This window comes from Paenibacillus sp. J31P13 (assembly GCF_056269295.1).
In genome coordinates, this window is sequence record NZ_JBWDNR010000001.1 from 230,686 (window position 1) to 1,153,431 (window position 922,746).

Genomic DNA, 922,746 nt, shown 5'->3' on the forward strand with positions numbered 1-922,746 from the left:
ATGGTCTTTTCCATAAACCCAGATAACTGCGAGAAAACACCGATCAAAATCATTGCGGCTAGAAGTGATTTCCCAATCGGACCTGGAAAACGCCCAGAGCTGGAGGATGTTATTTTTAGCGGCGGTATTATTCGAAAAGACAATGGCCTAGCCGTACTTTCCGTTGGCGTGAGTGATGCGGAAGCCTATCAAATTGAAATTCCTGATCCTTTTTTGGAGTATGAATAACGTTTAGTGTAATTTGACTAGATTCTATGGTCATGTTATAATGATTTTGACAAGAATTTATGGTCAAAAGAGAGCAGGAACAAACAAATGAGTAAATTTATTCAATTGAACAAGCGCACTGGTGAAACAAAGTCCCACATGAATCAAGCAAGAAAACAGGGACGCATCCCCGCTGTGTTGTATGGGATTGGTAAAGATACTTTGTCATTAGAAGTGAATGAAAAAGAAATGCTCGATATTTTGAAAAAAAATCCTCGTGCTATTTTACAAGGTAAAACATCAGAAGAAAATGTCATTCCAGTTGTTGTTCAAAACATTCAAAGAGAAGTTATGTCAGGTAAATTGCTGCATATTGACTTCCATCATGTGAACATGATGGAGAACATGGATAGCAAAGTTACGATCCATTTCTCGGGCGAAGCCATTGGTGTGAAAGCTGGCGGCGTGCTGCAAGTGGAAATGTATGAAGTGGAAGTTCGTTGTATGCCGGGCGTATTGCCGACTTCAATGGACGTAGACATTAGCGGCCTTGCCCTTGGTGATCACCTTCTTGTCTCTGACCTTATCTTTAAGGACGGCATTCAAGTATTGACTGATCCCACAACCGTTATGATCAAAATGGTTCACGCAGATATCGAAGAGACAGCATAATAGCTTTTTAATAAATATAGAGTAGTGGCAACAAAGATGTGAGGACCCCATAGCCTATCTCGTCTAACCTTTGGTTATGCGCGTGAGGCAGTGCGGGTCCTTTTATGATGGAGCGGGGTATGTTAAAGTAGAAGTATAAAGTGTAATAAAATGTTGGGGAAAACATTTATAAATGGAGGAAAACATGCAGCTTATTATTCCAGAACAAATTCAAGATAAAATAAATAGCTTTATTGGCGAAGACCTCTATGTGCATCTGGAGATGACTACTGGAGCATATGCAAGCCATTTGGATAGCTCCAAGCATCCTGCTGCTACGTTTATTTCTAATGCTCAAATACAGTATACACAGGGCTCTATCGCGGGCAATGGGCCATTTCGTGTTGGATTAAAAACATTAACCGGCTGGATCTACTCTGAAGGGCTGACACACTGGGAAGAAACAGAAACCGAGAGACTAATATTGGCAGGACATGACGGGCAGGGAAAGCTGATCGTAGCTTTACAACTAAGCAAACAGCCGTTTTAATGGAAAGAAGAGGTGAAGATCGATGCAACAACCGATTTTAGTCATATTGCCGCATCCTGATGATGAAGCATTTGGAGTAGCAGGCACATTAGCTCAATATATAAATAATGGTGTACAAGTAACCTACGCATGCTTGACTCTAGGCGAAATGGGCAGAAATATGGGAATCCCTCCATTTGCCAATCGAACCTCGTTGCCTCAAATCCGTAAGGCGGAGCTGGAGGAGTCCTGTCGCGCCATTGGCATACAGGATCTCCGCATGCTGGGCTTTCATGATAAAATGATTGAATTTGAAGATCAAACGCATTTGGATGAGGTTATTGCGGGGCTAATAGAGGAGCTTCGTCCTTCTCTCGTTATTACTTTTTATCCGGGCTATAGCGTACATCCTGATCATGATGCATGCGGGGAGGCTGTTATTAGAACGATCGGCAAAATGCCGAAAGAGCTGCGGCCAGTTGTACATTGTATGGCATTCTCCAAAAATACGGTTCAAATGCTAGGCAAGCCTGATATTAAAGTAGATGTAAAGTCTTATTTAGCGCAAAAAATGGACTCAATAAAGGCACATCGTTCACAGTTTCAAGCGGCTGAGCTGCTGGGGAGCAAAGGACTGGACGATAAAGAAATACAAGAGCGATTCGGTACCGAACGTTTTTGGACATATACCTTTCACTAAAAAAAAGCTGCTGCACCTGGTTTTGGACCAGATGCAGCAGCTTTTTTCTGATTTTGTTACGTCTGCGAACATGGACTTCGTTAGAGTATTCTGGAAAATTTGCGATATTCCGATGCTGAAATCCCCTCATGACGCCGGAATATGCGACTGAAATAGTGAATATCGGGATAGCCGACACTCTCACCGATAATTTCTATGGATAACTGTGATTCTCTTAGCAGTCTTCGTGCTTCACGGTGGCGAATCGATTGTACAAATTCGCTTGGCGGCATACCGGCCATTTTTTTGAAGAGCTTTGCTGTATGGTCGATGCTCAAATCAAGCTCCTCTGCGATAATGGCATTCGTCCACGACCTGGCAGGATTAGCTTCGATTCCCTCCATTAGCTTCGTAATCTTGGAATCATGCTGCGACGCATGCGAGATGGAACGCTGCAGCGGGCTTCGCATGAGATGTGCGAGAATGCTGAGCATTAATGCTTTACAAACGAGCTCGTAGCCTAACGGTCTGTTCGTAAACTCATCGACAAGCTGCTCCATCAGTTGAACGCAGACGAGAGAGGGCGTATAGACTGGGTGCATGGACAACGGCGGGAAAGACTCGCAACAAGCCTCTATCGCGAATTTATCCAATTGTATCGCGGACTCATTGACGATCATATCGCTCTCTGTCTGAATATCAACCTCGTCAAAATAATCAAAATGTATCCCAAGAAAACGCGCATCTGGACTAGACACAACTTCATTCTGATGGAAAACGCCAGATGGCAAAAAAATTAATTGGCCCCCATTCAAATGGTAACGCTGACCCCGCATTGTTGTGGCGGCTTCTCCTTGGCACACATAAAGCAGCTCGAAATTATACAAGCGTCTTTCTGTCAAAACAGCCCGGGTCAGCCGTTGAAATTGCGCGTAATGGACGCGGGGCGACCACTCACGAAACGGTGCTTGCCGCTGACGGGGATAGCTCCTATTTAACTGTTCCATTTCATGAACCCCTTATCTTATAGAGTAAATAAAATATAGTAACGGATTTGTCCAAAAAATAGCTTTTAAAGCTAAATAAATAATGCGTTTAATCGTTTATTATATATGTATTATCACATTTATCTTAGAAGCTTACAACATAACGGAATAGTTAAAAAGAAAAAGTGACTTACTCAATTATAAGGAGGCGTTTTGAATGAAAAAAGGGATTAATATTTGGTCTTTTAGTGGAGATAAAAAGATTTCTGAATGTATTACAATCGCAAAGAAGGCAGGCTTTGATGGTATTGAATTGTCATTGAACGAGTCAGGCGAGCTAGGACTTCAAAGCACGGAGAAGGAAGTGCGTGAAATTCAAGCCCAGCTAGCGGATGTGGATCTTGAAATTGCAGGTCTAGCTACTGGCCTATATTGGGATTATCCGATGACTAGTGAAAACCCAGCGCTTCGCGAGAAGGCTGTTGACGTATGCAAAAAGCAGCTTGAGCTTGCTGCACAATTTGGTGTTGATACCATTCTTGTTATTCCAGGCGCTGTAGGCGTGGACTTCATTCCAGGCAGTGAAGTAGTTGACTATGAGCGTGCTTATGAGCGTGCACTTGAGTCTATCAGCAAGCTGGTTCCTTTCGCTGAGAGCGCAGGCGTGTCGATCGGTATCGAAAACGTTTGGAATAAATTTTTGCTGTCACCGCTGGAATTGCGTTCGTTTATTGATGAAATCGGCTCCAGCTATGTCGGTTCTTATTTTGATGTAGGTAATGCGCTGCAAAACGGCTACCCAGAGCAATGGGTTCGTATTCTAGGCAACCGCATTAAAAAAGTTCACTTCAAGGATTACCGTCGTCAAGCTGGCGGCCTGCACGGATTCGTTGATCTTTTAGCTGGAGATGTGAATTACCCTGCTGTTATGGACGCGCTGAATGCAATCGGCTATGACAACTATGTTACAGCGGAAATGATCCCTCCCTATACGCATTATTCCGAGCAAATCATTTACAATACATCAAATGCGATGGATGCCATTCTAGGTCGTACAAATAACAAATAATTCATTAACAAGGGAGGCTTTCTCATGTTGAAAATTGGTCTAATTGGCTTTGGGTTTATGGGTCATATGCACTTCGAAAACTATGTTCGTCTAAAAGCAGAAGGCGCACCAATCGAATTGGTTGCCATTTGTGATTTGAAAATTGAAGAATTGAAAAATGGCGGTGCAGTTGGCAACATTGCAACGGAGCAGGACATCGTTGATATTTCACCATATCGCTTGTACGAAAATGCAATTGAAATGCTGGATAAAGAGCAGCTTGATGTTGTAGACATTTGTCTTCCTACTTATTTACATGCGGAATTGACTTGTGCTGCATTGGAGAGAGGCATGCATGTGATGTGCGAGAAGCCTGTAGCAGGAAGTTCTGCTGAGGCGTGGAAAATGGCTAAGACAGCAGAAAGTACGGGCAAAACGTTGATGATCGGACAATGCTTGCGCTTCTGGCCTGCTTATGAATATTTGAAAGAAGTGGTAGAAGACAATCGCTTTGGCGCCGTTACTGCCGGTTATTTCTTCCGTGGATCTGGTTTGCCAAACGAATGGTTCCTTGATGGCAGCAAGAGCGGCGGCTGCATAACGGACATGCATATCCATGATGCGGATATGATTCACTGGCTGTTCGGCAAGCCGGAACGTGTATCGACGATTGCACGCAAGGTTATTCCAGGCAGCGGCTATGATACGGTTTCCACCAACTATATCTATGAGGACAACAAAGTTCTTAATGCGCAAGCTGACTGGACGCTGCGCGGAGATCACGGCTTCTCGATGACTTATCGGGTTAATTTCGAAGGCGGAAATCTCGTATTTGAGAATAATGTGCTGAAGGTTAATCCAAATGACGCTCCTGGATTTATCGCAGAGCTGTCACCGGATATGGGTTATTATCGTGAAATTAAATACTTTATTGAATCTATTATTGCAGGGAAGCCTGTATCCATCTGTATGCCGGAAAGCGCAGTAGGCACGCTTGAAATTATCGAAGCGGAAATACGTTCAGCTGATCAATTTGGCGCGCTTGTATCTCTCTAATAACGAATACAAAATAGGCTCATATCCCTCATAAAGGGAGATGAGCCTATTTATTTAATCGGTACGGTCCATCAAGCGCCGTAATTTAGCTTCCGTTGAAGATTCTAGGGCAGGCGTGTAGACGCTGCAGCGCAGGTCATTATTGCCTTGAACCTGAAAGGATGTCAGGTTAAACAGCATTTTTCCTACTTTGGCATGTCGGAATTCAAGCAGTACGTCTGGTGCGGTGCTTACCTGACTTTGCTCCCAAAGGGATTGAAACTCAGGATGATCTCTTTTCATTTCATCAATAAACGCTTCGTACCACTCATCTTGCATATATTGGCCGTAGTAGGTACGGAAGATAGCGAGATAACCGCCTACAAAATGCTCCCAATTACCAGCCAGCCGACGAAACTCCTTGCGCTTAAATAAGAGCTGAATAATATTTCGCTGCTCTGCGGGTATTTGCTGAAAATCCATGAAGACATGAGAGGCAGCATGATTCCAACCGACGATCTCGCATCTTCGATCGGAAACGATTGTGGGGCAAAAGCGCAGCTCCTGCAAAATTCGCTGGAGGGATGGCGTAATTTCAGAAGGCTTTTCTTTATGCTGTACCGTGCTGCTGCCTGTTTCCATCGCCAAAGCATATAAATAGTTCCGTTCATCATCATTGAGCTGAAGGGCTGAGGCTACGCAATCCAAGACGGATGTCGATACTTTTATATCTCGGCCTTGCTCCAGCCACGTGTACCAAGTGGGGCTGACGCCGGCAAGCTGAGCGACTTCTTCTCTTCTAAGGCCAGGTGTTCTTCTGCGTGACCCCATAGGGAAACCTACGGATTCAGGCGATATCTTCGCACGCTTAGACTTTAAAAAGGTAGATAATGCTTGTAATCTCGTTTCTCGGTTAATCATTGTACTCATCCTCGGATTATCTTATTGTGGTACTCATTATACTATAATAAACTGCAACTTGTAATAGGATAAAGAGTATGACAAACTACTAACCAACAAGGGAATTTCAGAGGAGGATTTAAAATGATGGAGCGTGTCGTGATTACAGGAATGGGCATAATTTCACCGCTTGGCAATAGTGTGGAGCGTTTTTGGAGCCGGTTAGTACAAGGAGATTCAGGTATATCAATGATTGATACCTTTGATACGTCTAGACATAAAGCAAAGATAGCGGGCATCGTAAGAGATTTTGATTCAGAAGCTATGTTCGGTCGCAAGGAAGCTAGACGGATGGATCGATTTTGTCAATTTGCTCTTGCAGCGGCCGAGCAAGCGATAGAGGATTCAAATTTATCCCTCCAAGATATAGATCGAGAACGAGTGGGGGTTTACGTCGGTTCTGGAATCGGCGGTATCGAGACACTTCTTGGTCAAGCGAAGGTATTACAAGAGCGCGGTCCCGAAAGAGTTAGTCCAACGTTGGTTCCCATGATGATTGCAAATATGGCTGCGGCGATGATCAGCATTAAATATCAGTTACTGGGACCTTCGTTAGCTCCGGTAACGGCTTGCTCCATTGGTAATACAGCGATCGGCGAAGCGTGGCGGTTGATTCGAAGCGGAGGCGCAGATGTTGTCATAGCTGGCGGCTCGGAGGCTGCCATAACAGATATATCGCTAGCTAGCTTTGGAAATGCTACCTCAATCTCCACTCGCAATGATGATCCAGCGGGCGCCAGCCGTCCATTTGACAATAAGCGAGATGGATTTGTAATGGCTGAGGGAGCGGGCATTTTGGTGTTGGAATCACTATCCCATGCGCTGAACCGAGGCGCTCATATTCATGCTGAGGTTGTCGGTTATGGGGCAAGCTCGGATGCTTATCATATGGTAGCTACACATCCAGAAGGGATTGGCGCCTATCAAGCGATGAAGACGGCGCTGCGTGAAGCTAATGTTCAAACTCATGAAGTCGATGTTATTAGTGCGCATGCCACGAGTACGGAAATTGGCGATAAATCGGAAACAGCTGCTATCAAAAAATTATTCGGTGAGCTGGCTTATAATATTCCTATAACCGCAAATAAATCTATGACCGGGCATATGCTGGGTGCTGCAGGCGGAGTCGAGGCGATCGCTTTGGTGAAGAGCTTGCAGGAGGGTATCATTCCTCCAACGATAAATCAGGAGGAGAAGGATGCTGTATGCGATTTAGATTATGTCCCAAATGTGGCGCGGAAGAAGGATATGGAAATAGCTATGTCCAACTCCTTTGGATTTGGCGGACATAATGCCGTTATCATTTTGAAAAAGTTCTCTTTATAGAGAGCTTTTTTTGTTTCTTAGCGCAGCGGAATGGGTATTCTAACCTATACATATAGAAGTGTGATGGAATGGGGTTGAATTCATGATAGATAATAGGAAGTCAGGTCGTATTCGGGCCAATAAGTGGAATGCTTTTACGAGATGGTGCTTTTCGATTATATTGGTGCTGATTATCATTTATTTGGGGTCTCGCGTTGATTTTATTTTTAAACCTATTTTTTCTCTGTTCAGTATGATCATTGTTCCATTAATGCTGTCAGGGTTTTTCTACTATTTATTGCGACCGCTTGTCAACCTAATGGAACGACACAAGGTTAATCGAACATTTGCCGTGCTGCTCATTTATTTGGCATTTGCGCTGCTTATCGTAGGGTTTAGTATCGTTGTATGGCCTTCCCTGCGAACGCAATTATTGAATTTGGTAGAAAATGCGCCGGATTTATTCAATTCCTTAAGCCAGCAGGTAGCTGAATTGGAGCGAAGCGGATTCCTATCGTCCTTCTTGCCTCAGGATGTCAATCCGCTGTCTAAGCTGACAGAGTATTTGAATAAAGGCTTTACGGTTCTTACGGAGTATGTGACCGGATTATTTGCTTTCTTTTCTAATTTCGCGATTGTACTGATTACCTTCCCGATTCTTCTCTTCTACATGCTGAAGGAGGGCGGCAAGTTTGGTAAGCAGCTCGTGAGCTTTATCCCTATACGATTTCGGAGCCATGGCACAGAGGTCATGTCTGATATTGATGCGATGCTTAGCAACTTCATTGTAGGAAGAGTCATTGTGAATGTAGCTCTCGGGGTGCTGATGTATGTAGGTTTTCTGTTCATTGATCTTCCTTATGCCTTGTTGCTGACCGTTGTTGCGGTCATTTTGAATTTCATACCGTTTATCGGTTCCTTTCTCTCGTCTGTTCCGATTGTGATTATTGCCTTTATCGAATCACCTTCTACTGCGATCTGGTCAATTGTCATTATTACAGTCGCGCAGCAAATTCAAGATAATGTTATCGGCCCATATGTGTTCGGCAAGCAGCTTGATATCCATCCGCTTACAACGATCATTCTCGTGCTTGTTGGCGGCGATATAGCAGGTATTCTGGGCATTTTGCTGATCATCCCTGTATATATGATTTTTAAAATCGTGTTTGTAAAAGTTTATGAATTATTTTTCAAAACGGAATGGGAAAATATTTGACGGTTGTTCTGGCAGGAATAGGATCTAATAGGGTGCGCTTTTCACCTCCTTTTGGTATAATGACCTCGGCTAAGGCTAATTTACTGAAAGTACGGTGGCTTAAACAATATGGGAATGTCCAATTTGAAAGACAAAGTGGTCGTAATAGCAGGCTCTCGAAAGACGGATGAAATGAGTTTAATTATAGAAAAGCAGGGCGGTATTCCGCTCGTTCGTTCTCTTCAAGGCTTAACAATGTTTGAAGAGACGTTGCTCGCTGAGCCGCTGCGGAAGTTTGCTGTTGATGGAGCGGATTGGGTCATTTTGACGACTGGAATGGGATCGGACAGCCTTGTTAACGCAGCTGAGAAGCTAGGTGTGTGTGAACCGTTTCTTGCTAAGCTTAGCGAAGCGAACATTGCAACAAGAGGCTACAAAACGACTGCTTTTGTTAAACGAATGGGCTTGAAAGCTCTTGTTAGTGATGATGATGGCACGATGAAAAATTTGAATGAAAACTTGTCCACCCATGACTTTAAAGGGAAGCGTGTTTGGATTCAGCTGCATGGAGAACCGGCACCGGAGCTGGTGCGTTTTCTTGAGAAAAAAGGGGCGGCAGAGGTCGTATCCGTGTTGCCGTATAAGCATGTTCCGCCTCAAACGGACACTTTAGATACCTTTTTGTCTGAGCTGGCTGGAGGCATTGTCGATGCGGTCTGCTTTACAACAGCTGTACAGGTTCACTATTTGTTTCGATATGCGAAGGAAACCGGTCGTGAAGCGCAGCTGTTGGAAGCGCTGGATGGGCATGTCGTGGCGGCAGCAGTTGGCAAAGTAACAGCCGAAGCTTTGAAGGAATACGGCCTAACTCGTATTATTATGCCTCAGCTGGAGCGAATGGGTGCGTTGGTTATTGAGCTTGCCCGTTATTATGACGCGTTAGATAGCCATATTAATGAAGAAAAACAGCAGACAAAAGAATAGACTAGCCTCTCATTTCCAAATTTGTGAGTTTGGATCAGCAAGATCGCCTAGACTCTCCTGGGTGAAATCCAGTTCATAAAAGCCTATCGCATAGATAGCTTCTTCGAATAAGGTCATTATTTTCTGTCCATTTTGTTCCTGTATCCGGAAAGCTTCCGAATTTAAATGGTTCATAAAGATATCCATGTCCGAAATGGAATCCGCCGTTCCTTCTGGGCGCAAGTTCCCATCTTGGATTTCATTTTGAACGAGCTCCTTGAAGGCAGCCTCTGTTGAAGCATGGTCCAGTAACGCATCCTTTACCTGCAGGCGGTCTCCGGTTTGAAGATCAAATACAAATGCTTGTTTTTTCTTTAAGGGGTGAGCCTCTGGCATCATGCTGAAATCGCCGCTGGAGAGAATACTGATAATATGCGGACTAAGGTAAGTCACTTCAAATTGGTTCGTAATATGACCAAAGAAGAAGGACTCCTCTGTCGTACCATAGGTATCAAACCAGCCTTGCCTATCCTTCTCTAGTTCCATGAGGTTTTCCTCTGCTATGATTAAGGCTTGAGCAAGCTCTTCGTCTGCATAGGCTTGCAAGGTTCGATTAATCTTATTTTGTATGTTCTGATCATCCATGCCGCTTAATTGAACAATGACAGAATCTTTGCTGTAGCTCACATGCGCTTCGCTCGATTGCAACGGGAATTTTTCGATTTTGATTTCTTCCTTGGTTTCTTGAGGCATTGGCGTCTCTGCAGCAGGTGTGGGAGATACATTCGTCATTTGGTTTGGATTGTTTGTACAAGCGGTAACCAAAAGAACAGAGAGGCATACAATGATAAGAGTAAATGTCTTCTTCATAGTTCTCCTCCATCTTCGTTATCGAATAACCTATTGTTACGTTAGTTTAACGAAATAAGGGCATGATTGCAAAGTTGAGTCGTGTAGAAAGAGTGACTTTACTTGGAAAAGATTGCGAATGCTTAAATTCTTCTATGGACAATTTCCGCGTTGTCCGTGGGCACATACACTAATGGTGTATAGCCCAATCGGTGCTGGAAGGGGAGGAGCGCTGTGAGTAAGAGGACATTAATGGTGGTGTCGCTTGTACTTTACGCTTTGCTTGCCATTTTATTTCTGATTTTATCGATTTTTGATTAAGAGAAGGCATTGCGAAGCAAGGGCTGCCTCCAAAGTAGAAGTATCTACTTCGGAGGCAGCCCTTTGTTATTCCATATCTTCAAGTGTTCATGTAATCGCTTCATTAATATAGAAGGATTTTGGACGATGGCTGCGAATAGAGTAAGAGTGGTTAAGTTCACAAGAGCAATAACGCAGAGCAGGATGAGAATGGAATCAACACAAATGGATGAAAGAGGTGCTAATGGTATGTTGAGAGGAATAACGGGAGCTGGGCTTGGTCACATTGAGAATGATGAACGTTTAATTGAACTAGCCGGAGCATATGGCTTTCAAGCTGTAGATATAGATGCTGAATCATTGATTCATCGGCATGGCGTGGAGAATGCGCGTCAATTATTAAAGAGCAATGGCTTGGTTATCGGCTCAATCGGACTTTCCGTTGAATGGAGATCAACAGAAGCAGTGTTTCTTGAGAGCTTGAGAGGTCTCGCTGCATCAGCTGCAGCAGCAGCGGAGCTAGGGTGTACGAGCTGCTGTACATATGTATTGCCATCTACTGACTTTAAAGCCGCGCACTTTATGTCTCTTGCCACAAGAAGATTGCGGACATGTGCGCAGGTGCTTGGTGCATATGGCATCCGGCTTGGCTTAGAGTTTGTTGGACCGCATCATTTGCGTACACATTGGGAAAATCCTTTTATCTGGACGCTGGAGGAAACGCTCGACTGGATTGCAGCAATTGGAGAAAGCAATGTAGGCTTGTTATTCGATTCGTATCACTGGTACACGAACGGCTTGACTGTCTCAGATATCGAAGCGCTTCGTCCAGATCAAATCGTTCATGTACATATTAATGACGCACCGGATGTGCCGGTTGAGGAAGCATTAGATAACGGACGCTTATATCCAGGTGAAGGAGTTATCGACTTAGTTGGTTTTGTTAAAGCTTTAGACCGAATTGGTTACAAGGGCGCTGTTTCTCAAGAAGTGCTAACGGCTGAGAAACCATCCGATTCTCCAGAGGTGCTTATCCTTCGTTCGAAGGCAGGCTTTGATAAAGTATTTGGAGAAGCTGGGCTTTAAAAGTTGTTTCTTTTTGATAATTAAATGATTGTTGATCGTTTTGATAGTGTTATGCTTGAATCGCAAGACCAACCAGAAAGTATGGTTGGTCTTTTTTTTGTATGAGGAGGGGATGAAATGCTAGAAAAAAGGGGGTATTTCTTCAACAAACGCTAATTTTCATATGATTTTATATGGAATCTCATGGGTACTGTACGTGAAGGCTATTCCGTTATGATGGAAGCAATAATGAGATTTTGGGAATTCGAAAATAATGAAAGCGATAACAGGAGCTGATTACATGGGACAGTGGATTGCGAATGAACATCCATGGACACTTTGGTACAAACAGCCGGCTTCGAGATGGGAAGAGGCGCTGCCGATCGGCAATGGCCGTTTAGGCGGTATGGTGTTTGGCGGCATCGATAAAGAACACATTCAATTAAATGAAGATACACTCTGGTCGGGCTTTCCGCGCGATACGAATAACTACGAAGCGCTGCGTTATTTGAAGCGTGCGAGGGAGCTCATAGCGGAGAAGCGATTCGTAGAAGCGGAGCAGCTCGTGGAAGCAAGGATGCTCGGAACCAATACGGAATCGTATCAGCCAATGGGCGACTTGTTCGTGGAGCAGCATTTTGGGGAAAGGGCTGTGGAGCATCATCATTTTATCCGGATGTTGGATCTAGATGCGGGAATAGCGACGACAAGCTTTCACATAGATGACACCATTTATCGCCGTGAAATATTCGTAAGTGCGGTTGATCAGGTGCTGTGTACAAAATATGAAGCGCTTGGGAATACCCCTCTTTCTTTAACGGCTTTCCTCCAAAGCGATATGAAATTTGAGCTCACTTCAGAAGGAAATGAGATCATCGTGCTTCATGGACGATGTCCGAGCCATGTAGCGGACAATTATAGGTGGGATCATCCTCTCGCGGTGCAATATGAGAAAGATCGCGGTGTTACTTTTCAAGCTAGGCTTGGTGTAAAGCTTGATGGCGGAGAGGTGTCGATAGTCGGAGAGCATCAACTGAAAATTGAGGGCGCTCATTCGGTTACTTTTATGCTTAGTGCGGTTACAAGCTTCGAAAGATTCGATCGTCAACCGGCTAATTGTGAAGAGAAACTTCATGCAGAGAGCAAAAGGGTGCTTGAAGCAGCTTTTACCATTGGGTACGAGGAACTTCGTGAACGTCATATAAGTGATCATCGCAGCCTTTTCCAGCGTGTGGATCTTAATCTAGGAGAAACGTCTAACGGACTGCTGCCTACCGACGAACGATTGGAAGCCTATAAGAGGGGTGAGCAAGACCCGCAGCTGGAAGCGTTGTATTTCCAGTACGGACGATACTTGCTCATGGCAAGCTCACGTCCCGGTACACAACCCGCTAATTTGCAGGGGATATGGAATCATCGGGTTCAGCCCCCTTGGAACAGTGATTATACGACAAATATTAATACGCAAATGAATTATTGGCCGGCAGAGCTCGCTAATTTGAGTGAATGCCATGAGCCTTTGCTGGATATGATTGGGGAGCTTAGCGAAAGCGGAGCGCGCACAGCAGCTATCCATTACAATAGCGACGGCTGGGTAGCGCATCATAATGTTGATTTATGGCGTACCTCAACGCCGACTGCCGGACATCCTAGCTGGGCTTTTTGGCCTATGGGAGGTGTATGGCTTACTCAGCATTTATGGGAGCACTACATATATAATCCAAGTGAGAGCTTCTTGCGGGATAAGGCATATCCGCTTATGCGCGGCGCAGCATTATTTTGCCTAAGCTGGTTGCAGGAGAACGAGGATGGGCTGCTGATGACGTCGCCTTCCACTTCACCGGAAAATAAATTTCTTACCGCAGAGGGGGAAGCATGCAGCGTAGCGGAATCCTCCGCGATGGATATCACGCTCATAAACGAGCTGTTCGCGCACTGTTTGATGAGTGTGCAAATACTTAATCTTAATGATCCAATAGCAGAACAAATAGCTGCTGCACGCTTGAAGCTTCCACCTCTTCAAATATCATCAGCAGGCTTGTTGCAGGAATGGCATGAGCATTTCGAGGAGCATGAGCCGGGACATCGCCATGTTTCTCATTTATATGGATTATATCCAGGTACAACGATCAACAAGGAAGCGACGCCGGAGCTTCTTGAAGCGGGAAGGCTGTCGCTGGAGAGCCGGATAAATAACGGGGGCGGGCACACAGGCTGGAGCTGCGCATGGCTCATTAATTTGTACGCGCGACTGGGTGACTCAGAATCGTCTTACCGATTTATTCATACGCTGCTTGCAAGATCGACTCACCCTAATTTATTCGATGATCATCCGCCTTTCCAAATTGATGGTAATTTTGGCGGTACTGCGGGCATTGCCGAGCTTCTGTTGCAAAGCCATTTGGACTGCATAGAGCTTCTGCCTGCATTGCCAGCTGCTTGGCCGAACGGTTATGTAAAGGGCATCAAAGCAAGAGGCGGGTTCATTATAGATATGGCATGGGAAGAAGGCAAGCTGACTTCCGCTCGTATTCAATCGACGCATGGACGTACTTGCAGGATCTGCTATAAGGATGCCGTATCCGTTCAATCATCAGACGGTGTCATGATCGACGCTTCAAAACCCTTTAAAACGAAAGTAAATGAATGGTATACCCTATCCCCAGCAACTCAATAAGGAGAGAACAACAATGACAAACAAAACAGGTTTTCCGTTTGAAAATATAGCTTTGCCGGTTGAAGAGCGTGTAATCGATCTTGTATCCCGCTTTACGCTTGACGAGAAAATTGAATCTATGGTGCAATACCAGCCGGAGATAGAGCGGCTTGGCGTTAAGCCTTACAAGCATGGAACAGAAGCGGCGCATGGTATGGCTTGGCTAGGAGAAGCAACGACTTTTCCACAGCCAATCGGTCTTGGCTGTACCTGGAACCCTGTATTGCTGAAAGAGGTTGGCTCTGTAATCGGAGATGAGGCGCGTGTTTATTTTCAGCGTAATCCAGCCATTAACGGCTTGACCCTCTGGGCGCCAACTGTAGATATGGAGCGTGATCCGCGCTGGGGCCGGACAGAGGAAGCCTATGGCGAGGACCCTAAGCTAACAGGCGAGCTGACTGCTTCACTGGTGCAAGGTCTGCAAGGCGATCATCCGCTCTATTACAAAGCGGTAGCGACCTTGAAACATTTTATTGGGAACAACAATGAAATTAATCGCGGCAGCTGCTCAGCGAGCATTGATCCAAGGAATATGAAGGAATATTATCAAGCAGCGTTCAAACCTGCCTTCGTTAAGGGCGGGGCGCAATCCATGATGACCTCGTATAACTCTGTCAATGGAACACCAACCATATTGCATGAAGATGTCAATAAAGTGGTGAAAGAGGAGTGGGGGATGAACGGATTTATCGTCAGCGATGCTGGTGACTTGCTCGGTATCGTTAATGATCATAAATATTATGATTCCTACAAGGACGCAGTTGCTCATTCCATAAAAGCTGGAATTGACAGCATTACGGATGACGCAGAGAAATCTTGCGCAGCTATCCGTGAAGCATTGGCTGAAGGCTTGCTTACCGAGCAGCATTTGGATAAAGCGCTTATCAATACATTCCGTGTACGTTTCCGCCTTGGTGAATTTGATCCTGAGGACCAAAATCCTTACGCGAATACGCCTGAGTCCAAGCTTTGCGCGCCGGAACACGGTGAATTGTCACTGCAAGCCGCACGGGAGTCAATCGTTCTGCTTAAAAATGAGAATAACATGCTTCCATTAAATAAAGAGAAGCTGAACAGTGTGGCTGTAATTGGACCGCTTGCGGATGTTGTATATCGTGACTGGTATTCGGGCTCTCTTCCTTATAAAGTAACACCTCTTGAAGGGATTTCGAGCAAGCTTAGCGGCAAGAGTGTATCATTCAGCAGCGGAAATGACCGTGTAGTGTTGAAATCAGCAGCGAATGGTAAAGCATTGGTCGCTGACGCTGCTAATGAGAGTCGTCTTCAGGCTAGCGCGTCAGAAGCTGATGGAGAGTCATTTGAATTGACTGATTGGGGCTGGGGAAGCTATACGCTCGAGAGCAGCGCGTCTGGAAAGCTTCTAACTAGCGCGGATGATGTTAATGTCGCTGCGACTGCAAATGAAGCGTTCGGCTGGTATGTCAAGGAAGTATTCAAGCTTGATAAGCAAGGGAATGATCAGTTCGCGATTCGCACATGGAATGGCAAGCTGGTAACGGCGCCAAACGGTGGTTCCGATTCTCTTCAAGTCACAGAGGCGGATACGATCGGTGAAACAGAGCTGTTCACGAAAAATGTGATCAAGGATGGCCTTGCAGAAGCAGTGGCAGCCGCTAAAGCGGCTGAGACAGCAATCGTTATTGTCGGAAACAACCCGCTCATTAACGGCAAAGAAGAAATTGACCGTCCGAGCCTGGATCTAGCAGCATCGCAAAATGAACTGATACGTGCTGTGCACGAGGCTAATCCGAACACGGTTGTTGTCGTAATCGGCAGCTATCCATTCACTTTGAATGCAGTTAACGAGCAAATACCAGCCGTTCTTTACTTGTCGCATGCGGGTCAAGAGCTGGGCAATGCTATTGCTGATGTGCTGTTTGGCGATTATTCGCCAGCTGGTCGTCTTAATATGACTTGGTACAAGTCAGAAGAACAGCTGACAGATTTAATGGACTACGACATTCTAAAGGGTAAAAGGACTTACCAGTTTTTTGACGGTGAACCGCTATATCCATTTGGTTATGGACTTAGCTACGGATCATTCAGCTATAGCGAGCTAGAAATAGTGAATGATGCAACGGGTTTAGACGGTAAATTAACAGTAAATCTTGATGTCACTAACCATTCGTCGATAACAGCTGACGAGGTTGTACAGCTGTATGTGCGAATTGAAGGTTCAAGGGTAGTGCGTCCACTGAAGAAGCTGGTTGGCTTCACTCGTGTAACGTTACAGCCTGGCGAGACGAAGGCAGTGCAGTTGATTGTTCCTGCTGAAGAGCTTGCTCTCTGGGATGTAACGCGTGATCGGTTCTGCTTAGAAGAGGCTGACTATAGCTTTACAGCAGGCGGTTCATCTGCGGATGTCAAATCCACTAATACGATTAGAATCGCAGGTGAGAAAATACCAGCTCGCAACCTGTCGGTACAGACGCGTGCAGAGAACTATGACGATTACGAGAATGTTTATTTGGATGAGAGTAAAGAAGGCGGAACATGCGTAAGGCTGTCGGCGCCGGAGGGTTGGATCAAGTTTGCGGATGTCGATTGGAGCAAAGGATCATCGGCTTTCGAAGCGCGTGTAAGCGGCGGATCGCGAGGAGGCCAAATTTCAGTTCTAATCGGCAGTGCCTCTAGTGCTGTAATGAGCTCGAGTCTAGTATCTCCAAGCGACGAGCAGCAATGGGAGACGGTTCGTATCGAGCTTCCTGTTAATCTGCCGACTGGTGATTTGATTATTAATTTAACGGATGGCGTGAAGCTCAGCTTCTTCCAAATGAAATAGAGTCAAATGTAAGGACATAAGGATGCAAGGATGAGCGCGGGGAAACAACTCTAGCTTGGAGGGGGACATCGGAAGACAGAACCCTCCGACTATCAGTTAAAAAAAGGAAAAGTTTTCGTTGATTTGTATTTCGGATATTAAGATCTACCTATGAATTTCTCTCTAAAATATGTTTTATACAGCAAAGAGTTTTCATAGTCGCTGCGTCGGCGATGGAAGCTCTTTTTTGCAATTTAGGTATTTTTAAGCATGAGCAAAAGGTTGCAATTTCGTATATGTCGGATTATCCTAAAGTTTAACGATTGAATCACAAACATAGGAGCTGCTTTCAGATCATGAATGATATTCAGATAAGTTTATACAAGGACTGGATCGACACGGTGAAGTTTATTTTTAAAGGATCGGGTCGCCCGCTGGATAATAATATAAGCGATAAGGATGCTGCTCTTGCTTATTACAAGGGGACAGCTTCATCCGAGGAAGAAGCCATGCAGCAAAGCGAAGCGAATGAAGAACGATTAGCATCCATTGAACGCATTATTTTGGACAACCTAGAGAAAGTTATTATACCGGACATTCGGAAAAGAACAGGCTACACAGGGAATCAATTCATCTTCAAATGGGTTTATAATATGGGCGAGCATGTTATCGAAGAGCATTCATCCTACCGAATACCGCTTTAACAGCTTTTGCAAATAATAGTAAACGCTTTCCTTTAAGAAGGAGGAGAAGGCCTGAATGAGGCTGATCTTAGAAAAGCTGACACATAAAACAAACAATATTCGGATCAAGAACAAGCTTATATTTTCCTTCTTGCTCGTCGTATTCGTTCCAGTATTAATTGTCGGTATTTTTTTGACAACCGCTTTGCGCCAAAATGTGTTGGACCAAGCGACTCAGCAAATAACGAACAACGTGGAGAGAATCAAGAAACAAACCTCAGATATTATTAGAATGCCTATTGAAATATCGGATAAGCTGCTTGTTGACAGTCGGTTGACGAACATTGTGAATACGCAATATCAGTCAACATTTGATGTGGTTCAGGCTTTTTGGGATTATCGTGATTTTCGCGATTACGTTAAGCTTTACAATGAGATTAATAATATTCGGTTCTATACAACCAATACAACTATCCTTGAAAATTGGGAGTTTCTAAAGGTAACGGATGATGTGACCGAAAGTGCATGGTACAAATCAGCGATGGAGAAAGAGGGCATTCACTGGGGGTTTATCAAAGATGAAACAAAGGCAAATAACAACTATTTAAGTCTCGTTCGCAAAATCACCTTCCCGGCTTATCGTACAAGCGGAGTGCTCGTTATTGGGGTTGATCAGAAGCTGTTGAATGCGATGATCAGTCAAGAGCCGTTTGATACGATGATCATCGATGATAATGGTTATATTTTTGCTGCAAAAAATCCGAGCTGGGTAGGTAGAAAAATATCAGAACTTGATTTTGCGAGCCAGTTGACCGACAAACCAGAGGGTACCTATGAGTTTAAATATGAGGGCAAGCCATCTAAAATCGTTGTTGAGAATCTGATGCCGCAATCCAGTGTAAATGGACTGAAGATCATCTCTGTTTTCACAATTGAAAGTATCGTTAGCGGTGCGAACAGAATCAATTTGCTTGGTTTTGGTATCATCATGATCAGTCTTCTAATTGCCTTTATACTGATTTATATCTTTGCGACTATATTAGCGAAGCGTATGCTTGTGTTGAATAAAGACTTAAATAAGGTCGCTATGGGAGATTTGAAAGTTGTTTCTCATGTGACAGGCAATGATGAAATCGGTATCCTCGCCAAGCAATTCAATAATATGGTTGTCAATATACGAGGATTAATGGATGAGGTTGCAGAGTCGCATAAGCAGAAGGGTCTGCTTCAGATTAGGCAAAAGGAAATTAAACTGAAAATGATGGCTAGTCAGATTAACCCTCATTTTCTATTCAATGCGCTGGAGTCGATTCGAATGAAAGCCCATTTGAAGGGCGAGACGGAGATTTCTTCTATCGTACGAATGCTAGGCAAAATGATTCGTAGAAATCTAGAAGTAGGTACGAAGAAAATTGCTTTGAAGGACGAGCTGGAGCTTGTTCGGTGTTATTTGGAAATTCAAGCCTTCCGTTATGGGATTGATAGATTAACCTTTCACTTAGATACAGATGAGCGGGGTCAAGATTTGGAAATACCTCCGCTTATTATTCAACCCTTAATTGAAAATGCCGTTGTGCATGGACTTGAGAATATTGCTGAAGGCGGCTTTGTTCGGTTAAATACAAAGGTTGCTGATGGGATGCTGCGAGTTGAAATAGAGGATAACGGTGTAGGTATTTCAGAGGATAAAATCATTCAAATTAGTGATTCCTTACATGATATGGAGGAAGACGAGGAGTATAGAATTGGATTGCGCAATGTTCATCAGCGTTTAGTTCTGATTTATGGGGAAGAGTGTGGTTTGACAATCAAGAGCACGCTTGGGTCAGGTACGCTTATTACTTTTGAAATTCCGATTGGGGGTCATCTACATGCATAAGGTTATGATCGTTGACGATGAACCAATGATTCGTGAAGGTCTGAAAACATTAATTGATTGGGGAAAGCATGACTTCGAGGTTGTTGGCGTTGCTGCAAATGGTCGTGAAGCCATAGAGAAGCAAAAAGAGCTTGATCCAGATATGATCCTCATCGATATTCGCATGCCAGGTATGGATGGATTGCAAGCCATCGAAGAAATAAGAAAAACGAATGGCATCTGTCACTTTTTAATCTTAAGCGGTTATGCTGATTTTAGCTATGCGAAGAAAGCTATTGCACATAATGTAGACGGTTATATTTTAAAGCCAATTGATGAGGATGAATTGGAGAGTTATGTAGAGCGAATTAGCGCGGTACTTAAGAAAAAGTCTCAATCCCAGCTGAACACGCAGCAGACGACTGTACTTCTTCGGGATGAAATGCTGCAGCAATTAAGCACAGGCAAGCTCGGTGGAATTGGAACAGGCATTCAAGATTTGCAAAAGTTTCTGGGGACGCCTGCTAAAAATTATCAATTGCTGCTCATTGAGCTTTATAGCCGAGAGCATTCACTGACGATGAACGCACAGCTTAAGAAAAAGCTGGCTGAAGTTGTGGAGCAGAAGGAAATCGGCTGGGTATTTGCGGCAGAACCGTTTGTTGGTGTTCTGCTAAAGGATTATATGCTTCAAAATAGTGCTTTGGAGCAAATGACGGGTTGGATTGAGGAATGCTGCGGGCCAAGAGTGCGTTTCGCAGCGGCAGCGAGCGAACCCGTTCGTGAATTGAATGAGCTTCAGGAGTGGCCTCCGGCTGTGCGCAAATTGCTGAAGCAGCGATTTATGCTTCTGGGTCAGCGTATTCATATTGCCTCTTTATCCGAGGTCATTAATTCAGCAGAAGATAAGCATGCGGAGGAATTCTCCGTTGAAGGGCTTGCACAGAGACTTTATTACATGCTCGACATTGGGAGCAAGGATGGCGTGAACTCTGCTATAAAGGAAGTATCTGATCGTATTTGCGGACATGATACCTCTGAGCAATTTGTGAAGTCAAGCTGGGCTCAAGTGCTGACGATTGTCCTTAACAAAGCAGCAACGTCGAACCCTCAGGTATCGGTACAAGAAGATTTACTTATGATCACAGCCCTGTATCTGACCCATCATTATGATGAAATGCTTTCACAGCTGCAGCAGAAATTATCGCATTTGGCAGAAAAGATTGGGAAGTCGGACAGCGTGTCTGTTCTCAAGCAAATGACTGATTTTATCGAACGTCACTATAACGAGAATATTAAGCTAGAAACGCTCGCGGAACTCTTTAACTACAACAGCAGCTATTTGGGTAAAATGTTCAAAAATTACACAGGTGAGCATTTCAATACGTATTTGGATCAGATTCGCATTCAGCATGCAATCGAGCTGCTTCAAGAAGGTTTGAAGGTGCATCAGGTGTCAGAACGTGTCGGATATGCAAATGTGGATTATTTTCATAGCAAGTTCAAGAAATATAAGGGTGTTTCACCGTCATCCTTCAAAAGTGCGACGGGAAAATCTCCTACAGAATAATGGAATTGCATGAAAACCTGCATGGCTCTAAGAGAAAAGACGTATTTCCCTCCTCATTTCCTCGGAAAAGGAGAGGTGAATTTCGTCTTTTTTTGTCTTTTTTAAACCTAATTTGTGGTAATGAAAGCGTTTGAAAAATCTTATTTTCATATGATTTTAGGTCTAATTTAGTGGGTGCAAGAGTATCGTGTTCATCGTTTATGATGGAAACAGAGAAGAGAGAGTAAACAAAGCAGACAAGAGAAAGCTTTTTATTTAGGAGGAGCAGCGATGAAACCGCTAACAGAAGGTACCCAAAAAGCAGGGTCGACGAACAGAAAGAACCGATTTTGGTTCAGAGCTTTCCAGCAGCGCTACTTGTACATGATGTCACTTCCATTTGTTATATGGATCTTCATTTTCAGTTATGTACCGGTTTGGGGCTGGTTGACCGCCTTTCAAAACTACAAACCAAAAAATTCGATTCTCGATCAAAAATGGGTCGGATTCGATAACTTCGTAGAGCTGTTCCAGGATGAAAGATTTTATATCGTCTTGCGGAACACACTAGCCATGAGCTCGATGGGCTTAGTTATTGGATTTACAATTCCGGTCATTTTCGCTCTATTATTGAATGAGTTGAGAGGCCAGTTCTTCAAGCGCTCGATTCAAACCATATCTTATTTACCTCACTTTGTATCTTGGGTCGTTGTTGCAGGACTCGTAACGAAGATGCTTTCTACGGACGGCGGAGCCATTAACCAATTGTTGATGTATCTAAATATTATTGACACGCCGATTCAATTCATGGCTAAAGGAGAATGGTTCTGGGGTATTGTAACGCTTTCCGATCTATGGAAAGAGATGGGCTGGAACTCCATTATCTTCCTTGCAGCTATGGCGGGTATCGATCCTGAGCTTTATGAGGCATCGACCGTGGACGGCGCAGGCAGATTCCGTAAAATGTGGCACATCACACTGCCAGGCATTCGAACAACGTTTATGGTCCTTTTCATCCTATCGATTGGACATTTGGTCAGTATTGGATTCGAGAAACAGTTCTTGTTAGGCAATCCTCTCGTATCTGACTTTTCAGAAGTACTTGATCTGTATGCGCTGAAGTACGGTATTCAATTGAGCCGATATTCGTATGGTACGGCAATCGGTATATTCAACTCCGTAGTCAGCATCCTATTAGTGTTCATCGCGAACGGAATATACAAACGAGTCACCAAAGAATCGATCATATAGGAGGAACGACATATGCATTATGCACAAAAAAATATAGGCGACAAATTATTCGATATCTTCATTTATGTGTTCATGATTTTTGTAGCAATCGTAACGCTGTATCCGTTCCTGAATGTACTAGCCATTTCGTTTAATGATTCAGTAGATACAGTAAGAGGCGGCTTGACTATCTATCCTCGTGATTTTACTTTGAAAAACTACGAGACGATATTTGGATTCGACGGATTGCTTACTGGATTCAAAAACTCCGTCATTCGGACGGTTGTTGGTACGATAGTCGGAGTACTTTCGGCATCTATGATGGCTTACACGTTAAGCCGTCCTGATTTTCAGGCGAGAAGATGGATGTCTGTCGTGTTCGCACTTACGATGTATTTCACAGGCGGTCTAATTCCAGGCTTCTTGTTGATGAAAAACCTAGGCTTGATTGGTACTTTTTCCGTTTATATCATTCCTGCTATCCTGAGTGTTTGGAATGTATTCGTAGTACGCTCGTATATCGACGGACTGCCTTATGCACTTCAAGAATCTGCAAAGATCGATGGCGCTAATGATTGGACTATATTCTGGAAGGTTATCCTTCCGCTTTGTCAGCCGGTGCTGGCAACCATTGCATTGTTTATCGCTGTAGGACACTGGAATTCCTGGTTTGATACGTACTTGTTCAACAACCGGAATCCTGATAATACGACCCTGCAGTACGAGCTCATGAAGGTGCTTCTATCTACACAGACAGGCAGCAACTATCGTGACCCGAATTCACAACTGTCGCTTGCTTCAGTTTCACCGGAATCGATTAAAATGGCGATTACGATTGTCGTAACGGTACCTATTCTTCTGGTCTACCCGTTCCTTCAAAAGTACTTCGTTAAGGGCATGACGCTCGGAGCTGTAAAAAGCTAACTTTGGTAATAGCAGATTTTCTGTTATATACATGTTATCAGGTAAAAGAAAAAGGGAGGCATTTTAGAAATGAAGAGAAAAATGCAGATGGTTCTTAGCTTGATGCTCGCACTCGTATTCGTATTCGTCACAGCTTGCGGCAATTCGAATGAAGGCGGCACAAACAAAGGAAAAAATGAAGGTTCAGCAAATGCTACAAATGCACCAGCTGAAGTGGAGAAACTTGATCCTATCACGATTCGTGTCGCTTCAGGTGATAACAATCCGAACTGGGATGATATGAAATCCGATGTAGGTAAAGTCATTCTAGAAAAAACAGGCATTACGATGAAACAAGAATTTCCTGTAGGCGGTTCGGACGCTGATATGTTCGCACTCATGGTAGCAAGTGATGATTATCCGGATCTTGTTATGCCAAAAGGTCAAGCAGGGAAATTGGTTGACGCAGGCGCTTTGCTCGACCTTCGTCCATTGATCGAGGAGTACGCTCCTAACCTGAAAAAGGTATATGGCGAATACTTCAACCGTCTAAGCTGGAATGCGGATGACGATGCCATCTATATCCTGCCGCAAGACGGTGTAGGTCAAACTTACTTTGATGCAGGCGGCGGCTTCCAATTGCAGCACCAAGTGCTTGAAGCAGCTGGTTACCCAGCAATCAAAACCGTTGAAGATTATGAAGCAGCAATCAAAGCATATATCGAGAAAAATCCAAAAACGGCTGACGGTCAACCGACTATCGGTATGTCACTTAACGGCGGCGAATGGCAGATTGTAATTTCTGTAACGAACCCGGCTTTCTATGCAACTGGCGCGCCAGATGATGGTGAGTTCTTCATCAACCAAGAAACACATGAAGCAATCATGCACTACCAGCGTCCTGAAGAGAGAGAATATTTCCGTTGGTTGAACCACATGAATGATATCGGTCTTCTTGATAAAGAAAGTTTCGTACAAAAATATGATCAATATAAAGCGAAAATCGCTTCTGGCCGTGTGCTTGGACTTATTGATCAGAACTGGGATTACGGCGATGCTGAAAATGCATTGAAAGCTGAAGGTAAATTTGGATCCACTTACGCTCGTTTCCCTGTAACCTTGAATGAAACGTTCCAAGACCATTCTTTCCAAGGAACAGGTTATATTGCAGGTAACGGTATCGGTATTACAAAAGGTGCTAAAGATCCTGTTCGTTTAATCAAATTCCTTGATTACCTGGCTTCTGATGAAGGTCAAGTACTAGTGAACTGGGGTGTTGAAGGTACACATTACAATGTGGAAAATGGCAAACGTGTCATTCCTGCAGATGTTCAAGCTCTAAAATCAAATGACCAAAATACATTTAAGAAAACAACAGGTATTGGCAACTACTTGCTATCAGCTCGTTATGGCGATGGTGTGTTGGATCCATCTGGAAACTACTACACAACGACATTCCCTGAGCAAATTCAAACGGCTTATTCCGATCAAGACAAAAAAACTCTTGCTGCATACGGCGCAACAACTTACAAAGATCTATGGCCTGCGGATGATTCATTCCCAGAGCGTAAATACGGCGCAGCTTGGACGCTTCCTTTCGAAACAGGCTCCCAAGCAAACGTCATTCAACAAAAAGCACAAGACATTATGAAAAAGCGTATTCCAGAAGCTATTCTTGCTAAACCAGCTGATTTCGATAAAATTTACGATGCATTCTTGAAAGATCTTGATGATGCAGGCGTAGCTAAATTGAATGCTGAATTTACAAAAATGGTACAAGATCGTGTAGCGCTTTGGTCAAAATAAGCTTAAAATAAGCACGAATGAAGAGAGCTCATATCATGAGCTCTCTTTCCAGCATTCAATAACATGAACGACAGTGAGGAGAATGAAATAATGATACATAATAAACTTCCTAAAATATGGTACGGTGGAGATTATAACCCTGAGCAGTGGAGCGACGAGACGATGGAAGAGGATATTCGCATGTTTCATCTTGCGGATATTGACGTAGCAACAGTCAATGTCTTCTCTTGGGCGCGTATTCAACCAAATGAAGAAACGTACGACTTTGGAGGGCTGGATAAAATCATTGACAGGCTTCACCAAGATAATATCTCGGTATGTCTGGCAACGAGCACAGGTGCTCATCCCGCATGGATGGCAAAAAGGTATCCAGACGTTACTCGTGTCGATTACGAAGGACGTAAGCGGAAATTTGGCGGTCGTCATAACTCTTGTCCAAGCAGCCCGACCTACCGGAAATATTCGAAGCTCATTGCAGGCAAGCTCGCAGAACGCTACAAGGATCATCCGGCGCTAGTCGCTTGGCATATTTCGAATGAATATGGCGGTTATTGCTATTGTGATAATTGTGCTGAGGAATTCCGTGTATGGCTGCAACAGCGTTATGGCACGATTGAAGGACTTAATAAAGCTTGGTACACAAGCTTCTGGGGACATACGTTCTATGACTGGGATGAAATCGTACCTCCGAATGCGCTAAGCGAGGAGTGGGCCGGTAATCGTACAAACTTCCAAACGATCTCGCTTGATTATCGCAGATTCCAATCTGATAGCCTGCTTGATTGCTACATCTTGGAATACGATGAGATTCGTAAACACTCACCGAATATTCAGATTACGACAAATCTGATGGGTACTTATCCAGAGCTTGATTATTTCAAATGGGCTAAGCATTTGGATGTTGTATCCTGGGATAACTATCCTTCTATCGATACTCCGGTCAGCTTCACTGCAATGACACATGCTTTGATGCGCGGTCTGAAGAGCGGACAACCCTTCATGCTAATGGAGCAAACGCCAAGCCAGCAGAACTGGCAAGCATACAATGCGCTCAAGCGTCCTGGTGTTATGCGCTTATGGAGCTATCAAGCGGTTGCTCATGGTGCGGATACAGTCATGTTCTTCCAGCTGCGCCGCTCAATTGGAGCTTGTGAGAAGTATCACGGTGCGGTAATTGAGCATGTTGGGCATGAGCATACTCGGGTATTCCGTGAATGTGTGGAACTCGGACAAGAGCTTACTGCTTTATCGGATAAGCTGCTTGATTCACGCATTGAAGCGAAAGCGGCAATCGTATTTGACTGGGAAAATCGCTGGGCGGTCGAGCTCTCTAGCGGACCGAGTGTCGCGCTTAAATATGTAGACGAGGTTCATAAATATTATGACGCTTTGTTCGAGCTGAATGTTGAGACTGATATGATTAGCGTAGAAGAGAACTTTGAAAAATATGATCTCGTTATCGCACCTGTTATGTATATGGTAAAACCCGGATTTGCCGAGAAGGTAGAGGCTTTTGTTGAGCGCGGAGGCACATTTATTACTACTTTCTTCAGCGGCATTGTCAATGAGAATGACATCGTTACAACGGGCGGTTATCCTGGCAAGCTTCGCAAAGTACTCGGCATTTGGGCAGAGGAAATTGATGCATTGCTTCCTGGCCAACAAAACCAAATCGTAATGAAAAACGTAAATGGTGCGTTGAGCGGCACATACACTTGCAGCATTCTCTGTGACTTGATTCATTCGGAAGGCGCTGAGGTTGTAGCAGAATACGGCTCTGATTTCTATAAAGGAATGCCTGTTGTAACAGTTAACAAGTTTGGCAAAGGTGAGGCATGGTATATTGCTTCAAGCCCTGATGAGCATTTCTTGAAATCCTTGCTGACGAACATATGCAAGGACAAAGGGATTGAAGCGTTGCTTGATGTACCTTCTGGTGTAGAAGTGTCGCGTAGAAATAAAGATGGCAAGTCATTTACTTTTATATTGAATCATAATTCGGAAGCGGCAGAGCTGCAGCTTGGCGTAGAGCCTCGTACGGATTTGTTGACTGGCGAGCTTGTTAGCGGAGCTTATAGCTTAGCAGCGAAAGGCGTAATGATTATTGAACAATAGAAATGACCAATCCATATAATAGAAGGAAGAGGAATGTCCTCGGCTGATTGTCAGCTGAGGATGTTCCTTTTTTTTTATGTTCGAATATTGTTTCCTCTAATTACAAATAATGTACATGAACGAAGGGGAAGATTAGAAATATTCGGTTACTGGGGAAATGACAACCATTAAGGAGAGTGCAGCATTGGCTAAAAAACGCAGCGGCGGTCAGCCTTATAAAAAAATGACGATGTCTCCAAAAGAATATCAGTCTTTTGCCAAAACGATGGAACCGCCTCGCTCCATCTTCGGAAACTGCATAAAGGCCTTTCTTTTTGGCGGCGCATTATGCGTCCTTGGACAATGCATTCAGGAGCTGTATGTGCATCTTATGGGAATGACTGAAGAAGCAGCTAGCAACCCGACAGTTGCGACGCTCATTTTAATATCTGTTATTTTAACGAGTTTGGGTGTATACGACAAAATTGCACAATGGGCGGGAGCAGGCTCAGCGGTTCCTGTAACCGGCTTTGCGAATTCGATGTGCTCAGCAGCACTTGAGCATCGAGCTGAGGGTCTAGTGCTTGGCGTTGGGGCCAATATGTTCAAGCTGGCGGGGTCCGTTATCGTATTCGGAACCGTTGCAGCTTTCTTCGTCGGTATTGCACATCTCATACTGGGAACAGGAGGGCAATAATATGCTGCGCGGTAAACAAACGTGGTGGTTCGAGAAGCGTCCTGTCATTATCGGTGAGGCGACTGTTGTTGGTCCTGATGAAGGGGATGGGCCGCTAGCAGCAGATTTTGATCTCGTTCATCCCGAGCTGGAGATGCAGCAGAAAACTTGGGAGAAAGCAGAGAGGCTGCTGCTGGAGCAAGCATCCCAATTTGCGGTTCAGAATGCACGTATTGAAAGTGACCAAATTCAATTTTATGTCGGCGGCGATCTCATGAATCAAATTATAAGCAGCAGCTTTGCCGCAAGAACCTTAGGTGCTCCATACCTCGGTGTATTTGGCGCATGCTCAACCTCTATGGAATCGCTGGCGATTGCGTCCCTGATTGTTAATTCAGGCTCTGGGAGTCATGTGCTGGCCGGCACATGCAGTCATAACTGCACGGTAGAGAAGCAATTCCGTTATCCAACGGAATACGGCGCGCAAAAGCCGCCTACCGCACAGTATACCGTGACAGGTGCAGGTGCAGCCGTAATAGCAGCAGAGGGCGAAGGACCAGTGGTAGAATGTGCAACAATCGGTAAAGTCATTGATTTGGGCATTACGGACCCGTTCAATATGGGTGCTGCGATGGCGCCGGCAGCGGTAGATACGATTCAAGCTCATTTTAATGATACAGGGCGTACGCCGAGGGATTATGATCTCATCGTAACGGGAGATTTGGCCGGAGTTGGGCACCCCATTGCTAGAGAATTGCTGCTTCAAAACGGGGTGCCGATTAATGATACGGTATTTGGTGACTGCGGCTTGATGATCTATGATGTGGCCAATCAGAAGGTGCAGGCTGGCGGAAGCGGCTGCGGCTGCTCAGCGGTCGTCACGTACGGGCATTTATTGAAGCGATTGAAAAAGGGAGAATTGAAGCGAATATTGGTTGTTGCCACAGGGGCTTTGCTTTCACCGCTTTCTTATCAGCAAGGCGAGAGCATTCCATGCATTGCACATGCGGTTGCGATCAGCGCAGGAGGGGAGTAAGCGTTTATGATTTTTTTATGGGCGTTTCTAGTTGGTGGAGGAATTTGCGTATTGGGTCAATTAATGTTTGATGTAGGCAAGCTGACTCCCGCACACACGATGTCAACCCTTGTTGTTATTGGTGCAATTGTTGACGGGTTTGATTTATATGAGCCTCTAGTGAAGTTTGCAGGGGCAGGCGCTACGGTACCGATTACAAGCTTTGGCAACGCTCTCGTTCATGGAGCATTGACAGAGCTTCATGATCAGGGCTGGATTGGTGTCATTTCAGGGATATTTAAAGTAACGAGCGCTGGTATTTCGGCAGCTATTATTTTCTCGTTTTTGGCGGCGCTGATTGCCCGTCCCAAAGGCTGAATATCGGTCTATCAATTGGAGGATCCTGTGGGATCTTCCAATTTTTTTTGGAACGAATTCGTTTGTACTACGTAAAGGTATTACTGTAAAATAGTAGTATTGTAACATAGAATGCAGCTTTATTTTCGGGAGGTAATGAAATGGATATTCGTCCTGCAGACATGCAATTATGCGCTACTATATTACGCAATTTAGAAACTTGTATTCTCGGTAAACAGGAAGAAATCCAGAGATTGCTTATCGCCGTTATCGCAGGTGGACATGTTCTGCTTGAAGATGTGCCGGGAACTGGAAAGACGCAATTGGTGAAAGCGCTGGCAAAAACGATCGGCGGGCAATTCCGACGTATTCAATGCAATCCAGATCTGCTTCCTACTGATATCACAGGTGTTTCTATTTACCATCCGAAGCAAGAAGCTTTTATTTTCCGATCAGGTCCTGTAATGGCTAATATTTTGTTAGCTGATGAAATTAATAGAGCGACGACGAAGACGCAATCTGCGCTGCTTGAGGCGATGGAGGAAGGACATGTAACGGTAGATGGCGATACGTATGAGCTGCCTAAGCCGTTTGTTCTGCTTGCCACGCAAAATCCAATAGAATTCGAGGGCACCTATACGCTCCCAGAAGCGCAGCTGGACCGGTTCATGATGAAGCTGTCGCTAGGCTATCCAAGTGAAACCGATGAACAGCGGATGGTCTTATCTAATGAAGGAATACATCCATCAGACCGAATTGAGCAAATGATTAATATAGAGGATATGATCCATATTCAGGATCAGGTGCAGCATGTACATATCGATGATGCTGTAGGCAAATATTTAGTTACGTTAATTCGCGGCACAAGAGAACACGGGAGCGTTATGCTGGGCGCGAGTCCGCGAGCAGCGCTTGCACTAGCAAGAGCCGCTAAGGCAAGAGCCTATATTCAACAGCGTCAATTCGTTACCCCGGATGATATTAAGGAGCTGGCTCCTTTTGTTCTATCACATCGCTTGCTGCTTAAGACGGAAGCAAGAATGAATGGGCTGAGAGCAGAGGATATCATTTCACAGGTGATTCAGTCTACAAAAGTGCCGGTCCGGCTAGAGCGCTAGCCCAATGAAGGCCATCCAATCATCAAAGCTGCGTTGGCAGCTTGTCGCTGTGATTTATGTAACTAGTCTATTTTATTTATTGTTTCAGGGTGGAAAAACAGCCATTATGCTCTTCGTTATCTTAAATTTACTGCTCATTTATTTAGTGCTTGGACGATGGAGCGGTATTCATAAAGTAAATGGACAAAGGTCTTATTCCACATCAGGTGGAGCGGTGTTTGAACAGTCCCTTTATGCAGGAAGCTCGCTTGATGTCAGCTTGAATGTGAAAGTACCAGGTCTTTATCCCATTCCTTATGTACTTGTAAGAGATCAACTGCAGCGACATAACGGTCAAAAGCTGGCATTTGAAACGTCATTCGTACCGAACTGGAAGCGAAGCGGCCAAGTTGTCTATCAAACGCCTCCGCTGCAGCGAGGAGAGTATCGCTTCAAGCATACGGAATGTATTTCGTATGATGTATTCGGATTGTTCGAGCATACGGGAAAATTCGGAATGGAAACGGTATTCAGCGTCCTGCCTCAGACAGTACCGCTGAGGCAATGGCATGGAATTCAGAGAGGCATACGCGGACCTTATTCTCATGCCATAGCGTCACGCTCAGCGAAGGAAACGACACAAATTAATGGTGTACGCGAATATCACTATGGCGATCGTTTATCACGTGTACATTGGAATGCAACGGCGAAGACGGGGCAATGGAAATCCAAAGCGTTTGAGCGTGAATCACTGCCGCGTACAATCGTTATTCTTGATAGGCACCCAAGCGGCTATGCTGGCGAGCTGGCTACTCGTTTTGAAATTGCGGTATCTGCGGCTGCCTCCTTGCTGGAGAATGGATTAAAGGACGATACAGCAATGGGTCTGCTCTCTATCGGAGAAGCCATGACCATGTTCGCTCCAAAATCAGGAATGGATCAGCGCAGCTTATTAATGAAGCATTTGACATTTGTAGATGCTGATGCCGCGTATCCGATATCTCTATCCTTGCAGCGAGCAGACTCCTTGTTGGAGCCGGGCAGCTTTGCGGTTATAATCACACCGGAATCAGGTGCTGGTGTTGTTCGCAGCATGGAATGGCTATCCCGCAAAGGGTTAACGCCTTGTCTGCTTCATGTCTCATCCTCTATTGATCATCTAAGTCATGATAACGCTTGGAAGCTTGCCATACGTGAGCGAGGGTGGCCGGTATTTGAAATCCGCGAGCTGCAGGATCTGCCTAGCGTATTGGAAGGGGGCGGGATTGCGTGAAGATGATGGCGAGAGGGATCGTGAAATACGTAGCAGCCAATTGGTATGAGAAGCTGATTTTTATTTTCGTCAGTGTTATTTTATGGAATGTCATTTCTGTTTTCGAAGGCTTCTGGTGGGATGAAACCTATGCCATTGCTCACTATACAATCCTTTGGGCTGTTTTAATCGACCTGCTCCTTCCCTATCGCAGTCGAGTTGGGAAGCTGCTGCTTCAAGTTTTTGCTGGTATCCTAACGACGGTTGAGTTGGCACGGATGGACTGGATGGTGGTTAGACCGGCAAGCTGGCAGGACTGGCTTTGGTGGTTCCAAGTCCATGTCGTACAGCTCCATCCCTTTATTTGGGTCAGTGCAGCGCTGTTAGCTTTGTATGTGCTATTCGCTGTATGGACGGTCACTCGACCGCGTATTTTCGGTCTTATCGGCGTTAGTATTTTGTCGCTGACCATTGCGGATTCCTTTACACCGATTTGGCTTTGGGATGAGGTAGCCATGGTCGTGTTTGTTGGTTTGCTTTGGCTTGCAGCAGCTCATATGGCGAAGCTGCAGCGTGAGCATCCGAGCAGCTGGAAGGAGCTTATCGAATATCCGATCCGGTTCTTAATGCCAATTGCTTTAGTTTTGTCGGTATTAATGACGATTGGACTCAGCATGCCATCCCTTTCACCTATTTTGCAGGACCCCTATACGATTTGGAAAGAGTCCAAGGGTGAAAAGGTGGAAGTGTTTCTTGGAGATAAGGGGCTAGATGCTTTAACGCTCGGAAATAAAGGAGTTGCAACCTCGGGCTATAGTCGAAGCGACGATACTCTCGGCGGGGGGTTCGAATATGATTATTCACCAATGATGACGGTTACCACTTCTCAGCGAAGCTACTGGCGAGGTGAGTCGAAATCATTTTATACAGGTGACGGTTGGATTGATGGAGCAGAGAATCAGTTCGATACGGAATCTACTTACGGGGTCGAGTACGGTGTTGAGTTTGCATCTCTTGATAAACCGCCAATAGCAGGAACTCTTCAGATCAATCAAATTGTTACGATGGTACGCAAGGATGTATATCCGGTGTTGTTCGCCGCTGCTCCTGCTTCAAAACTGAACTGGGTAGGCAGTGAAGAGGCTGATAGACGAACCGATCTAGCTTGGGTAGCCAATTCATGGGAACTAAGATTAATGAACTGGTCCATGAAGAACAAAAAATATCCGGAAGCCTATTCCGTGACATCCATGGTGCCGGTGCTCGATGAAGCGGAGCTAAGGAAAACGAAGGCTGGATGGTCTGATGCAGCTGATGCGGCCCGAAATGAATACTATTTGCAATTACCAGATTCAGTTCCTGCTAGGGTTAAGGATCTGGCGCTGCAGGTTACCGCTGAAGGGACAAATGATTACGATAAAGCTAGATTGCTTGAACAATACCTAAGATTCAATTATGTGTATAATAATAAACCGGATGAATCCAAGATTAAAGACAAGTCACTTGATTTCGTTGATAAGTTCCTCTTCGAAGTGAAAGAAGGCTATTGTGATTATTTCTCCACAACGATGGCTGTTATGGCACGAAGCCTCGGCTTGCCCTCTAGATGGGTAAAGGGGTTTGCGCCAGGCGTTCTTCCAGCCAGTTCCTATGGTCCTCCTGGTGGCGGCTATATGAATGAAGAGGATATGAATCCGACGGGTGCAGGTACTTATACCGTGCGTAACTCGGACGCACATTCATGGGTCGAGATTTATTTTGAGGGATTCGGTTGGATTCCATTTGAGGCTACGGCAGGGTTCGCTTTCCCTTACACGTATGCGGAAGAAGAACAAGCAGCATTACCTGATAGCTCATTGGATGATAGCGGAGCTTCTGTACCAGTTAAAACGGAACGTAATCTTAATCTAAAGGTATGGGCGTGGAGTTCTGTTGCGCTGTTGGTTGCCTTATCAGCGGTTTGGCTATTTATTCGTCGTGAAAAGATTATCTATTCATGGCGCAAGCTTCGTCATGGCTCTTATACTTCCAATGATCGGATTGTGCTTGAAACACATAAGCTGATTCGTGTCTGCAAGAAGCGCGGTATGGAGCGTCAAGATCATGAAACCATGCGAGAAGCTGTGCTTCGCTGGTCACAAAGTCAAAAGAGGCTGCGTGAGGATTTCAGATCTGTATTGGATGGTTTTGAGCAGGCAAAATATAGTCCGGTTATTGCCTCGTCAGAGGATGCTGACCGTTTTGCTGCAAAGATTAGATCACTAATTGATCAGCTAAAATAAAAATTTTAGTTTGATGTTATACCTTGTTGAGCATTGAAACGCGAATAAGAGCCATTATAATGTACAAATACCGTCTGTCATTGAAATTGGCAGCGGTATTTTTTTGCAACAAATTTAGTTTATATGGTATAGTTTCGTAAGATAACAGGCAGAAAGCAGAGGGATATCTATTATGTTTGAACGGCTGTTGCCGAACATGCGTGTAAATACAGTGTATGATATAAGTTTAGATGAGCTGCATAAGCAAGGCGTACGCGGCATCATTACGGATCTGGATAATACGCTTGTCGGTTCAAAAGAAGCGTTAGCAACACCTGAGCTGGTGCAGTGGCTAGATTATGTGCGCTCACGAGGCTTTAAGGTTATTATCGTTTCTAATAATAATGAGACCCGTGTTGGGAAGTTTGCCGCACCGCTGAATATTCCTTTTATTCATGCCGCGCGCAAGCCAGCAAACAAAGCATTTCGCAAAGCGCTTACCTTACTCGGGTTGCCTGCGGAACATACAGTTGTTATCGGCGATCAAATGCTGACAGATGTGCTTGGCGGCAATCGAATGGGACTATATACGATATTAGTTTTGCCGATTGCTCCTACCGATGAAGGTATTATGACGCGAGTAAATCGTCGAATCGAACGATTCGCATTAGTACGTCTACGAAAAAAAGGGTTATGGTATGAGGAGGAAACAAAGTGAATGAAGAACAGCTTAGTCAGGCATCTTTATCATGTGCAGGCTGCGGCGTGCAGCTTCAATCAGAGAAACCTGAGCTGGCAGGGTTTTTACCGGAAGCGGCAATGGGGCGCGAGCCGGTCATTTGTCAACGATGCTTCCGCATTCGCAATTATAATGAAGCTTCGTCAGTTGCGATTGATCAGGATGATTTCTTAAAGCTTCTAGGCAGTATTGGAAGCACAGATAGCTTAGTGGTGCATATTGTCGATTTATATGATTTCGAGGGCAGCTTGATTTCCGGTTTGCAGCGTTTTGTCGGAAATAATCCTGTTTTGCTCGTCGTGAACAAAATCGACCTGCTCCCAAAAGCGATGAATGTGAATCGCCTGCGGAATTGGGTGCAAAAGCAAGCGAAAGAAGAGGGACTTCGTACGGTTGATGTCGTTCTTTGCAGCGCGAAACGCAACATGGGCTTTGAACATGTTATTGAAGCGCTTGATAAATATCGGAACGGCCGTGATGTGTATGTGGTTGGAGCAACAAACGTTGGTAAATCAACATTGATAAATCGCCTTATTCGCGATTACAGCGATATGGAACGTGAGCTTACGACTTCCCGTTACCCGGGAACGACTCTTGATGCGGTTCATATTCCGCTCGATGATGATAAATCTATCATTGATACGCCGGGAATTGTTTATTCGTCACGGATGACAGAAGTTGTACCGCGCAGCTTCCTCAGTTCTCTTTTGCCGGACAAGCCAATTAAGCCTCTCGTGTATCAATTGAATTCGGGTCAGACGCTGTTTATAGGCAGTCTAGTCCGCTTCGATTTCGTTGAGGGCGACCGTCAATCCTTCACCTTCTATTTGTCTAATGCATTGAATATACATCGGACAAAACTGGAGCGCGCAGATGAGCTTTACGCTGATCATCGCGGTCAATTGCTAGGTGGGCCTACACTTGAAGAGCTTGAGACGATTCCTGCATGGACGCGGCATTCACTTCGTGTGAAGCGGGGCGAGAACAAGGATGTGTTCATATCCGGACTTGGCTGGATTCAAGTAAATGGTACTGGTGGAGCTTTGCTTGAAATTTATGCGCCTAAAGGCGTAAAGGTCATGCTTCGCGACTCTATGATTTAACAGAGCTTTGGAAGGGGATCTCACTGTGGCGAATTCAGGTGCAGGAAATCAGATCGACAGCAATACGATCGTGTATGGAGTGATCGGCAACCCAATCCGACACTCCAAATCACCTATTATGATGAATAGAGCTTTCCGTGAAACGGGAATTAACGGTGTATATGCGGCCTTTCATATAACGAGTGAGCGCCTAGCTGATTTTGCAGCAGGCGTTAGAGCGATGGGTATACGCGGCGTAAATGTAACGATACCGCATAAGCTTGATATCATGAGTATATTGGATGAAATCGATCCAGGAGCAGCAGCTGTTGGAGCGGTTAATACAATCGTGAATAACGATGGACGGCTAATCGGTTATAACACAGATGGTATCGGATATGTTCGTTCCCTAAAGGAAGAGGCGGAGCCTCAGCTTGCAGGGAAGCGAATTGTTGTGATCGGTGCTGGCGGGGCATCCCGCGGTATCGTATATGCGCTTACGAATGAGAAGCCAGCTCATATTACGATTTCTAATCGTTCGATAGAGCGTGCAATAGGTCTGGCAAATGATTTTAGCGACAAAGCGGATATTGAAGCGGTATCCAATGATCAGCTTAAAGCTGCATGTCAGGAAGCAGACATTGTCATCAATACGACATCGGTAGGGATGTTTCCTAATATGGATGAAACACCGATTGATGCCACTTGGCTGAAGCCGGGTGCGGTGGCAAGTGATTTGATTTACAATCCTATAAAAACAACATTTTTGGAGCAAGCCGAGCAGCGCGGCTGCCGCATCCATAACGGCCTAGGCATGTTCATCTATCAGGGTGCATATGCATTCGAATACTGGACAGGTCAAGCGGCTCCCGTTGCAGCGATGCGTGAGACGGTTCTTGCCGCATTGCAAGGCTAAGGCTATTTTTCTTATATTTTATGGAATCATAAAGAGTAACTAACGAGATGAAAGAAGGAACACATATCATGCTTACAGGTAAACAAAAACGTTATTTAAGATCATTGGCTCATCATCTAACACCGATCTTCCAGGTCGGCAAAGGCGGTACTAACGATCATCTTGTTCGTCACATCGAAGAAGCGATCGAAACACGCGAGCTAATCAAGGTTTCCGTTCTTAATAACTGCTTGGATGATCCAAAGGAAATCGGCGTAGAGGTTGCAGCAGCAGCGGGCGCTGAGCTTGTACAGGTTATCGGCAAAACAATCGTTCTCTACAAAGAGTCAAAAGACTACAAACAAATCGAGCTTCCAAAACCAGCTCGCAAATAAATCGAATACGTTTGTTCTGATTTAAGGAGGGATCAACAGATGCGCAAGATAGGTATTATGGGCGGAACGTTCGATCCCATCCATATCGGTCATTTGATTGCAGCTGAAACGGCGCGCGAGCAGTGTGATTTGCATGAAGTATGGTTTATACCCTCCTATGGGCCTCCGCTCAAAGCGAATGAACCGCGAGTCAGCGGTCAACAGCGCTACGAGATGGTTCGTGGAGCGATTGAAAGCAATCCTTCCTTCCGAGTACTAGACATCGAATTGCAACGTGGCGGAGTAAGTTATTCTTACGATACGATTACGGAGCTGGAGCGACTTTATCCGGATGCTTCATTCTCTTATATCATCGGATCTGATCGGATCAATGATCTCGCGGAGTGGTATCAAATTGAACAGCTGGCGGCCAAAATCAGCTTTATAGGTGTTGAGCGTCCAAGTGAAGCTATTCACCTTGATACGCTTCCTTTGTTTTTACAAGATCGCATTCAGCTTATCCATATGCCGGCTATTCCCATTTCCTCGACGGACATCCGAACGAGAGTGAAATCGGGGAAGTCGGTTCAATATTTTGTATCGGAACCCGTATATAGCTACATGAGGAGGCACAGCCTGTATGAATCGTGAGGAAATGATCGCTAAGGTGAAGGCAGAGATGCCGGAGCGCAGATGGCTTCATACACAGGGAGTTATGGACACGGCAATCCTTCTCGCTGAGCGATTCGGAGAGGACCCTGTTCGCGCTGAACTGGCTGCCATTTTGCATGATGTGGCCAAATATTGGGCAACTGAGCGTATGGAGAACATGATTCGCATCAACCATTTGCCAAGCGAGCTCCTGCTTTATGATAAAGATCTGTGGCATGCGCCTGTTGGAGCTTGGGTTGCGGAGCATGAGTATGGCGTGAAGGATGCCGGCGTGCTGGATGCTATTCGCTATCACACCTCTGGACGAAGAGAGATGTCCAAGCTTGAGAAAATTGTTTGCTTGGCCGATTATATGGAGCCGGGGCGGAATTTTCCAGGTGTAGAGGCAATACGCGAACTGAGCCAGCAGCATTTGGAGCAAGCTCTACTTGCGGGCTTTAATTCAACGATCACCTTTTTGTTGGAAAAGGGAAAACGTATATTTCCACTAACGATTGAAGCACGGAATGCTTTGTTGGAATAAGATAAATTAGGAGGCTGAGCTATGGCGGTACATTCAGATGAATTGCTCCACATTGCGGTGGAAGCAGCAGAAGACAAGAAAGCGGTAAACGTTGTCGCATTAAATTTAAAAGAAGTTTCATTGGTCGCGGATTATTTCGTGATTTGCAGCGGTAATTCCGATACACAGGTACAAGCTATCGCTACAGAAATTAGAAAGCAAGCCGAGAAGAACGGCAATCGCATCCGCGGTATTGAAGGCATGGACTCCGCTAGATGGGTATTGATCGATCTAGGAGACGTTATCGTTCATGTTTTCCATCGTGATGAGCGCGAATACTATAACATTGAGCGGCTTTGGTCAGATGCGAAGGTTGTGGAGTTCGCATGAGTTTTGTAGCTGGAACGACAGAAATGCTCAAAGTGGACCGCGAGGTATCACCCTATGGCTATTTCTTAACGAACGGCGAATCAGATGTGCTGCTGCACTATACGGAGCTTGTTGGCAAAAAACCGAAAATCGGAGAAGAAGTAGAAGCCTTTATCTTCTACGATTCTGAGGATCGATTAGCGGCAACGATGAAGAAACCGCTTCTGCAGCTTGGCCAGCTTGGACGCTTGCAAGTAGCAGACGTTCATCCGCGGCTTGGTTGCTTTCTAGAAATGGGACTTGGCAGACAGCTGCTGCTCCCGCTCTCTGAGCTTCCTGAAAGCATCGACTACAGACCGCTTCCAGGCGACGAGGTTTTCGTTGTGATGAAGCATGATAAAATCGGCAGACTTGTCGCGAAAATTGCTTTTGAAGAGGAACTCTCCGAACTCGTTTTTGCTGCGCCTGAAAGCTGGAATAACCAGTGGGTAGAGGGCTGGGTAACCAAAACATTGCAGCTCGGATCTTTCGTTATGATCGATGGAGGAGTCGTGGGCTTCGGCGTATACGGACTTATTCCAAGCTCTGAGAGAACCAGACCTCTAAGGCTTGGCGAGCGCGTGAGCGCACGAATAACGTTCATACGCGAGGACGGCAGGGCGAATTTATCGATGGCGCCGCGCAAAGAAATCGGACGAGTTGAGGATGCTGATCGTATTCTGGCTTTCCTGAAAGAACGTCCAGGCGGCGGGATGCCTTACTCCGATCAAACGGATGCTGATATTATTAAGCAAAAGTTCGGAATCAGCAAGGGCGCTTTCAAACGCGCGATCGGAAAGCTGATGCGTGAACGCTTAGTGACGCAAAAGGGAAGCTGGACATATCTGGCTGAGGAGCCGGCAGCTGACGGTTCAGATCAGACTCAGCAGCAAGCGGAGGTTAACCCATCCGTTTCTGAAGGAGTTGACGGTCAATGACACGCTCCTATGGCCAGTTTGCGAGGGTCTATGATCAATTGATGGAGGACATGCCCTATGCAGAATGGCTGGGCTTTGCAAGAGCAGGCTGGTCGCGCTATGGGATGCCTGCTACGGTTGTTGACTTAGGCTGCGGAACAGGCAGCCTATCGATTCCGCTGGCTCGATCAGGGTTCCATGTATATGGAATTGACTTGTCTTCGGACATGTTGACGGTAGCTCGCAGCAAGTGGGATGAGACGCCGCAGACGGTCATTAGGCCGAGTCCAGGCTCGATCAGGTGGCTTCAACAGGACATGCGTGAATGGGAGCTTCAGGAGCCCGTTGACGCGGTCATATCGTTTTGTGATTGTCTCAATTATTTGACGGAGGAAGCGGATATCGAAGCTGCCTTCCGATCCACCTTCGCGGGCTTGCGCAGTGGAGGAACATTCCTATTTGATATGCATCCGCCTAGGCAGCTGATCCGTTATGCGGAAGAACAGCCTTTTGTGCTCGATGAGCGGGATGTCGCTTATATCTGGACTTGTGACTTTGAAGAAGAGCGTTGTGAGATTGAGCATAGCTTGACGATTTTTGCGCGGGAGCAGGATTCGAAGTTCTATCGCTTCGAGGAATCTCATGTGCAGCGCGCATATGATCCTGATTGGATTGAGGCAGCGCTACGAAGAGCTGGCTTTCAAACGATCCATCGTTATGCGGATTTTGAGTTGGAGCCGCCAACGAGCGAGTCAGAGCGATTGTTTTTTGCAGCGGTAAAGTAGAAGAAGCAACAAAAGAAGGGCTCTCCTATGAGGTCTAGACCTCATGGAGAGCTTTTTATCTTTGCATATGCCAAAATAAGTGTATAATCGACAAGGGACAATTTTAGGAGTTAAGCATTATTATTGAATTTGCTCTTGCGATTGCGAAAGATGTGACAGCGAAGAACGATGAAATCTGTCGTTATGCTAGATCTAGATGTTGTGTTTCACTTCTCCGCTATTCGCGCAGGGCATCCTTTAAGCGGCTGTTCATTCCTGCAGCTGCTGACGCTTTTCGAACGGCATCCAGCTTTAATTTTTTGATCGTTTGCTTCATTTCATGATTGTCTTTTTCTAAATTCTCGATGTATTCTAGCAGCTCTGGAACCGTGTATTTGGCTTCCTGAAACAGTTTCTCTATAGACTCTCGAATTTGTTCTGCAGTTGTTTTAACGTCCATTTGGGCCTCCAAAATAGCAATAAAATGACACTATCCCATCATATCCTTATCTGTTAAAATAGTCGAGTGCGCCAAAAAAATAGATTAATATTTTCTCCATATTTTTCATTGACTCCACCTATATATTGATGTAGAATCAAGAACAGCAACTAGATATTGATGATTATAGCTGTCATCAATGAGTAACTACTAGTAATTGGGATTTAAGCGCAACTGACAGAAACGCTAGTCAGAAGCGCTTTTTGATTTCTTACATTCAATAAAGGGAGCGAACGTGCAATGCTAGTCGTCTATGATTCCAGAACGGGTAATGTCAAGCGTTTCATCAAAAAATTGAATATGCGGGCAATGCCTATTGATGCAAAGGATGAGGTGGACGAGCCGTTCGTGCTGGTCACGTACACTACAGGGTTCGGTCAAGTGCCGGAGAAGGTTCAGTCCTTCTTGGAAAGTAATTCTGAGCACCTCCGCGGCGTATCTGCAAGCGGTAATCGCAACTGGGGAACAGGGTTCGCCAAGAGCGCGGACACGATCTCCGAGAAGTATCATGTTCCCGTTATTTTGAAGTTTGAATTATCTGGCACAAATCAAGATACGCAACATTTTGTCGAAAGGGTGCGAACCATTGAAGCATATTGAACTGAATAACGAATTAATGCAACGCGGAGCAGACGGATTTTATCAGCTTGAGAAAGATAAAGAGGCTGTTGTCGCTTTTATGGAGGAAGTAGAAGAGAAGAGTGTGAAGTTTGATTCTCTTCGCGAGAAGCTGGATTATTTAATCGAAAATGATTATTACGATAATGTATATGATAAATATACATATGAGCAGGTTGAGGCTGTGTACAATTTGACAGCGAACAGCGGCTTTGAATTTCAATCGTATATGGCTGCTTCCAAATTTTATAAAGATTATGCTTTGAAGACTAACAATAAATCGCAATACTTGGAGCAATACTCCGATCGTGTAGCCATCGTTGCTTTGAATCTTGGTGAAGGTGATCCGGCCAAAGCGCTTAGAATTGCTGAAGCGATGATCGATCAACGTTTGCAACCCGCTACACCAACTTTTCTAAACGCAGGCAAAAGCCGTCGTGGTGAAATGGTTTCTTGTTTCTTGCTAGAGATGGATGATTCACTTAATTCCATTAACTTCGTGCTCGGTACTTGCATGCAGCTTTCCAAAATTGGCGGCGGTGTTGCTGTCAACTTGTCCAAGCTTCGTGGACGCGGAGAGCCAATTAAAGGCGTTGAAGGCGCAGCGAAAGGCATTATGCCTGTTCTGAAGCTAATGGAGGATGCTTTCTCCTATGCAGACCAAATGGGTCAGCGTAAAGGCTCGGGCGCTGGTTATTACAATATTTTCGGCTGGGATATTATTGAATTCCTAGATTGCAAAAAAATTAATGCTGACGAGAAGGCACGTATCAAAACCCTTTCGATCGGTCTTATTATACCGAATAAATTCTATGAGCTTGCTGCTCAGAATAAGCCTCTCTTTGCGTTCGGACCACATTCCGTGCATAAAGCATACGGCAAACATCTCGATGACATGGATATGGACGAGATGTACGAAGAATTACTTGCTAATGAGCTTGTAACGAAGAAGAAAATTATGAATGCTCGTGATATGCTGACAAAAATCGCCTCGATTCAGCTTGAATCCGGCTACCCATACATCATGAATAAATCTAACGCGAACAGCGTTCATGCTTTGAAAGATATCGGCTCTATCAAAATGTCCAACCTTTGCACGGAGATCTTCCAACTGCAAGAGACATCTGAAATTAAAGATTACGGATACGAAGATGTAATCCGTCGCGATATAAGCTGTAACCTTGCTTCCCTTAACATTGTTAATGTGATGGAGCACAAAAAAGTGAAGGAATCCGTTCATGTTGGTATTGAAGCATTGACGACAGTAAGCGATTTGTCTAAAATCGACAATGCGCCTGGCGTTCGCAAAGCCAATGAAGAGCTTCACTCCGTTGGACTTGGCGCTATGAACCTTAACGGCTACCTTGCAAAAAACAAAATTGCTTATGAAAGTGAAGAAGCAAAAGATTTTGCAGGCGTATTCTTCATGATGATGAACTACTATTCTCTTGAGCAAAGTATGGAAATTGCCAAAGAGCGCGGTACAACGTTTAAAGACTTTGACCGTTCTGAGTACGCGAAGGGCACTTATTTCACACGTTATGTGGAAAATGACTTCCGTCCGAAGACGGATCGCGTTAAGGAATTGTTCGAAGGAATGGAAATTCCATCGCCGGAAGATTGGGCAGCATTGAAAGAGAACGTTGTTAAGTATGGTCTTTATCATGCTTACCGTCTTGCAATTGCCCCAACACAAAGCATCTCGTACATCCAAAATGCTACATCTAGCGTAATGCCGATCGTTGAGCATATTGAGACTCGTACGTATGCAAACTCAACAACGTATTATCCAATGCCATATTTGGCACAAGACAATTACTTCTACTATAAATCAGCTTACAACATTGATCAGTTCAAGCTAATTGACCTGATTGCAGAAATTCAGCAGCATGTCGATCAAGGTATCTCTTCTGTATTGCATGTTAACAGTAATGTATCGACTCGTGAATTGGCGCGCTTCTATGTTTATGCTGCACAAAAAGGACTTAAATCGCTCTACTACACAAGAACGAAACGCCTTTCCGTTGAGGAATGCACAAGCTGTGCCGTTTAAGTTGGAACGATAAGAGATCATGGATTTATGGTTAGATCCTTGAATGCATGTCGTATTTAACCGCGAAACGTAAGCTTCGAGAAATCGACAGCTTGCGTTTACGCATGATTTTATCGATGCTTACGTAGCAAAGAAGGAGCTCACTCTAATGAAAGCAGTAAACTGGAACCGGCCTGATGACGATTTCACGTTGACATTCTGGCAGCAAAATGTAATGCAATTTTGGACGGATGAAGAGATTCCGCTCTCCGATGACAAAATGGATTGGATGGAAATGACGGATGCTGAACGTACGCTATATAAGAACGTACTCGGCGGTCTGACTTTGCTTGATACGATTCAAGGCGGAATCGGCATGCCGAAAATTTTGGAGCATGTTGAAGGCTTGCAGCGCAAAGCTGTCCTCTCATTCATGTCCATGATGGAGCAAATTCACGCAAAATCGTACAGCAGTATTTTCACAACGCTGGCATCAGGCGAAGAGATCGATGAGATCTTCAAATGGGTCGAGCAAAATGAACAGCTTCAGAAGAAAGCAACAATGATTTCCTCGTGGTATGCTAACATCACAGGACCGATTGAGCTTTACAAAGCGATGGCTGCATCCGTATTTCTAGAAAGCTACCTGTTCTACAGCGGTTTCTTCTACCCGCTATACTTGGCAGGCCAAGGCAAAATGACGAGCAGCGGCGAAATTATCGACTTGATTTTGCGTGATGAGAGTATCCACGGTTTGTATGTTGGTGTTCTTGCACAAGAACTATTTGAAACGTTCAGCCCAGAAGAGAAAGCTCAGCTTCAAATCGAGCTTTATGCACTTCTAAACGAGCTTTATGAGAACGAGGTTGTGTATACAGATCATTTGTACGCGCCGCTCGGTCTAGAAGAAGAAGTGAAGGTTTATGTCCGTTACAATGCGAACAAAGCGCTGATGAACCTCGGTATGGAACCGCATTTCCCAGAAGAACCGGTTAATCCAATCGTATTCAACGGTATCAGCACACACACAAAGCAGCATGACTTCTTCTCCAAAAAAGGTAATGGCTACGTTCGTACGATTCACGTAGAGCCGCTTAATGATGAAGATTTCGTATTTAACTTTTAATAGTTAGACAAGTACCGGATAAGGTACTCTATAATCTCATATAAATCGCTATTTATTCTGTTTTTCCCTTAGAATGAATAGCGATTTTTTTTCGTCTTTTATTCCATAAAAGGCTTTTTTTCGTTGTGTGTACTTGCTCGAGCTGTGCTTATTTTGTGAGTTTACTCATGAGTGAGTGAGTGACTGGAAGTCTGACAGACTGACTGTCTGATTAACCGATTGACTGATTGATTGAGTGAGTGAATGACTGACTGGAAGTCAGACAGACAGATTGATAGGTAGACAAATTGGGTGATTTAATGACTGATTCACTGATTGAACGTCTGATGGACTCATGGACTAATTAACTGACTAACACTGACACTGACCTGACTAACACTGACTTGACCGACACTGACTTGACCGACACTGACCTGACTGACTACTGTTCGATCGACTATTTGATAGTCTAAATGACTGATTGATAATTTCAATTTATGAACTTAATTGATATAGAAGTAAGTAAATTGAAGCCTTAGTTTCATTTTTTGAAACTACTTGGCATTCTACGCAGGAGGTGCGTGGTCAAATGGTGATTTAATTTCAACTGATGACGTTAATAAGAGGTGTTTTGAACTAATTTATATTTTAATTTCAGAATCTGAAATTAAAATTGATGGTCGCAGTAATGAAGATGGTCGCAGTAATGAAGATGGTCGCAGTAATGAAGATGGTCGCAGTAATGAAGATGGTCGCAGTAATGAAGATGGTCGCAGTAATGAAGATGGTCGCAGTAATGGTGATGGTCGCAGTAATGGTGATGGTCGCAGTAATGGTGATGGTCGCAGTAATGATGATGGTCGCAGTAATGATGATGGTCGCAGTAATGATGATGGTCGCAGTAATGGTGATGGTCGCAGTAATGAAGATGGTCGCAGTAATGAAGATGGTCGCAGTAATGAAGATGGTCGCAGTAATGAAGATGGTCGCAGTAATGATGATGTTCGCAGTAATGGTGATGGTCGCAGTAATGGTGATGGTCGCAGTAATGGTGATGTTCGCAGTAATGAAGATGGTCGCAGTAATGGTCGTGGACGCAGTAATGGTGATGGTCGCGGTAATAGTCAAAGTCGCGGAAATGGACGTGGACAGGGTAATGGTTTTGGTTATGACATTCATGGTGAAGGTCATTTTAGTAGGGATAAGGGGGTGGGGATGTGTAATAGACTTGCTTGAATTTCTGTTGACACAAAATAGGATGAATGCTAATATCTGTATTCCAAAATAAGGTCGGGGGTAAAAACAAATGATTACGATAAAGGGTATCAAAAAAACGTATCAGGTGGCAAAGCGTTCATCGGGTATAGGGCAAGCTGTTAAGTCATTATTTCATAGAGAATACACTTCTGTGGAAGCGCTTAATGATATTTCATTTTCAGTGAAGCCAGGTGAAATTGTTGGTTATATTGGACCAAATGGTGCAGGTAAATCGACGACTATCAAAGTGATGAGCGGAATACTTGTACCAGACAGCGGCTCCTGCACGATCATGGGCTATACGCCGTGGAAGGACCGCGTCGCTTATGTGAAAAATATTGGGGTTGTATTTGGTCAGCGTTCTCAGCTGTGGTGGGATGTTCCGGTAATTGATTCCTTCGAGCTGCTTCGCGATATTTATAAGGTGCCAGAGCAGGAATATCAAGATAATGTTGCGCTGTTAACAGAAACGCTCGAGTTGCAGGACATTATACATATGCCTGTTAGACAGCTGAGTCTTGGTCAACGGATGCGCTGCGAAATCGCGGCATCACTTTTGCATAGTCCCAGTATTCTCTTTCTTGATGAGCCGACAATCGGTTTGGATGCGGTATCAAAAATCGCTGTTCGCCAATTTATTCGTAGAATTAACGAGGAGAAGGGTGTCACGGTCATTTTGACGACTCATGATATGAGTGATATTGAAGCGCTGGCACAGCGGATCATTCTAATTGGAAAAGGCAAACTTCTCTATGATGGAAGCATTCATGAAATTCGGAATCAGTTTGGCACAAGGAAAACGATAACGGTTGAATATCGCCATCAACAGAAGCCTCTTAGCGTTGAGGGAGCGGTTCTCGAATCTTGGTCGCCTGAGAGAGCTGTGCTCGGTGTAGATTCAGATAAAGTATTTATTTCAGAGGTGTTGAAGTCCATATCGGAGCAGGTGGAGCTGCTGGATGTAACGATTGATACGCCCCCTATTGAGGATATGATTATCCAATTGTATAAGGAGCATGAACTATAATGAAGGCGTATATATCAGTCTTTAAACTGCGGATTTATCATGGCTTGCAATATCGCGCTGCTGCTTTGGCGGGGATCGCGACACAATTTTTCTTTGGCTTTATTTTTATAATGGTCTACCAGGCATTTTACAGTCAATCGGGATCGGACTTTCCCATTTCTCTTTCGCAGCTCATCACCTATGTATGGCTGCAGCAAGCTTTCTTGGCTTTTGTCATGTTATGGTTCCGTGACAATGAGCTATTCCAGCTTATTACAAGCGGAAATGTTGCTTATGAGCTTTGCAGACCAAGCGGAATATACGGCTTATGGTACGCGAAGCTGCTAGCTCAGCGCTTGGCGAGCGCCATTTTACGAAGCTTGCCTATTTTGATTATCGCTTTTTTCCTGCCGGAAGCTTATCGATTGCCGTTACCGGAAAATTTCACTGCATTTCTTTTATTCGTCGTTGCCTTGCTGCTTGGTTTGCTTATGATTGTAGCGCTCTCTATGTTGATGTACATTTCCGTATTTATTACGCTGTCTGCAGCAGGATCTTTGTTAATGTTTGCTGTCGTTGGTGAATTTCTAGCGGGTATGGTCCTACCTATTCCTCTTATGCCGTCTTGGCTGCAAAGTATTGTGTACGTGCTTCCGTTCCGCTGGACTGCTGACTTTCCGTTTCGCGTCTATTCCGGTCATATTACACAGGATGAGGCATTGATCGGAATTGGTATTCAGCTCCTTTGGTTTGTAGCACTCGTTGCTATTGGCCGATTTGCGATGAACCGGGTTTTGCGAAAAATAGTCGTACAGGGAGGGTGATAGGAATGAAGCTTTATTGGAAATACATCGTCATTTTATTCAAATCGCAAATGCAGTATCTGACTTCATTTTGGCTTCTTTCATTTGGTCAGTTTCTCGTTCCATTTTCGGTATTCGCCGGTTTATATTTTATGTTTGAACGCTTTGGACAGATTAAGGGCTGGGAATTTCAAGAGGTGGCACTCTGCTTCTCCATTATTCACATGGCTTTTGCAATAAGCGAATGCTTTGTTCGGGGGTTTGATTCTTTTTCCAGTATGGTGGTTAATGGAGAATTCGACCGCGTATTGGTACGGCCAAGGAGCACGATCATTCAGGTACTGGGTTCCAAGTTCGAATTCACCCGCGTCGGCAGACTGGCGCAAAGCGCATTGGTCTTAACATGGGCTATCAGTCAGCTTTCTATTGATTGGACGCTCCCTAAAGTCATTACGCTAATCTTTATGGTTCTAAGCGGGGTTTTCATTTTTTCAGGTATATTCATGCTCGCGGCAACGATGTGCTTTTGGACGATTCAAGGCCTTGAGGTCGCTAATATTTTCACGGATGGAGGGAAAGAGATGGCCCAGTATCCGCTTGATATTTATCAGAAATGGGTAAAACGATTCTTTACCTTCATCATCCCATTTGGATGCGTCAACTATTTGCCACTGTTGTATATTTTGGACAAAACAACTGGGAATGAACTGGCTTACATGCTGGCTCCTGCTGCTGGCATCTTGTTTATTGTACCTTGCCTGCTCCTATGGAGAGTAGGCGTTCGCCATTATCGATCAACTGGCTCTTAACACATGACGAGCAACGAACAAAAGGATGACGATTTGGTTACAAGAGCAGGGAAAGGCTAGGCGCTGTTGAATAATACCTCTAAAATGTATGGTAAATGTTATTCAGAATAAAAGGAGGTGCCGTACCTTGAAATCGGTAGAAGTAAGAGAGCTTGCAGAAAAATTATCGCTAGAGGTGCTGGCGGGCGCAGATAAGCTGGATCGTAAAATAGTTAAGGCTCGCGCATATCGCCCTGGGCTTGAGTTTGTTGGTTATTTTGACTTTTTTCCACAGGAGCATGTGCAAATTTTAGGGAAGAAGGAAATTAACTATTTGCATACGTTGACGGAGGAGCAAAGAAATCATCATATTGGCAATATCGTAAAATATCATCCACCATGCTTTGTCGTCACCTCCGATCAAGAGGGACTCAAATATTTGACTAAATATTGTGAGGAAGAGGGCATTCCTCTTCTTCGCACTAAAGTCTTGACTGCCCCTTTCCTAGGCATGCTGGATGCTTTCCTGCTAAAAGCACTTGCTCCGGAAATATCCGTTCACGGCGTTTGCTTAAATGTGTCGGGTATCGGTATTCTGCTGCGCGGCAAATCTGGAGTAGGCAAGAGCGAGACGGCTCATACGCTGATCCATAGAGGCCATCGCTTAGTAGCGGATGACATCGTTGTGTTGAAAAAGCTAAGCTCTCAAACGTTGCTTGGTACACATAATGAGAAAACAAAAGAATTTCTTGCCCTTCGCAGTGTTGGTCTTGTAAATGTTGTTCGTTTATACGGAAGAAAAGCGTTCCAGGATGAGACGCGCATTGTGCTTGATATTGAGCTGACCAAATGGCGTGAGAATGAGCTTAACAATGAATTGGAACTGGAGCCGAGCTTCACAGAATATATGGATGTGAAAATTCCGCATATCGAAATTCAACTGCAGCCAGGAAGGGATGTAGCGGGATTAATTGAAGCAGCTGCAAATAACTGGTATCTCAAGCAGCAGGGATATAGTGCTGTTGAAGAATTTATGAAGCGATTGGAAATGGACTAATGATATCGTATGAAAATGTAAACGACTACCATATGACAATAAAACATGATACACTATTGTAAGATCAAGCTCATCCCAGCGCAAAAGTCCTGACAGATTAGAAGGAGGAAATCGCGTGGAAAATTGCTCAATCGTAACAAAGCCTGCGCTCCATTTAGTAGGACTTAGCTACTGCGGTCCATATTCAACATTTCCAGATGAGGCCATTCGCTTGCAAACGGAATTTTTAAGACGTAAGCATGAGCTGAATGACGCAGCAAAATCAACTGTACTATACAGTCCTTATTTCGGAAATGAAGTGTTTGCGACTTATTGGGCTTGTTATGAAGTGCAGCATTTGGAAGAGGTTCCGCCAGGTATGGTGCAGTTTACTATACCGGAGCATCGTTATGCGATGGTTGCCTGCTCAAATAAACGGATCGGCGAGGGCTATGAGCAGCTGCATACGTGGATAAATGAGATGCGGCTAGAGAAACAGGAAAGTGCAGTATCGCTAGAATTATTTTATATTGACGAGCATCATTTGGAGGAAGAGCCGGTCGAACTGCTTATTCCACTCAAAGATTAACTTATATGAAGTGCTTGCGCGCAGACGAAACGGGCTAATGATTGACCATCATTCATTCCGGTTCGTTTTGCGAGGGCAGGTTCTTTTTTTTTCGTTTTGATCTATAAAAACGAGAGGTTAGTGGATGATTAGTAAGCTTCCAATATCTTTGCTGATGACCCAAGCAGTTTATTTTACAATTTTGCTTACATGGATTTTTTCGATCGGAATAATTTTGTGATTGAGTAAGGGACATCAAAAGTTTGGCTAAACGACTAGAGCGTATGAAATAGATGACTCGTAATAATGAGAAGGAGAATAGGATTACTTTATGAATAAACTAATTCTAGTCTGCTTATTCATTCTATTAAATGGTTGCTCTTACACTTCTCCTGTACTGCAACATAAGGGTGACAATAAAATAGTCATTGAGCAGTATTTTCATTCTGAGCAGGAAGATAGTCTTAGGAGCCTATCCCAAAAGCTATCTCAAATCGGATATGAGATCAATGATTTTAGATCCTTCGAATTAGAAGGGGAAATAGAATGGTATTTCTACTCCTCAAAACAAATAACTGAAGATGAAATTAATGCCGAGGATACTAAAAGTGAAAAGTATGCAGGTGAGTTTGAAGTACGCTATGATGGTCATGGCTTTATGCTGGACTAACGAACGCTTATAATATAAGGAATACATTGAATTGAAGGGGAACTAGGAATTGCAGCAGCTAGCTAGAGCGTTTAACATGAATCAAGAAATTAGCGTTTATGAAGCGAATCAGTTATATGGGCAAATTGGAAAGTATCGATTTCTGCAGTTTTCAGAGAATGCGATTCAAGGCGCCATTGACTTGAAGGATCCAAAGCGCGTAGTGCTAGAATATCCTAGAGCCATTATACATTTGTTGGAGACTAACGATCCGTCGTTCGAAAATGCTTTTATTATCGGGCATGGAATTGGAACCATAGCAGGTCATTATCCTGAGAAATCAGTTAAGGTTGCCGAAATCAACGAGACGGTTGTGGAGCTAAGCAGGAAGTTTTTTAATTATCGCAAGGATAATGTAGTCATTGGAGATGGGCGTGAGATTCTTCAAAATGAGGAAGCGGATGCTTATGATTATATTATTTTGGACGCGTTCACCAAAGAAGGCACTCCCTTTCATCTGACAACGCTTGAATTTTTCAAAATGACCTATGACAAACTAAACCCTCGCGGATCGATGATTATGAATCTGATGGGAAAAGTCAAAAATGATCCATTTTTAGATGCGATACATACGACCTTCGATGAAGTCTACCCTTTCTCAAAAGCTTTTGTGCTTCCTACGGAGGATGCAACTGACATTCGTAATATCATCGTAATGGGAAGCAATAAACCTATTGAATTTAAACCGCGGGCTATGGCAGGCTTTATGGAGATTCATTTAGGGCAAGGACATATTTTAATGGACAAATGAGGCATTACCATGGATAAGGGGAACAGCGATGGAATGGGGCAAAAGGGGATATCTTGAATCGCAAAGGACGTTCATTGCATTGCTGGGAAGAGGGGGATTAGCGGGTCTTGTGAGCGGAGTCGTACTTGGATTCTTAATGAAGCTCATTCAGCATCTGACCGGATCAGCAGTATATGTGCTGCTTCTCAACGTAGATTTTATAAAATGGTTGCCCAGTGACATGCCAGAATGGGTCGAGTTTATGCTGCATTTGAGCGTCTCTTTGCCGCTTGGTATTATTTATTTGTCGCTCTTAAGGCTTTGGGATTCACCTTTGCGTCTCAGTCTCCTATTAAGCTTTGCGGTTGCCTGCTGCACGTGGATACCGCTTACCCAGCTCTCAGAGCAGACACCATCCATCGATGATTTTGAAGCTTTAATAGGGTGGATAATCGGGCATCTTATCTATGGCTTGATATTGTCCTTGTTTGGATATAATCAAGTGAAAAAAAGGAGTTTACAGTTATGAGTTATCCTATTTATATGGTCGATGCATTTACAAATACAAGATTTAAAGGCAATCCCGCAGCGGTCTGCTTGCTCGATGCTCCTCAGAGTGAAGGATGGATGCAGGACGTCGCTGCTGAAATGAATCAGTCGGAGACGGCATTTTTATCGCCTAACAATGAGGGTTATGATCTGCGCTGGTTTACACCCACAATAGAAATGGATTTATGTGGACATGCCACGCTAGCGTCGGCTCATGTCTTGTGGGAAATAGGGAAGCTGGCCAAAGAAGATGCAGGAACATTTATGACGAAAAGCGGTTTGTTGACGACAAAGATTACTGGAGATTGGATTGAAATGGATTTCCCTTCTGAGCCAGCTGAAGCAACGATCGCGCCAGAGGAGCTTATACAGGGGCTTGGACTTATTCCGCGCTTTGTTGGGCGCAATCGGATGGATTATTTCGTTGAGATAGATAGTGAGGAAACGATCCGAACACTAAAACCAGATTTCGGTATGTTGGCAAAAATACCTGCTCGCGGCGTAATTGTTACGAGCAAGGCAACCCATCCTGATTTTGATTTTGTATCTCGAGCATTTTATCCAGGGACAGGCATTGATGAGGATCCCGTTACCGGTTCGGCACATTGCGCGCTTGCACCTTATTGGGCTAAACGGCTAAGAAGAGACGAGCTAGTGGGCTACCAAGCATCAGCACGAGGCGGCGTCGTAAAGGTGAAAGCAGCCGGTGAACGGGTTTATTTATATGGACAAGCAGTGACTATACTTAAAGGACAATTGGAGGGTTAATGAATCATGATAATGATGAAACTGCCTAAGGAACAAAAGGATGAGCTAGTGGAACGTGTGCAAGCTTTTTTCGAGCTGGAGCGTTCGGAGACAATCGGATCTATTGCTGCGGAGCAGCTGCTTGATTTTATGATAAAAGAAATAGGACCTCATCTATACAATCATGCGATTAAGGATGCACGTAAAACGGTAGTTGAACGAATGCAAACGATGGAGGATGAACTGTACGCGCTGGAAAAACCGATAACGGTAAAGCGGTAATAGTATCAAGTAAAAGGTATGAGGAAGTAAAAGAGAAGGACTGTCCATCGGGTTTTGAACCTGATTGGACAGCCCTTCTCTTTCTTTGTTACAGCCTTATTATGTATCCCATTGCTAGTGTTTTGAGGATGATATGGATTTGAACGCGGTCACTTTGTTTTTGCCATGTGTCTTGGAGAAATACATGGCTTCGTCGGATTGCTTAATCAACTCATGCACATCCTTGCTCTCTTTGGATGTACTGAAACCAACGCTAATGGTAACCATTGTCTCAAGCTCGACTCTTTTCCGAATGGATTCAGCAACAAGCTCCGGCTTGACGCGCTCCGTTCCGATGCAGGCGAGAAGTTCTTCTCCGCCGTAACGTCCTGCAGAGCCGATGCCGCTTGATTCTTCCTTCATGATTTCAGCGACCTGCTTCAGTACAACGTCGGCTTTGTCATGTCCATGGGTATCGTTTAATTTCTTAAAGTTATCAATGTCGCAGAAAAGAATCGCCATTGGTTTGTTTTTGAGCATTAATTGCTGTGCTTTCAGGTTGAAATGTCGGCGATTATACAGTCCTGTTAAGCCATCCATAATCGACGAATGATAGGTAAGAATAAGACGTTCGATGACCCATTCGAATAAAAGAATAAATAATAACGTGTAGTAGATAATGGGCAAAAGCTGAGTAAGCATGACCAACCACATGAGCGAGCCTTGAAAAACATAGGCATTTGCCAACCGAGCAAGCTCACTGGCGAAAAAGACGATTAAGCTCGCATAATACTTCGAATTCATCTCTGCGCTTCTCGTACCAAGCAGGATCATGAAGATGACGACTAGTCCATAAAAATCGAGTGCTGGAAACGTAAAGACGTAGGAATCCAATTCGGTATCCATTGTAAAAGGCGTAATGACAAACTGAACGCCGGCGATAACGAAAGTCAACAGTCCAATCACAATAAAAGGTGCCTTTTTAAGCTGGGCGGAACGATGTGTATATAATTTCATGAAAACAAAGTTTATAATAATAAATGAGATGATCTGAAGCACAGCGAAAGACAAATAAAGCCACGGGGATAGAGACCAGCCCGGATAGGCAAGTAAAACGAGCAAGCATTGTTTCGCAATGATAAGCGGAATCGTCGTGATCAGCAAGCGATAAATATGTTTATTGCGGTAGCTGACGTAAAGCTTGACCGACATAAAGAGCATTAAGACGAGAATGACGATAACAGCCGATGATGAGAAGAGCTGGCCATTAGGGCCAGAGAGCCAGTGCGCAATTGACATTTGTTAACCACCAGTTATGTAGGATTATTATAGTAGCTTTACAGAAACATATGTTCTAATATATCATATTTTACGATGTGTGAACAGATATGACATAAGCTTTACATCGAAGGGATGAAACATATGAACATTTTACAAGCACTGTTTTTTCCACCAGAGCAGCCGGGCGGAGTATCCTCCATGATCCCGTATATACAAGAAAGATTCTTGAAAATCGGATGGCAAATGGAGCTATTTTCGTTGCCTAAGCGAGTTAGAGGCAAAGGTCAAGAAGAGGTTGTGTTCGAAACCTTTGATCATACCATTTACAGCGGAAATGCCATTATAGATAAATATATGCAAACCTATAAGGACTACGTATGGTGGACAAAATTGCGAATCAAAAAGCCATACGATATCATCCATGCGCATCATCCCATAGCCGCGCTTGTTATGAAGCAGCTATATCCTGAAACACCGCTTATTGTAACGATTCATTCCAGCTATGAGCGTGAGCTTATTTTAAACGGAAAAATAGAAGAAGACGGACCGGAGCACCGTTTTCTCATGAGTATTTATGGAGAGCTGGAAGCGAAGGCAGATCAAATGTTGACCGTCTCTGAATCCTTCCGTTCTTATATCGGTCCATATGTTAAAAAACCTGAGCTTATGAAGGTCATTCCGAATGGATTTGATGAAAAACGGTTTAAACCGATCGCGCATGAAAATGCAGTTACACAGCTCATTACGGTATGCAGACTCGTTCCAGCAAAAGGGCTGGATATCCTGCTAAGGGCATGTGCGGTGCTCAAACAGAAGGGTCATCCTTTTGTTCTTCATATTATTGGAGATGGACCGATTCGTGAGGAGCTGGAGAAGCTTGCGGTAGAGCTCGACTTGTATGACGATATTATTTTTTATGGCTATATGCTGCATCCGGAGGAGTTCATGCCGTTCTTTGATGTGTTCGTTCTTCCTTCCCGTGCAGAAGCATTCGGCTCTGTTTTCGCTGAAGCGGCATTATGCTGGCTGGCTCTTGTTGGTACGAATGTAGGCGGTATCGCTGAGCAAATTGATGATGGCGTTAATGGCTTGCTCGTTCCTCCGGAGGACCCAGAAGCACTAGCCGAAGCGCTTGAAAAAGTGCTGACAGATCCAGACTACCGCTATCACCTCGCGCGGGCAGGCTGGGATAAAGCGAAGAAGGTTTATTCCCTTCAACGTGTTATTGCGCAGCTGAAGAAGGTATACATCAGTATGAAGCCGGCGGAGTAAAGGCTCCAATATTATTGGATAGGTGGGAATAAAATGTCGGTGCCTTTTCGATTCATTCATGCTGCGGACTTGCATTTGGATAGCCCGTTTCGAGGACTAGCGAAGGCTCCAGAAGGGGTTCGAGATGCCTTGACGGATTCGACCTTTGCTGCAGTTCGGCATTTGACCGAAACAGCCATTCGGGAGAAAGTGGACTTTATTGTGCTGGCGGGTGATCTATTCGATGAATCGGATCGCTCGCTTCGCGCGCAGCTTATGCTCGTTCGCGAATGGGAGAAGCTTGATGAGCATGGCATAGCTGTTTTTGTTATTCATGGGAATCATGATCCTCTGAATGGAGCGCGTGCTGTCTTAAAGCTTCCACCAAATGTATATGTTTTTGGAGCGGATGGGATGGAATATCGGCCGGCTTATCGCAAAAGCGGTGAGCTGGCTGCTTTTGTTTATGGTATATCCTATGGTACGAGGATTGTAACTGAAAATGTAGCTGCAACCTATGAGATTCAACCAGAAGCGCCATTTCATATTGCCATGCTTCACGGAAATGTTGATGGCGATGCTACACATGACCCCTATGCACCCTGTACACTGGATGAGCTTATTTCAGGCAAGGGCTTTCACTATTGGGCGCTTGGGCATATTCATGGTCGCAGAGTGCTGCATCAATATCCGCATGTGGTCTATTCCGGCAATACGCAAGGCAGAAATCCGCGTGAAATAGGAGCAAAAGGTTGTTATCTCATAGACGTGAATGCTAATCATGCAGTGGAATTAACCTTCAAACCGCTGGACGTGGTGCGTTGGGTGGAGCATACCTATTCAATTGCTGATGCGAGCACGGAGCAGGAGCTTCTCCAGCAGCTTGATTCTTTAGTGGATCAGCTGCTAACGGAAGCGGATGGCCGCTCGATTATGCTTCGTATCCATTTGTCGGGGCGCGGCCCGCTGCATGGAAAGCTGTCTGATTCACTCATTATTCGAACGCTGCATCAACAGCTTGGGGAGAACAGGCCGATAACAGCCGGTGAGCCATGGGCATATGTGTACGGACTTGAAGTGAATACAGGCGCTTCCCTTAATTGGGACGAGCTGGCGATTGAAGATAGCTTTGCAGGTGAGCTTTACCGATTGAGCGAAAGGCTTGGTGAGGATACCCAGCAGTGGCGTGATTTTGCGAAAGATGCGGTAAGCTCGCTGTCTGGTCACAACAAGTTAGGCAAGCTCATGCGTGACAAGTGGGAGGAGCTTCCTGAGAGCTGGCTTGAGCAAGCAAGAGAGCTGACGCTTGGGTCAATTTCAGAAAATGATGGTGAAAGTTAATGGTTACAAAATTCGGTAGAAACCAAGCTTATGCTTACGAAGTAGGTTTTCTACGAAATTTTAAGCTTGGCTTATAAAATTTTGGTAGAAAACCAAGCTTATGCTTACGATGTAGGTTTTCTACGAAATTTTAAGCTTAGCTTATAAAATTTTGGTAGAAAACCAAGCTTATGCTTACGAAGTAGGTTTTCTACGAAATTTTAAGCTTAGCTTATAAAATTTTGGTAGAAAACCTTTAGGAGGGACAATCATGAAGCTTTTGAAGGCTGAGATTGATGGGTTTGGCCAGCTATATGGACGAAGCTTGGAGCTGGATGCCGCTGTCATCATTGTTTACGGCCCAAATGAAGCGGGAAAAAGCACAATGTTTGGCTTTATTCGGTCGATGCTGTACGGCTTCTCCAAGCGGGGACAAGCCTCGGAACGACAAGAGCCGGTAAACGGCGGCAAGCATGGAGGCAGATTGTTTTGGAGTGATAGAGACGGTGAGAAGTTTGTGCTTGAACGCTATTCAGCCGACAGCTCTGGCAAGCTGAAATTGCGAGCTCTTGGAAAAAGTACGAGCGTAACGTCAGGTATGATCGGAGCCTCAAACGAGGAACCTGTGAATGCGGGTTTGATAGAGGGCGCTGTTCTTCTGCAATCGGACTGGGAAAGACATTTCCTTGGGGGTATAAGTGAACGGCTGTATCGTCAGCTATTTGCGGTTACGCTTACAGAGCTTCAGGAGGTTGGAGCATTGTCAGGCGATGAGCTTGGACGTTATCTGTATCAAGCAGGCTGGGATAGCGGCAAGTCTATAGCAGTGGCAGAGAAACGGCTGTCTCAGGAAATGGACTCCTTATTTAAGCCTCGCGGTACCAATCAACAAATCAACCAAAGTCTTAAAACGCTGGATCAGCTTGAGGCCGAGCTGCGAAAGCGTGTCGATTCGATTGCTTCCTATAACGAGCTGACACAACGGGTAGAAGTGCTGGATGCTTCATTAATTCGCCTGGAAGCTGAGCTTCCGCGTAAGGAAGCTGCACATTTGCTATTGAACAAGGCCTGTGCGGTAAGGCCGTTATGGATGCGTAAGCAAAAGCTGCTTATAGAGCGTGAAGGCTATGCACATGCGACTATGCTCTCGCCGCAGGCGGAGCGAAGCTGGGAGCAGCTGCTGAGGCAGCGCTCCGAACGACGCGAGGAAGCTGAGAAATATCGTCAGAAAGCTTTGCTGCTGGAGCTGCAGCTCGATGTTATCAGCTTTGATGAAAGACTTATTCATATTGCTGATGAGGCCGAGGCTTTGGTGCAAAGGTCTGATAGTATGACCAAGCTGAAGGGCGATTGCGCTGAGCTGGAAGTGGAGCTGCGCGAGCATGATGATGCTATTGCGCGCTTAGTAAGCAGCATTGCGCCGGAATGGTCCGAACGTCAGCTTCGAGCGTTTCATGTGACGATTGCTGATCGTGATCTAGTAAGAAGCACGCGGCAGGCGGAGATTGATAGATCCCGAGTGGAGGAGCGCTTGGCGGCAGAGCTTGAGACATTGCGGCAGCAGGAGCGGGAGGCGACTGGAGCTTGGGAGGAAGCGGAGTCGGCAGTGCGACGCGACCAGAATCAGCGCGAGGCAGATAGCGGCGAGAGCTTTGCGCTGTTGCCGCGCAACCGTGCGGCGCTGATGGCGGCGTGGAACGCCGTTGACAGCGCACTTCGCGAGTGGGAGCTCGAGCGGGTGCGTACTGCCGCCGCCGCGGGTGCGAGCGGAAGCGAGGAGGCAGGCCTCGGTGCGGCAGCTGCGGGCCGAGGCGGAGCCGGTCCGTTATGGGCTGCAGCGGCAGCAGCGGGCGGAGCTGCTCTGGCGCTTGGCGCGGCTGCGCTTAGCGGCATTGCCGCGGGCGAAGCAGCCGGCGGAGCCGGCATGGCTGCGCTGGCGCTGGCGGGAGCCGCGCTGGCAGTTGCTGTAGCTGCGGTGATGCGAAGCCGCAGCGTTGGAAGTGCCGCGCTGGGCGGAAGCCGCGGGGCTGGGGTTTCCGCCGGTCGAGCAGAGGGCGAGAGCGGGCGGGCTTGGTCGCCCGAAGAGGACGGAGGACGAATGCGGGGGCGTGGAAGAAGCAGCTTTAGCGGTTCCGCTGGAAATGGCAGAGCTGATGAATCGCTGCTTAGTCAGCGAGAGCAAAGCATACATAAAGCGCTGGCATCGATGGTACGCGAACCAGCCGAGGCCGCTGCATCGTTGCTCGCAGCGAAGCACCACAGCTCGCCTGAGCATTTGCTCGCTGCTGAACAGGCGCGCGCCCAGCTGCGCGCCGCAGTGGAAGCCCGTCTCGAGGCGCTGCAACAAAGCGCGCGCCTCATCGACAATGCAACTGAGCTCGCGAGCCGCCTTGACAGGCTCCGCGCACTCACCGAAGAGCGCAGCCAAGCGGCAGCCGCCGCTGCGCAAACCAAAGAAGCCGCCGCCGAGCAGTGGGCCGGCTGGCTTGCAGCTCGCGCATTGCCGGCGGGCATGTCGCCGTCAGCTGCGCTCGAAGCGTTCGAGCTTGCCGAGCAAGCAGTGCAGCGGCTGCAGCAGTACGACCGGCTCACGGCGAAGAAAGCCGCCGCAGAGCAAGTACTGGCAGCATTCGCTGCGCAAGCTGCCGAAATATGCGGGCATTTCAAGGAAGCAGAAAATCAGCTCGCGGCTGACGCTTCGCTCGCTTTACGGCTGCTGCATGCCGAGACACGCCGGCATGCAGCAGCGAAGCAAGAGGCGCAGGCTATTGAAGCGCAACGTGCGGAACAGCTTGTAGCCCTGCAAGCAACAGAAATGGGACTCAAAGAGCTGCAAGACAGCATCACCGAGCAAATGGCTGCAGCTGGCATCCAATATGAGTTAGATTATGAGGCTGCACTTCAGCAACGGGTGCGCTTGCAGGAACTGGATCTAGATCTGTCCAAGCTGGAGCTTGAAATAACAGCAGGCATGTCGGCTGATCGAGTGGCAGAGCTGGAGATGCTATATGGCATGTATGATGAGGAGCAGCTTCAAGCGCTGCAAGCAGAATCAAGCGTCGAGCTGGATAAGCTTGAGAAGCAGAAGCGCGAAGACCTTGAGCAGCGGGGACGCTTGCGTCAGTCGATTGAGCATCTGTTGAAGGAGGACGAGCAGCATAAGCTGCTAACGGAGAAAGAAATGACGGTAGCACAGTTGGAGGCAGATGCCGAGCGATATGCGGTATTGGCGATTAGTGCTGCTTTGATTCGCCGTACGAAGCGGATATACGAGGAGGAGCGTCAGCCAGTCGTGTTGCGAAATGCTTCCAGATACATTGCCATGCTCACCAATGGCAAATATACGCGAATTCTGACTACACCAGGCGAGTCTGCTATTCGATTGGAATCGTCGGATCATCGCTTAATCGAGAGTACGCTGTTAAGCCGAGGAACGGCAGAGCAAGTGTATCTGGCCATGCGATTTGCATTGGCGGAGGAAGCGGCGCATGGAGCAAAGCTGCCGCTTATGCTGGATGATGTCTTCGTTAACTTTGACCGTGGACGTCTGCATGCCGTAACGCAGCTGCTTGCGGATATGTCGCATGAGCGGCAAATCATAGTGATGACCTGTCATGAGCATGTTCGAGACGCAATGCTGGAGCATTGTAAGGACGCTGTGCTCGTCCAGATCTAAATGAATATATTTCGTAGCTCTTTTTGTTAATTGTTATCTTTGTTCTGATTACACGCAAGGTCCAGCAATTATTCTCTTGCCACCTTCTTGCGGATGATTAAGACTAACCAACCGAAGCTGATCAAGCCGAATATCGGATAAAGAGTAGACAGAAGAGTTCCGAAGCCGAGTTGACTGGCTACGTAACAAATAGCGAGAATGAGCATAACAATCAGGCTCCGAGCCCATTTCAAACGTTCATGGAGTTGAAGCGTTAGACCGTAAATATCGGCAATAAGTGTTGTGAATATTTCTGCAAAAATAATAAAGATATAAAGGAATTGAATGGTCGGTCCAAGCTGCATGGCAATGCCGCCCATTGGGATTGAAAACTGCTGAATGCCCGGCATATGAACAGATAATGCGATATGCCCGGCCAGCAGCATGAAGCCAATTCCGATGCCGCCAACCCAAGAACCGGCAATAATTGTTTTACGGTCACGAATTTCTGCACCAAGCGGGACGAGAACGGCTTGTGACATTGATAGATTAAAAGCTGTATATAAAAATGGGGAAGCCCATGCTGCCCAAATGGAATGATCGCTCGTTAATGTCAAAAACTTGCCAGAGCCTGGTGAGCGAAGCGTATCGACGATGATGATAATAGTGAACAGCAGCATGATGGGAACAACAATCGAGTTAACCGTCAAAATAGCTTTCATTCCTTTGCGCAGCAAAAAATAACAAGCCACTATCGTAATTAGCAGTCCAGATTGATATGAAATACTCCAATGCTCGTAAAAAATGGTTCCTGCACCAGCCAGCATGACGGCTGTGACGCCAAGCAGAACGATGATCATGAAATGGCTAACGATTCTTCCATATTTTTCACCAAAAAGGACTTTATTGAGATCCTCATAGGATTTAGCGCGTATTTGACTTGAAATGAGCATCATTTTGGTGCCAAGCCATATAAACAAGACCGTAGATATACCAATTGTAATGCTTCCCCAATAACCGTATTTAGTGAAAAACTGAAGTATCTCTTGGCCAGATGCAAATCCGGCTCCTACTATCGTTCCTATGTAGGTCGCTGCAATTTGCAGCACTTTTCCTGTACGTTTCCACATTATCAACAGTCCTCCGTTCGATCATCCTTCTTTAAGAAGGTATGTCCAAATGGGGACAGGCATGACTTTTTTCAAAATAATAGCCTTTAAGATCACCAGTCATCGTAAGGAGACCGAAACATGTCTATGCTTATTACGATTGTCGTATTCATTCTCACATTAGCGACAATTATTATAAAACCGAAAAGGTTAAATGAAGCCTTTATCGCTCTAGCAGGAGCGGGGCTGCTATTCGCTGCACAACTAATAAAACCAGAGAATGCCGCCTATATTTGGGGCTTTGTATGGAATGCAACCTTCTCATTAATCGGGATTATGATTTTTACAGTTCTACTTCATCAAAATGGTTTTTTTCGTTGGGCGGCTCTCCATATCGTTCATCGCTTTCATCAGAGGCAGCTGCTGCTCTTCATCGGCTTGTCGTTGCTTGCAGCACTTATTACGGTGTTTTTTAACAATGATGGCACTGTCCTTATCATGGTTCCGATTGTTCTTGAGGTGACGGCACTCCTTAAAATGACTAGAAAAGGCAGAATCATTTTTTTGCTGGGCGTGGGATTTATGGCAGATACCGCAAGTGCGCCGTTAATGATGAGTAATCTAACGAATATTTTAACAGCTGATTTCTTTCATCTTTCATTTAGTGAATATGCATCACGAATGCTGTTGCCGGGAATAATGGCAATTGCCGCGACCATTTTTGTTATGGTTCTCTATTTCCGTAAAACCATCAAAAAGGAAGAAAGCCTGAAGCTTGCACCAGAGAAATTTCCGGAACCGTCTTCGGCTATTCAACATAAAAAACTATTTAAGTATTCTTGGATTACGATCATTCTAATGATTGTTGGCTATTTAGGTTCGGAGAAGTTAGGAATTCCGGTGGCAGTAGTTGCAGTAGGTTGCGCTGCGATACAGTGGATGATATCAGCTGCAGCGAGCTGTGCTCCGTTTAAGGAAACGGTCATGCGAGCGCCTTGGCTTATAATTGTATTTGCCTTATCCATGAATCTTATCGTATACAGCATGCATGTTCACGGGGCATCTGCATGGTTGCCTACTGTTATTGAAGCTGTAGTAAGTACGAATGAATTCATTGGTATTATGGGATCAGGACTAGTATTCTCTCTGCTTGCGGCACTTATGAACAACTTACCAGCTGTACTTATCTCTTCTTTAGCTATTGATGAAGTTGCAGGACCACATTATTTGCCATTCGCCAGCTTGCTAGGCACCACAATTGGGGCAAAGCTTACGCCGATAGGCTCACTTGCTACCTTGCTTTGGATACAGCTTGTACGACAAGGCGGCATAAGGTTTAGCTGGCGAGAATATACGAAGTATGGACTGCTCTTGACGCTGCCTATTTTATTCCTATCATTAGTTGGATTATGGTTCCTTGATTGGTCATGATGGATTACGAAATGGAGAGAAGCTTTATAGATACGACTGAATTTTGTTCGGGGTCCAAATCCAGTTTGAGCAGCGCACCGACCGCTTCGTAGATTAGCAAATAGGTGGTTTGCTTCTCAGGCTTGCCAAGTTTTTTGAGGGCAGCTTCTGGCGTATCCCCAATCTTCAATCCACTCAGTCCGGTAGAAATGCTCTTATCGTATATTTCTATGAATTCAACCTTTTGTTTGCCATTAATCCCAATAGCAAAGCCTTCATACTCATTCACTTGAATGCGATCGGTTTCAATTTCTAAATCATAGGTATCACTTGATTCTCCAAATAGCTTAGTAACCTTGGTTTTGCTGTCACCAATCGCTAATCCGTATAGCTTCGGCTTTGCGGCAGTCCACACGGAATCATTGCTTTCCGTTTTTACGGGGGCTTTTGAGCTGTCATCGTTATTGCGAATAGTGGAGGTTTCGGCATACCCATCAGTCGTTGTATCGACTGTATTGCGATGCGGTTCTTCTGATTGCAGATCTTGATCTTCCAGTTCGGAATAGTTTTTTTGCAGACTATCCGTTTCATTTTCAGATTTAGGCAGGCTAGGTGGAACAGATTGATTTGTTGGACTCACGGAAGGCGCCGGCACTGCACTCTGACAGCTTGCAAGCAGAATGACTAGCGCTGAAGCGGCAGTCAGCAATGCTGCTCTTGATGCAGCGTTTCTTGTTACAGTCATTATTCATACTCCTTTCAATTTGTTTATATAAAAGTTAACGGTATTTATCGCTTTATTTAGTAGATTAGACGTAAAAAACAAGGGAAAGGTTTCTTTTTATTACCTAATAATTGAATTTATACCTAAGAAATACTATCTGATGTGGGTGTTTAAAAAGGAACCTCCCATATAGGTTGCGCTTTTTGCCTCACCTATGGTACGTTAACGAAAAGGATTTTGGTGGAGGTTATGAAAGATGGAAAGCTTAAAACAACGTATATTAGCGGAATCGTCCATATTATCGAGCAATGTGCTGCGAATGGACGCTTTGATCAACCACCAGGTCGACCCTGAATTGACAATGGAAATGGGACAAGAATTTGCAAAACGCTTTGCTGAAGAGAAGATTACGAAAGTGATTACGGTAGAATCCTCTGGAATTCCAGCAGCCTTTGCTACTGCGCTAGTACTAGGTGTACCGCTCGTATTCGCTCGTCGCAAAAAAACGTTAATTGCAGATCCGGATGTCTACTCGGAACGAGTGCCTTCTTTTACAAAAGGAATCGTTACCGATATTATGGTATCAAAGCAATTTCTGACACAAGAGGACAGGGTACTATTTATTGATGATATCATTGCAAACGGCGATGCTGCTCGCGGGCTTATCAAAATCATTCAACAGTCAGGCGCAGCCTTGGTTGGTCTCGGCGTAGTAGTCGAAAAATCATTCCAAGCAGGCGGTAGAACGTTGCGGGAACAAGGTATTCGCGTTGAGCCGCTGGTACGTATTTCGTCACTGGATAACGGTGAAATTAAATTTGAGTAATAAGTTCCAGTACGATTGCCCTTTTCCCATCTGAAAATATCGCTTATAATAATACAGTAGTAATCGAGGGGAGGCACAAGTTATGGGGGAAATGTCTGCAGAGTTTATGTATGAGAAACTAAGTGACGCTAAGGTTCATTTCGAACGTGCACTAGATTGCAAACATACGGAATTTGATGATTTGTATCCTTATATGATTGAGCATCCGCAGTTTTTTTGGTACAAACGTTATGTAGCTTGGTCTGAGCTATTGACGATTGTGAAGCTGTGCGACGAATTATCTATTGAATGGCGCGAACAATTCACGGACCGCCAAAGCGAATATATTGGTAAAAGAGTAATGTCCTCGCGAGTATTGGATGAGTGGTATGAAACCAATGATGCGAAAGAGCATGCAGGCTAAAGGAATTTATCCTAGTCTGAGATTGAATATGAAATAAACCTCAATGCATTGCGTGAGCAATCATTGAGGTTTTTCAATTACGGTAACCAATCTATGAAGAGGGAGGGGGAAATCAATTGGTTAGTGAAGAGCAGCTAGACCAGTTTCGCATAAAAGGCGAGCCCGTAAGAGTTGTGCGGGATGAAATGGAACAAAATGATGTGGTTGGCATTGTCGTAGCATGGGACGAGTCCTCTGTTGTTATTCGTCGTCCAAATCGCAGAGTGGTGAAGCTTAGCCGTATTTACACCTATGCGCTGGCGTCAGAGGAACGAGGCAAGCCATTTGAGGATATTACATAGAGATTAATAAATTTACATGCAAAATTCAGTTGAAAGCTTCTGTCTCGAATGGGACAGGAGCTTTTTTTATTGAAAAAGAAATGGAAATCTAATGGGATAACGGGTATTCTTAAAAAAGAATATTTTAGACTCTATTAAGAACAAGAGAGGAAGGTGTTTGAACTGGAATTATCCAAGCAAGATACTAAAAATTTAAAAGGGGTTGCAATTTTATTTATGGTTTTACTCCATCTCTTTGCTACCAAGAATGCAGATGGTATGTTTGAAACGGCACCAATGATTAACGGAGTACCGTTCGTATACTACATAGGTTTATTAGGAGATGCGTGCAGACCCATATATATGTTTGTAACCGGCTATGCCTTTTATGTGGTGATTCAAAAATCTAGTCAGTATATTTTTTTGAAAAATCTTAAACGCATATTAAAGCTTTATGTAAACTACTGGATCGTGTTTGCAATATTTGTACCGCTGGGTCTTATTTTTCAAAATGAAAATGGATTTGATTTTCATAGATCAAGATTCTTTATGGATATTTTAGGGTTTCAAAATACGTATAACGGCTCATGGTGGTTTTTCCGCATTTATATTATTTTTGTGCTATTTTCTCCATTGTTAATAAGGATAATAAGAAGAATTAATTCCGTTGCCTTACTCGCTGCTTCAGTTATTATATATGTTTTTTCTCATATGCAAAGGTACAATGAGATTATAAATTTTGGTGATCACGCTGTAATGGATTACTTTGTAACATTAGGGTATCTGTTAGGCACATCATTGTTGTCATTTGTAATTGGTGCTCTTTTTGCCAAAGAAAAATTATATACGAACATTTACAATCGATTTTATGGATTACGCCTTAAAAATACGATTTGCAGTATCGGTATTTTGAGCTTAATTGTTCTGCATGGTTTGATAGAGTCTTCCATCCTAGCACCATTTAATGCAGTCTTGTTTATTTGCTTCTTTCTGTTAATGAACAAGAGTAAAGCGATACTTAAGGCATTGGATTTTATAAGCAACCATTCCACAAATATTTGGCTGACTCATATGTTTTTCTATTTAACTATATTCCCAAAACTGACCTTTGCCCCATACCAGCCACTATTTATATTTGTATGGTTAATTATTTTATGCTTAGGCGCATCATATATGATCAAGATGTTCACCAATCCGCTTTTTAAGCTAGTAGATCAGAAAATAAATGGTTCCATAGAATGGAAAAGAAAATCCTTTAACAATCAACGAATCTGAAACGAAAACATCGTATTTTTAGAAAAAGGGCTAGTAACTAGCCCTTTTTCTATTGCTGAAAGGTTTCAAAGCGATATTTAAAGAGCTCAATGACTTTTTATGAGGCCTTCGAAATCGAAAAACTAAATGCTGACCGCCTGATAAATCGCGTTTGTGATGGTGTCTATGGTATTCGATATAGTTGACTCTGAAAGGCTTAGCAATTTAATTTGTCTAATAGCCTCTTGACCCGAATTTATTAATTCCAGAAGCAATAATGTTCGTTCATCGTACGTAGTCGCGACGTTAAGTTTATTTTGTACTTCACTCCATTTGTCTTGGAAAGCATACATTATATTCTTTGAAATAACATTTGGGTCTATATCAGAGACTATGGTGACTTCTTTCTGGAAAATGACTTTATTCCCTCCACTTATGGGATTGACGAGGACAGCTTGAATGATTGCCGTTGCTGTATACACCTCTTCAGGAATGGATACGACACCATCTGATGTGATATTGAAAGTTGAGCTTCCGGAGACCTTCTCCCATATTATCGCTTGCGAAGGAATATCAATGGAAGCAAGGTTCAAGCTGTAATTGTGCTGATTGCCTTCACTGTTAACTTTAACTGACGCTTGCGACATGAAACGGATATAAGCAACTGTTAATGAATCAATGGCTGCTTCATCATGTTTTAATTTCTTTTGGAAATTAAGAAATGTCGATAGAACATCATTTGCAGTGACATTAAGATTTCTCATGATCGAGCTAATTTTGTAATAGCTTGTTTGATTAAGCTGAGTAGTTATTGCTTTCATCAGGGCTTCTGTCATTTTCTGATTATCGACTAGATGATCCATCATTTCACTGGGCGACAATTGTGAGAGATAATAGAGAGTTTGACCTTCGATACCTCTAAGATTACTGCCATCCCCGAAAGCGAACGAAAGAATATCCTCCATCGTCAGGCTCTTTTCTCCAGCTGCCGCTGCTAACGTGTTCAAAGTCTCCACAAATTCGTGATCAGATAATAGAGCTTCTAGCCCAGAATCCTGTTGATAGAGTGAGAGCGAACCAATCGATAACATCAAATGAAACAGTTTCGTTTTCAACTGATCCTGATCAACTGATGCGGGCAGCTTAAGTTTGATTTTGTTCCAAATGGGATCAATCAAGGACTTATCCGTTACCTCATCTAATGAGGACAATTCAGCTGTAAACCTGCGAACATTCTCTACATCTGCAGGATCACCTGCGAAAAGGGAGGCAGTTAGTTTATTTCTTCGTTCTATAATTGGCGATCCCTCCTCGTATTTTACTGTAAAGCTGCTGTTGTATCGCGATTTATTTCCATCATTATCCGTGACAAGAATCAGAATGGAATGAATTCCGTTTGGCAATCTAGGAGCAAGCGCAGTAAGTGTCTCAGTTGCTTCGTCATAACTGAATGGCACAACCCTATCGTCGACACCGACCATACTCATGAGTGGGTTAATACCTGAGTCCCTATCATATACATTTGCGGTGATTATGGGCCAGGCCGTCGTTAATTCATCGCCATCAGCAGGAGATACAGACTCAATAATCGGGTTAATACGATCCTGAGGGAATGTTGACACCGAGATGGCAGGACCATCCGTGGTCCAACTTCCGTCAGAGCGTTCAGCTTCCACCTTAAAGGAATATGGTGTATTTGGAGTCAGATCTGTTGCATCATAGGAGGTTGTAGTACCATCTACACTTGCAATCAGTATGCCATTGCCAAATATTCTGTAACTTAAGCTCTCACTAGCAGGCATCCAGGATAAATGGAGTGAATTCGCTTCGATATTTGTTGCTTCCAAGATACTGTCCCTCCATACCGTGAGCTGAACATTGAAAGTACTCTTGTACGCCTCCAATAAATTCATATCATGGTCTAACACATGAATACTTAGGGAATGGTTACCGCTTTGCAAATTAGAGCAATACGTAAAGACCATACCATGCTGAAAATTGACTTGCATCGGGTCTATCAGTTGGTCATCGATCATGATCATAATTGAGCTCGTATCTGCTTGTGGAATCCCTAGTGCAAAGCTTACGAGTGTAAAGTTCTCGGTAATCACAGCGCCATCCACCGGACTCACTTTACCAATAATGCTTGATGAATCAGCTGATACTGGGGTGACTCGGTTCTCTTCCGCATAGGTAATCGGGGGAACTAAAAGTAAGAACAATAAGACTAAAATGAGCAATTTCGGTATTCTTAATCCAAATGAGTTCATAAATTCCTCCTTATTCTTCCCTATTAATTATTCATTTCGTGTAATAATATACCATCTAAGTTCGCGATTTGAATATTATTTTTTTCTGAAAAGAAGTTGTCCTTTTCCAATGCTTGAGAAGATTATGATGACTGGTTTTGAAACCTAATGGAATCTAGCTCTGCCGCTGTTCTTGTTTAGCTGAAAAGGCTTGACATGAAACACATCCATAAAATAACATTTATTGCATAAAATTTATTATTTAAGGATATGTGCTGAAATATCTACTCATTTCATTGATAATCTATAAGTTAAATAAGGAGTAAGTAACTTCACACTTCAAGGTGTTAATGTTCATTGAAGGAAGGTCAAGGTGATGAATCAAATGATGGGGATTAAAGTTGGTGAAGGCGGCTGTTCAGAAGTATACGAGTGGGAAACCACTCAAAAAATTATTAAAATTGGAAAGAGCAATACGAATTTTGATGCCATGAAAAGAGAGTTCCAAAATAACCAGATTGCATGGGATAATGGCATATCCGCACCTCGCCCCTATGAGCTTTTGGAAATCAATGGACGCCCTGGTATTGTTTTTGAGCGGATCTATGGAGAGTCGTTAATGGAAAGATACTTCAAAGCGTTTATACAATCTTCTTCGACAGGAACGAGTAGAGAAGAGCTCGTTGATGAAAATGTTAGAAGGACCGCTCAGATACTAAGTGATATTCATAGCAGAACCAATCTATCTTTACCTCCTCAAAGAGAAATGATGAAGGATTTCATTCGCGGTCCTCATTATTTAACATCAGCCCAAAAGGATCAGATCATTGAGCGATTGGATCGTTTACCGATGAAACAGCAGCTCTGTCATGGTGATCCAAATCCAGGGAACATGATGATTCGAGAGGATAAGGTTGTTTTAATAGATTGGATGAATGCTTCTATTGGAAATCCAGAAGCAGACTTAGCCGAATATACGATCATGATAAGACATGCAATCCTTCCTCCTAATTTGCCAAACGAAGCCATTCTTTTCTTTGATTCAATTAGAGAGCGAATGCTCCAAGTGTTCTGGGAAGAATACAACCGTATTTCAGCGATTACATACGATGAAGTGGAGGAGTGGATCCTTCCGGTTGCTGCTCGTAAATTATGCGCTGACGGCATTAGTGAAGAAGAAAAAGAATTGCTTTTAAAAGAAATTCGTTCGAGACTTTAGTAGAATTTTCGAGAAGAAGTGAGGCCATTTTTTGTTACATGATCTCAATACGATCATTCAAAGAATAGGCTGCCGGAAATGTTAGCCTTAAGTTTGGTAAGGCAAATATAGTTTGATATCACAACTTGTTCCGGACTCGTTACTTTTTATGTCATTGTTCAGATGGACTGTGAGTAGTATTTGACGTACAGATGATTTGTTTGTTACAATTTCTCCATCAAAAAGGAAAAGGATGAGGACGATGGTTCGTCGTTTGAAACGGTTTAAGAATGTAGCTACTGCATTAAGCTTCTAAGTAAAAATGATCTATACTACTTAGAAGCGAGGGAATTATATGAAACAACATCGGTTTAACCACTGGTCCGAAATTAAGTATCTAAAGGATATTGTCACCAACCCATTGATTGAAGTGGGAGAATACGCCTATTACTCTGGTTATTACGATAATCATGATTTTGAAGATGGGTGCGTTAGATACCTATGGGGAGATGAAAAATCAAGAAACTTATTCAACCCCATCAAAGAGTATGGTTGGCATTTAGATAAATTGATTATAGGAAATTATGTATGCATTGCAAGTGGTGTAATTATTCTAATGGGTGGAAACCACAATCATCATCCTGAATGGATTACTGTGTATCCGTTTGTAGAGCAAATTGAAACTTCTTACAAACCCAAAGGGGATACAATCATAGAAAGTGATGCCTGGATTGGCATGAATGCAATGATTATGCCCGGTGTGAAAATAGGTGAAGGTGCCATTGTTGCGGCTGGATCGGTTGTTACAAAAGATGTCCCACCATATACGGTAGTAGGCGGCAACCCTGCTAAAGAGATAAAGAAACGTTTTACAGACGAAGAAATCGAAAAGTTAACGGAAATGCGTTGGTTCGATTGGGAACGTGAGAAAATCGAACGTGCCAGTCATATCTTATCAAGTTCTTCAATTAAACAACTATATGAGTTTTATCAAAAGGAAATACAACCATATGATCATCTCATTAAATAAATACGAATAAGTTTAATAAGCAAAAGACCCTTCTTAATAGCTAATTAAGAAGGGTCTTTAATATTCAATAATAATTGATTATTACCCACATTATTGGAAGTTTCAATTATGTTAAGACTGTCTCACGGCAGCCTTTTCTCAACTAACGGCGGGCGGAACGTAGTAGCAACTACCACAGCGTAGTTGTATAAATTAATGACACTCTCTTTCAATTGTGAATCGACTCGCTCTAATGGTATGATGAAAATAGTACGACAATGTTCATACAATTGGACACCCTGTTTGCTGCTTTTTAAAAGACTAAAAAACAAAGGTTGTTGGCAGGATAAAGAACCTTAAGAACCTTTGTTTAGAAAAATATTGGAGGCATTTCTATGAGTCAACGCTATCGAATTACAAGAGAATTTCAGGAAAAGGGACATTCAGGCCAAACCATCTCTTTAGAAGAGTGCAAACAGTATTTTGCAACCAAACCTGATTTTTTCTATACAACAGAATTCAAGGTCACAGGCGCAACCACTATGTCTATTGCAGGAGATTTCTTCATGTGGAGCTACAATGATAAGAAGATCCCATTTAGACATTATCAGGGAGATATATATGTGTCAGGCACTAATGCAGCAGTGGTTCCTATAATGATGGAGGTCGCTGGTGAATTAGAGGCGGATGTACTGGAAGATTAACTGAAATATCTCATTTGATCCGAACCTATATTTATTAGGTCTTATGAGAGGTTTTAATATGAATTTGAGTGAATGATGGTGTTATAGGATAACAGAGAAGGCTGCCGACATTTAGTATGCGGCAGCCTTTGTTTTGTGCGCAACACCCTCTTTCACCACTACTTTCTCTCGAACGGAGTATCTGACTATGGAAAACTTAAATTACCGTTTGAATTTTGAAAAGCTATGTGAAAAATACAATTTAGGAAAAATAACAACGGAACCAGAACAAATATTTGGCGGTTACCTTCATAGAATGTATCAATTAATAACAGACAAACAACAGTATGCAGTGAAAGCTTTAAATCCTCAAATTATGGAACGTAAAACAGCCATGCCTAACTATATGTTTTCTGAAAAGGTTGCAAACCTGGCGTGCAAAAATGGAATAAACGCACTGCCGGCAATCGTATCAAATGGCAGGTGTATGCATGAGGTGGATGGCCAATATTATCTATTGTTTCCATGGGTACAAGGGAAGACATTACCCTCAGGGGTGATTGATATGGCATGTTGCAAAATGATTGGCGGGATACTTGCGGCTCTACACAGAACTGATTTTTCTCAACTTATTGACGACAATCAGAATGAAGACTTTCATGCATCCTTAGTGGATTGGAATGAATATGCCCTTAAAGGAAAACAAGATAACCTGGAGTGGTCTACCTTGCTGTTAGATAACTTGAAGAAGTTATATCATTGGGAAGAGCTGGCAAATTCGTCGGCGAAATTATTGATGAATCATACGGTTATCAGCCATAGGGACTTGGACCAAAAGAATGTGCTATGGGATGAAAACCATACTCCGATCATTATTGACTGGGAAGCCGCCGGTACGATCAATCCAACACAAGAACTTATTGATGTAGCGCTATATTGGTCCGGCTTTGAATCGGGTAATTTAAGTAAAGATGCTTTTCATACCATTATTAGCACTTATCAAAATCATGGAGGAGAGATTGGTGACAACTGGCGTGATGTGTTGAACGCTGGTTTCAAAGGTAAATTAGGATGGTTACACTATAATTTTAGACGATCCCTTGGATTGGAATGCACGGATGAGATGGAACAAAAGCTTGGAACAAGTGAAGTATTAAAAACAATTGGGTCTATAAATGACTATGCTGATTTTATTCCTCTATGTATAGAATGGTTATCAGAAATGGATGAGCAGGCGCTTCGGTAGCGTGCTTGCTTGCAATGCTGTGAGATGTACGTGTAGGAAATTATCTAGATGGTGGGGAATACGTTGAATATAGAATATTGAGGTTGAATATTTTTATATCCATGAGAGGAGTGCGGCCATGATTAATTCTGAGACGAAAGCTATTATTGAAAAATATATTGAGGCTTATAATACATTCGATGTTGAGGGTATGATCAATCTTTTACATAAGGATATCCAGTTTAGAAATGTTTCAAATGGTGAAGTTAACACGGAAATCAAAGGCATACAAGGGTTTAGAGAGTTGGCAGAAAAGTCGTCAAAACTTTTCTCTAGTCGGTCTCAAACCATTACTGCCTATCACGTTATAGGTGAAAAGGTAGAAGTGCAAATTAATTATGAAGGGATATTAGGTGTTAACCTGCCAAATGGTTTGAAAAGTGGAGATAGGATTCAACTAAAAGGTGAGTCATTATTTCAGATAAAAGCAGGAAAAATAGCAGCGATTGAGGATTACAGCTAAGTGAAACGAGGGTATAGCTAAAGGCTATAACTAGGTATAGCTTAATACAGTTACACTATAACAGCTAATACGTGATATCTTTCTTGTAACAATTTGTATAGGAGTGTTACACGATGGTGAAAAGCAGTGTATTGGGATATCCACGTATTGGTGCAGATCGCGAATGGAAGAAAGCACTTGAAGCGTTCTGGTCAGGCAAGATCGAAGAATCAGAGTTTCACGGTAAGCTGCAAGAAATTCGTTTGAATCATTTGCGTAAGCAGCAGGAGAAGGGAATTGACCTCATCTCGGTAAATGATTTTAGCTATTATGATCATATTCTAGATACTGCTGCTATGTTTGGAATTATTCCAAAGCGCTTTTCTTATGAGGGCGGCGTTGTGCCATTGTCACTTTATTATGGGATTGCCCGTGGGACAAAGGATGCGACTGCAAGTGAAATGACCAAGTGGTTTAACACGAACTATCACTACATCGTACCTGAACTGGATGGAGCAACACCGGTTCTTACAGAAAATAAACCTCTAACAGCATACCTAGAAGCTAAGGAAAAGCTCGGCATAGAAGGGAAGCCAGTTATTGTAGGACCTTTAACTTTCCTGAAGCTGTCAAAAGGATACAACCAATCTGAGACGGATGCTTGGCTGGAAAGATTGCTTCCGCTCTATGTACAGATTCTGCAAGAGCTTGAGCGTGAAGGGGTTCAGTGGGTACAAATAGACGAACCGATTCTTGTAACAAAATTAAACGATGCTGATCTTCAGCGCCTTAAGACTATCTATGAGACACTTGCTTCGTCAGTGACTAACTTGAACATCATGCTGCAAACCTATTTTGAATCCGTAGAAAACTACAGCGATATCATAGCGTTGCCAGTCAAAGGAATTGGACTAGATTTCGTACATGGACTGTCGGGAAATCTATCATCGATTAAAAAAATCGGTTTTCCATCAGACAAGGTTCTCGGTGCAGGAGTTATCGACGGCCGTGGTATCTGGAAGGCGTCGCTGCGCGATAAACTGAATCTTTTAAAAGAGTTGACTCAACTTGTAACGGCAGAACAGCTAATTGTACAGTCTTCATGCAGCTTGCTTCATGTTCCGGTCACGGTAAAAAATGAGGCAAAACTCTTACCAGAACTAAAAGGTGCTCTTGCATTTGCCGATGAGAAGCTGGATGAGATTGTCCTTCTAGTGAAGGCAGTTACTTCAGGTGAAGCATTGATTACAGACGAGCTGGAAAAATGCGATAATGCCCTTAAGGCACTCAAACAATCTGGCGAGCGTAATCGCAATGAAATTCAACAAGCAGTCGCTGCTATTAGTGAGAAAAATCCAGAACGTAATCTGCCTTTTGCTGAGCGTCATATTGCGCAACAACAAAAATGGCAATTGCCGATTTTTCCAACAACGACAATTGGCAGCTTCCCGCAATCAGCAGAGGTACGTAAAGCCCGTCAACAATGGCGTAAGGGTGATTGGAACAACGAGCAGTATGCTAACTTTATTCGTGAGCAGATTGATATTTGGATTAAGCTTCAGGAAGAGATTGGACTGGATGTACTTGTACATGGTGAGTTTGAACGTACAGATATGGTTGAATTTTTTGGCGAGAAGCTTGCAGGCTTCGCGTTCACCCAATACGGTTGGGTACAGTCATATGGTTCCCGCTGCGTAAAACCGCCAATTATATTTGGAGATGTAGCATTCGAGAAAGCGATGACTGTTGAGGAAACCAAGTATGCTCAGTCCAAGACTGACCGTCCTGTAAAAGGAATGCTGACGGGACCGATTACAATAATGAACTGGTCGTTTGTCCGCGAAGACATCACGCGCGAGCAAATCGCTTACCAGCTTGCCTATGCACTTAGACAAGAGGTAGAGGCGCTTGAGGATGCAGGTATTGGTATGATTCAAGTTGATGAGCCTGCTGTTCGTGAAGGACTGCCGCTTAAGGAAGAGGATCAAGCGAACTATTTAGCATGGGCTGTCAAAGCATTCCGCATGACTACCTGTACGGTTCAGGACACGACACAAATTCATACGCATATGTGTTATTGTGAGTTCCATGACATGATTAATTCCATTGAAGCAATGGATGCAGATGTTATTTCAATCGAGACATCACGCAGCCATGGTGAATTGATTCACAGCTTTGAGCTGAATACTTATAAGCTGGGTATCGGCTTAGGTGTATACGACATCCACAGTCCGCGTATTCCACGAGTGGAAGAAATGACGAGTATGATCGAACGCGCCTTGCGAGTACTGGATCCAAAGCTTTTCTGGATCAATCCGGACTGCGGATTGAAAACGCGCGGATTCGAAGAAACGGTCGCTTCCTTGCGCAACATGGTTGAAGCTACGCAAATCGCTCGTACGAAGCATTCCATAAACGTATAACAAGAGGATTAAAACATATAAGTTTTATTGAAACGTAAATGGGATATTTACGATTGCAGAGCAGGTGCCGTGGCGCCTGCTCTTTTTCTCATGAGGAGTTAGATATTTCTAATTAATCTATACTTGTGATTCGGAAAATGATTTAATAAGTTGGATAATATCTCCCTTGCAAGGGGAGCTTTCATTGAGTAAAACTCACAAATAAATATAGGATTCAAATAAACGAGGAGATGGATCATTTGAACGGAAATGAGGAAAGAGAAATGATAACGACTATTTATTTGGTTCGGCATGCACACTCGGTTTATACGGCAGATGAGAGGGGGAGACCTCTATCTTCGCGTGGTCTAGAAGATGCAAGGGGAGTAACTCAAATTCTTTCACAGGAGAAAATAGATATTGTCATATCAAGCCCTTATAGGCGTGCAATAGAGACGGTAGAAGGAATTTCTAAGAATAAGAGGACTGAAATCATAATAAAAGAAGGATTCAAAGAAAGAGAGCTATCCTCTAATCCTATTGATGATTTTGAAAGTGCCATAACAAAGGTATGGCAAGATGAATCTTTTGCATGGGAAGGTGGAGAGTCAAATGTTGTGGCACAAAAACGAGGAGTAGAAGCCTTGTTTGAGCTTTTGCAAAATAATAAGGGTAAAAATATAGCGGTTGGAACGCATGGCAACATGATGGTCTTAATCATGAAGTATTATGATAAATCCTATGACATTAGTTTTTGGAAGGGACTAGATATGCCCGATATTTATAAACTCCGTTTCGATGGATTAGTCTTGATGGATGTGGCAAGAGTCTGGGAAAGATAAGGGTTTGCAACAATAATGATCTAGTTTCGTCTATCCTTTTATATGGAAAAATTAAGGGGGAATAGATGTGAAACGATTATGCTCTATGTTATTTGTTCTATTATTGATGACTAGTGGCTGTAGTACGGAAACGGAGCGGGGGGCAAACTCCAATGTTGAGAATCGGACTAAGGAAGTAAATAAGGTTCAAAATAGTATGCCAAATGAAATGCCCAGCGACTTCGATTTCTTGGTTCGTTACGGTTACGGAGAAGTTAATAAGAATGAATTTAATACCTATGATGATACAATTACAAAAGATTTGGTTGTGAAGGGAACTGCGAATGCAAGCTTTACTTTTACAACGGATGAGATGCAAAGTATTTATGAGAAAATGAAAAAGATTAATATAATGGGAAAGAAAAAGCTCAAACCATCTAAAAAAGGGTGCTTACAGACTCCTTATAGTGTTGATAATTGGGAAGTAACAGTAGCTGGGAAAAAAGAAGCGTTTGTATGGTCTGAGGAAAATTGCGAGCTAACGGATGATGCCAAGCAGCTAAAGGAATTACGAGAATTTATACGAAACATCGTTGAGGAAAAAGCGGTATATAAGGAACTGCCAGCAGCAGAAGGCGGTTATGATTGAAGCTTAGAAGAAAGCAGGTCTATTCGCATTAATGATAGAATGGAACCATAGCGGGGGAATTTAATGAGTATAAAAATTGTTTTCTTCGATGTTGACGGAACCGTTGTAGATAATGAAACAGAGAAAGTACCGGTATCAGCTATTCAAAGCATCAAGAAATTACAAGAAAAAGGTATTCATGTCGTATTAGCTACGGGTCGATCATACTTTTTTGCAAAGTCGGTAGGGGAATTGCTTGGTGTTCATAACTTTATTAACTTTAGCGGTGCTTACATAAGATTGGATGGAAAAGAAATTTACAAAGACCCTATTTCCAAGGAAGACTCTGATCGTTTGGTCGAAATAAGCCATGTAAAGGGCGATCATTTATCTTGTTTCGGCATAGAAGAATCATACTCAAACGGACAAGCGAAAGAGATTGCTCTACCCATTTTGAAACATATAGATTGCCATGAGATTCCGAATCTGTTCCCTGAGCATGTTGTGGAATATATGGGTATGTGTTTATTTTTAGACAAGGGTGTTATTGAAGATTATAATAAATGGTCAAGCGATCTTCAGTTTTATCATTGGGGAAGTAATATACCAAACGCGTATAATATTGAGAGAAAAGGCAACACCAAAGCGAGAGCATTAAAAAAGGTATTAAAACATTTTAACATTAGTTCGGAAGGAGCAATGGCCTTCGGGGATGGTGGAAATGATATAGAGATGCTTCGAGCGGCTAAGATTGGGATTGCCATGGGAAATGCAAGCGATAGTTTGAAAGAAAAGGCAGATTTCGTGACGAAAAGCGTTAATGAGGATGGCTTAGCATATGCCCTTAAGAAATTTCAAGTCATCTAAAAAGAATGTTAGAGACTCAATACAAAACATTATTTTTTGACCAGACAATAATATTCAATAGTGGAGGCTTTCATTTTATGAAACAAAATAAATATGATGATTTAGGTTTTTTTGAAAATTACAGCCAGATGCCTCGTTCGGTTGATGGACTAAATGCTGCTGGGGAATGGACGGAGCTCCGTGCAATGCTTCCTGAGCTGCGCGATAAAAAGGTGCTTGATCTTGGTTGTGGCTTTGGCTGGCATTGCCGATATGCGCGTGAACTGGGAGCTAAGTCAGTGGTGGGCGTAGATCTTTCAGAGAATATGTTGGAGCGGGCTAGAGCGATGACCAATGATTCAGACATTTCGTATCAACGACTTGCTATCGAAGACATCGATTTTCCAGCAGGGGAATTTGATGTGGTGCTAAGCTCGCTTGCACTCCACTACGTGGAGGATTTCGATAGTATTTGCAACAAAATTTATGAATGCTTAGCCCCTGGCGGGACTTTCGTTCTCTCATTTGAACATCCGGTTTTCACTGCGCTTGCTGCACAAGACTGGCACTACGGACCGAATGGTGAGAGATTGCATTGGCCAGTTGATGATTACAGCAGTGAAGGGTCGCGGCATGCAAGATTTTTGGACAATGATGTCGTTAAATACCATAGAACGGTTGCTACTCATATGAACGGACTGATTCAAGCAGGCTTTAGAATTACGAAGGTTTCGGAGCCTCAACCGACGCAAGAAATGCTGGAATCGATTGACGGCATGCGCGATGAGCTTCGTCGTCCTATTTTCCTCATGATAGCAGCAATTAAAGACTAGGTAAAGAAGTCCCTTTTGGGGCTTCTTTTTTTTATTAAAGATCATCGGACTATTTAGAATCATGGCTCAAAACCATCTCAATGAACTTCCTATGAGCTTTGGACAACCATTTATTTTTATGATAAGAGATTTGGGCATAAAACATAAGATTTTCACAAGAAGATGCTATCATTTTCAGTTTATTGTCTCGCAGCAATGCTTCCACACTTATGTTTGGCATCAAGCTAATCCCTAATCCGCTTGCAACACACTGTTTCATAGCCTCCATACTTGTGAATTCCAAATAATTAGATGTCCCAATTCCCTTCTCAACTAAATATCCTTCAAAGAATCGTCTTAACGAACAATTTTTCTCACTAAAAATGATACACTCACCATTTGCCTCTTCTATGGTTTTAATCGAATGGTTACTTTCCCCTACAAAGACCAAAGGCTCTTCGGAGTAGACTTCAGTTATTAGTTGTGGATCGCTAACCTGTGGTTCTAATGTTATCGCAATGTCTAGCTCACCTGAATGCAGTCGTTCACGCAGAGGCATACAATTATCATTTATTAGGGATATCGTAACCTCTGGATATTGCATTTTATACGTGGATAACACCTCTCCAAGTTTGTATACGGTCATCGTTTCGGATGCACCTATGCGGAGATCACCTTTTATTGTGGAGTCATCAGAAGAAATATGTGTAATTTTTGAATAGACGGACAGTAACTCTACTACATAATGATAAAGTTCCTGCCCTACCATGGTGAGTTGAATTTGCTTGCCTAATCGGTCAAACAAAGGAACACCAATCTCATCTTCAAGCTGCTGTATATGAGAAGTGATAGATGCCTGTGAGTACTGGAGACTTTGAGCTGCCTTTGTGAAGCTATTCAACTCCACGACTGCTTTGAATGATTGAAATTGACGGATTTCGATTTCTATCTCCTCCATGTATCGGGATTGTTATCAGAAATTCTAAATATATAAATTAGTTATTTCAATTTTACTGATGAGTTATTCTATCATATGATTCAATACAAAGGAGATGATTCATGTGAAAAAAGTATGTTTACTTCTACCGAATGGTTTTGAAGCCGTTGAAGCAAGCGTGTTTACAGATGTGATCGGATGGAATAAAGCAGAGGGAGATGGATCAACGGAACTTGTTACAGTTGGAACACGAAAGGAACTGAAATGCACCTGGAATTTTACGGTAATACCTGAGAAGGTTTTATCAGAGGTGACAGCTGAACAATTTGATGCTTTAGCCGTACCAGGCGGATTTGAAGAAGCCGGTTTTTACGAAGATGCCTATCGCGCCGATGTGCTCCAATTTATCCGTGAATTTGATAGACAAGGGAAAATCATCGCATCCATTTGTGTAGGGGCGCTGCCGCTTGGTAAAAGTGGGATTCTAAAGGGGCGAAACGCGACGACCTATAATCTAAATAATCGTAAGCGACAATTTCAATTAGAAGAGATGGGAGCAAACGTCATTCCAGATCAACCCGTCGTCATAGATAACCATATCATTACTTCATTTAACCCATCAACGGCTTTTACAGTAGCCTTTACACTTCTAGAAATACTCACTACGACAGAAAATGCAAACCAGGTAAAAAAACTAATGGGATTTCTCCCATGATTGCTTTTAAATGATGAAGTATACTTGGATATTTCTTACTTTTGAGTTATACTCTTGAGTAGCAATTATATAGTCACGGGAGCTTGGTGGGACCAGGCTGAGAGGATAGTTATAACTATCGACCGTCAAACCTGATCTGGATAATGCCAGCGGAGGAAATGGAGTTTTATTTCTATTTGTCTACTCTAAGACCGCCTCTTATTCAGGGGCGGCCTTTTTTATGGAGTAGAACATACTCCGCTTGATCAAATCACCCTATAGGAGGAATTGAGATGACAAGCGAAATGAAGAAGGATCCAATTAATCTATCAGCTTTTCCAGCAAGTCAAAAAGTATATGTAGAGGGTTCACGACCAGACATTTTGGTGCCCATGCGGGAAATTACACTCAGTCCAACCTCGGGCATTCACGGAGATGAGGAGAATGCACCGATTCAAGTCTATGACACAAGTGGTGCCTATACGGATACCGATGCCCATACGGATATCCGTCAAGGCTTGCAGCCCAATCGCTTAAGGTGGATCGAGGAACGCGGAGATGCAGAAGCTTATGAAGGAAGAGCCATAAAGCCTGAAGATAACGGAAACGCGCAGGGTAAAGCCGCGGCTGAAGTATTTCCAGCGCTTCAACGAAAACCGCTGCGAGCAAAAGGAGAAAAGAATGTCACTCAAATGCATTATGCACGTAAGGGAATCATTACTTCGGAAATGGAGTACGTTGCCATTCGTGAGAACGTAACACCGGAATTTGTAAGGGATGAGGTCGCGCGCGGTCGTGCCATTATTCCAGCGAATATCAATCACCCAGAGAGTGAGCCGATGATCATCGGACGGAATTTTTTGGTGAAGATCAACGCCAATATTGGAAATTCCGCGGTATCCTCTTCCATAGAGGAAGAGGTGGAGAAGATGAGATGGGCGACACGCTGGGGTGCAGACAACATCATGGATTTATCCACGGGAAAAAACATTCACACAACGCGTGAGTGGATCATTCGTAATTCTCCTGTTCCGATTGGAACGGTACCCATATATCAAGCACTAGAAAAAGTGAATGGTAAAGCAGAAGATTTAACATGGGAGATTTATCGCGATACCCTTATCGAGCAAGCCGAACAAGGGGTTGATTATTTCACCATTCATGCTGGCGTTTTGCTTCGCTATATTCCGCTTACTGCAAAGCGAATGACAGGCATCGTATCAAGAGGCGGCTCCATCATGGCGGCTTGGTGTCTTGCACATCATAAAGAGAACTTTTTATATACACATTTTGAAGAAATATGCGAAATCATGAAGAAGTATGATGTCTCTTTCTCACTAGGTGATGGGCTGCGTCCAGGTTCCATTGCTGATGCTAATGATGAAGCACAATTTGCTGAATTAGAGACATTGGGAGAATTAACCGCAATCGCTTGGCGTCATGATGTTCAGACCATGGTCGAAGGACCGGGACATGTGCCAATGCATTTGATTAAAGAGAATATGGATAAGCAGCTTGAAATGTGCAATGAAGCTCCTTTCTATACATTAGGTCCACTTACGACAGATATTGCTCCCGGTTATGATCATATTACTTCTGCCATTGGCGCGGCGATGATTGGTTGGTTCGGCACGGCTATGCTATGTTATGTCACTCCTAAAGAGCATCTTGGTTTACCGAATAAGGAAGATGTACGTGTAGGAGTTATCACTTACAAAATAGCAGCTCATGCAGCAGATTTAGCAAAAGGACATAAGGGTGCGCAAGATCGCGACAATGCTCTCTCTAAAGCCCGCTTTGAATTTCGCTGGCGTGATCAATTTCATTTATCATTGGACCCGGAGAGGGCACTCGAATATCATGATGAGACATTGCCAGCCGAAGGAGCTAAGACGGCACATTTCTGTTCCATGTGCGGACCGAAGTTTTGCAGCATGAGGATTTCACATGATATCCGTCAATCTACGAGAGTTCTGGAGCAAGAGGAACAGGATACATTTGAAGCAGGTATGTTAGAGAAGGCGCAGGAGTTTGTTAAGGGTGGCAGCGTTATTTATAAATAGATGAGGTTATTGAGCAAATATAGGAAGAAGGCTGCCGATTATTAAATCGGCGGCCTTCTTTATTGAAAGGTCATAGTCAATTTTTGGAGAATATATAGTGTATGATTTCAATTTATCTCATGATTTCCCCGAATGTTCTATGTAACCTATTAATGATCACCATTTGAGTCTCCTAGTGACATGCAAGAGATTACGCTTAGCGGCCCTAATATGTGTGTATGGGAGATGCGAGTTCTTCATTATGAGAGGGGGGCTTGGGTCGATCACATATTAGCAAATTCACAAGGTCCGGATTTAGAAATGTATATGAAAGCTCATTTAAATGAAGATGTCTAATTTCGTTTCAAGCTAACCGTGAAAGGTGGTTGAGACCAAAATGAGTAGAATATTCATGTGGCATTCACTTACAGCTTGGATTGTTGTAAGAGCAATTTCGATCCCTATGGCTATAATAATTGGTATAGAACCATTATTTGATGATGTGTACGCTATGAATGATTTGATATTTCCAATATTCACTATATTAAGTGTTACAAGCCAATTACGGATCATGGCTTTAAGAAGTAAAGCTATTCATATCAATAAAACAGAGTGATTTTATAGGGAACTAAAGGGGAAACTAAATCAATCAGTGGCTGTTTCGAAGCCTAAATGAGTATCGAAAATTAAAGGGATTGGAAAACTGGAATTCCGTAGTTGCAGGAACTCCAGTTTCCTTATTTAGTGTTTTTTTTTGCATTTACATTTGGTTTTTCTTTTTAACCTGCAGCGGACACCCACATCGACGGCAGTAATTGTAGTAATCTTAATATAAGAGACGACACCCTTCACATTAATAACGACACTATTGGCAACAATGCCTAAGAATATTCCAGTATGGAATCCGCCGCTAAAATGAATTCTGATATTCGGTGTGCCTACTCCAATCTGCGAAAGAATGAGGTTAACGCCGCTTCGATCTCCTGAACTTTTGCAGCAATGACTCCGGTTTCCAGAGTTTTTGCAACCGCAACTGCGATCTCCTGAACTTTTGCAACCCTGACTTCGGTCTCCAGAGCTTTTGAAACCGCCGCTTCGATCCCCTGAACTCTTACAACCCTGACTTCGGTTTCCAGAGCTTTTGGAACCGCCACTTCGACTTCCCGAGCTTTTAAACTTTTCCTTTTTGGACACTAGCATCATCTCCTTTATTAAACTTGCAATCAGTATATGTAAATTGATAGATTTCAGTGTGTATGTATATACTAGTTTGTAAGAATTGGAAAAAATAATTGACAGAGATGTATTTAGCTTTTTAATCTAAAACGAAACGGGGTTTCTATATGTCAGAGCATTGGGATGTTTATTTTCCATATATTGAAGATAAGATTGCATCAATTGTGCTAGATATGAATGTAGCTGATGAGACGAATAAAAGTATTTACAGATTTCCTCTGGCTTTAAAGATATTCATTAAAAATCCCAACGATAATGGCTTCGCTATTCATGCTGAAGCAGATTTATTTAATGAGCTAGAGGATTTAATTAATGACTCATTAGGGAATAACTATATTAATGTTGGGAGACTAACTACGGATGGTGAGAGAGATGTTTATTACTATAGTTCCGAGGAAGAGTATGATCATATTCGTAACTTAGCAGAGAATTACTTAGCTCAGCATCAGTATGAATATAGAATTTATTCTATTAATGAAAATGAACCATGGGAATTTTATTTTGATTATCTCTTTCCCAACAAGTATCAGCTTCAACATATTAGTAATCGTAATTTAATCCAGTCTATTGAGGATATGGGAGACCCTTTAACGGTTGAGCGGTCCATTGAGCATTGGATCTATTTTAAAGAAGCAGATAATAGAGAGGCATTTAAACAAGCGATTCTAGAAGAGCAGTTTGAAATCATAAATGAAATTAAAGGTAATGATAATTATTCTATCGTTATTTCAAAAATAAGTGAACTGCATGCTAATTTGGTTGATGAGCTAACAGACTATTTGGTGGAAATGTCAGAGAGGTTTGATGGAGATTATGATGGATGGGAAACAGAGGTGAAAAAAGAAGGAAAATGACTAGTATGTAAGCTAGAAATATCTGTATTTAGGTTATGTTTGTACGTTGTAACATCCTAGACGTTGTGCTAATATATTACCAACAAAATAATCGATAAGCGTTGAAGAGAATAAAATACAAGGACATTATGTTCAGAGAGCAAAGGAAATGCTGAGACCTTCGCCATAAACCTTGTATGATGTCGTCTCGGAGCTTTTTGATCGAAAGCGGAAACTAATGGTTAGGTGGTTCTGTCAGTAGACTCAAACGGAATGGTACACGTTATCGTGCTGAAGGTAAGGATAGAACCTTACTTCATGAGGCTGGAATCGTAAGATTTCAGTAAATCAGGGTGGTACCACGAAAATTTACCCCTTTCGTCCCTAGGCTAGACAGTTGGTTTTCTGTCGCCTGCGGATGAGAGGGGTTTTATATTTTTGAAATAAAATAAGCGTTGAAGAGAATAAAATACAGGGGACTTTATGTTCAGAGAGCAAAGGAAATGCTGAGACCTTTGCCATAAACCTTGTATGATGTCGTCTCGGAGCTTTTTGATCGAAAGCGGAAACTAACGATTTGGTGGTTCTGCCAGTAGACTCAAACGGAATGGTACACGTTATCGTGCTGAAGGTAAGGATAGAACCTTGCCTCATGAGGCTGGAATCGCAAGATTTCAGTAAATCAGGGTGGTACCACGAAAATTTACCCCTTTCGTCCCTAGGCTAGACAGTTGTTTTCTGTCGCCTAGGGATGAGAGGGGTTATTTATATTTAAGGAGGAAGTCAAATGGAGGAACCCAAAATGTCTACGAACAATTTGCATCAGCACTCTCAGGAATTAATAACAGGATCAGAGGCTCTTTTACACACATTACTACTGGAGGGAGTTGAATGTGTATTTGGATATCCGGGCGGAAATGTCCTATACATCTATGATGCAATGGTAAATAATCCAGACTTTAAACACATCCTGACTCGACATGAGCAAGGAGCTATCCACGCTGCAGACGGTTATGCTCGGTCGACAGGAAAAGTGGGCGTTTGTATCGCCACATCTGGTCCAGGAGCGACAAACTTAGTAACCGGTATTGCTACTGCCTATATGGATTCTGTACCTCTTGTTATCATTACTGGCAATGTTCCAACAACCGTTACGGGTACTGATGCATTTCAGGAAGCGGATATCATTAGTATTACAATGTCAATAACGAAGCATAATTACTCCGTTCGTGATGTGCATGATCTTCCTCGGATTATTCATGAAGCCTTTCATATTGCGAACACGGGAAGGAAAGGACCGGTATTAATCGACATCCCTAAAGACGTGTCCAATCATAAAATGATTTTACAACCTTCTACCAAAATGAATTTACGCGGCTACCATTCGAGTCCGAGTCCGGATCAAACAGAGATCGATAAACTCATTCAAGTTATTGCGGAATCGGAAAGGCCAATGATTATAGCTGGAGGGGGAGTCGTTTATTCCAATGCATCAAATGAGCTCCTTGCGTTCGTAAATAAAACGAACATTCCGGTGACAACTACATTGCTTGGTTTGGGCGGATTTCCAAGTGATCACCATCTGTGGCTTGGTATGCTAGGACATCATGGAACGTATACAGCGAATATGGCAATCCAAAACGCAGATTTAGTTATTTCTATTGGTTCTCGATTTGATGATCGGGTAACGATGAAACTTGATGGTTTTGCTCCGCATGCCAAACGGATTGCTCACATTGACATTGATCCTGCAGAAATTGGAAAGAACATCAAAACGGATATAGCATGCGTCGGCGATATAAAAGCGGTTCTCGAATATGCAAATAAAAAAGCAGTGTCTTCTCAATCAGACCGTTGGATCACTGAGGTGCTGGAAAACAAAGAACTGTATCCATTGCGCTACAGGGATTCCGAAACGGAGCTTAAACCTCAATATGTTTTAGAAATGATCAATGAGACAACGCAAGGGAATGCGATCATTACAACGGATGTAGGCCAGCATCAAATGTGGACTGCACAATTTTATAAGTTCAAGCATCCCCGCTCATTGATTACTTCGGGAGGACTTGGAACAATGGGATTCGGCTTCCCGGCTGCAATAGGTGCTCAGATCGGAAATCCAAATCGACTTGTGGTTTCTATAAATGGTGACGGAGGCATGCAAATGTGCGCACAAGAGATGGCTATTTGTGCTATTCATAATATTCCTGTCAAAATTGTCGTAATTAACAATCAAGTATTAGGGATGGTTAAGCAACAGCAGGAACTCATGTATGAGAGACGCTTTAGCCAGATTAATCTTGCTGGTAGTCCCGATTTCGTAAAGCTCGCTGAAGCATATGGAATGAAGGGATTAAGAGCAAGCAACAAAGTAGAGGCGTCCCGTATTTGGCAAGAGGCTCTTCAGACACCTGGTCCTGTACTTGTTGAGTTTGTCATCCCGAAGGATGAGAATGTATATCCCATGGTTCTAGCTGGAACGACATTGGATCAGATGATAATGGGGGATTTCGAATGATTCGATTATCCCCAAGGGATAAATCTGTTGACAATAAATAGCTTCGATGATACTATAAAAATTAATTTCATACTATACCACTAGGAATTATAAGTGATCTTTTGTGGCCATTGACCATTCAAATGGAGATGTACGATTCGATAGCGAATCTACGTCTCTTTTTTTATGTGAATGTACAAGTTTGGACTAAGAAGGAGGCATGATGATGAGTGAAGATAAAAATATAAAACTAATAGCAGACGTATTAATTATTGGCGGAGGACCAGCTGGCGCATGGGCAGCATGGAGTGCGGCATCACAAGGCGCCAAGGTGGTACTTGTCGATAAAGGTTATCTCGGCTCAAGCGGTGCGACTGCTGCCGGAGGGACAAATCTTCTCTATTTGCCGCCTGACAAGGAACTGAGAGAAGCAGCCGTACAAGCGCGGCTAAAGTCGGGCGGTTATTTGGCGGAGGGTGAATGGATTCATCGCGTGCTGGATCAGGTTTATATTAATTTGGAGCTCGTGGAGAAATGGGGCTATCCCTTTGTTCGAGATGAGAATGGCACACCAATGCGAGATCATCTGCAGGGTCCTGAGTATATGAGTTTAATGCGTCGTGTCGTCAAGAAGGCTGGCGTCAAAATATTAGATCATTCACCAGCATTAGAGCTTCTGACTGATGAGCATGGGGTTGGCGGTGCACGAGGTATATCGCGTCAGAAGGATGCGGAATGGGAGGTACGAGCTAATGCTGTAGTTATTGCTACGGGAGGCTGCGCTTTTTTAAGCAAAGGGCTTGGCTGCAATGTACTGACTGGCGACGGGTATTTGATGGCGTCTGAGCTTGGGGCTGATCTTTCAGGTATGGAGTTTACTCGGCAGTTTGCACCGAGTCCTGCATTCAGCACGAATACGAGATCACGTCTTCTTGGTTGGGCGACCTATTATGATCAAGATGGGAATCAACTTCCTGGTCTTCGAAAAGGAGATTTCTTAGCTAAGCATCTGCAAAAAGGTCCCGTGTACGCCATTATGAATAAGGCAGATACACCTGAGAAACAAGCGATTCTTCGAAGCTCACATGCTATTTTCTTCTTGCCATATGACCGTGCTGGCATCGATGTATTTAAGGAGCCATTCCCACTTACGCTTCGTTATGAAGGCACGGTTCGTGGAGCGGGCGGAATCCGAATCATAAGCGAGGAATGCGGAACAACGGTTCGTGGGCTTTATGCAGCAGGAGATGCTGCATCGCGAGAACGCATTACGGGTGCCGCATCAGGCGGAGGTGCTTTTAACGCTTCATGGGCGATTTGTTCGGGTACTTGGGCTGGAAAAGGCGCAGCTCAATTTGCATTATCGAGCGGTATTGATGCGGAAACACGCCAGCTTCGTGCTGCTGGGAAATATGGTTTGCGAAATGAATCTCAAGGGACTGAGGCTGCTGCTGTTGTTGATACTCGCGAGCTGATCAAGGCGATACAAAATGAGATGCTCTCGCTTGATATCAATTATTTCCGGACAGAAGCTGGCATAACGGAGTCTCTTGAGAGGCTTCATAAGCTGTGGCCAAAGGTGAATGAGCAAGCTCCTGAAACCGTTCATGAACGCGTACATGCCAGAGAAGCCGCGGCAATGGCAGCGACTGCGAGATGGATTTATACAGCTGCGCTAGCTCGGAAAGAGACACGCGGTTCGGGTCTTCACGGACTTGCAGAATATCCTGATGTCGATCCGAAGCAGCAATATCGTCTGCTTGTAGCAGGTCTTGAGGATATTCAAGTACGACCGGAATCAGAAGCGCCTGAGCAAGCGAATGACCCGGGAAATAATTTGAATGCTTCTCCTGAGCCTGAGAAGCTGAAGGGGGTGCAAGCAGGATGATTGAGCTCGTAAGCGATGATCGTTGTATACAATGTAATTTATGTGTGAAGGTATGCCCGACAAATGTATTCGATAAGGTTCCCGATGCTGCACCCATCATTAAACGTCAAGAGGATTGCCAGACCTGCTTTATATGCGAAGCCTATTGCCCGGTTGATGCGCTTTATGTATCGCCATATGCGGATAAAAAAGTTGAGGTCAATGAGAGCGAGCTGGCGGAGCAAGGTATATTGGGGAGCTGGAGAAAGAAGATTGGTTGGGGGCCTGGACGCACAAAGCTGGCATCCATTGATCAGACTGCATTTATTGATCGAATATTGCCGCCTCGACCCGTGCAAATTGCTGGCGTATCTGACGTTAAGGTGCAAACGAGCTAATCCGATTGAAAAGCTATGAACTCATAAAAACAACGGAATCATTTCTATTATTATAAGAAGATTAGGGGATGAATGAACATGAGTAAAGTTGGATTGAACACGGAAGCAGAAGTTTTACAGCATTACAACAAAGAGGTAGCGGAGAACAGGAGACCCCATTTCCCTGTACATCCTCTTATTTTGAATCGCTGGTCACCGCGGTCTTATTCGGATCAGAAAATCAGTGATGAGGTGCTTCATACGGTGTTAGAGGCGGCGCGTTGGGCACCTTCAGCTAGCAATGCCCAGCCATGGCGTTTCTACGTTGCGCAGAATGCGAACGAGCATGAGCTGTTTCAATCCTTTATCAAGCCAAGAAATCAACTGTGGACGTCTAAAGCTCCTGTATTGCTGCTCCTCGTTTCCGAGAGGGTTAAGGAAAATGGAGATGTGAACGGCGCTCACGCTTTTGATGCAGGAGCGGCATGGGCAACACTGGCTCTGCAAGCCAAACTGCTAGGGTTATCAACAAGAGCGGTTGGAGGCTTTGATCATGAGATAGCGCGCGAAGTTCTGCAAATCCCAGAAAACCTTGCGACTCATGCAGTCATTGCATTAGGCTATCGAGGTGATCTGGATACTTTGGATGCCTCCTTCCACAATCTAGAGCTTCCGACGGGTCGCCGTCCTTTAAGCGAGAGTATTTTACCTATTCCAGTTAAATAAAAAACGAGGTCAATAAGGGAACGTTGTCACTGCGACGGCTTCCCTTATTAACAATTTTCAAATGTAGAGGGAGGATGTTAGATGACTCGATCTGTGGAATTGACAGATGCATGGCTGAAAAAAATCAAGGAGCAGGTATTGGGTATCGAATTCGGCAGTGTTCAGATTACGGTTCATGACGGACAAATTGTACAAATAGATCGGACAGAGCGAAAACGATTTGATACGAATAAATTGAACTCTGCAACAAGCAAACGCCATTAATTTTTAGCATACAAAAGGATGTCTCCAAAGCAGCTAGTCTGCAAGGAGGCATCCTTTATTTTGTAATAGCTATTTAACTAGTTATTATTGTGTTTTACTGATCGTCTCCAGCTCTTTCAGAATAGCATCCTCCGCTGTTCGAGCTGCTGTATTAATATCAATGCCATGCAGGGCAATATCCTCGAATGCTTTCGTTAAGTGCTTGGAAACATCATTTTCGAGTGGATGCACGTGAAGTTCGGATGGCTCTGTTGTGAAAATATTTGCGATCTTTTTATCTTTCAGCACCTCGATATCCGCTCCGAATTGCTTCTCCAGCCCAGGATTAACGATAGCAGGCACGCGTCCGTTTCTTGCAACGATCGTCTGTACTTCCTCTGATAAAATGTGGGCAATGACCTGGAATGCCTCATCCTTATGCTTGCTTACGCTTGAAATGACGAGAGAGTGAACATTTGCTTCCTTGTTAACTCCGAGGTTGTCACTAAAGTTCGGAATCGGAGCAATATCCCAGTTAAGCGGCTTGCCTTGTGCTCGCAGCTCTTCTAGAGGCCCAATTACGTTAGCGAGAAGGGTTGGTCGCATAGCAATGTTCTGATCTACTAGGAACGCATCGCGGTCATACGTATACTTGTCGCCTTGAACAAATCCTGGAATATCAAAGCTTTGCTTTAAAGCACGGAAAACATTTTGCCATTGTGGAGATTGGAGTATCGGCTTACCTGTTATAGGATCTAGAGCTCCGATACCGTAGCTGCGCTGTAGTGTAGCAGGTCCGTTGTTCAGATCAATACCGACGTAGTTTACACCGCCGTCTGTCCGCGTCAGCTTCTCACCAATTTCGAGCGCTTGATCCCAAGTAAGCTGTTCGTCAGGAGGGTAGGCTACTCCGAATTTATCGAAAATATCCCTGTTATAAAATAAAGCTGCAACGTTAGAGGAGAATGGCAATGTGAAAATTTCTCCTTTTTGCGAGAAGTTTTTAATGGTATCAAACAAAACAGGTTTTAAAGTAGCAGTATCAAATTTATATTTTTCAATATACGGTGTCAGATCCTCCATTACCTCTAAATCTTGAAAAGCATGATAGGAGCCGCTTGTTAAGTAGATGATATCAGGCACATCATTTGAGGTGAGCACCTCTGCTGGTTTTACACCCTCTGCCGGCTTGACGAGTTCAAGTGTGATGTTTGGAAACTTTTTCTTTACAGGCTCTACGAAAAATGTGTTAAACTCTGTATCCGTTAGCGTTCCTCCCCCGACATAAAACTTAAGGGTGACTGGCGCTGCTGAAGGCTCTTTTGTTGAAGAATCATTTGTTGCTGCGGGAGTTTGGTTCTTCGTTCCATCTTTGTTGCTCTCTTTCGACTCGCTTTGCCCAGCGCAGCCTGTAATCATTGTCAAAATAATAATAGCGATAAGTGATAATAAGCGAATTTTCATAAAGAATAAACCCCTCTCTTATTTACCTCGAATAGATCTTGTTTTTTAGCTCCTTGTTGATCACAAAGGAAGAATACGGTTAATGATTTTACAGTGCATACATCGATTTTCATTTGCTAAATGGGACATGCGCTTATCACCTCCTTAGGTTGCACCAGCCATTCATCACCCCAATAAACAACAAACGGAGATGCACATAAAGCGTGCATCTCCGTTTGAACGGTCGATTGTCTAGGGCCTCGTTATGCTGCAGCGAGACAGTTAGCGAGCCCTCAATCCACTAAAAATACTATTCACAGTTGTTTAGTTGGTTATTCATGTCGTCATCTTATACTTTGTGATAGGTTTCGGTCAAGTGCGTTTTGAAAAAAAAGAAATAATGAAACCAAGTGGCTCTAATTATAGAGTGACAGACCATGAAGAAAATTAAACATACTTGACAGGTAGGAATAATGTGATAATATCAGATTAACTGATCCACCGGATAACCGGAGACATACCCTACTAGGGGAATGTCTCCTTTTTTTATTACAAAATACCGGAGGAAGTATTTTAAATGAAGAAGGGATGCGCATATTATGGCCTTTACATTAACAATTGGTGAACAGGCGCCGGATTTTAACCTGCTTGCAACGGACGGTAAGCGTTATAGCTTGATTGATTTTGCTGATTCTAAGGTTTTAGTCGTATTTTTCACTAGCAATCATTGCCCTTTTGTTAAAGGCTCCGATGAGGGAACTCGTCAAACCGTTAATAAATATGCACCGCAAGGTGTTTCCTTCATCGGCATAAGCTCAAACAGTGTAACCTCATATCCTGATGATTCATATGAGAACATGGTGAAGCGGATAGACGAGAACGGATTTCCTTGGACGTATGCTTATGATGAGAAACAGGATGCCGCACTCGCTTACGGCGCATTAAGAACACCGCATTTCTTCGTATTTGATGTGGATCGCAAGCTTATCTATACAGGTCGCGCTACGGACTCGCCGAGAGAAGCAGAGAAAATTACTGTCAATGATTTGGAAAATGCGTTGGATGATTATTTAGCAGGACGTGAGGTTGCCGTAGCGTTGACGAATCCAATTGGCTGCAATGTGAAATGGGAAGGCAAAGATAATCGCTGGATGCCGGAAGAGGCTTGTGACCTCGTTATTCATTAATCGTACTTAGGGCCAAGTGATGGCATACAGGCGTTCCGAGAAAATGTCCTAGCTAAATAATTGTATTATAGGGTCGACCGTATAAACGGAGACGTGCTTCTAAATTAGAAGTACGTCTTCTTTTTTTATGGACATAAATTTGAAATCAAATAAGGCGGGTGCTTCAGTATGAGAGAAAAAGGATTATTGCTCATAAGTATCATTTTGGTATTGGCGATGGTGTCAGCATGCTCTTCCAATGGAGGTAGCAAACCAACCGTTTCAAACAAAGCGGCAGGAATGGACAATAAAACAGAAGCTGTGAAAGCGGACAATTCAGAGCCAGTTACGCTTAAGGTGCTGAGAGCCGGAATTACAGTTACAGAAACGGAATTCCAAAAAATATTAGTTGAGCCGACAAAGAAAAAATTTCCGAATATTACCCTTGAATGGGTAGATGCTCCCGAGGATGTTGAATTGGAGCCGCTTATTACGTCGGGTACGGTGCCAGATATTATTTTCACAGGTACGGCATTCCTTCCGACAACCTATAAGGATTTGGATTTAGTGGAGAACTTACAGCCCTATGTAGATAAGTACAAAACAGATCTGAGTCATTTGAAGCCAGTGGTTCTCGATACGATCAAAAAATATTCAGAGCCAGACCAGTTAGCAGCTATTCCATTCTCCATTAATCTTCCTGTTCTCTTCTATAATAAGGACATTTTCGATAAATTCGGCGCCCCGTATCCGAAGGATGATCAGTCCACATGGGATGAGCTGATCGAGCTTGGAAAGCAGGTGACGAGAACGGATAACGGCGTTAACTATATCGGCATTGATTTGTTCGGTCCAACCAATATTTCAACAGGTATAGATCTATCTATTGTAGACCCAGATACAGGCAAAGCGGATGTTACGACAGCAGGCTGGAAAAAGGTGTTCGACACCTTGCAAAAGAGCTTCGAGGTTCCAGGCTATATTGGAACTGATGGCCGCTTTGAATATGCGAATGATGATGACATATTCTTCAATGAACAAAATTTAGCTATGCTTCCCTTCAATATCGCTCATTTGTTAGGACCGCTTGAAGAATTGCGTCAGCAAGGCATCGAGCTGAACTGGGACTTTGCTCCTTTCCCTAACTTTAGTGAGAACCTCGGAACAGGCAAAGCGGCTAATGTTCACTCTTTAATCGTGACGAAAGCTAGCAAACATAAGGATGAAGCCTTCCAAGTAATCGCAAATGTACTATCGGATGAAGTACAAGAGCTGCTTGCTCGCAACGGCCGAATTCCGACTGTAGAGAATGAAGCGTTCGAGAAGCTGTACGGCGCAGATATTCCAGTATTAGAAGGGAAGAAGATTGAAAATATTTTCAAAGCAGAGCCGCGCAATGTCATTAGACCGCATAAGTTCGAGAGCAAGGTTCGCAAACATGTAAATGAAGCAGCGAAAAACATAGCGGTTAACGGTCAAGATGTCAATACAGCGTTGCGAACGGCGCAGGAAGCGATCGAGAAGGATCTCGAAACACTTGGAAAAACACAGTAAATACAGAATTGATTGATCAAATGATAAGGGGGTGGGCTTGTGGCAGGCATCCGTATTAACCACCTATACAAGCGGTATGGCAAAGACAAACAGGTTGTCGTCAATGACTTCCATCTAGAAATAAAGGATAAAGAATTTTTGGTGTTCGTCGGTCCATCCGGCTGTGGAAAATCGACCACGCTGCGCATGATTGCAGGACTGGAGGATATAAGCGAGGGCGAGGTTTATATCGGAGAGCAGCTCGTAAACAACTTGCCTCCGAAGGATCGCGACATAGCGATGGTATTCCAAAACTACGCACTTTATCCGAACATGAGTGTTTTCGAAAATATTGCTTTCGGTCTTCGTCTTCGCAAGCATCCGCGTCATGAGATTGATCAGGCGGTTCGGCGGGCTGCTCGCGTGCTGGAGATTGAGCCTTATTTGAACCGAAAGCCGAAGGAGCTCTCTGGCGGACAACGTCAGAGAGTTGCGCTTGGCCGAGCGATTGTTCGTAATCCTCAGGTATTTCTTATGGATGAGCCGCTGTCCAATCTCGACGCCAAGCTTCGCGTACAAATGCGCATGGAAATCATTAAGCTGCATAAGACGCTTGGCGCTACGTTTATTTATGTCACGCATGATCAAATTGAAGCGATGACAATGGCTGATCGCATTGTTGTCATGAAGGATGGTGTCATCCAACAAATCGATACGCCGGAGGTCGTTTATACAACGCCTAACAATATGTTTGTAGCCAGCTTCATAGGCTCACCGCAAATTAATTTTATTGAGGGAAAAGTGACGGAGGAGCTGCCAGGGGTTCTTAAGTTCAGAACCTCACGGTTTGAATTGCCCATTCCTCAAGAGGCTGCGCGTGTGCTTATCCATCACAATAAAGTGAATAAGCGAATAACGCTTGGCATACGACCAGAAAATATCGGACCGGAGGGATTGTACTCTGACGCCATTATTACGGGAGAGTACAAGGTAAGCGAGCTGATGGGAGCCGATCGTTTCCTGCATTTGCATATCGGGCAAGATCGACTGCTTGTTGTAAGGGTTCATGCTCATTATCATTGCGAGGAAAATGAGAAGATTCGTATTGTACCGGATATGTCCAAGGCTTTATTTTTCGATACAGATAGCGGTAAACGAATGACGATCTAACGAGTCGTTCGGAAAGGAGCGTAATGTTATATGGTGAGCAAAATCATACAGTCAAAAACGTTTAAAATCGTTTTTCCACTCGCTATTGCAGGACTTCTTGTTCTTTTCTTCGTAGGCTGGGCATCACGTGCAAATTCGGCGCTTAAAGCCGGACCGTACCAGCCGAATCAATTAGAAAAGTCCTTTGCCTGGTGGGAGAATACGTCTCTTGCCGAGGCAGATCTTGAGCCTTATTATGCGAAAGTATTAAGCGGGCTGCAGGAGAAAGGGGTTAAGGCAGCGCAAGAGTCGGTCATCATTAACGGAGCGACTCCTTCCCGGAGATCCGATGATAAGGTGATTGAGGTTGGCAGCTATGAAGGGGAAGAAAATGTATTAATTTGGAATTCGACAGATGCGAACTGGATCGAGTATACGTTCAATGTTGCTCAAGATGGACTTTATGAAATTCATACTACCTATCATCCGCTGCTTGGAAAAGGTTTTACGAGACCCATTGTGTGGGATGTAAAGGTAGATGGTAAGCGTCCTTTTCGGGAATCCTCCTCCATTACGTTATACCGACAGTGGCGGGATAGCGGCATGCCTCAAATAAACGACGATGGCGATCAAATAAGACCAACCTCTGTAGATATATCTAAATGGTCAACATTCCCCTTTATCGACTCAGGTGCCAATTATGCTGAGCCCCTTAAGTGGCATTTTACGAAAGGAACCCATACGCTTCGCTTCGAAGGCTATGAGCCCGTTGCTATTAGCGAAATCTCACTGCAGCCGCCACAGAAGCTTCCCACTTATGAGGAAGCATTGGCTGCCAATCCGCAGAGTGATCGGGTAGAAGGGAAGGTCATCACGCTGCAGGCGGAGCAAATGACCTCCAAAAATGATCCATCCGTTCAAATGATGTCTGATCGCGATCGACGTACCGTTCCCCTTGCGAAGGGTAGAATCACGTATAACACGGTCGGAGGCGTAAGCTGGGATTGGCCGAATCAAGAGGTGTCATGGACCTTTGAGGTGCCGGAGACGGGTCTATACAAAATCGCTCTTCGAACACTGCAAAGCAGGTTCTCACAGAAGGCGTCCTTTCGAACCATTCGCATAGATGGTGAAATACCATTTGATACGTTTCTTACCTATCGCTTTCCCTATGCCTCAGCTTGGCAGGGGACTGTGCTGTCAGATGAAAATAATAAGCCTTATGCGGTTTATTTAGAGAAAGGGACGCATTCGCTATCCATGGCGCTTACACATTCGACGGTTAGTCCAATCGTTCGCGGCATTGAGAATTTAAGTGCTTTGCTTCGCACTGTCGATCAGGATTTACGATCACTGACAGGCGGAGTAGTTGATCGCAACCGGACATGGAAAATTGCACGGGATCTGCCTGACTTGAAGGAGAGGCTAGAAATAGCAGCAGCCAATTTAGATGTGTTGGCTGACGAAATGGCTAAAGTAAATGGTCGCAAAGATAGTGCAAGCGAGGGTTTCCGTTCTTCAGCTGTAGATCTGCGGGAGCTGCTGAAGAAGCTTGACGAGATTCCTTATCATATCGATGAGATTGCTTCTATTGATGAGAAAATTAATAACTTTGTCGTTAATCTCTATAAGCAGCCGCTTCAGCTTGACGAGATTTACATCGCTCCTCTAAATAAGGATTTTCCAACTATGACGGCGTCATTTGCTGCTAAGACGGTAGGACTGTTCGCTAATTTCGTCTACTCCTTTCATTCAAGAGAAAGCCTGAGCGACATGGATGACAAGGAGCTAAATGTATGGGTGCAGCGTGGACGTGATTATGTCACACAGCTGCAGGAGCTTACCGATGAGCTGTTTACGCCAGCAACAGGCATAAAGGTGAAAGTTAATCTGCTTCCGAATCCGCAGCTGTTAGTTATGTCAAATGCAGCGGGGCTTCAACCGGATATAGCGCTTGGATTATCACAGGATTTGCCGGTTGATTATGCCATCAGAGGCAGTGTTACGGACCTCACACAATTTCCTGATTTCAACGAAGTATTTAACCGATTCAGTCCGGGCTCTTGGCTGCCGCTCTATTATGACAAGGGTTATTACGCAGTACCAGAAACGCAATCCTTTCATGTGCTTTATTACCGTAAGGATATTTTGCGGGAGCTTGGGCTGGACATTCCAAAAACCTGGCAGGATGTTTATGATTTGCTGCCGACCTTACAGCAAAACTTTATGAACTTTTACGTAGATCCCGGAGAGTTCCTTCCCTTTATTTTGCAAAACGGTGTGGAGTTCTACAAACCAGACGGCTTCACAACAGCGCTCGACTCGCCGGAAGGCTTTAAGGCATTCAAGCAGTGGACGGATTTATTTAATACGTATGCGCTAGAGAAGCAGGTGCCGAGCTTCTATCAGCATTTCCGCACGGGTACAATGCCAATCGGCATTTCGGACTACAACATGTACGTTCAGCTCTCAGCAGCCGCGCCAGAGCTTAATGGCAGATGGGGAATTGCTTTGATACCGGGAACGGAGCAGCCGGATGGCACCATCAACCACTGGGCTGGCGGAGCACAGACGACAGGCGTTATTTTTGAAGCCTCCAATAAGAAGGAACAAGCATGGCAGTTTATGAAATGGTGGGTTTCTACTGATGTCCAGGAGCGTTACGGTTCAGATTTGGAATCTATCAACGGTGTGTCCTTCCGCTGGAACACTTCTAATGTAGAAGCATTTGTACGATTACCTTGGAAAACCGAGGATGCGAACGTCATATTGGAGCAGTGGAAGTGGTACAAGGATAAAGTGAATCCGCCGGGCGGTTATTTCCTCGGAAGAGAGCTGAACAATGCTTGGGTTCGTGCTGTTATTGACGGTATGAATTACCGTGCTTCCCTTGAATCAGCAATCCTTGATGTTAATCGGGAGCTGAGGAGAAAGCAGCAGGAGTTTGGATTCATAGACGAGAACGGCAAGTCAATAAAGAGGCTTGATTTTCCAATTGTTAATAAGCCTTGGGAGGGGGTCGACGAATATGTCAAATAAGCTATCGAGCAGTAGTGTGGCTGTCGCTCAGAAAACGAACGCAAAACCGGTCGTTAAGGAGAAGAAGCGTGCGGCTGTTCGGTCTCACCCCGGCCTACTAAAGGAAATATGGTCTTATCGGCTTAGCTATTTGTTCATTGCGCCGTTTATGCTTTGTTTCACGGCCTTTATCGTCATACCGGTACTCGCAGCAGTGGCACTTAGCTTCACTTATTTCAATGCGATTGAGCCGCCGCGTTTCATAGGCTGGCAGAACTTTCAGTATCTGATTTCGCAGGATTTACTCTTTCTGAAGCATGCTCTTCCAAATACATTCAAATTCGCAATTATCGTCGGCCCCGGCGGCTATTTTGCAGCGTTTATGCTGGCATGGCTCATCTCGCAGCTTCCAGACAAAACAAGAAAATGGTTTGCGCTTGCGATGTATACGCCGTCGCTAACCATTGGCATCGCGATGTCAATCGTATGGCTTCCGATGCTGACGGGCGATCGAATCGGTTATTTAAACAGCGTGCTGCTGCGTCTAGGCATTATCGACGTACCGAAGTTATGGGTTACTGATCCCTCATATTTGATGAATGCGATGATTATCGTAACCCTTTGGTCGAGTATGGGTGTAGGCTTTCTAGCCATGCTGGCTGGAATCCTGAATGTAAATCGTGATTATTATGAGGCGGCTCGAATTGACGGGATGAAAAGCCGCTTGCAGGAAATTTGGTATATTACGATACCATCCATGAAGCCGCAGATGCTATTCGGTGCCGTAATGGCAATTGTAACGACCTTTAAGACTGGAGCTATCGGTGTGGAGTTATCAGGAAGCAACCCAACGCCTGCTTATTCGGGTCATTTAATTATCAATCATATCGATGACTTTGGATTCATTCGCTTCGAAATGGGCTACGCCGCAGCTATTTCGGTGTTTCTATTGGTGCTCATGTATGCTTCAAATAAATTAAGCTGGGGCTTATTCGGCTCGAAGGAGGATGAGTGATGATGCGTTGGCAATCACTTCGCAGAGGTGTGCAGCAGCTAGGCGCGATGGATGGCTTTCAGAAACTGTTGACGCTGCTCATGATCGTTATGTCTATCTTCATGCTGCTGCCGATTGTTTATATTTTCAATCATGCTTTTAAGCCCTATCATGAGCTGTTCGTGTATCCGCCTGCTTTTTTCGTTCAAGAGCCGTCTCTGCAAAATATAAACGAGCTGATCTCAGTAACCTCCCGATCGACAGTGCCTATGATTCGCTATTTATTTAATAGTGTGTTCATTTCAAGTATGGCGGTCATATTTGTCACTGGAGTAAGCGCAATTTGCGCTTTTCCGATATCGAAGCATAAATTTCCCGGTGCAAAAATCGTGTTCTCGACGATTTTGCTAACGCTGATGTTTGCACCTGAGGTTGTGCAAATTCCTCGCTATCTTGTTGTGAGCAATCTGGGCATTATGAATACGTATTTCGGACATCTGCTCCCCATGATGGCAATGCCGATCGGTGTGTTTCTGCTTAAGCAATTTATCGATCAAATTCCTGATGCGCTGCTGGAAGCCGCTCGGATTGACGGCGCGAATGAATTTGTCTTGTTTCTTCGTATCGTGGTGCCAGTCTGTATGCCTGCCATCGCAACGGTTGCTATTCTTGCCTTCCAAAATTCATGGGGCAATACAGAAACTTCCGCTTTGTTCATGTTGGATGATGAGATGAAGAGCTTCGCATTCTTTCTATCTACACTAACCAATAATCTAGCAAATAACGTTTCTATGCAGGGTGCGGCGGCTGTTGCTTCGCTGATTATGTTTATTCCAAATTTAATTGTATTTATTTTCTTGCAGGGTAAGGTCATTACGACGATGGCGCATTCCGGCATTAAATAAGAGAGGAGGGCTCAGCGTATGCTTAAGCGGCTGATTACTCGCTTCTTGCCGCTTATGATTGCGGCAATGGCTGCAATAGTTTCCATTTATCCAAACCACGTATTCGCGGATGTTCCTTACCAAACCTACTATAAAGACAATTATAATCAGCTCTTTGAGATGCAAGCTGCTTATACCCCGGCGGGAGTCATTGGAAGAGAGCTGTTCCTACCGGATCCATCTAATCCGAATGGAACGGTATACTCACCCTTGAAGCAGCCTCAGGACTTGTTCATCGATCAAAAGGATCATATTTATATTGCGGATACGGGCAATAACCGAATTGTTCATTTGGATGCAAGCGGGAAGTTGGTTCGTATCTTGGATTTCCCTGACAGTCCGTTAAATCGTCCGCAAGGCCTATTTGTAGATACCAATGGCGATATCTACATTGCAGACACAGGCAATCATCGCGTACTGCGGTTGAATGCGGAAGGCAAGCTATTGCGTCAGTTCGATAGGCCGGAATCAAAGCTTATTCCAGAGGCATTCAAGTTTGATCCGATCAAACTCGTTGTGGATAAGCGGGGGTTCCTTTATATTGCGACGTTAGGCGGCTACCAGGGACTGCTTCAGCTAGATCCTAATGGTGAATTTCAAAGCTTCTTTGGTGCAAATAAAACGGGCTTCTCCTTTACGGATTCCATCAAGCGATTGTTGTATTCGAGTGAGATGTATGAACGTGAAATAAGCAAGCTGCCGGGATCAATCGCCAGCACGGATAAGGATGAGAATGGTTTTATTTATACGGTTACGAAAGAAGTACGAACAGGGCAGCTGAAAAAGCTCAATATTGCGGGATTAGATCAGCTTGCAGGCAAAGGGGAATTCGCGGATACATTATCGGACGGCAGCTATGGTGAATATGTGCACCGTGTAGGGCGTTCGGGCGGTCCGCAGCTGCATGATTTGACTGTAGATAGAAACGGAAATATTACCGTCGTGGATTCCAAGCTAAATATAGTCAGTCAATACGACGGGAATGGCAATCTGCTCTTCTTCTGGGGCGGGGAGCTCGAGGATACAACGACTAAGCTTGGCATTGTCAAAATACCAGCAGCCATTGAAACGAATGCCGCGGGTGATCTCTTCATTCTCGATAGTGAAAATAGTATTGTACAGACCTATCGGCTCTCTGAATTTGGCGCACTTGTACATAAAGCCAATCAACTCACACAGGATGGTCGGTATGAGGAAAGTGAGCCGCTTTGGCTTGAAGTGAATCGGCTGCATGCTTATTATGCACCGGCTATTTTAGGACTTGCGAAGGCTGCGTACAAGAAAGGGGAATACGAAAGAGCACAGTCGTTATTCAAGCAAGCAGGCTGGGCGCAGGGCTATTCCGATTCCTACTGGCAAAATCGTCTGCTCTGGTTTCAGTCTAATTTCGGCCTATTTATGAATGTACTTTTCGCAGCCATTATTCTCTTCTTCCTAGTGAAATTTGGAGCTAGGAGATTTGGTTGGAACAATCGCAAGAAGGAAAGGGAGAAGAATGGACATCCGCTAATCGGTCAGCTAAAGCATGTTTTCTATGTCATGAAGCATCCCATTGATGGCTTCCATGCTATCCGTTATGAGCAAAAAGGAAGCTTGCTTAGCAGCTTCATCATACTTCTGTTTGCTGTTGCATCCTATGCTGTCATGCGTGCAGGCATCAGCTTTATTTTCAATCCTTCTATTATTATAAATGTTGAAATCATTACGGTCCTCATTCAATTCATTGTGATCTGGATCAGCTTTGTCATATGCAATTATTTAATCAGCTCCTTGCATCAAGGTGAAGGACGTTTTCGGGATGTATTTAACGGAAGCGCCTATGCTCTTTTTCCATTCATTTTATTGGGAGTGCCGTTAACGCTGCTTTCCAATGTAATGACGCTCAGCGAGCAATCTATATTCAGTTTTCTAGAATTCGGCTTGTATGGATGGGTTGCTTTGCTTATTTTCTGGAAGGTGCAGGGCATTCAAAACTATAGCGTAGGGGAAACAATCATTAATTTGCTGCTGTCGCTTCTCACGATGTTCATTGGCGCAGTATTGTTGTTTATCGTATTCAGCTTATCGTCAGAGCTCATTAACTTTATTTATTCGGTCTATCAGGAGGTGACGATCCGATGAAAAGAAAAATGATCGCTTACTTAGCGGGTGCAGGGATCGTAGTGCTCCTGATTATCGGATTAATCATTCTGATTCAGTCCAGCGCAGGCGCGAAGACAGCTTCAGTGAAACAGGCTGAAGAGGAAGCATCACATGCAGCTGCAAGAGCTACAAAAGGAAATATAGCTGCATCGGCACCCACAGAGCCAGGACTTCCCATCGATGCCGATTTCATTAAGACGGCGGAGTCGGAGCGTTTTGTGCTATGGGTGGATAACAGAACAGCTCACTTCAAGCTAGAGAGCAAGCAATCGGGAAAGATATGGCGTTCTTATCCGAACCCTGACTATTGGGAATCCGAGACGACGACAGGCACATGGAAGAGCAGCTTGATGTCTCCAATAATGGTCGAATATATTGATGCTTCCAACTCCAAATCACAATCGAAGATCACCAATTGGATGGAGGAAAGGGGTGTATTAGAGAGCTTTGAGACGATAAAAGACGGCTTTCGGGTCACCTTCCATTTTACAAGCACGGGGTTCAAGGTTCCTGTTGAAGTCACGCTTGCTCACGATTATGTAGAAACGAAGATTATAGATAATGAGATTGTAGAAGGCAAGCTAAGCTTACTTAATCTTAAGCTGTATCCACTATTTGGCGCTGAGCCCTCACGTGGGCAAGAAGGTTATTTGCTGCTGCCAGACGGATCAGGCGCATTAGTGAAGTTCGATGAGAATCGGACGAATGACAAATCCATTTATCGTGAAAATGTGTATGGCGCCGACCTCTCATTTTATAATGATAAAACGAATAGGAAAGAGATAAAAATGCCGATTTTCGGATTGAAGTCTGGTGACCAATCCTTTCTCGGTGTGATGACCAGCGGAGAAGAATATGCGAAGCTATTCGCAGCTCCTGCGGGGGCATTAGGGCAATCCAATTGGATAACGCCAGAATGGCAATATCGGACTAAGTTTTTTCAAAGCACGAACAAGCAAGGAAATGAAGGCTTCTATACGTATAGCAAAGACAGGTTCGAAGCACCGTCTCGCGGGGTGAGGTATTATCCGCTGGAAGGGGAGAGGACCGACTATACAGCGCTGGCAGCAACATATCGAAATTATTTAATAGAAGAGAACGGTTTGGAGCGTTTGAAGGCATCAGCTTCTGGTATTCCGCTATACGTCGATATTATTGGCGCTGATGTGAAGGAAGGCTTGCTATGGGATGACTATATCAAAGGGACGACAACGAAACAAGCGGGAGTCATGGTGAAGGAGCTTCATGATTCTGGCATCTCTAATTTAACCGTCTTCTATTCTGGTTGGCAGAAGTGGGGATACAGCTCCTATGGCGGATTGTTCCCAGTGGATAGACGGCTGGGTGGCAATGCTGGCATGAAATCCTTTATTGAAGCGGCACATGAACTGGATTCTAGCGTTTATTTGTCGGCTAATTACTCGCTGAACAGCAGTGGTCGCGGCGGTTTCTGGGCACTGAATGATGGACTGCGGAATCTAGCGGGAACATTGCAGAAGCAGTCTATAAAGGGGAATGATGATAGCGTCACGCTTACTAGTCCGCTCTATGGCATTCAGGAGGCTAAGTCCGATCTCGCTCATTACAAGGAGCTAGGCGCGGATGGGCTTCTATTCACAGGCGGCATTGGCAGTGCGTTGAATACAGATTTCAACAGTCGCTACAAGGCGAGCAGGGCTGATGTTTTGACGGGCCAGCAGTCTCTCATTGCCCTCGCGAAGAAGGAGCTCCGCGGTGTTGGTGTAGAGAATGGCGGGTTCTATTCACTTGCTGGTGTTAATCACATTCATCGAATGGCAGATGACTACTCCTATGATATTTTCGTAGATGAAGCGATTCCTTTCTCGCAAATTGTTCTGCATGGGCTTATCACTTATTCTTCGGAGTGGGCGAACCTGCGTGATGAGTATAATACCGACTTCTTGCGAAGCATCGAGTTTGGCGCCTATCCTTCATACGTCTTTACCGCTGCTTCTTCAGATCAATTCAAGCAAGCGTATTCCATTTGGTACTACAGCATGAATTATCGCGACTGGAAGATATCTGCGGCAGAGCAATATAAGCGAATGAATGAAGCGCTTGGCGATGTACAGGATCATTTTATTATCGGACATCGGACGCTTGCTTCAGGTGTGAAGGAAACGGTATACGAGGGCGGCAAAACAATCATTGTTAATTATAATGAGGAGCCGTATAGAAGTGGAAGTACGCTAGTTGCAGGGAAAAACTTTATTGTGAAGATGGGAGACGGAGCGAAATGAAAGGCAAACTGAACGTAGTCACGCTTCGCAAGCTGGAGGGCTCCTTGTTCATTGCACCTTGGATAATCGGCTTTCTAGCCTTTGTTGCCTTCCCGCTCGGTTATTCGCTTTACATGAGCTTTCATCAGGTGCGTATAACCGTGACAGGCGTTAATACAACGCCTGTCGGCATGCAATACTATCGGGAAATTTTGTTCGCTGACGGTGGTTTGCTGTATGATGACCTGTTCCCGTTTCTAAGAGAAGCGCTAGTGATGATTCCCATTATTATTGTGTTTTCACTGCTGATCGCTATTTTGTTGAATTTGAAGTTCTATGGGCGCACGATATTTCGGGTCATCTTCTTTCTGCCGGTTATCTTCTCGTCAGGTCAAATTATTACGGAATTTATTGCGCAGGGTGAAGGCGAGCTAGCCATCATCAAAGGTCTGCGTGTGGACTCCTTCTTAGCTGATTATATCCCTGCTGCATGGGCAGGACCGATTGAGAATGTCATCGGCTCCTTCGTACTCATCCTTTGGTATTCAGGCGTTCAGATTTTAATTTTTCTTGCGGGACGTCAGACGATATCGGCATCGGTCTACGAGGCTGCGCGTATTGACGGTGCTGATCCTTGGAGTACCTTTTGGAAAATTACTTTGCCGGGTCTTACTCCATTTATTTTCTTGAACGTCATTTATACGATCGTTGATTTATTCACCTTCCCGTCAAATCCGATCATTAGTAAGGTCACAACGGAGAACTATGGTGTATCCAGCGCACTTGCGTGGATTTACTTCATGATTGTTCTATTATTTATCGGGCTTGCGATGTTGATTTTCAGCAGAGTAAATAAATCATTGGCGATCAAGCGCTAATCGGAAAGAGGTGCCGAGTGGGAAAATTAACGGGGATTAGAAAGAAACTTATTGGTATAGAAGCGGATAAAGGCTTGCTCTTCCGAATGTTTATGTACCTGCTGCTTATTGATGTCGCGTTCATTTATTTGAAGCCGGTATTTTATATGGTAACGACGATGGTGAAAAATGCGGGAGATCTGCTTAATCCAGCCGTCATATGGGTGCCAAGTGCGATTTATGGCGGACATTTGGCAGAAGCCTACAAGCTGCTAAATTACTTGGAGAGCTTCACGATAAGCTTGACGGTCTCAACACTGGTAGCTGTGCTGCAAGTTATATCCTGCGCAGTAGCGGGGTACGCATTTGCTCGTTTGCAATTTCCATTTAAGAAATTAATATTTGCTGCACTGCTGTTCACGTTTATCATGCCTCCGCAAGTTACGATACTCCCATCTATTTTATTGTTCAAGGAATTGGGCTGGATTAATACGTTTGCGCCGATGGTTGTGCCTGCTTTATTCGGTCATGGTCTTAAAGGTGCTTTGTTTGTTATTATTTTTCGTCAATTTTTTTCCACTCTTCCGAAGGAAATGGAGGAAGCAGCGCGAATGGATGGAGCAGGGGTATTTCGCATATTCTTCCGTGTCATGCTGCCGATTTCAAAGTCTGCTATTGTTGTCGTCTTTTTATTCTCTTTTGTGTGGACTTGGAATGACGCTTATTATCCTTCAATGTACATGTTTGGCGCCTCGGATATTCCACTTTCAATTGGAATGGCTAAGCTGAATGCATCACTGAGTATGGAGTCCGATCAGGGAGGTTTGCGCGTATTTGTTGAACCGCTCAAAATGGCAGCTTCGTTTTTGATCATATTGCCTCTGCTTTTACTCTATACTTTTACTCAGCGATGGTTTGTTGAAGGCGTGGAGCGGACGGGTCTTGTGGAGTAAATAACAGATAGGAAGTGATAGTCATTTGAAGTCACAGAGGATTCTGGCAGATTTTTTTAAAGAGACGTGGCATATTTATTTTTTCTCGATTCTGTTTCATTTGATAGCGAACAGCATTAATGTTCAATTTCCGAAGGTGCTCGGCGACTTTACCAATGCGTTAGAGGCGGGACAATTATCACAAGCGGCTGTCGTCAAATACAGCTGGCAGCTGCTTGGTATTGGAGCAGGCTTCGCGCTAATTGGGGGCTTAGCGCAATATTTGGTTATGTATGTCGGTCGGTTATTCGAATTTTTGACAAGGAGGAAGCTGTTTAATCATTTTACTGAACTGAGTGAGAGCTTTTATTCCAAGAATGGTGTAGGCAAGCTGCTCAGCTATTTCATGAATGATGTGACATCTGTTCGGGAATCAATCTCGATGGGTGTCAATCAGACGGCTGGAGCGACAATCTTGTTGGTTGCAACGGTCACGATGCTCCTGCTTAGTGATATTCCAGTCTATTTAATCATTGCCTGCATCGTTCCCTTGCTTGTTATTCCTATTATTGTCGTGAAATTTGGGCCTGTTATTCGCAAACGATCGCTGAAGGTTCAGGAATCACTGGGAACGATGACAGAGTCTGCTGAGGAACAATTCGGCGGTATTCGTGTTACCAAGAAATTCGCGGTTGAGTCGATCATGAACCGCAGATTTGGCGAGACGGTTGATCGCATTCGAGACAATCAGCTTCATCTCGTGCGAGTATCCTCCTTTTTCCAAGCACTTATTCCGTTTCTTGGTTCACTATCGCTTATTATTGGACTTACGCTAGGCGGTTATTTGACCATTACGAAGCAGATACCGCTCGGAAGCTTTGTAGCGCTTATGTTTTATATTCGAATGCTAATGAACCCGCTGCAGCAAATCGGCAACGTTATCAATACGATGCAGCGTTCGCGCGCATCGCTGGAGAGGCTGAATGATTTGCTTAGCAAGAAGCCGGATATTGAACAATTTAAGGATGCGCTTGCTCTTGATTTCGAGCATGCCGGCATTCATATTCGTGATCTAACCTTTTCCTATGAGGATGCCTCTAAGGAAGCCTTGCATGGGATCAATTTGGATATTAAACCTGGAACGACACTTGGCATCGTCGGTAGAACAGGCAGCGGCAAGACCACTTTAATGAAGCTGCTGCTGCGTACGTATGATCCTCCGCCAGGCACCATTTGGTTTGATGATACCGATATTCGTGAGCTGACGCTAGAGAGCTTGCGCGGTCAGATCGCTTATGTGCCGCAGGATGGCTTTCTGTTCAGTACGACAATTAGGGAGAACATCGCCTTTTATCAGAGAGACGCAACGATCGAACAAGTAGAAGCAGCGGCTAAGCAAGCGCAAATCTATAACAATATTATTGAATTTCCCAATCGCTTCGATACGAAGCTGGGGGAGAGAGGCGTAACCTTATCCGGCGGGCAGCGTCAGCGAACCAGTCTGGCTCGAGGCATTATTAAGGGATCGCCCGTTATGATTCTAGATGACAGTGTAAGTGCTGTTGATGCGGTGACGGAGACCGATATTATTGAATCCATACGCTCCAGCAGAAAAGGAAAGACGACAATTTTGATTGCGCATCGTATAAGTGCTTTGAAGCATGCGGATGAAATTATCGTGATGGATGAGGGAGAAATCGTTCAGCGTGGCACGCATGAGCAATTGCTCGCGCAGGAGGGTCTTTACGCTGTACTTCATGCGATTCAAGAGGAGGGAAGTCAGCATGCCGCAGGCCATTAATAATTGGCAGATGGATCAGAAGGCCGATATGAACGGTCCGACTGCCAAACCCAAATACTTTTCTACCTTTCGAGTGTTATTGCGGTATATTAAGCCGCATCGGTTAGCCTTTATTGGAGTATTCTTCAGTACGATCATTGCCATTGCGGCTGAGCTGCTGCAGCCCTATCTCGTTAAAATTGCGATCGATGATCATCTGATGGCTGGCAAAGATTATAAAGGTGTACTCCTTATTGGCGGCGTGTATCTCGTCCTGTCACTATTGAGTCTACTATTTACTTATATACAAAATAATTTATTGCAATACGCAGGTCAGAGCATCGTCGCTAAAATTCGCAAGCAGTTATTCGAGCATATTACGAAGCTTTCGATGTCCTATTTTGACAAGGTGCCGAGCGGCAGTCTCATTACCCATGTATCGAGTGATACAGAAGCATTGAATCAATTCTTTAATCAAGTGCTGCTAAGCTTGCTTCGAGACGGCATGACACTAATCTTTATTATTGTACTGATGTTTCAGCTGGACGTTACATTGACGTTATATTGTTTAATCTTACTGCCCCTCATTGCTTTAATCGCTATTGGATTCCGTTCATACATGCGGAAGACGTACCAAATGGCTCGAACGCGCTTATCTCGTCTTGTTGCATTCGTGGCAGAAAATCTATCCGGTATGAACCTTATTCAAGTGTTTCATCAAGAGAGAGAGCAGGGCAAGCAATTTACGGAGCGTAATAACTCCTATTTCCAAGCGAATGTGAGGGAGATCCGCACGAATGTGCTGTTTAACCGCTCCTTTGAAATATTAAGCAATATATCAATCGCTTTGGTCATTTGGCTTGGCGGCTCGGCGGTTATTGACACAGCGCTTGAGTTCGGTGTCTTGTATGCGTTTATTACCTACATTCGCCAGTTCTTTCAGCCCATCAATAATATTACGCAGCAGTGGAACACCCTTCAAGCGGCAACGGTTGCGGTAAATCGGATTTGGGGTATTTTTGCCATTCAGCCTGATGTCAAGGATAAGCCGGAATTGACCAACTTGCCGATCTCAGAGGTGCAAGGTCGTATTGATTTCAATGAGGTATCCTTCGCATACACACCAGGAAGCCCTGTCATACGAAATCTTGATCTTCATATTGGAGCAGGAGAAATGATTGGCATTGTAGGCACGACGGGAGCAGGCAAGAGTTCTTTAATTAGCTTGTTATGCCGTTTCTATGATGTGCAGCAGGGCAGCGTCCAGATTGACGGAACGGACATTCGAGATATTCCGCAGGCTTCGCTTCATCATATTGTTGGTCTTGTACAACAGGAGCCGTATCTATACTCGGGCTCGATACTTGATAATGTGCGTCTGTTCGATGAGAGTATTTCGAGAGAAGCGGTTATACGTGCTTGTGAATTTGTAGGTGCAGATTCATTGATCTTGCAAATGAAGGATGGCTACGACACAAGGCTTTCTGAACGAGGAAGCGGTTTATCAGCCGGTGAGCGTCAGCTAATTTCATTCGCTAGAATTATCGTATTCGAGCCGAAAATATTAATTTTAGACGAGGCGACAGCAAACCTTGACTCTCATACGGAGCAGCTGATTAGCTCAGCACTGGGGCTTGTTTCGGTGGGCAGGACGACGCTTGTCATTGCGCATCGATTGTCAACCGTTATGGGAGCTGATCGCATTTTGGTCATGAAGAAGGGTGAGATTATCGAGTCTGGCACGCATTCAGAGCTGCTGGCACGTGGAGGCTACTACAAGGAAATGTACCGCCACTCTCAAGGGAGTTCGATAATCGAGGCTGGATAAAGCATATATGAGGAGGAATAGGGTATGTCGAAGGTCGTTCAGAACATAACGGAGCTAATAGGAAATACACCGCTCGTAAAGCTAGGTCAGATTGTCCCTGAGGACAGTGCGGAAATTTATTTGAAGCTGGAGTTCATTAATCCGGGCAGCAGCGTAAAGGATCGGATCGCACTGAGCATCATTACGGAGGCGGAGCGGGAAGGCAAGTTGAAGCACGGCGATACCATTATTGAAGCAACGAGCGGTAATACTGGCATTGGGATAGCTATGGTCGCAGCAGCACGGGGCTATAAATCGATTATCGTCATGCCGGAGACGATGAGCTTGGAGCGAAGAAGCTTACTAAAGGCGTTCGGAGCGGAGCTCGTCCTTACGCCCGGCGCAGAAGGGATGAAGGGAGCCATTCGTGTTGCGAAGGAAATTTTAGATCGCAATCCGCATTATTATCCAGCTCAGCAATTCGATAATGAAGCGAATGTGAAAATTCATCGTGAAACGACAGGACCGGAAATTGTTGAGGCTGTAAATCATTCTTTGGACGGTCAGTTAGATGCATTTGTTGCAGGTATTGGAACAGGGGGCACCATTACAGGAGCAGGTGAAGTGCTTCGTCAGCATTTTCCTAACATCCATATTGTAGCAGTAGAGCCTGCCGCATCACCGGTACTGTCTGGAGGTGCCGCCGCTCCTCACAAGATTCAAGGAATTGGCGCGGGCTTCATACCATCCATATTAGATACGGAAGTATATGACGAGATCATTCAGGTGCAAAACGAGCAAGCTTTCGAAGTAGCTCGCCAAGTGGCAAAGGAGGAAGGAATTCTGGGAGGCATATCATCGGGAGCAGCGATCTACGCTGCTCTGCAGGTAGCCCAAAAGCTAGGCAAAGGAAAACGTGTTGTGGTTATTATACCGAGTAATGGTGAACGTTATCTATCCACCGTGCTTTACCAAGAGGAGCAGCAGCTATAAATCACATTCAAATATAACCTACTCGCGGTCCGATTATCAGACTAGGACCCAAAGAAAAGGGTTGAACAGGAATTTTATGCTGTTCAACCCTTTTTTCTATTTCCCTTTGTTTAAGAAACATCTTTGGTTACGAGTGTTTTTGAATCACGTCCCCTCCAGAAGAAGAAAGCGAATACCCCCATACATAAGAGTGCGATGATCGAATTATACGTAAATACGTTGCGGATACCATAGCTGGTCGTTGCAATACCGCCAGCGAAGCTGCCAATGATACGGGCAACGCCAAGATTCATCAAACCGTTGAATGTTTGACCGCTCGCTTTTAATTCCATAGGTACTTCTTTGTTAATGTAGGTTGCCATTGTGACGGATAAGACGATGAACATGAGTCCATGCAAAGCCTGTACAGGAAGAACCCAAATTGGTGCTTCTATGATAGAAAATAGATACCAGCGCAATGCCGTAAACGCCGCAGCGCCTAATAAAATAAAAGGAATCTTCACTCGTTTGAATATTTTGTCTGCAAATAATAAGAAGGGTACTTCACTTAATGATGAAATTACCATTGACCAGCCGATCATGACGTTATCTCCGCCAAGCTCTCTGAAATACATAGGGAAGAATGAGTAATAGTAGCCTAAAGTGATCTGCAAGATAAAATTGATTCCAAAATAGAGCATAAGCATGCGGTTGCGGAAGAGCACCAGGATCGACATTTTTCGGCCCTGCGATTGATGTCCTTCTACTCTTGGGAACTTTAGAACGAGCAGGAAAGCGACAACAATGATGCTGGAATAAACGGCAAATAAGGAGCCGATATGGTTTTTGGAAATGATCCCGAATACGAGAGACATAATAGCAAAGCCAATCGTTCCTCCCAGACGGATATGTCCGAATTTACCTAATTTATGCTTGTCCAATACCTCTAGCGTAATGGTGTCGCTGATCGCAAATATCGAGGTTTGGAAAAAAGTAAAGATACAAATCATGAGCAATAAGTAAGTGAACGCATTAGACAAGGGGTATAAAATCATCGTAATCCCGCAGCCACCCAGTAGGATGAGAAGGATTAAATTCTTCGTTCTCGCACGATCTCCAAGTGCTCCCCAGATGGGTTGAGCAAGAATAGCAACGAATGGACCTAAGCTAAGCAGCGTACCGATCTGCATGGCAGTGAAGCCGATATCCTGAAAATAAAGCGGAAGAAACGTGCCATATACGGCATTTCCAGCATAAATGAACACATAGAAGAACAAAAAGTAGCTTAAACTGGTCTTCACAGATTGACTATTCTTCATTAAGACACTCACCTTTGAACAAGTAGTTATGCACTAGCATTATACGGAATTATTTTACAAAAGAATAGTGTTATCCAAAAATCTCGTTCTATTTTTATATTAAGCTTTTTATTTTGTAGGGATAGTAGTGCATTTACTAGGGTAAGAAGTGCAATTCATGCGGTTGTCGCACAGTAGTAGAAAATAGATAATTTTAGAAGGAGGGAGGAAAATAGAGAGGATGCGCAGATTACCTTCTATTTCTGTAAAAAAACCGCTCTCAATTGAATGAATTAGAGGGGTGATTGTAAATGAAAAGCATAGTTGCAAAACGTACCGTATGGAGTGAACAACAAAAGCCCAATAAAAAAAGCTATATAAAGAGATTAAGCTCACAATATCAACTCTTGATTCTGTCTGTACCATTCATAGCGCTTATTATTTTGTTTAACTATGTACCTCTTTGGGGCTGGATCATGGCATTTCAGCAATATTCACCCGGGAAAGGGATATTTGGAAGCAAGTTTGTAGGGTTTGAGCATTTTGCGGCCTTGTTTCAGGATGAGATGTTTTTTTTAGTGCTTCGAAATACGTTAGTAATGAGCGTGATGAGCCTCACTACTGGTTTTTTTGGCGCTATACTTCTAGCCTTGCTGCTTAATGAAGTTCGCTCTAGTTTTTTTAAACGAACGATTCAAACGATTACCTACATTCCTCATTTTGTTTCATGGGTCGTTATTGCAAACATTGTAATGGTAACGCTTTCTCCAAATGGCGGTATTGTAAATGAATTGTTAATCAAATGGGGAATTGTTAGTGAACCGATCCTCTTTATGTCCAAAGGTGAATGGTTCTGGATTATTCACACCGTGTCCGGATTGTGGAAAGAGCTGGGCTGGAGTACGATCATCTATTTGGCTGTTCTAGTAGGTTTAAACCAAGAAACCTATGAAGCTGCCGAAGTAGATGGAGCAAATCGCTTTCAGCGAATGCTGCATATCTCTATACCAGGGCTAATGCCAACAGCGGTTATGTTGCTCATTCTGAATACAGGAAGCTTGATTGCAGGTGGTTATGAATCGCAGATGCTGCTCGGGAATCCTTTAGTTCAAGGGTATTCGAAGGTGCTCGATCTATATGCGCTTGATTATTCTTTTGGTATCGGACAGTATTCGTATGGGGTAGCCATTAGCATGTTTAAATCGGTTATCAGCATATTACTCGTTCTCTTTGTCAACAAAATTGCCAAAAAATTCGGACAAGCTCACGTATTTTAGAAGCGAAGGGAGAGGTCTGAATGCTTGCTAAAAGTAAACCTAATGATTTATTGTTCCAAATCATAAATAATTTGTTGTTGACGTTGCTGGGTATTATGACATTGTACCCTTTCCTGAATTTGCTCGCCATTTCACTAAATGATTCCGTAGATGCCAGTAGGGGCGGTATTTATCTTTTTCCAAGATTATTTTCACTTGATAACTACGCCATTATTTTTCGAAATAATCAATTGTATTCGGCTGCATTGCTTTCTGTAATAAGAACGTTAGTCGGTACAAGCTTGTCCGTTCTATGTACAATCATGCTTGCCTATACATTGAGTCGCAAGGAATTTTTACTTCGAAAACCATTCAACATTATACTTATTTTCAGCATGTATGTGAATGGCGGACTCATTCCGTTTTATGTACTTATCAAAAACTTGGAGCTAAATAATACCTTCTTGGTTTATATCATTCCGGGACTTATTGCCGCTTTTAATGTCATCATTATTCGCACTTTCTTTGAACAATTACCAGAAGGGTTAATTGAATCGGCCAAAATTGACGGTGCGAGTGATTTCGGCATATTATTTCGAGTCATACTGCCCATCAGTATGCCGGTTATCGCGACGATTACATTATTTGTAGCAGTTGGCCACTGGAATGCATGGTTCGATAATTATTTGTACAACAGTAAACAATCCTTATCATTATTGCAATATGAACTGATGAAAATTTTGACCGAATCGATGCAGCAAGTAACCTCAAGCGCTTCCGGGCATGTGGATAAGGAGGTGCTGAGTGTAACGACGCCGCAGTCTATTCGTGCCAGCATGACTATTATTGTTACTGTACCGATACTATTTGTTTATCCGTTTATGCAAAAATACTTTATTAAAGGCATTATGATAGGCGCAATGAAAGAATAATAGAGAATGAGGAGGGTATTTTTGTGAAAAAGATAATTTCTGTATTTGCATCACTCTGTATGCTCGTAACAATTCTTGCCGCTTGTTCAGGTAATGATGCGTCAAATCAAAATAAAGCTTCCAATACAGAAGGTGCAGAAGGGAAGCAAGCGCCAATTAAATATACACTGAATGTGCTCAATTCCCAATTTACTTGGAACAATAACGTTTCTCAGAAGCTGACGGAAGCAACAGGCGTTTCCTTCGACTATCTTCCGATTGTAGGGGACAGAAATCAAAAAATGGATCTCTGGTTAGCGGGTGAGGATTATCCAGACGTTCTTTATTTGCAGCCAAGACATATTGGAAAATACCGTGATGCGGGAGCAGTTATTCCGCTGGAGGACCTTATTGATCAATACGGTCCCAACATTAAGGCGAAGTTTGGTGATTATTTTGATCTATTAAAAGATGCTGACGGGCATATTTATTCTCTATTCAGTCCTAACCTTGCAGTAGAAACACCACCCAATAATGAAGCGAGTTTCCTTGTCCGCTATGATGTATTAAAGGATGCGGGTTACCCTGAAATTAAGACGCTAGATCAGCTATATACCTTGATTCAAGATTATTACAGCAAGCATCCGACTACTGAAACCGGTGAACGGACAATACCATTCTCTGGATACGGCGGTTCGGCAGAGCCTGACATGTTAACCAATAATCCTGCTTTTATGGCGGCAGGTTTGCCTGATCATGCGAGATTTCTCGTGAACAGTGATAATACCCTTTCGATTAACTTTGTATCCGAGCATATGAAAAAATATCTTGGTTTTCTGAATAAGCTATTCAACGCAAATTTGCTGGACAAGGAATTCTTTACAATGAATGCCGAGATGTCACAATCAAAATTGGCGCAAGGTACGGTTCTTGCTGGTTATTATCCTTCATGGACAATCGGGAATGCGGAACAAGCGCTTAGAGCTTCTGGCAAAGCTGAGCAGCAGTATGCAAGCTTCTCTCTATTATATAATGAACAAATAGTAGATCACACCAATACAAAAACACCGACGAACTCCAATAATAACTGGGCGATCTCCGATAAAGCCAAACATCCGGAACGCATCATTCAGTTTATTGATTTCTTGTTCACAGATGAAGGTCAAAAGCTGATTAACTGGGGTATAGAAGGTCTTCATTATGATGTGGTAGACGGAAAACGTGTTATGAATCAGGAATATGAGGATAAATTGGCTAAAAATACGGATTTGACATATATGGATGGTCCATCAGGGCCATATCAAGTACTTTCATTTGGAAACGGAAGTATGCTTGAAGATGGCGATTATGCAACGCCAATTACCAAAGATTACGTAAGTAGTAAATATGATTCGGCCACAATTGATTTTCTGGCGCACTATAACAAAAAGGTATGGGCAGAATTTCTGCCTGAACTAGAGACCGTTCCAGCCTATACCTGGCAATTAAATGAACCAGAAAGCAATAAAGTAGAACTGAAACGTATTGTTGATATTTACACAAGTGAGGTTCCAAAAATTGTCTTTTCCGGTGATGAACAGTCCTTCGAAAAATTATGGACGAATTATTCCAGCAAGGTGGATACAGCAGGGCGTGAAAAAGTCGAAAAAGCATGGTCAGATAATTGGCAAAGCTACATGAAGCAATACAATGATGCTGTAGGTAAGTAATATTGTAAATCACAACCTCACGATAATGGTATAATCGTGAGGTTGTTTCTTATGGAGCCAGGAAAGGTGATTAATCTATCATGAATATTCGCACAAAAATGTTTCTCAGTAATATGATGGTGGTTGCCATTCTACTTGGTTCCCTTGCTTATTTTTTGCAGCAATACAGCGGTGAAACGGTCTATAAAGAAATAGAGAAAAATAAAATGTACTCCTTATCTCAGCTATCTCAAAATATTGAAAATCTCCTGTTGTCTTATGAGCAATTAGTTGATTTTATGTTTACAAACGATGAAGTGCAAAATCGCATATCAACCGTCTATTCCTCAACACCTGAGGCTTATTATATGTATGCAGACTTTATTGAACCGCTTTCAAGTTCAATTTTGGGTTCAATGAATGTGCTCAATTTTAAGATATATACGGATAACGAATCCGCCCAAATGGGGATTATCCGACCTATAGAAGAAGCGTATGAACAGGAATGGTACAAGGACTATAAGATCAACCCAAGGAAATCTCGAAGCTGGACACCAGTAGAAGGCGACAATAAAATTATACGGCTTACGCAGCGATTGAATAATTTTGAGCTGGATGCAGAGATGTACATGACAGTGGATGTGGAGATTCGGCATATTTTCAAATTTATAGCGAAGGAAGATCTTAATCAACGTTATTTAGTCGCTTTTCCTGACGGAACTGTATTGTTTGACCGTAATGGAAGCAGTACAAGTTTGGGAGGGCAGCTGCAGGATGAGTTTTTTTATGAAGCATTAATAGAAAAAGAATCAGGAAGTCGATTGCTTGAGGAGAAGGGGAAAAATAACCTTCTACTATTCCAGACACTGCATTCCAAACGCAGTACTCAAGGCATAAAGGTCATATCGCTTATACCGATAGATGGCCTGTTGTCTAAGGTTAATGATATGAAGAAAGTGGCTTTAACTCTCTTTATCGTATCTCTCATTCTATCTTTCTTGCTGATGTATATCATTACAGCTAGTTTGACCAAAAAATTAATTCAAATGGCCAAAGGAATTAAACAAATGAATATGGAGAAGCTGCAGCCTCTTCAAGGTATTCAGGGAGACGATGAGATCGGTTATTTAAGTCGTGTCTTCAATGATATGATTATACGTTTAAACAAACTGATAGAAGAAGAATATAAATCGAAGCTGAAGAGTAAAGAATTGCAGTTGAAGGCAAAAGAATCTCAGCTGTATGAGCTGCAAGCGCAGATTAATCCACATTATTTATTCAATACCTTGAATGCGATTCGTGGAAGCCTGCTTAAAAGTGGAGATCACAAGCATACGGAAATCATCGATTTGTTTGCACAGTCCTTCCGAAATTTGCTGAATAGAAAGGGGCAGGTTGTCAAACTAAACGATGAATTGGATATAGTAAATACGTATTTGAGGGTGCAAACGATTCGATTTGGCGAGCGTCTCATTTATGAGATAAATGTGCCGGAATCGCTGCGGGAGCAAGCTATTCCCAGCTTATCGCTTCAAACATTAGTTGAGAATGTCATTATTCATGTGCTGGAAAGAAAGCCCGGTATTACGGTTATTTTAATCGAATCGAAAATAACAGAGCAAGGTGATTATTGGATCTCTGTAGAGGATAACGGTCCAGGACTGACCATGGCACAATGCAGCTATATAAAGAGTAAATTTGAAGAGCAATCCGATACAGATGATAATCAGAATATAGGACTTCGAAATATTCATCAAAGATTGCAATTGTTATTCGGTGAAAACTATGGATTAGAGATAGAAAGTGAAATTGGAATCGGAACCAAAATAGGGATGAGGCTGCCTCAAACGAATAAATAAAACTGGAGGAATGTTCGTCATGTTGAATGTTTTGCTGGTTGATGATGAGTACGGTGCAATAGAAGCGATGAAACATGTGGTGGAATGGAATGAGTTCGGATTTCAAATAGGCGGTGAGGCAAATAACGCGGATCAAGCACTTGAGATGATTGCACACTCCTATTACTCACTCATCATAACGGATATCAGAATGCCTGGATTGAACGGAATAGAGATGATTCGAGCCATTCGGAAGCTATCAAATGTACCCGTTATTGTTATGAGTGGTTTTGAGCATTTCAGCTATGCCAAGGAATGCTTTAAGCTGGGAGTAAAGGATTATTTGTTAAAGCCTGTTGTACGAGATGATTTGACGAGAGTACTTGATGATGTGAAGAATGAGTATATTCGCGAGAAACAGATTCACTATGGGTTGCCTGCGCTTAGAGAACAATTATTTAATCGTTGGGTTAGTGGTCATTTAAGGCAGGATGAGGTCATGGCGCAGTTTGCGCTATTACATATACATCTGGATAAATATATACGTTTTGGATTAATGGTCTTTGAGGTGGAATTTTCAGATCTGACAGATTCCTATTGGACGGAGTCAGAGATGCGTATTGTCCGATTTTCTGTTTGTAATATTGTAGAAGAATTGCTGGGCAGTAAGGGGTATTTGTTCCGAGTCAATAAGGATCGATATGGCATTGTTTTATTTGAAAAATCGGAGGCCTTTGGACAATCGGCGATGCTGGAGATCGCGCATATGATCCGTAAATGCACAAAGCAGTATGCTAAAGTAAATGTAACCATCGGTGTTTCTAATTTGACTGATACACCTTACAACATTGAGGAAGCTTTTGTTTTGGCAGAAAAATTGCTTGATAGAAAATTTCTCATTAGCGGACAACCTATTATTTCAACCGATCAATTCTTCGAATCACAAACAAGCAGCATAGAGAAAAGGACTGAAAGCGGACAATCGCTGTTGGAAGCAGTTAAGGAAGGCAATCGATCCGCTGTTCATTCTATACTTTCGGAACAGATGAGTGAATTAATAGAGGCTCAGTCTTCAAAGGAAACGGTTCAGTCGATGATTATTGAGTTATTTGTTCATTTATATCAATATCTGCAGGAAAAAACCAAACAAGAGGAAGACATTTTCCAAGCAAATATGAAGGACTATCTCAGCATTATGGAATACAAAACGATTGAAAAGCTGTTTGAATATGTGGAGCAAAAGTGTGTAAGCATTATGGATTACGTTTCAGAATCGCCGACATCACCGCCACATCGCATGGTGCAGAGGGTTAAGCGGATCATCAGTGAGGAATATGGGGAAAATATAAGCTTAAGAAGCATTGCGGACCAAATGTATATTAACCCAGCTTACTTAGGTAGAATATTTAAAGCATATGAAGGCATATCTTTTAACGACTATTTAATGCGCTACCGAATGGAGAAGGCAAAAGCACTGCTGGAAACCACAGATAAAAAGGTTTATGAAATCGCAACGCAGGTTGGATACAAGCAGTTGGATTGGTTCTATAAGAAATTCAAGGAATATACTGGAGCGAGCACGAGTGACTACCGTAAAGCCAGTGGATAACGTGAATGTAAGTGAGTTGGTACTGTGAGAAACCACTTCGTAAATGAAGTGGTTTTTTCTATGGAAACATAGAATTGTGCATACTAAAATATGGTATAGTTGGTTGGGTGGATGAAATAAATGCAGGCTGGAAAACATTTGATTTAAGTTAAGCACATACAGATATAAGAAAATAGAATGAGGTGACTATAATGAATCTATTACATTTAAATATAGCTCTAAAAAGCAGCAAAATGAAGAAAAAAGTGGATTGGAATGGACGTTTACCAAAACATATTGCTATCATGATGGATGGTAACGGACGATGGGCTAGCAAACGAGGATTACCGCGCACAGCAGGTCATTTTGCAGGTATGCAAACGATGAAAAATACGATTCAATATTGTCAGAATAACAAAGTGGACTTTCTAACGCTATATGCATTTTCGACCGAAAACTGGAAACGCCCACAACAAGAAGTGGATTACATCATTAGCTTAGTCCAAGAGTTTGTTACTGATAAAAGACTGAGTGAATTAAATAAAAACAACATAAAGATTAAATTCATCGGCGACATATCAAGGTTCAATCCAGATACGCAAAAGATAATGAATCATGCTGTAGCATCGACCAGCTCAAATAGTGGTATGACTGTTAATTTTGCTATGAACTATGGCGGTCGAGATGAGATTATACAAGCTGTTAAATCATACGTGAACGAAATAGATGGTGAGCCTACCATCGAGGAACTAGAAAAGTATCTGTACACTTCTGAATGCCCTCATCCAGAGCTTATTATAAGGACCAGCGGTGAAAAAAGATTAAGCGGATTTTTATTATGGCAATCTGCTCAGTCAGAACTATGGTTCACGGATGAGATGTGGCCAAGTTTTAATGAATTTCTATTTTATAAGGCTATATATGATTATCAGTGCAGGCAAAAACGATAAGGGGGATAACATGGATAAGCATTTATTTCTGTTTGGAGGCGGTCCTCCATTCACTTTAAATATGGCAAAACGGTTTGTAGAGCAAACAGCCCAAAAGAGTGCTCCTGTCTCAATCTTACTGGTTGAGAGAGAAGGTTGGGAAGAATATATGCCAAGGTATACGCAAGCCTTAATAGATTTAGGTTTAAAAGAGTTTTATTATTTACCTCTTCCTGTTACCCCTGTCGACGATGTAGTCAAAGCTATAAAAAATAGTTCTGGTATCTTTATTGGCGGTGGAGAAACGAATTTGTATGCGGATTACATTGTAGAAACATCAATATCCAGTGCAATAAAGGATAGCTATGAATCAGGTATCCCTGTTGCTGGTTTTTCGGCAGGTGCGTTAATAAGTCCTGAGCTTTGTGTTATTTCTCCTAAAGATAATGTAGAGTGCGTATTTCAACATAGAAAAGGTTTAGGATTAATAGACGATGTATTGATTGCGGTACATTTTACAGAGTGGGATGAAGAAGGTCATTTAAGAAATGCGGTCAATACCTTTAGTAACCATATAAATTACGGAATAGATGAAGAAACGGGTATTTATTTCCGAAATGGACAGATTGAAGCTACCGAGGGTAATGGTGTTTATACGATTGAAAATGAGATTTTAAAAAGAATTAATTAGTTTATATGCTAAGCTAAAGAGTATGGCTTTTTTTATATTTTAGATATGATCGAACGCGGAGGATCCTGGATGAAAGAGATGGCGTATTCGATTTGGATTGAGGCGGAAGAATTGCAATAGTTACATTTAAAGATGGCTCAAGAAGGGTTGCTTCATTTTTTACCTATCAAAATATCCTTACTCTTTCTAAAAAAAACAGTAAAACAGGCGAACTCTTGAATGGTAAATACTTTTGGGGAAGCGATATGCTGCTTGTAGATGAATGTAGTCGTAAACGCATTGAGGAAGTAGTAGAGCATCTAATTTTTGGTGAATGTTCGGGTGAAAATATTCCATTCGATAACTTAACTTGTTGAACTATCCATATGAAGATGAGTTTTGGATAAGATTTAGAGTGCTATCATAGTCTTCTTGTTGGATGGATTCAAAATATAGTATTTAATTCTAAGCGACGTTTGGCATATGTATGAAAAAGACTAGATTCTATATGAAAAGATTTCTAGAGCATCGCAATTCTCAACTGAAAATTCTTGCTGAACAAACAACTACAAATAAGATTATTACACCTATATAGAGGTAATCGAAAAGAGGGAAATATATATGCCTAGCATACGAATCCTGTCCTACAACATTCATCATGGTGAAGGTAATGATCATATCGTAAATTTACCTCGAATTGCTAATGTTATAAATAGCTTGAATCCAGACATCGTTGCCTTGCAAGAGGTGGATAAAAATGTTCCCAGAAGCGGTAACGAAGATCAAGCTGAGAAATTGGCGGAGTGGACGGGAATGAATGTAGCTTTTGGTAAAACCATCGATCTTTCAAGTGGCGAATATGGAATGGCGCTGCTTTCCCGGTTCCCAATTACCACATCAGAGAAATTTTTACTACCGAAATTAAGTGGAGATGAGCAGCGTGTTGTGTTAACTGCAAAGCTTGCTCCAACCAATGGCTTGCCTGAGTTCACGTTCTCCGGGACACATTTGGAGTGGAACCCGAAGAGTATTCAGGCTGCACAAGTAAATAAGATAATTGAACGTTTCCGATCAACATCACCTCATATTTTAGCTGGTGATTTGAACGCGACTCCTGACACCGATTCGATTAAGAACTTAACGAGTCATTGGACAGATGCTACGGCGGGAATTACGGAATGGACCAATGAAGAGGATGGTAAGATCGACTATGTGATGTACGGAAACAACCATCAATGGACCGTGGTTAATGCTCAAGTAATAAAGGAAGATATCGCTTCTGATCATAGACCGGTTCTAGTTGAACTGGAGTGGATGGGTTCTTGTCTGTAAGATAATGAAATGTTGTATATTGGTTACCCATTAGCAAACTTGATTTAACATTCAAATAACGGTAACATCGTATGGGAAATCATACTCTACGAGGAGCTGTTATCATGTCTCAAATTATACTTAATACATCTAAATCAGTCCGTCAAATGGTGATTAAGCAAGTTGAAGCCATTCCAGAAGAACTATTTGATATTCAACCATCAGCATTCAACAATACGATTCGTTGGAACGTAGGACATATCATTGCTTCATTAAACGGATTACTGTCACGTGGTGGATTTGTTTTAGACACTAAGCTGCCAGAAAATTATTATTCGCTCTTCCTTACGGGTACCAAGCCTTCTGACTGGACTGTAACTCCGCCTTCCAAAGAAGAGCTTTTAAAACTACTAAGTGAGCAATTACAAGCTATATCTGAGATTACTCTAAATGCTTTAGACAATGTACTTGAGCCTGCACTGCAATTGGGTCATATGAAATTTGAAACACTAGGTGACTTATTTAACTTTGCAACCATCCATGAATCCATGCATACAAACACCATTTCTTGTCTAGCAAGAGTAATCAGACACGAGCAAGCTTAAGGTATCAGCCATAGAAATAGGGCTTTTTTATTGTGAATTTATGCAACAAAAAAACCACTTCTTATCATGAATTCGTTTCATGATAATGAAGTGGTTTGAAGTTACAAAGTAGGATGCGGCCAAGAGGACTCGAACCTCCACGGCTGTTACACCACTAGAACCTGAATCTAGCGCGTCTGCCAATTCCGCCATGGCCGCATATGTTTCAATAAAATACATTTTATCATGCATAAAAGATGGTAGTCAAGCACATCGTATGAAATTATCGAGTAGAGAAAAGAGGCCATTCAGCCTCTTTTTTTTCGTTCTGTCAGCCTTTCGATGCTCCAGCAGTCAAACCTTCGATAAGGAAACGCTGCAGGAATAGGAACAATAGCGTTACGGGAACGGCGACAAGAACAGCGCCCGCAGCAAACATTGTAAATTCGGTGGAATTGCGTTGGCTCACCATTCGGAAAAGCCCGACAGCAAGCGTCCGATTTTCCTCCGTTCGAAGAATGAGGTCGGCGAAAATAAAGTCGATGAACGCGCCGTTGAAAATCATTAAGCTGGCGTAAGTCAGCATCGGCGTGGACAGCGGTATGATAACGCTCAGGAAAACGCGCAAATGACTGGCTCCGTCGATACGGGCGGCGTCCTCGAGGCTCTTCGGAATCGTATCGAAAAACCCTTTGGCAATGAATACATTCGTAATAATCGATCCAGAACTATAGACGAGAATGAGCGCCCAATGCGAGTCAAGCAAGCCTATTGCGTTAAGCAAAACGTAGATGGCAATCATCGCCATAAAGCCGGGAAACATTTGCAGCACCAGAAAAATTTTCAGCGTCGTCTTTCGTCCGACAAAACGGAAGCGGGATATAGCATAGGAAGTGAGAAGCAACAGGCATGTTCCGAGCACGGTAGAGAAGAAGGCGACCTTCAATGTATTGAGAAACCATGTAGGATACATTGTTTTTTGAAACAGATCGCGATAGTGCTGAAACGTCATTTCATCCGGGATGAACGAATCACTGTATAAGCTGTTGCCTGTTTTTAGGGAAGACAGCAAAATCCAAAGTGCTGGGTAAATGCTAATGACCGTCAATACGATAAGAATGAGGTAGGTGATGCCAATTTTCCATTTGGCCGATGTTATATTCAATGGGTCATATCCTCCTCTTTGTATGATCGCGTCCGGGTGTAGCTCCAGATTGAGAAGGAAGCGATAAATAAGAATATGAAAATACCGATAACGGAAGCGAAGCTGAATTGCGATTGATTGAGCGCCAGCTTATACAGCCATGTAACAAGCAAGTCGGTATGTCCCGCGAACTGATATTTGACGTTGATGGGATCGCCGCCTGTGAGCAGGTAGATGACGTTGAAATTATTGATGTTGCCCGCAAAATTCATAATCAGAATCGGTGCGGTGGAGAACAGCACCATAGGCATCGTAATGAAACGGAATTTTTGGAAAGAGCCTGCGCCGTCGGCATCCGCTGCCTCGTACAAGTCGCGCGGAATCGTAGACAACACCCCGAATGCCAATATCATCGTAATCGGAATGCCCATCCACATATTTACCATTATGATTGTTACCTTTGCCCAAAATGGGTCGGTGAGCCACGGCAGTCCGCTCAAGCCTATTGATTTTAAATAATCGTTGACGGGTCCGAATTGGTTGTTGAACATATTGCGCATAACGAGCAGTGAAACCATATTCGGTATGGCGAACGGTATAATGAGCGCGGTGCGCCAAAACTTTTTGAAGCGGACGGCCGGCTGGTGAATAAGAACGGCTACAATAATGCCGCCCAGATAGGTCGTAATCGTAGCGATAACGGCCCACACGATCGTCCATTTAAAAATGCCGACAAATGTACTGCTCCAAACTTTCATGTTCAGCATTTTATAAAAATTATCGAAACCGACCCAATCGACGAGATTGGCAGGGGGCAAAATCGGATCCGCATAATTCGTGAAGGCGATCAATATCGAGAATATGAGCGGCAGCACGGTCAAGAAAGCGATGGTGATAAATGGAGGGAGAAGTACCATATAAGCAAAATGCTTCTGTCCGAGCAAAGACAGCGATTGTCTAAAATGATTCGGCTTGCCGCCATTGTCACGGAGTTGTCCTACCAAATAAGCATCGCGAACATTCAAGACGTAATAACAAAGAAAAAGCAGCGCCGCAAGCAATGCGACAAGCCCTTTGATCATCATGAAGATCGAATGGTCGCCTTCGACGAGGCGCGTCATTTTGCCTACCTTTACGAAACCGCTTGGTTGTTCGCCGAGCGTGATGAGTCCAAGGAAATGGTCGTATAGCTCAAAAACAAAATAATAAATGCTTGCCGCGCCCAAGGCGAAAAACAAAACGCCTTTCAGCCATTGCCGATTGTAGAGTTGGCCAAGGCCAATGATAAGGGCGGATAAGATCGCTCCGGTTGCTTTGCTGTTCATGAGGCTGTAACCTCTTTCCTTCACAAGATAGAGATTTCACCCGCTGGCTTAGCAACGGGTGAAATCTCTTTATCTATCGTTGACGATCAGGAACGATTATTATCTGGCGGCTAGGCCGTCTTTGATCGTTTGGACCATATTGTCCAGCGTCGTCTTAATATCCAAGCTCGTATCATTCCAGAGGGCGATGAACGTTGCTCTCAGCGCTTCCCAGACGAGATCAACACCTGGAACGGATGCCATCGGAACCGAATTGGCGAACTGGAGGAAGAAACCGCTCGTAATCGGGTCATCCTTGATAAGCGGGTCTGCTCCTGCTTCAAGATTAGTAGGAATGGCACCGGTCATTTGGTAGTTTTTCAGTTGATTTTCTTTGCTGCTTGCAAAATTAGCGAATAGGTGAGCGGCTACAGGGTATTGCGTATAGGAATTGACGTAATAGGATTTCACGCCGGAGAAGGAAATAGAATCATTGCCATTCGGGAACTTCGGCAGCTGTGCTACGCCAAAATTGACTTTATCCTTGAATGCCGCAACGGACCATGGACCGTCGATATTCAGCGCCAGCTTGCCTTCTTGAAACAGCTGTGTTTTGACATCATACGTAATGTCGCCTGCGTTCATCGGCAAAATCGCTTTCAGCTTACGGAGATATTCGAAGCCTTGCACGACATCGCCTTTGTTGAGGCCGATATCGTCTGCATTCGTATTGTTGTCGCCGAACATATAGCCGCCGTAGCTGCCGATGAAAGGGTACGAATAAAAACCGACGAATTCCCACATGATTGCGTATTTCTTTTCATTAGGTTTGTTAAACGTTTCGCCGAAAGCTATTATTTCATCCCATGTTTTTGGAGGCTCGGGAAAAATGTCTTTATTGTAAAACATGGCATATGTTTCGACCGATTTCGGATAGCCGTAAAGCACGTTTTCATAAGACGAAGCGGTAATTGCTGTTTCCACGTTGTTGGCGCGCGTTTGCTCCTCGAATACTTCATTCGGAAGCAGAAGACCCGCTTTAACCGCGAGGCCGATCTGATCATGCGGTAAAGTCAATACGTCGGCCGCTGTTTTGGAAGGGCCGTCTGTCGTTAGGCGTGAGCCTTGATCCCCACCCGGGACAACCTCGACGGTAACCGGTACACCATATTCTTGTTCAAATGCTTTTCCAACCTCCTGCATATATGCTTGCTGCTCCTGCCCTTCCCAAATGACGAGCTTAGCGCCCTTCTCCGGCACGAGTTCTTCGTCTTCTTCCGTTACAGATACAGCTTCGCCATTATTTTTATTCGTTTCAGGCGCAGCGGTTTCGGAAGTTCCGTTTGTTTTTGTTCCTGAACTATTGCAAGCAGCGAGAGCAAATACGAGTATGACGCTAACGAGAATCGATAACCATTTCTTGCTTTTCAACATAAAAACACCCCTTTGAATTTGTTGGAAATGATACGGACCTGAACAACCCTAAAGATTATTTGATTGTTTACTTGTTCCTAAAACGATGCTGCGAACAACACCCCGCTTTCTCATTGGGACAACAAAAGGACAACAAAAAAAGGCACAGCCTCATTAACACATAAACGTGTCGAGGTTGTACCTTCGCAGGTAACATCGCCTTCATATTGTCGGATACTTACGTTCCTGTTGTCCTTTACGCACCAATTATATAATGATGATTAAAGCGCTTGCAAACGGTGAATTCAGTCAAAATCGCCCAATTATGCAAACATTTCTACTGTTTTCGCCATATATGTGGACGTAGGAGGATTTTTCCCTCTTTTTTTGAATAATTGGGGTCCAAAACCACAAGGGAGGTGCAATAGAAAAAAATAAAATACGCCAATCAAAAACCAAAAGTTTGATTATAAAAATTGCGGACTCAAAGCCCTTCAATAGGTTTTTTTTGCTTTTAAAATGGTCTGTTCATTATAGGAACTAAAAAATGCAGGATTAAGCATATTTTACATCATCTACACAAACACTGAAGGTAAAAGGTGAGAGGTGTGAGTAAGATGAATGGACGGGATAAGAAGGATATGGACGAAAATAACAAAAGTAGAAGAGGGGGTTTATGTATAGCGTTCTTGAACCGAGCTGGGTTGATGATCGTTTTATTTGCTTTGGTCATAGGCTTAGGAAATACAGAGGTGCTGGCTGCAGATGAGAAGGAAGCTCGTACGCTTGCCATTGTTATTGATGATTTCGGCAATGGGATGGATGGGACGGAGGAGATGATGAAGCTGCCTGTTAAGTTTACAGCAGCCATTATGCCTTTCATGCCAACTACGAAGAAAGACGCAGAAGAGGCATATCGGCTCGGACATGATGTCATTGTACATATGCCCATGGAACCGAATAAAGGCTTGAAAAAATGGTTGGGACCAGGTGCTCTGACGACGGATTTAAGTGATGCAGAAATTCGTAAACGGGTGGAGGCAGCAATTGATGATGTGCCGCATGCCATTGGAATGAACAATCACATGGGCTCCAAAGTGACAGCGAATGAGCATATGATGAGAATCGTACTAAGTGTTTGCAAGGAGCGAGGCTTGTTCTTTCTTGACAGCCGAACGACTTTCAAAACGGTTGTTCCAAAAATTGCAGCAGAGCTAAATGTGCCCATTGTTTCCAATGATGTTTTTTTGGATGATGTGTACACCGTTCAACATATTTCCAAGCAAATTGGCGAGCTGCGCAAGCACTTGGAATCGCATGTTAGCTGCATAACGATTGGACATGTCGGACCTGCGGGCAAAAAAACAGCATCAGTCCTTCATCAGTCCATTCCCGGCATGCAGTCTAACGTACGGTTCGTAAAGCTATCTCAAATGGTTCCCGATTCAGCGGGTGATCCATTTATATTGCCGAATCCCTGATGCTATGGCATATGCAATTTCTTTCTGGCGCTGTGGATCAGTGAGCATAGCTCGGTCGTTCTCACTGCTGATAAATCCCATTTCAACGATAACTGCAGGTTGATGCACCTTTCTTAATAAATAGAACGTATTTCCTTCTCTTGGAAGGAATCCTGTATTCTGCTGTCGATTTAATGAATCTTGAATACAGAAGGCGAGCAGCGCACTCTCTCCGCTTTCTTGATGGAGAAGAAGCGGACCATGCTTAGAAGCGTTTTTGGACCAATTGACATGTAGACTAACGAGCAGCTCACTGTCGATTTCTTCGGTGAGCTGTCTGCGTTGCGACAGATCCTTGCGATGTCTGGAACGACTAATATGCCAGCGATTTTCTTCACTGAGCGCATAATCACCATTACGGTTCATTACAGCTGGAATGCCCTGGCTCCGCAAGATCAGATAAAGTTTTTTTGCTATGGCCAAATTGATATCCTTCTCTAAGGTATCACCAGAAGAAGTACCCCCGTCAATGCCGCCATGTCCAACGTCTATGATAACGGAAGTGGAAGGAAGCGCCCAATCATGTTCTGTAATTGCTGGAAGCAGCGGCCAAGTTGAAGCGGAAGCTATACTGCTCGATCCAGTAAACCACAAGGAAAAAAGAACGATAAGGATTTTAAATCGCATCACGAAGTTCCTCCAGCTCATTTTGATATAAGGTTAGCGTGGCTTTTTGGAGGAAAACTCATGCATGTTTACTTTCGATTGTTAGAGGGAAAGCTTATAACATCATCAACTGCAGCAACTAGGAGGAGTGAGTGGTATGGCAAAAGGCGACGAGTACGTGAAATATGTGACGGAGCAATTTGTAGCTTACATGGAGACACCTAGGGAAGAGCGAAAACAAACAAAAACATCAGCCAAAGCACTTAGAGAGCCATGGCTGACGCGTTGGTTTGGATGGGGTCCAATGAGTATTATGCTTTGGTGGCGTGGACGCGCGGAACGTCATCGGTAAAAGTGGCCAAGCTGGAGCATAACGAGAAGCGGAATATATCTACGATCTGAGCCATCTTCTTCCGCTTCTATGGCTACATAGATTTGACCATTTTCCCATTTGTTATATCCAACAACTGACCATGCATAAAGCATTTGGTTTTGAAACAGCTCAGCTGTAAAGCGGAGCTGTTCTTTGCTGTTTATTTTTACAAATAGAGAAGAATATGAGCTCGTGCTGAGTTGTAAAGGAGCTTTAGAAAGCCAAGGCAGCTTAGCGTAACGATCGAATGAAGGCAGGGAAACATGCTTCAGCAGCTTTGTATTAGCTAATATTTGATTCTTGTGATCATCTACCAAAGGAGAAGAGGAGGCGCTTGTCCAATCCGATTGAACGACAGGCAGCAGTTCACCACTTGCAGCATCTAGAAAATAAGTTTCTTTCGCTGTCGTAACCTTCCATGCAGCGAGTAGAGGGTGAACATATAACTGCTCAATTTTAGACGGAGGATCTATGAGTTCGAGCTGTTTAATGGAACGCGTTAGCGTTTGAGTGTCAAATAAAGGGCTTGTGCTAGTACCGTATTCACCTAGTTGAAAGCCGCCTTGCTCTACTGCATTTACAATTAAATAGCCAACTGTGACCTTGTTTTGCTTGACAAGCACGAGCCAGCTATGAGTGCCTGGACCAATTGGCGAGATGTTGAATGATGCTTTTTTCCAATTCGAAAAATTTGGCTGATTGCTCAGTTCATCTGCCCATTGCTGTACTTGCTTTTGCAAAGGCTCATTGGTCGCAACATTGTTTTGGGCATGAGCTGCAAGGGGGCGTCCATCCAGCCCGCTGGAATATAAGAGAAGTGCTGTAAATACGCATGCCGCGGTCAATCGAATGTATTGCTTTTTCATAGGAAATCACCTCATATGTATTGTAAGGGACAAGCTCTAAGAAGACTGTTATAACCTGTCACGTAATGGCGGCCCGAGGACCGCCTTTTTTTGACGTATTGCTGGGTATAACGTCTAATTCACGTCAATCTATGCCTTCAAGATGAAATATCCCGCAGTTAATGGCGGACGCAGTCACACGCGGCTCATATTGCCAGCGAATTTCTGATTGCCGCTGAGCGAACTGCTCTTCAACTGCTGGTCTAGACTCTTCAGTAGCATTCTTAATCAGCAGCTCGTAATAACCGCCGATTCGATCAAGCTCCTCTGTAAGCCTCTCAGAAGCACCCTCCGCCCAGCTGTAATCATAGGTGCGAAGCTTACGTTCTAGTGCTTGCTCTATAATACTGAGTGCTTTGTTGAAGGATATGCCGTTTTTGGTTAGATGGATATTTGCTGGGAGTCTGGGTGTAAGCTTTTGCAGCAGCAGTCGATCATAAAACTGTTCCACACATTGCCCTGTTGCAAGTGATACACCGTAGCAATGAATCTCCTCTCGTTTCCGATCGCTGGCGAATTCTACACGCATATTAACGCCCAGCCATGCGGTGTAAGGCGTTGAACTAAAAGGATTCTGGCTCCGTTTGTCCGGCTCCTGAAACAAATACACATAGCTCCCCTTGGCCTTAGCCGCATCGAACAGCTGATCCAGCTTGCGTGCGCCGTAATATAAATCCTCACGAGGCACACGAATTGCTGTAGTCAGGCTCCCATGTACAAAACCAAGAGAACGACCGAGTGCTGCGTTTGCAGCATCATCCTTGGTGTTCTCTGTCCCCTCAGTCGTCGTATCTGCTACTTCAGGAGGGGTTATTTCATCCACTGCATCATATTTTTGCTTATCCGTTACGAACAAGTAGGTCATTGTTTCTGGCTCAGCACCCACTCTATCTACGAAGCTCCAATAATAGGGACGGTTTGTTAACTCACGGTCTGCAAAGGGAGAGAGCTTAACGGTAAAGTGAGCAGGTGATTTCTCTAAAATAGAACATTCCGTAGCCTCTAAGTAACGATTGACGAATTTGTGTACCTGCTTTTCATTCAAGGCCGCACCTCCACTGTTTGTCCTAGGGTATCCAAATTGACTAGCAGCTCAGGACTTGCATTTGGAGCTAATTCACTTGTCTGTACCTCATCGCGTATACGGCTTAATGATGATCCGAGATGATTGATTTTCTGTTTCAATTCGGAATCATTTCCTGCTTCGAGCAGCATGCGGGCAAGGCGCTGCTCAAGTGAGCCGTCGCCTTTCTCGAATTTCTCCAAAATATGATCCAATTCACCGATTACGAGCTCGAATAAATTGATTTTTTCATGAAGCAAGTTGACTATATGCTCTTCGATTGTTCCTGTGGTACAAAGGTTGTAAATTTTCACATCCTCAGTTTGACCAAGTCGATGAACACGTCCGATTCGCTGCTCAACCCGCATGGGGTTCCATGGCAAATCGAAATTAATCATATGGTGGCAAAATTGAAGGTTAATGCCCTCGCCGCCAGCTTCCGTAGCGATCAGTATTTGGGCGCGGCCTCGGAATAAGTCCATCATCCAATCCTTTTTCCCTCGGTTCATTCCGCCGCGATACGGCACAGCGATCATATTCTGAGCACGGAAAAACTGCAGCAAATATTCCTGTGTCGCACGGTATTCGGTGAAAATAATGACCTTGTCATTCATTTCTTTGACAAGCTCCATGGCTTTTTCAGCTTTCGTATTGGCTTTAATGCTGCGGATGTTCTCAACCAGCCCCCAAATTTTTGGCCGCATTGGCGAATCCTCAGCTGTTTTCTTGAAAAGGTTTACAAGCGTTAAGAAAACAGCATCACGGCTGCTGCACACTTCACGTTGAAGGGTTACAAGAGAAAGCATACTGGATAAGTCGCCTCCGCTTTCTTTATAGCGTTCCTTCACGAAACCCGTCACGGCATCATACAGTGCTTGTTCTTCCTCGGAGAGGGTAAGCGGAATATTCTTCACGATACGCTTCGTAAAATGAATACCGCCATCTCCACGCCGATTGCGAATCATGACCGTCGATAATGCCTCTTGAAGCTGATCTTCGTTTTTTGGCAGACGTTTGTCGACTACGAAATTAGCAGCAAATTCACTTTGACCGCCAAGCTGTCCAGGCTTCAGAAGCGTGATGAGATTGTAGAGCTCGTCCAGATCATTCTGAATAGGTGTTGCTGTCAGTAAGAGACAATATTTTTTGCGTAAAAGATTAGCGAATTGATAGTTTGTCGTTTTTTTGTTTTTCAGCTTATGAGCTTCGTCTATGACAATTAAATCATAGTCGGTTCCAAGGACAACTTCGCGATGCGGATCCCGCTTAGCCGTATCAATTGAAGCGACGACGACGTCATAACCCCAAGTATGAGCCTTCTTCTGGGCGACAGCAGAGATACCGAATTTTTGATTCAGCTCTCTTACCCATTGCAAAACAAGGGAAGCCGGCACGAGTATCAAGATGCGCTTGGCAAGTCCGCGAACGATATATTCTTTCAGGATTAGTCCAGCTTCTATCGTTTTTCCAAGACCGACCTCATCAGCCAAAATAGCGCGGCCGCCCATCTCATGCACGACTTTACGAGCCGTACTGATTTGATGCGGCATCGGTTTGAACGAAGGCAGGGATCGCAAGCATAGCAATTCCTCAAAGCTTTCAATGCGTTTGGCTTGCTCAGCTTCCATTGCGAGTTGATATAGGGTCCAGTTATCCCAAGGGCCATTGCGCGTCAATCGATTTTGCAGTTCCTCAAACCAGGTGCGATCGCACTGCAAATCAACTAGCGTATGCAGCTTGCGAGTGACGATGGCTGGACCTGAATCGGCTGAGGCAGCTTGCGGCGTTGTATTAAATGACATTTTCTGCAGCTCCTTCCTCAGTAAAAGGGATAAGATATTATCAGTATTGCCTTTTCATCCATTATTAATAAGAAGACGCATAAAAAAGAGTATGGACAAGCAAATGAATGAGAGAAGTCATGTAAGCGACAACGATTGATGAATATGGTCTAAAATGCATATGATAATCAATATGTAGTGTAGTATAATAAACTTATTACACAATATATTGTGCTTTTAGGTTTTGCGTCGTACATAAACGCATAAGCGTGAAAGGTAAAAGAGGAGGAAACGGATACAATGGTGATGACTAGTGGAAAGCCGCTAGAGGGACTAAGCGAAAAGATTTTTTTGGATCGCTACGCATGGAAAAATGCAGATACAAATGAAACGAAAATTGGAGATATTGTGCTTGTACTGACGAAGGATGATCCCAAATTCCCTGCGAAAGAGGTTGGGGAGGTTGTGGAGCGTACGGGGAACCATGTGAAGGTTCAACTGAGAAACGGCGAATTTGTTGATTCTAACGTGGAGAAGCTTACGCTTACGATTGAGAAGACACCGCAGGAAATGTGGGATCGTCTGGCTGGAGCGATGTCATCCGTTGAAACCGGGGCAGAGAAGCAACGGGAATGGCAGGAGAAATTCAGATATATTTTAGATGATTGGAAGCTTGTTCCTGGTGGACGAATTGCAGCGGGTGCCGGTGCAAGCGAGGAACTAACGCTATTCAACTGCTATGTCATACCTTCTCCGAAGGACTGCCGTGGAGGCATTATGACAACGCTAACGGAAATGACCGAAATTATGGCACGAGGCGGCGGTGTAGGGATGAATCTTTCCTCTCTAAGACCAAGGCGGGCTATTGTGGCTGGGGTGAATGGATCTTCAAGCGGTGCCGTTTCTTGGGGCGGCTTGTTTAGCTATACGACGGGATTGATCGAGCAGGGAGGCAGTCGCCGCGGTGCATTAATGCTTATGATGAATGACTGGCATCCGGATGTGCTTGAATTTATAACCGTTAAGCAGAAAATGGGTCAAGTAACGAATGCTAATCTCTCTGTTTGCGTCAGTAATGCATTCATGAAAGCAGTCAAAGAGGATTTAGAATGGGATCTCGTATTTCCAGATACAAAAGAAAAGGACTATGACGAGCTATGGAATGGAGATTTGGAGGAATGGAAGAAACTCGGTAAGAGAGTCATTCTGTACAAAACCGTTCGTGCGCGGGAAATTTGGCAGACCATTATCGAATCGGCTTGGAAATCAGCAGAGCCGGGTGTCGTATTTATGGAATACTATAATCAGATGTCGAACAGCTGGTATTTTAATCCTATTATTAGTACGAATCCATGCGGCGAACAAGGCTTGCCAGGCTGGGGCGTATGTAATTTGTCTGCGGTCAATTTGTCTAAGTTTTATGATGAAGATAACCATGATGTAGCTTGGGATGAGCTAGCCAAGGTTACACGCTGGTCGGTACGATTTCTAGACAATGTCATCGATAAGACGCCTTATCATTTTGAGGAAAATGAAAAAAATCAGAAACTGGAGCGTAGAATTGGGCTCGGAACGATGGGGCTTGCAGAGCTTATGATCAAGCTTGGCGTGCGTTATGGCAGTGCGGAGTCATTAGAATTTCTAGATAAGCTGTATGGATTTATGGCTCGTGAATCCTATTTGGCATCCACAGAAATTGCTGCGGAGAAAGGCTCTTTCCAAGCTTTTGATGCTGAAAAATATGTGCAAAGCGGCTTCATGAAAGGTCTGATTTCGGAATTTCCGGAAATCGGAGAAGCAGTTGCAGCTAATGGAATGCGCAATGTTACGGTCATCACGCAAGCTCCGACTGGCAGTACTGGTACAATGGTCGGAACGTCTACGGGAATTGAGCCTTATTTTGCATTTGAATATTTCCGTCAGAGCCGTTTAGGCTTCGATAAGCAGTATGTGCCCATTGCACAAGAGTGGAAGGATGCACATCCTGGAAAGGAGCTCCCGGACTATTTTGTCACATCAATGAGCTTGTCGGCAGAGGATCATATTCGTGTTCAAGCTGCTATTCAGCGCTGGGTAGACAGCTCGATTTCAAAAACCGCGAACTGTCCTGCCGATTTTACAGTAGAGGAAACAGGCAGATTATATGAGCTAGCCTTTGAGCTTGGTTGCAAAGGTGTGACAATCTACCGTGACGGAAGTCGTGATGTACAGGTTCTCTCAACGAGCAAGGAAGAGAAGACAGAAGAGAAGCCGGAACAAAAGCTAGAAGAGAAGCAAGAATCTACTTCTGTGCCAGCTGCTGGCAAGGAAGATGAGCATTTTGAGTTGGATCTTGTAGAGCCTGCTATTCCTTCTGTACAATCTGATGGTGAGCTTGATAAACAATACAAACGCCGTCCGCAAGTATTGCGAGGAGCGACATACAAAGTAAATACTCCTTTTGGAATGGCCTATATTACAATAAATGATCTGAATGGAACACCGGCTGAGATCTTCCTTAATGTTGGGAAAGCAGGCTCGGATGTGTTTGCGATGGCAGAGGCTTTGGGACGTGTTTGTTCCTTATTCCTGCGTTATGGCGATCATGGCAATAAAGTGAAGCTGCTTATTAAGCATTTGAAAGGTATAGGTGGGTCAGGAGCAATTGGCTTCGGTGCTAATCGAGTGGAATCTATTGCAGATGCAGTTGCGAAGTCGCTAGAGATTCACTTGGCAAGTGGTGAGGAACAGTCAGCAGCCACTGAAGAAATTCATTCGTACACGAGCCAAGGAACTACCCAAGTGGAAACCATAGAGTCAGCACCGTATAAAGGTGAAAGGCAAGTCTTTGATTTATGTCCTTCTTGCGGGTCGGCAACTCTAATCAATATTGAAGGTTGCAAGCAATGTAGCAATTGTGGGTTTAGTAAGTGTAATTAAGAGTATATTTTATAAAAAGACTAGAATTCAATTCCTGTTTAACGGATCAATATAGAAGATAAACAAAGTTAAGTTAGCAGTCTAACTTTATAGAACTGTATGCGATTATCACTATAAAGCAATACCATGAGCGGTCTAGACTAGACTCTCTTGGTATTGTTTTTTTGTTTTTTAATGAAGAGACAGAAGTTTTTTATATAGGTCTAATGTATTAATTAAGTATACTTTTATCAAAGTATATTGATTTAAGAATACTTTTCGAATATATTATAGGCGAAGTTGAAATATAATTGATCGAGGAGGTTGTTTATGTCACGTTTGCGTGGAATCTCGACTATGGTTGCATTGGTCATGTTGCTTCAATTATTTCTTACTGCTGCAGTCTCGGCTGGAGCCTATGATCCAGGGCTTCATGAATCGGAGCATGTTACAACAGGAGAGGACTTGTTTCCTGCTCTAATCATTAATGATTTCAATACGCAGGAGGATGCATCAGTCTGGAAAGCAAGCACGAATACGAAGGAGGTTAAATTTGTAACGAGCATCCTGAATGGACCAAATGGGCCTTATGAGGGTGTCGGAGCGTTAGAGCAGACTCCGGATAATGTGAAGGTTTATGAATGGCGGACGATTTATCGGGAATTCGATCAGCCGCTCGATCTTTCCTCTTATCGTTATTTAGCCTTTGCGGCAAATAGCTGGGGATGGCAATCTGCAGCCGACTATGTTCTAAAGATCAATTTATATAGTGGTGACGATGTATTTGAAAGCGTTGCCACGATTCGTCCGGACAGCTGGAAACGAGTGTTTATTAAGCTAGATGAATGGGCTGGACGCAATGCTGTGTCGAAGATGGAAATCTCTTTTATGCAAAACTATGATCTCGCTGACGTATCACCAGGCCAACCAGGCTATGACTATTGGAATGGTCATTTCCAGATCGATTATATTAGTGCAACGAATGCAATTGACTTCAGCTTCAATGTTGAGGGAGAAACGGAAGGCTTTACTGCTTCGTCTGGAACGGCGGTAGCAACAGGCGGGGAACTGTTCTATGAATGGGACGGGCAGGGTCTGCTGGAGTCGCCGGTATTAATGCTGGATACAGCTAAACGAAATGGCATGTCGATGACCATGACTAATGGTTCAGGCTCCTCGGAGGTTCTTATACAGTGGCGAACGGGGGATGGTATTTGGAGTGAAGACAATATGAAACGCTTCACCATTCCAACGGAAGGAAAATTTACGCAGGACTTTAACTTCTCAGATCAGACAGGCTGGAATGGGGAGATTACTGCATTTCGAATCATTCCGCAAGCTGCTTCAGGAACATTGAAGGTTGATCAAATTCGTTTTAAGCAATTTGCCCAACTAGAGAAGCCTTACGATGGAAAGGCACAAGCACGTATTGAAGGCGGAGGACTGGTGATCGACGGTACGGTGAAACAGGCTTTCGTAGAGGCTCATCCTTCGGAGCAGCTATACTTGATTGAATTGGCTACCTACGAGGATGCGAAGTCGGCGCTTGCGGCGAAGTCACCAATCGCCGAAGCTAATCTTGCACAAGCATTCCGGTTCGAAATTGGGTTAACCGATGCTGAACGCAGTCGTCTTTACTCTAAGTTCGTCGTTGCGGCTCGTACAGACGAAGGGGAATATGTAGCCATTGATGCTCCTCAGTATGTAATCAACGCAGAGGTGATGGCTAGTAATACGGAGCCATTCCCGCAAGCACAAAGCATTAAGGGGCTTCAGGTGCAAATGACAGGAGATGCGCAGGAGCTTGGAATTAGCCACGCAGCACTGAACGTTGCCTATAACGAGCTTATGTACAAAGCTAATAATCACCCTGAAAATACGATCGCTTACGAAATCGAGGGTGAGACCTATTACTTCCGCAAGGATAAAATTGAACGGATGGATAACGAGATTAAGAGCATGTCCGATAATGGGATACTCGTATCACTCATCCTGATTATGTATGACAATAAGGACCCCGAATCAGCGAATGAATATTTAATCCATCCAGACTCGGAGCCGGGCGGTACTGTATATGCCTTGAATACAGCGAATGAAACTGGCGTTAAGTATGTAAAGGCAGCAACCAAATTCATGGCCGAGCGGTACTCTATGGCGAATGAGCAATATGGCCGAGCGGTTAATTACATTGTTGGCAATGAGATTGGTCAGAACAAGGTATGGAATAACATGGGGCCAAAAACAGTTGATACCTATGTTCATGAGTATGCACAAACACTTCGTCTGATTGATACAATCGTGAAGTCGGAGTATGCCAATGCGAGAACCTACGTGTCATTGGATCATTTCTGGAATGAGAACCTAGAAGGTGATTCCAAGTGGAAATACGATAATAAGGTCATTGTGGATCGTCTCACCCAGTTGACTGGCGCGGAAGGAGATTTCGCTTGGAATCTCGCATTTCATCCTTATCCGGAAGATCTGTTTAACCCACGGTTCTGGAATGACGCAACGGCAACACAATCTTTTGATACCAAACGCATTACCTTCAAGAATCTAGAAATTCTCGTAGATTACATGAAGCAATCTGATTATTTATTTGATGGTGCGATGCGCCGCATTATTTTATCCGAGCAAGGCTTCCACAGCTTGAGCAACGCTGCCGCTGATCAAGAGATTCAGGCAGCAGCTTACGCTTATGCCTATTACAAGGTTAAATTCTTGGATGGCATTGATGCTTTTATTTTGCACCGTCACGTTGATCATGGACAAGAAGGGGGCTTGAACCTCGGTCTATGGACGCATACACCGAATTCAGTTACCGTTCCTGATCAGCAAAAGGCAATTTATGATGTATTCAAATATATCGATACTAGCAGATCGCTTGAGGAGACGGCTTTCGCCAAAGCGATCATCGGCATTAATGATTGGAGAGAAGTTATTCCGAATTTCGACCCTTCCAAGTTAAATGATCGGTCGGAGCCTGTGTTGAATGGATTGGATTTTATACGAAAAACGGAGAAAAGCATTAATGATGGCGGCTTTGAATCCGGTACTGACGGCTATGAGGCGTCGGATGAAGTCAGCTCTGTAGCCCATGTTACAGGAGAGGCTTTCAAAGGTACAGGCTTTCTGAAAGCTGCAATAAACAGTCCTTATGGCATAAATTGGGCAGGCGTGCAGAAGACCTTTGAGCAGCCAATCGATGTGAAGAAAACACCTTATTTCACAGCGGCGCTCAAGCTTCCTAATGCGAATCCAGAAAAGGACTACTATGCTAAATTCATTGTTTATAGCGGTGCTCAAAGTGTAGAGGGAATAGCGAAGCTTGATCCGACTGCCGGGTGGCAGCAGCTGGCACTTCCGCTCGGAAAATGGAATGGCACCAAATCAGTTGATCGGATCAAGATTTGGGTACAAACAGAAGGTGGTGACCCTTGGAAGGGTGAGTTGTATATTGACGAGGCAGCTTTCGCTAAGAAGGTAACAGAAGATAAAGATTATCTCAACCTCGAGGTTACCGCGAACCAGATGTCCCAGAAGCTAGAGGTCGGATCACAAATTTCTGTGACCATAATGAATAATAGCTCTGACAAGCTCAATAAGAAGCTCAAGGTGGAAACGAGCAAGGGGCTTCAAGTGTCTCCGAGCAGTATTTCATTAGATGGTCTTAAAACGGGACAAAGCAAGACGCTTACTCTTAAAGTAACGAAATACAAGCCGAACGATGGTGTAGAGCCTAAGGTAACGCTAAAGTATGAATCACGAAGCTTCCAGTTTCCACTGCAAGACAAAGATCCTGTAGTTGAACCTAGTGATACGTTGTATAGTTTCGAGGATGGTGTGCAAGGCTGGACAGCGGGTGGAAATGTGGTAAGTGTCGCGGCTGTTCAATCCTTCGCTAATGGACCAACTGTGCCTAATGAGGGCAAGTATGCGTTAGCGGCTGTAACACAACCTGCTGCTGCAGATGCTTGGAAGACGTTGACGGTAACCACTTCTGCACCGATTGATCTGACTGCTTCGTCTGTATTTTATTATCACATCAATTCTTATGGAGGAGTGCCTAACGCAACCTATGAGACGAGAGTGATACTCAAAAGCGGTACAGAAGCGTTTACACATACAGCAGCCATGTCGCCGGATCAATGGAATAAGATTGCAGTCGATACCTCGGAATGGGAGCATCACGATTCAATCACTGGTATTGAGATTTCATTCCGTGCAATAGGCAATTCGATGGCTTGGGCTCCGCAATTCCAAATTGATAACATTGGCAGTGAGTAATTAAATCAGCAGCGGTATTCTCGGTATTAATCGCAGAATACCGCTGCAATTACAACACGGAGAGGACAGGCAATGAAAGGGACTGTTATGCCTAGACTAGGGCAAGCAGTTCCTTTTTCTCAAAAAGGGAACATTTCGAGAAACATACTGGAATTATTTCGAGTATATTTAGTTGAAATTAGATCTAATTAAGTATATTATGGATTAGTAAAGAATACTTTGGTTCATGAAAAACGAAGGGGAACAATAGTAACTTTGATCATCTATTATGTAGCTTTTTGTTATACGAAGTGGGTGGTATCTCATTCGAGAGGAGGCAATTAGGATGTATGATAAAGATGATCTCTATTTAGTCGATCAATGGGGAGGGGTTGACGGGCTTGGAAGAGAGCTGCCATCCAGGGATGAAGCTGGTCCGATACGACCTGATCATTACGTAGGTCTATTTTATTTTCTTTGGCTAGGACAGCATGGGACATCAGGTCCCTATGACAATACCCAGATCTATGCCAATTGGCCAGAGGCTGTACATGATCCAGAACATCCGGCTTGGGGTCCTCCGAACTCATTTCACTTTTGGGGCGAACCCTTATATGGTTATTACTTAAATAATGATGCATGGGTGCTTCGCAAGCATGTACAAATGCTGACAAGCTCAGGTGTGGACTTTGTTGTGTTTGATACGACAAATCAAGTCATTTACAAGGAAGTCTATGATGTACTGTTCAAAATCATGGACGAAATTCAAGGTCAGGGCTTCAAAGTGCCTCAATTTGTTTTCTACACGAATACGGAATCGGGCAAAACCATCTCGGAAATTTATGAGGATATCTATAAGCCAGGTCGTTACGAGCATTTATGGTTTCGATGGAAAGGAAGACCTCTAATCATTGGCAATCCTGATGAATGTGATGCAGAGCAACAGCAATTCTTTACATTCCGTCTGAATCAATGGCCTAACGAAGACGCAAAGACGAATGGGTTCCCATGGATTGAGTTTCAACGTCCGCAGCGTGTTTTTTATAACGATGAAGCTCAGAAGGAAATCATTAATGTCTCTGTAGCACAGCATCCGAGCGTTGCCATGAGCGATACGCCTTTTTACGGATATGGTGATAATTGGGGTAGAGATTATCACGATGGAATGGAGTTAGGGGAAGCGGGCTCGTCGGTTGATGCAATAAATCAAGGGATGAATATTGCAGAGCAGTGGGAATTCGCGCTCAAGGAAGATCCACAGATAGTATTTGTTACAGGGTGGAATGAATGGATCGCTATGCGATTAACGGGAACTGCGGAGCGTCCTGTGTTGTTCGTAGATCAGGCCACATTGAACTTCAGTCGAGACATTGAGCCTATGAAGGGCGGATACGGTGACCTTTACTACATGCAATTAATCAGTTATATTCGTCGCTTTAAGGGAATGTCGGAGAAAGGCAACAGTAGCTTCAAATTGAAAAAGCCAATCTTGATGGTGCCTGATTTCAGTGAATGGCATCAAATTATTCAGCAGTACAGAGATTTTGCGGGAGATACAGTCGCTCGCGATCATCCCGGTTATGGAGATCTTCATTATACGAATGATACGGGAAGAAATGATTTTGTTACGCTAAAGGCCGCACATACCGATGAAAGCATTTACTTTTATGCACAAACGAAGGAACCCATAACACCTTTCACAGACCGCTACTGGATGATGCTGCTTATCCGCGTTAGAACGGAAAGCGACAAGGGATGGGAAGGCTATCAATATATTATTAATAGGAATGTTATAAGTGAATCAACAACTTGGTTGGAGCGAAGTATAGGCGGTTGGAAATGGCAGCCAATAGGAGAAGTGCGATACGCCTGCAAAGGGAATGAGCTGCATCTTGAGCTTCCGCTTATTTCATTGGGTATGGATGAGATGACCGAGGGAATTTGGTTAGAGTTTAAGTGGGTGGATCATATGCAGAATGACGGTGAAATTACAGACTTCTTTCAGTATGGCGATGCAGCGCCTGAAGGAAGATTGAACTATATATATAAATTTGTGAAATAAAATAAGATTCAATTATTTACTAACCTTAATGTTTAATTACGGGGGGAACGTCATGATACAGGAAAATTGGCAGGCGGAGTGGATATGGGCAGCAGAAACCGCTCTTGATAACAATGTTTATGTGGAAGCTCGTACAATCTTTGCTATAGATAAGGTAGTTAATCAAGCGAAGCTGCGAGTTACGGCTAATCAGTTCTATAAGCTATATGTGAATGGTATTGAGATTGGAAGGGGACCGACTCCTACGGATCTTTCCTGGATTTCATTTGATACGTATGATGTATCTGATTATGTGCGAGAAGGAAGCAATGTGATAGCTATTCTCGCACATAACTTCGGCAAGGATATGATTGTGACGGGGCAATTGCAAGGACCTGGTGGTGTGATTTGTCAGCTGGATTTATATGATGAGGATGCGGTGGCAGGCAGCTGCATACGGACAATTGCGAGTGGTTCGGACTGGAGATGCAGACGTTCACCGCGCTGGAAGCCGGAAGTAAGCCGTCTGCATTACTGGGGGGGGTACCGTGAAATAATGGATCTCTCCCAAGAGGATGGGTGGGAACAACTAGATTATGAGGATAGTTCATGGCCTATGGCTGTTGTACTTGCAGAAGCAGAGCAAGCCGATTCTCCATGGCCGAGGCTGATGCCGCGAGAAATCCCTTTTCTTAAGGAGACGCTTGTTTCACCTATTTCTGTTGTGTCCTCTGAGTTTTTTACGGGGGCGATAAGATCACCGGAGGCTCCACTGTCATCAGCTGGGTCAGTCATAATCGATGCGTCAGTGCCGGGTTCTTTTCCACAAATTACTTATGACTTTGGAGCTGAGGTTGTAGGTTATCCAGAGCTGGAAGTGTTCGCAGAAGAAGGCGGCGTCTTGCAATTGTTTTATGGAGAATCGCTGGAAGTAGCACTGATGGACACTTACCTTTTACGGAAAGGAGCTAATCGGCTGTCTCCATTTGGGAGACGGGCATTCCGTTATATGAAAGTAGCTGTTATGGCTACGCCTTTACCTATTGAAGTAAGAAGTCTGCAGCTTCGGTTCGTTCATTATCCGTTCGTTGAAAGAGGGAAATTTCATTGCAGTGATGAACGATTAAATAAAATTTGGGAGACTGGCCGTTATACGACAATCGTCAACAGCCAGAACCATTTTGAAGATTGTCCGCACCGTGAGGGAGCGTTATGGGTAGCGGATTCGGTCGTTATGGCCAAGGTAGTCTATCAGACCTTCGATGATCCAGCGCTTGTTCGCAAGTCCTTATTGCAAGCAGCAAGAATTCAAAATGAGGATGGTTCTATACCAGGTACAGGTCCACAGCATAATTCATTCCTACTGCCTGATTTTTGTGCACATTGGCTCTTCGGTGTATGGGAGTATTACACCTATACCAAAGACACTAGCTTTCTGAATGAGATATGGCCTTATGTGAATAGACTCGTTGATTGGTTTGCTGATCAGGAGGATTCATCGGGATTGTTCGCAAATGCCGATCGCGAAGGCTGGTGGTGTTTCATCGACTGGTCAGATGATATTGAACGGAAAGATCGCGTGACAGCTATTTCTTGCTTCTATTATAAGTTCCTGATTACATCGGCTTTAATGGCTGAAGAGCTGGGTGAAAACGACGCTGGAGCAGCATTACGGGAGAAAGCAAGCACCCTGCGTGAAGCCATTCGCAATCTCCTTCGAGTACCAGGTACAACAATCTATGCGGACTGTCTAACTCATGAAGGTTTATCGACAAGTGTGACTGCACAGACCAATTTCGCTGCGGCATGGTCGAGTGTCATGGATGAGACAGAAGTGGTGGCCTTTGTTCAGGACTATTACTTGCCGGGAAGATTGCCTCCAATTCGCGGAGCTTTCTTCTACCATATCGTACTAGAGGTGTTATTCCGTTACGGCTTCGCGGAAGCGGCTTTAACTCGAATTCGTGATTATTGGGGCTCCATGCTCGATAGAGGGGCTACAACCTGGTGGGAAACATTCGATCCATCCCTGCCTTTCGTTATAACGCCTAGCCCTTATTTAGGTCATACACCTACCTATTTGCAAGACTCCATTCCTGTAAGTCTATGTCATGGGTGGGGAGCATCGCCTACGTATTTGTTAAGTGAGCAATTGCTTGGTGTTGATGTAACTGAGCTCGGTGTTGGATCTGTTACTCTACAGCCGACAGCTGTAACAGGCATTGAATGGGCGGAAGGAACTATTCCAACTCGACAAGGTGATATACAAGCAGAGTGGAAACTTGATAAGGACGGCGTGATCAACTATGTTGCAACCTTGCCGAAGGAAATCTCGTGGATAGCAATTGGACTAGAGGAACTTTCAGTCGATACGGATGAAGAGAGAGTTAGAATTACTGGTATTATAGCTGCAAATGAACGAGTAAAATGCTTGAATTAACGACGCACATGAAGGGGATGAAACTGTATCCATTTACGAAGGCAGTGCCTGACCGCTTAGGTCTAGCGCTGCCTTTTATCTTGCACTAACCTTTGTATTAAAGTATACTTAACTCAATTATGTAAGGAGTGATGGATTGATGGATATCGATAAGACGGACAAGACTCCGATGTATCAATATATAATGAATGACATTAAGCGCAAGATTAGTGCTGGAGAGCTTAAACCACATGATCCTCTTCCGACTCAAATTGAGTTAGCGAAGGAGTATAATACGAGTGAAATTACTTCCCGAAGGGCATTATCCGACCTTGTGCAGGAAGGTTTTGTTTACCGGGTTCGGGGCAAGGGCAGCTTCGTTAGTGAGAACCCGACTTCCACTGGAACTCAAAGGATCCGTACGATTTATTTCGCGCATCGCAACTATGAAGTGAACACGTTTAACCATCCGTTCTTTACAGATATGTTTGAAGGGATTAAGCAAATATGTAACGAGAATGAGATCGCATTCTATATATGGGATATCGGTGAAAATTACGAGCTTCCGAACGATCCCCATGCTGGTATTATCCTGTTGACTATGAGTGATGGGTTCGATTTGACACGGCTTACAGCTTGGCAGGAAGAGAATCGGCGTATTTTAACAGTTCATTTCTATTACCCGCATTTGGGTATACCTTATGTCATCGTAGATAACCTTACAGGAGGGTATCTAGCAACTCAGCATTTGTTGTCTCTGGGGCATAAGCGAATTGGTGTTATATTGACGGGCAGTTCAATAATGGATTTAAACCAAGAGTTCTCTCTAAGGCTGCAGGGTTATCGTCTTGCTTTGTCACAGCATCAGTTGCCATTTGAATCTGAACTTATTGCTGTTATGGCTGGAGAGGATGAGCGAGTATTGATGGGAGAAGAAGGTTTCAGAGCGTTAATGGCGCTTCCGAATCCCCCTACAGCTGTATTTGCCACAAGTGATTACAAAGCGATGGGCGCGATGAATGGTGCTAGAAGCTTGGGCATGAAAATTCCTGAAGAGATTAGTATTATAGGCTTTGATGATGTGAAGACGAGTGAGTATTCTTACCCGAGACTTTCGACTATTAACCAGAATACGAGAAAGCTAGGCGAACGTGCAGCAGAGATTCTCTTGTTCGAACTTAAGGATGGAGAGAATCGCTTAGTGAAGGATGAGATCGTTCCCACGCTCGTTTTGAGAGACAGCACAGCTCCGATTTCTTCCAAGCAAAAAGGTAAGTAGAATAGTGAATAAGCAGGCTCCCTAATATACGGGAGCTTTTTTTGAATAAAAATAACGAGAAGTTAAATGATCCCCAAGCATACATTTCTCACTGAAAAAATTGTTGCAAAAACCTCTTCTAAATAGTATACTTTGTATTGTAAAGTATACGAAATATGAAAATTTATACTTTACGAGAAGCGCCGCATTTTTTTAAAGTCAACATGGAAGCGCTTAATTTTTAAAAAAATTAGGGCAAGGGGAGACTAACATGATCAAAAGAAAAGGATTTGCCATTCTCTTGAGCATCGTAATGCTGCTGTCCATATTGACAGCTTGCGCCAAAGATGATTCATCAGGGAAAAATGATGGGAACAATGCCGCTGCAACCAAAGCACCCGCCAACACAGAAACCCCGGCAGGTACTGAAGCGCCAGCTTCTACGTTGACCGGTAACATTAACATCTCCTTAATGAATGCTTCGTCCTCAGTCTGGAATGCGGTTGCTAATGCTTATATGGCAAAAAATCCAGGTGTCAAGGTGAAAGTGGATAATAAACCGCCTGATGGCTACAAAGAATGGTTGACGGCTCAATTCGCAGCAGGCGAACCAAGTGTGGACATTGTCAATAATAACGAAGTAGGCGGATTAATAAATGACGGTAAATTCACGAATTACTATCCATACTTAGATAAAACGAACAATTACACAGGTAAACCTTGGAGCGAAAGTTTTGATCTCAAAGCAATGGGCATTAACTTGGAAGGAGTAAGCACGGAGGATACTCTCTTCAATCTTAACTTCGAATCTGTACAAATTGTATGGATATACAATAAAGAGATCTTCCAAAAGGTAGGCATTACTGAAGCGCCTAAAACGTTCAATGAGTTGATTAATGCTTTCAAAAAAGTAGATGAAGCGGGGTACACGCCGCTAGCACTTGCGGGCGATGCCAAATCGATGTGGAGCGGTCAAGCAGGCTGGTTGGTTCGTATCTATGCTGACCAATATTTACGGGATTATATTAATGTAATTCGTTCCCAGGAACAAGACTACTCATTCATCCCTGGTATAGATGACACCTATAAGTATGATCTAACTGATCCTTTTAATGACTCAAACAGCAATGTTACGAAAAATGAAATGAGACTATGGAAAGCGATTAAAGATAAAGAGGGTCCATTCAAAATCGCTGGAAATCCACAATGGAAAGCTTATTCAGAGAACTTGAAAACATTGTTCAGCTATGTTCCTGATGGCTTCTTCGGTGTTAAAGAGGAGCAAGCTTATAACCTCTTCTTAACTGGAAAGGCAGCAACAATGGTAGGTACGCCGGGATCTTACTGGCAATTGCCTAAAGACTTTGCTGATGAGGCGAAAACAGGTGCAAAAGGCGGCGTGAAGCCGTTTGATTATGGATTCTTCAACATGCCATCCATGGAAGGCCCAGAGGTTATGGCACCTGCTCGTACCATTCAAATTCCTGTTGGCTTCTACGGTATCGTGAATAAGGATGCGAAACAAAATGAGTTGAATATGGACTTCATGATGTATATGACAAGTCCTGAAGGTTATCTCGTATATGCAGAGGCTACTCAGAATAGTTCTGATGCAGCACTGTCTGGTGCACCAGCCCTTAAAGACATTGTGCTTCCGGATGAAATGAAATCTGCGTTCGCTGACTTTGAACCGATCGGTAATACTGAGGGTTATAACAGTGCAGCTAACAATCTTGCTCGCGGAATGTGGGATCATCAACCATCCATTCAAGATTGGGTAGGGTTAGTGCAACGTTATTTTGCTGGCAAAGTAACAACGGATCAATATTTGGAGCAGCTCCAATCTAATATTGATAAGTATATGGAGCCTGCTATGAAAGAAATGAAACGAGAATTGTCCGACATAGAAAACCCAGAACGCAGACCGCCTGAACGTTAATGCGCTAGCTTCAATCTGCACAGGTGACCAGCCTGTGCAGATTGATCATTATGGATAAGAATATGGCATTTGCCGTCACAAGGACGGAAAGAAAGGGGGGACCATCATGAGAAAAAGCGCATGGATGTTTTTGGCATTACTACTGCTGCTAGGCGTTATCCCGCAGGCTGCTTTGGCTAAAGACAATTGGTCCATCGAAGGAGCTGGGAATATTACCTCCATATCTGTAGCGGAGGATGGCAAGCGTCTGGCAATTGGTACGCACAGTAATCAAGCTTTAATGTATGACGCAGATGGAAACCAACTATTTGAAGTGAAAACAAGCAATGTTGTCACAGGAGTTGAACTGCTTACTAACGGAAATTTATTTATATCTTCAGATGACCGTCATCTATACTCCTATGACAAAGACGGTGTACAACTGTGGGATATCGATATGAAGAAACAAGTCAAGAGCATTTCTGCTTCACAAGATGGTACTGTTTTTGCATTGGTTGTCCAGCGTTCCGATCAATTGCTATTCATCGATGCAGATTCTGGTGATCAGAAAGATGCGGTTACAATCGGTACGACATTGAAATATGTCAAGGTATCTCCGAACGGGAAATGGATTGTCGTTGCTGCAACGGATCAATATGCTTATCTCATTAATGAGAATAAAGAGATTGTTTATAAAGCTGGTGCAAGTGACCAAATTCAAGGTATTGCTGTGTCGGATGAGGGCGTTATGGCCATCGGAACGAAATCGAGTACGGTAGAATTATTTAATCAAGATGGAAAAGCAAGCGGTATCATACAAACGAGGGATATTGTTACAGATGTGAGCTTTTCAAGAGATGGAGCGAGTGTCGGTGCTTCGGATTTATCTGGTTACTTCTATATCTTTGATCATAATGGCAAGAAGCTTTGGGAAAGCAAAGTAAGTGTCGAGGGCCGGCAAGTTGAATTTGACAATGAAGGCAAGACTTTATATACAGGTGCGGGTAAAGGTGCTATTTACAAGTTCGATGTAGGAAGCGTGGTTGAGGAAGCTAAAGGCAAGGCAAGGGTGACTATGATTTTGTGGGCTATTGGGTCACTCGTCCTATTTGCGGGCTTGCTCTCTCTATTCTTATATATGAAGAAAAGAAATCGTCTGGGTGTATTTCGTTCCATCTGGCGTTCCAAATGGGTGTATCTCGGTCTTGCACCGACATTTCTTCTTCTATTCATCTTTCAATACTATCCAGCATTCTCAGGACTAATTCATTCTTTCTATGATTGGCAGCCGGGGGGAAGGACAACCTTCATCGGCTTAGATAATTTTGAACGAATGATTCACGATCCATACGTAACGAAAGGAATATGGAATCTATTACTGCTCATCGTAACGGGATTAATTAAAACACTAATTCCACCTCTGATAGTTGCGGAGTTAATCTATCATTTGCGGAGCAAGAAGCTACAGTACCTCTTCCGTACTTCATTTACGGCATCGATGGTTATACCAGGTGTTGCGATGTTATTGATTTGGCAAAATTTCTATGATCCTAACGTAGGCTTATTCAACAACCTGTTGCAAGTCATTGGACTAGGCTCATGGGCGCATGGTTGGCTCGGTGATCCGAACACCGCATTATGGTCCATTATCTTTATGGGCTTCCCGTTTATCGGTATCCTTCAGTTGCTTGTTTTCTATGCAGGTCTACTGTCAATCTCAGGGGAGCTAATTGAATCAGCTAAGATCGACGGAGCAGGCTTGCCGCGGATTATTCGGTCTATTCATTTGCCGCTTCTTACGGGTCAATTCAAGTTTTTGCTCATCTTAGCACTTATTGGCATCATTCAAGACTTTAACGGCATTCTGATTGTCACGGGCGGAGGTCCAATGGATTCAACTTATGTACCTGCCTTGCAAATGTATTATGCCGCTACTAAATTCAATGACCTTGGCTATGCATCAGCACTTGGTGTAAGTATGTTCTTGGTCGTCTTGGTCATTACTATCATCAATATGAAATTTATTAAAACATCGAATGATTAAGGAGGGACACAAACATGATCGCCAGTCAGGATGCGAAGTCATTGAAGGTCGGAGCCAAGGTTAAAAACAAGGGTCTGTTCAAAGGGAACATGAGCATCAATCAAATTATCATCGTCATACTGCTGGGGCTGCTCGTTGTCCTGATGCTAGTTCCAATTCTGTTCATGGTGGTTAGCTCACTGAAGAGCAATGCTCAAATTCTAGGGAACTTCTGGGGACTACCTTCACCTGCCAAATGGGCGAATTATAGTGAAGCTTTCAACAGTATTTGGCGTTATATTATCAATACATTGGTCTATGCGATAGCTGCAAGCTTTCTAGTTATGCTTCTATCCGCCATATCCGGTTATATCTTTGCCAAGAAAGAGTTTCCCGGCAAAGAGATGCTGTTTCTCATGATGCTGGCCATTATGATGATTCCAGGTATTCTAACTTTGATTCCTGCTTATGTACTGTATGAGAGTATGAATCTGACGAATACGCCTTGGGTTATTATTATTGCCGCTGCTGCCGGAGGCCAAGTATTCGGTACGTTTCTATGCCGGAGCTATATGTCCGGGCTGCCAAGCGAATTGTTCGAAGCGGCACGTATTGATGGGGCGGCTGAAATGCGTGTTTTCTTTCAGATCGTCATACCGCTCTCTGTGCCTATCTTGGCTACCTTATTTATTATGCAGTCTGTAGGCGTGTACAACGACTATATTTGGCCGTTGCTGACGATTCAAGACAGCAGTATTCAAGTTATTTCAGTAGGATTGACACAATTTACGAAGCAATTCGGCATTACCGATGTGGGTACTAAATTCGCAGCCTATGGCATCTCTTCGATACCGCTTATTCTGATCTTCTCCTTCGGCATGAAATATTATATTCAAGGCATGACACAGGGCGCTTTGAAAATGTAAAGGTGGAATTATCAATGCTAGATAAACAACAGATGCTCCCTCAATGGATATGGCATGGTGATCGTGAGAAGACGAGCAAGGTAGAATTAGTGAAGTCCTTCATGCTTGAATCCGCTGTAGACCATATAGAGTTTCGAATTGCGCTGACCGGTGCAGTTGAGGTGGAATTGGACGGCAACATCGTTGGTGTAATAGAAGAAAGTGCAGCTAATATTTGCGCTTTTCATCGGATACTATCTTTTCCGATGAGTCTTGAGGCTGGTCAGCATATACTTCGGTTACGAATTATTTGCACGAATATCATTCCAGTAGTGCCGATCAATATTCATCTTCAGGGACGACAAGCTGGTTGTATCGCTTATTTGAAGGCAGATCATTATTGGCTTTGTACAGATGAATCTTGGCTTGCGAATGGTGAGCAAGCAGCTAGCATCTGCTTGCTCGGTGAGGAGCCTTACGGTGATTTGGAAGAAGGACCGGAATGGTTCGTAGCAGGAGGGTTTGGAGATATCGTTGCCTCTCCATTAGAGTGTGTTTCTCTATTGTCTGTTAATGAGGCAGAGGCACAGTTGCTTAACAACCAAGTTCTGCTCATCGGAAGAGGGAAAGGAAATATTCATATTCCGGCGCCGATTCGCAAAGATTTTCATATTTTCTATCATGTTCGGAAACAAACGGAATGGCGTGATAGGAACACTTTTATCCGTGAGATGAACTTTTCGGGCATGCCTGTTTGTGTGTTGGATTTGGACAAAGAATACAATATGCGCTTTCACCTCAAGAATCGTTCTAATACATCACTTACAATTGTATGGAATGGTGCGGAATCGCTGCAGGAGCTTGAACATTATGAAGGATTAATTACAGAAACCATTGAGCTTGAAGCAGGCGGAGTTCACACAACCCTTCCGCAAGGTCTTCGTTATTTCCGTATGTATGTGTTGACGGATGAAGGATATCCATTTGAAGTAGAGTGGCAGGGGGAAGAAGTGGGAGTAGCGCTAAATCAAACGGGGTCACTTCGGACAGATTCAGCGCTTCTAAAACAAATATTTGATATCTCCTTACATACGAATCGGGTATGTCATCAGATTGGATTATGGGATGGTATTAAGCGAGATCGATTGAACTGGACCTATGACTTTTATCTAGCTGCCAAAGCCGATTATGTATTATGGGATGATCTTGCTGTGCTTCGCCGTTCTATCGTGGAGCTTGGGCAAGGGACACCAGACGGTTATTGGATGAACGCGATTCCTTCCTATACGCTGTGGTGGTTGAATAATGTATGGGAGTACTATTTGCACACTGGCGATAAGGAGTTTGTATTGTCCATTGCGTATGATATCGTAAGACACTGCCGGCTAGTGGAGAGCAATATTGATCCTAATACTCATGAATTGCTCAATGTTACACCAACGCTGATGGAATGGGTGCAGATGGGGCCGGAAGAAGGGGTTCTAGGCATGCAGGCTTTATTCCGTATAACAGGGGATAATCTTCGCAAGCTGAAAAGCTTTATACCAGAGCTAACCGAATTAAACGACTGGAGTCATCCGCAGATTGAAGAGGAGAGCTTCCTTTCTGGTGAACAGTTGATTACGAAGCTGATTGGTATTATTGCAGGGTATGTCTCGGCTGGGGAAGGTGAGGCATTCCTGCGCTCTTATCAAATCCAGGATCCGATAACACCGTTGTCCGCTTATTGGTTGTCCGAATGCTGTTCTCAATTTGGGCTACAGGAAAAGGCTTGGAAAGTTATATCAACAGTATGGGGTAAAATGCTGGAGGAAGGTGCGACCACCTGTTGGGAGAGCGTTACGCTTAAACATGAAACAGACTTTCATGATGCTTTAACAACCTATACCGCCTACAGTTCATATCGAATGAGCCTATGTCATAGCTGGGCAGGTACTCCTGTTCATTGGATATTATCGCGGGTGCTGGGCATTACACCACTGGAGCCGGGCTATCAGAGTATCGCTTTCCGTCCACAGAAATTGATCGGGATTGGGACCTGCATGGGCAGCATTCCAACACCTTTTGGTCCAATTGAAACAGGCTGGGAAGAGGGGCATTCGGAACCGCATATTTTACGGCTTCCGGAAGGAATTAAGCTGGCGGTAGAAGTATAGGGAAATATGATCGATAACAAAAGAGGTTGTCACAAAAGCAGTTACCTAGCTGGAGAGACAGCGCTCGCCTTGAACAGAAATAATGACTTACATGAAAAAATAGCAGTGCAGGGAGTATTCCTGTACTGCTATTTTCTATTTTGATCTATGATTTTTGCTCGGTTTAGAAGAAGATGTACCCATAAAATAATAAACGTAGTAAGCGAATGATTCTGGAGGGTTCAAGTCACTTCTATTGGCTCACCATTACTTTCTACTCATTTGTAAGTTCATTTTCCGTTACCCACTTATGAATCGTCATTTTTTCACCACCGGTAGTCGGAACGTAATCAATCATGTATACCGTTGTTTTTTCTGCTGAATCTATAGTAGCGATTGTTCCGTCCATACCCTTCATATGATCTGCCTCTAAGACAACCTTAGCACCTTGATCATTGTTTGCAGTGTTCTCCGTATTTGTATGATTTCCGCATCCACTTAGAGCAATCATTGCAGCGATACTAACTAAAGCCATTCGTTTCTTCATCTTAATAACACTCCTCTGTGTTGTTAATTCCGTTTGTTAGAATTTACAAACCCCCTATAGGTATTTTTGAATCGTTATCTATTCGCAAGTAAATGCTATACTAATACTCCAAAGATCTTCATTAAGGAGAATAGAATGAACATACTGATTGCAGATGATGATCCCGATATGCTTAAAATCGTGAATGCTTATTTTAAAAATGAAGGTTTTCAAGTATTCCTTGCGGAGGACGGACAACAAGCGCTGGATATTTGTTTTAATCATCAAATCGATTTGGCCATACTGGATTGGATGATGCCTAAGGTTAGTGGTTTAGAGGTATGTAGGAAAGTTAAAGAGCTGCAATATACAAAGGTGCTGATGTTAACGGCAAAGGGTGAGCAGGAAGATGAATTGATGGCTTTGGAGAAGGGGGCGGATGATTATGTGCGAAAACCATTCGAGCCTCGTATTTTAATCCTGCGGGCAAAAAAACTTCTCCACATCGAGGAAGATATCATGCTTGGACGTTTGCGTGTCAATATGCGTGGCGGAAAGGTTTTTAAAGATGGCGTTGATCTTGACCTTACGAATAAGGAATTTTTATTAATGAAGTGCCTGCTCCAACATAAAGGGCAAATTTTAAGCAGAAAGGCTTTACTGGATCAAGTATGGGGGTTCGATTATTACGGAGACGAACGAACAGTTGATACCCATATTCGGAGACTGAGGGAGAAAGTAGGAGCAGAAAGGATAAAGACATATCGAGGCAGTGGGTACAGTCTGGATACTACCCTTGAGTAGGCTGGGTCGCAAGTTATTTTGGCGTATTGCCTGCATCATTTGTTTGGTCTTTGTTATTTCATTTTCTGTGAATACGTACTTTTTGCCAAAATATATTCTGTATCAGAAAAAAGTAAATTTAGCGAATCTGACCAACAAAATGGAAACAGAGACGGTCGAGGCTCTGATTCGCACAGAAAGAGAATTGGAACAGCAATACGATGTTACGATTGTAAGCACGGAGTTTGTTACCAATCCGAACATCTTGAATGATTCTATACGAACAAAGCTAAGCAGTGAAGGGATTGCACTAGCGAAGTTTTGGATAACGGAAGAACGCATTGAGCAGCTCAAACAGGGAATACCGGTATACAATCTTTATAGCCAGACGAAGCTTAACACCAGTTTTCTTGTTACGATTATACATTTGGATGATAAGCTCTTCGTTATTGGAGATTCGATCGCGCATTCGAATCAATTGATACGAAAGGTGAATCAATTCAATCTTTATATTGCTATAGGTGCGCTTTTATTTAGCTTAGGATTAGCATGGGTTATGGCTAGGGGAATTATCCGTCCCCTCAGAGTACTCTCTAATAATGCGAAGGATATATCCAATCTCAAATTCCAAACCACACATATTAAGACTGACGACGAAATTGAAGATCTATCCGATAGCATTAATCAAATGAGTGATAAGCTGAAGGAAGCACACCTTGCACTGGAAGAAAAAAATCAAAATCTGAGAAGCTTTATTTCTGATATTTCACATGAGCTTAAAACGCCGATTTCATTGATTAAAGCTTATTCTTCCGGTATGAATGATGGGCTGGACGATGGCACTTTCTTGAAGGTCATTGATAAAAAAGCGGATGAATTGGCCCACCTTGTGGACAAGCTGCTTCACTTGGCGAAGCTTCAGAACGAGCCGCATGTAGTGGAAGTATTTCAATTCAGTGAATTACTCCAGCGTACATTGGATAATTTTCAAGTTGCGATTCAGAAAGAACAGAAGTCTGTGGTGCTGGATGATCATCAACTCCTTCACAGTAAGGTGAAAGGTGATAGACAGAAAATCGGAATCGTACTGGATAACTTCATGAGCAATGCACTAAAATATTCAAACGGGCCTAAAATAGAGATAACCATACTAAACGATGGAGATCAGCTCGTATTTACAATCCGCAATGAGATTCGGAACGGTGACATTCAAGATATTAATCAAATATGGCAGCCTTTCTACGTGCTGGAGCATTCACGAAATAAACAGCTCAGCGGGTCGGGCCTCGGTCTATCTATCGTACAGGCTATTCTAGAAAAGCATAAAGCACCATACGGTATTTATATCAAGGAAGAAGAAATTACGTTTCATTTCTCCTTACCCATTCAACTCGATTAAGGATGAGACATGGCAGCGATTTTGCTGCGATGTCTTTTTTTATTTTTGTCACATTGGCGTAACAATGAGAGGTTATGATGACTTTCGAGGTGATTTTAATGCATACATTAAAAAAGAAAAAAAGATGGTCATTGTTAAGGACAAGTTTACTGCTTTCCACTATCCTAGCTACTGCAGGATGCAGTCTTAATTCGAACGGACCATTAGCAACGAAAGATCCAAGTAGCAGCCAAGAGGAAAATATGAAGATTCCTTCGGTAAAAATGAACTATTGGAACGAACAGCGAACAGGCTCCAATTTCATGAATTCAACTTCAATTCCTGAGAACTATCAAGCGGCTAAGGATCAGGGAATCGAGTTTATCCGCCTTGCGCCAGACAAATGGGGCAAAGATCGAGATATGTTATTTAACGATAAGGAAGATCCCAATCCCGATGGGGATTTTCTGATCGGAAGCGCTGATGGCTATGAGGGCATTGTGGAAGAAGATTTTGCAAGGCTAAAAGCAGATTTAGATGAAGCAGAAGCCAAAGGAATGAAAGTTATTCTAACGGTTCTTAGCTTGCCAGGAGATCGCTGGAGACAGTTTAACGGATATGAAAATGATGATCGGATATGGCAGGATCTCGACTATCATAAGCAAGCAGCCCTCTTCTGGAAGGATCTAGCGACAAGGTTGAAGGATCATCCTGCTATTATCGGCTATAACCTTATTAATGAGCCTCACCCGGAGACAGCAACCGGTTATAATGATTTCTGGACTCAGAACTATAGCGAGTGGTACGACAAAGTACAGAATACAGCCGCGGATCTTAACGTGCTATACGATGAGATTATTAAAGCAGTTAGAACAGTTGACACGACGACACCAATCATTTTGGATTCGGGACTATACGCAACACCTTGGGCATTCAGTTATTTGAAGCCCATTGATGACCCCAATGTTCTCTATGCCTTCCATATGTATGAGCCTTATGAATTGACCAGTCAGAATAAGAAAAAAGGATTCACTTATTCTTACCCGGGAACCGTCAAAGTTGGAAACAACAAAGAGGAAGTGGAATTTAACCGACAAGCCTTGAAACAGTTCTTGGAGCCGGTTGCCAAGTGGGCAAGTGATAATAAAGTACCTGCTAATCGAATCATAGCTTCAGAATTCGGAACGAATCGAATGGTTGAGGGTGCGGATCAATACGTAGCCGATCTTATATCTATATTTAATGAATACGGATGGCACTGGTCATTCTATGCATTTCGTGAGGATACTTGGGATGGGATGGACTATGAATTAGGTACGGAGAAGCCAGATTGGAAGTACTGGGATGCTATAGAAAAAGGAGAGCTTCCTGTTCGAGTCCCAACGGAAAATTCCATTTGGAATGCCATTAAGCAAGGCCTAGTGAATTGATTTTTAGAAGGATATTGATTGTTTTGGTTACTAGCTTGCTCTTCATCTCAGGGACTGGATGGTATGCGGTAGAAATGGAACCGAAGACGCTTAAGGTGACTTCTATTGCTATTGAAAGCAAGTACGTGCCGAAATCATTCGATGGAATCAAAATCATTCAATTCTCGGATACGCATTTAGGAGATCATTATACCGTTGATCAGCTTCAAGAATTAGTTGATCAAATGAATCTTTTGAAACCAGATATTGTCGTATTCACAGGTGACTTAATAGATAACTACGTTCAATACGGTCCGAAGAACAGAGAATTAGCTCAGAAGGTATTAGAACAAATAGATGCTCCTCTTGGGAAATATGCTGTATTTGGCAATCACGATAGGGGCGGAGGCGGAAGTCGAGCTTATAGCTCTTATATGGAGGGTGCTGGATTTCATGTCCTTGTGAATGAGTCCCAAACGCTTATATCTGATTCAGGTGAGAGAATTACAATGGTCGGGCTTGATGATTTCTTGCTTGGAAAACCCCAGGTTCAACGAACACTTCAATCCCTTCGCGCGACAGATTTTAATATACTGTTCGTTCATGAGCCGGATGTGGTGGATCAATTCATGAATTATCCGGTCGACCTTCAGCTCTCTGGGCATAGTCATGGGGGGCAAGTCCGGATTCCATTTCTTAAGCCTTTGATTACTACGTCATTAGCGAATAAATATATTGAAGGGCTATACTCATTTAACGGAAAGGATCGACCATTACAATTATATGTGAATCCAGGAATAGGGACAACTCGCTTCCCCATTCGGCTATTCGTAAAGCCTGAGCTGACTGTGATTCAATTGATTCATTCCGCATAGATGAGTTGTGATCTAATAGATAAGTCATGTCAACGTCCATAGACGAAGACATGACTTTTTTTTTATCTTGCGTAAAATGATATTTTCATATAGAATTTGATGCGCAATCTAGGTATTAAAATCACTAGCAAACGGAATATCGTCAAGTGCGAAAGTAAGGGAGACCGAACATCATGAAGCTTCAAGCGAACCAGTTTTTATCCGGTTTTTTATCAGCATTACTGGCCTGTACCGGAGGAGCTGTTCTCATTGTCAGCACCGCCGAGAAAGCGGGATTTACGAATCTTGAGCTTGTCTCTTGGTTGTTTTCCGTTTATTTTTTGGGGGGACTTTTTAATATTGGATTGTCTCTCTATTATAAGATTCCTTTCGGCGGGGCGCATTCGATAACAGGGATAGCCTTTCTGAGCACATCTGCCGTCATTTTTTCAATAGAAGAGCTAGCAGGTGCAGCCATAATGGCTGGGATACTCATCGCTATTTTCGGATTAACGGGTTTAGCGGACAAAATATTAGCATTTCTTCCGAAGCCTTTAATGGATGCGATGCTTGCAGGCTTAATCTTTAACCATGTAGTAAAAATCATACCGGCTATCAAAGATATTCCTTTTATCGGGCTGATTGCAGTTATAGGTTACTTTTTGATTCCGAAGCTAATAAAAAAATGTCCTCCGGTAGTGGGCGTCATTATTATGGGAATGTTGGCATTATGGATTAGCTATGATTTTCCGAAGCTTGAACAAATTCCGTTTGCACTTCCTCATATCGTAATGCCAGTCTTCACATGGAATAGTTTCATTTCATTGGCAATACCGTTGGCTTTACTCGTTCTAAGTAATGATCTCTTTGTCGCTTTAGCAGCGCTTAGAAAAAATGGTTTTGAGCCTTCTGCGAAGAAAACCGTAATGGTGTCAGGCTTAGCAACATCTTTCGTTGGTCTGTTTGGCGGGCATAGCATTAATATTGGCGGAATGATGACGATGCTATGCAGCAGTGAAGAGGCGGGTCCAAAAGAAAAAAGATATGTTGCCGCTATCGTTTCGGGTGCGATTGTGTCCCTGTTTGGTTTAATGTCTTGGAAAGTAATTGCCTTTCTGAAAATACTGCCGCTATCTTTTATTCTCATCATAACGGGCTTTTCATTATTGGGGATTTTTGTACAGAGTATGCAGTCTGCCTTCTCGAAGCCGGAATATCGTTTCTCCATTGTTTTTACTTTTGTAATTGCAGTGTCGAACGTTTCCTTTATAGGCATTTCAGCGCCTGTCTGGAGTTTAGTGGTGGGCTTGCTAGCTATCAAATTGCTCGGTGAGGGTAGAAGAGAGAACGAAGCTCAACATTAAATGGATGGTTTATCTTCCTTAAAATTGGACGGTTACAATCATCATAATTAGGCTTAAGCTTTAATCAGTTAATGATTGATGAAATGAAGAATAGATATCCTTACATGCAAGATATAAATGAATGCCATTTGCTGTATGCCAAAAAGGAGGAATTCAGAGATGCAAGTACCTGTAAGTGTATGGGTTGTTTCAGCCATTATCGTCGCTATCTTATCTTGGATTACGTTCTGGATTACGAAAAAAGCGTATTCAAAAAGATGGGAAGATCATGATGACCGTATTGACGGTCAATAAAAGTATAAGAATAAAACGAATAGCGTGCAGGATTTATTTTTCATAAATGTCCTGCACGTTATTTATTTAAGGACGGCGCGCAGAGCTTCTGCAAATTTAGCTATTCCTAACGTAATTTCTTCTGTTTTGGCTCTTGCATAGTTGAATCGAACATAGCTGGCATCTGAGCCATAAACGCTTCCTGGTACAAACACGACTCCACGTCGTATACACTCTTCCAGCAATTTACCCTCATTGAATTTAGGTTTAATGCTGCACCATAGATGCAGCCCTCCACTCGGAACTTTAAAATCAACTTGATCAGCAAGCTCGTTCCTCAATGCCTCGATAATCAAATCCCTTTTAAAAAGCAAATTCATTCGCAATCGATCCAGATGCGGGTCGAAATACGGTGACTGAAGAAACTCGGTTGCAATTCGCTGCGGAATTACACTTAGACCATAATCCATTTGCTGCCTTGCATCGGCAAGACGACTAACAACCGAATTCGGAGCTACCATCCAGCCTATTCGCAGTCCTGAAGCAACCGTCTTGGAGAGAGAACCGATGTGAATGACGGAGCCAAGCGTGTCAGAAGCCTTTAGCGGCATGGGAGGTACGCCATCATAAGCGGTTAGGCTAAATGGATCGTCCTCGACAATAGGTATGCCTAAATGACTGGCTGCATCTAATAATTGCGCTCGTCTTTCTTCATCGATGCTAATGCCTGTTGGGTTTTGAAAATTCGGATTTACGAAAATCATTTTTATGCGATGTTTTTTATACAGAGATTTAATATCCTCAGCTTTGACACCTTTATCATCAACCGGCAATCGAAATAAACGAAGCCCAGCAGACTGAAACATAGGCAAGGAATAACAGTAGGAGGGGTCCTCTATTGCGACTGCATCTCCAGGGGTTAGCAAGCATTGTGTAATTAAATAAAGTGATTGCTGTGAGCCTGAAGTGATGAGAATAGAAGAATTCGTCGTATCAATCCCTCTGTAATCCTTCAAAAATTGAACAAGCGCTTCTCTTAAAGGGATGTAACCTTGAAGATGATCATAGCCTAAATGCTCTGAAAAAGGATTTTCGTTTAAAATGAATTTGATTTCTTGATTGGGCAATAAATCCGAAGCCAAATCCCCGCTTGCAAAGTCGATCAACTTATTATTTTGCTGAAGCGCTTCCCTTATGCGTCGAAGAAAGGGCACGTTAGGAAGAAAGTTTCCTCCCTCGACATATTGATGCCAGTTTGGCGTTAGCTTTGGAGTGACTCCCCATTTGAGCTTGCTGACCCTTGTTCCTTCCCCTGAACGGCTCTCTATAATACCCATCGCTCGAAGCTCTTCGTAAGCAAGAATAATTGTGCTTCTGTTTACTTCTAGTTGTTCGGCTAATTTTCGTTCAGAAAGGAGCAAGCTGCCAGGAGGAAACTCACCGTAGGAAATTCTTTTTTCAATGTTGTCGGCAATTTGTTGGTATAAAGGAATCTTAATAGAACGATCGGGCTTCCACATGACATTCACCACCTTGAATCATTTATTTTATCATACCCACCGCATAAGAGACAGGAGCCAGAAATGGATACTTTCATTTGGAAGCCTGCATTAATCGGACTTATTGCTCAAGTTGTTCGGTAAGTTGAATCCCAGCTACAATGGAAGAGGCTCCTGCTTTTGGCAGGAGTCTCTTTTCTAGTGGAGACACCCTTATATGAGTCGATAAATAATAAAGTTTTAGGATATATGAGAGAAAATTTTTTTCTATTCGTTATATAAAGTGTGAATGATTTTCAAACAAAGGAGGGTCGATCTTGAGAGCAAATGAGAATAATTTTATCCATCGGTTGAAGCGGCAAAAGGAAGATGCATTGGATTTTATCGTGGATACCTATTTGCCATTAATAAAAGGAGTCGCCTATAAAGTTCTCTCTCCACTAGGAGACGAGGGATTAATAGAAGAATGTATGAACGATATTTTACTTTCCATTTGGAACAATGCTGAAAAATTCAATGGAGACTCCACTGATTTCAAAAAGTGGGTTTGTGCGATTGCTAAATATAAATCTATTGATTACTACAGAAGGAGCAGTAAGAAAGTTGAATTTATTACAACGGGTATGGACTTGTATCATGAAAAATCGGCAGAAGATGAACTAATCATTATGGAAGACAAAACGGAACTCATCCATTTGATCAATCTATTGGAACCAGTCGATCGAAATATTTTTATGATGAAGTACTTTCTCGGTATTCGAACAGAGGGGATATCAGCAAAGCTCGGTTTAAGCAACGCTTCAATAGATAATCGAATTTATAGAGGTAAAAAAAGACTTAATAAGTTAGCTTTGAATCTTCATTTGAGAGGTAGTGAATGATGAAGGATATTTATACATTGTTAAATGAGACGGATATAGATATGGGAGAATTCGAGGAAATGGAAGTAAGTGAACTTGAAAAAGCGAAAATAAAAAGAACATTAAGAGGATCGATAAAGAGAAAGAAAAAAATAAAGGTCTGGAAAATAAATGTTGCTGCAGCTGTTATTTTAATTTGTTGTTCTTTTACCATGTTAGCAGTAACATCCCCTGCTTATGCAGGTAGAATTCCAGTGATAGGAGATATTTTTAAATTTTTAGATGATGGGCGAGCAGGCGGTCTCTTCGATGAGTATAAGGAATACTCCAGCGAAATAAACCTGTCTCAAGAAACGAATGGTATTAAAGTCACCATAAAGGATGCTATTTTTGATGGAGAAACCGTTATTATTACCTATTCATTAGAAAGTGAGCAAGATTTAGGGGATTCCCCTTATTTATTTGGGCGCTTAGATATAAAGGGAGCAAGCGGCGGCGGTGGTGGCAATCAAATTTTGAAAATCGATAAAAATAATTATGTAGGGGTATTGAAAGAAACTCCCCATAAGCTCAAAAGGAGCAATAGAGTAAATGTAAGCTGGAATATAGAAAGTATATCGAATACAGACAATGTAGAGAAGATAACTGGAGGTTGGACGTTTTCTTTTTCCTTAAAAGCAGTTGATAGCGAGATACATTTGGTGAACGGTAGTGCAGAAAGTGATGGACTAAAAGTAACAGTGAGTAAAATAGCTTTCACACCGATGTCTTTTATTGTTTATTACGATCAGCTTGTTAGTGAGGAAATAAGAAACAAATGGGATGGTGTAGATGTTGATTTAGAAATAAAAGATGACTTAGGGAATCAATACTCGGGAAAAGGAAATGCAGGATCAGGGGATAGAGAAGGCTATAACATGAACTGGAGCAAAACTTTTGAAAAGATAGACCCGAATGCAACGAAGCTCGTTGTAACGCCTCATATTAGGTTATATGAATTTACCGCTGATAATCATGGTTCTTTAGAAATAACGAGAGAGGATCAAGAATCAAAGGTAAATGCATTATCGCAAAAATTAGGTAAGGGTGAAAAGAAAATTGTTTTAGACGATATCATAATGGAATGGAATAAATAACGTTGTAACAAGAAGTTTATTAATAACGATGTTTGTTAAGGAAGCCACTCCGTAAAAGGAGTGGCTTTGTCTTTAAGTGAAAAAATCAAGCGATATAAAAAAATTAAAATAACTGAGATAATTCTTTTCATAAAAGAGTCTAATGGGTAAGGAGATTATAGGACATATGGAAAAATAAGTATAAAAACAGATAAAAATGGCGGTGAGACTGATGGATAGAAGTCAAAGAATAAATCGTTTGAAGGCTGTAGAAGTCATAAGCTATCGGTTATGCTTTGCGATGCTGCAATGTGAGAGGCTTGCTCATGATGCGACGAAGGAGCTTATGGTTAGGCTTTTTCGTGATGAACGGTTTTTCACAGGGGCAGCTGAGAGCGACGCGCAGCTGTTAAGAAAAGAAGCGTCAGCTATCTGTGGACGCTTCTTGCAAAGACAAGCGCTGGCTGGAAAATAAAGTTCCTATTATCCTCTCATTTCACAAATTGCATGATTTGTCTTTGCAGCTCTTCTGTAATCGATCCCATTGGCAAACGAAGTGAATTTGACGAGAGGATGCCTTGCTGAGCAAGTATCCATTTTAAAGGTGCGGGATTGGATTCTTTGAAGAGCTTTTCGATGAGCGGTATCAAGGAATCGAACATGATTTTGGCTCCCGTGAAGTCACCGCTGCTAGCAAGGCGATAAATTTCAATAAATGCGTCTGTTTGTAGATTAGCTGAAGCAAGCATTCCGCCACAAGCCCCTAGCTTTAACATGTCATGGAAAAATATATCTTCCCCGCATAGAATCGGTTTGGTCACATGTCTTTGCAGTTCTGATAGGAGCTCAGTCCCGCCTGAACTATCTTTTAGCCCAATAACCCCATCAAGCTCCAAAATGGCTTGAAGCGTATTCGCAGTTAATGTAATTCCAGTACGGGTTGGAACCTCGTAGGCAATGACGGGAACACCGACTTGTGCGACTCTCCGGAAATGCTCAACGATGCCTTCTTGTGATGCTCGGCTATAATAGGGGGTCACGACGAGGACGGCATCAGCCCCTAGATTCCCCGCCAATTCTGTCCTTTTTACAGTGGCAAGGGTATGATTCGTTCCGGTGCCAATAAGGAGTGACATTTGTTTATTATCGTTGATCAAGCTTGTTTTTGTCGCTTGTACGAGCAATTCCACCTCTTCCCATGATACAGTAGGCGATTCTCCTGTCGTTCCGTTAATAACTAGGCCTTGGATATCATGTACGATCAGCTTTTCTAAATAATGGTGGTACGAATCCAAATCCAGCTCCTCGTTTGTTAGGAAAGGTGTGACAACAGGGACATAAATACCTTTTAAGTTTGACTCATTTAGCATCGAATGATCCTCCCCATGTTCGTTGTGACTTTACTTTAACATGGTATTTATCATCAGTGTTATCTATAATAAGTGATAATCAGTATCAAAAATAATGATGTGGAGACTACAATGGAACTCATTTATTTTCAAACTTTCCGAGAAGTAGCCTTGCGACAAAGCTTTACAAGGGCAGCTGAGGAGCTGGGCTATGCTCAGTCTAGTGTAACGATGCAGATTCAGAAGCTCGAGCGATCATACGGCGTACAGTTGTTCGAACGTTACGGCAGAGGACTACGACTTACTTCTGCTGGCGAGGAACTGCTGAAGATTGCCGTTCAAATGCTTGACCTCTATCAGCAATCCAAAGAAAAATTGACTCTGCAAGGCGGGGGAGTCTTATCCATAGGGACCATTGATTCATTGGCCTCTTATTTTCTTCCGCCATACCTCCAACAAATTCGGCAACAATATGCTGACCTTGCTATTCAGCTTCGGCCAGATCGTGAAACCGTCATTATGAACAAAGTGAAGGAAGGCGAAATGGATATCGGATTAATTTTAGAAAACAAACCATCCGACCCGGCGCTTAAGTGGATTACTGTTAGAGAAGAACCTCTTGTTCTGATCGCTAGTCCTATACACCCCTTATCACAGCAAGGTGAAGTTACGCTCGCACATTTAGATGGTGCAGAGTGGATGATGACGGAAGCGAGCTGCAATTACCGGATTATGCTCGAGAAGGTACTGCGGACAAATGGGATCTCGTTTCGAATCGGTTTGGAGCTGGGAAACCCGGAAGCCATAAAACGTTGTGTGATGGCTGGCTCAGGGATATCTCTTTTGCCTAAAATGGCAGTTGAAGAGGAGATCATGCGAGGAGAGCTGATAGGCCTTCCTTTCCAACATCCTGATATTCGATTGGATTTGCATATCGTTATTCATCCGAAGAAGTGGATGTCTCATTCTTTAATTGCATTTATTGAGCTATTAAGATCTGCTTCAGGTTGAATCGTTTTCGTTATCATGCATAACGAGAAGTTGCAGGACGCACTTATAGTAATATATTCATATAAAAGCTGAACAGAGTACATTGTTTCAAAGAATGATTTTCACTATTCTAAAAATGAGGGATGGGTCAAGCTGGTCCATTGAATCACATCAATGTTGAAAACGCTAACAAGATGTTATCATTAACTGCTTATTACATGGAACAAAAGTAAAGCGTTTTCTTTTGATAGAAAAGGAGAAGCAATATTGAAATTCTCATTGCGAGCGCAAATGGTTATTAGTTTTTCGGTTATTTATATTCTTCTGATTATCCTCTTTGGCGGTTTGGTCTTAAATTATAATATTTCTAGCTACCAAAAACAAAGCTATGATTACATATACAAGGTTGTTAAAGCTAATATTCGATTGGCTGATAATTACTTTGAGCAGTTAAGTAATGTTTCCCAAATAATAGCGAATGATTCGGGCATTATCCGTGCGGTTTCTTACCGGAATAGTGTTGATACGATTGATTACTCAGTTGAATTATACAATCAGCGAGAAGTAGCCGCCAAAATAAAGCAATTGGATGTAATAAGAGACATTTCGAATGCAGTGATTATCGGTGTTAACAATGAATATTTGTATTATTACGGCAGTTCACCTGTAAAAGGCTATAATTTTAGTAAGCAAGAATGGTTCAATGAAGCAATAGCGGACAATAAGTATATCCGGTTTACAAACTTTCATCCAACAGACTATTTACTCAATAATAAACATCAGGAGACAGTGTCAATCATTACACCGATATTGAGTTTAAATCCATATAGCTCAAATAAATTATCATATTTAATGTGTGATTTTAATCTTAGACCCATTATTTCCGATGAAAATGAATTAGGCTCTGCTCAAATTGCTATTTTCGATGGTACAAACCCGGTGAAATTTTTTGGATCAAGCTATTTATCCGATATTCAGCAACAGCAGGTTATAGAAGCGTTAGAAGAGAAGAAAAAGTATTTTATTTTGCCCAAAAGCAAAGACAATCCTGTTTCCTTGCTTGTTGTCAATGAGATGTCGGAGAAGTCGGGATGGTCAATGCTAGGCATTATGCCGCTTACCGAAATCGAGCAAATGCGTACAATGAATACTTCGTTTGTAATAATGATGATTATTATTGCCTGCATACTTGTATTAATTTCTGCGATCGTTATTTCTAGATCAATCATGATTCCGATGCATGGCTTAATTAAAAATTTCAAAAGAATAGCATCAGGAAATCAAAAGGTTGTTTTTAAACCATCCAAAAGTATTGAAATTAATGCTATTGCTAGAACTGCAGAGTATATGCTGATGAACATTAATCAACTAACCAGCGAAATAGTAGAGAAACAGAAGAATCTGTCGATGGAGCAATTGAAGGTGCTGCAAAACCAAATCAATCCTCATTTCTTAAATAATGTGTTGCAGTCTATTAAGGCGATGGCGGTATCTGGAGATACGAAATCTATTTCGAGAATGACTACGTTATTAGGTAAGGTTCTTTCATACTCTGTCTACAATCCATATGAGAAGGTAACGTTGAGAGAAGAACTCGATTATACGGAAAATTATATAAGCATTCAGAATATCCGATTTAATCAGTTAATCACCTATAATATCGATTGTGAAGAACAGCTTCAGCAGATTTATGTTCCTAAATTGATCATACAGCCACTCATTGAGAATGCAATTGAACATGGTTTTAGCAGTTGCGAGGAAGGGCATATTTCGATTGAGACAGAGGATGCAGGCAATGAATTTTATATTATAGTGACGAACAATGGTTCGATTCTGAATGCTGACGAAATTGTTTCTTTGAATGATATGCTCAGTAATGAAGATGCCTATAAGAAGAAGCACAGTATTGGGCTCTTAAACGTTAATTTACGTTTGAAAAGCAGCTTTGGCCCCCAAGCGGGTTTAAAGATCTTTTCCAGGGAAGGCATGAAAACAATTGTTGTCATAACAATCCCAAAGTAAGGGGAATCCGATATGCTTACAGCTATGATCGTGGATGACGAAATATTATCATTGAAAATGTTGGAGAAAATCGTTGACTGGGAAAGTCTCGGCATAGTCATTGTCGGTACTGCCCAGAATGGATTAGATGCTTTGAATTTATATTATCAGCATCCTACTGATCTGATCATTTCAGATATTAAAATGCCTAAAATAAATGGGCTTGAATTCGTGAAGAAGGTTAAAGAAGTAAATGCTGCTACCGAATTTATATTAATTAGTGCCTATGCTGACTTTGATTATGTCAAAAAAGCTATTGATCTTGGTTGTTCCAATTATATTCTAAAACCTGTAGACGAATTTGAACTGGAACGTACCATTAAAAAAATAACAACGAAAATTAATGAAAAGCAAACAGCTGAAAAATATGCTGCAAGGAATTGGGTCGAAAGAGAAAAACAAGGGTTATATCGATATACGGTTACAGGGAAAAATCAACTTGCAGCTGTTAAGTGTGCAGCTAATTTGAATATTAACTTTTCCTCCTATGGTATGTTTCGATTTAACCTCAGCGATAGCTCGATGAATAATTATATAGAGAACAACCTCCAGTTAGATGCTCAGATGGAGTATATTATGGAGCAGATGATTGCTGTTATGAACCAACATGGGAAAGCGATACTGTTCGATTATGAAGATAATGGTTGGACTGCAATATTAACAGAGTGCGATGCACAGCACTTTCCTTTATGCGCGGAGCAGATGATTTCATTTTTCGCCGCTGAAACGAAGATGGATATACATGTTTGCTTTAGCCAACAAGGAAATGAGCTTAGTGATATGCCTCAATGCTATCAACGTTTATGTAATTTAAGTCGCTATAGTCTCTATATTGGGGACGAGCCTATTCTCGGGTATGGCTATAATTGCGAGGAAACAACATTCAGGCAGCAGGAATTATTGCCATACTCTCATAGCATAACAGAGGCATTGCGCAACAAAGATATTCCATTAGCAGCACAGAAGCTAGATCAGCTCTTACTTTTATCCTGCAAGGCGGATCCAGAATCACTTCATCTTTTCTTTGAGCTTTTCTATAATGTCGTCAGTATGATAAGAGACCAATTAAATGCTGCCAATAAATTGACGGATGATAATAACTTTATATTAAATTTAAGCTATAAAGATATTGCCCGGATTTCTAAAGTTGAAGATATTAATCAGTTAATGAGGCATTTGTTATTATTTCTTTCAGATTCTAGTTCAGCTACCTTGGAATACAGCGATTTAGTTAATAAAGGCATCCAATATATGCATGAAAATTATGATCATGATTTCTCTTTAAATGATATATGCAATGAGCTTTCAGTCAGCAAAAATTATTTCAGCTATTTATTCAAAAGGGAAACAAACCAAAATCTATGGGTTTACCTTACCGAGATCCGATTAAACAAATCGAAAGAACTGCTGTGCACAAGCGATCTGAAAAGCTATGAAATTGCGTATAAAGTTGGATATGATAATTCTAGCTACTTCTCTAAATTGTTCAAGAAAAAAACAGGACAAACACCGAGTGAATTTCGCTTGGCAAATAAGTAATAAATGAATAGATAAACGGAACAGAGTTTATCGTATTGTGGCTTATCCTTCCGTATTCTAAATGAAGAACGGGGGGGATAAGCCTTTTATGATTATTCAGATGATGGAGCAAGAATATTGGTATGGTGGATGTGTAAGTAAAGGGAATCGTATGCCTATAGGTGCAGAGGATCAAATCCAATTTGTGTTCGATCAGAATCCTACACCAAACCAAGCGATGCCGCTGTTCCTTTCTTCAAAGGGGCGCTATTTATGGAGAAAAACAGGATTTACGGTTGATTTTAATCAAGGGAGTATCAGCTGTCCGGAGGATGTCCAAATTGGAACCGGATTCGGCAATTTGCGCGGCGCATATCTTGCAGCAATGAAGAGACATTTTCCCTTCTCTACTATTCATTTATCAGAGAGGTTATTTGACGAGCCGATTTTCAATAGCTGGATTGAGCTTACTTTTAACCAAAATGAAGAGGACTTGTTGAAATATGCAAAAAATATTATCCAAAATGGTTTTAAACCGGGTGTATTAATGATTGACGATGGCTGGAGCGAATACTATGGCAATTGGTCATTCCACTCAGGAAAATTTCCTCATGCTAAGCAATTTGTTCAGGAACTCAAAGAGATGGGCTTCGCCATTATGTTATGGGTCTGTCCATTTATATCGTCGGACACGGTTGCTTATCGTGAAGCGAGAGATCTCGATTTACTAGTCAAGACTTCAGAAGGTAAGCCTTATATATGCAGTTGGTGGAATGGTCATTCTGCTGTTCTAGATTTTTCTAATCCAGCCGCTGTAGCTTGGTTTGACCATCAAATGGGGCAGCTTCAGCAGCTTGGTATAGACGGATTTAAATTTGATGCAGGGGACAGCAGCTTTTATTGTGATGATAACGTAACGTTCGGGAATGTCTCGCCGGATGAGCAATCGCGTCTTTGGGCAGCGTACGGAAGCAAATATAGCTTTAACGAATATCGCGTTACATTTGGCGCAGGCGGATACTCGCTCTTCCAACGTTTATGCGATAAAGAGCATTCTTGGGGAGACAATGGGATTAGAGCTTTAATACCTGATAGCTTGTTGCAGGGTATTACAGGTCATCCATTTAGCTGTCCCGACATGGTTGGTGGCGGTGAATATTTACATTTTGCTGAGCTGCAGCAAAGCGGATTGGATCAGACTCTATTTTGTCGTCATAGTGAAATTGCTTGTTTAATGCCTGCTATTCAGTTTTCCGCAGCACCTTGGCGTATTTTATCCGTTAACCATTTAGAAAAAATCCATGCACATTTACGACTAAGGAAGCAATACGCTAGTCAGTTGAAGCTGGCCTTCCAAGCAGCTGCACAACAAGGTGAGCCTATGATTCGCTACATGGAATACCAATTCCCGGGTGAAGGAATGGAGACCGTTACCGATCAGTTTCTACTGGGAGAAACACTGCTTGTCGCTCCCATTTATGAACAAGCTGCCATTAGCCGTAGAGTAGAGATTCCACGGGGAATCTGGAAATTTGGAGATCAAGTGATAACAAGTGGGGGAGAATCCATGACTTTAACCCCACCAACAGGTATGCCAATTGTATTGGAATGGCAGGGAGTGGATGGCTGACTTTTATGCATTTCGTAATAAAGAATTAGCTTTAATAAATCAATCGTAATATATGGCATGTCATTGCGTTAGACTTACATGAAATAAGTTCATTGATTATGATGATAATAATTTCGTGCTATTAATGAATGATAGAGTTGCTTCTCTAGTTATTGCTCTATTGTTAAGATGATCTTGCAAGACATTACATATTTAATTGGGGGAAATACGAATGAAAATGAAATGGCTTTCAACATTAGTCAGCATAGGCTTAGTGGTCTCCATCCTTGCAGGATGTGGAGGCGGCAATGAAGGGAATAGCTCGTCACCATCGAATGCTGCACCTCCTAATGCTGGTGATCAGAAGCAGGTAGAGATTCGGATTATGGGTTATAATGCTGAAGCTTCTCGAGCAACTTACTTGAAGTTGTTGAAGGAAAAGCTGCCGAACATTAAAGTAACGTTTGAGTTTGTCGCATTGGATAATTTCAGCAATGTTTTGAATTCACAACTGAGTGCCGGTCAAGGCCCAGATATTATTGAAGTGGGCGGCGAGACAAGATTGCTTGCTAATGCAGGATACCTGATGGATTTAACTAGCGAGAGCTTTACGTCTAAATACGCTAATGCTGGCCTTGCTCCTTATTCTGTGGATGGAAAAGTTTATGCGACACCTCTGCAAAGCTGGTATGAAGGAATCTTTTATAACAAAGCCATTTTCCGTGAAAACAATGTTGAAGTTCCGAAAACTTTCGATGATTTTATTAAGGTTCATAAAGATTTAGCTGCCAAAGGCATTAAAGCTCAAACAATGGGTGCTCAATCATGGGAACCAATGATGAAACAAAGTATCGGATTAGTTAACAATGAATTTTACTCAAAACCTGAAAACAAGCAATTTGATGAAAAGTTCAATGCTGGTGAGGCTAAACTTTCAGAATCATGGCTGCCTTATGTGAAAGAATGGTCGCGCATGATTTCAGAAGGCATTTTAACGCAAGACATGCTAGGACTTAGCTACGATCAAGCACTTGATGAGTTTGCTACAGGCAAAGCAGCAATGTGGGAAAGCGGCCCATGGGCTGTAGGAACAATTCTTGAGAAGAACCCTGACATGGAACTAGGCATGTTCCCTATTCCTGGATTAACTGAAGGTCCAGGCTGGTTGATTGGTGGTCCAGGCTCTGCACTTGCGGTTAATGCCAAAACCAAACATAAAGATGAAGTATTACAAGTACTGGAACTGACGGCAACGCCTGAAGCTCAGCAAGCTTTGATTGCAGATAATGCGGGAAGCTCATTCTTGAGTGGTGTTGAGGTTAATCTAGGTGAAATTTATTCCGATGCAGAAGAGGCTTTTAAAGCGGGTAATGTGTATGCGCCATGGACAGCTGCTTGGGTTTCAGGAAATCCGATTGTGGAAGGGTATGGAAAGGCGCTGCAAGAAGTATTGGCTGGCACCAAAACAGTGGATAAAGCTCTGTCAGATGCGGATGATGTTAACGAAATGATGCGGAAATCTCTCAAATAGAACATACACAAATGGAACATTCCTGAATGCCCAGCTTAGGTATTTAGGAATGTTTCTATAATTTAACTGGGAAGGCGAAGTGACTGAAGTGATCGCGAAAAAAAGAAACCGCATCTATTTTTTTATGATTCTCCCTGCTTTTGTAGGGTTTCTTATGTTTTTTATTCTTCCTGTAATCATGAGCTTTGCATATAGCGTGACAAATTATTCAGTCTATAAACCGAACTATCAGTTTACTGGATTAGACAATTATATACAGTTGCTAAGTGATAAAAAGAATGTGATAGCTATAGGCAATTCCATTAAATATGCTTTAGTCATTACCGTTGCTCAGAACTTATTCGCTATTATTTTCGCTGTGATACTGAATCAGAAGCGATTCATGTCTAATATCCTAAAGTCGGTTCTCTTTTTCCCTGCTGTACTTAGTATTCTGGTAGTAGGTTTTCTTTTTCAGTATATTATGACCTCAGCAGATTACGGATTGCTGAATAATATCATTACTTTTTTCGGAGGAAATCCAGTAAATTGGTTAGGGGACGGCAAGATTGCCTTGTATTCTGTCTTATCAACACAAGTATGGCAATGGACAGGCTGGAGCATGGTTATCTATATAGCAAATTTGAAAAGTATTGATTCATCCATATATGAAGCGGCAAGCATCGATGGAGCTAGTAAAATGCAAACATTATCCCGCATAACGCTTCCACTGCTTTATCCGGCTGCGTCTTTTAACATTTTAATGAGTTTAATCGGCGGTTTGAAAGTGTTTGATGTTATTTTTGCTATGACCAAAGGCGGTCCGGGCTATTCAACGGAGACCATTATTACGACAATGATTCGAGAAGGCTTTAACAGTGGACGTACCGCTTATGCATCTGCCATTGCTGTAGTGTTTCTCATTATCGTATTTGTTTTGACCAAATTTATAACGTACTGGTTAAATAAATGGGAGGAAAAAATATCATGATATTCAAACGACGTTTTACTAGCATTTCGACCAACCTTTTGTTTGCTTTAATTGGTTCGATCATGATGCTGCCCATTTATTATCTGGTGGTTACAACCTTTAAAACTCCAAATGATGCAGCTGCTAGTCCTTTGGGCTTACCCAAGCATATCATGTTTGATAACTATATAAATGCTTTTACTGCTATGCATTTCCCTAGAGCGTTTATGAATAATCTCATCATAGCTTCGTTTGCAGTTACAGCACTGATTATTGTTTCCTCAATGGCTGCTTATGTCATTGCTAGAAGTGACAAGAAAATATTCAAGTGGATGTTTCTAGTGTTCATGGTTGGCCTAATTGTTCCATTTCAAATTGCCATTATTCCGCTTTATAAAATTATTGCCGGAATCCACTTGATGAACACATTTCCAGGTGTCATTTTAATTTCAATATTTTGCATCAATCTCCCTTTATCCATCTATTTATTTAAGGGATTTATAGGAACAGTGCCGATAGAATTGGAAGAAGCTGCGGCAATTGATGGTTATGGAACATTTCGTACCTTCTGGGGTATTATCTTTCCACTCCTTAAGCCGATAGTATCTACTGTCACGATATTGGATGCGCTGGCGATATGGAATGATTTTATGACTCCATTGTTGTTTTTGCAAGATCCCAAAAAGGCAGTATTACTACAGGAAGTGTATAAAAACGTCGGCCCTTTCTCTACGAATTGGACATCGTTTTTCCCCATGCTTGTTCTAGCTACCTTGCCATTGATTATTTTCTATCTCATTATGCAGAGAAGTGTTATTGAAGGTGTTATTGCAGGTGCAGTCAAAGGGTAATGAATGGCTCAAGCTTAGTATTATATTTTAACGAAGAAGGGCCATCCCACAAAGGATGGTCCTTCTTCATGGCAAGAGACTATTGTCGGTACAGTTTAGTTATAGTTATTTATTACATTTGTTTCGATCGTAAACATGTTAGTATATGATCTAAAAGTTGAGGTGAAAATGGTATGGAAGAAAGAATATTGCAATTTCTAAATAAATCCTATCCAATTACTTTTCATAATGTAGAGGCAGTAACAAATGAAATGTACCGCTGTCAATCAAAAGAAGGTGTCTTTTTTGTTCGAATAACGAATTATAAGACAGATGAAGAACAATTAGAAGAAGTGAAGTGGTTGCAATATCTATTTAATCAAGGCGTAGGGGTTCCTAAGATCATCCCCTCATATAATGACTCTCTTATTGAACATTTTCGTGAAGATGAAGAAAATCGAGTAGTTGTATTTCAGGCTGCTTCCGGCATTCATCTGCCACGGTCAAAGTGGAATAAGCTGATATTAAGAGATATTGGGAAACAAATGGGTAGAATGCATCGAGTGACTAAAGCATATTTGGAACGTGAGCATACAGCGAAAATCAAAAATTGGTGTGAAAACAATGAGTATGACTTTCTCAAACACATACCTGCTGAAGAGACGATAATACGCGGAATTGCACATGATGTTTTAAAACAGATTAAAGATCTGCCTCAAGATCATTCCAATTATGGTTTAATACACGGGGATTTATGGCTTGAAAACATCCTTATAGATCGTGACTCTAAAATAACGATGATTGATTTTCAAGATTGTGAAAAGCATTTTTATATTTATGATTTAGCTGTTCCCATCTATTCTGCACTAGAATTCTCTTTTTCAGGAGGAGAGAATATAAGCGATTATGAACAATCCATTACTAAGGCGCTAATAGATGGTTATAAAGAGGAGAATGAACTCTCTTCTGAGATGATATTGAAATTACCATTGTTTTTAAAACTAAAAGAATTGTTTGAATACGGTTTGATGCATATGTACTGGGATTCGAAAGAGCTAAGCGAGGAACAAGTTCGAATTCTGAACTTATATAGAATGCGATTAGAGCATAGACACTCTTGAACTAAAATGAAGAAGGGCAAAAACCGGGTGATAAAGACACCCGGTTTTTTGAGTTTTTTCAATCTTACATACGGCTAGGTGCAGGTAGTCCAAGCACAGATAGCGCATCTCCAATTGTATCTTTGAATTTTGATGTAAGCCAAAGCCTATTTGCTTTTTTATCATCATTTGCTTTAAGAATGGGACAAGCGCCATAGAAGTTATTGAACAATACGGCCAATTCATGAGCGTAATTACATACTATGTTTGGAGACAACTCGTTACATGCGATGTATAAAGTATCTTGCCAATTCGCTAAATGTCTAAGCAGCGCGTGTTCTGCTTTCTCTAGCTGATTGAATGCGTTAGGAACCAACGGTTTGATAAGCCATTCGTCTTCAGCTTTGCCTAAAATACTGACTGCACGAGCATGAGCGTACATTAAGTATACCCCAGAGTTTCCAGTGATTTCGGTGGCTTGCTGGATGTCGAAAACAACCTCAGTCAATAAACTAAAGCGGAGCAGGTAATAACGAATCGCTGCCGCTGCGATTATTCTACTGGGCAGACCTTCTTTATCTGAACGTTTATTTTCAATGATACCTTCCATCAGGTCGAGTAAATCGGATATTTTAATCCCGATGCCTTGTCTTCCGGACATAGCGTATGAAGCTTTGCCAGATGAAGTGTCTATACCTAGATCGTTTGCAGCTGCCGGACTCAGTGAGACCACGCCATAACTGACATGACGAAGCTTCTCTGCTTGCGCAGTGTAACCTAAAATATCAAGCGCTTGTTTAACCATAGCTTGAGGATATTGCTGCCGATGGTCGATTACATTAATGACGATGTCTGCCTTTCCATAAGTGGAGCTGGTTCCAGAATTATGAGTTGACCATAAACCCTCTGAAAAACGTTTATAACGGAAATCCTTATCTAGCAATCCAAATTTCCAAAGGTGATAAGCAATATCTTTTGCTGTGTAGGTCAAAATTCCGTTTGAACGAACTAAAACTTTATCCATGTTGTGTTCAGAATCACCATCTTCTAAATCAGTCGCAGCTGTTTGTTTTAATACCCAGCATCCTTCTAGCTTCCCGGAAGTTTCTTGATAGAATTGTGAGGTTTGATTCAGCAGGCTAAATGCCGAATTCCAAAAACCCTCTCTTACAATATTGCTCTCCCACACCAACAAATCATAGTGGATATGGAATGCGTTCATTTCTTCGAGATGTTCACGAACGATTCGCTCAGCTACAAGCAGCCCAACCCAAGATAAATTTTCGTTACCTTCCTCCAGCGAATGAAGAACCTTCGTTCTCTGCTCCATGAGAGGGGGATTCTGCGTATACTCCTTATTAACCCTAGAATAAATATCCCAGCAAAAATCTCCAAAACGTAAATGCTCCTTCTTGTGGGGGATATTTAATATACCTACCACAGTATCTGCTAGCTGATTCCCTAGGTCATCGATATAATTATGCACTTCTACGTTATAACCGACTCGCTTTAAGAATCTCACAAGAGCATCGCCAATACATGAATTTCTTAAATGTCCAATATGGGCTGACTTATTTGGATTAATGGAGGTATGTTCAATGACGACCTTTTCACCAGCATTCATGGGCAGTTTAAAATCCGTTTGAGCCCATTGCCCCCAGTCGATATACATATTTACAAAACCTGGAGGAGCAACTTCGATTTTACTAACTAAATGTTCGATATTTCCTTCTTGTTCCAGTTTTCTTTTTAACATTTCAGCTATTTGTACGGGTGCTTTACGTAATACTTTAGCTAGCTGCATGGCAATATTCGTTGAGTAATCACCATGTTCCAAATGAGCAGGTTGTTCGACATTGACCTTCAAATCATCCGTATAGTGGAGACCTAACTCGTTAAATAAACTTTTTGTGGCCTTTTCTATACTGCTTACAATCGTTTGGCTTATCATTGATAATCCTCCTTAAAAATAATAAAAAGCCCTCGTCTCCAAAACAGAGACGAAGGCTTATGCATTCGCGGTACCACTCTTGTTGTTAAACTTTCGTTTAACCACTCAATAAGATAACGGTCTTAGCCGTGACTTCCTAATGTAATTTCAGAAGTCATTCTCATGGGTGCGATTCACTGATTGACTCCGTACCGGCTCTCACTATTCCGGCTCGCTTGGACTTATGTCAATCGTTACTATCCCAGTCATTGAATTTACTGTATTTTCTGAATATATAATTAATTGAAAGGGAAGTCAACATAAAATAAGAAAACCATTAGGTTGCTGTAGTCAATTCATTTCATTAAACTAAGGACATATTAGTCTGATCTTAGAGTCATGGCTAATTTACTAAGACGTTTAACATTTATATTGGTGTAGATAGGCGTTTATGTGAGCGTTGTATAACAAAAAAATCCAGTCTCATTAGAGACCGGATTTTTTTGCGTAGAAGATAATCTGATCCGTTATGAAGTCCCGCGCACAGAATTTTCAAAAGCAGGTTTGCTGGAAGCAAGCTTGTCCTTCTTGATTGCCTTTGAATTATCTCGGACAGGTCCAACGATATATTTGCCGAATGGGAGCTTGTTTAAATATTTCGTTGTCAGCCATGCGGCGCTAAAGCAAGTCAGATATATGATTGGTATCGTAAGAAACGGATGAATGTACTTCGATATCGGCATGTAAAGAATAACGAAGGCGCGCATAAATACACTGTGAGTTAAATAAATGCCGAAGGAATGATCGGAAATAGAGACCATAAAGCTCGGAATGGATCGCATTTTATTCGAGATATAAAAGATTAGAAAAATAACTGAGGGAGCAAAGAGCAAGTAACTGACTCCCTTTGAACTGATAACGGGAGAGATATCGAGAAATTTAAAGCCCCATACGGGAAGCACCGTAATAAATGGTAACGCCCATACAATCCTTTTATTTCGATTCAGCACCTTTATGAACTGCTCATAATGTCTGCCGCAATAATACCCTAATGCGAAATAGAAAGCCCAGCCGATAAAAGGCAGCCAGCTCGTATAATACCAAATATACTCCGCGGTGCTTTGACTCCCAAAGCCAAACGGCGGTACGAAATTGAAAAAAGCAAGATAGACAAAGTTGATCATGAAGGCGCCCGGAAGCACAATTTTAGGAGACCAAGTTTTTAATTTATTATGTAAAAGATAGTGAATGAGTATGAATTGTATGATAATCAAAATAAAATAGCCATTATAATCACCCATAAAAACATTCCTGAACGCAGCATTTAGTAAATTTTGTACGGTAAAAGGCTCTTGATTTTCATTTACTTTATAGATGGACCCAATAATCCCCATCATGATATAAGGAGGAATGAGAACCTTCAAGCGCTTAGATAGAAATGCCTTAGGCAAGTTTTCTCTATAATTCTTGGCAATGAGGAATTCAGTGATAAAAATAAATAGGGGAGTGCCTACGTTAAAAACGAGTCTTGCCGCATTCAATATCGCGCTTTGCTCGTATATTCTTCCGGTAAATATGAGTGAATGGACCATAACTACAAATAAACAGCCGGCACAGCGTAATAATAGAATTTCATAAGATATTTTTTTCTCCACTCCAAAACCACCTTTATGTAATAGTTATTCGTTTTGAATAACATATTACATTAAAATACTCGTTTTGACGACAAAATGGAGGGGTAAAGGCATAAATCACGACTTGATAACTAGTTTTTATACTTATAAAACGACAAGCCCTACGCCTATCAGCGTGATAAAAGAAATAAGCTAGCCTTCTCCAAAAATGCAAAGGAGGCAGGCTAGCATGACTTATTTGCCCTTACGGGTCATTTCCGCAAGAACATTCCATTGCTCTGCAGTTACCTGGGACAAGCTATTAAATTGACCGGCGCCTTGCAGCCATTCGCCGCCGTCAATCGTAACGACCTCACCATTCATATAGCTCGCATAATCGGATATGAGATAGGCTGCAAGATTAGCAAGCTCCTCTTTATTGCCAACACGACGAAGAGGAATACGTCCCAGCATTTGCTCCTCCAGCTCCGGTGTAGGAGAGAGGCGTGACCAAGCGCCTTCTGTTGGAAAGGGGCCAGGCGCAATGGCAATCTGGCGTATGCCATAAGGTGCCCATTCAACGGCAAGGGATCGCGTCAGTGCTAACACACCAGCTTTTGCCGCTGCAGAGGGTACAACATAGCCTGATCCTGTGGATGCATAGGTGGTTACAATGTTTAGCATCGTTCCGCTGCGACCTTGCTCGATCCATCTCTTTCCGAGCTCCAGTGTCGTATAAAAGGTGCCATGAAGGACTATGTTTAGCACGGCATCCACCGCTTTTGGAGAGAGCCGTTCGGTTGGACTGATGAAATTTCCAGCTGCATTATTGATGAGCACATCGATGCCGCCAAAATGAGCTTCCGTCGCTTCAATCAACTCATAGATCTGCGCGGGGTCTCTAACATCGCAGCTCTTGTAAAAAACTTGATTTTCCGCAGAGCTCATTTCTTCCGAAGCTTTTCTCAGCACTTCTTCCCGGCGGCTTGCGATAGCCAGCTTTGCGCCAAGCTCCAAAAACTTTTCACCCATGGCGCGCCCGAGACCGGTAGCACCGCCGGTTATCAAAACAACCTTATCTTTTAATAGATCACTTGCGAAGGCTCCCATATGCGTTCATTCTCCTTTACACATTTATAACTAGTGTATGTTCAGAGAATGTGCAGCAATCCATTGCTTGTATAGGAATGTTGTAGGGTTGTATATATTTTTACTGAATGAACCTTCCGATAAAACCAGCAACCTTCTGCTCATAAGTTGCTTTATCTGTTATATACGCCATACCATGGCTTGCGTCTTTCACAAGCAATATATCCTTTTCTGTTTTGCAGGCGTTATACAATCTCCAAACCATTTCAGCAGGAACAAAGGTGTCATCGACTCCATGAATGAAAAGCATTGGCAAATTATTCTTTTCCAATTGGTTCATGGAGGAAGCCTCTCTAAAGCTGTAGCCCGCTTTCAGTTTTGTTAATAAGCTTGTTGTGTGCAAAAGAGGAAACGGTTGCATTTTATACATACGCCGCAGCTGGTAGGCAAGCTGATCATAAACGGATGTATAGCCGCAATCCTCAACGATCACCTTCACTTGAGGGGGCAAACTCTCGCCGCTTATCATCATGACGGTAGCGCCGCCCATAGATATCCCATGCAGAACGATTTGAATATCCTCGCCCTTGTCTTCCACTAGTTTATTGATCCAGCGCAAATAATCGAGACGATCAGCCCAGCCAAAACCGATATAGTCTCCTTCACTAGCACCATGTCCACGATCATCTGGCATAAGGACGTTGTAGCCTAGCTGTTCGTAGTAAAATTTGGCTAAGAGGCCCATATCCTTCCCACAGCCTGAATATCCATGTGCTAAAACGACTGTTTTTGTTGTTGGAGTCTGTGCAGTCAAATAATAGCCCACTAGCTTAAGTCCATCATGAGAATGGATATGCCAAGTCTCAGGAGAGAGACTATTGACCCATTTGGGACCATCAAAAGGAATTGGCGTTGGTTCGTCAGGCACTAAATCTTTATTATCGCTCAAAAATTGTTTGGAATTTCGTTGTATAGCCATATTGTAAAAATATAGACTGATGAGTATCAAAGCTCCTGTGATAAGGAGAGCCAAAATAATTATTGCCCATAAAACGGGATGCTCCGTTATTCCCATAGCGCCCACGTATCCTTTCTTCTCTTTCCCTTCCATACGAAAAACTTATCCCCTTTATTATGCGATAATGTGCTTGCTTTTAATTCCATTTTAACATGGTGGATAAAAAGAAAAAGTTAAGGGCTTTAAAAAAGCAGCAGCTGCCTCAGGTCATGGACCATAGAGACAGCTGCTGCTTCATTAATGCTTCAGTTCTGGCAATTGAAATTTAGAGAAATAACCATTCGATGAGCCGACATAAAGATCCTTGCCATCATAATTGATATATCCGCTCGTTACATCGAAATCTCCAAGCTCAGGATAGCCGAACATGACATCTTTGATCCGTTTGACATTCTTTCCGCTTTTCTTATCGATGAGTAAAAGGTCACCATTATAAGGAAGTAAGATATAATCCTTCAAAATGGTGAAGGTGCCCAAACCATAGTGCCAACCGTTTGGAGAAGAGCCATTCGTTTGAAGCTGCCAAATGATGTGCCCATTCATTTTATTGAATGCAGAAGGAACACCGTTGATGGTTGCGTATACGACATCTCCTTCAATGACGGCTTTGAAGGCTCTGCCCGGTAAAGTCCACAACGTTTTACCAGAGATGGTGTCATAAAAATGGGTCTCATATTGATCTTCATCTGTATCAATGGATTGACTTAATTTTTTATGAATCATTAAAAATCTCTTGTCTAGTGGATAGACGAAATCATCATAAATGACCTTGTAGCTTCTTAATATCTTGCCAGTTTTTACATTGAGCAATATTTGCTGTGATCCAAGCAGCATCCAGCGCTCAGTAAGATCGGTGCCAAGGGGATTAGATTGCTGTTTAAATAATCCAGCTGAATAAAACTCATCCATTCCCCAGTCGCCTTTTATTCCTTGCACATTAATGCTCCATACTATTTTACCCGTTTTAGGCTGCAGAGCCTGAAGCTTATCTCCCGCCTCTATCAAAATATATGGATCATATTCACTGCGATTGTATATTTCGATTGGTGCATCATAGTTTTTGCTCCACATCTGCTTGCCTGTAGCTATATTTAAAACAACTAATTTATGCTTATCAAGAGCATCATTAGGACGATTATAGAGAAGGACGCTATCCTTAGCGCGAGCCATAATAAGAAACTCATTCTCCTGAGGCAGGTTGTAGGCCCAGATTAGTTTACCGTCGGAGAGGCGAATATGCTGGACACGCTGAGCATATTTTTTTGTTTCAGAGTTAAATGGCGTAGAAATAGTTACCGCCTTCCGGGTGGTATCAAGAAAAGCAGTGAATCCGCTATGCCCGGCTTTAACCTGCCACAGCAATTTTCCAGTCGTTTTGTTTAAGGCATAAAGATCAGAATTATCATGCATCCCGCTAAAATATCCGTCATCCCCTTTTACAAGGAGTACATCATCCAAGGCCGCATATAGGAAGTTAAAGGCAAGCCAGTGCTGGCTTCTCCATTCCCAGTTAGGCTCTATAGTAGGGGCAAGCTTTAGAAAACGATATTCATAGAGCTGATCTTCTGGATATTGATACCCGTTTAATGCGGTCTGACCGCTTTCTGTCATCCGCATAATAATGGTTCGTTCTAACAACTTTTTGTCCTTAGAGAATGTTACCTTCACCTGACCATCTTCAAGCTCATATCGCCAAGTAAGGTCAAGCTGGACCGGGCCGTTATTGATATTCATGTTTCTCGATGATTCAATGAAATGAGGTTTACCAAGCAGCTGTTGTACGCTTGATGCATCCATTCCCTTATAGAGAACTGCTTCCATAATCTCATTTATTTTCATAGCGGGTATCGCTAAGCTTTTGTCGAAAAGTCCAGATTTGATCTCTTCCTGCGTGCTAATATCTTTTTCGTTTACCCAGAGAAGAAGTGGGCGAAATGTTTTGTATTCTTGGTATGGGGGATTTGGAGACAGGAGCACACCATACCAATCATCCCAGCGAAGTACGGAATAAAGAGGGACGCTAGCATCCACGCCTTTTTTTCTTGTCAGGCTATTTGGGAATAAGCTGGGCTCAATATCCTTATTTAATGTAAGGCGAGTGGGTGTAGTTAGCTTAATATTTTTTGAAGCGGATGTGCCGTACCAGACAGGAATCCAGTGCAAACCGTCTTCTTCCGATGAAACTTGAATCATTTCTCCCTTTTTTTGCTCAACTGGAAGCGTAAGGTTAGGCGCGCCATAATATTTCACCTTCACAACACCATCCAAATTCATCCCTGGATCATCGATAAAATAGGGTGTGTAGAGACCCAGTGACATTTTGCTTTGAGGAGACGGCAATGTCAGAGGAGTTGGCGTATCCTTCACTGCCTCAGATGGAATCGTTGCAGTTGGATTGATGAGTGGGGACTGTGCCGCATTTGTACAACCCATTAGTATAATAACGATGGATACTAGCATGGCGAGCAAACACTTTTTCATCCGAATGACTCCTTAACAAGAAAAATATGGAACAAATAGATAGACGTATGGAAAGTGGAAAAAGTTATTCCCGTTAGCTTAGTTTTATATTTCACTCTGATGGGAATCCCATGGTTATTACCAGAAAATAGTATATAATAGGAGGAAACAGCATACATTCGGGAACCGTGAGGGGTAATTATTTTATGGGCTTAGAAATTGTAGAGGCAACCATTTCGTCCATTCAAGCGGCTTTGGAATCAGGAGAACTGACATCACGGGAGCTCGTATTATTTTATCTTGATAGAATTGCTACCCATGACAAAAATGGCTTGACCATTAATTCTGTTCTTGAAATCAATCCAGATGCCCTTTTTATTGCCGCAGCTTTAGATAACGAGCGTGCTGCCAAGGGGGCTAGAGGTCCATTGCACGGTATCCCTATTATGCTCAAGGACAATATTAATACGGGTGACAAGATGCACACGAGTGCAGGCTCTCTCGCATTAGCACATTCCTATGCAGGAGAAGATGCATTTATCGTCAGCAGACTGCGCACTGCAGGTACGATTATATTAGGTAAAGTCAATATGACGGAATTCGCTAACTTTATGACAGATGGAATGCCTTCCGGCTATAGCTCGCGGGGCGGACAGGTTCTTAATCCTTACAATATCTCAACACCGACAGGCGGATCAAGCGCAGGCTCAGGAGTGAGTGTTGCTTGTAATTTTTGTATGGCTTCCATAGGGACGGAAACCTCTGGTTCCATATTAAATCCCGGAAATTTAAGCTCTACGGTCGGCATCAAGCCAACAGTAGGACTCGTCAGCCGTTCTGGTATTTTGCCGCTTTCGAATAGTCAGGATACAGCTGGACCCATGGCTCGAACGGTAACGGATGCGGTCCATCTATTGAATGCAATCGTCGATCAAGACGCCAATGATGCTGCAATGAGAGGCGGAGAATGGGAGGAGCGTATAGATTATGCGGCTTTTCTGAACGAGAACGGATTAGAGGGAAAAAGGATCGGAATTCCGAGGGATTATTATTTTGAAGAATTAACGGACGAGCAGCTTGATCTATTTAATGCAGCGGTGGAACTTATGAGAGGGCTGGGGGCTGTCATCATTGATCCTGCCGATATACGAACAGCGCGCCAGATTGTTTACTCATCTGTCGTCTTGAATGAGTTCAAATCATCTCTTAATGCCTATTTATCGAAGCTGCCGGCGGGGGCTAGAATACGCAGCCTGAAAGAGATTATTGCCTATAACAACGAGCATCCCGTGGAAACTTTAAAATATGGGCAATCGACCTTGCTTCAAGCGGAGACGGCTACATCAGGCACGTTGACGGAGACACCTTATATACGTGATCGAATGACAGACCTTAAGTTATGCAAGGAGGAAGGCATTGACGCAACGATGAAGGAGCATAATCTGGATGCGCTATTGTTTCCAGCTGATTTTGGGGCAAGGATAACATCGCGATCCGGCTATCCCTCTATCGTAGTTCCAGCGGGCTATACGTCTAAGGGTGTGCCCTTTGGTGTAACCTTCTCTGCACGAGCTTATGAAGAGCCCAAGCTTATCGAGCTTGCTTATGCCTATGAGTCGCATAGCAAGGTGCGCAAAGCACCTTCCTTGCAAAGCTTTATTTAAAAAAGTGATATGAAGCAAAAAAACTCCCTTAGCAGGGAGTTTTTTTCTTTCACAGCGGTTATTTTTTTGCTTTGAAATGAACAACAGCGCTGTAGAGCATTTTCTCTATTTTCGGATTGAAAACAGTATGATGGCTAACGGTAAATACCTCTAGCAGGAGCCCTTTATTATTCTCGATTTGCTGATCGATTTTGAGCTCCAACGTTTTCAAGTCATAAGCTTCGAAAAACTCGATTTTATTCTCAATAAGATCTAAACGAAAATTCATCGGCTTGTCTCCTAAACATAAATGCATTTGATAGCTATATTATACCTTGAGACAGCTATAGTTACAAAGAATCGTTATAGGAGCGGGAATAGCTTTAATTCGGTTTCTTTGCTGTCCATAGCGTTTGAATCTCTTCAAGCGATTTGCCTTTTGTTTCAGGTACAATTCGCAGGGTGAAGAGGAATGCGATCAAGGACATGCCGCCATATATCCAGAACGTACTGGCTGGGCCTGCAGAGCTGAGCAGCGGCGGGAAAGATTGAGATACGATATAATCCGCTATCCAAAGCGCCATAGCTGCGATGGCTGTCGCTTTACCGCGAATGCGGTTTGGGAATATTTCGGACATAATAACCCAAACAACCGGTCCGAATGATACGGCAAAGGCTGCTACATAGAGCAAAATAAAGATGAGCACGAGCGGACCAGAAGTATGTCCCGTGTGAAAGGCGAAGCCAATGACGACTAAACAAATGACCATAGCGGCAGAACCGACAAGAAGGAGTAATCTGCGTCCTACTTTATCGATGAGCCAGAGCGCAATAATCGTAAATACCAGGTTGATCACGCCAACCATAATGGTCTGAATAAGCGATGCGTTTGTGCCAGCGCCGGTTTCTTTGAATATCTCCGGTGCATAATACATGACAGCATTGATGCCTACAGCTTGCTGCAGGACTGCAAGTCCTACACCGACAATGAGGGCTATGCGAAGTCCCGGCTTGAATAGTTGACGAAGGGACCCGCTTTCCTGTTCGAAGGATTCTTTGATGTCAATAACTTCCTTCTTCGCTAGCTCTTCGCCGTGTATACGAAGTAGAATAGGTAATGCATCTGCTGGTCGCCCTTGCTTAATGAGCCATCTAGGGCTCTCTGGTACAAAGAACAGGAGGACTAGGAAGATGAAGCCTGGTATGGCACCTACGCCGAACATCCAGCGCCATGCAGTCGTAATATCCCATGCGTCATTTCCTGAGCTGGAGATCCATAGGTTAACAAAATAAGTGATAACAATACCCGAAACGATAGCAAGCTGATTTAAGGCTACAAGACGACCGCGGTATTTGGCCGGAGCGATTTCAGCGTTGTAAAGCGGACATAGGGTAGAGGTTATCCCAATCCCAAGACCTCCGATGATCCGAGCAATGATAAATCCAGAGAAGGTATCTGGAATAGCAGAACCGATCGACCCGATAATAAATAAAATAGCAGCTACAATAAGTACTTTTTTACGTCCAAATCTATCACTTAGCAAGCCTGACATAGCTGCACCAATAATACATCCGATAATTAAGCTAGAGACAGCCCAGCCAACTTCAAGCTTTGTTAAATCAAAATGATGCTCCATAAATCCGATAGCACCGGATACAACAGCTGTATCAAAACCAAATAATAAACCGCCTAAAGCAGAAACCATGGAAACAAGCGTAACAAACTTCATGCTCACTTGTCCGTTTTGCATTTTATCTTGTGTATCCAACCTCGTTTGCCCCTCTCTGACTTACATATTCCGTAGTAAAGCGAAACTCATTATAGCATGTAAAATCGCTAATTCTTGATCCAATTACCTTCACATATTAGTGTTGTTCCCGCATTAAATTGGGACTATGCGCCAGATAAGCTGCGTTTCGAAAAAACTAGCATATTGTTAACCTCTAGAGAACAAAAAAGTCCATGTCAGCATGACATGAACTCCCAAGAGATGAACTATTTGGTTCCGCTTCGATAATCAGAAGGTGTGACTCCCGTTACTTTTTTAAACACACGGCTGAAATAATTAGGATCATTATAGCCAACCTCAAAGCAAACTTCCTTCAAGCTTAAGTTGCCTAGTGCCATTAATTCCTTTGCCTTCTCAATCCTCAAACCTGTGACATAATCAATAAACGTTGTTCCTACCTGCTGTTTAAAAATTTTGGAGAAATAGTGGGGGTTGAGATGGACGTACTCCGCTACATCCTCAAGCGAAACCTCTTCCATGTATCTGTCCTCAATATAGCTCTTAGCCCTGCTCAGGACCGTTTGCGTTTGCTGCTCTCTTTGCTCACGAATTTGCTGCATGGCAGAGATCACATAAGATTGGCTGCCGAGTTCGACGTCTAGCCCTCCGTTGCCAGTGCGAGGGGATTCGGAAGCTGTACCGCGCTTTAATTCGTCAAAGCGGCATATTTCTCCGTAGCGATCCAAGTAGGTAGAGGCGAATACCGCTTCAAAATAGGACTTGCGGAGCCCATCAGCGCCGCTATGCATCATGCCTATTCCGATTGATATATCAATGCTTAGCTGGCGTGCCGCTAGTGCGCATAGCTCCTCTCCAAAGGAAACCGTATCTTCCATCCACTCATTTTCTGATATGTCGCTCGCTTTTCTTTTGAAAATAGCCATATGGCGATCAATTAATGAACTGATAATACTGGACGGTTCATATGATTTGGCAAAGCTTCTAATGCGATCATGCAGCTTTTGCTTGTCATTCATATTCACTTGCTCCGGAAATGCAATGACAATGGCGGAGCCTTGATCGAGAGGGAAGCTGAGCCATTCAGCAAGCTGCTCTATATTCATATCAGTGACGGGATCAACCATAAACATCAAGGCTAATTCATTCTCTGCCAGCGGAAGCAATTGAGACAGCTTATGACGAAGCTCCAGCTCAATAGACCGTTTCTGCTTTTCTTGATCCAGCTCCGTTGTAAGCCTAGTGAGTGTTTCCACCACTAGCTCACGCTTGGCAGGCTTAACAAGATACTCGCTTACTCCTAGTGCAACGGCTTCCTTGGCATATGCAAAATAATCATAAGCGGTTACCAGCACAAATTTGGATTCGGGCAGCTTTAATTTGATTTCACGGATGGCCTCCAGCCCTTGAATGCCGGGCATGTTGACATCCATCATAATAATTTGAGGTTTATACTCCTCAGCGCGTTCAATAGCTAGCCGGCCGTTCTCGGCGTGAAATACCTGAAAGGTATGCGGCATCTTGTGTGAGATAATCCATTCCAGCCCCTCGCGTTCCAGCGCTTCGTCATCTGCAATTAATATGCGGTACATGTCATTATGCACCTGCCTCTCTTAAGGGAATCAGAAGGATAATGGTCGTTCCTTCTTCAAGCGCGCTTTCAATGGTTACGAGATCTTCCATTTCATAAAATAGCCGCAGTCTTTTAAACACATTTTTGGTGCCTAATCCTGTTGATTTATTATTATCCGATCGAGCTTCCATTTTAAGCATGGCAAGTCGGTTCTCTTCTGTCATACCTTTTCCATTATCCGATAGCGAGATGCGCACGCTCTCACGAGCGCGAGCAATGGATAAGGAGATGATTGCGCCTGACTCCATATGCTCAATGCCGTGAAGGAAAGCATTTTCTACAAGTGGTTGTAAAGTAAGGGAAGGGATCGGCTGTTGTAGAACGGATTCATCAATGTCTAATTCTAATCGAATTCGATCACGGAAGCGGGCTTGTTGAATTAGAAAATATTCCTTCACATGAGCGACTTCATCACGCAATGATACTGGCTGATCGAGATTCCGCAAATTGTATCGTAATAAATTGGACATCGAAATGATTAAATCACTTGTTTTCTCAGAGCCTTCCAGAAGGGCGAGCTTTGAGATTGCGTTTAGCGTATTAAATAGAAAGTGGGGATTGATTTGACTTTGCAGCGCTTGAAGCTCAAGCTCCTTAACCAGTCGATCCTTCTCTAAACTAGCTTTATCCTTCTGAATCAATACGACTAGATCACGCGACATTTGCTCTAAAGCGCCTGATAATAACCCAAGCTCATCATTGGAATGCAAGGGACGAGGCTCAACCTCTAATTGCCCCTTTGAAATTTGTTTAGCACGATTGACGAGCCTTCCTACAGGTCCAGTAATACTGCGTGAGATCCATACTGCGAGCAAAATGCTCATCAGTGTATTAATGATGAACACACTGATGCCAAGTTTGTTCATTCGTTTATTTTCCACTTGAATTTGCTTATAAATCGGCTGGTAGAAGCTTAGCTCAAGATCCACAAGCTGCTGTCCCTCCTCACGTATAAAGCCAGCCGTCTTCTCCGCTTCCTCGTAATAAGCGAGTAAGGCGCGTGAGGCATCTTCCCTCTTAGTTGAGGAGGCAAGGCTTTCTTGCTTCATATACGTATCCAGCATATTCACATAACTAAGTAAGGATTGAGATTGGCGTGAGGAGCTGGATTCTTTTTGCAGCCAATCACGTTGTTCTTTTATTTTTACTCTTGTTTGTGCAAGCAGAATTAGATTTTGTTCATCAGGATTCAGCAAGTAGCTGTTAAGCTGTTTTAAATTTTCCTCGACAGATTGTGTAGCTTGCTGGTACAACAAGATACGATCCATCATAAGATTATAGCTTTGCTGTACAAGCTTACCGCTTGAAAATAGAAAAAGAGTGACGCAATTAACGAGCAGCACGAGCAAAGGGATGAAGATGAGTAGTTTCGTACGAATGGTCATGGATTAGAAGCTCCAGTCTTGATATCCTCTAGATTGCTGCGATCGAGGATAGAGGTTGCCGTATAAATCTGATTAGGAGGCAGCTGGCCTTGAAAATATTGATCCAATACGCTAATCGCTTCATATCCCATTTCAAGAGGCTGCTGAATAATCGTGGAATGAATGTCTCCTGCTCGTATTCCCTCAATTGTTTCTGCTAAATCGTCAAATGCAAAAATTTGAAGGTCCTTATTGCCCGTTCTTACCTTGGTTTGCAGCATCCCAATTCCGTCTAAAGCACTTAAGCCTACCATAAATTCGATTTTTGGAAATTGAATTAACATTTCCTCAGTTTCCCTAGCAGCCTGAAGCCTTGAAATATTAGAAGGACGAACATCGACGATCTTTAAGGCTGGATACTCAGCAATGATCTCACGGAAGCCTTTTAGTCTGAGCTGTTGGTTTGGTGAAAGCTCATTTCCAAATAGCACGGCTATATCTACTTGATTTCCGTTGCCGGCAGTCTTTACTACAAGCTCGCCCATCTTCTTGCCAGCCTCCAAATTATCACTTCCTACATAATAGAGGCGATTGCTGCCAGGCTCGTCTGAATCGATGGTAATGACGGCGATGCCTAAATCAATGGCTTTTTTAATTAATGACTTATAGGCAGGATCATTGATGCCTTGCAGTAGGACAGCATCGACCTTCGCAGCTATCGCCTTCTCCAATAATTTCATTTGTTCATTGCTATTGATTCGGAATGGGCCGACATAGTCAAGCTCCATATGTAGCGAAGCAGCAGCCTTTCGCGCCCCCTCCTCAATAGATCTCCAATAAGGATTATCTAATTCCTGCGCGATCATAACGATATGGCGTGAACGGCTCCCGTGCTCATCGCGGGACAGAAGAGGCTGCACCAACTCTCGGATACGAAGAGTAGAGAGCAGGAAGCTTACGAGCAAACAAATAAATATAATAAAGAGAATAGTTATTCCAATATTCCATTTTCGACTGGTCATTCTGAGGCTCCTTATTAAAATCTTATGAACGCTTATTATACAAGAACGGTCAAGCAATCAAAAGGATAGAGGAAATGCCGGCTTGGCTGCTAACTCGAATTATATACAGATAATTGTAAAACTGTTATAATTCATGAAAATCAGGATAAGGGAAGGAGATCTAATAGTGGAACAGCAATCAAGAAATTCTATCAGCCAGCTTAGTTTGTCTCAAAAAATATGGAAATATAAGCTTCATTACATCTTAGTTATTCCTGCTTTAATATTGATCATTACTTTTAAAATAGTCCCCTTGTTGTATGGATTTATTTTATCCTATGAGGATTACACGCCATTCCGAGGTATAATCGATAGCCAATGGGTTGGTTTCAATAACTTTAATCAACTATTTGATAACGCTGATTTCCGAAACGTATTTTCAAACACAATCGTTATCAAAATAGGATATATTCTGTTAAGCGGAATAACGGCATTGATTATGGCACTTGTTTTATCTAGTATCCGATCTAATTGGCTTAGACAAACTTTTTCGACTATTTTTCTTATTCCTTTTTTTATTCCTGCCATTGTCTTTGCAAGTGTCGCTATGCTGGCGGTATCGCCAACCAAATCCCCATTGTATCAAGGGGGAATATTCTTACTTACAGAACCTCATTGGTTCAGTCCATTTCTTATTTTCATAGAAGTTTTGAAAACCTGCGGCATTCCGATTCTGATTGCTCTCGCGGCAATTGCATCTAAGCATCATTCATTATCACAGCGTACAAATGATTATCCTCATCAAAGAAGCAATTACGTAGGCATGAATCTAATTCCAGCACTTAGAGCTGTATTCGCTTTCATGCTGCTCCAAATGTCTACAATACTAAGTACTGATTTTGAACTGATACACAGCTTGCTAAATCCGCTTGTTCGTGAGAGCGGGGATATGATTGAAACATTTATCTATCAGGTTGGACTTGTAAATGGGAATTATAGCGTTGCCGCTGCAGTTAGAGTCATTCAATTTGGCATTCAGCTTGTCTTTACAGCAGCAGCATATTTAATGGTTAGAAGCTTGTTTTTTAAAGATCTGTTCCATTCATTAAAAGCGGCGGATTCGAAGCTTATGATGGGCAGTAAAGGAATTGGGATTATTGGGATCATAATAGCAGCAATATTTTCCCTTATGAGTTTATTGCCGATTTACTTGCTATTTGTACATCCTTTTACGTTGGGAAGCAGCGGGGAAACCTCTTTAATTGACGGATCAATCATATGGCAGCTTATCGTAACTTTCATTATTAGTTGCACAGCGGTTATCATTCATTTATTAATGACGATTACATTAGCTTACCCTTTGACGGTAAAGGCTCTGCCTGGCCGTCGGTTGTATAAGTTCTTTCTGTTGTTTGCTCTCTCTATTGGAGTGGGTGGAATCGGAGAATTTATGTTTTTCCGAAATTTAGAAATGGTTAACACCATCTTTCCTCCATTCATTTTGGGCTTCTTTAATATCGTGAGCGTGTTAGTTCTAAAGAGTATCTTCAACAGCAAGTACAGTGATCTAAAAGAAGAAGCGGAGCGGGAAGGAAAAGGAGAGCTGCATACTTTTTTTAACCTCTTTATTCCTAAAGTTTGGAAGCCGGTGGTTGCGCTTGGCGTACTTCAGTTCGTGTCCGTGTGGAACAGTTATTATCAATCATTGGTTTATATCAGCAATGCTGAACATTCAACCGCTCTTATGCGTTTTATGCAAATATCCTATTCGCAGGAAGCAGGAACTTCATCGCATTTACTGTTAGGAGCACTTCTGACCCTGCCTCCCGTCATTCTGTTTTTACTAGTCCGCAAGTGGTTGACTTCCGAAGTATTTATAAGTCAGATCAGAAAACTTTAGTACAAAGACGAAGGGGCTGCGCCATGGCGAGCCCCTTCGTTTTTAATTGCTTCCATAACAATGTTTAAGCTAGCAGACTAGAGCCTTATTTCCTTAATAGCTGGAACATGCCAGGTGCTCTGGTAAGATAGCTACATCTTGTACATAATATTACATGGCGCTATCGCCAATAATTCGACCTATGCCAATGATTGCTACCGAAAATGATCCTATAAAATAATCGAAGAAGATGTAGGGAGGCAAATAGAGATGAACGTTCCTGTTGGCGTTTGGATTTTCACTGGTATTATCGTTATTTTGCTGACTTGGGTGACCCTGTGGATTACGAAAAAGGCTTACTCCAAAAAATGGGATGACTCTGACCACTAGCCACTAGGTTGCTTGCGAGTATTTCGTTACTTTTTTCGTTTGTGGTAACGAGAAAATAGGAGGAGATGCATGCTACTACAACCGCAGGAAGAGCAGATGAATAGAAATCTGCTCTTTTTAATTATGTCTTCATCGGTAATGGAAATTCGTGTATAATGTGGTTATTGTTTTTTAAGGGGTGGTTATTGTTAATTCGTATTTAGATCCTTCGCTCATTCATAAGAAAGAGAATCGTTATTTTGTACTTGCGCTTATTTTTAGTATTCTCGTCTACCTATGCTTGTTCTTTTCTATTATTTTTATGTTTTTAATTCCGATTCTTATTCTTTTGCCGCTCTTCGCTCAAGCGATAATGATGGCAAGCATTCGCTCTAATGGCGTAAGAATAACACCAAGACAATTCCCAGAGGTGTTCGCAACCTTTCAAGAGCAATGTGCTCGAATGGGCTTTACAACTGTTCCGGATATTTATGTCATGGAATCTAGCGGAATTTTGAATGCTTTTGCCTCTCGTTTTTTTGGACGAAACATGGTTGTTCTTTATTCGGATTTATTCGACTTAATCCAATCAGGGGGCAGCAAGGAGCTAACTTTCGTTATTACCCATGAGCTTGCGCATATTAAACGAAATCACATCGTTAAGCAGCTTGTTATTCTACCTGCCTTATGGTTTCCGTTCATCGGGGAAGCCTACTCGCGAGCATGTGAATACACTTGTGATCGAATGGCGGCTTATTTTACGAATGATGCGGAAGCGGCAATGGATGGACTTACGATACTTGCAATTGGTAAGAAGCTTTATAAGCAGGTAGACCGCGAAGAATATTTGATGCAAAGCAGTCATGAGAAGGGTATGTTCATTTGGCTCGCAGAGAAGCTGTCTACACACCCGCCTCTGCCGAAGAGAATTCATGCTATACAACAATATGCTGGCATTCCAACTAACATTGTATTTAAATCTTCCAATATAGGTCTCGTCCTTGTCATTGCCGTTACGATCGTGTTTGCAGGTGCGATAACCGTCGGCATTGCCTTCTCTTCGTCGATAATGAAGGTCGTTAATACGATGTCAGCAACGGATGATGAATTGCTAACAGCGGCCTCTGAGAGCGATTTGAAGCGTGTGCAATCATTGCTTGCTGATATTGATCCGAATGTAACCGATGAGGAAGGATGGACATCGCTCATGTGGGCAGCACAGCTGAATAATACAGAGATTGCTGCTGCTTTGCTCGATGCAGGTGCTGATCCTAACCTAGTGGAGCTTACCTACGAAGAAACAGCATTAACTGTTGCACTATATAATGATAGCATCGATGTGGTTAAACTTTTGCTAGAGAAGAATGCTGATCCCAATTTACAAGACAGCTCAGGGTGGACACCGCTTATGACAGCAGCTAGCCGTGGAGATGCAGAAGGTGTTCAAGTGCTGGTAGAAGGCGGGGCGGATCCTGCATTATTAGATAACTCGGATTATACAGCTGCGGATTACGCATACGAGAGCGGTTATGAAGAGGTTGCAAATTTGCTCGATGAGCTGGGAACAAAAACACACATAAAAAAAAGAAGCTTGATTACTCAAGCTTCTTTTTTTTATGTATGTTTTCGTTACGAATGTGCTTGATGGTCGGGACGACACGATTTGAACATGCGACCCCCTGGTCCCAAACCAGGTGCTCTACCAAGCTGAGCTACGTCCCGAGAAAAAGATGGTGCCGTCGAGAGGACTTGAACCCCCAACCTACTGATTACAAGTCAGTTGCTCTACCAGTTGAGCTACAACGGCGCGTGTTTCGTATAAGCACAAGATGTATTATTGCATAGATTCTAGACTAATTGCAAGTGTTTTTTCGAAAAAAGTTTTAGAATTTTAAAAATTAGTTTGGAAGTGAGTATCCATATATAAAATGGAGATGAACTTCATATCTTTCAGGGATATAAAATTAAATATTAATGGGATGGCTTTCGCTTGCTCTTAATCTATTAAAGCTAGCAGTTATAACGCAAAACATAAAAACAGCGGAACTGGAGGTTAACTCCTGTTCCGCTGTTTTTTTAATTTTTACAAAGATTAAGCGGTTTCGCCTTCGACGAGCGCTTCATTCTGTTGAATAAGCATTTCGACCTTGCGTATCCGGTTTTTACTTGTTTCACGGATAATAAACTTATATTGCTCGTGAAAATGCTCTTTACCTGGCTTCGCATCTGGGACCTGACTATACAGCCAGCCGCCGACAGTATCGACATCCTCTTCATCGAAGTTCATACCGGTCAGGTCGCTCAGTTCGCTGAGTGATACTTTACCGTCAAGCAGGTAACAATTTTCTGCGAGTTGTTCAATTTCTTTCCGTTCGTCAGCATCGAATTCATCTCGAATTTCACCAACGATTTCTTCCAAGATATCTTCAATTGTAATGATACCGGACGTTCCGCCGTATTCATCGACCAAGATTGCGATATGAACGCGTTCAACTTGCATGCGTTTTAGAAGCATTTTAATCGGCGTAACCTCAGAAATACTTAGTACCGGATGGACAAGCTTTTTGAAATCCAAATCGCGATCCGCATCGTACTCCAAGAAAAGCTGCTTCGTATTAATCATACCGACAATGTTGTCCTTGCTCTCATGAGCGACAGGGAAACGTGTATATTGTTCTTTACGTATAATTTCCATGTTTTCAGCTAATGATTTATTCGTAAATAAACAAATCATATCGGTGCGAGGTACCATGATTTCTTTTGCTAGTAATTCATCGAATGCGAAGATCCGACTTACATAGCCGTACTCTGTATTGTTTATCTTACCGCTCTGGTAGCTCTCATTAAGAATAATTTGAATCTCTTCTTCTGAATGGGCTTCTTCGTGCTCTGTAGCAGGCTTAAGTCCGAAGATTCGAACAAGTCCGTTTGCAGAACCATTTAACAACCAAATGAACGGGTACAGCACCTTATAGAAAAGAATAATCGGTTTTGCAGTATGAAAGCTAATAAACTCGGCTTTTTGAATAGCCCATGTCTTCGGCGCCAATTCGCCGACAACAACATGCAAAAATGTTACGGAAAGAAAGGCAATGATGAAAGATAAAACATGACTAATATTTTCGTTTAACGCAAAATGGTTAAACAAGGGTAAAAGTAGTTCTTCAACTGTCGGTTCTCCCAGCCAACCAAGCCCCAATGCAGTAATTGTTATACCTAATTGGCAGGCTGACAAGTAGGCATCCAGATTACTCGTAACCCGTTGAACGGCGAGTGCGTTCTTCCGGCCCTCAAGCACTAACTGATCAATCCGACTGGAGCGAAGTCTAATGATGGCGAACTCCGTTGCGACGAAAAAAGCAGTTAATAAAATAAGAAGAGCAATCATGAATAGACTGAATCCTATACCCATTTTCGTTTCTCACTACCCTTTTTTTATTATATTTTTGTATTCTTATGATCTACTATAACGAATCTGATCAGCTTATGACAACCGCCATTTGCAACGTTAACAGCCTTTTACGACCATTTAGAGCCATTTAAGGGGAGGGAAAAGCTCATTCTCATTGATTTACGAGCCTTTACATCCGTCTTTCGCAGGCATATGATGAGTTCATATGAACTTGTAATGAAAGAATGGAAGAAAGTAAGCTAAAATGCGGAGGAGGGAAAAGTATGGAATCCTTTACGCTTACTCGAAATGACATGGCGCGCTTGCTGCTAGCTCTTGATGGAAAGTACGAGCAGAAGCCGCTTCAGGTATTGCAAACGGTATGGACGAAGAGACATCAGTATGATTTGGCGAAGGGAACGGTTTTGCCTGCTTTTCTAGCTACATTACTGCCGCCTATAATGGAGAAACTCATCAAGGGGATTAAGCTTAAAGGCTTTTCACTTCATGAGATTGCAGCGCTGGGTCAGTTGATAGAGCATTCCAACCTATCGATTACCTCTATGCAAAATTGGGTAAAGCGTGATTTTAAACCTTATTTTGATATTGATAGAGCTGGCAAGAAGTATTCGCTTGAACAAGCCGCATTGTTGTTCATTATTGATGATTTAAAATCTAATCTTGATTTTGAATCCATTCGAAAGCTATTTGAAATTGTTTTTAAAAAACCTCATGTGGAGTCGTCAGACGATCTCGTCGGACCTATTGAATTATATGCGATCTATTCTCGTATGTTTGAAGAGCTTGATGCGAATAATGATCAGCTGCTTGATATAGCGGGGCATCTGAAAGAAAGTTTACAGCATGATTCTTTGACGGAGCATGTCATTCGCTCTTCAGCAAATGAATTTGCAAATAAACTGCCGAATTTGTCGGAAAATCAGAGGGAAGCAGTGCGAAATATTTTGCTTGTGGCTGTTATTTCCATACAAACGTCCTATTTTCATTCCCTATCCAGACGTTATTGCAATGCGACTTTATTTCTAAATCCGGAATAATTTAGTTCATAAGTATGTACAAGCAGTGTAAAACAACCTATACTGGTTAAGTTGTCAAAAACATACATGAACTGAAAAAGGCAAACTTATCGAAAGGTAAGGACGCAAAGTTATGGGCCTAAGGTGAATGATCTATGGCTGCCAAACCGCCGGAAGGATATGAAAGCTATTTAAGCTGTCCGCCTCCAATGGTGGATAGCTTTTTTCTTTTTCAGGATACAGAAAGAGGAGAGAAACAGAGTGGTAAAGGCGACATTGCAAAAATGGTTGAAGAAGTTAAAGAGCGTGCAACTCAAAAAGATAACAACAAGACTATTACTGATTACAGCTATCATTACTTTCTTCAACGTAGGCTCAGGCGTATTTATTTACTTTCAAAATGTATCGGTCACAAAGTCTGTGTCATCTTCAAATGAGTTAACCGAAACCGAGCGGAGCTATCAGGCAATTACAAGCAGGCTATTGAAAACGATGCTTCTCATGGTTGATGCCATAGAAAATGGCAATGATAATGGGGATACAATCATGAAAGATCTGCAGGCACTCCCTGGGAACATCAATGATTTAGAGAAAAAATTAATAAAGATGGATGAAAAATTCCCTGCAAAAGAAAACGTTCTTCCATATAAGAACCAAGTGGATGTCCTTCGATTTGCTTTACAGAAGCTAGAGGCAACGGATTTAAACGTAAAAAATCTGACATCCGTAGAAAAATCATTGCGAATCAGTAATCTAATTACGGTTTATACGGTTGTGCTCAGCTATTCAAATGACTTTATGATTGATCGGTTTGAGACGGATGCGAAAACAAATTCAGATAAACTAAACAAAGATATGTCCAATTCAAATCTGATCATTCTTATCAACGTCATTTTACTGGCGATTCTACCAGCTCTTATGATTTACGGTATATCCCGCAGTATTAAGACAGGGCTTGTCGGTATTTCCAAAAGAATTGACGCTTACGGCAGCAATGACTTTACAAGCCAAGAGAAGCTTGTCCGTTCAGATGAATTCGGTCAAATTGATGAGGCTCTCTCCGATATGGGTCATCGTCTGCGCGATACCATTAAATCTACGTTAGAGGTAAGCAAAACGGTCCTCCATGTCTCTCAAAATATGGGCACGATGATTGTTAATAACCGTCAAGCCTCTGAAGATGTGAAGGGTCAGGTTGATCTAGGCAGACAGGCATTGCTCTCGCAATATGACGATGCTTCATCTATTTCTGCAGTAACGGAGCAAATCTCTGCCAGCTCGCAAGAAATTGCAGCGTCCAGCGAATACATTAATAACGATATGGTTCAAATGAGACATTCTTCTCAAAATGGTTCACAGCAAATGGCCGGCGTTGTCCTTATGGTAAATGAAACAGTTGAGCAGTTCGCTAAGCTTACGGAAGCATTCCAAACGATGAATAATCGTTATGCCAATGTATCGAAGTTTTTGAACGGTATTCAAAATTTGAATACACAGACTAATCTGCTGTCTCTCAACGCATCTATTGAATCCGCAAGAGCGGGTGAGCACGGAAGAGGCTTTGCAGTAGTAGCCGAGGAAATTCGCAAGCTATCCATGCAAACGGACAGTATTTCCAAACAAATCACCAAGGAATTGACGCTCATTCAATCGGATGTAGCAGCGAGCAGCCAAACAATTGGAAGCTTTGCTAATGTAATCAATTCCACGAGACAAGCATCCGAAACAGCTAGTGAAACCTTCCAAACGCTGGAATCACAAAGCAGTGTGCTGTCCGATCAGGTCAAAGAAATTTCAGCTGCTATTAGTGAAATCACTTCAGGAATGACACATATCGTGTCGGCAGTTGATAAATTGCTTCATACTTCCACAGATGTAAATGGAAAAATGGAGCATATGAGCGAGCTATCAGTGAAACAAAATGATATTTCAGACAGCTTGCGTACACTTGCTGAGCAGCTAACCGACTCTTCAAATGATTTGAAGGATCGCGCTTCTGTATTTAAACTATAGAAATATTTAGGAAACGTCTGGCGATTATGCTGGACGTTTTTTTGTTAGACAAAGGGGAAGGGAGATAATTGGATATCCTTTAGCACTAAAGAATGTCATGAAAAAGTCACAGCACCGTTAAAAAAGTCACGAACTGAGCAGTATAATGTTAGTTTGAGACTGTACGATAGACAGATATAGATGATGATGGAGGTAATGGGGAATGACCACTGTACAATTTCCAAAAGATTTTAAATGGGGAACAGCAACGGCGGCTTATCAAATTGAAGGCGCTTTTGATGAGGACGGAAGACAAGCAAGCATATGGGATACATTTGCTAAAACGCCAGGCAAGGTACTAAATGGCGACACAGGCGACGTTGCTTGTGACAGCTATCATCGCATTGATGAAGATGTGAAGCTTCTTAAGGAGCTTGGCGTATCCGTATATCGTTTCTCCATCGCATGGCCGCGTGTCATCCCGCAGGGCAGTGGGGACATCAATGAGCAAGGTCTTGCTTATTATGAAGAGCTTATCGACAAGCTGATTGCTAATGACATCGAGCCGTTTGTTACGCTATACCACTGGGATCTTCCGCAGACGCTTCAAGATGAGGGCGGCTGGGAAAATCGTGCTACGATCGACGCTTTCGTTCAATACGCGGAAGCTGTATTCCATAAATTCAATGGCAAAGTAAAAAGATGGATTACTCTGAATGAGCCTTGGTGTATCTCTATTTTATCCAACTACATAGGCGCGCATGCTCCAGGCAAGCAGGATTTGCAAGCAGCGCTTGATGTTGCCCATCACATCCTTGTTGCACACGGCAAGACTGTGAAGAGATTCCGCGAGCTTGGCATCCAAGGTGAAATTGGCTATGCGCCGAATACAGAATGGAGAACGCCATACAGCACATCGCCTGAGGACGTAATGGCAGCGCAGCTGCGCAACGGTTCTTTCAATGAATGGTTCCTCTCCCCTGTTTTGAAGGGGGAATACCCTGAGCTTCTCGTTAATTGGTATGCTAACAAAGGCTTTAACGTGAAAGTAGAAGCTGGGGACATGGAAATCATTTCTCAGCCGATTGATTTTCTTGGCATCAATTACTACACAGGCAGCCTGATTCGCCACGCAGAAGGCAATGATCTGTATGACAGCGAAGAGATCAGCTCCAGCTTCTCTAAAACAGACTTCGATTGGAATATTTATGCGGATGGTTTCTACAATGTGCTCACATGGATCACGCAAACCTACGGTCAAATTCCGATTTACATTACGGAAAATGGCGCTTGCTATGAGGCAGACGTTGTAGACGGCAAAGTAAATGATGCTGCACGGATCAGCTTTTTACGGGACCATATTATGGCTTTGCATCGCGCAATCCAATCAGGCGTGCCAGTTAAGGGCTATATGGTTTGGTCTTTAATGGATAATTTTGAATGGGCATTCGGTTACTCGAAGCCATTCGGACTCGTTCACATTAACTTTGAGACGTTGGAAAGAACGCCGAAAGAAAGCTATTACTGGTACAAACAGCTTGTGGAGAGCAATGATTTAGAAGTGTAAGAGCGAGCAGCAGATGCTTTAGAAAACAGACATCATCCTATTTTATAGGACGGTGTTTGTTTTCTTTTATGTAAAATAAAGAAGGTAAAGCTCAAAAATCGGGGAATGAACGAGGGATTGACTAAAAGCAAACAGAAGTGGTTCAATTGAACCAACGACAACAGAGAGGCAGTGGCACATTTATGTTTCAACAATTTATGAAGGCTTCTCGGATAAAGGTTCTTCCGGTTATGCTTATTCCGATTGCGCTTGGCAGCTTGGGAGCTTTTGTTTGGGATGACGTATTCCATCCGCTGCTGTTTATTATTACACTGATAGGAGCAGGAGCTGCTCATTTATTTTCGAATATGATCAATGATTTATGGGACTATTATAACGGTACAGATGTCGCAGCACATACGACAGAAGGGGCTATTTCCACCAACTCTGGCTACTTGACCAAGGGCACTTGGAGCATTCGAATGTTTGCTGCTGTAACATGGGGACTGCTTGGCATTGCCGGAATATGTGGAATCATTCTCACGGTATACAGCGGCTGGGAAGCACTAGTATTTGCTATCTTAGGCGCATTGATTGCATATTTCTATGTTGCACCGCCAATCCAGTTTGGCTATAGAGGAAAAGGCTACAGTGAGGTTGCGATTTTGCTCTCCTTTGGCGTATTGCCAGTCGTAGGCGCATATTTTGTCCAAACCGCACATTTAGATTATCGTGCTTTTTTGCTATCGCTGCCGATTGGATTACTGACTACTCTTATTCTTTTCAATCATCACTTCCTGCATTGGCAGGCTGATCTTCAAGCAGGCAAACGTACTTTAGTTGTGGTTTGGGGAGAACGCAGGGCGCTGCTCTTCTCAAAAACGCTGCTCGCGCTTGCTTACTTCACGCTTGTGATAGGTGTGATTGCAGATGCATTGCCGATATACGCTCTTCTTGCGCTGCCGACAGCTATTCCTGTCTACCGAGTATATGGACGGTTATCTTCTCATAATGAATCGATTGCCTATTTGCCGCTCATGGGCGGATCGCTTAAAGCGACTATGCGCTGCGGCTTAATACTTATCGTTGCACTTATCATTCAAGGCTTGATCTAATACAATCTAATGCATTCAACATAGAAAGAGGTTGCAAAATGGGAAAACAATGGACTATAGGTGATTTTCATACGATTTTAAATGAAGGCGAAGTTTGGAAAATAGGCGGTTTTCCATTGCCTGACGGCTCCTTCTGGGAATACCGCGAGCCGAATGCAGTCGTTATTGTACGCAATGGAATGCTTTATGTTCGAGCTCCGCTTAGCCGCTCGAATGATCACATTCAAATTTTGGATAATGCCAAACATATGTATTATTCGGCTGAGCCTGTACAGGTGCCGGAGACGGGTGAAATTAGCTTTGAGCTGCAAATTCGGGCTCGTTCGCAAAATACAGCGCCAAATGATTTGTATGATGGTTACGTATCATTGAATTTATTAGATTTCACGACTGGCGGAGCGCTTGATTTCTTCGCAGGAAATGATAAATATGCAAGTGTCTATGCCGTTCTGCCTTTTCCAGGCGTAGATGTTCCTGAAACGGATAAAACTCGTTATTTCTGCGTATTCAAAGAGGATACCGATTTTGAAGCAAAAGCATTTAATACGTATAAAATTACGTATAATCGCGACGAAAATGAAGTTGTATTTTATGTAAATGGACGCGAGATTCGCAGAGAGCGGAATGTACCCGTTAAATTTAATCAATTTACCGTTGCTCTAGGCATCATGACAGAGAAGGATTTAAGTCCAGAAGGCAGTACGTCTTTGCATGGTCAGGTCGTTATCGGAGAATGGTCACCGGTTAAGATTGAAATAAAAGAGTAAGAGCAGTAAAGAGAAATGTTGTGAAGGAGCTTGCTTTCCTATGTTGTTCGTTCTTATTGCATTGTGGGCCATAGCGGCTATTATATGGCTTGCGGATCGACGAACGCCCATCAATCGTTGGCTGGGAGCCGTTGCATTTAGCGGGGGAGCAGGAGCTCTAGCCGCTGTGCTTGATATGCAGTGGCTGCCAGCCGCAGCTGATGCGGGCATGAACCAAGTAGCTCAGCAGCTGCTTTACCGCTTACAGGCGGCAGCCTCCGTTTTATCCTATTACGGTCTGCCATATTCTTTCCTTTTGTTTGCGCTGGCCTACCGTCCTGTTCCCATGAAAGCTCAATTGCAGCGAATGATGCCTTATTTATTATTTATACCGATTCTTGGCTGTCTCATCTTTACGCCTTATTATAATGAAGTGTATCCCATTACATTTAAAATTGTCGTTTGGTGGGCTGTGCCTTATATTCTATACGGTACCCTTCAGGTATTGCTTAAGCGACAGATGCATGCCGCCTTTTCTCGCACGCACTGGATCGTTTGCTCCGCGGTATTGCCGCCGGTCATCTTTTGCATGGTTATGAATTATGTACTTCCAAGCTTAGGCATGCTGCGAATGTGGGTTTATAATACATGGATTGTCGGTCTGGGTGTTTTCGTTTTTTTTGGCGGATTGTTTACCTATGGTTTTATGGGCGTTCGAGTCATGGTAGATCGGCGGCGATTTGATTCTACCTTGAAGGCGGTTACATCCGGAACAGCGATTCTCAACCACGCGGTAAAGAATGACGCAGGAAAAATTCGATTATTTTCTGAAAAAATGAAAGCTTATGCTATTGAGACTGATCAGCAAGAGCTGCTAGCGGATGTAGAAACGGTTCTTCATGCATCAAGCCATTTGCAGGGAATGATTCAACGGGTTCATCGTCGTACGGAGGATTTAGTTTTACGAATAGAAGCTGCCGATCCAGCGATCCTAATTGAGCAAGCGTTAAAAACCTATTTGCCGGTCTTAAAGGATGTAGAACTCCAAACTCATTTATCCAAAGGTTGGATTTGCTATTTAGATACTGCACAGGTAAGTGAGGCACTTGGTAATATTGTGGCCAACGCGTTAGAGGCGATGAACGGCAAAGGGAAGTTGATCGTGGAATTAACAGAAACGAAGCGAGAGCTTATAATTGAAGTCCGTGATACAGGTCCAGGTATGGATAAAAGGCAAGCGAAAAAGGTGCTGGAGCCTTTTTATACAACCAAAACGGGCAGTGACACTAATTTCGGCCTCGGTTTGCCATATGTATATCATGTGATGCGCAAGCACCGGGGAGTTCTTCAGTTGCGCAGTAAGCAAGGGGAGGGAACGTCCGTATTTATGACCTTTCCGAAGCGAAGCGTGAAGGCGGAGAAGATAAGTGTTTCTATTCCGAAAGGGAGTGAATTGCATGGATAACATTCGGGTATGGATTATCGAGGATGATCCGGACTGGCTGCGAGGCCTTGTCGCGTATTTGAGTAAGCAAAAGGATATAGAAGTAGTATGGTCGTCTAACTCTCCGGAGACGGTCAGGGAAACCTTGCAAATGGAGGAGAGTGTTTCACAGCCTCCGGACGTCATTCTGATGGATATTATGCTTCATGGTAAACCTGAAGGCATCTTGCTTGCAGAAGAAACTGCCATTGCTACTGGAGCGAGAGTTATTATGCTCACATCGATGGAGGAGAAGGAGCTCATCTTCCGATCCTTCCAAGCAGGAGCAATTGATTATCAAATAAAATCAGAATTTGAGAGCTTGCCTGAGGCCATCAGATCTGCTGCAAGAAGTCAGTCCCCGATTAATGCTGCTGTCGCGGATCGGATGCGTGAGGAATTTCGCAGGCTGAAGCAGATGGAACGGGAGTTTGAAGCGAAGAAGCTGAGCGATCTCATTACACCTTCCGAGCTGCAGTTGCTTGATTTGATTGATCAAGGCTACACGCAACCGCAAATAGCGGATAAACTGGTCGTCTCCATTCGAACAGTCAAAAACCATGTAAACCATATTCTCAAAAAGCTGAATTTACCTGGATCTCGCGATGCGGCGAGCAAAGCGAAGGAAATGGGCTTGTTGAATAAGCGTAAGGAAAACGACAAGGATAGTACCATTTGAAAATGGTACTATTTTTTTATGCGCAATCCTTCCAAAATAAGAAACATTAAGGAAGGATTCACTGGATGCTATAGGTATGAGAAAGATGGGGAGGTGCCTTAAGTTGGGATTTGAAATGTTTTCTATAGCTCATATTGTCGGCTTGATTACAGCGGCGGTCGTGTTTGCAGGCATTATCCTATTTCGAAAGCAGCTTCGGCGAAAAGAGTGGAACGGAGTCGCTCGCTTCAGCTTAGCGATTATTCTTTTGTGCTGTGAAGGGTCCCTTCAATTATCATACGTATTGGAGCATAGCTGGAATGAAGGTTCCATGCCCTTTCAATTATGCAGTCTCATGGTATTGCTTGGGGCTGTCCTGCTTATGACCGGCTATAAGAAACTGTATAGTGTCCTCTTTTTTTTAGGAAGCATGGGAGCTTTGCAAGCGCTATTAACCCCGAATCTTGATCAAACCTTTCCCCAGTTCCGTTATTTTAATTTTTTTATCGCACATATCTGCATTATTGGAGCTGCATTATTCATAACTGCCGTGGAAGGCTATCGTCCAACCTTTCGGGATTTGATTCAAGCTTGGCTGTGGCTTCATATCCTGGCAATACCTGCTGCCATAACGAATTTGGTTACAGGCACGACAAACTTTATGTTTCTTGCCGGTAAGCCCAGTACAGCTTCCTTGCTTGATATGCTTGCCCCATGGCCATGGTATTTATTGCAGTTGGAAGTTGTCGTGATTTTAATTTTTTTACTGTTATTTTATTTTACAAAGCTGGTTGATTTCTTGCTTTGTTTGAGACCGTCTGGGCGATCAAAGGGTTGAATTTACTGGACTTATTAAGAGGTCGACGGGGGATACTGACTTCGTTCGGGTTGACAAACACCCTTGAATATAATAGAGTTACTTACGTAAAGTAATAAGGTTTACCGTAATTAGTTACAAACGTTTTATTTCTATTTCGTAAACAATTCCCACACAACACACACACATGAGAGGCAGGAGAAATAATGACTTCACAAGCTTTTATGGATGCTGTAAAAACAAGACGTTCGATTTATGCAATTAGCAAGGAATCGGTCATTTCCGATGATAAAATTGTTGAATTGGTGCAAGATGCTGTTAAGCATACGCCATCATCATTTAATTCACAAAGCGCACGACTCGTTGTTTTGCTAGGCAAAGACCATGATAAATTCTGGGATATTACAACAAATACATTGCGTGCGCTTGTTCCGGCTGAAAACTTTGAGCCTACACAACAAAAAATGACTGCTTTCAAAAACGGCTATGGCACAGTGCTCTTTTTTGAAGATAAAAATGTGGTTGACGGCCTAATGGCTAACTTCCCTGCTTATGCACAAAATTTCCCGATTTGGTCACAGCATTCATCAGGTATGCACCAATTCGTCGTATGGACAGCGCTTGAACAAGAAGGCTTCGGCGCTTCGCTTCAGCACTATAATCCACTAGTTGACGAAGAAGTTAAATCAACTTGGTCATTGCCAGACTCATGGCAGTTGATCGCTCAAATGCCGTTCGGCAAACCAACTGCTCCAGCGGGCGAAAAGCAATTCCAACCTATTGATGAGCGTGTAAAAGTATTCAAGTAATTCACATTCGCATGAATGAGTTTAAAATAGCTTTATTCTTAAACGGAATGTCCTCTCTGATGGGGGCATTCCATTTTTTTTGTTATAATAAAAGTCAATAGATTTTGGTAAGCAATAGGGAGGGCAATGCGTGATACGAACGGTTTTTTTTGACTTGGACGATACATTGTATGATCAGCTGAGGCCGTTTGAATTGGCGTTTGAACGAGCCGGATTGAATAAGCGATTACCAGTTGATTTGCAGCTTGAGGATCTATATAAAAGAATTAGACGCCATAGCGATCGATTATGGGCGCAGCATGCTGGAGGCGAATTAACGCTTGAGGAGCTGCGTATTGCGAGGACAACAGCTGCATTTACGGATATTGGTGCAAAGATTTCAGCTGAGGAAGCGCTGTTTCTGCAACTCTGTTACGAGCAGGAGCAGTCACGTATAACGCTTCGCCAAGGCGTAATACAGCTTTTTGATAAATTAGCGCAGCTAGATGTTACGTTCGGAATAATAACAAATGGACCCGTGCAGCATCAAATAAACAAAATAGAGTCATTAGGTCTTCTGAGCAGGGTGGATGCGAGACTCATACATATATCTGATGGAATTGGCATTGCTAAGCCCGATCCAGAAGTGTTTCACTATGTTCAGCGCCAAGTGAATCAGCTGCCGGAACAACTTCTGTATATTGGCGATGCATGGCATAATGACATCATTCCTTCTTATCAGGCAGGGTGGACGCCAATGTGGCTGAACGCAAGAAAGCAGCAGCCGCGAGCGGAGGGATATCATATCCGGTACTTGGAGTGTCATTCGGTCGAAGAGGTATCAGAACAGCTTGAGAAGCTTTGTTCATCAGACCCTGCAATCTGCTAGAAGATTACTCTAAAAAATAGGTGCAACAAAACCGATATAAAAAATATATAGTTAAATAACTCCGGAACTAATCCCATTATTGTTCATACGACCTTTTACATTATCGAATCATACGGACGCACACACAGCCATAACGCAAGGAGGAAATTATGAGTATCGATCCGAGAATCATTAAGACATTGCTGCAGCTGCAGCTTGCACCAAAGCTTGATCTGCAATCCACCAACCCATTGAATGCAACAGCAGGTGACGGCTCTAAGTCGCTGTTTGATACGTTGCTTTCTGATTATATGTCAGAGGAATCCTTGAGCGGTGAAACTTCACCAATTATGCCTGCGGAAGCTCTAGCTCAGTTAAGCGCATTAAGCGGTTTGACGAATATTTCTTTGGGAGGTACAAGCTCTTCAGCTGGTGCTTCCAGTGAATATGCTTCATTAATAGAGCAGGCATCTGCGAAATATGGTGTTGATGCTTCCTTGATCGGAGCCGTTATCCAAACCGAATCCGGATTCCAAGCGAATGTCGAATCAGGTGCAGGAGCAAAAGGATTGATGCAATTAATGGATGGAACAGCTAGAGGGCTGGGCGTAACAAATTCCTTTGATCCTGCGCAAAATATTGAAGGAGGCACCAAGTATTTATCCTTGCTGCTTCAGAAATACAACGGCAATGAGCAGGTTGCTCTTGCAGCCTATAACGCTGGTCCGGGACGTGTTGACCGCGCGGGTATTAAGACAAATGAACAGCTGATCGAAAAATTAGAATCGCTGCCTGAGGAAACACAACGCTATGTTGCTAAAGTTCTTCAAGCAAAGTAATATTTAGATAACATGAAGATCACGATAAGTCATTCTGCTTCATTAGCAGAGACGGTCGTTGATCTTTTTCTTTTTACGGAAAGGGGATTTTGTTTGTATGCTTTATTTTGATCATTGCGCATCTACGCGGCCGTACGATGAGGTTGTTCAAACGATGATGGAGGTTATGAAGACGCAATATGCGAATCCTTCATCTATTCATCGCTTTGGTGCGGATACAGATAAATTGATTGAACGATCACGCGGACTCATAGGCGATCAGCTGCATACGAAAAGAGGCGATTGGATTTTCACTTCTGGTGGAACAGAATCTAATAACCTTGCACTGAAAGGCGCCGCTAAGCAATATAGGAGCAGAGGGAAGCATCTCATTACGACTGGAATCGAGCATGCCTCTGTATATGAAACATTTGCCCAGCTGGAACAAGAAGGCTTTGAGGTTACTTATTTGCCAGTCAGCAGCTCTGGTCATGTATCAGCAGCACAAGTTAAGGAAGCGATGACAGATGAGACCATACTGGTAAGTGTCATGCATGTGAATAATGAGCTTGGATCGGTTCAACCGATTGAGGAAATCGGCAAGCTGCTGAAGGAGTACCCTCGCGTTATTTTTCATGTGGATGCTGTTCAGAGCATCGGCAAGCTTCCGATAGAAATCGAAGAATGGGGTATTGATTTGCTGAGCGGCTCTGCGCATAAGCTGCGGGGTCCTAAAGGGGTTGGCTTCTTATATGTCCGCAATGGCATAACTCTCTACCCGCTGCTTACAGGGGGATCACAAGAGGCTGGTCATCGTGCCGGTACGCAAAATGTCCCTGGCATCGTGGCGTCTGCTAAAGCGCTGCGAATGTCCATGGAGACGCAAGCGAACCGAGCTCAGAGAATGTCCGCGCTGAGGGCGCAGCTGAATGGGATTCTTGATGAGATACCTGAGCTGCAACGCAATGGCGGTGAACCGTCTGCCCCGCATATTATTCATTTCTCCTATCCCGGTATGAAGCCGGAGGTAATCATTCATATGCTGGAGGAGCATGGTATAATGGCATCAACGAAATCAGCATGCTCATCAAAGGACGATAAACCAAGCCGGGTCTTACTCGCCCTTGGAGTAAGCTTGGAGCAAGCGACAAGCGGTATACGAATCAGCTTAGGTGATGAGCATGAAGAGAAAGATATCGTAGCATTAGCCGCAGCGCTTCGCCTAATCGTTGGAAAATTAAAGCCGCTTGAGAGGAGATTGACTTAATCTTGCTTTACGATCAAATTGTACTTCGGTACGGAGACATCATGGTAAAGGGACGCAACCGCAATAAATTCGAGAAGCGCATGCTGGAGCAAATCAAGCAAGCGACGAGTGAATATGAGAATGTCACCTATTTTAAATCATTTGGCCGTTTATATGTAAAGCTAAATGGACATCCCTATGAGCCGATCATTGATCGGTTAAAGGATTTATTCGGTATTATTTCATTAAGTCCCGTCATTAGTACAGAGCTGGATCTAGAGAAAATTAGAGCCGCAGCACTAACGCTTATGGAATCACTTCCTGAGGAGCCAGCAACATTTAAAGTCAGCGCAAAGCGCGCATGGAAGAAATTCCCTCACAACTCTCAAGAAATGAACCATTTGGTGGGCGGTCATGTACTGCGGGCTATGCCTAACCTTAAGGTTAATGTCAATAAGCCGGCTGTTGAGCTTCGTGTTGATATACAAGAGGAAGCAACCTATGTGTTTTGCGAGGTTATTCCGGGGGCTGGCGGCTTTCCTTATGGCTCGAATGGGAAAGCTATGCTACTGCTCTCAGGCGGTATAGATAGTCCCGTAGCGGGCTGGATGGGACTTCGCAAAGGGCTTGAGCTGGAGGCTGTACACTTTCACAGCTACCCATTCACCAGCGATAAGGCTAAGGAGAAGGTTATTGAGCTTGCCAAGCGTCTTTCCTACTTTAGCGGTGAGCCGATTAAGCTGCATCTTGTCCCTTTTACAGAAATTCAGACGACCCTTGCTGGAGCAAAAAGCGATAATCTTATTATTACGCTGATGCGCAGAGCGATGCTTCGCATAACGGAGAAGCTTGCTCTCCAAAATGGAGGAAACGGTATCGTTACTGGTGAGAGCCTCGGACAGGTGGCGAGCCAAACGCTGCCAAGCATGAATGTCATTGGGCGGGCAACTGATCTTCCGCTGCTAAAGCCTCTTATTATGATGGATAAACAAGAGATTATTAATATTGCTGAACGAATCGGCACATTTGAAACATCCATATTACCCTATGAGGACTGCTGTACTTTGTTTTTGCCGAAATCGCCGAGCACAAATCCAAATCTCAGAATTATTGAGAAGGTGGAGTCGCTTATTCCCAATTATGACGCATTGCTAGAAGAAGCGATTGCAGGGACGGAGCAAATGCTTCTAACAGCGAATAGCAATTCTGCCGTGCAGGAAGCAGGGGAAGACAGCTGGTTTTAAAAAATAAAAAGCAAAGAATCCGTTAGTGGGATTCTTTGCTTTTTTGTTTTGCTTTTTTATTGCGATTATTTGTGAATACACCTGCAGCAATCGTAAGAAGAACTAGAATAACAATAAATGACCAGTAAAGGAGAGGATGGTCATCGAAATACGGATCAAATGATTTTTCATGGGTGATCATTTTAGCGGCTGTGTAAGCGAGTACCGCAGAGCCGAGGTATACGATCCATTCAAATCGATTAATGAGCTTGATGAACAAGGTGCTGCCCCATACAACGACGGGTACGCTTATGAGCAGACCGAGTATGACAAGCAGCGTATCGCCATGCGCAGCTCCTGCTACCGCGATGACGTTATCAATGCCCATCGCCGCATCGGCAATAATGATGGTGCGTACAGATTGCCACAGTGTATTACCGGATTTTATATCATCATGAGGATCTTCCTGAACAAGTAATTTATAAGCGATCCAGAGCAATAATAAACCGCCTACAAGATTGAGCCAAGGCACATTCAACAGCTGAACGACAAGCAATGTTGCGATGATTCGAATGCCTACTGCTCCGACAGTTCCCCAAATGACTGCTTGCTTTTGTTGCTCTTTAGGCAGATTGCGAGCTGCCAATCCGATAACAATGGCATTGTCTCCGGCTAAAATCAGATCGATAAAAACGATCGTCAACAGGGCTGAGAAAAATTCGACCGAGAATAGTTCCATTTTTCTGTTCCTTCCTTTCCAATCACGCGCTGTTTCTGCTCTTCCATAATTATGACCCGTCCCCAAAATTGATTCGATTTTTTTTGGGACACATAATCCACACAGCTTGTTCATACAGCTGTTGTAGAGGGGGAATGCTTTGTGGACAGCCTTTTTATATTTGTGCAAATTGTTTTAATTAATGTATTGCTCAGCGGAGATAATGCCATTGTGATTGCCATGGCAAGCGCACAGCTCCCGCCTGAGCAGCGCAAACGCGCGGTATGGTGGGGGGCTCTCGCAGCAGTAGGACTGCGCTGCATGCTAACTCTGGTGGCCATACAATTGCTTCAGGTGCCTTATTTGCAAGCAATCGGCGCACTGCTGTTGTTTTATATCGCTGTCAAGCTGCTAGTGGATGCAGGAGGACAGCAAGATTCGCATACAATCAAAAAAGCATCAACAATCGGAGGCGCAATCTGGACGATTGTTGTAGCAGATTTTGTAATGAGTCTCGACAACGTGCTCGCGATCGCAGCCGTTGCAGACGGTGATCCGATACTCATTTTACTGGGAATTGCGCTAAGTATCCCCATGATTATTTGGGGAAGCCAAATGCTGGGCAAGCTGCTGCAGAGATTTCCAGCCGTTTCCTATATTGGTGCAGCTTTACTCGCTTATGCGGCAGGTGGCATGCTCGTTCACGATCCGGGACTCGATATTTTGATCATTCATGGGTCAAAAACACTCTCCGAGGCCATTCCGCTGCTATGTGTACCGCTTGTCATCATCCTAGCCATTTTGAGAAAAAAGCCTATTTAATGCGGTTTTCGACAGTTTCCGTTCTCGAAAAAAAGGGCATAATGGTTTTTTTTTGCTCAGAGACGCGCTACGTACTGGTATTTTTCCTTCAGTTCCATTAAACTAATATAGATAAAAACTGTCGTCTTTCGCCAACACTTGCGTTGGACGTTGTAAGGAGCGGAAAAGCGAATGCCTAATAACAAATATTCCGCTGGAATTATATTGCTGTTAGCTGGTGTCGTTATTTTAATGGGCAAGTTAGGTGTGTTCAGCTTTTTGGGGGCGATTTTTTGGCCATTGCTGGTCTTGATTCCCGGTGTATTGCTGCATGTGCTGTACTTCGGTCGATTAGTACCAGCGGTAGTTCTTGTCCCAGGTGGAATGCTCGTCGTTTATGCCCTGCTATTTATCATTTGCAACCTTTTTGGTTGGGATAGCATGAAATATTTGTGGCCGCTGTTTATCTTTGGAGTCGCGGCAGGCCTTTACGAATATTATTTGTTCGGTTCATCCAGACAGCGTGTTTTGCTCACGGCATCGATGGCGCTTGCTGCCGCTTCGGCCGTGTTCATCGTATTAGTGCTTTTGTGGAGCTGGGGAATTTATGCGATTGCTGTAGCGTTTATTGCAGCGGGTGTTTGGATGATGCTAAGCAAGCGCAAGCGTTGGTAAGAGACTTAAGCAAGTGATTTAAGGCAAGTGATTTAAATAAAAAACAAATGGAGTGGATTACAAGTTATGCAAGCAAGAGAGAACTTACGGAATATCGCGATTATTGCCCACGTTGACCATGGTAAAACAACATTGGTTGACAAACTGCTTCAACAATCAGGAACGTTTCGTGAGCACGAAGCAGTTCAAGAACGCGCAATGGATTCTAATGATATTGAGCGTGAGCGCGGTATTACGATTTTGGCTAAGAACACAGCTATTAACTACAAAGACTTCCTAATTAACATCGTTGATACACCTGGACATGCTGACTTCGGCGGCGAGGTTGAGCGTATCATGAAAATGGTAGACGGCGTACTTCTGGTTGTTGATGCATTTGAAGGCTGTATGCCGCAAACGAAATTCGTTTTGCGCAAAGCGCTTGAATCGAATCAAACGCCAATTGTTGTCGTAAACAAGATTGACCGTCCGAATGCAAGACCTTCTGAAGTTGTAGATGAAGTGCTTGACCTATTCATCGAGCTTGGCGCGTCAGATGAGCAGCTTGAATTCCCAGTTGTATATGCATCAGCGCTTATGGGTACATCAAGTCTTGATCCAGAAAAACAAGATGAGAACATGGAAGCTCTATATGAGACAATCATCAGCAATATCCCGTCACCGACTGAGGATGTTGAGCAACCATTGCAATTCCTTGTTACTTTGCTTGATTATAACGAGTACATGGGTCGTATTGCGATCGGCCGTGTTAACCGCGGAATCATTAAACAAGGTCAACAAGTAGCTGTTATGACACGTGAAGGCGGAACAAAACAAGCAAGAATTGAGAAGCTTTTCGGCTTCCAAGGCTTGAAACGTATTGAGATCGCTGAAGCGGGAGCAGGCGATATCGTAGCGATCGCAGGTATTCGTGAAATCAACATCGGTGAAACGATTGCTGATCCGCAAAATCCTGAGGCATTGCCAGTTCTAAAAATTGACGAGCCTACTTTGCAAATGACTTTCCTTGTAAACAACAGCCCGTTTGCAGGCCGTGAAGGTAAATGGGTAACATCCCGTAAACTTCGTGAGCGTCTATTCAAAGAGCTTGAGACTGACGTAGCACTTCGCGTAGATGAAACAGCAAGCCCTGATGCATTTGTTGTATCCGGTCGTGGTGAGCTTCATTTGAGTATTCTAATCGAGAACATGCGCCGTGAAGGTTTCGAGCTTCAAGTATCGAAGCCTGAAGTAATTGTTAAAGAAATTGACGGCCAGAAATCAGAGCCTTACGAGCGTCTTCTAATCGATACGCCTGAAGAAAGCATGGGCGCTGTTATGGAGAGCCTTGGAACACGTAAAGCTGAAATGGTCAACATGATCAATAACGGCAACGGTCAAGTTCGTCTAGAGTTCATTATTCCTGCACGTGGTTTGATTGGATACCGTACACAATTCCTAACAATGACACGCGGTTATGGTATTATGAACAATGCATTTGACAGCTATGGTCCACTTGCTGGTACTGGAGTTGGCGGCCGTCACCAAGGCGTGCTAGTAGCGAGTGAGAACGGTACTTCTACTTTCTACGGTATGATGGGCGTTGAAGACCGCGGTATTCAATTCTTGGAGCCAGGTACTGAAATTTATGAAGGTATGATCGTCGGCGAGCACACGCGCGAGAATGACATCATTGTCAACATCTGTAAGGTAAAACAACTGAACAACATTCGTTCTGCTGGTAAGGATGATACGGTTACGTTGAAAAGCCCGCGTTTGTTCTCCCTTGAGCAAGCTCTTGAGTATTTGAACGATGATGAGTTCTGTGAAATTACGCCGAAGTCGATTCGTATGCGTAAAAAAATCTTGAACAAGAGCGAGCGTGAGCGCGCGGACAAAAACCGTAAAAACGCTCAAGCCAGCGTTTAAGAATCATTGATCATCGATTAAATAACGTAAGGTTTTGCTAAGGCAAAACCTTACGTTTTCTTTAAAATATAAGTGGGATTATAAGTTTAATACTTATAATCCCACTTATATTTCACAGTGCATGCAAGCTGTGCAACTAAAATACGACAAATGTCGTTTATGTTATCGAAGGAGGTTTACTATATGCAGGCATGGCTTAGCGATCATAAGCTTGTTTCCTATTTACTCATATTAGGCTTCACGATATACATATTTAACAAAGTGTTTCGTGCACAGCAGAAGCTGCCGCTATTCAAAGAAATACTCGTCTATGCCCTGATCGCATTTGGATCATTTGTATTGATGATTTTGCAGGTTGATAAGCTGCCGATTATTCAATGTATGGGTGTAGCGGTACTCATGATGATGATGCTCCGCGGTCGTCAATTATATGACAAGTGGAAGGGCAATAACACGAATGATACGACTCCTCCAAGTGCGGAATCCCGTAAATGAAGCTTGAGGATGCTTTATTTAATTGGCTGCAGATACAGCTGGTTGCGAATGCCCGTCCCGATGATGGGGCCGCGCAGGATACCGTCCTTTTTTTTGCACAAATATTGACGGAGGATCACGGATTATCTCATTTTGAGATTCTGAAAATGGATGAAACGATGATTCATGTGAAATACGAGAAAGATGGCCGGGCAAAGCTGCAGCTGTATCCGCGTGAACGTTGCGAGCAGCTGCTGACGGACATTGAAGCTAATCCAAAATACAACTAGGCTTGAAGGTGGAACATATGAGCAAAGGTTCGTCAGAATTACCTCCAAGAACGGGTGCCCGTCAACCGTCGAAAGTCAAAAAGAAAAAGGCGCGCAAAAAAAGGTCTATTTTCAAAATATTCTTTATTCTAGTATTCGCTATCCTGCTTATCGTAGCTGCTGTACTTGTTTATCTTGTAGTTAAAGCAGATGAGGCAGTGGACAAAATTTCTGAAGTGGAAGATTCAGAGGTTGTCATACCAGCTGAAGAATCGGTCAAAAAGAAGTCAGTAGCGATGCTGCTAATGGGTATTGATTCGCGCTCACACGGAGGCGGCTTGAATACGGATGTGATGATGATCGCGGCATTCAATCCTAACTCGGGAACGACTACTATCGTAACGATTCCTCGTGACTCCAGAATTGATATTGATGGTTATCGCGCACGCAAAGCAAATAGCTTCTATGCAGATTTCTATATGAATGCGCTTAGTGAGAAGAAGCTGAAAAAAGAACAGGCATATTCCGATGCGAAGCAAGAAGTGCGCAAAGTGATGAGCAAGCTGTTTGATATTGATATCAAATATACAGCGGTTATTAACTTCCAAGGCTTCTCGGATGTGGTAGATGCACTTGGCGGTGTCGATGTAGATGTTGATATGGATATGAAATATAAGGATTCTGCGGACGGCACAAATATTAATCTCAAAAAAGGTCCACAATTGCTGGATGGAGATAAAGCGCTTGATTTTGTTCGCTATCGCAAATCAAATAATGGTAAAAATATGTCGAGTGACTTTGATCGAAATGCTCGTCAAAGTCAGGTTATCGGCGCTTTAACGGATAAAATGAAATCATTAAGCGGAGCGTCCAAAGTAGGTTCAGTTATTGAGGCAGTCGGCAATAACTTAACGATGGATATGCCGTCAAAAGAAATCAAAAACATGATCAGCACTTATTTTGGCATGAATCGCAGTGATATTACCTTTATTCCGCTAGAAGGCGAATGGAAAAGTCCTTATGTATATTTAAATGATGCTAAACTTAATGAGGCGCGTGCGGCGTTGCAAGCAAAAATGGCTGAATAACCATAGACGGACTTTAATAAGCTAGATATAATAATGCTACGGAGGCCGTTTTGTATTCTGTTCAGAGGGAGGTCATGCAGATGACCGCAGCCGTATCCGCACGATTCGAACGAATGATTAGAGCTAAGCACAAGCAATTCTCTATTCCAATGATTACGAATGATACGGATTCCCGCAGAGAGGCTTCTGACATTATAGCTCGGAATAAAGCGTTGCTTTACGGCACTCGCTTGTCCTATGCTGAGTTATGCGAAAAAAAGAATAAACAGCGCGCAGGAAATGACTTGGAATCGCAAGCATTTGCTGCCATGATGAAAGCCTAGTGAGAACTCACTAGGCTTTTTGTGTCTTCAGAAGGACATTTACTTTTTCTTCATCTTTAAGGCTTCTTGTTTTTCCGACTCCTGCGGAATAACGTCTCGCGGCATTTGAGGAATGATTCGTCCCATAATATCAGCCAATTCTTCTGCAAAGCCGACTATCGGTCTACCTTGCCTGATATCGTGACCCATTTCATTAATTCTTTGGGAGAGATCGATATCAGCGGTGACGAGAGCGTCAATGCCATACGGATCTTTATGGAATGCTTCAGCAACGGAATATTTTATCGTACCGACTCTGGAGCGTTCCATCTTGGGATCAACGTCAATACCGACAATAGCTGTATGACCGAATACAACGCAATGTGCATTAGTCACACCGTCAACTCCTTTGGCGAGCTGCTCCAAATGTGCCGTTACCTCTGCAGCATTTTTAATTTCCTTTTTCGCAGGAGTCGTTTGCTTCGCTTTATAACTGGTATTATTTTGTGGAGAGGGTGATGTTTCATTACGTGCGGCGGTGCTGCAGCCTGTCGCAACAATCGCAATAATGATCGCTGAAGCCATCCATTTGAACATGTTTGCCACCTCTTTTTTTTCGTTGAAAATGAGAAAGTCACTTGTCCGCCATAGTTTACCCGCAGATTAGTAAGGCTATGTATGGCTTTTAACGAACATCCAACGCCGGGAGGGTTCTCATGAAAAAAATATTCGTGCTCGATACTAATGTGCTGCTTCATGATCCGCAAGCGATATTCGCTTTCGATGATAATGAGGTCATAATTCCCGCAGTTGTGTTGGAGGAAATCGATTCCAAAAAAAGACTGGCCGACGAGCTGGGACGCAACGCTCGCTCCATCTCGCGCTTGCTTGATAGTATGAGGGAAAAGGGACATTTGCATGAAGGGATAGAGCTTCCAAGCGGCGGGTTGTTGAAGGTAGAGCTAAATCATCGAAGCTTTATGCGTGTGCAAGAAATGTTTGGTGAAATGTCTAACGATAATCGAATTTTGGCGGTTGCGCTGAATTACCACATAGAGCAAGAGAACCAAGAAGAAAAGCAAAGCATTGTATTGGTAAGCAAAGATGTGCTCGTCCGAATTAAGGCGGATGTACTGGGCTTGCAAGCTCAAGATTATTTGTCCGACCGAGTCATTGTCTCGTCAGAGTTTTATACGGGATACATGACACTCTATGTGCATCCTGCTGTTATTGATGAATTTTATACGTACCGTTTTCTGACTGTGAATAATCTGCAGCTGAAAATGCGATTAAATCCGAATGAGTTTGTTATTTTGCGCGATGAGATGGGTACTTCAAAGTCTGCGCTTCTCAAGGTCAGCCAGGACGGTGCAAGGCTGGAGCCCTTGTTCCTTAGCAATGATCCCGTCTGGGGAATAACAGCTAGAAACGCACAGCAGCGAATGGCGCTTGAATTGCTTCTGAATGACGATATCCCGCTCGTTACTCTCTCAGGCAAGGCTGGTACCGGAAAGACCCTTTTAGCGCTAGCAGCAGGGCTTCTTAAGACTGAGGATGAGCATAAGTATAAGAAGCTGTTAATCGCAAGGCCAGTCGTTCCAATGGGGAAGGATATCGGTTATCTGCCTGGAGAGAAGGAAGAGAAGCTTCGTCCTTGGATGCAGCCCATCTATGATAACTTGGAATATTTATTTGATACGAAGAAATCAGGCGATATTGATAAAATATTAATGGGTATGGGCAGTATTCAAGTGGAGGCGCTCACTTATATACGCGGAAGATCTATTCCGGGACAATTTATTATTATCGATGAAGCGCAAAACTTAACGAAGCATGAAGTGAAAACGATCGTATCTCGCGTAGGTGAAGGCAGTAAAATTGTTCTGATGGGAGATCCAGAGCAAATTGATCATCCATACTTGGATTCCATCAGCAACGGGCTAACACATATCGTAGATCGGTTCAAAAATGAAGGCATAAGTGGTCATATGACGTTAGAAAAAGGCGAACGCTCGAAGCTTGCTCAGTTAGCTGCTGATTTGCTCTAAACCAGATATCATTCTCTAACGATAAAATAAGGGACTTCTCCATCAGGCTATTTACTAGCCTGAGCGGGAAGTCCCTTTTCCTTTCGTTCCGTAATTAGGGTTAAACAGTGACCTAGAATGCTGTAAAGAAATTGTCCTAGGTATAAAGATTCACTTTCGTTTGGACAAAGCATCAAATTATTGTTATCCTATTTTTAGTAGATTTATGGATGAAAGGAAGAAGGCTGTGTCTCCCAGAAAATATGTGCCGCTCGTTATCGGCGCGTTACTGTTAGCAGCACTGTTATTAATCCCCTTCTCAAGAAATACGAGCTCAGTAAGCATAGGGAAGCCTGACGGAAGCTCTCCGATTCAGCCTCAGCCCGGTGTACTTGAAGTGAATCAGCAGTCGAGCATTCATGTAAACGTTTCCTTGCCTCCTGAACAATATAGACAGCTAATCAAACTGAATCAACATTTTATGATGAAATATCCGAATATCCAAGTCAAGCTAACGAACGAAACCTCCCGTGAACGCGCATATGAACAGTGGGCACTGCAGAGCCAACAAAGAGAGGCTCCTGATGTTATGCTGCTTGAGAGCGGCTGGGTTAAGCCGTTTGCCGTTCGGGGGTTTCTACAGTCCGTTGACAGCATGCTGACGGGAGACGCGCTTACAGATCAAATGGCGAGCCTCTTGGACCCATTGAAATGGAATGGCTACCTTTGGGGTGTTCCGAAGGATGTTAACCCTTATGTTGTCGTTTGGAATCATACATTATTGAAGCAGGCGGGGCAAAATTCGCCGCCGACCGACTTTGCAGCTTATCAAGAGATTGCTGCCAAGGTGCTTGAGCTGGATGCGGAAACGAGTATTCTGAATTGGAGTGCTGGTGATCTCATTCAACAGCTCATTTGGCTGGCTATGTTTCAATCTGAGCAATCCAATATTATTAACGCTCGTCCTCTAAACGAAATTCAAACATCACAGCTCAAATGGATGCAAACGATGGAAGCCGGGATTAGTCGAATAGAGGTAGAGGATAGCGCAGCATTGAACGAAGCTTTTCGTGAAAATAAGCTGTTAGCTGCTGTTATACCTTGGGATGCTTATGAAGGTATGACTGAGACGACTAGAGACGGTCTAATTGTGGATCGTCAGCATATCTATTTTCCGTGGTTAAATGGGCGAAGCTATGTGATTTCCTCCAACAGTGAGTTTCAAGAAGAAGCGATGTTATGGATTCAGGAGATGACGGATATTAACACACAGCAGCAAACCTATGATCTTTCTGGGCTGCTGCCTGCCAAAGCATCCTTGTATACCTTTAACAGCTCATCTGGAGTCGAACAAGGGCAAATCCCGCCGGCATGGTGGAAAAAAGTGCTGGACGAGAAGCAGCAGGATGATCAATTGCCGCTCCCTGATCCGTTTTGGCCGGAGAAGTGGCTGCAGTTAGAGGGTAAATGGAAATTCTATTCAAAAGATACGTTCGAGATCGATAATTATATTGGAGCTTTGGATGCAGCATGAAAGTAACAAAAAAAGAATGCCCTGTTTAGACATTCATAACGGGGCATTCTTTTTCTTTACAATTTTAAGCTCAGCTTTATGATCAGCTCGCCGTCATTCATTTCAACTGACTTTGCCTTTAGGAAGGATACGATAAGATCAGGGTAGAAGCCTAAATCAAATTCCTTTTCCAGCGATTGACGAGTCGTATCCGGCAGGGAAAAACCGTTGAATATCAGCTCGTCTACGTGAAAGAGAATAGCGTTTTTGGGATCATTTTCGATCGTATAATGGCCGGTAATTTTGATTTCCATATTATCTCGTTTACCTTGTGCAGTAACTTTACCGTCGGTAAATTGGAATGAGAAATGCTTAAATATATCATTTTGCTGGCGTAAAAAGTCGTTTAAATCATCTTCGGGCACTTTTATTGTATAGTTGAAGCCTTTTATTTCTAACAGTTCCTTATGATCTTGCACCCAAGTCGGCAGCTTCTGCATCGCCTTTGACAACGCTCGGAAGTACTGCTTGACCTCATCGATACCAGCGGACTCCCAGAAGGAGGTAAGCTCCGTAATCATAATACGTATTCGCTCTGCATCGGATCGACCTGCAAGCTGTTCATCGAGGTTTTTTTCTAAGGCAAGCACACGGTCACGCTGTGTTTGCAGCTGCTGCTCTATTGCGATGAGTTCCTCGCGCCTTGTCTCAAGAGCTTGATAGCCGTCCTTTACCTTTCGATATTGCTCCACATATGTATTCAAGGTATGCTGATCATTAGTTAATATAAATTCGGCGTAGTCCATAATTTGAAATAGTTCGGCTAAGGAATCAAAGGATAGAAGCGAGGCAAATATAAAATCTCTCTCACCCATATAGTAAGCACGCAGGATACTTCCGGCTTCATCTTGCTTCTCCGAAATTTGCTGCTCCTGCAGCCATAATTGCTTCTCTGTATCCGACATGGTCAATGTTATTTGTTCCTTCTGCTCTTGAATCCTGAGAATTTCTTTGTCGATTTCGATGACGGATAAGCTTTTCTCAAGCAGCGTATGCGTATCATCCTGGTCTGCTGTCTGGGGCTCGGCCCATACGGGAAGCCGAATGAGGAGCGTTGTGATAAGAACCATGACGATAGCTGCTATGCCAATACGCTGTCGTTTAACGGATATGATCAATGGCATCCTCCCTTCTCAGCATTCATTTTATGCGGCAATTAATTCTATTATATCTTACATTTAGAAAAGGATGAACCTTGCGATGAAGGAAAATGTGCTTGCTCAATCTCTTGCAAAGCAAATTGCTGAGTCCCAACAAGCTGGATGGTATACCGATTTTGAAGGGAAAAGTCGTACCGTAAATTGTATATCCTTTCTTCAGTATATGAGCGCTTGTCTATATGATGCAGACCACGGCTATTACCGATCGGGTCCTATTCGGGTAGGCAAGGAGGGCGATTTCTATACAAGCTCAGCCATTGGGCACGTGCTGGGAGAGGTGCTTGCTCGGTATTTTGGAGATTATGGGAGGATATCGGGGAAGCCGTTAAAGCTGATTGAATGGGGTGCTGGAACAGGAAGATTATCTGCTCAAATTATGAATGCCGGGAGAAGCAGGGACACGGATTGGGATAAGAAGATGGACTCGATTCTCATCGAGGATCACCCCTTGCATGGCGCAGCTGCTTCGCATGCGTTCGATGAAACGAAAGATGCGAATATTCGCCCTAAGCTGGCAACATCCTATGAAGCTTGGGATGCGAATTGGTTGAAAGGACCTGCTATTGTGCTTGCAAACGAACTGCTGGATGCTTTTCCTGTACATCGGGTGCAATGTGTCGAAGGACAGCTGGTTGAGCTGGGTGTTGCGTACAATGAGGTGCTGGGCTTTTACGAGGTGTTTATGCCTCTAACCGATGAGCGTATATACGGCTGGTTGGAGCAAGGCGGTATTCGGCTCATGGAAGGACAGCGAACAGAGGTGCATGGAGGCATAGTTGATTTTTTGAAGCGGCTTGCAAGCGTAATGAACGAAGGACGGCTTGTTATTATTGATTATGGCCATGAAGCGGAGGAGTACGGCGCGTCGCATCGTATGCTAGGTACATTGATGTGTTACTGGCAGCATCAAGCAAGTCAAAGTCCCTATGTTAGAATTGGCGGGCAGGATATCACCTCCCATGTTCCGTTTACGTTCGTTCAGCGTGTCGCTGAGGAAAACGAGTGGCAGATCGTCAGTTATTCCACTCAGAAACAATTTCTGATTGATCATGGCGTGATGGAATTGCTGCAAAACCATGAGAGCAGGGATCCCTTTAGTGAGGTTGCTCGAATGAATCGGGCGGTGAGACAACTGCTGCTTAGCGATCAAATGAGTGAGACGTTTAAGGTGCTCGTTTTGGATAAAAAATAATTACATTGCAAAAAAACGGTGTCAACCCGAGGGCTGACACCGTTTTTTTGTTAGCTTTTTGTATGTAGCTTCCCTTAGAAGGGCAAGTCCATCTTGAAGACCGACCAATACGTGAAACCCACGAATGAAATGATCATATATCCCCAGAACATTACAATGTAAGTTCTCTCAGAGAAATTCAAGTAGCCAAGAAATACGAAAGCAACGGCTTGTGCGAAGAACAACAACGCAAATTCCGTCATATGGCCTGCAAAAGCCATAAGTCCGATTACCAAAGTCCAAAAACCAAGTACCCGATACATACGTGCCAAGATAAGATCCCCCTTTCGCTGCGACCCGATTTTCTAAATTTCATTATAACGTTTGGCGAAATAAGTGTAAACCAGAAACAATGACAAATTGGTAAATTTTTTTTGCTGCATATTTATTTTGACCCTATCTGCAAATAGTTTACCCAAATATAAGCGCGATCATGTATGAGCTGTGAGAAAAATGGTTATACAAATTAGTATCCAATAGATTCTATGAACTCTACCAAGAGCATAGAGATAAAGTAAGCGCCTTTACGTTAGGAGGTTTTTGTTGCATGACAGCAGTTAGACAAGATGCGTGGAGTCCGGATGATGATCTTATACTCGCCGAGGTTACACTACGCCATATTCGCGAAGGTAGTACACAGCTTGCAGCTTTTGAAGAAGTGGGCGAAAGAATTGGACGCACGTCAGCGGCATGCGGTTTCCGTTGGAACAGCTGTGTTCGCAAACGTTATGAAGATGCGATTCAAATCGCCAAGCAGCAAAGACAGAAGCGTAATTATTTGAAAAAACAAACGATTGTCGCAACGCCTCACGTTTCATCCATAGCCGTTTTTGAAACGGATGAACGTGTATTTAAACAAGATACGGGTTCAATCGAGGAAGGCTTATCGGTTGATGCAGTTATTCGTTTTCTTCGTGGATGGAAGACGACTTATGGGGATTTAGCGCGTCAAATCAAGTGGTTTGAGAAGGAAATGAAAGAAAAAGATGATGAGTTGTACCGACTTCGTGATCAGAATGAGAGATTGTCCAAAGAGGTTAACAATGTTCAAACGGATTATCGCGCTGTGAACGATGATTACAAGACTTTGATTCAAATTATGGATCGCGCAAGAAGATTGACGGTTTTAACGAATGATGATGAAGCAAAGCCTAGATTTAAAATGGATGCAAACGGTAATTTGGAACGAATTGAGTAGGCTTTTTAATGAAATAAGAGAGGCTCGCCCTGAATCTATGGGCGAGCCTCTCTTTGTATAGCTATTGCATTATTTTCAACAGATTTGATACGATATGTGAAATATCATAGTGGAACAATAAGGAAAAAGAACGGAATTAAGAGTAACGTACGGACTGTAGGAGGGCTGAAAGTGCAATTTGATATTATAGGCGGAGGATCTATCGGACTACTCTATGGCGCAAGACTGGCAGAGGCAGGAGCTGATGTAACGATATGGACAAGGAGTGAAGAGCAGGCGTCCATGCTCCTCTCAAATGGTATAGCACTGCGAGAGCTAGACGGGGTAAGTGAGCGAGTTGTTAAAGTTATGAGTAGATGGAGTAGAGAGGCTGCAAGCCTGTCAACTCAACTAGTAGTCAATGAGCGGGCAGTCGATCGATGGATTCTATTGACGGTGAAACAAACGGACATAAATGAAGAGCTGTTAGATCAGTTAGTACATATCGCAACATGTGGCGGACATCCGTCTACAGCTGTTATTTGTTTGCAAAATGGAATTGGTCATTTGGAAAAGCTTCAGAACAGGCTGCCACAGACACCGTTGATTGCCGCGGTTACTACGGAAGGGGCAAAGCGTCTTGATGGACGATCTGTTGAGCATACGGGAAAAGGACAGCTTTGGTTGGCAGAAGGAACTGAAAATCAGCGTAAACAAGACGATTCTTTCGAAATCTCGCAAAAAATGTTGGTTAACATGCTGCAATCGGCAGGATTTACCACAAAACTGTCGAATGACATAGATAATCGGATTTTTAGCAAGCTGCTTATTAACGCTGTGATCAATCCTTTGACTGCAATATTTGATGTAACCAATGGTGAATTGCCGAACCACTCTTCACGAGAAAACCTAATGCGAGCGCTTTATAGGGAAAGTGAGCGAGTTCTACGAGCGGCGGGAATGACGACTGAATGGGATGGATGGCAGCAAATTATAGAAGTATGCAAGCTTACTAGCGGGAATGTCTCGTCCATGCTAAGTGATGTTCGTGCTGGTAAGGAAACAGAAATTTCAGCTATTAATGGCGGGATTGTAAGACTGGCCGAGAGCTGCAGTCTGGAAGCACCGCTAAATAAAGCAATAATCGAACTCGTACACGCACTACAACCGAAGCTGAGTTAGAAGGAGTGGAAGACGATGGAAATGATTTGGCATAGCATCAAATATTTATATGCGTATTTGGCAGTCATCCCCATCATTCCTTTCACTGCTATTTTGTTTGGCTATGGTGCCTTTATAAGGGATCGAAAGAAAGCGTTTCGATTAGCAATGGATGTAACAACTGCTCTTTTGATTGGTATCGTCGCTGTTTTGTTTGAGCTTATTTTTAAGAGCAAATTCGGTTTGTACGGTATTTTACTATTCATGATTCTAGGCGGAGGGTTGTTAGGCAATGCGCAATTCCGCAAGCGAGGGAAAGTGGATGCCAAAAAGATTTTCCGAACGATTTGGCGGTTAAGCTTTTTTACAATGAGCTTGCTCTATGTTGTTTTTATGATTATCTATATTGGCAGAACGGTTATGCAAGCCTAATCAAATTCATACTTGGCAAGCGCCTCTACCTAGTTGAGGCGTTTTTCTTTTGACGGGTGCCTGCCCCTTTGTGTACAATTACTTTGTTATTAAAATTTATTGATAAGTCGTGTAAACGACTGACAAGCGGGAGGTTACGGGCTGCGCTATGAGAAAAGAATCTTATTCATTGCCAAGCGCTCAGCCTTTAACAGAGGCTTATATACATCGGACAGATGACCGTATTGAAGCGTTGTACGGTTATCACGCTGGAGCGGAGCAAGATTGGATTAGACGGTTGAAGAGGTTGGATGAAAGCAGCAACGTGAGAGCAGAAGCTGCCGCAGTGGCAGCAGTATTGCGTGCATATAATGAAAAGCTTGGTGCTGCATCAGAGGTATTTGCAAGTATCGCAGCTATTGCTGAGGGAGCGCCAGTAGTCGTTGGCGGACAACAAGCCGGCCTTTGGACGGGACCGTTGCTAGTGATACATAAAGCAGTATCCATTATTGGCGCTGCGAAGTCAGCGAGCCAGCAGCTTGGCCGAGTGGTCGTCCCTGTATTCTGGATTGCAGGCGAGGATCATGATTGGGATGAAGCGAACCATGCCTACGTCATAACTGCGGAGCAGGAGCTTCGCAAGCTTTCTGCTGCACGTCCAGAAGGTGCAGCGCGCACAGCTGTCAGCCGCATTGGTATTTCAGCTGAAACGTGGGAGCAATTGTTGGCAGAGCTAGAACAGACATTGCCGTCCTCTGAGTTTAAGCCGGTCATGCTGGAGGAGCTGCGGAGCATGACGCAGGAAGCTCATTCCTTATCTGATTTGTTTGCCAGAATTATGAGTCATTTATTTAGCTCAACGGGCTTGGTTTTACTAGATGCCGATGATCCTGCCGTACGCGGTTTGGAGTCTCCGATGTTCAAGCAGTTGATCAAGAGAAATGATGAATTGGAGCAAGCTTATCTGGCTTCTGCCCATCTGGTGAAGGAGTTAGGTTATTCCTTACAGGCTGATGTGACACCGGGAAGCGCCAATCTGTTTCTCTTTCACAAAGAGAACGGAGAAGAGCGTACTCTTCTATACAAGAAGGATGGTACCTTCCAGGACCGTAAAGGACAATTGTCGTTAACGGAGGAGCAGCTGCTGCAAATTGCAGATCAACAACCTCAGCAGTTAAGCAATAATGTGCTTACACGTCCGCTTATGCAGGATTATTTATTTCCTGTGCTGGCGACTGTGCTAGGACCTGGTGAGATAGCTTACTGGGCTTTGACCGGAGAGGCTTTCCGCACGCTTGGCATGGAAATGCCAATTATTGTGCCGCGCATGTCCTTCACACTTGTCGAAGGCATAATAGCCAAAAACATGGAGAAGTATGAGCTTTCATTCGAGGATATCATGCTTCGCTTCGAGGAACGCAAGGAGCAATGGCTGAAGGAGCAGGATGGATTGTCCATCGAGCAGCAATATGCAGATGCAAGGGATAGCTTCGAGCGTCTATATAGACCGCTGTTAGAGCTTTCGACGTCAGTGCAGCCTTCACTTGCAAAGCTGGGGGACACGAATCTGCAAAAAATTGTCGAGCAAATTAATTATATGGGTTCGAAAACAGTGGATGCCTTTAATAAACAGTTCGAGGCGACGACACGTCAGCTTGATCGCATCCATTTATCCATTAAACCGCAAGGGAAGCCTCAAGAACGGGTTATAAACATGTCCGCGTATTGGAATCGTTACAGTCTAACATGGCTGGAGAAGCTTCTTGAAGCGCCTTATTGTCGCACAGGCGGGCATGAGATCATATATTTGTAAGAATACTGGGAGGTATGAATACATGAGTGCAGCAGATAAAAGTATTATTACGGATTTGGCATTGGCACCTGATGGTCATTTGAAGATTGATTGGGTGCGGGCGCATATGCCTGTATTGAATACGATTCGTGAGCAGTTTGAGAAGGAACAGCCATTTAAAGGGTTGAAGGTTACCATTGCCCTTCATTTGGAAGCTAAAACGGCTTATTTGGCAAAAGTGGTCAAAGCTGGGGGAGCAGAAGTAACGATTACAGGCAGCAATCCATTATCTACACAAGACGATGTCTGTGCTGCTCTCGTAGAAGACGGCATTACTGTGTTTGCAAAATATAATCCGAGTGCTGAAGAATTTAAGGAACTAAACATCAAAGCGCTTGAATGGAAGCCTGATCTCATTATTGATGATGGCGGAGATTTGGCAACGATCCTTCATTCAGAGCATCCTGAGTTCGGCGAGAATTTACGTGGTGGAGCGGAAGAGACAACTACGGGAATTATTAGACTCAAAGCAATGGAAAAAGACGGTTCCCTTAACTTCCCAATGGTTGCTGTTAATGATGCCTATTGCAAGCATCTCTTTGACAACCGTTATGGGACGGGTCAATCGGTATGGGATGGCATCAATCGGACAACTAACCTGATGGTTGCTGGTAAAACAGTTGTTGTGGTTGGCTATGGCTGGTGCGGTAAGGGTGTAGCGATGCGTGCGAAGGGTCTTGGCGCGAACGTAGTCGTAACTGAAATCGATGCAATCAAAGCGGTAGAAGCCTATATGGATGGCTTCGCAGTAATGCCAATGCTTGAAGCAGCGAAAGTGGGAGAATTTTTCGTGACGGTAACAGGAAACCGCGACGTTATTCGCGGCGAGCACTATGCAGTCATGAAAGACGGAGCTATTATATCTAACGCAGGTCACTTTGATGTGGAAGCGAACAAACCGGAGCTTAAAGCAATGTCAGAGAGCGTACGTACCGTTCGCCGCAACATTGAAGAATACAAGCTGACAGACGGACGCAGCATATACTTGCTTGCAGAAGGCCGCCTTGTTAATCTAGCTGCAGGTGATGGACATCCCGCAGAAATTATGGATATGACATTTGCGCTACAGGCAGTAGCATTGAAATACGTGAATGAGCAATACGAAGCAATCGGCAAAAAAGTAGTTAACGTGCCTTACGATCTTGACGAGCAAGTAGCACGTTTGAAGCTGCAATCACTTGGCTTTGAAATTGATACGCTGACACAAGAGCAAATTTCTTATTTGGACAGCTGGAAAGAAGCGGAATAAATACAATAAAACGCAGGAAAGCCGTGAGCAATCACGGCTTTTTTTATTTGTGTAACCTTTTATTACCAGTATCCGTCTAATGGGAAAATAGTAAGGGGGGAAATTCCTTGATAATAAATAAAAAAGGAATTTGGTTTCTGGTAGCAATGGTTATTGTAATGGGTCTGTTGTCTAGTTGTTCCTCAGCAAGCGATAATTCAGCAGGTGCTTCAAATAGTAAAGCTGCTAGCAACCTGGACCGGAATATGAGTGATGGTGAGACTGGAAGTTCTGAGGCTATAGCCCAAACAACCGCGTCAAGTGCTGAGGGGGTTAAAGGTGAAGCTGGGGAGTCTGTTGCAGGCGGCGGTTTTGCATCAGAGTTAGCTTCCAGCGCGAATGGCTTCAATCAAAAAATTATATATACGGCATCTCTGAGTATGCAGGTGGATGAATTGACAGCAGCAGCAACTCTGCTGCGCAATGCGATCCAACAAAGCGGCGGCTATATTTTGGAATTCCAAGATATGAAGCATGATGGTGAAATTGGCTCCAATTATACGATCAAAGTGCCGGCAGCTGGGTTTATGTCCTTTATTGATCGGGTAGAGGGGATAGAGCATAAGGAGTTTGAACGAAATATCGGTGGAAAAGATGTATCCGAACAATATGTTGATTTGGAATCCAGACTGAAAGCGAGAATGCTGGTAGAAGAAAGACTGCTCCTCATGATGGATAAAGCAGTTAAAGCCGATGACTTGCTGAAGTTTTCTCAACAGCTGTCTGAGGTACAGGAAAATATTGAAATGATCAAAGGGAAAATTCGCTACTTGGATCAGAATGTATCCTTCTCCACGGTAGAGCTTCGTTTGTATCAAACGAACCAAAAACTAAATAGCATCGGCTCAGATAATCCGCAATTGGGTGGAAGGATGTCGGATGCATTAGTAAGCAGCACCAAGTTTGTATGGGATAGCTTGAAACTGCTGTTAGTCATTTTGGCGGGTGCATTGCCTGTGCTTGTCGTACTCGCTATTTTGGCTGTACCGTTCTACTGGGTTATACGCCGTAAGAAAAATACAGCTGCAAGTCGGCAAATTAAGCCCTCAGATGAGGAGCAGCCGCCTACCTCATAATTATTAACAGTATAAAATATTTTAAAAAAATCCTGCTCATTGAGCAGGATTTTTATTTTAGGTGGCGAACTACTGTATCTTAGTGGGGAAAAGTGGGGCAAAGTGGTGGGATGAGGGGAAGGGGTGGGGCTGAACTATGTTTATGGGTGAATATCAACATAGCATTGATGAGAAAGGCCGCATCATCATACCTTCAAAATTCCGTGAATCCCTTGGTTCCTCGTTTATTGCAACCCGCGGATTGGATAATTGTTTATTTGTTTATCCCATGAATGAGTGGGGCGTTATGGAGCAGAAGCTCAAAACATTGCCGTTGATGAAATCCGATGCGCGTGCATTTACCCGTTTTTTCTTTTCCGGCGCCACCGAATGTGAGCTGGACAAACAGGGAAGGGTAAACATACCCAGCCATCTCAGAGAGTATGCAAAGCTGGATAAGGAATGTATGGTGCTTGGCGTATCAGGGCGAGTAGAAATTTGGAGCAAGCAAACTTGGGATGGCTACTATGAGCAATCAGAGCAAGCATTTAATGAAATTGCAGAGAAGCTCGTTGACTTTGATTTCAACTTCTAGAATGGACAACAAGAATGGGAGGGCTGAGACATGTTTCAGCATATTACAGTGCTTTTGAAGGAAGCGGTTGACGGTTTGGCAATTAAGCCGGACGGTATATACGTCGATTGTACGCTTGGAGGAGCGGGACATAGCGAGCTTATTGCATCCCGTCTGGGCGAAGGAGGGCGTTTAATCGCATTCGATCAGGATGATTGGGCACTGGACAATGCTCGTGTTAGGCTTGCTCCTTATATGGATAAAGTAACGCTTGTGAGAAGCAATTTCCGAGATTTAGAACAGGAGCTTAGAGGCTGCAACGTACCTATGCTAGACGGTGTGCCTCAGGTAGACGGCATTTTGTTCGATCTTGGTGTATCAAGTCCTCAGCTTGATGAAGCAGAACGCGGCTTTAGCTATAACCACGATGCACCGCTAGACATGCGGATGGACCGTGAAGGAGATTTAACTGCACATGAGATTATTAATACGTGGGAGGAGCGAGACATTTCCCGTATATTGGATCGTTACGGTGAAGAAAAATTTGCTCGTTCCATTGCAAGAAATATTGTGAAGGCTCGCGAGAAGGCGACTATAGAGAAGACCGGAGAGCTGGCGGAGCTGATCAAAGTATCTATTCCAGCCGCAACTAGACGTACCGGCGGTCATCCAGCCAAGCGTTCGTTTCAAGCGCTCCGTATCGCAGTAAATGACGAGCTGGGAGCAGAAGAGGAAGCATTGGAGCAAACGATTCGCTGCTTGAAGCCAGGCGGTCGTGCTTCCGTTATAACCTTCCATTCGCTTGAGGATCGCATCTGTAAACAGATGTTTGCAAAGTTTGTGGAGAAATGTACCTGTCCACCTGATTTTCCACTATGCGTATGTGGAAACAAAGGAACAGTAAAATTGATAAACCGTAAGCCAATTGTCCCTAGTGAGGAAGAGCTTGAGCTTAACCCTAGAGCAAGATCGGCGAAGCTCAGAGTAGCAGAAAAGCTATAAATAATATGAACATTAAAGGTAAGAGGGGGATTTGAATTGGCGTACGTGAATGGCAATTTGGCTTTGCAGCCTAAGCGAAAGCAAGATCAGCAAACGGTAATAAAAGAAACAAGACGAGTAGTAACGACTCGAAAATCACTTCCAGGCCCAGAAAAGCTTCTATACCTATTTACTGTATTGATGCTGGTCGTCGTAGCGGGCGTCATTATTTTTCGATTCTCTCAGGATTATCACATGAACTTGGAGATTAAGCAGCTGACGAATGAATACCGGACAATGAACATTGAGATGGAAGATTTGAAGAAGCAGGTTGAGATGCTTAGTGATCCTGAACGTATTCGCAAGATGGCTGAATCCAATGGAATGGTTAGTTCAATTGAAGGTGGCATCAATATAAATACCGGTGATAGCGAGATCAAATCCGCTATGAGTGAGTAGGGTGGATATATGATGAAAAAACGAATTAAAGTACGAACATTATTATTTGGAGGGGTAATGACCCTCCTTTTTCTCATTTTAATCGGCCGAATCTATTATGTTCAGGTAGTAACAGGCGCTGAATGGTATGATTTGGCGAAAAAACGCTGGTCAGCAAACGAAGTACTGGTTGCTAAGCGGGGAACGATATCAGATAGAGATGGCAATGTGTTTGCCATGGATACGATTGCATATAATGTTTCGGTCAATCCTCAAATTATTAATGATAATGAATTGACAGAAGAAATCATAGATGGACTACATGAAATACTAGGCAAATCAAAGGATGACCTTCGGAAAATCGTGACTGCTAAGAAAGAATCGGATGGGAAATATTTCACCCAACGTGACATACGGCCGGAAGGACTGAAGATCGACAAGACAACAGCAGATAAGCTCAAAACATTTCGTGATGAACTGAAGAAGGAAAAGAAGGTGAATGATGTCGGCATTATTTTGTCGGAAGATTTGAAACGCTATTATCCTAGAAATTTGCTAGCTTCTCAGCTCGTAGGGTACTTAGATCGAGATGGAATAGCGATGACAGGCGTGGAAGCTTCTTTCGATGAACAATTAAAAGGTGAAAACGGTTTTGTCCACTATGAGAAGGATGGCCAGCGCGTACAGCTATCAGAGGGTGACTTTGAGATTGAACCGGCGAAGGACGGTAAAGATATCAAATTAACCATTGATAGTGACATTCAGCATTACGTGGATGAAGCTTTGAATGAAATTGTACGGAAATATTCGCCGAAGAGCGCAACAGCGATCGCTGCAGATCCACAAACGATGGAGATTTTAGCGATGTCGAGCGCACCTGCCTATAATCCGAACACCTACTGGAAAGATAACGGGAACTCCTATAATCATTCTATTAAATCTTTGTATGAGCCAGGCTCCACTTTCAAAATCGTTACGCTTGCAGCAGCGGTAGAGGAAGGAGTCTTTAACCCGGAAGAAAAATATAAGTCAGGGCAAATAAAAGTTCCAGGCGGCTTGGTTCGCGATATTAAGCGTGAAGGCTGGGGAACGATTTCCTTCTTGGATGGCTTGAAGCATTCCAGTAACGTAGCCTTCGTTAAGCTGGGCTATGAACGCTTAGGTGCAGAAAAGCTTCGTGAATATATAACGAACTTCGGATTTGGGAGCAAGACCGGCATTCAACTAAGTAATGAGCTTACAGGTTCGATTCGCTTTCAGTATCCGCTCGAAGTGGCGAATGCTACATTCGGTCAAGGGGTAACCGTTACACCAATTCAGCAGGTAGCAGCTGTAGCTGCTGTTGCAAACGGCGGTAAGCTGTTGCAGCCCCAGATTGTTAAAAGTATTACGGACCCGGTGACCAAGACGACAACGGAGGTTGGACCAAAGCTTATTCGCCAAGTCATATCCAAAGAAACGTCGACTCTGGTGGGTGAATACTTAGAGCAGGTCGTCTCTGACCAAGTGGATGGTTCAGGTAAAAATGCATATATCGAAGGTTATCGAGTCGCGGGTAAAACAGGTACAGCACAAAAGGTAGACGGGACTAATTATTCCAAAACGAAATTTGTAGTGTCCTTCATCGGCTATGCGCCTGTTGAAGATCCGAAAATTGTCGTATATGTGGTTGTCGATGAACCGAATGACCCTCTGGTAGGGGGCGGTAAAGTTGCTGCTCCTGCATTTCGCGAGATCGTGCTCAAAAGTCTTCGTAAAATGGGCGTAGCACCGACTTATAAGGCGGATGAGAACCCTGCGAAGAAGGATGTTACAGTGAAGATTCCTGATCTGTCAGATTTGAAAGTAGCTCAAGCGAAAGCGGAATTGGCTGCAAAAGAGATTGGATTTGAGTTTGTTGGCAATGGCGGAACCGTGTTGCAGCAAATACCTGCTGCGGGCTCCATTGTGCATCCATCGCAGCGTGTGTATCTCATTACGGAGCAGCAAGACAAGCTGGCTGTTCCAGATTTGACAGGGGTATCCCTCAGAGATGCTCTTGAAGTAACATCTTTGATTGGTATTCGAGTTATTACAGAGGGGACAGGATTCGTCGTTTCCCAGAAGATAGAGGAGCAAAATGGTAAACGCGTCATTAGAATCAAGCTTAAGCCCCCAGGTGATCTGCCAGCAGGGGAAGCTGATACTAATAGTGATGCAGACGCTGCTGCTTCGAATGCCTCTGAAGGAACTGACAATGCTAAGGGAGATCAAGCGCAACAGTCTGATAAACCTGAATAGCTAATATCTAAAGCTTGTTCTATCATCCGCTTGTCCCGAATAGGTTTGGAATGAGCGTCAGCATATGCTGCGCTCCTTACGAAACGTTCTAGCGGAGGAGGAACAAGTAATGAAGGTATCTAATGTGACAGTAAGACGCCGCTTATTTATAATTTTGATTTTAGCAGGTATTGCATTCATCGCCTTATGCTTTCGGCTAAGCTACGTGCAGCTATGGAAAGGCGAAGAACTAGCAAACAAAGCTGAAAATTCATGGAGACGGGATATTCCATACGTCGCGAAGCGAGGCGAAATTACCGATCGCAACGGCGTTCAATTGGCGTATAATGTTAGCTCGCCTACGGTATGGGTCATTCCTGTACAGGTAAAGGCTCAAGAAGCAACGGCTGCTGCGCTTGCTCCGCTTTTGGACATGTCAGAGGAAAAGCTGTTGACGAAAATCAAAACCAAAAAAATGATCGTTCAGCTTGGACCGGGCGGACGTAAAATGACGCTTGAAAAAGCAGAGCAGATTCGCGAGCTTGCCCTGCCGGGTATAGTAGTTGCTGAAGATAATAAAAGATATTATCCGTATGGCAGTCTTGCCGCGCATGTGCTCGGCTTTACAGGCATTGATAATCAAGGGCTTACAGGCGTGGAGGCAAAATATAATAAAGAACTGAGCGGGATTGGCGGAAGTGTGTCCTTCCTTTCGGATGCGGCAGGACGGCAAATGCCCAACTCTTCCGATACCTATGTGGAGCCCAAGGAAGGACTCACCATGCAGTTGACGCTGGATAAGGGAATTCAGACAGTCATGGAGCGAGAGCTCGATCAGGCGATGACCAAGCTGCAGCCTAACGGAATTATTGCAATTGCGATGAATCCGAAAAATGGTGAAATTTTGGGCATGGCCAGTCGCCCGACATATGAGCCGGATAAGTTTATGGAAGTTCCCTCTGAGGTTTATAATCGGAATCTTCCCATATGGATGACTTATGAGCCGGGCTCGACCTTCAAAATTATTACGCTTGCTGCCGCATTGGAGGAGAAGAAAGTTGATTTGCTAAAGGAACGCTTTTTTGATCCCGGTGCAATTGAGGTGGGAGGTGCAAGACTTCGCTGCTGGAAGAAGGGCGGTCACGGCAGCCAAACCTTCCTAGAGGTCGTAGAAAATTCATGTAATCCAGGCTTCGTTACCCTTGGACAACGATTAGGGAAAGATAAGCTGTTCGAGTATATTAAGAATTTTGGCTTCGGAACAAAAACCGGCATAGATATTGGCGGTGAGGAGAATGGTATTCTCTTCAAGCTCAGTCAGGTTGGACCAGTTGAGCTTGCTACAACAGCCTTTGGCCAAGGGGTATCCGTTACGCCTATTCAACAGATAGCTGCTGTTTCCGCGGCGATCAACGGCGGTACCTTATACAAGCCCCATGTTGCAAAGGCATGGATCAACCCGGAAACTGGCGCTGTTGTGGATACGGTGGAGCCTGAAGTGGTGCGGAAGGTTATTTCCGAGGAAACCTCAAAGACGGTGCGAGAGGCACTTGAGAGCGTTGTTGCGAAAGGAACAGGACGTAACGCGTTTATCGATGGATACAGAGTTGGCGGCAAAACGGGTACAGCGCAGAAGGTTATTAACGGACGATATTCGCCTTCAGAGCATATCGTTTCCTTTGTTGGATTCGCCCCAGCGGATGATCCGCAAATTGTGATTTATGTAGCGGTCGACAATCCGCAGGGCATTCAGTTTGGTGGAGTCGTAGCAGCGCCGATCGTTCGCAACATGCTGGAGGACTCACTTGCCATTTTGGAGGTGCCAGCTCGCGAGAAGCAAATTGATCGGATTTACAAATATGGAGAAACGCCAATCGTAACCGTGCCGAATTTGATTGGAAAATCGGTCTCTGATCTATATGAGGACTTGAATATGAATTTCAATCTCTCATCAGCAGGCTCCGGCAATATCGTCATTCGACAAGCACCAGCTGAGGGCACACGAGTAGATCGCGGTTCTACGATCCGGATCTATTTGGGAAATGATGATAATATATCCCACTCACATTGACTATAATGATAGTTAACGAGGACGCCGCGGACGGCATATAGTAAATCCGTTGGCGTTTAAGGGAGGGGCTGAAGCAGATGCGTCTAAAGGAAGTTGCGGAACTGCTTATCACGTCGCGGCTTGTCGGTGACGGGGAGACGGAATGGATCGGCATTGAAACGGATTCACGAAGCATTAGCGCTGGATTATTGTTTATTTGCTTAAGAGGTCATACGGTAGATGGTCATTTGTTTGCTCCGCAAGCGGTTGAAGCGGGAGCGGCTGCTTTAATTGTGGAACGAGAGCTTAACCTGCCGATCCCACAGCTAGTTGTAAAGGATTGCCGACTGGCGATGGCTGTTATCGCGAATCATTTTTATACGTATCCCAGCGATCAGCTTAAGCTAATAGGCGTTACGGGGACGAATGGAAAGACTACAACCACCTATTTAATTGAGCAAATATTGAATGATCAGGGAAAGGCATCAGGCGTGATAGGAACGATAGAGCTGCGCTATGGCGGCCAGTCCTTCCCCATGTCGAGCACGACTCCGCAAACGCTCCAGCTGCAAAAATATTTAAGTCAGATGCGAGATGCCGGTACGCAATATTGCGCAATTGAAGTCTCCTCCCATGCATTGGAGCAGGGACGAGTAAAAGGCTGCCGCTTTCGAACGGCTGTCTTTACCAATCTGACTCAGGATCATCTTGATTATCATGAGACGATGAGCCGCTATGCCGCAGTAAAGGGCTTGTTTTTCTCTCGACTCGGCAATGTTTATAGGGCTGATGAGAATGAACGATCATATGCCGTGCTCAACGGAGATGACCCATTATCAGCGGAATATGCGGAGCTTACTGCAGCTGAGGTCATAACTTATGGCATCGACAACGAGGCTGATATAAGGGCGTCGAATATACGTATAACTGCTCAGGGAACTACCTTTCATGTAAAAACCTTTCGAGGCGAGACAGACGTAACCTTGCAGATGGCGGGCAAGTTTAATGTATATAATGCGCTGGCCGCTATTAGCGCCGTGCTTATTGAAGGAGTGCCGCTCGAGGCTATCGCCGCTAGCCTAAGTGCAATTCCGGGCGTTCCGGGACGAGTAGAAGCGGTGAACGCCGGTCAAAGCTTTGCTGTCATAGTAGATTATGCACATACACCAGACGGATTGGAAAATGTGCTGCGAGCTGTTCAGCAGTTCGCGGAGAAACGAATTCTATGCGTGTTTGGCTGCGGCGGTGATCGTGATCGTAAGAAACGCCCGTTGATGGGGTTAATTGCTGCCCGCTATGCCGATCATGTCTTTATAACATCCGATAATCCGCGTACCGAATCACCCCAGCTTATTCTTAAGGATATTGAAGAAGGACTTATAAATAATGGTGTTGATACAGATAAATACCAATTAATTGGGGATCGGAAGCTTGCAATTCAAAAAGCGGTTGAAATGGCAAGCCAAGGAGATGTAGTATTGATTGCGGGGAAAGGTCATGAGACCTACCAGGAAGTGAATGGAATAAAGCAACCGTTTGATGATCGAACCGTTGCGAAAGAAGCGATAAGGGGAATCATACATTGATTAAACGTACGATGGAACAACTAGCCGCGATGAGCGGTGCAAGATGGAATAAAAATGGTGCTGAGCTTCTTGTAACAGGTGTAACGACGGATTCGCGCAAAGCTGAAGCGGGTCAATTGTTCGTTCCGCTTGTTGGCGAGCAGTTCGATGGGCATGAATACTTGGAGCAAGCTGTAACTAATGGAGCTGTAGCTGCGCTTTGGCAAAAGGGACGTGAGCTGCCTGAGGCGCTTGCTAATTTTCCTCTTCTCATTGTAGGAGATACACTCCTTGCTCTGCAACGACTAGCGACTGCTTACCGCAGTGAGCTTTTTGTTCGCGTTGTTGGGATAACCGGCAGCAACGGTAAAACAACGACTAAAGACATGGCAGCAGCGATTCTAGGCACTTCTTATAAGGTTCACAAAACAGAAGGCAACCTTAATAATCATATCGGACTGCCGTTAACGGTGCTCCAGCTCGACGAAGATACAGAAGTGGCTGTGCTTGAAATGGGTATGAGTGACTTTGGTGAAATTGAGCTATTGACGAAAATTGCACAGCCCGATGCCGCAATCATTACGAATGTTGGAGATGCCCATATGCTCCAGCTTGGCTCACGAGCGGGTATTGCGAAAGCTAAGCTTGAGATTGCTCTTGGATTAAGCGAGGACGGTATGCTGCTTTACAATGGTGACGAGCCTCTTCTGGAAGCAGAATTGGAACGTGCAATATTGCCTAGCGGTATTAACCGCAGAACTTTTGGACTGACAGCACGCAACGAATGGTCGGCATCCGACATCGTCATTGCTTCGGAAGAGACTCAGTTTACAGCGCTTTTTAATGGTACGCCGAGCGGTCTTGGTACCGTTCGAATACCTGTTCCTGGTCAGCATAATGTCAGTAATGCGCTTGCTGCTATCGCTGTTGGGCGATACTTCGGAGTGCCGGCGCCTAAGATTGTTGAAGGCTTGAACAATATGAAGCTTACGGGAATGCGAATTCAGCCAGTTGAAGCTTTTAACGGAGCTAAAATTCTGAATGACGCATATAACGCTAATCCGACTGCGGTTCGAGCAGCTATTGATCTCGTAGAGCAATTGGAAGGCTATGGCCGAAAATGGATCGTGCTTGGTGATATGCTAGAGCTTGGTGAGGAAGAGCAAGAGCTTCACTTCGGGATCGGCGCTTATATTACACCAAGCAAGGCAGATGCCGTGCTTACATTTGGACCTCTGTCACAGCATACGGCTGACGGAGCGAAATCACGCTTCTCCAAAGAAGCGGCTGATGCGTTCATTTTACATTTTGATGATAAAGAAGAGCTTACTGCATGGCTTAGAAACAAGCTGGAGCCCACGGACATCGTACTGATTAAGGGCTCCCGCGGCATGCGGATGGAACAGATTGTCCAAGCTTTAGAGGTGGGGTGAGGATATGGACATGATGGTCATATTATTATCAATTGGTGCCTCTTTTTTGCTAGCGGTTTTGCTCGGACCATTGTTCATACCGTTGCTTAGACGTCTGAAGTTTGGTCAGCAAATTCGTACAGAGGGTCCTCAAAGTCATTTGAAGAAAAGCGGAACGCCAACAATGGGCGGCATTATCATTATGCTTGCTCTCATGATCGCCTTCTTGAAATTTTCCGATAAAACACCGGAGTTTTGGGTGCTTCTTACGGCATCGCTTGGTTTCGGACTCGTTGGATTTCTAGATGACTATATTAAAATTGTTTTTAAAAGATCGCTTGGACTTACAGCAGGTCAAAAGCTATTCGGACAGCTGCTATTTTCCATCATTGTCTGCGCGATGCTGTACAACATGAATCATAGTACCGAGATTACGGTTCCGGGTACAGGATGGGGTTTTGATCTTGGCTGGTTTTATTATCCGTTAGTCGTTATTATTATGTTTGCAGCGAGTAATTCCGTTAACTTTACGGATGGGGTTGACGGCTTGTTGGCAGGTACTAGCGCGATTGCTTTCGGTGCTTTTACCGTAGTGGCTTTGCAAACCTCCGCTCACGAGTCGGCTGTGTTCTCCGCAGCTATGGTTGGCGCTGTACTCGGATTTCTTGTGTTCAATGCTCATCCAGCGAAAGTGTTTATGGGTGATATGGGCTCACTCGGCATCGGCGGCGGTATTGCGGCGGTGGCGATTTTGACGAAGATGGAGCTGCTTCTCATTATTATCGGCGGAGTTTTTGTTCTGGAGATGCTGTCGGTGATATTGCAGGTTGGTTCCTTCAAGCTGAGGGGCAAGCGGATTTTTAAAATGAGTCCGATTCATCATCATTTCGAGCTGAGCGGCTGGTCGGAGTGGAAGGTTGTTACCGTCTTCTGGTCCGTAGGTTTAGTTTTGGCGGCAATTGGTTTATTATTCGTTATATAAAATAAAAAATGCTCAGAAACGGCTTCTGCATCATTGAAGCCGTTTCATGTATCCATAGAAGGGACTGTCTGTTATGAATCATCCGGCATCTTATCAAGGCCGCCGTGTCGTTGTGTTAGGCTTGGCTAGAAGTGGAGTAAGCGTTGCGAAGGTGTTTCACCAAATGGGCGCTGAAGTTGTTGTGAATGACAAAAAAGAACGTGAATTATGCCCCGAAGCGGATGAATTGACTGCTTTGGGCATTTCTGTGCTATGCGGTTCACATCCAGATGATTTAATTACTTCGGAAACCGCGTTATTGATCAAAAATCCAGGTATTCCCTATTCATCGCCTCCTGTGGAAAAAGCTGCCCAGCTAGGCGTTGAAATCATTACGGAAGTAGAAGCAGCCTACTGGTTGTCGCCTGCGCCTATTATCGGCATTACAGGCTCCAACGGAAAGACCACTACGACAACTTGGCTCGGCGAGATGCTCAGCGCAGCAGGCATGAAGGCGATTGTAGCTGGAAACATCGGCCGTCCGCTTTGTGAAGCAGCAATGGAGGCAACGGAGGATCAGTGGATTGTTGCAGAGCTGAGCAGCTTTCAGTTAAAAGGGACAAACTCCTTCCGGCCGCGTATCGCCTTGCTGCTGAACATTGCAGAAACGCATCTCGATTATCACGGCGATATGGATGACTATGTGAACTCCAAGGTGAAGCTGTTTGACAACCAGACAGAGGAAGATGTTGCGGTTATTAATTGGGATGATCCAGAATGTCGGGCGATTTCAGAATTTCTAGTCGCACAGCTGTTTCCGTTCTCTTTATATGACAGACTTGAAGCAGGCATATATATAGATCCTCCTTACGAGAGAGAGCCTGTATCACTTTCTGAGGAAGGGACAGTTGATAGACAAATCGTATTCCGTCAAGGAGACGGTGTTGAAATTACGATATTGCCAGTGGATGAGCTAGGTATACCAGGACGTCACAACGCCGCTAACGCGCTTGCGGCTATAGCGGCTAGTTTGGCTGCTGGCGCTTCTCCGGAACAGCTTATAGAGCCGCTGAGAGAGTTTGGTGCAGTAGAGCATCGGCTGGAGTTCGTGCGGGAAGTAAATGAGGTCAAATATTACAATGATTCAAAAGCGACTAATCCTGTTGCAACGACAACTGCGATTCAATCGTTCACAGCTCCGATCATATTAGTAGCTGGAGGACTTGACCGCGGATCGGACTATATGGAGCTTGTTCCTATTTTCCGCGATCGGCTGAGAGGGATCGTAGCGTTTGGCCAAACGCGTGAGAAGCTCGCTCATGTTGCAGAGCTCGCAGGTTTAGCTAAGGTGGAAATCGTCGAACCTAATGAGGACGCCGAATCCGTTCTCCAGCAAGCCGTGAAGCAAGCAGCTGCTCTGGCAGAGCCGGGTGATATTGTTCTGTTATCCCCAGCGTGTGCCAGCTGGGATATGTTTGCATCTTACGAGCAAAGAGGACGCATTTTTAAAGATTCGGCGCATACCTTGTAAGTAGGGGGCATGTCCCTACTTTCCCATGCTAAGAGGTGTGTTCGCTATGGTTAAAGCGCGTTCTGCCCCGGATATTTGGATGCTGGCTGCGATTGGGCTTATTCTCTCCATCGGGTTGATTATGGTTTACAGCGCTAGCGCTGTGCTCGCTTTTCACGAGTTCGGTGATCGTTTTTATTTTGTGAAACGTCAAGTTTTATTTGCTGGGCTTGGAGTAGGGGCATTAATATTTACGATGAATACCCCTTATACCATATGGAAAAAATGGGCGCCTATGGCTTTGCTTGTTTGTTTTGGACTGCTCATTCTCGTACTTATACCTGGTGTCGGCGTCGTACGGGGCGGGGCGCGCAGCTGGCTTGGCATCAGCTCTTTCGGTATTCAGCCGTCTGAGTTTATGAAGTTGGCGATGATTCTATTTCTGTCAAAATGGCTTTCAGAGAAGCAGCAAACGATTACGCTATTTACAAAAGGGCTATTGCCGCCGCTTGGTTTGGTTGGACTAGCATTTGGGCTCATTATGCTTCAGCCTGATTTGGGTACTGGGGCAGTTATGATGGTAGCCTCTTTGCTGTTGATTTTTACGGCAGGTGCTAGACTCACGCATTTGGGAGGCTTAGCGCTTATCGGCGTAGCAGGCTTCGTTGGACTCATTATCGCAGCCCCATATCGGCTGAAGCGTATAACATCCTTCCTCGATCCATGGTCAGATCCGTTAGGTGGAGGGTATCAAATTATACAGTCCTTGTTCGCTATTGGACCAGGGGGTCTAGTAGGCTTAGGACTGGGCATGAGCCGTCAAAAATACAGTTATTTGCCTGAGCCGCAAACGGATTTTATTTTCTCGATATTAGCAGAAGAGTTAGGCTTCATTGGCGGAGTAACGCTAATATTATTGTTTTTGGTTGTGGTATGGAGAGGCGTGCGTGCGGCAATCGCAGCACCTGATACCTTTGGCAGTTTGCTTGCTGTTGGTATAACTGGAATTATAGGCGTTCAAGTATTGATCAATATCGGGGTAGTCATCGGCATGATGCCCGTAACCGGCATTACGCTGCCTCTTGTTAGCTATGGCGGCTCATCACTTACCTTGCTGCTGACAGCGTTAGGTATCTTACTTAATATCTCGCGTTATTCCCGTTGAGCTTTTTTGTGGGAGTTACGCTCATTATTACATGAAGTTGGATTCATCCAAATTATGAGAATAACGAAATACCGGATTAATTTAATCCGGTATTGTCTATGTATAGAAGAGCGATCCATGTGCATCTTTATATGACTACAGACTTATTTTCGGCATCCGCTGCGAAACGTTTATAGGTAAGGCCAACGAAAGGTTGATTTGAGAAGGGCATGGTTTGAAGCTTCCAGGCATAAATGGCTGACAAATAGGCGATTGTCACACAAAAACCGGCAAGGGCATAGGATACACTATATTCGTGACCGTCGCCCTGAAGGAGCGGTTGTTACAACGAACGTATTCCCAATCATAGCCGCTGAGCTTTGATTGGAATACAGAAGAATCGCATCGGAATCAGCTGTGCAAAACCTAAAGCCCATGCTTACGAAGTGGTTTTGCTTCGCAAAACCTAAGCTCATGCTTACGAAGTGGTTTTGCTTCGCAAAACCTTTAGGAGGTTCGACCTAATGGAAGCATTTAAAGCGGAATTGGAACAAGCCGATCTTGGCGAAGTTTTGTATAATGAGCCGCTAACAAACTATACAACTTGGAAAATCGGCGGACCTGCCGACATACTTATCCTCCCTCGAAGCAAGGAAGATTTGATAAACGCTGTACGGTTGGTGCAAAAGCATCAAGTGGCGTGGACGAATCTAGGTCGAGGTTCAAACATGCTGGTTAGTGATAAAGGGATTCGCGGCGTTGTAATTAAACCTCATAAAGGGTTAGATTACGTGCGTTTTGAAGGATCGCAAGCGATTGCTGGCGCTTCTTATTCGTTTATTAAGCTAGCAGTTATGGCCGGCAAGGAAGGGCTGACTGGTCTTGAATTCGCGGGGGGAATTCCGGGTACGGTAGGCGGAGCCGTCTATATGAATGCTGGCGCGCATGGGTCGGATGTGTCACGTATTTTCAAATATGCTGACATTGTTCTGGAGACAGGAGAATTGGTTCGCTGCGAAAGAGAGGATATGTGCTTTTCTTACCGTCATTCCATTCTGCATAAACAAAAGGGAGTAGTCGTTGAGGCTGCTTTCGAATTAGAACAGGGAGAACGGAAAGAAATTTCATCCATGATGGCCTCTTACAAAGAGAGACGGCTACGTACACAACCGCTGCAGCTGGCATGTGCTGGAAGTGTATTCCGCAATCCGCCAAATGATTTTGCCGCGAGGCTCATCGAGGAAGCGGGTTTAAAGGGTTATCGTCTCGGAGGCGCACAAGTATCCCCGCAGCATGCCAATTTTATCGTCAATTCGGATCAATCGACTGCTGAAGACGTTCTCGCCCTCATGAAACATATACAAAACACCGTTCAGGACCGCTACGGCATCCTGTTGGTGCCGGAAGTATTGGTGGTGGGTGAGCGGTAACTTGGAGGTGATACATTGGACAAATTGGTGATTGAAGGTGGGAAACCTCTCTCAGGAACCATAGTTATCCAAGGAGCGAAAAATGCCGCTTTGCCGATATTGGCTGCCAGTTTGCTGGCTGAAGGCACAACAACTTTAGATCACGTGCCCGATTTATTAGATATCGACGTTATGCTAAACATTTTACGCGAATTAGGATGCCGCGCTGAGCATACGGGAGGTACCGTTGTGCTGGATACTGAATCTGCACATACACCCCACGTGCCGGAATCGTTAATGAAACAGATGCGCTCTTCTATTTTTCTTATGGGTCCGTTGCTCGCTAGATTTGGCGAGGCTCAAGTTTACCAGCCAGGCGGATGCGCGATCGGGGAACGGAAAATAGATCTGCATCTGGAAGGCTTGCAGGCGCTTGGAGCAGAAATCGAAGAATTCGGCAACCGTATCGTGTGCCGTGCAGATAAACTGCGAGGCGCAGATATTCATCTAAGCTTCCCGAGTGTTGGGGCCACTGAAAACATTATGATGGCCGCAGCTTTGGCTGAAGGCCGAACTACGATTAGCAATGCGGCTCGAGAGCCGGAAATTCAAGATTTGCAACGTTTTCTAAATACGATGGGCGCGAAGATTATGGGTGCTGGAACAGACACGATAACGATAGACGGGGTACAGTCGCTAACACCATGTCGTTATAAGGTTATTCCGGACCGAATAGTCGCAGGGACCATAATGGTTGCTGCCGCCGCAACACGCGGTCAGGTGACGCTTCTAAATACACAACCCGCGCACTTATCTTCCTTGATTCATGTTATGCGCCGTGCAGGTGTTCAAATCATTGTCGACGGTGATATAATTAAAGTCGGCAATGCATCCAGACCTCGAGCTGTTGAAAGAATCGTTACTTCTCCATATCCTGCCTTTCCAACGGATTTGCAGTCTCAGGTGATGGTGCTGCTTACTCTTGCAGATGGTGTGAGCGTATTAAAGGAAACGATTTTTGAGGGCCGACTGAAGCATGTGGATGAATTATCCCGTATGGGCGCCGATATTCGTGTAGATATGAATGCTGCTTTTATACGCGGTGTGCCTAGACTATACGGTGCAACCGTTGAAGCTACCGATTTGCGGGCTGGAGCCGCGCTGGTAATCGCTGGTTTAGCAGCGCAAGGAAAGACGGTTGTGGAGCAAATTCATCACATTGATAGAGGCTATGAGAAAATCGAACTCATGTTGTCAAGGCTAGGTGCACGCATATCACGTTATGCACCTGTTCCTAATAACTAATTCTATGCAATTGAGCAGCAAGATAGAAACAGCCGGTAGACCTCTTTAGCGAAGTTTTCTTGCTAAGCGGGGCCATCCGGATGTTTTTTGGGGAAGGAAGGGACAAGCTATGAGCACTGGTATGCCTGTGCTGAAGGAACCTAAGCGTAAACGAATGGGCAGCCGCAGGCTGTTGACCATTCTCATACTTTTGTTTATTGCTCTGCTTGCTGTATTGTTTTTCAACTCTTCAATCAGCAAAATATCAGATATTCAAATTGAGGGAATGAGATTCGCTACGCAAGAGGAAGTTGGAGAGGCTGCTGCCATATTGGTCGGCGATGCTTTTTTCAAAACCTCCTCCGCTACGATAGAAGAGAGAGTCCGCAAGCTTCCGCAAATTAATAAAGCAACCGTAACGAAAACATTCCCAGGAATCATTAAAATTACGGTAGAGGAATTTCCGGCGGTAGCGTTCGAACTGTCAAGTCAAGGTGAGATGACTGCGCTCTTGTCAAATGGAACGAGTATCAGTGCCAGCAATGATGAGCTCATGCTTGTGGACAAGCCGGTTCTTTCAGGCTGGTCGCCTGATGATCCTGTAAAGGCGGAGCTAACGAGTGAGCTTGGACTAATTCCAATGAAGCAGCTGTCTGATCTATCAGAAATAACGCCATATCCATCATCGGCTTACCCTGATCGAATTATCATTTATACGAGGACGAAATTTGAAGTGGTGACCGCTGTATCTGTGCTTAAAGAGAAAATTGATGCGCTGAATGCTGTTATCGAAATTCAAGAACCTGGTAAGATTACAATGCTCTTAGCAGACACATATGTTCCCTTCAATATTGAAAGTCTAGAAAATATGGATGATGATCAAAAAGAGACTACTCAATAGGCTGAAAGAATGGTAGAATTTTAGTTATCGCATTTATACTGGATGAAGTTCGATTACAACAGGTGTTTTAAGACGCCGCAAGGGGCGGCGATCGACAACAAATGAGAGTATTATGAAAAATTTGTTGAAAAAAGAGGGAAAATATTAAAGGCGTTGAATATGTAAAAAGACCTTTTACATATGGAAAATAAATTTTTATTGAAACGGAGGTGCCGCAAGTTGAGCAGCAACGACATCATCGTCAGTTTGGACATCGGTACATCCAAAGTTCGTGCTATTATTGGTGAAATGAATAATGGATCCATTAATATTATTGGAGTTGGATCTGCCGACTCAGAGGGTATTCGCAAGGGAGCAATTGTAGATATTGACCAAACCGTAAAATCGATTCGCAGTGCAATAGAGCATGCGGAAAGAATGGTCGGTATTCAAATATCAGACGTTTATGTTGGAATACAGGGCAATCATATTGCACTGCAAACTAACCGTGGCGTTGTTGCAGTATCCAACGAGGATCGCGAAATTGGTGAGGAAGATATTGAACGCGTCCTGCAAGCAGCGAAGGTAGTTGCGCTGCCGCCAGAACGTGAAATTATTAATTTAGTGCCAAAGCAGTATCTGGTAGACGGATTGGAAGGCATTTCTGATCCGCGCGGCATGATTGGAGTCCGTCTTGAGGTTGAAGCGACAATCGTCACGGGGACGAAGACTGCAATACATAATCTTATGCGCTGTGTGGAGAAAGCAGGACTTCGAATTTCTGGGGTCATCTTGTTATCACTTGCTTCCGGCGTCATGTCGCTGACTAAAGATGAGAAAATGATAGGCACTGTGCTTACCGATATCGGAGCTGGCTCCTGTACGATAGCGATTTATGATCAAGGAGGTCTAGCGGCTACATCTACATTGCCAATCGGCGGTGAATATGTAACGAATGACATCGCTTATGGACTGCGGACTCAAAGTGACCAGGCTGAGAAAATTAAACTGAAATACGGATGCGCGAATGTGAATGATGCTGCTGAAGATGTGAAGTTTAAAGTGAATCGCATGGGAAGCAATGCAGAGAAGGAATTCTCTCAAATTGACCTTGCTAGCATAATCGAACCGCGTATGCAGGAAATCTTCCATATGGTTCGCCAAGAGGTTCGTAGACTTGGTTATGGAGATAAAGTGAATGGTTACGTTCTCACTGGAGGTTCCGTATCTATGCCGGGAACGCTGGCTTTGGCTCAAATTGAGCTTGAGTCTTCCGTTAGAATTGCATTGCCGGATTATATCGGAGTAAGAGACCCAGCTTTTAGCAGCGGCGTTGGCATGATACAATACGTTTCTAAGTATATGGGAGCTCGCGGAACTGGAGCAGTGAAGAAAACGGCAAGCCGCAAAGCAACTCCAGCACCTACATCTAAACCTGGTATGTTTGAGCGTTTAAAAAGTATGTTCAATGAGTTTATTTAAAAATATAAGATAATATAAGTTTCACCGTCATAGGACGCTTATATTTTACCGCGAAACGTTGCTATTTCCGTCTGATAGACGGTGCGGGCAGTTTACGCTTGACTGGGGGACAATGAAAGATGTTGGAATTCGACTTTGAGCTTGAGCAGCTTGCTCAAATAAAAGTTATAGGTGTAGGCGGGGGGGGCAGTAATGCAGTCAACCGTATGATTGAGAATGGAGTTAAAGGCGTTGAGTTTATTACGGTAAATACCGATGCTCAGGCGCTTCATTTGGCCAAATCAGAGCATAAGCTGCAAATCGGTGATAAGCTGACGCGCGGACTAGGTGCTGGTGCTAATCCTGATGTTGGCAGCAAGGCTGCTGAGGAATCTCGCGAAATTATTATGAACCAGCTAAAGGGCTCCGACATGGTGTTTGTTACAGCAGGCATGGGCGGAGGTACGGGAACAGGCGCGGCACCGGTCATTGCTGAAATTGCACGTGAATGTGGTGCGCTGACGGTTGGCGTGGTAACGCGCCCCTTTACCTTCGAAGGACGCAAGCGTGCTGGACAAGCAGAGCTCGGTATCGAAGCGCTTAAGGAAAAAGTAGATACACTCATTGTTATTCCTAATGATCGCTTGCTTGAAATTGTTGATAAGAAAACCCCGATGCTTGAAGCTTTCCGCGAAGCGGATAATGTGCTTCGTCAAGCTGTACAAGGCATATCTGATCTAATCCAAGTTCCTGGACTTATCAACCTTGACTTTGCAGACGTGAAGACGATCATGACGGAGCGCGGCTCTGCATTGATGGGTATCGGGATTGCTACAGGTGAGAATCGGGCTGCTGAAGCAGCAAGAAAAGCCATTATGAGTCCATTGCTAGAAACATCCATTGACGGCGCTCGCGGCGTTATCATGAACATTACTGGCGGAAGCAATCTTTCACTCTATGAAGTGAATGAAGCAGCGGAAATCGTTATTTCAGCTTCCGACCCAGATGTGAATATGATTTTCGGTGCCATTATCGACGAGGAACTGAAGGATGAAATTAAAGTAACCGTTATTGCAACGGGCTTTGAACATAAGCCTCCAACAGCACGCCGTATGCCTCAGCAGCAGCCAGAGGCGGTTGATACTAGACAACAAGGGAACAACGCCCCTGTAAAGCCTTTCGGTACTTCTAATACGTCTAGCGATCAGCTTGAAATTCCAGCGTTCCTGCGTAATCGTCCTCGCGGAGATCGCTAATCCATTTTCACCTTAACGCCTAACCGGCTTGACCGGTTAGGCGTTTTTTTTTTTAAGAAAGAGTGCGCAACTAGTAATCCGTTTCTTCTTCCAGATTGACTAGAAACGACAAATTAATTAAAAGTCAATAACAGAATGAACGGTAAAAAAGTAATGGAAATGTACTGTGGCGCTCGTGCGAACTTTAAACCAGTAGCAATATTCATTCAAACTTCCTATTTACAGAGGATTAAGAGGAACAGTTGGAAGGCTTGTCCGACTTCAGTCATGGCGGTTTTTATACCTCTACTCGACAAAAAAAGATGTGTCATGCTGTCATGAATAGACAGACTTTGAAATGGGTTTTTAATATACTAGTCTCAATCGTTCTCCCGGGTGCCGGCTGCAGGCCCGTTTGCCGACAGTTGCAGGAAGGTGGCCGAAATGGCTGTTTATGTGGATGTTATGTTTTTGCGAGAGATGCTCGTTGACGGTGCTATTCTATTAACTACGGCCTGGGCACGTCATTTTAAGCCAAAGCCTTGGAGGGTGCTGTCCGCTTCTGCTGTCGGAGCATGTTATGTTGTCTTGATGTTTTTTCCGCAGCTTTCTTTTTTATTTACATTAGCCGTAAAGGTATCCATGTCTTTCTTAATTGTTTGGATCGCGTTTGGTTTTCCGTCCATGCAGCACTTTCTTCGGAATGTAGCAACGTTTTATGCGGTTAACTTTGTAGCTGCCGGTGCGGTTCTTGGACTGTATTATTTGTTTATGCAAGGCTCTGGCGAGGTTTGGAGGACGATTACGTTCGTTAATGGCAGTATGCATGTGGAACTAAAAATGGGATTGTTTTATCTGGTTGCTGCGTTTTGTATTGGACTGTATATATACCGTACCGTATTGACGCAAAAAAGAGAGAGGGAGCTGGTGCACACTCATTTGGCAGATGTCAAAATAACAATTGGTGAGCGCATTCAAACCTGCGTTGGCTTGATTGATACCGGAAATCAGCTCTATGACCCGCTGACCCGGACACCGGTTATGGTGATGGAGGCTGCTTTATGGCAAGAAGATTTGCCCGAATCGTGGTTGAATAGCATACGTGATGCACAAGTAGATCGACTTGTGGCGGGAATGGATGAACAGCCTTTCAAATGGCAAGATCGGCTCCGCCTTGTTCCTTTCAGAGGAGTCAACCGAGGATCACAATTCATGCTAGCGATCAAACCGGATGCGGTTGAGGTAACTAGGGAAGGACAAGTTTTTGAGACGCGAAAGGTGCTAATCGGACTTGACGGCGGCAAGCTGACGTCTGATGGGGCTTATCATGCGATTATCCATCCGTCAATGGTACAGCAGTAAAGCTCGTATGCTCATACAATCGAGGAGGGATGGGCCAGATGCTCGTCAAATATAAATTGATCCTGCAGTTATATTATTATCGTGTTATGTTTTTATTCGGATTAAAAAGTGAAGAGATATATTATATTGGCGGCAGTGAAGCGCTTCCGCCCCCATTAACACGTGAAGAAGAAGAATATTTGCTGGAAAAGCTGCCTACAGGTGATACGGCCATTCGTGCGATGCTTATTGAACGTAATTTAAGATTGGTGGTCTATATTGCACGTAAGTTTGAAAATACCGGCATTCATATTGAAGATCTCGTATCGATAGGCGCAATTGGACTGATAAAGGCGGTTAATACTTTTGATCCTGAAAAGAAGATCAAGCTAGCCACCTATGCCTCGCGTTGTATCGAAAATGAAATATTGATGTATTTGCGCCGCAATAGCAAGACACGTACCGAGGTTTCTTTTGACGAGCCGCTTAATATTGACTGGGATGGGAATGAGCTTCTTCTGTCAGACGTGCTTGGAACCGAGAATGATACCATTTACCGCAATATTGAAGAGCAAGTTGACCGCAAGCTGCTGCATAAAGCACTGGATAAACTTTCTGAAAGAGAAAGAATTATTATGGAGCTTCGCTTTGGACTCGCTGATGGCGAGGAGAAGACACAAAAGGATGTTGCAGACCTTCTTGGCATTTCTCAATCATATATTTCTCGCTTAGAAAAACGAATCATTAAAAGGCTTCGCAAGGAATTTAACAAAATGGTTTAGCCTTTTTTTGCCTCGTGTTGATGTCGATTAATGTCGCATTAGGAATAAAAAGACCTCCCAAGGAGATAATGTACATTAATGTTTCTCCTTGGGAGGTAATCACGTTGACCCGAAATAAAGTCGAGATCTGTGGAGTGGATACCGCGAAACTGCCTGTCCTAAATAATGTCGAAATGCGAGAGTTGTTTACGGCATTGCAAACCCGCAACGAGTGGGCAGCAAGAGAGAAATTAGTTAACGGCAATCTAAGACTTGTTCTTAGCGTTATACAACGGTTTAACAATAGGGGAGAGTTTGTAGACGACTTATTTCAAGTCGGCTGCATCGGACTTATGAAGGCGATAGATAATTTCGACCTTAGTCAAAATGTCAAGTTTTCCACCTATGCCGTACCGATGATTATCGGAGAAATACGCCGTTACTTGCGAGACAACAACCCCATACGCGTATCGCGGAGCTTAAGGGACATTGCCTATAAGGCACTTCAAGTAAGAGACAGCTTGACCAACAAAAATTCACGTGAGCCGACGATTTTTGAAATATCGGAAGCGTTGAATGTGCCGAAGGAAGATGTTGTTTTTGCGCTGGATGCTATTCAAGATCCTGTGTCACTGTTTGAACCGATCTATCATGACGGCGGAGATCCTATTTATGTGATGGATCAGATCAGCGATGAGCGAAATAAAGATGTCTCGTGGATTGAAGAGATAGCGCTTCGAGAAGCGATGACAAAGCTTAATGATCGGGAAAAAATGATTTTGTCGATGCGGTTTTTTGATGGTAAGACGCAAATGGAGGTTGCCGATGAGATCGGCATCTCACAAGCTCAGGTATCACGGTTAGAGAAATCAGCTATTCAGCAAATGCAAAAGCATGTTAAAACATAAAGAAACGGTGCCGAGAGGCACCGTTTCTTTATGTTTTAACATGCCTAATTATTTTTGTCTAAGGTAGGACATTTTGGGCGATTTGCTCATATAGTTATAGGAGAGATAAACGGACGATCACTCTGTTGAAAAGTGGTGAGCAGAATTGAAAATTTCAGATTTTCAGACGAAAGACGTTATCAATATTGTTGACGGGAAAAAGCTCGGCCAAATAACGGATTTGGAGCTAGATTTGAGGCAGGGTCGTATCGATTCTATAGTGATTCCTCAATATACAAGGTTTTTTGGAATTTTTGGAAACGGCGGTACAGAGGTTGTTATTCCTTGGCGGAACATTGTGAAGATTGGGACAGATGTTGTACTGGTCAGAATGGATGATACAAAAACGCTGCGCACGGAGGAAGATGATTTGCACGCTCGCTCGTAACACGGTAAAATGTGTCTATGTTTACGAGGGGAGTTGCTGGCATAATGGAAGCTTTTGAACCTATGAAGTTATCGAAGGGTCCTTCGCTTTTTTTATTATCCCAATGGGAGACTCTTTATGATGGGCTAACGGTCGGTTTTACAGGAAGAGACGGCGGAGTAAGTACGAAACCATGGGAATCTTTAAATATGGGTCTGCATGTAGGCGATTTGGATGAAGCAGTCATTGCTAATCGCAAGCTCGTAACGAGCGCAATTGATTGGCCTTTTGAAGCGTGGACTTGTGCCGAACAGGTGCATGGAAATAGAGTCTTTGAGGTAAAAGAAGATGATCGGGGGAAGGGGAGAGCAGCGCTTTCGGATGTCATTAAGGATTGTGATGCCATTATGACGAATAAACCTAATGTGCTGCTGACCTCTTTTTATGCAGATTGCGTCCCTCTTTATTTCTACGATCCCGAGCATGGAGCCGTAGCGCTTGCGCATGCTGGCTGGAAGGGAACGGTACAGTCAATCGCTTCTGAAACGATTGAAGCGATGACAAGAGCTTATGGAACGAAACCAGAACAGCTCGTAGCGGCAATCGGTCCGTCTATTGGAAGCTGCTGCTATGAGGTTGATGGACCTGTTATCGGGCAGGTGCAGCAGCTTCTTGTTTCTCTTGATGTTACCGAGAATGAGTCGGAATTGCTGATGAAATTAGAGGCAAACGGCAAAGCAAACTTGAACTTGAAAGAAATAAACCGACAGATTATGATAAAAGCAGGAATTTTGCCGATCCATATCGAATTAACACAGTGGTGCACTGGATGCAGGGGAGATTTATTTTTTTCTCATCGCATGGAAGGTGGCCCTACCGGCCGAATGGCCAGCTGGATCGGCATTCGGGAGAGGTGAAACATGTCGACTACATTAGAAAATAGGATGCTGCTAGTTGAAGAACGAATCAAGCAAGCGTGCGAGCGGTCAGGACGCAGCAGAGATGATGTTCAAATTATTGCAGTTACGAAATACGTTTCGTTAGAGACGACTAGGGATGCATTTAAGCATGGCTTTCGTCATCTAGGGGAAAATCGTTGGCAGGATGCGCAGGCTAAATGGGAAGCTATTAGCGGTAGTGACGAACTGCCTGTAGATGGACAACCTATCTGGCATTTTATTGGATCCTTGCAAACGAATAAAGTGAAGGACGTCATCGGGAAATTTACATACATGCATTCGCTGGACAGGCTGTCTTTAGCCGAAGCGATTGACAAACGCGCCTCTCAGCTGGGTATTATCGTTCCTTGTTTTATTCAAGTCAATGTTTCTGGAGAGGATTCCAAGCATGGCATGGAGCCAGATAAGGTACTCTCATTCGTAGAACAGCTGGGACAGTATCCATCATTGAAGCCAATTGGATTAATGACGATGGCTCCGTATGAGGCTGAACCAGAGCAAACCAGAACGGTTTTTCGAGCGCTTCGCGAGCTGCGTGATGATTTACAGAAGAGCAGTCCGCAAGCGGAAACCATAACCCAATTATCAATGGGCATGTCGAATGATTTTGAAGTAGCTATTGAAGAAGGGGCGACATGGATTCGACTTGGTACGATACTAGTAGGGAAAGAGGAGGTTTAAAAGATGAGCGTAATGAACAAATTTATGAACTTTCTTGGATTGCAAGAGGAAGAAGAAGTTGTAGAGCGTGAGAGAGTAATACAGCAGGATGAACAAGAAGCTGAAACTTCTCCGTTCGAAGCACGTAAAACTACGAAGAGTAATAACGTCGTTAGCATTCATTCACAGAAAAATGTTCGGGTCGTCCTTAGCGAGCCCCGTTCCTATGATGAAGCGCAGGAGATTGCAGACCATTTGCGTTCACGACGTGCTGTTATTGTGAATTTGCAACGAGTTCGAACTGACCTGGCTGTTCGGATTGTTGATTTCCTTAGCGGTACAGTGTACGCTTTAAGCGGTAGCATCTCTAAGCTTGGTCCTAATATTTTTCTATGTACGCCTGATTCAGTAGAAATTCAAGGTGCCATAACGGAAATGCTAGCGGAGGAGAACGATTACAACAAAATGAGGTGACCTTGAATATGAATCAAATTTCCAACATTATTATGTCTCTGCAAAGCATTTACACCTTCATGATTATTGGGTACGTGCTCCTTTCTTGGCTGCCCAACGCCCGTGAAAGCTTCATCGGAGTTTTTCTCGGCAAGCTCGTTGAACCGTACTTAGGCGTTTTCAGAAGATTTATACCGCCAATTGGGGGTATGCTTGATCTTTCTCCGATTCTAGCCGTATTTGCATTGCGTTTTATCGCATTCGGTTTGATTGCGGTCTTTGACTTCTTTATTTAAAGGAATGAAATCGTATGAAACAAGGCATATATGACCATTTCCACCCGGACGAGAAACCATTCATCGACCGGGCGATGGAATGGATAGATCGGTCCGCACAGCAGCATGAGCTGAAGCGGACCGATTTTTTAGACCCTAGACAAGCGCAAATTGTGACGATGCTGGCCAACCGGAATCAGGATGTCATCATTCGTTTAGATGGTGGTTATGAAGGAGCAGAACGTCAACGAGCCATTATTGCGCCAGATTACCGCATCTTGGATGATGAGCCTATTGGCATCTCTGTACTGGCAGTGAACGGTCCCGGACAAGCTGAGCTGGAGCTAGATCATGGTGATTTTCTAGGTGCGCTTCTAGGGCTCGGTATTAAACGTGATCGTATTGGTGACATTCATGTGCATGAACAGTTTTGCCATATCGTAGTCATGGATGAAATAGCTGATTATTTGGATGTACATCTTAGGCAGGTGCATCGGATAAGTGTGCTAACGGATGTTATTCCTCTTTCAGAGCTGAAGGCAGTTCGTCCAAAGCTGGAGGAGATGAGTTTATCCGTTGCTTCTATGCGTTTGGATGGTATCGCAAGTGATGTTTATCGGATCAGCCGCTCCAAAATTGTCGATCCTATTCGTGCGGGCAGATGCAGGGTAAACTGGAAGTTTGAAGAGGACCCATCGAAGCAGCTGCGCGAGGGTGACGTGATCTCTTTTAAAGGATTAGGTCGTTTTAAGGTACAAGAAGTAGATGGCGTGACAAAAAAAGGCAGGATTCGCGTCAAGATTGGTAAATTTATTTAATGGTTTGCAGGATTTCATCTATGGTTGTCGAATGTGTTCTCATCAAATACTGTGATCCGGTTACCTGATTCACAAATACCTTGAGGAGGTGTCCCAATGCCGTTATCGCCATTGGACATACATAACAAAGAGTTTGGTCGGAGACTGCGCGGCTATGACGAAGATGAAGTGAATGAGTTTCTTGATCAGGTCATCAAAGACTATGAATCGCTCATTCGTGATAATAAAGAGCTGCAAAATCAAGTTCTTGGCTTGCAGGAAAGATTAAATCATTTTACGAATATTGAAGATTCGCTTAGCAAGACCATCATTGTTGCTCAAGAAGCAGCTGATGAGGTTAGAAGCAATGCGAAGAAGGAAGCTCAGCTAATCATTAAGGAATCGGAGAAGAATGCCGATCGAATCATTAATGATTCTCTTTCCAAATCACGCAAAGTTTCGCTTGAGGTGGAAGAGCTTAAGAAGCAAGCATCTGTATATCGTGCAAGGTTCCGTACACTCGTTGAAGCGCAGCTTGAGCTGCTTGCAGTTGATGGCTGGGATACATTGGAGCCTCAGCATGCTAGAGCAACGGAGAGACAAACCGACAGACAATCAGAGCATGAGCTGTTGAGAGGCTAGTCCGAGCATAATTGGACGATATGCCATTTGACAATTAACCTGATCTTAAGCTATAACTAATAGTAATTAATCTATGATCTAAACTTCGTTGATGAGAACGAGTACGTTTTGGGTTCACTCCTCAGAGAGCCGGCGGCAGCTGAAAGTCCGGTGTGTGAGCTATTGCGGAATATCCTCTCTGAGAAGCGGCGCCCAACCTGCGAAAGCAGCAGTAAGTGCTGACGGCTGTCCCCCGTTACAGGGAACGCGAACAACATGTTCGCGACTAAGGTGCCGCATAATACACAATTCATTTGAATTGCTCGTATTTATTTGCTTCTCAGCTGAAATGGAGCTGTAAGCGCGGAACAAGGGTGGTAACGCGACTAAGCCTCGTCCCTTCTCATAGGGATGAGGCTTTATTTTTGTTTAAATTAGGAGGCTGGAACGATGCAACGCGTAGACGTAAAGGAACGTGCCCGCAGCCGTGAGCTGCGCGTACTGGAACAATGGAAAAAAGATGATACTTTCAAAAAATCAATTGCAAATCGTGAAGGCAAACCGAACTTTGTATTTTATGAAGGGCCTCCGACAGCTAATGGAGCGCCGCATATCGGTCATGTGCTTGGCCGTGTAATCAAAGATTTTATTTGCCGCTACAAAACAATGGATGGCTATCGAGTTATCCGTAAAGCAGGCTGGGATACCCACGGTCTACCCGTTGAACTAGGTGTTGAGAAGCAGCTAGGCATCTCCGGTAAGCAAGAAATCGAGGAGTATGGCGTCGAGAAATTCGTGAAAAAATGCAAAAACAGTGTATTTGAATACGAGAAGCAATGGCGTGAGCTAACGGAAGCTATTGCGTATTGGACAGATTTGGATAATCCATACATTACACTGAAAAATGAATACATCGAGAGTGTTTGGCATATTTTATCCACGATTCATGGCAAAGGATTACTGTACCGCGGACATCGCGTAAGCCCTTATTGCCCGGATTGTCAAACTACCCTTAGCTCACATGAGGTTGCTCAGGGCTATGAGGACGTGAAGGATCTAAGCGCCACAGCGAAATTCAAGCTTACAGATTCTGGAGAATACGTTCTTGCTTGGACGACAACACCTTGGACGCTACCTGCCAATGTTGCGCTTGCTGTAAATCCAGAAATTGATTATATTCGCGCTTCCAAAAACGGTGAGGTTTACATCGTAGCGCAAAACCTAGCGGAGAGCGTGCTTAAGGATGATTATGAAACCTTATCCGTTGTAAAGGGCGCAGAGCTTGTTGGACTAAGCTACGAGCCGCCATTCCGTTATGTGCCAGTTGAGAAGGGACATATTGTCATTGCTGGTGAATTCGTCAGTGACACGAGCGGTACAGGTATCGTTCATATCGCGCCGGCTCATGGTGAGGATGATTACCGTGTGTCACGTGAGAATGGAATCAGCATGCTTAGCGTTGTTGATCTTGCTGGACGTTATATTCCTGAGGTAACGGACTTTGCTGGGCGTTTCGTTAAGGACAGCGAGCTTGATATCGACATCGTAAAAAATCTTAGCGAGCGCGGTTTGCTTTACTCCAAAGAGCGTTATGTGCATAGCTACCCATTCTGCTGGCGCTGCAAAACGCCATTGATTTATTACGCAATGGAGAGCTGGTTCATTAAGACAACAGCGGTTAAGGATCAACTAATTGCTAACAACAACAGCGTAGACTGGTATCCAGGTCATATCCGTGAAGGACGCTTCGGCAAATTCCTTGAAGATTTGGTTGACTGGAATATTAGCCGTAACCGTTACTGGGGAACACCGCTCAATGTATGGGTTTGTGATGTGACAGGCAAGGAATATTCACCTAGCAGCATCGCTGACTTGCGTGCAATGGCAATCGGAGATGTGCCGGAGGATATTGAGCTTCATAAGCCTTATGTCGATGACATTAAGCTGAAGTCGCCATTTGCTGAAGGTGCAGAGATGACACGCACGCCGGAAGTTATCGATGTATGGTTTGACAGCGGCTCAATGCCTTTCGCTCAGCATCATCATCCATTTGAGAATGAAGAGCAGTTCGCGGAGCAGTATCCTGCTGATATTATCTGCGAAGGAATAGACCAAACACGCGGCTGGTTCTACAGTCTGCTTGCCGTTTCTACTTTGTACAACGGTAAGGCTCCATACAAAGCTGTTATTTCAACAGGACATATTCTGGATGAGAACGGTCAGAAAATGTCTAAGTCGAAAGGCAATGTTATTGATCCTTATGAGATTATTAATGAATACGGAACAGACGCATTCCGCTGGGCATTGCTATCTGATAGCGCGCCTTGGAATAGTAAACGTTTCTCACGCGGTATTGTTGGCGAAGCTAAATCGAAGGTTATTGATACAATCGTGAATACACATGCATTCTTTGCTCTTTATGCATCTATTGACGGTTATGATTTTAATGCGCATGCTGAAGTCAAATCAGAGAACAAGCTTGATCGTTGGATTATTTCAAGGTTGAACAGCTTGATCAGCTCAGTCAACAAAGGTCTTGCGGTTAATGACTTCCTTAACCCAGCTAGATCGATTGAAGTTTTTGTTGATGAGCTAAGCAACTGGTATATCCGTCGTTCACGTGATCGTTTCTGGGGAAGCGGGCTTTCAGAGGATAAATTGGCTGCTTACCAAACCTTGCGCAGCGTATTGCTAACACTTTCTCGTCTAATCGCTCCATATGCTCCACTGCTTGCTGAGGATGTATTCGGCAACTTGGGCGGAGAAGGTAGCGTGCATTTGACGGATTATCCGAAGGCTGATGAATCCGCAATCGATGAGAAGCTGGAGCGTGATATGGAAAGCGCGAAGCAAATCGTTGAGTTGGCGCGTAATGTACGTAATGAAACGGGCATCAAAACTCGTCAGCCTTTGTCCGAGTTAATCGTATCGCTTGATCGCGATTTTGATGTGGCTGGTTATGAAGACATCATCAAGGACGAGATCAATGTGAAAGCGATTCGGGTACAAACCTCCGATAGCGGCTTTGTAGATTTCACATTAAAGCTGAATCTTAAAATTGCCGGCAAAAAATACGGCAAGCATGTTGGGCCAATTCAAGGACAACTGAAAGGACTCAGTGCGGAGCAAACGAGTGTTATTGTAAATGGCGGCACCTTTGATTTCACAACTGCTGACGGCGAACAGCTCGCCATTACAGTTGATGAATTATTGGTTGAGAAACAAGCGAAGTCAGGCTTTGCTTCTGCTTCAGGCAATGGCGTAACCGTAGCTTTGAATACAGATATTACAGCGGAGCTTGAGCAAGAGGGCTGGGTTCGTGAAGTGATTCGTGCGGTTCAGGATACGCGGAAAAAACGTGACCTGCCAATTGAGAAAAGAATTGATCTCGTTCTGAATGTGGATAGCGAGCTGAAGACTGCTCTTGAGGCGTTTACTGGCGTTCTTCATGATAACGTCTTGCTTCAATCAGTGGCATATGAAGCCATGCCGGAAATGGAAAGAGTTGCGCTCGGTGAGAAGGAAATTGGAATTTTCATTCGAGGATAAGGATATAGTATAGAGGAATCTAACAAGCGAAAAACGAGGCCGCCTCCTTCCGGCTGCTGCATTAAGCGAGCATCTAGCCGCTTAAGCGCAATGGCTGAAAAGGATGGGCCTCGTTTTATTGTTTGACAAAGGAGATGCCTCGAATGAAACCAATGGATCCAAAGCAAACAAAGGATTTGGATGAATTGCAAACCTCGTTAAGCAGGCTCGATAAACGTCTGCAGCATATTGCAGCGGATATGGAGCGGACGGCAATAGCCGATTATGTGGATTTGTTAAATAGACCCAGAACGCTTATCTGGAAAAATCTATTGGCTGGAACGGCCCGAGGCGTTGGAATTGCCATTGGCTTTACCTTTTTTGCTGCAACTATTCTCTATGTGCTGCAAATTTTAGGCGCATTGAATTTGCCGATTATCGGCGACTATATTGCTGATATCGTTCGAATTGTTCAAATCCAGCTTGAAGGTAAAACATATTGATTCATCTTTAGGTCAGCCCTCATCATTATCCCTGTTTTCGAGACTGAGATCTCCTTCTTCATTTTCCATGTATTGTTCATACGCGTGATTGCGTACGATGTACACATGACGCCCTGTGATATCGGTTGCCAGAAAGCTTTCTATTGGCTCGACGAAGCCGTCATTTTCCTCGGCTTCAATGCCAACGAGCGAATAGTCTGTCACATCACGATTTTCAGACATAGCAGGCGTGTTAGAAGTGCCCCATTGTTCTACAATTTGCCATGCATCCTCACCGTCGAAGCCGTTAAAGTCATCTTCATCCCTGCTGGTTCGGCCGAATGGCTGAGCGAGTATGAGTTCTTCAACGGGTCTTCTTAGTGAAATATGCTGCCGCGGGGCATGCTCGATGCAATACAAGCAATCCGGTACGGCATCAAGCCGCTCCAATGGGATGGGCTCACTGCATGTGGCGCATATACCGTAAGTGCCATTTTTCATTGCATCAAGAGCGGCTTCAATGCGTGCTAAATGAAGCTCCTCCTGTTCAAGCAAGGCAATATCTTTTTCGCGTTCATAAAGCTCTGTTGCGGTATCGCCTGGATGATTGTCATTGGTTGAAAGCTCGCCTGTCTCATCACGAAGTGATTGACTGAGGCCATAATGATCATTATCAGCAAGCCGATGTTGAATTTCATTTTGTTCATCCAGCAGCCTGCTGCGAAGCAGCTTGAAATGATCATTTGTCGGGGTTGTCATATATAGCACCGTCCTTTGCACAAAACATCATTGCTGTACTAGCTTTTGCCGGAAGGAGCTTTTTCAGTATGGACTTCAATGGAAGAAGAGAAGGCATTTGCTGGCTCTACCTCAACTCAGTGTGCTACAATTAATTTCGATTAGCTTGTATACCGATTTTTTCAAGTGTTGCTTCACAAAAACTTAGGAGTGATCGAATGCGTTATTATTATTACTGGGTAGCTTTGCTTGTATTTATTCTTGATTTCGTTACCAAAAAGATTATTGCAACGCAATTAGTAATTAATGAGCAAATTAGCGTTATTGGCAATTTTTTCGTCATTACCTCGCATCGTAATCGCGGTGCCGCATTTGGTATTTTGCAGGAGCAACGTACGTTTTTTATTATCATTACACTTGTTATCGTATCGGGTGTTATTTGGTACATTCAAATGATGCGAAAAACAGCCAAGCCGTGGTTGCTAGTTGGCTTAGGTCTGGTGCTAGGCGGAGCTATTGGTAATTTTCTTGACCGCGCGCGTCATGGCGAGGTTGTTGACTTTTTATCATTCACGTTTGGCAGCTATCCATTTCCGATATTTAACATAGCGGATTCCGCTATCGTCTGCGGTGTAATACTAATCTTATTGGACACCTTGTTATCCGCAAAGGATGAGAAGAAGCGTTCGCAAAATGGAGAGGACAAGGAATCTAACAATCATGAGCAGCAACCTGTATAATGAAGAACCGTTGGAATGGATCGTAGAATCAGGACAAGCAGGAGAACGAGTAGATAAATTTGTAACAGACAGTATCGATGATGCTGGCGTTTCGAGAACACAGGTCCAGGAATGGATTAAAGCTGGCGCAGTATTGGTCGATGGGAAAGTAGCCAAAGCGAATGTAAAGGTGCTTGAGGATAACAAGGTAACGTTGCAAATCCCAGAGCCTGAAGATGCGGCTATCGTACCGGAAGCAATACCGCTTGAGGTTATTTATGAGGATACTGATTTGATTGTCATTAATAAGCCGCGCGGCATGGTCGTTCATCCAGCTCCAGGACATTCATCGGGAACGCTTGTGAATGCACTCATGCATCATTGCAAGGATCTATCGGGCATTAACGGTATGATCAGACCAGGGATTGTTCATCGTATCGACAAGGACACTACTGGCTTGCTTATGGCTGCCAAAAATGATTTGGCTCATGTCTCGTTAGCTGAACAATTGAAGGAGCATACCGTAACACGCAAATATATTGCGCTTGTTCATGGCAATTTGCCTCATGATCAAGGGACCATTGATGCGCCGATCGGCCGCGATCAAAATGATCGCAAGCTGTTCACAGTAACGGAGCGGAATAGCAGACATGCAGTAACGCATTTTGTAGTGTTGGAGCGATTAGGTGATTTTACAGTCGTCGAGCTTCAGCTTGAAACAGGACGCACGCATCAAATTCGTGTCCATATGAAGTATATTGGACATCCGCTTGCTGGTGATCCGGTATACGGAAGAAATAAAAATGTCGGTTTAAAAGGACAAGCATTGCATGCTGCAATTATTGGCTTTACACATCCGCGCAGCGGCGAAAGGCTGCAATTCGAGGTGCCTTTGCCGGCAGATTTCGAGCATGTTCTGAACAGCTTGCGATTAAGATAATTTCAAACGTGCAATAGTGCAAACTTTTCACCACATCCTTCATTATTTATAGCTGAGAAGTGAGTTATTCTAGACAATAACAACCCACTATAATTGATGAAATAAGGATAGGTGACAAGTTATGACTTCTATTAATCAAAACTATTTGGAGCTGCAAGGCAGCTATTTATTCTCTGAAATTGCAAAACGCCGTACGAAATTTATTCAAGAAAACCCTAACGCCGAAATTATTAGCCTTGGTATTGGCGATGTTACTCGCGGCTTGCCGGATGCTGTTCTGAATGCGATGCACAGTGCAGTAGATGAGCTAGCCGCACCAACTTCGTTCCGCGGCTACGGCCCAGAGCAAGGCTATGATTTCCTTATTCATGCGATAATCGAAAATGATTACAAAGCACGCGGAATTAATATTGCTTCGAATGAGGTTTTCGTGAGTGATGGTTCCAAATGCGATGTTGGTAATATACAAGAAATTTTCAGCCAGAACAGTATCGTTGCTGTACAAGATCCTGTATACCCGGTATATGTGGATACGAATGTAATGGCAGGTCGATCGGGTAAATATAATCAAGAGACAAAACGTTATGAGAATATTGCTTACTTGGAATGTACAGCGGAAAATGACTTCAAGCCTAGCTTGCCGGATCGCAAAGTGGACATCATTTACTTGTGTTATCCAAACAATCCGACAGGCATGACACTGACGAAGGAAGAGCTCAAAGTGTGGGTTGATTATGCGAAAGCAAATAACTGCATTATTTTGTACGATTCCGCTTATGAAGCTTTCATCCAAGAAGAGGATGTTCCGCACAGCATCTATGAAATCGAAGGCGCTCGTGAAGTAGCCATCGAATTCCGCAGCTTCTCGAAAACTGCAGGCTTTACTGGCGTACGCTGCGCATACACGGTTGTTCCTCGCGAATTGAAAGGCCTTGATGCTGCTGGTAATGAAGTATTGATCAATGATTTGTGGAATCGTCGTCATACGACTAAATTCAATGGCGTATCATATGTAACTCAACGCGGCGCTGCTGCTATTTATTCGCCTGAGGGCAAAGAGCAGATCAAGACATTGGTTGATTACTACATGACTAATGCTGCTATTATCCGCGATGGCCTTGCCTCGATTGGCTTAGAAGTATTTGGCGGTGTTAACGCTCCTTACATTTGGTTGAAAACACCAAACGGCATGGATTCATGGTCATTTTTTGACAAGCTGCTTACGGAAGCGAATATTGTCGGTACACCGGGCGTGGGCTTCGGTCAAAGCGGTCAAGGGTATTTCCGTCTGACAGCATTTGGAAGTCGTGAAAACACGGAAAGAGCAGTTGAAAGAATACGTAATTTAAGCCTGTAAAAGCATTTACCATTCATGCATATCTACTAAGAATTGAACCACAATAAGTACTAGCGGAAATATTCGTTTTTACTTGACATCGTTTGTCGAACGTGGGATAATTTCTTAGATGAATAGAAGTACCTTTAACTCAGTCCAGAGAGGCTGGCAAGGTAGCGTGAATAACAGGTCTATTGATGAGAAGAATGGGACATCCCGGTAAGGAGCTTTCTGTGACGAAAGTTCTGCGGGCCTACGTCTATCTTCTCGCGCCTTATCACAAGCTCCTTGCAAATATGCAAGGAGCTTTTTTTATCGCTGCCAGGTAAATGGATGATTATGGGAGGAGTCAGCGTAAATGACGGAGGAAGAGCATTTGGTCATCATGGATGAAACGGCAATTCGCCGCGCATTAACGCGAATCGCTCATGAAATTGTAGAGAAAAACAAAGGAATTGATGATTGCGTAATCGTTGGCATTCGAACGCGGGGGATCTATCTTGCTCATCGAATTGCGGAACGCATTCAAGAGATAGAAGGCAAGCCGGTGCTTGTCAGTGAGCTTGATATTACGCATTATCGGGATGATCGCAAATCAGTCAATTCCGCAAAAGGTGAAGTATCAGCAGCAATCGCTGATAACGATGGAGTACCATTCACGGTACAAAACAAAAGAATTATTTTATTCGATGATGTGCTTTATACAGGCAGGACAATACGAGCGGCGATGGACGCACTAATGGATTGCGGCAGACCACAGAGCATTCAACTTGCTGTGCTAGTAGACCGTGGACATCGTGAGCTGCCGATTCGGCCCGATTTCGTTGGGAAGAACGTTCCGACCTCGAAGCAAGAGCAAATTGATGTAGCACTCGTTGAATTCGATGACATTGATCAAGTAACCATTATCAACCATAGGGGGCATGCCGGATGATGACAACACAGCTTAAACAACGGAGCTTAATCGGCCTAAAGGATTTGAGCATGGAAGAAATACTATCCATTCTTGATCGAGCTGCCTACTTTGAAAACCATCCCGTAAAAACGCATACTGCAGCAGCAGGTAAGTTTGCGGCAAACATGTTCTTTGAAAATAGCACAAGAACGAGATTTTCCTTCGAAGTAGCTGAGAAACGACTCGGAGCTGAGGTGCTGAATTTCTCAGCAGCCGTATCAAGCGTACAGAAGGGCGAATCCATCTACGATACAGTCAGAACGCTGGAATCGATGGGTATAGATGTAGGGATTATTCGCTTGAAACCAATCGGCGTACTCGCTGAGCTTGCAACAAAGATTAAAGTACCGCTTATAAATGCAGGAGACGGTAACAATGAGCATCCAACACAAGCTTTGCTTGACATGTATACAATGCGTAAGCATTTTGGTCATCTTAAAGGTTTGACCGTAACCATTGTGGGAGATGTCTTGCATAGCCGGGTAGCAAGATCAAACTTGTGGGCGCTGCAAAAATTCGGAGTAAACGTCAACTTCTGCTCTCCTCCTAACATGCAAGCGCAGGAGCTTGATGTAAACTACGTTTCAATGGAAGAAGCTTTGAAATCAGATGTGGTTATGATGCTGCGAGTACAGCTAGAGCGTCATGAAAGCGGCATGTTAAGCTCAGCAGAAAGCTACCGTGAGCATTATGGCTTAACCGTCGAGCGTGCAGCAAAGCTTGCTAAGCATGCAATCATCATGCATCCCGCGCCTATCAATCGCAATGTGGAAATCGATGATGAGCTCGTTGAACACCCACAGTCGAGAATTTTTACACAAATGGAAAACGGAGTACCAATTCGGATGGCTGTCGTAGAAAGAGCACTTAGCTAACTTGAACGAACATAAACCGAAAACATTCGGAGGGTGAAAAACAATGTCAGTATGGATTATAAACGGAAATGTATGGAATGAATCTGCTGGAAACCTAGAAAGCAAACATATACGCCTTGAAGACGGTAAAATTCAAGAAATTATTGACGGCGGAGTAACGCCGGATACAGGCAGCGCTGAAGTGATTGATGCACAAGGCAAGTTAGTATCACCAGGGTTCATCGACATGCACGTTCATTTGCGCGACCCAGGGTTTGAATATAAAGAAGATATCGAAACGGGAACACGCTCCGCTGCTAAGGGCGGTTTTACAACAATCGCTTGTATGCCGAACACTCGTCCGGTTACAGATACAGCAGAGACCGTTAACTATATTAAAAACAAAGCAGAGCAGGTTGGAATTGTTAAGGTACTGCCATATGCTTCCATTACGAAAAACGAGCTTGGACGCGAGTTGACGGATTTCGCTTCATTAAAAGAAGCAGGAGCAATCGGTTTTACAGATGATGGAGTCGGTGTTCAAAACGCTCAAATGATGAAGGATGCCATGACGCTTGCACAGTCGATGGATATGCCGATTATCGCACACTGTGAGGATGATTCACTGGTTGTTGGAGCATGGGCTTCTGAAGGTGAATTTTCACGGAAGCATGGCTTGAAAGGCATTCCAAATGAATCAGAAGCCATTCATGTAGGCAGAGATGTATTGCTCGCGGAAGCGACAGGCGTTCATTACCATGTCTGCCACGTAAGCACGGAGCAGTCGGTACGACTTATCCGCCTTGCCAAGCAAATTGGAGTGAAAGTAACAGCTGAGGTTTGTCCGCATCATTTACTACTGTCGGATGAAGATATTCCAGGTCTTGAAGATGCCAATTGGAAGATGAACCCGCCGCTTCGTACGCCTAGAGACGTTCAAGCTGTAATTGAGGGACTTGAAGATGGTACGCTGGACATGATTGTTACCGATCATGCACCGCATAGCGCTGAAGAAAAAGCTCGCGGTGTACAACTTGCGCCATTTGGCATAGTCGGTTTTGAAACAGCATTTCCACTCTTGTACACTAAATTTGTACAAACAGGTCAATGGACATTGGGCTTCCTGCTTAAGCGCATGACTTCAGACCCTGCCCGCGTCTTCCGTCTTCCTACAGGAAGATTGGAGCAAGGAGCACCGGCTGATCTTACCATCGTTGATCTGAACAGCGAGCGCGAGGTTGATCCAAGTACTTTCGCTTCAAAAAGCAATAATACGCCATTCGGCGGCTGGAAGCTTAGCGGCTGGCCAGTAGCTACTATCGTAAACGGCGCTGTTGTCTGGTCAGAATAGTTAAAGCTAACACCACTTAATTTATAATATGGGGAACGATTAACACCTGAGGAGTGATACGGATGCAAGCAAGATTATTGTTGGAAGACGGTACGTTATTTACAGGCCTTTCGTTCGGTGCAGAAGCGCAAATGATGGGTGAGGTTGTATTTAATACAGGAATCACTGGTTATCAAGAGGTTATCTCTGATCCGTCCTACTGCGGACAAATCGTTACGATGACTTACCCGCTAGTCGGCAACTATGGCATTACACGCGATGATTTCGAGACGCAGCTTCCATTTATTCATGGTTTTGTCGTTCGCCGTCATGAAGATGTGCCTAGCAACTGGCGCGCACGTTATTCCCTTGGCGAACTTCTGAAGGAGCATGGCATCCCGGGCATCAGCGATATCGATACACGTATGCTTACTCGTAAACTGCGTCATTTCGGTACGATGAAAGGCCTTATCACAACTGGCAATGAGCGTGTAGAGGAGCTTGCAGAGCGTCTTAACATCTCTAAGCTAATGACGGATCAAGTGGCTCGTACTTCGACTCCACAAATTTTCACTAGCCCAGGTCAAGGCGAGCGTATCGTGCTTGTAGATTTCGGTGCAAAGAGCGGTATTCTTCGTGAGCTTACAAAACGCGGCTGTGATGTCATTGTCGTTCCTCATAATACTTCTGCTGACAAAATTCGTCGCTTAGATCCAGACGGTATTCAATTGTCTAATGGTCCTGGGGATCCCAAGGATGTTCCATATGCAGTTGAAATGATCAAGGAACTTCTTGGTGAATATCCGATCTTCGGCATTTGCCTAGGTCATCAACTTCTCGCTCTAGCTTGCGGAGCTGATTCAACGAAGCTTAAATTCGGACACCGCGGCGGAAATCACCCGGTTAAAGAATTGTCTACAAACCGCTGCTACATTACATCTCAAAATCATGGCTATACCGTACTTGATGAGTCGATAGCAGGCACAGGCTTGATCGTTACACACATCAACAATAATGACCGTACGATTGAAGGATTGAAGCATGAAAAATTCCCTGCATTCTCGGTTCAATATCACCCAGAAGCAGCACCAGGACCTTATGACTCAAGCTATCTGTTTGATGAATTCCTGCAAATGATCCGTACGCATAAGATTAATAACCCACAAAAACCTCGTCAAGCGGTGTTATCGGAGACGTTGAAAGGAGAGCTACAGTATGCCCAAAAATAATGAACTCAAAAAAATTCTCGTGATCGGATCTGGTCCGATCGTCATCGGACAAGCGGCTGAATTCGACTACGCAGGCACACAGGCTTGCCAAGCACTCAAGGAAGAGGGCTATGAGGTTGTACTTATAAACAGTAACCCGGCTACAATCATGACGGATACGAACATGGCTGACAAAGTATACATTGAGCCAATTACGCTTGAATTCGTATCACAAATTATTCGCCAAGAGCGTCCGGATGGTCTGCTTCCAACGTTAGGCGGTCAAACGGGTCTTAACATGGCAGTAGAACTTGCTCGTGCCGGCGTTCTTGAAAGCGAGAATGTAAAGCTTCTTGGTACACAGCTCACAGCGATTGAGAAAGCGGAGGATCGCGATTTGTTCCGTGATCTTATGCGTGAGCTTGAACAGCCGGTTCCAGACAGCGACATCGTAACAACCGTTGAAGCTGCAGTAGATTTCGCAAATTCAATTGGCTACCCAATCATTGTTCGTCCTGCCTATACGCTTGGAGGAACAGGCGGCGGTATTTGCGCCAATGAGGAAGAGCTTCGTGAAACGGTTACTTCCGGTATTCGTTACAGCCCAATCAGCCAGTGCTTGATCGAGAAATCGATTGCTGGCATGAAAGAAGTCGAATATGAAGTTATGCGTGATGCGAATGACAACTGTATCGTTGTTTGCAACATGGAAAACTTTGATCCGGTTGGCGTTCATACAGGCGACAGTATCGTAGTAGCACCTAGCCAAACGTTGTCGGATCGCGAGTATCAAATGCTTCGTTCCGCATCACTTAAGATTATCCGTGCACTAAACATCGAGGGTGGATGTAACGTACAGTTCGCTTTAGATCCGCACAGCTACCAATATTATGTCATTGAAGTAAACCCGCGCGTAAGCCGTTCTTCTGCGCTTGCTTCCAAAGCAACGGGCTATCCGATTGCAAAAATGGCAGCAAAAATCGCAATTGGCTACACGCTTGATGAGCTAGTTAACCCAGTTACGGGTCAAACCTATGCATGCTTCGAGCCAACACTGGATTATATCGTTTCGAAAATCCCGCGCTGGCCGTTCGATAAATTTGTAAATGCAAATCGTAAACTAGGTACGCAAATGAAAGCGACTGGCGAAGTTATGGCGATCGGCCGTACTTTCGAGGAATCGATTCATAAAGCGGTTCGCTCGCTTGAAATCGGCGCTCACCGCATTCATTTGAAAGAAGCTTCATCGCTGGATGATGCTACACTGCAAACGCGTCTGCAAAAACCGGATGATGAGCGTATGTTCCTAGTAGCGGAAGCATTCCGCCGCGGTTACAAGCTGCAAGATATTCAAGACTTGACGAAAATTGATTGGTGGTTCCTAGATAAAATCCAATTGATCATCGCTTTTGAAGATCGTATGCGCAGTGAAGCTACCTTGACGCAACAAACGCTTTATGAAGCGAAACGCAAAGGTTTCTCTGACCGCTCTATTGCTGAGATCCGTCGTGAAGGCTTCCCTAATGGCAGCCACACTACAGAAGAAGATGTTCGCGCACTTCGCGTTCAGCTTAACTTGAAACCCGTATACAAAATGGTTGATACATGTGCCGCTGAATTCGAAGCGTCCACACCGTACTACTATTCGACATATGAAGTAGAGAACGAAGTTATCCAAACAGACAAGCAGAAGGTACTAGTACTTGGTTCTGGTCCAATCCGGATCGGTCAAGGCATCGAGTTCGATTACTCGACTGTTCATGCGGTATGGGCGATTCAAAATGCGGGTTATGAAGCGGTAATCATTAACAATAACCCTGAGACTGTATCAACAGACTTCAGTACATCTGATCGACTATACTTTGAGCCATTGTTCTTCGAGGATGTTATGAACGTCATCGAGCAAGAGAATCCAATTGGCGTTATCGTTCAATTCGGTGGTCAAACAGCGATCAACCTTGCAGCACCGCTTTCCAAAGCAGGCGTTCGTATTCTTGGCTCCAGCCTTGAAAGCATTGATGCAGCAGAAGATCGCAAAAAATTCGAAGCTTTGCTTCGCAGCCTAAACATTCCTCAACCAGATGGAACTACAGTAACATCTGTAGATGAAGCTGTTGTGACTGCACAAAAGCTTGGTTACCCAGTTCTTGTTCGTCCTTCCTATGTACTTGGCGGACGCGCAATGGAAATCGTATATTCAGATGAAGATTTGCTTAGCTACATGGAAGTAGCTGTGAAAATCAACCCTGAGCATCCGGTATTGATTGACCGCTATATGATGGGTAAAGAAGCAGAAGTTGACGCGATTTGCGATGGCGATACGGTTCTAATCCCGGGTATTATGGAGCATGTAGAGCGCGCGGGTGTTCACTCCGGTGACTCCATCGCGGTATATCCTCCGCAATCCTTGTCAGATGATATTAAACAACAAATTATAGATATTACTATTAATATATCTAAAGCATTGAATGTAATCGGACTTGTAAATATCCAGTTCGTTATTTTCCAAGAAAAAGTATATGTAATCGAGGTTAACCCTCGTTCATCACGTACAGTTCCATTCCTAAGCAAAGTAACGAATCTGCCGATGGCTAATCTAGCTACACAAGCGATTCTAGGTACTAAGCTTGCTGATCTTGGTTACACAGAAGGCTTGTGGCCGGAAGATGAGTTCGTATCGGTTAAAGTTCCGGTATTCTCATTCGCTAAGCTTCGCCGCGTTGACCCTACACTAACGCCGGAAATGAAATCTACAGGCGAGGTTATGGGCCGTGATGTGCAGTATGCAAAAGCACTTTACAAAGGTCTCATCGGCGCAGGAATGAAAATCCCTACATCTGGCGCAATCATTGCTACAGTAGCCGATAAGGATAAAGAAGAAGCAACAGAATTGCTTCGCGGTTTCTTCAACCTAGGCTACAGAATTATTGCAACAGGCGGTACGGCAAAAACGCTTGAGGATGCTGGTTTGATCGTAACGACTGTGAACAAGCTGAGCGAAGGAGCACCAAACATTCTTGATCTTGTTCGCGAAGGTCAAGCGCAATTCGTTGTCAATACGTTGACGAAGGGCAAAGCGCCTGAACGTGACGGCTTCCGTATCCGTCGTGAAGCGGTTGAGAACGGTGTGGTTTGTATGACATCGCTAGACACAGTACGTGCCTTGCTTGTTATGCTTGAAACACTTAACTTCTCCTCACGCTCTATGCCGGTGCATTTGAAGAAATAAAAAAGCTCATGCGTTTGAATGAGCGCATTACAGCTTAAAAGTACGGCCAACGTCTATGGCTCCTCTATGTGCAATAAAGGCTTCTACCTTTATTGCAGCTAGAGGAGCGGACGTATGGCCGTTTATTATGCAAATGAACAGAGAAAAAGGAGAGAATTAGGATGAAACTGACAAACGAACAGGCTGCAGGACGGATTATGGTTGCACTTGATTATCCAGACGCAGCTGCTGCGGAGCGGTTGATTACTGAGCTACATGGTATTCCGTGTTACATGAAGGTAGGCATGCAGTTGTTCTATGCAGCTGGACCTTCCTTTGTACAAAGCTTGAAAGAGCGCGGTTACTACGTTTTTCTCGATGTCAAAATGCATGATATTCCGAATACCGTTAAGGGCGGTGCTAACAGCGTAACGAAGCTTGGCGTTGACATGTTCAATGTACATGCAGCAGGTGGTCAAGCTATGCTTGAGGCTGCGCTGGAAGGTGTTGATATCGCGCTTACAGGATGTGGAATGAAGAAGCCGACTGTCATTGCAGTTACGCACTTAACGAGCACAAGTCAATCCATGCTTAATGAACAAATTGGAATCCAAGGCACGGTAGGAGCTGCAGTTCTGCGTTATGCGGAGCTAACGAAAGCAGCCGGACTCGACGGTGTCGTTGCCTCTCCTTCCGAGGTCGAAGCCATTAAAGCAGCATGTGGAGCCTCCTTCAAAACAGTAACGCCAGGTATTCGTCCCAAAGGTGCGGACGTAAATGATCAATCTAGAATTATGACACCAAGTGAAGCGTTGCGCCAAGGAACTGATTACATGGTTATAGGACGCCCTATAACTGCTGCACCACAGCCTAGAGCTGCTTTAGAATCTATAATTGAGGAGCTGACTTCCAAGTGAGTAAAATAAATGTAGCAGAATTGCCAAATGAAATAGCAAAGAGCTTGCTTGAAATTGAAGCGGTAGCTCTTCGTCCTAATGAGCCATTTACATGGACATCCGGTATTAAATCACCGATCTATTGCGATAATCGCCTAACGATGACTTATCCAGCCATTCGCGATCTTGTGGCCGAAGGATTTGCGGCAATCATTCGTGAAAACTATCCTGATGTAGATGTTATTGCAGGTACATCGACTGCAGGTATTCCTCACGCGGCATGGGTTGCTCAGAAGCTCAATCTGCCAATGGCATACATTCGCGACAAAGCGAAGGGTCATGGCAAGCAAAATCAAATTGAAGGACGCGTTCTGCCTGGTCAGAAGGTAGTTGTAATCGAGGATTTGATTTCCACTGGCGGCAGTTCCCTAAAAGCGGCTCTTGCTGTTCGTGAAGCTGGCGCAGAGGTTGCGGCTGTACTTGCAATCTTTACGTATGAATTTGATTCGGCAGCTCAAGCTTTCGCAGCGGAAAATATGCCGCTTGCTACATTATCCAACTACAGCGCCCTGATTCAAACTGCTGTTCAGCTTGGCAAAGTAGCACCAGAGGATGTTGCAACACTGCAAGCTTGGAGAAATGATCCACAATCTTTCGGTAAATAGATTTAACCAGAAACAGCAAAGAGCGCATTCTCTTTTTTTAGAGAGTGCGCTCTTTGTTTATCTAAAATTCATAGCCTCTTGCCTTCGAAAATATTTGAATATCCGCCAGCTCACCCGTTTCCTCTTGGCTAAGGTTTCGCAATACACCCTCCAGCGTAAAACCACATCTTTCTGCAACACGGCTGCTTGCTAGATTACGCTTGTTGCATCTTATCTCAATGCGATTAGCTTCTAATTGATGAATAGCAAAAGCAGTAATAGCGTTTACTGCCTCTGTCATTAATCCTTTTCCAGTTCGTGAAGTACGCAGCCAATAGCCGATTTCAAATGCTCTAACGTCCCAGTTCATGCGATGTAGTCCGCTGCTGCCTACAAATTCTCCCGTATGCCTGTCGACAAGATGCAGCACTAAATCCGATCTTTCTAAGAAGCGAAGTCTAGCTTTCCGGACATAAGCTTCTGATTCTTCAACAGGAGGAATGTTTCTAGCAAATGGGAGCCAAGGCCTTAATTCATTGGCGCTCCCTCTAACAGCTTCATTTAATGGAGCTCCGTCTCCCCACTGGGGTGCGCGAATAATCAAATTCTCTGTTTCGAATTGTTCGGGAAATGAAAGTAAGATAGGATTAATGCCCATAGTTAATCTCCTAAAATCTAGATATATTTTCTCGATAATAGCATGAATAAGAAAGGAGAGGCAATAACATTTGACATCTGAATTTGTCAATACAAAAAGTTTATAAAAGATGTAAGAATTAGGCGTAACTTTTTGAGCGTGTCCCTCGTCTATCATGTAAGATGAGAATTATGAAGGTTTTTTTAGCCTTATTAAAGGAGGGATCGGTAGCGCTCATGGCTACATCGCAGGAAGCTGAACAAATAACCGAGCCGCAGCTTGAACCCATGGAAGAAGAGCGTATTTTACTGACAGTAAAGGATGTAGAACGTACTTTTCAAGTTGGGGGTTCACCGCTTCATGTATTAAAAGGGATTAACATGGAATTGAAAGAAAGACAGCTTGTTATGCTTAGAGGCCGTTCAGGCTCTGGTAAAACGACGCTTCTAAATTGCTTGGGCGGTCTCGACACACCCAGCAATGGAGAAATTTTGTTTAACGGCTTAGCTTTTCACAAGATGAGCGATGATAAGCGGACGTTGGTCCGGCGCAAGCATATGGGTTTTATTTTCCAGGCCTTTGCGCTAATGCCGCTATTATCGGCTTGGGAAAATGTTGAGCTTTCTCTTCGTATGGCGGGCATTCCTCGTGCTCAGTGGCGAGAGCGAGTTGCGCAATGTCTGGAACTCGTTGGCTTAGAGCGGAGAATGCATCATAGACCCTTTGAGCTCTCAGGCGGTGAACAGCAACGTGTGGCAATCGCTAAGGCAATCGCACATAAACCAATGCTGCTGCTGGCGGATGAGCCGACGGCGGAGCTTGATACAGGTATGTCAGCTCAAATTATGGCCGTTTTCCAAAATATCATTCGCACTGAACAAGTTACTATTTGTATGACTACACATGATCCTACGATTTTGGAGGTTGCCGACAATGTTTATGAAATGGTGGACGGGAGATTTATTTAAACGTTCAATGGTTGTTGTGATGAGCGTTTCATTGGTGTTTGCAAGTGGTTGCTCCTTGCTCCCCAAAGAACAAGAGGAAGAGGTATTGCCGGAGATTAATCCTGCGCAAATATCCAAAAAACCAGAGTATGAGGTTACCACAGCAAATCTCGAGACTAAGATTCCGGTTATCGGAAAGCTTATTTCTTTGGAAGAAGAAACAATGTTCTTTGATTTAGAGGGTAAATACTTGAAAGAGCTTTATGTAAAGGTAGGACAGAGCGTTGAAGCAGGTCAAATCATAGGCGAGCTTGATGTTGATGATTTGGTCAAATCTTTGCGTTTAGAGAAGCTAGCCTTCAAAAAAGAAGAAATAACGATGAAGGAGACGCTTCGTCAACGTGATGAGATGGATCCGATTGATTTTGAGGAAAAATCGATTATGTTTGAAGAGAAAAAGCAGAAGCTTCTAGATATGGAAGAGGAGATTGGAAAAGCAAACTTGGTCTCCCCATTTAGCGGCACAATCGTATCTGTATCTGTGCAAAAGGGCGACTTGATTAAAGCTTACACACCCATCGCAATAGTTGCGGATACGAGTCAAATCGTACCTGCTGCGAAGCTTACCAAAACGGAACTTGAAAAGGTTGCGGTAGGTATGGAAGTTTCCGTAAATATCACCAGTGTAGGTACTTTTAAAGGCAAGGTGAAGCAGCTTCCGTATAAGGTAACTGAGCAGAACAACGGCGGCGGTGGCAATGGGGAAACGAAACCAGAACGTCCAGAGGATTTCCTAATCGTTGAAATTAAAGACTTGCCAAAGACGGCTAACCGCGGCGCTCCGCTATCCATCAACATTATTACGAAGAGAACTGAAAATGCCATTGTCATTCCTCCTTCAGCGCTTCGTTCTATCGGCTCCCGTACGTATGTGCAAGTTATTGATGCTAACGGTAAACGAGAGGTCGATGTAGAGGTAGGTCAACAAAACTCTACTCAAATCGAGATTCTTAAGGGGCTAGAGCCCGGGCAGAAAGTCGTAGGTCGATAGCCAATGGGAATTCCGTTGTTTCGTTTTTTGTTCCGCAAAATGTGGAACACGCGTTGGCTTACGTTAAGCACGCTGGCCGGTCTTACTTTAGCGGTAGCTTTCGCAACGAGTATACCGATGTACGCAGACGGCGCTCTAAAGAGAGTCGTAGCCGAATCTCTGCAGAAGAAAAGTGAAGGCTTACCGGCAGGATCGCTGCTTATGCGTTATCAATCACCTTCAGGTGGGAAGACGGACACAAAGTCGCTGGCAGAGGTCCAGCGTTACATTTCTGAGGGTGTGCCGAAAGAAATTGGGTTTCCATTTCAAACCTTTGTTAACAGCTATTCCATTCGAAGCTCGGAAGTTGTGCCCGAGGATCCTTCCAAGGTAGATGCTGGCCGCAATCGTCAGCTTACTATTATGAGCATGTCTGGGCTGGAAAAAAGCACAGAGCTGACGCAAGGCAGATGGTTTGTTAACGCTGAAGGGGACGGAACCAATTTCGAAGCGGTTATGTTCGAAGAAGCAATGTACAGAAATGATATACATATCGGCGATGTTTTTGAGTATCCGATATACGGCGGACTTGATCTAACACTTAAGGTCAAAGTCGTCGGGGCGGTAAAACCGCTTGATGATACAAGTTCATATTGGTATCAAGGCATGGAGGGATTACTGAATACGTTCCAAATCAGTGATGTAGCATTCAACAAAGCGCTGCTAGAAAAGAACAAGATTCCTCTTCACAATGCAAGCTGGTATTACGCGTTTGATTTATCGGAGATTAAAACAAGCCAGTTGACACCGCTCGGTCGAACGCTAGAGCGACTCAACATCGAATTGTATCAGCGTCTGAAAGATACAAGAGTGGAAATTTCCTTCGCTTCCACGCTGACGGAGTTTAAGAAGCAAAGCTTGCAGCTGCAAACCTTGCTGTTCACGCTAGCTGCACCTATGCTAGCGATGGTTTTTTACTTCATTGCGATGAACGCACGTCAATCGTTGGATAAACAACGAAGCGATATTGCAGTGCTCCGAAGCCGCGGCTCCAGTACAAGGCAGATTATATGGATTTATTTGCTTGAAGGACTGCTGCTGGGCGGAATATCACTTGCAATAGGACCGTTTATCGGATGGTTTATGGCGAAGAGCATCGGATCAGCCAATGGCTTTCTATCCTTCGTCAGTCGTAAGTCGATTCCTGTTGGCTTCTCTACGGAAGCGATCATTGCAGGCGTGGCAGCTGTAGTGCTTGCACTTCTTGCGACGATTATACCTGCTATCATTTATGCCAGGTCTTCAATCGTAAACTACAAGCAGGAGCTTGCAAGATCCGATCGAAAGCCAGGCTGGCAGCGCTGGTATCTTGATGTACTGCTAGTCGGTGCCGCAGGCTACGGCTGGTATATGTTTAACGAGCGGCAAATGCTTACGTTCCAAACGGGAATGACTACAGATCAGTTAAATGTTCAACCATTCCTATTTTTCGTACCTGCATTAGCCATTTTTGCTCTTGGACTATTTTGCTTGCGTTTGTTTCCGTGGTTCCTGAAGCTATTTAATTGGCTGGGACGCAAATTTTTGCCAGTGCCTATTTATTTAACGCTAACACAGCTTTCACGCTCTTCTAAAGGCTATTATCCGCTTATGATTTTATTGGTTTTGACACTTGGGCTTGGCGTATATAATGCTTCTGCAGCTCGAACCATCGATTTGAATTCGACAGAAAGAACCTTATATAAATATGGTACAGATGTCACAATTCAGACCGTATGGGAAGGCTCACCGGAGATTATACAACCATCCGGAGGGAATTCTGGTTCTGGCGGCGGAACAGGTGGAGGAAATGGCGGTGGCTCGGGCGGTGGATCTGGTGGCGGGTCTGGCGGAGGAAATGGAGGAGGCGGTGGCGGCGGTCAAACCGTGCCATCGCGTACTTTATACACGGAACCTCCTTTTGAGTTATTCCGAACGCTAGAAGGAGTAGAAGCTGCAGCACGTGTTTTGCAGACAAAAGGGAATATCGTTATTTCTGGGAAATCGATCGGTCAAGGTACTGTAATGGGTATCGATAACGTCGATTTTTCGAAAGTAGCATGGTTCCGAAATGATTTGTCTCCGGTTCATCCTTTCTATTATTTAAATAATTTAGGACTGTATGAGCATGCAGCTATTATCCCATCCAAGGTAGCCGAGAAAAATCAATTGAAGCTCGGTGACCCTATTTCAGTTGGTTTCCCAGATGGGATGATTGAGTTTACCGTAGTGGGCATCCTGCCGTATTGGCCTAGCCAGTATCCGGATAAATCACCATTCGTCATTACCAATCTGGATTATATTTATGATCAGCTTCCAATTATGCCTTACGAGGTTTGGTTGAAAATGAAGCCTGATGCGAAGCTTGGACCTATTATTGAGTCTCTTCAAAAAGCTGGTATTGAGCTGGCTACCGTGAAGGACGTAAGAGCTGAGCTATTAACTCAGTCCAAACATCCAACAAGGGGCGGCGTTTTCGGTATTCTAAGCTTAGGATTCCTTGTATCAGTCATTATTACGTTGGCAGGTTATATCCTTTATTGGTTCTTTAATCTGTCAGGTCGAGTCGTTCAATTTGGGGTTCTTCGCGCAATGGGACTCTCGCGCAGGCAGCTTACTGGCATGCTGTTGCTGGAGCAAGTATTTACGGCAGGTCTTGCGATAGGGCTTGGCGTATTAATCGGTAAAGCGGTCAGCTTGCTCTTCCTGCCATTCCTGCAAACGACCGAAAATGTTGCTGAAACGGTACCGCCGTTCCGTGTAATCTTCAATTCAAACGATACCAATCAGTTATTTATTGTAGTTGGATTTATGATGCTGGTTGGCGCACTGATACTCTTCCTGCATATTCGTAGGCTGAGAGTCCATCAGGCGGTCAAGATGGGAGAGGAACGTTGATGACGACAGCGATGATCGATTGCGAAGGATTAGTAAAAATATACAAAACCGATGATCTAGAGGTTGTCGCCCTGCAAGGCTTGAATTTAAAAGTCAATGAAGGCGAGCTAATGGCAATCATCGGAAATAGCGGCAGCGGGAAATCAACTCTTCTCAATACGTTGGGCGGTCTTGATCGCCCTTCTGCTGGTCAGGTTAAAGTGGGACCTTGGGATTTGTTGAAAATTACCGAAGAAGATCTAGTCAGTTATAAGCGGGAAACAGTAGGCTTCATTTGGCAAAATAACGCCCGAAACCTGCTGCCGTACCTCTCTGCGCTAGAAAACGTAGAAATGCCAATGATGCTCTCAGGCAAGGTTGATCGTGCTTATGCGAAGCAACTACTGGAGTGGGTAGGGCTGAAGGAGCGTATGCATAACAAGCTTCATCAGCTCTCAGGCGGGGAGCAACAACGGGTTGCTATTGCGATCTCGTTGTCCAATAGACCAAAGCTACTTCTAGCTGATGAACCGACTGGCTCCGTAGATACGGCAACCTCCGACTTGATTATGGGTATTTTCCGTAAGCTTAACCGTGAAATTGGAATTACAATCGTCATTGTAACGCATGATTTGTCACTAGCAAGCAAGGTGGATCGTGTCGTTGCCATTCGCGATGGATTAACGAGTACGGAGTTTATAAAGCGAAATCCGAATATTAATGCGGATGGCGAAGCAGAGCTTGTCGTAGCTGGAAACTTGCAAACGATTCATGAAGCCTATGTTGTGGTTGACCGAGTCGGACGCTTGCAAGTGCCAAAGGAGTATCTCACAGCTCTAAATATTAAAGATAAAGCTACAATGGAGTTTGACGGTGAGCGGATCATTATTACTCCGCCTAAATCATTGGGGGGTTAAATCGAATGAATAACAGACGAGTATTGAAATCAAAATTTCTTAAATTCACGATGATTAGCTTAACACTTACACTGCTGATCGGCTTGCTGTCAGCATGCAGTGGGAGCGGCAGTGATTCCACAGAGAAACGTGTATTGCGTATAGGCGTTCTATACGGCGGCTCGGACAACGAACCATATTTCCGTCAGCAGTATACAGATATGTACGAAATGACACATCCAAATATTACGTTTGAAATCGTAGGTGCAATTAATTACGATGATCAAAGATTTAATCAACCAGAAGACTCAAGTAAACCAGTAGAGCAACCGGATCCTTATGAGAAGATGAAAGAAATGCTCAATGGTCAAAATCCTGTTGATGTTGTCGTTCTTGACTACAATATGCTGCGCCGTTTAACACAGGATAACTTGCTGAAGCAGCTTGATCCACTCATTACACAGGATAAATTCGATTTAACTGATTATGTTCCGACTGTTATTAACGGTATCAAAGCCGCAGGTGACGGTAATTTATTTGCACTCACACCGACTTTCAGCTCTTCAGCACTTTTTTATAATAAAAAAATGTTTACAGATAAAGGACTAACACCTCCAACTGACAAGATGGAATGGAAGGAAGTTCTTAATCTTGCAAGAACGGTAGCAGATGGTGAAGGAGAGGATCGTAAGTTTGGCTTCTCGTTTAACCGCTGGTCAGGTTCTGACGGCTATGGTGATATGCAAAATTATGCTTCTTCGCTGCAGTTGAAAACGTGGGATGACAAAGGCGAGAAAATGCTTGTCAACACGGCTCAATGGGAAGATGTATGGAGTACTGTTGCGTCGCTATACAATGATAAAATTATTCCTAATCAGGAGTATATGAACAAAATGTACGAGAAGCAAAGTCAAACTGGCGGCTATGATCCGTTCTATGGTGACTTATTCATCAAAGGAAAAATTGCAATGACTATCGGTGAATACGGTTATATCAATGAACTGAAAAAAGCACAAGACAACGCATCGAAAATTAAAGATTTTGAAGCAGTAGATTGGGATGTAGTAACCGTACCGGTTAGTCCTTCTGATCCTGAGGTTGGAGGCAGCATTGGGTTAAGCCAATTGATGGGTATCAATGCAAAGGCACAAAATGATAAAGATGCTTGGGAATTTATTAAATTTACGAATGGCCGGGATTGGGCTAAGCTCAAATCAAGAAGCCTTTATGAGATGGTTGCGCGTAAAGAATTTTTGACGCCAATTGGCGGACTTCAATACAATATGGATGCTTTCACATCACTGAGACCTATCCCGCCTTCATCTGCGGATCCAGATAAGCTTTATCGTGAAAAGCCTGGTATTTATGAAGCATCGAATTCCAGCTATGAGCTGTTCCAGGAAGTGCTGAAAGGGACGAAGACAGCAAAAGAGGCTCTGGCGGAGTGGGAAACGAAGGGTAATGCGGTGTTAGAGAAAATAAAGGCTAATCCGAATGGTGGAGGCACCGATGGATCAATCGGTATTATGCCAATGCCTAGAGGTGAATAAAGAAACAAGAAAGCCCACAATCGGCCTAGAGTCGATTGTGGGCTTTCTTTTGGTTATATGTCTATTCATAGTTGAGAAAGCTTTTACAGGCGGCAATACGAGCTGCTGTGTCTCAAGGATATCCATTAATAGGCATAATCATGATTGATGTGAAGGGTGATAGGAAGTCGATTTCATTTGTTCTAGCTTGCTTGTTTTATCCTGAATTAGGGTATTCTAAGTTTCACATACTTAAAGAAGCAATTATTAAAATTCATTTATAAGGAGGGATAGAGATGAGATGGGTATACTGGGTACGACTGTATGAAACGAAGTTTCAAGCGGGGTGCCTTGTCAAAAGGATGGAGAATGATTGGTGGATTTACGGTTATGAATCACCTCACGAAGTAGAAGTATTTCGCTCGCGAAAAGGCCGCTATGGCGTGCGTTTTATACCTTAAAAAAATATTAAAAATAAATTAGTATAATTTGCTTGACTTAAAACCCCCTCCTGTAGTATATTATTTTATGTCGCCATTTCAAATAGCTTTGAAACAAATGGATATACGTCGCGGGGTGGAGCAGCCCGGTAGCTCGTCGGGCTCATAACCCGAAGGCCGCAGGTTCAAATCCTGCCCCCGCAACCAACCTTTCGATCAATACGTTGAAATATACGTTTTCGAGGGCCCTTAGCTCAGTTGGTTAGAGCGGTCGGCTCATAACCGATTGGTCGGGGGTTCGAGTCCCTCAGGGCCCACCATTTGCAAAGCTCTTACAACATGCCGGGGTGGCGGAACTGGCAGACGCACAGGACTTAAAATCCTGCGGTGGGTGACCACCGTACGGGTTCGATTCCCGTCCTCGGCATACCTATTAAAACCTAGTAAAGACTAGTGCTTTACTATAGGGATTAATAAACTGAATGCTTACATAGTAATAGAATGAGATCCTTGCTTTACACAATCTGAGATTAATCACAGATTGTAGTAAAGGGGGATTTTTTTCTTGAGAAAAGATAATATGGGCGGAGGCTTCGAACAATGGCAGCAAGCAAGCATTATGTAGTTTGGGTTGGCAAACAAAGCGGTGTGTATGAGACATGGAAGCAATGCCAAGAACAAGTGAATGGATATCCAGAGGCTAAATATAAATCTTATGAGTCAAAGGCTGAGGCGTTGACTGCTTTCAAGGAAGGCTGGAAAAGTCACTGGGGCAAAGGTAAAGCGCCAATTAAGGACAAACCTCAACAATCTACCTTTGGCGCACAGAAGCGCTCCTCAGAGCCTGCTGAGCAATCAATAGATTATGATAGTATTTCTGTTGATGTTGGCACAAGGGGGAATCCCGGACCGGTAGAATACAAAGGCGTGGATACAGGGACTGGGGATATATTGTTCTATGTAGGCCCAATTCCGAACGGAACGAATAATCTTGGTGAGTTTATCGCTGTGATCCATGGGCTTGATTACTTGAAGAAACAAGGCAGCAGCAAAACTATCTATAGTGATTCAAGGACTGCTCTTGCTTGGATACGAAACAAGAAGGTTGCTTCAACCTTGACCAGAGATGCTTCGACGAAGCAGATTTGGGAATTGGCTGATTGGGCATTAGATTGGTTGAAGACAAATACGTATGACAATAAAATTGTTAAATGGAATACGGAAGAGTGGGGAGAAATTAAAGCGGATTTTGGACGTAAATAAAAAGCAATGATAGATGATCACCATAAGGATGAAATTATTATTTTGTAAAAAAACTCGGTTTTAACACTTGCAACAACAAGTGTTGAGACCGAGTTTTTTTGTGGAATGAATATTGGAATCGACTTAATAAATAGTGTGATAAACAGTGGGAACAGCCTATTTTTGTAAAATTCGTTGACAATGATCCCTTTAGGTTGTATGGTTAGTTACATGAGTAGTTAACCAGTTTGGTGGTGATAGAGAAATGGCATTTTTGATTGATGACAGCCGCCCTATATTTGTTCAAATTGCAGAACGAATCGAAGATGACATTATTGAGGGTGTACTGCCTGAGGAATCGCAAGTTCTTTCAACGAACCAGTTTGCAGCCTTTTACAAGATCAATCCGGCAACAGCCGCGAAGGGTGTAAACATGCTCGTTGACGAAGGAATTTTGTACAAAAAGCGAGGGATTGGCATGTTTGTGGCAGAGGGTGCTCGTGGGAAAGTAATTGAGAAGCGGAAAGAACTATTCTTCGAAGAGTTTGTAGTGACGATGGTTCGAGAAGCGAAGAAGCTTGGCATCACAGCTGATCAATTAACGGAAATGATCCGGAGAGGGGATAATTCATAATGGGTAAAGTAGTCGAGTTGGATCGGTTGACGAAGTCGTATGGAGATGTGAAGGCAGTAAATAATGTCAGTTTCACCATGGAAGAAGAGAAAATCTACGGATTGCTGGGCAGGAACGGGGCAGGGAAGACGACGATCATGCATATGATAACAGCGCAGCTGTTCGCAACTAGCGGGGAACTAAGAGTATTCGGAGAGCATCCCTACGAAAATAATGGCGTACTCAGTCAAATTTGTTTTATCAAGGAGAGCCAGAAGTATCCTGATGTTTATCGTATTTTGGATGTGCTGAACACGTCTGCTTCCTTGTTTCCCAACTGGGATAACGATTATGCGCTCTCATTAGCAGAGGAGTTTCGCCTTCCGCTGAAACGGAGAATGAAGAAGCTCTCCAGAGGGATGCTCTCATCAGTCGGCATTATTGTTGGCCTTGCGAGCCGTGCGCCGCTCACGATATTCGATGAGCCCTATCTAGGTCTTGATGCAGTAGCCCGCAGCTTGTTCTATGATCGTCTGATTGAGGATTATGCCCTGCATCCTCGGACAGTTATTCTATCTACACATCTCATCGATGAAGTAAGCCGTATACTGGAGCATGTGATGGTAATTGATAATGGAACCTTAATCATTGATGAGGATGCAGAGGCGCTTCGCGGCCGAGCGTTTTCTCTTGCAGGACCTAAAGCTGCTGTGGATTCCTTCACAGCGGGCAAGGAGGTCATCCATCGTGAACCTTTTGGCAATCTGGTATCAGCAACTGTAATTGGCCATTGGAATACTGGGGAACGCAGGCAAGCAGAAGCATTGGGACTTGAGCTTGCTCCTGTGTCCCTACAGCAGTTAATTATTTATCTAACGAATGGAAAGACGCAAAGAAAGGCGGTAGAAGTCTGATGAATCGAGTCGCAAGCGTAGTTAAAATGCATAGCAGAGATAAGTGGTCATGGTTTATCATCCCTTGGCTGGTCATGCTTTCGAGCTTTATTGTCAATCTTTTTATTAGTCTTCTTGTCATTGAGCCTATCAGAACCGGTGGGATTGCGAGCATCTTCATTTATATGTTCGTAGCAGGTATTATCACACTGGCACAGACATTTCCGTTCGCGATTGGTTTGAGTGTGAGTAGAAAGGATTACTATTTGGGGACCTCGGCTATGATCATTCTAACAAGCATTGGATCAGCCGCCCTGCTTTTTCTTTTGGCACTCATAGAAAATTGGACGGGGGCTTGGGGCAGCGGATTGTACTTCTTTAATGTACCGTATCTTAGTGATGGTCCTCTTATCAATCAGTTCACAGTACCTCTTGTCATTCTGTTGTTCATGCATTTTTCGGGAATGATGATTGCTGCTACTCACAAGCGTACAGGGAAAAATGGCATGTTTATCATTTCAGCGGTTCTTCTATTCATATTTACAATTTTAGGATTTATGGCGACACAATTAAACTGGTATCCAGCCATCTTTGATTGGATGGGCAAACAAACAGCTTTGGACTATAGTCTATGGATGCTTCCTCTCATCGTTATATTCGCAGGCGTGACTTATCTTCTGCTTCGCCGTTCAACGATATAATCTGTTAGTCATCTTATGTAGTAACGCCTGAATGATCAGGCGCAGCAAAAAAATTAGAATCGACGGTTACGCTTGCGGTTTTTCTTGGCGATAACAAGAACTCTTTGACCAGGTCTAACAAATACAACAATCACTTTATTTCTTCTGAATCTCATTCGTATCTCCTCCTCTTCTAGAAGATAATTTATTCTATTCTTAAATTACTAGATTCGATTGGACGATTATGATCCATAACATGATTTGGGCTGTTGTTGGCTCATATAATCGATTACCTATATGAGGAATGAATATTGAATTTTCTGACAATAAAAAGTATAATAATAAAAACAACTGAACAGTGTGTTACTGGCGTAAACATGGATGACCATGAGGGAGCACACTGATAACGGCCGTACGCCTGGGCAAAGTATTTGATCATTGGATCAAATACTTTTTTTGTTTTTCTTAACAATAAAATAATAAGAAGGGGAAGGTGTATCAAAATGAAGATGGCTTTTATACTGTTTGATGGCATGACAACATTAGATTTTGTGGGGTTTTATGATGCATTAACAAGAATGAAGGTATTAGGATTGAAAGATGATGTGACATGGGACTTTTGCTCCAATAAAGAAGAGATTACCGACGATAGGGGATTAACGATTAAAATTAATCATGTTTACCCTGACTTGTCAGGATATGATTTGGTTTTTATCCCAGGAGGATTCTCTACCCGGCAGCTTAGGTTCGATTCCACGTTTATTTCATGGATTCAAACCGCTCAAAATGTTGAATACAAGGTATCCGTATGTACAGGTGCCTTAATATTGGGCGCAGCTGGCTTTTTGAAGGAGAGAAGGGCAACGACGAATCGATCCGCGTTCGACCTCCTAACACCTTATTGTGCTGAGGTAGTCAAAGAGCGTTTTGTCCGTGATGGAAATGTTTTTACTGGAGGAGGCGTTTCGGCGTCGATTGACCTTGGGTTATTCGTTGTCGAATCGCTTACTCATGCGGATGGCGTTAAGCAAGTTCAAGATATGATGGATTATCCATACTATAAATAAGAAGGTGCGTTCGTTATGTTGATCCGATCATTAGAAAGAAAAGATCAACCATTTGTTATGGGGATAATGAGAGAGCATAGCCTTCAGTTTCCTGCATTCATCATCAACCAATATCCAGAGCGCTGGAATGCTTATTTATCAAATAAAAGCACTGAGAATAGCGGTTATTTTGTAATGGTCACAGAAGATGGAAGTATTTTAGGCCATGCAGGCTTCCTATTTAATTTGGATTTAAAGCTATATGAAATTGTTGGAGTAGTCGTTAAGAAGGAAATTAAGAGGCAAGGTATAGGGAGGGCATTGATCCAAAGTATCTGCGAAAAAATGAAAGAGCTCGGTGAGAAAAAGGTGATCCTGTATACACTTGGTCATGCTGAGAATAAGGCGACTCTGATTTTCTATGAGCAATTAGGCTTTGATCAAATCGAATATGAGAAAGACTTTTTTATTACTGACTTTGATCGTGTTACTTTTATTAAAACTGTGTAAGATTACAATTACTTTAAGCAGTTTGTTTGGGACTAATGATTCTGTAGCAAAAATGAGCAGCTTGTGAAGAGGTGTCTTCGCAATAGCTGCTCATTATTTTGTAATGATATGCGAGAAAGAGGATGTTGAAACGGAGGCTTCCATTGATTGTTTAGAGCTATTCAATGGTATTAAAGCGTTTGACCGCTGTCTACTGTAATAATTTGACCTGTCATCGCTTCTTGCTCTAGCGCTACGCAAATTAATTGAGCTACATCCTCTGGTGTTGAAATGCGCTGAAGCAAAAGTTGAGGGGCTAGCTTATTCATCTGTTCTTCTCTGCCGGTCCACCATCTTGTCGCGACCGCTCCGGGTACGATACAGTTGACTCTAATAGCCGGAGCTAATGCGCGTGCTAATGATTTCGTTAGTCCGTGAACAGCAGCTTTGGATACTGCATAAGGGAGAGAGGAGCCCAGACCAGTTTGACCGGCTATACTGCCTATATTTACAATAGCTCCTTGTTTGTTTGACTTCATGTATGGAGCGACAGCTCGCGCGCAGTTAAACATTCCTTTGACATTTACATTGAATAGATTATCCCAGGATTCCTCTGTCACACTTTCTAAATCATCAATCGGAATATGATAGGTTATACTGGCATTATTTACGAGTAAATCAATCGCTCCAAAACACTGAACCACTTCATCGGACATCAATCTTACTTCGTTATCTATAGAAACATCTGCTTTATAGATGAAAGCCTGACCGCCTTCTTTATTAATCATTTCAACCGTTTCTTCTGCCTCGAATGTGGAACGTGAATAGTTCACCACTACCTTTACACCTCTACGGGAAAGAGCGAGACATGTTGCTCTTCCAATTCCAGTACCTCCGCCAGTAACAATGGCCACTTTGTTTTTCAAGTTCATAGGGTAGCTCCTTAATGAAAGATATGATAGTTAAATTTTACTTCTCAAAAAAGGATTTGTATAATTGAATTAAATGATGATTCAATTCAAAAAAATGAATGGTTTAAAAAGAGGTATAAATGTGGATAAAAAAACATTGAAAACATTCCATTTGATTGTGAAATATGGGAGTTTTAATCGAGCTGCAGAAGAAATGAATTACGCGCAATCGACCGTAACGATGCAAATACAGAAGCTTGAAGCAGATTTGGGCGTTCAACTCCTTGCACGCGGCAAACAAATTCAATTAACAGAAGCGGGAAGACTGTTTTATGAACAAAGCTTAGATATCGTACAACGAATGGATCAACTGCAACGAAGCTTGTCGGATATGGAGTTAGGAGAAGCGGGGAGTGTTCGTTTGGGGGTGACGGAGCCAAATGCAAGCTATCGCTTGCCAGAAATTTTAAAACGTTTCATCGCTCAATACCCAAGCATTCAAATCTCGTTAGATATTGCAAGCACCCCTGCTTTGAGTGAAAAGCTTCTGAATGGGGAAATTGATTTGGCTTTATGTTCGACGCCTAATCTCGGTTCAGTGCTATACTTTGAACCGTTATTTAAAGAAGAGTTTGTACTTTTGATGCCTTCGGATCATCCACTTGCTCAAAAAACGGTCATTGAAGCTCATGATTTACAGGCTCATCGACTCCTTATCACAGCAGCAGCGTGTCCGTATCGAAAGAAATTGGAGATGGTTTTGCAGGAAGCTGGCATTATTTCGCTCGATACGATGGAGATTGGGAGTATGACGGCTTTGAAATTTTATGTTGAAAGTGGATTAGGCATTGCGCTCGTACCAAAGATTGCTTTGAAGCCGGAAATAGCAGGAACAACAATACGCAAGATGAACAGGAGCATAGATATGACTTTAGGCTTGTTATGCAAAGCTTCCGATTACCCTTTGAAGCAAGCAAGCGCAAAGCTGTATCAACATCTTGCACATGTGCTTTATGAAGATTAGGTTGGTTTTGATAGCGTCCTAACTTTCTTTTTTTTAGAACGTAGTTTTTTGTCTAATAAAAAATATTAAACGACAACACCTTGTGACAGAATGTTTAGACGGATTGCCATATACTCTTATTTATTATAAATAAGGATGGTGCCTAATGACAGAAGTTTTCAATCAAGCTATAACGTGCATAAGAGATGTATTTAAAGGAATGAACCAATCGAATGGTTATGTATATACAGGAGAGCAAGAGCTCGGTAAACCCCATGGCTATGGCGTTGTGATTTTCAATAACGGACTGCAGTATGTTGGGAAGTGGCATGAGGGAATGCCTCAAGGTACTGGGAAATTGACGGATAAATTCAAGCGTTACAGCTATAGCGGGAAATGGTTGAATGGTGTTTTTCATGGCGAAGGAACATTCGATCTAGCTGGTGGGGATCGCTATGAAGGATCATGGGTGTGCGGTTTACGACATGGTAAAGGCTATTATCGTCGCTATGCGAGCGGCTGGGAGTATAGAGGAGATTGGCGGAATGACCAGATGCATGGACATGGCATTATGAAGGAGATGTCAGACAATACAACGTATGAGGGATATTGGATTCATGGAAAAAGACATAGCTCTGGAAATTATCTTTTTTCGGTAGATACGAATGATCAGCGGACCGATGATCAGGTATTTGGCACATAATAATCCATACATATAAAAAAGAAGAGGGAGCTTCTCCTTCTTCTTTTTTTGCAATAATGCTGCCGTTAGCGGTTTTATAAAATGCAATCGACCTGTGATATAATAGACTTCATAACAGTTCCAGCTTTGAAGGGGGATATCATTTGTTCTCAAATCATAAAGAAGAATCTTTATTTAAGGAAAAATCAAGATTGCTTTTTGCACAAGTCGACGTTTTAAAAGAGAATCTATATAGTGATCTTATAGAACGATTTAAGCAGGATCACACGATTAGCGAGCAAGAAAGAAGATGGAAGCTTGGTATTTTAGTTGCTGCCTTTTCAACTTCCTTATTCAGTAAGTCCCTAGTACGAAACAAAGAATATCCTATTCTCTATACGTATTTCAAAATAAAAATTAATGAGTTTGATTTGGATGGCGAGGCAGCCTTCGAAGATTGTATGGGTTTAATCGCGGATTTAATGAGCAGAACCGATTATGATCCGATTACATTTACGGATACGATCGCTTTGTGGCTTTATTTTCAAATTAGAGGCAAGGAAGACTTGAATGTTGAAGAAATGGCACCCTATATGCTGGTTGCACAATTTATTAACAACAACTTCTATAATTGGTTTGATGAAGAGCAATAAGAAATATCGCACTGAAAAAAGGCTTCTCTGCTGTCAGATCAATGGATCAGACAAGCAGAGAAGCCTTATTCCTTTATTCGGTGATGATCTTTAGATTGGATGAACTAGATGTGCTCGAATTAGCTGATGTAGGAAGAACTGGTTTGTAAGCTGCATCAACGTAAGTGGATACTTGAACATCGGTAATCACTTGCGGGTACATCTTGTCTGGATCAGGCAAAATAGCTTCGACGTATAGGATAGCTTCTTTACCTTCAAAACCGATAGAGGAGATACGGATTCCATAACCAGGATGCGGTACTTGTGCGCTTATAGTAACCTTGTTCACTTCTGCATTTACTGGAGTAACGGTTAAGTTATATGTCAGATTTGGTTGTTCAGGCAGGTTTTCGATTGGTTTAGTCTCCTTTACAAAGGTGATAGCGTCATATAACCAGCCTGCTGCAATGCTGCGTGTAATAGCTTGTTTAGGATAAAACTTGTTGGATTTATCAATGGTTACGATTTTGCTAATAAGCAGCTTTTGGATACTATCCATGTAGGTCTTATTAACTTCTCCTTCATCTTTAAGCATCATGTAAATTTCAGTAAAGGCATAATCGCCATTTTTGATAATGCCTTTAAAAAGGTGGTGGGCAAATTGCTCACGAGTCATCGTGTCATTAGCTTTAACAGACTTTGGAATATCAAGACCGTTGATGCTTGCTATGATGAAAGCTTCTGAATACCAGGCATTATTTTTAAGATTCGGGAAGTAATCAGTAGCTTCCGGTTTTTTAATGAAACGAATGTTGTCAATATTAAGCCCCATGCCTTTGACAATGATTGATATGCCTTCCGCATAAGTCAACTTACCGTTTGGATTGAATTTCTCATCTTTATTACCGCCTTTTAAAATTCCTTGCTTTTGAAGCTCAATTATTTTTTGTTCGTTAGCGTCATTTTTGACATCCTTAAATGCCCATGCGGTCTGGCTTAGTGTCAGAAGCATCATAGCGACTAGAGTCAGTATTAGAAAAGATCGCTTTCTCATAAAATCACCCCTTAGTATTTTTGCTGCAGCACTTACATTGACGTGAGGATAAGGTAAATTGTTGCATCTTTATGATTTGATATGACCCTTCTTTATTAGTATAGCCAAAACGTCGATATGTAAAATAACCCAATAAAAAGCTGAAAAAACCGTTGACTTCACCTTTGAATCCTGATATATTATTAATTGTCGCTAATATGATCTGGTAGCTCAGCTGGGAGAGCACTATCTTGACAGGGTAGGGGTCACAGGTTCGAACCCTGTTCAGATCACCATAACTTAAACACACAGAATCCTTGTCCAGCAAGGGTTCTTTTTATTTTCTTCAGAAATAACTATGGTGCCGCTATCAAAGAACATATCCCCGAAAGCATATTTTTTCATAATGATAATTAGTCCAAAGACTACAACAAGCGGAGCAAGAATAGCAATCCATGAAGTTGTAGGCAAAGACTTGGGAATTCCATCAATTAATAATGTTGAGTATTCCACCTAAGATAAAAATAACTCCTATAATCAAAGTGATTAAACCACGATCCCGGATAAAAGATAGTTGGCTGTCACTGGTATCAGAATCATTCCCAAATCGTCTAAAAGCCCAAGAATCTGGTTTTTTTATCGAATACATCCAATACTCCTATAGAATTCAACGCTTCACTATATGGTTTTAAATTAAACATGCACTTGGATAAATATTCCGTTATAATGAAAAGTGATGTTTGCTACTTTATTATATAGGAGGATTAACCAATGAAAAAATTACCTACATTTATAGCTGGGGCGGTTTTCGGTCTAGCATTAAGTGTTTCAACTGTTGCTGTAGCTGCCAACACTGACCTTGTTGCAAAAATAATGAACGTTAAAATTACGGTAGATGGAAAACAACTTGCTCTAACTGACAAGCCATTACTAGTGAATGGTCGGACATACTTGCCAGTAAGAACTGTCGCTGATGGTTTGGGCTACTCTGTAACGGGGTTAACAGATACACAGATCAGTTTGAGTAAGAAATCTACTTCAACTAATCCTGCAAATAATGGGAACACCGATGGAAAAGATGATCAAGAAACTACGGTAAAATACGTAAAGAATCTAAAAGCGATAATTAGTATTGATGGACAGATGAATGCTAATAAACTGAAAGTAGCTATAGGCGCTAAAGAGGTCAGTGTGAACAGTCAAGATGAGGAATCAGGAGATTCTTTGTTGCAATTGGCCATTAAGGAAAATAATGTTGATGTTTACAAGGTTCTAAAAGACGGTAAGGTTGATCCTCAATTGAAAAACAAAAAAGGTGAAACAGCCTTACACACTGCTATTATCGCGGATAGTAATTTTTATTTCGGCGAACTGATTAATGAATTGGGAGTAAAAAAACAATACAAAAACAATGCTGGTAAATATCCAATTGATTTAGCAGTACCGAATAGTGCGTATTATATTGCGCTTCTTTCTGTAGAGAAAGCCTAACTCTAAAAAGCACCCCTAATGTGGGGGTGCTTTTGCTATTTTATTGGATTAAATCGGAAAATTAGCACTGGTTCTCCGTATTGTTGCAAATTACATTAAAGCTTAATGGTCAGGAGCTTAAGTTAACTATTAACCTAATTTTTATAAAAAGCAAATCTGACTTGCCATAGGAAAAGCTGTCGCTTCTGGCGTTGAAGAGTGGATCGCAATTTATGGACATTCAAAGAACGAAAATTGAAGAATAAATGATGACCTAATAGTGAATCTTAAACTCGATAACGTCAATCGAGGGGGATGGGTTTAATGTTTAGAATTATTGTTTTAGCAGGACTTTTATTGATAACTGGATGTACAGCTAATAACAACGTGAATCAAAAGCAAGTGACACCTCATCAAACACGTAACGTGACGCAAAAGCAAGTGACACCTCATCAAACACGTATTGAGACTAAAACGACTAAAGCTCATAACACAGCACCGAAATCTAATATGACCCAAGCTTCATCAATTACATCGAGGGATGGGAAATCACCTATTTCGATGAAACAAGTACCCGATTCATCTTCTTCAAATTGGTTTGATTGGTTAAATGGCGATCAAACATCGGTAAAAAATCCAATGAATCAAGCACCGGCAAAAACAACAACGGATGAGACAACAAAAACGTCCCAATCCCAGTTTGAACAGCAAGTATTAGATTTGGTAAATCAAGAAAGATCCAAAGTGGGGTTGAAATCCCTTAGTATGAATAGCGAATTATCAAAAATGGCGATGGTTAAAGCAAAGGATATGTACGACAATAATTATTTTGATCATAATTCACCGAAACACGGTTCTCCATTCGATATGATGAAGGAGTTCGGGATCCAATACAGCTCAGCGGGTGAGAATATCGCAAAAGGCCAAAACAGCCCGACGCAAGTTATGAATGATTGGATGAACAGTCCTGGGCATAAAGCTAATATTTTAAAAGATAGTTTTACCCAAATTGGGATTGCTTATTACAACGGAGAATGGGTTCAAGAATTCATTGGTTAAGTACTTGAAATAGTACATCACGTCGAAGTGATAAATTTAGTGAGGAAGCCAAATAGAACAATACCCTAGCCCCGCAGATGCGGGGCTTTTTAACTTAAATGTCCTCTAGATTAACTAGTAATAGAAATTTATTTCTTTGATTCTTCCACACTATCCTCCGGTTTGTTTACTAAGCTTATCAATTCTTCCGTTTAATCAGTATCTATTCATACATAATGTTCGATTAAAATTTCAAAGTGAAAATCATGGATCTCTCTGCGATCATCACAAGACTATCCTTAACGTGTAGTTTTTTTCACTAGTTACAAATAAATCCAAGTATTCTTACTTTCAATTCAGAAGGCTTTTATATGAATACCAAACACACATTTCCGCAAAATTAGTGGAAAGTTAATGACTAGAGGAGATACCGCCCCAATCAATAGATAGAGTACAAACATAGTATAAGGCAAATAATAAGGAGGTGCTTTCACTGAGTCACTCAAATAATCACAAGAAACGTTGTATAAGAAAAACAACTGCAAGTAGCTGTTCAAAGAGAAGAAAACATGGAAATGGTATCATTGTTGTTAAGAAGAAAATTACTCAGAAAGTTTTGGTTAATGTTCCGCGGGGACGTCATGGATGCAGAGGGCCTGAAGGTCATCAAGGTCCTCAAGGGCCTGAAGGTCCACAAGGACCTCGAGGTCCAGAAGGATATCGAGGCCCAGAAGGATATCAGGGTCCAGAAGGATTTCGAGGTCCTCAAGGTGCTGTTGGACTAACAGGAGCAACAGGAGCGCCAGGTCCAGCTGGTGGTGCTACAGGAGAAACAGGAGCACAAGGACCAGCGGGAGTAGCGGGAGCAACAGGAGCGACAGGAGCAACAGGATTACAAGGACCAGTAGGAGCACAGGGACCAGCAGGAGTACAGGGACCGGTGGGAGCACAGGGACCAGCAGGAGTAGCGGGAGCAACAGGAGCAGCAGGAGCAACCGGAACAGCGGGAGCAACAGGAGCAGCGGGAGCAACAGGAGCAGCGGGAGCAACAGGAGCAGCGGGAGCAACAGGAGCAGCGGGAGCAACAGGAGCAGCAGGAGCAACCGGAGCAGCAGGAGCAACAGGAGCAGCAGGAGCAACCGGAGCAGCAGGAGCAACAGGAGCAGCAGGAGCAACAGGAGCAGCGGGAGCAACAGGAGCAGCGGGAGCAACAGGAGCAGACGGAGCAACCGGAGCAGCGGGAGCAACAGGAGCAGCGGGAGCAACAGGAGCAGCAGGAGCAACAGGAGCAGCGGGAGCAACCGGAGCAGCGGGAGCAACCGGAGCAGCAGGAGCAACCGGAGCAGCGGGAGCAACAGGAGCAGCAGGAGCAACCGGAGCGGCGGGAGCAACAGGAGCAGCAGGAGCAGCGGGAGCAACAGGAGCAGCAGGAGCAACAGGAGCGGCGGGAGCAACAGGAGCAGCAGGAGCAACCGGAGCAGCGGGAGCAACAGGAGTAGCAGGAATAGGTGCAATAATTCCTTATGCTTCAGGGGTTCCAATTGAGATGACCACCGTATTAGGTGGATTGGTAGGTTTAACAAGCCTAGTAGGTTTTGGTACAGCTCTTCCAGGTATTGCTTTAGTGGGAGGGAATATCAATCTTACAAGTATTGCAGGAGGCGGACTTCTTAATTTTGCATTCTCAGTTCCTCGTAATGCTACCATTACTTCTATATCTGCTACCTTTAGCAATACAGCTTCAGTGGTACTTTTAGGTTCTACTGTAACTGTTGTAGCACGATTATTTAGTTCTACGGCAACAAGTAATATTTTTTCACCAATACCAGGTGCTGAAGTGACACTTTCTCCAACTATCACTAGCATTATTACTGTAGGTGGGATGAGTTCAGGAATTAATAGCGGTTTGAATATTCCTGTAACTGCGGAAACACGTTTGTTACTGGTTTTCTCAGCAACAGATGCCGGAGGTTTAGTTAGTACTTTGATAGGCTACGCTAGTGCGGGTGTAGCAATCTCATAATGTATGGTTTATCATTTCATATCTTATAATTTGAATAATATTTAATAGAAACAATGCAAAACGGCAGATCGAGGAACTTCCCTTAGTCTGCCGTTTGTTTTATTTACATTGATCATTAGGATTTTAAAAGAATCACTATATGAAATAAATTCTAATCAGTTGAATGACAATAAAGCCAATTACGCCCCAAATTAGAACCTTCTCCATTACTTTGAGTAGTTGAAATGTTGCAGGCTTAGCATCATTCACCTTAGGAGAAGCGTCTCCAAACATACGCTTTTTAAAGAAAACAAAGATAAAAACAATGCCCAGTAGTGCATAAAAGAGTGCGAGGAACAAATATTTTGATAGAAAAGTATCAAATAATGAGAAAAGAAAATGAATAAAACCGATCCAAGAGTTGTCTGATACATACACGAAAGATCACCCGCAATCCAATCATCAAATAGGAATATATGTAAAAAACTATCACACATAGTTGTGTAAATCAATAAACAAAACGATTTGAGTTGGCGAAGCTAGATGGAGAGCAAAAATAGTTTTCAGTTAATCGGAATGGCAGAAGGAACGATTAAAGTGCCTGAACATCCATTCTATCCAATATTTTTACAATGAATGCTAGATCATAGTTTGATAAGCTGGGTAGATTCATGTTCTTATAAGAGAGTAGGAATCTATTTTGAAATCGATTATGACTCGATTAAATGCAGCGCTAATGGCATGTATATGTTTTGGCAGTCTCGTTCTATTGCAGCCTGTTACTGTTTCAGCTCAAGTGGCAGCGGGATCACCATTTCAAGATATATCTAGCAGCTATGCGAAAAATGAAATCATATCTTTGTATGAAAAAAATATATTAACGGGAACGACGAAAACGCAATTCTCACCGAATAAGTCAATGACTCGAGCAGAATTTGTTACGGTTCTTGGTCGTATGCTCGGTCTAGAACCTGTCGCGAGCCCGATATCTTCTTTTCGAGATATTGCTCAAACCGATTGGTATTATGGATGGATTCAGGCAGCCGTTCAGCTTCAGTTAGTTGGCGGAACAAGTGCCAGCACCTTCTCTCCTTCATCTCCCATAACGAGACAGGAAGCTGCTGTTTTGTTGACTCGGGCGTTTCAACAAATGAATAAGGGACTAGGGATTACGCTCCAATTTAATGATAGAAGCTCCATTTCGAACTGGGCAGTAACTTCGGTTGCGGCCATGCAAGAGCTTGGATTAATGAAGGGCGATGAGAAGGGGAATTTTCATCCGAATACAGCTATTAAAAGACAAGAGATTGCCATGCTTTTGTATCGTGTTATGCAAAACAAGAATTGGGTATATGAGTTAGAAACAGGAAAGGGAACGGCGGATCCTATTCACTTAGGCTGGCAATATAATCAGACAACGTCGGAATATCGTCAATCCGTCATTAACTCTGAAGTGAATACTTTATCACCGAGATGGTATTTTCTGGGGGATAATGGCATGGTGACAGATGTCACGGTACCTTCGCTTGTGACATGGGCGCATACATATGGAAGGAAAGTATGGGCAATGGTCGGCAATCGAAGCGATCAAGAGGTGACGCATCGTGTCTTATCTAACACGCTCTCTAGAAATAATCTCGTCAATAACTTAACACTGTATGTTCAAAAGTATGAACTAGATGGTCTTAATATCGATTTTGAAAATATGGCCCCCGTAGATCGTACCCTTTTCACGACTTTCATTACCGATTTGGGCAAAAAGCTGGATAAATTAGATGCAAAGCTGATCGTCAATGTCTCACCTGATCTAGGGACGGATTGGACGGATGTATTCGATTATGCCAGGCTAGGTATGCAAGCGGATTATCTATTGATGATGGGCTACGATGAACATTGGGGCGGGGGTTCTGTTGCAGGATCAGTAGCCTCATTGCCATTTGTCGAGAAAGCGTTGGATAGGCTGATAGAAGTGGTTTCGAACGAGAAGATCATTTTGGCTTTGCCTTTTTATAATAGAGATTGGACCTTGAATGGAGACGGGTCCGCTGCATCCGCTAAAGATATTTCGTTAATTGAACAAAATAAGCTGATGGCTGCTCACTTCATTAAACCAGTTTGGAACGATTATTTAGACCAATATACAGCGAGTTATCAGAAGGACGGGTTGCAGCATCGTATGTGGCTTGAAGAGGGGCGTTCGCTGACTGCAAAATATAAATCGGGCTTTCAGCATGGAATTGCTGGCTTTGCTTACTGGTATCAGGGCGGCGAAAGTGCAGATTCTTGGTCTAGTCTTCGCAATGCAGATAAGTATTTGAACTATTCGTTCTAACAGCTAATATATGGATTGAAATGGTTTGGCATGGGCAAATATTGTCAAACGCCCAATCAAATATTTGGTAGTCGCATAGGCTAATACATACCATGTTTAATGTAAGGGGTAGTCGCCTATGTCTGGAAACGGAAACCAAGGGGATGGTTTGAGTGCAGACGATCTTGCTTTAATCGCTGCAGTTCTTGTAATTGTAGCGGATGGCGTTGCACTTTGGGCTATTTTGAAAGGAAGAAATGAAAAGTCACAAACGGATAATATTTTACCCGAAGTATCAATATTACACCGCAAAAAGAAATAGTAGGTGCTTTCAATATGGATTCATGCAGATCCTATACTTATATATGAACTGAGCGTGACCCTTTAACTATCGTACATGTAGTCGGTGGTAAGGGTTGCGCTCTTATTACATCTTTTATTACGATTATTTAAATACCGATAAAGCGATTTGAGGGTGAATGATGTGGATTTTAATTTCGGATTGGCGACTATCGACCGCTACTCTCAGAAGATGAGCGGTCGATTTTTAGTGAAAAGAATGCTGCGTCGCTTATTTATGAGATGATTTATTGAGGACATTTTCAACTTTAGTGAGATGTGCTTCGATTCGTTCTACAGCACTTGTACGGTTTCGATTAGAAATCGCTTCATAAATATGAAGATGCTCCTCGAGCAGCCGTGAGGCTGACGATTTATCCTCAAAGAACCATAGTTCTCTTGTCTTACCAATTGTTTCGGTCAAACGTTGAGATAAGGAATCCATTAACTGTATGAGAAGCGAGTTATGGGATGCTGCAGCAATGGCGCTATGAAACTCTACATCAGCCCGTTCGCCTTCATAAGTATCGTCATTATTCATTGCTTGTTCCATTTTCCCCAAAATAGCTTGTAATTTATTCAAATCGTCATCGGTTCGTCTTTCGGCAGCAAGTGCGGCAGTACCGGTCTCCAGCACTTTTCTAACCTCCAGTATTTCTCTTACCGACTCTGCTCCTACGAAGGGATCTCCCGTATCATGCTGCGAATCAGTTGGAAGAACCTTTCTTACAAATGTACCGCCCCCATGACGGATATCTACCCAACCCATCGCTTTCAAAGCGCTTAGCGCTTCCCGTATGGTAGATCGTCCTACACCAAATGAGATCGAAAGATCGACGACAGAGGGTAATTTTTGTCCTGGTACAAGCTGGCCTTGTTCAATTTGACCAAGAATTAGCCGAGTTACGATTTCATAACCTTTCTCAGTCTCTACTTTAATAGGCTGCACAGCAGCGCCTCCCAAAAAACTTTGATTTATATACTATACTCTACTTTAATCATAAGTTATAATCAACGTAAAGTCATCAGATGACCTGATTAGTATTTAAAAGGGGATGAAAATAATAATGTTGAGTCCGCACGTTGTTAGCCTTCTTCGATTGATTGTCGGAGAAAAGTATTATCGGGATGATATGGAGGCGTTAGTCTCGCACTCTTATGATGGTACCCCTATGCTGCAGGCTTTGCCGGACGGCGTTATTTACCCGGCATCTACAGCGCAGATATCCGAAATTATGAAGGTGCTGACTCAAGAGAAAATTCCGCTTGTGACAAGGGGCTCTGGTTCAAACCTATGTGGAGGCACCGTTCCTGCGCAGGGCGGGGTAGTCATGGTTATGCATCGCATGAATGCGATTATAGAAGTTGACTTGGAGAATTTAACAGCGACAGTCCAAACGGGAATGATTACAGCCGAGTTTACCGCTCATATCGAAGAGCTTGGATTGTTCTATCCGCCCGATCCGAGCAGCATGCGTATTTCTACGATTGGCGGGAACATCGCAGAATGCTCTGGTGGGCTTCGCGGTCTAAAATATGGAACAACCAAAGATTATGTGATTGGCCTTGAAGCGGTTCTGCCAAATGGAAGCATTCTTCGCACTGGAGGCAAGCTGATGAAGGACGTGGCTGGCTATGATCTAACGAAGCTTCTTGTAGGATCAGAGGGGACGCTGGCTATTATTACGGAAGCAACCCTTAAGCTTATTCCTCCTCCGAAAGCGAAGAAGACTATGCTTGCCATGTACAAGGACTTGTATGGTGCGGCGAGAACCGTATCAAAGATTATTGAATCCAAAATTATACCAGCTACGCTGGAGTTTATGGATAATCCAACGATTCGGGTCGTGGATGATTTTGCCAAGTTGGGCTTGCCGCGGGATATGGAAGCGATTCTTCTGATCGAGCAGGATGGTGATCCTGAAGCAGTTGAACGAGATATTGAACGTATTAGAGAAATTTGCATCCAAGAGCTGGCTGATCGCGTCGAAGTGGCAGCAAACCGAGAGGAAGCAGAGAAATTATTGACTGCGCGTAGAAGTGCGTTTACCGCTTTGGCGCGTCTGCGTCCTACTACGATTTTAGAGGATGCAACCGTTCCTCGTTCCAAAATAGCGGATATGGTGCTGCGCATTAATGAAATCGCTCGCAAACATAATGTCACAATTGCTACGTTTGGCCATGCAGGGGATGGAAATCTTCACCCGACAGCGACAACCGATGCTAGAGATGCAGAGGAGATTCATCGGGTAGAGCTTGCATTTGCTGATATTTTCGAAGCTGCAATTGAACTAGGCGGCACGATTACCGGTGAGCATGGCGTCGGCATTGTGAAGGCCCCTTATTTGGAGTGGAAAGTCGGTGAAGCGGGAATGGAGGTCATGAGAGGAATCAAAGCTGCCTTTGATCCCGATCATATATTGAACCCAGGTAAAATCTTTGCAAAAGAAACGAAAAAAAGGGTGGTACTTCAGCATGGCTAACAGTGACGTTATGAATAAGCCCAATATCGAGCATAGCAATCCGTTGTCGCGAACGCTGCTTAAGAAGTTGGATTATGAGCAATTGACGAACTGCATGCGCTGTGGATTTTGTCTGCCGGCTTGTCCAACTTTCCGTGAGACTGGATTAGAGCCTGAATCGCCGCGCGGACGTATTGCACTTATGAAAGCCGTTGCGGATGGATTGATGGACCCTGATCAAATGTTTAAGGATCAAATGAATCATTGCTTAGGCTGCAGAGCATGTGAACCGGTCTGTCCAGCTGATGTGAAATACGGACAGCTCATTGAACAAGCGCGAGACGCTATTGAGGATCATGCTGAGCATAGTTTGCCTGTTACTGGCTTGCGAAACTTATTTTTTAAAGGCGTCTTCCCGCAACGCAGCCGCTTGAAGCTTCTTGGACGCTCTCTTGCACTCTATCAAAAGTCCGGCTTGCAGCGAATTGCTAGAGGAACAGGCGCGATGCGTCTTTTTCCGAAGCATATGCGCGAGATGGAAAGCATTTTACCAGAAGCTACTGGTCGCGGAGTCATTGAGCAATTAGGCACGTTCTACCCAGCTAAAGGAGCACCAATCGCTAGAGCGGCCTTGTTCAGAGGTTGTATTATGGATGTTATGTTCGCCGGAACGAATGTAAATACTGTTAAATTATTATCAGAAGCTGGCTTTGAGGTATTCATTCCAGAGACACAGGTTTGCTGTGGTGCACTCCACGCTCATAGCGGAGAAATGGATGCTGCTAGAGAATTAGCGAAGACAAATATAGCTGCTTTCAAGGCCGCAGGCGTTGACTATATCGTCTCGAATGCGGGTGGATGCGGAGCGCTGCTCATAGAATATGATCATTTGCTTGGGGAAGATGAGACTTGGCGTGAGGATGCAAGCTGGTTTGCTTCGCGTGTCATTGACGTTAGTCAGCTCATTATGGAGAAGGGGCGAATTCCTTTATTCGCTGAACCTCAAGACAAGTCTGAGAATGATAGCCTTCCTCTGCGGATTACGTATCAGGACTCCTGTCATCTTCGTAATGCCATGAAGAGCTCCGGTGCTCCAAGACAGCTGATGAAGCGGATAGATAATGTGCAATTCGTTGAAATGAAGGAAGCAGACCGCTGTTGCGGTTCTGCTGGCATTTACAATGTAACGCAGCCAGAAATGGCTGGACAGCTTCTGGAGCATAAGATGGAGCATGCTGATCAAACGCAGGCTCGGTATATGCTGACCAGCAACCCGGGCTGTCTGCTGCAAATGAAGCTCGGCATTGAGAAGTATAAGCCAAAGGATAAAATGGAAGCGATGCATATCGTTGATTTCTTGCATGAGCGTCTGATAAAATCAGGTGAATAATTAATATGATATTGAAATGGAAAAGCCGCTATTTATGAAAAATTGGAGTTATTCAGCTCCTAAACCTTCATAATATCGGCTTTTTTGTCGATATAATTTACGTAATTATATTTCAGTATGACAGTTTAAAACCAAAATAAAAATTCTTTGACTAACTAAAAATTACCATAAGTTTCTTATGAATATCTTGTATTTCGAGATAAATACCCTTATTATAAATGTTAAAGTTGATTTAATACTAAAGAATCTAATGTGAGTAGGTAAATATATGGCCATAAATGATAATATTTTGATCAAGATTCGGGAAATGAAAGAGAGCCTGACTCCTGTCGAGAGAATGGTAGCGGAATACACGTTGAATAATTTGGAAGAGATTCCTCATCTTTCGATTAAAAGTCTAGCCCAGTTGAGTAAGACTAGTGATGCTTCTGTCCTTCGTTTTTGTAAAACGATGGGCTATAGCGGGTACCGAAATTTTATTGTCAGCATATCTGCTTCACTTGGTTCAATGGATGATGAACAGAAGGATCAGTACACCGATATTCAACCAGGAGATGACCTGTCTATTATTATTTCCAACATCTCTCGCAATAATATTAAATCCATTGAAGACACGCTTAGCGTTCTGGACCGCAATGAGGTTGCACAGGCAGTTAAGGTGCTTCGCACAAGCAATCGGATCGTTTTCTTTGGCATCGGCGCTTCCGGACTCGTATGTAAGGATGCAGAGCAGAAATTTTCGCGGATTAATAAGATGTGCCATACGTATACGGATGGACACAGTCAATTGACAGCTGCTACACTTCTAGGTCCTGATGATGTAGCTATCTTTATTTCCAATTCAGGCGATACGCTCGAAATTCTTGAAACACTTGAAATTGCAAAGAAAAACGGAGCAACGCTTATTGCCATCACAAAATATAATAAGAGCGAATTAGCGGATAAGGCTGATATCGTCCTAAGCATTTCAACACCTGAGGTAACGATAAGGAGCGGTGCTATGGGATCACGTATCGCTATGCTCACCATCATAGACATTTTGTTTGCTGGAGTAGCCAGCGCAGAATATCAGAATGTGAAGAAGTATCTATCCAAGACTCACAATATACTATCTAGCAAGCATCGTAACTAGAGAATCAACTCCTTTGCAGCAAAAATGAAAGACATTGGCATTCTATTGCCGATGTCTTTTTTTATCCATTTAACAAAATAAAAAAACAGTAAAAATTTTTATTTTGAAATATTATTTCAAAAGGTATTGACGGACAGCTGGTCTGACAGTTAAAATAAAATTAACAAATCGTCATGTGAGATATCATAACATCTGCTGATTTGGTTCTCATTAATAGACTGGTAAAGGAGGATGACGATGGATCAGTATCTTGCGGGATTGACCACGGAAGAAATTAACCCGGACACGCTGATGATAGATGAATGTACAACGGAAGAGATGCTGCGACTTATGAATCAGCAGGATTCTAAGGTTCCGTCTGCTGTAGCAGCAGAAATTCCGCAAATTATTAAGGCAGTTGATATTTTACATCATGTGCTTAAAAGTGGTGGAAGAATGTTTTATATAGGGGCTGGTACTTCAGGAAGAATCGGTGTGCTTGACGCATCGGAGTGTCCACCTACCTTCGGAATTGATCCTTTGTTAGTTCAAGGATATATCGCAGGGGGAGATTCGGCACTCAGAGTGGCTGTTGAAGGATTTGAAGATAATGCGGAGGAGGGGGTTGCTTTAATCGAGCGGTGCGGAATAACGGAGAAGGATGCTGTGATAGGTATTTCCTCCAGCGGCAGTGCGAAGTTCGTTATTGCCAGCTTACAGAAAGCCAAATCAATTGGCGCTGCAACGATCGGTCTAGTAAACAACAAGAATTCCAAGTTAGAAGCGGTCTGCGATGTTTGTATAGCACCCGTCGTTGGACCAGAGGTGATTACAGGATCGACAAGATTGAAAGCGGGTACAGCCCAGAAATTGGTACTGAATATGCTTACAACTTGCACGATGGTTAAGCTGGGCAAGACGTATAATAATCTTATGGTGGATGTCAAGGCAAGCAATATCAAATTGTATGATCGATCTGTTCGCATCATTAAGACAGCAACTGATGTAGATTCTGACACTGCTATCCGATTTCTGGAAGAAGCGTCAATGAGCTGCAAGCTTGCTATTATGATGATAAAAACCGGATTGGGCGCAGGAGAAGCAAGAATGGCACTTGCTGAAAGCGAAGGTAATTTGAAAACAGCAATTCGTAATTTTAGTAAAGTCCTTTAATTAGCAATAATCCGTTGTGTCATTTTTGATAACCTTGAGGAGGATGATTTTTTTGAGAAAAGTACATGTTTTTGCATCAATATTGGCTGCAACTATGGCTCTGACGACAATGACAGCATGTGGAAACTCAAATAATAACGGCGGTTCCAACAAAGGAAATACTCCAAGTCCTACTAGCACCGCGACAAGTCCTACTAGCACCGAGACGACAGCGGCAAAGGACACGATTACAGCGCTCCTTCCTCCGGTCTCAGGTAATTTTCAAGATAATTTCGCACAAATGGAAAAAGAATTCAATGAATTATATCCTAACTTGACTTTGAAAATCGAACCAGCAAGCTGGGAAGACATGACGCAAAAGCTGGATACGCAAGTCAATGCTGGAAGCCCTCCGGATATTGCATTTATCGGATCTGACGGTATTTCCAAGTATGTACAACAAGGTATGCTGATGGATATTACAGACACAGCAACGCCGGAAATGATCAAGGATTACGATGAAGCGCCAATTGCATACATGAAAAACGGCGATGGGTTATATGGCTTCCCAGGCTACATGGAAGTCCATGCACTAGGCGGAAATAAAGCGTTTCTAGAAGAAGCGGGTATCGATTGGAAAAATGTTCAGAAAAACGGCTGGACTTATGATGAGTTCCGCGAAGCGATCAAAAAAGGTGTAGTAAAAGATGGAAGCAAAACTTCCCGTTACGGCTTTGTATTCGCAACTGCTGGTGTTGCATCTAAAGACTACTTGGGCATCTTGATCAAGAGCGCAGGTATGCCGGCAGCGTTTGACAAAGACTTGAAATTTGCTTACACAAGCAAAAACTACTTGGGCGTGTTGAAAGCGGTTCGTGAGCTTATTGATGATGGTTCCATGCCGAAAGAGCTTAGCTCAGTAGATGCAGGTAAACGTTGGAACATGTTCCTAACGGGTCAAACGATGATTACAGGTAAAGGACTTGCAACTTTTGAGAATTCCGCTAACAAAAACAATGAAAAAATTAAAGCTAATGACGGCAGTGCCGTACAAGGCAGTATCGAAGCAGAATACATTGTACTTCCTGTACCTAGCTTCCTAGGTGCAGAACCAGTTTCCAGCACAGTTGTAGATGGTTATGTTACTTTCCGCGGCAAAAAAGAACCAACAGCTGAGCATAAAGCAAACGTAGTAAAAGCAGCTTACTTCTTAGCTAGCGGCAAGGTTGCAGCAACGACTAACAATGATCTATTCGCAGCTCATATTACAGAATCGGGAAGAAAAGCTGCTGAAAGCATGACTGTTAACAGAAACCCTGATAACGTAGCAGCAGTTGAAGTTCTACTTTCACATGCTGCACCAGCTCGTCCTGATATCCCTGTTGAATTAGGCGCAAAAGCAATCAAACTGCAAGATGAAGTTATTATTCCTAAATTGCAAGCACTGCTTGCAGGTGAAATTACACCTGATGCGATGTATGAAGCAGTGAAAACAGCTGCCATTAAAGCATTTGGTGAAGACGGAGTTGTAAAAGACTAATTGATCATTAATCGGATAGTCGTATGGCGTAACATACGACTATCCGAACATATTTGTGAAACTGATAGTTGAAAAGAGGTGCGGCAATATGATTCAGGCAGTTAAACCTATAAAAAAGAGGAAAATTAAAGGAGATGGAGCTTGGGGATATGCGTTTATCGCAGTGGCTTTGGTAGTATTTGCGATGTTTACGGCTTACCCGGTTGCCAGTGCCTTCATTATCAGTTTTCAAGAATACAAGCCGCTTGGTTCGACTTTTATAGGTTTTGATAACTATGTGAATACCTTCAATGACTCTTTGTTTTGGCAATCTATTAGAAATACGGTTGTTTATACGATACTGACTGTCCCTGTAGCTCTGCTTTTATCCTTTGGCGTAGCGATCTTGATACTGCCGCTGAAGAAATGGATGCAAACGACTTTTAAAGCGGTTTACTATTTGCCGGCAGTTGCGTCAGGTGTTGCGTTATCGGTTGTATGGCTTTGGATATTTGATCCTATGTCATCCGGTATTTTCAATAAACTGATTGGTTTGTTTGGAATTAGTAATCAGAACTGGCTTGGCTCAAGTGCTACAGCAATGTTCTCATTGGTATTTATGTCTTGGTTATCCAGTCACGGTACGAGTATTATCATCTACTTGGCTGCATTACTCGGTATAGATAACAGCTATTATGAAGCCGCAGAACTGGACGGCGCATCTTTCCTGCAGAAGCTTAGGTATATCGTCATTCCTTGTTTAAAACCAACGACCTTATTTCTATTAGTTACTGGTGTCATCGGTTCTTTCCAAGTGTTTCAGAATGCGTACTTGATGACTGGCGGAGGCCCGGATAATGCAACCACGATGGTAGGCTTGCTCATATTTAATAATGCTTTCAAGTATTTTGAATTCGGCAAAGCAGCTGCACAATCGTTGATACTGGCGTTAATCATAGCTGGAATAGCATGGGTCCAATTCAAATTCCTTGGCAATGACGTGGAATATTAAGGGGAAGAGGGGGATCAGTACATGCTGTTTAACAATCATTTAGATAACAATGCACTAAAATATATTAGAAATACAGTAATTATTATCTTGCTTCTTGCTTTTGCCTTGGCAACGCTTTTTCCCATTTATTTTATGATTATTTCCTCCTTCGGGGATCCTGTTGAAGCAGGTGCGATGAGCTACTCCCTGATTCCTAGCAAGATATCATTTGAATCCTATAAATTCTTCTTTAGTTACAGTGAGCATTCCTTTAGATGGTTGTTCAACTCTCTGATTGTGGCAACCAGCGTTATGGTTTCCAATGTGTTTTTCGCTAGCTTGGCAGGTTATGCTTTCTCGAAAATACATTTTAAAGGAAGAAACGTGCTCTTTGCATTATTGCTTTGCGCTATGATGATTCCTTATCAGGTTACACAAGTACCGCTCTATATACTGATTGTAAATATTTTTGATATTCCAAATACGTACAGCGCATTGATTTTACCGGGATTAGTTACTGTTTATAACATTTTTCTTGCGAAGCAGTTCATGACTTCTATTCCAAAAGAAATCATTGAAAGTGCAAAAATTGAGGGCTGTAATCAGTTCCAAATTTATTTAAGAATTATTTTGCCTCTATCAAAAACCGTAATGGCTGTAATGGCAATTCTAACATTTATGGATAGCTGGAACACGTTCTTCTGGCCGTTTCTCGTTACGAATACGATGGATATGCAAACCATTCAAGTCGGTCTGAAAAATTTCCGTTTTGCAAATACAACTTATTTCGCCCCGATGATGGCAGGCGCCACCATATCTGCTTTACCTATGTTTATTCTCTTCTTCAGCCTGCAAAAGTATTTCTTGGAGGGCGTTACTGTAGGAGCGGTGAAAGGTTAAATGATCTCAAAAAACTATTCTGTGAAGAATCGTCGCTATGCCGTAGGATTGATGTCTGGTACATCTGTAGATGGTATTGATGCTGCACTGGTTCAAATAGATGGTTCGCTTGGAGCCCAGCCTCATGTGGAATTGATTGCATTCGAGAATAGGCCTTATCCGGCTCATGTCAGAGAAGAAATTTTTTCACTGTTTGATCCCAGCAAGGCTACTGTAGATCGAATCGGACGAATGAATATGTGGCTGGGCGAGCTTTATGCAGAATCCGTTTTGTCTGTAGTCGCGAAAGCGGGGCTATTACCTGAGAATGTTTCAGTCATTGGCTCTCATGGTCAAACGATTTATCATGCTCCCCAAATAGAGCTAAAAGATGGATTTAATCTGCACTATACGGTGCAGATTGGAGAAGGAGCTGTTATAGCTGCTCGAACAGGAATTCCGTGCGTATCTGATTTTCGCGTAGCGGATATGGCTGTGGGCGGACAAGGCGCTCCTCTCGTACCTTTTACAGAATATCTGCTTTATCGTGAAGAAAATCGAACATTATTGTTTCAAAATATAGGCGGAATCGGAAACATAACGGTCATTCCTGCCCATTGCGCTCCGGAGGATGTCTATGCTTTTGATACAGGACCGGGCAATATGTTGATCGATGGGGTGGTTGCACGTTTGTATGCGGGCGAGAAAATGATGGATATCGGAGGAGCTATCGCGGACAGGGGGCATATCGATATGAACCTGCTTCAGATGCTTCAACAAGAGCCATACTACAAGCTGCCTTTGCCGAAATCGACAGGACGAGAACTATTTTGTTCTGACTACATTGATCGTTTAATGACCTATCAGCAGGCTAACCATTTATCCGCTGAGGATCTCGTAGCAACAATTACGATGTTAACGGCGTGGTCAATTGGAGATGCCTATCGCCGGTTTATTCAAGAGAATCATCCATCTGATGCGATGATAGTGGGCGGCGGCGGAAGCTATAATCCAGTACTTATCCGATATCTTCGTGAAGAAATGGAAAAGATGGGTGTGCAGGTGCTTATTGGAGAAGAGCTTGGTCGTAATAGTGATGCGAAAGAAGCCATTGCTTTTGCTGTGCTTGCCGACTATACGTTAGCGCAATTGCCAAACAATCTTCCTAACGTCACTGGAGCGGATCGTGCCGTTATTATGGGGAAAATTTCATACTAGCTTGTTACAGTGATGGAGGTATCCGATCTTGATCGTTACTTGGGATAATCAGTATATTCAAGAGGTCATTGCATTGTGGAACAAGGAAGCCGTTAAAGATGGTTACAAAGAACTTTCGGAAATCAGCTTTACAGACATCTTTTTGTCCAGCCCTTATTTCGATCGGGAGTCAACCTTTATATTGCTGGAATCGGGAGGAGTAAAAGGCTTTGCTTCTGGTTGTACGGGGGATGACTTGCCGCTAGGCAGCATTGCTGGATATATCACTTGTATCGTTTTGTCCGATGATTCTCAAAATAATGAAAATTATAGGCTTATGTTAGAGGCAGTGGAGCATCGCTTTCAAGATTTGGGTAAAAGACAAGCCGATTTTCTGTTCTTTAATCCCATGTTATTGCCGTGGTACATTCCGTATACACCTAAGCATGAACACAACAACGCACCTGGTGTACCTGTAGAGAGCGCGCTTTATCCGTTTTTATTAAGCCAAGGATATATAGATCGTTCAAGAGAATGTGCCATGTATTTGAATCTTGCCAGCTTCTCTATACCGGAAGATGTTAGGGAGAAAGAAGCCAAATCAGCGTCTGAGGGTTATAGCGTCGAGTTATTTGATTCTAGAAAACATAGCGGTGTCGAAGAGATGCTGTCAGGTTTCGACAATCCCATGTGGCAGAAACAAATTCCTGCCTATATTGAAAGCGGTTCCGCAATGGTTATTGCAGCTTATAAAGGTAAAACAGTGGGTTTTGCCGGACCGGTTATTCGTCAGGAAAATGGTCGTGCCTTTTTTGCTGGAATTGGTGTGCATCCTGATCATGAGGGGCATGGACTTGGCAGTATTTTATTTTTCAAGCTATGTGAAGCATTTCAAAGTATAGGTACCGAGTATATGTCTCTATTTACGGGCCGGAATAATCCTGCCATTCGTATATATGAGAGAGCAGGTTTTCAACACGCGAAAGAATTTGCAGTTATGAGAAGGGAGTTTTTGAGATGAGTGATCAACAAGTAACGATATTAGCGATTGGCGGACATGTAGGGGATATGGAGCTGACGGCAGGCGGCGTATTGGCAAACCATTCCCTTAAGGGTGGTCGGATTGTGACATTAGCGCTTACTGCAGGTGAACGAGGTGTCCCGGCTGGACAAGATGTGAATGAATATCGTGCACAGAAGGTGAAGGAAGCGGAAGCATTTGCTGAGATGCTGGGTGGCGAAGCCATCGTATTCGACATTCCTGACGGTGAGCTGCAGGACAATGAAGAGATGCGGCTGCGGGTATGTGATGTCATTCGCCAAGTACGTCCTACTATCATTATCACTCACTTTAAAAACAGCATGCATAAGGATCATATGACGACGCATCGTATCGTTAATGACGCGCGCTTCTTTGCTGGCTTAGCTGCAATGAAACGTGATCTTCCATCTCATTTTGCGTCTAGGCTCTATTATGCGGAAAACTGGGAGGATGCGGTTGACTATAAACCATATATCTATGTGGACTTCCCGAAGGAAGCGTATGATTTATGGATTAAGGCAGTTTCCCTGCATTGGTTCGTTACAGGAAGCAAATCCTTTCCTTACTTGGAGTATTATAAGCATTTATCTAGAGTTCGTGGTATTGAGGCTAGGAAAGAATATGCCGAGACATTCATGATCCCTGAAGAAAGCATGCGTGTACTTAAAACTGAATTGTAATCGGAGTGGAGAAATGACTGTAACAAGCTAATTGTTACGGTCATTTCTGAATCTTGCATTCATTTAGGGGAGGTAGCTATGATCAGGAATGGTATTGATAATATTATGAAATATGCTCATTTATTCGAAGGAAAACGACTAGGGCTGATTACTTCGCCTACAGGACTAAATAATGATTTTACATCGACGATTCAGATTCTAAAAGAGAATTTTAATCTAGTCGCATTATTTTCTCCGGAGCATGGTGTGCGAGGGGATCAAGCTGCTGGAGCTATGGTTGATAACTATCTGGACCCGCTTACAGGTGTGCCTGTATACAGCTTGTATCGCAAAGACTCCAAGCGTCTAACAGCAGAAATGCTGGACGAGGTGGATATGGTCGTATACGATATTCAGGATGTGGGCGTGAGGTATTATACCTTTATCTATACGATGCTCTATGCTTTGGAAGATTGTGCGAATGCAGGAAAATCCTTTGTCGTGCTTGATCGGATCAATCCACTGGATGGCGTGACGGTTGAAGGGAATATTCTCAAAGAAGGCTACCAATCGTTTGTTGGCAATTATCCTCTTAGTGTGCGTTATGGACTCACTGCCGGAGAAGTAGCAGTAATGGCGAATGATCAGATGAAGTGGAACTGTGATTTGAACGTCGTGCTCTGTGAAGGATGGGATAGACGCTTGCTTTTCCCTGAAACCGGACGTCCATGGGTTTATCCTTCGCTCGGCTTGCCGCGCTTTGACTCGGCATTGCTGTATAGCGGTACTTGCTTGTTCGAGGGCACGAATCTATCTGAAGGGAGAGGGACAACCCTTCCTTTTGAGATGATAGGCGCTCCGTTTATCCAAGCAGAGGAGCTTGCTGATGAGATGAATCGTAAGAAGCTGCCTGGCGTCCTGTTCCGTCCGGTATATTTTAAGCCAACCTTCTCTAAGCATCAAGGCGAGCTATGCAGCGGTGTACAGCTGCATGTTATAGATGCGCATGAGTTGCAGCCATTGGAGACAGGGGTTACACTGCTGTTTACGATTAAAGAGATGTATGAGTCCTTCTCATTTCTGCCGCCAGTGAAGGAAAATGCCAGACCCTTTATCGATTTGTTATGCGGTGATAAGCTCTACCGAGATGAAGCAGTGAATGTGCCTGCGCTATTGGAACAATTCCGTGTGGAAAGTGTTGCGTTTGCTGAGATGAAACAACAATATCATCTGTATTAGATGCGATTAAATTGAATCTGTCATTTAGGAAAAGAGTATAAGGAAGTGAATAGAGGATGAGATATGTTGCCGGATTAGACGGAGGCGGCACCAAAACCGCGGTTACCATTGCGGATGAATTTGGGGGCGTGATCCATACCTTCACTTCTGGTGGGATTAACTATAATGGTCAGGATGCGGCGAGCATAGGCCGCAATCTGAAAGAGATGTTTGAAAGAATTGCAAAGGCATGCGGAGGGTTGGAAAATTGCGCAGCAATTTGTATTGGCGCAGCTGGCATTAGCAATCCAGAAGTCATTTATCGCCTGCAATGGAATGTAAAAGAATGCGGATACGAAGGGAAGCTTATCATAACCGGCGACCATGAAACAGCTCTTAGCGGAGCGCAAGATGGCTTGTATGGCATGATCTTGATCGCGGGCACAGGCTCTATCTGCTTCGGCAAAAATGAGAGTGAGCTTACGCATCGAACTGGCGGGTTCGGTCATCTGATTGATGATGAAGGGAGCGGCTATAGTATTGGCCGGGATCTGCTCACAGCTGTTGTGAAGGAGTATGATGGACGTTCTCCCGAGACTATAATTACAAGCATGGTATATGAGCAGCTTGGATTAAAAACGGTTAGAGAGATCATTGGTTTTGTTTATGACAAAAAAATGCACAAAAAAGACATAGCCGCATTAGCGCCTATTTTGTCAGCAGCCTGTGCATTGAACGACGAAACAGCGCTTGTCATCGCCCAAAAAAGTGCCGAGTCCTTACTGGAATTAGTCGTGCCTGTCGTAGAGAAGTTATCACTGCAAAGCGGTATTCTTGCTATGTCGGGTAGTGTACTGCTGAAATCTGACGTTGTTCGAACTGCATTTATGAGAATAGTAAATCAGCGCTATCCAGATTTACAATGTATTTCAGCCAAAAGAGATGCATCCAGCGGTGCTATGCTAATGGCGAAGAGTCTTTTGAAATAATCCAAGTATATAGTCCATGAACAAAAAAAATATGCCTTTAGTGATTGAATCATTCTGTTATTTCATCACTAAGGTCATATTTTTTTTTGTTTTTATTTAGCTTCATAGGTTTGGATATTATGATCAACCTTATCGATATCGTAGATTACCCTTGCAATAAGATCTTGTTTGAAATGACCGAAGCTTTGCCCGAATATGGTGAGACCGCCGATATTCTGAGCTTCGGAGACACCGATCCTGAATTTAATGTCAGCATTGGGATTGAGCTGAATATCTGCAATAGTAACATCCGAAATTAAACAGCCATCAATGAATGAGCCTTCCTTGTTGATGCGTACAAGCTTCAATACGCCATACTGATTCAAATGGGGGGGCCACCATTCTGGATTGTTTTTACCTCGCTCATGACCAAAGTCGCCGGGTGATGTCCACATGCCAATAAGAACGCCGTTTACGCTAAATTCGATATCAGAAGGATAGTTGTCGTTGAAACCGGGAGCCTCTGATCCGATTTCCAGCATAAACTGCAGCTCGCTGAAGCTTTCATTGGACTTAAGGTAATTAGGAATACGATATTCAAGAAACCCTTTGGCAAGCCATACAATTCCAGCATTAATGTGCTGAGGATCGGCAAAATAGCGAGGATTGTCGAATTCACCGACAATGCTGTCTTTTGTAGCCAAGCCGCAGGTTGGTTCCGCGTGATAATCACAATAGTGACCAACCTTGATCTCTACCTCATAGACATTTTCCGTCTCTTTACTTTTCAAATCTACGGTTAATATATCTTCGTTCAGATAACATATTTTTTGGATGCCGTGTCGCCCGACTGCGGTAGTGATATCAATTAATCCGCTTTCTTCCAGCTTTTTTATGTGCATCGTAATAGCACCGTTAGTGAGACCGAGCTTCTCGGCAATTTCATTCAAATTCAAACTGTCGTTTTTTGTCAGCAATTCTAAAATCTCAATTCGAATTTCAGAGCTAAGCGCTTTGAAAATATTTAATCCTGACCGGAGCTCTTTGATATGGATCAAGGTCGTTCTCCGCCCCTCTCTGCTAAGCATCTATTACATTGATTATAATTCAAAAGTGGGGTAATTGAAAAGAGCCTAACTGTTATTTGTTTTAGATAAACCTAAAGTAAAAGAAGATAAGAAAACGCATTCATTTTCTTATTGACAAATTATAGGGTGGTTATTATGATAATCCCATCGACTAGTTTAGATTAATCTAAACTAAACATTAATAAGTTTAAAGTGATTCGTTTTTACCATGCAGCGGCTTTGATCCTACTGGGATTAAGCATAGAATCTTATTTTTAATAAGGGGGAAAAGAAGTGAAGAAGCAATTAATAGTCATGCTTTCTCTTCTAGTTATGCTTACTGCGATTTTGTCAGCTTGCTCCGATGGCAATAAGACAGACAAAAATGGTGAATCAAGCGGAAATAAAAAAGGGACGAAATTAGAATTTTGGACGTTCAACGAGCTTCATCAAACCTTTTACGAGGATATGGCGAAGCGTTGGAATACGGCTAATCCTGATAACCAAATACAGCTGGTAGCAAATACTTTCCCGTACGATGATATGCATAACAAACTATTGGTTGCGCTTCAATCTGGAACGGGTGCCCCTGATTTAGCAGATATCGAATTAAATAAATTCCCCAATTTTCTAAAAGGCGAGCCACAGCTGCTTCCACTCAACGATGTAATTGACCCCGAGATTACGAATCTAGTGAAATCAAGACTAGATATATACGCCAAAGACGGCAAGTATTACGGGATAGACTTCCACGTAGGAGCTGCTGTCATTTATTACAATAAAGAGATCTTAGACCAGGCTGGCGTTAATGTCGACGATATTAAGACTTGGGCTGATTTCGAAGCAGCGGGCAAGAAGGTGCTTGAGAAAACCGGCAAGCCTATGACTTCAATTGAAACCTCAGATATGTGGTCACTATGGCCTCAAGTCGCACAAGCGCCAGGCAATGACGATCTCCAGACAGCTCAAGGTCAGGTGAATATTACGAGCCCTATTGTTGCAGATGCGCTTAAATGGGAACAAAACATGATCAAAGAAGGAATCGCCATACCCACTCCTGGCGGCAACCATCACAGTGAGGAGTATTATGGACTCATGAACGGCGGGGGGACAGCTTCCGTATGGATGCCAATGTGGTATATGGGTCGCTTCACCGATTATATGCCTGATTTGAAAGGCAAGATACTCATCAGACCGATGCCTGCTTGGAAAGAAGGCGATCCTCGCTCCGCTGGTATGGGCGGTACGGGTACCGCTGTAACGAAGACAACGAAAAATGCTGATTTGGCAAAAGCTTTCCTAGCTTTCGCAAAGGTCAGCAAAGAAGGGAATATCGAAATTTGGAAACAGCTAGGCTTCGATCCGCTTCGTTCGGATGTATGGACAGATCCTGCACTAAGCGAGCCCAATAAATTCACTGAATTTTTTGGAGATAACATTTTCAACGTACTGACTGACGTCAAATCTGAAATTGAAGGTGTCATCATCAATGAGAACACGCCAAAAATTTCGGATGCCTTCCGTACCTCTATCCTCGTACGCACTTTGCTGGACAAAGAGGATGTTGACAAAGTACTGAAGGAAGCAGCTGGCCAACTTAAATAATAGTACCTCAATGTATCACTAGCCTCTCTGAGGCTAGTGATACTGTTATTCGAAAGGGGAGGAACGTTGTATGGCGAACGGATCGCCTGAGGCGGCAGGGAGAGTAGAACCGCCAAAGATCAAGAGAAACTCCAGTATCTTGTATTCACAGAAGGTTGCTCCTTACTTTTTTGTATTGCCTTTTCTGCTCTCTTTTATCGTTTTCTTTGCTTATCCGGTCGTGTCGGCTATTAATATGAGCTTTCAAGAGGTACTGCCCGGTCAGGTTAAATATATCGGATTCTCGAATTATAAGGATCTCTGGAATCCGACTTTTTTGAAAGCGATCATGAACAGCAGCAAGTATACCTTATTTTCCTTACTCATCCTCATTCCTATTCCGCTCTTGTTAGCTGTCTTCCTTAATTCAAAGGTGATGGTAGCCAAAAACTTTTTCCGTTCGACGCTGTTTATACCTGCACTGACATCTGTAGTGGTAGCAGGAACGATCTTCCGCCTTGCCTTCGGAGAGCTGGACGGCTCCTTAATGAATACCTTTGTCACCTCGCTAGGCTTTGAGAAGCAGCGCTGGCTGGGCAGAGAACATTTAGCCATGTTAACACTCATTACGCTGGCGGCTTGGCGATGGATTGGCGTGAATCTGCTGTATTTTATGGCTGGCCTTCAGAACATCCCAAAGGAATTATATGAATCTGCAGAAATTGACGGTGCCTCGACCTGGAATAAATTTGCGAAAATTACGATCCCGCTGCTGAAACCAATTTCCATCTATGTATTTACGATAAGTATTTACGGCGGCTATGCCATGTTCACAGAGAGCTATATGTTATGGAACGGCAATCGTTCACCTAATGACATTGGGCTGACAATTGTAGGGTATCTGTACCGGAATGGTCTGGAGCAAAACAATCTTGGTCTAGGTTCGGCAGTTGGCATTGCGCTGCTTGTTATTACACTGGTCATCACGCTTGGTCAGCTCAAATTATTCGGCATGTTCAAGAAGGAGGAGTAGCGGTGAATAAGGCAGAGAGACATAAATGGTCGATTAATACAGTGCTCCTTCTTCTTTTATTTCTCCTATTTGCGGCGTTCGCGTTGTTTCCCTTAGTCACGCTGTTGATCGCCTCCTTTAAACCGGCGCAGGAGCTTATGCGTTTTGGTCTAAACCTGAAGATGAGTGCAGACATTTTTTCTTTTAAAAACTATACCTTTTTATTTACAGACAAATCGCTGTACTTGACATGGTACAAGAACAGCTTGATTATTACCGCGATTTTTACGTCACTATGTTTGTTCTTCTCCTCAATGGTTGGCTATGGCTTGGCAGTGTATTCATTCAAATTCCGCAATATCATTTTTGCGCTCGTTCTGATTACGATGATGGTGCCGATTGAAATTATTATCCTTCCGCTCTATAAGCTTTCTATTAATTTGAAGCTGATCAATAGCATATGGGGAGTAATCCTTCCTTTTGTTGTTGCGCCGCTGCCAATCTTTTTCTTTCGTCAGTACGCAAGCGGATTGCCGAGAGATTTTCTAGACGCTGCACGTGTTGACGGCACAACGGAGTTCGGTACCTTTTTCCGAATCATGATGCCACTAATGGCACCCGCGTTCTCGTCTATGGCTATTCTTCAAGCCTTATTTGCTTGGAATAACTTCTTATGGCCACTGATCGTTCTTCGCACAACAGAGCAGCTTACCATTCCGATTGGACTAGCCACCTTGCTCACGCCATACGGTAATAATTTTGATATGTTAATCTCAGGTGCTGTGCTCGCAATTGGTCCCATTCTTCTTGTGTTTCTGTTCTTCCAGAAATACTTCATTGAAGGGATGACTGCAGGCGGAGTAAAAGGCTAATTCAATTGATACCTAAGCTTGAGCTTACTAAATTGAAAAAGAAGTGTAGACTTTGTGAAGACAAGGATAATTCCAGTAATTAACGTCGTTTATCAATTTATTAGAATGTTGTTTTATGGAGTGAGAGGCATTTGAACGCATCACATCTCTATGTTAAAATAGATGAAAAAGCACAGAAAAAACCACTACAATCTCCTTCGCTATGACCTGAGCGTTCAGGTCATAGTGGAGGAGATTTTTAGTTTTGTATGGACGGGAAGGAGCTTCGCATTTTGAATATAACATTAAATAATGATTGGTCCGAGGTGCTTGATAGCGAGCTGACGGCGAACTATATGAATGAGTTATTGGCAACGCTTGACCAGCGATATACGACAACGACGGTGTATCCAGAGAAGCAGAACATATTTAATGCACTTAATTACACGTCCTTCGAAGGGACAAAGGTTGTTGTGTTGGGACAGGATCCATACCATGGTCCTCAGCAAGCACAGGGGCTTAGCTTTTCTGTACAGCCGGGTGTAAAGGTCCCCCCCTCTTTGAAAAATATATATAAAGAGCTGGAATCCGATATTGGCATCACAACGCCGGATCACGGAAGCTTGGTATCATGGGCAAAGCAAGGCGTCTTGCTGCTCAATGCGGTACTGACTGTGGAAGAGGGGAATCCCAATTCTCATCAAGGATTAGGCTGGGAACGTTTTACAGATGCTGTTATCACTGCTTTAAATGAAAGGGATAAGCCTGTAGTATTTATATTATGGGGAAAGTTTGCACAGGCTAAAGCTGCTCAAATTGCTTCGGAGAAGCATCATATCATCGTCTCGCCGCATCCGAGTCCCTTTGCAGCACGGAAAGGCTTTTTTGGAAGCAAGCCCTTCTCTCGGACGAATAGCTTTCTTGAGAGCATAGGCAGCGAGCCGATAGATTGGTCCATACCTTCATTAACAGAGTTAACAATCGAATAAGAGGAGCTGATGTAATTGTTATATAAGAATGAAATACATAACCAATTTACTTCTGAGATGAATAAACTAATAGGACATTCGGGGCTAATTCGCCTGCAGAATGATGTGGATTACCGAATTGCCGTGCAGAAATTCACAAGCTTTGAAGCAACGGAATTTTATGATGATGAGAGCGATCCGATGATCTTCAAACTCTCTTTTATTAATGAGGCTGGTAAGGAAGATGCGATTGAGATTTGGGACAGTGCGATTGTAGATTTGGATCTTACACAGCCAGAGGTTATGGAAGAATGGGCAGTAGACGGTTTGAACTTAATTGTGGCAGCAGTCAAGGATGAGAGCAATGCCATTGAGTTTTATGCGTTATAAGTTTTATAAACGAGTGAATTAATGGGAGAGAGTCGTTGGCAACGTGCATGCTGGACGAGAATAGCATCTAGTTCTTGACTAATTTTGATAACGGATTGGTTCGTGAAGCTGTTGTTGTTTTCTTCAAAGATACGAACCATTTCAGCTCTTAATTTTTCAATCTTTTTGTCGCAGGTGCAAGTGCACATAGAAGTCCCTCCTTCATTTGTTAAAATAAGGATATACAAAAGATGTTAGATCGATTCCAAATAGAGATTAGGTTTCTGTTAGGTTTCTGAATATTTGACTGTTAGAATATCTAAACCAGATGCAGAAAATTGAAACAGAAGAAAAAAGGTAAAAAAAAGAAACGCCAAGCTCAAAACGAGCTTGGCGTTTCTTTTTTTGGGGAAGGTTGAATTTTTATCAGGATTCATGCGGGATGTCGCATTTGTTCCGAATAAAATGAATTTGGTTGCGAATCCGATTCAATTCCTGCTGCTGCTCTTCAGAGTGCTCACTTGAGAGTGTTTGCTCTAATTCATTTAACTTATTTAACAAATTCGGCAAATCAGTAGATGCATTTGAGCAGTTATAATTGCTTTCTAATTGATTTAGCATGACCATTCCTCCATTTTCGGTTTTTACTATTTCACCTATAGTTCCCTTTGTCAGACCTTTAGTATGAACGTTTTCCAAAAAGCTATGCAGAAGGAGAACGTATACTAATTAACTGTATTCCGACATAAGTTGAAAGAAAGCGCTCAGGAGGCGGTTTCTTTTGGCAGTTGAGTATGCCATTTTGGCAGTATGGTTGATTGGGATGTTTGGCATTATCGGTATAGTCATTGGAGCAGTCGCAAGATATGCAATCAGGGATTCTTTGTCTCAAGACGAAGTGGAATAGACCTCTGAATGAATAACGGCGGAGAGGGAAGGCTAGAGATTCGCTGTATATTCTGAAAGTAGAAGAGGAGCTAAAAAAATGAATGATTCTTTAGGCGGACAAGATCAGAGAGAAACAATCGTAGCGGTGCAAAAGAATGGAGATGGTGATCTGACTGCGTTCAAAACGTCCAGCGGACGTGAACTAGATTACGCAACAGCATTTCAAGAGGTGCAGGCTGGACATATTGCAGGGGTTAACACCTTTAAAGGCAGAGATGGAGAGTTCTATATCCGTGGTGATGCTGATGGCGACCCTACAAATAACTTGGACCAGCTGCCTATATTCTGAACGAAGGATTTGTAAAATGAGAGAGGCGCCATGCAGGAAATACTGCAGGCGCCTCTTTATGTAGGTTATACCTCGTATGTCTTAAGCTGCTCCACGATTTGCATTTCCCCTGTCAGACCCTCAAAGTCCTCTATGGCATCGCCATAATGCATGAGCCATGTTTTCTTCTGGATGGATTCCGGAAGCGTTAGAAGCTCCCCTAAGGTCGCATGAACAGCTCCAGGCGGTTCTAACTGGCAGTCATGAAATATCGTGGTGACCCCTTCATCAACAAGCTTCTGAAGAAGTGCACCGTCAAATCGCATATCGGCAGAGTAAAAAAACCTCTGATTAAACAAAAAAGAATAGCTCAGCTTATTAGGAATGTGCTTCGTTTGAAGCAGCCTTACGCTGAGACCAGGATGGAGCTGAATATCTTGGTTGATTGCGAGTGGACGAACCTCGAAAAAATCTTCAAGCTTATTAAGCGGCTCTTGTGTCAGTCCGCCTCGAAGCGTATTCTCCCACAAGGGTTCAATCAAGGTTTCTGCAATATAAAGTATAGGCTTCCGATTATATTTAAACATCATTTGAAAAGCATATTCTTCTAATCCGCCAACATGATCGCCGTGGATATGGCTAATCAGAACGGCATCAAGATCAGGAAATGACATGCCGGTTTGATGAAATGCTTTTGGCAAGGTAATTCCGCAATCGACAAGTAATCGAAAGCCGTTTGATTCAATTAACGCATTGTTATTATCGTATTTTTTGGCAAAAGCACTTCCGGTTCCTATCATTCGAATTTGCATGAGCCTTCCTCCTCTATGTTCCATTTATTAATGTATCAAATATTAGGTACATCTGACAATTCCAGATGCACAATCGCCCGTTCTTACATACTATGCTAAAGCAATATGCTTAGTGGAGGGAACAAGGGATGAGCAAAGGAAAAGCAAAAACAGCTAAGAAAAAACAGACAGCAAGTGATCGGAAACAGTATTCATACAAACTTGTCCTATCAGACACTTGCGCGGTGTGTAAAACACCATGTGCAAGAGGGATGAGTTATTTGGCAAGAATGAGAGAAGCGGGTGCTCTAGGCAAAGGCGTTCCATGTGTGCTGACGAGAAGGCTTGGGTAATTTCAGGAAATAAATATTTCCCAGGCAAGCGCAGCTTTCAACATCATTTGACAGCTTTGGTCGAATGGCGCGTGTTGTAAAAAATAGTTTAATTAACGGCGCAACTTTGCGCAAATAGACGAGTATAACCTTACATCCAGGCAATCGGATGGAGGGCTTACAACTATGAGGTTCAGAAAAGTTGTTTTTCTGCTGCTTTTAATGTCCCTATGGGGCGGTACCATGATGTTTGCAGACTCTGCAACCCAAAAGGTACGCGTCTTTATTAATGGTACGGAGCAGGATGACGGAGGCTTGGTCTCAGATGGCAAAACTTATTTGCCGCTTCGCCAATTAGCCTCATCTATGCAAGCGATCGTCGAATGGGATAATCAGAACAAACGAGCAACTTTGTATAAGCCTAATGTACACATGTTTCTCTTCCAAAACAATACTGTTTTCGGAAATGTGAAAAAGGGCTATCAAGGCAGCTTTAAGGTATTAGCACAACTTGATTCAGTGAAGACTGACATCACAGCAGTTAAGGTATCGATCTTCGATCCTAACGGCAAAGAAAAAGTTATTCAGACAGGTAATGTTAATCCAACAAATGACAATTTTTGGTATGCGACGGAGGATATCGATTATAAATTCGACTCCAGCGGGAAATATCCGATCCGTTTCTTCATCAAGACAAAAGGCGCTGATGATTGGACGGTCATTTCTGAAAAAATCATTTCCTCACTTTGATGTAATCAGCAACAAATAAAACAGCCCAATGCAGACGTTGGGCTGTTTTATTTGACCGTCTATTGAGAATCTGATAGGATAAACTAGTCTGTAAACATCATCGAAATGGGGTAATATCATGAGCGAACACCAACACGGCGAAGATTGCGGTTGTGGAGAAGACCACGAGCATGAAGAGCAAGTCTTAATCGTTACTGACGACGAGGGCCAAGAACGCGAAATGGTCATGGTTTATACGTTTGAATCTGAAAATAATGTTTATGCTGTATTGCTAGATCGTAATGATCCAGAAGCTGACGGCGTTATTTTCCGTATCCAAGAAGAGAACGACGAGTCGTTCCTAGTAGGAATCGAAGACGATGCGGAGTGGGATCGCGTAACTGCGATCTACGAAGAAATCGCTCGTACGGAAAACGGCGAGGAATAGGCTATTCCTGTCGTTTATATGTTAAAGAAGGGATCCGCGAGAATAAATCGCGGATCTTTTTTTTGTTTATTTTCGCGGATTATAATAGATCGTTCGGCCGTTGAACATCGTTAGCTCGGCTTGAAGTCCTTTTGCCATGTATTTGCATAGCTCATTGGCTTTCGCCTTATCGCCATGCGTCGCTTCGTCAGGAAGCACAACCTGAACACAAGGTACGGTATGACCAGCAACGCTAGTTGTCTCACTTGGTCCGAAAAGAATGTAATGGTAAAGAGGATTAATTCCTTTTAAATAAAACCATCGATCATCATTTTTTGATTCAAACGTATAAGGAAATGCAGCTTCTGCATAATCCCAGCCTAGCTGTGAGCCGGTTAGAGCGGTTTGTTCTTTGTAGTGTGTGAGTTTGCTCTTCACATCCTCTAAGCTTAGCCTCTCAACAGATGAACCTTGCACAAGTTTTATGTAAGCGCTTTGACTCATTGTCCCTCACCTCTGTCAACATCATAGCATGGGATAATTGGGTTTACAATAAGTGGATAAATAGATAAGGAAGAACAAATAAACGACTATGTACCTCTCATGAAGAGGTACATAGTCGTTCGTAATGGGTAAACTATGAAATGGCTGTCTCTTCAACAATAACCTTAACGAATGCAATGCTGCGATCCTCGGGTCCTTTGACTGGCAAGCCAACTTCAACATGATCGATAATGTAATCGATGTTTTTTTGCGTAATGACTTCCCCTGGAAGCAAGATGGGAATACCTGGCGGATATACGTAAATAAATTCTGCAATAATTCGGCCAGCTGAATCTTTGAAAGGAATGGTTTCCGTTTCCCCATAAAAAGCATCCCGCGGTGTTAAGGATAGCTGAGGAATATCCGGTATCTTGACGATTAGCTCACGAGCTTCTGCGCCATCATGGAAGTGATCGGACAAGCCGCGCAATGAAGCTACCAACTTTGAAATGGAATCGGAGGTATCTCCGGGCGTAACTAAGCAAAGAATGTTATACATATCGCTCATTTCGATTTCCACGTTATAGTTGTCGCGCAGCCAGTTTTCAGTTTCATAACCGGTTATGCCTAGATGACGTACATGGATCGAAACTTTAGTTGGATCATAGTCGTACGTTGCTTCATCACCGAGTATTTCTTCACCGAAGCACTCAAGTCCTGGAATGTCATTAATTTGCTGACGGGCAAGCTGAGCAAGCTCAATTGTACGTTCGGCAATAGCATGTCCATTCAAGGCAAGATTTCTCCTTGAGGTATCAAGTGAGGCTAGCAAAATATAAGAGGTTGATGTCGTTGTCAACATACTGATTACGGTCTGAATACGATGCGGATTGACGCGTCCTTTACGAACGTTAAGCACAGAGCTCTGCGTCATGGAGCCGCCTAGTTTGTGCACACTGGTTGCTGCCATATCTGCTCCTGCTTGCATAGCTGACATAGGAAGCTTCTCGTGAAAATGAATGAGCACACCATGTGCTTCATCCACTAGAACAGGAATATCAAAGCTGTGAACAAGATCAACAATCTCTTTTAAGTTGGCGCATATACCGAAATAAGTAGGATTGATGACCAGTACCGCTTTAGCATCTGGATGCCGCTCCAAAGCTTTACGTACAGAACGTGTCGTAATGCCATGATCGATTCCAAGATTTTTGTCACGAGCAGGAGAAATGAAGACCGGTCTAGCACCTGCGAAGATGATAGCTGACATTATGGACTTGTGAACATTACGCGGAACAATGATCTTGTCACCAGGTGCGCATACCGACAATATCATCGTCATTATCGCGCCGCTTGTACCTTGGACGGAAAAATAAGTATAGTCCGATCCGAAGGCGTCGGCAGCAAGCTTTTGTGCTTCTTCAATCACGCCAACTGGCTGATGCAGGTCATCGAGCGGTGCTATATTGATTAAATCGATCGACAAAGCATTATCGCCGATAAATTCGCGAAATTCGGAATCGCTGCCCAAGCCTTTTTTATGCCCGGGAATATGAAACTGAACGGGCTCTTGCGCCGCATGTCGGCGAAGCGCGGTGAAGAGCGGGGTTTTATTATGATCCATCGCTATATCCCTGCCTTTCAATAGAGGTAACAAACAAAATTGAGTATAGCAAATACAGGGGGGATTGCAAGCTTCAATTTATTAAAGCAACAGAGATGACACTAGAAATCTCAATATGTTCGTCAATTGTTCATACATGATAGAGAACGGATTGTGGTAACATAGTTGGGTGGAGGAGATGCAACATGTTAGATAAACGAATGTTAATCGTAATGGCTACTTTAATGACAACTTTTATTGGATTTGGCATTATCATTCCGGTTATGCCGGAAATTATTCAAGCCACAGATCCTAGTAAAGCGGAATTACATACGGGGCGCATGCTGGCTATTTATTCAGCCGTATCGTTCTTTTTATCTCCTTTTTGGGGAAGCATGTCTGATCGAATCGGCAGACGGCCGATTATTTTAATTGGTATAATTGGATTTTCTGCAAGCTTCCTGCTGTTTGGTTTGTCGTCGGGCAGTTTGACACTTATGTATCTTTCACGCATACTGGGCGGGCTTTTCTCTGGGGCAGTTGCTTCCGTTATTGTCGCGTATGTCGCGGATATTACACCGCCTGAGCATCGGACGAAAGGGATGGGACTTGTCGGAATGTCTATCGGTCTTGGTTTTACGATAGGACCTGGCGTCGGCGGGGTACTCAGCATTGTTTCTCTGGAGACACCATTTTATGCAGCATCGGTTCTGGCGCTTATTACGTTCATTCTTGCTGCTTTTAAGCTAAAGGAATCACTAACTCCTGAGCAGCGTCAGCAATCGACAGAAGTGAAGGTTTCACGTTGGGCTGCTTTTACAGGACCGCTCAAGTATTTATACGTGCTGGCCTTTTTCGTAACCTTTACTTTGGCAGGCTTGGAAGCAACGTTGCAATTTTTTGGCATGCGTCGCTTTGATGTTACACCGCTTCAGGTTGGCATTTTGTTTTTTGTCTGCGGGTTTGTTGGAGCGCTCGTGCAAGGCGGTGTAGTCCGTAGACGAATTAAAGATGGGGAAGAGCCTAAATACATTGCAATTGGACTCGTCGTATCCGCCATCGGATTCTTTATGCTGCTTGGTGCTCATTCATTATGGTGGGCAGTATTATCACTTGCCGTGTTTGGCATTGGCAACTCATTGATACGTCCTTGTGTAACCTCACTCATTACGCAGAAGACAACAGTAGGCAAAGGTGTGGCGTCTGGACTCAGCTCTTCAATGGATAGCTTAGGCCGTATAGCTGGTCCTTTACTGGGCTCCTTCCTCTTTACAATAGAAATGGGGCTTCCATATTTGCTAGGCGGTATACTATGCTTGGCTGCGCTTCTCTTGCTGCTGCGTTTCCGTCAACTGGACAAAACCAGTCTTCCCGCCGCTTCTGTAGAGTCAGCGAAGTAATAGTTTAATGTCAAATGAAAGAGGCTGTACCCAATACTCATTTTGTGAGTGTTGGATACAGCCTCTTGTTTTTTATAGATTGGCAATGCGATAAAGCGGCATTAGCGTCTCATAGGTTTGGGAAGCGTATTGAAGTAACGCATCCCCATCACGCAACAAGGCATCATCGGCTTGAATGTGGCGCCCAATTAATAATTCTGCTTTCTTTATATCACGGAAGCGAATTAATGCGTCATTCCAATCCTCTTCCGACATATCAGAGATTGATGTAGATTCCTTCTTCATATGATCCATAGAAAGTACATAATCCTTGGGAACGGTCTCCATGACCGTATCCAATTGGTCTAAGTAGGCTTTTGCAATAGCTGATTTGTTTGGCACCTCATAAATCAGCGCCAGCCACAAAAATAAATGATCATCAAATAATCCGAGCTGAAAATGGGGGTGAGCCTTGTAACCTCGCTTGTTGCTGCAAATCGCAAGCCAAGTGTCCTTCGGCGGGTTGACTTTGCGACGGGCATGTCTTGCAACATGCAGATACATTTCATTGCCCGCATGAACCGCCGTATCCACTATCAGCTGTTCGCCTAAAGCGCGAAACTTAGGTTGAATTTGTGTTTGAATGCCGTTCATTCTTTCCTCAAGTCCTTGCAACTGAAAAACATCAAAGTCCCCTTGCGTAAACCCCTGTAAACCATTAGTGATCGTCGTTGATGTCATATATTTGTTCTCTCCCTGTGCTATGAATTATTGATGCTTTAATTTCAAATAAAAGATGGCGATTTGCGTGCGGTCCCGCAGCTCAAGCTTCTGCAAAATTTCTGTAATGTAGTTTTTGACTGTTCCTTCGCTTAAAAACAACGAGGCAGCAATCTCTTTGTTGGATTGTCCGTCCGCAATATGATGAACAATTTGGCTTTCAGTTCCAGTAAGTCCATCTATAGTTAGTGTCTTGTTGTTATCCGCTTGCTTCGTTTCTAACATTCCAGCAAGCTTGCGGGCGATATCGGGATGAATAAGCATGGAGCCCTCATATACCGTCTTAATGCCGCTTATGATGCGGCTTGGAGGTACATTTTTGAGCAAGTAGCCGTTTGCTCCGTTGCGTATCGCTTGAGCGATATATTCATCATCGTCAAAGGTCGTTAAAATCAAGACAGCCGGCGGTTTCTCCAGAGCTTGGAGAAGTTTGGTACCTTGCACACCGTCGCATATGGGCATCCGTATATCCATTAGAACAACATCTACAGGCTGCTGACGCGCAAATTCGGCAGCTTCTTGGCCGTTGCTGCAAACTCCTGCAACTTGGAGTTGAGGATCTAATCCCAAAATAACGTGCATGCTCTCTCGAATAAACGGGTCGTCGTCAACGATCAATACGCTAATCATACTATCGATTTCCTCCAATTATAGGTTCACTCATTAATCTCCGTGAAGAGGCAGGATCGTCGTGATTGAGAATTGTTCATCTTGCTGCCATTCCAATTGGCCGCCAATGAGCGCAATCCTTTCCTTCATACCCCGTAAGCCGAGCCCTGTTTCAATAGGCTCTCGCGGTAAACTGCCATTGCTTGATATCGTTAAGGATACGCTTGCGCTTTGGAAATCTAGATCGACATTTACGGAAGTAGCATTTCCGTGGCGTACAGCATTGGTTATGGCTTCTTGAGCATTTTTGAATAGGATGAGCTCCATGCTTGGATATAGGGGGCGAGGAGAGCCGTGAACATGAAAAGCAACCTCAATGCCAAGTGCCTCTCCAGACTCTTCTACCAGTCGATCGAGTGCGTAACGTCTTGCCTCTCCGACATTTTCAGCTGCAAGCTTACGTACGGTGCGACGCATAATTTCCATGCTGTCCTGCAACTGGTCGCGTATTTGCTCAACCATCCCCCGTGCGCGTACTGTATCGGCTTCAAATAGATGCAAGGAGGCTTCAGACATCATTTTCACACGGATAAGTCGATGACCGAGGTCGTCATGAATATCTTTGGCAATTCGATTTCGTTCCTCAACTTGCGCATACTGCTCAACCTGAGACGCATAAATTTGCATCCGCCGTTTAGCGGCATCTAATTGTTGATGGCTTAATGTTAATGCTTCATATAAATCTTCTATTTTGTGACTCTTATTCTGGAATTCGTTAGCTGCATACAAAATAGCAGCCATTACTGTCAAGAGCACGAGCGCAGAGATGATCAGCTCAGAATCACGGGCGTTTAGCCCGATATAAAGAGCTAGCAAACTAAGAAGGGTCCAGCCTGATCCGTTTATCGGAGCGGGTCCTCTTTGGAATACAGCTATCAAGGTGGAGAAAATCATTAAAAAAAGAAAGCCATCATAGGTGTAGGACAACCACGAGTTGGCGATTAATTCGGTTAGCAAAAAAAGATTAGTGAGTCGCGGTAAATAGCTGCCTCCCTTAATGAGGAGTAAGGCTAGCAATACGGAAGCTGTGTAGGAAACATATGATTCTGGCTCGATATAAACAATACATAAGACAGCTGGGACGGCAGCCAGCAGCACTCGAATTTGGTATAGCCAATTAATCATACTGAAAAAGGCCTCCGCAACTGAATTTGCTTCATTATAGCATAAGGGAATGTTGTTAGACGAGATTAATGATAATAATTCTAAATAACATAAAATGACTTTTGTCACCCCAGGAAGGTGACTTTGTAGACCTGATTTGTCGTTGATATTCACATACAATTAGTTTAACAAAAGGGAAACGAAAGGATGAACATTAAATGAGCCTCGTAACATTTCGTGAGATAGTCAAAAAATATGATACTACTCTAACCGTCAATCATCTTACTTTTAACATCGCCGAAGGAGAGGTTTTTGGTCTTCTAGGTCCTAACGGAGCAGGCAAAAGCACAACGATTCATATGTTGGCTGGACTTCTTGAGCCGAGCGGTGGAGATATTATAGTAGATGGATATTCAATTAGAAAGCAACCTCTTGAGGTAAAGAAAAGAATTGGGCTTGTGCCGCAAGAACTAGCTATTTATGAGTCATTAACTGCACGTGAGAATGTTGCTTTTTTTGCAAAGCTATATGGACTCAGAGGGCGGCTGCTGCGTGATCGAGTAGATGAAGCGTTGCAATTCGTGGGTTTGTTGGATCGAGCTAAGGATAAGCCGCTAACGTTTTCAGGCGGAATGAAGCGTCGATTAAACATTGCATGCGCCATTATGCACAGACCTAAGCTGATCATTATGGATGAACCGACAGTGGGTATTGATCCACAGTCAAGGAATCACATTTTGGAGTCGGTAAGAGAGCTGAACAGACTAGGTTCAACCGTTATCTATACAAGCCATTATATGGAAGAGGTTGAGGCAATTTGCACAAGAATCGGTATTCTCGACCAAGGCAAGCTGATTGCTTGCGGTACTAAGGATGAGCTGAAGCAACAAACTGGCCAAAAAGAAAAGCTTGTTATCGAAATAGATCGCAGCATTGATCCTGCCTTAACAGAGATGCAAGAGCATCATGGCGTTAAGGATGTGATTGTCAGCAATGATAGAAAGATGCTGGAAGTTACTGTTGGGGATTCTCCTTCCATATTACAAGATCTATTATTTATCATTCAAAAGCATGAAATCAATCTTCGCAAGCTGACGCGGGTGGAACCCAATTTGGAGTCTATGTTTTTGGAAATGACTGGTCGCAGTTTACGTGATGAATAGGGGGAGCTCATAATGCGAATTTGGTGGACGACAGCTTGTTATGAGCTGCTGAAGTATAGTCGAAAAAAATCTATTCTCTATCTCTTGTTTGCATTGCCTCTTGTATTGATTCTACTTTTGGGCAGCGCGTTTAACACAGATATCAAGCCGGCGAAAGTAGCTCTATTCGTTGCGGACCAAGGAGAACTGAGCGCGGGTATAAATTCGTTTTGGAAAGATCCATCTCTTGCAACCTATATCCATATACTCCCTGCTAAATCAGAGAAGGAAGTGCAGGATTGGGTGCGCGAAGGAAGAGCTGATTATGGTGTGTATGTTCCGGATGGATTCTCGGAGGGATTGACTGCTGGAGGCACAGCCGATTGGCAAACCTTCTCCGGGCGTTACGAGGAAAAAAACATTGCAGCTTCGGCCATTGTAAACAGTTATATGACAAATGTGAATTTACATTTAGCGGCAATATCAACGTTTGGTCAAGATTACTCTGCTAGCAATGATGAAAAAAGTAATGATTCGCATCCAGGAGCAGAAACGATAAAAATTGGAACACTTGGGGCAGGCGAAAATAATGTCTTCGGGAAAGCTTCTGCCATGCAATATTATTCTGTTGCGTATTTGATTATGTTCCTGCTCTATGGCGGGATGTCGGCAGCATTAGCCTTACTGGATCAGAAGGAGATCGGTACGCTGCAACGGATATATGCTATTCCGGCATCGTTTAGAGTCATCGTATTTGGAATCGTTTCTGGCGTTGTGTTTCTTGCCTTTTTGCAGGCTATGTTTATAACCGCTTTTACCGCTTATTTTTATGGGGTTGATTGGGGCGGGCATTTTGGTTGGATTATGCTAATTTGTTTGCTGACGATAGCTGCGGGTATTGGACTCGCGATCATCATTGCTTCCTTCGCAGGATCAGACAAAACAACGCAAACTATGATTTCTATTCTTATTTTCACCATGACCTTCCTCAGTGGAGGAATGGTAGCGGGTATACAAAACAATGTTGGAGATATTGATAAATGGACCATTAATTATTGGGCAAATGAGAGTCTTCGCACCATTATGAACGGAGAAGATCTATCCTCCTTATGGTTTAATGTTGGTGTGCTTGCTTTGATCGCTCTCCTTCTCTCTGTTGCTGCAGTAATAAGATTGCCAAAGGTGGTGAAGAAGCATGTCTAGCTTGCATATCGCTTTGCATTTGATTAGAAGGACAATGGGATCTCGACGCGGACTAATCATGAACGTCTTGCTCCCAGCAATCGTATTGGCTGTTATGGCCGGCTTGTTCTCAAGCTTGCAGGGTGGGAAGGCTGTCATTCTGGTGGGAAATGCGGATAGTGGAATTCTTGGATCATATATAGCAGATTCTATTAAGCAGGAGAAATTATACGAAGTGAAACTGGATCCTGCTCTATCTGAACAAGAGTTAAAGGAAAACGTAAAGAACGGGAAGGCAGATGCGTCGATTTATATACCCAATGATTTTACTTCAAAACTGCTGGCTGGTGAGCATTCTGAGGCCGTGCTGTATCGGATGAATGAACAGCTCTGGAATGCCTCACTCGCAACTATGCTGATGACGGAAGCTGATAGGCTAGTATCGACCGTTCAGCTTGCTCGGACAGCAGAGAATGGCGCTGAGGTAGATGTAAACAAGATGAGTGCATTGCTCGAAGCAACAGCGACACCAAAAGCATTTACTACACATGTTGGGATGAAACTGGGCAATGTTGTTTCTAATCCGACTATGATCGGACTCATTCTTATGTTTGTTATGCTTCTTGTAAGTCAATCAATCAGTTTTGTCATGGAAGATAGGGAGCAGAGGACGATGGCGAGGATGTTCACTGCACCACTTCGTTCCATCGATATCGCTTTCGGTAATTTTCTAGGCAGCATGCTTGTAGGTACCTTGCAGTTGGTCATTGTTCTGAGTCTAACCTATTACGTATTTGATTACTCACCTGGCATATCATTTGGTTACTTGCTGCTTATTCTTGAATTTTTCTTAATCGCTGCGGTGGGTCTTGCTTCTGCGACAGCAGGTCTTGTAAGAAACAAGGTCCATTTAGGACAAATTAACACCATGATCATCACGCCGACGTGCATGATAAGCGGCTGTTTCTTCCCGCTTTCCATGCTGCCTGACTTTATGCAAAAGCTTGCTAATTTTACACCTCAGAAATGGGCAATCCAAGCGGTTGATCGTTTAGCTGGTGGAGGGTCAATAAGTGATATTGGCATGTATCTATTCATACTCCTATTAATTGCAACAGTTACTCTTGCATTTGGATCCGTTGCGCTGCGACCGAATCAAACACGCTAAAGCTTGAATCGTTATCCACGTTCATTATTGCTTGACTTCGTGATCATTGTATTGTAAGTTTGTCAAAAGTTATCCATATTGCATGAGCGTTGACCAAGACTATGGTACTCAACTCCCGTTTATTTACAGAGAGGAAGCTCGCAGGCTGCAAGGCTTCTATAAACGATTGAATACTTCCTAACTTGCGAGCTTGCAGCGGTGATATGTCCAATGAGCCCCTGCCGGAATTTTCATTCCGTTATCCATTGAGAGCCATGTTTTGTCTATTTGGCTATATAAGGGTGGTACCACGAACGCATTCGTCCCTTACGAGTGCGTTCTTTTTGTTTTTTAAGGGCTGGAATCTTAACAAATGGGGGTATTTTAAAATGAGACAAAGTCAACTATTGATGCCTACTTTACGTGAGGCGCCTTCTGAAGCAGAAGTGATCAGCCATCAGCTCATGCTGCGTGCAGGTCTAATCAGACAGCTTGCAGCTGGTATCTATACCTATTTACCTTTGGGTCGCCGCGTACTGCGCAAGCTTGAGCAGATTGTTCGAGAAGAAATGGATCATGCAGGAGGTCAAGAAGTGTTGATGCCGGCCATGCAGCCTGCTGAGCTTTGGGAGCAATCCGGACGCTATGACGTATATGGACCTGAACTTATCCGACTGCGGGATCGTCATAATCGGGAATTTGCGCTTGGTCCAACGCATGAAGAGGTCATAACTTCTCTTGTTCGCGGAGAGGTGAATTCTTATCGTCAACTACCCATTACACTCTATCAAATTCAAACTAAATTTAGAGATGAGAAGCGTCCCCGTTACGGACTTCTGCGCGGCAGGGAATTTATGATGAAGGATGCCTATTCCTTTGATGAGAATTGGGAAGGACTGCATCGCAGCTATAGGAGCATGTATGAGGCTTATAATCGGATTTTCACACGCTGTGGTCTCCATTACCGCGCTGTTGAGGCAGATGGCGGATCGATTGGCGGCGAAGGCGGCACCCATGAATTTATGGCTCTTGCTGATATTGGCGAAGACACAATTGCAGCGTGCGACTGCTGTGATTATGCGGCAAATTTAGAGCGAGCGGAACACCGAATGGAAGAGAATGCTCTCAGCGGACAACCATTGCAGGATATAGAGCTTGAACGGCTTCATACACCTGGCATCAAGAAGATTGATGAGCTGGTTGATTCACTTCGCTTAGATGCCGACCGTTTTATGAAAACACTGATTTATGTTGCTGATGGTAATCCTATAGCTGTTATGGTAAGGGGTGACCATGAGGTGAATGAGATTAAGGTCAAAAATGCTCTTTCAGCCCTTTCTCTGGAGCTTGCTGATCAAGAAACGACAGAGCGAGTGACAGGTGCTCCTACTGGCTTTGCTGGACCTGTGGGACTTAATGTACCGCTTTTTGTAGACCATGCAGTGATGGAAATGGAAGCGGCTATAGCAGGTGCAAATGAAAAGGATTATCATTTTGGCAATGTAAATCCCGCTATTCATTTGAAAGGGGCTCAAATCGGTGATTATCGCAATGCAAAGGCAGGGGATTCGTGTCCGCGTTGTGACGATGGCAAATTAACGTTCCATAGAGGCATTGAAGTGGGTCATGTATTTAAATTAGGTACAAAATATAGCGAGGCTTTGAATGCAAAGTTTCTAAATGCTGAGGGTTTAGAACAGCCCCTTATCATGGGTTGCTACGGCATTGGTGTATCGAGACTGCTCTCTGCTGTGCTTGAGCAGCATAACGACAGCAATGGCATTGTGTGGCCAAAGTCGATTGCGCCATACCAAGTGCATGTCGTACCTGTATCAATCAAAGATCAAGTACAAATGGATTTGGCTGCCCATATTGCAGCACGCCTACAAGAGGCGGGGATTGAAACGCTTCTGGATGATCGAGATGAGCGTCCAGGCGTAAAATTCAAAGATTCCGATCTGATCGGCATTCCGATCCGTATCGTTGTAGGTAAGCATGCAGCGGAAGGAATTGTAGAATTGAAACATCGGCAAGGCACTAACGTACAAACATTGAAGTTAGAGGAAGCAATTACGATCGCTTCTGAGCGATGAATGGGTGAAAAAAGGGGTGCTGATGGTCTTGTTCATAAGACTGAAGCGCCCTTTTTTTATAATAGTCGATTGAAAGCGTAAAATTAGTCAATAATCCAAGTTGCCAGAACATATGATGGAGTATAAGATAAAGCTAAGAACAAATTATCAGAACATTTCGTCAACTATTCTGAACTAAGGGGGGGATTGCCGTGAACAAAAGCCATGAAGTCGAATATTGCAATTTGGAACTGCGATTTGACCGGCGGCAAATCCAAAATCTCATCCGCGATCTTATTCAGGAAGGGTACTCCTTGTATTGGAGTGAGACAGAGGGCCAGTTTCTCGTATCCATTCGAACAGGTCGCAAGCTCGTCAAGCTTCAGTTCCAGCGAATAAAGAACCGTTACAAAATTGTCGGCGATTATATTATCAAAGACGAGAAACTGTCAGAGTTAATTGAAAAGCTGATTAATGACACACGTGGACATGCGGTTGTAAAGCGCATTAAAGATCGTCAAATCGTCATTGAGAGTATTATGTTCGGTGAGATTATACGACTCGTGGAGGTGTCCGGTATGGAACATCGGATTATTTATCAGAAGAAGCCTTTCGTTACAATAGAAGAAATGATTAAAGCGTTTCAATCGAAGCGTGCGGAAGAACGTGCGATTGTACTGCGTTATGAGTTGGATTATGAGCTGTCAATGTTGTTCGATGCCCTGCAAGGCAGCGACGAGAACGCGATTTCTGAATCGAAAGAGCGTCTCATGACACTGCGTACAGAAATGCTGCAGCTGGAGCTCTAATGATCAATGGTTGTCCGTGCATACAAACATAAAACGATCAAATGCTGTGAGCAAGCTGCAGCCTTTGGTCGTTTTTATGTTGCTGCTATAGAGAAGAAATTACTACTAAGCTGAATGATAGGTTTGGCATTTCCGTCTTATATAAGGTAAACTTTCATAAGCGGTCAATAAATCTAATGTCGTTATACTGACATTTTTCCATGTTAATAGTTTTCTTCTCGTCTCAAAAAGAGTAAAATGAAACTATTGTGACCCAAAATAGAACATGAAGGATGGACGAACCAGATGTCAAAACAGCAAATTGGTGTTATCGGTTTAGCAGTAATGGGCAAAAACTTGGCCCTTAATATTGAGAGCAGAGGCTTTACGGTATCGGTATTTAACCGTTCCCGCGAAAAAACAGATGATCTTATTCAAGAAGCAGCAGGCAAAAATCTAGTGCCCGCTTATTCAATTGAAGAGTTTGTACAATCACTTGAAGTACCTCGCAAAATCTTGATCATGGTACAAGCTGGAGCAGGTACAGATGCAACAATCGATTCACTCGTTCCGCATTTGACAGAAGGCGATATCATTATTGATGGCGGTAACGCTTATTTCCCTGATACGGTTCGTCGCAGCAAAGACCTAGAAGCAAAAGGCTTCCGCTTCATTGGTACAGGCGTATCCGGCGGCGAAGAAGGCGCTTTGAAAGGACCTTCCATTATGCCAGGCGGCCAAAAATCAGCTTATGAGCTTGTTGAGCCTATCTTGAAAGCTATTTCTGCAAAAGTAGGCGACGACGCTTGCTGTACGTATATCGGACCAGACGGTGCCGGTCATTATGTGAAAATGGTACATAACGGTATTGAGTATGGCGATATGCAGCTTATTTGCGAAGCATATGACCTTCTCAAAAACGTTCTTGATGTTAGCGTTGAAGAGCTTCATGAAATCTTCTCTGAGTGGAATAAAGGCGAGCTGGACAGCTACCTAATCGAGATCACAAGAGATATCTTCTCCAAATATGATCCTGAAACAGGCAAGCCGATGGTTGACGTTATTCTTGATTCCGCTGGTCAAAAAGGTACAGGTAAATGGACAAGCCAAAGCTCACTTGATCTAGGCGTGCCGCTTTCCATCATTACTGAGTCCGTATTTACACGCTTCTTGTCCGCAATGAAGGAAGAGCGCGTTGCAGCTAGCAAAGTACTTAGCGGCCCTGCAAAAAAACCTTTCCAAGGCGACAAAGCGGCTTTCATTGAAGCAGTTCGCAAAGCATTGTTCGCAAGTAAAATATGCTCGTACGCACAAGGCTTCGCTCAAATGCGTGCTGCATCTGAAGAATACAACTGGGATCTAAACTACGGCGAAATCGCTATGATTTTCCGTGGCGGCTGCATTATCCGTGCACGCTTCCTTCAAAATATTAAGGATGCTTACGATCGCGATGCTAACCTTCGCAACCTGTTGCTTGATCCTTACTTCCAAAACATCGTTGAAACATACCAAGATGCATGGCGCGAAGTTATTGCGCTTGCCGTTACTAACGGTGTACCGGTACCTGCATTCTCCAGCGCGATTGCTTATTTCGATAGCTACCGCACTGAGCGTTTGCCTGCAAACCTGCTTCAAGCGCAACGTGACTACTTCGGTGCTCACACATTCAAACGCTTGGACAAAGAAGGTAGCTTCCACTACAACTGGATTCAATCTTAATCCCATTCGTATTCAGCGGTTTGCTTCGCTGGGTATTTCATTGACAAGACCATAGGCAGCCTGCCGCAGCCAGTCGCGCAAGCGATCGGCTTCGTGATCGCAGTAATGTCTGCGATGCACCAGCGACATGGACGCTTCGGCAAAGTAATGAAAGTTTTGCATCAATCGTGGCTGCGAGAGACTCAGTAATGCTGGGTCCCCGTCAGCCACCTTTTTTTTAATAAATTCAAGCATCCATACTACATCTTCACGACAAAGAGGATGATCGGGATCCAGTATGCGATTGATACGCTTGTGTGCTTTCTGAAGAGCGGACAATTGAGGATCATTGTTCATCGCTAATGTCACTCCTATCCTGAAATAAAACATCATTATCATCCATACGGCATATACAACTTTTTTATACCCTAGAATTACAAAAAAATGATATGATGTTGAAGAAAAAGGGTAAGGAATGACCGAAAAGGGTGAAAAAGCTACGATGGACAGGCAACCACTAAACAAATTAGTATTAATAGGCTTTATGGGAACCGGCAAATCGACGGTTAGTAAATTGCTATCCCAGGAGCTTGGCTGTAAACGTGTTGACGGTGATGAAGAGATCGAAAGGCTTGAGAATAAGCTTATTTCTGATATCTTTGCCGAAGACGGGGAAGCGGGCTTTCGTCTTATTGAGACAAGGGTGCTGGATATGATATTGGCGGATGAAGAGCCATCCATAGTTGCAACTGGCGGAGGCGCTGTATTGAGCGCTGCTAACAGAGAGCTTATGATGAGCAGAAGCTTTGTCGTTGCACTGAAAGCAAGCCCTGAGCAGATTATTGCAAGAGTGCAGTCTGATACTGCGCGGCCTTTATTGCAAGGCGACGCGGTGGAGCGAGTGAATACATTGCTGGAGCAACGTAAAAACGCTTACGATTTTGCTCATTTTACAATCGATACAACAGAATTAACAGCCGAAGAGGTTGTTTCAGCTATCGTTGAGCAATGGCATGCAAGACATTAAATACGGCTAATAACGCAACAGTCAGCCATGGGTCTGCTGAAGCGTATATTTTAATGTAAAAGGGGATCATTCTAACCATGGACGTTTTAGTGACACCAACACCAAGACTTGAAGGAGAACTTCAAGCACTTTCTTCAAAAAATTATACGACACGCTACCTGCTGATTGCAGCACTTGCGGAAGGCACTAGTACTGTATATTTCCCAGCTCATAGTGAGGACAGCGATGCAATGCGCCGATGTATTCGTGATTTGGGAGCTATCGTAGAGGAAGATGAAGAGAAAATCGTTATTACTGGCTTTGGACGTCATCCAAAACCGGTTGAGCAGCTTGATGTCGGAAACGCGGGCGCTGTGCTTCGTTTTCTAATGGCTATTACTGCGCTATGCCCAGATGTAACCTTCGTGAACCGCTATCCGGATTCACTTGGCAAACGTCCTCACAGCGATTTGATCCAATCATTGACGGCAATGGGTGTAAACATTGAACATCAAGACGGTAAATTGCCAATCCGTATCCAAGGCGGAGCGCCTAAAGGCGGAAAAATACAAGTATCAGGAAATATCAGCTCGCAATTTTTGAGTGCATTATTATTCTTGACGCCATTGTTGGAAGAAGACAGTGAAATTGAAGTGCTGCATGATTTGAAATCAAAGGTTGTTGTTGGACAAACACTAGAGGTTTTGGAGCAAGCAGGCATCGTGATTCACGCTGATGAAGATTATATGAATTTCCGCGTTCCTGGCGGTCAAAGCTATGAGGCTAAGACCTATACGGTACAAGGCGACTATCCAGGTTCAGCTGCTATTCTCGCGGCAGCTGCAGTAACAGAGTCAGATGTAATCGTGCATCGCCTTGAAGAGAAGAGCAAGCAGGGTGAGCGTGCTGTTGTTGATGTGCTGAAGATGATGGAAGTTCCGCTTACACATGAGAACGGAATCGTTCATGTTAAGGGTAACCGCAAATTGAAAGCTGTAGAATATGATGGAGATAACGCAACAGATGCTGTGCTTGCTATGGTAGCTGCAGCTGTTTTTGCAGAAGGTACTTCACGTTTCTATAACGTTGAAAATCTGCGATACAAGGAATGTGATCGCATAACGGATTATTTGAACGAGCTTCGCAAAGCAGGCGCTAATGTAGAAGAACGTCAGGCTGAAATTATTGTACATGGTCGTCCGGAAGGTGTAGAGGGCGGCGTTGAGATCAATGCTCACTACGATCACCGTGTTATTATGGCATTAACTGTCGTGGGTCTTCGTGCGAAGGAGCCGATTCGCATTCGCGATGCTCATCACGTAGCCAAATCGTATCCGATATTCTTCGATCATCTATTGAAATTAGGCGCTAATGTCGAATGGATTGAAGGTTAATAAGATTTTTGGAATTGTTCAATCTGAATTTGATCGTACAATAAAAAAAGAGGTGTTCATGATGGCGTTTGAGAATCCTTCACGTGAGCAAATTAAAGACATTTTGCAGAAAAGTACGAATGTCGCAGTTGTTGGTCTTTCAGATAACACAGAACGCGTTTCCTATATGGTTTCCGAGGCTATGCAAGTGAAGGGCTATACGATTATTCCCGTTAATCCAAATGCCGATACTATTTTGGGACAAAAGAGCTATGCTTCTCTCAAAGATATTCCCTTTCAGGTGGATATTGTAAATGTATTCCGCAGAAGTGAACATACGCCCGCGGTCGCTGAGGATGCTGTGGCGATAGGAGCAAAGACATTATGGCTTCAGCTTGGTGTATCCAATGAGGAAGCAGCTGAAATTGCATTAAGCGGCGGATTGGACGTTATTATGGATCGCTGTATCAAGGTTGAGGATTCCATCCTATTGCCTGGTGGAAAATCCAAAACATAACTGTTATAAAAAAGAGTCTTCTCCTACACAATAAGAAGGCTTTAAGAAGCAATTGCCGCCTTGTTGCTCACAAAGAATGAATGAGCTATGCAGGATGGCAGGCGTAACTTAAAGACTTTATTATTGTCATCCAAGGAGGATACGACGTGAATCAATTGTCGCAACAACCGGGAAATTATCAAGGCCAACAAAGCTTCCTAAACCAAGGCAATCAATTTCAGCCTACTGGCTACGTGCAATCGCACTATCAAGGACAGCTTAGCCAACCGACCTTTGGCAGAGAAACGAATTCCATTGTTTCCAATTCGCCAGGCGGTTATCAAGCGTCAAATGCTTATGGCAATGGTGCTCAAATGCATTTTACACCATCAAGCTACAATCATTTTTCGCAACCGGAAGGATCGTACAATTCATTCAGCTCGCATCAACCCGTTCACAGCTATGCTCAATCGCCAGCAACGGCATTTGGCAATGTGGGTCCGGTAATTGCGCATGTTGGTTATCAAGCTGGTCCAGACAGCCAGCAGCATAGTTATCAACAGCAACAAACTGCGCAGTATGGTGGATATGGAAATCAATATGCGCAACAACAAAATTCCAATTTTGGCGGACAGTCGCATTATAATTCGCAAAATGGATACGGCGCACAATCCCAATCGAATATGCAAAACGGATATGGCGGTATGACACCAACTCATTCCAACACTTCCCTTAACCCTGTATACGAAGCTACAAATGCTTATCAGCAAGCGGGTCCGGTTATATCCCGTGTGGGCTGGCAAGCAAATAGCGCTGCGAACTCACCATATTCCGGTGGCATGCGCTAATCTATTGTTAAATTTGTTATACAAATGGAAAAGAATCATCAGCATCGGCGGGCCTTATGGCTCGCCGTTTTATTTTGACAAAAACCAAGCAAACGCTTAACATCGTTATATAATAAGTTGGTCGACAGTTTTGCTACGCAAAACTAAGCTAATGCTCTAATGCTTACGAAGACAGTTTTGCTCTGCAAAACTAAGCTGATGCTTACGAAGACAGTTTTGCTACGCAAAACTTTTGGGAGGTGTATGATGATTTTCATGGGAAGCCTGCAGCAGCTCGGTAGGGCTTTCATGCTGCCGATGATTGTACTGCCAGGGGCAGCTATTTTTTTGAGTTTAAGTAATCTGCCGTGGGATTATATAGGATTGCCGGGTATGGCAGGCTATTTAGTAGCAGCCAGTGAAACGATATTTACGTTTTTGCCATATATATTTGCTTTAGGCATATCACTTGGTTTAACTGGTAATGCGCTAGCAGCCGGTATGGCAGCACTGACTGGCATGATTATTTACAGCGGCATTACGAGTACAGCAGAGGTTCCAATAGAACCAACCGTTCTTATTGGAGCTCTAATCGGCATTTTGGCAGGTGTGAGTCACGAACGCTTCAAAAGTCTTAAGCTGCCGGAGTACATACAATTTTTTGGCGGACCAAGGTTTGTTCCGTTATTTGTAAGCTTTATTACATTATTTTTCTCAATAGGAATGATCAGATTTGCACCCTATTTGCAGGACATGCTTATTGAGCTGGGCAACATTGTTGCCTCGGGCGGCGGCTTCGGTGTGTTCTTATACGGATTGGTTCATCGTATTTTAGTTATTTTTGGTCTGCACCACTTAGTAAGCCATGTGTTTTGGTTTCAAATTGGCAGCTTCGAAACATCAACTGGAGAAATGGTCTACGGTGATTTGCCGCGTTTCTTTGCAGGTGACCCAACCGCCGGTTCATTCATGGCTGGCTTGTATCCAACAATGATGTTTGCTCTACCGGCAATCGCTTTCGCAATTATTCATGAGGCGCGAGAGGATCTAAAGCCGAAAATTCAAAAGACGTTTCTGTATGCTGCCTTAGCATCATTCCTAACAGGTGTTACGGAGCCGGTGGAATTCGCCTTTTTGTTCGTAGCACCGTATCTGTATGTCGTTCATGCTATTTTGTCAGGCGGTATTATGTGGCTGACTTATGAGCTCGGAATAAGGCATGGGTTTTCATTTTCAGCAGGAGCGATAGACTTTGTCATTAATGAGCATTTGGCTACGCGCGGCTGGCTAATCATACCGATAGGGATTGTCGTAGGTTTTGTATATTACTTCTTGTTCCGCTGGGCGATTCGACGTTTTCGAATTCCGACACCTGGTCGTGAGGAAGGCTCGCAGCTTGATGAGTGGGCAGGGGATATACCTTATCGAGCACCGCTTATTTTGCAAGCTATTGGTGGTAAGCAAAATATTGAACGCATGGAATCATGCATCACGAGGTTACGGCTTAAAGTCTCCAATGAGAAGCTGATTGACGTAAATGCTCTTCGAAATCTAGGAGCGGCTGGAGTTATCAAGCTAGGCGGAGGACAGGTTCAGGTTGTGTTTGGCACTTTCTCCGAGCTCATTCGTGAGGAAATGATTAAGACGATCCATCGCGATCAAGCGCAAGTGCTGTTCCATTCACCTATGCAGGGTCGGATGATTCCGCTGGAGGAAGTTCCGGATCCTATTTTTGCCGGCAAGCTTGTAGGACAAGGGGTTGCTTTCATACCAGATAAGGGAGAACTCGTTTCCCCTGTGAAGGGTAAAATCATGCATATCTACCCAACCATGCATGCCATTGGGATAAAGACGCCTGAAGGACTTGAAGTGCTGCTTCATATCGGCATTGATACTTCACATCTTGCCGGCAAGGGCTATTTCAACGCGGTTGTTAAAGAAGGGGACGAAGTAACGCCAGGTATGCTTCTTATTCGATTCGACTTGCATCGCATTCGTAAGGAAGCAAAGTCAATGGCAACGCCGATGGTCATCACAAATTCTAATCTTGTACATTCATGGCGCTTCGCACCATTTAAAGCAGTGAAAAAAGGACAGTCTTCGGTAATGTCTGTTGTACTTAAAGAGAGAAATAGTGGAGGGGAAACACAATGATTCAAGGTATAGGAGCGTCAGCGGGCATTGCGATTGGGAGATCGTTTGTGCTTCCAAATTGGGAATGGGAGCTTCCGGAGCAGAAGATTGATGTTGCTGATTTTGCCCGGGAGTTCGAACGTGTGTACGAAGGTATTCGTACCTCTAAGTCAGAAATCGAACAGATCAAAGATGATCTCAGGGATGTAGTCGGCTCAGAGGAAACACATATTTTCGATGCTCATATCGCCATCTTGGACGATCCTGTTTTTATGAATGAAATACAAGGCATCATTCAGCGGCAGTATAAAGCAGCAGAGGTTGCTGTTAAGGAAGCGATTGATCACTTTGTAACAATGTTCGATTTGCTTGATGACGAATATATGAAGGAACGTGCGCTGGATATTAAGGATGTTGGTAATCGCTTGCTGAAGCATCTGCTTGGCGCGCCAGAAATAACGCTGCCTTCGGATACGCAACCGTTTATTCTTATTGCGAAAGAGTTATCTCCTTCTCAGCTGGCTCACATTAATCCTAAGCATGTGCTTGGCATTGTTACCCTTGCAGGGAGCACGACATCGCATTCTGCCATAATGGCTAGAGCATTAGGTGTTCCGCTTGTTGTAGGCGTTGAAACTAAGCTGGTCGAGCCAATTATAACTGGCCAGACCCTTATAATCGACGGCACCGATGGATCGTTATATATTGAGCCCGAGCAGCGTGTTATCGATACTTATACAGAGCTGCATGATCGCCAAACCGAAGCTAAAAAGAAGCTGCATGATATTGCTGGTCATTTATCAGTGACGCCTGACGGTAAAAAGTTGGAGCTTTCTGCAAATATAAGCTCTTATAAAGAGCTTGAAATTGCACTGTCAAGCGGTGCTCATGGCGTGGGCTTGTTTCGAACAGAGTTCCTGTATATGGATCGGAATCGCTTTCCTAAGGAAGAAGAACAATTCGAGGTTTATCGCAGTGTAGCAGAGAAGCTTGGCGGTAGTCCGCTCGTTATTCGAACATTGGATGTTGGTGGAGATAAGCATCTGGATTATTTCGAGCTTCCAGAGGAAGACAATCCTTTCCTTGGTTATCGAGCTATACGGATATCTCTTGATCGACAGGATTTGTTCAAAACACAATTGCGAGCTATTTTGAGAGCCAGCTCTTACGGACAAATAAAGCTTATGTTTCCTTTGATCTCTTCGGTTGATGAAGTAAGAGCAGCCAATGCTGTTTTAAACGAGGCAAAACTCGAGCTTGAAGAAGCGGGTCTGCCTTATGATAGAGGGATGAAGGTAGGCATTATGATTGAAGTGCCTGCTGCTGTCATGATTGCCGATCTATTAGCGGAAGAGGTTGATTTCTTCAGTATCGGCACCAATGATTTGGTTCAGTTTACGCTAGCGGTGGATCGAATGAATGAGGAAATATCTCATTTATATGAGCCCTATCATCCTGCCTTGATACGTATGCTTAAAATGACAGTTGAAGCAGCGAAGCGCAAGGGAATTACAGTAGGCGTATGCGGCGAGCTTGCAGGAGATTTGAGAGCATTGCCGATATGGCTTAGCCTTAATGTTGATGAGCTCAGTATGTCGTCTCATTCTATTTTGCCTGTGAAGGAAAGACTGCTATGCACAACACAGGAAGACAGCCTTATTGTGTTTCAGCAATTGTTCGGCTGTCGAACCAGCACAGAAATATTGAAGCATTTGAACGAGTTTATAGAGGATATAGACAAAAAAACAGCGAATGGTTAACCCATTCGCTGTTCTAATGCATCTACGAAAGCTTTGGCATAAGGCGGGAGATCAGGTGGACGACGCGCAGAAATGAGGTTGCCGTCGACGACGACTGCTTCGTCAAACCAAGTGGCGCCTGCATTTTCCATATCATCGCGAATACCCGGCGTGGAGGTCACTTTACGGCCTTCTAGTATTTTAGCTGAGATGAGCACCCAGCCAGCATGACATATTTGTCCGATTGGCTTGTCAGCGGCATTTAGCTCTTGAACAAGCTGCAATACCTTTGGATAACGGCGAATTTTATCTGGCGCCCAACCTCCAGGAACAAGCAAACCAATGATATCCTCACTATTCAATTCATCATATGACAAGTCAGCTACAGCGGGTACGCCGTACTTACCTATATACGTTTTTCCTTTTTCCGGCGCTGCATAGAGCACGGTAGCTCCAGCTTCACGGACACGGTAAACGGGATACCATAGCTCCAAGTCTTCAAATTCGTCGTCTAGTAAGCAGATGACGGTTTTGTTTTGCAATGACATATAAATCCCCTCCATCTATTAAATATCTCTATTATTGTAACGAAGGAGAAACGATGAAGCAAACTGAGCCTGCAAAAACCTCGAATCGTCCATTAAGATGGCTTCGATTTTTACCGACTCTCGGTTGGATGAGTGTAATTTATATTTTATCCTCAAGAACCGGTGATGAAATTAATACCATGCTGCCTTTTTTTCAAAAGTTCTTACCTTTCATGAATGACTTTAATTGGGGACATTTTGCTCTTTATTTTGTTCTCGCCGTAACCATTGATTTTGGCATAGGTAAAAAGGGTGATCGTTTTTGGATGAAAGTGGTCATTATTATTATCTGTGGGTTGTACGGAATAACGGATGAATGGCATCAACTTCATGTAAACGGCAGGGCTCCCGATCCGATGGATGTAAGAAATGATCTTATTGGCGCTGCCTTTTGGACAGTGTTCTCAAGCTTGCCCCCGATTCGTAAAATATGGAGAAGAATCGCTTCATAATCAAGTGCATATATGCACGATTAATTATGATTTTAGTAGTAAAAATTACATAGCTGTCGAAGCAGGAATTTTCGCAAAAAAGGTCGAATAATTTAAGCGTTATTACTCTGAATAGAGATGCTCAGCCATCTCTTAGCTACATAAGAAGGAGTGGGCCATTTTGCATAAACGGTGTCATTGCGGTGACATCATGAAGATGAAACTGCGCACAGTTATTTTTTCGGGAAAAGTGGAGATTGATAACGTTCCAATCTACTCCTGCACAGCATGTAGTCGCAGTGAGGTTTTTCCTGAAGTGAAATCGGATTTAAGGGAATTAATCGCTCAATTAGGAGCGAAACCTGATAAACAATCCTTTCTGTTCAATGAATGCAATGAATGGGCCAATTTATTAGTGGAAGTGAAGGCTGATAGGGGGAAGACCGATCTCTCTGAAGTTGAGAGACTTATTGAGGAGCGAATTAATCATTTGTTGGATTTGTTCTTGCTTGCAGAGTCTCTTAAGGATGAAGCGTGGATTTCGGATTTAAAGAAAAGACTCGAGCAATTAAGTCGTCGGAATTTACGCATTTAGAGGGAATAACAGATGAAACTAAGAAGCTCCCCGCCATAATTGGTGAGGAGCTTCTTAGTTTTAATTTACATATGTTCGCGATAATTAACGTTATGGGTAGCTTTCTCTTCTCTGACGGCATTACGAATAATATCTTTGACGCTTTGCACATCTTTCACATCATCTAGTATAAGTTCAGGTGTAGTTTTGTCTGTTGACAGGATGGTTATGGAGCCGACTCCTAAAATACGATCAGCCATAGACTGCGTGACTGAAATATCTTTCACTCCGATAAGCTCGATTTCTTCTGTTTTTTTGCCAATCAAACCAGTTCGCACGATTATTCGTTGATTCGTTACTTTATAATGTGTGGAATTAACATGCGCCACATCCTTTAAGCGATCGCTTACGCCTTGAGGTTTTCCTTCCCATAAGGTTATTTCTGAAAGAAAACCTGGATTCGGCTTGGATGAAGAGATAGGTTCAGTTGTGGAATCTGATTTGGGCAGTTCATCTTGTATAGGATTTGTTCTTGTACCGCAATTTGCACAAAAATTGCTGTCTTCTTGATTTTTTGCACCACAGTTAACACAAAATGCCATTTGTATGAGCTCCTTTAGAATAGTTTGATAAGGCTCTTACTTGGATAGTATTCTACTATATCCATATGATTTCAACAATTGGTTTCTAAATGATAACAGTAAAATACATGCTGATAGACCCACTAAAGATCGGGTGTTATGGATTTCACTTTCAATTTGGTTGCTAAACGCTTGCTAACAACTTCTCGATTGAGAGTCATACGAGTCTATGAAAACTCATGAAAACATAGTGGTATCAAGGGATTTGCTCATTCTTGTTTTGCTTTGAACCCCCCTTTATGCTATGATTACGATAATATGCGGCGTACGTAAATTATAAATCTGAGCTAATGGAGAGAAGCACTGTGACGGTAACCATTTATGATGTAGCAAGAGAAGCAGGAGTATCTATGGCTACGGTTTCTAGGGTTGTCAATAACAATCCTAATGTGAAACCAGCAACTAGAAAGAAAGTATTTGAAGCAATTGAACGTCTCGGATATCGTCCAAATGCAGTAGCACGTGGTTTGGCAAGCAAGAAAACCACTACAGTAGGCGTTGTTATTCCCGATATCTCTAATGCTATTTTTGCTGAGGTAGCTCGTGGAATTGAAGATATTGCGAATATGTATCATTATAATATCATTTTGTGCAATGCCGATAAGAAGAAGGACAAAGAAATCCGTGTCATCAACACTCTTTTGGAGAAGCAGGTAGACGGATTGCTATTTATGGGCGGAGCAGTAACGGAAGAGCATCAGCAAGCTTTCAAAACAGCAAATGTACCGATCGTATTATGTGCAACTTCTGATGAAGGCGGTCAAATTCCGTCTGTTGATATCGATCATGAAGCTGCTGCATTTGACGCTGTTAAAGTGCTGCTTGAACAAGGGCACAAACGAATTGCGATGATCAGCGGTACGTTGCAGGATCCATCCATCGGCTATGCAAGATTCCAAGGGTACAAGAATGCCCTTGAATCAGCTGGCATTGCTTATGATGATGTTCTGGTTCGCACTGGTAATTATCGTTATGAATCAGGTGCAGAAGCGATGAAATATTTCATTGAATTGGACGAGCGTCCAACAGCTATTTTCTCTGCAACAGATGAAATGGCGATTGGAGCTATTCACAGCATCCAAGATGCGGGCTTGAAAGTTCCTGAAGACTTCTCCGTTATTAGTGTGGATAACAGCCGAATGGCTTCTATGGTTCGTCCTCAGCTTACTGCTGTTGCTCAACCTATGTATGATATCGGCGCGGTAAGCATGCGTTTGCTGACAAAGCTGATGAAGAAGGAAAATGTAGACCAATCCAAAGTAGTGCTTCCGCATGAAATGGTTCATCGTCAATCAGTTGGAGGAATATAAACAACATGTCTTTTTCTAAAATTGGAATTATAGGCGCTATGGCAGAAGAAATTGAATTGCTGCATGAGCATGTGGATGTAGTGTCTCAAATTACGAAAGCAGGAATTACCTACTACGAAGGCAACTTTCACGGAAAAGCTGTCATCTACTGCAAATCTGGTGTAGGTAAAGTAAACGCAGCGGTTTGCACACAAATTTTGCTTGATTTAGGTGCAGATTGCGTGCTGTTTACAGGCGTTGCTGGAGCAGTTGATCCGCAGCTGAACATCGGAGATATTGTTGTCTCGACGAGCTGCATTCAACATGATATGGATTGTTCACCGCTTGGATTTGCTCGAGGAACGATTCCTTTCCATGCAAGATCAGAATTTATGGCTGATGCAAGATTAGTAGAGCTTGCGTCATCAGCCAGCGAACGTCTTTTCTCTGGACATAGTTTGAAGGGCAAGGTTCTCTCCGGCGATCAATTTATTGCAAGCCGCGAGACGGTTAAGCTGCTACATGAAACGATGCAAGGAGCATGCGCAGAGATGGAAGGCGCTTCTGTTGCACAGGTATGTGATATGAATGAAATTCCGTTCGTAATTATTCGTTCGATGTCCGATAAGGCCGATGGATCTGCACATGTGAATTTTGCCGAGTTCACTGTAACGGCATCGAATCATTCGTACCAAATTATTGACGATATGTTACGGAACATCTAGATTTTTCACAATATAATGATGACACCATAAAGAAAGCAGCAGTTTTGGAAAACCTCCAGACTGCGGCTTTCTTTTTTTGTAACAGTTGATAGTAAAAGGATCAGTAGGAGTGCTTCGTTCCAAAATGCTTATAAATCTTGTATAGCGATAGCTTGTGTTGCTCTATTCTTCTCCGTTATTTCTAAGCGTCTAGGTATAGGCTCGATACTGTCGGTATCATCCATCCATTGCGATGGAAGATCGAAGGGACTCAGAGCACCCCAATGCTTAAGCCAGCTTTGAGGTAGCTTGACTTCATTGCCTGCTGCTATTGCGTCAGCAATTGGATGATTACTCATCGTAAGCCAAACGAGTGACCATGCTCTAGGTACGACGCGATAGATATCATAGCCGCCGCCGCCAAGCGCTATCCATCGACCGTTCGTATGCTGATGCGCCAGCTCATGGATAATCTTCGGTATCTCAGCGTAGATGCGCATGCTGCAATGAATATGTGAGAGCGGATCAAGCACGTGAGCATCACAGCCATGCTGGCTAATAATAACATCCGGCTTGTATGCAGCTATCACTTTTCGAATAGTGATATTAAAGCTTTCAAGCCATGAATCATCCTCTGTATAAGGCTCAAGCGGAACGTTAAAGCAAGCGCCAAATCCGTGGTCTACGCCTTTTTCATGAACGAAGCCCGTACCAGGAAACAGAAATTTTCCCGTTTCATGTATGGAGTAAGTACATACATCAGGATCGTCATAAAATACCCATTGGACCCCGTCACCGTGATGCACATCTGTGTCGATATACAATACTCGTGAGTTATAGGTTTGCCGGATATGCTTAATGGCAACTGCGGCATCATTATAAACGCAGAAGCCTGAGGCTCGATCTGGAAAGGCGTGATGAAGCCCTCCAGCAAGATGGTAGGCATGCTTCACTCTGCCTGTCATAACGGCATCTGCGGCCGCTACAGAGCCGCTGACGATTTTCATAGCAGCTTCATGCACACCTTGAAAAAAAGGCGTGTCCTCCGTATCCAAACCAAACTGCTCCGCAACAATATTGCCTTCTTCAAAGCTGCATTGCTCGCTTAATTGCCTGACTGCATTGAAATAATCAGTACGGTGAACAAGTGATAGCAGCTCATCCTCGTCATAAGAAGGAGGCGCTTCCATTTCTTCTTGATGCAAAGCATCTACCGATTTAAGCAAATCGATGGTTAAAGCTAAGCGAAGAGGATCGAATGGATGCTCTTCACCGAATTTATATTCTTTTGAATTGGAATCATGAATGAAAATAGCATCTGAAGCCATCCCTATCCTCCTTAAAGGTTTGCTATGCAAACCTACTTCGTAAGCATGAGCTAAGGTTTGCTATGCAAACCTACTTCGTAAGCATGAGCTTAGTACATGAAACGTTGACGAAAGCGTACTCGATCAAAATGCTCGACGGAGCTGAGCGGAACCTCTTTACCGATCCGAACCATCAGGCAGTTGGCGGGATGAGAACAAATTTCGGGATCATCCGTAGCGAACCAGACCATTCCGACCGCTTTCATTAAATTCTCCATCATTTTACGATACTCCCAAACATTCAGCTTCGTGCCTTCAAGATCCCAGTGCCAGTAATATTCCGTCGTAAAAATAATGACATTCTCAAATTGCTCCTCTGCAAAAGCGAGCTGAATTAATTTTTTTCCTATGCCGTAACCGCGATAATCATCTGCTACTTCAATAGCGCCAAGCTCGATCAGGTCGTCCATTCCGCCTTCAGACCAACGTTCCAGCTCATCAGCATAGTGGAATGTCACATATCCGATAATGGTGTCACCTTCACGTGCCAAAATGATACGGCCTTCATCTAAACCAGCTATTTCAACAAGTGCTTCATGCTGCTCACGGGGTCTGCGAAAAGCGTCCAGTGCTTTATGCATGGTCATCCCGCTAATTCTCTCCGGAGGGACAGGGCCTTCCAAGATCAACTCGCGGTTGGCGTCTAGAGCGAGTTGTTCTCGCTGCAAACGCTTTCGGTGTTCCAAAGCGTTACCCCCTCGCAGGTTATAGTGCTGCTAGTGTTAATGAATCTCTAATCTTCTTTATAACAAACATTTAAGAAAATGAAAAGCGTAGTCGAAAATAATTCGGATATGCTATAATAACTTTGGCGGTTTAAAAAAAATGGTTCACAAGTGTTGCAAGCTTATTTTTCTCAGGCTTGAATTTGTTTTGAAAGCGTATTCTCTTAGTAGATAAGAGATAGAAGATGGGAGAGTGACAATATGATCAACTTGCATCAGGAACGTATTCCAGCTACAGCAACTAATCCGAATTTAAAAAATTACGAGGATGCTGTAAGTTCGTTTAACTGGGATCAAATCGAAAGCCAATTTAGTTGGCACAGCACAGGTAAAGTGAACATGGCTTATGAAGCGATCGACCGTCACCTTGAGCAAGGCAAAGGCGACAAGATTGCGCTATACTACAGCGATAATGAACGGGATGAATCCTATACATTTGAGCAGTTGAGTAAGCAGTCCAATCGTTTTGCTAACGTGTTGCGCAAGCTAGGTATCACCAAAGGCGAGCGGGTATTTATCTTTATGCCGCGAACGCCTGAGCTTTATATCAGCGCATTGGGCGCATTTAAAGTTGGCGCTGTCGTAGGACCATTGTTTGAAGCTTTCATGGAGACAGCAGTGAAAGACAGACTGTTGGACAGTGATGCAACTGCAATTATTACAACACCTGCTCTATTTAAACGGATCAAGCGCGATGAACTTCCAAATCTCAAAAATATTATCGTATTTGGCGAAGGCATCCCGAAGGAAGAGGGCATTATTGATTTTGCTGAGGAGATGGCAGTGGCATCCGATCAAGCGGAGATAGAGTGGCTCGAGCGTGAGGATGGACTTATTTTACATTATACATCAGGTTCTACTGGAAAACCGAAAGGCGTGTATCATGTCCAAAATGCCATGATACAGCACAAGTATACTGGACAAATTGTTCTTGATTTGAAAGAGGATGACATCTACTGGTGTACGGCTGATCCAGGTTGGGTTACCGGCACATCATACGGTATTTTTGCACCATGGCTTAATGGCGCTACTAACGTCATTCGCGGCGGCCGCTTTAGTCCGAGCGATTGGTACGGCGTTATTCAGAAATATGGCGTAACGGTCTGGTATAGCGCTCCAACAGCATTCCGTATGCTTATGGGAGCAGGGGATGATGTATCGCAGCAATTTGACCTTTCAAGCCTGCGTCATGTACTCAGCGTAGGAGAACCTTTGAATCCAGAAGTCGTACGCTGGGGAATGAAGGTTTACGGCCAGCGTATACATGATACTTGGTGGATGACGGAAACGGGCGGTCAGCTTATTTGCAACTATCCAAGCATGGATATCAAACCAGGATCAATGGGCAAGCCATTGCCAGGCGTAAAAGCAGCTATTATTGATGATAGCGGCAATGAGGTTCCTCCTTATCGTATGGGCAATCTAGCTATCCGTACACCTTGGCCTTCAATGATGCGCAAGGTTTGGAATAATCCTTCAAAATATGAAGAGTATTTTTACTTGCAAGGCTGGTATATATCGGGTGATTCCGCTTATATGGATGAGGATGGATACTTCTGGTTCCAAGGACGTATCGACGATGTCATTAATACTGCAGGAGAGCGGGTAGGTCCGTTTGAAGTAGAGAGTAAGCTTGTCGAGCATCCAGCGGTAGCTGAGGCAGGCGTAATTGGTAAACCGGACCCTATGCGGGGTGAAATCATTAAAGCGTTTATAGCGCTTCGTGAAGGCTTTGAGCCTTCAGATGAACTTAAACAGGAAATTTCACAGTTCGTAAAAATAGGTTTATCAGCTCACGCTGCGCCAAGAGAAATTGAATTTAAAGATAAACTTCCGAAAACACGCAGCGGTAAAATTATGCGTCGTGTCCTAAAAGCTTGGGAATTAAACTTGCCAACAGGCGATCTGTCAACGATTGAGGATTAACTGAATGGCTTGCTAATAAAAACAGAAAGAGGATGCCTCACATGAGGCATCCTCTTTCTGTTTTTATTATTCGTCTTGCTAGCTGTTCCTACCGTTGGAACAGCTCAATCCATTCACCCTCTGGACCGGATACAAAGAAGTATTTATAGCCGTTAGGAAGTGTTGTAATGCCTTCATCAATGAATTTCACATCCAGCTTCTTCAAGCGATCAAATTCAGCTTCTACATCTGTAATATTGACTGCGAAATGATGCACTCTGCCTTCTGCAGGCAGACTGCTGTTGTAGCCTTGGATTAATTCAAGCTCTGTCTCATCGGAAGCTCCAAAACCAAGAAAGGCGAGCTCTATCACTCCGTTTGAATGCGGTGTTCTGCCCTTAAGTTGAAATCCGAGAATGGTTGTATAAAAGGCTATTGATGCATCGATGTCCTTTACCATAACACCAACGTGATCCAATCTTCTTGTCGTCATTGTCAGCTTCCTCTCTTATTTGAGAATTGTTTCTGAGAAATGAATGGTGCTACTTAGGTTGTTATTTCACCGTTACCGCAGAGGATGGGGTCGATTGACCGCTGCCATTTTCGGAGGTGATATAAAATGTGCCTGTAATAAGAGGTGCTACATATTCGTAGCTCGTTTCCTCAGTAAATGCGATTTTTGTATACTGACCATCGCTTGCCGGGCTGAAATATATATGATATTGCGTAACTTGGTCGGACACGCTGTTTGGTGACCAGCTTAGACGTACGCTAACATCTGTTTTTTCAGCCTGCAAGCCTGTCGGAGCAGCAGGGAGGGCTGTTGTTGAGCCAGTTTCATTTCCACCTGCTCCATTACCTGCACCTGGCAGGTCTGGTGTAACCGGAGTATTACCATATTGCATGATCTGGCTTGGCACGGATTCTTTGCCAGCCACGTCAACTGCAGTTACATATACGGAGTAGCTTTTTGAACTGGAGACGGCAAACTTCATTTTCTTCTCGTCACCCACAATGATCGAAGACCCTTCCTTCGCATAAGCACCCTGATTCACTGATTTGTACACACGATAACCAACAACATCCGATGCTGTACTATCGCTAAAAGTAAAGACTAGCTGGCCATTTATTTCCTGCATCTTCACGCTTGCAGGTGGAGGCGGAGCAGCCCCGTCATCGACACGAGGGTCGGTCTTCGAAGGTGCGTTATTTGCAGCATCAGCAGGCAAATAAATGTCCATTGGCCGTCTGCTTTTTGCAGGCAATTTCTCTTGGGCTGCTTTTATTTCATCCATAAGAGCATCCAAAGGCTTTTTGCGTTTTATAACAATTTGTTCTTTTACCATATCGAGCGGAGTAGCAGGATTAGGTACGTAGTTTACGCCGTTATAAGAAATGTAGGCCATCTTCACGAGTGAATCGTCTACTTTCTTCGGTATATACTTTTTGTTGAACCAATCCGTTACAAGCATGCCTGCATCTTTCGTTAATTGACTTGGAAGCAAACCGCTAGCAGATGATACTGTTGCTTTGACAATGCCCTCAGGACGCTCAAAAGTGTCAGTAACGAACATTTCTGGTTTTGTTTCGGTTAGTTTATTCATAATGAGAGCCCAAATGGAACGAGCTCTTGCTTTACCTTTTTCAGACAAGTAATTAACCTGTTCCTCATAGCCAGCCCAAACGCCAAGGGTAATGTCAGGGGAGAAGCCCATAAACCAAACATCACCATAATTTTGCGTCGATCCGGTTTTACCGGCAATCGGAATTTTACCATACTTATCAAATTGGGATGTAAGCTTATTACCTGAACCAGATCTATCAGAGATAACGGTACGCAGCATATCTGTCATCAGAAAAGCGCTTTGCTCTGAAAAAACTCGTTTTGGTTCAAATTTATGCTCGTAAACGATCTTTCCTTCCGCATCTGTAATGCGAGAAATCATGTAAGCATCATTGAAAACGCCTTTATTCGGAATGGACCCATAAGCATTAGTGAGTTCCTCAACGCTAACACCTTTGCTGAGCCCCCCGATAACGCCTGTTTGAGCGTATGAATCCTCTGGCTGCAGCGTCGTTATACCAAGCTTCTTGACGAATTCCCAAGCATTTTCAATTTTTACTTCTTCATTGAAAATTTTGAGAGCCGGTAGATTTAACGAGCGATTTAGCGCTTCACGGGCTGTTACGAGTCCAGCAAATTTTTTCGTGACGTTCATAGGGATATGGAAGCCTTTTTGTGCATCCTTCATTACCATCGGGGCATCATCAATGATGCTTGCCGGTTGTATAATACCTTGCTCGATAGCAGGCAAATAAGCTGCGATAGTCTTCATAGTCGAGCCTGGTTGGCGAGTCATTTGAGTAGCATAATTGAGCTGCTCTTCATAGAAGTCTCGACCTTCAAGCATACCCACAATCGCGCCGGTTTTGTGATCAAGCATAACCGCTGCGATTTGCTCCAGACCTTTCTCTTCGCTGTATGGAGAGAAGTTTTCTTCATTTGAACCAATCTCACGCATAAGCTTATAAATATCTTTATCTATTGTTGTATAGACATGGTAACCGCCGCGAAGCAGATGATCACGAGCTTCCTCAATTAATGCAGCGTTTTCTTTTTTGCTCAAATCCGTTTTTGTCAATGTAGGATCCTGCTGCATGAGCATGATCTCTGCCGCTTGACGCTCCGCTTCGAGCATTAAGTAAGGGTATGTCGTGTAGGCTTTCTCGCTAGGTGCTGCTAGCGTTTTTCTAATATCAAACTTCAACGCTTCATCATGCTCCTGCTGAGTGATTCTGCCTGTCTCGAACATACGCTTGAGAACGGTCTTTTGACGTCCAAGCGCAAGTTCAAAGCCTTTTTCATTAAATTGACCTTTTCCTGTATACGCTGTATAGGCGGACGGCCGCTGTGGAAGTCCTGCTAAATAGGCCGATTGTGCAATATTAAGCTGTTTCAAATCTGTAATGTTAAAAATACCTTTGGCTGCTGCTTTAATACCGAATAAATTATATCCGCTTGAACCGTTGCCAAACGGAACCTTGTTCAAATAAGCCACCAATATCTCAGGCTTCGTTAAATAACGCTCCATCCGCAAAGCCAAAAATATTTCTTTGATTTTCCGGCTGTCTGTTTTGTCTAAGCTGAGAAACACACGACGAGCAAGCTGCTGCGTTAATGTACTGCCGCCTGTTTGCGTATCCTCATTAAGCAGCTTCTGCTTAACGGCACGCCCAAGGCCGCTGATATCGACGCCTTTATGTTCCATGAAATTATTGTCCTCAATGCCTAATACGGCATTAATGACTTGAGGCGGCAAATCATCATATGTAATGATCATTCTGTCCTCGGATGTTCTTAATTGTCCAACTAATGATTCATCATTGAAGTAGACAAAACCGGTTATGGCATTTTCGCCGACTTTCTCTTCAATAATGGTCCGGGGTCTTATTTCTTCGTTTTTCACGTTAGCTGCTACATAGCCGGTTACCGCTCCTCCGGCAAGCAAACCTATGAAGATAAGGAAATAAACCATCCATTTTACAGTTATAAAAGTTACAAAGCCGAAAGTACGCCATTTGCTTCTTTTAACTGGCGCAGGTTGACGATCTTCTTGCATTCTTATGACTCCTCCTCCAAATAGCAGACTTATTATAACATAAATCACCAAAGTAGTAAGCAGGGTTTAGCGCATTGGTTGCTTATGAATACAAATAGTAAAAACGATGCCAGCATGATTTTTACGTCTATATAGACGCATCCAACCGGGAAAAAGTTTTCCGGCAAAATGTGAAGATTGGAAGCAAGATACTGTGCCTATTTAATGAAGAGAAAGCATACGCTATTATTTGAAATGCTATGTTAAAGAATGACATCGAAATATAGGATAGTTCATAAAAATTCTTTAAAATGATAAGAGAATAATGATCATAAATAAGTTATTGAATTAAAAAGCGTGAAAAGTTCATATTTTGGAAACATTTTCTTATTTGTTGCGTAATAAATAACGGTAGTATTAACAAGATATGGATTCCCAGAAAGGAGGAGGAAGTTGGAGACTCTTTTTTTGGCCTGCTTGATCGGTGGGATTATGTATGCGATTGTCAGTGTCATTTTTGGTGATTGGCTTGGTCATGTGTTGGATGGAGCACTTGATTTTTTATCCTTAGACGGCCATCCCTGGCTGTCGCCGATTGCACTTGTTGGCGGTATTACGGTCTTTGGCGGTGCGGGAACTTTGCTTCTGCGCTACAGCGCGTTTGGAACGGGTGCCATAGTTATCGTAGCTCTGTTAATTTCTCTTGTCGCAGCTATTGCTCTGTTTTTCTTGTACATTAAGCCAATGGAAGAAAGCGAAAATTCTATCGCATTTTCAATGTATGCTCTCTCTGGAAAGATTGCTGAAGTACTTGTTCCTATTCCGGCTTCCGGTTATGGAGAAGTTATGGTAAAGGTGGGAGCAGGCTTTACAAATCAAATTGCAGCTAGTTTTGACGGGGTGGAAATTGCAGGTGGGAGTCAAGTTGTAGTCGTAGAAGTGAAGGACAGCACGCTGTTCGTATCGGAAATCAATTTAGATTAATTCATTACAGATGAAAGGGGAAATGAAATTGTCAGACGTTTATGTAATTCCAGCAATTGTTGTCGGTGTGATTGTAGTACTCGGTTTAGCTTTCTGGGCACGCTACAAAACCGTAAGCCCAGATGAAGCCATGCTCGTAACCGGCTCCTTTCTGGGAACAAGAAATGCCAGTACGGATGAATCTGGCCGGAAAGTAAAGATCATCAGAGGCGGGGGCGCATTCATTTTACCTATCTTCCAGAAAGCCGAGTTTCTCTCGTTGCTTTCACATAAGCTGGATGTATCAACACCAGAGGTTTACACGGAGCAAGGTGTTCCCGTTATGGCTGATGGTGTTGCCATCATCAAAATTGGCGGTGCGGTAGAGGATGTAGCAACAGCTGCTGAGCAATTCCTTGGAAAGCCGACAGAAGCACTTAAAGGTGAAGCGCAAGAAGTACTGGAAGGACATCTGCGAGCCATCCTCGGCTCTATGACCGTGGAAGAGGTATATCGCAACCGTGATAAATTTGCACAAGAAGTGCAAAGCGTAGCCGCTAAGGATTTGAAGAAAATGGGACTGCAAATCGTTTCCTTCACCATTAAAGATTTGCGTGACAAGCATGGATACTTAGACGCTCTTGGTAAGCCTCGTATTGCAGCGGTTAAGAGAGATGCTGAGATTGCGGAAGCGGAAGCGGTCCGTGATGCCAGAATCCAGAAAGCGCTCGCAGCTGAAGCTGGTCAAAAAGCGGAGCTTGTAAGGGATACAAACATAGCGGAAGCCGAAAAAGAGAAGGAAATGAAAGTAGCATCCTTTAAGAGAGATCAAGATACCGCAAAAGCAGAAGCGGATCAAGCTTATTCCATTCATGAAGCTAGAGCAAAGCAAAGTGTGGTAGAGGAGCAGATGAAGGTCGAGCTAGTACGTAAAGAGCGTGAGATTGATCTTGAAGGAAAAGAAATTTTACGTCGTGAGAAGCAATATGATGCTGAAGTCAAGAAAAAAGCAGATGCTGATCGTTACGCAGTAGAACAAGCGGCTGAAGCGAATAAGGCTAAGCTTCTTCGTGAAGCTGATGCTGTGCAATACCGGATCGAAGCTGAGGCGAAAGCGCATGCTGCTCAGAAGCGTCTCGATGGTCTTGCTGTCGCGGATGCGGAGAGAGCGAAAGGTACGGCGGAAGCTGATGTTATTCGTCTACGGGGGTTAGCAGAAGCAGAAGCGAAAGAAAAGCTAGCTGAAGCATTCGAGAAGTTTGGTGAAGCAGCCGTGCTCGATATTATTGTGAAAATGCTGCCTGAGCTTGCAGGCAAGGTAGCCGAGCCAATTAGCAATATCGATAAACTCACGGTTGTGGATACGGGGAATGGAGAAGGGGCAGCGCGATTAAGCAATTATGTCACTTCGCTCATGTCTACAGCTCCTGAGATGCTGAAAAGTGTGTCTGGTATTGATGTTAATGCGCTGATTAAAGGGTTAACTTCTAGAGGAATAGCTTCTCCAGCAACCATATCAGCTGCTAAACCTGTTGAACTTTCAGTTGCGCCAACGACACCTAAATTGCCTGATCCATCATAGATTATAGACAATAAGAGAATAAAAAAACCTTGAACCAATTGGTTCAAGGTTTTTTTCATTAATATTAACGGCTGTAGAATTCGACGATTTGTTTCTCATCGATTTCTTGTGAAAGCTCAGCACGATCAGGCATACGGATGAATTTACCTTCCATAGCGTCAGCACTGAATTCCAAGTAGTTCGGAAGGTGATGACGGCCTTCCATAGCTTCTTTAATTGTTCTTAGGCTGCGGCTGCGCTCACGCAAACCGATTACATCGCCAAGAGAAACGCTATAAGAAGCGATATCCACTTTCTTGCCGTTTACAGTTACGTGACCGTGTGATACCAACTGACGAGCTCCTGCACGTGAGTTGGAAAGGCCAAGACGGTAAACCAAGTTGTCAAGACGGCTTTCAAGGAGGCCCATGAAGTTTTCACCGGCTTTACCTTTCATTTTTGCCGCTTTGTCAAACAAGTTGCGGAATTGTTTTTCGTTCAAACCGTACATGTGACGAAGCTTTTGCTTCTCTTGCAGTTGAATGCCGTAACCGCTCATTTTTCTGCGTTGGTTAGGGCCGTGTTGACCCGGTGGGAAAGCGCGTTTTGCTAGTTCTTTACCAGTTCCGCTCAAAGAAATTCCAAGGCGGCGGCTTAATTTAAATTTAGGTCCTGTATAACGTGACATACGTAATAAAACTCCTTCATCAAATAAATTTGTGAATGGGAATGTGTTTCGCCGAATACGTTCAACGTCCGAGCAAGCTCGTCCCTGTGAGGCTAGTCAGCCGCTGGCCTACAGTGAACGTATTTCATGAGGGTGACACAAAACCGTACGCCCATCTATCCATCAATAAATAATAAAGAAATCTACGACGAATGTCAAGGATCATTCATGAAAATAAAACATTTGGAACAGGTGTCGAAAGACCTAGATTTTAAGGTTAGACTAGTGCAAAATTCTCAAAAATGAAGTATGATGTTTACAATATAACGTAGTTTTTGGGAAGCTCATCTTCTTGGTTGAGGGATGGAAGGGCTGGGTGTTGCATGGATGATGGCAAAAATAGCAGTTTTGCACCTTTTTTAAAATCAACAATAGTAGATTCATCATCAAAATCACATTCAATTGGGTTTAATAGTAAGGATATTAGCGAGGATAATAATTCTTTGCAGCTATCCTTATTTGAACATAGCTTCCGTCAGTGGGCACAAGAGGCCGCGGGGACAGCTTGGTTTAAACGAGGCCAATTTGTGTTATTCGATAGCGCAGGACAAGAGCTTGCAGCAGAAGGACAAGCTGTTGCGGTCGATCATGATGATCGTGAAGCAGCTCTTGGTGTTGCAGTGAGTCATGTTCTGAAAAACGATGAACGATACATATATGAAACGGCAGCTCTCTTTGTAGCAGCGATCCCTCTAAAAAGGGATAATGATGGAGCTCTATTTAGTATATTTACTTTTATTTCCCTTCCTGGCTCAGTTGGAGCTGCTGATGCGCTGGACATATGTGGTCTTCATTTTAAAACATGTGTGAATCGAGGCTTTGAGCAGGCGCATCTGAAGGAGCTTGTACTTCAACAACAGCAAACGGAGAAGGAAGCAAGCAGAAGAGATCAATTATTTCTCGCTGCCAAACGGCTTTATGATCAAATTGATGTTTCTTCTGTGCTTTCAGAATTGCTGCGCAGCTTAGAGGAGCTTTATCCAACCTCAGAGGTGCATCTCTATTTATCCCAAGATCATCTGAACGGTGACCCGCGTGTGAAGCCGCTCGTATTCAAAAATGCTGAGAATGATCTTGTGGCAAAGGCCTTTTTGAACGGAAAATCAGAGATGGAGCATGACAGGGACGGAACGCTAAGACTTGCTGTTCCGATGTCAGGCAAACAGGCAGCTTACGGCGTCCTATGTATGACGATTGGTCCGGGCAAATGGGATGAACGTGATTTACCTGCATTCATATTGCTTGCTGACACTTCTGGTTCAGCATTTGAAAATGCGAAATTATATGAGCAATCCAATTTGCTTATTAATGAGCTTCGTCTTATCAATGAGCTTACAAAACGCTTGAATCAATCCCTTCGATTGAAGGAGATTTTTCAATTTGCTTCAAGTGAGCTTATTACGATTTTTGATGCTGATTATTGCTGCGTACTGCAGCTAAATAAGGAGAAGAACCAATTTGTTGTGATGTCCAGCAATTTTCCCGACTTCACAAGTGAACGATTTTCTCCTGAGTATGGCTTCTGCGGCATTGTCTATCGGACCAGGGAGCCGCTCATCATTTCTGATTACTGGCATACACGAGTTGTCACCTCCAAGCTTATGGATAATACGGGATCGCGTTCGCTAATTGCAGCGCCAATCATGGTGGATGGGGAGGTTGTTGGTGTTATTCTTGTCACTCACAAGGCGCCAAATTTCTTCTCCTATGATAATTATAAGCTGCTTCAAGTTATGAGCACTCATATTGGACTTGCTGTAACGAATGCTTCACTGCATGCTGAGGTGCGTAGAATGGTTATTACGGACAACCTTACGGGTCTGCATGCTCGCCATTATTTGAATGAGCAAATCCAGAATAAGCAGCATCTCGACGCATTTGGATCGCTTATACTCGTTGATATTGATTTTTTCAAAAAGGTGAATGATACGTATGGTCATCAGGTTGGCGACCGAATATTAATCCAAGTAAGCAATATCATCCGAAACTCTATCAGACAAGGGGATATTGCTGCTCGTTGGGGTGGCGAGGAGCTAGCTATCTATTTGCCGGGCATACGGGCAGAACAAGCTTATCGTATTGCAGAGCGAATTAGACTACACGTCGAATCCGACACTGATCCTGTAGTAACGGTTTCTTGCGGAGTGTCCCAGTGGACGTTTGAAGACGAGAAGATAAGTGTTGAATCGCTGTTCTATCGAGCTGATATGGCGCTGTATGATGCTAAGAAAAACGGAAGAAATTGTATTTACATGGGTGTTGATTAGTGGAACTATTGCTCGATCGCTTTTTTTAGAAACAGAATCATTGACGGGACGCCCTTTCGGGCGTCCTTTTCTTTTTTGCAATTAATTTGGAATAAAGAGTCGGGCGTGTAGGGGACGATACAGAAGTATATGATTGAACGGAGGGATATAAATGAGAAGGAAGCGACCAATAACGATGGTTATTCTGTTTGCCGGCGTTATTTCAATGCTGTATGGCTGTGGCGATATTAATAAAAGAACGCCAGAGGAGTGGTTGTCATTATCCTATTCAGCACTAGCGGCAACCGATCAATACCAGTTTTCGGGCTCGATGAGTATTAAGACAGGAGACGGCTTGGAGTTTAAGCCAGAAGTATTTGAAGGCAAGGTAGTTGATCATCAGCAATTGACGGTTCAAGCGAACAATGATGACTCTTTGCAATGGAATCCTGTGGAAGTATTAGGATCTTTAAATAAATCTCATAGGGAAGTGCGATTTAGAAATGATACAACAGATACCGAAACAGTCGTTCTGCAAATTAGAGAGGATGAAACGGTGTCGAAGGGAAGATGGGAACAAAAATTGAGGGAGCAGCTGCGTCAGGTTGCCAATAAGGCTCCTCTTGAAACTAGCGGATATAAGGCAGAATGGTCTAAGGAGCTTGACCGATCACAGAAGCAGCTAGATGAAATGCTGGCTACTATGAGTGTGGTTACGGATTATGAATTAGTCATTGATAAAAATAAGATGTTGCCTTTAAAAATGGAGGAAAATACTCATTTTAAATACAACTACAAGAGCCAACCCGTTTCCGAGGCAAGGTATACGACTGTTCGCTTTCAATCTTATGACGGTTCACCCAGTGTTACTTTTCAATAGTTGAACAATCATGTTACGATTATGAAGTATTTAGTTCGTTCTAGAAGGAGAGGGATTTAAACATGCGTGATCCAAGATTACAAAAGCTGGCACAAAATTTAGTTCAATATTCCATTGACGTGCAACCAGGCGAAAATGTATTGATCGATATGATTGGTTCCGAAAGAGAGCTTGTGAAATGCTTGATCGAGGAGGTTGCTAAGCGGGGAGGCAGACCGTTTGTTGAGACAAGTGACCGCTCTGTTCTGCGTACGCTGCTGCAGCATGCTACAAAGGAGCAAATGGAGCTATGGGCAACACTGGATCTTGAACGTATGAAGAACATGCAGGGCTATATTGCAGTTCGTTCAGGAGAAAATGTGAATGATCTTGCGGGAATTGCTGATGCGAATATGCGCTTGTACGATCAAATCTATAGAAACCCGGTACATATGGAGCAACGTGTCAAAAAAACAAAATGGGTAATCTTACGATATCCGAATGCGTCAATGGCTCAGCTTGCTAACATGAGTACGGAAACATTCGAAGATTTTTATTTCGATGTGTGCAACCTAGACTATGCGAAAATGGATAGAGCAATGAGTCCTTTGCAGGAGCTCATGATCAAAACTGATCGTGTTCGCATTGTTGCGCCGGGAACGGATTTGACCTTCTCCATCAAAAATATCGGTGCCAAAAAATGCTCTGGCCATCGTAATATTCCAGATGGTGAAGTGTTCTCAGCACCTGTCCGTGACTCCGTAAATGGTACTATTTCATATAATTCACCTAGTGTGTATTCAGGTATTACTTTCCAAAATATCTCATTCACATTCGAGAACGGTAAAATTGTAAAAGCAGAAAGCAATGACACTGTTCGACTAAATGAGATTCTAGATCGTGATGAGGGTGCTCGCTATATTGGTGAATTTGCGATCGGCTTCAACCCCTATATTTTACATCCTATGAATGATATTTTATTTGATGAGAAAATTGCTGGCAGCTTGCATTTCACACCAGGCCAAGCGTATGAAGAAACAGATAATGGAAACCGATCATCCATTCATTGGGACCTCGTTCTTATTCAACGTCCAGAATATGGAGGTGGAGAAATTTATTTTGATGATGTGCTCATTCGCAAGGATGGACTATTTGTCATTCCAGAGCTGCAGGAGCTTAATCCTGACCATTTAAAATAATAGGAAAACAACAGTATCATGATTGTGTATAAAATGGAAAATAAAGCGTTTTTCATTTTGCCACTTGCTCGATATTACATTTCGGGTTATCATGGTGACAAAGGTAAGCTTTACTAATATATCTGGAGGGATCACCCATGTCCAATAATGCAGCTATTGTAGAAATTTCCCAAACGGCTAGCCAATTTACTTCATCCATCGTTTTGCAAGCCGAGAACAAATATATCGACGTAAAAAGCATTCTCGGACTATTCACAACATTGGTAGGAGGCCATGCTTACGAGCTTCATGTACACGGTCCCGATGCTGAGGAAGCAAAAACAGCGATGGCTAATATTTTCGCTAAACATAATTTGAATGTTTCCGTTATTACGGATTAGACCTTTATCTTTTCAAGAAAAAGCACTTCTTCATTTTGAAGGGGTGCTTTTCTGTTTTGTCCTTGTATAATCCCTCTATTTCGTCTAATATAAAGGTATAGAAGACGGCGTGTACGCGCACAGGGGGGAAAACGATGTCTTCACCGGAAATCACGGTACAATTGCATGAGAAAGCGCTTCGTCTCCTTCAGGAAGATGCGAGTAAAATAGAAAAACTTATCGAAGTGCAGATGGAAAACTTGACTACTCGTCAATGCCCGCTGTACGAAGAGGTACTAGACACGCAGATGTATGGATTTTCGCGTGAGATTGACTTTGCTGTTCGTGCCGGTTTAATCGCGGAAATGGCAGGCAAAGAAATAGTGAGCCGATTAGAGCGTAATTTAGCTTCACTATACGAAGCATTAGAGAAAAGAGAGTAGCCTCTAGAAGAGGCCTACTCTCTTTTTTTGTATATATATGTTCTTAAATTAATTGTGGAGTATGATCTACACCAGATAAAAGGCGATGCCTAGTATGACATATACCATAATCAGAAGAACGCCCTCGTACCAATTAGTCTGACCATCACGCGACACCGATTTAGCGATAAATACGGATACGGCTATTGCAGTCAATTCTATAGGTGTAAATATAATATCCATTGTGTTGCCGAACAATGAACTAATTAGAATAAGCACAGGAGCGACGAACAGGGCAATTTGCAAGCTGCTGCCGATCGCAATTTCAACAGCTGCGCCGATCTTGTTTTTCATGGCAAGAATGACGGCTGCGCTATGCTCTGCGGCATTACCTATAATAGCGATTACGAATGCCCCTATAAACAGCTCAGATAAGCCAAATTTGGCACTGAAGGCGTCTAGGGTATGTACAAGCCATTCGCTCACGAATGCGACCATAACGGTAGCGAGAAGGAGGAACAGGATGGACTTGCCTTTTGACCAAGCAGGTTCTTCTCCGTGATCAGCATTCATAACCTCGTCCGATAAAATATCTTTGTGAGTGACCATCGAGAAAATAAGCCACAAAATATAAGCGAGAATAAGAATTACCGCAACCGCTAGACTTAGAAATTGATCCTTCTCAATTGTGAATTTCTCTGATACGACGAATACAGCAGGAACGAACAATCCGATTACAGCCATAATCATAAGGGTTGAATTATGATCGGCCAATCGATTATTAAAACGCTGCTCCTTATACTTAAGTCCTCCCAGCAAAATACTTAATCCTAGTACAAGCAGCAGATTACCTATGATTGCACCCGTTAAACTCGCTTTGACCATACTGAACTGTTGTTCCTTGATCAAAAATATAGCGATAATGAGCTCTGCAGCATTGCCGAAGGTAGCATTAAGAAAGCCGCCTATCCGTTGACCGGCATAGTGCGCCACACTTTCTGTTGCTTTGCCCAGAAAGCCAGCGACAAAAATAATCGCAATAGCGGATATGACAAATTGCACGGTATTGTCCCAGTGGGCATAGTGACCAATAGCACTTAGAGCAAACATTGCGATTAAGCCTGAAAAAAACATTTTTTGATTCAATTCATTCACCTCTTGAGATATGCTAAAAACCTGTTAAGACTATAATGGGGAAGAATGGGCAACTGAACTTATAGAGAGGTTGTCCATAATATTTTATTATACGTCTATTTGATATTGCTTACTCTGCAAAAAATAGATAAATTTGTTTATAAAAAAGGCAGGGATGTTGCTTCGCGCCTAACGTTCCATTACAATAAATATATATGGCAAAATGAGGAGTGAGTCACATGACCGAAGAACTTCAAACAGGTCTTATCCGAATTTCTGATGATGTAGTAGCAACGATCGCAGGACTCGCAGCGTTAGAGACACCGGGTATTGCAGCGATGTCAGGCGGTATTTCAGAAGGTCTTGCAAAACGATTAAGCGGAAAGAATGTGCAAAAAGGAATATCAGTTGAAGTTGGACAGACGGAAGCGGCTATCGATATTCGTATTATCGTCCATTATGGCATTCCGATTCAAGAGGTTTGCAGACAATTGCAGCTGAATGTGCGAGAATCGGTTGAAAATATGACTGGACTGCATGTTGTGGAAGTAAACGTTAAAGTAGAAGGCGTTGCGTTCAAGGAAGATGATATAGAAGAGCAGCAACAGCAGCGGTTAAAGTAAACAGCATGAACAAAAAAAGAACGGCACCCTCTTAGAAAGAAGGTGCCGTTCTTTTTTGTAAGACGTTAACGTTTAGGCTTGTCTACTCGGTTTGCTTCTCTTGATATACTTAACAGTACGCCCATGGACATCAAACAAAATAACAATGACGAGCCCCCATAGCTAATGAACGGCAATGTAACCCCGGTTAGCGGAATAGCAGCTGTTACGCCCCCGATGTTAATGAAGGCTTGAATAGCAAACAACCCGACGATACCGACTCCCACTACTGTTCCGTACTGATCTGGACAACGCAGAGCAACAATAAGCCCTCTCCATAAGAAAAATAAATAAAAGAGCAAGAAGATGGAGCTGCCGATAAAACCTAACTCTTCACCGATTACAGCAAAAATGAAATCATTATAAGGATATTTCAAATAATGAAGCTTCTGAATGCTTTCACCAAATCCAGCTCCGGTTAATCCGCCATGGCCGAATGCTTGGAGAGAGGATACTAGATGCCAGCCTGAGTTTTGAGCATCAGCTAGCGGGTCTCTAAAGCTTGTCAGCCGATCTACTCGGTATGCCCAAGACTTTCTTATCTCCTCTGAAAAAGCCATCGATAAACTGACGAATACGGATAACACGATTGTGATAAGCGATCCGATAACGAATACCTGTTTTAAATTAGCGCCACCAGCTACGATCATAGTTGCTGCACATAAGGCTAGAACGAGGCAAGAGCCAAGATCCGGCTGCAGCATAATTAGACCGCAAATGAAGCCGACAATAATGATAACAGGCAGCAATCCTTTTTTGAAGCTGCGAAACTTATCACCCTTCTTTGTTATAAGAGCGCCAAGGTATAAGATGATTGCCAGCTTTGCTGGCTCCGTTGGCTGCAAACTAAAGGGACCTAACACAAACCAGCTTCGAGCGCCATTGGTGTTTTCTGCGACGAAAGGTACCAAGGCTAGCAGAATCACAACAGGAATAAAGAAGATCATAAATAAGCGTTTAAAAACCAAATAACGCATATTCATCATGAACAGCATCGTGAATACGCCTAAGCCAGCCCACATGAGCTGGCGCTTGGTGAAGTATAACGCATCATTGTAAGTGACAACTGCTATGCTTGAGCTTGCGCTGAATACCATCACAAGCCCAAAGCCGACGAGCAGAAGCGTCAAGATAAGAAGCAGAAAGTCCGGTCTTCCTCGGCTACCGTTCTGCGGAGCTTTCATGTTCACCTGTTACGCTAGCAGTTGTTTCAATTGTTGTAGTCTTTGTGTTGCCGTATTCATAATCGGTTGCGGTACCGGAGATTCATATTCAAGCCCATGAGGGAAAGTGGAGCGTCCGATATAAACGGATTCAATGACTAGGACAGCATGTGGTGATTCAAGCTTGCCTTCGATAGCACGAGTAGCAATTCTCAAATAGTAATCAGAGCCGCTAGCTTGATCCTCAAGCTTCAAATCGTATGTAGCGCGATAATATTCCCACTGCCAACGAACAAAGCCAACCTTTTCGGCAGATTCATCAAGGTGGTCAAGTTCGCTTTTAAGACCGTTTAGTCCGGTATTTTCAATTATCATGGTAGTTCCTCCCAATTATAAGACAGAGTTGTACATTCTTTTCCCATGATAGTATGTTTCCCCAGCAAGCGCAACCCTTACTCATTACCGTTAAGGTGTGCAATAGTGACATTTTGAAGAAAAGTTCGATCTGGAGCGAATACATGCCAGTAATGCTTCCTTAATACAGCTTTAATCTGTTAAACTATATGAAAAGTAAGCATAAGAACTATTTTTTCACAATAGTAAGGAGGTGCAATTTGCATACAGAGGATTCCATTGGTCCAGCACTGCAAGAGCTTTACCCAAAGATGATCCACTGGCGCAGGCATCTTCATCAGTATCCAGAGCTGTCCTTTCATGAACGTGTAACGTCCAGCTGGATCGCAAGCCAATTGAATGAGATGGGCTGCGAGGTTGTGACAAATGTTGGCGGGCATGGCTTAATTGTTGAAATTAAAGGGGACAAGCCGGGACCGATTGTCGCACTGCGAGCGGATATTGATGCATTGCCCATTCAGGATGAGAAGAACTGCACTTATTCGTCGAAGGTGCCTAATGTCATGCATGCTTGCGGACATGACGCTCATACAGCGACGCTGCTTGCAATAGCTGAATATTATTCTGCAAACCGATCAGAAATGAAAGGTATTCGAAGATTATTGTTTCAACCTGCTGAAGAGGTAACGCCGGGCGGCGCTATGCCGATGATTAAGGATGGGGCACTCCATGGAGTAGACGCCATTTATGGCGTGCATCTGTGGACGCCGTTAGAGTATGGGATTGTTTCTTCGAAACCAGGACCCTTTATGTCGGCTGCTGATGAGTTTATTATTGATATTTTTGGACATGGCGGTCATGGCGGCTTGCCTCACCAAACGGTTGATTCCATTATGATAGGGGCATCACTAGTACAAGCTGTACAGACTATTGTGAGCCGGAATGTTAATCCACTGCACCCAGCGGTTGTGACTATCGGTTCATTTCAAGCAGGCACAACGAATAATGTCATTGCTGAGAGATGTACGATGAAGGGTACAGTGAGATCCTTTGACGAGAAGACGAGATGGATGATTCACGAACGTCTCGAGGCTTTAATTAAGAATACATGTATGATGTACGGCGCTAAGTATGATTATCAAATGCGAATCGGTTATCCGCCTGTTGTTAATGATGTCAGGGAAGCTGAGAGGTTCTTTGTAGTTGGAGAGAGATTGTTTGGTGAAGAAGCGGTTCGACTTTCTGAAGCCATAACCGTTGCTGAGGACTTTTCTTATTACTTGGAAAAAGTTCCGGGTTGCTTCATATTTGTAGGAGCGGGCAATAAGGAATGCGGAGCTAACTATTCACATCATCATCCGAAATTTGATGTCGATGAGCGGGCAATGCTGAAAGCAGCTAGATTGCTTATAGGCATGGCAGATGACTATGCGAGTGAATTTGAAGTCATAAAGTAAAAGTAGACCCCATATATGACAAAAAAAGCTGTCCGAAGCGTTAGTGCTTCGGTGACAGCTTTTTTTATTGATCATCGTCTTCCCAAACAGCTACGAGCTCATTGTATTCATTATAAAGCTCCGCAGGGTCGGATTCGTTATTATTCCAAATATTTGTCGCTCCCCACTCTAAAATCACTGTATCGGAAGTAACCGTCTTCTCGGCGGAAGAAATGATTACTTTTTGTTGAGGGTTCAAAATAAAAGGCTGGAAGGGATAGGTCTGATTTCCACGAACACTAACGAGCTTCCATTTATTCATACTGATTTCTTCATCGGTCGTATTCGTTATGGTGACAAGCTCTGCTTGTTTGTCAACCTCGATTAAGATTCCGCTCCGAGCCGCTTTCTTGACGGGGAACTCAGAATGATTATTGATTTGTTTGACATCGCTCCAGATTCCAACCTTCGATTGCTTGGCTTGCTGTTCAAGCTGCTTGTATGCGTTCTCCATTTTTACATTTGGTTCCACGATAAGCACCCTTGCAAGACCCTCCTGAAGCAGGAGCTCGTTTAAAATGGATCCGTTCTTCAACTCGACAACAGCGAGTGTGCGTCCATATTTATCGGTATGCTCTTTATCAAAGGTAAGTCTTATTTCTTGCGATTCCCCTAAAACCTTTTCGGTATATTCGGAAGCCTCGACTCCAAATGGTTCGACTGGTCTCACTTCAGGTGTATTCACATAAAGCAGTCGAATTGTTGTTTGTCCATCGCCTGTTTTGATTTTGAAAGTATCGCCATCTACATAACCAGATACCTGATACCAATGGTTGGTTTGAATGATATTAGATGAAAGGTTGGATATAGCCGAGCAGCCGGCTAGCGATGAGCAAATGGACATCAGGAGAATGAGTAAAATTCTTTTCAAAGTTGCGGACCTCCTGCCCTAAATGCGTTCAAAATAAATGGTACTCGTTATTATATCATAAATTTTAATTGAAAATCGTTTTCATTGTATAGGAGATAGAGCATAAAAAAATCCAAAACTCTTCATACTGATATCAGGAGCATTTTGTCCAGTCATATTTAGGTCGTTGAGGAGGGGAATTATGAGCCAGTTTGATGATAAACCGCTGATCGTACAATCGGATTTATTGGTGCTGCTTGACGAGAGCAAGTCCGAAGCGAATCATGCAAGGGAGAAGCTTGCTCTATTCGCTGATACTGTCAAAAGGGCAGGTTCCATACATACCTATCAAATAACAGCCTTAGCCTTATGGAATGCGGCTGCTGCAGGCATTTCTGCTGATGACATTGTCGAGTGGCTGACGCTGCTAGGACGGTATGAGATTCCGTTTCAAGCGGAAACGGTTGTCAGAAAGCTGATGGGGAGATATGGAAGGCTTCGACTTTCGATGGATTCTGGTAGGCTGCTTATGCAGGGGGATCCCTCCATATTAGCGGAGCTATCACAGTTCTCGAGCATTATGAAGTGGGTGAACTCAAGCTCTGAAAGTGATACCTGGGAAATTGAAACTAGCTGCAGAGGTGTATTTAAGCAAGAATTGACGCGATTAGGCTACCCTGTTATTGACTTGGCAGGCTACCATTCTGGCGAGGAGTTATCTGTGCAGTTAAGGTCGAATACGTTGCGGAATCAGCATTTTGATCTGAGAGATTACCAGCAGACAGCTGTTGATTTATTTTATAAAGAAGGAACTGTACATGGAGGAAGCGGTGTTATTGTACTGCCCTGCGGCGCAGGGAAAACGATTGTCGGGATTGCCACATTAGCAAGGCTGAGCAGGGCAACGCTTATTTTGACATCCAACTCCACCTCCGTTAAACAGTGGAAGGATGAGCTGCTGGACAAAACATCGCTGACAGACTCGGACGTTGGTCAGTATTGCGGTACATTAAAACAGGTTCGTCCGGTAACAATTGCTACCTATACGATTTTGACACATCGAAAATCAAAAGAGGGTTCTTTTTCACATATGAAATTATTTTCTGAGCGGGATTGGGGGCTCATTATTTATGATGAGGTGCATTTGCTTCCCGCTCCTGTATTTCGAATGACAGCAGATATACAAGCGACAAGGCGATTAGGATTAACAGCTACTCTAGTGCGTGAGGATGGATGCGCAGGAGATGTTTATTCTCTGATAGGACCTAAACAATTTGATATGCAATGGAAAATGGCTGAAGCGGGCTCGTATATTGCAGCTGTAACTTGCACGGAGATTCGTGTGCCATTTCGGAAAGAGGCTGAAGCATCCTATAAGGCAGCGAGTGCTCGCGGGAAATTTAGGCTGGCAGCTGAAAATCCGAGGAAAATGGACATTGTCAAAACGTTGCTGCAAGAGCATGCGGGAAAACCGACGCTTGTTATTGGACAATATTTAAATCAGCTTCATAAAATAGCCGAGAAGCTTGGGGCTCCCTTGCTAACAGGTGAAATCCCGCAAGCGGAGCGGCAGCAGCTCTATGATCGTTTTAAATCGGGGGAAATCTCAGTGCTGATTGTCTCTAAAGTAGCTAATTTTGCTGTTGATCTCCCAGATGCCCAAGTCGCAATTCAGCTTTCTGGCAGCTTTGGCTCAAGGCAAGAGGAAGCTCAGCGTATTGGAAGATTGCTGAGACCTAAGAAGGAGAATAATACAGCCTGGTTCTATACTATCGTAACGGACGGAACGAAGGAAACGGAATTTGCTATGAAAAGACAAATATTCATGCTGGAGCAAGGCTATCATTATAATCGGTTGAGCATCTCTCTTGAAGAGGATGCGACAGAGGAGGCTGCCGTTTTATGAATAGAAGACAACTTACGGCTAAGCTAACTGCGGAGCAAGTAAATGGCTTTCTGCAAGCTCCAATGTGGCAGTCCGCATTAGAGAGAGGGATGACTTGGGAGACGGCTCTTGCAAGCAGGGAAGCTGTTCAAGAGGCGGTTCAAATGTTATCTGCTTACGCCTCCATTTTTTTGAAGGAAATGCTGCGCCTTTTCGCTGCAATGCCGGTGGAAGGAGAACGGCTCATAAAAGAGATACGCTCTCAAACCTCATTGTCGGGAGCTGAATGTCAAATTGGGCTTCATGAATTACAGGAAGGAGGTATTCTATTCTCAGTCTCCAAAGTATGGGGGGAACGAATATATTTTATCCCAATGGATTGCTTTGTCTTGTGGCAAGGTGCGTTTTTTCCATGTGCGGTGAACCCAATAGCCTCATCCCAGAAAGAAAAACTAATGAATGGTGAGATTAGATCCATTTGCAGACCGCTTGGAAGACAGCTGCTTTCCGCTTTTTCCGTGCTGGCGCAGAGTGGGCTGGAGCTGACAGCAAAAGGGGTGCTTTCAAAAAAGACGATTGCTAAGCTGGAGCAAGCTGTCGATTGGGATGAGAAGGCGCTAGGTTCTTTTAAGCTGAACTGGTCCCTGAAAGAGCATTATTCACTGAAAATAGCATTTATCTTAGAAGCGGCGTCTTCTCTTCGTTTATTGCATCAATTAGATAACACATTAATGTGGGATGAAGTGCAATTAAATGATTGGTTAAACCTTGAAGAAGGCGAACGTGAGCGGGAATTGATGAGCTGGTGTCTTTCCTTATTGCTGCCTGCTGGAAAAGAAAGTGCACACTTGGCATCAGCGCTAGGCTCTCTTCAGGCGGGTATATGGTATTCGGAACGAGAGGTTGGGAATTGGTTTAGTGAAGCGGGGTTGGTCAAGGAAAGTGGATTTGATCATATGGGTATCCTTGGAACACCTGATTGGTATGCACTCTTCCACGGCATTGGCTGGATGGAGCTAGTTGACAGTAAGGTTGAGGACAATTCGGAGCTCTTTTTCAGATGGAAGACGATTTCTCCATTTCAGACCCAACATACGAATGAGAGCAAGTTTGCCGAACCCCTTGCCACCATTCAACCAAATGGTGAAATTATTGTTGAAACAGTCTGCCCCTTCTCCCATAGATGGGAGCTTGAAATTATTGCAAAAAGAATGTCGGATGAAGGAGCAGCAGTTTACCGTCTGGAAGCAGCATCGGTTGCTCTTGCCTTGGAGCATGGCAGAACAAAAGCCTCCATTCAATCCTTCCTTCAGCAATTATCTGGAGAATTGGTTCCAAATACCGTTGTAGCGATGCTGGAGGAATGGACAAGCCGATCATGCCGAACATCCTTTGCTGAGGTAACTTTGCTTCGCTGTGACAATGAACAAATGGCAGCGTATATTGAAAAGGATACCTCCCTTGCTCCAATGCTGCTGCAAAAGCTGGGATCCGTTGATTATATTGTGGATAAAGCACAAATTCCAACCATTAGAAGCCTGTTGCAGCAAGGTGGATATCCACCTCGAAAATCGATTCAAGTTGGTTGGGGTTCAGAACAAAATAGCTATCCGGTAATCTATAATAAGAATATTGAAGGGTTTGGGAGCCTATTACAACCTAAAAAATGTAATGATAAGTCATCTAAATTTGTTTATATTTATGAGACTCTCCCGCTTCAACATTTTGAACTAAATGATTTAACGGCTGGTAAAAAAGATACCTTGGCACAAATAGAAAGTGTCCCGGCAATGTGGACGAAACAGCTTAGAGCCTATCATCATTCAACAAGAAAAGAATTGATAGAACAGGCACTTCAGTGGGAAATGCCTGTATTGCTGCGCTTAGAGCAGGGCCTTTTATCCTTTGTACCGGAAAGAATTCAGCAGCGTGAAAGCGGTTGGGCCGTTGTCGGCATGCTGCGTGATGAGCGGAATCAAGACATGATTACACTGACGCCGGATATGTGGGATGAAATGCGTATTATCATTCCTGGGCATTCGATTCCAATTTAATCTCTATCTATTGGCTAAATACATATGGTATAATAGTGAAGAAGTTAGCGAATTGAAATGAGGTGGACGAATGCCTGCTACTGAAGGTTTAACCGCTGTTCAGTTGGATCAACCGCAAGGCGGTGTTTCTTCGCTTGATATGGCGTCGTTGCTGCTTTGCGCCTATGAGTTAGGTGACTGTATTAATCAATCGGCTGAGGTAGCCGAGTATTTATATTGGAAGACGGCTGTTAGTGAGGACGAAGAAGTTAAGCAAATGTCCAAACGGTTCGATAAAGCCAAGGAGTTATTCGAAGAATGTCAACGCTTCGGAAGGTTTCATCCTGATTACAACTCTGCGAAAGACAAAGTGAAGCAAATCGAAAGAGAGCTTGGCGAAGTCGAGAGCGTTCGACGCTTTAAATCTGCAGAACAAGTCGTAGATGAGATGCTGTATGACGTATCCCGTACGATTGCAGAGTCTGTATCAGAAAACATTAAAGTACCGGGCAACGAAAAAGCCGGCGGAGGAAGCTGTGGAAGCGGCGGATCATGCAGCTGCGGAAGCGGCGGCTGTAGTTAGTAAGATCAAGGTTATGTTCACGAAGAAGGTTTGCTATGCAAACCTAGGATTATGCTTGTGAAGTAGGTTTGCTATGCAAACCTAGGATTATGCTTACGAAGTAGGTTTGCTACGCAAACCTTGTAGGAGGGAAGAAATGCTGCCGGAACGAACGGGTTATATCATATGGGTTAGTGATTTGAAAGCGGCACGGTCACTGGAGAGATTCGGGACGGTTCACTATATGTCGCGCAAGATGCATTATGTAGTTATGTATATGAATGCGGAACGCTCAGAGGATGCGGTTAGACAAATGGGGAAGCTTCCCTATGTTCGCAAAATTGAACGCTCCTATCGTAATGAAATCAAGACAGAATATAGCAAAGACAGTGAAGATAAAACAAGATTTTATAGCTTGTAATAAAATGCTATCCATGCCATTAGGCTGGGTAGCTTTTTTATTTTAATTGGTGAAAATAAACAGTATAGCTCTAATGCAACAATTGAAAAGAAAGGAAAATGGAATTAGAAATGTTTCATTTTGATATAATTAATTTGTCAAGTTATGTTTTTGTATAGCTTTTTTCTATTGGTTCCAGCTAAAAAAACGCTTATCTGCAGCTAAAATATGCGGATAAGCGTATTTTTTATATAAAATTATCCAATAAATTAACATTTATGGACCTACTTTAATTTTTTGTTGTAAAAACGGACAATCATGGTAAAATGATAATAATAAATGGTAAAAAAGACCTGGTTCCTAAGAGGGGGTTAGTGACAATTGAAGGATAGATTGACGAGAAGATGGAACACATATGAGTCGTTTTATATCGATCTAGGTGATAAGAAGGTTGCTGATATCGTTATTACGAACCATGCCAAAAGTCGCTGGTTGGATCGGGTCGAAAGTAAGAAAACAGGATTTGAGGATATTGCAGACTTTCTGTGGGAATGTTTAAAGAAAGGCCGCGTAGTGTCTTATTATCGCAATGAACAGGATGTTTATTTAATTGATGATGATCTTGTATTTGTCGCTGAATTTTCCACATCCGAAACGGAGACGGATATTTTAGGCAACCCTCTACATAAGATGATTATTGTCACTTTCCTTGGTCGTATGTCGGAAACGATGGAGCTTAGGGACCTAAAGTCCTATTATTCATGGCTGCGTCATTCGCGAAGAATGACTTTAGTAAAGAGCAGCAGAAAACGTAAATAAGGTATGATCATATAAAATGTAAAAATAAAGCATGCGATTCCGAAAGGTTCGTATGCTTTTTTTGTTCAGCAGTACGCCTCTGTAGAAGGTTTGTAGTATAATACAAAAAGAAGAAAGGATGATTTTTCGATGGCACTCAATTTTCATCAGCTGCACATTTTTTATACGGTTGCGGAACGAGGAAGTTTCTCCGCAGCGGCGCAAGCTTTACATATGACACAGCCGGCCGTTACGATGCAGGTGCAGTCACTTGAGGATTACTTTGGGACTAAGCTGCTGCAGCGATCAACAAAGCGAATTGATTTGACTGAAGCGGGGCGAGCGCTTATGCCTTACGCTCAGCGCAGTATTGATCTAATAAGAGATACAGACCAAGCGATGTCCGCTTTCACGAAACAGCTGAAAGGCAGACTTCAACTGGGGTCAAGCTTGACGATAGGTGAATATATTTTACCGCGCTTACTAGGTCCTTTTGGACAAGAGTATCCGCATATTACAATAAGCATGAAGGTTATGAACACTTCACAAATAATGGAAGATATATTGAATCATCAGCTGAATTTCGGATTAATTGAAGCCCCTGTTAATCATCCTGATATGCATATGGAGGCAGTCATGAGTGATGAGCTTAGACTTATCGTCTCAAAGGATCATCCGCTGGGAGATCGAAGCTCCGTTACGCTTGAAGAAGTGATGGAATATCCGTTTGTCTTGCGTGAGCAAGGCTCAGGAACAAGACTGGTGATGGAAGAACAGCTGAGGAACAAAAATATTGATCCTGCATCCATGAAAATTGTGATGGAGCTGGGCAGCACTGGAGCTGTCAAATCAGCGGTAGAAGCTGGTCTTGGTATTTCCTTTGTATCCTCTTCGTCAGTGAAGCATGAGGTTGCCCTAGACTTAATCCGTATGATAAAAATATCCGATGCTAAATTCCAACGTCAATTTTATTCCATTTATTTGAAATCGGCGTTATTACCCATTTCTGCTGTAACGTTTCTATCCTTTTTGAGAGAGAGGGATTTGCAGCAATGGCTCTAAAGCATGGACTAGTCGATTTACATACGCATACGACTGCTTCCGACGGCATGCAGCCTCCCGCAGAGAATGTTCGTTTGGCGAAGGCTGCTGGACTCTCTGCAATTGCTATTACCGATCATGATACCGTTGCGGGCGTTGCGGAAGCTATGCTTGAAGGTGAACGCTTGGACATAACGGTAGTACCCGGCGTGGAGGTAAGCACCGTTGCTGATGGACATGATATTCATATTCTTGGTTACTATACGGATAATGACGATGAGAAGTGGCTGAGCCGGCTCGCTAGCTTGCGCGATACTCGTGATCGTCGAAATGATTTAATCGTGGACAAGCTGCGTCAGCTGGGTATTGCAATTAATATGGATGAGGTTGTCTCGGTTGCACATGAAAGGAACAATGTAGATTCGTTGCAAGCTTCAGCAATCAGTATTGGTCGACCGCATATAGCGGAAGTTCTCCTTCGCAAAGGAATTGTTTCTAGTATGAAGGAAGCTTTTGACCGCTATTTAGCTACTGGGGCGGCTGCTTATGTCAATCCCCCGAGGGTTCATCCCTTTGATGCTATTGATTGGATTCGTGAAGCCGGCGGTACAAGCGTCATAGCGCATCCAGGTTTGTATGCTAATGACACCCTCGTTGAAGAGATAATTCGCTATGGTGCACAAGGTATTGAGGTCTATCATTCCGATCACGAAGCAAATGATGAACAACGTTATGAGCACATTGCTTCGAAGCATGGTTTGATCGTGACTGGAGGATCGGATTTTCACGGCTCACGTCAGGGGTTGGTTTTTCACGGCGCAGTTGGTAACCGAACGGTAGAAGTTGGCGTGATTCAGCTGCTAAAACCGTCTTGGAGGCGATGAGAATGGCGCAGCGACTCTACACGATAAAAGAAGTGTCGATGCGAACAGAGTTATCTACACAGCTCATTCGCAAATGGGAGGAGCGTTATGAGGCAGTTTTGCCAGAAAGAATGGCAAACGGCTATCGCGGATATACACTGGCTCATATTGAGACGCTGCTCTGGCTGAAGCAGCAAGTAGACGAGGGAGTTCCTATTGGAATGGCTGTGATGGAATGGAAGAGCGGCCGTCAAAATAAAGAAGCAGAAACCGTTCTGCATAATAAAGCAGGCTTGAGCAGCAACGAAAATATGCTTCAAGATTCCAATCCCCCTTACCTTGTAAATATGAATGAACCGATTCAGCAGCTGCTGCATTTTTTTATGTTGCTTGATCTCAGCAATGCACAGCGGTTCTATGAGCAATTGTTTGCTATTCACAACCTAGAGCATTTGTTGCTTAACATTTTAGAACCAACGATGGTAGAGCTCGGAAATCAGTGGGAACGCGGAGAAATATCCGAATATCAGGAGCACTTTGGCAGTCATTTTATCCGAGACAAAACATTATCTATTCTTAGTTTATTTCGTCCAAACGCGGATAGGCCTCTGTTTGTCACGGCTTGCGGTCCAGGAGAACGGCATGAGCTTGGCATATTGTTTTTTGGCTTTTTTGCCCTTCAGGAGGGATTTCGACTCGCTCACTTGGGAATCATGCCCTCTGAAAAAGGGATTTTTGATTGTTTGGAGGATGTACATCCTGTTGCCTTTACGTTCAGCTTCTCCTTGGTGAAGCATTTGGAGGAGGCAAATGATTTTCTTTTAGAGCTAGATCGGCGCATAAAGGCTGGTAATTGGCCCTCGCATGTATTTATAGGCGGGAGAGCTATATGGGAAGATGCTTTGCTTCCTGGAACGGAGCGTGTGTTTTTGGTGTCAGGAGATGCTGAAAGCTCTGTGAAAAAAATAAAATCACGACTTCGTATTCAATAAGAATAGGAAGTCGTGATTTTTTTGTCTGCTTGTAAGCTTATTTCAACTCGCAAGCTAAAGCTTTTATCCGCGCTGTATCCGGCGTTACATACAATGTCTTTTGGTTGTCATAGATGACGAAACCAGGCTTTGCACCGTTTGGTTTGCGAACATGTCTAATCGTCGTGTAGTCGACAGGGATGGAACTGGAATCACGAGCTTGGCTATAGTGTGCGGAAAGCATTGCAGCTTCCTCAAGTGTTGCTTTGCCGAACTCAACACCTCTTATAACCACATGAGAGCCGGGAATATCTTTTGTATGCAGCCATGTGTCAGAGGATGAGGCAAGCTTATTTGTTAGGTATTCATTTTGTGTATTGTTTTTGCCCACATACATCGTTACCCCCTCTGAAGAGGTGTAACAAAGCAAGGTTGGCTTTAATGATTTTTTCTTTTTTGGACCGCGGCGGCCACGTTCCTTCATATATCCTTGCTCCACAAGCTCATCTCGAATCTCTCCGATATCGGCAAGAGAAGCATTATCAAGCTGCTGCAGAAGTCCTTCGAAATAGATAATTTCCGTTGAAGCGATAGCCATTTGTTCGGTGACAACAGACAAGCTGTTCTTATGCTTCGTATACCGACGGAAATAACGCTGTGCATTGTCGGAAGGGCTGAGCTGTGGATCAAGCTCGATTTTGATCATCGCCTGCTCCTCGTCGTAAAAATTCAGAAGCTCAATAGAGGTGTCTCCCCGTGTGATCTGATGCATATAAGCAGTTAACAGTTCACCGAGCACTCTGTATTTTTCTGAATCTTTGGCTTCAACGAGCGTATCCTCCAGCTTCTTAATTTTCGTAACGTTTTTTGCTCTTTCGTTTTGAACAAATCGAATCAGGTCAGCTGCACGCTGCTTTACCGTGTCGCGTTCAGCCTTGTTGCCATAAAAGCCTTCAAGACAGGCACTTACGTCCGGAAAAATGGTTGTATCGCCTTGAATATGAGTAAGCTCTGTTATAGAGAAAAATGATTTTCCGCTTTCTTCCTCTGTTTTGATAACAGGTGTATACCGATCAGCCTTCACGTCATCCATAAAGCTTGAGAAGCTGCTCCACAGCGCCGATAATTCGATTGGTTTTGCGGAAGCTGAATCCACGGTTTCCTCACCGGCTTGTACCCGGTAAACCAGCTCTTTAGCAAGCAGAGGACTGAAGCCGCTTAGTGCTTCAACCATGCGTTTGTGAATGGGTGCAGTTTCATCTGTAGCGCTTAGAACCTCTGTGAATTGCTGCTCCGTAATGATTTCAAACGGATCGACCTTCCCTTGATCAGGCGGTGATATATAGGTGCTCCCTGGCAGTACAATTCTATGACTGCTTATTGCAGGCGTGACATGATGAATGCCGTCATGGATGAGGCCTGTCGAAGGGTCCATCAAAATAATATTACTGTGCCGACCCATGATCTCAATAACGATCGTCTTGTTCGATAAATCGCCAAGCTCATCTCGATGCTTGATCTCAATGTGAATAATACGCTCACGACCGACCTGACGTACGGATTCGATCAGTCCGCCCTCGCAATATTTTCGGAGCAGCATGCAAAACATCGGCGCTATCATAGGATTCACATAGTTGCCTGTGGTCCAGTGCACACGCGGATAAGTGGGATTAGCTGATAGAAGCAGCTTACCCTGTGTGCCGGCGCCTCGAATGCTGAATACAAGCTCATAATCGCTGGGCTGATGAATTTTATGTATACGAGCGCCAACACAGCGCTGCAGGTCTTGCGTGATAGCATGGGTAACGATACCGTCTAATGCCATGGTGCTTGCACCTCTCTTTCAAGTAAGTCTTTCTCTATCATGCCATAGTTGAGACAAAAACTTAAGTCCTTGTTGGGATATTTTATAGGCTGTCCGAATACATTTACCCTATAAAGGCTGTCCTGAGGGCTGGCGTTGTTGCCGCTTGGCTCGGCATATCACGGGAGGGAGTTATACCATGGAACAGTTGAAATGGCATCAAATGGGGACAAGTGAGCTGGTTAACACGTTAGTCAGCTCCCCTGAGCAAGGACTTTCGACGAATATGGCAGCAGATCGCTTGGAGAATAATGGGCGAAATGAATTGACAGAGGGCGTGCGCGTCTCACCGTTCTTATTGTTCCTGAATCAATTTAAAGATTTTATGGTGCTCGTGTTAATGGGTGCAACATTGATTTCAGGCTTGCTGGGTGAATACTTGGACGCGATTACGATAGTGGCCATTATCGTTATTAATGCGGTACTCGGATTCGTTCAAGAATTTCGCGCGGAACGTTCTTTGCGCGCCCTCAAAGAATTATCCGCCCCTTTGGCTAAAGTAATACGAGGCGGTGATTTGCTGACAATTCCCGCTAAGGAGCTTGTTGTTGGGGATGTTGTCTATCTGGAGAGCGGGGACCGCATTCCTGCGGATGTTCGTTTATTACAGGCAAACAGCTGCTATGTAGAGGAATCAGCATTAACGGGTGAATCTGTTCCGGTAGGAAAGCACTCTGAAGCGATTGCTGAGGAAGATTTACCGCTTGGAGATCAACGTAATATTGGCTTCATGGGTACGATGCTTACTCGGGGTACAGCAAGAGGCGTTGTCATACGTACAGGTATGGACACGGAGATGGGGAAAATTGCTGGGCTTATCCAGCAAACGGAGTCGATGGAGACGCCGCTACAGCATCGTCTGGAGCAGCTTGGCAAAATACTAATCGTCGTTGCGGTAGGGTTGACGATCATGGTTGTTGTTGCAGGCATTCTGCATGGTCAACCCCCATATGGCATGTTCTTGGCAGGCGTGAGCTTGGCGGTGGCGGCTATACCGGAAGGGTTGCCAGCTATTGTGACTATTGCACTTGCGCTAGGCGTGCAAAGAATGATCAAGAGGAAAGCGATCGTTCGGAAGCTGCCGTCTGTAGAGACGCTTGGCTGCGCATCTGTTATTTGTTCAGATAAAACAGGCACGCTGACTCAAAATAAAATGACGGTGACACATGTATGGATTGGCGGCAGACAGCTAGAGGTCAGCGGAGAGGGCTATGAGCCTACCGGCTCCATATTTGAAAACGGCAAAGCACTCGATATTAAACATGATCAGCCTATTAAACGGCTGCTGCAAGTAAGTGCTTTATGCAATAATGCGCAGGTAGTGAAGGTAGAGGCAGAGGACACCAAGAAACGCAATAAACGTAAGGAATTGTCGGAAGAGTGGGTGCTGAAGGGCGATCCGACTGAGGGGGCGCTTGCGGTGTTGTCCGCAAAGCTTGGTTCCTCAGCTTCCTCGCTTGAACAGCTTTATAAGCGTGAGAAGGAGTTTCCTTTTGATTCCGAACGAAAAAGAATGTCAGTTGTCGTCTCTCATCAGGGTGGCCGTCTTATTTGTACGAAGGGCGCGCCGGATATGTTGATGGAGCATTGTACTTATGTGCTTTGGGACGGTAAGGTTGTCCCTTTCACCGCTACGCTAAAACGTAAATGCTCGGAAGCGGGCGAGTTGATGGCGCAATCTGCGCTGCGTGTTCTAGGACTTGCTTACCGTGATTTGCGTGCTGGAGATGTGTGTGAATCAGAGGCAGATGCGGAGAATCAGCTCGTATTTGTTGGATTGACAGGTATGATTGATCCGCCTCGCCGTGAAGTGAAGGAAGCAATTGCAACATGCAGAAGAGCAGGTATTAAGACTGTTATGATTACAGGCGACCATCAACTGACAGCAGAAGCGATTGCAGGACAGCTTGGCATTATGCCGCGTGGCGGTATTGCAATGAGCGGCAGACAGCTCGAAGCGATGAGCGATGAACAGCTGGATCGCCTAGTGGATAACATTTACGTTTACGCCCGTGTGTCACCAGAGCATAAATTGCGGATCGTTAAGGCGCTTCAGCGAAATGGGCATGTTGTGGCAATGACTGGTGACGGCGTAAATGATGCTCCAGCCATTAAAGCTTCAGATATAGGTATAGCAATGGGCATTACGGGAACGGATGTATCGAAGGAAGCTTCAGCTCTTGTGCTCAGCGATGACAATTTCTCAACTATTGTTGCAGCAATTGAAGAGGGACGAGGCATTTATGAAAATATTCGTAAATTCATTCGTTACTTATTGGCATCAAATGTGGGTGAAATACTTGTCATGTTCCTGGCAATGATGGCAGGACTCCCCTTGCCGCTCGTACCGATTCAAATTCTATGGGTAAACCTTGTTACGGATGGATTGCCGGCTATGGCGCTTGGCGTCGATCAGGCGGAAAAGGATCTGATGCAGCAGAAGCCTCGTTTTGCCAAAGAGAGCATATTCTCTCGCCGGCTTGGCTGGAAAATTATAAGCAGAGGCATTTTGATCGGGGTCTGTACGCTTGGCGCATTTTGGATTACATTGAACGAAGGACCAAACACTGCGGCTCATCTCATGAAGGCGCAAACGGTTGCGTTCACGACACTTGTCATGGCTCAGCTTATTCATGTTTTTGATTGCAGAAGCTCCCGCTCCATTTTCCATCGCAATCCTTTTCAAAACAAATATTTGGTGCTTGCCGTAATTTCGTCGCTGCTGCTCATGATTGGGGTAGTGTATATCGAAGCATTACAGCCGGTTTTCAAAACCGTTCCGCTTAACTTCCGTGAATGGTGTCTCGTCTTTGTTGCAGCGGGAATTCCTACTTTCTTAATGGGGATTGGCAGCGTGCTTGGAACATCGAAGAAAAAGAAGACAAATCCAAAGTGGCCGATCAAACCGCAAACAGCTGCAAGATAGCGGAAAAATGCAAATGTTGATACAAATTATGAATAGCCATTCTCCTTGCTTTACGATATGCTAATAGGATTAAATAATCGTTTTATCATACCGGTAGATACGGCAAGGAGAGGGCAAAAAAAATGAATTTTACAAAAATGAATGGATTGGGAAATGACTTTATTGTAATATCAGGTGAGCAACAACTTCCGGCTAATGTGGATGAATTAGCAATTTCCCTTTGCAACCGTTTTTTTGGAATCGGCGCAGATGGACTAGTCTATATTTTGCCTTCCGAAATCGCAGATTTCCGCATGCGAATTATTAACTCCGACGGCTCAGAAGCAGAGCAATGCGGTAACGCCATTCGCTGCGTAGCGAAATATGTATATGATAATGGATTGACCGATAAAGAAGAAATTACGATTGAAACGCTTGGAGCAGGCGCTCAAAAGGTACAATTGACCATTCAAGAGGGAACGGTTACTTCTGTCCGTGTGGATATGGGCGAGCCTATATTGAATGGTTTGCAAGTTCCTACGACGATTGATGCAGCGCGTGTTATTGAGCATCCGATTGAAGTAGATGGTCGAGAATTCCGTTTTACTGCCGTTTCGATGGGCAATCCTCATTGCGTTATTTACGTGGATGATGCAGCTGGATTCGATTTGGAGAAGTGGGGACCTAAGCTGGAGACACATCCATTATTTCCTCGTAAAATAAATGTAGAATTTGTAACGGTCAAATCTCGTACTCATACCGATATGCGAGTATGGGAACGCGGCGCTGGACCAACCCTTGCATGCGGAACGGGAGCATGTGCAACTGTCGTTGCTTCTGTCCTCACTGAGGCTACTGACCGCATAGCAACCGTTTCCCTCAAGGGCGGAGATTTGCTTATTGAATGGAATGAAACCGATAATCACGTATACATGTCTGGACCAGCTGCGGTATCTTTCCGCGGCAGTCTATAAGAGAATTGTAAGATGGGTGGAATGAAAATTATGAAACCGGATTTGAGAGAAGCGCTTCAGCAGCGTATCTTGACCGGGGACGGCGCGATGGGAACCTATCTTTATCAGATGGGCTTCCCTGTCGGCGTTTCTTACGAAGAATTCAATACGATTCGTCCTCATGTAATCGAGAACATTCATCGTCGCTATTATGAAGCGGGTGCTCGCGTTATTGAGACGAATACGTTCTCAGCTAATTTCGAGAAGCTCTCGAAATACGGCATAGAAAGTGAAATGGAAGCGATTAACCGTGCTGGCGTTCGTGTTGCCCGGTCTGCTATTGGGGCGGATGCCTACGTCGTTGGTGCCGTTGGTTCCATTCGCGACGGAAAACTAAAAAATCTTCGAACAGCAAAGGTCAGCGACGCCTACGAGCGTCAAATGAATGCGCTGCTTGAAGAAGGGGTGGACGGGCTATTGCTCGAAACCTTCTATGATTTGGATGAGATGCTGCTGGCTCTTCGCATTGCAAGAGCTGCTTCGGACGTCCCTGTTATTTGTCAGTTTGCAGTAGAGGATGTTGGCCGTACACAAGCCGGGAATGGAATGAAGGCCGCATTCGATCAGCTCCAAGAAGCGGGTGCTGACGTTGTTGGCTTCAACTGTCGAAGCGGTCCTAATGGTATTTTGCGAGCGGTTGATTCTATTACAGGTCCGATTGATTTACCTCTATCGGTGTACCCTAATGCTGGTATTCCAGATTATATAGATGGAAAATATACGTATTCTACAGGTCCTCAGTATTTTGCGGAAATGGCGCGACGCTTCGCAGATCGCGGCGCTCGAATAATCGGCGGTTGTTGCGGAACGACACCGGAGCATGTTGCGGCGATGGCTGCAGCGCTTGACGGTTATGTTCCACAGGCTGTTCAACTGGGAGCAGCTGAAGCACCTCAGGAAATCATTGACGTTAAGCCTGCTGTATCGATCACGGAGCCAGAGCAAAAAACAGAGCGCGAGCCTTCCATTATCGATCTTGTTCAGAAGCGGCATACTGTTATTGTTGAGCTGGATCCGCCTCGTGATCTTGATATTCGGAAGTTTATGGACGGAGCAGCGGCGCTCAAAGAGGCGAAAGCAGACGCGGTAACGATGGCGGACAACTCGCTTGCGGTTACGCGTATGAGCAATATAGCGCTGGCAGCGCTTGTACAGGAAAGAGTAGGCATTCGTCCGCTTGTCCATATTGCATGCCGTGACCGTAACCTAATTGGAACACAGTCGCACATGATGGGACTTGATGCGCTGGATATTGATCATGTGCTCGCTGTAACAGGAGACCCTGCAAGATTTGGTGATTTGCCAGACTCCAGCTCTGTTTACGATTTAACATCATTTGAAATGATTCGCATGATTAAGCAGTTGAACGAAGGAACGGCTTTCTCGGGCAAACCGCTTAAGCAAAAAGCAAAGTTTGTTGTTGGAGCGGCATTTAATCCAAATGTTAAGCACTTAGACAAGGCTGTTCAACGTCTTGAGCGCAAAATATCATCAGGCGCAGATTACATTATGACCCAGCCTGTTTATGATCCAAGCTTAATTGAACGAATTGCAGAATCGACAAAGCATTTGTCTGTGCCGGTATTTATTGGCATCATGCCGCTGGCTAGCGGTCGCAATGCCGAATATTTGCATAATGAAGTGCCTGGTATACAGCTTTCTGATGAGGTTCGGCAAAGAATGGCTGGACTCGAAGGTGAAGCGGGCCGAGCAGAAGGCGTACAAATTGCGAAGGAACTGCTCGATGCAGCGATGCCGCATTTTAATGGAATCTATTTGATTACACCATTCATGTTCTACGATATGGGCGTACAGCTTACAAAATATGTGTGGCAAAAAAACAGGGCTAATGTAAACGAATAGGTTAGAATGATGGCAAAAAACCGACTTTTTTGCTTGTTTTCGCATTTATGCTTGTTCGTTTGCCTAAAATCAATTAAAATAAGTCAAGACTATCTTGTCATGCTGTTCTTGCATGTCGGGGACTTGCAATCTAAGTTTGGCAATGATACATGCTGAATCTTGCTTTTTCAGGTATGCACAGCACTGATTATGTCTACACTAGTGCAGTAGCTCTGTCTTTTTTTGGCAAGATACCGAACTTGTCGCATTTCATTTATTTCAATAATAAAAGATGCATGAGCTACACTTTTATAATGGGCTTATTTATTACCTTAATCGGGAGTCGAACCGCCAGAGGACGGCGCTAGCTGTTACACCTGTAAAAATGGATTCATCACAACAGTTGCACAAGGAATTACCGCAGGCGGAGGAGGAACCAGGCTTGGCTATCAAACTTATTAATATCGGTTTTGGTAATATTGTTTCAGCTAATCGCATTATTTCAATTGTAAGCCCAGAATCAGCTCCGATAAAACGGATCATTCAAGAAGCGCGCGACAGACACATGTTGATTGATGCAACGTATGGCCGGCGCACGCGTGCGGTTATTATAACAGATAGTGATCACGTCATTTTGTCGGCTGTTCAGCCGGAGACGGTTGCACACCGTCTATCTACCAAGGATGACGATAACGACGAATAGTACAGGGAGCATTATGGATAAGGGATTGTTAATTGTATTGTCTGGACCCTCAGGGGTTGGGAAGGGAACGGTTTGTTCCGTTCTTCGGAATAAGATGTCGGATCTCATTTACTCCGTATCGGCTACGACTAGAGCGCCGCGCGAGGGTGAGATTGATGGCGTGAATTATTTTTTCAAGAGCAGAGAGCAATTCCAAGAAATGATCGAGAGAGACGCATTATTGGAGCATGCTGAATATGTTAGTAATTATTACGGTACTCCGCGTGACTTTGTCGAGCGTACTTTGGCAAGCGGCAAAGATGTTATTTTGGAGATTGAGGTGCAAGGTGCGCTCAAGGTGAAGCAAAAGTTCCCTGAAGGCATATTTGTATTTTTGCTGCCTCCTTCTTTGGATGAGCTAAAACAAAGAATTACCGGACGCGGTACGGAGTCGCTTGATTCCATTAATAACCGCATGTCCGTTGCTGTAGAAGAAATGAATTTGCTCGGTCATTATGACTATGCGGTATTGAATGATGAAATAGATAGTGCATGTGATCGTATTCGCAGCATTATCATTGCAGAGCATTGCCGCAGAGAAAGATATTTGCCTTATGTTTCGGGCATGGTGGCCGCAATCGAGAAAGCATGAGTGAGGAGAATGAACGATGTTATATCCGTCCATTGACGAAATGGTGAAAAAGGTTGACAGTAAGTACACGCTTGTCGTAGCAGCTTCAAGACGTGCGCGTATGCTCCGTAACGGAGACAAGTCTGAGCTCAAAAACCCGCGCTCCCGTAAGTATGTAGGTGTGGCGCTGGAAGAAATCTATGGCGGAATCCTTCAAGTTGAGAACCTCGCTACAAAGGAAGATTAATACTTCTTCAAGAATCAAAAATGAATTCGGAGTGCCTACAGCGATGTAGGTTGCTCCGTTTTTTATTTTGAGGAGGGTGATTGGTCTTGGATGCGATTGATTCATCTAAAATGTCGAGTAAGCTAGGCAGTATCGTTGATGATCTGAGAATGCTTCGAAAAGAGATTAAAGAAAGTAAACATATTATTGATAAACATTATTGATTTTAAGTAAAATTAATGACTGCACGTATTGTAAGTACATAATGAACGTTATCTATTTTTGAGAAGGAAGTTGGAAGACATGATGATCACTCTTGATAAATATCCTGCATTGTCGAATGGGATTGTGTGGGGACCAGTTGAAAACTGTTTCACTTTAGACTATGAAGTTGACGAAGCATCCGTGAGTAATATAAGCATCATTCCTACCGTGGGGGATCAATATGTCGTCATGAAAATAGATAACGGCAAATGGGAGCTGGTAGGCGGAACGCTTGAGCCGAAGGAGCATCATATGGATGCGCTCGTTCGAGAGGTGAAGGAAGAGCTGGGAGCTGAGCTGGTTTCATATACGCTTTTTGGCTGCTTTAAATGTCATTCCTTTGCCGATGTGCCATACAGGCCTCATATCCCTCATCCGAACTTTGTTAGGCTTGTAGGATATGGAGAGGTTAATCTTGTTGGTGAGCCCTCTAATCCTCCTGATGGCGAGCAGGTGATTGCTGTAGAGATCGTAGATCTTGATGAGGCTGTAAGGAGATTTGAGGAAATTGGTCGTTTTGACATCGCTGAGCTCTATAAGCTGGCGCATTTCATGAAAAATATAGGACTTAAATGATGCGTTGAAATGTTGAAGACTGGTTAGATTTTGAAGCTGCATATGGTATGATAGTGAGAGTGGTTGAAGTTGCAAGGACGAATGAACAGGAGGGAACGGAATGGACAAATTACGTTATCCAATTGGAAGGTTCTCGTTTGAGGGAATGACCGTAAAGCATCGTGAGCAGTGGATTGCAGATATGGAAAGCTTACCCTCGCAGCTCGCGGCTGCACTTGCAGATTTAGATGAAAATCAACTAGATACTTCATATCGAAGCGGTGGATGGACGGTTCGTCAGGTTGTTCATCATATCGCAGATGCTTCCATGAACAGCTTCTCGCGCTTCAAGTTAGCGCTAACGGAACCAAATCCTACAATAAAGCCATTCAAAGAAGAACGTTGGGCAGAAACGGCTGATAGTCTGAATGCTCCTGTTCATGCCAGTGTCTCAATTATTGAGGGCATTTATGCGAGATGGGTACTGCTGCTTCGCTCCATGGAAGCTGCCGATTTCGAGAAAATGTTCTATCATCCAGAGAAGGGCAGTCAGATTGGGTTAGCCCATTTTCTTGGATTTGTATCATGGCATGGAAGACATCATGTTGCTCAAATTAAGAGCTTAAGGGAACGGAAAGACTGGTAACAGAAGTCATGCTGTTAGATGCAATCGACTTGCAAATATAATCAGCAGACACAGCTTTCTTGGATAGGAGATATACCATGCTAAACGGAAAATCGATCATACTTGGCATTACAGGCGGTATTGCAGCCTATAAAGGCGCCGCGCTATGCAGCAAACTGGTGCAAGCGGGTGCGAAGGTTCACGTTATTATGACGGAATCAGCAACGAAATTTATTACTCCCCTAACCTTACAAACGCTTTCGCGTAATCCTGTTTATATAGATACATTCGACGAGAGAGACCCATCGGTCGTCTCTCACATTAACCTAGCCGATCATGCTGATCTTATTGTTATCGCTCCGGCCACTGCAAATGTGATTGCTAAGATGGCCGGAGGACATGCGGATGATATGCTTAGCACAACGGTTCTGGCAGCGACTTGTCCTATTCTTATTGCGCCAGCGATGAATGTGCATATGTATGAGCATCCTGCTGTTGTTCATAATTTGGAACTGCTAGCTTCTAGGGGCGCTATGTTTGTTGAGCCTGGAACAGGGCAGCTTGCTTGCGGATATGTCGCTAAAGGGCGTCTTGCAGAGCCTGAGGATATTGTAGCTGCAATTGAAGCTTGGTTTGCACGAAGCGGCAAGCTGGCAGGTAAGCGGGTCCTTGTTACGGCGGGCGGTACAATGGAACGATTAGATCCAGTACGCTATTTAACGAATGATTCATCTGGAAAAATGGGCTTTGCTATAGCGGAGGCTGCCCAGCTAATGGGAGCACAGGTGACGATCGTTGCCGGGCGTACTTCGGCTGCGCCTCCCAGTGGTGTCGATCTCATACGAGTGGAATCTGCCAAGGATATGCTTGAGGCGGTAACGGATGCATATGATGAATCGGATATTGTAATCAAATCTGCTGCTGTTGCTGACTATCGAGCCGTTGAAATAAGTGATCAGAAGCTAAAGAAAAACGGTGAGCATCTCGTTCTCGAGCTCCAGAAGACGACTGATATTTTAGAGACGCTCGGCAAACGTAAAAAAGGTCAATTTTTGGTTGGTTTTGCCGCTGAAACGGAACGGGTAGAGCATTATGCGATGGACAAGCTGCGACGTAAGCACTGTGATCTCATTGTGGCTAACGACGTTAGTAAGGACGGCGCTGGCTTTAACGGTGATACGAATATCGTGCAAATATTTGGCGAAGAAGGACTAGTAGCTTCACTGCCTATCTTGTCGAAGCGCGAGGTTGCAAGTCATTTGATGGAGTTGATAGCAGAGCGGCTCATTTCCTCTGGAGGGAACGGCGAATGATTGCTAAAGTAATTGTTGACGTGCCGAGCCGCCAGACGGATCGGCCGTTTGATTATGAGGTCCCTGCATCAATGGAGGATTGGATAGAAGTAGGCAGTCGCGTCGGTGTGCCATTTGGCCCCCGCGTGCTGCAGGGCTTCGTTACAGCCCTTGTAGAGACATCAGATGTAGATTTGAAGAGGCTGAAGCCTCTCTCAGAGCTGCTGGATCATGTACCGCCGCTGCTGCCGGATCTCATTGAACTGGCAAAGTGGATGAGCGATAAATATTGCTGCTCTTGGACGACAGCACTGCAAGCTATGATACCTGCTGCTTTGAAGGGCAAGGCGGAGAGATTAGTCGGTGTTCAGGATGAAGAAGCTGCAGAAGAGGATCTCCCTAGTGAATTAATGGAATGGATGGGATCGAGCGGACGTCTTGTTAAGCTGGATGTGCTGCTTGAACGTTTTCCACAGCATGCTAAGAGTGTTAAGAATGCATTACGTGAAGGCGTGCTGGTGGAGCATACATCGATTCGTGATCGATTAGCGATACGAAAAGTTTTGACCGTTTTTGTGCCTCAAGATGTGGAAGCAGTGCGTGAAGCCATGGAGGCGCTGTCCTCGCGAGCAGCCAAGCAGCGTGAAGTACTTGCTTATATGTTGAAGCATGGCGGTCCTTTGCCGATGGGGACGCTTCTTGCAGAGGCTGGGGGATCAGCAGCGAGTGTGCGCTCATTAGCGGAGAAGGGCTTGCTTGAACTCAAGGAAATTGAGCAAGAGCGGGATCCTTATGCGGGTCGCGAGTTTCAGCGAACTACCCCTTTGGCGCTGACAGAAGGGCAGGAGGATGTTTATGCCCGCATTTCCAGAGCTGTTGATGCAGGAGAGCCTGAGACGATGCTGCTCCATGGCGTAACAGGCAGCGGCAAGACAGAGGTTTACTTGCAGTCGATACAATTTTGCTTAGAGCAAGGTAAGCAGGCGATCGTACTCGTACCTGAGATATCATTGACACCGCAAATGGTGGAGCGTTTCAAAGGACGATTTGGTGATGCAGTTGCCGTACTCCACAGCAGGCTCTCAAATGGTGAACGCTATGATGAATGGCGCAAAATTCGCAGTCGAAGGGTTCAGGTAGCCATAGGAGCAAGATCTGCTATTTTTGCGCCATTTGAGCGAATCGGCTTGATTATCATAGATGAAGAGCATGAATCCTCCTATAAGCAAGAGGAGAGTCCTAAATATCATGCGCGAGATGTAGCTGTGCGAAGAGCAAGGCAGCATGGAGCGGCCGTCGTGCTTGGCTCGGCAACGCCTTCCTTAGAATCCTTTGCAGCAGCAAGTCGTCCACCGTCTGCAAGTGAACAAGGCAGGGAACCGGCGCTGCTTCCGATGCCTCATCGTGTAGGCGGAAGACCGCTTCCGCCTGTGGAGGTAATCGATATGCGCGAGGAGCTCAAGGAAGGCAACCGCTCCATGTTTAGTCGCTTGCTTCATAGCTCGCTTGCCCAAAGGCTGGAACGTGGAGAACAGTCGGTTCTTCTGCTTAATCGACGAGGTTATTCCACATTTGTCATGTGCCGCTCTTGCGGCTATACGGCTGCTTGTCCTCACTGTGATATCTCGCTTACTTATCATCAGAAAACCCGCGCGCTTCGATGTCATTACTGCGGACATACCGAGCAAGCGCCAGCGACCTGTCCGTCCTGTCAAAGTGAACATATTCGTTACTTTGGAACAGGTACACAGCGTGTAGAGGAAGAGTTGTCCAAGCTTTTCCCGGGCATTCGTGTTATCCGTATGGATGTCGACACCACGACAGAGAAGAACTCCCATGAAAAGCTGCTTAAGCAATTTGGCGAGCGCAAGGCGGATGTGTTGCTCGGAACACAAATGGTAGCGAAAGGTCTTGATTTCCCTTACGTTACACTAGTTGGCGTTATTGCGGCAGATACGTCGCTTAATTTGCCGGATTTTCGTGCAGCGGAGCGAACGTTTCAATTGCTTACACAGGTAGCTGGACGTGCGGGTCGACATCATTTGCCAGGCGAGGTTGTTATACAGACCTATGCGCCGGAGCATTATGCTGTCTTAACAGCACAGCAGCATGATTATGCAGCGTTCGTAAGTGAAGAGCTGCGGCATCGAGGCGCGATGGGTTATCCGCCTTACTGCAGATTGATCCTTGTAACGATGTCTCATGAACAGCTTCCTCTGCTCTCAACCGTCAGTGAGCAATTCGCTTCTGAGCTTCGTGAAATTGCAGAGAATGAAGGTGTGCTGTTGCCATTGAACAGCGGTTTTGGCAGGGCAGTAGAGGTGCTTGGACCCGTATCATCACCTATTTCAAGAATCAAAGATCGCTACAGATTTCAATGTGTGATAAAATATCGTGGGAACATCGATGCTTCAGCCCTCGTGCGCAAGGCGCTACTGCCATTTACGGACGGTCCGCCGCAGCGGCAGGTGCAGTTCAGTGTTGACGTAGACCCGCAAGTTATATTATAAATTAGGATTACTATTTTAATGAACGCAAAGGAAGGTAATAATATGGGTATTCGTATAATTGTAAAAGAGCCGGATCCGGTTTTACGGGAAGTGGCGATCGAGGTTACGAAGTTTAATTCAAATTTGCAAAAGCTTCTAAAAGATATGGCGGAGACCATGTATGACGCAGAAGGCGTTGGCCTTGCTGCACCGCAGATTGGTATTTCAAAGCGTGTCATTGTGGTAGATGTTGGCGATGAGAAGGGCTTAATTGAAATGGTTAATCCGGTCATTGTTGAAGAGGAAGGCGAGCAGCTTGGACCAGAGGGCTGTCTCAGCATACCTAATCTAAACGGAGATGTGCTTCGTGCTGATCGCATTGTCGTTAAAGGTCAAGACAGCAGCGGTCAAACGTTTACTGTGGAAGCCAGCGGTTATTTGGCGCGTGCATTCCAGCATGAAGTGGATCACTTGAACGGGATATTGTTTACTGATTTGGCGGAGAGCATCTACGACATTTCGGAGAGACAGAAAAAAGGCGGCGAATAGCTTCATGCGTATCGTATTTATGGGAACGCCGGAATTTGCCGTTCCCTCCCTTAAGCTGCTATTAGAGCAGCAGTACAATGTTGTAGCTGTCGTAACACAGCCTGATCGACCGAAGGGTCGCAAAAAAACGCTGACGCCGCCGCCTGTAAAGGAAGCGGCGTTGTCGTTCGGATTGCCTGTGCTGCAGCCCGAGCGCATGCGTTCTGCTGAAGCGGTAAGTGCAATTGAAGAGCTGAAGCCGGATCTAATTGTCACTGCCGCTTATGGTCAAATATTGCCCAAAGCGCTGCTGGAGATTCCGAGGCTTGGCTGTATAAACGTACATGGCTCGCTCCTTCCTAAATATCGGGGAGGCGCACCGATCCAACGCTCTATTATTAATGGAGAGAGCAAAACAGGCGTTACGATTATGTATATGGCTGAAGGATTGGATACTGGCGACATGATCAGTGTCGTAGAGCTTCCGATAACCGAAGAGGATACGTCGGGAACGATGTTTCAGAAGCTAAGCCTAGCTGGCGCAGAGCTTCTAGGCACTACCTTGCCGTCCATTATTGCAGGTGAGGCGATAGCTGTACCGCAAAAGGATGAAGAAGCAACCTATGCCCCTAATTTGACTCGTGCTGACGAATGTATTGATTGGAGCAAATCTGCCCGTGCCATTTTCAACCAAGTGCGAGGATTGTCACCGATGGCAGGTGCATTCACTTATCTTAATAATGAAGTATTCAAAGTGTGGAACTGCTCCGTTATTGAAAGTAAAGGAAGCGCCGCTGGCAAAGACTCGACGAAAACGCCGGGTTCAGTGCTGACAACTGACAATAATGGTATTGGTGTTCAGACTGGTGATGGCATTTTGGTGCTTAAAGAAATCCAACCAGCTGGAAAGAGGCCTATGTCTGCCGGGGACTGGTTAAAAGGCGCTAGACTTGAAGCAGGTACGCTGCTTGGCGATGGAGGCACAGTATGACGGAAAACAGTACAAGCAAGAGTCAAGGGGGTTCTAGACCGAAGTCCAGACCTAATGCGGGTAAGACGCAGAGCCGATCCTCTAATTCCCCTAAGACTGCTCAAGCTAAGCAACCGGCGCAGCAATCAGCTCGAAAAGCAAAATCACCGCGTGAGCTTGCAATGGATGCACTGGTCAAGGTTGCCCAAACAGGAGCCTATAGCAATTTGCAGCTTAACCGTACCTTGCAAGAGGCAAATTTACAGCGTGCTGATGCTGGACTGGTAACGGAGATTGTGTACGGCACGATTCAGCGACAAGCAACGCTTGACTACTGGCTTAGCCGCTTTGTTACCAAAGGGCTGCATAAGCTGGAGCCGTGGGTGCATCAATTGCTGCGTATGAGTGCATATCAGTTGTTGTATTTGGATCGCATCCCAGCCCATGCTGCGGTGAATGAAGCTGTTACTATTGCGAAGAAGCGCGGACATTCCGGCATTTCAGGAATGGTGAATGGCGTTTTGCGCAGTATTGATAGAGGCCGTGGGGAGCTTCAGGCTAGTGAAATTAAGCATAAGGATCCTATTACGCAAATTGCACTTCGCCATTCCTACCCTGAGTGGCTTGTTAGTCGCTGGGTGAAAGCATACGGGCCTGAGAAAGCCGAGGCTATCTGTGCGGCAGGCAATCAGCATCCTCATGCGAGTGTACGGGCAAATACGCTTCGCTCTAATCGAGAAGAAGTAATCGATATGATGAAAGCTGCGGGCTATGAGGCAGAGCCATCCGAGCTTGCTCCTGCTGGCATTACGATTAATCGCGGCGGCAATCTGGCTGATACAGACGGATATCGCGACGGCTTGTGGAGTGTACAGGATGAGAGTTCCATGCTAGTGGCTGAGGTTGTTGCACCTAAAGCAGGCATGCAGGTATTGGATTGCTGCGCTGCTCCTGGCGGAAAAAGTGCTCATCTTGCCGAACTGATGGATGGCAAAGGCAAAGTATGGGCAAATGATCTGCATGCTCATAAACGTGATCTAATCGTCAATCAAACCGAGCGGCTGAAGCTGCGGAATGTCGAAGCGATTACGGGAGATGCGCTTAAGCTGGCAGAACGCTTCAAACCAGAATCTATGGATGCCATATTACTTGATGCGCCGTGCTCTGGCTTTGGTGTTATTAAACGCAAACCTGAAATCAAATGGACGAAAACAGCAGGCGATGTAGCAGAGATTACAGCCGTGCAGCAGCGTTTGTTGAATGCCGTATGCGACTTGGTTCGCCCTGGCGGTGTGCTCGTATACAGCACATGTACGATTGAACAAGATGAGAATGAAGGGCAGGTAGCTCGGTTTTTGCAGGAGCACCCTGAATTCCAGTTAGATAGCAATTGGCCGGAAGCGATTGTCGAGCAGCTGAAGAATGTCGGTGTTGTTGGCGACGAATTTGACGGTCAAGCACAGCTGCTTCCGCAGCATTTTGGCAGTGACGGGTTCTATATAGCCCGTATGGTAAAGCGTACATAACGCTGGCTTGTGGTTGAACATGGACGTTTGTGGTAAAATAAATCGATGGCAGCGAGTAATAAGTTATTAGCAGCCCTACTATAAGGTACAGGTGTGATGAAATGAAACCATGTATATATGATTTTACGCTTGAGCAGCTTCAACAATGGATGGTAGAAAACGGTGAGCCGGCATTCCGCGGTGGACAACTGTTTGATTGGCTGTATGTGAAGCGTGTGAATAGCTTTGAAGATATGTCCAACTTGTCGAAAGCATTGCGTGAGAAGCTCGAAGAGCATTTCCGTTTTGTTACGCTGGATGAGATTACAAGATTTGAATCCAAGGACGGAACCGTTAAGTTTCTGTTCGGTTTGCATGACGCGCATGCAATTGAGACTGTTATTATGCGTCATAACTATGGCAACAGTATTTGTGTAACGACGCAGGTAGGCTGCCGAATCGGCTGTACGTTTTGCGCTTCGACGCTTGGCGGTTTGAAACGGAACTTGACTGCGGGTGAAATTGTTGCTCAGGTCGTTACCGCTCAGAAAATGCTCGATGCAACAAATGAACGTGTATCCAGTATCGTTATTATGGGCTCTGGAGAGCCGTTCGAGAACTATGATGCAACAATGGCATTCCTTCGTATTATGATTCATGAGAAGGGCCTTAATATCGGACAACGACATATTACCGTCTCAACGAGCGGTATCGTGCCGAGCATGTATAAATTTGCAGAAGAGAATACGCAAATTAACCTTGCGCTTTCGATACATGCACCGAATGACAAGCTGCGCTCGAAGCTTATGCCGGTTAACCGTCGCTTCCCATTCGCAGATGTTATGGAAGCATGTCATAACTATATTGCAAAGACTGGCCGCAGAATTACGTTTGAATATGCACTAATTGGCGGAGTAAATGACCAAGCTGAGCATGCACAGGAGCTTGCTGATGTGCTTCAAGGCATGTTATGTCATGTGAATTTGATTCCAGTTAACCATGTACCTGAACGCAACTATGTGAGAACGCCTCGCGAGGACATTTTCGAATTCCAACGCGTGCTTGAACAAAATAAAGTGAGTGTTACGATTCGCAGGGAGCAAGGCCATGATATTGCGGCAGCCTGCGGTCAATTAAGAGCGAAACATATGGAGTCAACGACGGGGTGATGACGGATTGTTAACGGCAAACCGCAGTGATATCGGACGGGTTCGGCAAGTAAACGAGGACCAATCTTGGGTGAGTCAGTTGAATAACGGAATAACGCTAGCCATCGTAGCCGATGGCATGGGCGGACATCAAGCGGGTGACGTCGCAAGCCAAAAGGCTGTAGATGCTTTCCGAAGAATGCTGGAGCAAAGCGCAGCCAAAGCGGATTTGACCTTGCAAGAAGGCAAAATGCTCATTCGCCAAGCGATTTCGCAGGCGAATGAAGCTATATTTGAGCTGGCTTCTCGCAATGAGAGCTATCACAATATGGGTACAACGATCGTGGCTGCTTTGGTTAGACAGGGAAATGCCATAATCGGACATGTTGGCGACAGCCGCGCATATAAGATAACAGAGGGCGTAATCAAGCAATTAACAAATGATCATACTCTTGTCAATGAACTAGTCAAATCGGGTCAGCTAAGCGAGGAAGAAGCAGCCCACCATCCGCGTCGGAATGTGCTTACACGTGCAGTCGGAACGGATGCTCATGTGGAAATTGACGTTCAAGAGGTAAATTGGTCTCCGCAGGATGTATTGCTTCTTTGCAGCGATGGTTTATCCAACATGGTGAACGAGCAGCAAATGCTGCAAACAGTCATGTCAGAGGTGCTTGAATTGGATGCAAAAGCGGAAAATCTCATTCAAATGGCGTTACATGCTGGCGGAGACGACAACATTACCGTCGTTCTGCTGCAAGAAGCGGCTGTTACGAATCGAGAGGGGTGACGAATATGATCGGACACGATTTAGGCGGACGTTATGAAATTTTGACGCGTATCGGCGGCGGTGGAATGGCGCTTGTATATAAAGCACATGATGTTCTGCTTAACCGTAATGTAGCAGTCAAAGTGTTGCGTCAACAATTTGTGCACGACGAGGAGTTTATTCGTCGTTTTCGCCGTGAGGCACAATCTGCAGCTGCGCTGTCACATCCCAATGTCGTTAGTATTTATGATGTTGGGCAAGAGGATGACACGCATTATATCGTAATGGAATATGTTGAAGGCCATAATTTAAATGAAATCATACAAGAACGTGCGCCGCTGCAACCAGACGAAGCGGTGCGTGTTGCTATGCAAATAGCAGATGCACTGGATCATGCGCATCACAATCATATTATTCATCGTGATATTAAGCCTCATAATATTTTAATTGGAAAAAACGGCAGAGTGAAGGTAACTGACTTTGGTATCGCGAGAGCGGTGACTTCATCGACCATTACACAAACAGGATCTGTTATCGGCTCGGTTCATTATTTCTCTCCTGAGCATGCTAAAGGAGTGAATACCGGGGAAAAGTCGGATTTATACTCACTTGGAATCGTGCTTTATCAGATGCTGACAGCGCAGCTTCCATTTCTTGGTGAAAGCCCGATTAGCGTTGCATTGAAGCATTTACAGGAAACGTTCGAGGAGCCGCGTTCCGTCAATCCGCATATTCCGCAGAGCGTGGAAAATGTTATTTTGAAGGCGATGCGTAAAAATCCCATTGAACGTTATGCATCAGCTCATGAAATGCTGCTTGATTTGGAAGGCAGCCTGCGTCCAGAGCGATTGAATGAATCGAAAATAACATTTTCAAGTGTTAACGATATGGAAGAGACACGAGTCATGCCTGCTATTCGCGGCGATATAGAAACGGTTTTTGCTAAGGATAAGGTCGTACAGGCAGAAACTGTTAAACCTGAGACAGCGGTCGTTAGCAATGAACCGCAGACTAAGGTGAAGAGCTGGAAAAGACCGCTTACGGTTGTAGGCGTAACGCTGCTGGTGCTGGCATTAATTATATTAGGATTCGTCTGGCTTCTTGGAAAGCTGGATGTTGCAGAGGTAGAAGTGCCCTATGTCGTAGACAAGCCGATATTGGAAGCGCGCCAGATGATTGAAGCTGCCGGATTAAAGGTCGAGGAGCCAGTTCTCAAGGAAAACAATAAGGAAGTTCCGATCGATCAGGTGATTAGCCAGACGAAGGCGAATATGCGAGTGAAGGAAGGCTCGTACATTCAACTTACGGTGAGCAGCGGACCTGAGCTTGAGGAAGTTGGCACTTATGTCGGCAAATCACTCCAATCCGTAATAGAGGAACTTACTGCTATGGGTGTTACGCCGGATCAAATTGATAAAAAAGAGGATTTCAGTGAGGAAGCCGCTGGAACAATCCTTGAGCAAACACCAAAGGCTGGCGAGCAATTCAACCCAGAAACCGTGGCGTTTACGTTTTTGATCAGTAAGGGCCGTGAGACTGTGGAGATGCCAAATCTGATTGGTTTGAGTATTGAAAACGCCAAAAAACTTGTTAAATCAAATTATCTGGTTCTTGCTGATGAAGATATTCTCGAAACGGCAAGCTATGCACACCCAAAAGGCGAAGTTGTTTCACAAGACCCTTTTTCGTCGAATGAGAAGGTGGCAAAAGGATCGAAGATATCCGTAACCGTAAGCTCTGGCCCTCCTAAGGATGCGAAGGAGCATCAATTCAATATCGTTATATCACCAGCGATAGCTGGAAAAACGAGTGAAGTGAAAATCCTTTATTCCGATGCTCGCGGGGAAGATACGGAGTGGGGAGTACGTCAGATCAAGGATACGCAGACATTTCAAGTGAGTGTCATGCTAGCTCCGGATACGGAAGCGAGCTTGACTATCATGCGGGACAATAAGTTTATTGATAGAATAACGATCTCTTATGCAGAAATCATAAATGGATCGAATTCATCCACCTTGACCATACCGGGTGAAGAGGTGGCGCCTCCTGTGGAGCCAACGCAAGGAGAGGTTGAAGCAGACAATGAAGAACCAGTCGAAGAACAACAGCAAAACCAGCAGCCATAAGTCAAACGATAATTTGCTCAAAGGTGTCATTGTGAAGGCACTAAGCGGCTATTATTATGTGCGAGCGAAGGATGACGACTCCCATGCGGCGACGGTACAATGCCGCGGCAGGGGCGTGTTCAAGAACAGAGGGATTACTCCGCTTGTTGGTGATGATGTGCTATACAGTTTAACAGAGAACGGGGAAGGTACCGTTGAGGAGATCTTGCCTCGTTCTTCTGAGCTGATACGCCCGCCTGTAGCCAATATTGATTTGGCGATTCTTGTTTTTTCGGTTACAGAGCCTGCCTTGAATTTGCAGCTGTTGGATAAGTTTCTCGTTCATATTGAACACGCAGGCATCCAAGCTGTGCTTTGTCTCAGTAAGCAGGACTTGGAAAATGACGGTTTGGAAACGGAGGAGGCACAAGCTTCGGCTGCCTCCGTTAATCGTATTTATCGAGCTCTTGGATACGAAGTGTTTGGGACAAGCTCTCGACTTGGAGAGGGGATCAAACCCTTCCAAGAACGGTTGAAAGGTCACCTTGCGGTATTCGCAGGACAGTCAGGGGTTGGCAAATCATCCTTGTTAAATGCGATTGTTCCAGGACTGACATTAGAAACGAATGCGATCAGCAACCGATTAGGACGCGGCAAGCATACGACGAGACATGTCGAGCTTATTGAGATCGGCGGGGGCTTGGTAGCGGATACACCTGGCTTTAGTCAGCTTGACTTTCAGGAGCTGGGAATAGAGGATTTAGGCTATTGCTTTGTTGAAATGCGCACATTATCGCCGGATTGCAAATTTAGAGGCTGCACTCATGTACATGAGCCTGGCTGTGCGGTATTGGCAGCTCTAGCCAAAGGTGAGATTGAGCAAAGCAGACATGATCACTATTTGCTGTTTTTGGCTGAAATGAAAGACAAAAAAAGGAGGTACTAACAACTATGACCCTTATTGCGCCTTCCATATTATCAGCAAATTTTGCCCGCCTGGGCGATGAAATTAAAGCTGTAGAAGCTGCAGGGGCGGACTGGATCCACGTAGATGTGATGGACGGTCATTTTGTGCCGAATCTTACATTTGGTCCGCCGGTAATTGCTGCTGTACGTTCTGCAACGTCTCTGCCCTTTGACGTTCATTTGATGATTGAGCGTCCTGAGTTGTCTCTAGGAGATTATATCGCTGTAGGAGCAGATCGGATTACCATTCATGCTGAGGCCTGTGTTCATTTGCACAGAACCGTGCATTATATAAAAGAAAAAGGGCTCCCAGTAGGCGTAGCTATAAATCCTGCCACGCCGGTATCCGTATTGGAGCCTATTTTGCAGGATCTGGATCTTGTTCTTATTATGACGGTTAACCCGGGCTTTGGTGGTCAGCAGTTCATTCCATACTCACTCGTTAAGCTGCGTCAGATTCGGACGATGCTTAATGAACGCGGTTTAGATGCTGTTCATGTTCAGGTTGACGGCGGTGTCAATCCGTCTACAGCGGGGCTAATACGCGAGGCTGGGGCTGATGTATTGGTTGCTGGCAATGCCATTTTTGCAGAAACAGATCGCGCTGCGGCCATAGCCGCTTTACGTTAGGAGCGGGCGGGATGAATGAACGGTTAAAAACTACATTTTGGCTGCTGGGATATACTTTTCTAGCAGGTCTTTTTCTTACTTTATTCGCCCAAATTTCGGAGATTTACAGGTATTTATTTTCATTGTCTACTCTATATTTAGGCATACGCTTTTTTCGGAAGTATGATACGCTGAGTCTCCGCATTCTCTTTTTTGTACTGACTATTTTATTTTATTTATTTACAACTGTAATTACAGCTATAGTCATATTTATACGAGAACATCCTGAGGCAATATCGGGTACATAATGGGCTTTCTTCAGAGGCGCGCGATGGAATAGGACGAACTGATAACGCATAGTATGGATACATGAGCGTAGGTTCTTGTCACGGAATAATTCGATCAGCGTGTCTGAGGAGGGATGAGGCATGAAATTTTACACAATCAAACTGCCAAAATTTTTGGGCGGATTCGTAAAGGCGATTTTGAACACCTTCCAGAAAAACTAGGTTCGATGCAGCCGGGCAACCCTACGGCCGTGATCGTAAAAAAGTAAAAAAAAAGCACCTGAGAGCTCAGGTGCTTTTGTCTATGGCCGAAGCCATCCATTATACGCGGGTAACTTTACCGGACTTCAGTGCGCGAGTGCTGACATAAACACGTTTTGGCTTACCGTCAACCAAAATGCGGACCTTTTGCACGTTTACTCCCCATGAACGACGAGTTTTGTTGTTAGCGTGGGAAACGTTGTTACCTGAACCAGGTGCTTTACCTGTAAGAAAACATTTGCGTGACATGAACTACACCTCCTTTACATTTTGCGAAAAAAAATAGACTCCATTTGCAATGGCTTCGTTATGCGTGAGGAAAATTCATTCATAAGCGAAATAACATTTAAACACACTTGAATATCGTATCATAAACATCGGGACTGTTCAACCTAAATATGCATGGATATCGATTCTACAGCGAGAAATAAGCGCGAGAATGCGCATAATCATTGGATTTTCCGTGGGACTTCTATAAAGTGTCTGTTTATAGTACAATGGTACTCAGTCCATAATTTATTCCGTAAGGGAGTGTTTTTCCATGCCTCTGCAGTTAAGTACCGAATTAGGTTCCATACATGTCACTGATCAATGCATAGCCACGATTGCAGGCTCTGCAGCCATGGATTGTTATGGGCTAGTCGGAATGGCTTCTCGCAAACAGCTGAAGGACGGAATTGCCGAGTTGCTCGGACGAGATAACTTGACCCGTGGAGTAGTTGTGCGGAGAGAGAATGAAAAATTACATATTGACCTCTACATTATTGTAAGTTACGGTACGAAAATATCAGAGGTAGCGCATAACATTCAATCTAAAGTAAAGTATGTGCTGAACGACGTAATCGGTCTACAAGTGGAAGAAGTCCATATATTCGTGCAAGATGTCAGGGTATCTAAGTAACAGGGAGGGAATTTTCGTTGGGTAAGCGTTCTATTAACGGAACTGATTTTGCGGCAATGGCTTTGCTGGGCGCGGATTACTTACAGCGCAATGCAGAGCATGTGAACGCACTGAATGTATTTCCGGTGCCGGATGGCGATACGGGAACAAATATGAATTTGACGATGTCATCTGGTGTGCGTGAGCTTCGAGGCAAACCATCGGAAAGTATCAGCAAGGCAACAGAGGCACTATCTAAAGGTCTTCTTATGGGAGCTAGAGGCAACTCAGGCGTTATTTTGTCTCAGTTGTTTCGAGGCTTCTCTAGGTCGCTGGCTGGTCTTGAAGAGGCAACTGCATCTCAAGTGGCTGCTGCCCTCCAGCATGGCGTAGATATGGCTTACAAAGCCGTGGTAAAGCCTGTAGAGGGTACGATACTTACCGTTGCTAAAGATGCAGCTAAGCATGCTGTACAATATGCTCGCAGAACGAATGATGTGGCTGAGTTGATGCGAGAGGTGCATCAGAAGGCGCATGAATCCTTACAGCGTACGCCAGATCTGCTGCCAGTATTGAAACAGGTTGGCGTTGTGGATTCGGGCGGGCAGGGCCTTGTCTTTATTTATGAAGGCTTCGTTCATAGTCTAACGGAATCCGAAGAAAGTGGTTTTCAAGGTCAGTATGAAATGCCTTCGGAGGCAGCACCACCAGAAGAGGTTGCCGTTCCTAACGCAGCCCCAGCGGTTCGGAAGTTAGAACCGACCTCGGCACAATCCCGCTTATCAACGGAAGCTATTGAGTTTCTTTATGATATGGAATTTTTTATCAATCGCAAGCTAGATGGACATAGCGGAGTGTATTTTGATGAATCCGCTTACAAGAGGGCGCTTGAGAAAGATGGCGACTCTATATTGGTTATAGCGGAAGATGATATTATCAAGGTTCATGTTCATTCACGCAAGCCGGGCGATGTGCTTAGTCTATCCTTGCCTTACGGTGAATTAACCGATATTCATATTCTTAACATGCGTGAGCAGCATCGTGAATTGCTCCAGCATGAGCTTGCAGATGCTACCATTGCAGATTTTGCTGCGGCTGAGCTGCTTGCTGGTCAAGCCGTACAAGACATTTCAACAGATCAAGCGTTTGAATGGGCGCCATACGGTATAATCGCTGTAGCATTAGGCGAAGGGATTTCGGATATTTTCCTTGAAAACGATGTAGACACGGTGCTCTCTGGCGGTCAGACGATGAATCCCAGTACGGAGGATTTCGTGAAGGCGATTGAAGCGTTGTCAGCAGAGCATATTTATATACTCCCGAATAATGGAAATATTATATTGGCGGCAGAGCAGGCTGCGGAGCTTAGCGAACGCAATGTAACTATTATTCCGACTCGTACGATTCCTCAAGGCTTAGCTGCTGTTCTTGCTTTCAAAGAAGAGGAGACGCCTGAGCGCAATGCTGCATGGATGAAGAGTGCAGCGGAACAGGTGCTTTCTGGACAAGTGACGAAGGCTGTACGGGATACGAGCATTGAAGGCGTAGATATCCGTGAGGGCGATTATATCGGCATTAAGGAGAAAACGATCGTTGTATCCAATGCCAGCCTTCTGGAGGCCTGCCAATCCCTTATTTCAAGCATGCTTGAAAGCGGCGGAGATTTATTAACGATTCTGATGGGTGAAGATGCTGAAGACAATGAAACGGCATCGCTTGGCGAATGGATCGCAGAGCAATATCCTGAGCTTGAAATTGAAGTGCAAAACGGTGGACAACCTTTGTATCCATATGTTTTTGCATTAGAGTAGACGGCAATAGATTGAATGTTGGAGGGGATTAATAGTGGGGAAGGTCCGAATAGTTACGGATAGCACGGCAGACATTCCAGCAGAGGTCAGAGCACGGTTAGAGATATCCATGGTGCCTCTTAAAGTGATCTTTGGTGAGGAAACATATATGGATGCCGTGACGATTGAAACCAAGCAATTTTATGAGAAGCTTGCACAATCCTCTTCACTTCCGACGACATCTCAGCCATCGCCGCTGGAGTTCTCGGAAGTGTATGAACGCTTGCTTAGCGAGGACGCGGATTCACCGATTATTTCGATTCATTTATCTGCGGTGTTAAGCGGTACATTTCAATCTGCGTTAATTGCCCAATCGATGCTGGAGCAAGAAGCGGATCTTACGCTTGTCAATTCGAAGTCTGCTTCATATGGCTTTGGTATGCGCGTAGTTAAAGCAGCTGAAATGGCTCAAGCGGGTGAGTCGAAGGAACGGATTCTAGAAGAAATGGATTTTTTAGCTCGAAATACAGAGCTGTATTTTCTTGTCGATTCTCTTGAGTTCTTACAGAAGGGCGGCCGAATTGGCAAAGCCTCTGCACTTATTGGATCTATTTTAAATATAAAGCCGATTTTATCACTGGACAAAGAAGGCGTTGTGCTCGCAGTGGATAAGGTACGAGGCAGTAAAAAAGCAATGACACGAATTGTTGCTATGCTAAAGGAAACATTTGGCGATGAACCAGTAGGCGTTACAATGGCTATGGCAGACCGCAAAGAAACGGCAGAGGAGCTTTATGAGCTTCTTAAAGCGGAGTTCAACATTCAATCTGTTGGCTGGACGACGATCGGATCGGTCATTGGAACGCATACTGGACCAGGCACATCAGCCGTGTTTATGTACAGGATGTGATTGTATGTTGAAATTAGATGAGATTTCTGTTCGGCAAATCAAAGGCGTGAGTGCTCCCAAGGAACAAGAGCTTCACGCCTTTGGCGTGCAAACTGTTGCTGATTTATTGGATTATTTTCCATATCGCTATGAGGATTATCGGATTCGAGAGCTCACTGACGTCAAGGAAGGCGAAAAGGTGACGGTTCTCGGTCATGTTAGAGGGGTTCCTGTACTTCAGCGCTACGGGCGAAGCAAATCAAGGCTTACCTGCAAGGTTGAGGTCGGGCAATGGCTGGTTACGGCTGTCTGGTTCAACCGTCATTTTTTGCAGGATCAGCTTGTGCTTGGACGAGAAATTATGCTGACAGGAAAATGGGAGCAGCAGCGCTTGCAAATAACGGTGTCTGATTCTGAATTTCCGGGCAGTGGAGGCGCAGCAAAGTCGGGAACGCTTCAGCCTGTCTATTCCGTTGGCGGGAGCATCACACAGACATGGATACGCAAGATCATCCGTCAAGCATTAACACAATACGGCACGATGATTGAAGAGATGCTTCCCTATGAGCTTGTGGAACAGCATGATTTGATGGCAAGGCGAGAAGCGGTGCAGCGGATTCATCTGCCTGATGATACAAGAGAGGGACAAGCTGCCCGCAAGCGGCTTGTGTACGAGGAGCTGTTTTTATTCCAACTCAAGCTTCAAGCCTATCGCGCGCTTAATCGCAAGCGTACGCATGGAATTGCACATCCAATCGGCAGTGAAATCATTCGTGATTTTGCCGCAACGCTTCCCTTTGAGCTGACAGATGGGCAGAAGGGCGTTATTAATGAGATCTTGGTCGATATGCGCAGACCTTCTTGCATGAATCGTCTGCTTCAAGGAGACGTAGGATCGGGGAAAACGGTAGTTGCTGCTATTGCGCTTTATGGTGCTGTGAAAACGGGTCATCAAGGTGCACTCATGGTTCCGACTGAAATATTAGCTGACCAGCATATGCGGTCGCTAACGCGGCTGTTTGCAGATATGGGCATTGAGGTCGGTCTATTGACTGGGAGTGTGTCAGAGCGCAAGCGGCGTGATCTGCTTGCAGGTCTACAGATGGGATTGATCGATATTGTTGTAGGAACGCATGCCCTTATTCAGGAGGATGTCTTCTTTCGCAGTCTCGGACTTGTCGTCGTAGATGAGCAGCATCGGTTTGGCGTTAATCAACGAAGCGTATTGCGGCGAAAAGGAATGAATCCTGACGTGCTAACGATGACGGCGACACCGATTCCAAGGACGATGGCTATAACCGCATTTGGGGATATGGACGTATCAACGATACGTGAGCGACCGCATGGGAGAAAGCCGATTAAGACGTATTGGGTGAAGCATGGCATGATGGAGCGTGTGCTTGCTTTTATACGCAAAGAGGTTAGTAAAGGACGTCAAGCTTATATTATTTGTCCGCTCATTGAAGAATCAGAGAAGCTGGACGTTCAAAATGCGATTGATCTCTATGTGCAAACGCAGCAATCCTTCCCAGATCTAAAAGTAGGCTTATTGCATGGCCGGCTTACCTCGTCTGAGAAAGAGTCGGTGATGGGCGAATTCGGAGCGAATGAAACGCAAGTGCTTGTTGCTACTACTGTTGTCGAGGTAGGCGTTGACGTGCCTAATGCGACGCTGATGATCATTATGGATGCAGAGCGATTCGGCTTGTCACAGCTGCATCAGCTTCGCGGCCGGGTTGGTCGGGGTGAGCATCAATCGCATTGCATACTGGTAGCTGATCCGAAATCGGAAACAGGCCGGGAGCGGATGAAGGTTATGACGGATACAGATGACGGCTTTGAAGTGTCAAGACGGGATCTGGAGATACGCGGACCTGGCGACTTCTTTGGCACGAAGCAAAGCGGACTTCCCGAGTTCCGTCTAGCGGATATGGTTGCTGATTATGAGGTGCTGGAGCTTGCACGCGAGGACGCGGCTGAATTAACAGGACGAGATGATTTTTGGAGCAATGAATCCTATGTTAGATTACGGGGCGTGCTGCAAAGTGATCAATATTTTCAAGGGGAACAACTGGACTAGGCAATAATTGCCTCCAATCGGCATATAGTTTAAAGGATAAGATTGCCGGATGGAGGTGTCTAGGCGGTGAGTTACGAAAAGTATGGTATTCGACCGCAGCTGGTCGAGCGTATCAAAGCTAAATTGAAAAATCCTGTTATGAAGGATCGGATTCGCCAATTGCTCGGTAATGTGACGAAGGCTGAATTACAGGAACGGCCAAAGGTTAGACGGCTGGTAAAAGCAGCGGCCGTTATTTTGCAGGAGCAGCTTACGGATACGCAGGAGGACCAAATCGTTGCTTTCGTTATGGGACAAAAAATAGATCCTAACAATACCTTTCATTTGTTAAAGCTGTGGGGAATGTTTCGCTGACCGTTCAAGGTCGGCGATTTTTTTTGTCTGAGCAGACTTTTACTATCAGCGCATCGGTATTACCAGAGCTCCAGTTGATCTGTAGTTGCATAAGGCTCAATCAACGAGGGATCATCGTTGCGAACGGACCCGACTGCTGGTGAGACCGGATAGGCTTCTAGATCATTAAGAGGATATGGTCGAAGCAGCGGTGTCAGCGATTCCAGCTGTGTACGACGATCCAGCCAAAGCTCCTCTTCCTCAGGACGTAATATGACGGGCATTCGATTATGAATGGGAGCAACTAGCGCATTTGGCGTTGTTGTCATTATTGTACAGCTGTTTATTTTGCTGCCGTCAGGTGAAGTCCAGGTTTCATATAGACCAGCCATACTAAACATAGCACGGTCCTTTAGCGCAATTCTCATCGGCTGCTTGCCATGCGCTGTCGTCTTCCACTCATAAAAGCTGTCTGCAGGAATGAGGCAACGCTTGCGGCGAAGCGGGGTACTGAAAGCAGGCTTGCTCGCAGCGGTCTCGGAGCGAGCATTGAGCATCTGAAATCCGATTTTAGGATCGTCTGCCCATGGCGGAATCAGTCCCCATTTTAGCTCACCGAGCCGGTTGGCTTGTCCATCGTTAATGATGGCGAGTACCTGCTGGCTGGGCGCGATGTTATATTTTGGACGGTGAAACGGCACGGTTGTCTCCTCGATCATATATCTAACCATAAGCTCCTCCAGTGTTACGGTAAGCGTATATCTTCCACACATGGCTGCTCGCCCCTCTCTTTATATTTGCTCCTATTATACACCCCAATTTGCAGAGGCGCATCTCGCTGCACACGGTATGGCGAGACGCAGAGTGGAGGATACTGGTTAGTATAGGTTTGAGTGATTATAGTCCTCCGGGCAGGAGATGACGACGTTCGATTAAGGGGTGCTGGTGATGGACAAAAAGGATGGACAGCGCAGGAATAGCCGTTCGTTAGGCGATTGGCTGAAAGGGCTGCTAGCGCTTCCCGGCGCGGCTCTTGCGTATGGGACTGGGAAATGGGGTGCTATGAGCGCATCCCATACGATGATGGCGGAGGCCGTCCCGCTTCAGTTATCAGCTTCCGCAGTGGCAAGACTGACTCTTGCTTGGTCTAAAATTACCCCTTCTGAGGAGGCCATTGATGAGAAATGGAGCGAGGAGGAGCTAGCTCTCATCGAACATATACATGCGGAGACAGTTAGGAGCAATCGCAATAACGTGACGCGTACGGAAGCGTATCGAACGGTGTATTTTCGTACACCGGAGCTGCACTGGGCGCTGCTTGCTCATTTGGTATCGCGCAACGGGGGCTGGAATATGACGGATCTGCAGGGGGAATGGCTGCCGTGGCTGCTCCGCCCGGAGCAGCGTGAGGCCGTGTTCCAGTTTTTGGAGCAGGCTAACGGTTATATTTTTCAAGATGCCTATCCACAGCTGCTGCTGTATGAGCGTAGTTTGCGAGAAGGGAGAAGTCTGTTTCATTTGCTGCCGGCATTTGGCGTATCCCGATTTATGACGCCGGTCTGGAAGCAGTTCTGGCGTGAGCGTGACCCGGTGCCGCTAACGATTGCATTAATTGTCAATGAGCAGCACTACATTGAGAAGAGGATTGTGCAGAAGCCCTATTTCCGCGAAAAGGTGCTTCATACCTTGTTTTTTGGATTGCAATCTCTGCTGCAGCTGAACGGTGTTATTTTTCCATATGGGAACGGGCAAGAAAAAGTAAGGGGCGAGGACAGCGGGGTGCTCAGGCTCTCTGGGCTTATATTGGAGCAGTTCGAGCAGTTGGAGGAGCGAATTGAATTTGGAAAACGATTGTATGCGATGCTCTTCGGTATTCCGCGTGTTTTTGCAGGGGCTAGGGGCTTCGCTGGCGCTGTTAAGCATACCGGTTCACGAGCAGATTATGCGCCGCATTTATTCGCGCGCGTGCGTAAGCAGCCTCCAAAGCGCCTCTATAAAGAGCGGCTGCTCGGGGGGCGGCTTAAGCCTGGCGCGGAGCCGCTTTATAGTCCAGAGCTTGGCGCCGCATGGAGCAACCGCTCCTTAGAGCCCCCGGAGCCTGGCGATTGGTTCCAATCGGCAGAGGAGGTAACGCCATACTTTCAGAAGCTGCCGCTGCCGCGTTCTTTTGAAATTACAAATGAATACGGGCTCATGCTGAACAAAATTGAGCTGGCGGTGCTTGCCATGCAGCGGGATGAGGAATGAGAGACCTCGCTTTATCGGATTGCACAGCGGACAGGGAGGGGAAGAGGCTTGTATTTAAACAGAAAGAATACGACTGCTCATTCCTCGATGTCGGCTCCCTCGATATCGCGTATGGCAAACCATTCGCCATCTACCATAAAACGGCCCTTCATCTGATCGACGCGATCCACGATTCCAATGACGATTAGCTCCTCTGCCGGATGGAACAGGCGAAGCTTAATGGGCAGCCGCTGCTGCAAGGATTCGGTTACGGAATGGGATACCTGTTCCCATTCCTGCTCATCGAGCTCCACGCGCTGTCTTTGCCGCAAGCTTATCTCATGCTCATTAATCGCGACCTTGTGCTCCGGCAGCATCATGCGGCTGGATTCCCAGAGGCCGTTTCCTTCAAGTTTCTTTCTCATTTATAATGTCCTCCAATTTTCTCAGAGCGGTGCAGCGCTTGCCCAGCTGGTGTAATCGAAACCGCTCTTACTATCGTCGCATCCCCGTACTTCTGCTTAATCGCATCAGTTACCCGTTCAAGCGCCATCTTCTTGTCACGCCGTGGATCGAATAAAGAAAGCTGGTATTCGCTATCATCTGAAAATTGCGAAAGACTGACACCGACCTTTCTCACAGGATGACCATCCCAGTGCCGCTGCAGCAGCTCGACCGCCGCCCGGTATACCTGATTGGTAACATTGGACGGATCATCCATCTTCATTTGCCGGTTAAATCCGGTTGGGCGATCATAGTCAGCGCCCATACAGCCGACGGACACGACATGCCCCATGTAGCCTTTGCCTCGGCAGCGCTGGCAGACAAGCTCTGTCAGCTCAAGCAGCACAACCTTGATATCCTCCAGCTTTCCGTAGTCGCGCGGCAGCGTCATCATATGGCCGACAACCTTGGGCGCTACGGCATGCGTGCCTGGTGTCACGGGGCTGTCATCCAGTCCATTGGCAATGCGCCAATACAGCTCGGCATTGATGTCTGAGTTTTTGCCAAACTTGCGGTGCATCATTGGCTTGAGCTTCTCAAGCGGCGTCTCGGCGAGCTTGCCGATCGTCTCTATTCCCATAGCGTTAAAATGACGCGTCATCCGGCTGCCGACCATGAACATTTTGGCGATAGGCAATGTCCAAAGCGTCTCGTGCAGCTTTTCCCTCGTGAGGATGAAAATGCCGTTGTCATTCTTCTTGGCAAAATTATCGCAGGCTGTCTTTGCTAAAATTTTATTTTCCGCAATGCCGAAGCGGGTATAGATACCGAGTTCAGCTTGAACGCGAGTCTGAATGTGATGCGCAAGCTCCTCGGGCGTTCCGTATAAATGCAAGGAGCCCGTTACGTCGAGAAATTGCTCGTCGATGGAATAGGGCTCGACTAGATCGGTGTATGATTGATAAATATTTGTAATTCGCATAGAAATGTCGATGTAGAGCTGCATACGCGGTCTAATAATGACTAAATTTGGACATTTGGCAAGCGAATCACCGAGTCGCTCCGCTGTCGTTACGCCAAAGCTCTTGGCAATTGGACAAGCCGCAAGAATAATACCTGAGCGGCGCTCAGGGTCACCTGCAACGACGAGCGGCAGATCACGATACTCGGGATGCTCCGCCTTCTCCACTGACGCATAAAAGGATTGGCAATCCGCCAGCATAATAACTCTTTGGTTAAGAGACACTGCGGCTCACCAGCTCTGCTGCTAATATATTTGCAATCAAAAAGAGGCGCTGTGCGCCTGAATCCATACAAAAGGCTCTGACGTAACCGTCTCGCACGGATATAACGCGAATCCGCCGTTTAGTGAACTTCCCTTTTTTGCTCAAATAAATGACATCAACGACACAGCCGACCGAACTAAACCATTGTTTCAATGTCATAATGCTTCCCTCCAAGACAAGAACGTTTGTTCTTATTATATACAGAACGCTTGTTCTTATTCCATCTTTTTTTTGTGGTTATTATTTACAGTGGTTAAAGGAGAGAAAAATGAGCTAGTCATTTTAAAGAAGGGTTCGACGGTTGATTCGAGAATACGTATACATAATAAAACAGTACTGCTGGGAGAGAAGAGATATTTTGACAAACGTAACTTATAAGATGCTGACGATGTGCATGGTACAGGATGGAGATAAAGTGCTGCTCATCAATAGGCCAAGTAAATTGGGCTTCCCGGGATATATTGCGCCAGGCGGAAAGGTTGATTTTCCTGAAAGCATTGTGGATGCCGCGATGCGAGAGGTGCGGGAGGAAACAGGTCTTATTGTAAAAGATATTGTCTATAAAGGCTTGGATGAATTTTGTGAACCTAATGAGGGCTTGCGCTATATGGTATTTAATTATTTGGCTACGAGCTTTGAAGGAGAGCTGATCCAGAATCCTCCTGAAGGCGAGCTGCTGTGGGTGGATATAAAGGAAGCGCTTGAGCTGCCGATGCAGGATTGGTTTAAAAGAAGATTTCCGTTGTTTTTTGAGCCGGGAACGTTTGAATTGAGCTTTGTATGGGATGGGAAGCAGGATAAAACCTTGAAGGAAACAGTAAAAAGCTATAACCAAGCAGAGATGATAGGCCATTCTCGGTAAAGGATGTGATGAGATGTACATTCCTAAACATTTTAAAATGGAAGATCAGGCGGAATTATATCAATTTATCGAAGAGAACAGCTTTGCGGTTATGTTCTCCAATCACGAGGGGAGACCCTTTGCTACGCATTTGCCTTTGTTGTTGGATCGAGAAGAAGGATGCCTTTATGGACATTTTGCCAAGCCGAATCCACAGTGGGAGGATATAGAGACGGGGGAGGTGCTGATTGTATTTAATGGCCCTCATACTTACATTTCACCCTCCTGGTACGAGAGCAATAGGGCTGTCCCTACTTGGAATTATGTTGCAGTGCACGCCTATGGAACTGTCGAAATAATGAAGGATCCGAATCCGTTATACAGCACGCTGAGAGAGATGGTTCAAAAATATGAGCGTCCTTCCAGCACCTATAGATTGGATGAGGTGGATGGCGCTTTCATTGAAGGTATGAGCAGGGGAATCATTGGTTTTAAAATAAAGATAACCAGCTTAGAGGGGAAATGGAAGCTGAGTCAAAACCATTCGGAAGAGCGCCGCAACAGGGTCATACAGCAGCTTGTAAATAGTAAGGAGCAAGATGCTCGGGAAATAGCAGAGAGAATGAAAAGAACTCATTTATAAACAATACAGTTTGTATTTATTTCCCATAAATGCTATGGTGTTAGTATTAAACCAACTTAAAAGGTTGGAATTCATACTGCGGAGGGGAAAGCATGTCTAAAATTGCGAAAAACCTTACTGAGCTTATAGGAAACACCCCGCTTTTGGAACTGTCTAATTTTGCAAAGCAGCATAAAGTTGAAGCGAAGCTTATTGCTAAGCTTGAGTATTTTAACCCGGCAGGAAGCGTAAAAGATAGAATTGGCTTTGCTATGATCAAGGATGCTGAGGAACGAGGAATTATTAATCAAAACTCTGTTATTGTGGAGCCTACAAGCGGAAATACAGGAGTTGGTTTGGCTTTTGCAGCCGCTGCTCTTGGATATCGCTTAATTATTACGCTGCCGGAGAGCTTTAGCGTGGAGCGTCGAAAGCTTCTCCTTGCGCTTGGAGCAGAGTTAGTGCTCACACCGGCTGTCGAAGGCATGGCTGGCGCAATCAAGAAAGCAGAGGAAATAGCAGCAGCCACACCTCATTCTTTTGTGCCGCAGCAGTTTAATAATCCAGCCAATCCAGAGGTTCATCGGAAAACAACGGCGGAAGAAATTTGGCGGGACACGGACGGGGAAATCGACTTTTTTATTGCCGGTGTTGGTACAGGCGGAACGGTCTCAGGCGTAGGACAATTGCTTAAAGAAAGAAACCCTTCGGTTAAAATTGTTGCAGTCGAGCCTACCGATTCGCCTGTGCTCTCTGGGGGCAGCAAGGGCGTTCATAAGATTCAAGGAATTGGCGCGGGCTTCGTGCCCGGTAATTTCGATAGATCGGTAGTCGATGAGATTGTACAAGTGAAAAACGAGGATGCCTTCGAAATAGCAAGGCAGCTGGCTAGGAATGAAGGCTTGCTGGTCGGTATCTCATCGGGTGCTGCGGTACATGCGGCGCTACAAATTGCTCGAAGACCGGAAAACAAGGATAAGAAAATCATTATCCTATTGCCGGATACGGGTGAGCGCTACTTATCGACTGCGTTGTATCCTGAAGCTTAGTAGGTGGGGTTTAGGGAGTAGAGAGTAGTGAGTAAAGAGTAAAGAATAGCGTTGTAGGTAGACGGGTGAATTAGTTTCATATTTTAAAGCTAGATGGCATTTATGAAGTGAATTGGGTCTAGTTGTAGAGTTTATGTACGGCGGCGGGTGAATTAGTTTCATATTTTCAAGCTAGATGGCATTTATGAAGTGAATTGGATCAAGTTGTAGGGTTTATTTACAGCGGCGGGTGAATTAGTTTCATATTTTCAAGCTAGATGGCATTTATGAAGTGAATTGGATCAAGTTGTAGGGTTTATTTACAGCGGCAGGGGAATTAGTTTCAAATTATAAAGTTAGATAGCGTTTTCGGTGTGATTTGTGTCAATTAGTGTCATCGTATGAAATTAAACGAGTTGTTGCCGATAGGATGAGCTTGAGTCAGAGCGATTAGTTTCATGACATGACACTAAAGATTGGATGTTGTACGGCAGTAATCGAATAGTTGAAAATATTGAAACTAATACGCCGTTATCGTTCAAGCAAGCTGAGGGAGTTACATCAATGTAATAAAGTTACACCAACGTAATAAATATCACATAGGAAAGGGCAGCCCAGACGCGGGTTGTCCTTTTTTTTGCATAGTCTGCTTGCCTTCATTTCTCCGCTAATCAACAATATGGCCGATCCAACATATTTGATGGATACAGCTTGCTTGACGAGAATACGCGTGAGTGATGCTAATAGGAGTATGAAAAGGGATTAGTTTCATAACATGACACTAAAGATTGGATTTTGTACGGCAGTAATCGATTAGTTGAAAATATTGAAACTAATGCGCCGTTATCGTTCAAGTAAGCTGAGGGAGTTACACCAATGTAATAAAGTTACACCAATGTAATAAAGTTACACCAACGTAATAAATATCACAAAGGAAAGGGCAGCCCTGACGCGGGTTGTCCTTTTTTTGCATAGTCTGCTTGCCCTCATTTCTCCGCTAATCACCGATATGGCTGAGCCAACATATTTTATGGATACAGCTTGCTTGAGGAGGATACGCGTGAGTGATGCTAATAGGAGTATGACAAGCATTATTCTTGTTACCCGCAATAAACTTGACTATACGAAGCGGTGTGTGGAAAGCGTTAAGAGACATACCGAAAAAGGCGATTATGAGCTGATTATTGTAGATAACGGTTCGGCTGATGAGACGGTGGAATGGGCAAAGGATCAAAAAGATATAAAGATTATATCCAATGGATACGATATGGGGTACTCCAAAGCCTGCAATCAGGGAATAGAGATCGCAGCTGGAGAGCTTATTATGCTCCTCGATTACAATATGATTGTTACACCAGGTTGGCTATACGGACTGAAGCGGTGCTTGCTAAGTGAAAGCGGAATTGGCGCAGTCTCGCCTACTACGAATTCAGAAGTCTATTCCACAATAATATCAGCCGCCTATCAAACGATAGAGGAACTCGAGCTGTTTGCATCAGCACTGCATGCGAATCTGGATAAGAGCAAATGGGATGAGCGTATAACGCTCAGTCGCTGCTGCTTGCTCATGAAACGTGAAGCGTATCAGAAAGCAGGGGCTCTCGATGAGAATGCGGCGATTGCTGGGTTTGAAGGTGAGGATTACGGGCTGAGGCTGAGGTTGGCTGGCTATAGGCATATGCTCTGCGGGGATACGTTCATTCATCATTATGGGAGCGAATCCTTTAAATCTGAGCCGGAGCGGCGCCAGAAAAACAAGGAAGACGGCTTTTTAGAGAAGTGGGGTTTTCATCCCTGTCTTGCATCCCCTATAAGAAACGACTTCCACATAGTTATTCAACGGGAATCATATGAGTATAAGCACGAGAACTGCTCCATTATGGAGATTGGCTGCGGCTGCGGAGCCATGCTATTGAAGATGAAAAAGCAATTTCCTGGTGCAAGGTGGTTTGGTGTTGAGCAGAATCAGCTTGCAGCGAGGGTGGCAGAGTCATCAGGCATGAGCGTTGTGTTCCGTTCCACTGAGCAGGAAAGCTGGCGCTTGCCGGATGAGGGGCTAGACGGCATTATGATACACCATACACATGATTACGGGACACCGCAGGAGATGAAAAAACTTATAAGTCTGCTGAAGCCGAGCGGCTGGTTGATCGGCTGCTTTGCGAATCGTTTTTACTATGAAAATATACGAGAATACTTAGACCCTTCCCATACAAAGGCGCTGCAGCTGGCGAAAATGCAGTATACCCTTAAGCAGCTTGAACAATTGTATACAGAGGCGGGTTTCGTTTATATGAAGCTAACATTAGCAGAGTTGAACACAGAAAATGACCAATTAGGGTATATAGAGAAGCTGGAGCAATTAACCGGCGGTGTGATTTCGAAAGAGGAGCTTAGTGCTTCCTATTGTTTAGCTTTTGGCAAAGTTGCTTCTTCCGCTAAGGAGGAAACAGAATTATTAATATCTTCAGAGCATGGGGAGGAACATATAGAGGGGCATAGGGAGGTTCAAAGCTTACTAGTAGAAAATACTGCTGAAGCTTTAATCACAGAAGTATGAAAATGCCGCTTGAATTGGAAATTTGGTAAGCCAATAGATAGTTAGTGATAATGATTTTCAAAAAAACACTAGCCTTTTGATCGGTTTTTGCTATACAATTAAGTGGTTGACGAAACCGAATATGTTCCGGGGAGCTGGTTAGGCCGGCTGAGAGGGGATTTTCTTTACAATTCCGACCCGTTAAACCTGATCTGGATAATGCCAGCGTAGGGACAGAAGCTCTGTTTTATTAGCATGCAAGATCACACAACGTGATCCCACGTGCTGATTGAAACAGCTGCACAGCCGAATTTATGGCGTCCTCCGGATTGGGAGGACGCTTTTTTTGTTTTATTGTAGTCCATTAACCGGATACTAATGAGGATTCGTCACCTTATACAAATAGAAGCTTTGGAGAGGGGAACAAGGACATCATGAATCAGAGGAACACTGTACGAATGTCGTGGAGAAGTATGACGGCAATGCTAGTGCTTGCATTAACGCTTGCTGGCTGCGGGGCAAACAATAATGCGCCGAAAACAAATGAGCAGGAACAAGGTGGGGCTGACAAGCCACTCGAGAAGGTATCAGTCGTGCTCGACTGGACGCCTAATACGAATCATACCGGACTTTATGTCGCTAGAGATAAAGGTTTTTTCAAGGAGCAAGGCTTGGATGTTGAAATTATTCAACCTGGACAAAGCGGCGCGGATCAAATGGTTGCTTCGGGCAAAGTGGAGTTTGGCGTAAGCTACCAGGAATCCATTACGATGGCTCGCATAGCAGGCGTTCCACTTGTTTCTATCGCAGCGGTTATTCAGCACAATACATCTGGTTTCGCTTCACCGGTTGCAAAGGGCATCGATTCACCGGAGAAGTTCGAAGGCAAAACGTATGGCGGCTGGGGAGCTCCGGTTGAGGAGGCGGTTATTCAATCGCTTATGCAGGAAAAAAATGCGGATGTCAGCAAAGTGAATTTGATTAGCATGGGAGAAAGTGATTTTTTTACGGCAGTTAAGCGAGATATTGATTTTGCTTGGATCTATTATGCGTGGACAGGTGTTGAAGCCGAGCTGCGCGGCGAAAAAATCAATATGGTTTATTTGACCGATTATAGCGACAAACTGGATTACTATACACCCGTGCTTGCGACAAGCGAGAAATTGATTGCAGAGAAACCGGAAATTGTAAAAGCATTCACAGCTGCTGCGGCTAAAGGCTACGAATACAGCATTGAAAATCCAGAGGATGCCGCAGAAATTTTGATCAAGGCTGAGCCTGATCTGAATGCTGAGCTTGTGCGTGCAAGCCAAAAGTGGCTAAGTCCAAAATATACAGACGATGCGCCGCGTTGGGGCGAGCAAAAGCTCAGCGTATGGGAAAATTACGCGAACTGGATGTTTGAGCACAAGCTGCTTGAGAAGGAGCTTGAAGCAGAAAAGGCATTTACGAATGAGTTTTTACCGGAGTAATAGATGTTTGTTGTAAAAGAAGATATTATTGTGAAAAAATAGGGGAAAGAAGGAATTCAAATGGCAAACGCCTTAGTTAGCATTCAAATACTACCAACAACACCGGGCGGAGAAAGTGTTCTTCCTTACGTTGATCGTGCTATCGATATTATTAAAGCAGCTGGCGTTCCTTATCGCGTAGCTCCGCTTGAAACGACAATGGAGGGCGAGCTTAGCCATCTGCTGAGCGTTGTACAATCGATGAGCGAAGCGATGGCAGAGATGGGCTGTCCATCCGTTATTTCGCAAGTGAAAATATACTATAATCCGGCAAAAGGTGCTTCGATGGGCAGACTGCTGGAGAAATATCCTGATGGACAATAGAATTAGCATGTGGTCTAAAGTATGGCCGCCAGCCATTACGCTGGTGCTTGTGCTCGCATGCTGGCAAGCGGCAGTAACATGGGGCGGTATTGATGAATGGATGCTGCCATCACCGCTCTCTATCGTGCAAGAGGCCATTTCCATTTGGCCAAGGCTTATGACACAGACAGGAGCGACCGTGCAGCTTACGCTGCTCGGTTTTGTTGGAGGATCGGCGGTGGGCTTTGTGCTCGCCGCTTTGCTGCATTTTATTCCGGGTGTCCGCAGAGCCATTTACCCATTGATCGTATTAACACAAAGCGTACCCATTATTGCGATTGCGCCTATTTTGACCATGTTTTTCGGATACGGACAACTGCCGAAGGTAATTCTTGTCATGATGGTATGTTTTTTCCCTGTTTCTATTGCCATGCTTAGCGGCTTATCGAATCCAGACGCGCAGCTGCGCAATTATTTACAAATGATCGGTATAAGCAAATGGCAGATGTTCTGGCGATTGGAGCTTCCTCATGCCATCGTTCATTTATTCTCAGGCTTGAAAATCGCTGCCTCTTATAGCGTGCTAAGCGCAATTGTAGCAGAATGGATCGGCTCCAACAAAGGACTTGGCTCCTTTATGATCCTGTCATTCAAAGGATTCATGCCGGACAGAGTATTTGCAGCTGTCGTTATTATTGTCATTTTCAGCTTATCGTTGTTCGGAATCGTCAGCTTGGCAGAACGGCTCATTATTCGCTGGCAACCAGCAAGTGATCGTAACACGAAGTAGGTTTGCAGCGCAAACCAAGCATACGCTTACGAAGTAGGTTTGCATCGCAAACCAAGCACACGCTTACGAAGTAGGTTTGCTCAGCAAACCAAGCACATGCTTACGAAGTAGGTTTGCTCAGCAAACCTTTAGGAGATGAAGACTTGAACAAGAATATAGCTGATATTCGCAGTGAGACGCTGCGGGTGGAGGGAATTCGGAAGCAATTTGGTAAAGGTTCCTCTAGCAAAGAGGTGCTTGGCGGCATCTCGCTTACGGTTGGGGATGGAGAGTTTGTGTCCATAATTGGTCCTTCCGGCAGCGGGAAGACAACGTTGTTTCAGATCATTGGCGGCTTGCAGAAGCCTTCGGAAGGCGAAATCTGGATTAACGGGGAGCAGACAACAGGAGAACGGGGGCATATTTCGTATATGCCACAGCAATCCGCGCTGCTTCCGTGGCTCACCGTAGCAGGGAATATTGAGCTTTCGCTCACGATTTCGGGTGTTGATCGAGCAGAAGCCAAGCTGAAAACGAAGGAATGGCTGGAGCGAATAGGGCTGGATGAATATGCAGCTGCCTACCCGCATGTATTATCAGGCGGTATGCTGCAGCGAGTGTCCTTTCTTCGTGCGCTGCTGGCACCGCAGCGACTGATGCTGCTGGATGAACCATTCGGTGCACTGGATGCTCTAACTAGGCTGCATATGCAGCAATGGCTTATGTCGATTTGGGAGGAAAACCGCAGATCGGTGCTCCTCGTTACACATAGTATTGAAGAGGCGCTGTTTTTGTCTGATCGAATCATTGTGCTCTCAGCGGCGCCAGCTGTCGTATTAAATGAATTCAAAGTTACATTTCAGCGGCCGCGCAGCGAAGCGTTATGGACGGATCCGGCGTTTAATGAACGGAAGCAGCGAATTTACGAGCTGCTGAGGGTCGGTGTGAAGGAGCGAGTCTAACACATGACAAGTAAAATGAACGGGTACATAGATGGGCATATTCATGTTGATTTATATGCTGCGGAGGAGCGGGATGAGCTGCTGAATAGAGCCTTTAGCGAGGGCGTATCAGCCTTGGTAGCTGTCTCGATGCATTTGCAATCTGCTATTGTGAACCGAGAACTCGCGCTTCGCTATGGGAAGCGGGTGCATCCAGCTTACGGCTTTCATCCCGAGCAGAGTATTCCGTCAGAGTCAAAGATAGATGAGCTGTTCACGTGGATTCTCTCGCGCCATGCTGATGGCGAGTCATTCGCAATCGGGGAGGTTGGTTTGCCTTTTTATACGAGAACAGAGTTAGAATCAAAGGGCATATCTTTTGATGAGGCGCCTTATCTGAAACTGCTCGAGAGGTTCGCCGCTTTGGCTGCGGAGACTGATCGTCCGATTGTGCTGCATGCCGTTTATGAGGATGCAGATAAAGCATGTGACATCCTTGCCAAGCATGATGTGCGCAAGGCGCATTTCCACTGGTTCAAAGGCAGTGAGGAGACGATCAAGCGTATGGCCGCAAGCGGCTATATGGTTTCCATCACGCCTGATGTCGTTTATGAGGAAGAGATTCAAAGTCTCGTAAGACAATACCCTTTGGACTTGCTTATGGTAGAGACTGACGGTCCTTGGCCATTCGAAGGTCCCTTTGCGGGAGAAACGACTCGGCCAGCAATGGCTGCTGTTGCAGCGCAGCATATCGCGCGAATAAAAGAGCTGCCCCTTGATCGCGTCATGGAAACCTTGCTAACCAATACGCAAAGATTTTACAGAATAGAATAGAAGAAAGGAGCCGTTTCATGCGATCTATGATCGATCCTATGAAACGGCTCCTATTTTATTGAAATGGTATTCTTTCCTGCCGCTTTGTCCATTGCGACTGAGGTTGTCTCTGCATAAGAAGATAAGGACCGCATGGTTATTCCATATCATTGGGAGGCATCATTCACAAAAGGCGGGAGAAAGGAGTCAAGAGATGGCAGCTTTGACAAGAGATCAATTTTTTGCGACATTGGCGCCAACGGTTATACGTGTAACGCAAGAGGGTTCAAAGCTATTTCCTTCCGTACGACTAGCGCAAAATTTGCTAGAGACCGGCGGGGTTATTCATCCGTGGAACAACTTAGGCGGCATTAAGGTCGGCAGCGGCCAGACAAATGCTTACTGGCAGGGTGAAGCTGTTGTTAAAGGAACATGGGAATATATTGATGGTCGCAATGTAAGTATGAGAGCAGCTTTTCGTGCCTATAAGAGTGTGTATCATTATTATAAGGATGCTGATTTGTTGTTCAATAATGCGCGTTATGAGCGGGTCCGTAAAGCACAGACGCCAGAACAACAAGCGGATGCCCTGCAGGCATCAGGATATGCGACTGATCCGACGTATGCGTCAAAATTAAAATCCATAATAAAACAATATGGATTAGCAAAATACGATGTACTGGCAAACAAGCATGTGCAGCAGCCTGAGAAGCTTAAGGATTCGGAGCCAATTGTTATTCTCTATAACGCTGAGGTCATATCGAGTGGATATCTGCTGAATGGGTTCACTTGGGTTCCAGCAAGAGCTTTGGGTGAGGCATTTGGTGCGAAAATAGATTGGACGGGCACAAACGTAACCGTTAACGGCAAAGAGCTTCCATCCATGAAGTCTGAAGCGACGGGATATGTGCAAATACGTGATCTTGCTGCTGAGCTGGGACTTCACGTAAGCTGGGATTCAGCAGCTAGAGCAGTTTTATTAGAAAAAACTTAGACGATGTGTATATTATTACTGCACAGAGTATCCATTCATTCGGTTGTATATTTCAATAAAAGCGAGCCTTGGAATGACTTCTAGGGCTCGTTTTTACGACCCGGACGGAAACAGGATATTGCTAATCAAACTCTCTCATTGAGAGCGTCCGTACTCGTACTCTCAGATAGGGACTCAATCTGGAGCTTTGGCCAGAGGGCTATCCAATTTTTCTTTCTTAAACGAGCTTCATATTCTTTCATTTTGTCTTCCGACTTCGCGAAAAAGGGCGTTGGCTTAATCCGCAAGTTAAGAACATCGTCAATGCCGCAAGGAGCGGTGAAAACAAGCTGCTGCTTATCATCGAGAGAAAGTCCAAGTGCGGTGGCTGTTTCTGGAAACTTGGACATCGCATCTGTGCAGGAGGAATAAGGCAACGCATTGTCAATGAGATGCATTCTAGCTTCATTTTTGACAGACCAAGGGAGGTTCGGCATCATTCTACTAAGCTGCGCTTCCCACTTCTTTTCTTCAGCCTCATCTAAATTGCTTTCATCGAAATAAATAACATCTATATCCGCAGTAGGCGTCCTCTCGCTGTAGCCATGAAGCACATCCCAGATCTTACCTCTCACAAATCCAGCACACACCCACCAGTCTGGTAAATGCAAAGCTTGGGCTGTTCTCAAAACCGACATCATCCATTCATCCTGCTGTATAAGCTGTATAATATCTTCTCTTTCTTTCATTCTCAAAATTCCCCCCATCTACACGTATAATAACCCTAACCCTCATCTCTGTACATAAAAAAATGACATCCAAACCGCTAGGTGTTTGGATGTCGATTATAGCAATATCATAGGTCTGCTTAAGCTGTAAGTTAGCCTAAAACAGGATAGTTCTGTAATGTAACAGCAGCATCGCTTGTCTTATGAAGCTCAAGGATGATCAGCTCATTTTCTCCTAATTGAAGGAGTGGAGCGGGAAGATAGAGTGTTTGCTGCGGGCCGACTTCCCAGTATCTTCCGAGATTGAAACCGTTAATATATACAACGCCTTTGGTCCAGCCTTGCATGTTGATAAAGGTATCCGCCAGCTCATCTACTTGGAATTTCGCGCGATAGAAGGTAGGCTCGGAATCATTTTTTGTTTCCAGAGGAGTCTCTGAGAAGGACAATCCGTCCAATTGATCCAGCGGCAAGGTGTGGATATTCCAGTGATAGAGGAACTGCCTTTCGAAACGAACTCCTTCTGTAATTCCCTTCGGATCTCTCAGCTTCCAGCCATAATTTACGCGGCCCAAGTTTTCTACTAAAATCTCTAAAGTAGCGCCCTCCGGTGGAATAGCGAATGTGATATCCGTATCTACGTATTCAAGCTTTAGGTCATGCTTGTTGCGCTCAATAACGCCTTGATAAACACCGTCAAGGAAGATTTGGGCACGATCATGAACATCTTGAAGAACGAGCTTGCTCAAAGGCCTTGGACCGCTGATCCGTGTGGAATAGTGAATAAAGCCATAGTCTTGTCCAAGCTGCTCCATCGATTCAGGCGTCGTTCTTTGAACAGGTGTACTCAATTGGTCGAGTGAGCTTAGCAGATGAGCTTGTTCGGTCATTTCTATACGGCCATAATCTTTCTTGGGAGAAGCGGGTTCAACCGTTATATCTGGAATCTCTGTATACTTCGAAATGATAGCCTTCATAGCCAAATATTTATCCGTAATATCACCAGACTCATTCAATAAGGCATGATAGTCATAGCTGGTGACGGTCGGCTCGTATTGATTAAAGAAGTTAGCTCCGTTATAAAATCCGAAGTTTGTCCCGCCGAGGAACATATAAAAATTAACGGAAGCGCCAGAGCTCAAAATACGCTCAAGTACATCAGCTACATCATCAAACCCGCGAACATGATGCTCTTCTCCCCAGTGGTCAAACCAGCCATTCCAATATTCCATACACATTAAAGGCTTGTCAGGCTGGTATTCACGAAGCTTATCGAAAGCTTCCTCCGGACGTGAGCCGAAATTGACAGTGGCAAGAACGCCTGGAATCGACCCGCCTTGAAGCATATGATCCTCAGGGCCGTCAGATGTGAATAGCAGTACATCCATTCCACGATCCAGCATGCCTTGCTTAAGGTATTCCAAATATTGTGTATCATTGCCGTAGCTGCCGTATTCGTTCTCAACCTGCATCGCAATAATTGGACCGCCATTGGTGCAGAGGAACGGCTTCAGCATAGGAAGCAATACGTCGAAATAAGCGTCTACCTTGTCTAAGAATGGGCGATCGAAGCAACGAAGTTGCATATTCGGCTCTTTGAGCAGCCATGAAGGCAAGCCGCCAAATTCCCATTCTGCACAAATATATGGACTTGGACGAACGATGACATGAAGACCAATTTCGGCAGCCAGTGTAATAAAACGAGTAATATCGGCAATTCCACTGAATTGAAATTCGCCTTCTTTTGGCTCATGAATATTCCAAGCTATATACGTTTCTACTGTGTTAAAGCCGCAAGCTTTCAGCTTCAATAGTCGATCTTCCCAATATTCTGGAACTACACGAAAATAATGAATGGACCCAGAAATGATTTGAAGCGGTTTCCCATTATACATAAAGGATGTGCCCTCAGTCGTAAAAGTAGCCATTTAGACAATCGCCTCGATTCGTATGTTTAGTTTCAATTGATAATTATACGTGATGAGTGAACCGTAGAATTTATCAGAAAAGCCGTTAAATTTGCATAAAGGGTCATTTTAAAGGTATGAAACGACTTTAATAGGAGGAGTCGGCTATATGAATAGACTAGTCTTGAGAGCGTGCTTTGACTGTCTTGGCATACTCGGAAGGCGACATGCCTGTTGATCTTTTAAAATCTCTGGAGAAATAGTGAATGCTGGCATAGCCAAGCTGAGCACCGATTTCTGTCAGGTTGTATTTTTTTTCACGAATTAATGATTTGGCTTCTTCCAGCTTGATCAGTTTAAAGTATTCCAGAACACTGGATTGCAATTGGGATTGAAAGAGCTCCTTCAATCGCGTTTTTCCTAAATGAAATTCCTTGCATAGCCCATCTAAGGAAAGGGAGCCTTTAATATTTTGCCTCATAAAGTCCACGATCTGCTCCACAAGCTGCTTATCGGCCGTTTCCTTCTGGACGGAGGAGAGCTTGGCTGGGACCTGTGAATGGTTATGGCTGGCAGCTGCTCGAACAAGATTAATTAAGAAAATCTCCAAATAGCTGCTGATCGCTTGTTCACTGCCAAAGGGTGCATCTGGATTTCTTATCAGCGCATGAATGGAAGGATCGTTGAAAGGCGGGTTAAAAGCATGGAAGCCTTCCGTTAGGATGGATGAGAGCAGATTTCGATCTCGATCGGTCAGTGCGATTACTTTGTTCTGAAAATAGTTCATTGCAAAAGAGGAGCATTCAAAGGATATGACGATAAGATTAGGTGGTTTATGATGTTCCAGCACTCTAACAGTGTGAAACTCATCGGGTTTGTGAAATACAATATGTCCTTGCTGCAACTCTAGTATTCGGTCATCAGCTTGAACCTCTACATTTCCTCGATCCACATAAAGAAACTCCCAAAAGTCATGCTGTTCGCCCTGGAATGCATAGCCCTTCGCATATTCGAAATAATGAAAGGATATGAGCTTATCAATTGAGATTGTTTTGGTTAACAGGGTTCTAGGAAATTCCATGGACTAGGTCATCCTTCCAAGTATGAGTGCTTTTTAGATTGTAGCACAAATGGTCTGTGGTCGGCAGGAGAGGGAAGTTAAGCTTATTAAAATACTGGAGTCGAGTGGGACAGTACTTTACAGGATTTAAAGGAAAGAATAGAGTAGATACAGTTTGAAAGAAGGGAGTCCGTCGTTTTCTATGGATAAATTAATTCGAAATACTAAAATTTACAAACGGTTGGTGTGGATGTTTCTAGTTATCTCTATCGTTCCTCTTACGATATTTGGGTATGTGACCTATGAGGAGGCAACGGAGGGAATTCGCTCCAAGACGAGCACATATTCAGCAGAAATTATGAAGAGGCTGGGCCGAGCCTTTACGGATGAGGGAACGGTGTTCGTACAACTCGCCAATGAAATTACGATGAGCCAAACGACGCAAAATAGCTTGCTGCATTTTAAGGACATGAATTCAGATGAAAAACGACAGGCTAGCTTGAATATTAGTGATCAGTTGGCAGGGAAATTCGAAATGCTGAATCATGTTAATAACATTCGAATTGTAACTACGACTGGAGAGTCCATCTATGACTTTGGCTATGGACACTTGTCCGATACGGAGGTTGGACGGATATTCAATGACGTTAAGACGGAAGGGATTATGGAAAAATGGACCCATGTTCGAACACAGCAAGGGAAGAACTGTATTTTACTCGTAAAAAGCATTATTGATAAAAATCAATGGAGCAAAACGCTTGGATACATATTCATCTCGCTTGATGAAGCGACATTTTCTAAGGATATGCTGGCGGATGTCGATATGGGCACGGGGACTGAATTGTTTATTCTTGATGATTTGGGCGTGGTCGTGTCAGGTGCTTCCTCCTCTCATCCCTCGGGCGAGCCGTTCTCTGATGATCGTCTTATCGAGGGGATCAAGGCCTATCAGAGCAAGGAGCAGTATAGCTTCCCATTCACCTATCAAAAATCAAAGCAGCTTATCTCCTATGTTTATAATACCAACAGCTCCTTTTATCTTGTCAGTATGATTCCGCATTCGTATTTGTACAGTGAGACCAGTGCAATCAAGCAGAAAATGGCGTTTGTAGCGGTTCTGAGTATTTTCATCAGTATTATACTGAGCACTTATATAACCCGGAGTATCTCACAGCCTGTCTATAAATTGATTAAGAGTATGGACAACGTATCAAGCGGGAATTTGGAATCGTATAATGATGATCCCTATCGAGATGAAATTTCAATGCTGTCCAGACATTTTAATACGATGCTAAGAAGGATTCAGGAATTAATTCATCAAACAGAAAATGCGGAGACCTTAAAGCGAGATGCAGAGCTGAAAATGCTGCAGGCGCAAATTAATCCTCATTTTTTATTTAATACGTTAAACTCATTGAAGTGGACGGCCGTCCTAAGCCAAGCGGAGAGTGTAAGTGTTGGGATTGGCGCTCTTTCGAACCTGCTCCGCAATACGATTATGAAAAAACAGCCCTATGTGACGATGCAAGAGGAAATTCAAAATATTAAAGATTATATTGTTATCCAAAAAATACGCTACAGTGATTCCTTCGAGATGGAATATGAGATTGAACCCGACATTATGAAGGCGCATATTTTGAAGTTTTTATTGCAGCCTATTGTTGAAAATGCTCTGCTTCATGGACTGGAAGGTATAGAGACGGTGGATGAGCAGAAAAGGATTTGGATTATTGCTAAGCAAAGGGATGGTTTTCTAACGATTCTGATAAGGGATAATGGCAGAGGCATGAATGAAGAGCAAATAAAGGATATGCTGTCAGTAGAAATGAAATTTGAGCGTCAATTATCCGGTATTGGAATCAGCAATGTACAAGAGCGAATTAAGCTTCATTACGGAGAAGAGTATGGTCTGGATATTACAAGCCAAGAAGGAATTGGCACAGAAGTGAAAATGATAATACCGCTCAGCAAAGAAGAGCCCGAGGAGATTTAGTCATGAGAGTAATCGTTGTTGATGATGAGAAGATTGTGCGCATTGGTTTTAAAATGATCATGAACTGGGAAGAGCATGGCTATACGTTTCTTGGTGGTGCCGAGGATGGAGTGGCTGCGCTAAAGCTTATTAATGAGCTGAAGCCGGACATCGTGATTACAGATTTGAAAATGCCGCGTATGGATGGACTTTCACTTATTCGCTCGCTTGGGGATCAGGGTTATCGTGGGAAAATTATTGTGCTAAGCAACTATGATGATTTTGAGCTGGTTAAAGAAGCAATGAAGCTTGGTGCTTTCGATTATATTTTGAAAGTGACCATGACGGGTGAGCATCTGCAGGAATCTTTGAAAAACGCAGCAGCTGAGATTCGCAAATTGCGAAATGAAACAGAGGTAGATTTACATAAGAGTATTTCCTTGAAAAAGTTCGAGATGATGAAACGTAATCAGTTTCTGGAGAAAATGCTACTTGAGCCAGCGAATGGGATGATTCCTAAAGAGCGATTTCTTCATGAAATGGAAAACTATCAAATCCATTGTGCTTCCGGATCATTTTTTTGCATCCATATCCTTCTTGATCAAGAGGGAGCAAAAACAGGAAAAATTACGGATAAGCAGCTTCTTCTATTTTCGATCCAGAATATCGCGTTTGAACTGTTAAGCGACTGGGAGGATTCTGAGACTGTGTCGATTCAAAATCAAAACCTAATGCTCATTATCCCTTTAGAAGAAAAGAATAAATCATTAACAAACAGAAATAATCTGGTTCAAATGATTCAAAAGAATCTATTGATGTACTTGAATGTGAAACTGACGTACATCGTAAGTGAGCCGTATAGAGGCTGGGAGCAGCTGCATACCGCTTATATGGCTTGCAAAACCGCAAAACGAAAACTATTTTACGAGTCAGAGCAATATGTGCTCGATACGCAGTTGCCCCATTTATCTGAGAGCTTTATGGAGAATAGATACTTGAAAATTATTACAGAAGCACAGGATAAATTAGAGCGGTTGGATTTTTTTGGTTTCGAGACATTGTTTACTGCGATGTGTGAGGAAGCACGCCATGCTGTGGCGCCGCCAGCCAGCTTGAAGCAAACAGCACGGACACTTCTTGATTTGTTTGCGACGCGAGGCATAGACAAAGAAAATGATGATTTAAACGATATAAGCGAGATCCATAGAAAAATTAATTCAGCGGCAACGCTGGGGGAGCTGCAAAAAAGCTTTTTGGAGGTTATCGTTAAGTCCTCTGAAAGTGATTTGGATTACCGTGAGCTTGGATACCGGCAAGAAATACAGACGATTATCAAAATGATGCGAACAAAAACAAATCAGAAGCTTTCATTGGGTGATCTCGCAGCGGAGGTTTGCTTGAATGAGAGCTATTTGAGCCGGTTATTCAAGGCTGAGACGGGAAAAAGCATTGTGAATTATTTGAATGATATTCGAATGGAGAAGGCGCTGCTGCTGATGAAGGAGCCAAAGTTGAAAGTGAAGGATATCGCTGCGCTGGTAGGCATAGAGGATCCCTTTTATTTTCATCGCTTGTTTAGAAAATACTATAAGGTGAGTCCAACTGAATATCGAAATAGTCAAAATAATCTATAGCAGATGTAAAATACGTTCATGTGAAGCCAGATCGATAATCGTTATGATAATAAAGAAAACAGACAAACGGAGGGTTAGAATGCAAAAACAATTTAAGCTAGTTGCAATTGTGGTCGCTTTAATTCTTATGATGTCGTTGGTAGCTGCATGCGGAAGCAATAATAATAATAATGCTCCTGCAGAGTCAGAAGGCCCTGCGACGGGAACGGATGTATCGAACGACGGCAAGAAGGAATTTGCTAACAAGAAATTGGAAGTTGCTGTATTCGAGGGCGGTTATGGCAAAGCGTATTGGGAAGAAGTAATCAAACGCTTTGAAGCGGATTACCCAGGTGTTGAGGTTAAGCTGACATCGAATCCGAAAATCATGGATGTCATTAAACCGAAAATCGTATCAGGATCTCCGCCAGATGTTATTTTTTCACCAATGTCTGATCAAAGCGGAACCATTCAAGCGATGATTAAAGAGAAAGCACTCATTCCTTTGAATGATATTTTTGATGAAAAAGCATTAGATAAAGATGTGCCTTTGAAAGATATTATTACCGATGGCATGATGGATTACGCAAAGCCTTATGACGATGAGGTGATCTACTATGCGCCATTTTACTATTCATCAAACGGTTTGTGGTACAATGCCAACTTGTTTAAAACAAAGGGCTGGGAGCAGCCAAAAACGTGGGACGAGTTCTTTGCTCTAGGCGACCTAGCAAAAGCAGATGGCAGATCACTCTTTACTTACCAAGGGATTTACCCGGATTACAATGAGACGATCTTCTGGCCAACGATTGCAAACGTGGGCGGTATTGAAGCGGTTAAAGCTGTAATGAGCTATGAACAGGATGCCGTTAGATCTGATGCAACACGTAAGGCGATGGAAGTATTTGAGAAAATCGCACAGAATGATTATCTATTGCCGGGAACAGTTGCTCTGAATCATACACAGGCACAAACCGAATTTATGCAAGGCAAAGCGTTGTTTGTTCCAAACGGCAACTGGTTTGAAGGCGAAATGAAGGATTCCCCTCGTGAGGAAGGCTTTGAATTCGGCTTTATGCCGATCCCTTCTTATGAAGAAGGCGGTACTCGCTACTTGCCAATCACGTATGAAAGCTTGTTCATTCCGTCTAAAGCGAAAAACGTTGAGCTTGCGAAAGAATTTATTCGCTATCAATATACGGATACAAATGTGAAGCTGAATTCAGAGAAATCATCTGCAGTTGTAGCTGTTAAAAATGGTGCTGAGCTAGCAAAAGAATTTATTTCGGCTTCCGTTTACGAATCCGTTAAAGTGTTTGAGCAAGAGGATGTTAAGCCGCTCATTCTTCAGTGGAAAGTAACGCCAACAACTGAAATTACAATCAATAAAGAAGTATTCAATCCAATCGGTTCCCTTATGAACAAACAAATCACAGTTGACCAATGGATTGAACGTATTGATGTAGCCTCGACAAAGCTTAGAGAACTAATCAATAAATCTAGCGCAAAATAGACATTAAATATGGACTCTGGTGAATACCAGCAACTATTCATCAGGGTCCATTTCTTTTAGGAGCTGAGAATGCCATATGAAAAAAAGCCGCCTTTTTATATTAGGGTGTACACTACCTGCCTTACTGTTATTTGCTTGCTTCAGCCTGTATCCGTTCTTTAAAGCGATTATTATGGCTTTCTATAGCTGGAGCGGGATTTCAGACAATACAGAGTTTATAGGACTGGATAATTTCAAAACGATGCTCCATGATCCCGTTGTCTGGCAAGCTTTTCGAAACAATATTTTCTTGCTAGCTGTATCACCTCTATTAACGATGATTTTTTCTTTGCTTTTTGCTTACTTATTGACACGCAAGAAGCTGAAGGAAAAAACCTTCTATCGGACTATTTTCTTTTTTCCGAATGTTCTTGCTATTGTCCTGATCTCTATTCTATGGTCTTTCATTTATCACCCAACATTCGGATTGCTTAATTCCTTCTTGGAGTCTATCGGATTGCATCAGTTGACCCACGCATGGTTAGGTGAGGCGAGCACGGTATTATGGGCGATCGTATTGCCTATCGTTTGGCAAGCAGTCGGTTATTACATGATTATTTATATTGCAGCAATGGAAGGCGTGCCTGTCCATCTTTATGAAGCAGCAGATCTTGAAGGCGCAACGGAAGTACAGAAATTTTATAAAATTACATTCCCTTTAATTTGGCAAGTTGTTCGTATTACGATCGTGTTCTTCCTAATCGGTGTATTTAATCAAAGCTTTGACTATATTCGTATTATGACTAATGGCGGACCGGATAAGGCTTCCGAGGTTCTCATGACTTATATGTATACGCAAGGGTTCTCGAACGGCAACTTTGGCTATGCAATGGCAGTCGGCGTGTTCTTATTAATTATTACAGTTGGATTATCCATGCTTAGCGAACGTCTGACGAAGAGTGAAACTTACGAATATTAAAAGGCAGGAGATAAAAATGGGTAAAAAAGGGTTAAGAGAATTAAATATTCCGACAAGAATTATTTTGATAGCATATAGCGTCATTGTGTTGTATCCTTTATTTTGGACGATCATTACTTCCTTCAAAACGACGGAAGAACTTTATAAAAGTCCTTGGGCACTACCTTCAGCGTTCAAATTCGACAACTATGCGAATGCATTGGAGAAGGCTAATATCGGACTATATTTCCTCAATTCAGTTTTGGTTACTGTGGTTTCACTCGTTATTACGGTAGCCGTATCCTATGCGGCGGCTTATGTACTCGCGAGGTACAACTTTAGGTTTAATTCATGGTTGAAGAAATTGTATTTGGGCGGATTGTTTATTCCGGCAGCCTTTATTGTAGTGCCGCTGTTTATTCTATTAAATGATATTCATTTACTAGATTCCTTACTTGGTTTAAGTCTTACTTACGCAGCTAAAACAATTCCGTATACGATATACTTGTTGATCGGATTCTTAATATCGATTCCAAAGGAGTATGAGGAAGCTGGTTCCATTGATGGATGCACCAATTTCGGAAATATGACGAGAATTATTTTTCCGATGGCTGTGCCTGGTCTTATTACGATTACGATCTTTAATATTATGGCTTACTGGAATGAATACATTATGGCGCTTTCATTCATTTCAACGGAATCGAAAAGAACAGTTACGCTTGGTATGGCATATCTCATGGAAGTACAGCGCTTTGCTACGGATTGGGGTGCTATGTTTGCAGGCCTGGTTATTGTTATGCTGCCGACTATCATCTTGTATTCGATTTTACAGAAGAAGATTACATCAGGCATTAGTATGGGCGGATTGAAAGGCTAGTCTGTATTGGGAGGTTTTCTGATGTTGAAAATAGCTATTGTTGGTTTTGGGTTTATGGGACGAATGCATTTTGATAATTATGTTCGCTTGGTACAGGAAGGCGCACAAATTGAGCTGGTGGCGATTTGTGATGTGATGATTGACGAGCTGAAGGAGCGAAGCGCTTCAGGTAATATTGCTACAGGTCAGGATGTCTATGATCTGTCGCCATATCGTCTCTATAAAGATGTAGAAGTCATGCTGGAAAATGAACAATTGGATGTTATCGATATTACACTCCCCGTGTTTTTGCATGCTGACTTGACCTGCTCCTTGCTTGAAAGAGGTTATCATGTACTTTGTGAGAAGCCTATGGCAGGCAATTCGGCGGATGGTTTACGCATGGCAAAAGCAGCGGAAATTAGCGGTAAAACGCTAATGATCGGACAATGCTTGCGCTTCTGGCCAGCATATGAGTATTTGAAAGCTTGTGTTGAGGATTCTCGTTATGGCAATGTAACAGCAGGATACTTCTTCCGCGGGTCAGAATCACCAAAAGGCTGGTTCCTTGATGGAAGCAAGAGCGGCGGTTGTATTACGGAAATGCACATTCATGATGCGGATATGGTTCACTGGTTATTCGGCAAGCCGCAAAAGGTGTCCACACTTGCTCGCAATGTTATTCCAGGAAGCGGCTACGACACGGTTTCTACTCATTATATTTATGAGGATGGAAAAGTGTTGAATGCGCAAGCGGATTGGACTTTGCAAGGCGATCACGGCTTTAAGATGTCATTCCGGGTTAACTTTGAAGGCGGAAATCTTGTGTTTGAAGATAATGTGCTTAAGGTCAATCCGAATGATGCACCTGGCTTTATTCCTGATTTATCACCAGATATGGGCTACTATCGTCAAATCAAATACTTTGTTGAAGCGATTCTTGATGGCAAGCCGGTTTCTCTTTGTACACCGGAGAGCGCAGTAGGCACACTTGAAATAATTGAAGCAGAAATACGCTCGGCTGATGGATCAGGAGCGATTGAACGATTATAATATAAAAAGACGCATGTCCAGACACAGTGGGCATGCGTCTTTTTGTATGCGTGGCGGGTAATGAGTGCCGCGCATAGGTTTCCAAAAAAAAGGACCCACATCTCTGTGGGTCGGTGTCCTAGCTTAGGTATCAACAGTGGGGTTGATGTCTTTTATTATAAATATCCAACCTTAACACTACATTAAAAAACTTTGTCGCTTTGTTGAAGGTGGATCTTTCCAGCGGGGTTGAGGGAGTGACAAGCTGCAAATAGAGACTGGGCGAATATATTGTAGTTATTCTGAATCAAATGGAGGAATTACGATGTATCCGAAGTACCCCATGTATCCCTATTAAGGAGTGGAAACGAAATGTGAAGAGATTCCACAGTCATTTCCAGCACAGCATCAGGATCGTCAGCCGGGCTTTCAATATTTGATGTTTCCTCAGCCTATTTCCGATAACCCTTCGTATATAGGAAGCTGCAAGCTGCTAGACAAAGTGGCTATTATTACAGGAGGTGACAGCGGCATTGGCCGTGCTGTTGCAATCGCCTTTGCTAAGGAAGGCGCGGATGTTGCTATTGCCTATTTGGATGAGCACAGGGATGCCAATGATACACGTCAATTGGTTGAAAGTCATGGTCGGCGATGCTTGCTGCTTCCGGGTGATTTGCGAGATGAGAAATGGTGCTGTGAAGTAGTGGAGCAAACAGTTGAGCATTTTGGCAAATTAAATACACTCGTTATAAACCAAGGGGTACAATTTCCTCAGACGAGTATTCTTGGCATTAGCACCCAGCAATTAGAGGATACGTTTCGAACGAATATTTATCCGTGCTTCTTTCTCACAAAGGCGGCACTGCCTCATTTGAAACGCGGAAGCACAATTATTAGTACGGCGTCAGTGACTGCTTATGCTGGTGCGCCGCTGCTTCTGGATTATTCATCAACAAAGGGCGCAATCGTTTCTTTCACCCGTTCACTCTCGCTTCAATTAGTTGATCAAGGAATAAGGGTAAATGCCGTAGCTCCAGGCCCTATTTGGACACCGCTGCAGGTATCCAGTTATTCCGCTGATTATATCAAAACGATTGGGATCAATACACCGATGCGCCGCGCTGGGCAACCATTTGAATTAGCGCCTACTTATGTCTATTTAGCTTCAGATGATTCAGGATATGTAACCGGGCAAGTGCTGCATGTTAATGGCGGTACGATGACGGAGACATGATGAATGCATAGTATCGTACAGTAAGTTTTCTTTTGTAAAGTATCTTTATTCGCAGCCAACGCCATCTCCATCACGGTCAAGCTTCGTGCTGTAGCCTGGATCTCCTTTATGGATCGGTGCAGCACCAGCTTCTCTGACAGCCGCACAATTGGCATAATGAACGACTTCTGGTTCCGCGGTTGGTTTCATTGTAGGTGCTTCAGTTGGTTTAGAAGTTGGTTTAGAAGTTGGTACTGCCGTTGGTTTTGCCTTAGGCTCACTTGTTGGTACTGTTGTCGGTGTTGGCTTAGCCGCAGAGGTGGAAGAATCATTTCCCTCAAACTGGAATAAAACACGAGTTCCATCTTCGAATTTATCCAGCTTGTTCCCGATCCATGAGCCCGCTCCGCGATTGTCCTTTGGTGTGACATAGGCAATATCGGCTCCCTCGCCGCCTTCTGCGCACATCGCCATAGGCCACTCATCTCGGTCAAAGCCTGCCTTGGTAGGCACGCCGCTTAATGATGCCGATCGATTCTCTTCAGCTCCATCGCGATTAATTGTACAGATTGCAGAAGCGCCAGCTTTAATAGCGGAAGCAATATGAGCAATCGTCTCCGGATAACGATCCGAAGGTAAAACAATGGTTGTGTCGTAGTCTGTATTCGTTGTTGATGGAGATAAGGTTGTAACTGATCCACAGCCTGTGAGCAGCAGCATGAGTGACAGTAGTGTGGCTATGAATGCTTTCATGTCTATTTCCCCTTTTATGTAAACTAAAAACCATTCTACTATATTCATTCCTATAATCCTATTCTTTTGACCAAATCAGATAGTCAGTAAGGGAGGAAATCGCATATGTCACACTAGTATGGGGGAAGGCAATGTTTTAAAAGGAAGAAACTTTCATTTAAAGAAGACGTATACATTTAATAGACGCATATTTTCCAATAATGAGGTGATAAAATGAATAAGTACGCATGGTATATCTTTACCTCTGCATTTGTAATCGTTTTCTCTTTATTCTTGTTTTGGTATGTGAACTGGGATGCCAATCAGCCTAAAACCGGACCGGTAGGAAATGGCACTCATCCGCCGACATTTAAGGAAATGCTTCCTATTTTCAGTATGTTATTCGTGGGTTTGATCAATTTACCCTTAGCTATAATACGGTATGCAGCCAATAAAAAAGTAAAGCAACCGGGAACTAATGACGGGAATGAGTATCAAATCAACGAGAATTTTAACAATGAGGATCATAGTAATGAGCATCAAAGAGAAGAGAGTCAAAGCAACGAGGATCATAGTGATGAGCAACAAATGATGGAGTATCAAACAAACGAAAAGCATAGCAATGAGCATCAAATGAACGAGCATCAAGAGGTAGTTGGCTTGGAGAAAAAAGATTTGTTTGTAGTCAACGTGGAGGGTGCCATATTTCGCGATGATAAATGGCTAATGGTCGAAAGAAGCGCCAAAGAAACACATGCGCCAGGCGGTATCGCTTTCGTAGGCGGCAAGGTTGATGATGAAGGAAACGCCGTACATATTTTAGAGAGAACGCTTAGACGGGAAATTGAAGAGGAAGTAGGCACAGTAGTCAAAGAACAGCTTCATTATGTAAGAAGCACATCCTTTGTAACCGATGATGGCATTAGAGTGGTTGATATCGTTTTTCTATGTCAGTTTGAGAGCGGTGAACCATGGAAGAAATGTCCGGATGAGGTTGAAGCTGTATTTTGGATGACTTATGAAGAGATAATGGCTCACCCGGAAGCTCCTGTCTGGTTAAGAGAAAATTTGGAGAGCGCGGAATCAGTTAGAAAGTTAGTTTCAAAATAGAAATTGTTAAGGGGGTAACGGAAATGAATACACACTTAGTGATTAGGAAAATGGAAAGCGGAGATGTAGATACTGTTTTTCAGGCGTTGCATGATCACAATATTAGCAAACCGGAAGAGTACATAAAGAGATGCTGGGAAGAAAATAAAGGGGGTAATCGAATTACGATTATCGCTTTCTATAAGAATGAATTTGCAGGGTGGCTTCATTTGCTGTCAACTTCTTACTATCCGTATTTCGCAGAGAAAGGGATACCCGAAATTAATAATTTTGACGTTGTTCCACCTCTGCGGAGATTAGGTATTGGCAATTCCTTGATGGATGCCGTAGAAGAGATCGCTTTCGAGAAGCATGGGATTGTCGGCATTGGTGTTGGGCTCTATAAGAGTTATGGAAATGCACAGCGACTTTATGCGAAGAGAGGTTACGTTCCAGACGGAAGAGGCATTATGTACAAAGAGGAGCCTGTTGAGCCGGGCAGTCACGTATGCGTTGACGATGATTTAGTATTGTATATGACGAAAGAGAGGTCATGAGGCGTTCATGACCTTCATTCCTTTTTTATGGAGCAAGCGGGGCGCATGAGAGTAGCTTATTCATTCCGCCCCAAATCCAAGCAGCTTAGGCTGGCGCAGCATCCCAGAGTCTGTAAACTCTAAAGCGGTCACGCGACATGGAAAATGTACCTTTAGCCATGCGATATCCGATTTCTTCATGCTAGGCGTGGGGGATGGGAACGGGCAGCTCCCAGGATGCTCTTGAAGAAATTGCTGTAACACAGCTTTTGAAGCCGCATCTAAGCCTAAGGATACATGACCGATGTAACGATCCTCATAGGAAAGAACCAAGCTCGAAATTTTGCCTTCCTTAAGCTTAATGCCAACAACGTTTGCTACAATTCGCAATTGTTTCCGTTTCTTAAACCAGTCTTGATGTTTTTTTCCCTCGGTATAAGGGCTGGAAAGCCGTTTAGAAATAATTCCTTCCCACTCTCTTTCCTCTAGCCACTTCCAAAGCGCAACGCCGTCCGTAAACAAATCGCTCACAAAAAGTCGAGGCTGTTTCTTAGGGAATTTAGCCTGTAGCTTCTCGAATCGTTCTGTAAAAGGTAAGCTGCGAAGATCCCCTTCGTTATCATGTAGAATATCGAACATAACAAATAGTAAATTATCGTCCCCTGATCGCTTTTGTACACCTAGACGACTGCGCTGAAAGTTAGGTCTTATGCCGTCAAAATAGGCAATTTCGCCATCCAGTAGGCAGGGACCTACTCGAAGCGGTTCCAGCAGAGAAACAATTTCAGGAAAAGTAGCATTTCGCGGTTCAATCCGCTTTGAAAATAACTCTACGCCCCCATTGCCATCTAGACGTGCGAGCGTACGAACACCATCCCATTTAATTTGATAGCACCACTCAGGCCCTTCCGGAATATCGGGTGAAGTTACAGGTGCCATTGGTACAGTGGGGAGAGACAGGTGATTCATGATACGATTTCTTTCGGTTTTTTAGGTGAGCTTTTTCGTTTGGTTCGGGTTGGCGGTGTCTTGGCAGCTTCAAGACTTGCCTGCAGGGCAGCCATTAAATCAATAACATTTGAACGTCCTTCCTCTGGAGATGAAATAATGTCGACACTCTCGCCAGCAATTTTTTGCTGAATGGCTTCCAGCATCGCGATGCGATAATCATCGGTGTATTTTTCAGGCGCGAACTTTTCGGATAGCTGCTCAATCAACATTTTGGCCATTTGCAGTTCCTTTTCATTGATGGTTACTTGATCCGGAAGATTAGGAACTTGCGTCAAAGAGCGAATCTCGTCGGGATAATGCATCGTTTCCATGCAAAGGCAATTATCAATGACTCGGATGGCAGCAAGGCTGCTCTTGCTTCTAATGGATATTTTGGCGATGCCAATTTTCCCTGTTTGTTTAATGGCCTCTACCAAAAGGCTATAAGCTCCTGCGCCAGACATATCTGGAGATAGGTAATAGGCTTTCTGATAATAAAGGGGATCAATATCGGTTAAATCAACAAAATCGAGAATTTGGATGACGCGGGCGGATTCCGGCTTCATCGCTTCTAATTCTTCTTCATTAAAGAGAACGAATTTTCCCTTCTCGTATTCAAAGCCTTTAGCTATATCATCAAGCTCAACTTCCTTGTTACAGTGCTTGCATGTACGGACGTTGGAGATAGGGGTGCCGCATTCTCTATGAATGCTGCGAAAGTGTACGTCTTTATCTTCTGTGGCTGTAAACATCTTAACCGGGACATGGACAAGCCCAAAGCTGATAGCGCCTTTCCAAACGGTATGCATCTTTTTCCCACCTTGTTTTTTTAGAAATAGGATGCGTTTAATTTGGAGGATTATACCTGATTAGGAAAAATAGTGATTAGGACTAAGGGTGTTATGGAGTCATGTTGTAAAGTATATATTTGTTGGAGGGTTGAGAAGGTGGTGGAGAATAATTGCTTATAGATCTATGAAGTGTAGGATAATATAATGAAAGATAAAAGTTAGTAAATGCTAATAATAGAATATATTTCGCTAAGGAGTGGATGGAGTGAGTACATCTGATCAAAGTAACGAACAGGTTAATGATCTTCCAAGTAAGCTTGCGCAGCCTGCACGCAGGGCACTCGTTAACGCCGGATTTATGAGGCTTGATCAGATTTCAAAGCTAAGTGAGCGTGAGCTTCTTAAGCTGCATGGGATGGGGCCAAAAGCGTTGGAGCAAATTCGGAGTGCGCTTGTTGAACAGGGGAAGACGTTTGCTGATTGATTTAAAATATAGCCTAATAATAGGGGTTCAAAACCAAAACCAGTGCTTGAATATCATTCGAAGTTGATTTTTGATTTCTTCAATCGAATGAACGGACACCAAAGACCTTAATTGCTGTTTATCTCCTGTTGCTCGAACCTTACGGACACAGAGACCCTTATTTTACAATATTCATTGCTTTTGGGCTTCATTACTGGGAAATAACTGCTCCTAAGTCCGATAAAAAGAAATTTGAGCCTGAATTTCACAAATAACGGCTTCTGTGTCCGTTTGAGTGAAGCCTGGATGCGTCAAGCAAGGAGTAATGAGTTAAATGATAATAGATTATATTTTTGTTTGGCAGGCTCTGTTTTCTTTTTTTAATCTCGTACAAAAGAGAACTGTTCTCTAAGCAGGTGGATAATCTAAATTGTTGTCTATCGTTAGTTGTTTAGATTAAATAATCCTCTACCTATTACATTAGCGGATACTGGATGAAGACCAATCTCTCTTGCCCAAATAGATAGTTGACCCATATGATGAATTTCATGTGCGATTACATGGCGTAAAATTTCACCTTTTGTATAACGCTCTTCAGTCCACGGAACGATCACCTTTTCGTATTCGAGATCATTTGACCATGAATTTAGGAAAATCTCTGTTTCACTGATCCAATAATCGGAAAGTTCTCTTACTTGTTCGAGCGTCTTATAGTTCTCATATTCTACTTGGATATCTGGCAAACCTTGTATTCCACGAATCCAACTATATTCCACGTCTGCAATATGGAAAAGGGTATAAAGTATGCAGCCAGCCCCGCCAATTCGATCACGCAACAATTCCTCCGTTGGGACTTGCTTACACAGCTCAAACCAATCATTTCTTACCAACCAGTTATACTGAAACCATTTTATCAACTCAAACGCCCCTTTCCTGATAGGATTGAATTTCCATTCTCTATTTACAGATATAGTTCTCCGATCACAATAGCTGTTTCTTTGGTTGGATCCTCACAAAAATCAAACGTTGCAATCTCGCGACCGGTAGAAGGGGGATTAAGTAGAATTTTATTTTTGAGACTTGATTAAAAAGTAATAGTAATATCCTTCTTTTGACCTCGAATCAATTGTAAACGCTGCTCATAAGTCTGTTTACCCTTTGAGACTGGTGCTGTTTTAGCTTCAGGAGTTGTTGGAAGCGGGAGTTTTTTATTCGTTTTTCCTTTTGCAGCAGAGAAAGGCTTATACCCACTGGCGTGTATTTCTCCCATTTTAAACCCGAATGTATCGGATAATTGTAATAGACTCACGCATTGTTCTTGCTCCAATATTCTTATCAGCAGTAAAGCAGCGGCTCTAGCGTCATCCAAAGCATCATGATGCTTCAGTTGTATGCCGTAGTGCTCGGCAATTACATTTAACTTATGAGAAGGCAAATGTTGAAGAAGTTTTTTGCTTATGAGATAGGTGCAAAAGTATTGGAAGGACGGATAGTTTAAAGCAGCTTCATCCAAACAATACCGCAAAACACTCATATCGAATGAAGCATTGTGTGCTATGACATTTTTACCCTTAAGAAGCGGCTGAATGCTCGGCCATAATTCCAAAAATGTCGGCTTGTCAGCCACCATTGAAGGTGTTATGCCATGAATACTAATGTTCATTCCGTCAAAATGCTGTCTCGGATTAATGAGCCATGATTGTTCAAAGATGATTTTACCATTAGAAACCTCAACGATTCCTACTGCGCAAGCACTTGATCGTGATGAATTTGCTGTTTCAAAGTCTATAGCGACAAAGTCCATATGTATGGCCTCCTTGATGATGACGTCGTTCTATCTATTTTGGGATGGTTTAATAATAGCATTAATATATGATTGCTTAAACTGAGATGATTGGAAAGAAAGATATAAAAAAAGGTTGGCGAGCTTTATTTTCTCATGCCTTCACATAGGTAGATTCCAAAAAAAAATGCTAACCATATCGGTTAGCAGGTTATTATAGCAGTTTAATTTCACCAAAAAGATGCTTTAACTTTCCAAAGGGTTCTTTTGAAATGGGAGACGTTAGTCTTTATCTTTGAATCGGATTGCTTTAATATGTCTGCCTGAAGATTTACATCTATCCCGAAATCATCGAAATAGTTAATTTCCATTTCAACATCTTTAAGGTTGTGCTTTAAAACACCCTCTACTATACTTCTCCATTTTTCTTCAGCAGGATACCAAACCAAGTCATCAGGGAGAGTTACTGCCCTGAATTTTTCTAAAAAATTAGGTTTACCGAAGGAGGCTTTGAACATAACTTTTTTGAGCTATTGTTTTCAAGTCGAAAGCTTCCATCGGCTTTCACTAATTTTGCTTTGGCACTGACGGTTGCAGCCGTATTTATTTCCGTTTCATATCCTTCCTCGTGTTCGACCGTGAGTTCTTTTGGCTTTAATGACATCAATATTTTGATTGCTTCATTTGCTTTTTCTTCAAACGCGAGAGCATGAAACTTTTCAACTGGGAAATAAACACGATCATTTCTAGGATTCATTATGTAAAAAGTATTGATTTTTGGTTGGATCGAATCTTTCCATTTTAATTCATTATATGACATTTGATATGGAACTTCTAAATAGTCAAAAGAAAATCGTTTTTTTGAAAGAGTTTTAACTCCTGCAATTGTTGTATTTAAAGCAAGCGGCATTGCTATCAGATATGGAATCCTTTTACGAAGAGGCAAGTCAGGTCTTGTAACATTGTCGGTATATTCATTTACTATATGTCCAAACGTATTGTTCTTAACTGCGTGAGTGAGTTTCGTGAAATCTCCTATATAAATGATGTTTCTTTTAATTGGATGAACATCTAAGATTGACTCCATAATGAAGTCTCCTTTCTATTTTCACTAGGTATTTCTAAGATTAAAACGACAAAATAACAAAAACTATTGCATCTCCACACAAATTATAGTCATATTCTACTACATTTTATTTATGATGGGTATATATTCCTATTTTAGTATGTGATAAAAGAATTACTAGCAATATAAGGAGCTGCAGAGATGGTGAGACGTTATCTCGGTCATCTCTTTGAAGCTCATGGCTATGAGGTGAAAGTTACTCAAGCAGCAGGAGATTTCGGAGCGGACTTGGTAATTGTAAAAGAAGGTAAGAGAATCGTCGTACAAGCAAAACGATACAGTAAAAATGTAGGTATTAAAGCCGTTCAGGAAGTTCAAGCATCGATAGCTCATTATTATGCTTCAGCGGGTTGGATGATATCGAATAGCGGCTATACCGAAGCGGCAATCTCTCTTGCAAAGTCTAATCATGTTCGATTAATTGATAGATCGGAATTAATAGAGATGATTCTTAAACTCAATCAGGGAGCAGGTACTCCAACGCCTAAACAGATTATTGAACAATCTTCTGTTGAAGACGAGGATCTGGAATGTTCTCTCTGCGGGAGCCTAATGGTGCGAAGAAAAAGCTCTCGTGGTGAATTTTATGGCTGCTCTAGTTTTCCAAAATGTAGAAATACTCAGGTTGTTTAATAGAAACTCTCTTATGTCGCACAATGTTAATGTATTCGGCTGGATTTGCGTGAGGAAGAAAAGGATTTATAATAATTATTTGGTGGACTATTGGTGGACAAGAAGGTAGTTTCCTATCAATGAAATTAAACAAACCCTTGCCACAAAAGACTCTAAACAAAAAATCGGGCGCCCCTTACAGGGCGCCCTTTTCATGGGAGAGGAGAAACCGGATGAAGAGCTTATGGGGAAACGTAAGTCTTCTCCGCGGTTGTCTACGGCATCTTGCAACGCCGATGAGTTTATCATGTCCATTTTGCGGGAGAATAAACATAATTTCGGTGTGTTTTTTGGAGAATGACATAGAGGCTTGGGCTGAGCATGCTTTTTGACAAGCTGCTGCTTTATTAATAAAGGGATTCTATGTTACGATAGGCGGGAATGAATTAGAAAAGGGGCAATTTCAGTGAGAGTTATTGCGGGCGAAGCCAAGGGCCGCATGCTGAAGGCAGTGCCCGGTATGAATACGAGGCCGACAACGGATAAGGTGAAGGAAGCCATATTTAGCATGATCGGACCTTACTTCGACGGGGGAATGGCGCTTGACTTGTTTGCAGGTACAGGCGGCTTGGGCATTGAGGCATGGAGCAGAGGTGTGGAACGGACAGTCTTTATTGATCGGGAGAAGCTGAGCATTGACATCATTCGTCAAAATGTGGAAACGGCGAAAATGGGCAGTGCAGCTGAAATTTATAGGAATGATGCGGAGCGTGCCTTGAAAGCGCTCGCTAAGCGGGAGCAGAAGTTCCGGCTTGTTTTTCTTGATCCGCCATACAAAATGATTAATATGGATGCTCTAATGTCGCAGTTAGCAGAGAATGACATGCTGGAGCCGGATGCCATTGTGGTCGTTGAGCATGATGCGAGTCATCTCTATCCGGAAAAGTTGGATCATTTTGATCAGATTAAACACTCCAAATACGGTGATACCGCCGTCACTATATATCAATATTACAGTCAAGACCATCATGACGGGAGTGCAACCGATGACCACGAATAGACAAGAGCGAGTAGCAGTATACCCAGGCACCTTTGACCCCGTTACATACGGTCATTTGGACATCATTCGCAGGTCCGCAAAGCAATTTGATCGGTTGATTGTAGCCGTTCTGAACAATTCCAGCAAAAATCCGCTGTTCAGTGTGGAAGAACGTAAAGCACTGCTCACTGAAGTGACGAAAGACATTCCAAATGTGGAGATTGACAGCTTCCGAGACTTGCTCGTTCGATTTATGAAAACAAAGCAGGCGAACGTGATTATTAGAGGTATCCGCTCAGTTACTGACTTCGAGTACGAGCTTCAGCTCGCCTCAACAAATCATTTGCTCGATAATGAAATCGATACGATGTTTATGATGACTAATCCTAAATATTCTTATTTGAGCTCCAGCATCGTGAAGGAAATCGCTCAGTTCCATGGTGCAGTGCATGAGCTCGTTCCTCCTTTAGTGGAGAAAGAACTAAGGGTGAAATACAAATCGAAGCTGTAGGCAAAGTTAATACGAGTATAAAATAAAAAAACATAATGATCTTTAATAATCCATCCATAAGAATACGTTAGACGGATCTTCCGGCACGACGATACGGAAGCAATGTTAAGGAAAACAGCAGTAAAACTAACGCTAGCAGTATACAGACTGCAATGGAGAATGGCCATATTAACGGCATATCGGAGTTCCTTATTACTCGTGCTATGATCGAATCTGGCGAATTTGTTGCGATAGGTGCAGTGGTCGGAACGGCGTTGGATCCTAATAATAGACCCAGTAACAACGTAATTGGCTTCCATAGTATGAGCATGAATGCGAAGGCATGTATGGCGTGAATGATTCGCAATGTGATGAAGGGCAGTAGTTTTAAATCTGTTCCCGTTATAGCATAGCCTGTTTGCAAAATACCGCTTAGCCCGCTCCACGCAAGCACGGCAGCGATTGCTGCAGCATTAATGATCATGCTGTTTCCAGGCGCATCCCATATAGCTGCTGCATAAGCACCTAAGTGGCCTTCAAAGAGTGCTTGTGTGACAAAGCTTATGCCTGCTTTGGATAGTATGGGTGCCAGCAGGGGCTCTACCAGCTTGGCTAAAACAGAAGCGAATATCATGAAGCCGCCAATCATCATTAGCTTTTGGACGCTGGCGGATACGGCATCACCAAGCGCTTTACCGAAGCTGCGCCCATCTTGTTCTCGGCCAAACTGAAGCGCCTCAGCGGCTCGTTGAAGAACGCTTTGACTTGAAAGGAAACGATCCGAGCTTTTAGGAGATGAGCTGCTAGTAATCTGCTCGTCAGCAGCATGTCTGCTCAATAGACCCATCATTAGCATGATCCAAAGAGCTGACAGCCAAACGACTGCGGCTATGATGATACCTATGATGGGTTTATGCATAAATCCAGCACCAATGACGACTAGCATAAATAAAGGATTGGGCATATGGGCTAGGGCTAACAGCCTTTGGCCCTGTTTTTTGGTTACGATGCTTTGTTTACGCAGGGAAGCAACCGCTTCTGCACCAGCAGGATAGCCGCTAAGCCAGCCTAGAACAGTCGCAAGAGCGGCTTCTCCAGGCAGCTTAAAGACTTTACTCATTAAGGGTTGGAGCAATGAGCCAATCGCGTGGGCTAGGCCAAACGCGGCAATGAGCTCAAAGAGTACGAGAAACGGAAGTAAGCCTGGGAACACGATGTTCCACCAGACGGTTAGTCCTTGCAGTGACGATTGGAAGGCGGCATCTGGCCTGAGAATGATGGCAACGACAAGCAGAATCGAGACAAATGCTAATAGAACTGTTTTAGCCAATGCTATTCAACTCCTAGTTCCGCAAGGGCGGATAGTCGTCATTAATCTTGAGGATCGGGATTATGACATCATAGAATGGACAACCGTATACGTTAAATAGTACGCATTCTGATCAGAGGATAGACCATTTAAGTTTGTCCTGCCGAAAGTAACGAAACTTGTGCGAATAGGCATGTTGTAACTAATATAAGTCATGAATGATGAAAGAGGGTGGAGGATGCAGAAGCATCGATCAGACTTACGTCGAATTGCATTAGTTGCCATAGCTACAGCCTTTTTTATGTGGGTAATACTCTATGCTCCGACGCCATATGTCTTATACGAGCCCGGTATTGCTGTCCCAGTGAGAGAGATGGTCACGATTGAGGAAGGCGACAGTATAGGGAAAGGTGATTTTTTGCTTACTGCGGTTAAATTGACCGAGCCGAACTTTTGGGGAGCAATGAAGACAATATGGGACTCCGACACGGATTTGCATCTAAAAAGCGATGTCTTTCGAGGCAGCACTCAAAAACAGTACGCTGAACGATTGAGTGTGATTATGCAAGGTTCGCAAAATACGGCGATCGAAGCCGCTTATCGCTATGCCGAATTGCCCTTTGAGACCAAGGTTAATGCGATAATTATATCCGATGTTGATAATAGAGATCATCTCCTGAAAGGTTCCTTCAGAGCAGGGGACAAATTGCTAAGTATCAAGGGCGGAGAACAATTTGACAGTGCGGAACAACTCTATGAAGCTTTGCGAAGTATGGTTGGAAAAGGAGATTTTTCCATTGATATTGAACGAAGCGGCGAACGCCATCTTGTGAAGATTTTTTCTGGAATTCTGAATTCATCACTATCTAATGAGCAAATGCTAGGTTCACTTGGCATCTCAAGTTTGACGGAGCTGCGAAGCTTGGTTCCAACTGATAGCCGCAATCAACTAAATATTACTGCAGGTGATATTGGAGGTCCTTCAGCTGGTCTAGTATTTGCACTGCATTCGCTTGATTTGTTAACAGAAGGTGACTTGACCGGAGGGCATCGCATCGCTGCTACAGGAACGATTACAGGGGATGGTCAGGTTGGCGCTATTGGCGGAATAAAGCAAAAAGTTGTGATTACAAGTCAGCAAGGTGCGGAGCTGTTTCTTGTGCCTACTGATAATTATAAGGCAGCCGCAGCGAAGGCCAAGGCGCTGGGTACCTCAATGAAAGTGGTTAGTGTAGATACACTGCAAGAAGCAATGGATCAAATTAATGCTTTCAAAACGTCAACAAACGGATAAACAAGTTTAAAATTAAACGGATTGATAAAGCTCTTGAAGTCCCCATGTACTTCATTCTTGTTATATAAAAAATCGAGCCATTACAATCAGTCTCTAAATAGCATGCTTTCAAAATAGCATCCTATTTAGAGACTGTCGTTAAATAATCTTCTCAAGTCTTACTCACTTCATTTGTTGGAATTTTGCCACATCGTTTAAAATATGTGAATTCACAGGCGCAAGTTGTGTTTTTACTCAATCGTAACCGGTCGATCGGTAAAATCGCGAAACAATGCTGAGGCTGATGATTCACCTGGTAAACCCAACATGTACACGCCGCTCGCTTGTACATCCAGATCTAAATATCGATAAGGTTCAGGCGATCTAGCAGCACTCATTAAAACGGGAAGTTTGGCTGTTTTACGCATGCGCCGCAATAAATGCTTGCCTTTCTCGGTAAATCCTAGTACTCTTATGTATTCGATTCCGGTAGCGAGCTTGTCCGCAGTAAAGTCTTCCTTGGCATGACCTAGAAGCACAGCTAAGAGCGCTCGTTGAAGTTTCGTTCTTGTGTATCGTTTTGTTTTTAGCGTTTCTAATAATTCTTCAAATTGACTAGTAACAAGCTTCGGCAATGAATTTCGAATTCGATGCTCTAAACCCTCGGTAATCTCACGCATATTTGCTAGTTCAGCGGGAGATTTGGTTATAATAGCATGAAGAAGCGGCTTCATAAACGGATCCCAGCTAATGGGACAATTTCCGGCAAGCCATTCTTGTTCCAAAGTACGGAAAGTGGTTTGAGGCATATAAGGACGTGCTTCATCCAAAGACTGTTTTTCAAGAAGGAGCTTGCGAATGGCAGTTGCACTTGCAATTTGACTGTCAGATACGGTATCTTCGTTATATTGTGCCTTCTCACGCGTTATGGTGAAGGGCTCCATTTTGCCGCCAATTCGTTTTAAAGCAAGCAAATAATGCAATGCTAATGTATGATTGGGAAGTGCGAATGGAAATTGAGCGGCAGAGATATGCCCTTGCTCCGATAAATAAGCAGATATCGCAGCGCTGTATGCGCTTGGATAGCTGATCCCAGTTCCAAGGAATTGCTTGAGAAGCGCTTTGAAGGCAGATGTTTCATGCGCGACAGCCTCAGCAGCCTGAAGAAGCGGATTCAGCTCGCCGCTTTCAGTACCGAAGCAGAAGCTGTCAACAACACCAGTCGCTTCTAGGAGCGAAACTGCGCCGTATGAGAACCACTCGGCTGCTTGTGTCGCATAAGCGACGGGCAACTCGATAACGAGATCACAGCCGCCTTGTAGCGCTGTTTTCGTTCTCGACCACTTGTCTAGCAGCGCAGGTTCGCCCCGCTGAAGGAAATGACCGCTCATAACAGCGACAACAGCATCAGATTGAGTGATTTTACGAGACTGGTGCAGATGGTAAAGATGCCCGTTATGAAAGGGATTGTATTCGACGATAAGTCCGACTGTGCGCATTCGCATGATCCTCGCTTTGTTAAATGTTGGTTGTTTTACTATAGCATATTGAAGGCGCTCGATGGCGAGCCGCTGAAAATACTAAGGGAAAACACGTGAAAATGTTGACAAAACAGTAGTCTGATAGATATAATAATCTTTGTTTGTTTGGGGTGATCTGATGCAGTTTCATATTCAAGAAACGATGTCCAAAGGGTTAAAATCGACAGTTAACGAAAAGTTAGATGTTAGTGACCTATTCAAAGGACGCCAAGATGTTTACCGTACAGGACCGCTTCATGTATCGCTTGAGGTGACTGGGCATGAAGGCTTCATCGAAGTCAACGGCGATCTCGCCATTGATTTGGAGCTTGTATGCTCGCGCTGCCTTGAACCGACACAGGATCATGCCGTTATACCTTTCTCGGAAGTGTTCAAATCCGCTGCGTCTAACGTAGAGAGTGATGAATACACGGAAGAAGAGGTCAATGACTTCATTGAGGTAAAAGCGGACAGACTGGACCTGAAGCCTTATGTGGAAGAAGAGCTTCAGTTGTTCATTCCATTTACGCCGCTTTGCAGCGAAGACTGTAAAGGTCTTTGTCCTAAATGTGGACAGAACTTAAATAAGCACAAATGTAGCTGTGACACGTCAAAGGTTGATGTGCGGTTTGCAGCGCTGAAGGATCTATTTAAGGAATAAGTGATTTGTTGATTGATTTTTTGAAGGAGGTGGGAAATATGGCAGTACCTCAACGTAGAACATCCAAAACTCGCCGCGACAAACGTCGTACGCATTTTAAACTAGCAGTACCGGGTTTGGTGAAATGTGAGCAATGTGGAGAGTTTAAGCTTGCTCACCGCGTTTGTAAAGTTTGTGGATATTACAAAACTAAAGAAATCATTACTCAATAATGTATTGATTTCAGAAAATAGCACTTCATCATGTGATGAGGTGCTTTTTTTATGCCTATAGCCTTTTTTCTTCCCTGTTTAATGAGAAAACAGAACGTTTTTCAGTTGCTTCATTGCACTCAGACTATTTTTTAGATATACTTAATACTTAATTAGTACCAGGTGATAATGTTATTCAACATTCATATATGAACCATGTGGTGGATGCTAAACGCTGGCAAATGGTTGGAATTATCTATCTGTCACAATAATGTCGAAGGTGGTGCCGAACATCGAACGAATGCCCAAACGGCAGCGGCATCAGCAGCTTGCCCGATTAATTGATGAGAATCCTTTTATAACGGATCGGGAGCTGACGCGTCTGCTCAAGGTTAGTATTCAGACGATAAGGCTTGATCGAATGGAGCTTGCTATTCCGGAGCTCAGAGAACGACTGAAGCTGATGGCGGAACGTTCTTATGATTCTGTTCGATCCTTGCCCCTACACGAGGTAATAGGCGATATAGTGGATTTGGAATTGGATAAAAGCGGTATTTCCGTTTTTGAGATTAGCGAGGAGCATGTTTTCTCGAGAACCGGCATTGCGCGCGGACATCACGTATTTGCTCAAGCCAATTCACTTGCAGTTGCTGTTATAGATGATGAGATCGCACTTACAGTAACGGCGGATATTCGATTTATTCGACCTGTCAAACTGGGTGAGAAATGTATAGCCAAGGCGTACGTCAGATCTATTTCGGGCGAACGAAACAAGGCGAAGGTAGAACTATTCACTTATGTAGGCGATGAAATGGTTTTTCAAGGTAACTTTGTTATCTATCGGTCCGCTAAAGACACAGATAGTGAAGGGGGAGACGAACATGCGGATCGCTATTGATGCGATGGGCGGCGATAACGCCCCAAGCTTAATTGTGCAAGGTGCGCTTGATGCAGCAGTAGAATGGCCGGATACGGAGCTTCTGCTGGTTGGTAACACCTCTGTCATTGAACCGCTCTTGAAAGGGCAGAAGCCCAAAAATATGACCATCTGTCATGCGGATGAGGTAATTGGTCCTGATGATGAGCCGGTTAAAGCGGTTCGTCGTAAAAAAGGAGCTTCCATGGTCGTTGCCGGACAGCTTGTTCGCGAGAAACAAGCGGATGCGATGCTGTCAGCAGGGAATACAGGTGCGCTCATGGCAACAGGACTACTCGTAATTGGACGTATGGATGGTATTGAAAGACCAGCACTGGCACCGATGATGCCGACTATGGACGAGGTCGGAATTTTGACTCTTGACTTAGGCGCGAATATGGATGCTAAGCCTGAGCATTTACTGCAGTACGCAATCATGGGAAGTATTTATCGTGCGAAGGTGCACGGTTTGGAAAAACCGCGTGTAGGACTTCTTAATGTGGGGACCGAAGCGAAAAAAGGAAATGAAGTATCGAAGGCAGCCTATGAGCTGCTGCAGCAAGCGCCGGTTCATTTTATTGGGAATGTAGAAGCTAGAGATGTGCTCTCGCGAAATTGTGACGTGCTCGTTTGTGACGGTTTTGCCGGTAATATTATGTTGAAGGCGATGGAAGGGACAGCTGGTAATGTGTTCTCCTCCCTAAAAGAAGCATTCGGACAATCTTTGATGACGAAGCTCGCTGCAGCGATTATGATGCCAAAGCTGCGCACGTTGAAGAAAAGACTGGATTATAAAGAGCATGGCGGAGCGCCATTGCTAGGACTAAATGGACTTGTTGTGAAATGTCACGGATCATCTGACGCTATTGCAGTGAAAAATGCAGTAAGACAAGCACGTATAGCGATTCAAGGCCAATTGATAGAATCGATTGCAGCTGAAATAAACGGGAAGTGAGTGGGAGAAATGAGTTTACATCCTGTAGGCATTATTGGAACGGGTAAATACGTACCAGAACGCATTTTAACAAACAAAGATTTAGAAGCCATGGTGGAAACGAATGATGAATGGATCGTGACCCGTACTGGCATTAGTGAACGCAGAATTGCTTCAGCCGAAGAAGCAACATCAGATCTTGCGGCGCATGCATCGCGCCTTGCTATTAAAGCGGCAGGTTTGACTGCGGAAGACATCGACCTGATCATTGTTGCTACGGTAACGCCGGATACTTTTTTTCCTTCCACTGCTTGCTTGCTGCAAGATAAATTAGGCGCAAAGAATGCAGCTGCATTTGATTTGTCAGCTGCATGCTCAGGATTCATTTATGGGTTAGCGACAGGTTCAAGCATGATCGCTACAGGCATGTACAAGCATGTGCTTGTCGTCGGTGCAGAGACGCTCTCACGGATTACGGATTATACGGACCGCAACACTTGTATCCTCTTCGGTGATGGAGCAGGCGCTGTCGTGCTTGGTCAAGTAGCTGAGGGTCGCGGATTCCGTTCGTTCGAGCTGGGCGCGGATGGAAGCGGCGGCGAGCTGCTTAAAGTAAGCGGCGGCGGATCGCGAGTTCCTGCTACAGCAGAGAGCGTCGAGTCGAAGCAGCATTTCATTCATATGGCAGGCAATGATGTATTTAAGTTTGCTGTTCGTATTATGGGTAGCGCTGCTGAAGAGGCTTTGCAGAAGGCTGGGATATCGAAGGATGATATCGATCTTCTTGTTCCGCATCAGGCTAATATTCGTATTATCCAATCTTCTCTCAACCGACTTAATCTCTCTGAAGACAAAGCGATGATCAACTTGCAGCGCTACGGAAATATGTCAGCAGCCTCCATTCCAGTTGCGCTTGCAGAAGCAGTTGAACAAAACCGTATAAACGAAGGTGATCGCGTCGTACTAGTAGGCTTTGGCGGCGGTTTAACTTGGGGCGCTTCTGTACTTGTATGGTAATCATTTTATATTAAGGATTCATTTGCGAAAATAATGATCAATATTTTTTTGAAGCCTCAAAAAAGGGGGATGTATGTTGAGTAAAACAGCATTTGTTTTTCCAGGACAAGGTGCGCAGGCTGTCGGCATGGGCAAAGATATCTTTGACGCTTATGAGGGATCACGCGCTATTTTTGAACAGGCAGACGAGGCTCTTGGGTTTGCACTGAGCAATATTATTTTCGAAGGACCGGATGAGGATCTGAAGCAAACGGCAAACACACAACCTGCTTTGTTGACTGTTAGTGTGGCATTGCTCCAAGCGCTTGAAGGTCGCGGGTTGAAGGCAGACTATGTAGCGGGACACAGTCTTGGCGAATACAGCGCTCTTGTAGCTGCTGGTGTGATTTCGTTTGAGGATGCTGTTCGGACGGTCCGTGCTCGCGGTCAGTTCATGGAACAAGCTGTTCCGAGCGGTTTAGGCGCAATGGCGGCTGTTCTTGGCTCCGAACGTGATGCCCTTGCAGCTTTGTGCGCAGCCATTACAGCAGAAGGTTCTGCTGTTGAGCTTGCAAACGTAAACTGCCCAGGTCAGATCGTTGTTTCGGGAACAGCTGCCGGCGTTCAAGCTGTTGTTGAACGTGGCAAAGGTGAAGCTGGCGCTAAGCGGGTTATTCCGCTAGAGGTCAGCGGTCCTTTCCATTCATCACTAATGAAGCCGGCAGCGGATAAGCTTCAAGCAACGCTTGCTGAAGTTAAACTACAGGACGCTTCTGTGCCAGTCGTTGCGAACGTGACAGCTCGGGCTGTGACTGCGTCAAGTGAGGTTCGCAGCTTGCTCGTTGAGCAAGTTTACTCACCTGTACTGTGGGAAGACAGCGTTCGCTATTTGATCGAACAGGGTGTGGATACATTTGTGGAAATTGGCTCAGGAACGGTTCTTGCCGGTCTAATTAAGAAAATTGACAAAAATGTACGCGTCATATCGGTAAACAACATCTCTGCGCTTGATGCGCTGCAGGTGAATGAACAGTAGAGCGGAGGGAATCTGATGTTTGCCAGCTTGGAAGGGAAGAAAGCGCTCGTAACAGGAGCTTCTCGTGGAATCGGAAGAGCGATTGCAATTGCTCTTGCTGAGGCCGGTGCTGACGTTGCTATAAACTATTCCGGCAGCGAAGCTGCTGCTGTTGAAACCGCGCAAGCGGTTGAAGCGTATGGTAGAAGAGCATTCGTTGTAAAAGCGAATGTCGGCAAGGTTGACGAATTTGATGCAATGGTCAAAGATGTCATCGAGCAATTCGGATCAATTGATATTTTAGTGAATAACGCTGGAATAACAAGAGATAATTTAATTATGCGTATGAAGGAAGATGAGTTTGACCAAGTCATTGAAACGAACCTTAAAGGCGTTTTCAACGGCATTAAAGCGGTCACTCGTCCGATGATGAAGCAGCGCAATGGCCGAATCATCAACATTTCATCGGTAGTTGGCGTGCTTGGAAATCCAGGTCAAGCTAACTATGTGGCGGCTAAGGCAGGTGTAATCGGTCTTACCAAGGCTAGCGCGCGTGAACTTGCGTCTCGCGGCATTACCGTCAATTGTGTTGCGCCTGGATTTATTCAAACCGAAATGACGGACAAGCTCCCGGAAGAAATGCGTCAGTCATTGGCTGGCCAAATTCCGCTTGCCCGTCTCGGAGATCCAAGCGACATCGCTAATGCCGTTCGTTTCCTTGCTTCTGATGCATCAGCCTATATGACTGGTCAAACGATTCATGTGGACGGCGGCATGTATATGTAGTAATCTATAATTCTGTTCTTGGGAATTAAAAGGGTTACGTATGGCATTTTATCTTTAATTCTCGTATAATACGATGGAGGAGGTGAACCGGATGTCCGAAGTAGTAGATCGCGTGAAACGTATCGTCATCGACCGACTTGGCGTTGACGAAGCGGAAGTTACACTAGAAGCTTCATTTAAAGATGACCTCGGCGCTGACTCTCTTGATGTCGTTGAATTGGTCATGGAGCTAGAAGACGAGTTTGATATGGAAATCTCTGATGAAGATGCAGAGACAATCACCACTGTGGGAGAAGTAGTTAAATACATACAATCTCATACGTAAGTAGGACAAGTCCCGTTTGTAACAAACGGGACTTCTCTCCATCTAGACCGTTTTTTTATTAATGAATTTAAGTTAAGCGTTAAAGCTTTTATATAAAAGATGGAGCATCGTGCTCATCTATATTGCTGTCCTTAGAGGTGAATGGAATGAAACAAAGAGTTGTTGTTACCGGTATGGGGGTTATGACCTCACTGGGCTCCGATTTGGAGAAATTTTGGGGTAACTTGCTAGAAGGTAAGTCTGGTGTCTCCGTTGTGGAGGCTTTCGACTTTTCTGAATATCCGACACAAATCGCTGCTGAGATCAAGAACTTCAACCCAGAGGATTACGGCTTGGATCGGAAAGAAGCACGCAGAATGGACCGTTTCGTACAGTTTGCAGCAGTAGCCAGTCAATTGGCGGTAAAAGATGCAGATTTGCAAATTGGTCAAAATGCAGATGCAGAACGAGTAGGCGTTATGGTCGGATCTGGTATCGGCGGACTGGGCACTTGGGAAGACCAGCATAATATTTTGCTGGAGAAAGGCCCGAAGCGTGTTAGCCCATTCTTTATTCCGATGATGATTGCGAATATGGCATCTGGTCAAGTATCCATGTTAACTGGTGCGAAGGGTCCAAATAGCACGGCGGTTACCGCATGTGCGACAGGTACTCATTCCATCGGAGATTCATTCAAGCTCATTCAACGCGGCGATGCAGACGTAATGATTGCAGGCGGTGCCGAAGCGACGATCAGACCTACGGGTATGGCGGGCTTCTGCTCTATGAGAGCTATGTCTGTTCGCAATGATGAGCCGGAAAAAGCTAGCCGTCCATTTGATATCGATCGTGATGGTTTTATTATGGGTGAAGGCGCAGGCATACTTGTTCTAGAATCGTTAGAGCATGCGCAAGCGCGTGGAGCCAAAATTTATGCAGAAATTATCGGTTACGGAATGAGCGGAGACGCTCATCACATGACTGAGCCAGATCCGGATGGTGCTGCTCGTTGTATGGTGAAGGCAATTAAAGATGCTGGAATAGAACCATCTGATATTGATTACATCAATGCACACGGTACTTCAACACCTGTAGGTGATCGTTCTGAAACGAAGGCAATCAAGAAAGCGTTTGGCGATCATGCCTATAAAGTTGCTGTCAGCTCGACAAAATCGATGACAGGTCACTTGCTTGGCGCAGCAGGAGGCGTTGAAGCTGTTATTCTTGGCCTCACGCTGAAAAACGGCATTATTGCTCCAACCATTAATTTGGACAATCCAGATCCGGAATGCGATCTCGATTATGTACCTAATACGCCTCGTAAGGCAGACGTGCAAATTGCATTGTCTAACTCATTTGGCTTTGGCGGTCATAACGCGACGATTGTGATGAAAGTTTATGAAGCATGATACCTTTATTGAGCTGCAGCAACGGCTGCAGCTCAATTTTAAACGGACGAAGCTGCTCAAACAGGCATTCACTCATACCTCTTATGTAAATGAACATAAGCGTGGATCTGCTCAAGACAATGAGCGTTTGGAGTTTCTCGGAGATGCGGTGCTTCAACTGCTCGTTTCCGAATATTTGTTCACGACCTATCCGCAGCGTCCAGAAGGTGAGCTTACGAGAATGCGGGCTTCTATCGTGTGTGAACCGTCATTGGCGCAGTTTGCTGAACGATTGGAGCTTGGCTCCCACGTTCTTCTTGGACGTGGTGAGGAACAGCTAGGTGGCAGACAGCGGCAGGCTTTGCTTGCTGACTTGTTTGAATCATTCGTAGGCGCTATTTTCTTGGATGCAGGGATAGAGAGAACAAGAAGCTTTTTGGCTGAGCATATGTTCCCATTCGTGGAATCCAATGATTACGGATTGCTTGTAAAAGACTCCAAGTCTAAATTACAGGAGCGTTCGCAGCATCATGGCCTCGGTGCGGTAGAATATCGTATTGTTGAGGAACGTGGTCCTGCGCATGACCGTGAGTTCGTCGTTGAAGTTTATCTCGGGGAAGAGTGCTTTGGACTTGGAAACGGGAGAACGAAGAAGGAAGCGGAACAGCGTGCAGCAGCAGAAGCTTGGCGGAAACTTTCGCAAGAGCAAGCTTAAGCACGCAGAAGTGAGAGTGTCCTTATGGGTCGAATACGACCTTAAGGACACTCTCCTTTTTTATGTGGGTTTAGCTGGTTAAATGGTTATCAAGGCCTATAAGTTATGGTACAATGAGGGGTGAGGTGAAAACCAAGATATGTTTCTGAAACGGATTGAATTATCAGGCTTTAAATCATTCGCTGACAGAACCGAAATGGAATTTGTTACGGGTATTACTGCAGTTGTTGGTCCTAACGGCAGCGGTAAGAGCAACATTTCAGACGGTATACGCTGGGTGCTTGGTGAACAAAGCGCAAAAAGCTTGCGGGGCGGCAAAATGGAGGACATTATTTTTGCTGGAAGTGATTCTCGGAAAGCTGTCAATTACAGCGAAGTATCGCTTACGCTTGATAACTCGGACGGTGCTTTGCCGTTAGAGTATAACGAGGTAACGGTTACGCGCCGTGTTCACCGCAACGGTGACAGTGAGTATTTAATAAATAAGCAACCATGCAGGTTGAAGGATATTACCGAGCTGTTTATGGACACGGGTATCGGTAAAGAAGCTTACTCCATTATTGGACAAGGCCGAATAGAAGAAATTTTAAGTACGCGCTCGGAAGACCGGCGCGGTATTTTTGAGGAAGCATCGGGCATTGTGAAATACAAATCCCGGAAACGCGAGGCTCAGAAGAAGCTGGATGAGACGGAGCAGAACCTGCTTCGTATTCATGATCTTGTTACAGAGCTGGAGGATCAGGTTGGACCGCTGCGCAAGCAGTCTGAGAAGGCCATTCACTTCAGAGCGTTAAAGGAACAGCTCAAGACAAAAGAAATATCCATGTATGTACATAATATCGAACAGATTCATGGCTCATGGACAGAAGCAAACGGCAAGCTTGAGAAGATGCAGCAAGAGCAGTTGCAGCTATCGACTGTAGTCAGCAAGCATGATGCACATTTGGAGAAGGATCGTCAGCAGTTGCGTGATCTTGAGCTTGAACTGGATCAACTGCATGAATCTATGCTGCAAATTAGCGAGGATTTTGAGAAGTGCGAGGGCTATGGCGAGGTTCTTAAGGAACGTAAACGTAATTTGGAGCAGAATAAACGTCAGTTTGAAGAATCGATTGCTGCACAGGATGCACGAATTGTTACGATGACTCGCGAGGAAGCTGAATTTCGCAGCCGTGCTGCACAGCTTGAACTGCAGCTAGCCGATCTGCGTTCGAAGATTTCCGATGAGGAATCCCGCTTGCTGGGTGTTGCGGGTGGCGCGGTTGCCGATGCAGAGGAAACCTTGAAAGGCGAACTTCTTGAAGTGCTCAGCGCTATGGCCCAACATCGGAATGAGATTCGCTATGCCGCACAGCAGCAAGAAACGCTGCAACGGCGGATAGAGCGACTTAGTGAAGATGAGACGAAGTGGCTGGAACAGCAGGAAAGACTTGATGCTAGACGTTCTGAGCTTGCACAATCGCTTGAAGCTACACTTGCCCGGCTTGAAGAAGCTAGAAACCGCACGCTTACGGAGTCGGAGCAGACACGAACAATAACTCAGAGCTTGGAAGAGGTCACTTTAGCGATTCGGAAGTGGGAGCAGAAGCTCGACAGTCATATATCAAGACGTGATACGATGAAGGAAATGCAGGAAGCATTGGATGGCTTCATGCAAGGCGTTAAGGAAGTGCTGAAAGCATCGAGACGAGGAAATGGCGGCATAAGCGGTGTTCATGGCGCGGTTGCAGAGCTTATTCGCGTGCCTGAACGTATTGAGATGGCTGTCGAAACGGCGATGGGCGGTGCTCTCCAGCATATCGTTATGGAGGATGAGAAGTCAGCTCGTACCGCTATCGGATTCTTGAAACAGCGTCAGCTTGGCCGAGCTACTTTCTTGCCGCTTGATGTAATCCGTGGCAGACAAGTCCCGGATCATGATAAGCGTTTGGCAGAATCTGTTGATGGTTTCGTTGGCGTAGCGGCGGACTTGGTTAGCTCAGATTCACGCTATGAAGCCATTGTAAGAAGCTTACTAGGCAATGTATTGCTAGCTGAAACGCTTGAACAAGCAAATCGGATAGCATCTAAATGTCAATACCGTTATCGTGTCGTAACGCTTGAGGGTGATATCGTCAATGCCGGAGGCTCTATGACGGGAGGCAGCTTGCAGAAGAAAGGCGCAAGCCTGCTTGGTCGTCAGCGGCAGATCGATGCGTTGGATCAAGAGATTAAAGATGGAAGCAAAATGGTTGAACAGCTGAGGAGCAAACTCAGCGATTTGCGGAAAGAGCATTCCATACGTACGCAAAACATTGAAGAATTACGTGCCGAAGGCGAGAAAAGCCGGATCGAGGAGCAGCAGATCAGGGCGGAGCTTCAACAGCTTCATAATGAATCTAAGCATTTGGACGAGCAACGCCAGCTCTATACAGCTGATCGCAGCACACATTTATCCGAGCAAAAGGAAGTACAGACTTCTGCAGCAGCTGCCGAAAAGCGGCTTGAACAGCTTGTACTCGATGAAGCGAGGCTGCAAGAAGCCATCCGCTTAGCAGAGGAACGTCGCAAAGCCAGCGAATCTGCGAAAGAAGAGCTGCAAGGTCAGCTAACTGATATTAAGATAGCGGCAGCGAAAACCGACCAGGAAAAGCTGTCGTTCGAGGATCAATCCGCACGTGTACGGGCGGATGTTCAGCGAGCGAAGCAAGAGCTGAGCAGCTTACGGTCTCTTGCTGCACAGCAAGAAGAAGAGTTGGCTCGTCATTCAGAGGAAACAGTAATTCAAATCGAGCAGCTTAATCAGCTAAGGCTGAAGAAGCAAGAGTGCTCAGAGCAGACTGATTTGAAGCGTTCTGCTAGAGCAAAGCGTATTCAAGAGCTCGATCATGGTGAAAGTGAAACGAAGGAACAGCGCGCTCAGCTAAGAGCAGTCGAGGAGCAGATGCGCCAGACGGAGATTGCTGCGAACCGACTGGATGTAGAGCTTGACAATCTACTTCGTAAATTGAGTGAGGAATATGAGCTGAGCTACGAGCTTGCTAAGGAGCAGTACCCCGTTCCCGAGGATGTGCTTGGTACACAAACCGAGGTTCGCGAAATTAAACGTCAAATTACGGCTCTTGGAGACGTTAACCTAGGCGCGATTGAGGAATACGATCGGGTTAAGGAACGTTTTGAATTTTTATCTGCGCAAAAAGATGATTTGATGGAAGCCAAAACGACGCTTTATCAGGTCATCAAAGAAATGGACGATGAAATGTCGAAGCGTTTCAAAACGACTTTCGAAGCGATTCGCAGCCATTTCGTTGTCGTATTCGCCAAGCTGTTTGGCGGTGGACGCGCAGATCTCATACTGGTTGAACCAGATCGTGTGCTAGACACAGGTATTGATATTGTGGCACAGCCTCCTGGTAAGAAACTGCAAAATTTACAGCTGCTATCTGGCGGCGAGCGTGCGCTAACTGCGATTGCTTTGTTATTTGCCATTTTGCAGGTTAAACCCGTGCCATTCTGTGTGCTCGATGAGGTTGAGGCGGCGCTTGATGAAGCTAACGTTTCTCGTTTTGCTCAATATTTAAGAGAATTTTCATCGCTTACGCAGTTTATCGTCGTTACTCATCGTAAAGGAACGATGGAGGAAGCGGATGTGCTTTATGGTGTTACAATGGAGGAAGGCGGCGTTTCGAAGCTGGTTTCTGTTCGTTTAGAGGAAGAAGAGTCGGTCACTGCATAAATAAAGAGCGGATCGATAATGTGAGGATAGGGGAGTTGGAACGATGAGTTTTTTTAAGAAGCTAAAGGAAAGCATCGCTACGAAAACCGAGGCGGTTACGAATATTTTCAAGGAAGGCTTGACGAAAACTCGTACAGCTTTTGTAGAGAAGGTTGAAGAGCTTATTACACGCCGCAAAAAAATCGACGAGCAATTTTATGAAGAGCTTGAAGAAATCCTAATTGGTGCCGATGTAGGCGTCAATACGGTTATGAGCTTAATTGATGATCTTCGCGTCGAAGTGAAAAAGCGCAAAATTGAGGATGCCGCTGATTTGCAGCCGATCCTATCTGAGAAGCTCATTCAGCTAATGAAGGGCGACGACAAATCAGATCTAAAAATGGCAGCAAGCGGTATTACCGTTATTTTGTTTGTTGGCGTGAATGGCGTCGGCAAAACAACAACAATCGGTAAGCTCGCGCATAAGTTCAAGAGCGAAGGTAAAAGCGTGCTAATGGCAGCTGGAGATACGTTCCGTGCAGGAGCAATTGAACAGCTGGAAGTGTGGGGACAACGAGTAGGTGTCGACGTCATTAAGCAGCAATCGGGTTCCGACCCTGCAGCGGTTATGTTTGATGCGGTACAAGCAGCTAAGCAGCGCGGTGTAGATGTACTCCTGTGTGATACAGCTGGAAGACTTCAAAATAAATCAAACTTGATGGAAGAGCTGAACAAAATATTCCGTGTTATTCAGCGTGAGCTACCCGATGCACCGCATGAGGTTCTGTTAGTGCTGGATGCAACGACTGGTCAGAATGCGCTAAGTCAAGCGAAACTGTTTGGAGAGAAAAGCGGTGTTACTGGGCTGGTTCTTACAAAGCTTGACGGTACGGCTAAGGGCGGTATTGTTATAGCGATTCGTAATGAGCTGAGCTTGCCGGTTAAGCTTGTAGGACTTGGTGAGAAAATGGGCGATTTGCAGCAGTTTGATTCTGAGCAGTTCATCCATGCCTTGTTTGCTGGACTCATTCAGCGCGAGGATACGGAAGAGACGGAAAAAAACGACTGATTCATTGATAAACATTCGTTTTCTGGGAGTCATTTAAAAAGTTGATTAAGTGACAAGGTAAAAAGCTTGACAGCAGCCCATAACCTCATGTAATATAAAAGACGTTGTCAGCTGTCAGGGTATTTTACTTGACGCATACAAGCTTAAAGAAGCAGGAGGGGCTGAGGGGATGAAACTTAATGAACCAGATGCCTTATCCAAGACAACTCGAATCAACTTATTATTTGACTTTTATGAGCCGCTCTTAACGGAGAAACAACGGACATTTCTAAAATATTATTTCCACGATGATTTCTCGCTTGGTGAGATTGCAGCAGAGGTTGGCATTAGCCGCCAAGCCGTATACGAGCATATTAAACGGGCTGAGCAGATGCTTGAAAGCTATGAGAGCAAACTTAGCTTGTTAGCAAGACATGAGTCGCTTCTTCAATTGACGGCTGAGTTAGTCAACAATGTAAATGGCTTGTCCATTGCTGAGCAAGATAAGGAAGCACTGATAAGCGTCATTTCACAATTTAGAGGAACAGAATAAATAGGAATGGAGGTGACGGTACATGGCAGCATTTGAGAGCTTATCAAATCGGCTTCAGAATGTGTTCAGTAAGCTGAGAGGCAAAGGTAAAGTCTCCGAGGAAGATGTTAGCGAAGCGATGCGCGAGGTGCGTTTAGCGCTGCTCGAAGCAGACGTTAACTTCAAAGTCGTGAAAGATTTTATCGCAAAGGTTAAGGAACGTGCTATTGGCTTAGATGTATCAAAGAGCTTTACGCCTGGCATGGTCGTCATCGATATCGTAAACAAAGAACTTACCGAATTGATGGGCGGAACACAAAGTAAGCTTGTAAAAGCAAACAAGCCGCCGACGGTCATCATGATGGCTGGATTGCAAGGTGCCGGTAAAACAACGACATCTGGGAAGCTGGCTAAGCTGCTTCAGAAGAGCAATAACAAGCCGCTTCTTATTGCGTGTGATATCTATCGTCCCGCAGCAATCAAGCAGCTTCAAGTACTTGGTGAGCAAATCAATGCACCAGTATTCTCGCTCGGTGATCAGACTTCTCCTGTAGAGATTGCACGCGCTGGTTTGCAGCATGCGAAAGAGAACGGCAATGACTATGTCATTATCGATACAGCGGGCCGGTTGCATATCGATGAAGAGCTGATGCAAGAGCTGAAGCAAATTCATGAGGTTACCAAGCCCGATGAAGTTCTACTCGTTGTTGATGCGATGACTGGTCAAGACGCGGTTAACGTGGCACAAAGCTTCCATGAGCAGCTTGAGCTAACTGGTGTTGTATTAACGAAGCTAGATGGAGATACACGCGGTGGTGCGGCGCTTTCGGTTAAAGCTGTTACAGGCTGCCCAATTAAATTCGCAGCTATGGGTGAGAAGATCGATTCCTTGGAGCCTTTCCATCCTGAACGGATGGCTTCACGAATTCTCGGCATGGGCGATATGCTGTCGCTGATTGAGAAAGCACAGTTTAATATCGATGCGGACAAGGCGAAAGAAATGGAACGTAAGATGCGTACAGCTGAATTTACGTTCGATGATTTCCTTGAGCAGATGGAGCAGGTTAGAAATTTAGGACCGCTTGATCAAATTATGGATATGTTGCCCGGCATGAACAAGATGAAGGGCATGAAGGATATGAAGGTCGATGAGAAACAAATCGGCCGAGTAGAAGCAATTGTTCGCTCCATGACGAAAGAGGAGAAACAAAAGCCCGAGCTGCTTAATCACAGTCGTCGCAAACGTGTTGCGGCTGGTAGCGGTACGACAGTTGTTGAAGTAAACCGTCTTATTAAGCAGTTTGATGATATGAAGAAAATGATGAAGCAATTCTCATCAATGATGGGACCGAAAGGGCCTAAAGGCGGCAAGAAGGGCCTTAAAGGCATGCTCGGCAAAAATATGAAATTCCCGTTTTAATAATCGTTTACTCTTTGAAGGAGGTGAATTTTCATGGCAGTACGTATTCGTTTGAAAAGAATCGGTGCTCACAAAGCTCCTTTCTACCGCGTAGTCGTTTCGGATTCCCGTTCGCCGCGTGACGGACGTTTTATCGAAGAAATCGGTACTTATAACCCGGTTGCACAACCGGCTCAAGTTAAGATTGACGAAGAAAAAGCGTTGAAATGGTTGCAAACTGGAGCGCAAGCTTCTGATACCGTTCGTGACTTGCTTTCCAAAGCTGGTGTAATGAAAAAGTTCCATGAGCTTAAGCAACAGAAATAACTGTTGAACTGCGGAGGGCCTTGAGATGAAAGAATTGATACTTGTCATAGCGAAGGCATTGGTTGATCATCCTGAACAGGTGCAAATCAATGTGAAGGATGATGATCGTGGCACGATATACGAGCTTTCGGTTCACCCCGAGGATATCGGTAAAATCATCGGTAAACAGGGACGCATTGCGAAAGCAATGCGAACGGTAGTGACTTCTGCTTCCGTCAAATCGCAAAAGCGGGTCATCGTTGACATTATGTCATAATGCACTCGTTTGAAAGAGGGCTGGGATGAATATCCTAGTCCTTTTTTTCATGTGTATTTTTCATGTATAATAGAGTCAACACATATGAAGGGCTGGTTGTAATGAGCGAAAAATGGTTAACGGTCGGGAAGGTTGTAAATACACACGGTATTCGGGGAGAATTGAAAATACTTTCTCAAACGGACTTCGCAGATTCAAGGTTCGCATCTGGAAGCAAGCTTCGTATGCAGAATGAAGATACAGGCGAGTCGCTTGAAGTAAAGATTATCAGCTCGCGACCTAACAAAAATGTATACATATTGAAGCTTGATGGCTTCACTGATATTAATGTCGTTGAAAAGTATAAGGGCTGGGTGCTTAAGGTCTCTTCTACTAAGCAGGAGAAGCTTGATGATGGTGAATACTATTATCACGAAATTATTGGTTGCCGGGTCGTTTCAGAGGAAGGCGAAGAGCTGGGTATAATTTCCGAAATACTAAGTCCAGGTGCAAATGATGTGTGGGTTGTGGATCGTCCGAAGGGTTCAGGTAAGCAGCTGCTTCTTCCTGTTATTGACGAGGTATTGATTAGTGTTGATACGAAAGAGAAGCTTGTGACGGTCCATTTGATGGAAGGATTGATTTAACTGATGAAAATTGATGTGCTAACGCTGTTTCCAGAAATGTTCGACGGTGTATTTAACGCGAGTATTTTAGGAAAAGCAAAAGATAAAGGGATTGTCTCCCTTGAGGCGATCAATTTCAGAGCCTACTCAGGCAATAAACATAATACTGTCGATGATTATCCGTATGGCGGCGGTGGCGGTATGATTTTGAAGCCTGATCCGGTATTTGCTGCTGTTGAGGACCTTAAGCTGGACGAGAATGTAAAGCCAAGAGTTATCTTGCTATGTCCACAAGGCGCATCCTTCGATCAGCAGAAGGCGGAGGAGCTTTCAAAGGAAGAGCATCTTGTGTTAATTTGCGGGCATTATGAAGGCTATGATGAGCGAATTCGCGAGCATCTCGTAACGGATGAGCTGTCAATTGGTGATTATGTGCTCACAGGCGGAGAGATTCCTGCAATGGTTCTGATCGATAGTGTTGTGAGATTGCTGCCAGGTGTACTTGGCAATGAAACGTCAGCGGTTACAGACTCCTACAGCACTGGCTTGCTGGAGCATCCCCATTACACACGTCCATCGGAGTTTCGAGGCTGGGCTGTGCCTGATGTTCTTATTTCAGGCCATCATGCCAATATTGAGGTATGGCGTCGTGAGCAGTCATTGCTTCGCACGCTTGAACGCCGTCCAGACCTATTGGAAACGGCTGAGCTCACCGATAAGGAAAGAAAGTGGCTTGCTGCTAAGAAGAAGAGTGAGACACCTTAGAAGAGGATTTACAAGAAGACCGTATAGGAGTCTAGAAAAAAAGTCGCAACGGATACCCGAGGCGACTTTTTTATATACAAGCTTATTTTGACGTATAGAAGTTTTGGGTATAATAAACGTTATAACTCCCGCCGAAAGCTACGCCGGTACCTAAGCGTTTTAATTTCGTGCTGAGAAGAGATTCACGATGACCCGTATTGGAATTCATCCACCCATAATGAGCATAAATACTGTTCGGGTAGCCAGCTGCAATATTTTCTGCGGCTGTCTGGTATTTGATTCCGTTTTTCTTCATTCGATCGAACGGAGAGTCTCCATCGGGATTGGTATGATCAAAGAAATTACGTTTAAACATATCTTGGCTGTGTGAGCGTGCCGACGCTCCTGCAAGATCATCCCATTCAAAAGCTGTGATACCGCGAACGGTACGTTCAGCATTAGCTAATTCAAAAATCTCTTGTTCAAAAGGAGATTGAAGCTCTTTTGTATAAGAAGGCTTCGTTTTAGCAGCTTCTGCATTCATATGGATAATGCCAATGATTTTGTTATTGTCATGCTTGTCCATGAATAAAGTGGTACGTTCCGTACCTTGCGTGTAGGCATAGTAATCGTCATTTGTTTCCACGTTACTAGGTGATTTCATGAGCTTTTTAGCCTCTGCCAAATTTTGACCCATTTTTATACCATTTGAAAATTTCCAACCCGTATTTGAATTAGAAAATATGGCTTTAACACTATTGTTTTGAACACCAATCATTATGTAATGGGAGTAACTTCCATTATATATATGCCATGAGAAGCCATATTCGCTGGGATCAATTCTGGAAGGCTTGCCAAGCTGCTGTTCCAGTTTTTTCGATGAATCATTTAAAGCGATGCCGTCGAACGTCGTTCCGACAACAGCGATCTTTTTGTTTGATAAGGTTGAAGAGTGCACCTTGAGATTGTAGATGAAAGTTAACGCTTCAGCACGAGTTAAATTGCCAGCTGGTATGAACCCGCTTATCGTTGCAGAGGTTCTTCCGTTTGAAATTTTCTCATCTAATAGCCATTGTATTGCAGTTTGCTCCGTGTAGCTGCTGCCATTTGCTGCCGAAGCCATCAGTAATGCGGCATTACCGCGCAGAAATGTGCTGCTGACTTTCCTAGTGTTCATAACTGGCCAACCAAGAACATCTGCAAAATCATAGTAAGGTTTGGACCAAGAGGCATTGCTTGCTGATTCAATAGGTACTAATTGATAAGCACGCAGCAGCATCGCCAAAAACTCTGCTTCACTTACCAGCTTGTTTGGTTGGAATGAACCGTCGCTGTAACCTTGCGCCAGCTTTTGTTCAACAGCCCAATTGATATAGGGTTGAGCCCAATGTCCACTCGTGTCTTTGAAACTTATCGACTCAGCAGAGGTTAGAGTCGGATTGGCTGTGGTGAAAATAATAAGTAATAGTAGGGCAAGACATCCTTTTTTTGTCGTAGAAAGGAGTTCCTTCAACTTTCGCACCGCTTACACCTCTTTATTTGTCATTGATTGTCATATTCAGTATACATGAATTAAGTATTTAGAAAACGAGTTGTAATATTGGGCTAAATGTGATATTATTTTTAATGTTGTTCGTAAAGTCGGACGGTCCGCTATCAGTGATGAACCGATTCAATGGAATCCGGTGAGCTCATAAGAACGTCTATGTGGAAGGAGTGAATCAAATGAATCTTTTGCAAACTATTGCGCAAGAAAATCTTCGCCAAGATCTTCCGAACTTTCGTCCGGGTGATACGCTAAAAGTTCATGTTAAAGTTATCGAGGGAACTCGTGAGCGGATCCAATTGTTCGAAGGCGTTGTTATCAAACGTCGCGGCGGTGGTATCAGCGAAACTTTTACAGTGCGTAAAATTTCCTACGGTGTAGGTGTGGAAAGAACTTTCCCGCTTAACTCGCCTAAAATCGAAAAACTCGAAGTGGCTCGTCGTGGTAAAGTACGTCGTGCGAAATTGTACTACCTACGTGAACTTCGCGGTAAAGCTGCTAGAATTAAAGAAATTCGTTAAGAACAAAAAACGAGAGGGGCTTGCGCAAACAAGCTCCTTTTCGTTATTTCACGGAAGCTGTTTACATATTAGAGCATATGGGAAGAAGGCGAAACGAGTGGACTCAAAGCAACGCAATGACGGGCTGGACAATAGCGATGATAGGGAATCCAAAGAATCGAATACAGATGCAGATAAACAGCAAGGTTTACCTGACCGTGCAGCCATTCATGCAACTGGCTCAGGCAAGCAGGGCGGCGCATATAAGGAAACGGTGGAATGGATAAAAGCGTTGGTCATCGCAGTCGTTCTCGTTTTTCTCATTCGCATATTTTTGTTTTCTCCTTATATTGTGGATGGAGATTCGATGCAGCCGAATTTTGAGACGGGTGAGCGCTTGATCGTAAACAAAATTATGTATGCAATTCGCGATCCGAAATTTGGAGAAGTAGTCGTATTTGATGTTCCAGAAGAGGGCAGAAAGTTCATCAAGCGAGTAATTGGTGTCCCTGGAGATACAATAAAGCTTGAGGGCGACGATCTATATATAAATGATAAGAAAATCGATGAGCCTTATATTAAAGAGGCAGTTGAAGCAGCACATGCAAATGGCGAGCTATATAACGGCGACGGACCTAACTTCCCGAACGCGGATCATCCTGAGACGACGGTTCCTGAAGGTATGATTTTTGCACTAGGTGATAATCGCAGCAATAGCGAAGACAGCCGAATGATTGGTTTTGTAAAAGATGAAGAGATTGTTGGTCGTGCCGATGTTATTTTTTGGCCGCTCAATAAGCTTGAGTTTATAAAGCATTGGAATAAATGAGGTGACTAAATGACCATTCAATGGTTTCCGGGTCATATGACCCGAGCAAGACGGCAAATACAGGACAAGCTTAAACTAATCGATCTTGCCATTGAACTATTGGATGCCAGGGTTCCGCTTTCGAGCCGCAATCCGATGATTGAAGAGATTTTAAACGGCAAGCCCCGCTTGATCGTATTAAATAAATCCGATTTGGCAGATCCCAAGACAACAGAACAATGGATGGAATACTTCCGCAAGGAAGGACATGAGTCTATTGCAATTGATTCAAATACCGGTACAAGGGTGAATGAGGTACCTCTTAAAGCAAAACAAATTTTGCATGAGAAAATTGCTCGTCAAATCGCAAAGGGAATTAATCCGCGCGCGATTCGTGGACTTATTGTCGGCATTCCGAATGTCGGAAAATCCACGCTCATTAATAAGCTTGCTGGACGCAGTATCGCATTGACGGGAGATCGTCCTGGTGTGACAAAGGGACAGCAATGGATCAAAGTTGGCACCGAAATGGAGCTGCTTGATACGCCGGGTATTTTGTGGCCGAAGTTTGAGGACGAGATCGTTGGATATCGACTGGCGATGACGGGAGCAATTAGAGAGCAGATTTTGAATGTGGATGATATTGCGTTTTTTGCAATGCGTGAGCTTGTAGAACGTTATTGGCCGACTATTCGAGATCGCTATGAGCTGGAAGTACCGCCGAAGGACATATCGGACACAGATGAAATCGTTCGAATAATGGAAGACATCGGAAGACGGAGAGGCTGTTTGATTAGCGGTGGTCGTGTCGATCTGGAAAAAACATCAGGCATAATATTGCGTGATTTACGCGCAGGTAAGCTTGGTCGAATTACACTTGAAGCACCTCCTTATTAATCGGGATAAGGGTCTTGTAGATCGGGGGAACAAGCCGTGCTGCAGTATGAAAAAGAATTATGGTCTGAGGGTTACGGAGCGATCGCTGGTGTAGATGAGGTCGGGAGAGGCTGTCTATTCGGTGATGTTGTCGCAGCAGCCGTTATTTTACCTCCTGGGCTAGTCATCGAAGGCGTTAATGATTCGAAGAAGCTTTCGGAGAAAAAGCGTGATCAGCTTTATGATATTATTTTGCGAGAAAGCTTGGCTTGGTCAGCAGCTCGAATTGACGCGGAGACGATTGACCGTATTAATATTAAGCAAGCTGCCAGACTAGCGATGAAGCACGCAGTGGAAGCACTTCAGCTCCCAGCTGAATATTTGCTAGTGGATGCGGAGAAGGTTGATATTCAATTACCTCAGCAATCCATTATCAAAGGCGATGCAAAAAGTCAATCCATTGCAGCGGCCTCTATTGTCGCTAAGGTAACGAGAGACCGTCTCTGTCAAGTGGAGTGGGAACAGCAGTATCCCGCTTACGGGATAGCGATCCATAAAGGCTATGCAACGAAGCTCCATAGGGAGCGTTTGCTCCAGCATGGTCCAAGTGAGCTGCACAGGCGATCCTTTCTCGGGAATTTATTTACGGAAGAGCAGCTGGTTCTTTTCTAGTTGAACGAATATAAGAAAGTAAGTTAACGCTACATTGATCGTGTAAGGCATTTAGGTGCCTTACGCCATTAAAGGGCGTTTTTTTTATGTCTGTTTTGATTTTGGGGGAGAAATGCTTCAAGGTTAAGCCTTACAATCCGATATAAAGGATATAGCTTTCGTAGAATCGTGAAAATTATTGAGCTAGATAACGGTAGACATACGGTGGAATGACAGATAGAGGGACTGCGGCAACGGAGGCGGATGAGTATATGAATATAAGTCAAATGATGGGCAGCTTTCTTGGAGAAGCGTCTGCTCAAGAATCACGGGCAATGGAGCTTAAAGTGGGACAGATTGTTCGCGGTGTTATTCTTCAAGTCATGGAGAACAACGAAGCACTCGTACAGATAAATGGTGTTCAAGTGAGAGCAAAGCTTGAAATGATGCTCCAAGCTGGTCAGACTGCTATGCTTCAGGTGCAGCCGCAATCCAATGGAGCACTTATTATGCTGAAACAAATTGAACCAAACGCTGTAGGTTTGCCTGATGATACGTTTAAGGAGTGGGCAAAGCAGCTCGCCTTGCCAGAACAAAAATGGGCAGTCGAGATCGTGAAAGATTTGCGGAAAGATGGCTTCATTCTCAACCGAGAGGTTGCTCAATCCTTTCAGCAAGCGGCAGCTGCACTGCCTTCAGGCGGAGATGTGGAACAATGGATGCAAGCAGCGGCAGCAACGTTTAAACGCGGTCTGCCGATGACTGGCCCCACGGTAGGTGCTATGCAGCAGGTTATGTTCGGTAAGAGTGCACATGAGCTTTTGGCCTCACTAGGGACACAGCTAGCTTCTGCTGCAGCTGGCCAAACAGAAGGACAGTCGACTGCGAAGCCTCTTTCTCAAGCAGCAGTTCATGTACAGCAGCTGCTCACACAGGGTGCAGAGCTTCAGCGAAATGTCACTGGGGGCAGCGAGTTGTCTACTGCTCTGGGAGCAAGCTCCAAGCAAGCGGGAGCGTTGTCAATGGGAGCTAGTGGTACGGCGGTACGTCCAGAGACTATAAATACAACGGGGAATGCTGCTCCTGCAGTAGAATCCGATGTACCAGAACCGATTACCACGCAGGGCGGTGGACGCACTGCTGCAGCGCAACCGAATTGGATCGGTCAAATGATGAAATGGCTTGGTGTAGATTATGAACTTCAGCTCGCGAAAGCTGTAACAGCAGAACCACAACAACAGCAGCCAGGTCAGTTGTCCAACCCAAAAGCTGATGAGCTGCCTGCTGGTACATCAGCGAGAGGTTCCGCTTCTTTGATACAAGGTGAAGCGGATGCAGCTTCTGCTAAGGGACAACCGGCATTAACGGCGCAGGGGACTACAATTGACACAGATGGACAACAAACATTAAGACATCAGGAAGTCCGCCATTTGTTAGAACGAACTCCTTTAGCCACGGTGAGTCATGTAGCTTTAAATTCGGATGGTAGTCCTGCACCGGAAGTGAATCAGATTTCCCAGCAGGATTCACTAAAGAGCGCGTTATTGACGCTAATGTCCGCTGATGATACACCGCCGGCAATCAAGGAAACTGCACAGCAGCTAGTCCAGCAAATTACAGGTCAACAACTGCTGCTCACTCCGGAGAGAAATAACTCTATGATGACACATGTAACGATGTTCATCCCAATAAATAATGAAGACGGCAATCAAACAGCCTCTGTACATATTCAGACTAGACGTGGTCGAAAGGGAGAATTGGATTCTTCTAATTGCCGTCTATTGTTTAATTTATCAATGAAAACACTAGGAAATACAATGGTAGACGTGAATGTAATGGACAAGATCGTCAGCTTAAACCTGTGGAATGACCATCCTGCTATCGCTTTATTGGCTGAATCGTCAAGGTCTGAAATTACTGACAGCTTGCAAGCGGCGGGTTATCAGCTTCTTTCACTTCGTACGACACCGCTGCCTAAAGCAGGCCAAGAAGTAACGTTGGAAAGTTCAGCTCCAGCAGCGAAAATGTCAACGCCTCCGGATTTATCGCAATTCTCATCAACTCGCTACAAAGGAGTTGATTATCGTATATGAGTCAGGAAAAGGAATCAAACGTGCAACCAAATAAGATAAAGAGAGCGGTAGCTATAAAATATGAGCCGGGTGAGCGTTCTGCGCCCGTATTGATAGCAAAGGGTAAAGGTCAACTTGCTGAGCGAATACTCGAGAGTGCGAAGCAAAATGATATCCCTGTACAAGAGGACTCGTCGTTAGTTGAAGTGCTCTCCAAGCTTGATATTGATCAAGAAATACCTGCTGAACTTTATACGCTTGTAGCAGAAATATTGAGTTTTGTTTATCGTTCTGATCGTAAAGCGAGGGATATGGCCCATGAGTGAGGGTGAAACGGGGCTGGGTAACAAGCTAAAGAGAAGAGATACAAGACGTCATACGGGTCAAATCGGCGAAGAAGCAGCTTTTCAATCGCTGCTTGAGGGCGGCTATTCCATTAGAGAACGGAACTGGCGATGCAAAACTGGTGAAATAGACATCATTGCTGAATTGGCAGGCAGAATAATATTTGTTGAGGTACGAACGCGCAAGGAGGGCGGCAGATTCGGTTCAGCCGCAGAATCTGTTGATTATCGAAAGCAGCAAAAGGTAAGGGAAACAGCTCGGGTATATTTGCGAAGCATAGGAAAATCAGATGCACTCATTCGATTTGATGTCATTGCAATAGCTATCAATCGCCTTGACGATGCCATAGTGTCTTACAGACACTATGAGAGCGCTTTTTAGGGACAAAATGCGAGTAATAACTAATAAATGGTCATTTGTAAAGAAAGAGTCGTTTCGAAGGCTGAAGCCTATAGAAATGACTCTTTCTTGTATGAAGATCTTAGCTTAGCTGACTATCTAATCTGCGATATTGAATGGCTTCGGCGACATGCTCTGCTTCAACATGCTCATTTGCCTCAATATCTGCAATGGTACGTGACAATTTGAGCATACGATCATAGGCTCTCATGCTTATCCCAAGAGCTTCAAATGCATTTTCAAGCAAAGAAACGGCCTCAGGCTTTAGATTGACGACTTTCCTTAAGGCTGCACCTGTTAAACTCTCCGTTGAAGCAAAACTTTTGTCAGACATTCTTGATTTCTGGAAACTTCTAGCCGCTATTACTAGTTCCCGCATTTCGGCGGAAGCTAAGCTTGCTCCTGTCTTCGCATTGTCAAAAGAAATCGGACGGGGAACCTCAAGCTGCAGATCAATTCGATCCAGCAGAGGACCAGAAATTTTTGAACGATATCTGCTTATTGTCGAAGGGCTGCAAGAACAGCTTTTATCTCCGTACTCATGACCATAATATCCACATGGACAAGGGTTATAAGATGCAGCCAGCATAATATTCGCTGGGAATTGAAAGACAGCTTTAGAGCGGGATATCGTAACGATACGATCTTCAAGCGGCTGCCTCATAACCTCCAGCACTTGCCTTGGGAACTCTGGCAGCTCATCAAGAAATAACACGCCGCGGTGAGCAAGTGTAACCTCGCCGGGTTTTGGGATGGAGCCGCCACCAATAAGTCCTCCGGTTGAAATTGTGTGATGGGGGGCACGGAAAGGGGGTGTGGTTATAAGTCCTTGCGAGCTCTCGGTTAGCTTGCCCGCGACACTATATATTTTGGTTACCTCCAGGGCTTCCTCTTCAGTTAATTGGGGTAAAATGGTGGGCAATCGCCGAATCATCATGGTTTTTCCAGTTCCGGGAGGCCCGCTAAGAAGAATATTATGCTTGCCGGCAGCGGCGATTAGCATCGCTCGTTTGGCTTGATGCTGTCCAATTACATCACTATAATCTCCAATTTCTTTATAGCGATCAGAGGCGAGAGAATCGGATCGATTTAGTCGCGAAGTATTCTTCTCTTGATGATTGACGTGTAAATGATCCCAGTTTGATTTTCCAAGCTTCTCAAGATGGAGCTCATTCAAATGATTGATAGAAAAAAGCTCCATATCAGATATCCAAGCTGCTTCCTTCACATTGTCACATGGCAATAAAACACGGTTTACACCGCTTTGCTTTGCTTGTTCTATCATAGCAAGAACGCCGGATACAGGTCGAATACAACCGCTAAGCGACAACTCTCCGATGAGGAGTGTATGCTCAAATGGTGAGGGATTAAGCTGAGCGCTTGCGGTCAAAATGCCAGCGGCTATTGCTAAATCGAAGGAGGTACCTTCTTTGCGAAAATCGGCTGGAGCCAGATTTACGGTGATTCGGTCCATTGGGAACGTAAAACCGCTGTTCTTGAGAGCAGCACGAACTCGTTCTAAGGATTCGCGTACAGCTGGGTCTGGCAATCCGACGATTGCTACCTGAGGGAGTCCGCTCGATATGTCTACTTCAACCGATATATTTTTACCATCTACACCATAAACGCTAGCACTCTGAATAGAACTGAACATGACAAAAAGCACCCCCATTTTGATGAATGAAGGTGCTTCCTTACCATTCCGTTTCTAATTGTATGAATTTGTGATTATAATAGAGGAATAAGCTTCCAATTGTCAATATTATTAATTATTAGCGTATAGAAATGTTCTTTTGGTCATACTAAATTTCGTTAGTTTTAAAGATAGAATGTGCAAAAAAAGAGCTGAAAAGCGTGGTTTAAGTCGGATGAAATCGTTTAATCTCAAAAAGAGATCAATATGATATCAAAAAGGACGCATTCATTTCGTGTTAAAATGAGGTAAGGTTTGACTAAAGGTGTTACAATAATACTTGTTTGTGTACATATGACTGATTTCAGTCTGTGAAATGGAGGATTTCAACAATGAATATCCATGAGTATCAAGGGAAAGCAGTCCTAAAACAGTATGGTGTCGTAGTACCTGAAGGTAAAGTTGCCTTTACGGTAGACGAAGCTGTTGAAGCGGCTAAAGCTCTCGGCACACCGGTGGTTGTCGTGAAAGCACAAATTCACGCTGGCGGCCGTGGTAAAGCGGGCGGAGTTAAAGTAGCAAAAAGCATTGATGAGGTTCGCACTTATGCTAGTGAAATTCTTGGCAAAGTGTTGGTTACACATCAAACTGGTCCTGAAGGCAAAGAAGTTAAACGTCTTCTGATCGAGCAAGGTTGCGATATTAAGAAAGAATATTATATCGGCGTTGTTTTAGACCGCGGTACAGGTCGTGTCGTTATGATGGCTTCTGAAGAGGGCGGCACTGAGATTGAAGAAGTTGCTGAGCATTCTCCAGAGAAAATTTTCAAAGAAATCGTTGATCCAGCAGTTGGTCTGCAAGCTTTCCAAGCTCGCAAATTGGCCTATGCAATCAACATTCCTAATGAACTTGTTAACAAAACAGTTAAGTTCATGATTTCACTCTACACTGCATTTGTCGAAAAAGATGCATCAATCGCAGAAATCAATCCACTCGTTGTTACTGGCGACGGACAAGTTATTGCACTTGACGCGAAATTGAATTTCGATTCCAATGCTCTATACCGTCACAAAGATATCATTGAACTTCGCGACCTTGAAGAAGAAGACGCAAAAGAAATTGAAGCGTCCAAATATGACCTTAGCTATATCGCTCTTGATGGCAACATCGGATGCTTGGTTAATGGTGCAGGCCTTGCGATGGCAACAATGGATATTATCAAATATTACGGTGGAGACCCAGCCAACTTCCTAGATGTAGGGGGCGGTGCTACTGCTGAGAAGGTAACAGAAGCATTCAAAATCATTTTGTCCGATGAGAAAGTTAAAGGTATCTTCGTTAACATTTTCGGTGGCATTATGCGTTGTGACGTTATTGCTAACGGTGTTGTCGAAGCTGCGAAGCAAGTCGGTCTTGACCGTCCGCTCGTAGTTCGTCTTGAAGGTACTAACGTAGACCTCGGCAAAACTATTTTGAAAGAATCGGGATTGAACATCGTGGCTGCTGATTCCATGGCGGACGGCGCACAGAAGATTGTCGCTCTCGTGAAATAAGATATGTTGCTATGCGGCACGTCCGCATACGAATTCATTCAGGGGATGTGAGTTAAGAGTGAGCATTTTGGTCAATAAAGATACAAAAGTTATTACCCAAGGTATTACAGGCGCTACTGGCTTGTTCCATACAAAGGGCGGACTGGAATACGGTACGCAAATGGTTGGCGGCGTAACACCTGGTAAAGGTGGAACGAACGTTGACATTACACTTGATAACGGAACGCTCGTTTCTCTTCCTGTATTTAACACGGTTGCTCAAGCTGTAGCTGCGACTGGCGCTAACGCTTCGGTTATCTATGTTCCGCCAGCATTTGCTGCTGACGCGATTATGGAAGCTGTAGACGCTGAGCTTGATCTTGTTATTTGTATTACAGAAGGTATTCCTGTACTTGACATGGTAAAAGTAAAACGTTATATGGATGGCAGCAAAACCGTTCTAATCGGACCAAACTGTCCAGGCGTTATTACTCCTGATGAGTGCAAAATCGGTATTATGCCGGGCTACATTCATACAAAAGGCCATGTTGGCGTTATCTCACGTTCAGGTACGTTGACTTATGAAGCGGTTCATCAATTGACTACTCGCGGCATTGGACAATCGTCTGCAGTTGGTATCGGCGGCGACCCTGTTAAAGGCTCTGAGTTTATTGATATCCTGAACCTATTTAATGAAGATCCTGATACCTATGCGGTAATCATGATTGGTGAAATCGGCGGTACAGCAGAGGAAGAAGCTGCTGAGTGGATTAAAGCTAACATGAAAAAACCGGTTGTCGGCTTCATTGGCGGCGCTACAGCGCCTCCAGGAAAACGTATGGGACATGCAGGCGCTATCATTTCCGGTGGTAAAGGTACAGCTGCAGAAAAAATCGCTACGCTTGAAGCATGCGGTATTAAAGTAGCACCTACACCGTCTGAAATGGGTTCAACGCTTGTAAGTGTTCTTGAAGAGCAAGGCTTGCTCGAAAAATGTATTACTCGTAAATAGTCATCAAATTAAATAGAGCTACAAAGGTAAGCAACCTTTTAACGACCCGATTACGGGAGTTAAGAGGTTGCTTTTTGTTTGTTTATCGTCATTTTTTTAAGGGTTGACTTGCAATCTTATCTCTTGTAACGCACAATAGATAAGAATGCAAGCCAACCCTATATAAGAAAGGGTTGATTGACATCGAACTTAAAAAAGATATTCGCAGACAAATGATTATTGCCTTTCATGAAATTCCTGGTATCGGCTGGCATGCCATTCAAAAAGCCGTTTCTCATCAGTTTTGGAATAAACGAACGTGGAGCATGGAAGATTTACTTGCGATCGGGCTAAACCGTAGTCAAGCGAAATCTGCTGCCGAGCGTTATGAGCAGAGGCCGTGGATACTAACAGAGGATCCATCCGAAGCTGTAGCCCGTGCTAATGCAGTAGCATTGACCCCTTATGATTCCGAATATCCGCAAATATTGAGAGAAATTGCTCAGCCTCCTTGGGTATTGTATGCCAAGGGGCGCCTAGAACTGCTGCAGCGACCAGCAATTGCAGTGGTGGGAACGAGAGTGCGACAGCTTATGGCAGACAAACAGCGATGACGATGGCGCAGGAGCTGTCTACAACGGGTTTAACCGTTGTTAGCGGACTAGCACGAGGTGTGGATAGTAAAGCGCATGAGGCAGCCTTGTATGGAGCGGGAGGCACTATTGCTGTTTTGCCTACACCTATAGATCGCTGCTATCCTCCAGAAAATTTATCTTTGTTTCACAAAATAGCCCAGCAGGGTTTGCTTGTCTCGGAAACGCCGATCGGTACGCCGCTGCATCCCGGACAGTTTCCACAGCGAAATCGCATCATCGCAGCATTGTCTGTAGGGACGGTCGTTATTGAGGGAGCTACAAAAAGCGGATCACTTATAACAGCAAAACATGCATTAGAAATGTCGCGTGAAATATTTGCGATTCCCGGTCCCATTTCCTCTCCCAAGAGCGAAGGACCGAATGAACTTATAAAACGCGGTGAAGCGAAGCTTATAACGAATGTGCAAGACATCATTGAAGAACTGAATTGGCTCCCAGCTGCATTAGAAGCAAGTCAGGCTAGAAGAGGCGGAAGTGATTCCAAAGGACCTGAAAAGTTTGCAGTTTTAACTCCTGAAGAGTTGAAACTAATCGATTTTTTGCATGATCAACCCTTATCTATCAATGAATTACACGAGCTATCAGCCATCCCGTTTGGACATTTGAACGCACTTCTGCTAAATTTATGTATAAAACGGAAAATTGAACTGCAGCCCGGATCCATATATATTGCTTTATAGTTTGATTTAGAGAGAGGAGGCGCCTCACATGGCAGATTCATTAGTTATCGTCGAATCCCCAGCCAAAGCCAAAACGATTGGCAAGTATCTTGGCAGTAAATATATCGTTAAAGCTTCAATGGGACATATTCGCGATTTGCCCAAAAGCCAGATCGGCGTCGAGGTTGAAAATGATTTTAATCCAAAATATATTACCATTCGAGGTAAAGGCAGCGTCCTTAAAGAATTAAAGGATGCCAGCAAAAAAGTGAAACATGTCTTTCTAGCAGCCGATCCGGATCGCGAAGGAGAAGCAATTGCTTGGCATTTGGCACATTACCTTGAGCTGAATGAAACAGACACATGTCGTGTTGTATTTAATGAAATAACAAAGCAGGCGGTTAAGGATGCGTTCAAGACACCGCGTAAAATTAATATGGACCTTGTAAACGCTCAACAAGCTAGACGTATTTTGGATCGCTTGGTAGGGTACAAGATTAGTCCATTGCTTTGGAAGAAAGTAAAAAAAGGATTATCCGCTGGACGTGTTCAATCGGTTGCCGTAAAGCTTATCATCGATCGCGATAATGAAATCGATGCGTTCGAGCCTGAAGAATACTGGTCTATTACAGCGAAGCTTAACCACTCAGGAATTCCATTTGATGCAAAATATCATTCCATGAACGGTGATAAACGTGTCCTTGGCAAAGAAGAGGAAGTTAAGGCAGTTCTTGATGCCATGGGAGGCAATCAATTCCTAGTGTCTGACGTTAGGGAGAAGGAGCGTCTTCGTAATCCGGCCCCTCCTTTCATTACGAGTTCGCTGCAGCAGGAAGCAGCGCGTAAGCTTGGCTTTCGTGCTTCTAAGACAATGTCCGTTGCACAGCAGCTGTATGAAGGTGTTGAGTTAGGGAAAGAAGGAACGGTCGGTCTCATTACATATATGAGAACGGACTCGACCAGAATTTCGCCAATTGCTCAAGAGGAAACAAAGGAATTCATAACTGAAAAGTACGGTGCAGCTTATGTGCCTGAGCAACCGCGCGTATATACCAAAAAGAACAGCAATGCCCAGGATGCGCATGAAGCGATTCGTCCAACATCTATTTTGCGTGATCCAGATTCTATGAAGCCATTCTTGAGTCGTGATCAGTTCCGATTGTATAAGCTTGTATGGGAACGTTATGTTTCTAGTCAAATGCAATCAGCTGTGCTGGATACGATGACAGTTGATCTGAAAGCGGGAGAGACGGTCTTTCGGGCAAATGGTTCAAAAATAAAATTTGCTGGTTTTATGAAGGTATACGTGGAAGGAAACGATGATGGAACAGTTGAGGAGCATAAATTTTTGCCTCCAATAGCAACTGGAGATATTATAAGTTCTGAAACCATCGATCCCAAACAACATTTTACCCAGCCGCCGCCGCGATTTACGGAAGCAAGACTAGTGAAAACGTTGGAAGAGCTCGGTATAGGACGCCCAAGTACATACGCGCCTACATTGGAGACGATCCAAAAGCGCGGATATGTAGCAATGGAAGAGAAAAAATTTATGCCGACAGAGCTTGGCGATCTAGTTATCCAGCTCATGGAGGAGTTTTTCCCGGAAATTCTCAATGCTGAATTTACCGCAAACATGGAAGGAAATCTTGACCATGTAGAGGAAGGTACAGAAAACTGGGTGAAAGTGCTTGCGACTTTTTATGAAACCTTTGAGAAGCGCCTTGAAGTAGCAGAAGAGGAAATGAAGGAAATTGAGATTCAAGATGAAGTTTCCGATGAGATCTGTGAAAAATGCGGTAAGCATTTGGTTTACAAAATGGGACGGTTCGGTAAATTCCTTGCATGCTCTGGTTTTCCAGATTGCCGGAATACGAAGCCTATCATTAAAGATATCGGAGTCACTTGTCCGAAATGTGCAGAAGGTCATATTATCGAGCGCCGCAGTAAGAAGGGGCGGATCTTCTATGGCTGTGATCAATATCCAGGCTGTGATTATGTATCATGGGACAAACCAACCAACAAGCCATGCCCAGAATGTAATGCTTTGCTTACAGAGAAACGCAATCGGGCAGGATTGAAATTGAAATGTCCAAACTGTGATTACTCTGAAGAAGTTCTGGATGAGGACGATCAAGATATTGAGAATGGCTAGATCACTCAGAGCTCAAGCAGGAAGGGAATAAGTTATCCTTATGCTATGTTTTGATGGGATCAGCAACCAATTCAACTTTAATAATCTGTCCTCCCTCTTAACAGGGAGGACACGTTAATATAAGTCCATGTGCATGCTAAGACAACCATAACCCTCCCAACTCGGGAGGGTTTAACCATCATTTGCACACATATAATAGAAGAGTTAATTTTTAAGTCTGATTCATGGTAATAAAGCAATACTTTGTGTAAGTTCATAAGATTTGTATTTGAGGTTGGTTTTTTTATAAAATGTATATAGAAAAGACCCAAGTCTAGGGCATGGGTGAAATTTATTTTTGAGAGGATTGACTAATGTTGTCGCAACCACAAAAAGTAACAGTCATCGGGGCAGGTCTTGCGGGCAGTGAGGCTGCATGGCAAATCGCATCACAAGGAGTACCTGTCGTTCTTTATGAAATGCGTCCGGTTACAAAGACACCGGCCCATCATACGAATCAATTTGCTGAGCTCGTATGCAGCAATAGCTTGCGTGCAAATGGACTAGCAAACGCTGTAGGCGTTTTGAAAGAAGAAATGAGACAACTAGACTCATTAATCTTGAGCTGTGCTGATCAGCATGCAGTGCCGGCAGGCGGTGCATTAGCTGTTGACCGTGACGGATTCTCCGGTGAGGTTACTCGCAGGCTGCATGATCACCCGCTAGTGGAAGTCCGTAATGAGGAAGTAACTGAGATTCCAAAGGACGGCATTGTCGTAATCGCAACGGGTCCGCTTACTGCGCCAGGCTTGTCTGCTCAAATTCGAGATTTACTGGGAGAAGAGTATTTTTATTTTTATGATGCAGCAGCTCCTATTGTGGAGAAAGATTCTATAGATATGAATAAAGTATATCTCGCTTCAAGATATGATAAAGGTGAGGCTGCATATCTGAACTGTCCAATGACAGAAGAAGAATTTGAAATTTTCCATGAGGCGCTTACGACTGCAGAGACGGCAGAAGTTAAGGATTTTGAGAAGGAAGTATATTTTGAAGGCTGTATGCCGATAGAAATAATGGCAAGCAGAGGGAAGCAAACGGTATTGTTCGGACCAATGAAGCCTGTCGGATTAATCAATCCGCATACAAGTACACTTCCGCATGCCGTTATTCAGCTTCGTCAAGATAACGCGGCTGGTACGCTCTATAACTTGGTTGGTTTCCAGACTCATCTCAAATGGGGCGAGCAAAAGCGTGTATTCCAACTAATTCCTGGTCTTGAAAATGCCGAGTTTGTTCGTTTTGGTGTTATGCACCGTAATACGTTCATTAACTCACCACGTTTATTGAAGCCAACCTACCAGCTCAACAACCGCGAAACGTTGTTCTTCGCAGGACAAATGACTGGTGTTGAGGGCTATGTAGAATCAGCTGCATCAGGATTAATTGCCGGTATGAATGCGGCTAGATTGGCACGCGGACTTGAGCCAGTAGTATTGCCTGAGCAAACAACCTTAGGAAGCATGGCTAATTATATAACAACAGCAGATTTCAAACATTTTCAGCCGATGAACGCGAACTTTGGATTGTTCCCGCCGCTTGAAAAGAGAATGAAGAGCAAAAAAGAAAAGAATGAAATGATTGCTAATCGAGCATTAGAAGGTATTGAACTATTTAAACGGGAACATTTACAGTAGAATTTCGTAAAGAGAACATACCAAGTCTTTTCAATTAACTATTTAGAGGAGGCAAAGCAATGGAAATGCAATTTCACGCGACTACCATTTGCGCCGTACGCCATGAAGGGAAGGGCGCAATTGCTGGAGATGGACAGGTGACTTTCGGCAACAGTATGGTAATGAAGCATCAAGCAAAAAAGGTTAGAAGACTATACCGTGGTCAGGTTATAGCTGGATTTGCGGGATCAGTTGCTGACGCCATAACGTTATTCGAAAAGTTTGAAGGGAAGCTTGAGGAGCATCATGGCAATCTACAGCGCTCTGCTGTGGAATTGGCGAAGGATTGGCGTTCTGATCGTGTTTTGCGTCGACTGGAAGCAATGATGCTCGTTATGGACAAAAGCGGTTTGCTCCTTATTTCGGGAAATGGTGAAATTATCGAACCGGATGACGGCATATTAGCAATTGGATCAGGCGGAAGCTTTGCGTTATCGGCTGCTAGAGCGCTTCAGCGTCATGCTCCACAAATGGAAGCAAAAGATATCGCACGCTCTTCTTTAGAAATTGCCTCTGAAATCTGTGTATTTACGAATAGTAATATTATTGTTGAAGAAATCGAATAAAATATAAAAAATAAAATTTCAGTGAAGAAACATGCTTCGAGAAGTCAGATTGATAAATAGAAATCGGAGGGATTTTGAAAATGGGAAATGATGCACTGACCCCACGTCAGATCGTAGCGGAGCTTGATAAATATATTGTCGGTCAAAAACCAGCGAAACGTTCCGTAGCAATTGCTCTCCGTAATCGTTACCGCAGAAGTTTGCTTGATGAAACGCTTCGTGATGAAATCGTTCCGAAAAATATTTTGATGATTGGTCCAACCGGGGTAGGTAAAACGGAAATTGCACGTAGACTGGCGAAGCTCGTTAAAGCGCCGTTTGTTAAGCTGGAAGCTACGAAGTTTACTGAAGTAGGTTATGTTGGACGCGATGTTGAATCTATGGTTCGCGATCTGATTGAAACCGCAATTCGAATGGTGAAATCGGAAAAGACAGAAAAAGTGAAGGATCGGGCAGAGAAGCTGGCTAATGATCGGATTTTGTCATTGCTTGTCCCATCGGCAACAAAAGCGAAATCCACTAAAAACCCTTTTGAAATGCTCTTTGGCAATCAACAGCAAGCGGAAGAGACAGAAGAGACTCCTGAAGCGGATCAAGCCAATACGCAGAAACGCTCACAAATGAAAGAGCAGCTGGCCGATGGGAAACTGGAGAATGAAATGATAGAAATCGAGGTTGAGGATTCATCGCCGAACATGATGGATATGCTGTCTGGTCAAGGGCCTGAAGGAATGGGCATGAATATGCAGGAGCTATTTGGACAGCTGATGCCTAAGAAGCCTAAGAAGCGTAAGCTTCCCGTGAAAGAAGCGCGCAAGGTGCTTATTATTGAAGAAGCGAACAAGCTGATTGATATGGATGATGTCATTTCAGAATCTATTATAAGAGCTGAGCAATCAGGCATTATATTTATAGACGAGATTGACAAAATTGCTAGTCCATCAAGAGGTGCTGGACCTGATGTGTCAAGAGAAGGCGTTCAACGTGATATATTGCCTATCGTAGAAGGCTCAACGGTAATGACGAAATACGGTCCTGTGAAAACGGACTATGTTCTCTTTATTGCTGCTGGTGCTTTTCATGTAGCAAAGCCATCTGACCTGATTCCAGAACTCCAAGGTCGTTTTCCGATTCGCGTTGAGTTGACGAGTTTGACTCTGGAAGACTTTGTGAGCATTTTGAAGGAACCAAAAAATGCTTTAACAAAGCAATATTCAGCTCTGCTTGAAACGGAAGGCATACAAATTGAGTTTTCGGATGAAGCGATTCGGGAATTAGCTTCTATTGCTGCCGAGGTTAATCGAAATACTGAAAATATCGGAGCACGCAGATTGCATACCATTTTGGAGAAGCTGCTTGAGGATTTGTCATTTGAAGCGCCAGAACTGTCTCTGGATAAAATGACAATAACTCCGGAATACGTAAGAGAAAAACTAGGAAGCATTGCACAAAATCGCGATTTGAGTCAATATATACTGTAGTGGTTATGAGTTTTGGGAGGCAATAAAAAAATGACTTTATTAACAAAAACGAGAACGCTGAACCGGCTGCTGCAGCGTGCTGCCGGTAAAGCACTCAGTTTCAGAGAAATGGCAGAAGTGCTTTGCACAACGATACAAACAAATGCTTTTGTCGTCAGCCGTAAAGGGAAGATTCTAGGCTGCGCTGGAGTTGATGCGTATCAACATGATTTTATTCGATCACTTTCAGCGGATGAGCTGCGTTTTCCGCAAGAGAGCAATAATCTCTTTCTTGATATGCAAGAATCGATGACGAATGTATCTCCTGACAGTGGCATTTACGAAACATTTCCTATGCTGGGAGAACAAGAAATTATGACGGTGGTTCCCATTATTGGGGGAGGCGATCGTTTAGGCACATTAGTATTGACACGCTTGTCGGGTACATTTGATGATGATGATCTTATTCTTGCGGAATATGGGTCAACGATCGTGGGCATGGAAATTCTTCGTGAACGCTCAGAAGAGATTGAACTTGAGGTTCGAAGCAGAGCGGTGGTGTCTGTAGCTGTAGGTTCATTGTCATTTAGCGAGCTGGAGGCTGTTGAGCATATCTTTGAAGAGCTTGATGGTAAGGAAGGGCTGCTTGTAGCATCAAAAATAGCGGACAGAGTGGGCATTACACGCTCCGTAATTGTAAATGCGCTTCGCAAACTAGAAAGTGCTGGAGTCATCGAAACTAGATCTTTAGGGATGAAAGGCACATACATTAAAATCTTAAATAACCAACTTCTTGAAAAACTTGAAAAAAACAAGCTGTAAATATAGGACATTCAGTCCATAAAAGCCCTATCTTTGAAAAAAGATAGGGCTTTTTTCTCATTGTAATAAATTAGGAAATTGTTGAAAATTATCATGTCGGCAATAATCGACACATACTCTCATTTTTTTAATTTATTATGTCGAAGCAGGCAGGAATGTCGGATATTCTGTTGAATACGTATTGATGAACTTTTAAGTGAAATTTGATGATCTCTTATGCGAAAGTGGTGAAACTACGTGAATTTGTTGAACAGCGCCTCGTTTGGAAGAATGCAGGGCGCACTGCAAGCTGCTGAAATGCGCCAACGTGTCATTTCAAACAATATAGCTAATAGTGATACGCCGCAGTTCAAACGATCCGAGGTACTATTTGAAGAATTGTTAGAACAATCAATGGGTAATAACGGGCAAAGCAATTTAGTTGGTAAGCGAACCAATCTAAAGCATATACCGATAGGAGCCGGAACTTCTCTTATACCTATACCCAAAGTTGTGACCTCTGAAACAACTTCGATGAATAACAATGAAAATAATGTCGATATCGATCGAGAGATGTCTTTGCTCGCAAAAAACCAACTAAGTTATAACTTCTATGTACAGCAAATTAATCATGATGCGTCGATGATGCGCACTGCAATTGGAGGAAGGGGCTAACGATGAAATTATCAACAGGGTTTGACATTAGTGCTTCCGCATTATCTGCACAACGTTTACGAATGGATGTAATCTCTTCCAATATAGCAAACGCAGAAACGACTCGTGGCAGCTTTGTGAACGGTCAATTCCAGCCTTATAAGCGGAAAATGGTCGTTATGGAGCCATTGCAACAGTCGTTTTCAAGTGTGTTATCTAATCAGATAGGAAATGGTTCCACAGCACAGGGGGTTAAGGTGACGAAAATAAAAGAAGACCAATCTCCAAATAAGCTTGTTTATAACCCGACTCATCCGGATGCAGATTCAAAAGGCTATGTGAATATGCCGAATGTGGATGTAACGAAAGAAATGGTCGATATGATTGCAGCTTCTCGAGCATATGAAGCGAATGTGACTGCGATCAATGCATCGAAATCGATGTTTGTTAAGGCCCTTGAAATCGGCAAATAAAGCTTTAAATCCATCAAGTGACGTATAGGAGGGTACATAATGATACAATCGATCTCGCTCGCCCAGATTCAACCGACTAAGTTAGTAGAGTCAAAATCGCTACAAGAGGCTACACCAGCAGAATTGACTCAGTCTTTTGGTCAATATTTGCAAACAGCAATTGAAAGTGTAAGCAATCAAGAGAAGAATGTACACAAGCTGAACGACCAATATTTAGTTGGACAAGTTGATGTTACGAAGGTACTAATTGCCTCAGAGCAAGCACAGCTGAGTTTGCAACTTACCTCACAAGTCCGCAACAAAGTGGTAGAAGCTTATCAAGAGATTATGCGGATGCAAATTTAATTATACTTTTGAAGTAGCAGAGTATATGGGTGAGGTGACAATGTGAACGAGAGAATCGCCCAGTATCGAGAAAGGCTCACTCAATTTTGGGGCCAAATGGGCAGAAAACAAAAAATATGGCTGGGGGCTTCAATTAGTGGTTTGTTATTAGCGATTATCTTGTTAACGATCGTTTTTACAAGGACTGAATACGAACTTGCCTTTCAGAATTTGGATTCAACAGATGCAGCTGCTATTATGACCTATTTAGATAGCACCGGAATCCCTTACGAGCTTAGTAAAAATGGTAAAAATGTATCAGTTCCAAGTAATCAAGCATCACGGATAAAGGTTGATGTTGGTTCACAAGGTCTCGTTCAAAATGGTTCGATCGGTTTTGAGGCTTTTAGTTCAAGCTCAACTTCCTTTGGAACGACGGAGAATGAGTTCAATGTGAAGTACTTGAATGCTTTGAATGGTGAAATACAACAATTGTTGAATGCCATGCAAGGTGTAGATCGTTCTAAGGTTTTGGTCACTTTGCCTGAGAAGAGTGTTTTTCTCACAACTGCAGAAGAGCAAGAGCATGCTTCGGCATCCATTATGCTGGAGTTTAAATCCGGTTATCGTCCAAGTCAGAAGGAAATCGACGGCTACTATAATTTGGTGAAAACTGCGGTGCCCAAATTAGCAATAGAAGACATTACGATCTCAAGCCCGCAAGAGAATCTTATCTATTCGGAAACGAATGGCGGGATGATAAGCAATTCGGATGCTGTTGAATCACAATTCGAAATTCAGCGGAAGTATGAAGCAGAATTAAAGAAGAACATTCAACAATTCCTTGGACCGCTTGTTGGACCTGATAAGCTGGTTATTCAAATTTCGAGCAGCATGAACTTTGATAAGAAGCAGTCACAAGAATCTCTTGTTAAACCATTAGATAATAACAATAACAACGGTATTGTTGTTAGTGAAGAAATCAACAACAGCACATCAACGGGGAATTCAGGTGAAGCTGGCGGCGTTGCTGGTACTGGTGAGACGGATGTTCCAGGCTATGAAGCAACGAGCTCGGGCACAAATTCTTCTGAAACAAATTCTCAAATTCGAAACTATGAGTTCAACCGGATTAATAATAATATTGTTTCCGGACCGTACTTACTAAAAGATCTATCTATTAGTATCGGTATTGAACAGTCAGCATTGAGTGATGATGCTAGCAAAACAGCCATTATGAGTTACTTAACATCTTTGGTAAGAGCACAGCTTGCTGATTCTGGTCAAGATGTTAATGATGACGTACTAATGGGCAAAAAAGTTTCGCTAATTGCTAGACCATTTTCAAATAGTTCATCTTCAACTCAAACAGCCGGATTATCCATGCCGTGGATTATTGGTATAGGTGTTGCTGCACTTGCATTAATCGGTGGACTTATCTTTATGCTTGCTCGCAGACGCAAAAAAGCTGTTGAAGAAGAAGTTGAATTTGCAGCTCCTGCAAATGTGGAATATCCTACGCTTGATCTGGAAAGTATCAACAATGACAGTCAAGCCCGTAAAAATCTTGAAACACTCGCCAAGCGGAAACCAGATGAGTTCGTTAATCTTTTACGCACATGGCTAGTGGATGAATAGAGGTGGTTCAATTGTCGAAATCAATGCATGGGCTGACAGGAAGACAGAAAGCGGCAATATTGCTCATCACGCTAGGTCCTGAAGTGTCTGCACAAATATTCAAGCATTTACGTGAGGAAGAAATTGAACAGCTGACATTGGAAATAGCGAATGTTCGAAAGGTCGATAGTCTTGACCGTGAAACCATTTTAAGCGAATTCCATCAAATTTGTATGGCTCAAGAATATATCACTCAAGGCGGTATCTCTTACGCTAAAGATATTTTGGAAAAAGCATTGGGAGAAACAAAGGCCCTTGAAGTTATTAATCGTTTAACAGCGACGCTTCAAGTTAGACCTTTCGACTTTGCTAGAAAAGCAGAGCCTACTCAAATCTTGAACTTTATTCAAAATGAGAATTCACAAACGATCGCATTGGTATTATCGTATCTGCAATCGGAGCAATCCTCACATATTCTATCTTCGCTCCCGCAAGAGAAACAAGCGGATGTCGCAAGAAGAATTGCACTGATGGACAGTACTTCACCAGAAGTAATCTCTCAGGTAGAGCGTATTTTGGAACAAAAACTTTCGGCAACTGTTACGCAGGATTACACGAATGCCGGCGGTATCGATTCCATCGTTCAAATTTTGAATGGTGTCGATCGCGGTACGGAACGTACTATTTTGGACGCGCTCGAAATTCAAGATCCAGAGCTTGCAGAAGAAATCAAAAAACGGATGTTTGTATTCGAGGATATTGTCAATGTCGACAATCGTTCCATTCAACGTATCATTCGCGATATCGAGAATACAGATCTTCAGCTTGCGCTTAAAGTTGCGAGCGAAGAAGTGCGGGAAGCTATTTTCCGAAATATGTCGAAGCGTATGGCCGAGACATTCAAGGAAGAAATGGAGTTCATGGGTCCAGTGCGCCTTCGCGATGTAGAAGAAGCACAAACGCGTATCGTTGCTACTATTCGCAGATTAGAAGAATCTGGTGAAATTATCATCGCTCGCGGTGGAGGAGACGATATCATTGTCTAATTTGATAAAATCTTCGAGTGTTGTTTCAGTAGATCAACTTAAACAATTGGAATGGCTTCACCAGCATAACTTCCAATTCGCGGATGAGTCAGTTGAGCAAAGCGAAGTTGAAGCAGGTCCAGATGAAGAAACCATCTCATTGCGAGACCAAATACTGAATGACGCACAAAACTTTGCACAAGAACGACTTCAAGAAGCAGCACAAACAAGTGAACAACTTTTAACCGATGCACAGCAGCAGATTGATGTATGGTGGCTGCAAAAGCGTATGGAAGATGAAGCTGAATCCGAAAAATCTAGACAAGAAGGCTATAAGCTTGGCTATGAAGAGGGAGCAGCGCAATCTGAGAAAGAGCTAAAAGAACTTTGGGAACAAAAAATGGCTGAAGCATCGAATGTGTTGAAAACAGCATACGAAATGCGAGAGCAAATTATTAAAGAAGCCGAACCGTTTCTTGTTGAATTAAGCTGTGCTATTGCAGAAAAAATTATAGGTGAACAGCTTACACTAGCGCCGGAAATGTCAATCGAGCTCATTCGAAAATCACTATCTAGACGAAGAGAGCAAGGTGTTATCACCTTATGTGTTGCACCAGGACAGCTGGCTTTCGTCCAGGCGGCTAGAGAAGAGCTTCATTTTGCAATTGATTCGCAAGCAGAGCTGCAAATATTACCTGACTCAACCGTTAAGGATAACGGCTGTGTGATACGATCATCATTTGGCAGCATTGACGCACGTATTGATACACAGCTAGCGGAGATTAAACGAGAATTAATTCAACTAGCTCATCACAGCGGCGAAGAGCGAGGGCATTTTGATGATACTGAATAATTTAGACGTGCTAAAGTATATCGAGCATTTACAACCGCTTGATCCTGTACGGGTAAATGGTAAAGTAACTCAGGTTATCGGTCTTACCGTTGAATCAGAAGGTCCTGATGCCAGCATTGGAGATGTGTGCTTCATATATCCTTCCAAGGGTGCCAAACCGATCAAAGCTGAAGTCGTTGGTTTTCGCGAGAATAAAGTCATTTTAATGCCGCTAGGTGATCTGCATTCGATTAGCCCAGGCTGCGATGTTGTAGGTACTGGAAAGCCATTGACCGTTCAAGTTGGTTCTGAATTGTTAGGCAAAGTGTTAGATGGCTTAGGCAATCCATTGGATGGTTCGTTTTTACCAAGCCGTATGCCGCATTACTCTACACATAATGAACCAAGCAATCCCCTGAAGCGACCAAGAGTTGTTGAACCGCTTGGGATAGGGGTTAGAGCTATCGATGGACTGCTAACAGTCGGTCGTGGTCAGCGTGTTGGTATTTTTGCAGGATCCGGTGTCGGTAAGAGTACGCTGCTAGGCATGATTGCTAGAAACACTTCCGCTGATGTTAATGTCATTGCTCTAATTGGTGAGCGTGGCCGGGAAGTGCTTGAATTTATTGAAAAGGACCTGGGTCCAGAAGGTTTAGCTCGTTCAGTTGTTATAGTTGCTACTTCTGATCAGCCTGCCTTGATTCGGATGAAAGGTGCTTTAATCGCTACTACCATAGCGGAATACTTTAGAGATCGCGGTTTAAACGTGATGCTAATGATGGATTCCGTTACTCGCTATGCCATGGCATTACGTGAGGTTGGACTAGCAATTGGCGAGCCTCCTGCTACACGCGGTTACACGCCTTCCGTATTTGCTGCCTTGCCAAAGCTTCTAGAACGTGCAGGGACTGGTCCTACGGGCTCAATAACAGCTTTCTATACCGTACTCGTTGATGGTGATGATATGAACGAACCAATTGCCGATGCAGTTCGCGGTATTTTAGACGGACATATTGTGTTAAGCAGACATTTAGCGCATAAAGGTCATTTTCCTGCAATTGATGTACTGGCTTCGGTTAGTCGTGTAATGAAGGAAATTGTAACCGAAGAGCAGCAGGATGCAGCTAATGAATTAAAGAAATTACTTGCTGTTTATAAAGATTCGGAAGACTTGATCAATATCGGGGCGTACCAACGAGGTTCTAATGAAGAAATTGATTTGGCGCTTCAATTTATTGAGTCGATTCATAGCTATACCAAGCAAAAGACCAATGAAAAGGTAAGTTTAGAGGATGCGCAGGATCGCTTAATTACGAATTTCTACAGGAGCTGAACCGGTAAATGGCAATATTCCGATATTCCTTTCAAAAGGTTGTTGATTTAAAATCCAGTGAAAAAACACAGGCGGAATGGTTGCTCTCATCAGCGATTGGTACGCTTGCTGCTGAAGAGCTTTCACTTGAGGAATTGCGTATGGAGCAGCAGGAATGGGAAGAAAAGCTTATATTTTCTTCTCAGACTGCAGTGACTTTATCAGAGCTTCAAGTCATTCAGCAATACTTGGAATACATAGAGACATGTATAGCAAGTAAATTGAAAGATGTGTTAAGCGCGCAGAAAGCGGTTGAGAATGGAAGACTTGTCCTCTCAGGAAAAATGAAGGATGAGAAAGTATGGCTCAAAGCAAAAGATCATGCGCGCGAACGATTCCAGTATGCTCTTCAAATTAAAGAGCAGAACGAGTTGGATGAGCTGGCAAGTGTCCGTTTTATGATGACAACCACCTAAATGGATGTGTACGCCGGCTAGAGGGAGTGAGTGGAATTGGCGGGTTCGGATAATGAAAAGCAAGGCTACAGCACATTGGAACGTATTATGTTTATGATGACGCCGATTTTATTTGCAATCGTATTGCTTGGTGTGCTGTATACCCTCTTTAATAATGATTTTCGCAACAAGATGCTTGAAGCCGGAAACTCCATTCCTTTTTTGAAGGAAGTGCTTCCTGAACCTAAAGTTCAGGGTGATTCGCTAAATGATAATGAATTGAAGACAACAAATATGTCTGCAAAAATTGCGGATCTTCAAGCACAGCTTTCGGCTATAGAAAGTGAACTAGCGACGGCAAATGGAACAAAGACTGCTCTTGAGCAAGAAATTAAGGATTTGAAAAATGATAATTCTGAACTCAAAACAGTCAATGAAGAAGATTTACTAGAGAATGAAGAGTATCAGGCTAAAATTCAAGAGTTGTCTAGTATGTTTGCCAAAATAACGCCAAGCAAGGCGGCTCCTATTTTGCAAAGCATGGAATTAGAAGAAATGGTGCTCGTCTTCGCCAATATGAGATCTGATGATCGTGTTCGTATTATGGAGAAGATGAATCCTAAAACAGCAGCAGAAGCCGCTATGATGCTTAAAGACAATGTTACAGCAAAGGATTTGCAAATAGCAGCACTTCAAGCAAGATTGAAAACGCAAAAAGCTGCAGAAACAAAACCAGCAGCTTCTGTACTTGATCAAGAGCAATTGAGCGCTACTTTTACGGCGATGGATGCAAAAAGCGCAGCTGATCTTCTAATCAAAATGGTGGATGTGAGCCCAAGCAAGGTACTGCGAATTTTAAATGCTGTAGATAATCAAACACGTTCTGCCATTATCGCCAATATGTCAAGTGCTAACGAGAAGCTTACTGCGCAGCTCGTTGCTAAATTAATGTCCGGCAGCTAAACGTCATTTTGTCTTCTATGCCTTTTCAATAAGAAGGGAGGTGAAAAAAATGGAGATGAACATTCCACAAGCCGTAACCGTTCAAACGCCAACACAAACTCTTTCTAATGGACAATCAAGCAAAAGTACGAATGGCGCAGAATTTCAACAAGCATTGGTTCAACAAATTAACGGAGAATCTACTAATGGGAAAGCTGCGGCTGTAACAATAGTAGGGAATGTCGTTAAACAGGAATCCGTGGCTGTCGAGAGCAGCACCAGTAAGCCTGGCTTATCTGACCTTATGTCTATGATTGATGGTTTGATCGAACAATTGGAAGCGTCCATGTCGGAGGACGGTGAAGTTAAGGTTGATGATGAGCAGCTTCAGCAATTAGAAGCAGCTTTAGATCAAATGACTGCTTTGCTTGCTCTACTAGGTCTTCCTGTTCCTGTTATTCAGCAAATGATTCCAAAAGTAAATGTTGCTGAGGGAAATGAACCGAGTGAAATAGATACAAACGTTATTACTAACGTGAAGAGCAGCTTGCAAGATTCACTGATTCAGTTGCAAGCGTTGCTTCAGCAAGGAAATATCAAGCATGTGCAACAGCAGGAGCCCACTTTACTCGTAGCTCAACAACTGCAAGCATTGGCATCCATTCTGGAAGCAGATGCTACGAAAAAAGATGTGAAATCCACATCAGCAGCGAACCAGTTGTTTACTTTACAAAGCGCTCCGCAAGCTGAAGTAAGTACTCTGTTACAGAGGCTTTCACAACAAACGGTGCATCCTGCTTTCCAAGCGGCAGCAGCGAGCAATGAGGAACAGGTTACAGACTCAGTTGGAACGAGTCCAACAGTTGAAACTATTCCACTCACACATCTTGGAAATCAAAGCTCTGAAAATATGCGCGGTTTAGCTTCACTTGCTTCTAACGCAAATGCAGGAGCAACAACAACCTCATTTGTTATGGCAGATGAATTTGCAGATTCGATGTCTGGTTTAATCGTTAAGAAATTCGATTTATCAACATTAAATGGCATTTCAGAAGCGAAGATCATGTTATTCCCAGAACATTTGGGTCAAGTTGATGTTCGTATAACGATGCAAAACGGCTTGTTAACAGCAATATTCCAAACGGATACAGCTATGGCTAAAGACATGCTAGACAACCAAATGGCGCAGCTCAGAGCTGCTCTGCAGGCGCAAGGACTAGCGGTTGATAAGCTAGAGGTATCGCAAGGTCAATCAGCTGCACAGCTTTCTCAACAGCAGCAAGGACGAAGCAATAACCAACAGCAGTTTGCTCAACAATCCTTTAGTGGTGACAGCAATTCCAGCGAGTTACAATTTGAAACCGATCTAGTCGCACAAGCATCTGTTCAAGGACTTGGATTTGGTAGAGGAATTAACGTTAAAGCTTAAGCTTTGGGTAAACCGCTCGGAAGAACGGAGGTGACCAAAAGTGACAGATAGCATTTCTACACGCGCTGTATGGCCGAATTACAGTGCATCCAACGTTAAAGCAGCAGCTGAGAAGAAGACGGATACGCTAGGAAAAGATCAATTTTTAAGTATTCTAGTTACGCAGCTTCGCAACCAGGATCCGATGCAGCCTATGCAAGATAAAGATTTTATTGCTCAAATGGCACAATTCACATCAGTAGAGCAGCTAATGAATATGGCAACTGAGCTTTCCTTAATGCGTCAGAGCATTGGTTCAGCTTCAAGCCTCATCGGTAAGACAATCGAATGGAAGCAGTATGACGAAGCAGGAGAGGTCTACACAGCGACGGGTGTTGTTGATTCTATTCTTTCGAAGGATGGCGTACTATATGCTTCCGTTGGAGGTATGGATGTTGCACTAGATTATGTGACTTCTATTTCAGAGAAAAGTCCGGATTCAGGCAGTACGGATGACTCCGAAGGAGATTCAAACTCAACCAACCCTGACAATGGTACGGAAGGGGCTGAGAAATAATGAATGACAGTGTTAAAATCGGACATTTATTTCCGGTTAAATCTACACCGTTAACGTCGAATAAATCAGCAGCTAACCGTTCACCACAGTCAACTGAGTTCCGAGATATGCTTGATGCGAAGGTTCTTAAGTTCAGTCATCATGCTGAAGTTAGAATGCAGCAGCGTGGAATTAAATTGCAGCCAGAATCATTAACAAAAATAATGAACGCGGTAGAAGATGCTGCTTCCAAAGGCGCACAAGACTCATTAATCGTATTTCGTGATATTGCAATGATAGTGAACGTGCCAAGCCGCACGGTCGTAACGGCAATGGATGGCGGTCAAATGAGAAGCAACGTATTTACTCAAATTGATAGTGCTATTATTTTATCGTAAGGCTGGACCTACTTGGAGGCCTTCAACTGCGGACCGATTGAAGCAGTTATTAGCAATTATCCTTATGCAGGTGTGTAGAACAACAAATCATCTTTTGGGAGGAAATAAAATCCATGCTAAGATCGATGTATTCAGGCGTTTCCGGTATGCGCGGCTTTCAAACGAAGCTAGACGTTATTGGTAACAATATTGCGAATGTCAATACTGTAGGCTTTAAAGCGGGTCGGGTTATGTTTAAAGATATTTTAAGTCAAACGGTATCAGGCATTACTGCACCTGAAGAGGGAACTCGTGGTGGTGTCAATGCGAAGCAAATCGGTCTAGGTGTTTCCATCAGTGCAATTGATACTGTTCATACCGCTGGTAGTGCGATGACAACGAATGAAGCTACTGATCTTCGTATCGACGGTGACGGATTTTTCGTTGTAAGAGCAAATGATGAATCAGAAATGCTCCTAACGCGTGCTGGTAACTTCAAACTAGATGCCAATAGACAGCTAGTTACATCTGACGGTTACTTTGTTCTAACGGCCGAAGGTGAAACCATAACGCTTGATGAAGCAGTTACTTCATTTTCAATCGGTCAAGATGGAACGATTATGGGTGTGACAGTGGATGGTTCTGAACCGATTGCTCAAATTGGTGTAGCTAAAGTTATTAATCCGAGCGGTCTAGAAAAGCTTGGCGGGAATATGTATCGTGTAACAGCTAACGCAAACCCGGACGCATCTATTGAAGACTTTTTGACTTTTGCAGGTGATGCAGAATTGGGTACAGGAGCAATTATCTCTGGTCAATTAGAGATGTCTAATGTTGATTTGACTGCTGAGTTCACGGAAATGATTGTAGCACAGCGCGGTTTCCAAGCGAATTCACGTATTATTACGACTTCTGATGAGATTTTGCAAGAAGTTGTTAATCTGAAGAGATAGGTAATTCATAACAAGCGGGGGGCTTCAAGCCTCCCCTAGATATGAGGGGGTAACTGATGATTACTGTAACGCGTTTGAATGGAACGAAGGTAACGATTAATGCGCTTCTAATCGAAATGTTTGAAGAAGCCGCTGATACAATCATCACGCTTACGACTGGGAATAAGCTTGTTGTAAAAGAAAAATCAGCGGAGTTAGTGTTGCTTAATCAACAGTATCTTCGTTCAATTGGCCTCATTGCGGCGGCCCAAAAGAGTGAGATAACGGAGGGTCACTAGAATGAAAAAAATGATTCCATGGCTGATTACTATTTTGTTAGCTATTACATTAATTGCCATCGTTTCCGTAATACTGTTTAAATCATTTTTTGCAGATCCAAAGGAAAATGCTACTGAAACACAGACGATTGAGGTAAAAAAATTATCTGCCGATGAACGTGTGAAAGTAACATCTGAATTGAAGGATTTTAGAAGAAACCTGAAAGACCCGGAGTATGTTGTTATTCTTAGCTTTGCGTTCCAGCTAGACGGCAAGAAGGCAAAAGAAGATTTTGATAAGCTGCTTGAAATTGAAGTAAGACCGATTATTAACCGAGTTTTAGCGGATATGACAGCTGAAGAGCTTCAAGGATCCATGGGGGAAGACGCACTAGAATCCAAGCTCTTGAACTTAATAACACCAATCCTTCCTAAAGGAAAATTGGTAAAAGTAGAAATCACTAACTTTATTATTCAACAAATATAATGGATTACGCCGACATTCCTCGAAGGAGGTGAGATAATTGGTTGATGTTTTATCGCAAAATGAAATTGATGCGCTACTAGCAGCGTTAGACTCTGGCGAGATGGATGCAGATGAGTTAAAGAAAGAAGAGACAACACGGAAAGTCAGTGTTTATAATTTCAAACGCGCCGTGCGGTTTTCGAAGGATCATATTCGAAGTCTTACAAGGATTCACGAAAGCTTTGCAAGATACTTAACAACCTATTTCTCAGCGCAACTTCGCACTTTTGTTCAGATTACGGTCGTGGATGTCGAGCAATTGCCTTATGACGAGTTTATTCGTTCGATTCCCAAAATGACAATTTTGAACATTTTCGAAGCGGAACCGCTTGAAGGTCGAATGGTATTAGAGGTTAATCCCAATGTCGCTTATGCCATGCTTGATAGAATGCTAGGCGGACAAGGGGTAGCACCTTCCAAAATCAATAACCTGACTGAAATTGAAACGAACATTATGGAACGCATTTTCAGCAGAACGTTTGAGAGCTTGCAAGAAGCTTGGAAAACAATTATTGATATTTCTCCAAGGCTTGAAGCATTAGAAACAAATCCACAATTTATGCAAATTGTTTCTCCCAATGAAACGATTGCGCTTATATCTTTCAGTACCAAAATTGGCGATACAACAGGCATGATTAATCTATGTATTCCTCATGTTGTTATTGAGCCTATTATGTCAAGGCTATCTGTCCATCATTGGTTTGTTTCACAGAAAAAAGCACGTGCACCTGAAGAGGTAGAAATATTGGAGCAGCGTGTAAATAAAGCGAAGCTTCCAATCGTTGCCGAGCTTGGTGAATCCTCCATCACGATTAAAGAATTCCTTGGCTTAACGGTGGGAGATGTCATTTCATTAAATAAGTCTGTGGATGATGGTCTTAAAATCAAAGTTGGAGACAAGCTGAAATTCATTGGCAGTCCGGGCTCCGTTAAGGATCGATTGGCTGTACAAGTGGACGAAATTGTCAGCGAAGGAGTGGAAGAAGACAATGACGAGTAAGGATTATTTATCACAAGAGGAGATTGATGCATTGCTTCGTCAATCCTCCAATGAATCAGAACCTGTACAAGCATCCTCAGAGGAAAATGTACTGTCAAGTTTCTTATCTGATATGGAGCAGGATGCGCTAGGCGAAATTGGAAATATTACTTTTGGCAGCGCAGCAACTGCACTTTCCACACTACTAGGTAAAAAAGTAGATATCACGACACCTCATGTTACATTAGTAAGAAAAGATGAGCTGGGTGATATTTTCCCTAAACCACATGTGGCGGTTAGTGTTCAATATGTGGATGGTTTTCAAGGCATTAATTCACTAGTCATTAAAACAAAGGACGCGCAAATCATTGCTGATTTGATGCTTGGCGGAGAGGGCGATGTCGTTCTTGAAGAGCTGAATGAAATTCATATTAGCGCTGTTCAAGAGGCTATGAATCAAATGATGGGTTCTTCAGCTACTTCGATGTCAACGATTTTTAATAGATTCGTTAATATTTCACCTCCAGGAATTGATATTTTAGATGTCAACAATGGTGACGGATTAGATCACTTGCCTCCTGTTGATTTGTTTATAAAAGTATCATTCCGATTGAAAATAGGCGATCTTATTGATTCTACCATTTTCCAACTTCTTCCAGTTGATTTTGCAAAACAAATGGTTGATATCTTGATGGGTGTAGCAGAAGAGGAACCAGCAGCGCCTTCAGTGCCGACTCCGCCTCCTGCTGTACAACAAGCGACAGCCATGCAAGAAACGGCTGCAGCGCAGCTACATGCCGCTGTACCGCCTATGCAGCAGTACGGAGCGCCTGCGCCAGGCTATGGCATTCCGATGCAGCAGCCAGGGCCAAATACATACGGTCAACCCGCTAATCGAAATGTAAATGTACAGCCTGTACAATTTGCTAATTTTGGGAATGCGCCATATATTCAGCCAGATGAAACAAATCTTAATTTACTTCTCGACATACCACTTAAGGTCACTGTAGAATTAGGAAGGACTCAGAGGCAGATTAAGGATATATTGGAGCTTTCGCAAGGTTCGATTATTGAACTGGACAAGCTTGCCGGCGAACCTGTAGATATCTTAGTGAACAACAAGCTAATTGCAAAAGGTGAGGTTGTTGTCATTGATGAAAACTTTGGTGTTCGTGTAACGGATATCGTAAGCCAATGGGACCGCATACAAAAACTACAATAATATCCTAGGAGGATAAAAAAGATGGCAAACCGCATTCTTATCGTAGACGACGCAGCTTTCATGCGCATGATGATTCGAGACATTTTATCAAAGAACGGCTACGAAGTCGTCGGTGAAGCCCAAGATGGGGCTCAGGCTATTGAGAAGTACAAAGAACTAAAACCGGATCTTACGACAATGGACATTACAATGCCTGAAATGGACGGGATTTCTGCTCTTAAAGAAATCAAAAAAATAGATGGCAACGCTAAAATCATTATGTGTTCAGCAATGGGTCAGCAAGCAATGGTTATTGATGCGATTCAAGCAGGCGCTAAAGACTTTATCGTGAAGCCGTTCCAAGCAGATCGTGTTATTGAAGCGATCAAGAAAACACTCGGATAACGGTTAGTTTATATGTTCAAATTACTTTCTCGCATTTCAATGGTATCCGCACTTGGGATGGCGATCTTGCCTCGGTTTGCTGCTGCTGCTTCATTAGATGACAGCAGCTCAAACGTTGATGAACAAATTAAGTTCACTGGTTCTAATGATCTTGCAGGGAGCTTAATTTGGGTCATTGTCTCCCTCGCCATCGTTATCGTATTAATCATTTTAGTCATTAAATGGTTGTCTCAACGCAACCGAACGTGGGGAACGAATCGTTCTCTTCGTTCACTTGGCGGTATTGCACTGGGACAAAACAATTCGCTTCAAGTTGTAGAAATTGCTGGACGGATTTATATTGTAGGCGTCGGTGAAAGTATTACACTCATCGATAAACTGGATAGACCGGAAGATGCTGAAGCAGTATTAGCTGCCCTAGAGCGGCAGACTCAAACGGCTTGGCCACAAAATTCATTAACTGAGTTTTTGAAGAAAGTGATCAAACGTAATGAGCCAACTGGGAAAGAGCCTTCTAACGAGCAATGGAATGAAACAAACTCTTTCCAAGACATGCTCCAAAGTAAGCTTGATCAGCAAACTGATCGCAAGCAACAATTCGAGTCGTTGCTGCAGGAACCTAAAACTAACGAACGGTTGATGGATGATGAAAAATAAGTGGTGGATATCAATCGTTGCTGTACAGCTTCTTGCATTGTTATTTCACAACCAAGCCTTTGCAGAACCTTTGCCCGATATCTCTATTAATATTGGGGATGGAAGCAGTGAAACGCCTGGTACTAGCGCCATGTCCATTCTATTGCTTATTACGGTATTGAGTGTAGCACCAGCTATTTTGGTATTAATGACTAGCTTTACCCGCATTGTTATTGTTTTAGGATTTGTAAGAACTTCACTTGGTACGCAGCAAATGCCTCCGAACCAAGTACTCATTGGACTCGCAATGTTTTTAACCTTTTTTATAATGGCGCCAACATTTTCGCAAGTGAATGAAGTCGCGCTTCAACCTTATTTAAAAGGCGAACTAACGCAAACAGAAGCTTTCACTGAGGCATCTATTCCAATGAAAGAGTTCATGTATTCGCATACGAGACCAAAGGACTTGCTCCTGTTTATGGATTATACAAAAACAGAGAAGCCTGCCTCCTTCGAGGAAATACCGTTAACGGTATTGATTCCTGCCTATGCAATAAGTGAGCTTAAGACAGCTTTTCAAATGGGCTTCTTTATTTTTATACCATTCCTTGTAATCGATATGATTGTTGCTAGTACATTGATGGCTATGGGGATGATGATGCTACCGCCGGTCATGATTTCATTGCCTTTTAAACTGCTACTGTTCGTATTGGTGGATGGATGGTACTTAATTGTGAAGTCTTTATTACTGAGTTTCAACACGTGATAACAGCAAGGAGGGACGTTTGATGAGTACTGATTTCATAATCGGGTTAGCCGGTGAGGCTGTATTCGTGGTTCTGAAAGCCAGTGCGCCGATGCTCGTTCTTGCTCTGGTTGTTGGACTGCTCGTCAGCATATTTCAAGCAACGACACAGATTCAGGAGCAAACACTTGCTTTTGTTCCGAAAATTGTAGCCGTTTTCGTGTCTATTATTATATTTGGTCCATGGATATTAAACACGGTCATCGACTTTACTTATAATCTGCTGAATAATCTACATAATTACATCGGTTAGGTTGTGAGTGAATGAATGCGATCGTACAGGGGTTTCCTATTTTTTTGCTTATCTTTTGTCGAATAACAGCGTTTTTCGTCGTAGCGCCGGTTTTTTCTTCCCGCGGTGTACCGAATACTTTTAAAATTGGACTCGGTTTTTTTATTTCATTTATCGTTTTTCTAACTTATGGAATGAAGCAAAGTATCGTACCGGATGCTGCCTATGTGCTTGTCCTATTTCGAGAGATTCTAATTGGTATTTTGATGGGGTACGTCGTTTACTTGTTCTTCACGGTCGTGCAAACTGCTGGCGGTTTTATGGATTTACAGGTTGGCTTTGCAATGGCTAACGTTGTTGATCCGCACACAGGCACTTCTGCTCCGCTCCTCGGTAATTTTAAGTACATGTTGATGATTGTCTTGTTCCTTATGATGAATGGTCATCATTATCTTATTAGAGGCTTGATGGACAGCTATCAATGGATGCCCTTATCGAATGAGCTCTTTAGTAGAATCATGAGCGGTGGGATTAGTGAGTATTTGACAAGATTAGTAGGAAATATATTTTTGCTAGCTGTTCAAATTGCAGCACCCATCGTTGTTGCTATGTTTTTAACAGATGTGGGATTAGGCTTTCTGACGAAAACAGCACCTCAATTTAACGTGTTCGTTATTGGAATACCACTAAAACTAATTATTGGGCTGGTTTTACTTGCGTTATTAATGCCAAGTCTGGCAGGAATATTCGAAAAATTGTTTTCCATCATGTTTGACTCGTTGGAACAATTGTTAGGAATCGTGCAAGGACCGCCGCCTGCAGGGCAATAGGAGGATGCTGTCGTGCGTAATTACCGACTAGAGCTTGATCTTCAATTGTTCAGTCAGGAGAAAACAGAGAAAGCCACTCCTAAGAAACAGGATGAAGCTAGAAAAAAAGGTCAAATCGCTAGATCCTCTGATTTGCCTGGTTCTTTAATATTGATGTTCACGTTTATGGGATTTATGATGCTTGGCGGTTACTATAAATCGCATGTCATGAATTTATTTCAAAATTTATTCGAGAATTGGCTTTTAATGGAGCTGACGCCGAGCAATATCATGTCACTGTTTTCAGACATAGCGTTGGAGCTCCTTCTGATTTTAGCTCCAATATTTGCGGTAACCATTCTGATAGGTGTTCTCGGAAACATTATGCAATTTGGTTTCTTGCTAACTGGCGATCCTCTCAAAATGAAACTTAGCAAATTAGACCCGATCAAAGGTTTTAAGAACATTATATCTATGAAAACGATCGCTGAGTTTTTAAAAAGTGTTTTAAAGCTTTCCATTATAGGTGTTTTGGTTTATCTGGCCATTTCGAAGGAATGGGATCGGATTCTAGTGCTGACTAGTCTTCCGATTGAACAAATATTTAGTTATTCAGCGAGTGTAACCGTAAGATTGGGCATCGAGATTGGTGCAGTGCTTACTGTACTCGCCTTCGCGGATTATATGTACCAACGTTACGAGCACGCGAAGAGCTTGCGTATGTCAAAACAAGATATTAAGGATGAGTATAAGAAATCTGAAGGCGACCCTTTGATCAAAGGGCGAATACGTGAGCGTCAACGTAAAATGGCCATGCAGCGAATGATGCAAGAGGTGCCTAAGGCAGATGTTATTATTACCAATCCAACTCACTTTGCCATCGCGCTCAAATATGATGCATCGAAGATGGAAGCACCTAAGATCATTGCTAAAGGTATGGATCATGTAGCGCTTCGAATAAGAGAGATTGCTAAAGAAAATGGCATTATAACAATGGAAAATAAGCCACTAGCCCGAGCGCTTTACGAACGAGCAGAAATCGGGGACGTCATTCCTCCAGACTTGTTCCAAGCGGTCGCGGAAGTATTGGCCTACGTATATAAAATGAAAGGGCGCGTAAAATCGTCATAATTCAACGGGAGGGGACAGCGTCATGAAACTAAAAGATCTTATTATACTGTTCGGCGTCATTGGCATTGTTCTCATGATGATAATCCCGATTCCAGTTTTGCTGCTTGATATTCTCATCATTCTTAATATTTCAATCGCGCTCATGATTTTACTTATTGCTATGAACACGCGGGAAGCACTAGATTTCTCCATATTTCCAGCGATTTTATTGATTACTACCCTTTTTCGATTAGCATTAAACGTATCGACTACAAGAAATATTTTATCCCATGCTGAAGCTGGAGAAGTAGTAGCAACTTTCGGCAGCTGGGTAGGCGGTGGACAAATAGCAATTGGATTTATCGTCTTCCTCATTCTCGTCGTTGTTCAGTTTATCGTTATTACGAAAGGTTCTGAACGGGTAGCAGAGGTTGCAGCTAGATTTACACTAGATGCGATGCCTGGTAAACAAATGAGTATTGATGCGGATTTGAATGCAGGACTCATTAATGAGAAGCAAGCTAGAGATCGTCGTTCGAAAATTGAACGTGAGGCTGATTTCTACGGAGCAATGGATGGTGCCAGCAAATTTGTTAAAGGGGATGCGATCGCATCGATTATCATCCTTATCATCAACTTAGTTGGCGGTTTTATTATCGGTATGGCTATACATGATTTAAGCTTTTCAGAATCACTTTCCACCTTTTCAATATTGACGATTGGTGACGGTCTCGTGAGCCAAATTCCGGCGCTGCTCATTTCCACGGCAGCTGGACTTATTGTAACGAGAGCAGCTTCTGACGGCAATCTTGCAGAGGATGTCACTGCACAGCTCTTCAAATATCCTAAACTTTTATACATAGCAGCAGGAACGATAACGTTACTAGGCTTGACGCCAATCGGCATTTTGAGAACTTGGCCGTTTGCCATTCTTCTTGCTATTGGCGGTTGGCGCATGCAGAAGGTTATTAATAAACAACAAGAACAAGAAGAAATGCTTGTGGAAGAACAGCAAATTGAAGAGGTTCGCAGTCCTGAGAGTGTCATTAGCCTTCTACAAATTGACCCTATCGAATTTGAGTTTGGATATGGTCTAATCCCGCTTGCAGATACACAGCAAGGTGGAGATTTGTTGGATCGAATTATTATGATTCGCAGGCAATGTGCTTTAGAGCTAGGTTTAGTTGTTCCAGTTATTCGAATTCGAGATAACATTCAATTAAAACCAAATGAATATGTCATCAAGATTAAAGGCAATACCGTTGCACGAGGCGACTTGCTGCTCAATCATTATTTAGCAATGAGCCCTGGTTTCGAAGACGACTCCGTTGTTGGTATTGAAACCATAGAGCCAGCATTTGGTTTGCCGGCAATTTGGATTGATGAGCAGATGAAGGAACGAGCAGAGTTATCCGGTTATACGGTTGTTGATCCGCCATCAGTGGTTGCAACTCATTTGACTGAAATTATTAAACGCCATGCACATGAGCTTATTGGACGTCAAGAAGCGAAGCTTCTTATTGAGAATGTTAAAGAATCGTATCCAGCACTTATTGATGAGTTGATTCCATCTATTTTGACAGTTGGCGATATTCAGAAGGTACTGGCAAAGCTGCTTCGTGAGAAGATTTCTATACGAGATCTCGTTACTATTTTTGAAGCACTAGCTGATCATGGCAACTACACGAAGGATCCAGATATATTAACGGAATATGTTCGTCAGGCACTTTCCAGACAAATTACACAGCAATTCTCATCAGGAGGCAGCACGCTTAGAGTCATTACAGTAGGCCCGCAGCTTGAGAAGAAGATTGCAGAATCAGTACAGCAAACGGATCAAGGCAGTTATATTGCATTAGATCCCGTTTCTACTCAGCAAATTTACCAAAAGCTTAATGAACACGTAAATCGCCAGATTCAAGCGGGACAGCAACCTGTAGTTTTGGCTTCGCCAACCATTCGGATGTATTTGAGGCAAATTGTTGAGAGAACGATGCAGGATGTACCCGTACTTTCATATAGTGAGCTGGAGCCGAATATTGAAGTTCAAAGTATCGGGGTGGTGAACCTATGAGAGTGAAAAAATATGTCGTAGATGCCCTTCCAGAAGCAGTCACCTTGATACGAACTGAACTTGGAAAAGATGCCGTCATATTAAATACGAAGGAAATTAAAGTTGGCGGCTTTATGGGCATGTTTCGGAAAAAGAAAATGGAAGTTATAGCAGCTGTGGAGTCTAATGGAGCTAAAGCGCCTGCGGTTCCACAGCAACGCAAAGTTTCATCACAAGTAGACGCTGCTTTAGAGCAAATTGCTCAAACGGCTCAGCGTACTGCGACGGCGGTAATCGAGACACCAGCACCTGCATCCGCACCGGTCATATCCGATAATGATAAATCGAATATCAAGATAGAACGTGAGCAATTCATTATTGATGAGATTAGGGACTTACGGCAGTATATGGTTAAACTATCCAAGCAACAAGCTGCTGGTGTGTTGTTATCTGAGCAGCTTACTGAGCTCAAAGAGCATTTGATAGAGCAGGAAATGGATATGAAGTGGATCGATCAATTGATTGAATTCATTCAAAATAAGCAATTAGAAGAACAGACTGAGTTTACGAAAGAACAGGTATGGGAGCTTGCTTCACAGAGAATTTCAGAGTGGCTTAGACCTTATGTTGGAAGCGGTATTAGCTCTGAAGCGAGAATTGTTCATTTTGTCGGACCGACAGGAGTGGGCAAGACAACCACCATTGCTAAGCTTGCAGCAGAACAAACCATAAAATTTAGCCGCAAGGTTGGATTCATTACATCAGATACATACCGAATTGCGGCGGTTGATCAATTAAGGACCTATGCTAACATTTTGAATGTGCCGATCGAGGTCATATTTTCACAAATGGATTTGACAAGAGCGCTAAAACAGCTCGAAGATCGAGAACTCATTTATATGGATACGGCTGGACGTAACTTCCGTAGCGAGCTGCATGTGTCAGAGGTCAATAGTTTGCTTCAAAGTTCCGAGCCGAGTGAAACGATTCTCGTGCTTAGTTTAACAGGTAAGACAAAGGATATGTCTGCTGTTGCTGATCAATTCCGTAAATACGGTGTTCAAAAGGTTCTATTTACGAAGCTTGATGAAACTTCGCTGTATGGCGGGATTTTTAACTTGATTATGAACTATGAATTACTGCCAACTTATATGGCAAGCGGCCAAACCGTTCCAGATGACATCGAGAGGTTTAAGATTGAAGCATACGTTCAGCATTTGTTAGGGAGCATAGACCGATGATTGATCAAGCAGAAGCATTGCGCAATCTAGTAAAACAGCATGAACTGCGCGATGAAGGACGGACAACAAAAGTTGTAACCGTCACAAGTGGAAAAGGCGGAGTTGGGAAATCAAATTTCAGTCTCAATTTCGCATTAGCACTTCAGCGATTAGGGAAGAAAGTGCTTGTATTTGACGCCGATATTGGAATGGCCAATATCGATGTTCTTATGGGAGTAAGCTCTTCCTATAATTTATATCATTTGCTTAAGCAAGAAAAAACGATTTGGGATATTATTCAGCTCGGCTCGGAGGGACTTCATTTTATTGCTGGAGGTTCAGGATTTAGAGACCTGTTGGAACTATCAACGGAGCAGTTGAATCGGTTTGTGGATGAAATAGGCAAGCTGCATGGCAAATACGATGTAATATTGTTTGATACAGGCGCAGGTCTTTCCAAGGAAACAGAAAAGTTTATCATAGCCGCGGAAGAAACCATTGTAGTGACAACACCTGAACCAACTTCGGTAACAGATGCCTACGCACTCATTAAGATGGTGAAAGCAAAGGAAGCAGATGTTCGTTTCAAGCTCATTGTAAATCGAGCTTCCGACGCCAAGGAAGGTAAACAGACGGCTGACAAAATGAGCCTAGTTGCACAGAAGTTTCTTCATTTCGAATTGCCTTGTCTAGGCTTCGTCCCGGATGATTCAAATGTGTCTAGAGCAGTGAAACGTCAAATGCCTTTTACGGTTGCATATCCAGGCTGTGATGCATCTGAATCCATTGAGAAAATTGCAAAACATTTTCTTGATATTCCTGAAAGCGCGACGGTAAACAGCGGAATCAAAGGGTTTTTACATAAAATGTTCAGATCTTCAAGATAATCCTTTGACATTGAGGAGGGAAAAGAATGGCTCCTTATCGCATACTTGTAGTCGATGATTCTGGTTTCATGAGGAAAATCATTAGTGATCTGATCATTCAGGATCCCCAGTTTACGATAGTTGCAACGGCTAAAAATGGTATAGAAGCGATTGCGGCCGTCCAAGAATGGAAACCTGATGCAGTTACTTTGGATTTAGAAATGCCTGAAATGAATGGAATTGACGCATTACAGAAGATTATGGATACCAATCCTACACCTGTAATAATGCTGTCGGGTATTAGCGAGGACAACACAAGAGAGACGATAAAAGCATTGCAATTTGGAGCTTTTGACTTTATACGAAAGCCGTCAGGCGTCGTATCAAATGATATTCATCAGGTTGGCGAATTACTGCTTGAAAAATTACGCATAGCGGTATTGACGAAGCGCTATCAGCCGAAGATATCAATAAATGAAAATGCTGAAAAAACAAATGAGATAGAGGAATCTAGTTCTTATAAGAATTCATCAGCTAGTGAACAAGCATTAAAACATGTGGAGCCGTTAGCACCAATGCCTACAGGAGTAAAGGATCAAGTCAAGAAGACTCTTCCGAGTGTAGCAGAGGAGCAGCGTATAGAAAACGCGGCCCCACCTTTACATACAAAACCAAAACTAAAGCATACGAATAATGCCGTTTCAAACAAGGTGAAGCCAAAGCCGGCTCTTCCACCGAGTAAGCCAACTCGAGCGGAAAGACCTGATAACCAAGGTCTTCGTGATTTTGATACAGCATTAACGACGATAACGAAAGCAAACGGATCGCATTCACAATCCTTCCGACATATTGTGGCCATAGGCACATCAACTGGCGGACCGAGAGCGCTCCATGAAGTGATTAGTTCCTTGCCAGGTGATTTTCCTGCACCTGTGCTCATCATACAGCATATGCCTCCTAAATTTACGAAATCACTAGCCCAACGACTGGACAGCTTTAGTGAATTGCAGGTTGTCGAAGCAGGTCAGGGTGATAGAGTAAAGGTAGGAGTCGTTTACCTAGCGCCTGGCGGTCATCATATGGAACTTGCTAAAGACGCAGCCGGATATTTTATTCGTTTGACGGATCAGCCTCAGCGCAATGGCCATCGACCATCTGTAGATGTTTTATTTGAATCATTGATCCCGTTTCGTGAGCTTAAGCGACATGCGGTTATTATGACTGGAATGGGCAGTGATGGCGCAAAAGGGATGAAGCAGCTTGTAGAAAGCGGCGTTGAATCAACCATTGCTGAAGCAGAAGAAACTTGTGTGGTTTATGGCATGCCTCGTTCTGCTGTTGAACTAGGCTGTATAGACAAGGTATTGCCGTTGCAACACATTGCTGCACAATTAGTGCAAGCTATGTTCAAATAAATAGAAGTAATCTATCAACCATACTAACAGGAGGTGCTAGGTAATGGATATGAATGCATACTTGTCGATGTTTATCGATGAATCAAATGATCACCTTCAATCTTTAAATGAAAACTTACTGCGGCTTGAAAGCGAGCCAGAGGAATTAAGCATTGTTCAGACGATTTTCCGCTCAGCTCATACGCTGAAAGGGATGTCCGCTACGATGGGATATGAGGATTTGGCATCGCTCACACATGAAATGGAAAATGTGCTTGATCTCGTGCGAAACAGCAAGCTAAAGATGGACAGCTTTATTTTTGATACGTTGTTCAAAGGGCTTGATGCACTAGAAGCGATGGTTCAGGATATCGTGGACGGCGGTACTGGTAAAGCAGATGTAACTACAATTGTAGCCTCCTTACAAGTCATTTTGAAAAGTGATTATAATGGAAGCAATCCAGCTCAAACTGCCGCAGCTATTGATACAAAGGCCGTTTCATCATCAAGCGCATCAAGGGAGATGCTGCTGGATGAATATCAAGCATCAATATTGCTTCAATCTATTGAAAGTGGTTATAGTGTGTTTCATGTTCAAGTCACTATACGTGAGAATTGCTTGCTGAAAGCGGTTCGCGCATACATGGTGTTTGACTTATTGGAGCGAAATGGTGAAGTTGTCAAATCAGATCCGTCTGTTCAGGATATCGAGCAAGAAAAATTTGATTTCTCGATTTCTGTATTTACCATTTCACGTTTATCGGGAAGCGAACTGCAAGAACAACTCACTAACATTTCAGAAATTGAAACAGTTGTAGTTACGTTATTGGACGCAGAATCGCTAGCAGTACTAAGTGCAGCAACTACAGTAGCTGCTGCGGCTGAAGTTGTTGAGGCGCCGCCTGTAATTGCTGAAAAACAAGCAATAACAGCAGCAGCAAGCACGAATAAAGGACAAGCACCTGCAGCATCGACTTCGGCACCGGCTGCCGCTCAAACAACAGCTGCAAATGTAGCTAGAACGATTCGTGTAGATATTGAACGTCTTGATACACTAATGAACCTGTTCAGTGAATTGCTAATTGACCGCGTAAGACTAGAGCAGCTGTCGAGTGAAATCAAACGTACAGATTTGACCGAAACAGTGGAGCATATGACACGTGTCAGCTCAGATCTGCAAAGTATCGTATTGAAGCTTCGGATGGTTCCAGTAGATTCCGTATTCAATAGGTTTCCTCGCATGATAAGAGATTTGGCTAAATCTTTAGATAAAAAGATCGACCTTGTTATTACAGGTGCTGATACAGAGCTTGATCGTACCGTAATTGATGAAATTGGTGATCCGCTCGTACATCTCCTCCGCAACTCTGTGGATCATGGTATCGAAACGGTTGAAGAGAGAATTGCTGCTGGGAAGCCAGAAATGGGTACGATTAATTTAAGAGCCTTCCATAGTGGAAACCACGTCTTTATTGAAGTAGAAGAAGATGGCCGAGGTATTCATCATGAACGAATATTAAAGACTGCGATTAAGAATGGTGTAGTAACGGAAGAAAAAGCGAAGCAATTAACGGCAGATGAGATTAATATGCTTATCTTTGCAGCAGGCTTTAGTACAGCAGATAAAATTTCTGATATTTCGGGTAGAGGCGTTGGCTTGGATGTTGTAAAAACAAAGATTTCTTCCTTGGGCGGAAATGTAACAATCGATTCCGTTTACGGACGTGGAACGAAGTTTTCAGTACAATTGCCGCTTACACTCTCTATTATTTCAGCAATGCTCATTAAACTAGGTTCTGAGAAGTATGCGATACCTCTATCATCTATCGTCGAAACGGGTATTATACGTAGAGAACAAATCTTAAATGTACATGGCAATAGTATGATTGAATTTAGAAATACCATCATACCGCTAGTTTCACTTAGTCGTGTTATGGACTCGCCAGACTTTAATGAAAATGACGAAGAAGAAACAGAAATTGTTGTCGTTCGCAAAGGTGAGAAGTGGGCTGCAGTCATGGTTGATGAGTTTATTGGTCAAAGTGAAATCGTTCTGAAATCTTTGGGTAAATATTTAACAAATATTAAAGCGATTTCTGGTGCCACAATTCTAGGCGATGGTTATGTCGCACTGATCATTGATCCAAATGCTCTAATCAAATAGGGAGGTTTTTACGATGGGAGAAGAGTTAAAGGTTATCGTGTTCGCGCTTGGAAACGAAGAGTATGGAATTGAAGTAGATAAGGTACGCACGATTGAGCGATTATCTCCAATTACCCGCGTTCCCAAGACAGCTACATTTATAAAGGGTGTAATCAATCTTCGCGGATTGGTCGTTCCTGTTATTGATTTACGCGGCCGTTTCAATCTATCAGAAACAACAACGACAGAGAATTCAAGAATTATCGTCGTTTCAGTTGGTGATATCGAAGCTGGCTTTATCGTTGATTCTGCTAATGATGTTATTGATATCGATACAGATTCCATCGATTTACCGCCTGAGATTGTTGGCGGCATTAAAGCCAAATACTTGAGAGGCATTGCAAAGCTTGGTGAAGGTCGACTTCTCATCATGCTTAACTTGTCCGAGGTTTTGAACAAAAGTGAAATCATTCAATTAGAGCAGCTAGAGGTTTAGAAAGTGAGCTTATTCAGTCGTTTTGAAGCCTTTGAATTAGATGTACTAAAAGAAGTCGGCAATATCGGAGCAGGAAATGCAGCAACAGCGTTGTCACGATTATTAGACAAACCAGTGGATATGGCTGTCCCGAAAGTAAGCCTGCTTCCTTTCGAGGAAGTTGCAGACAGGGTCGGAGGCTCGGAGCAAATTGTAATAGCGGTGTTTCTTCGTGTTGAGGGGGAAGCACCAGGCAATATGTTTTTCATTATTGAGGAAGAATCCGCAAAAAGAATTCTTTCTCAATTACTCTCGATGGACGCAGAAGAGCATGAGGGATACAACGAAATGGAGCTTTCTGCGCTTTGCGAGATTGGAAATATTTTAGCGGGATCGTATTTATCCTCACTTGCAGACTTTACTCATTTAACCATGGCTCCTTCGGTTCCCGCTATTGCAGTAGATATGGCGGGTGCTGTACTGAGCTACGGATTAATGCAATATGGCGAGATGGGTGATTCGGCTCTACTAATCGAAACGACGTTTTTGGAAGACTGTCAATCATTGGAAGGACACTTTTTCCTTATTCCAGATCCTGAGTCGTTTGAAAAGATATTCAGGGCTTTGGGAGTCGTTAGCGAATGATACAAAACAACTTAGTTAAAGTAGGCATGGCAGATCTAAATATAGCAACGAATGGTGATATTCTCAAAACAACGGGTTTAGGCTCTTGTGTTGGATTAACGTTGTATGATCCAAAGCAAAATGTTGCAGGTATGGCGCATGTGATGCTTCCCTCTTCCGAGATAGCTCGTGAGACGAACATTAATTTAGCAAAATATGCAGATACAGCGATACCTGAGTTGATTGAAAGAATGATTGCAGCCGGTGCTTATGTTGAACGTATGAAAGCGAAAATGGCAGGCGGAGCTCAAATGTTTGCGATGTCAGGTCATACCGATTCCTTAAGAATCGGACCTCGTAATGTAGAATCCTGTATTCTGATGCTGAACAAGTTTAAAATACCTATTCTTTCTCAGGATACAGGTGGTAGTTTTGGGCGCACGATTGAATTTGATAGTACTAGCGGAATTCTATCCATAAGAAGCGTGCAGTTTGGTACAAAGGAGATTTAAAATGCTAGGAACATGGCGATGGAATATCGTATTTGGATTTATAGGCACCTTGCTCACTGTAGCCTTTTCAATCGGAAATAATCCGATATTGGTAATGCTGCTAAGAAGTATGTATGCTTTCATCGCTTTTTTTGTTCTTGCATATGGTGTACGCGCAGTTTTTGCCTTTATCCTTCAGCCTCCTAGTTTAGTGGGAGAGACAGCAGACAAAAGTGAAGAAGGCAAAGGAAATCAACTGGACATGCAGACACCTGATGAGGCCGATGAATTGAATGAGCTGCTGAAATCACAGCTTCAAGAGGGTGCGACAACACAAGCGGTTGATGCTCTATCGAAAGAAACAAATGACTTCCGGCCATTAGCTCCCCCACAATTGATGTCAGCAAAAAATAAACAGCCTGAAGAATTGGTAAAAGCCATTCGTCACCTGACAGGAGAGTGAGTCGATGACTGATCAGAAAACACCTCATTTGACGAACATCCATATGTGGCAAGCATGGAGAGAACAAGGCGATATAGAAGCGAAAAAGAATCTAATTGAACAATATTTGCCACTAGTAGATTATGTAACAAACCGTATGGCAATCGGTCTTCCGAAAAATGTTATCAAAGATGATCTTGCCAGCAACGGTGTAATGGGGCTTATTGATGCCATTGAAAAATTTGATTACTGTCGTGGTTTGCAATTTGAAACCTATGCATCGTGGCGGATTCGTGGAGCTATTATTGATGGATTGCGTCAAGGGGACTGGGTACCACGTTCTGTTCGTGAAAAGGCTAAGAAAGTAGAAGAGGCCTATCAGCATTTGGAGCAGCAGCTGCTGCGTTCCGTATCTGATGCTGAGATTAGTCAATATTTAGAAGTTTCGGAGAAAGAATTTAGAAATATGCTTCAAGATATTGCGGTTACGACAGTTTGCTCCCTTGAAGATCCAATTCGTGAAGAAGAATCAGAGACGAGAATGTCATTGCTTGTCGATGATAAGGCAAAAAATCCAGATCATAAAGTGCATGAGTTCTACTTAAAAGAATCATTAGTTAAAGGCATTGAGCGTTTGACGGAGAAAGAACGTACCGTTGTCTCATTGTTTTATTATGAGGAGTTATCCCTAAGTGAGATCGCAGAAGTGATGTCACTGTCACCTTCGAGAATATCCCAGCTTCATTCGAAAGCTATTTTACGGCTGCGAGGAGCTTTGGCTAAGAATAAAGATCAACTCATGCAGCATTAGAGAGGATGGGTGGTATAGATTGGACATTAGTCAATTAGATTCATATCTAAGTATCCAAACATCAGCCGATAAGCTGTCTGCCTATTTAACATTTAGCATGATGTCCGATGAATTTGAATGCAGCGGCGAGGAGCTTGAGCGCTACGTCCGAACTAAAGGAATTGTCTATGGTATTCGGACGGACGTGCTGCATCAAATCGCAGTAAATTCACTTGCTTACTTTAAAGAACAAACATTAATTGCTGTAGGCGTTTCTCCTGTGCCTGGTAAAGATGGCTATGTCAAAATGATCTATGATATGAATAAAAAAGATAGACGGCCTACGGAGATGGAAGATGGTAAAGTTGACTTCAAGGAAGTAGTGGAACTCAAGAACGTAAAACGAGGTCAACTAATTGCAGAGCGCTATGAACCTCAACCTGGTCCGATAGGGAAAACCGTAACAGGAGAAGATATTCCGTCTAAGCTTGGTAAAACGGCTAGATTTAAGATTGGCAAAAATGTTGTATTGGATGACAAACAAACCGTTATGTATTCGACAATTGACGGCCTAGTTACAATGACTGATAAAGATAAAATTAATGTTTTCCCCGTCTATGAAGTGAATGGCGATGTTGATTATAGCATTGGCAACATAGATTTTGTGGGAACGGTTGTCATACGTGGAAATGTGCTGAGCGGTTTTCGAGTTAAAGCATCCGGAGACATACGTGTTATTGGCGGCGTAGAAGGTGCTGAGTTGGAGTCAGAGGGTTCCATAGAGATTACAGGCGGCATCTTGGCGAGTAATAAGGGTTACGTAAAGGCTGGGAGGAATGTTCGATGTTCCTTCATTCAAGATGGTAATGTGACGGCAGGCGAAGAAGTATTGGTTTCCCTCAGTATCATGCACTCACATGTGAGAGCGGGTAAAAACGTTATTTGCTCCGGCGCAAAAGGATTAATTGTAGGTGGAGTTATTCAAGCGAGTGATCTTGTAAGCGCTCGTACAATTGGAAATTCTATGTCAACTGCAACCTCAATTGAGGTAGGAGTAAATCCCCATTATCGGACCGAACTGGTCGAGCTGAGGTCAAAGCTTAAACAGTTTGCAGAAAGTATGGACAAAACAGAAAAAGCCTTATCTATCTTGGACCAGCTGGCAGCAGCAGGCAAATTATCTCCGGATAAGCTAGCTTTGCGTATTAAGCTTACAGCTACGAAACGACAATCGATTCTTGAAAACGATCAAACCAGAGAGCGCATATTAGAAATTGAAAAAACGCTGGAAGATACGGATCGTTCGAAAGTGGATGTCAGTAATACCATTTTTGGAGGAACGAAAATCGTTATCGGCAGGTATACCAAGTTTGTAAAAGACGCTTGTCAACGTGTGTCTTTCCGTTATTCGGACGGGGATATTATAATCGCACCATTTACATCATAGTGTTCGCGATTGCAATGTGGAGAGGAGTGAGCTGCTTTGACTTTCAAATCCATAGATTTGCAGATGTCTGTTCCACGTACGCAGGAGTTTAGCGGGCAGCACGGTCAAGCCTTGCATAAGCCGGTCGCTGAACAAAATATGCTAGCGAATCAATCTGCCAAACACACCGAAGAGCTAAGAGCAAAAAACACAGGTATTGAACAAGCAATCGGACTTCATGTTCGTAGTGACCAAGAGGCTCAGCAGGATAATGATAAACAAAAAGCTAAAAGAAAAAAACCTGCAGATGAGCATACCGAAAAAGAAGGGGACACACCGCCTGTTCATCCCTTTAAAGGGCATCATCTAGATATAAAAATGTAATAAGTCAGCTGCACTTAGAAAGGCAGGGAATGAACGATGGAGCCATACTTTCAATATATTATTCTACTCGGCGCAGTCGTCATTGTTAGCGCCTTTATACTACCGCGTAAAAAATCAGAGGCTGTCATTCCAGAGCAATCTATTGGGAACATGGAGGTTGCTTTGGAGCAGTTCATGGAGAACATTGAGAAGGAGAATGAAGAGCTTCTTCTGCTCGTCAAGAAGGCTTTACAGGATGCGAAGACAGATGCTGAGAATAAAGATAAGCGTATTGTCGACTTGGAGCGTAAATGTCTAGAGTTGACCCAGCTATTTGAAGGGTTACAAGCACGTTCTTCTGAAGAGATAAGACAATTACCTTCACTCACCAAGAACCAAACATACGGTTTATCGCAGCAAGCCCCAGTCATACAGCCTATTGAAGCGGCGATAGAACCTGTAATAACGAATACGATGCATGCTCGGTATTCCGAGCTATTTCAACTCCATGCGCAAGGTAAATCCATTGAAATGATTGCCAAGAAGCTTAATATGAACAAAGGGGAAGTTCAGCTTATTATGGGACTAGCTAAGCAAGAGGAGGCAGCGAATGCTTAAAAATCGCTCATTTCTGCTTGGCCTCGGTGCAGGAATCATTTTTGGAGCTATTCTTTTTCAACTTATGCTCTTTGGCGTTCAATCCAGACAAAATCTACAGAAGATAGATCATGAAAGTAATGAAAAGCTTTACTCGCAAGATGAAGTTGATGCCATGCTGAAAGCCGAGAGGGACTCAGCGCAAATAAATGAACAAACAAAGGGTGAAGTGAGCAAACCAGAGGCGCTGCCTTCCCCTACAACAGCTCCTGTTGTAAAGGAGCAAGAAACGGTTAAGCCAGAAGCGAGCTCTTCTGAGAAGGCTGCTAACGATGTGAAAACGGTTGTTCAGCATGTATTACGGATTGAATCCGGATCGGGACTTACTGCTACAGCTTCGCTCTTGGCAGAAAACCATATTATCGAAGATCAAACCGCTTTTATTCAACAAATGAAAAAGTCGAAAAAACTGGTTCGCGCCGGTTATTTTTTGTTTAATGAGGGTTCAACGGTTGCAGAGGCTATTAAAATTGTTACGAGCCAGCCCATAACGAAATCGCAAGCAAATTCCATTAACAGTAGCTTAAAGAAGGATTAGCCAGTTTTATACTAATGTATTGTTGCGTGTGAAATGAATTTATGGTATATTAATTCACGGTGTTAAAAACGCACGCAGGTCAATTTTGTCAAACGGTGCTTCCGCCCGGCGGAAGTTTTGGCGAAAGATGCGACTAGCGGAGGAGCACTAAAAAAACCATTACAGGAGGTGTTGAGGACATGGCGGTTATTTCCATGAAACAGCTACTAGAAGCTGGGGTACACTTCGGTCATCAGACTCGTCGTTGGAACCCGAAGATGGATCGTTATATCTTCACAGAAAGAAACGGTATTTACATTATTGATTTGCAAAAAACGGTTAAGAAAGTTGATGAGGCTTACAACTTTGTTAAATCGATCGCTGCAGACGGCGGCACTATGCTGTTCGTAGGTACGAAAAAACAAGCTCAAGATTCCGTTAAAGAAGAAGCAGAACGTTGTGGCAACTTCTACATCAACCAACGTTGGTTGGGTGGAACTTTGACTAACTTCTCAACAATTCAAAAACGTATTGATCGTTTGAAACAGCTTGAAAAATGGTCAGAGGATGGCACTTTCGAGGTTCTACCTAAGAAAGAAGTTATCATTCTTAACAAAGAAAAAGACCGTTTGGAAAAATTCCTCGGCGGCATCAAAGGTATGAAAGGTTTGCCAAGCGCGTTGTTCATCATTGATCCGCGTAAAGAGCGTATTGCAGTAGCAGAAGCTCGCAAACTTGGAATTCCTATCGTTGGTATCGTTGATACGAACTGTGATCCGGACGAAATTGACTATGTCATTCCTGGTAATGATGATGCAATTCGTGCTGTTAAATTGTTGACGTCCAAAATGGCTGATGCAATTGTTGAAGCTAATCAAGGCGAACAAACAACAGCTTAATTTAGAACTATAATTTAGAGACTTTAGATAGTCAACAAAGGGTGGTCAGATGGTGATAAACCTCTCACTGCCCTTTTTTTGAATGAAAATCAGTAAAAATGATCAAATAATTTGTCGTGAAGCCGGTGTGTTTCGCGAAACCTATTAGGAGGGTTTTGACATGGCAGTTAGTGCTAGCGCGGTAAAAGAGCTACGTGAAAGAACAGGAGCAGGAATGCTCGATTGCAAAAAAGCTTTGGACGAAACAAACAATGATATTGAAAAAGCAATTGCTGTTCTACGTGAAAAAGGTTTGGCGGCTGCAGCAAACAAAGCAGGCCGTATTGCAACTGAAGGTGTAGTTGAATCGTATATTCATGCAGGCGGCCGTATTGGCGTAATTGTTGAAGTTAACTGCGAAACTGACTTCGTAGCAAAAACAGATCAATTCCGTGATTTTGCAAGAGATGTTGCTATGCAAATCGCTGCAGCTAATCCTAAATTTGTTCGTCGTGAAGAAGTTGCTTCCGAAGAGCTTGAGAAAGAGCGCGAGATTCTTAGAGCACAAGCTCTTAACGAAGGCAAACCAGCTCACATCGTTGATAAAATGGTTGAAGGCCGTATCTCGAAATACTACGAGGAGTTCTGTCTTCTTGAGCAGTCTTTCATTAAAGATCCGGACAAAACAATTGAGACTTTACTTAATGAAAAAATTAGCAAAATCGGTGAAAACATTTCAATCCGTCGCTTTGTTCGTTATGAACTAGGTGAAGGTCTTGAGAAAAAAGTAGATAACTTCGTTGAAGAAGTTATGGCACAAGTTAAACACTAATCCGAACGCACAAGTGGGGCGGGGCGTTCGCCCCGCCCCATTGTACAATCAGAACATATTTGAAGGACCTCAGCAATTGAGGTGCATGATGGAGGTATAAACGTTGGAACATCCTGTGTACAAACGTATTGTCTTGAAGGTTAGCGGTGAATCTTTGTCAGGTCAAGAAGGCTATGGTATCGAGGCTTCGGTCATGGCTTCTATCGCAGATCAAGTGAAGGAAGTCATTGCACTAGGCGTTGAAGTTGCTATTGTCGTTGGCGGCGGCAACATTTGGCGTGGTATTGCTGGTTCTGAGAAAGGTATCGACCGTGCGACTGCCGATTACATGGGCATGTTGGCTACGTTAATGAATTCGCTCGCGCTTCAAGACGCACTGGAACAAATCGATGTACCAACTCGCGTTCAAACGTCGATCGCTATGCAACAAATTGCCGAGCCTTATATTAGACGTCGTGCAATTCGTCATTTGGAGAAAGGTCGCGTCGTTATTTTCGCTGCAGGTACGGGTAACCCGTTCTTCTCAACGGATACAACGGCAGCATTACGTGCGGCTGAAATAGAAGCAGAAGTAATTTTAATGGCGAAAAATAAAGTGGATGGTGTTTATTCAGCAGATCCATTTAAAGATAATACAGCTGAGAAATTTGAGGAGCTTACATACCTCGATATGCTGAATAAAAATTTAGGTGTTATGGATTCAACAGCAGCCTCACTTTGCATGGACAACAATATTCCGCTTATCGTATTTGCAATTACGGAGAAAGGGAATATTAAACGCGTCGTCCTGGGTGAGAAAATCGGAACGATAGTGAGAGGAAGTGCGAAATAATGCCAAACGAAATCAAAAAAAATGCAGAAGAGCGGATGGATAAAGCTATCTCCGCACTAAAGCGCGATTTATCTTCATTACGTGCAGGTAAAGCTAATCCGTCTTTACTTGATCGGATTCAAGTTGAATATTACGGTGCATTGACACCTGTTACGCAACTAGCAAACATCAACACACCTGATTCTCGCACATTGTTCATTCAACCGTGGGATAAATCGTCGATGTCTGCTATCGAGAAAGCCATTATGAAATCGGATCTTGGCTTAACTCCATCAAATGATGGCACGTCCATCCGTATTTCGATTCCGCCATTGACGGAAGAACGTAGAGCTGAACTAGTGAAAACGTCGAAGAAATTTGGCGAAGAAGCGAAGGTAGCGATTCGTAACATTCGCCGTGATGCGAATGATTCCATTAAAAAGCTAGAAAAAGCGTCAATCTCTGAAGATGAATCACGTGGCCATCAAGAAGATATTCAAAAGGCGACTGACAAGTTCATTGCAGAAGTTGATAAAGTGCTAGTATCAAAAGAAAAAGAAATTATGGAAGTATAAATTATACTCTAGGCCCCTCCGATAGGTGGGGTTTGGTTTTGATTTCGGTTGGGAGGAAGCAAGATGATCAAGCGACTTTGGGCCAGAATAGGCAAATCGTCCTTACAGCCGTCTGATCCTGTGGCTTTTGAAAATGTACCTGAGCATGTTGCCATTATAATGGATGGAAATGGCCGCTGGGCTAAGGAACGTGGATTGCCACGAATGGCAGGTCATCATTCCGGTATGAAAGCGGTCAAGCGCATTACGATGGAAGCAGACCGTTTGGGAGTCAAATATTTGACGTTATATGCCTTTTCAACGGAAAACTGGAAGCGACCAAAAGCTGAAGTTGACTTTCTAATGAAGCTGCCTCAGCAATTTCTTGAAATTGAGCTAGATGAATTAATGGCAAACAATGTTCAGGTTCGAATGATGGGTCACAAAGAGGATTTACCTTCTTTTACACTAAGCGCGGTGGAAGAAGCGATCGTAAAGACTGCCAATAACACGGGCTTAGTTTTAAACTTTGCTTTGAATTATGGAAGCCGTAAAGAAATGCTTGAGGCTATAAAAAGCATTGCTACTGATGTACAGCAGCAATGTTTAAGAATAGAAGATATCGATGATAAAGTGATGGCCGATCGATTGCTGACTAATGGCTTACCTGATCCAGATTTGCTAATTCGCACGAGTGGAGAGCTGCGTCTGAGTAATTTTATGATGTGGCAGCTTGCTTATAGTGAATTGTGGTTTACGGATGTGTACTGGCCGGAATTTACGGAGCAGCATTTCCAAGAAGCATTGATGGAATATCAGCGCCGTGCACGTCGATATGGCGGTCTCTAGCTTCAAGTAACGGAGTGTGACTATTCTTTGAGACAACGAATAATAACCGGTGTTTTAGCTGGAGCACTGTTCATTGGTTTAGCGATCTTGGGAGGCTGGCTTTATACAAGCCTACTTGTGCTGCTTGCAATTATCGGATTTACTGAATACGCACGTATGAATGGAGTAGCATGGTCGCATCCGTCCGCTTTGCTTGGATATGCGGGTGTGCTACTGTTCGTGCTTCCATGGGAGCAGTGGGGTATCGATATTCCTTCATTATCAACTATTCTGTGGATGCTAGCATTCTTGCTGTTAGGTCTAACGGTCATTACGAAAAATAAAACTACTATTGATGGCGCCGCGCTCATGTTGCTAGGCGCTTTATATGTAGGCTATGGTTTTTCGGCAATGATCGAAATTCGTCAAATAGAGCAAAATGGTTTGTTCTGGGCGTTTCTATGCTTCTTTTGTATATGGGCCTCAGACATCGGCGCTTATTTCTTTGGACGAGCATTAGGCAAGACAAAGCTATGGCCATCAATTAGTCCAAACAAAACAATTGAAGGTGCGTTAGGCGGTGTGTTGCTGGCATTAATCGTATCTATGGTTTTTGCATGGCTTGCGCCTGATTTAATTAACTTCACGAAAGCGTTGTTGATTGGTTTTATTGCTGCAGTAGCAGGACAATTTGGAGATTTGATTCAATCGGCTTACAAACGGGTTCGTGATATTAAGGATACAGGAACACTGTTGCCGGGGCACGGTGGCGTGCTTGACAGATGTGACAGCTGGCTAATCGTGTTCCCGCTGATTCTGCTGACTGAGCTAATCCCAGTATAAGTCAGGAGGAGTTTCAATTGAAAAAATTAAGCATATTAGGCTCGACGGGCTCCATTGGGACCCAAACATTGGATGTTGTAGCACATGATCCAGAACGTTATGAAGTAGTTGCACTGTCAGCCGGATCAAACATTGATCTTCTGATTGAGCAAGCCAGAAAATTCAAACCTGCGTTAGTCAGCCTTGCGTCTAAGGGGGATGCAGACGCCGCTCGTCCGCATCTGCCTGCTGGAACAAAGATAACGTATGGAGAAGAAGGATTAATTGAAGTAGCGACCGCTGAGGACGCTGATATGGTCGTTACGGCTATTATGGGTAGCAGAGGCTTGCCAGCTACGTTGGCAGCGATAGATGCAGGTAAAACAATCGGTTTGGCTAATAAAGAGACACTTGTGACTGCGGGACATATAGTTATGGAACGTGCGAAGCAGAGGGGTGTTTCGATTTTGCCGATTGATAGTGAGCATTCCGCTGTTTTTCAATGCCTGAACGGTGAAAATCGTCAGTCTGTGAAGCAGATTACACTAACGGCTTCTGGAGGCTCATTTCGAGATCGCAGCAGAGAAGAGCTAGAGGGTGTTACTGTTGCTGAAGCGCTCAATCACCCGAACTGGTCTATGGGTGCGAAAATTACGATCGATTCAGCTACCATGGTAAATAAAGGACTTGAAGTAATCGAGGCAAAATGGCTGTTCGATGTTACATATGATCAAATAGATGTCATTATTCATCCGGAGAGCATCATCCACTCCTATGTGGAATTTTCCGATCACAGCATAATTGCGCAGCTTGGGTTGCCGGATATGCGAGTACCCATTCAATATGCATTATCATATCCAGAAAGAAATGTTACACCGACTAATCGGTTAAAGCTTGCCGAAATCGGAAAGTTGCATTTTCGAGAAATGGATTTTGCAAGATATCCTTGTTTAAGGCTAGCCTTTGATTGCGGCCGCCTAGGACTATCGGCGCCAACTGTTTTTAATGCCGCAAATGAGGTTGCAGTTGCACGTTTTCTAAATGGTGAAATTACGTTCCTTGATATTGAACGTATTTTGGAAACTGTTGTAAGTCGACATGATGTCATCAGCACTATCGACTTGCAAATGATCGCTGAAGTAGACACATGGGCGCGTCGATTAGCAGAATCCTTATAACGTCGGTCAAATTCCGGTTCTCTTGTATCGGACGGGAGAATAATGATAATCTATGTACAGGCCGTAACGAACAGGAGGCTTTAACGCAATGCACATGATTCAGGTCGTCTTTTTGACTATACTCGTGTTTTTCGTCATCGTAACGATCCATGAATGGGGTCATTACTATTTTGCAAAACGCGCAGGGATTTTGGTTCGAGAGTTTGCAATCGGTTTTGGACCGAAGTTGTTTTCCTTGAAAAGAGGAGAAACCAGATACACGCTAAGGCTTATACCTGCAGGCGGTTTCGTTCGGATGGCAGGCGAGGATCCGGAAATTGTTGAGGTTCAGCCAGGTCAGACAATCGCGATACGAGTGAAGGACAATGCCATTACTCGTCTTTATTTGGATCGCTTGGATGAGAGAAGCGGTGTTATACGCGGAGAAGTTGTCAAAATCGATCTTGAGCACAAGCTTTCTGTCACTTTGGACGTAGAGGGAGAAAATGAGACTTATTCCGTTAACCCCACTGCGTTGATGATTTCAAAAGGTAAAGAAACTCAAATTGCCCCGATTGACAGACAATTTGGAAGCAAGACCGTTGGACAGCGTGCGCTTGCTATTTTTGCAGGTCCATTGATGAACTTCGTGCTTGCATTTGTTCTTTTCGCTGCTTACATCCAAATGGCTGGAATTCCAGTTGAATCACCTGATAAGCTAATGGTAAATGAAATTTCTGCTGGGATGCCGGCTGCAAAAGCAGATCTAAAAAAAGGTGATGTAATTGAATCAGTCAATGGTGTCAAAATCGGAGCCGATTTTGATAAAATGATTGCTATTATCGGAAAATCACCGAATGTTCCTGTGAAAATGGATATTATTCGTGACGGCAAGGCTCAACAGGTTATTATAACACCTGAGCCAAATGACGAGGGAGTTGGTAAAGTAGGCATTACAGCCGCATTACCGACACGACCTGCCAGCTTCTCAGAGACGATAACCGGCTCAGCCAAGCTAATGAAAAATATGACAATCAGTATTTTTGAAGGGTTCAAAAAATTGATTTTCGGAGAGTTCAAGCTTGATGATTTGGGCGGTCCAGTCCGTACGGCAGAGGTAACAAGTCAAATTGCTAAACAAGGTATCGCACAGCTAACATCTTGGACAGCATTGTTAAGCCTGTATTTAGGGATATTTAATTTGCTTCCGATTCCAGCGCTTGACGGTAGTCGTCTGATATTCTTGGGAATTGAAGCGATTCGTCGTCGTCCCATTGATCCAAACCGCGAAAGTATGGTTCATTTTATCGGCTTCGCGCTTATTATGCTTTTAATGGTTGTTGTCACCTATAATGATATTTTACGATTGGTAAAAGGGGAGTAATTAGTCGCAATGTCTAAAGAAAAACAATTCGTATCCGAAATCACGCCGCAAAGCGAGGATTTCTCAAGATGGTATATAGATGTTATTAAGAAAGCAGAGCTTATGGATTATTCACCTGTTCGCGGATGTATCGTTTTCCGCCCAGAGGGCTATGAGCTATGGGAAAATATTCAACGTGATCTAGATCGTCGCTTTAAGGAAACGGGCCATCGTAACGCCTATTTCCCATTATTTATTCCAGAGAGCTTCTTTCAAAAAGAAAAGGAGCATGTGGAGGGCTTTAATCCCGAGCTGCCTTGGGTAACGGAAGCGGCTGGCGAGAAGCTTGAAGAGCGTCTTGCCATTCGTCCAACATCCGAAACGATGTTTGGCCATATGTATGCGAAGTGGATTCAGTCCTATAGGGATTTGCCTCTACTCATTAATCAATGGGCAAATGTTGTACGCTGGGAGAAGCGTACAATGCCTTTCCTTCGCACAAGTGAGTTTTTGTGGCAGGAAGGCCATACCGCTCATGAAACGGAAGAGGAAGCACGTCAAGAGACGATGCAAATGCTGGATGTATACACGCAATTTGTAGAAGAATTTTTAGCTATCCCTGTTATCAAAGGGGAGAAAACGCCTTCGGAGAGATTTGCTGGCGCAGTTGAAACGTATTCCATTGAAGCTATGATGAAGGATGGGAAGGCTGTTCAAGCTGGAACCTCACATTATCTAGGCACTAAATTCGCGGTTGCATTTGATATCAAGTTTTTGGATCGCGAAAATACATTGCAATTTGCTCATACGACATCTTGGGGTGTTAGCACACGTCTTATTGGGGCATTGATTATGGTTCATGGCGATGACCGCGGTCTTGTTCTGCCTCCAAAAGTAGCTCCAACGCAAGTAATTATGATTCCTATCGGACCAGCGAAAATGCGTGAACAAGTTGTTGGACGTGTAGATGAACTATTTGGAGTATTGAAAAAAGCCGGAATTCGCGTTAAAGTAGATGATCGTGCAGATGTTAGTCCAGGCTGGAAGTTCAATGAATATGAAATGCGCGGTGTACCTATTCGTCTTGAACTAGGTCCTCGTGACATGGAGAATGGACAGGTAGTTCTTGTTTCAAGAATTACAGGCGAAAAACGCATTGTTTTGCAAGAGAATCTTCTTGCTGAAATTGAAACACTGTTAGCCGAAACGCATGATGCGATGTTCGAAAAAGCTAAACAATTCCGTACAGATAATTCACGTACAGTTGATACACTAGATGAAATGAAAAACTTTCTTGAACAACAGCGCGGCTTCGTAGAAGCAGGCTGGTGTGGTTCTGCTGCTTGTGAGAAGCAAGTAAAAGAAGAAACGGGAGCAACAAGCCGGAATATTCCTTTTGAACCATCTGTTCACAAAGATACATGTCTTGTATGCGGTGATGCTGCAAAACATACAGTTGTATTTGCACGTGCTTATTAAGAACTAAAGCAAGTTCGGTTCGGAGCTTAAGGAGTGGATTTATATGAGCCAAACCGCGGATAAGCGGCAGCGCTTTGAGCTGCTTTTGCAGCAAGCGGGGCTGCCGCAAGAACTTATTCATAGTTATTTTCAAGATGGATATATTGATCAAGTTATTGTAGGAAAAAGTAATCGGGAATGGACGTTTTGCATACGCAAAACGTCCATGGTTCCTTTACAGGCCTATAATGGATTAACGCAAGCCGTTCGAGTCAAATTCGAGCATATCGCTTCCGTTTCCTTTACATTTATTTACGACCCGATTGTGGAGACGGAATCTATTCTTACACAATACTGGGGTTTATTCATGGAGTGGGTTCAGCTTAAGGTTCCTTCCGTAAACGGCTGGCTTCAAAAAGCATCCATTACAGTCGAAGGCGAATTGTTGACATTATCGCTGCTTGATAATACAGGTCTTGAATTAGCCCGAAAGAAAAAGCTAGATGATGAAATCATTAGCTTTTACAACACTTACTTTCAACGTCCTTGCAAAGTGAAGATGATCATTAGTGAGTCCAGGCAGGAGATTTTGGATGAATATGCGCTTAGAGTTGTGCAAGAGGAGCGTGAATTCGTTCAAGAGCTTATGGCAAGCTCGCAATCAGAATCTGATCTCGTTGATGAGGGAGAAATCAGACTTGCTGTAGGTTATGACATACGAGAAGAGCCTGTTCCTCTCATGAATATCTTAGAAGAAGAGAAGAAAATCACCGTACAGGGTGCTGTTTTTGGACTCGAAGTAAAAGAGCTTCGCAACGGAAGTACATTATTTACTTTTAATGTAACTGACTTCTCGGATTCCATGGCGATGAAGATGTTCGCTAAGACGAAGGATGACGTGAAAATATTAAACCAGCTTGCTAACGGCAAATGGGTTAAGGCACGCGGCCGTGTCGAATATGATCGCTTTATGCAGGAGCCTGAGCTTGTTATGATGCCGAATGATTTGCATGAGGTGAAATCGCCTCCTGATCGTATGGACAAGGCAGAGGAGAAGCGTGTTGAATTCCATTTGCACACAACGATGAGTGCAATGGATGCGGTCACCCCTGTAGATGTGTATATCAAAACAGCTGCTAAATGGGGACATCCAGCAATAGCGGTAACGGACCACAGTAATGTGCAATGCTATCCTGATGCCAATAAAGCTGCGAAGAAAAATGGCATTAAGGTATTGTTTGGCGTAGAAGCCAATATTGTGAATGATGCCGTTCCTATGGTTCTTCAATCTCGACCTGAACCACTTGCTACTGCTCAGTACATTGTGTTCGATATAGAGACAACAGGTCTCTCCGTTATCAACAATAAAATTATTGAGCTTGCAGGCGTAAAAATGCGTGATGGCAAAGAGATAGACCGATTCTCGACACTCATTGATCCACATGAGAAAATTCCTTATCACATTCAGCAATTAACGAACATTAATGATGATATGGTAAAAGGACAACCGGAGCTTGAACCGAAGCTTCGAGAGTTTATTGAGTTTATCGGAGATGATGTGCTCGTCGCGCATAACGCTAGATTTGATATCGGTTTTATTCAAGCAAGCTGCAAAGCTTTCGGCATGCCTGAAGTGAAAAATCCTGTTCTTGATACGCTAGAGTTTGCAAGATTTATTTTTCCTTCACTTAAGAATCATCGACTAAATACGTTAGCAGATAAATATAAGGTTAGCTTGGAAAATCATCACCGTGCAGTAGATGATTCCCTTGCACTTGGCGGTGTTCTTTATGGACTCATTAAAGATGCAGCAGAACGCAACATTACAGACTTGCATCAATTGAATGATTATGTTGGGATCGATCTATCCAATTCACGTCCTTTTCATAGCAATGTTTATGCATTAAATGCGGTTGGAAAGAAAAACTTGTTCAAGCTTATCTCACTATCGCATACCCAGCATTTCAAACGTGTGGCGACTATGCCTAAGAGCAAGCTGGTTGAGCATCGTGAAGGATTGCTCATCATTTCCGGCTGCGAGAAAGGCGAGTTTTTTGAGACGGTGCTTAACAAATCTTACGAAGAAGCACTTGAAGTGGCTCGTTTCTACGATGTGTTAGAGATTCAACCCATTGACTTCTATATGCACCTTGTAGAAAAGGGATTAGTGGGCAGCAGAGCGGAGATTGAACAAGCCCATCGCCGAATTTGTCAGATTGGGGATGAGTTGGGCAAGCCAGTTATCGCTACCGGCAACGTGCATTATTTGAATCCGCGTGACAAAATGTACCGCGATATTACGATTCATGGTATAACGGGCTTTAGTCCGCTTAAAAGCATTCGTAAGCCAGACGCTCATTTCCGTACGACCGACGAAATGCTGGAGGAGTTTTCTTTCTTAGGAGAGGCAAGAGCACGTGAGGTTGTAATTACCAATACGGTAGCACTGGCTGAGCGTTTTGAACCTTATGATATGTTCCCGACTGGATTGTTTGCTCCTGATATTGAAGGTGCTGATGATGAGATTCGCAATACTTGCTATGATACGGCCAAATCCATGTACGGCGAAGAGCTCCCGCAAGTCGTCATTGATCGGCTAGAGAAGGAACTTATTCCAATTATTAAATTTAAGTTTTCTGCCAACTATTTGATTTCAGAGAAGCTCGTAAAAAAATCTAATGCAGACGGCTATCTCGTTGGCTCTAGGGGATCCGTTGGGTCTTCCGTTGTAGCCACTTTTCTAGGCATATCAGAAGTTAATCCATTGCCAGCTCATTATTTATGCATTAACAAAGAATGCCGTCACAGTGAATGGTTTCTAGACGGAAGCATTCCGAGCGGATTCGATTTGCCAGATAAGTTATGTCCGAAATGCGAGAAGCCAATGAAGGGCGAAGGACAAGATATTCCGTTTGAAACCTTCCTTGGGTTCAAGGGCGATAAGGTACCCGATATCGATTTGAACTTTTCCGGTGATTATCAACCGATCGCTCATAACTATACGAAGGAAATTTTCGGTGAGAAGAACGTATTCCGTGCAGGAACAATTGGTACGGTAGCTGAGAAAACAGCCTACGGCTTTACGAAAAAGTACGAAGAGGAACATAACAAGAAATGGCGTGGAGCTGAGCTTGCAAGACTAGCCAGCGGTTGTACAGGCGTAAAGCGGAGTACAGGTCAGCATCCCGGCGGTATTGTTGTTGTTCCGGATTATATTGAAGTTGAAGATATAACACCTGTTCAGTTTCCTGCGGACGATGTGAACGCGGAATGGAAAACAACTCATTTTGATTATCATGCTTTTGACGAGAATTTATTGAAGCTCGATATCCTCGGTCATGATGATCCAACGATGATGCGTATGCTGCAGGATTTAACGGGTGTTGATCCAACGACCATTCCAATGAATGATCCTAAAGTAATGAGTATGTTCAACTCTACAAAAGCGCTTGATATTCCTGGCGAAAAAATCCGTTCCTCTGTTGCTACTTATGGCGTACCGGAGATGGGAACAAAGTTTGTTCGTCAAATGCTTCAGGAAACACAACCAGCCTCTTTTGCGGATTTGCTGCAAATTTCCGGTTTGTCGCATGGAACGGGTGTATGGCTTGGCAATGCTCAAGAGCTGATCAAAAACGGAACCTGCAATATTAAAACCGTTATCGGTTGTCGGGATGACATCATGCTTTTCTTGATTTATAAAGCCAATATGGATGCCAGCCTCGCTTTTAAAATTACGGAAAGCGTTCGTAAGGGTAAGGGATTGACACCAGAGTGGATTGAAGAGATGAAGCGATGCAAAGTGCCGCAGTGGTATATTGATTCCTGCTTGCGCATTGAGTATATGTTCCCGAAAGCCCATGCGGCAGCTTATGTTATTTCAGCCGTAAGAACCGCATTCTTCAAGCTTTATTATCCAATCGAATATTACGCGACGTACTTTACAGTAAGATCGGATGATTTTGATTTGGAGCTGCTTTGCCAAGGTTATGATGCCATTTTAAGAAAATTGATTGAGATTGAAGCAAAAGGCTTTAATGCTCTTCCAAAAGAAAAAAATATGGTTTCCCAATTGGAAATGTCTCTTGAAATGACGGCGCGCGGCTTCTCCTTTAAGCCGGTCGATCTTTATCGTTCGGATGCGACGAAGTTCTTAGTTGAAGGTGATTCATTAATTCCGCCTTTCGCTGCAATTGCCGGTATTGGCGATAACGCGGCACGCAATATCGCAGCATCCAGAAATGATGGCGAGTATCTTTCAATCGAGGATTTCCAGATGAAATCGAAGGCGACGAAGACGGTCGTAGAGGTGCTCACGGGCATGGGCTGCTTCCGTGGATTGCCGGAATCTAACCAGCTTTCACTGTTTTAGAGAGGGGTCTTTTAGAAAAGATTTCTTGTCACTCTATGGTGGTTATGTTATAATTTTTGTGGCAATGATGATTATAAAGACTTTGATGCAGAAGAGTGGGGAAACCCACTCTTTACGTTTTGTAAAAGGCAAAATGGCATAGTGCGTATAAACAGGAGGTCAACTGAATTTGAGTACATCCATAATCAAAGCCGCCGCCCAAGAGATGGTTTTGCCGTTTCTCAGCAGTAATGGATTTGAACTGGTTGATATTGAGTACGTCAAGGAAGGGAATAATTATTTCCTTCGTATCTTCGTTGATAAAGAGGGCGGAATCGATATTGATGATTGCGGCCGTATTAGCGAATTCATGAGTGAGCAGCTGGATAAGAATGACCCGGTATCGGACGTTTACTTTCTCGAGGTTTCCTCACCTGGAGCAGAAAGACCGCTCAAGAAGGCTGAAGATGTTCAAAAAGCTATTGGTAAGCACGTTTACATAACGACATACGAACCAATTAGCGGCGCTAAGGAATTTGAAGGGCTGCTACTTTCATTTGATGGGGAAAATGCCGTTGTGCGTACCAGTAAAAAGGAATATGCAATTCCATATGCCAAGGTGGCAAGCGCAAGACTAGCTATTGTTTTCTAGTTAATTTGTTTTTTATTTTGAAAGGGGGAACTCCAGTCCAATGAGCATGGATTTTATAGAAGCGCTACAGGAGATAGAAAGAGACAAGGGGATTACTAAGGATGTGCTCCTAGAAGCTATTGAAGCAGCGCTTATCTCAAGCTACAAACGTAACTTTAATACTGCGCAAAACGTACGAGTTGATATTAACCGTCATACTGGAGTCATTAAAGTATATGCCCGGAAAACGGTCGTTGATGAAGTGCTGGATCCGCGTCTAGAGATTACGGTTGAAGCATCGCGCGAAGTTAACGCGCATTATCAATTGGATGATGTAGCTGAGATTGAAGTAACTCCACGTGATTTCGGCCGAATTGCTGCGCAAACAGCTAAACAGGTTGTTACTCAGCGTATTCGTGAAGCTGAGCGCGGTCTTATCTACAATGCCTTTATCGATAAAGAAGAAGATATCGTTAACGGTATCGTTCAACGTCAAGATGTTCGCAATTTATTCGTAGATCTTGGTAAAGTTGAGGCTGTGATGCCCCTGACTGAGCTTATGCCTACCGATAAATTCAAACATGGTGATCGCGTGAAGTCGTACATTACGAAAGTAGAAAATACGACAAAAGGTCCGCAAATTATTTTATCACGTACACATCCAGGTCTTTTGAAACGTTTGTTTGAGCTTGAAGTTCCAGAAATATATGATGGCGTCGTCGAAATTCGTTCGGTAGCTCGTGAAGCCGGCTTCCGTTCTAAAATCGCAGTTCATTCCCGTAATTCTGAAGTTGATCCAGTTGGTTCATGTGTTGGACAGAAGGGACTACGCGTTCAGACGATCGTAAACGAGCTTAAAGGCGAAAAAATTGATATCGTTCGTTGGTCTGAGAGCGTGGATGAATATGTTGCGAATGCGCTAAGTCCGTCTAAGGTGCTGGAAGTAATCGTTTTTGAACAAGAGAAGATGGCTAGAGTCATCGTTCCTGACTATCAGTTGTCGCTTGCTATCGGGATTAAAGGTCAAAATGCTAGGCTTGCAGCTAAGCTGACAGGCTGGAAAATTGATATTAAGAGCGAGACACAGGCGGAGCAGGAATACGGCCGTCCGAAATCATTAACGACGATTATGCATCAGGATTCGATTTCTATCGATTAGGATAACGGATGGCGTCAATTAAGCTGGCAGAGGAGGGGTGTGCAATGAGACCGAGAAAAGTACCACTTCGCAAATGCGTCGCTTGTCAGGAGATGATGCCGAAGAAGGAGCTCATTCGGATTGTGCGGACACCAGCCGAAGAGGTGCAAATTGACCTGACAGGTAAGAAAGCTGGCCGCGGAGCGTATTTATGCGGTAAAGTAAGCTGCTTCAAATTAGCGAAAAAATCAAAGGCACTTGATCGAGCACTTAAGCAACACGTTGGAGAGCATATTTATGATCAACTGGAACAAGATTTTGTAGCGGTTGAGGAGCAGTTTATAGCAAGCAAGGAGCTGATAAGCGATGAAGCAGAATAAGAGCTTATCAACGCTGGGTATGGCTATGCGTGCCGGCAAGCTAATTACAGGCGATGAAATCGTGCTGAAAGCAGTAAGAAATAAAGGAGCGTATCTCGTTATACTCGCTGGAGACGCTTCAGATAACACGAAGAAAAAGTTTCGTGACAAATGCAACACCTACGGAATACAACTCGCCGAAGCATTCGACCGTGAGCAACTAGGAAAGGCGATTGGTAAGCCAGAACGCGTTGTACTAGCGGTAACGGATGCACAATTCGGAAAAATGATTGCGAGTCATCTGAGCCATAATACGGAGGTGGACCATATTGGAGAATAAACAAGACAGCAAGGATAATAAAGATAAGCTGCGTGTTTACGAGTATGCCAAGTCACTTAATATGAGCAGTAAGGAAATTATAACGATCCTTAAAAGACTTGATTTGCCAGTCAATAACCATATGAGTGTCATGGAAAATGAAATGGTAAATAAGGTCGAAGGTTTTTTTCGCAATATTAAAGCAAATGCTGCAGCGAAACGTGCACAGGATACCAATGTAGCCGTTTCTTCCGCGCAGACAGCAGCTAGTCGGCCGCAATCGCAGCAGCCGCAGCAGCAAGAGCGGAAACCAGAGCAGCCCGTACAAGAAAACAAAAATATAAATCAAGACAGACAGGGGCCTATGAATTCTATTAATACAAACAATACGAAACCACAAAGCAGCCAACAACAGAGCGAGCAACGACCAGCAGCAACACAACAATCGAGTCGTCCCGCACAATCAAGTGCGCCTCGCCCGTCACAACAATCAAGCAGCAATCGTCCAGCACAAGGCAGCGGAGGCGCAAGCCGTCCAAGCCAAGGCGGTCAAAGTCGTCCAGGTCAAGGCGGAGCAAGCTCAAGCCGTCCTGCTTCATCTGGCCAAAGCCGTGGACCGCAAGGCAGTGGAGGCGGACAAGGCGGCGCTAGCAGCCGTCCAAGCACACCAGCCGGCAACCGTCCACCATCACAAGGAACAAGTCGTTTTGACTCCAAACCTGCACAAGGTCAAACACGGAGCAATGACGATAAGAAAAATGCAAGACCAGGTCAAAAACGTTTTGAAGACGGTAAACCGGGCGGCGGATACAGAGGCAATAACAACCGTGGTCCAAAAGGTCGCGGAGGCAAGTATCAGCAACAACAACCGCCACGTGAAAAAATTGACAATACGCCTAAGAAAATTATCGTTCGCGGTACAATGACTGTTGGCGAATTGGCAAAGCTTCTTCACAAGGATGCTTCAGAAGTTATTAAAAAGCTTATTTTCCTTGGTGTTATGGCTACAATCAATCAAGAAATCGACATGGATGCTATTCATTTGATCGCAACAGATTATGGTGTTGAGGTTGAAGTGAAAATTCCAGTTGAAGAAGATTCATTCGAAACCGTTGAAGAAAACGACGATGAGAAAGATTTGGTAACTCGTCCTCCAGTTGTAACGATTATGGGTCACGTTGACCATGGTAAAACAACATTGCTTGATGCGATTCGTCAAACAAGCGTAACAAGCGGAGAAGCTGGCGGTATTACACAGCATATCGGTGCGTATCAAGTAGAAATTAACCATAAAAAAATTACGTTCCTGGATACACCTGGTCACGAAGCGTTTACGCTTATGCGTGCTCGTGGTGCTCAAGTAACGGATATTACAATCATCGTTGTAGCTGCGGATGACGGCATTATGCCGCAAACGGTAGAAGCAATCAGCCACGCGAAAGCAGCTGGCGTTCCGATTATTGTTGCAGTTAACAAAATCGATAAACCAGAAGCGAACGTAGACAAAATCAAACAAGAAATGACTGAATATGAACTTGTTCCGGAAGAGTGGGGCGGCGATACTATCTTCGTTGAAGTTTCCGCTAAACAAAGAATCGGTCTTGAAGGTCTGCTTGAAATGATTCTTCTCGTTGCTGAAATGAATGATTACAAAGCGAATCCAGACAAACGCGCTCGCGCTACTGTCATTGAAGCTGAGCTAGACAAAGGTAAAGGTCCAGTAGCACGTATTCTTGTGCAGCACGGTACTTTGAAAATCGGAGATGCATTTGTTGCTGGTAACTGCTTCGGCCGTATCAGAGCAATGGTTAACGACAAAGGCCGCCGCTTAAAAGAAGCAGGTCCTTCTACTCCTGTAGAAATTACAGGCTTAACAGAAGTGCCGCAAGCTGGAGATCCGTTCATGGTATTTGAAGACGAGCGTAAAGCACGTGCAATTGCTGATCGTCGCTCCATCAAACAACGTGAGTCGGAAATGGGTGCCAATACGCGTGTAACGCTTGAAGATCTGTATAGTCACATCAAAGATGGTGAAATTAAAGACTTGAACGTCATTATTAAATCTGATGTTCAAGGTTCCGCTGAAGCACTTAAAGGATCACTTGCGAAGATTGATATTGAAGGCGTACGCGTCAAAATCATTCACAGCGGTGCAGGCGCGATTACAGAATCGGATATCATTCTTGCATCTGCTTCTAACGCAATTGTAATCGGCTTTAACGTTCGTCCTGATCCGCAAGCAGAAGCAACGATTGCACAAGAGAAAGTTGACGTGCGGATGCACCGCATCATTTACAACGTCATCGATGAAATTGAGCAAGCGATGAAAGGTATGCTGGATCCAATCTTTAAAGAAGTAGTAATCGGTCATGCTGAAGTACGTAACGTATTTAAAGTTACAAAAGTTGGCGCGATTGCGGGTTGTATGGTTACTTCTGGTAAAATCACTCGTTCGGCTGAAGCGCGTCTTATCCGTGGCGGCATTGTCGTTTACACAGGTAAGATCGATTCCCTAAAACGTTTCAAAGACGATGCTAAGGATGTTGCTCAAGGCTATGAGTGCGGCATTACACTTGATCGTTACACAGACGTTAGAGAAGGCGATACTATCGAAGCGTTTGTGATGGAATCAGTAGAGAGGTGATTACAGCATGGCAAAAATTCGAGTAGGACGGGTCGGCGAACAGATTAAAAAAGAGCTGAGCCAAATTATACAAACAGAACTTAAGGATCCAAGAATCGGTTTCATCACTGTAACTAGTGTGGAAGCGACAAATGATTTGTCACAGGCTAAAGTTTATCTTAGCGTTTTGGGCAGTGAGGAACAGAAGGAAGCAACGCTTAAAGCTCTGGCTAGCGGTACTGGCTTTATTCGTTCTGAGCTTGGCAAACGAATGCGCCTTCGTCATACGCCTGTATTGTTGTTTAAGTTTGACAGCAGTATTGAGTATGGCAGCCGCATTGAGGCTTTGCTTGAAAAAATCAACAATGGGAATGAAGCTTGATGTCAGTAGAAGGCAGCTATTTGGAGCAGTTAGACAGTGCGCTGGCGTTCATGAGAAGTTCTGATCATTTTCTTGTCGTATCGCATGTTCAGCCTGACGGTGATGCGATCAGCTCTACCGTTGTTGTAGGCTGGCTGCTTCAGAAGCTTGGTAAGTCAGCTGTGCTGATTAACGAAGGTGAGCTGCCGTCTCGCTTAAGCTTTTTACACCAATTTAATGATATCGTGAATTTCAAACAAGCTTTGCCTCAGCAGAAGTATGATGCTGTCATATCGGTCGACTGTGCTGATTTCAAGCGTATCGGAGAAGTAGTGAGCAGCTTTGCCCCTGGGGTAAAGCTGCTCAATATTGATCACCACCCAACGAATAATGGGTTTGGTGCATACAATGTTATTCGTGCGGAAGCAGCTGCTACTGTTGAGATACTGTTTGATTTAATTGAGCGAGCAGGATTTACTCTAGATCTAAATTGTGCAACTGCTATTTACACTGGACTTCTAACAGACACTGGCGGATTCCGTTACTCCAACACAAGCCCACGTGTAATGGAAATTGCATCACAGTTGCTTTCTATAGGTGTTTCCGGAAATGAGCTAGCTGATCATTTGCTTGAAAAGATGACGCTCGCAAAGCTAAAACTTCTTCAAATCGCATTAAATAGGCTTTCGTTTACAGACAATCTGGAAATCGGCTGGGTCTTTATTGGTAAAGATGATTTACGCAATACAGGCGCAGTACCTGAAGATCTTGAAGGGATTGTAAACTATGCCCTTAATGTAGATGGGGTAGAGGTCGGTATTTTATTTAAAGAAACAGATGACGGCGCTGTCAAAGCAAGTCTCCGTTCAGCAGGAAAAGCTAACGTTGCTGCCGTTGCACAATTATTTGGCGGTGGCGGTCATGTTAGAGCTGCGGGCTGTCGACTTGAAAGTCCGCTGCAGAATGCGATTACGGAGTTAGTGGATGCAGTTAGAAAGGCGTTGGTTTAATTAATGGACGGCATTTTGGCAGTTTGGAAGCCGGAAGGCTGGACTTCTCACGATGTAGTTGCGAAGGTTCGCCGAATCGTTAAAATGAAGCGTATTGGTCATACTGGAACGCTTGATCCTATGGTGACGGGAGTTTTGCCGTTATGTCTAGGTCGTGCAACTAGAGTTGTCGAATACGTTCAAGAGCGGCCAAAGTCTTATGAAGCTGTACTGCAGCTTGGAATTTCAACTGACACGGAGGATTTAACCGGGACGGTTATTGAAAACCAAGCAACTGTTCATGTAACAGAAGATGTAGTACGTGAGGCGCTTAAGCAATTTATTGGTGAGATTGAACAGGTTCCGCCTATGTATTCTGCAGTCAAAGTTGATGGTAAACGTCTTTATGAGCTTGCCAGAGAAGGGAAGACCGTAGAGCGCAAATCGCGGAAGGTTACCATTCATGAGATTGAACTAATCGATTCTCAGCTGCATCTAGATCAGCCTAAAATCACTTTTTCAGTTGTTTGTTCGAAGGGTACTTATATTCGAACTTTATGTGTGGATATAGGGAAGGCTTTAGGCGTACCAGCAGCAATGGCTCATTTGACTAGAACGATGTCTGGCGGCATTACGAAGGAAAGCTGCTTAACATTGGAACAAATTGAGCAATTGCAGTTAGATGGAGAACTTCATCAGCATTTAATTCCAGCTGATAAAGCCATTACCCATTTGATAAGCGCGGTCGTTCCAGCTGCAATTGGCAGATTGGCATTGCAAGGACAGAGGGTGAGTTTGACTCATGCTGATTGGGGCAATGAAAAACATGAAGATGGACAACTTCTTCGACTTTATAACGATGAAGGTTCATTTCTCGGCATTTTTCAAGTTGACCTGAGAGTTGCAGTGTTCAAAGCTGTAAAGGTTTTTTCAGAGTAAAAACGATGTAGAAAGTTAACAGGAAACGCAGGTGTGTCGGCATTGGAAATTATACCTTTAAGTTTTCCCTTAAACGGTTTGTCCACGTTATCGCTGGACAAACCGCTTTCCATAGCAATTGGTCATTTTGATGGTGTTCATCGCGGTCATCAAAATGTCATTCGCCGTGCTGTAACTGAAGCGAAGAAATCCGATATGCTATCAGCAGTTTTAACCTTTGATCCTCATCCGAAGGAAGTTCTTGGTCAAGGTGATCACTATTTCCGTTGTTTGACACCGTTAGATGTCAAAACTGCATTGTTTGCTGAACTTGGGGTAGATCTCGTATTTATTATGAGATTCGATGCTGAGTTTGCTGCTGTATCACCTGAGCGGTTCGTTGACGAGGTATTGCGGGTCCTACAAGCTAAGCAGGTCGTTGTAGGCTTTGACTTTAACTTTGGTCATCGCGGCTTAGGAAATACGGAAGCATTGAAGCAGCTCGGCAAGCCGGATATAGCTGTTCATGTGATCGAGCCGCTGATTGAGAATGGGATTAAAGTGAGCAGCACGTATGTCCGTGAAACACTTGAACAAGGCGACATTGCTATGGCTGAGCTTTTACTAGGAAGGCCTTATGAGGTGACTGGAACGATTGTTCACGGGGACAAGAGAGGCCGGACCATCGGTTTCCCTACAGCTAATTTGCAATTAGAGAAACCGTATGTTTCACCAAGACTAGGTGTTTTTGCTATTACGGCTTGGTTAGGTGATGAATCCTACTCAGGTGTATTGAATCATGGAATGAAGCCAACCTTTAACAAGCAAGATGTTCAGCCTGTCATGGAAGCTCACCTCTTTGATTTCAATAAAGATATTTACGGCGAGCAATTGCGAATTCAATTCCGTTCTTTTATTAGACCGGAACGAAAGTTCAATTCAATTGATGAGCTCGTGAAGCAAATCACGGCTGACTCCCTGCAAGCAAGGGAATATGCAGAATCTAAATTATAAGCGCGGTTTATAAAATTCATTTAATTTATGAATAATATGAGGTGCGCCTCGACAACTATCTATCATATGTGTTATACTTTACAACGTTGTGAGTGGATGTACTTATGTATGCTCTACCGCAAACTTAACCTTAGCTTGGATGTCCGATCTCACCGACGGTATCGAGGCTAATGGCGATTATCTAGAAGGAGGTGAATTAGGATGGCAATTACACAAGAACGTAAACATGAACTGATTGACACGCATAAGACTCATGCAACGGATACGGGTTCTCCAGAAGTTCAAGTCGCTATCCTGACTGAAAACATCACTAACTTGACTCAACATCTACGGGTGCACAAGAAAGATCATCACTCCCGTCGTGGTTTGCTCAAGATGGTAGGCCAGCGTCGTAAACTGCTTGCATACCTTAAAAACAATGATGTTAGACGTTACAGCGCATTGATCGAAAAACTCGGCCTACGCCGTTAAAACATGCGTAATGAAAAGCAACCTGGTTGTCCGCCGTCCGGGAATATCGGATTAGCGGATTCGGGTTGCTTTTTGTAATAGATAAGAGACAGAATAAAGTATTCATGCTTTGAAATATAAATAAAATAAATCTCTAGGAGGGATTAAATGGTACAACGAATTGAAATGATGGTAGGCGGCAGACCGCTTTCGATCGAGACAGGCCGTCTTGCTAAGCAAGCGAATGCTGCGGTAACCGTGCAATACGGTGATACAGTCGTTTTATGTACAGTCACTGCTTCTTCAGGTCCTAAGGATTTAGATTTCTTTCCACTAACTGTTAACTATGAAGAACGTTTGTACGCTGTTGGTAAAATCCCAGGTGGTTTCATTAAACGTGAAGGCCGTCCAAGCGAGAAGGCTATCTTGTCCAGCCGACTTACGGACAGGCCTATTCGTCCGTTGTTCCCTGAAGGTTTCCGGAATGATGTACAAGTTATGAATATGGTTATGAGCGTGGATCAAGATTGTTCACCAGAAATCGCGGCTATGATCGGTACTTCTGCTGCATTGTCGATCTCTGATGTTCCTTTTGACGGTCCAATCGGCGGCGTTAATGTTGGTCGTATCAACGGCGAATTTATCATTAACCCTACTGTTGAACAAAATGCGCAAACAGATATTTTTGTAGTTGTAGCTGGAACTAAGGATGCTATCATGATGGTAGAAGCAGAAGCTAATGAAGTTTCTGAATCTGTTATGCTTGAAGCTATTATGTTCGGTCATGATGAGATCAAAAAAATCGTTGCAAAAATCGAAGAGCTTCAAGCTGTTGCAGGCAAACCGAAAATGGAAGTTAAATTACATACGGTTAATGCAGAGGTCAATGCTGATGTTCGCGCTTATGCTTCCGCTCAATTGGTAGAAGCAATTAAAGTGGAAGAAAAGCATGCGCGCCAAGAAGCAATTGATGCCGTGAACAGCGCAGCAGTTGCTCACTTCGAAGAGCAATATGCGGATACACCTGAATTGCTTGCTGATGTGAAGGAAGTGCTTTATGATATCGTGAAGGATGAGGTTCGTCGCCTTATTTCCCATGATAAAGTACGTCCTGATGGTCGTTCGCTTGAAGAAATTCGTCCAATTGAATGTGATGTAGCTATTCTTCCGCGTACGCACGGAACAGGCTTGTTCACACGTGGACAAACACAAGCACTAAGTATTTGTACGCTTGGAGCAATGGGTGATGTTCAAATTTTGGATGGCATTTCGCCAGAAGAAACAAAACGTTTCATGCATCATTATAATTTCCCTCCATTCAGCGTAGGCGAGGCACGTCCGTTACGTCCACCAGGTCGTCGCGAGATCGGTCACGGCGCACTAGGCGAGCGTGCACTGTCCAAAGTTATTCCTTCTGAAGCAGAATTCCCATATACGATTCGTCTTGTATCTGAAGTATTGGAATCCAATGGTTCATCTTCACAAGCAAGTATTTGCGCAAGCACACTTGCAATGATGGATGCGGGCGTACCAATCAAAGCTCCAGTGGCTGGTATTGCAATGGGTCTAATTAAAGACGGCGATCACTTTGCAATCCTATCCGATATCCAAGGTATGGAAGATCATCTTGGCGATATGGACTTTAAGGTAGCAGGTACAGCTGAAGGCGTTACAGCCATTCAAATGGATATCAAAATTGCCGGAATCAACCGTGCTATTTTGGAACAAGCTCTTGAGCAAGCCCGTCAAGGACGGATTTTCATTCTTGGCAAAATGTTAGAAAGCCTTCCGACTACTCGGACAAGCTTATCTAAATATGCACCGAAAATTTTGACTCTTCGTATTAACCCGGACAAAATCCGTGATGTTATTGGCGCAGGCGGCAAAATTATCAATAAAATCATTGAAGAAACTGGCGTGAAAATCGATATCGAGCAGGATGGTATGGTATTCATTGCATCTTCTAATGAAGAGATGAACCAAAAAGCAAGAGCGATTATTGAAGGCATTGTTAAAGAGGTCGTTGTTGGTGAGATCTACCTTGGTACGGTTAAGCGTGTAGAGAAATTCGGAGCATTTGTTGAAATCCTGCCGAATAAAGATGGACTTGTCCATATTTCTCAGCTTTCTACTGAGCGTGTTGCGAAAACGGAAGATGTCGTCAACATTGGCGATCAAATCAAAGTTAAAGTAACCGAGATTGATCAACAAGGTCGTATTAACTTGTCTGCAAAAATTCTTATGACACCTGAAGCATCGCCGCAATAAATGTCTTGCATTTAGGTGATAATGATCATATGAGAAAAAAAGAGTCAGATTTCATCTGTCTCTTTTTGCTTTTTCTAGGGTCTAATCTCGTCCCAGCTTACATACATATGGATTACATGCTTTCTATGGGGTCAAGCCTAAGGAGCATAAGGGCCGAATATGGGAGTGGGGAGTATGATGGTGAGAAAAGCGGTTACAATAGCTGCAAGCATGCTCATGGTGCTTGTGTTCGTGAGTATGAATCAAGATGTATCCCATTTTCTTGCCTCTTTAAAATATGGAGCAGGCGGAGCTGCCTCTCCCGTAATTACAGTTTCAGATACAAAACGAGAAAAATTATTATCCATGATAGCAACAGAAGCCGAAAAACAAAATATTGCCCCCATTGATGCTAGAATAGATCGCGTATGGAAAGCCATTCCCGGTTATAACGGTTTGGAAGTAGATGTTGATAAAACACTTGAGGCTGCATTGCTAACACCTTCTGATAATACGATTCGTTACGTGTACAAGGAAGTGGAACCGAAGATCAAGCTGAATGACCTTGGTCCCTATCCCATCTATCGTGGAAATCCAAACAAGAAAATGATTTCTTTTATGATCAATGTTGCTTGGGGTAATGAATACATAGAACCTATTTTAAAAACACTTAAAGAAGAGAATGTAAAGGCTACTTTCTTCCTGGATGGAAGCTGGTTGAAAAAATACCCGGATGTTGCAAAGCAAATTCAAGCAGAGGGACATGAGATGTCAAACCATGCGTATTCTCATCCTGATATGAAAAATTTAAACCGAACAGCTGCCTATTCACAAATAGAGAAAACAGAGGATTTATTAAAATCTACGTTAAATGTAAACAATAAATGGTTTGCTCCGCCATCGGGTTCCTTTAATCAAGCTACTGTTCAAATTGCTTATGAGCAAGGCTTGAAAACGGTGCTATGGACGATCGACACGGTAGACTGGATGAAGCCTTCTGCAGATTCTGTCGTTCGCAAAATATCATCAAAGCTTGAGCCGGGCGCTTTAATCCTGATGCATCCTACCGCTTCATCAAGAGATGCGCTGCCTGGTATGATTGCTTCAGCAAAGGCAAAAGGGTATCAAATCGGTACGGTTAGCGAAACACTGTCATCTTCACGTGTACCTTCTGCTGTTGAGGGTGCAGGCGGTTTCTGATATAGTAAAAACATTCATGTTCAAAGTGCATGCAGCTATGGTTTGTTTTTCTCAAAACGTTTAGGAGGACAATAAGTGAATAAATATACGCTAAGCAATGGATTACGCGTCGTCGTTGAATATATTCCAACCGTTAGGTCTGTTTCATTCGGTATTTGGGTGAAGACGGGTTCACGTCACGAGACGCCTGAAAATAACGGGATCTCACATTTTATTGAACATATGTTGTTCAAAGGGACAGAGAAACGCACTTCGAAGGATATTGCTGACCTGTTTGATGGAATCGGCGGTAATGTGAATGCATTCACATCCAAGGAGTACACTTGCTATTTTGCAAAAGTGTTGGATGAGCATTTGCCGCTCGCAGTTGATGCTCTATCGGATATGTTCTTCCACTCACAGCTGGATCCAGAAGAGCTGGCAAAAGAAAAGAATGTCATTCTCGAAGAGATTTCGATGTATGAGGATACACCGGATGATAAGGTGCATGATGAAGCATCACGTGCTGCATTTGGTGACCATTCCTTAGCATATTCGATATTGGGGCTTGAAGACCGTTTAACAGCTATGACTTCAGATACGCTGCGCGGTTATATGAATGATATGTACACATTAGAAAACACAGTTATCAGTGTAGCTGGTAACGTAGAAGAGGGCAGCTTGCTGGCACTTCTTGAAACTTATTTTGGCGGCTTCAAAAACAGTAAGCCGGCACTAGCGACACTTGAAGCACCAACGTTCCATGGGGACTACTTATTCTACAAAAAGAAAACAGAGCAAAATCATATTTGTGTATCCTTTCCGGGCTGCTCCATTTCGGATTCTAATTTATATGCAATGATTCTGTTGAATAACGCGCTCGGTGGCGGAATGAGCTCGCGATTATTCCAAGAGATCAGAGAAAAGCGCGGACTTGCTTATTCCGTCTATTCCTATCATACCTCTTACGCCGATACAGGCTTGTTTACGCTTTATGCCGGTACAGCGCCTAAACAGACAACGGAAGTGCTTGATTTGACAATGGAGCAAATAAGCGAGCTTTCTGTCAAAGGTCTTGGAGAAGACGAATTGCACCGTGGCAAGGAGCAGCTGAAAGGCAGCCTAATCTTGAGCTTAGAGAGCACGAGCAGCCGTATGAATCGTCTTGGGAAAAATGAGCTGATGCTGGGTCAGCATTATACGCTTGATGAGCTGCTTAAGCGGATCGACTCCGTACAAATGGAGGATGTTCGAGAGGTTACGAAGCGTATGCTCTCCGTGCCTTTCTCGGTAGCGATGGTAGGTACGAATGATAAAGCAGCTAGACAACTGGGGAGGAATCAATTTGTTTCAAGTATTGTTTAAACGATTAGAAGGTAATGAAGATATAGCGATCCCTCGTAAAATGTCAGAATGGGCTGCAGGCTTTGACTTGCAAGCTGCAGTTGGAGAGCCGGTAGTTTTGCAGCCAGGCGAACGTCAGCTTATTCCAACAGGCTTTGCAATGGCTATGCCGGGTGAATTAGAAGCACAAATTAGACCGCGCAGCGGACTTGCATATAAGCATGGTCTAACATGCTTGAATTCACCAGGGACCATTGATGCGGATTACCGAGGGGAAGTAAAGGTGCTGCTTATTAACTTGGGTCAGGAGCCTTTTACCATTACGCGCGGAGAACGAATTGCTCAGATGGTGTTTCAACTAGTTCCAGCAGTAAGGATTGAAGAAGCGACTGAATTGCCAGATACAGTGCGCGGAGCTGGCGGCTTTGGCCATACTGGCGTTTAATTGAATAGTATCATTTAAATAGTGAAAAGATCGGGCAGATGCCCGATCTTTTTTTCTTTTTCACCCCGCTCTGGGCGCAAGCATAAGATGTTCTAGATTATGTAGCAAGAAAGGAGTGAAGCTGGATGCTAACAGGCGTTCAAGTGCTGTTGCTTGGGGGTGATGCAAGGCAGCTAGAAGTCATCCGTAAGCTGACTGAATTGGATGCTGGTGTCACGATCTCAGGTTTTGATGGATTGCATTCGTCTTTGGACGGGGCTGTGCAAGCTGAGTTCGAAGAACAGCTGTTTGAAGGAGTTGACGCGCTTCTGCTGCCTGCAGTTGGAACAGATGAACAAGGATTTATTCAGTCTGTGTTCAGTGATCGACAAATGCAGCTGACCGAAAGTCATTTTGCAAAGCTGCCGAAGCATTGCACTGTATATACAGGTATGGCTAAACCCTATTTACGTCAATTGTGCGAGAAGCATGCTTTGCCATTGGTTGAATTATTTGATCGTGATGATGTCGCCATATACAACGCTATTCCAACTGCCGAAGGTGCTCTGATGATGGCGATTCAAAACACCGATATTACGATTCACGGGTCGTCAGCAATGGTGTTAGGCTTTGGTCGAACAGGGTTCACAATGGCGCGCACACTCCAAGGTATCGGGGCAAAGGTTAAGATGGGTGTCCGGCGTTCTGAGCATTTTGCAAGAGCGGCAGAAATGGGCTTCGAGCCTTTCTACATCAGTGGTTTGTTGCACCATGTGAGCAATATTGACTTGCTTTTTAATACAATTCCGACTATGATAGTCACAGCACAAATTATCGCAAATTTACCTTCGCGGGCCGTAATAATTGACCTCGCATCCAAGCCAGGCGGAACCGATTTTCGCTTTGCTGAGAAGCGGGGAATTAAAGCGCTGCTTGCACCCGGACTACCCGGTATCGTCGCACCTAAAACAGCTGGTCGTATCATAGCGGATTGCTTATCACAGTTGATTTTGGAAGATACGATTAAGCGGGGGAATGGGATATGAATTGGTCTGGGATTACAGTGGGCTACGCTTTGTCTGGTTCACACTGTACATTTGCTGAAGTTATGCCTGAGATTAAGCGGTTCGTCGATGCGGGTGCTAACGTAGTGCCGATCGTTTCGAATACAATTATGACGACTGACACGAGGTTCGGGTCCTCAGAGGACTGGCAGACACAATTGAAGTCGATTACAGGAAATGAAATTATATCAACGATCGTGCAAGCAGAGCCGCTTGGCCCTTCCAAGCTTCTTGACGTTCTCGTCATAGCACCTTGCACAGGTAATACAACGAGTAGACTAGCAAACGCCATTACGGACAGTGCTGTTTTGATGGCTGCCAAAGCGCAAATGCGCAATGGACGTCCGCTTGTGCTCGCGATCTCTACTAATGATGGACTTGGTTTAAATGCCGCTAATATAGCGAAGCTACTAGTGGCTAAACATATTTATTTTGTTCCGTTCGGCCAAGACAATCCCGTGCAGAAGCCTAATTCGCTTGTTGCGAGAATGGATTTGGTTTTGGAAGCATGCGAAGCAGCTCTTCAAGGGCAACAGCTGCAGCCTCTTCTAGTCGAACGGCATTAGTCATACTCATACAGGTAGAGAGGGGAGACGACAACAAATGTCGAATCAAAAATTGTTTAATGTTGCTGTAGTTGGAGCAACGGGTGCAGTAGGAGAACAAATACTAAAATTACTCGAATCCAGAAACTTCCCGATTCAAGAGCTTAAGCTATTATCGTCTGCTCGTTCAGCAGGCACAAAGATTACTTTTAAAGGTCAAGAATATACAGTAGAAGAAGCAACACCAGATAGCTTTAAAGGTGTGGAAATTGCTTTGTTCAGTGCAGGCGGAGATGTTACTAAGGCCCTTGCGCCGCATGCGGTAGAGCATGGCGCTGTATGTATTGACAACACGAATGCATATCGTATGGATGAGAACACACCGCTTGTTGTTCCAGAAGTAAACATTGAGAAGGTTAGCGAGCATAAGGGCATAATTGCTAATCCGAACTGTTCGACGATCCAAATGGTAGCTGCTCTTAAGCCGCTTCAAGATCGTTATGGCATTTCACGTATTATTGTTTCCACTTATCAAGCAGTGTCGGGTGCTGGAAGCCGCGCAATTGAAGAAATGCTGCGTCAAACGCAAGCTGCTCTAAATGGCGAAGCAGTAAATCCAGACATTTTGCCTGTTGGCTCTTTGCCTGTGAAGCATCAAATCGCATTTAATGCTATTCCGCAAATCGATAAATTCCAAGAGAACGGCTACACGCTCGAGGAAATGAAAATGATTCGAGAAACGAAAAAAATTATGGGTGACGATTCTATCGAAGTTACGGCTACTTGCGTGCGTATCCCGGTTGTTTACGGTCACTCAGAATCCTTATATGTTGAACTTAAAAACAACTACGATTTGGAAGAAGTTAAGCAGCTGCTAGCAGATGCGCCGGGCATTACGCTCGTTGACGACCCTGCAAATCAGCAATACCCTCTTGCGACTGAAGCAGCCGGTAAACCGGATGTATTCGTTGGTCGCTTGAGACGCGATTTTGGTCATGAGCGCGGACTTAATATGTGGATTGTTTCCGATAACCTGCTTAAAGGCGCAGCTTGGAATGCCGTACAAATCGCTGAACACATCGCAAAAGGTTAAACTATTAAGTAAGGGTAATAAGCTTCTTCTTCCTGGGATCGAATACGGAGGATAACGATATGCGCATCCTGATTCAGAAATTCGGGGGCACTTCTCTTTCAACCGATCATGCCAGAGAACATGTTATCCGTCATATTAGCAGAGAACGCAATAATGGTTATGCCGTGGTCGTCGTTGTATCCGCTATGGGCCGCAAAGGTGATCCTTACGCAACAGATACGTTGCTGCAGCTCATACGTGACAACGGTGACCGTTTGCCGGCTCGTGAGCGTGACATGCTGTTAGGCTGCGGAGAAATAATTTCCGCAGCTGCTTTATGCAGCATTTTAGTGTCCAGCGGCATCCCTTCCGTCGTCTTGACAGGCGGACAGGCGGGCATACTTACCGATGAACAATATGGGCAAGCACGGATTAAAGAAATTCATCCGGAAAAGATTGTAAAGACTCTTCATGAAGGTAAAGTAGCTATTGTTACCGGCTTTCAAGGAAGCACCGCACAGGGCGATACTACTACTCTTGGACGAGGCGGCAGCGATACGTCAGCAACCGCGTTAGGCGCTGCACTGCGCGCTGAGATCGTTGATATCTATACAGATGTAAGCGGCATATTGACTGCGGATCCACGCATTGTACAGGAAGCTAGGCCGTTACACGTGGTATCTTACGCTGAAATATGCAATATGGCGCGACAAGGCGCTAAAGTGATTCATCCGAGAGCTGTTGAAATCGCACAGCAAGCTCGGATACCTCTTCGAGTACGATCCACCTTTACGGAGGATACCGGTACTCTAGTTACAGATTCCCGTGAAATCAAAGCTGAGTTATTGGTTAAAGATCGTCATGTAACAGGTATTGCACATGTATCCGGTATTACTCAAATATCGGTTAAGGCAATAGAAGGCCGCAATGATGTGCAGTTACAGGTCTTTCAATCTATGGCAAAACATCATATAAGCGTTGACTTTATTAATGTAACACCAAGTGGTGCAATATATACTGTTTTTGACAAGGATGCTGAACGAGCTGTGAGCGTATTGAAGGAGGGCGGATTTGCTCCTTCTGCTATTAATAGCTGTGCAAAGGTGTCGGTTATTGGCGGAGGTATGAATGGTGAACCAGGCGTCATGGCGCGGATTGTAGAAGCGCTGACGGAGCAGGGGATTCCCATCATGCAATCGGCGGATTCAAATACAACGATTTGGGTGCTCGTTCGTGAAGCGGATATGGCAGAGGCGCTTCGCTCTCTCCACGCAAAGTTCGAGCTTCATCGATAGTGTGTAACACTTTAGGAGGAATTCAAATGGAATTTGGAAGACTGATTACCGCAATGGTAACCCCTTTCGATGCGGACGGGCAAATTGATTGGCAAACGACAGGCCGATTAATTGATTATTTAATTGAAGAGCAGCAAAGCGATAGCCTTGTCGTATCCGGTACAACTGGAGAATCGCCAACGCTCTCTGATGATGAGAAGCTGGAACTGTTCCGATTTGCTGTTAAGCACGCGAATGGTCGGTGCAAAATTATTGCAGGTACGGGGAGCAATAATACTGCTCACTCCATCCATTTGACTCAAAGTGCTGAAGCAGCAGGTGTTGATGGTATTTTGCTAGTTGCTCCTTATTATAACCGTCCTAGTCAGGAAGGTCTTTATCAGCATTTCAAGGCAGTTGCGGAAGCAACAGCTTTGCCTATTATTTTGTACAACGTAGAAGGTCGTACAGGCGTTAATATTTCTGTTGAAACGACACTGCGTTTGGCAGAAATCAGCAATGTCGTTGCAACAAAGGATTGTGCATCGACAGATCAATTGACGCAAATTATTAGCGGAGCTCCTGCTGACTTTAAAGTATACAGCGGTGATGACAGCTCAACTTTGCCAGCACTCGCTATTGGTGCGTATGGGATTGTTAGTGTTGCCAGCCACATTATTGGTTCGCAAATGAAACAATTGATCAGCTCTTATTTGAATGGTGACGTTCAAGAGGCTGCTCGTTTAAACGGAAAACTATTCCCTATATTTAAAGGATTGTTCCACTGTCCTCATCCCGTTCCAAATCCAGTAGCAGTGAAATTTGCGTTAGAATTGAAAGGATTGCCTGTAGGCGGAGTGAGATTGCCGCTAGTTGCAACAACCGAAGCAGAATCCGCATTTTTACGCAATTTAATCGTATAAATAAACGAATTCAATGATTGCAGCCGGTGCGTCCAGCATCGGTTTTATTTTTTAGGGAAGCATATAGGATAAAAGGTTTAACGGGTTTCACTTGTATTCCAGCTTTTTCTTCATGTATAATGAGTTCAAGTGACTGGGTGCGGCAAATATTTAGATATGAATAAAACGTCAGAGCGGCATCTGACGATAACAACCATATGGTTATAAAATGGTTTGGCATCACAACACCAGATAGAGTTTTTAAAGCCTTTACAATTTACAGCATTTTATAAACGATAGGTAAACAATATGATTTACTAAATTCAGAAAATACTTACGAAGCCATTTTTGGCTTCGCAATATTCATGTAAATGTTTATGAGGCGAATAAGCTTCACATAGTCAACAACATGATTACGAGGCAAAATGCCTCGCAATATTTAAGGATGCATTCGAAGCGATTAAGCTTCGCAAAATTTGAGGAAATGATTACGAAGCGACATGCTTCGCAAAATTTTAAGGAGGTAAAGATACACTTGTCTAAGAAGAACAATCAAGATAAATTGCTCATTTTTGCACTAGGCGGAGTAGGCGAAATCGGAAAAAATATGTACGTCATTCAGTACAACAATGACATTGTTGTAGTCGATTCAGGATTGAAGTTCCCAGAAGAGGATATGCTCGGAATAGATATTGTTATTCCAGATATTTCTTATTTAACAGAAAATCGTGATAAAGTACGTGCCATTATTATTACCCATGGTCACGAGGATCACATTGGTGGATTGCCATATGTACTGAAAAGCTTGAACGTGCCGCTCTATGCGACAAAGCTAACAATGGGACTTATTGAAGGGAAATTGAAGGAAGCTGGTTTGCTAGGAGAAACAAAACGTATTCTTATCAATGCAGACAGCGAAATTCAATTAGGAACAATCCGCGCTTCCTTCTTCAGAACCAATCACAGTATCCCAGATTCAGTAGGGGTAAGCCTGGATACACCAGAAGGAACAGTTGTTCACACAGGTGACTTTAAATTTGATCATACGCCAGTTAACGAGCAATTCGCTGACCTACAGCGTATCGCTGAAATCGGAAAAAATGGCGTTCTTGCTCTTTTGTCCGATAGTACGAATGCTGAACGTCCTGGCTATACACCATCAGAAGCTCAAGTTGGCGACAATTTGGAAGATATTTTCCGTAAATCGGCTCAACGTGTAGTCGTAGCTACTTTTGCATCCAACGTACACCGGATTCAACAAATCATTAATGCAGCAATCGCAACTCGCCGCAAAATCGCTGTTGTTGGTCGCAGCATGGTAAATGTTGTAGGTATTGCTTCTGATCTTGGTTACTTGAACATCCCTGAAGGAATGATCATAGAGCCAGAAGAGGTAAATAAATTAGCTGCTGATCGTGTTGTCATTTTATGTACAGGCAGTCAGGGCGAACCAATGTCGGCGCTTACACGCATGGCACGCTCAACACACCGCAAGGTAGATATTTTGCCAGGCGATACTGTTATCATTGCTGCAACACCAATTCCAGGTAATGAGCGTTATGTAGGCCGTACGGTTGATGAGTTGTTCCGTCTAGGCGCTAATGTTATTTATGGAAATGGTTCCGTATCTGGTGTTCACGTATCCGGTCACGGCAGCCAAGAAGAATTGAAACTTATGCTTAATCTAATTAAGCCTAAATACTTTATTCCTATTCATGGTGAATATCGTATGCTTCGTCAACATGCTAAGCTAGGTGAAGCAGTTGGCATTGATAAATCCAACATTTTTGTAATCGATAATGGTGATACAGTTGAATTCCAGAATGGCAACGGTCGCAAAGGATCGAAGGTACAAGCTGGTAATATATTGATAGATGGTTTGGGTGTAGGAGACGTTGGTAACATCGTTCTTCGTGATCGCAAGCTATTGTCGCAAGACGGTATCTTGGTTGTCGTTGTAACACTAAGCAAACAAGATGGAGCCATTTTGTCTGGTCCAGATATTATTTCTCGCGGATTCGTATATGTTCGTGAATCTGAAGGTCTTCTTGATGAGGCTAACCGCATTGTAACTTCGACATTAACTCGTCTTATGAATGATAAAGTAAATGAATGGGCATCGCTGAAAACAAACGTGAAGGATGCGTTAGGTCGTTTCCTATACGAGCAAACACGTCGTCGTCCTATGATTTTGCCAATCATCATGGAAGTGTAATTTATAACCTGAATATGCTAGAGGATCACTTGTCCAATCCGCTTATGCCGCGGCGGACACAGGTGATCCTCTTTTTGGATTTAAAGTGACTAATCTGCATAAATTTGTGATCGGACCCCATACTAGGATGAGCTTTATTTCATAAGAGGGGTTGTGCAGATGATGGAGCAAACAGGGCAAAAACAAATGAATTTGACAGCAGAACAGCCTGATCCAGCCGGAGATGATAAGAAGAGAGGGAATCCAGTTGTCGACACGATAACGCAGCTTGGACAGACCTCGACGCCGGCACCAACAGAGTCGAATATCTTTTGTATGACGATTATCGGGCAGGTTGAAGGGCATCTCGTTCTTCCGCCGCAAAACAAAACAACAAAATATGAGCATGTCATTCCACAATTGATTGCTGCTGAACAAAACCAAAAAATAGAAGGCGTATTTATCGTTCTCAATACGGTTGGCGGAGATGTTGAAGCGGGACTTGCTATTGCAGAGATGATCTCCTCCTTATCCAAACCAACGGTCACGCTTGTTCTTGGCGGAGGTCATTCAATCGGTGTTCCCATTGCAGTAGCCGGTGACAAATCTTTCATTGCAGAAACGGCGACCATGACGATTCATCCCATTCGTCTTAACGGTTTAGTAATCGGTGTGCCGCAAACCTTTGAGTACTTGGATAAAATGCAGGAACGTATTATTCGGTTTGTAACATCACATTCCAATGTGAGCGATGAAACCTTTAAAGAGCTCATGTTTAAAACAGGAGATCTAACACGAGATATTGGTACAACTGTCATTGGCTCCGATGCGGTCAAGCATGGCTTGATTGATGCGGTTGGCGGTTTGGGCGATGCTCTTAAGGAGCTTAATCAACGAATTGAGATCTATAGACAAGGAAAGGGAATGGAGGGACCACGATGACACTGTATACAAGTATGCCACTCGAGCTTGTCATGGAGGGAATAGAGAACGAGATGGAGCCCATGCAGGAGGTTTGGTCAAGCGGGATAAAAATGCAGGTTATTCCCATTGCAGCTGGAATGGGGAAGATTGTGCGGCTCCTTGAGTGCAATCTTGATGATTACTTGAATCCTAAGTACACACCGGGATCGATTGTTCATTATGGATCTCCTTCAAATTGATGTTTGGACGAATGTCTCATAGGCACTTTTGTCCACCTATGGTATAATCTTTTATCAGAGGTGACGGATTTGGCGAAGAAAAAGAGACGTAAAAAATCAATTGGCACGAACTTAAAATATGAAGTATATGGCATTCTGCTTATAACGATATCTATCATCGCACTTTCCGGAGAAGCGGCTGTCGGGCGCTCGTTATCCAAACTATTTGGACTTGTGCTCGGCAAGTTCTATTTCGTACTTGCTATTGTTGGTATTGTAATTGGATTAACGGTCATGATCAAGAGAGCGTGGCCGAAGGGCTGGACGAATAAGCGAACAGGCTTGCTGGTCATCGTGCTTGCATTCACACTTATGAGCTCCATTTCTCAAATTGATAAGCAGCTTGGTCCTACTGTAGAATTCAATGGTTCAATGATATTTTCACAGCTTAGCGAAAATTTGAAATCGTCCTTGATTAGTGTGCCTGCTAATTCTGAACAGCCAATAAAAGATAAGGAAATAAGCGGCGGATATGTCGGCGCTATTCAATATTCTTTGTTCTTTTCCTTATTCGGCTACTATGGCGCTAAACTCATTATGTTCGTCATGTTTGCTATCTCAATTATGTTGATGACGGGCAAGTCCTATGTGGAAATTGGGAAGAAGACAAGTGTTAGAGCGAGACGCATGTTTAAATTGCTTGCTGCAAAGTGGGAGAAGCGTTCAGCTATGCGTAGTGCTGCGGCAGCGAAATCGGTTGTTTCACAGCCAGATATCGATGACGATGACGAACCGATGGACGATGATCATGATAGCTATGTCGTGTCCCCGCCTAGGAAGAAGAGATCGCTATTTTTCTCATGGAAGCAGGAAAAAAATTCAGAAGAGCAAGAGAATGATAACGATGCGCATGACGAGTGGGTCTTTGAGCATGGCGATATGAATGCAAGAACAAACGCGAAGCCTTCATGGGATAATGAATTAGAGCATCCTTGGGAGAGCACAGGTGTTGCAATGCCTCTTGATCCTAATGTTACGGGTACAAGTAAAGCAGGTGTCGATGAGGATGATGAGCTGCCTTGGAGAGATGCTGGTGCAAGCACAATAGCTGAAAACATACAAACTGTACAGGGAACCGAACAGCTCGATGAACACTCGAACGATGTTTACCCTTTAACAGGAGTAGACTCAACCTTAGAATCGGATGATGATAGTGACAGCGATTTTGAAGGGGAAGCAGAACTTCTTCATGTTCAAGATGACATACATAATGCAGGATCTGAAACGTCTGAAGTATTAGTAAATGATGAGGATAACACAGGCACTGCGCCGAAGCGCCCTATGTCTGAAGTTGAGACGAGCACGGTAAAGCCATATTTTCTACCACCGTTTTCATTGCTGACAAAGCCTAATCAACTTGCAAGAAATGCAGATACAACGGATATGTATGATTCCAAAAGGAAGCTGGAAGCGACGTTAGAGAGCTTCGGTGTTCGCGCGAAAGTACTTGACGTTGTAAGGGGGCCAGCTGTTACACGTTATGAGGTTCAGCCTGCAACCGGTGTTAAGGTAAGCCGAATCGTCGGCTTAACGGATGATATTGCCCTTGCACTTGCAGCCAAAGATATTCGGATGGAAGCACCGATTCCTGGCAAGTCAGCAATCGGCATTGAAGTGCCGAATATGGAAGTTTCCGTCGTTACCATGCGTGAAGTTATGGAAACAGCAACTTTTCAAAATGCTTCTTCCAAATTGTCTATTGCATTTGGTCGTGATATCTCGGGCCAGACTATTGTAGGCAACTTAGCAAAAATGCCGCATTTACTTGTTGCAGGTGCTACGGGTTCTGGTAAATCGGTTTGTATTAATGGCATTATTACAAGTATTCTGTACAAAGCAAACCCGGATGAAGTTAAATTTCTGATGATTGACCCGAAGATGGTCGAATTGAATGTATATAATGGCATCCCGCATTTGCTGGCGCCAGTAGTTACCAATCCCAAACGTGCTTCACTTGCACTCAAAAAAATTGTAGTTGAGATGGAGAAGCGTTATGAACTATTCTCAAAATCTGCTACACGCAACATAGAAGGCTACAACACGCTAGTGGCTGATAATCCGTCAGCGGTGCTTCCGTATATCGTGGTCATTGTGGATGAGCTCGCTGACCTCATGATGGTTGCTGCTAATGATGTAGAGGACTCTATTGCTAGGCTTGCACAAATGGCACGTGCCGCAGGCATTCACTTGATCATAGCTACTCAGCGGCCATCTGTTGATGTCATTACGGGTGTAATCAAAGCGAATATTCCATCACGAATAGCTTTTGGGGTATCCTCTCAGGTCGATTCGCGTACGATTCTTGATATGGTTGGAGCAGAGAAGCTTCTAGGTCGTGGAGATATGCTCTTCTTGCCCGTAGGGATGTCAAAACCAATTCGGGTACAAGGCGCCTTTTTGTCAGATCAGGAAGTAGAATCACTTGTTACCTATGCTCGCGGTCAAGCGGAAGCAGAATATAAAGAAGATCTTGTACCTGAGGTTGAGGAAGAAACAACTGAGGCTGCTGAAGTGGTGGACGAGCTTTATGATCAAGCTGTACAAATTATTTTGGAGGCGAAGCAAGCCTCTGTTTCATTGCTGCAGCGCCGGATGCGCATTGGCTATACGAGGGCAGCTAGACTGATTGATCAAATGGAGGCACGTTCTATCGTTGGACCGTACGAGGGCAGCAAGCCGCGTGAAGTGCTCATTTCGATGGATCAATTTCAAGCGGGATCAACTGGTCGAGTAAGCTCTTAATTACCGTTGTTTGCAGGAAGCGGGAGAAAAGTGCATAGAAAAGGGAAGCATTTCTCATACTAAAGTTAGGTAACGCTACCTTAAGCGAACTAACTTGCAAGAGAAAGGCAGATCCCATCATGAGAAATCGTTTGATAGTGGTGACCTCAATTATTGTATTGCTGCTGTTCGGCTCCTTTTCGCTGCTGCGCGGCGATCATAGGGGAGCAACCGAAACCTTCAGCAGTGCTACATTAAAGGTCGGCTCTTCAGGTCAGGATGTATATGAGTTACAAGGCCGTCTAAAGCATCTTGGTTTTTTCAGTGCCAAAATTGACGGTAAGTTTGGTGCAGACACGAAGAAGGCTGTTACATGGTTTCAATGGAAGTTTGGATTAAAGTCGGATGGAGTTGTCGGAGCGAAAACAAAGCTAAAGCTTTGGGAAGCTACTAAAACGTGGAAACCATCTGCAAATACGGCTCCTTCTACACCTCCAGCCGGTACGGACAAGGACAAAAATGATAAAATCCCAACGTCCAATCGTCTCAACTTATCGGAGAATGATTTGAAGATTATGGCGAATGCCGTATATGGTGAAGCTCGCGGTGAGCCGTACGAGGGGCAAGTAGCAGTAGCAGCTGTCATTCTCAATCGTCTGAAGTCAGAAAGCTTTCCGAATACGATCTATGGCGTAATCTTTCAACCAGGCGCTTTCACAGCCGTTGCAGACGGTCAAATTTATTTGACGCCTAATGCGAAAGCAAGAGAAGCGGTTGAAGATGCGCTTAATGGCATGGACCCGTCAGGAGGCTGTATTTACTACTTTAATCCTGATACCGCTACGTCGAAATGGATCTGGACAAGAACGCAGATCAAAACCATTGGAAAGCATATTTTTTGTATCTAACTATACGCTGTAAAAAGAATGGAAGCAGCCCTACTGCCAAGCGCAGCAGCGGTTGCTTCTTCCATTTCCTATAGGGTAGAATGGTATAGGGAATTGTCAAATGGAATAGATTTACTCTATAACAAGCAGATGAAAGGAGCAAACCGAGTGACCCAATTCGAAAGAGGGCAATTGCAGCGTATTCGTCTGCATGTCATGCCTACAAAGCGATTCAAAACGTTTGCGATTTCTTTATTTGCAGGACTTACCCTTGATGAAGCAACGGTAACGCCTGTTGCGCTAATTCCGTTCGTTCTGAGAAGAGGAACAGCAAATACGCCGGAAACAATCGCTTTCCGCGAAAAGCTTGATGATTTGTATGGAGCAGGCTTTGGCTTTGATGTATACAAAAGAGGCGATTCTCAAATCGTCCAATTCCGTATGGATGTAATCAATGATGAGTTTGTATCTTCAAATACTTCATTGCTCTCTGCTTCCCTTCATTTTTTGGGCGATGTCCTAACAGATCCATTGCTTGAGAATGACGGCTTTAATAAAAAGTATGTGGATGCAGAAAAAACGACGCTTAAGAAACGTCTTGAAGCGATTGTTAACGATAAAATGCGTTACGCAGCTGAGCGCTGCTTAGAAGAAATGTGCGCGGATGAGCCTTATCGGTTACATCCGCTTGGGAAATTAGAGGATATAGATGCTATTACACCAAAATCATTGCATCAGCACTACGAGCAATGGTTGGAGAATGCCGCGCTTGATTTGTATGTAGTAGGGGATACGACAATGGAAGAGGTTACCCGACTTGTAACGGAAGCTTTCAAACTTAAAGCGGGTACACCATCTCCTTATGCGAAGCCTAATATTGATCATAAAGTTCGTGAAGTTAAGCGAGTTACCGACCGAATGGAAGTTAGCCAAGGTAAATTGAATCTTGGTCTTCGGATCGGAGTAGGCTATGAGGATGATGAATACCCGGCTGCTTTAATGTATAACGGGATTCTTGGGGGATATCCGCATTCCAAGCTGTTTCTAAATGTGCGGGAGAAGGAAAGCTTAGCTTACTATGCTGCTTCTCGTCTAGATGGACATAAAGGTCTGTGTACGATTCAATCGGGTATTGAATTCGCAAACTACGAGCGTGCTCTTGCCATTATTGAAGAGCAGCTTGAGAGCATGCGTCAAGGCAAGCTCTCTGAGCTTGAGCTAAATCAGACGAAAGCAATGATATCCAATCATCTTCGCGAGCTGCAAGACTCAGCTTATGAAATGATTGCTTATGATTTCAATAGTGTTTTAACGGGCAAGCAGCGAAGCGCACAGCAGCTGTTAGAACAGATCCAAGCGGTTACTGCGGAAGACATCGTCAAGGTGGCGGAACGAGTACAGCTGGATACGATTTACTTTTTGCGCGATCGAAAGGAGGCGTAACGGATGCAAACCCTTAACTATCCAAACGTGCAGGAGACCCTTTACAGGGAAGTGCTTGATAACGGACTTGAGGTTATTGTTTTACCGAAGGAAGGGTTTAATAAAACCTATGCGACCTTCTCAACAAAGTACGGGTCTGTCGATAATCGGTTTTCTGTTGGCAACGGGCCTCCTGTAAAGGTGCCGGACGGTATAGCGCATTTCTTGGAGCATAAAATGTTTGAGGAGCCGACGGGCGATATATTTGCTGTATTTGCTTCTCAAGGCGCATCAGCTAACGCCTTTACAAGCTTTGATCGTACAGTATATTTATTCTCAGCAACGGAGCAAATCAATGCCAATTTGGAGACGCTCATCAATTTCGTTCAAAATCCTTATTTTACTGACACCAATGTTGAAAAAGAAAAAGGGATTATTGAGCAAGAGATAAATATGTATCGGGATAATGCAGATTGGAGAGTGTATTTTGGTCTCATTGATGCACTTTATCATGAGCATCCGGTTCACATTGATATCGCGGGAACGGTTGAATCCATAAGGAAAATCGATAAGGAAACCCTTTATCGTTGTTATGAGACGTTCTACCACCCTTCAAATATGCTGTTGTTCGTAGTTGGCGGCGTAGAAGCTGAGGAGGTATTCGAACTTGTTCGTAAAAACCAAGAGGCGAAAACATTCGAACCTCAAGGTGAAATTGTGCGATATTTTGAGAAAGAGCCTGAAAATGTGAAAATACCGCGCAAAGTGACGGCACTTCCCGTTTCATTGCCAAAATGCATGTTGGGCTTCAAGGACAAGAAAGCAGACCTTACTGGAGAAGCATTACTTCGCCAAGAGGTAACAACGAAGCTTATGCTGGAGTCTCTGATCGGACCAAGCTCCAAGCTGTACCAGCAGCTCTATGAAACGGATTTGATCTCTGATTCATTTGGTCATGAGTTCAACTCAAGCACAGGGTACGCTTTCTCTGTTATTGGCGGCGATACACCTCAGCCAGACGAGTTGATCAAGCAAATCCGTGCGGGTGTAGAAGCCGTATTGGAAACAGGGATTGAGCCTGAGGCATTTGAGAGATCCAAACGAAAAAAAATCGGCGGATACCTGCGCATGCTGAACTCCCCAGAATCCATTGCCAGTGAATTCACCAGATATCGTTTTCGCGACAGCAATATGTTCCAAGTGCTCGATTTCTATGAAAGCTGCACTTTGGATGAAGTGAATGCGAGGCTTCGTGAGCATTTCGACTTTGAGCAGCTTGCGGTTTCCATTGTGGAGCAGCCTACGGAATGAAGTCTCTGAATAAAATGACGATACTCGTGACGGGGGGGAGCCGCGGCATCGGGGCAGCAATTGCCAAACGATTCGCCGCGGAAGGCGTCAATATCGTCATCCATTATTTGCATTCGCATGAGGCAGCGAATGAAACAGCAAGAACCTGTGTCGCGCTTGGGGCAAATGTGCTGACGATATCAGCGGATTTGCGCTCTAAGGAACAGCTTGAGCGCATGCGTGATAAGCTGGAGAGCCACAACATGCTTCCAGATATATTGGTGAATAACGGAGGCATCTCACATGTTGGGATGCTGATGGATGTTACTGAGCATGAATGGGACGATGTAATGAGTGTTAATCTGAAGGGCATGTTTCTTTGCTCGCAACTCTTTATGCCGCATATGATTTCTCAGCGTTTTGGCCGGATTATAAATGTTTCATCCATTTGGGGGATATCTGGAGCCTCTTGCGAGGTTCTTTATTCTACTACCAAGGGCGGGATGAATGCTTTCACAAAAGCGCTGGCCAAGGAGCTGGCACAGGCTGGTGTAACGGTTAATGCCGTTGCGCCAGGCGTTGTGGAAACAGACATGATGAACGGCTTCAATGCAGAGGAGAAGGCTGCTTTGGAGCAGGAGATTCCTGTGGGGAGATTTGGTTCCGCGGATGAAATTGCTTCTCTGGTCTATTTCTTGTCATTGCCAGAGTCTTCCTATATTACTGGTCAAATTATAAGCCCGAATGGCGGTTGGCATACTTAGCTTACTAAAGTTATTATGGACGAGCTCTATGCATAAATGATGCAGTTTTGTCGCACAATAATGATTGTTGATGATTCTTTTCTATACCTTTAGGAGGCGAAGGAACATGTCAACCGTCCTTTCGAATTTTTCAACGTGGAAACATTTTTTGGCAGACCGAGTGTCACAAGCTAAAGGCATCGGTTTGACGGAAGAAACCATTTCGTCATTGGCTTATGAAATCGGTACTTTTCTTGATGAAAAGGTCGATCCAAAAAATGAGGAAGAACGTGTGTTGAAGCAGCTATGGGATGTGGGCGATGAGGCTGAACGCAAGACGATCGCCGGCTTGATGGTTAAGCTTGTCCAACATTCATAACTATTCAGCATAAGACGATTTTTTCGTCAACAGAAGCAGATGCAGGAAAGCCTCCCTTAAGGAGGCTTTTCTGCAATGTTTCTTTTTGGGTTGCAGGATTGTGCTGAAAATTGTAGAATTATGTTTTATGACGAGGGTTTCCTTCATTTGTACTTCCTTCGATTTAACAGGTTTAGGACGGTGACAGCTTTGGAGTCAAAACAATGGTATATGGAATACAAAATACATAAAAACCGGCCAGGCCTACTTGGAGATATTGCTTCTTTATTAGGTATGCTTGAGGTTAATATTATGACGATCAATGGGGTAGAAGACCGCACGCGCGGGATGCTCCTGCAGACGGATGACGATGAGAAAATCGAACTGCTTGGCAAAATGCTTCAAAAGGTTGATAATATTACTGTGAACAAACTGAGAACGCCAACTATAGTAGATATTTTGGCAGTTCGTCATGGACGTTATATTGAGCGGGACTCGGATGATCGAAAAACATTTCGATTTACACGGGATGAGCTAGGAATCCTCGTTGATTTCTTAGGTGAAGTGTTTAAAAGAGAAGGCAATCAGGTTATTGGATTAAGAGGAATGCCGCGAGTGGGCAAAACAGAATCTATTATTGCAGGTAGCGTCTGCTCCAATAAACGCTGGACCTTTGTGTCATCCACGCTGCTTCGTCAAACTGTCCGCAGCCAGCTGTCGGATGATGAAATGCAGCCCAACACGATATTTATTATTGACGGTATCGTAAGCACCATACGCTCCAATGAACGCCATTATGCTTTGCTGCAGGAAATTATGGCAATGCCGTCCACGAAAGTTATTGAGCATCCTGATATTTTCGTGAAGGAATCGCAATATGATTACAGCCATTTTGACATTATTGTTGAACTTAGAAACACGCCGGATGAGGAAATATCTTACGAGAAATTCACAACTAACTATACTGACGATTTCTAATCGGAAGGAGGCCGTCTCATGTCTGAATTAGGCGCATTACTTCGAAAGGCGAGAGACCAACGCGGATTATCATTAGATGATATTCAAGAAACAACAAAAATTAGAAAAAGGTATTTGGAAGCGATCGAAAGCGGTGATCACACGGTTTTGCCTGGTCCATTTTATGTACGGGCATTTGTGAAAAATTATTCGGAAGCCGTTGGATTGGATCCCGAAGAAGTACTTCGACTGTATCAGCATGAAGTGCCTGCTGGCCAAGTTGAACAAATTGTTGAGCCCATCGTAACAAGAACTCCGAGAAGAGTAAAAACACAATCCTCAGAGCGTCTTGGTAAGATCGGTTTCAATATCATGATGTGGTCTTTCCTTATTTTGATTTTCGTTGTCATCTGGGTTTATGTTCTTAACAAGGATGACAATGATCCCAAAAAGGCGGATCAAAATACACCAATAACAGATGTTTCCAAAGATCCTGGTGAAAACAAAGGCAATGATGTGGCTGGCAGTACGCCTACAAATGATGTTAATACGCCGACACCTACTCCGATTCCTACACAGCAACCTACAACTGTTACCTTTGGAAGCATAGTAGGCAAAGCCGATCAATATGACATTGGTCCTGCTGGCACTCATAAAGTTGAAATTAAAGTGGAAGGCGGCAGAAGCTGGGTAGAGGTTCGCAAAGAAGGCAAAAACGGCGAAAAGCTTTACTCTGCAAATGCAGAGCCAGATACAACGCAATCGTATGATTTGACTGTACCGCTTTATATTAATGTAGGCAGATCCGATTTGACTAAGATTACAGTAGACGGCGTGCTTGTACCAGATGGGGACAGAGCAGGCTCAAAGAAATTGCTGCTTACGCCTATCGGCGCACCAACTGAAACAACGCCGCCTCTCGATGGTGCTGAAACTGGCACTGACGAAACGAAGACCGAATAATTATTACTTGCAACAAAGGAGAGGTTCGAATGGCTTCAGAAAATGCTTTTGATATCGTATCTAAAGTGGACATGCAGGAACTTGCTAACGCAATTCAACAAGCAGAGCGTGAGATTGAAACACGCTTTGATTTTAAGGGCAGCAAAAGCTCCATTAAGTTGGAAAAAGAGGAATTGGTAATTGCTTCTGAGGATGATTACAAGCTGAAGAGCGTTATCGATATTTTACTATCCAAGATGGTGAAGCGCGGCGTTCCCATTAAAAATTTGGATTATGGTAAAATTGAAGGCGCATCGGCTAACAGTGTTCGTCAGCGGATTAAGCTTAGACAAGGAATTGAACAGGATGTCTCCAAGAAGATCAACATTCTGATTCGTGATTCGAAATTGAAAGTGAAAAGTTTGATTCAAGGCGATCAAATTCGAGTTTCTGGCAAGAGTCTTGATGATTTGCAAGCTGTTATGAAGCTTCTGAGAGAAGCGGATTTGCCAGTGGAACTGCAATTTACTAACTATCGTTCTTAATTGTAAAAGCTTCGTTTCTTGCTATTCAAGAAGCGAGGCTTTTCGTTTAGCTATGTGCTTCTCCCTTTCAATGCATGCGTGATCAGTCGGTTTTGACACGTGTATTTGCATGTATTATACTAATTCAGACAGCTTTACGGAAGGATTTGGGGGATATATAGATGATCATGAAATCGAATTCAGCAGCTCGAGTAATCAGCAAGATGGTTTTGAATTTAGAAATGCAGTCATTTTTGATTGACGAACGTGTGGTTCGCGAAACGCACACCTATGAGCTTATCGGATCAAGGGAGGTAATGGCGTGAATCTTGCGAATAAAATCACACTAGCCAGAATTTTTTTAGTGCCGGTCATTATGTTCTTCCTGCTTATCAAATTGGACCTGGGGTCGTTAACCTTTTCAGACTTCTCCATTACATACACCCAAATCGCAGCGGCACTCATTTTTATTGTGGCAGCAAGTACAGATGGATTAGATGGTTATATTGCGCGCAAGAATAAGATCGTCACTAATTTAGGAAAGCTGCTGGATCCGCTTGCGGATAAGCTGTTGGTTGCGGCTGTTCTAATATCTCTTGTAGAAATGAACAAGCTAAATGCGTTAATCGCAATCATCATCATAAGTCGCGAGTTTGCGGTAACGGGCTTACGCCAGATTGCACTGCTGGAGGGCTCTGTTATGGCTGCCAGTACATGGGGCAAATGGAAAACAGCCGTTCAAATTACGATGATCATTTCGATATTGATTAACAACTTCCCATTCAACTTTATTGATTTTCCGTTTGATGTCGTTTCCAGCTGGGCTGCAGCCGTAATTACGGTGTACTCCGGAATCGATTATTTCTTGAAAAACAAACATTTAATTCCTGTTGAGTAAGTTTTGATCTGAGCATCTTCCTGCTATGCAGGAGGGTGCTTTTGCGTATTAGAGAAAAAAAGTGAGACTATTCCAATTAATGGGGGAAAAGAAAATGAAAGCAGAAATCATAGCCGTTGGAACAGAGCTGTTGTTAGGGCAAATTGTGAATACAAATGCTCAATTTTTGTCACAGAAGCTCGCAGGCTTGGGTGTGGATGTCTACTTTCAAACGGTAGTTGGAGATAATGCTGATCGCTTGCGAGAAGCTATCGAAATAGGGAGAAAACGTGCAGATTTACTTCTATTTACTGGAGGGCTTGGACCGACTCAGGACGATCTGACAAAGGATGTTCTTGCCGAATACTTAAATCGCAAGCTAATCATTCATGAGCCGTCCATGTCGACTATTGAACATATGTTCAGCTCAAGGGGACTTCATATGGTCGAAAGCAATCGCCGTCAAGCTTTGATGCTGGAAGACAGCGACCCGCTTGAAAATACGGCTGGCCTCGCAGTCGGCAACGGAATATCAGCAGATGGAACTTTATATTTGCTCCTGCCAGGACCGCCAAAGGAAATGAAGCCAATGATGGATGGCGCAGGTGAAGCGTGGCTTCGTTCCAAGCTAGGCGAGACGCAGCCGCTTTATTCTAGATTGTTGAAATTTGCCGGTATCGGTGAATCTAATCTTGAAGCAGCGTTGCTTGACTTAATAGAAGGGCAAAGCGACCCAACCATTGCTCCCTATGCGAAGGAGAATGAGGTTACAATCCGCGTATCGACAAAAGCTGAATCGGAAGCCGCTGCCGATCGTAAAATGGATGAGACTGTTGAGAGAATAAAAGAACGCGCAGGGGAATATTTGTATGCGCAGATGGATGTACCGATTGAAGAGGAGATTATACGCCTTCTAAGAGGCTCACATCGCAAGCTCGCGAGTGCGGAGAGTATTAGCGGGGGATTGTTTGCCGAGCTTATTACAAACGTTCCTGGGAGCAGTGGAGAGTACGTAGGCGGAGTCGTAACCTATACAAATTTAATGAAGCATCATTTACTTAGCATACCGATGTCACAGCTTGAGGGCAAGGGCTCTCCGGGAGCTATAAGCGATTCGACAGCTATGCTGATGGCGGAGCGGGTGCGTGAGCTCTCCGATGCGGATTTTGGCGTTTCCTTAACGGGAGTTGCCGGACCTGCGGAATCGGAAGGAAAGCCAGTAGGACTTGTATATGCAGCTATAGCAGAAAGAGGAAAGCCGACAATTGTATATACCATGAACTTAAATGGAAATAGAAGCAGCATCCGCATGCGTGCGGTCAAATCGGCTTTGTATCGCTTATGGTTGTCTTTACGAGAAGAATAATAGTTGTCAATTAACGAATATATCGGTATAATTAGAACTAGTTATCGGAAGAACCGTGGCGAAGATTACTTTGCTGCGGTTTTTTTATGTCCATTTTAGGGGGCGAAGCGAAAAGGCGAATGTATGTTCGAAAATAATGCTTGGCAACCCGTAAGAAAAAAGGTATCATAATATTATAAATAAAGAAGGATGTGAGTTTCTTGTCGGATCGTCGCGCTGCGTTAGACATGGCTTTACGCCAAATAGAGAAGCAATTTGGTAAAGGCTCCATCATGAAATTGGGTGAATCCACACACATGCAAGTGGAAACCGTGCCTAGCGGTTCACTTGCTCTAGATATCGCGTTAGGAATAGGCGGATTGCCAAGAGGTCGAATTATTGAAGTTTACGGCCCAGAATCTTCAGGTAAGACAACCGTTGCTCTTCATGCTATTGCTGAAGTTCAAAAGGCTGGCGGACAAGCTGCATTTATTGATGCTGAGCATGCGCTAGACCCGTTATATGCTAGTAAGCTTGGCGTTAATATCGATGAGCTTTTGCTTTCACAGCCTGATACGGGTGAGCAAGCACTTGAAATTGCTGAAGCACTGGTACGAAGCGGAGCAGTTGATATTATTGTAGTCGATTCTGTAGCAGCACTTGTACCAAAAGCGGAGATCGAAGGCGATATGGGTGACTCTCATGTGGGTCTTCAAGCACGTTTGATGTCTCAAGCTCTTCGGAAGCTCTCCGGAGCGATTAGCAAATCGAAGACGATTGCCATCTTCATTAACCAATTGCGTGAGAAGATCGGCGTTATGTTCGGTAATCCCGAGACAACACCAGGTGGACGCGCATTGAAATTCTATTCCAGCGTCCGTTTAGATGTACGCCGGATTGAGACAATTAAGCAAGGCAATGACATGGTTGGTAACCGTACACGTATTAAAGTTGTTAAGAACAAGGTGGCTCCGCCATTTAAACAAGCGGAGATCGATATCATGTATGGTGAGGGTATTTCCAGAGAAGGAAGCCTTATCGATATCGGGGTAGAAATGGAAATTGTACAAAAAAGCGGTGCATGGTTCTCCTATAATGGTGAGCGCTTAGGTCAGGGTCGCGAAAATGCTAAGCAATTTTTGAAGGATCACAAGGATACGGCTGAAATTATCGAGCAACAAATTCGTGATGCGAGCAATCTTTCTGCCACTGCAACTCCTGCTGATTTCTCCAAAGATGAAGATGAAGATGAATTCGAAGATCTAGATTAATTGATCCAGATTAATCGATCTAACTTAATGAAATGACAACTAATATCGTTTAGCCTGCTTCGCCGTCCCGTTTGGGGCGGCGAAGCTCTGTTTAGAGAGGGATGCCAGAAATGACCGGAAATGATTGGAACGACGAGGATACACTGACCATTATTTCTGTAAAGCAAGATAAAAAGTTCCGCAGAATGTATCATATATTTACGGAAGCGGGAGCAGAACAACCATTACTATCTGTACATGAAGATATTTTAGTACGCTATCGCTTAATGAAGGATCGAACGTTAGATAGGAGCGAAATCGATAAGATTCGCAAGGAAGATGAACGTTACCGAGCTTATGCGCTTGCGATACAGTATCTTGGCGCAAAGCCGCGAACTCGAAAGCAAATACAGCAGTATTTGCAGCGCAAAGAATTTGAAGATGAAAATATTCAATATGCCCTTGACCGTTTAGAAAAGGAGCATATTGTGGATGATGAAGAATATGCACGTCAATTCGCCTCAGGCAGGCTGAGAAATAGTTTGAAAGGCCGTCGCTGGATTAAACAAGAGCTTCAACAGCGAGGCGTGTCGAAAGAAGCGGCTGCTGAAGCAACAGATGCTTTGGACCGAGAGGTTGAATTAGTAGCGGCAAAAAAAGCTGCTGAGAAGAAAGCGCGATCCCTAAAAGGTGAGCAAAGAGACCGAAAACGCAAGCTTATGGGCTATTTAATGCGCAGAGGCTTTCCGACTGATATCGTGATGGAAGCCATTAAGTCTATCGATTTGATGGGGGAAGAGGAAGTATTCGAGGAATATGATGGGCTTTTGCTTGACAATTGATTTTACGAAAAGATAAAATGAGGTTGTATTCCTTCTACTTTGAATCAATTTTCCTTCCAAAAGTTGATTCAAAACGATTATTTTCGTCAAATTAGTAAATGTTGACACGGTATTGAAACCGGTTGAAAACCTAATATCATCCCAAGCAGTGCCTTGGTGTATGCAACAAGGAGGTGAACAAGATGAATCCTGTTTATTGGATCTTGATCTGTCTCTTTGTTGGCTTAATTTTCTTTGGGATTGGTTATTTTATTCGAAAGTCGATTGCCGAGGCTAAAATTTCAAGTGCTGAGCAAGCTGCTATACAAATTGTAGAAAATGCAAAAAAGGAAGCGGAAGCTCAGAAAAAAGAAACGGTGCTAGAAGCAAAAGATGAAGTCCACAAACTTCGTTCCGAAGCTGAGCGAGATATTCGTGAACGGCGCAACGAGGCTCAACGTCAGGAAAGACGTTTACTCCAAAAAGAGGAGTCGCTGGATAAGAAATTAGAAGCGCTAGAACGCAAAGAAGAAATTGTGGCCAACAAAGAAAAACGGATCGAAGAAACGCAAGAGCAGATCGATTCCATTTACAAGCAACAGCTTAGTGAATTAGAACGCATTTCTAGCTTAACTACAGAAGATGCGAAATCGATTATATTATCAAATGTTGAACAAGAAGTACGACATGAAACAGCACAAATGATCAAAGAGATCGAGCAGCAAGCGAAAGAAGAAGCCGATAAAAAAGCACGCAACATCATTTCGCTAGCCATTCAACGCTGTGCGGCTGATCATGTGGCAGAGACAACGGTTTCCGTTGTAACCTTGCCTAATGAAGAAATGAAAGGTCGCATTATCGGACGTGAAGGCCGGAATATCCGTGCTTTAGAAACATTGACCGGTATCGATCTAATAATCGACGATACACCGGAAGCGGTCATTTTATCTGGTTTTGACCCGATAAGACGAGAAATTGCCCGCACTGCTTTAGAAAAGCTTGTGGCTGACGGTCGTATCCATCCTGCTCGCATTGAAGAAATGGTTGAGAAATCTCGTAAAGAAGTGGATGAGCGTATTCGTGAATACGGTGAACAAGCTACTTTCGAGGTTGGCGTACATGGCTTGCATCCTGATCTAATCAAGATTTTAGGACGATTGAAGTATCGGACAAGTTATGGCCAAAACGTACTGAAGCACTCCATGGAGGTTGCTTACTTGACTGGCTTGATGGCCGCAGAGCTTGGCGAAGATATTACGCTGGCGAAGCGTGCAGGATTGCTGCATGATATCGGTAAAGCACTTGACCATGAAGTAGAAGGCTCTCATGTTGAAATCGGCGTAGAGCTCGCTAAGAAGTACAAGGAGCATCCTGTCGTTATTAACAGTATCGCATCTCATCATGGTGATACAGAAGCGACTTCCGTTATTGCGATGCTTGTTGGAGCGGCTGATGCATTATCAGCTGCACGCCCAGGAGCTCGTCGCGAGACGCTTGAAACGTACATCAAACGACTGGAGAAGCTTGAAGATATCTCTGAATCATTTGAAGGCGTTGAAAAATCGTATGCGATTCAAGCAGGCCGCGAAGTGCGCGTCATGGTGCAACCAGATAAAATCGACGATACAGAAGCATTCCGACTTGCTCGCGATATAACGAAAAAAATCGAGAGTGAACTCGATTATCCGGGACATATTAAAGTAACGGTTATTCGTGAAACAAGAGCAGTAGAATATGCGAAATAAAGAATTAATCTCATAGCTTTGATAGAAAAGTGGCTGCTTTTAAGCCACTTTTCTGTTTGAACGCTACATATCTCTGAAATGTCCTATAGGGCAACGTTTTGGACAATAGAATAGATAGAAAATGGAGCAAGCAAAGCATAACATTTTTATGTTTGTACAATAAAAAGGAAGTGTAACAGCATGAATGTTTTATTTATAGGCGATATCGTAGGAAGTGTAGGAAGAAGCGCGCTTAAACGTGTGCTGCCTGCTTTAAAAAGTAAATATAATCCGCATATTATTATAGCAAATGGTGAAAATGCAGCTGCCGGACGGGGTATTACGGGAGCAATTGCGAAGGAATTTTTCGAATGGGGTGTCCATGGCATTACGATGGGCAATCATACGTGGGATAATAAAGATATATTTGAATGGATAGATGATGAGCCGCGTATTGTTCGTCCAGCAAATTTCGCAGAAGGAGCACCTGGGCAAGGAATGGCGTTAATTAAGGCGAATGGTAAAAAGCTTGCTATTATCAATCTCCAAGGACGTACATTTCTACCGCCAATTGATTGTCCTTTCCGCAAGGCTGATGAATTGGTTGAAGAAGCTAGAGAGCTAACGAATAATATCCTTGTCGATTTTCATGCTGAAGCATCATCAGAGAAGATTGCAATGGGCTGGCATTTAGATGGAAGAGCGTCAATCGTTTTGGGTACGCATACTCATGTGCAAACAAATGATGATACGATTCTGCCTGGCGGCACAGCATTCATATCTGATGTGGGCATGGTTGGTCCAAAAGACGGTGTACTTGGTATGGAGCGCAATGCGGTACTGCATAAGTTCATTACGCAATTACCGGTTCGATTTGTAGTTGATGAAGGCAAATGGCATCTGCATGCTATCTCAGTACAAATTGATGATGCAACGGGAGAAGCACGCAAAATCGAAAAAATTCGACTTACGGAAGACGAATGGCTTCTCATGTAACTTCTAATTCTACCGAAAGTTCTGACAATTCAGAACAGTCCGTGAATTCATTGCAATAAAAGCAGGAATTTTTTAACCTCTCTCGAATACTATTTAACAGTGGAATCCATCCAACAGTTGAAGGGGAGGTTCTTTTTATGGACGTATTAAAAGTTTCAGCAAAATCTAATCCTAATTCCGTTGCAGGTGCTCTGGCTGGTGTTCTCCGTGAACGTGGTGGAGCAGAGCTGCAAGCTATTGGGGCTGGCGCTTTAAATCAAGCGATCAAAGCAGTTGCCATTGCTCGTGGATTTGTCGCTCCCAGCGGGGTGGATCTAATCTGCATACCAGCTTTTACTGACATCGTTATTGACGGGGAGGACCGAACAGCAATCAAATTGATTGTTGAACCTCGGTAGCAAGTCCAAGCGGCGCAAGCCAATTGGATGAAAACAAATGTTTCGCCTGTTTACGACGTAGACAGGTTTTTTTGCTGTCAGTCTAACAAATGGTGAGGTGCTCCTATGAAAGTGGTTGATTTTCATTGCGATGTGCTATATAAACTGCTTCTTGATGATACTTTGACGTTTCAAGCTGGTAAGCAAGGCGGTTTAGATGTTACATACGAGCGTTTGAAGGCTTCTGGGACGGTTTTGCAGACTTTTGCAATCTACATTCCTCAATCTATGAATGGACGTTTAGAACCGATACTGGAGAGTTTGGATCGATTCCACCAATTTGTATTATCTTGCGAAAATATGGTTTGGGTGAGAACGGTGAAGGAACTAGATTCCTGTATAAGGGATGGTAAGATCGGTGCCTTACTATCACTTGAAGGTGTAGATGGATTAAATGGACAAATGTCTATGCTTCGTATATTGCATCAACTAGGTGTGCGTGCAGCCGGATTAACTTGGAATCATGCCAATTGGGCAGCTGACGGAGCCATGGAGCCACGAGGCGGAGGTTTAACTGTAAAAGGGCGTTTGTTTGTAGAACAATGTAATAATTTGGGTATAATAATAGATGTATCACATTTATCCGATAGGGCTTTCTGGGATATTGCAGAGCTCTCATCGCAGCCCTTCATAGCCTCTCATTCTAATGCAAGAGCAGTATGTGAGCATCCTCGCAATTTAACGAATGAGCAAATTGGAGCCATTATAAAAGGGCAGGGTTTGATTGGTGTCACCTATGTGCCTTGGTTTGTATCACAAGCAGAAGTCGTTACGATAGACCATTTGCTTCATCATATTGAACATATTTGCGAGCTTGGCGGGGAGCATGGAATTATGTTAGGCTCTGATTTTGACGGCATAGATCGTTATATTGCCGGCTTATCGCATCCAGGTGAGCTGTTCACACTACAAGAGGCACTGCTAAAGCGCTATTCCGAGCAGCAGGTAAAACACTTTATGTCAGAGAATGCGATCCATTTCTTAAGAACAAACCTTCCAAATGATTAAACTGTCATCCATTCTTTATCTGATATGGAATCAATCGAAACAAATTATGCTTAGTCCAAGCATTTATTGCTTGATTTTTATGCCTATACGCTTTAAAATTGTTGTGATTGTTATGACATATATTATATATCTTATTTGATGATATCGAATATTTGCACGTTCTAGAAAAAGAGGAGTTGGGCATTTTGATTAGTCAATTGTCTTGGAAGATCGGGGGACAACAAGGGGAAGGCGTTGAGAGTACGGATCGTATCTTCTCTACTGCGCTAAATCGTCTTGGATACTATTTATATGGATATAGACACTTTTCTTCGAGGATCAAAGGTGGGCACACAAATAATAAAATTCGCATCAGCACGAAACCTATTCGTGCTATTTCTGATGATCTAGACATTCTTGTTGCATTTGACCAAGAGAGTATTGATCTAAATGCAAAGGAGCTGCGCCTTGGCGGTGTCATCGTTGCAGACGCTAAATTTAATCCAACCATACCTGATGGCATAGATGCTAGATTATTCGCTGTTCCCATTACCGCAATGGCTGAAGAGCTTGGAACATCCTTGATGAAAAACATGGTTGCCTCTGGCGCATCATGGGCTCTTCTTGGTTTGCCGCTTGAAGTATTCAATAAAGCAGTAGAAGAAGAGTTCGGACGCAAGGGCGCAGCTATCGTTGAGAAAAACGTTGAAGCGGTAAAACGCGGCGCTGAATTCGTTCTGGAACAAGCAGGCGGCCCTCTCGATGCATTTAAGCTTGAACCAGCAGACGGTCAACAAAAGCTATTTATGATCGGCAATGAAGCCATTGGTCTTGGCTCTGTTGCAGCAGGCTGTCGTCTTATGGCTGCTTACCCAATTACACCGGCTTCTGAAATTATGGAATATTTGATCAAGAAGCTTCCTCTATTCGGAGGTACAGTTGTACAAACCGAGGATGAGATAGCAGCTGTAACGATGGCGATTGGTGCAAACTACGCAGGCGTTCGTTCAATGACGGCTTCAGCAGGTCCGGGTCTTTCCCTCATGACAGAAGCAATTGGTCTTGCTGGGATGACAGAAACGCCGCTCGTAATCGTAAATACGCAGCGTGGTGGTCCTTCAACGGGTCTTCCTACGAAACAAGAGCAATCTGACCTTAACGCAATGGTTTACGGAACACATGGTGAAATTCCGAAAATCGTCATTGCGCCTGCGTCGATTGAGGATTGCTTCTACGATACAATTGAAGCATTTAACTTGGCTGAGCAATATCAAGTGCCAGTTATTCTGATGACGGATCTTCAACTGTCGCTAGGCAAACAGTCCTGCGATCAGCTTGACTACAATAAAATTGAAATTAAACGCGGTAAGTTAGTAACTGATGTACCGGCGCTTGAAGGCCATGATTTGTTTAAACGTTATGAGCTTACGGAAGATGGTGTTTCTCAGCGGGTGCTGCCAGGTGAAAAAGGCGGTCTGCATCATGTAACAGGTGTTGAGCATGATGAGACAGGACGTCCATCTGAGAGCTCGGTCAATCGCTTAAATATGATGGATAAACGTCTAAATAAGTTAAATGAAATGTATATTCGCGAAGCGATTCGTGTTGATGCGCCTCATGAGACCCCAGATCTGCTCATTATTGGAATGGGCTCTACAGGCGGAACGATTGATGAAGCAAGAAGCACACTCTCGCAAGAAGGTGTAGCGACGAATCATATTACCATTCGTCAAATTCATCCGTTCCCAACGATACCTTTGCTTCCTTACCTGCAGAAAGCTAAAAAAGTGATCGTCATCGAGAATAATGCAACCGCACAGCTGGCTAACCAAATTAAGATGCATGCGGGATTTGCTGAAAAAATCGAAAGCTTGCTTAAATACGACGGCAATCCATTCTTGCCTTCCGACGTTCACAAAGCTTGTAAGGAGTTGAGTTTAGATGGCAACGTTCAAAGAGTTTAGAAATAACGTTAAGCCGAACTGGTGTCCCGGTTGTGGAGATTTCTCCATTCAAGCGGCTATACAGCGCGCTGCAGCTAATGTAGGACTTGAGCCTGAAGATCTTGCCGTAATTTCCGGTATTGGCTGCTCAGGCCGAATTTCTGGTTATATCAATGCGTACGGCTTCCATGGTATTCATGGTCGGGTACTTCCAATTGCACAAGGTGTTAAGCTTGCTAACCGCGAGCTAACGGTTATTGCATCTGGCGGAGATGGAGACGGCTTCGCAATTGGAATGGGCCATACTGTTCATGCGATTCGCCGTAATCTTAACGTAACGTATATCGTTATGGATAACCAAATCTACGGCTTGACCAAAGGTCAAACCTCACCGCGAAGCGCGGAAGGCTTCAAAACAAAATCAACACCGGAAGGATCGATTGAGACGACGCTCTCTCCGCTTGAGATCGCATTGTCGTCTGGCGCAACATTTGTAGCTCAATCATTCTCCAGCGATCTGAAGCAGCTGACGAAGCTCATTGAAGAGGGCATTAATCATGAAGGCTTCTCTCTCATTAACGTATTCAGCCCTTGCGTTACATTTAATAAGATCAACACGTATGACTGGTTTAAAGAGCGTGTTGTGAACTTGGAGCAATTCCCTGATTATGATCCATCTGACCGCGTAATGGCGATGAATAAAATCATGGAAACAAATGGTATGCTGACTGGTCTAATTTATCAGAACAAAACACGTAAGTCTTATGAAGATATGATTACAGGCTTCAAGCAAGAGGGCTTGGCGAAACAAGACCTTATGATTACATCAGATCAATTCGACAAGCTTGTTGCTGAATTTAAATAAATGGTATGATAAGCATATGGCCTCGAGGCCATATGCTTTTTTTTTACGTATCATAATAATAGAAAGACATAGGAGAGTGACAGCATGATACATAAGGAAGTTACGATTGGTGTATCCGCAAGACATATCCATCTATCAGAAGAGCATGTTGAGCTTTTGTTCGGCAAAGGCTATGAATTAACCGAGATGAAGCCGCTTTCGCAGCCAGGGCAATATGCTGCTAATGAAACAGTTGCTGTTATTGGACCAAAGGGGACCTTTGCCAAGGTGAGAATTTTAGGTCCTACTCGTAAAGGGACACAGCTTGAGGTATCTCGTACAGATGCTTTTGCGCTCGGAGTTAATCCGCCTGTTAGAGAATCAGGAGATACAAAGGGCTCTGCAGGCATTAAGCTTCAGGGGCCGGCAGGAGAGGTAACCATTGATGAGGGAGTCATTGTGGCGGCGCGACATATTCACTTCCACACAACCGATGCTGAGCGCTTTGGGGTTGCCGATAAGCAGTTGCTGCGAGTCCGCTTTAGCGGTGAGCGTGGGGTTGTTTTTGAAAATGTAGTTGCACGAGTATCAGAGAGCTATGCGCTTGATATGCATATCGATACAGATGAGGCGAACGCAGCAGGCGTGAAAAACGGGGATACGGCAGAAATCATAGATTAATGCTTCAATAAGTTCCACCTTTGATAAGAGATGAATTAGATACAATTGATTACCCAATAGAGAAAAAGCTGCAAACCAGTCGTTCTAGGACGATTGGCTTGCAGCTTTTTTATTTTGTTTTGTAGAGATTAATGACCCATCATCATGGATACTTCTGGTTTCTCATCTGCGCTGCTTGCTTGGTCCTGTTTCGGTCGGCGGAGTAAAAGTCCTACCAGTGCGCCAATGATAGCAATGCAAGCTAGTATAAAGAAGGTGTCTCCATAAGCAGAATAAACGACGTTAGGACCAGGACTGACTTTACCATAGTGCGTAGCGCGGCTAGCCAAAATGGTTGATAAGCCGGCAATGGCAAAGGAGGTCATAACCTGCTGTGCGGCAGCCGTCAGAGAGGTTACACGGCTTACCAGCTCCCTAGGAGCGGATTGCATAATATGTGTATTTAGCGGCATCATGGATAAGCCCATGCCGGCACCCAGCATAGCTAGAGGAACCATAAGCGCCATGATTGTCGTATCAGAAGAGATATGACTGAGTAAGAAACCAGCGATTGTAACAAGGGACAAACCTGTTATAACGATAGGTCGCGCACCAAAACGGTCAAATAACTTGCCGCCTATCGGCATGAATATTCCTGCTGCAAGTGCTTGAGGAAGTAGAATCAGGCCAGTGTCAAATGCAGAATAGCCTTTCGCAAGCTGCAAGAAAATCGGTACGAGGAACAATGTTCCAAATAGAGCGATTTGTAGAATCCACTGCAAAATGATTCCTTTTGTAAAGCTGCTGGATTTAAAAACGCGAAGCTCGAGCAATGGCTCTTTGCGGGTAAGCTCGACGATAATGAAAATGATAAGAGCAATTCCGCCTGCAATTATTCCCGTCAAAGCCTCTGGTGAGGTCCAACCGCTGCTGTCGCCGCCTTCACCGCCGCTTGCTGAACTAACACCGTATACGAGCATCGCGAAGGCAAGAGGTGCAAACAGCATGCCTAAGAAATCTAGAGCAGGAACACGTTTCCGCTCTATGTTAGGCAGGGTGCGCAGACCGATAATAACGGCTGCTACTCCGATTGGAAGATTAATGATGAAAATCCAGTGCCAAGATACATAATCTACGAGCCAGCCGGCAACGACAGGGCCCAGAGCGGGAGCGAGCAGCATGGGAATACCGATCATCCCCATTACAGCACCTTGCTTGCCTGGAGGGCTCAGTCTGAATGTAAATGCCATTGCAATTGGAGCTACCATACCGCCGCCTAGCCCTTGTATGATTCGGAATACGATAAGTTGTTCCGCTGTAGAAGCTAATGCGCAGAGCCCAGAACCAAGCGTAAACATAATAATTGAAAATAAGAACACTTGCTTTGCGCCAAAGCGATCTGACATCCATCCCGCAAGCGGAATGACGGCAGCCTGAGCAAGCGCATAGCCGGTAATCGTCCACTGAACGATTGTCATAGAGCTTTCAAAATCTTTCATTAAACCGGGCATCGCGACATTCATCGCGGTACCGTCTAAAATAACCATAAACATACCAACAATGATCGCAATGAGCGGAGCGATAATATTTCTAATCGACATTGCATCATTAGTTGGAGCTTTCTGTTTTGAAGCTGAAGACATGTCTATTCCTCCTATCCGTTTTTCCGGTTTCATTCTCTTTACATTGACCTTCCATGATAAGTCAGGCTACAATAAGAGATAACCGTATCTAAAGCGGACAATTGTCCGCATTACTGAATAATAATGACGAATGAATCATTTGTCAATTGTTTCATTTGTTAATATTTAATGTGACAGAAGGAGAAGAGGGCGATGACTGCACCGGAGAACGGCAGAACGAAGCAGGAGCTGAGTAAAGCGATACTGCGCACTGCTGATCATTTGTTTACCGAGCATGGGGTGGAGTCGGTCAGTATGCATCAAATTGCAAAATCAGTAGGCATAGGACAAGGCACCCTTTATCGACGGTATTCTAACAAAGGCGATTTGTGTATGGAAATGATGAAAGATAACTTTAATATTTTTATGAGCGAAATCGAAAATTTTATAGAAGTAGAGGGAACTGCATCTGTTCGAGCGAGGCTAAGCGAGGTTATGCGACGTATTATCGCATTCGTTGATCAAGAGTCTAAATGGCTGAGTGTGATACATTCTCATACGCGTCCTGAGGAGCAAAAGTGGGATTTTTTCCAATCACCGCCATATCTTTATTTGCATCGAGTTATTTGCGAGCTTTTTCAAGAAGCTATGGATCAGAAGCAGATTCAACCCATTGATCCAAGTTATGTTGCTCATTCCTATATTTCCATGCAATCGCCAATTATTTATAGACACTTAAGAGATGTAATGGGGTATAGCTGTGAAGAGATTCAAGATCGTTTTTGCAGCACATTTATCGATCCTATGTTTCGTTAATTGGATGATTATCAAATAAAGCGGTAGCGAGTTGAACAGGCTCCTTACACTCAAACAGAGTGGAATTTATTTTTGCGCTCGATAGAGGGGCTTTACTAGCTGCCGCCTAACAAAAACATCGTAATAAATATCCAACTTCCTCGCACACCCACCATTTTCTCCGGAAAGGCTATCCTTCTCATTCCTTTATGCATATCTTAGGAGGGATTTAAAGAAAGCCCTTAAAGACTTGTAAACTTTGGTTATATTAAAGAATTTCATACGAGGTATAAATGTTAGAAAATAATCCCGTAAATAAAGGAAAATAATCTCTTAAGCTTATCTAATTGTCATTGGTGATAAAGTGGATTCAATAGGGTTATTATGCTATAATTTCTTATTGATGTTTAAAAGAAATAAAATAATTGTTTGCGGACATAGAGGTATAGGGATGTGACAATAGAATGACTAAGGGGAACTCAGCGGACTTGAAATCCATCAAAGGCGAAAAAGACTACAGCAAGTATTTCGACTTTTCTGATGCAAAGGTTCTTTCCGAGGAAGATGGCAAAACGACCTATCGAATTAAGGGGCGGAATGTTCAAATTAATTCTACTCCTAATCATCGAGATGAGAAAAAACGCGGAAAAGAGGAGATCGAGGTTCATTATGATTTCTCGATTCCTGATGAGCTGCGTACAATCGGCGCAGGCAAGTTTTATTTGATTCAAACGTATGGCTGTCAAATGAATGAGCATGACACGGAAGTTATGAAGGGCATGTTCGAGGAAATGGGCTATGTTGCAACCGAGGATCGTCAGGTTGCCGATGTTATTTTGCTCAATACATGCGCGATCCGTGAAAATGCTGAAGATAAAGTATTTGGTGAACTGGGTCATCTCAAGACTCTGAAGACAGAAAAACCGGGTTTGCTGCTTGGCGTATGCGGTTGCATGTCTCAAGAGGAATCTGTCGTTGGGCGAATTTTGCAAAAGCATTCATTCGTGGATATGATCTTTGGAACGCACAACATACATAGACTTCCTTATTTGCTGCAAAATGCTTATTTCAGCAAAGAGCTAGTCGTCGAGGTGTGGTCCAAGGAAGGCGACATTATTGAGAACATGCCAAAGAAACGCGAGGGCATGCGTGCATGGGTTAACATCATGTATGGCTGTGATAAGTTTTGCACCTACTGCATCGTGCCGTATACGCGCGGCAAGGAACGAAGCCGCCGTCCAGAGGATGTTATCGCAGAGGTGCGTGAATTAGCTCGTCAAGGCTTTAAGGAGATTACGCTCTTAGGCCAGAACGTGAATGCGTATGGAAAGGATTTTGAGGATATCCAGTATCGCTTCGGTGATCTCATGCATGATATGTCCAAAATCGATATTCCGCGTGTTCGCTTTATGACAAGCCATCCACGTGACTTTGACGATCATCTCATTGAGGTGCTGGCAACACGCGGAAATTTAGTGGAGCATATCCATCTGCCTGTTCAATCAGGCAGTACAGAAATATTGAAGCGTATGAGCCGCAAATATTCTCGTGAAATATATTTGGAGCTCGTCTCCAAAATTAAGACTGCTATCCCAGATGTCATGCTGACTTCGGATATTATCGTGGGCTTCCCTGGTGAAACGGACGAGCAATTCGAAGAAACGATGACGCTAGTTAAGGAAGTAGGCTTTGATTCTGCTTATACTTTCCTCTATTCGCCCCGTGAAGGAACACCGGCGGCAGGCATGGAGGATAATGTTCCGTTAGAGGTCAAGAAAGCGCGACTTCAACGTTTGAACGCTCAATTAGCACTGAATGCTCGTGAAAAGAATGAGCAGCTGCGGGGTTCGATTGTTGAGGTATTGATCGAAGGCGAAAGCAAAAATAATGCTAACATCTTGTCAGGCAGAACACGTACGAATAAATTGGTTCACCTTGAAGGGCCAAGAGAATGGGTAGGACAGTTTATTCAAGCGAAAGTAACAGAAGCCCAAACGTGGTATATCAAGGCTGAAGCGTTAGATAAAAGCGTTGAAGAAGCCGTTAGCTAACGGAAGAAACAGGAGAGATGACAAATGACAGAGCAGCAAAAGGTAGAAAATCAAACAGAAAATCATCATGACCACGATCATGAGCATGGCGATGGCTGCGGTGTACCAAGCTTCCATACGCGCGACCTAATTGTCCGCGAGGATATTTCGAAGAAAGCGAAGGAGCTCGCTGACCTCATATTTACATCGGAGGAAGTACAGCACTACCGCCGCGCTGAGAAACAAATCAATGGCAATGACAAGATACAGGTATTGATCGCTCAAATAAAAAAGAAACAAAAAGAAGTCGTAGCCTTTGAAACGACTTTCAAAAATGCGGATATGGTTAAAAAGATTGAAGCTGAAATGGAAACATTGCAGGATGAGCTTGACGGTATTCCAATCGTGTCGGAATTCCAGCAATCACAATCTGATATTAACTATTTGCTGCAGCTAGTTGTATCGATCATTCGCGACACTGTATCAGAGAAAATCAATGTTGAAGATGCTTCTGAGCCAGATCCGGAAGATTGCAGCGACTGATATTTATAAATAAAAATGCATAAAGCCATATTCGACACTCTTCCTTAAGAGAGGCTTCGAATATGGCTTTATTTCGTTTTGTAAAGTGAAAGTGAATAGATATTTTCAATAGTTGTAACTTTTTAATGTTTCAAACGTGTATATGACGACTAAGAAAACAGTATTCATGATCAAAAGAGTCAGGGGGTGGCAGAGCCGAACAGTATCGACGATCTTTATATGCTTTATATGAAGGATGTATATCGCTATTTGCTGTTCCTCTGCCAAGACCACTTTGCAGCAGAGGATATCGTGCAGGAAACATTTTATAGAGCTTATTTATATTTGGATAGTTATTCAGGCGAAAAGGTGAAGCCATGGCTATTCAAGGTTGCGCATCATGCTCTCATTGATTATAAGCGTAAGGAGAAACGCAGCAGTCCTCAGGAGGCTTCTTATTTTAATGGATTAACAGACAATGTCACGCCGGAGCACCTTGTATTGAAAGGAGAAAGGATCAGTGAGCTAAGCAAATCGGTGTCAGATCTCCCTGAGAAGCAGAGGCAAGCGGTGCTGCTTCATGACTGGAATGAGTTGTCTTATGCGGAGTCAGCCGAGATTATGGGAGTTGGATTAGCCTACTATAAAGTTCTACTGTTTCGTGCGAGGGCAGCACTGCGTCAGTTGAAGGAAGGAGGAGTCGAGCATGACTGATAAATTCAAGCAACAATTAAAGGATTTAGCGGATGGAAAGCTCTCTGCTGAGGAGCAAGCCGAGGTGGAGCGGGAAATGGAAAAGCTGGAAATCTATCAGGCTTATTTGGATGAGATGCTTGCGGGCAGCGAAAGGGAGTCTAAGCTAGAGAAAGGAAAGTCAGAGCGTGCAATGGAACTAAATCCAAAGCAAGCAAAGAAGCTGATGCAGCAAGGGAAACGACGTGCTCGTTATTGGAGCGTCGGGACGGTATTTGGTTTGTTACTGCTATTATCCCTATTAAATTCGGTAATCATCTCTCTTTTCTATTCGATGGGAGACCCATCGCGTGCCGATATCTACCGTGATGTGGTTAGATCGGCTATTCAAGTTACGAGTCCCAATGTTCAAGTTGGCTTAAGCAGTGGTCCAGCCGGCATATTGGGGATGAAGTATTCAGGTCCCATTACAAAAAAAATTGGCAGTGAGCAAGCAACGATGGGCATGTATTCGCAGACATTTAGACTGAATCAGATGCTGGGTTCTGGTACACGCACTTTTTTTGATAATAAGATGGTTTTTTATTCGCCTAAAGCCTCGTCAGAAATGAGCGGGCAAGAATGGAAGCGACTAGAGAAGCTGCCAGAGGGCACTGTAGCAGAGGCGTTTATTTCACTGGATCAATATTATGAGACGGACGCAGCATTAAAGCTGTTTCAGAATAAAGAGATGGAACCCCTATGGCTTGCTGTATATAAGGGGGAATTCGAAGGTGAAGGTGAGAATAAATACGATGTTGCGTTGGAGCCTATAGGTTTTCCCCTAACACCGATGTGGCATCATGGCGATGGAGAACGTACTGTCCAGCAAGAGAAGAAGACGGATTCTTCAAGGTTTGAGAAAATGACAATCACCCGTTACCCCAGTGTCGATGCTTACGGAGACGGTAAACTGCGTGAAGATAATTTTAAGGAAACGCTCCGTTTGCTTCAAAAATATAAATCGATTGCGAGATCAGTAGTATCTTCAGCTACTATAAATCAAACGCTAGATTATGTGGAGACAAACGGTGTTCGTATCTACGGGATTGCTGTTACAGGTCCTGTAAAAGAAATTTTGAAGCTGCGAGATGAATCTTTTGTGAATGGAATAAAGTTAGGCGAGGTGCGGTTATGGAACTGGGATGAAATGGAGTAAGTAGAGTGAGGTTTATCCATGGAGCGGGAAAAGGAAAAAGATAAGGATAAGGAAATACAAGAGCTAAAAGAAAGATTAAGCAGTGTCGAAAAGCAGCTTCAGCATAAATCGAAATCTTCTAATGGAATTAAATTTGTATTAGGCTTTATTATTGTTTTTGCAGTTCTAATCATTTTGATTGGAGTCATTCAATTTATAGGTTCTTCTTCATCCTAAGTTTGGGTATACGGTTCACAAGTAGATCGGGAGTACAGTGGACCGTTTTCAACTAAAGGGAAAGTGAGCGGGAAAGATAATTGAGATCAAGCGGATAATGGGAAGATAGCCTCGTATAAATTAATAAGGGAATGATTATTTTGACTCTATTTATACATATAGCCAATGAATCTGATTTACCGATTTTGGTACAAATGAATAAAAAACTGATTGAAGACGAGGGAAGCCGCAATCCTATGTCTCATCATGAACTGCAAGAGCGAATGCATGATTGGATAATGGGGAACTGGAGTGTTGTTGTACTTAAAGTGGATGATAGTGTAGTCGGTTACGCGGTCTATCAAATAAGAAATGATGAGTACTTTCCAAAAAGTAAACGAGTATACTTGCGGCAATATTTTATCCAAAGCGAACACCGAAACAAGGGTTACGGTAGGCTGGGTATCATACTCCTTCGTGAAACCAGATTTCCTAAGGACTGCACGGTAAATATTGATGTTCTAGCATCTAATGAAAAAGGTCTTCTTTTTTGGTCAAAGATTGGATTTCAGACATACTGCTTGAACATGAGATTGTGAAATTTAGAGCTAATGGAGAAATAGAGTAATAAACAGATATAATTAAACATTACATTGTCTGTATTATTTCTGGCTTTTATACTAAATACAAATAGATGAAAAGGTGAAGGATAACTGCGCTAGTCATCCTCTCGCATAGAAGGAGCATGCAACAATGGAGAGGGATTTATGGCAAAGATGGAATGGTCATGGAGGCATCGTTATCTGGCTAACAGGATTGTCAGGATCAGGCAAGACAACGATTGCTTGCGAAGTGGAGCGTCAATTGGTCAGTCACGGCATCAGATGTGTCACTATTGATGGAGATCAATTGCGGCAAGGGCTGAACCGAGATCTTGGATTTACAGAGGAATCACGTAAGGAGAACCTGCGTCGTGCTATGGAGGTTGCGGTCATGTTCTTAAATAAAGGATTTGTCGTACTTGTTCCTATGATTTCTCCATTTAAATCAACTAGAAGAGAGATTAAGAATCGGTTTGAGCCGAATGATTATGCTGAGATTTATGTGAGCTGCTCATTGGAAGCATGTGAGCAACGTGATCCAAAGGGGTTATATCGCAAGGCAAGAAATGAAGAGATTCCTGATTTTACTGGGATTGACTCTCCCTACGAGCCACCCATTAAGCCTGATTTGCTCATTGATACTGAGCAGCAATCAATAGATGCTTGTACAGGCACACTTGCCTCATTCATCAAACGAAGAATCAACCATAACGAGTAGAAGGAAAGGAGGATAACTAAATGAGACCAAAGCAATCCTATACGATATGGTTTTCACAGCGAACAGGGAGTACACTGCTGAATAAAGCGCTTGAATCTACTAGAGTGGCAGGAAATCCCTCTGAATGGCTCTTAGGAAAAGATCCTAAGGAAATGACACGAGAGCATTTAGAACAGATGTGGAGTGAGGGTACTTCGCCTAATGGCGTTTTTGGTTTGAAGACAAGCATGAATGAAGAGATGATTTCTGCATTTCGAAACATATTTCAATTACCAGAGACGGCTACAAGACCAAGCGTCTGGCAAGAAGCCTTCCCAAATTGCAATAAACACATCTATATGACTCGAAGAAACAAAATACGATTAGCTGTATCATGGTGGAGAGCGATTGTATCCGGTGAATGGCACCGGCAATATGGTGAGAAGCCGCAAGAGCATGATCTTGCCGACAAGTACAATTTCGATGCGATAAACCATTTATTTACCGAATGTACTTTGCGTGAAGCTGCATTGGAAGACTTTTTTTCAGAAGAAGGAATTGTTCCGCTCACAATCGTCTATGAGGATTTTATTCTCGATTATGAAGCAACGGTGCTAAGGGTATTGGCGTTTCTTGACATCCCGACTGAATCCGTTAAGGTTGCACCCCCAGCATTTGATAAGCTTGCTGATGATACAGCAGAGCAATGGGTCCAGCGTTACCGTCAGGAGCGTCAAGCTGACTGGAAAACACCAGCGTGGTAAAGCTGTGTACAATAAAAAAAGAACCGGTCTAACACGATTTATCGTGCTAAAACTGGTTCTTTTTTGTTATTGCGTAAAGTTGAGGTGAATCAGATAAGTTAAACCCGGTAGGAAGATTCATTCGATTGTTTTTTTGTAGTTGACGCTCGAATGTACACAATGTAAGGTGTTAAAGAGATTGCCAAAACCGTCGCAGCTAGTGATTTGAGGGCATCACCGATCATGAATGGGAAAAACCAGGTGACTAATGCTTTTGGCAAGGAATAGCCAGTTACATGCATGAGCCAAGGCACACCAGAAATATAAGCACAGAACGAGCTGAAAATTTCAAAAATTATGAAAAAAGCGATAAAGGCAATGATTTTATTTGTTTTAGACCCCTTGTACCGAAGGAAGCCTCCAACTGCAAGGCTGACCAAAAGCGCGCAAAATGGAAATGCGAAAATAAATCCGGCAGTGGGTCCAGTTAAGGTCGAAATGCCGCCTTGACCGCTGAATAAGGGAAGTCCGATTGCAGTAAGTAAAATAACAATGAATATACTTAGAAAAGCGTTGCGCGGTGTAAGGAACAACCCAGCTATCGCTACAGCTAGCGTCTGCAAGGTAAAGGGCAGAAATGAGCCGCCAAGCTTGATGGTAAGAGCGCTCATAACGATAAATAAGGCTGCAAATAAGGCGATGAATACAAGTGATCGTATATTATTGGTTTGCATTTTTGATCTCCAATTCTATTATGTAGTTGCGATTTTATTGTTAACCACTTATATTTAACATAGGTTAACAAAACGAATTGTAGCATATCCAATCGTTTTGGGGAAGAGGTTAGGTGAGAAAATTTTGGAATCCACATGCTTAATTGAAATGAAGGGAATATCGGTATATCCACATCAGATGAAGGAGGAGGATGAACCTCCTGCCATTCTAATAGATGCCAATATAAAAATACATATGGGTGATTGGATTACGCTGCTTGGCCGTAACGGCAGCGGAAAGAGTACACTGGCTAAGCTGGCAGTGGGCCTTCGTATGGGAAGTGTAAAGGGGAAGGTCATCAGAAGTACAGAAATAAAAGCTTATGGAAAACCGATTCCAATGGTCATGCAGCAGCCAGAGGCTTCTATGATCGGTGCTACAGCATGGGAGGATATCGTCATCATGCTTGAGCAAAATGATGCAGATGCCGCTAGTATTATTAAGCGTGCAGAGGAAGCACTCCATATGGTTGGCATGGGTGAGAGGATGCATCAGCCGATAGAGTCATTATCTGGCGGTCAGAAGCAGCTTGTTGCGATAGCCGGCTGCTTAGCTGTTCAATCTCCTATTCTCGTGCTTGACGAGGTGACAGCCATGCTTGATCCTGATGCGTCAAGCTTCGTATTGGAGCGGGTACGCGCTTTGCATGCGGCGGGTGTGACAGTGGTTTGGATTACACAAAAGCTGGAGGAGTTGAACGAAGCGGATCGAATCATTGCTCTCAGAGCAGGTAACGTAGTGTACGATGGTGGAGCAGATGGATGGTTTCTAAGATCAACACCGGCTGCGCCAGACAGCCTGTGTGAGAAGCTTGGTTTTCAGGCTTCTTATTCCGCACAAGTTGCTTGGGGGCTTGAGGAGCAGGGAGTCATGCTTAGTCCCTTTCCATTCACGGCTGAAATGCTGGCTGAGGCGGTGAAGCAATATGGACGCTGATTGGAAGCTTGATGGAGTTACTGTAAGTACGAATGGTTCGGAGCAGCGAACGCTGTTAACTGATATACATGCTACGTTTAAAGCCGGACAGATTACTCTGCTGGTTGGTCACAACGGCGCTGGCAAGTCTACTTTGCTAGAGACCATGGCAGGACTGCGTCCCATTAAAGAAGGAGTTATTTCATTAGGACAAGCTCCATTATGGGATAAGTTAGGACGGAAGAAGAAGCTGAACCAAGATGTCATTATGAAACTAGGGATATCTTTGCAGAACTCAGAGTCGCAATGGTTTGCTGCTAGCGTGCGGGAGGAATTTCTCTATTCTTTGAAGCCTTACGAAGTTACGGGAGAGGTTGCAGAGCGGCGAATAGCCGGAGCAATAGATAGGGTGGGTCTTTCCGCAGATTTGCTGGGGCGAGACCCATGGACGCTCAGCGGAGGGCAGCAGCGACGGCTTTCACTCGCCTGCTTGCTCGCGTGTGAGCCAGAATGGCTGCTGCTGGATGAACCGACGGCGGGATTAGACGCCGCCGGTATTCGCCGCCTGTGCGCAGTACTTGAAGCGCACAGGGCGGCGGGGGGCGGAGCGGTCGTGGCAACGCACGACCTCGATGCACTGCTGCCGCTAGCGGATACGGTCGCCGTGGTTAGCGGCGGCACGGTCCGCGAAGCGGCTTCTGCTGCGGCGGTAGCGCATGCAGCAGCTGCGCCGAAGGTGCTGCGCGCCCTTGCGGAGCAGCGCGCGGAGGCGGCTATGCCGCCGCTGGAGCCGGCGCGAAGCGGCGGGGCGCCGTGGCCAGCGCCGCGCGAGGTAGCCGCGGCACTGGCAGCGGAGCTGCTGGCGCGTACGCAAGGGAATGAGCGTGAGCAGGCTGTACAGAAAGCTGAGCGTGATAACAGCATCAGTGATACTTTGAAGAATTATGATAGAACTGAGCTGTCATTGCCTTCTGTTCATGCTGATACCGTCAATGAAAACGACAAGTCTCATAAATTAACCACTCCTTCAGCGGATCAGAAGAGGTCGAGCAAATACGATCCGAGAATAATCGTTATCGCCTATATTTTATTGGCATCAGGTGTGTTGGCCTTAAAAACCTTTTTTGAAGTTGCAATCGGTGCAATGATGGTGCTTCTATTATTAATCCCTTTTCGAGAGTTGATCTACCCTTGGATAAAGATTATTCGCATTTATTTTATTATGATCGTTATTTTTTGCGTAATCGGAGGGTTATCACTAGATCCGCTATCCTTCAATTGGGTGATTGTATGGCCGATTTTAATCAGATTCAGTAAACTGCTGCTCATCATGCTGTTAGGGATGCCAATGCTCAAACTAATGACACCTCTTAGACTACAGCGAGCCATTGAACAAACGTTTGGATGGTTGAGGTATTTGAAGGTGCCTATTCATTCCTTTGCACTTATTGTTACGTTGATTTTTCGATTCATACCGCTTCTTACGGGGGAATGGGAGAGGTTTGCGAAGCTGGCTCATGCAAGGGGAAAGGCGGCTGCTCCTTTAAAAACGGTTCCGTTCCGCATGCTTCACTCTGTACTTATTCCGTATATCCGATCTATCCTTCGATTGGCGGAGGGAATGGCAGACGCACTCGAAGCACGCGGATACGGATACAGTAAGCGAAACCCTACTTATGGATTCCGCCTTCACTTTGGTCGTTCCGATGTTAAGCTATTTGTTATAGCTGCAACTTGCAGCCTATTGCTGATTTTACTTGCTGCAGCCCTCTAATAGAGGCAGCACTAATGGTATCCAATGTCCATCCTCATCGGCAAGCAGTGTTCGCCAACCAAGCGAAGCTGCTTGCTTTACATTTTTCTCCTGATCATCAATGAAAAAAACATCGCTGGCATTAGCGAAATGGGGGACTAGCAAATTGAAAATAGCAGGATCGGGCTTACGCATACCTACCTCGCTAGAGATCGTTATACTTTTTAAATAAGGCTTAATCGGTTCGATAATAGGCTCAACCCAAGCGGATAAATGATTGCTCAAAATATGAAGGTCAGCAATGGAATGCCATTGTTGGATCATTTCAAGTCCGGGCAACGGTACAAGGCTGCTCTTCAAAAAGGCTAGTGCTTCCCCAGCCTGAAGCTGCGGTGTTCGATCTTCAAGCCACTTCCAAAACCCTTCCTCTGAAATATGACCTGTCCATAACGACTGACTCAATTGTTCCTTATATTCAGCATATAGAGCGGCCTCCGAAATAGAGGCGTTCTCTGTGAGCAACGACCAGAAGCGAGGGGATAGATTTGATGCCAGTACCCCGCCGATGTCCAGCACAAGCTGAGGTCTTGTCATCCGCTGACCTCCTTATTAATAGGATTGTTTCTAGAAATCTGATTTGCTTTACGCTCTTGCAAGGCCCAAATCCATGCTAGCAGAACTGCGAAAAAGCCAATCAGAGAACCAAATAAAAATCCGCTGTTTAAGCCCCAGCTTTCATTCAGCCAGCCTGCAAGGAAAGGTCCAGAAAACATGCCGATTGCATACATAGCTTGATAAAGTCCCATCGCAGTAGCACGTCCAGGAAGGGCAACATCCCGGATTGCTAAACCAAGCAGCAGCGGCATATGGAGACCTTGCGCGAATCCGTTAACGGCTTGTGTGATGATCAGCACCCAAAGAGAATCAGCCCATACCATTGCTCCTGTACAAAGCATGCTAACGGCGAATCCAATGCCAATGGTACCCCAGTATCCGAATTTTGGTGTAAACCACCGTGCAGTAACGAGGGAAGCTAGAGCATGAGGGAGCATGAAAGCAAACACAACTGCTGTTAAACCGAAGCCTCCAGCACCTAATTCCTCTGCCTTCAGCGGCGTGAATCCAAACATCGTAATAAATAAAATCCCGTGAGCCAATATGGATAGAAGGGATACCTGCAGAAGCGTTTTTGTTTTGACAACATTTTTGATCATGGCAAATGACATGCCCGGCTGTTTGCCTTTGTCCAATTGAGGCTCTTTTAGTATAAGTGCTAGAAGGAGTCCGGCACCTGCAATGATGGCACCCAAAATAAAGGGGGCATTTTCATTAACCCCTTCAGTCAGCCAACCGCTGAGCAGCATGCCGATCATTTGTCCGGATACGATCATGAAACTAATATTTCCCATGGCTCGGGCTGTCTGGCCTGCACCAAAATAGCTTGCGTACAGCACGGTAAAGGCGACCCATGTAGAAGCACAGACACCAGCCATTAACCTGCCGACTAACGGCCAAATCCATAAGCCAGGAATTAAAAATAGTAGACAGCTAATGCCTGCAGTGAGCATTCCTAGTATAATAAACGGTTTTCGTTTACCCCATTTATCCGATAGAATGCCAAGAGGGAATCGAACGAACATTTGCACGAAACCATAGCTTCCGAGTACAATTCCAATAAGCTGCAATGAAAGGCCGCGCTCACTAAGATATGGCGTTAAGGTTGGAACATATATGTACATAGAAATCCAGTATAGAAGAGTTATAGCTGTGAAAATCAGCTTTTGAGAGACGGTTACCCCATTCATTCTATATAAAACTCCTTTTCTTCTCACTCTATCGTATTACGGCTTTCATTGTCGACTAATAATTTCAAGAGATGTTTGGAAACTTTATCCACTATATTACGTATAAAGCATTGATCTTTTTATATGCAGCTCTCAAAAAATTGTTCTTTTAAAAATTTTTATAGCTTTATCCATAATAGTAAATGGACAAAGAATACTAATCCTAATGAAAGAAGTGATCATTGATGAAAAAAGAAAAACGTCAGACTAATAAATGGGTGCGCGAGGTGAGAGAGTGGACACTGTCATTATTGGTTGCAATCGTCGTGGCTATGTTATTTCAAAATTATGTATATGCGCAATCAGAGGTGCAAAATGTTTCTATGCAAAATACACTTATAGCCGGTCAGCGGCTTATTGAAGATAAATGGTCTTATCGTTTTCATGAGCCTCAACATGGAGATATTGTTATAATCAGCGGACCTGAGAGTGAGCTTCGGTTGATAAAACGAGTAGTGGCATTACCGGGTGATGTTATTGATATTCATGATGGTGCTGTTTTCTTGAATGGAGAGAAGATCGAGGAGCAATATACGAAAGGTCAAACCTTTGCTGGAAGCGTGGAAATGCCTTTTACTGTTCAAGCGGGACAACTGTTTGTTATGGGAGATAATCGAGAGCATAGTCTAGATAGTCGTGAGATTGGTCCAATCTCAAGAACAAGCATTGAAGGAAGAGCGGTATTCAGACTATGGCCGATTCCTAAGTTTGGTACACTCAATGAATAGAAGGATGTACTAACCATGCCTTTTACGCTATCGCATTCTTTATTTGCCGCCCCTCTGAAACAGATCATCCCTTCATTAAGTGTGACTGGACTCATTTTGGGAAGTATGGCGCCTGATATCGAGTATTTTATCGCGATGCAGCCATTTCGCTCCGTCGGGCATTCCTTAGGCGGATTTTTTCTCCTAGCTATGCCTACCTGTACGGCTTTTGCATTTGCTTTTCATTGGATAATCAAGCCTGCGATTCCACATATGCTCCCAAGCTTTGCAGGCATCAATCGCTTTGCTGAGCAAATGATCCATCCTTGGCGTTTAACGTCGATGATGGATTGGTTGCTTTTTTTTGTATCGGTATTTCTAGGGTTTTACTCACATGTTTTTTTGGATAATTGGACGCACAGCAGCGGATGGTTCGTGCAAAGAGTTACGTTTTTGACGAAATCCTTCGCTGGTGATCAGATATATCATATTGCCCAGCTCTCATTATCTGTTATTGGAATTTTAGTTCCTGCATTATACTTGCTTTATAGATGGTATAAATGGCAAGAGAATAGGGAGAAGCCGACTAAATGTAATAGGAGTACGATTTTTTCATTTGGTATGTGGCAATGGTTACTTCTTATTTTATTGTCTGGTTTATTATTTTTGGGTAAGCTGATCCTATCAGGCTCCTATTTTTCTATAAGTATTTGGGCAGTCGCACCGTTAACCTCATGTCTCTTAGGCTTATATGCGACAACTCTGGTATACTTGGCTATTCAGGAAAACAATCGTTCTCGAGCAATTGCATTCATAGCCGGATTGTATGGTTGCATTGGGTTGTATAAGCTGCTGACCTTAAATCTATCGTTTTCATGGCCAATATGGGTGGCGTATATATGGATATTATCGGCGATCATTCTTTTAGGTTCCCTTTTTTTCAAACAAAAAGAAATAAAATCATATAATAATGCCGTTAAAGTTTAATGAGGTTAAATAATGATGGTATTAATTAATTGTTGTAATCGTTCAAACGTAATACTTTTGTAAGAATTGGTTATAAAATCGTTTAGAAATAGCCTTTATGATAAAAGAAAGAATCAACATTAAAGTAATTGTGAGGCGTGAACAAAATTGTCTATTCGAGTGAAGCTTTATATGTCCTATTTAGCAATGGTATTTGTTCCGTTTATTTTAATGGTTGCTTTTATGGTTTTTGTTTTAAATACCGGGGGATTTAAAGATTTTCGTCAATATGTTCATAAGGATGAAACAGAGGCGTACCTGCAAGCGACGGTGTATGGTGAACTATCCTTTGTAATGCGCAATGATGCAGGAGAAATGGAGGATCAGCAATATATTGCAGGAATTCAAAAGAGGCTAGGGGACCTTTGGGCAGGGCTGTTGCTATCACGTGATGGAAAAATCACATCTGTATCGCCTTTTTTGAGTCAAGTTTCACCAAATGAGGATTGGCAGCAATTATTAGATCAGCATCCAAAGAATGCAGTTTTTAATTCCTTCAGTTTTGAAACAAGCATATTGGACTTTACATATCCAGATGGAGGGGAAGGCAGAGCGTTATTCTTAAGAAGAAATGATCTTGTTCCTATTTATGCACGACGATTTGGGACAGCGATTAGTTTGGCAATCATTGCTTTAACGAGCTTGTTGCTTACTTATTACGTTTCACGAAGTATAATTCGTCCCATCAAGAAGCTCGAATCGGCGGCGCTGCAAATTAAGGATGGTGATCTATCCCATAAGGTTGTAACTACAACCAAAGGGGAGATCGGACAACTGAGTATCGCATTTGAGGAGATGAGGGTGAGACTGAAGCAATCTATTGATCAGAGCCTTCAATATGAGGAAAATCGAAAAATGCTGTTATCCCATATTTCACATGACTTAAAGACGCCGATATCAGCAATAAAAGGATATGTTGAGGGTATCATGGATGGCATTGCGAACACGGACGAGAAACGCCGGCGATATATGCAAACCATCTATCGGAAAGCTACAGACATGGATCAGTTGATCGACGAGTTATTTCTATTTTCAAAGCTTGATTTGCAAACCGTTGCATTTGATTTTAATGTCATCGATTTGGGCCGTTACTTAGAGCATTTTTTGGATGAACAACGGTTTGATTTGGAAAAATCAGATGTGAAGCTATTTTATGAGCCAGATGAGATGAAGTCGCCTTTGATCGCCGCTGATCCGGATAAGCTTAGCAGAATGCTCATGAATATTTTGAATAATTGCGTCAAATATATGGGTCAAAATCCCGTTCAAAACAAAAAAGAGATTCATGTGCAGCTGAAGGAGCAAGAGGGCTATGTTCAAGTAGAAATTGAAGACACTGGACCCGGCATTGAAGAGGACTCATTGCCTTACATCTTTGACCGCTTCTATCGCGCGGAGCAATCCCGGAACTCGGAAACGGGGGGCAGCGGTCTTGGACTAGCAATAGTCAAACAAATTATTGAAGGGCATGGCGGTACCGTATGGGCAGAAAATAGAGAGCAGGGCGGAGCCCGATTCTGTTTGAGGCTGCCCAAATCGATGATCGTCAGAACGGTGGGTGAGGATGAAGAACATACTTATCATTGAAGACGAAAAGGCCATCGCCGAGCTCGAACGCGACTATTTGGAGAGCTATGGTTTTGCTGTAGAGCTTGAGAATAGAGGAGATGTCGGTTTAAAGAAAGCTTTGGAGGGTCAATATGACCTCATCATTTTGGATGTTATGCTGCCTAAAATAGATGGTTTTGAAATTTGTCGGCAAATTAGGCAAACAAGCAATACACCGATTCTAATGGTAACAGCGAAGAAGGAAGACATCGATAAAATAAGAGGCCTTGGCCTTGGAGCTGACGATTATATGACCAAGCCCTTTAGTCCGAGCGAGTTGGTTGCGCGTGTGAAAGCGCATTTGGCAAGATATGAGCGACTGACCGCGAATAAAGCAGAACGCGGCGACCATATCCGGATACGAGGCTTGTTTATAGATAAACCCTCGCGTCGAGTAATGATTCATGAAGAAGAAGCTAATTTGACCGTTAAGGAATATGAGCTTCTCTTGCTGCTTGCTTCACATCCAAACCGCGTGTTTGAGAAGGAAGAGCTGTTCCAGCGAATTTGGGGAATAGATTCCTACGGCGATGCAGCGACGGTTACGGTTCATATTCGAAGACTGCGAGAGAAAATTGAGCATGATCCATCCAATCCCCAATATATCGATACGATTTGGGGTGTGGGGTATCGTTTCAAGGTTTAGACTTGTGTTTTAAGTTTTAAATTATAGATAGAAGATGAGGAGTGGAAAGAATTGAAAAGCATTATTAAGTTTTCGCTTAACAACAAATTTGCTTTGTGGATCATGACTTTGCTTGTTTTGTTCGCAGGATTGTATTCAGGCATGAATATGAAAATGGAGACGATTCCTGATATTACAGTGCCAATCGTTAGTGTAATGACGGTTTACCCTGGTGCTGCACCTGAAGAAATCATGGAAAAAATTACGAAGCCGATTGAACAGCGGACACGTAATTTGAAAGGCGTTGAGGTTGTAAGCTCAACATCCTATGAAAATGCTTCATCGGTCATTATTGAGTATACGTATGAGACCGATATGGATAAGGCTGCCGCTGAAGTAAGCAGCATTCTATCGGATCTTAATTTTCCAGAAGGAACACAGGACCCAACGGTATCTCGAATTAGTTTGAATGCCTTTCCTGTGCTGGCTCTAAGCTTGTCAAACGACAAAATGAATTTGGAGCAGCTAACGAAAGAAGTACAAGACAATGTTCTTCCTCGTCTGCAAGGTATTGAGGGAGTAGCCAGCATTCAAATGTCTGGTCAAAATGTAATGGAAGGCGAACTTGCCTTTAAAAATGATAAGCTTACAGAAATGGGCTTAACAGAAGAGATGGTAAAAGGCATTATTCAAGCTTCCACGATATCTGCACCGCTTGGCATTTTTGAATTTGGAGACTCAGAGAAAACAATCGTCGTTGACGGTAATATCTCTACAGAGGCTGACTTGAAAAATCTGATCATTATGCCGGGTGTCAAGCTTAGCGATGTTGCAGATTTGAGCATAAAGGGAAAAGCAGAGTCCATCTCCCGTACAAACGGGAAAGATACAATTGGACTGAATGTAGTTAAATCAGCGGATGCCAATACCGTTGATGTTGTCAACAAAGTGAATGAAGAGATCAAAAACCTTGAGAGCAAAAATGGTGACTTGTCCTTTGTAACGACACTGGATCAAGGCGAACCAATTGAAGATTCCGTAAACACGATGTTAAGCAAAGCGGTTATCGGCGCATTGTTCGCTGTCATTATCATCATGATATTCTTGCGTGATATTCGTTCTACAATTATTGCGGTTGTATCCATTCCTTTATCGATTTTGATTGCTTTACTCATTTTGAGCAGGATGGATATTACACTTAATATTATGACGCTAGGTGCAATGACCGTAGCGATAGGCAGGGTAATCGATGACTCCATTGTCGTAATCGAGAACGTCTACCGACGGATGGCGCTTCCTACAGAGAAGCTGAAGGGAAAAGAGCTAATTCTAGATGCTACTCGTGAAATGTTTGTTCCGATTTTGTCATCTACGATCGTAACAATCGCTGTATTCTTGCCGTTGGCACTTGTAACGGGCATGATCGGCGAAATCTTCCTTCCTTTTGCATTAACGATCGTATTTGCTCTGTTGGCATCGCTCCTTGTTGCTATTACAGTTGTTCCAATGCTGGCTCATATGATGTTCCGTAATGGAATGAAGCCAGGTAAAGCCAAACAGCATGATAAGCCTGGACGCTTAGCTGAATGGTATAAAGGAGTACTTCGGTGGTCCTTGAATCATAAATTAATTGCATTTGGATTAGCAGTAGTTATGTTAGCAGGCAGCTTGTTCATTGTCCCTGTCGTCGGAGTAAGCTTCATGGGCAGCGACGAAGAGAAGATGATGGTCGTATCCTACAATCCAGCTCCTGGTGAAACGCTTGAGCAGGTTGAGAAAATGGCACTCGAAGCTGAGAAGCAGCTGCTTGATCGCGAAGGCATCAAAGTCGTGCAATATGCAGTAGGCGGTTCAAATCCGTTTAGCCAAGGCGCATCAAAGCAGGCTTTGTTTAATCTAAGCTATAACGATGATTTTAAAGGCTTCACAGAAGAAAAAGAAAAAATCGTACCATTGCTGAAAGATCTTGGCGGCAAAGGCGAATGGAAGCAACAAGACTTCGCTGGCGGCGGTCTTGGCGGCTCAGGTATATCCATGCTCGTATACGGCCCGGATATGAAGTCGCTTCAACCGGTCGTAGATGAATTAATGACAAAGCTTGCGGATAATAAGGATCTGAAAAATATTGATTCCAGCTTGTCTGCAACTTATGAACAATATAGACTAGTAGCTAATCAAGAGAAGCTTAGTCAAAATGGCATGACAGCAGGTCAAGTTGCAATGGCTTTAAGTCCTGTTCGTGAGCGCCCTCTTCTTGCAACAATCGAGAAGGATGGCGAGCAATTCAATGTCTATGTGAAGGTTGAAGCTAAAACGTATTCCGAGCGAGCAGATTTGGAAAATGTGAAGCTGAAAACACCACTTGGCACCGAAGTGGCATTAAAAGATTTGGTTACGATCGAAGAGGGCGAGTCGCCTAATACGATTACAAGACGTGATGATCGCATTTATGCAGAAGTATCTGCAGATGTAACAGCATCCGATGTGAATAAAGTATCCCAAGATGTTCAGAAAATTATTGACGATACGAAGCTTCCATCAGGTATCGATGTTGATATGGGCGGTGTAACGGAGCAAATTAAAGAATCGTTCACACAGCTCGGCCTAGCGATAGTAGCAGCCATAGCGGTTGTTTACCTCGTGTTAGTCATTACGTTTGGCGGCGGTTTAACGCCATTCGCAATCTTGTTCTCACTTCCGTTCACAATCATCGGGGCACTGGTCGGATTGCTTATTGCAGGTGAAACGCTCAGCGTAACCGCATTGATCGGAGCGCTGATGCTGATCGGTATCGTTGTTACGAATGCGATCGTACTTATCGACCGTGTTATTCAGAAAGAAAAAGAAGGCTTGTCTGTCCGCGATTCATTGATTGAAGCAGCTGGCACTCGACTTCGTCCAATTCTGATGACGGCGATAGCTACTGTAGGAGCTTTGCTTCCACTGGCATTTGGTTTCGAATCTGGAGGTCTTATCTCCAAAGGGATGGCAGTTACGGTAATCGGCGGCCTTACAAGCTCGACATTGCTCACGCTTATTATAGTGCCTGTGGTCTATGAATTCTTGAATCGTAAGAAGAAACCGCAAGTCGCTGATCATGTATAACAACTGACAATGCTCGATTTATTCGATAAATAGAAGAAGGCTGTCTCGAAGGTCAATGACCTAGAGACAGCCTTTTTTTTATTCCATACGTTGAAGATAAGCTATGCTGCGTGGTTTCTCATTTTTTCTAACTATTGCACAAATGAGGATTCGTATTTATCATGAATGATGTAAATATTTGTATGAGACAAAGGATACTTTATCGAGTGTGAAATTTTTTCATTGGCGGGAGGCTCAGCAAGGTGATTATTTATAAAAAACTGTCACAGAACGAAATTCATAAGCTAAGAGAAATAGATCGATCTGAAACCATAACCTTCATCTATGAATTAAGACATAATGAGCTAAAGGAAATAAAAGCTGATCACGAGTGTCCAAATTGGGATGAGGATGCAATCACGGAGCTAGAGGAGCGACTTCTCTATGAGCTAGTAAATGGAGGCTGCGCAATAGGAGCTTTTGATAAAGATACGTTAGTTGGTTTTGGCGTACTTGCACATCGTTTCAGAGGTGCCAAGCTAAATCAACTGCAAATTGATCTCATGTATGTATCCAAACGCTACCGTAGGCAAGGGATAGGAACTGAAATTTTATCTCAATTGAGTGATGAAGCTCGAAGAAGAGGTGCAAAATCTTTATATATTTCTTCAACTGAAACGCAATCGGCCGTTTTCTTTTACAGAAACAATGGGAGTCAAATTACGGATGAGGTGGATCAGGAACTGTTTGATAAGGAGCCTCTTGATATACATATGACTAAGGAACTTTAATATCCAATATGCAACATTTTCCAAATGTACTGCGTTATTTGAATTAGCGATATAAATGATGAGAAATGGGGTGTATTGCTTTGAAAAAGATATTTTCACTTTTATTTATAGGGAGTCTTAGTCTTTTAATCTCTTGCAGCAATAACGTAACAATAGAGAAAGGCATGGAAGAGCAGCTTGAGCAAATAAAAGAAGAATCGAACCATAACTTCAATCTCCATATCAGTAAATCAGATGGAGAAGGCTATACCGTGTATAAAGTAATAACAGTTGAAGAAGAGGTAAGCAAAATTGTCAATCTTCTCAAAAGAGTGGAATGGGAAGAAGCGAAAGTTTTGATGTCCAGAAAACCCGATTATAAAATTGAGCTTATAAACACGGATCCGAACGTTGCCTATGTGCCAATCAGCTTTGCGCTTTGGCGAACACCTGTGACGAAAAGTTTTGAGGTCAATATTGAAGGGCATAACATGCACGGGAAGGTATCGGAGAGTGAGAGTAAGATCCTTGATGAGAGTTTAATAGTTACCAATTAAAGGAGCGAATTTAGATGCTTTCATTCACGCGCCATCGACCCATCATGCGTTCTAAGGCAAGGCTTATAGCGGGGAAATGGTGGTTTACCTCGAAGAGATATGTCAACTGGTTAACAACATGCAAGAAGCTTGCTAAGACACATATGGCCGACAATCTACCCCATATCATATTCAATCATGCTACACCATTAATTCGTAAGTTGCGAAATGTGGATATGTGGCTGCATACGAACAAGGTTATTAATTTGAAAATTGCAGCCAAACAATTAGACGGCCTTATACTAAAGCCGGGAGAAACTTTTTCTTATTGGCGTACAATTGGTCAGCCAACAAAAGCAAAAGGTTACGTTGATGGAATGGTGCTTTTTTACGGGAATTATAAGACGGGGATAGGAGGCGGCCTATGTCAAATGTCCAACCTGGTTTATTGGATGACCTTGCATACGCCGCTTGTCGTCACGGAGCGTCATCGTCATAGCTATGATGTGTTTCCAGACGCAGGCAGAACGCAGCCTTTTGGGAGCGGTGCTACCTGTGTCTATAATTATTTAGACTTGCAAATTCATAATGCTACGTCTATGACTTATCAGCTTCGTGTGCGTGTGACGGATGACAAGCTTATTGGAGAATGGCGCACAACCTCACCAGCCTCTCATCAATACGAGGTGTATGAAAGAGAGCACCGAATGTCCTCACAGCCTTGGGGTGGTTACATACGCAGTAATGTCATATGCAGATATGTACGAAATGATAAAAATGAAATTATTATGGACGAATATGTAACGGAAAACCATGCTCTTATGATGTATTCACCATTACTTCAGCAGTCATAAACGGATAGGACATAGCGTTATAGGCGAACCTACTATCATCCAAAGCTAGGTGAAGGGTGGTAGTGAAATGCTGGGACATATCGTGATCAAAGCGACGCTTGTTTTGTTGAGCTTTGCACATGTTGACAATTTGACGACTGAAATTTCCGCGATGTACGCGGAACCTTCTTATGCGAAATGGGGAAAGCTTGCTATGCAGGAAACCTCCAAAACGTATGAGAATGCGTCTATTCTTGATTATAAATACGAGGGTAGAAAGAAATTAGAGCATGGGCAAGCAGAGGAACGCTTCATGCTTTGGCTACGCAAGGACTCGCGTGAATTTGGGGTCAGAGTCCATATTGTTATTAAGGCAGACTCCGATGAGGTTGTTCAAGTTTCACTGCTGGAAATTGCGCCTAAATAAATGGAACATTTAGCTTGATCCCTCCGTAATAATAGCAAACGAAATCAAATGCTTCGGGTAGAAGCGAGAGGAGCTTGTCTATGTTAATTACGACTACACCAACGGTTGAAGGACATCCCGTTCAGGAATATATTGGCGTTGTAACGGGTGAAGCGATTATGGGGGCGAACGTTGTTCGGGACTTTTTTGCATCTATTACTGACATTGTAGGTGGACGCTCAGGTGCTTATGAAAGCAAGCTCAAGGAAGCACGCGATGTAGCTATTGATGAAATGAAAAGCCAAGCATCCAGGTTGGGAGCCAATGCGATCGTTGCCATTGATATTGATTATGAAGTAGTTCGCGAGGGCATGTTGATGGTTGCTGTAAGCGGTACGGCAGTTCGACTCTAATCCATCTCAGCTATACGAATCATAAATGAGTAAATTTCGGGTTTAAGGTGCTCTGTACCTAAATTCGAGGTTTGCTCGTTTTTTGTTGTTAGGGTTGATTTATTTAGAAGGATTTTCAGCTGGAAAGTCGAATGAAGGTTTATCGAGTTGAGCTATGGTTGATGGAAAGGAATGTGAGTGTAATGAAACCAGAATCGAATGAGTATGCGCCTCTTGTTGAGAAATACGTCCATTTGGTGCCGGAGGGCAGTTTAGAGCTAATTTTGCAAAGTCAGCAGGATGAGACCATGAAGTTATTGCAAAATATATCAGAGGAGCGGGCAGCATATCGGTATGCCGAAGGAAAATGGAGTCTGAAAACGGTTGTGGGGCATATTGCGGATGTCGAGCGGTTATGGCAATATCGCATTTTTCGGATTGCACGCGGGGACGCTCGTGAGTTGTCAGGCTATGATCGTAACATTTTTGTTGAACATTCACCTGCTGAGCATCTTACAATCACGGAGCTCCTGAGGGATTATTCTGCCGTAAGGCAATCGACGCTTACACTTATCTGTAATCTTGGAGAAGAAGCTTTATTACGAAAAGGTGAGTTCAGCGAGCACCCGTTGTCTGCCCGAGCAGCCGCATTCATCATTGCAGGTCATGAGATCCATCATATGGGTATTATCAAGAATAGATATTTAAGTTAGTCGTAAGTACAAAGGTTAGAGGAGTTTTGAAAATGAACCCATATGTTATACGTTCAGAGAAGATAAGTGATTATCATAGCATAGCAGATATTAATGCAACTGCATTTACCTACAGCCATGGGATGGGAGAAGTCCCTCTAATCAGCATACTTAGAAATCGAGAGCAATTCGATCCGGAGCTTTCATTAGTTGCAGAATTAGATAATAAGATTGTTGGACATGTTCTTTTTACCCCGTTACAGATTGTTTTGGGAGAAATGATGGTAGATGCCGTTCTCTTAGCGCCGATTGCTATTTATCCAGATTATCAGAACAAAGGAATAGGCTCCTTGCTGATTGAAGAAGGACATAAGAGAGCAAAGGAAAAGGGCTATCAACTCTCATTATTAGTTGGACATCCCACTTTCTATCCTCGTTTCGGCTATCGAACAAATTCGTTTAGCCACTCAAGTATTAAGCTTCGGCTGGAGGAAATACCTCGTTTGACTAAGTCTGTTCAGGAACGAAGAGTTGCAAAAGAGGATCTAGAACAATTAAATAACATGTGGCAAATCTGGAATCAAGACATCGACATGAGCATCAAGCCAGGTTTATCCCTAATGGACTGGATTAGTCCTAATAAAGGCATTCAAGCGTCAGCATTAGAAGGGGATGGGCGATTCATAGGATATATTCGATATCAAAAAAATAATCCTGAAAATGTGCTTGGCATTTTAGCGAAAAATAACGAGCTGCTTGTTGAAATCTGCGCATATGTGAAGACTTTGCTGAAGGATAAACAAATAGAGCAGCTATCCTTGCCGATATCGCCGCAGTCGTTGGAACTTCAAAAAATAAACTTAGCCTATCAGCAACATGTTCATACCGGTCCTGAAAACATGCTGAAGATACTAAACACCGATAATCCTGATATTACTGCCTATTGCGAAGAGGTAGAGAAAGAGAAAAGGCTGCCTGGAAATGTGATTTGGCCAGTGGAATTTGATATTTGTTAATGCAGCCTTCCATACGGAAAAGTTAGGTTAGTCTCTTAAGCTTTACAAAGCTAGGATGATTGAATAATTTATGATCATGCAGCCAAACTAAATAATTAGAATGGTTTGTATGTGCTTATCAATCAATTAATGGGGGCATTTTGCGTGGAAGAAGCGGGCTGTGACTTTTCACCAATGAAACAAGCGTTAAAGAATGATATCCGACAAGTGATTACGGATCTGCAAATTAATTTAGATGGAATTGACAATGAAAGCTCCTGTTTACTAGGCAATTTCGAGAAGATTAAAGAGAAATTTATAAATATCGAAATGAAGGCGGCATCCTTTTATTTAAATTGTTACTTATCGCCATTTACGGACAGGTTTCCGGAATTATCAGTTTGTGTTCAGCATATGTCCAGCCGACGACATGGCGGACTAATCGTTGTTCAACGGAAGGATACGCTAGGTACCTTGATTCATTCAGGCATTTCCATTGAAGCGACATTGACTCATGCCTTATTAGAATCTATCTTTTACCCCGGAAATCCGCTCCATGATGGAGCTGTTATGGTAAGTCGAAATCAGATCGTTTCAGCCGCTAATGTGCTGCCCCTCTCCATACGAGAAGTTGGGGATAAAAAGCTTGGTACACGTCACCGGGCTGCGCTGGGTTTGAGTGAGAAAAGTGATGCGCTCATACTGGTTGTATCGGAGGAAACGGGAAGTATTTCCTTTGCTATGAACGGTGACATGTATCCGATTACGGCCAATTAAATATATCGATAGGGAAGCTGAGGTTTGAACAAAACAGGCGGATTTACATATTCTCTCGCAGTGGTTTTTACTTTTATGGACAATGATGTAGCTTAGCGATACAATTTAATCATGACAATATTAAAAATAGCAACGCTTGAAGGGATGATTCATCATGTATTCAGAAATAACAACTGCTGAGTTGGAAAGCCAGCTTAAAGAAGGTAGACAAATTAATCTTGTCGATGTACGCGAGCCCGACGAATGGGAAGACGGACATATTAAAGAAGCACGCAATATCCCGTTATCTGAGCTTGAAGATAGAATTGGTGAGTTTCAACAAGGCGATAATGAAATCATACTTATATGCCGCAGCGGCGGACGCAGTGGTAAAGCATGTGATTTCCTGCAAGCTAAAGGTTTCAAGGTTGTTAATGTGACAGGCGGAATGCTAGCTTGGCCTGGTGAAGTGGCATTGGGCGAATAGAGGAAGCCGATCATTTCAATGAATTATAATTACATAAAAAAGTCCTTAATGGGCTTTTTTATGTTTTTTACGATTTACATAACTTGCAGAAAGGGATGATACGTTAAGGATGAACCGTAATCATTTGAAGTCTGAGGTACGAGCCTATCTAGATCGAATTCGTTATGATGGGCCTATAGATGTAAGCGTATTCAACCTTAGTCGATTACAAGAGAGTCATCTTCATGCTGTACCGTATGAGAATTTCGATATATTGAGCGGCATACCCCTTTCGTTAGAAATTCCGGATCTCATTGATAAAGTTATTGTTCGACATCGCGGGGGATATTGTTTTGAGCTTAATGCTTTATTCGGTTGGCTGCTTAGAGAGCTGGGCTATTCAGTGACCGATCTTGTAGCTCGATTCTGGAGGGATGAAGATCAATTACCACCTAAGCAGCGTCATCATGTCTTGAAGGTTGAGGTGGAGGGGAAGTTCTATTTGTGCGATGTGGGAGTAGGTGGTATTGTACCAAGACAGCCAATCGTATTAAATGAGCTTGTTGAGCAACGACAAGGCGAAGAATGCTATCGAATGGAAAGAGATCCTCATTACGGCTGGGTGCTGAGCGAATGGCATCACGAGAGTTGGAGATGGGTTTATTCCTTCACAGAAGAGCCCAAGCTGCCGAAGGACTTTGTCATGGCAACCTATTGGTGTGAAAATGCCCCTCAATCCATATTTAAAAAAGAGGCAATGGCCGCCATTCGGACGAAAGAAGGACGTTACTCTTTGGCTGGACAACAGTTTCGTATGTTTACAGCAGATGGGGTCGGAACGATTACACCTTCTTCACAGGATGAATATAACATTGCTTTGTACACCTATTTTGGAATCAAACGAGATGAACAATAAACAGAATAGCTGTAGATTGAATGATTTGTTAAGGCTCACATCTCTTATTGTAGAGAAGGGGGCCTTTTTGTATTTTAAAGGGAGAGAGAAAAAGAGGATGATCAGAGAGCAAATCATTTCAGCTGCTAAGTTATTTTTCAAAAAAAAGAGACCGATTAACTAATCGGCCTCCTTCTATCTTTTTAAACAAAAAATGAATTTGCTGTTCTGTGGATAACACTTCCGTCAGACATACGGACTGAACTATCGTTATACCCTAAAATTGCAGATGCTGGTCTAATTTGCATACCATTTTGCATCGCTGTTATGTCTACTTTTGCAGCTATTGCTATTTCGAAATCTTTATCCGAAATAAGTCTTTGACCAGCTTGTAGTTTGGGTTTCTCTTGCATGAAATAGCCTCCATAAATCTGTTTGTTTGTTACGCTAAGGTCAAATCATACACTATTTTCTTAGTTATTAGCAATGGAAAGATACAGAAGTGATGCATTTTGTTTAAATTTATGTGTACAAATGTGTACAAATGTGTAATGGAGATGTTTTTTGCATGAAGTGCTCTAAATAAAACCCATTACCAATGCCAATACGAATGTAAAAGCATGTTCCATACATGCAAAGCCAAAACCCATCATATAGATTAACGCAGAGGTACAGGCATGTAATGTCAGGTATGGAGGGCGGGTGCTGATGATGAGGCCGGTAATTGCTGAGGATGGAGCAGAAATTGGCGTAACGATAGATTTTTCGGTGCAAGGGATGAGCTGTTCAGCTTGTGCGGCACGCATTGAGAAGGGCATTGCAAAAATGGATGGTGTACAGATGGCAGCGGTCAGTTTCCCCCTGCGAACAGCATGGGTGCAGTTTAAGTCTGAAGTACTGAACCCTAGGCAAATAGCAGATCGGGTGGAGCAGCTTGGCTTCGAGGCTTTGATGAACGAATCACCAAGACATGGCTTGCAGCGGGAGCACCATACGCTTAGGCTCAGACTCATTACAGCTCTTCTTTTGACTCTGCCATTGCTAGTGAGTATGCTGCAGCATTTGCCTTTTCTCGAGCCGCTGCTGCGTTTCCTGCCTTCATGGCTGCTTCTGCCATGGCTTCAATTGATGTTAGCGACTGTCATTCAATTTGTAATTGGAGCGCCTTTTTATTTTGGTGCCTATTATGCGATAAGGCAACGGTGTGCCAATATGGATGTGTTAGTCGTGATGGGTACGACTGCCGCTTATTTATACAGCCACTATGAGGTCTTTCGAGTCGGATTATTCACGCCGATAACGTCAGCTGTTCATGGTCCTCCGCTATATTTTGAAACGTCGGCTGTCGTTATTACTGCCGTGCTGATTGGCAAATATATCGAGACGGGTGCTGCGCTGCGGGCGCAGCAGGGCACTGAAGGCTATGATAGATTGCAAAGCCAACTTGCTACGGTTGAGAGAGCAGGCGAAATGATCCAAATTCGTACAGAGTTCGTACGTGCAGGTGATATTGTTATTGTGGAAGCAGGCGAAATTGTGCCCGTCGATGGGATTGTCTGTGGAGGTTTGTCAGCAGCTGATGAATCTTTGCTGACAGGAGAAAGCTTATCGATTACGAAGGGGGTGGGTGATCCCATATGGGCCGGAACACGCAATGAGAGTGCCCTCCTTCGCATAAGAACGAAGGCTGCTGGTCATGATACGATGCTGAATCGCATTCAGGAGCTTGTTCGGCAGGCACAACGTTCTAAATCGGGCATACAGCGTAATGTCGATTTTGTAGCTAGCTGGTTTGTACCAGCTATGCTCTTATTCTCACTTTTGACGGTTATTATGTGGGTTGGATTTCTTGATCCAGGTAATTTTAGTAAAGCCTTTATATGCGCAATTGCGGTTCTGCTTGCGGCTTGTCCGTGCGCCCTTGGATTAGCAGCGCCAATATCACTCGTTATTGCTTCGGGCAGGCTGGCTAAGCGAGGCATTATTTCCAAAGAAGCAAGTGCGCTGGAGCGACTTGCAGCCATTGGGACGATTGTTTTTGATAAAACAGGAACGCTTACGGAAGGAAAACCACAGCTCAGCGCAATCCTTGCCCTTAAGGGAAGCCGATCAACCATTTTGCGGTTAGCTGCCGCAGCTGAAGCTGATTCCTTGCACCCCTTGGCTGCTGCTATTAAACGCGAAGCGGAGAAGCAGGGACTCGTCATTCCAGAAGCGATGCAGCATGCATTCACACCAGGCGGCGGTGTTGAAGCCGTTATTGAGGGGAAAAGGTTTGCTATCGGCAATGCACGATTTGCTGCAGAGCAGAAATGGTCAGTGAACGGGCAAGCCCAAACATTTGCAAGTAGCCGGGAAAAGATCGGTGAAACCGTGCTTTACGCTTCAATTGAGCGCGAGTGCATCGGAGTTATTTCCTTAAGCGATATGGTGAAATCAAATGCTAAAGCTACGATAAGAGAACTGAGGGGGCTCGGTGTCTCTGCTCTTCTGGCAACTGGGGATCATATAGCGCCGGCTCAAGCTGCGGGTAGAGCGATTGGCATCTCTGAAATCCATGCATCTATGCTTCCGGAGAATAAGCTTGAACTCATTGAGAAGCTCAAGCGTAAAGGCAAGCGAGTTGCAATGGCTGGTGATGGCTGGAATGATGCGCCTGCCTTAGCCGCTGCGGATGTCGGCCTTGCGATGGGGGATGGTACGGATGCAGCGCTGAGCGCAGGTCATATGACGCTGCTTTTCTCACGTTTGCAAGCCATTCCGGAAGCTATCCGAATCAGCCGATTAACCATTCGCAACATACGTCAAAATCTAACCTATGCTTTTATATACAATCTCATTATTATTCCTTTCGCAGCTTTCGGCCTGCTTGAGCCTTGGATGGCGGGTACTGCGATGGCGCTAAGCTCCGTATCCGTCGTTGGCAATTCACTGCGTCTTAACGGCCAACTCAAGCATGCAGCAGGAAAGAATCTATGATTATTACATGGCAGCAGATTAGCTTGATCGTATTGACGGGACTTTTCAGCGCGCCTCATTGTATTGGCATGTGCGGCGGAATCGTATCAACCGTCTCACTCCATTCCACAGCAACGCTTCGAAAGTCAATGCTTCTATACAATACAGGACGAATTTTCTCCTATTCCTTGCTAGGTGCCGTAATGGGAGCAGTTGGATCCTTTGTAGATGTTGCAGGTAAGTTTGCAGGTATTCAAGGGCTTGCTTCTATTATAGGGGGCTGCTTTCTACTGCTTTGGCTATGGCGTCGATTTCAGCTGCCTATGATGAATAAGTTGTCTTCTTTTCTTCATAAGAGACTTGTAGGAGGGGCAGGACGCTCGAAGGGGCAAGAGTCAGCTCATTTATTGGCAACGGGGGTTGCATTTGGCTTCCTGCCCTGCGGCTTAACCTATGCGATGCAAATGACTGCGGCAGCGACGGGATCAGCACCAGCTGGTGCTTTCGTGATGGCCTTGTTCGGATTATCTACCTTTCCGGCCTTGGCTGCCGCAGCATCTATTGCCGCATTTGCAAATAAACGGTGGAGGCGCTTCATGCGCAAAGCAAGTGTCATTACAGCAATAGCAGTCGGCGTATTATCCATACTTCGAGGATTGGCTGTTAATGGTGTGATACCAACTATTAATCCATGGCTTTGGTAAGTTTACTTAATGTACGGCTTGTAAATGTCTGCTTATTGTATAAGTCTGATCTCCAATTTGAAGTGTTAAAGATGCCTTCCACAAGCCTGCCATAAGAGGTATGCCTTGACCCTCATACTGACCTGGTTTTGTTTCAGTGAGGCTAAAGACAAAGTCTCCGCAATTCATGTGCAGCATATCTAGTTTAATTTTGAGGTTAGCCCCTTGTATCGGAGATCCTTTAAGGTCAGTAAGATGTAATATAAAGAGATTGTCTTGAAGCACTTTGGCGGGATAATCTTCAATAGACCAGCTTAGATGGCCGCTATCAAAATCATGCTCGGTTACTGGTTTGGTTGGCTCCTCGCCTGAGCGAAGCCAACTGACAGCGCCGGCAATGAGAAGCGCGATGATTACGAAGCCAATACTGAACTTATAGATGGGTGTCAGTTGTTTTTTTTGCATGTGCATAAGAAAGGAAGACCTCCTTAATAGTTGTAATTCCTTCCAATTTCTTGTCATCAGCCGAAGATCCTTATTACCTCTACCTATGCGAAAATAAATGTATGCAGAACGGATTCAGCAATATGGAGAACAAGTAGACAAATGATTGATGACGGTGTATAGTTACAACAAATAATTTCATAGTGAGTAAACAGGTGCTGAGACGAGTATAGTTAATAGAAGAGATTTTTCTATTTGCATTCGTTGACGCTTAATAGGGAAGACCGGTGGAAATCCGGCGCGGACCCGCCACTGTATGGAATGGCTTAATGAGTGAAGGCTTTTCAAATGCCTACGCTTCATTAAAGTGTCACGAAGGGGTAACCCGAGATGACGTTATGCATATTCCGAGTCAGAAAATCTGCCTGTCTACATTAACGCTTAAACCTACGTGGTCTTAGGAAGGTGTTGGAGAAGCTTTTCGCTGAGTATTTGTGAGGCGTATGACAGCATTTCTGGCACAATTGCCAGAAATGCTTTTTTTATTTTATACGAAATATAAAAGTTATAGGGGAGAAGAATAGGATGAATCGGAACAACCTTAGTATGAAGAAAATACTGTTTGGAATGCTCTTGACTCTGCTGCTTGTATTCATGACAGCATGCGGAGCAACGAATAAGGAAGAAAATAAGACTAGCCCAGCGCCTACAAATTCAACGGAAGCAGCAACAAATTCGCCGACACCTTCTGATAAGGCAACGGTCTATCCTTTAACGATAAAGGATGATACGGGAACAGAGATGACGTTTGAGAAGGCACCGACGAAGATTGTAACGATCGTGCCAAGTGAAACAGAACTCGTATATGCAATCGGTGCTGGCGAGAACGTCGTTGGCGTTGATACGAACAGCAACTATCCTGAAGAAGTTGCAGCAGTATCAAAGGTTGGCGATATGACGACGGATATTGAAGCCGTTATTGCGCTTAACCCGGATATCGTGGTGGCATCATCATCGATGAATATGGATGCAATCACTCGACTTCGCGAACTGAATATTACTGTTTTTGCAACAGACCCGACTACATATGATGCGGTTGTGACAAAAGTCGAGACGTTTGGTAAATTGCTAGATAAACAAGCTGAAGCCGCAGTTGTCGCTGACAGGATGCGTGAGGTGAAGAAGCAAGTGACTGAAGCTGTCAAGGATGCTGAGAAGAAAAGTGTATACTTGGAGTTCTCTCCGGGCTGGACCGTTGGTTCCAGCACGTTCCTTGATGAATTGATCACACTTGCCGGAGGACAAAATATTGCGTCAGCTACACCTAGTTGGTTTGAAGTGAATGCAGAGGAAGTCATCAAGCAAAATCCGCAATTAATTATTTATCCTATTCTGAAAGAAGATCCTAACCCCATTCTCGTCGGTATTCAGAGCCGTCCTGGCTGGGAGGTTATTGACGCTATGAAAAACAAACAGCTCTATGCGGTGTCGGATGATCAGCTCTCACGTGTTGGCCCGCGTTTAGCAGATGGTTTGCTTGAACTGGCAAAAGTCATTCATCCGGATCTTATTAAATAAAGCTATGAAATTTAAATTATTCTTGTATGGAGGAGCAGCTATGCTCCTTCTTGCTGTTTCTATTGTCGTTAGTTTGTCTATCGGCTCAGCAGGTATTTCTGTTCCAGATGTATGGGGCATTCTGATGCATCAACTCCCGTGGTTCTCAGATGAGGCTGTCACCTATACCCCTGGAGAAGTAGCGATCGTTACCCAAGTCAGGCTATCACGTGTTCTTCTAGCTGTTCTTGTAGGAGCATGTTTAGCGCTTGCAGGTACTGGTTTTCAAGGCGTATTGCGCAATCCATTAGCTGACCCTTATACACTGGGAGTTGCCTCCGGAAGCTCGGTTGGTGCTGCTACGATCATCGTTTTTGGGCTCCAGACAGCAATTGGCATGTGGACGATTCCGCTTGTCGCTTTCGCCACAGGAACGGTAACCTTGCTTGGCGTCTTTTGGTTGTCTCGAAATAAAGGCGTCATGCATATTGAGACGTTGATTCTATCCGGCGTTATTATTCAAGCCTTTCTAGGTGCATTTGTTTCATTCATGGTGTCGATGTCTCAAGGTATCGTTAATCAAATTTTGTTCTGGCTTATGGGATCGCTTGCCATGAGAAGCTGGGATCATGTACTTATGCTTATCCCGTTTCTCGCAATTGGATTGCCAATCTTGCTCGTATACGGTCAATCGCTTAATTTATTCGTTTTAGGAGAGAAGCATGCGGCGCATCTTGGCATCCATGTAGAACGAACGAAGCTTATCGTATTGATTTGCTCCACGCTGCTTACGGCAGCTGCCGTTTCTGTATCCGGAGTAATTGGCTTTGTGGGACTTGTTGTACCCCATTTGATACGCTTGATTGTCGGTCCTGATTACCGAATCATAACACCATTAGCCGCTATTGGCGGTGGGATCTTTGTGCTGTGGGCTGATACGCTGGCAAGAAATGTATGGATTCAAAAAGAAATTCCGCTTGGCGTCGTGACCGCCTTGATTGGCGCTCCTTTCTTCGCTTATCTACTCCATCTTCGCAAACGGAAGCAAGGAGGCGAGATATGATAGAGGTTCGAAATATCGAACAGACAGTTCAAGGCCGTTCGGTGCTAAAACAGCTTTCTTGTTCTTTCGAGAAAGGAAGAATGTATGGCATAATTGGACCAAATGGTGTTGGGAAGTCTACCTTACTAAATATATTATCTGGTGTGGAAAAGCCACTTCATGGCGAGATGCTTCTTGATGGGAAGAGTATTTTCGATTATCCACGCAAGAAGCTTGCTAGAAGGATGGCAGTGTTGCAGCAAGGAGGCTTGCCGCCTGTCGGCTTCTCTGTTCGTGAAGTGGTTGCGATGGGAAGATATCCTTTCCAAACTTGGCTGGGCGGAGATGTGATTGAATCGGAGAACATCATTGATTCTGCCATCGACGCCATGGGTCTCACTAAGCTTCAGCATCGTAAAATGGATCAGTTAAGCGGAGGTGAGCGGCAACGTGTGGCTCTCGCAAAGCTGATGGCACAGGAGCCGTCCGTTATTTTGCTAGATGAGCCTACGACGTATTTGGATATAGGCTTTCAGATACAGCTGCTGGATAAGATTCGTGCTTGGCAGCGAGAGCGGGAGCTTACAGTCATTGCTGTTCTGCATGATTTGAATTTGGCTTCCTTATATTGTGATGAGCTTGTCGTTCTTCATCAAGGAAGCGTAGCAGCTGCAGGAACCCCGCAGGAAGTACTTACTACGGAGCTCATTGAGAAGGTATATGAAACAGAGATTGCAGTTACAGCGCATCCATTGACGGGAACACCGCAGATCATTTTGCTGCCGGGCGTGTATAATTGAATAAATAGATGATGTAGGAATGATAAGGAGAATATGAGATGAGCAAAAATTTCAACATAGAGCTGCAAGAAACGATTAACCGGATTAAGCCTTTTGATGAAGAAGCCGCACAATTAGCCGATCGACATTCCAATTCGTTGACAAAGCCGCCGGGCAGCTTAGGTAAGCTGGAAGCGATTGCGAGACAGCTCGCTGGTATTACTGGCCAACTATGGCCTGATTTGACTCATAAAGCCGTTATCGTGATGGCTGGCGATCATGGGGTATGTGTAGAAGGGGTTAGCGCTTTTCCACAAGAAGTTACGCCGCAAATGGTTATGAATTTCTTGAATGGCGGAGCTGCCGTTAATGTGCTTGCGCGCCAAGCAGGTGCAGATGTTGTATGTGTGGATATTGGGGTTTGCGGGAATTTAGAACATGAGCGTCTGGTTAGTCGCAAGGTTGTGCATGGTACTGCGAATATGACAAAGGGACCTGCCATGACACGTGAAGAGACGATTCAGGCGATAATGGTTGGCATAGAAGTTGTTAATGAAAAAGTACAGAGCGGCAGTCGATTGTTTGCAACAGGAGAGATGGGAATTGGAAACACGACGGCAAGCGCTGCAATTACATCTGTACTTACGGGATTAACCCCTGAACAGTCAGTCGGCAGAGGAACCGGCATTAATGATGCCGGTTGGTTAAACAAGGTGGATGTTGTAAAGCGTGCTATTTCAGTAAATAATCCGGATGAAATGGATCCCATTGATGTATTGGCTAAGCTGGGCGGAGTAGAAATTGCTGGTCTGGTTGGTGTCATTATTGGAGCTGCGTCAAACGGATGTCCAGTCGTCATTGATGGCTATATTTCATCAGTTGCTGCATTAGTGGCATCAAGGCTTGCTCCAGGAACAAAGCCATACATGTTAGCATCTCACTTATCACAAGAGCAAGGTCATTTCAAACTGCTTGAATCTATGGGGTTGTCGCCAATGATTCAATTAGAGATGAGACTTGGAGAAGGTACAGGCGCAGTATTATGCTTCCACTTCATTGATGCAGCACTTCTTCTCATGCAAGAAATGGCTACTTTTGATAGCGCGGGAATATCGAAAGGTTAGGTGAGAAGCAGTGGCCATTCTCATAACTGGAGGAGCGCGAAGCGGCAAAAGCGCCTTCGCTGAGCAATTTGCGAAGCATTCTGGCAGTCAAGGTATATATATCGCTACGTGTCAGTCTTACGATAATGAGATGAGGGAGCGGATCGTCAAGCACCAACTGGATAGAAATGTAACGGGCTTCCTGTGGGAAACGATGGAGGAACCTTTCGACGCTTCAGACATACTCTTTAGACTAGGTGAAAGATTTGATAGAGAAGCAAGAAAGGGAGAGAAGCCTCCTATTATATTGCTGGATTGCCTCACCTTATGGCTGACTAATTGGATGCTGCGAATAGATCATGAGTCTTTAGGCGATTCGAGACTGGAAGAAGAGATCGAAAAACTGCTTGAAGCCATTGAGAAATTTCCCTACACGCTTCTTATCGTTACGAATGAGGTTGGAGACGGGATCGTACCCGCTTATCCGCTAGGACGAGTGTTTCGAGATGAGGCAGGGCGTCTGAATCAGAGAGTCGCTGCGATTAGTGAACGGGTATTTCTTGTGACAGCGGGCATTCCCATTGAGTTGAAAGCATTAGCCTTCAGGTGGGATCAGCTATGACTTTCTATTCGTTTCAAGAGCTGCTATTGCTTGGGGCTGCTGCAATAGCAATTGATTGGATTGTGGGAGATCCGAAGTGGCCGACGCATCCTGTAATATGGATTGGGAGACTTATTCGATTGCTTGAGCGTACGCTTGCACCTGAGCGAATGAAGGGTCGGCCAAGGGCAGTCAAAGCGTTGGGCGTTGTGCTAACTGTCATTACTTTATTAGTCAGCTGGGCAGTAATATGGATCATTATTTGGGCTGCTGATACTGTTCATCTGTGGCTTGGTTATGCTGTTAGTGCATGGTTTATGTCAACTACGATTGCTGTCAAAGGATTGAAAGAAGCGGCGATGCTCGTCTATAACCCATTGGTAAAGGGAGACCTAGCAGAAGCTCGCAAATATGTCGGATATATTGTTGGGCGTGACACGGGGGATTTGGATGCTCGCGAAGCCTCGCGTGCAGCAGTTGAGACTGTTGCGGAAAATATAGTAGACGCACTTGTGTCTCCAATTATATTTGCATTAATAGGAGGAGCGCCGCTTGCGATGCTCTATCGTGCAACGAATACGCTGGACTCCATGGTGGGCTATCGCAATGATAAGTACACCCACTTTGGCTGGTGCTCTGCTCGTACGGATGATATCTTTAATTACATACCTGCACGTTTGACCGGTCTAATGATTACGGTCTCTGCCTTTCTTTTTTCAGGGATGAGAGGAGACAAGGCTATTCGTTCCATAATAGCTTTCGCTCACCGTCATCCAAGTCCAAATAGCGGAATACCTGAAGCTGCTGTTGCTGGTGCCATAGGCATAGAGCTTGGCGGAGTAAATACTTATTTTGGAGTAGCGAGCGAACGTGCTAGAATGGGCTGGCCAACCCGTGAGCTTGAGCCGAATGATATTTTACTCACGATAAGATTATTGTATAGCGTTAGCTTTATTTTATTTGCGGGAGTGATCGCTACATGGTTCGTCATACATTAAAGCTGCATGGACAAGCTTTTATCGCGGCTTTTCAATTTTTAACGCGACTCCCTATTCCTGTGACGGTTCCTTTTCAGAGTCCTGTACTTTCAAGAAGTGTTATTTATTTTCCAGTTGCAGGTGCTTTCATCGGAGCTTGCATGGCAGCTGCTTCATGGCTGTTAGCCCTTTTTGTTCCAGCATGGCCAAGTGCAGTCATCATACTGGCATTATGGACGGCTCTTAGCGGTGGGCTTCATCTAGACGGCTGGATGGATACAGCTGACGGAGTGCTTAGTCATCGTTCGCGGGAGCGTATGCTTGAAATTATGAAGGATAGCCGAGTAGGAGCAATGGGCGTATTGGCAGCTGTTCTATTGCTGCTGTTCAAGGCTTCTCTATTGGCGGAGCTTATGTCAGGTGATAAAGCAGCTATTTATTTGCCGCTGCTTCTCTTATGTCCGATATGGAGCAGGGCTTGGATGGCAGCAGCTATTGCAGGTTGGCCAAGTGCGAGGCAAGGTGAAGGTATAGGCGTTTTATTTAATGGGGTTAAAGGATTTCAAGCTTCACTCACCTTGCTAATAGCTTCTATACTCACATGGATTATATTAGGATTGTCCGGAATGAAGCCGAGCGTCATGTTTGGATTGCTGATGATTGTTTTCGTTCTTACCGTTTCATGCGGCGGATTGCTTGCGGTATGGTTAAATAAGAAGCTTGGTGGATTAACAGGAGATACATATGGTGCGATGAATGAAGCGGTGGAAGCGGTACTTCTTTTTGCGATTGTCGTATGGCTGCACGCTCTTTAGATTAGGAGTTGAATAGTGGAATGTTAGAAAGATATGGGCATGGCGGTGATCTGCGAACGGCAGAAGAAGCTTTCGGGAGATCAGCCGATCAATTTGTAGACTTTAGCTCCAATATGAATCCGCTGGGGCCTCCACCTTCTGTTAAGCAAGCGTTACTTGCTTATGCGGATGTCATTGGGGAATACCCTGATCCTGCTGTTAGAGGACTTAGAAAAAAACTGGCTATATGTCATGACATTGACGAGCAATCGATCGTTATTGGGAATGGTGCAGCGGAATTGATTGATTTAATCGTCCGTGCTTTGCAGCCTGCATTAACGACTTTGGCGGTTCCGTGCTTCGATGAGTATGGAGATGCTGTTCGGAAAATAGGCGGTGAGATTTACGAGATTAAGTTGTCAGCAGAAAATGAGTTCAAGCTTGATGGTGAGAACGGTTATATGAGTGAAACTGCTGCGGCTGGATCATTAATTATGCTAGGCTCACCGAATAATCCGACAGGACAGCTAGTTGATCCTGATTTGATTATGGGGTTGTTGAATAAAGGAGCCTATGTTGTTGTTGATGAGGCCTTCATGGATTTTGTTCCGGATGAAGCACGCTATAGCTTAGTTAAGGAAGCAGCTCGTCATGAACGATTATTTGTCATTCGATCGATGACGAAGTTTTATTCTATCCCTGGGATTAGACTTGGATATATCGTGGGTACACCCAAATCCTTGAGTCGATTAAGACGATTGCAGGTACCTTGGAGCGTGAATTCTTTGGCACAGATTATTGGAGAGGCCGTGTTGGACGAACCAGAATTTGCCGATCGTACGCTGGAATGGCTTCAAAATGAAAGACCGTGGTTGAGCGCTGAATTAGAGAGAATAGGATTTAAAGTCTTTGCTAGCGCGACCAACTACTTGCTGCTTTCCATTCCTCATAAGCTTGGTCTAAGTGCCAGCATGCTTCAACTGGAGATGGGTAAGAAAGGCGTCCTTATTCGAGATGCTTCTCGGTTTCCAGGGCTTGATCATACCTATATTCGTGTTGCGATTAAGCTAAGAGAACAAAATGAGCGTTTACTCCAAGCTCTTGAGCAATGTATGAAACGAGCTGAGGGAAGTGAATCGTAGTGGCACAGCCTTTTCGCGGTGGCAATCGGTATGAATCCTCCATTTGGAAGGATGTCAGCTTAGAGTTGATCGATGATCGAATTGTAACGACTAGTAAGGAACGCTTATATACACTAAGCAGCGCGATCCATCCTGGCGGCTTCTCTTACTGTGATCGCATCGTTAATTGGAAGGTTCCAATCGATTACGATGGAAATGAACCAATAGATGATATTTTGAAGCAATGCGGTGTATGGGGCTATAATCCAGACTCTGCAATCGGACTCATGACAGCGGCTAAGCTTACTCATGCATCCATCAAAGAAGTTGAAGGCGATCGATTCAAGCTCATTTGCTGTACGACAGTCGGCACACGGAATGCGGCTAGAGCAGGTATGCCTCGCAGCACTTTTTCAGCTTATAAGGCGGGAACGATTAATACCATTATTTTGATTGACGGTCAGATGACGGAATCGGCGCTGGTTAATGCGGTCATAACGGCAACAGAAGCTAAAACTGCCGCCTTGCAGCAATTAGGTATTGTGGAGTTCGAGACTGGTCAGTCTGCAACTGGTACGACAACGGATGCCGTTGTCATAGCTGTCAGTCAAGCCATACATTGGAATGCTGTACATGCTTATGCGGGCACAGCCTCCACAATCGGCTGCAGTATAGGTGAAGCCGTATATGAAACTGTGCTCGAAGCAACACGTACACAGCACGAGGATTAAAGGTTTATAGCTTCAAAAGCCGCGTAAATAGGTGAAGATAAGCTAGTTGTTGAGGTTGATTTTCCAATGCAACATCAATGGACCTGCTCCTCCATATACAGGGTCTTGCTCGGGAATTGGAACATGCTTGATTTCTTCTAGCGCGATGAGCCTTTCCCGATGGCTTGCTCTTCTCAAATTATAGTCCATTCCGCTTGGATAAGCGCCAACGACTTTATAGTCTGAGCTTGCATTCAATCTTTTATGTCCTGTCCCTGCTGGAAGAAGAAAAACGTCACCGCTTTCTACCTCATATATCCCACCATGTTTGCCTCCTAATTGAAGTGTTGCGAAACCCTGAATGACACCAAGTACTTCATGAGCGTTGCTATGATAATGATGAAAGTCAAATACACCATTTGTCCAGCTGTTCAGCCAATTATTTCGGTTGAAAATAGCTTCTGTTTGATGCTCTTTTCCTCGCAATGCCCCTGAGTAAAGAATGACTGGATAATGAAGATTATTGGGGATTTCACCATCATCCTTAAAAAAGAACGTTTTAACTACGAAATGGCTCATATGATCTTCTCCTATCGTTTTTTACATCCAAGATTATTTAAATCTATTTTTCACCTATACCAATGTTTGTTAAAATGCTAAAATAAGCTAAAATTTAGACTTTGAGGGGTTGAGCAATATGATTATTGAGAAAGCGGAATCAGCGGATTTAGAATCCATTTGTACGATTGATGCTATGGTAATAGGAAATGATAGAAGAAGAGATTATCTCTCCCAAGCTGTTGCTAATCAAGAATGTGTGATCGCGAAATTAAATGGTGAGGCTGTTGGCTTTACTGTATGTGATTGTTCTTTCTTTGGTTATCCTTACCTTACATTAATCATTGTGAATCCGCAATTTAGAAGGCAAGGGATTGCAAAAGCATTAATCTCATATATTGAAAGTAACATGCAATCAGAGAAGCTATTCACTTCAACAAATGAATCCAACATTACGATGCAAAAGGTATGTGATTCACTTGGCTATATAAGAAGCGGGATCATTGAAAATCTTGATGATGGTGACCCTGAGCTTATTTACTTTAAGCGGTTAGAACCGAATAAACATAAGAAGTAGCGGATTTGTCATACCAATCCCGAATGGAGAGTGTGAACTTGGATGAACTGGTTGGCCACTGTGAGCTATGTGGGAAGCAAATATTATGCCAAAATGGATTTCTAAACGGGATTGTACGGGAAGACAAATGTTTAATATGCTTTGATTGCTCCGATAAAGAACAGGAGTAATTGCAGTTTATGTTATTTGAGCCGGATGCGCCAAATTATACGCCTCGAATTTCAGGTATCGTTGATTTAAATGACAAGCACAACCTATATAAACTATCCATTTTAAAATCCTTAAATCATAACCCATCTCATTGCGTGAGAAATGTTTTTTCATACAGCAATGGCATTTCTGGAATTGGTCATTGTATTTCTACTTATTCAGGTGATGGAAACCCATTGCCATCATTTGAGGGTGAACCTTTTGTTGTTCCAATTTTTAATGATTGTGATCAAAACCTAGACTACTATTGGAGCTTGCTAGATTCAGAAAATCGTATCTCCATTTTGGTTAAAGAAATAGATAGAAATTCGAATCAAATCAATATTCGTATAAAAAATAAATTGCAGTAGATCAAGATAGTAATGCTGCTTGGCACAAGGGGCATATACGGAATAAAGATGGGAAATGAAAAAACGTCAGCTTTTTGGATAACACCAATAGGCTGACGTTTTATTTATTGCTGCTCCTGATCCACTTCTTGCGTTAATGATTCTTCTTCCGAATGCTTGTCGCTCTTTATGTATTCATCCTGATCACTTCCCCAGACATAGTCGTAATTAGTGATGTCTGGTTTATAATTAGAATCCTTGTTTTTATCGTCCAATAGGATCACTTCCTTTCCCGGTAAGTATGCGGAATCGCAGTGAAATATATACATATATGATCAAGGTTTTTATCCTTCTTGTATGTAAAGTTTGAATATATCTGATCTTTACCACGGAAAAATGAAATGTAAGTGCTACAATATTTCTGATCCATTACTGAAAATATAATATTCACCACATAATAGGGAGGAAAACCATATGGAATTTACGAATTGGTCGGATGAAATCAATTGCTATCCTTTATCATCAGAATACAGGCTTGAAATGGCAGAGCCTGAAGGTTGGGGCGTTTATTGTTCGATATATTACAACATGGAATACAATGGATTTTTTAGAGAAGACGGCTATAATAGCTCGTATCGCAAAGCTTTTTGGATTTATAGAGAAGATTCTAAAATAGGTGGAGTGAGAATTTCACCAAACCAAATCTATCATTTGTTTTTTATCCCGCCGTTTAGCGAGTCATTTGAGGTCTTAAAGTTATTAAAGCAAATTTTACTGCATTGGTCCGATCGAAAGGCAGTCATAAAAGCGTTTGAGATTCTTCCAGATCAAGCCCATTTATTTGCTCGTGCAGGCTTCTGGCCGGATGAGTTCAGATGCCGCTGGATGCAGCGACCTACTGATCATTTTGAGATGACATGGAATGAACGTTTTAGAATTGAAAGTCCTCAAATCGAAGATAACGGTGAGGGAGCTAAGCGTTTTGTAAATGAGGCTGAGATTGGTCGTTGTGATTTTCAAAGTTTTGCGGGTAGTCTCGAGGCAACACGGAGAAAAAAATATGTCTATGAAGATTTTATTCCAGCAGAAGATCCTAACTATACCAATGAGGCTTTACTGGAAGCATCTACACTTGTTTATGATAAAGCTACAGGAGAGCTAGTTGCGAATTGCCGTCTTTGTTTGCAGGGTACTTACGCAGCCGTATACAGCATTGGGGTCATACCGAGTTACAGAGGGCTTGGTTTGGCAACAAGTATGTTGAAAAGAGCGTTAACGATCCTAAAGGATAAATATCCATACCTTCGGCTATATGTTATGGAAGGAAATGACGCCGAGTCTGTTTATTTCAATCTGGGGTTTGTTCCAGGCGTACTTGAACTTCAAAATATGTATATTCCAGCAATTGAATAGTTCTTAATGACTAAAACATGAAATAATCATCAAAAAAGTTACTCTTTTTGTCTATGTTATTCAGCATATAATAATTGTGAGAAAAGACAACTTTATGATTATGAAGGTTGAATAGTGTATTTTGAGGAGTGATGATTTGATACGCGTAATTGAATTGTGCCTTGCTCCATTTGTACATAGTGTAATGTCGCTATTTTTTTTAGCTTATCTTCTCAAAGAGCCAAACATGACCGTATCGAGTACGTTTTTTTTAGTGATGTTACTCATTACTGCTTTTCTCACTGCTTTAACAGCACAAAGAAAATGGTATGTTTTGATAACCCAAATCGTTTTCTTCGTGCTTTTCTTTGCTCTTCTACTAGAAGTTCGTAATGAATTTTTTATAACAAATGCAACGCACGAGGAAGATTATGGTGCGGGTATGTTACTGATGTTTGTTGGTTTGCCAGTCTGTTTGATTAGCTTAATCTTAGGTACGTTACAAGGAATTTTTAGTTCAATATTATTTCATGTGAATGTGCAGCAATTAAGAAAACGAATATCTGAAAAATAGATATTCCATTGAGCTTTATACAAAGTTTGGTTTTGAAATAGAAGGCTTATGTAGAAAAGACAAATCGCTCTCTGAGGAAATTACTATAACACCATTTAGGGGAAGATATAATGATTGATGAGGAGTATTTTAATGAATAATGAAGTGTATAATCTTACATGGAGAAAAGAGGAATTATGGAAGGGATGCATCTTAGCTTCTTTAGCTCACGCTATTATGGTGGCACATTATCCTTATATTTCTAATGAACATTCGTGGGACGGAACAAATTATAGTGTTCAAGATAGTTCGGGAGCAAGGGGAACTATCACATTTAGGACTGATTATGTTGTCGCTGCTTTTAGAGATGATCATAGTGACCGTTTAAATCAACGGAAAGACAATAATGCTATTAATTATTTTGCAGGTGCTCCAATTGAAGTGAAAAAAATCGCAGAAAGTGAAACATTGGAGTATCTTTTAGATGATATTAAAGGTATTGTGAAGCCATTAATTACTTCATCTTTTTGGGGAACTGATAATAATTGTTTCTCTGTTGACCCTGGCGAATGTCTCTTCAAGCACGGAGCACATTTATTAGAGTATCAATTAATGAATATTGAGGAAGCAACACAATTATGGAAAGAATATTATGACATGTCACCTGAGCAAATGGGCTTATTAGTATCACTTTATTATCGTAAGACGACTCGACCACTTTCCCCAATTATATTATCAAAGAAAGAAATTCAAATAATAGGTACGAATGATGAAGAAGGATTAGGGGAAAGTGAAGTATCATTTAGTGAGCTGGGGATTGAGTGGGCGAATTAATAATGATTTTAAATCATCTTGTTTCGCTTGAGCCATTTAAATGTATGTATGGTCACCACCATTCAAAATACGCAAAGACTGTCAACATCGTTGACGGTCTTTGTTCACTTAGGGGCTAACAGTGTATAACCAGATGCTGAAAATATGAAATATTAACCAGAATAGTTTCTCTTTTTCAAAAGACATTTCACCTTTATCATTTGATAAAGATCAAGCAAGAGAGGTGAAGTACGTGAGCAGCATTCATGCTTCAGAGAAAATGGCTCGTTTAACCCTTTCAATTATTATGTTTCCACTGACGCTTATACAAACGCTCCTTTCACGACATGGAATAAATACATACAAGCCAATAGGGAAACAAGTCGATGTCGGCACACATAGCTTGCACTGCATTTTAACGGGAAAAAGAAATCCTTCTCGTCCGACTATTATTCTTGAATCAGGGATGGGAGGGTGTGCATTAGACTGGTCACTGGTACAGCCTGAGTTATCCAAATATACCACTGTTCTGTCCTATGACCGAGCTGGATTTGGATGGAGTACAGAGCCGATTGAACAACCTACATGCAAGAATTATGTTTATGATCTACGAAACTTATTAGCTAAATTAGAGCTAAAACCACCATACTTGCTTGTTGGACATTCCTATGGTGGCATGATTATGAGATTGTTTGCATCTCAGTTTCCTGATGAAGTGATGGGTCTCATACTTGTTGATTCAACCCATGAATCGAGATATTTCGAGTCGAACTTAACGGAGAGCAGAAGAAATGAACGCGCCAAATATCAACATCGACTTAGACTCGGTTATCTACTATCCCCTATAGCCGTTCCACGAATGCTTAAACAGCATATAGGCTCAAAACGCTTACCTCCCGCTATTCAGAAGAAAGCGATTGCACATGGTTATCGGAATCATGCATACAAGTCAGCTTATTTAGAGTTTCTGTGCACGATGGAAAGTGCTATTCAATTACATGAATCACAGCCATTGAAAACAAAGCTGCCAGTCATCGTATTAACCGCAGGGAATCAAAGTGATGAATGGAAACAGGATCAAAAGAAGTTATTAACCATCACTGAAAATACGGAACATTTTATCATTGAAGATAGCTGGCATTCTATACAAATACACAACCCGCAAGCGGTTATAAATTCGGCAATTTTTTTATTGAACGAAAGGTGAGTCTAGTTCATGACGTTAGAGAATCGTATAGAAACATAAATGTAGAACAGTCAGAAAAAACGAACTGTGAAACATTGTAAAATTGAATTCCGTCTAACCTATATCTAAATCAAATAGGCGGTGCTAAATTGAACATAGTCAAAGTATTTATTCAATGGTTTAGTTTTACTTTTTTATTTCTATCAGCAGCAGTGTGCTTGGAGTGGATAGAAGGATACAAAATCACAACAACAGAATATTATGGCCTCCAAAATGTAGGACTAGTTTTTCTTTTTATGATGTTCTTTTTTGCAGCAGCTTTCTATCCTATTGTTTTATTCCCTTTATCCATTATCATTCGAAAGCTATTGAAAGCGTCAGTGATCCCGTTTCTAATTTATTCCTTTCTCGGAGTGATTGGGGGAATGATGATCTTTGATTTTTTATACGATGATTATTTTGTACAACAATATAAATTGAATAAGACGAGTGCGATTTTGATATTCGGATTTCTAGGTTTCTTATTTGCGCTTTTGGAGAATTTACTTAATCGGAGAAGGGGTTAGAGATATGGATACTTGTTTGTTATTAACGGGTAAACCGCGAGTAGGGAAGTCAACAACGATTACTCGGATAATTAATCAGTTTGGTTCCGAACATTTCGGAGGGTTTTATACAGAAGAAGTACGTAACGAGACGGATCGCATTGGATTTAATTGTGTTACCTTGGACGGTCAGAGCAGAACCATTGCAAGCGTAGATAGTGAAAGTACTTTAAGAATTGGGCGATATGGTGTTGAATTAGAAACTTTTGAAGAGATCGCTTTATCAGCAATTAAGAAATCCATGCATACGAAAAAGATTACCGTTATTGATGAAATAGGCTTCATGCAATTGTTATCTGTTCCTTTTCAGAAAATGATCCATGATGTTATCTCGAGCTCCAAACCTATTATACTAGGCACGATTTGTGTTGATAGTCATCCGGAAATAGATAGAGTAAAAGAACTGCCTGGCATTAAGTTCTATGAAATGAATGAAGAAAATCGTGATTTTACAATAGAGGCATTGGCAAATGATATTCACAGGATACTAATAAGAGGAGAATAATTCATGTCTGATTATTATTGGGATGATAAGATTGAATATTTAAAAAACACCCGCGGATTATATTACAATGATGATTATTTAGAATTTTTAGTAAAGATTGTTTGGAAGATCAATAAGCCCGTAAACATAATCGATTATGGGTGCGGGTTTGGATACTTGGGGTTAAAGCTCATGCCTATGTTACCAGAAGGATCGAGTTATACAGGGATTGATAAAGGGAATGAATTAAAAAAAAAAGCGAAGGAAGTTTTTCAGAATCAGCCCTATTCAACAAATTTTATTGTGGCGGATATGGAAGAGATCAGCATAGAGCGCCAATATGACATAGCTATATGTCATGCATTTTTATTACATATGACGGATGCCAAGAAGATTCTTCAGAAGATGATTGATAGTGTGTTGGTAGCTGGAAAGGTTATTTGTTTTGAACCTCATTGGATTGCTAATATGTCTAATTACCATTTAGATGAACTTGAGCAATCCAAAATCATTCGGTTGGGTGTATTACAGAAGCTGTATGAGGAATCATTCGACCGTACGGGTAAGGACGGAAATATCGGATTCAAATTACCACTCTATTTAAGTCAATTAGGTTTGAAAGATGTGGAATGTAGAGTAAGCGATAGGGTTAATTTTCTAGATCCAAACATGGATGTACAAAGTAAGGAAAAACTATTTAGCTCATTAAGAGAAGAAGGTTTAGGGGAGTTGCCAGGTGACAGTGAGGAAACCATTAATCATTTAATGGCTCGTGGGTTAACGCTTGAAGAGGCAAGAAGTCAGTATGAGGCTGAGTTGTTATTTTCTAAGGAATTCGGAATAAATTCTTCTTTGACCTATGCACCAAACATGAAAATTACTTTTGGAACAGTTAGGAGCTAGAAAAAAGTCGAAGGGGCACTTTTTGCAATTAGCGCCTTATTATTCAAAGAGAAAAAATAATGTCTATTTGGTAAAAAGGAGTGTGTGCAAATTGAGGAAGATTACACTTGCCAGCGGTGAAACAGTAGAAGTTGAATGTTTAAGCTGTGCGCTAACAGGTGGTTTGGTAGAACCTATTGGTGGAGTTATTTATGAAGATGAGTTCTTTCATGCCCACCAAGATGTGGCCTATCCGATACCGGGTTTAGTTATTCTAGCTTCAAAAAGACATTTTTATGGTATGGATGAATTAACAGAGAGTGAGTCTATTCGATACATTCAGCTAATTCGAAGGATTCGAGAGGCTCAGCGAAAAGAGCTTGGAATTGAACATGTATATTATTTTTATAATGAGGACACAACCCATCATTTTCATCTTTGGATGGTTCCCAGATACCAGTGGATGAGGGCATTCGGCAACTCCGTTGAATCATTAAGACCCTCGCTCTTGCATGCAAGAAATGAAATGAATGATGATGAGAATAGGAAGCATGTAATCGAATGTATTGGAAAATTGAAAAATGCATTGTTAGAGGGTTAAGCTGGGGGACATGACTATAATGCTCGTCTTTGGTTTAATAGCGCTGCTTGTAACCGTATCTGTTTCCATTCATACATTTTGGGTAAAACGTTCGCATTATCAAATCGATGGTCCATCCAAATTGAGTTTTACAGTTGTGCAGCTGTCTGATCTTCATGGAAGAGTGCATTTCTTGAATGGTTCATTAAGCAGCAAAGTGAATGAACTCAAACCCGATTATGTGATGATTACAGGTGATATCATTTCTAAGAAAAATCAATTAGGTTTTGTACTAAAAGAGCTTCGAAAAATAAATTGTCCTAACCTCTATTTCGTTCCGGGTAATTATGAGCGAGAAGGATTGGAGGGATATGGACTCAGAAAAATACTGTATTCTGAACAGGAATACAATGCTATCATTCATTCACTACGAGAACTGAATGTTAATATTTTAGCGAATAGCGGGTGTCAAATCGAAAGGGATGATAAGAAATGTCTCATCTATGGATTCGATAATTCAATTTATGGGAACGAACGACTAACCTTAACTAAGGAGAGTATAAAGAGTTATGACTATGTAATGCTGCTCGCACATTCTCCGAGTATTATAAATGTAGTTCAGGAGAAACAAGTTCCTTATGATTTATTATTAGTGGGCCACACGCATGGGGGTCAGATAAGGATTATGAATCGCACGATCGGTGCCTATAAAAACTATCATATAGGACTTAAGCAGTTAGATGAGCGAAGACATTTCTTCATTAACCGAGGATTAGGTACAGTGAAGATTCCAGTCCGATTGGGTTGTTCTCCCGAGATAGCTGTTTTTAAAATAGGCATTTGACCCCCGAATGGAATGAGCTATTTTTTCTTAGAAACGCATTGAATGGAACATAAAAGTAAAATTGAGGTGGAATGATGAATCCAATAATGATGGATTTCCCTACTTTTTTCTATACGGAACGATTGTTAATAAGAATGCCGCAACCAGGGGATGGAAAGTCCGTTTGTGAAGCCGTTAATGCCTCTATCGAAGAATTGAAGCCGTGGATGAAATGGGCTCAGCATGAACATTCTCAGTATGATTCTGAATTAAATATTAGAGAAGCGCATATCAAATTTTTGCAGCGTGAAAATCTTAGACTGCTTGTTTATTTAAAGGATTCGGGTCAATTTATAGCCTCTTCCAGCTTGCATAACATCGATTGGGAAGTACGGAAATTTGAGATTGGATATTGGATTGACACTCGGTTTGGCGGCAATGGGTATATGACAGAAGCGGTTCAAGGAATCTCAGCATTTGCATTTAATCAGTTGGATGCCAGGCGGATAGAGATACGATGTGATACGAAGAACAGCAAGAGTAAGTTAATACCTGAAAGACTTGGTTTTGACCTTGAAGGCGTTATTAAAAATGAAGATGTATCCGTTGACGGCACAGAATGGAGAGATACTTATATATTTGCAAAGATTAAGTAATTGTTGATCTTTGTTGAAAGAGGGATAAACAATGAAAATGAAGACTGTAGCCATATCGAGTGTCATCATTCTTGTTTTAATCATAGGGATAGGCTACACGGCATTTGGGAAATATGGTTCTTACTACGATGTTTGGGAAAGCAATTGGGGAATATCCATATTGGAAGCTGATGATTTAAAGGTAGTATTTGAAAGTAAGCCAAGTTTTCATGGTGATGGTGAAGGGTACTATGTATTGGAATACAACGAGAAACAAATGGAAACATTCAAAAATGAACCATTTTGGAAACCCATTAATGATCAATCCATTAGTGTCTTGGATGGAATAGTGTCACGTTTCAAAGAATCTGTTGAAGAAATCTATCCCACTGAAAAAGAAAAATATGAAAGCTTATTTCAGAAAAATCCTGTTGAGTATGGAACAGGTGATTTATATTATTATCTAAGACAGGATGATGGCAGCTACTGTATTACGATACTTAATGTAGAAAAGAAACGCATGTATATGATGGAATGGACTCAATAAGTGAGATGAGTTTTCTGACCATAAAGTTGATGAGCACGAACAAAATTTATAGGTGCATCTCTAGTTAAATCGAGGAAATATTCTAACTGCCAATTTTGTGTTTTTTGAGCTTGACGGCTTGTCGGCTTGTCCCAAGGCGGGTAAACCCGAATGGCTCTTTTACCGCCTTCTCCTTGATTGGATATAATGTCATGATCACATAGAACAGCTTTTGGGAAGATGAAATGACCAAAGTTGTTGCCTTCACGTGTACTAATAACGTAGTAATCAACGGGTTCTGACATGTCATAAGGTTGAATCGGCCCATTCCCTATTCTCTCCCATAAAGTCACAAATTGTCCGACCTTAGTAGGTGTGATTTTTGCAACACGAAATCTTATGGCGGAAGTTTTCAAGGTGAAAAGATAAGCGCCATACTCCGCATTTTGTGCTTCTGGGAATGGTTGAGAGCAAGCTAATCCACAAGGGTTATAGATAAGCTCTTTGGAAGCTAGCAGGTCACTATGAATGGTTTCAGAACCAAGCCAGTGATTAAGATTATTTAGAATAGTATCAGTAAAATTATTAATTTCTTCATTCATTTATTCAAATCCCCCAGGTGAATGCTTGTCGTAATTATTTGATCGTTTTATGTCCCCATTTTATTGCAATCCACGTAAGATCACAAGTATAGGAGTAGAGGAAATCAAAGATAGCTGGAGCTTAAGGAGCTTGAAATCACTTAGTGATTTCAGGCTCTTTTTCTGATTTACAAATAAGTAAAGAATGCATCAATGATGCATAAAAGAAGATAAATGATTGTATATACTTAAAATGAGTTGTATAATGCCTTATATAGAGCTTTGGAAATAACAGTTAAAGTCTTACTAAGGGGGACATAGCATGTTTCAAGAGGAACGTATAAACGCGATAATGGAACATTTGAATCAACATCAAAGAATTGATATCAAAGATATTTGTGAACAATTTGAGGTGTCACGAGATACCGCCCGTCGTGATTTACTGAAGATGGAAGAGCTTGGACTCGTCATCCGTACACATGGTGGAGCTGTTTTACCCAAAAAGACAAAAGAAGTATACGAATATAAAGAGCGTCTGGTTAGAGAATCCGGAGAGAAGCGTGAGATTGGACATTTTGCAGCATCACTTGTCAAAAATGGAGATTTTATTATGATGGATGCCTCAACTACCGTTCAATTTGCTGCGGAGAATTTAACATCTGAAAATATCGTTGTCGTAACCAACTCCATTGATATTGCAGATGTACTTTCTAGAAAGAAAGCCGTAAGAACGATAATATTAGGCGGGGAAATGCACACTCAGCATCGTTTTCTATTCGGTCAATCAACGATTGATAAGTTAGCTGATTATCAAGTGGATAAGTTATTTCTTGGTGCGTGCGGAATTACACCAAATGGTATATCTTATCCTCATGAGGAAGATGGAGTCGTTAAACGTGAAATGATTAAAAGGGCAAAACAAGTCATCGTATTGGCAGACCATACTAAGTTTGGTGAGCAGATGTTTTACAAAATAGCCGGATTAGAATCCATTGATTTGTTGATTACGAACCAGAAGCCTAATGTAGAGATTATGAAAAAACTTGCTGAACAACATGTAGAACTATTAGTCGTATCGGAGGAAGAGAATGATGATTAAAATGATTGTTAGTGATTTAGACGGCACCTTATTAGACCATACTCGTCGAATTAATGAGAGAGATCGTAAATCCCTTAAAACGGCAATGAATAAAGGATTTGAATTTTGCATCGCCTCTGGAAGGATGTACTCAGAAATCAAGATAATCATGCAAGAGTTTAATGATGGTTATCATGCGATAGGTCAAAATGGAGCGACAGTATACAAAAAAAATCTTAATCGGCTGGCCTCCTCCATTTTTGAACCTGAAATATCCACTCAACTACTTCAAACAACAGATAAATATAAACATTTTGTAAATTTCATTCATTGCACGGATGATTCATTTTATTTAAAGGAGCGAACAGAGAGATCCATTTCATATGAATCACGTATTTTAACAAAATGTACGGTTCGTAGTGATTTGGAAGCTGCTTTAAAAAATGATGAAATAAGTTGTTGTAAATTTTCATACTTTGGTGAATTTGAAAAATTGATTCAATTAAGGGATGAATTGAATACTCGGTTTGAAGGGAAAATAGAAACTTTTATTTCAGATAAAGATTGTCTTGATGTGATGCCCTTGGATGTTTCTAAAGGGGTAGGATTAACTTTATTAATCGAGGAGTTGGGTCTAAAGCCAAACGAAGTAGCATGCATAGGTGATTCATTTAATGATTTATCCATGTTTGCCATTACGAAACATAGCTTTGCAATGAGCAATAGCCATGCTGATATAAAAAATCAAGCGAATACCGTCATTAATTCTGTAGCTGAAGCGATTGATCACATCATTTCATATAACCGTGCATGTATGAGTGGATAGGTATTGAAGGGTGATGATTGGATGAAACGATTGGTTTGGATAGGTTGTGCAGCCTATTTTATGATAGGACTTGCAACTGTTGTTTTGGGTGCTTTGTTACCGGAAATGCTGCAAGATTACGGTCGGAGTTATAGCAGTGGCGGACAATTGGTTTTCTCACAATTTACAGGTTTTTTCATTGGCGTTTTAATTGCACCTAAAGCGTCGCAACGTCTGGGTTATCAACTAACGGTATGGTTAGGAATGTTCAGTCTAGTAGTCGTACATGGCTCATTATTATTCCAACCGCATTGGTACCTAGTTATGCTGCTCGCAGCTTTGAATGGGTTTGGCTTTGGAATGACACAAACAGCTATAGGAACTCTCTTATTGGAATCCACTAATAATGGAGCTGTAACGATGAGTAGATTAGAGGTTGCTTATGGTATCGGAGCTTTGCTCATGCCGATAATGTCCAGCATCATGATCGCTCAAAATGATTGGAATTGGTCTTTTGCGATCGTTATTGTATTTGCAATCATTAACTTGGCTCTTTGGGGCAATAAAAATGTTAGTCATGATTATGGCAGTATGGTATCGCTTCATAGTAAGTCAGAGGGAAATGATAGCTCCGACAAAACGAGTAAACTTCAGTTAAGTTTTTCTAAACTTGCTTTCTTTATTTGTTTCGTATTTCTATATGTTGGAGTTGAAACAAGTATCATTAATTTCCTTCCGTCCATATTTGTTCAACATTTTAACCTGAATACATCTAATGCTACACTTTCAGTTACGTTTTTTTGGATCGCTATGGTTATTGGCCGAGTTTTCTCAGGAGTCATTGCCGAAAAATTTAACTATATCGGATTTCTTATTGTCAGTACATTAGGTGCTATTATTTTTCTTATTTGTATGGCTCTAGTCCAAAACATTATTGCAGCATTCGTAATTGTCTTGTTGATCGGACTTTCTCTATCAGGGATCTTTGCCATTGTTATTGTATTAGCCAATCGTGTTTTTATGGGCAATACCAAACAAACAACGAGCATACTTATTGCTTCAGGTGGAGTTGGCGGAGCGGTATTACCCTTGCTAATTGGGTGGAGTATGGATCATTTTCAAACGATAATGTCGATTTGGGTAATCGTTGTTTGTGCATTATTCATGTTTCTTTGTTTACTTCATGTTCGAAGAAGTACGAATAATTCGACTATTAAAAAAGATAGATTCAACCCTTAAACCTGCGGGGACTATTAAACCATCTTATGTATTTGAAATAAATAGCTCTGCTTTATAAACGGTTGCAGGGTAGAATTCCTTTTTATAGAAGTTATATAGAATAAGTATTTGATAACGTTGGAGGCGAGATTATTGAAAACAATCCTAAAGATGTTTGAACATGTATACTGGTCTAATCAACGTATTTTAGAAACTTTGCAACATGTTGAGATTGAGAAGCAGCAATTGCGTTTGTTTTCACACATTCTAAATGCCGAACATGTATGGGCAACTAGATTAAATGGATTGGATAGTTCACATCTGCCTATCTGGTCGGATGGTGATTTGATAGTCTGTGAGAAATTGATTCAACAAAATGAAGTAGACTTCAAAGCATTTTTCGCTAAGCTAGCAGAAACTGACCTTGATAACTTATTATCATATAAAAATAGTAAGGGTGAAGAATTTAAGACTTCTATACGAGATATATTAATTCATGTAGCGCTGCACGGTCAGTACCATCGTGGTCAAATTAACGCAAGACTTCGAATAGATGGTTATGAACCGGTTAGTCTTGATTATATTTCATTTGTAAGATAGATGATCAGTTAAGGTCAACCAATATATAAGAAGGCTTCCAATTATCTAAAAGATATTGGCAGCCTTTTTTTTATTTACTTTAAAAGAGTTAAGTCCAGTCATTCCTTTGCTCAGAAATGAATATAATATCATTTTGATAATGTTCAAGATGACCTTCATCAATCATCTTTTGAAAAGCAAGGTTGCCTTCGCTCGCACATCTTGTAATTGTTTTACATAATCCTTCTAATCGTAGTAGTACCATTTCTAAATAAGCTTCTGTAAATTGTTCACCATAGGAATCAAAAAACAATTTAACTCTATTTTTAATACGGCTAGCATCTTGAAATGAATCATAATATACCTTTTCACCTGTTTCAGTAAGATGAAATCTACTTAATGGAACGCAAGTGTAAAGCGTATAAGCAATATCCCAAAGTCGTGGACCAGGTCCAGCTACATCAAAATCAATAATACCTACTGGTCTTTCGTTATAAAAAATAATGTTGTACACTGCAAAGTCGTTATGGCATAATACCTCTGCAACTTGTGGTGTGTTATCTAAGGATTGCCAACTATCATCAATTGAAAAGTCACTAACTGAATCATGATAAAGACGGAGCATTTTCGCAATTTCTTGTAAGACATCATCTGACCACATATATTTTTTCAAAGGATAATTACCGGCTTCTCCTTCGATGAATGATAGAATTTCTCTTCCTTGTTCATCTATGCCAAGGTATTTGGGTGCATAATCGTATCCTTTGTTATCGAGATGTTTTAACAGTGCATGAATTCTTTTGCTATCTGACTTTAATTCTCGTCTAACTGTTTTACCAGACTTATATACCTTTGAGACATTTCCACCAGCTAGCATTTCCTCATTTGAACGATTAGGCATATATGCAGCTCCTATTCTTATGTAATGCAGTTATTAATTTGGAAAATTTTTATAAACTTAGTGTATCATAGGTTTCTTAGGCTGAGTATAGACAACTAGTTATGATCTTTTCTATGCGACAATAAAAGCAACATAATAGGCTTGAACTCCGTTTTAATGGTAGCGGCGGTTATTAAATGGAGGTTACTTATGAAAAAAATATTTTACTGCGCTTCACTGCTTTTAGTTGTTTTGATAATTAGTTCTTGCAGCAATACCAAACCAAATAAGCCATCCTACTTTGGTAATTGGACAGTGCATAAGGTCGTTGGTTCTACGCCTATTTCAACTTCTGTTGATAATAGTTTAATTGGATTGAAAGCGACTTATAACAATGAAAAAGCCATCTTTGGTAAAGATGAAACGTTAAAACCAGAATATAAAGAACAAGAAATAACGAAAGATGATTTTTTAAACGAGTACAGAACTCAACTAAGTGATATTGGAATCAAAGCGAATTCAGTAAAAACGGTAGAAATAACAAATTGGACACATGCTGGCAGTTTTTTAATTATTAAAGATGATCAAACGATGATTTTTTTATGGGATGGAAACTATTATGAAATGAACCGGGATAAGTGAATGTAACTCATTTAGTGTTTTGAGCTAGTTTTAATCTATTCATCATGGGAAAAGGCAGTCCATAGGGACTGCCCTTTTCATTGTTTATTATCATTGCTTTCATGATTAAACCATTGTTTTTCTGCTATTTCCACCTAATGGATATTGTTATACAATCATGAGAGTCCAAAAATAGGAATCTTAGGAGATGGGAAGCTTGCCGAAGGTTGAAATGACTAACATGTGTATGGTTTATGATAAAGCAACTGATAGAGTCTTAGTGCAGGATCGAATAAAATCATGGAAAGGGATCTCATTTCCAGGAGGCCATATTGAAGATGGTGAGAGTATTGTCGATTCAACAATTAGAGAAATAAAAGAAGAGACGGGTTTAACGATATCTAATCTAGAGTTATGTGGGATCATCTATTGGTTTAATGATGAAACTGGTGATAAATATATGGTATTTAGTTATAGAACCGATGTTTTTAGTGGAAAGTTATTAGAGAAAACAGAAGAGGGCAGCCTTTTTTGGGTAGATAAAAATGAATTAGAGACTCTCTCACTCGCAGATGGCTTGAAAGAGAGACTGCCTATGTTTTTTGACAAAAAGTTCTCTGAAGGATTTGGAGTCTGGAATGAAAATAGTAAAAGCGAGATGAAATGGCAATAGTTAAACTCTTGAATCGAGAAGGTGAGATTGTACCTAACAAATTGATTGAGTATAAAAGAGTTGAACCTGCTTTTAATATGGGCATAGATTGAATATTTTATCAAAGTAATTAGCTATAAAGGGGATTTTTTATTGCGATATTTGAAGAGCATAATTAGTGAAGGGGAATGTTTTTTTGAGGTGGATGACCAGTTGGATGCTGTTAGACAAATTTTAGTATTCAAAACAGGTGGTTATTTATCATCAAATAGAGACGGCTTTTTATCAGATCAAGCAATTGATTATCATGATTCTAGTTATTTATCTATAACACAAATAGAATTTGAAAAGGTATGGACTAATTATCTCAATACTTTAAATAAAGAATGGAATTCAGTAAAAGCCTCACTATCGATAGGGATGCAAGTGGAAGGCTTCATTGAAATGTTTTATCCGCATGGAATAATCATAAACCTATTTAATCATAATGCAATTGGTGTCACTGATTACGAATATTGCCGAGCAACTACACCGGCAAAATGGTTATACCCACGACATTTATTGACTTCAAGAGTAAAAGGATATGATGAGGTGAATTATTGGATTATACTAGAGCAGGCAGAAATATACCCTGATGAATACAGAAATGTTTAAACTAATAGCGATTGAAATCATGTAATCGGCTAAAAGGTAGCCCATTCTTTTCTATGTAACTCATTTCCTCGAACTAAGCTTAGATATGCAATTTGACCAACAAAATAAAGGAAAAAAGAGATGGTGTTCTCTATGCACCATCTCTTTTTTTTATATATATAAAATGAAATATAAAGTTGATAGCAGTTGCCACCTAGTTGCCACATTGCTGCTTTATAGTATGAGAGGGTAGGCTCTACAGTCTGAGCTAGGTGAATGATTAATAGTATTCCTGCCATTACAAAAAAAGATTGGAGAAATAATCATGTTCGAAATAAAAAATGTAACGAGGTTATTCGGTCAAGAGTTTGCATTGAAAAATATTTCTATTGAAGTCAAAGGTGGACTTAACTTTATTATTGGTCCTTCAGGAAGTGGGAAGACGACGCTTCTCAAAATATTGGCTGGCTTGGATCAGGATTTTACAGGGGAGGCTTATTACAATAAACAAAGCTTGAAAGCATTTACTCCAAAGGAAAAGAACGAATTTTACAATCAAAAATTGGGTATAGTGTGGCAAGAATTTAACTTAATTGAGGATTTAAGTGTGTTCGATAATATCAAAATTCCTCTTTATTTAAATGAAACCATTTCCGATGAGCTTATAAACAAAATAATGAAGCAACTGAAAATTAACGAACTAGCAACACAAAAGGTAAGAACATTATCAGGAGGACAGAAACAGCGGGTCGCTATTGCTAGAGAGCTTGTGAAAAATCCAGAGGTTATGATAGCTGATGAGCCAACAGCCGCTCTTGATCCGAAATCTGCTGCTGTTATTATAGGTATTTTAAAGCAAATTGCAAAAACACGAACAGTTATTATCGTAACACATGACAACTCGATGCTGGATAGCCATAGTCATATTTTTGAGATGGATAAAGGTGAGATGGTTTCAGAAACGACAGGAGAACAAGTAAAAAAGATAACAACAAAGATGATTGTAAAGTCAGAGTTGTCACTGAAAAGTGCGCTTTCTGTATCGATGACTAACATGAAACGTAAAATGAGCAGATATGCAGTCCTAGCTCTAGCCGTACTTGTGTCAACAAGCTTCCTGCTGCTCAATGTATCTGGCAGTATAAAAGAAGCTAGTCAAGATGGCTTTGACGAGCTTTATAGCAAGATTGGCGAGGGGCTGTTAGATATTGATCTTGCGTCCAGCTTCATGAGTGCGGCTGGTTCAAGTGGATCAGAAAAAGAGGAAAAACCAAATGTAGATGTGAATCAGGATATCCAAGGTCTTTATGATAAGTATCTTAAGGACGAACGGGTGAAGCATGTGGTGCTTGCTCAGGCATTAGGTAAAATCAAGGTGGTCGTTGACGGGAAAGAGCATCAAATAGAAACATCAAATAGTGTCCCCGTATTTAAAAAGCTTCTAACAGGTAAAATGCCTTCTGGTGATGGAAATGAGGTTGTGGTTTCAAGCAGCTTGGCTGATATTTTAGGTGTTGTAAATAAAGACCTAATTGGTAAAACCATTGATTTAACCGGTACAATTTTCAATTGGAGTACTGGAGAGCCTGTTGAAATGCCTGTAAGTACGAGTGCGAAGATCGTTGGCGTAGCGGATACAACAGCTGTAGTCGAGTATGAGGGTAAGGTTATCGAATACGCGATTGATGACTCTTTCTTTTTCAGTAAATCGTCTATTTTAGAAATGCGAAAACAGGCGGATATAGCGTCCACGGCGGCTAATTTTTCAATGCGAGCAAATAGCCCTGCGGATATGATTTCACTAAAGGATGAGCTGTTAGCAAAGGGTATTGTCCCAATGGGAAGATTCGAGCTTGTGGAGGATATGGTTCGACTAAATGATCAGGCCAAAGAACAATCGGGTTCAGCTGTCCTTGTAATCAGTAATCTCGCCCTTATTGTTTCTATTGCGATATCATTTATGACTGCCATCATGCGTAAAAAGGAATATGCGATATATAAAATAAACGGTTTCAGTAACGGAAATATGACTAAGATCACATTTGTAGAATATGTGTTTGTTGGACTAGCTGCAATGGGATTATTTGCAGCAGCCTCTCCGCTTATTAATAAGGCAATGAACTCGTTTAACGGTTCTAGCATTTTGAATGTAAAGACATTTGCTATAGAAGGTGGATTGGTTCTTCTCATTTGTATGTTGTGTGGAATGGTTACTTCGATATTTATTCCTACTATAAATATATTTAAGTCTTTAAAATCAGGTGACCGCTGATGATCTCATTAGATGGAATAACCAAAAAGTATGGCAATCAAACGGTACTAGATGGAATTAGCTATCAATTAAGAGATACAGGAATAACCTGTATTCTAGGGGCGTCAGGCAGTGGGAAAAGCACGCTTCTAAACTTGCTTGCCGGCTTTGATACCAAATATAAGGGATCGATTACGGTATGCAATGAACAAATCACAGCCATGACAAAGGAAGAGCTTTGTCATTTTCGGCAAAAGCATATCGGTTTTGTGTTTCAAAGCTACAATTTAATTAGTGGTTATACGGTTTTAGAAAATATTTTATTAGCAGCGGAATTAAATGGGGCTCCACTAGAAGAAAATGTCGAAAGAGCATTAGCATTGATTACAAAGTTTGGAATAGAAACCAAAGCGGATGCAAAGGTGGAAAACCTCTCAGGTGGGCAAAAACAGCGCGTCGCGATTGCAAGAGCACTTGTGAATAATCCACAAATTTTATTAGCAGATGAACCAACTGGAGCGCTTGATCGAGAGTTATCCATTCAAATTATGGATATTTTAAAGGAGTTATCCGAAGATCGGCTGGTAGTCGTCATCACTCATGATAGAAAGCTGTGTACGTGGGCGGATGAGGTCATATCCATTGTAAATGGGAAGATTGAAGTTGTCTCATCACAACCAAAATCAGTTAATAAAACATCTGTAGGAACGCAAGCAAAAAAACATGATGTCCATGAACGTGCTATCGTTTCCATATTGAAGCGAGCTGTTAAAAATTATCGAGTACATCTTTTTCGCTATATTGCGATTGGCTTGGTTATTGCACTTGGCATTTCGTTATTTATCGTTTCGCTTTCTTCCAGCAACATGATGAGTCAGTCTATAGAACAATTTAAACAGAAAAACACAGCATTTAATAACGGGTACATAGCATTAGGAAAGGGTAAAGATCCGTATCTCTTATTAAGTGAAGATCGTAGAATTGAAAATGTCTATTATCAGTATGTAATGAAGGATTTAACACTTTCTTTCAACGATAAGTCGGTTCGTTTTGAAGAAAAAATTCCAATGCCCAAGGCAACTGGAAATATGTCTTATGGAATAATGCCGAGATATGGAGAAGATGAGGTTGCCATTACGCCAAGTGTTGGAAAGAAATTTACGAATAACATCAATGAGTTAATCGGAAAAACAATCGTACTTGAATATAAGGAGAGCAGCTTCCCTCTTACAATCAGCGGCATTTTCAATGCGGGTTATGATGATTTTTTCGTCAGTGCGGATAGAGAACAATCTATGTATGATAGTGTTGGAGAAGAGAAGCCTTTTTCAATTTCATATGATGTGATCCGATTTTCGGATATTGTATCGGTAACAGAGGCGTTAACCAAACAACATATTTCTTCAAAAACGGCAGCGGAGCAGGTCGCAGCACTTGAAATCACGTTTAACTTTTTAAAGAAGCTCTTTCTTGCCGTATCTATTCTCATCTTATTTATCTCCTTGTTTATTAGTGTTGTCTTACTGGCCAAACACTCAAATGCAAGGTATCGAGAAATAGGACTTTTAGCAGCGCTTGGCTATCACAAGAGTTGGATTAGAAGGATTTTGTCTGTAGAAAATATACTATTATCTTGTACATCAACTGTGTTTAGTATAGGTTTGTTTTTCGCCATTAATTATATTTATAGTCTTCTCCTCGGAGGAAATATGAATATACAACCCCTCCAAATTGTGGTTACGATTTGTTCAACCTTTCTAATCATTCTTTTCCTAAGTACGATTGTAAGTCGGAAATTGCTTGCAACGGAGCCAGCAGAGGCACTTAGAAAATAAGAAGACAGCATGAGTTGCTTTTGTGGCAAGAAATATTACAATTCAGTGATTAACTTAAAAAGTCTAAACACCTTAATTGAAAGGTGTTTAGACTTTTTTTTGCAAAGCTATCAAAAGAAAGGTAAGTGTTAATCGATGACTGGGTAGAGAGGAAGTGTAAAATAAAAGGTTACGCTGCCTTCTTCATTACGCACGCCGTACTGGCTTTCATGTCGCTGCAAAATAGCTTTTACTATGGATAACCCGATTCCCGTACCACCAAATTCGCGACTGCCTGAGCTATCTGCTCTGTAAAAGGTGTCCCAGATATAAGGCAAATCCTCTTCACGAATGGGCGAACCCTCGTTTTTGATTTCTAAACGTACTGAAGCCTGTTCTAGTGTCGCCCGTACTTCCAAACGTCCATGAAAGGGTGCATGCCGTATAGCATTGCCCAGCAGGTTTATCAACACTTGCTCAAGCCGCTGACGATCGGATCGAACCCATTGCTCTTCCGTATCAAGTCCTAGCAACTGGGGATGAATCGATTTCTCACACAAGAGTGGGGTTAATTTCTGGAATACAGAGTTGATTGTTTCCTGCAACGGAACGTTTGACCAATGAAGCGCAAAACGACCACTTTCTAATTGGGACAGGTCTAGCAAATCATTCACCAGACGTGCCATTCTCTCGGATTCCTCCATGATTACTCCTGCATATTTATCTCGTTTCAATCCATGAGCGACATTGTCTTTGAGTGCTTCTGCATACCCTTGAATCAAGCTGACCGGGGTTTGTAATTCATGCGAGACGCTTGCTACGAATTGCCTGCGCAGTTTTTCATCCTGCTTTTCTTTCTCGATGTCTGCCTGCAATTTACTATTCGCTTCCTGCAGATCAGCCATAGTTTGTTGTAAATTACGAGCCAGACTATTCATCGTCTCTCCAAGCTGTCCAATTTCATCCTTCCGATTCATTCGTATAGCTGCGGAGAAATCCAGCTTCGCTAAACGTTTGGCAACTTTGTTCAACTGCATCAGTGGCGATGTGATTGTACGTGAAAGGAAATAGGCAAACAGTAAAATTGGAATTGCGGCGAGCGCGTAAAAATAAATATAAAAGCGGCTCATGACTTGAACGGCATCGCCCACAGGCTGAAGTGTGGCCAGTGTGATCAAATAAGCATCTCCGCCAATACGGTTTACGCTGTTCGGGAGCTTTACGGCAGCGATCAGCATGTTCTCGCTCTCAGTTTTAAGTGTTGGTATGTTCATCACAACGATCTCTCCTGTTATGGAGAGATTGCTGAACCGGTCGTTATTTTGCAACCATATAGTCAGTGTACTCAATAGTCGTTCACTATAGGGGTTAATATAGGTTGCCGGAAAGAGTGGCTGAATTTCAATGCTCTTATTGTCCAAAGGCGGTTGAATGATTGCTTGCTCATCAGAATGTATGCGAATATCGTAATTAGGCCGCCCGATTGAGGGCGTTACAACGGTGGCGGGAATGGCTTCGTAACCGCCAACATACACTTCGATCCTATCTCCTTGCTTGTACAAGGTAGCAGTTAAGCCATAGAAATGTTGTTCAAAGTTAATGACTTCTTCTGGCTTGACGTTGAGTTCATAGACACCCTCAGCGTACTTGTTATATATCTTTTCCATTTGCTGCGTTAGTTCATTTGACTTTTGCTGGATATAAAAAGTGCCGAAAAATTTAGTTTGCATCACCAACCATAATATGGTAAATAAAATCAAAGCGATTAAAGTAACCCAAAATATTTTGAAATACAAACGTTCTTTTCTCATCTTAACCTCATGGTTTATATTGAAATTTGTAACCAATGTTACGAATGGTTTGAATACATTCCGATTTGTCTCCCAGTTTTTTGCGTAGACGTTTGATTTGCGTATCAACAGTACGGGAATCACCGAAATAATCCATTCCCCATATGCGATTTAGTAGGGCATCTCTTGTAAACACACTATTGGGATGTTGGGTGAAAAGCAGCAGCAGCTCGTATTCTTTTGGTGACAATTCGAGCAGTTGACCATTTACGTGAACTTCATGGGCTTCTTCGTTTACGACTAAATCCTGTTGTTCCTTTAGTTGTACGGACGCATCAGAAGGAGCCCACCGGCTTAATAAGGCTTTTATTTTTGCCATCAGTATTTTAGGGCTAAATGGTTTCGTGACATAATCATCAGCACCTAATTCATACCCATACAATTTATCTTCTTCTCTTCCTCTAGCTGTTAACATGACAATGATCGTCTGGGAATTTCTGCGAAGCTGTTTGCATACTTCGAAACCATCGATGCCTGGCATCATAATATCAAGGACGACTAGATCAGGCGGGGTTCGGCGTGCATGTTCAAGCGCCTCATGACCGTTTGCTGCTTGAATATTTGCTAATCCATCTTCCTCCAAATAATCTGCAATTAATTCTCTCATCCGAGGCTCATCTTCAACAATTAGTATTAAGGGCTGCTTCGCCAAGATAAATTCATTCCCGTCTATTAGCTCGTAGTCGTTTGGTTGTGAGCGGGCCTTACTTTGGTTGAAAAACTTAAGTGCCCTCCAGTTACAATTATGCGGATAGACTCCTATAATTGCAACGAAATGCTCCATTTCTAATGTCATATGCACTGCTCTTGTCTCATATATTATTGTGTTGTATTGCGATAGCTTAAAAAACCTCTATTGAGAGGAATGAGACGGATGGAAAATCAATCTGGGGCTAAGGGGAAATTTGAACAAGTACCGCAGCCCATTAGAAATGATGGAGCAGGGGGAATCGATCTTGGCCCCCGTGATATTATACGCGATCTTGAAAACCCTAATATGTTCATTCCGCCTGCAACGGATGCTGGCTTACTTCCAAATTTGAAATTTTCTTTTTCGGATACGACTATGACCTTAAACGACGGAGGGTGGTCCCGAGAGATCACGGTAAGAGAGCTGCCTATCGCGACCACACTTGCAGGCGTAAATATGAGTTTAACCCCTGGTGGCGTGCGTGAGCTTCATTGGCATCAACAAGCAGAATGGTCTTTTATGCTGCTAGGCCAGGCACGCATAACCTCGGTCGATCAAGAGGGGCGTAATTTTATAGCTGACGTCGGTCCGGGCGATCTGTGGTACTTTCCACCAGGTATTCCACATTCGATTCAGGGACTCGAAGGGGGCTGCGAGTTTTTACTCGTCTTTGATGATGGGAACTTTTCAGATTTGAATACCTTGTCCATTTCCGATTGGTTTGCTCATACGCCAAAAGATGTTCTGTCTGCTAATTTCGGCGTACCGGAGAATGTATTTAACAGCATTCCATCAGAGCAGGTATATATTTATCAAGACGAAGTTCCCGGGTCTTTGGATAGTCAGAAAGTCCAGTCCCCCTACGGTACAATTCCACAAAGCTTCAAGCATGAACTCTTGGCGCAAACGCCAATGAAATAACAAACATTATGTTTTTTGGAGATGTTCAAGAGTGACCGATTTGTTGATGTGTCGTGAAACCAATGGATGGCGCTGACCCCTCGTGAATTGGTAGGGAGTAATTTGAATGTAGGCGCGGATTTGTTGGATGCACTGCGCAAGGAGAAATGGCCAGTCGTCAAATATCCGGGTTTTTCCTACTACCCTAAATAAAGTTTGGATTAGAATGCAAAAGAAAAGGCTGCCGAAGTATCGGTAGTCTGTTTCGTTTTGTTTGGTAAAGTTGATTATAGTTATTTATTATCTTGACTATTATGTGGCTAGAAAATAGCATTAATGAAATAAATACGTAAAGACAGATACTGGAGGTAGCATACGTGGTAACCATTGAGGATTTTATGAAATTAGATATTCGTGTCGGTACAGTAGTCCATGCGGAGCCTTTTCCTGAAGCAAGAAAACCTGCAATCAAATTAGAGATTGATTTTGGAGAGATTGGTATTAAACACTCTTCTGCTCAAATAACAGAAAGATATACACCAGAACAGCTAATTGGTCGTCAAGTAGTCGCGGTCGTTAACTTTCCAGTTAGACGCATCGCTGGATTTAAATCTGAGGTATTAGTAATCGGTGGTACGCCACAAGACGGTGATGTAGTGCTCTTAAAACCGGATGTTTTCGTCGAAAATGGGACACCAATCGCGTAGCCCTTGATGAGAAGAATGAATAAGCGAAACAAAAAGATCTTTACTCTATTTCGAATATTTGGTATCCTATATCAAATATTTATAATATTTAAATTATTTTATTAAATGCGATGAAGAGAAAAGTAAATAAAGCGTTCTTCCACAGAGAGCTCCGTCAGCTGAAAAGGAGTGAAGAATTAATTATTGAAGAAAGCCTCTGAGCAGTACATCGGAACCGGAGAGGGGATGGTGTAACAGGTGCTCCTGTTATAGAGCTAGAGTATAACCATCTTTTTATTAAGATGACGTACTTGAAGAGGCAGATATGGCGACATATTTGCAAATCCGGGTGGTACCGCGAGCATACAAATCTCGTCCCTAAGAATATATTCTTGGGGGTGAGATTTTTTTTATTTGTTGGATCGTTATACAAAAATAATTTAAATCATTTGAGGAGTGTGTAAGATGTCACGTTTAAAAGCAGCAGTAGTTGGAGCAACTGGAATGGCAGGACAACAGTTTGTACAGGCATTATCCAATCATCCAAATTTTGAAGTTGTCATTATGGTCACATCAAGAACGTTGAATACCTACAAAGAAGCATTACTTGAATCGGATGGATCATCGAGATGGATACAGAATTCGCCTATTCCCGAAGATATGCTGGATGTTCCTGTCGTTTCCTCGAAAGAATTCAAACCAGATTCTGTAGATGTTATTTTCACCGCAATTGAATCCGATCTGGCAAAAGAGCTGGAGCCTTGGTTTGCCCAAACGACGCCAACATTCTCGACGGCGTCAGCATTTCGTTATTTTGATGATACTCCGCTACTTATTACTGGAGTCAATGATGATCATGCCGAGCTCATTCGCAAGCAGCAGAGTGAACGCGGTTGGAATGGCTTTGTTCTTCCGGTTCCCAACTGCACGGTTACTGGACTAGCGATTACGTTGAAGCCATTGCATGAGCATTTTGGCATTAATAATGTACTGATGGTATCTATGCAATCGCTTAGCGGAGCTGGAAGAAGTCCCGGAGTTCGTTCATTAGATATCTTGGATAATATAATTCCATATATACCGAACGAAGAGCAGAAGGTTAGAAAGGAGCTCTTGAAAATACTCGGAGAATATTCCAGTGACGGGATTACGCCATCAGATATTAATATCAATTGTATATGTACCAGAGCGAATGTATTAGAAGGTCATACGGAATCCGTGTTTGTTGGTCTGAAGAAACAGGCAGATTTATCTGAAATTAAAGAAGTAATCAATCGTTATAATCCATTCGAGAACAGTCCATTTCATTCAGCTCCTGAGCAAATGATTCATATTTTTGATGATCCATTTCGCCCTCAACCGCGCTTGGATCGCGAACTAGGCGGCGGGATGACAACGAGTATGGGAAGGCTTGAAGAGGAAGCGGTCCTTGGCGGTGTGAAATATGTATTGGTCTCTCACAATACAAAAATGGGTGCAGGAAAAGGTGCTGTTCTGCTTGCTGAATCCATGCTAAAACGTGGTTTATTGCACGTTAATCCTTAGTCTAATTGTCACGAAGATTGAATGATAGGGATTAATAAATGTAACCGGCTGCGTGGCAGCCGGTTACTATTTTTTTATGAGCTTTCTTATCCACATAAGTAGTCACTATTTTCAATGAATATGACATCATCATTTGCAACATTTTGTGGTCGCTTCGTATAAGAAAATCAAGGACGAATCGTTACACGAGTTCCAATTGGGACAAGTTGAGATAACGCGATAACATCTTCATTATACATACGGATGCAGCCATGGGAGACAAGATGGCCTATAGATGAGGGATCATTGGTGCCGTGAATGCCGTAATGGGGCTTGGACAAGCCCATCCAAAAGGCACCGAAAGGTCCACCAGGATTGGGTTGTTTATTGATTATGGTGTATTCACCAGTAGGCGTTTCCGTCACCATTCTACCTATCCCAACGGGGTAGGCATTGACAACAGTGTTGTTGTCGAGCAAGTAGAGCGTGCGATCTGACAAATCGACGATGATACGGTAATAGGGCATGAGATTACTCCTTTCATGGTAGTAATTTATGCATGTTGAAGATGATTCGTGAAGATAGCTATTGGGGTTGACTTTTTACATCTACATGATGTAGATTTATATATAACTACATGATGTAGATTTATGATGTGAAAAGATTTAAAAGAGGGAGGAGTGTCATGATGGGATATCAACGCATGTCTGAAGCTGAGAAAGAAATCATGGACATCATATGGATAACTGGACGACCTGTTACAACCTCGGAGATTATTAGTAAACTGCCAGAGGACAAGGCATGGAAACAGAGTACAGTCCTTACTTTTTTAGCCCGCTTAATGGAAAAGGAAATGATTATAGCTACGCGGATCGGAAAAGCGAATCATTATGAGCCTCGCATCACTGAACAAGGATACCTGAATCTTGAAACGAAGCAGTTTATTAAAGATGTTCATCGAGGTTCAGTATCTGGATTGATAAGTGCACTTTGTGATGGTGATGATTTAACAAAAGAAGATATAGAAGAATTAATGAAAAGGTTGAAAGAGCAGGCAGAAAGATGATGGCAGAGTTTTATTCTCCGTTACTCCTCATGTCCATCGTTGCTACGGTACTATACTTCGTTTTAAAGCTATTCATCAAGTGGACAGGGAAGCATTTTACGGCTTCTTGGCTCTATTACTCGCACATCATTCTTAGTACATTTTTTCTAATTCCGTTTTACAAACTGTATGCCTATTTCAATGAGGACTTCACACATGCGGTAAACAAAAGTTTTGATACAAGCGCTGTCTTTATTCCGATTCGTACCATTTTTCAAAATTCTATGCCTTCTCCGAGTAGTCAGGTAAGAAGCGGTACTGCAGCCCATAGTGCAAGCCATGCTGTTTCGTTAATCTTAGAGCTTATGCCATATTTTTTTATAGCTGGTACCTTAACGTTTATGGGGTTAAATCTGTTTCGAAATGTTAAGTTTAAACGTCATATTTTCAAAATATGTGAATGGGCCGAAGATCCTCAAATCGCGAATGAACTTGAGGCATGCAGACAAAAGCTGGGTATAAAAAATGAAATTCAGGTCTACTTATCTCCTTATACGAATACTCCATTCCTTTATGGCATATTAGAACCAAGAATCGTTTTACCTTCCACCATAGACTTTACCTCAGAGGAATATCATCAGATTATACTTCACGAGTTGACCCATTATAAGCGACATGACATTTTACTAAAATACCTCTTGTTATTGATCCATTCCCTTCATTGGTTTAATCCATTTTTTCACCTTATAAGACGTGATCTGGATCGTTATTGTGAACTGTCCTGTGATGAGAAAATTGTGAAATACATGAATGATGATGAGAGAAAAAGATATGGTGAGTTATTACTGAATGTTCTATGGCGTGCTGCCAATCAAAAGGTTGACTTGTATCCTGCATTTAGCGGGAACAAGAAATATTTGGAGAGGAGAATCAGTATGATCTGGAGAAAAAAGGGCTTTAAAACCAAAAAATCAGTTCGAATCATTGCGATTTCCCTATTACTATTTGTCGCTAGTATAAGTACGGTGTTTGCTTATGTAGGAAGTCAGAGTGGTTTACTCAACAAAGGCGAGGAAGCAGCATCTTCTTCAGGTAAAGCAGGAACTCTTATGCCTGATGGGTCTACCATTCTCACAGGCGAGGTTGGAACCAAGATTCAAAAGGGCAATTTAATTTTTGAAAGAATGGAAGGAGATAGTCCTTCATTTCCTAAAGAGTATGATGCATTTATATCGGGTAATCAGCAGTCTCATTTTATTAAGAATAGCGAAGAGGATGAAAACTATGTGCTATGGATCAGAAATTCAGGTAAAGGATCATTTATATTTACGATGACTAATGGCATGCCTACAGGAACGGTAGTTCCAGGAAGTATCATGACTATCCCCGCGCATACAACTTGGACGATCACTACTATTAAACCTTTGAAGGCTGGAGAGTATTATGCCAACTTTACATCTGGGCACGTTGATATGTCAGCACAAGCAGCTTTCACATTCTCCAAGGCATAAGTTCTCAAAGATAAATAAGTTTGCAAATTATTTGAAAGAGTTGATAAAACAATGGATATAAGACCCTATGAGAGTAAGGACTTACTGCAATGCATCAGTCTTTTTATTAATGTTTTTAATAATGAGCCTTGGAATGATAAATGGACGTCAGAGAAGGCAGAACAATATCTCGTAGACTATATAAAAACACCCGGTTTTAGTGGATTTATTGCTGTGGAAGGAACCATCATGAAAGGCTTCATTTTTGGTTTTCGCAAGCAATGGTGGAATGGTGATGAGTTTTTTATAAATGAAATGTGTGTACAGCTAGATGATCAGCGAAGTGGAGTAGGTTCAAATTTAATCCATTTTATCGAATTATATTTAAAGAGCGAAGGAATCGAAAGTATAACGTTATTAACGAATAGAGGAATACCAGCAGAGAAATTTTATGTGAAGAATGGTTTTAAAGAAATAGAAAGACTAATTTTCTTATATAAAAATATAAAGTAAGACGATTCGTTCATTTAAAATGATATGATTCATCAATTGGATGGGCTTGCTGAACAATAACTACTGAAAAACAGGAAAAACTGAACACGAAAGATTCACTTTTTTGAACGTTGTTAAACCTTTATGATTAGGAGCATAAGAACCTAAGAAGTGAGGGATGAAATTGAAACAATCACTTATTCCTATTGAAATTGCTCCGATGTTACAAGAATTCGCTGACTTACTTCGTTCCAAGTTGCCGCATGCTGTATTAGGATTATACATTCAGGGCTCCATTGCTCTGAATGGATTTAATAAGAAAAAAAGTGATATTGATTTTATTGTTGTATTACAAAATGCGAGCATGACAGACGATGATGTTGCAGAAATGCTGTTCATCCATGAAGAACTGAAGGTCAAACATAGCTGCTATATGGTGGCTGAAGGTCAGTATACAAGCGTGGAACATCTAAATAAATCTTATCATAACCATGAGGATAGATTCCCAAGCTTCTATTATGGAAAGTTTCAAGGGTTAAGATCCGGGGCAATGGATATTACTTCCTCATGGATTTTAAAACATTATGGGATTTCTGTATTTGGTCCTGAAGTGGATTCATTAGACATTCATGTAAGCTGGGATGATATCCGAATGGCTATGGATTATAATCTAAATGTTTATTGGGCCGATAAAGCCAAGAATCTTGAACTGTTTTTTATCGATGAATGGATCGATTTCACAGTATTAACGCTGGGAAGAATTGTTTATACTCTTGAGCATGAAGGTTTTGTTACAAAAGATGAGGGTGGCTCCTATCTACTGGGACAGCTGCCATTAGAATGGCATTCAATTGTTAACGAAGCTTTACGTATACGACAAGGTATAGCGGAATCATATTACCGTACACCTGAAGAACGAGCATTGCATACGCAACAATTGATTAACTACATAACTGATTATTGCAATGCACGGTATAACTTTAAAGAGTGTTGAGATTGGGTATGGGCAGGTTGGAAGCCTCAAAACAAAAGGAGAAACGCATTTGCGTTTCTCCTTTTGTTTGCTTACTGTTTGTGTCGGAAATATAAGACATCTTTATAATGATTTCCTTATCGTTGTTTCTTCTATTTAATACTGTATCCACCGTCTACAGGATAGTAACCACCAACACAACCGGAGGCAAGATCACTAGCTAAAAATAGAGCCATATTTGCGATCTCTTCGGCTTCAACAGCCCGACCTGAAGGGTTGATTTCAGTAATATGCTTCATAACTTCATCACGACCGCCATCGACTTTATCATGATGCGGGTCGTTAAAACCAGTATTTACAAGCCCTGCTCCAATACAGTTAATATTAATACCATAAGGGGCATTATCAAGGGCATCAGCCATTGTTTGCTGGCGTACTGCGCCTTTCGTACCGATATATACGACGAGTTGTTTTTCAGCGACATAGCTATTAACGGAAGCCGTATTAATAATTTTTCCATATCGTTGTTCGCGCATAATAGGTAAGACTAGCTTGCTCATAATAAAGTGTGCCTTTACATTAACGTTATAGTGCAAATCCCACTCCTCAAGCGAAGCTTCAATACTATCGCCAGGAATGTTTACAGCTGCATTATTAACGACAATGTCGATACGACCTTGTTTCTCATGCAAGCTAGTAATAGCTTCTGACATTGCTTGAAAGTCTGTTACATCGACTTGAATGCCAGTGATTTGTCCACCAGTTAATTTTTTTAGTTGATCAGTTGCATCATGAATTTTGGGATTAATATCTGTAATGGTAACGATGGCTCCATATTCAAGATACTTTTTTGCGATTGCAAATCCGATACCCTCAGCGTTAGCTGCACCCGTGATGATTGCTATTTTACCGTTTAAGTTCATGTGAATATGACTCCTTTTATGTAGGATTAATTAAGCTGATGGTTAAATGTCCAGCGTTTGAATGCTTTACACTTCTTCGATAATGGGAGGAACATCTTTAAATGATTTTAATCGGGAAATCAATATAACTGCACCGATAGCTAACCAGCTGAAACCGATAATGTAAGTTAGTGAATCGAATCCCGAGAAAATAAATCCAATGATTCCTGCCCCAATAAGAGGTAGAATGCCATACTTTACAATCCCAAAGCCTTGGTATTGCTTCTTCTTAAAGAGGAAGTGAATGATGACAGTAAGATTCAAAAGAAAATAAGTGGACATGGCACCAAAGTTAACGAGTCTGGATAGAAAATCAAGATTGATAAAGAATGCAACGATGATATTTAACACACCGATAAAGAGAGTGGCATTCATTGGCGTTTGATATTTTACATTCACTTTTTGGAAAAAGCCTGAGAAAGGGATCGTGTTATCACGAGACATGGCGAACAATACACGTGAGATGGCAGACATAACAGGAATTACATTGGCAATACCTACAAATATGACGCCCAAAATAATAAATGCGTAATAAAGGAAATCTCCGCCTGCTTCACGAATGACATCGAAGTAACCCATACCTTCGTCGAGTGTGGTGTAATCTGGATGTACAAGAGCAGCCATATAACCTTGTCCGAGGAACAATAGCGCAATAATGATTAAACTAAGAATAACGGAGGTACCAACTGCTTTACGTGCATTTTTGGCTTCTTCTGATTGCGTAGCAATACTATCAAAACCGATGAATCCCAGCATACCAATTGTTGCAGCACCTGCTATAGCGCTGAAGGAGAATGTATCAGGATTGTAGAAAGGTTTGAAGCTGAACCCGCCAAATCCATGACCATCGATTAATACAACTTTAAGCGCACAAATAATGAAGATTGCAATTAAACTTAACTGACCGAATAGGAAAAAGTTGTTTACCCAGTTCGCTACCTTACCGTTTATGGCTACGATTAAGGTTACGATAGTTACAAATACGATAACGATTAGCCACATGGGGAAGTCAGGCGCTATTGCACCTAACCAAACGGTAGAGAATTTGGTTAGTAAACCTGGAATGATACTGTAATCCATAACAATTAACCAGCCTGCGAGGAATCCGATGTACGGGTGCATGCCGCGTTGCACATAAGAGTAAGATGAGCCTGCTACTGGGAATTCTGAGGTCATCCACTTATAACTTAGAGCTGTGAACAACATGGCAAATGCTCCAATTAAATAAACGAGTGGTGCCATACCCATACTTGCCACATGAGCAGCGGCCCATACTTGAGTAGGAGCGATTGGAAGCATGCATAGAAGCCCGAATCTTACTAGATGCCAAGTGCTTTGATCACGTCGTAATTCTTGTTGATAACCTGCTGGTGTGAAAGTTTCCTTTACCGTGTTTTGAGTGTTAACTTGCAAAATGGATTCCCCGCTTTTTTTTGGTTTTATTTTCCGTCTTAGTATCTTATCCCTTGGTCCTATCACATGCCTTTCCGTTTTTTAGAATAATCTATAATATATTATATATATCACATACTTAAGACACTTTAAAGAATTAATATAGCCAACTAATAGGAATAGACTCCTATAAAGATTGGAAACTTAAATGAATATTATGGTATATAACTGAAATTTTTCGAGCCTAAGCCCAAAAAGTTGCAATTATAAATAAATGTTATATTTTATTTCATTCACTAACTCAAATGAAAGGGAGGATTAATATAATGGAACTTTATCAATTGGAGAAAAAACAAGACCAAGCTAAGCATTCAGCTGAACAATTCGCCAAAGATGAGCTCGTAAATGACATAACCGGACATGACTGGTGGCATGTACACCGAGTGACAAAAATGGCAGAGCGATTAGCTCAAAAAGAAGGTGCAGATGTTTTTATTTGCGTGATGGCTGCATTACTTCATGACGTAGCGGATGAAAAGCTTAATGAGTCGAAGGAAGCGGGACTCCGCAAAGTACGGGAATGGCTAGAACGTGAATCTGTGCAAGAAGCGGAAGGGAAGCATATTTTAGAAATTATTTCTACGATGTCTTATAACGCAGGGAAAAATCCGCCTATGCGAACCATTGAGGGTAAAGTGGTGCAAGACGCTGATCGTCTGGATGCGATTGGTGCGATCTCGATTGCGAGATGTTTCTTATATGCAGGCTGGAAGGGCCATCCGATTCATGACCCAGAGCTGCTCCCCCGAAATTCCATGACTACGGAGCAATATCGGCATGATAAGAGCACAGCCATCAATCATTTTTATGAAAAGCTGTTTAAACTTAAGGATTTAATCAATACACCCTCTGCAAAAATAATAGCTGAAGAACGGCATCAATACATGGTGCAGTATGTAGAGAGATTCAATAGGGAATGGGATGGGGAGGAATGAATTTTTAAAAAAATGAAACGATCAATTAACCGTCTTAATAGGAGACGGTTTTTCTTTTGTATACATAAAAGCCTCATTTCAAAAAAGAATTCGTCAAAAGGGAACCTTTTACAGATGCGTAAAGTCTGTTTGAGTAAGGAGGGTGAGAGGATGGAGGGGAACCATTATAAATACGTATCGGAGATGGGCACCTATGATATCGAACAAATCATGGAGAGCTATGGCGAGGATGTTTGGCAATATGCCTTTTTCATAACGAAAAAGCATGATTTGGCGGATGATATCGCCCAAGAGGTTTTCATAAAAGCATACAAAGCAATTGCTTCATTCCGCGGTGAATCGACTTTAAAAACATGGCTGCTCAAAATAACGAGAAACTGCGCCTATTCCCATCTTCGGAAGTCATTTTTTCGACATACCATATTGATGCAAAATGTGAATGACTCATCCGAATCATTATCTGCTGAGAATCAATATCTCGAACAAGAATTTGCTCACGATATTTGGATGAAGGTCATGCAGCTATCTAGAAAATATAGAGAGGTGATGGTATTAAGCGCGCACTATCATCTAACGATGGAAGAGATGGCGGAGACGCTCCAAATTTCAACCTCTACGATAAAAACGAGACTTCATCGAGCTCGTAAGGCTTTATTGAAAATAATGAAGGAGGGAAGTGCAAATGGATAATTTAGATAAGGATCTGGATGATCTCCTATCAGCAAGACCATTTAAAAACAAAAAATTCAATCATAAAAACAAAGAAAAAGTAATGCTGGAAATCAATCACCCAAAGAAAAGACCAACTTATTCGTATAGATATAGAATGATTGTACCTATTGCGATTATAGTTACAGCCTGTATTGCTTTCTTTATCTGGCTTCCTTCTATAGAAAGAGGTAATCCGATACAAGGAAATGAGAACAAGCTAGTAGAGACTCCTATAGAACAGAATGATGAAGATATGATGCTAGCAGAAAATGAAGATGGCGTAAAAGTTTTTGTGAAGCAAGAAGATGAGAAGGATGGCAGCTATTCAAAGATTTATGTGAAAAATCAGTCTGGTCTAGTGAAATCATTCGACTGGGAACAAAAGTTTTGGGATCCGGATTTCCCGCCAAGCATGGAATATATAGACGTAAATAATGATTCGATAGAGGAACTATTAATCGTAATAACTCAAGATCATGGAGCAGGGGTTTTCTTGCAAGAAGCGCATATCCTTCAAGTTGATAATTTAGAGACTCTATTGATCGAAGTACCGGTCAACTATGTTACCAATTACACAAGCTCATCAATTATGATCGAAAACGGAAAGGTGAGCGTGCAGCTTAAAGTGAAAGATGATATTTACAATTATTCATTGAAGGAATCGGAGGCGGGCGTCTGGTATGAAAATCTTAGTTTTAATTATATCTCTTTGTACCATGTCAGAAATAATCTTTTGCAAGTTGATATTCCAGCGGTCGCATCTGTGGGCGGTTTAACGATAGGGAGAGTCACGTTAACTTATGGATATGATAAAAGCAGAGACAGTATGAACGTAATAGATATGACTTTTACAGATACAAATGGTGAAGAAGCAGAGAACACAATGATTAAATATGGTGCAGCTATTGCGGACCGAGACACGAAAACAATAGCAGCGTTATATGGAGGAAGTTATGATTGGCTGGAAATGTTTGCTCCAGAAACGGACAGAACCAATAAGGAGAAGATATTCGAAGCCTATTTGCAAATCATACCGGATCTCCATAAATACAATGAATATATTAAAAAAACAAAAGTTAGTGATGATGAATATGTCTTCGTTATTACGTTTAAGAGAGAAGACGGATCTTTATTTGATGTTGGAGACACGGAATCCCGACATTCTACATTCACGTATACAGTCAAAAAAATAGACGGTCAATTTAAAGTGATGGAACCGCCGCCATACCAAGCCTAAATGAATAGAGAACAGAGCCGTCTGCGTCATGCAGGCGGCTTTATTTCTCATCATTATTTTAATTCGAAATCGGCAGCTAATCGCACGGATAAATCTGTCATAAAACCATCCATATTTTTAACAAGGCGATATTGCCCAGGAGGCAGTTTGTATGGAAAGGTGACGACTTCCTCATAGGTTTCGCCAGGCTTTGCTGAGATACCGATACTTATGACCGCGCGATCATCATTAATGGCCTTCCAGTCCTCACCATCCTTGCTATAAAGAGAATAGCCTTTGCCAAAATAGAGATTGGTTGGCCCTGCGTTATAAAGCGACAGCTTTGTCTCTTGGGAGCCTGCAGCGGGAGACTCAACGCTTAAACGGGCATTAAGCTCATGATAGGGCACATAAATGGCACTCAGGAAGGTGTCTTCTACGACATTATCCGAGCCAAGAATCTCAACACTAACTAAATAGTTCACGTTTGGATCGGATGGAAGAACAGGGTTAAAGTCTGCTCTGCTAAAGACTGGATCACTGCTTTCTGTTACATACTCTGAAATAAGCGCTTTTCGTTTCCCATTATCATCTCGACTTGTTAGTTGAAAGCGAACAGAACGCCCTTCTGGGACCTCACTTAACCCCGCACTAACGGTGCTTCCTGACTCTCGTTCTCCGCTGGAATATGAGCTTAGAATATTGAATCCATCCTCACCCTCAAACCATCGTCCTGTTCTAGGACCATACTCATCAGCGAGCTTTATCGCCTCTTCGGTCGATCGCATCGCAGAAGGTTTATGTGCATTTGGATTTCCAATGGTATCCTTTAACTGTATGACTTCTTGATCTGTTTCACTCGGAACGTTACCAGATATATGATTATTTATTGTCTTATACCCTGAATCATTTCGTCCACAAGCCGTTGCAGTAAGCAGCATGATTATAATAAGAATAATGATACGAATAACGAACACCCCCTTATTTTCAAGACGATTAGCAGAAAGCAATAGTTGCAGCTTGTCTGAAAGGAATGAGATCGGTAAAATAGAAAGGTCGCATGATATAATGGCTGTTACATTCATGGCGTCAGGAAACGGGAGGATATAACCAATGATCAACATTATTGGCTATACGAGAGAGAAAAAATGGGTAACGGATTTAACGATTGAGCAAGTGAAATCAGCGGATTTAGAATGGTACTGGGTTGATTTCACGAGTCCGAATGAAGAAGAATGCAAGCTCTTGGATACTGTTTTTCATTTCCATCCCTTAGCGATAGAGGATTGCTTTCATTTGCTTCAGCGTCCCAAAATTGATCATTATGATGATGTCCATTTTTTTGTGCTTCACGAGATTGAACGCAGAACCTTAAAAGTGAATGAAGTGAATATGTTCATTGGACCTGAATACATCGTGACGTTTCATTATGAGGCTTCCCCAGAAATTGAGGATGCACGTGTGAAGCTGAGAAATAGTGTCAAGATGGGTAAGAGCGGTCACTTGTATGCGGCATATTTGATTATTGATCAGTTGGTTGATCAGTACTTTCCAGCGGTTCACGAGCTTGATGAGCTGTTGCTTGATATGGAAATTGAGAGCGGCGATGGTCCGGGTGAGACAGCAATGAGTGATATTTTTTCCATTCGTGCTAGACTGCTGCGATTGCGGAAAACGATCATACCAATGCGTGATTTGTTGTATCGTCTCATAAACTCTGACCGTATAGAGGGTATGAAAGATTATATGGCTTTCTTTCATGATATTTATGATCACTTACTGAAGCTCTCCGAGATGATGGATGCATGCAGAGAGATGACAGCGGATTTACGAGACAGTTACATTTCGTTTAATTCCAATCGAATGAATACCATTATGAAGACACTTACGGTAATTACGACTATTTTTATGCCTCTTACATTTCTGGCAGGAATATATGGAATGAATTTTCATAATATGCCGGAAATCGAGTGGAAGTGGGGTTACTTCGCTGTTATCACACTGATGGTTACTATTGGAATTAGTATGTTTGCTTGGTTTCGGTCAAAGGGTTGGTTTAAATGATAAACAGGGAGCGTATGTAAACAAATGGACTCGAAGCCTTCTGAGCAATTGAGCAAAAAGAAAGTTTTTTCAATCATTGGTATTTTAGTAGGGATTCTAGCCCTGTTGGCGGTCATGCTTTATTTTATGATCTTAGCGCTTGGCAATCCGAAGAAAGATGTTCGTACCGGATTGGATGAAGCGCTGCATTACAGCTATCATTCGGAAACCTCTGCTAACGGCATGAAGCTGCATGTCTTAAAGACAAAGCCATCTTATGTCTCTCTTGAGACCATACATAATAATGTAACATTGACCGATTTTACAGGTATTAACGGCGGTTTTTTCTATGGTGAGGGTCTGCTTAGCATTGGAGTTGTGAATAGTCTTCCCGTGAATGGGAAGATTGGCGAATTCGGTGCAGGTGGTGAAAATGTTAAATATGCGCGTGGAACATTAGTTTGGGATGGAGCTGCAGATGCGCTAAGCGTGCAGGTAGTTAGCCTTGCTTCTCAAGTTAAGGTAAAGGATCACACACGCTTTTGGGCGCAAGGTGGAATAAGCATGGGTCTTGGTAATGAAAAGCACTGGACGGAGCAGGCATTAGCTGAGAATGCTCCATTTCCAGATGATAATCGATTGCGATCTGCCGCTGTTTATGACAATTTGGGATACTTGTACTTAGTCGTAAGCGAAACGACTGGATCATTAGCGTTATTCAGAGAAGCAATCGTTTCAACAATAGGTGATGGAAATCTCATAGACGGTATTTTTCTAGATGGCGATGGTTCCTCACAGCTATTAAGTAAGGAAGCTTCAATACCTGGTGACGGTCGACCTGTTGTACAAATGATAAGAATCGTTAAATAAGCTCGAACGGAATAGGAGTTACATAATGAATCACATGCAACTGCCGATTGACGAGGTACTGCCACAGCTGCTGGAAACACTGAAATCGGGTGTTAATGCCGTATTAGTTGCGGAGCCGGGAGCGGGCAAAACGACGCGCGTACCCCTTGCGTTACTAGATCAAAGCTGGCTGCAGGGCAAAAAAATAATCATGCTAGAGCCGCGAAGGCTAGCAGCTCGATCTGCTGCACAATTCATGGCTCGATCGATAGGTGAGCAAGCAGGAGAAACCATCGGCTATCGTGTCAGAATGGATACGAAGATCAGCTCACGAACACGAATTGAGGTTGTCACTGAGGGCGTTCTTACTCGCATGCTTCAAGAGGACCCAGCGCTTGAAGAGGTAGGAGTCATCCTATTTGATGAATTTCATGAACGCCATTTGCATGCTGATCTTGGACTTGCCCTTTGTTTGCAATCACAAGAGCTGCTGCGTGATGATTTGCGATTAATCGTGATGTCAGCGACGCTTAATGCGGAGCCGATTTCTGAGCTGCTTGGGAATGCGCCGATTATTACAAGTCAGGGACGAGTCTTTCCTGTCGAAACTCATTACATGCAAGCGCGGATAACAGGAGCGCTTGAGCCTCAAATGGGACGTATGATCATAGAAGCGCTGCGTGCTCATGACGGTGATGTGCTAGCATTCTTACCGGGCGTGGCGGAAATCCGTCGAACCGCAAGATGGCTCTCAGCAGCAGGTCTTTCCCCGCTTGTGAGAATAGAAGAGCTCCATGGCAATTTGCCGCTGGATAAGCAGGATGCTGCAATTGCTCCATGTTTGAAAGGTGAGCGCAAGGTGGTTCTCGCTACTTCCATTGCAGAATCCAGTTTGACTGTAGAAGGCATTACGATTGTGGTAGATAGCGGACTTATGCGTGTCCCACGCTTTTCTCCGCGTACAGGCATGACGAGACTTGAGACCGTATCGGTATCACAAGCGTCTGCGGATCAGCGGAGAGGGAGAGCGGGGCGACTTGCCCCAGGGAACTGTTATCGACTATGGACCGAGCTGGAGCATCCCTATTTGCCAGCTCAAAGTACACCTGAAATAGTGGAAGCAGACCTTGCCTCACTTGTATTAGAGCTTGCGATTTGGGGTATTCAAGATCCGCTCGAGCTTAAATGGCTAACATCTCCTCCGACTGCTGCTTATGAGCAAGCCGTCGCCATTCTTCAACAGCTGAAAGCGATAGATGCGAGTGGCCAGCCAACAAATGCAGGATCGAGAATGGCGAGGTTTGGTCTGCATCCTAGGCTTGGTGCGATGATCCTGCAATCATCAGAAGTGGGATATACGCGTGTCGCTTGTGAATTAGCTGCTTTATTAAGCGAACGTGACATGCTGCCTCAAGAACGGAATGTAGATATACAGCTTAGATTGGACTTGCTTTATCAACTGACAGGGCGAAACCAGAGTACAAATCGAAATGGACAATCGGATCATCCCGGAACAGGTGCGGCCTATCGTATATTGGCACAAGCTGATCAATGGGAAAAACTCGCGAACGCACAATTGGCATCAGATACCAATTATGCAAATCAGTCACTTCCATTGGGTGTATTGCTTGCATATGCTTACCCGGATCGAGTTGCCCAGCGACGGAATGATGGCCGTTATTTACTTGCCAATGGCAGAGGGGCAGCACTGCCTGAGCTGCAACCTTTATCAGCCTCACCTTACCTTGCCGCATATGAGCTGGATGATGTTGGGACAGACAGCCGCTTTCGACTTGCTGCTGTGTTATCGCAAGGTGATATAGAGCGCTTCTTGGCTTCCTATGTTACTAGTGAGAATGTGGTTGAATGGGATGGATCTGCTCAAGCAGTTCGAGCAAGGAAGCGTGTACGCTTTGGAGCTATTATCTTGAAAGAAACCATTCTTCAGCAGCCGGATGAGAATGAAGTGGCGGGTACGTTGATGGCTGCTATTAAGCAAGGTGGTTTCTCTATGCTGCCTATGAGCAAGGCAGCCAATCAATTGAAAGCACGCATGAAACTTATGGCTCTAAGCGGTGATGACTGGCCAGATGCGTCAGATGAGGGGCTGCTAAATACGATGGAGGAATGGCTGAAGCCGCATATTTACGGGATGAAGAGCCGTTCGGATTTGCAAAAGCTAGCCATGGGGACGCTGCTGGATGGGAAACTATCATGGAAACAGAAGCAAGAGCTTGATGAGCAGGTTCCGACACATATCGTCGTACCAAGCGGATCACGTATTCCAATTGACTATTCTAATCCGGAAGCGCCTGTTCTAGCCGTTCGATTGCAGGAACTCTTCGGGATGAAGGATACACCTCGCCTAGCTAGAGGAAGATTGCCTATTACACTACATTTATTGTCTCCATCCCAGCGTCCCGTTCAAGTGACAAGTGACTTGCGGAGCTTTTGGGAGAATGCTTACTTTGAAGTGAAAAAGGATTTGAAGGGGCGTTATCCTAAGCATTATTGGCCCGATGATCCATATACAGCCGTTCCTACTAATCGAGCCAAGCCGAGAAACACTTGAAATATGGGACTATGATTGGCGAGGTTGAATCCAAGCTTTAGGAAAGGATGGATTATCGAAAATGGCTTTCTATATATTGATTATTTATCTTGTACTATTAAATGGTTATACATTCCTTCTGATGGGCTATGATAAAAAACGAGCACAGAGGAATAAGAGGCGAGTGCCTGAGAAAAGGCTATTTTTGCTCAGTGCTTTGGGCGGGGCAAGCGGTACTGGATTAGGTATGAAGGTGTGGCGTCATAAAACAAAGCATCGTTCATTTACAGTAGGTATTCCTTTTTTACTGGCACTCAACATTTTGATTCTCATTGGCGTATTATGGCTGCTTGGAATGAAAGCATTATCCTAATTGCTTTGCGAAGTCTTCCTATGGTATAGTGGGACTTCGCTTTTTTATCTTTACTAAAACTTAGGAGGTAACTGACATGACCGTTCAAAGTGCCTATCAAGAGGAGCAACAACGGCTTACGGAATCGTTTCAAGACATTTTGGCGCAGCTGCAAGACATTGGACCGCGCTACAAAGGAGACGATTTCACAGAACAAATGCTGGATCTTCAGCAAGAGGAACGGAGATTAAGGCTGGAGGTTTCCAAACGCGAGCCTTATTTTGGACGAATCGACTTTGAAGAGCTGCCAGCGAGCGAGCAAAAGCCCTTATATATTGGCAAGGCAGGGGTAGCGAAAAAGGGGACTAATGAACTGCTTGTAATCGATTGGCGTGCCCCAGCAGCAAGCTTGTTCTATTCCTTTACAGGAGGAGAAGCACCTGCAGCCTATGAGTCGCCAGATGGCGAAATATCAGGGTATGTGCATTTAAAAAGGAATCTCATGGTTCGTCAGGCAGAGATAGTCCGGATGGTCGACAGTTATGTGCGCGGCCAAGAGGAAGGCTCGGTTACTGACGAATTTCTTTTATACAGACTAGGTGAGAACAAAGATAATAAACTACGTGATATTGTATCGACGATTCAAGGCGAACAGGACAAGATCATTCGTGCAGAGCGAAATAAAGCGCTATTCATACAAGGAGTAGCAGGTAGTGGTAAAACGACCGTTGCACTCCATCGTCTTGCTTTCCTGCTCTATCAATATGCCGATCGCATGAGAGCAGAGCGCATGATCATTTTCGCTCCTAACCGCATGTTTCTGGATTACATATCAGGCGTATTGCCAGAGCTTGGTGTGGGCGATATTCAGCAAACGACCTTCAGTGATTGGGCAGTAGAATTGCTGGAGAAAACCATTAAGGTGAGTGATCCATCAGATACGATGAGCTACTGGTTTGAGGAGCGGCGCACGGCAGATGAGATCGAGCACGCATCAGGTCGTTTTAAGGGTAGCGAAGCATTCAAAGCTATTGTTGATGAACGTCTAGCAGAATTTGAGCAAAAAATATTGCCGACTACGTCGTTCATTCCGATCGAAGGGCTTGAGCTCTCAACGGAGCAGATGCAAGAGTGGTATGAGACTGACTACGGCGAAGAGACGTTGATGAAGAAGCGTGATCGGCTTGTGAGCCGTATCCGTCGCTGGCTGGAGTCTGAGCTTAAGATGAAACGCGTGACGGATAAGAAGGTGAGAGCCAAGGCGCTTACAAAATTCAATAGTTATTCAAAAAAAATCCCATCCTATACTGCCGTACAGCTTTATGCGTCTTTATTCCAAGGGAAAACGGTCTCCCTTCATGTACCGAAAGCAATGGCTAAAATTACAGCTGAGCGCTTGAAGAGCGGCGTTGCAGCAGCGGAGGATTTAGCTGCGCTAACGTACATTCATCTTCAACTGTTCGGACTGCCGAAGCAGGCTTTTGATCACATCGTAATCGATGAAGCACAAGACTATTCGCCTTTCCAATTAATCGTTTTGCGATTATGTCAGCATACGTCATCTATGACGGTCTTGGGTGATTTGCAGCAGGGAATTCATGATTATACGGGTGTGCAAAGCTGGTCGCAGCTAATGAATTTGTTCCCAGAGGAACAGATTGGCTTCTTCGAACTGAACCGAAGCTATCGCTCTACAATGGAAATCATTGATTTCGCAAACAAAATATTAGAGGGTATGCACGGTGACGTGAAGCCCGCTGTCCCTGTATTCCGCAGCGGTGATCCTGTTCTTACTGTAGCTGTCTCGAATAAGGAATGGCTCGAGTCCATTGAGGCAACTGTTCGAGAATGGCAAGCGGCTGGACAATATGAGACCATTTCTGTCATAGGTCGTACAGCATTAGAATGTGATCAAATTCATACGTATTTAAGCAGTAAAGGTCTTGAGGCTTCGCTTGTGCAAAGCAAGCAGCCAGCCTATGGCGGCGGCCTATCCGTTGTGCCGGTATATTTGTCCAAAGGACTAGAATTCGATGCTGTTCTCATCGCTAATGCCGGTGAAGAGGCTTATCTGCCGCTTGATGCAAAGCTGTTATATGTCGGCTGTACAAGAGCGTTGCATAAGCTGAAGCTGCTCTATCTAGGGAAACTCACTTCATTGCTGGGCGAAGAACAATAATTTCGGTATAATAGGTAGCATCATATCGTCATACTGGAGGATCTCTGGACATGAATTGGGACGAATGGCTGCTGCCTGTCATACTCTCTCTAAAAGTAGCTATTGTAGCAAGCCTTATCGTTGCAGCAATAGGAATGATAGTCGCTCGTTTTATGACGCAGCATGCCTTTAAAGGAAGAACGATTGTTGAAACGATATTTATGCTGCCTCTGGTGCTGCCGCCGACCGTAGTCGGATTTGTATTACTCGTATGGCTTGGCCGCGGAAGCTGGATTGGAAAATCATATGAATGGCTATTTCAACAACCCATTGTCTTCTCTTGGATCGCCGCGGTAATCGCGGCGGTCATTGTTGCGTTCCCGCTAGTTTACCAGACCATGAAGGTAGGCTTTCTTTCTGTCGATCGTCATGTAGAGGATGCGGCACGTTCCGACGGAGCCAGTGAGTTTCAGGTTATTCGATTTATAACGATTCCACTGGCGCAACGCTCATTGCTGACTGCATTTATACTTGGATTTGCTCGAAGTCTTGGTGAGTTCGGTGCTACGCTAATGATTGCAGGCAACATCCCTGGCAGAACGCAGACAGTGCCAACAGCCATCTATGTTGCTGTTGAATCAGGAAGTATATCGATGGCATGGGCATGGACATTGACGATTATAGCATTTTCATTTGTCATGTTATTGTTCACTTCATGGAAGATGGATACCTAATCGGAATGACGAATCTAGCAAAAGAAAAGCTTTGTTAAGCTTGCGGGGAGCGAGGCCACATCATGAATAAGACAGCAACTAGAGAAAACATCATAGAGGCAGCAACAGCTTTTGTAGGCGAAGCATACTTTGAACTCGGCAAGAGTGAGCAAGAGGCAAAGCAACGCATCGAAGAGATTAAGGATGAAATAGTACGAACAGGTGCCTATACGCACACTTATGAAGAGCTGAAGCATGGTGCGAAAATGGCATGGCGCAACAATAATCGTTGTATCGGCCGTTTGTTTTGGCATACGTTAGAGGTGTTTGACGCTCGCGATGCTGTTGACGAAAAGGATGCTGCTGAACGCATCTTTCACCATATGAACTATGCAACGAACGAGGGGCGGATTCGTCCAGCTATTACGATCTTCCCTGCTAGCCATACGCCAAATTCTTTGCGAATTTGGAATCATCAGCTTGTCCGTTATGCAGGCTACCAAACGACAGATGGAATCAAAGGCGACTCATCCTCTGTTGCCTTTACAGAGGTATGTCAGGGGCTGGGCTGGAGGGGGAAGGGCTCTGATTTTGATGTATTGCCTCTAGTCATTCAGATGAAAGAACAAGCTCCAGTGCTTTTTACTTTACCAGAAGAGACGGTACTGGAGGTGCCTTTATCCCATCCAGACAATGATGATTTTGAGTCATTGGCACTTCGTTGGTACGGGGTACCGTTTATATCGGATATGCTGCTTGAGATTGGTGGAATCACCTATACGGCAGCACCATTTAACGGCTGGTATATGGGTACAGAGATAGGTGCGCGAAATTTATCCGATGCGACTCGCTATAATCAATTGCCGAGAATTGCAGAGTTGTTCCAGTTGAACACGACAACTAACACCTCGTTATGGAAGGATCGTGCTCTAACGGAGCTCAATATTGCCGTGCTTCATTCTTTCAAAAAGAACGGCGTTAGCATTGTCGATCACCATACGGCGGCAGAGCAATTTCTTCGCTTTGAGAAACAAGAGATGGAGATCGGCAGAACCGTTACGGGTCGTTGGTCATGGCTTATTCCACCGATGTCTCCTGCTTCAACAGGAATATGGAACCGCAGCTTTGATGATACCGAACGCACTCCTGCGTATCGTTATCAACCTATCCCTTATCCTGCGAAATAAAGGTCATTTATTACAATCCTTCTGATAATCCTCATGTAACCGCTCAGCAGTCTATAGATTGCTGAGCGTTACTATAGGCTCACTTCGTATTTTCATCCTCATGTTTTGAATATGGAAAAATGGTTGATATTATTTACATCCCCTTTTTATTAATCTCATGTATCCAATCTTTAAGCTTTACTCGTAATATATGGTTGAACTGGCTGTTACTTTTGCGTCTGATTTCATGAAGAGGTCAGATATGCTATGCTTAGGAGATGATATTAGATCATTTGGGGGAATCATAAACGTGGATTTTAATATGCAATTTTTGTCCTTTTTCGTTATTCATACCGATGGAGAGGAGAGTGCGGCCTCATCTGGAAAGAGATTTAAGCACTATCAAACACTCGAAGAAGATACGTATGAGGATAGCGAGATTCAGAAGTTTCTTGATGATGAATTTAAACGCATTGTGAAAAGAAAGGTTGAACGCAATCCGAACTCTGCTGGAGCGCCAACCAAGATCGGACGTTTTATGGTTGAGCCCGGCTATGAGCTTGGCAGCAATCAGAACTATAATTTGTTTCAACGGCTTCGTGACGCGGATACGAAGGAAAGATTTATAGGCATTGCGGATGAATTGGTCAGAATCTACATGGATACAAGCGCAGTTAGAGGCGGGGCGTTCATTATTGCACGCTCGAAGCTGAATACGTATTTTGATGAGCCTTTTTTATTCCTGTTAAAATGTGATTTTGAACCGAAAATCGCTCGGATTTCGGATGAACGTAATCTAATCTCGCAGGTTGAAATGGCTATTAGCGCTCGCAGCATCAAATCAATCCAGTATCCTCATATGCCAGAAGAAGGCATTCTTGAGCATTGGGAAGTGAAAATTCATCAAGCATCGCATGCCAGATATTTTGAGGATTTCTTGAAATATGTTTCTTATGAAAAACCTCTTCCGGAAGTAATGGGTGAACAGGTCGTGGAGATGGTTCATCAGTATATTGCCGACAAGTGGCAAGAGGATGAGAGCTCCGAGCGGCGCGAGGAGGAAAATGCAGTCGAAGTATGGGCGGCTAGCGAGAAGCGCGACTTGCAGGAGTGGTGGACGCCAGCTCAGGTAGAGGTCGCAGCTGCAGCGCTGGTTGAGCAAAAGCCGGATTTGCCTTTCTCATTCAAGCTCGACAGTGTGACCGTAAAAGGATTACTTGCGGATTTCGGTGCAGCTATTCATTTTGCCAAACATAATGGTCGTTATTTGGTTGTCATCGAAGGGGATTCCTTTCAATTTGACAAAGGAATGTCGCCAGTAGAGCTCATCCAGCCTCTGGATCTAGTGGATGTTATGCCGCTTATCGGCAGTAAACAGCCGAAGGATGATGAAAACTCTTCGTCAGGTGGTAGTTATAGTTCAGATCACCCAAATGATACAAATCAGGCAAGTGGAAATGATGATGTGCCCTGGTAGAGCAATTAAAAAAAGTCACAGGTATTGAATAGGAAAATAAAGGAGAGGCTGTTTAAGTGGACAACATATTTTTTATTGAAATTGGCATGGGGTGTGACCTTCACGGTCAAAATATTACAAAAGCATCGGTTCGTGCGGTGCAAAACGCCATTCATCACAACTCAATGCCGGGACTGCGGTCCGTATTGCCGGGCGGTTCTTTAGATAATATGAAGGTTAGAGTTAGATTGGCGCTTCCTTGTGATAAGGAGCTGCTTGATGTGGAGCAGGTCAAGGCAGTTTTGCCTTACGGCGAAGTAACTATTGAAATTGTCGATGGCGGGATGCTTACAACAAGCGGTGTTGTTTTGCCCGACAAGGATGATAAAAATGATTTGATTTATATTGTTAATGCATCAGTTGAAGTAGGCTACTAACGACTAAATACACATCATGATTGCGGAGGAGAAGACAACGATGGTTTTAAAACTATTTCTATTTGCGCTGCTGCTGGTCTTAACAGCCTTCTTTGTCGCTACGGAGTTTGCTATTATCCGAATGCGTTCTAGCCGCGTAAATCAAATGGTGTCTGAAGGACTGAAAAACGCGAAGGCTGTTGAGCAAGTAACGGATAAACTCGATGGTTATCTCTCAGCTTGTCAGCTGGGGATTACCATTACAGCTCTCGGGCTTGGTTGGCTGGGAGAACCGACGGTCGAACAATTCCTTCATCCGATATTTAATAGGCTTCATATTGAAGGTGAGTTAAGCTCTGTTTTGTCATTTGTTATCTCATTTGCAATCGTAACTTATTTGCATGTCGTGCTTGGAGAGCTTGCCCCGAAAACGGTAGCGATTAATAAAGCGGAGCAAATTAGCCAATGGGCGGCACCGATTATTATTATTTTCTACAAAGTGATGTATCCGTTTATTTGGGTGTTAAATGGTTCTGCCAATGGTCTAGTTAACTTATTAGGCTTAAAACCGGCTAGTGAACATGAAGCACATTCAGAAGAAGAAATTCGCATCATTTTGTCAGAGAGCTATGAGAGCGGGAAGATCAACAAAAGTGAATATGGTTTCGTGAACCGCATATTTGATTTTGATGAGAGACTTGCTAAAGAAATAATGGTGCCTCGCACAGATATGGTTTGTTTATATATTGATCAGACTCCAGAGGTTAATTTAGCCATTATTAAGAAGGAGCAATATACGAGATTTCCTGTCGCCCAAGGCAGCAAAGACAATATAGTTGGGATTCTGAATACGAAGCAATTTTTCCTACGATATGATACGGATCGTGATGTCGATGTGAAAACCTTGCTGCAGCCTGTTATGTCGGTATCTGAGTTTATTCCGATCAACAAATTGTTGCGAAAAATGCAGCTGGAGCGCGTTCATATCGCGGTATTGCTTGACGAGTATGGGGGTACGGCAGGCCTTATTACAATTGAAGACATCATCGAGGAAATAGTCGGTGAGATCCGTGATGAATTTGATGCGGATGAGCGGAAGGAAATCGAGCTAATTCAAGAGCAGCGCTATTTAATTGATGGTAAAGCGCTTATTGAGGAAGTAAACGAGGCAACAGGTACAGACCTTGAGAGTGATGAAATGGATACGATAGGCGGTTGGTTATTCAACCTGAAGCCAGATCTTCCTGTGGGTGAACCGTGGGTTTTTGAGAATTTGACTATTATTATCCGTGAGCGTGATGATAATCGGATACGCAAGATAGAAATTCAGACCGATTTGTTAGAAAAAGAGATTGACACATATGGACATGCATAAGCTAGTATATAGCTAGAAATTGCAATCTATATGTGAGGAGGAATCCAGCATTGAATGACCTGATAAATGCCATTATTATGGGCATTGTGGAAGGCTTGACTGAATTTTTGCCTGTCTCGTCAACCGGCCATTTGATATTGACAGGCGAATTGCTTCATTTTACTGGAGATCGAGCAAAAACATTCGAGGTTGTCATTCAATTTGGTGCTGTATTAGCTGTGCTTGTTCTGTACCGAAAGCGATTCGCCAGTTTGCTTAATTTCAACATTCGCAAGGGATCAGGATTGAATGCCCTACATATTTTACTCGCAATGGCACCTGCAGGGGCTTGTGCGGTTTTGCTGCATTCCTTTATTAAGCAGTACTTGTTCGGATCTCAGACGGTTCTTATCGGCCTTGTCGCAGGTGGTATTCTTATGATCATTGCGGATAGGGCGAAGAGGAAGACTTCTGCTGAAGAGCTCGACGACATCACCTACAAGCAAGCCTTCGCTATAGGCTGCTTTCAGGTACTGGCATTATGGCCGGGCTTCTCCCGCTCAGGCTCTACCATATCAGGGGGAATGTTGTTTGGCGCTAGCCAGAAGGCGGCGGCTGAGTTTACGTTTCTCGTCTCAGTGCCGATTATGGCAGGTGCAAGCGGTATTGATCTGATTAAGAGCCGAGAGTTTTTAACGATGACGGATTTGCCGTTATTTCTTATTGGTCTAATTGCTGCTTTCATCGTCGCCATGATTGCAGTCGTTACTTTTATCAATATGATGAAGAAAATTAAACTTTCTTGGTTTGCCTATTATCGTTTTGCGTTAGCAGCACTTTTTTACTTTATTATTTTGTAGAACGAAAAGAAGCGGGCACTCGACCTTTATTTTAAAGGCTGATTGTCCGCTTTTTGTATATTTCGTTAGCTTTAACGAGGTGATAAGCCATGCCACAATACCTCTATGATTTCAGAGGCTGCCTGCTCCACCGTTTTTTCAGCATTAATGATTTCGGAACGGTTTTTGACCGCCAGCATAGCTGTGAATAAATGGGAAATTAATAATGGGTCTCCATGCGAAATATCTCCTGCATCCATAGCAACTTGAAATTCATTAGCCAGAACCAGATGAATGGCGAGCTCACTTGTACGGATTTTCTCAACCTGTTCTTGACTTAGGCCTGATGAAGCCTCGCGCATCATTGTCTCAAATTCCACATTGGAATTATTCATATGTTTAATAGCGACCTGAAGTAATCGATCACGGAGTTTACCTTCACCATCTATGATTTTCTTCGTTTGGTCATGGGCTATCTTTAGAACAAAGAGGAGACATTCCGTGAATAGTATACCTTTATTATTAAAATAATAATAAACACTAGCTTTGCTAATGCCGCAAGCACTTGCAACGCCCTCTAGAGACACTTTCTCGAAGCCTTGCTCCATAAAAAGGCGAGCAGCTGTGAACAAAATTTGCTGCATCGTCTGAACAGACCCGGTGCCCTTGGGCCGGCCTGGTTTGCGTTTTATTTGCTCCTCGCTCATCGCCTTGCCCTCCGTTCATCAAATTGTATAAAATATAGATTGATTAATTAACCTTCCGGTATATATAATTAAATAACGGTACTCATTTATTCTAAACGATTATCACTAAAAAGTGAAACGGAGGATTAAACACATGTTTGAAAAGTTTGCTGGTATTGTTGCCGGTCCGCGTACTCGTTGGATTACTTTGGCTTCGTGGATTGTCATTGTTGCCTTGCTTAGCGTGTTTTTACCAGCGGTGGGTGATAAAGAAGAGAGTAATGCGCAGAACCTGAGAGCAGATAGTCCATCGATTCTTGCCGATGAGCTAATCAAAGATAAATTTCCAAGCTCTTCAGGCGTGCCTGCTTTAGTCGTATGGCATAGAGAAGGTGGTTTAACGGATGAGGATTATGCGCTCATTCAGAAAACAACGCAAATGATCGCAGATCAACCGCTGGAGGATCAAGGCGAATTGGTGCCGCTGCATCAAATGCCATTGCCTGCGCTGCAAAAGTTTGCTTCCGAGGACGGAACGACACTCGTACAGCCGATCCCATTCGCAGAGAACGCTAAAACAGAAACATTAAAAGAAAATATTGAAGAAATAAAGACCATTGTAATCGAAGAAGCGGGAAAAGATCCTTTTGCCGCAGGAATTAATGATGCATCCGAGCTTAGCGTTCGTGTCAGCGGTCCTGCTGGGATTGCCGTGGATGCAACAGATCTATTCAAAGGAGCTGACGTATCGCTTCTTATTGCAACTGTGCTGATTGTTCTTATTCTCTTGCTGCTTATCTATCGCTCGCCTATCTTGGCAATATTGCCGCTAATAGGTGTAGGCTTTGCTTACGGAGCTACTAGTCCTCTGCTCGGCTGGATGGCAGGAGAAGGATGGATCACGATAGATGCGCAAGCTATATCAATTATGACCGTACTGTTATTTGGAGCTGGTACTGATTATTGCTTGTTCTTCATTTCGCACTTCCGTCAAGAGCTGTTGCGCGAAAGCGATAAAATGAAAGCACTAAAACAAACCTTTAAGGATGCATCCGGTGCCATTGCGATGAGCGGGTTTACCGTTGTCTTATCACTGCTTGCCTTGCTTGCTGCTAAGTACGGCAACTATATCCGGTTTGCGGTACCGTTCAGCTTGTCTATATTCATTATGGCAATTGCCAGTCTTACACTTGTGCCGGCTTTGTTGTCGATCATAGGTCGTGCGTCTTTCTTTCCTTTCATTCCGCGCTCGGAAGCTATGGAACAAGCACGAGCTGCCAAAAAAGGAAAAACGTATCGTAAGCCGAACCCGGATAAGAAAATCGGCTCTAAAATCGGGAATATCGTAATTTCCAAGCCTTGGACAGTCGTCATTTCTTGTGTGATTGTACTTGGTATTTTCGCAACATTCTCTACACAAATTAAATTCACATATGATATATTGTCTTCATTTCCGAAGGATATGCCGTCTAGAGAAGGCTTTTCCGTTATTTCTGACAGCTTTACACCAGGTGAGCTTGCTCCGGTTACCGTTGTTGTGAAAACAGATGGTGCGGACACAGACGTAGCAGCCAAGCTAGCTGAGCTTCCTATTATTGATCATGTAGGTGAGCCGGTCGTCAGCGCAGTTGATTCAACGCTCATTTCGTACTCCGTCATTTTCAACGAGAATCCTTATTCTCGCGAAGCGATGAAGACCATTCCTATCATGCGTGAAACGACAGAAGCCTCCTTAACTAGCGCAAACGTTGCTGATGCCGATCAAAAGGTATGGATTGGCGGACAAACAGCCACGCAATATGATAACAAGGTGCTGATGGATCGTGATAATAGGGTCATTATTCCATTGGTTATTGGATTGATCGTCATTCTGCTGTTGGCTTATTTAAGATCCATCACAGCAACGGTTTACTTGGTTGGAACGGTATTGTTATCCTATGCTGCAGCACTGGGTCTAGGTTGGATGATTCTCCACTATTTCATGGGTATAGATGCGATTCAAGGATCGATTCCGCTTTATTCATTCGTATTCCTCATTGCGCTCGGTGAAGATTATAATATCTTTATGATCTCGAGCATTTGGAAAAAACGGAAGACGATGCCGCTTAAACAAGCCATTAAGGAAGGCGTAGGTGAAACAGGCGGTGTTATTACATCGGCAGGTCTTATCCTTGCCGCAACTTTTTCTGTGCTTGTCACACTTCCTATTCAAGTGCTGCTCCAGTTCGGATTAATTACAGCAATCGGTGTATTGATGGACACCTTTATCGTTCGTCCATTTCTGGTGCCAGCTATTACCACTTTATTCGGGAAAAAAGCTTTTTGGCCAGCAAAAGTGGAGCTGATAGAAGAAAGTAATCAGAAAACAAAAGCAAAAGCTTAATCATAAATAGAAGAGGGCGAACCCTAAAACAGCATGACTGTTTGGGGTTCGCCCTTTTTTTATTCGTTTATCTTGCAACTAAAGCGTAAGCGTTATCGTCATATATTAATGAATTGAAAATTTGGGAAATACAGAGAATGGAAAAAGGGGACGCTTTAAATTGAAGAAAATGAAATGGATTTACATTTGTTTGGCTATTATGATCGTTGGAGCAAGCATTGTGATTTACCCAGCGGATGCCTATGCATGCTCATGTGTAAGCGAGAGAACGGTTGAAGAGAATAGGGAACAAAGTGACAGCGTATTTGAAGGAGTAGCCATAACCGTTAAGGATTCATCATCTTCCATGCTGCAATCGTCTACTGATCCCGTTAAAGCAAGCTTTCAAGTAAATAAAGTTTGGAAGGGGCAGGTTACACCGCGAATTGAGGTTATGACAGTTGCAGGATCGGCAAGCTGTGGGTTCAACTTTAAAGAAGGTGAACGTTATTTGGTTTTTGCCGAGAAAACAGCTAAGTCGCTTGAAGTTAACTTATGCAATGGAACGGTTCTGCACAGTGCAGCTGGCGATCAGCTTTCCGCTCTTGGAGGAGGATCGATACCGCCCCAGCAGGATGGATTAGATCAGCAGTCAAGTGGGCAAATAGCCAAATATGCAATCGGTGTTTTGATTTTAGCCTTTATTTTTATGATCGTATTTATTCTATACCGTAAGCGTCAAAACGTTAGATCAAGAACATCGCAACGATAGTCGTTACACAAAGCCCAATGAGAACCGGTTTTAGGTTGCGGCGAGCGAGTTCAAAAGGATCAACACCGCAAATCGCAGCTGCGGGTATAAGCGCCCAAGGGATGATAGTTCCTCCGCCTACCCATATGGCAGCGACCTGACCTAGAGCAGTCAATGTAGCAAGACCAGAACCAATGGCATGCCCAAACATTTGGGCAATGGAGCCTGCTAGCGAAATACCGGAGAAGCCTGATCCATCAAGGCCGGTGACAGCACCAACGACGGTTAGCGTGATTGACCCAACGACGCCATTAACGGGAACGACATGTGCAAGCGCTAGCCCTAAATCATTTACGATCCCGTGCGACGCTTCAGGTAACTTCTCGCCAAACATAGCTAGAAACCCAGAATCACCCAAGTAGAAAAATGCGGCAATCGGAATAACAGGTCCGAATACTTTGAATCCAAATAAGAAGCCTTCAATGAGATAGCTGGTCGTTTTCTCCAAGCCTTTGCCGCCATGAGTCAGCATGGTGATCAGCAGCATGATGAGAATGGCTGTACCGCCTATAAGTGCAGTAGCATCTCCGCCTTGAAGCTTCAGCATGAACATCGCTAATATATCTAAACCAAATAACAAAGGTATGGTAACCGCTAAAACTCTTTTTGTAGTTAGCGATAATGCCTCTCGATCTGCTTTTGCCTCAGGGTCCAATGCTTGTGGTGAGTCATTGCCAGTCGCAATTAGACCATCTCTCCACGTTCCAAGTCGTTGATCGCGGCGCATCATCCAGAAGGCAGCAATAGTAGTAACAGCACCCATTACAATAACGAGCGGGATACTGGCTTGCATAACGGCACTAACCGGCAGGCCAGCCGCATCGGCTGTGAGCTTAGGAGCGCCTTGAATAATATAATCCCCGGATAAAGCTATGCCGTGTCCGAATAAATTCATGGCAACAGCCGCCCCAAGCGCAGGCAACCCTACTCGAATCGCAACAGGGAGCAGTACGGCTCCGATAAGCGCCACGGCAGGTGAGGGCCAGAAAAAAAACGAAGTAACCATCATGATAAGTCCAATTCCCCAAAATGCTAATGCAGGTGTTCGAAGAAAGCGTGTGAACGGTGAAATCATGATTTCATTTATTCCGGTTCGAATGAGTATGCGACTCATAGCAACTATAATGGATATGATGAGAATCGTACCTATTAATTCTTTGATTGCATAAATAAAACTGTTGAAAATACCGCTTACAGAACCGCTTGCAGAAGTGGTAGCAAGAATGCCGATTCCCAATATCCCCGCAATACATATTAAGGTCGTATCGCGGCGCATCAGCATAAATCCAATAATGGCAATGATGAAGCCTAGATAAACCCAGTGAAGCGCCGATAAATGAACATCCATGTCAATCATCTCCCCATGACATACACGAAGCCAGTGCTTACGACTATCGTATAGTAACATATGCATGATAGAGGATAGGCGTTCAACTATTGCGCAGCATAATGATAATGTCAGCTTGCTGTGGTATGATGGAGCGAGCAGGTCATAAACGGTACATTTTGCTAAGGTAATGATCACCAAAATGTACGGCTGTCTGAAGCAGCTCAACACCGTAACAAACGAATAGGAAGGAAGATTGCAAGTGATTAATATTCAAGTAGTAGATGCCTCCATGACATATTCCAAAGAGGACGGCTATGTAGGTAAGGTTCAATTTGGAGTAGAGGGCCATGCTAATCAGTATGAAATAACACTGCACAGCAAGAAAGGCAAAGAATGGGGCTACGGTTTGTTCTTCTTGCATGAATCAGGCAAGGAAGAGGAATTGCTTGCACTAGAGGATTTATTGGAAGAGGATGACGAGCTTTTTGATTTCCTCGTGGAAACAGCTCAGGATAAGCTTGAACAATAAAGGACTTCCATTATAAAAGAAGCTCATGTGTCCTACACATTTAGTGTAAGGCTGCATGAGCTTTTTTCGTTTATTCTCTTAGGTTCCGCTGGATGAAGTGAGTCCAATTTTTTTCATGATGAGCTTGCTTTCTTCGTTAAGCCCAATAAGAGAGACTACTTTATCCAATTGTTCATATTTTCCTTTAACTTTCGCAATAGCAGTCACCGCGGATTGATCCCATACATGCGAGTTGCTAAAGTCGAGCGTTATATGACGCGGATCATTTTGATAATCGAATAAGGTGACGAAGCTGCTGGTTGTTCCGAAGAAGAGCTGCCCAGCTACCTGATAGGTTCTCTGCTCCGAATTCGATTTAGTTGTAAGGATTCGGATCTTTGTGTTTTTGGCGACAAAGACAAGCGCGCTAAGAATTACACCTGCGATTACACCCTTAGACAGATCATGTGTCAAGAGTACGATGATGACCGTAATGATCATAATAAGCGCATCCGTCCGTGGTACTTTATGAATTTGAAAAACGGATTTCCAATCAAAGGTGCTGATGGCAACCATAATCATGACTCCGACCAGTGCTGCCATCGGAATTTTATTAACAACATCGCTTAAAACAATAATGAGAAAGAGAAGGAAGACCCCTGAGACCAGCGTGGATAACCTTGTACGTCCGCCGGACTTCATATTTATGACCGATTGCCCAATGAGAGCACAGCCAGCCATACCGCCAAAGAAGCCGGTAACGATGTTCGCTAGACCTTGCCCGCGCACCTCTTTATTTTTATTGCTGGATGTATCCGTAATTTCATCAAGAACAGAAGCGGTTAGCAGCGATTCCAAAATACCGACTACAGCTAATGACAAGGAATAAGGGAAAATGATCATCCAAGCATCATAGGAGAATAACACCTCTGGAATATGAAGCATGGGGAGGGTGCTTTCAATCGCGCCGCGATAATCAACGGTTTTGAGATCCCCGCCAATCGCTACGGCTATTAGAGATACGATAATAATAGCTGCAAGCGTTGAAGGGATGACCTTCGTAAATTTCGGGAAAATATAAATAATGAGCAAGGTCAATCCGACTAGAGCGTACATGACCCAGGTTGCGCCGACGAAATGCACCAGCTGTGTGGTGAAAATAAGAATGCCGAGTGCGTTAACGAATCCCAGCATGACGGATTGGGGTATAAATTGTACGAGCTTGCCTAGCTTTAGAACCCCCATGATATACTGCAATATTCCTGCTAAAATTGTGGCTGCGAATAAGTATTCAATACCGTGGTCTTTCACTAGTGATACCATGATCAAGGCCATAGCACCCGTTGCAGCTGATATCATCCCTGGTCTGCCACCAAAAAAAGCGGTAATTACAGCTATGCAGAAAGAGGCATAGAGTCCAACCATCGGTCCAACGCCAACCATAAGCGAGAATGAGATGGATTCTGGTATCAACGCCAAAGCGACGGTTATTCCTGCTAAAACGTCCCCGCGTACATTTGAAAACCAAGTCTTTTTCATTGTGTGAAGCAAAGCAAATAAACCTCCTATAATGAATATTTTTTATAAAAATGTTTTTTTGACTTTTCACTCTCAGAAAAGTCGGGGCCGATGCACACTGAGCGTTATTATACACCAAATCAAGTATGGAAAATAAATATCAAACAATCAATTAAGCGCTTACATGGTTAAATATCATTAAATATCTCAGTTGTTCTTCCATTTTCACTAAATATATAGACATAAAAAAACACCGCATATCGCGGTGCTAAAGATATGAAGTGTCTGAATTTAGAGCGGTCTTTCGATCTGATCGTTTCGATTCTTTTGCATTCTCTTTTTTCGGAACTTAAAGGCAATAAAACCCAAAATAACAGCTGCAAGTGCATAAATGACCCACATCCCATAGGTATAGATGTGATTGGAAAGATCTTGAACTTTATCACCTACTAAAGAACCGACAATGAAGTAAATGAGTGTCCATACCAAGGCAGAAGGATAAGCGAAGAGAGCAAATCTTTTGTAAGGCATACGGTTAACGCCTGTTACATATGGGGTAACATGTCGCAAAAAAGGAAGGCACAGGCTTATACTGATGGCATATCCGCCATAACGATCGCTTAAATCCTGTGATTTAAGCATGAACTTACCTATATTTTTCTTACTGCTAAACCAGCTTGAAAGTTTGCTCCCTGAGAATATGCCAAGGCTGTAGCTAAAGGTCATAGCCGAGCAGATACCTAGGAAAGTCATCGTATAAGCAGGAATGTACGCAATGACCCCTGACTCCGCAAGTGCTCCCCCAGTCATAATAACTGCTTCGTTGGGTATGGGGAGACCGATAAAGCCGAGACATAGGACGAAAAATAAGGCGAAATAACCGAATTCTTCTATTATTGAAAGAAGCAAATCATACACTAAGCAACATCCTTACATAAAGAAAATAATAAATGAAAAAACCTTCACTTCAGCTAGATTAACATAAACGAATCATAAAGGATACTAAAGACATATTTGTCCAAAGCCATTGTTTCCATTTTAACCAATTCGTAACTATTTGAAGCTTGGAAGGAGATACAATAAGGAATAGGTGTTTAAAAGTATGAGAGGGCGGCTATTCTTATGTTTGATTTTCATCAAAGGGTTGAGTCTCTGAGACAATATGAATCCTTATGTTATAAAGTATGCATAACATTGCTAATAGAAGAACAAAGAGCCTGTACTTTAGCTGAACAAGTTTTATGCCGATTGTTTGCGAAGGATGAGTTCTGGAAGATGGAGGAAGCTTTGCGTCCTGCATTTATATTGCGTATGTGCACAAGGGAATATATCGATTTTAAGCGGGACAGCGAAGAAGCGACTCGAGAATTTGCATATGTGAATTGATATTTAACGCTTTCTGCGATCATAATAGAAGAAACTATATACAATTAGACGAACAGCAGCAATGATTGAAGAAAGGTCGATTAAGCATGAATGGATTGGATTTAGAAGCTTGGAGCAAGGAATTAATGGATTGGAAAATAAAGTCGGTCATCATCTCACAAGACCAGGAGACGGTTTCTGAATGGTATGAGCGAGGTGACGATTCAATTGGACCGCTTTACTCTTGTACCAAAAGTATATTATCCGCGCTTATTGGAATTGCTCATGAGAAAGGTTTTTTAAATAGTATGGATCAACCGATTACGGATTTTTTGACTCATCCTGTTGAAATAAGCACTGCGCTAAGCGAGATAACCTTAAAACATTTACTTACAATGACTCCGGGGTTTGAATGGCCTGATTTTGACAAGCCTTATAACACATTTAAGAAGGCGGAGGACCCTGTTGCCTTCGTGTTCCAGCAGCCGCTAATATCGGCACCTGGATCAGCCTTTACCTATAACTCGGGAGGGTCGCATTTATTATCTGTAATATTGACAGAAGCGACGGGAATGAGCGCATTAACTTTTGCTAAAGAATATTTGTTTGGACCGCTTGAATTCCGAAGCGCTCGCTGGATGGAACGTGCCGGCGTGAACGAAGGGGGGACAGGACTAAGCTTGTATGGCAGAGATTTGGCCAAGTTTGGTCAATTATTTGCAAAGAACGGCCGATGGGGCAATAATCAGCTGTTATCATCAGAATGGGTAGAACAATCCACAAAGCTGCATCATCGAGGTCTGCTCCATTATGATCCGCCTATCTACGGCGGTTATGGTTATCACTGGTGGCATTCACCGGAGAGTCACAACGGTCAAGTTGATTGTTATTTTGCTTTTGGTCATGGTGGTCAATATTTATTAATTGCGCCGGAGCTTGACCTTGTTATCGTTATTCGCAAGGAAGTCACGAAGCGAAATGATGCCATACTAGCAAGAAAACTTATTTTTGAACATATCATTCCTTACATAAAGTAGGCTGTCTGAGCAAGGTTGTTCCTTATTCCTTGCAAGACAGCCTATTTCTTTCGCCTTATATGTCATATCTGCGTTAGATAGTGTCTTATTCATACTGTGAAACATATAATTATTTAAGAAAATCTATTGCTTAACGCTAAAAACTGCACTATTATGTTAATTAACCTTACACAACGCAAGTGATTCATGCCATTCTCTTTCCGTTTGATTTTACAGAAATAGATAAGTGGGCGCTTAACCAACGGAATCAGCTATGCTTGCCATTTGGATTTTAAGTATGAGGAATGTTTTGGGCTGACTATTTAAAAGGACTTTGGCGAGCTCGTTAAGCGTCACTTGCAAAGTGGAATGCCGATCGAAATGGTTGATTTTGAAGGGAAAGGGCATCCAGAGTTAAGTTGGAAAAGCTGGAGGTATTAAAGTCAGAATATTTAATTAAATCGAATGATAAATAACTTATTTAGATTGAAGATGGCCTTCTTGTTCCGGAAATTGTTGCTCTCATCCCCTAATAAGGAAGAGTCCGTTCGATAAAGGCCTCGGCAAGCACGAGGAGGGAAATGACATGTCAACAATTTTAATACGAAATGCAGTAGTGATGACAATGAATGAAGAGGATTTTATATTCACAGGCGATGTGCGCATAGAGGGGAATCTTATTGCTGAAATTGGGCAAAGTCTGAATGCATCAGGCGTTGATCGCGTTATTGATGCAGCGGGTAAGGTGCTGCTTCCTGGTTTTGTGCAAACACATCTTCATCTGTGTCAGACGCTATTTCGAGGAAGGGCGGATGATTTATCGCTCATCGAATGGCTAAAGGACAAAATATGGCCGCTGGAGGCAGCGCATAGCGAAGATTCTGTCTACTATTCCGCTATGTTGGGCATTGGAGAACTGATTCGCAGCGGAACGACGACAATTCTGGATATGGAGACGGTCCACTATACTGAATCTGCTTTCCAAGCGATTAAGCAGAGCGGCATACGAGCGCTGTCAGGCAAGGTAATGATGGATCACGGCAATGAAGTGCCGCTTGCACTGCAAGAAAATACACAAAAATCACTTCAGGATAGCGTTGATTTGCTGGAGAGATGGCATGGAAAAGAGAATGGAAGAATTCAATATGCATTTTGTCCGCGATTTGTTGTTTCCTGTACGGAAGAACTGCTGATTGGGGTTCGAGATTTATCTGAGCAGTATGGGGTAATGGTACATACCCATGCTTCTGAAAATCTCAGTGAAATTGCTATGGTTGAAGAAGAACGCGGGATGAGGAATATCGTTTACTTGGATCATATCGGACTGGCAAAGCCCAATTTGATTCTTGCGCATAGTATCTGGCTTGACGATGAGGAGAAACGAATCATTCGTGATAGAGGTGTTAAAATCACGCATTGTCCTGGCTCTAATATGAAGCTTGCTTCGGGCGTTGCAGAAATTCCGCTGCTGCTGGAGCAAGGCATTGATATAGGGATTGGCGCAGATGGGGCGCCGTGTAATAACAATTTGGATATGTTTCAGGAGATGCGCTTGACTGCTTATATGCAGAAGGTAAAGCATGGACCTACTATTATGAATGCAAAAACAGTTCTCCGCATGGCGACAATGGGCGGGGCGAAAGTGCTCGGGTTAGAAGAGAAAATCGGCAGCGTGGAAATTGGCAAGCTAGCGGATCTTCAGCTTCTTGATTTAGAGGAATTTCATGTCTATCCTTCATTCGATGCTGACTGGTACTCGAGAATTGTATATGCAGCAACGAGAGGTGATGTGGATACCGTCCTTATTGATGGACAAATCGTAATGGAGAGTAAGATCGTAAAAACTGTTGATAAAAAAATAGTACTGAAGGAAGCTGATCAATCGTTACGGAGATTGATTGCACGACTTTAGAAGACAGATAAGACAAAGAAAGCTTTGAAGATACTTTTGAAATGAGTGGGTGCTTCTTAATGCGGACGAGGAGGGATTAATTATGGATATGTACGAAGTACTGGCTGCGGTTCAAGCGGATGATCAGCCCAGCGTGCTTGCTACTATCGTTTGTGTTGAGGGGCACTCTTACCGTAAAGCAGGGTCGACCATGTTAATCAGACTTAACGGAGAAGGGGTTGGGACTGTCAGTCCAGGCTGTTTGGAGCAGGATTTACTAGAACATTCGGAAATAGTCTGGGCTTCCGGCGGTTTTAAATGCGTTGATTACAATATGAATCCTGAAGAGGATGTCATTTGGGGTGATGCAGTTGGCTGCGGCGGCAAAATCATGCTGTTGCTTGAGGCGGTAGGTGGTTCTCTTCGCAGTATGTTACTGGCTATGCATAAGCGTAATCAAGAGGGTTTTTCAATGAGATTGGAGCGGAGTTGGAGTGTAAAGGAGAATTTGATTTTCTATGAGCTTCACGAGGTACAGGCGAATCGGTCATCTGTGAAATTTGTGGGCGGGTCAGATAATCTGCCTGATCGTATGTCTATTGTGAGTATTCCTAGACCGCGTCTAGTCTTGTTTGGTGTTGGCAAGGACGTCGAAGCTATTTATTCAGTAGTTAAACGAATTGGATTTCATGTTGTAGTAGCAGATTGGCGTCCCTTGCTTTGCTCGAAGGAGAATTTTCCAGAGGCGGAATGTGTGACGGGGTCGCCAGAAGAGATTGTGAATCAGCTCAAGCTGAAGGGCGATGATTATTTGATTATTTGCAGTCATAATCTTCTCCAGGACAAAGAAATGCTTCGTTTGTCGCTTCCATTGCAACTTGTATATATCGGAATAATGGGCTCTAAGAAGCGGATTCGAATGCTGTTTGAAACCTTTCTCATTCCATCCAACGTAAGAGCGCCTATTGGCTTGCCGATTGACGCGGACGGTCCAGTTGAAATTGCGATAAGTGTTGCAGCAGAGCTAATAGCTATTAGAGCTGGACGTAAGACAACAATGGAGAGGGAGATGATTCAAGATGCTTCTTTCAGCTCTTTACTTAGCGGCAGGACAGAGCAAAAGAATGGGAGTGCGCAAGCAAGCGCTAGAGCTGGCGGAGAATCTGCCGCTCGGAAGAACGGCATTGCATGCTCTCTCGCTACTCCCCATTCATAAAACGGCGGTCGTTGTACATCCGGATGATCCGGTATGTTGGCTTGGGCGCGCATATGGCGTTACAGACGATGGTTCTCTTTCAGTTGAAAGCCAACTGATAAAAGTGGTTTGTGAAGACGCTCCTCTTGGTATGTCCTATTCCATTCGATGCGGTCTTCAAGCGTTGTTGGATGATGAGCCTGAACTTGAGGCTGTTCTGATCGTTCTCGCTGATCAACCTTTTGTTCCAAGTGACTGGTTTGCGAGGCTTATAGCGAAATGGAGTGAACGACCGCCATTCGATTTCGTTGCTTCGTTATCATTGGAAGATAGGTGTGCTTCGGCAATTTATATGCCTCCAGCGGTATTGTCACGCACCATGTTTCAGGCTCTTCTAGAACTTGAAGGTGACGCCGGTGCGCGAAAACTCTTTTTGTCTCCGAAATATAAGGGCTGCGGCCTATTTCCTCCCGAAAGCGAAACGTTATTTGACATTGATACTCCAGCTGACATGAAAAAGGCGAGAGAACAATTTTTGGGCATTATGTCGAAGAAATAACAAATAATACGTTAGGAAATATGACGTATAACTAGTTAAATAGTGCGTCATGCAAAATTAATTGTGTAGATTATATTTTTTTGTCAAATGTATGTTATATATATTGACGTATAGATAACGCGGATATATATTTAATATACATTACTGGTGGTTACTGGTAATGAGCAAGAGCTTCTGAGCCGTCTTTTAACGACAGTGATGTTAGCTTTATGCATGGGGGATAAGCGAGATAGTGGTGCAAACCTTATTGGTCTTATCTTTTCAAAAAAATAGAGACTCGGGGAGGAACAGTATGAAACAGTACAAAACGTTTTTTGTAAGTTTGGCACTTCTATTCACGTTTGTTTGGGTATTAAGCGGCTGTTCAAGCGACAAAGACAAGAATGCAAATGCGGGGGCGACAAACGCAGCGACGAAAGAGCCGGCTGAACAGACAGGAACGGATGAACCAGCTAAGCTGCCGCGTGTTGCGTTCGTTTATATCGGACCGCCAGGAGACGGCGGTTGGAGCTACGAGCATGATAAGGGTAGATTGTACATGGAAGAGAAGCTGGGTATTAAATCGGACACGGTAGAAAATGTCCCAGAGAGCGCCGATGCCGAGCGTATCATTACAGAACTCGCTCAAAATCATGACATTATCTTCACAACAAGCTTCGGTTATATGGATCCAACACTCAATGTCGCTAAGAAGTTCCCGAATGTCAAATTCGAACACACAGCAGGATATAAAACAAATGAAAACATGAGTACTTATTTTGGCAAAAATTTTGATGCCAGCTACTTAAGCGGGATTGCTGCAGGTAAAGTAACAAAGAAAAATCTTATTGGATATGTTGGCGCATTTCCAATTCCAGAAGTTATTTATAACATCAACGCCTTCACTCTCGGCGTACAAAGCGTTAATCCTGATGCAAAAGTTAGCGTCGTTTGGTCGAATACTTGGTACGATCCAACAACGGAGCGTCAAGCTGCAGTGAGCTTGCTTGATAAAGGAGCTGACGTGCTGCTTGCTTACCAGGATTCTCCGGCAACGCTGCAGGCTGCTGCTGAACGCGGTGCAATGGCTGGAGGCAATGACTCAGATATGACTCGTTTTGCGCCAGAAGCTTACTTAACGAACCCGATTTGGAACTGGGGTCCTTATTACACAAAAGTTGTCCAATCGGTTATGGATGGGACATGGAAGAGTCAGCAATATTCCGGATCCATTTCAGACGGTATGGTCGATATTGCACCAATGGGGCCAAATGTTCCAGAGGATGTGAAGACGCTGGTGAATGAAACAAAAACAAAGCTAGTTAGCGGCGAAGTCAATGTATTTACTGGTCCAATCACTGATGCCTCAGGTGCAGTTAAGGTTGAAGAAGGTAAAACACTTACGCTTGATGAGATTCTGGTTATGGATTGGTTTGTCAAAGGTGTAGACGGCACGATTCCGAAATAAGCCGTCTTGAATAGATGGATAAATCAACAAATCCCTGAATGAAGGGATTTGTTGACTTATCTAATACTTTCAACGTACGAAATAGGTTTGTTACGCAAACCTTGGATTATGCTTACGAAGTAATTTTGCTCCGCAAAATTTTTAGGAGGAACCTCTATGAATGAAACCTACTCGGTGGAAATGCGCCAAATCGTGAAGACCTTCGGCTCCGTAGTTGCGAATGATCTTGTTGATTTTCAAGCGAAGCCCGGACAAATTCATGCGCTGCTGGGAGAGAATGGAGCGGGCAAAAGCACGATGATGTGCATGCTGTCAGGTGTATACAGACCGACAAGCGGTGAGATTTACATTCACGGAGAAAACGCAAAAATTCGTTCACCTAAGGACGCTATGAATCTTGGTGTGGGCATGGTGTTTCAAAATTTCCGTCTCGTTCAAACCTTAACGGCTGCAGAGAACATTGTGCTCGGTGAGAAATCATCATTCTGGCGCGGCCCCAAATGGATGAGCAAAAAGCAGGAGGAAATTGAAGCGTTAGCAGATCGTTTTGGTCTACCCTTTCCGGTAAATAGACCGATTTGGCAGCTTTCAGTCGGTGAGCAGCAGCGGGTTGAAATTGTTAAGACTCTGTATCGCGGTGCAAATTTGATTATTTTGGATGAACCAACCTCTGTGCTGACACCCGGGGAAGCAGATCAACTGTTTGAGACGCTTCAATATATGAAGGAAGAAGGCAAAACCGTTATTCTGACAACCCATAAGCTGAAGGAGGTAATGGCTGTTTCTGATCAAATCTCCGTTATGCGCAAGGGGAAGCTCATTCATACGATGGACAAATCGGAGACGAATGAACGTGACCTTGCGAAGCTGATGGTTGGCAAGGAGATTGGAGAGAGCAAGCCGTTTACTGTGCGACCGCAAGGAAAGCCGTTGCTAACTGTCAACCATGTTGATGTATATGCGGATCATGGAAGGAAGGCGCTTGATCATTTCACGCTTCAAGTGAATGAAGGAGAAATTGTCGGTGTAGCTGGCGTGGCTGGCAATGGTCAAAAAGAGCTTGCAGAAGCACTAACTGGGCTCAGGCTGTGGAAGAAGGGCAGCGTCCAGTTTAACGGCAAAGAATTAAAAAATGGATCAGTCAGAGCAGCTATTGAGTCTGGTATCTCACATGTGCCAGAGAATCGAATGAAGAGTGGTCTCGCCGGCAGTCTAGGCGTAGTAGATAATCTACTGTTTAAATCATATCGGACAAAGGAGCGTTCCCGATTAGGATTTCTGAGAATGAGTGTAAATCGCTCATGGTCGCAGACACTGGTACATCAATTTGATGTAAAAACACCTCATTTGGACACTCCCGTCCAGCACTTATCAGGTGGTAATCAGCAGAAGCTGCTTTTTGCAAGAGAAGTTCACCAAGAGCCGCTTCTCATGGTTGCTGTTCACCCTACGCAAGGACTGGATGTCGGAGCGACTGAGGGGGTTCATCGGTTATTGACTGAAATGCGCAATGAGGGCAAAAGCGTACTGCTTATATCAGAGGACTTGGATGAAATTATCCAACTATCTGATCGTATTCTCGTTATTTTTAATGGAAAAATTGTTGGAGAAATGAAGCGGGATGAAGCGAATCGGGAGCGAATTGGCATGTACATGGCGGGACTCCAGGATGGGGAGGTGGAAGCTGGATGAGTAAAAACAAACCCCTGTTGCAAGAGAGCGGGACATTAACGCTCAACCCAACACTTGAACCGAAGAAACGGAAGTTTTGGTCCTATCGGATTGAAATTGATTCTTCGAAAAAGGGTACCTCTTGGTGGATTCCGTTCGCTTCTATAATCCTTGCTCTTCTCTTATGCGGAATCTTTATTTCAGCAAATGGAATGAACCCCGTAACGGTCTACAAAAAAATGTTTACTGGCGCATTTGGCACTTCATATGGTTTGACGGAAACGTTAGTCAAATCGATCCCGCTGCTTTTATGCGGTCTTGGTGTAGCGATTGCTTATCGTATTTCTGTCTGGAACATTGGAGCAGAAGGGCAATTTGCGGCTGGGGCTATGGCGGCGACAGCAGTTACGATTTATTTTCCAAATATGCCGAGCATGCTAATTATTCCTGCCATGATCGTCTTCAGTATCGTTGCAGGGGGATTTTGGGGTCTGTTGACGGCTATTCCTCGAACTTATTTTCAAGTCAATGAACTTGTTACTTCCTTGATGCTGAATTACGTTGCTCTGTTAGCAATGAATTATTTTGTCTTTGGTCCATGGAAGGATCCAAATGGGATGAATTTTCCGGGGACAGCGATTTTTACGGAGGGGCAATCCCTGCCGGTACTCGGCGATACTCGACTTCATCTTGGTATTATTTTCGGCATAATCGCAATTGTACTCTACGGCTTATTCATTAAATATACTCGGTTTGGCTATGAGCTTAGGCTTATTGGCGCAAATCCTGAAGCGGCCAAAAATGCGGGTATACGCATAAGCAGACATATTTTACTCGTTATGATTTTGAGCGGCGGTTTGGCTGGACTTGCGGGAATGGCTGAGGTTTCCGGTGTATCACATCGTTTAATGTACGGGATTTCACCCGGCTATGGATATACGGCAATTATCGTGGCATGGCTGGCTAAGCTGCATCCGATCGGTCTTATTATTTCCTCCTTTCTGTTTGGCGGATTAATCGTAGGCGGCTTCAGTGTTCAAACCATTGGTTTACCTTCTTCTTTTTCACAAATGCTGCAAGGCGCGATTTTATTTTTCCTCATAGCAGGAGGTACGGTTAGTAAATTTCGGATTCGCAGAAACGGTTAATAAAGGAGCGGTTATACAATGGAAACGATTTATCAAATGCTGTTAGCCGCTATCTCTTCAGGCACCCCTCTATTATTCGCGACGCTTGGAGGCATTTTGATTGAACGTTCCGGCACTATTCAGCTTGGTGCTGAAGGATTGATGCTGATGGGAGCTGTTACAGCTTGTATGACCTATCTGCAAACGGGAAGCTTGGTCATTACTTTGCTAGCCGTATGTGGAGTAAGTATCTTGCTTGGCCTCGCTCACGCCTTTTTATGTGTAACACTGCGAGCGAATCAGATTGTTTGCGGACTGGCTATGACTTTATTCGGTGCGGGCCTTAGTGCTTACTTAGGAAAGCCGATTAGCGGAATTCCTGTGAATGGTGCGGTACCCAAGCTGGATATGCCATGGCTTGAGGCTGTTCCTTTTATTGGCAGACTATATGCTCATCTTGATTTATTAACGTGGTTAAGCTTCTTACTGGTTATCGGACTTCATCTTTATATCCATCGCACATCATGGGGGCTTCATTTACGAGCAATTGGCGACAATCCGGCTACAGCTGATGTAATGGGGATACGCGTGCAAATGTTTCGATACGGATATGTCATCATCGGTTCAATCTTGATCGGAATAGCAGGTGCAGATTTATTGCTCGTGTATTCTCCAACCTGGACGGAAGGAATGACATCGGGAAGAGGTTGGATTGCAGTTGCATTAATTATTTTCGCAAGATGGAATCCGATTCGGGCTTTGTTCTGTGCTTATTTCTTCGGTGCGCTTGATATGCTAGGCTTCCGCATTCAATTGATTGGAAGCGAAATTCCATCCTACTTCTTGAAGATGATTCCGTATCTGCTAACGATTATTGTTCTAATGTTCCTAGGCTGGCGAAATCGCAATAAACCATCAGGCTCACCTGAATCGCTGGGTACTCCCTATATTCGAGAGCAACGATTCTAAAAATGCATAATGGAGGGGATCAGGATGGATAGAAGCAAGCAGGAGACCATGACGACTCCTCTAGTGTGGCAGCCGCAAACAGCAGCGGATGCATGGCGTTACAAGCAAGCCTACGGCCTAGAGAGTGTATATGTTTCAGGAGGAACATTGCTTCGAACGCAATGGGAGGCGGGAACCGTACAATTGCCTAGGCATCTCATTGATTTAAGTCATATTCAAGGATTGAAGGAGATTCGAATTGGCGGATGTGGACTAATCGTCGGAGGTCAGACCTTACTGCAGGATTGTCGAATGAATTCACTTCTGCAAAGACATTTCCCAATGATAACGGAATCGATTCGCGTCATTGCAGCACCATCGATTCGCAATCTAGCAACAATTGGGGGCAATATTACCTCGTTTATCGGAGATGCCATACCGGCATTACTTGCCTATGATGCCACAATTAATTGGTTTAACGGGGTATCAGAGGAGCAAGAAAAATTAGCTGATTGGATGAGGGTGTCCAATATGCCTGGTTTCCGAAATGAGAGACTACTGCTGAGCCTTGAGATTCCGATCTCTCAGAGCGAGGCGCTAGTGGAGGCTGGGCTCCAGGATGCTGCGATTTCGAAAATGAAGCGTTTCAGCGCTTACCATAAAGTTGGTCGTCGTGAAGCTTTTACACCTTCGGTCGTTACCGCCGCGGTAAGAGGCACCATCACTGAAACAAATGTTTTACATGAGTTTCGGCTAGCAGTCGGTGGTGGTCAGACCCTTGCTAAGCGATTCCATGACCTAGAGAAAGAAGTAGAAGGATGCATCGTTGACGAAGCGCTGCTGAGACATGTATACAACAGAATTTTTGAGCTCTATGAACCGCGAGCAGACCTGCTTGCTTCAGCTTCTTATCGCAAACAGACAGCAGCTAATTTAATCGTAATGGAGCTTTGGAAAGCAGTCAGCGGCTATACACCGCAGGGAGGATGAAGCTTATGCTGTTAAACCGCGAAAGCAGCGGCGGACGTTGGAGAGTTCGCCCTGATGGACCTCCTAAAGTAACAGGTCGCTTAGCCTATTTAACGGATATGACGAGAGATGACATGTTATATGGTCTAGTTCTCCGTAGTGAGCACCCGCATGCGAGAATCCTATCCATTCATACGGAGAAGGCAAAGCAGTTGCCTGGCGTTCACGCAGTGCTTACTTATTCGGATATTCCGGGATTGAATGCTTACGGAATTGCGCATCCCGATCAGCCGGTCTTATGTCATGATTTGGTGAGATACGTAGGAGATGCTCTTGCAACGGTAGCGGCAGAAACTCTGGCCATTGCACAGCAAGCGCTTGAATTAATAGAAATCGACTACGAGGTGCTGCCTACCGTTGATGATCCAGAGCAAGCGCTCCTGAAGGATGCTCCTCAGCTTCATCCCGGCGGTAATGCGATGCATCGCACGACATTCAGTAGAGGTGACATCGGAGAAGGCTTCAAGCAATGCACTCATATTATAGAAGAAACTTATTATACACCTCGTCAAATGCACACCTATATGGAAACAGAAGGCGGCCTCTTTATCCCAGGGATTGACGGTCGATTGACAGCCTTTTCACCAACTCAGCACGGTTATATGGATCGTATGCAATTATCCCGTATTCTTGCGATATCAGAAAAGGATATTCGTATTGTTTCCAGTCCAATAGGTGGATCATTTGGCGGCAAAGATGAGATGAATGTTCAACCTTATGGCGCACTTCTTGCTATTACCACTGGTAAGCCTATTAAGATGCATAACTCAAGGTGGGAATCTGTAAGATCGGGATTAAAACGGCATCCTATGAAAATTTCAATGAAGACAGGAACCGATAATAATGGCGTTTTGATCGCGCATGAGGTTCGAATTGTTTCGGATGCTGGTCCTTATTCGACTCTCAGTGCGGAGGTCCTTAATTTTGCAACAGAGCATGTAATTGGACCTTACAAGTATAGACATTTGGATGTAAGTGGTGTTTCAGTTTTTACTAATAATGGTATGTCAGGTGAGTTCCGTGGATTCGGCGGTAATCAGGCTATATTTGCAATTGAAGGGCAACTGGATCGTCTGGCTGAGAAGATTGGTGTGGACCCTTGGGAATTCCGAAAGCTCAATATGCGCGAAGCAAATGATTTGGGACCGTTCGATCAGCCTATCGCTATGACTGAAGGCGCTGCACAGGTATGGGAAGCAATTGAAGCCTGCCACTTGTGGCAGGAGAGAAATGGTATTCCTAACAACATATCAGAGCCATGGATTAAAACGGGTATTGGGGCAGCCTTCACTATGCATGGCGCAGGTCTGGGGTTTGGTATTCCAGATCCGGCTGGCGGACGCCTGCAGCTTGCGGCGGATGGGAAAATCGAAGCGGTATTCGGCTATGAGGAAGTTGGGCAAGGACTGATTGCGTCACTGGAGCAAATGCTTATCGAACAGTATGGCGTTGCTGCAGATGATATTCGAATCATTATTGGAGATACCGACGTTGTTCCCGAGAGCGGTTCTACAACAGCATCAAGAGCGACAGCGATGATGTGGAAATCATTGCAAAGGCTGCGGGCTCCATTCATAGAGAAAATGCTGGATAGGGCAACACCGCTGCTAGGAAAGTCAATTAGTCAGCTTCGTCTGGGTGAAGGCGGAATACGCAGTCTAGCGAATGATGAGCTGCTGTTGTCATATCCGGAGCTTGCGAGAGCTAAAGGTGAGCCTGTTAAATGCGAGACCGCTTTTCATTTTCCTGTATCCCAAACGAATAGAGTAGGTGCTCATTTCATGTACACTTATTCAGCAGTCGCGGTGAAGATAGAGCTTAATACGCTTACTGGAAGAGTAAAGGTGCTGCAAGAGTATCATGTTGTTGCTGCAGGTCCGGTTATAAATCCACAAGGCTATCTTGGACAGATTGAAGGCGGCAGCAGTATGGCGCTAGGATTTACACTTACTGAAGATGCTGTTATGGAGAAAGGACATTACATCACTCGTAATTTGGATACGTATCTCGTACCGACCATTGTGGATCAAAGCGGATTAGTTGAGGTGCAGGCCATTGAGGATTTGCCGGAAAATGATGATTACGGTCCGCGAGGTATTGGTGAGGTAGGCTCCGTCACCCTAGCCCCGGCAATTGCAGCAGCAATCCGTCAAGCATGTGGAAAATGGGTTGTGAAATTACCCGTTGATCCAGGCTTTCTGCAGGAAGTGCCATTTTTTCTCACTAAGGAGTGAACGGATATGAGCAAAAAAGCTGCGGAAGTTCAAACGCCGTTTGCGTTGCAATGCTCCATTAATGGAGAAGAAAAGACAATTCAAACCGCTCCTTCTGAGAGACTGCTAACGATTTTGAGAAATGATCTTACGCTAACGGGAACGAAACGTTCCTGTGAAATCGGACGCTGCGGAGCATGTATGGTGCTCATAGAGGGGCGGGCTGTTAATTCTTGTTTGACGATGGCTTATCAATGCTCTGGCAAACAAATTACAACTATAGAGGGTGTATCTGCGAAAGGGATTGATCCGATTCAGCAAGCTTTTCTTGATGAAGGGGGCTTTCAATGCGGATACTGTACGCCGGGAATGATTGTTTCAGTTAAAGCTCTGCTTGATCAGAATCCAAATCCTTCAGACGAAGAAATTGCTGAGGGGTTATCAGGAAATATATGCCGCTGTACGGGCTATGGGGGTATACGGCGAGCCGTTAAGCAGGCAATTGAAGGGAGAAGAATGGCATATGACAAAGAAAATTGATCATTTATATTACTTGCAGCGCTGTGTTGAAGTGTCTTGGCAGGCAAGAAAGTCAGGGAACACACCGTTCGGCGCTCTACTCGTAAATCGAGCGGGAGAAATTGTATTGGAGCAAGGAAATGTCGAAATTACAGAGCGGAATTGTACGGGGCATGCAGAAAGAACACTTATGGCTGAAGCCTCCAAGCATTATTCGAGAGAAGAGCTATGGGAGTTCACACTTTACACCAGTGCTGAACCTTGTGCAATGTGTGCGGGATCTATTTATTGGGGAAATGTAGGAACCGTTGTGTATGGTATTTCGGAGAAAAGATTAGCTCAGCTGACAGGTGATGATGAACAGAACCCAACGCTTGATTTGCCTTGCCGAATCGTATTCGAAAATGGACGCAAGCCTGTTGAAGTAATCGGGCCATTTCTGGAAATTGAAGAAGCCGCAGTTGCTGCTCACGAGGGGTACTGGTCATGAAAATAACGTTAGATCAAATAAATGAGAGCAGTCACGAGCAGTTTATCGAACTTTTGGGGTCGGTGTTTGAACATTCTCCTTGGGTAGCTGCAGGCGCGTGGGGAACACGTCCATTTGCTAGCGTTAAATCTCTTCACATGGCGATGATGAATGTCGTACGGGAATCTCGGGCAGAGGCAATCATCGATTTGATAAGATCTCATCCTGACTTAGGTACACGTCTTGCCATTGGGGAATATTCGACCAGGGAACAGCAAGGTGCTGGGTTAGATCAGCTAACAACAGAGGAATATGAACATCTTGTTCAATTGAATGAGACGTATGTCAAATCCTATGGCTTTCCTTTTATTTTGGCAGTGCGAGGTAAAACGAAGGAAGATATTTTGGTTGCAATGGAATCTAGGATTTGGAATACAACAAGTGAGGAAACAGAGCAAGCGCTTATAGAAATTGAGAAAATCGCAGGCTTTCGCTTAAATGATCTCATTTTACAATAGAGAAGGGATAGATTTGGATGATGAAACTAGACAGCGGCAGAACACTTTATTATGGAAAAGGGGATGTTTTTTGCTATCGGACGTATGCAACCCCCTTGTCGGTTGCATCTATACCAGAATCACCTTATAAAGGTGATACAAATGTAATTTTCGCTCATAATATTACGTTCTCAGTGAGCAGTGAAGTTCTTCTTACTTCTTTTACAGAGGGTGATAATACGAAAGTAGTTGCAACTGATTCCATGAAAAACTTCATATTACGAGAAACAGCTCGTTATGAAGGGAGTACCACTGAAGGATTGCTCGCATTCCTTGCTAAGCGGTTCTTGGATCGTTACCCGCACATGGATGCGATTGAAATAAGTGCTGATCGGATGCCGTTCAACTCGGTAACCGTTACAGAAGGAAGCGGATGGAGCGACAGCCAGCTCGTATTTCGGCGCTCTCACAATGAACATGCCAGCGCAGCATTGAAATGGATTCGCACGCCAGATGGCGTACAGCTTGCTGAGCAAGAAAGCGCCTTGTCCCATATTCAGCTTATAAAAGTTAGCGGCAGCTCATTTTATGGTTTCGTACGTGATGAGTATACAACTCTGCCAGAGAGCTATGATCGTCCTTTATTTATATTCCTTGATATTTTCTGGACGTATACCGATGCGGAGGACGCTTTTGACAGTAAACGCAGTCGTTATGTTGCTTCTGAACAAATTCATGATCTTACTCATACCATCTTCCATTCCGAAAATACGCCATCCATTCAATATTTAATTTATCAAATTGGTCACTGCATTCTTTCAAGCTTTCCACAGCTCTCAGAGGTTCGTTTCCAATCCAACAACCGTACTTGGGAGACAATTGTAGAACCGGATGATCCTAGTTCAGCAGGTGTATATACGGAACCGCGTCCTCCTTATGGATTCCAAGGCTTTACCATGACGAGAGATGATCTGATAGATGGGCATGATGAACAATGAGCGGGCGAATAACGACTCATGTGCTTGATCTTGCAGGCGGCAGGGCGGTTGTCGGAATTGCGATTGAGCTCTGGTTTTTAGGGGATGATGTTAGGGGGGCTTCTACAGCCTCTGAGCTTATCGGGACATTTAAAACCAATCATGATGGTCGTGTCGATCGTCCTTTACTGGAGGGTGTTGCTTTAAAGGCGGGTGTCTATGAGTTAATATTCGCAGCGGGAGACTATTTCCGAAGATCTAATCATTTGGCAGGAATTAGTGATAGCTTATTTGATTTTATTCCTATACAATTCCGTGTTATGGACAAAAACGCCCATTATCATGTACCCTTAATAGTTGCGCCTGGCGGTTATAGCACGTATCGCGGAACGTAAAAAGGGTGAAAAGCATGAGCGGTGCTCATGCGGATGATTTGAAGGAGAGGAGGGGCTTTTGCAATGACAGAATGGAACGAACGACTATTAGTAGAGCGAGCTCTATTGGAACGCATGCCTAAGGTGGATCTGCATGTGCATCTGGATGGCAGTGTATTGCCTGATACATTAAAGGAGCTCGCTTTCGAGCAAAAGAAACCTCTGCCATTAATGTCGGATATGGAGCTTCTGTCTCATATGCAGGTAGATGAGAATTGCTTAAACTTAAAGCAATATCTAGACAAGTTTAGCTTTGTCATCCCTTACCTGCAGACAGGAGCAGCGCTTGAGCTCGTCGCTTATGAGGTCGTGGAACAAGCTGCAAGGGAGCATGTGAAATATATCGAGGTTCGGTTTGCGCCGCAATTGCACCGATTGAATGGTTTGAGTGTTCATGATGTCATCCATCATGTGGTTAAGGGCTTAAAGCGCGGCGAGGAATCCTTTGGTACTATTGCGCGCGCTATTACAATTTGCTTGCGTAGTCATTCTCATGAGTTGAATGTGGAAGTTGTTGAAGAGGCTGCTCTGTTTCATGGAAAAGGCGTCGTTGCGGTAGATTTGGCAGGAGATGAGGCTTCTTTTCCAGCGGAGTTATTTCATAATCTCTTCCAATCTGCTCAGCTGTTAGGTTTACCGATTACGATACATGCGGGAGAAGCGGCTGGAGCGGAAAACGTGGAGGTTGCTATTACGGGTCTAGGAGCGGTGCGGATCGGACATGGCGTGCGAATGCTAGAGGATCCGGCAGTTGTTGAGCTTGTGAAGGAACGTAGAATTCCACTCGAAATGTGTCCGCTTAGCAATATTCAGACGAAGGCAGTTACGGACTGGATTTCCTATCCCATTCGTCAATATTTGGATCAAGGAATCGTCGTTACTGTCAACACGGACAATATGACGGTATCAGATACAACCCTTCGGAAGGAGTATGAGCTTCTGATGGAGCATTGTGGTCTAACGTTAGTCGATATTGCAGCGATTATTAGAAACGGTGTGCGAGCAGCTTTTTTAGAGGATGGGGAGAAACAAAGGCTTCTGGAGCAGTTCGAGCGCGATTTTGATTTATTGGGTTTAGGGGCTTAAAAGAACTGTGAATGTAGATCAAACGAATCGTAAGAGTCACAAGAGTAGTATGTGTTTGAGTTTTAGGTATGCGAAAGAGCTATTGCGTCTTATTGAAGACGTAATGTGCTCTTTTTTATATCTTTTTTAAAATGATGCCGTAAATGATATAATAATTTATTAATTCTCTCGAATACATTTACGTTTGCAGAGCATCAAACGATTGATTCGGCAACAATAAATCTGCTAATTGTGTAGCTATGTGAATGTGGTGATGCAGTTAAGTGAGATTAATTATAATGTTAATTTATTTGTGATTCACAGAAATAGGTAAATATTTAGATTGTGAAAAAACAAGGTGGTGTAAGCATGGGAGATACATTAGAAAGGGCACAAGAGCTGTTCACAGCTTATTATGGCAGTTATTTTCAAATGCACCGAGCTGGTCATTATGAAGAGTACAAAACGTATGAGATTTCCAAAGATACTGAGAGCGAGTGGATTTCGGAAATGATCGCGATGCGTACAAAAGAGCTCTCTATCAGAGATTGGACTGCGGTGCTGGAATTGTTGTCCATTGCAAAAAATAATGCAGATAGCCGGATTTTGGACAATGTCATTAGCTTTACAGATCGGCATCTGATGTCGTCAGACAGCATGGTGAAGCTCATGTATGCTGAAAATATAATCGAGATCATCAAATGCGTGCGTGAAAAGAGTTCAATTGAGTTATTACATAAATCTTATAAAGTCACAGCCCTCCTTCTTCAAAATATTATAACAAAGCCTCTTATCCTTGATCCCGGTCATGAGCTTGCATTGTTCAACCTAAGAGATAAGAAATCCTTGAATCAAAGGGCTCAAAATAATATCGATGTTATCAAAAGCTTTTTAGAATAGTTCATACACAGATCATTTATGAATAGGTTACATACATTTTTTCCCTCTAAAGAAGGATTGTTAACATATTTGTTTAAATATAATACTTATATTAACTTTTAGACAAATAGGGGGATAAAATATGTTTAAGCTTTTAGATGGAACGTTGGAGGAAGCAGGAGTGAATTCATCTGGCGTTGATCGAATTCGCACAGCTGCATCGCAAATGGTGAGGGATGGGATTACGCCTGCACAAGTCGTTTTTGCGGCAAGAAATGGAATTGTGCTCGTCCATCAAGCGGATGGGAAATATGGACCTGCAGAACAATCCGCTGAATTAACGGTCCAAGCACTGTTTCCGCTTTGTTCGATTACGAAGGTGTTTACGGCAACTGCAGTTATGATGCTAGTGGAACAAGGGAAGGTTGGGTTAAATCGGCCTGTCGCAGATTATATTCCAGAATTTAGCGGTGTGGGCAAAGAAAAGGTTCTTGTGCATCACCTACTATCCCATACTTCGGGAATGAATGCAGATGCTCTAAGTACGCATTTTCATGAGAAATGGGATACGATTGATCTTCCTTTTTGTCCAGCAAATCAGGATGCTCATACGCATAAGAGATTATATTATGGTTTTGACGCAGCCCTACAGACTGAGCCTGGGAAAGTGATGTCTTATTTAGGCTACGGCTATGATTTGCTGGGTGAAATCATTAGGCGGGTGAGCGGTCTAGCACATCAGGACTTTGTAAAGGGAAATATCTTCATACCATTAGGAATGGAAAATTCCTTCTATCATGTACCTATGGAAGTTCGTGATCGAGTTGTTCGTCGTTCAATGGATGCTCCTTGTGCAGAATGGATTGAAACGGATATGGCACTCGATTCTGTTTCTGCTGGCGGTGGCGCATATGCAACGGCATATGATTTAGCTGTCTTTGGACAAATGTTTTTGAATGGCGGTCAATATAATGGTACTCGCATTCTTAGTCCTATAACAGTGAGGGAAATGACTAGAAATCAAATTCCTGGCGTTTCCTCCCATTACAGAGATGAGGTATTTCCAGAAGCATTTTGGGGATATGGCTGGGCTATTAATGGGACCAAACGAGACGGAGGAGATTTATTCTCACCGGTTGCCTATTCGCATTGGGGTGCTGCTGGACCATTTATCTGCGTTGATCCTGTATATAAGACAGTAACCGTCCATTTATCGGTAGAGCTCAATCATGAAAAGCCTTTTAAAAATATGTATGTAGATTATTTCAATAATACGGTTTTGGCATCCATTGAAAATTTAGCATTAAGCTAATTATATGATAAATAAAGAGATGTGAGATTTTAACCCTATTCATACAATGGAATGGATGGAAAATTGAGAGTCACTGCGTCGTTCTGAAGACGACTGGTGCTCTCTTTTTTTATGTTCGGCAAGCTAACTTTTTGCAGGTAAGGCTTCAGTACAATCAAAATCAGAGCGAATTTCATCAACTAGTAATAGAGAAGGTTATAGGGTTAGGGGAAGGTATTGAGGAGATGGACTAAAATGCTAGAAAATGATAGCAGATCAAAATTATATAGAGGAAGTGCAGGCTGTTCATCTAGTCATTGTTCATGTTCGGGTGGTTTAAGCTGCAACGGAACCCGGAAGACTGGAGCAACTGGAGCAACCGGAGCGACAGGGGCAACAGGAGTTGCAGGACCGACAGGAGCCACGGGGTCAACAGGAGTTGCGGGACCGACAGGAGCCACGGGAGCAACAGGAGTTGCAGGTCTGACAGGTGCGACGGGAGCTACGGGGTCAACAGGAGTTGCGGGTCCGACAGGAGCCACGGGAGCAACAGGAGTTGCAGGTCCGACAGGGGCGACGGGTGCAACAGGAGTTGCGGGTCCGACAGGTGCGACGGGAGCAACAGGAGTTGCGGGTCCGACAGGAGCCACGGGGTCAACAGGAGTTGCGGGTCCGACAGGAGCGACGGGAGCAACAGGAGTTGTGGGACCGACAGGAGCGACGGGAGCAACAGGAGTTGCGGGACCGACAGGAGCGACGGGAGCAACAGGAGTTGCGGGACCGACAGGAGCGACGGGAGCAACAGGAGTTGCGGGACCGACAGGAACGACGGGAGCAACAGGAGTTGCGGGACCGACAGGAGCCACGGGGGCAACAGGAGTTGCAGGACCGACAGGTCCAACAGGAGCCACGGGAGCAACAGGAGTTGCGGGTCCGACAGGAGCGACGGGAGCAACAGGAGTTGCGGGTCCGACAGGAGCCACGGGTTCAACAGGAGTTGCGGGTCCGACAGGAGCGGCGGGGTCAACAGGAGTTGCAGGTCTGACAGGTGCGACGGGAGCTACGGGGTCAACAGGAGTTGCGGGTCCAACTGGAGCCACGGGAGCGACAGGAGCAACAGGAGTTACGGGGTCAACAGGAGCAACAGGAGTTACGGGACCGACTGGTGCAACGGGAGCAACCGGTACTACAGGACCGAACTTTGCTACAGAAGGGTTTTCTGCTTATTTGGCTACTTTAATCGTATCTGCCAGCGGTCAATTTACGAACTGGTCGGTAGCGAGCCCTTATTATGGTCATGCGAATTTTAATCCAGTAACTGGTAATTTTACAATTCCGGTAACTGGAAGATACACGATTTTAGCGACTGTCAACTACTCAACCACAGCAGCTATCGGCGTATCTCTTGGCGGGGGGATTAATCCATTTTTCCTTGTGCAAAGAACATCACCTACAACGACGAGTTTAGTAACCGGACTATTACCTATATTGAATGTTAATATTGCTTTAGTTTTAACATTAAGAGCGGTTCTCGGGAATGGAACCGTTACGCTAGCAGGTGAGGTTACACTAAATGCAGGTGATGTGATTGGGCTTTACTATAATGCAAACGGCTTGACTATCGCATTAAACTTAGGCAGCGGCGCGACAAACGGAGTCGTTTGGTCTATGCATGAAATAACTTAATGTTTTCTCTAAGAGTCTAAATAATGATTTAGACTCTCAAAAAATAGGCATATACCTCCTTTTCAAAATAAAGATAGATAATGTTTAACCATGTGATGTGATATTACATTTAATATAAGTAAGGATCTGAAAATATGTTTTTTGGAAGAGGGGGAGAGTGCTGAAGAGGAGAATTTGCTCCAGAAAAGAAGCACTATTGTCATTGATGATCGTTCACATTGTGAACTCCTCTTTTACTAAAAGAAAAAAACGCAAAATGAATTGTCCCATTAAGAAAAAACGTTGCAAACATCATGTGAAAAAAAGAAAATGCTGTCCTATATTTCCATGTCCTCCAAAACGCTGTCACAGACCAAGGCCAAGGCCGAGACCTTGTCCATGTCCGAAACCATGCCATTGCCCGAAACCTTGTCCAAAGCCATGTCCAAAGCCTTATCCACAACCATATCCTGTTCCTTGCTGTATTGATCCTATAGATCCAGTAAAACCCGGCTATACAACCGTGGACAAAGAATGCTGCGGCAATATATTCATTCAAGGAAACAAGATGGAGATACCGATATGGGAAGCAGATGCTGCGACGAATGTTGTACTAGTGCAGATTAGTATTTATTCTAGTCCAACGAGTTCTGATTTGTTAGAAGTTGAAATTGATGGTGTGGAACCGAAACATATCTCTGTCATGCCGGGCAATACAAGGAATTATATTGGCAAAGGTATTAATTCTATCAAAGTATCAGCTCAAGGAAATGAGTTCACATATGTAGAGGGGAAATATAATATTTCATCGACTATAGCGTTGCGTGCAAATTCAGCTCCCATCGATGAACAATAATAAAGGTGGTTTTCCACATTGTTGGAAGAACCACCTTGTCATATGTTTGTCATTTTTTATGAAATACATACAAATAAACTATAGGGTATAGCGTACGGTAATACAGAACTCTCCTTGTGCAGCTCCTGTGGAAGTTAATGAGATGTTATCGAAACGTCTTACTGTGAAAGTTGCGCTGCCTCCTACAGGAATGACAACGGTTTGAATTGCTGCAACGATGCCTGTTTTGAAGAAGTTCAGCGTCAAAGTACCTGTTCCGGTTTCGTACGTAACATAACCCGTACCGCTAATTGTTTGTGATATATTATCCGTATAAATAAGTTGGGTACCGGCAGCTGCTAATGAAAAACTTGTACATACTTTATCTTGCACTACGATTTTCTCTGAGCAACAACTTAATGTTGATGTTGATTCACACATATAGGGCTATCCCTCCTTATGGTTTTCTATTTATTGAACGGGGTAACGGGTAGTAATACAGAATTCCCCTTGATAAGTACCAGCTGTTGCTAGCGGTAATGTTAATTGGATAACAGAGAATCGTCTGTACGTAAAAGCTAGACTGGAGCCTGGTGTCAGTGTAATGGTAGCAGGGTTAATAGGCGTCCCGGTGCTATCTAGAAAATCAAGTGTTATGGGACCAGGACCGATGTCATATTGCACATATCCCGTACCAACAATATTTTGATTGATGTTATTCGTAAAAACAACAACTTCAACATCAGCGACAGCAGCATCTGGAACTGTACCGCTCCAAGGAGTACATACTTTATCTTGAACGAAATCTTTATCAGGACAGCAACTTAACGCAGTACTAGTGTTATTACATCCCATAGATAAGAACCTCCTATTTGTAATTTCTAAATAGTTAATGCAGAGGGCAACTTGCTCGTGTGGACATCTGCCTTATTTTCATATATTAATAATTTTGTTCATGTGAAAAGGATGGATAACGGCGTTTTTGGCTCATTTTTAATTGTTTTTGGAACAATGTAGAAAAACTAGGTATGGTACGAATTGCTTATTTTAGAGATAGATTTGATACTGGGCAAATAGTAAAATGAAGAAGTAAATATGGACGAACGATAATTGGAATGCGAGGGTTTAAGTAATGAGCGTAAGTGAAAAAGATCAAATAATGTTAGTTCAAGTGAATCCCTATGATGATGATTTACATATGCTCATAATGAAGCTAGATAAATACCTACTCCAGCAATATCCAGTAGAAGAGGTATTTGTGGTTGATTTTACAGATGCTGCTAAAGTGAATGACATGATATTTATCGTTGCTTATTTAGATAACATTCCTGTGGGGTGCGGCGCGATTAGGCAGCTTGATGAGCGATCAACAGAGCTGAAAAGATTTTTTGTAGATGAGCCTTATCGAAATAGAGGAATTGCAAAAATGATTTTGAAAGAGTTGGAGTCGAGAGCGAAGGCTTTACATTTTAAAACGATTAAGCTGGAAGCTGGAGAAGAACAACCGGAGGCTATCAGCTTCTATAAGAAGCATGGTTATGTATTAATCGGAAAATTCGGAGAATACGTAAATAGCGAGAGCAGTGTTTGCTATGAGAAGATCATTGCAGAATAGACGCAGGGAGGATATTGAATTGGAATGACGAATTTCAATAATTTAACAATAGTTTCCTTTTAAGGAGTGATTATCGTCAAATTAAAGTCATCTCAAGTCTACCTGCAGTTTATTATTTCACTTGCAACTGGATTGATTTTTACCGTTAATCAATTTATTAATGTCTATGCCAATGATGATCTAATGTCGCTCGGATTTTTCTTTTTCTTAGCAGGCGTTATATTGCTTGCACTTCTAATCATCGTCATCGTTGAACTCTTAATGAAAAGCAAAATGGTTATCCAAGTGAAAATTATAAGTAAATATAAAAATTCTATTTATGCCCTTCGTGCGGATGGAAAGGTGAAAAGGTATGGGAATTTCTCTCCCGAAGAATTGGAGAAAATTATTCCTGAACAGGTTGTTGAGCTTACTTTAGGCGAAATGACAAAGATCCCACTTCATCTGAAAAACATTTCTGTTGAAAAGTTTAACTAACTTTTAAAAGTTGATAATTTTCAGCCATATCGTTTAGTATAAGGTAATAACTGCAAAGCAAATAGGTAAAGTGGAATGAACAACTAGGAGGAACAGCATGTCAAACTTAATGCAAAATAAAATAATCGTCGTTATGGGTGTAGCAAATGAACGGAGTATTGCCTGGGGTGTTGCAAAAACACTTCATAATCAAGGCGCAAAGCTTATATTTACTTATCGCAAAGATAGATCTCTAGAAAAGCTAAAGAAGCTACTGGACCAACATGGAATGGAAGCATTGCAAACTGTATCCTGTGACGTACTGAATGATGAGAGCGTTGTTGCTGCTTTTGCAGATATTGAGAAAACGACTGGAATCATTCATGGAGTCGTCCATTCCGTCGCTTTTGCTGATAAGGATGAGTTGCAAGGGGAGTATGTGGATACAACCAGAGAAGGTTATTTACTTGCTCAAAACTCAAGTGCGTATTCCTTAGTTGCTGTTTCTCGTGAAGCGAAGAGATTGATGACGGAAGGCGGCAGCATCGTTACTCAAACCTACATTGGCGCTGAGCGCGTTGTAAGGAACTACAATGTAATGGGCGTTGCGAAGGCAGCTCTTGAAGCAAGCGTGAAGTATTTGGCAGAAGATCTCGGGAAATACGGCATTCGTGTAAATGCGGTTTCGGCAGGCCCTATCCGGACTCTAGCTGCCAAAGGCGTATCTGGCTTTAATGACATCATGTCCACGATTGAAGAAAAAGCACCGCTTCGTCGCAATATAGACCAAGAAGAAGTTGGCGATGCGACGATGTTCTTGCTTAGTCATTTGTCGAGAGGCGTAACCGGCGATGTGCTTCATGTTGATGCGGGTTATCATATTATGGCTTTGTAAAAAAAGGAATGAAAATAAAGAGCTCTCCCGAGAAACGGTTTTTACAACCTTTTCCAGGAGAGCTTTTTGTTTATTTGCTATTCAATGCTTCTTTAATATCCTTATTAATGGATGCAACATCCACGTTCTCTAATGCTGAATCCTTCAATTTATATTTCGATTTTAAATGCAGAATACGGTAGATGCTCTTATCTAACGTTTCTATGGAAATTGTACCGTCTTCCACGCTTTTCTTTAAAGACTTCAGAACTTTGGTTTGGAGCTCATAGTCATGTCCAACAAGTAAGATGTCACTGCCTGCAAGGACAGACCTGACAGCAGCCTCACCAATATCATTGTTTTTTGTTATTCCACCCATGGTCATGTCATCCGTGATAATGACACCGTTATATTTTAGTGTATTTCGTAATAAATCTGTGATGATCTTCTTAGATAAGGAAGCGGGGTTTTGATCGTCAATTTTCGGAATGAGCAAGTGAGCGATCATAATGGCATCTACATCCTCTTCAATGGCTTCCATGAAAGGGAGGAGCTCAAACGATTCCAATTCCTTTAAGCTTTTATTTACTACGGGCAATTCTAGATGGGAATCAACCGAAGTGTCGCCATGGCCTGGAAAATGCTTTACAACCGCAGCTACATCATTATGTTGTATTCCTTTCATTGTTGCAATTCCATGTTTGATGACCGTGTCAGGATCAGAGCCGAATGAACGACTGCCGATAACAGGATTTTTCGGATTGCTATTAATATCAAGTACAGGAGCAAAGTCCATATTAAAGCCAAGGCCTTGAATCATCTCACCCAATGCTAATCCAATTTGATGTGAGTAATCGGAGTTGTCCATGCGTCCAATTTGTTGAGCAGCAGGAAATTTTGCGAATTCGAGAGGGACACGGCTAACCTTGCCGCCTTCTTGATCTATACTTAGCCATAATGGTGTTTGACTGGCTTGGTGTTGATTTTGTGCTTTAAGCTGATTAAGCAAAGTCATAGTTTGCTTAGCATCCACTATATTATCTTTATATAAAATAAACCCGCCTACATGATAGCTGTCGATCATTTCTTTGGCATCGGCTGCCATCGTCGTTCCTTCAAGCCCGACAATAACCATCTGACCGATTTTTTCATCGGTAGACATTTTGGAGATTCGTTCTTTTATTGGATCACTCGGTTCTGGCGTCGCTTCAACAGATGCGTTCCCAGTTGTCGTTGGTGTTATTTCATTTTCAATATTTGTTGATTGTTTGCTACAGCTTACTAATATAGAACAAATGAAAAATAAGGTTAACAGCTTTGATATCTTCTGATTCATCGATCATCACTCCCTGTTTGTAATATCCCCGCATCGAGGATGCAACATACCCAAATTAATCTTCAACAAGCATATTATATATTAAATGAAGGGAGGCTTGTCTTTTGTTTTTTGGTGTGCTATACTACGTTTATAAACAAATTAAACCTTGAATTCGCATATTGATAAGGGTGATCATTTGTATGGTACCTTTATCAATATGTGATTTTTAGTTTCGTACAAAAAAAACATGTTAAATAAATTATTGGAGGTTTTTATAATGGAAAAAGGCACAGTTAAATGGTTCAACGCAGAAAAAGGTTTCGGTTTTATCGAGGTTGAAGGTGGAAATGACGTATTCGTACATTTCTCCGCAATCCAAGGCGAAGGTTTCAAATCTCTTGACGAAGGTCAACAAGTTGAGTTCAACGTAACTCAAGGCAACCGTGGACCACAAGCAGAAAACGTTGTAAAACTGTAGTTTACAGTTTAAAGCCCTTAACTTTTGTTAAGGGCTTTTTTTTATAGATCGAAGGAGGAATGGACTATGTATTTTCGAAGAAAATCGTTAGATGAAACTCCTCAAGAAGACACAATGATTTGGACTTGTGAGAATGAAGGCTGTAATAGCTGGATTCGTGATAATTTCGCTTTTGATTATGTACCTGCTTGTCATCAATGTTCGTCTCCAATGGTTAGCAGTGTAAGAATGCTTCCAACAATTAATAATAACAACAAAGATATGAAGGAATTAAAAAAAGGCAGACAGATCATGTAGTAATCTGCCGCCTTCTATATGAATAAGTGTAATCAACCGTGAAGCAGCGGTTTTTTTTCTGCCTAAAATCAGGCTTGCTCCTTATAAACCGTATGCATCAACCCAAGCCTTTAGAAATTTTAGCTTTCCATCAAAATAATTGTCATCCTGCCAAGCTCCCCAAATGCCGCTATTACTCGTATGAAGCCCCATTAACCATAGCTGTCTTGCAACAATGAAGACGGGAATACTATCCAGATCAGCCTGATTGAGTGGTCTTTCCTTCTGATAAGCACCGATAAATGCGTCCCAACATTCATCTTTAAAGTCTTCCTTTTCTGATTTGCCATGAACGCGATCCCACAGAAATACAGATAGATCATAAGAGCGCCAGCCGATTCCGCAGCAATCGAAATCAAAGTGTGTTAAGCCGCCGTCCTCTGAGTGGAAAACGTTCCAGCCATGCAAATCACCGTGACAGACACCCCAATCAAGATTCTCCTTGGAGTCCAGAATGCGAGTAGTCAATCGCTCAGATAAATCGATAACAAACTGAGTATCAGCAGGTCGATGCTTTAAAAAAGGTAGCATATGCTGAAGCGGATCTTGTAGCAGATGATTGGTGTCTAGCAGGAACCGATTATGCTTTGGCATATAGCTGTCCATCGCATCGTGCATAAGAGCGATGGAGTGACCATAATTGATGCTTGATTCAAGATCGCCTTTACCTATACCTTCTGCGAAAGTAAATAAAGCTGCATAACGTTTCCCTTCAGGTGCGTCAATTTCCGTCACAAGCTCACCATCCTTCCGAGCAAGAGGATAGGAGATTGGAATCCCATAATCCTTCAGGTGCAATAACAAATCAAGCTCAAAGCGTATATCGGATTCTGAGCGCCACTTATATTTATAAATGCGTAAGATGAATGTTCCTAGCTCTGTGTCCACGCTATACGTATCATTCAACCCATTTGAAACGAATTTGGTTTGTATAGGCGTACCTATTTCATAGATGCTGGTTATTTTACTGAAAAGTGCGTCTTTATCAAAAACGGTATGTCCTGCAGGAATATGCATCTAGAGAAACCACCTTTTCATTTCTATCTTGAGGTCTTAGTCATACTTTCATCCTAACGGAATAATGGCTATATGAGGATGGAATTTATAGTTATAATCATTTTTTACCAGATTCTATTTAGAAAAAGGGCATTCATGGTAGAATGTTGAAAAGATGCATTGGGTGTTTTGCTGTGCAACAAATATGTATTCATAGACGTTATGTAATTATTATTGGAATGATTTTACATGAAATTCACCCATCTAATAAGGAAGTAAGGTGAAAAATGTTTGTTAAATTAATGAGTTTGCTGCCTAGGGATTTACTTGTATATCTATATAAGCATACGCCATTTGTCGGCTTGAAAAACTGGATTGTATATCGTGCGCAGCATAAGTTTCTTGTTGCGGTACTAGGCATTTTTACAAATGAAGATGGAAAGATTCTATTGCTGAAGCATGTGTACAGAAGGGAGCCATGGGGAATACCTGGCGGCTGGATGGAGCTTGAGACGCCTGAGGCTGGACTTGAGCGAGAAGTTTTCGAGGAAACAGGTCTTACGGTTCAAATTACCGGTTTAGCAAAGGCACTCTATAATCGAAATCCTAATCGAGTTGATTTGATATTTAGAGGCAAGGTCATAGGAGGAACGTTTCAAGCCTGCAGTGAAATTTCGGAAATTTGTTATTGTCATCTCGGTGATTGGCCTTCAGGCATGCCTGTCTCTCAGCAAAAATTGCTTGAGAGCTTACTTAAATAAGCGTTATAATCCGAGAATCTAACATTTGTTTTTTTAAAATACTGGGGGTTATCCATATGGCTGAAGTGAAAATAATGAAATTGGATTCTGAAATAAATGAGACTTTTTCATTGCTAAAACAATTACGTCCACACCTTCTGGAGGAGCAATATGTAGAAAAAATCAAAAATTTTCAGACTCAATTTGGCTATACATTAGTGAGTGTTGTGGATGAGGGGCAAGTGAAAGCCGCAGCAGGGTTTAGAATAACTGAGTCACTAGCATGGGGGAAGTTTCTGTATGTGGATGATCTGATCACAGACCAAAACAGTCGATCCAAAGGATACGCCAAACTTCTATTTGACTGGCTCGAAAGGGAGGCAGAAAACGCTGGATGTCAGCAATTCCATCTGGACTCAGGTACGCAGCGCTATGATGCCCACAGATTTTATCTGAATCGTAAAATGGATATCACCGCTCATCATTTTCAGAGGAATATGTAGCTGAGCTTCTAGAGTTTAACGTGCTATAACAATGTGAATGATTGGGGGGAATGAAAAATGAATAGAGAGAAGATTCATGAAATTGCTTATAAAGCAATGGGCAAACGAAAATCACATCTTCAAAGAGAAAAAGGCTTTGTTTACTACCATACACACAGAGTAGCCAAGCTATCCATCCATTTAAGAAAACGATTATTCCCAGATGATGCGACCAAAGATGATGTCATCTATGCAGCCGCACTCTTCCATGATGTAACCAAAGGCATTGAGCCTCATGCTGTTACAGGTGCTCATCTAGTAAAGTCACTTCTAGCAAATGAATGCACAGCAGAAGAGCTAGAGCTTATTTCCGAAATTATTTTATTACATAATACTAGATTGCAAAAGGATCTACCGTTTTACATTAAAATTGTGCAAGATGCTGATGTTCTTGATCATTTTGGCTCCATGGAGGTATGGTTGAACTTTCAATATCAAGCGCATGAGGAAGGGAATGTTTTTGATTCTATCCAGCACTGGGAAAGTGAAGAACATAAGAACTACCTAGAAGCTTCACGTAAGAGCTTGAATTATGAGCTATCCAGGGAGATATTCCATCAAAAAGAACTATTTCAATTCGCATTTCTTGAAAGATTTGTGTTGGAGATGAACGGAGAAATAGAATGAATGCAAGAGCTAGATCCAAAAAGCTATATTCTACAATTGGGATTATAGGACTTATACTTGCTTTTATTTTCTTGATGTTTATGCTGAGTAAAGAAAAATCACTTTCCGTTGTAGCATTTAACGATAATTTTTCGGCTGATGAGATCTATTTTGGAATGGATGAAGCTGAATTGATCAAAGCTTGGGGAAAAGGCGAGTATCAAGAAGGCTTTGGCGGTCATTTTCGGAAATATAAAGAGAAAGCCATTAAAATTGGTATAGCAGGCGACTCCGATCATGATTTATATGGATCGATTAGTTCTATTCAGTTCACGAATACCAATTACAGTATATTTGATGTTAAGATCGGGGACCCCATTGAAGCATCCGAGCATAAGCTCGCAATAGCTGGATTTGAAAATAACACGTCAAAGCATTTTACCAATGGGGAGTGGGTGGTACAATTGACTGGCAAAGAAACGATTGATTACATTCAAATTTATTTTGAGGATAAGGACCTTCGGGATAGACAGTATTAACAAAATAAATCGAATAGGAGATTATCCTTTGATGACACCCAAGCATATTATTTCAGCTGCGGCTATTATTTTGAATGACAACAATGAAATATTGCTTATTAAAGGTCCAAGAAGAGGCTGGGAAATGCCAGGAGGGCAAGTGGAGGAAGGGGAGTCGCTTGCTTGTGCTGCGATAAGAGAGACGAAGGAAGAAGCGGGAATTGATATAGAGATCATAAAATTTTGCGGAATATTTCAGAATGTGGGCAACAGCATTTGCAATACTTTATTTCTTGCTAAACATGTGAGTGGCGTTCCTATGGTAACGGAAGAGGCATTAGAGGTTGGATTTTTTAAAATAGAAGAGGCTTTAAAATTAGTAACTTGGAAAAATTTCAAAGAGAGAATTGAGAAATGTTTAGATTCGGGTTCTCATCCATTCTGTGTAGAATTTAATTACGAGAACGGTGGAGATGATAAAAATGGATAGTGAATGTTTAGGGTGTAAAATAGCGAATAGGCTTATAGATGTTCATATTGTCTATGAGGATGACTTCATTACATGCGTCCTAGACATTGCTCCTTTTAATGAAGGGCATGTTCTCATTTTACCGAAAGAACACTATCTTGATGTCGATGAAATCACGGACACCACATTAAGCGCTATTATGGATGCATCTGTGAGAATGACACGGGTGATAAAAAAGGTCTACCAACCGGATGGTATTACGATCTGTCAAAATGGCGGTATATTTAACGACCTTAATCATTATCATATGCATATTATTCCGCGCTATGCCGATGATGGTTTTACTTGGTCAGAGCCTATTCTAGACCATGGTGCTGGCTCAAGGCTGGCGGATACGAAGCAAAGATTGATAGCAGGTCTTTCACAATAATGGCTCTCTTTAATTGAAGTAGTTTTTTGAAGTGAAGTAATCATTATTATTGATAAGGAAGCGGTGACCTTTCGTGCATATTCCTTTTAAACAATTTCTAATTAGTGATGATAGTAGCTTATTGCAAATCGAGACCATAAAACAGTTATTGTCGAATTCTTATTGGGCGAACAAAAGATCTGAGGCTAAAGTAGAAAAGTCGATTCAAAATTCCATTTGTTATGGCGTGTATGTTGAAAGCGGCAAGCAAGTGGGTTTTGCTAGAGTCGTAACGGATCATGCTACGATGTATTGGTTATGTGATGTCATTATTGATGAAGCATATCGGGGTCAGGGAATTGGAAAGAAGCTTGTGGAGAGCTTGACCACGTCCGATGAACTGAAGGATTTGCTAGGATTATTAGGAACAAAGGATGCACATGAGCTGTACGAGCAATATGAGTTTGAAGCGGATCGGGAGCGTATGATGAGAAGAATACCAGATTATTTACGCAACATGAAGCTTTAGTTCCGAATACATAGTCTAATAAATGAGCAGAACGGTTGCTTGTGCAGTCATTATAGGGTATTTTTCTTATAAGAGTTCTTACATAGAAAATTACAGAATAGAGGAATCACGTTGAAATTCAGACCTTGTATAGATTTGCATGATGGAAAAGTAAAACAAATTGTTGGTGAAACGCTTAATACAGAAATTATAGAAAACTTTGTATCGAAGCATGATTCAGCCCATTACGCTGAGCTGTTCAAACAAGATCGTTTGACTGGCGGTCATGTCATTATGCTTGGCAGCGGGAATGAGAATGCTGCGATCAGTGCGCTGCAACAATATCGAGGCGGCTTGCAAATTGGCGGAGGCATTACAGCAGATAACGCAGCTTCCTATTTGGAGCATGGCGCTTCTCATGTAATTGTGACGTCATACATTTTCAAAGACGGTAAGCTAAATGAGGAGCATTTGGCGAAAATGGTAGCTGAAGTAGGCGTAGATCGTCTTGTTATTGATTTAAGCTGCAAAGAGAAGGATGGCAAATGGTTTGTCGTAACGAATCAATGGAAGCAATACAGCGATTTTGAAGTGAATCAAGAAAATATTCAATATCTTGAGCAATATTGTAATGAATTTCTTGTCCATGCTGTCGATGTGGAAGGCAAGCAGCGTGGTATTCAAGAGAGCTTGGTCAGTGCGCTTGCAGGCTGGGTAACCATTCCAACAACGTATGCCGGCGGCGCGAGATCCCTAGCGGATATGGAACAATTCGACAAGTTGTCTAATGGGAAATTAGACCTTACGATAGGCAGCGCGCTTGATATTTTTGGCGGTAATCTCTCGTACGAAGAGGTTGTAGCTTATAGCAGGCAAAAACAATTATAAAAGCGAGCGTGATCCATGCGATTCAAAAAAACGGTTATGATTCTAGTTTCGCTAGTTCTGTTGCTCGGTTTTTTAGAGTATAAAGGTCTGATTTGGCATAATAGTGTTTTTGCTATGAAATATAAGGTTAGAGGACTGGATGTTTCCCATTATCAGGGGAATATAGACTGGAAGACAGTTGCGGATTCTAAGAATTATCAGTTCGTTTATATGAAAGCTACAGAAGGTCATGATTATACAGATGATACCTTTCAGACAAATTGGCAGCAGGCCAAGGACAACGGATTACTGGTTGGCGCCTATCATTTTTTCTCTACAAGGAGTAAAGGTGAAGAGCAGGCAGAGCATTTTATTTCTATTGTTCCAAGTGAAGAGACAAGTATGCCGCCTGTCATTGACATCGAGATAGCATTAACACATGATGCTGCAGTCATTCAAAAAGAGTTAAAAGCGATGAGTGACAAGCTTGAATCGTTCTATCATAAGAAGCCCATTTTGTATGTAACTTATGATACCTACAATAACTATGTGGCAAATGGATTCGAGGATTATGAAATTTGGATTCGTGATATTGTAAAATACCCAACTCTGAAGGGGAAGAGGGATTGGGAATTTTGGCAATATTGCAATCGAGGCAGAGTTAAGGGCATTGATGCTTATGTAGATATTAATGTTTTTGATGGCAATCAGGCGCAATTTGATAAGAGGTATGTGGGGGCACAGCAGCTATGAGAACGGATCACTATGCATTATTATATCAATTTTTAAAATGGGCAGGCGATCAGTCCCATATAGCGGGGATTGCATTAGTTGGCCCTTGTGCAAGCGACGAGGATGAAGAAGAATCGGATATGAATTTTATTATCATCTCGGACAAGAAGTCCAAAACATTTGATGCCATACTTAATAGCTTTCCATTTAATCCAATTGAGCAAGCGACCAAGGATGAATGGGGATCACTTCTATCCTTGCGCATTCTCTATGTGAATGGTTTAGAAGCAGAGTATGGGATTGTCGAAGAGAATTGGCTTAATGAGCCATTTGATGAGACCTTCGCAGAAGTGCTTTTGCGTGGATTTAAAATCATTTGGGAACGCGAGGAGCTTTTCCAGCCCATTACTTCGTTTATTTCCAGACATAAGTAACCTATATTAGTAAAAAGCCGTTTTTGCGAACGGCTTTTTATTTTTCAATTGGAAACTAACACTTCCCCATTAACCGCTATAGCTGTATAATAATGGAACTGATGAAAGGGAGGGGATCAAATGAAGAATTCGCATACAAATATAAAAGCGATTATTTTCGATTTGGATAACACGTTATTAGATCGAACAAGCACTTTCCAAGCATTTGCGCATTCTTTTGCAGCCCGCTACTTTGAGCATTTGGATTCACATCAAGAAATTATAGCGTTAATAGTTGAGCTGGATGAAGACGGATATAAAGATAAGAGAATACTTTTCCAAGAGCTGCTGGAGCAATTATCTTGGCTGTACAAACCAGATCATGAAGAGCTAATGAACTTTTACAAAGAAGAATATGTGAAGAGTGCAGTGCTAATGGATGGGGCTTTGGAAGTTATCAACCAATTCCGAAATCGGTACAAAATAGCACTGATCACAAATGGAAGAAATGCGATACAATATGGAAAAATCGATCGCCTTGGCATTAGAGAGCAATTCCATTCTATTATTGTTTCAGAGGAAGCGGGTTTTAAAAAACCGGATAGCCGCATATTTAATAGTATGCTGACTCAGTTGGATGTAAGTCCAGAGCAATGTATATATGTTGGTGATCACCCGGTTAACGATATCGAGGGTGCTTCGCAAGTCGGTATGAGTACGGTATGGATGAAGGTGAATCAGCCGTGGCGGGATGATCTAACGGCAAAACCGCTCTATCAGATTAATCAAATCAGCGAGCTGCTGAACATATTTTGAGAGGATGAGGGTATGAGAGTTGGTTTAAAGGAGAGAGAGTTAGAGAATGCGCGGTTATCCTGGTTATGCGTTGAGGATACACTGACCTCATTGAGAGGGAAGGATCAGGCTGCGAAGCTTGATGCGTATAAGGAGTTGAATGAAGGACAGAAGGGATTATACATGTTTTATGCCTTTCACAATCATACAAAAACCTTAGCTGAGTTCTATTGGTTTTCATCCTATTTTATTACTGAGTTAAAAGGCTGGGCTGCCCTAAAGGATGGCGTTTCTTTCTACGGGCAGGAGAAGTACATCGCAATTTGTGATGAAATGGAGAAGCTTGTGCAAGAGAAAAATAGACTAGAGGATGGAACTTGGAGACAAGCTCTGGCATCTGACCTGGATGGGGATGAAGAGCTGCTTTCTGAAACGTCAGACATTTACGTGAGATATATTCCAATTGCAAATGAGACAATAGCTTCAATGAATGCTTACATTAGAGAGCATACAGAAGATTTCCTTGTCCTAACTGATTAAGGATAAAAAAAGGGTGAGGTGATGGGTCATGATTACATATAAAAATGACACGGGATTGACTGCAGCTGCATTATCACAGGTGTTTCAAGCTTCTGGAATAAAACGTCCTTTTCATGATCTAAAACGATTGCAAAAAATGATTGATCATGCAGATATAATTATAAGTGCCTGGGATAATGATCGAATAGTAGGTGTCGCTCGCGGCATAACAGATTATGCTTATTGCTGCTATTTATCTGATCTTGCAGTTGATCATGACTATCAGAGACTTGGCATAGGCAAGCAATTAGTTGAGCACGTAAGAGAGTCACTAGGCCCTGAAGTATCTTTGGTCCTGCTTTCGGCTCCAACTGCTGTTGAATACTATCCTCGCATCGGATTTAGTCACTCTGATAAGTGTTATCTTATAGCTCGAGAAAGATAAATCAGTGTCTGGTTTTCACCAAGGAGGTTCGACCATGTATTTATCTGGCTTAGCGACAAATCAGGATGTTAATATTCATTATATTGACTCGATTCAAAAGGCGGATCAGCAGCTTGCACCCATTATTCTGTGTCCGGGACTATCGGAAACCGCGGAAGAGTATGAGGATCTGCTTACCTATTTATTGCCTCGAAGAGCTATTGCTCTTTCTTTCCGTGGAAGGGGTAGAAGTGATACGCCGCGAACGAATTATGATCTCGCGGATCATGTTGGCGATTTGGAAGCAGTGATTCAAGAATCAGGGATTGGAAAATTCCATCTGATGGGCAATTCTAGAGGCGTCTCCTATGCACTCGGCTATGCTCAGACCAATCAGAACCGCTTACTCTCGCTTATTATTCAGGACTATCCTGCAGAGCATAAACAGATGTCTCTGGAATGGGCTGAAAAATATATTAATGAGTATTTGATTCCCACTGGCAGGAATAAGTACATTAGACAGCAAGCGGTGAAGGGAATATACAGAGAATCTTCAGGTATTCTGCTTCATGCTAAGCTTGAGATTCCAGTATTAGTTATTCGAGGCTTACTGGAAGGCTCCCTGATTCATGAGAGTGACATCGATCAATTTCATCAGCTGTTCACTCACCTCTCTGTACGTGATTTTCCGAATTCATCACATGATATTAGGGAAACAGAGAGAGAAGAGCTGTATCAGGCTATAAAGGAATATTTATCTCATATATAATGGAATGATGAGCGGCTGTGAGGTTCAAGTCGCTCATCATTTTCCAGTTGACATTGATAATGATAATTGTTATCATTATTTGACTTTAGAAGTGGATGAGACTCCGCTTCCTATTTAAGTACATAAGGCAAATAGGAGGAATTATTTTGTTTAATCGCAACAAAAAGAAAATTGCATTAGTATTCATTAGCTTAATGATCATGACGATGGGGTTAGCGGCATGTGGCGGCAATAATACTAATGAGAATAAAGATCCGAAACCAGAAGTTCAAGCAGAAAAAAAGGTAACGGATGCGCTTGGCAACGAAGTGACTATTCCAGCAAATCCGCAGCGTATTCTCGCATCCTATTTAGAGGATCACTTGGTTACGCTTGGCATTAAACCAGTAGCGCAATGGTCAGTACCAAATGGGATACAGGATTATTTGCAAGATTCGTTAAAAGATATCCCAACTATTGCTTACGATCTTCCATTCGAAGCCGTAACAAGCTTTACACCTGATCTTATTATTATGGCCTATAACAGCAATGTTGAGGGTGAGAAATACGCACAATACTCAAAGATCGCACCTACATACACTTTAGGTGATGATATTAATGCTGACTGGCGTAAATCTTTGCTGAAAATCGGTGAATTGCTAGGTAAGGATAAAGAAGCGCAAAGCGCTATTGATACTTACGAGGCAAAAGCGAAGGATGCAAAAGAAAAATTACAAGCCGCAGCAAAGGATGAATCTGCTGCAGCAATTTGGCTCGTAGGAAAAACCTTCTTTATTGTAAGCGACAAATTATCCAGCGGTTCTGTTCTTTACAATGACTTGGGTCTGAAAGTTCCAGATGTTGTTAAAGAGATTTCAGCTACGGGTACAGGCAACTGGAACCCAATTCCACTAGAGAAATTAGCAGAGCTAGACGCTGATCATATTTTCCTCGTTAACAGTGATCAAGCAACAGGCTCAGAAGCGCTTAAAGATCCGATCTGGCAATCCATTGCAGCTGTTAAAAATGGTAAAGTATATGAATACCCAAGCACAGGAAGCTGGTTGTATTCAGGTGCCATTGCTAATACCAAAATGATTGATGATATTCTAGGCAGCATGGTTAAGTAATAAGCTGTCAATTAAGAGAGACTGTACTTCAGGCGATTCGCTGAGGTGCAGTCTTTTTTTCTATTGCATCCCTTACGCAACTTTATAAACGCCTGTATAATGATGGAAGGTTGATTTCAGTTTCCTCTATGTTGAGAGTAAAGGAGAAGAAAAGAGTGAGCGTGTATTCTTTTTTTATGAAGAAGTTTTTTATTCAAATGCCCTCAATATCCATACAACAAGAGGAAATAAAAGAATATGACCGTATAATGGAACAAGCGAGCAAGAATAAAGGACTCATCGATTATGATTGCATGTATCCTAAATTTCGATTTATTGCTTATATGTGTGAACAGAAAAAACTCATTGCTCACGGAACCAATCATCCTTCTATTGAACAATTCGAGACAAGGAAACAAACCCTGTTTAACGGTAAATATGTGGAAGCAGTATTTGGCACGAAGGACGCGATCTGGCCTGTTTTTTATGCTGTATTTAATAGAAGCAAACTGCATGGGAATTTTAGAAATGGATGTTTTCGTATCGCTAATGAAGGTGAAAGCTATTACTTCTTCTCATTGACGAAGCAAACGATGGAAGCTGAACCTTGGACTGACGGATATATATACTTCTTATCGGATCTTACCTTTATAAGAGACAGGCATAGCGGTATTTATTTCGATGAATGGATTAGCAAGGAGCCGGTTCATCCGAGTTATTGCCTTTCGGTAACCATTCAGGATTTCCCTCTTCTTGAGAAGGTATCTATCCATTCAAGTAAGGAGTCCATTTTCAAATCATGGTTTTGTTATAAGCGAAGATTGAGGTAGGAATGGCTTCTAAAATAAGTTGTTCAATTAAATATGAGCGGGGGGTTATAAATCAATGGATCAGAGAATCAGAGAGATAGCCAAAGAAGTTGCGATTGCTGCTGCATATGAAGCGGGAAGATTAACAAGAGAGCGTTTTGATACACTGGATTCCTATGATGAGAAGGATGATCACGGCGACATCGTTACGGAAGTGGATCTGCTGGCAGAGCAAATTATTTTGAATAAGATCAATCGTATATTCCCAGACCATCATATTAGATCGGAAGAATTTGGAGAAAACCAAAATAAGAGCGATTGGATGTGGCTTGTTGATCCGCTTGATGGGACGAATAACTTCGCAATCGGCATGCCGTTATTCGGGATTTCTATTACATTATTATATGAGCGCAGCCCAGTGCTTGCGGTAATCTATGAACCGATGACAGACCGACTCTATGTTGCAAGTGAAGGAGAAGGTGCTCTTTGCAATACACACGAGATATCAATAAACAAAGCAAAGGACTTCACTAATGCTAGAGTAGGCTGGATTCAAGGACATGCCGTTCAAAATGAACAAAGGGCTGTAGCATTAAGACACTACATAGACGTGAATACAAAGCGGATGATGCGACTCTGGGCGCCTACTCTGCAATGGTGTATGCTTGCTCGTGGTGACTTGGATGGCATTATCGTGTATAACTCGGAAGGCGAGGACCTGTATTCGGGACTGCTCATGGTGAAGGAAGCTGGCGGAGTGATCATCGATTACGAAGGAAAACCGTTTACTGGAATGCGTTCACAGCCCTATCTTATCGCCTGTCATCCTAGACATCAGTCTTATTTTATTAACATGGTTAGAGAAGGTTTGGCACAATAAAGCTATTCCAAACCTATTAGCGTAGAGATTGAAAGGTATTAGAGGATGTAAAACCCATAATGGTGTAAAATAATAAGGTTATCATAATGGGCTGTATGCTTACCCACAAAGGAGTGTCAACATGACAGAAGCACTCATAGGAAGTTTCATATCTGCGATGGCCACGGTGCTTGGTGCGGTGCCGCTTCTTTTTGTTAAGAGTTTATCCGAAAAATGGAAAGATGTCCTCATTGCTTTTACAGCAGGTATTATGGTTTCAGCTTCAACCTTCGGATTGATGCCTCAGGCATTGAAGGAATCAGGATTAATCCCTTTGACGATCGGACTTATGGTCGGCGTTATCGTGCTTGATCTCATTGAAAAAAATCTGCCTCATATCGATATTGAGCAGAAGCGAGGCATTAGCTCGTTTGATAATAAATCACTACTCGTCATCTTTGCCTTATTCATACATAACATTCCTGAAGGCCTCAGTACGGGGTTCAGCTACGCCAGCACGAATGGTGGACTTGGTCCAATGGTTGCCATTGCAATTGGTGCGCAGAACATGCCGGAAGGGCTTGTATTAGCTATATTCCTTATGCATTCCAAAGTCAGCAAGCTGAAAATTATGTTGATTGTTGCGTTAACAGGATTAATGGAGGTTGTGTCAGCAATCATTGGTTATTTTACAGCGAGTTATGTTGAATTTCTAATTGGCTATGGTCTAGCATTTGCCTCTGGAGCGATGTTGTTCATCGTATACAAAGAGTTGATTCCAGAGACTCATGGGCATGGTTATGAACGATCAGCTACGTATTCATTTATAATTGGACTGCTGGTAATGATCTATATCAGCCATTTCTTTGGTTAATCGTTACAGAAATGGACTAATTTTTAGTTAACCTAAACAATTATAAAATTTAAACTTGGATTTTGCATACTTCTTGGATTACAATGTACAATGAGCAATTATAGAAAGAGGGGTTTCATAACATGTCGAAGATTAACCGGATGCTGCTTGATGTAGATACAGGCATTGATGATGCCTTGGCTATTTTATATGCATTACTTTCACCTGAAATCAAGGTGGAGGGAATTACGACTGGTTTCGGTAATATCGATGTCGTACAAGCTACCGACAATACGTTGAGAGTGATCCAGTTGTCCAATTGCGGTTACGATGTTCCTGTAGCCGCTGGTGCAGCTGCTCCGATCAAACGTTCGTTTGATGGCGGAGTTCCGCACATTCACGGGAATAACGGAATTGGTGATGCTGTGTTGCCGCCTTCAAAGCAGCAGCCATTAGCTATTTCCGCACCAGAATTCATTGTTCAGAAAGTGAATGAAAGTCCTGGAGAGCTTATTCTAGTAACAGTTGGCAGACAAACGAACTTGGCTCATGCTTTGCAGCTAGATCCATCCATTGCGCACAAATTCAAAAAGGTTGTTATTATGGGCGGTGCTGTATTAGTACCTGGTAATATAACGCCTGTAAGTGAAGCGAACTTATATGGTGATCCTGAAGCTGCTGCCTTCGTATTTGAATCAGAGCTGCCGATCACAGTAGTAGGTTTAGATGTAACGCAACAAACGCGTTTGACAAGAACACATATGGAAATGCTGTCTCAAGAGATGGATGCCGACAAACGCGAAATATTCAACTTTCTACAGGCTTCATTAGAGCCTTACTTCGCTTTTTACAAATGGTCTAACGACTTTGACGGAGAGTGCGCTATGCATGATCCATTAGCGGTAGCCATTGCGATCAATCCATCGCTTGTTCGCACTGAAACATTGAATGCTGCAATTGATTGTGGAACTGGTTACACAGCGGGGATGGTCATTACTGACCGCAGAGTGCGTTCCTCAGTTGGACGGCCTGTTGAATTCTGCTTAGACGTAGATACAGAGAAAGCTATGGCACAAATGCTAGCTGTTTTTAAACGAGAGGAAAGATAATTAATGGAAGAACGATATTCACGGGAATCAAAATGTTACAAAACAGCACGGGTATTCCCAACAGATGTAAATAACGGAAACACCCTTTTTGGCGGAAAACTAATGGCTTACATTGACGATATTGCATCAATTTCGGCAACTAAGCATTGCAGACGTTCCGTCGTAACAGCGTCAACAGACTCTGTCGACTTTTTGCACCCTATCCGTCCTACGGATTCGGTTTGCTTGGAGTCATTTGTTACTTGGACTGGCCGGACTTCTGTTGAGGTGTTCGTTAAGGTTGTAAAAGAAGATTTGCTAATCGGTGACCGCAAAGTAGCTGCCACTGCCTTCTTAACTTTCGTTGCACTGGATGAGGATCGTAGACCGGTTCCTGTTCCAGCTGTAGTTCCTGAAACAGAGGAAGAGCTCAAACTATTCGAGACTGCTGCTAACCGTGCGGAAATGCGTAAGCTTAGAAGAGATGAGAGCAAAAAATTCGCTGGTTTTCTAACCGTTAGACAGCCTTGGGACTGATACTTATATAGAACTGAAAGCTGACAGCACTGTGCTGTCAGCTTTTTTTTAAACTTCAGTTGTGAATATATGGTTTAGATTTGATGAATTGACCACGGAAAGACAGGATTAGAATGATATTAATATTATGTAGAAACAAAAGTCGGTTTATACGGAAACCAAGTAACATGGAAAAAGTGTTTTTCTACCAAAAAAAGAGGGATTTTCAGGTGAAAAATGCCCGAAATAGCCATTAAGAACATATGTTCTTATCGTGTAAAGGCGGAATTAACACTTTTTTTAAAGATTTCGGATGATCAATTATGATTTTAATTTATTTTTGTATAATATGGACAAAAATACAAGTTATAAAAGTGAAATGTGGCGAATTGGAATAAAGTGCTTAAATATCCCATTCAGAACATATGTTCTGTTATTGTTTTTTTAGAGTTTTACTTAAAGAAAGCAGCATGAATGATGAATTATAATGAATAATCCTTCATGCTGCTTTCTTTGATGAGATGGGTATTTAATATAATTTCAAATGAGCTCAATCCTTTAACCTTAAAGACGCGGCAATAGGGCTAGCAACAGCTGCAACCGCCTTTTTTGCTATTTTTCTTCGGATTGGATTCGGACTTCTCGGATTGTTTGTCACCGAATTGATCAAGTCGTGAAGGACTTGAAGCTGGTCCATCATTATCTGGCTTATTGTTTCTTCCCGTCATGTTTATCACCTCCTGCGTGTTTAGGATGGTCGAATTATCGGAAATGATGCTTTAAAATATTTGTCAGCGAGCGATAATTAATTTTCTTCATTGAGTTGTTTACCTCTTATCGCTTATAATAAAACGAGAAAATTCAAGAAGAAAAGGTGTCATACATGAGCATATTAAACGTTGAAAGACTTAGTCATGGATTTGGAGATCGTGCTATTTTCAAAGATGTATCATTCCGCCTACTCAAGGGCGAACATATTGGACTTATTGGCGCAAACGGCGAAGGCAAGTCCACCTTCATGAACATTATTACAGGCAAACTTCAACCCGATGAAGGTAAGGTAGAATGGTCAAGACGCATGCGCGTAGGCTATCTAGATCAACATGCAGTGCTTAATAAAGGCATGACGATTCGCGATGTGTTAAAGGGTGCTTTCCAATACCTGTTCGATATGGAACAAGAAATGAATGATATGTATGCTAGAATGGGCGACGTCACTCCAGAAGAACTTGAGCAGATGCTTGAGGATGTTGGAACGATTCAGGATACACTAACGAATCAAGATTTTTACATGATCGATGCAAAAATTGAAGAAACGGCCCGCGGACTGGGTTTAACCGATATTGGGCTCGATAAAGATGTAAATGATCTTAGCGGTGGACAGCGGACTAAGGTTTTGCTTGCGAAGCTATTGCTTGAGAAACCAGACATTCTGCTTCTGGATGAGCCTACAAACTATTTGGACGAGCAGCATATTGATTGGTTGACTCGCTATCTGAACGAGTATGAGAATGCATTCATTCTTATTTCACATGATATTCCATTCCTAAATAGTGTTATTAACATGATCTATCACATGGAAAATCAAGAGCTGAATCGTTATGTTGGTGATTACGATTATTTCCAACAGGTTCATGAAATGAAGAAGCAGCAGCTGGAATCAGCTTATAAGCGTCAGCAGCAGGAAATTGCAGGCTTGAAGGACTTTGTAGCTAGAAATAAAGCAAGTGTAGCAACACGTAATATGGCGATGTCTAGACAGAAGAAGCTCGATAAGATGGAAGTTATCGAGATTGCCAAGGAAAAACCGAAGCCGCAATTCAACTTCAAGGATGCGAGAACTTCCGGCAAGTTGATTTTTGAGACAAAGGATCTTGTTATTGGTTATGATAGTCCATTGTCGAGAGCACTTGATCTGCGTATGGAACGCGGTCAGAAAATCGCTCTTGTTGGTGCAAACGGAATTGGTAAAACAACGCTGCTTCGCAGTATTCTTGGTGAAATTAATGCGTTATCGGGAACGGTACGTCGTGGAGAGAATCTTAGCATCGGATATTTTGAACAAGAAGCAAAGGATGCTAATTACAATACATGTATCGAAGAAATATGGAAGGAATTCCCTTCTTATTCGCAATTTGAAGTACGCGCGGCATTAGCCAAATGTGGACTCACAACCAAGCATATTGAAAGCAAAATTGCTGTGCTTAGCGGTGGTGAAAAGGCGAAGGTACGACTATGCAAACTGATCAATAATGAAACCAACTTACTCGTGCTCGATGAGCCTACGAACCACTTGGATGTTGATGCTAAGGATGAGTTGAAACGCGCGCTTCAAGCGTATAAGGGCAGCATATTGCTGATTTCCCATGAACCAGACTTTTATCGCGACGTTGTAACAGAAACTTGGAATTGTGAGTCTTGGACTACGAAAGTATTCTAGATTTCTAACCCCAATTGCTAGACCTAAGAAATACATGACCATTTAAATCTTTTGAACTGCACCCCTTAAAGTAGACATCGGCAAAACCTATTGGAAACCGATGCTTCTTCCCAGGGGTGTATTTGTTATGATACTAAATGAAAAAGCAGCAAAAACGAGAATAATTTCACAGAATAAAGCCCCAAGGCTTTTCATGCAATTTGAAGTTGATCCTAGACCCTCTACATACGTGAAAGAGCTTATGAATAAACTGCCGAATAGTGATTTTATTTCTATTGCTAATGCTGGGCACTATCCGTGGCTTGATAATCCTATAGAGCTAGGACAAGGAATACATGAATTTCTTAACAGGAAAGTTTAAGAAAAACTCAAAGTTATTTTCTAGAAGTTAAATTCAGGCAGAGCGATCATAGTTCCATTTACATTTTCGCTCCGCGAGCAGCCTCGATCCACACCATAACCAGAGGGCAAAGACGATGACTAGAACAATCAGTGATTTGATCGTATAAAATTGGCGCGGTTTTGCATCCTTATCCCATTGAATATTGCCGAGCTGCTTCTCAGCATGTTTCATTAGGGAAAGCTGCAGTGCCGGATCATTGGCCATGCCTCCCGTATTTATTCGAAAACCATTGTGTTGTCCAGGTTTGTTTAAACCCATCTTTACGGTCAGTGTAATATCGATTCCTAACTGATCACAAATGTCCAGAAGTGTCTTAGAGAAGCCGCCAAAAGGAAAAGCGAGCACATTATTTTTGATGCCAAGCTTCTGCTGGAGAATGTCATTGGCTTGTTTAAGATCATTCATAACACGCAGCTCGTACTCTTCCTTTGTTTCCTCCCGATGCTTATCCTTCATATAAATTGGACCTGCAAGCATTGCAATCTGTGAGGTACCCGTGGAATCCATCTTTGCATACTTATGTGAGTCATAGGTATGACTGGAAAATTCGATACCATTGCTATACATCTGTTTTATTTGTTCCCATGTCACCTTTGGAATTCCTACATGCTCCGGATTGTCGATTGCACTGACAATAAGAAAATTGGTCGCAGGAGCTTGGTATTTCTGAAGGAGCGGATATGCATACGTGTAAAATGATTCATAGCCGTCGTCGAAAGTAAGAAGCACTGCGTTGTCTGGAACAGGGGATGAGTGCAGGATGAAATTTGTATATTGACTCATATTAATCCAGTGAAAATTATTATCTCTCATTAACTCTAGCTGCTTCTCGAAATTAGAAACGGATAATGTGCCAGGATCTTTCGGGTCAGGACTGAGATCATGATACATGAGAACAAGAACATGATCTTTATAATAAATTCCGTTAGGATTATTAGGTTCAGGTTTTAATCCATCGTATGGTGAAATCACAGTATCAGACTTCACTTTTTTGGAGGATTCATTAAACATGGTATTAATGATTGGTATTTTTGAATGATATCTTTGAACGATAAAGAAGCTAAACACAAAAAAAGAGCTTAGCAGCAACAGAGATAATAGAATGAATTTTGTTTTTAGTAACATGTCATCGCCTCACAAAGCATAGTTGTTTTTCAAATACCTATCAAAGTCAATAAGAGGTTATTATACCATAAAGTGGTTTGTATCTATAGGCAGCAGTCTGATTTATATTGGAACTTTTTTCCTCATTCACCCGTTATAACTGTTGATAGGTACAATTCGAGAAAAATTACAGATAATTAATATTCGTTTTAATGATTGATGAATGATCAAAATTTATTCGATTGGAAGGAGACTTCTTTTTATGATCAGATTGTGTAATAAAGGAGATACAGAAGTAATCTATGAGATTATTAATGACGCTGCGCAAGCCTATAAAGGTGTTATTCCTCAGGATAGGTATCATGAGCCCTATATGACGAAAGCTGAATTAATTCAAGAAAGGCAGGATGGGGTAATTTTTTGGGCATATGAGGAAAACAATGAAGTCATAGGTGTTATGGGCATACAGGATAAAGGGGATGTCGCTTTAATTAGACATGCCTATGTGAGAACAAACCAGCGCAAAAGCGGTATAGGAACGAAGCTGTTGTCACATTTGACCCTTTTAACAGATAAACCAATCTTAATTGGAACATGGGAATCAGCGATCTGGGCTATTGAGTTTTACAAAAAAAATGGCTTTCATTTAGTATCTATGGATGATAAAGCGAATTTGCTTTATCAATATTGGAACGTACCCGAAAGACAGGTCGAAACATCGGTTGTATTAAGTAATACTCGGATTCCTATTTCCAGCTTACATAACTCTCAATAACTAGAAGACTTTATCCTTTTGTCGGCGTGGATAAGAGGTTAGTAATATGCATAAAAAAGCTGTTAATAAGGATTAGCAGCTTTTTTGATGTGATAATATATTTGGAGTTTCTCTAGTAGAAGATGGGATTTATGTAATTAGTCTCAATATTCTGAAATGATTGCCTTAAGCTCCCTGATTTCTTGCCAATCGTATCCTTGGGCTTTTTCCTGCAGTAATGCTAACATTCCTTCTAAAACAATACGGCGTGGCTTCAATTGATTCGCTTCTTCCTTTAATACATCTGCTGCTTCTTGAATGGAGATCCGCTCTTCTTCTACAACAGTTAAAAGATCAAAACGTTGAATCAAAGCATCAACATTGGAATAAATACGACGGATTGTATCCGTTACTTCCGTTATTTCTGCTTCTGGAAAAATAGACTTCATTATTTCATTCGTAACAATAGGCGCTTTTTTGTTTTTTAGAATGCCTCGTGCTGAATCATCTAATCTTGCTACGATAGTTTCAGACAATTGACGCAAGGGAAGCTTGGCATTATTCAATACAATTAAACCCATATATTCACGAATGAGTGATGTAATAAGCACGGAGAGATCAAATGCATGAGGTTCAATGTGTGGGCCATACAAACCTATAATTTGATCGCGAAACCAAACGAAAAACTTCGTACGCATCGTCATTGAAATTTCTTTGATTTCTATACTAATATCGATTTCGCCTCGTGATAAAATCGCAAAGATACTCGTATGGGTATAAAGTTGTTCAAACTGTATCAAGATTTGTTGAATGAGAGCGTCTTTAGGATGAGCGGCAATTCGAACATCAGCCTCTATGACACTTTTGAGCATCCGATCTTGGTATTGTGCGAAAACCGCGTAAACCAATTCTTCCTTGGATTTGAAATAAAAATAGATACCGCTTTTGGCAATACCAGCAGCATCAGCGATGCCTTGAATTGTCGCTTGATGATATCCTTTTTCGGCGAATTGCTCTAATGCGTAATGCAAGATAAGAGTCTTCTTATCCATGGATTTGCCACCTTTCTTTTTTAATTTGACCATGTGGTCAAATGGATATATAATAAACTCCGTACTATTTTCAGTGTGTTTTATAATATATTGTTTATTGTACCATAATATTTGACCAACTGGTCAAATTACATCGGAGGTTTTGTAGTGGCAAGTCAGGGGATTAATAGAAAACTGGTTCTGTTCGGTCTCATTATGGGGATGTTCTTTAGCGCATTGGAACAGACAATCGTAGGTACAGCGATGCCGACCATCATTTCGGAGCTGCAAGGTTTTGAGATTTTTGCTTGGGTTACAACAGCTTATATGATTACTTCGACAATTGTTGTACCTATTGTAGGTAAGTTGTCGGATTTGTATGGAAGAAGATTATTATACTTAATTGGTGCCATTATATTTGCTACTGGTTCTGCGCTATGTGCAACTGCCAACTCGATGGAGATGCTCGTTATTTTCCGGGCTATTCAGGGTATTGGCGGAGGTATGCTTATGCCATTGTCTCAAACGATTATTGGGGACATTTTTACGGCAGAACAGCGTGCGAAATGGCAAGGTGTGTTCGGGGCAATCTTTGGTTTAAGCTCCGTTATTGGTCCTTTTATCGGCGGTGTTATCGTTGATGCAGTTAGCTGGCACTGGATTTTCCTTATGAACGTGCCATTCGGTATCATTTGCGCCATCTTCATCTATGTGGGTATGAAAAATGAAACTGTGAAGAAACTAGATCGTGTAGAGATCGATTATTTTGGTATTTTCACACTAGTACCTGCACTCGTATTACTTCTCTTCGGATTGACGTTTGGAGGAGATAAATTCGAATGGGCATCCACAACGAGTTATCTCATATTTGGCGGAGCGCTTCTATTCACGATCTTATTCCTTTATGCAGAGTCTAAAGCAAAGGAACCCGTGCTTGATTTATCCTTGTTTAAGAATCGTGTATTTACGACAACAAATGGTCTAGGATTTCTGCTTGGTCTTGGTATGTTTGGTGCTATTATGTTCGTACCATTATTTATGCAAGGCATACTTGGCGTTTCTCCGACTAAGGCCGGTTCAACGATGACGCCGATGATGATCGCTTTGATCGCAGCAAGTGTTATCGGTGGTCAGCTATTGCTTAGGATGTCTTACAGAGTGGTCCTCTCAGCTGGAATGATCATTACTACGGTAGGTTTTTATTTGTTAAGTACCCTTGGCTTAGATACTGCTCAATGGACAGCATATGTTTATATGGTCATTCTAGGACTCGGTATGGGATTAGTAATGCCTACGTTAATGATCGCTGTTCAAAATGAATTTTCTAAAGATAAGCTTGGTACGGTTACTTCTGCTTCGACATTCTTCCGTTCTATCGGCGGTACGATCGGAGTAACAGTACTAAGCGTCGTCATGAACAATACTTTACGTTCGAATGTAAATCAATTAGCAGCTGATGATAGCAATAAGTCAGTTGTTGAAGCTGTTCGTGGTATTCAAGCAAGCGGCGTTGACCTATATAGTGTGATGGTTTATCCAGACAAGGTAGGGTTGCCGGCTGATATCAAAGATCAAGTGCTTATCTTTATTAAGACAGCATGGTCACAAGCGTTTACGACTGTAGCTTTAACAGGATTGATCTTCGTCGCTGCCGGTATTATTGTAGCTCTTCTTGTTGGGAACAAACGTATTCAACGAGACAGTAAATCAGATGGTGAGAAAGAAGCAAAGCTTGGTTTTGAACATTAATAAAGCAATAATAGCAATTAAAGAGGCTGTATTTCAACAGATAAACACTGTTGAGATGCAGCCTTTATTTTATTGTTTGACAAAGTGTGATTACATGTTTATTATAATACCCATAGGGGTATACGTATACACCAACTAAAAAGCTTCAAGGTAAAAACAGAATGAACTCAAATATTATATAGAAGGGAGCAGCATATGGGATTGGATATATACTGGATTTTAACGTTATTCGCAATTGGCTTTATAGGCTCCTTTATTTCAGGAATGGTCGGTATTGGTGGGTCAATCATCAAATATCCGATGCTATTATATATCCCGCCAGCGTTTGGATTTATGGTTTTCTCTGCTCAAGAGGTTTCCGCAATAAGTGCTGTACAAGTTTTTTTTGCAACATTTGCAGGTATATTTGCTTACCGCAAAGGAGGATTGATAAACAAAAGACTGGTGCTCTACATGGGGATTCCGATTGTTGTTGGCAGCTTTATTGGAGGATACGGGTCAAAGTTTCTTCCCGATTCTTACATTAATCTAACCTATGCGGTGTTGGCGCTCATTGCAGCCATTATGATGTTTCTCCCCAAAAAAGGGGATGAGAACATCGATTATAAGCAATTAAGTTTTAACGGCAGCATCGCATCGATCTCAGCTTTGATTGTAGGTGTTCTCTCTGGAATTGTTGGTGCTGCTGGCGCCTTTATCATTATTCCGATCATGCTTGTTATTTTGAAGATCCCAACTCGAGTCGCAATTGCATCATCCTTGGCTATTACGTTTATGGCTTCCATAGGTTCAACCGCCGGTAAGGTGATGGGTGGTCATATGCTGCTTATACCATCCATTGTAATGGTGCTAGCTAGTGTCATCGCTTCCCCAATCGGTGCGAAAATGGGACAAAAAATTAACACGAAAATATTGCAATGGATGCTGGCTTTGCTCATTACAGGGACGGTCATTAAAATTTGGTTAGATATCTTAGTATGATAAATGATATTTTTTTTAATCTCTTTTATACCCCTAGGAGTATGAGTATATTCTAATAACGGAGGTGCGTGAAATTGACTACACATTCAGACATTCATGCAGATAAAATATTGGATTGCATAGGTCTAGCTTGTCCAATGCCAATTATAAAAACAAAGAAAGCAATTGAAGCTATTGAGGCAGGTCAAGTCATTGAGGTAAAGGCTACGGATAAAGGTTCATTGGCGGATATTCAAAGTTGGGCAAAAAACACAGGCCATCAATACTTAGGAACAATAGAAGATGGTGAAGTGCTGAAGCATTATCTACGAAAATCAAATCCAAACGAAATCAAAGAAGAAAAGAAATACCCAATGACCATTTCCAATGATGAGCTAATGCAAAAGGTTTTAGAAAATGAAAAAATAACGGTATTAGATGTCCGAGAGCCTGCTGAATTTGCATTCAATCGAATACCTGGCGCATACTCCATTCCACTTGGTGAATTAGAAAGCAGGCTTCATGAATTGAATACAGAAGATGAGATTCTTGTTATATGCCGCACCGGTTCAAGAAGTGATCTAGCCTGTCAGTTATTAGCTGATAAAGGGTTCAAGAACGTGAAAAATGTTATTTCAGGCATGTCGAGCTGGACTGGTCCTACAGAGAAGTAAAAGCTGAAATGAATGATAATAGATAGAAAAAATAACCATGAGGATACAGGAGGTAACAAAAATGACCACTGCAATGAACATTCAACCTATGTCGGCTGGCAAACTTGCGCCGCATGTTATAAATCGTGAAAAGCTGTTTATATTAGACGTTCGCAACGAGACAGATTATACCAATTGGAAAATTGAAGGGCAAGCCATAGACAGCATTAATATTCCTTATTTTGATTTGTTGGATGGTGTTGAGCCTATTCTTGATCAACTTCCGAAAAACGAAAAAATACTTGTGGTTTGCGCGAAGGAAGGCTCCTCTAAATTTATAGCCGAGCAGCTTGCGGAAGCGGGTCTTAAAGACATTTATTATTTAGAAGGCGGTATGAAGGCTTGGAGCGAGCATCTGGAACCTGTAAAAATAGGGGATTTGAAGGCTGGCGGCACTCTTTATCAATTTGTGCGGATAGGAAAGGGATGTCTTTCCTATATGATTATCTCGAATGGAGAAGCTGCAATTGTAGATACACTCAGAATGACAGAGGTCTTTGAAAGATTTGCAGCGGAACAAGGGATTATGATAAAGCACACAATTGATACTCATCTGCATGCAGATCATATTTCTGGCGGAAGAGCATTAGCAGAGAAAACGGGCGCTACTTATTGGTTGCCTCCAAAGGATGCGGAAGAAGTCACATTCCATTATGCTCGTCTTGAGGATAAACAAACCATAACCGTAGGCAATACGATCATTTCAATACAGCCTGTTTACTCACCAGGTCACACGATCGGCAGCACATCACTTATCATAGATGATCAATATTTATTATCTGGTGATATTCTTTTCATCGAATCAATTGGACGACCCGATCTTGCCGGCTTGGCTGAGGACTGGGTTGGTGATCTCCGGAAAACATTGTATGAGCGATACAAAGAGCTGTCACAAGATTTAATTGTTCTACCTGCTCATTTTGGAAAAATGACTGAGTTAGATGAAAGAGGCGCTGTATCCGCTCGTTTATCAGATCTTTATCTCGAAAATCTTGGCTTGCAGGTCGAGGATGAGCAGCAATTCAGGAGTATGGTGACTAAGAATCTTCCGCAGCAGCCAAATGCTTACCAAGAAATCCGTCAAACCAATATGGGAAAAATTACACCAAACCATGAAGAACAGCGTGAAATGGAAATAGGTCCAAACCGCTGTGCCGTTCATGATAATTAGAGGAGGAAATAAAATGAAAACAGATCTAATCGTTGATACAAAAGGGTTAGCTTGTCCTATGCCAATTGTGAGAGCAAAGAAAGCACTGGATAGCTTGCAAGTCGGTCAAACAATGGAAGTATTGTCTACAGATAAAGGCTCGGTCAATGATTTTCAGGCATGGGTTAAGCAAACGAAAAATGAACTTATCAAACATGAAGAAGCAAATGGCATTTATAAGTTTTTTGTGAAAAAGGTTTAATTGGTAATGGATGAACGGGGTTTAAAAACTTCGTTCGTCCCCAAACATATTTCGCCAAGGGGAGTAGATAAGGGCATGGAAACGACAAAACAAAAAACAACAATTGTACTTTTTAGCGGAGATTATGATAAGGCAATGGCTGCCTTCATTATTGCGAATGGTGCGGCAGCCTATGATCATGAAGTGACGATCTTTTTTACATTTTGGGGCTTGAACACACTTCGGAAGGATGAGCCGATCCAAACCAATAAGGGGATTTTAGAGAAAGCATTTGGTTGGATGATGCCTCGAGGCGCAAATAAATTAGGCTTGTCAAAAATGCAGATGGCTGGTATGGGTCCGAAAATGATTAAGCATGTCATTAAGAAACACAATGCTTTAACCCTTCCTCAGTTAATCGAGCTTGCAGAAGAGCAAGGCATTAAAATGGTAGCTTGTACGATGACGATGGATTTGCTTGGCTTACAGGAAGCAGAGTTAAGAGACGGTATAGAATATGGTGGTGTCGCTGCTTATCTGGGTGATGCATCAGAAGGCAGAGTAAACTTGTTTATCTAACCTAAGGTGCATGGATCTCTTTTTTTGAGTTATAATATACCCATACATGTATACGAAAGGTAGGGTGAAAAATGGAATACAATTATACAAATGAAATGAAAACAAGATTAAGAAAAATTGAAGGTCAAGTTAGAGGTGTGCTTCGCTTAATGGACGAAGGCAAGTCATGTAAAGATGTTGTGAGTCAGTTATCTGCTGTTAGGAATGCAGCAGATAAAGCAATGGCACAAATTGTTGCAGAAAACCTTCAGCAATGTATTTTGGAAGAGCAAAAAGCTGGCGGAGATACGAGTAAGCTCGTTAAAGAAGCGGTCGAACTGCTGGTGAAGAGCCGCTAACAGATGATTTTTCTCTATTTGTACGAAATAGAATGAAGGGAAATGAATCAGAAGGGTGTAGGCATGCCATAGAGATGAAGCCATTAAAATGAGTCTATTTTATGCTTAATAATAGTGAAGTAACCTCTTTTTAACGGAGAAAGGTGAAAGTAGGGAAACACGTAATGAATTTGAATATGATTTTTAATGTTATTATTATTGCTCTGATCCTATGGTTTCTGTTTACTCGATTGGGCCCAGCTAAGGGTTTAAGAACCCTTAGCGACGAAGAGTTTCGCAATGAAATGGAACATTCTTCGAAACGGATACTAATCGATGTGCGTGAACCCTTTGAGGTTAAGAGTGGATATATTACAGGGGCTAGAAACATCCCTTTATCAGAACTTAAGCATCGTCTAAATGAGATTCCTAAGGAACATGATGTATATCTTTACTGCAGAAGTGGTATGAGAAGTAAGAATGCCGCCAAGCTGCTTAAAAAAAACGGCTACATGAAGCTTGCTCATTTACAAGGCGGTATTGGCGCTTGGAGCGGGCAGCTCTCTAAATAAAAGAAAAAAAGACGCGCTGGCATTTAACTGCCAGCGCATCTTTTTTTATAGTTTGAATCTGCTGATCAAGGCTTGCAGCTGTTTAGACATATCATTTAGCGTAACAGCCGCTTTATCTATATCCTGCATGGAGATTAATTGTTTATCGGAAGCAGCTGCCACATCAGTAGAGACAAGAGTGGAATTCTTTGCAATTTGTGATAGCTCTTGTACAGATGAAGCCACTTCCTCAGATCCGGCTGACATTTCCTCAGCAACTGCGGAGACATCTTGGATGAGGTCGGAAACATGCTTAGTGGAGGCAAAAATAGCTTGGAATTTTTCACCTGTTTCCATTGCTAGCTGCATACCTTCCTTTACATAAACCGTACCATTATTCATTGCATCGACGGTGTGCGTAATTTCTCGGTGAATCTCTTCGATTAGTGTTCCAATTTTCACAGCTGCCTGCTGGGATTGCTCAGCTAACTTTCTAACTTCGCTTGCAACTACAGCGAACCCTTTTCCTTGCTCACCTGCTCTAGCTGCTTCAATAGCAGCATTCAATGCAAGTAAATTAGTTTGAGAGGCAATGCCCGTAATGACATCAACGATATGTACAATCTCTTGTGAACGATCACTAAGCGAGGTTACGGAAGCAGATGATTCACTGACGGATTTATCAATTCGATTCATTTGGTGAATGACCTTCTCAATAAATTCATTACCCTGGAAAGCCCCTTGAGACATACCTTCTGAAGCATCAGCCATGAAGGAGGAAGACTCAGCTACACGATGAATGCCTGCTGCAACTTCTTCCATAGCTCGGGAACTTTCAACTGCTACTTGCTCCTGTGTTTTCGCGCCTGAGGCAACTTGTCCAATATGAATTGAAATCTCACCCAAAGCTTTAGAGCTCTGTTCTACGTTGTTAGCGAGTTCATTAGCCTGTTCAGTCGCGAGTTGTGCATGCTGCTGTACACCGCTAATAATTTCTCGCAAGCTTGCTACCATCTCATTAAATCGTTTATTCAACTGACCTAATTCATCCCGACGATTGATCGTTAATTGAACATCAAGTTGGCCTTCGCTTACTTTGCCAAATGCTCCGTTTAGCTCTTTGATAGGTGCGAGAACTTTGCGAAGCAATACGAATTGAATAAAGAGAATAATGATGAGTGACGCAATAAGAATAATCAATGACCATTTGAGCAGCTCATTTTTCCCATCGGAAATGACATTAGCATCGAGATCAATGGCAAATGCCGCAATGACTTTATCGTTTTCATCAAGTATTGGTTGAATAACGGTTAACCATTCTCCATAAGAGTTTTCGTATATGCCAGTGGTTACCCCGTTCTTGGTTTCAAGCAGCTTCTCTAAGGATTTCAGCATGATAGGAGACTGTTCATAGGTAGAGCCTGGATTGTAACCGCTGTTAATATAATCTTGAGGAGCAGCCAAAAGGGTAGACGTATTGCCGTTAGTCAGTTCTACTGTATAGATGTATGACTCGGATATATCACTATTCACTGTTTTCAAATGTTCCAATTTTTCTGTTAGCTTCTTCTGAAGATTAGTATCGGTTTCTTTTAAATTTAATGATGCTTTAATATCCGATAACTCAAATTGTTCTGAAGCTAGTGCGGAGAAGGAGAGAGATTGTTGATTTAAAGTCCGAACAAGAACCTTTTCTTGAATATTGTAACTGGAAATAATGAGGATGAGTGCGATCAATAAGATGTTCACACTGGAGAGCAGCAAATTTTTTCCGAAGAAAGAAAGCTTAATGCTCCTAGGGTTGAGCTTACGTAACATTTGATTCATTGATAATAGATTCCTCACTTTTTCTGCAATGTAGTTTTACTTAGATGCGATAGTCGAACAATGGTAATGGTAGCCAAATCATTTATTTCGACTATATTCGACTCCAATTGATAAATTCCTTTATTATTCGGTACGAATGATATATAATGTTAAAAAAAGATCCAAACATCCTACCTTTGGAGGTTTAGAAAATGCTAATGAAAACAACTCGTCTGACTCTAGTCGATCAAGTGATTATACAGATGGAATCTTTAATCGAGTCTGGAGAATGGGCAGTAGGTAAGAAAATTCCGTCCGAACCGGAACTTGTCAATGAACTTCAAGTTAGCCGAAACACGCTGCGCGAAGGCGTGAAGGCTCTTTGTCATAGCGGTGTTTTAACAACCAAACCAGGAGACGGCACCTATGTTACCTCCAGCAGCATGTTAGGAGCGGCCCTCCAACGACAAATTCAAAAGTCGAGCCTGCTCCATACGCTGGAAGTGAGAAATGCGCTTGAGCAGGAAGCGGCGAAGTTATCAGCAGAGAGAAGAACGGAAGCGGATTTGGAGAAGATTCTACATTATCAAAGGGTATGCAACTCATTTGCTGAGGCTAGAGATATAGAATCTTATGTTGCTGCTGATATGGGGCTGCACCGTTCAATCGTGGAATCGACAGGCAATCAAATGCTTATCGACATGTATGATCATATTACCGATGCCATCAGAGAGACTATAATCAGTTTTCTAAAAAGACAATTTACTAAAGATATCCCACAAGACGCACATCATGGTCTAGTAGAGTCAATTATTGCGCAAAATACACAAGCAGCTGTCCATGACGTCATGAAATTTTTTGAACAATTAAAACAAGAAATAGAGAAGGAGGAGAATTAAGTGGGTTCATCACAGCTTAGATCCAACACAAATGCTGAGACATCTTCAAAAGGCTGGCTGCTAGTAGCTGGTATTATTTTTATTGCGATGAATATGCGTGCTCCACTAACTTCAGTGGGTCCGCTAATTGGAACGATTCGTGATGATCTAGCCATTTCAAATACATTAGCAGGATTAATTACTACATTGCCCTTGCTGTCATTTGCCCTTCTTTCACCCATTACACCTAGATTAGCTCGTCGTTTCAGCACTTCCATCGTTCTTTTTGCATCGTTGCTGCTTCTAATTATTGGTATGGCATTACGCTCCTCATCAGGTATTGGCTTGCTGCTGATCGGAACAGTCATACTCGGTCTTGGAATATCAACGTGCAATGTACTCATGCCGAGTCTTATCAAAGAGAGTTATCCTCTAAAAATTGGCATTATGATCGGTATTTACTCCGTGGCGATGAATTTAAGCGGTGCGATTGCATCTGGAATAAGTGTACCGCTAGCAAATCAAGTCGGTTTGGGATGGAAGGGGTCTTTAGGAATATGGATCCTGCTTTCGCTATTGGCATTATTCGTTTGGATTCCTCAACTACGCCGTCAATCACAACAAAGGGTGAAGATTTCGACTATAAGTGAAAAACAAACTAACATATGGAAGTCCGCACTCGCATGGCAAGTTACCTTGTTTATGGGATTGCAATCGATGTTGTTTTATGTTGTCGTTTCTTGGCTTCCAGACATTTTGAAATATCAAGGGATGAGTACCGATTCAGCAGGCTGGACGCTTTCCATCATGCAGATGGCTTTGCTCCCTGTAACCTTTATCATGCCTATCCTAGCAGGTCGAATGAAAAATCAAGTTTCTCTTGTTATATTGACTGCCTTATTTTTCATTGTTGGTATAGGTGGACTGCTCTCTGGTAATGGATCGCTTATTATTTTGTGGGCTATCTTGATCGGAATTGGCTGTGGTTCTGCCTTTAGCTTGGCGATGATGATGTTTGGTCTTCGGACTAGGAATGGTCGTGATGCCGCGGAGCTATCCGGTATGGCACAATCAATTGGCTATTTGCTTGCGGCTGTAGGACCAACTCTATTCGGTTATTTGCATGATGCGACAAACGGTTGGAGGGTTCCTCTTATTGCTTTGCTTATCATGACCGTATTGTTGTTGATTTTTGGACTAGCTGCAAGCAGAGATCAAGTGATTGGAGAAACAACTGCTGTAGAGAAAGTATGATGAAGAAGCCAATAAACGGCTATAAAATTAGTGCGAATCGAATCCGTGGATATCACGGATTTTTTTTATTTCAGCAGTATGAAAGTAAATCAGCTGCTTAGCACCCAATTAAAAAAGGGAAAGTAAGTAATCCTCTCGAATGTCTTTAAGAAAGCAAGGTTCAACATAATGATTAATTTGGAGGCTCGACAGATGGGGAAAGCTGATGAAATTTATAGTGAATTAGTGAAAGATATTATTCAAAATGGAGATTGGGATAAAGATTATGACGTGCGAACCAAGTGGGCAGATGGTACGCGAGCTTACACCAAAAGTTTAATTTCCAAGCAGTTAAAGTACGAAAATTCTGAAGTCCCCATCCTTACAACAAAAAGAGTACCATGGAAGTCAGCCATTCATGAGTTGCTTTGGTTTTACGTAAAAAGAACAAGTGATTGCGACTATCTCGATGAAAATAATGTGAAGATATGGAGCGAGTGGACAAATTCGAATAATAATATTGGCAAGGCATATGGCTATCAATTAGGTAAGCCGATTATGTTGAATGGTAAAATTACAAACCAGGTTCATGAATTAATCCACCAGCTTATTCATAATCCTACATCAAGAAGGCATGTGATATCGCTATGGAATATTGATGATCTTGATCAAATGGAGCTATATCCTTGTGTTTGGAATAACCAATTCCTTATTAAACAAGGCTTTCTACATTTAATTGTCAATGCAAGATCAAATGATATTGGCTTAGGTAACCCTTTTAACATCTTCCAATATTACGTACTGCAGCGGATGATCGCTCAAGTAACTGGCTATCAATTAGGAACAATGACGTTCAATATCAATGATGCTCATATCTATGAGAGACATATTGATTGCTTGGAAGAACAAATTCAGCTTGAAGGGTATCCGGCTCCTGAACTTTGGATTAATCCTGAAATAAAGAACTTTGATGATTTTACGATCAAAGATTTTGTTCTAAAAAATTATGAATATCATCCAACGATCAAGATGGAGATTGCGATTTAGTGTTATTTTCAACTGCTTTCAATTCTTCATCATGTAAATAATTATAGGTATTAAGAAGCCTATGTTTAAATCGTTGTCGAAAGGTAAGGCCAAAAGTCGAAGGGAAACCGCGTAAATCGCGGTTTTTTTTCATTTATATAGGTATGAACTCCGAGTTGAAAAATAACATAAAATATGTCATTTAAACTAAAATATGATTTTACCCCATGTCAATTAAAATATACCCCTTCCAATATGTGGGGCTTAGATACATGATTAATGTAGATTTACATAGTTACAATAATTTTATTTTATCCCTTTGGAGGTGAATATATCAGAATTGTAGGATTAATTGATTTCTGTACAAGAATGCATGTCAGAACATTAGTAATATTTAATCGACTCTAGCAAACTTGTAGCGTAATTCATCAGATTATAAGAGAAAAAAATCGAGAACGGCTAATCATCCAACCTATTGAATTCAGAATATTCAGTCCGATTATTAATCTAAAAATTTAGAGATAATAGAGGTGAAATGGTGGATAAATTTGCTCGAAAAAAATACATGAAAATATTTGTATCATTCATGGCTCTGATATTAACCTTTGGTACATTATTTAACACAACCTCATCCTACGCCGCAGAAACAGACACCCCTAATCAGACACCAGATATCGCCGCTCCGAAAAATTTGCAGCTTGTAAGTAAAACGCATAATTCTATCATCATTAAATGGGATCAGGTAGATGGTGTTGATTCAGCAAAAACAGGATACGTGGTCTCTTATGGAAGCGTTTCCGAGAATACGTATGAATTACCTGCTTATGGAACAGAACTTACCATAAGCAAGTTAAAACCTGAAACGGAATATACCATTAGCGCCAAAGCAAATATCGCGGGAGCGCTAGCGAGTTCGATTAAGGTTACAACAAATAAAGCTGAAGCTTCTAATCAAGTAGGTCCAGCAAACTTAAGAGTGGTGGAAACAACCCATAACACCGTATCTTTGGAATGGGATCCAGCTCCAGGGATAACGGCTTACTGGATTTGGGACAAAAATAATAAGTATATTTTTTGGGCGAATGACGGTGCTCAAACGGTTGGTGGTCTAACACCAGAAACCGAATATACCTTTTATGTTGGTCCTGATGGCGTACAAGCGCCTAATCTAAAACCCGAACAAAAGAGTAACCTCGTAACATTTACCACAACGAAAGATGAGAGTGAGTACAAAGAAGCACCTTTGTCTCCACCTCATAATTTAAGGGTTGCTAGTTTATCAGATGGAAGTGTAACTTTGAACTGGGATGGAAGTCCTGGTGCAAATGGTTATGATCTCTATGTGAATGGTGGATGGATCACAGGCATTTGGGATGGATCAAATTCAGCTACGTATAAGCTTCCTGATCCAGAAAAAGCAGCAGGGACAGTCTATAATTTTATAGTCGCTGCCCAAAACATGCCAAAGGTTTCAGCAAAAAGTAATGTAGTAAGCCTAAAATGGGGAGAGTTGGCAGCGCCAAGAGATGTGCAGATTGTATCTGGAACAAGAACCGCTCTGGCATTAGGCTGGGCAGCAACACCTGGTGCTTCAAGCTATGAAATTTATCGAAATGATGTACGCATTGGCTCCAGTAATACGAACCACTTTGCAGATACCAAACTAAGTGAAGGCACGACCTATACGTATAAGATTGTCGCAAAAAATAGTCTCTGGGAATCTTCCGCAAGTGAACCTCTAAATGGAGTTCCAGGCAGTAATTATAATATCGTTACTTACTACACATCCTGGTCTGGAGCGGAAGGCGCTAGAAATTATAAACCAACAGATATTGATGTTTCTCAAGTCACACATATTAACTATGCATTCGCAGATCTTTGCTGGAAGAAATTCGGAACGGGTACGATAGCTTGTCAAGATGAGAACGTGCCATTGCAAAAAGATTATGTATTTGACGGTGAAATGGTCATTGGAGATCATGAAGTCGATATTGAAAACTTCAAAACTTTTGGCAAGATCAGAGATGAAAATCCACATTTGAAGATTATGATTTCCGTGGGCGGCTGGTCATGGTCCAAAAACTTCTCGAATATGGCTAAAGATGAAGTAACTCGTCTAGCTTTTGCAAATTCAGTTGTTAAATTTCTCCGAACCTATGAGTTGGATGGGGTTGATATCGATTGGGAATACCCAGTCGAAGGCGGGGAATTGACGAACTCTCGCGGTCCAGAAGATACACAAAACTTTACTCTTTTGGTTAAGACAGTCCGTGAAGCATTAGATGCGGCTGGGGCGGAGGATGGCAAATATTATCTACAAACGATTGCATCTGCGCAAGGTGATAATTTTGTCGTGAACGCAGATTTAGCGAATTCTGTTAACTACTTGGATTTCATCAACATTATGACCTATGATTACAGCGGAAGCTGGGAGACGCTTGCTCATCATAACGCACCTTTATACTATGATAAAGCTCATCCAGATCCAGTAAAGGGCCCTAGGCTTAATATGCTTGGTGGTGTAAGCGGTCATTTAAATGGTGGAGTACCGCAATATAAACTAGTCGTTGGTGTTCCTTTCTATGGCAAAGGCTGGAGTGGATGTCCAGAGAATGGGCAATACCAAACCTGCGAAAGCGGCACTCCTTTTGGAACATGGGAGAGCGGAATATTTGATTATACGGATATAGAGGAAAACTATCTCGACAAAAACGGTTATGTGAATTACTTTAATGAAATTTCCAAAGCTGCTTATGTATATAACAAAGATGAGAAAGTATTTATCACATACAATGACAAAACGTCAATGATGTATATTTCCTCCTTTGTTAAATCACTTGATCTTGCCGGCGTCATGAGCTGGGATGTCAGTGGTGATCGCAACCTTACGCTGTCTACACAATTAGTTAAAGATTTGCCAATAGACGGCGCGGTCCATACATCAGCTTTAGCGGCTCCTCAAAATCTAGTTTCTGGTTACAGGAATGAGAATTCGATTCAAATAAATTGGGATGCAGTAGCTGGAGCAGCAGGTTATGAGGTTTTCGTTAATAATAAATACGTGAACTATACGACCAAAACAGAATTTAATATAGCTGACCTAGCTCCATCAACAGAGTACAGCATCCATGTCATTGCGATTAGAAAAGAGAATGATAAGATAGCTGAAGTATCTGTAGCAACTAATAAATTAGCTATAACGACTACAGCAAAGGTAAATACTGTGGTAGTCCCTCCTACAACTACCCAAGATAACGAATTAGAAACGAGTGTTAAGAAAGATGGCGACAAGTGGACAGTAAGCGTCTTAACTGATGATGCCGTCAAAAAAATCCAATCTTCTCAATCCGCTACATTTAATATCGTAGTAGATAAAGAAGCGAAGTCAGTTGAAGTTATTGTACCAAAAGATGTGATTGAACAAGCAAAGAAAAAAGGAGAAAAAGCGGTAATATCCGTGAATTGGAATGGTGTTGTCTATAACGTTCCTGTTCAGCAGATAAAATCATCGCGTGATATTAAAATCACGATTCAACCGTCTGGATCTGATCAAGTAGCAAGCCTTTCAAAAGAAAATGGTTTTAAGGTGTTAGTTCAACCGATAGATTTTAAAATAGAACAACTTAATGCTGATAACGTATATGTTGAGATAACTGACTTCGCGAATACGTATATTAGCCGCAGCTTCACATTTAATGCCAAAGATGTTGATGTGAAAAAGGCAACTGGTGTTGTCTACATTCCAGGTGCGAATGAGCTTCGCTCTGTACCTACATTGTTCAAAGTGAACGCGGATGGTACCGTAACAGCCGAACTGAAACGAAAAGGCAACAGCGTCTATGCTGTGGTACAATCAGATTTCAGTTTCAAGGATGTTACTGCCGGCTGGGCACAAAAGGATATTAACCGTGCTGTTGCTAAATTAATTGCCTCTGGAGACTCAACGGAACAATTTGGAGCGAGTCGTGTTATTACACGCGCAGAGGTTGTTTCATTGATTGTCAAAGGTCTTGGTATCCTTCCGGATTCATCGAGCTCACCGTTTAAAGATGTCGATCCGAAGTCTAAATATGCGGGTGACATATCAGCAGCGAATAAAGCTGGATTAGTCAAAGGAAAAACGGAGGATACATTTGATCCTAATGGATCGATAACTCGCCAAGAGTTTGCTGTTCTTCTTGCTAATGCAATCAGCTATGCTGGCCATAAAATTGATGCGGATGTGACAGTACTCGAACGTTTTGGTGATCATTCAGCTGTTTCTCCTTACGCCAAAGCTTCACTTGCTCTGTTGGTAGAGCAGGGTATTATTCAAGGCGTATCTGAGAGTAAAGTGGCTCCTAAATCTAATTTAACAAAAGCTCAAGCAGTTGTTGCACTTATGAGATTGCTTGATCAGCTAAGCTTATCCAATTAATGCTTTGTTAGTGTAACAGAAGGGAGCCTCCAATCGGGGGCTCTTTTTCTTTTCTCCTTTGATTGTCACAACAAGCTCTTTCAAAGCGAAATTAGTTAAGAAAATCATTCGTTTTGTAACTTTCTTCCCTTCTAATCAGTCTATATTTATATACCATTAATTAACATAGAAGGGTTTTGAAGCGCTAATGAAAAAGAACTGGAAAATCATGACGGCTGGTATATGTGCTGGAGTATTGATTGTATCAAGTTCTGTATTTGCGGCAACGAATGCACGGATTTTCATCAATAACGTTGAGTTTTCTAATCATACATTTAAACTAAGCATGGAGAAAGGAACCGCGATGGTATCCTTAAGATCCATAGTGGAGCAGTTACGCGGCAAATTAGTCTACAAGGACAACAGCATTTATGTCACAATGCCAGACTCCTACAACTTAAGCAATCAAGTGAAAATGCTGGAAAATGCGCTGTTAGCGGAAACGCCGGAGGAAGCCGTTCAAACTTGGATTCGCGGGGTTCAGAAGAGAAGTGGAGCCATGCAATATACTGTTTTGTCACCGACCCTTCGCCAACAAACCCTTCAAGAATTTGAAGACAACTTCTGGGTAACAGGCGGATCCAGTCCACATATGGGCAAAGTGGAAAAATGGGATGCCAAGAAAGTAACAGAGGATCAAGTTCTCATTAGTTTTGAATATCCTCTTGTAGTTATGAATGAAACAATTGGTACCGGCCATGCCTCCATTAAGGTGGATAAGATCAAAACCGAGTCGTCCTATTACTGGGCTATTTCAACCCTAACCTTAAAGGATCCTGAGGATACAGGAATTATGATTGGTGCGAAAAGCGAAAGTATGGCCGAAAACATACTTTATGAGAATGGGAAATATAATTTTACATTGAAGCTTCCTAAAGGCTGGGAAGGTAAATATGAATTGAATGAGAGAGAGGTTCCTTCTGGAAAAAATATTGAGTTCGTTAATAAAGAAACTAAATATGGCATTCTTTTTACGATATCCGTTTGGGATGAAAAATCTTGGCAGGAGAATAAGGAGGATATTAAAGGTCAAATTCCGATAACTGAAATGGGTGAATTCGATGATGTTGTATACTTATTCCATACGCCAACCGATGTACAATACGATCCGAGTGATGAAGCAGCAACAGCTGATTATCAAGCAATGTTCAAGGATGTGAAAACCATCAAGGGTTCTATAAATATAAATAAATAAAAAGTCAGCTGAGTTTAAGCTAAGAATTATTTTATTTTATAGGAGAGAGGGTTTGAAGGATGAGTAAAAATAGCTTTGATATTAGTCTTATGCCGTTTGACGCTTTGCAATTGGTAAAAGATCAACAAAGCGCTGATCTTGTGCATGAAGAATATAATGATCTAGGACAAGGAAGATATATTGGCACACTCGTATACGAAAAGTATTATTTTAGAACGAGTAACAGAGCAGCTCTTATTGTAATAATCGACAATATCAATGGGGTAACAAATGTACGGACTATAGGTACTGGAAGCTCTGAGGGGTTGATTTTTAATTTTGATTGGGGCGCGTCAGACAATTTTGTAGCATCTGTAGAAAATATTTTAGGAGAGTTTATTATAGAGTGAAACACTGATTTGTCAAATGCCCAACACGCTCTTGAACGTGTTGGGCATTTGTTATTGGGTAGATAAAAAGAGAATTTCTTGTTGTGTTGCTTCGTTTTTTCCAATGGCTTCAATCACGATATGATTGAGAATGATTGCTAACCATATCATCCTAAAGATCACCACACATAAATTATCCAATATTTAATATTTGATGCATAAGGACTTGATCTTAGTTATCATTGTTGAGAATATTTGGAAAAATTACAATTTATCAAGCAAAGGGTGAAGTGAGAATTTGGTCAGATAATCTTTTTGGAATTATGAGAGAAGAAATACTTACAGTATAAGAGAAGCAAAACAATCAACTGTAAGAATGGAATAGTACCAGTTAAAGATAGTACTTATTTGATAAACCATGCTCATGTATAGTGGTAGGAAATGAGAGGTGGTCCTTCCGCTATGAGATGGTTAATAAGAAATATTTGGATGATCATGTTGACAGTTCTGTTTCTTTATTTGATTTTCTTTGCTGGCTTAGCGGTATTATTCTTGACCGCTGATTTTGGAGGATAGGCATATGAGAAACATTATAAAATTCCTTTTAGCGCTCACACCAACTTTTCTTATGTTTTATTTATTAATCGAGTTATTTCCAAACACAGGACTTGGCAGGATTCTCGCGCTACCTTTTGTGTTTTTTATAAATGCCATCATTATTATTCTAGGTATTGCGCTGACTCGTCATTACAATCGTCCCCTTAAAATTATGATTTGGATCTTAATTATTTTTGTTACGGTGTTGATAGCAGTACTATTTTACCCACAAGAGTATGAGCCGCATGTGGTGAAGCAAATTTATGACTGGCTTACAGGGTTGAAATAAAGTAATAAGTATGTAAAGTGTGACGAAGATCTTAAACAAACATTGAAATGGATACTATGGATTGAAAACCGCTTAAACGCGGTTTTTCTTTATTTCTATATTATTTTTCGATAAGCATAGGTATTTATAGCCTATTTTCAATAGAAATAGATTCTCGTCTATAAGATATCAGTTCCATGTTTTTAATTGATCGATATGATAATAAATAAACTTGATCTAGAAGGAAGTGTTGGAGTGAGTAGCTTGCGAGGTGATAAAACGAGTAGAAAAGATCGAGTAATCTCAGTAACAAAAAAACAAGTACAGAAAAAGAAATGTATTGTGAAAAAAAAGAAACGTTTTTTTTCGTATCCGTTGAATAGAAATAGTGAGTCTAATGGGAGTATTTTAAATAATACGATACTAAAAGATTCAGCCAATTCAGAAACAGAGATAAATGTAACTAAATATCAAAGTATACAAGGTCCTCCTGGTCCCCCTGGTCCACAAGGCCCACAAGGTTCTCAGGGGATCCAAGGCGAGGTAGGTCCGCAGGGGAGCCAAGGAGAAGTGGGACCTCAAGGACCTCAAGGTCCACCGGGCTCAACTATAATCCCGAGTATTATAAGTTTTTTAACATCAGAGAGATACTTTTATGTTGCAAATACGGATATCACTCTGCCTATTAAAATTCTTGCGAGTCAATTTACTAATGATGCTGGGGATACAATAACTAAGTTTCCTGAATTAGGTCAAAATAGTTATGCTAATCTCTATATCAATGGAAGCATGCAAGCTGGTAATTCTTACAGTTTGAGTACAAGTGAATTATTTATCGAGCAAAATCCTGGGACCATTTATGTAGGCACACCAATTCAAATAGAAATCATTCGATTTGTCGTGCAAATAATCCCTTGAAAATGATTAAATGAAAGCTATCATTTGACCCTAACCTTTCTCTATCAATTGCATATGCTAGTTGAGAGAAGAGAGGTGATATAAATGCCAATTTCAAAACCATTTATGGCTGCAAGAAGATTTACTGCAACAATTGCAGACGGAACAGGTGTCGGCGTTGCTTACAATATTCTTGCAACTGCTACAACGAATGACGCGGGTACTGCTGCTACTGCTTTTCCAACTGCTCCAGCTTATTACAATCTTTATATTAATGGACAAATTCAAACAGCAGATACTTCTACAGTAACCATTTCAGCAATCACAATTCCCGGCGGCGATACACTCGATCCAGAAACACCTGTTTTAATCGAATTTGTTGTGAACTAACCTTTAAAAACGAAAAAATACCGACAATCTCATCATTAGATTGTCGGTATTTTCATTTAACAAGAAAATCATAGGACTCTATTGGAATAATATAATCAACCAAGGTGCAATCAGAAGTGTGACGAAAGCTGTTAACATCATAGCAATACCGGCAACGGAACCGGCAATTGCATCATATTCAAAAGCTTTGCTAATACCAGCCGAATGGGCACTGGTTCCGAATAGAACACCTTGTGCGATTGGACTTCTAATTCTAAACCATTTCACAATCAGAGGCCCCATAATAATACCGAGCAAACCTGTAATGAGTGTTGATACCGCAGTAATGGTTGGTACACCGCCAATGATTCCAGATACAGATACCGCGATCGGCGTTGTTGCAGAGCGCGGGGCAAGACTAGCCATTACATCGTTTTTCAGACCAAACAAGTGGACTAGGCCAGCTGTGCTTATAAAGGCAGTTACAGCACCGCAGCAAGCACTCGCAATTATCGCTTTTGCATTTTTCTTCAACATATCTAAATGCTTATATAACATTACAGCTAAAGCTATGGTAGCAGGTTCTATCAAATCAGATAACAAAACTGCACCTTTATCGTATGTGTCGAAGGTGACACCGCTTAGCACAATAATAGTAATAACAACAATCGGCGTAGTAAGCAGCGGTGTGAAATATACCTTGGGATACGCGCGATAGATTCGTTTGGCTGCTGCATAGACCGCAATTGTGAATACAAGCCAGAATATAGTTTCCATCATACAGTATCCCTCTCTTTCCGGTCTGCTATCCACTGACTAATAAGTCCCGCACATAACATGACAAGAAGGGTACTGCCAATAATTGAAATAAAGATTTGAATGCCACTCGCCTGAATTAAGCTCTTATAATTAATAATACTGACCGTTGCAGGAATAAAGAATAACAGCATTTCAGATAGCAGCCACTTGGATCCGAGCTCGATCCAGTCAAGTCGGATAACTTTAATTTCAAGTAGCGTGAATAGTAGGAGAATACCAACTATGCTGCCTGGTATCGGCAAATGCAGCCAGATAACAAGCTCATCCGACAGCTTGGCGAGAAGGATGAAAAACAATACTTGGGCAATCGTTCTAAACAGGGATTTCATAAAAGTGAAGACTCCTTCCGTATGCTAAGTATACAGAGTCAACTTTCATGAGTAAAATGAATATATAGAATGATTTTCATTCCATTTATCTATGGAAGTAGGCGTTCACTTGGATATTCACCATCTGCAGCAAATTTCTGAAATTATCCGTTTAAAAAGCTTTACCAAAGCGGCGGAGGCACTGCATATCACGCAGCCCTCAATTAGTAAATCAATTAAAAACTTGGAAAACGAACTTACAGTCGAAATATTTGTGAGAGACGGCAAACAAATTAAGCTGACAGATGCAGGAGAAACGATTATTAAGTACGCGTCACCGATTCTCCATATGTACGATCAACTAGTTGCGGAGCTACATGATTTAACTTATTTAGACACGGGAAATATCCGAATTGGCATGCCTCCAATGGCTGGACCTAGCTTTTTTCCCAGTGTTATTAAGGCTTTCCAGGAGCGTTACCCGGGGATCACAGTTAAACTGGTTGAAGAAGGGGCTAGGACGATCAAGGATTATATAGCTGAAGGCACGCTAGAAGTCGGAGTTGTGCTGCTCCCAATCGAATCAGAGATCTTTGATTTTTTCCCGATAATTGAAGAGCGGTTAAAAGTAATTATGCCTTTAGAGCATCCACTGGCTCAGCGGCAAAGAATTGAACTGGACGAGCTAGCAGATGATCGATTCATTCTGTTCAGCAGTGGGTTCGCGTTGCATGATCGTATTATTCATGAATGCCGAGCGACTGGGTTTGAACCTCGCGTCGTTTATGAGAGCTCACAGTGGGATTTTATCGGAGAGATGGTTGGGGCAGGTCTTGGTATCGCGATGCTGCCTGATACCATCTGCCGATCACTGGATCCAAGTAAGGTGCGGGCGGTACCTTTGACCAATCCGATAATTCCTTGGCAATTGGCGATAGCGTGGAAGAAGGAAGGTTATTTGCCCCGCGCTGCAAAAGAATGGATTACGTTCACTCGGGATATGTTTCAGGCAAATTAACAAAAAAATTGTAAGAAGGCTGCTGGTTGTTATCGGTAGCTTCTTTTTAAATGTGCCATTAATCGGTATTGTCGTTGCCGTAGGGAAATGCTACCTCCATTGTAATTAAATAAGAGCATAGCTTGAAACAATGTGATACTAATGGAACATTTTTTATACTTTGAAATGGAGTCGTCATGTACATATAGACTTAATTAGAAACCTTCGTGTAGAATAAATCCATTGTTCCTATATTAAGGAAAGAGTGGATGAGCGATGAGCAAACTACTGGATAATTTGAAGATAATAGATGGACCCTTGGATACAGCCCCCGAGGAGGTCGAGATTGATTCCAGACAACTAATTAAACTGGACGATCATTTTCAAAATCTCATTTCGCAAAATAAAATTCAAGCGGCAAGTTATCTGGTTGCACGTCATGGGAAAATTGCAGCATGGAAGTCGATGGGTAAGCTTCATGGTTCGACAGAGGAAGGGGATTTACTCCCTGATTCCTTACGTAAAATGGCTTCCATTACGAAGGCTTTCACAAGTGTGGCAATTGTAAAGTTGATTGAGGACGGAAAGCTATACATCGATCAACCTGTTGCCACTATATTGAAAGAATTTAATAATCTCGTGCACAAAGAGATTACGTTGTTTCACTTATTGACGCATACGTCCGGCATTTTACCGGTTACAGGTTACTATAATGAACCTTATCCTCGTGATTGGTGGGGTTCAAATGGGATGGAAAATTGGATCCGTAAAGTGCTTCAAGGGCCGCTTGTTTGCCAACCAGGAGAAGCCTATAATTATTCCACAGTGGGCTTTGCTCTACTAGGTGAGATCATCTCACGTGTTTCCGGATTGAAGTATGAAGATTATATTTTAGAAAACATCATACAGCCGCTCCAAATGAATAGGACGATGTTCGATGTTCCCTCAAGCCTTCATTCAGAGGTATGTACCGTTGATAAAATGGATATCGATAAACTAACACTTTATGACAATGATTTTTCGAATCCTCCACGTTCGGATAGCGGTCTTTATTCTACTTTATTTGATATGTGGAAATTCGGACAAATGCTGCTCAATGGCGGAAGCTTTGAAGGACAACGCATTTTAGGAAGAAAGTCTGTGGATTTGATGACAAGACGTCATCTGTTCAATGTTCCAGCGTACCACTGGGGCGGTAAAATCAAGGACAAAGGGCATGCGCTAGGCTTTGACCTAGCTATTAATAATCTTTCCTTTGAGTCAGAAGGAACATTCCAGTTAGAAGGCGCAGGAAGATCTGGATTTTTCGTTGATCCTGTTGAAAAGCTGGTTGTCGTTCTGCTTGTTCCTTCTATATATTCTTGGGTACCTGAGTCCGTACTCGGTACGAAACAAATTATTTGGTCAAGTCTGATGTAGTTTGGACTTAGACGAAGATCTGATGAGATTCAGAATATATGGACCGTACGAATGAAAGTTTAAATAATAGTTGCAATAAAGAAGAAGCATGCGTGGCCTAATGAGCTCGCATGCTTCTTCTTTTTTAATGTATCTTTATTATCTAGTTATTCTTTTGAGGCGTTACGAGCAAGCTCCTTGCGTACGATAGGAGCTACGCGAGTACCAAGCAGTTCGATAGCACGCATGACTTCACGATGCGGCATGGTGCCAACATTCACATGAAGGAAGAATCGTGATAGACCCAAGTTTTTGTGGAGCAGAATAATTTTCTCTGCGACATACTCGGGATCACCGACATAGAGCGCGCCTCGAAGGCTCCGAGCGGAATCATAGGCTGCACGGTTGTAAGGTTGTCCCCAGCCACGCTCACGTCCAATAACATTCATCTGAGCCTGTGTCGAAGGAAAGAATAAATCGGCAGCTTGTTCCGTTGTTTCTCCGACAAATCCATGTGAATGCGTCGCAATGGACAGCTTGCTAGGATCATGTCCAGCTCGCACAGCAGCTTTCTTATAAAGCGCGACCAATGGAGCAAAGCTCTCAGGCATCCCGCCAATAATGGCGAATGCGATAGGAAGGCCTAATGTACCTGCTCGTATAGCTGACTCCGGATTGCCTCCGCTTGCTATCCAAACTGGCAATGGGCTTTGAACGGATCGAGGATAGACAGCAAGATTATCTATAGCGGGACGATGTCCACCGCGCCAGGTGACCTTCTCCGATTCTCTGATCGCAAGCAGCAGCTCCAGCTTTTCCTCAAATAACTCTTCATAATCATCTAGACTATAGCCAAAAAGAGGGAAGGATTCGATGAAAGAACCACGACCCGCCATAATTTCTGCGCGCCCATTGGAGATACCATCAAGAGTGGAGAAAGCTTGATATACACGAACAGGATCATCAGAAGATAACACCGTTACGGCACTCGTGAGCCTTATTCGCTTGGTCATGGCAGCCGCTGCTGCAAGAACAACAGCGGGGGAAGTACCTGCATAATCTGCACGGTGGTGTTCGCCAATTCCATAGACATCTAGTCCGACTTGATCGGCTAATACGATTTCCTCAACCGCATTACGCAGTCGTTCCGCATGGCTGATAACCTCGCCTGTTACGGGGTCTGGTGTACTCTCCAAAAAAGTACTGATTCCTATTTCCATTGTGTTTGCTAAATCGGACATTCAAATCTTCTCCTTTATACCTAATCATTTCACTCATTTATTTAATGTTTCTCTATTTAAGTAAGTATACCATCTCCTTAACAAGGAGGTAAATGATTGAAATACTTACATCTCTTTTTTTATACATACAATATAATGTGATCACTACTCGTTCTTAATCGTTTTTTGCCATAAGGAGCTAAAACGACAGAAGATGAAGATCAGGAGGTTAACAAGCGCTGCTGCCCAGAATACTGCAGTCGGATGGGAAGTTTCCGAAATCAAACCAGCTGAGATTATGGTTAATGGCATAGCCAGCTTGAAGAGGGAACCCGTTATACCGCTAATTCTGCCTATAAGCTGATGAGGTGTCGGCTCCTGACGGAATGTCCAAATACATACGGTGCTTATCATTTCAAATAAACCATTCAGCAACAGGCTAAAGCTTAACATCATGCTGGATTGGGAGAGCGCCATGAGTAAATAGGACAGCCCTACGCATAGTGTTGTTATCGTTATGAGAACACCAACTTGAAAGCTCTTGCGAAGCCTTGTAATGAGAAGACTACCTAGTAATCCCCCTAAACCAGCCGCAGCTAGTACAATTCCAAGCTCATCATTATTCAGTCCTAGAGAATCCTTTGCATAGAAGATAATGGTGGTATCAGCCATGCCAGAAGTCGCGTTTAAATGTGGCCTAATTATGAAGGGGAAGTCACAGCCATTAAATCGGATAAGGATGTTCAGCTTCTTTATTCAGAAGGGGAAATCGATAAGGGAATTAACCCGACTTTAACACAGCTCGAGCTTGGGAGTGTCTATTTAAGCTTTAACAGGAGGAAGAGGGGGGGCTTGAAGATGAAAGAATCAGACGAGCTATTCATCTTGGTCTAGATCGTCAACGCTTAATAGATGAGCTTGGAGGCACTCGTCAGCAGCTAGCAACTGGATTCAACCCACATGTAGCAAAGCCAATAAGTAATTATTCGGAGAGCAATCAATTGGATCAAGCCCGGAAGCTTATCGAAGCACACACAGAAGAGAAACGCTGATGAAACCATTTCCTATTGTTTAAGTATCGTAGAAGAAAATGCGAGAATGCATATCCTGACTGAAATACAAGAGGAGCTTAAAGGCAGCTACAGTTTGCTATTCCTCCATCATAAGTCACTAGGCGGAATTGCAATGAATGCTTGGGGGAAAATCAATTATAAGGATGTGTGGGTTCATCCTTAAGTAGAATGCAGGATGAGTTACGAAACCTTATACTTTTTCCGAATTGTATGAATGAAACGAGAATCGTTCATAACGCAGTAGGGGCGTTCAGCCCCTATGCGTGAGTGGAACGAACTATTAATTGTTTATAACGATGTAATCACCTTATCAATAATCCCATATTCGACGGATTCCTCAGCTGACATGAAATAGTCGCGATCCATGTCTTTCTCCACACGTTCCAGAGGCTGCCCCGTTCGCTCCGCTGTAATTTGGTTTAATCTAGCGCGAGTATGAAGAATACGCTGGGCGCTAATCGCAATATCGCTTGCCTGTCCCTGTACACCACCATGCGGCTGATGAATCATAACTTCGCTGTTCGGCAACGCAAATCTCTTTCCTTTGGCACCAGCCAGAAGCAGAATGGCAGCAAAGGATGCAGCCATTCCAATACAAATCGTTTGTACTGCGGGCTTAATATGCTGCATCGTATCGTATATGGCAAATCCAGCAGTAGTAGATCCGCCTGGGCTATTGATGTACATATAAATGTCTTTATCCGGGTCTTCTGCAGTTAGGAATAATAATTGAGCCGTAATACTGTTAGCGATTTGATCATCGATAGCAGAGCCAAGAAATACAATTCTGTCTTTCAGCAATCTCGAATAAATATCATAGGATCTTTCCCCGCCTCTTGATTGCTCCACCACATAAGGAATAAATTGACTCATAATGGTTACCCTCCATTTTTCATTTACTGGTTTCTCCCTGTAAACGAAGCAGCTGTTAAGAAGGATACGCTGCAATAAAATTTTCACGATTATGGACATTGTATTTTTCGCTTATAATAGTTGAACATACATATAAAAAACTTTTTTTTGTACCTTGCGTATCTTAATGAAGAACCTATTCGTTTACTTAAGTAAAGAAGATTGCCTTTTGCTGCTGGGACACCTTGAAAGCTTGAAGGAGGTTTAATGAATGAATACAGCTCACCATATTGATAAAGATAATGCGATTCCTAATGAGAATAGAATGGAACAGCTGCAAACGGTTCTGTATCGATATTGTTTGTCTATCACTTGTTCCCCGTGGGATGCTGAAGATTTAGCACAGGAAACATGGCTAAAAGCGTTTGGCACATCGAAGCTGCTATCGCATAATAACCATGAAGCATTTCTGCTTCGTATCGCTAAAAATACATGGATTGATCTGTCACGTAGAAAAAACGTGTTGAATCGTATATTAGAACGAGAACCTTTGAAAGAAGCAGCACTAGATAGCAGTCCAATTGAAATGGAGAAAATTTTTCAAGTCATCTTGAAGCATCAATCTCCACTTCAAAGAGCGGTATTTTTACTCCGTGATGTCTTCGGTTATTCCATTAAGGAAACGGGTGAAATGCTCGAAATGACAGAAGGTGCGGTAAAGGCTGCGCATCATCGTGCACGTCAAACATTGGGAGCGATTAAGCATGATCTCTTAGAGGATGTACTGCCATTGCCTCAGAATGAAGAGATGAAAGCAGTACTGCAAGCATTATTAATTGCATATCTTTCGGGTGATGTTGCCCGTGTAGTTAGACTTGCTCTTGCGGATCAAATTTCTGAAGATGTCGCCACCGCTTTCGCCCAAAATAAACGATTAGCCATTACTAATGCAAGGTATCGTGGCGATCAGTATTCTACAATTCAAATGGCAGCTTAGATTGTGGCTGAACAGGAGTTGTTTTTGAGTAATATGTAACGGAGTATGATCGAAAATCGCCAAGGGGTTATCCTAGAAAGATTTATTGATCTTTCTAGGATAACCCCTATTTTTCTTGAGAAGTAACATCGTTATTACCTTTATGGGGCTTGATGAAGAGCTTGCAGTGCGGACGGAACATCCTTTTTGAAAAATACCTGCTTGCCATTATTACATTCATAAATAAAGTCCTTCAGGCTCTTGCTGTCATAATCGTCGAAATTGCCGATAATGGCCAGCTTAGTCTGATAGTTTGTATATTTCTGCAAAATATCACCAGCAAGCCGTGTCTTTAGTTCAAAAAAATCCTCGATCATGTTTGATTTGTTAATTAGTATCTTGTAACAATCCTCTTGGTAACTAACGGTTGCCATCAAATCGAGCGCATCCTGGACGTTCGCAATGACAATCTCTTCGCTTTCAATAATAGCTACCTTCGATTGATCCCTCTGATCTACGATTATCTTCATTTAATCCCCTTACTTTCAAAAAAATCTAGTTTTTATGAGAGCAATTATAGCATAAATGTCAGCCATTTAAACTTGAAAAAGGATAGAGCGGTCAGCTTCAAAAGTAGGAATTGGATCAGAAAAAATTCATCCCCCAGTACATTGATGGTTAACGATAAAAATGGATACTTTAATCAAATGGAACATGATGGTGCTGTAGAAATGGTTGAGATGGGGTATTCAGCTTCTAAAACGAATTAATATTAATTTTAGGACATATGTCCTTTTCCTAACACTAAGGTTTATTATTTAATAATGGAAAGAGATAAATTGAGGAGAGAGAAGAAATGAAAGGAATTTTATTTGCATTAGTAGGTGGGGCTTGTATTACGCTGCAAGGGGTAGCCAATGCCAGAATTAGTCAAGATATTGGTACTTGGCAAGCAGCGACGATTACGCAGTTAACCGGCTTTGTTATAGCCTTGCTCATTCTTATGTTCGTGCGAGACGGAAACTGGCAAGGATTTAAAGAGGTAAAACCTCTATATTTGACAGGCGGTGCGTTTGCAGCTTTCATTATTTTTAGTGAAGTAACAGCTATTCAGGAGATTGGTGTAACCTTTACCATATCTGCTCTCCTTATTGCTCAATTATGTCTAACCTTTATCATCGATGTTAATGGATGGTTCGGCGTAGTGAAGCAGAAGATGAGACTTCCACAATTTATTGGTCTCGGAATGATGATTGCTGGCGTAGTCATACTCAAACTTTAATAATAAGATTGCACCACAAAGTTAGAAGCAAGAGGCTGGAGGTAAGAGCGCATAATGAAAGAAACGCAGGATCGTGAGCAATTGAATCATTATTTGCGTACACATGGCATTGAAGACATATTCAACGAGCAATTAATTCCTCATTTGTCCTTGTATAACTTTGACCAAGGGGAACTCATCTGTTCACAAGGCGATCGTGCAGAATATCTATATGTTCTAGTTAAGGGTAAGATAAAAATTTCTACTACATCAGTCGAAGGAAAAACGCTTATTCTTTCTTTTAAGACACCGCTTGAGGTTATTGGCGATATTGAGTATGTTCAGAAAACGGACATTATTAATACGGTTGAGGCTGTATCCAACGTCTGTATGATTGGCATTCATCAAAGCTGGCTGCGAAAATACGGCAGTGATTATTCACCGCTTCTTCAGTTTTTACTGGAAATCATTACACGTAAATTTTATATAAAATCCAATTCGATGAGCTTCAATTTAATGTATCCAGTAGAAATGCGCTTGGCAAGCTATCTTTTGTCTGTCTCGTTTGATGAATCCGATTCATTATTTAAAGGAGAAGTTCGTACCGTTAATCTAAAGGACGCAGCGAATTTAATTGGAACGAGCTATAGACATCTAAATCGGGTCATTAACCAGCTTTGTATAGATGGTCTTATTGAGCGCAGCAAAGGTTACATTCAGGTGAAGGATAGAGAGAGATTAAGTACTTTGGCAACACGGAATATTTATGAATTGAATGATGCATTACCAACTTTGGAAGGTTAGGCTTAACCGGATAATCGATTGGATTAAATCAAATAAAAAAAATGGAGAGTTAAGCTTATGATAGTAGGACTTATATTGGCACTTCTCGCAGGCTCGCTAGTTAGTTTGCAAACCATATTTAATAGCAAAGTAAATGTCTCAACAGGATCATGGTCAACAACTACTTTAGTATTAGGAATGGGTTTTGCGGCATCACTCATTTTCGGTCTGATTTTTGAAGGAAACAAAATGTTTTCTCTGCAAAATATGAAGCCTTGGTACTGGATTAGTGGATTAATCGGTGTAGGAGTTGTCATTTGTCTCGTGCAAGCCTTGAAGCTGCTTCGACCTACGTTTGCTATCTCTGTTGTTCTGACTTCGCAGCTCGGATTTGCATTATTATGGGACTCACTAGGCTGGTTAGGACTGAACAAGGTTCCTTTTACGTTAAATCAGTTGATAGGCGTAGTTGTCATTGTTGGCGGTATATTCGTATTTAAAATTAGCGGTGGACGTGAGACTCAAGAAGCCTCTAAGATGACGTAGAGTAAATTTGAAAACAAGCAGAAGCAGGAGAGATTAATTTGAAAAAATACGAAACCTTATTATTTGATGTAGATGATACGCTATTGGATTTTGGTGCAGCAGAGAAATTAGCGTTGCGATTACTTTTCGAGGATCAGAAAATCCCTATAACCGCTGAAATCGAAGCCGCATATAAACGAATAAATCAAGGTCTCTGGAGGTCATTTGAGGCAGGGGAAATAGGTCGGGATGAGGTAGTAAATACGCGCTATTCTCTTTTGTTCAAGGAATTCGGCGAAGAGGTTGATGGCGTGCTAATGGAACAAAACTATCGGAGCTACTTAGAAGAAGGATCTCAGAAAATTGATGGTGCCATTGCATTAATATCAGACTTACAAGATCAATACCAATTATATATTGTAACGAACGGCGTTTCGAAGACGCAGGATAAGCGTTTGCGTAGTTCAGGCCTGTTCCCGATGTTCAAGGGCATATTTGTCTCTGAGGACACTGGCTATCAGAAGCCGATGAGGGAGTATTTTGATTATGTTTTTGCACGTATTCCGAATTTTTCTCCGGAAAAAGCATTAATCACCGGAGATTCCTTAAGTGCGGATATAAAAGGAGGACAGCTGGCAGGTCTTGATACCTGTTGGTTCAACCCTGAAATGAAACCTAATCATACCGAGATCGTACCAACTTTTGAAATACAAAAGCTTGATGAACTGTATTCGATTTTAAACGCTGTTAGAAAATCATAGAACCCGCATCTATTGCAGGTTCTTTTTTTTGTCTACATATTTCACAAAAGGATGCCGTTTGAAAACATACCTTAATCGGGAATATTGAAATACATAGACACATAAACAATGGAGGGAATTTTAAATGAAGAAGAAAATGATTTTTCTCGTTTCTGTCGCAGCGTTAAGTCTCGCTTCAAATGAAAACAACAGTGCGGATGCACAGCCGTCTAGTTTTACAGAAATGGATCACAGCATGCACATGCATTCAAGTGAGGCGCCTCAACATATAAAGATAGCCGAAAATCCGACCTTTAAAGTTGGAAGTGAAGCGGTCATTGTGGCCGATCATATGAAAGGGATGAAAGGTGCCATCGCCACCATTACAGGTGCTTTTGATACGACAGCATATTCGGTTTCGTATGTCCCGACAACGGGAGGGGAAAAAGTGAGAAATCACAAATGGGTCATTCAAGAAGAGATACAAAATGCCGGAGAGGAACCTTTAGCACCAGGAGCGAAGGTGATACTAGAGGGGAATCATATGGAGGGCATGAAAGGCGCAAGAGCTCAAATTGATTCAGCCATACATACTACTGTATACATGATTGACTTTACACCAACTACAGGAGGCGATAGGGTTCTTAATCATAAGTGGGTAACAGAAGAGGAGCTCGCTCCTCTTAGTTAACTATAATTTCAGAGTTAGCCTGCATGATTGATTCACTTGCTTCCCATAACAATGGTAAGAATTGAATGACAGATTCAGCCCGTTTGAGAAGATCTTCTGATGTGTGAATGCCGAGGTCAGAGAGGATTGCCTTGAAGGCAGATTCGTGTTCAGCTAGCTGTTCTGGCGCAGCATCTGCGGCTAAAATCTTAAGGCAGCGAGCGAAGGTTGCAACGATCCAAAAAACCGCTTCCCGATGAAAACCCGTCTGAATGAGTGCCAAGCTTCCATCAATTGCGATCGGTCTCGCGGAAGCGGTTATATCGCTGCTGAAGAAAAAAGGCGTCTTAGCTACAGCAGCTGCAGCATCAAATGTGCGGGCGAGCTCAGCTAGATGATGCTCAACCAGCGTTGGTGTTAGTTGTGAACAGCCAAGCAATGTCAATAGATCCTCGTAGAAACTGGTGAAACCATACTCCACAAGAACGTCACGCACAGCCAAATATCGCAGCCTAACAGTCGGATTCCGAAGTGCTGCCACAAGGAGAACATGAGTCGTAACGCCAGTCGGAAATAGCCACGCCGTTACTTGATCATGCAAGGGGGAGGATGTATCAATATGAGACAGCCCATTCTGAATTCTTTCCCGAGCATTATTACAGCGGCGGCGAACCCATTCCAGTTCAGCAAAGTGACGTGATACTTGCGTTTGCAATCCGTTTAATCGTTCAGTAGGATCAGCAATAATTGTATTTGTTCGAAAACTCCCAGCCAAATGGTAGGATGACAAAACAACCTCGACAGAAGAGAGCTGACTCCAAGATAGATATGTAATCTCAATCAGCGTTCCATGATACATAAACTTCCCCAATTTCAAAGGGGGGGCGGCATTTGTAAATACGATCACGACATCGATATCTGAAGCGGTTGACATTACAAAATCATCTGACATGCCTACAGTTGAACCGCTGAAGTAAGCACCCATAAAATCAGGAATACCGCCGGCATGCTTCAAAACCCATCTAGAAGCTGCAGCTCGAGCAAATCCAACATTCATAAGGTAACTCCTCCTCTTATCGAAGTATCAATGAGTATGCGACTCTTTAATCATAACGTATTTAATACGTTAGCTGGTTAAAAAAATGTTGCAACCTAATTCTCAGCAGATTCGTTTGAACAAAAGCAGGGTACTTTCTCTTATAGACATTTAATGACAACAAAGAACCAGGAGGAGGAAGAATATGAATACAGTCAAACTTAAATTCAAGCTTGCAGCAGCTGTACTGGCGATTGGTCTTACAACTGCTGTTCCTTTTACGCAGGCAGCTGGTGGAGTGAACTCAAAGGATCTATTTAACGGTACGCCGGCTGGAGATTCAGCGTATCACTTTAGTGAAATACAGTTTCTAAATGGAACAACGGGAAGAGCTGCAGGCAATGGTTTCCTTATTGGAACATCGGATGCAGGGTCTTCTTGGCAATCGATTTATAAGGGTACATGGCAGTTTACTCAGCTTGATTTTCTATCTAATACAACCGGATGGGCATTAGCGAAATCTTCTGCCACAGGAACGAATGCACTCCTTTACACATCAAACGGAGGAAGCACTTTTACAAAAATCCCAACAGGTCCTATCGCATTAGAACGTATCCATTTTACAGATTCCAAAAACGGCTTTGGATATACAAAAGCTTTTGCATATAAAACGTCAAATGGCGGGAAATCGTGGACCAAAATTAAATCGCCAGCTAATACTCGTTATGCAGAGTTTACAGATGTGAAGCATGGCTGGGCACTTGTCGTCGTACCAGGTTACGGCTATAAGCTGTTCAAAACATCAGATGGCGGCGAGAATTGGACTATGAAGTTAAATGTGAAATCAGAAGAGGTCACTGGCGGAGAGATTTATACAAAAGGGAGTCAGGTATGGGTTGAATTCTACGGTGGATCAGGCATGTCCCAACAATCCTATTCTCTTTATGCTTCGACAGACAATGGAGCGAGCTGGCGCAAAGTGATCAGTCAAGACACAGCTGGCGGCGGGCCTGCTCCGGGCGGAGCTGTCGGAGTTGTGAATGAAGGACCTGCTTCGCCAGGCGGTCATTCCAGCAATCTACAGTTGGTTGATGGTGCAGCCATACTCGGCGGATTTTCCCCAGCGGGAGAAGTCATTGGTGTAGGTCGTTCGCTGGATTCGGGTAAAACATGGTCGAATCTTAAAGCGATCAAGGGCTTTGAAAGTGTCATTTCCTTTACAAGCAAAGATCAAGGCTGGATGGCTGATACAAGCATTTCTGATCCTGCAATCTATCGAACAACGGATGGCGGTAAAACGTGGTCAGAAAAAATCAGTATTCCAAGTGTGAATAGATAAGGGTCTATGGTTGGTTATTCAAAAGAATAGAGCTGGAAATATAGAAAAAAGACGGGTACCCATCTTGGGTCCAGTCTTTTTTTTTATTAGGTGAACGTATTTAATATTTATTGAATATGAAAACTGGCTTTGATTTTTTCGAATTCTTCAAAATCAGATTCCTCTCTTCCTACGCATCCCCAACACTCTACAATGCTAATATCAAGATGAAATAAAGAAGGCGTTTAACCGATGCTCCAGTTGGGTAAGAACAATGTAGAAATAATCACCTTATGATTGAACCAACTGGGAGGAATAATGGCATGAATGATAAATTAAAAAGCAAAGTTAATGAGAGCAAGAAGGATGAGCAATTGGAGCAGTATCGGGTGGATGATCAAGGGAAAAAGATGACAACAAATCAAGGCTTGAAGATATCAGAAGACGAATTCTCCTTAAAGGCTGGAGAACGTGGGCCTACTTTACTAGAGGATTTTCATTTTCGGGAGAAAATGACTCATTTTGATCATGAACGTATACCTGAACGTATTGTCCATGCACGTGGTTTCGCCGCTCACGGTGAGTTCCGGGCATATGATGATTCAATGAAAGCTTATACGAAAGCAAAATTTTTGAATGACCCTTCCGTCACGACCCCCGTGTTTGTTCGCTTCTCTACGGTAGCCGGTTCACGCGGCTCGGCGGAAACCGTTCGGGATGCGCGTGGTTTCGCAACTAAGTTTTATACAGAGGAGGGCAATTATGACCTCGTCGGTAATAATATTCCGGTCTTCTTTATTCAAGATGCAATCAAATTTCCTGATCTTATACATGCGCTAAAGCCTGAGCCGCATAACGAGATGCCTCAAGCAGCATCCGCGCATGATACCTTTTGGGACTTCGTTGCGAACAATCAGGAAACAGCACATATGGTCATGTGGGCGATGTCTGATCGGGCGATTCCACGCAGCTTCCGTATGATGGAAGGCTTCGGTGTACATACCTTCCGGTTAGTTAATGAGGAAGGAAAAGGATGTTTTGTGAAATTCCACTGGAAGCCTGTGTTAGGAACACATTCGCTCGTATGGGACGAAGCGCAGATCATTGCAGGGAAAGATCCAGACTTCCACCGTCGTGACTTATGGGAATCAATCGAAGCGGGTAATTATTTGGAGTACGAGCTCGGTGTACAACTGCTGGATGAAGTCGATGAATTTAAATTCGACTTCGATATTCTTGATCCAACTAAGCTTTGGCCGGAAGAGGATGTACCTGTTAAAATAGTTGGAAAAATGACACTCAACCGCAATGTGGACAATGTATTTGCAGAAACGGAGCAAGTGGCGTTTCACCCTGGTCATGTGGTGCCGGGTATTGATTTCTCAAATGATCCGCTGCTACAAGGACGCTTATTTTCCTATACGGACACACAATTGATTCGACTTGGAGGTCCAAATTTCCACGAGCTTCCGATAAACCGACCGGTATGTCCATTTCATAATAATCAACGTGATGGTTATGGGCGACATACGATTAATAAAGGACCGGTCAGCTATCACAACAATTCCATTGCGGGTAATACGCCATCTACCTCAACTGAATCGGAGGGTGGATATACGCATTACCAAGAGAAGATGGAAGGGCATAAGGTACGCAGCAGGAGCGAAAGCTTTAAGGATCATTTCTCCCAAGCCGCTATGTTCTGGAACAGTATGAGCGATGCGGGGCAGAAGCATATCATTCAGGCATTCAGCTTTGAATTAGGGAAGGTAAAGAATAAAAATGTACAGCAGCAGGTCGTTGATATGTTCGCAAATGTTAGTCTAGATCTGGCAGCACCATTTGCGGAGGCTATAGGCATTACAGCACCAGCTAGTGGTGCTCCAAGCTCAACAAAGGTATCGCCTGCGCTTAGTCAGGAAAATACGGTGAAGAATCCCAATACACGCAAGGTCGGCGTTATTCTCGCTTCAGGTTTTAACGGACTGGAAGTGAATACGATATTGGAGGAATTACGTGCCGCTGGTATTCAGCCTGAAATCATAAGCGAAAAACTTGGGAAGATCGAGGGGACAGACGGTGTTACTCTGGATGTGATGCATACGTTTCTAACCACTAGTTCAGTCCTATTTGATGCCATGTTAGCAGGTGGAGGGGATGACGGGAACAAGAAAATCCGAATAGAAGCATCATCCTTCCTAAAAGAAGCTTTTACACATTTTAAGCCGATTGGCGCCACTGATGAAGGGGTTCAATGGCTGAAAATGAATGATATGGTGGATAGTGTTGGCGTTATCACTGGGGGTGAGAAATTTGGATCTCGCTTTATTGAAGCGATAGCCGAGCATCGTTTCTGGGATCGTGAACTGATCTAATTAAGAATGTAGAAAACTTAAAAAGGCATGGAGATAGTCATTCTACACTGACTATCTCCATGCCTTAAAACCTCTAAATTGGCTATAAGAATTGTGAATAAGGGATTAACGCAATGTTTTTAATGCGCCGCTCCAAGCAATGACTTGGTCAAGCATTCCGTTAACATTTGTAAGATGCAGATCAGCTGGTTTGAAAACAGATCCGTTCTCAAAATCAGTAAAGAGCGATAATGCAGGGTGTACACGAACGTCTGCTACAGACAATTCACCTAGGATACCGCGTAAATGTTCAGCAGCACGAGCGCCGCCAACGGAACCATAGCTTACGATACCAGCAGCTTTATCGTTCCATGCTTCACGGGCATAATCAAGAGCATTTTTCAATGATGCTGATATGCTGTGGTTGTATTCTTGAACGATAAATACGAAGCCGTCCAAGCTGGCAAGCTTAGTATTCCAAGCCGTAGCTTGTTCAGTTGCATCACTTTCACCTAATAGCGGAAGCTTAAAGTCTGCAATATCCACGATTTCATAATTAGCATCTCCACGTTTATCAGCGACACTTTTTACCCATTCTCCTACTTGTGGACTAAGACGTCCTTGACGAGTGCTTCCCAAAATAATTCCGATATTTAATTTTGACATTGTTATTTCCTCCTCATTAGTTGTTTTACCAAATAATTTATCTAAAAAACCCACTTGCTTCACCACCAATAAATTTTTGTGAGAATAGATCACTCCGTTTATCTCGATTTAGAGTATCTTTAACCTGAGACAATAATAGCGCGATTTTCGTTCTTTGTCAAGTAACTATATTTATGTTAGTTAATTTTAAATTATTCCTGGAATTCAGAAGAATATGTAGTAATAAATGAAGAAGAAAAAGCAAAAGACCCATGGATTGGGTCTTTTGGGTAAGATTATTGTGAAGCCATATTCGCATAGATGCATGATGCTTAAAATGAATTAGTAACCTTTACCTGTACCTACGCCGCCTACATTGCCGTAGCCGCCGCAACCACCGTAACCGCCGGAGAAGATTCCACAGCTGCACGCGATAATCACCAACAAGATGAAGAGAACAAGAATAGTACCCGTGTTATTAAATCCATGGCCGAAACCTGACATAATTCACAACACCTCCTTGCGATTGGAGTACTCTATAAGTTATGAATGTATGTCACCCATTGCTTGGGTATTTGACAGGGAGGTATTTGACTAATTCCAAACGTAATGACCTGTTAAATGGAGGGTGATCATCATTACAGAATAAACAAATTAAAAGTCAGATCATGTGGCTGTGTCCGATTAGTTTGACGTTTCAAATGGTTCAATATGAATATGAACGTATGAGATATGATGTTTCTCAAAAATTAGCTTCTCGATCTTTTCCGTTATTTCATGACCTTCCATAATATTAAGTTGATGATCAACACCAATTGTAGCATCAACCAACTTATTATTTCCGTGAACACGGGCCTTTAAATCGATGATTGTTTTAACCCCAGGCACTTCATGAATAGTATCTTTGATGGTTTGCAGTTCCTTGTCGTCAAAGCCATCTGTCAATGCATGAGTGGAGTCTCGGAAAATATCCCAAGCTGTTTTGCAGATAATGACGCCTACCAAGAGTGCAGTCAATGGATCAAGCCAAGGCAAGCCAAATTGTGCTCCTACTATACCTATAAAGGCTCCAATACTTACAAAGGCGTCAGACCGGTTATCTTGTGCTGCAGCCATCATAGCCTGACTGTTAATTTTTTTGGCCAGCCGTATATTATACAAATAAACCAAATAGATAATCATTGCACAAAAAAGAGCAGTCCAGGCTGCGATCATATCAGGTGATTCAATGGCGGGAGATCTAAACTTCATTGCTGATTGATATAGAACTTGAAGCCCTACGGCAAACATAATAAAGGATGCGATTAATGCCGATATAGTCTCCGCTCGGAAATGACCGTATCGATGGTCATGATCAGGAGGTTTTCGAGAAATTTTCAAACCAATTAGTACAGCTAATGAAGCGACAATATCAGTCGAGTTATTAAGACCATCAGCCGAGAGGGCATCAGATTGAGCGAAATAACCAATCGTTAGCTTTAAAATTGATAACAATATGTAAGCGATTATACTGAGTATCGCACCTTTTTCTCCTTCTTTTATTTCTTCATATGAGTTTTGCATGTAATGACCTCCAATCATTGCTATTTCAAATATGATGGTAACCGAGAACATACGTGTGGGTCTAGAGAAACATTGTTGTTATTGGCATCAAAAATAAGTGGAAACAAACAATGTTGCTTCCGACCAATTTAATGAGATACTTGCCAGAATTATGCTTAACATGTACAGAGATATCATCTATTATGAGCAATTGAAGGTTTACTAATCCGATCCTTTATAAGGATAATTTCGGTACTATGTCATTTCTGATGGGGAAGTAGAAAAGGGGATATGAATTATTGCAATCAGAATATATGATTAGAAGAAATCTTTTTTCTTTATTCGAATAAGTTGATAGGCGGGATGAAAAAAATGCAAGAAATAATTGGCGGAATAGATGAACGTTTTTGTCCGTTATGTGGCAACATAAATAATTGTGGTATTAAGAAGAATGAAGATTGCTGGTGTTTCCACACAACTATTCCACAAGAGCTGCAAAATCGAATACCGGTAGAGTTACGAGGTAAAGCTTGTATCTGCCTTTACTGTGTTGAAGAATTTAAACGTAACATAAAATAATGGTTAATCCATGAAAACTGATTTACTCTATCGTCAAAAATTAAAAACCGCCTATTTGGCGGTTTTTTTGATTGAAAGAAGGTTGGTCTGATTAAAAATCACTTAGGATTTAAATGGAAATAGCTTCCGCATCAAAAGGTCTTAAATAAGCATTATGTATAATCATCCCAGCAAAGGGGATTATAAAGTTGTTGTTATACCCTAAATCTGGAGGAGTGGCAGTGGAAGTTTCCTTTTCTAGAATACAGATTATTTTCTTGTTGTTGCTGTCACTTGGCATATCTAATCATGTCTTGTTAATTCCACATCTTCTCAAAGCTGCGGGTCGAGATGCCTGGATCAGTATTTTATTTGGTTATCTGGTTCTGATTTGTTGGAGTCTTATCCTATATTTGATTCTGAAATCAATGCGTACGCTATCCTTTAATCATTGGATGATAGGCCAGATAGGGGTATACGGTTTTTGGATCATTAACGTTGCAATTGCACTATATATTTTGTCCGCAGGAATGTTGATCATTTTTGATACGACAAAAAATGTAAACATCTATTTCCTTCCTAATACCCCTAGTATCATTATCAGTCTCAGTTTTATTTTTATTGCTTATAGCGCAGCAAGGTCAGGACTCAAAACGATTGTATACATGTCCACCGTATTACTGCCAATTACATGGTTATTAGGAATCGGTGTTGCCATTTCGACAAGCAATAGCAAGGACTATGGCATGTTGTTTCCAATTCTTACGGAAGGAGTAAACCCGAGTCTTCATGGTGGAGCAATTGTGTTTGGAGGCAGTATAGATTTAATAGTTCTGCTGTTTCTCCAGCATAAAATGAGTAAGCCGTTAAATTATGGGACGGTTATTATTCTTCTTACTTTATTAGTAGGATTAATCTTGGGACCTACAATGGGTTCAATCGCATCATTCGGACCAGCTCAAGCTGCAAATTTACGCTTTCCTGCCTTTGAACAATGGAGGCTGGTCATGATAGGTCGACATATCTCTCATGTGGATTTTTTGGCTGTATTTCAGTTGATGGCTGGCAGTATAGTGAGAACGTCCCTTATGATATATATTTTCTCTGAACTAATTGGAGTACAGATACGAAAATATCGACATATCGTTATGCTTTGCGGTGTGGCTATTATGTCAGTTCCTTCACTCATTGATGCCAGTGATGTATGGATGCAGGGTGTTATTCATCATTATTACTATAATTATTCACTCTATTTTGGAGTGATTTTAACAGCAGCCCTTTTTGCCATAACCTATTTACCAAAGCGGAAGGAGAAGGTAATGTGATGGATAAATTTACGGAGGAAGGTATGCTTTTCTCGCCATTGGATGATGAGCTTCGCAGTCGAAGCTTAACCATTAATCAAGTGAAGCAAACCTTTTCGCCATATGCTGATATCTTATTCCCTTCCCTACATGAATTTGAGATATCTGATCAATTGACGGCATTTTACTGTGAAGGAATGGTAGATAAAACATTAATGAACGAATACATTCTCAAAGTGTGTCAGTTTATTATCCAAACGTCATTCAATGTGAATGAAGCAGCAGATCAACCTGAGGAATTGCCTCTACTTGAGATAAAACAGACAGGTGGAGATATGGTTGAAGCATTGTTTAAGGGAAGCTTAATTCTATACCTTGAAGGTACGAATCATTTTTGGGCTGTTGCAATTTCTAAGGTCCCTCAGCGTTCTTTACAAGAATCCAATACAGAGATTTCAATCAAAGGACCAAAAGATGCATTCACAGAAGATATGTACACGAATATATCGCTTATTAGAAAAAGAATGCAAACGGGATTGTTATTTAACGAGCAATTTATAATAGGAAGCTTAAGCAAAACGAAGGTATCTCTGTTATATCTGAATCATAAAGCAAATCCTGAAATGATTACAGAAGCACGAAAAAGATTAGACACGTTTCAAGTGGAAAGCCTTATAAGCAGTGGACAACTAGAGCAATGGTTGTCAGATCGAACCTTCTCATTGTTTCCTCTGATAGACTACATTGGTAGACCAGACTTTATCGTTGAAACGCTGCTACGAGGGAGATTCGCCATTATTGTAGACGGATCCCCAATGGCGCTGATCGGACCGAGTAACTTTTTGGAGTTGTTAAAATCACCTGAAGACGTCCACTTTCCGTATTATACTGTGATGTACCAAAGATATCTTAGAATTATTGGCTTGTTTCTCAGTATTTTCTTACCAGGCTTTTGGCTCGCTATTGCAACAGTGAATTTGGACCAGATCCCATTTGCACTATTGTCAACCGTTATCATTTCTCGTGAAGGGGTACCGATGCCTACATCCTTGGAATCACTTTTACTGCTATTTCAATTCGAATTGCTTCGAGAAGCCGGCATACGTCTTCCAAAAGCAGTTGGACAGACAATCGGGATAGTTGGCGGCCTTATCATAGGAGATTCTCTTATCCGGGCAGGACTTGCATCTCCTACGTTGCTTGTTGTCATTGCTATATCAGCGGTGGCTTCGTTTTGCTTAGTGAATCAGTCCTTGTCGGGCACCGTCAGCGTACTTCGGCTAATCATTTTGTTGGTTTCTTCCTATTTAGGTATTTACGGTTTCTTTCTAAGCATGTTTGCTATTTTGATTTATCTGTGTCATCTAGAAAGCTTTGGACTTGCTTATCTAGAACCGATATCCTCTTTACGATTTAAAGATTGGCTGGCAGCCATTTTACAAGACCCATTTAGAAGATCTCGTTCCTCGTCGTCGATGATAAATAAACAGAAAAGGTGAGATCATTGAAACTCAGACTGGCAGGTGTGTTTCTTTTAATGATTGGTTTACTTTTCGAATCAGGATGTACGGACGTTAAGGACATTGAAAAAATGAACTATGTATCTGCCATAGGTGTGGATTTTAAGGATGGTAAGTATCATAGTTTTTTACAGTTCGTGGATTATGTTTCTGCTGCAAAAACGATTGAAGGTCAGAATATGCCTTCAAAAGTTTGGGTAGGTGAGGGTATTGGCATTTCATTGGAAGAGTCATTCTTTGATCTTTATCGAACGTCACAAGAAAGAATATATTGGGGACATATGACAGCTATTTTGATTAGTGAAAATGCATTTAAGAAAGGTATAGGAAATATTTATGATAGCTTTGTTCGATATTCTGAGTTTCGACTAACGCCTTGGGTTTACGCAACGAGGGAATCCATTAAAGATATCTTCTCTACAACTGGCTTTTACGGACAGTCTCCCCTTAGTACCATTCTTCACGAACCGGATGGTATTTACTCTCAGACCTCACTCATAAAGTCGATTAAGCTGCATAGATTGATCAATCAGATCAATGAACCTGGTTACACTTCCTGTATACCGGCACTAGTCATAAATAAGAAACAATGGACTGAAAGAGAGAAGACGGAATCCAAACTCATGATTGATGGGGCCGTGTTTCTCAAAAACGATGTTTTTCGCAGCTATATTCCGTTGGCGAAGTTATCCGGACTCAGTTGGATTCAGCCTGGTTCGATTCGAGCAGGCATCCCCGTACCTAATAATTTAGAGCCAGCGGTACAAGTGGTGGTTAATAACCCCAAAACAAAACTGACACTAGTCAATCAGACGAGCAGGCCTCAATTCGATATTAAAATGAAGGCAAAAGGCTACATCGTAAATAGATCAAACAATGATTTATTAGGCTTGCAACAATTAACAGAGAAGACAACAAGTGCGATTGAGGATGAAATCAGGGAGCTATTCAACAACGGACTGAAATATAAAACAGATGTCTTAAATCTTGAATATCATTTATATCATGATCATTTTCGTAAATGGAAGGCGATGTCCTCAGCTGAGGATGAGCTGCTTAATGAAAATACGATTCATAATATAAAAATTGATATTGAGATCACACATTCTAGTTCAGAAAAAAACTCACGTTTTAAACGCAGCCAATAAATGAAAAAGAAGAATGAAGAAGATCAAGCGTAAGGCTGTTGAGGAGATCAACAGCCTTTTTTGTACTCATTAGCTTCTTGGAGCCCATAGAATAATGGAAACGCCGACAACGCACACAGCAGCTCCGATCCAGTCATACATATCAGGTGTTTTTTTATCGACTAACCAGCCCCATAAAATGGCTAGTACAATAAATACACCGCCATACGCTGCATAGACTCGTCCAAACGATGGGAAGTTCTGCAACGTTGGAATAATGCCGTATAAGATGAGGATTGCGCCGCCTACAATGCCGTACCATAGTGGCTTGGATTCTCGCAACCAGAGCCAAACCAAATACCCGCCTCCAATTTCAGCAAGTCCTGCTATTATGAAAATGGTGATCGTTAGAACCAATTCCATTTGCTCCTTTCAAATACAGCCCTTCTCACACAAGAATAATCATTAATTATAGTATTAAAGAAGTGGAGGGAGCAAGGAAAACGCCTAATGCAATTAATTATAGGTTCAAAATAGCACTAGATAAAATAAAAAACCACCTCTTAACCAAAAGGTCAAGAGGTGGAGAACCCTGCTATATATTAGCGCAACGTTTTTAATGCACCGCTCCAAGCAAGCACTTGATCAAGCATGCCATTAACATTCGTTAAATGCAGATCAGCTGGCTTGAAAACAGTACCATTTTCAAAATCAGTAAATAGTGACAAGGCAGGGTGTACCCTAACATCTGCAACAGACAACTCACCTAGAATTCCGCGAAGATGCTCAGCAGCACGAGCTCCGCCTACAGAACCATAGCTTACAATACCTGCAGCTTTATTGTTCCAAGCATCACGTGCATAATCAAGAGCGTTTTTCAAAGCTGATGAAATGCTGTGATTGTATTCTGAAACGATGAATACGAAGCCATCCAAGGTAGCAAGCTTAGTATTCCATGCTGTTGCTTGTTCGGTCGCATCAGTTTCACCAAAGAGTGGAAGTTTGAAATCTGCGATATCTACGATTTCATAATTGGCATCTCCACGTTTATCCGCTACACTTTTTACCCATTCTCCTACTTGTGGACTTACACGTCCTTGACGAGTGCTTCCTAAAATAATCCCGATATTTAATTTTGACATGTTTTTTCCTCCTCATTGGTTTCCCATCAGTATTATTTCTTAAACATCAAAAAGATATTCTCAACCTTCATTACGTTCAAAATGGATATGGCTTGTTCGAAATGGAAGTTTTTTGAATATATGAAAACAATAATAAACTTAATTATCATTGTCAAGATACTATTTATTAGTTAGTGAAATAATCTTGCTTTTTTATCAATTGAGTAGTAAAGTGATAGTAAGGTTATGGAGGGGAGGAAACGAATTGCGTAATAATACAATAGGATCATTGATTTGGTTACGTTTAATGCGTTTTACAAACCAAAGCAACCAGATGTCAAATGATTTTCTTAAACGATTTGATTTAACGACTGCACAATTTGATGTTCTCATGCAAATTCGAATTTATCAGCCGCTCACACAAATGATGCTCGCTGAAAAAGTAACCGTTACACAAGGCGGTATTTCACGTATGCTCGTACGTCTTGAAAAAGAAGGATATATCGCTCGCAAGCAAGATTGGAAAACGAAAACGATCAGCCTTACTGAAAAAGCAGAATTGATATTGGAGCAAGCTATGCCAGAGCAGCTTGCCTTTCAAACCTCTTTTTTTGATGATGTATTAAATGAAGATGAACAAAAGACACTATATGCTTTGATGACTCGTGTTCATAAACATAGCCAAAAAAAAGAATTACCGCCCGAGTAATTTTTTTTGCTTCATCAATTGATTAGTCAAGTAATAAAAGGAGGAGTAATGATGTACTCGATAACTGGCCATCACCATATTTCGATGATTACAAAAAACGCTCAAATGAATAATCATTTTTATGAACAGGTTTTAGGAATGCGCAGAGTGAAAAAGACGGTTAATCAAGATAATCCATCTATGTATCACTTGTTTTATGGAGATCTGACAGGAAGTGCTGGTACAGAGCTGTCATTCTTTGAAATGACCAATGCAGGAAGCACCGTTCGCGGAACAAATGCCATTACTGGAATTGGCTTACTAGTTCCGTCTATTGGAAGTTTAGAATTTTGGAGAGATCGATTTGATTCATTAAATATAAAACATGGTGAACTCACGACCTATGTCGGTCGAGATGCATTGCATTTTGAAGATTCGGAAGGCTTGCGAATGATTTTACTAAATAATAACGGTGATGAAGTACCTGAACATTGGACAGCTTGGGGAGATTCCACGATCGAGCCAAAGCATCGTATTTTGGGCATGGGCACAGTTGAAATTACAGTACGAAACCTAGAACGTATGGCGAAAACATTAAAAGACATGTTTGGTTATACGGAGGTATCACGTACGAATGATGAAGCCATTTATCAATCCCTTGCTGGATTTTCTTTTGGAGAAGTTGTTGTTAAACAGCAAGAAGGAGCAAGTGAGAAGCCAGGCAAAGGAAGTATTCATCATTTAGCTATTCGTGTGAAGGACGAAGAAGAGCTGCGCTACTGGGATGAGGTTGTAAGAAAACGCGGATTTCATTCAACAGGAGTTGTAGATCGCTATTACTTTAAAAGCTTATATTTCCGTGAGTCAAACGGAATTTTAATTGAACTCGCGACAGATGGTCCAGGATTCACAAGAGATTCCAGCATCGAAGAACTTGGGAAAGCGTTAGATTTACCACCCTTTTTAGAAGAACGGCGTGCTGAAATTGAAGCGAAATTAATACCATTATCTTAATAATAAGGAGAGATTGACATGGAAAAATATCGTATTGATAAAAATAAAGGGATTGAATTTGGATTATATTCGATCGGAGATCATTTGCCGAATCCGCATACAGGGACAATGATTAGTGCTGAAGAGCGTATTCAAGAATTGATTGAGGCTAGTAAGCTTGCGGATGAGGCCGGACTTGATGTATTTGCTGTAGGTGAAAGTCATCAAACTTATTTTACAACGCAAGCGCACACGGTTATTTTAGGAGCGATTGCACAAGCAACAAAAAAGATAAAGATCGCCAGTTCAGCGACGGTACTAAGCACATCCGATCCTGTACGTGTATATGAAGATTTTGCTACTATTGATCTCATTTCAAAAGGGCGGGCAGAAATTGTCGCCGGTCGTGGCTCTCGTGTAGGAGCATATAGCTTGCTTGGTTATGATGTACGTGATTATGAAGAACTATTTGAAGAAAAATTAGATCTATTGTTGAAGTTAAATAATGAAGAAAAAGTAACATGGGAAGGTCAATACCGTGCACCGTTAAAAAATGCTGCCATCTTACCGCAGCCGCAAAGTGGTCATATGCCCATTTGGCGTGCTGTTGGCGGCCCTCCCGCTAGTGCGATTAAAGCAGGAAATGCAGGAGTACCCATGATGCTGACTACGCTTGGAGGTCCTGCGAGCAATTTTAAGATCTCTGTAGATATGTATCGGGAAGCTGCAGCGCGCAGCGGATTTGATCCAGCAGCCTTACCAATAGCGACGACGAGTTTATTTTATACAGCAGACACCACACAGGATGCCCTTCGTGAGTACTATCCTCATGCGAATTCAGGTATGCAGGCTTTGCGTGGAGGTGGTTATCCTAAACAACAATTTGCGCAATCAACAGATTTTCGCGATGCATTAATGATTGGCAGTCCTCAGCAAATTATTGAGAAAATGCTTTACCAATATGAATTGTATGGTCAACAGCGCTTTATGGCTCAAATTGATTTTGGCGGTGTCCCATTTGATAAGATTGCAAAAAATATTGAACTGATTGCTACTGAAATTATGCCAGCAATCAAGAAGCATACCGCTCAAAAATAAGGAGTGACTCCAATGAAAATCGTAGGAATCTCAGGCTCAAATGTAGGCTCTAAAACAAGAACAGCAATGGATTACACGCTAAAAATAGCTCGTGATAAATATCCGAATGAAGAAATTACTTTAATTGATCTTGCGGAATATGAATTGGTATTCAGCGATGGTCGAAATTATTGGGAATACGAAGGGGATACCAAGTATGTAACGGAGACCATAATGGCAGCAGATGTTATTATTATCGGTACACCTACTTTTCAAGCATCCATTCCAGCGACGTTGAAAAACATTTTCGATTTATTGCCAGTCAATGCTTTCCGTGACAAGGTGGTCAGTATGCTTGTAACAGCGGGTACAGCGAAGCATTATTTAATGGCGGAAGGACAGCTAAAACCAATATTAGCTTATATGAAGGCACATATCGTTCCAACTTATGTATTTATGGAGGAAAAGGATTTTCAGAGAAAAGAAATCATAAATGATGATGTCCTATTCCGCATAGAACGATTAGTGGAGGACACTGTTCTTCTAGTGGATGCATACGCAGGCGTTCGTCAAGCGAAAGATGCGGAATATGATTTCTAATAGGAAATGGTAGGATGAATTTTTCAAAAAAACTGACAAAGTATATGTCCAAGCAGTCACTCATATGGTATGGAGGAGAGTTCATACCAAGGGAGGAGCTGCATGTGTCAGATCAATTCGTCGCACGTTCTTTGGAAGAAGTAAGATTTTGGTCACGCATTATGAAGGAGCATTCACTATTTCTAAAATTGGGATTTCGTTGTGAGGATACGCAATTAATTAATGAAGCTAACCAATTCTATACCGTTTTTGAGACGATCGAAAATAGAGCAAATGCATTTTCGCTTGGAACAGATCCTGCTGTGATAAAAAGGTTTAATGAGGAAGTCCATGTTGCAGTATCGTATATTTGGGCTTTTAAGAGAAAAGTACTTGGTTTGATACTCTCTTGCAAACTACCAGGCGCCAATAATTTTCCTCTGTTGGTCGATCATGTGAGCAGGGAGGCAAACTATTTTAGAAATCGGTTGGAAGAATTAAATCTAGGCAGATTAGAGCCATTGCCTGATGCAATTATTGATGAGAATGTATTTTTCCTTAAAATTATGGGTGATCATGCCAAATTCATTAGTCATTTGCTTGATCCTTCTGAACGGAAGCTAGTTGAGCAGGCAAATAACTTCAGTCAAGAATTTGACCAGTTGTTATTTCAGGCGAAAGACTTGGATTCCATGCGTCCTCAATCACAAACGAAACCGCTACTTGACCAATTCCTGGATCAGAATAAAGTATCGGTAAAATCACTCCGGGACTTTAAGAAAACAGCTCGGGATTTAATTGAAGCTTGCCGAATTAAGAGCATTATTCATCCATTATTGGCGGATCATGTATTCCGTGAAGCTGAACATTTCTTAGTCATCATTGACATGTTCGAAAACAGTCTAAATGGCAAACCCGTGCAAACCATACATCATTAGAAGTGATGTACTTATATCATTTAGTGAGTCCGCTTAATTTGCGGGCTTTTTTTTGCGCTGAATGCAATTAATATGACTGTTATTTATTTGTTAAAATTTCAAATCCAATGCACCAAAATGAATGGTAGCCCATAAGATTCTATTAGGATTGAAAGCTTCACACACGATAAGACCAAATTATAATGGCATATCAACTAGGTTTATGTCATTTGTTATTACCTTTACCTCATCAGCTTATTCGGTCACAGCTGTTTACAAATTAAAATTATAGGAATATAATCGTCTAAAAGTTGCCTTAGGTAAAATTAATTGCATATAGACAAACCAATAATGGGGGGAACTCCTATGTCAGGACAAATCAATCATCAGACGGAGAGTCAAATAATAATAAAAAAGAATAGGGATACTCTAAATACAGAGACTGTATTAAACGGAGGAGGCAAAGGATTGTCAAAACTTCTTCCATTCCTTGGTCCAGCTTTTATTGCCTCGGTTGCGTATCTTGATCCAGGAAATTTTGCCACAAATATTACGGCTGGTTCCCGTTACGGTTATCTACTGCTGTGGGTAATTGTCTTTTCTAATTTAATGGCGGTCTTAATTCAGTCCTTATCAGCCAAGCTTGGAATTGCAACAGGCAAGAATCTTCCCGAGGTTGCACGTGAGCGGTTCCCTAGAAAAGTATCCTTATTTTTATGGATTCAGAGTGAAATTGTAATCATTGCTACAGACTTAGCAGAATTCATCGGAGCAGCGCTAGGGCTATACTTGCTGTTCGATATCCCGATGCTGCTTGCAGCCTTTATTACAGCCGTAGGCTCCTTTGCCATTCTTGAACTGCAGAGGCGAGGAGTAAGGACGCTTGAAGCTGGTATTAGCGGGATGATCTTGATTGTGGCATTAGCGTTTGCTTTTCAAGTCATTCTCTCAAAGCCTGATATCGGCGCAATTGCTACGGGTATGGTTACACCAAAGTTTCAAGGGGTAGACAGTATTTTGCTTGCTGCTGGAATACTTGGTGCGACGGTTATGCCTCATGCCATTTACCTTCATTCGTCTCTTACACAAAAACGAATTGTGGGACGTAATAATCGTGAGAAGAAACGGATTTACAAAATGGAGCTATTCGATATCGTCTTTGCTATGGCAATTGCAGGCGCTGTGAATTTGGCAATGGTCATTATTGCTGCAGCACTATTTTTCAAAAATGGTCTGGTGGTTGATGATTTAGAGGTAGCCTTTCATCAATTCGGGCAATTAGTAGGTCCTTTCTCAGCGGTTTTATTTGGTCTCAGCTTACTTATCGCGGGTTTAGCGAGCGCTTCTGTAGGAACAATGGCAGGAGACGTAGTCATGCAGGGTTTCATTAAGAGACGAATAAATTTATATTTGCGAAGAGCCATTACGACGATCCCTCCTCTGGTCATTATCTGGAGCGGGATCGATGCTACAAAAGCATTGATTACGAGTCAGGTCATCCTATCTTTCGGCATTGCTTTCGCCTTGATTCCACTCATTATTTTTACGAACAATAAAAAAATAATGGGAGGTCTGGCCAATCATACTTTTACAAAAGTGGTGGCTTGGATTATTGCTGGCATTGTCGTTTCATTGAACTTATTTCTAATCGTTGAGCTATTTATTTAATAATGGAGCAATACATTTCGCGACAAACGTAAGCAAACATAAAAAAGAGAAATGAGAAAAAAGCTGCGAAGCCTCTAAGTTGAGAGGGATTGCAGCTTTTTTTTGTTAAATCTAATGGACATTATTGCCCAAATGAATCCTAACACATACAATAATAACATCATCGCAAGTTGGATTATATTGCATGATCGTACGAATTATACCGAGAATCCTTTGAGGTGAAGAGATGGAAAAGAATCTAGACCTTCAGAATGAATTTTTGACTGCAGCTATAACAGGAAGTAAAGAAAGAGCAGATTCGATTCTGGTGAAGAACCCGGAACTAATTCATAAGAGTATACATATTGCTGCAGTATTGGGTGAGGTCGAAGTCGCCCGCATAATGGTGGAGAAGGATCCCTCTCTTGCTGTGAATGCTGGGGGACCATGGAATGTGGAACCGCTGCTCTATTTATGCTTCTCGAGCTTTTTGAAAGACACACGGAGAAGTGATGATTATGTACAAATAGCGCAGCTGTTTCTCGAACAAGGGGCAAATCCAAATTCATATACAATCGCTAAGGACGACCCATATGAAAGGAAATTACCTGCTTTATATGGAGCAGTAGGGATGGCAGGCAATGTAGCGATCGGAAAAGTGTTGCTAGAATCGGGTGCTGATCCGAATGATGGAGAGACTTTGTATCATGCAGCTGAACTTCGTCGGTTGGATTGCCTCGATTTGCTTGCTGAATATAGTGTGGATGTCAATATAACACCAGCTTTATTCCGTAATCTCGATTTCGACGATGAAGCTGGCGTACATTGGTTTTTAGATCATGGTGTCGATCCCAATCTTACTTTAGGTGATCTTAACCATTCTCTTCTGCACTGGGCGATTTATCGAGGAAGATCAGTCACAATAATTGAACAGTTGTTGAAGTATAACGTACCAGTAAATGCAAGAAGGAATGATGGTAAAACAGCATATATGCTCGCGGTGCGTTTTGGTCAAACGAAAGCAGCTCAATTATTGCTACACTACGGGGCATCGAATGAACTTGGTCCAACTGATCTTTTCATTGGTGCTTGTGCTTTAGCTGACAAAGAAACGTTGGACTCGATGCTTCTTGATGATCTGTTTCTCGTTACTTCACTTACAGATGATGATAAAATGATGCTTCTTGAATTTGCACAGCTGGGAAAAGCAGATGCAATCCATGTAATGCTTAGCATTGGTTTCGATTTGGAGATAAGCAGAGCAGAAGGCAATGCGTTACACATTGCTGCTTGGTTTGGCGATATGGAGACTGTACGTGTATTGCTTAGTCGAGGTGCTTCTTTATTGGTCAGAAACAGTTATGGCGGAACCCCCTTGGAGAGTGCTATCCATGGTTCCATCAACTGTCATTCAAAACGAGCAACCAATCATGCTGATGTAGTAGAAGCATTGATTGAAGCTGGGTCAGCGATACCGCTCAAAGCGACTGGCAGTAGGGTGGTCTATGAGGTTTTGCGACGATATGGAGCTTCTCTATAATACCTAGGCAATGATGTCAGCATTTAGATTACTTTGCATACACTAAGGTATAATGAATAAGGAAATGAGAAATGAATTTTTTCCAGGACATAATATGTGCTATAATGGATAGTTGGAATTTCATGCAGCAAACAACAACAAGAAAAGGTGAAATGAATGTTAATAATTGAATGGGAAAAATGTTATGAATAACGCATATAATCTTTATAACACTTTATTAGAAAAATTACCTCATCTGGATATTAAACGGTCAGAACCGATTAAAAATCATTCATATACAAAACTTGGTGGGAATGCAGATGTATTCATTACTCCAACTCAATATGAAGATATTCGTACGATTTATGAAATAGCGAAGGAATTTAATGTTTCCGTCACACTATTGGGACATGGTGCCAACCTGATTGTGAAAGATGGCGGAATCCGAGGAATTACAATGAATCTTAAGAATATGAACGAAGTTCGTACGGATAATGGTACCATTATTGCGCAGGCAGGAGCTTCAATAATAGAGGTATCTAGACTTGCATTAGAAAAAAGATTAACAGGACTGGAATTTGCTTGCGGTATCCCTGGAACGGTTGGCGGTGCGCTCTTCATGAATGCTGGAGCCTATGGCGGACAAATATCTGATGTTTTGGCAACAGCTTTAGTGATGAACGAAGAGGGTGATCTTCTTACCTTATCAAAGGATGATCTTTCATTAGGTTACCGGAAAAGTATCATCTCTGAGAAGAAATACATTGTATTGGAAGCTGAATTCCATCTCAAACAAGCAGAATACGAAACCATAAAAGAGAAAATGGATGAGTTCACATTGGCAAGGGAGAGTAAACAGCCTTTGGAGTATCCATCATGCGGCAGCGTATTTAAACGTCCTCCGGGTCATTTCGCTGGTAAGCTGATTCAAGACAGCGGTCTGCAGGGTTTGCGAATTGGCGGTGCAGAGGTATCTACGAAACATGCAGGTTTTATTGTGAATGTTGATAATGCAAAGTCCAAGGATTATGTGGACTTGATTGAACGGATTAAAAATACGGTAAAACAGAATTTTGATATCGATTTAGAAACAGAAGTTATTATTATTGGTGACGATAGTAAGAATGGAATGTAATCTTCCTCCTTGCTGTAAGGAAATAAGGATGATTTAACCGAGAGTCAAAGACCGCCAAGTTTATTGGAGGGTCTTTGATTTTTTTTATAATCATTTATTTTTAATAAATACTTGAATGCTGATCGCTTTGGGAAATGATATGATTATAAAAACGTATGAGATTCTAGACAATGAAGGAGCGCATCACGAATGAATGGAAATACGATGATATTATCTGAGGTGTATGAGAAAACCTCCTACCCGTTAGGCGGTCACGGTAGAAGAGACATTCAAGTGTTATTGGATGCATTGCAGGATATAGCTGGTGATCTTAACAGCGACATGTACGGCAATGGGGACATAATCGAAGATTTTCAAACTAAGATGGCGGCATACTTAGGTAAAGAATCGGCAGTGTTTTTTCCAAGTGGAACAATGGCTCAACAGATCGCTTTGCGTATCTGGTGTGACGAGAAGGGTGTTAGGCAAGTGGCTTATCATCCTCTATGTCATTTGGAAATTCACGAAGAAGATGGTCTTAAAGAGCTGCATGGGATTAAACCGGTGCTGCTGGCTCATAAAGATCGACTAATCACATTGGATGATGTCAAGAACATGCAAGAGGACGTTGCTTGCCTGCTGCTGGAGCTGCCACAGCGTGAGATAGGCGGTCAGCTTCCTGCATTCGAGGAGCTTGCGGATATTTCGGCTTATTGCCGTTCCAAAGGGATAAAGCTGCATCTTGACGGTGCGAGATTATTTGAAATAACGCCTCATTATGAAAAATCAGCAGCTGAGATTTGTGCATTGTTCGATAGTGTATATGTTTCTTTTTATAAGGGAATCGGAGGCATTGCAGGTGCGATTCTTGCTGGAGATACTGACTTTACAACCCATTCAAAGGTTTGGAAGAGACGTCACGGTGGTGATCTGATCAGCTTATATCCTTATATTCTCAGTTCGGATTATTATTTTGAACAAAGAATCAAGCGAATGGATGCTTATTATGAAGAAGCTAAGGAATTGGCTGCCCTTTATAATCAATGTAATCGTATTGTAACGAGACCAGAAGTGCCAGTGTCTAATATGTTCCATGTTCATTTTCAAATGCGTAAGGACGAGCTTGAACCTATACTAATCGACATTTACGAAGCCAGTGGCATCGGATTTACCCATGTTTTACGGGAAGTAAGCGCTACAGCTTGTTATTGTGAGATAAGTATAGGAGATAGATATTCGAAAGCGCCAAAAGATTCCATTAAAGCGGCGTTTACGATGCTTAAAGAGAAAATGTTGCAATAGAAGAGGTGGGAATAGCATGTCTGATGAACTGCTCATCGAGCAATTAGAATCAATCGAAAAGGATAAGGATGAGCTTTCTGATCTGCTGATTGAGGTGGTAAAGAATGGAGCGTCTATCGGATTTTTACCGCCTCTAGACCTTCAAGAGGCTGAGGCCTATTGGGATCAAGTATTGGGACCCGGTGTGGTACTATTTGTTGCCAAGATCAATAATCGAATCGTCGGGACCATTCAACTGCAAATCTGCATGAAACAAAATGGAATTCACCGTGCTGAAATTGCAAAATTAATGACTCATCCGCTATATAGGCGTAAAGGTATTGCTCAGTCACTCATGCTAGGTGCGGAAGAAAGAGCCATGAAGGAAGGTTTGTCTTTATTAGTGCTGGATACCAGGGATGGCGATCCATCTAATCTTCTATATACTGCATTGGGATACATTCTTGCAGGACAAATTCCTCATTATGCTAGATCCGCAAGCGGTGAGCTGGATACGACTAATATCTATTATAAAATGATTGCTAGATAATCGTTTATTACATAGAATTTTACCTTGAAATTAAATGATAGAGTTGATGGGGGTTAAGCTACTATGCAAATATTTCTTATACGTCATGCTGATCCAGACTATTCGATCGATAATCTTACAGAAATTGGACATCGTGAGGCAATTGAATTAGGCAAACGAATGGCATCCATTGGATTGGATAAGCTATATGCTTCACCGCTTGGCAGAGCTCAGACCACAGCCGGTTACATTGCGAAAGAAACGGGGCTCACGATTGAGACCGAACCATGGACACGCGAATTAGAGTGGCCTGGTGTTCTGTTAGATGGGGAAATGGGACCAATTTGGGATAGTCCGGGTGAGCATATTACGGAGCTGGTGAGTGGTGGAAGAAAATGGGATGATGAAACGGATCATTGGTTAAAACAGCCCCAATATCGTGAGAAATATAAAGCGCTGCAAGCAGCTTCAGATCAATTTTTACTACTCCACGGCTATAAACGTGAAGGAGGTCTGTATCGAGTAATCGAACCTTCCACCAAGAAAATTGCTGTGGCATGTCATGGGGGTTTTGGTCTTGCTTGGCTGGCTCATTTGCTCCAAATCCCTCTAGCCTTAGCTTTTTCTATCTTTTGGCTGCCGCCTAGCTCAGTAACAACTATCCTGTTGGAGGAGAGAAGCAAAGAGTTCGCTGTACCAAGATGTATTGGACTTGGAGATGTCTCTCACCTCTATGCGAATGGAATGAGTTGTCAACCACGCGGCTTGCTTGGAAACGTGACATAATGTGACTTAGTTAGGCTAATGTGTTTTTAAAAGGGAAAATAGAATTTCTCAAAAGCTGTAAACTGGTATCTAACGTTAAAAATATCCGTTGACATATTTTAAGTGTGAATGGTAACATATTCAATAATCTCAGTAAGTTAATGGGAATTATAGGAATTAGATGGAATCAGGATAAAAGAATAGAACATGATGCGATTTTATGAACCACAATCATCGCTTCGACCGGATCACCGGAGACCTCCAGTACATTTATTTGTGTCGGAAGTCTCTTTTTTTATGGGTAAAATCCTTATTTGAAAATGAAGTAAGTGTGGATGAAAGGCGGAGTTTCTTCAATGGAACGAATAATCACGATAAATGGAAGGTACCAATTACAAGCTGTATTGCATTATCCCATCGCAGAAGCTCTGAGGGGTAGAGAACATCGATATCCGGTTATTGTTATCTGTCATGGCTTTGCTGGCGACAGATTTGGCAAGGATAGGCTGTTTGTCAAAGCAGCTCGTACATTTAGCAGCCAAGGATATTTGGTGCTTCGATTTGATTATGCTGGATGCGGAGATAGTGCTGGTGATTATGGAACGACGGGCTTTGATTCTTGGATTGATCAAACCCGATTTGTTCTGGATTACGTGTTGAATGTAGAAAGGGTGGATTTGGAGAAGGTCACTCTTCTTGGTCACAGTCTCGGAGGCGCTAAGGCACTTTTGACTGCGGCAATAGATAAGCGGGTTCGATCATTAGTATTATGGGCACCTGTGGCTTACCCCTTTAAGGATATCGTAGGAATAACAGGAAGATTGATTTATGACCAAGTCATACGACAAGGATTCGCTGATTATCATGGCTATACACTAAAGTCAGAATTTTTCGAATCATTAGAGAAAAGCCAGCTGTTTCAAGCAGGATTAAAGTATACAGGAGATGTTTTGCTTGTACACGGAACTTCGGATGAGATCATGCCAGTTGATTATTCATTTTTTTACGAGAGGATGTTTGGGTCGCGTTACGATGGGCTGTGTGACAAACAAATCATATTGAATGCCGATCATACCTTTTCAACAAAGCCTAGTGTTGATCAGCTTTTTGGCAGAACCATTGAATGGCTGGAAGATCTGGATAGAAAAAAGAATGAGTGGAACAGCTGGATGATCTGAATGTTGGAACAAAGAGCTGCTGGTCGTATCCATACCTTTTCATAAAAAAAGACAGGGGGTGCTTTCTATTAATCTAGAAAACATCGAAGCATTTGTATATATCATTCATTACGGGAGTTTTAATAAGGCCGCTGAGGTTTTGTATTTGTCTCAGCCCTCAGTTACTGCAAGAATCCAATCGCTGGAGCGGGATCTCAATTGCAAGCTGTTCGATCGTCTTGGCAAGGGCATTCAAATTACAGAGGAAGGGAAGCGATTCTTGCCCTATGCACAACAAATTCTTATTACCTATCAGAAAGGGAAGTTGAATCTTAGTCAAAAAAAATCCCAGCCCGAAGAGCTGCGAATTGGCTGTACGGTCTCAGTATCCAATTACATCATTCCAGATTTAATTCCGCAGCTGAAAATCAAATTCCCGAACACTCACTACAAGCTTATCACAGGCACAACGGACGATATTATAAGCAAAGTAGTCAATAATGAGGTCGATATTGGATTTGTTCGAAATGTGAGTCATCCTAATCTTCAATCTGTTAAATTTTATGAGGATCCGATTAGGCTCTACGTGTATGAAGGGCATCCATTTCTAAAGCTTGAAAGTGTGGCCATTCAAGAAATAGCTGTTCAGCCCCTTGTTTTCTTTGAATGCGGCGCACTTGATTGGCTTCGTGTTCATCGGATATTCGGTAGTTTGGATCAGCCGCCCAACATTCAGTTTCTAACCGACAACTCGGAGACAGCTAAAAAGCTAGTCGTACAAAAAGCCGGTATTAGCTTTCTTCCCAGCTTATGCGTGAATGAAGAAACGCGAGAAGGTAAGCTCTTTCCGATTCTGATGCCGGAAACGGAAGGCATTTCCTTGCAAACCAATATCGTGTCCTCTCATGGCAAGCATCATTCATTTCTTGAGTCCATTTTAGAGGTTGGAAAGCTATTATTAATCGATTAAATAATAAATATCTGATTGTTGAAAGATTGTTCGTTTATTGAAGAAGGACGATATTTGTAGCATTCACAGCTTGATATTGAATATATAGATAGACATATAGAATTTATCTATTATGGAATCTATTGCCACACAATAAAGGTGATGCTAAGGTTAATTCAGGCCATAATTCTTACTTAACCAGTAGGAATTGTGAGTATAAGTAACAGAAAAATTGGAGGAAACGATCTTGAAAAAATTCAATGTAATTGCATTTACACTCATTCTCGTATTTATGGTATCAGCTTGCTCCAACAATGGGGACAGCAACAAAGAATCGTCAGGGGTAAAAAAGATCATCGTGGGCACAGGCAATGATTTCGAGCAAGTGGCTTTCCTAGATAAAGACGGAAAATTGACTGGCTACGACGTGGAGGTTATCAGAGAGATTGACAAGCGCTTGAAAGAGTATGAATTCGAATTTCAAACGATGGATTTCTCCAACATTCTTCTGAGCTTGGAGACGAATAAGATCGATTTAGCCGCACATTTATTTGAGAAAAATCCAGAGCGGGAGCAAAAGTTTTATTTTAATCAAGAACCATACGCTTATTGGCGGAACAAGATCATCATCGCTTCGGACAACAATGAATCGATCAAATCGCTGGATGATTTGAAAGGGAAGAAAGTACTAATTGGACCAACTAGCGCTCAAGCCCAAATTCTTGAAAACTACAATAAGGAACATAATGATGCTATAAAAATCGTCTATCAGCAGGATGATGCTAATGATGATGTCATCCAAATCACGTCAGGACGTGTAGACGCTACGATAGGAGCAGACTTCCTTCTTCCAATAAAAGATCCACAAGGGAAGCTCAAAACGGTAGGAGATGCTCTAAATGAAGGGCATATCCAGTATGTATTCCGCAAGGATGATGCTGAATCCAAGAAACTTGCCGATGCCGTTGATAAGACGGTAAAAGAGTTAAAAGCAGACGGCACGCTCGCTAAATTAAGCACAGAGTGGCTCGGTCAAGATTTTTCAAAGTAAGCGGTTTGCATACGATGAGAAGCTGCGAAAGAGGTGAGAGCCATCCATGGGTCAACAATCATTTGAGATTTCTTATGTATTTGAATATGTAATAAAGCTGCTTCCGTCCTTGAAAATAACGCTTCTCATCGTAGGCAGTTCCATTTTAATCGGGTTGTTTATAGGGCTTCTCGTCGCTCTTCCCCGGCTTTATCGCATTCCGATCCTGCGACAGCTATCACAGATTTATGTTTCATTTTTTAGAGGGACACCCATTCTCATCCAGCTCTTTCTTTTTTACTATGGCGTGCCGGAACTTCTAAAGATCTTTCATATTGATGTGACAAGGACGACAGCCTTATTTTTCGTCATTCTGACTTACTCGCTTCATAGCGGCGCCTTCATATCCGAGGTTATTCGCGGCGCAGTCGCTGCGGTGGATCGGGGGCAAGTTGAAGCAGCTTATGCGGTTGGGATGAACCCCATTCAGGCTTTTAGACGCATCGTACTGCCTCAAGCGCTGAGTATTTCTATCCCTGTATTCGCTAATGTCGTGATAGGCAACTTGAAGGATACTTCACTTGCTTTTACGCTAGGCATCATGGAAATAACGGGGAAGGCGAAGACAATAGGGGCTTTGTCTCAGCGGTTCGTAGAAATTTATCTATCCCTAGCAATCATCTATTTTATCATCAGTATCCTGCTTCAAAAGCTGTTCATTCTAATCGAGAAAAAAATGCTTCGTCATGAAGCAGCAACAGAGCCCATTAAGAGTGAGCCCCGTGGCAGGAACATCTTTTTACGGAGATTCCATACGGTCGCAGAGATTCGCAACGAGGAGGCGAGACTATGAAGCTTGATCCGTCGTTCATCTGGACTGCCTTTAAGGAGCTCCTTTCAGCTATACCGACAACACTTGTGATTACAGCCGTTTCCATGCTTTGCGGCTTGTTAATCGGAACGACAGTTGCGCTTATCAGGCTGTATAGGGTACCCGTGCTGCTTCCGATTGCTTCTGCGTATGTCACTTTTATACGCGGAACGCCCATGCTAATCCATTTGCTGCTTACCTATTTTGGGCTTTCCTTCATTATCGACTCTTTATCTGATCATTTTGGCTGGGCATTCAGATCTGTATCGATTCCGATGATTGGTTTCGCTTATATTTCCTTATCAATAACGGCAGGTGCATATCTATCAGAAGTTGTGCGTGCAGGTCTTCTTGCGGTCAACAAAGGGCAGCTTGAAGCTGCCTATTCGATAGGTATGACAACGAGACAAGCGCTGGGTAGAATCGTGTTTCCTCAAGCCTTTGCCATTATTCTGCCTAATTTATCGAACAGCACAATCAGCATGCTTCATGGTTCCACACTCGTATTCATTGTCTCCGTCGTAGATATTAATGCCAAATCGCAGATCATCGCTTCATCCAATTGGAAGTTCTTAGAGGCCTATATTGCTGCTGCGGTCATTTATTGGGGTTTAACCATTCTTATAGAACGAGTCACCGCAAGGGTGGAGAAGAGAATCAATATTTATAACCGAGGTGGCGTGACATGATTAAGCTGACCCAAATCAAGAAATCCTTTGGACGGCATCAAGTGTTAAAAGGAATTGACCTGACTGTTGAGAGAGGAGAGGTCGTTGCGATACTCGGGCCAAGCGGCTCAGGCAAAACGACGCTGCTTCGCTGCATCAACTATCTGGAGCGGCCAAGCGATGGCGAGATCATGATAGATGGTTATAACGTCAATTGCAAAAGGCCTAAAAAACCAGATATTCATACACTCCGCAAAAAGACCGCCATGGTTTTCCAGCATTACAACCTATTCCGTCATAAAACGGCTTTGGAAAATGTGATGGAAGGTTTAGTAATTGTTCAGAAGGTCCCTAAAGAGCAAGCGCGCAAACGCAGCATTGAACTTCTTGAGAAGGTTGGGTTAGGCAACAAGCTGGATGCTTATCCAAGCCAGTTATCTGGGGGTCAACAGCAGCGAGTCGGTATTGCACGTGCTCTTGCTCTGAACCCTGAGGTCATTTTGTTTGACGAGCCAACCTCATCGCTCGATCCAGAACTGGTCGGCGAGGTATTGGCAGTCATACGCAAGATCGCCAAAGAAGGCATTACGATGATTATCGTTACGCATGAGATTAGTTTCGCTCAAGATGTAGCAGGCCATATCATCTTCATGGACGATGGGATCATTGTTGAGGAAGGCAAGCCAATTGAAATTTTCAACTCACCCAAAGAAGAAAGAACGAAGCAGTTTCTGAGTCGTTTTACACCGGATGGTGTTTATTCCATCTAGATGCCAGAGCGCTCCAGATTACGTTCTTTAAATAGGGAATTCCCATAAGGAGCGAATCAATATGAGATTAAAATTCGGTATTTTGGATCAAAGCATCACTTACCCTGGACAGACGCCTGCTGAAGCTCTGGGTAACACAGTCAAGCTTGCACAACTTGCGGAATTGCTTGGCTATGAGCGGTTTTGGGTGTCGGAGCATCATGACTCTGATCAATTGGCAGGTTCATCTCCTGAGGTCTTGATCGCATATTTACTCGCTCGTACAGAAAAGATTCGGATTGGCTCTGGTGGTGTCATGCTCCAGCACTACAGCCCATACAAGGTGGCTGAGAATTTCAATGTGTTGGCATCATTAGCACCCGGAAGAGTCGAACTTGGCATCGGACGCGCTCCGGGAGGATTGCCGCGATCGACGCGTGCATTGCAATCTGTGAATGAAGCGAAACTGGAAGAGAAACTGACAGAGGTGGAGCACTACTTACGGGCACCAGCAGCGGAGGGACATGCGCTTGCCGGGTTGAAGGCGAGTCCGCTGCCACAGCAACCAGCTGATATTTATTTGCTTGGTACCAGTGTGTCTAGTGCTGAATTGGCAGCAGAGCGAGGCTTACCTTATGTGTTCGCCTTATTCATTAATAATGATCCTGACGCTGCACTGCGGGCGTTCGAAACCTACCGCAGCAGTTTCAGTGATCATCATGGAACAGAACCAAGAGCCATTCTTGCGCTATCTGTCATTGCAGCCGATACGGAGGAGGAAGCAGCAGAATTAGCAGGTGAACTCAAGAGCGTACGGGTCACATTGGCTAGCGGTAAAACGATTAACGTTGGATCAGTCGAGCAAGCGGAAGCATTCGCAAAGCAAGCTGGAGAATCCTATACCAGCGAAGTGCGCGACGCTGACATTACAAAGGGAACAAAGGCAACTGCGCGAAAGCGGATTTTGGAATTGAGTGAACGGTATGGCGTGGATGAGTTCATCATTACATCAGTCGTCAGTAATTACGAGAAGCGAGCGCGATCCTTTACTCTTTTGAAGGAAGCTTTCGCTGAGCTTACCGTGTAAAAACGATTTGTGCGTGATAGGGAAGGAGAGGGCTATGAGCTTTGTAAAGTTAGAACCTTTCGAAGAACGGCTAATAGCAATCCGACGACACTTGCATGCAACCCCCGAGCTATCGCACGAGGAATATGAAACGTCGGAAGCCATACGAAGATGGCTTTCAGATGCCGGTATACGTATTGCAGACTATCCGCTGCGAACAGGTGTAGTCGCAGAGGTGGGCGGTCTTCGCGGAGGACCGATTATCGCGATACGCGCCGATATTGATGCGCTCCCTATACAGGAAGAAACAGGCCTGTCGTTCGCATCACTGAATCCAGGCAAAATGCATGCTTGTGGCCATGACTTTCATACAGCAGCTGTGCTGGGTGCGGCGTTTCTTTTGAAGGAGCAAGAAACCGAACTCGAAGGGACTGTAAGATTTCTATTCCAGCCTGCTGAAGAGAAAGCCAAGGGTGCCTTGCAGGTAATCGCAAGCGGTGCACTGGAGGATGTTGGGGTCATATTCGGGATGCACAATAAACCAGATTTGCCAGTTGGAACGATCGGTATTAAAGAGGGGCCAATCATGGCGGCTGCCGACGGTTTCATTGTCGAGGTGGAAGGACGCGGCAGCCACGCTGCTGTGCCTGAGGCAGGGATTGATCCTATCCTAGTATCCGCACATATAATAACCGCGCTTCAGTCGATCGTCAGTCGCAATGTGGGAGCACTCGAAAGTGCCGTTCTAAGTGTAACGCGATTAAATAGCGGTACCGCTTGGAATGTCATCTCCGATAAAGCAGTATTTGACGGTACATTACGTACTTTCCATGAGGATGTTCGCACAAAGGTTCGAGATCGATTCGAGCGAATTACTCGCGGGGTATCGGAAGCTTTCGGCGCGAATGCAAAGGTCACCTGGATTCAGGGACCTCCAGCAGTTGTGAACAATGTAGAGTGGGCACTGCAAGCTGAATTAACAGCAGAAGCTCTTGGCCTGACCGTAATAGAGCCAAATCCTTCGCCAGCGGGAGAGGACTTCGCTTTTTATTTAAATGAGATACCCGGGCTCTTTGTCTTCCTTGGCACTTCTGGTCCAAAGGAATGGCATCATCCCGCATTTGATGTGGATGAGCGTGCACTGCCTATTGCGGCTTCCTTCTTCTCTGCTCTCGCACTAGATGCTCTGAATCGATTGACAAGACAGTTCCAACCAAAGTCAAAGGTGGAGGAATAACGATGACTCAATTCATAGTCAATATCGAAACGTATCTTCATACGCATGAGCAGCTCTCTCAAGCCATAGAAGGACTGACCGAAGAAGGGCTGAGGTGGAAGGCAGCGCCAAATCAATGGAGCGTGACAGAAGTACTGGCTCATCTTGTGGATCATAGTATCATCGTTTCGTTCCGAATTAGGGAAATATTATCTCACTCCGAGGTTCGCCTTCCAGCATTTAATCAAGATGCGTGGGTAGCGGGACAGCTAGCAAATAAAGGGAATGCAGCAGATAATCTGAAGGCATTCGAAGCGCTTCTTAAGTACAATAGCCTGCTTCTTAAGCGTTTGTCGTCTGAGGACTGGGAGCAAACAGGCATCAATGCGAAAGGCGAGACAGTTAAGCTTTCGACTATTATTCATGCTTTTATTGCCCATGTTCAAAACCATTTGGCACAAATAGCGAGAATCAGGCAAGGGGAGAGTGGAACACGCGGCGATTCCAGTTGTACCGTTTGAGTTTCTGAATAATCAATCACTTGAAAGCAGGTGTAAACGATGTCGAGTCGAGCAATCGTCATTCGTGCTGCAGAACTATCGGATGTTGAAGCGGTAAGGGCTGTACTTCTGGAGGCGTATGCCGAGTACGAGATTCTGCTTCCTAGAGAACGCTGGGAGCAATACAAGCTCAATATTGAAGATTCAGTAAGCAATACGAAAGCAAAAGCCAGAATCGTCGCCGAGCTTGATGGCGTTATTGTCGGCAGTGTATTTCTATATGATTCTTCAGAAGCGGCCTATGGTGATTCGGATATGAACATCCACTCTCCGATTATGCGGTTGCTTGCTGTCAATCAGAATGTCAGAGGACTAGGCATTGCAACGGCGTTAATTCGTGCCAGTGTCACACAGTCGCTGAATTGGGATGCAGAAACGCTACATCTTCATACATCCGACATGATGAGCTCAGCAGTCAAGCTCTATGAACGTCTTGGCTTCGTTCGTGCAGTTGATAAAGACATAATCAAGGGTGATTCAGTGGTGAAGAGCTATCGTCTCCAATTGAAAGAATCGCAGCTTTTGCAGACATAAGAAGTTGCTAACGAAGCTAGTTTTGCTACGCAAAACTTAAGCTGATGCTTACGATGCAAGTTTTGCTACGCAAAACTTAAGTAGTTGCTTACGAAGCTAGTTTTGCTACGCAAAACTTTTAGGAGGGTTAACATGACGAAACGAAAACCATTGAAATTTGGCGCTTTAATTCACGGAGTAGGCGGGAACATAACGGCATGGCGGCATCCGGAGGTGCCCACTGATGCGAGTGTAAGCTTCCCTTTCTATAAACAGCAGGCATTGACGGCGGAAGCCGGACTATTTGATTTGGTTTTTATTGCTGATGGGTTGTATATCAACGAGAAATCGATCCCGCATTTCTTGAATCGGTTTGAGCCGATTACGATTTTGTCTGCTTTGGCGGCTGTAACCTCGAAGATCGGTCTTGTCGGCACATTATCGAGCTCCTACAGCGAGCCATTTACTGTAGCTAGACAATTTGGATCGATTGACCATATCAGCGGAGGCCGTTCAGGATGGAATGTTGTCACGTCTCCGCTTGAAGGTTCAGCTCAAAACTATGGTAAAACCGAGCATCCGTCGCATGATGAACGATATAAAATCGCTGAAGAGCATCTGGAGGTTGTGCGGGGATTATGGGATTCTTGGGAGGATGATGCTTTTGTCCGCAACAAGGAGACTGGCGTCTTCTTTGATCCAGACAAGCTTCATCGCTTGAACCACAAGGGAAAATACTTCTCGGTGGAAGGACCGCTTAACCTCGCAAGGTCGAAGCAGGGACATCCCGTCATCTTCCAAGCCGGTTCTTCAGATAGCGGGCGGAAGCTCGCTGCAAGCAGCGCGGATGCTGTCTTTACTGGGCATGAGAACATTGAGGATGCACAGCTGTTCTATAAAGATGTAAAAAATCGTGCTGTATCGGCAGGTCGCTCATGGGAGGATATCGTTATTCTTCCTGGGATTAGCCCAATAATCGGACACACTCAGGAAGAGGCTGATCGGAAGTATGAGGAATTAACGAGCTTAATTAGCATTGACCTAGCGTTGCAATATCTTGGACGTTTCTTTGATCACCATGATTTCTCTCAATATCCGCTAGATGAGCCGTTTCCGGAGCTAGGGGAAATAGGGAGCAACAGCTTCCGAAGCAATACGGATAAAATCAAAAAAAATGCAAAGGAGCAAAATCTTACGCTGCGTCAAGTAGCTCTTCAATCTGCTTCTCCGCGAAGTCAATTCATCGGAACACCTGAGAAAATCGCTGACCTCATCCAGCAATGGCATGTGGGAGAGGCCGCCGACGGTTTTATTATCAGTGCTCCGCTCCCTAGCGCCCTGAAGGATTTTGTCGAGCTTGTTGTGCCGATCTTACAGGAACGCGGAATATACCGCACGGAATACGAATCAGATACGCTACGCGGAAATTTGGGTTTGCCGATTCCTGTAAACCGTTATACCAAGGTTGAACTTAATAGCTGAAAGGCTGCGCTGATGGCCGCTTGACTTATATCTACCGGATAGGAGGATATAGGTTTGGCGGCCTTTGCTTAAACCATTGCATGAGAAATTCTCTATCATTAAATAGATTTATTCTATTATTCAAACTTTATAGGTTCAGGTATGCTGGAAATAGTTAAAGTACATTAAACCGATGGGATAAATAAGGAATTGTAAAGAAAAGCTTTAACCACATGAGAGAGGGAGGTGAATGCATGTGGGTGACTTACTGGAGGTTGATCGATTACGAGTAGCATTTCGGACGGATCAGGGAGAACAAATCTCCGTTGATGATGTAAGTTTTAGTTTGAAGTCAGGTGAGACGGTAGCAATAGTGGGAGAATCGGGTTGTGGCAAGAGCGTGACATCTCTCTCCATCATGGGTTTGCTTGGAGAGAGTGGATCCATCACACAAGGAACCATCCGATTCGATAAGACCATGTTAACCGATCGCACCGAAGCGCAAATTCGCAAGCTGCGCGGCAGTCAGATTTCGATGATATTTCAGGAACCCATGACGTCATTGAATCCTGTTATGGCAATAGGAGAGCAAATTGAAGAATCGATCCGTCTTCATTTGAAGCAATCCCGGAAGGAAGCGAAAACGTCCGCGATTGAAATGTTAAGGAAGGTTGGCATTCCGAGGCCTGAAGCAATGGCAAAGGAATACCCGCATGCTTTGTCAGGCGGTATGCGTCAACGAGTTATGATTGCTATGGCGCTGGTATGCGAGCCAAAGCTGCTTATTGCAGATGAACCTACAACGGCGCTCGATGTTACGATTCAGGCACAAATTCTTGATTTGATGAAGAGGCTGCAGGGGGAGAACGGAGCGGCAATATTGCTTGTTACGCATGATTTAGGCGTCGTGGCTGAAATGGCAGATCAGGTAATCGTCATGTATGCGGGGCAGGTCGTTGAATCAGGGAATGTATTTTCTCTATTTCGAGCGCCTCAGCATCCCTATTCGCAAGGATTAATGAGGTCAATCCCACGTCTCGATCAAGATAAAAAGGAGCGCCTGCCAGCTATACCAGGAGCTGTTCCATCATTACAACAAATGCCGATCGGCTGTCGTTTTCATCCACGCTGTCCACATGCCGCAGCAATTTGTCGAGAAAAGCAACCTAAACTCATCCCTGCAGGTGAGGGACATCATGTGCGCTGTTGGCTGGCTGATGAAGCAAGTTTAGCAAGCTTATCAGACGCAGAAGTAACAGGAGCAACCGCATGAGTATGGCATTGTTGGATTTGAATCATGGAGCTGAACCCAAGAAGCCGCTGCTGCAAGTTGAACGATTGAAGACGTATTACCCCATAAAGAGCCGCTTCTTCTCGCATGCGAATAGCTATGTTAAGGCGGTTGACGATGTTAGTCTGGCTCTTTATGAAGGGGAGACAATGGGTCTAGTTGGTGAATCCGGATGTGGGAAATCGACAATTGGACGCAGTATCATGCGCTTAGAACAGGCACGTTCAGGGCGAATTTTATTTGAAAATGAAGATATTACACATTATTCGCAGAGAAAGTTAAAGCCCATACGGTCGCAAATGCAAATGATCTTTCAGGATCCGTACGGCTCATTAAATCCGAGAATGAGAATTTACGATGCGCTTGCAGAACCATTAATTGCTCACAAGCTGGTAAAAAGAAGCGAGGTTCAGCGAGAGGTTGAATCTCTCCTTCAACTGGTAGGATTGCCGCGCTCTGCCAGCGATCGATACCCTCATGAATTTTCGGGAGGGCAACGACAGCGCATAGGCATAGCTAGGGCGATTTCATTCCGACCGAAGCTAATTGTATGCGATGAGCCAGTATCTGCACTCGACGTCTCGATTCAAGCTCAAATTCTTAATCTGCTACAGGATTTGCAGGATGAGCTTAAGCTTACTTATTTATTTATCGCGCATGGGATTGGCGCAGTGAAACAGATCAGTACTAGAATTGCAGTTATGTATTTGGGGAAAATCGTAGAGGTCGCCGGAACTGAAGATTTATTCCGTAGTCCGAAGCACCCTTATACGCAGTTGCTTTTGCAAGCATACCCTATTCCTGATCCAACGCTTCGTGGGAAGAAGAAGGTCATCATTCATGGAGATATTCCAAGTCCAGCCTATCCGCCGGAAGGCTGCCGCTTCCACACGAGGTGCCCTTACGTGCAAGAACGATGCAAGAAGGCGGAACCTCTGATCACGGAGGATCATCATGCTGTGGCTTGTCACTATCCACTTTCATAATGGATCTAGGGGAAAGGAGGGATTATGAGACATTACATCTTTCGAAGACTGCTAATTGCTATCCCGGTTTTCTTCGGCATAACGATATTGAGCTTTCTTATCATTAACATGGCTCCCGGCAATCCCGTGGATATGTTAATTAATCCAAATACGCCAAAAGAAATGCTAGAGCTGAAGAAAGAGCTGCTGGGTTTGAATGATCCGATTTATGTACAGTATGTCAAATGGCTCGGCGGGATATTGAAAGGGCAGCTTGGCTATTCATTCAGCAGCTTTGCGCCAGTGTCACAGTTGATTGGCGAGCGAATTGGACCCACTTTGCTGTTAGCGTCCTCCGCTTTGTTATTAGGGATATTGGTCGCCATTCCAGTAGGAATCATAAGCGCAGTGAAGCAGAAATCGAAAGTAGATTACATTTTGACGGGCTTATCCTTTCTAGGCACTTCGATTCCTCCTTTTTTTCTCGGACTTGGATTGATTTATTTAATAGGCATTCAATTGAAATGGCTGCCAACTGGAGGAATGTTTACGCTGGGAGGCTCAGAAGGTGCCTATGACGTTTTCTTGCATATAATTCTTCCAGTCACGGTACTTGGCATAACCATAGCGGGGAAAAAGGTACGATATGTTCGTGCGAGTATGCTCGATGTTCTCCAGCAAGATTATTTGCGAACAGCGAGAGCGAAGGGCCTAAGCGAATTAATCGTGACGAATAAGCATGCGCTGCGCAATGCACTTATTCCCATCATTACGATTATTGGAACAGAAATTCCGCTGCTCCTTGGCGGCAGCATCATTATTGAGCAGGTTTTCCAGTGGCCAGGTATTGGACAATTAACGATGGAGGCGATTCTATCAAGGGATTATCCGACGTTAATGGGTTTGAACCTCATTGCTGCTATCGTTGTACTCTCGACAAACATCTTTATGGATATTTTGTATGCAATAGCTGATCCGCGTATTAAATATGGCTGATGGGAGGTGATCCAATGTCTGCTTCGGAAATTCCTTGGAGAAGAGATTCTCTCGGTACATACAGGGAGACCGATACTGAGCTGCCGATACCTCAGATCGAAAGCTATGGGAAGCAAGTGAGGCGCAAATTTTTTAAGCATAAGCTCGCGGTGTGGGGACTTATTACAACCTTGCTGCTGTTATTTATAGGGCTCTTGGCGCCGTTGCTTTCACCTTATCAGCCCAATGAAATCACGAATGTATTTGCAGCTCAGCCTTCTCCCTCTCATTGGTTAGGCACAGACCAAGTGGGGCGGGACGTATTAAGCAGATTAATTTATGGAACGAGGGTATCTTTAATCATTGGATTTTCCACGGTGGCCTTGTACGTAACATTTGGTACCTTCATCGGAATAATAGCTGGTTATTATGGCAGATGGCTCGATATGGTACTCATGCGGATGACTGATATTTTTTTAAGCTTTCCTTATATGATGGTCGTGCTGGTCATTGTCAGTATGCTGGGTGCTGACGTCACAACCATAATCATTATTCTTGCCTTATTCAAATGGCCAACAATTGCGATGCTCGTTCGGGGCAGCGTGTTATCGATCAAGGGAATGGATTATGTAAGAGCAGGCTTGTCACTTGGATATAGTACTCCGCGTATTTTAATCCGGCATATTCTACCCAATGCGATGGGACCCATTATCGTGAATGCTACGTTTGGTGTATCCAGTACGATACTTAGCGAGGCTGGACTGAGCTTTCTCGGAATGGGGGTCAAATCCCCTCAGGCAAGCCTCGGAAATATGATGCATGATGCTCAATTCTTAACCGTGCTTACGGAGCAGCAATGGCTGTGGCTGCCTGCGGGTTTTATCATTCTTTTAACGGTGCTGGCGTTCAACTTTGTTGGCGATGGTTTGCGTGATGCGCTGGATGCGAGAGTCTAGTAAGTAAATCATGTATGGATCATTCAAAACGATATAAACAAAGGGAGAGAAAGCAATGAAAAGAGATAATCGATTAAGATTAAAAGGACTTATCATGTTTACAATAGTTGTTCTATTCCTCTCAGCTTGCAGCAATACTGCTCCGATAGATACTGCAGCAACAAACAAACCATCGTCGGAAACGAAAACACCAGTAGAAACAACAGGCGTCGATGCTAAGACACCTAAAATCTTAACCATCGGGATCGTCAATGCTCCCGTTACCCTTAATCAGATCAATACGCAAGATAATTCTGCATCGCTGGCACCGATTAATTTGCTGAATGATTCTCTGCTTGATGTTACGGATACTGCGCAATTTTTGCCGAAGCTGGCGGAATCCATTGAAACAAAGGACAAACAAACTTTTGTGATCAAGCTCAAATCGAATGCCAAATGGAATGATGGAACACCATTTACGACTGCTGACGTAGCTTTTACATTGAAGCTTGCTCTTCATCCTAAGGTTGATACTTCTTTTAAACTCAACTTCATAGAAGGCTTAAATGAGATAGGAAAGCTGGATGAAGGGGTAACGGAAATCTCAGGGCTTCATGTCATTGATGCGACTTCCTTTGAGATCAAAACAAAAACACCGATCGATCCGCTTGTCTTTAATGAACGATTTGGTGTAAAGGTTAACTTCTTGCCGGAGCATATTCTAAAAGACGTAAATCCGGAGCAGTTAGCTACAAATTCTTATTTTCAAAAGCCGACGGTGACGATTGGACCATACAAATTGGCGAACTACGAGCAAGGCCAGTATGTAGAAGTCACGAAAAATGATCATTATTATCTTGATGTCCCTAAGATTGACACCATATTCATTAAAGTGCTGCCGGCAGCAAATCTTGTGGCGCAGTTGCAGACTGGGGAAATACAAATGAACTCCTTGCCAGTCGGGCTTGTTCCGATTACGGACTATGATAAGGTGAAAAGCTTTGAGAATGTGAATCTTACATCCGCAACAGCGTCTGAGCCGGCTGAACTATTCTTTAATATTGAGGAGCTGCCCGACAAACGGGTTCGTCAAGCCATCGCTTACGCCATAAATCGTCCCATTATCGTCGATCAGCTCTTGAAAGGTCAGGCGGAAATCATTGACGGTGGCGTTCCAAGCTCGCATCCCTATTTTAATAAGAATATTAAGCCGTATGACTATGATTCAGAGAAAGCGAAAGAGCTCCTTAAAGATGCGGGTTGGGATTTCAATCGCAAGCTTAAATTTTTGATTCCGATCGGGAATAAAGTACGTGAGCAAGCAGCAGATATTATCGTACAAAATTTAGAGTCAGTGGGAATTAAAATTGATGTTCAAAAATTCGATTTCCCAACGTTAATCGATAAGGTTGAGAAAGGCGAGCATAGCCTAACGATTTTCACAAGGGATTACTATATAGAACCAAGCTTGTATTTTACAACCTATAAGAGTAATGATCCCGAAAGCGTCATTCGATACAATAATCCGTTGGTCGATGATCTGATATTAAAGGGTGAACAAGAAATAGATGAAGCGAAACGCCACGAGATTTACAACCAATTGCAAGAGGTGCTGCATGAGGATGTACCGACGCTAGCCGTCTATTCGGAGAAACGACTTCAGGCCGTATCGAAGGAAGTTCTGATAGGTAAACCGCTTAATCTAGGCACTTTCAATAATGTGAATCAGTGGGATTTGGTTAAAAAGTAGGTTATACGGGAGCAATCCCATTATAATAAATCATTTTTTAAATATCTTTAGGAGGTGTAAGGAATATGGCTGAATTAATCTGTCTCGTATGCAAGTCGGATATTGAAGTAGAAGAACGCGCAACTACTGGTGAAATTGTGGAATGTGATTCTTGCGGTCAAGAACATGAAGTTCAAGTTGAGTCCAATCTCGTCACAATTGCTCTGGCTCCGGAAATTGAAGAAACTTGGGGAGAGTAGGGAACGAATATGGATCATAAGAGCACCATTTTATTATGTGTGACGAAGCTCAGGGAAGAAGAACAACGCATTATTGATCATTTGGATCAAATGGGAATTTCAGTGCAAGTGAATCTTGATTCCATGGAATTACCCTTAAGCTCCTCTGACGCGCAGTCATTTGATCTCGCCCTCATTCGTTGCCTATCTCAAAAGAGCGCGCTAAATCGGTCGCGACTGCTGGAGCTTGCCGGTATTGATACGCTAAATTCTACTGCAGCCATTTCTATTTGCACCAATAAAATTCATCAAGCGATCGTATTTGGAAAGCATGGCGTGGATCAGCCGACATTTAAAATAGCTTTTACACCTGCGAAGCTATATGAAGCCTTACAAACATTTGATGATTTATGTGTCATTAAACCCCCTACCTCATCATGGGGGAGAGGAATTGCTCGGATTACTGGCAAGGAGTGCTTGGATGGATGGATAGCTGCCCGGGAATCTGTAGATCCTGGACATCAATCCTTTCCAGTGCTCGTACAAGAATATGTGGAGAAAGGCGATTATGATATTCGTGTCGTCATCGTTGGCCGAACTCCAATAGTAGCCTTTCGCCGAGTATCCGCTGAGAATTGGAAGACGAATACACATCTAGGGGCTGAGATAGAGCCAATCGCTATTAATGCAGAAATCCTTTCCATTTCCGAGCGTTTAGTTGAGGTTTTGGGAGAAGGAATCTATGGCGCAGATTTGTTCTTTGATTATAAGCAACTGCGTTATGTCGTTTGTGAAGTGAATCAAAACCCTGAATTTGCGAAGTCATGGAAAATCCATGGTGTTGATGTAGCTTATCATATCGCCGAATACGTGAAAGATGCCATCGGACGTAAAAACAGGGTGAACGTCACGGTTAATTCTCATTAAACAGGGAGGAAAAATATAAAATGGGAGAGACGCTGACGAAGCAGGAGGCAGCAATCCAAAAGGATCGTTACTTTTCGATATCATTTGTATTATCTCGTGTCCTTAACTCAGGCGTAATCATGAGTATCGAGAAAAATGATAATGAATTGAAAGGGCTGGAGAAAAGCATAGCTAAGCTAACACAAACCAAATACGTTTCCTTATTTAATAGTTATACGGGTGCGATACATGGAGCGCTATGGGGACAGGATCTTAGCTATCAATCTTCTACACGACTGAATCAGCCAAATGATCAAGAGAAAAAGTTTATTCGATGGTTGGGGGTCTCATTAGTGTCCGATCCGCAAGTGGAACAGGCCTATACTTCTCTAGCAGTGAATTGGGATAACCTCCATCATTTGGATGAGCTCATACAAGGAGCTAGCGATTTAGCGCCTGTAACTGTCCTAGATTTTACAGAGCTTGGCTTTGGGCCAGTAGCTGCCATCGCGTCAAATGACGAGTATATATGGAAAAAGGCAGAGAGACTAAAGATTTTCGGTGCCTTTGATCTGCAAACCATGTGGACGCAGGAGGAAAGTGAGCCCACTCTTCAGCCGGCTATTCAGTTTAATTACAGGCTAAGCCCGCTTGTAGCGGCATGTGTGAAAGTATCGCTCTTAAGGAGGAATCCAGTGTCATGAAGACAGACTTTATCCGGAAACCGCTCCAGCTGCCTTCAGAGGACTGGATTCAAAACCCTTTATCCTTTGTTGGCGGACCGTCTATTATCCCGGAGGATGTAAGAAAGACCAATTTTCCGATCATTACAAAGGAAGACGTCATTCAGATGCTTGTTTCAATTCAGCAAGATAGTGACGGGGTTGTGGATGAGTTCAAGGAAGCGTATCGCAATTATGTTGGAGCTAACTATGCCATAGCGACGGCAAGCGGTACATCAAGCTTGCATCTTGCTCTAGTCGGAGCGGGTGTGGAGCCTGGCGATGAGGTTATCGTTCCTGCCTTTACATTCATTGCAACCGCCCAAGCGGTCGTTGCTGCAAAAGCAATTCCCATCTTTGTCGATATTGATCCTGTTACGTATTGCCTTGATCCCTTTAAAGCAGAGCAAGCGATTACGAGCAAGACAAAGGTGATTATGCCCGTACATGTACACGGACTGCCAGCTGATTTGCCCGCATTAAGATCTCTGGCGACCAATTATTCACTTCGCCTTGTTGAAGATGCCTCTCATGCCCATTCAGCTTCCATACATGGACAACTGGCAGGCTCAATTGGGGATAGTGCGGGACAAAGCTTAATGGCTGATAAAAACTTTCCAGTAGGCGGGGAGGGCGGTATCGCCTTCTTCAAAGAGCAAGAAGATTATGAGCGTGCGCTGAGGTTCCTGGACTCATCGGGCATAGATTACCGCATGTCATGGATCGCTGCTGCCTTCGGATTAAGTCAGCTTGATCGCCTTCCATACTATGATGCCATTCGAGAACGAAATGCTTCGTATTTAACAAAGGCATTATCAGAGACGAAACTGTTCAGCGGCCCATTTGTGCCGGGTGGTTATAAACATAGCTATAACATGTATCGAATTAAGCTTTCACCGGAACGGCTAGGACTTGATGATCTGGAGGATTACCGCGTGAAGGATGCTGTTCAGCAGCTCATTAATCATGAAGGCGTTTTTGCTAGGGAGTGGCAGAATGTGCCGATTCCAGGCCATCTTCCTTTTAAAAATCGCAAGGGCTTCGGGAATGGTTATCCCTTTACGTTATCTGATCGGCAAGACTTTGGATACGATCTGAACAACTTCCCTGAGACGCTTAAGCTGCTTCGGAGCAGCTTAACGATTTGCAGAGAGCTCAGAACGCCGATTGAATATGAGCGAATTCAAGCCTACGCGTTGGCGTTCAAAAAAATTGATGCGAACCCGCATATCATTCGTGAACTCGCAGAGCGGGCTAGCGATCTTAAATCGCCTTATGATAGGGATGCTAGATTAGGATGAGTCGGGCGGGCAATCGAAGACGAGCAGCCATACTAGGCGGCAGCGGGTTCACTGGCGCTGAATTGTACAGACTGCTCAGCAAGCATCCTCATTTTGAAGTGGATTACATATCCTCGGAGTCGAAGGCAGGCTACCCCGTGGATAAGTATTATATCGGATCGCTTCATAAGAAAAAGCAAAGCTCGTTAAAATTCAAGAAGATTGCTGATCTTGATGGTCATTACGATGCCATATTCTCTTGTTTGCCTACCGGTGCCTTGCCTAAGATCATCAATCAGGTAGCGGAGCATACCGACTATATATTCAATGTCAGCGGGGATTATCGTATTTCAGACACTGAAATCTTGAATCAGCATTATCCGGAATCGTTAAAGCATGCATTCGAGGGCGGATGGCATTATTTCATACCGGAGTTCAGCAAAATAGACCGTTCGGTGAAAGTGGTGAATCTTCCAGGCTGTATGGCAGTAGCAACGCTCTATACACTTTATCCGCTCGTCCTGCATGATCTCATTGAAAGTCGAGTAATCACAGATGCCAAAACTGGCTCAAGCGGAGGAGGCAAATCGACGATAGAGCATCATGCGGAACGCTCTCATAATTTTCGAGCTTATAAGGTTCATGGACATCGCCATAAACCCGAAGTGGAGCATGCATTGACGTATCATTTGGATCGCTCTGTTGATTTGCAATTTTCGGTCTATAGTCTTGACCTTCCAAGAGGAATCATGGCGACTTCCTATTCCTTGCTAAAGGAGCATGTAACAGCTGTGGATGTGAAAAAGGCATTTTACAGCACATACGCCTCCAAGCCGTTTCTTCATTATTTCAACGCAAGCAACGGTTCGCCCATGATTAAAACGGTTGTGGGAACGAATTACGCTGAGATTGGCGCATATGTCGATGAGCGAAATTGCGTATCCCTTGCCACCATCGATAATTTAATAAAAGGGGCTGCGGGGCAAGCCATTCAAGCTGCCAATCTCTATTTCGACTTCCCTGAGGAAGCAGGATTGCAATTTGCTGGGGAAGGAGCGTGGCCTTGATGGGTAACGGCAGCGGTAGTCTATATGTAATTAAGCTCGGGAGCAGCACGATTGTGAATCATCCTGTGATCTTTGGAGAAATAGATCGCATTGTGAAGCGTGGGAATAGAGTGCTGCTCGTCGCAGGCGGAGCCGAAGCTATTTCGCAGAAATACGCTTCCCTCGCTCGTCCAATGCCCTTTCTCACTTTACCTTCAGGTGATGAAGTAAGGTATTGTTCACCCGAGGAAATGCCCATTATCCGTGCAGCTTATCATGAGAACATTTTATCGGTTGTCCATTCTGGATTGAAGGAATACGGTCTTTCTGTCTATGCGCAACTTGGTGGAGAGCAAGGACTCGTCTATGGACAAAAAGCCAAGCCGATTAAGGCGATCAGAGATCAGAAAACGGTTATTGTCCGCGATTCCTTGTTCGGTGGGTTCAACGGCAGTCATACGGCATTTCTGAAATCTGCTTTGACAGCGTTTGATGTCGTCTGTCTGACGCCTCCAATTTGGGATCCTGAACTGGAATCGTATATCAACATCGATGCCGATGTGTTAGCCGCTCATTTGGCGGTCGATCTAGAAGCGCATCATTTGCGATTTGTAACGGGTACGGCAGGGCTGCTGCAAGACATACAAGATTCTCAATCCACAATCAAGGATGTCTATTTGCATGATGAATTAACCGCCGTCCAAGGACGAATGAAGCAGAAAGTGAGAGCTGCTCATATCGCTATCCGTGAAGGAGTCTGTGATGTGAATATATCGGGCCCTCATACGCTGGAAGCGGGTGGAAAGACATGGTTCTGGAACGTGGAGAGAGAACTTGGCGCATTCGAGCTGTTGAATAAAGTTGCGCGGATTCCATCCGTATCTAAGGATGAGCACGAGCTTGCCCAATATTTGCTCGATTTTGTGACCTTCCCCTCCGTTGAAGGGAAAATTGACGAAGCGGGAAATATCGTATTCCGAAAAGGAAATGGTCCCCATACGCTGCTGTTGTTAGGGCATATAGATACGGTACCGCATGTATGGCCAGTTCGAACCGATTCCAGCGGTATCAGGGGCAGAGGCGTCGTAGATGCCAAAGGCAGTTTCGTTAATTTTATCCAGATGCTTCAAGAGGTTGAAGTGCCTGAGCAAGGATCTTTGCTCGTCATTGGTGCCGTAGAAGAGGAGATATCCTCCTCGAAAGGAGCATTTTACGTGCGTGACCATTACCGAGCTGACGCGGTTATCATCGGTGAGCCAAGTGGAGGAGATAGCTTAACTCTTGGATACTACGGCTTGTTTAAGCTGCGGATTACCATTAAGCGGGCACAGGAGCATACCGCCGCCAAAGATACCGTAAGCGTCATTGATGAGCTGTATAACGTTACGTCCGATATACGCCAGCGAGTGCGGGATATCGACTCCCAATCCTTATCCTCTCTCATTGATATCGAACACCATAGTGAACAAGGCTATTTGACAGTAATAGGCACGTTAAACTTCAGGATATCACCTGCTGCAGGCAAAGATTACAGGGGCAAAATTGATCTTAATGGCGGTGAGGGCATAACGATTGAGGTGCTGCGTGATACACCGGGATTTGCCAATTCACGTTCGGACGATTTGGTCAAAGCCTTTGTTCGGGGCTTCGCGAAGCAGGGAAAGTCGATCCACTATATCAAAAAGCGTGGAACGAGTGACATGAATACGCTGGCGACAACATGGGATTCCGTTCCGATGGTGGCTTATGGTCCAGGTGATTCCAGTTTAGACCACACGAATGATGAGTATTTGCATCATGATGAGGTGGAGTCGGCTAGAACCATTTTAAAGGAAGCCGTTACGGAGTGGTTTCAGTTGAGAACGGAGGCATAGATGAAGCAAATGATACCCCTTCATACCGATCAAGAGGATGAGATTCCTTTACTGCTCGAGAGAGCCAAAGAAGCGAGGAAATTGATTATCGATATGACGGCTGCACCTACAGGCTGCCATATTGGGGGAAGCCTCTCTGTTATTGATCTATTGATCGGAGTGTATTCGAAGTATGGCCAAGATCCGCAATCCGTCATTATTTTGAGCAAAGGGCATGCGGCTGCTGCTCTATATGCCGCTCTGCATGTGTATGGAATCATAGCGGATAATCCCGCAGAAAGCTACGGGCAAGAAGGCTCCCTGTTTACGGGGCATCCGAATCATAAGCTTCCAGGCATTCCCTTCGCTACCGGCAGCTTGGGACATGGCATTTCTTATGGGGCAGGCTGGGCGCTGTCACAGAAGCTCAAGGGATCGAGTGGATTAGGCATTGTAATTGGAGGCGATGGAGAATTGCAGGAAGGAATGTGCTGGGAAACGGCACAGATCGTTCAAGCTCAGTCTATTACTAATTTTGTCTATATCGTCGATTGCAACGGAGGTCAGAATGACGGTTACATTAGTGATATTTCGCCGATTCACAATCTGCGAGAGCGGTTTGAGGCGTTTGGCTTTGTTGTTAGAGAAATTGACGGTCATGACTTTGAAAGTATCATAGCCGCAATTGAACCGGATCTGGAGAAACCAGTCGCTGTACTCGCACGCACGATCAAAGGAAAAGGAGTAGCAGCGATCGAAGGAAATCCCGATTCACATTATGCGAAAATACCGATGAAGCTTGCCCATAGATGGAAGGTGAGTCTGTCATGAGGAAATCGGGAAGAGAAGCATACAAAGATGAGCTAACAAATCTGGCTGTATACAATGAGCAGATTGTCTGTATTGAAGCCGATTTAGGTGGAAAAAATCATCCGTTCCAGCAGCAGCATCCTGATCGTTTCTTTAATCTAGGCATTGCCGAACTAGCAGGTATTGATATCGCTGCAGGTCTTGCTGAAGCAGGGTATGTGCCATTCTTCTCTACTTTCGCTGCCTTTGCTGCGTTGCGCGCAGCCGAAAGCGTGAAGCTGACAATGGGGTATATGGGCAAAAATGTAAAGGTTGTTGCGGCTTATGGGGGTGTATCCGGCGGATGGTTCGGGACGACGCATCATGCACTGGAAGACATCGCTGTCATTCAATCCTTCCAAAATATTCGAATGGCTTGTCCTCATGGTGAAGAGGAGACGCGAAGAGTCATTCAGGAGGCCGCTTTATCAGATGAGCCTTACTATATTCGACTATCGAGAAATGATGCCTTTGACAGCATGTATCGTGATGCTGGTGTGAGCTGTAGAGACATGCTAATAGAAGGTGCGAACCTTAACGAGAAATCCACGTTATGTCTCATTTCTGTTGGTGAACAAGCCACGGAGCTATGCAAGAAAATTTTGATGAAAAATGACTCTTTTGTACATGTTCATTTATGTTATGTCGATGTTCAAAGTCTGAAGGCATCACTTGATCAATTACGTGCATTATCCGATCGGTTTCTGGTAGTGGAGGAACACCGGGCTACCGGAAGTACAGCATCCTATTTGGCTCTTCTATTGCCTAAGCAAGAGGTCTATTCCCATCATTGCGGGGAAAAATGGCCGTTATATGGCGGTACACATGCCGAGGTACTGAACTACTTAGGCTTTGGGCTCGAACCGCTGCAGCGACAAATTGGGGAAATTGTAGGTGGCGTCTATGGTTTTTAGCATCCTCAAACCAAGAAACTTTCGTCACTATTTCATCGCTGATATGATCTCAGGGTTTGGCGTAGGGATGAGTACGATTGGAGCAAACTGGTATCTTATGGATAAGACAGGATCCATGACCTCGGTTGGGCTTATGCTGTCTTTAAATGTGATTGCCGGATTTCTAATCTCTTCCTTTGCCGGTACTCTGATTGATAAATGGAACCGAAAGACGATTATTTTATGGGCGAATGCTATTCGAGCCATTGCGTTACTGTTAATTACAGGTGCTTTTCTGTGGACCGGCTTTCGGATCGAATATCTTTATGCATTCGCAGCGATTAACGGCATGGGCTGGGCATTGTATATGTCCGCTTCACGCAGTCTAGCCCAAGAGATACTGTCGGAGAAGGATCTCATACATGGCAACTCTTTAATGGAGATCAGCTTGCAAGTAGGCATGTTCATGGCAGGTGCCTTGTCAGGGGTACTGTACAAATATGTAGGCTTTGAAGTGATTCTGTTTCTGAATGCACTGGCTTTCATAGCCAGCAGCTTCTTTCTTAGCCGGATCGAACATACACCCATCAAAGTTGAAAATGAGGAAGAATCATTTTTCGATACGTTTAAAAATGGTCTCCGTTATTTAGCAGAGCGTCCCTATATCTTCTTACTCGGAGTTGTTTCGATTATTCCCCTTGTGTCCACGATGGTTTACAACGTGGTCCTGCCAGGTTACGTGAGCAGTACTGTAAAGGGAGACTCGGTCGTTTTTGGGTTGTCGGATATGTTCTATGGCGTTGGCGGGCTGTTGTCCGGTTTTATTGCTGCACCCTTGGCGAAGAAGCTTTCTCATAATGGAACGGTACTTCTCTTTTTTCTGATTGCTGTGTTGAACTTAGTGGCAATCGCTTTTAACAATACGATTCTACTCTTGTATTTTGGCAGTGTACTCATTGGATTAACGAACTCATCGTTACGGATTCTGATCACAACGACGCTGATGGTATCGGTCTCGAAGGCATATATGGGGCGGGCAACTTCAGTATGGATGGCGATTTCCTTGCTCCTGCAGACGGTCTCCGCCACGGGTCTTGGCGTTGTAATTGACCGTTACTCACCTGGAGTGGGCTTTCTCTGCATGAGCGGCTTGATGCTCATCGGTTTAGTCATGTATTACGTGCTCAATAGCAGGGCAACGCAAAAGATAACGCTGGAAGCTTAAATTTATTTTTAATCGATAGGGAGGAGCAAATGATATGTCAGAGATCAAAACGGTCGCGTTTGTTGAGCCTAGCTTTTATGGCGTAAGCTTTGCTAGAGTCGCTTATGAGCAAGGACATAAAGTCATCTCGATTGTGTCCTCTACCGATAATCCTCAGAAATATGGATATGAAGGGATCTATCATGACCTGATTGTGGCTGATATTCGAGACGAGGACTCGCTCTATCAAGCGATAATTGAATCCCCCTATGCGGATAAGCTGGATGCGCTTATTCCTGCAACCGATTATGCGTCTCATCTAACAGCAAAGGTAGCCGAACGATTGGGATTACGAGGGGTACCTTATGAGGCGGCGTTAAAATCCAGAAATAAGGATTTGGCTCGGCTAGCGTATGCGGAACATCATGTACCGAGCGCTAAGTTCAAGAGAGTACGAACGTATGAAGAAGCGGCAGCGGCAGCTGAGGAAATTGGCTATCCCGTTGTGCTAAAGCCGACGAATTGCGCAAGCAGCCAAAATGTATATTTCATCAACGATGAAACGGAGCTGCAAAAAGCTATGGCAATCATCGTGGCGTTTAAGGTCACGTATATGGACTTCAAAGTGCGAGAGGAATATTTGATCGAAGAATTCTTGGATGGTCCTGAATTTAGCGTGGAGCTATTCGTATCTGAAGGGGAGGCAATTTTTTCGGAAGTAACAGAGAAGATAACATCTCCTTTGCCTTATTTTGTAGAGATATCACATACGCTGCCTACGCCTTCGCATACTGAGCATGTTGATGATATCATTCATACTGCGGTCGACGCGTTGAGAGCGATTGGTATAACAAATGGGCCGAGTCATGTCGAAGTGAAGCTAACCAGTAACGGTCCGCGCATCATTGAGGTAAACGGGAGACCCGGCGGTGATCAAATCTCTTCCGATTTATTAGTGCTAGCTTACGGAGTAGATATCTTTGAAGCAACGGTCAATTATTATTTGGATAACCCTATAGTCATTCCGAAGAAGCATCATCGCGCTGCCTCGATTGCATATGTGACTGCCGATCAGGATGGGATTTATGAAGAGATTGAAGGACTCGATGGGCTGGAACAGCATGCAAACGTCATTCGTTCTCAATTTAATGTAAATGCTGGTGATCGAGTTACGGTAGCGAAAAGCTCGGATGATCGGCTTGGATATATTATAACGGTAGGCGATACACCGCAAGAGGCGAAAGAGCTCGCTAATGCGTTAGTAAAAAGCTTGAAGGTGATATATAGAAATCAGGAAGCTGAGATTGCCTAGACATGAGGGTTAAACGAAGTATTTAAAGAGGAGCTGATGAACAAAAATGGGAATTGCAGTGATCTATGGAAGCTCACGCAAAAAAGGAAACTCGGAGCAGCTAGCCGATCGATTAGTTGATGGGTTCCAAGCCGATAAAATCCACTTATCAGATTATGACATTGAGCCTATCAAAGACTATCGTCATGCTGAGAAAGAGCCTTATCCGGATGATGACTATCTTCATGTGATCGAACGCGTGTTAGCGCAGGATGTCATCGTATTTACGACGCCAATCTACTGGTATGGGGCTTCTGGGCTTACTAAGACATTTATTGATCGTTGGTCTCAATCATTACGGGAGAATAAGACAGACTTTCTCTCTCAGTTCGCGAAGAAGACAGCTTGGGTCATTGGCGTTGGCGATGACGAGCCGCATCTAAAAGGGATACCGCTTATTCAGCAATTCCAATATATTTTTGAATACACCGGGACCAGATTCGGCGGCTATATTCTAGGGAAAGGCAACAAGCCGGGCGATATATTGGATGATGTCGTATCCTTGGCGACGGTGGATGAAATACGTAAGCAGTGGCGTTCTCAATAATCGGCTCTTCTTCATTCTCCTTTACCTTTAGTAACTCTTGAGTCCATAGCCAAGTCCATTCTTTGCCTCCCTTATTTAAGGGAGGTTTTTGTATTTGGAAGCTGTAATTCTAAGATCAGACTTAGTTGCACAGTTTGTGCAGGAGAAAAATTTATTCGATATCGAACAAGAGGTACATTTTTTCCGGAAAGGTTAAGTATTCTTAAAGAGGAATAGGTTAAACGTTTGAAATGTCTAGCAGCTTTGCCCACTTCTATAACATCTGCTTGTTCCTAATGGGGGTAGAGGAGGTACACGTTTTGAAAAAGGTTATAAAACTACTGGGAATGATTCTAGGTGTGGTGGTTTTGAACATTGTTGTGCTCTCACCCGGTTTATTAGGGGTAGAGATTGGCGGAAGTGCACTCTCATCTGCAATTGGGGTAACTTTGATATTTGCTAGTGGTCTTGTCTTGTTCTACGGGAGTTATGCCTTGCTATTAAAGCAACCCGTTATGTTGCCCGTCAAACAACTCCTCACACATGAAGATTACGTAGAGAATTTGACACACTACAGACGTGTTAAATCACTGGAAAATGATATTACATTGGCATTAGAGCAGATGGATCGAATGAAAAAGAAGATCGTCACGTTACTAAGTGTTTTAAATCAGAGATTTGATACGACTGAGCTAACCTTTAAGAAATTTGCTTCCGTCACGAAAGAGGTAGAAAAGCTGTTTTACCTTAATGTCAGAAGTATGTTGAACCGGCTCCATCTATTTGATGAATCGGAGTTCAAGAGAGTGATGAATCAGAAGTCCACTCCGTTTTCCCGCGAGCTCCTTCAAGAAAAGATAAACGTGTATAATGAATTTTTTTCCTTTATAAAGGGTTCTTTAGGAACAAATGAGGAAATCTTGTTGAAGCTTGATAAACTGCTGCTCGAAATATCCCGTTTAGATAGTCTAGAGCTGGAGGATATAGAGAATATGCCTTGTATGCAAGAAATAGACACATTGATTAAGCAAACCAAATTTTACAAACAGTGAGAGGTGCAATGAATGGAAAAGAAGGGTAAGTTTTTCCTGCTATCGTTCATTATCGTCGTGTTCGTGTTCGCTCTCGTGTATTTCGGGGTCAGCTTCACCTCAGATTTGGGTAAAACCAAGACTCAGGTTGATATGGAAGATGCTGGTAAAAAATTAGATAAGCTGTTCTCGAAAATTTCAGTAAAGACCGAATCACCGATAAAAGGTCAAATCGATCTGAACCCTAATGATGTTGCTGAATCATTGCCGGATATTTCGAAATTTCCAATTACGGTAGACAACACCACGGATAGCTTTGCAGAGATCTTCTCTTCTACTGAAAAATCAGGTACGGGTGTAGATGGATGGTTGACTGAAGTAGCAACGGAGTTCAATAAAGCTAATATCGACGTGAATGGTAAAACAGCTTCTGTGAAGATTCGGAATATCGCTTCTGGTACTGCCGCTGATTATATTAAATCTGGTAAATATGTACCAGATGGCTTCACGCCTTCTAACGAGCTATGGGGAGAAATGGTAAAAGCCAGCGGGGTGAAGGCTGAGCTTGTATCAAATCGTCTCGTTGGCAATGTTCCAGGTATCGTCATAGCAAAAGCAAAATATGACGCCTTGGTAGAAAAGTACGGTTCGGTGAATGTAAAAACCGTTACAGAGGCTATCGCTGATAACGAGTTCGCTATGGGGTATACGGACCCGTTCGCCAGCTCCACAGGATTAAACTTTCTTGTAACAGCTCTCAATACTTTTGATAGCTCTAATATCCTTGGTGATACTGCCGTACAGGGATTCGAAAAGTTTCAAGCCAATGTGCCATTTATAGCATCTACTACAATTCAAATGCGTGATGCGGCGAAGTCCGGCATGCTTGACGGATTTGTTTTGGAGTACCAAACCTATATCAATGCAGCTGATTTAAAGGACAGTTATGTTTTCACACCTTTTGGAGTAAGGCATGACAGTCCGTTGTACGCGTTAGGGGATCTATCGAAAGAGAAGTTAGATATCATTCATAAATTTGCGGAGTTCGTCGAGCAGGACAAATATCAGAATATAGCAAAGGAAAAAGGCTTCAATAATCTTGATGACTATAAATCGGAGCTTGCAGTAGTCGATGGCAGTATGCTCTCATCTGCACAGAAGCTGTGGAAAGAGAAGAAGAACGGCAGTAAACCGATTGCCGCAGTGTTCGTAACGGATGTTTCCGGCAGTATGGCTGGTGAACCACTGAACCGATTAAAAGAGTCCCTATTGAAGGGGCAAAAATATTTAGGGAAAGACAATAGTATCGGTCTTGTCTCGTATTCAAGCGATGTAACCATCAATCTTCCTATTGGGAAATATGATACCAACCAGCAATCGATGTTTGTTGGGTCAGTGAACAGTCTCCAAGCGAGCGGAGGGACAGCTACTTTTGACGGTATTGTTGTGGCTATGAAAATGCTTCAAGATGAGCTCGCGCTTAATCCCAATACGAAGCCCATTATTTTTGTACTAAGTGACGGTGAGACGAATGAAGGTTTTTCGCTAAAGGATATCAAAGGGCTAATTGAGAGCTACAAGGTTCCCATTTACACCATTGGATACAATGCCAATATTAAGGCGCTTCAAAGTATATCAAGTATCAATGAGGCGGCTAGTATTAATGCAGATACAGATGATGTTGTCTATAAGATCGGAAACTTGTTTAACGTACAGATGTAATGAAAACCAGGGAGGAATAAAATGTCATTCACTATGGATATACCGAGTCAGGAAGAGATCAAGATTGCTATTGAAGAACAGGTTAAGCCCGTTCCTGAAGAAGTTGCAAAGCTAAAAGAGGTGGCGGATACCAATGTCGCGACGATCATGGCTCTCGATTTCGAGTCGCTTGAGAAACGGAAAGAAATACTGCAGTCTATCGACACCTTTGGTTTAAATACGATGAAATCATCCTCGGATAAAAATTCATTGCTTCAAGTATCGGTAGGAAATCTCTCCAAGACGGGAGATGAAGGTGGTCAAGTAGCCAAGGGGCTGACAGAACTTCAAATACAGCTGAAGGATTTGGACCCGAGCGCAGTCGATTTTGCTAAGAGGGGGGTTCTCGGTAAGCTTTTCAATCCATTGCGGGCATACTTCCTCAAGTATCAAAAAGCAGATGGTATGATTTCAGATATTGTTGTTTCATTAGATAAGGGGAAGTCGACGCTCAAAAATGATAATACGACACTGGAAATCGAACAGCAATCACTTCGTGATTTAACCAAAAAGCTTCAAAAGGAAATTCAACTCGGTGTTTTGATGGATGAGTCAATCGATGCACAAATCGAAGCAGCAAGGCTGCGTAATGAAGATCCTGATAAAATTCGATTCATCACCGAAGAAGTGCTTTTCCCACTCCGTCAGCGGGTAATGGACTTACAGCAAATGCTGGTGGTTAACCAGCAGGGGATTATGGCCATCGAAGTCGTAATCAGAAATAACAAAGAACTGATTCGCGGGGTAGACAGAGCTAAAAACGTTACGATATCAGCTCTGAGAATATCTGTAACTGTAGCAAGTGCTCTTTATAATCAAAAGATTGTCTTGAAAAAAATTGAGCTCTTAAATCAAACCACAAACGAGCTGATTGCCAGCACGTCCAGAATGCTGAAGAATCAAGGAGCCGAGATCCATAAGCAATCGCTAGAAGCTAGTATCTCAGTCGACACATTGAAGCAAGCATTCACGGATGTTTTGTCTGCACTGGACTCTATCAGTACCTACAAGCAAGAGGCTCTGCCGAAAATGCGTGATACAATCAATCAGTTCCGGGAATTGGCTGATGATGGCGAGAAACAGATTCAACGCTTGGAGAAAGGTCAAAAGCTGGGTTTATAATCCATGTATAAATTAAACTATAAGTATGTATTCTATACGACCGTGTTCATCTTTATTGGCTTATTCTTTTTCCTCACTAATGACTGGATGAAACGTATCTTACTCCTTATTTTGGCTATCATGCTTTTTGTGATTATTAAATTTCTTCCTAAGAAAATGGCTGGTATTTCTGTCATCATTGTCTTTATTGTTTTTGAAGTCATTGGGAGGATATCTATTTCGAATTAATGGAAGTGAGTCTGGGAAAACTTCGCTAAATAAATGCACATGAAGGCTGCCGAAATAATCGGCAGCTTTTTTTTCATTCTATCTGGTGCTCGCTAGTAGAAGAGGAAGCGGGAGGATTGTTGAATCCTACATCGAATTTTATTATGGTAGGTGATTATCCATTATTTGTATTCATTAAATGACAGGAGAAAATGATTATGATGAGGGAAACGAATGAGATCGTTATTGGAATTGATGGCGGCGGGACACATACACGGGTAATGGCAGTGGATCTAAACGGAAATGTTCTGTCTTACATAGAGAAAGGAGCTTCTTCCATACATAAGGATTTGCATGCAAAGCAAAATGTGCATGAAGCATTGGAAGAAGTACTACGCCTTGCAGGAAGAAATGTAGAGCAGGTACGAGCATTGACAGCAGGGATGGCTGGACTTGATTCGGAGTCCGATTTGGAATGGGTCATACCACTAACCGCAATAGAGGGGTTAAATTGTGAGACCTCACATGTGAATGATGCAGTTGTCGCTCATAGCGGTGCTCTACTCACTGAACCCGGCATTGTCGTCATATCCGGTACAGGATCAATCATATATGCAGTAAATGAACAAGGACAACAGATTAGGAATTATGACCTGACACACTATGCTGCAAGCGCTGCTAGATTTTTGGCTTATGATGCTACCTTTGAACTTTTAGCCGGCAACACAGATGACAGCGATAAAAACTTGGTACGAGATATCCTTCAGCATTGGCTTGTATCGACTGTTGAAGAGTTGTCGCAGCTCGCACTTCAAGGCTTTGTTGCTGATCAAAGAGAACGAAATAAGAAATTTGCTCAGCTCGCTCCAACCATCACAACAGCGGCTTTGAATAAAAGCAGCTTGGCGAAAACCGTTTGTGATCGTGCCGTACATCAGATCGCGGTAGGAATAGAGATCCTCGCAGCATATTTTTCTGATCCTGAAATTAAAGTATCTTTAATCGGAAGCGTCGTTAACAGCGATTATTTCCAGATTAATCTAGCTGACAAAATGAAAGCTGGGAAGAACAAGAAGTATCAACTTATTCAACCCGCATTCTCACCTGTTGCAGGCGCAGTTTTGTTAGCTTTCAAACAACTCAACATTCCGATTGAACCAAACTTATTACATAATCTCAGCCTTCACCCGTGTTCTAAAAATGGCTAACTGTTGACCTTTATGTATTTATGCCGGAATAATATTATTTCAATGCATACTACGTCTCTATATTTAAAATAATAAAACACAAAGGACGGTACCCGAAGTCATTCGACTTATGGGATGCCGTCCTTTTAAGTTGTTCATTTGAAAATTATGATGAGGACTTAGTGCGTTTAGTGGAGCTGAGATGATCAATTTGCTCTTCCAGCACGTTTATCGCTTTGCCTAGAAATTGCGTAATAAGTGCAAGTTCTTCATCCGTATACGAGGCAGCGAGGTTAACCATAGAGCTATGAAGCGGTTGATAAGTATTGATGATCTCTTCTTTATTTTCATACTCCGGGACAATAATGACTCTTCGGCGGTCATTAGGGTCGTTTTGTCTGCGAACGTAACCAATTTTCTCAAGTCGGTCAATTAATGCGGTAACGCTTCCGGTTGCAAGACCTGTTAATTTTGAAAGCTCGCCGGCTGTAATGGGTCCTTTTTCACGGAGAATGTCCACAGAGATAAAATCATTATTATATAACCCGAGAGAGGCAGCCACATTTTGCTGGTATAATACCGTTCGGTTTCCCAGCCCTCGCATGAGTAGGGTGAATTCTTCTTGCTGATCTGTAGGTTGATTATGTTGTTGGCTTGACAAAAGACAAACCTCCTTTTAAGATGAAAAAATCTCGATGTCCGAGATACTTAGTACGTGAGTTTTTTGATAAGCGTGCTATTAATCAAGTTTATTCTATCTAAATCATTAAAAATTTGCAAAGGGGTTTACACATGGAAGCTTCAAAGAGCAACATAAAGTTAGTCGTGGCAGGTTTATTGCTTGCCATATTTATGTCAGCCATTGACAACACGATTGTTGCAACGGCAATGGGAACGATCGTATCCAAACTTGGCGGGATGGACAAATTTGTCTGGGTTACATCCGCGTATATGGTTACAACTATGGCAGGGATGCCGATCTTCGGTAAATTATCGGATATGTACGGCAGAAGGAGATTTTTTATTTTTGGTTTAACCGTGTTCCTGATTGGTTCAGCTTTATGCGGCTTAGCGCAATCTATTGAGCAGCTAACCATTTATCGCGCAATTCAAGGAATTGGCGGCGGTGCACTATTGCCAATCGCCTTTACGATTATATTTGATATCTTCCCACCAGAAAGACGGGGGAAAATGACCGGACTTCTAGGAGCAGTCTTTGGTGCGGCAAGTCTTGTCGGTCCGCTGCTTGGTGCTTATATCACGGACAGTATCGGCTGGGAATGGGTGTTTTATATTAACGTGCCCATCGGAATCGTTTCTTTGACACTCATTATGAAAAGTTACAAGGAATCTAAGGTTCACACGAAGCAAAAGATCGATTGGTGGGGCGCGGCAACTCTCGTGCTTGCTGTCATCTGTCTCATGTTTGCACTGGAGCTCGGCGGTAAGCAGTATGAATGGAATTCAGCATTAATTATTGCTCTACTCGTTAGTTTTGCTGTCTTCTTTATCATATTTTTCTTTGTAGAGCTGCGGGCAGAGGAACCTATTCTTCCATTTTTCCTATTCAAGCGCCGTTTATTTGCATCTTCGCAGATTTTAGCGTTCTTGTATGGCGGTACGTTTATTATTTTGACTGTGTATATACCTATTTTTGTTCAAGCCATTTATGGCGGATCTGCAACCAATGCCGGTTTAATTCTAACTCCAATGATGCTAGGATCGGTTGCGGGCAGTGCGATGGGCGGTATTTTTTCAACGAAAACAAGCTATCGCAACTTGATGATCATTTCCGTTATTTCTTATCTTGCAGGCATGTACCTGCTTAGCACGCTCACTCCGGATTCAGCACGGATACTTCTTACGCTGTTTATGATTATCGTAGGTTTCGGTATGGGCTTCTCGTTTTCATTGCTGCCAACGGCTTCACAGCATAATTTGGAGCCGCACTACCGCGGGACAGCCAACTCAACGAATCAATTTTTACGTACACTGGGCATGACGATGGGAATAACGATCTTTGGTACGATTCAGAACAATATGTTTACGAATAAACTAACTGAAAGTTTCAACGAGATGGGCGGGAATGAGAACGCTGGGATGGCCAATATTGGTGACACGAGACAGATCTTTGAACCAAGCGTACGTGCGAAAATTCCTCCCGCAACGCTGGAGAAAATTATTGATGCGATGTCCATCTCGATAACGCATGTATTCCAAATCGCATTGATTCCTATTTTGATTGCTGTCATTTTCGTATTCTTGATGGGGAATTCAAGGGTTATGCTTACGAATAAGAAAGATAAGTCAGAAGCTTAATTACCTCAAATCTCTAAGTAACAGGGGGATCGATATATCCCTGTCAATTGATTTTAATCATGACTTTTGAGTGTTTCTGGCATTTGGAGAGTTCTTTGAGATTGTGAGGAGGATAAAAGTTGAAAGATACCATTTTTATTAAAGGTGCGAGAGAAAATAATCTGAAAAATGTATCGCTTTCTATCCCCAAGTACAAGCTGGTTGTGCTGACAGGACCATCAGGGTCGGGAAAATCGACGCTGGCTATGGACACACTTCAACGCGAATGCCAAAGACAGTATCTGGATTCCATGGGGATGATATCAGATTCCATAAGCAAGCCTAAGGTAGAGGCCATTGAAGGATTATCACCATCTATTAGTATAGGACAGCATGTCACCAATCGTAATCCTCGTTCGACGGTTGGGACCGTAACAGAATTGTACACGTTTGTTCGGTTTATTTTCTCCAGATTGGGTGAGCGTGTTTGCCCTTCCTGCAGCGGCACCATTCCCCCTTCATTTGAACCGACAGGTACAATTGTAGAGGAAGACGATTATATGGAGCGTCAAACCTTTGGCTGTCCGCATTGTGGTGAAAAACTTGAAAAATTCGGTATGTCACATTTTTCCTTCAACAAACCTGAGGGTGCGTGCGAATCTTGCAGCGGGCTTGGTCATGTGGCAAGCATAAATGAAGCAGCGGTTTTCAATGGAGAGCTTAGCTTGCGAGATGGCGGAGTTGCCTCACTCAATGGTGTGCATCGCGATATTCAAACTCGGATTTTGATAGCAGCAGGAAAGCATTATGGCTTCCAGTTCGACCCGGATCTGCCATTGAAGGATTTAGGTGAGGTACAGCGTGATTTGCTATACTACGGTGTCGAAAGTGAAGCATTCAAACGCCATTATCCGAATGTAAAGCCGGTTCAAGGAACTAAATTTGAGGGTGTTATTCCCGGTTTGTGGCGGCGTTACAAGGAGAAGGAAGGGGAGGCAGGCTCACAGGAAAAAGAGGGAAGCTTCTTTCATGAACAGCTCTGCCCTGATTGCTCAGGTGCTCGCTTGAAGAGGGAAGTTAGACTTGTTCGAGTAGCTGCCTCAACGATTTCAGATGTATCGGAATGGTCACTCGGTGATGTATATGAATGGACGAAAGGGTTGCAAGCTGCGCTGCCATCCGAAGGGCTGCATTTGTTGGAGCCTGTCCTTCATGAGATGCCTACTCGGTTAAAACGGATTATTGATGTCGGGCTTGGCTATCTATCCTTAAGCAGGCAGACGGTTACATTGTCTGGTGGAGAAGCCCAGCGCCTTCGACTTGCATCGCTCCTTGGTTCAGGTTTGACTGGTGTGCTTTATATATTGGATGAACCAACAACTGGTCTTCATCCGAAGGATACAGCTGGACTCATTCTCGTGCTTCAGCAGCTGCGAGATCTCGGAAATACCGTACTCGTTATTGAGCATGATGTTGAAATGATGCGTGCAGCCGATCACATTATCGATATCGGTCCAGGTGCTGGTTTGCATGGTGGAACGGTTGTGGGTGAAGGCCGTATTGAGGATTTGATGTCCAGTGAGCTATCGGTTACTGGTGCATATTTGAGAGAAGAGAGTCTTCCTGCTCCAAAACGTGATCGCAGGAAAGGAAACGGCAAACAAATTACGATCATAGAGGCACAATCACGTAATGTTAATATACCGATTGTCTCCTTTCCACTTGCTTGTCTAGTATCCGTAACGGGGGTTTCTGGTTCTGGTAAATCTACTCTAGTATTCGATATTCTTGCGCAGGGAAATCAGAATGAACCAGCTCAGATGGGATGCAAAGAAATGAAAGGACTGGAGCATGTCGGAAATATCGTTATCTTTGATCAATCTCCTATGGGGAGAATTCAACGTTCCAATGTAGCGACCTATACCGACGTATTTACACAGCTGCGCCAGTTGTTTGCAGGTTTGCCGGAGGCTAAGGAGAGAAAGCTTACAACCAAGCATTTCTCGTTTAATACACCGGGTGGACGCTGTGAGACATGCCAAGGACTAGGTGTACTGTCTGTAGATATGAATTTTCTTGCTGATTTGGAAGTGAAGTGTCACGACTGCAATGGTAGAAGATTTACTGATGAGGTCTTGCAGGTTCAGTACAAAGGCTTATCAATCTCAGATCTTCTTAATTTGTCGGTTGAAGAAAGCTTACCGATTCTCAAATCGGAGAAAAAGATTGCGGGTATTGTTGAGATGCTATGCGAGGTTGGGCTTGGCTACTTGAAATGGGGTCAATCGGTCAAAACCTTGTCCGGTGGTGAGGGGCAGCGTATCAGACTTGCGAAAGAGCTTAGCAAGCCATCAAAAAACCATACGCTCTATTTGCTTGATGAGCCGACGACTGGCCTTCATCCTACTGATATCAAGCAGCTTCATGTATTATTGAGCAAGCTGGTCGATACAGGAAATACTGTCGTCGTTGTTGAGCATAGTCTGGAATTGATCCGAGAATCCGATTGGGTTATAGATATCGGTCCAGAAGGCGGTGCCGCTGGCGGCGAGCTTATTGCCGAAGGTACACCTGAGCAGGTAGCTGAAGTATCAGCTTCCTATACAGGTATGTATTTAAAACAAATGCTAGCTTAAGAATCGGATTATTTAAGGGCAGGTTGCCACCATAATAGGGGCAGCCTGCTTTTTTTGATTGGTTCGGGGATTAGTTTAAAACAAAATTTCTCCCTTGTTTAATATCCGGTACATAAAGTATAATTTTTCCAAATAAACAGATGGAAGAGTAAGCGAGAAAATTATTAAAAGTGTATTAATCGTAATGTATAACAATTGGTTCCCAGAGTTGATCATCGTATTGAAATGAGTAAGAAAAAATGTGAAAAATTTAACTCAGGATGGGTGTGGATTTATGAAAATTAATGAACTAGCTAAGCAAATCAATACGGGAAAGTTTAAAGAACACTTACAAAAGGAGTTCTCACCTGAGATTGATTCGCGTTTGAGTGCGATGAGTGAAGAAGAGTTAAAGAACCATTTGAATCAAGTAATCAGTGTACCCATTAATCTTTCAGGAGAGATGAGCTACGAGCTTCTTGAACTATATTACACAGCATCATGGTATTGTATTTTTGAAAATGAGAATCTTCCGCGCAATACAAGTGTATTTGAAGTAGGTGCAGGAAATATCATATATATTCCAAAAGCGTTAAATGCCTACTCGTCAGGGGAGGGCGGTAAATATGTTACAGCAAATTTGAATAATGAGCTCACCCAGGAGTTTAGAGAGAAGACAAAAGGACTGGATGTAAAAGTAGAGATCATTCAAGACAATGGCGCTAATATTTTGAACTATTATAGTGAAGAATCATTTGAAGTCATTGCTTTTCACCATGCGATTAATGATATTATTCAGACAATAATCGCTGATATAGAAGAGATTGACACGATAAACAACAACTGGTGGACGATCGAGCCTCAAATGCTTCAGAGCGTTATGGCATACCATCACGCTGGAAAATTAAAAGAAGCTGCTTATGATCCGTTTATTCGAATAATCAGTACTTGTAATCGATTATTAAAGAAGGGCGGGTATATGATTTTCGATAATTGCACGTATGCAGGCTACGAGAGTATGGGCTATTCTTCGGAGTTTCATAGCTCTTATATTGATTTGGCTAGAGAGTGGATTAAAGAAGCGCAGCTTGGTTTGGAAGAGGTTGAATTGCTATCGTACGATAGCAAGTGGTGGATGGTTTTGAGAAAAGTATAGTTCTTAGTGGGAAATGGTAAGCACAGTACAAAATCTATGGATTATATACTCGATGTGGTTTCTTTTTGATTAGCTGTCGGATGACAAGAATATGTGCCGATTAATTACCGCGTAAATCGCGGTTTTTTTGTTTTTTTGGTACATATTCTTGGCAATGTGCAACTGTCGGGTGACATGAACTTGATTATGTCGTGTTACTCGTTAGTGAAGTTGAAGATGAAATTTATTTTTATTTACCATGGAATCGAAAACCTCTGGAGCGTACTTTTCCAATTTAACGTACCCGTCAATACGAGTGCAATGAAATAGATGAGTAAGGAGCAAACAATTGAAAGTATTACACTCCATAACATCGGTAGGCCTTGGACGGTAAAATAGTCATAGGTCGAGTGACCGCATATCGCCATCAGCATCATACAAATCCCAACCTTGATATAAGGACGAATACTCCAGTAAAATCCGATCGATCCTGAGATCGAAAAGAAGTTTAATAGTGTTTGCATAACAATTCCGATACCGATGCCGTACGCAATTCCGATAATGCCAAATTGACTGCCGAACACGAAGATCGAGACAGTTTTGAATATCGTTGCTGTCATGTAGTTCCACAGTGTCGCTTTCGCACGGCCGAGACCGAGCAGGATCGCGTGCAGCGGAGAGTCGAAATAATGCAAAAAAAACAACGGCGCCAAAATTTTGAGTAGCAATCCTGCTTCCGGTGCGTTGTATACAAGCGTCGTAAGTGGAGTTGCCCACTCGAATAGGATGACGGTCGCTGGCGCGCCGATCAGAAGACCCAAGCTTAGCGCCTGATTCATCCTCTCATGCATAAGCAGACTGTTCTTGTTCACCGCTGCTTCGCCAATCGCAGGAATGAGAGCGGTGGATAAGGACTGCGTAATAAAGCTTGGCATGAATAACAGTGGAAACACATAGCCCGCTAGCAGACCGAATTGCTTCGTGGCTAACACTGTACCAATGCCGGCCAGCGCCAGGCTGGATGTAATGAGAAGCGGTTGGAAGGCGCTATATAAAGAATGAATAACGCCGTGCCCGGTCGTCGGCAGACCGATCTCTAGCAGCTCTCCGAGCGTGCTTCTTCCTTGCTTCATATGTCTCGCCCATGTCTCGCCCGGCATCTTTGATTCGCCGTATAGTTTGTAGCTTACCATTAGAAATAAGAGGCTGATCGCTTCACTGACGACTGATGCAGCCATTGCGCCTGCAGCCGCATACGCGATGCCATAAGGCAGCAATAGGTGTACCAATGCAAGGACACAGGCAATTTGCACCGTATGCTCGAGCACATCGGAGGTGGCGATGGTCTTCATCTGCTGCATGCCACGGAAGTATCCTTTTAACACTGCGGAGACAGCGACAATCGGCGCGATCGGCGTAATCGCGAGCATCGCATAATAGGCACGTTGATCGCTCAGCAGGATGGATGCGATCCATTCGGATCCTATTAGTGAAATGAACGTAAGCGTGATGCTCAAGATGCCGGTGACGGCTAGCGATACGTGCAGGATACGCCTCACTTTCAATCGTTCACCCCGGGCGTGGGCTTCCGCGACCAGCTTTGAAATTGCCACTGGCAATCCAAGCTCAGTAATCGTAATGACGAGAGGGACAAGCGGATGAGCCATCATCAATAGGCCGATTCCCTCCGCGCCCAGTACACGCGCAATAAACATGCCGCTGATAAAGCCGAGAATGCGGTTGATGAAAGCAGCGACAGACAAGACTAGCGTTCCTCTCATGAATGATTGCCCGTGTTGCACCATGGCTTGTTTCCTCCTGTTTATCTAATACTTAAATATGTATTCAACATTTATAAAAGCATGCGAACGAGCTGGTGTTAGACTCATTAATGAACAAGCAACGGCGTGGGTTTCAATACGATTATGTTTTTAAAATAGTACAGTTAAAAATAACAATTAATTTTACGCTTTGAGAGCATTTTTCCATGCTTCAAACACGTGATCACAATATACGTGTTTGCACGTAACTTGAGATTCGTCTCCCAACAGTCCGTTTTTTCGTGCTTCCTACTCCTTTTTCTCCATTTTTGACCCTTTTTTCCGATCGATTGCCGGATTCACCATAGAAACTTTCACCTAAAACTACAACATATTCATTCCTTAGAGACGTTTTGTTCCATTTATCACGATTTTACATACATAATCTAATCCTGCTACACTTCTTGAATTTAGTCATTTACAAATATTCAAAGTCACTAATAATAACCCAAAAGAAATTTACTCTACAATCTTTTTAGAAACTAAATTAAAAGCATATATCAACATAAAAAGAAAGTAATGAATATAGTTAAACATAATAAATCTTCGACTCCATTCGAATCTAGCTACTACGATTGAAAGGAATTAGTAGAAAAGGGAGGGATGAAGAGATAGGACTAATAACATAAAGAACGGAAGACAGAAATATAAAAGACAAAGAGTTAAAGATAACAATAAATCAAAACAAGCAAGAAATAACAACGATTATGATATAATTAAGAGTAATAATTACATACTTTGATAAAATGTTTTTGATAAGTAATAGATTAATGTTTAGCATTTTTTGTTACGACTTATAGCTGAAATTAAATCTATTAATAAATATGCTGTTTAAGTTAAAACCAGATGTTAGGTAATATTTTTCTCTTACTTGCAAGCATCATTGAAACGAAGAAGTTGTTAGTTTGAGGAGGAACGTTGAAAAATGCGTAATCTAGATCCAATTGAAAAAGAAATGTCACTCGGCCATATCGTTAGAGTACAACAGGTTATTGACTTCATTGTCCTTGCGGAACTTCAGAAAGGCAGTCGTTATGGAAAACAAATCTATCAAGTCATTATAGAAGAGCTTGGCGGAGTTGGAGTAAATGATTCATACCTAGCGCAGCGGCTTAAGAATCTAGCAGAAAAAGGGCATGCAAAAAGTTGGTGGGAAAGTGATAATCGATACAACCGATATTATGAGATAACAGATTCAGGTGTAGAATACTTTAATCAATTAGTGAGAGATCTTCCAGAACGTGTGGAATTAGCTCTCAGCGTATACAAGGCATTTGACAAGTTGATAAAAAAACACGCCGATTAAAAGGGGGAAGACTAGTGGAGGAAAGGTATAATAAAATCATATCTGAACTAAAAGGCAGATTCCCCGAAGGCACCGTTCAATTTCGTTCAGATAACCATCGACCTTATATTCCTAACCAAGTGTACACAGACCGACTAGAATCAGCTACAAAAAGCCAGTGGAATAAAGAAATTAAAGACCTGGAGATCAATGCTAACTACAGGTATGTTAAAGCAGTTGTCCGTATTACGATTGATCCACATTTTCGAGAAGGTTATGGTTTTTCACCAATTGATGGCGATCCATCAAATGAACCAAATAAAATTACTTTGGCTGTAGATAAAGCAGTTAATGAAGCTTTTTTAAGTGCGATGGACAGCTTCCAAATGGGCTGGAAGGATTTAGCGCCTTATAAAGAGTGGGGAGGCAACCCAGCTCTAAGGCACTTATTAAAGGAAGATCAGAATCCTAGTGTTCATCAGAGTGGTGTCGCTGTTCAACCTTTAACCAATGCCTTTCACCAGTGTATTAAATGTGGAATAGAACTAACTACTGACGAGTGGGAGCTGCTTGGTCAAGTACCTAATCTTAATCGTGATAAAATGAAGTATTGTTTTAATCATTTACCTGAACATATGAAAAAGAAAATAAATGAATCCGTTCGTAAAAATTTTGAAATGAAGCGTTAGGCTATCACGATTCCTACATCTTCGTCATATTGTAGCTGTATATGGAAAGGAGTGGGGGCTTGACTAAGCTTACTTTGGAAACAGCAAAACGTTTATTGGTTGCTGCTGAACAAAAATCCCGCCAAATGGGGCTATCTAGTAATATTGCAATTGTTGATGATGGTGGGAATTTGGTTGCTTTTCTAAGAATGGATCATGCACGTATTGCAGGTATTGAAATTTCTAAGAATAAGGCTTGGACGAGTGTAAGTTTGCAAATGCCTACAGCAAATCTGGCGCAAGCAGCACTTCCTGGGGGACCTTCTTTTGGTATTAACACGACAAACAACGGAAGGGTGGTCATCTTAGGAGGAGGTATTCCTTTAGTGAGTGAAGGCCATATTGTTGGCGGTATCGGCATTAGCGGGGGAAGCAGCGCACAAGACATTGAGGTCGCAAGTGCAGCCGTTCAAGCTTTCGAGATGATGAATGCAAATAATCAAGAACCAAATACGAATATCAACGCTCGAATTGGTTCGGTGCAGTTGTATAGATAAATAAAAAGCAAGCCTAAAGGCAGGTAGCCCATGGCTTGCTTTTTTATTTGTTAGCGAAGGTGTTTGAACTTCATAACTATTTCGTTTTGTTCAATTTCATCGTCTCTAATAATACCCATACCTGCTATTAAAATATAAATGATGCCGCCGACGAAGCATGCACATAAAGTCAAGAAGGAAATCATTTCTTGTCATCCTTTCTATTTGTGAATACTTATATCGTAAAGCGACCCGTAAATCTTGTAACCCTCCAATTTAACTTGAAATACACCATCCATTACAAGCAGCACTAGGACATTAGCATTGCAAATAAGAGTTTCAATAATAGATGATTAAGAAAAATCAAGAAGTGCTTCTTAAATTTTTGAAATAAGTTTTAATTGACAGGTGTTATTTGGAAAATGTATACTTTGTCAAAATACAATACGGACTAAACGCAATGAATGGGATTATTAAGGAATAACTATTGCACAGAGAGCTGTCGGTTGGTGCGAGACAGTCAATACATTCCCCAACTCGCCTATAAGCGGTAAGATTGAATGAAGTAGATCTTAACGGCTAACCCTCCGTAATCGGGTTCTAAGATTCATTGTTTTATCATTAAAACAATGTTTAAGAAGAGTGGTACCGCGAAGGTTAAACCTATCGCCTCTTTGTAGGCGATAGGTTTTTTCTGTTTTCAACAAAAAAAACTTATAAGGCAGGTGTTTGGTTGATGGAAAACGTTATTGATTATTACTCCCAATTTGATGAGTGGGGAAGGTTGGATAGGGAGCCGCTTGAGTTTACTATTAATATGTATTATATAAAACAGTATTTAGCTACATCTCGTTTTGTGCTTGATAATGGTGCAGGACCAGGGAAATATGCAATTGAGTTGGCGAAACTTGGGTATAACGTAACCCTATCTGATCTTACACCTAAGTTAGTTGAAACAGCTAAGCATAAAGTATCTGAATTAGGATTAAATGAACAATTTAATGGTTTTCATGTACTGAATGCTACGCATCTAGATGGAATAGCAGATGAGATGTTTGATGCTTCTCTTATGCTAGGCCCTTTGTATCATTTGCAAAAAGAAGAGGAACGGGTTTCAGCAGTTAAAGAACTATTTCGTGTGACAAAGTGTAATGGCATCGTATTTGTTGCATTTCAAAGTCGAATGAGAATGACAATTACATCATTACAATTCCCGCAATATTGGAAGCCAAATGACAATATGGATACCATTCATAAGTTTGATGAAGATGGGGTTTTCAATCATAATGATAAAGGTAGATTTACAGGAGCTTATTATTTCAACATTGATGAAATAAAACCTTTCATGGAGAAACATGGATTTCAAACCATTGATTTAATTGGTTCATCTAGTATTGGAGCTTTGCTGACAAATGAGCAAAAACAGTATTGGACTGACCAAGGCGAATATGACAAGTTGATTAACTTTCTTATTAGTTCTGCTAATGATCCGTCCGTATTGGGCGTTTCTTCTCATCTTCTATATATAGGTAAAAGGAAGTAAATGATTATATTTTCTAGTTTCATGTTTTTTTCAGTGAAAAAGGACGTTATTTCGAAGTCAATCGACTCTCGGAGTAGCGTCCTTTTTATTTTTTGAAATGGATCAGGTTGAAGATTTACTGTTTGTAGTGGAGCTGAGATCATGAATTTGCTCTTCAATGACCGTACTTGCTTTGCTTAAAAACTGAGTAATAAGAGTCAAATCATCAGCCGTATAAGAGGAGGCCAGTTTAACCATCGCTGTTTCAATAGGGAGATACGTATTGCTGAACCCTTCTTTCTGTTCATAAATGGGGACAATAATTACTTTGCGACGGTCATTGGGATCATTTTCTCTGCGAACATACCCGATTTTTTCTAGCCGATCAATTAAAGCGGTAATGCTGCCTGTAGCTAGACCTGTTAATTTTGACAACTCACCGGCGGTGATTGGACCTTTTTCATTTAGGATATCTATGGATAAAAAATCATTATTGTATAGCCCAAGTGAGGCAGATATATATTGTTGATAAAGTACAGTCCTTGTTCCCAGTCCTCGCATGAGTGAAATGAATTGTTCATGTTGATCTGTTATTTGATCTTGTTTTTGGCTTGACAAAATACAGACCTCCTTTTAATATATTATTATCTTGACAATCAAGATACTTGATAAACGAGCTATTATTTAAGTTTATTGTATAGGAATTATTAATAATATGCAAAGGGGTTTAATGGAGTTAGCAGCTCTAATGACATAAGGCAATACTCTTGATGGAGATATGTACGTATGGGAACCGACATATCTAGGAGGTGATCAAATTGAAAAATACTTCAACGCTCACAAAGAATAACTGCAAATTGTGTGAGGAATTGTAATTGAATTAGAAATGAACAATGTGGAGGGACCAAGAAATAATGGCAAAAAAAAATAATGTTGTGGTTATCATCGTGGCTTTGCTACTAGCTACTCTTATGGCATCGATGGATAACACGATAACAGCGACTGCAATTGGAACAATAGTTGGGGATCTAGGCGGCTTTGATAAGCTAATGTGGGTCACCTCTGCTTATATGGTTGCAGAGATGGCAGGTATGCCGATTTTCGGTAAACTATCAGATATGTATGGACGCAAGCGCTTCTTTATCTTCGGTATTATCGTATTTATGATCGGATCTGCTTTATGTGGTACAGCAGAATCTATCGTGCAGCTTAGTATTTATCGGGCTATACAGGGTATTGGGGGCGGAGCTCTGGTACCAATCGCATTCACAATCATGTTCGATGTGGTTTCTCCAGAAAAACGTGGCAAAATAGGTGGGTTATTCGGTGCCGCTTACGGTATTTCCAGTATCTTTGGCCCGCTTATTGGAGGCTATATTACAGACTATATCCATTGGTCATGGATCTTCTATATCAACTTGCCTGTAGGTGTTATTGCATTCTTTATGATTGCTTTTTTCTACAAAGAATCTATCGAGCATTCAAAACAAAAAATCGACTACCTTGGCGCTTTTACACTAGTAGCTTCAATCCTGTGTCTGATGTTCGCGATTGAGCTTGGCGGTAAGGAATATGCTTGGGATTCCAGCATGATTATCGGTTTATTCACAGCTTTTGCAGTGCTTATTATAAGTTTTGTTTTCATTGAACGACGTGCTGAAGAACCAATTATTACCTTCGGCATGTTCAAAAATCGTCTATATTCAACTAGTAATATTATGGCAATATTTAGCGGAGCCGCGTTTATTACTGCATCTGTCTATATTCCAATCTTCATCCAAGGCGTATTTGGCGGCTCGGCAACGACATCGGCGCTAGTTCTGCTTCCGATGATGCTCGGATCTGTCGTTACTGCCGCGGGCGGAGGAATCTTACTTAGTAAGTTTAACTACCGCACTATTATGATTTCGACATTAGCTCTGCTGGTTCTAGGGATGGTTCTGCTTACAACATTAACGACAGATTCTTCTCGTTTTATGGTTACCATCTTTATGATTCTGGTCGGTCTTGGAATAGGGGCATCATTCTCTGTACTAAGTAATGCGGCGATCCATGGTTTTACAGCAAGACAGCGGGGATCTGCAAGTTCTACTCTTAGCTTCACGCGGGAACTAGGAATGACGCTAGGGATTACAGTATTTGGTATTGTTCAAAGTCATGTTTTTATAAATAAATTAGCTACTAAGTTCAGCAGCAGTGACCAAATGCCGGAAGGTGTTGATCTTAGTGATCCGAGTAAAATTTTGACTCCGGGAACAAGAGAGCAAATTCCAACTCAAATTCTTGATAAGATTACAGAGGCGCTTTCCTCATCGCTCGTTCATACTTTTGCTTGGGCAATTATTCCTGCCGTCATTGCACTCGTGGCAGCAATTGCCATGAGCAAAGAAAAGTTCGATCCGGCTTCCGAGCTGGAAGAGTATACACCTTCACATTAAAAAGCTTAATAAGCAAAGAGCCTCGCTACCCAGTAGCGAGGCTTTTTCAAGTATTAAATTGGTTTTGAATAATAATGGGATTAATATCACGCGTCTTTAAGCCTCCCACTAAAAAATGGGTCTATTAGACTTTTAATGGGTAATGAGTTATGATTCTATCAAATAAAAATGATAGAGTAGAGACTCTACTATTAAGGGAGAGGGATTTAGTGAAGTTACGGGGAAAAACGACGATTATAATTGGACTTTTAATGTTGTTTTTGTTGGGAACATCCATGCAGGCATTTGCTTATGATGCACAGTTGAAACTTTATCGTGATGTGCCGGAGAAGGACTGGGCAGCTGAATCTATTTATCGTTTGGTCGCACTTGGCGTTGTTTCTGGATATGAAGATGGAACCTTTAAGCCTAATGCTGAACTTACGAGAGAGGCGTTTGTTAAGTTGTTGGTGGAGTCTGTAAAGCCAGTGATAGATAAAGAGAAGTCAACCGTACTATCTGACGTTGCTAAGGATCGTTGGTCTTATACCTTTATTAAGCAGGCGTTTGACGCCGGTTGGTTGGATATGCTGATTGTGAATGGTAAATTCAATCCAAGTCAAAGCATTAAACGCGAGGAAGTAGCGGCATTAACCTCTTTTGCACTGCTGCAAGGAAAAACCACAGAGGAGAAACAGCAGTGGTTAGAAACAGGTTGGGTGGAAGCTAGTAAGCAAGCCTCCTTTGCTGACATGAATCAAATAGATAAGACACTCGCTCCCTATGTGTTGCGGACGTATTCCGATTCGATTATGCAAGGGGACAATAAAGGAATGTTTCTTCCTAAAAAGTCCTTGTCACGACGTGAAGCAGCTGCAATTGTAGACCGAATGATCGGCTTCCGCAGCGCGGACCATCAGCTTGAAATTTCAGCGTTTTATGCTGCAGGTGGGCCATACAAAAAGCTTGAGAGATTCAGTTCCGCTGATGAGATTATCTTTGATTGGGCTAAGCTAGATTATCAAGGCGCAGGAAAGGCATCGGTTGCCATGTCACTCCCTAGTGATTGGAATCAGACGATTACTGCAGCAAAGACAAGTGAATCCACAAAAACACTTATGATCTTTGGAAACACTACGTTACAAAAGCTTGGTGAATTCCTTCTGGATGCTGATGCTCGCAAAGCATTTTCCGTCTCAGTCGGTGAAGTGATGGCTAATCCTTTGTATGGTTTTGATCGCGTGGCAATCGATTTTGAGGGTCTAGTGCCAGCAACCTACAAAGAGCCATTAATGGACTTGCTTCGTGCAATCAAGGATGAACTTAGCAGTGAGATAACGATGACTGTCGTTGTTCCGCCTTCTTATTATTATTCAGGCTATGATTATAAAAAGATCGGGGAGCTAGCTGATCAAGTTGTTCTTATGGCTTATGAATTTACACATGCCGAGAGTGGGCTGCCGTCTGCGCCGCTTACCTTAGTTGGCGAATCAGTAAAGAAAATACTTTCGTATATACCTGCAGACAAGCTGATGCTTGGTATTTCAAAGCAGGCTAACCAATGGACTACGAAGACGGATGGAACAATAGAGTTTTTCAAATCACCTGCAATTGCTTCAGTAGAAAGTCGAATTACAACTGCAGGAACGCAATCTAGTATGCAGCTGCCATATTTCTTAAATAAAATAACCTTTACCGATGATAGAGGCTCGCATTTACTTTGGTATGAGAATTCGAAGAGTATTCAAGCCAAATTGCGTTTAGCCAAAGAATTCGGTCTTCGCGGTGTGGCGTTATGGCAGATTAACCAACTAACAGATGAAGACTGGACAACCGTTTCCTCGTTTAATAAATAAATTTGCATGCGGAATTTAAAATAATTAAAAAATAGGATAGAGCAGTGAATGACATTGCTCTGTCCTATTTTATCTTAAATGACTTAGAAACCTTAAACCTGACTAGAGGTGATATAGTTAATGATTAACGATTTTCGAAAATGGGCAATGGAATATGACATTGAAAATAAGAGCATTGAAGGTTATTGGTTAAATATGAACAGCTATAAACAAGACGATCCTGAAGAATTTCAACAAGTGTTTGGTGATCATTTTGATGCTGAATTACTTACAGTTAAATTGGAAAGTGTAGCACTATTCATTGACAAATGGGATGAATCAAATGCAAATAAATTGATCTCTTATGGTTATGATTATATAACGTCCTACATCCCGATTGTCTATAAGGAGAGAAAACTCGGCCTATATAAAACGCTCTTTACACTTGATGGTCAAATTTTTGATGACTATTTTATTATTAGTTAAATAATCTATCGGATAAATCATTGTTAGTAACTAGTGGCCAATCTGAAAAGAGAACATCTCCCAATTAAAAGCGATTAATTAAACTAACGTTTTAAATCTTTTATTTGTTCGATATGTCGTTGCTCGTGTAAATATAGCAGTTCAATCCACTGATCTAAAGGCAAATCACCAAACCTAGGATGATTCACAGCGAATTCCTTCAAAATGGATGTATCATCAATTTTATCAAAAACTTCCTTGATTTTAGTTCTTGATTCGCTTAATAACTGAATGATCTGTGCAACTTGAAATGGTCCCGAGCCAGGTTCTGAAACCTTAGGTGCTGGATATTTCGTAGACATATCTGATACAACTTCAATAGGTTTTCGTTCTGTTTTGGATGATATCCCTTGATCAAGACCGAATAATATTGCTTTTCTGAACAAAGTTTCTGTTTTCCATAAGTGATGACAAATCTGAGCGATACTCCACTTTTCAATCTCAAATGTACGATTGAATTCTTCGTCATTTAGCACTGAGATCTCATTTAACAATTTCTCTCTAGTTGTAAATAAGTTTTCTTTAAAATCAGCCATACTTATCACCTCCATAAGATAATGGTAATTTCAACCATAATTATATAACAAGGTACTATGACTTGGTACTATTTATTACATTATCCTCAGACAGGAATTAGGATGAATAAGATATGCAGCGGAGATATATTTAAATAGGAGGAATTAGGATATGGATAATTTTAAAGAAAATTTTTATCGACATTTAGGTGTTTACGGAATTAGCGTAACTAATGATCGGTTGTTAGTTATAAGAAAAGCTTTAGGTCCATACAGGGGTAAATTTGATTTGCCAGGTGGACGATTAGAGACGATGGAATCGCTAGAGCAAGGTGTTATCAGAGAGTTTCTTGAGGAAACAAGGTATACGGTTACAGATCTTAAAAGTATTGGTGTTAGCGATTTTTTTGTATTATGGACAGTAGAGAATAACACAGTTGAGTATTTACATCATATCGCCATTCTATATGAAGCTTGTGTTGACCCTTTGGAACAAATCAGTCCTATAGAAATATTTGAAGGTCAAGATTCTAATGGAGCGCTTTGGATATCCTTAGAAAACCTAAATTTAGACAACTCATCTCCATTGGTACTACAAGCGATTAAATGGATACGTACAAGAACACTACCTTTAGTTACAGAACAGTTCGATTATAGAAATAAGTCTTGAAAATTCTTTAATAACAGGGTGAAAATAAATGAGTAATACCGCATTTCAGGCGTCGCAAACAAAAGAGATCGTCTGGAATGCGGTATCAACTTCTTCAGTGGATCTATTTTAAAATAGTTGTATTATTTTCTCACTTGAAGGATTATCTTCCCGATGTTACGGTTTTCCTCCATACGCTTGTGAGCCTCGCCAACTTTCTCAATGGGATATATCTTGTCAACAACAGGTATTATTTCGCCGCGCTCAAAATAAGGAGTTACGATTGTTGAGAACTCATTTGTTAAACGAGATTTGTATTCATCGCTTCTTGGGGTTAATAAAGTCCCTGTTAGTTGAATTCGTTTTAACATCAGGTCAAATAAATTAACCTTTTCGATTTCACCTCCGCTTAAAATGCCAATAAGTATCCAACGACCATCCACTTTAAGGCTCGACAAGTTTTTATCCCAATAGTCTGCACCGATAAAATCTAGAATCAGATCAACACCTTTGCCGTTAGTAGCATCATGAATTTCTTTATCGAAGGATTGCTCTTTGTAATTGATAAGAACATCGGCGCCTAGCGATTGGCAGTAATCAAGCTTCTCCTTGGAGCCAGCAGTAACGATAACGTTGGCGTTACATAGCTTTTTTGCCAATTGAATAGCTGCTGTCCCAACTCCGCTTGCACCTGCGTGGATTAGCACGGTTTCATTTTCCTGAAGCTTACCGATCCAAATTAGAGTCTGATACGCAGTAAGGAATACCTCTGGAATGGCAGCTGCGTCCTCAAAAGTAAAGGAATTCGGCAGTTTCATAGCACGATCGGTTGGCATAACTGCATACTCCGCATAACCGCCTCCATTGACAAGTCCCATCACCTTATCACCAATAGAGAAAGAGCTTTCTCCATTTACTTCAACGACTGTGCCTGCAATTTCAACACCAATGATCGGATTTGTTACATATCCCGTTTTTCCTTCACGCATTAAAATATCTGTACGATTTATCGCTGTTGCATGGACGCTTATAAGTAATTCGCCTTTTGCGGCAATAGGCTTTGGTAAATCAATAACTTCAAGTTGTTCGGCACCGCCTGGTTTTTTTGCTACAACACATTTCATAGTTGGTTTCTACTCCTAAATGCATTTTCGCATAGATTTTTTGTCATTCTGAATTATATAGAAGTTGATCGTAGTTGTCACATTGAGGAATGTGATTGATGTGAAATGGCTGTGCAGGTATATAACCCGCACAGCCATTTTTTGCTTGATAGAGGTGGGCTCGAATTAATTCTAATACTTTTGGGCCTTTATAAAATTAGCTGCTATTTTTAAATATTATTTTACAAGCCCTTTTTCCGTCTTGAATTTCTCCCACTGTGCTTCTGTTTCTTTCTGGATCTTTTCTTGGCCAGAAGCAATCAACTTATCTTTGTATTTTGGAAGCTCCTTGGCAGGATCAACTGAACCGGATTCGAGTGCTACTTGATACTCGTTGTTAACGGCTGTAATGTTAGCAATCTCTGCTTTAATGTTCTCCTCATTTACGCCAAATCCACTCGTTGCAGGTACAATAGCGTTGTCATTTAGCGCGATCGTTCTCTCCCATGTATCTGCAGCCTGGCCTGGTTTAAGATATGCGTTAAATTGGTTGCCGAACACCCAGTCGCCGTTTGGCGCATATCCAGAATCCTTGATAGGTTCGATATTTTTGTCGTCAATCTTGTTGTAATGCTTACCTTCGATTCCGTTGCAAATCAGGTTGTAAAGATAGCTGTCTGTATTAAGCAGGTTGATCAGCATCAGCGTGCGCTCAGGGTTTTTGGAGCTTTTGTTGATAACGTGCATTGCACCTGCAATGCCTGTGAAGTAACTGTCGGAAATAGGCACGTATACGACCTCGTTACCGCCGTTAACAGCCATTTCCCCGACTTCACCGCCTGGCTTCGATGTGAATTCAAGTGAGACAGCTACATTTCCTTTGCCTTTCAAATCATTGATATTTTGGATGATTGGGGCATCCTCGTTGATGTATCCGGCTTGATACCAGCGGCGCATGTCGTCGAAATAAGCTTTTTTCTCATCGAGTATTTGCAGGTTGCTAATATATTTGAGCGACGCATCGTCCTTCGCATAGCTAAGCGGGAGACCTTCGCCAACTTTTGTACGGTCAGTGAATAAGCCCCATGAATTTTGGGCTAGACCAAGCGGAATAATGCCTGGCTCACTTTCCTTGAGCGTTTTCAAGAATGGTTCGATATCTTTATAGTTTTGGATTGTGCTGACGTCAAGGTTATATTTGTCGATAAAGCGCTTCTGAATCGCTAAGCTTTTTGATTTGGCAGCAACTTGATAGATCGGGAAGCCGTATACTTTTCCATCGACAGCAAGCATATCTGGCCAAAATTTATCAGGAATATTAGCGCGCGCTTCTGATGCATACTTACTAATCATATCTTCCGTAATTTCAAGATAAGCGCCTCGGTCGATATAAGGCTGGTAGTTGCCGAGCCATCCCTTCGAGCTCCATGCTAAGTCGAAATTCTCGCCAGCTGCAAGCATGGCATTCAGTTTAGGCTCATACTCGTCGAAGGTGAGGGGCTTAAGATCAACCGTCGCATTTATTTTTTCTTTCAAATATTTGTTGATCTCATCGTTGACGAGCTTTTGATCTGGACCAGGATTAGCAGATACTGGATAGATAAAGGTTAACTTAACCTCAGGCAGGGCAGGTTCTTCAGAAGCTGCTGCTTCAGGCGACTTTTCAGGAGCGTTGCTCGGCTTATTGGAATTTGCCGGTGTGTTGCCGTTGTTAGAGCATGCTGCGACGATTGCTAGGCAGAGCATGAGCGCAAAGCATTTAACCAGTAAGGCTGCTTTTGTTTTTTTCACGTTTGAACCCTCCGTTTAAAAGATGTTTTTTTATATGGCACAATAGTCGCTCCTTATCCTTTCAAGGAACCTACTGTAATACCCTTCACGAAATATTTCTGAAAGAAAGGAAATATAATGAGCATCGGTCCGCCAGCAAGAATGGCCATAGCCATTCGGACAGATAATGTTGGAAAATTCGCATAAGCTAGCTTATCGGCTACCTGGGCAAGTGGAGAATTAGCCAAAAACTCGATTTGAGACAAAATGCGCACAAGCAGCAATTGCAGCGGAATATACTTGTCATTGTCGATAAACAACAGCGCATAGAACCATTCATTCCAATAGCCGAAGGAGATGAACAAGCCAAGCGTTGCCAGTGCGGGAGTAGCCAGCGGCAAAATGATACGGAAGAAAATCCGGAATTCTTTGGCTCCGTCAACCTTTGCCGATTCAATAATTTCTTTGCCGATTTTGTCCAAGAAACCCTTCATAATCATAATATTGAAGGGGCTGAGCAACGTCGGTAGGATGAGAGCAAGAAGAGAGTTTTTCAAATGCAAGTATTGCGTCATCATGATATAGAACGGAATAAGCCCCCCGTTGAACAACATGGTGAAAAAAATATAAAAGGTGATCGGTCTATTGTAGCGAAAATCCATGCGCGAGATGGGATACGCGGTCATGGCCGTCAGGAGAAGAGAGAGTACGGTGCCGATAACCGTAATGAGTATGGTGACGAGATAACCTTTAATTAAAGGATCCGGCTTTTGGAAAACGATCCGATAAGCTTCCATGCTCCATTCCTGCGGCAGAAATTGATAGCCATTCTGTACAAGACTATTCTCAGAGGTAAGCGAGATGATGACAACGAGTAAGAACGGAAGGGCAATCATCAGGCACAGAACAGAAAGAAAGACATTTATGAGCCCATTCATCAGATTGAATTTTCTTATAGTTGGCATGTGTGATTCCTCCATTTTTAAAAGAGCGCATTATCTTTATCCGTTCTGCGCACCAGATAATTGGCGGATACAACCGTAATTAAACCAACCACTGATTGCAGGAATCCGACTGCTGCTGCGGAATTAATGTCGCCTAGCTTAGTAAGGGCGCGATATACGTACGTGTCGATAATATCGGTTGTCGGGAAGTTTGGGCCTACGTTATTCGGAACGAAATAATGCAAGCCGAAGTCGCCGCGGAATATATTGCCCAGTCCCAAAATGAACAAAATGATAACGAGCGGTTTAAGCAGCGGCAGTGTGATGCGCCACATCATCTGAATGCGAGAAGCACCGTCAAGTCTAGCGGCTTCGTAATAATCTGTGCTGATGCCGGTAATGCCGGCATAATAGACAAGTGTTGAGAAGCCGATTCCTTTCCATAATGCGACTAGTGGCAGGATAAAGATCCAAGGTGTTGTCTCTAAATACCATTTATGCGGTTCAAAGCCGATCCAGCTGATAATCGTATTCAGGTAACCGCCTTTATGGTCGAGAAAGGCGTTCGTAATGTAGCCGACGAGTACAAAGGAAATAAAGTACGGTAAAAACATCGTCGTCTGATAAATTTTGATCAGCTTGCCGCTTAGCTCATTAAGAAGCAGGGCCAGCAGCAGGGCGGCTACGGTTCCAAGCACAATGTACGAAATGTTGTAAAGCAAGGTGTTGCGTATTATGCGGATGGCATCCTGCGCTTTGAACAAAAACTCAAAGTTATCGAATCCGACCCATTTGCTGCCAAAAATGCCTTGATCATACCTGAAATACTTAAAGGCAAGAATGAGTCCGATCATAGGAATGTAGGCGATTACAAATTTAAATAATATGCCGGGCAAGGAAAGCAGCAGCAGCTCCCGATTTTTTTTCAAGTGCTTCCATTCCCTGTGAAGCCATCCTGGCTTGCTTTGCGTGCTAGGCATCTTTAGACCCGAGGCTTCCGGTTCTGATTTGGCCACTAATGATCTCCTCCATCTGAAGCGTTCCTGTTATGATGCCAATCATGCCATGGGGATTGGACGATGGGTAGGATAGGTTTTGCGAATTACTGTAATACATAGGTGTAAAATATTAGATTTTGTGAAAATTCGTAGAGATTACGGTAAATGGAAAACCCTTCACCCACTGTAAGTAGTGGGTGAAGGGTCTATTAGGCTAAAATTTGAAGTTTATGAGATCGATTTCTTCATTCGGTATTCCTTAGGCGTGCTGCCTACTTTTCCTTTGAACAAGCGGAAGAAGTAGCTTTGGTTGGCATATCCGCATTTCTCCATAATTTCCGTAATCGTATAGTTGTTCCTTTCCAGCAGCGATTGCGCATGATTCAGCCGAACCTCATTAATATATTCGGTAATCGACATGTTATAGTTTTCTTTGAACAGCTTGCCGATGTATGCAGAGGATAGCTTAACACTCATCGCAATGGATTGCTGGCTTAAATTAATATCAGCAAATTTCTGCTCAATGAGTTCTTTTACCGTTTCAAGCATCATTTCATTCCGTTCCATATTGGCAGGGCGCTGACCCTCGCAAATTTTGGCGCAGAGCGACAGGAGGGAGAGGTACATCTCCTCTAAGGTTTCCTTCTCCTGTGTAATTTGATGAATATAATCAAGGTCAACAGAGAAGTTGACGATTCGATTTTCGTTTATTTCACTGGCTGCATTTTTTATCACCCAAGCAAGATTGGAAACCGCGCGAATCATATCATCATATTGGAACTCTGCAATAAGAGAAAAAGCTTTCTCAAGCTCATTGCCTGCATTCGTCAGTTGACCTTTCTTGAGCGCTTCTGTCAGCTTCTTCTCCGTTGCGTCAGGCAACGATAGCTGTTTGCTTGAAAGATTATCCTTAATATTCTCTGATGAGATAATGGCTTTACGACCTTTTATGATCATATATTGGCTGAAGCGCAGCGCTTGCGTATAGGCCGTCGACAGAAATGAATAGTTGGAAATGACATCACTGATGCCGCAAGACAATGATATGTTGTAAAAGCGCTCGATTGTCTCTTGAATTTCTTTAAGATGAGGTATGACTTGCTGAAAGAGGCTGCCCAAATCATCAGCGCTTGGTGACAAAATGAGTACGATGTGGTCGCCTCTGATCTCGACTGCTTCACATGGATAATGACTGCCCATTATTTCTTGAGCGATGTTGATAATTGCAAAGTTGTATAGCTTATTGGAGGCACCTGTCAAACCGTTACCAAAAGTAGAGAAATGATCGATCTTCAGAACACAGACGAGTAATTGATCCTTGACGGAGATGTTGAGATCATGCTTCTCAATCAAATGCTGAATGTCATGATCCGAGAATAGCTGACTATCGGACAAAAACCTTCTAATATAATATTTGCTTACAATTTGTTCGGAACTAATCTCATTCAACTTCTCTGAAAGCTTCATATAATTGTCGCTCATAAGTAACAGCTCGTCGCCAGTGCCAAGGCGATCTTGTTTCTCGTCTGGAAGATGGGGACGGATGCGTTTCAGCATATTTTCAATGGGATTGTAAAGCTTGTAGGAAAGTCCTATCGACAATCCGATCGCAAGGAGCAGAAAAATGCCGGAGATCAGCAAGGATTGATTGCGAGTATGGGTCACTTCACTCATCATTTTGTCATAAGACTGAATATAAAGAATCGTCCAGGATCCAATGCCGTCATCCATAAAGGTAATCATTTCCTTCAATCCAGAAAGCTCTCCAATAAAAAATCCGGAAGAGCGGTTATCATTTTCTTTATGGGAATCTATAAGCTCTTTGACCTGCGTTTGTGCTTGCTCGGAAGTAAATGTAGCATTTGGATCGGAGGATAAAAGCGTTCCATCCTGCGTTTGAATATAGATCTCGCCTTGATCCCGGTCGCTAGCTACATTCATTTTTTTCAAGCTCTCGAATACCCAATCGGATTTAATAAATAAAATGATAGCGGATTGATTGATTGTAAACGGTTTCAATGAATCGGTCACGATAAAGGCAAACGTATCGATTCTTCCATCATTCTGCTGCAGGCTCATGGGGATAAGTCGATTGGTAGGCTGAGGCTCCTTGGCGTTTAGCAGCAAGCTTCTAATCCGATTATCCATTACACCTCCGTCTAAGAGCAGACTGCTGCTAGTACCATACAGCTTGGATTGTGATTTGTTATAGATGACCATGGAATGAAGGAAAGACGAGCTCTCCATAATATTCGACATTTGGCGATGACCGCGAATCAGATCCATTTTCGGCAAATCATCATTAAACATAAGCGGAATAAGAAAATGGTCACGATAGACGAAGTTTGAAAGCCTTGTAATGATATCGTTCATGTAGGAAAGGTTGTATTGAATCTGCGAGAGTACCTTAAGGTTGGATTCCTCCTGAATGCTTTTAACCGATTTCTCTAAAATATACGTATTGGATACCGATGATGCAACGAGTACAACGACCATGGATGCCATAATGGAGAACATGACCCGCTGCAAATATTTTTTGGATTTATAAAATCCGAATACCTTCATCCGATCCAAGCCCCCTGTACAAACATTCTATTATTGCAGACCAATCTTATTGAATTCGATTTCGCTCCAGCCAAGAAGGTAAGCAGGCGACCCGGGCTTCAGACGGTAATCAGCTTTTTCCGCAGACAGGAATGAAGGCTCAGCATGAATCGTTACTTCGTCGTATTTGCCGTTGGAGATAGAGCGCCATTGTTCCCAATCGTATTCCGCTCTGCCAAGAGTGTCTTCTCCGTTTGCGGTAAGCGGCAGAGAGCCAGCTACCTTGCATGTCGTACCGTTGTTCCAATAGAGGTTGCGGTCAGCTGAAGCAAACCTTTCCTCGCTATAATTAACAAAATAATATAGATAACCGGAATTGTAAATGATATTACATGCGATTTCGATATGCTTGTTCTCTTCGCCAGCCATCTCCTGAGATCCGATAGCAGAAATTGCATCAGGGTTTGCGGCAAGCAGATTGTTAACGATCCGATTGCCGATGCCCTTCGAGAAAATAAGCATCCAAAGCTTGCCCTCGCCCGTGCTGTATAAGCGGGTTATAATGTTGTTGGTCACAGTGAAATCATCCGCAGCATCATCCAAATAAATGCCGAAACCAAAGGAGAAATGGATGCCGCTGTCATGCAAGTAATTGCTGTGAATGACATTGCCTCTGCCGACTCCCCAAGCCTCAATCATGCCGCCGTCCTGGCTGTCTGTCATAACCATCGAAATATCATTGTAAGCTATATAGTTATTTCTGCTGTGAAGGAAATCCCAATGATTCTCCCACGTAACTGGAATACCGTAAAGCTCAGCGGGCATCGCTTTATAACGGAGCCCCTTCATTGAAATTCCGTATCTTGGCATATTGGCAATCACATTATTCATGATTTGGTTATGTCCACTCTGGTAGAGCAGGATCCCGCAGCCATGTCCGATCAGTTGACCGCCATCCTCGATTCGGTTATTCGTAATCGTATGGTTACCGTTTGTAAAGGAGGCATAAGCGCTGTCGAATGGTCCGAAGCCAGGCGCGAAACCGTTTAAGCAGATGCCGGTGTACCCGAATTGGCGGATAACATTTCCGTTGATCATTATGTTCTTGGCGCAGCGATCCAAATAGATGCCGCAGCTTCCGGCTTGCTCGAGCTTGCAGCCTAATATTTGAATATGCTCGGCGTTATTGCAATAAATCAAGCCCTCGCGATGCTCATCCTGCTCCACATTATCATCCATCATGCGGTATTCGCGGAAAAAATCAGTACTGCTAAGGCTAAGCTCTGAAAAGTGAAGATTTCGTACAGGTTTATTTGGACTTTTGCCATTGATGTCCAGCAGTCGCTTAACCGTTGGAGCGATAATGATCTGCTGATTAGGGTCTGTGATGTCTTCCGGAGCATAGTAATAGAGCGTGCTTGTAGTGGAATCGAGATGGAATTGACCTGGCACTTGGAGGAAGTCCAAGGAGCCTTGAATATAATACCGCGAACCAGCGCCAATCGCCCAAGTGGAAGGACTCTCGAACAGCAGCTGCCGCACATCCTTTTGAACAGAAGCAACTGGCTTCGTTTCGGAGAACCAATTCCATTCTCCTTCACCTGGCCAGACAAATACCTGCGCTTCCCTAAGATCATATTGGGCAGGGAGGTCTTCCGAGTGATAGCTGATTCCACGTTTATTAGCCTGTTCCTCATCACCATGTCCAATAAGGCTTGCCGTTTCAAAATAACCAACTGCTGGCAGTCTTGCTTGCTGGATTCGCTTTCCGTCGGCATAAAGCGTGTGGAAGCGTAAGCCTACATCCAGCTTCGTTTTCCAAACGCTTCCTTTATATGGCGTCCATCCCGTTATTCGTTTACCGCCTGCGATCACCGCTTCTTCTCCGGGGAAGGCTGAGTAGCGAACAATAAAGCCGTTTCTGCCGGAATCTCTATCATCGAAACGCAGCGGGGAATCAAGCTCATAGAGCCCGCCCCTGATGATAACCTCGGCGTTTTGGCTCATGCCATTTTCAATCTGTTTACGAATCTCTTCCTGCGCTTTTCTTATCGTGAGGAATGGCTCATCACATGTTCCTTGAGCATTATCGTTTCCGTTCTTCGCTACGTAATAAACCGTACTCATCCTAAAAAACCCCCTAGTAGAAACTGTACATTATAGTTATAAAACTGATGCTGCATAGGATGCAAGTGCTTTCAAATAAAGTACACTTAATCGTTATTTTCACAGTAGACTGGCGCTCGCTCGCATGTTAACTTAACCTTCGATCAACAGAAAACAAGCAATTCGTAGATGTCCTAGCAGTCTGCGAATGGAGGGAAAGAAATTAAGGTACGACTTGAGCGATTAAGGGAAACGATAGGAAGGAGAATGACGATTGACCATTGCAGATAAGGGGATCTTGAATGCAAACGTAAAGCTGGCGGCTTTCATTGAGAGGTACGAAAATGCTGAACCGCTTGAGCATAGTGAGGTTTCTTGGGATGGAGCAAAAGGAAAGGCTGTCACTGCCACTGGTGCGGAATGGTGCGTTACGCTTGATACAAAAGGGGATATTGACCTTATAGAGGGACTCGAGCTAACTGCAGAATTTCAGTCAGCCGGTTATTCGGAGCAAACGGCTGTTTCACTATCGTTTTCCTTCAACGATTGGTCAGAGCTTAACTATGTTCTTGTTCCCGGAGCTATATATAATGGCAACCGTTTCAGCGTAAGGAAACTGCCTTATGCACCATGCTGGACCAAGCTGGATGATCGTGGGCCTGATGTTCATACGCTCATTACGGATGTTCCTCGATTGTCGATTGAGTCAGGTATGGCGTCTGCTTTTCACTTACTAACTGGTGATGCAGCAACGCCCGCTATCGGTGTAATCGATGTGAAGACCGGCATGGGCTGGCTGTTCATGACGGAGCAAGAAACGGACCTGGGAGACACTTCCATGCATATGGAGGAGAACGAAGATCGTCGGGCTGCTCAAATATGGTTTCAAGCCCCCGGCATCAGGCCTAGGATGAAATACGAAATGACGACGACAACAGTGCCGAGTACGGATCGAGGCTATGATTTCATGCCAGGTGATGCCGTCGTGCTGAGAAGCAAAGTTCATCGTTTCCCTTGCAAGACGGTAAATGATCTGTTTGAGTACTTCGCTTTGGTTAGGCAACAAGGTAGGCCAAAGTCCAATTTGTCTCCCAGCTTGCCACTTTCTGCAGCCTGGGAGATCCAGGAGCAGAAGTATAATGCGATGAATTGGAATGAACAGCTCCGTTATTACGCGGTAGGGACGATTGATATGAAGCATCAAGATTGGCAAATCGGGTGGGTGGGCGGCGGAATGTCCAGCTATGCGATGCTTCTTGAAGGCAATGAGCTATCCCTGCAGCGGGCACTAGATACGCTGCGATTCATGTTCAGCAGCCAGACGGAAGCAGGTTTCTTCCACGGTGTATGCTATAAAGGGCAGTGGTATGGTGATGAATTCAACGATGCTCCCGATCGCGATCATCCCGAGCAATGGCATATTTTACGGAAGAGCGCGGATGCTTTGTATTTCATAATGAAGCATTTCATTGCGATAGAGAAGCTTCTACCTTCATTTGATATACCGGATAACTGGCTCGTAGGAACACGGAGGCTTTCTGATGCGTTTGTGCAGCTTTGGCGTAAATATGGACAATTCGGACAGTGGGTTCATTCTGGGTCCGGTGATATCCTAGTCGGCGGCTCGGCGGGCGCGGGCATAGCGCCTGCTGGACTTGCGCTGAGTGGTATCTATTTCAAGGAGAAAGCTTATACAGTTGCTGCCGAACAATCTGCGGAATACTTTTACCGTCAATTTACTCTACAAGGAGTAACAACTGGTGGTCCGGGAGAAATCTTGCAGTGCCCGGATAGCGAATCTGCGTTTGCGTTGCTAGAAACCTATATGGTTCTATTCGAGGAAATCGGTGATCGGATATGGCTCAAGCGTGCTGAGGAAGCAGCGTTGCAGTGCATGAGCTGGTGCGTCTCGTATGATTTTCGATTTCCACAAGGTTCCACCTTTGAGCAGCTGAATATCCGCACGAAAGGCTCTGTAATTGCAAATGTTCAGAACAAGCATAGTGCTCCGGGTATTTGTACATTATCCGGTGATTCGTTATTCAAGCTATATAGGGCAACAGGTAATCTGCTTTATTTGGATTTGCTTAAAGAAATTGCAGGCAATATGGCGCAATATTTGTCGCGCGAAGATCGACCGGTGATGGGCTGGGATGGCATTAACATGCCGACTGGCTATATGAGCGAAAGAGTGAACATGAGCGATTGGGAAGGGAAATCCTATGTAGGCGAGGTGATTCCCTATTCATGTTGGTGCGAGGTGGCTCTCATGCTCTCGTATGCGGAGCTTCCCGGCATTTATGTGAATAAGACAAATGGATATATGGTGGTTATTGATCAGGTTGATTGCAGACTTGAAGATGGGGGAGATCAGGGATTAAGACTTACAATTAGCAATAAGACTGCTTTCCCTGCTTATGTGAAGCTGCTTACGGAAACGGAGGAGGAAGCGAATCGGCCGCTTGGACAATATGCATCTGCTTCATGGAAGCGAATTGCTGTGCAAGCAGGAGAAACATTGGAGTTGCTGCTGGAATAGATTAATGGATTCGTGGAAACAATACCCCAAATAAATAGGGGTGATTGTACTGAGGAAATGGTTGTTTTTATTGTTGCTTCTATGTGCCATAGTGAATGGCATAGAACATAACATCGTCGAGGCTGCAGAAGAAATGAAAATAATCGCTATTGAAAAGCCTCAAGAAGATTTCAAAGAATTAATGTATCAAGATATGCTGATGTTATTTCTTTTACCGCACATAGATAAGAAAATAGATGAAATTTATTCTAACCTATTGCATTATTCACCAGAGGTTTATCCTTACTTTGTAAATGTTACGAATGTGAAACGGGTTAATGGATTTCGAGGATTTCATTTTTTAATAACACTTGAAGTGGTTCCTACAGTTGGTCCACACATTCCTGTTGGCAAGGATAGTCTTACATTTGATTTATCTCTTATGAACCCTGATAATGTAAAGCTAGTAACGTGGAAGCATTTGAAAGATCCGCAGAAGGCTGATTTCCCTCCTAACTGGATAGACGTTTTAAAATAGTAATCAAATTACTTATTATTGTTTAGCGCAATATCATACAAGAATAGTTATATAATAATTGATATTTTTAGACTTATGAATACAGTATTGGAGGAAAGCTTGATGTTAAATGAGATCCGAACGGTTTATCTTGATTCTGATTTAAACATCGAGGCTTATCGATTTAAAGGAATCATGCAAAAATTTCCTGCACATTTTCATGAATATTATGTAATCGGATTTATTGAAAAAGGGCAGCGCTATTTAGTATGCAAAGGCGAAGAATACATTATTAATCCAGGAGATTTATTACTATTCAACCCTTATGATACGCATAGTTGCGAGCAGATTGATGGGAAAACGCTAGATTATCGCTGTATTAATGTGAAACCAGAAGTTATGAAAAAGGCTATGTTAGAAGTGAATGGTCATGAAAGCCTCCCAAGCTTCAAACAAAACGTAATATTTCATAGCGAGCTTGTACGCAATTTAAGAGAGTTACATTTGAAAGTTTCGCAAGATGAGAATGGGCTAGAGAAGGAGGAATTATTTTTATATTTATTGGAAGAGCTCATTCAGACTCATTCTGATCTTACTGTCGTTCCATCAACTTCAGAAACCTCTCATGAAATCAAAACAGTATGTAACTATTTGGAAGATAATTTCACTAAAACGATTACGCTTAATGACTTAAGTGCTTTATCGGGATGGAGCAAATATCATTTACTTAGAACCTTCACGAAAAGAATGGGGATCTCTCCTAATAGTTACTTGGAAACCATTCGGGTCAATCATGCGAAACAGCTTTTGGAACAAGGAATAAAGCCAATCGAAGTGTCTTTTTTAACAGGATTTAGTGATCAAAGTCATTTGACGAGATTTTTCAAAAGACTGGTTGGATTAACACCAAAACAATATATGAGAATTTTTGAAAGTGAAGGAATTACATGATGGATAATTTGCTTGCTTATATCTTAATGGCTCTTATGATGTCTATGTTGCCTGGCACTGATACGGTACTTATTATGAAAAATACAATTAACCATGGTGCAAAAGCAGGGCGTTATACGATACTCGGTATGGCGACAGGACTTACTTTCTGGACTATTATTGTTGTTCTTGGTTTATCCGTTATCATTGCCCAGTCCGTAATTCTATTTAATACCATAAAGTATTTAGGAGCTGCTTACTTGTTTTATTTAGGTTTAAGAGCATTTTTGTCTAAAAGTACATTTTCATTAGAGGATGTTCATGAGAACAAGCAGCAAACAATTGTTAAAGAAAAGAATTCGCATCGTCATTATAAAGAATCCTATTTACAAGGTGCTATCAGCAATATTCTTAATCCTAAGACCGTTTTGTTTTACATCACATTTATGCCTCAATTCATTGACCTAAAAGGTGATACAAATCAGCAATTGATCGGATTGGGATTAATCCTAACGATGATAGCAGTGGGATGGTTCTTGATCTTGGTGTATCTGTTGGATCATATGAAAAAATGGTTGAAAAAACCTAAATTTCAAAAAGCCTTTCAAAAGTCAACGGGAGTCATGTTAATAGGATTTGGAGTGAAAACGGTTATTTAAATTGATTTACATAACACCATAAGTTCCAAGAGAGAGGATGTGGATGTCTTTTCTCTTGGAACTTTTTCGATTATTATCAATATATGAAACAGGAAGAGTTTAAAAGTAAAATATAGTTTTATTATCAAAGATTGTTGATGTTATTCACTGGTCGGTAGGTGAGTATCACAACGCCAGTACTTGTCGTCTTGGTGTCAATATGACTCAGTGCGATCACCCCGCTTCCATCTCTGAACAAAGTTTCTCCGCACCCCAAGACAATAGGATGCACCCAAATTCGATATTCATCAATGAGGTTATGCATCATTAATGTCTGAACTAGTTTTCTGCTGCCTACAACCAAAAGGTCTCCACCTGATTGCTTTTTGAGTTGGATTATTTCCTCAATGATGTCTCCACACAGTAGCGTTGCATTCCACTCAACTTGTTTCAAGCTACTTGATACTACGAACTTCGGCATTTCATTCATCCGGTCAGCGAGCCCAAGCATTCCAGTCATTGATGGCCATGTTGCAGCAAAATTTTCGTAGGTGTTTCGTCCAAGTAGAAGAGCTTCTACCTCATTTGCTTGTGCAACAATATAAGTCAGATGATCTTCACAAACATACGTCTTCTGCCACCCACCATACTCGAATTCATTAGCATCACCTGGAGCCTGCATAACGCCATCCATCGTAACAAATTGCTGTACAATTATTTTTCTCATTTTGACTCTCCTTTTTATTTTAGAAAATTTTACAATCGTTGTGTTCTATCGAACTTCGATTCTATGTAAGCAACGAATGATTTACTCTAAAATCGACATGTAGGAGAAATTTTAATTAAAATTACTCACTTGCCTGACCCCTATGGATTCGGAGAAGGTGAGATTGAGCTGATCAGGTTAATGAGAAGTCCCAAAACTTTTTTTAAATATTTTTTTAAAATTTGTCGATCTTGCTGATATTTATTCGTTGTCTTAATAGAGGATGGGATTTTCAATAACTAAACTGGAGTCCTCTTAAAACGTTAAACAAAATTGAAGAATACAAAGGAGACTTACTATGAACTCAGTATTTTCAAATGACGGAACAAAGATCGCCTATGATAAAATGGGTCAAGGACCAGCACTCATCTTAGTGGCAGGTGCATTCAGCTATCGTAAATTCCCGGGTCAAGTGGAGTTAGCTAATTTATTGTCCCAGCACTTTACAGTTTATAACTACGACCGTCGAGGACGCGGAGATAGCGGAGATACGCAGCCGTATGCTATAGATCGAGAAATTGAAGATCTTCAGGCTATAATTGACGAAGCCGGTGGCTCGGCATATGTTTGGGGTTTGTCATCTGGGGCAGTTCTTGCCCTACAGGCAGCAGCAAAGGGGTTAAACATTACAAAATTAGCACTGCATGAGCCACCATTTATTGTTGATGCTGGGGATCGTAAGCCGCCGGAAGATTTCGTCATGCATGTTAAGCAGCTAATTGCCGCTAATCGTCAAGCCGAAACGATCAAGTACTTTATGACTAAGGGCATGGGTGCGCCTTCATTTGTGATCAGCTTGATGCGTATGATGCCAGGAGTGTGGTCCAACCTAATGGCCGTAGCCCATACTCTCCCATACGATGCGGCATTGATGGATGGATACATGGATGGCAAATCCCTCCCGATCGAATTGTGGAACAGTGTAACGATGCCAACACTCGTCCTCGAAGGTATTGAAAGCCCGGTGGCACTCCGTAATGGTGCCAAAGCGCTGGCTAACGTGCTCCCCAATGCCGAACTTTTAAGTAAAAAGGGACTTGGTCATACCAAGAAGCTCGCTACAAAAATAATTGCACCTGAGCTTACTTTATTCTTTAAGGGCAATAACTAAGGGGGAAGTGAACATCTATCACTGTTCAAGTGGATTGTGGAATGAGTTAATCATATAAACGATCGACAATAAGCGAGGGGTAAGTTGATATTCATAGCCTTCTCATTACTTTCTACTTTTATTGGTGTATCGGCATTTATCATTGCAATTATTCTAATACTAGGAAATGTATGACAGACTTTCATGCAGGTCGCGATGTCAAATACGATTTCGCAGACATTGCCAAAAGAAGAGACCGGTGTTGGCATGGGATTACTCTCGATGATCAATTTTATTTCAGGGGCAATGGCTATGAGTGTGGTCGGGAAGATACTCGACAAAGGCTCCGTTTCCTTGCAGTTTAATCCTTTGGTTACGAATGATGCCGCACATGTGTATAGTAACATTTTCGTCGTTATGTCTCTTGTGATCATCGCAGTAGTCGTGCTTTACCGGTATCAATTTGTCAGGAGCGCATCTGGGTTGAGCATACAGAAGAAAGAGAAATTTAACGTATAGACAGATATTCAATTTTTGAATATCTCATATTCAACCTGCTCACAGCTTTAAATGACTGAGCGGATTAAATCCATTTCATATAACCGAACCCATATACGGAACCGAGAGTCATCGTGATTGTCCATACTGCAAGGCTGATCGCCATCCATTTTATGACGCGTTTTCGCGATGAACCAAACGATAAAGCTAGTAAAGCGGCGATATCCGTACCAACAATAGCGGGAGCGAGCAGGGCAAGTCCGGGAAGGCCATAACGCTCCCAAATTTGTCTAGCTCGGGTCTCTTTTTTCGTTGATTTGGTAATGCCCTTCTTCAATCTTCTATTCTCTCTCCACTTAGAAAATTGATTAAAGAAGATGCCTAGAAGCAATACCAAGAGGAAGTTTCCTGCAAAACCGATAATCGCAACAGCAATCGGTGATAATCCTGCAATGATACCAAGTGGAACGACAAGAAAGACATCCAGCCATGGCGCTGCTGAGAGTAAGAATAAAACGATGTAAGGCCATATTCCTTCTGCTTGCTGTATCCATTCCATCATATTTATTCCTCCAGTTCAAAATTTTTCTAGTTTGTTAATTTGTTTCAGTTACTCGAGAACTCACCATCATTTTAAATGCTATATTCTTATCACGATGAACAGTGGTTGTCCAAGCAGCTCACAGAGCTGATAGGACACCACTGTTTTCTTTCTTTATATCGGAATGACTGGCTTGATAGGATTCCAATTGGCTAATCGGCAGCGGTTATCGTTTGACCCTGAATCGGTTTCAATTGGTTTTCCCATTTAATATTAATGGAACGGGAAGTGAATAAATCGATTCCATCAGATACTTGGAAATGAAGATGAGGCTCACTGCTGTTTCCTGAATTGCCCGTCAACCCGATGACATCACCTTTCTTGACCTTATCCCCAGGCTTTACTGTGGCAGAGCCTTTCTTGAGATGAGCTAGATGACTGTACTCACCCCCATGCTCAATGACAACGACATTCCCAGCAGGCTGATTCGGATTCATGACCCCAACCGGCTCATTATCTTCAATATCATTCACAACCGATACGACTGTGCCATCAGCAGGAGCGATAATCTTCTTCCCGAAGGCATAATAACTTTTATTTTTGAGTGGATCGCCTTTGTAAGAGAACTTATCTTTTGCTTGAATAAAGTCGTAAGCGTAGCGCTGGATCTCTAATTCATAATGATAATTTACGAGCACATTATCTCCACCCCAAAATACAAACCAGTCGCCCTGGAAAGGCAAAGTATATTCATGTTTGCTAAGGCTATTGTCCGTTTCAACTGAAGGGGTAAGCTCCTGAACTTGGATTGATGTAATGACTCCGTCAGGATCAAACATCCCCATTAGACCCTTATTTCCGGCATCACTTACCCATATACGACGGTCAAATCCATTAAGCTGCATGGTAGAGGATTTCTCAAAAGTGAGGATATCCTTCGTAAACTCCTTCCCCGTTGTTATAAAATCTGCTTCACTTACCGCATCTTTCAATGGTTGGTTAAAGAGGGCATAAATCTCCTTATAATCGCCTTCCAGCAGTGCCTTTGGCAGATCATCTGGCATAAGCCTCTCGCTGGTCTCCGTGGGCGAACTTGTAGTTTGTCCAGCCTTCGGATCAGTGTTGACTACTTCAGCATTTCCTCCTCCGCATGCCGTAAGAAGCAAAGCGAGTGAGCCAGCAGTTAATGCTACCTTTGCAGACACAGCAGCTCCGTTAATGATGTTCGTTGATGGTTTCTTCATCTATATCATCTCCCTAAGTGCAATTGTAGCAAGGGAGTCTTAGATCTAATGAAACCGACCATTAACGCACTCTTAATTTTTTTAACGGCTTAGGAATACGAATTAAGATTCCGTTAAGACAAGAATGAATCATATCCAAAAAAATCATGCTATGATGATAAAACAACGTTGGGAAAGGAGCTTACACAAATGAATGAAGCATCAATATTACTTGTTGATGATGAGCAATCTTTGCTAGAGCTTATGCAAACGGTACTGCGTAAGGAAGGCTTTATCCATATTGATACAGCAACAACAGGTGAAGGGGCTATTAATGCTTGTGAAGTCAAAAAATATGATTTAATCGTATTAGATGTGATGTTGCCAGGGCGCAGCGGAATTGAAATATGTCCTTTTCTCAGGCAAACGACGAACGCGCCCATTCTGTTTCTGTCTGCGAGAACGTCAGATTTTGATAAGCTGACTGGATTTGCTATAGGCGGAGACGATTACATAACCAAACCCTTTAATCCTCTTGAAGTGGTTGCTCGCATAAGAGCGCAATTGCGACGATTTTATGCTTCGATTGAGCATTCGACCGTTGGAAATATTTCAGAAGCATCTCTCATGAGATCATCGAATGTCTTCGATTTCGGTCGGTTTAAGCTAGATGAAGCAGCAGGGGAGCTGCTGGTCGAGGGTCAGGCTGTTACATGTCCAGCGCTTGTATTTCAATTACTGCATTTCTTGTGTAAAAACCCCAATCGAATTTTCAGTAAAAGCGAACTGTATGAGAAGGTGTGGGGGGAAGAAGCTTTCAGTGATGATAATACTGTCATGGTTCATATACACCGCATAAGAGAGCGTATTGAAGCCGATCCTTCCAACCCGAAATTTATCGTTAACGTCAGGGGTCTTGGCTACAAGCTAGTTAAAGCAGAGCTGAAAGAGATTACCACGCTATGAATATCAAACGACGGTTAACGTTAAAGTTTATCCTTCAGCTTGCGATTGCAGGCACGGTCGTTCTGCTGATTGCGACACTAGCTGTCTTCTGGATGTTGAATCGTTTTTTTGAGATTAGCATTACGCGTGATTTTGCCAGTGTAGGATTAGAGCAGCTGGTAGAATCCTCAGAGCTTGGCAAGGATGGTATTCGATTTGCTCCGAGCTTGCTAGAGCAGGTGAAGAAAAATAAAGGATGGCTGCAAAGTATTGATGAGAATGGGATAGTAGAAAGCGCCTATAATACACCTAAGGATGTACCTAAGCAATATGGACCAGGCGAGTTGGTTTCTTATTGGACGGGAGAGACGTCATTTCCTTACCATATTGCACTATGGATTCAGCAGAAGGATGGAAGACTGTTCACGCTGGTATACGGGGCTCCTAATATTTTAGACCCTCTATTAAAGCAGTTGGTTGAAGGCGCATTTACAGTTACGAGTGAACAGTTAGTGCTGCCAGATTCCTTGGAGAGAAATATAATTACTGCAAATGCTTTTGTTCAGCTTATTGATATGGCGGGTGTGGAACTCGTATCTTTTAACAAACCTGATGGGTTGCCATCGCAGTATTCCGTTCAAGAACTAGCGCTTCGCACCATGTATAGTGAAAGATACGGATACCATATGGTATCCTCCTATGACGAGCGGACGGAACGTACTTGGATCGTTGGAGAGCCGATTAACAAAGGGGAAGATATGGGCAAAAAGGCGTGGATTCCTGAAGAAGCTCAGGTTGTCATCATTGGCTCCATTGCCATGCTTCTTGCTTTGCTGGTCTTGTTTGTACTCCTCTCGCTATGGCAAGCCCACCGATTTGGCGCACCGATGCTCCATATGCTCGTATGGCTCGATTCCATTGGGAATGCTGTATACAAAGAGCCTGTTGATCGCAGAGGACTGCATCGCAGCCGAACAGTAGCAGGCAAATGGAGGCGAAGATACCGTGTTTTTTCCGATGTCATGGTTTCGATTGAAAAATTATCCGCCAACTTGCAGAGAGATCAAGCTTTACGATCACAGACTGAGAGCTTGAGGGAGGAATGGATAGCTGGTATTACACATGATTTGAAAACGCCTTTGTCTTCTATTACTGGTTATGCTCATTTGCTGGCGGAGCCTGCATACGACTGGTCGAGTGAGGAGATTCGTAAGTTTTCATCGACCATGTTGGACAAATCAGCTCATATGGATATGCTGATCAGCGATCTTGCGATGACATATCGATTGAAGACAGGGATTCTTCCTCCAGAGACGATGGAGGTTGAATTAAACGCATGGTTGAATGATGCGCTCCAACAGGCTGCAGCTGATCCTGCTTACGGGAAGCAGCAAATTGTATTTCAGGCTGCACCAACCGATTTAAGGATTCAATTATACACCCCATGGCTGGAGCGAGTTGTTAATAATTTAACTGCTAATGCACTGCTTCATAACCCTCCAGATACGGTTCTGACCGTTTCTCTCTTGGCAAATGAAGAGGGAAACGAAATAACGATACAATTCGCCGACGATGGTGATGGTATGGATGAAGCTACATTAAACCGACTGTTTGAACGTTATTATCGAGGTACGGATACGGCATCCACATCCAATGGATCTGGTCTTGGCATGGCAATATCCAAGGGATTGATTGAATCAATGGGCGGCCATATTACAGTTCATACCCTGCTTGGGGAAGGAACCATCATTAAGTTGATGTTCCCCAAAAAATAAAGAACTGCTTGATCATGTTTCGATAATGATCAAGCAGTTCTTTTATGTTTATAAGAGCAGAACATCACTTTGACGTTCTGCTCTTTCATTTTCTCAGTAGATGTTTAACATTAACGGAATAACTAATTGCTAGATTTGAATTTGTAATGATCCATTCATGAGTTGTTCATATTCCAAAAGTACACTAAACGTATCAACTGGATGAATGGAGATGATTTGAACATGTTCCTAGCCATACGCGAATTAAAATATTCGAAAGGCAGATATTTATTAATCGGATTAATTATGGTGCTTGTCGCATGGTTAACTTTTATCGTATCGGGGTTAGCTAACGGATTATCATCGGATAATGCTTCAATTTTAAAAAATATGGATGCTGATTATTTTGTTTTACAAGCCGATTCAGAACATAAACTGACTCGTTCTTCACTGCCCACTGAAAAGTTGGATGAAGTTCGTCAATTAGACGGTGCTGAAAATGCTGAGCCTCTTGCTCAAAGCATGATGTCGGTTTATCAAAATGATTCGAAGAAAAAAATAGATATCGGAGTATTTGCAGTCGATCCCGAGGGAACGCTCATGCCTAAAATTTCAGAAGGCAAAAATATGAATGCAATTAATGAAGTGGTTGTAGATTCCTCACTCAAAGAAAATGGGATTAAATTAGGCGATACAATAGGAGATAAGGAAATAGGCATCGAATGGAAGGTCGTTGGATTTACAAAAAATCAGAAATTCAGCCATAGTCCAGTTGTATTTATGGATATTCAGCATTTCGCAGATCTGATGCAAGCATCCATTGGTAAGAAAACCCCTTATTATAACGCTATTGTTGTTAAAACAGACAGTCTTAGTAAGGAAACGCTGCAAAAAAGCTTTTCGGATGTAGAAGTTATTACAAAAAATGAAGCGGTGCAAGGAATACCTGGTTTTAAAGAAGAACAAGGATCATTGACGATGATGATCGCTTTCTTGATAGTCATAGCTGCCTTTATTCAAGCGGTATTTTTCTATGTTATAACCCTGCAGAAGATCAACCAGTTTGGTGTACTAAAAGCTATCGGAGCCAAGACGTCCTACCTTGCGAAAAATTTAGTCGGACAAGTGTTGCTTTTAGCCATTGTAGCTACCGCAATAAGTATTGGACTAACGTTTGGAGTAAGTGCAATCCTGCCTGAGAGCATGCCGTTTGAATTAGGTGTGAATGTATTATCTCAATATTCAGGTCTGCTTATACTGGTCTCGATCATTGGGGCATTGTTGTCATTGAATCGGATTGCAAAAGTCGATGCCATTGAAGCTATTGGGAGGGTTGAATAATGAAGGATAAACTCATTCTTGAAAATGTGAATAAAATCTATGGAGAAGGCGAAACGGCTGTTACAGCCTTGCAGAAGGTTTCGTTAAACGTTAAAGAAGGGGAGTTTGTTGCCGTTGTTGGACCATCTGGTTCAGGGAAAAGCACCTTTCTTTCCATTGCAGGGGCCTTGCTTTCTCCTTCAAGCGGACGCATTTTGATTAATCAGAAGGACGTAACCAATCTTTCTTCGAGTGAAATGAGTGAAGTAAGAGTTCGGAATTTGGGATTCATTTTTCAAGCATCCAACCTTGTTCCCTATTTGAAAGTAATGGATCAGTTGCTGCTCGTATCAAAATTAGCAGGCATGAGTGGCAAAGATGCAGAACGTAAAGCAAAATCACTACTTGATCAGGTAGGCTTACTGCATCGTATGAATTACTATCCAGAGAAGCTGTCTGGCGGGGAACGTCAAAGGGTTGCAATTGCAAGAGCGTTTATGAATGATCCTGGTGTTATTCTTGCAGATGAGCCAACTGCCAGCCTTGATTCTAAACGAGGGAGAGCGGTTGTGGAGTTGATCGCATCAGAGGTGAAGCAAAGAGGAAAAGCTGCAGTGATGGTTACGCATGATGAGCGAGTGTTAGATCTATGCGATCGCATCGTAACTATTAAAGATGGGATGCTCTTTGAACAAAAAGATGATAAGATTCAAAGAGACATAAAGCCCCAATCTGTCGTTTTGACTTAAAGAAAACGGAACTATTTAATATAGTTCTATGAAACTTCCTCTCTTAATTAGTAAGTCAGTTCTGTGAAAACAGGATTGGCTTTTTTCTTTATGGCCAGGTTCATTTTTATCTACTTGTAAGCTTCCCATATTGCATTAGTTCTTACCCGCTTCTGAATCCTTTAAATTGATGCCATCCGTGGTTAATCGATACAGACCGAGCATAACGGGGTTAGTTTGCACCAATCCTTCACGCATTAAATCTTTAAGCGACTGATTTACATCCGATAGATTTTCCCATTCATTCGGAAGCAGATCAGCAATTTGTATCGGTGTCAGCCATTCCTTGGTTAAGGATAGCAACAAGGTTCGTTGTTTTTGGGTCAAATTCATACTTTATTCCTCCCTGTTCTTTAGGTCATTTTATAATATATTGTACGCTCTTAATGATAAGAAAGTTTCTTTAAATGGGGTTGCGTATATGTAGGGATCTCGCTCCACAGCTTTGGAAACAAAGGAATTGCAGGGGGGAATCGGAGTCATTAAGGTTAAATGGGGAAAGCGAACATATAATTTAAAATTAAGGGTAACCATGGGGGTTACCCTTAATTATTCCTTCGCTTAAAGCGCAGCCTTGACGTTTGGATCTTTCTCCTTGATCAGGTCAGCAGTCAGTTGACCCGAAAGCACGACCATTGGCACACCGCCGCCGGGATGGGTCGAGCCTCCTACAAAATACAAATTTTCGATGATCTCGCTTTTGCTTGGTATTTTGAATCCTCCGTTAAGCTTGCGGTCGGTGACGACACCATAGATTGAACCGCCGTTAGAACCATACAAACGCTGCAAATCATCGGGAATAAAACTGTATTCAAATTCAATATGCTCGCGCAGGTCTTGTAATCCCATTCGTTCAAGCTTGTCTAGCACCATTTCACGGTACTTCATACGCATAGGTTCAAAGCTTTCGCCCGGACGAAGCGGAGGGACATGCGTCAGCACAAATAAATTTTCTTTCCCAAGGGGAGCTTGGGTTTGATCGGACTTACTCGAGACACCGATATAAACGGTAGGATCATCAGATGCTACACCTTTTACAAAAATATCGTCAAATTCTTTATCTGGATTTTCTGAGAAGAAGAAATTATGGTGCAGCAGATGCTCATATTGTTTATCTACACCTAGAAGCAGCACTAATCCTGAGACGCTTGGTGCATACTTCTCTAGTTTTTTCAGTGTTGTATTTACTTTTGGGTGCTCGGAAAGCAGCTTTTGATGAGCAGGGATCGCTTCCAGATTGGAGACGACCAAATCAGCAGAGATGACTGTTCCGTCCTGCAAAGTAACCCCAGTAGCGACGGTACCTTTTAGATTAATCTCTCTAACTTCTGAATCCGTTCGTACCTCTACGTCTAACTCACCCAATAATTTCAGCATGCCTTTAGCCATATTATACATGCCTCCCTCGACATAGTAGATGCCAAGGCCCATCTGTACATGGACGAGCTGTGAGAGTACAGCAGGTGCTGCGTAAGGTGAGGAGCCTATGTACATGATGAAAAAATCAAATAATTGGCGCAGATGCTTATCTGAGAAGTACTTGCTTGTACTGCTGTGCATTGACTTCAATGGGTCCATCGCTAATAGCTCCTTGATACTATGCAGGTTGCGAAGGTCACCTAAGCCGGTAAGGCTCTTATTGAAAAAGCTTTTCATACTAAATTCATACATTTGTTGGCAATAATGCAAGTAATTGAAGAAGCCGCTAGCATCAGCGGGAGAAATACGATTCAAATGCTCCAGCATTGTAGGCATGTCCCCTGTAATATCCAGCGTTACCCCATCCTCAAAGAAAGTACGCCACTGCGGCTCGATCCGAATCAGTGTCATATAATCCTCAAGCTTACGGTCGGCATCGGCAAATAATTGCTCCAATACCCATGGCATGGTCAAAATTGAAGGTCCCGTATCAAAGCTGTAGCCTTTACCGGAACGAATATTCAGTTTCCCGCCAACCCGTTCATTTTTCTCGAGTACTGTGACATGATTACCGTCTGATGCCAAACGGATTGCTGCGGATAATCCACCAAGCCCGCCGCCAATAACAATTATTTGTTTACCCATCATACACACTGCCTCCCTAACTTTGAAAATACTAGTAACTAGAAATCCAAACTTCGTGATCTAAATATAGTAAAATAAATTTGAGTAATAAATTGGATAATGTTTCCTTTAAAATTATAACCATTTGGGAATAATTGAAACGTAGTCTATTCATATTTTAGAAGAGACTTAATAGCATAAGGTAGATGTTCCGATGAGGGGAGAAGCGAGAATGACATTAACGTTAATATGGATTGCAGCTGGGTGGTTAAGTGGCTGGTTGATTCTGAAGCAGCTGGCAAGAATGGATATCCCTTTGCAAGCCGAAAGGTCAATTGATGATGGAGTAAGTCATGACCGAGTAAACTCTAATATTATTAATCCAAAGATATCCGTCATTATCCCTGCACGTAATGAAGAGTTCAATATCAGTAAACTGTTAGACTCGCTAGCAGAGCAATCTTGTCCGGTAGTAGAGGTGATTGTTGCTGACGACGGCTCCAATGATGGTACCGCGGAGATTGCGATCGAGGCAGGTGCACGAGTTATCGTCCCAGGATCACTTCCTCAAGGCTGGTTCGGCAAAAGCTGGGCTTGCTGGAACGGAGCTAAGCATGCAAAAGGGGAGCTTCTTGTTTTTTTGGATGCCGACACTGTATTGCACAGTGATGGTCTGAAGCAACTTGCAGCGGCTTATGAAGAGGTTGGCGGCTTACTAACCGTTCAACCTTACCATCATATGGTGGAGCCCTTCGAGAGGCTGTCTGCCTTATGCAATCTGGTCGTGCTGGCTTCTATCCATGCAACGGATGGGCGGGCAGGCGCTTTTGGGCCCTGTGTCGTATGCATGCGTGATACCTATTTTCATATCGGTGGGCATAGTGCAGTAAGCGACAAAGTGCTTGAGAACCACGCATTAGGTCATGTATTCCAGAGCTTAAGCAAGCCTGTTCACAACTACGGGGGTAAAGGAATTGTCTCCTTCAGGATGTATCCGCAAGGGCTTGGCAGTCTAATAGCAGGCTGGTGCAAAAGCTTTTCATCGGGTGCAGCCGCGACACCTCTGTCCCGCTTAGTCCCCATTGTTCTATGGGTGGCAGGCGCAGTGTCTGCTGTCTTATTATGGAGCCAAGCGTCTGCCCTAACAGCTATGGTAATCTATTTCGCTTATGCAGCCCAACTGTACTTACTGCTTCGAAGGGCAGGCTCATTTGGGTTTGTAACGGCACTGCTCTTCCCGTTACCGCTGCTGATGTTTCTGTATATTTTTATCTGGTCAGGCCTTCAAACCTTCTTAGGCGGTAAAGTGCAATGGAAGGGGCGTACACTTTCGACGAAAAAGGAGCGTAGGCGGTTGTGAGAATATGGGTGCTTTCATCAGCGTGGACATTGGTAGTCGATATTGGCGCATGGCTTGTGATTCATCTTGGTGTTTCCTATATATGCTTCAAGCTGCCAGATCGCTGGTTCGAACGAAAGATTCCGAATTCAACTCATAAGTTGGTTAAATCTCGTGAAGAACAAGTCTATGAACGAATGGGTATTCGGTTATGGAAGGATAGACTGCCAGAGGGAAGTTCCTTTTTTCAAGGCAGTTTTTCCAAAAAGAGCTTAAGCTCCAGAGATCCCAATTATTATAATAAATTTGTTCTGGAAACAAACCGAGGAGCATGGACACATTGGCTGTCCATGCTGCCGGCTCCTCTTTTTTTCTTATGGAACGAGCCTTTGTACGGCTGGATCATGATTGTCTATGCACTCATTGCGAATCTTCCGTTCATTATTGTTCAGAGATATAACAGGTTTAGGCTGGAGCGAATGATTATTCATTTTCATAGGAGAGTGTGAGGACATTAAGACCCGTAAAGATGGACACTTTGAACAAGGTGACATGTTTACGGGTTATTTGTTTTGGTAATCAAAGCAAATGTCTAAATCTTAACTGGGTAATGATTATCCTATTTTTTTAAAGCTTCAAGCATGTCATTAATATGAAAATGCATCAGTTGTTTTGCCTGCTCACTATGTCTTTCTTCGATGGCGATCGCAATTAGAATGTGAAAATTGGATGCTTTGGTACGCATATGAGGTAAGGTATTCGTTTGCTTTCGTCCTTCAGCTAGTAGTGGATAGATCGATTCCAGCATAAGCAATAGAACGGGATGCTGAGCTGATTCGGCAATAAGTCGATGAAAGGACAGATCTGTATCCAGAAAAGGGCCGCCATCTTCCATCTGATTGACCATTGCATCCGCGAGTACCCGAAGTTGCTTGACTTGAGCTAGAGTAGCCCGCTCTGCACTTAAAGCAGCTAGTTCTGGCTCAATCAACAATCTTGCCTCCAGCAATTTAACGAGAGAAATATCTCCTAGCTCTTTGAGATCTGCCGTAGGATCCTCAAGCAATAATGGATCATTACGCACATACATACCACGACCATGTTCTATACTTACGTTTCCTTGACTCTCAAGCGTTCTCAAAGCTTCTCTGATCGTAGTGACACTGACTTCCATTTCTTTGGAGATTTGTTGAAGAGTGGGAATTCGTGAACCTGGAGGCCACTCTCCCTCAATTATTTTTTTGTTGAGCTGCTCTACGGTCGTTAAGAATGCGGTCTTTTTCATGATCTTAGTCTCCTGAAATTTCTCATAATAAAGTTATTTTAACATAGACATTCTGTTTGATGTAATTGTATTCCTATATTGACATCCTTAATGAAAGATACTATGATACATCCATAAAGATACTATCTATTAAGTGATATTAGCTTAAAATCAGTTGAAAAGTGTTTATAAATTGAGTATTTATCGTTATATTTAGTTTTAATAGAATTATAACATAAATAGATATGATCTTTATGAACAGACATTCGTCAAACTGGTTACGGAGTCAGGGGAGGAATTAGGATGGAGGTTGTAACTTTTGGTGAATCTATGGTCCTGTTTAGCGGCAATCAACATTTACCGCTTGAATATGAGCACCAATTCAATAAACAGATGGCGGGGGCGGAGTCTAATGTAGCAATTGGACTGGCCAAATTGGGTCATTCTGTAGGTTGGTTCAGCAAATTGGGACAGGATGCCTTTGGACGTTACATTCTGCAAAGTATAAGAGGACAGGGAGTAGATACTTCTCGTTGTTTATTTACTGATTCGGCTCCAACAGGCGTGTTTTTTAAAGAAAGGCTGTCAGGTGGGAGAACGCAGGTCTATTACTATCGTAATCATTCCGCAGCAAGCTTGATGAAGCCGGAAGATTTAGATGAGTCCTACTTGGCTCAAGCTAAAATTTTACATGTAACAGGCATTACTCCAGCACTAAGTTCGAGCTGCCTGGAACTGGTTTTTCATGCAATGGATTTGGCGAAGCGAAATCATTTAAGCATAGTGTTTGACCCCAATATAAGATGGAAGCTCTGGAATCGTTCGGATGCTAAACAGATATTGCTCGAACTAGCTAGTAGGGCCAATTATATATTGCCTGGTTTGGATGAGGGGGAATTCCTCACAGGGCAGACAGAGCCGGAGGGAATTGCAGAAGAACTGCTTAAGTTGGGTGCAGAAGCAGTTATTGTAAAGCTAGGGAAGGAAGGCGCTTACTATCAGTCTTTGACTGAGAGAGGGTGTGTCCCTTCATATCCCGTTCAAGAAATAGATCCTGTCGGGGCTGGTGATGGATTCGCTTCCGGATTTATTAGCGGACTATTGCGGCAAGAAGATCTGGCGATGGCTGTGTCCAGAGCAAATGCGGTTGGGGCAATTGTTGTAGGGGTTAATGGCGATACGGAAGGGCTTCCAAGCGACGAGGAGCTCACGCTGATGATGTCCGGGCAAGTGAATTATCAAAATGTAAAACGCTAAGGAGTGATGGATATGGAGAAACATGAAAAGTTACAACAGTTAAAGGATTCTGGTGTCATTGCTGTCGTACGTAGACCTCCATTTGACAAAGCGGTACATATTACGGATGCACTGGTAACCGGCGGGGTCAAAGCATTGGAGATTACGGTTGATACAGACAGAGTTTTTGAGCTTATTACTTTGTTAAAAGATAGATACAGGGATGATGTGCTGGTTGGTGCGGGCACGGTTCTGAATGCAGAAGTTGCGCTAACTGCGATAGAAGCTGGGGCTGATTTTATATTTTCACCGATTTTAGATGAGGAAACAATAAAAGTGACTATTAGAAACAACTGTATATCTATTCCAGGAGTCATGACTCCGACAGAGATTGTAAAGGGCTATCAATATGGCGCAGATATGCTCAAGATTTTCCCCGGATCTTCTCTGGGTGTTAACTATATTAAGGAACTGTCAGCACCTTTGGGTCATATTCCGATGATGCCAACAGGTGGTGTTACATTAGAAAATGTAGGTCAATTCATTAAAGCAGGAGCAGTAGCCGTTGGTCTTGGAGGATCGCTAATAGATAAGAAAGCGGTAGAAGAAGAGCGATACGATGAACTGACAGCTCGGGCACAACAATTTATAAAAGAAATTTATAAAGCAAGACAATAGGGGAGAGATCATTCGTGAAAATTACAAAGTTCAGCACTTATATCGTACCGCCGCGCTGGTTGTTTTTGAAAATTGAGACTGATGAGGGAATTGTAGGCTGGGGAGAACCCGTAATTGAAGGCAAGGCTCACACCGTGAAAGCCGCAGTAGATGAACTTATGGATTCGTTAATTGGTAAAGATCCTCTTCGTATTGAAGATCATTGGCAGGTCATGTACCGTGGTGGATTTTACCGTGGCGGTCCCATTCTAATGAGTGCTATTGCTGGAATTGATCAGGCGTTATGGGATATAAAAGGCAAGTATTTTAATGCGCCAATCTATCAATTGCTGGGCGGGGCATGCAGGGATTCCATGCGTGTCTATTCTTGGATTGGCGGAGATCGTCCGAGTGATGTTGGGCAAGCTGCACTCGAGAAACAGCAGGCCGGTTTTACTGCAATCAAGATGAATGCTACGGAAGAAATGCAGTATATTGATAGCTATCGCAAAGTGGATGAGGTCGTGGAACGTGTAGCTGCGATTCGAGCTGCTACGGGTCCAGATTTTGGAATCGGGGTAGATTTCCATGGCCGTATTCATAAACCAATGGCTAAAGTGCTAGCCAAAGCGCTGGATCCTTATAGACTCATGTTTATTGAGGAACCTGTGCTCCCGGAAAATAACGAGGCATTGCGAGATATCGCCAATCACACAAGTACCCCTATCGCAACTGGCGAGAGAATGTTCTCACGCTGGGACTTTAAATCTCTTTTGGAAGATGGATATGTAGATATCATTCAACCGGATTTATCACATGCAGGCGGCATTACGGAATGCAAGAAAATTTTTGCAATGGCTGAGGCTTATGATGTAGCCGTAGCACCTCATTGCCCATTGGGACCGATTGCGCTTGCAGCTTGTTTACAGGTTGACGCTACAGCTCACAATGCGGTTATTCAGGAACAAAGCCTGGGGATACATTACAATCAGGGCAATGATTTGCTGGATTATATCACCGATCCTGATGTGTTCGCATATGACGACGGATATGTAAAAATCCCTCAAGGTCCGGGACTAGGAATTACAGTCAATGAAGAGTACGTGATCAAAATGTCAGAAGAAAACCCGCATCGCTGGAGAAATCCCATTTGGAGGCATAAGGACGGATCGGTAGCCGAATGGTAAAAAGAACAGACTGGTATAAATCAAACAAAATAACCTTGTAATCAAACAAGAGTCGGTTTGAGAGCCTTTTCATATCAGATACAATAGAACAATCTAAATACGAATGATGGAGGATAATGATTATGATCAATATACCAAAATATTGGGAAGATCTGAACGTACTTCAAAAAAACAGAGAAGCTCCCAGAGCTTATTATATACCCTATGGTGATGCAGAATCAGCTATCAAGCAAAAGAGGGGCAACTCCCCGTTCTATCGCACACTGAATGGGAATTGGAAATTTAAATATAAGGAGTCGGTCCAGCAAGTAGATGATTTTTATCAGATGGATACCGATGTTAGTGATTGGGATAATCTGATTGTACCTTCATGCTGGCAGGTCAATGGATACGATCAACTTCATTACACGAACGTAAATTATCCCTTTCCTTGTGATCCGCCTTTTGTTCCCAATGCGAATCCGGCTGGTCTATACGTAAGAGATTTCAATATTTCCAGCGATTGGGAAGCGAAACAGAAGTACATTGTATTTGAGGGTGTAAACTCTTGTTTTTATTTGTGGATAAACGGAATATGGGTTGGGTACAGCCAAGGCAGTAGGATGCCTGCTGAATTTGATATTTCACCGTATGTTCATGCTGGCAATAATAAGATTGCCGTTATGGTGCTGAAATGGTGTGATGGTTCTTATATAGAAGATCAGGATGTGTGGAGATTCTCGGGGATTTTTCGGGATGTGTATCTATTGGCTCGCAACCCAGCACATATCGTGGATGTATTTAATCATGTGGAGCTGGAGAATGAATATCAAGATGGAACCATAACCTGTGAGTTGGATACCATTGGAGAAATAGAAGCAAGGATCGAGCTTTTTGATGCGGATGGTCAGAGTTTGGCGGATCAAATGGTTAACGTTAATGGAAACGGCAGCATTACTCTGCATATTGACAATCCCAATCTATGGAATGCTGAAACTCCTTATTTATATCAACTGTACATTACTGCTGCCGATGAGGTGCTTCACTTTGCAATCGGTTTCAGAAAGGTAGAGATTATTGACGGGGTATTCCAAATTAATGGTATGGTTGTCAAGCTAAAAGGAGTGAATCGACATGATTCACATCCTGAACTCGGACAGACGATACCCATTAATCATATGATTCAGGACTTGAAGCTGATGAAACTACATAATATCAATACGATTCGAGCTTCCCATTATCCGAATGATTCTCGCTTTCTGCAACTGTGCAATGAGTATGGCTTCTATGTAATTGATGAGGCTGACCTCGAATGCCACGGGGTATTTCATGCCATTGGAGATTTTAACATGCTTACACGTCTTCCGGAATGGGAGCATGTTTTTGTAGAGCGTGCTGTTCGTATGGTGGAACGTGATAAAAATCATCCTTCTGTGATCATCTGGTCGATGGGTAATGAATCAGGCTATGATAAGAACCATATGGCGATGGCGAGATGGACAAAATCAAGAGACAACTCGAGACCTATTCATTATGAAGGCTCCGACCCTCGACATTTTGGAAGTCCTGATGTAGAAGTGCTGGATATGGAGAGCCGAATGTATTCCTCCCCTGCCTATATTGAAGCTTATGCCAAGGATGAGAATAGCACCAAACCTATGTTTATGTGTGAATACAGTCATGCCATGGGAAATGGACCAGGGGATTTAAAGGACTATTGGGATGTTATCTATAAATATCCGAAACTGATGGGCGGCTGTGTATGGGAATGGTCGGATCATGGCATCTTAGCAACCAATAAAGCAGGAACGCCATATTACGCTTACGGAGGAGATTTCGGGGATACGCCTAATGATGGGAATTTCTGTATTGATGGACTTGTTTCACCTGATAGAATTCCTCATACAGGATTGCTTGAACTAAAGAAAGTCATTGCACCAGTCAGAATGGAAGCAGATAATTTGATCGAAGGGACTGTCCGGATTACAAATCTCTATGATTTCATTGATCTTTCTCATCTGACGTTATATTGGAAGGTCGAAAAGAATGGAGAACTTGTCCAGCAAGGGCAGACCTTGCTAACTGGGGTTGCACCTCATACTACTAGTACTGTAAAGCTGGATTATTTATTCCCTGATCCGTCGGTAGACTCTTATTATTTGACAATATCCTGCCGATTGCAGCAGAATACAGCTTGGGCGGATTCAGGACATGTAGTGAATTTTGAGCAGTTCAGACTACCCATTGAGGTTCAGGAAGTGTCAATTCCCAAGGCAGCCAACCATTCTATGCAGATTACGGAAAATAACGAACAGTTAATAATTGAAGGTTTTGATTTCCGACATGAATTTGATAGATATAATGGAACTTTTAATTCTGTATCCAAGCACGGTGTAGAAATGATTCATAAACCACTCCGCTTCAATATATGGAGAGCTCCAATAGATAATGACCGCAAGGTTAAGTTTCAGTGGATGGAAGAAGGCTATGACCGCGCACATACGCATGTATATGAAACGATTGTAACCGAACAAACGGAATCATCTCTGGAATTACGAGTTAAATTTTCTTTGAGCGGGGATATTAAGCCGCCAATATTACATGGCGTTGCATATTGGAAAGTAACAGGGGATGGTGAAATCAAGTTGAAAGTTGAGGTAACAGTCCGTGAGGATTTGTTATTCCTTCCACGATTTGGTTTGCAGCTAACGATGCCATCGGGTTCAGAGGAAGTAGAATATTTCGGAAATGGACCTCATGAAAGCTATATTGATAAAAGTCAAAGCACACTAAAAAATAAATACTTAACTACAGTAGACAAACTGTTTACACCGTATATTATGCCGCAGGAAAATGGTTCACATGATAATACGGATTGGGTCATTGTATCCAATGAGCAGGGTATGGGATTGAAGTTTACAGGGGCCAAGCCTTTCTCATTCAATGCTTCTCACTACACGCCAGAAGATTTAACTCAAGCTCAACACGCATATGAGCTTGTTCGCAGGAACGAAACAATTGTACATCTGGATTACAAGATGAGTGGAGTTGGTTCCAACTCCTGTGGTCCTGAATTGTTGGAAGCTTATCGTTTGGCTGAGAAACAGTTCACATTCGAATTAATTATTGTACCTGTATTTAAAGAAGACTAGCAAGTACCTAAAAATGGTGTCCCTAAATGAGCAATACAGGGGCACCATTTATTCAAATTTATATGGTTTTTTGGTATACTATTTAGATTCACTATTTCAATAGATATAAGAATAGGCAGAAGAGGTAACCATAATGAGCAACTTAGAGAGAATGAAATCTCGCTTCAGAAAGGCAGGAAGTGTCAGAACAAAGCTAACGCTGATTATTTTCATTGTCGCTATTTTACCTGTATGTACACTTGGATATTTTTCTTATAATCAATCATCCAAGATTGTAAATTCACAGTTTGGCAGTTATGGTATGTATGCTGTTGATCAACTTAAGCTGCATGTGGATAGCAATTTAAAGCAGATGGATCAAATAACGGGTAATATTCTATCTTATCTCATTGCCTCTTCCATAATAGTTGGGGATAAAGCTCCTTCTACTTTTGAACAATATGTTGAGGAACGGGATTTTCAAAACTATATTTCCTCACTCGAAAATAGCAATATTTATAATGTGGCAGTGATTACACCTTCAGAAAGGGTAATCGGAAAGAACTTAGTTAATGAGGAAAGCCTTGCTAACTCCCAGTTCTGGTCTAATGAATCTCTTTATAATGACAGGCATGTTATGATTCATATTCCTGATTATTATGCTGTCCCAAGCAACGACTATATGATCAGTTTGATGGTTCCTTTAAAGAATTCCTTCGGGTTGCCAATAGGAAGTAAATTATTAATCGATATGAAAGCGGATACAATCATTAACCTGATAAAATCATTCGAAAAGGATACTAAATCCCATTTACGAATCATAGACGCATCTGGAAACTCTTTGTTACCTACCACTTCGAATTATATGAGTCAAAAAAATGATATTGTATGGTCACGTTCTCTGGATACGGAGGATTGGGTTGTGGAGGCAAATATTCCTTATTCAACTTTTAATGAATCATCTACCGTAATCTTAAAGTATTCTGTTTTTATTTCTGTCTTAGCCGTTTTTCTGGGTGTGATTATGGCAAGCTTTTTTTCCATTCGTTTTACTATGCCAATTAAGAAATTAACTCATTCCATGCGCAGGTTTGGGGAAGGTGATCTGCTTATACGTACTCCCGTGATGTCATCGGATGAACTTGGCTTTCTTAGTGAAGCCTTCAATAAAATGACAGAAGAAATCCTGGAGCTCGTTAATGAAATTAGCAGAACCGAGAAGCTTAAAAGCGATGCTGAGCTGAAGATCTTGCATTATCAGATTAATCCGCACCTTTTATTTAATACGTTAAATTCTATTCAATGGAAAGCGAAGCTAGCCCATCAACCTGATATTCAAAAAATGCTCCAGCACCTCATCGTTGTTCTGGATGGAAGCTTTAACTTCAAACAGACACTTCTTCCCTTGAGTATGGAAATTGATATTGCTCGCCATTTTATAGAGATTCAGCGATTCCGTTATGATGATGCTTTCACCTTTAACCTTGAGGTACAACCGGGACTTGAACATTGCCTTATTCCAAGAATGGTTTTTCAGCCATTGTTGGAAAACATTTTTTTTCATGGACTTCGAGATGGTCAAGGGAATATCAATATGAAAATATACGAAGATAGAAATATATTATATATGGTACTTGAAGACGATGGAATTGGTGTCAAAACGCAGCATATGAAGTTTATAAGCGCTGGACAGAAGGTACCGGACAAGCAAGGTGGATTAGGTTTGCGGAATGTGGATGAACGATTTAAGCTGCATTATGGTGATGTATACGGATTATCAATAGAATCAGAAAGAAATAAAGGAACGAAGGTGACTTTAACATGGCCGAAGACTGTAGAAATCCATTCCCAATCAAAGTTTTAATTGTTGATGATGAGCAGCTTGTAAGAAAAGGGCTTCGCATGACCATTAATTGGGAACAACATCAGATGGTTGTAGTAGATGATGCATCCAACGGAAGTCTCGGGTGGCAAAAATTTTTGGAGCATCAGCCCCAATTGGTTATTACAGACATTGTCATGCCTGAAATGACTGGTATTGAGCTCGCGCAAAAAATCAAAAAAGAAGCACCGGATACAGTGCTCATGTTCTTGAGCTGCCACAGGGACTTTAACTATGCCAAGGATGGAATCCAATTGGGTATTCATGATTATATCGTCAAGACTGATATGGATGATGATCATATAAATGACTCATTAAATCGTGTTCATTTACGATTAGAAGAACAACTCACGAAGAAACAAGCTGCGGCAACCTTGATGAAGGAGCATCAAAATCAGACAATGGAGGCTATGGATGCATGGCTTAATAAGCATAGTTATGCAGCTAGAGATTATTTGTTGGAACAGGTACGGACAAAGTGGAGCTGGATGCTGTCCTATTCTTGTTTAACTCACATGTACATTCCTCGTGAGGGTACTACTAACATAAATGCTTTTCTTAATCAATGGCGGGATATGTCCGCAGCATACCCTAACCAATTAAAATTACTTGAAATAGACGAATATTCTGCATTTATTGCATGTACCCCAGAGCTTCAAGATCTGGAAAGATCCAAGCTTGTGGACATGAAATTAGAGAACAATACAATAGAGTGGCGTCAAAGCAAACCTATAGTCAGCGCTGAAGGCTGGTTGGATTCCGTGAGCAGGTTATATCGTATGCGGCAAGTGGAATGTAATACCAGCTTGTTAAGCCTCACGCACAAAGAGGACATTATTCAAGCCATTGATTTCATTGATGAGCATCTGGATACTGATATTCGAGCAGCAGATTTAGCCGCCAATATTGGAGTGAGTCGAAGTTACTTTAGCACGATCTTCAAGGAGGCAACAGGGTATAGTATCATTTCCTTTATCTCGGACCGGAAGCTTAAAAGGGCAAAGGAGTTACTAAGCATAACTACCATTCGGATAGAGGAAGTCGCTGAGAAGATAGGCATTCAAGATGTTAAATATTTTTCGAAATGGTTTAAGAAACGTGCGGAGATTACACCTGGACAATATCGTCTTCAAACAAAATGACCATCCCTCTGAACAATTTTACACCTATGCCTAGGTAATCTGGGCTTTTTTTTATTTATCGGAAAATATCACACTATAATCAAACACTAGTCGGTTTGAAAGCCCTTTCAGAAGTTTTATGATAACTAATGTCAGACACAATTTATCAATTACAGGGGGTAAAAATTCGTGAAAAGAAAAAGCTTGTTTTATGTACTTATTACTTGTCTAATGTTTACTTTATTGGCTTCTGCGTGCTCTTCAGGAAACAAGGAGAATGACACCACTACGCCAGCTAAAGGTGATGAGAAGGTTAAATTAGTGGTCTGGATTTGGGAGACAGCAAAAGACGGACTTGATTTGAATATGGAAGCTTTCAAGACCAAATATCCTAACATCGAAGTTGAATTTCAAACCATGAAATCAACAGATCTGTATTCCAAATATTTAATTACTTCAAATACAGGGGATGCGGTACCGGATATTATTGCAGTAGAATCGACAAATCTGTCCCAGATCGTGGGTATCGACTCTTTACTTGATATTACTTCTCGAGTAGAACCATACAAGGACAAGATGAGTGCTTACAAATGGGAAGATGCCACCAAGGATGATAAAGTCTATGCTATGCCATGGGATAGTGGCCCAGTTGTCATGTTTTACCGCAACGATCTGTTCGCACAAGCAGGCCTGCCAACAGATCCAGACGAAGTTTCTCAAAAGATTCAGACATGGGACGACTATTACGAGGCGGCCAAACTAATTAAAGAAAAAACGGGAGCTATGATGTACGGGGATTCCAAAACGAACTCTAGCAACCGTATGTTTGAATCAATGATGTGGCAACGTGGATTATGGTACTTCGATGATGAAGGAAAGGTTGCTATAGATTCACCGGAAATTAAGGAAAGTGCAGATTTCTTGATTAAAATGCAAAATGAAGGTCTTGTTTTCGATGCCCGCGCAAATTCCGATCAATGGGGGAACGCTATTCGGGATGGTAAAATTGCCACCGTTGTCGGCGGTTCATGGCATGATGCAATTATCGAAAATCAGTATTCTCCAGCAGACAAAGGTAAATGGTCTGTAGCGATGATGCCAAAATGGTCCAAGGATGATAAATATACTGGAGCGAATCAGGGCGGAGCGAATCTTGCCATTAACAAAAACTCCAAACATCCCGAAGAAGCCTGGAACTTTATCGAATTTATGCTCGGTAATGAGGATTCCCAAGTAAAAATGATGACGGAAGCCGGACTGTTTCCTGCTATGTTAGTTGATAATGATGCCTCCTTGGAGGAAAAGTCAGCCTACTTCAATGATCAGGCTATACGTAAAGTATACGCACAATCTCTAGCAAACACGTATCCGCTCGCGTATACGTCCGATTTCCCTATGGCAAACAAACTTATGACCGATGTGTGGGCAAAAGTATTCTTGAATAATGTGAGCTCAGAGAAAGCATTGCAAGAAATGGCTAACGAACTACGCAGCAAAACAAAGAGAAACTAAAATTTATCCTGGTAGGAATGGAGGGAACGATATGAAAACAGCGAAATGGAACAAGCAAATGCTGTTTGCTCCTTATATTTACATATCACCCTATTTCATTTTGTTTTTTGTCTTCTCGTTATATCCAATTTTGTATTCGTTTTATATCAGTCTTACAGATTGGAATGGTTCCGGTAAGAAGGAATTTATTGGTTTTGAAAACTATATACAGTTATTCGGAGATAAGACCTTTTGGTTATCCTTGTGGAATAGTTCATTGATTTTTCTTATGTATGTGCCGCTTATGCTGTTTCTGGGTCTAATATTTGCTTCCATACTAAATTCCAATTGGATGGTAGGTAAAGGTTTTTTTCGAATGGCACTTTTTGTACCCAACTTCGTATCGGTTGTGGCCGTATCCTTCGTGTTCATCTTACTTTTGAACACGCAGGATGGTCTGGTTAACAATGTCCTCAGAAATATTGGTTTGATTGATAATCCAATACCATGGCTCGAATCGCCATGGTGGGCACGTATTTCCGTAGCCATGATGGTACTTTATCGCTGGCTTGGCTACAATATGCTTTTGTTGATGACAGGCTTGCAGAACATATCGAAGGATTTGTACGAAGCCGCATATGTGGATGGAGCGACGAAAATAAAAAGCTTCTTCTACATTACAATTCCGTTGGTCAAAAAAATGTTGTTGTTCTGTACAGTGCTGTCTACGATTGGAACTTTCTCGCTCTTTACCGAGCCCTTTATTCTTACACAGGGTGGTCCGCTAAGCTCTACGATGACCCCGGTATTGATGTTGTATATTGAAAGCTTCCAAAACTTTAATTTCGGTTACGCATCTTCCATCGCCGTCTGCTTCTTTATTTTGATGATGGCAATCTCATTGTTGCAAATGCGTATATTTGACGATAAAGAGTAGGGCGGGAGGATATTATGGAAAAAAAGATTGAATTAAAAGCAATAGACACTTCTAGCAGCAAGAGCATTTGGTCCTCATCTTTAGCCTTTATATTGATGGTTTTAGTTTCACTCATTACAATATTTCCTTTATTTTGGTTATTTAGCTCCTCTTTAAAGGATATTAGTGAGATATTTGTAAATCCGCCGATCTGGGTTCCATCAACCCTGCATTGGGAGAATTTTAAGGAATTATTTGTTGAACGAAAATTTGGTATCATAACATGGAACAGCTTCTTGCTTTCTTCAACGTCCACGCTTATTGCTTTACTATTCTGTGGTTTGGCGGGGTTTGCATTTGCTAAATACAAATTTAAAGGGAAGAATTTTTTATTTGTATTAGTACTGGCTTCCCTTATGATCCCACATGAAGCTACAATGGTTCCGCTGTTCTCTATCTATAAAAACTTGAACTTGATCGATAACATTTGGGGAGTTATTTTGCCCGATTTGGCCAGTGCTTTTGGTATCTTTTTTATGCGGCAATATTGTATGTCACTTCCTGACGAGATGTTTGAAGCAGCACGTATAGACGGTTGTACTGAATTTATGCTATTCCGTCGCATCGTGCTCCCTAATCTAAGATCAGGATTTGCTGGACTTGGTATTATTCTGTTCGTTAAACAGTGGAATAACTTTTTATGGCCTTCCGTGATCTTGAGATCTCAGGAAAATATGACGTTATCCGTGGCGCTCAAGGCGCTTGAGGATAGCAATAATACGCCTTACCATCTTATTATGGCAGGTTCTGTCATCAGTGTTGTTCCGCTTTTGATCATTGTACTTATCTTTCAAAAGCAGTTAATTGCCGGGATGATTGAAGGCGCAATAAAGGGCTAATTTGAATGATTATCCGTATCTGTCTAATGCAAATACAACGAATGCCTCTATGGAATTTTCCATGGGGCATTTGTTGTATCTATAATGCTTGAGCAATTTGCTGATAATGCGAGATGTGAACGAGATGACAATTCTCAATCATGCCAGGGGTTTTATTTGTTGAAATAGAAAAACAGGTATGATAAAATACACATAATTTAGTGAATGGAGTTGAAAAGTATAATGTAATTTTTCTTGCTGATTATAAAACAATAAAACAAAGATGCGATCTATTTCGCATGTTTTATTCTTTATATGCAAGAAAGTTACTATATCTTTTTAACTCAATAAAAATATCTGTATCTAATCCCAAATGGGGTTGGATTTACTGTATTTATTTGAGCTACAAGAAAGTAACTTTCTTGTAGCTTTTATTTTTTTTATACAGGAGGATAAATTCATGTCACTAATAAATGTTACAAACCTGACGTTTAGCTATGAGGGAAGTTACGATAATATTTTTGAGAACGTGAGCTTTCAAATCGATACGGATTGGAAGTTAGGATTCACGGGTAGAAACGGTAGAGGGAAGACTACATTTCTGAACTTACTGCTTGGTAAATATGAATACAGCGGAAATATTTCTGCGAAGGTCGGTTTTGAATATTTTCCATTCCATGTCGAGAACAAGGGGAATCTCACACTCGATGTTATTGAAGAGATACATCCAGACTATGTTCAATGGAAGTTAATGCGTGAGCTTTCATTGCTAAAAGTGTCTGAAGATGTTTTATATCGACCCTTTGATTCACTGTCTAACGGAGAGCAAACGAAATTGTTGCTTGCAGCATTGTTTATTAAGGAAAATAGTTTTCTGTTAATTGATGAGCCAACCAATCATCTTGACTTGCATGCAAGAAAACTCGTCAGTGATTATCTCAATACAAAAAGTGGTTTCATATTGGTGTCACATGACCGATCATTTCTTGATAACTGTGTAGATCATGTGCTTTCAATCAATAAGACCAACATAGATATTCAAAAAGGCAATTTTTCTAGTTGGTGGGAAAATAAAACGAGGCAGGATAACTTTGAACTTGCAGAGAACGATAAGCTTATGAAAGATATTAAACGGTTGTCGCATTCTGCTAAACGTACAGGCAACTGGTCTCATGAAGTGGAGAAAACAAAAAACGGTACAAGAAATTCCGGTTCCAAGTTAGATAAAGGATATGTGGGTCACAAAGCCGCTAAAATGATGAAGCGCTCAAAAGCCATTGAGCAAAGACAGCAATCTGCTATTGTTGAAAAGTCTAAACTACTGAGAAATATTGAAAGCTCAGACACTTTAGAAATTTCGCAGCTTCCCTTTCACAAAAGCCAGCTGGCCGAGCTTGATGATGTTTCGATTTTTTACGGTGAGAAGTTGGTTAGTGCAGATATAAGCTTTACGATTAAACAAGGTGATCGGATTGCACTGTCGGGTCAAAATGGCTCCGGGAAATCAAGCTTAATCAAACTTATTTGCGGTGAGGATATTCAATATACCGGCACCTTCTTGAAGGACGGTCAGCTGAAAATATCCTACGTATCACAAGACACCTCTCACCTTCAAGGCGACTTATCGGATTATGCCGCAAGGAATGGGATCGATGAGAGCCTTTTCAAATCGATATTAAGAAAGCTTGATTTTTCCAGAGTTCAATTTGAGAAGGATATTTCAGCATTCAGCGGAGGGCAAAAGAAGAAAGTTCTGATTGCGAAAAGTCTTAGTGAGAAAGTTCATTTGCACATTTGGGATGAACCTCTTAATTTTATTGATGTTATTTCACGTATTCAAATTGAAGAGTTACTGCTTGAATACGCACCAACTATTCTGTTTGTAGAGCATGACAGTGAATTTTGCAGAAATGTAGCAACCAAGTTCATTGCGCTTTAATATCCATTCATTTGGATATTAAACGTTTTAAAACAAGAAAAGCATCCTCGCCATTTTCAATCTGGCTAAGGATGCTTTTCTGCTTGTTATATGTACCATTCACTCATTCTATTTTACGAGTTCAATAAACTGTCTTGCTGAATTGGAAAGAGGCATGTTGCGCATAATCATAAATCCAACTTGAGAGGGCGGCATTTTGATATCCAATTGAATTTCAAAAAGCGAGCCTTCTTCTAGTTCTTTTGCAATGAATTCTTTCGTTACGTAAGAGATACCGAGACCTTTGCGTGCAAACTCGATGAGAAGGTCCACGCTTCCTACCTCAATTTCAGGTTTGATTTGATAGCCGTAGTTTTCAAATAACTCGGTAATGGCCATCCGAACCCGGCTATTACGCGAGAACAAGATAATAGGGTATTGCAGCAGCTTATCCAATGAGAGTACTTTGTCCTTAAGCTCAGCATAACGTGCCCCCGCTACAAAACAATCCTGCAGCTCAATTCCTTTCATGACTTCAAGCTGGGGATCGACGATGGGCAAACGAACGACACCTAAATCGATTTTGCCTTCTTTCAGGAATGCGATGGTTTCTGGGGTCGTGCCATGATTCAGATGCAACTTGATTCCTGGAAACTTTTCAAGATAGATCTCCAAGTAAGGAAGCATATAATGCTTGAACAACGAATCGCTGCCGCCAATTCGCAGCTCGCCGCTTTCGAGATTTTTAAGAGCCGCCATCTTTTCTTCTGCTAATGAGATTAGAATTTGAGACTTCTCGATGTAGGAATAAAGCGTTTCTCCTTCTTGCGTTAAAGCGACGCCTTTGGAGTTCCGGTAGAACAAGGTAATGCCGAAGCTCTCTTCCAGCTGCTTGATGGCGTGACTGACACTTGGCTGAGTGATGAACAATGATTTAGCGGCTTTAGACAAGCTTCCTGTCTTCGCAGCCCAATAGAAAACCTTGTAAAGTTCGTAATTGATCATAGACGTGGTCTATAGCTCCTGTGAAATATATTAATTACCCGTATAGGTGATATTCGTATTATAGTGGATTTAGGAAGTTGATACCAGTGCAAAATGAAGACCTGCTGGAAGGAGTAGAAAAATGGAAGCAACCACGTTTGTCTTGTTTGGAGCAACAGGGGATTTAGCAAAAAGAAAAATTTACCCTGCTTTATATAATTTATTCGTCGATCAGAAACTGCCGCAATTCTTCAACGTAATCGGCCTTGGAAGAAGAGAGCTTTCCGATCAAGCATTTCGAGCAAATGTTGAGCAATCTCTTCGTATGTTTTCCAGGCGCCAAGCGAATGATCCTGTTTTATTAAAGAAATTTTTGGATGGCTTTCGCTATAGTGTTCTGGATGTAGGTCATAAAGAAGATTATCAGAACCTGCTGCACATGATCGAACAAAAGGAACAAGAGCTTCAAATTGAACCGAATCGTATGTTTTATATGTCTGTGGGACCTGAATTTTTTGAAACGATCACAGCCAACATTCACGAAAGCGGGCTAGGTTCTGCAAATGGATGGAAGCGTCTAGTGATCGAGAAGCCTTTCGGGCATGATTTGCAATCTGCTCGAGCTTTGAATGAAAATTTGAGCAAAGCTTTTACCGAGGATGAGATTTTCCGTATTGATCATTATCTCGGCAAGCCAATGGTACAGAAGCTGGAAGTGCTGCAGCAGAGTAATCCGGTTCTTCAAGCGTTATGGGATAACCGATACATTGCTAACGTTCAAATAACGGCGAATGAAATTGTTGGTGTGGAAGAACGAGCGGGTTATTACGATCATGTTGGTGCTGTAAGAGACATGTTCCAAAACCATATGCTGCAATTGCTCATGATGCTGACCATTCACCTCCCAAACAAAAGTACATCAGAGAATGTTCGATTCAAGAAGAAATTGGTGATGGATTCTCTGGAACTGCTGCCAAAAGAGGAAGTCAGCTCTCATGTTATCCGCGGGCAATACGGAGCAGGCATGATCCAAGGGGAATCGGTGGTCGGTTACACTTCCGAACCCAATATCGCCGCTACATCAAGAAATGACACTTTTATCGCTGCTAAGCTTCAAATTGATGATTATTTTTGGCGCGGTGTTCCGTTTTACATCCGCACAGGCAAAAGAATGAAGGATAAATCGACACGAATCGTGATCGAGTTCAAAGAGCCTTTGAAGCAGTCTGGAGTAAACGATGAGAATAAGATGCCTAATCTTCTCGTATTTGAAATCAGTCCTAATGAAAGTATTTCACTCCAATTGAATACGAGAGATTCTTTGCACAAAGGAGAGTTCAAACCGATGCATTTCGACTTTCATGAGAGTCAAGATAATGTGCCTGAAGCTTACGAAAATTTGATTTGCGATGCTTTGAACGGAGATTCTACGTTCTTCGCGCATTGGGACGAAGTCGAATTATCATGGCAATGGGTTCAACCTATCTTGGATGCATACGAAGAGAACGCAGTGCCGCTTCATATCTATCCAGCCGGCACTTATGGACCTTCAGAATCTGATCAGCTGTTGCTGCAGGACGGATTTCATTGGTGGTTCGATGACAAGTCAGAAGAAAAAAATGAAAACATAAAAGGAGAACAATATGCCTATCACTCAATCCATTGATCAACTCGCTATCGATACGATCCGTACGTTATCTATTGATGCCATTAACGCCGCTAATTCTGGTCATCCCGGCCTGCCAATGGGGGCTGCGCCAATGGCGTATGCACTTTGGGGGAAACAACTAAATCATAATCCAGCTCATTCAAAATGGTTCAACCGCGATCGTTTCGTATTATCCGCAGGGCATGGCTCCGCTTTGCTCTATAGTCTCTTGCATTTATCTGGCTATAACGTTTCTATAGAAGATGTGAAGCAATTCCGCAAGCTTCACAGCAAAACGCCAGGACATCCTGAATTTGGTCACACAGATGGTGTGGATGCTACAACGGGACCACTGGGTCAAGGTATTGCGAACGCTGTAGGTATGGCAATGGCTGAAGCGCATCTTGCTTCGAAATTCAACCAAAGCGGTTTCCCAGTCGTTGATCATTACACATATGCACTTGTCGGCGATGGCTGCTTGATGGAAGGGATCTCTTACGAGGCGATGTCCATGGCGGGACATATGAAGCTGGACAAATTAATTGTATTGTACGATTCCAACGACATCTCATTAGACGGTGAACTCAATCTTTCCTTCGGAGAGAACATGCAAAAAAGAGCTGAATCCGCAAATTGGCAGTATTTAAGAGTAGAAGACGGCAATGATATTGAGCAAATTAACAAAGCGATTGAAGCAGCTAAGCAAAATGATTCTCAACCGACGATTATCGAAGTTCGTACAATTATCGGATACGGAAGTAAAGTTGCGGGAACGAATAAAGCACATGGCAATCCACTTGGCAAAGAAGAAGCAATTGCAACGAAGGAAGCTTATGGCTGGAAGCATGAAGAAGAATTTACAGTTCCAGCAGAAGTTAAAGCTCATTTCGAACAACTTAAACAAAATGGTCAGGCCAAAGAAGAAGCATGGAACCAATTGATTGCTTCTTATAAGGCACAACATCCTGCTCTGGGTGCAGAGTTTGAACAAATCATTGATGGTTCCGTTGTTATCGATGCGGCGGACATTCTGACTTTCGATTCATCCAAGACGGTTTCAACTCGCGTAGCGAGCGGTCAAGCGATCAATCATTTCGTTAAATCCGTACCCTCTATATTCGGAGGAAGCGCAGATTTGTCTCATTCCACAATGACCGATATTAGCGGTGAACAAGTATTTGCTGTCGAATCCTACGCTGGACGTAATATCTACTTCGGTGTACGTGAGCATGCTATGGGTGCTGCGGGTAACGGTATGGCGCTTCATGGCGGTGTAAAACCATTCGTAAGCACGTTCTTCGTATTCAGCGATTACCTTCGTCCATCAATTAGACTGGCTGCTCTGCAAAAATTGCCTGTCACTTATGTATTCACTCATGATTCAGTAGCAGTAGGTGAAGATGGACCTACACATGAGCCGGTTGAGCACTTGGCTGCGCTGCGTACGATACCGGGACTTACGGTCATTCGTCCAAGTGATGCCAATGAAACAGCAAACGCATGGGCCTATGCCTTGCAGCAAAATGAAGGTCCAGTAGCACTCGTGCTAAGCAGACAGAACTTGCCTATTTATGAAGCAACGAAAGGCAATGTGGAAGCATTAGCCAATGGAGCCTATGTGCTGACTGAAACAAATAATCAGCCAGAGGTCATCCTTATCGCAACTGGTTCCGAGGTTTCCTTAGCTGTTAGTGCAAAAGCTGAGCTTGAAAAGGAGAATCTCTCCGTTCGTGTCGTTGCTATGCCAAGCCGTGAGCTGTTTGAGCGTCAATCTGAAGCCTATAAGCAATCGGTATTGCCTGCTTCCGTAACGAAGCGTTTGGCTATTGAAGCCGGCATATCACTTGGTTGGGAGCGTTATACTGGACCAAGCGGCAAAATATTGTCCATTGACTCATTCGGAGCTTCTGGACCGGGAACTGAGGTCTTAGAATACTTTGGCTTCTCCGTGGATAATGTGGTTCGTTTGACGAAAGAATTACTATAGTTAGATGTAAGTCGTAAGAACATGAGCGCTGTAGATTAGTCAGATCGTTCTATTGAGGCTAGTAGGTTTATACAAGTAATTTAAATTATGACCACAAAAAATGGAGGTAATAACTATGAAATTCTTTATCGACACTGCGAATCTGGTAGATATCAAAAAGGCTTATAAAATCGGCGTCTTATCTGGAGTTACGACAAACCCGTCTTTGGTTGCCAAAGAAGGCGTGAAGTTTGAAGATCGAATCGCTGAGATTTTACGCGAAGTGCCTGATGTTGAATCCGTTTCGGCTGAAGTAACGCCAGATGCAGAAACAGCTGAGGATATGATCGCACAAGCGAATGAATTGATCAAAATCAATAACAATGATAAAAACATCACCATTAAGCTTCCGATGACGTTGGCTGGTTTGGAAGCATGCCGCTACCTGACGAAGAAAGGTGTAAAAACTAACGTAACATTGATCTTCACCGTGAACCAAGCACTATTAGCTGCTCGAGCTGGCGCCACTTATGTTTCTCCGTTCCTTGGTCGTTTGGATGATATCTCAGAAGACGGTGTACTGCTGGTTACGAAAATTGCTGAATTGTTCCGTACGCATAATCTAGATGCTCAAATTATTGCAGCATCCGTTCGTCATCCGGATCATGTGACACGTGTAGCAATGGCTGGCGCACATATCGCAACCATTCCTTTCTCAGTCATTGAACAAATTTCCAAACATCCTCTAACGGATCAAGGTATGGAGAAATTCGCTGCTGATTGGAAAAAAACAGTGCAAATCTAAGCTAAGCTTGTAAATTTTTTATCTATGAGAGCAAAGTAAGACAGGAGGTACTACAAATGAAAAAACAACAAATTGGCGTAATAGGTTTAGCCGTCATGGGTAAAAATCTTGCCTTGAATATTGAAAGTAAAGGTTTCTCAGTTGCCGTTTACAACCGTTCAGCAGAGAAAACAAAAGAACTATTGGAAGAAGCAAAAGGGAAAGATTTCGTCGGAACGTATAACGTCGAAGAATTTGTCCAATCGCTGGAGACACCGCGTAAAATCCTAATCATGGTCAAAGCAGGTCAACCAACTGATGATACGATTAATCAGCTTCTGCCTTTTCTAGATCAAGGAGATATATTGATTGACGGTGGAAACGCATATTTCCCAGATACACAACGAAGAAACAAAGATCTCCAAGCTCAAGGCTTCCGTTTCATCGGTGCAGGTGTTTCTGGCGGAGAAGAAGGTGCGTTGAACGGCCCTGCTATTATGCCAGGCGGACAAAAAGATGCGTATGAGCTGGTAGAATCGATCCTTACAGCCATATCTGCTAAAGTAAACGGCGAGCCTTGCTCGACTTACATTGGAGAAGATGGCGCTGGTCATTATGTCAAAATGGTGCACAACGGAATCGAGTATGGCGATATGCAGCTCATCGGTGAAGCTTATCATCTACTGAAGGATGTACTAAACTTAAGCACAAACCAGTTGCATGACATTTTCACGGAATGGAACAACGGTGAGCTGGACAGCTATTTGATCGAGATTACCGCTGATATTTTCAAGAAAATAGATCCAGATACCGGCAAACCAATGGTGGATGTCATTCTGGATTCGGCAGGGCAAAAAGGAACAGGTAAATGGACGAGTCAGAGCGCATTAGATTTGGGCGTTCCACTATCGATTATTACTGAATCCGTATTTGCACGCTTTATCTCTGCTATGAAAGAGGAACGCGTAGCTGCAAGCAAGAAGCTGAAGGGTCCAGCTGTAACCGCTTATGACGGCGATCCTAAGGAGTTCATCGAGGCAGTACGCAAAGCCTTGTATACAAGCAAAATTGCTTCTTATGCGCAAGGCTTTGCGCAAATGAGAGCTGCATCAGACGAATACAATTGGGATTTGAATTATGGTAAAATTTCAATGATATTCCGCGGAGGCTGTATTATTCGAGCAAGATTTCTGCAAAATATAAAAGATGCCTATGACCGGAATCCGAACCTAAGCAACCTGTTCTTGGATGAATACTTCGGCGAGATCGTAGATAACTACCAAGATGCTTGGAGAAAAGTCATAGCAATGGCCGTTACAAGAGGAATTCCTGTTCCTGCTTTTGCTTCTGCTTTAGCTTATTATGACAGCTATCGTTCAGAGAGACTGCCAGCGAATTTACTGCAAGCACAAAGGGATTATTTTGGAGCGCATACGATCCAGCGTCTAGATAAAGAGGGAAGCTTCCATTTTCAGTGGATGAACAAAAACGAATAGTTAAGGTAGAACTTATTGATTATTTTCGAAATAATATGGAATGAGGGTATAGTCTTATTTCATTATAGAAGCGGCAGCCAGGACATTATTTACTTGTCTTTGGCTGCCGCTTTTTTAGAATACAAGTCCAAAATTGACTTAAACTACTATGATATATATCGGATAAGCATCGAGTGGGTTGCTGCATGCATCTTGGCTGTAAGGATGGTATACTTTTCGAGAGAGAAACCACTTGATCGAGGCATTTATTGTACAAATGAGTTTTTTTATAATAGAACAAACGAGGTGTAGTATGGGTACTTCAAAGATCATAAATCCTTATATTAACAACGACATATATGCTTTTCAGGCTGGTTCTGAGGATGAGTTGATCGTTCGTGAATTGAATTTACAAACAGCAAGATGGTTGAATAGTATGGGCTCAACGCAATGGGGTGAAATGCTTCATGGGAAAGATAAACATAATCTTGTGAGAGCGATTGAACATGGAGAAGTATTTGCTTTTCGTAAAACAGGAGAGAAGGAATTAGCAGGCTCCGTCATTTTGCAGCAGCACCCTAGCGACTGGGATAGAGGGCTTTGGGGAGAAGAGGCGACAAGCAAAGGGAACGCTGTATATTTGCATCGTTTGGTTGTCAATCGTCTATACGCTGGCAAGGGACTAGGCGCTGAAATAGTATCGTGGACTGGAAAAGGAATCCAGTTTACAGGTAAGGACCGAATCAGACTGGATTGCATTGCCAACAATGAAAAGCTTAACCTCTTTTATAAGCGATGCGGTTATACATACAAAGGTGAAACGAATGGTTTCAGTATATATGAAAAGTTGCTTCAATAATTGATGACAAGCATAGTGTCACCAAAGCTATGTTACTCTGTTATTGGAAAGGAGAACGTGGCGTTTTGAAAAGGATCGATAGGCATATGGCTATCCTGATCGCATTGCAGCAGAAAACGATGACTGCGCAATCATTAGCTGACAAATTAGAAGTGTCCAAAAGAACCATTCTCAGGGACATGGAAGCTTTATCTGAGATGGGCATACCTCTTTATGCGACATCTGGTCCTAATGGTGGATTTCATCTGATGGATGGCTATAAATTGCCTCCACTTCATTTTGATTCCCAAGAAGCATTAACTTTATTGTTTGCACTGAATGCGTTGACAAAGCTTGCAGATACACCATTCAATCAGGCGCGCTGGACCATGATGAATAAAATTACAGCGATCATGCCGCCAAGTATCTTGGAGCAAGTCGAACCCATACTGAATCATTTGGATATCGATGTTCCGAATCGCAGCTATAAAGTTCCGTTTTTACCAGAGCTACTGAGGTTAGCAGCGGAATCATCATGGATTCATGTACATTATCGTTCGGAAAAGCATCAGAGATGGCTCCATCTGTTACCCCTTCGGGTATACACGGCACACGGATTTTGGTACTGTGAGGCTTATTCCATTCAACATCAGGAGAAGCGTACTTTCCGCGCCGATCGGTTCGATCAGCTGGAGACTCTGGACAAGTCTCAATCCGATAAATGCAAAGCCGAAATGGTCAAAAGAAAATCAGAAACGAACTCGCGTTCCATCCAAGTAATTGCAAAACTAACTTACCGAGGAGCCTTGCTTGCGGAACAGGATCCGGATATTGGCGAGTATGTGAAGCATGTTAGTGAGAATGAATGGGAGCTTTCGTTTATGTGTCCGGAAGCAGAGTGGGCATGGGCCATAAAGTTTTTCTATACGCTTGGATTAGATGCTGAGGTTTTGGAGCCGCTTTCATTAAAAAAAGAGATCTATCAATTGGCAAGTCAAATATGCAGTCGCTATCAGGAATATAAAGTATAACATTTCAATTATATGTAATTGGTTATACTAGATTAATGGAAATTAAAATACATAAGAGAAGGGATTGTTATTCATGAGCGGTGTTTTACAAATTCGTGATCATTTATTTGAGGAGCTTGATCTTTCTGTTAGGACGAGTGAGGCTCTAATTAAGCGTATTAAGCCGGAGGAATGGGTGTATCAGCCACAAGACAATATGCGGAATTTGCTGCAGCTTGTGCATCATCTTGTTTCTATTCCTGCCTCTGATCTAGCTATACTTAAAGAATCTACTCAGGAGGAAGTGGAAAAGGTTGAAACCGCTGTTAACGAAATGACCAATCCTGAGGAATTGGCGAACCAGATGCGAACCAATTATGAAGTGTTAAAGGCGTACATGACTTCGCTGACGGAAGATGAGCTGCTTAATAAATCAACGCGTGCCTTTTACCTCGAACACGGGGCAGTTCAGATTAAATGGTTGATTGAAATCGTTACGCATATCTTCCATCACCGTTCACAGCTCTATAATTATTTGAAACAACAGGGACATGAGCTGCAATTTTTCGTACTGTACCAATAATAGCGGATGCTTGCCAAACATTTTCCCTCTCCATGAAAAGATAAGATAAACCGCGAAGTAATTGAAGAAAATGGGAATAAATAAGTCACATAATGTAGAAACGAAGATTATTGCGCTTTAATCTTGTTTTGTTATTGAAATGAAGCTATGTTTAAGAGAGTACAACTATGGGGGGGAAACCATGCGCGACTCTACACAGTTACATGAAATAACTAAACTACTAGCATTATGCTGGGATGAAAACAGAGAGATTAGTTTTGGTGAAATGATTGACAGTATATTTGCATTTGCAAAAGGTCATACACAAAATGAGTTTTGGAATATGGAAACGGAACAATGCTTGGCTGCCATTAGTCATTTTCGAGAAAAAAAACGAATTGAACGTGAGAAATACTTAACAGATGAAGCATAACATTTCGCATAAATAAAGAAGAAAAGCCGTTAAACAAGCTTTAGAGTAATGGAAAGGTAAGCACTTTTAGTAAAAAGTGCTTACCTTCTGTTTTTTTTGAGCATTTCCGCTAATAGTATTATAGTAGAAGAAGGCAATTGATTGATAAATTTATTTTTACATGAAAGAGGATGGTGTACCTGTATGTATCCTACACAACTGCAATTAGAAAATTACGCAGCATTAGCTGTTCAAGTTGGCGTTAATGTCCAAGAAGGACAAACGGTTGTTGTTATGGCTCCTATTACTGCTGCTCCACTAGTACGTCTTATTGCATCGAAGGCTTATGCGGTCGGTGCAAAGAACGTACATGTAGAGTATAACGATGAGGAATTGTCGCGTATAAAGTTCAAGCAAGCGCCTGAGGAAGCATTCACAGAGTATCCAATGTGGCGTGCCAAAGCTTGGGAAGATTTTGCAGAAGAGGGGGCGGCATTTATACAAATATACTCTCCGAACCCGGACCTACTAAACGATGCGGATCCTACTCGTGTTGCTACTGCTTCTAAGACAGCATCAACAGCGCTAAGTAACTATCGCGGTGCACTTATGAATCATAAAAATGCATGGACTCTCATCTCTTATGCGACACCGGAATGGGCAAGTAAAGTTTTTCCGAATACGACGCCTGAAGCAGCTGTTCAGAAACTTTGGGAACGAATTATTGATGCAACTCGTATTGGACTTGAAGATCCCGTTCAAGCATGGAGAGAACATAATGCAAAGCTAATGAAAATGGTTAATGTACTTAATGATAAACGGTATAAACAACTTCAGTACGAGGCACCAGGAACTAGCTTAACTGTAGATCTGCCAGATGATCATATCTGGTTAGGTGGGTCTAAAGCCAATAGCATGGGAATCTACTTCAATCCGAATATGCCAACCGAAGAGGTATTCACCATGCCTCACAGGGATGGTGTGAATGGTGTCGTAAGCAGTACTAAGCCATTAAACTATAACGGACAGGTAATAAGCGGCTTCTCCTTAACATTTAAGGCGGGGAAAGTAATTGATTTTTCCGCTGAGCAGGGTTATGAAACGCTAAGTAATTTGTTGAACACGGATGATGGGGCAAGACATTTGGGAGAAATCGCTCTAGTCCCACATGATTCTCCGATTTCAAACTCAAATGTGATCTTCTTTAATACACTATATGATGAAAATGCCTCATGTCATTTAGCATTAGGTCAAGCGTATCCGGTTAACATTAAAGGCGGTACGTCAATGTCTCCTGAAGAGCTGCTATCTCATGGCGCAAACAGAAGTCTTACACATGAGGATTTCATGATTGGCTCACAACATTTGAATATTGATGGTTTGACGCAGGATGGCAAACTCGAGCCTATTTTCCGCAACGGAAATTGGGCATTCTAACTTAATCCAATTATAATTGTATAAATGAAAAGGTACTATTTTGGTCGATAAACTACTGAAATAGTACCTTTTTTATGATAATTACTATTTGAATAACTTTTGTATAAAAAAGTGATTTAAAACAGAAATAAGTAGTTTTTTCTTAAAAAGCATAGCTAAGTGTGCTTGCAAAAGTACAGGATAGCACAAGTTGACTACAAATAAGGCTGCGCACGCAAGGAACTTCCATTGTTCCTTATCCCAACTATTAACAAATAGGGACGCAAACACATCATGTGTTTGCGTCCCTATTTGCTGTCCCGCGGGTATGAAACCATTCAAAAAAACATCAGCCTCCATAATGATGCCTTGTGCTGCAGCAAGGGAAGCGATCGGGCTGATCATCAAAAAGGGATAGATGATATAGGCATTCACCTGACCTTAACAAGTGATGAGAATCATGCCTATCGGCCCGTATGTCAAAAATATGCGTTGCCAAGCCTGACGACCTGTTGAATGATCCTGCTATTTAGAAGTCTTCATACGTGAGAGCATTCCATCATAACCTGGAAAGACATTCGTGCCCTACTAAGAAGGTTATAGCCATCCGGTTACTAGTGTCGCAGTTGCACCACGGAGTTGGCAGTAGTTTTGTCATGCTAGATACGTGCTAAATAAACGTTCCTGTAACGAATGGAGAGATTATCGCATCAAGTTACCAAAAATGGTCATCGGTCTACCCTATTTATGCCGGGTGGCAACTTTTACAATGGTGTTAAGCAGCAAGCAATAGGGTTGCCGAGCAATAAAGCGAGGCCATAACAGAGCGTGGAGGGAGTTGCAGAATGAAGCTGTCACTTAGCATGTGGAGCATGCACAGAACCGTGAGAGAAAACGGATGGAAGGTACTGGATTTTCTATCCTTTTGCAAGGATGAAGGGATCAAGGATGTCGAGCTGTTGAATGTGTTCTGGAAGGACGTTCTGGAGGAACTGCCAAGCGTGCTTGCATTTGTGAGAGATAATGGCATCAAGGTGTCTAGCTACGCGGTAGCCAATGATTTCATCAAGGCAACTGAGGATGAACGAGCAGTGGCGCTGAAGGAGATTACGGATGCCTACCCTGTTGCAAAGTTACTGGGAACGAATGTCATCCGCGTGTTCTCCGGCAACCTCAGCGACATCGCAACCTATGAAGAAGCGCTGGATTGGATTGTGGATGGACTGAAAGAAGCTGCTGCAGGCGCTGAGAAGGAAGGATTGGTTCTCTGTTTGGAAAACCACGGAAAGTTGGCGGGAAGCGGCGAGCAGGTCAAAACGATCATCGATCGGGTTGGTTCTCCAGCTCTTCGATCCACGTTTGATACTGGTAATTTTCTGCTCGTAGACGAGCATCCTACAGCTGCGCTGGATACGCTGCTCCCCTATGTCGCGCATGTCCATTTCAAGGATTTTGAAATGCGTGAAGACGGGCGCTACAAGTCTCTCGGAGGCAAAGCTTTTGAAGGGATCAGCCTGGGAGACGGTGATGTTGAATTGAAGAAAATGGTGAACAAGCTGGTGGAGAATGGCTACCGCGGAGCGTTTGTTCTTGAATATGAAGGTGTAGGCAGCGAGGCGGAAGGTATTCGGCGCAGCTATGATTACTTTGCAACCATTATATAAACCCAAAGGAGATAAGCGCATGGAAAGAGAAGCAACAGCCGATATCGTAGTTGTTGGAGGAAGTACGGGAGGAGTTGCGGCGGCACTGGCAGCGGCGAAGTCGGGCAAAACCGTCATCATGACGGAGGAGACTGAATGGATCGGCGGTCAATTAACTAGTCAGGCGGTTCCGCCTGACGAGCATCCTTGGATCGAGTCCTTCGGCTGCACCCGGAGCTATCGCCGCTTTCGCGAGGATATCCGCGCTTATTACCGGGATGCCTTTCCATTGACGACAGCGGCGCGGGAGAATGAACAGCTTAACCCAGGAGGCGGTACGGTCAGCCGTTTATGTCACGAGCCGCGTGCCGCGCTTGCCGTTCTGGAGCGTCAGCTTGCTCCTTATGTACATAGCGGGCAATTGACGATTTTGCGCCGCCATGTTCCAGTGAGCGCCCGTTGCGATGGCGACGCCATCGTTTCGGTGACGGTTAAAAGTTTGGAGAGCGGACATACCGTGCTGCTGAAAGCTCCTTATTTTATCGACGCTACGGAATGCGGTGATCTGCTTCCGCTGGCTGGCGTGGAATACGTCACGGGTGCGGAAGCACGCCAAGAAACCGAGGAGCCACATGCCGTAGAGGGCGAGGCGCTGCCACAAGATATGCAGGGCTTTACTTATTGCTTCGCTATCGATTATTTGGAAGGCGAGGATCATACAATTACGAAGCCGGAGCTCTATGATTTCTGGAAGGAATACAAGGCGGATTTCTGGCCGGATCGTCTGCTAAGCTGGACCGGCGTCAAGCCAGCAACAATGCAGCCAGTACAGTATGGGCTCTTCCCTGGCGAAGGCGCGTTTTCGCTGTTCAAATATCGTCAAATCGCTGAGAAGGAGCACTACGTTCCCGGTACCTACAATAGTTCTATTTCGCTGGTCAACTGGCCGCAGAATGATTATTGGCTGGGCTCTATTATCGATGTAAAGCCGGAAGATAGGGAGCGTCACTTGAACGAGGCGAAGCAGCTTAGCCTGTCGTTGCTCTATTGGATGCAGACAGAGGCTCCTCGCCCAGATGGGGCGAAAGGTTATCCTGGACTAAGGCTTCGTCCCGATGTAGTGGGGACGGAAGATGGGCTTGCTATGTATCCGTACATTCGGGAGTCGCGCCGAATCAAGGCGGAGTTTACGATTTTGGAGCAGCATGTTGCAACGGAATGCCGTCCTGACGGCAGTGCGGAGTATTTCAAGGATTCAGTGGGCATCGGCTGTTACCGCATTGATCTGCATCCCAGCACGGAAAACCAACCCTATATTGATATATCTTCGCTGCCATTCCAGATTCCTTTAGGCAGTCTCATCCCGGTGAGAGTGAACAATCTGCTCGCTGCTTGCAAAAATATCGGGACAACTCATATTACAAACGGCTGCTATCGGCTTCATCCGGTGGAATGGAATATAGGCGAGGCAGCGGGCTATTGTGCCAGCTTCTGCCTGGATCGGGGCTTGACACCAAGTGATGTCCGCTCTTCGGAGACGGAGCTTGCCGATTACCAGAAGCTACTTGCTGCTGAGGGCATTGAGCTGGAGTGGCCTGCGCTGCGCGCAGTTTAAACCAAATTAACTAATGAGGAGAAATGGCAATGAGCAATCCTACTCGAATTGGCGTAATCGGAGCAGGCTCCATATCAGAAATGCACTTTGGCTCCTATAGCAAAAACGTTAATGCCGTGCTGGTCGCCGTCTGCGACTTAAAGGAAGAACGGGCGAAGGCAAAAGCGGAGAAATATGACATCCCCCACGTATACACCGACTACAACGAACTGCTGGCCAACCCGGATATTGATGCGGTCAGCATCTGTACCTGGAACAACACCCATGCGGAAATCAGTATCGCCGCTCTGAAGGCAGGCAAGCATGTGCTTTGCGAAAAGCCGCTTAGCAAAACGGTGGAAGAGGCTCTGGCTGTCGAAGCGGCTGTCAAGGAATCCGGCAAGACGCTGCAGGTAGGTTTCGTCCGCCGGTATGCCTCCAATACGCGGATTGTAAAAGCATTCTTAGACAATGGTGAAATCGGTCCGATTTATTACGCCAAAGCATCTTGTATTCGCAAGCTGGGCAACCCTGGCGGATGGTTCGCCGATGTGGAGCGCTCCGGAGGCGGCCCACTGATCGATATCGGTGTTCACGTCATCGATCTTTGCTGGTATTTGATGGGCAAGCCAAAGGTCAAATCCATTAGCGGCAACACCTACAATCGTTTAGGCAATCGCTCCAATGTGAAAAACTTAAAGTTCTATAAGGCAGCCGATTATGATGCAGCACTGAACACAGTTGAGGATATGGCCAATGCGTTGGTGCGCTTTGAGAACGGGGCGTCGCTGCTGGTCGATGTCAGCTTTACGCTGCATGCGAAGCAGGATGAGCTGACGGTAAAGCTCTATGGCGAAAAAGGCGGCGTTGAACTGGAGCCAGAGCTGACTCTGATTACAGAGAAGTATGACACGATTCTGAACTCCACGCCGCAAATTGACAATCTCTCATTCGAATTTGTGCAGGGCTTCCAGGATGAAATTCATTATTTTGTGGAGGTTTGCCAAGGGAAGAAAAGCACCATCAGTCCGGTTCAGGACGGCGTTGAAATCATGAAAATACTTTGCGGCGTGTACGAATCGGCAACACTGGGCAAGGAAATCCATTTCGATTAGGGGAGGCGTGGAATCAGCATGTCTGTAATAATCAGAAATCCCATAGGCGTCATTGTAGATAGCTTTGGCGTCGGCGTTAGGGAGGGGCTGAAGAAGGCGAAGGAGGTTGGTGCGGAGGGGGTGCAAATCTATGCCGTTTCAGGCGAGATGGACCCCGCTAATCTGGGCGCCGCCGCCCGCAGGGAGCTAAAGGCTTATATCGCTTCTTTAGGGCTGGAAATCAGCGCGCTTTGCGGCGACTTAGGCGGCCACGGCTTCCAGGATAATTCTGTTAACGAGGAAAAAGTAGAGAAATCAAAGCGGATTCTCGATTTGGCGCTGGACCTCGGCACAACAATTGTAACGACTCACATCGGGATCGTGCCGGAGGATCGGGATGGTGAGGTATTCGCTGTCATGCAGGAGGCTTGCCGCGAGCTGAATGAATATGCCAGCAGCATGAAGGCGTATTTCGCTATCGAGACCGGCCCCGAGACGGCGGCTCATCTGAAAGGTTTTCTGGATACGCTGGGAGGCAGAGGGGTATCTGTCAACTTTGATCCTGCCAATATGGTGATGGTGACGGGCGATGATCCGGCGGAAGGCGTTCGGCTGCTTAAGGATTATGTCGTGCACACCCATGTCAAAGACGGCATACGTCGCAAGGCGGTGGATCCACGCATGGTATACGGTGCGTTTGGCTATGAGCCGATGGATCACGCCAAAATTGCGGAGATGGTAAGCTCGGGACAATTTTTCCGCGAGCTGCCGCTTGGCGAAGGGAATGTTGATTTCGACAGATACTTTACGGCGTTAAAGGAAATTGGATATAATGGCTATCTGACCATTGAACGCGAAGCCTTGGATCAGCCGGAGACCGATATTCGCAAAGCGGTTCAATTTATCAAGAACTACCGCTAGCCCCTGTTATTGAATCGGAGATTTAATCAGGCGTTTGTTTGAAGTACAATGGAAGCAATAGATTTATTTACATTTGCAAGGTGGGACGCAAAGCGGTTGCTGAAGCGGCAATTAGAATTGGATGGGCTCGACAGCCTGCAAAGTTCGAATAGCCGTAAGGACAGCCGCTTCTATTTATTCTATATTTATGGAACCGCTTTAATTAATGTTCGGTTTTATTACATCAAATAATAGTTTTAATCAAAATTAACTTATTATCTCCCGTATATATTACTTATTGTGTTATTATATTCAACAAAACGAGAAGCAGTCGGCAGGTGGGAAGGAATCTGTTTCGCCGGTTATGCGTCGCAATCTAGCGCTTGCTTGAACAAGAAGTTGAATAGGGTGAAATACCGGAGGCATTCCGGGAAAGCTGGAGGGGGAGCTATGGAGCGCAAAAGGTTCAACTGCCATTTGATTGTTCGGATGATAGCGTTGTTGATGGTAACTGCGACGGTCGCAGGCTGCAGCGAGTGGGAGAAGTTGGGACAGCCGGTGCCCACTCCGCAGAGCCGTGTCGCGATTTCCATGGTCATTAACGACCTGGGTATGGTATTCCCGGATGGTTTGGACGAAAACGATAATCCTTATATAAACTATATAAAGGAACGCACAGGACTGGACTTGCGAGTCAGCATTCCCCCTCAGGAAGTTTACGAAGAAAAGCTGAATGTTATTATGGCTTCCGGAAATCTACCAGATCTGATTCACACCTTTAACCCGGTTTGGTTTGACGAATACGTCAAAAAAGGGGCTTTTATGCCGCTTGACGACTATATCAACAAATATGGACAAGACCTGAAGGAGCTCATTCCTGAAGAGGCATGGGATAGAATGCGCTACGACGGAAAAATTTACGGCATCCCAAGTTTAACAGACGTACAGGGCATCGAGTTAATGTATGTGCGGAAGGATTGGCTTGATAATCTAGGGCTGCAGCCGCCTAAGACGCTGGATGAATATTATGAAGTCATGCGTGCCTTTGCTCAGGAGGATCCTGACCAGAATGGGCTCAATGATACGATGGGCCTTATTTTATTGGAGGACATGGGGCGGACTGCGCCTTTTTTTGGTGCATTTGGCGTTCAATTGAATTCTTGGGTGGCGCGAGATGGAAAGCTGGTTAATGGCAGTACGCTGCCGGAGACCAAGCAAGCGCTCTCTTTTTTGGCTAAGCTTTACCGGGAAGGTCTGATAGATCAGGAATTTCCGCTTAACCGCAACAATGCCTTTATCGAAAAAATCGAAAATGGAAAGGTCGGCATGTTCTCCGCGACTTGGTACGATACGCGCGGTCCCATCGCGTTGAACAAAAAGAAAGATCCAAAGGCGGAATGGATTCCGCTGGAGTATCCCGTTGGTCCGGAGGGGCACAGCGGCGTGTACAACAATGATTTGATCCGTGGCTACAACGTGGTGCCAGTCGATAAGAAACATCCCGAAGAAGTGGTAAAGCTGCTTAATTTCATCGTGGGTGAGGGCAGGGAGACGTTGAAGCTTGGTTTTGAAGGTGAGATTTGGTCAATGAAAAATGGAAAAATGGTCACTGATTTTGAACAGCATGACAAGCATTTGTACAGGGGTATCTACCAGTCGCTCGTCGATGTAATTGATCCTGTTATGGCCAAGGCTCGATTGGATTCGCTTGGCGACTTTCATTTATACGATAATTTGCAAATGATTGAACAAAATTTAATCAAAAATGAATTTTACGGAATTCCAACACCGGCGATGAGCAAGTATGCCGGACATTTAGAGGAGCTTGAGGACATTTTTACACAAATCGTGATGGGCATCGTTCCGCTGGATGAGTTCGACAGCTTTGTGGATGAGTGGTACCGCGAGGGTGGCTCAGAGGTTACAGCGGAGGTTAATCAATGGTACGATGCCCGCTTGAGCGCCGGAGAGGGGAGATAAGCATGAGGAATCCCGTCAAGTGGTTTCGGGATCGCTTTTCCCGCAAAATCCAGTTTCGGCTAACTTGCTATTTTTTGTTGATTTTACTGCCGCTCGTGTTGGTAAGCTTGTTTGCCGTCGATCGTTCCCGCAGCATTCTGCATGACCAAGCCGTGGAGCGTTCAAGCACAGTGCTGAATTCTGCTATGGACTATATTGATTTGACTTTGCAAAATGTGGAGGAGATTTCGACGCTGATTGCAACAGACCCTGTGTTTATCAAGCTGCTTGCGGATAACGGAGCGGAATTGTCGCCGCTCTCCATCGTCGATTTTTCGATGCTGCTTAAGCAGCTGTCGAATGTAAACTCTATTAATCATATCGTATCGCAAATATCATTGTATCATCAGCCCTCCCATATGATGATATCGACAAATTATGGAGGTAGAAGGCTGAGCAGCCCCGAGCAGCAGCAATGGCTTGAGAATACGGCGATTACAAGCGGAACGGAAATCACTTATCTGCTTGCGGAGGAGCCGATTGCGGGCAATACGAACTTCGGAAGCTTAATTAATACGGATAGCGTATCGCTGCTGCGAACCATGGATTTGTACAATAACAATCGCAGAGCGGATGTTGTCATTATTACAGTGGACAAAAGCAAGCTGATCAATCTGATGAAATCGCTGCTCCCATCGCCTTCGGCTACCATTTATTTGCACAGCGATACAGGCAAATTGATTGCCGGGACAGGTAAGCTTGACGGCGCTGAGCATACGCTGGATGAGGGCGGGGGCATGCCTGGCCTTCCGCGTACGACAGATGCGGAGATGACGGTTTCTATCGATTCGGAGTATTCCAAATGGCGGCTGACGCTGATTCAGCCCAAAAAAGAGCTGTACGCCAAAACAGATCAGCTTCGGTTGTATACGTTAGCCATTATTTTTGTAAGCGTCCTTCTGGCGCTGGGCATTTCCTGGCTCGTTTATATCGGTATCGCTTCTCCGCTTGACAAGCTGTTCAAGGGCATGAAGCGTCTGGGTACGGGCAATATGAATGTGCATCTGGAGAATACACGGCACGATGAGCTGGGTTATTTGACGGAAGCGTTTAATCGGATGGTAGTAGACCAGAAGCGGCTGATTGAAGAGCATTACGAGCAGCAGCTAAGACTGGCCAAGACGGAGCTTCAATTTCTGCAAACTCAGATTAACCCTCATTTTCTTTATAATACGCTGGATTCAATCAACTGGACAGCCAAAAATTACGAGGCGGATGAAATCAGTGAGATGGTACTGAATTTGTCCCGATTTTTCCGTCTGAGTTTGAACAAGGGCAAGGATGTATTTACAATTGACGAAAGTTTGTCGCATCTGCATTATTATATTCGCATTCAGCAAATCCGTTTTTTGGACAGCTTTGAAGTGGAATACGACATTCAGGAGGATTGCCGCCCCATCCCGATTCTGAAGCTGCTGCTGCAGCCGCTTGTGGAAAACGCTATTCTGCATGGTATGGAGGGGAAAATGGAAGGCGGATTACTTGTTATTTCCGGCAGGGTTCTTTCCGGAGAGACCGTTCAGGTCACAGTCCGAGACAATGGCTCGGGGATAAATCCACAGCGGCTCGCCTACATTCAAGAAGAAATGAAGCGCTTGGGACGGCGTGAGGCAAATCTGTTTTCGCTGGAGGATGAGGAGACGGGCGACTTGTTCGGTCTGCGCAATGTAATGACTCGCATTAAGCTTTATTACGGCAAAGATGCCGAATTGATCATCGAAAGTGTGCAAGGAATTGGCACCTCAGTCACCATTTCGCTGCCGCTGGATCAATGCAAGGAAAGCTTTCGTGCTTTGACTCACCATACTCTTGAAAAAGGAGAGCGATCCGCATGAATTTGATGATTGTTGAAGATGAGCTGCGGCTTAGGTTGGGATTGGCCAATAATATCCCTTGGGAGGAGCATGGCATCGAGGTGGTCGGACTGGCTGCCAACGGAGTAGAGGCACTGGCGTTGATGGAGCGGAAGCGACCTGACATTATGCTGATTGATGTCCAGATGCCGGAGATGGACGGGCTGACACTGGTGAGGAAGCTTAGGGAATGTCAAGACAACGGCGTGCAGCTGAAACTGATTATATTGAGCGGGCATGACAACTTTGGCTTCGCTCAGGATGCCATAGCTTTAGGGGTGTCCAAGTATTTGCTTAAGCCCGCGGCTGAAGAGGAAATATTGGGTGCTGTACTGGAAGCGGCAAAGCAGCTGCGAGATGAGATGGAGCAGTGGCGCGAGCAGGCAGAGCTGAAGGTGAAGTGGCGTGAGCATCTTCCCCATCTGCAAAGCAGTTTTATCCGGCAGTGGGCAGCAGGCGACTACGACGTTAGCGAGGTGCTGCTAAGAGGCAGCGATTATCAGATTAACCTTGAAGAGTCGGACCGAATCGCAGTTGCGGTGGTGGATATTGACCCGTTACCGGAAGGGGAGGGTTGCTTTCGGGCGGAGGATGCTCCTATGTGGCGTTTCTCGTTGCAGTGTCTAGCGAGAGAAATGCTGCCTACCTCCTGTTGGGTCTGCCCTGACCCTCAGGGTTATACGCTCCTTGTTTTTGTGCTGCGGCGCGAGGAGGAGCCGGGAGACAGCGCCTTGCGCGTACAGGCATCGGTCGTCCAACTGCTGTCGCGGACCCGGGAGACGCTTGGGTTGACAGCCAGCGCGGGCATTTGCGCTGCGGCCGGAGGTATTGGCAGCATGAGTGCGCTGTATGCCGAAGCTTGCCGTGCCTTGCAGGAGCGTATTGTATACGGGTGCGACATCGCCATTCCTTACCGCGAGCTTGGCCGTAAGGAACAGGGGGTTCAGGTGCAACAGGGGCTGGAGAAAGCACTGGAGATCGCATTGGAAACCGCTGACGAAGCCAAGGCGCTAGAGGCGCTTCAAGGATTGTGGGACAAGAGCCTGGAGTCCGTGGAGACTGCGGAAGAGGTCCATGAAGCCGTGCTTTATTTGAGCAGTCTGTATATCCGAATGATTCAGAAGCAGGGCTGGCGGATTGGCTGCGTAGCAGGAGAGGATATGATTTATTTCGAGAACATCAGGCTGCTGGCGACGAAGAAGCAGATCCGGGCCTGGCTGGTCCGCTTGACTGGCCGCATCTGCGATTACTTGCAGCATCAGCGGAAGACAACCAGCAACGGAGTGGTACGCTCCATTCTATCTATTGTCAATCAGGAAATCGATCAGGATATTACGCTGCATACGGTTGCAGACCGTCTTTTTATCAATTCATCTTACTTGAGTCGACTGTTTAAGCAGGAGACAGGTGTACCGTTTTCGACGTATGTGCTGGAGCGCAAGATGGAAAAGGCCAAAACCGTTCTTCAGAATGGGGGAAAGGTGTACGATGCCGCTCGTCTGGTGGGCTACCGGGATGTGAGCTATTTCACAAAGGTGTTTCGAAAATATTGGGGTGTCAATCCAGGTGGCGTTAAGGTATGACAGTTGCTCCTGATTATGCTGGTGTGTAAAACCAAATAAATAATTTAAAAGACAAAAACGCTTTCATCTATAGAAAGCGTTTTTGTCTTTTTTTTAGAAGAATTAATAGGTCTTACAAAATCAAGTCATCTTCTATTTCACCCGTAAGGACTTAGCCATGAAAAGATCACAACAGCCGTTTACGCTTCTCTGTGAGGAAATCAAACATCAAAGTACCATAAATAGTAATGGCATTACTCTACCAACCTTGAGCGATGAATACTACAATTTTAGGTAGAAAGCATCAAATCGAGGGGGAATACAATGAAAAGCGCAACGGCTCCACTGGATAAGCCCCAGGCTAAACGCAATTATGTCAAACGGCTTGCTGCCGATGTCAAACGGGATTGGGATTTATATGCACTTCTTGTCCCTGGAATTTTGTTTCTCTTGCTATTCAAATACGCCCCAATGTATGGCATCACCATTGCCTTTAAGGATTTCAATATCTTTGATGGCTATAATGCAAGCCCGTGGGTGGGATGGAAGCATTTTGCCAAACTATTCAACTCTCCCGATTTTCTGCATGTTTTTCAAAACACCGTTATTCTCAGTTTTCTGAAGATCGGTATCTTGTTTCCGCTGCCGATCCTCATTGCCCTGCTGATGAACGAGCTCAGGCGGATGCTATTCAAGCGTGCAATTCAGACCGTTATCTATTTACCGCATTTTCTGTCCTGGGTCATCGTAAGCGGCTTATTTATCGACATGCTGTCCAGCAACGGCGGTTTGGTCAATAAGGTAATGGCTATGATCGGCATGGAGCCGATCTCGTTTTTCCTAGACAATAGCGTGTTCCGCGGCGTTCTGATTACCTCAGCGGGTTGGAAGGAGACGGGGTGGAGTACCATCGTATATCTTGCGGCCTTCGCCACGATCGATCCTGGCTTGTACGAAGCGGCTAAGATTGACGGAGCAGGAAGGTTGAAGCAGCTATGGCACATTACGCTGCCAGGCATCGCCCCAATTATATTGCTGATGTTTATTCTGAGGCTGGGCAGCATTCTGGAGGCTGGCACCGAGCAAATTCTTGTCATGTACAATCCCACTGTATACAAGGTGTCAGATGTCATCGGCACCTATGTGTATCGAATGGGCCTCGGCAATCAGGACTACAGCTTCACGACCGCTGTTGGCGTATTTGAATCCGTTATTTCCTTCACACTCGTCTTGGCGGGCAATGCGCTTAGCCGCAAATACCTGCAACGCGGGATTTGGTAACTGAAAGGGGAGATTGCTGTGACCATGAAAACATCGTTTTCGGAGAAGCTGTTCAATTTCTGCAACTATTTATTTTTCATACTAGTAGGTCTGACGACGCTGCTGCCGTTCGTTAACCTGATCGCCAAATCGTTCAGCAGCGAAGCGGCGGTCATCTCCGGCAAGGTCAATTTGCTGCCCATTGGCTTTCAGACTGGAACGTACATGTATGTGCTCAAGAACGCCATGTTCCTTAACTCTTTGAAGAATTCGATTCTTCTGGCCATTGTGGGGACGGCGTTAGGGTTGTTCCTCACTACCATTACGGCGTACCCCTTATCTCGCATTCAGCTTCGAGGAAGAAAATGGTTTCTGCTGATGTTTATCTTCACGATGCTGTTCAGCGGCGGCCTGATTCCTACCTACCTGCTCATGCAGACAATCGGACTTGTCAACCAGTTTCCTATTCTATTCCTGCCAGCGGCTATCAACGTTTTCAACATGCTGATTATCAAAAATTACTTTGAAGGGCTGCCGGACGGGCTGGAGGAATCCGCCAAGCTGGACGGAGCAAGCAACATTCGAATTTTGTTCTCCATTGTTTTGCCGCTGTCGCTTCCCGTGTTGGCAACCATTGCGCTGTTTTTTGCGGTGGCGTTCTGGAACGATTATTTTACATCGATGATCTACATTACCAATCAGGATTTCAAGCCGCTGCAGCTGTACCTAAAGGAACTGTTGGTTTCCTCCAGCAGCGAGTTTTTGAAGGATAACGTGGATGCGGCGCTGAACAAAACGCCACAATCCATTCAGGCAGCTTCAATATTGCTAGCTACGATGCCGATCCTGATGGTTTATCCGTTCTTGCAGAAATATTTTGTCAAAGGTGTGCTGGTAGGTTCAGTGAAAGGTTAAACCCATCGGACATGAAAGGCGGTGATGCTGTCAGCTTGTTACGATAGTGGGCAACGGAAGGGTAATGCAGTTTGGCTTAAAACACAAATTCGGGAGGGTACTCTATGAAAAAAGGTTCTTGGTTGGCCATAGTCCTTGTATTTGCTCTTGCTCTTGCCGCATGCGGCAACAATACCACTCCAGCTCCGAGCAGCGGCTCAGGAGGAGATGGCGAAGGCAATCCCAACCTCACTATGTTGATGCAGTACAGCCTGTTCGATCCAAACACGGATCCGGTTGCTAAAAACATAGAAGAAGCGACCGGCTACAAGGTTACCTATGAAATGCTTCCGGCCGAAAATGCCGATGAAAAGCTGAATTTGATGGTTGCGAACAAGCAAAACTTCGATATCATGAAGCTGGGTTCTGCCCAGTTCTACAAGCTGGCAATGGCAGGCGCGCTGGAGCCGCTGAATGATCTAATCGAAAGTCAAGGCCCTAATATTAAAGCCGCGATTAAGGAAGATTCATGGGAAAGCGTTACGATCGACGGCAAAATCTATGCTATACCGGAGACGGGCTCTGGCATTAGCGTAGGCGAGGAACTGGTTGTCCGTCAGGATTGGATGGATGAACTGGGCTTGCAGAACCCGAAAACGCCGGATGAGCTGTATGAGGTGTTGAAAGCAATCAAGAAGGCCAAAAATATTGTTCCGTTAACGGGATCAAAGGATTCCATCTACGGAGATATTGCAGCGGCGTTCGGGGTTCTGAACGACTGGAACGATGTGGATGGAAAGCTTCTGCATAAAGCAGAGCTGCCGCAGATGAAGGAATTTTTGACTTATATGAACAAGCTCTATAGCGAAGGGCTGCTGGATTCTGAAATGCCGATCAATACTAGTGCGAAAGCGATTGAGAAATTTTCCAGCGGCAATGCCGCGATGTTCAAGCTGGCTTGGTGGAGTGCTTCTAGCGCAGAAGCCGCCCTTGTCAAAAACTTCCCTGAAGCCAAAATCGGAATTATTCCTTACTTAGCAGGCAAGGATGGCAAATCATCAATTGGCGTCAACCTGGCTACCACTTGGTTTATTGCGATACCGAAGATATCCAAGCAAAAGGAGCACGCGATCAAGCTGCTCGATACCAAGCTGAAGAAGGATATCTTCATTAAGCTCGCGATTGGTGAGGAAGGCGTTCATCACGAAGTGAAGGATGGCAAGTATTATCCAATTTTGCCCAAGTTCAACGATGATTTGACCAATGCAAGCTCTTACATGACCGGGGTCAACGAATATGATTATCCGACTTACTGGCAGGCGCGCGTTCGGAAGGACCCTGTGCTGCAAAGTTACTATGAGGCGTTTCAGGAAAACGCGAAGAAAGGCAATATTGTCGTTGATCCGATGTCGATTGCTCCGCCGATCGATGCGGTATCCAAAAACAAGCAAAAGCTGACGAAGCTGCTGGACGACACGGTGCTGATGTATATCGCAGGTGCTCAATCTATAGACAGCTACGATACCTTCCTGGCTCAATGGAAGTCCGAAGGCGGCGCGGAATCCGTTAAGGAAGCGAACGAATGGTATCAGACCATTTCAAAATAATGGCTTGCCTACACACGTAGGCTTGATGGCAAAGGGGCAGCTGCGAATCGCAGGTGCCCCTTTGTCGCCCAGGCCTAATTGACAGAGGGGGAATAGGAATGAAGGAGCCAATTAAGCTGCATAAAGGCAGTGAGGCTGATATGCTTGCTGTCCATGCCCAAGTGGAATCTGCGCCGGAGGATATTACGATTACATTGGAGGGGCAGCGGCATGCCATAACGGCTGTCAACACCATTCCGGTGGTCGAAGAGTGGCTTGTTTTGTTTACAAGCGCATGGGGGAAATCGGTGATTGTTTCTGAGGATGGCGTTGCGGTGCAGGTGGGGGCAGGGGGCTTGGTTTTACGCGTCGTTAATGAAGCGCCTGTCGGCTTCGCCCCGGCATGGTCTGGTCCAACGGAACTGGACATCCCTGAGGGCGGTTACGTGCTTGTATCCTGTGACGCTTTGTATGCTCCAGAAAGCAGCCGCTTCTTTTTGTCTACCTGCTTTAGAAAAGGAGATCGAATCAAGCTGCGCAAGGATGGTGATGTGACTGATCATCACGGGCTAGCAGGGGCTGTTGATCATGCATTCAGCCTTTATTTGAACCACCCTTCCGTTTATACGGAAACAGAGGCTGCTACTATCATTAGCGGTAATGTGAGCGGCGGCAATACGGGCGATTTACCAGCGTTAACGGTTAATGGTGAAGCTGCTGTGGTTGACGAACAGGGTGCTTTTGTCCATGAACTGAAACTGGCGCATGGAGTCAACTTTGTTGATGTGGAGGTCAAAGCGGGAAACGAAAACCCAGCTGCACGAAGCTTGACGATTTTTTCCAAGAGCTTTGCTGAGAGGAAGCAGAGGATTATCCTTTGGATAGATCAGAAAGCCAACAGTGGGAAGCTGCAGACAACGGACGCCGTAAGAAAACTGCTGGAGCGAGCAAAACAAGCGGGCGTTACGGATATTGCACTTGACGTTAAAGGAGTGGAGGGGTACGTCTCTTACTTCAAAAATTCGCTGACGAGGCGTCCCCACATGAGTGAGTTGGTTAACGCTGGGTTGGGTATTCCTTACCCAAAGCTGGATTTGCTACAGATTTTTATAGAAGAAGGGCAACATCTTGGTCTATCTATCCATGCATCCATGAATGTATTTGCAGAAGGCTCAATTGTACGTGGTCAATATGCGATTCTAGATGAGCATCCTGAATGGGAGGAAATGGTTTACAAGCATCAGGATGAAGGTGTGATCAAGCGACAGCGGGACAGCTCGGCTCCGGGCTTGGTTGCGTTTGCCAACCCGTTGAATGAGGAGGTGCGCAAGCATCAATTGGCAGGTTTCCGGGAAGTGATTGCCGGCTATCAGGTGGACGGCATTATTTTGGACCGAGGCAGATACGACAATGAAACGGCGGATTTCAGTCCTTTGACACGAATCCGCTTTGAGGCTTATTTGGCGGAAAGGGGCAAGCGGCTTCATCGTTGGCCTGAGGATATATTCTATTATGAAGGCAATACGAGAATAGACGGTCCGTTGGTTTTGGACTGGTGGGCATTCCGCGCAGGCGTCATAACCACTTTTGTTGCGGAGGTCAAGGAGATGGTGAAGGATCATAATCGACAGACGGGAAGCGATGTATTGTTATCTGCATACGTGGGGTCTTGGTTTGATACCTATTATGTCAACGGTGCAAACTGGGCCAGCCCTGATTTTCAATATGATAGCCGTCTTCCATTTCAGGAGGGCTCCGTCTATACCGAGGACTACCGCGGAAATGGCTATATTAGGCACTTGGATTTTCTAATGATAGGAACGTATCAGGATACACTGGCCGAGGTTGAGAAATATATGGCGCTTGGCAACATTGCCACAGGTTGTGAAGTCCCGGTATATGCGGGTATTTCCCTTAATCAAATGAATAGCGCCGAACGGCAGGGTGAGGTTTTCCACTCGGCTTTCCGGTACACAGACGGGCTCATGCTGTTTGACGCTTCACATGCAGATTGGGATATCCTTAATCAGTCTTTGAAGAGAGAAAGTAAATAAAGGGATACAGACGTCATTTAGAATTTGTTGTTATCAACGAAGGAAAGGTGTGGTGTTGAAGAATACTATCATCTAATACTGTTATGGGATAAAATGCAAGCCGCCTTCTCATACTAGCTATGAGAGTGGAGGTGAAAGCTATGCCGAAAAATGACGCCGATCCTAAGTATGACCGCGCAGATAACAAAGCAGATAAGAAAAATAATCAGCAAAATAACGCTCATTTCACTGAAGAATTACAAACGCTAACTAGCGACAAGGCTGCTGATTACGTCCCAAGTTTAAATAATATTCCCAAGAATCAAATATAATTTACTGCATGCTGCTCTTCACGTCACTATATGCGGAGGAGCAGCTTTTTTAATGATGAGGAAAGCAGTCAATTGGTCTAATCGTTCCCAAAATTAGTTATACAACATGAAATCATTTAAATTGCTAAACGATAATGCTACAATGATAAGAAAAAATAAAGCAGGTGCACATAGTGTCAACAACTTCTGAAAAAATTTCTTTTATGGATTTCATGCTCAGCCCAAGCTTCCTAGAATTTAATAATGTTGAACATGATAAACAACCACGTATGAATCCTATCATTGAAGGTTGGGATAATAATACGTTAATAAGTAATATTTCAAAACTTAACCGTGAATTACTCAGACGTGATGCTCATGGATTAGATAAAACGCCATTTTCAGAATCAAATCAAGAATTACATTTGCAGCTATACTCTTTAATCATGTATCTTAAAGATCGTTTAGCTAATGAGCCTTCTAACTGAAGGCTTTTTCTTTTGAGTAAAACGTTCGGCTGTTAAGAAATTAAATGGAGGAAATATCTGGCAAGTTGACTTTACGAATACAGAGGAATACAATAGTCTTATGACTATCGAACAGTTTTCTTTAAAAGATGATGAAAAACGGGTTAAGATTTTCAAGGCATTAGCAGAAGTGAAACGAATTGAAATGATTCGATATCTTCATCACCATCGGAACAACACATGCGGGTCCATCGGTGAATCCATGGGAATGGATAAATCCAATGTCTCGTACCATCTCAAGATTTTATATGAAGCTGATTTAGTAAGTGTCACAAGAATTGGTCAAAATAAGATCAGTCAGCTTCGAGAAGATACGTTTACCACGTTTTTACCGGGTTTCTTGGACAGGTTATAGTGCGTCCGGGGACCCGAATTTTTTTCGTCAATACTTTGAATGTTTTAGAACTATCTGATAATAGAGCGGCGATAGTCATAATCATGCAACTGCTATTAGCAGCTATGTGAAGAATCAAAATATAAATAAGGTAGTGATCATTTGAAACAGCAAGATAACAATAGACAAGTCCTTTTGACTTCTCGTCCAGTAGGCATGCCAACACAGCAAAATTTCGAGTTCAGAGATATTCCTGTTGTTAATCCGCAAGAAGGACAAGTTGTTGTACGCACATTGTACTTATCAGTAGATCCTTACATGCGTGGAAGAATGAGTGATGCTAAATCGTATATCCCACCTTATCAGCTTAATGAAGTAATTGCCGGTGGTCTCGTAGGTGAAATAGTGGAGTCGAAATCAGAGCTATTCAAAGCTGGAGATAAAATAATCGGTATGTTGGGCTGGCAATTATATAATACTGTGGATGCTAAAGCAGTAACAAAAATTGATGAATCAATTGCACCTGTATCAGCTTACTTGAGTGTTCTTGGATTGACGGGTCTCACAGCTTACTTCGGTTTACTTGATATCGGTCAGCCGAAAGAAGGCGAGACCGTCGTCGTGTCTGGTGCAGCGGGTTCAGTAGGCATGTTTGTTGGACAAATTGCCAAAATTAAAGGAGCACGTGTTGTTGGTATCGCTGGTACAGATGACAAATGCGATTATTTGAAAAAAGAACTTGGATTCGATGCGGTTATTAATTATAAAACAACGAATAATTTAGATCAGGCTTTGGAAGAAGCGTGTCCGAATGGAGTCGATGTCTATTTTGACAATGTCGGTGGAGCAATTTCAGACTCAGTGATGAACTTACTAAATGATTATGCACGTATTCCACTATGCGGCTCCATATCTTCTTACAACAGTACGGATGGAAACATGGGGCCTCGTATTCAAACTAGATTGATTAAGACACGCTCCCTTATTAAAGGATTTGTTCTAAGTGATTATGCTGCTCGTCAGTCAGAAGGGCTTCAGGAGCTTGGCAAATGGCTAACGGAGGGTAAATTAAAGTATGAAGAAACGATTGTAGATGGATTCGACAATGTGGTTGAGGCATTCCTACAATTGTTCCAAGGCGCAAATCTCGGTAAAATGCTTGTTAAAGTGAGTCAATCCGAGAAATAATTTTGTACAGTAAAGGAGAATGAGCATGGAGAATTACGAGAATTTAGCAAAACGACAACGCGCATTCTTCCTAACGGGACAAACGAAACCCATACAATTTCGTTTGGACTCACTAAACACTTTGCAAAGCATTATTAACAGTCATGAGAAGGAGATACTTGCTGCATTACGAAAGGATTTGAATAAATCTGAAGCAGAAGGATTCTCCTCAGAAATTAAAATTGTACGCGAGGAAATTAATTTTACGCTGGAAAACTTAAAGTCGTGGATGCAGTCGAAGGAAGTAGATACACCTGCTTTCCTTACCGGGGCTACCAGTGTCATCTATCCTGAACCATATGGTATTGCGCTAATTATTGCGCCATGGAATTACCCCTTCCAACTGGCAATTGCGCCTTTGATTGGAGCTATTGCAGCAGGTAATTGTGCGATATTGAAGCCTTCCGAGTTCACTCCAACCATATCGAGTGTGCTTGCTAAACTTATCAAGGAAAACTTCCCTGAAGAATATTTGGCAGTAGTGGAAGGGGAAGTGGAGACTAGTACCGCGCTTCTGAAGGAGAAGTTCGATTATATCTTTTTTACGGGCAGCACACCCGTTGGCAAGATCGTAATGGAAGCAGCTGCGAAACATCTAACACCCGTTACACTTGAGCTCGGCGGCAAAAGTCCTTGTATTGTCCATAGTGATGCGGAGCTTAAGTCTGCAGCTAAGCGGATAGCAAGAGGGAAATTTCTGAATGCGGGACAAACCTGCGTGGCACCTGATTATATTTTGGTCCAGCGTCAGGTTAAGGATCAATTCCTTGGAGAATTAAAAAACGCTATTCAAGCCTTATACGGTAATGATATTTATCATAATCCAGACTTTCCAAAAATCGTGAACGAAAAGCAGTTCAACCGCCTAAGTTCCTTTTTAAATGATGGTACGTTGTATTTTGGCGGCAGAACGGATTCATCAAGGGACTTCATCGAGCCAACGGTGTTGGATGGGATTAAATGGTCCGATTCAGTAATGAAGGATGAAATCTTCGGGCCGATTCTTCCTGTGATTTTGTATGATGAGCTATCTGAGATTATTGAAGAGATAATAAAGCGTCCAAAACCACTAGCACTGTATATTTTCTCTGAAAGTGAGGACGTTCAGAATCAGCTCCTAAGCTCCATTTCATTTGGTGGAGGCTGTATCAATGAAACACTTGCTCATCTGACTTCTCCTTACCTTCCATTTGGTGGCGTGGGTGAGAGTGGTATGGGTTCATATCATGGACAGGGCAGTTTTGATACGTTCTCCCATCATAAAAGCGTCTTAAAACGTAAAGCAGAACATTAACTCGATATAGCATTAAAATAATGAGTAAGAAGAAGCCCCGTCAGTCGATGACGGGGCTTCTTGCTGATTCCTTATCTTTTTGATCTGTGTTGCTTCTCAGAACCCCGCCGAATAGGAACGTTCCTAGCGAGAGTGCGAGGCATACTGCTGAGAAGATGCCGATCGACGAATAACCAGCGAGTTCAACATAAAGAAATCCAGCTATCCATGCGCCAAGTGTATTCGCGCTATTCATCGTCGAGTTGGCAAGACTGGAAATCGTTCCACGGATCGAGGCGTTCAGTGAAGTGAGCAATCCCATAACAATTGGGAAGATTACCCCAAGCGTCGTAAAGATGATTAAATAAACGGTGGTCACGATTGTAAGGTTCGTGAAATGTGGCATAACCGAATATAAGAAGATGAGCATCAGCATGCCGACTACAACCGCTTTGGAAAGCCCAAGTTTTCGAATCGCAAATGAGCTAATTATGCTTCCCAGCAGTGTGCCAAATCCAAGAAACATCATCACCGTACCTATTTGTCCAATTGAAAGCTCGAAGCGATCGGCCATCCACTTGCCAACAAAGGCGAATGCCGTGCCGCTACCTAAGTGAAGCAACAGATAGGCAAGAAATCCGCTCCTTGCCTTGCCGCTCATAATCAAAGGAACATAGCTGCGAAGGATTGACTTCCGCTCACGAGAAGCTGGTTTCAAGCTGGGCAGTATATAGAAGACAACGGCGGTGAGCAGCAGCGAAATGAAGCCAATCGTCCAGAATGGAACGGACCAATGAGAGGCGGCGAGCCAACTTCCGATTGGTACTCCAAGCGCCTGGGAAGCAGCGAGTCCTGCGAAGGCGATACCCATCGTCTTCGATATTTTCGAAGCTGGCATAATTGCGGGAATGGATGCCCACACTTGGGGAGCTGTAAATGCCGCGCTGACACCAGCAAGGAAGCGGAATAGACACATCGTCCAGAAACTGTTGGCGAAGCCGCATAAGATGGTGGAGACGGAGAAACCAAGCAAGCCGCAGAGCAAAACCGTTCTTCGGCTCCAGCCATCGGAAAGCGGCCCAGCAATCAAGGCAAAGATGGCTGATCCGAGTGTGTAGGCGCCGAGCATCCACCCAGCGATATTCGTTGAAACGCCGAATTCCCTCTGTAGTGTGGGTAGTAAAGGTGAAATGAGAAAAGTATCCGTTCCTATCATGAACATGATTAGGAAGAATAATGCGCTATACCTACGCATAGTTGATCACTCCTTTTGATTAATGTTGCTTCCTGTATTAATCGTAAGGCATAATAGTGACAGAAACTGTCATGGATTGTTATTTTAATAAAAAAGGAGGGATCTAAGGTGCCCAAGTCCAAAAGGCTATTGGAACTGATGATGACCGTTAATCGGAAACGGAGGTTTAAAGTGAAGGAACTTGCTGATGAATTCGGGGTATCCAAACGCACGATTTTAAGGGATTTACAAGAGCTGAGCGAGCTAGGCGTTCCTCTCTACTCTGAAGTAGGTCCGCATGGCGGTTACCAGGTGCTAAGGGAGAGAGTACTGCCTCCCATCGCATTCACGGAAGAAGAAGCGGTGGCGATGTTCTTTGCGGTGCATGCTCTACGTCACTACTCCTCATTACCATTCGAAGCGGAGTCTGCTTCGGCGCTTAACAAGTTCTACCTTTATATGCCCGGTGATGTTAGGGATCGTATTGACAGTATGAAGAACCGGGTCGATTTTGTTACACCGTCTAGGCGGGGTGAAGCCCCTTTCTTGGCTATTCTGCTGAACGCTGCTGTACATCGGAAGGTGCTGGTCGTAAAATATGTGACGGAAGAGGAGGGATCAAGCAGCCGACTGATTCAGCCAGTAAGCCTTTATGCAAACAATGGATTCTGGTATTGTACTGCCTATTGTTACTTACGTCAGGGCTTGCGAGTGTTTCGATGCGATCGAATTCATGAGGCGGAGTATGACTTTTCTGGAACAGAGCCGCTTGACTTAGGCGATATTCGTCTTAGTCGACGTCATGCCGAAGAACCGAGAGAATCATTTCGACTTCTTGCAGAACTCAGCCGTGCAGGTGTTCAGCGATGTGAAGCCGAACTATGGCTTGCTCCAATGCTGGATGTGCACGAAGATGGAAGCGGAATGATCGATAATGATGTACCGCGCAGCGATATTCCTTTTTACACGGATTTTTTCATTGGACTAGGGGATGAGGCAGTTTTGAAGGAGCCGGAAGAATTGAGAGAATCGATTCGTAAAAGGCTCTCTAATATGCTTGTCCGATACCAATAATGAATAGAGCTCTACTCTAATTTGGGGTTTTGAGAGGATTTTCCAGCCATCAATTTCATTCTTTGATAATAGTTGCGGAGGTGGTTGAGTGGAGAGCAGACATAGAGTCTTGTTTAAGTAATTGTATATATTTGACCAGTGATGGGGTCCAAAATGATATAGGTTAACCGCATCACTTGATCAAATTAGGTTTGGATTAAAAAGTTTATTAACCTATCTTTGCTCCATGAGAAAGTGAAAATAATACCGCTTGTTCATTATCCATTCTCATACCTGTAATCGAGAATTTTTTGAAATCCACGCCTTCCATATCAGCCCCTCGTACATCTGCACCTTGCAAATTCGTTTTTGCAAGTAATGCCATAGTCAGATCACTATTTCTTAAATCCACTTTTTCTAAATTGGCGCCCGACAAATCTGCTTCATAAAACTTAATCCCACGTAAATCCTGTTTTACTAGTCTGCAATGTCTCAAATTTGTATAGGACCAATCACCTTAAATAATGGAGATTCCATCCATATTGGAGTTGGAAAAATCCGAGCCAGTCATTTTACATGTATCAAATTTTGAAACAAATAAACTTGCTCCGCTAAAATTACAGTTTTCGAATGCGGATTCTTTATGAATGGAACCATTTAACATAGCTCCGCGAAAATCGCATTCGATGAAACGGCAGTTGCTGGAGATAATCTCCTCCAAAGATCCGTTAGAAAATGAGCATCGATTAAATGTACAGCTTATCAGCTCACCGTACCTTAAATCTTGTGAACCAAAGTTTACTTCATTATAATTTTGATGGCTATGCTGAAACATAAATTGCCTCCCATATATGGTTAGTGAGCTAGTTATTTGCTTTGTCCTAAATGTGATGTAATTGAATGAAGGAGTTAAACCGATAGATATCTTTTTTAATATAGCATACGGATGTCAAGTACCCGTGCGAACTGGGCTAAAAGTCAAGATCTTTTTTTTGAAGAACTTTAATTGTCTCTAGCATAGATTCATCTGAAAAATCGCTATTTAGAGTTTTTTGAAAAACAAATATTGACAGATAACAAATAGTTCGTATACATTTGTATACAACATCGAAAGTATACAAATGTATACACAATTGAAAAGGAGGAAACAAAATGCGCGAAGGACATGGACATAAAGGTAAGCTTGGTCGTAGAGAACATTCGGAACACCGGGGTTTTGGGCATTTAAATAAGGAAGGTATGAAGGATTTTTCAGATCAGCATCCCAAAAGCGCTCAAACGTTTCGCCGCGGAAGAGCAATAGCATTCTTGGATAAGCTTATAATTAATCGATCTACTTTGCAGAGACAATTAAACGAACCGGAGCTTGAATCGATTAAACAAGTCATATGTGGTGAACTAAAAGCAACAGAAGCCATCATCGAAGAGTTTATTCATATGTTTCAGCTTCATGAGATCATATCAGATGATAAAACGACTGAAGATAACGAAACCGATAAAAAAGATTCAATAGACGCAAATATTTAATTACATTAATCTCTAGTCTCTCCTTCAAAGAATTGGTTTCCATTTCTTAGTACTGCTGCTCGGTTTTTTTATTTAAATACTGCGGATGATTATGTAAAGAGAACTTTATGACAGCTCCACTGTATAAGAGAAAGGAGGAAAGGATCGAATTTGAAGCCAAACGGTATATTGAAACCATATTTTAAAGAGACCTGGCACATATACTTCACCTCAATAACGATGCATACAATCGCCAGCATCATATATGCATTCTTCCCAAAAGTACTCGGCGACTTCACAGATCAACTTCAGACTGGAGATTTGATAACGCATGATGTCGTCCGTTACAGTCTGCTACTCTTGTTGATTGGTGTAGGTCATGTGCTCATTGGGGGTTATGGACAATATCTCATCATGTATGTCGGCCGATTATTTGAATATATAACTCGCCGCAAACTATTCTTGCATTTCTCAGAGTTAAGTGAACACTATTATTCCAAAAATGGTACAGGAAAGATACTTAGTTATTTTATGAATGACGTTACAGGCGTAAGGGAATCGATTTCCATGGGTATTAACCAGCTGGCGATGGGAACATTGCTTCTATTTTCCTGTATAGGGGCGATGGTCTTAAGCGATATCCCGCTCTACCTAATCGCAGCATCCGTCGGACCATTATTTCTGATTCCCTGGATCGTGACACGCTTTGGTCCTGCCATTCGTAAACGATCACTAAAAGTGCAAGAGTCGCTAGGCGCAATGACTGAATCAGCTGAGGAGCAGTTCGGGGGTATACGGGTTACGAAGAAATTCGCAGTAGAGCCGATTATGATCGAGAGGTTTGGTACGCACGTCGATCAGATACGTGACAATCAGCTTTCGCTTGTTCGCATGTCCTCGCTCTTCCAAGCACTCGTGCCGTTTTTGGGCTCCATGTCTTTGATTATGTCTTTGGCACTGGGTGGTTATCTAACCGTTACTGGAAAGATTACACTCGGAAATTTCGTTGCGCTAACACTGTACGTACGAATGCTGATGAACCCTTTGCAGCAAATAGGTAATGTCATAAATACGGTACAACGATCACGCGCTTCATTGCAGCGCTTAAATGAAGTGGTTGCTGTTCAGCCAGACATTGTTGAAGAAGAAGATGCTTTACCTATTGCACTAAATCAATCGGAAGTACGTATAGAAGGGCTAACCTTTTCATATCCGGAAGCCTCTCAGCCAGCATTGAAAGAGATTAATCTGGTTATTGAGCCAAGCATGACGCTCGGAATTGTTGGACGTACCGGAAGCGGGAAGACAACGCTTGTCAAGTTACTGCTGCGATCGTATGAAGCACCTGTAAGGTCAATTCAAATAGGTGGGACGGACATCCGTAGAATTAAGCTTGAAAGCTTGCGAAATCAGATAGCTTATGTGCCACAAGATGGTTTCCTATTTAGTACGACGATTGGAGAAAATATCGCATTCTCCAAACGACAAGCCGGACAGGAAGAGATTGAAATGGCTGCTAAGCAAGCACGGATCTACAATAATATTATGGAGTTTCCTGATCGCTTCGAGACGAAGCTCGGAGAACGTGGCGTTACCTTATCAGGTGGTCAACGTCAGCGAACAAGCCTTGCACGCGGTCTAATCAAGCATGCACCGTTTATGATTTTGGACGATAGTGTCAGCGCAGTCGATGCAGTCACTGAGACCGAAATTCTACAAACGATCCAAGAAGAGCGCAGCGGTAAAACGACTATTATCATTGCAAATCGAATAAGCGCATTAAAGCATGCAGACCTCATTATCGTCATGGACGAAGGACGAATCGTTCAGCGCGGCAAGCACGAGGAACTATTGGCCGAGCCGGGACAGTATGCTGAGCTCCATGCGATTCAAGAGGAGGGAAGTCAGCATGCCGCAGTCCAATGAAAATAGACATAAGGAACAGAAGTCGGAAAAGGGTAAGGAATCAAAATACCAATATCGGTCAGCCTTTCGAATTCTTAGTTCTTATGTGATGCCACATCGGATTACCTTTATTTTGGTCTTAATCTGTACGATAATCGCCATTGCGTCTGAGCTGTTCCAGCCTTATTTAGTCAAGGTTCTTATTGATGACAATTTGATGGCAGGCAAGAACGAATACGGCAGTATCCTTGTCATCTGCCTCATATACTTCGGGCTGTCGGTATCAGGATTTTTATTTTCTTATCTGCAGAACAATTTAATACAGTATGCAGGACAAAGCATCGTGGCAAAGATAAGAAAACAGTTGTTTGAGCATATTACGAAGCTCTCCATGTCTTATTTCGATAAGACACCGAACGGCAGCTTGATCACGCATGTCTCAAGTGATACGGAAGCAGTGAATCAATTTTTCAACCAAGTGCTGCTTACACTGCTGCGTGATGGTCTTACCCTATTATTCATCCTTGTCATGATGTTTCAACTCGATGTAACCCTTGGCACCTATTGTCTTGTTTTGCTGCCAATCATCGCATTTATTACGATTTCATTTCGTACTTTCATGCGTAATACCTACCAGATGGCACGGACGCGGCTGTCCCGACTGATATCATTCGTAGCTGAGAGTCTGTCAGGTATGAGCTTGATTCAGGTCTTTCAACAACAGAAGGCTCAGGCGGAGCAATTCAAGGAACGAAATGAAGCTTACTATAGAGCTAATATCCGTGAGATACGTACGATGGTAATGTTTAATCGCTCTTTCGATCTGTTGAGCAACCTTACCATCGCTTTCGTCATATGGATAGGCGGTCATGCTGTCCTAGGTCAAAAACTCGAATTCGGCGTCCTGTATGCGTTTATCACATACATCCGCCAGTTCTTCCAGCCCATTAATGCCATAACGCAGCAGTGGAATACACTGCAATCGGCTACCGTTGCAGTAAATCGAATCTGGGGAGTATTCGACACTCAACTTGAAATCAAGGATAATAAGCAGCCGACTCCCATTCATTTAGAATCGGTAGAAGGACGGATCGACTTCAATCACATTACCTTTGGATATGAGAGCGGTTCACCAATCTTTCAAGGACTTGATCTACATATCCGTCCAGGTGAAATGATCGGCATTGTCGGTACGACTGGTGCAGGAAAAAGCTCACTCATGAGCTTGCTATGTCGGTTTTATGATGTGCAAGAAGGCAGCATTCTCATTGATGGCAATGATATTAGAGATTTGCCGCAAGCCAATTTACACCGAATCGTCGGTCTGGTCCAACAAGAGCCCTATCTCTATGCAGGCAGCATTATTGACAATGTCAGGATGTTCGACGAAAACATCTCACGAGAAGCGGTGATTCTCGCATGTGAATTCGTAGGTGCTGATGCAGTGGTAAGACGCATGACCGATGGCTACGATACGAGATTGTCCGAGCGTGGCAGTGGATTGTCAGCAGGCGAGCGGCAACTGTTATCATTTGCACGGATCATTGTTTTCCGTCCAAAGATCCTTATTTTGGACGAAGCTACTGCTAATCTAGATTCTCAGACGGAGCAGTTAATCCAACAGGCGCTTCATATCGTATCTAAAGGGCGAACAACGATCGTTATCGCGCATCGCTTGTCAACAATTATGCATGCTGACCGAATTATCGTCTTGCGGCAGGGTGAGATAGTAGAATCAGGGACGCATAAGGAGTTGCTAGATATAGAAGGCTATTACGAGGATTTATATCGTCATTCTATAGGTGAAATAGGAACTAAGCCGAATTTCTTAATCGATGTCGGCTAAAGACAAGCGGAAGCAATACGTGAAGGGGCTGAATTTTCAGCCTCTTTATTATGTAACTGAACACTGAAACTTTATGGATATAAGACTGGAGTTTTGCTGTTGACTTTACCCTTAGGGTAAAGTGCATAGTAAAGATAAGCAATAGACTGTTTAGTTCATATAAAAATAGGAAGAAAGAAGGTGAACAATTGCTATCCATTGGAGAATTCTCTAAGATATGCGGAGTATCTACAAAGACCCTTCGATACTATGATGAAATCGGATTAATAAAACCTAATGAAATTAATCCTGAAAACGGTTATAGATATTATTCAATCGGGCAACTAAAAAGGATGCTCTTTATCAACCGTTTGAAATCCTATCACTTCTCCCTGGATGAAATCAAAGCCATTCTAGAATGGGAAGAGGATCGATCAGAAGAGAAATTTTGTTCTGCCCTTAATCGTAAGAGAGAGGAAATACAAGAAAAACGAACAGCCTTTGAATATACCCTAAAACAAATGAGTACCGATATTTTGAATTTAGAGAAGGGCATACCGATTATGTCATACCTTGAAAATATTGAAGTACAAGTTGTTGAAACACAATCCATCAATATTCTTTATATGCGTCAGAAGATAAGTAGTGAAGACTATGTTGCTGGTTATGGAACGTATATTAGCGGGTTATATGAAAAGATTGCTACTGAAAAACTCACCGTGCTTGGTTCACCAATAACGATTTATCATAGCCAAGAATATAATCCTGCCGGCAATGATACAGAGTTTGCCATTCCGATAGCGGAGACGGTAAAAGGAACGAGAGACTTGCCAGGGAGGCTTTGCGCAAAGTCTGTTTTAAAAGGTTCATATTCAGAATTGACATCGGTATATGCTAGGTTGAGAGAGTGGGTAGAAAATGAAGGATATGAATTGGTAAAATCCCCGTACGAAATATATGTGACCGATCCCAATCAAGCCACCGTTCCTGAGGATATTGTTACCGAGGTGTATTTTCCAATAAAGAAAAGATAGCAGCATGAGCTGATGGTTTCCATAACGCGTTCTAAACAAAAAATGGGGAGGTTTCTATATTGCATAGAAACGATTGGCCAACTACAGAATGGCAAGCCGTAGACCCGACAACCTTGAGAATAGACACAGATAAACTTTCTATGCTTGAATCAATCATAACATCCGAGTACAGCAATATAAACGGTATCGTAGTAGTGAGAAATGGATATATCGCGTATGAAAGATATTATAATAGCTATGGGATTGATGATACCTACCATGTGGCATCTGTAACGAAAAGTATATTATCTGCTCTCATTGGTATTGCCATAGATGCAAATTATATTAAAGATGTAGAGCAGAATGTGTTGGATTTTTTCCCCGAATATATTCCTGATGCTGTTAATGAGCAGAAACGAGAAATTACGATACGCCATCTTCTCACTATGACGGCTCCCTATTCATTTGAGGACTGGAAAGAACCTCTGGACAAGATGTGTATGGAATCTGACTGGGTAAATTATTCGCTGGATATGATGGGTGAAGAGGGAGCAATCGGTACGTTCAAGTATGCTACTGCAGGAGCGCATCTGCTTTCAGCCATCATCACTCGCTGCACAGGAAAAAGCGCCCGTGAGTTTGCTAATGAACGTTTGTTTAAACCCATCGGTATGAAAGTAATCCCTGATTTTGAAATGAAATCATTTGGTTTTGATGATCTATTCGGCAAAAATGTGAAAGGGTGGGTTCATGACCCGAATCGTAACTCCACAGGAGGAGGGGGACTTACACTGTCTCCCCGTGATATGGCACGTTTTGGTTTACTTTATCTGAACCATGGCGTATGGGATGATAATCAGATACTCTCCAAGACTTGGATTGACGATTCAACACAGATGAATCCTAATCATTATGGATATCTATGGTGGCTACATGAAGAGGATGGGTTTTCTGTATACTCAGCACTAGGTGATGGCGGCAATATTATTTGTTGCATCCCAGAAAAAGCCCTTGTCGTAGCTATTGCTTCAGCATTCATCCTTAATCCACGAGATAGATGGACACTAATTAAGGAAGGTATCATTCCAGCCATAATAGACTAACTATATTACAACCAATATGAGAGAAAAAGGTGTCTCCGATCTATTCGGAGGCATCTTTTTTTCCAAATGAATGAATATTTGGCTATGGATGTTTATTCTCAGGCATAATGACCAACTCGTACTAGGTCGATTCGATGGTGAAAACTATCAAATAGGTGTAATTGATGTTTGTCAGCAGCCGTATATGCCTTTTGTTCATGAACTCACAAAAGCGCATGAAAATATGTATGCGATAAGGAGCGGCAAACACCCTTCTCAAATCCACCAAAGGAGATTCCGAAAACCGGGTTTTAAAAAGCGTGATTACGTTCATAGAATAGGAGCAGCGCATCGAATCCAATGACTAGATAGAATGTTATAAGAATCAATCAGACAATGTCAAACTGTAATCTCCATGTCAAAAACATTAATATACCAGCATAGACGGGCTTCCCCAGGGAGCTCGTTTTTCTATTCTCCAGAAAAATTAACACTATGAATGCTAATGCGTAGGAATCCCCCCCTTCACAATAGTTTTGTCCCGTTATGTTTCAGAAACAGTTCTATTATGATTAACCTTATCTCATACTTAGCGATGGCTTATCTATGGGATAAAGGAATGGCACTATGAATCCGCAAGACAGAAAAGGCATAGCAACCAGGGGAATAAGACAAAGCCACCGCATGACTAAGCAATTAGATGGAGGTGATTTGCTGAGATGTCCACCTGAATCATACCGTTACCTTAATATTTATGTATGCGCTTAATAAAGAACGAAATATATTGGTTTCATAGATGGGAATCAAAACGGAGACGATAAAGTGTCCATTGGTGATCTAGGCATCGTTCGTTGCTGCAGCATTCGGTAAGACAGACCAAAGTGTCGATTGGGCTAATTTCAAGGCAGCTGATGTCAATGCGGATGGAAAAATTGATATTGTTGATCTCTCAATTGTCGCACATTTAGTCGAATAGGTTTGGAATACGTCTCGATGCTGATTTAGCTCGGGACGTATTTTATATACTGATTTATCGTAATTTGATACGATAGGATGGATTTCGATAGATAAGTTAGAGCTGAAATAAGGGGAGAGAGACGTTTGAACTATAAGCAATGGTTGTATCAGCTATCGTATAAGAAGAGGATTTGGCTTTCATTTGTCATCTTGATCACTTTAGCGATTAGCACGACGGGGACGATGACTTATTTTATTGCAGCCAGCGTACTGAAGAGGAATGCCTCCGAATTAAGCCAGAATAGCTTGAATAAATCTGCTCAGGTATTTGATGAGAAGCTAAGGCAAATTATCGTATCGGTTATGACGCTGACCATCAGTGAATCTTTCAAAGACATCATTAAAAATGCATCCGCAGGCGATAAACAAAACTATTATCAGCTATTATCGTCCATTCAAACCCCATTTTCACAAATACAAGCATTAGAGCCTGCAGTTCAGTCTATTCTTATTACAACGTCTATAGGTGAATTTTATCCGACCAATTATGTGCGGTTGAAAGAGAACTCTTTTTTCGATACCGATATGTACAGTCTCATTTCGGAATATCAGCATGCCATTTGGATAGAAGGACATGAGGATACTTTTTTTCGGAGAAAAGAAAAGGTTATTACGTTAGTTATGCAACCGCTTACTGAAAATCAGAATAGTGGGATATACATTATCGTGAATATTAAAGAACAAGCGTTGATTGATTTGCTTCTGAAAAATGTAGAAGAAACAGACCAACAGTTTCATTTGGTCTCGAGTAAGGGGGAGCTGATATTTTTTTCGGAATCCCGGTTTTCGAATTTTTTTAATGAGAGTAGCTTTGTTGAAAATATCAATCGGGATACGAAAGGTAGTTTTGACTATAAAGGAACAAAACACTCCTATTTGGTTAATTATTCAAGCCTAACTTTAGCTGAGGACTGGATCCTGCTTAGTGTTCAATCGAAATCAGATCTTTTGAAGCAAATCCGTATGATCAAATGGGTTTCGTTTTTAATTATGATTGGATGTCTATTGCTTTCCATGATTTATTCTAATATTCTCACAGCTGTTCTGTTGAAGCCATTACTTAAGCTGCGAAACTTAATGGTGAAAGTTGAACACACGAATGATTTAAGCGTTCGCTTTGAAAGCGAATATCGGGATGAGGTCTCTCAGGTGGGGAGAAAATTCAATAGTATGCTGGAGGAATTAGCTTTATCCATTAAGGAAACGGGAGAAATTGAAATTAAGAAACGTAAGGCGGAAATTAAAGCATTACAAGCGCAAATCGATCCACATTTTTTGTATAACACGCTAAATACGATTTATTGGAAAGCGCAATTGAATCAACCCGATGATGTTAAGGAAATGGTTCTATCCTTATCGCGGATGTTCCAACTTGGTTTAAATAATGGATTTGATTACACGACATTAGAGAAAGAAATTGAACATGTGACACAATATTTATTTATTCAAAAAAAATGCTATACGCAACTATTTGACTATAATGTGGTGGTAGACATAGAAAAAGATTATCTCGTTGACATTACAATCCTCAAAGTTATTCTTCAGCCATTGGTTGAAAACTCTATTTTACATGGGTTTAAAAACCGTAAATCAGGCGGCATTATTGATGTATGGATTAGAAAAACAGAGGAGCTTCTCGTTATTACTGTAGAGGATAATGGGGGTGGCATGAATGTGGATGAGATTAAGCAAAGCTTACAAGTGCCTACTCATAAGACGGGGTATGCGCTGCGTAATATTTATCACCGGCTTCAGCTTTATTATGGCGGGGATTCAGAGATGATCTTCGATAGTGTTCCAGATCAGAAAACTTCTATTACATTAATCATCAAAATGAAGGGAAGAGATGGATATGGAGAAGCGATTTAGCATGTGTGTGTTGGACGATATCATAAGTGTAATAGACGGGATATCTCTTGGAATCCCTTGGGCTGAGTATGGAATTGAGATCATTGGTACTGCCTTAGACGGTGAGGAAGGGCTCAAAATCGCTTTGGAGCTGAATCCGGATATTATATTGACGGATATTCGGATGCCGGTCATGGATGGTCTTGAATTAACGCGTAGAATTATAGAAAAGTCTCCCGCATGCAAAGTCATACTGCTAAGCGGCTATACGGAGTTTAGCTATGCTCAGCAGGCGATTCGTTACGGAGCTTTTGATTTTGTAGCTAAACCTTTTTCAATGGAGGATATTATAGAGGTTGTCCTGAAGGCAACTCAAGAAATTGAGCTTGAGCGGAGCAAACATAAAAGAATTTATGAGATGGAAGCTAGAGTAAGAGAGAGCAAGCCGCTCTTAAGGCAGGAATACTTTAACCTGCTCATCCGTTATTCATCAAGCGAGGAAAGTGCGAGGGATAAATGGGAGTTCCTTGAAATTGATTTAAAGAGAGAGGGCTTTGTTGTAATGGTCGTCGAGATCGATCGATTTTCGAAAACCATTCAAACGTTGCCCATCGGTGAAGTAGAGCTAACTCGTTATGCTTTACAAAATATTTTGGAGGAGACGATTAGCGCCTATACACAAGGGGTCGTATTTAGAGAAAGTATGAATCGCCTTGTCGTCATTTATAATTCTACAGAGAAGATAGAGCCTGGATCATTAGCCGAGATTTGTTGTAATCATTGTGCGCTATATTCGCGTCATACCGTCTCGATCGGGGTGAGCTTAAGCATAAACCTCATTTCAGAAATCCATCTCGGATATCAACAGGCAATAAGCGCATTGTCCTATAACTTTTATACGGGCGGCAATGGGGTGTTTCATTTTGGCGATTTTGGTCAGATGAGTCAGCATTTACGTACGTATTCCTTAGACCAGGAGAAGGAGCTTCTCTTTGCTGTGCGTTCAGGAAATCAGGAGCTGGCGCTTGGTGTATTGCAGCAGATTTATGAGAATTGCGCCAAAATACAGCCATTGCCACATCCGCAATATCTGATTACGATGTATGATGAATTGGTTTATATGGTTCTGAGAGTATTAGAGGAAAAACTGCATACGGAAGATTTGCAGGGGTTAAAAGCGGACATTGAATCGCATAAAAATACAGATCGAATGTCGTTGCTGGAATTGCAAAAATCTCTTGAGCAGCTATGTATTAATGGCTGCGTATTACAAGATAAACATAGAACAACAGAGGCTGAGCGCATTATACATAAAGCTATTGAATACATGAGGGGGCATCTTCATTTGGATTTATCCGTGAATGATTGCGCCAAGCTGGTGCATCTGAGCAGCAGCTATTTTAGCAATTTATTCAAGAAGGTTACAGGCCAAACCTTTCTTCAATTTGTAACGAATGAACGAATTAATCAGGCCAAATTTTTGCTAATGAAAGGCCATCAGGTTCAGCAGGTTGCAATTGATATTGGTTATGAGGATCGTCGCTATTTCAGCGAAATATTTAAGAAAAATACAGGAATGACACCTTCAGAGTTCAAACAGGCCTATTACAAATAGGAGTAAAGATCGTCGGAAAATCCCCCTTGAGAATAGTTTTGCCCCATTATGCCTTCGACTTCGGTTAATTATAATAATGGATATCACCAGTAATAAAAAACCGAAGGGGTTGAAAAGTTCATGTTAAATAAAACGCGAATGGTTACTGTAGCTGCACTCCTTGCTCTTAGTTTGAGCGCATGCTCCTCTGGTAACGGAAATTCTACGAACTCGACTAAGGGGACAAATGAGCCAGCACCAAAGACAACTACCGAAGCTGCTGTGGAGGGTACAAAAGATGCACCGAAGGTTAAGCTTAACTATTGGACAGAGGATCGGCATGATTTGACCTATATTCAAGAAGTTGTCGAAAGGTTTAACGAAACCAATACAGAGAATATTGAGGTAGAGCTGAAAGGACTGTCTGAGAACTATAACCAGTCCGTTGATATTGCATTCGCAAGTAAGCAAGCTCCGGACATTATCAGAACGACTCCAAGCAACTTTATTCCTTTCGTTAAGAAGGGGTATCTGGAACCTCTGGATGGCTATATGAATGAAGAAATGAAGACTAAATTCCAAGGAGCACTTATTGACAAATCAAACATGTTGAATGACCAAATTTTTTCCCTTCCCAATTATGGATATTCAAGCCGACTAATTTACAACGTGGATCTTTTTGACAAAGCCGGTATTACAAGCGCTCCTAAAACATTGAATGAAATGGTTGAGGTTGCGAAAAAGCTTACTGAAGCAGGCAAAGATATTGGTGCCTATGGCTTTGCAATTAACTTTAAAGGAGCAGACAACTCTTTTGAAAAGGCTCCAAGATCGATCGCTGAGTTAAGTGGAATCGGCGGTTATGGTTATGATTTTAAAACAGGCAAATATGATTTTTCTGGATTTGCAGATATCATGAAAGTTTTTAAACAAATGAAGGATGACGGAAGTATGCTGCCGGGCGTAGAGGCGCTGGACATTGATCCGCTGCGCGCTCAATTTGCTGAAGGAAAGATCGGTATGTATCTATCGATTTCTGCTGAGCCCAATGTATATCAAACGCAGTTTCCAACAAAAGTAAACTGGTCAGCTGCTTTGCCTCCAACGATTAGCGGCGACATTGCAGGAGTAGCAGGATACTGGAAAACAGGTCCATGGCTTTCCATCAGCAGTCAGACTAAAAATAAAAAAGAGGCTTGGACATTCTTGGAGTATATGTACAGTGATGAAGTGTTAAGAACATACTATGAAGATGGCTATGGCTTATCTCTTCTTCCAGACATTATAGCTCAGTCCAATACTCCGGAAATGCCTGGTATTGCGGGATTCCTCCCTACACAATATGATGGCTTGTGGCCTATTTCGCCGAAAGTGACTGTAGAAGGAACGGATTTTCCAAACCTATTTATTAAATATGCGATTAGCGGCGGAGATCTGGATAAGATGATTACGGACGTAAATACGCGATACAATACTGCTCTAGATAAAGCTAGAGCTTCTGGTGATGTAACAACTGAAGCAATGCCGGACTTTAATGCGAAAAGCCTGCAAGGAATGCTAGTCAAATAATACTTCTATTGCATGGATCATGCCAAAAAAGGATAGGAGCATCTTGTATGCCCTATCCTTGATATTTAAGGAGATGAAATTGAACATGACCAGTCTGCGCAAATTAGGAGAATCTTACTCATTTATTTTACCCAGTCTAATATTTACCGTAGTGTTAGGTATTTATCCGATTGTATGGGCGATTAGATATATGTTTTATGATTATCCAGGATATGGAGAAGAAGTGTTTATCGGCTTTGGTAACTTTGCGAGCTTGATGAGAGATGAAGCCTATTGGAACTCGGTAGTTAATACCGCGGTCTATGCGATGGGGAAAATCATCATCACGATTCCTTTATCATTAATTTTAGCGGTAATATTAAATAAAGGACTTAAAGGGAAAAATTTTTTAAGAGCGATTTATTTTATGCCAACTGTGCTGAGTACCGCTGTAATCTCCATCGTCTTTTTTAACATATTTAATTCTTACAACGGAATATTAAACCAGTTTTTATTGAAATATCATATCATCTCCAAAAGCATTGATTGGCTTGGACCCGATCTAGCCATGGTAACATCTATCATCGTTGCCATCTGGGGTGCTATAGGAAACTATATGCTTCTCTTCCTCGCTGGTCTGCAAAACATTCCGGATGATGTTTATGAGAGCGCTTCACTAGACGGAGCGAATGCTTCTCAGAAGTTCTTCTACATTACCATTCCAATGCTGGGGCCTGTGCTTCAAATGATTATTATGCTAGCGATTACGATTTCGTTAAAGGGTTACGAAAGTATCATGGTATTAACAGAAGGCGGTCCGATTGGACGAACAGAGGTTATGTATCTATATGTATATCGAATGTTCTTCCCAATCTCTTCTAGTTCAACTATGATTCAACAGATTGGTTACGGTAGCGCTGTTGGCTTTATGTCTGCCGTAATCGTTGGAGTCATTACATTAGGTTATTTCTGGTTATCAAAACGTTTAAACCGTACTTTCTAGCCTAGGGGGATTGCTGTAATGAACACAGCACCAGCAACTAATACCGCTCCGATCACTAAAGTTGGCAGGAGAGCGAAACGTTTATTTTCTGTGTTAATCCTTTGGATATTTCTAGGTCTTATTGCCGTATTTACTGTGTTTCCTGTGCTCGTTACGTTATTTGGGTCTTTCAAAACGAATGCAGAGCTGACAGCAGGCGCAACCATTCTTCCTAGCGTATGGCATTTCTCGAACTACTTGGATGCTTGGAAACAAGCTGACTTTGCTAAGTTTACTTGGAATAGTTTATTTATTAGTACGTTTACGACGATTGGGACGCTGCTTTTGGCTTCGATGGCCGCCTATGCGGTGGATCGCAGAAGTTTTTTCGGAAAGAGCTTATATGTTAGTCTTCAAGCCGCGACGATGTTTATATCGATTGGTGCCGTTGTTATCCGACCGCAATTTGAACTTATGGTGAAATTACATTTGAATTCCTCGTTGTGGGGGGTTATCTTTATTCTAATCAGTGCCCATGCCACTACCTTTTTTATTCTAATCGGTTTCTTCAAAGGAATTCCTCGGGATTTGGATGAAGCGGCATACATTGATGGATGTAATTTCTTTTCGGTTTATTGGAAAATTATTCTTCCATTATTGAAGCCGGGTTTAGGCGTCGCAGCATTATTTGCCTTCCGGAATGCTTGGAATGAATATATCCTGCCACTTGTTTTTACGATGACAAACCCTAAATTACAAACCTTGACGGTTGGTTTAGCGGATTTAAGATATGGTACGACTGCAGCCACGCAAACCCATCTGATTATGGCGGGAGCCTGCTTATCGATTTTGCCGATATTAATCGTATATGTTTTTGCAAATAAATCATTTATGCAGGTGACAGGCGGTTCTGTCAAAGGCTAGATGTCTTTAAATCAATGGATCGGATGACAGATATTTATGAAAAATGAGGGAGCTCGACTGCTTAAATGCGGTCGAGCTTTATCTATATGCGTATGTGGGTATTTTGAATCGTAAGACTGTGTTCTATAAAGATCAGGGGTATTTCCATTTTACTTATAGTATAATGGTTACTTCAATAGGGGATAGAAAACAGGGTAATAAGGAAAGAGGGAACGGATGCCTACTATACTGGTTGCTGACGACGATGAGAACATTCGTGAACTTGTCTGTTTATTTCTACGCAATGACGGATTCACTACCGTCGAAGCTGCTGACGGAAAGGAAGCACTGACCGTCTACACGTCAACGCATGTCGATCTTGTCGTGCTCGATATTATGATGCCGATTATGGATGGATGGACGTTATGCAAGGAGCTCCGAAGAGCCGATCCTGATCTTCCTTTACTTATGCTGACTGCGAGAGGCGAAACATGGGAGAAAGTGAAAGGGTTTGAACTTGGTACGGACGATTATTTGACGAAACCATTCGATCCGTTGGAGTTGACTGCTCGTGTAAGAGCATTGCTAAAACGTTATAGGATCGGTTCCACGAAGACAATCCAGTTCGGAAATGTCATCCTTGATCGACAGACCTATAAGGTGATGAGAGGGACGGAGTCGCTCACGTTGCCGCTCAAGGAGTTCGAATTGCTGTATAAGCTCGCAGGAACACCCGGACAAGTCTATACGCGCGAGCAATTGATTGATCAAATCTGGGGTATCGATTACGCTGGAGATGATCGAACAATAGACGTACATATTAAACGGCTGCGTGAAAGGTTCGCGACTACACCCGATTTTCGTATCGAGACTGTACGTGGGCTTGGCTACCGTCTAGAGGTTTACGAATGATCAGATCCTTATATACGCGTGTGGTCCTGATATTTCTAGTCTCCGTAATCGGGGGCACGATCATTTCATTTTTTGTGGCTACTTGGGTATTTAAAGATAAATTGAATGAAAACTTGCAAATCCCTTTACTTCACTTTGGTCAGGATATCGCCCTCATTTACGAGACATTTCCGTTAAGTGAAGCGGATACGTTCGTAAGTGGTATGAATCAGCTTAAATCCTATCATCTCCGTATATATGAAGAAACGGGTGAATTCCAGTCTTATGGAGCGCTTAACGGACACAATCCTGCCACTGTGACTATGGAACAAGTAAATAAAGTACTCAATGGACAAGTTGTTCAAGTCAATCCGAGTGGTGTTTCTACTATTCTCTTAGGATTGCCCTTGATAACAACTGAAATGGGAACGAAAGCGATGTTTATTGAACCGATCGCTCCCCCTTCCACCTCTTTTATCATAAAGTGGATTTTAAACTTTTCAACTTATTCGTTGGTAGTAGGAAGCCTAGTGATTTTAGTTGCTGCAATGTTTCTAATCAGACCGATTAAGAAGCTGACAAAAGCGACTAAGCTTATAGCAGATGGAGATTTCAACGTTAAGCTGAATATAACGCAAAGGGGGGAGTTAGGTACTTTGGCTCGCAGCTTCGAAGAAATGATGCACGACCTGCAGCAACTTGAGCAGATGCGAAGGGATTTTGTATCCAACGTGTCTCACGAAGTTCAATCGCCGCTCACCTCGATATCCGGTTATGCTCAAGCGCTCAAGCAAATAGATACCGCAGAAAACGAGCGAATCCGATATCTCGATATTATCATTGCCGAGGCAGGTCGGATGTCCAAGATGAGCGACAGCCTGCTAAAGCTTAGTTTACTTGAATCGCAGTCGCAGCAACTGAGATTGGTCACATTGAGCCTTGATGAACAGATCAGACGAGTCATCGTCGCGATCCAGCCGCAGTGGACGGCTCGCAACATCCGTTTCGAGCTCAATATGATGGCTGTACGACTAATGGCTGATCATGACCTTTTGAATCAGGTATGGACGAACATACTTGGCAATAGTATCAAGTTTTCTATGGATGGGGGCGTTATTAACGTCAGCATGAAACAAGAGATCAAGAACGTGATCGTCCGAATATCCGATTCGGGTATTGGTATTTCCATCGAGGACCAGAAGCGTATATTTGAACGGTTTTTTAAGGCCGATCGTTCCCACAGTCGTAAGTATGGAGGTAGCGGTATGGGACTTGCCATCGTTAAACAGATCGTATCGCTTCATCATGGCGACATCCGAGTGGAAAGCGAGCTTGGGCGAGGAACCACCTTCATTGTCACCTTACCAATCACAACAGGAGCAGAATAGTCAGATTCATTTTATTTTATTCGGATTATATAATCCACATTCTCCATGCTGCAGCATGATATGCAAGCTTCCTTGCATGTTACGCCGCAGCATTTTTTTTGCTTGTTCATACTCCGTTCATATTGGCGTCATAGGGAGTACATGTTCGTCGTATAAGCTTTCAGTATCGACTCGTTAAGGCAGTCGGAATATACAGATGAGGACAGGAGAAGATACGTGTGGAACAAAGAGAGGCAGTTAAAATGAAGAGGGGCATGAGAATGAAAAAAATACTTAGCATTTTACTTAAAACATTAGGAGTTATAGCTATTGTAATAGTCCTCTTTCTAGCCATTGTTTTTATAGTTAATATGGCAAGCAATAAATCGGAGAAAGGAAAAATAGAAACCTATGGCCAGTTAGTTCCTGTAGATGGGAAACATATGAATGTTACCATCCAAGGAAAAGGCGAAGAAACTGTGGTGCTCCTGCCTGGTTTTGGTACAGCAGCACCAGCACTTGATTTTAAGCTGCTAGTAGATGAGCTTTCACCATTTTACAAAGTAGTCGTGATTGAGCCTTTTGGTTATGGATTAAGTGATGGAACCGAGAAGGAGCGTAATACAGAGAATATTGTAAGTGAAATCCATGAAGCTTTACAGAGTCTTAAAATTGACCGATATATTCTAATGGGTCACTCCATTGCAGGCATTTACGGGCTAGATTATGTGAACAAATATGAAAATGAAGTGAGTGCATTTGTAGGTATCGATAGCAGTGTTCCTACACAAGGCGGTATGGATGTTGAATTTCCAATAAAAACGTTTAAACTTCTCAAAAAATCAGGGCTCGCCAGATTGCTAATAAAGCTAAGTCCCGACCCCTATGCTGCACTATCATTTGATGATAAAACAATAGAACAAATGAAATTACTTTCTCTTAAAAACATGAATAATAATACAACCTTGAATGAAATGGAAAATATTTATTCTAATTTTAAAGGATCTCGACATTTAGCATTTCCGAAAAGCCTTCCCATTATTTTCTTTATACAAGCGAATAATACTGGCGTAGAAGGATGGATACCACTGCATGAAGAGCAAGTAAAGGATTCTATTCATGGCAAGGTGATGACAATGGATGGCGAACATTATTTACACCATACCAAATCAAAGGAAATTGTTGGAAATTTCATGGAATTTATGAAAGAAATAAAATAAGTGCACTGAAAAAGGCTGATCTTCAACATGAAGAAGATCAGTCTTTTTGTTATTACGTAAATTATTCATAAATAAAGGAATCATACACATTAAAGATGTTAGGGCCAGTTAAACGCAACTAATCCAATTGAATGTTCGTCTAGATGTTTTTGGAATGAAGAATAAAGATTTAGGTTTTTTTCTATTTGACGTAATGGGAGATTATCTCATGAAAAAAGTTATTTCACTGGGGATTTTATTGCTTGCTATTTTGATTTCTGCCTGCAGTGACAAAACAGAGAGCCTTACAACTGGCGGGGGCGCAGGTGTATCGCCGGATGTCATAAGACCCGAAAACCTACCTGGTGATAACAGACAACTATCAGAGAAGCTTTTGGATGATAAGAGTTTTATTAATAATGTTGTGGGAACTTGGGTAAATGAAAGAGAACAGGATATGTTCTTAAGTTTAGATGACGGGATAGTACTTATCGGTGTTACAAATGGTCAACTGTTGACCAAAGCAACATATGAGATAACTGAAGTAAACCTAAAAGACCGATATATCATAATTAGTGGATTTAGTAATGAAATTTCATACGATGAAGAGACTCCGACTGTAGCGTTTTCGAGTAAACTATATCTGGTTGATGGCGGAGAAAAACTTATTTATGTTCATAATTATGAGGATATGAAATTGGAAAGTACATGGATTAGAATAGACTAGATTAGAATCTGTATTTCCAGAATTTTGAAGAATTTAAAGTGAAACAATTGATGTATTCCCAGCGTCTACAAAATGAAAGGAGTTGAGAGGCATGACAATTCGAAAAATGACACTTTATCTTTTTATGCTATGTACATTGATTCTAGTAGCCGGATGCTCACGCGAAGCAGAGATAAACAGCGGGAGTGAGCCAGAAGATGTGGAAACGCCTGTGCTAGAAGATGTCCAAAAGAAAATAGCCTCAGAGAAAGCTGAAATTGTCTCCATTAACGGTAATAGCGTCTTAGTGACTGCGTATATGGATAAAGGAGATGATTCATATATCGAAGCGTATTCATTGAGCATAACCGAAAAATCGGAACTGCTTAATCGTGATGGTACAACTGTAACAAAAGCGGAGCTTGTCGTAGGATCTCAAGTTGAAGCGTGGTATGACGGCCCCTTATTGGAATCTTTTCCTGGGAGTGCTCATGCAGCGAAATTGATTCTCTTAACGGATGATGACCAAGAGCAACTGAAGATCAAAAGATCGGATGCAGTACGCATTGCGCTGGAGGCGCAGTCTGAACTGGCTGGTCCATGGGCAGTGAAAAAAGCCGAGAGGGATGCGGGAAATGAATTTTGGAGCGTAGAACTTGTTCACTTCCAACATATCGATCAGCCTGTCATCGTACGTATTAATGCTAAATCGGGAGAGATCACACCGACTATTAAATCGGAAAATGATGTTTTTCGCGTGTATACGCCAGGACCTGATGAGGAGTTAGGTAATGAGTTTGTCGTAGAAGGTGAGGCTCGTGTATTCGAAGGTGTGTTCAGCTGGAGTCTGGAGGACGGCCATCAAATATTAGCAGAGGGTGTGGCTCTTACTGATGCAGGAGCCCCAGAGTGGGGGGAATTTTTGATCAATGTTATATTTGATTATGCCGTACAGCCACATATGGTAATGGTGCTTTACGTCAAAAGTGCAAAGGACGGATCCATCCAGCATACACTTACTATTCCGTTAAAGGTGCAAGAGGAGCATATTAAAGTAAGAGAAATAGATTGAAGCTGATGATTCCTAATAAGAAAGAACCGCGAACCGTAGTGCTCTGCGGTTCTTTTTTTTAGTCATCCTCATCGTCACAGGTATGACCAATCGAAGCTTTAATAAGTTTCATAAACGAGATTGCTGATTATTTCAAACCTATTATTAAAAATGACGTAAATGTACAGGCGACAGTCGTTTCATCTCGACCTAGTAGATATAACCGCATGAACAGTAAGATCTTTCTCCTTAAAACGTAGGGTAGATATATAGGAAGATCGTGAGATATCATATCGAAACGTCCCGATCCCATTGACAGCGTGGTCTGGCTCAACAATGAGATTATGGGTAGAGTGAGATTGGAGTTATGAAGATAGGCACTCGCAGCCTAACTGTATCGTGGGAAGGAGGATAATAAATCACTTGTAGGCAGTCCAGCTAGCCAAGAAGAGGTTGCTATTGCACAGCGGAAGAAGCTTTATATCTGCAATAATATACTATATAGCATTTAGTTTTTAGATGTAGGATATGAGAATAGCTTGAAAGGAGTTTTCTCATGGAAATTACATCTTTTTTAATTTATTGTATGATTGCTACTTTTACACCAGGACCTACTAATATCGTCATATTATCCACCGTGCATAATTTTGGGGCAAAAAAGGCAATGAAATACACGTATGGAGCAACTATTGGTTTTGGTTTATTACTTGTTATTTCAGCTATGTTGAATACTATGCTCATAACAATGATACCGAAAATAATAATGGTTATGCAGATAATCGGAAGCTGTTATATGTTCTATCTCGCTTATCAAATTTACAAAATGGATATATCAAACCCAACTGTTAACCAAACTGCTACCTTAATGTCGGGATTCCTTATGCAGTTTTTAAATCCAAAGGTTGTACTATTTACATTGACTGTATTTCCTAGTTTCATTATGCCTCACTATATCGGATTGCCAGTGGTGACGATTAGTATAATAGCTATAACTCTTATTGGATTTTTAGCATTTATTACGTGGGTTCTTTTCGGTACAATCTTCAAGGCGTTTTTACAGAAGCATAAAAAGACTGTTAATATAATGATGGCCTTATCTTTAGCTTATGCCGCAATCATGATATGGATGTAAGTAAGCATATTAAGAGGTGAATTGATTGAACAAATTTATCTATAAAAAATCGGCTGGTATTACTGCGTTGTCAGCAAGTATGACTGATTTTATGTATAAAAAGCACTCTCACAAGGAGTACGCAATAGGTGTAACAATACGTGGTATTCAAGAGTATAACTTGGAGGGAAGTTTACAATTATCTCATCCAAATGGTGTTATGCTTTTTAATCCAGAACAGGCGCATGACGGAATGGCACATGATGAAACAGGACTTGACTATATTATGCTTTATATTGAACCACAATTGCTTTTAGAGGTTATTGAAAAAAAGGATATTGTACGTTTTTCAACTCCTATTGTGTATGATTATGAGCTTGAACAAAGAATTTTAAGTCTTTCTCATGCAATATTAAGCGATAAAGATGAGGCTTTGTGTAGCGAACTTCTCATTTCCCTCACGGATAGTCTTATTCAAACTAATCTTTCCACTGACAATAAGAAGGGTAACACGGAAATTAAAAAAGCAAAGGATATGATTACTTCCAACTTAGAGAAAGTTCTTATACTTGATGAGCTCTGTAATGAGCTTCATTTATCGAAATTCCAGTTTATTCGATTATTTAAGGCTCATACTGGAATTTCACCATACCAATACTTTCTTAACTGCAAGATAGAACGTGCAAAACAGTTAATCGAAAAGAATAGAGATATTTATTCAGCAGTAACTGAATGTGGTTTTGTGGATTTAACCCATCTAAATAAACATTTTAAAAGTGTATATGGAACAACAGCATTTGAATATATGACGCATATATACTAAAGAAGAAGATGCAATTTGATTTCTTATTAATAGCTTTTTAGATTTCTCACGAGAGCCGATTACCGGAACTAAAGGAGCAGGTTGCTGTGGCAACTGCTCCTATTTTCGTTAAGCTAAAGGGGAGTTATCTTCTATGACTCGTGTTATAGTATGGTTGATAATGTAATTTAATATAGGGAGAGAAAGCTATGCCACAATCACTCATCTTTGATATGGACGGAACACTATTTCAAACAGATAAAATTTTAGAAATATCACTCGAGGATGCTTTTAATCTTTTAAGGTCAAAAAAGGAATGGGATACAGTAACGCCTATTGATAAATACCGTGAAATTATGGGCATACCTTTACCAAAAGTTTGGGAAGCTCTGTTACCCTATCATTCTAATGAAGTAAGAGAACAAACTGATGCATACTTTCTAGAAAGATTGATTGAGAATATAAGAAGTGGGAAAGGTGCCTTATATCCTAATGTAAAAGAAGTTTTTAGTTATTTAAAAGAGAATGATTTTTCAATTTACATAGCAAGTAATGGTTTAACAGAATATTTAAAAGCAATTGTGAGTTATTATCATTTGGATGAATGGGTTACTGAAATCTTTAGTATTCAACAAATGGAATCATTAAATAAATCAGACTTAGTTCAAACTATTATTAATAAATATGGTATTACCAATGCGGCTGTAGTAGGGGATCGTCTATCCGATATAAATGCAGCCAAAGATAATGGTTTAGTTGCCATAGGATGTAAT

The 922,746-nt window shown here is 43.0% G+C and carries 873 protein-coding genes, 7 tRNA genes, 5 pseudogenes, 5 riboswitches and 6 other annotated features (2 of these 896 cut by a window edge); of the genes and pseudogenes, 738 read left to right on the plus strand and 147 right to left on the minus strand.

The window, feature by feature from the left end; translation table 11 throughout:
- The 4 genes from AC0YOD_RS00840 to bshB2 form a co-directional block, all read left to right on the plus strand.
- Nucleotides 1–228 carry the final stretch of a DUF1861 family protein gene (locus AC0YOD_RS00840; RefSeq protein ID WP_475797361.1) on the plus strand. The gene continues 717 nt to the left of window position 1, outside the view, so the window shows 228 of its 945 coding nt (coding positions 718–945); its start codon lies beyond the left edge, outside the window; it ends in the stop codon at nt 226–228.
- An 87-nt stretch (nt 229–315) separates the two neighbouring features.
- Nucleotides 316–879, plus strand: a complete 564-nt coding sequence (locus tag AC0YOD_RS00845; RefSeq protein ID WP_475797362.1) for a 50S ribosomal protein L25 — start codon at nt 316–318, stop codon at nt 877–879.
- A 184-nt stretch (nt 880–1,063) separates the two neighbouring features.
- Complete coding sequence (locus AC0YOD_RS00850) at nt 1,064–1,408, plus strand: YojF family protein (RefSeq protein ID WP_475797363.1); 345 nt, start codon at nt 1,064–1,066, stop codon at nt 1,406–1,408.
- Nucleotides 1,409–1,430: 22 nt separating this feature from the next.
- On the plus strand, nt 1,431–2,087 hold the full coding sequence (gene bshB2 / locus AC0YOD_RS00855; protein WP_475797364.1) for a bacillithiol biosynthesis deacetylase BshB2: 657 nt from the start codon (nt 1,431–1,433) through the stop codon (nt 2,085–2,087).
- Nucleotides 2,088–2,167: 80 nt separating this feature from the next.
- Here bshB2 and AC0YOD_RS00860 read toward each other — a convergent pair whose 3' ends face one another.
- Nucleotides 2,168–3,073, minus strand: a complete 906-nt coding sequence (locus AC0YOD_RS00860) for an AraC family transcriptional regulator (protein WP_475797365.1) — start codon at nt 3,071–3,073, stop codon at nt 2,168–2,170.
- 196 nt (nt 3,074–3,269) lie between these two features.
- Between AC0YOD_RS00860 and AC0YOD_RS00865 the strand changes: the two genes are divergently transcribed.
- Both AC0YOD_RS00865 and AC0YOD_RS00870 read left to right on the plus strand, forming a co-directional pair.
- Nucleotides 3,270–4,121 (plus strand): sugar phosphate isomerase/epimerase family protein, encoded by an 852-nt coding sequence (locus AC0YOD_RS00865; protein WP_475797366.1) that lies wholly within the window; start codon nt 3,270–3,272, stop codon nt 4,119–4,121.
- A gap of 24 nt (nt 4,122–4,145) precedes the next feature.
- Complete coding sequence (locus AC0YOD_RS00870) at nt 4,146–5,156, plus strand: Gfo/Idh/MocA family protein (protein WP_475797367.1); 1,011 nt, start codon at nt 4,146–4,148, stop codon at nt 5,154–5,156.
- Nucleotides 5,157–5,210: 54 nt separating this feature from the next.
- Here AC0YOD_RS00870 and AC0YOD_RS00875 read toward each other — a convergent pair whose 3' ends face one another.
- Nucleotides 5,211–6,053: a helix-turn-helix transcriptional regulator gene (locus AC0YOD_RS00875; protein ID WP_475798327.1), complete on the minus strand. Its 843-nt coding sequence runs from the start codon at nt 6,051–6,053 to the stop codon at nt 5,211–5,213.
- 129 nt (nt 6,054–6,182) lie between these two features.
- Between AC0YOD_RS00875 and fabF (AC0YOD_RS00880) the strand changes: the two genes are divergently transcribed.
- From fabF (AC0YOD_RS00880) to AC0YOD_RS00890, 3 genes are all read left to right on the plus strand, one after another.
- On the plus strand, nt 6,183–7,421 hold the full coding sequence (gene fabF, locus AC0YOD_RS00880; RefSeq protein WP_475798328.1) for a beta-ketoacyl-ACP synthase II: 1,239 nt from the start codon (nt 6,183–6,185) through the stop codon (nt 7,419–7,421).
- An 82-nt stretch (nt 7,422–7,503) separates the two neighbouring features.
- A complete protein-coding gene (locus tag AC0YOD_RS00885) occupies nt 7,504–8,616 on the plus strand; it encodes an AI-2E family transporter (RefSeq protein WP_475797368.1) in 1,113 nt (370 codons plus the stop codon).
- Nucleotides 8,617–8,730: 114 nt separating this feature from the next.
- On the plus strand, nt 8,731–9,579 hold the full coding sequence (locus tag AC0YOD_RS00890; RefSeq protein WP_475798329.1) for a uroporphyrinogen-III synthase: 849 nt from the start codon (nt 8,731–8,733) through the stop codon (nt 9,577–9,579).
- Nucleotides 9,580–9,588: 9 nt separating this feature from the next.
- Here AC0YOD_RS00890 and AC0YOD_RS00895 read toward each other — a convergent pair whose 3' ends face one another.
- On the minus strand, nt 9,589–10,428 hold the full coding sequence (locus AC0YOD_RS00895; RefSeq protein WP_475797369.1) for a polysaccharide deacetylase family protein: 840 nt from the start codon (nt 10,426–10,428) through the stop codon (nt 9,589–9,591).
- Between the two features lie 528 nt (nt 10,429–10,956).
- Here AC0YOD_RS00895 and AC0YOD_RS00900 point away from each other — a divergent pair.
- The 25 genes from AC0YOD_RS00900 (at nt 10,957) to AC0YOD_RS01020 (ending at nt 40,425) form a co-directional block, all read left to right on the plus strand.
- On the plus strand, nt 10,957–11,793 hold the full coding sequence (locus AC0YOD_RS00900) for a sugar phosphate isomerase/epimerase family protein (protein ID WP_475798330.1): 837 nt from the start codon (nt 10,957–10,959) through the stop codon (nt 11,791–11,793).
- Between the two features lie 280 nt (nt 11,794–12,073).
- A complete protein-coding gene (locus tag AC0YOD_RS00905; RefSeq protein WP_475797370.1) occupies nt 12,074–14,449 on the plus strand; it encodes a glycoside hydrolase family 95 protein in 2,376 nt (791 codons plus the stop codon).
- Between the two features lie 13 nt (nt 14,450–14,462).
- Nucleotides 14,463–17,291, plus strand: a complete 2,829-nt coding sequence (locus tag AC0YOD_RS00910) for a glycoside hydrolase family 3 C-terminal domain-containing protein (protein WP_475797371.1) — start codon at nt 14,463–14,465, stop codon at nt 17,289–17,291.
- A gap of 335 nt (nt 17,292–17,626) precedes the next feature.
- Entirely contained in the window at nt 17,627–17,974 is a 348-nt protein-coding gene (locus AC0YOD_RS00915; protein WP_475797372.1) for a hypothetical protein, read from the plus strand.
- Nucleotides 17,975–18,029: 55 nt separating this feature from the next.
- Nucleotides 18,030–19,832 (plus strand): sensor histidine kinase, encoded by a 1,803-nt coding sequence (locus tag AC0YOD_RS00920; RefSeq protein WP_475797373.1) that lies wholly within the window; start codon nt 18,030–18,032, stop codon nt 19,830–19,832.
- On the plus strand, nt 19,825–21,381 hold the full coding sequence (locus AC0YOD_RS00925) for a response regulator (RefSeq protein WP_475797374.1): 1,557 nt from the start codon (nt 19,825–19,827) through the stop codon (nt 21,379–21,381). Before AC0YOD_RS00920 ends, AC0YOD_RS00925 begins: the two co-directional genes overlap by 8 nt.
- A 270-nt stretch (nt 21,382–21,651) precedes the next feature.
- Nucleotides 21,652–22,611, plus strand: coding sequence for an ABC transporter permease (locus AC0YOD_RS00930; RefSeq protein WP_475797375.1), 960 nt, complete (start codon nt 21,652–21,654; stop codon nt 22,609–22,611).
- Nucleotides 22,612–22,623: 12 nt separating this feature from the next.
- On the plus strand, nt 22,624–23,514 hold the full coding sequence (locus AC0YOD_RS00935) for a carbohydrate ABC transporter permease (RefSeq protein WP_475797376.1): 891 nt from the start codon (nt 22,624–22,626) through the stop codon (nt 23,512–23,514).
- 69 nt (nt 23,515–23,583) lie between these two features.
- Nucleotides 23,584–25,299: an ABC transporter substrate-binding protein gene (locus AC0YOD_RS00940; protein WP_475797377.1), complete on the plus strand. Its 1,716-nt coding sequence runs from the start codon at nt 23,584–23,586 to the stop codon at nt 25,297–25,299.
- Between the two features lie 90 nt (nt 25,300–25,389).
- Nucleotides 25,390–27,414: a beta-galactosidase gene (locus tag AC0YOD_RS00945; protein ID WP_475797378.1), complete on the plus strand. Its 2,025-nt coding sequence runs from the start codon at nt 25,390–25,392 to the stop codon at nt 27,412–27,414.
- Between the two features lie 223 nt (nt 27,415–27,637).
- Nucleotides 27,638–28,090, plus strand: a complete 453-nt coding sequence (gene spoVAC, locus AC0YOD_RS00950) for a stage V sporulation protein AC (protein WP_475798331.1) — start codon at nt 27,638–27,640, stop codon at nt 28,088–28,090.
- A 1-nt stretch (nt 28,091) separates the two neighbouring features.
- A complete protein-coding gene (gene spoVAD / locus AC0YOD_RS00955) occupies nt 28,092–29,105 on the plus strand; it encodes a stage V sporulation protein AD (RefSeq protein WP_475797379.1) in 1,014 nt (337 codons plus the stop codon).
- Nucleotides 29,106–29,111: 6 nt separating this feature from the next.
- Complete coding sequence (spoVAE, locus tag AC0YOD_RS00960; RefSeq protein ID WP_475797380.1) at nt 29,112–29,462, plus strand: stage V sporulation protein AE; 351 nt, start codon at nt 29,112–29,114, stop codon at nt 29,460–29,462.
- 140 nt (nt 29,463–29,602) lie between these two features.
- A complete protein-coding gene (locus AC0YOD_RS00965) occupies nt 29,603–30,559 on the plus strand; it encodes an AAA family ATPase (RefSeq protein WP_475797381.1) in 957 nt (318 codons plus the stop codon).
- A 4-nt stretch (nt 30,560–30,563) separates the two neighbouring features.
- Nucleotides 30,564–31,811, plus strand: a complete 1,248-nt coding sequence (locus AC0YOD_RS00970; protein WP_475797382.1) for a DUF58 domain-containing protein — start codon at nt 30,564–30,566, stop codon at nt 31,809–31,811.
- 2 nt (nt 31,812–31,813) lie between these two features.
- On the plus strand, nt 31,814–34,072 hold the full coding sequence (locus AC0YOD_RS00975) for a transglutaminase TgpA family protein (RefSeq protein ID WP_475798332.1): 2,259 nt from the start codon (nt 31,814–31,816) through the stop codon (nt 34,070–34,072).
- Between the two features lie 172 nt (nt 34,073–34,244).
- The gene (locus AC0YOD_RS00980; RefSeq protein WP_475797383.1) at nt 34,245–34,769 is read left to right on the plus strand and encodes a YqeG family HAD IIIA-type phosphatase; all 525 of its coding nucleotides are present in this window, start codon (nt 34,245–34,247) and stop codon (nt 34,767–34,769) included.
- Nucleotides 34,766–35,893 (plus strand): ribosome biogenesis GTPase YqeH, encoded by a 1,128-nt coding sequence (gene yqeH, locus AC0YOD_RS00985; protein WP_475797384.1) that lies wholly within the window; start codon nt 34,766–34,768, stop codon nt 35,891–35,893. Before AC0YOD_RS00980 ends, yqeH begins: the two co-directional genes overlap by 4 nt.
- A 25-nt stretch (nt 35,894–35,918) precedes the next feature.
- Entirely contained in the window at nt 35,919–36,788 is an 870-nt protein-coding gene (gene aroE / locus AC0YOD_RS00990; RefSeq protein WP_475797385.1) for a shikimate dehydrogenase, read from the plus strand.
- Between the two features lie 68 nt (nt 36,789–36,856).
- On the plus strand, nt 36,857–37,162 hold the full coding sequence (gene yhbY, locus AC0YOD_RS00995; protein WP_102713066.1) for a ribosome assembly RNA-binding protein YhbY: 306 nt from the start codon (nt 36,857–36,859) through the stop codon (nt 37,160–37,162).
- Nucleotides 37,163–37,201: 39 nt separating this feature from the next.
- Entirely contained in the window at nt 37,202–37,792 is a 591-nt protein-coding gene (gene nadD, locus AC0YOD_RS01000) for a nicotinate-nucleotide adenylyltransferase (protein ID WP_475797386.1), read from the plus strand.
- Entirely contained in the window at nt 37,782–38,336 is a 555-nt protein-coding gene (yqeK, locus tag AC0YOD_RS01005; protein WP_475797387.1) for a bis(5'-nucleosyl)-tetraphosphatase (symmetrical) YqeK, read from the plus strand. The genes nadD and yqeK overlap by 11 nt, the downstream gene beginning before the upstream one ends.
- 21 nt (nt 38,337–38,357) lie before the next feature.
- The gene (gene rsfS, locus AC0YOD_RS01010) at nt 38,358–38,705 is read left to right on the plus strand and encodes a ribosome silencing factor (RefSeq protein WP_475797388.1); all 348 of its coding nucleotides are present in this window, start codon (nt 38,358–38,360) and stop codon (nt 38,703–38,705) included.
- Entirely contained in the window at nt 38,702–39,661 is a 960-nt protein-coding gene (locus tag AC0YOD_RS01015; protein ID WP_475797389.1) for a CvfB family protein, read from the plus strand. Before rsfS ends, AC0YOD_RS01015 begins: the two co-directional genes overlap by 4 nt.
- The gene (locus tag AC0YOD_RS01020) at nt 39,658–40,425 is read left to right on the plus strand and encodes a class I SAM-dependent DNA methyltransferase (protein ID WP_475797390.1); all 768 of its coding nucleotides are present in this window, start codon (nt 39,658–39,660) and stop codon (nt 40,423–40,425) included. Before AC0YOD_RS01015 ends, AC0YOD_RS01020 begins: the two co-directional genes overlap by 4 nt.
- A gap of 217 nt (nt 40,426–40,642) precedes the next feature.
- Here AC0YOD_RS01020 and AC0YOD_RS01025 read toward each other — a convergent pair whose 3' ends face one another.
- Entirely contained in the window at nt 40,643–40,864 is a 222-nt protein-coding gene (locus AC0YOD_RS01025; protein ID WP_475797391.1) for a hypothetical protein, read from the minus strand.
- 279 nt (nt 40,865–41,143) lie between these two features.
- Between AC0YOD_RS01025 and nrdI the strand changes: the two genes are divergently transcribed.
- The 15 genes from nrdI to AC0YOD_RS01100 all read left to right on the plus strand — a co-directional run bounded on the left by nrdI (nt 41,144) and on the right by AC0YOD_RS01100 (nt 53,133).
- Entirely contained in the window at nt 41,144–41,503 is a 360-nt protein-coding gene (gene nrdI / locus AC0YOD_RS01030) for a class Ib ribonucleoside-diphosphate reductase assembly flavoprotein NrdI (protein ID WP_475797392.1), read from the plus strand.
- Nucleotides 41,490–43,574 carry a class 1b ribonucleoside-diphosphate reductase subunit alpha gene (nrdE, locus tag AC0YOD_RS01035; RefSeq protein ID WP_475797393.1) on the plus strand — a complete coding sequence of 695 codons (2,085 nt, stop codon included), beginning with the start codon at nt 41,490–41,492 and terminating at the stop codon, nt 43,572–43,574. The genes nrdI and nrdE overlap by 14 nt, the downstream gene beginning before the upstream one ends.
- 148 nt (nt 43,575–43,722) lie before the next feature.
- Complete coding sequence (gene nrdF / locus AC0YOD_RS01040) at nt 43,723–44,679, plus strand: class 1b ribonucleoside-diphosphate reductase subunit beta (RefSeq protein WP_475797394.1); 957 nt, start codon at nt 43,723–43,725, stop codon at nt 44,677–44,679.
- A 347-nt stretch (nt 44,680–45,026) separates the two neighbouring features.
- Nucleotides 45,027–45,131 carry a pentapeptide repeat-containing protein gene (locus AC0YOD_RS01045; protein ID WP_475798333.1) on the plus strand — a complete coding sequence of 35 codons (105 nt, stop codon included), beginning with the start codon at nt 45,027–45,029 and terminating at the stop codon, nt 45,129–45,131.
- A gap of 85 nt (nt 45,132–45,216) precedes the next feature.
- On the plus strand, nt 45,217–45,894 hold the full coding sequence (locus AC0YOD_RS01050; RefSeq protein ID WP_475797395.1) for a hypothetical protein: 678 nt from the start codon (nt 45,217–45,219) through the stop codon (nt 45,892–45,894).
- A gap of 70 nt (nt 45,895–45,964) precedes the next feature.
- Nucleotides 45,965–46,942 carry an ABC transporter ATP-binding protein gene (locus tag AC0YOD_RS01055; RefSeq protein ID WP_475797396.1) on the plus strand — a complete coding sequence of 326 codons (978 nt, stop codon included), beginning with the start codon at nt 45,965–45,967 and terminating at the stop codon, nt 46,940–46,942.
- The gene (locus AC0YOD_RS01060; protein WP_475797397.1) at nt 46,942–47,745 is read left to right on the plus strand and encodes an ABC transporter permease; all 804 of its coding nucleotides are present in this window, start codon (nt 46,942–46,944) and stop codon (nt 47,743–47,745) included. Before AC0YOD_RS01055 ends, AC0YOD_RS01060 begins: the two co-directional genes overlap by 1 nt.
- A gap of 5 nt (nt 47,746–47,750) precedes the next feature.
- Nucleotides 47,751–48,533 (plus strand): ABC transporter permease, encoded by a 783-nt coding sequence (locus AC0YOD_RS01065; protein WP_475797398.1) that lies wholly within the window; start codon nt 47,751–47,753, stop codon nt 48,531–48,533.
- Nucleotides 48,534–48,660: 127 nt separating this feature from the next.
- Nucleotides 48,661–49,569 (plus strand): HPr(Ser) kinase/phosphatase, encoded by a 909-nt coding sequence (hprK, locus tag AC0YOD_RS01070; RefSeq protein ID WP_475797399.1) that lies wholly within the window; start codon nt 48,661–48,663, stop codon nt 49,567–49,569.
- A 115-nt stretch (nt 49,570–49,684) separates the two neighbouring features.
- Nucleotides 49,685–50,137: a GyrI-like domain-containing protein gene (locus AC0YOD_RS01075; RefSeq protein WP_475797400.1), complete on the plus strand. Its 453-nt coding sequence runs from the start codon at nt 49,685–49,687 to the stop codon at nt 50,135–50,137.
- 310 nt (nt 50,138–50,447) lie between these two features.
- The gene (locus tag AC0YOD_RS01080; protein ID WP_475797401.1) at nt 50,448–50,786 is read left to right on the plus strand and encodes a ribonuclease E inhibitor RraB; all 339 of its coding nucleotides are present in this window, start codon (nt 50,448–50,450) and stop codon (nt 50,784–50,786) included.
- A gap of 49 nt (nt 50,787–50,835) precedes the next feature.
- Nucleotides 50,836–51,576: a spermidine synthase gene (locus tag AC0YOD_RS01085; RefSeq protein ID WP_475797402.1), complete on the plus strand. Its 741-nt coding sequence runs from the start codon at nt 50,836–50,838 to the stop codon at nt 51,574–51,576.
- Between the two features lie 28 nt (nt 51,577–51,604).
- Nucleotides 51,605–52,084: a hypothetical protein gene (locus AC0YOD_RS01090; protein ID WP_475797403.1), complete on the plus strand. Its 480-nt coding sequence runs from the start codon at nt 51,605–51,607 to the stop codon at nt 52,082–52,084.
- Entirely contained in the window at nt 52,081–52,872 is a 792-nt protein-coding gene (locus AC0YOD_RS01095) for a PhzF family phenazine biosynthesis protein (protein ID WP_475797404.1), read from the plus strand. The genes AC0YOD_RS01090 and AC0YOD_RS01095 overlap by 4 nt, the downstream gene beginning before the upstream one ends.
- A gap of 6 nt (nt 52,873–52,878) precedes the next feature.
- Nucleotides 52,879–53,133 (plus strand): DUF2164 domain-containing protein, encoded by a 255-nt coding sequence (locus tag AC0YOD_RS01100; protein ID WP_475797405.1) that lies wholly within the window; start codon nt 52,879–52,881, stop codon nt 53,131–53,133.
- A 114-nt stretch (nt 53,134–53,247) separates the two neighbouring features.
- Here the strand turns inward: AC0YOD_RS01100 and AC0YOD_RS01105 are convergent, their stop codons facing one another.
- Nucleotides 53,248–54,411, minus strand: coding sequence for a GGDEF domain-containing protein (locus AC0YOD_RS01105; RefSeq protein WP_475797406.1), 1,164 nt, complete (start codon nt 54,409–54,411; stop codon nt 53,248–53,250).
- Between the two features lie 123 nt (nt 54,412–54,534).
- Between AC0YOD_RS01105 and AC0YOD_RS01110 the strand changes: the two genes are divergently transcribed.
- The 3 genes from AC0YOD_RS01110 to AC0YOD_RS01120 all read left to right on the plus strand — a co-directional run bounded on the left by AC0YOD_RS01110 (nt 54,535) and on the right by AC0YOD_RS01120 (nt 60,640).
- Complete coding sequence (locus AC0YOD_RS01110) at nt 54,535–55,665, plus strand: glycosyltransferase family 4 protein (RefSeq protein WP_475797407.1); 1,131 nt, start codon at nt 54,535–54,537, stop codon at nt 55,663–55,665.
- Nucleotides 55,666–55,698: 33 nt separating this feature from the next.
- Entirely contained in the window at nt 55,699–56,985 is a 1,287-nt protein-coding gene (locus tag AC0YOD_RS01115) for a metallophosphoesterase family protein (protein ID WP_475797408.1), read from the plus strand.
- Between the two features lie 250 nt (nt 56,986–57,235).
- Nucleotides 57,236–60,640, plus strand: a complete 3,405-nt coding sequence (locus AC0YOD_RS01120) for an AAA family ATPase (protein ID WP_475797409.1) — start codon at nt 57,236–57,238, stop codon at nt 60,638–60,640.
- 68 nt (nt 60,641–60,708) lie between these two features.
- On the opposite strand, the gene AC0YOD_RS01125 is transcribed toward AC0YOD_RS01120, so the two are convergent.
- Nucleotides 60,709–61,749 carry a YkvI family membrane protein gene (locus tag AC0YOD_RS01125; protein WP_475797410.1) on the minus strand — a complete coding sequence of 347 codons (1,041 nt, stop codon included), beginning with the start codon at nt 61,747–61,749 and terminating at the stop codon, nt 60,709–60,711.
- Between the two features lie 120 nt (nt 61,750–61,869).
- Here AC0YOD_RS01125 and AC0YOD_RS01130 point away from each other — a divergent pair, with 120 nt between their 5' ends.
- Nucleotides 61,870–63,159: an ArsB/NhaD family transporter gene (locus AC0YOD_RS01130; protein ID WP_475797411.1), complete on the plus strand. Its 1,290-nt coding sequence runs from the start codon at nt 61,870–61,872 to the stop codon at nt 63,157–63,159.
- Between the two features lie 4 nt (nt 63,160–63,163).
- Here AC0YOD_RS01130 and AC0YOD_RS01135 read toward each other — a convergent pair whose 3' ends face one another.
- On the minus strand, nt 63,164–63,883 hold the full coding sequence (locus tag AC0YOD_RS01135) for a hypothetical protein (RefSeq protein WP_475797412.1): 720 nt from the start codon (nt 63,881–63,883) through the stop codon (nt 63,164–63,166).
- 235 nt (nt 63,884–64,118) lie between these two features.
- On the opposite strand from AC0YOD_RS01135, the gene AC0YOD_RS01140 reads away from it, so the two are divergent.
- The 4 genes from AC0YOD_RS01140 to AC0YOD_RS01155 all read left to right on the plus strand — a co-directional run bounded on the left by AC0YOD_RS01140 (nt 64,119) and on the right by AC0YOD_RS01155 (nt 66,686).
- Entirely contained in the window at nt 64,119–64,688 is a 570-nt protein-coding gene (locus tag AC0YOD_RS01140; RefSeq protein ID WP_475797413.1) for a xanthine phosphoribosyltransferase, read from the plus strand.
- A gap of 82 nt (nt 64,689–64,770) precedes the next feature.
- On the plus strand, nt 64,771–65,091 hold the full coding sequence (locus AC0YOD_RS01145; protein ID WP_475797414.1) for a hypothetical protein: 321 nt from the start codon (nt 64,771–64,773) through the stop codon (nt 65,089–65,091).
- A gap of 116 nt (nt 65,092–65,207) precedes the next feature.
- A complete protein-coding gene (locus AC0YOD_RS01150; RefSeq protein ID WP_475797415.1) occupies nt 65,208–65,432 on the plus strand; it encodes a hypothetical protein in 225 nt (74 codons plus the stop codon).
- A gap of 153 nt (nt 65,433–65,585) precedes the next feature.
- Nucleotides 65,586–66,686, plus strand: coding sequence for an acyltransferase family protein (locus AC0YOD_RS01155; protein ID WP_475797416.1), 1,101 nt, complete (start codon nt 65,586–65,588; stop codon nt 66,684–66,686).
- 122 nt (nt 66,687–66,808) lie between these two features.
- Here the strand turns inward: AC0YOD_RS01155 and AC0YOD_RS01160 are convergent, their stop codons facing one another.
- Entirely contained in the window at nt 66,809–68,935 is a 2,127-nt protein-coding gene (locus tag AC0YOD_RS01160; RefSeq protein ID WP_475797417.1) for a fibronectin type III domain-containing protein, read from the minus strand.
- Between the two features lie 355 nt (nt 68,936–69,290).
- Here AC0YOD_RS01160 and AC0YOD_RS01165 point away from each other — a divergent pair, with 355 nt between their 5' ends.
- The 10 genes from AC0YOD_RS01165 to AC0YOD_RS01210 all read left to right on the plus strand — a co-directional run bounded on the left by AC0YOD_RS01165 (nt 69,291) and on the right by AC0YOD_RS01210 (nt 79,061).
- Nucleotides 69,291–70,133, plus strand: a complete 843-nt coding sequence (locus AC0YOD_RS01165; RefSeq protein ID WP_475797418.1) for a phosphotransferase — start codon at nt 69,291–69,293, stop codon at nt 70,131–70,133.
- A 334-nt stretch (nt 70,134–70,467) separates the two neighbouring features.
- The gene (locus tag AC0YOD_RS01170; RefSeq protein ID WP_475797419.1) at nt 70,468–71,142 is read left to right on the plus strand and encodes a CatB-related O-acetyltransferase; all 675 of its coding nucleotides are present in this window, start codon (nt 70,468–70,470) and stop codon (nt 71,140–71,142) included.
- A gap of 374 nt (nt 71,143–71,516) precedes the next feature.
- Nucleotides 71,517–71,825 carry a hypothetical protein gene (locus AC0YOD_RS01175; protein WP_475797420.1) on the plus strand — a complete coding sequence of 103 codons (309 nt, stop codon included), beginning with the start codon at nt 71,517–71,519 and terminating at the stop codon, nt 71,823–71,825.
- Nucleotides 71,826–72,012: 187 nt separating this feature from the next.
- Nucleotides 72,013–73,050: an aminoglycoside phosphotransferase family protein gene (locus tag AC0YOD_RS01180; RefSeq protein WP_475797421.1), complete on the plus strand. Its 1,038-nt coding sequence runs from the start codon at nt 72,013–72,015 to the stop codon at nt 73,048–73,050.
- Between the two features lie 118 nt (nt 73,051–73,168).
- Nucleotides 73,169–73,552, plus strand: a complete 384-nt coding sequence (locus AC0YOD_RS01185; RefSeq protein ID WP_475797422.1) for a nuclear transport factor 2 family protein — start codon at nt 73,169–73,171, stop codon at nt 73,550–73,552.
- A 113-nt stretch (nt 73,553–73,665) separates the two neighbouring features.
- Entirely contained in the window at nt 73,666–75,954 is a 2,289-nt protein-coding gene (gene metE / locus AC0YOD_RS01190; RefSeq protein ID WP_475797423.1) for a 5-methyltetrahydropteroyltriglutamate--homocysteine S-methyltransferase, read from the plus strand.
- 263 nt (nt 75,955–76,217) lie between these two features.
- A complete protein-coding gene (locus AC0YOD_RS01195; protein WP_475798334.1) occupies nt 76,218–76,775 on the plus strand; it encodes a histidine phosphatase family protein in 558 nt (185 codons plus the stop codon).
- 67 nt (nt 76,776–76,842) lie between these two features.
- A complete protein-coding gene (locus AC0YOD_RS01200; protein WP_475797424.1) occupies nt 76,843–77,403 on the plus strand; it encodes a hypothetical protein in 561 nt (186 codons plus the stop codon).
- A gap of 63 nt (nt 77,404–77,466) precedes the next feature.
- Nucleotides 77,467–78,249, plus strand: coding sequence for a Cof-type HAD-IIB family hydrolase (locus AC0YOD_RS01205; protein ID WP_475797425.1), 783 nt, complete (start codon nt 77,467–77,469; stop codon nt 78,247–78,249).
- A 77-nt stretch (nt 78,250–78,326) separates the two neighbouring features.
- Nucleotides 78,327–79,061 (plus strand): class I SAM-dependent methyltransferase, encoded by a 735-nt coding sequence (locus AC0YOD_RS01210; RefSeq protein WP_475797426.1) that lies wholly within the window; start codon nt 78,327–78,329, stop codon nt 79,059–79,061.
- Between the two features lie 49 nt (nt 79,062–79,110).
- Here AC0YOD_RS01210 and AC0YOD_RS01215 read toward each other — a convergent pair whose 3' ends face one another.
- On the minus strand, nt 79,111–79,998 hold the full coding sequence (locus AC0YOD_RS01215; protein ID WP_475797427.1) for a LysR family transcriptional regulator: 888 nt from the start codon (nt 79,996–79,998) through the stop codon (nt 79,111–79,113).
- Between the two features lie 103 nt (nt 79,999–80,101).
- Here AC0YOD_RS01215 and AC0YOD_RS01220 point away from each other — a divergent pair, with 103 nt between their 5' ends.
- Together AC0YOD_RS01220 and thiC are read left to right on the plus strand one after the other, a co-directional pair.
- The gene (locus AC0YOD_RS01220; RefSeq protein WP_475797428.1) at nt 80,102–80,692 is read left to right on the plus strand and encodes a DJ-1/PfpI family protein; all 591 of its coding nucleotides are present in this window, start codon (nt 80,102–80,104) and stop codon (nt 80,690–80,692) included.
- 65 nt (nt 80,693–80,757) lie between these two features.
- Nucleotides 80,758–80,867, plus strand: a riboswitch (TPP riboswitch).
- A 97-nt stretch (nt 80,868–80,964) separates the two neighbouring features.
- Nucleotides 80,965–82,734, plus strand: a complete 1,770-nt coding sequence (thiC, locus tag AC0YOD_RS01225; RefSeq protein WP_475797429.1) for a phosphomethylpyrimidine synthase ThiC — start codon at nt 80,965–80,967, stop codon at nt 82,732–82,734.
- A 917-nt stretch (nt 82,735–83,651) separates the two neighbouring features.
- Here the strand turns inward: thiC and AC0YOD_RS01230 are convergent.
- The gene (locus tag AC0YOD_RS01230; protein ID WP_475797430.1) at nt 83,652–83,867 is read right to left on the minus strand and encodes a hypothetical protein; all 216 of its coding nucleotides are present in this window, start codon (nt 83,865–83,867) and stop codon (nt 83,652–83,654) included.
- A 189-nt stretch (nt 83,868–84,056) separates the two neighbouring features.
- On the opposite strand from AC0YOD_RS01230, the gene AC0YOD_RS01235 reads away from it, so the two are divergent.
- From AC0YOD_RS01235 to AC0YOD_RS01260, 6 genes are all read left to right on the plus strand, one after another.
- Nucleotides 84,057–84,803, plus strand: a complete 747-nt coding sequence (locus AC0YOD_RS01235) for a DUF695 domain-containing protein (protein ID WP_475797431.1) — start codon at nt 84,057–84,059, stop codon at nt 84,801–84,803.
- A gap of 92 nt (nt 84,804–84,895) precedes the next feature.
- Nucleotides 84,896–85,171, plus strand: a binding site (T-box leader).
- 57 nt (nt 85,172–85,228) lie between these two features.
- Nucleotides 85,229–85,505: a binding site (T-box leader), on the plus strand.
- 64 nt (nt 85,506–85,569) lie between these two features.
- Nucleotides 85,570–87,300 (plus strand): biosynthetic-type acetolactate synthase large subunit, encoded by a 1,731-nt coding sequence (gene ilvB / locus AC0YOD_RS01240; RefSeq protein ID WP_475797432.1) that lies wholly within the window; start codon nt 85,570–85,572, stop codon nt 87,298–87,300.
- A gap of 205 nt (nt 87,301–87,505) precedes the next feature.
- Nucleotides 87,506–89,167, plus strand: a complete 1,662-nt coding sequence (locus tag AC0YOD_RS01245) for an FAD-dependent oxidoreductase (RefSeq protein WP_475797433.1) — start codon at nt 87,506–87,508, stop codon at nt 89,165–89,167.
- Nucleotides 89,164–89,544, plus strand: coding sequence for a 4Fe-4S binding protein (locus AC0YOD_RS01250; protein ID WP_475797434.1), 381 nt, complete (start codon nt 89,164–89,166; stop codon nt 89,542–89,544). Before AC0YOD_RS01245 ends, AC0YOD_RS01250 begins: the two co-directional genes overlap by 4 nt.
- Before the next feature lie 78 nt (nt 89,545–89,622).
- Nucleotides 89,623–90,249 (plus strand): nitroreductase family protein, encoded by a 627-nt coding sequence (locus tag AC0YOD_RS01255; RefSeq protein ID WP_475797435.1) that lies wholly within the window; start codon nt 89,623–89,625, stop codon nt 90,247–90,249.
- Nucleotides 90,250–90,330: 81 nt separating this feature from the next.
- Nucleotides 90,331–90,513: a YezD family protein gene (locus AC0YOD_RS01260; protein WP_475797436.1), complete on the plus strand. Its 183-nt coding sequence runs from the start codon at nt 90,331–90,333 to the stop codon at nt 90,511–90,513.
- An 84-nt stretch (nt 90,514–90,597) separates the two neighbouring features.
- On the opposite strand, the gene AC0YOD_RS01265 is transcribed toward AC0YOD_RS01260, so the two are convergent.
- Nucleotides 90,598–91,956 carry an ABC transporter substrate-binding protein gene (locus tag AC0YOD_RS01265; protein WP_475797437.1) on the minus strand — a complete coding sequence of 453 codons (1,359 nt, stop codon included), beginning with the start codon at nt 91,954–91,956 and terminating at the stop codon, nt 90,598–90,600.
- A 578-nt stretch (nt 91,957–92,534) separates the two neighbouring features.
- On the opposite strand from AC0YOD_RS01265, the gene AC0YOD_RS01270 reads away from it, so the two are divergent.
- From AC0YOD_RS01270 to cysK (AC0YOD_RS01330), 13 genes are all read left to right on the plus strand, one after another.
- On the plus strand, nt 92,535–93,122 hold the full coding sequence (locus AC0YOD_RS01270) for a thioredoxin family protein (protein ID WP_475797438.1): 588 nt from the start codon (nt 92,535–92,537) through the stop codon (nt 93,120–93,122).
- 168 nt (nt 93,123–93,290) lie between these two features.
- Nucleotides 93,291–94,655: an ABC transporter substrate-binding protein gene (locus AC0YOD_RS01275; protein WP_475797439.1), complete on the plus strand. Its 1,365-nt coding sequence runs from the start codon at nt 93,291–93,293 to the stop codon at nt 94,653–94,655.
- 39 nt (nt 94,656–94,694) lie between these two features.
- A complete protein-coding gene (locus AC0YOD_RS01280; RefSeq protein WP_475797440.1) occupies nt 94,695–95,804 on the plus strand; it encodes an ABC transporter ATP-binding protein in 1,110 nt (369 codons plus the stop codon).
- Nucleotides 95,805–95,834: 30 nt separating this feature from the next.
- On the plus strand, nt 95,835–98,822 hold the full coding sequence (locus AC0YOD_RS01285; RefSeq protein ID WP_475797441.1) for an extracellular solute-binding protein: 2,988 nt from the start codon (nt 95,835–95,837) through the stop codon (nt 98,820–98,822).
- Nucleotides 98,812–99,816, plus strand: coding sequence for a carbohydrate ABC transporter permease (locus AC0YOD_RS01290; RefSeq protein WP_475797442.1), 1,005 nt, complete (start codon nt 98,812–98,814; stop codon nt 99,814–99,816). The genes AC0YOD_RS01285 and AC0YOD_RS01290 overlap by 11 nt, the downstream gene beginning before the upstream one ends.
- A complete protein-coding gene (locus AC0YOD_RS01295; RefSeq protein ID WP_475797443.1) occupies nt 99,816–100,700 on the plus strand; it encodes a carbohydrate ABC transporter permease in 885 nt (294 codons plus the stop codon). Before AC0YOD_RS01290 ends, AC0YOD_RS01295 begins: the two co-directional genes overlap by 1 nt.
- Before the next feature lie 18 nt (nt 100,701–100,718).
- Nucleotides 100,719–102,860 (plus strand): YIP1 family protein, encoded by a 2,142-nt coding sequence (locus AC0YOD_RS01300; RefSeq protein WP_475797444.1) that lies wholly within the window; start codon nt 100,719–100,721, stop codon nt 102,858–102,860.
- On the plus strand, nt 102,857–105,142 hold the full coding sequence (locus AC0YOD_RS01305; protein ID WP_475797445.1) for a DUF5696 domain-containing protein: 2,286 nt from the start codon (nt 102,857–102,859) through the stop codon (nt 105,140–105,142). The genes AC0YOD_RS01300 and AC0YOD_RS01305 overlap by 4 nt, the downstream gene beginning before the upstream one ends.
- Entirely contained in the window at nt 105,139–105,999 is an 861-nt protein-coding gene (locus AC0YOD_RS01310; protein WP_475797446.1) for a carbohydrate ABC transporter permease, read from the plus strand. Before AC0YOD_RS01305 ends, AC0YOD_RS01310 begins: the two co-directional genes overlap by 4 nt.
- 17 nt (nt 106,000–106,016) lie before the next feature.
- Nucleotides 106,017–106,931, plus strand: coding sequence for a carbohydrate ABC transporter permease (locus AC0YOD_RS01315; RefSeq protein ID WP_475797447.1), 915 nt, complete (start codon nt 106,017–106,019; stop codon nt 106,929–106,931).
- Between the two features lie 25 nt (nt 106,932–106,956).
- Nucleotides 106,957–108,711, plus strand: a complete 1,755-nt coding sequence (locus AC0YOD_RS01320) for an ABC transporter ATP-binding protein (RefSeq protein WP_475797448.1) — start codon at nt 106,957–106,959, stop codon at nt 108,709–108,711.
- Nucleotides 108,695–110,518, plus strand: a complete 1,824-nt coding sequence (locus AC0YOD_RS01325; protein WP_475797449.1) for an ABC transporter ATP-binding protein — start codon at nt 108,695–108,697, stop codon at nt 110,516–110,518. The genes AC0YOD_RS01320 and AC0YOD_RS01325 overlap by 17 nt, the downstream gene beginning before the upstream one ends.
- A gap of 24 nt (nt 110,519–110,542) precedes the next feature.
- On the plus strand, nt 110,543–111,490 hold the full coding sequence (cysK, locus tag AC0YOD_RS01330) for a cysteine synthase A (protein ID WP_475797450.1): 948 nt from the start codon (nt 110,543–110,545) through the stop codon (nt 111,488–111,490).
- Nucleotides 111,491–111,600: 110 nt separating this feature from the next.
- Here the strand turns inward: cysK (AC0YOD_RS01330) and AC0YOD_RS01335 are convergent, their stop codons facing one another.
- Nucleotides 111,601–112,788 (minus strand): MFS transporter, encoded by a 1,188-nt coding sequence (locus tag AC0YOD_RS01335; RefSeq protein ID WP_475797451.1) that lies wholly within the window; start codon nt 112,786–112,788, stop codon nt 111,601–111,603.
- Nucleotides 112,789–113,078: 290 nt separating this feature from the next.
- On the opposite strand from AC0YOD_RS01335, the gene AC0YOD_RS01340 reads away from it, so the two are divergent.
- From AC0YOD_RS01340 to AC0YOD_RS01380, 9 genes are all read left to right on the plus strand, one after another.
- Entirely contained in the window at nt 113,079–114,044 is a 966-nt protein-coding gene (locus AC0YOD_RS01340) for an ABC transporter permease (protein ID WP_475797452.1), read from the plus strand.
- A gap of 20 nt (nt 114,045–114,064) precedes the next feature.
- Nucleotides 114,065–114,955, plus strand: a complete 891-nt coding sequence (locus AC0YOD_RS01345; protein WP_475797453.1) for a carbohydrate ABC transporter permease — start codon at nt 114,065–114,067, stop codon at nt 114,953–114,955.
- Between the two features lie 23 nt (nt 114,956–114,978).
- Nucleotides 114,979–116,643, plus strand: coding sequence for an extracellular solute-binding protein (locus AC0YOD_RS01350; protein ID WP_475797454.1), 1,665 nt, complete (start codon nt 114,979–114,981; stop codon nt 116,641–116,643).
- A gap of 80 nt (nt 116,644–116,723) precedes the next feature.
- Entirely contained in the window at nt 116,724–118,481 is a 1,758-nt protein-coding gene (locus AC0YOD_RS01355; protein WP_475797455.1) for a sensor histidine kinase, read from the plus strand.
- 19 nt (nt 118,482–118,500) lie between these two features.
- A complete protein-coding gene (locus AC0YOD_RS01360; protein WP_475797456.1) occupies nt 118,501–120,069 on the plus strand; it encodes a response regulator transcription factor in 1,569 nt (522 codons plus the stop codon).
- Nucleotides 120,070–120,260: 191 nt separating this feature from the next.
- Nucleotides 120,261–120,998 (plus strand): polyprenyl diphosphate synthase, encoded by a 738-nt coding sequence (gene uppS / locus AC0YOD_RS01365; RefSeq protein ID WP_475797457.1) that lies wholly within the window; start codon nt 120,261–120,263, stop codon nt 120,996–120,998.
- Nucleotides 120,999–121,008: 10 nt separating this feature from the next.
- Complete coding sequence (locus tag AC0YOD_RS01370; protein WP_475797458.1) at nt 121,009–121,668, plus strand: Type 1 glutamine amidotransferase-like domain-containing protein; 660 nt, start codon at nt 121,009–121,011, stop codon at nt 121,666–121,668.
- 600 nt (nt 121,669–122,268) lie between these two features.
- Entirely contained in the window at nt 122,269–122,979 is a 711-nt protein-coding gene (locus AC0YOD_RS01375) for an endonuclease/exonuclease/phosphatase family protein (RefSeq protein ID WP_475797459.1), read from the plus strand.
- 104 nt (nt 122,980–123,083) lie between these two features.
- The gene (locus AC0YOD_RS01380) at nt 123,084–123,563 is read left to right on the plus strand and encodes a DinB family protein (protein ID WP_475797460.1); all 480 of its coding nucleotides are present in this window, start codon (nt 123,084–123,086) and stop codon (nt 123,561–123,563) included.
- A gap of 114 nt (nt 123,564–123,677) precedes the next feature.
- Here AC0YOD_RS01380 and AC0YOD_RS01385 read toward each other — a convergent pair.
- From AC0YOD_RS01385 to AC0YOD_RS01400, 4 genes are all read right to left on the minus strand, one after another.
- Nucleotides 123,678–123,761: transfer RNA gene (locus AC0YOD_RS01385), tRNA-Leu, on the minus strand.
- A gap of 112 nt (nt 123,762–123,873) precedes the next feature.
- Nucleotides 123,874–124,707, minus strand: coding sequence for a sugar ABC transporter permease (locus AC0YOD_RS01390; protein ID WP_475797461.1), 834 nt, complete (start codon nt 124,705–124,707; stop codon nt 123,874–123,876).
- Entirely contained in the window at nt 124,704–126,011 is a 1,308-nt protein-coding gene (locus AC0YOD_RS01395; RefSeq protein ID WP_475797462.1) for a carbohydrate ABC transporter permease, read from the minus strand. Before AC0YOD_RS01395 ends, AC0YOD_RS01390 begins: the two co-directional genes overlap by 4 nt.
- Before the next feature lie 99 nt (nt 126,012–126,110).
- Entirely contained in the window at nt 126,111–127,424 is a 1,314-nt protein-coding gene (locus tag AC0YOD_RS01400) for a sugar ABC transporter substrate-binding protein (RefSeq protein WP_475797463.1), read from the minus strand.
- 686 nt (nt 127,425–128,110) lie between these two features.
- Here AC0YOD_RS01400 and AC0YOD_RS01405 point away from each other — a divergent pair.
- Nucleotides 128,111–128,884: a divergent polysaccharide deacetylase family protein gene (locus AC0YOD_RS01405; protein ID WP_475798335.1), complete on the plus strand. Its 774-nt coding sequence runs from the start codon at nt 128,111–128,113 to the stop codon at nt 128,882–128,884.
- On the opposite strand, the gene AC0YOD_RS01410 is transcribed toward AC0YOD_RS01405, so the two are convergent.
- Nucleotides 128,849–129,550 (minus strand): N-acetylmuramoyl-L-alanine amidase family protein, encoded by a 702-nt coding sequence (locus AC0YOD_RS01410; RefSeq protein ID WP_475797464.1) that lies wholly within the window; start codon nt 129,548–129,550, stop codon nt 128,849–128,851. The two genes, AC0YOD_RS01405 and AC0YOD_RS01410, sit on opposite strands and share 36 nt — an antisense overlap.
- 136 nt (nt 129,551–129,686) lie before the next feature.
- On the opposite strand from AC0YOD_RS01410, the gene AC0YOD_RS01415 reads away from it, so the two are divergent.
- Nucleotides 129,687–129,881 (plus strand): YqzE family protein, encoded by a 195-nt coding sequence (locus tag AC0YOD_RS01415; RefSeq protein WP_475797465.1) that lies wholly within the window; start codon nt 129,687–129,689, stop codon nt 129,879–129,881.
- Here the strand turns inward: AC0YOD_RS01415 and AC0YOD_RS01420 are convergent.
- From AC0YOD_RS01420 to AC0YOD_RS01430, 3 genes are all read right to left on the minus strand, one after another.
- A complete protein-coding gene (locus AC0YOD_RS01420; RefSeq protein WP_475797466.1) occupies nt 129,872–130,768 on the minus strand; it encodes a hypothetical protein in 897 nt (298 codons plus the stop codon). The two genes, AC0YOD_RS01415 and AC0YOD_RS01420, sit on opposite strands and share 10 nt — an antisense overlap.
- A gap of 124 nt (nt 130,769–130,892) precedes the next feature.
- The gene (locus AC0YOD_RS01425; protein ID WP_475797467.1) at nt 130,893–131,852 is read right to left on the minus strand and encodes a YqhG family protein; all 960 of its coding nucleotides are present in this window, start codon (nt 131,850–131,852) and stop codon (nt 130,893–130,895) included.
- Entirely contained in the window at nt 131,849–133,672 is a 1,824-nt protein-coding gene (locus AC0YOD_RS01430; protein ID WP_475797468.1) for a DEAD/DEAH box helicase, read from the minus strand. The genes AC0YOD_RS01425 and AC0YOD_RS01430 overlap by 4 nt, the downstream gene beginning before the upstream one ends.
- A 285-nt stretch (nt 133,673–133,957) precedes the next feature.
- On the opposite strand from AC0YOD_RS01430, the gene AC0YOD_RS01435 reads away from it, so the two are divergent.
- The 9 genes from AC0YOD_RS01435 (at nt 133,958) to AC0YOD_RS01475 (ending at nt 153,535) form a co-directional block, all read left to right on the plus strand.
- Nucleotides 133,958–136,570: an adenosylcobalamin-dependent ribonucleoside-diphosphate reductase gene (locus AC0YOD_RS01435; RefSeq protein ID WP_475797469.1), complete on the plus strand. Its 2,613-nt coding sequence runs from the start codon at nt 133,958–133,960 to the stop codon at nt 136,568–136,570.
- A 309-nt stretch (nt 136,571–136,879) separates the two neighbouring features.
- On the plus strand, nt 136,880–140,836 hold the full coding sequence (locus AC0YOD_RS01440; RefSeq protein ID WP_475797470.1) for a DUF5722 domain-containing protein: 3,957 nt from the start codon (nt 136,880–136,882) through the stop codon (nt 140,834–140,836).
- 325 nt (nt 140,837–141,161) lie between these two features.
- Nucleotides 141,162–142,877, plus strand: coding sequence for a hypothetical protein (locus tag AC0YOD_RS01445; RefSeq protein ID WP_475797471.1), 1,716 nt, complete (start codon nt 141,162–141,164; stop codon nt 142,875–142,877).
- 52 nt (nt 142,878–142,929) lie between these two features.
- Nucleotides 142,930–145,296, plus strand: coding sequence for an alpha-L-rhamnosidase-related protein (locus AC0YOD_RS01450; RefSeq protein WP_475797472.1), 2,367 nt, complete (start codon nt 142,930–142,932; stop codon nt 145,294–145,296).
- A gap of 139 nt (nt 145,297–145,435) precedes the next feature.
- Nucleotides 145,436–146,554, plus strand: coding sequence for a GntR family transcriptional regulator (locus AC0YOD_RS01455; protein WP_475797473.1), 1,119 nt, complete (start codon nt 145,436–145,438; stop codon nt 146,552–146,554).
- 250 nt (nt 146,555–146,804) lie between these two features.
- The gene (locus AC0YOD_RS01460; RefSeq protein ID WP_475797474.1) at nt 146,805–148,472 is read left to right on the plus strand and encodes an ABC transporter substrate-binding protein; all 1,668 of its coding nucleotides are present in this window, start codon (nt 146,805–146,807) and stop codon (nt 148,470–148,472) included.
- A gap of 106 nt (nt 148,473–148,578) precedes the next feature.
- Nucleotides 148,579–150,495, plus strand: a complete 1,917-nt coding sequence (locus AC0YOD_RS01465) for an ABC transporter permease subunit (RefSeq protein WP_475797475.1) — start codon at nt 148,579–148,581, stop codon at nt 150,493–150,495.
- Between the two features lie 14 nt (nt 150,496–150,509).
- On the plus strand, nt 150,510–151,400 hold the full coding sequence (locus AC0YOD_RS01470) for a carbohydrate ABC transporter permease (RefSeq protein ID WP_475797476.1): 891 nt from the start codon (nt 150,510–150,512) through the stop codon (nt 151,398–151,400).
- Between the two features lie 14 nt (nt 151,401–151,414).
- A complete protein-coding gene (locus AC0YOD_RS01475) occupies nt 151,415–153,535 on the plus strand; it encodes an alpha-L-rhamnosidase-related protein (RefSeq protein WP_475797477.1) in 2,121 nt (706 codons plus the stop codon).
- 253 nt (nt 153,536–153,788) lie between these two features.
- Here the strand turns inward: AC0YOD_RS01475 and AC0YOD_RS01480 are convergent.
- Nucleotides 153,789–153,956: pseudogene (locus AC0YOD_RS01480) on the minus strand (YdhK family protein); the annotation flags it as partial.
- A gap of 240 nt (nt 153,957–154,196) precedes the next feature.
- Between AC0YOD_RS01480 and AC0YOD_RS01485 the strand changes: the two are divergent.
- From AC0YOD_RS01485 to AC0YOD_RS01510, 6 genes are all read left to right on the plus strand, one after another.
- Entirely contained in the window at nt 154,197–154,844 is a 648-nt protein-coding gene (locus AC0YOD_RS01485) for a response regulator transcription factor (protein WP_475797478.1), read from the plus strand.
- A 139-nt stretch (nt 154,845–154,983) separates the two neighbouring features.
- A complete protein-coding gene (locus AC0YOD_RS01490; RefSeq protein WP_475797479.1) occupies nt 154,984–156,222 on the plus strand; it encodes a sensor histidine kinase in 1,239 nt (412 codons plus the stop codon).
- A 242-nt stretch (nt 156,223–156,464) separates the two neighbouring features.
- The gene (locus AC0YOD_RS01495) at nt 156,465–157,631 is read left to right on the plus strand and encodes a glycoside hydrolase family 5 protein (protein WP_475798336.1); all 1,167 of its coding nucleotides are present in this window, start codon (nt 156,465–156,467) and stop codon (nt 157,629–157,631) included.
- Nucleotides 157,632–157,654: 23 nt separating this feature from the next.
- Entirely contained in the window at nt 157,655–158,485 is an 831-nt protein-coding gene (locus AC0YOD_RS01500; protein WP_475797480.1) for a metallophosphoesterase, read from the plus strand.
- Nucleotides 158,486–158,658: 173 nt separating this feature from the next.
- The gene (locus AC0YOD_RS01505; RefSeq protein ID WP_475797481.1) at nt 158,659–159,828 is read left to right on the plus strand and encodes a benzoate/H(+) symporter BenE family transporter; all 1,170 of its coding nucleotides are present in this window, start codon (nt 158,659–158,661) and stop codon (nt 159,826–159,828) included.
- Between the two features lie 159 nt (nt 159,829–159,987).
- On the plus strand, nt 159,988–160,122 hold the full coding sequence (locus AC0YOD_RS01510; protein ID WP_475797482.1) for a hypothetical protein: 135 nt from the start codon (nt 159,988–159,990) through the stop codon (nt 160,120–160,122).
- Nucleotides 160,123–160,184: 62 nt separating this feature from the next.
- Here the strand turns inward: AC0YOD_RS01510 and pdxR are convergent, their stop codons facing one another.
- Nucleotides 160,185–161,621 (minus strand): MocR-like pyridoxine biosynthesis transcription factor PdxR, encoded by a 1,437-nt coding sequence (gene pdxR / locus AC0YOD_RS01515; protein WP_475797483.1) that lies wholly within the window; start codon nt 161,619–161,621, stop codon nt 160,185–160,187.
- A 296-nt stretch (nt 161,622–161,917) separates the two neighbouring features.
- Between pdxR and AC0YOD_RS01520 the strand changes: the two genes are divergently transcribed.
- The 3 genes from AC0YOD_RS01520 (at nt 161,918) to AC0YOD_RS01530 (ending at nt 164,050) form a co-directional block, all read left to right on the plus strand.
- Entirely contained in the window at nt 161,918–162,481 is a 564-nt protein-coding gene (locus tag AC0YOD_RS01520) for a sigma-70 family RNA polymerase sigma factor (protein ID WP_475797484.1), read from the plus strand.
- A complete protein-coding gene (locus AC0YOD_RS01525; RefSeq protein WP_475797485.1) occupies nt 162,478–163,596 on the plus strand; it encodes a DUF4179 domain-containing protein in 1,119 nt (372 codons plus the stop codon). Before AC0YOD_RS01520 ends, AC0YOD_RS01525 begins: the two co-directional genes overlap by 4 nt.
- Nucleotides 163,597–163,807: 211 nt before the next feature.
- Entirely contained in the window at nt 163,808–164,050 is a 243-nt protein-coding gene (locus AC0YOD_RS01530) for a hypothetical protein (RefSeq protein ID WP_475797486.1), read from the plus strand.
- 16 nt (nt 164,051–164,066) lie between these two features.
- On the opposite strand, the gene dapA (AC0YOD_RS01535) is transcribed toward AC0YOD_RS01530, so the two are convergent.
- Nucleotides 164,067–164,945, minus strand: coding sequence for a 4-hydroxy-tetrahydrodipicolinate synthase (gene dapA / locus AC0YOD_RS01535; protein WP_475797487.1), 879 nt, complete (start codon nt 164,943–164,945; stop codon nt 164,067–164,069).
- Nucleotides 164,946–165,056: 111 nt separating this feature from the next.
- Here dapA (AC0YOD_RS01535) and AC0YOD_RS01540 point away from each other — a divergent pair, with 111 nt between their 5' ends.
- The 8 genes from AC0YOD_RS01540 (at nt 165,057) to AC0YOD_RS01575 (ending at nt 175,533) form a co-directional block, all read left to right on the plus strand.
- Nucleotides 165,057–165,935, plus strand: a complete 879-nt coding sequence (locus AC0YOD_RS01540; RefSeq protein WP_475797488.1) for a LysR family transcriptional regulator — start codon at nt 165,057–165,059, stop codon at nt 165,933–165,935.
- Between the two features lie 270 nt (nt 165,936–166,205).
- Nucleotides 166,206–167,936: a sensor histidine kinase gene (locus tag AC0YOD_RS01545; RefSeq protein WP_475797489.1), complete on the plus strand. Its 1,731-nt coding sequence runs from the start codon at nt 166,206–166,208 to the stop codon at nt 167,934–167,936.
- A gap of 12 nt (nt 167,937–167,948) precedes the next feature.
- On the plus strand, nt 167,949–169,514 hold the full coding sequence (locus tag AC0YOD_RS01550; RefSeq protein WP_475797490.1) for a response regulator transcription factor: 1,566 nt from the start codon (nt 167,949–167,951) through the stop codon (nt 169,512–169,514).
- 100 nt (nt 169,515–169,614) lie between these two features.
- Complete coding sequence (locus AC0YOD_RS01555) at nt 169,615–171,123, plus strand: glycoside hydrolase family 31 protein (protein WP_475797491.1); 1,509 nt, start codon at nt 169,615–169,617, stop codon at nt 171,121–171,123.
- A gap of 211 nt (nt 171,124–171,334) precedes the next feature.
- A complete protein-coding gene (locus tag AC0YOD_RS01560) occupies nt 171,335–172,633 on the plus strand; it encodes an ABC transporter substrate-binding protein (protein ID WP_475797492.1) in 1,299 nt (432 codons plus the stop codon).
- Nucleotides 172,634–172,721: 88 nt separating this feature from the next.
- The gene (locus AC0YOD_RS01565; RefSeq protein ID WP_475797493.1) at nt 172,722–173,603 is read left to right on the plus strand and encodes a carbohydrate ABC transporter permease; all 882 of its coding nucleotides are present in this window, start codon (nt 172,722–172,724) and stop codon (nt 173,601–173,603) included.
- Complete coding sequence (locus tag AC0YOD_RS01570; protein WP_475797494.1) at nt 173,600–174,433, plus strand: carbohydrate ABC transporter permease; 834 nt, start codon at nt 173,600–173,602, stop codon at nt 174,431–174,433. Before AC0YOD_RS01565 ends, AC0YOD_RS01570 begins: the two co-directional genes overlap by 4 nt.
- 173 nt (nt 174,434–174,606) lie before the next feature.
- On the plus strand, nt 174,607–175,533 hold the full coding sequence (locus AC0YOD_RS01575; RefSeq protein ID WP_475797495.1) for a phosphotransferase enzyme family protein: 927 nt from the start codon (nt 174,607–174,609) through the stop codon (nt 175,531–175,533).
- A gap of 64 nt (nt 175,534–175,597) precedes the next feature.
- Here the strand turns inward: AC0YOD_RS01575 and AC0YOD_RS01580 are convergent, their stop codons facing one another.
- The 5 genes from AC0YOD_RS01580 to AC0YOD_RS01600 all read right to left on the minus strand — a co-directional run bounded on the left by AC0YOD_RS01580 (nt 175,598) and on the right by AC0YOD_RS01600 (nt 183,643).
- Nucleotides 175,598–177,463: an arginine--tRNA ligase gene (locus AC0YOD_RS01580; protein WP_475797496.1), complete on the minus strand. Its 1,866-nt coding sequence runs from the start codon at nt 177,461–177,463 to the stop codon at nt 175,598–175,600.
- A 42-nt stretch (nt 177,464–177,505) separates the two neighbouring features.
- Nucleotides 177,506–177,721 (minus strand) — a binding site (T-box leader).
- Between the two features lie 248 nt (nt 177,722–177,969).
- Nucleotides 177,970–179,097 (minus strand): acyltransferase family protein, encoded by a 1,128-nt coding sequence (locus AC0YOD_RS01585; protein ID WP_475797497.1) that lies wholly within the window; start codon nt 179,095–179,097, stop codon nt 177,970–177,972.
- Between the two features lie 213 nt (nt 179,098–179,310).
- Nucleotides 179,311–180,165, minus strand: a complete 855-nt coding sequence (locus AC0YOD_RS01590; protein ID WP_475797498.1) for an SDR family oxidoreductase — start codon at nt 180,163–180,165, stop codon at nt 179,311–179,313.
- Between the two features lie 100 nt (nt 180,166–180,265).
- Entirely contained in the window at nt 180,266–181,255 is a 990-nt protein-coding gene (locus AC0YOD_RS01595) for an alpha/beta hydrolase (RefSeq protein ID WP_475797499.1), read from the minus strand.
- A gap of 144 nt (nt 181,256–181,399) precedes the next feature.
- Nucleotides 181,400–183,643 carry an outer membrane protein assembly factor BamB family protein gene (locus AC0YOD_RS01600; protein ID WP_475797500.1) on the minus strand — a complete coding sequence of 748 codons (2,244 nt, stop codon included), beginning with the start codon at nt 183,641–183,643 and terminating at the stop codon, nt 181,400–181,402.
- Between the two features lie 185 nt (nt 183,644–183,828).
- Here AC0YOD_RS01600 and AC0YOD_RS01605 point away from each other — a divergent pair, with 185 nt between their 5' ends.
- Nucleotides 183,829–185,286 carry an amidase family protein gene (locus AC0YOD_RS01605; protein ID WP_475797501.1) on the plus strand — a complete coding sequence of 486 codons (1,458 nt, stop codon included), beginning with the start codon at nt 183,829–183,831 and terminating at the stop codon, nt 185,284–185,286.
- 58 nt (nt 185,287–185,344) lie between these two features.
- On the opposite strand, the gene AC0YOD_RS01610 is transcribed toward AC0YOD_RS01605, so the two are convergent.
- The 5 genes from AC0YOD_RS01610 to AC0YOD_RS01630 form a co-directional block, all read right to left on the minus strand.
- Nucleotides 185,345–185,554: a YrzA family protein gene (locus AC0YOD_RS01610; RefSeq protein ID WP_475797502.1), complete on the minus strand. Its 210-nt coding sequence runs from the start codon at nt 185,552–185,554 to the stop codon at nt 185,345–185,347.
- 94 nt (nt 185,555–185,648) lie between these two features.
- Complete coding sequence (locus tag AC0YOD_RS01615) at nt 185,649–187,016, minus strand: sugar porter family MFS transporter (RefSeq protein WP_475798337.1); 1,368 nt, start codon at nt 187,014–187,016, stop codon at nt 185,649–185,651.
- 245 nt (nt 187,017–187,261) lie between these two features.
- Nucleotides 187,262–188,605, minus strand: coding sequence for an AraC family transcriptional regulator (locus AC0YOD_RS01620; RefSeq protein ID WP_475797503.1), 1,344 nt, complete (start codon nt 188,603–188,605; stop codon nt 187,262–187,264).
- 4 nt (nt 188,606–188,609) lie between these two features.
- Nucleotides 188,610–190,031 (minus strand): sensor histidine kinase, encoded by a 1,422-nt coding sequence (locus tag AC0YOD_RS01625; RefSeq protein WP_475797504.1) that lies wholly within the window; start codon nt 190,029–190,031, stop codon nt 188,610–188,612.
- Nucleotides 190,028–191,032 carry a substrate-binding domain-containing protein gene (locus AC0YOD_RS01630; RefSeq protein ID WP_475797505.1) on the minus strand — a complete coding sequence of 335 codons (1,005 nt, stop codon included), beginning with the start codon at nt 191,030–191,032 and terminating at the stop codon, nt 190,028–190,030. The genes AC0YOD_RS01625 and AC0YOD_RS01630 overlap by 4 nt, the downstream gene beginning before the upstream one ends.
- Before the next feature lie 166 nt (nt 191,033–191,198).
- Between AC0YOD_RS01630 and AC0YOD_RS01635 the strand changes: the two genes are divergently transcribed.
- Together AC0YOD_RS01635 and AC0YOD_RS01640 are read left to right on the plus strand one after the other, a co-directional pair.
- Complete coding sequence (locus AC0YOD_RS01635; protein ID WP_475797506.1) at nt 191,199–192,911, plus strand: hypothetical protein; 1,713 nt, start codon at nt 191,199–191,201, stop codon at nt 192,909–192,911.
- A 547-nt stretch (nt 192,912–193,458) separates the two neighbouring features.
- Entirely contained in the window at nt 193,459–194,904 is a 1,446-nt protein-coding gene (locus AC0YOD_RS01640; RefSeq protein WP_475797507.1) for a M48 family metallopeptidase, read from the plus strand.
- On the opposite strand, the gene AC0YOD_RS01645 is transcribed toward AC0YOD_RS01640, so the two are convergent.
- From AC0YOD_RS01645 to AC0YOD_RS01655, 3 genes are all read right to left on the minus strand, one after another.
- Nucleotides 194,905–194,981: transfer RNA gene (locus AC0YOD_RS01645), tRNA-Pro, on the minus strand.
- 9 nt (nt 194,982–194,990) lie between these two features.
- Nucleotides 194,991–195,066, minus strand: a tRNA-Thr gene (locus AC0YOD_RS01650).
- A 285-nt stretch (nt 195,067–195,351) separates the two neighbouring features.
- Entirely contained in the window at nt 195,352–196,671 is a 1,320-nt protein-coding gene (locus AC0YOD_RS01655) for a hemolysin family protein (protein WP_475797508.1), read from the minus strand.
- 263 nt (nt 196,672–196,934) lie between these two features.
- On the opposite strand from AC0YOD_RS01655, the gene AC0YOD_RS01660 reads away from it, so the two are divergent.
- From AC0YOD_RS01660 to thiI, 14 genes are all read left to right on the plus strand, one after another.
- A complete protein-coding gene (locus tag AC0YOD_RS01660) occupies nt 196,935–197,708 on the plus strand; it encodes a DUF1836 domain-containing protein (RefSeq protein WP_475797509.1) in 774 nt (257 codons plus the stop codon).
- A 69-nt stretch (nt 197,709–197,777) separates the two neighbouring features.
- Nucleotides 197,778–197,862: riboswitch (cyclic di-GMP riboswitch) on the plus strand.
- On the plus strand, nt 197,843–198,124 hold the full coding sequence (locus AC0YOD_RS01665; RefSeq protein ID WP_475797510.1) for a hypothetical protein: 282 nt from the start codon (nt 197,843–197,845) through the stop codon (nt 198,122–198,124). It overlaps the preceding riboswitch by 20 nt.
- A 55-nt stretch (nt 198,125–198,179) precedes the next feature.
- Complete coding sequence (locus AC0YOD_RS01670; protein ID WP_475798338.1) at nt 198,180–199,700, plus strand: methyl-accepting chemotaxis protein; 1,521 nt, start codon at nt 198,180–198,182, stop codon at nt 199,698–199,700.
- Between the two features lie 202 nt (nt 199,701–199,902).
- Entirely contained in the window at nt 199,903–201,246 is a 1,344-nt protein-coding gene (locus AC0YOD_RS01675) for a GH1 family beta-glucosidase (protein WP_475797511.1), read from the plus strand.
- Nucleotides 201,247–201,428: 182 nt separating this feature from the next.
- On the plus strand, nt 201,429–202,340 hold the full coding sequence (locus AC0YOD_RS01680; RefSeq protein ID WP_475797512.1) for a UbiA family prenyltransferase: 912 nt from the start codon (nt 201,429–201,431) through the stop codon (nt 202,338–202,340).
- Between the two features lie 38 nt (nt 202,341–202,378).
- Nucleotides 202,379–203,107, plus strand: a complete 729-nt coding sequence (locus AC0YOD_RS01685; protein ID WP_475797513.1) for a DUF6081 family protein — start codon at nt 202,379–202,381, stop codon at nt 203,105–203,107.
- A gap of 40 nt (nt 203,108–203,147) precedes the next feature.
- A complete protein-coding gene (locus AC0YOD_RS01690; RefSeq protein WP_475797514.1) occupies nt 203,148–204,551 on the plus strand; it encodes an ATP-binding protein in 1,404 nt (467 codons plus the stop codon).
- Complete coding sequence (locus tag AC0YOD_RS01695) at nt 204,544–205,248, plus strand: response regulator (protein ID WP_475797515.1); 705 nt, start codon at nt 204,544–204,546, stop codon at nt 205,246–205,248. The genes AC0YOD_RS01690 and AC0YOD_RS01695 overlap by 8 nt, the downstream gene beginning before the upstream one ends.
- A 103-nt stretch (nt 205,249–205,351) precedes the next feature.
- Nucleotides 205,352–206,065 carry a YwaF family protein gene (locus AC0YOD_RS01700; RefSeq protein ID WP_475797516.1) on the plus strand — a complete coding sequence of 238 codons (714 nt, stop codon included), beginning with the start codon at nt 205,352–205,354 and terminating at the stop codon, nt 206,063–206,065.
- Nucleotides 206,066–206,250: 185 nt separating this feature from the next.
- On the plus strand, nt 206,251–206,853 hold the full coding sequence (locus tag AC0YOD_RS01705; RefSeq protein ID WP_475797517.1) for a nitroreductase family protein: 603 nt from the start codon (nt 206,251–206,253) through the stop codon (nt 206,851–206,853).
- Nucleotides 206,854–206,983: 130 nt separating this feature from the next.
- Nucleotides 206,984–207,721, plus strand: coding sequence for an HAD family hydrolase (locus AC0YOD_RS01710; protein ID WP_475797518.1), 738 nt, complete (start codon nt 206,984–206,986; stop codon nt 207,719–207,721).
- A gap of 149 nt (nt 207,722–207,870) precedes the next feature.
- Entirely contained in the window at nt 207,871–208,539 is a 669-nt protein-coding gene (locus tag AC0YOD_RS01715; protein WP_475797519.1) for a lytic transglycosylase domain-containing protein, read from the plus strand.
- 97 nt (nt 208,540–208,636) lie between these two features.
- Nucleotides 208,637–209,785, plus strand: a complete 1,149-nt coding sequence (locus AC0YOD_RS01720) for a cysteine desulfurase family protein (protein ID WP_475797520.1) — start codon at nt 208,637–208,639, stop codon at nt 209,783–209,785.
- A 2-nt stretch (nt 209,786–209,787) separates the two neighbouring features.
- Nucleotides 209,788–211,008 (plus strand): tRNA uracil 4-sulfurtransferase ThiI, encoded by a 1,221-nt coding sequence (thiI, locus tag AC0YOD_RS01725; RefSeq protein ID WP_475797521.1) that lies wholly within the window; start codon nt 209,788–209,790, stop codon nt 211,006–211,008.
- A 22-nt stretch (nt 211,009–211,030) separates the two neighbouring features.
- Here the strand turns inward: thiI and AC0YOD_RS01730 are convergent, their stop codons facing one another.
- Nucleotides 211,031–211,726: a TerC family protein gene (locus AC0YOD_RS01730; protein WP_475797522.1), complete on the minus strand. Its 696-nt coding sequence runs from the start codon at nt 211,724–211,726 to the stop codon at nt 211,031–211,033.
- A 141-nt stretch (nt 211,727–211,867) separates the two neighbouring features.
- Between AC0YOD_RS01730 and AC0YOD_RS01735 the strand changes: the two genes are divergently transcribed.
- The 7 genes from AC0YOD_RS01735 to AC0YOD_RS01765 all read left to right on the plus strand — a co-directional run bounded on the left by AC0YOD_RS01735 (nt 211,868) and on the right by AC0YOD_RS01765 (nt 217,243).
- Complete coding sequence (locus AC0YOD_RS01735; RefSeq protein WP_475797523.1) at nt 211,868–212,527, plus strand: TerC family protein; 660 nt, start codon at nt 211,868–211,870, stop codon at nt 212,525–212,527.
- A 171-nt stretch (nt 212,528–212,698) separates the two neighbouring features.
- Nucleotides 212,699–213,181, plus strand: a complete 483-nt coding sequence (locus AC0YOD_RS01740; protein WP_475797524.1) for a hypothetical protein — start codon at nt 212,699–212,701, stop codon at nt 213,179–213,181.
- Between the two features lie 66 nt (nt 213,182–213,247).
- Nucleotides 213,248–215,089: a translational GTPase TypA gene (gene typA / locus AC0YOD_RS01745; protein WP_475797525.1), complete on the plus strand. Its 1,842-nt coding sequence runs from the start codon at nt 213,248–213,250 to the stop codon at nt 215,087–215,089.
- A gap of 183 nt (nt 215,090–215,272) precedes the next feature.
- A complete protein-coding gene (locus AC0YOD_RS01750; protein WP_475797526.1) occupies nt 215,273–215,584 on the plus strand; it encodes a YlaH-like family protein in 312 nt (103 codons plus the stop codon).
- Complete coding sequence (locus AC0YOD_RS01755; RefSeq protein WP_475797527.1) at nt 215,581–215,853, plus strand: hypothetical protein; 273 nt, start codon at nt 215,581–215,583, stop codon at nt 215,851–215,853. The genes AC0YOD_RS01750 and AC0YOD_RS01755 overlap by 4 nt, the downstream gene beginning before the upstream one ends.
- Nucleotides 215,854–215,870: 17 nt before the next feature.
- Nucleotides 215,871–216,920 carry an LCP family protein gene (locus AC0YOD_RS01760; protein WP_475797528.1) on the plus strand — a complete coding sequence of 350 codons (1,050 nt, stop codon included), beginning with the start codon at nt 215,871–215,873 and terminating at the stop codon, nt 216,918–216,920.
- Between the two features lie 80 nt (nt 216,921–217,000).
- The gene (locus AC0YOD_RS01765) at nt 217,001–217,243 is read left to right on the plus strand and encodes a hypothetical protein (RefSeq protein ID WP_475797529.1); all 243 of its coding nucleotides are present in this window, start codon (nt 217,001–217,003) and stop codon (nt 217,241–217,243) included.
- Between the two features lie 39 nt (nt 217,244–217,282).
- Here the strand turns inward: AC0YOD_RS01765 and AC0YOD_RS01770 are convergent, their stop codons facing one another.
- Entirely contained in the window at nt 217,283–217,819 is a 537-nt protein-coding gene (locus AC0YOD_RS01770) for a YhcN/YlaJ family sporulation lipoprotein (protein WP_475797530.1), read from the minus strand.
- A gap of 119 nt (nt 217,820–217,938) precedes the next feature.
- On the opposite strand from AC0YOD_RS01770, the gene AC0YOD_RS01775 reads away from it, so the two are divergent.
- Entirely contained in the window at nt 217,939–219,270 is a 1,332-nt protein-coding gene (locus tag AC0YOD_RS01775; protein ID WP_475797531.1) for a PhoH family protein, read from the plus strand.
- A 226-nt stretch (nt 219,271–219,496) separates the two neighbouring features.
- The gene (locus AC0YOD_RS01780; RefSeq protein ID WP_475797532.1) at nt 219,497–220,783 is read left to right on the plus strand and encodes an extracellular solute-binding protein; all 1,287 of its coding nucleotides are present in this window, start codon (nt 219,497–219,499) and stop codon (nt 220,781–220,783) included.
- A gap of 56 nt (nt 220,784–220,839) precedes the next feature.
- Here AC0YOD_RS01780 and AC0YOD_RS01785 read toward each other — a convergent pair whose 3' ends face one another.
- Entirely contained in the window at nt 220,840–221,940 is a 1,101-nt protein-coding gene (locus AC0YOD_RS01785) for a coiled-coil domain-containing protein (RefSeq protein ID WP_475797533.1), read from the minus strand.
- Between the two features lie 82 nt (nt 221,941–222,022).
- Between AC0YOD_RS01785 and AC0YOD_RS01790 the strand changes: the two genes are divergently transcribed.
- On the plus strand, nt 222,023–223,174 hold the full coding sequence (locus AC0YOD_RS01790) for a class I SAM-dependent methyltransferase (RefSeq protein ID WP_475797534.1): 1,152 nt from the start codon (nt 222,023–222,025) through the stop codon (nt 223,172–223,174).
- Nucleotides 223,175–223,248: 74 nt separating this feature from the next.
- On the opposite strand, the gene AC0YOD_RS01795 is transcribed toward AC0YOD_RS01790, so the two are convergent.
- Nucleotides 223,249–223,485, minus strand: coding sequence for a DUF2626 domain-containing protein (locus AC0YOD_RS01795; RefSeq protein WP_053375484.1), 237 nt, complete (start codon nt 223,483–223,485; stop codon nt 223,249–223,251).
- A gap of 275 nt (nt 223,486–223,760) precedes the next feature.
- Between AC0YOD_RS01795 and AC0YOD_RS01800 the strand changes: the two genes are divergently transcribed.
- The 16 genes from AC0YOD_RS01800 to spoVE all read left to right on the plus strand — a co-directional run bounded on the left by AC0YOD_RS01800 (nt 223,761) and on the right by spoVE (nt 243,072).
- Entirely contained in the window at nt 223,761–224,411 is a 651-nt protein-coding gene (locus tag AC0YOD_RS01800) for an RsfA family transcriptional regulator (protein ID WP_475797535.1), read from the plus strand.
- Nucleotides 224,412–224,582: 171 nt separating this feature from the next.
- Nucleotides 224,583–225,572 (plus strand): ketopantoate reductase family protein, encoded by a 990-nt coding sequence (locus AC0YOD_RS01805; RefSeq protein WP_475797536.1) that lies wholly within the window; start codon nt 224,583–224,585, stop codon nt 225,570–225,572.
- A 15-nt stretch (nt 225,573–225,587) separates the two neighbouring features.
- Nucleotides 225,588–225,983, plus strand: a complete 396-nt coding sequence (locus AC0YOD_RS01810) for a DUF3397 domain-containing protein (RefSeq protein WP_475797537.1) — start codon at nt 225,588–225,590, stop codon at nt 225,981–225,983.
- A gap of 148 nt (nt 225,984–226,131) precedes the next feature.
- Nucleotides 226,132–227,775, plus strand: a complete 1,644-nt coding sequence (gene bshC / locus AC0YOD_RS01815; protein WP_475797538.1) for a bacillithiol biosynthesis cysteine-adding enzyme BshC — start codon at nt 226,132–226,134, stop codon at nt 227,773–227,775.
- Between the two features lie 22 nt (nt 227,776–227,797).
- On the plus strand, nt 227,798–229,063 hold the full coding sequence (locus AC0YOD_RS01820; protein WP_475797539.1) for an adenosylhomocysteinase: 1,266 nt from the start codon (nt 227,798–227,800) through the stop codon (nt 229,061–229,063).
- A 107-nt stretch (nt 229,064–229,170) separates the two neighbouring features.
- Nucleotides 229,171–230,178, plus strand: a complete 1,008-nt coding sequence (locus tag AC0YOD_RS01825; RefSeq protein WP_475797540.1) for a DUF4349 domain-containing protein — start codon at nt 229,171–229,173, stop codon at nt 230,176–230,178.
- A 136-nt stretch (nt 230,179–230,314) separates the two neighbouring features.
- On the plus strand, nt 230,315–230,752 hold the full coding sequence (mraZ, locus tag AC0YOD_RS01830; protein ID WP_475797541.1) for a division/cell wall cluster transcriptional repressor MraZ: 438 nt from the start codon (nt 230,315–230,317) through the stop codon (nt 230,750–230,752).
- 30 nt (nt 230,753–230,782) lie between these two features.
- Nucleotides 230,783–231,733 carry a 16S rRNA (cytosine(1402)-N(4))-methyltransferase RsmH gene (gene rsmH, locus AC0YOD_RS01835; protein ID WP_475797542.1) on the plus strand — a complete coding sequence of 317 codons (951 nt, stop codon included), beginning with the start codon at nt 230,783–230,785 and terminating at the stop codon, nt 231,731–231,733.
- A gap of 45 nt (nt 231,734–231,778) precedes the next feature.
- Nucleotides 231,779–232,171 (plus strand): cell division protein FtsL, encoded by a 393-nt coding sequence (ftsL, locus tag AC0YOD_RS01840; RefSeq protein WP_475798339.1) that lies wholly within the window; start codon nt 231,779–231,781, stop codon nt 232,169–232,171.
- 12 nt (nt 232,172–232,183) lie between these two features.
- Complete coding sequence (locus AC0YOD_RS01845; protein ID WP_475797543.1) at nt 232,184–234,430, plus strand: penicillin-binding protein; 2,247 nt, start codon at nt 232,184–232,186, stop codon at nt 234,428–234,430.
- A 109-nt stretch (nt 234,431–234,539) separates the two neighbouring features.
- Complete coding sequence (locus AC0YOD_RS01850; protein WP_475797544.1) at nt 234,540–236,480, plus strand: stage V sporulation protein D; 1,941 nt, start codon at nt 234,540–234,542, stop codon at nt 236,478–236,480.
- A 77-nt stretch (nt 236,481–236,557) separates the two neighbouring features.
- The gene (locus tag AC0YOD_RS01855; protein WP_475797545.1) at nt 236,558–238,045 is read left to right on the plus strand and encodes a UDP-N-acetylmuramoyl-L-alanyl-D-glutamate--2,6-diaminopimelate ligase; all 1,488 of its coding nucleotides are present in this window, start codon (nt 236,558–236,560) and stop codon (nt 238,043–238,045) included.
- The gene (locus AC0YOD_RS01860; RefSeq protein WP_475797546.1) at nt 238,042–239,457 is read left to right on the plus strand and encodes a UDP-N-acetylmuramoyl-tripeptide--D-alanyl-D-alanine ligase; all 1,416 of its coding nucleotides are present in this window, start codon (nt 238,042–238,044) and stop codon (nt 239,455–239,457) included. Before AC0YOD_RS01855 ends, AC0YOD_RS01860 begins: the two co-directional genes overlap by 4 nt.
- A gap of 4 nt (nt 239,458–239,461) precedes the next feature.
- Nucleotides 239,462–240,418, plus strand: a complete 957-nt coding sequence (gene mraY, locus AC0YOD_RS01865) for a phospho-N-acetylmuramoyl-pentapeptide-transferase (protein ID WP_475797547.1) — start codon at nt 239,462–239,464, stop codon at nt 240,416–240,418.
- Nucleotides 240,419–240,491: 73 nt separating this feature from the next.
- Nucleotides 240,492–241,928: a UDP-N-acetylmuramoyl-L-alanine--D-glutamate ligase gene (gene murD / locus AC0YOD_RS01870; RefSeq protein ID WP_475797548.1), complete on the plus strand. Its 1,437-nt coding sequence runs from the start codon at nt 240,492–240,494 to the stop codon at nt 241,926–241,928.
- A gap of 46 nt (nt 241,929–241,974) precedes the next feature.
- Nucleotides 241,975–243,072 carry a stage V sporulation protein E gene (gene spoVE, locus AC0YOD_RS01875; RefSeq protein ID WP_475798340.1) on the plus strand — a complete coding sequence of 366 codons (1,098 nt, stop codon included), beginning with the start codon at nt 241,975–241,977 and terminating at the stop codon, nt 243,070–243,072.
- Nucleotides 243,073–243,359: 287 nt separating this feature from the next.
- Here the strand turns inward: spoVE and AC0YOD_RS01880 are convergent, their stop codons facing one another.
- The gene (locus AC0YOD_RS01880; RefSeq protein WP_475797549.1) at nt 243,360–243,527 is read right to left on the minus strand and encodes a hypothetical protein; all 168 of its coding nucleotides are present in this window, start codon (nt 243,525–243,527) and stop codon (nt 243,360–243,362) included.
- A gap of 48 nt (nt 243,528–243,575) precedes the next feature.
- Here AC0YOD_RS01880 and murB (AC0YOD_RS01885) point away from each other — a divergent pair, with 48 nt between their 5' ends.
- From murB (AC0YOD_RS01885) to AC0YOD_RS01965, 17 genes are all read left to right on the plus strand, one after another.
- Complete coding sequence (gene murB / locus AC0YOD_RS01885) at nt 243,576–244,481, plus strand: UDP-N-acetylmuramate dehydrogenase (RefSeq protein WP_475797550.1); 906 nt, start codon at nt 243,576–243,578, stop codon at nt 244,479–244,481.
- A 15-nt stretch (nt 244,482–244,496) separates the two neighbouring features.
- Nucleotides 244,497–245,765, plus strand: coding sequence for a UDP-N-acetylglucosamine 1-carboxyvinyltransferase (gene murA, locus AC0YOD_RS01890; RefSeq protein ID WP_475797551.1), 1,269 nt, complete (start codon nt 244,497–244,499; stop codon nt 245,763–245,765).
- A 109-nt stretch (nt 245,766–245,874) separates the two neighbouring features.
- Entirely contained in the window at nt 245,875–246,645 is a 771-nt protein-coding gene (locus tag AC0YOD_RS01895) for a cell division protein FtsQ/DivIB (protein ID WP_475797552.1), read from the plus strand.
- Nucleotides 246,646–246,864: 219 nt separating this feature from the next.
- Complete coding sequence (gene ftsA / locus AC0YOD_RS01900) at nt 246,865–248,106, plus strand: cell division protein FtsA (protein WP_475797553.1); 1,242 nt, start codon at nt 246,865–246,867, stop codon at nt 248,104–248,106.
- Nucleotides 248,107–248,225: 119 nt separating this feature from the next.
- Nucleotides 248,226–249,341: a cell division protein FtsZ gene (gene ftsZ / locus AC0YOD_RS01905; protein WP_475797554.1), complete on the plus strand. Its 1,116-nt coding sequence runs from the start codon at nt 248,226–248,228 to the stop codon at nt 249,339–249,341.
- Nucleotides 249,342–249,764: 423 nt separating this feature from the next.
- Nucleotides 249,765–250,682 carry a sigma-E processing peptidase SpoIIGA gene (gene spoIIGA / locus AC0YOD_RS01910; RefSeq protein ID WP_475797555.1) on the plus strand — a complete coding sequence of 306 codons (918 nt, stop codon included), beginning with the start codon at nt 249,765–249,767 and terminating at the stop codon, nt 250,680–250,682.
- Between the two features lie 38 nt (nt 250,683–250,720).
- Entirely contained in the window at nt 250,721–251,443 is a 723-nt protein-coding gene (gene sigE, locus AC0YOD_RS01915) for an RNA polymerase sporulation sigma factor SigE (RefSeq protein WP_054027973.1), read from the plus strand.
- A gap of 104 nt (nt 251,444–251,547) precedes the next feature.
- Nucleotides 251,548–252,330 (plus strand): RNA polymerase sporulation sigma factor SigG, encoded by a 783-nt coding sequence (gene sigG / locus AC0YOD_RS01920; RefSeq protein ID WP_475797556.1) that lies wholly within the window; start codon nt 251,548–251,550, stop codon nt 252,328–252,330.
- A gap of 145 nt (nt 252,331–252,475) precedes the next feature.
- The gene (locus AC0YOD_RS01925) at nt 252,476–252,757 is read left to right on the plus strand and encodes a YlmC/YmxH family sporulation protein (protein WP_475797557.1); all 282 of its coding nucleotides are present in this window, start codon (nt 252,476–252,478) and stop codon (nt 252,755–252,757) included.
- 62 nt (nt 252,758–252,819) lie between these two features.
- Entirely contained in the window at nt 252,820–253,653 is an 834-nt protein-coding gene (gene pgeF / locus AC0YOD_RS01930) for a peptidoglycan editing factor PgeF (protein WP_475797558.1), read from the plus strand.
- Between the two features lie 3 nt (nt 253,654–253,656).
- The gene (locus tag AC0YOD_RS01935) at nt 253,657–254,376 is read left to right on the plus strand and encodes a YggS family pyridoxal phosphate-dependent enzyme (RefSeq protein ID WP_475797559.1); all 720 of its coding nucleotides are present in this window, start codon (nt 253,657–253,659) and stop codon (nt 254,374–254,376) included.
- A gap of 3 nt (nt 254,377–254,379) precedes the next feature.
- Complete coding sequence (locus tag AC0YOD_RS01940) at nt 254,380–254,829, plus strand: cell division protein SepF (RefSeq protein WP_475797560.1); 450 nt, start codon at nt 254,380–254,382, stop codon at nt 254,827–254,829.
- An 8-nt stretch (nt 254,830–254,837) separates the two neighbouring features.
- The gene (locus AC0YOD_RS01945) at nt 254,838–255,104 is read left to right on the plus strand and encodes a YggT family protein (protein ID WP_475797561.1); all 267 of its coding nucleotides are present in this window, start codon (nt 254,838–254,840) and stop codon (nt 255,102–255,104) included.
- Nucleotides 255,105–255,118: 14 nt separating this feature from the next.
- Nucleotides 255,119–255,901, plus strand: a complete 783-nt coding sequence (locus AC0YOD_RS01950) for a YlmH family RNA-binding protein (RefSeq protein ID WP_475797562.1) — start codon at nt 255,119–255,121, stop codon at nt 255,899–255,901.
- Nucleotides 255,902–255,997: 96 nt separating this feature from the next.
- Nucleotides 255,998–256,522 carry a DivIVA domain-containing protein gene (locus tag AC0YOD_RS01955; RefSeq protein ID WP_475797563.1) on the plus strand — a complete coding sequence of 175 codons (525 nt, stop codon included), beginning with the start codon at nt 255,998–256,000 and terminating at the stop codon, nt 256,520–256,522.
- A gap of 79 nt (nt 256,523–256,601) precedes the next feature.
- Nucleotides 256,602–256,905, plus strand: a binding site (T-box leader).
- Between the two features lie 46 nt (nt 256,906–256,951).
- A complete protein-coding gene (gene ileS / locus AC0YOD_RS01960; protein ID WP_475797564.1) occupies nt 256,952–260,050 on the plus strand; it encodes an isoleucine--tRNA ligase in 3,099 nt (1,032 codons plus the stop codon).
- 143 nt (nt 260,051–260,193) lie between these two features.
- Entirely contained in the window at nt 260,194–260,532 is a 339-nt protein-coding gene (locus AC0YOD_RS01965; protein ID WP_475797565.1) for a DUF5665 domain-containing protein, read from the plus strand.
- 12 nt (nt 260,533–260,544) lie between these two features.
- On the opposite strand, the gene AC0YOD_RS01970 is transcribed toward AC0YOD_RS01965, so the two are convergent.
- A complete protein-coding gene (locus AC0YOD_RS01970; RefSeq protein ID WP_475797566.1) occupies nt 260,545–261,270 on the minus strand; it encodes a TraR/DksA C4-type zinc finger protein in 726 nt (241 codons plus the stop codon).
- A 197-nt stretch (nt 261,271–261,467) separates the two neighbouring features.
- On the opposite strand from AC0YOD_RS01970, the gene lspA reads away from it, so the two are divergent.
- The 10 genes from lspA (at nt 261,468) to pyrE (ending at nt 273,360) form a co-directional block, all read left to right on the plus strand.
- A complete protein-coding gene (gene lspA / locus AC0YOD_RS01975) occupies nt 261,468–261,989 on the plus strand; it encodes a signal peptidase II (RefSeq protein WP_475797567.1) in 522 nt (173 codons plus the stop codon).
- Nucleotides 261,970–262,908 (plus strand): RluA family pseudouridine synthase, encoded by a 939-nt coding sequence (locus AC0YOD_RS01980; RefSeq protein WP_475797568.1) that lies wholly within the window; start codon nt 261,970–261,972, stop codon nt 262,906–262,908. The genes lspA and AC0YOD_RS01980 overlap by 20 nt, the downstream gene beginning before the upstream one ends.
- 121 nt (nt 262,909–263,029) lie before the next feature.
- Entirely contained in the window at nt 263,030–264,265 is a 1,236-nt protein-coding gene (locus AC0YOD_RS01985) for an LL-diaminopimelate aminotransferase (RefSeq protein WP_475797569.1), read from the plus strand.
- A 337-nt stretch (nt 264,266–264,602) separates the two neighbouring features.
- The gene (gene pyrR, locus AC0YOD_RS01990; protein WP_475797570.1) at nt 264,603–265,178 is read left to right on the plus strand and encodes a bifunctional pyr operon transcriptional regulator/uracil phosphoribosyltransferase PyrR; all 576 of its coding nucleotides are present in this window, start codon (nt 264,603–264,605) and stop codon (nt 265,176–265,178) included.
- The gene (locus AC0YOD_RS01995) at nt 265,175–266,074 is read left to right on the plus strand and encodes an aspartate carbamoyltransferase catalytic subunit (protein ID WP_475797571.1); all 900 of its coding nucleotides are present in this window, start codon (nt 265,175–265,177) and stop codon (nt 266,072–266,074) included. Before pyrR ends, AC0YOD_RS01995 begins: the two co-directional genes overlap by 4 nt.
- A gap of 43 nt (nt 266,075–266,117) precedes the next feature.
- Nucleotides 266,118–267,404 (plus strand): dihydroorotase, encoded by a 1,287-nt coding sequence (locus AC0YOD_RS02000; protein ID WP_475797572.1) that lies wholly within the window; start codon nt 266,118–266,120, stop codon nt 267,402–267,404.
- Between the two features lie 62 nt (nt 267,405–267,466).
- Nucleotides 267,467–268,612, plus strand: coding sequence for a carbamoyl phosphate synthase small subunit (locus tag AC0YOD_RS02005; protein WP_475797573.1), 1,146 nt, complete (start codon nt 267,467–267,469; stop codon nt 268,610–268,612).
- Nucleotides 268,599–271,820: a carbamoyl-phosphate synthase large subunit gene (gene carB, locus AC0YOD_RS02010; RefSeq protein ID WP_475797574.1), complete on the plus strand. Its 3,222-nt coding sequence runs from the start codon at nt 268,599–268,601 to the stop codon at nt 271,818–271,820. The genes AC0YOD_RS02005 and carB overlap by 14 nt, the downstream gene beginning before the upstream one ends.
- Nucleotides 271,821–271,981: 161 nt before the next feature.
- Entirely contained in the window at nt 271,982–272,716 is a 735-nt protein-coding gene (gene pyrF, locus AC0YOD_RS02015; protein ID WP_475797575.1) for an orotidine-5'-phosphate decarboxylase, read from the plus strand.
- Nucleotides 272,713–273,360: an orotate phosphoribosyltransferase gene (gene pyrE / locus AC0YOD_RS02020; protein WP_475797576.1), complete on the plus strand. Its 648-nt coding sequence runs from the start codon at nt 272,713–272,715 to the stop codon at nt 273,358–273,360. The genes pyrF and pyrE overlap by 4 nt, the downstream gene beginning before the upstream one ends.
- A gap of 61 nt (nt 273,361–273,421) precedes the next feature.
- Here the strand turns inward: pyrE and AC0YOD_RS02025 are convergent, their stop codons facing one another.
- Nucleotides 273,422–273,997 carry a GNAT family N-acetyltransferase gene (locus AC0YOD_RS02025; RefSeq protein ID WP_475797577.1) on the minus strand — a complete coding sequence of 192 codons (576 nt, stop codon included), beginning with the start codon at nt 273,995–273,997 and terminating at the stop codon, nt 273,422–273,424.
- Between the two features lie 266 nt (nt 273,998–274,263).
- Here AC0YOD_RS02025 and AC0YOD_RS02030 point away from each other — a divergent pair, with 266 nt between their 5' ends.
- The 15 genes from AC0YOD_RS02030 to AC0YOD_RS02100 all read left to right on the plus strand — a co-directional run bounded on the left by AC0YOD_RS02030 (nt 274,264) and on the right by AC0YOD_RS02100 (nt 286,718).
- The gene (locus tag AC0YOD_RS02030) at nt 274,264–274,944 is read left to right on the plus strand and encodes an ABC transporter ATP-binding protein (protein WP_475798341.1); all 681 of its coding nucleotides are present in this window, start codon (nt 274,264–274,266) and stop codon (nt 274,942–274,944) included.
- Complete coding sequence (locus tag AC0YOD_RS02035; protein ID WP_475797578.1) at nt 274,910–275,974, plus strand: efflux RND transporter periplasmic adaptor subunit; 1,065 nt, start codon at nt 274,910–274,912, stop codon at nt 275,972–275,974. The genes AC0YOD_RS02030 and AC0YOD_RS02035 overlap by 35 nt, the downstream gene beginning before the upstream one ends.
- Nucleotides 275,975–275,977: 3 nt before the next feature.
- Nucleotides 275,978–278,890, plus strand: a complete 2,913-nt coding sequence (locus AC0YOD_RS02040) for an FtsX-like permease family protein (protein ID WP_475797579.1) — start codon at nt 275,978–275,980, stop codon at nt 278,888–278,890.
- 11 nt (nt 278,891–278,901) lie between these two features.
- Nucleotides 278,902–279,786, plus strand: a complete 885-nt coding sequence (locus AC0YOD_RS02045) for an ABC transporter ATP-binding protein (protein ID WP_475798342.1) — start codon at nt 278,902–278,904, stop codon at nt 279,784–279,786.
- A gap of 5 nt (nt 279,787–279,791) precedes the next feature.
- Nucleotides 279,792–281,315, plus strand: a complete 1,524-nt coding sequence (locus tag AC0YOD_RS02050) for an ABC transporter substrate-binding protein (RefSeq protein WP_475797580.1) — start codon at nt 279,792–279,794, stop codon at nt 281,313–281,315.
- A gap of 275 nt (nt 281,316–281,590) precedes the next feature.
- Nucleotides 281,591–281,755 (plus strand): hypothetical protein, encoded by a 165-nt coding sequence (locus AC0YOD_RS02055; RefSeq protein WP_475797581.1) that lies wholly within the window; start codon nt 281,591–281,593, stop codon nt 281,753–281,755.
- 109 nt (nt 281,756–281,864) lie between these two features.
- Nucleotides 281,865–281,941, plus strand: a tRNA-Met gene (locus AC0YOD_RS02060).
- Between the two features lie 36 nt (nt 281,942–281,977).
- Nucleotides 281,978–282,054: transfer RNA gene (locus tag AC0YOD_RS02065), tRNA-Ile, on the plus strand.
- A gap of 21 nt (nt 282,055–282,075) precedes the next feature.
- Nucleotides 282,076–282,161, plus strand: a tRNA-Leu gene (locus AC0YOD_RS02070).
- Between the two features lie 173 nt (nt 282,162–282,334).
- Nucleotides 282,335–282,997 carry a ribonuclease H gene (rnhA, locus tag AC0YOD_RS02075; protein WP_475797582.1) on the plus strand — a complete coding sequence of 221 codons (663 nt, stop codon included), beginning with the start codon at nt 282,335–282,337 and terminating at the stop codon, nt 282,995–282,997.
- 244 nt (nt 282,998–283,241) lie between these two features.
- Nucleotides 283,242–283,610 carry a GntR family transcriptional regulator gene (locus AC0YOD_RS02080; protein ID WP_475797583.1) on the plus strand — a complete coding sequence of 123 codons (369 nt, stop codon included), beginning with the start codon at nt 283,242–283,244 and terminating at the stop codon, nt 283,608–283,610.
- A complete protein-coding gene (locus AC0YOD_RS02085) occupies nt 283,610–284,503 on the plus strand; it encodes an ABC transporter ATP-binding protein (protein ID WP_475797584.1) in 894 nt (297 codons plus the stop codon). Before AC0YOD_RS02080 ends, AC0YOD_RS02085 begins: the two co-directional genes overlap by 1 nt.
- Complete coding sequence (locus AC0YOD_RS02090; protein ID WP_475797585.1) at nt 284,503–285,183, plus strand: hypothetical protein; 681 nt, start codon at nt 284,503–284,505, stop codon at nt 285,181–285,183. The genes AC0YOD_RS02085 and AC0YOD_RS02090 overlap by 1 nt, the downstream gene beginning before the upstream one ends.
- A gap of 331 nt (nt 285,184–285,514) precedes the next feature.
- A riboswitch (ZMP/ZTP riboswitch) is annotated at nt 285,515–285,593 on the plus strand.
- Between the two features lie 72 nt (nt 285,594–285,665).
- Nucleotides 285,666–286,229 carry a DJ-1/PfpI family protein gene (locus tag AC0YOD_RS02095; RefSeq protein WP_475797586.1) on the plus strand — a complete coding sequence of 188 codons (564 nt, stop codon included), beginning with the start codon at nt 285,666–285,668 and terminating at the stop codon, nt 286,227–286,229.
- 66 nt (nt 286,230–286,295) lie between these two features.
- Nucleotides 286,296–286,718: a GNAT family N-acetyltransferase gene (locus tag AC0YOD_RS02100; protein WP_475797587.1), complete on the plus strand. Its 423-nt coding sequence runs from the start codon at nt 286,296–286,298 to the stop codon at nt 286,716–286,718.
- Nucleotides 286,719–286,888: 170 nt separating this feature from the next.
- On the opposite strand, the gene AC0YOD_RS02105 is transcribed toward AC0YOD_RS02100, so the two are convergent.
- Nucleotides 286,889–287,629 carry an SDR family NAD(P)-dependent oxidoreductase gene (locus AC0YOD_RS02105; RefSeq protein ID WP_475797588.1) on the minus strand — a complete coding sequence of 247 codons (741 nt, stop codon included), beginning with the start codon at nt 287,627–287,629 and terminating at the stop codon, nt 286,889–286,891.
- A 121-nt stretch (nt 287,630–287,750) separates the two neighbouring features.
- Here AC0YOD_RS02105 and AC0YOD_RS02110 point away from each other — a divergent pair, with 121 nt between their 5' ends.
- From AC0YOD_RS02110 to AC0YOD_RS02120, 3 genes are all read left to right on the plus strand, one after another.
- Nucleotides 287,751–288,632 (plus strand): LysR family transcriptional regulator, encoded by an 882-nt coding sequence (locus tag AC0YOD_RS02110; RefSeq protein WP_475797589.1) that lies wholly within the window; start codon nt 287,751–287,753, stop codon nt 288,630–288,632.
- 145 nt (nt 288,633–288,777) lie between these two features.
- Nucleotides 288,778–289,314, plus strand: a complete 537-nt coding sequence (locus AC0YOD_RS02115) for an MORN repeat-containing protein (protein ID WP_475797590.1) — start codon at nt 288,778–288,780, stop codon at nt 289,312–289,314.
- 143 nt (nt 289,315–289,457) lie between these two features.
- Nucleotides 289,458–289,946 (plus strand): hypothetical protein, encoded by a 489-nt coding sequence (locus tag AC0YOD_RS02120; RefSeq protein WP_475797591.1) that lies wholly within the window; start codon nt 289,458–289,460, stop codon nt 289,944–289,946.
- Between the two features lie 73 nt (nt 289,947–290,019).
- Here AC0YOD_RS02120 and AC0YOD_RS02125 read toward each other — a convergent pair whose 3' ends face one another.
- A complete protein-coding gene (locus AC0YOD_RS02125) occupies nt 290,020–290,979 on the minus strand; it encodes a protease complex subunit PrcB family protein (protein ID WP_475797592.1) in 960 nt (319 codons plus the stop codon).
- Between the two features lie 199 nt (nt 290,980–291,178).
- On the opposite strand from AC0YOD_RS02125, the gene AC0YOD_RS02130 reads away from it, so the two are divergent.
- The 6 genes from AC0YOD_RS02130 to AC0YOD_RS02155 all read left to right on the plus strand — a co-directional run bounded on the left by AC0YOD_RS02130 (nt 291,179) and on the right by AC0YOD_RS02155 (nt 298,101).
- Nucleotides 291,179–291,254, plus strand: a tRNA-Val gene (locus AC0YOD_RS02130).
- Nucleotides 291,255–291,729: 475 nt separating this feature from the next.
- Nucleotides 291,730–292,449 (plus strand): ankyrin repeat domain-containing protein, encoded by a 720-nt coding sequence (locus AC0YOD_RS02135; protein ID WP_475797593.1) that lies wholly within the window; start codon nt 291,730–291,732, stop codon nt 292,447–292,449.
- A 303-nt stretch (nt 292,450–292,752) separates the two neighbouring features.
- Nucleotides 292,753–293,487 (plus strand): CAP domain-containing protein, encoded by a 735-nt coding sequence (locus tag AC0YOD_RS02140; RefSeq protein WP_475797594.1) that lies wholly within the window; start codon nt 292,753–292,755, stop codon nt 293,485–293,487.
- Nucleotides 293,488–294,082: 595 nt separating this feature from the next.
- Nucleotides 294,083–295,489 carry an exosporium glycoprotein BclB-related protein gene (locus tag AC0YOD_RS02145; protein ID WP_475797595.1) on the plus strand — a complete coding sequence of 469 codons (1,407 nt, stop codon included), beginning with the start codon at nt 294,083–294,085 and terminating at the stop codon, nt 295,487–295,489.
- A gap of 691 nt (nt 295,490–296,180) precedes the next feature.
- Nucleotides 296,181–297,800, plus strand: a complete 1,620-nt coding sequence (locus AC0YOD_RS02150; protein WP_475797596.1) for an S-layer homology domain-containing protein — start codon at nt 296,181–296,183, stop codon at nt 297,798–297,800.
- A 118-nt stretch (nt 297,801–297,918) separates the two neighbouring features.
- Entirely contained in the window at nt 297,919–298,101 is a 183-nt protein-coding gene (locus tag AC0YOD_RS02155) for a hypothetical protein (protein ID WP_475797597.1), read from the plus strand.
- A gap of 249 nt (nt 298,102–298,350) precedes the next feature.
- On the opposite strand, the gene AC0YOD_RS02160 is transcribed toward AC0YOD_RS02155, so the two are convergent.
- A complete protein-coding gene (locus AC0YOD_RS02160; protein ID WP_475797598.1) occupies nt 298,351–299,067 on the minus strand; it encodes a FadR/GntR family transcriptional regulator in 717 nt (238 codons plus the stop codon).
- A gap of 118 nt (nt 299,068–299,185) precedes the next feature.
- Between AC0YOD_RS02160 and AC0YOD_RS02165 the strand changes: the two genes are divergently transcribed.
- The 12 genes from AC0YOD_RS02165 (at nt 299,186) to AC0YOD_RS02220 (ending at nt 312,727) form a co-directional block, all read left to right on the plus strand.
- The gene (locus AC0YOD_RS02165) at nt 299,186–300,601 is read left to right on the plus strand and encodes an FAD-binding oxidoreductase (protein ID WP_475797599.1); all 1,416 of its coding nucleotides are present in this window, start codon (nt 299,186–299,188) and stop codon (nt 300,599–300,601) included.
- Entirely contained in the window at nt 300,594–301,970 is a 1,377-nt protein-coding gene (locus tag AC0YOD_RS02170) for a (Fe-S)-binding protein (protein ID WP_475797600.1), read from the plus strand. The genes AC0YOD_RS02165 and AC0YOD_RS02170 overlap by 8 nt, the downstream gene beginning before the upstream one ends.
- Nucleotides 301,971–302,238: 268 nt before the next feature.
- On the plus strand, nt 302,239–303,102 hold the full coding sequence (locus tag AC0YOD_RS02175) for a MurR/RpiR family transcriptional regulator (protein ID WP_475797601.1): 864 nt from the start codon (nt 302,239–302,241) through the stop codon (nt 303,100–303,102).
- 237 nt (nt 303,103–303,339) lie between these two features.
- Nucleotides 303,340–304,254, plus strand: a complete 915-nt coding sequence (gene murQ, locus AC0YOD_RS02180) for an N-acetylmuramic acid 6-phosphate etherase (RefSeq protein ID WP_475797602.1) — start codon at nt 303,340–303,342, stop codon at nt 304,252–304,254.
- A 43-nt stretch (nt 304,255–304,297) separates the two neighbouring features.
- Nucleotides 304,298–305,773 (plus strand): ABC transporter substrate-binding protein, encoded by a 1,476-nt coding sequence (locus tag AC0YOD_RS02185; protein WP_475797603.1) that lies wholly within the window; start codon nt 304,298–304,300, stop codon nt 305,771–305,773.
- Between the two features lie 88 nt (nt 305,774–305,861).
- Complete coding sequence (locus tag AC0YOD_RS02190; RefSeq protein ID WP_475797604.1) at nt 305,862–306,764, plus strand: carbohydrate ABC transporter permease; 903 nt, start codon at nt 305,862–305,864, stop codon at nt 306,762–306,764.
- A 21-nt stretch (nt 306,765–306,785) separates the two neighbouring features.
- Complete coding sequence (locus AC0YOD_RS02195; protein WP_475797605.1) at nt 306,786–307,643, plus strand: carbohydrate ABC transporter permease; 858 nt, start codon at nt 306,786–306,788, stop codon at nt 307,641–307,643.
- A gap of 21 nt (nt 307,644–307,664) precedes the next feature.
- Nucleotides 307,665–308,840 carry an anhydro-N-acetylmuramic acid kinase gene (locus tag AC0YOD_RS02200; protein WP_475797606.1) on the plus strand — a complete coding sequence of 392 codons (1,176 nt, stop codon included), beginning with the start codon at nt 307,665–307,667 and terminating at the stop codon, nt 308,838–308,840.
- A 28-nt stretch (nt 308,841–308,868) separates the two neighbouring features.
- The gene (locus AC0YOD_RS02205) at nt 308,869–309,840 is read left to right on the plus strand and encodes a GNAT family N-acetyltransferase (protein WP_475797607.1); all 972 of its coding nucleotides are present in this window, start codon (nt 308,869–308,871) and stop codon (nt 309,838–309,840) included.
- Nucleotides 309,837–310,541: a PIG-L deacetylase family protein gene (locus tag AC0YOD_RS02210; protein ID WP_475797608.1), complete on the plus strand. Its 705-nt coding sequence runs from the start codon at nt 309,837–309,839 to the stop codon at nt 310,539–310,541. Before AC0YOD_RS02205 ends, AC0YOD_RS02210 begins: the two co-directional genes overlap by 4 nt.
- A 78-nt stretch (nt 310,542–310,619) precedes the next feature.
- Nucleotides 310,620–311,759, plus strand: coding sequence for an exo-beta-N-acetylmuramidase NamZ family protein (locus AC0YOD_RS02215; RefSeq protein ID WP_475797609.1), 1,140 nt, complete (start codon nt 310,620–310,622; stop codon nt 311,757–311,759).
- A 56-nt stretch (nt 311,760–311,815) separates the two neighbouring features.
- Nucleotides 311,816–312,727, plus strand: coding sequence for an N-acetylglucosamine kinase (locus AC0YOD_RS02220; RefSeq protein ID WP_475797610.1), 912 nt, complete (start codon nt 311,816–311,818; stop codon nt 312,725–312,727).
- A gap of 92 nt (nt 312,728–312,819) precedes the next feature.
- Here the strand turns inward: AC0YOD_RS02220 and AC0YOD_RS02225 are convergent, their stop codons facing one another.
- The gene (locus AC0YOD_RS02225; protein WP_475797611.1) at nt 312,820–313,764 is read right to left on the minus strand and encodes an ArsR/SmtB family transcription factor; all 945 of its coding nucleotides are present in this window, start codon (nt 313,762–313,764) and stop codon (nt 312,820–312,822) included.
- 303 nt (nt 313,765–314,067) lie between these two features.
- Here AC0YOD_RS02225 and AC0YOD_RS02230 point away from each other — a divergent pair, with 303 nt between their 5' ends.
- The 5 genes from AC0YOD_RS02230 (at nt 314,068) to AC0YOD_RS02250 (ending at nt 318,578) form a co-directional block, all read left to right on the plus strand.
- Nucleotides 314,068–315,378 carry an ABC transporter substrate-binding protein gene (locus tag AC0YOD_RS02230; RefSeq protein ID WP_475797612.1) on the plus strand — a complete coding sequence of 437 codons (1,311 nt, stop codon included), beginning with the start codon at nt 314,068–314,070 and terminating at the stop codon, nt 315,376–315,378.
- A gap of 70 nt (nt 315,379–315,448) precedes the next feature.
- A complete protein-coding gene (locus tag AC0YOD_RS02235) occupies nt 315,449–316,390 on the plus strand; it encodes a carbohydrate ABC transporter permease (RefSeq protein ID WP_475797613.1) in 942 nt (313 codons plus the stop codon).
- Between the two features lie 2 nt (nt 316,391–316,392).
- Nucleotides 316,393–317,241, plus strand: coding sequence for a carbohydrate ABC transporter permease (locus AC0YOD_RS02240; protein WP_475797614.1), 849 nt, complete (start codon nt 316,393–316,395; stop codon nt 317,239–317,241).
- Nucleotides 317,242–317,513: 272 nt separating this feature from the next.
- Nucleotides 317,514–318,209: a uracil-DNA glycosylase gene (locus AC0YOD_RS02245; protein WP_475797615.1), complete on the plus strand. Its 696-nt coding sequence runs from the start codon at nt 317,514–317,516 to the stop codon at nt 318,207–318,209.
- A 57-nt stretch (nt 318,210–318,266) separates the two neighbouring features.
- The gene (locus AC0YOD_RS02250) at nt 318,267–318,578 is read left to right on the plus strand and encodes a hypothetical protein (RefSeq protein WP_475797616.1); all 312 of its coding nucleotides are present in this window, start codon (nt 318,267–318,269) and stop codon (nt 318,576–318,578) included.
- On the opposite strand, the gene AC0YOD_RS02255 is transcribed toward AC0YOD_RS02250, so the two are convergent.
- Complete coding sequence (locus AC0YOD_RS02255) at nt 318,566–318,766, minus strand: aspartyl-phosphate phosphatase Spo0E family protein (RefSeq protein ID WP_475797617.1); 201 nt, start codon at nt 318,764–318,766, stop codon at nt 318,566–318,568. The genes AC0YOD_RS02250 and AC0YOD_RS02255 overlap by 13 nt on opposite strands.
- A 217-nt stretch (nt 318,767–318,983) precedes the next feature.
- On the minus strand, nt 318,984–319,178 hold the full coding sequence (locus tag AC0YOD_RS02260; protein WP_475797618.1) for a DUF2524 domain-containing protein: 195 nt from the start codon (nt 319,176–319,178) through the stop codon (nt 318,984–318,986).
- Nucleotides 319,179–319,338: 160 nt separating this feature from the next.
- On the opposite strand from AC0YOD_RS02260, the gene AC0YOD_RS02265 reads away from it, so the two are divergent.
- Nucleotides 319,339–319,464 carry a hypothetical protein gene (locus AC0YOD_RS02265; protein WP_475797619.1) on the plus strand — a complete coding sequence of 42 codons (126 nt, stop codon included), beginning with the start codon at nt 319,339–319,341 and terminating at the stop codon, nt 319,462–319,464.
- Between the two features lie 78 nt (nt 319,465–319,542).
- Nucleotides 319,543–319,794 (plus strand): DUF3892 domain-containing protein, encoded by a 252-nt coding sequence (locus AC0YOD_RS02270; protein ID WP_475797620.1) that lies wholly within the window; start codon nt 319,543–319,545, stop codon nt 319,792–319,794.
- Nucleotides 319,795–319,859: 65 nt separating this feature from the next.
- Here AC0YOD_RS02270 and AC0YOD_RS02275 read toward each other — a convergent pair whose 3' ends face one another.
- Nucleotides 319,860–320,585 (minus strand): MBL fold metallo-hydrolase, encoded by a 726-nt coding sequence (locus AC0YOD_RS02275; protein WP_475797621.1) that lies wholly within the window; start codon nt 320,583–320,585, stop codon nt 319,860–319,862.
- A 128-nt stretch (nt 320,586–320,713) separates the two neighbouring features.
- Here AC0YOD_RS02275 and AC0YOD_RS02280 point away from each other — a divergent pair, with 128 nt between their 5' ends.
- The 3 genes from AC0YOD_RS02280 (at nt 320,714) to AC0YOD_RS02290 (ending at nt 322,073) form a co-directional block, all read left to right on the plus strand.
- Nucleotides 320,714–320,917, plus strand: a complete 204-nt coding sequence (locus AC0YOD_RS02280; protein WP_475797622.1) for a hypothetical protein — start codon at nt 320,714–320,716, stop codon at nt 320,915–320,917.
- 165 nt (nt 320,918–321,082) lie between these two features.
- Entirely contained in the window at nt 321,083–321,646 is a 564-nt protein-coding gene (locus tag AC0YOD_RS02285; protein WP_475797623.1) for a stalk domain-containing protein, read from the plus strand.
- A gap of 118 nt (nt 321,647–321,764) precedes the next feature.
- The gene (locus AC0YOD_RS02290; protein WP_475797624.1) at nt 321,765–322,073 is read left to right on the plus strand and encodes a DUF1292 domain-containing protein; all 309 of its coding nucleotides are present in this window, start codon (nt 321,765–321,767) and stop codon (nt 322,071–322,073) included.
- Nucleotides 322,074–322,139: 66 nt separating this feature from the next.
- On the opposite strand, the gene AC0YOD_RS02295 is transcribed toward AC0YOD_RS02290, so the two are convergent.
- Nucleotides 322,140–322,556, minus strand: a complete 417-nt coding sequence (locus AC0YOD_RS02295) for a DUF1885 family protein (RefSeq protein ID WP_475797625.1) — start codon at nt 322,554–322,556, stop codon at nt 322,140–322,142.
- A 133-nt stretch (nt 322,557–322,689) separates the two neighbouring features.
- A complete protein-coding gene (locus tag AC0YOD_RS02300) occupies nt 322,690–324,159 on the minus strand; it encodes an aminotransferase class I/II-fold pyridoxal phosphate-dependent enzyme (RefSeq protein WP_475797626.1) in 1,470 nt (489 codons plus the stop codon).
- 185 nt (nt 324,160–324,344) lie between these two features.
- On the opposite strand from AC0YOD_RS02300, the gene AC0YOD_RS02305 reads away from it, so the two are divergent.
- Nucleotides 324,345–325,538, plus strand: a complete 1,194-nt coding sequence (locus AC0YOD_RS02305; RefSeq protein ID WP_475797627.1) for an MFS transporter — start codon at nt 324,345–324,347, stop codon at nt 325,536–325,538.
- A gap of 72 nt (nt 325,539–325,610) precedes the next feature.
- Here the strand turns inward: AC0YOD_RS02305 and AC0YOD_RS02310 are convergent, their stop codons facing one another.
- The 3 genes from AC0YOD_RS02310 to AC0YOD_RS02320 are packed head-to-tail and all read right to left on the minus strand — an operon-like array spanning nt 325,611 to nt 328,091.
- Nucleotides 325,611–326,258, minus strand: a complete 648-nt coding sequence (locus AC0YOD_RS02310) for a DUF1054 domain-containing protein (protein ID WP_475797628.1) — start codon at nt 326,256–326,258, stop codon at nt 325,611–325,613.
- 27 nt (nt 326,259–326,285) lie between these two features.
- Nucleotides 326,286–326,927, minus strand: a complete 642-nt coding sequence (locus tag AC0YOD_RS02315; protein ID WP_475797629.1) for a response regulator transcription factor — start codon at nt 326,925–326,927, stop codon at nt 326,286–326,288.
- A 33-nt stretch (nt 326,928–326,960) separates the two neighbouring features.
- Entirely contained in the window at nt 326,961–328,091 is a 1,131-nt protein-coding gene (locus AC0YOD_RS02320) for a sensor histidine kinase (RefSeq protein ID WP_475797630.1), read from the minus strand.
- Between the two features lie 197 nt (nt 328,092–328,288).
- Here AC0YOD_RS02320 and AC0YOD_RS02325 point away from each other — a divergent pair, with 197 nt between their 5' ends.
- From AC0YOD_RS02325 to gndA (AC0YOD_RS02350), 6 genes are all read left to right on the plus strand, one after another.
- Nucleotides 328,289–329,233, plus strand: coding sequence for an ABC transporter ATP-binding protein (locus AC0YOD_RS02325; RefSeq protein ID WP_475797631.1), 945 nt, complete (start codon nt 328,289–328,291; stop codon nt 329,231–329,233).
- A 12-nt stretch (nt 329,234–329,245) separates the two neighbouring features.
- Complete coding sequence (locus AC0YOD_RS02330; RefSeq protein WP_475797632.1) at nt 329,246–330,415, plus strand: ABC transporter permease; 1,170 nt, start codon at nt 329,246–329,248, stop codon at nt 330,413–330,415.
- On the plus strand, nt 330,408–331,562 hold the full coding sequence (locus tag AC0YOD_RS02335; protein WP_475797633.1) for an ABC transporter permease: 1,155 nt from the start codon (nt 330,408–330,410) through the stop codon (nt 331,560–331,562). The genes AC0YOD_RS02330 and AC0YOD_RS02335 overlap by 8 nt, the downstream gene beginning before the upstream one ends.
- 368 nt (nt 331,563–331,930) lie before the next feature.
- On the plus strand, nt 331,931–333,634 hold the full coding sequence (locus AC0YOD_RS02340; protein ID WP_475797634.1) for a proline--tRNA ligase: 1,704 nt from the start codon (nt 331,931–331,933) through the stop codon (nt 333,632–333,634).
- Nucleotides 333,635–333,825: 191 nt separating this feature from the next.
- A complete protein-coding gene (locus AC0YOD_RS02345; RefSeq protein ID WP_475797635.1) occupies nt 333,826–334,422 on the plus strand; it encodes a hypothetical protein in 597 nt (198 codons plus the stop codon).
- A 285-nt stretch (nt 334,423–334,707) separates the two neighbouring features.
- Complete coding sequence (gndA, locus tag AC0YOD_RS02350) at nt 334,708–336,120, plus strand: NADP-dependent phosphogluconate dehydrogenase (RefSeq protein ID WP_475797636.1); 1,413 nt, start codon at nt 334,708–334,710, stop codon at nt 336,118–336,120.
- A 12-nt stretch (nt 336,121–336,132) separates the two neighbouring features.
- Here gndA (AC0YOD_RS02350) and AC0YOD_RS02355 read toward each other — a convergent pair whose 3' ends face one another.
- Nucleotides 336,133–336,456, minus strand: coding sequence for a hypothetical protein (locus AC0YOD_RS02355; RefSeq protein ID WP_475797637.1), 324 nt, complete (start codon nt 336,454–336,456; stop codon nt 336,133–336,135).
- Between the two features lie 145 nt (nt 336,457–336,601).
- Between AC0YOD_RS02355 and AC0YOD_RS02360 the strand changes: the two genes are divergently transcribed.
- The 6 genes from AC0YOD_RS02360 to ptsP all read left to right on the plus strand — a co-directional run bounded on the left by AC0YOD_RS02360 (nt 336,602) and on the right by ptsP (nt 343,694).
- On the plus strand, nt 336,602–337,126 hold the full coding sequence (locus AC0YOD_RS02360) for a shikimate kinase (protein WP_475797638.1): 525 nt from the start codon (nt 336,602–336,604) through the stop codon (nt 337,124–337,126).
- A 77-nt stretch (nt 337,127–337,203) separates the two neighbouring features.
- Nucleotides 337,204–338,499, plus strand: a complete 1,296-nt coding sequence (aroA, locus tag AC0YOD_RS02365) for a 3-phosphoshikimate 1-carboxyvinyltransferase (protein ID WP_475797639.1) — start codon at nt 337,204–337,206, stop codon at nt 338,497–338,499.
- A gap of 61 nt (nt 338,500–338,560) precedes the next feature.
- The gene (locus AC0YOD_RS02370; protein ID WP_475797640.1) at nt 338,561–338,995 is read left to right on the plus strand and encodes a CoA-binding protein; all 435 of its coding nucleotides are present in this window, start codon (nt 338,561–338,563) and stop codon (nt 338,993–338,995) included.
- A gap of 146 nt (nt 338,996–339,141) precedes the next feature.
- Nucleotides 339,142–339,822 carry a hypothetical protein gene (locus AC0YOD_RS02375; RefSeq protein ID WP_475797641.1) on the plus strand — a complete coding sequence of 227 codons (681 nt, stop codon included), beginning with the start codon at nt 339,142–339,144 and terminating at the stop codon, nt 339,820–339,822.
- A gap of 246 nt (nt 339,823–340,068) precedes the next feature.
- Nucleotides 340,069–341,955 carry a glucose PTS transporter subunit IIA gene (locus tag AC0YOD_RS02380; protein ID WP_475797642.1) on the plus strand — a complete coding sequence of 629 codons (1,887 nt, stop codon included), beginning with the start codon at nt 340,069–340,071 and terminating at the stop codon, nt 341,953–341,955.
- The gene (gene ptsP, locus AC0YOD_RS02385; protein WP_475797643.1) at nt 341,952–343,694 is read left to right on the plus strand and encodes a phosphoenolpyruvate--protein phosphotransferase; all 1,743 of its coding nucleotides are present in this window, start codon (nt 341,952–341,954) and stop codon (nt 343,692–343,694) included. Before AC0YOD_RS02380 ends, ptsP begins: the two co-directional genes overlap by 4 nt.
- Here ptsP and AC0YOD_RS02390 read toward each other — a convergent pair.
- Nucleotides 343,691–344,221, minus strand: coding sequence for a type 1 glutamine amidotransferase domain-containing protein (locus AC0YOD_RS02390; RefSeq protein ID WP_475797644.1), 531 nt, complete (start codon nt 344,219–344,221; stop codon nt 343,691–343,693). The genes ptsP and AC0YOD_RS02390 overlap by 4 nt on opposite strands.
- A 53-nt stretch (nt 344,222–344,274) precedes the next feature.
- Between AC0YOD_RS02390 and AC0YOD_RS02395 the strand changes: the two genes are divergently transcribed.
- Both AC0YOD_RS02395 and AC0YOD_RS02400 read left to right on the plus strand, forming a co-directional pair.
- Complete coding sequence (locus tag AC0YOD_RS02395; protein ID WP_475797645.1) at nt 344,275–344,712, plus strand: VanZ family protein; 438 nt, start codon at nt 344,275–344,277, stop codon at nt 344,710–344,712.
- A 190-nt stretch (nt 344,713–344,902) separates the two neighbouring features.
- Nucleotides 344,903–345,286, plus strand: a complete 384-nt coding sequence (locus AC0YOD_RS02400) for a hypothetical protein (RefSeq protein ID WP_475797646.1) — start codon at nt 344,903–344,905, stop codon at nt 345,284–345,286.
- Between the two features lie 65 nt (nt 345,287–345,351).
- On the opposite strand, the gene AC0YOD_RS02405 is transcribed toward AC0YOD_RS02400, so the two are convergent.
- Complete coding sequence (locus AC0YOD_RS02405) at nt 345,352–345,867, minus strand: PH domain-containing protein (protein WP_475797647.1); 516 nt, start codon at nt 345,865–345,867, stop codon at nt 345,352–345,354.
- 344 nt (nt 345,868–346,211) lie between these two features.
- On the opposite strand from AC0YOD_RS02405, the gene ccpA reads away from it, so the two are divergent.
- Both ccpA and AC0YOD_RS02415 read left to right on the plus strand, forming a co-directional pair.
- Complete coding sequence (ccpA, locus tag AC0YOD_RS02410; RefSeq protein WP_475797648.1) at nt 346,212–347,216, plus strand: catabolite control protein A; 1,005 nt, start codon at nt 346,212–346,214, stop codon at nt 347,214–347,216.
- Nucleotides 347,217–347,221: 5 nt separating this feature from the next.
- Nucleotides 347,222–347,920 carry a 5'-methylthioadenosine/adenosylhomocysteine nucleosidase gene (locus AC0YOD_RS02415; protein ID WP_475797649.1) on the plus strand — a complete coding sequence of 233 codons (699 nt, stop codon included), beginning with the start codon at nt 347,222–347,224 and terminating at the stop codon, nt 347,918–347,920.
- A 128-nt stretch (nt 347,921–348,048) separates the two neighbouring features.
- Here AC0YOD_RS02415 and AC0YOD_RS02420 read toward each other — a convergent pair whose 3' ends face one another.
- A complete protein-coding gene (locus AC0YOD_RS02420; protein WP_475797650.1) occupies nt 348,049–349,227 on the minus strand; it encodes an acetoin utilization protein AcuC in 1,179 nt (392 codons plus the stop codon).
- 89 nt (nt 349,228–349,316) lie between these two features.
- Nucleotides 349,317–349,952: a GNAT family N-acetyltransferase gene (locus AC0YOD_RS02425; RefSeq protein ID WP_475797651.1), complete on the minus strand. Its 636-nt coding sequence runs from the start codon at nt 349,950–349,952 to the stop codon at nt 349,317–349,319.
- 240 nt (nt 349,953–350,192) lie between these two features.
- Here AC0YOD_RS02425 and acsA point away from each other — a divergent pair, with 240 nt between their 5' ends.
- The gene (gene acsA / locus AC0YOD_RS02430; protein WP_475797652.1) at nt 350,193–351,917 is read left to right on the plus strand and encodes an acetate--CoA ligase; all 1,725 of its coding nucleotides are present in this window, start codon (nt 350,193–350,195) and stop codon (nt 351,915–351,917) included.
- An 88-nt stretch (nt 351,918–352,005) separates the two neighbouring features.
- Here the strand turns inward: acsA and AC0YOD_RS02435 are convergent, their stop codons facing one another.
- Nucleotides 352,006–352,389 carry a VOC family protein gene (locus AC0YOD_RS02435; RefSeq protein ID WP_475797653.1) on the minus strand — a complete coding sequence of 128 codons (384 nt, stop codon included), beginning with the start codon at nt 352,387–352,389 and terminating at the stop codon, nt 352,006–352,008.
- 61 nt (nt 352,390–352,450) lie between these two features.
- Nucleotides 352,451–355,516: a transglycosylase domain-containing protein gene (locus AC0YOD_RS02440; protein ID WP_475797654.1), complete on the minus strand. Its 3,066-nt coding sequence runs from the start codon at nt 355,514–355,516 to the stop codon at nt 352,451–352,453.
- 432 nt (nt 355,517–355,948) lie between these two features.
- On the opposite strand from AC0YOD_RS02440, the gene AC0YOD_RS02445 reads away from it, so the two are divergent.
- Nucleotides 355,949–356,479, plus strand: coding sequence for an NfeD family protein (locus AC0YOD_RS02445; RefSeq protein WP_475797655.1), 531 nt, complete (start codon nt 355,949–355,951; stop codon nt 356,477–356,479).
- A gap of 28 nt (nt 356,480–356,507) precedes the next feature.
- On the plus strand, nt 356,508–358,040 hold the full coding sequence (locus AC0YOD_RS02450) for a flotillin family protein (RefSeq protein WP_475797656.1): 1,533 nt from the start codon (nt 356,508–356,510) through the stop codon (nt 358,038–358,040).
- 64 nt (nt 358,041–358,104) lie between these two features.
- On the opposite strand, the gene rpsD is transcribed toward AC0YOD_RS02450, so the two are convergent.
- On the minus strand, nt 358,105–358,707 hold the full coding sequence (gene rpsD / locus AC0YOD_RS02455; RefSeq protein WP_475797657.1) for a 30S ribosomal protein S4: 603 nt from the start codon (nt 358,705–358,707) through the stop codon (nt 358,105–358,107).
- A 362-nt stretch (nt 358,708–359,069) separates the two neighbouring features.
- On the opposite strand from rpsD, the gene AC0YOD_RS02460 reads away from it, so the two are divergent.
- The 5 genes from AC0YOD_RS02460 (at nt 359,070) to AC0YOD_RS02480 (ending at nt 363,852) form a co-directional block, all read left to right on the plus strand.
- Entirely contained in the window at nt 359,070–361,013 is a 1,944-nt protein-coding gene (locus AC0YOD_RS02460; protein ID WP_475797658.1) for a sensor domain-containing diguanylate cyclase, read from the plus strand.
- 151 nt (nt 361,014–361,164) lie between these two features.
- On the plus strand, nt 361,165–361,872 hold the full coding sequence (locus AC0YOD_RS02465; RefSeq protein ID WP_475797659.1) for a hypothetical protein: 708 nt from the start codon (nt 361,165–361,167) through the stop codon (nt 361,870–361,872).
- A gap of 62 nt (nt 361,873–361,934) precedes the next feature.
- Nucleotides 361,935–363,050 (plus strand): aminopeptidase, encoded by a 1,116-nt coding sequence (locus tag AC0YOD_RS02470; protein WP_475797660.1) that lies wholly within the window; start codon nt 361,935–361,937, stop codon nt 363,048–363,050.
- Between the two features lie 137 nt (nt 363,051–363,187).
- Entirely contained in the window at nt 363,188–363,430 is a 243-nt protein-coding gene (locus tag AC0YOD_RS02475; protein ID WP_475797661.1) for an HPr family phosphocarrier protein, read from the plus strand.
- Nucleotides 363,431–363,564: 134 nt separating this feature from the next.
- Nucleotides 363,565–363,852 (plus strand): Fpa/YlaN family protein, encoded by a 288-nt coding sequence (locus AC0YOD_RS02480; protein WP_475797662.1) that lies wholly within the window; start codon nt 363,565–363,567, stop codon nt 363,850–363,852.
- A 66-nt stretch (nt 363,853–363,918) separates the two neighbouring features.
- Here AC0YOD_RS02480 and cax read toward each other — a convergent pair whose 3' ends face one another.
- Entirely contained in the window at nt 363,919–364,977 is a 1,059-nt protein-coding gene (cax, locus tag AC0YOD_RS02485) for a calcium/proton exchanger (protein WP_475797663.1), read from the minus strand.
- A gap of 227 nt (nt 364,978–365,204) precedes the next feature.
- Here cax and AC0YOD_RS02490 point away from each other — a divergent pair, with 227 nt between their 5' ends.
- Nucleotides 365,205–365,588 carry an Asp23/Gls24 family envelope stress response protein gene (locus tag AC0YOD_RS02490; RefSeq protein WP_475797664.1) on the plus strand — a complete coding sequence of 128 codons (384 nt, stop codon included), beginning with the start codon at nt 365,205–365,207 and terminating at the stop codon, nt 365,586–365,588.
- Between the two features lie 65 nt (nt 365,589–365,653).
- Here AC0YOD_RS02490 and ftsW read toward each other — a convergent pair whose 3' ends face one another.
- Both ftsW and AC0YOD_RS02500 read right to left on the minus strand, forming a co-directional pair.
- A complete protein-coding gene (gene ftsW, locus AC0YOD_RS02495) occupies nt 365,654–366,811 on the minus strand; it encodes a putative lipid II flippase FtsW (RefSeq protein WP_475798343.1) in 1,158 nt (385 codons plus the stop codon).
- A 9-nt stretch (nt 366,812–366,820) separates the two neighbouring features.
- Nucleotides 366,821–367,165, minus strand: coding sequence for a YugN family protein (locus AC0YOD_RS02500; protein ID WP_475797665.1), 345 nt, complete (start codon nt 367,163–367,165; stop codon nt 366,821–366,823).
- 239 nt (nt 367,166–367,404) lie between these two features.
- On the opposite strand from AC0YOD_RS02500, the gene AC0YOD_RS02505 reads away from it, so the two are divergent.
- Complete coding sequence (locus AC0YOD_RS02505; protein ID WP_475797666.1) at nt 367,405–368,601, plus strand: amidohydrolase; 1,197 nt, start codon at nt 367,405–367,407, stop codon at nt 368,599–368,601.
- 64 nt (nt 368,602–368,665) lie between these two features.
- Here AC0YOD_RS02505 and AC0YOD_RS02510 read toward each other — a convergent pair whose 3' ends face one another.
- Nucleotides 368,666–369,511: a thermonuclease family protein gene (locus AC0YOD_RS02510; protein ID WP_475797667.1), complete on the minus strand. Its 846-nt coding sequence runs from the start codon at nt 369,509–369,511 to the stop codon at nt 368,666–368,668.
- 181 nt (nt 369,512–369,692) lie between these two features.
- Here AC0YOD_RS02510 and AC0YOD_RS02515 point away from each other — a divergent pair, with 181 nt between their 5' ends.
- The 8 genes from AC0YOD_RS02515 to AC0YOD_RS02550 all read left to right on the plus strand — a co-directional run bounded on the left by AC0YOD_RS02515 (nt 369,693) and on the right by AC0YOD_RS02550 (nt 378,064).
- Nucleotides 369,693–371,396 carry a DNA repair helicase XPB gene (locus tag AC0YOD_RS02515; protein WP_475797668.1) on the plus strand — a complete coding sequence of 568 codons (1,704 nt, stop codon included), beginning with the start codon at nt 369,693–369,695 and terminating at the stop codon, nt 371,394–371,396.
- Entirely contained in the window at nt 371,393–373,429 is a 2,037-nt protein-coding gene (locus AC0YOD_RS02520) for a helicase-associated domain-containing protein (RefSeq protein ID WP_475797669.1), read from the plus strand. The genes AC0YOD_RS02515 and AC0YOD_RS02520 overlap by 4 nt, the downstream gene beginning before the upstream one ends.
- Nucleotides 373,430–373,499: 70 nt before the next feature.
- Entirely contained in the window at nt 373,500–373,991 is a 492-nt protein-coding gene (locus AC0YOD_RS02525; RefSeq protein ID WP_475797670.1) for a YlbF/YmcA family competence regulator, read from the plus strand.
- Between the two features lie 136 nt (nt 373,992–374,127).
- On the plus strand, nt 374,128–374,391 hold the full coding sequence (locus AC0YOD_RS02530) for a YlbG family protein (RefSeq protein WP_475797671.1): 264 nt from the start codon (nt 374,128–374,130) through the stop codon (nt 374,389–374,391).
- A gap of 360 nt (nt 374,392–374,751) precedes the next feature.
- A complete protein-coding gene (locus AC0YOD_RS02535) occupies nt 374,752–375,189 on the plus strand; it encodes a hypothetical protein (RefSeq protein ID WP_475797672.1) in 438 nt (145 codons plus the stop codon).
- A 129-nt stretch (nt 375,190–375,318) separates the two neighbouring features.
- Complete coding sequence (locus tag AC0YOD_RS02540; protein ID WP_475797673.1) at nt 375,319–376,230, plus strand: selenium metabolism-associated LysR family transcriptional regulator; 912 nt, start codon at nt 375,319–375,321, stop codon at nt 376,228–376,230.
- Entirely contained in the window at nt 376,221–377,093 is an 873-nt protein-coding gene (locus AC0YOD_RS02545; protein ID WP_475797674.1) for a PHP domain-containing protein, read from the plus strand. The genes AC0YOD_RS02540 and AC0YOD_RS02545 overlap by 10 nt, the downstream gene beginning before the upstream one ends.
- Nucleotides 377,094–377,095: 2 nt before the next feature.
- A complete protein-coding gene (locus tag AC0YOD_RS02550) occupies nt 377,096–378,064 on the plus strand; it encodes a MerR family transcriptional regulator (protein WP_475797675.1) in 969 nt (322 codons plus the stop codon).
- A 37-nt stretch (nt 378,065–378,101) separates the two neighbouring features.
- Here the strand turns inward: AC0YOD_RS02550 and AC0YOD_RS02555 are convergent, their stop codons facing one another.
- The gene (locus tag AC0YOD_RS02555) at nt 378,102–379,868 is read right to left on the minus strand and encodes an Rqc2 family fibronectin-binding protein (protein WP_475797676.1); all 1,767 of its coding nucleotides are present in this window, start codon (nt 379,866–379,868) and stop codon (nt 378,102–378,104) included.
- 178 nt (nt 379,869–380,046) lie between these two features.
- Between AC0YOD_RS02555 and AC0YOD_RS02560 the strand changes: the two genes are divergently transcribed.
- The 20 genes from AC0YOD_RS02560 to spoVM all read left to right on the plus strand — a co-directional run bounded on the left by AC0YOD_RS02560 (nt 380,047) and on the right by spoVM (nt 401,540).
- A complete protein-coding gene (locus tag AC0YOD_RS02560; RefSeq protein ID WP_475797677.1) occupies nt 380,047–382,833 on the plus strand; it encodes a calcium-translocating P-type ATPase, SERCA-type in 2,787 nt (928 codons plus the stop codon).
- Between the two features lie 122 nt (nt 382,834–382,955).
- A complete protein-coding gene (gene dapF, locus AC0YOD_RS02565) occupies nt 382,956–383,786 on the plus strand; it encodes a diaminopimelate epimerase (RefSeq protein ID WP_475797678.1) in 831 nt (276 codons plus the stop codon).
- Nucleotides 383,787–383,816: 30 nt separating this feature from the next.
- On the plus strand, nt 383,817–385,688 hold the full coding sequence (locus AC0YOD_RS02570) for a bifunctional homocysteine S-methyltransferase/methylenetetrahydrofolate reductase (RefSeq protein WP_475797679.1): 1,872 nt from the start codon (nt 383,817–383,819) through the stop codon (nt 385,686–385,688).
- Nucleotides 385,689–386,109: 421 nt separating this feature from the next.
- Complete coding sequence (gene remA / locus AC0YOD_RS02575; RefSeq protein ID WP_005548256.1) at nt 386,110–386,370, plus strand: extracellular matrix/biofilm regulator RemA; 261 nt, start codon at nt 386,110–386,112, stop codon at nt 386,368–386,370.
- 13 nt (nt 386,371–386,383) lie between these two features.
- The gene (gene gmk / locus AC0YOD_RS02580; protein WP_475798344.1) at nt 386,384–387,001 is read left to right on the plus strand and encodes a guanylate kinase; all 618 of its coding nucleotides are present in this window, start codon (nt 386,384–386,386) and stop codon (nt 386,999–387,001) included.
- 16 nt (nt 387,002–387,017) lie between these two features.
- Nucleotides 387,018–387,227 (plus strand): DNA-directed RNA polymerase subunit omega, encoded by a 210-nt coding sequence (gene rpoZ / locus AC0YOD_RS02585; RefSeq protein ID WP_102712332.1) that lies wholly within the window; start codon nt 387,018–387,020, stop codon nt 387,225–387,227.
- Nucleotides 387,228–387,509: 282 nt separating this feature from the next.
- Nucleotides 387,510–388,046 carry an NUDIX hydrolase gene (locus AC0YOD_RS02590; RefSeq protein ID WP_475797680.1) on the plus strand — a complete coding sequence of 179 codons (537 nt, stop codon included), beginning with the start codon at nt 387,510–387,512 and terminating at the stop codon, nt 388,044–388,046.
- Nucleotides 388,047–388,146: 100 nt separating this feature from the next.
- On the plus strand, nt 388,147–388,671 hold the full coding sequence (locus tag AC0YOD_RS02595) for a YfiT family bacillithiol transferase (protein WP_475797681.1): 525 nt from the start codon (nt 388,147–388,149) through the stop codon (nt 388,669–388,671).
- Between the two features lie 77 nt (nt 388,672–388,748).
- Nucleotides 388,749–389,963: a bifunctional phosphopantothenoylcysteine decarboxylase/phosphopantothenate--cysteine ligase CoaBC gene (gene coaBC, locus AC0YOD_RS02600; protein ID WP_475797682.1), complete on the plus strand. Its 1,215-nt coding sequence runs from the start codon at nt 388,749–388,751 to the stop codon at nt 389,961–389,963.
- Nucleotides 389,960–392,452, plus strand: coding sequence for a primosomal protein N' (gene priA, locus AC0YOD_RS02605; RefSeq protein ID WP_475797683.1), 2,493 nt, complete (start codon nt 389,960–389,962; stop codon nt 392,450–392,452). The genes coaBC and priA overlap by 4 nt, the downstream gene beginning before the upstream one ends.
- 42 nt (nt 392,453–392,494) lie before the next feature.
- Nucleotides 392,495–392,980, plus strand: coding sequence for a peptide deformylase (gene def, locus AC0YOD_RS02610; RefSeq protein WP_475797684.1), 486 nt, complete (start codon nt 392,495–392,497; stop codon nt 392,978–392,980).
- 4 nt (nt 392,981–392,984) lie between these two features.
- Nucleotides 392,985–393,950, plus strand: coding sequence for a methionyl-tRNA formyltransferase (gene fmt, locus AC0YOD_RS02615; protein ID WP_475797685.1), 966 nt, complete (start codon nt 392,985–392,987; stop codon nt 393,948–393,950).
- The gene (gene rsmB, locus AC0YOD_RS02620; RefSeq protein WP_475797686.1) at nt 393,947–395,455 is read left to right on the plus strand and encodes a 16S rRNA (cytosine(967)-C(5))-methyltransferase RsmB; all 1,509 of its coding nucleotides are present in this window, start codon (nt 393,947–393,949) and stop codon (nt 395,453–395,455) included. The genes fmt and rsmB overlap by 4 nt, the downstream gene beginning before the upstream one ends.
- Nucleotides 395,456–395,556: 101 nt before the next feature.
- The gene (gene rlmN, locus AC0YOD_RS02625; protein WP_475797687.1) at nt 395,557–396,603 is read left to right on the plus strand and encodes a dual-specificity RNA methyltransferase RlmN; all 1,047 of its coding nucleotides are present in this window, start codon (nt 395,557–395,559) and stop codon (nt 396,601–396,603) included.
- A 7-nt stretch (nt 396,604–396,610) separates the two neighbouring features.
- Nucleotides 396,611–397,372 (plus strand): Stp1/IreP family PP2C-type Ser/Thr phosphatase, encoded by a 762-nt coding sequence (locus AC0YOD_RS02630; protein ID WP_475797688.1) that lies wholly within the window; start codon nt 396,611–396,613, stop codon nt 397,370–397,372.
- A 5-nt stretch (nt 397,373–397,377) separates the two neighbouring features.
- Nucleotides 397,378–399,477, plus strand: coding sequence for a Stk1 family PASTA domain-containing Ser/Thr kinase (gene pknB / locus AC0YOD_RS02635; RefSeq protein WP_475797689.1), 2,100 nt, complete (start codon nt 397,378–397,380; stop codon nt 399,475–399,477).
- 13 nt (nt 399,478–399,490) lie between these two features.
- Nucleotides 399,491–400,402, plus strand: coding sequence for a ribosome small subunit-dependent GTPase A (gene rsgA, locus AC0YOD_RS02640; RefSeq protein ID WP_475798345.1), 912 nt, complete (start codon nt 399,491–399,493; stop codon nt 400,400–400,402).
- Nucleotides 400,403–400,407: 5 nt separating this feature from the next.
- Nucleotides 400,408–401,052: a ribulose-phosphate 3-epimerase gene (rpe, locus tag AC0YOD_RS02645; protein ID WP_475797690.1), complete on the plus strand. Its 645-nt coding sequence runs from the start codon at nt 400,408–400,410 to the stop codon at nt 401,050–401,052.
- An 11-nt stretch (nt 401,053–401,063) separates the two neighbouring features.
- On the plus strand, nt 401,064–401,339 hold the full coding sequence (locus AC0YOD_RS02650; RefSeq protein WP_475797691.1) for a hypothetical protein: 276 nt from the start codon (nt 401,064–401,066) through the stop codon (nt 401,337–401,339).
- Between the two features lie 120 nt (nt 401,340–401,459).
- The gene (gene spoVM, locus AC0YOD_RS02655; protein WP_010345573.1) at nt 401,460–401,540 is read left to right on the plus strand and encodes a stage V sporulation protein SpoVM; all 81 of its coding nucleotides are present in this window, start codon (nt 401,460–401,462) and stop codon (nt 401,538–401,540) included.
- Between the two features lie 99 nt (nt 401,541–401,639).
- Here the strand turns inward: spoVM and rpmB are convergent, their stop codons facing one another.
- Entirely contained in the window at nt 401,640–401,828 is a 189-nt protein-coding gene (gene rpmB, locus AC0YOD_RS02660) for a 50S ribosomal protein L28 (RefSeq protein ID WP_102712305.1), read from the minus strand.
- Nucleotides 401,829–402,120: 292 nt separating this feature from the next.
- Here rpmB and AC0YOD_RS02665 point away from each other — a divergent pair, with 292 nt between their 5' ends.
- From AC0YOD_RS02665 to AC0YOD_RS02685, 5 genes are all read left to right on the plus strand, one after another.
- The gene (locus AC0YOD_RS02665) at nt 402,121–402,480 is read left to right on the plus strand and encodes an Asp23/Gls24 family envelope stress response protein (protein ID WP_475797692.1); all 360 of its coding nucleotides are present in this window, start codon (nt 402,121–402,123) and stop codon (nt 402,478–402,480) included.
- 56 nt (nt 402,481–402,536) lie between these two features.
- Complete coding sequence (locus AC0YOD_RS02670) at nt 402,537–404,270, plus strand: DAK2 domain-containing protein (protein WP_475798346.1); 1,734 nt, start codon at nt 402,537–402,539, stop codon at nt 404,268–404,270.
- Nucleotides 404,271–404,304: 34 nt separating this feature from the next.
- Entirely contained in the window at nt 404,305–405,159 is an 855-nt protein-coding gene (locus AC0YOD_RS02675; RefSeq protein ID WP_475797693.1) for a DegV family protein, read from the plus strand.
- Nucleotides 405,160–405,163: 4 nt separating this feature from the next.
- Complete coding sequence (recG, locus tag AC0YOD_RS02680; RefSeq protein ID WP_475797694.1) at nt 405,164–407,218, plus strand: ATP-dependent DNA helicase RecG; 2,055 nt, start codon at nt 405,164–405,166, stop codon at nt 407,216–407,218.
- A gap of 66 nt (nt 407,219–407,284) precedes the next feature.
- Entirely contained in the window at nt 407,285–407,572 is a 288-nt protein-coding gene (locus tag AC0YOD_RS02685; RefSeq protein WP_475797695.1) for a stage VI sporulation protein F, read from the plus strand.
- Nucleotides 407,573–407,631: 59 nt separating this feature from the next.
- On the opposite strand, the gene AC0YOD_RS02690 is transcribed toward AC0YOD_RS02685, so the two are convergent.
- Nucleotides 407,632–408,324, minus strand: a complete 693-nt coding sequence (locus AC0YOD_RS02690; RefSeq protein WP_475797696.1) for an SOS response-associated peptidase — start codon at nt 408,322–408,324, stop codon at nt 407,632–407,634.
- 175 nt (nt 408,325–408,499) lie between these two features.
- Here AC0YOD_RS02690 and AC0YOD_RS02695 point away from each other — a divergent pair, with 175 nt between their 5' ends.
- Entirely contained in the window at nt 408,500–409,798 is a 1,299-nt protein-coding gene (locus tag AC0YOD_RS02695) for a DUF2515 domain-containing protein (protein WP_475797697.1), read from the plus strand.
- 77 nt (nt 409,799–409,875) lie between these two features.
- Here the strand turns inward: AC0YOD_RS02695 and AC0YOD_RS02700 are convergent, their stop codons facing one another.
- Genes AC0YOD_RS02700 through AC0YOD_RS02710 form a run of 3 tightly spaced genes read right to left on the minus strand, consistent with a single transcriptional unit; the run spans nt 409,876 to nt 411,666 of the window.
- The gene (locus AC0YOD_RS02700) at nt 409,876–410,202 is read right to left on the minus strand and encodes a YolD-like family protein (RefSeq protein WP_475797698.1); all 327 of its coding nucleotides are present in this window, start codon (nt 410,200–410,202) and stop codon (nt 409,876–409,878) included.
- A complete protein-coding gene (locus AC0YOD_RS02705; RefSeq protein ID WP_475798347.1) occupies nt 410,199–411,443 on the minus strand; it encodes a DNA polymerase IV in 1,245 nt (414 codons plus the stop codon). Before AC0YOD_RS02705 ends, AC0YOD_RS02700 begins: the two co-directional genes overlap by 4 nt.
- A 13-nt stretch (nt 411,444–411,456) precedes the next feature.
- A complete protein-coding gene (locus AC0YOD_RS02710) occupies nt 411,457–411,666 on the minus strand; it encodes a WYL domain-containing protein (RefSeq protein ID WP_475797699.1) in 210 nt (69 codons plus the stop codon).
- 220 nt (nt 411,667–411,886) lie between these two features.
- On the opposite strand from AC0YOD_RS02710, the gene AC0YOD_RS02715 reads away from it, so the two are divergent.
- The 10 genes from AC0YOD_RS02715 to AC0YOD_RS02760 all read left to right on the plus strand — a co-directional run bounded on the left by AC0YOD_RS02715 (nt 411,887) and on the right by AC0YOD_RS02760 (nt 421,868).
- Complete coding sequence (locus tag AC0YOD_RS02715; protein ID WP_475798348.1) at nt 411,887–412,369, plus strand: NUDIX domain-containing protein; 483 nt, start codon at nt 411,887–411,889, stop codon at nt 412,367–412,369.
- A 13-nt stretch (nt 412,370–412,382) separates the two neighbouring features.
- Nucleotides 412,383–412,991 (plus strand): FMN-binding negative transcriptional regulator, encoded by a 609-nt coding sequence (locus AC0YOD_RS02720; protein WP_475797700.1) that lies wholly within the window; start codon nt 412,383–412,385, stop codon nt 412,989–412,991.
- Between the two features lie 92 nt (nt 412,992–413,083).
- On the plus strand, nt 413,084–414,019 hold the full coding sequence (gene cysK / locus AC0YOD_RS02725; protein ID WP_475797701.1) for a cysteine synthase A: 936 nt from the start codon (nt 413,084–413,086) through the stop codon (nt 414,017–414,019).
- A 1,039-nt stretch (nt 414,020–415,058) separates the two neighbouring features.
- Nucleotides 415,059–416,558: a glycosyltransferase gene (locus AC0YOD_RS02730; protein ID WP_475797702.1), complete on the plus strand. Its 1,500-nt coding sequence runs from the start codon at nt 415,059–415,061 to the stop codon at nt 416,556–416,558.
- A gap of 117 nt (nt 416,559–416,675) precedes the next feature.
- A riboswitch (TPP riboswitch) is annotated at nt 416,676–416,788 on the plus strand.
- Nucleotides 416,789–417,010: 222 nt separating this feature from the next.
- Nucleotides 417,011–418,009: an ABC transporter substrate-binding protein gene (locus AC0YOD_RS02735; RefSeq protein WP_475798349.1), complete on the plus strand. Its 999-nt coding sequence runs from the start codon at nt 417,011–417,013 to the stop codon at nt 418,007–418,009.
- A gap of 60 nt (nt 418,010–418,069) precedes the next feature.
- Entirely contained in the window at nt 418,070–418,372 is a 303-nt protein-coding gene (locus tag AC0YOD_RS02740; protein ID WP_475797703.1) for a thiamine-binding protein, read from the plus strand.
- Nucleotides 418,362–419,141: an ABC transporter permease gene (locus AC0YOD_RS02745; RefSeq protein WP_475797704.1), complete on the plus strand. Its 780-nt coding sequence runs from the start codon at nt 418,362–418,364 to the stop codon at nt 419,139–419,141. Before AC0YOD_RS02740 ends, AC0YOD_RS02745 begins: the two co-directional genes overlap by 11 nt.
- A 143-nt stretch (nt 419,142–419,284) precedes the next feature.
- Entirely contained in the window at nt 419,285–420,082 is a 798-nt protein-coding gene (locus AC0YOD_RS02750; RefSeq protein WP_475797705.1) for an ABC transporter ATP-binding protein, read from the plus strand.
- Nucleotides 420,083–420,085: 3 nt separating this feature from the next.
- The gene (locus AC0YOD_RS02755; RefSeq protein WP_475797706.1) at nt 420,086–420,895 is read left to right on the plus strand and encodes a TatD family hydrolase; all 810 of its coding nucleotides are present in this window, start codon (nt 420,086–420,088) and stop codon (nt 420,893–420,895) included.
- Nucleotides 420,896–421,088: 193 nt separating this feature from the next.
- Nucleotides 421,089–421,868 carry a glucosaminidase domain-containing protein gene (locus AC0YOD_RS02760; protein ID WP_475797707.1) on the plus strand — a complete coding sequence of 260 codons (780 nt, stop codon included), beginning with the start codon at nt 421,089–421,091 and terminating at the stop codon, nt 421,866–421,868.
- 125 nt (nt 421,869–421,993) lie between these two features.
- Here the strand turns inward: AC0YOD_RS02760 and AC0YOD_RS02765 are convergent, their stop codons facing one another.
- The 3 genes from AC0YOD_RS02765 to AC0YOD_RS02775 all read right to left on the minus strand — a co-directional run bounded on the left by AC0YOD_RS02765 (nt 421,994) and on the right by AC0YOD_RS02775 (nt 425,563).
- The gene (locus AC0YOD_RS02765; protein WP_475798350.1) at nt 421,994–422,602 is read right to left on the minus strand and encodes a nucleotidyltransferase family protein; all 609 of its coding nucleotides are present in this window, start codon (nt 422,600–422,602) and stop codon (nt 421,994–421,996) included.
- Nucleotides 422,603–422,727: 125 nt separating this feature from the next.
- Nucleotides 422,728–424,503, minus strand: coding sequence for a glycoside hydrolase family 35 protein (locus AC0YOD_RS02770; protein ID WP_475797708.1), 1,776 nt, complete (start codon nt 424,501–424,503; stop codon nt 422,728–422,730).
- Nucleotides 424,504–424,660: 157 nt separating this feature from the next.
- Nucleotides 424,661–425,563, minus strand: a complete 903-nt coding sequence (locus tag AC0YOD_RS02775) for a helix-turn-helix domain-containing protein (protein ID WP_475797709.1) — start codon at nt 425,561–425,563, stop codon at nt 424,661–424,663.
- A gap of 181 nt (nt 425,564–425,744) precedes the next feature.
- Between AC0YOD_RS02775 and AC0YOD_RS02780 the strand changes: the two genes are divergently transcribed.
- The 7 genes from AC0YOD_RS02780 to AC0YOD_RS02810 all read left to right on the plus strand — a co-directional run bounded on the left by AC0YOD_RS02780 (nt 425,745) and on the right by AC0YOD_RS02810 (nt 434,699).
- Nucleotides 425,745–427,535, plus strand: coding sequence for a cache domain-containing sensor histidine kinase (locus AC0YOD_RS02780; protein WP_475797710.1), 1,791 nt, complete (start codon nt 425,745–425,747; stop codon nt 427,533–427,535).
- A 2-nt stretch (nt 427,536–427,537) separates the two neighbouring features.
- Complete coding sequence (locus tag AC0YOD_RS02785; RefSeq protein ID WP_475797711.1) at nt 427,538–429,148, plus strand: response regulator transcription factor; 1,611 nt, start codon at nt 427,538–427,540, stop codon at nt 429,146–429,148.
- A gap of 79 nt (nt 429,149–429,227) precedes the next feature.
- Nucleotides 429,228–430,640 (plus strand): carbohydrate ABC transporter substrate-binding protein, encoded by a 1,413-nt coding sequence (locus tag AC0YOD_RS02790; protein ID WP_475797712.1) that lies wholly within the window; start codon nt 429,228–429,230, stop codon nt 430,638–430,640.
- A 76-nt stretch (nt 430,641–430,716) separates the two neighbouring features.
- Complete coding sequence (locus AC0YOD_RS02795) at nt 430,717–431,598, plus strand: carbohydrate ABC transporter permease (protein WP_475797713.1); 882 nt, start codon at nt 430,717–430,719, stop codon at nt 431,596–431,598.
- A gap of 16 nt (nt 431,599–431,614) precedes the next feature.
- Complete coding sequence (locus AC0YOD_RS02800) at nt 431,615–432,454, plus strand: carbohydrate ABC transporter permease (protein ID WP_475797714.1); 840 nt, start codon at nt 431,615–431,617, stop codon at nt 432,452–432,454.
- Between the two features lie 21 nt (nt 432,455–432,475).
- A complete protein-coding gene (locus tag AC0YOD_RS02805; protein WP_475797715.1) occupies nt 432,476–433,486 on the plus strand; it encodes a Gfo/Idh/MocA family protein in 1,011 nt (336 codons plus the stop codon).
- A 340-nt stretch (nt 433,487–433,826) separates the two neighbouring features.
- Entirely contained in the window at nt 433,827–434,699 is an 873-nt protein-coding gene (locus AC0YOD_RS02810) for an SDR family oxidoreductase (RefSeq protein WP_475797716.1), read from the plus strand.
- A 45-nt stretch (nt 434,700–434,744) separates the two neighbouring features.
- Here AC0YOD_RS02810 and AC0YOD_RS02815 read toward each other — a convergent pair whose 3' ends face one another.
- Nucleotides 434,745–435,431, minus strand: a complete 687-nt coding sequence (locus AC0YOD_RS02815) for an excalibur calcium-binding domain-containing protein (RefSeq protein WP_475797717.1) — start codon at nt 435,429–435,431, stop codon at nt 434,745–434,747.
- A 654-nt stretch (nt 435,432–436,085) separates the two neighbouring features.
- On the opposite strand from AC0YOD_RS02815, the gene AC0YOD_RS02820 reads away from it, so the two are divergent.
- Complete coding sequence (locus tag AC0YOD_RS02820; protein ID WP_475798351.1) at nt 436,086–436,520, plus strand: NUDIX hydrolase; 435 nt, start codon at nt 436,086–436,088, stop codon at nt 436,518–436,520.
- Nucleotides 436,521–436,543: 23 nt separating this feature from the next.
- Nucleotides 436,544–437,056 carry a GNAT family N-acetyltransferase gene (locus AC0YOD_RS02825; protein ID WP_475797718.1) on the plus strand — a complete coding sequence of 171 codons (513 nt, stop codon included), beginning with the start codon at nt 436,544–436,546 and terminating at the stop codon, nt 437,054–437,056.
- Nucleotides 437,057–437,116: 60 nt separating this feature from the next.
- Here AC0YOD_RS02825 and AC0YOD_RS02830 read toward each other — a convergent pair whose 3' ends face one another.
- Both AC0YOD_RS02830 and ku read right to left on the minus strand, forming a co-directional pair.
- Nucleotides 437,117–438,004, minus strand: coding sequence for an ATP-dependent DNA ligase (locus AC0YOD_RS02830; protein WP_475797719.1), 888 nt, complete (start codon nt 438,002–438,004; stop codon nt 437,117–437,119).
- Nucleotides 438,001–438,834 (minus strand): non-homologous end joining protein Ku, encoded by an 834-nt coding sequence (gene ku, locus AC0YOD_RS02835; protein ID WP_475797720.1) that lies wholly within the window; start codon nt 438,832–438,834, stop codon nt 438,001–438,003. The genes AC0YOD_RS02830 and ku overlap by 4 nt, the downstream gene beginning before the upstream one ends.
- A gap of 247 nt (nt 438,835–439,081) precedes the next feature.
- Here ku and AC0YOD_RS02840 point away from each other — a divergent pair, with 247 nt between their 5' ends.
- Entirely contained in the window at nt 439,082–439,300 is a 219-nt protein-coding gene (locus AC0YOD_RS02840; RefSeq protein ID WP_475797721.1) for a helix-hairpin-helix domain-containing protein, read from the plus strand.
- A 422-nt stretch (nt 439,301–439,722) separates the two neighbouring features.
- Here AC0YOD_RS02840 and AC0YOD_RS02845 read toward each other — a convergent pair whose 3' ends face one another.
- The 4 genes from AC0YOD_RS02845 to AC0YOD_RS02860 form a co-directional block, all read right to left on the minus strand.
- Nucleotides 439,723–440,196 carry a DinB family protein gene (locus tag AC0YOD_RS02845; protein WP_475797722.1) on the minus strand — a complete coding sequence of 158 codons (474 nt, stop codon included), beginning with the start codon at nt 440,194–440,196 and terminating at the stop codon, nt 439,723–439,725.
- A 167-nt stretch (nt 440,197–440,363) separates the two neighbouring features.
- Entirely contained in the window at nt 440,364–441,104 is a 741-nt protein-coding gene (locus tag AC0YOD_RS02850) for a 3'-5' exonuclease (RefSeq protein WP_475798352.1), read from the minus strand.
- A gap of 188 nt (nt 441,105–441,292) precedes the next feature.
- Nucleotides 441,293–441,580, minus strand: coding sequence for a hypothetical protein (locus tag AC0YOD_RS02855; protein WP_475797723.1), 288 nt, complete (start codon nt 441,578–441,580; stop codon nt 441,293–441,295).
- Nucleotides 441,544–442,149, minus strand: coding sequence for a hypothetical protein (locus AC0YOD_RS02860; RefSeq protein WP_475797724.1), 606 nt, complete (start codon nt 442,147–442,149; stop codon nt 441,544–441,546). The genes AC0YOD_RS02855 and AC0YOD_RS02860 overlap by 37 nt, the downstream gene beginning before the upstream one ends.
- A gap of 180 nt (nt 442,150–442,329) precedes the next feature.
- Between AC0YOD_RS02860 and AC0YOD_RS02865 the strand changes: the two genes are divergently transcribed.
- The 4 genes from AC0YOD_RS02865 (at nt 442,330) to coaD (ending at nt 444,350) form a co-directional block, all read left to right on the plus strand.
- Nucleotides 442,330–442,821, plus strand: a complete 492-nt coding sequence (locus AC0YOD_RS02865; protein ID WP_475797725.1) for a restriction endonuclease — start codon at nt 442,330–442,332, stop codon at nt 442,819–442,821.
- Between the two features lie 193 nt (nt 442,822–443,014).
- Nucleotides 443,015–443,161 (plus strand): hypothetical protein, encoded by a 147-nt coding sequence (locus AC0YOD_RS02870; RefSeq protein ID WP_475797726.1) that lies wholly within the window; start codon nt 443,015–443,017, stop codon nt 443,159–443,161.
- Between the two features lie 105 nt (nt 443,162–443,266).
- A complete protein-coding gene (gene rsmD, locus AC0YOD_RS02875; protein ID WP_475797727.1) occupies nt 443,267–443,860 on the plus strand; it encodes a 16S rRNA (guanine(966)-N(2))-methyltransferase RsmD in 594 nt (197 codons plus the stop codon).
- Nucleotides 443,847–444,350 carry a pantetheine-phosphate adenylyltransferase gene (gene coaD / locus AC0YOD_RS02880; RefSeq protein ID WP_475797728.1) on the plus strand — a complete coding sequence of 168 codons (504 nt, stop codon included), beginning with the start codon at nt 443,847–443,849 and terminating at the stop codon, nt 444,348–444,350. Before rsmD ends, coaD begins: the two co-directional genes overlap by 14 nt.
- Nucleotides 444,351–444,417: 67 nt before the next feature.
- On the opposite strand, the gene AC0YOD_RS02885 is transcribed toward coaD, so the two are convergent.
- On the minus strand, nt 444,418–445,659 hold the full coding sequence (locus tag AC0YOD_RS02885; protein ID WP_475797729.1) for a nucleoside recognition domain-containing protein: 1,242 nt from the start codon (nt 445,657–445,659) through the stop codon (nt 444,418–444,420).
- Between the two features lie 217 nt (nt 445,660–445,876).
- Here AC0YOD_RS02885 and AC0YOD_RS02890 point away from each other — a divergent pair, with 217 nt between their 5' ends.
- Entirely contained in the window at nt 445,877–446,932 is a 1,056-nt protein-coding gene (locus AC0YOD_RS02890; RefSeq protein WP_475797730.1) for a S16 family serine protease, read from the plus strand.
- A 230-nt stretch (nt 446,933–447,162) separates the two neighbouring features.
- On the opposite strand, the gene AC0YOD_RS02895 is transcribed toward AC0YOD_RS02890, so the two are convergent.
- On the minus strand, nt 447,163–448,410 hold the full coding sequence (locus AC0YOD_RS02895; RefSeq protein ID WP_475797731.1) for a nucleotidyltransferase: 1,248 nt from the start codon (nt 448,408–448,410) through the stop codon (nt 447,163–447,165).
- Between the two features lie 160 nt (nt 448,411–448,570).
- On the opposite strand from AC0YOD_RS02895, the gene AC0YOD_RS02900 reads away from it, so the two are divergent.
- From AC0YOD_RS02900 to trmD, 18 genes are all read left to right on the plus strand, one after another.
- Entirely contained in the window at nt 448,571–449,092 is a 522-nt protein-coding gene (locus tag AC0YOD_RS02900) for a YceD family protein (protein ID WP_475797732.1), read from the plus strand.
- A gap of 38 nt (nt 449,093–449,130) precedes the next feature.
- On the plus strand, nt 449,131–449,304 hold the full coding sequence (gene rpmF / locus AC0YOD_RS02905; RefSeq protein WP_102712234.1) for a 50S ribosomal protein L32: 174 nt from the start codon (nt 449,131–449,133) through the stop codon (nt 449,302–449,304).
- A gap of 280 nt (nt 449,305–449,584) precedes the next feature.
- Nucleotides 449,585–450,181: a transcription factor FapR gene (gene fapR, locus AC0YOD_RS02910; RefSeq protein ID WP_475798353.1), complete on the plus strand. Its 597-nt coding sequence runs from the start codon at nt 449,585–449,587 to the stop codon at nt 450,179–450,181.
- Nucleotides 450,165–451,154: a phosphate acyltransferase PlsX gene (plsX, locus tag AC0YOD_RS02915; protein WP_475797733.1), complete on the plus strand. Its 990-nt coding sequence runs from the start codon at nt 450,165–450,167 to the stop codon at nt 451,152–451,154. The genes fapR and plsX overlap by 17 nt, the downstream gene beginning before the upstream one ends.
- 9 nt (nt 451,155–451,163) lie before the next feature.
- Complete coding sequence (locus AC0YOD_RS02920) at nt 451,164–452,150, plus strand: beta-ketoacyl-ACP synthase III (protein ID WP_475797734.1); 987 nt, start codon at nt 451,164–451,166, stop codon at nt 452,148–452,150.
- 76 nt (nt 452,151–452,226) lie between these two features.
- Nucleotides 452,227–453,165, plus strand: coding sequence for an ACP S-malonyltransferase (gene fabD / locus AC0YOD_RS02925; RefSeq protein WP_475797735.1), 939 nt, complete (start codon nt 452,227–452,229; stop codon nt 453,163–453,165).
- Nucleotides 453,166–453,180: 15 nt separating this feature from the next.
- A complete protein-coding gene (gene fabG, locus AC0YOD_RS02930) occupies nt 453,181–453,930 on the plus strand; it encodes a 3-oxoacyl-[acyl-carrier-protein] reductase (protein ID WP_475797736.1) in 750 nt (249 codons plus the stop codon).
- Between the two features lie 91 nt (nt 453,931–454,021).
- Complete coding sequence (locus AC0YOD_RS02935) at nt 454,022–454,255, plus strand: acyl carrier protein (protein WP_053375686.1); 234 nt, start codon at nt 454,022–454,024, stop codon at nt 454,253–454,255.
- 146 nt (nt 454,256–454,401) lie between these two features.
- Nucleotides 454,402–455,643, plus strand: a complete 1,242-nt coding sequence (gene fabF / locus AC0YOD_RS02940; RefSeq protein ID WP_475797737.1) for a beta-ketoacyl-ACP synthase II — start codon at nt 454,402–454,404, stop codon at nt 455,641–455,643.
- Entirely contained in the window at nt 455,633–456,337 is a 705-nt protein-coding gene (gene rnc, locus AC0YOD_RS02945; RefSeq protein WP_475797738.1) for a ribonuclease III, read from the plus strand. Before fabF (AC0YOD_RS02940) ends, rnc begins: the two co-directional genes overlap by 11 nt.
- 139 nt (nt 456,338–456,476) lie before the next feature.
- A complete protein-coding gene (smc, locus tag AC0YOD_RS02950) occupies nt 456,477–460,052 on the plus strand; it encodes a chromosome segregation protein SMC (protein WP_475797739.1) in 3,576 nt (1,191 codons plus the stop codon).
- A 43-nt stretch (nt 460,053–460,095) separates the two neighbouring features.
- Nucleotides 460,096–461,100: a signal recognition particle-docking protein FtsY gene (gene ftsY / locus AC0YOD_RS02955; RefSeq protein ID WP_475797740.1), complete on the plus strand. Its 1,005-nt coding sequence runs from the start codon at nt 460,096–460,098 to the stop codon at nt 461,098–461,100.
- A gap of 169 nt (nt 461,101–461,269) precedes the next feature.
- Nucleotides 461,270–461,632, plus strand: a complete 363-nt coding sequence (gene ylxM, locus AC0YOD_RS02960; protein ID WP_475797741.1) for a YlxM family DNA-binding protein — start codon at nt 461,270–461,272, stop codon at nt 461,630–461,632.
- Nucleotides 461,633–461,654: 22 nt separating this feature from the next.
- The gene (ffh, locus tag AC0YOD_RS02965; RefSeq protein WP_475797742.1) at nt 461,655–463,031 is read left to right on the plus strand and encodes a signal recognition particle protein; all 1,377 of its coding nucleotides are present in this window, start codon (nt 461,655–461,657) and stop codon (nt 463,029–463,031) included.
- Nucleotides 463,032–463,064: 33 nt separating this feature from the next.
- Nucleotides 463,065–463,337, plus strand: coding sequence for a 30S ribosomal protein S16 (gene rpsP / locus AC0YOD_RS02970; RefSeq protein WP_102712208.1), 273 nt, complete (start codon nt 463,065–463,067; stop codon nt 463,335–463,337).
- 25 nt (nt 463,338–463,362) lie between these two features.
- A complete protein-coding gene (locus tag AC0YOD_RS02975; protein ID WP_308994581.1) occupies nt 463,363–463,593 on the plus strand; it encodes a KH domain-containing protein in 231 nt (76 codons plus the stop codon).
- Between the two features lie 101 nt (nt 463,594–463,694).
- Nucleotides 463,695–464,219: a ribosome maturation factor RimM gene (gene rimM, locus AC0YOD_RS02980; protein ID WP_475797743.1), complete on the plus strand. Its 525-nt coding sequence runs from the start codon at nt 463,695–463,697 to the stop codon at nt 464,217–464,219.
- A 3-nt stretch (nt 464,220–464,222) separates the two neighbouring features.
- Nucleotides 464,223–464,963: a tRNA (guanosine(37)-N1)-methyltransferase TrmD gene (gene trmD, locus AC0YOD_RS02985; RefSeq protein ID WP_475797744.1), complete on the plus strand. Its 741-nt coding sequence runs from the start codon at nt 464,223–464,225 to the stop codon at nt 464,961–464,963.
- An 82-nt stretch (nt 464,964–465,045) separates the two neighbouring features.
- Here trmD and AC0YOD_RS02990 read toward each other — a convergent pair whose 3' ends face one another.
- The gene (locus AC0YOD_RS02990; protein WP_475797745.1) at nt 465,046–466,464 is read right to left on the minus strand and encodes a CAP-associated domain-containing protein; all 1,419 of its coding nucleotides are present in this window, start codon (nt 466,462–466,464) and stop codon (nt 465,046–465,048) included.
- A gap of 203 nt (nt 466,465–466,667) precedes the next feature.
- Between AC0YOD_RS02990 and rplS the strand changes: the two genes are divergently transcribed.
- From rplS to AC0YOD_RS03025, 7 genes are all read left to right on the plus strand, one after another.
- Nucleotides 466,668–467,009: a 50S ribosomal protein L19 gene (gene rplS / locus AC0YOD_RS02995; RefSeq protein ID WP_475797746.1), complete on the plus strand. Its 342-nt coding sequence runs from the start codon at nt 466,668–466,670 to the stop codon at nt 467,007–467,009.
- 205 nt (nt 467,010–467,214) lie between these two features.
- Nucleotides 467,215–467,817 (plus strand): signal peptidase I, encoded by a 603-nt coding sequence (gene lepB / locus AC0YOD_RS03000; RefSeq protein WP_475798354.1) that lies wholly within the window; start codon nt 467,215–467,217, stop codon nt 467,815–467,817.
- A gap of 9 nt (nt 467,818–467,826) precedes the next feature.
- Complete coding sequence (gene ylqF, locus AC0YOD_RS03005) at nt 467,827–468,693, plus strand: ribosome biogenesis GTPase YlqF (RefSeq protein ID WP_475797747.1); 867 nt, start codon at nt 467,827–467,829, stop codon at nt 468,691–468,693.
- 36 nt (nt 468,694–468,729) lie between these two features.
- Nucleotides 468,730–469,344 (plus strand): ribonuclease HII, encoded by a 615-nt coding sequence (locus tag AC0YOD_RS03010; RefSeq protein WP_475797748.1) that lies wholly within the window; start codon nt 468,730–468,732, stop codon nt 469,342–469,344.
- Between the two features lie 209 nt (nt 469,345–469,553).
- Nucleotides 469,554–471,416 (plus strand): hypothetical protein, encoded by a 1,863-nt coding sequence (locus tag AC0YOD_RS03015; protein WP_475797749.1) that lies wholly within the window; start codon nt 469,554–469,556, stop codon nt 471,414–471,416.
- Nucleotides 471,413–471,721, plus strand: coding sequence for an EscU/YscU/HrcU family type III secretion system export apparatus switch protein (locus tag AC0YOD_RS03020; protein WP_475797750.1), 309 nt, complete (start codon nt 471,413–471,415; stop codon nt 471,719–471,721). Before AC0YOD_RS03015 ends, AC0YOD_RS03020 begins: the two co-directional genes overlap by 4 nt.
- Nucleotides 471,714–472,121 carry a YraN family protein gene (locus AC0YOD_RS03025; protein WP_475797751.1) on the plus strand — a complete coding sequence of 136 codons (408 nt, stop codon included), beginning with the start codon at nt 471,714–471,716 and terminating at the stop codon, nt 472,119–472,121. The genes AC0YOD_RS03020 and AC0YOD_RS03025 overlap by 8 nt, the downstream gene beginning before the upstream one ends.
- 100 nt (nt 472,122–472,221) lie before the next feature.
- On the opposite strand, the gene AC0YOD_RS03030 is transcribed toward AC0YOD_RS03025, so the two are convergent.
- Nucleotides 472,222–473,793 (minus strand): YifB family Mg chelatase-like AAA ATPase, encoded by a 1,572-nt coding sequence (locus tag AC0YOD_RS03030; RefSeq protein ID WP_475797752.1) that lies wholly within the window; start codon nt 473,791–473,793, stop codon nt 472,222–472,224.
- A gap of 371 nt (nt 473,794–474,164) precedes the next feature.
- Between AC0YOD_RS03030 and sucC the strand changes: the two genes are divergently transcribed.
- From sucC to pduL, 99 genes and pseudogenes are all read left to right on the plus strand, one after another.
- Entirely contained in the window at nt 474,165–475,325 is a 1,161-nt protein-coding gene (gene sucC, locus AC0YOD_RS03035) for an ADP-forming succinate--CoA ligase subunit beta (RefSeq protein ID WP_475797753.1), read from the plus strand.
- A gap of 58 nt (nt 475,326–475,383) precedes the next feature.
- Nucleotides 475,384–476,316, plus strand: coding sequence for a succinate--CoA ligase subunit alpha (sucD, locus tag AC0YOD_RS03040; protein WP_102712188.1), 933 nt, complete (start codon nt 475,384–475,386; stop codon nt 476,314–476,316).
- Between the two features lie 305 nt (nt 476,317–476,621).
- A pseudogene (gene dprA / locus AC0YOD_RS03045) lies at nt 476,622–477,316 on the plus strand (DNA-processing protein DprA); the annotation flags it as partial.
- A 36-nt stretch (nt 477,317–477,352) separates the two neighbouring features.
- Complete coding sequence (locus AC0YOD_RS03050; RefSeq protein ID WP_475798355.1) at nt 477,353–477,631, plus strand: DprA-like winged helix domain-containing protein; 279 nt, start codon at nt 477,353–477,355, stop codon at nt 477,629–477,631.
- A 28-nt stretch (nt 477,632–477,659) separates the two neighbouring features.
- A complete protein-coding gene (gene topA, locus AC0YOD_RS03055) occupies nt 477,660–479,765 on the plus strand; it encodes a type I DNA topoisomerase (protein WP_475797754.1) in 2,106 nt (701 codons plus the stop codon).
- 356 nt (nt 479,766–480,121) lie between these two features.
- A complete protein-coding gene (gene trmFO / locus AC0YOD_RS03060) occupies nt 480,122–481,441 on the plus strand; it encodes an FADH(2)-oxidizing methylenetetrahydrofolate--tRNA-(uracil(54)-C(5))-methyltransferase TrmFO (RefSeq protein WP_475798356.1) in 1,320 nt (439 codons plus the stop codon).
- Between the two features lie 59 nt (nt 481,442–481,500).
- Nucleotides 481,501–482,046, plus strand: a complete 546-nt coding sequence (gene hslV / locus AC0YOD_RS03065) for an ATP-dependent protease subunit HslV (protein WP_475797755.1) — start codon at nt 481,501–481,503, stop codon at nt 482,044–482,046.
- An 80-nt stretch (nt 482,047–482,126) separates the two neighbouring features.
- Nucleotides 482,127–483,527, plus strand: a complete 1,401-nt coding sequence (gene hslU / locus AC0YOD_RS03070) for an ATP-dependent protease ATPase subunit HslU (protein ID WP_475797756.1) — start codon at nt 482,127–482,129, stop codon at nt 483,525–483,527.
- A gap of 30 nt (nt 483,528–483,557) precedes the next feature.
- Nucleotides 483,558–484,328 (plus strand): GTP-sensing pleiotropic transcriptional regulator CodY, encoded by a 771-nt coding sequence (gene codY, locus AC0YOD_RS03075; RefSeq protein ID WP_475797757.1) that lies wholly within the window; start codon nt 483,558–483,560, stop codon nt 484,326–484,328.
- A 237-nt stretch (nt 484,329–484,565) separates the two neighbouring features.
- The gene (flgB, locus tag AC0YOD_RS03080; protein WP_475797758.1) at nt 484,566–484,982 is read left to right on the plus strand and encodes a flagellar basal body rod protein FlgB; all 417 of its coding nucleotides are present in this window, start codon (nt 484,566–484,568) and stop codon (nt 484,980–484,982) included.
- A gap of 2 nt (nt 484,983–484,984) precedes the next feature.
- Nucleotides 484,985–485,434: a flagellar basal body rod protein FlgC gene (flgC, locus tag AC0YOD_RS03085; RefSeq protein ID WP_475797759.1), complete on the plus strand. Its 450-nt coding sequence runs from the start codon at nt 484,985–484,987 to the stop codon at nt 485,432–485,434.
- A 39-nt stretch (nt 485,435–485,473) separates the two neighbouring features.
- A complete protein-coding gene (gene fliE, locus AC0YOD_RS03090) occupies nt 485,474–485,779 on the plus strand; it encodes a flagellar hook-basal body complex protein FliE (protein WP_475797760.1) in 306 nt (101 codons plus the stop codon).
- Between the two features lie 42 nt (nt 485,780–485,821).
- Nucleotides 485,822–487,396 carry a flagellar basal-body MS-ring/collar protein FliF gene (gene fliF, locus AC0YOD_RS03095; protein WP_475797761.1) on the plus strand — a complete coding sequence of 525 codons (1,575 nt, stop codon included), beginning with the start codon at nt 485,822–485,824 and terminating at the stop codon, nt 487,394–487,396.
- A gap of 23 nt (nt 487,397–487,419) precedes the next feature.
- Nucleotides 487,420–488,421 (plus strand): flagellar motor switch protein FliG, encoded by a 1,002-nt coding sequence (gene fliG / locus AC0YOD_RS03100; protein WP_475798357.1) that lies wholly within the window; start codon nt 487,420–487,422, stop codon nt 488,419–488,421.
- Nucleotides 488,414–489,253 (plus strand): FliH/SctL family protein, encoded by an 840-nt coding sequence (locus AC0YOD_RS03105; protein WP_475797762.1) that lies wholly within the window; start codon nt 488,414–488,416, stop codon nt 489,251–489,253. The genes fliG and AC0YOD_RS03105 overlap by 8 nt, the downstream gene beginning before the upstream one ends.
- Complete coding sequence (gene fliI / locus AC0YOD_RS03110; protein WP_475797763.1) at nt 489,240–490,565, plus strand: flagellar protein export ATPase FliI; 1,326 nt, start codon at nt 489,240–489,242, stop codon at nt 490,563–490,565. The genes AC0YOD_RS03105 and fliI overlap by 14 nt, the downstream gene beginning before the upstream one ends.
- A gap of 8 nt (nt 490,566–490,573) precedes the next feature.
- Nucleotides 490,574–491,020: a flagellar export protein FliJ gene (gene fliJ, locus AC0YOD_RS03115; RefSeq protein WP_475797764.1), complete on the plus strand. Its 447-nt coding sequence runs from the start codon at nt 490,574–490,576 to the stop codon at nt 491,018–491,020.
- Nucleotides 491,021–491,056: 36 nt separating this feature from the next.
- A complete protein-coding gene (locus AC0YOD_RS03120; protein WP_475797765.1) occupies nt 491,057–491,962 on the plus strand; it encodes a MotE family protein in 906 nt (301 codons plus the stop codon).
- Between the two features lie 49 nt (nt 491,963–492,011).
- On the plus strand, nt 492,012–493,370 hold the full coding sequence (locus tag AC0YOD_RS03125; RefSeq protein WP_475797766.1) for a flagellar hook-length control protein FliK: 1,359 nt from the start codon (nt 492,012–492,014) through the stop codon (nt 493,368–493,370).
- Between the two features lie 40 nt (nt 493,371–493,410).
- Complete coding sequence (locus AC0YOD_RS03130; protein ID WP_475797767.1) at nt 493,411–493,926, plus strand: flagellar hook capping FlgD N-terminal domain-containing protein; 516 nt, start codon at nt 493,411–493,413, stop codon at nt 493,924–493,926.
- Nucleotides 493,926–494,303: a TIGR02530 family flagellar biosynthesis protein gene (locus AC0YOD_RS03135; protein WP_475797768.1), complete on the plus strand. Its 378-nt coding sequence runs from the start codon at nt 493,926–493,928 to the stop codon at nt 494,301–494,303. Before AC0YOD_RS03130 ends, AC0YOD_RS03135 begins: the two co-directional genes overlap by 1 nt.
- A 113-nt stretch (nt 494,304–494,416) precedes the next feature.
- Entirely contained in the window at nt 494,417–495,235 is an 819-nt protein-coding gene (gene flgG / locus AC0YOD_RS03140) for a flagellar basal body rod protein FlgG (protein WP_475797769.1), read from the plus strand.
- 56 nt (nt 495,236–495,291) lie between these two features.
- A complete protein-coding gene (locus tag AC0YOD_RS03145; protein ID WP_475797770.1) occupies nt 495,292–495,513 on the plus strand; it encodes a flagellar FlbD family protein in 222 nt (73 codons plus the stop codon).
- Between the two features lies 1 nt (nt 495,514).
- A complete protein-coding gene (locus AC0YOD_RS03150) occupies nt 495,515–495,979 on the plus strand; it encodes a flagellar basal body-associated FliL family protein (protein WP_475797771.1) in 465 nt (154 codons plus the stop codon).
- A gap of 37 nt (nt 495,980–496,016) precedes the next feature.
- On the plus strand, nt 496,017–497,018 hold the full coding sequence (gene fliM / locus AC0YOD_RS03155; protein ID WP_475797772.1) for a flagellar motor switch protein FliM: 1,002 nt from the start codon (nt 496,017–496,019) through the stop codon (nt 497,016–497,018).
- Nucleotides 497,008–498,219 (plus strand): flagellar motor switch phosphatase FliY, encoded by a 1,212-nt coding sequence (gene fliY / locus AC0YOD_RS03160; RefSeq protein WP_475797773.1) that lies wholly within the window; start codon nt 497,008–497,010, stop codon nt 498,217–498,219. The genes fliM and fliY overlap by 11 nt, the downstream gene beginning before the upstream one ends.
- 21 nt (nt 498,220–498,240) lie before the next feature.
- The gene (locus AC0YOD_RS03165) at nt 498,241–498,603 is read left to right on the plus strand and encodes a response regulator (protein WP_475797774.1); all 363 of its coding nucleotides are present in this window, start codon (nt 498,241–498,243) and stop codon (nt 498,601–498,603) included.
- A gap of 12 nt (nt 498,604–498,615) precedes the next feature.
- Entirely contained in the window at nt 498,616–499,260 is a 645-nt protein-coding gene (locus tag AC0YOD_RS03170) for a flagellar biosynthetic protein FliO (RefSeq protein ID WP_475797775.1), read from the plus strand.
- On the plus strand, nt 499,250–500,005 hold the full coding sequence (fliP, locus tag AC0YOD_RS03175) for a flagellar type III secretion system pore protein FliP (RefSeq protein ID WP_475797776.1): 756 nt from the start codon (nt 499,250–499,252) through the stop codon (nt 500,003–500,005). The genes AC0YOD_RS03170 and fliP overlap by 11 nt, the downstream gene beginning before the upstream one ends.
- Before the next feature lie 22 nt (nt 500,006–500,027).
- Nucleotides 500,028–500,297 carry a flagellar biosynthesis protein FliQ gene (gene fliQ / locus AC0YOD_RS03180; RefSeq protein WP_102712145.1) on the plus strand — a complete coding sequence of 90 codons (270 nt, stop codon included), beginning with the start codon at nt 500,028–500,030 and terminating at the stop codon, nt 500,295–500,297.
- An 11-nt stretch (nt 500,298–500,308) separates the two neighbouring features.
- Complete coding sequence (gene fliR, locus AC0YOD_RS03185; RefSeq protein WP_475797777.1) at nt 500,309–501,106, plus strand: flagellar biosynthetic protein FliR; 798 nt, start codon at nt 500,309–500,311, stop codon at nt 501,104–501,106.
- A gap of 12 nt (nt 501,107–501,118) precedes the next feature.
- Nucleotides 501,119–502,216: a flagellar biosynthesis protein FlhB gene (gene flhB / locus AC0YOD_RS03190; RefSeq protein WP_475797778.1), complete on the plus strand. Its 1,098-nt coding sequence runs from the start codon at nt 501,119–501,121 to the stop codon at nt 502,214–502,216.
- 22 nt (nt 502,217–502,238) lie between these two features.
- Nucleotides 502,239–504,269, plus strand: coding sequence for a flagellar biosynthesis protein FlhA (flhA, locus tag AC0YOD_RS03195; protein WP_475797779.1), 2,031 nt, complete (start codon nt 502,239–502,241; stop codon nt 504,267–504,269).
- A complete protein-coding gene (gene flhF / locus AC0YOD_RS03200) occupies nt 504,266–505,489 on the plus strand; it encodes a flagellar biosynthesis protein FlhF (RefSeq protein ID WP_475797780.1) in 1,224 nt (407 codons plus the stop codon). The genes flhA and flhF overlap by 4 nt, the downstream gene beginning before the upstream one ends.
- On the plus strand, nt 505,486–506,355 hold the full coding sequence (locus AC0YOD_RS03205; protein WP_475797781.1) for a MinD/ParA family protein: 870 nt from the start codon (nt 505,486–505,488) through the stop codon (nt 506,353–506,355). Before flhF ends, AC0YOD_RS03205 begins: the two co-directional genes overlap by 4 nt.
- A gap of 26 nt (nt 506,356–506,381) precedes the next feature.
- Nucleotides 506,382–507,749 carry a protein-glutamate methylesterase/protein-glutamine glutaminase gene (locus AC0YOD_RS03210; RefSeq protein ID WP_475797782.1) on the plus strand — a complete coding sequence of 456 codons (1,368 nt, stop codon included), beginning with the start codon at nt 506,382–506,384 and terminating at the stop codon, nt 507,747–507,749.
- Between the two features lie 43 nt (nt 507,750–507,792).
- Nucleotides 507,793–509,892, plus strand: a complete 2,100-nt coding sequence (locus tag AC0YOD_RS03215) for a chemotaxis protein CheA (RefSeq protein WP_475797783.1) — start codon at nt 507,793–507,795, stop codon at nt 509,890–509,892.
- Between the two features lie 13 nt (nt 509,893–509,905).
- Nucleotides 509,906–510,367, plus strand: a complete 462-nt coding sequence (locus AC0YOD_RS03220) for a chemotaxis protein CheW (protein WP_475797784.1) — start codon at nt 509,906–509,908, stop codon at nt 510,365–510,367.
- Nucleotides 510,368–510,370: 3 nt separating this feature from the next.
- Nucleotides 510,371–510,991, plus strand: a complete 621-nt coding sequence (locus AC0YOD_RS03225; protein ID WP_475797785.1) for a chemotaxis protein CheC — start codon at nt 510,371–510,373, stop codon at nt 510,989–510,991.
- Entirely contained in the window at nt 510,988–511,482 is a 495-nt protein-coding gene (locus tag AC0YOD_RS03230; protein WP_475797786.1) for a chemotaxis protein CheD, read from the plus strand. The genes AC0YOD_RS03225 and AC0YOD_RS03230 overlap by 4 nt, the downstream gene beginning before the upstream one ends.
- A gap of 1 nt (nt 511,483) precedes the next feature.
- Entirely contained in the window at nt 511,484–511,924 is a 441-nt protein-coding gene (locus AC0YOD_RS03235; protein ID WP_475797787.1) for a hypothetical protein, read from the plus strand.
- A gap of 4 nt (nt 511,925–511,928) precedes the next feature.
- A complete protein-coding gene (locus tag AC0YOD_RS03240; protein WP_475797788.1) occupies nt 511,929–512,714 on the plus strand; it encodes a FliA/WhiG family RNA polymerase sigma factor in 786 nt (261 codons plus the stop codon).
- Nucleotides 512,715–512,733: 19 nt separating this feature from the next.
- Nucleotides 512,734–514,140 carry a DUF342 domain-containing protein gene (locus tag AC0YOD_RS03245; protein WP_475797789.1) on the plus strand — a complete coding sequence of 469 codons (1,407 nt, stop codon included), beginning with the start codon at nt 512,734–512,736 and terminating at the stop codon, nt 514,138–514,140.
- A gap of 36 nt (nt 514,141–514,176) precedes the next feature.
- Nucleotides 514,177–514,503 (plus strand): hypothetical protein, encoded by a 327-nt coding sequence (locus AC0YOD_RS03250; RefSeq protein WP_475797790.1) that lies wholly within the window; start codon nt 514,177–514,179, stop codon nt 514,501–514,503.
- A 36-nt stretch (nt 514,504–514,539) separates the two neighbouring features.
- Nucleotides 514,540–515,100, plus strand: a complete 561-nt coding sequence (locus tag AC0YOD_RS03255; RefSeq protein WP_475797791.1) for a DUF6115 domain-containing protein — start codon at nt 514,540–514,542, stop codon at nt 515,098–515,100.
- On the plus strand, nt 515,093–515,677 hold the full coding sequence (locus AC0YOD_RS03260; protein WP_475797792.1) for a hypothetical protein: 585 nt from the start codon (nt 515,093–515,095) through the stop codon (nt 515,675–515,677). The genes AC0YOD_RS03255 and AC0YOD_RS03260 overlap by 8 nt, the downstream gene beginning before the upstream one ends.
- 179 nt (nt 515,678–515,856) lie before the next feature.
- The gene (rpsB, locus tag AC0YOD_RS03265) at nt 515,857–516,555 is read left to right on the plus strand and encodes a 30S ribosomal protein S2 (RefSeq protein WP_475797793.1); all 699 of its coding nucleotides are present in this window, start codon (nt 515,857–515,859) and stop codon (nt 516,553–516,555) included.
- A 160-nt stretch (nt 516,556–516,715) separates the two neighbouring features.
- Entirely contained in the window at nt 516,716–517,366 is a 651-nt protein-coding gene (tsf, locus tag AC0YOD_RS03270) for a translation elongation factor Ts (RefSeq protein ID WP_475797794.1), read from the plus strand.
- A 103-nt stretch (nt 517,367–517,469) separates the two neighbouring features.
- Nucleotides 517,470–518,198, plus strand: a complete 729-nt coding sequence (gene pyrH, locus AC0YOD_RS03275) for a UMP kinase (RefSeq protein WP_475797795.1) — start codon at nt 517,470–517,472, stop codon at nt 518,196–518,198.
- The gene (frr, locus tag AC0YOD_RS03280; RefSeq protein WP_475797796.1) at nt 518,198–518,752 is read left to right on the plus strand and encodes a ribosome recycling factor; all 555 of its coding nucleotides are present in this window, start codon (nt 518,198–518,200) and stop codon (nt 518,750–518,752) included. The genes pyrH and frr overlap by 1 nt, the downstream gene beginning before the upstream one ends.
- Nucleotides 518,753–518,815: 63 nt before the next feature.
- Complete coding sequence (locus tag AC0YOD_RS03285; RefSeq protein WP_475797797.1) at nt 518,816–519,580, plus strand: isoprenyl transferase; 765 nt, start codon at nt 518,816–518,818, stop codon at nt 519,578–519,580.
- A 27-nt stretch (nt 519,581–519,607) separates the two neighbouring features.
- Entirely contained in the window at nt 519,608–520,402 is a 795-nt protein-coding gene (locus AC0YOD_RS03290; RefSeq protein WP_475797798.1) for a phosphatidate cytidylyltransferase, read from the plus strand.
- Nucleotides 520,403–520,419: 17 nt separating this feature from the next.
- Nucleotides 520,420–521,559 (plus strand): 1-deoxy-D-xylulose-5-phosphate reductoisomerase, encoded by a 1,140-nt coding sequence (locus tag AC0YOD_RS03295; RefSeq protein ID WP_475797799.1) that lies wholly within the window; start codon nt 520,420–520,422, stop codon nt 521,557–521,559.
- A gap of 88 nt (nt 521,560–521,647) precedes the next feature.
- Entirely contained in the window at nt 521,648–522,922 is a 1,275-nt protein-coding gene (gene rseP, locus AC0YOD_RS03300; RefSeq protein ID WP_475797800.1) for an RIP metalloprotease RseP, read from the plus strand.
- Nucleotides 522,923–522,931: 9 nt separating this feature from the next.
- Nucleotides 522,932–524,380, plus strand: coding sequence for a proline--tRNA ligase (gene proS / locus AC0YOD_RS03305; RefSeq protein WP_475797801.1), 1,449 nt, complete (start codon nt 522,932–522,934; stop codon nt 524,378–524,380).
- Nucleotides 524,381–524,423: 43 nt separating this feature from the next.
- Nucleotides 524,424–528,731: a PolC-type DNA polymerase III gene (locus AC0YOD_RS03310; protein ID WP_475797802.1), complete on the plus strand. Its 4,308-nt coding sequence runs from the start codon at nt 524,424–524,426 to the stop codon at nt 528,729–528,731.
- 169 nt (nt 528,732–528,900) lie between these two features.
- On the plus strand, nt 528,901–529,362 hold the full coding sequence (gene rimP / locus AC0YOD_RS03315; protein ID WP_475797803.1) for a ribosome maturation factor RimP: 462 nt from the start codon (nt 528,901–528,903) through the stop codon (nt 529,360–529,362).
- A gap of 40 nt (nt 529,363–529,402) precedes the next feature.
- A complete protein-coding gene (nusA, locus tag AC0YOD_RS03320) occupies nt 529,403–530,500 on the plus strand; it encodes a transcription termination factor NusA (RefSeq protein WP_475797804.1) in 1,098 nt (365 codons plus the stop codon).
- Between the two features lie 44 nt (nt 530,501–530,544).
- On the plus strand, nt 530,545–530,859 hold the full coding sequence (rnpM, locus tag AC0YOD_RS03325; protein WP_076336060.1) for an RNase P modulator RnpM: 315 nt from the start codon (nt 530,545–530,547) through the stop codon (nt 530,857–530,859).
- Nucleotides 530,846–531,178 (plus strand): L7Ae/L30e/S12e/Gadd45 family ribosomal protein, encoded by a 333-nt coding sequence (locus AC0YOD_RS03330; protein WP_475797805.1) that lies wholly within the window; start codon nt 530,846–530,848, stop codon nt 531,176–531,178. Before rnpM ends, AC0YOD_RS03330 begins: the two co-directional genes overlap by 14 nt.
- A 61-nt stretch (nt 531,179–531,239) precedes the next feature.
- Nucleotides 531,240–533,801, plus strand: coding sequence for a translation initiation factor IF-2 (gene infB / locus AC0YOD_RS03335; RefSeq protein ID WP_475798358.1), 2,562 nt, complete (start codon nt 531,240–531,242; stop codon nt 533,799–533,801).
- Between the two features lie 7 nt (nt 533,802–533,808).
- Nucleotides 533,809–534,162 carry a 30S ribosome-binding factor RbfA gene (rbfA, locus tag AC0YOD_RS03340; RefSeq protein ID WP_102712084.1) on the plus strand — a complete coding sequence of 118 codons (354 nt, stop codon included), beginning with the start codon at nt 533,809–533,811 and terminating at the stop codon, nt 534,160–534,162.
- Nucleotides 534,162–535,151, plus strand: coding sequence for a DHH family phosphoesterase (locus AC0YOD_RS03345; RefSeq protein ID WP_475797806.1), 990 nt, complete (start codon nt 534,162–534,164; stop codon nt 535,149–535,151). Before rbfA ends, AC0YOD_RS03345 begins: the two co-directional genes overlap by 1 nt.
- A 3-nt stretch (nt 535,152–535,154) precedes the next feature.
- A complete protein-coding gene (gene truB / locus AC0YOD_RS03350) occupies nt 535,155–536,069 on the plus strand; it encodes a tRNA pseudouridine(55) synthase TruB (protein WP_475797807.1) in 915 nt (304 codons plus the stop codon).
- Between the two features lie 42 nt (nt 536,070–536,111).
- Nucleotides 536,112–537,062: a bifunctional riboflavin kinase/FAD synthetase gene (locus tag AC0YOD_RS03355; RefSeq protein ID WP_475797808.1), complete on the plus strand. Its 951-nt coding sequence runs from the start codon at nt 536,112–536,114 to the stop codon at nt 537,060–537,062.
- A gap of 201 nt (nt 537,063–537,263) precedes the next feature.
- Nucleotides 537,264–537,533, plus strand: coding sequence for a 30S ribosomal protein S15 (gene rpsO / locus AC0YOD_RS03360; protein WP_475797809.1), 270 nt, complete (start codon nt 537,264–537,266; stop codon nt 537,531–537,533).
- Nucleotides 537,534–537,680: 147 nt separating this feature from the next.
- Complete coding sequence (pnp, locus tag AC0YOD_RS03365) at nt 537,681–539,780, plus strand: polyribonucleotide nucleotidyltransferase (RefSeq protein WP_475797810.1); 2,100 nt, start codon at nt 537,681–537,683, stop codon at nt 539,778–539,780.
- Between the two features lie 174 nt (nt 539,781–539,954).
- Nucleotides 539,955–540,959 (plus strand): polysaccharide deacetylase family protein, encoded by a 1,005-nt coding sequence (locus AC0YOD_RS03370; RefSeq protein WP_475797811.1) that lies wholly within the window; start codon nt 539,955–539,957, stop codon nt 540,957–540,959.
- 75 nt (nt 540,960–541,034) lie between these two features.
- Complete coding sequence (locus tag AC0YOD_RS03375) at nt 541,035–542,303, plus strand: M16 family metallopeptidase (protein WP_475797812.1); 1,269 nt, start codon at nt 541,035–541,037, stop codon at nt 542,301–542,303.
- Complete coding sequence (gene dut, locus AC0YOD_RS03380) at nt 542,248–542,727, plus strand: dUTP diphosphatase (protein WP_475797813.1); 480 nt, start codon at nt 542,248–542,250, stop codon at nt 542,725–542,727. Before AC0YOD_RS03375 ends, dut begins: the two co-directional genes overlap by 56 nt.
- Nucleotides 542,728–542,852: 125 nt before the next feature.
- Nucleotides 542,853–543,752, plus strand: a complete 900-nt coding sequence (gene dpsA / locus AC0YOD_RS03385; protein ID WP_475797814.1) for a dipicolinate synthase subunit DpsA — start codon at nt 542,853–542,855, stop codon at nt 543,750–543,752.
- A complete protein-coding gene (locus AC0YOD_RS03390; protein WP_475797815.1) occupies nt 543,749–544,336 on the plus strand; it encodes a dipicolinate synthase subunit B in 588 nt (195 codons plus the stop codon). The genes dpsA and AC0YOD_RS03390 overlap by 4 nt, the downstream gene beginning before the upstream one ends.
- Nucleotides 544,337–544,373: 37 nt before the next feature.
- Nucleotides 544,374–545,408: an aspartate-semialdehyde dehydrogenase gene (locus AC0YOD_RS03395; protein WP_475797816.1), complete on the plus strand. Its 1,035-nt coding sequence runs from the start codon at nt 544,374–544,376 to the stop codon at nt 545,406–545,408.
- Between the two features lie 59 nt (nt 545,409–545,467).
- A complete protein-coding gene (gene dapG, locus AC0YOD_RS03400) occupies nt 545,468–546,682 on the plus strand; it encodes an aspartate kinase (RefSeq protein WP_475797817.1) in 1,215 nt (404 codons plus the stop codon).
- Nucleotides 546,683–546,708: 26 nt separating this feature from the next.
- Nucleotides 546,709–547,584 (plus strand): 4-hydroxy-tetrahydrodipicolinate synthase, encoded by an 876-nt coding sequence (dapA, locus tag AC0YOD_RS03405; RefSeq protein WP_475797818.1) that lies wholly within the window; start codon nt 546,709–546,711, stop codon nt 547,582–547,584.
- A 514-nt stretch (nt 547,585–548,098) separates the two neighbouring features.
- On the plus strand, nt 548,099–549,778 hold the full coding sequence (locus tag AC0YOD_RS03410; RefSeq protein ID WP_475797819.1) for a ribonuclease J: 1,680 nt from the start codon (nt 548,099–548,101) through the stop codon (nt 549,776–549,778).
- A 159-nt stretch (nt 549,779–549,937) separates the two neighbouring features.
- Nucleotides 549,938–550,699, plus strand: a complete 762-nt coding sequence (locus tag AC0YOD_RS03415) for a ClpP family protease (RefSeq protein ID WP_475797820.1) — start codon at nt 549,938–549,940, stop codon at nt 550,697–550,699.
- Nucleotides 550,696–550,920 carry a YlzJ-like family protein gene (locus AC0YOD_RS03420; RefSeq protein WP_475797821.1) on the plus strand — a complete coding sequence of 75 codons (225 nt, stop codon included), beginning with the start codon at nt 550,696–550,698 and terminating at the stop codon, nt 550,918–550,920. Before AC0YOD_RS03415 ends, AC0YOD_RS03420 begins: the two co-directional genes overlap by 4 nt.
- A 69-nt stretch (nt 550,921–550,989) precedes the next feature.
- Nucleotides 550,990–553,701, plus strand: coding sequence for a DNA translocase FtsK (locus AC0YOD_RS03425; RefSeq protein ID WP_475797822.1), 2,712 nt, complete (start codon nt 550,990–550,992; stop codon nt 553,699–553,701).
- Nucleotides 553,702–553,820: 119 nt separating this feature from the next.
- The gene (gene sleB, locus AC0YOD_RS03430; RefSeq protein WP_475797823.1) at nt 553,821–554,588 is read left to right on the plus strand and encodes a spore cortex-lytic enzyme; all 768 of its coding nucleotides are present in this window, start codon (nt 553,821–553,823) and stop codon (nt 554,586–554,588) included.
- Between the two features lie 129 nt (nt 554,589–554,717).
- A complete protein-coding gene (yfmF, locus tag AC0YOD_RS03435) occupies nt 554,718–556,010 on the plus strand; it encodes an EF-P 5-aminopentanol modification-associated protein YfmF (RefSeq protein WP_475798359.1) in 1,293 nt (430 codons plus the stop codon).
- Between the two features lie 3 nt (nt 556,011–556,013).
- Nucleotides 556,014–557,300 carry an EF-P 5-aminopentanol modification-associated protein YfmH gene (gene yfmH, locus AC0YOD_RS03440; protein ID WP_475797824.1) on the plus strand — a complete coding sequence of 429 codons (1,287 nt, stop codon included), beginning with the start codon at nt 556,014–556,016 and terminating at the stop codon, nt 557,298–557,300.
- A complete protein-coding gene (gene ymfI / locus AC0YOD_RS03445) occupies nt 557,297–558,043 on the plus strand; it encodes an elongation factor P 5-aminopentanone reductase (protein ID WP_475797825.1) in 747 nt (248 codons plus the stop codon). The genes yfmH and ymfI overlap by 4 nt, the downstream gene beginning before the upstream one ends.
- A 106-nt stretch (nt 558,044–558,149) precedes the next feature.
- Nucleotides 558,150–558,401 (plus strand): DUF3243 family protein, encoded by a 252-nt coding sequence (locus AC0YOD_RS03450; protein WP_475797826.1) that lies wholly within the window; start codon nt 558,150–558,152, stop codon nt 558,399–558,401.
- Between the two features lie 189 nt (nt 558,402–558,590).
- Nucleotides 558,591–559,358 (plus strand): DUF3388 domain-containing protein, encoded by a 768-nt coding sequence (locus AC0YOD_RS03455; RefSeq protein WP_475797827.1) that lies wholly within the window; start codon nt 558,591–558,593, stop codon nt 559,356–559,358.
- A gap of 18 nt (nt 559,359–559,376) precedes the next feature.
- Nucleotides 559,377–560,300, plus strand: coding sequence for a RodZ domain-containing protein (locus AC0YOD_RS03460; RefSeq protein ID WP_475797828.1), 924 nt, complete (start codon nt 559,377–559,379; stop codon nt 560,298–560,300).
- Between the two features lie 29 nt (nt 560,301–560,329).
- Nucleotides 560,330–560,824, plus strand: a complete 495-nt coding sequence (locus AC0YOD_RS03465; RefSeq protein WP_475797829.1) for a YajQ family cyclic di-GMP-binding protein — start codon at nt 560,330–560,332, stop codon at nt 560,822–560,824.
- 161 nt (nt 560,825–560,985) lie between these two features.
- The gene (locus AC0YOD_RS03470) at nt 560,986–561,129 is read left to right on the plus strand and encodes a hypothetical protein (protein WP_475797830.1); all 144 of its coding nucleotides are present in this window, start codon (nt 560,986–560,988) and stop codon (nt 561,127–561,129) included.
- Entirely contained in the window at nt 561,126–561,701 is a 576-nt protein-coding gene (pgsA, locus tag AC0YOD_RS03475; protein ID WP_475797831.1) for a CDP-diacylglycerol--glycerol-3-phosphate 3-phosphatidyltransferase, read from the plus strand. Before AC0YOD_RS03470 ends, pgsA begins: the two co-directional genes overlap by 4 nt.
- A gap of 94 nt (nt 561,702–561,795) precedes the next feature.
- Complete coding sequence (locus AC0YOD_RS03480) at nt 561,796–563,046, plus strand: competence/damage-inducible protein A (RefSeq protein ID WP_475797832.1); 1,251 nt, start codon at nt 561,796–561,798, stop codon at nt 563,044–563,046.
- Nucleotides 563,047–563,246: 200 nt separating this feature from the next.
- The gene (gene recA / locus AC0YOD_RS03485; RefSeq protein ID WP_475797833.1) at nt 563,247–564,296 is read left to right on the plus strand and encodes a recombinase RecA; all 1,050 of its coding nucleotides are present in this window, start codon (nt 563,247–563,249) and stop codon (nt 564,294–564,296) included.
- Between the two features lie 110 nt (nt 564,297–564,406).
- The gene (locus AC0YOD_RS03490) at nt 564,407–565,117 is read left to right on the plus strand and encodes a regulatory protein RecX (protein ID WP_475797834.1); all 711 of its coding nucleotides are present in this window, start codon (nt 564,407–564,409) and stop codon (nt 565,115–565,117) included.
- A 182-nt stretch (nt 565,118–565,299) separates the two neighbouring features.
- Complete coding sequence (gene rny, locus AC0YOD_RS03495; RefSeq protein WP_475797835.1) at nt 565,300–566,841, plus strand: ribonuclease Y; 1,542 nt, start codon at nt 565,300–565,302, stop codon at nt 566,839–566,841.
- Between the two features lie 180 nt (nt 566,842–567,021).
- Nucleotides 567,022–567,816, plus strand: coding sequence for a TIGR00282 family metallophosphoesterase (locus tag AC0YOD_RS03500; protein ID WP_475797836.1), 795 nt, complete (start codon nt 567,022–567,024; stop codon nt 567,814–567,816).
- 137 nt (nt 567,817–567,953) lie between these two features.
- On the plus strand, nt 567,954–568,214 hold the full coding sequence (locus AC0YOD_RS03505; protein WP_006036664.1) for a stage V sporulation protein S: 261 nt from the start codon (nt 567,954–567,956) through the stop codon (nt 568,212–568,214).
- Between the two features lie 105 nt (nt 568,215–568,319).
- Complete coding sequence (locus AC0YOD_RS03510; protein ID WP_475797837.1) at nt 568,320–569,261, plus strand: dipeptidase; 942 nt, start codon at nt 568,320–568,322, stop codon at nt 569,259–569,261.
- Nucleotides 569,262–569,446: 185 nt separating this feature from the next.
- Nucleotides 569,447–571,204, plus strand: coding sequence for a 2-oxoacid:acceptor oxidoreductase subunit alpha (locus tag AC0YOD_RS03515; protein WP_475797838.1), 1,758 nt, complete (start codon nt 569,447–569,449; stop codon nt 571,202–571,204).
- The gene (locus AC0YOD_RS03520; protein ID WP_475797839.1) at nt 571,182–572,048 is read left to right on the plus strand and encodes a 2-oxoacid:ferredoxin oxidoreductase subunit beta; all 867 of its coding nucleotides are present in this window, start codon (nt 571,182–571,184) and stop codon (nt 572,046–572,048) included. Before AC0YOD_RS03515 ends, AC0YOD_RS03520 begins: the two co-directional genes overlap by 23 nt.
- Nucleotides 572,049–572,132: 84 nt before the next feature.
- On the plus strand, nt 572,133–572,708 hold the full coding sequence (gene pduL / locus AC0YOD_RS03525; RefSeq protein WP_475797840.1) for a phosphate propanoyltransferase: 576 nt from the start codon (nt 572,133–572,135) through the stop codon (nt 572,706–572,708).
- A 128-nt stretch (nt 572,709–572,836) separates the two neighbouring features.
- Here pduL and AC0YOD_RS03530 read toward each other — a convergent pair whose 3' ends face one another.
- Complete coding sequence (locus AC0YOD_RS03530) at nt 572,837–574,330, minus strand: MDR family MFS transporter (RefSeq protein WP_475797841.1); 1,494 nt, start codon at nt 574,328–574,330, stop codon at nt 572,837–572,839.
- Between the two features lie 192 nt (nt 574,331–574,522).
- Between AC0YOD_RS03530 and AC0YOD_RS03535 the strand changes: the two genes are divergently transcribed.
- From AC0YOD_RS03535 to AC0YOD_RS03575, 9 genes are all read left to right on the plus strand, one after another.
- Nucleotides 574,523–575,125 carry a TetR/AcrR family transcriptional regulator gene (locus AC0YOD_RS03535; RefSeq protein ID WP_475797842.1) on the plus strand — a complete coding sequence of 201 codons (603 nt, stop codon included), beginning with the start codon at nt 574,523–574,525 and terminating at the stop codon, nt 575,123–575,125.
- Nucleotides 575,126–575,568: 443 nt separating this feature from the next.
- The gene (gene miaB / locus AC0YOD_RS03540) at nt 575,569–577,155 is read left to right on the plus strand and encodes a tRNA (N6-isopentenyl adenosine(37)-C2)-methylthiotransferase MiaB (protein WP_475797843.1); all 1,587 of its coding nucleotides are present in this window, start codon (nt 575,569–575,571) and stop codon (nt 577,153–577,155) included.
- Nucleotides 577,156–577,179: 24 nt separating this feature from the next.
- Nucleotides 577,180–577,677, plus strand: coding sequence for a YlbF/YmcA family competence regulator (locus tag AC0YOD_RS03545; protein WP_475797844.1), 498 nt, complete (start codon nt 577,180–577,182; stop codon nt 577,675–577,677).
- 186 nt (nt 577,678–577,863) lie between these two features.
- Nucleotides 577,864–578,370 (plus strand): sigma-70 family RNA polymerase sigma factor, encoded by a 507-nt coding sequence (locus AC0YOD_RS03550; protein ID WP_475797845.1) that lies wholly within the window; start codon nt 577,864–577,866, stop codon nt 578,368–578,370.
- Nucleotides 578,363–579,547 (plus strand): anti-sigma factor, encoded by a 1,185-nt coding sequence (locus AC0YOD_RS03555; protein ID WP_475797846.1) that lies wholly within the window; start codon nt 578,363–578,365, stop codon nt 579,545–579,547. The genes AC0YOD_RS03550 and AC0YOD_RS03555 overlap by 8 nt, the downstream gene beginning before the upstream one ends.
- Before the next feature lie 18 nt (nt 579,548–579,565).
- Entirely contained in the window at nt 579,566–579,763 is a 198-nt protein-coding gene (locus tag AC0YOD_RS03560; RefSeq protein WP_475797847.1) for an OadG family protein, read from the plus strand.
- A gap of 131 nt (nt 579,764–579,894) precedes the next feature.
- Nucleotides 579,895–580,341, plus strand: a complete 447-nt coding sequence (locus AC0YOD_RS03565) for an N-acetyltransferase family protein (protein WP_475797848.1) — start codon at nt 579,895–579,897, stop codon at nt 580,339–580,341.
- A 154-nt stretch (nt 580,342–580,495) separates the two neighbouring features.
- Nucleotides 580,496–581,062: an adenylyl-sulfate kinase gene (gene cysC, locus AC0YOD_RS03570; protein WP_475797849.1), complete on the plus strand. Its 567-nt coding sequence runs from the start codon at nt 580,496–580,498 to the stop codon at nt 581,060–581,062.
- 20 nt (nt 581,063–581,082) lie between these two features.
- Nucleotides 581,083–581,805 (plus strand): Stf0 family sulfotransferase, encoded by a 723-nt coding sequence (locus AC0YOD_RS03575; protein WP_475797850.1) that lies wholly within the window; start codon nt 581,083–581,085, stop codon nt 581,803–581,805.
- A gap of 98 nt (nt 581,806–581,903) precedes the next feature.
- Here AC0YOD_RS03575 and AC0YOD_RS03580 read toward each other — a convergent pair whose 3' ends face one another.
- The gene (locus AC0YOD_RS03580) at nt 581,904–582,518 is read right to left on the minus strand and encodes a biotin transporter BioY (RefSeq protein WP_475797851.1); all 615 of its coding nucleotides are present in this window, start codon (nt 582,516–582,518) and stop codon (nt 581,904–581,906) included.
- A 97-nt stretch (nt 582,519–582,615) separates the two neighbouring features.
- Here AC0YOD_RS03580 and AC0YOD_RS03585 point away from each other — a divergent pair, with 97 nt between their 5' ends.
- Together AC0YOD_RS03585 and AC0YOD_RS03590 are read left to right on the plus strand one after the other, a co-directional pair.
- Nucleotides 582,616–583,494 (plus strand): energy-coupling factor ABC transporter ATP-binding protein, encoded by an 879-nt coding sequence (locus tag AC0YOD_RS03585; RefSeq protein WP_475797852.1) that lies wholly within the window; start codon nt 582,616–582,618, stop codon nt 583,492–583,494.
- Nucleotides 583,484–585,247 (plus strand): ATP-binding cassette domain-containing protein, encoded by a 1,764-nt coding sequence (locus AC0YOD_RS03590; RefSeq protein ID WP_475797853.1) that lies wholly within the window; start codon nt 583,484–583,486, stop codon nt 585,245–585,247. Before AC0YOD_RS03585 ends, AC0YOD_RS03590 begins: the two co-directional genes overlap by 11 nt.
- Here the strand turns inward: AC0YOD_RS03590 and AC0YOD_RS03595 are convergent.
- Entirely contained in the window at nt 585,227–585,820 is a 594-nt protein-coding gene (locus AC0YOD_RS03595) for an HAD family hydrolase (protein ID WP_475797854.1), read from the minus strand. The genes AC0YOD_RS03590 and AC0YOD_RS03595 overlap by 21 nt on opposite strands.
- Nucleotides 585,817–587,031 (minus strand): MFS transporter, encoded by a 1,215-nt coding sequence (locus AC0YOD_RS03600; RefSeq protein WP_475797855.1) that lies wholly within the window; start codon nt 587,029–587,031, stop codon nt 585,817–585,819. Before AC0YOD_RS03600 ends, AC0YOD_RS03595 begins: the two co-directional genes overlap by 4 nt.
- A 224-nt stretch (nt 587,032–587,255) precedes the next feature.
- Here AC0YOD_RS03600 and lepB (AC0YOD_RS03605) point away from each other — a divergent pair, with 224 nt between their 5' ends.
- From lepB (AC0YOD_RS03605) to AC0YOD_RS03675, 15 genes are all read left to right on the plus strand, one after another.
- Nucleotides 587,256–587,798: a signal peptidase I gene (gene lepB / locus AC0YOD_RS03605; protein ID WP_475797856.1), complete on the plus strand. Its 543-nt coding sequence runs from the start codon at nt 587,256–587,258 to the stop codon at nt 587,796–587,798.
- 15 nt (nt 587,799–587,813) lie between these two features.
- Entirely contained in the window at nt 587,814–588,764 is a 951-nt protein-coding gene (locus AC0YOD_RS03610) for a DUF4184 family protein (RefSeq protein ID WP_475797857.1), read from the plus strand.
- A gap of 159 nt (nt 588,765–588,923) precedes the next feature.
- Complete coding sequence (locus tag AC0YOD_RS03615; protein WP_475797858.1) at nt 588,924–590,390, plus strand: sensor histidine kinase; 1,467 nt, start codon at nt 588,924–588,926, stop codon at nt 590,388–590,390.
- Entirely contained in the window at nt 590,368–591,057 is a 690-nt protein-coding gene (locus AC0YOD_RS03620) for a response regulator transcription factor (RefSeq protein ID WP_475797859.1), read from the plus strand. The genes AC0YOD_RS03615 and AC0YOD_RS03620 overlap by 23 nt, the downstream gene beginning before the upstream one ends.
- Nucleotides 591,058–591,108: 51 nt before the next feature.
- Nucleotides 591,109–594,141 carry an efflux RND transporter permease subunit gene (locus AC0YOD_RS03625; protein WP_475797860.1) on the plus strand — a complete coding sequence of 1,011 codons (3,033 nt, stop codon included), beginning with the start codon at nt 591,109–591,111 and terminating at the stop codon, nt 594,139–594,141.
- A gap of 242 nt (nt 594,142–594,383) precedes the next feature.
- A complete protein-coding gene (locus tag AC0YOD_RS03630) occupies nt 594,384–594,911 on the plus strand; it encodes a GNAT family N-acetyltransferase (RefSeq protein ID WP_475797861.1) in 528 nt (175 codons plus the stop codon).
- An 80-nt stretch (nt 594,912–594,991) separates the two neighbouring features.
- Nucleotides 594,992–595,447: a hypothetical protein gene (locus tag AC0YOD_RS03635; protein ID WP_475797862.1), complete on the plus strand. Its 456-nt coding sequence runs from the start codon at nt 594,992–594,994 to the stop codon at nt 595,445–595,447.
- 14 nt (nt 595,448–595,461) lie between these two features.
- Nucleotides 595,462–596,280, plus strand: coding sequence for a VanW family protein (locus AC0YOD_RS03640; RefSeq protein ID WP_475797863.1), 819 nt, complete (start codon nt 595,462–595,464; stop codon nt 596,278–596,280).
- Between the two features lie 67 nt (nt 596,281–596,347).
- Nucleotides 596,348–596,686, plus strand: coding sequence for a DUF3889 domain-containing protein (locus AC0YOD_RS03645; protein ID WP_475797864.1), 339 nt, complete (start codon nt 596,348–596,350; stop codon nt 596,684–596,686).
- 80 nt (nt 596,687–596,766) lie between these two features.
- A complete protein-coding gene (locus AC0YOD_RS03650; RefSeq protein ID WP_475797865.1) occupies nt 596,767–597,078 on the plus strand; it encodes a YbjQ family protein in 312 nt (103 codons plus the stop codon).
- A 131-nt stretch (nt 597,079–597,209) separates the two neighbouring features.
- Entirely contained in the window at nt 597,210–597,770 is a 561-nt protein-coding gene (locus AC0YOD_RS03655) for a DinB family protein (protein WP_475797866.1), read from the plus strand.
- 32 nt (nt 597,771–597,802) lie between these two features.
- The gene (locus tag AC0YOD_RS03660; protein ID WP_475797867.1) at nt 597,803–598,765 is read left to right on the plus strand and encodes a GNAT family N-acetyltransferase; all 963 of its coding nucleotides are present in this window, start codon (nt 597,803–597,805) and stop codon (nt 598,763–598,765) included.
- A gap of 144 nt (nt 598,766–598,909) precedes the next feature.
- A complete protein-coding gene (cdaS, locus tag AC0YOD_RS03665) occupies nt 598,910–599,521 on the plus strand; it encodes a sporulation-specific diadenylate cyclase CdaS (RefSeq protein ID WP_475798360.1) in 612 nt (203 codons plus the stop codon).
- Nucleotides 599,522–599,675: 154 nt separating this feature from the next.
- Nucleotides 599,676–599,987 (plus strand): rhodanese-like domain-containing protein, encoded by a 312-nt coding sequence (locus tag AC0YOD_RS03670; RefSeq protein WP_475797868.1) that lies wholly within the window; start codon nt 599,676–599,678, stop codon nt 599,985–599,987.
- A gap of 109 nt (nt 599,988–600,096) precedes the next feature.
- Entirely contained in the window at nt 600,097–600,882 is a 786-nt protein-coding gene (locus AC0YOD_RS03675) for an arylamine N-acetyltransferase family protein (RefSeq protein WP_475797869.1), read from the plus strand.
- Nucleotides 600,883–601,064: 182 nt separating this feature from the next.
- Here the strand turns inward: AC0YOD_RS03675 and AC0YOD_RS03680 are convergent, their stop codons facing one another.
- On the minus strand, nt 601,065–601,274 hold the full coding sequence (locus tag AC0YOD_RS03680; RefSeq protein ID WP_475797870.1) for a hypothetical protein: 210 nt from the start codon (nt 601,272–601,274) through the stop codon (nt 601,065–601,067).
- Between the two features lie 295 nt (nt 601,275–601,569).
- Between AC0YOD_RS03680 and AC0YOD_RS03685 the strand changes: the two genes are divergently transcribed.
- Nucleotides 601,570–603,840: a heavy metal translocating P-type ATPase gene (locus AC0YOD_RS03685; RefSeq protein WP_475797871.1), complete on the plus strand. Its 2,271-nt coding sequence runs from the start codon at nt 601,570–601,572 to the stop codon at nt 603,838–603,840.
- Nucleotides 603,837–604,523 (plus strand): sulfite exporter TauE/SafE family protein, encoded by a 687-nt coding sequence (locus tag AC0YOD_RS03690; RefSeq protein ID WP_475797872.1) that lies wholly within the window; start codon nt 603,837–603,839, stop codon nt 604,521–604,523. Before AC0YOD_RS03685 ends, AC0YOD_RS03690 begins: the two co-directional genes overlap by 4 nt.
- Nucleotides 604,524–604,529: 6 nt before the next feature.
- Here AC0YOD_RS03690 and AC0YOD_RS03695 read toward each other — a convergent pair whose 3' ends face one another.
- Nucleotides 604,530–604,973 (minus strand): FixH family protein, encoded by a 444-nt coding sequence (locus tag AC0YOD_RS03695; RefSeq protein ID WP_475797873.1) that lies wholly within the window; start codon nt 604,971–604,973, stop codon nt 604,530–604,532.
- A gap of 217 nt (nt 604,974–605,190) precedes the next feature.
- Nucleotides 605,191–605,389, plus strand: a riboswitch (cobalamin riboswitch).
- A 163-nt stretch (nt 605,390–605,552) separates the two neighbouring features.
- Here AC0YOD_RS03695 and AC0YOD_RS03700 point away from each other — a divergent pair.
- The 9 genes from AC0YOD_RS03700 to AC0YOD_RS03740 are packed head-to-tail and all read left to right on the plus strand — an operon-like array spanning nt 605,553 to nt 613,651.
- Nucleotides 605,553–606,524, plus strand: a complete 972-nt coding sequence (locus AC0YOD_RS03700) for an ABC transporter substrate-binding protein (protein ID WP_475797874.1) — start codon at nt 605,553–605,555, stop codon at nt 606,522–606,524.
- A 4-nt stretch (nt 606,525–606,528) separates the two neighbouring features.
- On the plus strand, nt 606,529–607,566 hold the full coding sequence (locus AC0YOD_RS03705; protein WP_475797875.1) for a FecCD family ABC transporter permease: 1,038 nt from the start codon (nt 606,529–606,531) through the stop codon (nt 607,564–607,566).
- Nucleotides 607,563–608,345 carry an ABC transporter ATP-binding protein gene (locus tag AC0YOD_RS03710; protein WP_475797876.1) on the plus strand — a complete coding sequence of 261 codons (783 nt, stop codon included), beginning with the start codon at nt 607,563–607,565 and terminating at the stop codon, nt 608,343–608,345. Before AC0YOD_RS03705 ends, AC0YOD_RS03710 begins: the two co-directional genes overlap by 4 nt.
- Nucleotides 608,346–608,383: 38 nt before the next feature.
- On the plus strand, nt 608,384–609,448 hold the full coding sequence (gene cobT / locus AC0YOD_RS03715) for a nicotinate-nucleotide--dimethylbenzimidazole phosphoribosyltransferase (protein WP_475797877.1): 1,065 nt from the start codon (nt 608,384–608,386) through the stop codon (nt 609,446–609,448).
- Between the two features lie 10 nt (nt 609,449–609,458).
- Nucleotides 609,459–610,049: a bifunctional adenosylcobinamide kinase/adenosylcobinamide-phosphate guanylyltransferase gene (cobU, locus tag AC0YOD_RS03720; RefSeq protein WP_475797878.1), complete on the plus strand. Its 591-nt coding sequence runs from the start codon at nt 609,459–609,461 to the stop codon at nt 610,047–610,049.
- The gene (gene cbiB / locus AC0YOD_RS03725) at nt 610,046–611,026 is read left to right on the plus strand and encodes an adenosylcobinamide-phosphate synthase CbiB (protein WP_475797879.1); all 981 of its coding nucleotides are present in this window, start codon (nt 610,046–610,048) and stop codon (nt 611,024–611,026) included. Before cobU ends, cbiB begins: the two co-directional genes overlap by 4 nt.
- Nucleotides 611,008–611,820 (plus strand): adenosylcobinamide-GDP ribazoletransferase, encoded by an 813-nt coding sequence (gene cobS, locus AC0YOD_RS03730; protein ID WP_475797880.1) that lies wholly within the window; start codon nt 611,008–611,010, stop codon nt 611,818–611,820. The genes cbiB and cobS overlap by 19 nt, the downstream gene beginning before the upstream one ends.
- Before the next feature lie 20 nt (nt 611,821–611,840).
- Entirely contained in the window at nt 611,841–612,941 is a 1,101-nt protein-coding gene (gene cobD, locus AC0YOD_RS03735; RefSeq protein ID WP_475797881.1) for a threonine-phosphate decarboxylase CobD, read from the plus strand.
- Nucleotides 612,941–613,651, plus strand: a complete 711-nt coding sequence (locus AC0YOD_RS03740; protein ID WP_475797882.1) for an adenosylcobinamide amidohydrolase — start codon at nt 612,941–612,943, stop codon at nt 613,649–613,651. The genes cobD and AC0YOD_RS03740 overlap by 1 nt, the downstream gene beginning before the upstream one ends.
- A gap of 42 nt (nt 613,652–613,693) precedes the next feature.
- Here AC0YOD_RS03740 and AC0YOD_RS03745 read toward each other — a convergent pair whose 3' ends face one another.
- On the minus strand, nt 613,694–614,209 hold the full coding sequence (locus AC0YOD_RS03745; RefSeq protein WP_475797883.1) for a cupin domain-containing protein: 516 nt from the start codon (nt 614,207–614,209) through the stop codon (nt 613,694–613,696).
- 118 nt (nt 614,210–614,327) lie between these two features.
- On the opposite strand from AC0YOD_RS03745, the gene AC0YOD_RS03750 reads away from it, so the two are divergent.
- Both AC0YOD_RS03750 and AC0YOD_RS03755 read left to right on the plus strand, forming a co-directional pair.
- A complete protein-coding gene (locus tag AC0YOD_RS03750; protein ID WP_475797884.1) occupies nt 614,328–614,765 on the plus strand; it encodes a GNAT family N-acetyltransferase in 438 nt (145 codons plus the stop codon).
- A 179-nt stretch (nt 614,766–614,944) separates the two neighbouring features.
- Nucleotides 614,945–615,325 carry an IMP cyclohydrolase gene (locus tag AC0YOD_RS03755; protein WP_475797885.1) on the plus strand — a complete coding sequence of 127 codons (381 nt, stop codon included), beginning with the start codon at nt 614,945–614,947 and terminating at the stop codon, nt 615,323–615,325.
- A gap of 104 nt (nt 615,326–615,429) precedes the next feature.
- Here AC0YOD_RS03755 and AC0YOD_RS03760 read toward each other — a convergent pair whose 3' ends face one another.
- Nucleotides 615,430–615,579: a hypothetical protein gene (locus tag AC0YOD_RS03760; RefSeq protein WP_475797886.1), complete on the minus strand. Its 150-nt coding sequence runs from the start codon at nt 615,577–615,579 to the stop codon at nt 615,430–615,432.
- A gap of 199 nt (nt 615,580–615,778) precedes the next feature.
- Between AC0YOD_RS03760 and AC0YOD_RS03765 the strand changes: the two genes are divergently transcribed.
- From AC0YOD_RS03765 to AC0YOD_RS03815, 11 genes are all read left to right on the plus strand, one after another.
- Nucleotides 615,779–616,717, plus strand: a complete 939-nt coding sequence (locus AC0YOD_RS03765) for a GNAT family N-acetyltransferase (protein WP_475797887.1) — start codon at nt 615,779–615,781, stop codon at nt 616,715–616,717.
- A gap of 136 nt (nt 616,718–616,853) precedes the next feature.
- The gene (locus AC0YOD_RS03770) at nt 616,854–617,270 is read left to right on the plus strand and encodes a hypothetical protein (RefSeq protein WP_475797888.1); all 417 of its coding nucleotides are present in this window, start codon (nt 616,854–616,856) and stop codon (nt 617,268–617,270) included.
- Nucleotides 617,271–617,402: 132 nt separating this feature from the next.
- Nucleotides 617,403–618,083 carry a hypothetical protein gene (locus AC0YOD_RS03775; protein ID WP_475797889.1) on the plus strand — a complete coding sequence of 227 codons (681 nt, stop codon included), beginning with the start codon at nt 617,403–617,405 and terminating at the stop codon, nt 618,081–618,083.
- 232 nt (nt 618,084–618,315) lie between these two features.
- Nucleotides 618,316–619,269 (plus strand): alpha/beta fold hydrolase, encoded by a 954-nt coding sequence (locus tag AC0YOD_RS03780; RefSeq protein WP_475797890.1) that lies wholly within the window; start codon nt 618,316–618,318, stop codon nt 619,267–619,269.
- Nucleotides 619,270–619,397: 128 nt separating this feature from the next.
- Nucleotides 619,398–619,814 (plus strand): hypothetical protein, encoded by a 417-nt coding sequence (locus tag AC0YOD_RS03785; RefSeq protein WP_475797891.1) that lies wholly within the window; start codon nt 619,398–619,400, stop codon nt 619,812–619,814.
- 4 nt (nt 619,815–619,818) lie between these two features.
- The gene (locus AC0YOD_RS03790) at nt 619,819–620,358 is read left to right on the plus strand and encodes a nucleoside-triphosphatase (protein WP_475797892.1); all 540 of its coding nucleotides are present in this window, start codon (nt 619,819–619,821) and stop codon (nt 620,356–620,358) included.
- Between the two features lie 3 nt (nt 620,359–620,361).
- Nucleotides 620,362–621,240, plus strand: a complete 879-nt coding sequence (locus tag AC0YOD_RS03795) for a class I SAM-dependent methyltransferase (RefSeq protein ID WP_475797893.1) — start codon at nt 620,362–620,364, stop codon at nt 621,238–621,240.
- A gap of 91 nt (nt 621,241–621,331) precedes the next feature.
- A complete protein-coding gene (locus AC0YOD_RS03800; RefSeq protein ID WP_475797894.1) occupies nt 621,332–621,820 on the plus strand; it encodes an HIT family protein in 489 nt (162 codons plus the stop codon).
- A 10-nt stretch (nt 621,821–621,830) separates the two neighbouring features.
- The gene (locus tag AC0YOD_RS03805; protein WP_475797895.1) at nt 621,831–622,643 is read left to right on the plus strand and encodes a metallophosphoesterase; all 813 of its coding nucleotides are present in this window, start codon (nt 621,831–621,833) and stop codon (nt 622,641–622,643) included.
- A 74-nt stretch (nt 622,644–622,717) separates the two neighbouring features.
- Complete coding sequence (locus tag AC0YOD_RS03810; protein WP_475798361.1) at nt 622,718–623,278, plus strand: GNAT family N-acetyltransferase; 561 nt, start codon at nt 622,718–622,720, stop codon at nt 623,276–623,278.
- Between the two features lie 31 nt (nt 623,279–623,309).
- Nucleotides 623,310–623,804 carry a hypothetical protein gene (locus AC0YOD_RS03815; RefSeq protein WP_475797896.1) on the plus strand — a complete coding sequence of 165 codons (495 nt, stop codon included), beginning with the start codon at nt 623,310–623,312 and terminating at the stop codon, nt 623,802–623,804.
- Here AC0YOD_RS03815 and AC0YOD_RS03820 read toward each other — a convergent pair.
- Nucleotides 623,798–624,385, minus strand: coding sequence for a MepB family protein (locus AC0YOD_RS03820; protein WP_475797897.1), 588 nt, complete (start codon nt 624,383–624,385; stop codon nt 623,798–623,800). The genes AC0YOD_RS03815 and AC0YOD_RS03820 overlap by 7 nt on opposite strands.
- Before the next feature lie 301 nt (nt 624,386–624,686).
- Here AC0YOD_RS03820 and AC0YOD_RS03825 point away from each other — a divergent pair, with 301 nt between their 5' ends.
- From AC0YOD_RS03825 to AC0YOD_RS03840, 4 genes are all read left to right on the plus strand, one after another.
- Nucleotides 624,687–625,463, plus strand: coding sequence for a DeoR/GlpR family DNA-binding transcription regulator (locus AC0YOD_RS03825; RefSeq protein ID WP_475797898.1), 777 nt, complete (start codon nt 624,687–624,689; stop codon nt 625,461–625,463).
- A complete protein-coding gene (locus AC0YOD_RS03830; RefSeq protein WP_475797899.1) occupies nt 625,456–626,268 on the plus strand; it encodes an HAD family hydrolase in 813 nt (270 codons plus the stop codon). Before AC0YOD_RS03825 ends, AC0YOD_RS03830 begins: the two co-directional genes overlap by 8 nt.
- Before the next feature lie 21 nt (nt 626,269–626,289).
- Entirely contained in the window at nt 626,290–627,486 is a 1,197-nt protein-coding gene (locus AC0YOD_RS03835; protein ID WP_475797900.1) for an MFS transporter, read from the plus strand.
- Between the two features lie 132 nt (nt 627,487–627,618).
- Entirely contained in the window at nt 627,619–628,065 is a 447-nt protein-coding gene (locus tag AC0YOD_RS03840) for a DinB family protein (protein WP_475797901.1), read from the plus strand.
- Between the two features lie 88 nt (nt 628,066–628,153).
- On the opposite strand, the gene AC0YOD_RS03845 is transcribed toward AC0YOD_RS03840, so the two are convergent.
- Nucleotides 628,154–628,945: a phosphotransferase gene (locus tag AC0YOD_RS03845; protein ID WP_475797902.1), complete on the minus strand. Its 792-nt coding sequence runs from the start codon at nt 628,943–628,945 to the stop codon at nt 628,154–628,156.
- 189 nt (nt 628,946–629,134) lie between these two features.
- Between AC0YOD_RS03845 and AC0YOD_RS03850 the strand changes: the two genes are divergently transcribed.
- From AC0YOD_RS03850 to AC0YOD_RS03870, 5 genes are all read left to right on the plus strand, one after another.
- The gene (locus AC0YOD_RS03850; protein WP_475797903.1) at nt 629,135–629,566 is read left to right on the plus strand and encodes a hypothetical protein; all 432 of its coding nucleotides are present in this window, start codon (nt 629,135–629,137) and stop codon (nt 629,564–629,566) included.
- Between the two features lie 187 nt (nt 629,567–629,753).
- Nucleotides 629,754–630,218 carry an NUDIX domain-containing protein gene (locus AC0YOD_RS03855; RefSeq protein WP_475797904.1) on the plus strand — a complete coding sequence of 155 codons (465 nt, stop codon included), beginning with the start codon at nt 629,754–629,756 and terminating at the stop codon, nt 630,216–630,218.
- A 192-nt stretch (nt 630,219–630,410) separates the two neighbouring features.
- Entirely contained in the window at nt 630,411–630,851 is a 441-nt protein-coding gene (locus tag AC0YOD_RS03860; protein ID WP_475797905.1) for a hypothetical protein, read from the plus strand.
- Between the two features lie 304 nt (nt 630,852–631,155).
- The gene (locus AC0YOD_RS03865; RefSeq protein WP_475797906.1) at nt 631,156–633,102 is read left to right on the plus strand and encodes an ATP-binding cassette domain-containing protein; all 1,947 of its coding nucleotides are present in this window, start codon (nt 631,156–631,158) and stop codon (nt 633,100–633,102) included.
- Complete coding sequence (locus tag AC0YOD_RS03870) at nt 633,102–634,916, plus strand: ABC transporter ATP-binding protein/permease (protein ID WP_475797907.1); 1,815 nt, start codon at nt 633,102–633,104, stop codon at nt 634,914–634,916. The genes AC0YOD_RS03865 and AC0YOD_RS03870 overlap by 1 nt, the downstream gene beginning before the upstream one ends.
- Nucleotides 634,917–635,044: 128 nt before the next feature.
- Here AC0YOD_RS03870 and AC0YOD_RS03875 read toward each other — a convergent pair whose 3' ends face one another.
- Nucleotides 635,045–636,562, minus strand: coding sequence for a sensor histidine kinase (locus AC0YOD_RS03875; protein ID WP_475797908.1), 1,518 nt, complete (start codon nt 636,560–636,562; stop codon nt 635,045–635,047).
- Between the two features lie 151 nt (nt 636,563–636,713).
- Nucleotides 636,714–637,541, minus strand: a complete 828-nt coding sequence (locus tag AC0YOD_RS03880) for a response regulator transcription factor (RefSeq protein WP_475797909.1) — start codon at nt 637,539–637,541, stop codon at nt 636,714–636,716.
- 78 nt (nt 637,542–637,619) lie between these two features.
- On the opposite strand from AC0YOD_RS03880, the pseudogene AC0YOD_RS03885 reads away from it, so the two are divergent.
- From AC0YOD_RS03885 to asd, 3 genes and pseudogenes are all read left to right on the plus strand, one after another.
- A pseudogene (locus AC0YOD_RS03885) lies at nt 637,620–638,549 on the plus strand (cupin domain-containing protein).
- A 164-nt stretch (nt 638,550–638,713) separates the two neighbouring features.
- Entirely contained in the window at nt 638,714–639,043 is a 330-nt protein-coding gene (gene csaA / locus AC0YOD_RS03890) for a chaperone CsaA (RefSeq protein WP_475797910.1), read from the plus strand.
- A 101-nt stretch (nt 639,044–639,144) separates the two neighbouring features.
- Nucleotides 639,145–639,405, plus strand: a binding site (T-box leader).
- 82 nt (nt 639,406–639,487) lie between these two features.
- Complete coding sequence (gene asd / locus AC0YOD_RS03895) at nt 639,488–640,567, plus strand: aspartate-semialdehyde dehydrogenase (protein WP_475797911.1); 1,080 nt, start codon at nt 639,488–639,490, stop codon at nt 640,565–640,567.
- A 167-nt stretch (nt 640,568–640,734) separates the two neighbouring features.
- On the opposite strand, the gene AC0YOD_RS03900 is transcribed toward asd, so the two are convergent.
- A complete protein-coding gene (locus AC0YOD_RS03900) occupies nt 640,735–641,073 on the minus strand; it encodes a L,D-transpeptidase (RefSeq protein ID WP_475797912.1) in 339 nt (112 codons plus the stop codon).
- Between the two features lie 158 nt (nt 641,074–641,231).
- Here AC0YOD_RS03900 and AC0YOD_RS03905 point away from each other — a divergent pair, with 158 nt between their 5' ends.
- From AC0YOD_RS03905 to AC0YOD_RS03920, 4 genes are all read left to right on the plus strand, one after another.
- The gene (locus AC0YOD_RS03905; RefSeq protein ID WP_475797913.1) at nt 641,232–641,612 is read left to right on the plus strand and encodes a BlaI/MecI/CopY family transcriptional regulator; all 381 of its coding nucleotides are present in this window, start codon (nt 641,232–641,234) and stop codon (nt 641,610–641,612) included.
- Entirely contained in the window at nt 641,609–643,102 is a 1,494-nt protein-coding gene (locus AC0YOD_RS03910; protein ID WP_475797914.1) for a M56 family metallopeptidase, read from the plus strand. The genes AC0YOD_RS03905 and AC0YOD_RS03910 overlap by 4 nt, the downstream gene beginning before the upstream one ends.
- 51 nt (nt 643,103–643,153) lie before the next feature.
- Nucleotides 643,154–643,594, plus strand: coding sequence for a GNAT family N-acetyltransferase (locus AC0YOD_RS03915; protein ID WP_475797915.1), 441 nt, complete (start codon nt 643,154–643,156; stop codon nt 643,592–643,594).
- A 157-nt stretch (nt 643,595–643,751) separates the two neighbouring features.
- Nucleotides 643,752–644,567 (plus strand): aminoglycoside adenylyltransferase domain-containing protein, encoded by an 816-nt coding sequence (locus AC0YOD_RS03920; RefSeq protein ID WP_475797916.1) that lies wholly within the window; start codon nt 643,752–643,754, stop codon nt 644,565–644,567.
- 131 nt (nt 644,568–644,698) lie between these two features.
- Here AC0YOD_RS03920 and AC0YOD_RS03925 read toward each other — a convergent pair whose 3' ends face one another.
- Both AC0YOD_RS03925 and AC0YOD_RS03930 read right to left on the minus strand, forming a co-directional pair.
- Nucleotides 644,699–645,469 (minus strand): SDR family NAD(P)-dependent oxidoreductase, encoded by a 771-nt coding sequence (locus AC0YOD_RS03925; RefSeq protein WP_475797917.1) that lies wholly within the window; start codon nt 645,467–645,469, stop codon nt 644,699–644,701.
- 66 nt (nt 645,470–645,535) lie between these two features.
- Complete coding sequence (locus tag AC0YOD_RS03930; RefSeq protein ID WP_475797918.1) at nt 645,536–646,921, minus strand: APC family permease; 1,386 nt, start codon at nt 646,919–646,921, stop codon at nt 645,536–645,538.
- Between the two features lie 305 nt (nt 646,922–647,226).
- Here AC0YOD_RS03930 and AC0YOD_RS03935 point away from each other — a divergent pair, with 305 nt between their 5' ends.
- The 3 genes from AC0YOD_RS03935 to AC0YOD_RS03945 all read left to right on the plus strand — a co-directional run bounded on the left by AC0YOD_RS03935 (nt 647,227) and on the right by AC0YOD_RS03945 (nt 649,843).
- Nucleotides 647,227–647,895 (plus strand): HD domain-containing protein, encoded by a 669-nt coding sequence (locus AC0YOD_RS03935; protein WP_475797919.1) that lies wholly within the window; start codon nt 647,227–647,229, stop codon nt 647,893–647,895.
- A gap of 150 nt (nt 647,896–648,045) precedes the next feature.
- The gene (locus AC0YOD_RS03940) at nt 648,046–648,585 is read left to right on the plus strand and encodes an RNA polymerase sigma factor (protein ID WP_475797920.1); all 540 of its coding nucleotides are present in this window, start codon (nt 648,046–648,048) and stop codon (nt 648,583–648,585) included.
- Nucleotides 648,578–649,843: a nuclear transport factor 2 family protein gene (locus AC0YOD_RS03945; RefSeq protein WP_475797921.1), complete on the plus strand. Its 1,266-nt coding sequence runs from the start codon at nt 648,578–648,580 to the stop codon at nt 649,841–649,843. Before AC0YOD_RS03940 ends, AC0YOD_RS03945 begins: the two co-directional genes overlap by 8 nt.
- 53 nt (nt 649,844–649,896) lie before the next feature.
- Here the strand turns inward: AC0YOD_RS03945 and AC0YOD_RS03950 are convergent, their stop codons facing one another.
- A complete protein-coding gene (locus tag AC0YOD_RS03950) occupies nt 649,897–650,907 on the minus strand; it encodes an immunoglobulin-like domain-containing protein (RefSeq protein WP_475797922.1) in 1,011 nt (336 codons plus the stop codon).
- Between the two features lie 28 nt (nt 650,908–650,935).
- Between AC0YOD_RS03950 and corA the strand changes: the two genes are divergently transcribed.
- From corA to AC0YOD_RS04005, 11 genes are all read left to right on the plus strand, one after another.
- On the plus strand, nt 650,936–651,886 hold the full coding sequence (gene corA, locus AC0YOD_RS03955; protein WP_475797923.1) for a magnesium/cobalt transporter CorA: 951 nt from the start codon (nt 650,936–650,938) through the stop codon (nt 651,884–651,886).
- A gap of 24 nt (nt 651,887–651,910) precedes the next feature.
- A complete protein-coding gene (locus AC0YOD_RS03960; protein ID WP_475797924.1) occupies nt 651,911–652,735 on the plus strand; it encodes a hypothetical protein in 825 nt (274 codons plus the stop codon).
- A 25-nt stretch (nt 652,736–652,760) separates the two neighbouring features.
- A complete protein-coding gene (hrpB, locus tag AC0YOD_RS03965; RefSeq protein ID WP_475797925.1) occupies nt 652,761–655,286 on the plus strand; it encodes an ATP-dependent helicase HrpB in 2,526 nt (841 codons plus the stop codon).
- A gap of 61 nt (nt 655,287–655,347) precedes the next feature.
- Nucleotides 655,348–655,638, plus strand: a complete 291-nt coding sequence (locus tag AC0YOD_RS03970; protein WP_475797926.1) for a DUF1294 domain-containing protein — start codon at nt 655,348–655,350, stop codon at nt 655,636–655,638.
- Nucleotides 655,639–655,714: 76 nt separating this feature from the next.
- Nucleotides 655,715–657,796: a HelD family protein gene (locus AC0YOD_RS03975; protein ID WP_475797927.1), complete on the plus strand. Its 2,082-nt coding sequence runs from the start codon at nt 655,715–655,717 to the stop codon at nt 657,794–657,796.
- 50 nt (nt 657,797–657,846) lie between these two features.
- Nucleotides 657,847–658,509: a molybdate ABC transporter permease subunit gene (gene modB / locus AC0YOD_RS03980; protein ID WP_475797928.1), complete on the plus strand. Its 663-nt coding sequence runs from the start codon at nt 657,847–657,849 to the stop codon at nt 658,507–658,509.
- Nucleotides 658,510–658,571: 62 nt separating this feature from the next.
- Nucleotides 658,572–659,675 carry a nitric oxide synthase oxygenase gene (locus tag AC0YOD_RS03985; RefSeq protein WP_475797929.1) on the plus strand — a complete coding sequence of 368 codons (1,104 nt, stop codon included), beginning with the start codon at nt 658,572–658,574 and terminating at the stop codon, nt 659,673–659,675.
- Between the two features lie 289 nt (nt 659,676–659,964).
- Entirely contained in the window at nt 659,965–661,131 is a 1,167-nt protein-coding gene (locus AC0YOD_RS03990) for a DUF3900 domain-containing protein (protein WP_475797930.1), read from the plus strand.
- Between the two features lie 56 nt (nt 661,132–661,187).
- Nucleotides 661,188–661,547 carry a Lin0512 family protein gene (locus tag AC0YOD_RS03995; RefSeq protein WP_475797931.1) on the plus strand — a complete coding sequence of 120 codons (360 nt, stop codon included), beginning with the start codon at nt 661,188–661,190 and terminating at the stop codon, nt 661,545–661,547.
- A 40-nt stretch (nt 661,548–661,587) separates the two neighbouring features.
- A complete protein-coding gene (locus AC0YOD_RS04000) occupies nt 661,588–662,901 on the plus strand; it encodes a hemolysin family protein (protein ID WP_475797932.1) in 1,314 nt (437 codons plus the stop codon).
- A 50-nt stretch (nt 662,902–662,951) separates the two neighbouring features.
- Nucleotides 662,952–663,740, plus strand: a complete 789-nt coding sequence (locus tag AC0YOD_RS04005; RefSeq protein WP_475797933.1) for an undecaprenyl-diphosphate phosphatase — start codon at nt 662,952–662,954, stop codon at nt 663,738–663,740.
- A gap of 71 nt (nt 663,741–663,811) precedes the next feature.
- On the opposite strand, the gene AC0YOD_RS04010 is transcribed toward AC0YOD_RS04005, so the two are convergent.
- Nucleotides 663,812–664,426, minus strand: coding sequence for a TetR/AcrR family transcriptional regulator (locus tag AC0YOD_RS04010; RefSeq protein WP_475797934.1), 615 nt, complete (start codon nt 664,424–664,426; stop codon nt 663,812–663,814).
- A 133-nt stretch (nt 664,427–664,559) separates the two neighbouring features.
- Between AC0YOD_RS04010 and AC0YOD_RS04015 the strand changes: the two genes are divergently transcribed.
- Nucleotides 664,560–666,788 carry an MMPL family transporter gene (locus AC0YOD_RS04015; RefSeq protein ID WP_475797935.1) on the plus strand — a complete coding sequence of 743 codons (2,229 nt, stop codon included), beginning with the start codon at nt 664,560–664,562 and terminating at the stop codon, nt 666,786–666,788.
- Nucleotides 666,789–666,948: 160 nt separating this feature from the next.
- Nucleotides 666,949–667,539: a hypothetical protein gene (locus AC0YOD_RS04020; RefSeq protein ID WP_475797936.1), complete on the plus strand. Its 591-nt coding sequence runs from the start codon at nt 666,949–666,951 to the stop codon at nt 667,537–667,539.
- On the opposite strand, the gene AC0YOD_RS04025 is transcribed toward AC0YOD_RS04020, so the two are convergent.
- Nucleotides 667,514–668,926 carry a hypothetical protein gene (locus AC0YOD_RS04025; protein WP_475798362.1) on the minus strand — a complete coding sequence of 471 codons (1,413 nt, stop codon included), beginning with the start codon at nt 668,924–668,926 and terminating at the stop codon, nt 667,514–667,516. The two genes, AC0YOD_RS04020 and AC0YOD_RS04025, sit on opposite strands and share 26 nt — an antisense overlap.
- Nucleotides 668,927–669,167: 241 nt before the next feature.
- Between AC0YOD_RS04025 and AC0YOD_RS04030 the strand changes: the two genes are divergently transcribed.
- Nucleotides 669,168–669,437: a hypothetical protein gene (locus AC0YOD_RS04030; RefSeq protein WP_475797937.1), complete on the plus strand. Its 270-nt coding sequence runs from the start codon at nt 669,168–669,170 to the stop codon at nt 669,435–669,437.
- Between the two features lie 78 nt (nt 669,438–669,515).
- Here the strand turns inward: AC0YOD_RS04030 and AC0YOD_RS04035 are convergent, their stop codons facing one another.
- Both AC0YOD_RS04035 and AC0YOD_RS04040 read right to left on the minus strand, forming a co-directional pair.
- Nucleotides 669,516–670,967 (minus strand): SulP family inorganic anion transporter, encoded by a 1,452-nt coding sequence (locus tag AC0YOD_RS04035; protein WP_475797938.1) that lies wholly within the window; start codon nt 670,965–670,967, stop codon nt 669,516–669,518.
- A gap of 258 nt (nt 670,968–671,225) precedes the next feature.
- Complete coding sequence (locus AC0YOD_RS04040) at nt 671,226–671,852, minus strand: DedA family protein (protein WP_475797939.1); 627 nt, start codon at nt 671,850–671,852, stop codon at nt 671,226–671,228.
- 330 nt (nt 671,853–672,182) lie between these two features.
- Here AC0YOD_RS04040 and AC0YOD_RS04045 point away from each other — a divergent pair, with 330 nt between their 5' ends.
- From AC0YOD_RS04045 to AC0YOD_RS04145, 21 genes are all read left to right on the plus strand, one after another.
- Nucleotides 672,183–672,320, plus strand: coding sequence for a hypothetical protein (locus AC0YOD_RS04045; protein ID WP_475797940.1), 138 nt, complete (start codon nt 672,183–672,185; stop codon nt 672,318–672,320).
- A 65-nt stretch (nt 672,321–672,385) separates the two neighbouring features.
- Nucleotides 672,386–673,336: a serine hydrolase domain-containing protein gene (locus AC0YOD_RS04050; RefSeq protein WP_475797941.1), complete on the plus strand. Its 951-nt coding sequence runs from the start codon at nt 672,386–672,388 to the stop codon at nt 673,334–673,336.
- A 565-nt stretch (nt 673,337–673,901) separates the two neighbouring features.
- Nucleotides 673,902–675,227, plus strand: a complete 1,326-nt coding sequence (locus AC0YOD_RS04055; RefSeq protein ID WP_475797942.1) for a 5'-deoxyadenosine deaminase — start codon at nt 673,902–673,904, stop codon at nt 675,225–675,227.
- Between the two features lie 82 nt (nt 675,228–675,309).
- Nucleotides 675,310–676,422: an XdhC family protein gene (locus AC0YOD_RS04060; protein ID WP_475797943.1), complete on the plus strand. Its 1,113-nt coding sequence runs from the start codon at nt 675,310–675,312 to the stop codon at nt 676,420–676,422.
- Entirely contained in the window at nt 676,337–676,960 is a 624-nt protein-coding gene (locus tag AC0YOD_RS04065) for an NTP transferase domain-containing protein (RefSeq protein ID WP_475797944.1), read from the plus strand. Before AC0YOD_RS04060 ends, AC0YOD_RS04065 begins: the two co-directional genes overlap by 86 nt.
- A 292-nt stretch (nt 676,961–677,252) precedes the next feature.
- Nucleotides 677,253–678,407: a BMP family ABC transporter substrate-binding protein gene (locus tag AC0YOD_RS04070; protein WP_475797945.1), complete on the plus strand. Its 1,155-nt coding sequence runs from the start codon at nt 677,253–677,255 to the stop codon at nt 678,405–678,407.
- A 156-nt stretch (nt 678,408–678,563) separates the two neighbouring features.
- The gene (locus AC0YOD_RS04075; RefSeq protein WP_475797946.1) at nt 678,564–680,099 is read left to right on the plus strand and encodes an ABC transporter ATP-binding protein; all 1,536 of its coding nucleotides are present in this window, start codon (nt 678,564–678,566) and stop codon (nt 680,097–680,099) included.
- Complete coding sequence (locus AC0YOD_RS04080; RefSeq protein ID WP_475797947.1) at nt 680,096–681,226, plus strand: ABC transporter permease; 1,131 nt, start codon at nt 680,096–680,098, stop codon at nt 681,224–681,226. The genes AC0YOD_RS04075 and AC0YOD_RS04080 overlap by 4 nt, the downstream gene beginning before the upstream one ends.
- A gap of 18 nt (nt 681,227–681,244) precedes the next feature.
- Nucleotides 681,245–682,174 (plus strand): ABC transporter permease, encoded by a 930-nt coding sequence (locus AC0YOD_RS04085; RefSeq protein WP_475797948.1) that lies wholly within the window; start codon nt 681,245–681,247, stop codon nt 682,172–682,174.
- A 24-nt stretch (nt 682,175–682,198) separates the two neighbouring features.
- Entirely contained in the window at nt 682,199–683,143 is a 945-nt protein-coding gene (locus AC0YOD_RS04090; RefSeq protein ID WP_475797949.1) for an FAD binding domain-containing protein, read from the plus strand.
- A 5-nt stretch (nt 683,144–683,148) separates the two neighbouring features.
- On the plus strand, nt 683,149–685,416 hold the full coding sequence (gene pucD / locus AC0YOD_RS04095) for a xanthine dehydrogenase subunit D (RefSeq protein WP_475797950.1): 2,268 nt from the start codon (nt 683,149–683,151) through the stop codon (nt 685,414–685,416).
- 6 nt (nt 685,417–685,422) lie between these two features.
- A complete protein-coding gene (locus AC0YOD_RS04100) occupies nt 685,423–685,935 on the plus strand; it encodes a (2Fe-2S)-binding protein (protein WP_475797951.1) in 513 nt (170 codons plus the stop codon).
- A complete protein-coding gene (locus tag AC0YOD_RS04105) occupies nt 685,919–686,404 on the plus strand; it encodes a nucleoside deaminase (RefSeq protein WP_475797952.1) in 486 nt (161 codons plus the stop codon). The genes AC0YOD_RS04100 and AC0YOD_RS04105 overlap by 17 nt, the downstream gene beginning before the upstream one ends.
- Entirely contained in the window at nt 686,401–686,901 is a 501-nt protein-coding gene (gene uraD, locus AC0YOD_RS04110) for a 2-oxo-4-hydroxy-4-carboxy-5-ureidoimidazoline decarboxylase (protein ID WP_475797953.1), read from the plus strand. Before AC0YOD_RS04105 ends, uraD begins: the two co-directional genes overlap by 4 nt.
- Nucleotides 686,902–686,918: 17 nt before the next feature.
- Complete coding sequence (pucL, locus tag AC0YOD_RS04115) at nt 686,919–687,878, plus strand: factor-independent urate hydroxylase (RefSeq protein ID WP_475797954.1); 960 nt, start codon at nt 686,919–686,921, stop codon at nt 687,876–687,878.
- Nucleotides 687,875–688,252, plus strand: coding sequence for a hydroxyisourate hydrolase (gene uraH / locus AC0YOD_RS04120; RefSeq protein ID WP_475797955.1), 378 nt, complete (start codon nt 687,875–687,877; stop codon nt 688,250–688,252). Before pucL ends, uraH begins: the two co-directional genes overlap by 4 nt.
- Nucleotides 688,253–688,315: 63 nt before the next feature.
- Entirely contained in the window at nt 688,316–689,377 is a 1,062-nt protein-coding gene (add, locus tag AC0YOD_RS04125) for an adenosine deaminase (RefSeq protein WP_475797956.1), read from the plus strand.
- 348 nt (nt 689,378–689,725) lie between these two features.
- On the plus strand, nt 689,726–690,256 hold the full coding sequence (locus tag AC0YOD_RS04130; protein WP_475797957.1) for a hypothetical protein: 531 nt from the start codon (nt 689,726–689,728) through the stop codon (nt 690,254–690,256).
- Between the two features lie 121 nt (nt 690,257–690,377).
- Entirely contained in the window at nt 690,378–691,547 is a 1,170-nt protein-coding gene (locus tag AC0YOD_RS04135; protein WP_475797958.1) for a serine hydrolase domain-containing protein, read from the plus strand.
- 234 nt (nt 691,548–691,781) lie between these two features.
- Complete coding sequence (locus AC0YOD_RS04140) at nt 691,782–693,212, plus strand: collagen-like domain-containing protein (protein ID WP_475797959.1); 1,431 nt, start codon at nt 691,782–691,784, stop codon at nt 693,210–693,212.
- 256 nt (nt 693,213–693,468) lie between these two features.
- A complete protein-coding gene (locus tag AC0YOD_RS04145) occupies nt 693,469–694,047 on the plus strand; it encodes an S-Ena type endospore appendage (protein WP_475798363.1) in 579 nt (192 codons plus the stop codon).
- 78 nt (nt 694,048–694,125) lie between these two features.
- On the opposite strand, the gene AC0YOD_RS04150 is transcribed toward AC0YOD_RS04145, so the two are convergent.
- Together AC0YOD_RS04150 and AC0YOD_RS04155 are read right to left on the minus strand one after the other, a co-directional pair.
- Nucleotides 694,126–694,467: a DUF3992 domain-containing protein gene (locus AC0YOD_RS04150; RefSeq protein ID WP_475797960.1), complete on the minus strand. Its 342-nt coding sequence runs from the start codon at nt 694,465–694,467 to the stop codon at nt 694,126–694,128.
- A gap of 30 nt (nt 694,468–694,497) precedes the next feature.
- Entirely contained in the window at nt 694,498–694,881 is a 384-nt protein-coding gene (locus AC0YOD_RS04155; protein WP_475797961.1) for a DUF3992 domain-containing protein, read from the minus strand.
- A gap of 277 nt (nt 694,882–695,158) precedes the next feature.
- On the opposite strand from AC0YOD_RS04155, the gene AC0YOD_RS04160 reads away from it, so the two are divergent.
- The 3 genes from AC0YOD_RS04160 to fabI all read left to right on the plus strand — a co-directional run bounded on the left by AC0YOD_RS04160 (nt 695,159) and on the right by fabI (nt 696,992).
- Nucleotides 695,159–695,641, plus strand: a complete 483-nt coding sequence (locus AC0YOD_RS04160; RefSeq protein ID WP_475797962.1) for a GNAT family N-acetyltransferase — start codon at nt 695,159–695,161, stop codon at nt 695,639–695,641.
- A gap of 66 nt (nt 695,642–695,707) precedes the next feature.
- Nucleotides 695,708–696,118: a hypothetical protein gene (locus AC0YOD_RS04165; RefSeq protein ID WP_475797963.1), complete on the plus strand. Its 411-nt coding sequence runs from the start codon at nt 695,708–695,710 to the stop codon at nt 696,116–696,118.
- Between the two features lie 97 nt (nt 696,119–696,215).
- Nucleotides 696,216–696,992 (plus strand): enoyl-ACP reductase FabI, encoded by a 777-nt coding sequence (gene fabI, locus AC0YOD_RS04170; RefSeq protein ID WP_475797964.1) that lies wholly within the window; start codon nt 696,216–696,218, stop codon nt 696,990–696,992.
- Nucleotides 696,993–697,062: 70 nt separating this feature from the next.
- Here fabI and nagZ read toward each other — a convergent pair whose 3' ends face one another.
- A complete protein-coding gene (nagZ, locus tag AC0YOD_RS04175; protein ID WP_475797965.1) occupies nt 697,063–698,307 on the minus strand; it encodes a beta-N-acetylhexosaminidase in 1,245 nt (414 codons plus the stop codon).
- Nucleotides 698,308–698,566: 259 nt separating this feature from the next.
- On the opposite strand from nagZ, the gene AC0YOD_RS04180 reads away from it, so the two are divergent.
- Entirely contained in the window at nt 698,567–698,767 is a 201-nt protein-coding gene (locus tag AC0YOD_RS04180; RefSeq protein ID WP_102711779.1) for a cold-shock protein, read from the plus strand.
- Nucleotides 698,768–698,833: 66 nt separating this feature from the next.
- Nucleotides 698,834–699,064 (plus strand): cold-shock protein, encoded by a 231-nt coding sequence (locus AC0YOD_RS04185; RefSeq protein WP_475797966.1) that lies wholly within the window; start codon nt 698,834–698,836, stop codon nt 699,062–699,064.
- Nucleotides 699,065–699,145: 81 nt separating this feature from the next.
- On the opposite strand, the gene AC0YOD_RS04190 is transcribed toward AC0YOD_RS04185, so the two are convergent.
- Nucleotides 699,146–700,120: a phosphotransferase enzyme family protein gene (locus AC0YOD_RS04190; RefSeq protein ID WP_475797967.1), complete on the minus strand. Its 975-nt coding sequence runs from the start codon at nt 700,118–700,120 to the stop codon at nt 699,146–699,148.
- 266 nt (nt 700,121–700,386) lie between these two features.
- On the opposite strand from AC0YOD_RS04190, the gene AC0YOD_RS04195 reads away from it, so the two are divergent.
- The 20 genes from AC0YOD_RS04195 to AC0YOD_RS04290 all read left to right on the plus strand — a co-directional run bounded on the left by AC0YOD_RS04195 (nt 700,387) and on the right by AC0YOD_RS04290 (nt 713,644).
- Nucleotides 700,387–700,860, plus strand: a complete 474-nt coding sequence (locus tag AC0YOD_RS04195) for an NUDIX hydrolase (protein WP_475797968.1) — start codon at nt 700,387–700,389, stop codon at nt 700,858–700,860.
- A 56-nt stretch (nt 700,861–700,916) separates the two neighbouring features.
- Nucleotides 700,917–701,342: a GNAT family N-acetyltransferase gene (locus tag AC0YOD_RS04200; protein WP_475797969.1), complete on the plus strand. Its 426-nt coding sequence runs from the start codon at nt 700,917–700,919 to the stop codon at nt 701,340–701,342.
- Nucleotides 701,343–701,399: 57 nt separating this feature from the next.
- A complete protein-coding gene (locus tag AC0YOD_RS04205) occupies nt 701,400–702,008 on the plus strand; it encodes an HD domain-containing protein (protein WP_475797970.1) in 609 nt (202 codons plus the stop codon).
- A complete protein-coding gene (locus AC0YOD_RS04210) occupies nt 702,005–702,526 on the plus strand; it encodes a hypothetical protein (protein ID WP_475797971.1) in 522 nt (173 codons plus the stop codon). The genes AC0YOD_RS04205 and AC0YOD_RS04210 overlap by 4 nt, the downstream gene beginning before the upstream one ends.
- Nucleotides 702,527–702,557: 31 nt before the next feature.
- Nucleotides 702,558–702,995 (plus strand): NUDIX hydrolase, encoded by a 438-nt coding sequence (locus AC0YOD_RS04215; RefSeq protein WP_475797972.1) that lies wholly within the window; start codon nt 702,558–702,560, stop codon nt 702,993–702,995.
- Nucleotides 702,979–703,404, plus strand: a complete 426-nt coding sequence (locus AC0YOD_RS04220; protein WP_475797973.1) for an HIT family protein — start codon at nt 702,979–702,981, stop codon at nt 703,402–703,404. The genes AC0YOD_RS04215 and AC0YOD_RS04220 overlap by 17 nt, the downstream gene beginning before the upstream one ends.
- A 148-nt stretch (nt 703,405–703,552) precedes the next feature.
- Entirely contained in the window at nt 703,553–703,912 is a 360-nt protein-coding gene (locus tag AC0YOD_RS04225) for a GNAT family N-acetyltransferase (RefSeq protein WP_475797974.1), read from the plus strand.
- Nucleotides 703,913–704,023: 111 nt separating this feature from the next.
- A complete protein-coding gene (gene hisA, locus AC0YOD_RS04230; protein WP_475797975.1) occupies nt 704,024–704,779 on the plus strand; it encodes a phosphoribosylformimino-5-aminoimidazole carboxamide ribotide isomerase in 756 nt (251 codons plus the stop codon).
- A gap of 15 nt (nt 704,780–704,794) precedes the next feature.
- On the plus strand, nt 704,795–705,511 hold the full coding sequence (locus AC0YOD_RS04235) for a GH25 family lysozyme (RefSeq protein ID WP_475797976.1): 717 nt from the start codon (nt 704,795–704,797) through the stop codon (nt 705,509–705,511).
- Complete coding sequence (locus tag AC0YOD_RS04240) at nt 705,508–705,924, plus strand: hypothetical protein (RefSeq protein ID WP_475797977.1); 417 nt, start codon at nt 705,508–705,510, stop codon at nt 705,922–705,924. Before AC0YOD_RS04235 ends, AC0YOD_RS04240 begins: the two co-directional genes overlap by 4 nt.
- A gap of 120 nt (nt 705,925–706,044) precedes the next feature.
- Entirely contained in the window at nt 706,045–706,719 is a 675-nt protein-coding gene (locus AC0YOD_RS04245) for an HAD family hydrolase (RefSeq protein ID WP_475797978.1), read from the plus strand.
- Nucleotides 706,720–706,731: 12 nt separating this feature from the next.
- On the plus strand, nt 706,732–707,238 hold the full coding sequence (locus AC0YOD_RS04250; RefSeq protein ID WP_475797979.1) for a hypothetical protein: 507 nt from the start codon (nt 706,732–706,734) through the stop codon (nt 707,236–707,238).
- A gap of 28 nt (nt 707,239–707,266) precedes the next feature.
- Nucleotides 707,267–707,662, plus strand: a complete 396-nt coding sequence (locus tag AC0YOD_RS04255; protein WP_475797980.1) for a GNAT family N-acetyltransferase — start codon at nt 707,267–707,269, stop codon at nt 707,660–707,662.
- Nucleotides 707,663–707,696: 34 nt separating this feature from the next.
- A complete protein-coding gene (locus AC0YOD_RS04260; protein WP_475797981.1) occupies nt 707,697–708,410 on the plus strand; it encodes an alpha/beta fold hydrolase in 714 nt (237 codons plus the stop codon).
- Nucleotides 708,411–708,556: 146 nt separating this feature from the next.
- Entirely contained in the window at nt 708,557–709,519 is a 963-nt protein-coding gene (locus AC0YOD_RS04265) for an ABC transporter substrate-binding protein (RefSeq protein WP_475797982.1), read from the plus strand.
- Between the two features lie 176 nt (nt 709,520–709,695).
- The gene (locus tag AC0YOD_RS04270; RefSeq protein WP_475797983.1) at nt 709,696–710,328 is read left to right on the plus strand and encodes a hypothetical protein; all 633 of its coding nucleotides are present in this window, start codon (nt 709,696–709,698) and stop codon (nt 710,326–710,328) included.
- A 55-nt stretch (nt 710,329–710,383) separates the two neighbouring features.
- Nucleotides 710,384–711,187 (plus strand): inositol monophosphatase family protein, encoded by an 804-nt coding sequence (locus AC0YOD_RS04275; RefSeq protein WP_475797984.1) that lies wholly within the window; start codon nt 710,384–710,386, stop codon nt 711,185–711,187.
- 121 nt (nt 711,188–711,308) lie between these two features.
- A complete protein-coding gene (locus AC0YOD_RS04280) occupies nt 711,309–712,040 on the plus strand; it encodes a ZIP family metal transporter (RefSeq protein ID WP_475797985.1) in 732 nt (243 codons plus the stop codon).
- Nucleotides 712,041–712,162: 122 nt separating this feature from the next.
- A complete protein-coding gene (locus tag AC0YOD_RS04285; protein ID WP_475797986.1) occupies nt 712,163–713,128 on the plus strand; it encodes a nucleoside hydrolase in 966 nt (321 codons plus the stop codon).
- Between the two features lie 3 nt (nt 713,129–713,131).
- On the plus strand, nt 713,132–713,644 hold the full coding sequence (locus AC0YOD_RS04290) for an acyl-CoA thioesterase (RefSeq protein WP_475797987.1): 513 nt from the start codon (nt 713,132–713,134) through the stop codon (nt 713,642–713,644).
- 563 nt (nt 713,645–714,207) lie between these two features.
- On the opposite strand, the gene AC0YOD_RS04295 is transcribed toward AC0YOD_RS04290, so the two are convergent.
- Nucleotides 714,208–714,351 (minus strand): hypothetical protein, encoded by a 144-nt coding sequence (locus AC0YOD_RS04295; protein ID WP_475797988.1) that lies wholly within the window; start codon nt 714,349–714,351, stop codon nt 714,208–714,210.
- Nucleotides 714,352–714,506: 155 nt separating this feature from the next.
- On the opposite strand from AC0YOD_RS04295, the gene AC0YOD_RS04300 reads away from it, so the two are divergent.
- Together AC0YOD_RS04300 and AC0YOD_RS04305 are read left to right on the plus strand one after the other, a co-directional pair.
- A complete protein-coding gene (locus AC0YOD_RS04300) occupies nt 714,507–716,063 on the plus strand; it encodes an ABC-F family ATP-binding cassette domain-containing protein (protein WP_475797989.1) in 1,557 nt (518 codons plus the stop codon).
- A gap of 127 nt (nt 716,064–716,190) precedes the next feature.
- Nucleotides 716,191–716,424, plus strand: coding sequence for an alpha/beta fold hydrolase (locus AC0YOD_RS04305; protein ID WP_475797990.1), 234 nt, complete (start codon nt 716,191–716,193; stop codon nt 716,422–716,424).
- Between the two features lie 33 nt (nt 716,425–716,457).
- Here the strand turns inward: AC0YOD_RS04305 and AC0YOD_RS04310 are convergent, their stop codons facing one another.
- Nucleotides 716,458–717,591 (minus strand): polysaccharide deacetylase family protein, encoded by a 1,134-nt coding sequence (locus AC0YOD_RS04310; protein ID WP_475797991.1) that lies wholly within the window; start codon nt 717,589–717,591, stop codon nt 716,458–716,460.
- A 241-nt stretch (nt 717,592–717,832) separates the two neighbouring features.
- On the opposite strand from AC0YOD_RS04310, the gene AC0YOD_RS04315 reads away from it, so the two are divergent.
- Nucleotides 717,833–718,345: a GNAT family N-acetyltransferase gene (locus AC0YOD_RS04315; RefSeq protein ID WP_475797992.1), complete on the plus strand. Its 513-nt coding sequence runs from the start codon at nt 717,833–717,835 to the stop codon at nt 718,343–718,345.
- A gap of 143 nt (nt 718,346–718,488) precedes the next feature.
- Here AC0YOD_RS04315 and AC0YOD_RS04320 read toward each other — a convergent pair whose 3' ends face one another.
- Complete coding sequence (locus AC0YOD_RS04320; protein ID WP_475797993.1) at nt 718,489–719,376, minus strand: TetR/AcrR family transcriptional regulator; 888 nt, start codon at nt 719,374–719,376, stop codon at nt 718,489–718,491.
- A 147-nt stretch (nt 719,377–719,523) separates the two neighbouring features.
- Between AC0YOD_RS04320 and AC0YOD_RS04325 the strand changes: the two genes are divergently transcribed.
- From AC0YOD_RS04325 to AC0YOD_RS04360, 8 genes are all read left to right on the plus strand, one after another.
- Entirely contained in the window at nt 719,524–721,104 is a 1,581-nt protein-coding gene (locus tag AC0YOD_RS04325; RefSeq protein WP_475797994.1) for an MDR family MFS transporter, read from the plus strand.
- Between the two features lie 195 nt (nt 721,105–721,299).
- Nucleotides 721,300–722,085, plus strand: coding sequence for a sulfite exporter TauE/SafE family protein (locus tag AC0YOD_RS04330; RefSeq protein WP_475797995.1), 786 nt, complete (start codon nt 721,300–721,302; stop codon nt 722,083–722,085).
- Between the two features lie 74 nt (nt 722,086–722,159).
- Entirely contained in the window at nt 722,160–722,738 is a 579-nt protein-coding gene (locus AC0YOD_RS04335) for a sulfurtransferase TusA family protein (protein WP_475797996.1), read from the plus strand.
- A gap of 73 nt (nt 722,739–722,811) precedes the next feature.
- Nucleotides 722,812–723,948: an MBL fold metallo-hydrolase gene (locus AC0YOD_RS04340; protein ID WP_475798364.1), complete on the plus strand. Its 1,137-nt coding sequence runs from the start codon at nt 722,812–722,814 to the stop codon at nt 723,946–723,948.
- A gap of 13 nt (nt 723,949–723,961) precedes the next feature.
- Nucleotides 723,962–724,189, plus strand: a complete 228-nt coding sequence (locus tag AC0YOD_RS04345) for a sulfurtransferase TusA family protein (protein ID WP_475797997.1) — start codon at nt 723,962–723,964, stop codon at nt 724,187–724,189.
- Nucleotides 724,190–724,264: 75 nt separating this feature from the next.
- Nucleotides 724,265–724,747 carry a DsrE/DsrF/DrsH-like family protein gene (locus tag AC0YOD_RS04350; RefSeq protein WP_475797998.1) on the plus strand — a complete coding sequence of 161 codons (483 nt, stop codon included), beginning with the start codon at nt 724,265–724,267 and terminating at the stop codon, nt 724,745–724,747.
- A gap of 71 nt (nt 724,748–724,818) precedes the next feature.
- Nucleotides 724,819–725,085, plus strand: coding sequence for a metal-sensitive transcriptional regulator (locus tag AC0YOD_RS04355; protein ID WP_475797999.1), 267 nt, complete (start codon nt 724,819–724,821; stop codon nt 725,083–725,085).
- Between the two features lie 176 nt (nt 725,086–725,261).
- On the plus strand, nt 725,262–725,636 hold the full coding sequence (locus tag AC0YOD_RS04360) for a rhodanese-like domain-containing protein (protein WP_475798000.1): 375 nt from the start codon (nt 725,262–725,264) through the stop codon (nt 725,634–725,636).
- A 45-nt stretch (nt 725,637–725,681) separates the two neighbouring features.
- On the opposite strand, the gene AC0YOD_RS04365 is transcribed toward AC0YOD_RS04360, so the two are convergent.
- A complete protein-coding gene (locus AC0YOD_RS04365) occupies nt 725,682–727,433 on the minus strand; it encodes a methyl-accepting chemotaxis protein (protein ID WP_475798001.1) in 1,752 nt (583 codons plus the stop codon).
- Nucleotides 727,434–727,633: 200 nt separating this feature from the next.
- Here AC0YOD_RS04365 and AC0YOD_RS04370 point away from each other — a divergent pair, with 200 nt between their 5' ends.
- The 9 genes from AC0YOD_RS04370 (at nt 727,634) to AC0YOD_RS04410 (ending at nt 738,729) form a co-directional block, all read left to right on the plus strand.
- Entirely contained in the window at nt 727,634–728,320 is a 687-nt protein-coding gene (locus AC0YOD_RS04370) for a FadR/GntR family transcriptional regulator (protein ID WP_475798002.1), read from the plus strand.
- Nucleotides 728,321–729,553, plus strand: coding sequence for a CynX/NimT family MFS transporter (locus AC0YOD_RS04375; RefSeq protein ID WP_475798003.1), 1,233 nt, complete (start codon nt 728,321–728,323; stop codon nt 729,551–729,553). It begins immediately after the preceding gene.
- Between the two features lie 192 nt (nt 729,554–729,745).
- Nucleotides 729,746–730,579 (plus strand): thymidylate synthase, encoded by an 834-nt coding sequence (thyA, locus tag AC0YOD_RS04380; protein WP_475798004.1) that lies wholly within the window; start codon nt 729,746–729,748, stop codon nt 730,577–730,579.
- A gap of 544 nt (nt 730,580–731,123) precedes the next feature.
- Nucleotides 731,124–734,975, plus strand: coding sequence for a glycosyl hydrolase family 18 protein (locus tag AC0YOD_RS04385; RefSeq protein ID WP_475798005.1), 3,852 nt, complete (start codon nt 731,124–731,126; stop codon nt 734,973–734,975).
- A 208-nt stretch (nt 734,976–735,183) separates the two neighbouring features.
- The gene (locus tag AC0YOD_RS04390) at nt 735,184–736,209 is read left to right on the plus strand and encodes a hypothetical protein (protein ID WP_475798006.1); all 1,026 of its coding nucleotides are present in this window, start codon (nt 735,184–735,186) and stop codon (nt 736,207–736,209) included.
- A gap of 59 nt (nt 736,210–736,268) precedes the next feature.
- The gene (locus AC0YOD_RS04395; protein WP_475798007.1) at nt 736,269–736,598 is read left to right on the plus strand and encodes a DUF6054 family protein; all 330 of its coding nucleotides are present in this window, start codon (nt 736,269–736,271) and stop codon (nt 736,596–736,598) included.
- Nucleotides 736,599–737,157: 559 nt separating this feature from the next.
- Nucleotides 737,158–737,463, plus strand: a complete 306-nt coding sequence (locus tag AC0YOD_RS04400; protein ID WP_475798008.1) for a hypothetical protein — start codon at nt 737,158–737,160, stop codon at nt 737,461–737,463.
- A gap of 195 nt (nt 737,464–737,658) precedes the next feature.
- The gene (locus tag AC0YOD_RS04405) at nt 737,659–738,360 is read left to right on the plus strand and encodes a DUF4183 domain-containing protein (RefSeq protein WP_475798009.1); all 702 of its coding nucleotides are present in this window, start codon (nt 737,659–737,661) and stop codon (nt 738,358–738,360) included.
- 84 nt (nt 738,361–738,444) lie between these two features.
- Nucleotides 738,445–738,729, plus strand: a complete 285-nt coding sequence (locus tag AC0YOD_RS04410; protein WP_475798010.1) for a DUF4183 domain-containing protein — start codon at nt 738,445–738,447, stop codon at nt 738,727–738,729.
- A 78-nt stretch (nt 738,730–738,807) separates the two neighbouring features.
- Here the strand turns inward: AC0YOD_RS04410 and AC0YOD_RS04415 are convergent, their stop codons facing one another.
- Both AC0YOD_RS04415 and AC0YOD_RS04420 read right to left on the minus strand, forming a co-directional pair.
- Complete coding sequence (locus AC0YOD_RS04415) at nt 738,808–739,488, minus strand: LrgB family protein (protein WP_475798011.1); 681 nt, start codon at nt 739,486–739,488, stop codon at nt 738,808–738,810.
- Complete coding sequence (locus AC0YOD_RS04420; protein ID WP_475798012.1) at nt 739,485–739,856, minus strand: CidA/LrgA family protein; 372 nt, start codon at nt 739,854–739,856, stop codon at nt 739,485–739,487. The genes AC0YOD_RS04415 and AC0YOD_RS04420 overlap by 4 nt, the downstream gene beginning before the upstream one ends.
- Before the next feature lie 109 nt (nt 739,857–739,965).
- Here AC0YOD_RS04420 and AC0YOD_RS04425 point away from each other — a divergent pair, with 109 nt between their 5' ends.
- Nucleotides 739,966–740,853, plus strand: coding sequence for a LysR family transcriptional regulator (locus AC0YOD_RS04425; protein WP_475798365.1), 888 nt, complete (start codon nt 739,966–739,968; stop codon nt 740,851–740,853).
- A gap of 255 nt (nt 740,854–741,108) precedes the next feature.
- On the plus strand, nt 741,109–742,251 hold the full coding sequence (locus tag AC0YOD_RS04430; RefSeq protein WP_475798013.1) for a serine hydrolase domain-containing protein: 1,143 nt from the start codon (nt 741,109–741,111) through the stop codon (nt 742,249–742,251).
- Between the two features lie 146 nt (nt 742,252–742,397).
- Here the strand turns inward: AC0YOD_RS04430 and AC0YOD_RS04435 are convergent, their stop codons facing one another.
- Both AC0YOD_RS04435 and AC0YOD_RS04440 read right to left on the minus strand, forming a co-directional pair.
- The gene (locus AC0YOD_RS04435) at nt 742,398–743,471 is read right to left on the minus strand and encodes an LLM class flavin-dependent oxidoreductase (protein WP_475798014.1); all 1,074 of its coding nucleotides are present in this window, start codon (nt 743,469–743,471) and stop codon (nt 742,398–742,400) included.
- A 144-nt stretch (nt 743,472–743,615) separates the two neighbouring features.
- Nucleotides 743,616–744,122: an MFS transporter gene (locus tag AC0YOD_RS04440; protein ID WP_475798015.1), complete on the minus strand. Its 507-nt coding sequence runs from the start codon at nt 744,120–744,122 to the stop codon at nt 743,616–743,618.
- Between the two features lie 18 nt (nt 744,123–744,140).
- Between AC0YOD_RS04440 and AC0YOD_RS04445 the strand changes: the two genes are divergently transcribed.
- On the plus strand, nt 744,141–744,344 hold the full coding sequence (locus AC0YOD_RS04445; protein ID WP_475798016.1) for a hypothetical protein: 204 nt from the start codon (nt 744,141–744,143) through the stop codon (nt 744,342–744,344).
- 204 nt (nt 744,345–744,548) lie between these two features.
- Complete coding sequence (locus AC0YOD_RS04450) at nt 744,549–744,686, plus strand: hypothetical protein (RefSeq protein WP_475798017.1); 138 nt, start codon at nt 744,549–744,551, stop codon at nt 744,684–744,686.
- A 125-nt stretch (nt 744,687–744,811) separates the two neighbouring features.
- On the opposite strand, the gene clpP is transcribed toward AC0YOD_RS04450, so the two are convergent.
- The gene (clpP, locus tag AC0YOD_RS04455) at nt 744,812–745,396 is read right to left on the minus strand and encodes an ATP-dependent Clp endopeptidase proteolytic subunit ClpP (RefSeq protein ID WP_475798018.1); all 585 of its coding nucleotides are present in this window, start codon (nt 745,394–745,396) and stop codon (nt 744,812–744,814) included.
- A gap of 250 nt (nt 745,397–745,646) precedes the next feature.
- Between clpP and AC0YOD_RS04460 the strand changes: the two genes are divergently transcribed.
- The gene (locus tag AC0YOD_RS04460; protein WP_475798019.1) at nt 745,647–746,372 is read left to right on the plus strand and encodes an RNA polymerase sigma factor; all 726 of its coding nucleotides are present in this window, start codon (nt 745,647–745,649) and stop codon (nt 746,370–746,372) included.
- Nucleotides 746,373–746,512: 140 nt separating this feature from the next.
- Here AC0YOD_RS04460 and AC0YOD_RS04465 read toward each other — a convergent pair whose 3' ends face one another.
- Complete coding sequence (locus AC0YOD_RS04465) at nt 746,513–746,881, minus strand: DUF4180 domain-containing protein (protein ID WP_475798020.1); 369 nt, start codon at nt 746,879–746,881, stop codon at nt 746,513–746,515.
- A 326-nt stretch (nt 746,882–747,207) separates the two neighbouring features.
- On the opposite strand from AC0YOD_RS04465, the gene AC0YOD_RS04470 reads away from it, so the two are divergent.
- The 5 genes from AC0YOD_RS04470 to AC0YOD_RS04490 all read left to right on the plus strand — a co-directional run bounded on the left by AC0YOD_RS04470 (nt 747,208) and on the right by AC0YOD_RS04490 (nt 750,351).
- A complete protein-coding gene (locus tag AC0YOD_RS04470; RefSeq protein ID WP_475798021.1) occupies nt 747,208–747,633 on the plus strand; it encodes a DMT family transporter in 426 nt (141 codons plus the stop codon).
- Nucleotides 747,634–747,687: 54 nt separating this feature from the next.
- Entirely contained in the window at nt 747,688–748,416 is a 729-nt protein-coding gene (locus AC0YOD_RS04475) for a Crp/Fnr family transcriptional regulator (protein WP_475798022.1), read from the plus strand.
- Nucleotides 748,417–748,473: 57 nt separating this feature from the next.
- Complete coding sequence (locus AC0YOD_RS04480) at nt 748,474–748,941, plus strand: DMT family transporter (RefSeq protein WP_475798023.1); 468 nt, start codon at nt 748,474–748,476, stop codon at nt 748,939–748,941.
- 38 nt (nt 748,942–748,979) lie between these two features.
- A complete protein-coding gene (locus tag AC0YOD_RS04485) occupies nt 748,980–749,681 on the plus strand; it encodes a YjjG family noncanonical pyrimidine nucleotidase (protein ID WP_475798024.1) in 702 nt (233 codons plus the stop codon).
- Between the two features lie 124 nt (nt 749,682–749,805).
- Nucleotides 749,806–750,351, plus strand: a complete 546-nt coding sequence (locus AC0YOD_RS04490) for a YdhK family protein (RefSeq protein ID WP_475798025.1) — start codon at nt 749,806–749,808, stop codon at nt 750,349–750,351.
- On the opposite strand, the gene AC0YOD_RS04495 is transcribed toward AC0YOD_RS04490, so the two are convergent.
- Nucleotides 750,344–751,387, minus strand: a complete 1,044-nt coding sequence (locus AC0YOD_RS04495) for a hypothetical protein (RefSeq protein ID WP_475798026.1) — start codon at nt 751,385–751,387, stop codon at nt 750,344–750,346. The genes AC0YOD_RS04490 and AC0YOD_RS04495 overlap by 8 nt on opposite strands.
- 184 nt (nt 751,388–751,571) lie before the next feature.
- Between AC0YOD_RS04495 and AC0YOD_RS04500 the strand changes: the two genes are divergently transcribed.
- Both AC0YOD_RS04500 and AC0YOD_RS04505 read left to right on the plus strand, forming a co-directional pair.
- A complete protein-coding gene (locus AC0YOD_RS04500; protein WP_475798027.1) occupies nt 751,572–752,705 on the plus strand; it encodes a WD40/YVTN/BNR-like repeat-containing protein in 1,134 nt (377 codons plus the stop codon).
- Between the two features lie 302 nt (nt 752,706–753,007).
- Nucleotides 753,008–755,059 (plus strand): catalase, encoded by a 2,052-nt coding sequence (locus tag AC0YOD_RS04505; protein ID WP_475798028.1) that lies wholly within the window; start codon nt 753,008–753,010, stop codon nt 755,057–755,059.
- A gap of 105 nt (nt 755,060–755,164) precedes the next feature.
- On the opposite strand, the gene AC0YOD_RS04510 is transcribed toward AC0YOD_RS04505, so the two are convergent.
- The 3 genes from AC0YOD_RS04510 to AC0YOD_RS04520 form a co-directional block, all read right to left on the minus strand.
- Complete coding sequence (locus AC0YOD_RS04510) at nt 755,165–755,704, minus strand: NADPH-dependent FMN reductase (protein ID WP_475798029.1); 540 nt, start codon at nt 755,702–755,704, stop codon at nt 755,165–755,167.
- A gap of 321 nt (nt 755,705–756,025) precedes the next feature.
- Nucleotides 756,026–756,187, minus strand: coding sequence for a hypothetical protein (locus AC0YOD_RS04515; protein ID WP_475798030.1), 162 nt, complete (start codon nt 756,185–756,187; stop codon nt 756,026–756,028).
- A 180-nt stretch (nt 756,188–756,367) separates the two neighbouring features.
- Nucleotides 756,368–757,246 carry a cation diffusion facilitator family transporter gene (locus tag AC0YOD_RS04520; RefSeq protein WP_475798031.1) on the minus strand — a complete coding sequence of 293 codons (879 nt, stop codon included), beginning with the start codon at nt 757,244–757,246 and terminating at the stop codon, nt 756,368–756,370.
- A 342-nt stretch (nt 757,247–757,588) separates the two neighbouring features.
- Here AC0YOD_RS04520 and AC0YOD_RS04525 point away from each other — a divergent pair, with 342 nt between their 5' ends.
- The 4 genes from AC0YOD_RS04525 (at nt 757,589) to AC0YOD_RS04540 (ending at nt 761,755) form a co-directional block, all read left to right on the plus strand.
- On the plus strand, nt 757,589–757,804 hold the full coding sequence (locus AC0YOD_RS04525; protein WP_475798032.1) for a cysteine-rich CWC family protein: 216 nt from the start codon (nt 757,589–757,591) through the stop codon (nt 757,802–757,804).
- Nucleotides 757,805–758,025: 221 nt separating this feature from the next.
- Entirely contained in the window at nt 758,026–759,108 is a 1,083-nt protein-coding gene (locus tag AC0YOD_RS04530; RefSeq protein WP_475798033.1) for an endospore germination permease, read from the plus strand.
- Nucleotides 759,108–760,586, plus strand: a complete 1,479-nt coding sequence (locus AC0YOD_RS04535; protein ID WP_475798034.1) for a spore germination protein — start codon at nt 759,108–759,110, stop codon at nt 760,584–760,586. Before AC0YOD_RS04530 ends, AC0YOD_RS04535 begins: the two co-directional genes overlap by 1 nt.
- 5 nt (nt 760,587–760,591) lie before the next feature.
- A complete protein-coding gene (locus AC0YOD_RS04540; protein ID WP_475798035.1) occupies nt 760,592–761,755 on the plus strand; it encodes a Ger(x)C family spore germination protein in 1,164 nt (387 codons plus the stop codon).
- 69 nt (nt 761,756–761,824) lie between these two features.
- On the opposite strand, the gene AC0YOD_RS04545 is transcribed toward AC0YOD_RS04540, so the two are convergent.
- Nucleotides 761,825–762,157: a YnfA family protein gene (locus AC0YOD_RS04545; protein ID WP_475798036.1), complete on the minus strand. Its 333-nt coding sequence runs from the start codon at nt 762,155–762,157 to the stop codon at nt 761,825–761,827.
- Between the two features lie 179 nt (nt 762,158–762,336).
- On the minus strand, nt 762,337–762,876 hold the full coding sequence (locus tag AC0YOD_RS04550; protein ID WP_475798037.1) for an NADPH-dependent FMN reductase: 540 nt from the start codon (nt 762,874–762,876) through the stop codon (nt 762,337–762,339).
- Between the two features lie 244 nt (nt 762,877–763,120).
- Between AC0YOD_RS04550 and AC0YOD_RS04555 the strand changes: the two genes are divergently transcribed.
- From AC0YOD_RS04555 to AC0YOD_RS04765, 43 genes are all read left to right on the plus strand, one after another.
- On the plus strand, nt 763,121–763,564 hold the full coding sequence (locus AC0YOD_RS04555) for a MarR family winged helix-turn-helix transcriptional regulator (protein ID WP_475798038.1): 444 nt from the start codon (nt 763,121–763,123) through the stop codon (nt 763,562–763,564).
- Nucleotides 763,565–763,615: 51 nt separating this feature from the next.
- Nucleotides 763,616–764,557 carry a ring-cleaving dioxygenase gene (locus AC0YOD_RS04560; RefSeq protein WP_475798039.1) on the plus strand — a complete coding sequence of 314 codons (942 nt, stop codon included), beginning with the start codon at nt 763,616–763,618 and terminating at the stop codon, nt 764,555–764,557.
- A gap of 18 nt (nt 764,558–764,575) precedes the next feature.
- Entirely contained in the window at nt 764,576–765,634 is a 1,059-nt protein-coding gene (locus AC0YOD_RS04565; RefSeq protein WP_475798040.1) for an LLM class flavin-dependent oxidoreductase, read from the plus strand.
- A gap of 12 nt (nt 765,635–765,646) precedes the next feature.
- A complete protein-coding gene (locus tag AC0YOD_RS04570; RefSeq protein WP_475798041.1) occupies nt 765,647–766,213 on the plus strand; it encodes an NADPH-dependent FMN reductase in 567 nt (188 codons plus the stop codon).
- 104 nt (nt 766,214–766,317) lie between these two features.
- Complete coding sequence (locus AC0YOD_RS04575; RefSeq protein WP_475798366.1) at nt 766,318–767,130, plus strand: DUF2935 domain-containing protein; 813 nt, start codon at nt 766,318–766,320, stop codon at nt 767,128–767,130.
- Between the two features lie 345 nt (nt 767,131–767,475).
- Complete coding sequence (locus tag AC0YOD_RS04580) at nt 767,476–768,777, plus strand: Nramp family divalent metal transporter (RefSeq protein WP_475798042.1); 1,302 nt, start codon at nt 767,476–767,478, stop codon at nt 768,775–768,777.
- A gap of 226 nt (nt 768,778–769,003) precedes the next feature.
- A complete protein-coding gene (locus AC0YOD_RS04585) occupies nt 769,004–770,296 on the plus strand; it encodes an ankyrin repeat domain-containing protein (protein WP_475798043.1) in 1,293 nt (430 codons plus the stop codon).
- Nucleotides 770,297–770,480: 184 nt separating this feature from the next.
- Nucleotides 770,481–771,410 (plus strand): UDP-N-acetylmuramate dehydrogenase, encoded by a 930-nt coding sequence (gene murB, locus AC0YOD_RS04590; RefSeq protein ID WP_475798044.1) that lies wholly within the window; start codon nt 770,481–770,483, stop codon nt 771,408–771,410.
- A gap of 189 nt (nt 771,411–771,599) precedes the next feature.
- Entirely contained in the window at nt 771,600–772,691 is a 1,092-nt protein-coding gene (locus AC0YOD_RS04595; RefSeq protein WP_475798045.1) for a threonine aldolase family protein, read from the plus strand.
- 16 nt (nt 772,692–772,707) lie between these two features.
- On the plus strand, nt 772,708–773,220 hold the full coding sequence (locus AC0YOD_RS04600; RefSeq protein ID WP_475798046.1) for an N-acetyltransferase family protein: 513 nt from the start codon (nt 772,708–772,710) through the stop codon (nt 773,218–773,220).
- Nucleotides 773,221–773,283: 63 nt separating this feature from the next.
- Entirely contained in the window at nt 773,284–773,985 is a 702-nt protein-coding gene (locus tag AC0YOD_RS04605; RefSeq protein ID WP_475798047.1) for a histidine phosphatase family protein, read from the plus strand.
- A 335-nt stretch (nt 773,986–774,320) separates the two neighbouring features.
- Nucleotides 774,321–775,142 (plus strand): alpha/beta hydrolase family protein, encoded by an 822-nt coding sequence (locus AC0YOD_RS04610; protein ID WP_475798048.1) that lies wholly within the window; start codon nt 774,321–774,323, stop codon nt 775,140–775,142.
- A 58-nt stretch (nt 775,143–775,200) separates the two neighbouring features.
- The gene (locus tag AC0YOD_RS04615; RefSeq protein ID WP_475798049.1) at nt 775,201–776,091 is read left to right on the plus strand and encodes a LysR family transcriptional regulator; all 891 of its coding nucleotides are present in this window, start codon (nt 775,201–775,203) and stop codon (nt 776,089–776,091) included.
- A gap of 226 nt (nt 776,092–776,317) precedes the next feature.
- Complete coding sequence (locus AC0YOD_RS04620) at nt 776,318–777,121, plus strand: transporter substrate-binding domain-containing protein (protein ID WP_475798050.1); 804 nt, start codon at nt 776,318–776,320, stop codon at nt 777,119–777,121.
- A gap of 46 nt (nt 777,122–777,167) precedes the next feature.
- Entirely contained in the window at nt 777,168–777,953 is a 786-nt protein-coding gene (locus tag AC0YOD_RS04625) for an amino acid ABC transporter permease (protein ID WP_475798051.1), read from the plus strand.
- On the plus strand, nt 777,950–778,660 hold the full coding sequence (locus tag AC0YOD_RS04630) for an amino acid ABC transporter permease (RefSeq protein ID WP_475798052.1): 711 nt from the start codon (nt 777,950–777,952) through the stop codon (nt 778,658–778,660). The genes AC0YOD_RS04625 and AC0YOD_RS04630 overlap by 4 nt, the downstream gene beginning before the upstream one ends.
- Nucleotides 778,657–779,409 carry an amino acid ABC transporter ATP-binding protein gene (locus AC0YOD_RS04635; protein ID WP_475798053.1) on the plus strand — a complete coding sequence of 251 codons (753 nt, stop codon included), beginning with the start codon at nt 778,657–778,659 and terminating at the stop codon, nt 779,407–779,409. The genes AC0YOD_RS04630 and AC0YOD_RS04635 overlap by 4 nt, the downstream gene beginning before the upstream one ends.
- A gap of 61 nt (nt 779,410–779,470) precedes the next feature.
- Entirely contained in the window at nt 779,471–780,475 is a 1,005-nt protein-coding gene (locus AC0YOD_RS04640; protein WP_475798054.1) for an LLM class flavin-dependent oxidoreductase, read from the plus strand.
- 34 nt (nt 780,476–780,509) lie between these two features.
- Nucleotides 780,510–781,691, plus strand: a complete 1,182-nt coding sequence (locus AC0YOD_RS04645) for an amidohydrolase (RefSeq protein WP_475798055.1) — start codon at nt 780,510–780,512, stop codon at nt 781,689–781,691.
- A gap of 2 nt (nt 781,692–781,693) precedes the next feature.
- Nucleotides 781,694–782,191 (plus strand): DinB family protein, encoded by a 498-nt coding sequence (locus tag AC0YOD_RS04650; RefSeq protein ID WP_475798056.1) that lies wholly within the window; start codon nt 781,694–781,696, stop codon nt 782,189–782,191.
- A 39-nt stretch (nt 782,192–782,230) separates the two neighbouring features.
- Nucleotides 782,231–782,764 carry a GNAT family N-acetyltransferase gene (locus AC0YOD_RS04655; RefSeq protein ID WP_475798057.1) on the plus strand — a complete coding sequence of 178 codons (534 nt, stop codon included), beginning with the start codon at nt 782,231–782,233 and terminating at the stop codon, nt 782,762–782,764.
- A 132-nt stretch (nt 782,765–782,896) separates the two neighbouring features.
- On the plus strand, nt 782,897–784,225 hold the full coding sequence (locus tag AC0YOD_RS04660) for an LLM class flavin-dependent oxidoreductase (protein ID WP_475798058.1): 1,329 nt from the start codon (nt 782,897–782,899) through the stop codon (nt 784,223–784,225).
- Between the two features lie 229 nt (nt 784,226–784,454).
- Nucleotides 784,455–785,477: an ABC transporter ATP-binding protein gene (locus AC0YOD_RS04665; protein ID WP_475798059.1), complete on the plus strand. Its 1,023-nt coding sequence runs from the start codon at nt 784,455–784,457 to the stop codon at nt 785,475–785,477.
- Nucleotides 785,474–786,481, plus strand: coding sequence for an ABC transporter ATP-binding protein (locus AC0YOD_RS04670; protein WP_475798060.1), 1,008 nt, complete (start codon nt 785,474–785,476; stop codon nt 786,479–786,481). Before AC0YOD_RS04665 ends, AC0YOD_RS04670 begins: the two co-directional genes overlap by 4 nt.
- Before the next feature lie 24 nt (nt 786,482–786,505).
- Entirely contained in the window at nt 786,506–787,456 is a 951-nt protein-coding gene (locus AC0YOD_RS04675) for an ABC transporter permease (protein ID WP_475798061.1), read from the plus strand.
- Nucleotides 787,457–787,470: 14 nt separating this feature from the next.
- Nucleotides 787,471–788,391, plus strand: coding sequence for an ABC transporter permease (locus tag AC0YOD_RS04680; RefSeq protein ID WP_475798062.1), 921 nt, complete (start codon nt 787,471–787,473; stop codon nt 788,389–788,391).
- Nucleotides 788,392–788,446: 55 nt separating this feature from the next.
- Nucleotides 788,447–790,120 (plus strand): ABC transporter substrate-binding protein, encoded by a 1,674-nt coding sequence (locus tag AC0YOD_RS04685; protein WP_475798063.1) that lies wholly within the window; start codon nt 788,447–788,449, stop codon nt 790,118–790,120.
- A gap of 65 nt (nt 790,121–790,185) precedes the next feature.
- Nucleotides 790,186–790,359 (plus strand): lysine biosynthesis protein LysW, encoded by a 174-nt coding sequence (locus tag AC0YOD_RS04690; protein ID WP_475798064.1) that lies wholly within the window; start codon nt 790,186–790,188, stop codon nt 790,357–790,359.
- Between the two features lie 9 nt (nt 790,360–790,368).
- On the plus strand, nt 790,369–791,265 hold the full coding sequence (locus AC0YOD_RS04695; protein WP_475798065.1) for a RimK family alpha-L-glutamate ligase: 897 nt from the start codon (nt 790,369–790,371) through the stop codon (nt 791,263–791,265).
- A 20-nt stretch (nt 791,266–791,285) separates the two neighbouring features.
- On the plus strand, nt 791,286–791,948 hold the full coding sequence (locus tag AC0YOD_RS04700; RefSeq protein WP_475798066.1) for a degT/DnrJ/EryC1/StrS aminotransferase: 663 nt from the start codon (nt 791,286–791,288) through the stop codon (nt 791,946–791,948).
- The gene (locus tag AC0YOD_RS04705) at nt 791,945–793,267 is read left to right on the plus strand and encodes a DegT/DnrJ/EryC1/StrS aminotransferase family protein (protein WP_475798067.1); all 1,323 of its coding nucleotides are present in this window, start codon (nt 791,945–791,947) and stop codon (nt 793,265–793,267) included. Before AC0YOD_RS04700 ends, AC0YOD_RS04705 begins: the two co-directional genes overlap by 4 nt.
- On the plus strand, nt 793,264–794,313 hold the full coding sequence (argC, locus tag AC0YOD_RS04710) for an N-acetyl-gamma-glutamyl-phosphate reductase (RefSeq protein ID WP_475798068.1): 1,050 nt from the start codon (nt 793,264–793,266) through the stop codon (nt 794,311–794,313). Before AC0YOD_RS04705 ends, argC begins: the two co-directional genes overlap by 4 nt.
- Nucleotides 794,313–796,166 carry a M20/M25/M40 family metallo-hydrolase gene (locus AC0YOD_RS04715; RefSeq protein ID WP_475798069.1) on the plus strand — a complete coding sequence of 618 codons (1,854 nt, stop codon included), beginning with the start codon at nt 794,313–794,315 and terminating at the stop codon, nt 796,164–796,166. The genes argC and AC0YOD_RS04715 overlap by 1 nt, the downstream gene beginning before the upstream one ends.
- A complete protein-coding gene (locus AC0YOD_RS04720; protein ID WP_475798070.1) occupies nt 796,167–796,976 on the plus strand; it encodes a 1-deoxy-D-xylulose-5-phosphate synthase N-terminal domain-containing protein in 810 nt (269 codons plus the stop codon).
- Nucleotides 796,973–797,908, plus strand: coding sequence for a transketolase family protein (locus AC0YOD_RS04725; protein WP_475798071.1), 936 nt, complete (start codon nt 796,973–796,975; stop codon nt 797,906–797,908). The genes AC0YOD_RS04720 and AC0YOD_RS04725 overlap by 4 nt, the downstream gene beginning before the upstream one ends.
- On the plus strand, nt 797,898–799,112 hold the full coding sequence (locus tag AC0YOD_RS04730; protein WP_475798072.1) for an MFS transporter: 1,215 nt from the start codon (nt 797,898–797,900) through the stop codon (nt 799,110–799,112). Before AC0YOD_RS04725 ends, AC0YOD_RS04730 begins: the two co-directional genes overlap by 11 nt.
- A 34-nt stretch (nt 799,113–799,146) precedes the next feature.
- Nucleotides 799,147–800,403, plus strand: coding sequence for an ATP-grasp domain-containing protein (locus AC0YOD_RS04735; RefSeq protein ID WP_475798073.1), 1,257 nt, complete (start codon nt 799,147–799,149; stop codon nt 800,401–800,403).
- 46 nt (nt 800,404–800,449) lie between these two features.
- Nucleotides 800,450–800,989, plus strand: coding sequence for a flavodoxin family protein (locus AC0YOD_RS04740; protein WP_475798074.1), 540 nt, complete (start codon nt 800,450–800,452; stop codon nt 800,987–800,989).
- A 299-nt stretch (nt 800,990–801,288) separates the two neighbouring features.
- Nucleotides 801,289–802,020, plus strand: a complete 732-nt coding sequence (locus AC0YOD_RS04745) for a hypothetical protein (RefSeq protein WP_475798075.1) — start codon at nt 801,289–801,291, stop codon at nt 802,018–802,020.
- A 12-nt stretch (nt 802,021–802,032) separates the two neighbouring features.
- Nucleotides 802,033–803,721, plus strand: coding sequence for a vWA domain-containing protein (locus AC0YOD_RS04750; RefSeq protein ID WP_475798076.1), 1,689 nt, complete (start codon nt 802,033–802,035; stop codon nt 803,719–803,721).
- A gap of 21 nt (nt 803,722–803,742) precedes the next feature.
- Nucleotides 803,743–804,882 (plus strand): toxic anion resistance protein, encoded by a 1,140-nt coding sequence (locus tag AC0YOD_RS04755; protein WP_475798077.1) that lies wholly within the window; start codon nt 803,743–803,745, stop codon nt 804,880–804,882.
- A gap of 3 nt (nt 804,883–804,885) precedes the next feature.
- The gene (locus AC0YOD_RS04760; protein ID WP_475798078.1) at nt 804,886–805,110 is read left to right on the plus strand and encodes a hypothetical protein; all 225 of its coding nucleotides are present in this window, start codon (nt 804,886–804,888) and stop codon (nt 805,108–805,110) included.
- A gap of 197 nt (nt 805,111–805,307) precedes the next feature.
- Nucleotides 805,308–806,297 carry a BadF/BadG/BcrA/BcrD ATPase family protein gene (locus AC0YOD_RS04765; protein WP_475798079.1) on the plus strand — a complete coding sequence of 330 codons (990 nt, stop codon included), beginning with the start codon at nt 805,308–805,310 and terminating at the stop codon, nt 806,295–806,297.
- 145 nt (nt 806,298–806,442) lie between these two features.
- On the opposite strand, the gene AC0YOD_RS04770 is transcribed toward AC0YOD_RS04765, so the two are convergent.
- Entirely contained in the window at nt 806,443–806,880 is a 438-nt protein-coding gene (locus AC0YOD_RS04770; protein WP_475798367.1) for a MarR family winged helix-turn-helix transcriptional regulator, read from the minus strand.
- 188 nt (nt 806,881–807,068) lie between these two features.
- On the opposite strand from AC0YOD_RS04770, the gene AC0YOD_RS04775 reads away from it, so the two are divergent.
- The 3 genes from AC0YOD_RS04775 to AC0YOD_RS04785 all read left to right on the plus strand — a co-directional run bounded on the left by AC0YOD_RS04775 (nt 807,069) and on the right by AC0YOD_RS04785 (nt 812,345).
- The gene (locus tag AC0YOD_RS04775; RefSeq protein ID WP_475798080.1) at nt 807,069–808,595 is read left to right on the plus strand and encodes an MDR family MFS transporter; all 1,527 of its coding nucleotides are present in this window, start codon (nt 807,069–807,071) and stop codon (nt 808,593–808,595) included.
- A 119-nt stretch (nt 808,596–808,714) separates the two neighbouring features.
- Nucleotides 808,715–811,210 (plus strand): excinuclease ABC subunit UvrA, encoded by a 2,496-nt coding sequence (gene uvrA / locus AC0YOD_RS04780; RefSeq protein WP_475798081.1) that lies wholly within the window; start codon nt 808,715–808,717, stop codon nt 811,208–811,210.
- Nucleotides 811,211–811,484: 274 nt separating this feature from the next.
- Nucleotides 811,485–812,345, plus strand: coding sequence for a hypothetical protein (locus AC0YOD_RS04785; protein WP_475798082.1), 861 nt, complete (start codon nt 811,485–811,487; stop codon nt 812,343–812,345).
- 233 nt (nt 812,346–812,578) lie between these two features.
- On the opposite strand, the gene spoVB is transcribed toward AC0YOD_RS04785, so the two are convergent.
- On the minus strand, nt 812,579–814,129 hold the full coding sequence (gene spoVB / locus AC0YOD_RS04790; RefSeq protein WP_475798083.1) for a stage V sporulation protein B: 1,551 nt from the start codon (nt 814,127–814,129) through the stop codon (nt 812,579–812,581).
- A gap of 940 nt (nt 814,130–815,069) precedes the next feature.
- Here spoVB and AC0YOD_RS04795 point away from each other — a divergent pair.
- From AC0YOD_RS04795 to AC0YOD_RS04810, 4 genes are all read left to right on the plus strand, one after another.
- Complete coding sequence (locus tag AC0YOD_RS04795) at nt 815,070–815,450, plus strand: PadR family transcriptional regulator (RefSeq protein WP_475798084.1); 381 nt, start codon at nt 815,070–815,072, stop codon at nt 815,448–815,450.
- A gap of 14 nt (nt 815,451–815,464) precedes the next feature.
- Nucleotides 815,465–816,118 (plus strand): hypothetical protein, encoded by a 654-nt coding sequence (locus AC0YOD_RS04800; RefSeq protein WP_475798085.1) that lies wholly within the window; start codon nt 815,465–815,467, stop codon nt 816,116–816,118.
- A gap of 59 nt (nt 816,119–816,177) precedes the next feature.
- Complete coding sequence (locus tag AC0YOD_RS04805; protein WP_475798086.1) at nt 816,178–816,654, plus strand: GlcG/HbpS family heme-binding protein; 477 nt, start codon at nt 816,178–816,180, stop codon at nt 816,652–816,654.
- A 430-nt stretch (nt 816,655–817,084) separates the two neighbouring features.
- Nucleotides 817,085–817,310: a binding site (T-box leader), on the plus strand.
- Nucleotides 817,311–817,369: 59 nt separating this feature from the next.
- The gene (locus AC0YOD_RS04810; protein WP_475798087.1) at nt 817,370–818,176 is read left to right on the plus strand and encodes a class I SAM-dependent methyltransferase; all 807 of its coding nucleotides are present in this window, start codon (nt 817,370–817,372) and stop codon (nt 818,174–818,176) included.
- A gap of 102 nt (nt 818,177–818,278) precedes the next feature.
- Here the strand turns inward: AC0YOD_RS04810 and AC0YOD_RS04815 are convergent, their stop codons facing one another.
- Nucleotides 818,279–818,716, minus strand: a complete 438-nt coding sequence (locus AC0YOD_RS04815) for a MarR family transcriptional regulator (RefSeq protein WP_475798368.1) — start codon at nt 818,714–818,716, stop codon at nt 818,279–818,281.
- Between the two features lie 353 nt (nt 818,717–819,069).
- Between AC0YOD_RS04815 and AC0YOD_RS04820 the strand changes: the two genes are divergently transcribed.
- The 3 genes from AC0YOD_RS04820 to AC0YOD_RS04830 all read left to right on the plus strand — a co-directional run bounded on the left by AC0YOD_RS04820 (nt 819,070) and on the right by AC0YOD_RS04830 (nt 822,893).
- A complete protein-coding gene (locus AC0YOD_RS04820) occupies nt 819,070–820,593 on the plus strand; it encodes an MDR family MFS transporter (RefSeq protein ID WP_475798088.1) in 1,524 nt (507 codons plus the stop codon).
- Nucleotides 820,594–820,802: 209 nt separating this feature from the next.
- Complete coding sequence (locus AC0YOD_RS04825; RefSeq protein ID WP_475798089.1) at nt 820,803–822,428, plus strand: S-layer homology domain-containing protein; 1,626 nt, start codon at nt 820,803–820,805, stop codon at nt 822,426–822,428.
- A 120-nt stretch (nt 822,429–822,548) separates the two neighbouring features.
- Nucleotides 822,549–822,893, plus strand: coding sequence for a hypothetical protein (locus tag AC0YOD_RS04830; RefSeq protein ID WP_475798090.1), 345 nt, complete (start codon nt 822,549–822,551; stop codon nt 822,891–822,893).
- An 83-nt stretch (nt 822,894–822,976) separates the two neighbouring features.
- Here AC0YOD_RS04830 and AC0YOD_RS04835 read toward each other — a convergent pair whose 3' ends face one another.
- Entirely contained in the window at nt 822,977–823,468 is a 492-nt protein-coding gene (locus tag AC0YOD_RS04835; RefSeq protein WP_475798091.1) for a DinB family protein, read from the minus strand.
- Between the two features lie 151 nt (nt 823,469–823,619).
- Between AC0YOD_RS04835 and AC0YOD_RS04840 the strand changes: the two genes are divergently transcribed.
- The gene (locus AC0YOD_RS04840) at nt 823,620–824,117 is read left to right on the plus strand and encodes an NUDIX hydrolase (protein ID WP_475798092.1); all 498 of its coding nucleotides are present in this window, start codon (nt 823,620–823,622) and stop codon (nt 824,115–824,117) included.
- 122 nt (nt 824,118–824,239) lie between these two features.
- On the opposite strand, the gene AC0YOD_RS04845 is transcribed toward AC0YOD_RS04840, so the two are convergent.
- The 6 genes from AC0YOD_RS04845 to AC0YOD_RS04870 all read right to left on the minus strand — a co-directional run bounded on the left by AC0YOD_RS04845 (nt 824,240) and on the right by AC0YOD_RS04870 (nt 833,582).
- A complete protein-coding gene (locus AC0YOD_RS04845; protein WP_475798093.1) occupies nt 824,240–825,220 on the minus strand; it encodes an NAD(P)H-quinone oxidoreductase in 981 nt (326 codons plus the stop codon).
- Between the two features lie 216 nt (nt 825,221–825,436).
- A complete protein-coding gene (locus AC0YOD_RS04850; RefSeq protein WP_475798094.1) occupies nt 825,437–826,990 on the minus strand; it encodes an ABC transporter substrate-binding protein in 1,554 nt (517 codons plus the stop codon).
- Nucleotides 826,991–827,043: 53 nt separating this feature from the next.
- Complete coding sequence (locus AC0YOD_RS04855; RefSeq protein WP_475798095.1) at nt 827,044–827,934, minus strand: carbohydrate ABC transporter permease; 891 nt, start codon at nt 827,932–827,934, stop codon at nt 827,044–827,046.
- Between the two features lie 17 nt (nt 827,935–827,951).
- Nucleotides 827,952–828,929: an ABC transporter permease gene (locus AC0YOD_RS04860; protein ID WP_475798096.1), complete on the minus strand. Its 978-nt coding sequence runs from the start codon at nt 828,927–828,929 to the stop codon at nt 827,952–827,954.
- Nucleotides 828,930–829,139: 210 nt separating this feature from the next.
- Complete coding sequence (locus AC0YOD_RS04865; protein ID WP_475798097.1) at nt 829,140–831,476, minus strand: helix-turn-helix domain-containing protein; 2,337 nt, start codon at nt 831,474–831,476, stop codon at nt 829,140–829,142.
- Nucleotides 831,477–831,506: 30 nt separating this feature from the next.
- Complete coding sequence (locus tag AC0YOD_RS04870; RefSeq protein WP_475798098.1) at nt 831,507–833,582, minus strand: right-handed parallel beta-helix repeat-containing protein; 2,076 nt, start codon at nt 833,580–833,582, stop codon at nt 831,507–831,509.
- 253 nt (nt 833,583–833,835) lie between these two features.
- On the opposite strand from AC0YOD_RS04870, the gene AC0YOD_RS04875 reads away from it, so the two are divergent.
- The 4 genes from AC0YOD_RS04875 to AC0YOD_RS04890 all read left to right on the plus strand — a co-directional run bounded on the left by AC0YOD_RS04875 (nt 833,836) and on the right by AC0YOD_RS04890 (nt 838,185).
- Nucleotides 833,836–836,100, plus strand: a complete 2,265-nt coding sequence (locus AC0YOD_RS04875; RefSeq protein WP_475798099.1) for a hypothetical protein — start codon at nt 833,836–833,838, stop codon at nt 836,098–836,100.
- 91 nt (nt 836,101–836,191) lie between these two features.
- On the plus strand, nt 836,192–836,617 hold the full coding sequence (locus tag AC0YOD_RS04880) for a DUF3888 domain-containing protein (RefSeq protein ID WP_475798100.1): 426 nt from the start codon (nt 836,192–836,194) through the stop codon (nt 836,615–836,617).
- Between the two features lie 102 nt (nt 836,618–836,719).
- On the plus strand, nt 836,720–837,547 hold the full coding sequence (locus AC0YOD_RS04885) for an AraC family ligand binding domain-containing protein (protein ID WP_475798101.1): 828 nt from the start codon (nt 836,720–836,722) through the stop codon (nt 837,545–837,547).
- A complete protein-coding gene (locus AC0YOD_RS04890; RefSeq protein ID WP_475798369.1) occupies nt 837,547–838,185 on the plus strand; it encodes a LysE family translocator in 639 nt (212 codons plus the stop codon). The genes AC0YOD_RS04885 and AC0YOD_RS04890 overlap by 1 nt, the downstream gene beginning before the upstream one ends.
- Nucleotides 838,186–838,309: 124 nt before the next feature.
- Here the strand turns inward: AC0YOD_RS04890 and AC0YOD_RS04895 are convergent, their stop codons facing one another.
- On the minus strand, nt 838,310–838,891 hold the full coding sequence (locus tag AC0YOD_RS04895; RefSeq protein ID WP_475798102.1) for a dihydrofolate reductase family protein: 582 nt from the start codon (nt 838,889–838,891) through the stop codon (nt 838,310–838,312).
- A 337-nt stretch (nt 838,892–839,228) separates the two neighbouring features.
- On the opposite strand from AC0YOD_RS04895, the gene AC0YOD_RS04900 reads away from it, so the two are divergent.
- Together AC0YOD_RS04900 and AC0YOD_RS04905 are read left to right on the plus strand one after the other, a co-directional pair.
- Nucleotides 839,229–840,041 carry an alpha/beta fold hydrolase gene (locus tag AC0YOD_RS04900; protein WP_475798103.1) on the plus strand — a complete coding sequence of 271 codons (813 nt, stop codon included), beginning with the start codon at nt 839,229–839,231 and terminating at the stop codon, nt 840,039–840,041.
- Nucleotides 840,042–840,236: 195 nt separating this feature from the next.
- Nucleotides 840,237–840,539, plus strand: a complete 303-nt coding sequence (locus tag AC0YOD_RS04905) for a hypothetical protein (RefSeq protein WP_475798104.1) — start codon at nt 840,237–840,239, stop codon at nt 840,537–840,539.
- Nucleotides 840,540–840,603: 64 nt separating this feature from the next.
- On the opposite strand, the gene AC0YOD_RS04910 is transcribed toward AC0YOD_RS04905, so the two are convergent.
- Together AC0YOD_RS04910 and AC0YOD_RS04915 are read right to left on the minus strand one after the other, a co-directional pair.
- The gene (locus AC0YOD_RS04910; RefSeq protein ID WP_475798105.1) at nt 840,604–841,080 is read right to left on the minus strand and encodes a small multi-drug export protein; all 477 of its coding nucleotides are present in this window, start codon (nt 841,078–841,080) and stop codon (nt 840,604–840,606) included.
- Between the two features lie 191 nt (nt 841,081–841,271).
- Nucleotides 841,272–842,303, minus strand: a complete 1,032-nt coding sequence (locus AC0YOD_RS04915; protein ID WP_475798106.1) for a M23 family metallopeptidase — start codon at nt 842,301–842,303, stop codon at nt 841,272–841,274.
- Nucleotides 842,304–842,492: 189 nt separating this feature from the next.
- Between AC0YOD_RS04915 and AC0YOD_RS04920 the strand changes: the two genes are divergently transcribed.
- The 4 genes from AC0YOD_RS04920 to AC0YOD_RS04935 all read left to right on the plus strand — a co-directional run bounded on the left by AC0YOD_RS04920 (nt 842,493) and on the right by AC0YOD_RS04935 (nt 847,050).
- Nucleotides 842,493–843,248 carry a response regulator transcription factor gene (locus AC0YOD_RS04920; protein ID WP_475798107.1) on the plus strand — a complete coding sequence of 252 codons (756 nt, stop codon included), beginning with the start codon at nt 842,493–842,495 and terminating at the stop codon, nt 843,246–843,248.
- Nucleotides 843,245–845,002 (plus strand): sensor histidine kinase, encoded by a 1,758-nt coding sequence (locus AC0YOD_RS04925; RefSeq protein ID WP_475798108.1) that lies wholly within the window; start codon nt 843,245–843,247, stop codon nt 845,000–845,002. Before AC0YOD_RS04920 ends, AC0YOD_RS04925 begins: the two co-directional genes overlap by 4 nt.
- Before the next feature lie 222 nt (nt 845,003–845,224).
- The gene (locus tag AC0YOD_RS04930) at nt 845,225–846,322 is read left to right on the plus strand and encodes an ABC transporter permease (protein ID WP_475798109.1); all 1,098 of its coding nucleotides are present in this window, start codon (nt 845,225–845,227) and stop codon (nt 846,320–846,322) included.
- Nucleotides 846,322–847,050: an ABC transporter ATP-binding protein gene (locus tag AC0YOD_RS04935; RefSeq protein WP_475798110.1), complete on the plus strand. Its 729-nt coding sequence runs from the start codon at nt 846,322–846,324 to the stop codon at nt 847,048–847,050. The genes AC0YOD_RS04930 and AC0YOD_RS04935 overlap by 1 nt, the downstream gene beginning before the upstream one ends.
- 135 nt (nt 847,051–847,185) lie before the next feature.
- Here the strand turns inward: AC0YOD_RS04935 and AC0YOD_RS04940 are convergent, their stop codons facing one another.
- Both AC0YOD_RS04940 and AC0YOD_RS04945 read right to left on the minus strand, forming a co-directional pair.
- Nucleotides 847,186–847,422 (minus strand): hypothetical protein, encoded by a 237-nt coding sequence (locus AC0YOD_RS04940; RefSeq protein WP_475798111.1) that lies wholly within the window; start codon nt 847,420–847,422, stop codon nt 847,186–847,188.
- Nucleotides 847,423–847,650: 228 nt separating this feature from the next.
- Complete coding sequence (locus AC0YOD_RS04945; protein ID WP_475798370.1) at nt 847,651–849,153, minus strand: phytoene desaturase family protein; 1,503 nt, start codon at nt 849,151–849,153, stop codon at nt 847,651–847,653.
- A 211-nt stretch (nt 849,154–849,364) separates the two neighbouring features.
- Between AC0YOD_RS04945 and AC0YOD_RS04950 the strand changes: the two genes are divergently transcribed.
- Together AC0YOD_RS04950 and AC0YOD_RS04955 are read left to right on the plus strand one after the other, a co-directional pair.
- Nucleotides 849,365–850,492, plus strand: coding sequence for a glycosyltransferase family 2 protein (locus AC0YOD_RS04950; RefSeq protein WP_475798112.1), 1,128 nt, complete (start codon nt 849,365–849,367; stop codon nt 850,490–850,492).
- The gene (locus tag AC0YOD_RS04955) at nt 850,489–850,980 is read left to right on the plus strand and encodes a glycosyl-4,4'-diaponeurosporenoate acyltransferase CrtO family protein (RefSeq protein ID WP_475798113.1); all 492 of its coding nucleotides are present in this window, start codon (nt 850,489–850,491) and stop codon (nt 850,978–850,980) included. The genes AC0YOD_RS04950 and AC0YOD_RS04955 overlap by 4 nt, the downstream gene beginning before the upstream one ends.
- A gap of 110 nt (nt 850,981–851,090) precedes the next feature.
- Here AC0YOD_RS04955 and AC0YOD_RS04960 read toward each other — a convergent pair whose 3' ends face one another.
- Complete coding sequence (locus tag AC0YOD_RS04960; RefSeq protein ID WP_475798114.1) at nt 851,091–851,756, minus strand: FadR/GntR family transcriptional regulator; 666 nt, start codon at nt 851,754–851,756, stop codon at nt 851,091–851,093.
- A 282-nt stretch (nt 851,757–852,038) separates the two neighbouring features.
- On the opposite strand from AC0YOD_RS04960, the gene AC0YOD_RS04965 reads away from it, so the two are divergent.
- The 10 genes from AC0YOD_RS04965 to AC0YOD_RS05010 all read left to right on the plus strand — a co-directional run bounded on the left by AC0YOD_RS04965 (nt 852,039) and on the right by AC0YOD_RS05010 (nt 866,152).
- Nucleotides 852,039–852,992: a sugar kinase gene (locus AC0YOD_RS04965; protein ID WP_475798115.1), complete on the plus strand. Its 954-nt coding sequence runs from the start codon at nt 852,039–852,041 to the stop codon at nt 852,990–852,992.
- A 12-nt stretch (nt 852,993–853,004) separates the two neighbouring features.
- Nucleotides 853,005–853,649, plus strand: a complete 645-nt coding sequence (locus AC0YOD_RS04970) for a bifunctional 4-hydroxy-2-oxoglutarate aldolase/2-dehydro-3-deoxy-phosphogluconate aldolase (RefSeq protein ID WP_475798116.1) — start codon at nt 853,005–853,007, stop codon at nt 853,647–853,649.
- Between the two features lie 14 nt (nt 853,650–853,663).
- The gene (dgoD, locus tag AC0YOD_RS04975) at nt 853,664–854,815 is read left to right on the plus strand and encodes a galactonate dehydratase (protein ID WP_475798117.1); all 1,152 of its coding nucleotides are present in this window, start codon (nt 853,664–853,666) and stop codon (nt 854,813–854,815) included.
- A gap of 122 nt (nt 854,816–854,937) precedes the next feature.
- Nucleotides 854,938–857,946, plus strand: coding sequence for a glycoside hydrolase family 2 TIM barrel-domain containing protein (locus AC0YOD_RS04980; RefSeq protein WP_475798118.1), 3,009 nt, complete (start codon nt 854,938–854,940; stop codon nt 857,944–857,946).
- A gap of 133 nt (nt 857,947–858,079) precedes the next feature.
- Complete coding sequence (locus AC0YOD_RS04985) at nt 858,080–859,789, plus strand: sensor histidine kinase (protein ID WP_475798119.1); 1,710 nt, start codon at nt 858,080–858,082, stop codon at nt 859,787–859,789.
- On the plus strand, nt 859,747–860,949 hold the full coding sequence (locus tag AC0YOD_RS04990) for a response regulator transcription factor (RefSeq protein ID WP_475798120.1): 1,203 nt from the start codon (nt 859,747–859,749) through the stop codon (nt 860,947–860,949). The genes AC0YOD_RS04985 and AC0YOD_RS04990 overlap by 43 nt, the downstream gene beginning before the upstream one ends.
- A 168-nt stretch (nt 860,950–861,117) precedes the next feature.
- Nucleotides 861,118–862,440, plus strand: a complete 1,323-nt coding sequence (locus tag AC0YOD_RS04995; protein ID WP_475798121.1) for an ABC transporter substrate-binding protein — start codon at nt 861,118–861,120, stop codon at nt 862,438–862,440.
- A gap of 31 nt (nt 862,441–862,471) precedes the next feature.
- A complete protein-coding gene (locus tag AC0YOD_RS05000) occupies nt 862,472–863,356 on the plus strand; it encodes a carbohydrate ABC transporter permease (RefSeq protein ID WP_475798122.1) in 885 nt (294 codons plus the stop codon).
- A gap of 14 nt (nt 863,357–863,370) precedes the next feature.
- On the plus strand, nt 863,371–864,234 hold the full coding sequence (locus AC0YOD_RS05005) for a carbohydrate ABC transporter permease (RefSeq protein WP_475798123.1): 864 nt from the start codon (nt 863,371–863,373) through the stop codon (nt 864,232–864,234).
- Between the two features lie 439 nt (nt 864,235–864,673).
- The gene (locus AC0YOD_RS05010) at nt 864,674–866,152 is read left to right on the plus strand and encodes an Lsa family ABC-F type ribosomal protection protein (protein ID WP_475798124.1); all 1,479 of its coding nucleotides are present in this window, start codon (nt 864,674–864,676) and stop codon (nt 866,150–866,152) included.
- Nucleotides 866,153–866,260: 108 nt separating this feature from the next.
- On the opposite strand, the gene AC0YOD_RS05015 is transcribed toward AC0YOD_RS05010, so the two are convergent.
- Nucleotides 866,261–867,136, minus strand: a complete 876-nt coding sequence (locus AC0YOD_RS05015; protein WP_475798125.1) for a LysR family transcriptional regulator — start codon at nt 867,134–867,136, stop codon at nt 866,261–866,263.
- A gap of 121 nt (nt 867,137–867,257) precedes the next feature.
- Between AC0YOD_RS05015 and zwf the strand changes: the two genes are divergently transcribed.
- From zwf to AC0YOD_RS05060, 9 genes are all read left to right on the plus strand, one after another.
- Nucleotides 867,258–868,781 (plus strand): glucose-6-phosphate dehydrogenase, encoded by a 1,524-nt coding sequence (gene zwf / locus AC0YOD_RS05020; protein WP_475798126.1) that lies wholly within the window; start codon nt 867,258–867,260, stop codon nt 868,779–868,781.
- On the plus strand, nt 868,765–870,750 hold the full coding sequence (gene tkt, locus AC0YOD_RS05025; protein ID WP_475798371.1) for a transketolase: 1,986 nt from the start codon (nt 868,765–868,767) through the stop codon (nt 870,748–870,750). Before zwf ends, tkt begins: the two co-directional genes overlap by 17 nt.
- Before the next feature lie 115 nt (nt 870,751–870,865).
- On the plus strand, nt 870,866–871,534 hold the full coding sequence (fsa, locus tag AC0YOD_RS05030) for a fructose-6-phosphate aldolase (RefSeq protein ID WP_475798127.1): 669 nt from the start codon (nt 870,866–870,868) through the stop codon (nt 871,532–871,534).
- A gap of 20 nt (nt 871,535–871,554) precedes the next feature.
- On the plus strand, nt 871,555–873,009 hold the full coding sequence (gndA, locus tag AC0YOD_RS05035) for an NADP-dependent phosphogluconate dehydrogenase (protein ID WP_475798372.1): 1,455 nt from the start codon (nt 871,555–871,557) through the stop codon (nt 873,007–873,009).
- 292 nt (nt 873,010–873,301) lie between these two features.
- The gene (locus tag AC0YOD_RS05040; protein WP_475798128.1) at nt 873,302–873,847 is read left to right on the plus strand and encodes a GNAT family N-acetyltransferase; all 546 of its coding nucleotides are present in this window, start codon (nt 873,302–873,304) and stop codon (nt 873,845–873,847) included.
- A gap of 65 nt (nt 873,848–873,912) precedes the next feature.
- The gene (locus tag AC0YOD_RS05045; RefSeq protein ID WP_475798129.1) at nt 873,913–874,857 is read left to right on the plus strand and encodes a helix-turn-helix transcriptional regulator; all 945 of its coding nucleotides are present in this window, start codon (nt 873,913–873,915) and stop codon (nt 874,855–874,857) included.
- A gap of 73 nt (nt 874,858–874,930) precedes the next feature.
- The gene (locus AC0YOD_RS05050; protein WP_475798130.1) at nt 874,931–875,419 is read left to right on the plus strand and encodes a DinB family protein; all 489 of its coding nucleotides are present in this window, start codon (nt 874,931–874,933) and stop codon (nt 875,417–875,419) included.
- A 181-nt stretch (nt 875,420–875,600) separates the two neighbouring features.
- On the plus strand, nt 875,601–875,831 hold the full coding sequence (locus AC0YOD_RS05055) for a hypothetical protein (protein ID WP_475798131.1): 231 nt from the start codon (nt 875,601–875,603) through the stop codon (nt 875,829–875,831).
- Nucleotides 875,832–876,014: 183 nt separating this feature from the next.
- Nucleotides 876,015–877,247, plus strand: coding sequence for an aminopeptidase (locus AC0YOD_RS05060; protein WP_475798132.1), 1,233 nt, complete (start codon nt 876,015–876,017; stop codon nt 877,245–877,247).
- 84 nt (nt 877,248–877,331) lie between these two features.
- Here the strand turns inward: AC0YOD_RS05060 and AC0YOD_RS05065 are convergent, their stop codons facing one another.
- On the minus strand, nt 877,332–877,661 hold the full coding sequence (locus AC0YOD_RS05065) for a hypothetical protein (RefSeq protein WP_475798133.1): 330 nt from the start codon (nt 877,659–877,661) through the stop codon (nt 877,332–877,334).
- Between the two features lie 410 nt (nt 877,662–878,071).
- Here AC0YOD_RS05065 and AC0YOD_RS05070 point away from each other — a divergent pair, with 410 nt between their 5' ends.
- From AC0YOD_RS05070 to AC0YOD_RS05150, 17 genes are all read left to right on the plus strand, one after another.
- The gene (locus AC0YOD_RS05070; RefSeq protein WP_475798134.1) at nt 878,072–878,890 is read left to right on the plus strand and encodes a sugar phosphate isomerase/epimerase family protein; all 819 of its coding nucleotides are present in this window, start codon (nt 878,072–878,074) and stop codon (nt 878,888–878,890) included.
- Between the two features lie 19 nt (nt 878,891–878,909).
- A complete protein-coding gene (locus tag AC0YOD_RS05075) occupies nt 878,910–880,484 on the plus strand; it encodes an FAD-dependent oxidoreductase (RefSeq protein ID WP_475798135.1) in 1,575 nt (524 codons plus the stop codon).
- Nucleotides 880,485–880,513: 29 nt separating this feature from the next.
- Nucleotides 880,514–881,578 (plus strand): Gfo/Idh/MocA family protein, encoded by a 1,065-nt coding sequence (locus tag AC0YOD_RS05080; RefSeq protein WP_475798136.1) that lies wholly within the window; start codon nt 880,514–880,516, stop codon nt 881,576–881,578.
- 18 nt (nt 881,579–881,596) lie between these two features.
- Nucleotides 881,597–882,478 carry a sugar phosphate isomerase/epimerase family protein gene (locus AC0YOD_RS05085; RefSeq protein WP_475798137.1) on the plus strand — a complete coding sequence of 294 codons (882 nt, stop codon included), beginning with the start codon at nt 881,597–881,599 and terminating at the stop codon, nt 882,476–882,478.
- Nucleotides 882,479–882,526: 48 nt separating this feature from the next.
- A complete protein-coding gene (locus AC0YOD_RS05090) occupies nt 882,527–882,709 on the plus strand; it encodes a hypothetical protein (protein ID WP_475798138.1) in 183 nt (60 codons plus the stop codon).
- Nucleotides 882,710–882,907: 198 nt separating this feature from the next.
- Complete coding sequence (locus tag AC0YOD_RS05095) at nt 882,908–884,437, plus strand: extracellular solute-binding protein (RefSeq protein WP_475798139.1); 1,530 nt, start codon at nt 882,908–882,910, stop codon at nt 884,435–884,437.
- A 2-nt stretch (nt 884,438–884,439) separates the two neighbouring features.
- A complete protein-coding gene (locus tag AC0YOD_RS05100; RefSeq protein ID WP_475798140.1) occupies nt 884,440–886,311 on the plus strand; it encodes a cache domain-containing sensor histidine kinase in 1,872 nt (623 codons plus the stop codon).
- Nucleotides 886,308–887,912: a response regulator transcription factor gene (locus AC0YOD_RS05105; RefSeq protein ID WP_475798141.1), complete on the plus strand. Its 1,605-nt coding sequence runs from the start codon at nt 886,308–886,310 to the stop codon at nt 887,910–887,912. Before AC0YOD_RS05100 ends, AC0YOD_RS05105 begins: the two co-directional genes overlap by 4 nt.
- A 303-nt stretch (nt 887,913–888,215) precedes the next feature.
- Nucleotides 888,216–889,172 carry an ABC transporter permease gene (locus AC0YOD_RS05110; protein ID WP_475798142.1) on the plus strand — a complete coding sequence of 319 codons (957 nt, stop codon included), beginning with the start codon at nt 888,216–888,218 and terminating at the stop codon, nt 889,170–889,172.
- A 24-nt stretch (nt 889,173–889,196) separates the two neighbouring features.
- Nucleotides 889,197–890,066, plus strand: a complete 870-nt coding sequence (locus AC0YOD_RS05115; RefSeq protein WP_475798143.1) for a carbohydrate ABC transporter permease — start codon at nt 889,197–889,199, stop codon at nt 890,064–890,066.
- Between the two features lie 104 nt (nt 890,067–890,170).
- A complete protein-coding gene (locus tag AC0YOD_RS05120) occupies nt 890,171–891,652 on the plus strand; it encodes an extracellular solute-binding protein (RefSeq protein ID WP_475798144.1) in 1,482 nt (493 codons plus the stop codon).
- A 98-nt stretch (nt 891,653–891,750) separates the two neighbouring features.
- Nucleotides 891,751–893,685, plus strand: coding sequence for a hypothetical protein (locus AC0YOD_RS05125; RefSeq protein WP_475798145.1), 1,935 nt, complete (start codon nt 891,751–891,753; stop codon nt 893,683–893,685).
- Nucleotides 893,686–893,825: 140 nt separating this feature from the next.
- Nucleotides 893,826–893,996 carry a hypothetical protein gene (locus tag AC0YOD_RS05130; protein WP_475798146.1) on the plus strand — a complete coding sequence of 57 codons (171 nt, stop codon included), beginning with the start codon at nt 893,826–893,828 and terminating at the stop codon, nt 893,994–893,996.
- Nucleotides 893,997–894,169: 173 nt separating this feature from the next.
- A complete protein-coding gene (locus tag AC0YOD_RS05135; protein ID WP_475798147.1) occupies nt 894,170–894,463 on the plus strand; it encodes a hypothetical protein in 294 nt (97 codons plus the stop codon).
- A 100-nt stretch (nt 894,464–894,563) separates the two neighbouring features.
- Nucleotides 894,564–894,857 carry an ArsR/SmtB family transcription factor gene (locus AC0YOD_RS05140; protein WP_475798148.1) on the plus strand — a complete coding sequence of 98 codons (294 nt, stop codon included), beginning with the start codon at nt 894,564–894,566 and terminating at the stop codon, nt 894,855–894,857.
- Nucleotides 894,858–894,998: 141 nt separating this feature from the next.
- A complete protein-coding gene (locus AC0YOD_RS05145) occupies nt 894,999–896,024 on the plus strand; it encodes an NADP-dependent oxidoreductase (RefSeq protein ID WP_475798149.1) in 1,026 nt (341 codons plus the stop codon).
- A gap of 25 nt (nt 896,025–896,049) precedes the next feature.
- A complete protein-coding gene (locus AC0YOD_RS05150; RefSeq protein ID WP_475798150.1) occupies nt 896,050–897,357 on the plus strand; it encodes an aldehyde dehydrogenase in 1,308 nt (435 codons plus the stop codon).
- A 40-nt stretch (nt 897,358–897,397) separates the two neighbouring features.
- Here the strand turns inward: AC0YOD_RS05150 and AC0YOD_RS05155 are convergent, their stop codons facing one another.
- On the minus strand, nt 897,398–898,591 hold the full coding sequence (locus AC0YOD_RS05155) for an MFS transporter (protein WP_475798151.1): 1,194 nt from the start codon (nt 898,589–898,591) through the stop codon (nt 897,398–897,400).
- 108 nt (nt 898,592–898,699) lie between these two features.
- On the opposite strand from AC0YOD_RS05155, the gene AC0YOD_RS05160 reads away from it, so the two are divergent.
- Nucleotides 898,700–899,644 carry a helix-turn-helix transcriptional regulator gene (locus AC0YOD_RS05160; protein ID WP_475798152.1) on the plus strand — a complete coding sequence of 315 codons (945 nt, stop codon included), beginning with the start codon at nt 898,700–898,702 and terminating at the stop codon, nt 899,642–899,644.
- Between the two features lie 208 nt (nt 899,645–899,852).
- Here the strand turns inward: AC0YOD_RS05160 and AC0YOD_RS05165 are convergent.
- Nucleotides 899,853–900,458, minus strand: a pseudogene (locus AC0YOD_RS05165) (pentapeptide repeat-containing protein).
- A gap of 317 nt (nt 900,459–900,775) precedes the next feature.
- Here AC0YOD_RS05165 and AC0YOD_RS05170 point away from each other — a divergent pair.
- The 19 genes and pseudogenes from AC0YOD_RS05170 to AC0YOD_RS05260 form a co-directional block, all read left to right on the plus strand.
- Nucleotides 900,776–901,150, plus strand: a complete 375-nt coding sequence (locus tag AC0YOD_RS05170; RefSeq protein WP_475798153.1) for a hypothetical protein — start codon at nt 900,776–900,778, stop codon at nt 901,148–901,150.
- Nucleotides 901,151–901,300: 150 nt separating this feature from the next.
- On the plus strand, nt 901,301–903,055 hold the full coding sequence (locus AC0YOD_RS05175; protein ID WP_475798154.1) for an ABC transporter ATP-binding protein: 1,755 nt from the start codon (nt 901,301–901,303) through the stop codon (nt 903,053–903,055).
- Nucleotides 903,039–904,880: an ABC transporter ATP-binding protein gene (locus AC0YOD_RS05180; RefSeq protein WP_475798155.1), complete on the plus strand. Its 1,842-nt coding sequence runs from the start codon at nt 903,039–903,041 to the stop codon at nt 904,878–904,880. The genes AC0YOD_RS05175 and AC0YOD_RS05180 overlap by 17 nt, the downstream gene beginning before the upstream one ends.
- Before the next feature lie 188 nt (nt 904,881–905,068).
- Nucleotides 905,069–905,893: a MerR family transcriptional regulator gene (locus AC0YOD_RS05185; protein ID WP_475798156.1), complete on the plus strand. Its 825-nt coding sequence runs from the start codon at nt 905,069–905,071 to the stop codon at nt 905,891–905,893.
- A 59-nt stretch (nt 905,894–905,952) separates the two neighbouring features.
- Entirely contained in the window at nt 905,953–906,975 is a 1,023-nt protein-coding gene (locus AC0YOD_RS05190) for a serine hydrolase domain-containing protein (RefSeq protein WP_475798157.1), read from the plus strand.
- 904 nt (nt 906,976–907,879) lie between these two features.
- Nucleotides 907,880–907,930 (plus strand): annotated as a pseudogene (locus AC0YOD_RS05195) (hypothetical protein); the annotation flags it as partial.
- A 125-nt stretch (nt 907,931–908,055) separates the two neighbouring features.
- Complete coding sequence (locus AC0YOD_RS05200; protein WP_475798158.1) at nt 908,056–909,840, plus strand: sensor histidine kinase; 1,785 nt, start codon at nt 908,056–908,058, stop codon at nt 909,838–909,840.
- Nucleotides 909,824–911,434: a response regulator gene (locus tag AC0YOD_RS05205; RefSeq protein ID WP_475798159.1), complete on the plus strand. Its 1,611-nt coding sequence runs from the start codon at nt 909,824–909,826 to the stop codon at nt 911,432–911,434. Before AC0YOD_RS05200 ends, AC0YOD_RS05205 begins: the two co-directional genes overlap by 17 nt.
- Nucleotides 911,435–911,554: 120 nt before the next feature.
- Entirely contained in the window at nt 911,555–912,982 is a 1,428-nt protein-coding gene (locus tag AC0YOD_RS05210; RefSeq protein WP_475798160.1) for an ABC transporter substrate-binding protein, read from the plus strand.
- An 85-nt stretch (nt 912,983–913,067) separates the two neighbouring features.
- Nucleotides 913,068–913,964 carry a carbohydrate ABC transporter permease gene (locus AC0YOD_RS05215; protein ID WP_475798373.1) on the plus strand — a complete coding sequence of 299 codons (897 nt, stop codon included), beginning with the start codon at nt 913,068–913,070 and terminating at the stop codon, nt 913,962–913,964.
- Nucleotides 913,965–913,982: 18 nt separating this feature from the next.
- Nucleotides 913,983–914,867, plus strand: a complete 885-nt coding sequence (locus AC0YOD_RS05220) for a carbohydrate ABC transporter permease (protein WP_475798161.1) — start codon at nt 913,983–913,985, stop codon at nt 914,865–914,867.
- A 216-nt stretch (nt 914,868–915,083) separates the two neighbouring features.
- Nucleotides 915,084–915,758: a response regulator transcription factor gene (locus AC0YOD_RS05225; protein WP_475798162.1), complete on the plus strand. Its 675-nt coding sequence runs from the start codon at nt 915,084–915,086 to the stop codon at nt 915,756–915,758.
- Complete coding sequence (locus AC0YOD_RS05230; protein ID WP_475798163.1) at nt 915,755–917,125, plus strand: sensor histidine kinase; 1,371 nt, start codon at nt 915,755–915,757, stop codon at nt 917,123–917,125. Before AC0YOD_RS05225 ends, AC0YOD_RS05230 begins: the two co-directional genes overlap by 4 nt.
- A gap of 242 nt (nt 917,126–917,367) precedes the next feature.
- The gene (locus tag AC0YOD_RS05235) at nt 917,368–918,324 is read left to right on the plus strand and encodes an alpha/beta fold hydrolase (RefSeq protein ID WP_475798374.1); all 957 of its coding nucleotides are present in this window, start codon (nt 917,368–917,370) and stop codon (nt 918,322–918,324) included.
- Nucleotides 918,325–918,478: 154 nt separating this feature from the next.
- On the plus strand, nt 918,479–919,030 hold the full coding sequence (locus tag AC0YOD_RS05240; RefSeq protein WP_475798164.1) for a hypothetical protein: 552 nt from the start codon (nt 918,479–918,481) through the stop codon (nt 919,028–919,030).
- Nucleotides 919,031–919,121: 91 nt separating this feature from the next.
- A complete protein-coding gene (locus tag AC0YOD_RS05245) occupies nt 919,122–920,081 on the plus strand; it encodes a Gmad2 immunoglobulin-like domain-containing protein (protein WP_475798165.1) in 960 nt (319 codons plus the stop codon).
- 535 nt (nt 920,082–920,616) lie between these two features.
- Nucleotides 920,617–921,192, plus strand: a complete 576-nt coding sequence (locus AC0YOD_RS05250) for a LysE family translocator (protein ID WP_475798166.1) — start codon at nt 920,617–920,619, stop codon at nt 921,190–921,192.
- 25 nt (nt 921,193–921,217) lie between these two features.
- Complete coding sequence (locus AC0YOD_RS05255) at nt 921,218–921,994, plus strand: AraC family ligand binding domain-containing protein (protein WP_475798167.1); 777 nt, start codon at nt 921,218–921,220, stop codon at nt 921,992–921,994.
- A gap of 188 nt (nt 921,995–922,182) precedes the next feature.
- Nucleotides 922,183–922,746, plus strand: the 5' portion of a protein-coding gene (locus tag AC0YOD_RS05260) for an HAD family hydrolase (RefSeq protein WP_475798168.1). Its footprint extends 96 nt past the window's final position; only the first 564 of its 660 coding nucleotides appear in the window; the start codon lies at nt 922,183–922,185; its stop codon lies off the right edge, out of view.

Excerpts from the sequence above, each read along its gene's own strand:
- AC0YOD_RS02795 (WP_475797713.1), top strand. The coding sequence starts at position 430,717 with ATGAAAAAAAGCCGCCTTTTTATATTAGGGTGTACACTACCTGCCTTA.
- AC0YOD_RS04585 (WP_475798043.1), top strand. The coding sequence starts at position 769,004 with ATGGAAAAGAATCTAGACCTTCAGAATGAATTTTTGACTGCAGCTATA.
- lepB (WP_475797856.1), top strand. The coding sequence starts at position 587,256 with ATGAAAAAAGAAAAACGTCAGACTAATAAATGGGTGCGCGAGGTGAGA.
- AC0YOD_RS05140 (WP_475798148.1), top strand. The coding sequence starts at position 894,564 with ATGACTATCGAACAGTTTTCTTTAAAAGATGATGAAAAACGGGTTAAG.
- AC0YOD_RS03210 (WP_475797782.1), top strand. The coding sequence starts at position 506,382 with ATGGCTCCTTATCGCATACTTGTAGTCGATGATTCTGGTTTCATGAGG.
- AC0YOD_RS04740 (WP_475798074.1), top strand. The coding sequence starts at position 800,450 with ATGGGAATTGCAGTGATCTATGGAAGCTCACGCAAAAAAGGAAACTCG.
- AC0YOD_RS03610 (WP_475797857.1), top strand. The coding sequence starts at position 587,814 with ATGCCTTTTACGCTATCGCATTCTTTATTTGCCGCCCCTCTGAAACAG.
- AC0YOD_RS01345 (WP_475797453.1), top strand. The coding sequence starts at position 114,065 with ATGCTTGCTAAAAGTAAACCTAATGATTTATTGTTCCAAATCATAAAT.
- AC0YOD_RS02890 (WP_475797730.1), top strand. The coding sequence starts at position 445,877 with ATGCAGAAGCATCGATCAGACTTACGTCGAATTGCATTAGTTGCCATA.
- AC0YOD_RS04440 (WP_475798015.1), bottom strand. The coding sequence starts at position 744,122 with ATGGCTGATACCACCATTATCTTCTATGCAAAGGATTCTCTAGGACTG.
- AC0YOD_RS03395 (WP_475797816.1), top strand. The coding sequence starts at position 544,374 with ATGTCGAATCAAAAATTGTTTAATGTTGCTGTAGTTGGAGCAACGGGT.
- AC0YOD_RS04435 (WP_475798014.1), bottom strand. The coding sequence starts at position 743,471 with ATGTCCGATTTAGCAAACACAATGGAAATAGGAATCAGTACTTTTTTG.
- AC0YOD_RS03220 (WP_475797784.1), top strand. The coding sequence starts at position 509,906 with ATGGGAGAAGAGTTAAAGGTTATCGTGTTCGCGCTTGGAAACGAAGAG.
- AC0YOD_RS02555 (WP_475797676.1), bottom strand. The coding sequence starts at position 379,868 with ATGGCATTAGACGGTATCGTTACCCATGCTATCACGCAAGACCTGCAG.
- spoVM (WP_010345573.1), top strand. The coding sequence starts at position 401,460 with ATGAAATTTTACACAATCAAACTGCCAAAATTTTTGGGCGGATTCGTA.
- AC0YOD_RS00940 (WP_475797377.1), top strand. The coding sequence starts at position 23,584 with ATGAAGAGAAAAATGCAGATGGTTCTTAGCTTGATGCTCGCACTCGTA.
- AC0YOD_RS03620 (WP_475797859.1), top strand. The coding sequence starts at position 590,368 with ATGAAGAACATACTTATCATTGAAGACGAAAAGGCCATCGCCGAGCTC.
- AC0YOD_RS04600 (WP_475798046.1), top strand. The coding sequence starts at position 772,708 with ATGTCTGATGAACTGCTCATCGAGCAATTAGAATCAATCGAAAAGGAT.
- AC0YOD_RS02300 (WP_475797626.1), bottom strand. The coding sequence starts at position 324,159 with ATGGATCATAATAAAACCCCGCTCTTCACCGCGCTTCGCCGACATGCG.
- cobT (WP_475797877.1), top strand. The coding sequence starts at position 608,384 with ATGAGCAAAAATTTCAACATAGAGCTGCAAGAAACGATTAACCGGATT.
- AC0YOD_RS02720 (WP_475797700.1), top strand. The coding sequence starts at position 412,383 with ATGTACATTCCTAAACATTTTAAAATGGAAGATCAGGCGGAATTATAT.
- AC0YOD_RS01125 (WP_475797410.1), bottom strand. The coding sequence starts at position 61,749 with ATGTGGAAACGTACAGGAAAAGTGCTGCAAATTGCAGCGACCTACATA.
- dpsA (WP_475797814.1), top strand. The coding sequence starts at position 542,853 with ATGCTAACAGGCGTTCAAGTGCTGTTGCTTGGGGGTGATGCAAGGCAG.
- nadD (WP_475797386.1), top strand. The coding sequence starts at position 37,202 with ATGCGCAAGATAGGTATTATGGGCGGAACGTTCGATCCCATCCATATC.
- AC0YOD_RS02105 (WP_475797588.1), bottom strand. The coding sequence starts at position 287,629 with ATGAACTTGAAAAACAAAGTGGCCATTGTTACTGGCGGAGGTACTGGA.
- fliR (WP_475797777.1), top strand. The coding sequence starts at position 500,309 with ATGAATGCGATCGTACAGGGGTTTCCTATTTTTTTGCTTATCTTTTGT.
- AC0YOD_RS04985 (WP_475798119.1), top strand. The coding sequence starts at position 858,080 with ATGAGCAACTTAGAGAGAATGAAATCTCGCTTCAGAAAGGCAGGAAGT.
- flhF (WP_475797780.1), top strand. The coding sequence starts at position 504,266 with ATGAGAGTGAAAAAATATGTCGTAGATGCCCTTCCAGAAGCAGTCACC.
- AC0YOD_RS01790 (WP_475797534.1), top strand. The coding sequence starts at position 222,023 with ATGAAGGAAAATGTGCTTGCTCAATCTCTTGCAAAGCAAATTGCTGAG.
- AC0YOD_RS04815 (WP_475798368.1), bottom strand. The coding sequence starts at position 818,716 with ATGCGAGGACTGGGAACAAGGACTGTACTTTATCAACAATATATATCT.
- AC0YOD_RS01970 (WP_475797566.1), bottom strand. The coding sequence starts at position 261,270 with ATGACAACCCCGACAAATGATCATTTCAAGCTGCTTCGCAGCAGGCTG.
- AC0YOD_RS03670 (WP_475797868.1), top strand. The coding sequence starts at position 599,676 with ATGTATTCAGAAATAACAACTGCTGAGTTGGAAAGCCAGCTTAAAGAA.
- AC0YOD_RS01025 (WP_475797391.1), bottom strand. The coding sequence starts at position 40,864 with ATGGACGTTAAAACAACTGCAGAACAAATTCGAGAGTCTATAGAGAAA.
- AC0YOD_RS05215 (WP_475798373.1), top strand. The coding sequence starts at position 913,068 with ATGACCAGTCTGCGCAAATTAGGAGAATCTTACTCATTTATTTTACCC.
- pduL (WP_475797840.1), top strand. The coding sequence starts at position 572,133 with ATGATACATAAGGAAGTTACGATTGGTGTATCCGCAAGACATATCCAT.
- AC0YOD_RS02595 (WP_475797681.1), top strand. The coding sequence starts at position 388,147 with ATGGACAAATTACGTTATCCAATTGGAAGGTTCTCGTTTGAGGGAATG.
- AC0YOD_RS03815 (WP_475797896.1), top strand. The coding sequence starts at position 623,310 with ATGAAAATGAAGACTGTAGCCATATCGAGTGTCATCATTCTTGTTTTA.
- AC0YOD_RS01950 (WP_475797562.1), top strand. The coding sequence starts at position 255,119 with ATGAAACAAGGCATATATGACCATTTCCACCCGGACGAGAAACCATTC.
- AC0YOD_RS04000 (WP_475797932.1), top strand. The coding sequence starts at position 661,588 with ATGGTTTTAAAACTATTTCTATTTGCGCTGCTGCTGGTCTTAACAGCC.
- AC0YOD_RS04350 (WP_475797998.1), top strand. The coding sequence starts at position 724,265 with ATGGAAACGACAAAACAAAAAACAACAATTGTACTTTTTAGCGGAGAT.
- AC0YOD_RS03545 (WP_475797844.1), top strand. The coding sequence starts at position 577,180 with ATGACAGAGCAGCAAAAGGTAGAAAATCAAACAGAAAATCATCATGAC.
- AC0YOD_RS04945 (WP_475798370.1), bottom strand. The coding sequence starts at position 849,153 with ATGGGTAAACAAATAATTGTTATTGGCGGCGGGCTTGGTGGATTATCC.
- AC0YOD_RS04510 (WP_475798029.1), bottom strand. The coding sequence starts at position 755,704 with ATGTCAAAATTAAATATCGGAATTATTTTGGGAAGCACTCGTCAAGGA.
- AC0YOD_RS04865 (WP_475798097.1), bottom strand. The coding sequence starts at position 831,476 with ATGAAGGTATTCGGATTTTATAAATCCAAAAAATATTTGCAGCGGGTC.
- AC0YOD_RS01055 (WP_475797396.1), top strand. The coding sequence starts at position 45,965 with ATGATTACGATAAAGGGTATCAAAAAAACGTATCAGGTGGCAAAGCGT.
- AC0YOD_RS04150 (WP_475797960.1), bottom strand. The coding sequence starts at position 694,467 with ATGTGTGAATCAACATCAACATTAAGTTGTTGCTCAGAGAAAATCGTA.
- yhbY (WP_102713066.1), top strand. The coding sequence starts at position 36,857 with ATGCTTACAGGTAAACAAAAACGTTATTTAAGATCATTGGCTCATCAT.
- AC0YOD_RS03285 (WP_475797797.1), top strand. The coding sequence starts at position 518,816 with ATGATCAAGCGACTTTGGGCCAGAATAGGCAAATCGTCCTTACAGCCG.
- AC0YOD_RS04720 (WP_475798070.1), top strand. The coding sequence starts at position 796,167 with ATGAAGCAAATGATACCCCTTCATACCGATCAAGAGGATGAGATTCCT.
- AC0YOD_RS03460 (WP_475797828.1), top strand. The coding sequence starts at position 559,377 with ATGTCTGAATTAGGCGCATTACTTCGAAAGGCGAGAGACCAACGCGGA.
- AC0YOD_RS03575 (WP_475797850.1), top strand. The coding sequence starts at position 581,083 with ATGAGACCAAAGCAATCCTATACGATATGGTTTTCACAGCGAACAGGG.
- AC0YOD_RS05050 (WP_475798130.1), top strand. The coding sequence starts at position 874,931 with ATGAGCGGTGTTTTACAAATTCGTGATCATTTATTTGAGGAGCTTGAT.
- AC0YOD_RS01290 (WP_475797442.1), top strand. The coding sequence starts at position 98,812 with ATGTCAAATAAGCTATCGAGCAGTAGTGTGGCTGTCGCTCAGAAAACG.
- rnpM (WP_076336060.1), top strand. The coding sequence starts at position 530,545 with ATGAGACCGAGAAAAGTACCACTTCGCAAATGCGTCGCTTGTCAGGAG.
- flgG (WP_475797769.1), top strand. The coding sequence starts at position 494,417 with ATGCTAAGATCGATGTATTCAGGCGTTTCCGGTATGCGCGGCTTTCAA.
- AC0YOD_RS04355 (WP_475797999.1), top strand. The coding sequence starts at position 724,819 with ATGGAATACAATTATACAAATGAAATGAAAACAAGATTAAGAAAAATT.
- AC0YOD_RS01105 (WP_475797406.1), bottom strand. The coding sequence starts at position 54,411 with ATGTCAATTGCGCACTGGCTCTCTGGCCCTAATGGCCAGCTCTTCTCA.
- fliE (WP_475797760.1), top strand. The coding sequence starts at position 485,474 with ATGATACAATCGATCTCGCTCGCCCAGATTCAACCGACTAAGTTAGTA.
- AC0YOD_RS03775 (WP_475797889.1), top strand. The coding sequence starts at position 617,403 with ATGAATAATGAAGTGTATAATCTTACATGGAGAAAAGAGGAATTATGG.
- AC0YOD_RS04185 (WP_475797966.1), top strand. The coding sequence starts at position 698,834 with ATGTATTTTCGAAGAAAATCGTTAGATGAAACTCCTCAAGAAGACACA.
- rpsO (WP_475797809.1), top strand. The coding sequence starts at position 537,264 with ATGGCAATTACACAAGAACGTAAACATGAACTGATTGACACGCATAAG.
- AC0YOD_RS04515 (WP_475798030.1), bottom strand. The coding sequence starts at position 756,187 with ATGTCAGGTTTCGGCCATGGATTTAATAACACGGGTACTATTCTTGTT.
- AC0YOD_RS01430 (WP_475797468.1), bottom strand. The coding sequence starts at position 133,672 with ATGTCATTTAATACAACGCCGCAAGCTGCCTCAGCCGATTCAGGTCCA.
- AC0YOD_RS03925 (WP_475797917.1), bottom strand. The coding sequence starts at position 645,469 with ATGAACTTAAACGGTAAAATAGCAATCATCACGGGTGCAGCTAACGCT.
- coaBC (WP_475797682.1), top strand. The coding sequence starts at position 388,749 with ATGCTAAACGGAAAATCGATCATACTTGGCATTACAGGCGGTATTGCA.
- AC0YOD_RS03685 (WP_475797871.1), top strand. The coding sequence starts at position 601,570 with ATGATGAGGCCGGTAATTGCTGAGGATGGAGCAGAAATTGGCGTAACG.
- AC0YOD_RS03505 (WP_006036664.1), top strand. The coding sequence starts at position 567,954 with ATGGACGTATTAAAAGTTTCAGCAAAATCTAATCCTAATTCCGTTGCA.
- AC0YOD_RS01670 (WP_475798338.1), top strand. The coding sequence starts at position 198,180 with ATGCTTCTCATGGTTGATGCCATAGAAAATGGCAATGATAATGGGGAT.
- AC0YOD_RS02035 (WP_475797578.1), top strand. The coding sequence starts at position 274,910 with ATGTTTATGAAATGGTGGACGGGAGATTTATTTAAACGTTCAATGGTT.
- AC0YOD_RS02920 (WP_475797734.1), top strand. The coding sequence starts at position 451,164 with ATGAGTTTACATCCTGTAGGCATTATTGGAACGGGTAAATACGTACCA.
- AC0YOD_RS03450 (WP_475797826.1), top strand. The coding sequence starts at position 558,150 with ATGTCAACCGTCCTTTCGAATTTTTCAACGTGGAAACATTTTTTGGCA.
- fabF (WP_475797737.1), top strand. The coding sequence starts at position 454,402 with ATGAAACAAAGAGTTGTTGTTACCGGTATGGGGGTTATGACCTCACTG.
- AC0YOD_RS02465 (WP_475797659.1), top strand. The coding sequence starts at position 361,165 with ATGAGAAGGAAGCGACCAATAACGATGGTTATTCTGTTTGCCGGCGTT.
- AC0YOD_RS05000 (WP_475798122.1), top strand. The coding sequence starts at position 862,472 with ATGAAAACAGCGAAATGGAACAAGCAAATGCTGTTTGCTCCTTATATT.
- cbiB (WP_475797879.1), top strand. The coding sequence starts at position 610,046 with ATGACTTTCTATTCGTTTCAAGAGCTGCTATTGCTTGGGGCTGCTGCA.
- AC0YOD_RS04935 (WP_475798110.1), top strand. The coding sequence starts at position 846,322 with ATGAAGGATAAACTCATTCTTGAAAATGTGAATAAAATCTATGGAGAA.
- AC0YOD_RS03820 (WP_475797897.1), bottom strand. The coding sequence starts at position 624,385 with ATGAATGAAGAAATTAATAATTTTACTGATACTATTCTAAATAATCTT.
- AC0YOD_RS02770 (WP_475797708.1), bottom strand. The coding sequence starts at position 424,503 with ATGGCTACTTTTACGACTGAGGGCACATCCTTTATGTATAATGGGAAA.
- AC0YOD_RS04940 (WP_475798111.1), bottom strand. The coding sequence starts at position 847,422 with ATGAATTTGACCCAAAAACAACGAACCTTGTTGCTATCCTTAACCAAG.
- pucD (WP_475797950.1), top strand. The coding sequence starts at position 683,149 with ATGCTGTTAAACCGCGAAAGCAGCGGCGGACGTTGGAGAGTTCGCCCT.
- flhA (WP_475797779.1), top strand. The coding sequence starts at position 502,239 with ATGAAACTAAAAGATCTTATTATACTGTTCGGCGTCATTGGCATTGTT.
- pknB (WP_475797689.1), top strand. The coding sequence starts at position 397,378 with ATGATCGGACACGATTTAGGCGGACGTTATGAAATTTTGACGCGTATC.
- AC0YOD_RS02320 (WP_475797630.1), bottom strand. The coding sequence starts at position 328,091 with ATGATTAATTGGCTATACCAAATTCGAGTGCTGCTGGCTGCCGTCCCA.
- AC0YOD_RS00890 (WP_475798329.1), top strand. The coding sequence starts at position 8,731 with ATGTCCAATTTGAAAGACAAAGTGGTCGTAATAGCAGGCTCTCGAAAG.
- AC0YOD_RS01615 (WP_475798337.1), bottom strand. The coding sequence starts at position 187,016 with ATGCAAAACGGACAAGTGAGCATGAAGTTTGTTACGCTTGTTTCCATG.
- AC0YOD_RS04130 (WP_475797957.1), top strand. The coding sequence starts at position 689,726 with ATGGGAGATACATTAGAAAGGGCACAAGAGCTGTTCACAGCTTATTAT.
- AC0YOD_RS02400 (WP_475797646.1), top strand. The coding sequence starts at position 344,903 with ATGAAGATGAAACTGCGCACAGTTATTTTTTCGGGAAAAGTGGAGATT.
- AC0YOD_RS03790 (WP_475797892.1), top strand. The coding sequence starts at position 619,819 with ATGGATACTTGTTTGTTATTAACGGGTAAACCGCGAGTAGGGAAGTCA.
- AC0YOD_RS05180 (WP_475798155.1), top strand. The coding sequence starts at position 903,039 with ATGCCGCAGTCCAATGAAAATAGACATAAGGAACAGAAGTCGGAAAAG.
- AC0YOD_RS04155 (WP_475797961.1), bottom strand. The coding sequence starts at position 694,881 with ATGGGATGTAATAACACTAGTACTGCGTTAAGTTGCTGTCCTGATAAA.
- AC0YOD_RS01295 (WP_475797443.1), top strand. The coding sequence starts at position 99,816 with ATGATGCGTTGGCAATCACTTCGCAGAGGTGTGCAGCAGCTAGGCGCG.
- AC0YOD_RS01690 (WP_475797514.1), top strand. The coding sequence starts at position 203,148 with ATGTTGTTCGTTCTTATTGCATTGTGGGCCATAGCGGCTATTATATGG.
- AC0YOD_RS01470 (WP_475797476.1), top strand. The coding sequence starts at position 150,510 with ATGATCGCCAGTCAGGATGCGAAGTCATTGAAGGTCGGAGCCAAGGTT.
- rpmF (WP_102712234.1), top strand. The coding sequence starts at position 449,131 with ATGGCAGTACCTCAACGTAGAACATCCAAAACTCGCCGCGACAAACGT.
- AC0YOD_RS04025 (WP_475798362.1), bottom strand. The coding sequence starts at position 668,926 with ATGGATGTTCATTTATCGGCGCTTCACTGGGTTTATCTAGGCTTCATC.
- AC0YOD_RS00945 (WP_475797378.1), top strand. The coding sequence starts at position 25,390 with ATGATACATAATAAACTTCCTAAAATATGGTACGGTGGAGATTATAAC.
- AC0YOD_RS01090 (WP_475797403.1), top strand. The coding sequence starts at position 51,605 with ATGGAATGGGGCAAAAGGGGATATCTTGAATCGCAAAGGACGTTCATT.
- AC0YOD_RS02380 (WP_475797642.1), top strand. The coding sequence starts at position 340,069 with ATGATTTTCATGGGAAGCCTGCAGCAGCTCGGTAGGGCTTTCATGCTG.
- AC0YOD_RS03020 (WP_475797750.1), top strand. The coding sequence starts at position 471,413 with ATGAGTCAGGAAAAGGAATCAAACGTGCAACCAAATAAGATAAAGAGA.
- AC0YOD_RS00935 (WP_475797376.1), top strand. The coding sequence starts at position 22,624 with ATGCATTATGCACAAAAAAATATAGGCGACAAATTATTCGATATCTTC.
- murQ (WP_475797602.1), top strand. The coding sequence starts at position 303,340 with ATGGATCAGTATCTTGCGGGATTGACCACGGAAGAAATTAACCCGGAC.
- AC0YOD_RS05210 (WP_475798160.1), top strand. The coding sequence starts at position 911,555 with ATGTTAAATAAAACGCGAATGGTTACTGTAGCTGCACTCCTTGCTCTT.
- AC0YOD_RS03345 (WP_475797806.1), top strand. The coding sequence starts at position 534,162 with ATGTCAGTAGAAGGCAGCTATTTGGAGCAGTTAGACAGTGCGCTGGCG.
- miaB (WP_475797843.1), top strand. The coding sequence starts at position 575,569 with ATGACTAAGGGGAACTCAGCGGACTTGAAATCCATCAAAGGCGAAAAA.
- yfmF (WP_475798359.1), top strand. The coding sequence starts at position 554,718 with ATGAAAGGAGCAAACCGAGTGACCCAATTCGAAAGAGGGCAATTGCAG.
- AC0YOD_RS03215 (WP_475797783.1), top strand. The coding sequence starts at position 507,793 with ATGGATATGAATGCATACTTGTCGATGTTTATCGATGAATCAAATGAT.
- AC0YOD_RS02815 (WP_475797717.1), bottom strand. The coding sequence starts at position 435,431 with ATGAAAGCATTCATAGCCACACTACTGTCACTCATGCTGCTGCTCACA.
- def (WP_475797684.1), top strand. The coding sequence starts at position 392,495 with ATGGGTATTCGTATAATTGTAAAAGAGCCGGATCCGGTTTTACGGGAA.
- fabI (WP_475797964.1), top strand. The coding sequence starts at position 696,216 with ATGTCAAACTTAATGCAAAATAAAATAATCGTCGTTATGGGTGTAGCA.
- hslU (WP_475797756.1), top strand. The coding sequence starts at position 482,127 with ATGGGAAATGATGCACTGACCCCACGTCAGATCGTAGCGGAGCTTGAT.
- ftsZ (WP_475797554.1), top strand. The coding sequence starts at position 248,226 with ATGTTGGAATTCGACTTTGAGCTTGAGCAGCTTGCTCAAATAAAAGTT.
- AC0YOD_RS02195 (WP_475797605.1), top strand. The coding sequence starts at position 306,786 with ATGCTGTTTAACAATCATTTAGATAACAATGCACTAAAATATATTAGA.
- AC0YOD_RS03015 (WP_475797749.1), top strand. The coding sequence starts at position 469,554 with ATGACAGATAGAGGGACTGCGGCAACGGAGGCGGATGAGTATATGAAT.
- AC0YOD_RS01110 (WP_475797407.1), top strand. The coding sequence starts at position 54,535 with ATGAACATTTTACAAGCACTGTTTTTTCCACCAGAGCAGCCGGGCGGA.
- AC0YOD_RS02215 (WP_475797609.1), top strand. The coding sequence starts at position 310,620 with ATGATCAGGAATGGTATTGATAATATTATGAAATATGCTCATTTATTC.
- sigE (WP_054027973.1), top strand. The coding sequence starts at position 250,721 with ATGCTCGTCAAATATAAATTGATCCTGCAGTTATATTATTATCGTGTT.
- bshC (WP_475797538.1), top strand. The coding sequence starts at position 226,132 with ATGAGAAAAGAATCTTATTCATTGCCAAGCGCTCAGCCTTTAACAGAG.
- AC0YOD_RS04890 (WP_475798369.1), top strand. The coding sequence starts at position 837,547 with ATGGATAATTTGCTTGCTTATATCTTAATGGCTCTTATGATGTCTATG.
- AC0YOD_RS01625 (WP_475797504.1), bottom strand. The coding sequence starts at position 190,031 with ATGACCATTCGTACGAAACTACTCATCTTCATCCCTTTGCTCGTGCTG.
- AC0YOD_RS04920 (WP_475798107.1), top strand. The coding sequence starts at position 842,493 with ATGAATGAAGCATCAATATTACTTGTTGATGATGAGCAATCTTTGCTA.
- AC0YOD_RS04835 (WP_475798091.1), bottom strand. The coding sequence starts at position 823,468 with ATGGCTGATTTTAAAGAAAACTTATTTACAACTAGAGAGAAATTGTTA.
- AC0YOD_RS01580 (WP_475797496.1), bottom strand. The coding sequence starts at position 177,463 with ATGATAAGCCAAACGATTGTAAGCAGTATAGAAAAGGCCACAAAAAGT.
- AC0YOD_RS04345 (WP_475797997.1), top strand. The coding sequence starts at position 723,962 with ATGAAAACAGATCTAATCGTTGATACAAAAGGGTTAGCTTGTCCTATG.
- AC0YOD_RS03960 (WP_475797924.1), top strand. The coding sequence starts at position 651,911 with ATGGACTCGAAGCCTTCTGAGCAATTGAGCAAAAAGAAAGTTTTTTCA.
- rpsB (WP_475797793.1), top strand. The coding sequence starts at position 515,857 with ATGGCGGTTATTTCCATGAAACAGCTACTAGAAGCTGGGGTACACTTC.
- AC0YOD_RS01335 (WP_475797451.1), bottom strand. The coding sequence starts at position 112,788 with ATGAAGAATAGTCAATCTGTGAAGACCAGTTTAAGCTACTTTTTGTTC.
- AC0YOD_RS02390 (WP_475797644.1), bottom strand. The coding sequence starts at position 344,221 with ATGTCATTGCAAAACAAAACCGTCATCTGCTTACTAGACGACGAATTT.
- AC0YOD_RS04075 (WP_475797946.1), top strand. The coding sequence starts at position 678,564 with ATGAATGAAACCTACTCGGTGGAAATGCGCCAAATCGTGAAGACCTTC.
- AC0YOD_RS05245 (WP_475798165.1), top strand. The coding sequence starts at position 919,122 with ATGACAATTCGAAAAATGACACTTTATCTTTTTATGCTATGTACATTG.
- AC0YOD_RS02125 (WP_475797592.1), bottom strand. The coding sequence starts at position 290,979 with ATGAGAAAGCGATCTTTTCTAATACTGACTCTAGTCGCTATGATGCTT.
- AC0YOD_RS04965 (WP_475798115.1), top strand. The coding sequence starts at position 852,039 with ATGGAGGTTGTAACTTTTGGTGAATCTATGGTCCTGTTTAGCGGCAAT.
- uppS (WP_475797457.1), top strand. The coding sequence starts at position 120,261 with ATGAATCTATTACATTTAAATATAGCTCTAAAAAGCAGCAAAATGAAG.
- AC0YOD_RS04070 (WP_475797945.1), top strand. The coding sequence starts at position 677,253 with ATGAAACAGTACAAAACGTTTTTTGTAAGTTTGGCACTTCTATTCACG.
- AC0YOD_RS02860 (WP_475797724.1), bottom strand. The coding sequence starts at position 442,149 with ATGGAGTCAATCTTAGATGTTCATCCAATTAAAAGAAACATCATTTAT.
- ptsP (WP_475797643.1), top strand. The coding sequence starts at position 341,952 with ATGATTCAAGGTATAGGAGCGTCAGCGGGCATTGCGATTGGGAGATCG.
- spoVB (WP_475798083.1), bottom strand. The coding sequence starts at position 814,129 with ATGGTGCAACACGGGCAATCATTCATGAGAGGAACGCTAGTCTTGTCT.
- AC0YOD_RS02005 (WP_475797573.1), top strand. The coding sequence starts at position 267,467 with ATGCAAGCAAGATTATTGTTGGAAGACGGTACGTTATTTACAGGCCTT.
- AC0YOD_RS02900 (WP_475797732.1), top strand. The coding sequence starts at position 448,571 with ATGCAGTTTCATATTCAAGAAACGATGTCCAAAGGGTTAAAATCGACA.
- AC0YOD_RS01255 (WP_475797435.1), top strand. The coding sequence starts at position 89,623 with ATGAGTAAAGTTGGATTGAACACGGAAGCAGAAGTTTTACAGCATTAC.
- AC0YOD_RS02670 (WP_475798346.1), top strand. The coding sequence starts at position 402,537 with ATGGCTTTGCTGGGCGCGGATTACTTACAGCGCAATGCAGAGCATGTG.
- AC0YOD_RS02760 (WP_475797707.1), top strand. The coding sequence starts at position 421,089 with ATGGCAGCTTTGACAAGAGATCAATTTTTTGCGACATTGGCGCCAACG.
- AC0YOD_RS04215 (WP_475797972.1), top strand. The coding sequence starts at position 702,558 with ATGACACCCAAGCATATTATTTCAGCTGCGGCTATTATTTTGAATGAC.
- spoVAD (WP_475797379.1), top strand. The coding sequence starts at position 28,092 with ATGCTGCGCGGTAAACAAACGTGGTGGTTCGAGAAGCGTCCTGTCATT.
- murB (WP_475797550.1), top strand. The coding sequence starts at position 243,576 with ATGGAAGCATTTAAAGCGGAATTGGAACAAGCCGATCTTGGCGAAGTT.
- AC0YOD_RS01605 (WP_475797501.1), top strand. The coding sequence starts at position 183,829 with ATGGGCTTAGAAATTGTAGAGGCAACCATTTCGTCCATTCAAGCGGCT.
- murD (WP_475797548.1), top strand. The coding sequence starts at position 240,492 with ATGAATCATCCGGCATCTTATCAAGGCCGCCGTGTCGTTGTGTTAGGC.
- AC0YOD_RS05040 (WP_475798128.1), top strand. The coding sequence starts at position 873,302 with ATGGGTACTTCAAAGATCATAAATCCTTATATTAACAACGACATATAT.
- AC0YOD_RS01810 (WP_475797537.1), top strand. The coding sequence starts at position 225,588 with ATGGAAATGATTTGGCATAGCATCAAATATTTATATGCGTATTTGGCA.
- AC0YOD_RS05010 (WP_475798124.1), top strand. The coding sequence starts at position 864,674 with ATGTCACTAATAAATGTTACAAACCTGACGTTTAGCTATGAGGGAAGT.
- AC0YOD_RS00885 (WP_475797368.1), top strand. The coding sequence starts at position 7,504 with ATGATAGATAATAGGAAGTCAGGTCGTATTCGGGCCAATAAGTGGAAT.
- AC0YOD_RS01590 (WP_475797498.1), bottom strand. The coding sequence starts at position 180,165 with ATGGGAGCCTTCGCAAGTGATCTATTAAAAGATAAGGTTGTTTTGATA.
- AC0YOD_RS01015 (WP_475797389.1), top strand. The coding sequence starts at position 38,702 with ATGAGTTTTGTAGCTGGAACGACAGAAATGCTCAAAGTGGACCGCGAG.
- pnp (WP_475797810.1), top strand. The coding sequence starts at position 537,681 with ATGGTACAACGAATTGAAATGATGGTAGGCGGCAGACCGCTTTCGATC.
- ymfI (WP_475797825.1), top strand. The coding sequence starts at position 557,297 with ATGAAGTCTCTGAATAAAATGACGATACTCGTGACGGGGGGGAGCCGC.
- AC0YOD_RS03855 (WP_475797904.1), top strand. The coding sequence starts at position 629,754 with ATGGGAAGCTTGCCGAAGGTTGAAATGACTAACATGTGTATGGTTTAT.
- AC0YOD_RS03660 (WP_475797867.1), top strand. The coding sequence starts at position 597,803 with ATGAACCCATATGTTATACGTTCAGAGAAGATAAGTGATTATCATAGC.
- AC0YOD_RS04195 (WP_475797968.1), top strand. The coding sequence starts at position 700,387 with ATGTTTGTTAAATTAATGAGTTTGCTGCCTAGGGATTTACTTGTATAT.
- AC0YOD_RS05150 (WP_475798150.1), top strand. The coding sequence starts at position 896,050 with ATGGAGAATTACGAGAATTTAGCAAAACGACAACGCGCATTCTTCCTA.
- AC0YOD_RS01575 (WP_475797495.1), top strand. The coding sequence starts at position 174,607 with ATGGAAGAAAGAATATTGCAATTTCTAAATAAATCCTATCCAATTACT.
- rpsD (WP_475797657.1), bottom strand. The coding sequence starts at position 358,707 with ATGTCACGTTATACAGGACCTAAATTTAAATTAAGCCGCCGCCTTGGA.
- corA (WP_475797923.1), top strand. The coding sequence starts at position 650,936 with ATGATCAACATTATTGGCTATACGAGAGAGAAAAAATGGGTAACGGAT.
- AC0YOD_RS03135 (WP_475797768.1), top strand. The coding sequence starts at position 493,926 with ATGAATGACAGTGTTAAAATCGGACATTTATTTCCGGTTAAATCTACA.
- AC0YOD_RS02155 (WP_475797597.1), top strand. The coding sequence starts at position 297,919 with ATGTCTGGAAACGGAAACCAAGGGGATGGTTTGAGTGCAGACGATCTT.
- AC0YOD_RS04950 (WP_475798112.1), top strand. The coding sequence starts at position 849,365 with ATGACATTAACGTTAATATGGATTGCAGCTGGGTGGTTAAGTGGCTGG.
- AC0YOD_RS02395 (WP_475797645.1), top strand. The coding sequence starts at position 344,275 with ATGAAGCAAACTGAGCCTGCAAAAACCTCGAATCGTCCATTAAGATGG.
- AC0YOD_RS03640 (WP_475797863.1), top strand. The coding sequence starts at position 595,462 with ATGCTTTCATTCACGCGCCATCGACCCATCATGCGTTCTAAGGCAAGG.
- AC0YOD_RS02480 (WP_475797662.1), top strand. The coding sequence starts at position 363,565 with ATGTCTTCACCGGAAATCACGGTACAATTGCATGAGAAAGCGCTTCGT.
- AC0YOD_RS01495 (WP_475798336.1), top strand. The coding sequence starts at position 156,465 with ATGAAGATTCCTTCGGTAAAAATGAACTATTGGAACGAACAGCGAACA.
- AC0YOD_RS01525 (WP_475797485.1), top strand. The coding sequence starts at position 162,478 with ATGATGAAGGATATTTATACATTGTTAAATGAGACGGATATAGATATG.
- AC0YOD_RS01730 (WP_475797522.1), bottom strand. The coding sequence starts at position 211,726 with ATGGAACTATTCTCGGTCGAATTTTTCTCAGCCCTGTTGACGATCGTT.
- AC0YOD_RS03750 (WP_475797884.1), top strand. The coding sequence starts at position 614,328 with ATGATTATTGAGAAAGCGGAATCAGCGGATTTAGAATCCATTTGTACG.
- AC0YOD_RS04715 (WP_475798069.1), top strand. The coding sequence starts at position 794,313 with ATGGGTAACGGCAGCGGTAGTCTATATGTAATTAAGCTCGGGAGCAGC.
- AC0YOD_RS03975 (WP_475797927.1), top strand. The coding sequence starts at position 655,715 with ATGACCGTTCAAAGTGCCTATCAAGAGGAGCAACAACGGCTTACGGAA.
- AC0YOD_RS03850 (WP_475797903.1), top strand. The coding sequence starts at position 629,135 with ATGAAAAAAATATTTTACTGCGCTTCACTGCTTTTAGTTGTTTTGATA.
- AC0YOD_RS01445 (WP_475797471.1), top strand. The coding sequence starts at position 141,162 with ATGTATGATAAAGATGATCTCTATTTAGTCGATCAATGGGGAGGGGTT.
- AC0YOD_RS02030 (WP_475798341.1), top strand. The coding sequence starts at position 274,264 with ATGGAAGAAGAGCGTATTTTACTGACAGTAAAGGATGTAGAACGTACT.
- AC0YOD_RS02100 (WP_475797587.1), top strand. The coding sequence starts at position 286,296 with ATGAGAGAGCATAGCCTTCAGTTTCCTGCATTCATCATCAACCAATAT.
- AC0YOD_RS02260 (WP_475797618.1), bottom strand. The coding sequence starts at position 319,178 with ATGCTAAATCAATTAGAAAGCAATTATAACTGCTCAAATGCATCTACT.
- AC0YOD_RS05085 (WP_475798137.1), top strand. The coding sequence starts at position 881,597 with ATGTCTGTAATAATCAGAAATCCCATAGGCGTCATTGTAGATAGCTTT.
- rpmB (WP_102712305.1), bottom strand. The coding sequence starts at position 401,828 with ATGTCACGCAAATGTTTTCTTACAGGTAAAGCACCTGGTTCAGGTAAC.
- AC0YOD_RS04415 (WP_475798011.1), bottom strand. The coding sequence starts at position 739,488 with ATGATGGAAACTATATTCTGGCTTGTATTCACAATTGCGGTCTATGCA.
- AC0YOD_RS04665 (WP_475798059.1), top strand. The coding sequence starts at position 784,455 with ATGCATGTGGGTGACTTACTGGAGGTTGATCGATTACGAGTAGCATTT.
- AC0YOD_RS03165 (WP_475797774.1), top strand. The coding sequence starts at position 498,241 with ATGGCAAACCGCATTCTTATCGTAGACGACGCAGCTTTCATGCGCATG.
- AC0YOD_RS01080 (WP_475797401.1), top strand. The coding sequence starts at position 50,448 with ATGAATAAACTAATTCTAGTCTGCTTATTCATTCTATTAAATGGTTGC.
- AC0YOD_RS04290 (WP_475797987.1), top strand. The coding sequence starts at position 713,132 with ATGGAAGAACGATATTCACGGGAATCAAAATGTTACAAAACAGCACGG.
- AC0YOD_RS04085 (WP_475797948.1), top strand. The coding sequence starts at position 681,245 with ATGGAAACGATTTATCAAATGCTGTTAGCCGCTATCTCTTCAGGCACC.
- rpe (WP_475797690.1), top strand. The coding sequence starts at position 400,408 with ATGACCCTTATTGCGCCTTCCATATTATCAGCAAATTTTGCCCGCCTG.
- AC0YOD_RS02305 (WP_475797627.1), top strand. The coding sequence starts at position 324,345 with ATGTTAGATAAACGAATGTTAATCGTAATGGCTACTTTAATGACAACT.
- AC0YOD_RS02745 (WP_475797704.1), top strand. The coding sequence starts at position 418,362 with ATGGACAATAGAATTAGCATGTGGTCTAAAGTATGGCCGCCAGCCATT.
- metE (WP_475797423.1), top strand. The coding sequence starts at position 73,666 with ATGGTGAAAAGCAGTGTATTGGGATATCCACGTATTGGTGCAGATCGC.
- AC0YOD_RS01955 (WP_475797563.1), top strand. The coding sequence starts at position 255,998 with ATGCCGTTATCGCCATTGGACATACATAACAAAGAGTTTGGTCGGAGA.
- AC0YOD_RS02515 (WP_475797668.1), top strand. The coding sequence starts at position 369,693 with ATGAGCCAGTTTGATGATAAACCGCTGATCGTACAATCGGATTTATTG.
- AC0YOD_RS04650 (WP_475798056.1), top strand. The coding sequence starts at position 781,694 with ATGACTCAATTCATAGTCAATATCGAAACGTATCTTCATACGCATGAG.
- AC0YOD_RS02330 (WP_475797632.1), top strand. The coding sequence starts at position 329,246 with ATGCGAATTTGGTGGACGACAGCTTGTTATGAGCTGCTGAAGTATAGT.
- asd (WP_475797911.1), top strand. The coding sequence starts at position 639,488 with ATGTCACGTTTAAAAGCAGCAGTAGTTGGAGCAACTGGAATGGCAGGA.
- AC0YOD_RS04430 (WP_475798013.1), top strand. The coding sequence starts at position 741,109 with ATGAGCAAACTACTGGATAATTTGAAGATAATAGATGGACCCTTGGAT.
- AC0YOD_RS02710 (WP_475797699.1), bottom strand. The coding sequence starts at position 411,666 with ATGACATTGAAACAATGGTTTAGTTCGGTCGGCTGTGTCGTTGATGTC.
- AC0YOD_RS02790 (WP_475797712.1), top strand. The coding sequence starts at position 429,228 with ATGCAAAAACAATTTAAGCTAGTTGCAATTGTGGTCGCTTTAATTCTT.
- AC0YOD_RS01680 (WP_475797512.1), top strand. The coding sequence starts at position 201,429 with ATGTTTCAACAATTTATGAAGGCTTCTCGGATAAAGGTTCTTCCGGTT.
- AC0YOD_RS01600 (WP_475797500.1), bottom strand. The coding sequence starts at position 183,643 with ATGAAAAAGTGTTTGCTCGCCATGCTAGTATCCATCGTTATTATACTA.
- AC0YOD_RS03530 (WP_475797841.1), bottom strand. The coding sequence starts at position 574,330 with ATGTCTTCAGCTTCAAAACAGAAAGCTCCAACTAATGATGCAATGTCG.
- nusA (WP_475797804.1), top strand. The coding sequence starts at position 529,403 with ATGAGCATGGATTTTATAGAAGCGCTACAGGAGATAGAAAGAGACAAG.
- AC0YOD_RS03310 (WP_475797802.1), top strand. The coding sequence starts at position 524,424 with ATGAGCCAAACCGCGGATAAGCGGCAGCGCTTTGAGCTGCTTTTGCAG.
- AC0YOD_RS03645 (WP_475797864.1), top strand. The coding sequence starts at position 596,348 with ATGCTGGGACATATCGTGATCAAAGCGACGCTTGTTTTGTTGAGCTTT.
- AC0YOD_RS04400 (WP_475798008.1), top strand. The coding sequence starts at position 737,158 with ATGAGAAACATTATAAAATTCCTTTTAGCGCTCACACCAACTTTTCTT.
- AC0YOD_RS03870 (WP_475797907.1), top strand. The coding sequence starts at position 633,102 with ATGATCTCATTAGATGGAATAACCAAAAAGTATGGCAATCAAACGGTA.
- AC0YOD_RS04135 (WP_475797958.1), top strand. The coding sequence starts at position 690,378 with ATGTTTAAGCTTTTAGATGGAACGTTGGAGGAAGCAGGAGTGAATTCA.
- hrpB (WP_475797925.1), top strand. The coding sequence starts at position 652,761 with ATGAATCACATGCAACTGCCGATTGACGAGGTACTGCCACAGCTGCTG.
- AC0YOD_RS00845 (WP_475797362.1), top strand. The coding sequence starts at position 316 with ATGAGTAAATTTATTCAATTGAACAAGCGCACTGGTGAAACAAAGTCC.
- AC0YOD_RS03025 (WP_475797751.1), top strand. The coding sequence starts at position 471,714 with ATGAGTGAGGGTGAAACGGGGCTGGGTAACAAGCTAAAGAGAAGAGAT.
- AC0YOD_RS03710 (WP_475797876.1), top strand. The coding sequence starts at position 607,563 with ATGATAGAGGTTCGAAATATCGAACAGACAGTTCAAGGCCGTTCGGTG.
- AC0YOD_RS01685 (WP_475797513.1), top strand. The coding sequence starts at position 202,379 with ATGGGAAAACAATGGACTATAGGTGATTTTCATACGATTTTAAATGAA.
- AC0YOD_RS01510 (WP_475797482.1), top strand. The coding sequence starts at position 159,988 with ATGCAAGTACCTGTAAGTGTATGGGTTGTTTCAGCCATTATCGTCGCT.
- AC0YOD_RS02040 (WP_475797579.1), top strand. The coding sequence starts at position 275,978 with ATGGGAATTCCGTTGTTTCGTTTTTTGTTCCGCAAAATGTGGAACACG.
- AC0YOD_RS04680 (WP_475798062.1), top strand. The coding sequence starts at position 787,471 with ATGTCTGCTTCGGAAATTCCTTGGAGAAGAGATTCTCTCGGTACATAC.
- AC0YOD_RS03240 (WP_475797788.1), top strand. The coding sequence starts at position 511,929 with ATGACTGATCAGAAAACACCTCATTTGACGAACATCCATATGTGGCAA.
- AC0YOD_RS04760 (WP_475798078.1), top strand. The coding sequence starts at position 804,886 with ATGTATAAATTAAACTATAAGTATGTATTCTATACGACCGTGTTCATC.
- fliY (WP_475797773.1), top strand. The coding sequence starts at position 497,008 with ATGACGAGTAAGGATTATTTATCACAAGAGGAGATTGATGCATTGCTT.
- acsA (WP_475797652.1), top strand. The coding sequence starts at position 350,193 with ATGATCAACTTGCATCAGGAACGTATTCCAGCTACAGCAACTAATCCG.
- AC0YOD_RS01145 (WP_475797414.1), top strand. The coding sequence starts at position 64,771 with ATGGGGGAAATGTCTGCAGAGTTTATGTATGAGAAACTAAGTGACGCT.
- AC0YOD_RS00870 (WP_475797367.1), top strand. The coding sequence starts at position 4,146 with ATGTTGAAAATTGGTCTAATTGGCTTTGGGTTTATGGGTCATATGCAC.
- rsmB (WP_475797686.1), top strand. The coding sequence starts at position 393,947 with ATGACGGAAAACAGTACAAGCAAGAGTCAAGGGGGTTCTAGACCGAAG.
- AC0YOD_RS04750 (WP_475798076.1), top strand. The coding sequence starts at position 802,033 with ATGGAAAAGAAGGGTAAGTTTTTCCTGCTATCGTTCATTATCGTCGTG.
- AC0YOD_RS05015 (WP_475798125.1), bottom strand. The coding sequence starts at position 867,136 with ATGATCAATTACGAACTTTACAAGGTTTTCTATTGGGCTGCGAAGACA.
- AC0YOD_RS02975 (WP_308994581.1), top strand. The coding sequence starts at position 463,363 with ATGAAAGAATTGATACTTGTCATAGCGAAGGCATTGGTTGATCATCCT.
- cobD (WP_475797881.1), top strand. The coding sequence starts at position 611,841 with ATGTTAGAAAGATATGGGCATGGCGGTGATCTGCGAACGGCAGAAGAA.
- AC0YOD_RS05205 (WP_475798159.1), top strand. The coding sequence starts at position 909,824 with ATGGAGAAGCGATTTAGCATGTGTGTGTTGGACGATATCATAAGTGTA.
- AC0YOD_RS04580 (WP_475798042.1), top strand. The coding sequence starts at position 767,476 with ATGTCAGGACAAATCAATCATCAGACGGAGAGTCAAATAATAATAAAA.
- AC0YOD_RS01300 (WP_475797444.1), top strand. The coding sequence starts at position 100,719 with ATGCTTAAGCGGCTGATTACTCGCTTCTTGCCGCTTATGATTGCGGCA.
- AC0YOD_RS01655 (WP_475797508.1), bottom strand. The coding sequence starts at position 196,671 with ATGGGTATAGGATTCAGTCTATTCATGATTGCTCTTCTTATTTTATTA.
- nrdF (WP_475797394.1), top strand. The coding sequence starts at position 43,723 with ATGAAAGCAGTAAACTGGAACCGGCCTGATGACGATTTCACGTTGACA.
- AC0YOD_RS05055 (WP_475798131.1), top strand. The coding sequence starts at position 875,601 with ATGCGCGACTCTACACAGTTACATGAAATAACTAAACTACTAGCATTA.
- AC0YOD_RS02530 (WP_475797671.1), top strand. The coding sequence starts at position 374,128 with ATGCTGCCGGAACGAACGGGTTATATCATATGGGTTAGTGATTTGAAA.
- ylqF (WP_475797747.1), top strand. The coding sequence starts at position 467,827 with ATGACCATTCAATGGTTTCCGGGTCATATGACCCGAGCAAGACGGCAA.
- AC0YOD_RS04525 (WP_475798032.1), top strand. The coding sequence starts at position 757,589 with ATGAAAAAAATGCAAGAAATAATTGGCGGAATAGATGAACGTTTTTGT.
- AC0YOD_RS03985 (WP_475797929.1), top strand. The coding sequence starts at position 658,572 with ATGAATAAGACAGCAACTAGAGAAAACATCATAGAGGCAGCAACAGCT.
- AC0YOD_RS04765 (WP_475798079.1), top strand. The coding sequence starts at position 805,308 with ATGATGAGGGAAACGAATGAGATCGTTATTGGAATTGATGGCGGCGGG.
- AC0YOD_RS01370 (WP_475797458.1), top strand. The coding sequence starts at position 121,009 with ATGGATAAGCATTTATTTCTGTTTGGAGGCGGTCCTCCATTCACTTTA.
- AC0YOD_RS03945 (WP_475797921.1), top strand. The coding sequence starts at position 648,578 with ATGGATAATTTAGATAAGGATCTGGATGATCTCCTATCAGCAAGACCA.
- AC0YOD_RS01325 (WP_475797449.1), top strand. The coding sequence starts at position 108,695 with ATGCCGCAGGCCATTAATAATTGGCAGATGGATCAGAAGGCCGATATG.
- proS (WP_475797801.1), top strand. The coding sequence starts at position 522,932 with ATGTCTAAAGAAAAACAATTCGTATCCGAAATCACGCCGCAAAGCGAG.
- AC0YOD_RS03825 (WP_475797898.1), top strand. The coding sequence starts at position 624,687 with ATGTTTCAAGAGGAACGTATAAACGCGATAATGGAACATTTGAATCAA.
- dapF (WP_475797678.1), top strand. The coding sequence starts at position 382,956 with ATGAATTTTACAAAAATGAATGGATTGGGAAATGACTTTATTGTAATA.
- AC0YOD_RS01175 (WP_475797420.1), top strand. The coding sequence starts at position 71,517 with ATGAGTCAACGCTATCGAATTACAAGAGAATTTCAGGAAAAGGGACAT.
- AC0YOD_RS02540 (WP_475797673.1), top strand. The coding sequence starts at position 375,319 with ATGGCACTCAATTTTCATCAGCTGCACATTTTTTATACGGTTGCGGAA.
- AC0YOD_RS04405 (WP_475798009.1), top strand. The coding sequence starts at position 737,659 with ATGATAATAAATAAACTTGATCTAGAAGGAAGTGTTGGAGTGAGTAGC.
- AC0YOD_RS03810 (WP_475798361.1), top strand. The coding sequence starts at position 622,718 with ATGAATCCAATAATGATGGATTTCCCTACTTTTTTCTATACGGAACGA.
- AC0YOD_RS05170 (WP_475798153.1), top strand. The coding sequence starts at position 900,776 with ATGCGCGAAGGACATGGACATAAAGGTAAGCTTGGTCGTAGAGAACAT.
- AC0YOD_RS04870 (WP_475798098.1), bottom strand. The coding sequence starts at position 833,582 with ATGAGTACGGTTTATTACGTAGCGAAGAACGGAAACGATAATGCTCAA.
- AC0YOD_RS04695 (WP_475798065.1), top strand. The coding sequence starts at position 790,369 with ATGGATCATAAGAGCACCATTTTATTATGTGTGACGAAGCTCAGGGAA.
- AC0YOD_RS00910 (WP_475797371.1), top strand. The coding sequence starts at position 14,463 with ATGACAAACAAAACAGGTTTTCCGTTTGAAAATATAGCTTTGCCGGTT.
- AC0YOD_RS02235 (WP_475797613.1), top strand. The coding sequence starts at position 315,449 with ATGGCGAACGGATCGCCTGAGGCGGCAGGGAGAGTAGAACCGCCAAAG.
- AC0YOD_RS01715 (WP_475797519.1), top strand. The coding sequence starts at position 207,871 with ATGAGTATCGATCCGAGAATCATTAAGACATTGCTGCAGCTGCAGCTT.
- ileS (WP_475797564.1), top strand. The coding sequence starts at position 256,952 with ATGCAACGCGTAGACGTAAAGGAACGTGCCCGCAGCCGTGAGCTGCGC.
- dapG (WP_475797817.1), top strand. The coding sequence starts at position 545,468 with ATGCGCATCCTGATTCAGAAATTCGGGGGCACTTCTCTTTCAACCGAT.
- AC0YOD_RS04730 (WP_475798072.1), top strand. The coding sequence starts at position 797,898 with ATGGTTTTTAGCATCCTCAAACCAAGAAACTTTCGTCACTATTTCATC.
- sucC (WP_475797753.1), top strand. The coding sequence starts at position 474,165 with ATGAATATCCATGAGTATCAAGGGAAAGCAGTCCTAAAACAGTATGGT.
- AC0YOD_RS04260 (WP_475797981.1), top strand. The coding sequence starts at position 707,697 with ATGTATTTATCTGGCTTAGCGACAAATCAGGATGTTAATATTCATTAT.
- AC0YOD_RS05225 (WP_475798162.1), top strand. The coding sequence starts at position 915,084 with ATGCCTACTATACTGGTTGCTGACGACGATGAGAACATTCGTGAACTT.
- AC0YOD_RS04470 (WP_475798021.1), top strand. The coding sequence starts at position 747,208 with ATGAAAGGAATTTTATTTGCATTAGTAGGTGGGGCTTGTATTACGCTG.
- AC0YOD_RS04360 (WP_475798000.1), top strand. The coding sequence starts at position 725,262 with ATGATTTTTAATGTTATTATTATTGCTCTGATCCTATGGTTTCTGTTT.
- AC0YOD_RS01485 (WP_475797478.1), top strand. The coding sequence starts at position 154,197 with ATGAACATACTGATTGCAGATGATGATCCCGATATGCTTAAAATCGTG.
- AC0YOD_RS03470 (WP_475797830.1), top strand. The coding sequence starts at position 560,986 with ATGATCATGAAATCGAATTCAGCAGCTCGAGTAATCAGCAAGATGGTT.
- AC0YOD_RS03915 (WP_475797915.1), top strand. The coding sequence starts at position 643,154 with ATGGATATAAGACCCTATGAGAGTAAGGACTTACTGCAATGCATCAGT.
- AC0YOD_RS01665 (WP_475797510.1), top strand. The coding sequence starts at position 197,843 with ATGGCTGCCAAACCGCCGGAAGGATATGAAAGCTATTTAAGCTGTCCG.
- AC0YOD_RS01695 (WP_475797515.1), top strand. The coding sequence starts at position 204,544 with ATGGATAACATTCGGGTATGGATTATCGAGGATGATCCGGACTGGCTG.
- AC0YOD_RS03595 (WP_475797854.1), bottom strand. The coding sequence starts at position 585,820 with ATGACAAGACCTCAGCTTGTGCTGGACATCGGCGGGGTACTGGCATCA.
- AC0YOD_RS02360 (WP_475797638.1), top strand. The coding sequence starts at position 336,602 with ATGGACAGGCAACCACTAAACAAATTAGTATTAATAGGCTTTATGGGA.
- AC0YOD_RS02855 (WP_475797723.1), bottom strand. The coding sequence starts at position 441,580 with ATGTTCAAAGCCTCCTTCGGTAAACCTAATTTTTTAGAAAAATTCAGG.
- AC0YOD_RS01720 (WP_475797520.1), top strand. The coding sequence starts at position 208,637 with ATGCTTTATTTTGATCATTGCGCATCTACGCGGCCGTACGATGAGGTT.
- AC0YOD_RS01980 (WP_475797568.1), top strand. The coding sequence starts at position 261,970 with ATGAGCAGCAACCTGTATAATGAAGAACCGTTGGAATGGATCGTAGAA.
- AC0YOD_RS01160 (WP_475797417.1), bottom strand. The coding sequence starts at position 68,935 with ATGAACTCATTTGGATTAAGAATACCGAAATTGCTCATTTTAGTCTTA.
- rpsP (WP_102712208.1), top strand. The coding sequence starts at position 463,065 with ATGGCAGTACGTATTCGTTTGAAAAGAATCGGTGCTCACAAAGCTCCT.
- gmk (WP_475798344.1), top strand. The coding sequence starts at position 386,384 with ATGGATAAGGGATTGTTAATTGTATTGTCTGGACCCTCAGGGGTTGGG.
- AC0YOD_RS04370 (WP_475798002.1), top strand. The coding sequence starts at position 727,634 with ATGCTAATGAAAACAACTCGTCTGACTCTAGTCGATCAAGTGATTATA.
- AC0YOD_RS01550 (WP_475797490.1), top strand. The coding sequence starts at position 167,949 with ATGCTTACAGCTATGATCGTGGATGACGAAATATTATCATTGAAAATG.
- AC0YOD_RS02935 (WP_053375686.1), top strand. The coding sequence starts at position 454,022 with ATGTCCGAAGTAGTAGATCGCGTGAAACGTATCGTCATCGACCGACTT.
- AC0YOD_RS01660 (WP_475797509.1), top strand. The coding sequence starts at position 196,935 with ATGGAATCCTTTACGCTTACTCGAAATGACATGGCGCGCTTGCTGCTA.
- AC0YOD_RS02435 (WP_475797653.1), bottom strand. The coding sequence starts at position 352,389 with ATGACGACAAGAAGATTGGATCACGTTGGTGTTATGGTAAAGGACATC.
- AC0YOD_RS02050 (WP_475797580.1), top strand. The coding sequence starts at position 279,792 with ATGAATAACAGACGAGTATTGAAATCAAAATTTCTTAAATTCACGATG.
- AC0YOD_RS01880 (WP_475797549.1), bottom strand. The coding sequence starts at position 243,527 with ATGAGCTTAGGTTTTGCGAAGCAAAACCACTTCGTAAGCATGGGCTTT.
- AC0YOD_RS04645 (WP_475798055.1), top strand. The coding sequence starts at position 780,510 with ATGAGCTTTGTAAAGTTAGAACCTTTCGAAGAACGGCTAATAGCAATC.
- AC0YOD_RS02550 (WP_475797675.1), top strand. The coding sequence starts at position 377,096 with ATGGCGCAGCGACTCTACACGATAAAAGAAGTGTCGATGCGAACAGAG.
- AC0YOD_RS02340 (WP_475797634.1), top strand. The coding sequence starts at position 331,931 with ATGAGACAAAGTCAACTATTGATGCCTACTTTACGTGAGGCGCCTTCT.
- AC0YOD_RS01435 (WP_475797469.1), top strand. The coding sequence starts at position 133,958 with ATGACTAGTGGAAAGCCGCTAGAGGGACTAAGCGAAAAGATTTTTTTG.
- AC0YOD_RS01465 (WP_475797475.1), top strand. The coding sequence starts at position 148,579 with ATGAGAAAAAGCGCATGGATGTTTTTGGCATTACTACTGCTGCTAGGC.
- zwf (WP_475798126.1), top strand. The coding sequence starts at position 867,258 with ATGGAAGCAACCACGTTTGTCTTGTTTGGAGCAACAGGGGATTTAGCA.
- AC0YOD_RS02250 (WP_475797616.1), top strand. The coding sequence starts at position 318,267 with ATGAATAAACTAATAGGACATTCGGGGCTAATTCGCCTGCAGAATGAT.
- AC0YOD_RS02085 (WP_475797584.1), top strand. The coding sequence starts at position 283,610 with ATGGGTAAAGTAGTCGAGTTGGATCGGTTGACGAAGTCGTATGGAGAT.
- AC0YOD_RS01985 (WP_475797569.1), top strand. The coding sequence starts at position 263,030 with ATGACTTCTATTAATCAAAACTATTTGGAGCTGCAAGGCAGCTATTTA.
- AC0YOD_RS04160 (WP_475797962.1), top strand. The coding sequence starts at position 695,159 with ATGAGCGTAAGTGAAAAAGATCAAATAATGTTAGTTCAAGTGAATCCC.
- rsmH (WP_475797542.1), top strand. The coding sequence starts at position 230,783 with ATGTTTCAGCATATTACAGTGCTTTTGAAGGAAGCGGTTGACGGTTTG.
- plsX (WP_475797733.1), top strand. The coding sequence starts at position 450,165 with ATGCGGATCGCTATTGATGCGATGGGCGGCGATAACGCCCCAAGCTTA.
- AC0YOD_RS02220 (WP_475797610.1), top strand. The coding sequence starts at position 311,816 with ATGAGATATGTTGCCGGATTAGACGGAGGCGGCACCAAAACCGCGGTT.
- lspA (WP_475797567.1), top strand. The coding sequence starts at position 261,468 with ATGCGTTATTATTATTACTGGGTAGCTTTGCTTGTATTTATTCTTGAT.
- AC0YOD_RS02735 (WP_475798349.1), top strand. The coding sequence starts at position 417,011 with ATGACGGCAATGCTAGTGCTTGCATTAACGCTTGCTGGCTGCGGGGCA.
- fliJ (WP_475797764.1), top strand. The coding sequence starts at position 490,574 with ATGGCAATATTCCGATATTCCTTTCAAAAGGTTGTTGATTTAAAATCC.
- ftsW (WP_475798343.1), bottom strand. The coding sequence starts at position 366,811 with ATGAAAGCTCCGCAGAACGGTAGCCGAGGAAGACCGGACTTTCTGCTT.
- modB (WP_475797928.1), top strand. The coding sequence starts at position 657,847 with ATGAATTGGGACGAATGGCTGCTGCCTGTCATACTCTCTCTAAAAGTA.
- AC0YOD_RS01800 (WP_475797535.1), top strand. The coding sequence starts at position 223,761 with ATGACAGCAGTTAGACAAGATGCGTGGAGTCCGGATGATGATCTTATA.
- cysK (WP_475797450.1), top strand. The coding sequence starts at position 110,543 with ATGTCGAAGGTCGTTCAGAACATAACGGAGCTAATAGGAAATACACCG.
- thiC (WP_475797429.1), top strand. The coding sequence starts at position 80,965 with ATGACAAGCGAAATGAAGAAGGATCCAATTAATCTATCAGCTTTTCCA.
- AC0YOD_RS04390 (WP_475798006.1), top strand. The coding sequence starts at position 735,184 with ATGACGGCTGGTATATGTGCTGGAGTATTGATTGTATCAAGTTCTGTA.
- AC0YOD_RS04535 (WP_475798034.1), top strand. The coding sequence starts at position 759,108 with ATGGATAAATTTACGGAGGAAGGTATGCTTTTCTCGCCATTGGATGAT.
- AC0YOD_RS04305 (WP_475797990.1), top strand. The coding sequence starts at position 716,191 with ATGATACTAAATGAAAAAGCAGCAAAAACGAGAATAATTTCACAGAAT.
- AC0YOD_RS01965 (WP_475797565.1), top strand. The coding sequence starts at position 260,194 with ATGAAACCAATGGATCCAAAGCAAACAAAGGATTTGGATGAATTGCAA.
- AC0YOD_RS04845 (WP_475798093.1), bottom strand. The coding sequence starts at position 825,220 with ATGAAATGTGTTGTAGCAAAAAAACCAGGCGGTGCCGAACAACTTGAA.
- AC0YOD_RS05230 (WP_475798163.1), top strand. The coding sequence starts at position 915,755 with ATGATCAGATCCTTATATACGCGTGTGGTCCTGATATTTCTAGTCTCC.
- AC0YOD_RS01360 (WP_475797456.1), top strand. The coding sequence starts at position 118,501 with ATGTTGAATGTTTTGCTGGTTGATGATGAGTACGGTGCAATAGAAGCG.
- AC0YOD_RS01400 (WP_475797463.1), bottom strand. The coding sequence starts at position 127,424 with ATGTTGAAAAGCAAGAAATGGTTATCGATTCTCGTTAGCGTCATACTC.
- AC0YOD_RS04180 (WP_102711779.1), top strand. The coding sequence starts at position 698,567 with ATGGAAAAAGGCACAGTTAAATGGTTCAACGCAGAAAAAGGTTTCGGT.
- AC0YOD_RS03125 (WP_475797766.1), top strand. The coding sequence starts at position 492,012 with ATGGAGATGAACATTCCACAAGCCGTAACCGTTCAAACGCCAACACAA.
- AC0YOD_RS02520 (WP_475797669.1), top strand. The coding sequence starts at position 371,393 with ATGAATAGAAGACAACTTACGGCTAAGCTAACTGCGGAGCAAGTAAAT.
- AC0YOD_RS02470 (WP_475797660.1), top strand. The coding sequence starts at position 361,935 with ATGCGTGATCCAAGATTACAAAAGCTGGCACAAAATTTAGTTCAATAT.
- AC0YOD_RS04570 (WP_475798041.1), top strand. The coding sequence starts at position 765,647 with ATGAAAATCGTAGGAATCTCAGGCTCAAATGTAGGCTCTAAAACAAGA.
- AC0YOD_RS04500 (WP_475798027.1), top strand. The coding sequence starts at position 751,572 with ATGAATACAGTCAAACTTAAATTCAAGCTTGCAGCAGCTGTACTGGCG.
- AC0YOD_RS04855 (WP_475798095.1), bottom strand. The coding sequence starts at position 827,934 with ATGCCAACTATAAGAAAATTCAATCTGATGAATGGGCTCATAAATGTC.
- AC0YOD_RS02695 (WP_475797697.1), top strand. The coding sequence starts at position 408,500 with ATGGACAAAAAGGATGGACAGCGCAGGAATAGCCGTTCGTTAGGCGAT.
- AC0YOD_RS02325 (WP_475797631.1), top strand. The coding sequence starts at position 328,289 with ATGAGCCTCGTAACATTTCGTGAGATAGTCAAAAAATATGATACTACT.
- rnhA (WP_475797582.1), top strand. The coding sequence starts at position 282,335 with ATGGCAGCAAGCAAGCATTATGTAGTTTGGGTTGGCAAACAAAGCGGT.
- AC0YOD_RS01630 (WP_475797505.1), bottom strand. The coding sequence starts at position 191,032 with ATGACCAGTCGAAAATGGAATATTGGAATAACTATTCTCTTTATTATA.
- AC0YOD_RS01450 (WP_475797472.1), top strand. The coding sequence starts at position 142,930 with ATGATACAGGAAAATTGGCAGGCGGAGTGGATATGGGCAGCAGAAACC.
- AC0YOD_RS04010 (WP_475797934.1), bottom strand. The coding sequence starts at position 664,426 with ATGAGCGAGGAGCAAATAAAACGCAAACCAGGCCGGCCCAAGGGCACC.
- AC0YOD_RS02095 (WP_475797586.1), top strand. The coding sequence starts at position 285,666 with ATGAAGATGGCTTTTATACTGTTTGATGGCATGACAACATTAGATTTT.
- AC0YOD_RS04270 (WP_475797983.1), top strand. The coding sequence starts at position 709,696 with ATGAAGAAGTTTTTTATTCAAATGCCCTCAATATCCATACAACAAGAG.
- AC0YOD_RS01380 (WP_475797460.1), top strand. The coding sequence starts at position 123,084 with ATGTCTCAAATTATACTTAATACATCTAAATCAGTCCGTCAAATGGTG.
- topA (WP_475797754.1), top strand. The coding sequence starts at position 477,660 with ATGGCAGATTCATTAGTTATCGTCGAATCCCCAGCCAAAGCCAAAACG.
- AC0YOD_RS04450 (WP_475798017.1), top strand. The coding sequence starts at position 744,549 with ATGCATATCCTGACTGAAATACAAGAGGAGCTTAAAGGCAGCTACAGT.
- pucL (WP_475797954.1), top strand. The coding sequence starts at position 686,919 with ATGATGAAACTAGACAGCGGCAGAACACTTTATTATGGAAAAGGGGAT.
- rpoZ (WP_102712332.1), top strand. The coding sequence starts at position 387,018 with ATGTTATATCCGTCCATTGACGAAATGGTGAAAAAGGTTGACAGTAAG.
- AC0YOD_RS01545 (WP_475797489.1), top strand. The coding sequence starts at position 166,206 with ATGGTTATTAGTTTTTCGGTTATTTATATTCTTCTGATTATCCTCTTT.
- tsf (WP_475797794.1), top strand. The coding sequence starts at position 516,716 with ATGGCAGTTAGTGCTAGCGCGGTAAAAGAGCTACGTGAAAGAACAGGA.
- AC0YOD_RS01460 (WP_475797474.1), top strand. The coding sequence starts at position 146,805 with ATGATCAAAAGAAAAGGATTTGCCATTCTCTTGAGCATCGTAATGCTG.
- AC0YOD_RS03560 (WP_475797847.1), top strand. The coding sequence starts at position 579,566 with ATGGAGCGGGAAAAGGAAAAAGATAAGGATAAGGAAATACAAGAGCTA.
- AC0YOD_RS03255 (WP_475797791.1), top strand. The coding sequence starts at position 514,540 with ATGGAGCCATACTTTCAATATATTATTCTACTCGGCGCAGTCGTCATT.
- AC0YOD_RS05115 (WP_475798143.1), top strand. The coding sequence starts at position 889,197 with ATGAAAACATCGTTTTCGGAGAAGCTGTTCAATTTCTGCAACTATTTA.
- AC0YOD_RS04690 (WP_475798064.1), top strand. The coding sequence starts at position 790,186 with ATGGCTGAATTAATCTGTCTCGTATGCAAGTCGGATATTGAAGTAGAA.
- AC0YOD_RS02080 (WP_475797583.1), top strand. The coding sequence starts at position 283,242 with ATGGCATTTTTGATTGATGACAGCCGCCCTATATTTGTTCAAATTGCA.
- AC0YOD_RS02570 (WP_475797679.1), top strand. The coding sequence starts at position 383,817 with ATGAAACCGGATTTGAGAGAAGCGCTTCAGCAGCGTATCTTGACCGGG.
- AC0YOD_RS01245 (WP_475797433.1), top strand. The coding sequence starts at position 87,506 with ATGAGTGAAGATAAAAATATAAAACTAATAGCAGACGTATTAATTATT.
- AC0YOD_RS03695 (WP_475797873.1), bottom strand. The coding sequence starts at position 604,973 with ATGCACATGCAAAAAAAACAACTGACACCCATCTATAAGTTCAGTATT.
- AC0YOD_RS03705 (WP_475797875.1), top strand. The coding sequence starts at position 606,529 with ATGAAATTTAAATTATTCTTGTATGGAGGAGCAGCTATGCTCCTTCTT.
- AC0YOD_RS04395 (WP_475798007.1), top strand. The coding sequence starts at position 736,269 with ATGAGTAAAAATAGCTTTGATATTAGTCTTATGCCGTTTGACGCTTTG.
- AC0YOD_RS01100 (WP_475797405.1), top strand. The coding sequence starts at position 52,879 with ATGATAATGATGAAACTGCCTAAGGAACAAAAGGATGAGCTAGTGGAA.
- AC0YOD_RS02490 (WP_475797664.1), top strand. The coding sequence starts at position 365,205 with ATGACCGAAGAACTTCAAACAGGTCTTATCCGAATTTCTGATGATGTA.
- AC0YOD_RS04770 (WP_475798367.1), bottom strand. The coding sequence starts at position 806,880 with ATGCGAGGGCTGGGAAACCGAACGGTATTATACCAGCAAAATGTGGCT.
- AC0YOD_RS03590 (WP_475797853.1), top strand. The coding sequence starts at position 583,484 with ATGGACGCTGATTGGAAGCTTGATGGAGTTACTGTAAGTACGAATGGT.
- AC0YOD_RS02740 (WP_475797703.1), top strand. The coding sequence starts at position 418,070 with ATGGCAAACGCCTTAGTTAGCATTCAAATACTACCAACAACACCGGGC.
- AC0YOD_RS00930 (WP_475797375.1), top strand. The coding sequence starts at position 21,652 with ATGAAACCGCTAACAGAAGGTACCCAAAAAGCAGGGTCGACGAACAGA.
- AC0YOD_RS03555 (WP_475797846.1), top strand. The coding sequence starts at position 578,363 with ATGACTGATAAATTCAAGCAACAATTAAAGGATTTAGCGGATGGAAAG.
- AC0YOD_RS04930 (WP_475798109.1), top strand. The coding sequence starts at position 845,225 with ATGTTCCTAGCCATACGCGAATTAAAATATTCGAAAGGCAGATATTTA.
- AC0YOD_RS02055 (WP_475797581.1), top strand. The coding sequence starts at position 281,591 with ATGAGATGGGTATACTGGGTACGACTGTATGAAACGAAGTTTCAAGCG.
- bshB2 (WP_475797364.1), top strand. The coding sequence starts at position 1,431 with ATGCAACAACCGATTTTAGTCATATTGCCGCATCCTGATGATGAAGCA.
- AC0YOD_RS04145 (WP_475798363.1), top strand. The coding sequence starts at position 693,469 with ATGAATTGTCCCATTAAGAAAAAACGTTGCAAACATCATGTGAAAAAA.
- AC0YOD_RS05250 (WP_475798166.1), top strand. The coding sequence starts at position 920,617 with ATGGAAATTACATCTTTTTTAATTTATTGTATGATTGCTACTTTTACA.
- AC0YOD_RS02475 (WP_475797661.1), top strand. The coding sequence starts at position 363,188 with ATGTCCAATAATGCAGCTATTGTAGAAATTTCCCAAACGGCTAGCCAA.
- AC0YOD_RS02650 (WP_475797691.1), top strand. The coding sequence starts at position 401,064 with ATGAATGAACGGTTAAAAACTACATTTTGGCTGCTGGGATATACTTTT.
- AC0YOD_RS04300 (WP_475797989.1), top strand. The coding sequence starts at position 714,507 with ATGAGCATATTAAACGTTGAAAGACTTAGTCATGGATTTGGAGATCGT.
- AC0YOD_RS01405 (WP_475798335.1), top strand. The coding sequence starts at position 128,111 with ATGATCGTTTTATTTGCTTTGGTCATAGGCTTAGGAAATACAGAGGTG.
- AC0YOD_RS03580 (WP_475797851.1), bottom strand. The coding sequence starts at position 582,518 with ATGCAAACCAATAATATACGATCACTTGTATTCATCGCCTTATTTGCA.
- AC0YOD_RS01765 (WP_475797529.1), top strand. The coding sequence starts at position 217,001 with ATGACCGCAGCCGTATCCGCACGATTCGAACGAATGATTAGAGCTAAG.
- rimM (WP_475797743.1), top strand. The coding sequence starts at position 463,695 with ATGAGCGAAAAATGGTTAACGGTCGGGAAGGTTGTAAATACACACGGT.
- AC0YOD_RS03830 (WP_475797899.1), top strand. The coding sequence starts at position 625,456 with ATGATTAAAATGATTGTTAGTGATTTAGACGGCACCTTATTAGACCAT.
- pyrR (WP_475797570.1), top strand. The coding sequence starts at position 264,603 with ATGACGGAGGAAGAGCATTTGGTCATCATGGATGAAACGGCAATTCGC.
- AC0YOD_RS04885 (WP_475798101.1), top strand. The coding sequence starts at position 836,720 with ATGTTAAATGAGATCCGAACGGTTTATCTTGATTCTGATTTAAACATC.
- AC0YOD_RS00970 (WP_475797382.1), top strand. The coding sequence starts at position 30,564 with ATGAAGGCCATCCAATCATCAAAGCTGCGTTGGCAGCTTGTCGCTGTG.
- AC0YOD_RS04495 (WP_475798026.1), bottom strand. The coding sequence starts at position 751,387 with ATGAATGTTGGATTTGCTCGAGCTGCAGCTTCTAGATGGGTTTTGAAG.
- fsa (WP_475798127.1), top strand. The coding sequence starts at position 870,866 with ATGAAATTCTTTATCGACACTGCGAATCTGGTAGATATCAAAAAGGCT.
- AC0YOD_RS01935 (WP_475797559.1), top strand. The coding sequence starts at position 253,657 with ATGTCGACTACATTAGAAAATAGGATGCTGCTAGTTGAAGAACGAATC.
- AC0YOD_RS01820 (WP_475797539.1), top strand. The coding sequence starts at position 227,798 with ATGAGTGCAGCAGATAAAAGTATTATTACGGATTTGGCATTGGCACCT.
- AC0YOD_RS02420 (WP_475797650.1), bottom strand. The coding sequence starts at position 349,227 with ATGGCTTCAGATGCTATTTTCATTCATGATTCCAATTCAAAAGAATAT.
- AC0YOD_RS05100 (WP_475798140.1), top strand. The coding sequence starts at position 884,440 with ATGAGGAATCCCGTCAAGTGGTTTCGGGATCGCTTTTCCCGCAAAATC.
- AC0YOD_RS03680 (WP_475797870.1), bottom strand. The coding sequence starts at position 601,274 with ATGCAAGAGAAACCCAAACTACAAGCTGGTCAAAGACTTATTTCGGAT.
- AC0YOD_RS04785 (WP_475798082.1), top strand. The coding sequence starts at position 811,485 with ATGAAAATTAATGAACTAGCTAAGCAAATCAATACGGGAAAGTTTAAA.
- AC0YOD_RS01115 (WP_475797408.1), top strand. The coding sequence starts at position 55,699 with ATGTCGGTGCCTTTTCGATTCATTCATGCTGCGGACTTGCATTTGGAT.
- AC0YOD_RS02715 (WP_475798348.1), top strand. The coding sequence starts at position 411,887 with ATGCTGACGATGTGCATGGTACAGGATGGAGATAAAGTGCTGCTCATC.
- AC0YOD_RS00860 (WP_475797365.1), bottom strand. The coding sequence starts at position 3,073 with ATGGAACAGTTAAATAGGAGCTATCCCCGTCAGCGGCAAGCACCGTTT.
- AC0YOD_RS02460 (WP_475797658.1), top strand. The coding sequence starts at position 359,070 with ATGGATGATGGCAAAAATAGCAGTTTTGCACCTTTTTTAAAATCAACA.
- ffh (WP_475797742.1), top strand. The coding sequence starts at position 461,655 with ATGGCAGCATTTGAGAGCTTATCAAATCGGCTTCAGAATGTGTTCAGT.
- AC0YOD_RS00865 (WP_475797366.1), top strand. The coding sequence starts at position 3,270 with ATGAAAAAAGGGATTAATATTTGGTCTTTTAGTGGAGATAAAAAGATT.
- AC0YOD_RS05130 (WP_475798146.1), top strand. The coding sequence starts at position 893,826 with ATGCCGAAAAATGACGCCGATCCTAAGTATGACCGCGCAGATAACAAA.
- AC0YOD_RS02755 (WP_475797706.1), top strand. The coding sequence starts at position 420,086 with ATGACAAGTAAAATGAACGGGTACATAGATGGGCATATTCATGTTGAT.
- cobS (WP_475797880.1), top strand. The coding sequence starts at position 611,008 with ATGGTTCGTCATACATTAAAGCTGCATGGACAAGCTTTTATCGCGGCT.
- AC0YOD_RS03170 (WP_475797775.1), top strand. The coding sequence starts at position 498,616 with ATGTTCAAATTACTTTCTCGCATTTCAATGGTATCCGCACTTGGGATG.
- AC0YOD_RS01610 (WP_475797502.1), bottom strand. The coding sequence starts at position 185,554 with ATGAATTTTCGTTTAGATCTTATTGAGAATAAAATCGAGTTTTTCGAA.
- AC0YOD_RS01265 (WP_475797437.1), bottom strand. The coding sequence starts at position 91,956 with ATGAAAATTCGCTTATTATCACTTATCGCTATTATTATTTTGACAATG.
- AC0YOD_RS04445 (WP_475798016.1), top strand. The coding sequence starts at position 744,141 with ATGTGGCCTAATTATGAAGGGGAAGTCACAGCCATTAAATCGGATAAG.
- AC0YOD_RS02025 (WP_475797577.1), bottom strand. The coding sequence starts at position 273,997 with ATGGGCATTAATCCTATCTTACTTTCATTTCCCGAACAATTCGAAACA.
- AC0YOD_RS03535 (WP_475797842.1), top strand. The coding sequence starts at position 574,523 with ATGACTGCACCGGAGAACGGCAGAACGAAGCAGGAGCTGAGTAAAGCG.
- AC0YOD_RS01995 (WP_475797571.1), top strand. The coding sequence starts at position 265,175 with ATGATGACAACACAGCTTAAACAACGGAGCTTAATCGGCCTAAAGGAT.
- AC0YOD_RS02310 (WP_475797628.1), bottom strand. The coding sequence starts at position 326,258 with ATGACATCAACGACGATCACTAATGGTTTACAGGGGTTTACGCAAGGG.
- frr (WP_475797796.1), top strand. The coding sequence starts at position 518,198 with ATGCCAAACGAAATCAAAAAAAATGCAGAAGAGCGGATGGATAAAGCT.
- pgeF (WP_475797558.1), top strand. The coding sequence starts at position 252,820 with ATGAAGTTATCGAAGGGTCCTTCGCTTTTTTTATTATCCCAATGGGAG.
- AC0YOD_RS03690 (WP_475797872.1), top strand. The coding sequence starts at position 603,837 with ATGATTATTACATGGCAGCAGATTAGCTTGATCGTATTGACGGGACTT.
- AC0YOD_RS05105 (WP_475798141.1), top strand. The coding sequence starts at position 886,308 with ATGAATTTGATGATTGTTGAAGATGAGCTGCGGCTTAGGTTGGGATTG.
- AC0YOD_RS00975 (WP_475798332.1), top strand. The coding sequence starts at position 31,814 with ATGATGGCGAGAGGGATCGTGAAATACGTAGCAGCCAATTGGTATGAG.
- AC0YOD_RS04545 (WP_475798036.1), bottom strand. The coding sequence starts at position 762,157 with ATGGAATTGGTTCTAACGATCACCATTTTCATAATAGCAGGACTTGCT.
- AC0YOD_RS04915 (WP_475798106.1), bottom strand. The coding sequence starts at position 842,303 with ATGAAGAAACCATCAACGAACATCATTAACGGAGCTGCTGTGTCTGCA.
- AC0YOD_RS04410 (WP_475798010.1), top strand. The coding sequence starts at position 738,445 with ATGCCAATTTCAAAACCATTTATGGCTGCAAGAAGATTTACTGCAACA.
- AC0YOD_RS02090 (WP_475797585.1), top strand. The coding sequence starts at position 284,503 with ATGAATCGAGTCGCAAGCGTAGTTAAAATGCATAGCAGAGATAAGTGG.
- AC0YOD_RS01185 (WP_475797422.1), top strand. The coding sequence starts at position 73,169 with ATGATTAATTCTGAGACGAAAGCTATTATTGAAAAATATATTGAGGCT.
- AC0YOD_RS01530 (WP_475797486.1), top strand. The coding sequence starts at position 163,808 with ATGGATAGAAGTCAAAGAATAAATCGTTTGAAGGCTGTAGAAGTCATA.
- AC0YOD_RS04900 (WP_475798103.1), top strand. The coding sequence starts at position 839,229 with ATGAACTCAGTATTTTCAAATGACGGAACAAAGATCGCCTATGATAAA.
- AC0YOD_RS01750 (WP_475797526.1), top strand. The coding sequence starts at position 215,273 with ATGCAGGCATGGCTTAGCGATCATAAGCTTGTTTCCTATTTACTCATA.
- AC0YOD_RS01120 (WP_475797409.1), top strand. The coding sequence starts at position 57,236 with ATGAAGCTTTTGAAGGCTGAGATTGATGGGTTTGGCCAGCTATATGGA.
- AC0YOD_RS02800 (WP_475797714.1), top strand. The coding sequence starts at position 431,615 with ATGGGTAAAAAAGGGTTAAGAGAATTAAATATTCCGACAAGAATTATT.
- AC0YOD_RS02830 (WP_475797719.1), bottom strand. The coding sequence starts at position 438,004 with ATGAATCACCTGTCTCTCCCCACTGTACCAATGGCACCTGTAACTTCA.
- AC0YOD_RS03390 (WP_475797815.1), top strand. The coding sequence starts at position 543,749 with ATGAATTGGTCTGGGATTACAGTGGGCTACGCTTTGTCTGGTTCACAC.
- AC0YOD_RS00980 (WP_475797383.1), top strand. The coding sequence starts at position 34,245 with ATGTTTGAACGGCTGTTGCCGAACATGCGTGTAAATACAGTGTATGAT.
- AC0YOD_RS05070 (WP_475798134.1), top strand. The coding sequence starts at position 878,072 with ATGAAGCTGTCACTTAGCATGTGGAGCATGCACAGAACCGTGAGAGAA.
- AC0YOD_RS02870 (WP_475797726.1), top strand. The coding sequence starts at position 443,015 with ATGGGAGAGGAGAAACCGGATGAAGAGCTTATGGGGAAACGTAAGTCT.
- AC0YOD_RS02185 (WP_475797603.1), top strand. The coding sequence starts at position 304,298 with ATGATTTTTTTGAGAAAAGTACATGTTTTTGCATCAATATTGGCTGCA.
- AC0YOD_RS05005 (WP_475798123.1), top strand. The coding sequence starts at position 863,371 with ATGGAAAAAAAGATTGAATTAAAAGCAATAGACACTTCTAGCAGCAAG.
- AC0YOD_RS04220 (WP_475797973.1), top strand. The coding sequence starts at position 702,979 with ATGATAAAAATGGATAGTGAATGTTTAGGGTGTAAAATAGCGAATAGG.
- AC0YOD_RS01490 (WP_475797479.1), top strand. The coding sequence starts at position 154,984 with ATGGAAACAGAGACGGTCGAGGCTCTGATTCGCACAGAAAGAGAATTG.
- AC0YOD_RS02280 (WP_475797622.1), top strand. The coding sequence starts at position 320,714 with ATGAGCAAAGGAAAAGCAAAAACAGCTAAGAAAAAACAGACAGCAAGT.
- AC0YOD_RS04960 (WP_475798114.1), bottom strand. The coding sequence starts at position 851,756 with ATGAAAAAGACCGCATTCTTAACGACCGTAGAGCAGCTCAACAAAAAA.
- AC0YOD_RS04100 (WP_475797951.1), top strand. The coding sequence starts at position 685,423 with ATGAGCAAAAAAGCTGCGGAAGTTCAAACGCCGTTTGCGTTGCAATGC.
- AC0YOD_RS05110 (WP_475798142.1), top strand. The coding sequence starts at position 888,216 with ATGAAAAGCGCAACGGCTCCACTGGATAAGCCCCAGGCTAAACGCAAT.
- AC0YOD_RS02825 (WP_475797718.1), top strand. The coding sequence starts at position 436,544 with ATGAATACACACTTAGTGATTAGGAAAATGGAAAGCGGAGATGTAGAT.
- AC0YOD_RS05155 (WP_475798151.1), bottom strand. The coding sequence starts at position 898,591 with ATGCGTAGGTATAGCGCATTATTCTTCCTAATCATGTTCATGATAGGA.
- AC0YOD_RS02190 (WP_475797604.1), top strand. The coding sequence starts at position 305,862 with ATGATTCAGGCAGTTAAACCTATAAAAAAGAGGAAAATTAAAGGAGAT.
- AC0YOD_RS02705 (WP_475798347.1), bottom strand. The coding sequence starts at position 411,443 with ATGCTGGCGGATTGCCAATCCTTTTATGCGTCAGTGGAGAAGGCGGAG.
- spoVAC (WP_475798331.1), top strand. The coding sequence starts at position 27,638 with ATGACGATGTCTCCAAAAGAATATCAGTCTTTTGCCAAAACGATGGAA.
- AC0YOD_RS03655 (WP_475797866.1), top strand. The coding sequence starts at position 597,210 with ATGAAGGTTTATCGAGTTGAGCTATGGTTGATGGAAAGGAATGTGAGT.
- AC0YOD_RS03205 (WP_475797781.1), top strand. The coding sequence starts at position 505,486 with ATGATTGATCAAGCAGAAGCATTGCGCAATCTAGTAAAACAGCATGAA.
- AC0YOD_RS04705 (WP_475798067.1), top strand. The coding sequence starts at position 791,945 with ATGAAGACAGACTTTATCCGGAAACCGCTCCAGCTGCCTTCAGAGGAC.
- AC0YOD_RS02170 (WP_475797600.1), top strand. The coding sequence starts at position 300,594 with ATGGCTAACAGTGACGTTATGAATAAGCCCAATATCGAGCATAGCAAT.
- AC0YOD_RS05095 (WP_475798139.1), top strand. The coding sequence starts at position 882,908 with ATGGAGCGCAAAAGGTTCAACTGCCATTTGATTGTTCGGATGATAGCG.
- AC0YOD_RS01060 (WP_475797397.1), top strand. The coding sequence starts at position 46,942 with ATGAAGGCGTATATATCAGTCTTTAAACTGCGGATTTATCATGGCTTG.
- AC0YOD_RS04330 (WP_475797995.1), top strand. The coding sequence starts at position 721,300 with ATGGGATTGGATATATACTGGATTTTAACGTTATTCGCAATTGGCTTT.
- AC0YOD_RS02255 (WP_475797617.1), bottom strand. The coding sequence starts at position 318,766 with ATGTGCACTTGCACCTGCGACAAAAAGATTGAAAAATTAAGAGCTGAA.
- AC0YOD_RS04990 (WP_475798120.1), top strand. The coding sequence starts at position 859,747 with ATGGCCGAAGACTGTAGAAATCCATTCCCAATCAAAGTTTTAATTGTT.
- AC0YOD_RS04595 (WP_475798045.1), top strand. The coding sequence starts at position 771,600 with ATGAATGGAAATACGATGATATTATCTGAGGTGTATGAGAAAACCTCC.
- fabG (WP_475797736.1), top strand. The coding sequence starts at position 453,181 with ATGTTTGCCAGCTTGGAAGGGAAGAAAGCGCTCGTAACAGGAGCTTCT.
- AC0YOD_RS04105 (WP_475797952.1), top strand. The coding sequence starts at position 685,919 with ATGACAAAGAAAATTGATCATTTATATTACTTGCAGCGCTGTGTTGAA.
- AC0YOD_RS02335 (WP_475797633.1), top strand. The coding sequence starts at position 330,408 with ATGTCTAGCTTGCATATCGCTTTGCATTTGATTAGAAGGACAATGGGA.
- yfmH (WP_475797824.1), top strand. The coding sequence starts at position 556,014 with ATGCAAACCCTTAACTATCCAAACGTGCAGGAGACCCTTTACAGGGAA.
- cysK (WP_475797701.1), top strand. The coding sequence starts at position 413,084 with ATGTCTAAAATTGCGAAAAACCTTACTGAGCTTATAGGAAACACCCCG.
- argC (WP_475798068.1), top strand. The coding sequence starts at position 793,264 with ATGAGTCGGGCGGGCAATCGAAGACGAGCAGCCATACTAGGCGGCAGC.
- AC0YOD_RS03900 (WP_475797912.1), bottom strand. The coding sequence starts at position 641,073 with ATGCCCTATTACCGTATCATCGTCGATTTGTCAGATCGCACGCTCTAC.
- AC0YOD_RS01310 (WP_475797446.1), top strand. The coding sequence starts at position 105,139 with ATGAAAGGCAAACTGAACGTAGTCACGCTTCGCAAGCTGGAGGGCTCC.
- mraZ (WP_475797541.1), top strand. The coding sequence starts at position 230,315 with ATGTTTATGGGTGAATATCAACATAGCATTGATGAGAAAGGCCGCATC.
- AC0YOD_RS03330 (WP_475797805.1), top strand. The coding sequence starts at position 530,846 with ATGAAGCAGAATAAGAGCTTATCAACGCTGGGTATGGCTATGCGTGCC.
- AC0YOD_RS03415 (WP_475797820.1), top strand. The coding sequence starts at position 549,938 with ATGATGGAGCAAACAGGGCAAAAACAAATGAATTTGACAGCAGAACAG.
- spoVE (WP_475798340.1), top strand. The coding sequence starts at position 241,975 with ATGGTTAAAGCGCGTTCTGCCCCGGATATTTGGATGCTGGCTGCGATT.
- rlmN (WP_475797687.1), top strand. The coding sequence starts at position 395,557 with ATGAAACCATGTATATATGATTTTACGCTTGAGCAGCTTCAACAATGG.
- AC0YOD_RS02000 (WP_475797572.1), top strand. The coding sequence starts at position 266,118 with ATGTCAGTATGGATTATAAACGGAAATGTATGGAATGAATCTGCTGGA.
- AC0YOD_RS04285 (WP_475797986.1), top strand. The coding sequence starts at position 712,163 with ATGTCGAAGATTAACCGGATGCTGCTTGATGTAGATACAGGCATTGAT.
- flgC (WP_475797759.1), top strand. The coding sequence starts at position 484,985 with ATGAAATTATCAACAGGGTTTGACATTAGTGCTTCCGCATTATCTGCA.
- AC0YOD_RS01130 (WP_475797411.1), top strand. The coding sequence starts at position 61,870 with ATGTCTATGCTTATTACGATTGTCGTATTCATTCTCACATTAGCGACA.
- AC0YOD_RS04235 (WP_475797976.1), top strand. The coding sequence starts at position 704,795 with ATGCGATTCAAAAAAACGGTTATGATTCTAGTTTCGCTAGTTCTGTTG.
- AC0YOD_RS04250 (WP_475797979.1), top strand. The coding sequence starts at position 706,732 with ATGAGAGTTGGTTTAAAGGAGAGAGAGTTAGAGAATGCGCGGTTATCC.
- AC0YOD_RS04210 (WP_475797971.1), top strand. The coding sequence starts at position 702,005 with ATGAATGCAAGAGCTAGATCCAAAAAGCTATATTCTACAATTGGGATT.
- AC0YOD_RS01375 (WP_475797459.1), top strand. The coding sequence starts at position 122,269 with ATGCCTAGCATACGAATCCTGTCCTACAACATTCATCATGGTGAAGGT.
- AC0YOD_RS04275 (WP_475797984.1), top strand. The coding sequence starts at position 710,384 with ATGGATCAGAGAATCAGAGAGATAGCCAAAGAAGTTGCGATTGCTGCT.
- AC0YOD_RS04200 (WP_475797969.1), top strand. The coding sequence starts at position 700,917 with ATGGCTGAAGTGAAAATAATGAAATTGGATTCTGAAATAAATGAGACT.
- AC0YOD_RS04245 (WP_475797978.1), top strand. The coding sequence starts at position 706,045 with ATGAAGAATTCGCATACAAATATAAAAGCGATTATTTTCGATTTGGAT.
- AC0YOD_RS04625 (WP_475798051.1), top strand. The coding sequence starts at position 777,168 with ATGGGTCAACAATCATTTGAGATTTCTTATGTATTTGAATATGTAATA.
- AC0YOD_RS04655 (WP_475798057.1), top strand. The coding sequence starts at position 782,231 with ATGTCGAGTCGAGCAATCGTCATTCGTGCTGCAGAACTATCGGATGTT.
- rnc (WP_475797738.1), top strand. The coding sequence starts at position 455,633 with ATGAAGCATGATACCTTTATTGAGCTGCAGCAACGGCTGCAGCTCAAT.
- AC0YOD_RS02415 (WP_475797649.1), top strand. The coding sequence starts at position 347,222 with ATGTCTTTTTCTAAAATTGGAATTATAGGCGCTATGGCAGAAGAAATT.
- AC0YOD_RS03805 (WP_475797895.1), top strand. The coding sequence starts at position 621,831 with ATGACTATAATGCTCGTCTTTGGTTTAATAGCGCTGCTTGTAACCGTA.
- AC0YOD_RS04090 (WP_475797949.1), top strand. The coding sequence starts at position 682,199 with ATGGATAGAAGCAAGCAGGAGACCATGACGACTCCTCTAGTGTGGCAG.
- AC0YOD_RS01340 (WP_475797452.1), top strand. The coding sequence starts at position 113,079 with ATGAAAAGCATAGTTGCAAAACGTACCGTATGGAGTGAACAACAAAAG.
- AC0YOD_RS03675 (WP_475797869.1), top strand. The coding sequence starts at position 600,097 with ATGAACCGTAATCATTTGAAGTCTGAGGTACGAGCCTATCTAGATCGA.
- AC0YOD_RS02865 (WP_475797725.1), top strand. The coding sequence starts at position 442,330 with ATGGTGAGACGTTATCTCGGTCATCTCTTTGAAGCTCATGGCTATGAG.
- AC0YOD_RS04240 (WP_475797977.1), top strand. The coding sequence starts at position 705,508 with ATGAGAACGGATCACTATGCATTATTATATCAATTTTTAAAATGGGCA.
- AC0YOD_RS01260 (WP_475797436.1), top strand. The coding sequence starts at position 90,331 with ATGACTCGATCTGTGGAATTGACAGATGCATGGCTGAAAAAAATCAAG.
- AC0YOD_RS01740 (WP_475797524.1), top strand. The coding sequence starts at position 212,699 with ATGCCTAATAACAAATATTCCGCTGGAATTATATTGCTGTTAGCTGGT.
- AC0YOD_RS04385 (WP_475798005.1), top strand. The coding sequence starts at position 731,124 with ATGAAAATATTTGTATCATTCATGGCTCTGATATTAACCTTTGGTACA.
- AC0YOD_RS05220 (WP_475798161.1), top strand. The coding sequence starts at position 913,983 with ATGAACACAGCACCAGCAACTAATACCGCTCCGATCACTAAAGTTGGC.
- AC0YOD_RS03510 (WP_475797837.1), top strand. The coding sequence starts at position 568,320 with ATGAAAGTGGTTGATTTTCATTGCGATGTGCTATATAAACTGCTTCTT.
- AC0YOD_RS03795 (WP_475797893.1), top strand. The coding sequence starts at position 620,362 with ATGTCTGATTATTATTGGGATGATAAGATTGAATATTTAAAAAACACC.
- AC0YOD_RS04980 (WP_475798118.1), top strand. The coding sequence starts at position 854,938 with ATGATCAATATACCAAAATATTGGGAAGATCTGAACGTACTTCAAAAA.
- AC0YOD_RS02590 (WP_475797680.1), top strand. The coding sequence starts at position 387,510 with ATGATGATCACTCTTGATAAATATCCTGCATTGTCGAATGGGATTGTG.
- infB (WP_475798358.1), top strand. The coding sequence starts at position 531,240 with ATGAGCAGTAAGGAAATTATAACGATCCTTAAAAGACTTGATTTGCCA.
- AC0YOD_RS03145 (WP_475797770.1), top strand. The coding sequence starts at position 495,292 with ATGATTACTGTAACGCGTTTGAATGGAACGAAGGTAACGATTAATGCG.
- AC0YOD_RS03480 (WP_475797832.1), top strand. The coding sequence starts at position 561,796 with ATGAAAGCAGAAATCATAGCCGTTGGAACAGAGCTGTTGTTAGGGCAA.
- fliG (WP_475798357.1), top strand. The coding sequence starts at position 487,420 with ATGCATGGGCTGACAGGAAGACAGAAAGCGGCAATATTGCTCATCACG.
- AC0YOD_RS02370 (WP_475797640.1), top strand. The coding sequence starts at position 338,561 with ATGGCGTTTGAGAATCCTTCACGTGAGCAAATTAAAGACATTTTGCAG.
- AC0YOD_RS04775 (WP_475798080.1), top strand. The coding sequence starts at position 807,069 with ATGGAAGCTTCAAAGAGCAACATAAAGTTAGTCGTGGCAGGTTTATTG.
- aroA (WP_475797639.1), top strand. The coding sequence starts at position 337,204 with ATGGACGTTTTAGTGACACCAACACCAAGACTTGAAGGAGAACTTCAA.
- AC0YOD_RS04635 (WP_475798053.1), top strand. The coding sequence starts at position 778,657 with ATGATTAAGCTGACCCAAATCAAGAAATCCTTTGGACGGCATCAAGTG.
- AC0YOD_RS04490 (WP_475798025.1), top strand. The coding sequence starts at position 749,806 with ATGAAGAAGAAAATGATTTTTCTCGTTTCTGTCGCAGCGTTAAGTCTC.
- AC0YOD_RS02560 (WP_475797677.1), top strand. The coding sequence starts at position 380,047 with ATGGAACAGTTGAAATGGCATCAAATGGGGACAAGTGAGCTGGTTAAC.
- AC0YOD_RS03150 (WP_475797771.1), top strand. The coding sequence starts at position 495,515 with ATGAAAAAAATGATTCCATGGCTGATTACTATTTTGTTAGCTATTACA.
- AC0YOD_RS01270 (WP_475797438.1), top strand. The coding sequence starts at position 92,535 with ATGGCCTTTACATTAACAATTGGTGAACAGGCGCCGGATTTTAACCTG.
- AC0YOD_RS03700 (WP_475797874.1), top strand. The coding sequence starts at position 605,553 with ATGAAGAAAATACTGTTTGGAATGCTCTTGACTCTGCTGCTTGTATTC.
- AC0YOD_RS00925 (WP_475797374.1), top strand. The coding sequence starts at position 19,825 with ATGCATAAGGTTATGATCGTTGACGATGAACCAATGATTCGTGAAGGT.
- AC0YOD_RS04420 (WP_475798012.1), bottom strand. The coding sequence starts at position 739,856 with ATGAAATCCCTGTTTAGAACGATTGCCCAAGTATTGTTTTTCATCCTT.
- uraD (WP_475797953.1), top strand. The coding sequence starts at position 686,401 with ATGAAAATAACGTTAGATCAAATAAATGAGAGCAGTCACGAGCAGTTT.
- AC0YOD_RS01215 (WP_475797427.1), bottom strand. The coding sequence starts at position 79,998 with ATGGAGGAGATAGAAATCGAAATCCGTCAATTTCAATCATTCAAAGCA.
- AC0YOD_RS01235 (WP_475797431.1), top strand. The coding sequence starts at position 84,057 with ATGTCAGAGCATTGGGATGTTTATTTTCCATATATTGAAGATAAGATT.
- AC0YOD_RS01595 (WP_475797499.1), bottom strand. The coding sequence starts at position 181,255 with ATGGAAGGGAAAGAGAAGAAAGGATACGTGGGCGCTATGGGAATAACG.
- AC0YOD_RS01180 (WP_475797421.1), top strand. The coding sequence starts at position 72,013 with ATGGAAAACTTAAATTACCGTTTGAATTTTGAAAAGCTATGTGAAAAA.
- AC0YOD_RS03970 (WP_475797926.1), top strand. The coding sequence starts at position 655,348 with ATGGCTTTCTATATATTGATTATTTATCTTGTACTATTAAATGGTTAT.
- AC0YOD_RS01850 (WP_475797544.1), top strand. The coding sequence starts at position 234,540 with ATGAAGGTATCTAATGTGACAGTAAGACGCCGCTTATTTATAATTTTG.
- AC0YOD_RS02500 (WP_475797665.1), bottom strand. The coding sequence starts at position 367,165 with ATGATAATTGAAAATACCGGACTAAACGGTCTTAAAAGCGAACTTGAC.
- AC0YOD_RS01410 (WP_475797464.1), bottom strand. The coding sequence starts at position 129,550 with ATGCGATTTAAAATCCTTATCGTTCTTTTTTCCTTGTGGTTTACTGGA.
- AC0YOD_RS01505 (WP_475797481.1), top strand. The coding sequence starts at position 158,659 with ATGAAGCTTCAAGCGAACCAGTTTTTATCCGGTTTTTTATCAGCATTA.
- AC0YOD_RS04735 (WP_475798073.1), top strand. The coding sequence starts at position 799,147 with ATGTCAGAGATCAAAACGGTCGCGTTTGTTGAGCCTAGCTTTTATGGC.
- AC0YOD_RS03465 (WP_475797829.1), top strand. The coding sequence starts at position 560,330 with ATGGCTTCAGAAAATGCTTTTGATATCGTATCTAAAGTGGACATGCAG.
- AC0YOD_RS04340 (WP_475798364.1), top strand. The coding sequence starts at position 722,812 with ATGAACATTCAACCTATGTCGGCTGGCAAACTTGCGCCGCATGTTATA.
- AC0YOD_RS01210 (WP_475797426.1), top strand. The coding sequence starts at position 78,327 with ATGAAACAAAATAAATATGATGATTTAGGTTTTTTTGAAAATTACAGC.
- AC0YOD_RS02700 (WP_475797698.1), bottom strand. The coding sequence starts at position 410,202 with ATGAGAAAGAAACTTGAAGGAAACGGCCTCTGGGAATCCAGCCGCATG.
- AC0YOD_RS05240 (WP_475798164.1), top strand. The coding sequence starts at position 918,479 with ATGAAGAATAAAGATTTAGGTTTTTTTCTATTTGACGTAATGGGAGAT.
- AC0YOD_RS03910 (WP_475797914.1), top strand. The coding sequence starts at position 641,609 with ATGATGGCAGAGTTTTATTCTCCGTTACTCCTCATGTCCATCGTTGCT.
- AC0YOD_RS04560 (WP_475798039.1), top strand. The coding sequence starts at position 763,616 with ATGTACTCGATAACTGGCCATCACCATATTTCGATGATTACAAAAAAC.
- AC0YOD_RS04060 (WP_475797943.1), top strand. The coding sequence starts at position 675,310 with ATGGATATGTACGAAGTACTGGCTGCGGTTCAAGCGGATGATCAGCCC.
- AC0YOD_RS02135 (WP_475797593.1), top strand. The coding sequence starts at position 291,730 with ATGAAAAAATTACCTACATTTATAGCTGGGGCGGTTTTCGGTCTAGCA.
- rsfS (WP_475797388.1), top strand. The coding sequence starts at position 38,358 with ATGGCGGTACATTCAGATGAATTGCTCCACATTGCGGTGGAAGCAGCA.
- AC0YOD_RS04055 (WP_475797942.1), top strand. The coding sequence starts at position 673,902 with ATGTCAACAATTTTAATACGAAATGCAGTAGTGATGACAATGAATGAA.
- murB (WP_475798044.1), top strand. The coding sequence starts at position 770,481 with ATGAATAACGCATATAATCTTTATAACACTTTATTAGAAAAATTACCT.
- AC0YOD_RS03835 (WP_475797900.1), top strand. The coding sequence starts at position 626,290 with ATGAAACGATTGGTTTGGATAGGTTGTGCAGCCTATTTTATGATAGGA.
- fapR (WP_475798353.1), top strand. The coding sequence starts at position 449,585 with ATGCCCAAACGGCAGCGGCATCAGCAGCTTGCCCGATTAATTGATGAG.
- AC0YOD_RS04520 (WP_475798031.1), bottom strand. The coding sequence starts at position 757,246 with ATGCAAAACTCATATGAAGAAATAAAAGAAGGAGAAAAAGGTGCGATA.
- fmt (WP_475797685.1), top strand. The coding sequence starts at position 392,985 with ATGCGTATCGTATTTATGGGAACGCCGGAATTTGCCGTTCCCTCCCTT.
- AC0YOD_RS03950 (WP_475797922.1), bottom strand. The coding sequence starts at position 650,907 with ATGAATGTAACAGCCATTATATCATGCGACCTTTCTATTTTACCGATC.
- AC0YOD_RS01775 (WP_475797531.1), top strand. The coding sequence starts at position 217,939 with ATGAAAAAAATATTCGTGCTCGATACTAATGTGCTGCTTCATGATCCG.
- AC0YOD_RS01140 (WP_475797413.1), top strand. The coding sequence starts at position 64,119 with ATGGAAAGCTTAAAACAACGTATATTAGCGGAATCGTCCATATTATCG.
- spoIIGA (WP_475797555.1), top strand. The coding sequence starts at position 249,765 with ATGGCTGTTTATGTGGATGTTATGTTTTTGCGAGAGATGCTCGTTGAC.
- AC0YOD_RS04280 (WP_475797985.1), top strand. The coding sequence starts at position 711,309 with ATGACAGAAGCACTCATAGGAAGTTTCATATCTGCGATGGCCACGGTG.
- AC0YOD_RS04820 (WP_475798088.1), top strand. The coding sequence starts at position 819,070 with ATGGCAAAAAAAAATAATGTTGTGGTTATCATCGTGGCTTTGCTACTA.
- AC0YOD_RS05060 (WP_475798132.1), top strand. The coding sequence starts at position 876,015 with ATGTATCCTACACAACTGCAATTAGAAAATTACGCAGCATTAGCTGTT.
- AC0YOD_RS01620 (WP_475797503.1), bottom strand. The coding sequence starts at position 188,605 with ATGTACCGCATATTAATTGCAGATGACGAAGCGCTGGAACGCGAGGGG.
- AC0YOD_RS03520 (WP_475797839.1), top strand. The coding sequence starts at position 571,182 with ATGGCAACGTTCAAAGAGTTTAGAAATAACGTTAAGCCGAACTGGTGT.
- AC0YOD_RS04830 (WP_475798090.1), top strand. The coding sequence starts at position 822,549 with ATGATTAACGATTTTCGAAAATGGGCAATGGAATATGACATTGAAAAT.
- nagZ (WP_475797965.1), bottom strand. The coding sequence starts at position 698,307 with ATGAATCAGAAGATATCAAAGCTGTTAACCTTATTTTTCATTTGTTCT.
- AC0YOD_RS04660 (WP_475798058.1), top strand. The coding sequence starts at position 782,897 with ATGACGAAACGAAAACCATTGAAATTTGGCGCTTTAATTCACGGAGTA.
- nrdI (WP_475797392.1), top strand. The coding sequence starts at position 41,144 with ATGCTAGTCGTCTATGATTCCAGAACGGGTAATGTCAAGCGTTTCATC.
- AC0YOD_RS01170 (WP_475797419.1), top strand. The coding sequence starts at position 70,468 with ATGAAACAACATCGGTTTAACCACTGGTCCGAAATTAAGTATCTAAAG.
- AC0YOD_RS01065 (WP_475797398.1), top strand. The coding sequence starts at position 47,751 with ATGAAGCTTTATTGGAAATACATCGTCATTTTATTCAAATCGCAAATG.
- AC0YOD_RS03230 (WP_475797786.1), top strand. The coding sequence starts at position 510,988 with ATGATACAAAACAACTTAGTTAAAGTAGGCATGGCAGATCTAAATATA.
- AC0YOD_RS02295 (WP_475797625.1), bottom strand. The coding sequence starts at position 322,556 with ATGAGTCAAAGCGCTTACATAAAACTTGTGCAAGGTTCATCTGTTGAG.
- AC0YOD_RS00920 (WP_475797373.1), top strand. The coding sequence starts at position 18,030 with ATGAGGCTGATCTTAGAAAAGCTGACACATAAAACAAACAATATTCGG.
- fliI (WP_475797763.1), top strand. The coding sequence starts at position 489,240 with ATGATACTGAATAATTTAGACGTGCTAAAGTATATCGAGCATTTACAA.
- AC0YOD_RS01940 (WP_475797560.1), top strand. The coding sequence starts at position 254,380 with ATGAGCGTAATGAACAAATTTATGAACTTTCTTGGATTGCAAGAGGAA.
- AC0YOD_RS02315 (WP_475797629.1), bottom strand. The coding sequence starts at position 326,927 with ATGATTAGCGTATTGATCGTTGACGACGACCCGTTTATTCGAGAGAGC.
- AC0YOD_RS04700 (WP_475798066.1), top strand. The coding sequence starts at position 791,286 with ATGGGAGAGACGCTGACGAAGCAGGAGGCAGCAATCCAAAAGGATCGT.
- typA (WP_475797525.1), top strand. The coding sequence starts at position 213,248 with ATGCAAGCAAGAGAGAACTTACGGAATATCGCGATTATTGCCCACGTT.
- AC0YOD_RS02780 (WP_475797710.1), top strand. The coding sequence starts at position 425,745 with ATGGATAAATTAATTCGAAATACTAAAATTTACAAACGGTTGGTGTGG.
- fliQ (WP_102712145.1), top strand. The coding sequence starts at position 500,028 with ATGAGTACTGATTTCATAATCGGGTTAGCCGGTGAGGCTGTATTCGTG.
- AC0YOD_RS03650 (WP_475797865.1), top strand. The coding sequence starts at position 596,767 with ATGTTAATTACGACTACACCAACGGTTGAAGGACATCCCGTTCAGGAA.
- AC0YOD_RS01845 (WP_475797543.1), top strand. The coding sequence starts at position 232,184 with ATGAAAAAACGAATTAAAGTACGAACATTATTATTTGGAGGGGTAATG.
- AC0YOD_RS04755 (WP_475798077.1), top strand. The coding sequence starts at position 803,743 with ATGTCATTCACTATGGATATACCGAGTCAGGAAGAGATCAAGATTGCT.
- AC0YOD_RS03905 (WP_475797913.1), top strand. The coding sequence starts at position 641,232 with ATGATGGGATATCAACGCATGTCTGAAGCTGAGAAAGAAATCATGGAC.
- AC0YOD_RS02285 (WP_475797623.1), top strand. The coding sequence starts at position 321,083 with ATGAGGTTCAGAAAAGTTGTTTTTCTGCTGCTTTTAATGTCCCTATGG.
- AC0YOD_RS02690 (WP_475797696.1), bottom strand. The coding sequence starts at position 408,324 with ATGTGTGGAAGATATACGCTTACCGTAACACTGGAGGAGCTTATGGTT.
- AC0YOD_RS04605 (WP_475798047.1), top strand. The coding sequence starts at position 773,284 with ATGCAAATATTTCTTATACGTCATGCTGATCCAGACTATTCGATCGAT.
- truB (WP_475797807.1), top strand. The coding sequence starts at position 535,155 with ATGGACGGCATTTTGGCAGTTTGGAAGCCGGAAGGCTGGACTTCTCAC.
- carB (WP_475797574.1), top strand. The coding sequence starts at position 268,599 with ATGCCCAAAAATAATGAACTCAAAAAAATTCTCGTGATCGGATCTGGT.
- AC0YOD_RS01415 (WP_475797465.1), top strand. The coding sequence starts at position 129,687 with ATGGCAAAAGGCGACGAGTACGTGAAATATGTGACGGAGCAATTTGTA.
- AC0YOD_RS01165 (WP_475797418.1), top strand. The coding sequence starts at position 69,291 with ATGAATCAAATGATGGGGATTAAAGTTGGTGAAGGCGGCTGTTCAGAA.
- AC0YOD_RS04670 (WP_475798060.1), top strand. The coding sequence starts at position 785,474 with ATGAGTATGGCATTGTTGGATTTGAATCATGGAGCTGAACCCAAGAAG.
- AC0YOD_RS01195 (WP_475798334.1), top strand. The coding sequence starts at position 76,218 with ATGATAACGACTATTTATTTGGTTCGGCATGCACACTCGGTTTATACG.
- AC0YOD_RS04610 (WP_475798048.1), top strand. The coding sequence starts at position 774,321 with ATGGAACGAATAATCACGATAAATGGAAGGTACCAATTACAAGCTGTA.
- AC0YOD_RS03565 (WP_475797848.1), top strand. The coding sequence starts at position 579,895 with ATGATTATTTTGACTCTATTTATACATATAGCCAATGAATCTGATTTA.
- AC0YOD_RS04685 (WP_475798063.1), top strand. The coding sequence starts at position 788,447 with ATGAAAAGAGATAATCGATTAAGATTAAAAGGACTTATCATGTTTACA.
- AC0YOD_RS03865 (WP_475797906.1), top strand. The coding sequence starts at position 631,156 with ATGTTCGAAATAAAAAATGTAACGAGGTTATTCGGTCAAGAGTTTGCA.
- dapA (WP_475797818.1), top strand. The coding sequence starts at position 546,709 with ATGGAATTTGGAAGACTGATTACCGCAATGGTAACCCCTTTCGATGCG.
- AC0YOD_RS02545 (WP_475797674.1), top strand. The coding sequence starts at position 376,221 with ATGGCTCTAAAGCATGGACTAGTCGATTTACATACGCATACGACTGCT.
- AC0YOD_RS04565 (WP_475798040.1), top strand. The coding sequence starts at position 764,576 with ATGGAAAAATATCGTATTGATAAAAATAAAGGGATTGAATTTGGATTA.
- AC0YOD_RS00895 (WP_475797369.1), bottom strand. The coding sequence starts at position 10,428 with ATGAAGAAGACATTTACTCTTATCATTGTATGCCTCTCTGTTCTTTTG.
- AC0YOD_RS04630 (WP_475798052.1), top strand. The coding sequence starts at position 777,950 with ATGAAGCTTGATCCGTCGTTCATCTGGACTGCCTTTAAGGAGCTCCTT.
- sleB (WP_475797823.1), top strand. The coding sequence starts at position 553,821 with ATGAGAAATCGTTTGATAGTGGTGACCTCAATTATTGTATTGCTGCTG.
- ftsY (WP_475797740.1), top strand. The coding sequence starts at position 460,096 with ATGAGTTTTTTTAAGAAGCTAAAGGAAAGCATCGCTACGAAAACCGAG.
- AC0YOD_RS01095 (WP_475797404.1), top strand. The coding sequence starts at position 52,081 with ATGAGTTATCCTATTTATATGGTCGATGCATTTACAAATACAAGATTT.
- AC0YOD_RS01895 (WP_475797552.1), top strand. The coding sequence starts at position 245,875 with ATGAGCACTGGTATGCCTGTGCTGAAGGAACCTAAGCGTAAACGAATG.
- AC0YOD_RS02440 (WP_475797654.1), bottom strand. The coding sequence starts at position 355,516 with ATGCAAGAAGATCGTCAACCTGCGCCAGTTAAAAGAAGCAAATGGCGT.
- AC0YOD_RS01250 (WP_475797434.1), top strand. The coding sequence starts at position 89,164 with ATGATTGAGCTCGTAAGCGATGATCGTTGTATACAATGTAATTTATGT.
- dut (WP_475797813.1), top strand. The coding sequence starts at position 542,248 with ATGATAAAGCAGCTAGACAACTGGGGAGGAATCAATTTGTTTCAAGTA.
- AC0YOD_RS01855 (WP_475797545.1), top strand. The coding sequence starts at position 236,558 with ATGCGTCTAAAGGAAGTTGCGGAACTGCTTATCACGTCGCGGCTTGTC.
- AC0YOD_RS00850 (WP_475797363.1), top strand. The coding sequence starts at position 1,064 with ATGCAGCTTATTATTCCAGAACAAATTCAAGATAAAATAAATAGCTTT.
- AC0YOD_RS05125 (WP_475798145.1), top strand. The coding sequence starts at position 891,751 with ATGAAGGAGCCAATTAAGCTGCATAAAGGCAGTGAGGCTGATATGCTT.
- AC0YOD_RS04640 (WP_475798054.1), top strand. The coding sequence starts at position 779,471 with ATGAGATTAAAATTCGGTATTTTGGATCAAAGCATCACTTACCCTGGA.
- AC0YOD_RS04810 (WP_475798087.1), top strand. The coding sequence starts at position 817,370 with ATGGAAAACGTTATTGATTATTACTCCCAATTTGATGAGTGGGGAAGG.
- AC0YOD_RS02665 (WP_475797692.1), top strand. The coding sequence starts at position 402,121 with ATGCCTCTGCAGTTAAGTACCGAATTAGGTTCCATACATGTCACTGAT.
- recG (WP_475797694.1), top strand. The coding sequence starts at position 405,164 with ATGTTGAAATTAGATGAGATTTCTGTTCGGCAAATCAAAGGCGTGAGT.
- AC0YOD_RS03370 (WP_475797811.1), top strand. The coding sequence starts at position 539,955 with ATGATGGTGAGAAAAGCGGTTACAATAGCTGCAAGCATGCTCATGGTG.
- AC0YOD_RS02045 (WP_475798342.1), top strand. The coding sequence starts at position 278,902 with ATGATCGATTGCGAAGGATTAGTAAAAATATACAAAACCGATGATCTA.
- dapA (WP_475797487.1), bottom strand. The coding sequence starts at position 164,945 with ATGCTAAATGAGTCAAACTTAAAAGGTATTTATGTCCCTGTTGTCACA.
- AC0YOD_RS04725 (WP_475798071.1), top strand. The coding sequence starts at position 796,973 with ATGAGGAAATCGGGAAGAGAAGCATACAAAGATGAGCTAACAAATCTG.
- AC0YOD_RS00900 (WP_475798330.1), top strand. The coding sequence starts at position 10,957 with ATGTTGAGAGGAATAACGGGAGCTGGGCTTGGTCACATTGAGAATGAT.
- AC0YOD_RS01945 (WP_475797561.1), top strand. The coding sequence starts at position 254,838 with ATGAATCAAATTTCCAACATTATTATGTCTCTGCAAAGCATTTACACC.
- mraY (WP_475797547.1), top strand. The coding sequence starts at position 239,462 with ATGGACATGATGGTCATATTATTATCAATTGGTGCCTCTTTTTTGCTA.
- fliP (WP_475797776.1), top strand. The coding sequence starts at position 499,250 with ATGAAAAATAAGTGGTGGATATCAATCGTTGCTGTACAGCTTCTTGCA.
- AC0YOD_RS01770 (WP_475797530.1), bottom strand. The coding sequence starts at position 217,819 with ATGTTCAAATGGATGGCTTCAGCGATCATTATTGCGATTGTTGCGACA.
- AC0YOD_RS02165 (WP_475797599.1), top strand. The coding sequence starts at position 299,186 with ATGTTGAGTCCGCACGTTGTTAGCCTTCTTCGATTGATTGTCGGAGAA.
- AC0YOD_RS03600 (WP_475797855.1), bottom strand. The coding sequence starts at position 587,031 with ATGAATGGGGTAACCGTCTCTCAAAAGCTGATTTTCACAGCTATAACT.
- AC0YOD_RS01355 (WP_475797455.1), top strand. The coding sequence starts at position 116,724 with ATGAATATTCGCACAAAAATGTTTCTCAGTAATATGATGGTGGTTGCC.
- AC0YOD_RS04840 (WP_475798092.1), top strand. The coding sequence starts at position 823,620 with ATGGATAATTTTAAAGAAAATTTTTATCGACATTTAGGTGTTTACGGA.
- AC0YOD_RS02275 (WP_475797621.1), bottom strand. The coding sequence starts at position 320,585 with ATGCAAATTCGAATGATAGGAACCGGAAGTGCTTTTGCCAAAAAATAC.
- rseP (WP_475797800.1), top strand. The coding sequence starts at position 521,648 with ATGCACATGATTCAGGTCGTCTTTTTGACTATACTCGTGTTTTTCGTC.
- AC0YOD_RS04910 (WP_475798105.1), bottom strand. The coding sequence starts at position 841,080 with ATGATGGAATGGATACAGCAAGCAGAAGGAATATGGCCTTACATCGTT.
- AC0YOD_RS04480 (WP_475798023.1), top strand. The coding sequence starts at position 748,474 with ATGATAGTAGGACTTATATTGGCACTTCTCGCAGGCTCGCTAGTTAGT.
- AC0YOD_RS03920 (WP_475797916.1), top strand. The coding sequence starts at position 643,752 with ATGAAATTGAAACAATCACTTATTCCTATTGAAATTGCTCCGATGTTA.
- AC0YOD_RS02405 (WP_475797647.1), bottom strand. The coding sequence starts at position 345,867 with ATGGCATTTTGTGTTAACTGTGGTGCAAAAAATCAAGAAGACAGCAAT.
- AC0YOD_RS05090 (WP_475798138.1), top strand. The coding sequence starts at position 882,527 with ATGGAAGCAATAGATTTATTTACATTTGCAAGGTGGGACGCAAAGCGG.
- AC0YOD_RS03260 (WP_475797792.1), top strand. The coding sequence starts at position 515,093 with ATGCTTAAAAATCGCTCATTTCTGCTTGGCCTCGGTGCAGGAATCATT.
- AC0YOD_RS04475 (WP_475798022.1), top strand. The coding sequence starts at position 747,688 with ATGAAAGAAACGCAGGATCGTGAGCAATTGAATCATTATTTGCGTACA.
- AC0YOD_RS01570 (WP_475797494.1), top strand. The coding sequence starts at position 173,600 with ATGATATTCAAACGACGTTTTACTAGCATTTCGACCAACCTTTTGTTT.
- AC0YOD_RS03765 (WP_475797887.1), top strand. The coding sequence starts at position 615,779 with ATGGAATTTACGAATTGGTCGGATGAAATCAATTGCTATCCTTTATCA.
- AC0YOD_RS03755 (WP_475797885.1), top strand. The coding sequence starts at position 614,945 with ATGTTATTTGAGCCGGATGCGCCAAATTATACGCCTCGAATTTCAGGT.
- AC0YOD_RS05080 (WP_475798136.1), top strand. The coding sequence starts at position 880,514 with ATGAGCAATCCTACTCGAATTGGCGTAATCGGAGCAGGCTCCATATCA.
- AC0YOD_RS01755 (WP_475797527.1), top strand. The coding sequence starts at position 215,581 with ATGAAGCTTGAGGATGCTTTATTTAATTGGCTGCAGATACAGCTGGTT.
- AC0YOD_RS01420 (WP_475797466.1), bottom strand. The coding sequence starts at position 130,768 with ATGAAAAAGCAATACATTCGATTGACCGCGGCATGCGTATTTACAGCA.
- rbfA (WP_102712084.1), top strand. The coding sequence starts at position 533,809 with ATGGCAAAAATTCGAGTAGGACGGGTCGGCGAACAGATTAAAAAAGAG.
- hslV (WP_475797755.1), top strand. The coding sequence starts at position 481,501 with ATGGAAATGCAATTTCACGCGACTACCATTTGCGCCGTACGCCATGAA.
- AC0YOD_RS01475 (WP_475797477.1), top strand. The coding sequence starts at position 151,415 with ATGCTAGATAAACAACAGATGCTCCCTCAATGGATATGGCATGGTGAT.
- clpP (WP_475798018.1), bottom strand. The coding sequence starts at position 745,396 with ATGAGTCAATTTATTCCTTATGTGGTGGAGCAATCAAGAGGCGGGGAA.
- AC0YOD_RS01285 (WP_475797441.1), top strand. The coding sequence starts at position 95,835 with ATGGTGAGCAAAATCATACAGTCAAAAACGTTTAAAATCGTTTTTCCA.
- AC0YOD_RS04465 (WP_475798020.1), bottom strand. The coding sequence starts at position 746,881 with ATGAAGATAATCGTAGATCAGAGGGATCAATCGAAGGTAGCTATTATT.
- AC0YOD_RS05075 (WP_475798135.1), top strand. The coding sequence starts at position 878,910 with ATGGAAAGAGAAGCAACAGCCGATATCGTAGTTGTTGGAGGAAGTACG.
- AC0YOD_RS03030 (WP_475797752.1), bottom strand. The coding sequence starts at position 473,793 with ATGTTCAGTTCTATTCAGAGTGCTAGCGTTTATGGTGTAGATGGTAAA.
- AC0YOD_RS01555 (WP_475797491.1), top strand. The coding sequence starts at position 169,615 with ATGATGGAGCAAGAATATTGGTATGGTGGATGTGTAAGTAAAGGGAAT.
- rny (WP_475797835.1), top strand. The coding sequence starts at position 565,300 with ATGAATCCTGTTTATTGGATCTTGATCTGTCTCTTTGTTGGCTTAATT.
- AC0YOD_RS01540 (WP_475797488.1), top strand. The coding sequence starts at position 165,057 with ATGGAACTCATTTATTTTCAAACTTTCCGAGAAGTAGCCTTGCGACAA.
- pdxR (WP_475797483.1), bottom strand. The coding sequence starts at position 161,621 with ATGTGGAAGCCCGATCGTTCTATTAAGATTCCTTTATACCAACAAATT.
- AC0YOD_RS02775 (WP_475797709.1), bottom strand. The coding sequence starts at position 425,563 with ATGGAATTTCCTAGAACCCTGTTAACCAAAACAATCTCAATTGATAAG.
- AC0YOD_RS04255 (WP_475797980.1), top strand. The coding sequence starts at position 707,267 with ATGATTACATATAAAAATGACACGGGATTGACTGCAGCTGCATTATCA.
- AC0YOD_RS01205 (WP_475797425.1), top strand. The coding sequence starts at position 77,467 with ATGAGTATAAAAATTGTTTTCTTCGATGTTGACGGAACCGTTGTAGAT.
- AC0YOD_RS04505 (WP_475798028.1), top strand. The coding sequence starts at position 753,008 with ATGAATGATAAATTAAAAAGCAAAGTTAATGAGAGCAAGAAGGATGAG.
- AC0YOD_RS03490 (WP_475797834.1), top strand. The coding sequence starts at position 564,407 with ATGACCGGAAATGATTGGAACGACGAGGATACACTGACCATTATTTCT.
- AC0YOD_RS04205 (WP_475797970.1), top strand. The coding sequence starts at position 701,400 with ATGAATAGAGAGAAGATTCATGAAATTGCTTATAAAGCAATGGGCAAA.
- cysC (WP_475797849.1), top strand. The coding sequence starts at position 580,496 with ATGGAGAGGGATTTATGGCAAAGATGGAATGGTCATGGAGGCATCGTT.
- AC0YOD_RS03935 (WP_475797919.1), top strand. The coding sequence starts at position 647,227 with ATGGAACTTTATCAATTGGAGAAAAAACAAGACCAAGCTAAGCATTCA.
- AC0YOD_RS03235 (WP_475797787.1), top strand. The coding sequence starts at position 511,484 with ATGCTAGGAACATGGCGATGGAATATCGTATTTGGATTTATAGGCACC.
- AC0YOD_RS00915 (WP_475797372.1), top strand. The coding sequence starts at position 17,627 with ATGAATGATATTCAGATAAGTTTATACAAGGACTGGATCGACACGGTG.
- AC0YOD_RS02270 (WP_475797620.1), top strand. The coding sequence starts at position 319,543 with ATGAATGATTCTTTAGGCGGACAAGATCAGAGAGAAACAATCGTAGCG.
- AC0YOD_RS04295 (WP_475797988.1), bottom strand. The coding sequence starts at position 714,351 with ATGACGGGAAGAAACAATAAGCCAGATAATGATGGACCAGCTTCAAGT.
- AC0YOD_RS04140 (WP_475797959.1), top strand. The coding sequence starts at position 691,782 with ATGCTAGAAAATGATAGCAGATCAAAATTATATAGAGGAAGTGCAGGC.
- AC0YOD_RS03745 (WP_475797883.1), bottom strand. The coding sequence starts at position 614,209 with ATGAGCCATTTCGTAGTTAAAACGTTCTTTTTTAAGGATGATGGTGAA.
- priA (WP_475797683.1), top strand. The coding sequence starts at position 389,960 with ATGATTGCTAAAGTAATTGTTGACGTGCCGAGCCGCCAGACGGATCGG.
- trmD (WP_475797744.1), top strand. The coding sequence starts at position 464,223 with ATGAAAATTGATGTGCTAACGCTGTTTCCAGAAATGTTCGACGGTGTA.
- AC0YOD_RS03500 (WP_475797836.1), top strand. The coding sequence starts at position 567,022 with ATGAATGTTTTATTTATAGGCGATATCGTAGGAAGTGTAGGAAGAAGC.
- AC0YOD_RS01020 (WP_475797390.1), top strand. The coding sequence starts at position 39,658 with ATGACACGCTCCTATGGCCAGTTTGCGAGGGTCTATGATCAATTGATG.
- AC0YOD_RS02175 (WP_475797601.1), top strand. The coding sequence starts at position 302,239 with ATGGCCATAAATGATAATATTTTGATCAAGATTCGGGAAATGAAAGAG.
- AC0YOD_RS00905 (WP_475797370.1), top strand. The coding sequence starts at position 12,074 with ATGGGACAGTGGATTGCGAATGAACATCCATGGACACTTTGGTACAAA.
- AC0YOD_RS04190 (WP_475797967.1), bottom strand. The coding sequence starts at position 700,120 with ATGCATATTCCTGCAGGACATACCGTTTTTGATAAAGACGCACTTTTC.
- add (WP_475797956.1), top strand. The coding sequence starts at position 688,316 with ATGACAGAATGGAACGAACGACTATTAGTAGAGCGAGCTCTATTGGAA.
- AC0YOD_RS02355 (WP_475797637.1), bottom strand. The coding sequence starts at position 336,456 with ATGAACAATGATCCTCAATTGTCCGCTCTTCAGAAAGCACACAAGCGT.
- AC0YOD_RS00965 (WP_475797381.1), top strand. The coding sequence starts at position 29,603 with ATGGATATTCGTCCTGCAGACATGCAATTATGCGCTACTATATTACGC.
- thyA (WP_475798004.1), top strand. The coding sequence starts at position 729,746 with ATGGGGAAAGCTGATGAAATTTATAGTGAATTAGTGAAAGATATTATT.
- AC0YOD_RS04895 (WP_475798102.1), bottom strand. The coding sequence starts at position 838,891 with ATGAGAAAAATAATTGTACAGCAATTTGTTACGATGGATGGCGTTATG.
- gndA (WP_475797636.1), top strand. The coding sequence starts at position 334,708 with ATGTCAAAACAGCAAATTGGTGTTATCGGTTTAGCAGTAATGGGCAAA.
- AC0YOD_RS04925 (WP_475798108.1), top strand. The coding sequence starts at position 843,245 with ATGAATATCAAACGACGGTTAACGTTAAAGTTTATCCTTCAGCTTGCG.
- AC0YOD_RS04365 (WP_475798001.1), bottom strand. The coding sequence starts at position 727,433 with ATGTTACGTAAGCTCAACCCTAGGAGCATTAAGCTTTCTTTCTTCGGA.
- spoVAE (WP_475797380.1), top strand. The coding sequence starts at position 29,112 with ATGATTTTTTTATGGGCGTTTCTAGTTGGTGGAGGAATTTGCGTATTG.
- AC0YOD_RS03845 (WP_475797902.1), bottom strand. The coding sequence starts at position 628,945 with ATGCCTAATCGTTCAAATGAGGAAATGCTAGCTGGTGGAAATGTCTCA.
- AC0YOD_RS04310 (WP_475797991.1), bottom strand. The coding sequence starts at position 717,591 with ATGTTACTAAAAACAAAATTCATTCTATTATCTCTGTTGCTGCTAAGC.
- AC0YOD_RS02115 (WP_475797590.1), top strand. The coding sequence starts at position 288,778 with ATGACAGAAGTTTTCAATCAAGCTATAACGTGCATAAGAGATGTATTT.
- AC0YOD_RS04905 (WP_475798104.1), top strand. The coding sequence starts at position 840,237 with ATGTCAAATACGATTTCGCAGACATTGCCAAAAGAAGAGACCGGTGTT.
- AC0YOD_RS02895 (WP_475797731.1), bottom strand. The coding sequence starts at position 448,410 with ATGCGCACAGTCGGACTTATCGTCGAATACAATCCCTTTCATAACGGG.
- AC0YOD_RS02805 (WP_475797715.1), top strand. The coding sequence starts at position 432,476 with ATGTTGAAAATAGCTATTGTTGGTTTTGGGTTTATGGGACGAATGCAT.
- AC0YOD_RS02290 (WP_475797624.1), top strand. The coding sequence starts at position 321,765 with ATGAGCGAACACCAACACGGCGAAGATTGCGGTTGTGGAGAAGACCAC.
- AC0YOD_RS03420 (WP_475797821.1), top strand. The coding sequence starts at position 550,696 with ATGACACTGTATACAAGTATGCCACTCGAGCTTGTCATGGAGGGAATA.
- fabF (WP_475798328.1), top strand. The coding sequence starts at position 6,183 with ATGGAGCGTGTCGTGATTACAGGAATGGGCATAATTTCACCGCTTGGC.
- AC0YOD_RS01760 (WP_475797528.1), top strand. The coding sequence starts at position 215,871 with ATGAGCAAAGGTTCGTCAGAATTACCTCCAAGAACGGGTGCCCGTCAA.
- ylxM (WP_475797741.1), top strand. The coding sequence starts at position 461,270 with ATGAAACTTAATGAACCAGATGCCTTATCCAAGACAACTCGAATCAAC.
- AC0YOD_RS01705 (WP_475797517.1), top strand. The coding sequence starts at position 206,251 with ATGACTTCACAAGCTTTTATGGATGCTGTAAAAACAAGACGTTCGATT.
- coaD (WP_475797728.1), top strand. The coding sequence starts at position 443,847 with ATGACCACGAATAGACAAGAGCGAGTAGCAGTATACCCAGGCACCTTT.
- AC0YOD_RS01440 (WP_475797470.1), top strand. The coding sequence starts at position 136,880 with ATGTCACGTTTGCGTGGAATCTCGACTATGGTTGCATTGGTCATGTTG.
- AC0YOD_RS04970 (WP_475798116.1), top strand. The coding sequence starts at position 853,005 with ATGGAGAAACATGAAAAGTTACAACAGTTAAAGGATTCTGGTGTCATT.
- AC0YOD_RS02140 (WP_475797594.1), top strand. The coding sequence starts at position 292,753 with ATGTTTAGAATTATTGTTTTAGCAGGACTTTTATTGATAACTGGATGT.
- ku (WP_475797720.1), bottom strand. The coding sequence starts at position 438,834 with ATGCATACCGTTTGGAAAGGCGCTATCAGCTTTGGGCTTGTCCATGTC.
- AC0YOD_RS01135 (WP_475797412.1), bottom strand. The coding sequence starts at position 63,883 with ATGACTGTAACAAGAAACGCTGCATCAAGAGCAGCATTGCTGACTGCC.
- AC0YOD_RS02525 (WP_475797670.1), top strand. The coding sequence starts at position 373,500 with ATGCCTGCTACTGAAGGTTTAACCGCTGTTCAGTTGGATCAACCGCAA.
- AC0YOD_RS02150 (WP_475797596.1), top strand. The coding sequence starts at position 296,181 with ATGACTCGATTAAATGCAGCGCTAATGGCATGTATATGTTTTGGCAGT.
- AC0YOD_RS05235 (WP_475798374.1), top strand. The coding sequence starts at position 917,368 with ATGAAGAGGGGCATGAGAATGAAAAAAATACTTAGCATTTTACTTAAA.
- yqeK (WP_475797387.1), top strand. The coding sequence starts at position 37,782 with ATGAATCGTGAGGAAATGATCGCTAAGGTGAAGGCAGAGATGCCGGAG.
- AC0YOD_RS01675 (WP_475797511.1), top strand. The coding sequence starts at position 199,903 with ATGACCACTGTACAATTTCCAAAAGATTTTAAATGGGGAACAGCAACG.
- AC0YOD_RS01455 (WP_475797473.1), top strand. The coding sequence starts at position 145,436 with ATGGATATCGATAAGACGGACAAGACTCCGATGTATCAATATATAATG.
- smc (WP_475797739.1), top strand. The coding sequence starts at position 456,477 with ATGTTTCTGAAACGGATTGAATTATCAGGCTTTAAATCATTCGCTGAC.
- codY (WP_475797757.1), top strand. The coding sequence starts at position 483,558 with ATGACTTTATTAACAAAAACGAGAACGCTGAACCGGCTGCTGCAGCGT.
- AC0YOD_RS03875 (WP_475797908.1), bottom strand. The coding sequence starts at position 636,562 with ATGGAAAAGATATATAACAAGTACGCTGAGGGTGTCTATGAACTCAAC.
- AC0YOD_RS03880 (WP_475797909.1), bottom strand. The coding sequence starts at position 637,541 with ATGACATTAGAAATGGAGCATTTCGTTGCAATTATAGGAGTCTATCCG.
- uraH (WP_475797955.1), top strand. The coding sequence starts at position 687,875 with ATGAGCGGGCGAATAACGACTCATGTGCTTGATCTTGCAGGCGGCAGG.
- AC0YOD_RS01305 (WP_475797445.1), top strand. The coding sequence starts at position 102,857 with ATGAAAAGAAAAATGATCGCTTACTTAGCGGGTGCAGGGATCGTAGTG.
- AC0YOD_RS04460 (WP_475798019.1), top strand. The coding sequence starts at position 745,647 with ATGAATACAGCTCACCATATTGATAAAGATAATGCGATTCCTAATGAG.
- AC0YOD_RS03940 (WP_475797920.1), top strand. The coding sequence starts at position 648,046 with ATGGAGGGGAACCATTATAAATACGTATCGGAGATGGGCACCTATGAT.
- AC0YOD_RS02210 (WP_475797608.1), top strand. The coding sequence starts at position 309,837 with ATGAGTGATCAACAAGTAACGATATTAGCGATTGGCGGACATGTAGGG.
- AC0YOD_RS04795 (WP_475798084.1), top strand. The coding sequence starts at position 815,070 with ATGCGTAATCTAGATCCAATTGAAAAAGAAATGTCACTCGGCCATATC.
- AC0YOD_RS04315 (WP_475797992.1), top strand. The coding sequence starts at position 717,833 with ATGATCAGATTGTGTAATAAAGGAGATACAGAAGTAATCTATGAGATT.
- AC0YOD_RS01560 (WP_475797492.1), top strand. The coding sequence starts at position 171,335 with ATGAAAATGAAATGGCTTTCAACATTAGTCAGCATAGGCTTAGTGGTC.
- AC0YOD_RS04675 (WP_475798061.1), top strand. The coding sequence starts at position 786,506 with ATGAGACATTACATCTTTCGAAGACTGCTAATTGCTATCCCGGTTTTC.
- AC0YOD_RS02785 (WP_475797711.1), top strand. The coding sequence starts at position 427,538 with ATGAGAGTAATCGTTGTTGATGATGAGAAGATTGTGCGCATTGGTTTT.
- rplS (WP_475797746.1), top strand. The coding sequence starts at position 466,668 with ATGAATCTTTTGCAAACTATTGCGCAAGAAAATCTTCGCCAAGATCTT.
- AC0YOD_RS04015 (WP_475797935.1), top strand. The coding sequence starts at position 664,560 with ATGTTTGAAAAGTTTGCTGGTATTGTTGCCGGTCCGCGTACTCGTTGG.
- AC0YOD_RS05120 (WP_475798144.1), top strand. The coding sequence starts at position 890,171 with ATGAAAAAAGGTTCTTGGTTGGCCATAGTCCTTGTATTTGCTCTTGCT.
- AC0YOD_RS04080 (WP_475797947.1), top strand. The coding sequence starts at position 680,096 with ATGAGTAAAAACAAACCCCTGTTGCAAGAGAGCGGGACATTAACGCTC.
- AC0YOD_RS01275 (WP_475797439.1), top strand. The coding sequence starts at position 93,291 with ATGAGAGAAAAAGGATTATTGCTCATAAGTATCATTTTGGTATTGGCG.
- AC0YOD_RS04550 (WP_475798037.1), bottom strand. The coding sequence starts at position 762,876 with ATGTCAAAATTAAATATCGGGATTATTTTAGGAAGCACTCGTCAAGGA.
- pyrF (WP_475797575.1), top strand. The coding sequence starts at position 271,982 with ATGAAACTGACAAACGAACAGGCTGCAGGACGGATTATGGTTGCACTT.
- ilvB (WP_475797432.1), top strand. The coding sequence starts at position 85,570 with ATGGAGGAACCCAAAATGTCTACGAACAATTTGCATCAGCACTCTCAG.
- AC0YOD_RS01395 (WP_475797462.1), bottom strand. The coding sequence starts at position 126,011 with ATGAACAGCAAAGCAACCGGAGCGATCTTATCCGCCCTTATCATTGGC.
- AC0YOD_RS04320 (WP_475797993.1), bottom strand. The coding sequence starts at position 719,376 with ATGGATAAGAAGACTCTTATCTTGCATTACGCATTAGAGCAATTCGCC.